795 protein-coding genes, 7 tRNA genes, 13 pseudogenes and 3 riboswitches (2 of these 818 only partly in view) are annotated in these 916101 nt (G+C 65.6%); of the genes and pseudogenes, 379 read left to right on the top strand and 436 right to left on the bottom strand.

Features of this window, described 5'->3' with window-relative positions:
* Positions 1-586, bottom strand: partial view of a LysR family transcriptional regulator gene (locus BO996_RS18675; RefSeq protein ID WP_071956071.1) — the 5' portion only. It extends 365 nt beyond the left edge of the window; only the first 586 of its 951 coding nucleotides appear in the window; its start codon is at positions 584-586; its stop codon lies off the left edge, out of view.
* A 134-nt stretch (positions 587-720) separates the two neighbouring features.
* On the opposite strand from BO996_RS18675, the gene BO996_RS18670 reads away from it, so the two are divergent.
* Together BO996_RS18670 and BO996_RS18665 are read left to right on the top strand one after the other, a co-directional pair.
* Positions 721-1704: a tripartite tricarboxylate transporter substrate binding protein gene (locus BO996_RS18670; protein ID WP_013802199.1), complete on the top strand. Its 984-nt coding sequence runs from the start codon at positions 721-723 to the stop codon at positions 1702-1704.
* Positions 1705-1714: 10 nt separating this feature from the next.
* The gene (locus BO996_RS18665) at positions 1715-2893 is read left to right on the top strand and encodes a M20 aminoacylase family protein (RefSeq protein ID WP_071957153.1); all 1179 of its coding nucleotides are present in this window, start codon (positions 1715-1717) and stop codon (positions 2891-2893) included.
* 21 nt (positions 2894-2914) lie between these two features.
* Here BO996_RS18665 and BO996_RS18660 read toward each other — a convergent pair whose 3' ends face one another.
* A complete protein-coding gene (locus BO996_RS18660) occupies positions 2915-3514 on the bottom strand; it encodes an IMPACT family protein (RefSeq protein ID WP_013802201.1) in 600 nt (199 codons plus the stop codon).
* A 196-nt stretch (positions 3515-3710) separates the two neighbouring features.
* Between BO996_RS18660 and BO996_RS29480 the strand changes: the two genes are divergently transcribed.
* The 6 genes from BO996_RS29480 (at position 3711) to BO996_RS18635 (ending at position 10689) form a co-directional block, all read left to right on the top strand.
* Positions 3711-3881: a hypothetical protein gene (locus tag BO996_RS29480; protein ID WP_012205835.1), complete on the top strand. Its 171-nt coding sequence runs from the start codon at positions 3711-3713 to the stop codon at positions 3879-3881.
* Positions 3882-4117: 236 nt separating this feature from the next.
* Positions 4118-4984, top strand: coding sequence for a helix-turn-helix transcriptional regulator (locus BO996_RS18655; protein ID WP_013802202.1), 867 nt, complete (start codon positions 4118-4120; stop codon positions 4982-4984).
* A gap of 101 nt (positions 4985-5085) precedes the next feature.
* On the top strand, positions 5086-6822 hold the full coding sequence (locus BO996_RS18650; RefSeq protein ID WP_071956070.1) for an FAD-dependent monooxygenase: 1737 nt from the start codon (positions 5086-5088) through the stop codon (positions 6820-6822).
* A complete protein-coding gene (locus BO996_RS18645) occupies positions 6819-7058 on the top strand; it encodes a DUF2783 domain-containing protein (RefSeq protein ID WP_071956069.1) in 240 nt (79 codons plus the stop codon). Before BO996_RS18650 ends, BO996_RS18645 begins: the two co-directional genes overlap by 4 nt.
* 67 nt (positions 7059-7125) lie before the next feature.
* Positions 7126-8118, top strand: coding sequence for an AraC family transcriptional regulator (locus BO996_RS18640; protein WP_043822934.1), 993 nt, complete (start codon positions 7126-7128; stop codon positions 8116-8118).
* A 75-nt stretch (positions 8119-8193) separates the two neighbouring features.
* Positions 8194-10689 (top strand): YgiQ family radical SAM protein, encoded by a 2496-nt coding sequence (locus tag BO996_RS18635; RefSeq protein WP_071956068.1) that lies wholly within the window; start codon positions 8194-8196, stop codon positions 10687-10689.
* 13 nt (positions 10690-10702) lie between these two features.
* On the opposite strand, the gene BO996_RS18630 is transcribed toward BO996_RS18635, so the two are convergent.
* The 3 genes from BO996_RS18630 to BO996_RS18620 form a co-directional block, all read right to left on the bottom strand.
* Positions 10703-13165, bottom strand: a complete 2463-nt coding sequence (locus tag BO996_RS18630; protein WP_013802207.1) for an EAL domain-containing protein — start codon at positions 13163-13165, stop codon at positions 10703-10705.
* Between the two features lie 332 nt (positions 13166-13497).
* Positions 13498-14496 (bottom strand): CoA transferase, encoded by a 999-nt coding sequence (locus BO996_RS18625; RefSeq protein WP_071956067.1) that lies wholly within the window; start codon positions 14494-14496, stop codon positions 13498-13500.
* A gap of 193 nt (positions 14497-14689) precedes the next feature.
* Positions 14690-15886 carry an amino acid aminotransferase gene (locus BO996_RS18620; RefSeq protein ID WP_012205827.1) on the bottom strand — a complete coding sequence of 399 codons (1197 nt, stop codon included), beginning with the start codon at positions 15884-15886 and terminating at the stop codon, positions 14690-14692.
* A gap of 128 nt (positions 15887-16014) precedes the next feature.
* Between BO996_RS18620 and uvrB the strand changes: the two genes are divergently transcribed.
* The 17 genes from uvrB to BO996_RS18535 all read left to right on the top strand — a co-directional run bounded on the left by uvrB (position 16015) and on the right by BO996_RS18535 (position 27697).
* On the top strand, positions 16015-18102 hold the full coding sequence (uvrB, locus tag BO996_RS18615; RefSeq protein ID WP_043782068.1) for an excinuclease ABC subunit UvrB: 2088 nt from the start codon (positions 16015-16017) through the stop codon (positions 18100-18102).
* A 225-nt stretch (positions 18103-18327) separates the two neighbouring features.
* The gene (iscR, locus tag BO996_RS18610) at positions 18328-18864 is read left to right on the top strand and encodes a Fe-S cluster assembly transcriptional regulator IscR (RefSeq protein WP_012205825.1); all 537 of its coding nucleotides are present in this window, start codon (positions 18328-18330) and stop codon (positions 18862-18864) included.
* Positions 18865-18999: 135 nt separating this feature from the next.
* Positions 19000-20220, top strand: a complete 1221-nt coding sequence (locus BO996_RS18605) for an IscS subfamily cysteine desulfurase (protein ID WP_071956066.1) — start codon at positions 19000-19002, stop codon at positions 20218-20220.
* Positions 20221-20263: 43 nt separating this feature from the next.
* Positions 20264-20662 (top strand): Fe-S cluster assembly scaffold IscU, encoded by a 399-nt coding sequence (gene iscU, locus BO996_RS18600; protein ID WP_012205823.1) that lies wholly within the window; start codon positions 20264-20266, stop codon positions 20660-20662.
* 1 nt (position 20663) lies between these two features.
* On the top strand, positions 20664-20987 hold the full coding sequence (gene iscA / locus BO996_RS18595; protein ID WP_012205822.1) for an iron-sulfur cluster assembly protein IscA: 324 nt from the start codon (positions 20664-20666) through the stop codon (positions 20985-20987).
* A gap of 117 nt (positions 20988-21104) precedes the next feature.
* Entirely contained in the window at positions 21105-21623 is a 519-nt protein-coding gene (gene hscB, locus BO996_RS18590) for a Fe-S protein assembly co-chaperone HscB (protein WP_071956065.1), read from the top strand.
* Positions 21624-21707: 84 nt separating this feature from the next.
* Positions 21708-23576 (top strand): Fe-S protein assembly chaperone HscA, encoded by a 1869-nt coding sequence (hscA, locus tag BO996_RS18585; protein ID WP_071956064.1) that lies wholly within the window; start codon positions 21708-21710, stop codon positions 23574-23576.
* Positions 23577-23601: 25 nt separating this feature from the next.
* Complete coding sequence (gene fdx / locus BO996_RS18580) at positions 23602-23940, top strand: ISC system 2Fe-2S type ferredoxin (RefSeq protein WP_013802212.1); 339 nt, start codon at positions 23602-23604, stop codon at positions 23938-23940.
* Between the two features lie 10 nt (positions 23941-23950).
* Positions 23951-24667 (top strand): DNA polymerase III subunit epsilon, encoded by a 717-nt coding sequence (gene dnaQ, locus BO996_RS18575; protein ID WP_034394212.1) that lies wholly within the window; start codon positions 23951-23953, stop codon positions 24665-24667.
* A 42-nt stretch (positions 24668-24709) separates the two neighbouring features.
* Positions 24710-24784: transfer RNA gene (locus tag BO996_RS18570), tRNA-Val, on the top strand.
* Positions 24785-24821: 37 nt separating this feature from the next.
* A tRNA-Val gene (locus BO996_RS18565) sits at positions 24822-24896 on the top strand.
* A 38-nt stretch (positions 24897-24934) separates the two neighbouring features.
* Positions 24935-25009: transfer RNA gene (locus BO996_RS18560), tRNA-Val, on the top strand.
* Positions 25010-25046: 37 nt separating this feature from the next.
* Positions 25047-25121: transfer RNA gene (locus BO996_RS18555), tRNA-Val, on the top strand.
* Between the two features lie 159 nt (positions 25122-25280).
* Positions 25281-26381, top strand: a complete 1101-nt coding sequence (locus BO996_RS18550) for an NAD(P)/FAD-dependent oxidoreductase (RefSeq protein WP_071956063.1) — start codon at positions 25281-25283, stop codon at positions 26379-26381.
* 202 nt (positions 26382-26583) lie between these two features.
* Positions 26584-26895: a DUF883 domain-containing protein gene (locus tag BO996_RS18545; protein ID WP_012205816.1), complete on the top strand. Its 312-nt coding sequence runs from the start codon at positions 26584-26586 to the stop codon at positions 26893-26895.
* An 8-nt stretch (positions 26896-26903) separates the two neighbouring features.
* Positions 26904-27323 carry a phage holin family protein gene (locus tag BO996_RS18540; protein ID WP_012205815.1) on the top strand — a complete coding sequence of 140 codons (420 nt, stop codon included), beginning with the start codon at positions 26904-26906 and terminating at the stop codon, positions 27321-27323.
* A gap of 2 nt (positions 27324-27325) precedes the next feature.
* Positions 27326-27697 carry a hypothetical protein gene (locus tag BO996_RS18535; RefSeq protein ID WP_012205814.1) on the top strand — a complete coding sequence of 124 codons (372 nt, stop codon included), beginning with the start codon at positions 27326-27328 and terminating at the stop codon, positions 27695-27697.
* A 157-nt stretch (positions 27698-27854) separates the two neighbouring features.
* Here BO996_RS18535 and BO996_RS18530 read toward each other — a convergent pair whose 3' ends face one another.
* A complete protein-coding gene (locus BO996_RS18530) occupies positions 27855-28901 on the bottom strand; it encodes a quinone-dependent dihydroorotate dehydrogenase (RefSeq protein ID WP_013802216.1) in 1047 nt (348 codons plus the stop codon).
* 34 nt (positions 28902-28935) lie between these two features.
* On the opposite strand from BO996_RS18530, the gene rpiA reads away from it, so the two are divergent.
* Positions 28936-29628 carry a ribose-5-phosphate isomerase RpiA gene (gene rpiA, locus BO996_RS18525; protein WP_013802217.1) on the top strand — a complete coding sequence of 231 codons (693 nt, stop codon included), beginning with the start codon at positions 28936-28938 and terminating at the stop codon, positions 29626-29628.
* 21 nt (positions 29629-29649) lie between these two features.
* On the opposite strand, the gene BO996_RS18520 is transcribed toward rpiA, so the two are convergent.
* The 6 genes from BO996_RS18520 to BO996_RS18495 form a co-directional block, all read right to left on the bottom strand.
* Entirely contained in the window at positions 29650-30024 is a 375-nt protein-coding gene (locus BO996_RS18520; protein ID WP_232240371.1) for a hypothetical protein, read from the bottom strand.
* Between the two features lie 40 nt (positions 30025-30064).
* Positions 30065-30769: a glutaredoxin family protein gene (locus BO996_RS18515; RefSeq protein WP_071956061.1), complete on the bottom strand. Its 705-nt coding sequence runs from the start codon at positions 30767-30769 to the stop codon at positions 30065-30067.
* A 207-nt stretch (positions 30770-30976) separates the two neighbouring features.
* Entirely contained in the window at positions 30977-33025 is a 2049-nt protein-coding gene (locus BO996_RS18510; RefSeq protein ID WP_034394199.1) for a M3 family metallopeptidase, read from the bottom strand.
* A gap of 75 nt (positions 33026-33100) precedes the next feature.
* Entirely contained in the window at positions 33101-33955 is an 855-nt protein-coding gene (gene folD / locus BO996_RS18505; RefSeq protein WP_012205808.1) for a bifunctional methylenetetrahydrofolate dehydrogenase/methenyltetrahydrofolate cyclohydrolase FolD, read from the bottom strand.
* An 84-nt stretch (positions 33956-34039) separates the two neighbouring features.
* A complete protein-coding gene (locus tag BO996_RS18500) occupies positions 34040-34690 on the bottom strand; it encodes a response regulator transcription factor (RefSeq protein WP_012205807.1) in 651 nt (216 codons plus the stop codon).
* Complete coding sequence (locus BO996_RS18495) at positions 34687-37260, bottom strand: PAS domain-containing sensor histidine kinase (RefSeq protein WP_012205806.1); 2574 nt, start codon at positions 37258-37260, stop codon at positions 34687-34689. The genes BO996_RS18500 and BO996_RS18495 overlap by 4 nt, the downstream gene beginning before the upstream one ends.
* 320 nt (positions 37261-37580) lie before the next feature.
* Between BO996_RS18495 and aceE the strand changes: the two genes are divergently transcribed.
* Genes aceE through lpdA (BO996_RS18480) form a run of 3 tightly spaced genes read left to right on the top strand, consistent with a single transcriptional unit; the run spans position 37581 to position 43869 of the window.
* Positions 37581-40298, top strand: a complete 2718-nt coding sequence (gene aceE, locus BO996_RS18490) for a pyruvate dehydrogenase (acetyl-transferring), homodimeric type (RefSeq protein WP_013802222.1) — start codon at positions 37581-37583, stop codon at positions 40296-40298.
* Between the two features lie 19 nt (positions 40299-40317).
* Positions 40318-42009, top strand: a complete 1692-nt coding sequence (gene aceF, locus BO996_RS18485) for a dihydrolipoyllysine-residue acetyltransferase (protein WP_071956060.1) — start codon at positions 40318-40320, stop codon at positions 42007-42009.
* Between the two features lie 15 nt (positions 42010-42024).
* On the top strand, positions 42025-43869 hold the full coding sequence (lpdA, locus tag BO996_RS18480) for a dihydrolipoyl dehydrogenase (protein ID WP_034394189.1): 1845 nt from the start codon (positions 42025-42027) through the stop codon (positions 43867-43869).
* Between the two features lie 129 nt (positions 43870-43998).
* On the opposite strand, the gene BO996_RS18475 is transcribed toward lpdA (BO996_RS18480), so the two are convergent.
* Positions 43999-44928: a LysR family transcriptional regulator gene (locus tag BO996_RS18475; protein WP_034394186.1), complete on the bottom strand. Its 930-nt coding sequence runs from the start codon at positions 44926-44928 to the stop codon at positions 43999-44001.
* A gap of 65 nt (positions 44929-44993) precedes the next feature.
* Here BO996_RS18475 and BO996_RS18470 point away from each other — a divergent pair, with 65 nt between their 5' ends.
* The gene (locus BO996_RS18470) at positions 44994-45611 is read left to right on the top strand and encodes a LysE family translocator (RefSeq protein WP_013802226.1); all 618 of its coding nucleotides are present in this window, start codon (positions 44994-44996) and stop codon (positions 45609-45611) included.
* Between the two features lie 188 nt (positions 45612-45799).
* Here BO996_RS18470 and BO996_RS18465 read toward each other — a convergent pair whose 3' ends face one another.
* The gene (locus BO996_RS18465; RefSeq protein ID WP_071957152.1) at positions 45800-46495 is read right to left on the bottom strand and encodes a hypothetical protein; all 696 of its coding nucleotides are present in this window, start codon (positions 46493-46495) and stop codon (positions 45800-45802) included.
* Between the two features lie 133 nt (positions 46496-46628).
* Here BO996_RS18465 and BO996_RS18460 point away from each other — a divergent pair, with 133 nt between their 5' ends.
* The gene (locus tag BO996_RS18460) at positions 46629-47894 is read left to right on the top strand and encodes an MFS transporter (protein ID WP_198041246.1); all 1266 of its coding nucleotides are present in this window, start codon (positions 46629-46631) and stop codon (positions 47892-47894) included.
* Here the strand turns inward: BO996_RS18460 and BO996_RS18455 are convergent, their stop codons facing one another.
* A complete protein-coding gene (locus tag BO996_RS18455; RefSeq protein WP_071956058.1) occupies positions 47895-48920 on the bottom strand; it encodes an FUSC family protein in 1026 nt (341 codons plus the stop codon).
* 187 nt (positions 48921-49107) lie between these two features.
* The gene (locus BO996_RS18450; protein ID WP_071956057.1) at positions 49108-49596 is read right to left on the bottom strand and encodes an EVE domain-containing protein; all 489 of its coding nucleotides are present in this window, start codon (positions 49594-49596) and stop codon (positions 49108-49110) included.
* A gap of 129 nt (positions 49597-49725) precedes the next feature.
* Between BO996_RS18450 and yghU the strand changes: the two genes are divergently transcribed.
* Entirely contained in the window at positions 49726-50565 is an 840-nt protein-coding gene (yghU, locus tag BO996_RS18445; RefSeq protein ID WP_013802231.1) for a glutathione-dependent disulfide-bond oxidoreductase, read from the top strand.
* A 7-nt stretch (positions 50566-50572) separates the two neighbouring features.
* On the opposite strand, the gene BO996_RS18440 is transcribed toward yghU, so the two are convergent.
* From BO996_RS18440 to BO996_RS18430, 3 genes are all read right to left on the bottom strand, one after another.
* Complete coding sequence (locus tag BO996_RS18440) at positions 50573-51268, bottom strand: hypothetical protein (RefSeq protein ID WP_071956056.1); 696 nt, start codon at positions 51266-51268, stop codon at positions 50573-50575.
* Between the two features lie 76 nt (positions 51269-51344).
* Positions 51345-51602, bottom strand: a complete 258-nt coding sequence (locus BO996_RS18435) for a GlsB/YeaQ/YmgE family stress response membrane protein (RefSeq protein ID WP_012205794.1) — start codon at positions 51600-51602, stop codon at positions 51345-51347.
* A 162-nt stretch (positions 51603-51764) separates the two neighbouring features.
* Entirely contained in the window at positions 51765-52400 is a 636-nt protein-coding gene (locus BO996_RS18430; RefSeq protein ID WP_012205793.1) for a C40 family peptidase, read from the bottom strand.
* Positions 52401-52595: 195 nt separating this feature from the next.
* Here BO996_RS18430 and BO996_RS18425 point away from each other — a divergent pair, with 195 nt between their 5' ends.
* The 5 genes from BO996_RS18425 (at position 52596) to BO996_RS18405 (ending at position 58958) form a co-directional block, all read left to right on the top strand.
* Positions 52596-53198 (top strand): isochorismatase family protein, encoded by a 603-nt coding sequence (locus BO996_RS18425; RefSeq protein ID WP_012205792.1) that lies wholly within the window; start codon positions 52596-52598, stop codon positions 53196-53198.
* A 189-nt stretch (positions 53199-53387) separates the two neighbouring features.
* On the top strand, positions 53388-54059 hold the full coding sequence (locus BO996_RS18420; protein ID WP_071956055.1) for an outer membrane protein: 672 nt from the start codon (positions 53388-53390) through the stop codon (positions 54057-54059).
* A 116-nt stretch (positions 54060-54175) separates the two neighbouring features.
* Positions 54176-56062, top strand: coding sequence for a propionate--CoA ligase (locus tag BO996_RS18415; protein WP_071956054.1), 1887 nt, complete (start codon positions 54176-54178; stop codon positions 56060-56062).
* Positions 56063-56228: 166 nt separating this feature from the next.
* The gene (locus tag BO996_RS18410; RefSeq protein ID WP_071956053.1) at positions 56229-57617 is read left to right on the top strand and encodes a phosphomannomutase/phosphoglucomutase; all 1389 of its coding nucleotides are present in this window, start codon (positions 56229-56231) and stop codon (positions 57615-57617) included.
* A 15-nt stretch (positions 57618-57632) separates the two neighbouring features.
* Positions 57633-58958 (top strand): 3-deoxy-D-manno-octulosonic acid transferase, encoded by a 1326-nt coding sequence (locus tag BO996_RS18405; protein WP_071956052.1) that lies wholly within the window; start codon positions 57633-57635, stop codon positions 58956-58958.
* Positions 58959-58995: 37 nt separating this feature from the next.
* Here BO996_RS18405 and BO996_RS18400 read toward each other — a convergent pair whose 3' ends face one another.
* The 8 genes from BO996_RS18400 to BO996_RS18365 all read right to left on the bottom strand — a co-directional run bounded on the left by BO996_RS18400 (position 58996) and on the right by BO996_RS18365 (position 69382).
* Positions 58996-60420 (bottom strand): sensor histidine kinase, encoded by a 1425-nt coding sequence (locus BO996_RS18400; protein ID WP_071956051.1) that lies wholly within the window; start codon positions 60418-60420, stop codon positions 58996-58998.
* Positions 60421-60422: 2 nt separating this feature from the next.
* The gene (locus BO996_RS18395; protein ID WP_013802240.1) at positions 60423-61100 is read right to left on the bottom strand and encodes a response regulator; all 678 of its coding nucleotides are present in this window, start codon (positions 61098-61100) and stop codon (positions 60423-60425) included.
* 370 nt (positions 61101-61470) lie between these two features.
* A complete protein-coding gene (locus BO996_RS18390; protein ID WP_071956050.1) occupies positions 61471-62946 on the bottom strand; it encodes a TolC family outer membrane protein in 1476 nt (491 codons plus the stop codon).
* A gap of 90 nt (positions 62947-63036) precedes the next feature.
* A complete protein-coding gene (locus BO996_RS18385; protein WP_012205782.1) occupies positions 63037-63384 on the bottom strand; it encodes a rhodanese-like domain-containing protein in 348 nt (115 codons plus the stop codon).
* A 77-nt stretch (positions 63385-63461) separates the two neighbouring features.
* Positions 63462-64172, bottom strand: a complete 711-nt coding sequence (locus BO996_RS18380; protein WP_034394154.1) for a protein-L-isoaspartate O-methyltransferase family protein — start codon at positions 64170-64172, stop codon at positions 63462-63464.
* A gap of 43 nt (positions 64173-64215) precedes the next feature.
* On the bottom strand, positions 64216-67443 hold the full coding sequence (locus BO996_RS18375; protein ID WP_071956049.1) for an efflux RND transporter permease subunit: 3228 nt from the start codon (positions 67441-67443) through the stop codon (positions 64216-64218).
* A gap of 2 nt (positions 67444-67445) precedes the next feature.
* Positions 67446-68687 carry an efflux RND transporter periplasmic adaptor subunit gene (locus BO996_RS18370; protein WP_071956048.1) on the bottom strand — a complete coding sequence of 414 codons (1242 nt, stop codon included), beginning with the start codon at positions 68685-68687 and terminating at the stop codon, positions 67446-67448.
* Entirely contained in the window at positions 68684-69382 is a 699-nt protein-coding gene (locus BO996_RS18365) for a TetR/AcrR family transcriptional regulator (RefSeq protein WP_013802244.1), read from the bottom strand. The genes BO996_RS18370 and BO996_RS18365 overlap by 4 nt, the downstream gene beginning before the upstream one ends.
* Positions 69383-69528: 146 nt before the next feature.
* On the opposite strand from BO996_RS18365, the gene msrA reads away from it, so the two are divergent.
* The 5 genes from msrA (at position 69529) to BO996_RS18340 (ending at position 74059) form a co-directional block, all read left to right on the top strand.
* Positions 69529-70065: a peptide-methionine (S)-S-oxide reductase MsrA gene (gene msrA / locus BO996_RS18360; RefSeq protein ID WP_034394147.1), complete on the top strand. Its 537-nt coding sequence runs from the start codon at positions 69529-69531 to the stop codon at positions 70063-70065.
* Between the two features lie 156 nt (positions 70066-70221).
* Entirely contained in the window at positions 70222-70677 is a 456-nt protein-coding gene (locus BO996_RS18355) for a transcriptional repressor (protein WP_071956047.1), read from the top strand.
* Positions 70678-70728: 51 nt separating this feature from the next.
* On the top strand, positions 70729-71043 hold the full coding sequence (locus tag BO996_RS18350) for a hypothetical protein (protein ID WP_065346574.1): 315 nt from the start codon (positions 70729-70731) through the stop codon (positions 71041-71043).
* 149 nt (positions 71044-71192) lie between these two features.
* Positions 71193-71621 (top strand): hypothetical protein, encoded by a 429-nt coding sequence (locus BO996_RS18345; protein ID WP_232240370.1) that lies wholly within the window; start codon positions 71193-71195, stop codon positions 71619-71621.
* Between the two features lie 239 nt (positions 71622-71860).
* The gene (locus BO996_RS18340; RefSeq protein ID WP_071956045.1) at positions 71861-74059 is read left to right on the top strand and encodes a TonB-dependent receptor domain-containing protein; all 2199 of its coding nucleotides are present in this window, start codon (positions 71861-71863) and stop codon (positions 74057-74059) included.
* A 46-nt stretch (positions 74060-74105) separates the two neighbouring features.
* Here the strand turns inward: BO996_RS18340 and BO996_RS18335 are convergent, their stop codons facing one another.
* Both BO996_RS18335 and BO996_RS18330 read right to left on the bottom strand, forming a co-directional pair.
* Positions 74106-75167, bottom strand: a complete 1062-nt coding sequence (locus BO996_RS18335; protein ID WP_071957151.1) for a tyrosine-type recombinase/integrase — start codon at positions 75165-75167, stop codon at positions 74106-74108.
* A gap of 283 nt (positions 75168-75450) precedes the next feature.
* Positions 75451-76320 carry a pirin family protein gene (locus tag BO996_RS18330; RefSeq protein ID WP_071956044.1) on the bottom strand — a complete coding sequence of 290 codons (870 nt, stop codon included), beginning with the start codon at positions 76318-76320 and terminating at the stop codon, positions 75451-75453.
* Between the two features lie 178 nt (positions 76321-76498).
* Between BO996_RS18330 and BO996_RS29230 the strand changes: the two are divergent.
* Positions 76499-76630, top strand: a pseudogene (locus BO996_RS29230) (LysR family transcriptional regulator); the annotation flags it as partial.
* A gap of 80 nt (positions 76631-76710) precedes the next feature.
* A complete protein-coding gene (locus tag BO996_RS18325; RefSeq protein ID WP_071956043.1) occupies positions 76711-77664 on the top strand; it encodes an AEC family transporter in 954 nt (317 codons plus the stop codon).
* A gap of 37 nt (positions 77665-77701) precedes the next feature.
* Here the strand turns inward: BO996_RS18325 and pdxH are convergent, their stop codons facing one another.
* The gene (gene pdxH, locus BO996_RS18320; RefSeq protein ID WP_043796748.1) at positions 77702-78349 is read right to left on the bottom strand and encodes a pyridoxamine 5'-phosphate oxidase; all 648 of its coding nucleotides are present in this window, start codon (positions 78347-78349) and stop codon (positions 77702-77704) included.
* Positions 78350-78401: 52 nt separating this feature from the next.
* Here pdxH and BO996_RS18315 point away from each other — a divergent pair, with 52 nt between their 5' ends.
* On the top strand, positions 78402-78974 hold the full coding sequence (locus BO996_RS18315) for a nucleotidyltransferase family protein (protein WP_063325992.1): 573 nt from the start codon (positions 78402-78404) through the stop codon (positions 78972-78974).
* A gap of 2 nt (positions 78975-78976) precedes the next feature.
* On the opposite strand, the gene BO996_RS18310 is transcribed toward BO996_RS18315, so the two are convergent.
* Entirely contained in the window at positions 78977-79543 is a 567-nt protein-coding gene (locus tag BO996_RS18310) for a MarR family winged helix-turn-helix transcriptional regulator (protein WP_013802266.1), read from the bottom strand.
* Positions 79544-79786: 243 nt separating this feature from the next.
* Here BO996_RS18310 and BO996_RS18305 point away from each other — a divergent pair, with 243 nt between their 5' ends.
* The 5 genes from BO996_RS18305 to BO996_RS18285 are packed head-to-tail and all read left to right on the top strand — an operon-like array spanning position 79787 to position 85224.
* Entirely contained in the window at positions 79787-80770 is a 984-nt protein-coding gene (locus tag BO996_RS18305) for a Bug family tripartite tricarboxylate transporter substrate binding protein (RefSeq protein WP_071956042.1), read from the top strand.
* A 1-nt stretch (position 80771) separates the two neighbouring features.
* Positions 80772-83066: a xanthine dehydrogenase family protein molybdopterin-binding subunit gene (locus BO996_RS18300; protein WP_071956041.1), complete on the top strand. Its 2295-nt coding sequence runs from the start codon at positions 80772-80774 to the stop codon at positions 83064-83066.
* A complete protein-coding gene (locus BO996_RS18295) occupies positions 83059-83955 on the top strand; it encodes an FAD binding domain-containing protein (RefSeq protein ID WP_071956040.1) in 897 nt (298 codons plus the stop codon). Before BO996_RS18300 ends, BO996_RS18295 begins: the two co-directional genes overlap by 8 nt.
* The gene (locus BO996_RS18290) at positions 83952-84458 is read left to right on the top strand and encodes a (2Fe-2S)-binding protein (protein WP_071956039.1); all 507 of its coding nucleotides are present in this window, start codon (positions 83952-83954) and stop codon (positions 84456-84458) included. The genes BO996_RS18295 and BO996_RS18290 overlap by 4 nt, the downstream gene beginning before the upstream one ends.
* Positions 84448-85224 carry a CoxG family protein gene (locus BO996_RS18285; RefSeq protein ID WP_063325996.1) on the top strand — a complete coding sequence of 259 codons (777 nt, stop codon included), beginning with the start codon at positions 84448-84450 and terminating at the stop codon, positions 85222-85224. The genes BO996_RS18290 and BO996_RS18285 overlap by 11 nt, the downstream gene beginning before the upstream one ends.
* Before the next feature lie 21 nt (positions 85225-85245).
* Here BO996_RS18285 and BO996_RS18280 read toward each other — a convergent pair whose 3' ends face one another.
* Entirely contained in the window at positions 85246-85884 is a 639-nt protein-coding gene (locus BO996_RS18280; RefSeq protein ID WP_013802272.1) for a superoxide dismutase family protein, read from the bottom strand.
* A 135-nt stretch (positions 85885-86019) separates the two neighbouring features.
* Positions 86020-86646 carry a gamma-glutamylcyclotransferase gene (locus BO996_RS18275; protein ID WP_013802273.1) on the bottom strand — a complete coding sequence of 209 codons (627 nt, stop codon included), beginning with the start codon at positions 86644-86646 and terminating at the stop codon, positions 86020-86022.
* 239 nt (positions 86647-86885) lie between these two features.
* On the opposite strand from BO996_RS18275, the gene BO996_RS18270 reads away from it, so the two are divergent.
* A complete protein-coding gene (locus BO996_RS18270) occupies positions 86886-87410 on the top strand; it encodes an OmpA family protein (RefSeq protein WP_071956038.1) in 525 nt (174 codons plus the stop codon).
* Between the two features lie 87 nt (positions 87411-87497).
* Here BO996_RS18270 and gloA read toward each other — a convergent pair whose 3' ends face one another.
* Positions 87498-87947, bottom strand: a complete 450-nt coding sequence (gloA, locus tag BO996_RS18265) for a lactoylglutathione lyase (RefSeq protein WP_043796127.1) — start codon at positions 87945-87947, stop codon at positions 87498-87500.
* A 333-nt stretch (positions 87948-88280) separates the two neighbouring features.
* Between gloA and BO996_RS18260 the strand changes: the two genes are divergently transcribed.
* From BO996_RS18260 to BO996_RS18250, 3 genes are all read left to right on the top strand, one after another.
* A complete protein-coding gene (locus tag BO996_RS18260) occupies positions 88281-88937 on the top strand; it encodes a response regulator transcription factor (RefSeq protein WP_013802276.1) in 657 nt (218 codons plus the stop codon).
* Positions 88938-89051: 114 nt separating this feature from the next.
* Entirely contained in the window at positions 89052-91997 is a 2946-nt protein-coding gene (locus tag BO996_RS18255) for a sensor histidine kinase (RefSeq protein WP_232240369.1), read from the top strand.
* A 63-nt stretch (positions 91998-92060) separates the two neighbouring features.
* Entirely contained in the window at positions 92061-92756 is a 696-nt protein-coding gene (locus tag BO996_RS18250; RefSeq protein WP_081816131.1) for a response regulator, read from the top strand.
* An 11-nt stretch (positions 92757-92767) separates the two neighbouring features.
* Here the strand turns inward: BO996_RS18250 and BO996_RS18245 are convergent, their stop codons facing one another.
* Positions 92768-93556 carry an Hpt domain-containing protein gene (locus BO996_RS18245; RefSeq protein WP_232240368.1) on the bottom strand — a complete coding sequence of 263 codons (789 nt, stop codon included), beginning with the start codon at positions 93554-93556 and terminating at the stop codon, positions 92768-92770.
* 259 nt (positions 93557-93815) lie between these two features.
* A complete protein-coding gene (locus BO996_RS18240; protein WP_013802280.1) occupies positions 93816-94091 on the bottom strand; it encodes an H-NS histone family protein in 276 nt (91 codons plus the stop codon).
* Positions 94092-94596: 505 nt separating this feature from the next.
* On the opposite strand from BO996_RS18240, the gene BO996_RS18235 reads away from it, so the two are divergent.
* The 5 genes from BO996_RS18235 (at position 94597) to BO996_RS18215 (ending at position 100944) form a co-directional block, all read left to right on the top strand.
* On the top strand, positions 94597-94884 hold the full coding sequence (locus BO996_RS18235) for a hypothetical protein (protein ID WP_043782035.1): 288 nt from the start codon (positions 94597-94599) through the stop codon (positions 94882-94884).
* A 628-nt stretch (positions 94885-95512) separates the two neighbouring features.
* Positions 95513-96100, top strand: coding sequence for a (2Fe-2S)-binding protein (locus BO996_RS18230; RefSeq protein ID WP_013802282.1), 588 nt, complete (start codon positions 95513-95515; stop codon positions 96098-96100).
* Positions 96097-98397 (top strand): xanthine dehydrogenase family protein molybdopterin-binding subunit, encoded by a 2301-nt coding sequence (locus tag BO996_RS18225; RefSeq protein ID WP_071956036.1) that lies wholly within the window; start codon positions 96097-96099, stop codon positions 98395-98397. The genes BO996_RS18230 and BO996_RS18225 overlap by 4 nt, the downstream gene beginning before the upstream one ends.
* Before the next feature lie 17 nt (positions 98398-98414).
* Complete coding sequence (locus BO996_RS18220) at positions 98415-99746, top strand: c-type cytochrome (RefSeq protein ID WP_071956035.1); 1332 nt, start codon at positions 98415-98417, stop codon at positions 99744-99746.
* Positions 99747-99828: 82 nt separating this feature from the next.
* On the top strand, positions 99829-100944 hold the full coding sequence (locus BO996_RS18215) for an acyl-CoA dehydrogenase family protein (RefSeq protein WP_013802285.1): 1116 nt from the start codon (positions 99829-99831) through the stop codon (positions 100942-100944).
* A gap of 4 nt (positions 100945-100948) precedes the next feature.
* Here the strand turns inward: BO996_RS18215 and BO996_RS18210 are convergent, their stop codons facing one another.
* Positions 100949-101575, bottom strand: coding sequence for a TetR/AcrR family transcriptional regulator (locus tag BO996_RS18210; protein WP_071956034.1), 627 nt, complete (start codon positions 101573-101575; stop codon positions 100949-100951).
* Between the two features lie 142 nt (positions 101576-101717).
* On the opposite strand from BO996_RS18210, the gene BO996_RS18205 reads away from it, so the two are divergent.
* Genes BO996_RS18205 through BO996_RS18195 form a run of 3 tightly spaced genes read left to right on the top strand, consistent with a single transcriptional unit; the run spans position 101718 to position 104692 of the window.
* Positions 101718-102773 (top strand): sugar phosphate isomerase/epimerase family protein, encoded by a 1056-nt coding sequence (locus BO996_RS18205; protein ID WP_013802287.1) that lies wholly within the window; start codon positions 101718-101720, stop codon positions 102771-102773.
* A 39-nt stretch (positions 102774-102812) separates the two neighbouring features.
* Positions 102813-103709, top strand: a complete 897-nt coding sequence (locus tag BO996_RS18200; protein ID WP_071956033.1) for an alpha/beta fold hydrolase — start codon at positions 102813-102815, stop codon at positions 103707-103709.
* Positions 103710-103711: 2 nt separating this feature from the next.
* A complete protein-coding gene (locus BO996_RS18195; RefSeq protein ID WP_071956032.1) occupies positions 103712-104692 on the top strand; it encodes an alpha/beta hydrolase in 981 nt (326 codons plus the stop codon).
* 17 nt (positions 104693-104709) lie between these two features.
* On the opposite strand, the gene BO996_RS18190 is transcribed toward BO996_RS18195, so the two are convergent.
* From BO996_RS18190 to BO996_RS18175, 4 genes are all read right to left on the bottom strand, one after another.
* A complete protein-coding gene (locus BO996_RS18190) occupies positions 104710-104919 on the bottom strand; it encodes a DUF4287 domain-containing protein (protein WP_071956031.1) in 210 nt (69 codons plus the stop codon).
* A gap of 69 nt (positions 104920-104988) precedes the next feature.
* Positions 104989-105900, bottom strand: coding sequence for a bestrophin family protein (locus BO996_RS18185; RefSeq protein WP_071956030.1), 912 nt, complete (start codon positions 105898-105900; stop codon positions 104989-104991).
* A 129-nt stretch (positions 105901-106029) separates the two neighbouring features.
* Positions 106030-106932: a nitroreductase gene (locus BO996_RS18180; protein ID WP_071956029.1), complete on the bottom strand. Its 903-nt coding sequence runs from the start codon at positions 106930-106932 to the stop codon at positions 106030-106032.
* A 131-nt stretch (positions 106933-107063) separates the two neighbouring features.
* Positions 107064-107966 (bottom strand): LysR family transcriptional regulator, encoded by a 903-nt coding sequence (locus BO996_RS18175; RefSeq protein WP_071956028.1) that lies wholly within the window; start codon positions 107964-107966, stop codon positions 107064-107066.
* Between the two features lie 75 nt (positions 107967-108041).
* Between BO996_RS18175 and BO996_RS18170 the strand changes: the two genes are divergently transcribed.
* Positions 108042-108980 (top strand): DMT family transporter, encoded by a 939-nt coding sequence (locus tag BO996_RS18170; RefSeq protein ID WP_071956027.1) that lies wholly within the window; start codon positions 108042-108044, stop codon positions 108978-108980.
* 24 nt (positions 108981-109004) lie between these two features.
* Here the strand turns inward: BO996_RS18170 and BO996_RS18165 are convergent, their stop codons facing one another.
* The 5 genes and pseudogenes from BO996_RS18165 to BO996_RS18145 all read right to left on the bottom strand — a co-directional run bounded on the left by BO996_RS18165 (position 109005) and on the right by BO996_RS18145 (position 116320).
* The gene (locus BO996_RS18165) at positions 109005-110600 is read right to left on the bottom strand and encodes a bifunctional aspartate transaminase/aspartate 4-decarboxylase (RefSeq protein ID WP_012205739.1); all 1596 of its coding nucleotides are present in this window, start codon (positions 110598-110600) and stop codon (positions 109005-109007) included.
* Between the two features lie 54 nt (positions 110601-110654).
* Entirely contained in the window at positions 110655-112346 is a 1692-nt protein-coding gene (gene aspT / locus BO996_RS18160; RefSeq protein ID WP_034398603.1) for an aspartate-alanine antiporter, read from the bottom strand.
* Positions 112347-112720: 374 nt separating this feature from the next.
* Positions 112721-114448, bottom strand: coding sequence for an L-arabinonate dehydratase (gene araD / locus BO996_RS18155; protein WP_071956026.1), 1728 nt, complete (start codon positions 114446-114448; stop codon positions 112721-112723).
* 14 nt (positions 114449-114462) lie between these two features.
* Positions 114463-115301, bottom strand: a pseudogene (locus BO996_RS18150) (HpcH/HpaI aldolase family protein).
* Between the two features lie 20 nt (positions 115302-115321).
* A complete protein-coding gene (locus tag BO996_RS18145) occupies positions 115322-116320 on the bottom strand; it encodes a Bug family tripartite tricarboxylate transporter substrate binding protein (RefSeq protein ID WP_071956025.1) in 999 nt (332 codons plus the stop codon).
* A 169-nt stretch (positions 116321-116489) separates the two neighbouring features.
* Here BO996_RS18145 and BO996_RS18140 point away from each other — a divergent pair, with 169 nt between their 5' ends.
* The 5 genes from BO996_RS18140 to BO996_RS29225 all read left to right on the top strand — a co-directional run bounded on the left by BO996_RS18140 (position 116490) and on the right by BO996_RS29225 (position 120229).
* Positions 116490-117524 (top strand): LacI family DNA-binding transcriptional regulator, encoded by a 1035-nt coding sequence (locus tag BO996_RS18140; RefSeq protein WP_071956024.1) that lies wholly within the window; start codon positions 116490-116492, stop codon positions 117522-117524.
* A 118-nt stretch (positions 117525-117642) separates the two neighbouring features.
* Positions 117643-117885: a type II toxin-antitoxin system ParD family antitoxin gene (locus BO996_RS18135; protein WP_047219915.1), complete on the top strand. Its 243-nt coding sequence runs from the start codon at positions 117643-117645 to the stop codon at positions 117883-117885.
* The gene (locus tag BO996_RS18130) at positions 117878-118105 is read left to right on the top strand and encodes a type II toxin-antitoxin system RelE/ParE family toxin (protein ID WP_083571175.1); all 228 of its coding nucleotides are present in this window, start codon (positions 117878-117880) and stop codon (positions 118103-118105) included. Before BO996_RS18135 ends, BO996_RS18130 begins: the two co-directional genes overlap by 8 nt.
* A 143-nt stretch (positions 118106-118248) precedes the next feature.
* A complete protein-coding gene (locus tag BO996_RS18125; protein WP_071956023.1) occupies positions 118249-119691 on the top strand; it encodes an iron-containing redox enzyme family protein in 1443 nt (480 codons plus the stop codon).
* Positions 119692-119920: 229 nt separating this feature from the next.
* The gene (locus tag BO996_RS29225; RefSeq protein ID WP_156897985.1) at positions 119921-120229 is read left to right on the top strand and encodes a hypothetical protein; all 309 of its coding nucleotides are present in this window, start codon (positions 119921-119923) and stop codon (positions 120227-120229) included.
* Positions 120230-120399: 170 nt separating this feature from the next.
* On the opposite strand, the gene BO996_RS29815 is transcribed toward BO996_RS29225, so the two are convergent.
* The 3 genes from BO996_RS29815 to BO996_RS18105 form a co-directional block, all read right to left on the bottom strand.
* A complete protein-coding gene (locus BO996_RS29815; RefSeq protein ID WP_071956021.1) occupies positions 120400-120912 on the bottom strand; it encodes a hypothetical protein in 513 nt (170 codons plus the stop codon).
* 266 nt (positions 120913-121178) lie between these two features.
* Positions 121179-121688, bottom strand: a complete 510-nt coding sequence (locus BO996_RS29810; RefSeq protein WP_071956020.1) for a hypothetical protein — start codon at positions 121686-121688, stop codon at positions 121179-121181.
* Positions 121689-121699: 11 nt separating this feature from the next.
* Positions 121700-122641: a hypothetical protein gene (locus BO996_RS18105; protein ID WP_071956019.1), complete on the bottom strand. Its 942-nt coding sequence runs from the start codon at positions 122639-122641 to the stop codon at positions 121700-121702.
* A gap of 594 nt (positions 122642-123235) precedes the next feature.
* Between BO996_RS18105 and BO996_RS18100 the strand changes: the two genes are divergently transcribed.
* Positions 123236-123634 (top strand): YkvA family protein, encoded by a 399-nt coding sequence (locus tag BO996_RS18100; RefSeq protein WP_071956018.1) that lies wholly within the window; start codon positions 123236-123238, stop codon positions 123632-123634.
* Positions 123635-123920: 286 nt separating this feature from the next.
* A complete protein-coding gene (locus BO996_RS18095) occupies positions 123921-124142 on the top strand; it encodes a hypothetical protein (RefSeq protein ID WP_071956017.1) in 222 nt (73 codons plus the stop codon).
* A gap of 210 nt (positions 124143-124352) precedes the next feature.
* Here BO996_RS18095 and BO996_RS29215 read toward each other — a convergent pair whose 3' ends face one another.
* The 5 genes and pseudogenes from BO996_RS29215 to BO996_RS30070 all read right to left on the bottom strand — a co-directional run.
* Positions 124353-125300: a hypothetical protein gene (locus tag BO996_RS29215; RefSeq protein WP_156897984.1), complete on the bottom strand. Its 948-nt coding sequence runs from the start codon at positions 125298-125300 to the stop codon at positions 124353-124355.
* A gap of 98 nt (positions 125301-125398) precedes the next feature.
* A pseudogene (locus BO996_RS18090) lies at positions 125399-126234 on the bottom strand (restriction endonuclease).
* A gap of 83 nt (positions 126235-126317) precedes the next feature.
* Positions 126318-126542 carry an Ltp family lipoprotein gene (locus tag BO996_RS29805; protein ID WP_232240552.1) on the bottom strand — a complete coding sequence of 75 codons (225 nt, stop codon included), beginning with the start codon at positions 126540-126542 and terminating at the stop codon, positions 126318-126320.
* 8 nt (positions 126543-126550) lie between these two features.
* Positions 126551-126709 carry a hypothetical protein gene (locus tag BO996_RS29800; protein WP_232240560.1) on the bottom strand — a complete coding sequence of 53 codons (159 nt, stop codon included), beginning with the start codon at positions 126707-126709 and terminating at the stop codon, positions 126551-126553.
* Between the two features lie 88 nt (positions 126710-126797).
* Positions 126798-127130: pseudogene (locus BO996_RS30070) on the bottom strand (restriction endonuclease); the annotation flags it as partial.
* A gap of 487 nt (positions 127131-127617) precedes the next feature.
* On the opposite strand from BO996_RS30070, the gene BO996_RS18075 reads away from it, so the two are divergent.
* The 7 genes from BO996_RS18075 (at position 127618) to BO996_RS18045 (ending at position 135641) form a co-directional block, all read left to right on the top strand.
* Positions 127618-128856: an alpha-xenorhabdolysin family binary toxin subunit A gene (locus BO996_RS18075; RefSeq protein ID WP_071956016.1), complete on the top strand. Its 1239-nt coding sequence runs from the start codon at positions 127618-127620 to the stop codon at positions 128854-128856.
* 77 nt (positions 128857-128933) lie between these two features.
* On the top strand, positions 128934-131342 hold the full coding sequence (locus BO996_RS18070) for a hypothetical protein (protein WP_232240366.1): 2409 nt from the start codon (positions 128934-128936) through the stop codon (positions 131340-131342).
* Complete coding sequence (locus tag BO996_RS18065) at positions 131339-132637, top strand: hypothetical protein (RefSeq protein ID WP_071956014.1); 1299 nt, start codon at positions 131339-131341, stop codon at positions 132635-132637. Before BO996_RS18070 ends, BO996_RS18065 begins: the two co-directional genes overlap by 4 nt.
* Positions 132638-132757: 120 nt before the next feature.
* Positions 132758-134161 (top strand): MFS transporter, encoded by a 1404-nt coding sequence (locus BO996_RS18060; protein WP_198041245.1) that lies wholly within the window; start codon positions 132758-132760, stop codon positions 134159-134161.
* 242 nt (positions 134162-134403) lie between these two features.
* On the top strand, positions 134404-134667 hold the full coding sequence (locus BO996_RS18055; RefSeq protein WP_071956012.1) for a plasmid stabilization protein: 264 nt from the start codon (positions 134404-134406) through the stop codon (positions 134665-134667).
* Positions 134657-134959 (top strand): type II toxin-antitoxin system RelE/ParE family toxin, encoded by a 303-nt coding sequence (locus BO996_RS18050; protein WP_071956011.1) that lies wholly within the window; start codon positions 134657-134659, stop codon positions 134957-134959. The genes BO996_RS18055 and BO996_RS18050 overlap by 11 nt, the downstream gene beginning before the upstream one ends.
* A 244-nt stretch (positions 134960-135203) precedes the next feature.
* Positions 135204-135641, top strand: coding sequence for an OsmC family protein (locus tag BO996_RS18045; RefSeq protein WP_071956010.1), 438 nt, complete (start codon positions 135204-135206; stop codon positions 135639-135641).
* A gap of 42 nt (positions 135642-135683) precedes the next feature.
* Here the strand turns inward: BO996_RS18045 and azu are convergent, their stop codons facing one another.
* From azu to BO996_RS18020, 5 genes are read right to left on the bottom strand one after another with little or no spacing between them, the layout of a single operon-like run.
* Positions 135684-136175 carry an azurin gene (gene azu / locus BO996_RS18040; protein ID WP_083571173.1) on the bottom strand — a complete coding sequence of 164 codons (492 nt, stop codon included), beginning with the start codon at positions 136173-136175 and terminating at the stop codon, positions 135684-135686.
* Positions 136176-136222: 47 nt separating this feature from the next.
* Entirely contained in the window at positions 136223-137077 is an 855-nt protein-coding gene (locus BO996_RS18035) for an ABC transporter ATP-binding protein (RefSeq protein WP_198041244.1), read from the bottom strand.
* Positions 137074-138162 carry a FecCD family ABC transporter permease gene (locus BO996_RS18030; RefSeq protein ID WP_071956009.1) on the bottom strand — a complete coding sequence of 363 codons (1089 nt, stop codon included), beginning with the start codon at positions 138160-138162 and terminating at the stop codon, positions 137074-137076. The genes BO996_RS18035 and BO996_RS18030 overlap by 4 nt, the downstream gene beginning before the upstream one ends.
* The gene (locus BO996_RS18025) at positions 138159-139370 is read right to left on the bottom strand and encodes an ABC transporter substrate-binding protein (RefSeq protein ID WP_071956008.1); all 1212 of its coding nucleotides are present in this window, start codon (positions 139368-139370) and stop codon (positions 138159-138161) included. The genes BO996_RS18030 and BO996_RS18025 overlap by 4 nt, the downstream gene beginning before the upstream one ends.
* 14 nt (positions 139371-139384) lie before the next feature.
* Positions 139385-141700, bottom strand: a complete 2316-nt coding sequence (locus tag BO996_RS18020) for a TonB-dependent receptor (protein WP_071956007.1) — start codon at positions 141698-141700, stop codon at positions 139385-139387.
* Between the two features lie 152 nt (positions 141701-141852).
* Here BO996_RS18020 and BO996_RS18015 point away from each other — a divergent pair, with 152 nt between their 5' ends.
* A complete protein-coding gene (locus BO996_RS18015; protein WP_013802320.1) occupies positions 141853-142617 on the top strand; it encodes a response regulator in 765 nt (254 codons plus the stop codon).
* Positions 142617-144050, top strand: a complete 1434-nt coding sequence (locus BO996_RS18010; RefSeq protein ID WP_071956006.1) for an ATP-binding protein — start codon at positions 142617-142619, stop codon at positions 144048-144050. The genes BO996_RS18015 and BO996_RS18010 overlap by 1 nt, the downstream gene beginning before the upstream one ends.
* An 11-nt stretch (positions 144051-144061) precedes the next feature.
* On the opposite strand, the gene BO996_RS18005 is transcribed toward BO996_RS18010, so the two are convergent.
* The 6 genes from BO996_RS18005 to BO996_RS17980 form a co-directional block, all read right to left on the bottom strand.
* Positions 144062-144892, bottom strand: a complete 831-nt coding sequence (locus BO996_RS18005; protein ID WP_071956005.1) for a SprT-like domain-containing protein — start codon at positions 144890-144892, stop codon at positions 144062-144064.
* Between the two features lie 41 nt (positions 144893-144933).
* Complete coding sequence (locus BO996_RS18000; protein WP_071956004.1) at positions 144934-145518, bottom strand: flavin reductase family protein; 585 nt, start codon at positions 145516-145518, stop codon at positions 144934-144936.
* A 37-nt stretch (positions 145519-145555) separates the two neighbouring features.
* The gene (locus tag BO996_RS17995) at positions 145556-146188 is read right to left on the bottom strand and encodes an NAD-dependent dehydratase (protein ID WP_071956003.1); all 633 of its coding nucleotides are present in this window, start codon (positions 146186-146188) and stop codon (positions 145556-145558) included.
* Between the two features lie 78 nt (positions 146189-146266).
* Positions 146267-147367, bottom strand: a complete 1101-nt coding sequence (locus BO996_RS17990) for an alkene reductase (RefSeq protein WP_043823061.1) — start codon at positions 147365-147367, stop codon at positions 146267-146269.
* Positions 147368-147481: 114 nt separating this feature from the next.
* Complete coding sequence (locus BO996_RS17985) at positions 147482-148063, bottom strand: TetR/AcrR family transcriptional regulator (protein ID WP_012205713.1); 582 nt, start codon at positions 148061-148063, stop codon at positions 147482-147484.
* Between the two features lie 55 nt (positions 148064-148118).
* Positions 148119-149069, bottom strand: a complete 951-nt coding sequence (locus tag BO996_RS17980) for a LysR family transcriptional regulator (RefSeq protein ID WP_013802329.1) — start codon at positions 149067-149069, stop codon at positions 148119-148121.
* Positions 149070-149192: 123 nt separating this feature from the next.
* On the opposite strand from BO996_RS17980, the gene BO996_RS17975 reads away from it, so the two are divergent.
* The 5 genes from BO996_RS17975 to BO996_RS17955 all read left to right on the top strand — a co-directional run bounded on the left by BO996_RS17975 (position 149193) and on the right by BO996_RS17955 (position 154693).
* On the top strand, positions 149193-150209 hold the full coding sequence (locus tag BO996_RS17975) for a Bug family tripartite tricarboxylate transporter substrate binding protein (RefSeq protein ID WP_071956002.1): 1017 nt from the start codon (positions 149193-149195) through the stop codon (positions 150207-150209).
* 4 nt (positions 150210-150213) lie between these two features.
* Positions 150214-152130: an AMP-binding protein gene (locus BO996_RS17970; protein WP_071956001.1), complete on the top strand. Its 1917-nt coding sequence runs from the start codon at positions 150214-150216 to the stop codon at positions 152128-152130.
* Between the two features lie 194 nt (positions 152131-152324).
* Positions 152325-153053: a DUF4198 domain-containing protein gene (locus BO996_RS17965; protein ID WP_071956000.1), complete on the top strand. Its 729-nt coding sequence runs from the start codon at positions 152325-152327 to the stop codon at positions 153051-153053.
* Between the two features lie 198 nt (positions 153054-153251).
* A complete protein-coding gene (gene modA / locus BO996_RS17960) occupies positions 153252-153992 on the top strand; it encodes a molybdate ABC transporter substrate-binding protein (protein WP_071955999.1) in 741 nt (246 codons plus the stop codon).
* 35 nt (positions 153993-154027) lie between these two features.
* A complete protein-coding gene (locus BO996_RS17955) occupies positions 154028-154693 on the top strand; it encodes a molybdate ABC transporter permease subunit (protein ID WP_071955998.1) in 666 nt (221 codons plus the stop codon).
* Between the two features lie 40 nt (positions 154694-154733).
* Here BO996_RS17955 and BO996_RS17950 read toward each other — a convergent pair whose 3' ends face one another.
* From BO996_RS17950 to BO996_RS17750, 43 genes are all read right to left on the bottom strand, one after another.
* Entirely contained in the window at positions 154734-155447 is a 714-nt protein-coding gene (locus BO996_RS17950; RefSeq protein WP_071955997.1) for a hypothetical protein, read from the bottom strand.
* A 117-nt stretch (positions 155448-155564) separates the two neighbouring features.
* Positions 155565-156437, bottom strand: coding sequence for a hypothetical protein (locus BO996_RS17945; protein WP_071955996.1), 873 nt, complete (start codon positions 156435-156437; stop codon positions 155565-155567).
* On the bottom strand, positions 156421-156810 hold the full coding sequence (locus BO996_RS17940) for a hypothetical protein (RefSeq protein ID WP_232240365.1): 390 nt from the start codon (positions 156808-156810) through the stop codon (positions 156421-156423). Before BO996_RS17940 ends, BO996_RS17945 begins: the two co-directional genes overlap by 17 nt.
* Positions 156811-156930: 120 nt before the next feature.
* Positions 156931-157509, bottom strand: coding sequence for a hypothetical protein (locus BO996_RS29210; RefSeq protein WP_156897983.1), 579 nt, complete (start codon positions 157507-157509; stop codon positions 156931-156933).
* Positions 157506-158675: an RHS repeat protein gene (locus BO996_RS17935; RefSeq protein WP_071955995.1), complete on the bottom strand. Its 1170-nt coding sequence runs from the start codon at positions 158673-158675 to the stop codon at positions 157506-157508. The genes BO996_RS29210 and BO996_RS17935 overlap by 4 nt, the downstream gene beginning before the upstream one ends.
* 109 nt (positions 158676-158784) lie before the next feature.
* Positions 158785-159108, bottom strand: a complete 324-nt coding sequence (locus BO996_RS29205) for a DUF7716 domain-containing protein (protein ID WP_156897981.1) — start codon at positions 159106-159108, stop codon at positions 158785-158787.
* 184 nt (positions 159109-159292) lie between these two features.
* Complete coding sequence (locus BO996_RS17930) at positions 159293-159646, bottom strand: immunity protein Imm33 domain-containing protein (protein ID WP_071955994.1); 354 nt, start codon at positions 159644-159646, stop codon at positions 159293-159295.
* Positions 159643-164316 carry an RHS repeat-associated core domain-containing protein gene (locus tag BO996_RS17925; protein ID WP_071955993.1) on the bottom strand — a complete coding sequence of 1558 codons (4674 nt, stop codon included), beginning with the start codon at positions 164314-164316 and terminating at the stop codon, positions 159643-159645. Before BO996_RS17925 ends, BO996_RS17930 begins: the two co-directional genes overlap by 4 nt.
* Positions 164317-164321: 5 nt before the next feature.
* Positions 164322-165503, bottom strand: coding sequence for a hypothetical protein (locus BO996_RS17920; RefSeq protein ID WP_071955992.1), 1182 nt, complete (start codon positions 165501-165503; stop codon positions 164322-164324).
* A gap of 8 nt (positions 165504-165511) precedes the next feature.
* The gene (locus BO996_RS17915; protein WP_071955991.1) at positions 165512-166633 is read right to left on the bottom strand and encodes a DUF2169 family type VI secretion system accessory protein; all 1122 of its coding nucleotides are present in this window, start codon (positions 166631-166633) and stop codon (positions 165512-165514) included.
* On the bottom strand, positions 166630-167991 hold the full coding sequence (locus BO996_RS17910; protein WP_232240364.1) for a hypothetical protein: 1362 nt from the start codon (positions 167989-167991) through the stop codon (positions 166630-166632). Before BO996_RS17910 ends, BO996_RS17915 begins: the two co-directional genes overlap by 4 nt.
* 70 nt (positions 167992-168061) lie before the next feature.
* A complete protein-coding gene (locus tag BO996_RS17905) occupies positions 168062-168541 on the bottom strand; it encodes a hypothetical protein (protein WP_071955990.1) in 480 nt (159 codons plus the stop codon).
* A gap of 51 nt (positions 168542-168592) precedes the next feature.
* Positions 168593-170902 carry a type VI secretion system Vgr family protein gene (locus BO996_RS17900; protein WP_071955989.1) on the bottom strand — a complete coding sequence of 770 codons (2310 nt, stop codon included), beginning with the start codon at positions 170900-170902 and terminating at the stop codon, positions 168593-168595.
* 111 nt (positions 170903-171013) lie between these two features.
* A complete protein-coding gene (locus tag BO996_RS17895; protein ID WP_071955988.1) occupies positions 171014-172171 on the bottom strand; it encodes a hypothetical protein in 1158 nt (385 codons plus the stop codon).
* Between the two features lie 2 nt (positions 172172-172173).
* Complete coding sequence (locus BO996_RS17890) at positions 172174-173070, bottom strand: hypothetical protein (protein ID WP_232240363.1); 897 nt, start codon at positions 173068-173070, stop codon at positions 172174-172176.
* 99 nt (positions 173071-173169) lie between these two features.
* Complete coding sequence (locus BO996_RS17885; protein ID WP_071955986.1) at positions 173170-175440, bottom strand: S41 family peptidase; 2271 nt, start codon at positions 175438-175440, stop codon at positions 173170-173172.
* The gene (gene tssH, locus BO996_RS17880) at positions 175437-178178 is read right to left on the bottom strand and encodes a type VI secretion system ATPase TssH (protein ID WP_071955985.1); all 2742 of its coding nucleotides are present in this window, start codon (positions 178176-178178) and stop codon (positions 175437-175439) included. Before tssH ends, BO996_RS17885 begins: the two co-directional genes overlap by 4 nt.
* A gap of 49 nt (positions 178179-178227) precedes the next feature.
* Complete coding sequence (locus tag BO996_RS17875; protein WP_083571172.1) at positions 178228-178791, bottom strand: hypothetical protein; 564 nt, start codon at positions 178789-178791, stop codon at positions 178228-178230.
* Between the two features lie 4 nt (positions 178792-178795).
* Positions 178796-179401, bottom strand: a complete 606-nt coding sequence (locus tag BO996_RS17870; RefSeq protein WP_232240362.1) for a hypothetical protein — start codon at positions 179399-179401, stop codon at positions 178796-178798.
* A gap of 35 nt (positions 179402-179436) precedes the next feature.
* Entirely contained in the window at positions 179437-180270 is an 834-nt protein-coding gene (locus BO996_RS17865) for a hypothetical protein (protein ID WP_071955983.1), read from the bottom strand.
* A 24-nt stretch (positions 180271-180294) separates the two neighbouring features.
* Positions 180295-181485 (bottom strand): type VI secretion system baseplate subunit TssG, encoded by a 1191-nt coding sequence (gene tssG / locus BO996_RS17860; protein ID WP_071955982.1) that lies wholly within the window; start codon positions 181483-181485, stop codon positions 180295-180297.
* On the bottom strand, positions 181482-183356 hold the full coding sequence (gene tssF, locus BO996_RS17855) for a type VI secretion system baseplate subunit TssF (RefSeq protein ID WP_012205684.1): 1875 nt from the start codon (positions 183354-183356) through the stop codon (positions 181482-181484). Before tssF ends, tssG begins: the two co-directional genes overlap by 4 nt.
* A gap of 23 nt (positions 183357-183379) precedes the next feature.
* Positions 183380-183934 carry a type VI secretion system baseplate subunit TssE gene (gene tssE, locus BO996_RS17850; RefSeq protein ID WP_012205683.1) on the bottom strand — a complete coding sequence of 185 codons (555 nt, stop codon included), beginning with the start codon at positions 183932-183934 and terminating at the stop codon, positions 183380-183382.
* 11 nt (positions 183935-183945) lie between these two features.
* Positions 183946-184377, bottom strand: coding sequence for a DUF4087 domain-containing protein (locus tag BO996_RS17845; RefSeq protein ID WP_071955981.1), 432 nt, complete (start codon positions 184375-184377; stop codon positions 183946-183948).
* Entirely contained in the window at positions 184367-184906 is a 540-nt protein-coding gene (locus BO996_RS17840) for a hypothetical protein (RefSeq protein WP_071955980.1), read from the bottom strand. Before BO996_RS17840 ends, BO996_RS17845 begins: the two co-directional genes overlap by 11 nt.
* A 17-nt stretch (positions 184907-184923) precedes the next feature.
* Positions 184924-185856, bottom strand: coding sequence for a hypothetical protein (locus BO996_RS17835; RefSeq protein ID WP_043823013.1), 933 nt, complete (start codon positions 185854-185856; stop codon positions 184924-184926).
* Positions 185857-185903: 47 nt separating this feature from the next.
* Positions 185904-186710, bottom strand: a complete 807-nt coding sequence (locus BO996_RS17830) for a type VI secretion system accessory protein TagJ (RefSeq protein ID WP_043823011.1) — start codon at positions 186708-186710, stop codon at positions 185904-185906.
* Between the two features lie 48 nt (positions 186711-186758).
* Entirely contained in the window at positions 186759-187298 is a 540-nt protein-coding gene (locus BO996_RS17825) for a hypothetical protein (RefSeq protein ID WP_224986303.1), read from the bottom strand.
* Between the two features lie 20 nt (positions 187299-187318).
* Positions 187319-187690, bottom strand: a complete 372-nt coding sequence (locus BO996_RS17820; protein WP_013802359.1) for a hypothetical protein — start codon at positions 187688-187690, stop codon at positions 187319-187321.
* A 117-nt stretch (positions 187691-187807) separates the two neighbouring features.
* Positions 187808-189301 (bottom strand): type VI secretion system contractile sheath large subunit, encoded by a 1494-nt coding sequence (tssC, locus tag BO996_RS17815; RefSeq protein WP_012205676.1) that lies wholly within the window; start codon positions 189299-189301, stop codon positions 187808-187810.
* Between the two features lie 28 nt (positions 189302-189329).
* A complete protein-coding gene (gene tssB / locus BO996_RS17810) occupies positions 189330-189872 on the bottom strand; it encodes a type VI secretion system contractile sheath small subunit (protein ID WP_012205675.1) in 543 nt (180 codons plus the stop codon).
* A 123-nt stretch (positions 189873-189995) separates the two neighbouring features.
* Positions 189996-190418 carry a hypothetical protein gene (locus BO996_RS17805; protein ID WP_071955978.1) on the bottom strand — a complete coding sequence of 141 codons (423 nt, stop codon included), beginning with the start codon at positions 190416-190418 and terminating at the stop codon, positions 189996-189998.
* Entirely contained in the window at positions 190415-191440 is a 1026-nt protein-coding gene (gene tssA, locus BO996_RS17800) for a type VI secretion system protein TssA (protein WP_071955977.1), read from the bottom strand. The genes BO996_RS17805 and tssA overlap by 4 nt, the downstream gene beginning before the upstream one ends.
* Positions 191441-191497: 57 nt before the next feature.
* The gene (gene tagF / locus BO996_RS17795; protein ID WP_232240361.1) at positions 191498-192178 is read right to left on the bottom strand and encodes a type VI secretion system-associated protein TagF; all 681 of its coding nucleotides are present in this window, start codon (positions 192176-192178) and stop codon (positions 191498-191500) included.
* Between the two features lie 5 nt (positions 192179-192183).
* Positions 192184-195840 carry a type VI secretion system membrane subunit TssM gene (gene tssM, locus BO996_RS17790; RefSeq protein ID WP_043823006.1) on the bottom strand — a complete coding sequence of 1219 codons (3657 nt, stop codon included), beginning with the start codon at positions 195838-195840 and terminating at the stop codon, positions 192184-192186.
* Between the two features lie 4 nt (positions 195841-195844).
* Positions 195845-197176, bottom strand: a complete 1332-nt coding sequence (locus BO996_RS17785) for a DotU family type VI secretion system protein (protein WP_012205670.1) — start codon at positions 197174-197176, stop codon at positions 195845-195847.
* A 21-nt stretch (positions 197177-197197) separates the two neighbouring features.
* Positions 197198-198532 carry a type VI secretion system baseplate subunit TssK gene (gene tssK, locus BO996_RS17780; protein WP_071955975.1) on the bottom strand — a complete coding sequence of 445 codons (1335 nt, stop codon included), beginning with the start codon at positions 198530-198532 and terminating at the stop codon, positions 197198-197200.
* 17 nt (positions 198533-198549) lie between these two features.
* Positions 198550-199149 (bottom strand): type VI secretion system lipoprotein TssJ, encoded by a 600-nt coding sequence (gene tssJ, locus BO996_RS17775; protein WP_071955974.1) that lies wholly within the window; start codon positions 199147-199149, stop codon positions 198550-198552.
* Positions 199150-199168: 19 nt separating this feature from the next.
* Entirely contained in the window at positions 199169-199957 is a 789-nt protein-coding gene (locus tag BO996_RS17770; RefSeq protein WP_071955973.1) for a PP2C family protein-serine/threonine phosphatase, read from the bottom strand.
* Positions 199954-202029, bottom strand: a complete 2076-nt coding sequence (gene tagH / locus BO996_RS17765; RefSeq protein WP_071955972.1) for a type VI secretion system-associated FHA domain protein TagH — start codon at positions 202027-202029, stop codon at positions 199954-199956. The genes BO996_RS17770 and tagH overlap by 4 nt, the downstream gene beginning before the upstream one ends.
* 42 nt (positions 202030-202071) lie before the next feature.
* On the bottom strand, positions 202072-202566 hold the full coding sequence (locus BO996_RS17760) for a TssQ family T6SS-associated lipoprotein (protein WP_012205665.1): 495 nt from the start codon (positions 202564-202566) through the stop codon (positions 202072-202074).
* Between the two features lie 2 nt (positions 202567-202568).
* Positions 202569-203357 carry a PEGA domain-containing protein gene (locus BO996_RS17755; protein ID WP_063326055.1) on the bottom strand — a complete coding sequence of 263 codons (789 nt, stop codon included), beginning with the start codon at positions 203355-203357 and terminating at the stop codon, positions 202569-202571.
* 9 nt (positions 203358-203366) lie between these two features.
* Positions 203367-205454, bottom strand: a complete 2088-nt coding sequence (locus BO996_RS17750) for a serine/threonine protein kinase (RefSeq protein ID WP_071955971.1) — start codon at positions 205452-205454, stop codon at positions 203367-203369.
* Positions 205455-206069: 615 nt separating this feature from the next.
* Between BO996_RS17750 and BO996_RS17745 the strand changes: the two genes are divergently transcribed.
* From BO996_RS17745 to BO996_RS17730, 4 genes are all read left to right on the top strand, one after another.
* Positions 206070-206552: an Hcp family type VI secretion system effector gene (locus BO996_RS17745; protein WP_013802370.1), complete on the top strand. Its 483-nt coding sequence runs from the start codon at positions 206070-206072 to the stop codon at positions 206550-206552.
* Between the two features lie 814 nt (positions 206553-207366).
* The gene (locus BO996_RS17740; RefSeq protein ID WP_013802371.1) at positions 207367-208104 is read left to right on the top strand and encodes a GntR family transcriptional regulator; all 738 of its coding nucleotides are present in this window, start codon (positions 207367-207369) and stop codon (positions 208102-208104) included.
* Positions 208105-208327: 223 nt separating this feature from the next.
* Positions 208328-209158, top strand: coding sequence for a flagellar filament capping protein FliD (fliD, locus tag BO996_RS17735; RefSeq protein WP_071955970.1), 831 nt, complete (start codon positions 208328-208330; stop codon positions 209156-209158).
* Between the two features lie 41 nt (positions 209159-209199).
* Positions 209200-210981: a methyl-accepting chemotaxis protein gene (locus BO996_RS17730; protein WP_071955969.1), complete on the top strand. Its 1782-nt coding sequence runs from the start codon at positions 209200-209202 to the stop codon at positions 210979-210981.
* A gap of 46 nt (positions 210982-211027) precedes the next feature.
* On the opposite strand, the gene BO996_RS17725 is transcribed toward BO996_RS17730, so the two are convergent.
* Together BO996_RS17725 and BO996_RS17720 are read right to left on the bottom strand one after the other, a co-directional pair.
* On the bottom strand, positions 211028-211435 hold the full coding sequence (locus BO996_RS17725; protein ID WP_071955968.1) for a hypothetical protein: 408 nt from the start codon (positions 211433-211435) through the stop codon (positions 211028-211030).
* Positions 211436-211541: 106 nt separating this feature from the next.
* A complete protein-coding gene (locus BO996_RS17720) occupies positions 211542-211931 on the bottom strand; it encodes a hypothetical protein (RefSeq protein ID WP_013802375.1) in 390 nt (129 codons plus the stop codon).
* A 217-nt stretch (positions 211932-212148) separates the two neighbouring features.
* Here BO996_RS17720 and BO996_RS17715 point away from each other — a divergent pair, with 217 nt between their 5' ends.
* From BO996_RS17715 to BO996_RS17700, 4 genes are read left to right on the top strand one after another with little or no spacing between them, the layout of a single operon-like run.
* Positions 212149-215688: a response regulator gene (locus BO996_RS17715; RefSeq protein ID WP_013802376.1), complete on the top strand. Its 3540-nt coding sequence runs from the start codon at positions 212149-212151 to the stop codon at positions 215686-215688.
* A gap of 39 nt (positions 215689-215727) precedes the next feature.
* The gene (locus BO996_RS17710) at positions 215728-216567 is read left to right on the top strand and encodes a CheR family methyltransferase (RefSeq protein WP_071955967.1); all 840 of its coding nucleotides are present in this window, start codon (positions 215728-215730) and stop codon (positions 216565-216567) included.
* On the top strand, positions 216567-217181 hold the full coding sequence (locus BO996_RS17705) for a chemotaxis protein CheB (RefSeq protein ID WP_034393833.1): 615 nt from the start codon (positions 216567-216569) through the stop codon (positions 217179-217181). The genes BO996_RS17710 and BO996_RS17705 overlap by 1 nt, the downstream gene beginning before the upstream one ends.
* Positions 217182-217229: 48 nt before the next feature.
* Positions 217230-218360 carry a hybrid sensor histidine kinase/response regulator gene (locus BO996_RS17700; RefSeq protein WP_034393830.1) on the top strand — a complete coding sequence of 377 codons (1131 nt, stop codon included), beginning with the start codon at positions 217230-217232 and terminating at the stop codon, positions 218358-218360.
* Positions 218361-218409: 49 nt separating this feature from the next.
* Here BO996_RS17700 and BO996_RS17695 read toward each other — a convergent pair whose 3' ends face one another.
* The 4 genes from BO996_RS17695 to BO996_RS17680 all read right to left on the bottom strand — a co-directional run bounded on the left by BO996_RS17695 (position 218410) and on the right by BO996_RS17680 (position 223600).
* Positions 218410-218778 (bottom strand): response regulator, encoded by a 369-nt coding sequence (locus tag BO996_RS17695; RefSeq protein ID WP_012205652.1) that lies wholly within the window; start codon positions 218776-218778, stop codon positions 218410-218412.
* A 184-nt stretch (positions 218779-218962) separates the two neighbouring features.
* A complete protein-coding gene (locus BO996_RS17690; RefSeq protein ID WP_071955966.1) occupies positions 218963-219778 on the bottom strand; it encodes a metallophosphoesterase family protein in 816 nt (271 codons plus the stop codon).
* 23 nt (positions 219779-219801) lie between these two features.
* Entirely contained in the window at positions 219802-220809 is a 1008-nt protein-coding gene (locus tag BO996_RS17685; protein ID WP_071955965.1) for a diacylglycerol/lipid kinase family protein, read from the bottom strand.
* 157 nt (positions 220810-220966) lie between these two features.
* Positions 220967-223600 (bottom strand): bifunctional diguanylate cyclase/phosphodiesterase, encoded by a 2634-nt coding sequence (locus tag BO996_RS17680; protein ID WP_071955964.1) that lies wholly within the window; start codon positions 223598-223600, stop codon positions 220967-220969.
* Between the two features lie 440 nt (positions 223601-224040).
* Here BO996_RS17680 and BO996_RS17675 point away from each other — a divergent pair, with 440 nt between their 5' ends.
* From BO996_RS17675 to BO996_RS17655, 5 genes are all read left to right on the top strand, one after another.
* The gene (locus tag BO996_RS17675; protein WP_232240360.1) at positions 224041-224523 is read left to right on the top strand and encodes a YjfI family protein; all 483 of its coding nucleotides are present in this window, start codon (positions 224041-224043) and stop codon (positions 224521-224523) included.
* A gap of 41 nt (positions 224524-224564) precedes the next feature.
* Complete coding sequence (locus tag BO996_RS17670) at positions 224565-225275, top strand: PspA/IM30 family protein (RefSeq protein ID WP_012205647.1); 711 nt, start codon at positions 224565-224567, stop codon at positions 225273-225275.
* 74 nt (positions 225276-225349) lie between these two features.
* Positions 225350-226018, top strand: coding sequence for a hypothetical protein (locus tag BO996_RS17665; protein WP_063326066.1), 669 nt, complete (start codon positions 225350-225352; stop codon positions 226016-226018).
* A gap of 98 nt (positions 226019-226116) precedes the next feature.
* Positions 226117-228192 carry a hypothetical protein gene (locus BO996_RS17660; protein WP_071955962.1) on the top strand — a complete coding sequence of 692 codons (2076 nt, stop codon included), beginning with the start codon at positions 226117-226119 and terminating at the stop codon, positions 228190-228192.
* A 136-nt stretch (positions 228193-228328) separates the two neighbouring features.
* On the top strand, positions 228329-233917 hold the full coding sequence (locus BO996_RS17655; protein ID WP_232240359.1) for a DNA repair ATPase: 5589 nt from the start codon (positions 228329-228331) through the stop codon (positions 233915-233917).
* A gap of 1 nt (position 233918) precedes the next feature.
* Here BO996_RS17655 and BO996_RS17650 read toward each other — a convergent pair whose 3' ends face one another.
* From BO996_RS17650 to BO996_RS17640, 3 genes are all read right to left on the bottom strand, one after another.
* Positions 233919-236441: a TonB-dependent siderophore receptor gene (locus tag BO996_RS17650; RefSeq protein WP_232240358.1), complete on the bottom strand. Its 2523-nt coding sequence runs from the start codon at positions 236439-236441 to the stop codon at positions 233919-233921.
* 114 nt (positions 236442-236555) lie between these two features.
* Complete coding sequence (locus BO996_RS17645) at positions 236556-237557, bottom strand: FecR domain-containing protein (protein ID WP_071955960.1); 1002 nt, start codon at positions 237555-237557, stop codon at positions 236556-236558.
* A complete protein-coding gene (locus BO996_RS17640) occupies positions 237557-238075 on the bottom strand; it encodes a sigma-70 family RNA polymerase sigma factor (protein ID WP_043822453.1) in 519 nt (172 codons plus the stop codon). The genes BO996_RS17645 and BO996_RS17640 overlap by 1 nt, the downstream gene beginning before the upstream one ends.
* A gap of 271 nt (positions 238076-238346) precedes the next feature.
* Between BO996_RS17640 and paoA the strand changes: the two genes are divergently transcribed.
* From paoA to BO996_RS17605, 7 genes are all read left to right on the top strand, one after another.
* Positions 238347-238991: an aldehyde dehydrogenase iron-sulfur subunit PaoA gene (gene paoA, locus BO996_RS17635; RefSeq protein WP_071955959.1), complete on the top strand. Its 645-nt coding sequence runs from the start codon at positions 238347-238349 to the stop codon at positions 238989-238991.
* Positions 238988-239938 (top strand): FAD binding domain-containing protein, encoded by a 951-nt coding sequence (locus tag BO996_RS17630; RefSeq protein WP_071955958.1) that lies wholly within the window; start codon positions 238988-238990, stop codon positions 239936-239938. Before paoA ends, BO996_RS17630 begins: the two co-directional genes overlap by 4 nt.
* A 4-nt stretch (positions 239939-239942) precedes the next feature.
* Entirely contained in the window at positions 239943-242195 is a 2253-nt protein-coding gene (gene paoC, locus BO996_RS17625) for an aldehyde oxidoreductase molybdenum-binding subunit PaoC (protein ID WP_071955957.1), read from the top strand.
* A gap of 291 nt (positions 242196-242486) precedes the next feature.
* Positions 242487-243827: an MFS transporter gene (locus BO996_RS17620; RefSeq protein WP_071955956.1), complete on the top strand. Its 1341-nt coding sequence runs from the start codon at positions 242487-242489 to the stop codon at positions 243825-243827.
* A gap of 60 nt (positions 243828-243887) precedes the next feature.
* Complete coding sequence (ligA, locus tag BO996_RS17615) at positions 243888-244295, top strand: protocatechuate 4,5-dioxygenase subunit alpha (protein WP_071955955.1); 408 nt, start codon at positions 243888-243890, stop codon at positions 244293-244295.
* A complete protein-coding gene (locus tag BO996_RS17610; protein WP_012205638.1) occupies positions 244295-245167 on the top strand; it encodes a class III extradiol dioxygenase subunit beta in 873 nt (290 codons plus the stop codon). The genes ligA (BO996_RS17615) and BO996_RS17610 overlap by 1 nt, the downstream gene beginning before the upstream one ends.
* A complete protein-coding gene (locus tag BO996_RS17605) occupies positions 245164-245883 on the top strand; it encodes an alpha/beta fold hydrolase (protein ID WP_071955954.1) in 720 nt (239 codons plus the stop codon). Before BO996_RS17610 ends, BO996_RS17605 begins: the two co-directional genes overlap by 4 nt.
* A gap of 18 nt (positions 245884-245901) precedes the next feature.
* Here BO996_RS17605 and BO996_RS17600 read toward each other — a convergent pair whose 3' ends face one another.
* The gene (locus BO996_RS17600) at positions 245902-247182 is read right to left on the bottom strand and encodes a LysR family transcriptional regulator (RefSeq protein WP_071955953.1); all 1281 of its coding nucleotides are present in this window, start codon (positions 247180-247182) and stop codon (positions 245902-245904) included.
* A gap of 169 nt (positions 247183-247351) precedes the next feature.
* Between BO996_RS17600 and BO996_RS17595 the strand changes: the two genes are divergently transcribed.
* A complete protein-coding gene (locus BO996_RS17595; protein ID WP_071955952.1) occupies positions 247352-247804 on the top strand; it encodes a nuclear transport factor 2 family protein in 453 nt (150 codons plus the stop codon).
* A gap of 116 nt (positions 247805-247920) precedes the next feature.
* Positions 247921-249099, top strand: a complete 1179-nt coding sequence (locus BO996_RS17590; protein WP_071955951.1) for a porin — start codon at positions 247921-247923, stop codon at positions 249097-249099.
* A 98-nt stretch (positions 249100-249197) separates the two neighbouring features.
* Here BO996_RS17590 and BO996_RS17585 read toward each other — a convergent pair whose 3' ends face one another.
* The 8 genes from BO996_RS17585 to BO996_RS17550 all read right to left on the bottom strand — a co-directional run bounded on the left by BO996_RS17585 (position 249198) and on the right by BO996_RS17550 (position 256716).
* Positions 249198-249944, bottom strand: coding sequence for an anti-sigma factor (locus tag BO996_RS17585; protein ID WP_071955950.1), 747 nt, complete (start codon positions 249942-249944; stop codon positions 249198-249200).
* The gene (locus BO996_RS17580) at positions 249941-250519 is read right to left on the bottom strand and encodes a sigma-70 family RNA polymerase sigma factor (protein WP_071955949.1); all 579 of its coding nucleotides are present in this window, start codon (positions 250517-250519) and stop codon (positions 249941-249943) included. The genes BO996_RS17585 and BO996_RS17580 overlap by 4 nt, the downstream gene beginning before the upstream one ends.
* A 65-nt stretch (positions 250520-250584) precedes the next feature.
* The gene (locus tag BO996_RS17575; protein ID WP_043822431.1) at positions 250585-251157 is read right to left on the bottom strand and encodes a DUF3455 domain-containing protein; all 573 of its coding nucleotides are present in this window, start codon (positions 251155-251157) and stop codon (positions 250585-250587) included.
* A gap of 331 nt (positions 251158-251488) precedes the next feature.
* Positions 251489-252436, bottom strand: a complete 948-nt coding sequence (locus BO996_RS17570) for a Dyp-type peroxidase (protein WP_013802400.1) — start codon at positions 252434-252436, stop codon at positions 251489-251491.
* A 94-nt stretch (positions 252437-252530) separates the two neighbouring features.
* The gene (locus BO996_RS17565) at positions 252531-253580 is read right to left on the bottom strand and encodes a tripartite tricarboxylate transporter substrate binding protein (protein ID WP_071955948.1); all 1050 of its coding nucleotides are present in this window, start codon (positions 253578-253580) and stop codon (positions 252531-252533) included.
* A 12-nt stretch (positions 253581-253592) separates the two neighbouring features.
* Positions 253593-255011 carry a sensor histidine kinase gene (locus BO996_RS17560; RefSeq protein WP_071955947.1) on the bottom strand — a complete coding sequence of 473 codons (1419 nt, stop codon included), beginning with the start codon at positions 255009-255011 and terminating at the stop codon, positions 253593-253595.
* The gene (locus tag BO996_RS17555) at positions 254989-255672 is read right to left on the bottom strand and encodes a response regulator (protein WP_071955946.1); all 684 of its coding nucleotides are present in this window, start codon (positions 255670-255672) and stop codon (positions 254989-254991) included. Before BO996_RS17555 ends, BO996_RS17560 begins: the two co-directional genes overlap by 23 nt.
* Before the next feature lie 36 nt (positions 255673-255708).
* Positions 255709-256716, bottom strand: coding sequence for a Bug family tripartite tricarboxylate transporter substrate binding protein (locus BO996_RS17550; protein ID WP_071955944.1), 1008 nt, complete (start codon positions 256714-256716; stop codon positions 255709-255711).
* Positions 256717-257013: 297 nt separating this feature from the next.
* Here BO996_RS17550 and BO996_RS17545 point away from each other — a divergent pair, with 297 nt between their 5' ends.
* Entirely contained in the window at positions 257014-258111 is a 1098-nt protein-coding gene (locus tag BO996_RS17545; RefSeq protein ID WP_071955942.1) for an MBL fold metallo-hydrolase, read from the top strand.
* A 115-nt stretch (positions 258112-258226) separates the two neighbouring features.
* On the opposite strand, the gene BO996_RS17540 is transcribed toward BO996_RS17545, so the two are convergent.
* From BO996_RS17540 to BO996_RS17530, 3 genes are all read right to left on the bottom strand, one after another.
* Positions 258227-260425, bottom strand: a complete 2199-nt coding sequence (locus tag BO996_RS17540) for an AAA family ATPase (RefSeq protein ID WP_071955940.1) — start codon at positions 260423-260425, stop codon at positions 258227-258229.
* Positions 260422-261672, bottom strand: a complete 1251-nt coding sequence (locus tag BO996_RS17535; protein WP_043822406.1) for a hypothetical protein — start codon at positions 261670-261672, stop codon at positions 260422-260424. The genes BO996_RS17540 and BO996_RS17535 overlap by 4 nt, the downstream gene beginning before the upstream one ends.
* Before the next feature lie 147 nt (positions 261673-261819).
* Entirely contained in the window at positions 261820-262641 is an 822-nt protein-coding gene (locus BO996_RS17530; protein WP_071955937.1) for a hypothetical protein, read from the bottom strand.
* 205 nt (positions 262642-262846) lie between these two features.
* On the opposite strand from BO996_RS17530, the gene BO996_RS17525 reads away from it, so the two are divergent.
* The 8 genes from BO996_RS17525 to BO996_RS17490 all read left to right on the top strand — a co-directional run bounded on the left by BO996_RS17525 (position 262847) and on the right by BO996_RS17490 (position 271230).
* Positions 262847-263578: a 2OG-Fe(II) oxygenase gene (locus BO996_RS17525; RefSeq protein ID WP_071955935.1), complete on the top strand. Its 732-nt coding sequence runs from the start codon at positions 262847-262849 to the stop codon at positions 263576-263578.
* Between the two features lie 12 nt (positions 263579-263590).
* On the top strand, positions 263591-264241 hold the full coding sequence (alkB, locus tag BO996_RS17520; RefSeq protein WP_071955933.1) for a DNA oxidative demethylase AlkB: 651 nt from the start codon (positions 263591-263593) through the stop codon (positions 264239-264241).
* An 18-nt stretch (positions 264242-264259) separates the two neighbouring features.
* The gene (locus BO996_RS17515) at positions 264260-264943 is read left to right on the top strand and encodes a 2OG-Fe(II) oxygenase (RefSeq protein WP_071955931.1); all 684 of its coding nucleotides are present in this window, start codon (positions 264260-264262) and stop codon (positions 264941-264943) included.
* A gap of 12 nt (positions 264944-264955) precedes the next feature.
* A riboswitch (cobalamin riboswitch) is annotated at positions 264956-265274 on the top strand.
* A 121-nt stretch (positions 265275-265395) separates the two neighbouring features.
* Positions 265396-267552, top strand: coding sequence for a TonB-dependent receptor (locus BO996_RS17510; RefSeq protein WP_071955929.1), 2157 nt, complete (start codon positions 265396-265398; stop codon positions 267550-267552).
* Entirely contained in the window at positions 267552-268604 is a 1053-nt protein-coding gene (locus tag BO996_RS17505; protein ID WP_071955927.1) for an ABC transporter substrate-binding protein, read from the top strand. The genes BO996_RS17510 and BO996_RS17505 overlap by 1 nt, the downstream gene beginning before the upstream one ends.
* Entirely contained in the window at positions 268591-269676 is a 1086-nt protein-coding gene (locus tag BO996_RS17500) for a FecCD family ABC transporter permease (RefSeq protein ID WP_071955925.1), read from the top strand. Before BO996_RS17505 ends, BO996_RS17500 begins: the two co-directional genes overlap by 14 nt.
* Positions 269673-270461, top strand: a complete 789-nt coding sequence (locus tag BO996_RS17495) for an ABC transporter ATP-binding protein (RefSeq protein WP_013802412.1) — start codon at positions 269673-269675, stop codon at positions 270459-270461. The genes BO996_RS17500 and BO996_RS17495 overlap by 4 nt, the downstream gene beginning before the upstream one ends.
* Positions 270409-271230, top strand: a complete 822-nt coding sequence (locus tag BO996_RS17490) for a (2Fe-2S) ferredoxin domain-containing protein (protein WP_071955923.1) — start codon at positions 270409-270411, stop codon at positions 271228-271230. Before BO996_RS17495 ends, BO996_RS17490 begins: the two co-directional genes overlap by 53 nt.
* A 4-nt stretch (positions 271231-271234) precedes the next feature.
* Here BO996_RS17490 and BO996_RS17485 read toward each other — a convergent pair whose 3' ends face one another.
* Entirely contained in the window at positions 271235-272161 is a 927-nt protein-coding gene (locus tag BO996_RS17485) for a LysR family transcriptional regulator (RefSeq protein ID WP_198041243.1), read from the bottom strand.
* A 166-nt stretch (positions 272162-272327) separates the two neighbouring features.
* On the opposite strand from BO996_RS17485, the gene BO996_RS17480 reads away from it, so the two are divergent.
* Positions 272328-273653, top strand: coding sequence for a serine hydrolase domain-containing protein (locus BO996_RS17480; protein WP_198041242.1), 1326 nt, complete (start codon positions 272328-272330; stop codon positions 273651-273653).
* Positions 273654-273779: 126 nt separating this feature from the next.
* Positions 273780-275612 (top strand): methyl-accepting chemotaxis protein, encoded by a 1833-nt coding sequence (locus tag BO996_RS17475; protein WP_071955917.1) that lies wholly within the window; start codon positions 273780-273782, stop codon positions 275610-275612.
* A gap of 68 nt (positions 275613-275680) precedes the next feature.
* On the opposite strand, the gene BO996_RS17470 is transcribed toward BO996_RS17475, so the two are convergent.
* Positions 275681-276673 (bottom strand): Bug family tripartite tricarboxylate transporter substrate binding protein, encoded by a 993-nt coding sequence (locus BO996_RS17470; protein ID WP_071957143.1) that lies wholly within the window; start codon positions 276671-276673, stop codon positions 275681-275683.
* 269 nt (positions 276674-276942) lie between these two features.
* Here BO996_RS17470 and BO996_RS17465 point away from each other — a divergent pair, with 269 nt between their 5' ends.
* Positions 276943-277611: a GntR family transcriptional regulator gene (locus BO996_RS17465; RefSeq protein WP_012205610.1), complete on the top strand. Its 669-nt coding sequence runs from the start codon at positions 276943-276945 to the stop codon at positions 277609-277611.
* Between the two features lie 72 nt (positions 277612-277683).
* On the opposite strand, the gene BO996_RS17460 is transcribed toward BO996_RS17465, so the two are convergent.
* Positions 277684-279285: a gamma-glutamyltransferase family protein gene (locus BO996_RS17460; protein ID WP_071955915.1), complete on the bottom strand. Its 1602-nt coding sequence runs from the start codon at positions 279283-279285 to the stop codon at positions 277684-277686.
* A gap of 283 nt (positions 279286-279568) precedes the next feature.
* Here BO996_RS17460 and BO996_RS17455 point away from each other — a divergent pair, with 283 nt between their 5' ends.
* Positions 279569-280270: a GntR family transcriptional regulator gene (locus tag BO996_RS17455; protein WP_013802419.1), complete on the top strand. Its 702-nt coding sequence runs from the start codon at positions 279569-279571 to the stop codon at positions 280268-280270.
* A 21-nt stretch (positions 280271-280291) separates the two neighbouring features.
* Here BO996_RS17455 and BO996_RS17450 read toward each other — a convergent pair whose 3' ends face one another.
* Positions 280292-281278 (bottom strand): DNA-binding protein, encoded by a 987-nt coding sequence (locus BO996_RS17450; RefSeq protein WP_071955912.1) that lies wholly within the window; start codon positions 281276-281278, stop codon positions 280292-280294.
* A 207-nt stretch (positions 281279-281485) separates the two neighbouring features.
* On the opposite strand from BO996_RS17450, the gene BO996_RS17445 reads away from it, so the two are divergent.
* Positions 281486-282691, top strand: a complete 1206-nt coding sequence (locus tag BO996_RS17445; protein WP_232240354.1) for a site-specific integrase — start codon at positions 281486-281488, stop codon at positions 282689-282691.
* A gap of 36 nt (positions 282692-282727) precedes the next feature.
* Here the strand turns inward: BO996_RS17445 and bioB are convergent, their stop codons facing one another.
* The gene (gene bioB, locus BO996_RS17440; protein ID WP_071955910.1) at positions 282728-283789 is read right to left on the bottom strand and encodes a biotin synthase BioB; all 1062 of its coding nucleotides are present in this window, start codon (positions 283787-283789) and stop codon (positions 282728-282730) included.
* 28 nt (positions 283790-283817) lie between these two features.
* Positions 283818-284138, bottom strand: a complete 321-nt coding sequence (locus BO996_RS29200) for a hypothetical protein (protein ID WP_156897980.1) — start codon at positions 284136-284138, stop codon at positions 283818-283820.
* 53 nt (positions 284139-284191) lie between these two features.
* On the opposite strand from BO996_RS29200, the gene BO996_RS17435 reads away from it, so the two are divergent.
* Positions 284192-286171 carry a UvrD-helicase domain-containing protein gene (locus tag BO996_RS17435; RefSeq protein ID WP_071955908.1) on the top strand — a complete coding sequence of 660 codons (1980 nt, stop codon included), beginning with the start codon at positions 284192-284194 and terminating at the stop codon, positions 286169-286171.
* A 7-nt stretch (positions 286172-286178) separates the two neighbouring features.
* On the opposite strand, the gene BO996_RS17430 is transcribed toward BO996_RS17435, so the two are convergent.
* The 8 genes from BO996_RS17430 to BO996_RS17395 form a co-directional block, all read right to left on the bottom strand.
* Positions 286179-286649 (bottom strand): VOC family protein, encoded by a 471-nt coding sequence (locus BO996_RS17430; RefSeq protein ID WP_013802423.1) that lies wholly within the window; start codon positions 286647-286649, stop codon positions 286179-286181.
* A 76-nt stretch (positions 286650-286725) separates the two neighbouring features.
* Positions 286726-287568 carry a YdcF family protein gene (locus tag BO996_RS17425; RefSeq protein WP_071957141.1) on the bottom strand — a complete coding sequence of 281 codons (843 nt, stop codon included), beginning with the start codon at positions 287566-287568 and terminating at the stop codon, positions 286726-286728.
* Between the two features lie 9 nt (positions 287569-287577).
* Positions 287578-288405 (bottom strand): lectin, encoded by an 828-nt coding sequence (locus BO996_RS17420; protein WP_071955906.1) that lies wholly within the window; start codon positions 288403-288405, stop codon positions 287578-287580.
* Between the two features lie 156 nt (positions 288406-288561).
* Positions 288562-289326: an enoyl-CoA hydratase gene (locus tag BO996_RS17415; RefSeq protein ID WP_071955904.1), complete on the bottom strand. Its 765-nt coding sequence runs from the start codon at positions 289324-289326 to the stop codon at positions 288562-288564.
* Positions 289323-290510, bottom strand: a complete 1188-nt coding sequence (locus BO996_RS17410; protein WP_071955902.1) for a CaiB/BaiF CoA transferase family protein — start codon at positions 290508-290510, stop codon at positions 289323-289325. The genes BO996_RS17415 and BO996_RS17410 overlap by 4 nt, the downstream gene beginning before the upstream one ends.
* 9 nt (positions 290511-290519) lie before the next feature.
* Complete coding sequence (locus tag BO996_RS17405) at positions 290520-291503, bottom strand: Bug family tripartite tricarboxylate transporter substrate binding protein (protein ID WP_071955900.1); 984 nt, start codon at positions 291501-291503, stop codon at positions 290520-290522.
* A gap of 108 nt (positions 291504-291611) precedes the next feature.
* A complete protein-coding gene (locus tag BO996_RS17400; protein WP_071955898.1) occupies positions 291612-292511 on the bottom strand; it encodes a LysR family transcriptional regulator in 900 nt (299 codons plus the stop codon).
* A gap of 70 nt (positions 292512-292581) precedes the next feature.
* A complete protein-coding gene (locus BO996_RS17395; protein WP_232240550.1) occupies positions 292582-294804 on the bottom strand; it encodes a bifunctional diguanylate cyclase/phosphodiesterase in 2223 nt (740 codons plus the stop codon).
* Between BO996_RS17395 and BO996_RS29470 the strand changes: the two genes are divergently transcribed.
* Complete coding sequence (locus BO996_RS29470; RefSeq protein ID WP_198041309.1) at positions 294797-294982, top strand: hypothetical protein; 186 nt, start codon at positions 294797-294799, stop codon at positions 294980-294982. The two genes, BO996_RS17395 and BO996_RS29470, sit on opposite strands and share 8 nt — an antisense overlap.
* A 7-nt stretch (positions 294983-294989) precedes the next feature.
* Here the strand turns inward: BO996_RS29470 and BO996_RS17390 are convergent, their stop codons facing one another.
* Positions 294990-296723 (bottom strand): methyl-accepting chemotaxis protein, encoded by a 1734-nt coding sequence (locus tag BO996_RS17390; protein WP_232240353.1) that lies wholly within the window; start codon positions 296721-296723, stop codon positions 294990-294992.
* Positions 296724-296790: 67 nt separating this feature from the next.
* Between BO996_RS17390 and BO996_RS29965 the strand changes: the two genes are divergently transcribed.
* A complete protein-coding gene (locus BO996_RS29965) occupies positions 296791-297114 on the top strand; it encodes an AraC family transcriptional regulator (protein ID WP_156897979.1) in 324 nt (107 codons plus the stop codon).
* Between the two features lie 377 nt (positions 297115-297491).
* On the opposite strand, the gene eda is transcribed toward BO996_RS29965, so the two are convergent.
* The 6 genes from eda to BO996_RS17355 form a co-directional block, all read right to left on the bottom strand.
* The gene (gene eda / locus BO996_RS17380; RefSeq protein WP_071955894.1) at positions 297492-298130 is read right to left on the bottom strand and encodes a bifunctional 4-hydroxy-2-oxoglutarate aldolase/2-dehydro-3-deoxy-phosphogluconate aldolase; all 639 of its coding nucleotides are present in this window, start codon (positions 298128-298130) and stop codon (positions 297492-297494) included.
* A complete protein-coding gene (gene edd, locus BO996_RS17375; protein ID WP_071955892.1) occupies positions 298115-299941 on the bottom strand; it encodes a phosphogluconate dehydratase in 1827 nt (608 codons plus the stop codon). The genes eda and edd overlap by 16 nt, the downstream gene beginning before the upstream one ends.
* Positions 299942-300051: 110 nt before the next feature.
* Entirely contained in the window at positions 300052-301071 is a 1020-nt protein-coding gene (locus BO996_RS17370; protein WP_012205590.1) for a TRAP transporter substrate-binding protein, read from the bottom strand.
* Between the two features lie 28 nt (positions 301072-301099).
* On the bottom strand, positions 301100-302380 hold the full coding sequence (locus tag BO996_RS17365) for a TRAP transporter large permease (RefSeq protein ID WP_013802434.1): 1281 nt from the start codon (positions 302378-302380) through the stop codon (positions 301100-301102).
* Between the two features lie 12 nt (positions 302381-302392).
* Positions 302393-302899, bottom strand: coding sequence for a TRAP transporter small permease (locus tag BO996_RS17360; RefSeq protein WP_071955890.1), 507 nt, complete (start codon positions 302897-302899; stop codon positions 302393-302395).
* 18 nt (positions 302900-302917) lie between these two features.
* The gene (locus BO996_RS17355) at positions 302918-303505 is read right to left on the bottom strand and encodes a gluconokinase (protein ID WP_232240352.1); all 588 of its coding nucleotides are present in this window, start codon (positions 303503-303505) and stop codon (positions 302918-302920) included.
* 156 nt (positions 303506-303661) lie between these two features.
* Between BO996_RS17355 and BO996_RS17350 the strand changes: the two genes are divergently transcribed.
* Positions 303662-304756, top strand: coding sequence for a LacI family DNA-binding transcriptional regulator (locus BO996_RS17350; RefSeq protein WP_071955886.1), 1095 nt, complete (start codon positions 303662-303664; stop codon positions 304754-304756).
* A 36-nt stretch (positions 304757-304792) separates the two neighbouring features.
* Here the strand turns inward: BO996_RS17350 and BO996_RS17345 are convergent, their stop codons facing one another.
* The 5 genes from BO996_RS17345 to scpA form a co-directional block, all read right to left on the bottom strand.
* Positions 304793-305764, bottom strand: a complete 972-nt coding sequence (locus tag BO996_RS17345) for a chemotaxis protein (RefSeq protein WP_012205585.1) — start codon at positions 305762-305764, stop codon at positions 304793-304795.
* 152 nt (positions 305765-305916) lie between these two features.
* Positions 305917-307965 (bottom strand): acetyl-CoA carboxylase biotin carboxylase subunit, encoded by a 2049-nt coding sequence (locus BO996_RS17340; RefSeq protein ID WP_071955884.1) that lies wholly within the window; start codon positions 307963-307965, stop codon positions 305917-305919.
* Positions 307966-308191: 226 nt separating this feature from the next.
* Positions 308192-309724, bottom strand: coding sequence for an acyl-CoA carboxylase subunit beta (locus BO996_RS17335; RefSeq protein ID WP_071955882.1), 1533 nt, complete (start codon positions 309722-309724; stop codon positions 308192-308194).
* A gap of 56 nt (positions 309725-309780) precedes the next feature.
* Positions 309781-310842: a methylmalonyl Co-A mutase-associated GTPase MeaB gene (gene meaB, locus BO996_RS17330; RefSeq protein ID WP_180319563.1), complete on the bottom strand. Its 1062-nt coding sequence runs from the start codon at positions 310840-310842 to the stop codon at positions 309781-309783.
* A 10-nt stretch (positions 310843-310852) separates the two neighbouring features.
* Entirely contained in the window at positions 310853-313030 is a 2178-nt protein-coding gene (gene scpA, locus BO996_RS17325) for a methylmalonyl-CoA mutase (RefSeq protein ID WP_065345836.1), read from the bottom strand.
* Positions 313031-313144: 114 nt separating this feature from the next.
* Here scpA and BO996_RS17320 point away from each other — a divergent pair, with 114 nt between their 5' ends.
* Both BO996_RS17320 and BO996_RS17315 read left to right on the top strand, forming a co-directional pair.
* Positions 313145-313780 (top strand): GntR family transcriptional regulator, encoded by a 636-nt coding sequence (locus tag BO996_RS17320; protein ID WP_012205578.1) that lies wholly within the window; start codon positions 313145-313147, stop codon positions 313778-313780.
* A 276-nt stretch (positions 313781-314056) separates the two neighbouring features.
* Positions 314057-316000: an AMP-dependent synthetase/ligase gene (locus BO996_RS17315; RefSeq protein ID WP_071955880.1), complete on the top strand. Its 1944-nt coding sequence runs from the start codon at positions 314057-314059 to the stop codon at positions 315998-316000.
* Between the two features lie 156 nt (positions 316001-316156).
* Here BO996_RS17315 and BO996_RS17310 read toward each other — a convergent pair whose 3' ends face one another.
* The 4 genes from BO996_RS17310 to BO996_RS17295 all read right to left on the bottom strand — a co-directional run bounded on the left by BO996_RS17310 (position 316157) and on the right by BO996_RS17295 (position 319467).
* Complete coding sequence (locus tag BO996_RS17310) at positions 316157-317740, bottom strand: methyl-accepting chemotaxis protein (RefSeq protein WP_071955878.1); 1584 nt, start codon at positions 317738-317740, stop codon at positions 316157-316159.
* 281 nt (positions 317741-318021) lie between these two features.
* Positions 318022-318366, bottom strand: coding sequence for a FlxA-like family protein (locus BO996_RS17305; protein WP_071955876.1), 345 nt, complete (start codon positions 318364-318366; stop codon positions 318022-318024).
* A gap of 63 nt (positions 318367-318429) precedes the next feature.
* Positions 318430-318726, bottom strand: a complete 297-nt coding sequence (locus tag BO996_RS17300) for an AzlD family protein (RefSeq protein WP_034393499.1) — start codon at positions 318724-318726, stop codon at positions 318430-318432.
* 3 nt (positions 318727-318729) lie between these two features.
* Positions 318730-319467, bottom strand: a complete 738-nt coding sequence (locus BO996_RS17295) for an AzlC family ABC transporter permease (protein WP_063326170.1) — start codon at positions 319465-319467, stop codon at positions 318730-318732.
* Here BO996_RS17295 and BO996_RS29190 point away from each other — a divergent pair.
* The 10 genes from BO996_RS29190 to BO996_RS17245 all read left to right on the top strand — a co-directional run bounded on the left by BO996_RS29190 (position 319454) and on the right by BO996_RS17245 (position 331331).
* Complete coding sequence (locus BO996_RS29190; RefSeq protein ID WP_156897978.1) at positions 319454-319777, top strand: hypothetical protein; 324 nt, start codon at positions 319454-319456, stop codon at positions 319775-319777. The two genes, BO996_RS17295 and BO996_RS29190, sit on opposite strands and share 14 nt — an antisense overlap.
* Positions 319778-319787: 10 nt before the next feature.
* Positions 319788-320102 (top strand): DUF4148 domain-containing protein, encoded by a 315-nt coding sequence (locus BO996_RS17290; protein ID WP_071955874.1) that lies wholly within the window; start codon positions 319788-319790, stop codon positions 320100-320102.
* Between the two features lie 164 nt (positions 320103-320266).
* Positions 320267-320803 carry a MarR family winged helix-turn-helix transcriptional regulator gene (locus BO996_RS17285; RefSeq protein WP_043791990.1) on the top strand — a complete coding sequence of 179 codons (537 nt, stop codon included), beginning with the start codon at positions 320267-320269 and terminating at the stop codon, positions 320801-320803.
* A 69-nt stretch (positions 320804-320872) separates the two neighbouring features.
* Positions 320873-322348: an efflux transporter outer membrane subunit gene (locus tag BO996_RS17280; RefSeq protein WP_071955872.1), complete on the top strand. Its 1476-nt coding sequence runs from the start codon at positions 320873-320875 to the stop codon at positions 322346-322348.
* A 132-nt stretch (positions 322349-322480) separates the two neighbouring features.
* Positions 322481-323842, top strand: a complete 1362-nt coding sequence (locus BO996_RS17275) for an HlyD family secretion protein (RefSeq protein ID WP_071955870.1) — start codon at positions 322481-322483, stop codon at positions 323840-323842.
* 45 nt (positions 323843-323887) lie between these two features.
* Complete coding sequence (locus BO996_RS17270; protein WP_013802448.1) at positions 323888-325522, top strand: DHA2 family efflux MFS transporter permease subunit; 1635 nt, start codon at positions 323888-323890, stop codon at positions 325520-325522.
* 168 nt (positions 325523-325690) lie between these two features.
* A complete protein-coding gene (locus BO996_RS17260) occupies positions 325691-326782 on the top strand; it encodes an MBL fold metallo-hydrolase (protein ID WP_071955866.1) in 1092 nt (363 codons plus the stop codon).
* Positions 326783-326864: 82 nt separating this feature from the next.
* Positions 326865-327275 carry a polyhydroxyalkanoate granule-associated phasin gene (locus BO996_RS17255; protein WP_071955864.1) on the top strand — a complete coding sequence of 137 codons (411 nt, stop codon included), beginning with the start codon at positions 326865-326867 and terminating at the stop codon, positions 327273-327275.
* Positions 327276-327551: 276 nt separating this feature from the next.
* On the top strand, positions 327552-329000 hold the full coding sequence (cycA, locus tag BO996_RS17250) for a D-serine/D-alanine/glycine transporter (protein WP_071955862.1): 1449 nt from the start codon (positions 327552-327554) through the stop codon (positions 328998-329000).
* Positions 329001-329333: 333 nt separating this feature from the next.
* A complete protein-coding gene (locus BO996_RS17245; RefSeq protein ID WP_071955860.1) occupies positions 329334-331331 on the top strand; it encodes a TonB-dependent receptor domain-containing protein in 1998 nt (665 codons plus the stop codon).
* Positions 331332-331419: 88 nt separating this feature from the next.
* On the opposite strand, the gene BO996_RS17240 is transcribed toward BO996_RS17245, so the two are convergent.
* Positions 331420-331869 carry a winged helix-turn-helix transcriptional regulator gene (locus BO996_RS17240; RefSeq protein ID WP_071955858.1) on the bottom strand — a complete coding sequence of 150 codons (450 nt, stop codon included), beginning with the start codon at positions 331867-331869 and terminating at the stop codon, positions 331420-331422.
* Between the two features lie 76 nt (positions 331870-331945).
* On the opposite strand from BO996_RS17240, the gene BO996_RS17235 reads away from it, so the two are divergent.
* Positions 331946-333157, top strand: a complete 1212-nt coding sequence (locus BO996_RS17235) for an MFS transporter (protein ID WP_071955856.1) — start codon at positions 331946-331948, stop codon at positions 333155-333157.
* On the opposite strand, the gene BO996_RS17230 is transcribed toward BO996_RS17235, so the two are convergent.
* On the bottom strand, positions 333154-333921 hold the full coding sequence (locus BO996_RS17230) for an AraC family transcriptional regulator (protein ID WP_013802455.1): 768 nt from the start codon (positions 333919-333921) through the stop codon (positions 333154-333156). The genes BO996_RS17235 and BO996_RS17230 overlap by 4 nt on opposite strands.
* Positions 333922-334049: 128 nt before the next feature.
* On the opposite strand from BO996_RS17230, the gene BO996_RS17225 reads away from it, so the two are divergent.
* Positions 334050-334856, top strand: a complete 807-nt coding sequence (locus tag BO996_RS17225; RefSeq protein WP_043781948.1) for a sulfite exporter TauE/SafE family protein — start codon at positions 334050-334052, stop codon at positions 334854-334856.
* Positions 334857-334865: 9 nt separating this feature from the next.
* Here the strand turns inward: BO996_RS17225 and BO996_RS17220 are convergent, their stop codons facing one another.
* Positions 334866-335057: a helix-turn-helix transcriptional regulator gene (locus tag BO996_RS17220; RefSeq protein WP_012205558.1), complete on the bottom strand. Its 192-nt coding sequence runs from the start codon at positions 335055-335057 to the stop codon at positions 334866-334868.
* A 25-nt stretch (positions 335058-335082) separates the two neighbouring features.
* Entirely contained in the window at positions 335083-335472 is a 390-nt protein-coding gene (locus BO996_RS17215) for a hypothetical protein (protein WP_071955854.1), read from the bottom strand.
* Positions 335473-335568: 96 nt separating this feature from the next.
* Positions 335569-335794: riboswitch (cobalamin riboswitch) on the top strand.
* Positions 335795-335864: 70 nt separating this feature from the next.
* Between BO996_RS17215 and BO996_RS17210 the strand changes: the two genes are divergently transcribed.
* Positions 335865-337787 carry a TonB-dependent receptor domain-containing protein gene (locus BO996_RS17210; protein WP_071957140.1) on the top strand — a complete coding sequence of 641 codons (1923 nt, stop codon included), beginning with the start codon at positions 335865-335867 and terminating at the stop codon, positions 337785-337787.
* A gap of 4 nt (positions 337788-337791) precedes the next feature.
* Positions 337792-338742, top strand: coding sequence for an ABC transporter substrate-binding protein (locus BO996_RS17205; RefSeq protein ID WP_071955852.1), 951 nt, complete (start codon positions 337792-337794; stop codon positions 338740-338742).
* Positions 338743-338791: 49 nt separating this feature from the next.
* Here BO996_RS17205 and BO996_RS17200 read toward each other — a convergent pair whose 3' ends face one another.
* Both BO996_RS17200 and BO996_RS29185 read right to left on the bottom strand, forming a co-directional pair.
* Positions 338792-339112, bottom strand: coding sequence for a heavy metal-binding domain-containing protein (locus tag BO996_RS17200; RefSeq protein WP_012205554.1), 321 nt, complete (start codon positions 339110-339112; stop codon positions 338792-338794).
* A 155-nt stretch (positions 339113-339267) separates the two neighbouring features.
* Positions 339268-339672, bottom strand: a complete 405-nt coding sequence (locus tag BO996_RS29185; protein ID WP_139093391.1) for a hypothetical protein — start codon at positions 339670-339672, stop codon at positions 339268-339270.
* 212 nt (positions 339673-339884) lie between these two features.
* Between BO996_RS29185 and BO996_RS17195 the strand changes: the two genes are divergently transcribed.
* The 3 genes from BO996_RS17195 (at position 339885) to BO996_RS17185 (ending at position 342681) form a co-directional block, all read left to right on the top strand.
* Positions 339885-340148, top strand: a complete 264-nt coding sequence (locus tag BO996_RS17195) for a hypothetical protein (RefSeq protein ID WP_071955850.1) — start codon at positions 339885-339887, stop codon at positions 340146-340148.
* A gap of 422 nt (positions 340149-340570) precedes the next feature.
* Positions 340571-341506 (top strand): GIY-YIG nuclease family protein, encoded by a 936-nt coding sequence (locus tag BO996_RS17190; RefSeq protein WP_071955848.1) that lies wholly within the window; start codon positions 340571-340573, stop codon positions 341504-341506.
* A gap of 833 nt (positions 341507-342339) precedes the next feature.
* The gene (locus BO996_RS17185) at positions 342340-342681 is read left to right on the top strand and encodes an H-NS histone family protein (protein ID WP_013802462.1); all 342 of its coding nucleotides are present in this window, start codon (positions 342340-342342) and stop codon (positions 342679-342681) included.
* Between the two features lie 213 nt (positions 342682-342894).
* On the opposite strand, the gene BO996_RS17180 is transcribed toward BO996_RS17185, so the two are convergent.
* The 4 genes from BO996_RS17180 to BO996_RS17165 form a co-directional block, all read right to left on the bottom strand.
* Entirely contained in the window at positions 342895-343263 is a 369-nt protein-coding gene (locus BO996_RS17180; RefSeq protein WP_012205544.1) for an antibiotic biosynthesis monooxygenase family protein, read from the bottom strand.
* A 94-nt stretch (positions 343264-343357) separates the two neighbouring features.
* Positions 343358-344062, bottom strand: a complete 705-nt coding sequence (locus BO996_RS17175; protein WP_071955846.1) for a glutamine amidotransferase — start codon at positions 344060-344062, stop codon at positions 343358-343360.
* A gap of 51 nt (positions 344063-344113) precedes the next feature.
* Complete coding sequence (locus tag BO996_RS17170; RefSeq protein WP_071955844.1) at positions 344114-345193, bottom strand: 2Fe-2S iron-sulfur cluster-binding protein; 1080 nt, start codon at positions 345191-345193, stop codon at positions 344114-344116.
* The gene (locus BO996_RS17165; RefSeq protein ID WP_012205541.1) at positions 345190-346152 is read right to left on the bottom strand and encodes an AurF N-oxygenase family protein; all 963 of its coding nucleotides are present in this window, start codon (positions 346150-346152) and stop codon (positions 345190-345192) included. The genes BO996_RS17170 and BO996_RS17165 overlap by 4 nt, the downstream gene beginning before the upstream one ends.
* Positions 346153-346648: 496 nt before the next feature.
* Here BO996_RS17165 and BO996_RS17160 point away from each other — a divergent pair, with 496 nt between their 5' ends.
* Complete coding sequence (locus BO996_RS17160; protein ID WP_170962038.1) at positions 346649-347929, top strand: serine hydroxymethyltransferase; 1281 nt, start codon at positions 346649-346651, stop codon at positions 347927-347929.
* A 30-nt stretch (positions 347930-347959) separates the two neighbouring features.
* Here the strand turns inward: BO996_RS17160 and pdxR are convergent, their stop codons facing one another.
* Positions 347960-349474: a MocR-like pyridoxine biosynthesis transcription factor PdxR gene (gene pdxR, locus BO996_RS17155; RefSeq protein WP_071955840.1), complete on the bottom strand. Its 1515-nt coding sequence runs from the start codon at positions 349472-349474 to the stop codon at positions 347960-347962.
* Between the two features lie 191 nt (positions 349475-349665).
* On the opposite strand from pdxR, the gene BO996_RS17150 reads away from it, so the two are divergent.
* From BO996_RS17150 to glyA, 4 genes are read left to right on the top strand one after another with little or no spacing between them, the layout of a single operon-like run.
* Complete coding sequence (locus tag BO996_RS17150; protein ID WP_043821930.1) at positions 349666-350922, top strand: benzoate/H(+) symporter BenE family transporter; 1257 nt, start codon at positions 349666-349668, stop codon at positions 350920-350922.
* Between the two features lie 4 nt (positions 350923-350926).
* A complete protein-coding gene (locus BO996_RS17145) occupies positions 350927-351778 on the top strand; it encodes a YggS family pyridoxal phosphate-dependent enzyme (protein ID WP_071955838.1) in 852 nt (283 codons plus the stop codon).
* A 57-nt stretch (positions 351779-351835) separates the two neighbouring features.
* Positions 351836-353074 (top strand): aspartate aminotransferase family protein, encoded by a 1239-nt coding sequence (locus BO996_RS17140; RefSeq protein WP_083571171.1) that lies wholly within the window; start codon positions 351836-351838, stop codon positions 353072-353074.
* A 46-nt stretch (positions 353075-353120) separates the two neighbouring features.
* Positions 353121-354395, top strand: a complete 1275-nt coding sequence (gene glyA / locus BO996_RS17135; RefSeq protein WP_071955836.1) for a serine hydroxymethyltransferase — start codon at positions 353121-353123, stop codon at positions 354393-354395.
* 87 nt (positions 354396-354482) lie between these two features.
* Here the strand turns inward: glyA and BO996_RS17130 are convergent, their stop codons facing one another.
* The 6 genes from BO996_RS17130 to BO996_RS17105 form a co-directional block, all read right to left on the bottom strand.
* Positions 354483-354938, bottom strand: coding sequence for a DUF2846 domain-containing protein (locus BO996_RS17130; protein WP_071955834.1), 456 nt, complete (start codon positions 354936-354938; stop codon positions 354483-354485).
* A 168-nt stretch (positions 354939-355106) separates the two neighbouring features.
* Positions 355107-356147: a patatin-like phospholipase family protein gene (locus BO996_RS17125; RefSeq protein ID WP_071955832.1), complete on the bottom strand. Its 1041-nt coding sequence runs from the start codon at positions 356145-356147 to the stop codon at positions 355107-355109.
* A gap of 115 nt (positions 356148-356262) precedes the next feature.
* Complete coding sequence (locus tag BO996_RS17120; protein WP_013802474.1) at positions 356263-356565, bottom strand: HigA family addiction module antitoxin; 303 nt, start codon at positions 356563-356565, stop codon at positions 356263-356265.
* Positions 356566-356577: 12 nt separating this feature from the next.
* Positions 356578-356856 carry a type II toxin-antitoxin system RelE/ParE family toxin gene (locus tag BO996_RS17115; RefSeq protein WP_013802475.1) on the bottom strand — a complete coding sequence of 93 codons (279 nt, stop codon included), beginning with the start codon at positions 356854-356856 and terminating at the stop codon, positions 356578-356580.
* 66 nt (positions 356857-356922) lie between these two features.
* Positions 356923-357825 (bottom strand): LysR family transcriptional regulator, encoded by a 903-nt coding sequence (locus BO996_RS17110; protein ID WP_063326189.1) that lies wholly within the window; start codon positions 357823-357825, stop codon positions 356923-356925.
* Positions 357826-357839: 14 nt separating this feature from the next.
* Entirely contained in the window at positions 357840-358376 is a 537-nt protein-coding gene (locus BO996_RS17105; protein ID WP_071955830.1) for a MarR family winged helix-turn-helix transcriptional regulator, read from the bottom strand.
* Between the two features lie 204 nt (positions 358377-358580).
* Between BO996_RS17105 and BO996_RS17100 the strand changes: the two genes are divergently transcribed.
* The 5 genes and pseudogenes from BO996_RS17100 (at position 358581) to BO996_RS17080 (ending at position 363403) form a co-directional block, all read left to right on the top strand.
* Complete coding sequence (locus BO996_RS17100) at positions 358581-359789, top strand: 3-hydroxybenzoate 6-monooxygenase (protein ID WP_071955828.1); 1209 nt, start codon at positions 358581-358583, stop codon at positions 359787-359789.
* Positions 359790-359805: 16 nt separating this feature from the next.
* Positions 359806-360843: a cupin domain-containing protein gene (locus tag BO996_RS17095; protein ID WP_071955826.1), complete on the top strand. Its 1038-nt coding sequence runs from the start codon at positions 359806-359808 to the stop codon at positions 360841-360843.
* A 38-nt stretch (positions 360844-360881) separates the two neighbouring features.
* Entirely contained in the window at positions 360882-361589 is a 708-nt protein-coding gene (locus BO996_RS17090) for a fumarylacetoacetate hydrolase family protein (RefSeq protein ID WP_047218695.1), read from the top strand.
* 19 nt (positions 361590-361608) lie between these two features.
* The gene (maiA, locus tag BO996_RS17085) at positions 361609-362250 is read left to right on the top strand and encodes a maleylacetoacetate isomerase (RefSeq protein WP_071955824.1); all 642 of its coding nucleotides are present in this window, start codon (positions 361609-361611) and stop codon (positions 362248-362250) included.
* Between the two features lie 116 nt (positions 362251-362366).
* A pseudogene (locus BO996_RS17080) lies at positions 362367-363403 on the top strand (Bug family tripartite tricarboxylate transporter substrate binding protein).
* 14 nt (positions 363404-363417) lie between these two features.
* Here the strand turns inward: BO996_RS17080 and BO996_RS17075 are convergent.
* Both BO996_RS17075 and BO996_RS17070 read right to left on the bottom strand, forming a co-directional pair.
* Complete coding sequence (locus BO996_RS17075; protein WP_043791955.1) at positions 363418-364656, bottom strand: flavin-dependent oxidoreductase; 1239 nt, start codon at positions 364654-364656, stop codon at positions 363418-363420.
* A gap of 49 nt (positions 364657-364705) precedes the next feature.
* Entirely contained in the window at positions 364706-365686 is a 981-nt protein-coding gene (locus BO996_RS17070; protein WP_071955822.1) for a tripartite tricarboxylate transporter substrate binding protein, read from the bottom strand.
* A gap of 122 nt (positions 365687-365808) precedes the next feature.
* On the opposite strand from BO996_RS17070, the gene BO996_RS17065 reads away from it, so the two are divergent.
* The 7 genes from BO996_RS17065 to mmsB all read left to right on the top strand — a co-directional run bounded on the left by BO996_RS17065 (position 365809) and on the right by mmsB (position 371730).
* The gene (locus BO996_RS17065; protein ID WP_232240351.1) at positions 365809-366348 is read left to right on the top strand and encodes a MarR family winged helix-turn-helix transcriptional regulator; all 540 of its coding nucleotides are present in this window, start codon (positions 365809-365811) and stop codon (positions 366346-366348) included.
* Positions 366349-366538: 190 nt separating this feature from the next.
* Positions 366539-368062, top strand: a complete 1524-nt coding sequence (locus BO996_RS17060; protein WP_012205523.1) for a CoA-acylating methylmalonate-semialdehyde dehydrogenase — start codon at positions 366539-366541, stop codon at positions 368060-368062.
* 61 nt (positions 368063-368123) lie between these two features.
* Entirely contained in the window at positions 368124-368525 is a 402-nt protein-coding gene (locus BO996_RS17055) for a lysozyme inhibitor LprI family protein (RefSeq protein WP_052151730.1), read from the top strand.
* Between the two features lie 114 nt (positions 368526-368639).
* A complete protein-coding gene (locus BO996_RS17050; protein WP_065345865.1) occupies positions 368640-369806 on the top strand; it encodes an acyl-CoA dehydrogenase family protein in 1167 nt (388 codons plus the stop codon).
* Positions 369807-369829: 23 nt separating this feature from the next.
* Entirely contained in the window at positions 369830-370294 is a 465-nt protein-coding gene (locus BO996_RS17045; protein WP_071955820.1) for a TfoX/Sxy family protein, read from the top strand.
* A 22-nt stretch (positions 370295-370316) separates the two neighbouring features.
* A complete protein-coding gene (locus tag BO996_RS17040; RefSeq protein ID WP_071955818.1) occupies positions 370317-370796 on the top strand; it encodes a DUF488 domain-containing protein in 480 nt (159 codons plus the stop codon).
* Positions 370797-370833: 37 nt separating this feature from the next.
* Positions 370834-371730, top strand: coding sequence for a 3-hydroxyisobutyrate dehydrogenase (gene mmsB / locus BO996_RS17035; protein ID WP_071955816.1), 897 nt, complete (start codon positions 370834-370836; stop codon positions 371728-371730).
* Between the two features lie 280 nt (positions 371731-372010).
* Here mmsB and BO996_RS30065 read toward each other — a convergent pair.
* Positions 372011-373122, bottom strand: a pseudogene (locus BO996_RS30065) (integrase core domain-containing protein); the annotation flags it as partial.
* A gap of 32 nt (positions 373123-373154) precedes the next feature.
* Positions 373155-374413, bottom strand: a protein-coding gene (locus BO996_RS17025; RefSeq protein WP_232240349.1) for an IS3 family transposase whose coding sequence is annotated in 2 segments (ribosomal slippage) — positions 373155-374083 and positions 374083-374413 — 1260 coding nt in all. Because the reading frame shifts where the segments join, the coding sequence is not laid out codon by codon here.
* A 455-nt stretch (positions 374414-374868) separates the two neighbouring features.
* Between BO996_RS17025 and trpB the strand changes: the two genes are divergently transcribed.
* Positions 374869-376080, top strand: a complete 1212-nt coding sequence (trpB, locus tag BO996_RS17015) for a tryptophan synthase subunit beta (protein WP_071955814.1) — start codon at positions 374869-374871, stop codon at positions 376078-376080.
* A gap of 142 nt (positions 376081-376222) precedes the next feature.
* Positions 376223-376768: a PepSY domain-containing protein gene (locus BO996_RS17010; protein ID WP_016445999.1), complete on the top strand. Its 546-nt coding sequence runs from the start codon at positions 376223-376225 to the stop codon at positions 376766-376768.
* Positions 376769-376878: 110 nt separating this feature from the next.
* Here BO996_RS17010 and BO996_RS17005 read toward each other — a convergent pair whose 3' ends face one another.
* Positions 376879-377256 carry a hypothetical protein gene (locus BO996_RS17005; RefSeq protein ID WP_071955812.1) on the bottom strand — a complete coding sequence of 126 codons (378 nt, stop codon included), beginning with the start codon at positions 377254-377256 and terminating at the stop codon, positions 376879-376881.
* A 157-nt stretch (positions 377257-377413) separates the two neighbouring features.
* Here BO996_RS17005 and BO996_RS17000 point away from each other — a divergent pair, with 157 nt between their 5' ends.
* From BO996_RS17000 to BO996_RS29175, 3 genes are all read left to right on the top strand, one after another.
* Positions 377414-377659, top strand: coding sequence for a helix-turn-helix domain-containing protein (locus BO996_RS17000; protein ID WP_071955810.1), 246 nt, complete (start codon positions 377414-377416; stop codon positions 377657-377659).
* Positions 377660-378240: 581 nt separating this feature from the next.
* Positions 378241-378486 (top strand): hypothetical protein, encoded by a 246-nt coding sequence (locus BO996_RS29180; protein WP_156897977.1) that lies wholly within the window; start codon positions 378241-378243, stop codon positions 378484-378486.
* A 9-nt stretch (positions 378487-378495) separates the two neighbouring features.
* Positions 378496-379362, top strand: coding sequence for an aKG-HExxH-type peptide beta-hydroxylase (locus BO996_RS29175; protein ID WP_156897976.1), 867 nt, complete (start codon positions 378496-378498; stop codon positions 379360-379362).
* Between the two features lie 406 nt (positions 379363-379768).
* Here the strand turns inward: BO996_RS29175 and BO996_RS29170 are convergent, their stop codons facing one another.
* A complete protein-coding gene (locus BO996_RS29170) occupies positions 379769-380113 on the bottom strand; it encodes a hypothetical protein (protein WP_156897975.1) in 345 nt (114 codons plus the stop codon).
* 425 nt (positions 380114-380538) lie between these two features.
* Between BO996_RS29170 and BO996_RS16995 the strand changes: the two genes are divergently transcribed.
* Positions 380539-380976: a sel1 repeat family protein gene (locus tag BO996_RS16995; RefSeq protein WP_034398531.1), complete on the top strand. Its 438-nt coding sequence runs from the start codon at positions 380539-380541 to the stop codon at positions 380974-380976.
* Positions 380977-381114: 138 nt separating this feature from the next.
* Here the strand turns inward: BO996_RS16995 and BO996_RS16990 are convergent, their stop codons facing one another.
* The 3 genes from BO996_RS16990 to BO996_RS16980 all read right to left on the bottom strand — a co-directional run bounded on the left by BO996_RS16990 (position 381115) and on the right by BO996_RS16980 (position 386207).
* On the bottom strand, positions 381115-382878 hold the full coding sequence (locus BO996_RS16990) for a DEAD/DEAH box helicase (RefSeq protein ID WP_071955808.1): 1764 nt from the start codon (positions 382876-382878) through the stop codon (positions 381115-381117).
* 517 nt (positions 382879-383395) lie between these two features.
* Complete coding sequence (locus tag BO996_RS16985) at positions 383396-384976, bottom strand: esterase-like activity of phytase family protein (protein WP_071955806.1); 1581 nt, start codon at positions 384974-384976, stop codon at positions 383396-383398.
* 130 nt (positions 384977-385106) lie between these two features.
* Positions 385107-386207 (bottom strand): porin, encoded by a 1101-nt coding sequence (locus BO996_RS16980; RefSeq protein WP_071955804.1) that lies wholly within the window; start codon positions 386205-386207, stop codon positions 385107-385109.
* Between the two features lie 598 nt (positions 386208-386805).
* Here BO996_RS16980 and BO996_RS16975 point away from each other — a divergent pair.
* Positions 386806-389298 (top strand): PAS domain S-box protein, encoded by a 2493-nt coding sequence (locus tag BO996_RS16975; protein ID WP_071955802.1) that lies wholly within the window; start codon positions 386806-386808, stop codon positions 389296-389298.
* Positions 389299-389344: 46 nt separating this feature from the next.
* Here the strand turns inward: BO996_RS16975 and BO996_RS29165 are convergent, their stop codons facing one another.
* The 7 genes from BO996_RS29165 to BO996_RS16945 form a co-directional block, all read right to left on the bottom strand.
* Positions 389345-391075 carry a hypothetical protein gene (locus BO996_RS29165; RefSeq protein WP_156897974.1) on the bottom strand — a complete coding sequence of 577 codons (1731 nt, stop codon included), beginning with the start codon at positions 391073-391075 and terminating at the stop codon, positions 389345-389347.
* Between the two features lie 185 nt (positions 391076-391260).
* The gene (locus BO996_RS29160) at positions 391261-391755 is read right to left on the bottom strand and encodes a discoidin domain-containing protein (RefSeq protein WP_156897973.1); all 495 of its coding nucleotides are present in this window, start codon (positions 391753-391755) and stop codon (positions 391261-391263) included.
* Positions 391756-391932: 177 nt separating this feature from the next.
* Positions 391933-392880, bottom strand: coding sequence for a LysR substrate-binding domain-containing protein (locus tag BO996_RS16965; protein WP_071955798.1), 948 nt, complete (start codon positions 392878-392880; stop codon positions 391933-391935).
* A 167-nt stretch (positions 392881-393047) separates the two neighbouring features.
* The gene (locus tag BO996_RS16960) at positions 393048-394211 is read right to left on the bottom strand and encodes an acyl-CoA dehydrogenase family protein (protein ID WP_012205503.1); all 1164 of its coding nucleotides are present in this window, start codon (positions 394209-394211) and stop codon (positions 393048-393050) included.
* A gap of 57 nt (positions 394212-394268) precedes the next feature.
* A complete protein-coding gene (locus tag BO996_RS16955; protein WP_012205502.1) occupies positions 394269-394664 on the bottom strand; it encodes a cupin domain-containing protein in 396 nt (131 codons plus the stop codon).
* Positions 394649-395887, bottom strand: coding sequence for a CaiB/BaiF CoA transferase family protein (locus tag BO996_RS16950; RefSeq protein ID WP_232240548.1), 1239 nt, complete (start codon positions 395885-395887; stop codon positions 394649-394651). Before BO996_RS16950 ends, BO996_RS16955 begins: the two co-directional genes overlap by 16 nt.
* A gap of 86 nt (positions 395888-395973) precedes the next feature.
* Complete coding sequence (locus tag BO996_RS16945; RefSeq protein WP_071955793.1) at positions 395974-396957, bottom strand: Bug family tripartite tricarboxylate transporter substrate binding protein; 984 nt, start codon at positions 396955-396957, stop codon at positions 395974-395976.
* A 234-nt stretch (positions 396958-397191) separates the two neighbouring features.
* On the opposite strand from BO996_RS16945, the gene BO996_RS16940 reads away from it, so the two are divergent.
* The 5 genes from BO996_RS16940 (at position 397192) to BO996_RS16920 (ending at position 402421) form a co-directional block, all read left to right on the top strand.
* Entirely contained in the window at positions 397192-397644 is a 453-nt protein-coding gene (locus tag BO996_RS16940; protein ID WP_012205499.1) for an SRPBCC family protein, read from the top strand.
* A gap of 100 nt (positions 397645-397744) precedes the next feature.
* Entirely contained in the window at positions 397745-398074 is a 330-nt protein-coding gene (locus BO996_RS16935; RefSeq protein ID WP_013802496.1) for a cupin domain-containing protein, read from the top strand.
* Positions 398075-398274: 200 nt separating this feature from the next.
* Entirely contained in the window at positions 398275-398805 is a 531-nt protein-coding gene (locus BO996_RS16930; RefSeq protein WP_071955791.1) for a sigma-70 family RNA polymerase sigma factor, read from the top strand.
* Positions 398802-399794, top strand: a complete 993-nt coding sequence (locus BO996_RS16925) for a FecR domain-containing protein (RefSeq protein WP_071955789.1) — start codon at positions 398802-398804, stop codon at positions 399792-399794. The genes BO996_RS16930 and BO996_RS16925 overlap by 4 nt, the downstream gene beginning before the upstream one ends.
* A 191-nt stretch (positions 399795-399985) precedes the next feature.
* Positions 399986-402421, top strand: a complete 2436-nt coding sequence (locus tag BO996_RS16920) for a TonB-dependent siderophore receptor (RefSeq protein WP_232240347.1) — start codon at positions 399986-399988, stop codon at positions 402419-402421.
* Positions 402422-402430: 9 nt separating this feature from the next.
* On the opposite strand, the gene BO996_RS16915 is transcribed toward BO996_RS16920, so the two are convergent.
* Together BO996_RS16915 and BO996_RS16910 are read right to left on the bottom strand one after the other, a co-directional pair.
* Entirely contained in the window at positions 402431-403228 is a 798-nt protein-coding gene (locus tag BO996_RS16915; RefSeq protein ID WP_376781550.1) for a hypothetical protein, read from the bottom strand.
* 112 nt (positions 403229-403340) lie between these two features.
* Positions 403341-404867 carry an aminotransferase-like domain-containing protein gene (locus BO996_RS16910; protein ID WP_071955785.1) on the bottom strand — a complete coding sequence of 509 codons (1527 nt, stop codon included), beginning with the start codon at positions 404865-404867 and terminating at the stop codon, positions 403341-403343.
* 126 nt (positions 404868-404993) lie between these two features.
* Here BO996_RS16910 and BO996_RS16905 point away from each other — a divergent pair, with 126 nt between their 5' ends.
* A complete protein-coding gene (locus BO996_RS16905) occupies positions 404994-405629 on the top strand; it encodes a LysE family translocator (protein WP_071955783.1) in 636 nt (211 codons plus the stop codon).
* 27 nt (positions 405630-405656) lie between these two features.
* On the opposite strand, the gene mnmH is transcribed toward BO996_RS16905, so the two are convergent.
* The 3 genes from mnmH to BO996_RS16890 all read right to left on the bottom strand — a co-directional run bounded on the left by mnmH (position 405657) and on the right by BO996_RS16890 (position 408713).
* The gene (gene mnmH / locus BO996_RS16900; RefSeq protein WP_071957138.1) at positions 405657-406721 is read right to left on the bottom strand and encodes a tRNA 2-selenouridine(34) synthase MnmH; all 1065 of its coding nucleotides are present in this window, start codon (positions 406719-406721) and stop codon (positions 405657-405659) included.
* Between the two features lie 240 nt (positions 406722-406961).
* Positions 406962-408086: a serine hydrolase domain-containing protein gene (locus BO996_RS16895; protein WP_071955781.1), complete on the bottom strand. Its 1125-nt coding sequence runs from the start codon at positions 408084-408086 to the stop codon at positions 406962-406964.
* Between the two features lie 39 nt (positions 408087-408125).
* Positions 408126-408713 carry a retropepsin-like aspartic protease family protein gene (locus tag BO996_RS16890; protein WP_232240346.1) on the bottom strand — a complete coding sequence of 196 codons (588 nt, stop codon included), beginning with the start codon at positions 408711-408713 and terminating at the stop codon, positions 408126-408128.
* 137 nt (positions 408714-408850) lie between these two features.
* Here BO996_RS16890 and BO996_RS16885 point away from each other — a divergent pair, with 137 nt between their 5' ends.
* Positions 408851-409618 (top strand): DsbA family protein, encoded by a 768-nt coding sequence (locus BO996_RS16885; RefSeq protein ID WP_071955777.1) that lies wholly within the window; start codon positions 408851-408853, stop codon positions 409616-409618.
* Positions 409619-409684: 66 nt separating this feature from the next.
* Here BO996_RS16885 and icd read toward each other — a convergent pair whose 3' ends face one another.
* On the bottom strand, positions 409685-410947 hold the full coding sequence (icd, locus tag BO996_RS16880; RefSeq protein ID WP_013802507.1) for an NADP-dependent isocitrate dehydrogenase: 1263 nt from the start codon (positions 410945-410947) through the stop codon (positions 409685-409687).
* A 209-nt stretch (positions 410948-411156) separates the two neighbouring features.
* Between icd and BO996_RS16875 the strand changes: the two genes are divergently transcribed.
* The 7 genes from BO996_RS16875 (at position 411157) to BO996_RS16845 (ending at position 417600) form a co-directional block, all read left to right on the top strand.
* Complete coding sequence (locus tag BO996_RS16875; RefSeq protein ID WP_012205488.1) at positions 411157-411378, top strand: hypothetical protein; 222 nt, start codon at positions 411157-411159, stop codon at positions 411376-411378.
* Positions 411379-411592: 214 nt separating this feature from the next.
* Positions 411593-412045, top strand: a complete 453-nt coding sequence (locus BO996_RS16870) for a DUF192 domain-containing protein (protein ID WP_071955776.1) — start codon at positions 411593-411595, stop codon at positions 412043-412045.
* Between the two features lie 9 nt (positions 412046-412054).
* On the top strand, positions 412055-412426 hold the full coding sequence (locus tag BO996_RS16865; RefSeq protein WP_065346442.1) for a DUF2946 family protein: 372 nt from the start codon (positions 412055-412057) through the stop codon (positions 412424-412426).
* 122 nt (positions 412427-412548) lie between these two features.
* Positions 412549-414756: a TonB-dependent receptor gene (locus BO996_RS16860; RefSeq protein ID WP_071955774.1), complete on the top strand. Its 2208-nt coding sequence runs from the start codon at positions 412549-412551 to the stop codon at positions 414754-414756.
* 14 nt (positions 414757-414770) lie between these two features.
* Positions 414771-416303 (top strand): PepSY domain-containing protein, encoded by a 1533-nt coding sequence (locus BO996_RS16855; protein WP_071955772.1) that lies wholly within the window; start codon positions 414771-414773, stop codon positions 416301-416303.
* 23 nt (positions 416304-416326) lie between these two features.
* Positions 416327-416818 carry a MarR family winged helix-turn-helix transcriptional regulator gene (locus BO996_RS16850; protein WP_012205483.1) on the top strand — a complete coding sequence of 164 codons (492 nt, stop codon included), beginning with the start codon at positions 416327-416329 and terminating at the stop codon, positions 416816-416818.
* Entirely contained in the window at positions 416815-417600 is a 786-nt protein-coding gene (locus BO996_RS16845; protein ID WP_071955770.1) for a DNA alkylation repair protein, read from the top strand. The genes BO996_RS16850 and BO996_RS16845 overlap by 4 nt, the downstream gene beginning before the upstream one ends.
* Here BO996_RS16845 and fur read toward each other — a convergent pair.
* The 6 genes from fur to BO996_RS16815 all read right to left on the bottom strand — a co-directional run bounded on the left by fur (position 417587) and on the right by BO996_RS16815 (position 421592).
* Entirely contained in the window at positions 417587-418036 is a 450-nt protein-coding gene (fur, locus tag BO996_RS16840) for a ferric iron uptake transcriptional regulator (protein ID WP_013802513.1), read from the bottom strand. The two genes, BO996_RS16845 and fur, sit on opposite strands and share 14 nt — an antisense overlap.
* 182 nt (positions 418037-418218) lie before the next feature.
* Positions 418219-418779, bottom strand: coding sequence for a gamma carbonic anhydrase family protein (locus BO996_RS16835; RefSeq protein ID WP_013802514.1), 561 nt, complete (start codon positions 418777-418779; stop codon positions 418219-418221).
* Positions 418776-418925 (bottom strand): type B 50S ribosomal protein L36, encoded by a 150-nt coding sequence (gene ykgO / locus BO996_RS16830; RefSeq protein ID WP_013802515.1) that lies wholly within the window; start codon positions 418923-418925, stop codon positions 418776-418778. Before ykgO ends, BO996_RS16835 begins: the two co-directional genes overlap by 4 nt.
* A 44-nt stretch (positions 418926-418969) precedes the next feature.
* A complete protein-coding gene (folE2, locus tag BO996_RS16825) occupies positions 418970-419860 on the bottom strand; it encodes a GTP cyclohydrolase FolE2 (protein WP_071955768.1) in 891 nt (296 codons plus the stop codon).
* Between the two features lie 46 nt (positions 419861-419906).
* Positions 419907-421127, bottom strand: a complete 1221-nt coding sequence (gene zigA / locus BO996_RS16820; protein WP_071955766.1) for a zinc metallochaperone GTPase ZigA — start codon at positions 421125-421127, stop codon at positions 419907-419909.
* 66 nt (positions 421128-421193) lie between these two features.
* Positions 421194-421592, bottom strand: a complete 399-nt coding sequence (locus BO996_RS16815; RefSeq protein ID WP_013802518.1) for a Fur family transcriptional regulator — start codon at positions 421590-421592, stop codon at positions 421194-421196.
* A gap of 353 nt (positions 421593-421945) precedes the next feature.
* Here BO996_RS16815 and BO996_RS16810 point away from each other — a divergent pair, with 353 nt between their 5' ends.
* Both BO996_RS16810 and BO996_RS16805 read left to right on the top strand, forming a co-directional pair.
* Complete coding sequence (locus BO996_RS16810; protein ID WP_012205475.1) at positions 421946-422155, top strand: hypothetical protein; 210 nt, start codon at positions 421946-421948, stop codon at positions 422153-422155.
* 109 nt (positions 422156-422264) lie between these two features.
* A complete protein-coding gene (locus tag BO996_RS16805) occupies positions 422265-422612 on the top strand; it encodes an RNA recognition motif domain-containing protein (RefSeq protein WP_012205474.1) in 348 nt (115 codons plus the stop codon).
* Between the two features lie 154 nt (positions 422613-422766).
* On the opposite strand, the gene BO996_RS16800 is transcribed toward BO996_RS16805, so the two are convergent.
* Together BO996_RS16800 and BO996_RS16795 are read right to left on the bottom strand one after the other, a co-directional pair.
* The gene (locus tag BO996_RS16800) at positions 422767-425001 is read right to left on the bottom strand and encodes an NADP-dependent isocitrate dehydrogenase (protein WP_013802520.1); all 2235 of its coding nucleotides are present in this window, start codon (positions 424999-425001) and stop codon (positions 422767-422769) included.
* 338 nt (positions 425002-425339) lie between these two features.
* Positions 425340-426290, bottom strand: a complete 951-nt coding sequence (locus tag BO996_RS16795; RefSeq protein ID WP_083571223.1) for a helix-turn-helix domain-containing protein — start codon at positions 426288-426290, stop codon at positions 425340-425342.
* Between the two features lie 291 nt (positions 426291-426581).
* On the opposite strand from BO996_RS16795, the gene BO996_RS16790 reads away from it, so the two are divergent.
* The 7 genes from BO996_RS16790 (at position 426582) to BO996_RS16760 (ending at position 435356) form a co-directional block, all read left to right on the top strand.
* Positions 426582-427892, top strand: a complete 1311-nt coding sequence (locus tag BO996_RS16790) for a cytochrome P450 (protein WP_232240547.1) — start codon at positions 426582-426584, stop codon at positions 427890-427892.
* A gap of 112 nt (positions 427893-428004) precedes the next feature.
* Entirely contained in the window at positions 428005-429414 is a 1410-nt protein-coding gene (locus BO996_RS16785; RefSeq protein ID WP_034393326.1) for a GntP family permease, read from the top strand.
* 307 nt (positions 429415-429721) lie between these two features.
* Positions 429722-430759 (top strand): aliphatic amidase, encoded by a 1038-nt coding sequence (locus BO996_RS16780; RefSeq protein ID WP_043791758.1) that lies wholly within the window; start codon positions 429722-429724, stop codon positions 430757-430759.
* A 72-nt stretch (positions 430760-430831) separates the two neighbouring features.
* Positions 430832-431689 (top strand): CbbQ/NirQ/NorQ/GpvN family protein, encoded by an 858-nt coding sequence (locus tag BO996_RS16775; protein ID WP_016454627.1) that lies wholly within the window; start codon positions 430832-430834, stop codon positions 431687-431689.
* A gap of 12 nt (positions 431690-431701) precedes the next feature.
* Positions 431702-433432: a nitric oxide reductase activation protein NorD gene (locus tag BO996_RS16770; protein ID WP_071955764.1), complete on the top strand. Its 1731-nt coding sequence runs from the start codon at positions 431702-431704 to the stop codon at positions 433430-433432.
* A gap of 83 nt (positions 433433-433515) precedes the next feature.
* Positions 433516-434664: a transporter substrate-binding domain-containing protein gene (locus BO996_RS16765; protein WP_071955763.1), complete on the top strand. Its 1149-nt coding sequence runs from the start codon at positions 433516-433518 to the stop codon at positions 434662-434664.
* Positions 434665-434666: 2 nt separating this feature from the next.
* Positions 434667-435356: an ANTAR domain-containing response regulator gene (locus BO996_RS16760; RefSeq protein WP_071955761.1), complete on the top strand. Its 690-nt coding sequence runs from the start codon at positions 434667-434669 to the stop codon at positions 435354-435356.
* Positions 435357-435981: 625 nt separating this feature from the next.
* On the opposite strand, the gene BO996_RS16755 is transcribed toward BO996_RS16760, so the two are convergent.
* The gene (locus tag BO996_RS16755) at positions 435982-437289 is read right to left on the bottom strand and encodes an HD domain-containing phosphohydrolase (protein ID WP_071955759.1); all 1308 of its coding nucleotides are present in this window, start codon (positions 437287-437289) and stop codon (positions 435982-435984) included.
* A 1478-nt stretch (positions 437290-438767) separates the two neighbouring features.
* Here BO996_RS16755 and BO996_RS29155 point away from each other — a divergent pair.
* Complete coding sequence (locus BO996_RS29155; RefSeq protein WP_071955757.1) at positions 438768-441890, top strand: phospholipase D-like domain-containing protein; 3123 nt, start codon at positions 438768-438770, stop codon at positions 441888-441890.
* Positions 441891-442103: 213 nt separating this feature from the next.
* Here BO996_RS29155 and BO996_RS29765 read toward each other — a convergent pair whose 3' ends face one another.
* From BO996_RS29765 to BO996_RS29755, 4 genes are read right to left on the bottom strand one after another with little or no spacing between them, the layout of a single operon-like run.
* Positions 442104-442763, bottom strand: coding sequence for a phage capsid family protein (locus BO996_RS29765; protein ID WP_013802531.1), 660 nt, complete (start codon positions 442761-442763; stop codon positions 442104-442106).
* 60 nt (positions 442764-442823) lie between these two features.
* The gene (locus BO996_RS16735) at positions 442824-443063 is read right to left on the bottom strand and encodes a hypothetical protein (protein ID WP_228676760.1); all 240 of its coding nucleotides are present in this window, start codon (positions 443061-443063) and stop codon (positions 442824-442826) included.
* Positions 443038-443508 carry a hypothetical protein gene (locus BO996_RS29760; protein ID WP_013802533.1) on the bottom strand — a complete coding sequence of 157 codons (471 nt, stop codon included), beginning with the start codon at positions 443506-443508 and terminating at the stop codon, positions 443038-443040. The genes BO996_RS16735 and BO996_RS29760 overlap by 26 nt, the downstream gene beginning before the upstream one ends.
* 51 nt (positions 443509-443559) lie before the next feature.
* Positions 443560-443991, bottom strand: coding sequence for a hypothetical protein (locus BO996_RS29755; protein WP_013802534.1), 432 nt, complete (start codon positions 443989-443991; stop codon positions 443560-443562).
* 292 nt (positions 443992-444283) lie between these two features.
* Between BO996_RS29755 and BO996_RS16725 the strand changes: the two genes are divergently transcribed.
* Complete coding sequence (locus BO996_RS16725; protein WP_232240344.1) at positions 444284-447079, top strand: IPTL-CTERM sorting domain-containing protein; 2796 nt, start codon at positions 444284-444286, stop codon at positions 447077-447079.
* Positions 447080-447091: 12 nt separating this feature from the next.
* Here BO996_RS16725 and BO996_RS29750 read toward each other — a convergent pair whose 3' ends face one another.
* The 5 genes and pseudogenes from BO996_RS29750 to BO996_RS29735 all read right to left on the bottom strand — a co-directional run bounded on the left by BO996_RS29750 (position 447092) and on the right by BO996_RS29735 (position 448976).
* A complete protein-coding gene (locus BO996_RS29750; protein ID WP_232240343.1) occupies positions 447092-447487 on the bottom strand; it encodes a hypothetical protein in 396 nt (131 codons plus the stop codon).
* A 15-nt stretch (positions 447488-447502) separates the two neighbouring features.
* Positions 447503-447898 carry a phage terminase large subunit gene (locus tag BO996_RS29745; protein WP_269667634.1) on the bottom strand — a complete coding sequence of 132 codons (396 nt, stop codon included), beginning with the start codon at positions 447896-447898 and terminating at the stop codon, positions 447503-447505.
* A gap of 98 nt (positions 447899-447996) precedes the next feature.
* Positions 447997-448092: pseudogene (locus BO996_RS29950) on the bottom strand (hypothetical protein); the annotation flags it as partial.
* A 215-nt stretch (positions 448093-448307) separates the two neighbouring features.
* The gene (locus BO996_RS29740; RefSeq protein WP_232240342.1) at positions 448308-448574 is read right to left on the bottom strand and encodes a hypothetical protein; all 267 of its coding nucleotides are present in this window, start codon (positions 448572-448574) and stop codon (positions 448308-448310) included.
* A gap of 18 nt (positions 448575-448592) precedes the next feature.
* Positions 448593-448976: a hypothetical protein gene (locus BO996_RS29735; RefSeq protein ID WP_232240341.1), complete on the bottom strand. Its 384-nt coding sequence runs from the start codon at positions 448974-448976 to the stop codon at positions 448593-448595.
* Between the two features lie 188 nt (positions 448977-449164).
* Between BO996_RS29735 and BO996_RS28810 the strand changes: the two genes are divergently transcribed.
* The gene (locus BO996_RS28810; protein ID WP_198041239.1) at positions 449165-451117 is read left to right on the top strand and encodes an IPTL-CTERM sorting domain-containing protein; all 1953 of its coding nucleotides are present in this window, start codon (positions 449165-449167) and stop codon (positions 451115-451117) included.
* 42 nt (positions 451118-451159) lie between these two features.
* Here the strand turns inward: BO996_RS28810 and BO996_RS16695 are convergent, their stop codons facing one another.
* The 5 genes from BO996_RS16695 to BO996_RS16675 form a co-directional block, all read right to left on the bottom strand.
* Positions 451160-451483 carry a hypothetical protein gene (locus BO996_RS16695; RefSeq protein ID WP_071955753.1) on the bottom strand — a complete coding sequence of 108 codons (324 nt, stop codon included), beginning with the start codon at positions 451481-451483 and terminating at the stop codon, positions 451160-451162.
* A 13-nt stretch (positions 451484-451496) separates the two neighbouring features.
* On the bottom strand, positions 451497-451850 hold the full coding sequence (locus tag BO996_RS16690; RefSeq protein WP_071955751.1) for a hypothetical protein: 354 nt from the start codon (positions 451848-451850) through the stop codon (positions 451497-451499).
* A 14-nt stretch (positions 451851-451864) separates the two neighbouring features.
* Positions 451865-452419 carry a nuclease domain-containing protein gene (locus tag BO996_RS16685; RefSeq protein ID WP_071955749.1) on the bottom strand — a complete coding sequence of 185 codons (555 nt, stop codon included), beginning with the start codon at positions 452417-452419 and terminating at the stop codon, positions 451865-451867.
* Positions 452419-452739, bottom strand: coding sequence for a recombination protein NinB (locus BO996_RS16680; RefSeq protein ID WP_232240340.1), 321 nt, complete (start codon positions 452737-452739; stop codon positions 452419-452421). The genes BO996_RS16685 and BO996_RS16680 overlap by 1 nt, the downstream gene beginning before the upstream one ends.
* Before the next feature lie 222 nt (positions 452740-452961).
* On the bottom strand, positions 452962-453939 hold the full coding sequence (locus BO996_RS16675) for a site-specific integrase (protein ID WP_083571168.1): 978 nt from the start codon (positions 453937-453939) through the stop codon (positions 452962-452964).
* On the opposite strand from BO996_RS16675, the gene BO996_RS29145 reads away from it, so the two are divergent.
* Positions 453916-454206, top strand: coding sequence for a hypothetical protein (locus BO996_RS29145; RefSeq protein ID WP_156897972.1), 291 nt, complete (start codon positions 453916-453918; stop codon positions 454204-454206). The genes BO996_RS16675 and BO996_RS29145 overlap by 24 nt on opposite strands.
* 384 nt (positions 454207-454590) lie before the next feature.
* Here BO996_RS29145 and BO996_RS28805 read toward each other — a convergent pair whose 3' ends face one another.
* The 4 genes from BO996_RS28805 to BO996_RS29720 all read right to left on the bottom strand — a co-directional run bounded on the left by BO996_RS28805 (position 454591) and on the right by BO996_RS29720 (position 460410).
* Positions 454591-457416, bottom strand: a complete 2826-nt coding sequence (locus BO996_RS28805) for a metallophosphoesterase family protein (protein WP_198041238.1) — start codon at positions 457414-457416, stop codon at positions 454591-454593.
* A gap of 178 nt (positions 457417-457594) precedes the next feature.
* The gene (locus BO996_RS29730) at positions 457595-457966 is read right to left on the bottom strand and encodes a hypothetical protein (RefSeq protein WP_232240339.1); all 372 of its coding nucleotides are present in this window, start codon (positions 457964-457966) and stop codon (positions 457595-457597) included.
* 40 nt (positions 457967-458006) lie between these two features.
* A complete protein-coding gene (locus tag BO996_RS29725) occupies positions 458007-458561 on the bottom strand; it encodes an LPD38 domain-containing protein (protein ID WP_232240546.1) in 555 nt (184 codons plus the stop codon).
* Positions 458562-458958: 397 nt separating this feature from the next.
* Positions 458959-460410, bottom strand: a complete 1452-nt coding sequence (locus tag BO996_RS29720) for a hypothetical protein (protein WP_232240338.1) — start codon at positions 460408-460410, stop codon at positions 458959-458961.
* A gap of 24 nt (positions 460411-460434) precedes the next feature.
* Here BO996_RS29720 and BO996_RS16660 point away from each other — a divergent pair, with 24 nt between their 5' ends.
* Together BO996_RS16660 and BO996_RS16655 are read left to right on the top strand one after the other, a co-directional pair.
* Positions 460435-461553, top strand: coding sequence for a hypothetical protein (locus BO996_RS16660; protein ID WP_071957134.1), 1119 nt, complete (start codon positions 460435-460437; stop codon positions 461551-461553).
* 171 nt (positions 461554-461724) lie between these two features.
* Positions 461725-462024, top strand: a complete 300-nt coding sequence (locus tag BO996_RS16655; RefSeq protein WP_071955745.1) for an H-NS histone family protein — start codon at positions 461725-461727, stop codon at positions 462022-462024.
* A gap of 316 nt (positions 462025-462340) precedes the next feature.
* Here BO996_RS16655 and BO996_RS16650 read toward each other — a convergent pair whose 3' ends face one another.
* Positions 462341-463093, bottom strand: a complete 753-nt coding sequence (locus BO996_RS16650) for a hypothetical protein (protein ID WP_071955743.1) — start codon at positions 463091-463093, stop codon at positions 462341-462343.
* A 577-nt stretch (positions 463094-463670) separates the two neighbouring features.
* On the opposite strand from BO996_RS16650, the pseudogene BO996_RS16645 reads away from it, so the two are divergent.
* The 3 genes and pseudogenes from BO996_RS16645 (at position 463671) to BO996_RS16630 (ending at position 466219) form a co-directional block, all read left to right on the top strand.
* Positions 463671-465499 (top strand): annotated as a pseudogene (locus BO996_RS16645) (DNA cytosine methyltransferase).
* Between the two features lie 250 nt (positions 465500-465749).
* On the top strand, positions 465750-465974 hold the full coding sequence (locus BO996_RS16635) for a hypothetical protein (RefSeq protein WP_071955739.1): 225 nt from the start codon (positions 465750-465752) through the stop codon (positions 465972-465974).
* Positions 465971-466219 (top strand): pyocin activator PrtN family protein, encoded by a 249-nt coding sequence (locus tag BO996_RS16630; RefSeq protein ID WP_071955737.1) that lies wholly within the window; start codon positions 465971-465973, stop codon positions 466217-466219. The genes BO996_RS16635 and BO996_RS16630 overlap by 4 nt, the downstream gene beginning before the upstream one ends.
* 2 nt (positions 466220-466221) lie before the next feature.
* On the opposite strand, the gene BO996_RS16625 is transcribed toward BO996_RS16630, so the two are convergent.
* The 3 genes from BO996_RS16625 to BO996_RS28800 all read right to left on the bottom strand — a co-directional run bounded on the left by BO996_RS16625 (position 466222) and on the right by BO996_RS28800 (position 468746).
* Positions 466222-466860 carry a HEPN domain-containing protein gene (locus BO996_RS16625; RefSeq protein ID WP_071955735.1) on the bottom strand — a complete coding sequence of 213 codons (639 nt, stop codon included), beginning with the start codon at positions 466858-466860 and terminating at the stop codon, positions 466222-466224.
* A 246-nt stretch (positions 466861-467106) separates the two neighbouring features.
* Positions 467107-468063, bottom strand: coding sequence for a DUF262 domain-containing protein (locus BO996_RS16620; protein ID WP_198041237.1), 957 nt, complete (start codon positions 468061-468063; stop codon positions 467107-467109).
* An 89-nt stretch (positions 468064-468152) separates the two neighbouring features.
* The gene (locus tag BO996_RS28800; RefSeq protein WP_083571167.1) at positions 468153-468746 is read right to left on the bottom strand and encodes a tyrosine-type recombinase/integrase; all 594 of its coding nucleotides are present in this window, start codon (positions 468744-468746) and stop codon (positions 468153-468155) included.
* A gap of 560 nt (positions 468747-469306) precedes the next feature.
* Between BO996_RS28800 and dusA the strand changes: the two genes are divergently transcribed.
* The 3 genes from dusA (at position 469307) to rsxB (ending at position 472566) form a co-directional block, all read left to right on the top strand.
* Positions 469307-470284, top strand: coding sequence for a tRNA dihydrouridine(20/20a) synthase DusA (dusA, locus tag BO996_RS16610; protein WP_232240545.1), 978 nt, complete (start codon positions 469307-469309; stop codon positions 470282-470284).
* Between the two features lie 168 nt (positions 470285-470452).
* Positions 470453-471826 carry a polyhydroxyalkanoate depolymerase gene (locus BO996_RS16605; protein WP_034393218.1) on the top strand — a complete coding sequence of 458 codons (1374 nt, stop codon included), beginning with the start codon at positions 470453-470455 and terminating at the stop codon, positions 471824-471826.
* 23 nt (positions 471827-471849) lie between these two features.
* Positions 471850-472566 carry an electron transport complex subunit RsxB gene (gene rsxB, locus BO996_RS16600; protein WP_071955731.1) on the top strand — a complete coding sequence of 239 codons (717 nt, stop codon included), beginning with the start codon at positions 471850-471852 and terminating at the stop codon, positions 472564-472566.
* Positions 472567-472676: 110 nt separating this feature from the next.
* Here rsxB and BO996_RS16595 read toward each other — a convergent pair whose 3' ends face one another.
* Positions 472677-474215: a methyl-accepting chemotaxis protein gene (locus BO996_RS16595; protein WP_071955729.1), complete on the bottom strand. Its 1539-nt coding sequence runs from the start codon at positions 474213-474215 to the stop codon at positions 472677-472679.
* 188 nt (positions 474216-474403) lie between these two features.
* Here BO996_RS16595 and dapC point away from each other — a divergent pair, with 188 nt between their 5' ends.
* The 15 genes from dapC (at position 474404) to BO996_RS16520 (ending at position 492685) form a co-directional block, all read left to right on the top strand.
* Entirely contained in the window at positions 474404-475609 is a 1206-nt protein-coding gene (dapC, locus tag BO996_RS16590; protein ID WP_013802542.1) for a succinyldiaminopimelate transaminase, read from the top strand.
* Between the two features lie 51 nt (positions 475610-475660).
* The gene (gene dapD, locus BO996_RS16585) at positions 475661-476485 is read left to right on the top strand and encodes a 2,3,4,5-tetrahydropyridine-2,6-dicarboxylate N-succinyltransferase (protein WP_012205450.1); all 825 of its coding nucleotides are present in this window, start codon (positions 475661-475663) and stop codon (positions 476483-476485) included.
* A 180-nt stretch (positions 476486-476665) separates the two neighbouring features.
* Positions 476666-477835, top strand: coding sequence for a PilT/PilU family type 4a pilus ATPase (locus tag BO996_RS16580; RefSeq protein WP_012205449.1), 1170 nt, complete (start codon positions 476666-476668; stop codon positions 477833-477835).
* Positions 477836-477921: 86 nt separating this feature from the next.
* Positions 477922-479082, top strand: a complete 1161-nt coding sequence (gene dapE, locus BO996_RS16575) for a succinyl-diaminopimelate desuccinylase (RefSeq protein ID WP_071955726.1) — start codon at positions 477922-477924, stop codon at positions 479080-479082.
* A 20-nt stretch (positions 479083-479102) separates the two neighbouring features.
* Complete coding sequence (gene prmB, locus BO996_RS16570) at positions 479103-480080, top strand: 50S ribosomal protein L3 N(5)-glutamine methyltransferase (protein ID WP_071955724.1); 978 nt, start codon at positions 479103-479105, stop codon at positions 480078-480080.
* A gap of 1 nt (position 480081) precedes the next feature.
* Complete coding sequence (locus tag BO996_RS16565) at positions 480082-481080, top strand: LysR family transcriptional regulator (RefSeq protein WP_071955722.1); 999 nt, start codon at positions 480082-480084, stop codon at positions 481078-481080.
* 176 nt (positions 481081-481256) lie between these two features.
* The gene (locus BO996_RS16560) at positions 481257-482861 is read left to right on the top strand and encodes an AMP-binding protein (protein WP_071955720.1); all 1605 of its coding nucleotides are present in this window, start codon (positions 481257-481259) and stop codon (positions 482859-482861) included.
* Position 482862: 1 nt separating this feature from the next.
* Entirely contained in the window at positions 482863-484086 is a 1224-nt protein-coding gene (locus BO996_RS16555) for an acyl-CoA dehydrogenase family protein (RefSeq protein WP_071955718.1), read from the top strand.
* Between the two features lie 41 nt (positions 484087-484127).
* Positions 484128-485147 carry a tripartite tricarboxylate transporter substrate binding protein gene (locus BO996_RS16550; RefSeq protein WP_071955716.1) on the top strand — a complete coding sequence of 340 codons (1020 nt, stop codon included), beginning with the start codon at positions 484128-484130 and terminating at the stop codon, positions 485145-485147.
* 94 nt (positions 485148-485241) lie between these two features.
* Positions 485242-487305 (top strand): ABC-F family ATP-binding cassette domain-containing protein, encoded by a 2064-nt coding sequence (locus BO996_RS16545; RefSeq protein ID WP_071955714.1) that lies wholly within the window; start codon positions 485242-485244, stop codon positions 487303-487305.
* A gap of 266 nt (positions 487306-487571) precedes the next feature.
* Positions 487572-488510, top strand: coding sequence for a MurR/RpiR family transcriptional regulator (locus BO996_RS16540; protein ID WP_232240337.1), 939 nt, complete (start codon positions 487572-487574; stop codon positions 488508-488510).
* The gene (locus BO996_RS16535) at positions 488507-489544 is read left to right on the top strand and encodes an amino acid ABC transporter substrate-binding protein (protein ID WP_071955710.1); all 1038 of its coding nucleotides are present in this window, start codon (positions 488507-488509) and stop codon (positions 489542-489544) included. The genes BO996_RS16540 and BO996_RS16535 overlap by 4 nt, the downstream gene beginning before the upstream one ends.
* 20 nt (positions 489545-489564) lie before the next feature.
* Positions 489565-490614, top strand: a complete 1050-nt coding sequence (locus tag BO996_RS16530; RefSeq protein WP_071955708.1) for an ABC transporter permease subunit — start codon at positions 489565-489567, stop codon at positions 490612-490614.
* A 17-nt stretch (positions 490615-490631) separates the two neighbouring features.
* The gene (locus tag BO996_RS16525; protein ID WP_063326242.1) at positions 490632-491714 is read left to right on the top strand and encodes an amino acid ABC transporter permease; all 1083 of its coding nucleotides are present in this window, start codon (positions 490632-490634) and stop codon (positions 491712-491714) included.
* A complete protein-coding gene (locus BO996_RS16520) occupies positions 491711-492685 on the top strand; it encodes an isoaspartyl peptidase/L-asparaginase family protein (RefSeq protein WP_071955706.1) in 975 nt (324 codons plus the stop codon). Before BO996_RS16525 ends, BO996_RS16520 begins: the two co-directional genes overlap by 4 nt.
* Before the next feature lie 717 nt (positions 492686-493402).
* Here the strand turns inward: BO996_RS16520 and phbB are convergent.
* The 3 genes from phbB to BO996_RS16505 form a co-directional block, all read right to left on the bottom strand.
* Entirely contained in the window at positions 493403-494140 is a 738-nt protein-coding gene (gene phbB / locus BO996_RS16515; protein WP_012205436.1) for an acetoacetyl-CoA reductase, read from the bottom strand.
* A gap of 212 nt (positions 494141-494352) precedes the next feature.
* On the bottom strand, positions 494353-495534 hold the full coding sequence (locus tag BO996_RS16510; protein ID WP_012205435.1) for an acetyl-CoA C-acetyltransferase: 1182 nt from the start codon (positions 495532-495534) through the stop codon (positions 494353-494355).
* Positions 495535-495657: 123 nt separating this feature from the next.
* Complete coding sequence (locus BO996_RS16505) at positions 495658-497550, bottom strand: PHA/PHB synthase family protein (protein ID WP_071955704.1); 1893 nt, start codon at positions 497548-497550, stop codon at positions 495658-495660.
* A 141-nt stretch (positions 497551-497691) separates the two neighbouring features.
* Here BO996_RS16505 and BO996_RS16500 point away from each other — a divergent pair, with 141 nt between their 5' ends.
* The gene (locus BO996_RS16500) at positions 497692-498027 is read left to right on the top strand and encodes a hypothetical protein (protein ID WP_013802557.1); all 336 of its coding nucleotides are present in this window, start codon (positions 497692-497694) and stop codon (positions 498025-498027) included.
* Here the strand turns inward: BO996_RS16500 and pgeF are convergent.
* Together pgeF and maiA (BO996_RS16490) are read right to left on the bottom strand one after the other, a co-directional pair.
* A complete protein-coding gene (gene pgeF / locus BO996_RS16495) occupies positions 497947-498804 on the bottom strand; it encodes a peptidoglycan editing factor PgeF (protein ID WP_071955702.1) in 858 nt (285 codons plus the stop codon). The genes BO996_RS16500 and pgeF overlap by 81 nt on opposite strands.
* Complete coding sequence (gene maiA, locus BO996_RS16490) at positions 498801-499466, bottom strand: maleylacetoacetate isomerase (RefSeq protein ID WP_013802559.1); 666 nt, start codon at positions 499464-499466, stop codon at positions 498801-498803. Before maiA (BO996_RS16490) ends, pgeF begins: the two co-directional genes overlap by 4 nt.
* A gap of 133 nt (positions 499467-499599) precedes the next feature.
* Here maiA (BO996_RS16490) and BO996_RS16485 point away from each other — a divergent pair, with 133 nt between their 5' ends.
* The 3 genes from BO996_RS16485 (at position 499600) to BO996_RS16475 (ending at position 504123) form a co-directional block, all read left to right on the top strand.
* Complete coding sequence (locus BO996_RS16485; protein ID WP_071955700.1) at positions 499600-500295, top strand: fumarylacetoacetate hydrolase family protein; 696 nt, start codon at positions 499600-499602, stop codon at positions 500293-500295.
* Positions 500296-500442: 147 nt separating this feature from the next.
* The gene (locus BO996_RS16480) at positions 500443-501006 is read left to right on the top strand and encodes an NUDIX hydrolase (RefSeq protein ID WP_012205429.1); all 564 of its coding nucleotides are present in this window, start codon (positions 500443-500445) and stop codon (positions 501004-501006) included.
* Positions 501007-501258: 252 nt separating this feature from the next.
* Complete coding sequence (locus BO996_RS16475; protein ID WP_071955698.1) at positions 501259-504123, top strand: chemotaxis protein CheW; 2865 nt, start codon at positions 501259-501261, stop codon at positions 504121-504123.
* A 70-nt stretch (positions 504124-504193) separates the two neighbouring features.
* On the opposite strand, the gene BO996_RS16470 is transcribed toward BO996_RS16475, so the two are convergent.
* From BO996_RS16470 to BO996_RS16450, 5 genes are all read right to left on the bottom strand, one after another.
* Positions 504194-505201: a patatin-like phospholipase family protein gene (locus BO996_RS16470; RefSeq protein WP_013802563.1), complete on the bottom strand. Its 1008-nt coding sequence runs from the start codon at positions 505199-505201 to the stop codon at positions 504194-504196.
* Positions 505201-507312 (bottom strand): NAD-dependent DNA ligase LigA, encoded by a 2112-nt coding sequence (ligA, locus tag BO996_RS16465; RefSeq protein ID WP_071955695.1) that lies wholly within the window; start codon positions 507310-507312, stop codon positions 505201-505203. The genes BO996_RS16470 and ligA (BO996_RS16465) overlap by 1 nt, the downstream gene beginning before the upstream one ends.
* 47 nt (positions 507313-507359) lie before the next feature.
* The gene (locus BO996_RS16460) at positions 507360-508706 is read right to left on the bottom strand and encodes a cell division protein ZipA C-terminal FtsZ-binding domain-containing protein (RefSeq protein WP_071955693.1); all 1347 of its coding nucleotides are present in this window, start codon (positions 508704-508706) and stop codon (positions 507360-507362) included.
* A gap of 57 nt (positions 508707-508763) precedes the next feature.
* Complete coding sequence (gene smc, locus BO996_RS16455; protein WP_071955691.1) at positions 508764-512291, bottom strand: chromosome segregation protein SMC; 3528 nt, start codon at positions 512289-512291, stop codon at positions 508764-508766.
* Between the two features lie 133 nt (positions 512292-512424).
* Positions 512425-515703 carry a bifunctional diguanylate cyclase/phosphodiesterase gene (locus BO996_RS16450; RefSeq protein ID WP_071955689.1) on the bottom strand — a complete coding sequence of 1093 codons (3279 nt, stop codon included), beginning with the start codon at positions 515701-515703 and terminating at the stop codon, positions 512425-512427.
* A gap of 549 nt (positions 515704-516252) precedes the next feature.
* Between BO996_RS16450 and BO996_RS16445 the strand changes: the two genes are divergently transcribed.
* Genes BO996_RS16445 through prpF form a run of 3 tightly spaced genes read left to right on the top strand, consistent with a single transcriptional unit; the run spans position 516253 to position 521106 of the window.
* Positions 516253-517233 carry a tripartite tricarboxylate transporter substrate binding protein gene (locus BO996_RS16445; RefSeq protein ID WP_071955687.1) on the top strand — a complete coding sequence of 327 codons (981 nt, stop codon included), beginning with the start codon at positions 516253-516255 and terminating at the stop codon, positions 517231-517233.
* A gap of 49 nt (positions 517234-517282) precedes the next feature.
* Positions 517283-519910 carry a Fe/S-dependent 2-methylisocitrate dehydratase AcnD gene (gene acnD / locus BO996_RS16440; protein WP_071955685.1) on the top strand — a complete coding sequence of 876 codons (2628 nt, stop codon included), beginning with the start codon at positions 517283-517285 and terminating at the stop codon, positions 519908-519910.
* Entirely contained in the window at positions 519910-521106 is a 1197-nt protein-coding gene (prpF, locus tag BO996_RS16435) for a 2-methylaconitate cis-trans isomerase PrpF (protein WP_071955683.1), read from the top strand. Before acnD ends, prpF begins: the two co-directional genes overlap by 1 nt.
* A gap of 34 nt (positions 521107-521140) precedes the next feature.
* Here the strand turns inward: prpF and BO996_RS16430 are convergent, their stop codons facing one another.
* Positions 521141-522073 carry a pyridoxal-phosphate dependent enzyme gene (locus BO996_RS16430; RefSeq protein ID WP_071955680.1) on the bottom strand — a complete coding sequence of 311 codons (933 nt, stop codon included), beginning with the start codon at positions 522071-522073 and terminating at the stop codon, positions 521141-521143.
* A 67-nt stretch (positions 522074-522140) separates the two neighbouring features.
* Between BO996_RS16430 and BO996_RS16425 the strand changes: the two genes are divergently transcribed.
* Together BO996_RS16425 and BO996_RS16420 are read left to right on the top strand one after the other, a co-directional pair.
* On the top strand, positions 522141-523109 hold the full coding sequence (locus tag BO996_RS16425) for a LysR family transcriptional regulator (protein WP_071955678.1): 969 nt from the start codon (positions 522141-522143) through the stop codon (positions 523107-523109).
* Positions 523110-523196: 87 nt separating this feature from the next.
* Positions 523197-523700: a GNAT family N-acetyltransferase gene (locus tag BO996_RS16420; RefSeq protein WP_071955676.1), complete on the top strand. Its 504-nt coding sequence runs from the start codon at positions 523197-523199 to the stop codon at positions 523698-523700.
* A 249-nt stretch (positions 523701-523949) separates the two neighbouring features.
* On the opposite strand, the gene BO996_RS16410 is transcribed toward BO996_RS16420, so the two are convergent.
* Positions 523950-524762, bottom strand: a complete 813-nt coding sequence (locus BO996_RS16410; protein WP_071955673.1) for a hypothetical protein — start codon at positions 524760-524762, stop codon at positions 523950-523952.
* Positions 524763-525093: 331 nt separating this feature from the next.
* Here BO996_RS16410 and BO996_RS16405 point away from each other — a divergent pair, with 331 nt between their 5' ends.
* Positions 525094-525954, top strand: coding sequence for a hypothetical protein (locus BO996_RS16405; protein WP_071955671.1), 861 nt, complete (start codon positions 525094-525096; stop codon positions 525952-525954).
* Between the two features lie 9 nt (positions 525955-525963).
* On the opposite strand, the gene prpR is transcribed toward BO996_RS16405, so the two are convergent.
* Complete coding sequence (prpR, locus tag BO996_RS16400; protein WP_071955669.1) at positions 525964-528009, bottom strand: propionate catabolism operon regulatory protein PrpR; 2046 nt, start codon at positions 528007-528009, stop codon at positions 525964-525966.
* Positions 528010-528185: 176 nt separating this feature from the next.
* Between prpR and BO996_RS16395 the strand changes: the two genes are divergently transcribed.
* From BO996_RS16395 to BO996_RS16385, 3 genes are read left to right on the top strand one after another with little or no spacing between them, the layout of a single operon-like run.
* Positions 528186-529181, top strand: a complete 996-nt coding sequence (locus BO996_RS16395) for a Bug family tripartite tricarboxylate transporter substrate binding protein (RefSeq protein WP_012205415.1) — start codon at positions 528186-528188, stop codon at positions 529179-529181.
* Between the two features lie 44 nt (positions 529182-529225).
* A complete protein-coding gene (locus tag BO996_RS16390) occupies positions 529226-530236 on the top strand; it encodes a Bug family tripartite tricarboxylate transporter substrate binding protein (protein ID WP_071955667.1) in 1011 nt (336 codons plus the stop codon).
* 44 nt (positions 530237-530280) lie between these two features.
* Positions 530281-531141, top strand: a complete 861-nt coding sequence (locus BO996_RS16385; protein ID WP_071955665.1) for an isocitrate lyase/PEP mutase family protein — start codon at positions 530281-530283, stop codon at positions 531139-531141.
* Between the two features lie 63 nt (positions 531142-531204).
* Here the strand turns inward: BO996_RS16385 and BO996_RS16380 are convergent, their stop codons facing one another.
* Positions 531205-531801 carry a TetR/AcrR family transcriptional regulator gene (locus BO996_RS16380; protein ID WP_071955663.1) on the bottom strand — a complete coding sequence of 199 codons (597 nt, stop codon included), beginning with the start codon at positions 531799-531801 and terminating at the stop codon, positions 531205-531207.
* A gap of 122 nt (positions 531802-531923) precedes the next feature.
* Between BO996_RS16380 and BO996_RS16375 the strand changes: the two genes are divergently transcribed.
* Positions 531924-533144: an MFS transporter gene (locus tag BO996_RS16375; RefSeq protein WP_013802580.1), complete on the top strand. Its 1221-nt coding sequence runs from the start codon at positions 531924-531926 to the stop codon at positions 533142-533144.
* Positions 533145-533187: 43 nt separating this feature from the next.
* On the opposite strand, the gene BO996_RS16370 is transcribed toward BO996_RS16375, so the two are convergent.
* Complete coding sequence (locus BO996_RS16370; protein ID WP_071955661.1) at positions 533188-534069, bottom strand: LysR family transcriptional regulator; 882 nt, start codon at positions 534067-534069, stop codon at positions 533188-533190.
* Positions 534070-534183: 114 nt separating this feature from the next.
* Here BO996_RS16370 and BO996_RS16365 point away from each other — a divergent pair, with 114 nt between their 5' ends.
* Positions 534184-535728, top strand: a complete 1545-nt coding sequence (locus BO996_RS16365; RefSeq protein WP_071955659.1) for an MFS transporter — start codon at positions 534184-534186, stop codon at positions 535726-535728.
* A gap of 104 nt (positions 535729-535832) precedes the next feature.
* Here BO996_RS16365 and BO996_RS16360 read toward each other — a convergent pair whose 3' ends face one another.
* Positions 535833-536414, bottom strand: a complete 582-nt coding sequence (locus tag BO996_RS16360; protein ID WP_012205408.1) for a Fe-Mn family superoxide dismutase — start codon at positions 536412-536414, stop codon at positions 535833-535835.
* Positions 536415-536732: 318 nt separating this feature from the next.
* Entirely contained in the window at positions 536733-538070 is a 1338-nt protein-coding gene (gene xseA, locus BO996_RS16355) for an exodeoxyribonuclease VII large subunit (RefSeq protein WP_071955657.1), read from the bottom strand.
* 394 nt (positions 538071-538464) lie between these two features.
* Between xseA and BO996_RS16350 the strand changes: the two genes are divergently transcribed.
* The 6 genes from BO996_RS16350 to adk all read left to right on the top strand — a co-directional run bounded on the left by BO996_RS16350 (position 538465) and on the right by adk (position 542617).
* Entirely contained in the window at positions 538465-539097 is a 633-nt protein-coding gene (locus BO996_RS16350) for a MotA/TolQ/ExbB proton channel family protein (protein WP_012205406.1), read from the top strand.
* Between the two features lie 31 nt (positions 539098-539128).
* Entirely contained in the window at positions 539129-539554 is a 426-nt protein-coding gene (locus tag BO996_RS16345; protein ID WP_012205405.1) for an ExbD/TolR family protein, read from the top strand.
* A gap of 13 nt (positions 539555-539567) precedes the next feature.
* Entirely contained in the window at positions 539568-540584 is a 1017-nt protein-coding gene (gene lpxK, locus BO996_RS16340) for a tetraacyldisaccharide 4'-kinase (RefSeq protein WP_071955655.1), read from the top strand.
* Between the two features lie 64 nt (positions 540585-540648).
* On the top strand, positions 540649-540831 hold the full coding sequence (locus tag BO996_RS16335; RefSeq protein ID WP_012205403.1) for a Trm112 family protein: 183 nt from the start codon (positions 540649-540651) through the stop codon (positions 540829-540831).
* Between the two features lie 67 nt (positions 540832-540898).
* A complete protein-coding gene (gene kdsB / locus BO996_RS16330) occupies positions 540899-541696 on the top strand; it encodes a 3-deoxy-manno-octulosonate cytidylyltransferase (protein WP_071955653.1) in 798 nt (265 codons plus the stop codon).
* 264 nt (positions 541697-541960) lie between these two features.
* Positions 541961-542617 (top strand): adenylate kinase, encoded by a 657-nt coding sequence (gene adk / locus BO996_RS16325; protein ID WP_012205401.1) that lies wholly within the window; start codon positions 541961-541963, stop codon positions 542615-542617.
* A 91-nt stretch (positions 542618-542708) separates the two neighbouring features.
* Here the strand turns inward: adk and BO996_RS16320 are convergent, their stop codons facing one another.
* On the bottom strand, positions 542709-543698 hold the full coding sequence (locus BO996_RS16320) for an asparaginase (RefSeq protein WP_071955651.1): 990 nt from the start codon (positions 543696-543698) through the stop codon (positions 542709-542711).
* 98 nt (positions 543699-543796) lie between these two features.
* Between BO996_RS16320 and lexA the strand changes: the two genes are divergently transcribed.
* From lexA to BO996_RS16300, 4 genes are all read left to right on the top strand, one after another.
* On the top strand, positions 543797-544471 hold the full coding sequence (gene lexA / locus BO996_RS16315; RefSeq protein WP_012205399.1) for a transcriptional repressor LexA: 675 nt from the start codon (positions 543797-543799) through the stop codon (positions 544469-544471).
* Positions 544472-544633: 162 nt separating this feature from the next.
* Positions 544634-545056 (top strand): hypothetical protein, encoded by a 423-nt coding sequence (locus BO996_RS16310; RefSeq protein ID WP_043821086.1) that lies wholly within the window; start codon positions 544634-544636, stop codon positions 545054-545056.
* A gap of 254 nt (positions 545057-545310) precedes the next feature.
* Positions 545311-545787, top strand: coding sequence for a sigma-70 family RNA polymerase sigma factor (locus BO996_RS16305; RefSeq protein WP_043781909.1), 477 nt, complete (start codon positions 545311-545313; stop codon positions 545785-545787).
* A gap of 4 nt (positions 545788-545791) precedes the next feature.
* Positions 545792-546763: a FecR domain-containing protein gene (locus BO996_RS16300; RefSeq protein ID WP_071955649.1), complete on the top strand. Its 972-nt coding sequence runs from the start codon at positions 545792-545794 to the stop codon at positions 546761-546763.
* 47 nt (positions 546764-546810) lie between these two features.
* Here BO996_RS16300 and BO996_RS16295 read toward each other — a convergent pair whose 3' ends face one another.
* Positions 546811-547368 (bottom strand): AAA family ATPase, encoded by a 558-nt coding sequence (locus BO996_RS16295; RefSeq protein WP_071955647.1) that lies wholly within the window; start codon positions 547366-547368, stop codon positions 546811-546813.
* Between the two features lie 178 nt (positions 547369-547546).
* Positions 547547-547933, bottom strand: coding sequence for a fluoride efflux transporter CrcB (crcB, locus tag BO996_RS16290; RefSeq protein WP_071955645.1), 387 nt, complete (start codon positions 547931-547933; stop codon positions 547547-547549).
* Positions 547934-548014: 81 nt separating this feature from the next.
* Positions 548015-548078: riboswitch (Fluoride riboswitch) on the bottom strand.
* A 113-nt stretch (positions 548079-548191) separates the two neighbouring features.
* Between crcB and BO996_RS16285 the strand changes: the two genes are divergently transcribed.
* The 3 genes from BO996_RS16285 (at position 548192) to BO996_RS16275 (ending at position 550688) form a co-directional block, all read left to right on the top strand.
* The gene (locus BO996_RS16285; protein WP_071955643.1) at positions 548192-548395 is read left to right on the top strand and encodes a hypothetical protein; all 204 of its coding nucleotides are present in this window, start codon (positions 548192-548194) and stop codon (positions 548393-548395) included.
* Positions 548396-548502: 107 nt separating this feature from the next.
* The gene (locus BO996_RS16280; RefSeq protein ID WP_071957133.1) at positions 548503-549033 is read left to right on the top strand and encodes a DUF4124 domain-containing protein; all 531 of its coding nucleotides are present in this window, start codon (positions 548503-548505) and stop codon (positions 549031-549033) included.
* Between the two features lie 638 nt (positions 549034-549671).
* Positions 549672-550688 carry a D-2-hydroxyacid dehydrogenase family protein gene (locus BO996_RS16275; RefSeq protein WP_063326267.1) on the top strand — a complete coding sequence of 339 codons (1017 nt, stop codon included), beginning with the start codon at positions 549672-549674 and terminating at the stop codon, positions 550686-550688.
* Between the two features lie 45 nt (positions 550689-550733).
* On the opposite strand, the gene BO996_RS16270 is transcribed toward BO996_RS16275, so the two are convergent.
* From BO996_RS16270 to BO996_RS16260, 3 genes are read right to left on the bottom strand one after another with little or no spacing between them, the layout of a single operon-like run.
* The gene (locus BO996_RS16270; protein WP_071955641.1) at positions 550734-551576 is read right to left on the bottom strand and encodes a hypothetical protein; all 843 of its coding nucleotides are present in this window, start codon (positions 551574-551576) and stop codon (positions 550734-550736) included.
* 3 nt (positions 551577-551579) lie between these two features.
* Positions 551580-552011, bottom strand: coding sequence for a DNA polymerase III subunit chi (locus BO996_RS16265; RefSeq protein WP_071955639.1), 432 nt, complete (start codon positions 552009-552011; stop codon positions 551580-551582).
* Positions 552012-552056: 45 nt separating this feature from the next.
* The gene (locus BO996_RS16260; protein ID WP_071955636.1) at positions 552057-553616 is read right to left on the bottom strand and encodes a leucyl aminopeptidase; all 1560 of its coding nucleotides are present in this window, start codon (positions 553614-553616) and stop codon (positions 552057-552059) included.
* Between the two features lie 23 nt (positions 553617-553639).
* Between BO996_RS16260 and lptF the strand changes: the two genes are divergently transcribed.
* The 8 genes from lptF to fauA all read left to right on the top strand — a co-directional run bounded on the left by lptF (position 553640) and on the right by fauA (position 563721).
* Positions 553640-554767, top strand: coding sequence for an LPS export ABC transporter permease LptF (gene lptF, locus BO996_RS16255; RefSeq protein WP_071955634.1), 1128 nt, complete (start codon positions 553640-553642; stop codon positions 554765-554767).
* Positions 554767-555876 (top strand): LPS export ABC transporter permease LptG, encoded by a 1110-nt coding sequence (gene lptG / locus BO996_RS16250; RefSeq protein WP_034393081.1) that lies wholly within the window; start codon positions 554767-554769, stop codon positions 555874-555876. The genes lptF and lptG overlap by 1 nt, the downstream gene beginning before the upstream one ends.
* 10 nt (positions 555877-555886) lie before the next feature.
* Positions 555887-556300, top strand: a complete 414-nt coding sequence (locus BO996_RS16245) for a sirohydrochlorin chelatase (protein WP_071955632.1) — start codon at positions 555887-555889, stop codon at positions 556298-556300.
* Between the two features lie 64 nt (positions 556301-556364).
* Entirely contained in the window at positions 556365-557306 is a 942-nt protein-coding gene (locus BO996_RS16240; protein WP_034398475.1) for a CysB family HTH-type transcriptional regulator, read from the top strand.
* Positions 557307-557364: 58 nt separating this feature from the next.
* Positions 557365-558531: a pyridoxal phosphate-dependent aminotransferase gene (locus tag BO996_RS16235; RefSeq protein WP_071955629.1), complete on the top strand. Its 1167-nt coding sequence runs from the start codon at positions 557365-557367 to the stop codon at positions 558529-558531.
* 109 nt (positions 558532-558640) lie between these two features.
* Entirely contained in the window at positions 558641-560335 is a 1695-nt protein-coding gene (locus BO996_RS16230; RefSeq protein ID WP_071955627.1) for a tannase/feruloyl esterase family alpha/beta hydrolase, read from the top strand.
* Between the two features lie 126 nt (positions 560336-560461).
* Complete coding sequence (locus BO996_RS16225) at positions 560462-561424, top strand: helix-turn-helix transcriptional regulator (protein WP_071955625.1); 963 nt, start codon at positions 560462-560464, stop codon at positions 561422-561424.
* A 77-nt stretch (positions 561425-561501) separates the two neighbouring features.
* Positions 561502-563721 (top strand): TonB-dependent alcaligin siderophore receptor FauA, encoded by a 2220-nt coding sequence (gene fauA / locus BO996_RS16220; RefSeq protein ID WP_232240336.1) that lies wholly within the window; start codon positions 561502-561504, stop codon positions 563719-563721.
* Here fauA and BO996_RS16215 read toward each other — a convergent pair.
* The 4 genes from BO996_RS16215 to BO996_RS16200 form a co-directional block, all read right to left on the bottom strand.
* Positions 563718-564989, bottom strand: a complete 1272-nt coding sequence (locus tag BO996_RS16215; RefSeq protein ID WP_071955622.1) for a RhtX/FptX family siderophore transporter — start codon at positions 564987-564989, stop codon at positions 563718-563720. The two genes, fauA and BO996_RS16215, sit on opposite strands and share 4 nt — an antisense overlap.
* A gap of 35 nt (positions 564990-565024) precedes the next feature.
* Positions 565025-565435, bottom strand: coding sequence for a cupin domain-containing protein (locus BO996_RS16210; protein WP_013802629.1), 411 nt, complete (start codon positions 565433-565435; stop codon positions 565025-565027).
* A 30-nt stretch (positions 565436-565465) separates the two neighbouring features.
* The gene (locus tag BO996_RS16205; protein ID WP_071955620.1) at positions 565466-567634 is read right to left on the bottom strand and encodes a TonB-dependent siderophore receptor; all 2169 of its coding nucleotides are present in this window, start codon (positions 567632-567634) and stop codon (positions 565466-565468) included.
* Positions 567635-567806: 172 nt separating this feature from the next.
* Complete coding sequence (locus BO996_RS16200; RefSeq protein ID WP_013802631.1) at positions 567807-568694, bottom strand: helix-turn-helix domain-containing protein; 888 nt, start codon at positions 568692-568694, stop codon at positions 567807-567809.
* 233 nt (positions 568695-568927) lie between these two features.
* Here BO996_RS16200 and BO996_RS16195 point away from each other — a divergent pair, with 233 nt between their 5' ends.
* The gene (locus tag BO996_RS16195; protein WP_071955618.1) at positions 568928-569923 is read left to right on the top strand and encodes a Bug family tripartite tricarboxylate transporter substrate binding protein; all 996 of its coding nucleotides are present in this window, start codon (positions 568928-568930) and stop codon (positions 569921-569923) included.
* Here BO996_RS16195 and BO996_RS16190 read toward each other — a convergent pair.
* The 9 genes from BO996_RS16190 to BO996_RS16150 all read right to left on the bottom strand — a co-directional run bounded on the left by BO996_RS16190 (position 569859) and on the right by BO996_RS16150 (position 580087).
* The gene (locus BO996_RS16190) at positions 569859-571088 is read right to left on the bottom strand and encodes an NAD(P)/FAD-dependent oxidoreductase (protein WP_071957132.1); all 1230 of its coding nucleotides are present in this window, start codon (positions 571086-571088) and stop codon (positions 569859-569861) included. The two genes, BO996_RS16195 and BO996_RS16190, sit on opposite strands and share 65 nt — an antisense overlap.
* A 9-nt stretch (positions 571089-571097) precedes the next feature.
* A complete protein-coding gene (locus BO996_RS16185; protein WP_071955616.1) occupies positions 571098-572999 on the bottom strand; it encodes a LodA/GoxA family CTQ-dependent oxidase in 1902 nt (633 codons plus the stop codon).
* Between the two features lie 179 nt (positions 573000-573178).
* Positions 573179-574666 carry a ribonuclease G gene (gene rng, locus BO996_RS16180; protein WP_013802635.1) on the bottom strand — a complete coding sequence of 496 codons (1488 nt, stop codon included), beginning with the start codon at positions 574664-574666 and terminating at the stop codon, positions 573179-573181.
* 161 nt (positions 574667-574827) lie between these two features.
* Complete coding sequence (locus BO996_RS16175; RefSeq protein ID WP_012205362.1) at positions 574828-575442, bottom strand: Maf family protein; 615 nt, start codon at positions 575440-575442, stop codon at positions 574828-574830.
* Positions 575443-575569: 127 nt separating this feature from the next.
* A complete protein-coding gene (gene rlmH, locus BO996_RS16170) occupies positions 575570-576037 on the bottom strand; it encodes a 23S rRNA (pseudouridine(1915)-N(3))-methyltransferase RlmH (protein WP_012205361.1) in 468 nt (155 codons plus the stop codon).
* A gap of 21 nt (positions 576038-576058) precedes the next feature.
* The gene (gene rsfS / locus BO996_RS16165; protein WP_071955614.1) at positions 576059-576859 is read right to left on the bottom strand and encodes a ribosome silencing factor; all 801 of its coding nucleotides are present in this window, start codon (positions 576857-576859) and stop codon (positions 576059-576061) included.
* Between the two features lie 249 nt (positions 576860-577108).
* The gene (hemF, locus tag BO996_RS16160; protein WP_071955611.1) at positions 577109-578083 is read right to left on the bottom strand and encodes an oxygen-dependent coproporphyrinogen oxidase; all 975 of its coding nucleotides are present in this window, start codon (positions 578081-578083) and stop codon (positions 577109-577111) included.
* A 4-nt stretch (positions 578084-578087) separates the two neighbouring features.
* The gene (gene purD, locus BO996_RS16155) at positions 578088-579371 is read right to left on the bottom strand and encodes a phosphoribosylamine--glycine ligase (RefSeq protein ID WP_012205358.1); all 1284 of its coding nucleotides are present in this window, start codon (positions 579369-579371) and stop codon (positions 578088-578090) included.
* On the bottom strand, positions 579368-580087 hold the full coding sequence (locus tag BO996_RS16150; protein WP_012205357.1) for a YebC/PmpR family DNA-binding transcriptional regulator: 720 nt from the start codon (positions 580085-580087) through the stop codon (positions 579368-579370). The genes purD and BO996_RS16150 overlap by 4 nt, the downstream gene beginning before the upstream one ends.
* 78 nt (positions 580088-580165) lie before the next feature.
* Here BO996_RS16150 and BO996_RS16145 point away from each other — a divergent pair, with 78 nt between their 5' ends.
* The 3 genes from BO996_RS16145 to upp all read left to right on the top strand — a co-directional run bounded on the left by BO996_RS16145 (position 580166) and on the right by upp (position 583511).
* A complete protein-coding gene (locus BO996_RS16145) occupies positions 580166-581692 on the top strand; it encodes a helicase HerA-like domain-containing protein (RefSeq protein WP_071955609.1) in 1527 nt (508 codons plus the stop codon).
* A gap of 155 nt (positions 581693-581847) precedes the next feature.
* Positions 581848-582825: a threo-3-hydroxy-L-aspartate ammonia-lyase gene (locus tag BO996_RS16140; protein ID WP_071957131.1), complete on the top strand. Its 978-nt coding sequence runs from the start codon at positions 581848-581850 to the stop codon at positions 582823-582825.
* A gap of 56 nt (positions 582826-582881) precedes the next feature.
* Positions 582882-583511 (top strand): uracil phosphoribosyltransferase, encoded by a 630-nt coding sequence (gene upp, locus BO996_RS16135; protein ID WP_012205354.1) that lies wholly within the window; start codon positions 582882-582884, stop codon positions 583509-583511.
* A 72-nt stretch (positions 583512-583583) separates the two neighbouring features.
* Here the strand turns inward: upp and BO996_RS16130 are convergent, their stop codons facing one another.
* Positions 583584-584285 (bottom strand): YebC/PmpR family DNA-binding transcriptional regulator, encoded by a 702-nt coding sequence (locus BO996_RS16130; protein ID WP_012205353.1) that lies wholly within the window; start codon positions 584283-584285, stop codon positions 583584-583586.
* Between the two features lie 290 nt (positions 584286-584575).
* On the opposite strand from BO996_RS16130, the pseudogene BO996_RS16125 reads away from it, so the two are divergent.
* Positions 584576-584719: pseudogene (locus BO996_RS16125) on the top strand (PQQ-dependent sugar dehydrogenase); the annotation flags it as partial.
* Positions 584720-584739: 20 nt separating this feature from the next.
* Here BO996_RS16125 and BO996_RS16120 read toward each other — a convergent pair.
* The 5 genes and pseudogenes from BO996_RS16120 to BO996_RS16100 form a co-directional block, all read right to left on the bottom strand.
* Positions 584740-585732, bottom strand: coding sequence for a tripartite tricarboxylate transporter substrate binding protein (locus BO996_RS16120; RefSeq protein WP_083571164.1), 993 nt, complete (start codon positions 585730-585732; stop codon positions 584740-584742).
* A 63-nt stretch (positions 585733-585795) separates the two neighbouring features.
* A pseudogene (locus BO996_RS16115) lies at positions 585796-586628 on the bottom strand (amidohydrolase family protein).
* The gene (locus BO996_RS16110; RefSeq protein WP_071955607.1) at positions 586628-587791 is read right to left on the bottom strand and encodes a CoA transferase; all 1164 of its coding nucleotides are present in this window, start codon (positions 587789-587791) and stop codon (positions 586628-586630) included. The pseudogene BO996_RS16115 and the gene BO996_RS16110 overlap by 1 nt, the downstream one beginning before the upstream one ends.
* Positions 587792-587849: 58 nt before the next feature.
* Positions 587850-588854, bottom strand: a complete 1005-nt coding sequence (locus tag BO996_RS16105) for a tripartite tricarboxylate transporter substrate binding protein (protein ID WP_071955605.1) — start codon at positions 588852-588854, stop codon at positions 587850-587852.
* An 80-nt stretch (positions 588855-588934) separates the two neighbouring features.
* On the bottom strand, positions 588935-589804 hold the full coding sequence (locus BO996_RS16100) for an HpcH/HpaI aldolase/citrate lyase family protein (RefSeq protein ID WP_071955603.1): 870 nt from the start codon (positions 589802-589804) through the stop codon (positions 588935-588937).
* Between the two features lie 75 nt (positions 589805-589879).
* Between BO996_RS16100 and BO996_RS16095 the strand changes: the two genes are divergently transcribed.
* Entirely contained in the window at positions 589880-590797 is a 918-nt protein-coding gene (locus tag BO996_RS16095; protein WP_071955601.1) for a LysR family transcriptional regulator, read from the top strand.
* 9 nt (positions 590798-590806) lie between these two features.
* Here BO996_RS16095 and BO996_RS16090 read toward each other — a convergent pair whose 3' ends face one another.
* A complete protein-coding gene (locus tag BO996_RS16090; RefSeq protein WP_198041236.1) occupies positions 590807-591715 on the bottom strand; it encodes a LysR family transcriptional regulator in 909 nt (302 codons plus the stop codon).
* A 107-nt stretch (positions 591716-591822) separates the two neighbouring features.
* Here BO996_RS16090 and tam point away from each other — a divergent pair, with 107 nt between their 5' ends.
* Positions 591823-592596 (top strand): trans-aconitate 2-methyltransferase, encoded by a 774-nt coding sequence (gene tam / locus BO996_RS16085; protein WP_179217887.1) that lies wholly within the window; start codon positions 591823-591825, stop codon positions 592594-592596.
* 19 nt (positions 592597-592615) lie between these two features.
* On the opposite strand, the gene BO996_RS16080 is transcribed toward tam, so the two are convergent.
* Entirely contained in the window at positions 592616-593011 is a 396-nt protein-coding gene (locus tag BO996_RS16080; protein WP_071955595.1) for a VOC family protein, read from the bottom strand.
* A 148-nt stretch (positions 593012-593159) separates the two neighbouring features.
* Here BO996_RS16080 and BO996_RS16075 point away from each other — a divergent pair, with 148 nt between their 5' ends.
* From BO996_RS16075 to BO996_RS16065, 3 genes are read left to right on the top strand one after another with little or no spacing between them, the layout of a single operon-like run.
* A complete protein-coding gene (locus BO996_RS16075; protein WP_071955593.1) occupies positions 593160-594389 on the top strand; it encodes a nucleoside recognition domain-containing protein in 1230 nt (409 codons plus the stop codon).
* A 53-nt stretch (positions 594390-594442) separates the two neighbouring features.
* Positions 594443-594733, top strand: a complete 291-nt coding sequence (locus BO996_RS16070; RefSeq protein WP_071957129.1) for a nucleotidyltransferase family protein — start codon at positions 594443-594445, stop codon at positions 594731-594733.
* The gene (locus BO996_RS16065) at positions 594730-595119 is read left to right on the top strand and encodes a HepT-like ribonuclease domain-containing protein (protein WP_071955591.1); all 390 of its coding nucleotides are present in this window, start codon (positions 594730-594732) and stop codon (positions 595117-595119) included. The genes BO996_RS16070 and BO996_RS16065 overlap by 4 nt, the downstream gene beginning before the upstream one ends.
* A 75-nt stretch (positions 595120-595194) precedes the next feature.
* Here the strand turns inward: BO996_RS16065 and sbcB are convergent, their stop codons facing one another.
* The 5 genes from sbcB to dnaE form a co-directional block, all read right to left on the bottom strand.
* The gene (gene sbcB, locus BO996_RS16060) at positions 595195-596634 is read right to left on the bottom strand and encodes an exodeoxyribonuclease I (protein ID WP_071955589.1); all 1440 of its coding nucleotides are present in this window, start codon (positions 596632-596634) and stop codon (positions 595195-595197) included.
* Between the two features lie 37 nt (positions 596635-596671).
* Positions 596672-598126, bottom strand: a complete 1455-nt coding sequence (gene cls / locus BO996_RS16055) for a cardiolipin synthase (protein ID WP_012205340.1) — start codon at positions 598124-598126, stop codon at positions 596672-596674.
* 83 nt (positions 598127-598209) lie between these two features.
* Positions 598210-600546 carry an ATP-dependent Clp protease ATP-binding subunit ClpA gene (gene clpA / locus BO996_RS16050; RefSeq protein WP_012205339.1) on the bottom strand — a complete coding sequence of 779 codons (2337 nt, stop codon included), beginning with the start codon at positions 600544-600546 and terminating at the stop codon, positions 598210-598212.
* Positions 600547-600609: 63 nt separating this feature from the next.
* A complete protein-coding gene (gene clpS / locus BO996_RS16045) occupies positions 600610-600987 on the bottom strand; it encodes an ATP-dependent Clp protease adapter ClpS (RefSeq protein WP_012205338.1) in 378 nt (125 codons plus the stop codon).
* Positions 600988-601120: 133 nt separating this feature from the next.
* A complete protein-coding gene (gene dnaE, locus BO996_RS16040) occupies positions 601121-604654 on the bottom strand; it encodes a DNA polymerase III subunit alpha (RefSeq protein ID WP_063326293.1) in 3534 nt (1177 codons plus the stop codon).
* Between the two features lie 212 nt (positions 604655-604866).
* On the opposite strand from dnaE, the gene BO996_RS16035 reads away from it, so the two are divergent.
* Complete coding sequence (locus tag BO996_RS16035; RefSeq protein ID WP_012205336.1) at positions 604867-605658, top strand: outer membrane protein assembly factor BamD; 792 nt, start codon at positions 604867-604869, stop codon at positions 605656-605658.
* Here BO996_RS16035 and BO996_RS16030 read toward each other — a convergent pair.
* A complete protein-coding gene (locus tag BO996_RS16030; RefSeq protein WP_071955587.1) occupies positions 605621-607798 on the bottom strand; it encodes an ATP-dependent DNA helicase in 2178 nt (725 codons plus the stop codon). The genes BO996_RS16035 and BO996_RS16030 overlap by 38 nt on opposite strands.
* Before the next feature lie 136 nt (positions 607799-607934).
* On the opposite strand from BO996_RS16030, the gene BO996_RS16025 reads away from it, so the two are divergent.
* Entirely contained in the window at positions 607935-608705 is a 771-nt protein-coding gene (locus BO996_RS16025) for a PP2C family protein-serine/threonine phosphatase (protein WP_012205334.1), read from the top strand.
* A gap of 9 nt (positions 608706-608714) precedes the next feature.
* Here BO996_RS16025 and BO996_RS16020 read toward each other — a convergent pair whose 3' ends face one another.
* The 5 genes from BO996_RS16020 to BO996_RS16000 form a co-directional block, all read right to left on the bottom strand.
* Positions 608715-609434 (bottom strand): hypothetical protein, encoded by a 720-nt coding sequence (locus tag BO996_RS16020; RefSeq protein ID WP_071957128.1) that lies wholly within the window; start codon positions 609432-609434, stop codon positions 608715-608717.
* A 40-nt stretch (positions 609435-609474) separates the two neighbouring features.
* Positions 609475-610578 carry a cell division protein ZapE gene (gene zapE, locus BO996_RS16015; RefSeq protein WP_013802657.1) on the bottom strand — a complete coding sequence of 368 codons (1104 nt, stop codon included), beginning with the start codon at positions 610576-610578 and terminating at the stop codon, positions 609475-609477.
* A gap of 97 nt (positions 610579-610675) precedes the next feature.
* Entirely contained in the window at positions 610676-612103 is a 1428-nt protein-coding gene (gene lpdA / locus BO996_RS16010) for a dihydrolipoyl dehydrogenase (protein ID WP_013802658.1), read from the bottom strand.
* A 90-nt stretch (positions 612104-612193) separates the two neighbouring features.
* A complete protein-coding gene (gene odhB, locus BO996_RS16005) occupies positions 612194-613459 on the bottom strand; it encodes a 2-oxoglutarate dehydrogenase complex dihydrolipoyllysine-residue succinyltransferase (RefSeq protein ID WP_013802659.1) in 1266 nt (421 codons plus the stop codon).
* 54 nt (positions 613460-613513) lie between these two features.
* On the bottom strand, positions 613514-616393 hold the full coding sequence (locus tag BO996_RS16000) for a 2-oxoglutarate dehydrogenase E1 component (protein WP_013802660.1): 2880 nt from the start codon (positions 616391-616393) through the stop codon (positions 613514-613516).
* 231 nt (positions 616394-616624) lie between these two features.
* Between BO996_RS16000 and BO996_RS15995 the strand changes: the two genes are divergently transcribed.
* From BO996_RS15995 to BO996_RS15955, 8 genes are all read left to right on the top strand, one after another.
* Entirely contained in the window at positions 616625-617788 is a 1164-nt protein-coding gene (locus BO996_RS15995) for an AI-2E family transporter (RefSeq protein WP_071955586.1), read from the top strand.
* Between the two features lie 358 nt (positions 617789-618146).
* Positions 618147-621212: a formate dehydrogenase-N subunit alpha gene (fdnG, locus tag BO996_RS15985; protein WP_080518199.1), complete on the top strand. Its 3066-nt coding sequence runs from the start codon at positions 618147-618149 to the stop codon at positions 621210-621212.
* 10 nt (positions 621213-621222) lie between these two features.
* Positions 621223-622152 carry a formate dehydrogenase subunit beta gene (gene fdxH / locus BO996_RS15980; protein WP_063326298.1) on the top strand — a complete coding sequence of 310 codons (930 nt, stop codon included), beginning with the start codon at positions 621223-621225 and terminating at the stop codon, positions 622150-622152.
* Entirely contained in the window at positions 622149-622775 is a 627-nt protein-coding gene (locus BO996_RS15975) for a formate dehydrogenase subunit gamma (protein WP_012205324.1), read from the top strand. The genes fdxH and BO996_RS15975 overlap by 4 nt, the downstream gene beginning before the upstream one ends.
* A 206-nt stretch (positions 622776-622981) precedes the next feature.
* Positions 622982-623956 carry a formate dehydrogenase accessory protein FdhE gene (gene fdhE, locus BO996_RS15970; protein ID WP_065345705.1) on the top strand — a complete coding sequence of 325 codons (975 nt, stop codon included), beginning with the start codon at positions 622982-622984 and terminating at the stop codon, positions 623954-623956.
* Positions 623957-623970: 14 nt separating this feature from the next.
* The gene (gene selA, locus BO996_RS15965; RefSeq protein WP_071955582.1) at positions 623971-625437 is read left to right on the top strand and encodes an L-seryl-tRNA(Sec) selenium transferase; all 1467 of its coding nucleotides are present in this window, start codon (positions 623971-623973) and stop codon (positions 625435-625437) included.
* A 10-nt stretch (positions 625438-625447) separates the two neighbouring features.
* Entirely contained in the window at positions 625448-627379 is a 1932-nt protein-coding gene (gene selB, locus BO996_RS15960) for a selenocysteine-specific translation elongation factor (protein ID WP_071955580.1), read from the top strand.
* A gap of 180 nt (positions 627380-627559) precedes the next feature.
* A tRNA-Sec gene (locus BO996_RS15955) sits at positions 627560-627655 on the top strand.
* A gap of 32 nt (positions 627656-627687) precedes the next feature.
* Here the strand turns inward: BO996_RS15955 and BO996_RS15950 are convergent.
* The 4 genes from BO996_RS15950 to BO996_RS15935 all read right to left on the bottom strand — a co-directional run bounded on the left by BO996_RS15950 (position 627688) and on the right by BO996_RS15935 (position 630986).
* Entirely contained in the window at positions 627688-628194 is a 507-nt protein-coding gene (locus tag BO996_RS15950) for an OmpA family protein (protein WP_013802666.1), read from the bottom strand.
* 1 nt (position 628195) lies between these two features.
* On the bottom strand, positions 628196-629425 hold the full coding sequence (locus tag BO996_RS15945; protein ID WP_071955570.1) for a sensor domain-containing diguanylate cyclase: 1230 nt from the start codon (positions 629423-629425) through the stop codon (positions 628196-628198).
* Positions 629422-629979: a YfiR family protein gene (locus tag BO996_RS15940; RefSeq protein ID WP_013802668.1), complete on the bottom strand. Its 558-nt coding sequence runs from the start codon at positions 629977-629979 to the stop codon at positions 629422-629424. The genes BO996_RS15945 and BO996_RS15940 overlap by 4 nt, the downstream gene beginning before the upstream one ends.
* A gap of 182 nt (positions 629980-630161) precedes the next feature.
* The gene (locus tag BO996_RS15935; protein WP_071955568.1) at positions 630162-630986 is read right to left on the bottom strand and encodes a GNAT family N-acetyltransferase; all 825 of its coding nucleotides are present in this window, start codon (positions 630984-630986) and stop codon (positions 630162-630164) included.
* Between the two features lie 99 nt (positions 630987-631085).
* Between BO996_RS15935 and selD the strand changes: the two genes are divergently transcribed.
* Positions 631086-632144, top strand: a complete 1059-nt coding sequence (gene selD, locus BO996_RS15930; protein WP_043781849.1) for a selenide, water dikinase SelD — start codon at positions 631086-631088, stop codon at positions 632142-632144.
* 106 nt (positions 632145-632250) lie between these two features.
* Here the strand turns inward: selD and BO996_RS15925 are convergent, their stop codons facing one another.
* Complete coding sequence (locus BO996_RS15925; protein WP_071955566.1) at positions 632251-634701, bottom strand: penicillin acylase family protein; 2451 nt, start codon at positions 634699-634701, stop codon at positions 632251-632253.
* Between the two features lie 156 nt (positions 634702-634857).
* Entirely contained in the window at positions 634858-635337 is a 480-nt protein-coding gene (locus BO996_RS15920; RefSeq protein ID WP_012205315.1) for an Lrp/AsnC family transcriptional regulator, read from the bottom strand.
* Positions 635338-635999: 662 nt separating this feature from the next.
* On the opposite strand from BO996_RS15920, the gene BO996_RS15915 reads away from it, so the two are divergent.
* Positions 636000-637490 carry a GGDEF domain-containing protein gene (locus tag BO996_RS15915; protein ID WP_071955563.1) on the top strand — a complete coding sequence of 497 codons (1491 nt, stop codon included), beginning with the start codon at positions 636000-636002 and terminating at the stop codon, positions 637488-637490.
* Between the two features lie 30 nt (positions 637491-637520).
* Here the strand turns inward: BO996_RS15915 and BO996_RS15910 are convergent, their stop codons facing one another.
* A complete protein-coding gene (locus tag BO996_RS15910) occupies positions 637521-639350 on the bottom strand; it encodes a methyl-accepting chemotaxis protein (RefSeq protein WP_071955561.1) in 1830 nt (609 codons plus the stop codon).
* Between the two features lie 800 nt (positions 639351-640150).
* On the opposite strand from BO996_RS15910, the gene BO996_RS15905 reads away from it, so the two are divergent.
* A complete protein-coding gene (locus BO996_RS15905; protein WP_012205312.1) occupies positions 640151-640444 on the top strand; it encodes an H-NS histone family protein in 294 nt (97 codons plus the stop codon).
* Between the two features lie 486 nt (positions 640445-640930).
* Here BO996_RS15905 and BO996_RS15900 read toward each other — a convergent pair whose 3' ends face one another.
* Both BO996_RS15900 and BO996_RS29140 read right to left on the bottom strand, forming a co-directional pair.
* Positions 640931-642493 carry a methyl-accepting chemotaxis protein gene (locus tag BO996_RS15900; RefSeq protein ID WP_063326305.1) on the bottom strand — a complete coding sequence of 521 codons (1563 nt, stop codon included), beginning with the start codon at positions 642491-642493 and terminating at the stop codon, positions 640931-640933.
* On the bottom strand, positions 642483-642707 hold the full coding sequence (locus BO996_RS29140) for a hypothetical protein (RefSeq protein WP_156897970.1): 225 nt from the start codon (positions 642705-642707) through the stop codon (positions 642483-642485). The genes BO996_RS15900 and BO996_RS29140 overlap by 11 nt, the downstream gene beginning before the upstream one ends.
* A gap of 132 nt (positions 642708-642839) precedes the next feature.
* On the opposite strand from BO996_RS29140, the gene BO996_RS15895 reads away from it, so the two are divergent.
* The gene (locus tag BO996_RS15895; protein ID WP_232240334.1) at positions 642840-644015 is read left to right on the top strand and encodes a GGDEF domain-containing protein; all 1176 of its coding nucleotides are present in this window, start codon (positions 642840-642842) and stop codon (positions 644013-644015) included.
* A gap of 109 nt (positions 644016-644124) precedes the next feature.
* On the opposite strand, the gene BO996_RS15890 is transcribed toward BO996_RS15895, so the two are convergent.
* Complete coding sequence (locus BO996_RS15890; protein WP_071955558.1) at positions 644125-644304, bottom strand: CsbD family protein; 180 nt, start codon at positions 644302-644304, stop codon at positions 644125-644127.
* Between the two features lie 131 nt (positions 644305-644435).
* Positions 644436-644840, bottom strand: a complete 405-nt coding sequence (locus BO996_RS15885) for an Arc family DNA-binding protein (protein ID WP_071955556.1) — start codon at positions 644838-644840, stop codon at positions 644436-644438.
* 182 nt (positions 644841-645022) lie between these two features.
* Between BO996_RS15885 and BO996_RS15880 the strand changes: the two genes are divergently transcribed.
* Positions 645023-645415, top strand: a complete 393-nt coding sequence (locus BO996_RS15880; protein ID WP_034392958.1) for a hypothetical protein — start codon at positions 645023-645025, stop codon at positions 645413-645415.
* 24 nt (positions 645416-645439) lie between these two features.
* Here the strand turns inward: BO996_RS15880 and BO996_RS15875 are convergent, their stop codons facing one another.
* Together BO996_RS15875 and BO996_RS15870 are read right to left on the bottom strand one after the other, a co-directional pair.
* Positions 645440-646741, bottom strand: coding sequence for a UDP-N-acetylglucosamine 1-carboxyvinyltransferase (locus BO996_RS15875; protein ID WP_013802678.1), 1302 nt, complete (start codon positions 646739-646741; stop codon positions 645440-645442).
* Between the two features lie 141 nt (positions 646742-646882).
* Positions 646883-647359, bottom strand: a complete 477-nt coding sequence (locus BO996_RS15870; RefSeq protein WP_012205305.1) for a GNAT family N-acetyltransferase — start codon at positions 647357-647359, stop codon at positions 646883-646885.
* Between the two features lie 271 nt (positions 647360-647630).
* Here BO996_RS15870 and BO996_RS15865 point away from each other — a divergent pair, with 271 nt between their 5' ends.
* The 3 genes from BO996_RS15865 (at position 647631) to BO996_RS15855 (ending at position 650629) form a co-directional block, all read left to right on the top strand.
* Positions 647631-647834 carry a hypothetical protein gene (locus BO996_RS15865; protein ID WP_071955554.1) on the top strand — a complete coding sequence of 68 codons (204 nt, stop codon included), beginning with the start codon at positions 647631-647633 and terminating at the stop codon, positions 647832-647834.
* Between the two features lie 251 nt (positions 647835-648085).
* Positions 648086-649159 carry a linear amide C-N hydrolase gene (locus tag BO996_RS15860; RefSeq protein WP_071955551.1) on the top strand — a complete coding sequence of 358 codons (1074 nt, stop codon included), beginning with the start codon at positions 648086-648088 and terminating at the stop codon, positions 649157-649159.
* A gap of 579 nt (positions 649160-649738) precedes the next feature.
* Positions 649739-650629, top strand: a complete 891-nt coding sequence (locus BO996_RS15855) for an IPTL-CTERM sorting domain-containing protein (protein ID WP_269667633.1) — start codon at positions 649739-649741, stop codon at positions 650627-650629.
* Between the two features lie 221 nt (positions 650630-650850).
* On the opposite strand, the pseudogene BO996_RS29455 reads toward BO996_RS15855, so the two are convergent.
* A pseudogene (locus tag BO996_RS29455) lies at positions 650851-650979 on the bottom strand (transposase); the annotation flags it as partial.
* Between the two features lie 746 nt (positions 650980-651725).
* Between BO996_RS29455 and BO996_RS30060 the strand changes: the two are divergent.
* Together BO996_RS30060 and BO996_RS28790 are read left to right on the top strand one after the other, a co-directional pair.
* Positions 651726-652115, top strand: a pseudogene (locus BO996_RS30060) (hypothetical protein); the annotation flags it as partial.
* 84 nt (positions 652116-652199) lie between these two features.
* Positions 652200-653666, top strand: coding sequence for an IPTL-CTERM sorting domain-containing protein (locus tag BO996_RS28790; RefSeq protein WP_232240333.1), 1467 nt, complete (start codon positions 652200-652202; stop codon positions 653664-653666).
* A gap of 59 nt (positions 653667-653725) precedes the next feature.
* On the opposite strand, the gene BO996_RS15825 is transcribed toward BO996_RS28790, so the two are convergent.
* Positions 653726-654004 (bottom strand): hypothetical protein, encoded by a 279-nt coding sequence (locus tag BO996_RS15825; protein ID WP_043781835.1) that lies wholly within the window; start codon positions 654002-654004, stop codon positions 653726-653728.
* Positions 654005-654408: 404 nt separating this feature from the next.
* On the opposite strand from BO996_RS15825, the gene BO996_RS15820 reads away from it, so the two are divergent.
* The 3 genes from BO996_RS15820 to BO996_RS15815 are packed head-to-tail and all read left to right on the top strand — an operon-like array spanning position 654409 to position 655260.
* Positions 654409-654735 carry a hypothetical protein gene (locus BO996_RS15820; RefSeq protein WP_232240332.1) on the top strand — a complete coding sequence of 109 codons (327 nt, stop codon included), beginning with the start codon at positions 654409-654411 and terminating at the stop codon, positions 654733-654735.
* 46 nt (positions 654736-654781) lie between these two features.
* Positions 654782-655099, top strand: coding sequence for a phospholipase D-like domain-containing protein (locus BO996_RS29715; protein ID WP_224985937.1), 318 nt, complete (start codon positions 654782-654784; stop codon positions 655097-655099).
* Complete coding sequence (locus tag BO996_RS15815) at positions 655063-655260, top strand: hypothetical protein (protein WP_442856966.1); 198 nt, start codon at positions 655063-655065, stop codon at positions 655258-655260. Before BO996_RS29715 ends, BO996_RS15815 begins: the two co-directional genes overlap by 37 nt.
* A gap of 336 nt (positions 655261-655596) precedes the next feature.
* Here the strand turns inward: BO996_RS15815 and BO996_RS15810 are convergent, their stop codons facing one another.
* Positions 655597-655875 carry a hypothetical protein gene (locus BO996_RS15810; protein ID WP_071955545.1) on the bottom strand — a complete coding sequence of 93 codons (279 nt, stop codon included), beginning with the start codon at positions 655873-655875 and terminating at the stop codon, positions 655597-655599.
* A gap of 188 nt (positions 655876-656063) precedes the next feature.
* Between BO996_RS15810 and BO996_RS29130 the strand changes: the two genes are divergently transcribed.
* On the top strand, positions 656064-656216 hold the full coding sequence (locus BO996_RS29130; RefSeq protein ID WP_155737659.1) for a hypothetical protein: 153 nt from the start codon (positions 656064-656066) through the stop codon (positions 656214-656216).
* A 381-nt stretch (positions 656217-656597) separates the two neighbouring features.
* Here the strand turns inward: BO996_RS29130 and BO996_RS15805 are convergent, their stop codons facing one another.
* Both BO996_RS15805 and BO996_RS15800 read right to left on the bottom strand, forming a co-directional pair.
* Complete coding sequence (locus tag BO996_RS15805) at positions 656598-656894, bottom strand: hypothetical protein (RefSeq protein WP_225614168.1); 297 nt, start codon at positions 656892-656894, stop codon at positions 656598-656600.
* A 446-nt stretch (positions 656895-657340) separates the two neighbouring features.
* The gene (locus tag BO996_RS15800; RefSeq protein ID WP_071955543.1) at positions 657341-657991 is read right to left on the bottom strand and encodes a BON domain-containing protein; all 651 of its coding nucleotides are present in this window, start codon (positions 657989-657991) and stop codon (positions 657341-657343) included.
* 233 nt (positions 657992-658224) lie between these two features.
* Between BO996_RS15800 and BO996_RS15795 the strand changes: the two genes are divergently transcribed.
* From BO996_RS15795 to BO996_RS15790, 4 genes are all read left to right on the top strand, one after another.
* On the top strand, positions 658225-658911 hold the full coding sequence (locus BO996_RS15795) for a PRC-barrel domain-containing protein (RefSeq protein WP_071957126.1): 687 nt from the start codon (positions 658225-658227) through the stop codon (positions 658909-658911).
* Positions 658912-659067: 156 nt separating this feature from the next.
* Positions 659068-659436: a hypothetical protein gene (locus BO996_RS30055; protein WP_156897969.1), complete on the top strand. Its 369-nt coding sequence runs from the start codon at positions 659068-659070 to the stop codon at positions 659434-659436.
* A 1971-nt stretch (positions 659437-661407) separates the two neighbouring features.
* The gene (locus BO996_RS29120) at positions 661408-661620 is read left to right on the top strand and encodes a hypothetical protein (RefSeq protein WP_156897968.1); all 213 of its coding nucleotides are present in this window, start codon (positions 661408-661410) and stop codon (positions 661618-661620) included.
* A 553-nt stretch (positions 661621-662173) separates the two neighbouring features.
* Positions 662174-662665 (top strand): tyrosine-type recombinase/integrase, encoded by a 492-nt coding sequence (locus BO996_RS15790; protein WP_071955541.1) that lies wholly within the window; start codon positions 662174-662176, stop codon positions 662663-662665.
* A 96-nt stretch (positions 662666-662761) separates the two neighbouring features.
* Here BO996_RS15790 and BO996_RS15785 read toward each other — a convergent pair.
* The 5 genes from BO996_RS15785 to tolB all read right to left on the bottom strand — a co-directional run bounded on the left by BO996_RS15785 (position 662762) and on the right by tolB (position 666455).
* A tRNA-Lys gene (locus BO996_RS15785) sits at positions 662762-662837 on the bottom strand.
* Between the two features lie 68 nt (positions 662838-662905).
* Positions 662906-663733, bottom strand: coding sequence for a tRNA threonylcarbamoyladenosine dehydratase (locus BO996_RS15780; protein ID WP_071955539.1), 828 nt, complete (start codon positions 663731-663733; stop codon positions 662906-662908).
* On the bottom strand, positions 663733-664515 hold the full coding sequence (gene ybgF / locus BO996_RS15775) for a tol-pal system protein YbgF (RefSeq protein WP_012205234.1): 783 nt from the start codon (positions 664513-664515) through the stop codon (positions 663733-663735). Before ybgF ends, BO996_RS15780 begins: the two co-directional genes overlap by 1 nt.
* A complete protein-coding gene (gene pal / locus BO996_RS15770; protein ID WP_013802696.1) occupies positions 664515-665057 on the bottom strand; it encodes a peptidoglycan-associated lipoprotein Pal in 543 nt (180 codons plus the stop codon). Before pal ends, ybgF begins: the two co-directional genes overlap by 1 nt.
* Positions 665058-665135: 78 nt before the next feature.
* The gene (tolB, locus tag BO996_RS15765) at positions 665136-666455 is read right to left on the bottom strand and encodes a Tol-Pal system beta propeller repeat protein TolB (protein WP_034392848.1); all 1320 of its coding nucleotides are present in this window, start codon (positions 666453-666455) and stop codon (positions 665136-665138) included.
* Positions 666456-666644: 189 nt separating this feature from the next.
* Between tolB and msbA the strand changes: the two genes are divergently transcribed.
* On the top strand, positions 666645-668462 hold the full coding sequence (gene msbA, locus BO996_RS15760) for a lipid A export permease/ATP-binding protein MsbA (RefSeq protein WP_071955536.1): 1818 nt from the start codon (positions 666645-666647) through the stop codon (positions 668460-668462).
* A gap of 45 nt (positions 668463-668507) precedes the next feature.
* Here the strand turns inward: msbA and BO996_RS15755 are convergent, their stop codons facing one another.
* The 6 genes from BO996_RS15755 to mltG form a co-directional block, all read right to left on the bottom strand.
* Positions 668508-669233: an ankyrin repeat domain-containing protein gene (locus BO996_RS15755; RefSeq protein WP_071955534.1), complete on the bottom strand. Its 726-nt coding sequence runs from the start codon at positions 669231-669233 to the stop codon at positions 668508-668510.
* Positions 669224-670036 carry a TatD family hydrolase gene (locus BO996_RS15750; RefSeq protein WP_071955533.1) on the bottom strand — a complete coding sequence of 271 codons (813 nt, stop codon included), beginning with the start codon at positions 670034-670036 and terminating at the stop codon, positions 669224-669226. The genes BO996_RS15755 and BO996_RS15750 overlap by 10 nt, the downstream gene beginning before the upstream one ends.
* 83 nt (positions 670037-670119) lie before the next feature.
* On the bottom strand, positions 670120-670479 hold the full coding sequence (locus tag BO996_RS15745) for a PilZ domain-containing protein (protein ID WP_012205228.1): 360 nt from the start codon (positions 670477-670479) through the stop codon (positions 670120-670122).
* Between the two features lie 137 nt (positions 670480-670616).
* Positions 670617-671666 carry a DNA polymerase III subunit delta' gene (locus BO996_RS15740; protein WP_071955531.1) on the bottom strand — a complete coding sequence of 350 codons (1050 nt, stop codon included), beginning with the start codon at positions 671664-671666 and terminating at the stop codon, positions 670617-670619.
* Complete coding sequence (gene tmk / locus BO996_RS15735; protein WP_071955529.1) at positions 671663-672349, bottom strand: dTMP kinase; 687 nt, start codon at positions 672347-672349, stop codon at positions 671663-671665. The genes BO996_RS15740 and tmk overlap by 4 nt, the downstream gene beginning before the upstream one ends.
* A gap of 57 nt (positions 672350-672406) precedes the next feature.
* Complete coding sequence (gene mltG / locus BO996_RS15730) at positions 672407-673420, bottom strand: endolytic transglycosylase MltG (RefSeq protein ID WP_083571162.1); 1014 nt, start codon at positions 673418-673420, stop codon at positions 672407-672409.
* Positions 673421-673466: 46 nt separating this feature from the next.
* On the opposite strand from mltG, the gene ygfZ reads away from it, so the two are divergent.
* The gene (gene ygfZ, locus BO996_RS15725; RefSeq protein WP_071955525.1) at positions 673467-674414 is read left to right on the top strand and encodes a CAF17-like 4Fe-4S cluster assembly/insertion protein YgfZ; all 948 of its coding nucleotides are present in this window, start codon (positions 673467-673469) and stop codon (positions 674412-674414) included.
* A 35-nt stretch (positions 674415-674449) separates the two neighbouring features.
* Here the strand turns inward: ygfZ and BO996_RS15720 are convergent, their stop codons facing one another.
* Complete coding sequence (locus BO996_RS15720; protein WP_063326323.1) at positions 674450-675313, bottom strand: YbgC/FadM family acyl-CoA thioesterase; 864 nt, start codon at positions 675311-675313, stop codon at positions 674450-674452.
* 60 nt (positions 675314-675373) lie between these two features.
* Positions 675374-676378, bottom strand: coding sequence for an alpha/beta hydrolase (locus tag BO996_RS15715; RefSeq protein ID WP_071955523.1), 1005 nt, complete (start codon positions 676376-676378; stop codon positions 675374-675376).
* A gap of 271 nt (positions 676379-676649) precedes the next feature.
* Here BO996_RS15715 and BO996_RS15710 point away from each other — a divergent pair, with 271 nt between their 5' ends.
* Positions 676650-677786, top strand: a complete 1137-nt coding sequence (locus BO996_RS15710; protein WP_071955521.1) for an iron-containing alcohol dehydrogenase — start codon at positions 676650-676652, stop codon at positions 677784-677786.
* 7 nt (positions 677787-677793) lie between these two features.
* Here the strand turns inward: BO996_RS15710 and BO996_RS15705 are convergent, their stop codons facing one another.
* From BO996_RS15705 to BO996_RS15695, 3 genes are all read right to left on the bottom strand, one after another.
* On the bottom strand, positions 677794-680421 hold the full coding sequence (locus BO996_RS15705; RefSeq protein ID WP_071955519.1) for an AI-2E family transporter: 2628 nt from the start codon (positions 680419-680421) through the stop codon (positions 677794-677796).
* Positions 680422-680566: 145 nt separating this feature from the next.
* Positions 680567-681475, bottom strand: a complete 909-nt coding sequence (locus BO996_RS15700; RefSeq protein ID WP_232240331.1) for a sensor histidine kinase — start codon at positions 681473-681475, stop codon at positions 680567-680569.
* Between the two features lie 75 nt (positions 681476-681550).
* Positions 681551-682330 (bottom strand): LuxR C-terminal-related transcriptional regulator, encoded by a 780-nt coding sequence (locus BO996_RS15695; RefSeq protein WP_012205218.1) that lies wholly within the window; start codon positions 682328-682330, stop codon positions 681551-681553.
* Positions 682331-682987: 657 nt separating this feature from the next.
* Here BO996_RS15695 and BO996_RS15690 point away from each other — a divergent pair.
* The 5 genes from BO996_RS15690 to BO996_RS15675 all read left to right on the top strand — a co-directional run bounded on the left by BO996_RS15690 (position 682988) and on the right by BO996_RS15675 (position 687142).
* The gene (locus tag BO996_RS15690; protein WP_012205217.1) at positions 682988-683473 is read left to right on the top strand and encodes a hypothetical protein; all 486 of its coding nucleotides are present in this window, start codon (positions 682988-682990) and stop codon (positions 683471-683473) included.
* A 98-nt stretch (positions 683474-683571) separates the two neighbouring features.
* Positions 683572-683994: a hypothetical protein gene (locus BO996_RS15685; protein WP_012205216.1), complete on the top strand. Its 423-nt coding sequence runs from the start codon at positions 683572-683574 to the stop codon at positions 683992-683994.
* Between the two features lie 239 nt (positions 683995-684233).
* A complete protein-coding gene (locus BO996_RS15680; protein WP_232240330.1) occupies positions 684234-685571 on the top strand; it encodes a peptidoglycan-binding domain-containing protein in 1338 nt (445 codons plus the stop codon).
* Positions 685493-685870 (top strand): DUF4384 domain-containing protein, encoded by a 378-nt coding sequence (locus tag BO996_RS29705; RefSeq protein WP_232240329.1) that lies wholly within the window; start codon positions 685493-685495, stop codon positions 685868-685870. The genes BO996_RS15680 and BO996_RS29705 overlap by 79 nt, the downstream gene beginning before the upstream one ends.
* Before the next feature lie 39 nt (positions 685871-685909).
* Entirely contained in the window at positions 685910-687142 is a 1233-nt protein-coding gene (locus tag BO996_RS15675; RefSeq protein ID WP_071955515.1) for an SEL1-like repeat protein, read from the top strand.
* Positions 687143-687162: 20 nt separating this feature from the next.
* On the opposite strand, the gene BO996_RS15670 is transcribed toward BO996_RS15675, so the two are convergent.
* The 4 genes from BO996_RS15670 to BO996_RS15655 form a co-directional block, all read right to left on the bottom strand.
* On the bottom strand, positions 687163-688002 hold the full coding sequence (locus BO996_RS15670) for an HDOD domain-containing protein (protein WP_043820881.1): 840 nt from the start codon (positions 688000-688002) through the stop codon (positions 687163-687165).
* A 28-nt stretch (positions 688003-688030) separates the two neighbouring features.
* Complete coding sequence (locus BO996_RS15665) at positions 688031-690391, bottom strand: Tex family protein (protein WP_043820880.1); 2361 nt, start codon at positions 690389-690391, stop codon at positions 688031-688033.
* Positions 690392-690571: 180 nt separating this feature from the next.
* The gene (locus BO996_RS15660; RefSeq protein ID WP_013802714.1) at positions 690572-692308 is read right to left on the bottom strand and encodes a multicopper oxidase family protein; all 1737 of its coding nucleotides are present in this window, start codon (positions 692306-692308) and stop codon (positions 690572-690574) included.
* Positions 692309-692331: 23 nt separating this feature from the next.
* Positions 692332-693459 (bottom strand): RCC1 domain-containing protein, encoded by a 1128-nt coding sequence (locus tag BO996_RS15655; RefSeq protein WP_071955513.1) that lies wholly within the window; start codon positions 693457-693459, stop codon positions 692332-692334.
* A 297-nt stretch (positions 693460-693756) separates the two neighbouring features.
* Here BO996_RS15655 and BO996_RS15650 point away from each other — a divergent pair, with 297 nt between their 5' ends.
* A complete protein-coding gene (locus BO996_RS15650) occupies positions 693757-694869 on the top strand; it encodes a DUF72 domain-containing protein (RefSeq protein ID WP_071957125.1) in 1113 nt (370 codons plus the stop codon).
* Here the strand turns inward: BO996_RS15650 and BO996_RS15645 are convergent.
* From BO996_RS15645 to BO996_RS15620, 6 genes are all read right to left on the bottom strand, one after another.
* Entirely contained in the window at positions 694854-695183 is a 330-nt protein-coding gene (locus BO996_RS15645) for an antibiotic biosynthesis monooxygenase family protein (RefSeq protein ID WP_034392796.1), read from the bottom strand. The genes BO996_RS15650 and BO996_RS15645 overlap by 16 nt on opposite strands.
* Before the next feature lie 50 nt (positions 695184-695233).
* Positions 695234-696703: an efflux transporter outer membrane subunit gene (locus BO996_RS15640; RefSeq protein ID WP_071955511.1), complete on the bottom strand. Its 1470-nt coding sequence runs from the start codon at positions 696701-696703 to the stop codon at positions 695234-695236.
* Complete coding sequence (locus BO996_RS15635; RefSeq protein ID WP_043820874.1) at positions 696700-699897, bottom strand: efflux RND transporter permease subunit; 3198 nt, start codon at positions 699895-699897, stop codon at positions 696700-696702. Before BO996_RS15635 ends, BO996_RS15640 begins: the two co-directional genes overlap by 4 nt.
* Positions 699898-699915: 18 nt before the next feature.
* Positions 699916-701283: an efflux RND transporter periplasmic adaptor subunit gene (locus BO996_RS15630; protein WP_071957124.1), complete on the bottom strand. Its 1368-nt coding sequence runs from the start codon at positions 701281-701283 to the stop codon at positions 699916-699918.
* 166 nt (positions 701284-701449) lie between these two features.
* Positions 701450-702874 (bottom strand): MFS transporter, encoded by a 1425-nt coding sequence (locus tag BO996_RS15625; RefSeq protein ID WP_071955509.1) that lies wholly within the window; start codon positions 702872-702874, stop codon positions 701450-701452.
* Positions 702871-704106, bottom strand: coding sequence for a multidrug effflux MFS transporter (locus BO996_RS15620; RefSeq protein WP_071955507.1), 1236 nt, complete (start codon positions 704104-704106; stop codon positions 702871-702873). Before BO996_RS15620 ends, BO996_RS15625 begins: the two co-directional genes overlap by 4 nt.
* 244 nt (positions 704107-704350) lie before the next feature.
* Here BO996_RS15620 and BO996_RS15615 point away from each other — a divergent pair, with 244 nt between their 5' ends.
* On the top strand, positions 704351-705061 hold the full coding sequence (locus BO996_RS15615) for an Lcl C-terminal domain-containing protein (protein WP_071955505.1): 711 nt from the start codon (positions 704351-704353) through the stop codon (positions 705059-705061).
* 3 nt (positions 705062-705064) lie between these two features.
* On the opposite strand, the gene BO996_RS15610 is transcribed toward BO996_RS15615, so the two are convergent.
* The 5 genes from BO996_RS15610 to BO996_RS15590 all read right to left on the bottom strand — a co-directional run bounded on the left by BO996_RS15610 (position 705065) and on the right by BO996_RS15590 (position 709303).
* Entirely contained in the window at positions 705065-705970 is a 906-nt protein-coding gene (locus BO996_RS15610; protein ID WP_071955503.1) for an SDR family oxidoreductase, read from the bottom strand.
* 28 nt (positions 705971-705998) lie between these two features.
* Positions 705999-707015 (bottom strand): NADP-dependent oxidoreductase, encoded by a 1017-nt coding sequence (locus BO996_RS15605; RefSeq protein ID WP_013802725.1) that lies wholly within the window; start codon positions 707013-707015, stop codon positions 705999-706001.
* Between the two features lie 98 nt (positions 707016-707113).
* The gene (locus BO996_RS15600; RefSeq protein ID WP_016446794.1) at positions 707114-707536 is read right to left on the bottom strand and encodes a PaaI family thioesterase; all 423 of its coding nucleotides are present in this window, start codon (positions 707534-707536) and stop codon (positions 707114-707116) included.
* Positions 707537-707654: 118 nt separating this feature from the next.
* A complete protein-coding gene (locus tag BO996_RS15595; protein ID WP_012205198.1) occupies positions 707655-708446 on the bottom strand; it encodes an SDR family oxidoreductase in 792 nt (263 codons plus the stop codon).
* A 137-nt stretch (positions 708447-708583) separates the two neighbouring features.
* Entirely contained in the window at positions 708584-709303 is a 720-nt protein-coding gene (locus BO996_RS15590) for a methylated-DNA--[protein]-cysteine S-methyltransferase (protein ID WP_071955501.1), read from the bottom strand.
* A 164-nt stretch (positions 709304-709467) separates the two neighbouring features.
* On the opposite strand from BO996_RS15590, the gene BO996_RS15585 reads away from it, so the two are divergent.
* Both BO996_RS15585 and BO996_RS15580 read left to right on the top strand, forming a co-directional pair.
* Positions 709468-709782 carry a hypothetical protein gene (locus tag BO996_RS15585; protein ID WP_013802728.1) on the top strand — a complete coding sequence of 105 codons (315 nt, stop codon included), beginning with the start codon at positions 709468-709470 and terminating at the stop codon, positions 709780-709782.
* Between the two features lie 156 nt (positions 709783-709938).
* A complete protein-coding gene (locus tag BO996_RS15580) occupies positions 709939-710898 on the top strand; it encodes a class I SAM-dependent methyltransferase (protein ID WP_071955499.1) in 960 nt (319 codons plus the stop codon).
* Here BO996_RS15580 and eno read toward each other — a convergent pair.
* Positions 710853-712178, bottom strand: a complete 1326-nt coding sequence (gene eno, locus BO996_RS15575) for a phosphopyruvate hydratase (RefSeq protein ID WP_071955497.1) — start codon at positions 712176-712178, stop codon at positions 710853-710855. The two genes, BO996_RS15580 and eno, sit on opposite strands and share 46 nt — an antisense overlap.
* Before the next feature lie 105 nt (positions 712179-712283).
* Here eno and BO996_RS15570 point away from each other — a divergent pair, with 105 nt between their 5' ends.
* Positions 712284-713192 (top strand): LysR substrate-binding domain-containing protein, encoded by a 909-nt coding sequence (locus tag BO996_RS15570; protein WP_071955495.1) that lies wholly within the window; start codon positions 712284-712286, stop codon positions 713190-713192.
* Here BO996_RS15570 and BO996_RS15565 read toward each other — a convergent pair.
* Positions 713189-714355 carry a helix-turn-helix domain-containing protein gene (locus BO996_RS15565; RefSeq protein ID WP_232240328.1) on the bottom strand — a complete coding sequence of 389 codons (1167 nt, stop codon included), beginning with the start codon at positions 714353-714355 and terminating at the stop codon, positions 713189-713191. The two genes, BO996_RS15570 and BO996_RS15565, sit on opposite strands and share 4 nt — an antisense overlap.
* Positions 714356-714480: 125 nt before the next feature.
* Here BO996_RS15565 and BO996_RS15560 point away from each other — a divergent pair, with 125 nt between their 5' ends.
* The 4 genes from BO996_RS15560 to BO996_RS15545 all read left to right on the top strand — a co-directional run bounded on the left by BO996_RS15560 (position 714481) and on the right by BO996_RS15545 (position 721505).
* The gene (locus BO996_RS15560; protein WP_071955492.1) at positions 714481-716691 is read left to right on the top strand and encodes a TonB-dependent receptor domain-containing protein; all 2211 of its coding nucleotides are present in this window, start codon (positions 714481-714483) and stop codon (positions 716689-716691) included.
* Positions 716692-716833: 142 nt separating this feature from the next.
* Positions 716834-718957: a PQQ-dependent dehydrogenase, methanol/ethanol family gene (locus tag BO996_RS15555; protein ID WP_071955490.1), complete on the top strand. Its 2124-nt coding sequence runs from the start codon at positions 716834-716836 to the stop codon at positions 718955-718957.
* A gap of 116 nt (positions 718958-719073) precedes the next feature.
* Positions 719074-719955: a transporter gene (locus BO996_RS15550; RefSeq protein ID WP_071955488.1), complete on the top strand. Its 882-nt coding sequence runs from the start codon at positions 719074-719076 to the stop codon at positions 719953-719955.
* A gap of 41 nt (positions 719956-719996) precedes the next feature.
* Complete coding sequence (locus BO996_RS15545) at positions 719997-721505, top strand: aldehyde dehydrogenase family protein (protein WP_071955486.1); 1509 nt, start codon at positions 719997-719999, stop codon at positions 721503-721505.
* Between the two features lie 43 nt (positions 721506-721548).
* Here BO996_RS15545 and dld read toward each other — a convergent pair whose 3' ends face one another.
* The 4 genes from dld to lldP are packed head-to-tail and all read right to left on the bottom strand — an operon-like array spanning position 721549 to position 726964.
* Positions 721549-723309 (bottom strand): D-lactate dehydrogenase, encoded by a 1761-nt coding sequence (dld, locus tag BO996_RS15540; RefSeq protein ID WP_071955484.1) that lies wholly within the window; start codon positions 723307-723309, stop codon positions 721549-721551.
* Positions 723306-724445: an FMN-dependent L-lactate dehydrogenase LldD gene (gene lldD / locus BO996_RS15535; protein WP_012205184.1), complete on the bottom strand. Its 1140-nt coding sequence runs from the start codon at positions 724443-724445 to the stop codon at positions 723306-723308. The genes dld and lldD overlap by 4 nt, the downstream gene beginning before the upstream one ends.
* A gap of 10 nt (positions 724446-724455) precedes the next feature.
* A complete protein-coding gene (gene lldR, locus BO996_RS15530) occupies positions 724456-725262 on the bottom strand; it encodes a transcriptional regulator LldR (RefSeq protein WP_071955482.1) in 807 nt (268 codons plus the stop codon).
* Positions 725263-725281: 19 nt separating this feature from the next.
* A complete protein-coding gene (gene lldP / locus BO996_RS15525; RefSeq protein WP_071955480.1) occupies positions 725282-726964 on the bottom strand; it encodes an L-lactate permease in 1683 nt (560 codons plus the stop codon).
* A 587-nt stretch (positions 726965-727551) separates the two neighbouring features.
* On the opposite strand from lldP, the gene BO996_RS15520 reads away from it, so the two are divergent.
* Genes BO996_RS15520 through BO996_RS15510 form a run of 3 tightly spaced genes read left to right on the top strand, consistent with a single transcriptional unit; the run spans position 727552 to position 730836 of the window.
* Complete coding sequence (locus BO996_RS15520) at positions 727552-728436, top strand: putative selenate ABC transporter substrate-binding protein (RefSeq protein WP_071955478.1); 885 nt, start codon at positions 727552-727554, stop codon at positions 728434-728436.
* Between the two features lie 19 nt (positions 728437-728455).
* The gene (locus BO996_RS15515) at positions 728456-729280 is read left to right on the top strand and encodes a phosphonate ABC transporter ATP-binding protein (RefSeq protein ID WP_071955476.1); all 825 of its coding nucleotides are present in this window, start codon (positions 728456-728458) and stop codon (positions 729278-729280) included.
* Positions 729271-730836, top strand: coding sequence for a PhnE/PtxC family ABC transporter permease (locus BO996_RS15510; protein WP_071955474.1), 1566 nt, complete (start codon positions 729271-729273; stop codon positions 730834-730836). Before BO996_RS15515 ends, BO996_RS15510 begins: the two co-directional genes overlap by 10 nt.
* Here BO996_RS15510 and BO996_RS15505 read toward each other — a convergent pair.
* Positions 730833-731756, bottom strand: a complete 924-nt coding sequence (locus BO996_RS15505) for a LysR family transcriptional regulator (RefSeq protein WP_071957123.1) — start codon at positions 731754-731756, stop codon at positions 730833-730835. The genes BO996_RS15510 and BO996_RS15505 overlap by 4 nt on opposite strands.
* Before the next feature lie 145 nt (positions 731757-731901).
* On the opposite strand from BO996_RS15505, the gene BO996_RS15500 reads away from it, so the two are divergent.
* The 4 genes from BO996_RS15500 to BO996_RS15485 all read left to right on the top strand — a co-directional run bounded on the left by BO996_RS15500 (position 731902) and on the right by BO996_RS15485 (position 735483).
* Entirely contained in the window at positions 731902-732849 is a 948-nt protein-coding gene (locus BO996_RS15500) for a DMT family transporter (protein ID WP_071955472.1), read from the top strand.
* 211 nt (positions 732850-733060) lie between these two features.
* Positions 733061-733669: a peptidoglycan recognition protein family protein gene (locus BO996_RS15495; RefSeq protein ID WP_013802750.1), complete on the top strand. Its 609-nt coding sequence runs from the start codon at positions 733061-733063 to the stop codon at positions 733667-733669.
* A gap of 3 nt (positions 733670-733672) precedes the next feature.
* A complete protein-coding gene (locus tag BO996_RS15490; protein ID WP_071955471.1) occupies positions 733673-734134 on the top strand; it encodes a hypothetical protein in 462 nt (153 codons plus the stop codon).
* A 116-nt stretch (positions 734135-734250) separates the two neighbouring features.
* On the top strand, positions 734251-735483 hold the full coding sequence (locus BO996_RS15485; RefSeq protein WP_071955468.1) for a hypothetical protein: 1233 nt from the start codon (positions 734251-734253) through the stop codon (positions 735481-735483).
* A 58-nt stretch (positions 735484-735541) separates the two neighbouring features.
* Here the strand turns inward: BO996_RS15485 and BO996_RS15480 are convergent, their stop codons facing one another.
* The gene (locus BO996_RS15480; protein WP_071955466.1) at positions 735542-736045 is read right to left on the bottom strand and encodes a flavodoxin family protein; all 504 of its coding nucleotides are present in this window, start codon (positions 736043-736045) and stop codon (positions 735542-735544) included.
* Between the two features lie 55 nt (positions 736046-736100).
* The gene (locus BO996_RS15475) at positions 736101-737072 is read right to left on the bottom strand and encodes a LysR family transcriptional regulator (protein ID WP_071955464.1); all 972 of its coding nucleotides are present in this window, start codon (positions 737070-737072) and stop codon (positions 736101-736103) included.
* Positions 737073-737243: 171 nt separating this feature from the next.
* Between BO996_RS15475 and BO996_RS15470 the strand changes: the two genes are divergently transcribed.
* Complete coding sequence (locus BO996_RS15470; protein ID WP_232240327.1) at positions 737244-738713, top strand: MFS transporter; 1470 nt, start codon at positions 737244-737246, stop codon at positions 738711-738713.
* Between the two features lie 24 nt (positions 738714-738737).
* Here the strand turns inward: BO996_RS15470 and BO996_RS15465 are convergent, their stop codons facing one another.
* Together BO996_RS15465 and BO996_RS15460 are read right to left on the bottom strand one after the other, a co-directional pair.
* Positions 738738-741071: a TonB-dependent receptor gene (locus BO996_RS15465; RefSeq protein WP_232240326.1), complete on the bottom strand. Its 2334-nt coding sequence runs from the start codon at positions 741069-741071 to the stop codon at positions 738738-738740.
* A 180-nt stretch (positions 741072-741251) separates the two neighbouring features.
* Positions 741252-742586, bottom strand: a complete 1335-nt coding sequence (locus BO996_RS15460) for a sigma-70 family RNA polymerase sigma factor (protein ID WP_071955457.1) — start codon at positions 742584-742586, stop codon at positions 741252-741254.
* Positions 742587-742619: 33 nt separating this feature from the next.
* Here BO996_RS15460 and BO996_RS15455 point away from each other — a divergent pair, with 33 nt between their 5' ends.
* Both BO996_RS15455 and BO996_RS15450 read left to right on the top strand, forming a co-directional pair.
* Positions 742620-742961 (top strand): hypothetical protein, encoded by a 342-nt coding sequence (locus tag BO996_RS15455; protein WP_232240325.1) that lies wholly within the window; start codon positions 742620-742622, stop codon positions 742959-742961.
* Between the two features lie 90 nt (positions 742962-743051).
* Complete coding sequence (locus BO996_RS15450; RefSeq protein WP_071955455.1) at positions 743052-743801, top strand: DUF4377 domain-containing protein; 750 nt, start codon at positions 743052-743054, stop codon at positions 743799-743801.
* A 166-nt stretch (positions 743802-743967) separates the two neighbouring features.
* Here the strand turns inward: BO996_RS15450 and BO996_RS15445 are convergent, their stop codons facing one another.
* The gene (locus tag BO996_RS15445) at positions 743968-744867 is read right to left on the bottom strand and encodes a LysR family transcriptional regulator (protein ID WP_071955453.1); all 900 of its coding nucleotides are present in this window, start codon (positions 744865-744867) and stop codon (positions 743968-743970) included.
* A 201-nt stretch (positions 744868-745068) separates the two neighbouring features.
* On the opposite strand from BO996_RS15445, the gene BO996_RS15440 reads away from it, so the two are divergent.
* The 6 genes from BO996_RS15440 (at position 745069) to BO996_RS15415 (ending at position 750830) form a co-directional block, all read left to right on the top strand.
* Entirely contained in the window at positions 745069-745680 is a 612-nt protein-coding gene (locus BO996_RS15440) for a glutathione S-transferase family protein (RefSeq protein ID WP_034392716.1), read from the top strand.
* Positions 745681-745734: 54 nt separating this feature from the next.
* The gene (locus BO996_RS15435) at positions 745735-747810 is read left to right on the top strand and encodes an FAD-binding oxidoreductase (RefSeq protein ID WP_071955451.1); all 2076 of its coding nucleotides are present in this window, start codon (positions 745735-745737) and stop codon (positions 747808-747810) included.
* A gap of 57 nt (positions 747811-747867) precedes the next feature.
* Positions 747868-748566: a hypothetical protein gene (locus BO996_RS15430; protein ID WP_071955449.1), complete on the top strand. Its 699-nt coding sequence runs from the start codon at positions 747868-747870 to the stop codon at positions 748564-748566.
* A 15-nt stretch (positions 748567-748581) separates the two neighbouring features.
* Positions 748582-748815, top strand: coding sequence for a hypothetical protein (locus tag BO996_RS15425; RefSeq protein WP_043781750.1), 234 nt, complete (start codon positions 748582-748584; stop codon positions 748813-748815).
* A 167-nt stretch (positions 748816-748982) separates the two neighbouring features.
* Positions 748983-749447, top strand: a complete 465-nt coding sequence (locus BO996_RS15420; RefSeq protein ID WP_071955447.1) for a GNAT family N-acetyltransferase — start codon at positions 748983-748985, stop codon at positions 749445-749447.
* Positions 749448-750002: 555 nt separating this feature from the next.
* On the top strand, positions 750003-750830 hold the full coding sequence (locus BO996_RS15415; protein ID WP_071955445.1) for a hypothetical protein: 828 nt from the start codon (positions 750003-750005) through the stop codon (positions 750828-750830).
* A gap of 99 nt (positions 750831-750929) precedes the next feature.
* Here the strand turns inward: BO996_RS15415 and BO996_RS29115 are convergent, their stop codons facing one another.
* Complete coding sequence (locus tag BO996_RS29115) at positions 750930-751121, bottom strand: hypothetical protein (RefSeq protein WP_156897967.1); 192 nt, start codon at positions 751119-751121, stop codon at positions 750930-750932.
* On the opposite strand from BO996_RS29115, the gene BO996_RS29110 reads away from it, so the two are divergent.
* Positions 751120-751449, top strand: coding sequence for a hypothetical protein (locus tag BO996_RS29110; RefSeq protein WP_156897966.1), 330 nt, complete (start codon positions 751120-751122; stop codon positions 751447-751449). The two genes, BO996_RS29115 and BO996_RS29110, sit on opposite strands and share 2 nt — an antisense overlap.
* 68 nt (positions 751450-751517) lie before the next feature.
* Here the strand turns inward: BO996_RS29110 and BO996_RS15410 are convergent, their stop codons facing one another.
* The 14 genes from BO996_RS15410 to BO996_RS15345 all read right to left on the bottom strand — a co-directional run bounded on the left by BO996_RS15410 (position 751518) and on the right by BO996_RS15345 (position 770841).
* On the bottom strand, positions 751518-753362 hold the full coding sequence (locus BO996_RS15410; protein ID WP_071957122.1) for an acyl-CoA dehydrogenase: 1845 nt from the start codon (positions 753360-753362) through the stop codon (positions 751518-751520).
* 108 nt (positions 753363-753470) lie between these two features.
* A complete protein-coding gene (locus BO996_RS15405; protein WP_013802768.1) occupies positions 753471-754646 on the bottom strand; it encodes an acetyl-CoA C-acyltransferase in 1176 nt (391 codons plus the stop codon).
* Between the two features lie 59 nt (positions 754647-754705).
* Positions 754706-756817, bottom strand: a complete 2112-nt coding sequence (locus tag BO996_RS15400) for a 3-hydroxyacyl-CoA dehydrogenase NAD-binding domain-containing protein (protein ID WP_012205151.1) — start codon at positions 756815-756817, stop codon at positions 754706-754708.
* A gap of 170 nt (positions 756818-756987) precedes the next feature.
* Positions 756988-758133, bottom strand: a complete 1146-nt coding sequence (locus BO996_RS29105; protein ID WP_156897965.1) for a radical SAM protein — start codon at positions 758131-758133, stop codon at positions 756988-756990.
* Positions 758126-758554, bottom strand: coding sequence for an SPASM domain-containing protein (locus tag BO996_RS15390; RefSeq protein ID WP_081816215.1), 429 nt, complete (start codon positions 758552-758554; stop codon positions 758126-758128). Before BO996_RS15390 ends, BO996_RS29105 begins: the two co-directional genes overlap by 8 nt.
* A 99-nt stretch (positions 758555-758653) precedes the next feature.
* Positions 758654-759349, bottom strand: coding sequence for an ABC transporter ATP-binding protein (locus tag BO996_RS15385; RefSeq protein WP_012205150.1), 696 nt, complete (start codon positions 759347-759349; stop codon positions 758654-758656).
* A gap of 10 nt (positions 759350-759359) precedes the next feature.
* Positions 759360-760181 carry an ABC transporter ATP-binding protein gene (locus BO996_RS15380; RefSeq protein ID WP_071955440.1) on the bottom strand — a complete coding sequence of 274 codons (822 nt, stop codon included), beginning with the start codon at positions 760179-760181 and terminating at the stop codon, positions 759360-759362.
* A gap of 3 nt (positions 760182-760184) precedes the next feature.
* Positions 760185-761549 (bottom strand): branched-chain amino acid ABC transporter permease, encoded by a 1365-nt coding sequence (locus BO996_RS15375; RefSeq protein ID WP_013802771.1) that lies wholly within the window; start codon positions 761547-761549, stop codon positions 760185-760187.
* A gap of 4 nt (positions 761550-761553) precedes the next feature.
* Positions 761554-762507: a branched-chain amino acid ABC transporter permease gene (locus BO996_RS15370; protein ID WP_013802772.1), complete on the bottom strand. Its 954-nt coding sequence runs from the start codon at positions 762505-762507 to the stop codon at positions 761554-761556.
* A gap of 52 nt (positions 762508-762559) precedes the next feature.
* Complete coding sequence (locus BO996_RS15365) at positions 762560-763795, bottom strand: branched-chain amino acid ABC transporter substrate-binding protein (RefSeq protein ID WP_012205146.1); 1236 nt, start codon at positions 763793-763795, stop codon at positions 762560-762562.
* 241 nt (positions 763796-764036) lie between these two features.
* The gene (locus BO996_RS15360; protein WP_013802774.1) at positions 764037-765272 is read right to left on the bottom strand and encodes a branched-chain amino acid ABC transporter substrate-binding protein; all 1236 of its coding nucleotides are present in this window, start codon (positions 765270-765272) and stop codon (positions 764037-764039) included.
* Between the two features lie 169 nt (positions 765273-765441).
* Positions 765442-767079 carry a 3-(methylthio)propionyl-CoA ligase gene (locus BO996_RS15355; protein WP_043822739.1) on the bottom strand — a complete coding sequence of 546 codons (1638 nt, stop codon included), beginning with the start codon at positions 767077-767079 and terminating at the stop codon, positions 765442-765444.
* A gap of 111 nt (positions 767080-767190) precedes the next feature.
* Entirely contained in the window at positions 767191-769026 is a 1836-nt protein-coding gene (locus BO996_RS15350) for a CocE/NonD family hydrolase (RefSeq protein ID WP_071955438.1), read from the bottom strand.
* Between the two features lie 102 nt (positions 769027-769128).
* On the bottom strand, positions 769129-770841 hold the full coding sequence (locus BO996_RS15345) for a carboxylesterase/lipase family protein (protein ID WP_071955436.1): 1713 nt from the start codon (positions 770839-770841) through the stop codon (positions 769129-769131).
* A 190-nt stretch (positions 770842-771031) separates the two neighbouring features.
* Between BO996_RS15345 and BO996_RS15340 the strand changes: the two genes are divergently transcribed.
* From BO996_RS15340 to BO996_RS15315, 6 genes are all read left to right on the top strand, one after another.
* Positions 771032-772048 carry an AraC family transcriptional regulator gene (locus tag BO996_RS15340; protein WP_043822774.1) on the top strand — a complete coding sequence of 339 codons (1017 nt, stop codon included), beginning with the start codon at positions 771032-771034 and terminating at the stop codon, positions 772046-772048.
* Between the two features lie 69 nt (positions 772049-772117).
* Positions 772118-773656 carry a protein adenylyltransferase SelO gene (locus BO996_RS15335; RefSeq protein WP_071955434.1) on the top strand — a complete coding sequence of 513 codons (1539 nt, stop codon included), beginning with the start codon at positions 772118-772120 and terminating at the stop codon, positions 773654-773656.
* Entirely contained in the window at positions 773653-774066 is a 414-nt protein-coding gene (gene msrB, locus BO996_RS15330; protein ID WP_012205139.1) for a peptide-methionine (R)-S-oxide reductase MsrB, read from the top strand. The genes BO996_RS15335 and msrB overlap by 4 nt, the downstream gene beginning before the upstream one ends.
* A gap of 126 nt (positions 774067-774192) precedes the next feature.
* The gene (locus BO996_RS15325; protein WP_013802779.1) at positions 774193-774792 is read left to right on the top strand and encodes a septation protein A; all 600 of its coding nucleotides are present in this window, start codon (positions 774193-774195) and stop codon (positions 774790-774792) included.
* A complete protein-coding gene (locus BO996_RS15320; protein WP_071955432.1) occupies positions 774789-775070 on the top strand; it encodes a BolA family protein in 282 nt (93 codons plus the stop codon). Before BO996_RS15325 ends, BO996_RS15320 begins: the two co-directional genes overlap by 4 nt.
* Positions 775071-775151: 81 nt before the next feature.
* Complete coding sequence (locus BO996_RS15315) at positions 775152-775937, top strand: foldase protein PrsA (protein WP_071955430.1); 786 nt, start codon at positions 775152-775154, stop codon at positions 775935-775937.
* A gap of 408 nt (positions 775938-776345) precedes the next feature.
* Here the strand turns inward: BO996_RS15315 and BO996_RS29100 are convergent, their stop codons facing one another.
* The 4 genes from BO996_RS29100 to BO996_RS15300 form a co-directional block, all read right to left on the bottom strand.
* Positions 776346-776564 (bottom strand): hypothetical protein, encoded by a 219-nt coding sequence (locus BO996_RS29100; protein ID WP_156897964.1) that lies wholly within the window; start codon positions 776562-776564, stop codon positions 776346-776348.
* Between the two features lie 287 nt (positions 776565-776851).
* Positions 776852-778972, bottom strand: coding sequence for a S8 family peptidase (locus tag BO996_RS28785; RefSeq protein WP_083571221.1), 2121 nt, complete (start codon positions 778970-778972; stop codon positions 776852-776854).
* A gap of 585 nt (positions 778973-779557) precedes the next feature.
* A complete protein-coding gene (locus BO996_RS15305) occupies positions 779558-781759 on the bottom strand; it encodes a TonB-dependent receptor (protein WP_071955426.1) in 2202 nt (733 codons plus the stop codon).
* Positions 781760-781874: 115 nt separating this feature from the next.
* Positions 781875-782639: an ankyrin repeat domain-containing protein gene (locus BO996_RS15300; RefSeq protein WP_012205134.1), complete on the bottom strand. Its 765-nt coding sequence runs from the start codon at positions 782637-782639 to the stop codon at positions 781875-781877.
* Positions 782640-782840: 201 nt separating this feature from the next.
* Here BO996_RS15300 and BO996_RS15295 point away from each other — a divergent pair, with 201 nt between their 5' ends.
* The gene (locus BO996_RS15295; protein ID WP_071955424.1) at positions 782841-783317 is read left to right on the top strand and encodes an SH3 domain-containing protein; all 477 of its coding nucleotides are present in this window, start codon (positions 782841-782843) and stop codon (positions 783315-783317) included.
* A gap of 47 nt (positions 783318-783364) precedes the next feature.
* On the opposite strand, the gene thiD is transcribed toward BO996_RS15295, so the two are convergent.
* Positions 783365-784246 carry a bifunctional hydroxymethylpyrimidine kinase/phosphomethylpyrimidine kinase gene (thiD, locus tag BO996_RS15290; RefSeq protein ID WP_071955422.1) on the bottom strand — a complete coding sequence of 294 codons (882 nt, stop codon included), beginning with the start codon at positions 784244-784246 and terminating at the stop codon, positions 783365-783367.
* Between the two features lie 405 nt (positions 784247-784651).
* On the opposite strand from thiD, the gene BO996_RS15285 reads away from it, so the two are divergent.
* The 5 genes from BO996_RS15285 to BO996_RS28780 all read left to right on the top strand — a co-directional run bounded on the left by BO996_RS15285 (position 784652) and on the right by BO996_RS28780 (position 788201).
* The gene (locus tag BO996_RS15285; RefSeq protein ID WP_232240544.1) at positions 784652-785719 is read left to right on the top strand and encodes an FAD-dependent oxidoreductase; all 1068 of its coding nucleotides are present in this window, start codon (positions 784652-784654) and stop codon (positions 785717-785719) included.
* A 119-nt stretch (positions 785720-785838) separates the two neighbouring features.
* On the top strand, positions 785839-786036 hold the full coding sequence (gene thiS, locus BO996_RS15280) for a sulfur carrier protein ThiS (RefSeq protein WP_012205130.1): 198 nt from the start codon (positions 785839-785841) through the stop codon (positions 786034-786036).
* Positions 786037-786068: 32 nt separating this feature from the next.
* Positions 786069-786878, top strand: a complete 810-nt coding sequence (locus BO996_RS15275) for a thiazole synthase (protein ID WP_013802786.1) — start codon at positions 786069-786071, stop codon at positions 786876-786878.
* A gap of 11 nt (positions 786879-786889) precedes the next feature.
* Positions 786890-787813, top strand: a complete 924-nt coding sequence (gene thiE / locus BO996_RS15270) for a thiamine phosphate synthase (RefSeq protein ID WP_071955420.1) — start codon at positions 786890-786892, stop codon at positions 787811-787813.
* A gap of 115 nt (positions 787814-787928) precedes the next feature.
* Positions 787929-788201, top strand: a complete 273-nt coding sequence (locus BO996_RS28780) for a hypothetical protein (protein WP_198041235.1) — start codon at positions 787929-787931, stop codon at positions 788199-788201.
* Between the two features lie 136 nt (positions 788202-788337).
* Here BO996_RS28780 and BO996_RS15260 read toward each other — a convergent pair whose 3' ends face one another.
* Positions 788338-791049: a type IV pilus assembly protein FimV gene (locus tag BO996_RS15260; protein WP_232240324.1), complete on the bottom strand. Its 2712-nt coding sequence runs from the start codon at positions 791047-791049 to the stop codon at positions 788338-788340.
* A gap of 58 nt (positions 791050-791107) precedes the next feature.
* Between BO996_RS15260 and BO996_RS15255 the strand changes: the two genes are divergently transcribed.
* The 4 genes from BO996_RS15255 to BO996_RS15240 all read left to right on the top strand — a co-directional run bounded on the left by BO996_RS15255 (position 791108) and on the right by BO996_RS15240 (position 796126).
* On the top strand, positions 791108-792646 hold the full coding sequence (locus BO996_RS15255; RefSeq protein WP_071955417.1) for a 3-hydroxyacyl-CoA dehydrogenase: 1539 nt from the start codon (positions 791108-791110) through the stop codon (positions 792644-792646).
* A 170-nt stretch (positions 792647-792816) separates the two neighbouring features.
* Entirely contained in the window at positions 792817-793536 is a 720-nt protein-coding gene (locus BO996_RS15250) for a Crp/Fnr family transcriptional regulator (protein WP_012205125.1), read from the top strand.
* A gap of 151 nt (positions 793537-793687) precedes the next feature.
* A complete protein-coding gene (locus BO996_RS15245; protein WP_013802790.1) occupies positions 793688-794773 on the top strand; it encodes a phosphotransferase in 1086 nt (361 codons plus the stop codon).
* A 78-nt stretch (positions 794774-794851) separates the two neighbouring features.
* Entirely contained in the window at positions 794852-796126 is a 1275-nt protein-coding gene (locus BO996_RS15240; RefSeq protein WP_013802791.1) for an acyl-CoA dehydrogenase family protein, read from the top strand.
* 70 nt (positions 796127-796196) lie between these two features.
* Here BO996_RS15240 and BO996_RS15235 read toward each other — a convergent pair whose 3' ends face one another.
* The 8 genes from BO996_RS15235 to BO996_RS15200 form a co-directional block, all read right to left on the bottom strand.
* Positions 796197-797654: an efflux transporter outer membrane subunit gene (locus tag BO996_RS15235; RefSeq protein WP_071955415.1), complete on the bottom strand. Its 1458-nt coding sequence runs from the start codon at positions 797652-797654 to the stop codon at positions 796197-796199.
* 1 nt (position 797655) lies between these two features.
* Entirely contained in the window at positions 797656-799650 is a 1995-nt protein-coding gene (locus BO996_RS15230) for an ABC transporter permease (RefSeq protein WP_071957119.1), read from the bottom strand.
* Positions 799650-800873 (bottom strand): efflux RND transporter periplasmic adaptor subunit, encoded by a 1224-nt coding sequence (locus BO996_RS15225; RefSeq protein ID WP_071955413.1) that lies wholly within the window; start codon positions 800871-800873, stop codon positions 799650-799652. The genes BO996_RS15230 and BO996_RS15225 overlap by 1 nt, the downstream gene beginning before the upstream one ends.
* Positions 800874-800922: 49 nt before the next feature.
* Positions 800923-801300 carry a DUF3325 domain-containing protein gene (locus BO996_RS15220; protein ID WP_071955411.1) on the bottom strand — a complete coding sequence of 126 codons (378 nt, stop codon included), beginning with the start codon at positions 801298-801300 and terminating at the stop codon, positions 800923-800925.
* Complete coding sequence (locus BO996_RS15215) at positions 801297-803012, bottom strand: PepSY-associated TM helix domain-containing protein (protein ID WP_071955409.1); 1716 nt, start codon at positions 803010-803012, stop codon at positions 801297-801299. The genes BO996_RS15220 and BO996_RS15215 overlap by 4 nt, the downstream gene beginning before the upstream one ends.
* A gap of 1 nt (position 803013) precedes the next feature.
* Positions 803014-803349: a DUF3649 domain-containing protein gene (locus BO996_RS15210; RefSeq protein WP_197485475.1), complete on the bottom strand. Its 336-nt coding sequence runs from the start codon at positions 803347-803349 to the stop codon at positions 803014-803016.
* A 205-nt stretch (positions 803350-803554) separates the two neighbouring features.
* Entirely contained in the window at positions 803555-806050 is a 2496-nt protein-coding gene (locus BO996_RS15205; protein ID WP_063326383.1) for a TonB-dependent siderophore receptor, read from the bottom strand.
* A 132-nt stretch (positions 806051-806182) separates the two neighbouring features.
* Complete coding sequence (locus tag BO996_RS15200; RefSeq protein ID WP_071955407.1) at positions 806183-807538, bottom strand: sigma-70 family RNA polymerase sigma factor; 1356 nt, start codon at positions 807536-807538, stop codon at positions 806183-806185.
* Between the two features lie 489 nt (positions 807539-808027).
* On the opposite strand from BO996_RS15200, the gene BO996_RS15195 reads away from it, so the two are divergent.
* Both BO996_RS15195 and BO996_RS15190 read left to right on the top strand, forming a co-directional pair.
* Entirely contained in the window at positions 808028-808399 is a 372-nt protein-coding gene (locus BO996_RS15195) for a hypothetical protein (protein ID WP_071955405.1), read from the top strand.
* Between the two features lie 3 nt (positions 808400-808402).
* Positions 808403-808660, top strand: coding sequence for a hypothetical protein (locus BO996_RS15190; RefSeq protein WP_071955404.1), 258 nt, complete (start codon positions 808403-808405; stop codon positions 808658-808660).
* A 56-nt stretch (positions 808661-808716) separates the two neighbouring features.
* On the opposite strand, the gene BO996_RS15185 is transcribed toward BO996_RS15190, so the two are convergent.
* The 16 genes and pseudogenes from BO996_RS15185 to BO996_RS15115 form a co-directional block, all read right to left on the bottom strand.
* Positions 808717-811263 carry a TonB-dependent siderophore receptor gene (locus tag BO996_RS15185; protein WP_083571160.1) on the bottom strand — a complete coding sequence of 849 codons (2547 nt, stop codon included), beginning with the start codon at positions 811261-811263 and terminating at the stop codon, positions 808717-808719.
* A gap of 164 nt (positions 811264-811427) precedes the next feature.
* Entirely contained in the window at positions 811428-812438 is a 1011-nt protein-coding gene (locus tag BO996_RS15180) for a FecR domain-containing protein (protein WP_071955400.1), read from the bottom strand.
* Complete coding sequence (locus tag BO996_RS15175) at positions 812435-812944, bottom strand: sigma-70 family RNA polymerase sigma factor (protein WP_071955398.1); 510 nt, start codon at positions 812942-812944, stop codon at positions 812435-812437. Before BO996_RS15175 ends, BO996_RS15180 begins: the two co-directional genes overlap by 4 nt.
* 246 nt (positions 812945-813190) lie before the next feature.
* Positions 813191-813439: pseudogene (locus BO996_RS30050) on the bottom strand (right-handed parallel beta-helix repeat-containing protein); the annotation flags it as partial.
* 650 nt (positions 813440-814089) lie between these two features.
* Positions 814090-814500: a hypothetical protein gene (locus tag BO996_RS29095; protein ID WP_156897963.1), complete on the bottom strand. Its 411-nt coding sequence runs from the start codon at positions 814498-814500 to the stop codon at positions 814090-814092.
* Positions 814472-814999 carry a right-handed parallel beta-helix repeat-containing protein gene (locus BO996_RS15165; protein ID WP_071955394.1) on the bottom strand — a complete coding sequence of 176 codons (528 nt, stop codon included), beginning with the start codon at positions 814997-814999 and terminating at the stop codon, positions 814472-814474. The genes BO996_RS29095 and BO996_RS15165 overlap by 29 nt, the downstream gene beginning before the upstream one ends.
* 500 nt (positions 815000-815499) lie before the next feature.
* Positions 815500-820545 carry a DUF6765 family protein gene (locus BO996_RS15160; RefSeq protein ID WP_071955392.1) on the bottom strand — a complete coding sequence of 1682 codons (5046 nt, stop codon included), beginning with the start codon at positions 820543-820545 and terminating at the stop codon, positions 815500-815502.
* A gap of 232 nt (positions 820546-820777) precedes the next feature.
* Entirely contained in the window at positions 820778-823312 is a 2535-nt protein-coding gene (gene fhuE, locus BO996_RS15155) for a ferric-rhodotorulic acid/ferric-coprogen receptor FhuE (RefSeq protein ID WP_071955390.1), read from the bottom strand.
* A 123-nt stretch (positions 823313-823435) separates the two neighbouring features.
* Entirely contained in the window at positions 823436-824419 is a 984-nt protein-coding gene (locus BO996_RS15150) for a FecR domain-containing protein (protein WP_071955388.1), read from the bottom strand.
* A gap of 5 nt (positions 824420-824424) precedes the next feature.
* Complete coding sequence (locus BO996_RS15145) at positions 824425-824928, bottom strand: sigma-70 family RNA polymerase sigma factor (protein WP_013802807.1); 504 nt, start codon at positions 824926-824928, stop codon at positions 824425-824427.
* An 88-nt stretch (positions 824929-825016) separates the two neighbouring features.
* Positions 825017-827485 carry a TonB-dependent siderophore receptor gene (locus BO996_RS15140; RefSeq protein WP_071955386.1) on the bottom strand — a complete coding sequence of 823 codons (2469 nt, stop codon included), beginning with the start codon at positions 827483-827485 and terminating at the stop codon, positions 825017-825019.
* 89 nt (positions 827486-827574) lie between these two features.
* Positions 827575-828588 (bottom strand): FecR domain-containing protein, encoded by a 1014-nt coding sequence (locus BO996_RS15135; protein ID WP_071955384.1) that lies wholly within the window; start codon positions 828586-828588, stop codon positions 827575-827577.
* Entirely contained in the window at positions 828567-829073 is a 507-nt protein-coding gene (locus tag BO996_RS15130; RefSeq protein WP_071955382.1) for a sigma-70 family RNA polymerase sigma factor, read from the bottom strand. Before BO996_RS15130 ends, BO996_RS15135 begins: the two co-directional genes overlap by 22 nt.
* A gap of 119 nt (positions 829074-829192) precedes the next feature.
* Positions 829193-831688, bottom strand: a complete 2496-nt coding sequence (locus tag BO996_RS15125; protein ID WP_071955380.1) for a TonB-dependent siderophore receptor — start codon at positions 831686-831688, stop codon at positions 829193-829195.
* 95 nt (positions 831689-831783) lie between these two features.
* A complete protein-coding gene (locus tag BO996_RS15120; protein WP_071955378.1) occupies positions 831784-832794 on the bottom strand; it encodes a FecR domain-containing protein in 1011 nt (336 codons plus the stop codon).
* On the bottom strand, positions 832791-833333 hold the full coding sequence (locus BO996_RS15115) for a sigma-70 family RNA polymerase sigma factor (RefSeq protein ID WP_071957118.1): 543 nt from the start codon (positions 833331-833333) through the stop codon (positions 832791-832793). Before BO996_RS15115 ends, BO996_RS15120 begins: the two co-directional genes overlap by 4 nt.
* A 228-nt stretch (positions 833334-833561) precedes the next feature.
* Between BO996_RS15115 and BO996_RS15110 the strand changes: the two genes are divergently transcribed.
* The 6 genes from BO996_RS15110 (at position 833562) to BO996_RS15085 (ending at position 843656) form a co-directional block, all read left to right on the top strand.
* A complete protein-coding gene (locus tag BO996_RS15110; protein ID WP_071955376.1) occupies positions 833562-836150 on the top strand; it encodes a sensor domain-containing protein in 2589 nt (862 codons plus the stop codon).
* 280 nt (positions 836151-836430) lie between these two features.
* Complete coding sequence (locus BO996_RS15105) at positions 836431-838272, top strand: methyl-accepting chemotaxis protein (protein WP_071955374.1); 1842 nt, start codon at positions 836431-836433, stop codon at positions 838270-838272.
* Between the two features lie 315 nt (positions 838273-838587).
* A protein-coding gene (prfB, locus tag BO996_RS15100; RefSeq protein WP_013802816.1) for a peptide chain release factor 2 occupies positions 838588-839692 on the top strand; the annotation gives its coding sequence in 2 pieces (ribosomal slippage) (positions 838588-838668 and positions 838670-839692; 1104 coding nt in all).
* A gap of 77 nt (positions 839693-839769) precedes the next feature.
* Positions 839770-842496: an aminopeptidase N gene (gene pepN, locus BO996_RS15095; RefSeq protein ID WP_071955372.1), complete on the top strand. Its 2727-nt coding sequence runs from the start codon at positions 839770-839772 to the stop codon at positions 842494-842496.
* Positions 842497-842546: 50 nt separating this feature from the next.
* Entirely contained in the window at positions 842547-843554 is a 1008-nt protein-coding gene (locus BO996_RS15090) for a class 1 fructose-bisphosphatase (RefSeq protein WP_013802818.1), read from the top strand.
* A 26-nt stretch (positions 843555-843580) separates the two neighbouring features.
* Positions 843581-843656, top strand: a tRNA-Thr gene (locus BO996_RS15085).
* 46 nt (positions 843657-843702) lie between these two features.
* Here BO996_RS15085 and BO996_RS15080 read toward each other — a convergent pair.
* The 6 genes from BO996_RS15080 to BO996_RS15060 form a co-directional block, all read right to left on the bottom strand.
* Positions 843703-844713 (bottom strand): tyrosine-type recombinase/integrase, encoded by a 1011-nt coding sequence (locus BO996_RS15080; RefSeq protein WP_071955370.1) that lies wholly within the window; start codon positions 844711-844713, stop codon positions 843703-843705.
* A complete protein-coding gene (locus tag BO996_RS15075) occupies positions 844710-845900 on the bottom strand; it encodes a replication initiation factor domain-containing protein (RefSeq protein ID WP_083571159.1) in 1191 nt (396 codons plus the stop codon). Before BO996_RS15075 ends, BO996_RS15080 begins: the two co-directional genes overlap by 4 nt.
* 236 nt (positions 845901-846136) lie before the next feature.
* Complete coding sequence (locus BO996_RS29090; RefSeq protein ID WP_156897962.1) at positions 846137-846370, bottom strand: hypothetical protein; 234 nt, start codon at positions 846368-846370, stop codon at positions 846137-846139.
* Positions 846367-846792 (bottom strand): hypothetical protein, encoded by a 426-nt coding sequence (locus tag BO996_RS29085; RefSeq protein WP_156897961.1) that lies wholly within the window; start codon positions 846790-846792, stop codon positions 846367-846369. Before BO996_RS29085 ends, BO996_RS29090 begins: the two co-directional genes overlap by 4 nt.
* Positions 846793-847178: 386 nt before the next feature.
* Positions 847179-847451 carry a hypothetical protein gene (locus tag BO996_RS15065; RefSeq protein WP_071955364.1) on the bottom strand — a complete coding sequence of 91 codons (273 nt, stop codon included), beginning with the start codon at positions 847449-847451 and terminating at the stop codon, positions 847179-847181.
* Positions 847452-847875: 424 nt separating this feature from the next.
* Complete coding sequence (locus tag BO996_RS15060) at positions 847876-848574, bottom strand: SOS response-associated peptidase family protein (RefSeq protein WP_071955361.1); 699 nt, start codon at positions 848572-848574, stop codon at positions 847876-847878.
* Positions 848575-849125: 551 nt separating this feature from the next.
* Between BO996_RS15060 and BO996_RS29080 the strand changes: the two genes are divergently transcribed.
* The gene (locus tag BO996_RS29080) at positions 849126-850235 is read left to right on the top strand and encodes an Ig-like domain-containing protein (protein WP_156897960.1); all 1110 of its coding nucleotides are present in this window, start codon (positions 849126-849128) and stop codon (positions 850233-850235) included.
* A 568-nt stretch (positions 850236-850803) separates the two neighbouring features.
* Here BO996_RS29080 and BO996_RS15050 read toward each other — a convergent pair.
* Entirely contained in the window at positions 850804-851001 is a 198-nt protein-coding gene (locus BO996_RS15050; protein ID WP_232240321.1) for an HNH endonuclease, read from the bottom strand.
* 63 nt (positions 851002-851064) lie between these two features.
* On the opposite strand from BO996_RS15050, the gene BO996_RS15045 reads away from it, so the two are divergent.
* Both BO996_RS15045 and BO996_RS15040 read left to right on the top strand, forming a co-directional pair.
* Entirely contained in the window at positions 851065-851304 is a 240-nt protein-coding gene (locus BO996_RS15045; RefSeq protein ID WP_141441621.1) for a hypothetical protein, read from the top strand.
* 189 nt (positions 851305-851493) lie between these two features.
* The gene (locus BO996_RS15040) at positions 851494-851862 is read left to right on the top strand and encodes a hypothetical protein (RefSeq protein ID WP_071955357.1); all 369 of its coding nucleotides are present in this window, start codon (positions 851494-851496) and stop codon (positions 851860-851862) included.
* Positions 851863-851992: 130 nt separating this feature from the next.
* Here the strand turns inward: BO996_RS15040 and BO996_RS15035 are convergent, their stop codons facing one another.
* From BO996_RS15035 to BO996_RS14925, 23 genes are all read right to left on the bottom strand, one after another.
* Positions 851993-852316: a hypothetical protein gene (locus BO996_RS15035; RefSeq protein WP_071957117.1), complete on the bottom strand. Its 324-nt coding sequence runs from the start codon at positions 852314-852316 to the stop codon at positions 851993-851995.
* A gap of 225 nt (positions 852317-852541) precedes the next feature.
* On the bottom strand, positions 852542-853078 hold the full coding sequence (locus tag BO996_RS15030; RefSeq protein WP_232240320.1) for a hypothetical protein: 537 nt from the start codon (positions 853076-853078) through the stop codon (positions 852542-852544).
* 204 nt (positions 853079-853282) lie between these two features.
* Positions 853283-854524: an MFS transporter gene (locus BO996_RS15025; RefSeq protein WP_071955356.1), complete on the bottom strand. Its 1242-nt coding sequence runs from the start codon at positions 854522-854524 to the stop codon at positions 853283-853285.
* 109 nt (positions 854525-854633) lie between these two features.
* On the bottom strand, positions 854634-855386 hold the full coding sequence (locus tag BO996_RS15020) for a 4'-phosphopantetheinyl transferase family protein (RefSeq protein ID WP_071955354.1): 753 nt from the start codon (positions 855384-855386) through the stop codon (positions 854634-854636).
* Position 855387: 1 nt separating this feature from the next.
* Positions 855388-855822 (bottom strand): excinuclease ATPase subunit, encoded by a 435-nt coding sequence (locus BO996_RS15015; protein WP_071955352.1) that lies wholly within the window; start codon positions 855820-855822, stop codon positions 855388-855390.
* 48 nt (positions 855823-855870) lie between these two features.
* On the bottom strand, positions 855871-856266 hold the full coding sequence (locus BO996_RS15010; RefSeq protein WP_071955351.1) for a hypothetical protein: 396 nt from the start codon (positions 856264-856266) through the stop codon (positions 855871-855873).
* Positions 856263-857522, bottom strand: coding sequence for a beta-ketoacyl-ACP synthase (locus BO996_RS15005; protein WP_071955349.1), 1260 nt, complete (start codon positions 857520-857522; stop codon positions 856263-856265). Before BO996_RS15005 ends, BO996_RS15010 begins: the two co-directional genes overlap by 4 nt.
* Positions 857519-858262 carry a 3-ketoacyl-ACP reductase FabG2 gene (locus BO996_RS15000; protein ID WP_071955347.1) on the bottom strand — a complete coding sequence of 248 codons (744 nt, stop codon included), beginning with the start codon at positions 858260-858262 and terminating at the stop codon, positions 857519-857521. Before BO996_RS15000 ends, BO996_RS15005 begins: the two co-directional genes overlap by 4 nt.
* Positions 858259-858738: an ApeP family dehydratase gene (locus BO996_RS14995; protein WP_071955345.1), complete on the bottom strand. Its 480-nt coding sequence runs from the start codon at positions 858736-858738 to the stop codon at positions 858259-858261. Before BO996_RS14995 ends, BO996_RS15000 begins: the two co-directional genes overlap by 4 nt.
* A gap of 12 nt (positions 858739-858750) precedes the next feature.
* Entirely contained in the window at positions 858751-859962 is a 1212-nt protein-coding gene (locus BO996_RS14990) for a beta-ketoacyl-ACP synthase (protein ID WP_071955343.1), read from the bottom strand.
* A complete protein-coding gene (locus BO996_RS14985; RefSeq protein ID WP_198041234.1) occupies positions 859959-860567 on the bottom strand; it encodes a DUF3261 domain-containing protein in 609 nt (202 codons plus the stop codon). The genes BO996_RS14990 and BO996_RS14985 overlap by 4 nt, the downstream gene beginning before the upstream one ends.
* Before the next feature lie 65 nt (positions 860568-860632).
* On the bottom strand, positions 860633-861883 hold the full coding sequence (locus BO996_RS14980; protein WP_071955339.1) for an NAD(P)/FAD-dependent oxidoreductase: 1251 nt from the start codon (positions 861881-861883) through the stop codon (positions 860633-860635).
* A 14-nt stretch (positions 861884-861897) separates the two neighbouring features.
* Positions 861898-864273, bottom strand: coding sequence for an MMPL family transporter (locus BO996_RS14975; RefSeq protein ID WP_071955337.1), 2376 nt, complete (start codon positions 864271-864273; stop codon positions 861898-861900).
* A gap of 9 nt (positions 864274-864282) precedes the next feature.
* Positions 864283-864987, bottom strand: a complete 705-nt coding sequence (locus BO996_RS14970; protein ID WP_232240319.1) for an outer membrane lipoprotein carrier protein LolA — start codon at positions 864985-864987, stop codon at positions 864283-864285.
* On the bottom strand, positions 864984-865424 hold the full coding sequence (locus BO996_RS14965; protein WP_017406826.1) for an acyl-CoA thioesterase: 441 nt from the start codon (positions 865422-865424) through the stop codon (positions 864984-864986). Before BO996_RS14965 ends, BO996_RS14970 begins: the two co-directional genes overlap by 4 nt.
* 23 nt (positions 865425-865447) lie before the next feature.
* Positions 865448-866425, bottom strand: a complete 978-nt coding sequence (locus tag BO996_RS14960) for an LpxL/LpxP family acyltransferase (protein WP_071955335.1) — start codon at positions 866423-866425, stop codon at positions 865448-865450.
* Positions 866422-867186, bottom strand: a complete 765-nt coding sequence (locus BO996_RS14955; RefSeq protein WP_071955334.1) for a glycosyltransferase family 2 protein — start codon at positions 867184-867186, stop codon at positions 866422-866424. The genes BO996_RS14960 and BO996_RS14955 overlap by 4 nt, the downstream gene beginning before the upstream one ends.
* The gene (locus BO996_RS14950; protein WP_071955333.1) at positions 867183-868949 is read right to left on the bottom strand and encodes an AMP-binding protein; all 1767 of its coding nucleotides are present in this window, start codon (positions 868947-868949) and stop codon (positions 867183-867185) included. The genes BO996_RS14955 and BO996_RS14950 overlap by 4 nt, the downstream gene beginning before the upstream one ends.
* 7 nt (positions 868950-868956) lie before the next feature.
* A complete protein-coding gene (locus BO996_RS14945; RefSeq protein ID WP_071955332.1) occupies positions 868957-869508 on the bottom strand; it encodes a hypothetical protein in 552 nt (183 codons plus the stop codon).
* Between the two features lie 14 nt (positions 869509-869522).
* On the bottom strand, positions 869523-869783 hold the full coding sequence (locus tag BO996_RS14940) for an acyl carrier protein (protein WP_071955331.1): 261 nt from the start codon (positions 869781-869783) through the stop codon (positions 869523-869525).
* Between the two features lie 38 nt (positions 869784-869821).
* Positions 869822-870082 carry a phosphopantetheine-binding protein gene (locus BO996_RS14935; protein WP_088165059.1) on the bottom strand — a complete coding sequence of 87 codons (261 nt, stop codon included), beginning with the start codon at positions 870080-870082 and terminating at the stop codon, positions 869822-869824.
* On the bottom strand, positions 870075-870845 hold the full coding sequence (locus BO996_RS14930) for a lysophospholipid acyltransferase family protein (RefSeq protein WP_071957116.1): 771 nt from the start codon (positions 870843-870845) through the stop codon (positions 870075-870077). Before BO996_RS14930 ends, BO996_RS14935 begins: the two co-directional genes overlap by 8 nt.
* Positions 870838-871623 carry a beta-ketoacyl synthase chain length factor gene (locus BO996_RS14925; protein ID WP_071955329.1) on the bottom strand — a complete coding sequence of 262 codons (786 nt, stop codon included), beginning with the start codon at positions 871621-871623 and terminating at the stop codon, positions 870838-870840. The genes BO996_RS14930 and BO996_RS14925 overlap by 8 nt, the downstream gene beginning before the upstream one ends.
* 753 nt (positions 871624-872376) lie before the next feature.
* Between BO996_RS14925 and cysC the strand changes: the two genes are divergently transcribed.
* The 4 genes from cysC (at position 872377) to BO996_RS14905 (ending at position 875248) form a co-directional block, all read left to right on the top strand.
* Entirely contained in the window at positions 872377-873063 is a 687-nt protein-coding gene (cysC, locus tag BO996_RS29945) for an adenylyl-sulfate kinase (RefSeq protein WP_071955328.1), read from the top strand.
* The gene (locus tag BO996_RS14915) at positions 873060-873695 is read left to right on the top strand and encodes an aspartyl/asparaginyl beta-hydroxylase domain-containing protein (protein ID WP_034392492.1); all 636 of its coding nucleotides are present in this window, start codon (positions 873060-873062) and stop codon (positions 873693-873695) included. The genes cysC and BO996_RS14915 overlap by 4 nt, the downstream gene beginning before the upstream one ends.
* Positions 873688-874848 (top strand): sulfotransferase family protein, encoded by a 1161-nt coding sequence (locus BO996_RS14910; RefSeq protein ID WP_071955327.1) that lies wholly within the window; start codon positions 873688-873690, stop codon positions 874846-874848. Before BO996_RS14915 ends, BO996_RS14910 begins: the two co-directional genes overlap by 8 nt.
* 136 nt (positions 874849-874984) lie before the next feature.
* Positions 874985-875248 carry a hypothetical protein gene (locus BO996_RS14905; protein WP_232240318.1) on the top strand — a complete coding sequence of 88 codons (264 nt, stop codon included), beginning with the start codon at positions 874985-874987 and terminating at the stop codon, positions 875246-875248.
* Positions 875249-875293: 45 nt separating this feature from the next.
* Here the strand turns inward: BO996_RS14905 and BO996_RS14900 are convergent, their stop codons facing one another.
* Complete coding sequence (locus BO996_RS14900; RefSeq protein WP_012205026.1) at positions 875294-875863, bottom strand: cupin domain-containing protein; 570 nt, start codon at positions 875861-875863, stop codon at positions 875294-875296.
* Positions 875864-875877: 14 nt separating this feature from the next.
* On the opposite strand from BO996_RS14900, the gene BO996_RS14895 reads away from it, so the two are divergent.
* The 9 genes from BO996_RS14895 (at position 875878) to BO996_RS14855 (ending at position 887055) form a co-directional block, all read left to right on the top strand.
* Positions 875878-876780: a DMT family transporter gene (locus tag BO996_RS14895; protein WP_071955326.1), complete on the top strand. Its 903-nt coding sequence runs from the start codon at positions 875878-875880 to the stop codon at positions 876778-876780.
* A gap of 607 nt (positions 876781-877387) precedes the next feature.
* Entirely contained in the window at positions 877388-879214 is a 1827-nt protein-coding gene (locus BO996_RS14890) for a hypothetical protein (RefSeq protein WP_232240317.1), read from the top strand.
* 183 nt (positions 879215-879397) lie between these two features.
* Positions 879398-880129 (top strand): type 1 glutamine amidotransferase, encoded by a 732-nt coding sequence (locus tag BO996_RS14885; protein ID WP_012205023.1) that lies wholly within the window; start codon positions 879398-879400, stop codon positions 880127-880129.
* Between the two features lie 110 nt (positions 880130-880239).
* Positions 880240-881049, top strand: a complete 810-nt coding sequence (locus tag BO996_RS14880; RefSeq protein ID WP_071955323.1) for a DeoR family transcriptional regulator — start codon at positions 880240-880242, stop codon at positions 881047-881049.
* A gap of 34 nt (positions 881050-881083) precedes the next feature.
* Complete coding sequence (locus BO996_RS14875; protein ID WP_071955321.1) at positions 881084-882010, top strand: substrate-binding domain-containing protein; 927 nt, start codon at positions 881084-881086, stop codon at positions 882008-882010.
* A 59-nt stretch (positions 882011-882069) separates the two neighbouring features.
* Complete coding sequence (locus BO996_RS14870) at positions 882070-883587, top strand: sugar ABC transporter ATP-binding protein (protein ID WP_232240316.1); 1518 nt, start codon at positions 882070-882072, stop codon at positions 883585-883587.
* On the top strand, positions 883584-884639 hold the full coding sequence (locus BO996_RS14865; protein ID WP_071955317.1) for an ABC transporter permease: 1056 nt from the start codon (positions 883584-883586) through the stop codon (positions 884637-884639). The genes BO996_RS14870 and BO996_RS14865 overlap by 4 nt, the downstream gene beginning before the upstream one ends.
* Before the next feature lie 60 nt (positions 884640-884699).
* The gene (locus tag BO996_RS14860) at positions 884700-885668 is read left to right on the top strand and encodes a tagatose kinase (protein ID WP_071955315.1); all 969 of its coding nucleotides are present in this window, start codon (positions 884700-884702) and stop codon (positions 885666-885668) included.
* Between the two features lie 4 nt (positions 885669-885672).
* Positions 885673-887055 carry a D-tagatose-bisphosphate aldolase, class II, non-catalytic subunit gene (locus BO996_RS14855; protein WP_071955313.1) on the top strand — a complete coding sequence of 461 codons (1383 nt, stop codon included), beginning with the start codon at positions 885673-885675 and terminating at the stop codon, positions 887053-887055.
* Here the strand turns inward: BO996_RS14855 and BO996_RS14850 are convergent.
* Complete coding sequence (locus BO996_RS14850; RefSeq protein WP_071955311.1) at positions 887030-887947, bottom strand: LysR family transcriptional regulator; 918 nt, start codon at positions 887945-887947, stop codon at positions 887030-887032. The two genes, BO996_RS14855 and BO996_RS14850, sit on opposite strands and share 26 nt — an antisense overlap.
* A gap of 118 nt (positions 887948-888065) precedes the next feature.
* Between BO996_RS14850 and BO996_RS14845 the strand changes: the two genes are divergently transcribed.
* Positions 888066-889109 (top strand): bile acid:sodium symporter family protein, encoded by a 1044-nt coding sequence (locus BO996_RS14845; RefSeq protein WP_071955309.1) that lies wholly within the window; start codon positions 888066-888068, stop codon positions 889107-889109.
* 59 nt (positions 889110-889168) lie between these two features.
* Here BO996_RS14845 and BO996_RS14840 read toward each other — a convergent pair whose 3' ends face one another.
* The 5 genes from BO996_RS14840 to BO996_RS14820 form a co-directional block, all read right to left on the bottom strand.
* Positions 889169-890269, bottom strand: coding sequence for a DUF6817 domain-containing protein (locus BO996_RS14840; RefSeq protein WP_071955307.1), 1101 nt, complete (start codon positions 890267-890269; stop codon positions 889169-889171).
* Positions 890266-890796: a cupin domain-containing protein gene (locus BO996_RS14835; RefSeq protein WP_071955304.1), complete on the bottom strand. Its 531-nt coding sequence runs from the start codon at positions 890794-890796 to the stop codon at positions 890266-890268. Before BO996_RS14835 ends, BO996_RS14840 begins: the two co-directional genes overlap by 4 nt.
* Before the next feature lie 4 nt (positions 890797-890800).
* Positions 890801-891610, bottom strand: coding sequence for a MetQ/NlpA family ABC transporter substrate-binding protein (locus BO996_RS14830; protein ID WP_012205012.1), 810 nt, complete (start codon positions 891608-891610; stop codon positions 890801-890803).
* Positions 891611-891671: 61 nt separating this feature from the next.
* Complete coding sequence (locus tag BO996_RS14825; RefSeq protein WP_012205011.1) at positions 891672-892337, bottom strand: methionine ABC transporter permease; 666 nt, start codon at positions 892335-892337, stop codon at positions 891672-891674.
* A 3-nt stretch (positions 892338-892340) separates the two neighbouring features.
* Positions 892341-893387 carry a methionine ABC transporter ATP-binding protein gene (locus BO996_RS14820; protein ID WP_012205010.1) on the bottom strand — a complete coding sequence of 349 codons (1047 nt, stop codon included), beginning with the start codon at positions 893385-893387 and terminating at the stop codon, positions 892341-892343.
* A gap of 433 nt (positions 893388-893820) precedes the next feature.
* On the opposite strand from BO996_RS14820, the gene BO996_RS14815 reads away from it, so the two are divergent.
* The 6 genes from BO996_RS14815 to BO996_RS14790 all read left to right on the top strand — a co-directional run bounded on the left by BO996_RS14815 (position 893821) and on the right by BO996_RS14790 (position 902671).
* Positions 893821-896742, top strand: a complete 2922-nt coding sequence (locus BO996_RS14815; RefSeq protein WP_071955302.1) for a xanthine dehydrogenase family protein molybdopterin-binding subunit — start codon at positions 893821-893823, stop codon at positions 896740-896742.
* A complete protein-coding gene (locus tag BO996_RS14810; protein ID WP_061287602.1) occupies positions 896739-897326 on the top strand; it encodes a (2Fe-2S)-binding protein in 588 nt (195 codons plus the stop codon). The genes BO996_RS14815 and BO996_RS14810 overlap by 4 nt, the downstream gene beginning before the upstream one ends.
* Positions 897327-897331: 5 nt before the next feature.
* A complete protein-coding gene (locus BO996_RS14805) occupies positions 897332-898792 on the top strand; it encodes a c-type cytochrome (RefSeq protein ID WP_083571219.1) in 1461 nt (486 codons plus the stop codon).
* A 460-nt stretch (positions 898793-899252) separates the two neighbouring features.
* Positions 899253-900158: an SDR family oxidoreductase gene (locus BO996_RS14800; RefSeq protein ID WP_043822631.1), complete on the top strand. Its 906-nt coding sequence runs from the start codon at positions 899253-899255 to the stop codon at positions 900156-900158.
* A complete protein-coding gene (locus BO996_RS14795) occupies positions 900155-901660 on the top strand; it encodes an acyl-CoA synthetase (protein ID WP_071955300.1) in 1506 nt (501 codons plus the stop codon). The genes BO996_RS14800 and BO996_RS14795 overlap by 4 nt, the downstream gene beginning before the upstream one ends.
* Before the next feature lie 33 nt (positions 901661-901693).
* Positions 901694-902671 carry a Bug family tripartite tricarboxylate transporter substrate binding protein gene (locus BO996_RS14790; RefSeq protein WP_012205004.1) on the top strand — a complete coding sequence of 326 codons (978 nt, stop codon included), beginning with the start codon at positions 901694-901696 and terminating at the stop codon, positions 902669-902671.
* Between the two features lie 27 nt (positions 902672-902698).
* Here BO996_RS14790 and BO996_RS14785 read toward each other — a convergent pair whose 3' ends face one another.
* The 3 genes from BO996_RS14785 to BO996_RS14775 form a co-directional block, all read right to left on the bottom strand.
* Positions 902699-903613, bottom strand: coding sequence for a LysR family transcriptional regulator (locus tag BO996_RS14785; RefSeq protein WP_016448094.1), 915 nt, complete (start codon positions 903611-903613; stop codon positions 902699-902701).
* Positions 903614-903776: 163 nt separating this feature from the next.
* Entirely contained in the window at positions 903777-904781 is a 1005-nt protein-coding gene (locus tag BO996_RS14780; RefSeq protein ID WP_071955298.1) for a tripartite tricarboxylate transporter substrate binding protein BugE, read from the bottom strand.
* A 57-nt stretch (positions 904782-904838) separates the two neighbouring features.
* The gene (locus BO996_RS14775) at positions 904839-905807 is read right to left on the bottom strand and encodes an alpha/beta fold hydrolase (RefSeq protein ID WP_071955296.1); all 969 of its coding nucleotides are present in this window, start codon (positions 905805-905807) and stop codon (positions 904839-904841) included.
* Positions 905808-905939: 132 nt separating this feature from the next.
* On the opposite strand from BO996_RS14775, the gene BO996_RS14770 reads away from it, so the two are divergent.
* Together BO996_RS14770 and BO996_RS14765 are read left to right on the top strand one after the other, a co-directional pair.
* The gene (locus BO996_RS14770; protein WP_071955294.1) at positions 905940-906875 is read left to right on the top strand and encodes a LysR family transcriptional regulator; all 936 of its coding nucleotides are present in this window, start codon (positions 905940-905942) and stop codon (positions 906873-906875) included.
* A 497-nt stretch (positions 906876-907372) separates the two neighbouring features.
* Positions 907373-907774, top strand: a complete 402-nt coding sequence (locus BO996_RS14765; RefSeq protein WP_071957113.1) for a hypothetical protein — start codon at positions 907373-907375, stop codon at positions 907772-907774.
* Positions 907775-907854: 80 nt separating this feature from the next.
* On the opposite strand, the gene BO996_RS14760 is transcribed toward BO996_RS14765, so the two are convergent.
* Entirely contained in the window at positions 907855-908349 is a 495-nt protein-coding gene (locus BO996_RS14760; protein WP_232240315.1) for a hypothetical protein, read from the bottom strand.
* Between the two features lie 732 nt (positions 908350-909081).
* Between BO996_RS14760 and BO996_RS14755 the strand changes: the two genes are divergently transcribed.
* The 4 genes from BO996_RS14755 to BO996_RS14745 all read left to right on the top strand — a co-directional run bounded on the left by BO996_RS14755 (position 909082) and on the right by BO996_RS14745 (position 911397).
* Positions 909082-909429, top strand: coding sequence for a hypothetical protein (locus BO996_RS14755; protein ID WP_232240314.1), 348 nt, complete (start codon positions 909082-909084; stop codon positions 909427-909429).
* Positions 909430-909566: 137 nt separating this feature from the next.
* Complete coding sequence (locus BO996_RS29075) at positions 909567-910148, top strand: hypothetical protein (protein ID WP_156897959.1); 582 nt, start codon at positions 909567-909569, stop codon at positions 910146-910148.
* A 130-nt stretch (positions 910149-910278) separates the two neighbouring features.
* Entirely contained in the window at positions 910279-910659 is a 381-nt protein-coding gene (locus BO996_RS14750) for a hypothetical protein (protein WP_156897958.1), read from the top strand.
* A 438-nt stretch (positions 910660-911097) separates the two neighbouring features.
* A complete protein-coding gene (locus BO996_RS14745; protein ID WP_232240313.1) occupies positions 911098-911397 on the top strand; it encodes a hypothetical protein in 300 nt (99 codons plus the stop codon).
* A 46-nt stretch (positions 911398-911443) separates the two neighbouring features.
* Here the strand turns inward: BO996_RS14745 and BO996_RS14740 are convergent, their stop codons facing one another.
* Genes BO996_RS14740 through fepB form a run of 3 tightly spaced genes read right to left on the bottom strand, consistent with a single transcriptional unit; the run spans position 911444 to position 914550 of the window.
* A complete protein-coding gene (locus BO996_RS14740; RefSeq protein WP_071955285.1) occupies positions 911444-912484 on the bottom strand; it encodes a FecCD family ABC transporter permease in 1041 nt (346 codons plus the stop codon).
* On the bottom strand, positions 912481-913545 hold the full coding sequence (locus BO996_RS14735) for a FecCD family ABC transporter permease (RefSeq protein ID WP_071955279.1): 1065 nt from the start codon (positions 913543-913545) through the stop codon (positions 912481-912483). The genes BO996_RS14740 and BO996_RS14735 overlap by 4 nt, the downstream gene beginning before the upstream one ends.
* A gap of 3 nt (positions 913546-913548) precedes the next feature.
* A complete protein-coding gene (gene fepB, locus BO996_RS14730) occupies positions 913549-914550 on the bottom strand; it encodes a Fe2+-enterobactin ABC transporter substrate-binding protein (protein WP_071955277.1) in 1002 nt (333 codons plus the stop codon).
* 119 nt (positions 914551-914669) lie between these two features.
* Between fepB and BO996_RS14725 the strand changes: the two genes are divergently transcribed.
* Positions 914670-915485, top strand: a complete 816-nt coding sequence (locus BO996_RS14725) for an ABC transporter ATP-binding protein (protein ID WP_071955275.1) — start codon at positions 914670-914672, stop codon at positions 915483-915485.
* 30 nt (positions 915486-915515) lie between these two features.
* Here the strand turns inward: BO996_RS14725 and BO996_RS14720 are convergent, their stop codons facing one another.
* Positions 915516-916101, bottom strand: partial view of an IclR family transcriptional regulator gene (locus tag BO996_RS14720; RefSeq protein ID WP_012204987.1) — the 3' portion only. Its footprint extends 206 nt past the window's final position; the window shows 586 of its 792 coding nt (coding positions 207-792); its start codon lies off the right edge, out of view — the gene reads right to left on this strand; it ends in the stop codon at positions 915516-915518.

Genomic DNA, 916101 nt, shown 5'->3' with positions numbered 1-916101 from the left:
AGGCGACGGGGTAGCGCTGCACATCCTCGAAGCGCAACTCCCGCTGCAGGCGGGCGAGTGGATGGTCGGTGCGGCACATGAAGGCGGCGCGCATTTCGTGCACGACGTCCAACGCAAGGTCGGGTGCGGGCCGCAGCGCGCGCAGGTCCACGACCAGGGCGTCGAGCAGCCGCTCGCGTAGCGAGTGCACCAGCAGATCGGTGCTGCCGCGCGCCACCTCGGTTCGCACGCCGGGGTGGTGCACGGTCATGTGCTGCAGGAACGGCGTCATCAATATTGCGCCGGGGCCTGATCCCAGGCCCACACGCACGGTGCCGGCCGCACCCTCGCGCAATTGGCGCCCCCTGTCACGCAGCGCGTCGGCTTCAGCCACCAGGGCGCGCGCCCGTCCCAGCATTTCGCGGCCGAAGGGTGTGAGTTCACTGTGGCGGCCGATGCGGTCGAACAAGGGTATGCCCAGCTCCTGCTCCAGCGCGCGCACGCTGCGGCTGAGGGCCGGCTGTGTCAGATGCATGGCCTCGGCCGAGCGGCTGAAGGAGCCGGTCTGCGCCACCGATATGAGATGCCTGAGCTGCACCAGCGTCATGATTTTTCGCGCCCTGAAGTCTGCATGAAACTCATGCTAATGCAGCCAACAATGCATTGGACGTTCGATGACCCGGCTCCTAGGATGCCGCGTATCCGGCCGACCGAGCCGGAGCCATCCACCAAGGAGACATGATGAGATTTTTGTTCCAGCGCGTTTGGCTGACGGGCGCCGGCCTGCTGCTGAGCGCGGGCCTGGCCTGTGCGCAGAGCCCGTCCTCCAGGCCCGTAAGCCTGATGGTTCCCTATCCGGCCGGCGGCCCTTCGGATGCCATTGCCCGCATCTTCAGCGTGCCGCTGTCCAAGGCACTGGGCCAGCAGGTCATCGTGGAGAACCTGGGCGGCGTGAGCGGCGCCATGGCCGCGCAAAAGGTGCTGGCAGCGCCGCCCGACGGCCACTACGTCTTCCAGGGCTCGCCCAACGAGGTGATCCTGTCGCCGCTGGCGAACGCGGCCGTGCGGCTCAAGGCCGAGGATTTCCGCCTGGTCCATCCCGTGGCCGAGGCCGTGATGGTGTTTGTCGCCCGCAAGGACCTGGAGGCCGGCAACGTGGATGAGCTGATCGCGCTGGCCCGCAAGAGCGCCAGCCGGCCGCTGTCGTACGGCAGCGTCGGGATTGGCTCGCTCTACCACCTGATTCTGGAGAAGGTGCAGCAGGACGCTGGCATACAACTCATGCATGCGCCCTACAAGGGCAACGCGCCGCTGCTGCAGGACATAGGCAGCGGACAGGTCGATTTCGCTGTGCTCGTCTACAGCGCAGCCATGGGCGCGCTGGCCGAGCAGGGCCGGCTCAAGATCCTGGGCCAGCTGGGGGAGCAGCGATCGGAGCTGCTCAAGAATGTGCCCACGGTGCGTGAGGGCCGGGAGCTGAAAAACTTCGCCTACAAGACCTGGACCAGCTTTCTGGTGCGCAAGGACACGCCGCAGGAGGTGGTGCAAAGGCTGCACCAGGCGATAGGCGCCATGCTCAAGGACCCGGGCGTGCGCGAGCAACTGGCCCTGCAGACGCAGCTGGCCGCGGCGCCCATGTCGCTGGCTGAGGCCGCGCAGTTCTATGAGGCCGAGACCGCCCGCTACCGCAGCATTGCCCGCTCCATTCGCCTGCAACCCCAGTGAGATGCCGCACATGAACACCCTTCTGGACACTTTGCGCGGCTCGGCCGCAGCCTTCGTCGAGCTGCGCCGCGACATTCACAGGCACCCCGAGCTCGGCTTCGAGGAGCACCGCACCAGCGCCCTGGTCGCGCAGCAACTGGAGCAATGGGGATACCAGGTGGAACGCGGCCTGGGCGGCACGGGCGTGGTGGGGCGGCTGGTGCGCGGCAGCGGCAGCCGGCGCCTGGGCGTGCGCGCCGACATGGACGCGCTGCCCATCGCCGAGGCCAATGAATTCGCCCATGCCAGCACGCATGCCGGTGTCATGCATGCCTGCGGCCATGACGGCCATACCGCCATGCTGCTGGCAGCGGCCCGGCATCTGGCCGAGCACGGCGGCTTCGACGGAACGCTCACGCTGATCTTCCAGCCTGCGGAGGAGGGCGGCGGCGGTGCCCTGCGCATGATGGAAGATGGGCTGTTCGAGCGCCACCCCTGCGACGCCATCTTTGCCATGCACAACATGCCGGGCATGCCCCAAGGGAGGCTGGCGCTGCGCGAGGGCGCAGCCATGGCGTCCTCCGACTACGCCACGCTCACCCTCACCGGCGTGGGAGGGCACGGTGCCATGCCGCACCGCACGGCCGATCCCATCGTGGCGGCCGCCAGCATCGTCATGGCCTTGCAGACCATCGTCTCGCGCAACATCGATCCGCTGCAGATGGCGGTGGTGACCGTGGGAGCCATCCACGCAGGGAAGGCCAACAACGTGATCGCCCACAGCGCTGCGCTGGAGTTGAGCGTGCGTGCGCTGGATGCCGATGTGCGCAGGCTGCTGGAGCAGCGCATTCGCGACCTTGTGAGTGCGCAGGCCGAGAGCTTCGGCGTGCAGGCGCAACTCGACTGGCGACCCGGCTATGCCGTGCTGGTCAACACGCCCAAGGAGACGGACTTCGCGCGCCAGATCGCGCTGGAGCTGCTGGGCCCGGAACATGTCACGCTGCAGGCGCCACCCTTGCCGGGCAGCGAAGACTTTGCCTTCATGCTGCAGCGCGTGCCAGGCAGCTATCTGCTGATTGGCAATGGCGAGGGAAGCGAGCAGGGCGCCTGCATGGTGCACAACCCGGGCTATGACTTCAACGACGACAACATCGCCGTGGGCGCCGCCTACTGGGTGCTGCTGGCGCAGCGGTTTCTGGTGGCCGGTTGAACTGCTTGAGCCCGGCGCATCTCATTCGCCGGGGTGGACTTCCATCCAGCCCACGCGTCCTTGACCGCTCTCGTTGAGGCGGCTCACAAAGCCTTCAGCCTGCGACTGCGGCAGGCGCAGATCGAACTGCACCAGCGATCCATGCTCGACCTGGAGCAGCTCGGCGCCTGCTGCATCGATCTCGCGGCGCACCAGGCCTTCCAGCGCATAGGGCACGGCGCAGCGCAGCGATTGCATGCGCTGCAGTGTCACTTTCTCGGCGGTCAGCAGGGCCTGGGCCACGGCATCGGTGTAGGCGCGCACCAGGCCGCCTGCGCCCAGCTTGACGCCGCCGAAGTAGCGCACCACGGTGGCCAGCACGCCTTCCAGGTCCTGGTGGCGCAGCACGTCTAGCATGGGGCGGCCTGCCGTGCCGCTGGGCTCGCCGTCATCGACGGCTGCCGACTGGCCGCCTGCCAGCAGCGCCCAGCAGACATGGGCGGCGCCGGGGTGCTCGCGCCATAGCGCATCGACCACCGCCTGGGCGCTGGCGCGGTCGGCCATGGGCTGCACGCAACCGATGAAGCGGCTTTTCTTGATGATGAGTTCGCTGTGCGCGGGCGCGCGGAGTGTCTGTGGCATGGAGGGCGGCAAGCTTACCCGATCGTCCCTGGCCCGGGGTTTGGCGCATGGATTCATTACGCCTTTATTACGAAGCGCTACATATTTGTGAGCATGCGTACCTTGTGTCATTTCAGCTTCAGAGGGTTGCATCCAGGTTTGTCCTACAGAAATCGTGAAAGATTCTCAGTAAGCTTTCTGTCAAGGAGGCGCAACCATGAACACCCCACCTTCCCGCGATCCCGTTCTCACTGAACACACCTTTGGCCGCGATCATTTCAGTCCCCCGCCCATGGCGCTGGAGCAAGCTGGTCAGGACCATGAAGCCGCTGGCGGCGGCATTCCTCTGGATCTGGACCAGCGCATCCGCAACGTCGGCGAATGGTGATGGCAGGTGCCGCCTGGCCAAGGGCCTGCAGCGGCGTCAGTGCTGTCAGGTCCGGCTGGACCGTGCAGCGGCCCGCCGACAGGCGGTGACCCTCAAGCGAACAGACCGCGAATCAGGCGCAGCAGGCTCTTGCCTCGCTGCGCTGGATTTATCATTTCCAGTTTCCAATTTCCACGTACCTACCCACCCAGGCCGGCTGCGCGAAGCGCCGGCCTTTTTGCATTCCTGCAGGAACCATGAGCACTGACACAGGGCGCAGCCATTGGCTGCTGGCGCCTGCCTCCGCCAGCGACGCCAGCCTGCCCGTGCCCCTGGGCGATGTGACGGCGCTGCTGGAGCAGGTGGGCCGCTCCAGCGCCAGCAGCGACGAGGTGGCCGGGCAGTTGCTGCATTTGCTGGGCCGGCACGTGCCGCTGGCGCAGTGCACCATCTTCTCGTTCCAGGGCCGATCGCGGCCGCGCATCGTGGGTTTTGGCGACCGGGCACGCACGGGGGCGCTGCCCATGATTTCGCAGGACTACAGCGAGCGCTTCTATCCCCTCGACGGCGCACAGCGCGTGATGCAGGCCGAACTGGCGCGGCAGCAGCGCGACCCCCAGGCTCCCGCGCGCGTCTGGCTGCACCGCCAGCGCCCCTGCGATGTCAGCCATCCCGAGTACCGCCATGTCTGCTATGGGTTGCCGCGCCTGGTGGAGCGGCTCTCGCTGCTGACCCTGCAGCCTGGCGCACGGTGGCTGGCGGTGAACCTGTACCGGGGCGAGGAGCACGGCTGCCTTGATGCGCAGTCCATCGCACGCATCGAAGCCTTTGCCCCCCTGGTCATGCAGGCCATGCGCCTGCACTATGCGGGCCAGGCGCTGCAGGACGATCTGGCGGGGCTGGTGCTGGCGCGCCTGGCCGGGCGCTTTGCCCATCTCACGCAGCGGGATCTGGACGTGGTGCGCTGCGTGATCGAGGGGCTTGATGCCGAGCGGCTGGCGCAGCGCCTGGGCATCACCGTGTCCAGCGCGCGAACCTATCTCAAGCGGGTCTGCGCCAAACTGGGCGTGCAGGGGCAGCGTGAGCTGTTTGCCTTGTTGATGGCGCCCGAGGCGCTGTCCTGAGCCGCGGAGGCGGGCGCCGCAGTCTGTCCCCATCTGGGGACATCGCCACGGCCGGTGCTGCCTACACTGCGCCCTGAACAAGACGCACGACGGAGACCCCCATGCACCAGCCCCATGCCCAGCCCAGGCAGTCCATCTACTACCGCTACCAAGTGCATCGGCCCTGGCTGCCATCGGAGCATCCGGGGATGCAGCGGCACCCCGTCGTCATCGTCGGAACGGGGCCGGTAGGCCTGACCACGGCACTGGAGCTGGCGCGCCACGGGCAGCGATGCGTGCTGCTGGAGTCCGAGCTGCAGGTATCCGAAGGCAGCCGCGCCATCGTCTTCACGCGCCGCTCCATGGAGATCCTCCAGCAGGTGGGCGTGGCCGGGCGGGTCAGCGAGAGCGGGCTGCCATGGCGCTTTGGCAACTCCTTCTACCGGGGCCAGCGCGTGTTTCGCATGGAAGCACCGCACAGCGAGGACGACCGCTTCTTCCCCATGACCAACCTGCAGCAGCAGTACCTGGAGGAGTACCTGGTTGATGCCGTGCTGGCCCATCCGCTGATCGAGTTGCGCTGGGGCAACCGCGTGGAGCGGGTGGAGCAGGCTGGCGAAGGCGCCGCTGCAAAAGCGCGGCTTCAGGTGGACACGCCCGAGGGACCGTATGCGCTGGAAGCCGACTGGCTGGTCGCAGCCGATGGCGCACGCTCGGGCATACGCACGGCCATGGGCCTGGTCATGGAAGGGGCGTCATACGAAGGCCGCTTCGTGATTGCCGACATCCGCATCGACCTGCCGCTGCCCACCGAGCGACTGGCCTTCTTCGATCCGGTGTGGAACCCCGGCAACACCATCCTCATGCACCGCGAGCCGCACGGCATCTGGCGCGTGGACTACCAGTTGCCTGCGGGCGAAGATCCGCAGCAGGCACTGCAGCCCGAATCGCTCAAGGCGCGCATCGACGCGCAACTGGAGATGATCGGCTTTGGCGGCACGCCCTGGGAGATGGACTGGAGCTCGGTCTACTCGGCGCGCGCGCTGACCTTGCCGGACTACGTGCACGGCCGCGTGGTCTTCACGGGCGATGCGGCCCACCTGCTGCCCATCTTCGGGGTGCGCGGCGCCAACACCGGTTTCCAGGACGCCCAGGCCCTGGCCTGGCGACTGGCACTGGTGGCGCGCGGCGTGGCGCCGGCCCGGTTGCTGGACAGCTACAGCAGCGAGCGCGTGGGCGCGGCGCGCGAGATTGTCGAAGAGGCCGGCAAGAGCACGCGCTTCATGGCGCCGCCTTCGCGCGGCTTCCGGCTGCTGCGCGATGCCGTGCTGTCGCTGTCGCTCACCCAGGCCTTCGTGCGCCCGCTGTACCACTGGCGCACATCACGCCCCCATGAGTACGCCCGCTCGCCCCTCAACAGCAGGGACGACGACAACCATTTGTTCAAGGGCGGCCCCGCCCATGGCGCGCCGCCGCAGAACGTGTGCCTGGCGCCGGACGACTATCTGCTGGACCACCTGGGCGGCGGCTTCGACCTGCTGTATTTCACCGATGGCTCGGCCGTGCCGCCCGCGTTGAGCGAGGTTGCCCGCGTGGTGCGCGGCCGCGGCGTGGGCCTGCGCATCGTGGCCATCTCCAGCCAGGCGCAGCCGCAGCCAGTTCAGGGCGCTGACCTGACCCTTTCCGATAGTCAGGGCCGCTGCCGCGAACGCCATGGCGTGCCTGCCGACCCACCTTCTGGCGCCGCCTACCTGCTGCGGCCTGACCAGCATGTCTGCGCACGCTGGCTGGCGCTGGATGCGCGGCGCCTGCAATCCGCACTCGACAACGCCACCTGCACGCAAGGAGCCCAGGCATGAGCCCAGCACACACATCGCCCGACACGCTTGAATCGCCCGGCACCCTGGATATCGCCGGTCTGGAGGCCGTCTACGACCAACTGGCCACCGCCATTGACGCGGCAGGCCCGCAGCAGTCCGAGCTGTTTCTGGTCAAGCTGGCGCTGCTGGCTGCCGAGCGGCTGGGCAGCGCCCAGCAGTTCTCCGAGCTGGTGCAGGCGGCGCAGCAGGATCTTCAGCCTAGGGTAAACAGCTAGCCCTGCTGGGTGGTTGCGTGGCCGGCGCTGGCTAACATCGGCCCGGAATCAAGGATGCCACGACCCCATGGATGTGCTGAGCGAAGTTCTCGATATTTGCCGGTCAGAGCGCGCCGTGACGGCGCGTTTTGCGCTGACCGCGCCGTGGAGCCTGAAGTCCACGGGCGTCACGGGCGCCATGATCCGCATGGCGCGCGGCGCGCCTTACTGGATACAGGTGGAGGGCATGCAGCCGCTGCGGGTCGAGCCGGGCGATCTGGTCATGCTGCCCATGGGTGCGGCACATGTGGTGGCCTCGGATCTGGGCATGGCCTGCGAGCTGTTCTCGCGGCTGATCTCCCGCCATGCCGAAGGCCCGCAGGACGAGAATCCGCTGGTCTTCAGCCATGGCGGCGGGGGCGAGGCGACCGACATGTTTTCGGCCCTGCTGTGGTTTTCAGCCTATTGCCGGCATTCGGTGTTCCGCATCCTGCCGCCGCTCATCCACATCCGCGCAAGCGATCTGCCGCTGGCCGATTGCCTGGCCGCCACCATGCAGTCGCTCACGCTGGAGACGCTGGCGCGGCGCCCGGGCTGGCGCCTGTCGGCCGCGCGCATGGGCGAGCTTTTGCTGGTCAACATCCTGCGCGAGCACCTGGCGCGCGAGGCCGCCGTGGGTGAAGGCTGGCTGCGGGGCCTGGGCGATGCCTGCATTGCCCGCGCCATCGTCTGCATGCACCGGGAGCCGCAGCGCAGCTGGAGCGTGGAGACGCTGGCGGCCGAGGCCGGCATGTCGCGCACCCGCTTCAGCATGCGTTTCAAGCAGCTGGTGGGCGCCACCCCCATCGGCTACCTGACGGCGCACCGCATGGCGCTGGCCGCCCAGCAGATGGAGGCCGGCGGGCTGTCATCGGCCCGCATCGCAGAGAACGCGGGCTACGACTCTCCCAAGGTGTTTGCGCGGGCCTTCCGCCGCTGGTCCGGGCACACGCCCAAGGCCTATCTGGCGCAGGAGGCCGCAAAGAGGTCGGGCTGGCAGCAGCAGGAAGGCCGTATCAGAGGGCTGGAGCAAGACCCTTAGCCAGCAGGGTTGAGTGCCGAAACGTACACTGGCCGGTTCCTTCCGCACAGGCTCCCAGAAGCCGAACCGCCCATCATGAACGCCCCCGTTGACGTTTCCTTTTTCCATCGCGCTGCCAAGCCGCTGACCAGCTACCGACCGTACTGGGCCAAACGCTTCGGCACGGCCCCGTTCCTGCCGATGAGCCGTGCCGAGATGGACCAGCTTGGCTGGGACAGCTGCGACGTGATCCTGGTGACGGGCGATGCCTATGTGGATCACCCCAGCTTCGGCATGTCGGTGATCGGCCGGGTGCTGGAGGCGCAGGGCTTTCGCGTGGGCATCATCGCCCAGCCCGACTGGCAGAGCGCCGAGGCCTTCAAGGCCCTGGGCCGTCCCAACCTGTTCTGGGGCGTGACGGCGGGCAACATGGATTCGATGATCAACCGCTACACGGCCGATCGCAAGATCCGCTCCGACGATGCCTACACGCCGGGCGACGTGGGCGGCAAGCGCCCCGACCGCGCGGCCATTGTCTACAGCCAGCGCTGCCGTGAGGCATACAAGGACGTGCCCATCGTGCTCGGCGGCATCGAGGGCAGCCTGCGCCGCATCGCCCACTACGACTACTGGAGCGACAAGGTGCGCCGCTCCATCGTGGTGGACAGCAAGTGCGACATCCTGCTGTACGGCAACGCCGAACGCGCCCTGGTCGAGGTGGCCCACCGCCTGGCCGCGCGCGAGCCCGTGGAAAGCATTACCGATGTGCGCGGCACGGCCTTCTTCCGCCGCGAGTCGGAAGCGGGCTGGTTCGAGCTGGACTCCTCCGTGGTGGACGAGCCCGGTGTGGTCGAGCCCCACATCAACCCCTACATGACCACCAGCGAGCAGGCCGAGGCCCAGGGCCAGACCTGCTCCAAGGAAGAGGGTGATGCCGCCGCGAAGCCGGACGGTGCCTCGGTCGCCGCCGTTCAGACCATCCAGTTCGTGCCCAACCCGTCGCTGCGCGGCAAGGGCAAGCAGCCGCCGCGCGACAAGACCGTGCTGCGCCTGCCCAGCTACGAGCAGGTCAAGGCCGATCCCATCCTCTACGCACACGCCAACCGCGTGCTGCACCTGGAGACCAACCCCGGCAACGCCCGCGCCCTGGTCCAGGCCCACGGCGAGGGCGTGACCGCGCGCGATGTGTGGCTGAACCCGCCCCCCATTCCGCTGACCACGGCCGAGATGGACTGGGTCTTCGGCCTGCACTATGCACGCAGCCCCCATCCCAGCTATGCCGACGCCAGCGGCAGCCATGAGGGCGAGACCAAGATCCCGGCCTGGGAGATGATCCGCACCTCGGTCAACATCATGCGCGGCTGCTTCGGCGGCTGCACCTTCTGCTCCATCACCGAGCATGAGGGCCGCATCATCCAGAGCCGTTCCGAGGAGTCCATCATCCAGGAGGTCGAGGACATCCGCGACAAGGTCAAGGGCTTCACCGGCACCATCTCCGACCTGGGCGGCCCCACGGCCAACATGTACCGCCTGGGCTGCAAGAGCCCCGAGATCGAGGCCGCCTGCCGCAAGCCCAGCTGCGTGTTCCCCGGCATCTGCCAGAACCTGCACACCGACCACGCCCCGCTGGTCAAGATCTACCGCCGCGCGCGCAATCTGCCGGGCATCAAGAAGATCCTGATCGGTTCGGGCCTGCGCTACGACCTGGCCGTGAAGTCGCCCGAGTACGTCAAGGAGCTGGTGCAGCACCATGTGGGCGGCTACCTGAAGATCGCGCCCGAGCACACCGAGTCCGGGCCGCTGACCAAGATGATGAAGCCGGGCATCGGCAGCTATGACCGCTTCAAGCAGATGTTCGAGCAGTTCAGCGAGGAAGCGGGCAAGAAGCAATACCTGATTCCGTACTTCATCGCGGCCCACCCGGGCACCAGCGACGAGGACATGATGAACCTCGCCATCTGGCTGAAGAAGAACGGATTCCGCGCCGACCAGGTGCAGACCTTCTATCCCAGCCCCATGGCCACGGCCACGGCCATGTACCACTCGGGCCGCAACACGCTGACCAAGGTGCGCCGCGAGATGCGCGACGTGAACGAGGAGTCGGTGGACATCGTGCGGGGTGAAAAGCGCCGACGCCTGCACAAGGCCTTTCTGCGCTACCACGACCCGAACAACTGGCCGCTGCTGCGCGAGGCCTTGAAGGCCATGGGCCGTGCCGACCTCATCGGCAACGGCAAGCAGCACCTGATCCCCACCTTCCAGCCCCTGGTCGATGGCGGCTACCAGAGCGCGCGCCGCAAGAACAGCACGCAGGGCACGGGCGTGGCCGCACGTGCCGTGGTATCCCAGCAAGGCAAGGCCTACGCCCTCAACAAGGCCGGCGGCAAGAATGCCGGGCCGGGCAAGGTGCTGGCAGAGTCGCGCGAGCCTTCGGGCGATGTGCGTTTCCGTTCCAGCCAGCCCCAGCCGGGCCGCATGCTGACCCAGCACACGGGCCTGCCGCCGCGCCCCGGTGTGGGTGGTCCTTCCCGTTCTGCGGGCGCTGCCGGTTCGGGCCGCAAGGCGGCGCCGGGCGGTCGCAAGCCGCGCTGAGGCGCCTTTGCCTCTAGCTGGCGGCCGGCGCCAGCGTGCCCTGCCATTCGCGGCGGGCGGCCTGGGCGCCGCTTTCAAAGTAATGCGTGTCCAGCGGCACGGGCCGTGCCAGGGCAAAGCCCTGTGCATAGTCCACGCCCACGGCCTGAAGGGCCTGGGCGATCTCGCGGGTTTCCACATACTCGGCCACGGTGCGCTTGCCCAGGATGTGGCCTATGCGGTTGATCATCTCCACCATGGCGTGGTTGCTGGGGTCCTGGAGCATGTCGCGCACAAAGCCGCCGTCGATCTTCAGATAGTCCACGGGCAGCTGCTTCAGATAGGTCAGCGAGGACATGCCCACGCCAAAGTCGTCCAGCGCAAAGCGGCAGCCCAGGGTGCGCAGGGCCTGGATCAGCCTGGTGGCACTGGACAGGCTGGCGATGGCGCTGGTCTCCGTGATCTCGAAGCACAGCAGCTGCGGCGCAATGCCATGCGTGCTCAGCTGTTTCTGCACGAAGTCCAGCAGCCCGTCGTCATCCAGGCTGGGGCCTGACAGGTTGATGGCGCAGGTGTCGATGTGGCGCAGTGCGGCCGGATGCTGGGCCAGTGTGGCCAGCGTTCTGGCGATCACCCAGCGGTCCACCGTGGGCATGATGCCGTAGCGCTCGGCCGCGGGAATGAAGGTGGCCGGCGAGATGATCTGGCCCTGCTCGTCGCGCAGGCGCAGCAGCACCTCGAAATGCAGGCCCCGCTGGCCGTCGGGCTGCAGCGGTGCAATGCTTTGGGCGTACAGGCAAAAGCGCTCCTGCTCCAGCGCCATGCGTATGCGTGTCACCCATTCCATCTCGCTGACGTGGCGGGTGTACTCGCCATCGTCGCTGCGGTAGACGTAGATGCGGTTGCGGCCACGCTCCTTGGCGCGGTAGCAGGCCATGTCGGCCATGCGCAGCAGGTCCTGGGCCGACTGGACCTCGCCGCCGATGTGCACCAGGCCGATGCTCAGCCCCGTGCGCAGCACCTGCTTGCCCCAGTGCACGTGCAGGGCCTCGGTCGCCTGGCGCAGCTTCTCGGCAATGCGCAGGGCGGGCTCGGGCGGGCAGTTCTCCAGAAGAACGCCGAATTCATCTCCGCCCAGCCGCGCGAGGGTGTCGGTCTCGCGCAGGTTGTGCAGCAGCAGGCGGCTGACCTCGCACAGCATCTCGTCGCCCGCCGGGTGGCCGCAGGTCTCGTTGATGAGCTTGAACTGGTCCAGGTCCATGTACAGCACGGCCGAGGGCCGCAGCCTGTGCTGGCCCTGGTTGAGCAGGCGCTGCAGGCGGCGCTCGAACTCGACGCGGTTCTCCAGCCCGGTCAGCCCGTCGTGGCTGGCATGCCAAGACAGTTGGTCCAGGTATTGCTGCTCGCGCGAGACATCCCTGAGCACGATCACCGCACCGGCCGGGCGCTCCCCGCCGCCGCTGATGGCCGACCCCATGAGCTTGACCGGCACGATGCTGCGGTCATGGCGCCGCAGCCAGCGCGTGTGCTCCTCGCGCAATTGCTGGCCCGACAGCAAATGGGCCAGCAGGCTTTCCGCGGTCTGGGTGGTGTCAATGCTGTTGAAATGCAGGCCCTTGGCCAGGTGCTGGCCCTTGAGCTGCTGCTCGCTGCTGCCCAGCAGGCCCAGCGCGGCGGGGTTGGCATAGTCCACCACGCCCTGGGCGTCCGTGGTGATCACGGCGTCCCCCAGCGAGGCCAGCGTGGTCTGGGCCCTTTCCTTTTCCGTCAGCAGGTCGTTTTGCACCTGCTGGCGCTGCTGCAGCATGCGCCGCGTATGCCAGAGCGCCACCAGGATCAGCGCCACACCCAGCACCAGATGGATGCCCTGCAGCCACATCACCATCTGCCGTGAACTGCGGCCCAGCGAGGCGCTGAACTGCTGGGTGGCCGGTGTGACGCCGGCGTTGATCTGCTCGATCTCGCGCTTCCAGGTGATGGCGTCCTCGGCACTGACGCTGCCCACGGCGTGGCGCTGCTCTATCTCCTGGGCCAGCCTGTCGAGCTGCTGCAGATACTGATCGCCTTGTTTCCAGTAACGATAAGGCTCTTCCAGAAGCTCGACATGGCGGAAGGTCTGCATGAGCCAGATCAGCGCCTCGGCATCGTCAGGGTGGTTGCCTCCCAGAAGAATGCCGGCACGCGCATCCTTGACCCTGGCTGGCACATCGTCCAGCGCCATGCGCGCCTGCCAGTCGCCCGCGGGAATGGCCATGGCCTGCTCGAAGCGCGCCATATCGCGCGCCGAGCCGCTGTCCACATAGCGGCTCAGGGCGTAGATGGCGTCCTTCTGTGCCTTGGACCACAGGCTTTCCCCGGCCACGAAGGCGCGCACCGCAGACACAAGGTAGAGGCTGCCGCTGGCCATGACCACCAGCACCACGACCACCAGCACCAGGGGCCAGATGCGCTGCACCAGCTGCAGTACCGGCACATGGGCTGGGGGCTGGCTTTGCATGGGTGGAGCAGGGGAGGGTTGGCCGTGTGGGCGGCTCAGGCGCTGGCGCCAATGCGCCGCAGAACTGGCGCCGAATGGCTGGGTGGCTGACGCGTCCCGGATATCCGGGCGGTTGATGGATGTTCTCGAACCATGGGGCTGCCTCCAGATAAGCCGATTATGGGTGTTTCCAGATGTGTTCGGGTTGTCCGGTTGTATGCGCAACTCCGATTTAAGAGGAGCGGGCTATTACGGTAAAGAGGGTCATTGGCCGCAGCGTGCCCGCATGCTGCGGCCAGCCATGACCTGCGCGGCTTGTAGGTTGCGGACAGGTGGTGCTTTTGGGTGTCCGCCTACAAGCGAGGCCGTGCCTGGGGTTGGCCGGGAAGAGGGTGCAGGGGCAGATCGTGCTGCTCGGCCAGGTCTGCCAGCTCGGCGCAGGACAAGGGGGCCAGGAAGGCTTGCAGGGCTGCATGCATGGCGGGGCTGCGCATGCTGGCGATGCTGCCATCGCCATTCACCGACGCCACGGCGCACAGGCGGGCCGCGAAATGCGGCTCCAGGGCCGCCACGGCTACCGATCCATCGGCGCAGGCGTAGACGCGATAGCCTGCGTGCGCGCCGCCCACATCGCCATCGGGCCGGGTCAGGCCCCAATGCCAGGGCAAAGCCAGCCACTGCGCGGCCTGGGCCAGGCCTGTTTCCTGGAAACTGCCGTGGCCGCTGCGCTGGCGCAGCAGCCAGGCCTTGAGCACGGCTTCGCTGGCCATCAGCGCACCGGCCATGTCGGCAAACAGGCTGGGTGGCATGGCGCCGCCCTGTACCAGCCCTGCCTCGGCCTGGTAGGTCAGGTCATGGCCCGGCACATCGGCCAGGGCTCCCGCGCTGCCGACGATGCGCACCAGCGACAGCCGCGGATGGCGCTGCTGCAGCGACGCCCAGTCCAGCCCCAGCTTGGCGAGTGCGGCGGGGCGGAACGAGGTGAGCATGATGTCGGCCGCGTCCAGCGCATGGTGCAGCGCCGCCTGTCCTTCCTCGCTTTTGAGCTGTGCCTGCCAGACCGCAATGCCCTGGTGCATATCGGCATAGGCTTGCGGGCTGTAGTGCGCCATCGGGTCTGCACCGGCCACACCGGCTGTACCGGCCGCACCGGCCGATGCAGGCTGTGCAGACGGAGGCTCCAGCTTGCTGCACTGCGCGCCCATGGCGGCACAGCGCATCAGGGCGGCGGGGCCGGGCAGATTCAGGGCCAGACTCAGGATGCGCACGCCCGACAACGGCAGCCCGTTGGTGGGGGAAGAGGAGAGGGGCGCGTGTAGCGCAATGGGTTCAGGAGGCGCGTGATCGGGCATGGGAATGGAGCGTCTCAGTGTGTATTCGGTGTTTCAACTGCACGCATGATCGCACCCATGCCTCCCAGGGCCTGGCGCATACCGGACGGTGAGGATGCAAAAGCCGCCCGGAAAAAGAAAATGCCGCCAGGGCAATGCACCGTTGGCGGCATGTCTGCAAACCCGGCGCATGGCCGGGCAGCCGGGGTGGGGGTCAGACCACCTTGGCGATCGACTGGCAGACGTAGTCGATGTTCTTGCTGTTGAGCGCGGCCACGCACATGCGGCCCGTATCCGTGCCGTAGACGCCGAACTCGGTGCGCAGGCGCACCATCTGGTCCTTGCTCAGGCCGGAGTAGCTGAACATGCCGATCTGGGTGGTGATGAAGCCCATGTCCTGCTGGACACCGGCAGCCTTCAGGCCGTCAACCAGCTTCTGGCGCATGGCCTTGATGCGCACGCGCATCTCGCCCAGTTCCTTTTCCCACAGTGCGCGCAGCTCGGGGTTGTTCAGCACGGCGGCCACCACGGCTCCACCATGGGTGGGCGGGTTGGAGTAGTTGGTGCGGATGACGATCTTGAGCTGGCTCAGCACGCGGGCCGCTTCTTCCTTGTCGTTGGCCACCACCGACAGCGCGCCCACCCGCTCGCCGTACAGGCTGAAGCTCTTGGAGAACGAGGTCGAGACGAAGATGTTCAGGCCGGCGGCCACGAACTTGCCGATCACGGCGCCGTCTTCGGCAATGCCGTGGCCAAAGCCCTGGTAGGCCATGTCGAGGAAGGCCACCAGACCCTTGGCCTTGACGGCGGCGATCACCTGGTCCCACTGCTCGGCCGTGATGTCATAGCCGGTCGGGTTGTGGCAGCAGGCGTGCAGCACCACGATGGTGCCGGCGGCGGCCGCGTTCAGGTCGGCCAGCATGCCTTCGAAGTTCACCTTGCGGTTGACCGCGTCGTAGTAGGCATAGGTGCCCACTTCGAAGCCTGCATTGGTGAAGATGGCCTTGTGGTTTTCCCAGCTCGGGTCGGAGATCAGCACCTTGGCGGCGGGGCTGATCTTCTTGAGGAAGTCAGCGCCGATCTTCAGGCCGCCGGTGCCGCCGATAGCCTGCACCGTGGACACGCGGCCGGACTTGACGACGTCGGACTCGGCGCCGAACACCAGGCCCTTGACTGCGGCATCATAGGCAGCGATGCCGTCGATGGGCAGGTAGCCGCGGGCCGTGGGCTTGTCCATCATCGCCTTCTCGGCGGCCTGCACGCATTCGAGCAGGGGCAACTTGCCGTTGTCGTCGAAGTACACGCCCACGCCCAGATTCACCTTGCTGGGGTTGGTGTCGGCAGCGAACTGCTCGTTCAGACCCAGGATGGGGTCGCGGGGGGCCATTTCGACGGCGGTAAACAGAGACATGAAGCGTCCTTGGGATGTCTTGGGAGGTGGAAAAAACGCGGCTAGCCCCAAGCTACGGTAGGCTTTCGGGTTAACCCATGAATTCTAGCGATCTCGCCGGCCGATACTCACTTTTGCGAACCCACGTCATGCACGAAGTCTCTGATTCCTCTCCAGCACCTGAGGCCTCCGGCCAGTTCGTGCATTTCGCGGACTCCCCCTTCGAGCTGTTCCAGCCCTATCCGCCGGCCGGCGATCAGCCCGCCGCCATTGAAAAGCTGGTCGAAGGCATCCAGGACGGCGAATCCTTCCAGACCCTGCTGGGCGTGACGGGCTCGGGCAAGACCTTCACCATGGCCAACGTGATTGCCCGCCTGGGCCGCCCGGCCATTGTCTTCGCGCCCAACAAGACGCTGGCAGCGCAGCTGTACAGCGAATTCCGCGAGTTCTTTCCCAAGAACTCCGTCGAATACTTCGTCAGCTACTACGACTACTACCAGCCCGAGGCCTATGTGCCACAGCGCGACCTGTTCATCGAAAAGGACAGCGCCATCAACGAGCACATCGAGCAGATGCGGCTGTCGTGCACCAAAAGCCTGATGGAGCGGCGCGACGTGGTCATCGTCGCCACGGTCTCGGCCATCTACGGCATCGGCGAGCCCGAAAGCTACCACCGCATGATCATGACGCTGCGCACCGGCGACCGCATCAACCAGCGCGACGTCATCGCGCAACTGATCCGCATGCAGTACCAGCGCAACGACCAGGACTTCAGCCGGGGCAAGTTCCGCGTGCGCGGCGACACCATCGACGTCTTCCCCGCCGAGCATTCCGAGCTGGCCATTCGCATCGAACTGTTCGACGACGAGGTTGAAAGCCTGCAGCTGTTCGATCCGCTGACGGGCCGCGTGCGCCAGAGCATTCCGCGCTTCACCGTCTACCCCAGCAGCCACTACGTCACGCCGCGCGACAAGGTTCTGGCCGCCGTGGAAACCATCAAGCTGGAGCTGGCCGAGCGGCTCAAGCAACTGGTGGGAGACGGCAAGCTGGTCGAGGCCCAGCGCCTGGAGCAGCGCACACGCTTCGATCTGGAGATGCTCACCGAGGTCGGCCACTGCAAGGGCATCGAGAACTACACCCGCCACCTTTCAGGCGCCGCACCCGGCGAGCCGCCCAGCACCCTGACCGACTACCTGCCCGGCGACGCCCTCATGTTCCTGGACGAGAGTCACCAGATGATCGGCCAGCTCAACGCCATGTACAGCGGCGACCGCTCGCGCAAGACCACGCTGGTGGAATACGGCTTTCGGTTGCCTTCGGCGCTGGACAACCGGCCGCTCAAATTCGAGGAATTCGAGCAGCGCATGCGCCAGGTCATCTTTGTCTCCGCCACGCCGGCAGACTACGAGAAGACCCACTCGGGCCAGGTCGTGGACCAGGTCGTTCGCCCCACAGGCCTCATCGATCCTGAAATCGAAGTACGCCCGGCCACCAATCAGGTGGACGACGTGCTGCAGGAAATCCGCCTGCGCGTCGAACGCACGGAGCGCGTTCTCATCACCACGCTGACCAAGCGCATGGCCGAGCAACTCACCGACTACCTGAGTGAAAACGGCGTCAAGGTGCGCTATCTGCACTCCGACGTGGAAACGGTGGAGCGTGTGGAGATCATTCGTGACCTGCGCCTGGGTGTCTTTGACGTGCTCGTGGGCATCAACCTGCTGCGCGAGGGGCTGGACATCCCCGAAGTCTCGCTGGTCGCCATCCTCGACGCCGACAAGGAAGGCTTTCTTCGCGCCGAACGCAGTCTCATCCAGACCATCGGCCGCGCCGCGCGCAACCTGCATGGCAAGGCCATCCTCTATGCGGACCGTGTCACGGAGTCCATGAAGAAGGCCATCGGCGAGACCGAGCGCCGCCGTGCCAAGCAAATAAGCTTCAACGAGGAAAACGGAATCGAACCCAAGCAGATTGTCAAGCGGGTGAAAGACCTGATTGATGGTGTCTACAGCGAAAAAAGTGGCAAGGAAGCGGAACGCCTGCAGGCCAATCAGCTCGAAAGAGCGCGTGTCGAGGACATGTCCGAAAAAGATGTGGCCAAGGAAATCAAGCGTCTGGAGAAGCAGATGCTCGAACATGCGCGCAGCCTGGAGTTCGAACAGGCCGCGCGGGTGCGCGATCAGCTGGCGCTGCTCAAGGAGCAACTGTTCGGGGGCTCATCCGTGCAGGTTTCCTGAGGCGGCGCCTGGTCTGAAGCCCGTTAGCTCCTGTTACCCGACAAAATTGATGGGGAATGTGGTACACTAAGGGTCAACACTCAACAACAACAAAAACTTCGATGAAAAGAAGGGCTCTGAACCTTTTGAACAGGACGGAGTAAGGGCGGAGACTGTGCCCAACTCCAGTCAAATCGCTGGAGCGGGTGTTTCTGTAACGTACAAGCCTGACTGAAGGAGCTCGTAATGCGTCTCACCACCAAAGGCCGTTTTGCGGTCACTGCCATGATCGATCTGGCCCTGCGCCAGAACAATGGCCCTGTCACGCTGGCAGCCATCAGCCAGCGGCAACAGATTTCCCTGTCGTATCTGGAACAGCTGTTCGGCAAGCTGCGCCGCCATGAACTCGTCGAGTCCACCCGTGGACCCGGCGGCGGCTACACGCTCGCCCGCAAGGCTGGCGACATCACCGTGGCCGACATCATCGTCTCCGTGGACGAACCCATTGATGCCACCCAGTGTGGCGGCAAGGAAAATTGCCTGGGTGAAGCCGGCCGCTGCATGACGCATGAGCTGTGGGCCGCACTGAACCAGCGTATGGTCGAGTTCCTCGATTCCGTGACGCTGCAAAAGCTTGTGGACGAACAACTGGCCAAGGGCATCCAGATCGAGGACAAGCCCGTGGTGCGCCGCGCGATTTCCACGGCTCCCGTGGTCAAGCCCATCCGTGTGAATGCCCCGAACTCGGTATTCGCGCTGGGCAACGCCTTCGCCAAGTCCTGATCGACTTTTGACACCCTGAGGGCAGGGCACCGCCGCGCATGGCTGTGTGGCGCGGTGTTGTCCGCCTGGATGGATTCACCGGAGTTCATCGCCTTCCCGTTTTTTTGCCAGCCTGAACCTTGATAAGAGCCAGTCATGGACATGACCCCGCATTTCCCCATCTATCTCGACTATGGCGCGACCACCCCTGTGGACCCTCGCGTGGTGGACGCCATGATTCCTTGGCTGCGTGAGCATTTCGGCAACGCCGCATCGCGCAGTCATGCCTGGGGTTGGGAAGCCGAGGAGGCCATCGAGAAGGCCCGCGGCCAGGTCGCAGACCTGATCGGCGCGGATCCCCGTGAGATTGTCTGGACCAGCGGTGCCACCGAGTCCATCAACCTGGCCATCAAGGGCGCGGCGCATTTCTACCAGGGCAAGGGCAAGCACCTGATCACGCTCAAGACCGAGCACAAGGCCGTGCTCGACACCATGCGTGAACTCGAGCGCCAGGGCTTTGAAGTGACCTACATGGACGTGCAGCCTGACGGCCTGCTCGACATCGAGGCATTCAAGGCCGCGCTGCGCCCCGACACCATTTTGGTCAGCGTGCTGTTCGTGAACAACGAAATCGGCGTCATCCAGGACATTCCCACCATCGGCGCGCTGTGCCGTGAGAAGGGTATCCTGCTCCATGTGGATGCCGCGCAGGCAACGGGCCGCGTGGAGATCGACATGTCCAAGCTGCCGGTGGACCTGATGAGCATGACCGCGCACAAGACCTATGGCCCCAAGGGCGTGGGTGCCCTGTATGTGCGCCGCAAGCCACGTGTGCGCCTGGAAGCGCAGATCCACGGTGGTGGCCATGAGCGCGGCATGCGCTCGGGCACGCTGCCCACGCACCAGATCGTCGGCATGGGCGAAGCCTTCCGCATCGCCAAGGAAGAAATGGCTGAAAGCAACGCCAAGGCCTACGCGCTGCAGCAGCGTCTGCTCAACGGCTTGAAGGACCTGGAGCAGGTCTTCATCAACGGCAGCATGGAGCACCGTGTGCCGCAGAACCTGAACATGAGCTTCAACTTCGTCGAAGGCGAGTCGCTCATCATGGGCATCAAGGGTCTGGCGGTGTCCTCGGGATCTGCCTGTACGTCGGCCAGCCTGGAGCCCAGCTATGTGCTGCGTGCACTTGGCCGCAGCGACGAACTGGCGCACAGCAGCCTGCGCATGACGATCGGCCGCTTCACGACCGAAGAGGAAATCGACTACGCGATCAGCACCATCCGCACCAATGTGGTCAAGCTGCGCGAACTCAGCCCGCTGTGGGAGATGTTCAAGGACGGCATCGATCTCAGCACCATCCAATGGGCGGCTCACTGAGCATTGGCCGGCACGCGAATCAAGTATTGAAGAGGTAGACATCATGGCTTATTCCGACAAAGTGGTAGACCACTACGAAAATCCCCGCAACGTGGGCTCGTTCGACAAGAACGACGAATCGGTGGGCACCGGCATGGTCGGCGCTCCTGCCTGCGGCGACGTGATGAAGCTGCAGATCAAGGTCAACCCCGAAACCGGCGTCATCGAGGATGCGCGTTTCAAGACCTATGGCTGCGGTTCCGCGATTGCCTCGTCTTCGCTGGTGACCGAGTGGGTCAAGGGCAAGACGCTGGATGAGGCGGCTGCGCTGAAGAACAGCCAGATCGCCGAAGAACTGGCTCTGCCTCCCGTCAAGGTGCACTGCTCCATCCTGGCCGAAGACGCCATCAAGGCAGCGGTCGATGACTACCGTGCCAAGCGCACTGCGGTGGTGGCCGCCTGATATGGCGATCTCGCTGACCGATTCTGCGGCACGCCATGTGAGCCGCTACCTGTCGCGCCGCGGCAAGGGTATCGGCGTGCGCCTCGGGGTCAAGACCACGGGCTGCTCTGGCCTAGCCTACAAGCTGGAGTATGTGGACGAGCAATTGCCCGAGGACGTGATCTTCGAGGACCACGGCATCAAGGTGCTGGTCGATCCCAAGAGCTTGGCCTATATCGACGGCACGGAGCTGGATTTCGTGCGTGAGGGCTTGAACGAAGGCTTCAAGTTCCACAACCCCAACGAGCGTGATCGCTGCGGTTGCGGCGAGAGCTTTCGCATCTGACCGGTATCTGCCGGGTGGCCGGGCCTTTGTGGCCTGGCGGCATGCCCGGCAGGCCCTGATTTCTTCTACTCCCTCAAGAGGCCGCCTTCGCTTCGGTGCTGGCGGCTTTTTATCGACATGAACCTGCAATCGGACGATTTCGAGCTGTTTGCGCTGCCGCGCCAATTTGCGCAGGAGCGCAGCACCATTGACGCGCGCTGGAAGGAGTTGCAGCGCGAGGCCCATCCTGACCGCTTTGCTTCGCAGGGAGCCGCCGCGCAGCGCGTGGCCATGCAATGGTCGGTGCGCATCAACGAGGCCTACCAGCGGTTGAAAGAACCACTCAGGCGCGCAGCGTATCTCTGCGAATTGCTGGGTGCACCCGTGCGTGCCGAGGACAACACGTCCATGCCCACCGCCTTTCTGATGCAGCAAATGGAGTGGCGCGAGGCGTTGGAAGAGGCGCAGGACGAGGCCGCCCTGGATGCGCTGGACGACGAGGTGCTGCAGGCGAGAAAGAACATGCTGGCTGAATGCGGTCGTCAGCTGGATGAACTGCACGATGCGCAGGCGGCTGTGCAGCAGGTCAGAGCCCTCATGTTTGTTGCGCGATTTGCGCAGGACATAGAGCGTCGCCGCGATCAACTGGGACAATAACCCGCGATCCGCACCTCCCACGAGAGACCCTCATTCACAAGGCAGGCCGGCCGGCCCGGACCTGCAATTTCCCCGAGTATTTTCATGGCGCTTTTGCAGATTTCCGAACCCGGTCAGTCCCCCGATCCCCACCAGCGGCGCATTGCCGTGGGCATCGACCTGGGCACCACGCATTCGCTGGTCGCCGCTGTCCGCAATGGCGTGGCCGAATGCCTGCCGGATGACCAGGGCCGAGTGCTGCTGCCTTCTGTCGTGCGCTATCTGCCCCAGGGCCGCCGAGAGATCGGCCACGCCGCCCAGGCTGCACTGTCTACCGATGCGGGCAACACCATTGCCTCGGCCAAGCGCTTCATGGGCCGCACGCTGGCTGACATCGATTCGCCGGAAAAGCTGCCTTACCGCTTTGCGGAGCAGGAGGCCGGCCGTGGCGTGATCGGGATCGAGACCGTCGATGGCACCAAGACAGCCGTGGAGGTCAGTGCCGAGATCCTGGCCACGCTGCGTTTCCGTGCCGAAGACACCTTCAATGACGACATCCATGGCGCCGTCATCACCGTGCCCGCCTACTTTGACGATGCACAACGCCAGGCCACCAAGGATGCGGCAAAGCTCGCCGGCATCAACCTGCTGCGCCTGATCAACGAGCCCACGGCTGCCGCCATTGCCTACGGCCTGGACAACGGCTCCGAAGGCGTCTACGCCGTCTACGACCTGGGTGGCGGGACCTTCGACATTTCTATCCTGCGTCTGTCCCAGGGTGTGTTCGAGGTCGTCTCCACTGGCGGCGATTCGGCTCTGGGGGGTGACGACTACGATGCGGCTTTGGCCGAGTGGGTGGCCCAGCAGACCGGCGTGATTCCCCAGACGGCCGAGGACAAGGCGCGCTGGCGCATGGCGGCACGCCTTTGCAAGCAGGCATTGACGGATGCACAGGTCGCAACGCTCACGGCCGAGCTGTCTACCGGCGCTGTGCATTTCGATGTAAAGCGCAGCGATTTCGATGCGAGCACGGCCCATCTGACGGCACGTTCGCTGGCGGCCGTGCGCCGCGCGCTCAAGGACGCAGGGCTGGCGCGCGACGAAGTGCAGGGCGTGGTGCTGGTCGGCGGTTCCACCCGCATGCCCCAGGTGCGCGAGGCCGTGGCCGAGTTCTTTGGCCGCGATCCTCTCATCAATCTCAACCCCGACGAAGTCGTCGCGCTGGGGGCCGCCATCCAGGCCAACCAGCTCGCTGGCAACAGCTCCAGCGGCGACATGCTGCTGCTCGACGTGATTCCTCTGTCCCTGGGCGTGGAGACCATGGGCGGCCTTGTCGAGCGAATCATCAGCCGCAACGAGACCATTCCCACAGCCCGTGCCCAGGACTTCACCACCTACAAGGATGGTCAGACGGCCCTGGCCGTCCATGTGGTGCAGGGCGAGCGCGACCTGGTGGCGGACTGCCGCAGTCTGGCGCGTTTCGAGCTGCGCGGCATCCCGCCCATGGCGGCTGGCGCGGCCCGCATCCGTGTGACCTTCACCGTGGATGCCGACGGCCTGCTGTCGGTAGGCGCCAAGGAGCAGACCAGCGGCGTCGAGGCCCATATCCATGTCAAGCCGTCGTACGGCCTGTCGGATGACGAGGTTGCCCGCATGCTGCAGGACGGCTTTGCCACGGCCCAGCAGGACATGCAGGCCCGCGCACTGGTGGAGGCACGTGTCGACGCCGATCGCATGCTGATGGCCACCGAAAGCGCTCTGCAGGCCGATGGCGATGTGCTCGCCGCAGACCAACGTGCAGCCATCGATGCGCTGATCGACGCCCTGCGCGCCAGCGTGGGCTCCGAGGATGCCGCCGTCATCGAGGCCGCGACACAAGCGCTGGCCAAGGGCACGGAGTCCTTTGCCGCCGAGCGCATGAACCGCAGCATCCAGCAGGCCCTGGCCGGCAAGAGCGTGCAATCCCTTTCCTGATTTCTGATCCGACAGCAGATCCGTCATGCCCGTTATCAAAATACTTCCCCACGCCGAATACTGTCCCCAGGGTGCCGAAATCGAGGCGCCCGCCGGAACCTCGATCTGCGAGGCCCTGCTGGACAACAACATCAAGATCGAACATGCCTGCGACATGAGCTGCGCATGCACCACCTGCCATGTGGTGGTCAAGGCGGGCTACAACTCGCTGAACGAGGCCGAGGAAGAGGAGGAAGACCTGCTGGACCGTGCCTGGGGCCTGCAGCCGCAGTCCCGCCTGTCCTGCCAGGCCATCCTGGCACGCGAGGACGTGACCATCGAGATTCCCAAGTACTCGCTCAATCACGCCAAGGAAAACCACTGAGGGCCAGCACATGTCGCGTCAAATCATTCTCGACACTGAAACCACTGGCCTGTCAGCCGACAACGGCGACCGGCTCATCGAGCTGGGCTGCGTGGAGATGGTCAACCGCAAGCTGACCGGCAACAACCTGCATCTGTATTTCAATGCGGGGCGCGACAGCCATCCGGACGCGCTGCGCGTGCACGGCATCACCACCGAATTCCTCAAGGACAAGCCGCGCTTCGAGCACAAGGTCGAGGAGATCTGGGAGTACCTGCAGGGCGCCGAGCTGATCATCCACAACGCGCCCTTTGACCTGGGATTCCTGAACAAGGAGTTGGAGCTCGCCAACCGCCCGCCGATCCGCCAGTGCGTGAGCGGGGTCATCGACACCCTGGTCATGGCCAAGGAGATGTTCCCTGGCAAGCGCAACTCGCTCGATTCGCTGTGCGATCGCCTGGAGGTGGACAACTCCGGGCGCACGCTGCACGGCGCCTTGCTGGATGCGGAGCTGCTGGCCGATGTCTACATCAACCTCACGCGGGGCCAGGAGGCCCTGTTGATGGCGGAAGAGCCTGTCCAGTCCGAGGGTGGGCTGGTCGTGGCGCAGGTGGATCTGGCCAGCTTCAAGCTGCGCGTGGTGCACGCCAATGATCAGGAGCTGGCCGCACACGAGGATGTGATGGTGCAGATGGACAAATCGAGCGGCGGCAAGACAATTTGGCGCGGCTTCGAAAATCAGTCCTAGAAGTTATGACATAATCTAAGTCTTGTCGCAGTAACGACATATGGGTGATTAGCTCAGCGGTAGAGCACTGCCTTCACACGGCAGGGGTCACATGTTCGATCCATGTATCACCCACCATTTTTTCCAAAGAGGTTGGCCTAGCAGCCAGCTTCGCGGGTGATTAGCTCAGCGGTAGAGCACTGCCTTCACACGGCAGGGGTCACATGTTCGATCCATGTATCACCCACCAGTTTTTTCCAAAGAAGTTGGCCTAGCAGCCAGCTTCGCGGGTGATTAGCTCAGCGGTAGAGCACTGCCTTCACACGGCAGGGGTCACATGTTCGATCCATGTATCACCCACCATTTTTTCCGAAGAGGTTGGCCTTGCAGCCGGCTTCGCGGGTGATTAGCTCAGCGGTAGAGCACTGCCTTCACACGGCAGGGGTCACATGTTCGATCCATGTATCACCCACCAATCAAGCCCTCCTGAAATCTGTTCAGGAGGGCTTTTTCATTTCCGCTCGGTGCATGGTTTTCAGGCCCTGGAAATTCCAATGCGTCCAGATGATCTGTGGCGCATTCGTGTCTGACGCCGTCTGATAATCGGCTGCTGGACGGTGAAAGGGCAGACAAGATGAGCGAACAGGTCGATTGCGTGGTGGTGGGTGCGGGCGTGGTGGGGCTGGCGGTGGCCAGGGCGCTGGCGTTGCAGGGCAGGGAGGTCATGGTGCTGGAGGCGGCTGAAGCCATTGGCACGGGCACCAGCTCGCGCAACAGCGAGGTCATCCATGCCGGCATCTACTATCCCGAAGGTTCGTTGAAAGCCCGTTTGTGCGTCGAAGGCCGGCAGCGTCTCTACGCCTACTGCGGTGAACGCGGCATTGCCCATCAGCGCTGCGGCAAGCTCATCGTAGCAACGGATGAGGCGCAGCGCGGCCAGCTCCAGGCCATTGCACGCAAGGCCGAAGCCAATGGCGTCCACGACCTGCGCTGGCTTGAAGGCGCCGAGGCACGTGCCATGGAGCCCGCGCTGCACTGTGCGGCGGCACTGCACTCCCCCAGCACCGGCATCATCGACAGCCACGCACTGATGCTGGCTCTGCAGGGCGATCTCGAAAACGCAGGCGGCATGGTGGTCTGCCATGCCGAGGTGCAGGAGGCAGCCATCACTCCAGGCGGCGTGTGGCTGCGCACGGCCGATGGGACGGAACTGACGGCCCGCACCCTGGTCAATGCGGCAGGTCTTCATGCGCCATTGCTGGCGGCCCGTTTGCAGGGGTTTCCGCAGCAGTTTGTTCCGCAGGCCTTCTATGCCAAGGGCAACTATTTCACGCTGTCCGGGCGGGCGCCGTTCTCGCGCCTGATCTATCCCGTGCCCGAGGCGGCTGGCCTGGGCGTGCATCTCACGCTGGACATGGGTGGCCAGGCCAAGTTTGGCCCCGATGTGCAGTGGGTCGAGAGCCCAGGTGACCTGCAGGTCGATCCCGTGCGCGCCAACGCCTTCTACGCAGAGATCCGCCGGTATTGGCCGGGTCTGGCCGATGGCGCGCTGGTGCCCGGCTACGCCGGCATCCGCCCCAAGATCAGCGGCCCCAGCGAGGCCGCCGCAGACTTCGTGATTCAGGGGTCTCAGACCCACGGCGTTGCGGGCGTGGTGCAACTGCTGGGCATCGAGTCACCGGGATTGACCAGCTGCCTGGCCATTGGCGCGCACGTGGCGCAATTGCTGGCCTGAAGATCTGCCGGTTCACGACACACGGCCACGGCAGGCCTTGTCTGACAAGGCTCAGGCCCCCTCGCTTCCCGGAAGCCCCGGAACAATTGGATAAGATGCTTGCATGTAACAAGGGCCTTGCCCATGTTGCGTGACAGGTATCGGGCGACATGATTGCCTGCTCCCCGCTGTATTTGTTTTCACCTCAATAGAAAGGCTCATCATGACGAAATCGATCACTGACACCGTCTCCACCGCACAAGCCGATCTTGAAAAACTGGTCGGCGACCTGCGTGGTCTGCTGTCCGCCAAGGAGCTGGATGCCGTGCCGGAAATCCATATGCTGCGCCAGCGTATCGATGATGGCATGTCCAATGTGCGTGAGTCCGCGGTGCGTGCGGCGCAGGAAGCGGCCCGCCAAGCCAAGGATGCTGCCTACGCTGCCGATCGCTACGCCCACGATGAGCCGTGGCGCGTCGCAGGCGCAGCCCTTGCCATGGGCGCCTTGCTGGGCTTCCTGCTGGGTCGTCGCTGATCAGCGGCATGCCTGACCAGAAAAGGATGCCTGTGAATTGGATTTCCCTTCTGGGTTTGGATGCCTGGGTGGCGCGCTGGCGCGCTTCCGTGATCGAGCTGGCCATTGCCGCAGAAGACCGCACGGACCTCGCGCGGCTTGAATGGGCCGAGCACAAGCGCAGCATGCAGACGGTGGTCGTGCTGCTGATTGCGCTTGCTGGACTCAGCGTCGTGGTCATGCTCACGCTGTCGGTGGCCTTGCTCGTGCAGTTCTGGGACACCGAGCACCGCGTGCTGGTGGGCTGGCTGGTGGGCGGTGGCTGGCTGGCGGTCTGGGCCATTGCCCTGTGGCAATTGCTTGCTGCTGTGCGCCGCCTGGCCCGCCCCTTCATCCTTACCCGCAACGAGCTGAGCCAGGACTGGCAGGCGCTGAAGAAGAGGCTGTAGCCATGGTCGATGCTTCCAACGCTTCCCCGTCCCGCAACGCTGTCACTCCGCCCGCGCCCACGGGGCTCAATGCGGAGCTCTGGGTCACATCCACCGTTGAGCAGCAGCAGGTGATGCAACGCATTGCCCAGCAGCGCGAGCGCCTCAAGGCGCGCTCTGCGGCCGTGGCCCAGGCCCGGGCATTGAGCCGCTCTGCCACCCAGGTGCAGCCCGATGCACCGCTGGTGGAGCGTGCCATCACCTTTGCGCGCCTGCATCCCGTGGCCGTGGCCGTGGCGGCCGGAGCCGCACTGATGGTGGGCCCGCGCAAGCTGCTGCGATTCGGCACCACCGTCATGCCCCTGATCCTGCGCTGGCAGCAGCGCAGGGGTTGAGGGCCGAGAAGCCTGCTTCTCTCCCAAAGAAAGAAAACGCCCGGCATGCCGGGCGTTTTCGCGTTCTGCGTTCAGTGCGCCAGCACTGGCTGTGTGGTGTCTTGACTCAGCTGCCTTGGCTCGAAACGGCCAGCCAGCCACCTGTCTGGCACGGGCCTCAACGCAGCTGGGCTATGGCGCGTGCGGTCTCGGGCACCAAGGCAGGGCCTCGGTAGATCAGGCCGCTGTAGATCTGGACCACGTCGGCGCCTGCGCGGATTTTGCTGACGGCATCTTCGCCGCTGAGAATGCCGCCCACGCCGATGATGGGGTAGCGGCTGCCCAGGGCGGAACGCAGCTGACGGATGACCTGGTTGCTGGCCTCCAGCACCGGCGCACCGGACAGGCCGCCCGTTTCCTGCGCGTGGGGCAGGCCCTTGACGGCTTCCCGGCTGATCGTGGTGTTGGTGGCGATCACACCATCCATGCCATGGCGCTGCAGCGTGGCGGCGATGACGCCGACCTGCTCTTCATCCAGGTCGGGTGCGATCTTCACGAACACCGGCACCCGCTTGCCATGCTGCGTGGCCAGCTGCTCGCGGCGCTCGGCAATCGCACCCAGCAGGGCGTCCAGCGCTTCGTCGCTTTGCAGGGCACGCAGGTTCTTGGTGTTGGGCGAGCTGATGTTCACCGTCACGTAGTCGGCATGCGGGTACACGCCGTCCAGCGCCTTGAGATAGTCGCTGGTGGCGTCTTCGATGGGAGTGGTGGCGTTCTTGCCGATGTTCAGCCCCAGCAGCATGGGTTTGCCCTGGGCGCGGGCCTGCGAGCGCTTGACGTTGCTCAGGAAGGCATCCAGGCCTTCGTTGTTGAAGCCCAGGCGGTTGATCAGCGCATTGCGTTCGGGAATGCGGAACATGCGCGGCTTGGGGTTGCCCGGTTGCGGGCGGGGCGTCACGGTGCCCACCTCGACGAAGCCGAAGCCCATGGCGGCCAGCGCGTCGATGCAGCGCGCGTTCTTGTCCAGACCCGCTGCCATGCCCACTCGGTTGGGGAACTTGAGGCCAGCCAGTTCGACAGGGTCACTCACCATGGGCTGTGCCCACGCCTGCTGCAGGAGCGTGTTCTGCCCCTTTGCCATCAGGTTCATCGTGAGATCGTGGGCGGATTCGGGGTCCATGCCGAAGAGAAAGGGACGGGTCAGGGCGTAGGGGATCAGAGACATGGGGATAATCAAAGGATTACCTGGATTTTCCCTCATGACGACATCTGCTGCCTCTTTTTCCCAAGATGAACTCAAAGCCCTGGTCGGGCAAGCCGCTCTGGCCTATGTGGTGCCCGGCGAAATCGTCGGCGTTGGCACCGGCTCCACGGTCAACAAGTTCATCGATGCACTGGCCACCATCAAGGACCAGATCCCGGGCGCCGTGTCCAGTTCCGTGGCCAGCACCGAGCGCCTGAAGGCGCTGGGCATCAAGGTGCTGGATGCCAACGAAGTCGCCAGCCTGTCGGTCTACATCGACGGAGCCGACGAGATCGACGGCCGCGGCTACATGGTCAAGGGCGGCGGCGCCGCGCTGACGCGCGAGAAGATCGTCGCTGCGCTGGCCGAGCGCTTTGTCTGCATTGCCGATGCCTCCAAGCGCGTCGAGGTACTCGGAGACTTTCCGCTGCCTGTGGAGGTGATTCCCATGGCAGCTGCCCAGATTGCGAACCGTTTCAAGGCCATGGGTGGCCGCGCCGAGATCCGCATGAAGGACGGCGTACCCCTGGTGACGGACAACGGCCAGCACATTCTTGATGTGCGCGGCCTGAAGATCGCAGAGCCTCTGGCCTTCGAGTCCGACGTCAACCAATGGCCTGGCGTGGTGACCGTGGGAGTGTTTGCGCACCAGAAGGCATCGGTCTGCCTGCTAGGCACGCCCGAGGGCGTGCAGACGCTCAACTATTGAGCGAAGACCTTCCGGCCTCGGCTAGCCGAGGCTCTCGAACGCCACGGCGCCTGTGATCCAGGCGAGCAGGGCCAACGCACCCAGGCACAGCGCGCGCAACGAAGCTTGCGCGCGCTGTTTTTTGTGGCGCTGCATGAGCAAGGCGATGGCCGCCAGCCCCGTGTAGACGGCAAGGAACGCAGCCGTCGCCATGTAGTAGGCCAGACGGTTGAGGCCATTGCCCAGGCCTCCGTCATGCATGAACCACAGTGTGATCAGGCAAGGCACCAGCGCCAGGCTGGCCAGCCTGAAAGGCTCGCGCCATGAAGGCCTTGCAACCAGGGTCCACGCGATGAGCGCGGGCAGGCCGACAAGCGTGGCAAGCCTTGCCATGGTCCAGACTACATCGGACAGCATGGAATCCACTGTCGGGCTCCTGATTGCGGCAGGCGCTTGCCTAGAAGCTCAGGCCTGCGGGGTTGTCGTTGGTGCGTGCACCAGGCGTTGGAGCGGGCGTGGGGGGGCGCCGGCTGCCCGGGTCCTCGGCAGCGGCGGGTGCTGCTGCGGGCGCCGATGCCGCCGCCGATGCAGCGGGCGTAGGCGTGGTCAATGGCTGTGCCGATGGCCGCTTGTACTGGGCCGGCAGTTGCGAGGTCGCAGGATAGCCTGCGGCATCCAGGTATTGGGTCCATTCGCTGGACGAGAAGCCGCTGAGGAACTGCTTGCCAACGGTGGCAAACGGCAGGCTGTTCTGGCCGCTGAGCTTTTGCAGGGCAGCGGCGTCCGCCTCGGTCTGCACCAGGCGTTCGGCATAGGGAATGCCTCTGGATTGGAGCAACTGGCGCGCGCTGTCGCAGGGCGCGCAGTCGGACGAGGTGTACAGCGTCACCGGAAAGCGGGCTGCGATCTGGCGCAGCGCATAGGGCAGGGAGGCATTGCTGTCAGCTGTGCCCGCGACTGACGGGGCGGCAGCGGCGGCAGGCGCTGCCTGCTGCTGGGCGCTTTGGGCCGGGCGGTCCGAGAAGGTGACTTTTCCATCGGGCCCGACGATACGGTAGACCTGTTGTGCGCTGGCCGGCAGCGCGGCAGCGAGGCAGACGAGGGCGAGGCATGGCATCAGGTGGCGCAGGGCGCCGCGGCCAAGGCTGGGAGAAGACTGCATGGACGATCTCGGTTTCGGAAGAAGGGTTTCGTGCCGGGGGCCACCACTCGTCGGATGGATGCCCGCATAGGAGTGCCTGCAAGCATAGCGTGCCATTCATCCTGGGCCATCTTCTGGAGCCACAGGATGTGGCTGCGCGCATCCGATGGGGTGGCCGGGCCAGCAAAAAGCGCCCCGTCGGGGCGCTGCAGACCTGGGGTCGGGCTCTCAGGCCTGGGCCATGCCCTGGTGGCGCAACAGCGCATCCAGCTGGGGTTCGCGGCCACGGAAGGCCTTGAACGACTCCATGGCCGGGCGTGCCCCTCCGGCCTCCAGAATCGCCTCACGGTAGCGGCGGCCTGTTTCGGGGTTGGGGGTTCCATCGGCCAGCATGGTTTCCTCGAAGGCCGCATAGGCATCTGCCGAGAGGACTTCAGCCCACTTGTAGCTGTAGTAGCCGGCTGCATAGCCGCCTGCAAAGATGTGGCTGAAGGTGTGGGCCGAGCGGCTGTAAGGGGTCGACGGCAGCACGGCCACCTCGGCGCGCACGCGGGCCAGCAGCGGCATGATGTCTGCCTTCGGATCGTGCTCGGTATGCAGCAGCATGTCGAACAGCGAGAACTCGATTTGGCGCAGCGTCTGCATGCCCGACTGGAAGTTCTTGGCCGCGATCATCTTGTCGTACAGGGCGCGCGGCAGCGGCTCGCCGCTGTCCACGTGGGCGGTCATGTGCTTGAGCACTTCCCATTCCCAGCAGAAGTTCTCCATGAACTGGCTTGGCAGCTCCACGGCATCCCATTCCACGCCCGCGATGCCCGAGACGTCGCGCTCGTTGACCTGGGTCAGCATGTGGTGCAGGCCGTGGCCCGTTTCATGGAAAAGCGTGATCACGTCATCGTGCGTGAGCAGGGCCGGCTTGCCGTCAACGCCGGTGGCAAAGTTGCAGACCAGGTGCGCGACCGGCGTCTGCAGCCTGTGGTTGTCGGGGCGCAGCCAGCGGGTACGCACATCGTCCATCCAGGCGCCGCCACGCTTGCCCGATCGCGCCGGCTGGTCCAGGTAGAACTGGCCGACCAGCTCAGGGCCTTGCGGCGTGCTGCGCTCGATGCGGTAGAACTCGACGGCGGGATTCCAGACCGGCGCCGCGTCGCGGCGGATGGCCACGTCGAACAGCGTCTCGACGATCTTGAACAGGCCGGCCAGCACCTTGGGCGCAGGGAAGTACTGCTTGACCTCCTGCTCGCTGAAGGCATAGCGTGCCTCCTTGAGCTTTTCGGAGACATAGGCCCAGTCCCAGGGCTGGGGATCGGCCAGGCCCAGTTCATCGCGTGCGAAGGCGCGCAGGTCGGCGACATCCTTCTCGGCATAGGGGCGGGCCCGGTGCGCGAGATCGCGCAGAAAGTCGATCACCTGCTGTGGCGAATGCGCCATCTTGGGAACCAGCGAAATCTCGCCGAAATTGCGGTAACCCAGCAACTGCGCCTCTTCCTTGCGCAGGGCCAGGATCTCCGAGATGTTGGCCGTGTTGTCGAAGCGGATGGCATCGCCCTCGGCCTGGTCGGAGGCGCGTGTCACATAGGCGCGGTAGAGCTTCTCGCGCAGCGCACTGCTGGCCGCAAACTGCATCACGGGCAGATAGCAGGGCATCTTCAACGTGAGCTTGAAGCCTTGCTTGCCTTCGGCCTCGGCGGCGGAGCGGGCTGCCTGGCGCACATCCTGCGGCACGCCGTCCAGCTCCTCGGCCGTGGCGTAGTAGGCGAATGCATCGGTGGCGTCGAGCGCGTTCTCGCTGAACTTCTGCGTCAGTTCGGCCGAGCGTTCCTGGATCTTGGCAAAGCGCAGCTTGTCCTCGCCCCGCAGCTCGGCGCCGGAGAGCACGAAGTTGCGCATGGCATGGTCCCAGGCCGCACGCTGCTCGACATTGAGCGTGGCGGGGTCAATGGCCTTGTACTTGGCGTACAGGCGCTCGTCGGCACCCAGGCGCGTCCAGAATTCGGTGACCTTGGGCAGTGACTCGTTGTAGGCGGCGCGCAGCTCGGGCGTATCGGCCACGCTGTTGAGGTGGCTGACGGCGCCCCAGGCCGTTCCCAGCTTCTCGGTGGCGACATCGAGCACGGCCGAGATCGAATCCCAGCGCGCCGGAAAGTCGGGTGCCGTGACGGTCTCCAGGGCCTCTGCGGCCCCGGTCAGCAGGATATCGATGGCCGGGCCGACATCGGCAGGGCGTATGCGATCGAACAGGGGCAGGTCGGAGGATTCGAGGAGGGGATTGCTCATGCGTGTCAGATGCCGTCGGGTGCATTGAAATCAAGCGGCTCCCCAGGGAGCCGCCCGATGCTTGTCAGCTCCTGGTCAGCCGGCGGCGCGCTCGGCCGCCTCCATGGTGTTGACCAGCAGCATGGTAATCGTCATGGGGCCGACACCGCCGGGTACGGGCGTGATGAAGCCGGCCACTTCCTTGACGCCGTCAAAGTCCACGTCGCCGCAGAGCTTGCCTTCGTCGTTGCGATTCATGCCCACGTCGATGACCACGGCGCCAGGCTTGCACATGTCGGCCGTCAGCACGTTGCGCTTGCCCACGGCGGCGACCACGATGTCGGCCTGGCGCGTCATGGCGGCAAGATCGGCCGTGCCGCTGTGGCAGATGGTGACGGTGGCATTGGCGGCCAGCAGCATCATGGCCATGGGCTTGCCGACGATGTTGGAGCGGCCGATGACCACGGCGTGCTTGCCGCGCAGGTCCTTCATGCCGATGGATTCCAGCATCTTCATGCAGCCGTAGGGGGTGCAGGCCTTGAAGCCGACTTCGCCCACCATCAGCGCGCCTGCACTGGCCACGTGAAAGCCATCCACGTCCTTGAGCGGCGAAATGGTCTCGATAACCTTGTGGTCGTCGATGTGTGCGGGCAGCGGCAGCTGGACCAGGATGCCGTGGATGCTGGGGTCGTTGTTCAGCGCCTCGACACGGGCCAGCAGTTCGGCCTCGGTCATCGAGGCATCGTACTTCTCCAGCACCGAATGAAAGCCCGCGTCCTCGCAGGCCTTGACCTTGTTGCGCACATAGACCTGGGAGGCAGGGTTGTCGCCGACCAGGACCACGGCCAGGCCGGGCGTGGTGCCGCGGGCCTTCAGGGCGGTGGCGCGCTGGGCGACTTCGGCACGCAGTTGGCGGGAGAGGGCGTTGCCGTCGATGAGTTGGGCTGTCATTGCAGTGAATACCAATAAAAATGCTGCTAGGGCTTGTTGATCAAGCGCTAGCAGCTCTTTGAAAAAAAGCGGTGGTGTCTTGGCTTATCCGGCGACGGCTGCCTTGGCCGCTGCAGCGGTCTGGCCCTGGCCCAGGGCGATCTTGAGCAGATCGGCCACGGTGTTGGCGTTGAGCTTTTCCATGATGTTGGCGCGGTGCGCCTCCACCGTCTTGATGCTGATGCCAAGATCGTCGGCGATCTGCTTGTTCAGCCGGCCGGCGACGATGCGCTCCAGCACCTGGGCTTCACGGCTGGTCAGCTTGGCCAGCAGCGCGTCGCGGCTGGCGGCCTGCTGGTGGCCGGCAAAGGCTTCGCGGGCATGGTCCAGCATGCGCTCGACCAGGTTCAGCAGTTCCTCTTCGTTGAACGGCTTCTGGATGAAGTCCAGTGCGCCCTTCTTCATGGTGTTCACCGCCATGGGCACGTCGCCGTGGCCGGTGATGAAGACGATGGGAAGGGGGGACTTGCGTTCGATCAGGCGGTCCTGCAGTTCCAGGCCCGTCATGCCGCCCATGCGGATGTCGACGATGAGGCAGGCGATCTCGCGTGGGTCGTAGCGCGAGAGGAAGGTCTCGGCCGAGTCGAAGCAGCGCACACGATAGTCCTTGCCCTCCAACAACCATTGCAACGAATCACGAACCGCTTCGTCGTCATCAACTACGTACACAGTGCCTTTTTTCGGGATCAAGCTCATGCAATCGTCCTTGTTGTTGGTTCAATGGTCGCTGCCGGCGTTGTCGCGTCGCCCGGCGGGGCCAGCGGCAGCCAGAATGAAAACCGGCAGCCGACAACCTCGGAACCATTGTAGAGGTTCTCGGCACGCATCCGGCCCTGGTGGGACTCGACAATGCTGCGGCACAGATTCAGCCCCATGCCCATGCCTTCGCTCTTGGTGGTGAAGAAGGCCTCGAAGAGGCGTTCCAGCACCTCGGGCGGCAGGCCCTTGCCGGTGTCCTGCACGTTGAATTCAATGACGCGCTGGTCCTCGATGGTGCGTGGCACCACGCGCAGCTCCACATTGCGCTGGTGGCTGGGGCGGCCCGACTGCTCGATGGATTCGGCGCCGTTCTTCATGAGGTTGACCAGCACCTGCTCGATGAGGATGGTGTCGGCCATGATGGCCGGCATGCGCTCGGCCACGTGGTAGGTCAGCTGCACATTGCGGCGGCGCAGCTCGATCCCGGCCAGCTCCACGGCCTCGCTGACCATGTCGGTGACCTGGGCCAGTGTGCGGTTGGGCTCGCTGCGCTTGACGAAGGAGCGTATGCGCAAAATGATCTGCCCCGCGCGCTGCGCCTGGTGGGCGGTTTTCTCCAGCGCGAACTTCATCTGCTCTTCGGTCAGCGTGCCCTTTTCAAGCCGGGTGAGCATGCCGCTGCAGTAGTTGCTGATGGCGGTCAGCGGCTGGTTGAGCTCATGGGCGACGCTGGACGCCATCTCGCCCATGGTGATCAGGCGGCTGACGGACTGGGCGTGCTCGGCCTGGCGATCGGCCTGCTCCTCGGCCAGGCGGCGCGGCGTGATGTCGGTGGCGATCACCATCTGGGCCAGGCGGCCGTCCACCCAACTCAGGTAACGCGATCGCACTTCCAGCCACTTGCCCAGTTCGGGCAGGTAGATCTCGGCGTTTTCGCTGCGTGCGCTGGTCAGCGAGTCGGTGGGCAGGCCCATGAGGCCGTCCTCGTCGTCCATGCCTTGCGGCTGCGAGCGCACGGGCAGCACGCCGGCCTGGGCGACGAGCTGCAGGTGGCCATCGGTCTGCGAGCCGAACCACTGCCGGTACAGCTTGTTGGCGAACAGCAGCTCGGCGCTGCCCAGCGGGGCGACGGACACCGAGGCGTCCAGCGCCTCCAGCACGATGGTGAAGCGCTCGTAGGAGGCAGACAGTTGCTCGCGGATGCGGTTGGGCTCGGTGATGTCGGTCATGGACGACATCCAGCCCGTGTGCTGGCCATGGGCGTCGATCAGCGGCGAGACATACAGGCGCGCATCGAACTGCGTGCCGTTCTTGCGCTGCACGCGCACCTGGAAGCCTCCGACGATGGTCTTGCCCGAAAGCTCTTCGCGCAGCTTGGAGTGCAGGTTGTCGTAGTCGTTGTCGGGCCAGTAGGAGTAGGGCGGCATCTGGCCGACCAGCTCTGATTCGCTCCAGCCCGTCATCTGGCAGAAGGCGGCATTCACATAGGTGATGCGGCCTTGCAGGTCCAGCGCGCGCATGCCGGTGAGCACGGAGTTTTCCATGGCGCGGCGGAAGTTGGTCTCCGCGACCAGGGCCTCCTGGGCGCGCTGGCGGCGGCGCGTGTGGCGCCAGGTGGCCAGCAGCAGCCATGCCGTCATCGCACTGAGCGTGCCCACCAGCCAGAACAGGCCGCTGCCGACCACGCCCAGCGAGGTGCGATAGGCCTGGGCACGCAGCACCAGGCTGTTGCCCACGGGGGCGACGGGTGCCTCGTCCTCGTTGGCAACGGTGCGCCAGCGCAGCAGTTCGGTGGCGGTCTGCTTGCGCGGTGTCAGCGGCGTGCCGGCCAGCACCTGGCCCCGGCTGTCGAGCATGGTCATGGCGTAGCGGGCCATGATTTCGGTGGGCGTTCCATAGCGCAGCAGGCTGTCGATGGAGTACTCGCCCAGCAGCTCGCCGATGTAGCGGCCGTCCTGTGCCAGCGGCACATGCAGTTGCAGCAGCGGCGCGGCTTCCCCCTTGTGGGCCAGTCCCTGCACGTAGATGGGTTGCTGCATCTCGCGCGCGAGCTGGTAGGCCTCCAGCGCGTCTCCGGCGCGCAGCACTTCACGCGGGATGCGCAGCTGCTCGCTGCTCACTGTGGGGGCGGACTGGCTGGCCAGGATGCGCCGCTGTGCATCGATCCAGGTGATGGACTGCAGTTCGGGGTATTGGCTGATGAGTGCTTCGGCGCGGCTGGCAAAGTCGGACTCGCCCAGGTCGTGGTTGCCGATGTCGCGCGCCATGCGCATCAGTTGCTCCTGGCGCTCGAGCAGGCGCAGGCGCACGCGTTGCTGGGCATATTCCACGTCGCGGTGCAGCGCTTCCTTCTCGCGGTCGATCTCCTCCATGCGCAGGTACCAGAAGGAGGCCACGATGGCCGCCATGAACATCAGTACGGCCGCGAGGGGGGCGAGCGCCGCGAAGCGGTCCTGGCGCGTGGGGGAAAGACTGCGCCACCAGCTGCGCCACCAGCGCACTGGCGCGGCCACGCCTGCCATGGGGGCAGGGCTGTGCGTGCCGTGCTCGGAAGGGGAGGATTGCATGCGCCCAGTGTAGGGGAGAGTCTGACTGTTTTTAAGGAGTATTGGAGTCGCCGCCGAGGCGCTTCGGCGACGTTCTTTGGGGTCTTCACTGTATGTGCGTTTGCAGCAAAATTTCAAATTATGAAATCAAAAAGCACCATTTGAAATTCGAAAAAAGTATGCGACACTCGCCGAGCATTGAGGCAGTGAATCGGTATTTTCAAGTTCGCCAGACAGGGTCTGTGCCGCGCAAGGCGTGGTGAACTACCCGCCTGCGTTGGCGCGCTGCGCCGCTCACTGGTTCGACCCCAAGACGCTACCTTCTGCAAGGAGACATTCCCATGACAGCTCAGACTGACCCGCAAGGCAATGCAGGCGTTCCCGCCGGCCTGGACCAACAAGAATCGCGCGAATGGATGGACGCCCTGTCGGCCGTCATCGACCGTGAAGGCGCCGAATACGCGCACAAGCTGATCGAGGACCTGCTCGAACACGCACGCCAGAACAGCGTGGACATGCCTTTCTCGGCCAACACCGGCTATGTGAACACCATCGAGACCTCGCAGGAAGCCCGCTGTCCCGGCAACCTGGAAATCGAAGGCCGTCTGCGCGCCTACATGCGCTGGAACGCCATGGCCATGGTGGTCAAGGCCAACCGCCTGCACCCGCCCGAAGGCGGTGACCTGGGCGGCCACATCGGCTCCTTCGCTTCGCTGGCCAACATGTTCGCGGCCGGCTTCAACCATTTCTGGCACGCCGAAAACGAGAACCACGGCGGCGACTGCCTGTACATCCAGGGCCACGTCTCGCCCGGCATCTATGCCCGCGCCTACCTGGAAGGCCGCATTTCCGAAGAGCAACTGCTGAACTTCCGCCAGGAAGTGGACGGCAAGGGCCTGTCCAGCTACCCGCACCCCAAGCTGATGCCCGAGTTCTGGCAGTTCCCCACGGTGTCCATGGGCCTGGGCCCGCTGATGGCCATCTACCAGGCGCGCTTCCTCAAGTACCTGCATGCTCGTGGCATTGCCGACACCGAAAGCCGCAAGGTCTGGGTGTTCTGCGGCGACGGCGAAATGGACGAGGTCGAGTCGCTGGGCGCGATCTCGCTGGCCGCGCGCGAAAAGCTGGACAACCTGATCTTCGTGATCAACTGCAACCTGCAGCGCCTGGACGGCCCGGTGCGCGGCAACGGCAAGATCATCCAGGAACTCGAAGGCGAGTTCCGCGGCTCCGGCTGGAACGTGATCAAGCTGCTGTGGGGCAAGGGCTGGGACGAGCTGCTGGCCAAGGACAAGGACGGCGTGCTCAAGAAGATCATGGCCGAGTGCAACGACGGCGACTACCAGTCGTTCAAGGCCAATGACGGCGCCTACGTGCGCAAGAACTTCTTCGGCCGCGATCCGCGCGCGCTGAAGATGGTCGAGCACATGAGCGACGACGAGATCTGGAACCTGCGCCGCGGCGGCCACGATTCGCAGAAGGTCTATGCGGCCTTCCACGCCGCCAATTCGCACAAGGGCCAGCCCACCGTGCTGCTGGTCAAGACCGTCAAGGGCTTCGGCATGGGCAAGATCGGTGAAGGCAAGAACACCGTTCACCAGACCAAGAAGCTGGGCGACGAGGACATCAAGGCCTTCCGCGACCGTTTCAACATTCCCATTCCCGACAGCCAGATCGCCGACCTGCCTTTCTACAAGCCGGCCGACGACACCCCGGAAATGCGCTACCTGCACGAGCGCCGCAAGGCCCTGGGCGGCTACCTGCCGCACCGCCGCGTGAAGGCCAGCGAGCAATTCACGGCGCCTGCGCTGGATACCTTCAAGGCCATCCTTGAAGCCACGCCCGAAGGCCGTGAGATCTCGACCACCCAGGCGTATGTGCGCTTCCTCACGCAGCTGCTGCGCGACAAGGAAATCGGCCCGCGCGTCGTGCCCATCCTGGTGGACGAGGCACGTACCTTCGGCATGGAAGGCCTGTTCCGCCAGATCGGCATCTACAACCCCGCTGGACAGCAGTACACCCCGGTCGACAAGGACCAGGTGATGTACTACCGCGAGGACAAGGCCGGCCAGATCCTGCAGGAAGGCATCAACGAAGCCGGCGGCATGAGCAGCTGGATCGCGGCAGCCACGAGCTACAGCACGAGCAACCGGATCATGATCCCGTTCTACGTGTACTACTCGATGTTCGGCTTCCAGCGCATCGGTGACCTGGCCTGGGCGGCCGGCGACATGCAGGCGCGCGGTTTCCTGCTGGGCGGCACTTCGGGCCGCACCACGCTGAACGGCGAAGGCCTGCAGCACGAAGACGGCCACAGCCACATCCTGGCCAACACCATTCCCAACTGCGTGAGCTACGACCCGACCTTCGCCCACGAAGTCGCCGTGATCATGCAGGACGGCCTGCGCCGCATGGTGCAGAACCAGGAAAACGTCTTCTACTACATCACGCTGCTCAACGAGAACTACGCCATGCCCGGCCTCACGCCCGGCACCGAGCAGCAGATCATCAAGGGCATGTACCTGTGCAAGCCCGGCCAGAAGGTGCCGGAAAGCGGCCTGCGCGTGCAACTGCTGGGTTCGGGCACCATCCTGCGTGAATCCTTCTTCGCCCAGGAACTGCTGCTGGCCGACTGGGGCATTGCCGCCGACGTGTGGAGCTGCCCGAGCTTCAACGAGCTCACCCGCGACGGCCAGGACGCCGACCGCTGGAACCTGCTGCATCCGCTGGACACCCAGAAGGTGCCCTTCGTCACGCAGCAGCTGCAGTCGCACAATGGCCCGGTGATCGCATCCACCGACTACATGAAGGCCTACGCCGAGCAGATCCGCCCCTACATGCCCAAGGGCCGCACCTACAAGGTGCTGGGCACCGACGGCTTCGGCCGCTCGGACTTCCGCCGCAAGCTGCGCGAGCACTTCGAAGTGGATCGCCACTACATCGTGGTTGCCGCACTGCGCGCGCTGGCCGAAGAAGGCAAGATCAACGCCACCACCGTGGCCGAAGCGATCGCCAAGTACGGCATCAAGGCCGACAAGATCAACCCGCTGCACGCTTGAGTAAGAACGGGAGACACATATGGCATTGGTAGAAATTCAAGTCCCCGATATCGGTGATTTCGACGAAGTTGCTGTGATCGAAGTGCTGGTCAAGGCCGGCGATCAGATCAAGGCCGAGCAATCGCTGATCACCGTGGAGTCCGACAAGGCCTCCATGGAGATCCCCTCCAGCCACGCTGGCGTGCTCAAGGAGCTGCGCGTCAACATGGGCGACAAGGTCAAGCAGGGCAGCATCATTGCCGTGGTCGAGTCGGCGGAAGCCGCTGCCCCGGCACCTGCAGCCGCCGCACCGGCCCCCGCCGCTGCAGCCCCGGCCCCGGTGGCTGCGCCTGCACCGGCCGCTGCTCCCGCTGCCGCGCCTGCGGCCTCGGGCGCTGCCACGCAGATCGACATCAAGATTCCCGACATTGGCGACTTCAAGGACGTGGCCGTGATCGAGATGCTGGTCAAGGTCGGCGACACCGTGACAGCCGAGCAATCGCTGTTCACCGTCGAATCCGACAAGGCCTCGATGGAAATCCCGTCGCCAGCGGCCGGCACCATCACGGCGCTGACGCTCAAGATCGGTGACACGGTCAACGTGGGCGACGTGGTCGGCCAGATGAGCGTGCAGGGCGCTGCCGCGCCTGCAGCCCAGGCTGCGGCACCGGCACCTGCAGCAGCAGCCCCTGCATCGGCCGCTGCTGCCCCGGCCGCTGCAGCTCCGGTGGCTGCTGCTGCAGCATCGGCTCCCGCCGCTGCGCCTGCGCACAACCCCACCGTGGCGCCCACGGGCAAGCTGCCCCACGCGTCGCCCTCGGTACGCAAGTTCGCCCGCGAGCTGGGTGTGCCGCTGGACGAGGTCAAGGGTTCGGGCAACAAGGGCCGCATCACGGCCGACGACATCCAGGCTTTCACCAAGTCCGTCATGGCGGGCGCCGTGCAGACCAAGGCCCAGGCCGCGACCGCTCCCAAGGGTGGCTCCGGCGGCGGCGCAGGTCTGGACCTGCTGCCCTGGCCCAAGGTCGACTTCGCCAAGTTCGGCCCGGTCGAGCGCAAGGACCTGTCGCGCATCAAGAAGATCAGCGGCGCCAACCTGTCGCGCAACTGGGTCATGATCCCGCACGTCACCAACAATGACGAGGCCGACATCACCGACCTGGAAGCCTTCCGTGTCTCCACCAACAAGGAGAACGAGAAGAGCGGCGTCAAGGTGACCATGCTGGCCTTCGTGATCAAGGCGGTGGTCGCGGCCCTCAAGAAGTTCCCCGAGTTCAATGCCTCGCTGGACGGCGACACCCTGGTCTACAAGCAGTACTTCCACGTCGGCTTTGCGGCCGACACGCCCAACGGCCTGGTGGTCCCCGTGCTGCGCGATGCCGACAAGAAGGGCATCCTGCAGATCAGCCAGGAAATGGGCGAGCTGGCCAAGAAGGCCCGCGACGGCAAGCTCGGCGCTGCCGACATGCAGGGCGGCTGCTTCTCGATTTCGTCGCTGGGCGGCATCGGTGGCACGAACTTCACCCCCATCATCAACGCCCCCGAAGTGGCCATCCTCGGCCTGTCCAAGGGCCAGATGAAGCCGGTGTGGGATGGCAAGCAATTCGTGCCGCGCCTGACGCTGCCGCTGTCGCTGTCCTATGACCACCGTGTCATCGACGGTGCCTCGGCCGCGCGCTTCAATGCCTTCCTGGGCCAAGTGCTGGCGGACTACCGCCGCATCCTGCTGTAAACGGAGGCCCGACACATGGCAATCATCGACATCAAGGTGCCCGACATCGGCGACTTCGCCGAAGTGGGCGTGATCGAACTGCTGGTCCAGCCCGGTGACACCGTGGCCAAGGACCAGTCCCTGATCACCGTGGAGTCCGACAAGGCCTCCATGGAGATCCCCTCCAGCCATGCCGGCGTGGTCAAGGAACTCAAGGTCAAGATCGGCGACAAGATCGCCGAAGGCGGCCTGATCCTGACGCTGGAGGCCGCTGGCGAAGCGGCCGCCGCACCCCAGGCGGCAGCACCGGCCCCTGCAGCGGCGGCTCCGGCGCCCGCCGCTGCAGCGCCCGCAGCATCGGCTCCCGCTCCGGCCGCAGCCAGCTACGCTGGTGGCGCGGCCGATTACGACTGCGACGTGGTCGTGCTCGGCGGCGGTCCTGGCGGCTACTCGGCAGCCTTCCGTGCGGCCGATCTGGGCCTGAATGTGGTCATCGTCGAGCGCTACAAGAGCCTGGGCGGCGTCTGCCTGAACGTGGGCTGCATCCCGTCCAAGGCGCTGCTGCACGTGGCCGCCGTGGTGGACGAGGTCAAGCACCTGGAGGTGGCCGGCGTCAAGTTCGGCGCGCCCGAGGTCAACATCGACCAGCTGCGCGGACACAAGGACAAGGTCATCGGCAAGCTGACCGGCGGCCTGGGCCAGATGGCCAAGATGCGCAAGGTCACCGTGGTGCGCGGCTACGGCAACTTCGTCGGCGCCAACCACCTTGAGGTGGAAGAGACCACGGGCGACGGCCAGGAAAAGACCGGCAGCAAGAAGATCGTGCAGTTCAAGCGCGCCATCATTGCCGCCGGCAGCCAGGCCGTGCACCTGCCCTTCATGCCCAAGGACCCGCGCGTGGTGGACTCCACCGGTGCACTGGACCTGGCCAGCGTGCCCAAACGCATGCTGATCCTGGGCGGCGGCATCATCGGCCTGGAAATGGGCACCGTCTACTCCACGCTGGGCGCACGCCTGGACGTGGTGGAGATGATGGACGGCCTCATGCAGGGCGCCGACCGCGACCTGGTCAAGGTCTGGCAGAAGATGAACGCGCCGCGCTTCGACAACATCATGGTCAACACCAAGACCGTGGGTGCCGAAGCCACGCCCGAAGGCATCAAGGTCAGCTTTGCGCCTGCCAAGGACGGCATCACCGTGCCCGAGCCCCAGGTCTACGACCTGGTGCTGCAGGCCGTGGGCCGCACGCCCAACGGCAAGAAGATCGCTGCCGAGAAGGCCGGCGTGGCCGTCACGGACCGCGGCTTCATCGAAGTCGATATCCAGATGCGCACCAATGTGCCCCACATCTTCGCCATTGGCGACGTGGTGGGCCAGCCCATGCTGGCGCACAAGGCCGTGCACGAGGCCCATGTGGCCGCCGAAGTCATCGCCGGTGAACTGCAGGGCAACAAGGAGCTGGCTGCCAGCGCCTTCAACGCCCGCGTGATCCCCAGCGTGGCCTACACCGACCCGGAAGTGGCGTGGGTGGGTCTGACCGAGGACCAGGCCAAGGCCCAGGGCATCAAGGTCAAGAAGGGTGTGTTCCCCTGGACGGCTTCGGGCCGCGCCATTGCCAATGGCCGCGACGAAGGCGTCACCAAGCTGCTGTTCGACGACAGCCCCGAGGCGCACGGCCATGGCCGCATCCTGGGTGGCGGCATCGTCGGCACACACGCGGGCGACATGATCGGCGAGATTGCGCTGGCCATCGAAATGGGTGCCGATGCCGTGGACATCGGCAAGACCATCCACCCCCACCCCACGCTGGGCGAAAGCCTGGGCATGGCGGCCGAGGTGGCCCACGGCTCCTGCACGGACCTGCCGCCGCAGCGCAAGTAAGCGCAAGGCCGGGCGTTCAGGCCTGGCAAGAACAGAAAGGCAGCTTCGGCTGCCTTTCTGCTTTGGGAGACGCAGATAAGGACACAGACATCAGCCCAGACACCGGCACGGCAAAGGGGGCAGACCTGTTCAGGCCTGGGCGCGCAGCCACTGCAGCAATTGGTCGTGCACGCCATCTGGCGTGGGCGGAGCGGGGGACAGCAGGCAGTAGCGCGAACCGTCCTCGACAAAGCCCATGGGCGCTGCCAGCACGCCGTTGGCGACGTCGTCGCGCACCAGTTGCCAGGGTCCGATGGCCAGTCCCATGCCTGCCACGGCGGCCTGCAGGCTGAAATAGAAATGGTCGAACTGCAGCTGGGATCCCGACGGCGGCGGCTGGCCGCTGTGTTCTGCCCAGGTAGACCAGGCCCCCGGGCGGGTGCGGCTTTGCAGCAAGGGTGCCTCCGGGCGCAGCCCGGTGGCATGCCCCTCGTCGGAGCGCGTGCACCACTGCGCCAGCCGCTCGGGCCGGCAGACCGGGCCTATGCGCTCGGCAAACAGGGTCTCCGCATGACAGCCCGCTGGCGGAGAGAAGTCATCGCGCCGTATGGCCAGATCGATGCCGTCCGCGAAAGAGAAAGGCCCGCCGCCCGCCATCAGGTGCAGCTGCAACTCCGGGTGCTGTTCCTGGAACTGGGGCCAGCGCGGGATCAGCCAGCGCATGAGCAAGGTGGGCTCGCAGGACAGCACCCAGCGGCGCGCCTGCTGCGCGCGCGAGCGCAACTCCTGCGTGGCCTGGCGCATGCGCTCCAGGCCTTCGTGCACGGCCTGGGCCAGGTGGCGGCCTGCCTCGGTCAGGAAGACGCGGCGGCTGCGGCGGTCAAACAGGGTCACGCCCAGATCGTCCTCCAGCAGGCGCACGGCCCGGCTGATGGCGCCATGGGTCAGGTGCAACTCTTCTGCCGCCTTGCTGAAATTCTCCCGCCGGGCGGCCGCTTCGAAGCAACGCAAGGCCTGCAGCGACGGCAGCCGCTTGCTCGGGGTGTGTGAGTTGAGTTCACCAACTGTGTCAGAAAACATCGTTATGCATTTTCATGGAAGGCCAATACTATCCGGCGCGTTGCATTGAATCGAATGGATAACCGATGACCGAATGGATAGCTGTAGTCACCATTACCTTGCTGGCCGTCATCAGCCCAGGGGCGGATTTCGCCATGGTCACGCGCAACAGCCTGCTGCGCTCGCGCCGCGCGGGCCTGCTCACGGCGCTGGGCATTGGCCTGGGAGTGCTGGTCCATGTCGGCTATACCTTGCTCGGGGTCGGACTGCTCATGCAGCAGTCCACCTGGTTGTTCGACGTGGTCAAGCTGCTGGGTGCAGCCTATCTGATCTATCTGGGCGTGACCATGCTGCGCAGCCGCCCGGAGGGCGATTTGCCCAGCCAGCCCGTGGCCGCGCTCTCCGACATGGCGGCACTGCGCACGGGCTTTCTGACGAATGCGCTCAATCCCAAGACCACGGTGTTCGTGGTCAGCCTGTTCCTGCAGATCGTGGGACAGGACACGCCGCTGGCCACGCAGCTGGCATATGGCGGATTCATCTCGCTGGCCCATGTGGCGTGGTTCTGCATCGTGGCGCTGTGCTTTTCCGCCCAGCGGGTGCGTGCGCGGCTGCTGGCCGTGCGGCATTGGATAGACAGGGCCTTTGGCGGCATGTTGGTGGGGTTTGGTTTGCTGCTGGCAACGGCCAAGCTGCGGCTGTGACGTGGTGATGGTCTGACAGGAATTGGTGGGGGAGGACGGGCAAGCAGGCGGCTGCTGCCCGGCATGCGAGGCCTGCGAGGTGCCATCTGGTACCTCGCAGGCTTGGCTGTTTCTGGCGAGTGTCAGGTTTGCCCGGCAAGCGGGCCGGCGTCCCAGTGGCTTGCTGTTCGACCCGGCGCGGCAGGTGTTCATGGTGGGGGCGTGCCATCGTCTCCATGGTGAACGCCGACGCCAAGGCCTGCTCCCATGCCCAGGCCGCCCATGCCTGCGGCGCCCATTCCTGCGCCACCACCGCCGCCGCCCTTGCTCGAAGCGCCGGATTCCGCGCCACCTTTGCGCGCCCCGCCCGCCGTGCCGCCCGGACGCGTGGGGCCCTGGTTGGGAACGCGCAGGCTGTCAGGGATCGGCTCCAGATCCAGCGCTTCGCGGATGAAGGCGCGCAGCGAAGTGACGAGTGCCGCAGTCTCGACAGGCTGGCCTGCCACCATGTCCTGGGCCGCCTGGGCGGCCATGCGCACCTGGTCTTGCGTCCCGAGCAAGATGACATCGGACAGCGCGGCTTCCACCGCATCGCGAATGCGCCGTTGGCGCTCGCTGCCAAAAGCCGGTGGTGCATCGGTGTCGTCGGCGGCGGGCCTGCGCAGATCGCGCAGGTGCAGGGGATTCACATGCAGCGTGCCCGTGAAGGAGCCGCCCAGCGTCTTGTAGGCGGCGATAAGCGACTTCAGGCGTTCATTGATCTGGCGGTTCTCACGCTCGCGCCGCTTTTGCACGGTCTGCATGAACAGCAGGCGAATGCCCATCATCAGGCAGGTGACCAGCAGCAGGCCCAACACCGTGGACAGCAGCGAAGACCAGGAGCTGAAATCTAGTGATGAGTGCATGCGCAAGGCCTCGGGGGTTGATCCAGGCCTTCAGTGTGCCTCCATACAGACGGGTCGGCGGGTAAGAAGAGTGCTGTTTGCAGGCGCCGCTTGGCCTATGCTTTCGATACTTCACACATCAGCTACAGGGCGCATGGCATGCGCCCCCGGGAGACAGCATCCAGTGAAAACAACGAAGCAGGGGGTGCATCCCTCATGGATCGTCGTGGCGGCCGGCGTCAGCGCGGCTCTGCATGTAGGCAAGCTGCCGCCGGCTGTGCCGGTGCTGCAGCAGCAATTGGGCCTGTCCCTGCTGCAGGCCGGCTTTCTGCTTTCCACCGTGCAGGTGGCCGGCATGGTGCTGGGCCTGGTGGTGGGTCTGGGTGCAGACCGCTGGGGGCTGCGGCGCAGCATGCTGGCAGGCCTGCTGCTGATGGCGGGTGCCAGCGCCCTGGGCGCCACCGCTACGGGGTTTGCAGCGCTGCTGGCCTTGCGTGCCGTGGAGGGACTGGGCTTTTTGCTGGTGGCCATGCCGGGGCCGGGTCTGATCCGGCGCTGCGTGGCGCCAAGCGATCTGAGCGCGCGCATGGGCTGGTGGGGCACCTATATGCCGTTGGGCAGTGCCATCGGCTTGCTGCTGGGGCCGTGGGTGATGGCCTGGGCATCCTGGCCCGCATGGTGGTTGCTGTTGGGGCTGATTTCGGCACTCGCATGGGTCGCCGTCTGGTGTGGCGTGCCGGCAGATAGGCCGGTGCCCCTTGGCACATCGGTGGCGGGCGGTGGCTGGCGTCCTCGCCTGACGTTGACCCTGCGCAGCCCCGGACCCTGGTGCGTGGCTGTGGCCTTTGCCGTGTATTCAGGGCAGTGGATGGCCGTCATCGGCTTTCTCCCCACGGTCTATGCCGAGGCGGGCCTGGGCGCCGCATTGTCGGGCACGCTGACGGCCGTGGTGGCGCTGGCCAACATGGTGGGCAACGTGGCCTCGGGCCGTTTGCTCCAAGGCGGCTGGAGCGCCACGCGCGCCTTGCGCCTGGGCTTTGGCTGCATGGCGGCGTGTGCGCTGCTGGCCTATCTGCAATGGCAGGGGCAACCGCTGGCGCCGTTATGGCTGCGCTTTGTGGCGGTGGTGTTGTTTTCGGCGGCGGGCGGGCTGATTCCGGGCACGCTGTTTTCCATGGCGGTGCGGCTGGCCCCCGATGAGTCCACGGTATCGACCACGGTGGGTTTCATGCAGCAATGGTCCAGCGTGGGGCAGTTTGCAGGCCCGCCCCTGGTGGCTGCCGTGGCCGTGCAGGCGGGCGGATGGCAGTGGACCTGGGTGGTGACGGCGGCCATGTGCGCCATCGGCTGGTGGCTGGCCGGCGCGATCGGGCGCATCAGCGGTGCGGGTGCAGCGCCGCGCGGGCGCGCTGCAGTCTGATCACGCGTCGCGCGAGCCTATCAACGCCTTCAGGGCCTCTTCCATCTGCTGCGCATGGTCCAGCGCGGGCAGCCAGGCCTGGGGCACCGGCTGGGCGGGTGCCTGGGGTGCGGAGGCGGCCAGTTCGGCCAGGGCGTCATCGGGCTGCAGGGCCACCACGTTGCCGTTGGCGGACAGCTGGCGGCAGGCATCGACCAGCCATTCGCAGTGCAGGACGATGGCGCGCGGCATGAGGCCACTGTCATGCGACATGCCGCGCACCAGGCTTTCGCCCAGCAGCAGTGCGCTGGCATACAGGCGCACGGCGTGGCGGTCATAGCGCCCGGTGATGGTCTGCAGCCCCGCGCCACCCAGGCGGCCGCGCAGGGACCAGCGGCTGGAGCTTTGCGCCTCCACCATGGCTGCACGCAGTGCGCTCAGCGCATCGCTGCTGCGCGTGAGCTGGCCCAGCGCGACGGTGGCATCGGGCGTGTCGTGGGTGGCGGTGGCGCGCAGGGTGGCTTCCAGCCCCTCGGCCAGCTGGCCCAGCAAGGCGCTTGCCGAGCGCGACACGGCGCGCAGCGGATTGGCCGTGAAGATCACCTGGCTGAACATCAGGCCGACACCGGCGCCCACCAGTACGTCAACCAGCCGGGTCTCGCCCGCGGCGCTCGGCCCCATGCTCAGCACCAGCACGACGGAGACGCCCGCCTGTATCGGGACGACCGGCGGCTGCCCGAGCATGGCGGCCAGAGACAGGGCGACCAGCGAGGCCAGACTCAGCCGCAGCAGCGGAATGGTGTCGGGCAGCAGCCAGGCCAGTTCGCCGACGATGATGCCGATGGCGCAGCCCAGCACCAGACCCCAGGTCTGCTTGAGGTGGCTGGGCAGTCCGGGCGCCAGGCAGACCAGGGCGGTGACGGCGGCAAAGACGGGTTTGGGGTGGCCGAGCAGGTAGTGGGACAGCTCCCAGGCCAGCATCGCACCCAGGGAGGCGGCGATGGCGTCGCGCAGCGCCAGACGCAGGCGGCCAGGCGCTGCGGCCATGCCGCTCTTGGGTGTTCCAGGGGGTGTTTTTGCTTTTGCTTTTCGCCAACGCACGAAGATTCTCCCTCCAGCATGCGAAATCCAGGTTCGCAAATGCCCAAAAGCATAGCGGCCGGTCCAGGTCCGGCGTGCAGGAGAGAAGCTTCTTGCTTGTAAGAAAGCAGCCCGCAGCGGGCGGGTCGGCAGGTCAGGCGGGTTGGAGCAGGCCTTCGATGAAGGCCCATTCATCGGGCGTGACCGGCGTGATCGACAGGCGGTTGCCCTTTTGCAGTACACGCATGCCGGCAAGCTCGGGATGCTCGCGCAGCTCGGCGATCTGCAGCGTGCGTGTCTTGCGCAGCGCCTGCACGTCCAGCGTGAGCCAGCGTGGCTTGTCGGGCGAGGACTTGGGGTCGTAGTAGGGACTGCGCGGGTCGAACTGCGAGGCATCGACGCGCAGGTTGCCTGCAATGCGGGCGATGCCGTAGATGCCGGGCTCGGCGCAACTGGAGTGCCAATACAGCACCCCATCGCCCACCTGCATGGCATCGCGCATGAAGTTGCGCGCCTGGTAGTTGCGCACACCGTCCCAGGCGATGGTGGCCTGCGGCGCGGCCAGCGCGTGGTCTATGGAGAATTCGTCGGGCTCGTTCTTCATGAGCCAGAACTGGCGGGCGGAGGTGGGGGCGGCAGTCATGCCGCGATTGTGGCAAATCCCCGGGCGCCGTGGCGGCGTTCCGCGCACGCCGGCAAGAGCGCGCCGGTGACGGGACAATCACTTTCAGCCGGGCACCTCTCCCCAGCCCGCGAACCACAGGAATCCTGCATGACCGACAGCTCAACCTATGTCCCGCCCGCCGTATGGCAGCCAGCGCCTTCGGGCGGCACCTTTGCCAACATCAACCGCCCGGTCGCCGGTCCCACCCATGACAAGGCATTGCCGGTGGGGCAGCAGCCGCTGCAGCTGTATTCGCTGGCCACGCCCAACGGCGTGAAGGTCACCATCATGCTGGAGGAGCTGCTGGCGCTTGGCCATGCCGGCGCGGAGTACGACGCGTGGCTGATCCGCATCGGCGAAGGCGACCAGTTCTCCAGCGGCTTTGTCGAGGTCAATCCCAACTCCAAGATCCCGGCGCTGGTGGACCGCAGCGTCGAGCCGCCGGTGCGCGTGTTCGAGTCAGGCTCCATCCTGCTGTACCTGGCCGAGAAGTTTGGTGCGCTGCTGCCTGCCGAGCCCGCTGCGCGCACCGAGACGCTGAACTGGCTGTTCTGGCAGATGGGGTCGGCACCTTACCTTGGCGGCGGTTTCGGGCATTTCTATGCCTATGCGCCCGAGAAGTTCGAGTACCCCATCAACCGCTTCACCATGGAGACCAAGCGCCAGCTCGATGTGCTTGATCGCCAGCTGGCCCTGCATCCGTTCATTGCAGGGGCCAACTACAGCATTGCCGATATCGCCATCTGGCCCTGGTATGGGGCCCTGGTGCTCAACGAGGTGTATGGCGCGGCCGAGTTCCTGTCAGCCCATGAATACACGCATGTCATGCGCTGGGCCAGGGAGATTGCCCAACGGCCGGCCGTGTTGCGGGGCCGCCGCGTGAATCGTACCTGGGGAGATGAAGCCACCCAGGTGCCCGAGCGCCACCAGGCGTCGGACCTGGGCTGATAGCCGTCTACTGGGAGCGGCCCCAGGGGCCGCGATCGGGCTGGCGCCAGAAGCGCGGGCGCTTGCCGGAAGGCTCGGGGGCGGGCTCGGCCTCACGCCCGTCCTGGTCGGTCCTGTCGGCCTTGCCAGCCTTGTCGGTCTTTTTGGCCTTTTCCAATTGCTGACCTGTCTGCTCGACCTTGCGCGCCGTGCGATCCAGCCGTGAGGGAATGTCGAGTTCTGCATGCTCGACCACACGAATGCAGTCCTGGATATGCCGCTCGCCCAGATAGCGCAGCGTGGCATAGCCCAGCGCTGCCGCTGCGGCCTGGCCTGCCAGCGGCACGTACTTGGCGGCCTGCGTGGCCGTCATGCGCATGCCGGCCGCGCGCGCCAGGCGCACCACCATGTCGCGCGTGATCAGCTTGCCGATCAGCACCGAGCCCACCATGGCCACGGCCTTTTGCACCTGCTCGCGCTTGCCGGGTTCCAGCTTGTCCAACTGTTCGGGTGTGAGGCCGAATTCGCGGTTGATGCGTGGCAGCAGCCGCGCCAGCAGTGCCGCATCCACCAGCCAGTCCAGGCCCGGAATGGGCAGGCTGCTGGCTGCTGCGCCGACCAGTGCACGCCGGTGCAGCAACTTGCGCGCGCTCTCGGCCGCCTGCGCCACATCTTGGCGCGGTGGTGGAGGGGGAGGGGTTTTGTCCGATGTGCGAAAGATCATGCGTGCCAGTGAAGACGGGGCAGATGTCGATCAAGAGAATGCGCCAGCCGGCGGATGCGGCTGGCGCGCAGGGTGGTCAGCGTGCGCTCTTGCTGCGCACCAGACTGTAGATGAAGAGGATGACGATGGCGCCCACGATGGAGGCGATCCAGCCGGCGGGTTGCCCGGCCTCGTACCAGCCCATGGCGACACCGACGTAGCTGGCAAGAAACGATCCTGCCACGCCGAGCAGGATGGTCATGATCCAGCCAAGGCTGTCATCGCCGGGTTTGAGTGCCCGCGCCAGCAAGCCAACGACCAGGCCAACGATGAGGGTACCAATCAAGGACATCATGCTTTTCTCCGAACTGAAGCTTCCATGCCGCGACTCTAGGGCCCGGCACCGGGTGGCCCTGTCGGACAGCATCTCAACCTGGGACGAAGCCAGGGCAGGGCCCTGAAAAACAAAACGCCTGCATGTGCAGGCGTTTGTGGATTGGCGCAAAAGACGCTGCGATCACTGCAGCTGGCTTGCCTGCATCTGCAGTGCCAGAGCGGCCTTGCTGGCGTCAAGGCCCAGGCCGTCGGCGTCCTGCACGCGGCGGGCGCCATCGAAGCGGCGAGCCCAGTACGCGCTTTGCATGCTTTCCACGCGAACCTGCGCACCGGTACGCGGTGCATGGATGAAGTTGCCGTCGCCGACATAGATGCCGACATGGCTGAAGGTGCGGCGCATGGTGTTGAAGAACACCAGATCACCGGGCTTGAGTTCGTTCTTGTCGATTTTTTCCGTGGCCTGTGCCTGCTGGTCAGCGCGGCGCGGCAGGACCTTGCCCAGGGTTTCGGAGTAGATGGCGCGGACGAAGCCGCTGCAGTCGAAGCCGGTCTCGGCACTGTTGCCGCCGCGGCGGTAGGGAACGCCGATGAAGCCCATGGCGGTCACGACCAGATCGGAGGTCTTTTCGGCGACGCTTTGTCGTGCTTCCTTGACGAAGTCGGAAGTGCGTTCCGCCATGTGGTGGCGGGCTTCGCGCAGCTGCGAGATGAGGCTGCGGTTGACCAGCAGCTGGTTCATATCGTCGTCACGCATTTCGGGCGGAGCCGCGTGTGCCGTGACGCTGACAAACAGGAGTGCAATAAGCCATCGGGACATGGGGCGCGAGATTACCACGCAAAAACGTAGGACAAATTCGATAAGACCCCCGAAAGCCTGGGTTTTTGAGTTACCTCAGGAATCCGGGCTGCGAGGCAGGGAGCGCATGCAAGCTGCGACAATGGAAAGCTTTCCCTTTTGTCCTCTATAAGAAGGGCGGCCCGCGCCGCCCCATATTCCCAAGAAAGATCCGCCATGCTGCTTGAAGCCACCGACTCCCAGCTCGTACTCGTCGATTACCAGGAGCGCCTGATGCCGGCCATCTTCGAGGGACCGGCAGTTCTGGCCAATGCCGTGAAGCTGGCGCGCCTGGCGCAGCTGGTGGACGTACCGGTCTTCGGCACCGAGCAGAACCCCTCGCGCCTGGGCGCCAACGACGCCGAACTGCGCGCGCTGTGCGACCGGACCCTGTCCAAGATGCATTTCAGCGCCGTGGCCGAGGGTCTGGGCGAGTGGCTGCGTCCTCCTGCACGGCCCCAGGGCGGCAATGCACGCAGCCTGCCCAAGCATCTGCAAAAGCCCCAGCAGCAGGCGCCCGAGCGCAGCATGGTGGTGATTGCCGGCTGTGAAGCCCATGTCTGCCTGCTGCAGACGGCGCTGGAGCTGCTGGAAGATGAGTTCGATGTCTGGGTCGTCACCGACGCCTGCAGCTCGCGCACCGAGCGCAACCGCGATGCCGCCTTCGACCGCCTGGCCGGCGCGGGTGCCGAGCTGGTGACCACGGAGATGGTGGCCTTCGAGTGGCTGCGCAGCTGCGAGCATCCGGCCTTCAAGGACCTGCTCGCCCTGGTCAAGTAAGGCACGGGTTCCTGGTTCCTCCGTCTTGGGGCGCTCTTTGGAGCGCCTTTTTTCATGGTGACCTGTCTGTTCTTGGGAGGCGGGCTGCCGCTGCACCGCGTAGTTCTACGGAGCTGCGTGCGTAGCCGGCCGAATAGGCGCGGGCAGGGCGTTTTTCTACAGTGGCGGCATTCCCCCAAGAGAGACTGTATGAAGCACGTTCTGACCTTCACCGCCCTGATCCTGACCGCCTCGGGCAGCGCTTTGGCTGCCGACCATTTCTATGGCGCCGTCCGCATCAACTCCGCCAACTACAAGGCCCACGACATGGACTCCAGCGCCCGCCCCGGCCTGGGGCAGTTCGTGCCTGGTGACGACAGCCGCCGCGCCACAGGCGGCTCTCTGGCCCTGGGTTATCAGCTCCCGTCGGACTGGCGTCTGGAAGCTGAGTACACCCTGCCCAGGAGCAACGAATTCACCAGCGGCTCCACGCGCTTTCCCTCGAGCTTCAATCACCACAGCATCCGTTCTCAGCGCCTGATGATCAATGCGTACAAGGATTTCCCCCTGAACGCGCAGTTCTCCGTGTACGGCACGGCGGGCTTGGGCCTGGCCCACCTGCAGTCCAGCGGCTGGCAAGGCAATCCGAATCGCCAGTACTTCAGCGATTCCCAGAACAATCTGGCCTATGCGCTGGGCTTTGGCGTCAGCTACTCGCCGATTCAAAAGGTCAGCATCGACCTGGGCTACCGCTATGTGGGCATGGGCAAGACCCACAGTGGCGCCAACAACTTCACCAATGTCCGTGGCCTGCAGGATGAGCAGATGCGCGCCAAGCTGAGCTCCAGCGAGATCTCGGTCGGCCTGCGCTACAGCTTCTGAGTTTGAAGGAGGCCTGTCTGCCCGCGCAGCGCGGAGTTGTCAGCTTTTGGCAAGCGCATTATGAATAATTATGAATTCAGAAGCCGCCAATCCATGACAACGACAGGAGACAGACAATGGCCCCGCGTTTCGACGATTTCCACCGCCGCTCCATCGAGGAGCGCGATGCCTTCTGGGCCGAGCAGGCCCGCCGCATCGACTGGCATGTGCCGCCCCAACGCATCTGCGACTACGACAATCCGCCGTTTGCAAGGTGGTTTGTCGGGGGGCAGACCAATCTCTGCCACAACGCCGTGGACCGGCACCTGGCCGAGCGCGCCGACCAGAACGCGTTGATCGCCATCTCCACCGAGACCGGCACGGAAAAGGTCTACACCTACCGCGAACTGCATGCCGAGGTGCAGCGCATGGCCGCCGTGCTGCAGTCGCTGGGTGTGCAAAAGGGCGACCGCGTCCAGATCTACATGCCCATGATTGCCGAGGCGGCCTTTGCCATGCTGGCCTGCGCGCGGCTGGGTGCCATCCATTCGGTGGTGTTCGGCGGCTTTGCCTCGGCGGCGCTGGCCTCGCGCATCGATGATGCCGAGCCCAAGGTCATCATCAGTGCCGACGCGGGCTCGCGCGGCGGGCGTGTGGTGGCCTACAAGCCCTTGCTGGACGAGGCCCTGCAACTGGCCAGCCACAAGCCAGCGGCCGTGCTCATCGTGGACCGTGGCCTGGCGCCTGCGCCCATGCGCGCCGGCCGTGACCACGACTGGGCCAGCCTGCGTGCGCTGCACGCCGACGCCCAGGTCGCCTGCACCTGGGTGGAATCCACCGACCCCAGCTACACGCTCTACACCAGCGGCACCACGGGGCGCCCCAAGGGCGTGCAGCGCGATACGGGCGGCTACACGGTGGCGCTGGCCGCCAGCATGCCGCTGATCTTCGGGGCCGAGGCAGGGCAGACTTTTTTCTGCACCAGCGACATCGGCTGGGTTGTGGGCCACAGCTACATCATCTATGCGCCGCTGATCGCAGGCATGGCCACCGTGCTCTACGAGGGCCTGCCCATACGCCCCGACGCGGGCATCTGGTGGAGCATCGTGGAGAAGTACCGGGTCACCCACATGTTCTCGGCGCCCACGGCCATCCGCGTGCTCAAGAAGCACGATGCCGAGTACCTGCACCGCCACGATATCTCCAGCCTCAAGGCGCTGTGGCTGGCCGGCGAGCCGCTGGACGAGCCCACGGCGCAGTGGATCAGCCATGCCCTGGGCAAGCCCATCATCGACAACTACTGGCAGACCGAGACCGGCTGGCCCATCCTCACGCTGTGCAACGGCGTGGAGCAGCAGACCACGCGCTTCGGCAGTCCCGGCAAGGCCGTCTATGGCTATGACGTGAAACTGATCGACGAGGCCACGGGCGAGGAACTGCTCGGCGCCGGGCAAAAGGGCGTGCTGGCCATCGAGGGACCGCTGCCGCCGGGCTGCATGCAGACCGTCTGGCGTGACGATCAGCGCTTCGTCAACACTTACTGGAAGAGCATTCCGGGCCGCATGGTCTACAGCACCTTCGACTGGGGCATTCGCGACGAGGATGGCTACTTCTTCATCCTGGGCCGCACGGACGACGTGATCAACGTGGCCGGCCACCGTCTGGGCACGCGCGAGATCGAGGAATGCATCTCCGCCCACCCCCAGGTGGCCGAAGTCGCCGTGGTCGGCGTGGCCGATACGCTCAAGGGCCAGGTGGCGCTGGCCTTTGCCGTGCCCCGGACGGCGCTGGAGGGCGAGGCCGAGCGCTCGGCGCTGCAGGCCGATGTGATGAAGCTGGTCGATGCGCGGCTGGGCGCCGTGGCCCGGCCCTCGCGCGTGGTCTTCGTCAGTGCGCTGCCCAAGACGCGCAGCGGCAAGCTGCTGCGCCGCGCCATGCAGGCCGTGGCCGAGGGGCGCGACCCGGGCGACCTCAGCACCATGGAAGACCCGGCTGCGCTGGCCCAGGTGCAGCAGCAGCTGTGAGGCAGGGCGCGCGCCGCAACCGCTTTCAGCCGGGGTGACGTGCGCCGGCTCCCCTGCCTGCCGCGCCTACAAGCCTGCCGCGCCTACAATTGCGGCTTGGGCCGCAGCCGGGCCAGGTTCCGGGCTGCGGCGCCCTGTTTTCAACCGACGAGAAAGCGTTTTCGACGTGCAGGTCGCATCTTCCATCTTCAAAGCCTATGACATCCGCGGCATCGTGCCGTCCACGCTCAACGAGGAGGTCGCACTTGGCGTGGGCCGCGCCTTCGGCATGGCGGCCCTGGCGGCCGGCGAGACCGTGGTGGCCGTGGGACGCGATGGCCGCCTGTCGGGACCCTCGCTGTCCGCGGCGCTGATCGCCGGCCTGACCGAGGTCGGCATCGAGGTGATCGACATCGGCCTGGCCACCACGCCCATGCTGTACTACGCGGCCAGCACACTGGCGCGCTCGGGCATCCAGGTCACGGGCAGCCACAACCCCAAGGACTACAACGGCTTCAAGATGGTGCTGGCCGGCCGCGCCATCTACGGCGAGGAAATCCAGGCCCTGCGCCGCCGTGTCGAAAGCGATGACTGGACGATCACGGGCACCGGCAGCGTGCGCCGCGCCGATGTGCAGGCCGACTACCAGGCGCGCATCGTGGGTGATGTGAAGCTGGCGCGCCCCATCAAGATCGTGGTGGACTGCGGCAACGGCGTGGCCGGTGCCTCGGCGCCCGGCATCTTCCGCGCCCTGGGCTGCGAGGTGATCGAGCTGTTCTCCGAAGTGGACGGTGAATTCCCCAACCACCATCCCGACCCCAGCAAGCCCGAGAACCTGCGCGACGTGATCGAGGCGCTGCGCACCTCGGACGCCGAACTGGGCCTGGCCTTCGACGGTGACGGCGACCGCCTGGGCATCGTCACCAAGGACGGCCAGAACATCTTCCCCGACCGCCAGATGATGCTGTTTGCCAAGGACGTGCTCTCGCGCGTGCCGGGCGGCAGCATCGTCTACGACGTGAAATGCACGCAGCGCCTGGCGCCCGCCATCCGCGAGGCCGGGGGCGAGCCCGTGATGTTCAAGACCGGGCACTCCCTGGTCAAGGCCCGCATGAAGGAACTGGACGCGCCGCTGGGCGGCGAGATGAGCGGCCACATCTTCTTCAAGGAGCGCTGGTATGGCTTCGATGACGGCACCTATGCGGGCTGCCGCCTGCTGGAGATCGTCAGCCGCGAGGCCGACCCCAGCGCCTTGCTCAACGCGCTGCCCACCAGTTTTTCCACCCCTGAACTGAATGTGGCCTGCGCCGAGGGCGAGCCCCATCGCCTGGCCGCCGAACTGCAGGCCCTGGCCGCCGAGAACTTTGCCGCACCGGCCCAGGTCAGCACCATCGACGGCCTGCGCGTGGACTGGGCCGACGGCTTCGGCCTGATCCGCGCCAGCAACACCACGCCCGTGCTGGTGCTGCGCTTCGAGGGCCAGACCCAGGAGGCGCTGTCGCGTATCGAGGCGCAGATGCTGGCGCTGCTGGAGCGTGTCAAGCCCGGCGCGCAGGTTGGCGGCGCCGCGCACTGATTTGCGCGCCAGGCGATGACTTCACGCTCTCCCACGTCCTGGGCGCGCGCGCTGTACAGCGCCGTGACCTGGGCGGCGCAGCCGCTTCTGCGCCGCAAGCTGCTGCGCCGCGCCGAGGCCGAGCCCGTCTATGCCGAGCACATTCCCGAACGCTTTGGCCGCTACCAGCCAGCCACGCTGGGGCAGGACGGGCGCGGCCGGTGGATCTGGATCCATGCCGTATCGCTGGGCGAGACGCGCGCTGCCTCTATCTTGCTGACCGCGCTGCGCGAGCGCCTGCCCGGCATGCGCCTGCTGCTGACCCATGGCACGGCCACAGGCCGCACCGAAGGCCGCCGGCTGCTGCAGCCCGGCGACCTGCAGGTCTGGCAGCCCTGGGATACCCCAGAGGCCGTGCGCCGCTTCGTGCAGCAATTCAGGCCCGCGGTCGGCGTGCTCATGGAGACCGAAGTGTGGCCCAACCTGGTCGCCATCTGCCGCGAAGAGGGCGTGCCGCTGGCGTTGGCCAACGCACGGCTCAGCGACAAATCACTGGGCCAGGCGCTGCGCGTGGCGCCGCTGGCGCGGCCCACCTATGCCGCCCTGGCCGCCGCCTGGGCGCAGACCGAGGCCGATGCGCAGCGCCTGCGCCTGCTGGGTGCGCCCGTGCGCGGCGTGCTCGGCAACCTGAAATTCGATGCGCGTCCGGACGCTGCGCTGCTGGAGCGCGCCCGGCAATGGAAGTCCGGCCTGTCCCGCCCTGTGGTGCTGTTGGCCAGCAGCCGCGAGGGCGAGGAGGCCATGCTGCTGTCCGCCCTGCGCACGCTGGGGCCGGCAGGCCGGGCCGTGCAATGGCTGGTCGTGCCGCGCCATCCGCAGCGCTTTGACGAAGTAGCGGCGCTGCTGGCTGGCGGCGGCCTGCATGTCTCGCGCCGCAGCCAGTGGGTGGGTGGCCCGCCCTGCGGGGCTGCGGCGGATGACATCGACATCTGGCTGGGTGATTCGCTGGGCGAGATGGCCCTGTACTACGGCCTGGCCGACGCCACGCTCATGGGCGGCAGCTTTGCGCCGCTGGGCGGCCAGAACCTCATCGAGGCCCTGGCCTGCGACTGCCCCGTGGTGCTGGGGCCGCATACCTTCAACTTCAGCGAAGCCTCGGACCTGGCCTGCGAAGCCGGTGCCGCGCTGCGGGCACCCGACATGGAGCACGGGCTGCGCCTGGCCGTGGACCTGGCCGGGGACCGCCAGTCCCACGCCCATGCCGTGGCCCAGGCGCGCAGCTTCCTGGACCAGCACCGCGGTGCAGCTCAGGCGACGGCACAGGCGGTGGCCGGGCTGTTGCAGTCCCAACCGTTGCGCTGAGCACTGGGTTTTCGGCTGGCGGTATCCGCAGGCCGGATCAGCCGGCGTCCTGCAGCATGGGCAGGCTCACACTCGCCAGCAGCCCGCCATTCTCCGCATTGAGCAGCTCGATGCTGCCGCCGTGCCGCTCGGTCACGGTCCTGGCGATGGCCAGGCCCAGGCCGCTGCCGCTCTGGCTCTGGTCGGGTACGCGGAAGAAGCGGTCGAAGACACGCTGGCGCCAGGCCTCGGCGATGCCCGGGCCACGGTCGCGCACCTGGAGCACGGCCCGGTCGCCCTGGCGCTGCAGGCGCACGCTGATGGTGGCGTGCGCGGGGCTGTATTTGATGGCGTTGTCCACGAGGTTGTCGATCAGCGAGACCAGGCCTTCGCGTTCGCCCATCACGCTCAGTGGCTCGCTGGCTTCCAGGGCCAGTTCCACCGGGCGGCGGCAGGCCAGGGCGTCGAGTGCGGCGAGCCGGTCTTCCAGCAGCAGGTCCAGGCGCAGCGGCTGCATGGCCATGCCGGGCGCTTCGGTCTCGCTGCGCATGAGTTGCAGCAGCTGGGCCACCATGCGGCTGGCGCGCTGGTTGCTGCGCAGCAGGCTGTCCATGAGTTCCTGCTGGCGCGGTTCGCTGCCAAGGCGCAGCAGGGCCTCGACGTTGACGTGCATGGCTGCCAGCGGCGTGCGCAGTTCGTGGGCTGCATCGGCGATGAGGTTGCGCTCGCGCTCGCTGCTGGAGCGCACGCGGGCCAGCAGGGCGTTGATGTCCTGCACCAGCGGCCGCAGCTCGGCGTGTGGCGGCGCATAGATGAGCGCGCTGAGGTCGTCGGGGCCGCGTGTGGCCAGCTCGTCGCCCACGCGGCGCAGCGGGCGCAGCGCCGCGCGCACCGACCACCAGGCCGGAAAGGCCAGGAAGGGGAGGCTGATCAGCAGCGGCAGCAGGTAATAGCTGCGGGTGTTGAGGGTGATCAGCAGTTCCTTGAAGGACGGCAGCATCAGCGTGACTTCGGTCTGGCCCGAGGCCGAGCGCAGCGTGCTCATGCGCCAGGTCTGCCCTTCGAAATCTATGTCCTCGACCGTGTCCAGCACGCGGTTGCGCAGCGTGGGTGCCGGCGTGGGCGAGCGGTACAGGAGCTGGCCGCGCTGCCAGACCAGCAGCGTGGGCGTGAAGCGGATGTCGTCGTCTCCGTCGCCGTACTCATGGCGCAGGGCCGTGTCCAGCGCGGCCAGGCTGTGCTGCTGGCGGTCCGGAAGGTCGGCCAGGTCCTCGGCCACAGCCATGACAAGTTCGTAGACAGGCTTGCTGACCAGCAGTTCATTGTGGAAGTGGGCCATGTAGATGGCTGCCACCAGCAACGCGGTCCAGATCGCGGTGAGCACGCCCATCTGGGCCAGCAGCATCCGCCGGCCCAGTGTGGGCCGCAGCCAGCGGCGCCATCTCGGGCTGGCCTGTTGCCCCTGCAGGGTGTGCGATGTCATGGTCAGGACAGGGGGGCCATCGGCTGCGAGTCGATGACATAGCCAATGCCGCGCACCGTGCGTATGAAGCCCGGCCCGATCTTGCGGCGCAGGTTGGAGACATGGACCTCCAGCGCATTGCTGCCGTTGGCGCTGCCGCCCGGGATGACTTCCTCCTCGATGCCGCTGCGCGTGACCACGCGGTCCATGCGCCGCAGCAGCAGGGCCAGCAGGTCGAATTCGCAGCGGGACAGCTCGACGTTCTGGCCGGCAACGCTGACACGGCGCGTGGGCTCGTGCAGCGACAGGCCGCGCAGATGCAGCGTTCCGTCGCCCTGCCCATAGCTGCGGCGTGCCAGGGCGCGCACGCGTGACACCAGTTCGGCCAGGGCAAAGGGCTTGACCAGATAGTCATCGGCGCCGCTGTCCAGGCCGTGCAGCCGGTCGTGCAGGCTGTCGCGTGCGCTCAGGATCAGCACGGGCAGGCGGCGCCATTCGCGGCGCAGGCGCGTGAGCAGGCTGATGCCGTCGCCATCGGGCAGGCCCAGGTCCAGCAACACCATCTCGAAGCTTTGCTGCTCCAGCGTGCGCAGCGCATCGGACAGGCGGCGCACCCAGACCACGTCCATGGCGTGATCGCCCAATGCGATGCGCACGCCATTGCCCAGATCCAGATCGTCCTCCACCAGCAGCAGTCTCATCGTGTGTTTCCTGTGCCGCTCCCATGCCGTGGACCGGCGCCTGCGGGAGGGCTGCCGCGAGTATCGGTCAAGGCGGGGCTCAGGCGCTTCAGCATCCCTTCAGGAAAGCCGGGGCAGGTCTTCAGGCTGGTTTGCCACAGTGGCCCGCTCGACAACTCCCACGAAGGCAAGGCGCGCATGCCAAGACTCTCCCGCTGTTCCTTGCTGAGCCGTCTGGCGGTGCTGTGCGCGCTGGCTGCCTGGATTCTGGTCGTGGCGGGTTTGCGTGCCTCGGCTTTGCCAGAGCACAGGGCTGCGGCGCCAGGTGCGCGGCCCGCGGCGGCCGGGCATCAGCCCGGGGCACTGCCGGCCGTGCGGGCGCTTCAGGGATTCAAGGGGCTGGCGCGCGGAGCGACAGCGCATCGATGGCGCGCAGGTCGTCGTCGCTGAGCGTGCCGGCGGCCTGGCGCAGCTTGAGCTGGCCCAGCAGCACCTGGTAGCGCGCCAGGGCCAGGTCGCGCTGGGTCTGGTAGAGCTGGCTTTGCGCGTTGAGCACGTCGATGTTGATGCGCACGCCGACCTCGTAGCCGAGCTTGTTGGCGTCCAGCGCGCTCTGGCTGGACGCCAGCGCGGCCTCCAGCGCCTTGACCTGGGCCTGGCCCGACTGCACGCCGAAGAAGGCCGTGCGCGTGCTCTGCTCCACGTTGCGCTGGGCGTCGTCCAGCTGTGCGCGCGCCTTGTCTTCCAGCGCCAGGGTTTCCTTGATGCGGTTTTGCACGGCAAAGCCGGCGAACAGGGGCAGGTTCATGACCACGCCCACGCTGGCGGCATTGGTGCGGTAGCTGGTGCCGATCTGCGGCGTGACCGAGCCATTGGGATAGCGGTTGACCACGTAGCCGGCCTGCAGGTCCACGGTGGGCTTGTGGCCGGCCTCGGCTTTCTTCGTTTCCAGCTGGGCGATGTCCAGCGCCAGGCGGGCCTGGCGCAGCTGGGGCTGGCCTTGCAGTGCGGTGTCCACCCAGGCCTGGGCGTCGGAGGGCATCAGGGCCGGCAACTGCAGCGGCTGGGCCAGGGGGCGGGGCACGGTGCCCACGGCGCCAACGATCTGGTCCAGCACCAGACGCTTGACGCGCAGATCGTTCTCGGCGGCGATTTCCTGCGCGCCGGCCAGGTCGAACCGGGCCTGGGCTTCGCGCGAGTCGGTGATGGTGGCCGTGCCGACCTCGAAGTTGCGCTTGGCAAATTCCAGCTGCTGTGCAATGGCCGCCTTCTGTGCCTTGACCACGGCCAGGCTGTCCTGGGCGCCGAGGACATCGAAGTAGGCCTGGGCCACGCGAACCAGCAGGTTCTGCTCGCCGCTGTCCAACTGGGCGCGCGCCACGTCCACGCCGCGCTGGCCCTGGTCGTAGGCGATCTTGTTGGCCGGACGGTACAGCGGCTGCTGGGCGCTGAGCTGCAGGTTCTGCTGGGGCGAGCGAAAGCTCCCTGGCAGCACGCTGACTTCCACATGCGAGGTGTTGGCACCGGCCTGCAGGCCCACGCTGGGCAACAGGCCCGAGCGTGCCTGCTCGGCGCGGCTGGCGGCGGCCTGGGCGTCGGCCTGCTGGGCCTGCCACTGGGCGTCGTAGCCGCGGGCCTTGGCCACCAGTTCGGACAGGTTCTGGCCCGTGGCCGCAGACGCTGTCAGAGAGGGCAGGGCAGACTGCGGGGCCGCAGGGGCGGGCGCAAGGACGGCTGGGGCAGGAGCCTGTGCCAGGGCCGAGCCCATGCCGGCCGCGCACAGCAGCAAGGCCATGTGGCGCAGGGGCCAGGCGTATGGGCGGGTCAGGGCGGAAGCGACAGGGGCAAGGGGCCGAAGCAGGGGCATAGAGGTCCTCGAATCAAAACACAGTCGTCACGAAGCACCGGGGACGGCTGGTGTACCGCCGTGTCCCGGGTTTCTTTTGCGTGTTGCCGCTCAGTAGCGCGGCACGCCTGGGTCGCGCTCGCGCGACCAGGCATCGATGCCTCCGCTGATATTGGCCACGGTCTCGAAGCCGTTGTTCATCAGGAAGGCAGCGACATGCATGCTGCGTGCGCCGTGATGGCACAGGCAGGCTGTGGGGTGATCCGGATCGAGTTCCTGCAGGCGCGAGGGAATCTCGCCCATGGGGATGCAGCGCAGCTCGAAGCCTTCGGGGCGTACGCTGGCCTGGGCCACTTCCCAGGGCTCGCGCACGTCCAGCACCAGGGGCAGGGCATCGGAGCCGCTGGAGTGCTGGTTCAGCCAATCGTTGAGTTGCGCGGGAGGCACTTGGGGAAGCATCGTAAAGATCCTTGCGGAATGGAGTGGAGTTGCCGCAGCGGCCGAAATCCTCTGGACCCCGGCCGCCGTGGCGGATTTCAGAACGTGAAGCGCGAAGGCTCTTCGAAGTTGGCCAGGCGTGCGGTCACCACGTCCCAGGGCTGGCTGGTTTCGAACTGGTGGCCGTTCTTTTGCACCAGCGTGAAACGCATCATGGGCAGTTGGCCGACGATGGCTGCCAGGCGGCCGCCGTCGTTGAGCTGGGCCAGCAGGGACTGGGGCACCTGGGCGACCGAGCCGCTGAGCACGATGGCGTCGAACTGGCCCAGAGCGGCCGCTGCCGTGGCGCCATCGGCCAGCTTGACCTCGGCATTGGTGATCCCGGCGCCCAGCAGGTTCTCGCGGGCCATCTCGGCCAGCTCGGGGACGATTTCCAGTGTCACGACTTCCTTGGCCTGGGCGGCCAGCAGGGCGGCCATGTAGCCCGAGCCGGCGCCGATTTCCAGCACGCGGTCGGTGGGCTTGATCTTCAGGTCCTGCAGCATGCGGGACTCGATGCGCGGGGCCAGCATGCACCAGCCCTTGGCGGCGGCTTCCTCGGTCGGGGCGACCAGGGGGATTTCCAGGTCCATGAAGGCCAGGCCGGCATGCTCGGGCGGCACGAAATTCTCGCGGTGCACCTTGCCCAGCAGCGCCAGCACTTCTTCATCAAGCACGTTCCAGGGGCGGATCTGTTGCTCGATCATGTTGTAGCGCGCGTGCGCTTGGGCGCTGTGGTGTTCGGGCAGGCTGTTCAGGGGCAGGCTCATGGGGTATCTCCGGAGAAAGACTTGTCAGGACAAACCTTTGATTCTACGAGTCTCGCGGCGGGGTGGGGGCGCTGGCGGCGCCTTGGCCGGGTGCCGCGTCGTGCCGGTTGCCGTTCCACAGGCGCCGCAGCCACTGGGAGAAGTCGTCAAGGTAGCAATAGACCACGGGCACGACCACCAGGGTCAGCAGCGACGAGGTGACCACGCCGCCGATCACCGACTGGCCCATGGGCGCGCGCTGCTCGGAGCCTTCGCTGAGTGCGAAGGCCAGCGGCACCATGCCGAAGATCATGGCCAGCGTGGTCATCAGAATGGGGCGCAGCCGCACGCGTGCTGCCAGCAGCAGGGCCTGCTCGCGCGGCAGGCCGTCGCGGATCTGGCCGGTGTCCGGGTCGCTGTGCGGGCCGCGCGCGCGGATGGCGAAGTCCACCAGCAAGATGGCGTTCTTGGTGACCAGTCCCATGAGCATGACCACGCCGATGATGGAGAACATGGACAGGGCCGAGCCGAACATCATCAGCGCCAGCACCACGCCGATCAGCGTCAGCGGCAGCGAGGTCATCAACGCCAGCGGCTGCAGGAAGCTCTTGAACTGGCTGGCCAGGATCATGTAGATGAAGATGATGGCCAGCGCCAGGGCGGACACCGCATAGCCGAACGATTCGTTCATGCTCTTGGTGGCGCCGCTGAATTGCGTGCGGTAGCCGGGCGGCAGGGCGATGTCGGCCAGGGCATTGCGGATGTCGGCCGAGACCTCGCCGCTGGAGCGCAGGTAGACGTTGCCGCTGAAGGCGACCTCGCGCGTCATGTCGCGGCGGTTGATCTGGCTGGGGCCGGTGGCGGGCGTGACGGTGGCCACCTGGTTCAGCCGCACGATGCGCATGCCGCTGTCGCCCGAGGTGGAGGGCAGGGCGAAGGGCAGGCGCTCCAGGTCCTGGGGCGTGCTGCGCGACTCGGGCGCCAGGCGCACCTTGACGTCATAGGTCTGGTCGTCGCTGGCGCGCCAGTTGCCCACGGTCTGGCCCGCCACCCAGGTGCGCAGAGCGGCGGCCATGGAGCCTACCGACAGGCCCAGGTCGGCGGCCGCATCGCGCCGCACGGTGATGTCGATCACGGGCTTGTCGGGCTTGAGGCTGCTGTCCAGGTCCACCAGTCCGGGAATGCCGCGCAGGCGTTCCATCACCACGCGGTTCAGGCGCTCCAGCTCGCCCAGGTCCGGGCCCTGCAGCGAGAATTCGACCTGTTTTTGCCCGCCCACGGGCTCGCGCTGGCCCACATGGGTGACGGTGATGCCGGGCACGCTTTGCAACTGCTCGCGCAGCACGCCCGACAGTTCATCGCCGCTGCGCTGGCGCAGGTGGCGGTCCAGCAAGCGGATGTAGATGCTGGCGTATATCTTGCCCTGGGCCGTGCCGGTGTTGATGGTGGCCAGCGTGTAGCGGACCTCGGGCAGGGCGCGGATGATGGCATCGACCTGGCGGGCCTTGGCCTCCGTGGCCTCGATGGACGAGCCCACGGGCGTGTTGAAGCTCACCGTGGTTTCCGAGAAATCGGCCTTGGGCACGAATTCCGTGCCCAGCAGCGGCACCAGGAAGATGCTGGCCACGAAGATGGCCAGCGCCGCCGCCAGCGTGGCGATCTTGTGGCGCAGCGCCCAGCCCAGCACGTCCTGGTAGAAGTGGGACAGCGAGTCGGTAGCGCGCTCGAACCAGGCCGTGACCCGACCCAGCGTGCGGTCGTAGAGGCTGTTGCCGCGCTTGTCGCCGTGGGCGTGGATGGTCGGGTCATGCCAGACGCTGGAGAGCATGGGGTCCAGCGTGAAGCTCACGAACATGGAGATCATCACGGCCGCCACGATGGTGATGCCGAATTCGTGGAAGAACTTGCCGATGATGCCGCCCATGAAGCCGATGGGCAGGAACACCGCCACGATGGACAGCGTGGTGGCCAGCACGGCCAGGCCGATCTCCTGCGTGCCGTCGAGCGCGGCCGCATGCGCGTCCTTGCCCATCTGCACGTGGCGCACGATGTTCTCGCGCACCACGATGGCGTCGTCGATCAGCAGGCCCACGCACAGCGACAGCGCCATCAGCGTGATCATGTTGATCGAGAAGCCGAACCAGTACATGAACAAAAAGGTGCCGATCAGCGCAATGGGCAGCGTCAGCCCCGTGATCACCGTGGAGCGCCAGGAGTTCAGGAACAGGAAGACGATGAGCACCGTCAGTGCCGCGCCCTCGATCAGCGTCTGGCGCACGTTGTTGACGGCCACGCGGATGGGGCGGGCGCTGTCGGCAATCGGCTCCAGCCGCACGCCGGCCGGCACTTCGGCGGCGATCTCGCGCAGCGTGGCGTTCAGGCCGTCCACGACTTCGATGGTGTTCTCGTCCTGGGCCTTTTGCACGGACAGCAGCAGGGTGCGGCTGCTGTTGTACAGGGCCACGGTTTCCAGTTCGCCCGCGCCGTCCTGCACGCGCGCCAGTTGGCCCAGCCGCACGGGAGCGCCGCCGCGCTGGGCGACGATGATGCGCTCGAAGTCCTGCGGGCGCTTCATGCGTGCGTCGATCTGCACCACGCGCTCCTGCTCGCGCGAGCGGATGGCGCCCAGCGGCAGGTCCTGGTTCTCGCTGCGCACGGCGTTCACGATCTGGTCGGGCGTGATGGCATAGGCTTCCAGCGCCTCGGGCTGCAGGTAGATGTTGATTTCGCGCGGGGTGGCGCCCACCAGGTTGACGGCGCCCACGCCGCGCACGTTCTCCAGCCGCTTCTTGAGGACCTGGTCGGCCCAGCTGGTCAGCGCGACGGCATCGGGCGCCTTGGCGCCGCCATCGGCCTGGGGCAGCACGGCCACGGACCAGATGGGCGAGCTGGCCGGATCGAAGCGCAGCACGCGCGGCTCCTTGACCTCGTCGCGCAGGGTGGGGCGCACCGAGGCCACCTTCTCGCGCACGTCTTCGGCAGCGCGGCGGCCATCGACATGCAATTGGAATTCGATGATGACGACGCTGGTGCTCTCATAGCTGCGCGAGGTCAGCGCGTTGATGCCGGCAATGGAGTTGACGCCTTCCTCGATCTTCTTGGTGACCTCGGACTCCACGATCTCGGGCGAGGCGCCCGGATAGTCCACCGTGACCACGACCACGGGGAAGTCCACATTCGGGAACTGGTCCACCTTGAGGCGCTGGTAGGAAAACACACCCAGCACCATGAGGGCCAGCATGAGCATGGTGGCGAACACAGGGTTGGCCAGGCTGACGCGCGTGAACCACATGGTCAGCGGGCTCCGGGGGCTGGCGCAGCCTGGGGTTGCGGGGCCTGCTGCATTTGCTGCATCTGCACCGCCGTGCCCGCGCGCAGGCCGCCCACACTGCCGGCCAGCACCCTGTCACCGGCCTGCAGGCCGCTGGACACGGCGATCCAGGTGGCGCCATCCTGCGCGCTCTGGCTGCCCAGCGTGACCGGGCGGTGCTGCACGCGCAGCAGGCTCTTGTCCGCTTCGGACTCGCCCGCAGGCTGCAGCAGCTGTACATAGGGTTGGGGCTGGTCGGTGCGCACGGCGGTCAAGGGCACGGCCAGCTGCTCGGTCTGCCCCGTGACAATGCTGCCCTGCAGGTACAGGCCCGGGCGCACGATGGGGATGGATCTGCCGGCGGCGCTGGCGTTGACCGGTGCAGCCTGCACACGCAGATAGACGGCCACGCTGCGCGAACCTGCCTGGGCGCTGGGGTTGATGCGCACCACGCGCGCGGGCACGGCGGCCACGTCGTCGCCCGCGCCCTGGACCTGCAACTGGGCCTGCTGGCCGACCTGCACGCGCACCGAGTCGGCAGGCGCCAGCTGGGCCACGACTTCGAGGTCGGACGGATCGACGATCTCCAGCACCCGCGTTTCCACGCCCACGCGTTCGCCGTCCTGCACCAGGCGCTGCGCGACCTGGCCGTCCATGGGGCTGCGCAGCACGCTGTCGGTCACGCTCTTGCGGGCCACATCGGCGGCGGCCTGGGCGGCGGCCAGGTTGGCGCGTGCGGCGTCGAGGTTGGATTGGGAGGTGGCCAGCGCCGTGGTCGAGATGAAGCCTTGCGTGACCAGGGCCTGGTTGTTGTCGTGCTGGCGCTGGGATAGCTGCAGCTGCGCCTGCGCCGCATCGGCCTGCTGGCGGGTCTGGCGCCAGCGGGCCTCGACCTCGGTGGCGTCCACGCGCGCCAGTTCCTGGCCCTTGCGCACGCTGTCGCCCTCGCGCACCTGCAGGCCGCGCAGCTCGCCGGCCACATAGGCCTTGACCACGGCGCTGCGCACGGCCTGCACCACGCCGCTGACGGGCACGGTCAATTGCAGCTGGCGCGGCTGCAGCTGCACCACTTCCTGCGGACCCACGCGCACCGGCATCTCGCGCGGCTGGGTGGCTGCGGCGATGGCGCTTTGCTTGCTGTGCCGGGTGGATGCGGCGCGCCATACGCTGGCGCCGATGGCGATCAATAAGGCCAGGCCGATCAGCCAGCCGGTGCGACGCTTCATGGTGTGGGCGGGGAGGAGGGTGGTGTGGTGGCTGCAAGGGGCTGGCACATGCCATGCAGCAGGTAGTCGATCTGGGATTCCAGAAACTGCTCGGGATCGAAGTCGCCATGGGGCAGGCAGCCGCCCAGCGAATGCTTCCAGATCATCAGAAACATCATCGGGGCGACCACGCAGTGCACGGACAGGTCCAGATCCATGGGCCGGAACTCGCCGCGCTCGACGCCGCGCTGCAGGATGCGCCGGATCAGCTCATGGCCTGGAAGAACCACTTCCTGGTGGTAGAACTGAGACAGCTCGGGAAAATTGCCCGCCTCGCTGAGCATGAGCTTGGTGATGCCCGACGCCTTGGTGCTGCCGATGCGTTCCCACCAGGACTTGAAGCAGTAGCGCAGCAGATCGGTTGAAGGCGCGCAGTAGTTGTCGAGCTCTTCGCTCCACTCGCCGAAGCGGCCCGCGATGCTGTGGCGCACCACGGCCTTGAAAAGCTCCTGCTTGCTCGCGAAATAGAGGAACAGCGTGCCCTTGGAGACCCCGGCGCGGGCGGCGACTTCTTCGACGCGGGTGGCGGCGTAGCCCTTTTCCACGAAGAGGTCGAGTGCCGCTTCCAGCAACTCGCCGGGACGCTCCTGCTTGCGGCGGCTGCGCTTTCCGGAAGGCTCGGCGGGGGCGGGTGAAGAGGCGGGGGAGTCGGTCACGGAAAATTAATGACTGATGGGTTAGTTATCGTAACCGCAGAACCGTTCGTCGTCACCTGGCTTGTGCATGGGCTAACCTGTAGGAGCGACGGCCCGCATGCATTGCGTGTGGTCATTTTTTCGATTTCTTCACAGAAAAGGCGCATATGGCGACTGAAACCATTTATCTGGGCGGCGGCTGTTTCTGGTGCACCGAAGCCGTTTTCGACCGCGTGCGCGGCGTGAGCGACGTGCAAAGCGGCTACGCCAACGGCGATCTGGACGATCCCAGCTACGAAGACATCTGCACCGGCGAGACCGGCCACTCCGAGGTCATCCGCGTGCAGTTCGACCCTGCCGTGATCCCGCTGCGCGACCTGCTCACGGTGTTCTTCGGCACGCACGACCCGACCACGCTCAACCGCCAGGGCAACGACGTGGGCACGCAGTACCGCAGCGGCATCTACACCACGAATGAGCAACAGGCCGAAGTGGCGCGCACGCTGATCTCCGAACTCACCCAGGCCGGCGCCTACGACGCGCCCATCGTCACCGAGGTGCAGCCCCTGGCCAGCTACTGGCCGGCAGAGGACTATCACCAGGACTACTTCCTCAACCATCCCAACCAGGGCTACTGCGCCTTTGTCGTGGGGCCCAAGGTGCAGAAGTTCCGGGGCGCCTTTGCGCGCTGGGTCAAGCCCTGAGCGGGTGGCGGCGCGTGATGTAAGCGGTTGTGATTCGCGGGCATAATGCAACCCGGTTGCGATAATGCCGCCTGGCTGCCCTGCCGTGTTCAGCGGCCTGACCTTTGATCACCCATGTCCTTGCCGACCCCCACTTCTTTGCCCATACCTGCCGGCATGCGTTCGACGCGTGCCACGCGGGCCGTGCTGGCGATTTGGGAGTCGCGGGCCGACGCACTCCTGAGCGAAGCCGATGTGGAAGCGGCCCTGCACGCCCAGGGCGTGGAGGTCAACCGCGTCACCGTCTACCGGCTGCTGGACCGCCTGGCGGCAGCCGGTGTGTTGCGCCGCAGCGTGGATGCTGCCCGCGTGGCCCGCTACAGCCGGTCCGTGCCGGGCGCGGCCAGGCAGGCCGATGCCGCTGCGCATTTCGAATGCGCGGATTGCCACAGCGCTTTTCGGCTGGGCGGCGAGGGCGGTGGGGGCGGCGAGCCGCTGCAGGCCGCTTTGCTGCAGCTGCACCAGGCGCTGGCCGCCAGCGGCCTGCAGGGCCGGGCCATCGACGTGGCGGTGACAGGGCTGTGCCAGGACTGCAGCAGTGCAGGGCCATCCCGAAATGCCCCGTCCGCCTGAGGCGATCGCCCTAGCCCCTTTCTTCTCTTGCATAGCTCTTCAGGATTTCGCATGACCCTTGCACCATTGCGCTCCGTTTCCTTGATCCTGGCCGCTGTCTTCCTGGCCGCAGCAGCCCAGGCACATGACCACGATCACGACCACGCGAAAGCCCAGCCGGACGCCAAGGCACAGGGCGCCTCGGCGCCGCTCGATGCCCATGCCCGGGCCGACATGGAACGCCATCGCGCCATGGCCAAGGCCCACGAAGCCGCCGCGCAGTGCCTGGCCGCCGGGCGCGACCACGAGCAATGCCAAAAGCAACTGCAGGCCGATTGCAAGGGCCTGGCGCTGGGCAAGTTCTGCGGCATGCGCCATGCGCATTGAGTGCGGTCCTGCGCGCCGTGTGGCGCCGTGAGCAATCGCCAGTCTTTGTGACGGGATGGTGAAACCTGCCCCGCAAATTGGCGCATACACTCTGCGCTGCCCATCCAGCCCCTGATCCCTCCATGCCCTTGCAACCCCCGGAACGTCACTTGCCAACGCAGGCCTCAAGGCTTGCGTTGCGCGGCGCCGTGCCGGGTCGGGCCTGGCTGGTGGCCTGGCTGCTGGTCTGGTCCATTGCCCTGGCGCCGCTGCTGGGCCAGATGCACCGCGTGGTGCACGCGGGCGGCCTGGCTGCAGCCACGCTCCATGGCCCGGTGGAGGTGGTTGCCACTTCCTGCAATGCACCCGTCGATTGGGTCCATGCGCTGTTCTCGGGCCACGGCCCGGCGGATTGCCAACTGCTGGACCAGTTGCACGAAGGCATGGCGGGGCCGCCATCCGCCGTGGTTTTGCCGCCTTTCTGGGGCGAGCAGGCCGAACCCGTCCAGCCGGTCGTCGTGCGCGATGGCCGCATGCTGGCGGCCTTCTTCGATGCGCGGGGTCCCCCGCATCCCATCACTGTCTACCTGGCGGCTTGAATCTCCGGGACTGGCGCTGCATGCGCCTGCCCAGCACAGCCGTTTGGCCGCGCCTTGCTGCATTGATCGCAACAAGGCGCCGCGCCCAGGTGCGGCAGTTCCTTGAATGCATATCCGATCGGATGGCCGCATGCGCCTGCAGGGCACGCCGTGGCCGTCCGCTTCCGACGCCATTTTTTGCAGCGCCCGGATTTCCACGCCCGCAGGGCCGTGGCCGGCCGCTGCCGGGAAGACCAGTGATGAGAGTGACAACAAAGCAATACCACCAGGACGCCAATGCGCAGGGGGAGAGGACGAAACTGCGCCCGCTGCTGCAGCAACTGCTGCTGGCAGGCGTGCTGGGCCCGGCGACGGGCGGCCTGGCCATGGCGGCAGAGCCTGCCGACCCCATGCCCTCTGCAGGACCCGCGGCCGCAGCTACCACCGAGGCGGGCGCGCCGCGCAGTGATGCCCCCGTGCTCAATGAGGTGACGGTCAAGGCCAGCGGCCTGGGCCTGACCTCGGCCGACATGTCCACGCCGGCCACGGTGCTGGAAGGCGACGTGCTCACGCTGCGCCAGGCCGCCACGCTGGGCGAGACGCTGGACGGCGAGCCCGGCATCCACGCCAGCCATTTCGGCGCAGGCGCAAGCCGGCCCATCATCCGCGGCATGGACGGCCCGCGCGTGCAAATCCTCAGCGATGGCTCCGAGCTGCACGATGCCTCCACCATCAGCCCTGACCATGCCGTGGCCAGCGAGCCCATGCTGGCCACGCAGATCGAGGTGCTGCGCGGCCCCTCGGCGCTGATCTACGGCGGCGGTGGCGCCATGGGCGGCGTGGTCAACATCCTGGACGACAAGATTCCCACGTCCATTCCCAAGAACGGCATCACGGGCTCGGCCCAACTGCGCGGCAGCACCGGCGCGGGCGAGACGGCGGGCGCGTTCTCGCTGACGGGCGGCGCCGGCCAGCTGGCCATCCACGCCGAGGGCATGGCGCGCGATGCCGGCGACTACCGCGTGGGCAGCGGCTGGGCGCCCAACGGCCAGTCCCAGGGGCGCGTGGGCGGCAGCTTCAACCGCACGGACACGGGCAGCCTGGGCCTGTCCTGGATCGGCACGCAAGGCTACCTGGGCCTGGCCTACACGCGCCAGACCGCGCGCTATGGCCTGCCAGGCCACAACCACAGCTTCGAGGGCTGCCACACCCATGGCGACCATCTGCACTGCGGCGGCCATGACCACGGCGACGAGGACGGGCATGACCATGGCGGCGACGAACACGATCACGACCATGGCAGCGTGCCGGTGGTCGATCTCAACAGCGAGCGCTGGGATCTGCGCGGCGAATGGCGCAATCCGACGGCTGGCATCGCGGCGCTGCGCGTGCGCGGTGGCTGGACCGACTATCGCCATGACGAGATCGAAGGCGGCCAGGTCTCGACCACGTTCAAGAACCGCGCCCATGACCTGCGCGTGGAGGCAGAGCTGGAGCCCATCGCCGGCTGGCGCGGTGTCATCGGCCTGCAGACCGTGCAGCGCAAATTCAGTGCCGAGGGTGAGGAGGCCTATGTGCAACCCACCGAAACCCGCCGCAACAGCATCTACCTGCTGGAGGAATACCGCTGGCAGGACTGGCGCTGGCAGGCTGCGCTGCGCCACGAGCGCCAGACCGTGGACGCCCAGCAAAGCGGCATCTCGCGCAGCCACAGCGGCACATCGTTCTCGCTGGGCTCGGTGTGGAAGTTCACCCCGGGCTACAGCCTCTCGGCTTCGCTGACGCAGGGCAACCGCCTGCCCACGGCCGAGGAGCTGTACGCCAACGGCCTGCACATGGCGACTTCGACCTATGAGCGCGGCAATGCCGACCTCAAGCGCGAACGCTCGCAGGCGCTGGACATCGGCCTGCGCAAGACGGCAGGCGACACCACGTTCAGCGTCAATGCCTTCCACCATCGCGTCAAGGGCTATATCTACGGCGCCACGCTGGATGAGCATGACGGCCTGCAACTGCTGCAGTACACCCAGGCCGATGCGCGCTTCACCGGCGTGGAGGGCCAGGTGCGCCAGAAGCTGTCGCGCCAGTGGGGCGTGACCCTGTTCGGTGACGCCGTGCGTGCGCGGCTGGAAGACGGCTCCGCCTTGCCGCGCATCCCTGCTGCGCGCGTGGGCCTGCGCGTGGACACCTTCTACAAGGGCTGGGATGCCCAGGCCGAATGGGTGCAGGTGCTGCGCCAGAACCGCGTCACCGCCTATGAGACCGAGACGGACGGCTACGGCATGCTCAACGTCTCTGCCAGCTACACGCTGCGCACCTCGGGTGGCATGCCCTGGCAGTTCTTCATCAAGGGCAACAACCTGACCAACCGCCTGGCCTTCGCCCACACCTCGTTCATCAAGAACGCTGCGCCGCTGATGGGGCGCAACATCACGGTGGGCGTGAAGGTGTCGTTCTAAGAACGCACTCCAGGGCGAACTGCCCGCTGCGCTCCAGCGCCGTCTGCTACAGGTAATGCTGCAGATGGCGCAGGGCGCGCGCGCTGTCAACGCCTATCCACTGCACGACTTCGGTCTCGGCACGGCCCGCGCGCAGCCACTGCACGATGGCCGTGTTGCGCAGCACCTGCGGGCCGACGCGGTGCAGCGGCGCCTGCTGCGCCGAGGCAGGCTGCGCGGCATGGGCGCGCTGTATCAGCTGTGAAGCCACATGGAACAGCACGCGCACCGACAGCGGCTGCCCCTCACGCGAATAAAAGACCGTGGCATCGGGTTGAACGGCCTCCGGCCCGCGCTGGCCGGCGCTGAAGCCTTTCCAGTCCTGCAGCGCCTTCACCACCGTTTCCGACAGATCCAGCGTGCGCTGCTGCGCGGCGCGTGCGCCATCGATATGCAATTGACAGGGGAGGCCATCGCCTGGTCCGGCGCATTGCACATCGCGCCAGCACAGGCCGCGCACCTCCTCGGGCGCCAGCGCCAGTTCGTACAGCAGCAGCAAGATGGCGCGGTCGCGCGCCGACTGAAAGCCGTCGGCCATCGGTATGTGGCGGGGCAGGGCATTCCACAGCGGCGCGGGAAGGCAATGGCCCTGGCCGTCTTCGGCAGGTGGACGTTCCTGCGGCGCCAGCCCTGCGGCGGGATTGGCGCTGACCCAGCCGTGGTCCAGCGCATGGTCGTAAATGCGTTCCAGCAATCGCCAGTAGCGCCTGCGCGTGACCTCGCTGATGCGGCGGCCGGGCTGGTGGCCCGACAACTGGCCTTCGCGCGGGCGCAGGAAATTCTGGACATCAACGGCGGTGGCCTGTTGCCAGGCGCGGGCCTTCGCCTTGACTTTGCCTTTCGGCGTGGCGGGGGAGAGGGGACCTTCTTTGGCTGGCATGCCGGCATCGCCCAGGCTGCGCAGCCAGGCACGCCATACCTTTTCGTAGCCGCTGTCGGGTGCCGTGTCCAGGGCATCCCAGCCCTTGGCGCCCTCGGTTTCCAGCCAATGCCGGAACAGGGCCAGCCCGTCGGGAACAGTGGACGGCGGCTTGCCGGCAGCGGCTGCCTGAGATGGTGATGAAGTCATGGGCGTTGAGAACAAAACGAGTCAACCAATGGAGTTGTTCAATGTAACTTACATGAAGTCAAGCGGCAACCTTGTTATCGACTGATGAACACCAGTGGCGACAAGTCGCCAGAAAAAGGGCCGTTCGGCTTGGATTCGAGTCCTTGGCACGTCTCTAGACGTGTGTTGGGCACTTTCAAGCACCCGCGCCGGCTCTGCGCGCTGGTGATCGCAAGCGCTGGTCCAGAGGAAGCAAGGGGAGGGCAGAAGGCGGCCCCTGCCTTCAGGACAGGGGCCGCCACGGTCAAGCCGCCATGCGCCCGAATCGGCCAGCGTTGAAGTCGGCAATGGCCTCGCGGATCTCGGCCTCGCTGTTCATCACGAACGGGCCGTGGCCCACCACGGGCTCCTCGATGGGCTCGCCCTCCAGCCACAGCACGGTGGCGTCGTTGTTGGCCTCCAGGCGCACCAGATCAGCCTCGCGATCGAAGTGCACCAACTGGCCTTCGCGAACAACCTCGTCGTCGTTGACCAGCACCGTGCCATGCAGCACGACCAGGGCCAGCGTATGTCCGGGCTTGGCGCGCAACTCGGTGGTGCTGCCGGCTTTCAGGCGCAGGTCCCAGACATTGATGGGCGTGAAGGTGCGCGCCGGCCCCTGGCTATTGCCAAAGGCTCCGGCAATCACCCGCACCCGGCCTGAGCCGCCTGGCAGTTCCACGGACGGGATCTGTCCATCCACCAGGGTCTGGTAGCCAGGCGCAACCGACTTATCCCTGGCGGGCAGGTTTACCCACAGCTGCACCATCTCCAGTCGCCCGCCGCGTTCGGTGAACGCATGGGAATGGAATTCCTCATGCAGGATGCCCGAGCCGGCCGTCATCCACTGCACGTCGCCAGGGCCGATCAGGCCGCCAGCACCGGTCGAGTCCCGGTGCTCGACTTCGCCCTCATAGACGATGGTCACGGTCTCGAAGCCGCGGTGCGGATGCACGCCCACGCCGCGAGGCTGGGCAGCCGGCTCGAAGCTGGCGGGGCCTGCGTGGTCCAGCAGCAGAAAGGGGCTCAGAGCCGCACCATGGTTGCCATAGCTGAACAGCGAGCGCACGGGAAAGCCGTCGCCCACCCAATGGGCACGGGGAGCGCTGTAGACGCCGAGCATCTTCTTGAGCATTTGCTTCTCCTTGGGAATCGTGGCTGCCGCAGCGTTAGCGCCAGCCACTTTTTGCACATGGGAGAATCTTAGGATTTGAACGATGAATGCGGTAGATAGCAAAATTTGCCTTCATCGTTCTGAATAAAGAACAATGACCATGCTGCGTGTGCTGGCCGAAAGGGCGCAGTGCCTGGTCGTCCTGCCCGGCTGGGAGCCGCGCCGCGAGCTGATCCATGCGGTGTACGCATCCTGGCGCGGGCAATTGCCCGCCGTGCGGTTGCTCATCGACCATCTGGCCCAGGTCTTCGAGGCCCTGGAAGAAGCCTGAATGAGGCAGGGCCTAGCCTGCGGCGCATAATCTGCGCGCGCCGCCAACCTGCGCAGGCGCAGCTTCCCGATCCCGCTTCAGTGAACTCTCCCGTCTTTGCCTCCCTCATCCCCGTCATTCTTTGCATTGGCGCAGGCTTTCTCGCCGCCCGCCTGGGCTGGGTGCGGGCCGCCGCCATCAAGGATTTGTCCAACATCGTTTTCCTGGTGCTCACGCCGGCGCTGCTGTTCCGCACCATGGGCGCGGTGCGGGTGCAGGAGCTGGACTTTCAGCCCGTGGCGCTGTATTTCCTGGCGACTGCGCTGATCTTCGGGGTGTCCATGGTCCTGGGCGGTTTTTCCACGCGTTCGGCCGCGCGGGGGCTGGCCAATATGTTCAGCAACACCGTCATGATCGGCGTGCCGTTGGTGGGGCTGGTCTACGGGGAGGACGGATTGGTCACGCTGTTCACCCTCGTTTCGCTGCACGCGCTGATTCTGCTCACGGCGGCCACCATCGTGTTCGAGCTGGCCGAGGCCCGCGAGCACCAGCGGTCGGGCCAGAGCGCGCCGCGCCCCATGTGGCGCACGGTGCTGCAGGCGGTGCGCAACGGCATCGTCCATCCTGTGCCGCTGCCCATACTCGCCGGCCTGCTGTTCGCACAGACCGGTCTGGCTCTTCCTGGCGTGGTGGATCGCTCCCTGCAGGTCTTGGGCCAGGCACTGGGCCCCATGGCGCTGCTGCTGGTGGGCGTGACCCTGGCCTATACCAAGGTGGGGCAGAACCTGCGAGAGGCCGTGGGCATCGCGCTGGTCAAGAACCTGGTGCATCCGCTGCTGCTGCTTGCGCTGGCCTGGGCCTTCGGTCTGGGCGGCCTGCCGGTGGCCGTGATGTTCACGGCGGCTGCACTGCCCGTGGGCGCCAACGTGTTCCTGTTCACGCAGCGCTATGGCGTGATGCAGGAGGAGGTGTCCGCCAGCATTGCGGTGTCCACGGCGCTGGCCCTGCTTACCGTGCCGCTGATGCTGTGGCTGGCCCAGCGTCTGCCGGGCTGACGGGTTTCAGCAGGAGCAGCGCCAGCAATCCAGGGGATCAGGGCGCCAGGCGCTGGCGCAGCCAGGTTCCAGATTCAAGCTGGTAGCACAGGCGGTCATGCAGGCGGCTCTTGCGGCCTTGCCAGAATTCCCAGCGCTCGGGCACCAGCCTGAATCCGCCCCAATGCGGCGGGCGCGGCGGGTTCAGCAGGAATTGCGCGCCGTACTTGGCCGCATTGGCCACCAGCACGCTGCGGCCGCTGATGACCTGGCTTTGCGGACTGGCCCAGGCACCGATGCGCGAGTCCAGCGGGCGGCTGTTGAAGTAGGCGTCGCTTTCGGCATCGCTGACCTTTTCCACGCGGCCCTCGATGCGCACCACGCGCTCAAGCTCCACCCAGTGGAACTGCAGCGCGGCAAACGGATTGCCCGCCAGTTGCTGGCCCTTGCGGCTGTCGTAGTTCGTGTACCAGACCAGGCCGCGCTCGTCGTAGCCCTTGATGAGCACGATGCGCGTGCTGGGCCGCAGGTCGCCGCCCACGGTGGCCAGCGTCATGGCATTGGGCTCGGGCACCTGGGCGCTCAGGGCTTCCTGCAGCCATTGGTCAAACTGCTGCAGCGGATCGGCCAGGGAGGCCGATTCGCTCAGTTCCGCGCGCTCGTAGCTTTTGCGCAGATCGGCGATCGAGGTGGAAATGCTGCTCATGGCCAGCATTGTGCCTGCGCCCGACCTGCCATTTGCTGCGCTAGAGTTGCGCATGCTCAGAGACTTCAAAGGCCGCCCCTGCGTGATCATCCTCGCCTCGGGCCGTGGCGAGCGTTTCCGCGCGTCGGGCGGCACCATGCACAAGCTCGCTGCGCCGCTGGGCGGCAGCACCGTGCTGGAACACACACTGGCCGCCGTCCGCGCCAGCGGCCTGCCCTGGCATCTGGAAGATGCGGGCCACCCCGGAATGGGCGATTCGCTGTCTGCGGCCGTGCGTGCCACAGCCGATGCGCCAGGCTGGCTGGTCTTGCCGGCCGACCTGCCGCTGGTGAGTCCACAGACCTTGCTGAAAGTGGCCGATGCATTGCATGCGGGGGCCCGAGCCGCCCAGCCTGTCCATCAAGGCGAGCGTGGACATCCCGTGGGTTTCGGCGCCGCATGCGGCGCGGCGCTCATGGCGTTGAGCGGAGAGAAGGGCGGGGCGCCTGTGCTGAAGGCGCTGCGCGAAGCCGGACATGTGGTTCAGGTCGATGTGGACGATGCTGGTGTGCTCACCGACATCGATACGCTGGACGATCTTGCGCGCGCTGAGGTGTTGCTGCAGAACCGGCCTGAAGTGGGCTGAATTCAGGCTTCGCCGTCTGCCGTAGCGGGGCCGCCTTCGGTCGCTGGGTCGGCTTGGCTGCCTTGGCAATAACCGCGCAGTTTGAGCAAGGCCCGATACATCACCTCCCGTTCCTCCTGCGTCAGCGCCAGCAGAGCAGCGGCCTGGTGTTGTCGGGCCACGGGCATTACCTCGTCATGCAACTGCCGGCCCGCAGGCGTGATGGAGCACAGGATCTTCTTGCGTGGAGTGGAGCCTTGCGCCAGCAGGGCCACCAGGCCGCGTTCCTCGAGCAGCCGCAGCGCCCGGCTCACCAGGGCCTTGTCCGAAGTGGATTGAACCACCAGCGCGCTGAACGGCAACTCGCCTGCATGCGCGACAAGGGCCAACAGCCGCCACTCCGAAACCGTCAAGCCCGCCGTATCGGCATAGGGCACGGTGATGGTGCGCCGCAGCGCATTGCCCACCTGGCTCATCAGCGTGGTCAGAAAGGCATCGACGGTCAGGCTGCTGCCTGCCTCGTCAAGGTGGGTCCAGGGATTGCCTGCGGGCGTGCTGGGCACAGGGAGAGGAGAAGGTGGGATGGACATGTTCCCATCAATTGTTTCACAGGCTGCCTGACGTTTGTCTTGTGGAATTTCTTTGGAGAAATCAATATAGGTCAATCGGTGTTTTCGGTAAGTTGATTCATCAACTTACTGGAGAAAATCGTCATTGATTCTTTTGAGGATCAATGTTTCATGTATGAATCGCATGAATTCATCCCATAGCCAGCCCCAGCTGCCATGCCCGTATCTGACCGATGCATGTCCGCGCTTTCAAAGGAGCCAGTGATGACCCCCCATCGTCGGCAAGGCCTGACCCTTGCAGCATTGGCTTTTGCCACCGCTGTCTGTGGTCCGACATTTGCACAGGACTACCCCGCCAGGCCGATCACCGTGGTGGTCGCCTATCCCGCAGGTGGTGACACGGACGCCATGGCGCGCCTGTTCGCCGAAAAGCTCACGGTGCGTCTGCGCCAGCCCGTGGTGGTGGACAACCGGCCCGGGGCGGGCGGCACTGTGGGCAACAACCTGGTTGCGCGGGCCGTGCCCGATGGCTACACGCTGCTGTTCACGCCCAACCCCTTCACCATCGCCCCCATGGTGATGAGGCTCCCTACTGCCGCGACCTATGACCCCTTGAAAGGTTTCACCCCCGTGGTGCAGACCGCCAGCCAGGCCGTGCTGCTCGTGGCCCATCCCTCCACGGGATTCAAAAGCGTGGCCGACATGGTGGCTGCGGCCAAGGCCGGCAAGACGCTCAGCTACGCCAGTCCCGGCGCAGGCTCGCCCATGCACATAGGTGCCGAGTGGCTGAACCGCGCTGCCGGAGTGAGCATTCAGCATGTGCCCTATCGCGGCGTGGCACCGGCCGTCAACGATGTGGCAGCGGGCCATGTAGGACTGGCCTACGTCACGCTGGGGCCGGTGGCCCAGTACATCCAGGCGGGCAAGCTTCGCGCGCTGGCCGTGACCGACCCGAAGCGTTCGCCCCTGCTGCCCGATGTGCCTTCGCTGGCGGAACTGGGCTACAGGGACATCGCCGCGGGTGCCTGGAATGGCTTCTTCGCGCCCAAGGGCACGCCGGCCGCCGTGGTGCAGACCTTGAACACCCATCTCAACGAGATCCTCAGGATGCCGGAGGTGGTGGCAAAGATGGCCACCTTCGGTGCCGTGCCCGTGGGCGGGTCGCCGCAGGTGCTGGCCGATGTCAACGCTGCCGACTACGAGCGCCTGGGCAAGGTGATCCGCGAACTCGGCATCACCGCTGAATGACATGAATACCTCGAATTCCACGCTGGGCCGCGAGACGGCCCAGGTCACGGCGCTGTCCAAGGTACTAGGTCGTGCCCAGTACGCGGGCGACCTCAAGCTGCCGGGCATGCTGCATGCCAAGCTGTTGCGCAGCCCCTATCCGCATGCGCGCATCGTGCGCATCGACATTGCTGCAGCGCGTGCGCTGCCCGGTGTGAAAGCCGTGCTGACCGGGGCAGATGCACCGCGCACGCCCTGGGGCGTGAGCCACAAGGAGCGGCGCATCCTGGCAGACGGCCTGGTGCGCTTTGCGGGGGAAGAGGTGGCAGCCGTGGCTGCCGCCACAGAAGAGATCGCCCGCGATGCGCTGGACCTGATCGAGGTCGAGTACGAAGAACTGCCCGCCATCCTGTCGCCCGAGGAAGCCCTGGATGAAGAAGCGCCCGGCGTTCATCCGGGCCGGGGCAACATCGCCCACGAGATCCGCTTCGAGCGCGGCGATGCAGATGCCGGATTCGCCGCAGCTGATCTGGTTCACGAAGCCACGTACACCACGCATGCGCAGTACCCGGGCTACCTGGAACCCATGGCAACCCTGGCCTCCATCGACGCCGATGGCCGCCTGTTGGTACAGACCTCCACGCAGTCGGTTTTCCTGGCGCGTGCCCGGCTGGCGGCGGCGCTGGAGCTGCCGGTGTCCGCCATCCGCGTGGTGCAGGCCACCACGGGCGGCGGCTTTGGCGGCAAGATCGTCGAGGACGACAACCAGCTCGTGGCGGGCCTGCTGGCCCTGCGCACCGGGCGGCCCGTGCGCCTGGTCAACAACCGGCTGGAGGACTTCCTGGCCTGCTGCTCCAGCGTCCCCGAGCGCATCACGCTCAAGCTGGGCATGGCGCGTGATGGCCGCATCCTCGCCAAGCAGGTGCACATCGTTGCCGAGTGCGGTGCCTATGCGGGTCTGTCGGCCGAGGTCATGCACGTCAGTGCCATGCGCAGCGACAACATGCACAGGCAGGGCAACGTCCGATCGCACGCCACCCTGGTCTATACCAACAACCCGCCGCACGGCGCGTTCCGCGGCTTTGGCGGTACGCAGATGCTGTTCGCGCTCAACAGCCACATCCACATCATGGCCGAGCAGCTGGGGCTGGATCCGGCCGAAGTCCACAAGCTCAATGCAGTGGAAGCCGGCGACGTGACAGTGCATGGCTGGAAGATCGGCAGCGCCGGCCTCAAGGAGTGCATAGACCAGGCCACCGATGCCATCGACTGGCGCGCCAAGCGCGCCCGCCCCCGCCAGGCCCTTGGCGCCCGCCGCAGGGGCGTGGGCATGGCCGCGGCCATGCATGTCAGCGGCAACCGCACCATGGGCAACTGGGACGGCTCCACCGTGGTGGTGCGCATCCATGAGGATGGCCAGGTGCTTGTGCTCAGTGGCGAGTGCGACATGGGCCAGGGCGCGGCCACCATGCTCAGCCAGATCGTCGCCCATGAACTCACGCTGCCGTTGTCGCAGGTCCGCGTGGCCGCACCCGACACGGACAGCACGCCCTTCGCCATAGGCTCGCTGGCCTCGCGCGTGACCATGGCTGCAGGCAATGCCGCCATAGGTGCCGCGCAGGCGGCCCGCAGCAAGCTGCTGGCCCTGGCCGCCGTCGTGCTGGAGGCGCAGGTCGACGACCTGGAGCTGGCCGATGGTCAGGTGCGCGTGCGCGGCACCGACCGTGCGGCAGGCATGGCCGAGCTCGCACGCCAGCACATCTGGCGCCATGGCGGCGAGGGCATACAGGTCAGCCACACCTGGGATGCCCAGACGCAGATGCACGACGCCCAGCTGCACGGCAACATCGCGCCGGCCTATTCCTTCGCGGCCCAGGCAGTGGAGGTCGAGGTCGATACAGAAACCGGCCAGGTCCGGGTGCTTGACAGCTATGTGGCCGACGACTGCGGCAAGGCGCTGAACCCCGTCGCCATCCATGGGCAGACCAACGGGGCCACCGTCCAGGCCATGGGCTGGGCCCTTTACGAGCAACTGCACCTGGAAGGCGGGCGCCTGGCCAACGGCAACTTCGCCGACTACACCATGCCAACGGCCGACGCCGTGCCCTTGCTGCGCGGCGGCTTTGTCGAGTCCAACGACCCCAACGGCCCCTATGGCGCCAAAGGGGCCAGCGAAACCGCCATCCTGCCGGGAGCGCCTGCCATCGCCAACGCCGTGTACGACGCCATCGGCGTGCGCATATGCGATCTGCCGATCACGCCCGAAAAAATCCTGGCGGCGCTGCGCACACGCGCCGAGGAGGGCCGTCATGCATGACTTCGACTTCCTGGAGCCCACCTCGGTGGCGGGGGCCAGCCGGTTGCTGGCCGAACTGGGCGAGGACTGCCGCGTGATCGCCGGCGGCACGGCCTTGATGCTGGGCATGCGCCAGCGCATGCTCGCGCCCACGCACCTGGTCTCGCTGGCTGGCATCGATGCGTTGCGAGGCCTGGACTTCGACCCGGTGCGTGGCCTGCGTATCGGCGCCCTGGTGCGCCATGCCGAACTGGCGGCCTCGCCGCTGGTGTCGCATCACTATCCTGTCCTGGCCGGCATGGCGCAGCGCATGGCCAACCCGCAGGTGCGCAATCAGGGCACGGTGGGCGGCAATCTCTGCTATGCCGACCCCTCCACCGACCCGCCCGGCTGCCTGATGGCATTGGGCGCCCAGATCGTGCTGGCCAGCGCAAGAGGCGAGCGCCTGTTGGACATCGAGGACTTCCTGGTCGACTACTACGCCACGGCGCTGGAAGGCGACGAGATCGTCAGCGAGATCCGCGTGCCGCCCATGGGGCAAGGAGACGACCGGCGCAGCGGTGTGTACACGCGCTTTCTGCGCACAGCGGCCGAACACCGGCCGCTGGCCAGCGTGGCCCTGGTGGCGCACACCGCCGGGGGCATCTGCCGCGACGCGCGTCTCGTCGTGGGCGCCTCTACGCCCATACCCGTGCGCCAGCGGCGCGCCGAGGGCTTTCTTGAAGGCCGTGCCCTCACCTGGGCCTTGGCGGCCGAGGCGGGTGACATCGTCGCGGCCGACATCACACCGGTTTCCGATCTGCGCGGCTCGGCGGATTTCCGCCGAGAAATGGTGCGCGTCAACGTGCGGCGCACCGTGGCCGAACTGTTTGGCCTGGACCAGGCACTGGAACAAGGAGAGCTGGCATGAGCCGACATCGCATCGAATGCACCGTCAACGGCGAGCCCTGCAGCGTGGACGTGTCTGCGCGCCGGCTGCTGTCGGATTTTCTGCGTGATGACCTGCACCTGACGGGCACCAAGCGCGGCTGCGAGACGGGCGTGTGCGGCGCCTGCTCGGTGCTGCTGGATGGCGAAGTGGTGAAGTCCTGCCTGCTGCTGGCCGTGCAGGTCCAGGGCCGCGCGCTCACCACCATCGAAGGCCTGGCCGACCGTATTGCTGGGGGTGCGGGCGCAGACCCGTCACAACGGCTGCACCCGCTGCAGCAAAGCTTCATGCAATGCGGCGGCCTGCAGTGCGGCTACTGCACACCGGGCTTCATCATGGCCGCCTGCGATCTGCTGGGGCGCAACCCCCTTCCCGGCGCGGACGAAGTTCGCCATGGCCTCAACGGCAACCTGTGCCGTTGCACGGGCTACACCCAGATCGTGGAATCGGTCCTTGTGGCCGCGGAGAAAATGCATGGAAATTGAGAAAACCCTGACTGTTTCGGCCTCGCGAGAGCGGGTATGGGCCTTGTTGCTCGATCCCCAGGTCATGGGAGGTGCCGTGCCGGGCATGCAGTCCATCGAAGTGGTCAGCCCCACCGAATACGTGGCGGTGATGCACCAGAAGATCTCCTTCATCAGCGCCAGATTCAAGCTGCGCACACGCATCGTCGAGCAACGCGCTCCCGAGTATCTGCGCGTGGAAGGAACGGGAGAAGACACCTCGGTGGCCAGCTCGCTCAAGCAGCGCAGTGAAATCTTCCTGAGCGCCACGCCGGATGGAGGCACCGAACTGCGCATCAAGATCGACGTGGACCTGCTGGGCCGTCTGGGCGCCTTCGGCCTGAGCGTGATGAAGACCAAGGCCGACCGAATATGGGAGGAGTTCGGTAACAATCTGGCCGCGCGGCTCGAAGGCGGGGGAGGGGAGCGCGCTGCGGGCGAGGCGACCATGCAGGCGCCTGCACCTGTCGCGCCCGCGCCGGCCTCCGAGCCAGCCAGGGAAACGGTGGTGCAAGCCCGGAATTCGCCAGCACCAGCGCCAGCTTCGGAGCTCTCCTCCACGGCCCAAGACCTGCGGGGCCGTGGCTGGTGGGGGCGGCTAATCGGCAGCTTGAGCGGTGAGGGCAGCGCGGGCGCTGCCGACACCATTCATGTCGAGCTGCGCCGTGGCGATACCACGGTCAGCGTCCAATGGCCGGGCGCGCGCGCCGAGCAGTGCGCGGCGTGGCTGCGCGACTGCCTGCGCTGAACGCAGACCCGGCCGAGCACATCATCCGCGCGTGATCACCGCACAGGCCAGGCGCGCCCCCGAATTGCCGGTGGGCTGCGTGGTGTAGTCGTCCGGGTCCTTGTGCACGATCAGGCCACGACCCACCACGCTGTTGGGGCCCTGGTCCAATGCGAGGCCGCGCGACACGAAGTCGATGCTTGCCATGCCTTGCGCATCGGATCGCAGGCTGGGCAGGTCGCCCGTGTGATGGGTGGAAGAATCGAAGCGGCCATGGGCCTGGCCGGTCGGGTTGAAATGGCCGCCAGCGCTCAGGCCGTCAGGGCTGGAGCAATCGCCTTTTTCATGGACGTGAAAGCCGTGCTCGCTGTTCGGCGCCAGCCCCTGGACGGAGCCTTGCACGCGCACGCTGCCATCGGCCTGTGCCGTGAACTGCAGGCTGCCGCTGACCTTGCTGCCTTGCGTGGGCTGCAGCTGGGCCATGGCCACATTGCGGGAGGCGGGCGCTGTCGTGACGGCTGCCGGGGTCGATGCGGAGGCTGCGGCAGGAGGCTTGGGCTGGCTGCCACAGGCGCCCAGGGCCAGCACCATGCCGGCAGCCATCAACAGCTTCACGGCGGTGGACGGGGTGGAGGGCTGCGAAGTGGCGGCGTGGCTGGATTGGGAAGCGTTCAAAGGCATGGCGGCAATCTCCTGTTTGGAATGGGAACTGAAAAAGTCACGGGGGCGCATGGCGCGCAGCCGCCATCATGCAGCGTGCGATACGGCGGCCATGTCGGAGAGCACAGCGTTCTGCGGCCGTGCGCGGCGATGGCGTCAAACGGAGCCTTGCCGCGCGCCTGCGTCGGGCTGGCCGGCGTAGCTGAGCAGGCGCTGGAGCGCGCGGTCACGGATGCCCAGGCGCTTGAGCTCATCGAAGGTTGCGCGCGCATAGTCATGCGTGCTGCCGTAGATGCCCTTGGCCTCGCTGAAGATGCGGCGATAGTCTTCGGGCGCCAGCTCGCCCGTGTGATTGGGGCTTTGCCGGGACAGCGTGAACGCCAGCGCCTGCACCGTGCCCTGGCCGGTGCGGCAGGGCAGCCAGCGTGGGTCATAGACGGCATTGGCCATCTCGCGCTGCCACAGCTTTCTCATAACGTCATGGCCGTGGTGCCGGGGAATGCGGAACACCATGCCCTGGCAGCTGCCGCCGGACAGCATGCCAAAGACCAGACCAGGGTTCTGGGGCGTGCCGCGGTTGATGGTGCTCCACATCTTCAGCGCCCGATGCCAGCCAAAGACACGCGCCGTGCGGCGTTCGCAGAAATCGAAATCCGGCCGCCAGATCAGCGAGCCGTAGCCAAAGATCCAGAGGTCATCGCTCCCGCCCCATCGGTGCAGCGCCTCGTCCAGCATGGGCTGTGACTCTCGGCGGGCGAATGAAAATTCTGGCAGTGCGGACATGGGCGCGACAGCATGAAAGAACAATGACGTTTTAACGCCTGGACGCGCAAACGGTGCACAAGCGCGTGCTTTGCCCTTGCAGGGCTGGTTTTCTGTCTCCGCCGCACCACAGTTTTTGCCGGCCGTCACTGCGGGGTTTGGGCGTGGCGCGGGGCCCTCGACGGTGGCCCTCTACAATCCACCGGTTTTTCGCAGTCTTTCTGGTTTTCATCCAACAGCTCATTCACGGAGAGTGCTTCATGTCCTTCAGTCATTCCGACGACGACAGCCAACAACGTTTTGCCCTGGGTTTCCTGTTCGCGCTGATTGCGCTCGTCGTCTCCACGGTCGTTGGCGTCGTCGTCTACCAGCGCGGCATTGCGCATGGCCCGGCGAAGATGGCAGGCGGCGCTTCCCCTGTGGCAGCAATGGTGCCCGTGGTCGTGGAGGAAGATGTGGCCCGCGTCGTTGTCGAAAACGGCGTGGTCAAGTTCTACTTCGCATCGGCCAAGGCCGAGCTGGCCGCGGGCGCCAATGAAGCGCTGGCCGACGTGGTCGCCGGTGTGAAGGGCGGCAAGCGCGCCGTGATCTCGGGCTACCACGACGCCACGGGCAGCGCCGAACTCAACGCCGAACTGGCCAAGAAGCGCGCCCTGGCAGTCCAGGCCGCCCTGTCCGCTCTGGGCGTGGCTGAGGAAAAGGTCGAACTCAAGAAGCCCGAGCAGCTGCAGGCTGACGGCAGCAACGCCGAAGCCCGCCGCGTGGAAGTGATCCTGGTGGACTGAGCCTCAGTCTTGCCGCTGTAAACGGCCAAAAAGAAAAGGCCCGGAGCGTCAATCGCTCCGGGCCTTTTCTTTTGACGGCTGCGTGGATCAGGAATTGCGCAGTGGGTCGAACTTCGCGTCGCCGTCAGGCTGGGTCCCGGCATGGGCTCGCGAATTCTCTTGTATGAGTTCGATCTTGTAGCCGTCCGGATCCGTCACAAAGGCAATCACCGTGGTGCCGCCCTTGACGGGGCCTGCCTCGCGCGTCACGTTGCCGCCGGACGCCTTGATCTTCTCGCAGGCGGCATACGCGTCCGGCACGCCAATGGCGATGTGGCCATAGGCCGAGCCCATGTCATAGGCCTCGGTGCCCCAGTTGTAGGTCAGCTCGATCTCGGCTTGGGCCGGGTTGCCGCCCTCGAAGCCCAGGAAGGCCAGGGAGTATTTGTACTCCGGGTTCTCGGAGGTCCGCAGCAGCTGCATGCCAAGAACCTGTGTGTAGAAATCGATGGAGCGCTGGAAGTTGCCAACGCGCAGCATGGTGTGGAGGATTCGCATCCCTCGATTGTGCCGGGATTCCGCCATCTCTTCAGCCGCCCGCCAAGCGCCGCAGTGATCTCCTCCCGCACAGGTCTGGCGCCTTCCCGCAGATCGGGCACGTCAGGGCCTGACGGCATCTGGCCCGAATCCATTCAACCATTGGTTCAACTGTCTGTTGAATTCTAGGAGTGGGACCTAGGACTGGTACCCGATTTTTCGGCAATAAATCTTGCAAATCAGACAAATCTTAGATTTTTGGATTGAAAAATCAGACAAATCCAATTAAATCCTAGTAGCCGGCTGCCTAGAATAGGAATGTTCTTCGTGCGAATTATTTTAATTTTTTGAGTCATGAAAAATTTCGTCTTGCGGATATTAATTGCCGATGACCATCCGGCAGTTCTGGCAGGCATAGAAAGTGTTTTGGAGGATAAGCATGAAATAGAGATTGTAGGTCGAGCGAAAAACTCCACGGAAATCATAAGCTTTCTGAAGAAAAACGAATGTGATGTTCTGGTAACTGATTACTCCATGCCCGGTGGAACCTACGGTGATGGTCTGGTGATGCTGAATGTCATTCGTAAAAGATTTCCAAGTGTCAAGATCGTCATGCTGACAATGATCGAGAACATTGGAATCATCAAATCTCTTACCAACCAAGGAATCTACAGAATTGTCCATAAAACGGATTCCTTGGGAAGTCTGCTGCCCGCCATCTACGCTGCATACACGGATGGTCAATTCATATCTCCCAGTGCAAGCAAGCTGCTGGGAGGAGAATGGCTGGGTGCGGTGCGGACATCGATAGAACTCTCAAAACGGGAAGAAGAGGTTCTGCTTCTTTTCATCTCTGGCATGACGGTGTCCGAGATAGCAAAAAAGCTCTATCGCAGTATCAAGACGGTCAGCACGCACAAGGTGGCTGTCATGAACAAGCTGGGTATACGCAAGGACATTGATCTCATTCGCTATGGAATTGAGATGGGCTGGATTGACGTAAGAAAATAGGTGCAGAAATGCAGCGTCATTGCCGCAGACGATCCGACCAAGCTCCATGCCATCCGCAGCTTTCTTGCAAAGATTTCTTTTATTACATGAGGAGATCCACAGCCTGATCGATGGTTGTATCTTGATGCCCAGATGGAAATATATAAAAAAGAGGCTGGAGAAAAGGAAGAGCTCCACCTTCTGACCAAATACAACAAGACACTGCTTTTTGGCGGTGGCCTGGTTTTCTCTCTTCTTATCATTGTTTTGGCAATGCTTGCGGCCCTGTTCGAGCTCAATGACTTCATGGAGGAAAGAAGAGCCGTATTCCAGAGCAAGAGAACCCGGGTTCTGGTGGAAATAGAAACAAAGCAAGTGATTATGATGCGAGGAATCATTGCATCAGAGTTGCTTTGGGGGCAGACGCACACATCTCATCCCGGTGTCTTTGCCGGGGCAGATGCTGTGATGGCAGGGGTGAGTCCTGTAGTATTGCTTGAGAATAAGATCAACAAGGATGTACACAAGCACTACAGAGATATGTTGGGAGAGCTGGCATATTTGGCAAATTCCAGCTTTCTTCAAAATGGAAGAGCAATATCTGCCTATGTCTTCAGTCCGGACAGATCGTTCATAGGCGTCCTTGTGCCGCAGGTGCCAAACGAGCATGAGCGAAAAGACATGCTCTTGAAACTCAGGGAACAGATTTCGACTTTGCCTGAAGATAACGGCACCATCATTCCGTCCGTCCAGCTGCGACATCCCATATGGCTGCCTCCGAGTAAAAGCATTCTGACCGGGGAGATGTCATTTCAGATTGTTGTCTCGGCTTTCCAAGATGGAAAGCCATTTCTCACGGTGGTGAGCGACATGCCGACTCAATATATTGAGAGCCTTATGCAGCAGGGTGATGGTAGGAACTCCTTGTTTATTATTGATTCTCAAGGCAACGTTGCGTTGGGTGGGGGAGGCGGCGATGCAATAGGGGATTTTTTTGATATCGAGGCGTCGAAATTTAACGGAGGTCTGATATGTAGATATATTTTGAGCAAGTATGGTGCAGTCTATAGAAATGGACATTTTTATTACTATTCGAGGATATCAAATACGAACATGATACTTCTCCAGGTGTTTTCCTGGAAAGATGCTGTGTATTTAAATGGGAAGTCTCTTGTATATTTGCTGTTTTCATTGATATTCATCATTTTTTTCTGGTGTTTTCTGATATATTTTTATGATAGGGTTTTTATTCCAATATATGGGAAAGCCAAGAATGTGTTCGACACGGAACATCTGAGCCGCACCATCATTGCCATGGCGCCTTATGGACTTGGTCTTCTTGATTTCAAGGAAAAGAAGATGCTGTTGGAAAACAGCATGATGTACAAGTACAAAGAAAGCATGGTGTTGGATGATAAGTCTTCTGGTGAGCGGTTGATTGAATATTTTCTCAGATTCTACGGTGAGAAATATCTGAGTGGAAAAAAGACTGAATATTTGCCGGTAGTCAGCGAAGTCGTTATCTCTTACAACGGAACGGTTGCAGAGCTTTCAGTGATCATGGTGAAGGCCAAATATCAGGGGCGGCATGTCCTGCTGTGTGGATTTGCCGATATCACTGCGCACAAGCAGGTACAAAGAAATCTGGAAGATGCCAAAAAGGCGGCAGAAGAGGCAAACCAGGAAAAATCTTCTTTTCTTGCTGCCATGAGCCACGAGATACGCACGCCACTGAATGCAATATTGGGCAATCTGGAAATACTGGGAAGAAGCTCCATGTCAGAAGAGCAGCAAACCAGGCTCACCACCATATCATCTTCATCCCATTCTCTTTTGACGCTGCTGAATGATGTTCTCGACTTCTCGAAGATCGAGTCTGGTCAGATGAGTGTGGAATTGGCCAGCTTTGATCTCAAGTCTGTGATCCGGCAGGTGGCTGCCATTTACAAACCGCTGGCTGCGGAACTAGGTATAGGATTTTCCTTGATCATTGACCATTCGCTGAGGGAAGGATATATAGGAGATGGCGAGAGAATAAAGCAAATCCTCAACAATCTTCTCAGTAACTCCTTGAAATTCACCAAGGCTGGCAAGATTGACGTATTTGCATCAGACAGGGTCGGTGAGCTCAAGATAAAAGTGTCAGATACCGGGATAGGCATTCATCCCTCACAGCACCCCTTCATCTTTGATGCATTCAAGCAGGCAGGCTCGGATATAGCGGCGGAATTTGGTGGTACGGGGCTGGGCCTGACACTGTGTCAGCGTATGGCACATCTCATGGGCGGGGAAATCCGGTTCTTCAGCGTGCCGGGAAAGGGCAGCATTTTCGAATTGACCTTGCCCGCATGCCACGCCCAGCCTGTTCCTGCTTCCTTGGGGTGGGACGATGGCGATGTCATGCTTGCAGACGATGAAATCGCAGGTTATTGCGCAAGGATTCTCATCGTCGATGATCACCCGGTCAACAGGCTGCTGCTTCTGGATCAGCTGAAAATACTCGGCTTCGAGGCGGAATCTGCAGAAGGCGGGGAATCCGCATTGCGAATGATGTCGCGAAATATCTATGACCTGGTTCTTACGGACCTGCAAATGCCTGGAATGAGCGGTTATGCGCTTGCTCAGCGCATCAAGCAGAATTATCCGGGAGTTCCTGTGGGAGCAATAACGGCACATGCAGGCAAGCAGGAAAAATTCAAATGTGCAAAATTTGGCATCGTAGATATTCTTGTCAAGCCGGCCTCCTTGAAAAACATCAAGGAATTCATTGGAAAAAATATAGGAAAGTCTGGCAAGGGTGTCGCTGAAGCTGCGGAAGTTCCGGGCAGCAGATTGCCTTATCGTGATGTATTGATTTCAGCAACCGAAAGCTCATTGACTGCGTTGAAAAAGCATTTGCTGCAAGGTGATCTGATGGCTGTGCACCGTGAAATTCATGCCATGAAAGGGTCATTTGCGGTGGCTGGGCTGAAGGATAGAGTGGAAGATATGGACCGATTGTCATCTCTTGTCAATACGCGGCACCTCCGTGCAGTGGACGATGCACTGACTGACCTGCTGGAGAACCTGAGAGATATCTGATGAGTCATGGTGCAATGATGCTGCACTGAACGATTGTGTTTATTCCGTTGATGGTGCCAAATCATGTTTTCCAATATGAATCATAGAAAAGATTTGAATATATCCGTACTGCTGGCCGATGATCATCCTGGAATCATCTCAGGCATCCGGCATGAGCTGTCTTCCGAGCTGGAAATCCTGTTGAAAGCCAGTGTGTCAAACTCAACCGATCTGGTGAAAAAGTTGGATGAGGGTGGCTTTGACGTGCTTGTGTCGGATTACTCCATGCCTACGGGTCAATACGGAGATGGCTTGAATTTGTTTGGCTATATATCCAGAAGATTTCCGAACCTGGGTTTGGTGGTTCTGACCATGCTGGACAATTCGGCCATTCTCCAGGCGCTGGGCAAGGTGTCGAACATCAGCATCGTGAGCAAGGCGGACCCTGTGCTGCATCTGGTTCCAGCCATTCATGCCGCCTATACAGGAGGGACATACTTCTCTCCCGCCATTTCCGAGCGTCTGGAAAAAATGAATGCGGGTGTCATGGGAGGCGAAGGAAAATCACCGGGGGTGCTCAGTCCCAAGGAATCGGAGGTGGTAAGGCTTTATGCGGCCGGCTTGCGTATCGACGAGATCGCGGCCAAGCTGAACAGAAGCAAGAAAACCATCAGTACCCAGAAAGTCAAGGCCATGCACAAGCTTGGAATTGAACGAGACATTGATCTGATGAAGTATGCCCTTGAGTGCGGATGGGTGACCTCATCGAGATCTCAATGACGGCCGGTTCTTTATCTGCCGTTCAAGGTCTGGATTTCTTCCAGGAGCTGGTCAAGCTGCAGTTCCAGCGCCAGCAGCGAATGCGCATGGTGCATCAGCCCATCATGGTTGATGCCGTTTTCCAGGCCGGCGCAGCGTATTGACAGCTCAGTCAGGTCAAAAAATCGCAGTGAACCGGAAAGATTGTGCAGCTCTCTTTGCACATCCTTGCGATTCTTGCTGGATTTGATGATCGCCAGCGACGAACGTGCAGACTCCAGAAAGGCCGTTCTGATGGGGGCCGGGATCTGTTGAAAATGGGCGACGTCATCGGTCGACGAAATGCGGCCGCTGTTGGCAGGCCGGGGCTGAACGGCCAGTTGCAGTGCATCAAAGAGGCCTTGCAGCGAACGCCAGGAGACTTCGATGATGCGGGCGTTGATCACCTTGGGTTGCAGGGGGTGATCAGCCTCGCATTCGATGATGCTTGCAGCTCCTGCCACCAGGCGGTTTTCATCCTTGGGATTCCAGGACGTTTTCGGTCCGCAAAGCACAACAACCTGGAACTTCTGAAGGCGATCCTGGCGAATGGCCGTGGGATGGTGGCAGGCCGTGGTCGCCAGGCCCCAACTTTTGAGGTGCGGGAGCAGATGGGCGTGTAGTTCATCGGATGACGAGATGAACAAAACCTGCTCGCCTGAAAATGACAAAGTGGAGGAGGGGGGCTCTTCTGTGGTGGTTATCGATTCGGCGGCAGTCGAGAACTTTTCAGAACGGTATGGTGTGGGTGCACTGTCCAAGGTGGATGTCTGTTTTTTCATGGGTGGCCGAGCATCTGGAGCCGGCATCTGCAGTCAGTCACTCGCTGGAGGCTTCAGATCCGGCTGGAAGATTGGACCACGGCATCCATGCATGGTGCATGTTTAAGGACATGTCCATAGAGCATTCTTGTTTCACCTGCGCGGCGTCTGGCCTTGGAAGCCCAAGCCCGGGAATTCAGGTGTGGCAGCAAGTGCCGCCAGAATGAAAAAAGCCTGCAGAGAACTGCAGGCTGTTTTCATGGAGGCGTTTATTCAGGCTTCAGATGGCGAACTGGGCGCGATCCTTGTCCTTGATCCAGGCGGGGGGCTTGCCACGGCCGGTCCAGGTGTCACCGGTTTCGGGATTGCGGAACTTGGGGGCCACGGTGGAGGGGGCGCGGCGTGCCGTGAAGATGTCGTCGGCAGTCAGGCCGTAATCCTGAACCAGACCGCGAATCTTGGCGATCACATCACTGACTTCTTGCTTGCGTGCTGTCTGGATCTGGGCCTCGAGTGCCTCGCGCTGTGCCAGAAGTTCTTTGTATGTGGTGTTCACGGTAGTTTGCCTTTCATGGATTGAAGCGCGAATATTAACGGTTTTTTAAGAACAAGTTTGCATGCTTTCGATCATTTTCTCCTATGACTGCCATTGGCCGTCCTGACCGTGTTCAAAATGACCGGTCAACGCCAGGTAAAGGCCATGTAAAGAGCCGGTAGTTATGGGGTGCTGTATGTTCCGGAGCCCTTCAAAATCCTGTATGCCCTCGCTTTCAGGTTTGAAGCGCGGTGGTTCACAGGAGTGAGTGACCGGCTGCGAAGGAGTTTGGGCTTATTGAAGGGGATGTGAAAGGCGATGCCGTGATCAAACTGCACCGCACATTGGAAATTCTTGAAACCCAGTCTGTACGCTGTTTGCCAACGGTTTTTTGCGTGGGGTTGTGGGGAGGGTGGCGAGCGGACTGCAAGCGAAAGATGAGGGTGCTGGTGGTCCCGTGACATCCTTCGCGAAAGACGCGCGTTTTTGCCTACAAAACTGTTTATTCATACAGTATGATGCGGCCATGAGCATCGATCAGATCGCCTTCGCACTCCCCGCAGTCCTTGCCGTCTGGCTGTCGCAGTCCCGTTCCGTTGCCCTGCGGCGGTGGGCCTGCCTTCTCGGCCTGGGATGCATGCCTTACTGGATATATGTGGCCCTGTTGGCCGGGCAGTGGGGCATGTTGGCCTTGGCAGGCGCCTTTGCGCTGGGCTGGCTCAAGGGGCTTTGGGTGCACTGGCTGGCACCTCGTCGGCGTGAGGCCGTGGGCTCGGGCCTGGGCACCATCCAGATCACGCCGGGCACCCGTTGACGGCTGGGCCGCTGGTCCGCGCCTTGTGTTCATCGATGCTGCAGGCGGGCGCGTGTTTTACGGGTGCTGTGCATGGCGTGCTCGGGAATTTCAAGCGTTCTCACTGGAATTTGATGCAGATAAAAGCCGAGTGTTTTGCTTGGTTGGTGTGATGGCCGGGCCGATGCGCCGGCTGCCAGGGTGGCCTGCTGTCTTTATGCCCAGCCGTGCATGGCTGCAAGACTGGGCCGGGGCCGTGATGCAAGGATTTCTGCCCTTTGTGCATTGTGGTGGTGCACATCTTTCGGGGCTTGGTGCAGGTTTCCGGATCGGCTGGTAGCGCTGTGTTTTTGTGGATATTTCCGATCTATATGGTGAGTTATGTGAGCAAAAAGCCACGGAGTTTGCGGGTCTGTGCAGGTCCTTGGATGGACGCTGGCTGGCAGTGATGGGCAAGTCCGAGGCATAGAATCGTTTGCATACAACAGGCAGTCATCTATCAGAGTTGCCTCTAAAAACCACGTGAAAACAGCCCACCCCGTTGGCGGTGGGCTTTCTTTTTCGGGCTTGGCCACGGCGAGCCCGTCGCCTGATTTTTCAGTGCGCACCTATGGTTTGCACCTGTTGTCAACCACAAGGTTTGCACACGATGAAATTCACTCTCAACCAACAAGAGGTCGAGATCCAGGGCGTGAGCCCTGAGACGCCGCTGCTTTATGTGCTGCGCAACGACATGCAGCTCAACGGTCCCAAGTTCGGCTGCGGCCTGGGCGAATGCGGCGCATGCGCCGTGCTGATCGACGGCAAGGTGGCCCGCTCCTGCTCCGTTCCCGTGAGCGTGGTCCAGGGCATGAAGGTCACGACGCTGGAAGGCCTGTCCCAGGACGCGACCCAGGCCGAGCACGCCCGCGTGGCGCGTGACTGGGAAGCAGCCCATCCGGCCGCCGTGCCGGGCATGCCTGCCGGCAAGCCGGCAGCCGATGCACAGGGCAAGGCCGTCTACCGACTGCACCCTGTGCAGCAGGCTTTCATCGACGAGCAGGCTGCCCAGTGCGGCTACTGCACCAACGGCATGGTCATGGCCCTGGTGGCCTTGTTCGACCACAAGCCCACGGCCACCGACGAGGAAGTCACCCAGGCCCTGTCCGGCCACCTGTGCCGCTGCGGCACGCATGTGGAAATCATGCGTGCGGCTGCTCGCGCCCGCGTGCTGATCGCCCAGGGAGGTGCAGCATGAGTGCATCCAACCCCCTTCAACTGACGCGCCGCAACCTGCTCAAGCTGGGCGGCATGGTCATGGTCAGCTCGGTGGCGGCCGCTGGCCTGGTGGCTGAAAGCACGGGTACGGCGCCCGCCGTGGCCGGCGCCTTCCCCATTCCCCCCATCGACCGGGTGAGCAGCTTCATCGCCATTGGCGCGGACGGCAGCGTCACGGCCTACCACGGCCACGTAGACCTGGGCACGGGCATCCGTACCTCGCTGGCGCAGCTGGTGGCCGATGAGCTCGATGTGGAGTTCGAACGCATCACCATGGTTCTGGGCCACACAGGCCGCACGCCCAACCAGGGGCCGACCATTGCCAGCAACACCATCCAGGTGGATGCCATCCCCATGCGCAAGGCCGCCGCGCAGGTGCGCCAGCTGCTGCTGGGCCTGGCTGCCGAGAAGCTGCAGCAGCCCGTGTCCGCACTCACCACGTCCAAGGGCGCGGTGGTGGCCAAGGGCGGGCGACGCATCGGCTACGGCGAACTGGCCCAGGGCCAGGACCTGAACATTGCGCTGGATAAGGAAGTGCCGCTGCGCACCGGCGGTTTCAACTACATCGGCAAGTCCGTGCAGCGCGTGGACATTCCGGCCAAGGTGCTGGGCGCGCTGGCCTATGTGCACGATGTGCGCGTGCCCGGCATGCTGCACGGCCGCGTGGTGCGCCCGCCCTATGGCGGTGCCGATGCGTCGGCTCCGCTGGGCAGCAGCCTGATCTCTGTGAACGAGCAGTCGGTCGCTCATCTGCCGGGCATCGTCAAGGTGGTGGTGCAGGGCGATTTCGTGGGCATCGTGGCCGAGCGCGAAGAGCAGGCCATTGCCGCCATGCGGCAGCTGGAGGTGAAGTGGAAGGACTGGGCCGGCGTGCCCGACCTGTCGCTGAACGCCATGCACGACACCCTGGTCAAGCACGAGAAGACCGACCGCATGCTGCGCGAGGACGCGGGCATTGACGAGGCCTTCTCGGGCGCCAAGAAGGTGATCGAGGCCGACTACGTCTGGCCCTACCACCTGCATGCCTCCATCGGCCCGTCCTGCGCCGTGGCCGAGGTGTCCGCCAGCCAGATCCAGGTCTGGACCGGATCGCAGAACCCGCACGACGTGCGCAAGGACATCGCCACGCTGACCGGCATGGCGGCCGACCAGATCAATGTGACGCGCCTGGAAGCCTCGGGCTGCTATGGCCGCAATTGCGCGGACGATGTGGCATCCGACGCCGTGCTGCTGTCGCAGGCCGTGGGCCGCCCGGTGCGCGTGCAACTGATGCGCGAGCAGGAAGCCGCCTGGGAGCCCAAGGGCACGGGCCAATTGATCCGCGTGCGCGGCGGCCTGGACGAGAACCATGCCGTGCTGGGCTACGAGCTCAAGACCTGCTACCCGTCCAACGACGCGGCAGCCCTGGCCCTGATCCTGACGGGCAAGGTGCCCAACAAGCCCAAGGTGCTGCAGATGGGCGACCGTACGGCCATCCCGCAGTACGAGTACCCCAAGATGCGCGTGGTCTCGCAGGATGCGGCGCCCATCGTGCGCGCGTCGTGGATGCGCGGCGTCTCGGCCCTGCCCAACGTCTTTGCCCATGAGTGCTGGATCGACGAATGCGCCTACCTGGCCGGTGAAGACCCGCTGGCCTACCGCCTGCGCTACCTGAAGGACCCGCGCGCCGTGGCGCTGACGCACGCTGCGCACAAGCAGGCCGGCTGGCAGGATGGCCCGGCCCACCGCAACCCCGCGCCGGCCGACCAGCGCCTGGTCAAGGGCCGCGGCTTTGCCTATGCCCGCTACTACCACAGCAAGTTCCCTGGCTACGGCGCGGCCTGGGCCACCTGGATCTGCGACGTGACCGTGGACCGCGAGACGGGCGTGATCAAGGTGGACAAGGTCTTCGTGGCCCATGACTGCGGCGAGATGGTCAACCCGGCCGGCGTGCGCCACCAGGTGCACGGCAACATCATCCAGTCCACCAGCCGCGTGCTCAAGGAGTACGTGACCTTCGACAGCAAGGGCGTGACCTCGCTGGACTGGGGCGGCTACCCCATCCTGCGCTTTGACGAGCTGCCCGAGATCGACGTGCAACTGGTCGAGCGCCCGGGCGAAGACCCCATGGGCGCGGGCGAATCCGCCTCCGTGCCCAGCGCCGCCGCTGTCTCCAACGCCGTGTTCGACGCCACCGGCGTGCGCCTGCGCGAAGTGCCGTTCACCCCGGCACGCGTGCTGTCCGCACTCAAGGCACAGGCTGCCGATGCAGCCCCGGCCGACAAGGCACAGAACTGAGAGCGGAGGACCGGAACATGCACACACTCAAGAAAATCACCCTCGGCGTGGTCGGCCTGGCCGTCGTGGCCGGCGCCGCCTTCTGGCTGGCCACGGGCCGCAGCGAAATCGCGCCCCTGCAGCAGATCCCGGTGCAGGAATTCAGCCAGCAGCAGATCGACCAGGGGCGCCGCCTGGCCCACATGGGCGACTGCGCTGTTTGCCACACGGCACCGGGCGGCCAGCGCAACGCAGGCGGCCTGGCCATGCCCAGCCCCTTCGGCACCATCTACTCGACCAACATCACGCCTGATGCCGAAACCGGCATCGGCCGCTGGTCGTACGAGGCCTTCGAGCGCGCCATGCGCCATGGTGTGGACCGCGAGGGCAACTACCTGTACCCCGCCTTCCCGTACACCGCGTTCACCCGCGTGACCGATGAGGACATGAAGGCGCTGTACGCCTTCCTGATGACCGAGCCGGCTGTCTCCAACGAGGCGCCCAAGACCGCGCTGAACTTCCCGTTCAACGTGCGCCGCGGCCTGGCCCTGTGGAATGCGCTGTACCTGGAGCCGGGCGAGCAGCCCGCGCCCGCCAACCAGTCGGGCGAGTGGATTCGCGGCGCCTACCTGGTCGAAGGCCTGGGCCACTGCGCTGCCTGCCACTCGCCGCGCAACCAGTTCGGCGCCGAGAAAAAGGGTGCCGACCACCTGGCCGGCGCCTTCATCGACGGCTGGGATGCGCCCGCGCTCAACGACAAGGCCGTTGCTCCGCTGCCCTGGACGCGCGAGGACCTGGTCCGCTACATGCAGACCGGCTTCTCGGAGCGCCACGGCGTGGCCGCCGGCCCCATGGCGCCCGTGATCGAAGGCCTGTCCCACCAGTCGGCCGAGGACATCAACGCCATGGCCACCTACCTGATGTCGTACCGCAAGCCCGTGGCAGACGCCGCTGGCGCAGGGGACGCCCAGGCCCTGGTGAAGGAAAAGACCGAGGTTGCCAAGCTGCCGGTCGACGCCCAGGGCTACCGTCTGTACCAGGGCGCCTGCATGGCCTGCCACCGTGCCGATCCCAGCGGCGTGCTGGCCGGCAGCAGCTTCGGCGTGCGCCCCCAGCTGTCGCTGAACACCAACCTGTACAGCGACTCGCCGACCAACGCCATCCACGTGGTGCTCAACGGCATCACGCAACCGGCGCGCCCGCAGCTGGGCACCATGCCCGCCTTCCGCCACAACCTCAGCGACGATCAGATCGCCACGCTGCTCAACACCATGCGCAGCCAGTACGGCCTGCAGCCCTGGGCCGGCCTGAGCGACAAGGTCAAGGCCCTGCGCGAGGAAACACGCCCCGGCAAGGTGGCGGCGCACTGAGCCTGCGCTGCGTCATCTGCGCAGCCTGTGCGCTGCGCTAGGATGGCAAGGGACCGCTGTGCCCACAGCGGTCCCTTTTTTTATGGTGACCCGCAAGATGACAAGCCACATACCCGATTTCCCCCTGCTGACCGGCGCCGACCGCCAATGGCTGGATGCACGTGCCCAGGCGCTGGATGCCGGCAACGGCGAGGCCACGGCCGCCGTCGTGCCCTATCTGGCCGAAGCCGGGCTGCTGGGCCACGGCTTGGCGGATGCCTTGGGCGGGCAGGGCGGCAGCGCCGGCGATGCCATCGAGGCGATTGCCCAGGTGGCCACGCACTCCATGTCCGCCGCCTTTGCCTTCTGGGGCCAGCGCGTGCTGATCGAGATGCTGGCGAACACCGGCAATGCGGCCCTGCGCGAGCGCTGGCTGCCCGCGCTGCTGGCGGGCGAGGCGGCCGGTGCCTCGGGGCTGTCCAACATCATGAAATTCCTCAGCGGGCTGGAGGCACTCAACATCCGCGCCACGGCCCGGGAAGGCGGCGGCTGGCTGCTCAACGGCAGCGTGCCCTGGTGCACCAACCTGCGCGGGCCGCGCTTTCTGGCCGCCATTGCCGTGGCGCGTGACGACGGCGCGCCGCCCATGATCGTGGCCCTGCCGTCCGATCGTCCCGGCCTGGAGCGCTCGCCGGATCTGGAGTTGATTGCCCTGCGCGGCACCAACACCGCCGCGCTGCAGCTCAAGAACGTGGCCATCATCGAAGACGATTTGCTGGCCGAGCGCGCCGGCGGATTCCTGCCGCGTGTGCGGCCGGCCTTCCTGGGCATGCAATGCGGCCTTTCCATCGGCCTGGCACGCGCGGCCTGTGCGCAGGCCGCCTCGCGCATGGGGCAGGGCGGGCATGTGCTGCAGCAGCCGCTGGACGATACCCGCAGCCATCTGGAACAGGCGGTGGCGGCACTCAAGGCCGGTGTCGAGGCCGGCGATTTCGTGGAGGCGCCCGAGCGGCTTTTCGCGCTGCGCCTGGCCCTGCACGACTGCGTGCAGCAGGCCATGCAGCTGGAGCTGCAGACGGCCGGTGGCCGGGCCTACAGCCTGGATGCGGACGATGGCTTTGCCCGCCGCTGGCGTGAATCGGCCTTCATCCCCATCGTCACGCCCAGCGTGATCCAGTTGCGCGCCGAGCTGCAAAAACTGCAAAAGCTCGGCGCCTGACGGCTCAGCCCGCCTTGGCTGCGGGCTGCAGCGCCGGCTCCAGCGCCGTGTCCAGCAGCAGCAAGGCGGTTTGCACTGCAGCCAGCAGCCGCTGGCGCGGCACGCCATCGCGGGCCTGCACGGAGATGCCATGCAGTTGCGTGGCATAGAAATCCCCCAGCGCCTGCACATCGGTGCCGGCGCGCAACTCGCCTTCATCCAGCGCGCGCTGAAGGCGGTCAATCAGGGACTGCGTGCGCTGGCGGCGGTGTTCGGCCAGCCAGGCGGCGACTGCCTCGTTTTCCTCGGCGCAATTGGTGGCGGCGGTGACCACCATGCAGCCCAGCGGATGGGCATCGTCCGTGTAGGTGGCCACGGCATCGCGCAGCACGCGGGCCAGGGCGTCGCGCATACGCGGCTCCTGGGCCATGGCGCGGTCGGCAAAGCCGCCATCACCGGCCTCGTAGCGCTGCACGGCCTCGCGGAACAGGTCCTGCTTGCTGCCGAAGGCCGCATAGATGCGCGCTGACGCAATGCCCAGCGCCTGCACCAGGTCGGCCATGGACGTGCCCTCGTAGCCGCGCCGCCAGAACGCCAGCATGGCGCGCTCCAGCGCCTGGTCTCGGTCAAATTCCCTGGGTCTTCCGGCCATCTTCCTCATCCTTCTCAACAGTCAGGGCGGCATCTTAGCGGCGCCGTGATGCTGTCTTGCATCGGCTTCGCAAAAGCAGCCGCATTGGCGTGATACTATTCTTTGTCGATCAACAAACAATAGCTCAACGCAAGGAAATCACATGCAGACCATCAAGGGCCCCAGCCTTCATCTGGCGCAGTTCGCCGACAACAAGGCACCGTTCAATTCCCTGGAAGACATCGCACGCTGGGCGGCCGGCGTAGGCTTCAAAGGCCTGCAGATTCCCGCCTGGGACCAGCGCCTGTTCGACGTGGCCACGGCCGCCAGCAGCCAGACCTATTGCGACGATGTCAACGGCATGCTGGCCTCGCACGGCCTGGTGGCCAGCGAGCTGACCACGCACATCTTTGGCCAGCTCGTGGCCGTGCACCCGGCCTACGATGCCATGTGCGACAGCTTTGCGCCCGAGGCGCTGCGCGGCAATCCGGCCGCACGCACGGCCTGGGCGCTGGAGCAGCTCAAGCTGTCGGCCAGTGCATCGCGCCGCATGGGGCTGAGCGACATGGGCACGTTCTCGGGCTCGTTCGTCTGGCCCTATCTGTTCCCGTTCCCGCAGCGCCCGGCCGGCCTGATCGAAACCGCCTTCGAGGAGCTGGCGCGCCGCTGGCGCCCCATCCTCGACGCGTGCGACGAGCAGGGCGTGAACCTGTGCTACGAAATCCACCCCAGCGAAGACCTGCACGACGGCACCAGCTTCGAGCGCTTCCATGAACTGGTGGGCCAGCACGCGCGCTGCAAGATCCTGTTCGATCCCAGCCACTTCGTGCTGCAGCAGCTCAACTACCTCGACTACATCGACATCTACCGCGAGCACATCCGCATGTTCCATGTGAAGGATGCGGAGTTCCTGCCCAGCGGGCGCCAGGGCATCTACGGCGGCTATTCCTCGTGGCTGGAGCGGGCAGGGCGTTTCCGTTCGCTGGGCGACGGGCAGGTGGACTTCAAGGCCATCTTCTCCAAGTTCGCCCAGTACGACTACCAGGGCTGGGCCTCGCTGGAATGGGAGTGCTGCCTCAAGGACCAGGAAGACGGTGCGCGCGAGGGCGTGGACTTCATCAACCGCCACATCATCCGCGTGACCGACAAGATCTTTGACGACTTCGCCGGCGCCCCCGTGGACCAGCGCCAGATCAACGCCATGCTCGGTATCGCCTGAGCACGCCCGCAGCCAAAGAACCTCAAAAAGAAGCAAACAATGAACGCTTTCACATCGAACGCCCTGCGCAAGCAGGAAGACCAGGCCTGCGAGTTCTCGCACGACTACGTGCGCATCGACGGCCGCCGCATCCACTGCATCACGGCCGGGCAGGGCGCGCCCGTGCTGCTGATCCCGGGCTGGCCCCAGACCTGGTATGCCTGGCGCCACGTCATGCAGGCGCTGGTTGCGCAGGGCTTCCAGGCCATTGCCGTCGATCCGCCGGGCACGGGCTTTTCGGACCGGCCCGACACCGGCTACGACACGGGCTCCATTGCGCTGACCCTGCACCGCACCATGCTGGCGCTGGGCCATGAGCGCTACCAGGTCGCCGGCCACGATGTGGGCATGTGGGTGGCCTATGCGCTGGCCAGCGACCAGCCGCAGGCCGTGCAGTCCCTGGCGCTGACCGAGGCCGTGATCCCCGGCCTGGCGCCCGAGCCCAGCATCTTTGCGCCGCCCGAGCAGAACATTTTCCTGTGGCACTTCATGTTCAACCAGCTGGCCGACCTGCCCGAGACCCTGATCGCGGGGCGCGAGCGTGCCTACCTGGAATTCATGTTCAACCGCTGGTCGCTGCGGCGCGACCGCGTGGCCGTGGACGTCTATGTGGATGCCTATGCGGCGCCCGGTGGCCTGCGCGGCGGCTTTGCCTACTACCGTGCCATTCCCGAAACCATTCGCCAGAACCGCGAGCGTGCGCTGCGCCCGCTGGCCATGCCCGTGCTGGCCATTGGCGCCGAGCATGCCACGGCCGATGCGCCGCTGGCCACGCTGCGCGGCCATGCCGATGACCTGTCGGGCGTGATCGTGCCGGGCTGCGGCCACTTCATCATGGAGGAAGCCGCCGAGCCCTTCATCGCCGAACTGCTGCCCTTCCTGCAAAGGACGCTGTGACCATGGGCCTGGACGCTGACATTGCGCGCTATCTCGCCGAGCTGGCGCAGGCAACCCAGGCCGTGGCCCCGCCCACGCCGCCCACGCTGGCGGAGCTGCGCGAGGCCACCGACGCCGGGCTGCGCGCCCTGCATGGCCCGGCCGAGGCCATGGCCCGCACCGAAGACTTCACGCTGCCCGCGCGCGACGGTGCGCCGCTGCGCGTGCGCATCTACCGGCCGCTGGCCTCGGTCACACCCACGTCCCAGCCCGCCCTGGTCTTCGCCCACGGCGGCGGCTGGTGCCTGGGTTCGCTGGAGGTCTACGACAACCCCTGCCGCGCACTGGCCATGGCAACGGGCGCCGTCGTGGTCTCGGTGGACTACCGGCTGGCGCCCGAGCACCGCTTTCCCGTGCCGCTGCATGACTTCTGCGATGCCATTGCCTGGACCTTTGAGCAGGCCGATGCGCTGGGCCTGGACAACAGGCGCATCGGCGTGGCCGGAGACAGCGCGGGCGGCAACCTCGCGGCCGCCGCCTGCCTGCTGGCGCGGCAGCAAGAAGGCTGGGGAGCGGCGGGCGCACCGGCCATCGCCCACCAGCTGCTGCTGTACCCGGCACTGGACGCGGCCATGGATTCGGCGTCGTTCCAGCAGTTCGGCGAGGGCCACTACCTCACACGTGCGGCCATGGAGTACTGCTATGGCGCGTACCTGGGCGATGCGGCATCGGGGCGGCACGAACTTGTCTCTCCGCTGCGCGCGGACCACGTGGCAGGCCTGCCGCCTGCCACGGTGATCAGCTGCGAATACGACCCACTGCGCGACGAGGCCGAAGCCTATGCGCAGCGGCTGGCGCAGGCCGGTGTGGCGGTGCAGGCCGTGCGCCTGCCCGGCATGGTGCACGCCTGCATGCATATGCTGGGGCTGGCGCCGGCATCACGCCGCCTGTTTGACGAAGCGGGTGCCGCCGTGCGCCAGGCTTTCGGCACGGCCATCGGCTGAGGGTTGCCGGGTGCAGGTCAGGCCTGTGCCAGGAACACGGCCACCAGCGCATTCGCATGGCCGTGCCCCATCTGGTGCTGGGCCTTGAGCCAGCCCACCAGTTCCATGTGCTTGCGGGTGTCCTGCCGTTGCAGCAGGTCCATCCAGTGCGCAATCGGCTGGCCGTAGGTCTTCTCGATGGAAGGGAAATACGAGGCCGGTCCCTTGACCTTGCTTGTCTCCGTCATGGCGCTTGTCCTTTTCTGTGATGCGGGTGGCAGATTGTGCCGCTGCGCTGTCCGGGCCGGCAGGCAGGGTCAGGTCAGGAACAGCACATCCTTGTGCTGCGGCGCAGGCGGCAGCACCTCGCCGGTCAGCTCGCGCAGCGTGGCCTCGATCATCTGCGACATGGCGTCCAGCGCCAGGTCGTTGGGTGCCGTGCCGAAGGGCTCCTCCAGCTCGGCGCCCAGGGCCTCCAGCGCAAAGAAGGTGTAGGCGATGAAGGCCACGATCACCGGCGTCATGAAGCCGATGGAATCCACCAGGCCGAAGGGCAGCAGCAGGCAGTACAGGTAGATGGTGCGGTGGATGATCACCGCGTAGGTGAAGGGGATGGGCGTGCCCGCAATGCGTTCGCAGCCGCCCAGCGCCTCGCCCAGCTTGCACAGGGGCGCCTCCATGGCGGGCACCAGCACGGGCTGCAGGCTGCCATCGTGGCGGCGCGCCTGCAGCCATTCGCCGGCCATGAGCAGCAGCACGGCAGGCTTGAAGCGCGCCGTGGCCAGGCGCTCGCAGTCGGCGGCGGGCAGCAGGCGGCGCATGTCGGCCGCGGCATCGGTGCCGCGCAACTGGTGGCGCAGCGCATGCACGAAGGCCGCCAGCACCATGGCCAGGGCCGGGGCGTGCTGCGGCGCGTCCGTCAAGGTCCGGGCCTGGCGCACCAGGGTGCGTGTCTCGTTGAGCAGGGTGCCCCACAGCGTGCGCGCCTCCCAATAGCGCGCATAGCTGGTGCTGTTGCGAAAGCCCAGGAAGATGGCCAGCGTCAGCCCGATCAGCGAAAACGGCACGAAGTTCAGTGGCACCTTCCACGCAAACAGCTGGCCGTGCAGGGCCGTGACCAGCATGGCGAACAGGGTGGCGGCCATCAGCTGGGGCAGGATGTCGGGCAGCACCGAGCCGCGCAGCACGAAGAGCATGCGCAGCCAGTGGGGGCGGGGCCGGATGATCATGAAAGCTTGTTCCGTGATGGAAAAGAGGGCGCAAGAGGATGCAAGAGGGCGCAGCAGCCCCGCAACTCTAACCGCCCCGCGCAGTCAGTGCGCCACCTTTGCGCCACCCTGCACGCGCCGGCTGCGGCTTCAAAGATCGCTGCCATGGCTGTCGTGGTTGCCGTCTGGCTGGAGAAGGGCCTGTGCCGTGACCGCTGCTGCCTGCTCTGCCTGCCATGCCGTGCGCATGGAAGAGGGCGCCACCGTTGCGCGCGGGGATGGCTGGCTGGTGATGGTGCCCAGGCTGATGAAGCCGGCCAGGTGCTCGCCCTCGCGCAAACCCAGCGCTGAATGCAGAGCCGGGTCAAAACAGCGCTCGCCACTGAGCACGATGGCACCAAAGCCCAAATGGTGGGCGGCGTTGAGGAAGTTGCCCAAGGCCGCGCCCGCCGCCAGCCATTGCTCACGCACCGGCACGCGCGAGCGCGGCCGGGGCGAGATGATGAAGGCGATCAGCGCCGGAGCGCGCGTTGCATGCTCGCGCGCACGGCGGATATCGTCGGCCGGGGCCAGCGGGTCGCGGCGCAGTTTTTCCTGCTCGAACAGGCAGGCCAAGGCCTCGCGCTGGTGGGCGGGAAACTCCAGAACCCGCCAGGGGTGCAAGGCACCGTGGTCCGGAGCGCATAGCGCCGCCTCGATCATCAGGTCCATGTCGCCGCTGTCCGGGCCCGGCATGGCCAGCCGCCTGGGCGAGACGGAGCGCCGCGCCAGCAGGGGCGCCAGGCCTGCCCGCTTGCGCGTGTCGGCAAAGCAGTGCTTGAGTGCATCCACCGCCTGGGCGAACTGCCGTGCCCAGGCCAGCACCTGTTCGCCTTCCTGCGTAAACCCCTGGAAGGGCCGGCCCGCACGCACCAGCGCGTGGCCGAACTCCGCCTCGGCCGAGCGTATGGCCTGGGCCAGCGCGTTGTCGGAGATGCCGCAGGCCTGCGCTGCGCGCGCCCAGTCACGCTCGCGGTCCAGGGCCAGCAGATGGGGGATGTATTTTTGCGTCAAGTCGGTTCTCCAGCGCGGGCCTGCAGGTGCGCCCAATCAGGTTGCGGTAAATGGCCGGTGGATGATTTCATTATGTTTTCAAGAATACAGCGAAATGCGTGCGCAGAATGCTTGCCGAACCTCGCCAGGCGTCAGGCCTTGGTCAGTTCCTGAGGTGCCTGGCCCAGCGTCGCAATCAACTGCCCATACATGGCATCCACGGCCGCCGAGCCCTGCGAGGCCTTGCTGCGCAGGGCCGACACTTGCATGGACACCAGCGGCGGCAGCTCGAAGCCGGCCGGCAGGTTCTGCAGCACCTGCAGGTGCGGCGGCACGCTGCAGCGCGTGAACACGGCCACGGCCAGGCCGCTTTCCACGGCGGCCAGCTGGCCGGCAAGGCTGGAGCTGTGATAGACCACGCGGTGCGCGCGCCGCTGGGCCGCCAAGCTGGACAGCGCCGCCGTGCGCGCCAGGCTGGCGGCCTCGTAGACGGCAATCGGCAGGGGGTTCTTCCTCCACACCTCGTGCTGCGGCGCGCCCACCCAGACCAGGGGCTCGTGGAACAGCAGGCGCCCGCGCTGGGGCCTGTCGCGTGAGACCAGGGCCAGGTCCAGCGTGCCGCGCACCACCTGCGGGATGAGTGCGGTGGACTGCTCGCAGGTCAGCTCGATCTCCACGCCCTGGTAGCGGCCTGCAAAGCTGCGCAGCACGGGCGTCAGATAGGTGGATGCGTAGTCGTCCGGCACGCCCAGCCGCACGCGCCCGGATAGGTCGGGGCCGAACAGGGCCGCCTGCGCCTGGGTCTGCAGCTCCAGCATGCGCCGCGCATAGCCCAGCAGCTCCGCGCCGGCGGGCGTCAGTTGCAGATGGCGCGGGCCGCGCAGCAGCACGGGCTGGCCCAGGGCGGTCTCCAGCTTCTTGATCTGCATGCTCACGGCGGCCTGTGATCGGTGCAGCAGCGGCGCGGCAGCCGAGAGCGAGCCCGCATCCACCACGACCACCAGGGCACGCAGCCAGTCGATCTGCAGGTCGGGGTGGTTCACGGCACGCTCCATTGATTCGAATATCGAATACTAAACCTGCAAACTATTTGCTTTACGAGAATTTACTGCCACGAGACGATCGCGGCCATGCAAGACAGACCCCATTCCTTACAGGCTGCATCCGTAGCCTCCGCCGCGCCCGCACAAGCCGCTTCCACAGCGCAGGAGACACGCGGCCAGTGGCTGATGATCGCGGGCGGCGTGCTGCTGGGCACGGTTGGCATATTTGTGGAAGAGGCCCGCCAGCACCCGTTGGTCACCGTGCTGTTTCGCTGCGCCTTCGGCGCGCTGGCGCTGCTGGCCTGGGGCCTGGCCACGGGCCGCGTGCGGGAGCTGCGCGTGCGCGGCAGGAGCTGGCCGGTGGTGGCGGCCACCGGCGTCCTCATGGTGCTGAACTGGGCGCTGTTCTTTGCGGCCATACCGCGCACCTCCATTGGCGTGGCCACCATCGTGTTCCACATCCAGCCGGTGTGGATCATGCTGTTCGGCACCCTGGTGCTGCGCGAGGCCGTGGCACCACGGCAGGTGGTGGCCGTGCTGGTGGCGTTGCTGGGACTGGTGTTGACCACGGGGCTGCTGGGTGGCGATGCGGCGGCCTGGGGACCGGACCATGTGTCCGGGCTGCTGATGTGCCTGGCCGGCTCGCTGTGCTATGCGGCCGTGACCATCCTGGCCAAGGCCGAGAAGGTGGTCACGCCGTTTGCGCTGGCCTGGTGGCAATGCGCGGTCGGCACCGTGCTGCTGCTGTGGGTGCCGCTGGTTCATGGCTGGCCGCAGGCGCCGTCATCCTGGGCTTGGCTGGCAGGGCTGGGCGTGCTGCACACGGGCCTGGCCTACGCCATTCTCTTTGCGGGCATGGCCCGCCTCACGCTGGGCCGCATCGCCGTGCTGCAGTACGTCTATCCGTTGACGGCCATCGTGCTGGACTGGGTGGTCTACGGGCGCGCGCTGGATGCCGTGCAACTGGCCGGTGTGGGCCTGATGGCCGGGGCGCTGCTGGTGGTCAAGGCCCGACAGCTGCGATGAGCCGTGCGGGCCCTGGCATAGGGCTTACTCCTTGCCCAGCGCCTTGTACTGCTCGTACAGCTCGTCGGCCAGTCGGCGCAGGGCGCGGCCTATGGCGGCGTACTCGTACTCGTTGAGGTTGGCCAGCGAGGCACGACCGGAAGGGCGGTCGGACCCGAAGCCCCGGCCCGGCAGCAGCACGATGCCGGTCTCATCCGCCACGCGGAACAGCATGTCGCCCGTGGACGACTGCTGCACCGCCCATTGCGAGAAGGCCTCGCCATAGAGCCGGCAGGTGACGTTCTGCAGGTCGATCAGCGTGTAGTAGTTGACCGAGTTGGGATTTTCCAGCGGGGGCATGCCCAGCTCGCGGTACAGCGTGGCCTCGCGGCGGCGGATCAGTTGCTTGAGCGCCTGCTTGTAGGCGTCCGCTTCATCCATGAGCGCAAACAGCGAGAACAGCACCATCTGCACCTGCTGCGGCGTGGACAGGCCGGCCGTGTGGTTCAGCGCCACCACGCGGCTGTCGGCCACCAGGCGGTCGATGAACTTGAGCGAGCGCACATCGGGCAGCAGCGAGCGGTAGCGGTGGTCCAGCGCCTTCTTGGCGGACTCGGGCAACTGCGCCAGCGCATGGTCGAACACGTTGTCCTTGTGCGCCGCGATCACCCCCAGGCGCCAGCCCGTGGCCCCGAAATACTTGGAGAACGAATACACCAGCAGCGTGTTCTGGGGGCAGACCGAGAACAGGGACTGGAATTCATCGGCAAAGGTGCCGTAGACATCGTCGGTGAGGATCAGTAGGTCGGGCCGCTGCTCGGCCACGATGGCGCGCACGCGGTCCAGGCTGCGCTGGTCCATCTTCACGGACGGCGGGTTGCTGGGGTTCACGCAGAAGAAGATCTTGACGTCCGGGTCCTTGAGCTTGTCCAGCTCGGCGTCGGAGTACTGCCAGCCGTTGTCGGGGTCGGCGTGGATGGGCACTTCCTTGAGGTCGTACTGGGCCAGTTCGGGGATCTCGATATACGGCGTGAACACCGGCATGCCGATGGCCACCTTGTCGCCGGCCTTGAGCAGGCCGCTGATGCGCAGGCTCTCGAAGATATAGGCCATGGCCGCCGTGCCCCCCTCGACGGCGAACAGGTCCACCGACTCGGGTGGCACGGCGCCGCCTGCCATCTCGCGCACGATGTACTGGCGCACGACCTGCTCGCTCACGGTGAGCATGCGCGGCGGAACGGGGTAGTTGCAGCCCAGGATGCCGTCCACCATCTCGTGCAGGAAGGCGGCGGGGTCCAGCCCCAGCTGGTCGCGCACATAGCTCAGCGACTTGCCCAGGAACTTCACGCCCTCCTGGTCGCGGTGCTCGGCGATGAAGCGCTCGAAGCGGCCCTCGATGCCGTCGAGCTTGGCCAGCCCGCCCACGCCCACCGTCATGTAGGAGTACGACAGCTCCGACTCCGCCGCCGCGAACAGCCCCAGCCGGAAGAACGCCCGGCGCGGCGTGGTCGCCAGGAAGTTGGGATTGCCGCGCCCCGCATTGAGCATGAGGCGGTTGGCCTTGCCCGAGGCCACCTTGATCAGCTCGTCCTTGAGTTCGAACGGGCTCAAATTCGCCAGACTCCGATAATCCTTGCTCATTGCGCAGCTCCTTGTGATGGTCCTTGGTGGTCCTTGGGAATAGATCAGGGGTGTTCAGGCAAAGGCGATGACCAGCGGCCCCAGCAATGTGAGGAACACATTGGCCAGCGCATAGGTGATCGCAAACGGTGCCGTGGGAATCGAGTTGCCGGCCTTGTCCAGAATCTCGCCAAACGCCGGGTTGGCGCTGCGCGCCCCGGACAGCGAACCCGCGAACACGGCCACGTTGTCATAGCGCAGCACGTACTTGCCGAACAGCATGGCGATCAGCAGCGGCACGATGGTCACCACCACGCCCAGCAGGAACAGCGTCAGGCCCTGCTGCATCACCGTGGTCACGGCCTGCTGGCCCGACTGCAGGCCCACCATGGCCACGAAGCCGGCCAGGCCCAGGTCGCGCAGCAGCGTGGAAGCGGCCGTGGGCATGTTGCCGAAGGTGTGCTTGCGGCTGCGCCACCAGCCGAACAGCAGGCCCGCCAGCAGGGCGCCGCCGCCGCTGCCCAGCGTGATGGGAATGGAGCCCAGGCGCAGTACCAGCAGCCCGATCAGCAGGCCCACCGTGATGCCCAGGCCGTGGAAGACAAAGTCCGTCTTGTCGCTGGGCACGATGATGGGGCCCACCGACTGCGCAGCCTTCTGCACATCCTGCGGCGTGCCGAACAGCGTCACCACATCGCCCGGCATGACCATGGTGGCCGGCGCAATCGGCACCGGCGTGCCCGCGCGCATCAGCGCCACTGCGTACACACCGTGCTTGAACTCCTGCGACAGGCTGTCCAGGATGTCCTTCACGCTGCGGTTCAGATACTGGTTGTTGGAGATGGCCACGTCGCGCCGCACCATCACCACGTCCATGCCCTCGGCGCCCTGCAGCTCCTCGCCCACCGAGGCGCCCAGCGCCACCACGGCCGCGCGCCGGCCCACCAGCAGGATGATGTCGCCGGCCTCCAGCGCCAGGCTGCCGTCCACGCCCACCATCGCGTTCCTGCGCTGTATGCGCTCCACCGTCACCGTGCCGCCGTTGGCGGTGGCGCTGGCCTCTAGCTCCGCCACGGTGCGGCCCGCCTGGCCCACGCGGAAAATGCGCCCCACCAGATCCGGCACGGCCGGTGACTCGCCGGTTCCGTACACGCGCACGCCCTTGAGCAGCTCCTGCTCGGCCTGGATCGCGTCCTCGCGGATCTTGCGGCCCGTCAGCCACTGCAGAACGTTCACGCACATGATGATGGCGCCGAAGGAGCCGAAGATATAGGTCACCGCATAGCCGATGGCCACATTGGCCTGCATGCGCTGCACCTCGTCGGGCGCCAGCCCCAGCTTTTCAATGGCCGAGCCCGCCGTGCCGATGATGGCCGACTGCGTCAGCCCGCCAGCGGCCAGCCCCGCCGCCAGCCCCTTGTCCAGATGGAACACCCGGGCGATCACCACCACCGTGACCAGCCCCGACACGGCCACCACCAGGGCCATCAGGATCTCCTTGACCGACTGCCGCCCCAGCGAGCGGAAGAACTGCGGCCCGCTCTCGAAACCCACGGCATAGATGAACAGCGCGAACAGCACCGCCTTGATGCCCGAATCGATGGTCACCCCCACCTGGCTGATCAGCACCGCCGCCAGCAGCGACCCCGCCACGCCCCCCAGCTGGAACGACCCGAACCTGAACTTGCCCACCCAGTAACCGAGCGCCAAGGCCGCGAACAGCGCGATTTCCGGAGCCTGATGAAAGATGCTTCTGAGAAAGTCCACAGCCACCTCTGCTTCTGGGTTGAGGTCCACGGCGGTGCAAGGCAGCGGGGAAACGGGAACGGCTGCCCGCGAAGGGCAGGGGGCTTGCGTGCGCGTGGACCTGGGGAAAACGGTGTGTCGCTATTAGAAAATGCCTATCGATATTTGATGAATGCGGTGGTTTCCGTATTCATCAATATTCAATTGGATATGGCGTTTTCATTGGCGTGCTTGAATCAGTATCTTGTCGAAAACAGAGCCACTATTCATGACAAAAAGCAGTGGCGATGTAGGACTTGGCCGTCAGCCTGGAGGCGGCTTATGTCGTAGGACCTGGATAGGCAGGGCTGCACGGGCCGCCCTGCGCCTGGGCAGACCCTGTGCCATTCACGCTCTCAAAAAATATCCGGCTCCGGCACAGCGCTCCCAAAACCCGTCTCCAGAAAATCAAAATCGCATCCCTCATTGGCCTGCAGGATATGGCGGCCGAACAGCCAGCCATAGCCGCGCTCATAGCGCGCGGGCGGGGGCGTCCAGGCGGCGCGGCGGGTGGCGAGTTCTGAGTCGCTGACTTCCAGGTGGATGCGGCGGGCGGGCACGTCCACCGTGATGCGGTCGCCCGTGCGCACCAGGGCCAGCGGCCCGCCCACGGCGGACTCGGGAGAGCAGTGCAGCAGGCAGCCGCCGTAGCTGGTGCCGCTCATTCGGGCGTCGGACAGGCGCAGCATGTCTTTCACGCCTTGCTTGAGCAGCTTGGTGGGAATGGGCAGCATGCCCCATTCGGGCATGCCTGCGCCCTTGGGGCCGGCGTTGCGCAGCACCAGGATGTCTTCGCCGTTCACATCGAGATGGGGGTCGTCCACGGCCTGCTTGAGGCTGGGGTAGTCGTCGAATACCAGGGCGCGGCCCGTGTGGCGCAGCAGGTGCGGGGCGCAGGCGCTGGGCTTGATGACCACGCCGTCCGGCGCCAGGTTGCCGCGCAGCACGGCCAGCGCCCCTTCTGCGTAGATGGGGCTGGACAGGGGGCGGATCACGTCGTCCTGGTGGACCTGGCTGCCCGCAATGTTCTCGCCCAGGGTCTTGCCGTTGACCGTCATGGCCCCGGTGTCCAGATGCGGGCGGATACGTTCCAGCAGGGCGCGCAGGCCGCCTGCATAGAAGAAATCCTCCATCAGATAGCGGTCGCCGCTGGGCCGGATGTTGGCGATCACGGGCACGCGGCGGCTGAAGGCGTCGAAGTCATCGAGGCTGACCGGATGGCCCGCGCGCCGCGACATGGCGATCAGGTGAATGATGGCGTTGGTGGAGCAGCCCATGGCCATGGCGCAGGCAATGCCGTTCTCGAAATGCGCGCGCGTGAGCATGCGGGCGGGCGTGAGGTCTTCCCACACCATCTGCACGATGCGGCGGCCGCACTCGGCGCTCATGCGGATGTGGTTGGCGTCGGCGGCCGGGATGGACGAAGCGCCCGGCAGCGCCAGGCCCACGGCCTCGGCAATGCCCATCATGGTGGCCGCCGTGCCCATGGTCATGCAGGTGCCGTGGCTGCGGGCAATGCCGGCTTCCATCTCGCGCCATGCCTGCTCGTCCAGGCGGCCGGCGCGGCGTTCGTCCCAGAACTTGAAGGCGTCCGAGCCCGAGCCCAGCACCTGCCCCTTCCAGTTGCCGCGCAGCATGGGGCCGGCCGGCAGGTAGATGAAGGGAAGGCCCATGGAAATCGCCCCCATGGTCAGCCCCGGCGTGGTCTTGTCGCAGCCGCCCATGAGCACGGCGCCGTCCACCGGGTGGCTGCGCAGCAGCTCCTCGGTCTCCATGGCCAGGAAGTTGCGATAGACCATGGTCGTGGGCTTGACCATGCTTTCCGACAGCGAGATGGCCGGCAGCTCCAGCGGAAAGCCGCCCGCCTGCAGCACGCCGCGCTTGACGTCTTCCACGCGCTGCCGAAAGTGGGCATGGCACTGGTTGGCATCGCTCCAGGTGTTGACGATGGCGATCACGGGCTTGCCCATCCAGTCCTCGTAGCCATAGCCCATCTGCAGCACGCGCGAGCGGTGGCCGAAGGAGCGGAAATCATCGGGAGCAAACCAGCGTGCGCTGCGCAGGGATTCGGGGGAACGTGTCATGGTTGTGGGGCTCCTCAGTAGCTGCCGGCGGTGGATGCGGGCCCTGGCGGGTTCGCGGCCAGCGGCCTTTTCCTGAAGCGCGCCGCCGCCGCATCCAGCCCGTCGCGCAGCAAGAGCGTGTCCAGCGCCACGGCCACGAACTGCGCGCCCAGCTCCAGACATTCGCGCGCCCGTGCCTCGTCCACCATCAGGATCCCCGGCGCCTTGCCGCAGGCGCGGATGCGGGCGATGGCCTGGTCGATGGCCCGGTTCACCACAGGGTGGCGCGCCTGGCCCGGATAGCCCAGGCTGGCCGACAGGTCGGCGGGGCCGATGAAGATGCCGTCCACGCCATCGACGGCCGCAATCGCCTCTATCTGCTCCAGCGCTTCGGCCGTCTCCACCTGCACCAGCAGGCACAGCTCATCGGCCGCACGTGCCACATAGTCGGCCGTGCGCCCGAAGTTGGCCGCGCGAGTGGAACCGCCCATTCCGCGCATGCCCTGGGGGCATAGCGCATGGCGCGCACGGCATCCCGCGCTTGCTGCGCGTTCTGCACAAAGGGCAGCAGCAGGGACTGGGCGCCCAGGTCCAGGTAGCGCTTGATCAGCACCGCATCGTTGCAGGCGGGCCGCACCACGGCATGCACGGGCAGGGCGCCCGGTGCGGGCAGGGCGGCGGCCACGGCCTGCAGCTGGCCCAGCATCAGCGGCACGTCGGTGGGCGTGTGCTCGGTATCGAGCAGCACCCAGTCGTAGCCCGCGCCGCCGATCATCTCGCAGACAAAGGGGGAGGGAATGGTGGACCACAGGCCGATCTGCGGGCGGCCTTCGCGCAGCGCGCGCTTGAACGTATTGGCGGGCAGCATGCTCATGGGGGCTCTCCTGAAGCTGTTCACTGGACCTGGATGTTTCCCTTGCGCACCACCTCGCTCCAGCGCGCCACCTCGGCGGCGATGAAGCTGGCGGCCTGGGCGGGCGTGCCCGGCGTGGGCTCGTTGCTCATGGCGGCCAGCCGGGCCACCACCTCGGGCTCGGCCAGGAGGGACTGGCAGGCCTGGTTGAGCCGCTCCACCACATCGGCTGGCATGCCCGACGGCCCCGCCAGGCTGGTCCATGAATAGTTGACGACCTGCGGCTGGCCGGCCTCGGCCATGGTGGGCACATCGGGCAGGGCCGCCAGGCGCCGGTCGCCTGCCACGGCCAGCGCACGCAGCTTGCCCGCCTGCGCAAAGCCCACGGCCGAGGTGGCGGGCACGAACAGCAGGTCTGCCTGGCCGCCCATCACATCGGTCATGGCGGGCACATCGCCCTTGTAGGGAACGTTGTTGAAGCTCACTCCGGCCGCCTGGCGCAGCAGCTCCGTCGTCACATGGCTGGACGAGCCAATGCCCGTCAGCGCCACATTCACCGTGCCGGGGCTGGCCTGGGCCAGGGCCACCACGTCGGCCACCGAAGCGACCTTCAGCCTGGGCGAGGCCAGCAGCAGCATGGGCACGCGCCCCAGCATGGCAATGTGCGTGAAATCCCGCCGCGCGTCGTACTTCACGTTGGGATTGACCAGCTGGTTGATGGCATGCGTGCCCGGCCCGCCAATCACCAGCGTGTAGCCATCGGCCCGCGCCCGCGCCACGGCCTCGGAGGCCAGCGAGCCATTCACGCCGGGCCGGTTCTCCACCACCACGGGCTGGCCCAGGCGCTGCGACAGGCGCTCTCCCACCAGCCGGCCCACCACATCGGTCTGGCCACCAGGAGGGAAGGGAATCACCAGCGTGATCGGCCGGATGGGCCAGGCAGCCTGGGCCTGGGCCTGGGCCAGCATCGAGGCCGGAGCCAGGGCCGCGGCCAGCAGGCGCGCCATGGCGCTGCGGCGGTTGGAGAGCGAAGGGCGCATGGTGGTCTCCTCTTGAATGATTGCGCAATCATTTCAAGCAAAGGCAGCGCTCTCCATTCGGACGTACGAGGGGAAACAATCAGACCGTGCTGATGGACATCATCGTTAACATGACCACGCAATCATCCTCAAGCCGCCTCTCCATCGCCATTCCAGGCAAAGGCCTCGCATGACCCTCCGCACCCTGCGCAACGCCAATGCGCCCACGCTCAAGGACCTGGCCCGCATTGCCGGCGTGTCGCCCATCACTGCCTCGCGCGCGCTGCACCGGCCTGAACTGGTGGCCGAGGCCACGCGGCTGCGCGTGGCGCAGGCCGTGGAGCAATCGGGCTACGTGCCCAACTCCCTGGCGGGCGGGCTGACCTCGCGCCAGACGCGGCTGGTGGCGGCCATCGTGCCTTCGGTGGGGCACTCGCTGTTTTCCGACATGCTCGATGCGCTCATCCACACCCTGGCCGCGCAGCGCTATGAAACCACGCTGGGCATCTCCAGCTATGACCCGGAGCATGAGGAAACCTGGCTGGCCGCCATGCTCAGCCGCCGCCCGGACGGCATCGTGCTCACCGGCACCGAGCACACGGCCCGCACGCGGCGCCTGCTGGTCAATGCCGACGTGCCCGTGGTCGAACTCTGGGACTACCAGCCCCATCCGCTGGACATGGTGGTCGGCTTCTCGCAGGAAGACGCGGGCCGCGCTGCCTTCCGCCACCTGGCCGCCTGCGGCTACCGGCGCCCGGCCATCCTGCGCGCCGACGACAGCCGCGCCGCCCGCCGCGCCCTGGGCTTCACCCGCGCCGCCGCAGAAGCCGGTGCCCAGGTTCCTGCGCAAATCGTCTTCTCGGAAGCCATCCCCCAATCCGGCCGTGGCCGCGATGCCCTGAGCGCCCTGCGCGCCCAGGCACCAGAGGCCGATGCCGTCTTCTGCAGCTCCGATGCGCTGGCGCAAGGCGTGCTCTCCCACGCCCACGCGCTGGGCCTGCGCATGCCAGAGGAATTCGGCGTGCTGGGCTTTGGCGACCAGGCCCTGGCGCTGGACGCCTGGCCCGCCCTGTCCACCGTGCGCGTGGACGGCGCCGCCATCGGCCGCCTGGGCGCAGAGGCGCTGATTGCGCGCATGGCCGGTGGCGTGGCGGCGGCCGCGCAGGATGTGGGGTTCGAGGTGGTGGGGAGGGGGAGTACACGTGGGCACCAAGATGCGCGCTGAACGCCAGCGTGAGGCGATGGCCGGGCAGCGACAGGAAGCACGGTGAAAACGACGATGACTGTTGCGGTGACGATGTACCAATATTTTGGATATATTGGTACATCGTCTGGAGAACGCCATGAGCCGAAACACATCCGTGGCCCTGGGGCCGCACTTCACGGAATTCATTGATGCCCAAGTCCAAGGCGGGCGCTATGGCACCGCCAGTGATGTGGTCAGAGCCGGGTTGCGGCTGCTGGAAGAGCACGAAATCAGGGTGAAGGCATTGCAAGAGGCTCTGAACGCTGGCCGTCAGTCCGGCGAGCCGCGCCCGTTTGACAGCGAAGCGTTTTTGAGCCGCATGCACGCAAAGCATGGCTAAGCCCTACCGACTGTCGCCGCTGGCCGAAGCCGATCTGGAGGAAATCTGGCTCTACACGCTCAGGCACTGGTCGGTTGAGCAGGCAGACTCCTACCTTCGCAACCTTGTGGAGACATTCGAGGGATTGGCCAAGAGCACGAAGCAGGGCCAGCAGGCCGGCGCCCAGTACCAGCCAATGCTCGCCGGCAAGGCCGGGCCGGATCCTGTTCCCCTGCCATGAGCGCGGGCGCCAGGGCGACGGCGGTCCGGCCCGGGCGCCTGCGCCAAGGGTAGGCGTATTACGACGCACAGGAAGGCGTTGGCCCGATGGCTGTACCTAGGGCCACACCGCATCCTGAAGGCGTTACGGACCAAAGCCCCACCATGAACACAGAACTGCTGGACCCCCCACGTATCGAACCGGCCGCTGGCGCAGGCACGCTTGAGCCTTCTTTCCTGCATGTGCCGCTCTACGAGCGCCTGGCCAACCATCTGCCCACCGAACAGGAGCGCCAGGCTGCTGCGGACTTCCTGCACGGCGTGATTGCCGAGACCTCTGCCGATGCCGATGGCCTGCCGGACAACCCGGAGCACCTGACCGACTGGATGCGTGCCAATGTCGAAAAAGTGCACGCCCAGTACCAGGCCTACCTTGCAGAGCGCAAGGCGGGTGCGGCACGCCGCTACTTCGGCAACCGCGCCCATGCCCTGTACTTCCTGCGCAATGTGGCGCCTACCAAGCTGGTGGACGGTTCCTGGCTCTACGGCCTGTGCGCGCATGCGGGCAACTCACGCATGTCGGACCTGGTCACCACCTATGTGGAAGAACTGGGCGACGGCATGGCCGACAAGAACCACGTCAAGCTCTATCGGGAGCTGCTGGCCAGGTATGGCCTTGATCCCGTGGAGGACCTGCCCGACGACCTGTACCGGCAGGGGCTGGTACAGCTGGCGCTGGGCTGGAATGCGCAGCAGTTCCTGCCCGAGATCGTGGGATTCAACCTGGGCTATGAGCAATTACCGCTGCACCTGCTCATCACCGCCTACGAACTCAATGAACTGGGAATAGACCCCTACTACTTCACCCTGCATGTGACCGTGGACAACGCCGACACCGGCCATGCCCGGCGCGCCTGCATTGCCGCGTGGGAGAACGCGCCGCGCATTGACGATGGCGGCGAATACTGGCGCCGCGTACGCGCAGGCGCCCGGCTGGCAGACACGGGCACCAGCACGCTGGACGTGATCAGGCAGTTCGATATCGAAGCTGAGGTGGTGCGCATCCTGGCGCGCAAATCGCCTTCCGGGCATGGCGCGCACTCGGACTTCTGCAAGGTGGCCGGCCGCAGCGTCAATGACTGGCTGTCCCGTCCGCGGGACATGCCTGCCTTCTTGGACGCGCTGGAGCAGGCACGCTGGATACAACGCAACCGGCCTGCTGAGGAAAGCCGCTTCTGGCAGCTGCTGCAGGGCGAGCGGGCAGAGATGTTCGGTGTTTTCTCTCCCTATGAGCTGCAAGTCATTCATGACTGGCTGCGTGGGCCGGCCAGTGCGGATGGCGCATCCTTCGAATCCGTGGCCGAGCCCGGCAAACCGGCGCGGCGCATGAGCTTTCGCGTGGCCGAGCGCCTGCGCACATCCCGTGGCGCGCGACCGGACCCGGGTCGCAGCGCGCAGGAACTGGACACCGACCTGATGCTCTTCGAGCAGCGCTACCCCACGCTAGATCCAGCGGCCCAGCATGAGTTGCTGGTACAGGCCATGTCACCGGGCCTGCACTGGACGCCCCTGGGCCTGCGCGCCACCCGCCTGTTCCTGGGCCGGTAGGCCATTCGACCCCTCTTTACCTACCCGGGAAAAATCATCTGGTCATTGGGCAAGACTGGCTTGCTCTTTGACCCATTCCCGGCTTTTGCCGCGCACGCACCAGGCGGGATTCTTTACCCAGTCTGTGAAATAAATGGTGGGGTGGTCTTCCAGAATATTGCAGCGTGTATAGCCCAGTTTTGGCATGGCATAGTATTGCAAAGGAGTTATTACAAGAAGACAAGTAATCATGATCACTACTCCCGTGATTGTGGTAATCGTGAAAATGCGCTCTGAGATTTTCAGGATACTTGATCTGCAAGGAATTGATTTTTGTACAAGAAAAATAATTCCTGTGATTGACATTATAGGGAAATACGCCACTAGCAAACTGGATGGTGTAATTCTTACGGATGGAGCGGAATTTTTTAGATCAATTATTGTGTTTAGAAATGAGTATTTTGTGCTCCATATTGATAGTGCTGAAACCAATAGAAGGGAAGGAATGCCATGGATTAAAGATTTTCTGAACTCGGTCAGATTATTTTCTTCCACTTAAATATCCATATTTTTCGATTAATAGGTGCCAGCAGATTGCTGGGCTGTACCGAGCGTTTGTCTTTGTTTTTCTTCTTTTGCTTCTGTTGCTTAACTCTCTCAGGTTGATGGCGCCATCTCTGATTTCCCTTTGTCATACCACCACTCAGGTGGATACGCCTTGACGACATTTCACCGAGATCCATGGTCTGAATCATTGGGCAGGTGAGCTTGCTCATTGACCCATTCCCGGCTTTTGCCTCGCACACACCAATCGGGATTTTTGACCCAGTCAGTGAAATATATGGTGGGATGATCTTTCAGAATGTTGCACCGCGTATAACCAAGCTTTGGCATGGCATAGTATTGCAGAGGGGTGATGAAAAAGAAACAAAGAAGCACAACGCCAGTCCCTGTGAATACTGAGAAGGCAAAGATACGCTCCGCTATTTTTAAAGTGGGCTCTTTGCAGGGAATTGATTTTTGTATCATGGCAATAATTCCTGTGACTGCAATTACTGGGAAATATAAAATTGCCAGATGAAGTGGTGTAATTCTCACTGACGCAGAAGAACTCTTTAGGTCAATGATGGTGTTGAGAAAGGAGTATTTGATGCTCCAGATTGATAGAGCCAAAATCAGTAAAAATGATGGAATACTCCATATTAGAGATTTTCTGATTTGGGCTATGTCTGTTGCTTGCATTTAAGTTCCTGTTAATTTTCTAATAGGCGCTAGCCTATTGATAGATTAGGGTGAACAGGTACACGTCATTGGTCAGTATGGGATGATCTGATCTTCATTCGCTACCTATGCTGTGACGAATGATCAGATTCAAGTGCTTGGCTTAATGTCTAAGGAAACTCGAAGGACCTGCGGGGAGCCTGCGAGGAGTCTTTCTAGTACATAGGGAGTCAAACTATGCGGGATAGGCAAAGAATACTGCATGCCTTGTGGTCTGTGCCTTTTATTTATGGATTTGACTCAGTGCTACCGGCTAGTCGGGCTTGCTGTTTTACCCACTCTCGGCTTTTGCCACGCACGCACCAGTCAGGATTTTTCACCCAATCTGAATAATAAATATTTGGGTGGCCTTTTAATATATTGCAACGGGTATAGCCTAGTTTTGGCATGGCATAGTGCTGCAAAGGAGTAATAATAAAAAGACAAAAGAGTATAAGAAAAATACCGGCAAATATAGAAGTTGTTAAAATCCGCTCCGGGATTTTTGTTATGCCTACCTTGCATGGAATTGCCTTTTGTATCATGATGGTAATTCCTGAAACTGAAATGATTGGTGCGCATAGTGCAACCAAATCGGATGGCGTTATTCTTATTGTTGGGGATAGGTTTCTCAAGTCATATATTGTTTCAAGAAGAGAATATTTTATACTCCAAATTGATATGATCAGCATTAATAAAAAAGACGGGATACTCCATATCAAAGATTTGCGGACTAAATTTAAGCTTCTATATTCCATGTGAATATTCGTTAATTTTTTCGGTGAATAGGGTGTAGCAGATTTACCGACTCTCCTGAGAGCACAGTTTCTTTTGTTTCTGCTTCAATGTTGTGGCGTAACTCTTGCGCGGCAACGGTATTGAAATTTACGCGATATATACCATTGTTTGTGCTGTTTGTTGTGATTTTTAGTGCAGCAATTACTTTCTTTTTTATTTCCAAAGCTTCATCAATTTTATTTAAATTAGCTCCGGTAAGAAGTACCATCACCGCCATGACGCTTAAAGGCCAAATGGCAATGGTTGTCACGCCCGTAGCTATCAGTCCCATACCGACACCCAAGCCAACCATCGTCGCCAACCCCGCCTTGACTGCCTCCACTCCAATCCCTCCCACCAGGTCATGCATGGTCTTCTCGTCGTTGAAGATGAAGTCCAATGTCTCCACGCCGATGCCCACGACCAAACTCAAGATGAAGCCCCCTCTGGCAACGCCCTGAAGGCCGCGCATGCCCAGGCCCATCTGGACCATGCGGGGATTGGTGGTGAGAAAGCGCGTGCCCTGCAGCAGATTGCCGCGAAACCCGGCTCGGCCCGTGATGATGATATAGGTGCCTTTGGGCGTCGCCTTGACATAGGTGCGCGCACCGGCAAGGCGCAATGCAATCAGCGTTCTGGTGAACAGGTACGCGTCATTGGCCAACATGGAGGCGGGGATGGTCCAGGATTTGCCGGCATTGGGGCTGGCCGTCTGCGTCCAATACTTGCCCAAGGCGCTTTGGGCCAGGATGGCGCGCAGGCTGGCCTCCAGGCGTGGGTCATTGCGCGACCTGTCTTTCAGGACGCCTATGAACTCTTGCGGCGTGAGTACCACCACGTCCACCTGCTGGCTGTCCATGGCACGGGTGATCTGCCTGTTGAAGGCCTTTTCATAGCTGATATACGGGCGGGTGAGATCTGTGGATGTTGCCATGGCCTGCAAGCGAATGGTTAATGGAATGAATAAGGAAATGGTGGTTTGCCAAATGCCAGAAAAATCACAAACGCAGGCCTCCCATCAGGCCTGTGGGAAATCAGGTCAGATCAAGGTGTAAGAGTGGGAATTGCGCGTTCGCAATCATTCCCAAGGCCAATGTCAATCAATGGCCTGGGAATTCCGTTGTGAGAGTCCGGCTATTTGATTTCTTGGGTATCTGGAAGTCAAGCAGAAAGGCTTATGGCTGATTATTTTCAGATTATTCCTAGATGCATATACGACATGCATGCCTTGAGTGCAGTCGATATGGGTCTTGGAATGGGGAAGAGGGCGGTGATAAAGCCTTGCCAGTCAGGGCAGCCATTTGCCCCAGTGGACGCAGGCCACCCGACACCGCCGTGCTGCGGGCCTTTGCGGCCACAGGCACGGCGCCGTGGCGATACGGACATGAAGACCCGGTACAAGGAAACCGCGCGCAGCGCGGCTGGCGTTCCATATCATCGAGTGCTGCGCGGGCCTGGCGGCGCAGCACCAACGGCAACGGCAACGGCAAGCCGCCATCATCCAGCCCGTTCACAACCTCGCACATCCATGACAGCCGGTGAAAAATTGAAGGCCTGGGCACGACGCATCAAGCGCGATGGCGTCACCCTGTGGTTTGCCTGCAAGAGCCCGCATACGCCCTGGTATGCCAAGGCCCTGGGCGCCTTCGTGGTCGCCTACGCCCTGAGCCCCATCGACCTGATCCCTGACTTCATCCCCGTGCTGGGCTATGTGGATGACGTCCTGCTGCTGCCCGCGCTGATCTGGCTCACCGTGCGGCTGCTTCCCCCTGCCGTGCTGGCCGACAGCCGCCAGCAGGCCGAGGCCTGGATGCAGGTCCAGGGCCGCAAGCCCCGAAGCCGTGCCGGAGTCGCCCTGGTGGTGGGCGTCTGGCTATGCGTTTGCGCGGGGGCCTTCCTTGTGGTCCGAGGGCGCTGGGGTCTTTGAGCGCGGCGCCTTGCCGGGCTGAGCGGCGGCGGGCGGTCAACAGTCAGGATGCGGGCGCTGCGCCAGGGCGCTGTATCATCACGTCCAGGTGCTGAACACACCTTCACAGGCGGTCCCGCCACACTCCCGAAAGCAGTTGGACGTACTCACAGGAGGCCTTATGGCTGCTTTCCTTGCGGGCGTATCAATGCCCGAACCGTCTCCCAATCCTTTGCGTGGTCCCGTGCTTCGAGCACTTGGGCATTCCTTTGCGTCAGCCGCCAAGCGTGCTCATTGAGGAGTTGCCATGCTGTACTTTCAACTTTCCGAGCCGGAGTACAACAGCCTGCGGCGCGTGCAGGATCAGTTGGGGCTGATTTCCAGTTTGATCATTGGCGCCTACCCGGGGCATGCCTTGGAGCCGGTGACTCCGGGGCAATTGCTTGCATTTATTCAGGCGCAGGAAGAGGCGCTTGAGGGGGTGATGGGGGGAGTTAGTGAGCGCGGGGTGGTGAGGGAGACAGATTGACTGTGTGCGGCCCTGGGTGGCCACGCATGTAATGCGTGGCCTTTCTAGGTGCTTTTGCTGTTGCTAGCAGGGTCTGGAGCACGTGGAGAGCGGGGCTATTGAGGACTGCTCTCGACCATAATCAGTCGGCCAGATTCCGGTTGCTTCGGTCTAAGTAACTATCATTTGAAGACTGATAAAAATAATTCAATAAACATATGTAGATATAATTTAATATTTTCTTAATTGATCACGAAAAATTTGCAAATTGATTTTATTTGTATTATTTCCGCGTATTGTAAAAAAATGTCTTTGAAATTTAGGGCCGCTTGATGTTTTATTAAGTGGTATTCTTATGTGGCATAAAAATAATAGTACCTTATTTAAATCCATCATATATTCTTCTGTTAAAATTTTATAATACGAGTTTTCAGCAATTTCTAATATTTTTCTAGCTTCAACCTCACCATTGGGAATTTTATTTCCATTGTCGAGATATTCTTTCCAAAAGACTTTTGTAAAATCCAAGGCGACTATGGATTTATTTTTTTCAATTCTTTTCAGATTTAATTGACTAATTGCTTTTTTTATATTTCTTGTTAATGATTCAATAGTTTGAATTCTTTTGCACTCTATAAAGAAGTCATTCTCGCCAGAAGAAGCGCTAACATCAATGCTCCCATCCTCCTTCGTATTTCCAAGTACTACGCCAAAACCGGACTTTTTCAATTTGGCCGCGACATTAAGTTCGAAAATTTTATTTCTAGCAATATTGTTTCCGTTGGTTTTTTCTTCATTTATGAACGGTACTCCATTAACCGCATCTATGAGATTTGATTTATAATCTTTGTTATCAAAATCTGATAGCGCATTAATAATAGTGCTTATCTCCGATAACTCGGACATCATCCAAATTTGATAGGAGTTCAGTTTTTCATATTTTTTAATTATTGCGTTAATAGAGTTAAATTCTTTAAGGCTTTTGTAGAATCTGCTAGATTTATTAATATTTATTTTTCTTAGAGAAGAAAGAATTGTTTCTATATTTATAGAATCTCTTACCTCATCTTGCCTAAAGTATTTTTTATCCTGCTTTTGTGATTTATTGAAAATAGAAAACAATTCAGATGAGGTTTTCCACTCCAAGTAATAAAAATGAATGCCTGAGTAGTTTTTCATCAAAATGCCATGTGTGAGAAAATATTTAATAATACAACTTATTTTGAGTAAGTAAGCCTTGAAGTTCCGCTTCGGGTCGAAAGCAGACCTTTTCCAAACTAAACTCCATTCCCAAGCATCTCCCGTGTCCCCCGACACCACGCTCCAAACGCCGAACACCCCCAAAACGCCTTCCCAGCCGCAGGCCCTCGCTTGGCAACCCGCTTAACCATGGCTTTCCCGCATTGAGGACAGCCGGGTATTGGGGCGGCAGCCGGTTGCACTGTGTCAAAAGCAGGCTCCGTCTTGACGGGCTCGGCCACAGGCGCAGGGTTCGCCAAAGGTACAGAAGCCCGGGCCTTGGTTGTTGAAGCCGCTCCTGTCTGGACCTTTGCCTCCTTCAGCAATTTCATGAGCGCGGTGCCGTCCATGAGGTGGATATTCCTCCCTGCAGCAAACGCCACAGCTTCCTGAGTAAACCGGCCAGAGGTCACCACAAAGCCGGCAGCGGCCCCATCAGCCGCCATGACGCCATAAAGCTCGCGCACCGTGGAAACGCCCACCTTGAAGGCTTTCCACTGCTTGCATTGCACCAGTGTCTTTTCGCCATCCTTCGAGAGGACCAGGTCCACGCCACCATCGGGCCCGCCGCCACCGGTTTCCTTGACGCTGTAGCCGCGCCGCTGAAATCCCTCTCCTACCAGCGTTTCGAATTGCTGCCATGACATGTTCTGCAGCGCATCCGCGCTGGCGCACTGCGAAAATGGCCGCACCGGCCAGGTAGATGAGCGGCAGGATGTATTAGCCCCCGATAGCCAGGCCTTGCCGGATGGCGGTGGTGGCCAATTGGCCGATTTGCTGCGGGCTTTGTGCGCAGGCAGGGGGCGGATTGCATGGAGTGCAGCGTCATGTAGTTGGCAAGTGCCAATGCAGTCCCAGCCCACCAAGGCAGCATGGCGACCAGATCGATGAGGTCTTTTGCCGTGCTGCTCTAATAAAAATTCGGCTGTCATTTTCCCCAATATGCGCGCTGTTTATTTAGCAAGCACCGGCTTCGCGTGCACCCGCAGTTGCCTGGCTTTTGGTGTATTTATCCCCTGCGCTTGATGAGAGCTGTGCGATCAGACCTTTGCAAGAAAATCCCATCAAACTGAGATACTGCTTTGCGGACCTCGCAGCCTGTTTTTCCCAATCCACATTGAGGCTGTCCACGGCCGCCGTTGCATCTGCGCGTTTATAACCATCTCCGGCCTCCGAAGACAGTTGCTCAATCAGTCCATTGCGAGAGAAACCTGCACGCTCAGGTATTGATTGGCAGAGCGAACAGCATTTTTCTGCGGGGCAGTGAGGCTTTGCGCCCATGCAGGCGTTGCGCCAATCAGGGTAAGCGCGATGAGCGACGTGTTGATGCGATAGGAGATATTTTTCATGATTGATATTTTTCAGAGCAGATAAATGAAACTTCTTGAGATGGCAAACGCGGATACCTTCATTGAGCGGCTGTTCGATTTCTCTCTATGACATGTCCTGCAGCGCATCCGCGCTGGAACTGGTCGAGGTGGTTTCGAGCAACCGGCTACGGCGGCGCTTGCGCACGGCGGAAATGGCCGCGCCAGCCAGGCAGATGAGGGGCAGGATGTATTGGCCCCCGGTAGCCAGGCCTTGCCAGATGGCTGTTGTGGCCAATTGGCCGATTTGCTGTGGGCTTTGTGCTGCAGGCAGGGGACGGATGGCAATGGAGTGCAGCACCATGTAGCTGGTGAGTGCCAATGCAATGCCAGCCCACCAGGGCAGCATGGCGACCAGATCCATGAGGTCTTCTGCCGTGCTGGTCTTTCGTTTTCTTGCCACTCCCGCTCCTCCATCGTTCAAATTGCCGAACATTTTGCAACATTTATGGGTGAGGCGAATTCCTGTGCCAATGGGTGCGGTGAAATCAAGAGAAATTGACACTGATGGTGTCTTCTGGTTGGCGATGAATGTTCGCAATGCGCTATTGATTGCATAGCAGGTGGTGCATGCCTGGTCTGCGAAATTCCTTGTCTTGTCATTTTGGGCAATGGACTGATCGTGCTCATTGCCATGGGTCGCGCAGGGGACAGGCGCCATTGGGTGTGAGAGAGCAGTCCGGCGGCTGTCCTTATCCCCAGTGCTGTATGAATTTGTGTCACTTGTTTGGGGGACATACAGGGCCATGGCGGCTGCCTAGCATCCGGTCGATTGGAGCGCAAGAGGAGGGTGGGTGATGACTGCGGGGCGGTCATTTCTTCAACGCCGCCGCTTGTTTGCACACCGATTCGAGGCCGAATCCGGCCCTTCACCATCAGGAGCCTTCGCCATGTCCGACTCTGCAAATTCAACGAATGCATTCACACCGTCTGCCGATATCTACAAGGGAATTTCCGTTCTCAGTTCAGAGGACTGGATCGGGCTGACGACGTTCTTCGAGTCTGCAGTCACCGACAACCCGACCACCACGGAGCTGATGCGCGCCATGCTGGGCATGCAGAAGCAGGATGCGTTTCGGCCGGAGTTTTCCGAAGCGGTGGAGCTGTTCGTCACGCTCAAGGGTGTCGGCCAGAAGTTCAAGGCCGATGTACAGGACAAGATGCTGACCCTTGCCGACGATATCGTTCAGTACAACGATGTGGCGGCAACCACCTATGAGCGGTTGATCGAGCTGGTGGACCGATTCGATCTGGAGGGGGCTCCCACCCCATCGGCGGAGCCGGCGGTGGAAGCGAAATGGAAGGCCCTGGTCAAGGTTTGGGAAAGCGATACGCCCAGCGGGCGTTCGGAGCAGATCAAGCGCAATTTCAGCAGCGCGCTGGAGCAGTTGATTGAAGACGCCAATGCGCGTTCGGTGCGTGCCTTCGCGCTGCAGAACTCCATTCTGGACAACAGCAACGGAATACTGGTGCGCCTGAATGCCTGCAAGACCGCATTCAATGGACAAAAGCAGAAGTTCACGACCACTCTGGGCGCCGAGGGTGCTGCCAACCAGAAGCTGAAGGCCGCCGTGGAGAAGCTGGAGAACGACTTGAAGGCCCTGCGCCGCAAGGAAAAGGATGAAGTCATCGTGCTGTCCACGTCTCCGGCCTATCTGGCCATTCCGCTTTTCGGGCCGCTGATTCTGGCGGGGGTGGATATCGGTGTGGGTGCGGACCTTGCGGTCACGCGCAGGAAGATTGCCGAGAAAGTGGATGAGGTGAGAACCATCCAGGCCACGATGGCCACGAACGAGCGATTCATCGGCTACTACAACCGAAGCAATGATCGCTTTGACAGCATCAGCAAGAGCATTGAAGACCTGGGCCCCAAGCTCAAGACGCTGGGCGAGGCATGGCGCGCGATTTCTGCCGATCTGGGCAACATACACAAGGTCTTGAGCACCACCGGCCGCAAGTCCCTGCAGGGGGAAAACTGGTTCAGCCTGACGGTGGTGCTGGGCACGGCCAAGAAGGGCTGGGCGCGTGTCGCCGGACAGGCAGACCATTTCCGCCGTTTCGGCGGCACGCCGAAGAAGGCGCAGAGCGTGGACCAACTGGTGGAGCTTGCCAGCAAGAAGGCAGCCTGAGCGATCTGCTCCGGCCTTTGTCCAACCGCTGCACAGGTGCAGTGCCTTACCTGGAACCACCCGCCATGACTTCAGCAATGACTCCCCTTGAATTGCGAACCCTGATCGATCGCTACCGAGCCGAGGGCCTGGTGCCGCCAGGGCCGCTGGTCTGCAGCGGTGGCCGGGCGCCGGACGGCAGCTTCAATCCCTTCGGCACCGTGGCCGATCTGGTGGTGGACCTGAAGGTGTCGCTGGACGAGGCCGACGCGGCCGGCCTGCAGGCGCTGGACATCCATGCCGATACCGTGGTGGTGCCCGAGGGGTTCGACAGGCGGCTTGACGGTGCGGTGCGGCGGCTGACGGTGGTTGCCCGCCGCATTGTTTCCGAAGGCACGACGGTTCTGCGCATGCTGCATGACGCGGACAACGAGCTCAGCAGGGTGCGCATTTTCGTGGAAGCCGTGGAGGGCCGGTTCACGCTGTACGGCGGCCCCACGCGCGACACCGCTTATGCGCTGGAGGAGGCCTGGGACACGGTGGCGCGGCCGCAGTTCAGCAATTTCCTGTGGCAGGACAACCGGGCTGTGGTGAAGCACACCCCCGTGCCGCCCGGCCTGCTGGAGCATGGCGAGCCGATGCACAGGGTGCTGGCCGCGCTGTTTGGCCTGAGCGCCGGCATGGCGGGCAGGCCCGGCCACAGCGAGGCCGAGCTGGCCTTGTGCCATGAGGCGCTGGCCTGGATCACGCGCTGGTCAGGGGTCGAGTCCGGGTTTGGCGAGTTGATCCAGGCGGCGGGTTCGCTGCAGCGTCTGCTGCCGGTCATGGGCGTTGACGGGCTGGCCAGGCCGATTCCTGATCTGAGCGCCGGCAGCTATCTGTCGCTGGCCAAGGCCCGGCAGGAGGTGATGGCGGCCATGGAGGCCCACCTGCGCAGCCTGCGCGCCAGCGGCGAGCTGGCAGGTGCCGTGGGCAGCGTCGCGCAGGCGTTTGCCGACCGGGATACCTTGGACCTCAAGACGCTGGAGGCACGTTGCACCGAGCTGGAGCAGCGGTTGATTCAGCAGATCGAGGCCCTTGACCGCGCCGCACGCACGGTGCGCCAGGAGGAGCTTGAAGCGGAACTTGCCGCCATGCGGCTGAAGCTGGCGAGCGACGTTGCCCAGATCGTGCGCACCGTGAAGATGAGCCTGGAAATCGCCTTTGGCGTCATTGCGGTCGCGGGCAGTGTGGCGGCCCTGTGCGTGGGCGTGCCGCCCGACCCGAAGGCGCTGACCGAGACCGGTCAGAAAGGCGTGCTCGGCCTGAAGGATTTGTACGGGCAGGCCAAGACGCTCGGCGGCAGCATAGACGGCCCGCTCAAGGCGCTGAAGGCCCTGGGCCAGTCGTTTGCCATTCCACTGAAATGGGCCAGGCACAACTCCAGCACGCTCAAGAATCTGGTGGATCCCGCCAAGGGCGCATTGAATGCGGTGCTGCCGGTGATCCGTGGGCCGCTGGGCGGGCTGGATGTCGAGGGGATTTCCCGGGAGCTGGGCGACACCATGCGTGCACTTGCGCTCATGCCGGATGCCAATGAAGCCAAGGCCGCCTGGACGGTGCTGGAGAACGATGCAGTCAACCGGCTGGATCTGGTGCTTGCCACGGAAGGCACCGAGGCGGCCGTGCGCAACGCCGCCAACACCCTCAAGACACAGGTGCAGAAGGTGGCCATCTATGGCCGCCTGCTGGCAGAGCAAAGCGCATCCAAGAATGCCATTGCCCGTGAGCTTGCCACGCTCAAGCTGGAATACGTTGCGGTGATCGGCAAGCGCAAGCGCCTGCAGGCGCTGGAGCAGCAGGCGCTGACAGAGCTGGAGCGCAGCGCGCGGCTGCAGGGGGAAATCACCCTCAGGGCAGAAAGTGCGCGCCGCGGCTTCTTCGTGGACTGCTTCGGGGTCCGCGCCGCACAGGCCTACGAGACAGGCAAGCAGCCCGGCCACCGTCTTTCGATGCCGGGCACGGCCGCTGCCATGGCAGATGCACACGCCACCCTGCTGGCAGACCACGCCAGCGCGCAGGCGGCCAATGCGAGGACCCAAGGGGATCTGCGGCGGGAATTGCGGGTCACTGACGCCGCGCTGCTGCAGCAGCTGGCGCATGGGCAGCCCATCAGCCTGTCCATTGCCACCAGCCATCCGGCACTGGCCAGCTACCGCCGCATCCGCCTTTCGTCGGTGCAGGCCTGGCTGGAGTTTGCCGATGCCTCGGCCCAGCGCATCAATATCGACATGGTGACCGGCAGCGACTTTCACGACAGCACGGGCAACGGGGACGAGAGGCTTTTCTGCTCGCCCCTGAAGATCAACTTCACGTACGCCGGCGACCAGATCGAGTTCTCGCAGCATCTGGGAGACGTCTGCCCGACGCCGTTCACGACGTGGCTGATCGAAGTGCTGGAGCCCCGACAGATGCCGGCAGCGCCTCGGGCCCTGCGCCTGTTGATGGCCGGCACTGCCGCCAAATGACCCGGCTTCTGTGGCTGCCCGCCGCTGCCACGGCGCTGTGCTGCGGTGGCGCTCTGGCATCAAGCTGCCGCGTCGAAGCCGAGCCCGCGCGTGAGCCAGTCGCAAGGCAGGTATGGACCGATATCGCCGAGTTCTCGTTCGTGACCGGGCTTGATCTGGACGATGCCAGCGGCCGCATGACGCTGGTAAGGAGCCTGGAGAGCATGCAGTCGTTCCCTGCACTGAAGGCGGCATCGGCCGCTTGGGGCACGCTGCGTGCCCGTATCGACGGGCTGGCCGATACGGTGCAAAAGCTGGGGCAGGCCGTCGGGCGTTTGCAGCAGCTGTGCGACCAGCTGGATGCCGTTTCGCTGGCCCCCGACGCACCGCTGGACGAGGCCCGATGGAATGCGGGTGTCGCAGCCGTCGAGACGGAGATGGATGGGGCCATTGCGGCGGCTGCACCCGTCGTGGCGCAGCTGGAAAGTCATGCCTCGCTGCTTCGCGTGGCCGCCGCGCACCATGCCAGGCAGCCGCCACCGGCAAACGCGGTGGTCCGCCTCGGGCCCGCGCCGCAGGCGATGGCAACGGAATACAGCACCCTGGCATTACGCTGGCGGGCCGTGGCCTCCGACCTTGCAAATGCTCGCCGCATCTTGCCGGTGAGGCCGGTGCGCGGCTCGTCCGCGCCCTTGATCGCCATGACGGCCGCCATGCGGGAACTGGCACGGATCTCCGCCGAGGCGCACGCACTCTCGGCCCAGCGGCTCAGCGATGCGGATTTTCGGCGCTACGAGACGGGCGACTACCTGTACGACCAATGCCCCATGCTCAAGGACCGCCAATGGGTCGGGCTGCAAAACCTGTACTGGAGTGAAAGGCGCAACGCGGTAGCGCTGCTGCAGGGCACGGGCCTGGTGTCGCCTCCCGGGCTGTACAACGTCAAGCCATGGCAGATTTCCGTTCCGGCCATGATTCTGGGCGCCGACAGATGGAGGTTCATGCGCACCGGCAAGGGCTACTGGCTTGTCCAGAATGCGGCGTTCGGACCGGGCACCATGGCGCTCGATGTCACCAGCGTGGCCGGGAAACCGCATCTTGAGCTGAAGATGACGGCGTCAGCGGGAGACTCCCCCCGCTTCAGCGGCCAGCAATGGCGCTGTGCGCCCAGTGACCTGCCGGGTCAGTTCCATCTCTACAACCGCTTCCTGTCGGATGCCATCGTGCTGGATACGGCCAATGACAATGGCATTGCCGTCATGCTGCCGGCCACCAGCCGCTCCTCTGGCCAGTATTGGCGCGTGATTGATCGGTAAGAGGTACTTGGGGGCAGGACCCCCTTGATCTCAACCGCACTTGAGGTTGCATGCTCCAGGCTTCTCGTCGCCATGGCACTGCGCCATGGTCGGCGCAGACCTTGCAACCAAGAAGCATCCATGCCCCATCAAGATTCCCTCACGCTGGACGATCAGGTCCGGCCGACGACCGCCGAGAGCTGGTCCATCCTGTCCTCCCCCTACCGCCTGACGACGATCGGCATCGTCTCGCTGGTGGCCTTGATTGCCTTTGAGGCCCTGGCCGTGGCCACCGCCATGCCAGCGGTGGCCCGCGCGCTCGATGGGGTGCCGCTGTATGCGGTTGCCTTTGGCGTGACCCTGGCCACCAGCGTGGTGGGCATGACGGTTGCGGGCGGCTGGTGCGACGCGCGCGGGCCGGCGGCGCCGCTGTGGTCTGGCATGGCGTGTTTTGTGGCGGGGTTGCTGCTGGCGGGCTTTGCGCCTTCCATGCCGGTGTTTCTGGCGGGGAGGCTGGTTCAGGGGCTGGGGGCTGGTGGCATGTCGGTGGCGCTGTACGTGCTGGTGGGCCGGCGGTATCCCGAGGCACTGCGGCGGCGCATTTTTGCGGCGTTTGCCACTGCCTGGGTGGTGCCCGCGCTGGTGGGGCCGGCGTTGAGCGGCCTGGTGGTGGAGCACCTGGGCTGGCGCTGGGTGTTCCTGAGCGTGCCCCTGCTGGCCTTGCCGGCCGGGGCGATGCTGCGCCCGGCGCTCCAGGGCCTGGGCGGCCATGGCCGGGGCATGCAGGGCGGTGTGCAGCGCGGGCTGTGGGCCCTGGGCGCGGCCACGGGCATCTGCCTTCTGTATGTGGGCGGGCAGAGGCAATCGGCGGGCGCCTTGGGGGCGGTGGCGGTAGCCGCGGCCTTGTCGCTGGTCTGCACCTGGAAGCTCTTGCCGGCCGGCACGCTGCGCGCCGGGCGCGGGCTGCCCAGCGTGATCGCCTTGCGCGGGCTGGTGTTTGCAGCATTCTTCGGGGCCGAGGCGTTTCTGCCGCTGGTGCTGGCGCGCGAGCACGGGCTGTCAGCGCCCATGGCGGGGCTGGTGCTGAGCGCGGGTGCGCTGGGCTGGTGCTCCGCTTCCTGGTACCAGGGACACAGCCGCAACGGCTGGAGCCGTCACCGCTTCCTTCGTGTGGGCACCAGCGCGGTGCTGGCGGGCGTGCTGCTGACGGCATCGGTGGCCTGGCCGGCCGTGCCCGTGTGGGTGGCGGTGGCGGGCTGGATCGTGTCGGGGCTGGGCATGGGCCTGCTGTCGGCAAGCCTGTCGGTGCTCACGCTGTCCATGTCCGCGCCCGGCGAGCAGGGCTCCAACAGCTCGGCCCTGCAGCTGTGCGAGGCCATTGCCGTGGCGGCCACCCTGGCCATTGGCGGATCGCTGTTCGCGGCCTTGCTGGAGACTTCGGCCCAGGCGGCCTATCTGGCGAATTTTGGGGTTGCGGCCGGGGCGGCGGTGCTGGCGGCGGTGATCGTGGGGCGAACGGATACGCGGCAGGTGTTTGTGGGGTGAGGGGGCAGGAGGCTGATCCAGCCGCAGGAGTGGGTATCCACAGTCTTTTTAGTGCCATGGGGTGGCGGGGCCTGGGCTCGGGTTTAGCGCAGGCACCGCTGCGCGGACGGGGTGCCGATCACTCACGCGATTGAGCGGCAGAAGGAGCGACAAACCGTGGGCTATCATCATCCGTCAGGTCCATCCGCGTAACAGCCGTCTGTTGCGCTGGCAGTGCGGCCTGCAACGTCTGGAGAGCGGCTATGACCACCACTACGCACTATGAGAACGCCAATTTTCTGCGTGAACTTGCGGAGAACCTGCCACGTATTCTCCCCACCAGTGGCTCCGACAAGATGGAGCTGCTGCAGCGCCTGGCGGATGAGGAACTGGCCCAGGCGGAATATGACGATTGGGTGCGCGCGAAGGTGGAGGCCGCCCGTTCGGACAAACAGACCGGGATGAGTACGGATCAGGTGCGGCAACTCCTGCGGGATCGTGCCGAGGAGTTGCGTGGTGGCGCATAGGGTCGACTGGCGTCCGCCTGCAATTGAGGATATGCGGGCGCTTTTTGAATATTTGCTCGAGCATGCTTCGCTGTGGGACGCGGAGAACGTCACGGAGCAAGTGCTGCGCTCCACAGACCGCCTTGCCGAGTTTCCGCGCTTGTATGAAGCCGATCCGCGCTATGGCGATGGTGTCCGCCGCGTCAGTGTTGCCGGTCAGAACCTTTTGTATGAAGTGGATGACCAGGCGCAAACTGTCAATATCCTCGCCGTAGTTGGGCAACGCCAGCAACCTCGGCTGAGGAAGTGCTGATCGCCCGAACGGGGTCGGCAATGCACCCGGCCGACTGGATGCCGCATCCGTCCGCCCCGTCTCCTCAACGCAATTTGAAGATGGCCTTGTTCGTGTCGAATAGGGAGGAATGCCCGGGACAGGGTCGTCGATTCTGTTTCTGTAGGACGTGCGCGCAGGGGCTGGCGCGCCCCGGGACCACGCCTTGCCCTGTGGCGCCTGTGCTGTGATGGCGGCTTGTCCAATCAACGCACAGGAGAAACACATGTCCGAGAAAACCGCTTCCGTCCATTGGGAAGGTGCAGGCAAGACCGGCCAGGGCCGCATCAGCACGGAGACCGGCGCGCTCAAGGACCATCCCTACGGGTTCGGTAGCCGCTTCGGGGATGACCGCAAGGGAACGAATCCCGAGGAGATCGTGGGCGCCGCGCATGCGGCCTGTTTCACGATGGCCTTTGCCTTTGCCTGCGAGAAGGCGGGCATCGCCACCGAGATGCTGGACACCACGGCCAAGGTCCGGCTTGCCAAGGATGGCGAGGGCTTCAAGATCGACCGCATTGCCCTCACGCTGCAGGCCAAGGTGCCCGGCATCGACGATGCGCAGTTCCAGAAAATCGCCCAGGAGGCCAAGTCCCAGTGCCCGCTGTCCAAGGCGCTGGCAGGCGTGCCCGAGGTGACCCTGGTGGCCACGCTGCTGCCTTGAACGCGCAGGCCCTTTGGGCCTTTGCCGCGTGGTGACGCTGCCTCAATCCTCCAGTACCAGCCTTCCCCGCATGGGCAGCGCATGCGAGGGATACGAGCAGAAGTAGGCATAGCTCTCGCCCTTTTGCAGGCGCGCCACGGGGAAGGTGACCGCGGCATGCTCGCCGCCCGACAGCATTTGCGTGGCGGCGATGACGCGTGCGTCGGCGTGGTCCACCCATGCCCGCTCGGGACCGGCGCGCAGGCCGTCGGCGATCACGGCGTCGATGTCGGCGCTGCGGGCCAGCACCCAGTTGTGGCCGGCTTCCTGCCAGGGCTTCCTGCCGGTGTGGACCAGGTGGACGGTGAAGTTCTCGCAGCGCGCGCTGACGCGGATTTCCGCCAGGCTGAAGCGTTTGCCGGGCTGGCCTTCAATGGTGGTTTCGCAGGCGGGATGTGCCACGCTGGACGCGGGCGTGGCGTGGGCATGCTGGGCCTGGGCGTTCATGCAGAAGGCGGCCAGCAAGGCAGCGGCGGCGGTGATGCGGGTATGCATTCGGAAGCTCCAAAAAAAGCGGATGGATCTGGAATCGGGGACCGGGCTCAGGCCGCAGGCGTCAGCCCGTCCACGATGACCTGGGGAAGGCCCTGGGAGCAGGGCTCCACCCGGGCCTGCACGCCGTAGACGCGGGCCAGCAGGGCGGGGGTGATGGCCTGGGCGGGCGGGCCGTCGGCCAGCAGCTGGCCTTGCTTGAGCACGATGACGCGGTCGGCGTGGCGCAGGGCGGCGCCCAGGTCGTGCAGCACGACCAGGGTGGTCATGCCGTGGCGGCGCGTTTGCTCGCGCACCAGCTGCATGACGTGGAACTGGTGGTTGAGGTCCAGGGCGGACAAGGGTTCGTCCAGCAGCAGCACGCGCGGTTCGCGGATCAGGGCCTGGGCCAGGCCTGCAAGCTGGGACTGGCCGCCAGACAGCTCATCGAGGTGGCGCATGGCCAGGTGGGCGATGCCCAGGTGCTCAAGCAGGGCGGCGGCCTGGGTGACCGCATCCGGGGAGCCGGCCTGCTGCGGGCGCGTGGTGTGTGGCGAGGCCTTGCGCGCGGCCAGCAGTGATTCGATGACGCGCAGGTGCACGGCGGCCGGCAGGGCCTGGGGCAGGTAGACGATGCGGCGCGCGCGCTCGGCCAGGCTGGCGTGCTGCAGCTCCTGGCCTTCCAGCGTGATGCTGCCCTGGGCGCGCACCAGGCCGGCCAGGGCACGCAGCAGGGTGGACTTGCCGCTGCCGTTGGGCCCCAGCACCACGGTGAGCGTGCCGGCGCGCAGCGGGGCGATGTCCAGCGATTCGATGACGCGTCGGCGCCCGTAGGCGACGCTGAGACCCTCGATCTGCAGACCATCTTGCGTGAGAGGTGGCAGATAGGTGGGTGCGAAGTGCGGGGTATTCAGGGAGGTGCTCATGTCCGCCCCCGCGTGCGCAGCACGATGGCCAGGAAGAAGGGAATGCCCACCAGCGAGGTGACGATGCCCACCGGGATGATCACGCCCGGGATCAGCGTCTTGGACGCCACCGAGGCCAGCGACAGCACCAGCGCGCCGATGAGGGCGGCTGCAGGCAGGTAGAAGCGGTGGTCATCCCCCATCATGCGGCGCGCGATGTGCGGTGCCACCAGGCCGATGAAGCCGATGCTGCCCACAAAGGCCACGGACAGCGCGGCCAGCAGGCTTATTCGCAGCAGGGCGCCCAGGCGCAGTCGGCGCACGTCCACGCCAAAGCTGGCGGCACGGTCCTCGCCCAGGCGCAAGGCGGTGAGGCGCCAGGCGTTGAGCAGCGAGAACGGCAGCACCAGTGCCAGCGCGGCGGCCAGCCCGGCCACCTTGGGCCAGGTGGCGCGCGAGAGGCTGCCCATGGTCCAGAAGACCAGGCCCTGCAGCGCCTCGGCCGTGGCCACGAACTGCAGCAGCGAGACCAGGGCGTTGAAGCTGAACACCAGGGCAATGCCGAACAGCACCACGCCCGATGCGCTCATGCCGCCCCAGCGCGCCACCAGATCCAGCAGCAGGGCCGAGGCCATGGCGAACAGGAAGGCGTTGGCAGGCACGGCCCAGGCCGTGGGCACGCCGGGCAGGCTCCAGTCCAGCACGATGGCCAGGGCCGCGCCAAAGGCGGCGGCCGAGGACAGGCCCAGCGTGAACGGGCTGGCCAGCGGGTTGGCCAGCACGGTCTGCATCTCGGCGCCGGCCAGGCCCAGGGACAGGCCCACGGCCACGGCCATCAAGGCGTAGGGCAGGCGAATGTCCCAGACGATGACGCGCAGCGCAGGCGGCGCCTGGTCGGCATGGCCCAGGGTGGCGATCAACTGGTTCAGCGCCAGCCCGGAGGGGCCGGTGGTGAAGTCCAGCAGCAGCGCGCCCACGATGGCCGCAGCCAGCAGGGCCAGCACCAGCACGCGCAGGGCGGTCAGGCGCCGGTAGCCCCTGGCCAGCGGCGTGGCGCTGGCGGCCGGGCTGGCGAGCTCCACGGGCAGGTCGGCGGCCATGTTCATCGCGCGGCTCCGCTGGCCGCTGTGGCCGCTGCCTTGGCAGGTGCATCGCCCCAGAAGGCGCCGTGCATGGGCAGGGCGGGCAGGAAGCGGCGGTTGATCTCGCCCAGTGTGGCCTGGGGATCGATGTCGCCAAAGCGCTCTGGGTAGAACCACTTGGCCATGGCCTCGACGGCCAGGATGTTGGTGGGCGCGTCGTAGAAGTTGTGCCACAGGCCGTGGGCGCGGCCCTGGCGAACGGCGCCCAGCACCTCGAAACCGGGGCGCGCGGTCAGCGCCTGCAGGCTGGCCGAGAGGTCGGCCGGCGCCACGCCGCTGCCGGCCTTGAGCATGAGGCGGTTGCTCTGCGGGCGGCTGCCGGTGGCGATGTAGACCTCGGGGTCGGCGGCGATCAGGGCTTCCTGGTGCATGTCGCCGATGGCGCCGGGCACCTTGCCGGCCGCGACGTTGATGCCGCCGGCCGCCTCGATGAACTCGCCCATGTTGCCCTTGCCCACGGTGTGGCAGCAGCCGTCCCAGACGCCGGCCAGCAGCTCGGCGAAGACGCGCGGGCGCTGGCTGGTGGGAATGCCCTCCACGCGCTGGCGCACCTGCTGCAGGTGCTGCTCGTAGAAGCGCGCATAGGCCTCGGCCTGTTCCTCGCGGTGCACGGCCTTGCCCAGGATGCGCATGCTGGCCAGGGTGTTGCGCACGGGCTGGGCGCGAAAGTCGATGAAGACCACGGGCACGCCGGCCTTCTTGAGATCGTTGACCAGGCCGCTCTGGCGCCCCGGCCCATGTCCGCCCAGGCCGAAGATGGCGATGTCGGGCCGGGTGGAGACCGATTGCTCGGCGCTGACGCTGTCTTCCGAGGTGCGGCCGATGACCGGGATGCGGTCTATGGCCGGGAAGCGGCGCCGGTAGTCGGCATAGCCGTTGGGGTCGGCGAAGGGCAGCTCGCCCTGCCACCCGGCGATGCGGGCCAGCGGCTGATCACCCTCGATCAGGGCCAGGGCGTAGAGGAAGCGGCCCTCGCCCAGCAGGATGCGGTCCACCTTGGCGGGGATTTCGACCGTTCGGCCGACGATGTCGACCACGGTGGTGGCCGATGCATTGGCAGCGGTGCCGGCAGGCGAGGCCGCAAGCGCGGAGGCGGACAGCAGGGCGGCGGCGCAGGCTGCGGCCAGGGCCAGCACGGCGCGGCGTGTAGGGAGACGTTGGGTGGATGTCATGGTGTGGCCCCGGCTCAGAAGGACAGGTCCAGGCCCGCCGTGTAGGTGCGGCCCGCGCCCGGCACGCCGTACAGCTGAAAGCCGTCCAGCGAGGCGCCGATGCGGCTCCAGTAGAAGCGGTTGGTGAGGTTGTTGATGTTGAAGCGGGCCGTGAGCTGGCGGTTGATGCGCCAGCTCAGCGCCAGGTTCTGCACGAAGTAGCTGGGCGCTTTTTCGTGGTCGGCCACATAGACGGGGTGCACGCCGTTGGGGCCGTTGACCGTGCTCGACGTATTGTTCTGGCCGCCCACCATGACGTTGTCCGTATAGCGGCGCTCACCCACATACTGCGCGCCCCAGCTCAGGGTGACGGCGGGCGTGACCAGGAAGGAGGTCCAGACGCTGCCGCTCCAGTCGGGCACGTTCCTGGCCTCGGCACCTTCGTTCGCGCCCTTGGTGAGGCGGCTCTTCAAGTGGGACAGGCCGGCGTACACCGACCAGCGCGACGTGATCTCGCCCTGGGCGCCCAGCTCGAAACCCTGCACCCGCTTGGCGGGCAGGGCGCGCACGGGCGAGACGCTGTCGGGGCTGTACTCCCACGATTCGCTCAGCTCGGTGCGGAACACGGCGCCGGTCAGCGACAGGCGCCCGCCCAGCACGTCCCACTTGCTGCCTGCCTCCCAGGTGCGCGACAGGGCCGGCGCATAGGCCAGCTGCGCGGCCGTGCCGTAGACGCCGTTGTTCGTGGTCACGCCCATGGCCGATGGCTGGGCCGCGCGGCTGTAGGAGACATAGATGGAGCCCTCGCTGGCCGGCTTGTAGACCAGGCCCAGGCGGCCGCTGAGCGCGCCGTCCGTGCGGCTGGCGCCGCCGTTGTTCGCCTGCCAGCGGTCGTAGCGCAGCGCCGTCTGGGCCTGCCAGCGCGGCGAGAAGGTGATGGTGTCGTTCACATACACGCCCGCGTTCTGCACCGTGGCGCGCGCGCTGCCCGCGCCCACCACCGTGGGCGTGCCCGGGAAGATGGTGGCCGGGTCGGCCATGTCGAAGCCCAGCGTCCCGGTGGGCAGGTCCATGCTGCGCTCGCGGTCGCCATAGGTCTCGCGGTACAGCTCCAGCCCTGCTGTGAGGTCGTGCTTGAAACCTGCCGTCTCGAAGCTGGTGCGCACATCGGTCTGGTTGTTGGCGATGGTGTAGCGCTTGGACACTGGCACCGAGGCCAGGCGCAGCGAGGCATTGGCGCCCGTGGTGTCCACCAGGCCGTAGTCGCCATAGGACAGGATGCCGCCCGGCGCCGTCACCAGCCCGCCCAGGCCCACATAGCCCAGCGAGTTCCTGCTGCTGCCGCTGTTGAAGCGCGCGGGCGCCAGCACGCTCCAGTTGTCCGAGCGCTCGTAGCGGAACTGGTTGCGCACCGTGGCCGTGGGCGAGAGGTCATGCTCCACGCGGGCCGTCACCATATCCGTGCGCGATTGCTGGGTGTAGAGGTTGGAGGCGCCGTACCAGGCATTGCGCGGCACGCCCGGCATCACCTGGCCGCCCGTGCCGCGCTGAATGGGCAGGCCGCCATCGGGCGTGTTGTCGTCCACCTGGTGGAAGACGTTGACCACGGTGCGCGTGGAAGTGCCCAGGCCGTGGGCGAACGAGGCTGCCACGCCGTAGCGGTCGTAGTCCACCACGTTGCGGCCGGCCACGTCGTTCTGGTGCTTCATGAGGTTCAGGCGCACGGCGCCGGTCTCGGCCACGCTGCGGTTCAGGTCGGCCGTGGCGCGGCGGTAGCCATCGCTGCCCACACCCACCGAGCCGTTGTAGAACGTGTCGCGCCTGGCTTCCTTGCTGACCAGGTTGACGCTGCCGCCCACGGCGGACACGCCCGACTCCACCGAGCCCGTGCCCTTGTAGACCTCGGCCTGCTCCAGGTTGAAGGTGTCGGTGCGGCTGGCCATGCCGCCGTCGCGCACGCCGTCGATGGTGATGGCCTGCTCGGCCGAGAAGCCGCGGATGGTGAAGAAGTCACCCCAGCCCAGGTTGCCCTCGCCCGAGGTGAAGGTGATGCCGGGCACGTTCTGCAGCACCTCCTGCAGGCTCTGGGCGTTTTGCTCGCGGATCAGCTCGGCCGGCACCACGTTGATGCTTTGCGGCGTGTCGCGCAGCGGCTGGGTGAGCTTGGGCGACTGCACGGCGGCGGGCTGGTAGGCAGGCGCCTCACGCGTGGAGCGGACCTCGACCGTGCCCAGGGGCGATGCCGGAGCGGCCGCAGTCTGGGCCACGGCCAGGGTGGAGAAGGCGCCCAGCGTCAGCGCAAGGCTGGTGGACAGGGCCGGAGGGAAACTGTTGGAGTGCTGAGAAGACATGGCGACGAATCACTAGAATGAAAATCGTTCTTATTGACGAGCAGGACTCTAGTGACGCGACAGCGCAGACAGGGCAGCGACCGCCGGGCAAATGCAATGCTCCATTGCACAGGCTGCCGCCACAACATTCCATTACAAAACGCCGTGCGCCAATGCAATCCATGAGCGCACCAGCCGCCGCATCCCCGGCCGCCCAGGGTCCGCGCATCCTGGTGGTGGACGACGACCCCGACATCCGCGAGCTGCTGTGCGACTATCTGCGCGCCTCGGGCATGCGCCCGGCCGCCGTGGGTGACGGCCAGGCCATGTGGGACTGGCTGGGCCGGCATGCGGCCGACCTCATCGTGCTGGACCTGATGCTGCCCGGCACCGACGGCCTGGCCCTGTGCCGCAGCCTGCGCGAGCGCACCCACATCCCCGTGGTCATGCTCACGGCGCGCGGCGCCTTGCTGGACCGCATCCTGGGCCTGGAAATGGGGGCCGACGACTACCTGCCCAAGCCCTTCGATCCGCGCGAGCTGCTGGCGCGCATCAAGGTGGTGCTGCGCCGCGTGGCCCAGGCACCGGCGCCTGCCAGCGAGCCGGAGCACCTGCCCGTGCTGCGCTTTGCCGGCTGGACGCTGGACATGCGCGCGCGCGAGCTGCGCTCGCCCCAGGCCGTGCTGGTGCCGCTGGCCCAGTCCGACTATCGGGTGCTCTGCGCCCTGGCCAGCAACCCGCACCGCACGCTGAGCCGCGACTACCTGGCCGACCATGTGTTCGGCCGCGAGCGCCAGGCCCAGGACCGCGCCATCGACGTCTGCGTCAGCCGACTGCGCCAGCACCTGGAAGACCCCGCGCGCCAGGCCAGCCTGATCCGCACCGTGCGCAACGCCGGCTACGTGCTGACCTGCGACGTGGTGCCGCAGGCATCGTGATGGCTTGGGTGCAGGCCGGCGCGCTGCTGCGGCGCCTGTGGCCGCAGACGCTGTCCGGGCGCGTGGCCCTGATCCTGGTGGCCGGCATGCTGGCGGCCCAGGCGCTGACGGGCACCATCTGGTGGGAAAGCCGGCGCAGCCAGCTGCTGGAGGTGCCGCTGCGCCTGCTGGGCGCGCGCGCCGCCGATTCGCTGCTGCTGCTGTCCTCGCTGCCGCCCGAGGCGCGGGCCGCTGCCGTGGGCACGCTGAGCACGCAGGGCTACCAGCTGACCCTGATCGATGCGGCCCGCGCACGGCGCCTGATGGATGACCTGGCGTCCGCTCCCGCCGATGCGGCCGACGCCATGGCCGGCGATCTGCTGGCCGATGTGCTGGCACGGCGCGTGGGCGCGGCCGTGCCGTTCCACCTGCTGGCGCTGGAGCTGCACGGCGGCGCGGAAACCCTGCTCACCGCCCATGAGCCAGAGGCCCATGTGCGCATGCTGCTGGGCCTGGGCAACGGCCAGTGGCTGCAGGTGCAGGCCGTGGAGGGAGAGGCCGGCTACCCCGTCAGGCCCTACTGGGCGCTGGCCGACTACGTGCTGCGCATCTACCTGCTGCGCATCATCGTGGTGGTTGTGGTGGCTCTGCTGGCCGTGCGCCTGGCCATGCGTCCGCTGGCGCGCATGGCCAGCGCCGCCGACGCGCTGGGCAAGGACCTCAAAAGCCCGCCCCTGCCGCTGGACGGCCCGCGCGAGGTGCGCCAGGCGGCCCAGGCCTTCAATGCCATGCAGCAGCGCATCGCCGATGGCGTGGCCGAGCGCACGCGTTTCTTTGCAGCCGTCTCGCACGACCTGCGCACGCCCATCACGCGGCTGCGCCTGCGCTCGGAAATGCTGGAGCCCGAAGCCCTGCGCGACAAATTCCGCCGCGATCTGCAGGAGATGGAAGCCATGGTCACCGCCACGCTGGACATGCTCACCGGCGCCGACGCGCGCGGCGAGCACCAGGCGCTGGACATCAACGCCCTGGTGCAGGGCGTGGCCCAGGACCTGGGCGAGGCGCATGGAGTGCACATCCCCATCACGGGCCGCGCCCTGCGCCCGCTCGATTGCTATCCCCACAGCCTGCGCCGTTGCCTGCAGAACCTGCTGGAGAACGCGCTGCGCTATGGTTGCGACGCCGAACTGCGCATCAGCGACAGCGACGATTTGCTGCGCATCGACGTGCTGGACCGGGGGCCGGGCATTGCCCAGGAGCAACTGGCCCAGGTGCTGGAGCCGTTCTACCGCATGGAGGCCTCGCGCAACGCGGGCTCTGGCGGGTTTGGCCTGGGCCTGTCCATTGCCGATGCCGTTGCCAAGGCGCACGGCGGGCGCATTGTGCTGGGCAACCGGGAGGGGGGCGGGCTGGAGGCGGTGCTGGAGCTGCCGCGCAAGACTCCTGCCCGCTGATCAACCACTGATCAATCCTGGGCCGCGAAGCCTTTGCCGCAATCGCCGCAGATCAGGTTCAGCCCCGGCTTGCCCCAGACATTGACGGGCGCGGCGCAGCCGCCGCAGCGGTACTTGACGCGCAGGGACTTGTTCACGGGCTGCACGGTGGTCTCGCCGGTGGTGGAGCCCGGCACCGCCACCGACGTGCCCACGGGCCGCACGGCTTCGGCCAGGGCGGGCACGGAGGACATGGGCGGCTGGGTGCCCTGCATGCCCTGGATCTGCGTGGCCATGCTCCACTGGCCCGTGACCACATGCTCGATGGCCGGGAAGCGGTCGTACCAGCTCAGTTGGAAGCGCGTGGTCAGCAACTGCTCGCAGGCCGCGAGGAAGGGGCCACCCGCAATGGCGTAGTCGGCCATCATGTCGCCCGTGCGCCGCCCGCCGGGCCGGCCCGTGGACGAGGGCATGAGGCCCAGCGATTCCAGCTTGTCCGCCCATTCCTCGTTGTGATACCGCGCGCGGCCCGGCTTGCCGAAGTGGTGCTGCCACAGGTGCGTCATCTCATGCACCAGGGTCTGCAGCGTCTCGATGATGGGCACGGCCGCGAAGTAGGCGGGGTTGAGCGCAATCTCGTCCGTGGTGCTGCCATCCAGCGACGCAAAGCGCGCCGCAGAGAAGTAACCGCAGGTGCGTTTCTCGCGCTGCAGCGTGATCAGGCAATGGGGCAGGGCATCGTCGAACAGGCGCTGGTTGAAGTGCTCGTAGGCCTGCTGCAGTTCGGAATAGGTTTCGCGCGTGGGGACTGCGCGCGCAGAGGAAAGGGAAGAGGCAAGGGAGGAGGCAGTGGCCGAGAGCATGGCTGGATTGTGCAATACAGCCATGCCGCCATTGGCGAGTTTCAGGGCGTTCCGTCCTGCACGTTCAACGCCTGCCCAATCGCATAGAACTGCCCGCCTGCCACATAGTGCAGGCTGCGCAGCGCGGGGTCGGCGTCCTCGAAGTGCCAGTGGCCGTCGCTGAACACGCGGGTGTCGGACCAGGCGCCCACGATCTCGCCGATGAACAGGTCGTAGGCCTGCTGGTTGTGGGGCTCGGGGATCAGCCTGCAGGCCAGCCAGCCGGCGCAGCCGTCCACGAAGGGCAGGTCGAACCCGTCCATGCCGAACAGCTGCGCGCCGCTGGTGGTGAGCTTGTCTGCATCGGTGGAAAGGCTGAGCGTGCCGACCTGGTGCGTGAGCTGCAACTGGGCGGCCGTAGGCACCTGGATCACGAACATGCCGCTTTGCTCGACCAGGGCGCGCGTGGCCGTGGCCTTGTCCAGCACCACGGTGAGCTTTGGGGGCGCAAAGTCCAGCGCGCAGCACCAGGCTGCGGCCATGACGTTGTCCACGCCGCCGTGGCGGGCCGAGACCAGGACGGTGGGGCCGTGGTTGATCAGCCGGTAGGACTTGGCGAGATCGACCGGGGCGATGTGCGGGTTCATGCGAGCTTTCTGAGAGGTTCTTGACTGTGCATGGTGTTCACTCGGCCAGCGCCTCGGGACCCACGATATGGACGCCGGGCCTGGCGTTGACAGCAGCCTCTATCAAGGCCTGGGCAATGCAGTGCGCGGGGTTGAGCCGCCAGCGCCGGGGCAGCAGCTGGCCCAGGGCGCCAAGAACGCCGACCATGAAGCGCTCGCCCGCGCGGTGCTGGGTGCGCGGGCCGCTGATCAGGCCGGGGCGCACGAAGGTGAGGGAGGCAAAGCCTTGCGCCTGCAGGTCACGCTCGAGCTCACCCTTGACGCGGTTGTAGAAGATGCGCGAGCCAGCGTCGGCGCCCATGGCCGAGTTCAGCACATAGGTGAGCGTGCCATGGCGCCGCGCCAGCTGTGCGGCCAGCAGCGGATAGTCATGGTCCACACGCCGAAACGCCGGCTGGCTGCCGGCTGTCTTGATGGTGGTGCCCAGGGTGCAGACCAGGGCATCGGCCCGCCACCAGTCGGCGTCTTCGGGCAGGTGCTCGAAATCGACGATGGGGGCGAGCAGCCTGGGATGCGCCGGCAGCGCCCGGCGTACCGGGGCCACGACGCGGGTAATGCGGCTGTCGGCCAGGGCCTGGTGCAGCACCTGGCTGCCCACCAGCCCCGTGGCACCCACGATCAGCAGTTGCATGGCTTGGTCTTTCGCTTGGTCATTCGATGAGGACGCAGGTCAGCCAGTGTGCCGCAGATCGTGGGGTGGATGGCCGGCTCAGGCGGCCACTGGCCAGTCCGTGTAGCCTTGGGCACCGCCGCCGTAGTAGGCCTCGTGCGGGGCCACGGCCAGTTCTTTGCCATGGCGCAGGCGGGCCACCAGGTCGGGGTTGGCGATGAAGGGGCGGCCGATGGCCACGGTGTCGATCAGGCCCTTGGCGCGGCGGTCCATGGCCAGTTCCAGGTCATAGCCGTTGTTGCCCATGTAGGCGCCGTCAAAGAGCTTGCGCAGCGCGTCCAGGTCCACGCCGGGCGGCAGTTCGCGCGAGCCGCCGGTGGCGCCTTCCACGACGTGCAGGTAGGCCAGGCCGAAGCGGTTGAGCTGGGGGATGAGGTAGCCGTAAAGCGCCATCACATCGCTGTCCAGCGGCGTGTTGCCGGCGTTGGGCGTGACGGGCGACAGGCGGATGCCCACGCGGTCTGCTCCCCAGACCTTGGCCACGGTGTCGGTGACTTCCAGCGTCAGGCGGGCGCGGTTTTCGATGCTGCCGCCGTAGGCGTCGCTGCGGTGGTTGGTGGAGTCGCGCAGGAACTGGTCGAGCAGGTAGCCGTTGGCCGAGTGCACTTCCACGCCGTCAAAGCCTGCACGCTTGGCGCATTCGGCCGCATGGCGGTATTGCTCGACGATGCCGGGGATTTCGCTGGTTTCCAGGGCGCGGGGCATGGATACCTCGGCTACGCCGTTGGGCGTGAAGGTGACGCCTTCGGCCTTGATGGCAGAGGGGGCGACAGGGGCCACGCCACCGGGCTGCAGGTCCACGTGCGAGTAGCGGCCCACGTGCCACAGCTGGGCCACGATCTTGCCGCCGGCCGCGTGCACGGCGTCGGTGACCTTCTTCCAGCCGGCGACCTGTTCCTCGGTCCAGATGCCGGGCGTGAGGTTGTAGCCCCGGCCCTGTGCGGAGATGTTGACGGCTTCGCTGATCAACAGGCCCGCGCTGGCGCGCTGGGCGTAGTAGGCGGCGTGAAGTTCGGTGGGCACGCCGTCGTCACCGGCGCGGCTGCGGGTTAGCGGGGCCATGACGAAGCGGTTGGCGAGCGACAGGCCGCCCAGTTGGGTGGGGGAGAACAGATCGGTGTGAAGGCTGTGGTCGGTCATGGTGTGCAGTGGTGGTGGTTGAACAAAAGGAAGAGGGATGGGTAAGAGGTGAAGGGTTTGAAGTTGACCAGTCGTCTACAAACAAGGCAAATAAAAAGCGGCGGCCAGGCCTGCTCAGCCCAGCAGCCGCTTCGTGGACACAAGGGCTGCGGCAAATGGCTCCTCATGCCTGCCCAGCTTGGACAGCAGGGAGGCGCCCAGCCACAGCTGGTACAGCGATTCGGCCAGCGCAGGCGCGTCCAGGTCGGATGTGATGGAGCCATCTGCCTGGCCGGCGCGCACGCAGTCGGTCAGCCGGGTGATGATGGCGTCGGTGCCGGTGCGCAGCACCGAGCGCATGTCGTCGGACAGGTCGCAGACCTCGGGGCCCAGCTTGACCACGAGGCACTGGCCTCCTGCATGGGCCGAGCACTGGTTCTGCGTCCAATGGCGGAAGTAGGTCATCAGCCGGGAGATGGCCGGATCGGGCGTCTCCATGAGCGCATCGATCTTGGCCAGGTACTCGTCGAAGTACTCCTGCAGCAGGGCCTGGCCGAACTCTTCCTTGGATTTGAAGTAGTAGTAGAAGGAGCCCTTGGGCACGCCCGCAGCCGCGACGACCTCGGCCAGGCCGACGGCCGTATAGCCTTTCTGGGTCATCAACGCCTTGGCCACATCAAGGATGTGCTGGCGTGTTTCCTGTGCGGGTTTCTTCATGGGATCGAAGTCTAACGTAAAAACCGACCAGTCGTCTACAAACTTTGTTCCCGCGTCATTCCGGCGGTCGCAAGGCCTGCGCCGTGTCGGGCAAGTCACCCGGCCGGATGATGCGCGCAAGGCCCATCCTGTCGCTCAGAAAGTCGATCAAGGCCCGGGCGGCGCCGGACTGGAAGCGGTTGGGCATGTACAGCATGAACATGCGGCCCTGGTTGATGCTGAACTCATAGTCCTGCATGGCCAGCACGACGCGGCCATCTTCCACCTGGCGGCGCACCATGTAGTCGGGCACCAGCCCCACGCCCAGGCCGCCGGTGATGCAGTCGCACAGGAAAGGGTAGCTGCGCGACATCAGCGTGGGCGTGATGTCCAGCTCCTCCAGCGGCTGGCCGTTCCGCGCAATCTGCAGGCGCACCTTGCCGCTTTCGCCGCCCGATGTGATGAGCGGCGTGCGCGACAGCTCGGACGGGGTCTCCGGCAGTCGGTGGCTGCGCAGCCAGTCGCTGGAGGCGCACAGGCTGTAGCGCACCGGCCCCATGTCGCGCGCCACCAGCATGGGTGGCGGGTCGGACATGACGCGGATGGCGATGTCCACGCTGTCCTTGAGCAGGTTGTCGATGAAGTTCTCCAGGCGGATGTCCAGCACCACCTGCGGATGGGCGCGCTTGAACTCGATCAGCCACGGCGCCATGACCAGGTGGCCGTAGCCGGTGGGCACGCTCAGACCGATCTTTCCCGAGATGTCGTCCGTGCTGCTTTGGGCCAGCTCGCGCACCAGCTCGGTCTCGTTGAGGATGTTGCGCGCATGGCGGTAGATGCGCTGGCCGACCTCGGTGGCCTCCACGCCCTGGGGCGTTCTGCGCAGCAGCGATGCGCCCAGGGACTTCTCCAGCCGGGCCAGGTGGTAGCTCACGTTGGCCCGCGACATGTTCAAGAACTTTGCCGCCTGGCTCAGGTTTCCGTGCTCGATGATCTGGACAAGGATGTTGAATGCCAGGAGATCCATGCGCTGCAGTCCAAGGGAGTGTCAATATTGTTTGACATGATGTCAACCGCCGCCGCCATTGTCAAAGAGGGTGCGCTGGGCAGAATGGGCCAGCCAGAACACATAAACATTCAAGGAGACAAGATGGCAGGCATCACAAAAAGACAGGCGTTGGTCAAGGGCATGGCGCTGGGCGCCATCGGGGTGGCTGCGTTTGCATCGCTGTGCAGCGCGGCGCAGGCCAATACCGATACCGGAGCCTGGCCTGACAGACCGATTCGCCTGGTCGTTCCCTTCCCGCCGGGCGGGCCCACCGATGGCGCGGCGCGCGTCTACGCCGAGGCGCTGGCGCGCCAGCTGGGCCAGCCCGTGGTGATAGAGAACAAGCCCGGCGCATCGGGCGCGGTGGCGGCGGGCCAGTTCCGCACAGCAGCGCCTGACGGCTATACGCTGATGATGATGGTCACACCCACCATCATGGCGCCGCATTTCTTCAAGAACGTCAAGTTCCACCCGGCCACGGATTTCGCCTCGGTCACCAAGATCTATGACTTGCCCAATGTGATTGCGGTCAATGCGCAGTCTCTGCCCAAGGTGACGGACCTCAAATCGCTGTTCCAGTACGCCAAGGCGCAGCCCGCCACGCTGGACTACACCAGCTCCGGCGCGGGCAGCTCTGGCCACCTGAGCATGGAACTGATGAAATCCGCCAAGCTGCACACCATGCAGCACGTGGCCTACAAGGGCAGCGCGCCCGCCATGAACGACACGCTGGGCGGCGTGGTGCCGGTGATCTATGCGGACATGGTGTCTGCGCTGCCCCATATCCGCAGCGGGCGGCTGAGGGCACTGGCGGTGGGCACGCCGCAGCGCGTGAAGGCGCTGGACGGCGTGCAGACCATGGCCGAGCAGGGCTTTGGCGGCTATGAGGCATCGTCCTGGGGCGGGCTGGTGGCACCCAAAGACACGCCGCGCGCCATCATCGACAAGCTCAGCGCCACCTCGCGCCAGCTGCTGGCCACCAACGAGGTGCGCGACCGCTTCGAGAAAATCGGCGTGACGGCCGCCTACCTCAACCCGCAGGACACCGAGGCCCTGATCCGCAGCGACTACACGCGCTGGGGCGAGGTGGTGCGCACCAACGGCCTGGGCGCGGAGTGAATCCATGGCCATGAGTCCTATCCTTGCGCAATCCATGTTCCGGCCCCTGCGGGCCGTGCGTTCCCTGGCCGATGTGGAGGCCATCGAAAGACAGCCCATGGCCGGGCTGATCACGGCGCAAACGGTCTACGACCTCTTTTGCAACTCCGCGCGTGAGCACGGCCAGGGCAGGGCGCTGAGCTTTCTGCCCCAGGCCGGCAGCGTGGATGATGCCCGGCACCTGAGCTATGCCGAACTGCTTGGCAAGATCCACCAGACGGCCAACGCCCTGCATGCGCTGGGCATGGGCGCCAGCGACACGGTGGCCATCCTGCTGCCAGGCTGCATGGAGTACCACTTTGCGCTGTGGGGCGGTGAGGCGGCGGGCATCGTGCAGCCCATCAATCCGCTGCTGAGTGCCGAGAAGATCTCTGCCCTGATGCGGACCACGGGCGCGCGCTTTCTGATCGCCTGGGCGGACGAGGACGATGCCGGCATCCGCGAGAAAGTCACGGCGCTGGATGCGGACCTGGCGCATGTGCTCTGGGTCTCGCATGAAGGTCGGGGTCCCCAGGGGGATGGACAGCGCTGGCCCGCCAGCGATCTGCATGCCGCCTTGGCTGCCCAGCCCTCCGACCGGCTGGTGAGCGGGCGCCAGCCCCAGGCCGGCGACGTGGCGGCCTATTTCCATACCGGGGGCACCACGGGTGCGCCCAAGATCGCCGTGCAGACGCATGGCGCCCAGGTCTACACCGCCTGGGCCAGCGTGCAGATGCAGGGCCTGAACACGGCCGACCGCACCATCAACGGCTACCCGCTGTTCCATGTGGCGGGCGTGCTGCCGGGCTCGCTGGCCTGCTTCTCGGCCGGAGCCCACGTCATCATTCCGACCACCGGTCTGTTTCGCAACAAGGCCGTGATTGCCGGCTTCTGGCGCATGGCGGCACAGTGGAAGCCCACGCTGATGTCGGCCGTGCCCACGGTGCTGGCCGCGCTGGTGGAGGTGCCGCTGCAGGGGGCCGATGTGTCCTCCATCCGCTACTTCCGCACGGGCGCCGCGCCGCTGTCGCCCGAGGTGGCGGCGCGCTTCAAGGCGCACAGCGGCTTCCATGTGCACGAGAGCCTGGGCATGACCGAGATGACGGGCATCTCCACCATCACGCCGCCCGGCCTGCACGCGGCGGCCGGCCATGTGGGCCTGCGCCTGCCGTTTGCGCGCCTGGCCGTGCGCCGCATGGGGCCGGACGGCAGGCCATCGGACCAGGAAGCGGCGCCCGGCGAAACCGGCATGGTGGTGTTCCAGTCGCCCAACCTGTTTTCCGGCTACCTGGGCGGCATCGCGCCGTCCAGCTACCTCACCGATGACGGCTGGCTGATCACGGGGGACCTGGGCTCGGTCGGCGACGATGGCCTGCTGCGGCTGCGCGGGCGTTCCAAGGACGTGATCATCCGCAGCGGCCACAACATCGATCCGCAGGTGATAGAGCAGGCGCTGGAGCGCCATCCCGCCGTCAAGGCCTGCGCCGCCGTGGGCGCGCCCGATGCCTATGCGGGCGAGGTGCCTGTGGCCTTTGTCGCGCTCCAGCCCGGCGCCCAGGCCGATGAGGCCGAACTGCTGGCCTTTGCCGCAGCCGGCGTGGACGAAGCGCCTGCGCGCCCGCGCTATGTGCGCATCATCGATGCGCTGCCCACCACCAACGTGGGCAAGGTCTACAAGCCGCGCCTGCGCAGCATGGCTGCGGAAATCTACGCTCGCACCCTGGTGGCCCAGGCGCATGAGCGCATGGGCCTGCCGCTGCCGCCCGCGGCCAGCACCGCGCACGCGGAAGGCGAGGGCTTTGTGCTGCGCCCGGCCAGGGCGGGTGACCGGAGCCCTTGGGAGCAGGCCGCTGAGGCGCTGGCCTTCACGGGCGAGCCGGTGCGCATCGAGGATGCCGCCTGAACGCTGGGCCGGACCCCATTGCAGCCACCTGGTGAACTGCGCCGGGGCGGTGCGCAATGCGCATAGAATGCAAACCATTCGCATTCAATAATCAATGCGGCGCCATGCGGCCGCACCCCACTCCCCAAGCACGTTCATGCCGTCGGCCCTTTGTGGCGCCGATGGCTGTTTTTTTGTCCTTTGAGGAAGCTGCAATGAAAAAACACTGGATTCTTGTCTCCGCACTCCTGGCCGCCAGCGGCGCCAGCCAGGCCCACCAGATCTGGCTGGAACAGCCGGCCGGCGAAACCGCCGTGATCCGCTTTGGCGAGTTTGGCGACAACCTGCGCGAGACATCGCCGGGCCTGCTCGACAAGTTCGGCAAGCCCGTGGCCACCCTGGTGTCTGCCCAGGGCGAGAAGGCGGCCGATGGCCGCAAGACCGGCACCGGCTTTGCGCTGCCCTTCAAGGCCGGCCAGGGCGACAGCATCGTGGCCGAGGATGCCGGCTATCCGCTGTACACCAGCAAGAAGGGCGAGCAGGAACTGCGCAACTGGTACCACCCGGCTGCACGCCTGATCACCGGCTTTGCCGCCCAGGCCCCGCGCCTGACGCTGGATGTCGTGCCCTCGGGCAAGGCCGGCGAGTTCAAGGTCATCTACAAGGGCCAGCCCCTGCCCAAGGCCAAGGTGATTCTGACCGTGCAATCGGGCTGGAGCAAGGAAGCCCATGCCGACGAGCAGGGCCTGGTGCAGTTCGACATGCCCTGGAAGGGCACCTACGTGGCCGAAGCCACGCACGACGAGCGCAGCGGCGGTGAGCGCACCGGCTCGAACGGTGCAGAAAAATACGACGGTGTGCACTATGTGACCTCGGTCACCTACGTCAAGCCCGAAGGCGTGGCGCCCATCGCTGCCGGCCCTGCGGCCAAGCCCAACAAGTAAGCGCTGCGGCCAGACACCTTGGCCCGAGACGCAGGCAGCCATGCCTGCCTGCCGGCCTCCATGCCTCATGCATGGAGGCTTTTTTATGGGCGCTGCAGTAGGAACACATGGGTGGGTGCGGGATTCGTCGTATACGATTGAATATTTCGTAAAGAGAGGGGCGTGGGCTTCAACGCCGCGTTCTAGAGGAGGAAATCCATGTTCAAACGCATACGGTCCCGCGGCCTGGCGCCGCTCCTGGCGCTGTTGTTGGCTGGCTCGGCCAGCCTGGCCCATGCCGATGAAGGCCTGCTGCTGGCCGCTGGCGCCGGCTACCGCAAGCCCGTGCTGGAACTGCTGCAGGCCTTCGGCCAGGCCACGGGCATTCGCGCCGAGGCCAGCTTTGGCAACATGAAGCAGATCGAGACCCAGGCCCGCCAGAACCCCGAGATCGCCGTGCTGATCGGCGACCGCGCCTTTGTCGAGCCCATGCAACTGGCCGAGCGCTACATCACGCTGGGCCAGGGCCAGCTGGTGCTGGTGGCCGCGCGCGGCCAGCGCCTGGAAAGCGTGCAGGACCTGGCCAGGCCCGAATTCAAGCGCATTGCCATCGCCGACCGCAGCAAGGCCGTGTACGGCAACGCGGCGCGCATCTGCCTGGAGCGCCTGGGCCTGGCGCAGACGCTGGGCGAACGCCTGGTCGAAGTGGCCACGGTGCCCCAGGTCAGCGCCTATGTGACCACCGGCGAGGTGGACGCAGGCTTTGTCAACAAGACCGAGGCCCTGGCCCTGAAAGACCGCGTGGGCGCCAGCGTGCCGGTGGCGGCGAGCTGCCATCCGCCCATCGAACTGAGCCTGGCCGTGCTCAAGGGCCGCGCCTCATCGCCGCAACTGCAGGCGCTGCTGGACTTCCTCGCCACGCCGCAGGCCCGCCAGGTGCTGGAGCGGCACGGCCTTTGATGGGCCACCCATTGCCTGCTGGTAGCTGACCGTCCATGACCGACTCCGTTTGCGCCCAGGCGCCACTGGCCCTGACCGCGCAGGTCATTGCCTGGAGCCTGCTGCTGCAATTGCTGGTGGGCGCAGGCCTGGGCTGGCTGCTGGCACGGCGCCGGTTTGCGGGGCGCCAGCTGGTCGATGCACTGGTCAGCCTGCCGCTGGTGTTTCCGCCCATCGTGCTGGGCTATGGCCTGCTGGTGCTGCTGGGCCGGCAAGGGCTGCTCACCCAACTGCTGCCTGCCGTGCTGCAGCCCGACATCGTGTTTTCACAAACGGGCCTGGTCATTGCGGCCTTCATTGCCGGGTTGCCGCTCATGGTCAAGCCCACGCAGGCCGCCTTTGCAGGCACTTCGCCACGCCTGCTGGAGGCGGCGGCCATACTGGGGCACCGCCCCTGGTCGGTGTTCTGGCGCATCGAGCTACCGCTGGCCCGGCGCGGCATTGCGGCCGGCCTGATCCTGTCGGGGGGCCGTGCGTTGGGCGAGGTCGGCCTGTCGCTCATGCTGGGCGGCAACATCATCGGCCGGACGGAAACCCTGTCACTGTCCATCTACAACAACGTATTGGATGGCAATCTGGCCTGCGCCAATCAGCTCTCTCTGATGCTGGGCGTGCTGGCCATGGCGGCCTTCATGGTGCTCAGGCGGTTTGGCGCGCTGTGAGCAGCGGGCAGGGCCGGGCAGGGCGCAAGCTGGAAAGGACTCAAGGCAGGAACGGCGAAGACAGCAGCCGCAAGCCGATGGAAAACCACCGCTCCTGCGTGCTGCTTCCCGCGCGGTTGCCGTAGGTGGCATCGATCTGCACATGTCCAGGCACCAGCCAGTAGCGCAGGCCCATCTGGTAGAACGGCTTGCCCTGGTTCTGGCCGAATGTCTCGGCAATCAGCCAGGTGCTCTGGCTCAATTGGGCCTCGGTGGCCAGGCCCCACGTCATGAGGTTGCGATGCGTCTGCGCCGTGCGCAGCCAGCCCACGTTGGTGTGGAAGAACAGCCGGTCATCGCGCAGCGAGAACGTGACGGGCACATAGGCGTACAGATCTCCCCGGCCCTGGCCCTCGTCATTCGGATGCCGCGCATTGCCCACGGCCAGGCCCCAGCCCCAGCCATTGGGCTGCAGTTCCTTGAACAGGGTCTTGCCCTGGATCACCACATCCGTGGTCCGGCTGCTGCCGTCCTCTCGCGTGCGTGCCGCGCCCAGCGTCAGCTCCAGATTGCCCGTGAAATTGCAGGCCGGCTGCGCCCAGAACTCCGTGCTGTCCTTTTTGGACTTGGCCCAGCTTTCCAGCTGGCAGGACTTGGCATCGACGATGCGGGCATCGTCCGTGATCATGGGGCGAGCCGAGTGGGCCGGGCTGGTGCCGAGACAGGCTGCCAGGCCCAGGGCTGCTGCCGTCCAGAGGGAGTGGGAATTGCGCATGGCCCGCCATCCTAAGGCCGAAAAATGACGCCACCAGAACATTGCTGTGCCAGGAGCGCCACAACAACGGCTGTGCACGGATTTACCCCATATGGCCCCATATGGCCCTATATGCCCTTATATGGCTGGCACATCGAGGCACAGACGCAGACCCGCCATCTGCCCGGGCATGTTGGCCAGCGGCAGCTGAAGCTCCGTCAGCAGCATGGCCTGCTGCATGGGATGCTGAAACGGATAGAACGCCGCCGCACCGCCACGGATGCGCCACTCGTGCGGACTGGCCTGCAGCCGGGTGAACGTGGCCACCGCCAACGCCGCCATTCCCCTGGGATTGGAGGCCGCGCGGTTGAGCCGACCATCGCCAAACTGCGTCAGGCACACATCACCGGACAGATCGCGCTGGGGAACTGCGTCCCCGCACACATACAGCCGCTCCGTGCCTGCCTTCGCAACGTACTCCCACTCATGGTCCCAAGGCAGGCGATAGCCCGTGGCAGCCAAAAAGCGCTGCGCTTCCTCTTGCGTGACATAGGCGGGAAACGGCCCGTCCTCGCTGTAGAAATCAGGCCGCTCCAGCCCATCGCACAACTCCACATGCTCTTCAATCACCCACTCGAACGTGGGAAAGCGGCCCATCAGAAACGCGGGCACATGCACGGGACCGGCCTCCTGCGCAGCATGAATCACTGGCGCAATCAAGGACCAGTCCTCCGCAGGAATCGAATCGCGCAACGTCGCCAGCCGCTGCGCCGTTGCCCCGTAGGTGAAATCGCCGCCCAGGACCAGGGTCAGCGTTGACTCATGCTGCGCGTCGTAAAAGCAGGGAACCTCCCATGCCGCGCCCTCAGCAGGCTCTGTAGAGACGAATGGTTTGGCGAACTCGAAGCCGCGCGGCAGCCCCTCCAGAATGGCTTGGCAAATCTCTTCGCGGCGGGAGGGCAGGGTGGATTGCCAGGATTGGGGGCTGGCGAGTTCAGGGATGGTGCGCATGGTCGGGACAAAATCTCATGACTTCAAACAGATGAAATTTGATGCTGTGCGGATTTTTGCCGAAATCTCCAGGCAGTTCGCCACGCATGGTCAGATCGCACCTCTTGTCTTGCCTGAAAACATCCATCTCGTAGCCCCAGCCTCCGCAATTCAATCGATAGAGCCTGATTGAGGAATTTTCATCGCCGGCACAAATTTCATCTTCTTCCAGAACGATATGGCTACCTATTGGAGGAGGTGCAAGCGAGGTGAAATCGTCTTTGCCGAGATAATTTTCCAATGCTTCAAAAGCCTCATCCATTTGCAGTGGGCTGATACCGAAGTGGGCTTCAAGGGTTTTCAGATCTTGGTGAAAGAATGCGGTCGCCAGCAAGCGGATGGATTTCTCTGCGGTCTACAGATTTAGTGGATGAAGATTTTGGGTTGTATTCATATGAATGGGCAGCTGCCATGTCTGGATCTTAAATAAAGATTGTAGAGCCATTGGTGGAAATTATTTCAATATATGACCCGTGGCTACCAATATTTGTTTTATTTTTCTAAGCTTCCTATTATTCCTTCTCGCCAGTACTTCAGATATTTCAGTGAAGTCATTTTCAACAGTCTTGGTGGAGATTTTTCTGTTTTTCATATCATCGATCATTGCGGCATTGGTTTCAAATGTAAGGGCTAGAGGGTTTTCCTTGTGGTATGAAAATCTACAAACGCATAGATCATTAATGATGAGTGCGCCATCGGAATTTTTGTTGTCAAGAAACAATCTCATGTTGGCTGGCTTATTAATCATCTTAAGGATGGTGGATAACCTGAATCCATGGAAATCAAGGCCGCTGCTCCATATTTTCCCTTTGAACGTGTATATCTTGAAGTTGATTCCCTGGTTTCTATTGACTATGGAATAATATTTCTCGAATAATTCATGGTCATTCGGATCTCCCTCTCTGGAAAACCCCGTGGATGCCAGGTCTTCTATGCTTTCTGGCACCGTTGCTGATGTTTCAACATTCAGACATATTTCTCCAAATAAATATTTGTTTAAAATAATGCTTATATTTGGGTAATCGATTGTCATAATGGAGGGGCTATGTATCCAACTGTAGTCAGCTCGAGCGGCGCGCCGATCTGGTCGCACTGGTACCAGTAGGTGCTGTGCTCTTCGCCCGCTCCCTGAATGGTGGCCAGTGGCACAAAACTTCCCGGCTCGTAGATGTACAGCGCCTGCCTTGCACCGCGTTGGCTGTGCACCATGAGGTCACCATCCCACAGGTAGTGGGTGCTGCCGAAGGCATCGCTCTTGGAGACGCGCCGACCTAGGGGATCGTAGGCATAGCGCGTGGCCTGGGTGACGCCATGGCGCGTGGTGTTCGATTCGATGAGCTGGTGGTCTGCGTTCCAGGTCAGGTCCAGCACTTCCTGGGTGCCGGTCTTCTGGTTGCCCCGGGTGCGCTTTGTGACGTTGCCGTGCACGTCGTATTCAAAGTGCAGGTCCTGGTAGAAGCGCAGGCGGTTGTCGCCCACCACGCCCAGGGTGGTTTCCACGGGCTGGCCGTCTTTGCCGGGGATGGAGTCCAGCAGGTTGCCGGCGGGGTCGAAGGCAAACAGTTCGCGGGCCAGCGGGCTGCCTTGTGCCGGGAGGCTGGCGAGGATGCGGCCCGTGGGGTCGTAGCGGAAGTCCTGGCGGCCGCGCAGGGAGTCGGCACGGGCGATGAGCTGGCCTGCTGCGTCGTAGGCGTAGCCACGCTCCAGCGTTGCGTTGGAGTTGCCGGGCCGGATCACGTGGCCGCTGCCTTGCAGCGCTGCGCGGTGGCGCAGCAGGCGCCCGGCTGGATCCCAGTCGTAGCGGCTGGACAGTGTGCCCTGGCTGCGGCGCACTTCGCGGTGCAGGGCGTCGCGTTCCATGTCGGCAATGACCTGGTGTGCGGCCGGGGGCTGGCCTGGCACCTGAAGGGGCTCGATGTTGATCTGGTGCAGATGGCCCGAGCCATAGAACAGCCAGTGCAGGGTGCGGCCGTCAGGCATGCGGGTGTGGGTGCGGTTGCCCAGTTCGTCGTAGCCGTGCGAGAGGCTGCGTTGCAGCTTGTGGCGGGCCGGGCCTGTGGCATTGCCGAGAGCCTGCAGGGTCTGGGTCTCGCTGAGCAAATGGCCCACGGGGTCATAGGCAAAGGCCAGGTGGGAGGCGGCGTTGCCGGCCTGGGTCAGGCGGCCCAGGGCGTCGTAGCGGTAGATGGTTTCTTCCACGGGGCCGGTGTGGCCCAGGGCGCGCTTGGCCAGTAGACGGCCCAGGGCATCGCGCTCGAAGCAGGTGACCTTGCCGGGCTCGGCGTCGCTGCCACCCCGGCTTGGTCGTCTAGTCTATTTCAATAAAAGCATCATTTTCCTTGAAAAATCTCATTGCTTCCAAGTATTTTTCTATTCTTGGAGAATCCATCTGTTGATCTAAGTTATCAACTATATCTTCGATGTATTCTTTTGAGAGATATGGGGAAAATCCCTGTCGATGAAAATTTTCTCTAACTTCTCTTTCTTCCTCAGGGCTCCGATTTAAGTCGGCAATGTAGAAAAATACTTTTGCATCGTCATTGGTGTTAATGTCATTTTTTGCATAAATCCATCCATTGTAATTTTGGATTTCTTTTATGGCATTTTTAATGCCGATAAAATTCTTTGACATCAAAAGCATTTCAATTTCTTGGAGCCATATTTATATGGTTGTGATGAAGTGGCTTCTTTGTTGATGAGGTTACCAAATTAATTTCGGGATGATGCATAAAATCCTCATTTCAGCCAATCATAACTCGTATCAAGCTGACTTGATTGGAATGAGGTTTCGGAGGGCTGAATTTTGCAGAAGGCCCTTATTTCTTTGTAATAACTGGCTCATGCCAAATATCCTCGTAACCCTCGTCGTCAATGATAAATCTATAACCTGGTGCAAGAGCCAAGTACGGCATTAGTGCGGGCCATACATCTGGGACGTGGCCAATGTGTATTGGCTGAAAAAAATCAGGATCTTCAGAATACTCTCCTGCCCAAATATACCAGCCGGCAGTCCCATTTTCAGGATTGGCTCTCATTCCTGTTATGGGTTGTTTTCCCCTTGTTTGCAATGCGATGCCAATTTTTAAACTCTCATCCGGATAAAATTCTGGAGATCCAGCTAGAATACATTTTTCTTTCTGAAGAGACTTGAGTTTGCTATGGTCGTTCATATTTTTCCAGCCATACATTTAGAGAATGCAGATGCTTGTCCGCCTTGAATTCTAGAGCATGTGGGACAGTGTGACTGAACTGAAGAAACTTGTGTCTGTTTAACTACATCGTTAGTTCCAGTTCGATAGTGCTCCACAACAAGTGGGTCAATATGGTCAGCTACCATTTTTGCTTCAATGCCACCACAAACTACACAAGGTTGTCCTTGTACAGCGGCGGTCTGCTGTGCCGTTGGACCACAAGGACCAAGTCTTTGATATTTGCCAATTCCTTGCTTTGGCTCAAAGGTGCTTTTATCGGGTACTCCATAATCCGATGTAATTATCGTGTTGCCTTTCGAGTCGGTGGTGGTGCCTGCAAGGCCGAGTTGATCAAACCAAGTGAATGTATTATTCCCAAATAAGAATAAATTTAATCCACCAAATAATCCAATCGGATCCTGACTAACAAACCGCCCAACCACCGGATCGTAGTACCGAAACCGGTTGTAGTGCAGCCCCGTCTCCTCATCAAACTGCTGTCCCTGGAAGCGGAAGGGTTGCTCAATGGGCGGCGGTGGAGGTGGTGCAACAGGCTTTGAGCCCCAAGCCCGCGCGCTGACCGGCCGATCATCGGTGCCCGTCCGCAACACGCTGCGCATGACCGCCTCGCCCCAGACCTTGTAGTCCGCCGCCCAGGCTACCTGGCCTTGCTCGTCGGTCAGCTCCAGCGGGGCGCCGATCTGGTCGCATTGGTACCAGTAGGTGCTGTGTTCCTCGTCCGCTCCCTGGATGGTGGCCAGCGGTACAAAGCTGCCTGGCTCGTAGATATAGAGCGCCTGCCTTGCACCGCGTTGGCTGTGCACCATGAGGTCACCATCCCACAGGTAGTGGGTGCTGCCGAAGGCATCGCTCTTGGAGACGCGCCGGCCCAGGGGGTCGTAGGCGTAGCGGGTGGCCTGGGTGACTCCGTGGCGCGTGGTGTTCGATTCGATGAGCTGGTGGTCTGCGTTCCAGGTCAGGTCCAGTACTTCCTGGGTACCGGCTTTCTGGTTGCCCCGGGTGCGGCGGGTGACGTTGCCGTGCACGTCGTATTCAAAGTGCAGGTCTTGGTAGAAGCGCAGGCGGTTGTCGCCCACCACGCCAAGAGTGGTGTCCACGGGCTGGCCGTCTTTGCCGGGGATGGAGTCCAGCAGGTTGCCGGCGGGGTCGAAGGCAAACAGTTCGCGGGCCAGCGGGCTGCCTTGTGCGGGCAGGCTGGCGAGGATGCGGCCCGTGGGGTCGTAGCGGAAGTCCTGGCGGCCGCGCAGGGAGTCGGCACGGGCGATGAGCTGGCCTGCTGCGTCGTAGGCGTAGCCACGCTCCAGCGTTGCGTTGGAGTTGCCGGGCCGGATCACGTGGCCGCTGCCTTGCAGCGCTGCGCGGTGGCGCAGCAGGCGCCCGGCTGGATCCCAGTCGTAGCGGCTGGACAGTGTGCCCTGGCTGCGGCGCACTTCGCGGTGCAGGGCGTCGCGTTCCATGTCGGCAATGACCTGGTGTGCGGCCGGGGGCTGGCCTGGCGCCTGGAGGGGCTCGATATTGATCTGGTGCAGGTGGCCCGAGCCATAGAACAACCAGTGCAGGGTGCGGCCATCAGGCATGCGGGTGTGGGTGCGGTTGCCAAGTTCGTCGTAGCCGTGCGAGAGGCTGCGTTGCAGCTTGTGGCGGGCCGGGCCTGTGGCATTGCCGAGAGCCTGCAGGGTCTGGGTCTCGCTGAGCAACTGGCCCACGGGGTCATAGGCAAAGGCCAGGTGGGAGGCGGCGTTGCTGGCCTGGGTCAGGCGGCCCAGGGCGTCGTAGCGGTAGGTGGCTTCTTCCACGGGGCCAGTGTGGCCCAGGGCGCGCTTGGCCAGCAGACGGCCCAGGGCGTCGCGCTCGAAGCAGGTGACCTTGCCGGGCCCGGCGTCGCTGCCGCCGGCTTCGATGACGTGGGTGAGCTCGCCGGCGGCGTTGTAGATGTAGCGCTGCCAGCGGCCGTCGAAGCCGACTTCGTCGGTGAGCTGGTCACGCAGGTCGTAGCGGAAGTGGGTGCGGGCGTGGTTCTCGTTGTCCAGGGCGATGAGGCGGCCGGCTCGGTCGTAGTGGTAGGCCAGGCTGCGGCCTGCGGCGTCAATCCGGGTGAGCGGACGGCCCATGCCGTCGTAGGTGTAGCGGGTGCTCTGGCCCATGGGGTCGGTGTAGGCCAGCAGGTGGCCTTCGCCGTTCCAGGCGTAGAGGTGGATGGGGGTGGTGGGCTGGCTGCCTGGGGCCGCGGGGCTGGACGGCTCGATGACGCGTATCAGCTGGCCCGCATCGTTGTATTCGTAGCGGGTCTGCTGGCCCAGCGCATCGGTGCGCAGCAAGGGCTGGCCCAGGGCGTCGTAGGCGAAGCGCGTGGTCTGGCCCGAGCAGTCGGTGTAGGCCACAAGGCGGTCGGCCTCATCCCAGGCCAGGCGCTTGGAGCCTCCCTTGGCGTCAATGGCTTCCACGGTGCGGCCCCGGGCGTCATGGCGGTAGCGTGTGGTGCGGCCCAGCGGGTCGGTGGCCTGCACAAGGTGGCCCCGGCTGTCGTATTCCTGTTGCCATTCGTGGCCGAGGGCGTCGCGCAGCGTGGTGACCAGGTCCAGCGGGTTGTATTCCAGCGTGGTGGCATGGCCCATGGCGTCGATGATCTGGACCAGGTTGCCGCGTGCATCGCGGCGCAGGGTGGTGCGGCGGCCTAGGGGGTCTATGCGGCCTGTGGAGGCGCCGGTGGCATCGGTGGGAGTCTGCTCGATGATCTGTTCGGGCGTGCCTTCCGCGATGACGGTGGCAATGATGTTGAAGCGCGCATCCCAGTGGTAGGCGGTGGTGCGGCCCAGGCCGTCGGTGTGGCGCGTGACACGCTCGTGGGGCAGGTAGGTGAAGCGGTCGTCGTCCTGGCCGGGCACCGGCGTGTCGGCGCACCAGGAGCGCAGCACGCGGCCTTGGGGTCCTTCGATGTCGTACTGGGCGAAGTAGCGGTGCCCGCTGGATTTGCGGTAGCCCACCAGCACGCCGGAGCGCCAGGCGTATTGGCGGTAGGGCTGGCTGCCGTGCAGGGTGGAGATGAGCTGGCCCTGGGCGTCGTAGGCGTACTGGGCCAGGGTCTGCGGGGCGTGCTCCGGGGCATGCAGGACCACGGCAGTCAGGCGGGCGCCGGCAAAGGCGTCCAGCGGCAGTGTGCCTGGCGCGCTCCAGTGCAGGTGCAGGCGGCGGCCTGCGGTGTCGCTCAGGCCGGCGAGCAGGGGGCGGGCAAAGGGCGCGGGTGGCTTGCCCTGTGTGGCGGGGGCCGCACCCTGGCCTGCGGCGTAGCGTGCACTCCAGGTCTGCGTTGTGGCGGGTTCGTCCGAGCCCAGGGCGTATTTCCAGTGCAACTGAACGATGTTGCCGTCGCGGTCCTGGAGCGCCGCCAGCGGCAGGCGCCATTGCTCGGGCGCTTCGCGGCGGAAGAGGCGGGACAGGCCTTCCTTGTAGGTGATGGCCCAGAGGTCGGGTGCGGGGTGGCTGAGCGTGAACTTTTCATAGATGTCGAAATGCTCGGCTCCCACGGCCAGGGAGGGCAATGTGACGTACAGGCCTGTGTCGTCTGCCAGCACGCAACCATCGGCCGACAGGCGCAGTTCCTGCGTGAATTCATGACTCCAGCCCCGGCCCCAGGGGCTTTCTTCGGCAAGGCCCGAGATGTAGCGGCGCCGCCAGACGATGGGGATGGGGCCTGAGAGGGTGAAATCGGTTTCGTCCAGGTGCTTCTGCCCGGTGGAAAGAATCACGGGAAAACGTGTGGCGCACTGCGAGCAGGGGCCCTTGCCATCGGGCTTCTTGGTGTCGCTGTGCTCGGTGGTGGGGTGCTTGTCGTTGCTGCCCTCACTCTGGGTTTTGCGCTTGTAGCGTTTGCCTGCCAGGGCCGCCAGCAGGGCCGCGCCGCTGCCCATGAGCCAACGGGCAAGCTGCATGCGGGCATTTTCCAACTGAGCTGGAGTCATCTCGGATCCCCAGTTGGCAGTGATGTTGCGGATTTCTTCTGCGGCCTGCACGGCTGCCTGTCCGGTGCCTACGGCGCGGTTGACAAGCACGGCGCCCCCTGCGGCTTGCCCCAATACGGGCACGCCCTGCACAGCCGTCGCGGCCACGGACACGGCAAGCCCCATATAGGTTTCGGGATCCTTGAGCATTTCCATCACGGCCTCGGCCTCTGCTGTGGCCGCTGCTCCGAAGTGGCGAGCCTCCAGACCTTTGAGGACCTTTCCGCCGTTCTCGATCATCTTGGCGGTTTCAGGCGCCAGTTTGATCAGGATGGCATTGGTCAGCGTGGTGACGCCGTTGACCACCATCTCGCCCGCCTCATGGACGACAGACTTGACGTAGGTGACGTGCTGGTTGACGTGGTCCTTGACCTTGGTGAACAGGCCCACGATGACACTGACGGGATCGTGCTTGCCGGTATCCATGGCGCCGTAGCGGTTGGCCATGTCGGTGCCGTATTCCTTGACGGTGCCCAGCGGGACCTTGATGGCGCTGCTGTTGTTGGAGTGCCAGGCCACGCCGGGGTCGCCCTTGGGCTTGAGGTGGACCGGGGTGGCCGGGTCAAAGGTCCAGGCGTTGGCTGTCTGGGTGATGGCGCCATCGCCGCCGCTGAAGATGTGCGTGCCCATGGTGTTCAGGACTCCTTGCTTTGCAGAAAGCGGGCCGAGAAGGTCTGCGTTGCCGCGCCGTTGCCGCTGTGGATGGGGTGTGCGTTGCGAGTGGACTGGATGCGGATGGTGCGTTCCAGCGCCACGGCGGCCACTTCCTCGCCTTCATCCAGCGCCCAACTGAGGATGGAGTTGGGCGGGCGTGCATCGTGGCGAAGGCGCTGGGCGGCCAGGGCCCAGTGCAAAGGGCCGGTGGCGGCGCCGACCTGGCCGGTCATGGCGGCAGGCTCCCAGGTGTCGGGCTGGAAGCTCCCGTCCAATCTGGCTCTGGCCATGATCTGGATGGCTGCTCGCCAGTCCGATCCGTCGAAATCAGAGACGGCACAGCCAACGTGCTCCTCTTTCCAGCCAGCGCCGTCCAGGGCGCCGCGCAGAACCTGGGCCAGCGGCGCTGCATCTGCCTGCTGCTGCGGCAGCCTGTGGGGCCCTGCGCCGCGTGCCAGCGCGGGTGCGTGGAGCACCAGATGGCGGTCATCCCGGTAGTACGTGTCTGCTGCGGCCCGCAGCAGCAGGGCGGCAGCAGCTTCACCGGAGATGCGCCCGTGAGGGCGGCTGTCTGTCAACAGGGCTGACCGGGCATGGGCTTGTACGAGGGTGGTTTCGTCCAGCAGGCTGTCTACGGCCAACAGCAGGGCATGGTCATTGGCTGAGGTGGGCGTGCCCAGGCTCTGCAAGGCGGCATAGCCTGCGCCATGACCGCCGAATACGGGCGTGCACGGTATGTCGATCAGGGGGGCTGATGCCTGCGGGCCTGCCCAGCGTTCCAGTGCAGCCAGCGTCTGGCGCCACAGCGCAGTGGCATCGTCGGCGGATAGACGTTGGGGCACTGCGAGCAGGATGCGGCGGGGCAGCGCCACTGTGTCGTTGGCGGGCCGGGCCTGCAGGTCCGCCACCAGGTCGGCCAGTGCCGCGCCCAGCAGCTTGGCAAGGCGTGGCGTGTCCTGCGCGCCTTCAGTGATTTCTGGACAGGGTGCGATGGTGACGGGGTGCGGGCTGACGGCGGCCACGACGAGCTTGCGCATGCGCTTTTGCATGCCGGCCCAGGAGGCGGCGGACTGCCAGGCGCTGGTGCCTATGCAGGTGACTGCCCCGGCATGCTGGATGCGCCACAGGCCGTGAGAGTGGGGTGTCGTGTTCGATGCAGACATGCGGGAAGTCATTGCTGGGCTGCGATGGCAGCGGGTGCGTTTTCATGGGCCGTGAGATGGACCACGGCGATGCGTTCCTGTGCGGGCAGGGGCAGCAGTGCGCGCCACAGCAGTGAGGCGTCGGCCTGCTCCGTGTCTACCGCCAGCGTGTCCCACCGCAGCTCCTGCGGAGGCAAAAGGGTGCCGCCGGCTGTTTCTGCCTGCGCCACAAGCGCCACGCGCGGCCACACGAAGCGCAGCAGCGGTTCATCGCCCATGTGGTGCAGGGTCAGCACGTCGCCGGCAAGCGGCGGATGAGGAAGCTGAAGCGACTCGGGGGCAGCGTTGCGGTGGCGCAAATCGTGGTCCAGAGGCAGCAGCGGGGCACGGCTTTGGCGCCAGGCATCGTCAAAGCTGCCTTGCAAGCCGCGACGTGGCTGGTGGTGGGGCGGTACCAGGCTCAGGCCAAGGGCCTGGTCCGGTACGGTGTCGTCCCAGTGCTTGATGGGCCTGTCCAGTGCTTCCATCCATGGCAGGGGAGACGAGGCCGCCTGCGCTGCCGTGCCGTAGAAACCCATGCCGTCTGGGTTGCGTTCGTCCACGAGCACGTTGTCCTTGGCATCCAGTGTCTGTCCGCCAAAGGCAAAGGGCCGCAGCAAGGGGATGCGAAGTGACGGCCCCAGTTCCTTGGCCGACAGCTGGCCGAAGTCCTTGAGCCACAGGCGCGGGCTGAACGCCCGCAGTGCGGCCAGGCGGTGCTGGCGCCCCTGGCTTGCATAGTCCACGGCGACATCGATGCTGGGGGCAGGTCGCCCGTTCGGCGATACGGCACAGGCGTCGAGCAGCAGGTCAAACCACGGCTTGGGCGGTACATGCTCCGGTTCACAGACCATCCAGGGCTGCTGGGCACGCGGGTCCAGTACGGCCGCCTGGATTTCGTCCTTTGCAAGGCTGCCCAGAGGGCGCAGCAGGCCGGCACGATGAATGGCACGCTGGCGCTCGGCAGGCCGCAGCCTTGGAATGCCCGTGGCGCTGGCCGCCAGTTCCCAGGTTCCCTTGGCAACGAGGGCCAGCATGTGCTTGCCCTGCGCGTCCATATGGGGAAAGGCCTGGGCGGCAAACGGGGTGTTGTTGACGATGCTGCAGTTCATGGCGCCGCCGCTTTGTCTTCCAGGCTGCTGATGAGCTGGATCGTCTCTACCGCAGTCATCTGCCGTTGGGCATGGTCTTCGTGCGACAGGGGGAACGGCCGGCCGGTGTTGGCAGCGTGCTCCACATACAGCCAGCGGCGCAGGCTGTGGCCTACATCGAAGGCTTCTTCCAGCGGCAGCAGCGTGTGCAATGGCTGCCCGGCGCGCAGGCGGATACCGTCCAGCGCCCAGAGGCGCTCCTTGAGCGCGGGATCTGTCCAGTCGCTGATATGCCCGGGCTTCAGCCCCTGGCAGCCATTGGCGCAAAAGACCTCACAGGCCAGGGTGCGCAGTGCGGCGATGCGCGCGGGCGCCTGGCCATGCGTGTGGGTGAGTTCGCCCGGCACCTTGCCAAATACCAGCCGCAGCAGATCGCGTTCGGCCGGCGTGACAGGCCTGTCTTGCTGCTCGATAAAGCGCAGGGTGGGCAGCAGCGCTGGCAGACGGCCGGCCAGCGCCACGGCGCGCAGCACTGTGTCGGGAGGAAGGCGCAGGCCTTGCGTGACTGCGGCAAGTGCCTGCTCAGGCTGGCGGGCAGTCCACAGTGCCATGGCAGTGTCTGCGGCCGAGGCCCAGAGTCCGGGGTGGGAGGCTTCCGTGGGGCCGTCGTTGGCAGTGAGGCGTTCTATATAGCGCGCAAGCTCCCGCTGCAGCAGGCCGCCACCGGCTACGCACAGGACCTCCAGCGCACGGCGTTGCAGCGCCAGGTCGTAGCCTTGCAGCACTGCGGCCAACCGGGGCGCGGCCTGATCGGGCAATTGGCCCATGCGTGCGCAGGCCAGCAGGCAGGCTTCAGTGTCAGCGCCACGCTTGGCCGCTGCGTGTACCGCGTCCAGGTGGATCGGCAATGCCAGCAGGCCGGCCAGTTCCACCCCCAGGGCCAGCAAGCGGTCGTCGCTGGATGACAGCAGCAGGCCGCAGGTGTCGTCGGCGGCGTGGAACCACAGGCCATCACGCACGGCAACGGGCTGCTCCTGGAGCAGTTGCGCAATCAAGGCAAGGCGCTGCGCGGCATCTGCCTCGTGGGCTTCGGAAAGGGCGATGCGGACAAGCACCGCGCCGGCACGGTCAGTGGGCAGGGCCTGTGCATGGGAGGCAGCAGCTTCGTCCTGGGCTGCGGTGCCGCCGTAGTAGCGGCAGGCTGCCATCAGCATGTCCAGCCGCTGGTCGGTGGCCTTCAGGGCTCTGAGGGTGTGCTCGGTACGAAGCAGGGGCACCCGGCGGCCATAGGCGCGGATGGCCGTGGCCAGTTGGCGCGACAGCATTCCGGGCAGCGGCGGCGCGGCATTGGCGCGGGAAAGAATGGTTGGCGTGTTCATGCGGTCGAGGCGAAGGAAAGGGCGTGCGGGCATTCCGCGTTCGCTGAGAGCGTTGCCTTCGGCGGCCTGGTCAATTCAGTTCGATGGAGCCACCTTCAATGCGGTGGGTTTCGACGGCGGCGGCCGTGATGGTCTGGCCCCGGACCTGCACCTGCCCATCGCGGGTGAACTGCAGGCGCGTGTCGGCGCAGTGGACCAGCACGCTTTGCACGGCTTCCAGCTCCAGGCTGGCCACGCGCAGGCTGAGCGCGCCGCTGGCGCGGTCAAACTCCCAGGGCGGGGAGGCGGGCGCACCCGCTGCAGGCCAGGCGGCGACGATCAAGGGGGCAAGATCTTGCTGCCCTGGCTCTGGAGCCGGCATGGCGACCAGCACGTTTTGCCCGCTCACCAGCCTGGGCAGGTGGGTGGAGGCAACGGCCTGCCATTGCTGCCCCAGACATTGGATGGCGATACTGCCGTCCTCCTGCTGGGGATGCAGAACCTGCGCGGGCTGCAAGCCCGAGGCCATGTCGATAGATTGCGCCTGCGCTGGGCGTTGCAGTGCGGTCATGGATGTGCTCCTGGGAAATTGGGGTGAGGGCGGCCGTGGCGGGGATGTGGATCAGTTTTCATGGATGCCGCCGGAGGAGGTCGTGACGTCGTTGGCACCGATGAGCTGGATGCTGTTGCCGTTGACGGTGATGGTTCCGTCTGCCTTGAGCACAAGGCTGCTGCTGCCCACGGTGATGGCGACGCTTTGCGCGTCCATGGTGATGTTTGAGCCGCCGCCACCACCACCCGAGCCGCTGTCGGACGGCGCAACCACGTTGCTGGCCAGACCGCCCCCGCCTGCCGACGATCCGCCACCGCCGCCACCTCCAACGGTCAGCGAGTACGTGGTGCCGACCGTGGTCGTCTTGGTGCTGCCCACGCTGGTGGACTGACTGCTGCCCACGCTCGTGGTCTGGGTGCTGCCGACGATGGTGGCCATGATGGCGCCCACGTTCAGGTTGTAGGCGACGCCGACGTTTTCCATGCGCCCCACGCCCACGTTCTGCATGTAGGCGATGCCGATGGTCTCGGTCTTCATCTTGCCCACCTTGATCGACCAGTTGTTCCCGATCTTGTCCTTCTCGTTGCGGCCTATGGTCTTGCTGCGGTTCTTGCCGATGGAGATGTTCTCGTCGATGCCGACGTCTTCATTTCGGTTGTCGCCGATGCTGATCTTCTCGTTGTGGTCCACCCGCTCCGTGCGGTTGTTGTGCACGGTGATGGTCTCGTCGCGGTCCACGGTTTCGGTGCGGTCGCGGTGAATGACGTTGGTCTCGTCCCGGTCCACCGTCTTGCGCCGGTCGTTGCCGACCCATTTGTCCTCGTCGTTCTCGACTTCGGTGAGCTGGTCCTTTTGCGCATGCAGCCACAGTTGTTCGGCGCCCGCCTTGTCCTCGAAGCGGATGGCGTTGGCGTCGCCCTGGCCGTTCTTCATGCCCGCGCCCGGTGCGCCGCCCTTGCTGGATCTGGTCTTGATGCCCGATTGCGTGGCGTTGGCCGGCAGCGCCCAGGGCGGCATGTTGGAGGCGTTGTAGACGCAGCCCATGACGATGGGGTAGTCCGGGTCGCCGTTGAGGAAGTCCACGATGACTTCCATGCCGATGCGCGGGATGTGCACCGCGCCAAAGCCCGGCCCGGCCCAACTGGTGGCCACGCGCATCCAGCAGCTGGAGTTCTCGTTCATGCCGCCGATGCGGTCCCAGTGGAACTGCACCTTGACGCGGCCGTACTGGTCGCACCAGATCTCTTCGCCTGCGGGGCCGACGACGACGGCGGTCTGCGGGCCCGTGGTGCGTGGTTTGGCGGTGATGCGCTCGGGTTTGAAGGGCAGGCTGGTGGGCTGGGCCTGGAGCACGAATTTCTGTGTCGAGCCCTCGCCGCTGCCGCCGTCGCTGACGCGCGGGTTTTCTTCGAAGGCGTAGTCCACGGCCGTGACCAGGTAGGCCTGGTTCTGGTCGCCGCGCGGGTAGTTGTCCAGCGTGAAGGTGTAGCCCGGCGCCATGGCGCGGTGGTTGGAGCTGCCCTGCACCGTGCTCTGGCGCGTGAGGCTTTGCTGCAGGCGCACGCGGATGTAGTCCTCGCCGTCGCCGGTCTCGGTGTAGCCGCCCGGCCATTCGTAGATCTCGTAGGCGTCGTGCGCATGGCCGGGCGGGTTGCGGCGCATGTTGGACAGCTCGGCGCGGGGCTTCTTGAAGTCGTAGTCGTCGTTGTAGTGCCGGCCGGGCTTGACGCGCTGGTGCAGTTCCCAGGCGTGTATGCATTCCTCGCGCGCCACGGCGGCCTTGCCGGGCGGGTGGAAGGGGATGACGGCGCCGCCCTGCAGCGGGTCGTGCGAGGCGACGATGTCGTCGCCCAATGTCAGCACATGCTGGCCCGCGCTGTGCTGGTGGTAGTAGCAGATGCCCTCGTGCTCCATGAGGCGCGAGACGAACTGGAAGTCCGTCTCGTTGTACTGCACGCAGTACTCCCAGGTGCGGTAGGAGCGCGTCAGGCGCTGCTGCATGGGGTGGCCGTAGATGCCCAGGACCTCGTTGATGATGTCCGGCACGGTCTTGTTCTGGAAGATGCGAAAGTCGCTGCGGCGCGTGGCCAGCCACAGCCAGGGCGACAGGCGCGCGCGGTACAGGAAGTTGCGGTGCTCGTCCTGGCCGCGCATGCCGAAGGCCGTGACCAGACCATCGATGTAGCGTTTGCCGCCGTCCTGGGTCTCCACCACCACGGTGGCGCCCTTGCCCAGCAGGGCCTTGGGATCGATGCTGTCGCTTTCGCTGAGCAGGTCGATCTCCAGGGCGAACAGATGGCTGATTTCCTCGCGACCCTGCAGCCGGCGCAGCTGCAGCTGGTCTGCCAGGGGGGTGTTGATGGTGACTCTGCGTGTCATGGTGTCGGATCTCGCGGTGCTTGGGGGGTAGACAAGGGGCGGGGCCTCAGGTCCGGGTGGGCGGACCTGCGTGCGCCGGCAATGGATGGGGTGGGAGGCGTGCCTTTGCTGCTATCGGGCTGCGTACACCAGCCCTGGACGGGCGCCGTCTGCGTCATCCAGGGCTGGATCGATGACGGGATCGGGGCGAAAGGTGTGCCCCAGCGCGATGAACTGGTAGTTGCCGCGCCGGTCGGTGAAAACAGCCAGGCCGCCAGGCGTCAAGGCCACGTTGAACCAGTCGTTATCGGTGCGGGGTTGGTCCAGATCCAGCTTGCCGGACTGGCTCAGTGCCAGCACGCTGCCTGCCAGGCTTTCCAGGTTCAGCACGCTGAGCTGGCGACCGTCCGCGCCATACAGCCGTAGCTCTCCGGTGGCCTCGACCTTGCTGAGGCCCTCGCCCAGGGGGACGGATCGCTTCATGGTGGCCAGCACGAACTGGCCGCCCGGCGCCAAACGCAGGCCCGGGGGGATGTCACCTAAGCCATGGCGGAATTCGGCCAGGCGCACGATGCGCGCACCCGTGCGCAGCGCCAGCGCTGCGCCCGTGCCGCGCTGATCGGGCAAGGCATAGGTCAACAGCACATTGCCTGCTGACCATTCGATGGCATTGGCCCAGGTCATCGCATCGGCTCCCGCCCAGGACTGAACCTGCGCGGCCATGGCTGCAGCCGGGTCCTCGTCCCGGGGCTGCACGGTCAGGCTTGCGTTGGCGGAGATGGCCAGACGGGGCGGTGCATCCAGGCTGCCCAGGTTGCGGGTCTGCTGCAGTGTCCATTGCGGCAGCTCGAATGTCAGCAACTGATACGGCTTGCGGCCATCGGCATCGGGATCCACATGGCTGCTGGCAACGATGTGGACCATTGCGGCAGTGCGATCCTGCGCATCGTCCGTGGCCACGGAGCGAGCCAGGCAACCGCCGGGGCGCACTCCCGGCTGTGCAAGCGCCGCAACGGCAGGGGGGCTGCCGCTGCGCTCGGACAGCTGGAAACTGCCCACTTTGGATCGCTGGACGAGGTCCAGGCGATCAACGGTGCCGTTGCAGTAAACGGTATAGAGATAGCGGTACGGGTCCTGGTCGTTCGACGTGGCGAAGCTGGCCGGCTTCGCCTCCCCGGACGAGGCCGCAGGACTGTCATTCGCATTGCGTGTGCATGCGGCGGACAGCAAAGCGCTGGCCAGCAGTACGCCAACGGTCGCGAAGCGGCGGGGAGTGGCATTCCAGGGCATGGCTAGAAGTCCTCGCGGGCAAGCACGTTGTCGACATAGTTGCGATCGCCCACGGCGCCGCGCTCGGCGGCGGGAATCCTTTCCCATTCGGCGCGGGCCGTATTGCCGTCGGCGCTGACCGTCACCCACAGTTGATCGCCCTGCATGCGTATGCGGTACTCATGCAGATTGTTGGCATAGCCGTTGAAGCCGCGCAGGGTGTCGAGTTCGAGCTGCTCGGTCGTGTAGTCCGGCAGTTCCACGGGAATGGCTGGCAATCCTTGTGCGGTTCGGGCCTGGTTCCAGGCTCTGACCAGACCTTTGAACCGCTCGCCCTTGCGCTGCTTGCCAGGATATGCCCTTGCGAAGGCCTCCTTTTCCAGGAAGAGCTTCCAGCCGCCGCGCACGTTGTCCTTCCAGTTCCAGGTCTGATTGGCAGTCGGTGCCGGTCGGGTGAGTTGGCACAGGCCCACGCCACCCAGGCCATCGCTGCTGTATTTCGGCCAATTGCCGGGAGTGCGGAATTGTTGCAGCGAGCTTTCCTGCCGCATTTTTTTTCGAAACACGATCCTGTCGGCGCCAATGCTGTTGGCAAAGGCACGGATGGCGGTGCTCGTGGGATTGGTGCCGACGATGGTCCAGGTGGCCCGCGCCCGGCGCTCCACACCGGCCGCCCGCATCGTGACCTGCACGGTCAGCAGGCCTCCACGGACTTCGGTGAACGGAATGCGCCAGCTCGGGCTGGCGCTGGTCTGCGGTGGCAGAGGGCTGTGTGCAGTGCTTCGGCCACTTCCATACGCGGTGTTGGTAGGCGGTGTGCCGCCTTCGAACGTCAGCGTGGCCGACCATTCGAAGATGGGCGTGCTCCCTGCAGGCAGCGCTTCGTTCTGCAGGACGGCAGTCACCGTGATGGTGGGCATTTGGGCATCGGCCGTGATGGCGAACTGCGGTCCTGCGGGCTGGCTGGTAATGGCAAGTGGCATGTTCAGGGGTCTCCGTAAGGCGATGGATGGCTGGGCCTAGCGCGATGCCTGCACAGCGCGGGCGCGTTCCAGATGGAGCACGGCGGCATCCAGCAGCGGGTCGCCGCCGGCCTGGACGGAGGCGGTGAAGGCCGCGTCCACGGGCACGCGCAGGCGCGGGGTCACGCCTTGGGCCTGTGCAGCGGTGTTGTTGCCGCCAGCGGGGCCGGTTTCTGCGAGCAGGGGGACTTGCACGATGAAGCCAGCTGGCAGGTGCACGCGCGTGGCGGGGCCGGTGGCGCCGGCCGTGGCACTGGTGGCGACGATGTCGGCACGCTGGCTGTGCTGCAGCCAGGCGGCGAACAGTTCGCAGGGGCCGGCGCAGCTGGGGCTGGTGAGCACGGCGACGGGGGCCGTGAAGGGCGTGCCCGAGGCGGCCAGCGGCAGCTGGGCCGGCAGGCCCAGGCCGCCACGGCTGCGCCAGACGCGGGCGGCGGGGTCGAACAGGCGCTGGGCGGCGTCCTGCATGCGCAGCGGCTTGTCGCGCGTGTAGAGCGAGGCCAGCATGTGGGGCACCAGCTGGTAGGCGTCGTCCCCCCGGTGGGCGCGCAGGTCGATGACCAGGCCCGTGACCCTGGCCTGGGTGGCGGCGGCCAAGGCGCCCTCCCAGCGGTTGAGCTGGCCGGTGGCGCCGTCGGCAAAGCTGTCGAGTGCGATGTAGGCCAGGTTGCCGCCCTGGGCGCTGCGCAGCAGGAAGGAGGCGAGGGCGGGCTCGGCCGCAGGCAGGGCCGTGGTGGCGGCTGCGGCGGCGTCCAGGCGCAGGGTCTGCTCCTGGCTGGCCGGGGGCGCGCCGGCTGCGGTGCGCAGGCTCAGCGTTGTGGGCGTGCCCAGGTCCAGCGCGAGCAGGTCGGCGCGGCGGGCGTCGGCACCGGCGCGCAGCGAGGCGGGGGCAATGCGGTCCAGGTAGCGTGCCGGGCTTTCCCCTTCGATGGCGAGGATGTCGCTGCCGGGCTGCAGGCCCGCCTTGGCGGCGGCAGAGCCTGGCGCCACGCTGGTGATGGCGATGCGGCCGTCCTCGCGCAGCCAGGTGCGTGGCATGGGCAGGTTGACGCTGCCGCGTGCCAACAGCTGCGGGGACAGGCCCCGGTCTGAGCGGGCAGGCCAGGCCTGGCCGCCGGGCAGCAGAACGCGGTATTGGCCATCGCCCAGGCGCTGGCCCATTTCTGCCAGGGCCTGGGCCTGTGCGGCGCTGTCGCCGCGCTCGGCGGCGGTTTGCAGGCGCTGGCCGTAGTCGGCGCGCAGCTTGCCGGCATCAAAGCCGCTGGCAGCGGCCAGCGGGTGGCGCTCGGCAATGAGGCCGATGAGGGCCTGGGCCGCATCGCCTGCGCCCAGGCGGGACAGGTCGATGTCCTGCGCGGGCTGGACGGCATGGAAGGCCAGGGCGATTTCCCGGGCACGGTCGAAGCGCAGGCCCTGCGGCTCCAGCGTGACCACGGTGTAGCCGCGCGGCAGGGTGACCATGGGGTCGTCGGCGGTGAACAGGCGCCCGTCGGCGCCAAAGCCGGAAGGGAAGCGCTGCGTGGCATCGCTGGCCCAGACCAGCAGCTTGCCGCCCGTGGGCTCCAGGATGTCGCCGCTTTGGCGCGGCCATTCGGTGCGCACCGAGCTGGCGCGCAGCATGGCGTGCTGCTCTATGGCGTCCAGGCTGCGCCGGCCCGCGCGGTGGGGCACGTCGGCGTGGACGGACAGGACGAAGATGCGCACGCCCCGGCCACCGGGGCGCGCGCGGCCGGTGGACAGGTCATAGGTCGTGCCTTCGGGGTCGCTGGGCAGTTCGATGGCCACGCCGGTGCTGTCGCCGCGCGGCAGGGCCAGCCATTGCGACTTGGCCGGCGCCACATGGGCGGCCTGGCGCTGCACGAGGTACGGCCCCTGGTCCATGAGCGCGACCACGGCCTGGCCGCGCCGGGCGCTGTCCGTCCAGGCATCGCCCAGCACGGCCATGACGCGGCGTGGGCCGCCCTGGTCGTCCTGCACGGGGGCGGCGCCGGAGGGTGGCGACTGTGCCGCCTCGGGCTGGGCCTGGTTGCGGTCCCACCAGGCACGGGCCTCGCTGGCGGCACCGGTGGCCGCGTTGGTGGCCGTGCTGGCCGCGCTGCGGCCGGCCTCCAGCGCCTGCTGGCCGGCCGTGGCGGCGCCCGAGGCCCGCTGCACGGTGTCGGCAGCCTGTCCGATGGCGCCCAGGTCCAGCGCCTGCGCGGCCGGGGCGGCCAGCAGCGCGGCGGCAATCACTGCCGTGGTGGCGCGTGGAAGACGGCGCCCGCTCATGCGGGCTCCGCAGCGCGGGTGCGCACGTCCAGCGTGAAGTCGTCGCCGTTGGCGCCGGCGTGCAGGCTTTCCAGTTCCTGGCCTTCCACGGTGGCCTGCAGGAAGTGGGTGGCCATGCGCGGCAGCAGGTTCTGGGTGAGGATGCCATCCACCATGCGCGCGCCGGACTCGACCTCGCTGCAGCGGCGGCGCACCAGGTCCACGGCGGCTTCGTCGAAGCTGAACTGCGCGCCGTGGCGTTCCTCGATGCGCCGCTGTATGCGCAGCATCTGCAGCCGGATGATCTGCTCCAGCATGGCGTCGGAGATGGGGTAGTAGGGCACGACGGTCAGGCGGCCCAGCAGCGCGGCGGGGAAGGTCTGCAGCAGCGGCTGGCGCACGGCCTGGGCCAGGCCTTCCGGCGTGGGCGCCAGGTCCGGGTCGCGGCACATGTTGGCGATCAGGTCCGAGCCCACGTTGGAGGTCAGGATGATGACGGTGTTCTTGAAGTCGATGTAGCGGCCCTCGCCGTCCTCCATCCAGCCCTTGTCGAAGACCTGGAAGAACATCTCGTGCACGTCGGAGTGGGCCTTTTCGATTTCGTCGAGCAGGACCACGCTGTAGGGGCGGCGGCGCACGGCCTCGGTGAGCACGCCGCCTTCGCCGTAGCCCACGTAGCCCGGTGGCGCGCCCTTGAGGGTGGAGACGGTGTGCGCCTCCTGGAACTCGCTCATGTTGATGGTGATGAGGTTCTGCTCGCCGCCATACAGGGCTTCGGCCAGGGACAGCGCCGTCTCGGTCTTGCCCACGCCCGAGGGACCGGCCAGCAGGAACACGCCGATGGGCTTGCCCGGGTCGTCCAGCCGCGCGCGCGATGTCTGGATGCGGCGCGTGATGGCCTCCAGGCCGTGGCGCTGGCCGATGACGCGCTTCTCCAGCGTGTCTGCCAGCGAGAGCACGGACTGCACCTCGTCGCGCACCATGCGGCCCACGGGAATGCCGGTCCACTCGGCCACGACGGCGGCGACCACGCCGGCATCGACCACGGGCTGCAGCAGCGGGGCATCGCCCTGCAGCTCAGCGAGCTGGCGGCGCAGCGCTTCCAGCGAGGCCACGCTGGGGGGCTCGGCAGGTTCGGTTGCGGTGGCTTCGGCGGCCGTCTCCGGTGCCGCAGCGGACGGGTCTGCGGCTGCGCCGGTGGAGAAGACGGGCGGCTTCAGGCCCATGAGGGCGGCCTCGGTTTCCAGGATGCGGCGGGCCAGCGCGCTTTCCTGGCCGAAGCGCTCGGCCAGCGTGGCCTGGCGGTCGCGCAGGCTGGCCAGGTCGGTTTCCAGCGCCTGCAGGCGCTCGGCCGTGGGCAGGCCGAGGGCAGCCTCGCGCAGCAGCACTTCCTGCTCCACGCCCAGGGCCTCGATGCGGCGCTGCACGGCTTCAAGCTGGGCGGGCGTGGCATGCAGGGCCATGGCCACGCGCGAGCAGGCCGTGTCCAGCAGGCTGACGGCCTTGTCGGGCAGCTGGCGCGAGGGAATGTAGCGGTGCGACAGGCTGACGGCCGCGGCCACCGCGTCGGCCGCAATGCGCACCTGGTGGTGGTTTTCCAGCTTGGCGGCCACGCCGCGCAGCATGTCCACGGCGCGGGGCTCGTCGGGCTCGTGCACCTGAACGAGCTGGAAGCGGCGGGTCAGGGCCGGGTCTTTTTCGATGTATTTCTTGTACTCGGCCCAGGTGGTGGCGCCGATGGTGCGCAGCGTGCCGCGCGCCAGGGCGGGCTTGAGCAGGTTGGCGGCATCGCCCGTGCCGGCCTGGCCGCCCGCGCCCACCAGGGTGTGGACTTCGTCGATGAAGAGCACGATGGGCGTGGTGCTGGACTGCACGGCGTCCAGCAGGCCGCGCAGGCGGTTCTCGAACTCGCCCTTCATGCTGGCGCCGGCCTGCAGCAGGCCCACGTCCAGCACGCGCAGCTCCACGCCCTGCAGCGGCGGCGGCACGTCGCCCTGGGCGATGCGCAGGGCCAGGCCCTCGACCACGGCGGTTTTGCCCACGCCGGCCTCGCCCACCAGGATGGGGTTGTTCTGGCGGCGGCGCAGCAGGATGTCCACCATCTGGCGCACTTCGTCGTCGCGGCCCGTGACCGGGTCCAGTTCGCCCGCCTTGGCGCGGGCCGTCAGGTCCACCGTGTATTGCTGCAGCGCACCGCCCTGGCCGGGTGCGGCGCCGGTGGCCTGGCTGGCTTCGCCCGGCGTGCCTTCCAGCCCGCTGCCGTCGGCCGCGCGCATGCGTGCCTCGGGCGAGTCGGGCAGCAGGCGGGCGAAGGCATCGCTGAGCGCGGGCTCGGAGATCTTGTCGAATTCGCGCGAGATGGAGCGCAGCTCATTGGCCAGCGAGCGCGTGCGCACCATGCCCGACAGCAGATAGGCGCTGCGGATCTGGCTGTCGTTGAACATCAGCGTGGCATAGACCCAGCCGCGCTCGATGGCGGTCTCTATGTGCTCGGAGAAGTCGCTGATCGAGGTGGCGCCGCGCGGCAGCTGGTCCAGGCGGCGCAGCACATCGGCGGCCAGGCGGTCGGAGGCGATGTCGAAGTGGCGCAGGATGCGGATCAGGTCGCAGTCGTTTTCCTGCAGCAGCTGGTGCAGCCAGTGCACCAGCTCCACATAGGGATTGCCGCGCAGCTTGCAGAACACGGTGGCGCCTTCCAGCGACTTGAACAGCAGCGGGTTGAGCTTGCCGAAGAGGGATTGGCGGCTGATTTCTGTCATGGGTCTTGGGTGCGGAAAAAAGTGGATGAATGGGGGCCGGGAATGCCGGCTAGCGGCGGGGGCGGACTTCGACCTTGCGGCCCTTGGCCTGGCACTGCGCCAGCAGTCTGTCGACCCAGGCGCGTTCGACGAGGAAGCTGCTGCCGGTGATTTCCTGCGCCGTTTCACGGACGTCGGCGGCGAGGTGGATGGTCTTGGCTTCGGACAAGGCATCGCCATCCCATTGCGCTTCATCCGGCGATGGTTTGGCGGTGAAGCGGCGCTGTCCCAGATTGGCGATCTGGCCACCTTCGAGCCAGACCATCCAGACCGACGATCGCGCAGGGACTGCGCTGCGGTTGTGCTGTTGCACGAAGCAAAAGCTCTGGAGGGCTGCCGGCTTTCCGGGGCCAGTCGATGCCTGGCGGCTCTTCAAATGGATACGCAGGGCGGCTGGAGAAGGAGTCAGGGATTGCGCCGGACGCGAGAAATCGGAGGCCCGCCCGCTTTCAGGCGCTGCCAGCAAAGGCAGGGCCGATCCCGCCAGGGTGGCCAGCAGACACCTTGCGAGCAGGCGACGGCCTTGCCTGAAACGGCATGGCCCGAGGAAGCGGTTGCGTCCGATATGCGGCATGCGGCTATCGGGCAGGAGCCACTTTGATGGTGCGGCCCTTGGCCTTGCACTGCGCCAGCAGTCTGTTCACCCAGGCGCGTTCGACGAGGAAGCTGCTGCCGTAGATTTCCTGGGCCGTTTCCCGCACGTCGGTCGCGAGCTTGATGGATTTCATTCTTGCCAGGCTTTCACCATCCGCTTTGGCGTCTTCTTTCGTCAGCGTTTTGGGCGAATAGAGATGCCAGCCCATATTGACGATCTCGCCGCCATTGAGCCAGACCATCCACACGTTCGGTTCGGGATCGGACGGATGGTCGGGACGCTGCTGCACGAAGCAAAAGGTATTGCTCTGGCGGGCTCTTTGGGTTTCCCAGACTTCATCCTTGAACTTCAGGTATTGCCGCAGCGCAGTCATGGACGCGACTCTTTCCTGCGCAGGCCGAGAGTAGTCGGCAGCCGTCGGCTCGGTTTGCTGGCTGCTGATTTCAGCCGGCGATGCTGGTGGCTGCGATGATTCGGAGGCTTGGGCACCCATCAAGCAGGCGCTCACTGCAATGGCAGTGGCAAGGCTGGCCATTGGGAAATGGCGATACGGTTTCAACGTGCTTGATCCAGTATGGGTTGGTGACATGGAGTGGCCTCCTTGGTTTTCGATGTGTTTGGGGATCAGTCGCGTTTGCGCAGCCGGGCATGTGTGTAGAACATATTTCTAGCCAGCGCGGCGTGCTGAATGAAGTCGGCACCGGGAGAGCTGGATTTCGCAGTTCTCCAGGCGAACAGGCCTGTGGGGGTTGGGTCTGGCGGCACCGCGCCGGTGGCAACGTCCAGGGCCGCCTGCACAAAGTCCAGATAGGCCTTGCGTTTGGGATGCAGGCCGTTGTTGGCGTTGTCCACATAGTCGCGGAGGTTCTTGGCAATGTCGGGACCCAGCTTCGGATAGACGTTGAAGCCATGGAATTGGACCGATCCCCGGTCATCCGCCATGACGATGTCCTCGACGCTGGTGGCACCGCGGGCCATGAAGTCTTCAGGCTTTCCGCTTTTCAAGCGGTTCTCGATGACTCGGCGCATCCATTGCATTCCGGTTTTCACGTTGTCGAGATTCCAGGCCAGTGAGGTGTCGCCCGGCGAGACGCTTTCCGCCAGGAACAGCCTTGCCAGCATCCCCTCCGTCGTACTCTCCGCTGGCAGCGAAATGCTTTTCTCCACCTGCACGGTGATGGCTGCGGGCATGACGCTGAGCCCGGTTCCCTGCACCGCCACGATGCTGAGCTTGGTGAGCCCGGGCTGCTGGGCCACGAAGTCGAATTGCCAGCTGTCGGCGCGGGCGTTGTGGGCGGGGGGCTGGGCCGCAAGAATGCTGGGCGCATCGATCCTGGCGCCCAGCTTGTAGGTCTTTGCGACGGCCTCGATCTTGACGCGCAGGCGGTTGCCTTCGACCAGCGTCAGCGTGGAAGGGACCGGGGCGTTGTGCGGGAACTTGATCTGTACGGTGGGCATGTGTGCGAGCAGGGAAGTGGCGATTCAGTGGTTCGGTGATTCAGTGGTTCGAGGGCTGGGGCCGGGGCGCCGGCCGCGCACGGGCTGGCGGCGCTGGCGCAGCCAGGCTTCGGGGTCCAGGCGGAAGTCGCGCGCGTCCTGGGCGGGCTCGGCGTGGGTGAGCCAGGTGGTCCAGCCCAGCTGGGTGCTGCTGCCCAGCCGGGCGGCAGGCACTTCCTGGCGGCGCAGCACCAGCACGTAGTCCCAGGCGAATTCGATGCCCAGGTAGTTGCGCACCCAGTCCACCAGGGTCTGGAACAGTGCGGCCTGTGGCAGCAGCTGCTGGTATTGCTCCAGGCCCAGCGGGCCGAGCACCAGGCGGAACTTGCTTTGCGCATCGGGCACGCGCGAGCCCACGACGGCGTCCACGCCCAGGCGCGAGTTGCAGGGGCGGCCCTGCAGCCGGGTCTGCTGCTCGGGCTCCAGCTCCAGGTGGTGCAGGCAGTTTTCTTCCAGCTTCACGGGAATCTGGAAGTAGTGCGACAGGGCCTGGCACAGGCCTTCGGGGTTGCGCGTCCAGCGGGTCAGATGGCCGGCCATGAAGCGCTTGGCGTGGTCTGGCACGTGGTCGCGCGCGCGCTGGCTGGGCAGGCCGGCGCCTATGAAACTGTCTACGTAGCGGCCAAAGGGGTCTTCGCCCGGGCGGTCCAGCGATGCGGTGGGCTGTGCGTCCGACCAGGCGCGGAACAGCAGCAGCAGCATGCGGTGGTGAAAGATGTCGGAAAAGCGTGCCAGCGTGGCGTCGTCATGCTGGCGCAGGCGCTCGCGCACGTACTCGGTGATGTGCGTGGGCAGCGGGCCGTTGGGGCCGTAGAGGCCGAAGTTCCAGACCGTCATGCGCTCGGGCTCGCCGGCGCGCGAGGGCAGGATTTCTGCAATGGTGGCGGGGGCGAAGGCCAGCGACGGGTCCTGGCCCAGGCGCAGCGGCTCGTCCTTGGGGCGCGTGGCCTGGCCCAGGCGCGGCAGCGCGGGATGGCGTGCTTGCAGGTAGCGCAGGCTGTGCATCAGGTCGAACTGGTAGGGCTTGGCACTCAGGCGCTGCCAGAACAGGCGCGCCCGGGCGTCGTCGGGCCCGGTGGCCTGCACGGGCGCACGCGCGGGCGCCGGAGCTGGAGCCTGAGCCGCCGACTGGAGGTGTTCCGGTTCGGGCAGGGGGGCGTGGGCGGCGTTGCTCATATGCCGGGCCTTTGTCCGGGGCGCGGAGTCCAGCGCGCGACGGGGCCGCGCTGGCGCGAGTGCAGCTGCAGCTCGGTGAAGCTGTTGACGCCCACATGGCGGGCGAAGAATCGCTCCAGCACATTGGACAGGGGCCAGGGGCTGACACCGGCCATGGCCGGCTCGTCCACGCTCAGGTGTACGCCCACGCCGCGGCCGTAGACCAGCTGGCGGTGCTGGGGCAGGCGGCGCGTGATGGGTTCGATGCGCATGCCCTGGATGGCGGCGATCTGCCCGGCCAGCTGGTGGTTGCCCAGGTCCAGGTACAGGCGCAGCAGCTCCTGCAGTGTGGCCGCGCCTTCCTCGTCGGACAGATCGGTCATGGCCAGGTAGTTCAGGCTCAGGTGGGAGATCAATCGCCAGGTCAGGCCTCCGTCGGCCACGGCGGGGATGGGCGCGCTGGGGCCGGCGATGGCGCGGGCCCATTCCACGGGCGCCGATTCCTGCAGCGCAAAGTCGCCGCCCGGCTGGTTGACGCGCATGAGCAGGGGCAGGTCGCGGTTGGTGCACAGGGTGTGCATGGACAGCTGCTTGAGGTCGTCGGAGAACGGGGCCTCGCGCTGGTCCACCAGGGAGATGAAGACTTCCGAGCCCAGGTACTGCGTGCGTGGGCCGCTGCGCAGGCTGCGCTCGGAAAACAGCCGGGGCTCGCGCCGCGTGGTGAAGTAGGCCTGCTCGGTGGAGTGCAGGCCGTGCGTGGATGCGTACAGCGGCGCGAATTCGCGGTCCTGGGTCTTGCCTTCGTGGTGGCCGGTGACAGCCTGCACGCCGTAGACCTCGAAGTCCAGCGGCCGCGTGCGGTCGGGAATGACGTGGTACTCGTGCACGTTGGAGGCCACATGCAGGCGGTCCGCCGTGTACTCGAACAGGTTGATGGCCGGAATGCAGTGCATCAGCAGCTTGGCCGCGTCGATCTGCGGCTCCAGCGTGGGCGCGGCGCGGCGCAGCAGCACGGTGATGCCCACGCCGTCATGGGCAATGCGGCGCATGCTGCGCGACAGACCGTTGATCGAGAAAAACCGCTGCCGCGCGGGAAACGCAAAGTACTCGTGCAGCAGACGGTGGCCCTGGAAGGCGCGGTGCGAATAGGGAATCAGCGCCTGCTCGCTGTCATGGCCTTCGGCGCGCAGTGCATCGGGCTGCAGCACGTCCCAGACCTGGCGCGGGTCCTGCGGGTGGTGGACAACGATGGCCAGCGTCTGCGTGTGGATGAGTTCCTGCAGGTGGGAGGCGACGACATCGCCCGCATGGATGTAGACCCACAACTGGTCCATCGCCAGTTGCATGCACTGCGAGGCGTCCAGCGTGGCCAGCTGCAGGCGCAGGTGGCCGCCGGCCTCGCCCAGCTGGGGCACCAGGGCATGGGGCAGGTCCAGCGCCGGGCCGCCCAGGCGCGCCTGGCGTATCTCCAGCGGCCACAGCGTCAGCGGCCCGCCGGTGCGGAATTCGCAGATGGTCTGCTCTTCCTGTGACTTGTGGGTGCGCAGCACGCTGCCAGAGGGCAGGGTGAAGCCGTCCACGAGGTTGCCTTCCTTGGCGCTGGGCTTGAGCTGGACCACCACCATGGATGGCGTGGGCGCCAGGTAGTGGGGGCACACCATCTCCATCATGCGCTGGGACAGGCGCGGAAACTCCGCATCCATCTTCAGCTGGATGCGCGCGCTCAGAAAGCTGAAGCCTTCCAGCAGGCGCTCCACATAGGGGTCGGCCACATCGGTGTCGTGCAGGGAAAGGCGGCCCGCCACCTTGGGGAAGGCGGCGGCGAACTCGGCGCCCAGCTCGCGCAGATAGGCCAGTTCGCGGTTGTAGTACTCGACGAGGCGGGGATTCATGGTGTGTGTGGCGGCGTCCGGGCTCAGGCCCTGAGGTTTTGCAGCGAGACCTGGCCGGTCTCCAGGTCCAGGCTGGTCTTGAGCAGCAGCTCCAGCGGATAGGGCATGGACCAGAACTGGCAGCGGATCTCGAACTGCAGCGTGTTGTGGTGGTTGAGCTGCTCGGTGGAGGCCAGCAGCGTCACGGCCAGCGTCTTGGGCAGGATGCGCGGCTCGAAGGCCAGGATGCTTTCGCGGATGCTGCGCTCCACATGGCTCCAGTCCAGCTCGGACAGCAGCTGGCCGGCCAGCGGCGGCATGCCGTAGTTGATGACCGAGCGCTGCACATGCTCCAGCCCCTCCATCTCCACGTGGTCCCAGGCATCGCGCGCATTGAGCAGCCAGCCCAGGTCGCGCAGCAGGGCCTCGCGCAGGCGGGATTCGTTCACGAAGACCGCATCGGGCCGCTCGGTGCGCAGATGGGGCTCATGGTCGGTCAGCCGGTCCAGCAGCGCGGGCTGCAGCCGGTCCTTGGCTGCGGTTGCCTGGTTCTGGCGCGTGCGCAGCGTGGGCATGGGGTTGAGGGGACTGGGGCGCATGGCTTGTTTCTTCAGGAACCGGCCGGCCGGGCAGCCGCCAGGGGGTTCACGGGCTCCTTCGCCTTCAAAGCCGGGGCTTGGCGGCAGGCGGAAAGAGGGCGCGAACGGGCAAAGAAGATCTGAACGATCTGCTCCTTGTCATCGGTGGACACCTTCATGCAGGCGCAGCCATAGCCGTGGCTGCCATGGCGGGTATGCACCCAGTCACGGTTTGCAAAGCGGGGCCAGTCGCCCTGGGCCTGGTGGCCGCCCTGCACGCCAACGGTCCAGTCGGTATCGCGATCGGTCAGCGAGGCATTGGCGGGCGTGGGGTTGTCGAACCAGCCGCAGCGCTGGGTGCCGGGCGTGGCGGCAACGGCAGCCCAGGGGCTCAGACACGCCATCGCAAGGACGACTGCCGCGATCAGGCCTGGCTGCTGGAGCTGCGGCATTTCAATGCGCATCGCGGCCCCCTTCGGAAGCGGTTGCCGCCGGGGTGGTTGCGGCGCCGGCCAGCAGCGCCTGCTCATTCACCCATTCCCGGCTTTTGCCGCGCACGCACCATGCGGGGTTGCTGACCCAGTCGGTGAAGTACATGCTGGGATGGCCTTGAAGGATGTTGCAGCGCTCATATCCCATCCGGGGCATGGCGTAGTGCTGCAGTGGCGCAATCACCAGAAAGGACACGGCAATGGAAAGCACATTGATGGCGAGGACGCCCATCAGTGCGTACTCCACCTTCTTGAGCACGGTCTTGCTGCAGGGAATGGCATTGGCGATGACCGCTGCAACCATCACCAGCGGGAAGGCCAGCGCTGTGATGGCCAGTGGCGACAGCGGCGTGATCCTGACGGCGGGCGCGCGATCGAGCAGGCCCCGGATGTCTGGTGCAATCTCCGCCAGCACCAGGTACGCATTGGCCGCGAGCAGGGCCATGCCAAGGGGGATGGCCCAGATGGCGTTCCTGCGGTTCTGGCGGACGCGGTCTTGCATGGAGTATTCGGTCCCTGTCACTTCTGACGGTTGATGCTGCACAAGAGGCCGGTACTGCCGGGGCCGGGCGCGCAGGCGATGTCGCCGTCGGGCTGCTGACCGTTGTCCTGGTTCAGCTTCTTCCATTCGGGCGACTGGGTGTTGACGCGGTACAGGCCTTGGGGCGTGTCATCGGTCAGGGATTTCAGGGCGGAAATCACCTTTTGCTTGATCTGCCATTTCTGGTCGGCTGCGTTCAGCGCCATGCCTGTGACCAGCACGGCCACGGCCATGGCGGCCAGCGGGAGCACGGCCACGGCGGTGGCGCCAGCCACGGCAGCGCCTATGCCAAGGCCCACCATGGTGGCCAGGCCGGCCTTGACGGCCTCCACGCCAATGCCGCCGACCAGGTCGTGCATGGTCTTTTCGTCGTTGAACATGAAGTCCAGCGACTCGATGAGGCTGGAGACCACCACGCCCAGGATGAAGCCGCCCCTGGCCACGTTCTGCAGCCCGCGCATGCCCAGGCCCATCTGCACCATGCGCGGGTTGGAGGCCAGGTAGCGCGTGCCGCGCAGCAGGTGGCCGCGCAGGCCCGCATGGCCCCTGATGATGATGTAGGTGCCGCTGGACGTGGTCTTGACGTAGGAGCCCACGCCGGCCATGCCCAGGGCCTGCAGGGTTCTGGCGATCATGTAGGCATCCATGGAGCCCAGGGCCGCAGGCGCGACCCAGGGCTCGCCCACGTTGGGACTCATCACCTTGGTCCAGTACTCGCCCAGCGGCGTCTGCGCCAGGATGGCGTGCAGCCGGGAGGCGAGCCGCGGGTCGATGCGTGCCTTGTCCGCGAGGATGCCCAGGTACTCCAGGGGCGTGAGCACCAGGACATCCAGCTGGCGCCGTTCCATCTCATCGGCGATGGACTTGGCGTAGTTGACTTGGAAGAGGGTGAAGGCAATCGATGCGGACATTGTGGGCAGGTGTCTGGTCTTGCGGGTGATGAAAAAGGGGCGGGGGATCAGGCAGCGGTGCTCAGCGTGAGCTGGCGCACCTGCAGCATGGGAAAGTCCTCGGAGTCGGTGACCCAGGTGCGCTGGCCGTGGCCGGCCACGTGGCCCGAGGATTCGTCAGGATCGGAGGAGCCTGTGTCCAGCGGGCTCCACTGCGTGCGGCGCGACATGCGGACGGCGTCGTCATCGCCGGGCGCCAGCGGATAGCGCGCAGGCATGAAGCCCTGCAGCGCGCCGCCCTCGCGCAGCGTGACCTCGCAGGGCAGCCAGATCAGGTCGCGCAGGTCCTGCACGGGCTCGAAGCCGATCTGTGCAATGGCGTCGAAGGGCAGCCAGTAGTAGCTGCCGTGGGCCAGCAGCTCGCAGACGGGGCCGAGGCGGGTATCGCTGTCGGCCAGCCATTCGAAGCGGTGCTCGCCCATGTGGCCTGCGGTGGCGGGCGCCTCGTCCAGGGCGCGGGCGCGCAGGTCCTGGGCAGCTGCTCCTTCATGGGCCAGGGCGTCGATCAGGCAGGCCAGCCATTGCGCGGGCTCGCCCATGAGAAAGGGCTTCTTCTTGCCGGCGAAGACCTCGGCGCGCAGCACTTCGCAGCGGATGGCCTCGCGGTATGCGCGCGCCATGGGCTCGCACGACGGGTCGAGCTGGGCGCACAGCTGCAGCTGCTCCAGCGCCTTTTGCCATTCGCCCAGCACGCACAGCAGCTGGAAGTAGTAGACGCGCAGGGGCGCCGAGGCCGGGGCCTGGCGGATCTGGTCCTTCAGGGCCTTGAGTTGCTCGTCCAGGGAAAGCTGTGAGGTGAAGCTGGGCAGGGGCATGGTGAAAACGCAGGAAAAAGAGAGGGGCGGGGTGCGGCTGCGCCCCGGTCAGTCGTCGTAGGAGCGGCAGCCCCAGCGCACGGCGTCGGGCGCCTCGCCGGCCACATGGCCGATGACGATGCGCGGTGGCGTCTCGTCCAGGCCTTTTCTGAGCGGCATGGCGCGTGCGTACTGGGCGGGCAGTTCGCCGAAACCTTCCAGGTTCCAGCTGCTGCGCGCCTGTGGCCGGGCCTTGGTGCGCTGGACCAGCGCCTGCAGGCTGCCCGTGGCGCGCGCCGCGACAATGCTGCCGCTGCCGCCGCGCACGGTGATGGAGGACACCTGCGTGCCATCGATCTCCAACGGCGTGGCAAACAGGTAGAGCAGGTCCAGGCTTTCGCCGGGCGCGCGGTCCACCACGGTCACGCCCTGGGCGCGCAGGCGCTGGGCCAGCGCTTCGTCGCGGCCGTCGGGAAACTCGATGCGGCAATGCAGGGCGTCGGTGAACAGGGTGGTGATGTCCGCTGCCGTGGCAGGGGCGGCTTGCACCGTGGCGCAGGCCGTGCCGGCCAGCAGCAGGGTGAAGAAAGCTTTGGAACAGGCGTTCATGGCGTGGCTCAATGGGCGCATCAGGGATGGCGGTAGATCTTGAAAGCGGGCTTGTGGGTGCGGTAGCCGGGGCCTGCCCAGAAACCGTTCTGCTTGAAGTCCGAGATCCAGACGCTTCCGTCGAACATCTGCATGTGGCCGGCGGGCGATGAGGTGAAGCCCTGCATCACCGCCACATCGCCCTTCTTGTAGCCACCTTCGGGCATGGCGTCGTAGCGTGTGAAGCCGGCGGCCACCAGGCTGGTGCCGTAGTCCTTGGCATCGCGCGTGCGCTGCAGTGCGATGCCGCCAGCGCCGATCGCATCGCGCACATAGCGCGCGCAGTAGCCGGCGGAGCTGGCGCGGGCATTGGTCTGCAGGGTGGCGACGGCGTTGTCTACATTCCAGGGCATGAAAAGCCTCGCTGAGTTGGGTCCTGGAGGGGAAAGCTTCTCCAGGCCTGTTTCTTGTTATGGGGCCTGGCCCTGGTGCGAGCGTGTCGGCACCAGGAGTCAGGTGGGCGGGCAGTCTTACTTCGCGCCCTGCTTCACGGAAGGCAGCTTGGACACCAGGCGCAGCGACACGGTCAGGCCTTCCAGCTGGTAGTGGGGGCGCAGGAAGAACTTGGAGGTGTAGTAGCCGGGGTTGCCCTCGACTTCCTGCACCTGCACCTCGGCGGCGGCCAGGGGCTTGCGGGCCTTGGTCTCCTGCGAGGAGTTGGCCGGGTCGCCGTCCACGTAGTTCATGATCCAGTCGTTGAGCCAGCGCTCCATGTCGGTGCGCTCGCGGAAGGAGCCGATCTTGTCGCGCACGATGCACTTGAGGTAATGCGCGAAGCGGCAGCAGGCGAACATGTAGGGCAGGCGCGCCGACAGGTTGGCATTGGCCGTGGCGTCGGAGTCGTAGTACTCGGCGGGCTTGGCCAGCGACTGGGCGCCGATGAAGGCGGCCACGTCCGAGTTCTTGCGGTGCACCAGGGGCATGAAGCCGTTCTTGGCGAGCTCGGCCTCGCGGCGGTCGCTGATGGCGATTTCCGTGGGGCACTTCATGTCCACGCCGCCATCGTCGGTGGGGAAGGTGTGCGCCGGCAGGTTGTCCACCGCGCCGCCCGATTCCACGCCGCGGATGGAGGTGCACCAGCCGTAGTACTTGAAAGAGCGGTTGATGTTGACCGCCATGGCATAGGCCGAGTTGGCCCAGCAGTACTTGCCGTGGTCGCCGCTGTCAGTCTCTTCCTCGAAGTCGAATTCATCGACCGGGTTGGTGCGCGCGCCGTAGGGCAGGCGTGCCAGGAAGCGGGGCATGGCCAGGCCGATGTACTTGGCGTCGTCGGACTCGCGCAGGCTGCGCCAGGCGGCGTACTCGGTGTTGGTGAAGATCTTGGTCAGGTCGCGCGGGTTGGCCAGCTCCTGCCAGGATTCCATCTGCATGATGGCGGGCGCCGCGCCGGAGATGAAGGGGCAGTGGGCCGCGGCAGCCACCTTGGCCATTTCACCGAGCAGCTCCACGTCCGGCGGGCTGTGGTCGAAGTGGTAGTCGCCCACCAGGCAGCCGAAGGGCTCGCCGCCGAACTGGCCGTACTCCTCTTCGTACACCTTCTTGAAGACGGGGCTCTGGTCCCAGCCCACGCCCTTGAAGCGGCGCATATTGCGGTGCAGCTCCTTCTTGGAGATGTTCATGACGCGGATCTTGAGCATCTCGTCCACCTCGGTGTTGGTCACCAGGTGGTGCAGGCCGCGCCAGGCGCCTTCGAGCTTCTGGTAGTCGTCGTGGTGGATGATGCGGTTGATCTGCTCGGACAGCTTGCGGTCGATCTCGGCAATGATGGCCTGCACCGTCTGGTAGGCATCGTTGGACAGCGTGATCGCCGAGCCCAGGGCCTGCTGGGCCAGCGTCTGCACGGCCGCTTCCACGGCTTCGCGGGCCTGGTCGGTCTTGGGCTTGAATTCCTTTTGCAGCAGGCTGCCGAATTCGCTGCCGGCCAGCGCCTGGGTCGATTGTTCGAGTTGGGTTGCGGTATTCATGACGTGCTTGCCTTCCTGATGTGCTGCCTCAAGCCTCGGATGCAGGGCCCGAGGCCTGCGGGGCAGTGATGTTGGGCGCGGCGGCCAGCGACTTGAGCAGCGCAGGGTCCTTGAGCACCTTGCCGATCAGCTCCTCGGCGCCCTGCTTGCCGTCCATGTAGGACAGCAGGTTGTGCAGCTGGGTGCGTGCCTCCAGCAGCGAGTTGAGCGCGCCCACGCGCCGCGCGATGGCGGCGGGGGAGAAGTCCTCCATGCTCTCGAAGCTCAGGTCGATGTTGAGCTTGCCCTCGCCCGTCAGCGTGTTGTCCACCTGGAAGGCGACGCGGGGCTTGATGGACTTCATGCGCGCATCGAAGTTGTCGATGTCGATTTCCAGGAACTTGCGGTCGGCGATTTCGGGCAGCGGATCGACGGGCTTGCCCGACAGATCGGCCAGCACACCCATCACGAAGGGGATCTGCACCTTCTTTTCCGAACCGTAGATCTCGACGTCGTACTCGATCTGCACGCGCGGCGCACGGTTGCGCGCGATGAATTTCTGACCACTCTTGCCGGTTTTGGTGAGCGACATGCGGGTGTTCCTTTCAAGAAAAAAATGGGTCGCAGAAGTAAAAAGCCTGGAGTCCCGCCTTGCGGCGGACCGAAGGGCTGAGGGCGCAAGAGGCCGTGTGGAAACAGGTGGACGGGGTGGGTGTCATGGGGCAGCCAGCTCCTTGAAAGCGAAGTCCGGGGCCAGCAGGTCCGTGCATTCCTCGCAGTAGAGGTAGGCGATGGAGCGCTTGTTCTCCGCCGTCCCCCAGCCCGTGCCGCTGTCGATGGTCAGGTTGACCTGCCGGCCTCCCTTGAAGCGCACGAGGGCACTGGCACTGCAGCTACCGGTTTCATAGGCATGCGCGTAATTGAACTGGCTGCTGGGCCTGGCGTGGCGCAGGAAGTAGCGCGCGCGCTTTTCGTCAATGCGCAGTGAATCGCAATGGATGCTGGGGTCTTCGCTTTTGGCGGTGCCGTCGCGGATCGTGATGCGCTCGATGGCGTTTGCAGGCCGTGCACCGGCATCTGCGAAGGCTGGCGTCGAGAGGCCCACGCCCAGGGCCATGAAACAGCATTTGGCATTCATGTCTGCTGCTCCTGCAGGTGGGCGCCCGTGATCACTTCCACCTGGGCCAGGCTGTCGGGGGACAGTTCGCGCAGGATGTCCATGAAGCCCATGCGCATGAAGCGGGCGGCGCGGCGGATGAGCAGGGGGGCGGGGTTGGAGGGCTCGGTGCGCTCCACGAAGGCGGCGATTTCCAGCAACTGGGCAATCGCCTGTTCGCGGTTGCGCGCCGGGGCGGGTGCCGAGCCTGGCGCGGGGTGGGCCGCCGTGCCGCCCTCTGTGCCGGTTTGTGCGGCCGGATCGGTTTCAGCGGCCGTGTCGGCATCGCCTGTGGACTGGGGCTGCCATTGCTTGAGGGCCAGCAGCAGCTGGCGCAGGCCGTCGAGCTCGGGCTGCTGGTGGCTGGGCAGGTGCTGTTCGCAGCAGGCGCGGATCTGGTCGAGTTCCTGCAGTGCGGGGGTGACGGCCAGCAGGGTTTCGTGGCCCTCGGCATGCGCGCGGGCCGAGGCCATGCGCAATTCGTCGGCGGTCAGGTGCGGCAGGTCCTCGGGCACGTTGCCCTTGGCCATCAGTTCGGCGTCGCGCACGCTGATCTGGCCCAGCGCGCCGCGCAGGAAGTCGGCGTTGCGCAGGTCACGCACAAAGCCTGTCACGTCCGACAGGGTGCCCAGGGCATTCATGCGCATGAAGTAGTCGTCGCCATCCTCGGGCAGGGGGTGGACATGCTCCCAGTGGCGCTCCAGCAGGGCGCCGCACAGCTGCAGGCCCTGCAGCGTGCCGGGCAGGCCGTGCAGGATGGTCCAGGCACGGCACAGCAGCACGGCCACGCGCAGGTCCTTGGTGCGCTGCATCAGGGCCGAGGCCTGGCGCTCCACGTCGCGCCAGTCCGGTGGCTCGGCGGGGATGACGGTGTCGCCGAACTGCTGTTCTACCTTGCCCTGCGCAGCGCTTTCCATGGCCTGGAAATCGTTGTCATAGGTAAGGTCCGGGCCGCAGGGCGGCTCGGCGGCGGTCTCGGTCAGCAGGTCCTGGATATTGGCCATGGGCGGGTCGGTGTTGCTTGGGTATGGTGTGGAGTGGACGGTGCGATCTGGACGAACTCAGGCGCCCTTGAACAGCCGGGTGAACAGGCGGCGGTGCAGCACTTCGTGCTGGACCACTTCGTCAGGGGCGTGGCGCGGCGTGGCCGAGATCCACCAGACAGAGGTGGTGGAGCCCGGGCGCATGCAGGCGCGCCAGTCCATGCGCGGCAGGCGCGCGGCGTTGCCTTGCGAGGCGCCCATGTCAAGGTCCGCCAGCAGGCTGTGAATGGAGGTGCTGTCTTGCGTGCGGCCGTCCTGCTGGAACGGCCATTGCAGGGTGGCCAGCCGCTCGTCGAGCTGCTGGGCTGACAGGGGCAGGCGCCGGGCGTCGATGAGTGCATCGCGTGCGCCGCTCAGAAAGCGTTCGATGTCCTGGTCCGACGCCGGTATGCCGGAGCTGCCGTCCACCGTGGCCATGATGGCCAGTGGAAAGAGCCGGCCGATGCGGTCGGAGCTGGGCCCGATCACGCCCACCATGGGCTGGCCCAGGATGGAGGCGGGGCACAGGAAGAACCACAGCGGCGAGTGCACGAAGCGCGTGGACCAGTTGTCGGCCGCATCGCTGCGCAGCTGGTCCATGCCGTTGCGCAGCCACTCGTCCCAGCGCATGGTCAGTGCGTGGGGCATGCGCCGGCCGACGAAATCGCCCTGGCTTGGCAGCTTGCCCCACCAGGCGGCGCAGGGTCGCTGGAGGGTCATGGCGTTCACAGCCGGTCCGGACATTCGAATTCCTCCATGGCCTTGAGCCGGAATGGGTTGAGGACGCTGCTGGTGGTGACTTCCATGCGCAGCTTGCGTCCGTCGATGGTGAAGATGGCTGTGAAACGCTCGGGCGAGTTGCCCGGCAGGATCTGGGCACGGTCGAACAGGCGGTGCAGCGCCCAGGGGCCTTCGGTCACGATGCCGGTGTTCTGGGCGCCGGCGGCCGTGATCTGCAGCCGGGCCTGGCCGGTGCCGCGCGTGCCGGGCCAGGAGACGGCCTTGGGGATTTGCGGGCCGTGCTGGTAGCGCACGATTTCGCCGTCCACGTCCAGCACCATCTGGGAGATGGAGGCGTCCATGTCCAGCGGCTTGATCTCCAGCCGGATGCCGGGCGTGTTGCCGCCTGCGCGGAAGAACACGTCGCGGATGGAGGCCGCGCGCTGGAAGGCGGCCAGCGAGGCAGAGCCCCCCACCGGCGTGCCGTCCACACCCTGCTTGAAGGTCCAGGGCACGGTGGAGATGTCCACCATGGTCTGCAGCTGGGTGCGGAAGAACTCGTCCATGGTGCCGCCGGTGGCGAACAGGCGGGCGAAGTCGTCCGTGGTCACGTCGCGCGTGGCGCTGCGCGTGAAGGGGTAGCGGCCCAGGATGGCCCGGCGGCAGAAGTCGCCGATGGTGGCGTTGAGGTTGCCGCCCAGCGTGCTGCGCACGCTGCTTCCCACGAAGGACGAGGTGGACGTGGCCAGGGCCTCGTACATGCTGTTGAGCGGAGGCGGCACGCGCTTGGCTTCCGAGCGCACCTTCTCCAGCGTGCCGCTTAGCGAGGGAGGCACGCCGCCGCCCTGGATCACCTGCTGGCGCGCCGAGGCGATGACGGCCGCCGCCTCGTTGAGCACCTGCAGGCTGGCGGTGATGGGAGCCGGGCCCGAGCCGTTGCTGGTGGCAAGGCGCCGGTATTCGCGGAAGCGGAAGTCCACGATGTCGGCCTCCAGCGTGCCGGTGGCCAGCATGCCGCCCACGTTCAGCGGCTTGCCGGTCAGGCGGCTGAGCTGGTGCTGTTCCTCGCGGATGCGCTGCAGTTTCTCGCCCAGCCAGCTGCTGGTGCTGCCCGAGCTGCCGCCTTCCTGCTGGTCCGGGCGGCGGGCCAGCGTGGTCTCGCGGGCCACGGCGCGGATGAACTGCTCCAGGCTGGAGTTGGCGGACGAGTACAGGCGGGCCTGCTCGCCGGCCTGCTCCAGCGAGGCCGTGCGTATGGGGCGGATGTCGGCCAGGAAGGTTTCCCACAGGCGCGCGTACTCCATCAGGTACAGGCGCTTGACCTCGTTGGCCAGCTGGCCCGTGAGCACTTCCTGGGCCACGCTGCGCCGGCCTTCGGCCTGGCCCAGCACCCAGGTTTCCTCCTTGGCCAGCAAGGTGGTGACCTTGGGCAGCTCGTGCAGGAAGAGGCCGTGGTAGCCGTCATAGGTGAACAGGCCGCTGATGCCCTGGGTGAGCGGCTTGCCGCTGGCACGCGCAAAGACCTGGGGCGCCTCGGGCCCGCTGGCACGCACCACGCTGAAGTCGGGCGGCAGCTTGTCGCCGGTGTTCAGCAACTGCTTGAGGCGGCTGTAGGCGCGCTGGGCGGGCGACATCTGGGCCAGGCGCTGGCGCACTTCGGCGACCAGGTTGGCGTCGATGGGCTGTGCGGAGACCACCACGCGGCCGTCGATGAGGCGGTCCAGGTGCTCGGACAGCTGGTCCACCAGGCCGGCCTGCACCAGATGCTGGGGCAGGGTGTTTTCCCAATCGCTGCGCAGCCAGGCCTTGACGAAGGTGGCGTCGAAGTGGTCGGGCTCGTAGAGCATGAGATAGGCCTTGAGCGTTTCGTAGCTGGCCTCGGGGCTGCCGGTGCTGACTTGGCGCAGCGAGCGCGCGACATGGCTGCTCAGGCGCGGCAGCCAGGCGTCTTCCAGCAGGCGCAGGTAGGTGGCGTGGGCGGCCGTCTGCACCTTGGGCACCTGCAGCAGGCCCCAGCGCCAGCCCAGCGGGGCCGATTCCTCGAAGCGGCTGCTCTGCGCCACGCGCGCCGCGTGGTTGAGCATGGGCACCAGGGCGACCACGTTGTCGGGATCGGTGGCCTTGGATTCCTCCACGGCCTGGCGCAGCGTGCCGGCGTTGTCGGCCACTTCGTTCAGGTAGCGCTGGTTGTTCTCGTAGCTCAGCGTCCAGGCCAGGGCCGCGCCGCCCAGGGCCAGCAGCAGGGCGCACAGGCCGGCGGCCTGCATCAGGCGCAGCTGGCGCTCTTTCTTGGCGTTGCGCCCGGTCAGGCCGGACTCGTTGAACATCACGTCCTTGAACAGCGACTCCAGGAAGTAGCTGCGGCCCTGCTGTGGCACGGCATCGGCCGGCAGGCGGCCACGCAGCGCAAAGCGGCGCGACAGGGCGGACATCACGCGGTCGAAGGGCATGCCCTCCTGCGTGCCGCTGGTGAAGTAGACGCCGCGCAGCAACGGTTTTTCCTTGAAGCGCGAGGCGGAGAACGCCGCATCCAGCGTGTCGCGCACCACGTCCTTGAGGCCGGCAAACTGCTGGGGCAGTGCGTAGAGCAGGCTGCGGCGCGCAAGATCCGGCTCGGTCATCAGCCGCTGGGGCAGCAGGCGGTTGATCTGGGCGACTAGGGCGTCGAACTCCTCCATGTACAGGGCGCTGGCTGCCTGCGGGTCGCTGGCGGGCGAGCGCTGGGTCTTTTCGTCATAGGGGTAGGTGAAGCCCCAGACCTGGGCGCGCTCCTCGCGGCTCATGGCCCCGAAGAACTCGTTGAAGCCCGCCAGCAGGTCGCTCTTGGTGACCAGCACGTAGACGGGGAAGCGGATGGTCAGCTCCTCGCACAGCTCGCTCAGGCGCAGGCCGATCAGCTGGGCCAGCTGGGCGCGCTCGGCGTCGCTGGCACTGAGCAGTTCCTGCACGCTGAGCGTGACGATCACGCCGTTGACGGGCTGGCGTCCGCGAAAGCGCTTGAGCAGCTGCATGAAGCCCTTCCAGGCTGCCTTGTCCTGCTCCGCATCGCTTTCCTGGGTGGTGTAGCGGCCGGCCGTGTCCAGCAGCACGGCCTGGTCGGTGAACCACCAGTCGCAGTTGCGCGTGCCGCCTATGCCGGGGATGGCACGCTTGCCGAACTGGGCCGCCAGCGGGAAGTCCAGCCCTGAGTTGATCAGGGCCGTGGTCTTGCCCGAACCCGGCGAGCCGATGATCAGGTACCAGGGCAGCTGGTAGATGTAGCGCTTGTTCCAGCGGCCGAACAGGCCGCCTTCGGTCTGGCCGAAGCGGGTCTTGCTCAGCGTGTCCAGGGCTTCCTTGAAGCGCGACTCCAGCTCGGCCACTTCCTCGGAGCCTGCTGCGGGCGTGCCGTCCGCCTCGCGCGGCGAGGTCAGGCGGGCCAGGCCGGTCATGAGGTGCTCGTTCATGCGCTGTGCGCGCCACCAGCGCAGCAGCAGGCGCAGGAACCAGAGGATGAACAGGCCGGCGATGATCCACCAGCGCACGGTGGGGCTGCCCAGCGGCTGGTAGGGCTGGATGAAGACGAGCGGGCCGACGAACCAGATGAGCAGGCTCAGGGCCACCAGGCCCAGAAGCTCCAGCATGTAGCGGTTGAACAGCCATGAGGCGATGCGACGGATCATGGGATCAGTTCCTGGTCTCGGGTGCGGCAGGCAGGGCCTGCAGTTGCTGGTCACGTTGCTGGGGCGCGACCAGCAGGACGATTTCCACCCGCCGGTTCAGCGCCCGGCCTTCTGCCGTGTTGTTGGGGGCGACGGGGTCGCTGTCGGCACGGCCCTCGGCATGCAGGCGCTGGCGGTCGCGCAGCGAGCCGCCCAGCATCTGGGACACGGCCTGGGCACGTTCCTGCGACAGGTTCCAGTTGGACGGGAAGCGCGCCGTGCGGATGGGCAGGTTGTCGGTGTAGCCATTGACGACGACCTTGCCCGGCACTTCGTCCAGCGCCGCTGCCACGCGGTGGATGACCTGCACGTAGCGGGGCTTGACGACGGTGGCGGCCGGGTCGAACAGGCCGTCGCCGCGCAGGATGACGGTGCTGCGGTCGGCCTCGTCGCGCACGCTGACCAGGCCTTCGCGGATCTCGGGCTCCAGGAACTGGCGCAGCCGCGGCTTGAGCGTGGCGACGGTGGCGGCCGCTGAGGTGCGCGGGAAGCGGATCTCGTTGATGGCGGCGAACAGGTCGTCCGAACTGTTGGACAGCCGGTAGCTGAACCACAGGTAGATAAAGAACGCCAGCAGCAAGGTGATGGCAGCCGCCACCCACAGCGGCACCATGGCCCAGGGCGGCGAGGCCAGGCGCTGCACGCCACGCCAGTGCACGGACAGCAGGCTGCTGCGGTCGCCGCGCGTCGATTCGATGAGCTGCAGCAGGCGCGCCTTCAGCGTTTCCAGCTGGGCGCGGCCGTTGTCGATCACGCGGTAGCGGCCTTCAAAGCCCAGCATCACGCAGTAGTACAGCAGCTCGATCAGGTCGATGTGCTGGTGCGGCGTCTGCACCAGGCGGGCCAGCAGCTGAAAGAACTTCTCGCCGCCCCAGGTTTCGTTGTGCAGGGCGACCAGCAGGCTGTGCTTGGGCCAGACGCCGGCACTGCCCCAGGGCGTCTGGGCGGCGGTCTCGTCCAGCACCGTGCAGATGCAGTAGCGTGCACCGATGATGGTTTCCATGGGCACGCCGCTGGCGCCTGCGCGCTGCTCGAACTCGCGGATGTGCTCGAGCAGCAGTTGTTGCAGCGCGCGCGGGTCCTCGTTGGTGACCATGGCGCGGATCTGGGGGATGAGGTTCAGCAGCCGGTTGGCGGCGGCCACCAGCGGGTTGCCGCCGCTGACCACGTCGGGCAGGTTGGAGCGCAGCGGCTCCTGGCCGGCAGGCGCGGGCGCGGCGCTGGCCGCGCCTTCGGCACGGCCCGTGTCGGCGTCGCCGCCCCAGGGCATTTGGTGGCTGATGTTGGAACTGTTCATGTCGGAAGAGGCGTCGCGCCGTCAGCGGCGGATGGCCCAGAACTCCAGTTGCAGGTCGGGGAATTCGCCGGAGACGTGCATGGCAAGGCCGCCGGAGCTTTGCAGCTGGTTCCACAGGTCGTGCGTGGTGTCCACCTCGAAGTAGTTGTAGCCCGCGTGGTAGGGAATCTCGCGCGGGGCAATGGGCAGGGGCCGCAGCGTGACGCCGGGCAGGTGCAGGTTCACTAGGTCGCGTATGCGCTCCACGGGGCCCAGCTTGGTCTGGGTGGGAAAGTGGGTACGCAGGAATTCCGGCGTGGTCTGGGCATGGGCGGCCAGCACGAAGTCGCAGGTGGTGAGCAGTTCGGTGGACGGGATCAGCGCCACGCGCACGCCGTACTGGCGGTCGTGCAGCGGGATCTGGATGGCGTTTTGCTCCAGCACCGAGGACAGGCTGCGCCGCAGCTCCAGCATCAGCGGCGGGAAGCTGCGCCGCAGGTCGTCATGGTCGTAGGCGGGCAGCACCTCGGGGCGGCGGCGCTCGTGGTCGAAGGTGGTCAGCTCGGCGGCCAGGCGCAGCAGTTCCTCGAACAGGCGCTCGGGGTGGATGCTGGCGGTGCGCACCCAGTGCTGGGCCGCGCCCGTCCAGTGGTTGATGAGCTGCAGCAGCAGGAAGTCGCCGACCTCGCCGATGCCGCCGCGCTCGGGCTGGATCATGCGCTGGGCCAGCACTTCGCCGCGCTGGCGCAGCAGGCCGTGGATTTCCTTGCAGAAGGTGTTGAGCACCGAGCTGGGCCCGTTGTTGACCACGGTGGGGATGAAGCCGGGCTCCAGCAGCACGCCGCCGCTGGCCTGGCGCTCCACCACATGGGCCACGGGCAGGCTGACCCAGCCTTCGGTCAGCTCGTGGGCGGGGCGCAGGCTCAGGCGCAGCCGGCCCAGCTGCACCTCGGCGGGCTGGGAACCCACGTCGTTGCTGTCCGCCACTTCGGTCACGTCGCTGAGATAGCGCGCAGGGCTCTGGGAGCCTTCGCCAAAGGTCACTTCGCTGCCCGAGAAGCGGCGCAGCGGCAGCGCCAGGTGGACCACCACGTCCTTGAAGTCCTTGCCGATGTCCAGCGGGGTGGGCGCCTCGTCGTCGCCCGGCAGCTGGAACGGTGTGCCGTCGGGCAGCACGCCGTGGGCCGAACGGATGCCCAGCTTGCCCATGCGCAGCAGATCGGTGTCCAGCTCCAGTTCCGAGAAGCCCCAGAAAAAGGGCTGCCCCGGCAGGCTGCGTGACTGCAGTTGCCGGAACAGGAAGCGCTCCTGCTGCTGGAAGTGCTGGGGCCGAAGGAACATGCCCTCGGCCCAGATGACTTTGCGTTGCCAGACCATGGTGGATAGATGTGCGTTTATTGGGATGCGGGTTGAATGCGGACGGTGACCTCTTCGCGGGTCAGGTGCACCTGGTAGCGCACGGGCTGCAGCTTTTCGGTGGAGCCCATGCCCCACCAGCGCCTGCGCAGCTCCACGGAGTTGGGCGCGACGGCCGAGGCGCGCCAGGTGCTGCGCTCCAGATCGCGGTAGGCGGCGAACAGGCCGAAGGCGCGCACATCGGGGTTGCCCTTGCGCTCAATCACCTGGCGCTGGCCGGGCGCGACCAGGAATTCCTCGCGCCGCACGAAGTCGCTGCCCAGCTGGCCGTCGTCCTTGTCCTGCAGGTCGAAGAAGCCGGCGCGGTCGAAGGCGGCGGAGGCGCGCAGCTCGTAGATGCGCAGCAGCACGGGCTTGGGAATGCCTTCACGGTCCGGGTTGATGTCCATGTCCGCCACCACTTCGAATATGGCGGTGGGCACGGCTGTGGGCGCCACTTCGGGCGCGCGGCTCAGGGGGTTGAGGGAGCCGCAGCCGGCCAGGCCGGTCACCACGGCCGTGCCCAGGCCCAAGGCGCCCAGCGTTTGCAGCGCCTGCCGGCGCCCCTGCGGTTCCTGCGGTTCCTCTGATCTCCACATGGCTTCTCCTGTCTCGATGTCAGTCATTGGTTTCACGCGGGCAGATCCACACCGTCAGCGCGCTGAGGTTGTCCTGGTGCGGATTGCCGCTGGATACGACGCGGCCGACCATGCGCTGTATCCATTCGTCGGGGCGTTGGCTGGCGGCCAGCAACTGCTCCATTTCCGACTCGTGCATGCCTTCCCACAGGCCGTCCGAGCACAGCAGGAAGACATCGCCGGCCTCCAGGGCCACGGCGTCGGCGCGGATGCTGGGCGGCACCTGGCCCTCGGCGCCAATGGCGCCGGCCAGCACGTTGCGGTTGGGCAGGCGGCGCGGGTCGTTCTCCTCGTACAGGCCGGCGTGCAGCAGCTGCTGCACCAGGCTGTGGTCTTCGGTGCGCAGGTGCATGCGGCCCGCGCGGAACCAGTACAGGCGCGAGTCGCCCCAGTGCGCCCACAGGGCCCGGCCCTGCTCGGGATCGATGCACAGCACCACCACGGTGGCGCTCATGTGCATGCGCGAGACCGAAGTGGACTGCTGGCCGCTGACGCGGTGCTCCGCCTGGGAAATCAGGGAGGCCAGGCTGGCGGGGGCGAACAGCGGGTTCTGCCGGAAGCCATCCAGCACGGCCTGCACGGTGAGCTGAGCGGCGAGTTCGCCATGCCCATGCCCGCCTGCACCGTCGGCCAGCGTGCAGCACAGGCCGCCGGCGCCCAGGTCCATCAGGCCCATGGCGTCTTCGTTGCTGGAACGCCTGCCGCTGTGGGATGCGCTGGCCACCTGGATGCTGTAGCGGTGGCCGTCTCCGTCGAGGTAGGCGATCACGGCTGGCCTTTCACGGACTGCTCGGCGTTTTCGTAGGCCTCGACGAAGGTGCGGCCCGAGAAGGCCATCAGGTCGTCCTCGGCATGGCGGCGCAGCACGTCGAAGTTGTGCTTGTAGTCGTCCCACAGCGCGGCCTTGCGGCCATTGGTCAGCAGCTTGTCCAGCAGGCCCGGGTTGGTTTCGGTGCGGCGCTCCAGCTCGGTCGGATCGAACCGGGTCAGGGCTTCGGCATAGGCGGCGCGGATGCCGGCCATCAGGGCCAGCTGGTGCACATGCAGGTCCTGGAAGGCGTCCTGCATGGCAGGCAGCGGCTTCATGAAGCCCGGGAAGGTCTGGTGGACCATCTGCATGAGCACGCCCTCGGAATTGGGCAGGAACTTGAGCGGGTTGTTGGCCCCCGTGGCAATGATGGTCACGCCGGCGCGGAACTCGCGCTTGATCTCGGAGCGCGCGGCCAGCAGGTCGATGGTTCCCTGCACGGCAATGCGCAGGGCTTCGCCGAAAGTGCGCATGAATTCCGGTGTGACCTCGAAATGGGTCTTGGCCGGGTTCAGGCCTGCGCCCTCCATGAAGGCGGCGGCCAGTGCCTGTAGATCGGCGCTGGCGGTCGGCTGGGGCTGCACGGGAATATCGACGGGCGCGGCGGTGGAGGGCAGGGCGCCGATGGGGATGGCGGCGTCGCCCTGGCCGAGGATGCTGGAGGCCGCGGGGATATTTAGGTTGACACCTGCGTCAAGGGGGGCCGAGGCAGCGGCAGCCCTGGCGACGGGCGCAACATGGGCAAGACCGGACTTGAAGAGGTCCAGATCCAGTCCATTGGTGGGCAGCAGACCGTCCAGCGCGGCCGGCTCGGCGGGGATCTGGGGCACGGGCGCCGGGGCAGGCGCGGCAACCGGAATGTCCTGTGCCTGCGTCGGTCCCTGCGTCTGTACCTGTGCCCGCGCCTCTACCTGTACAGGAAGCTGCTCCTGCACTGCAGGAATCACGGTATCGATCACAGGCGGGAGTGCGGGCTGGGCCGGTGCTGCCGCCTCCTGCGGTGGCACCGGCTCTGCGGGCTGTGCATGCGACTGCATGCGCGGCAGATTGAAGGCCTGGCCCAGTTCGGAGCCCCGGCCCGAGGCCTGCTGCAGCGGCTGCGCATCGGGGGGCAGGCCGCCCTGGTCGAACAGCGCAAGCGGGTCGAGCTTTTGGGATTGCTCGAAGCACGAAGGCAGGCCGGTATGGGAGGCATCATGCAAGGCCTCGGTGCTCAGGCCCTTGAGCGGCAGCGTGTGGACCATGCCGTCATGGCGCTGCTGTATCAGCTCGCCCGTGCCTTGCGATGGCAGGCCGGCCCAGCCTTCCTCCTGCTGGCGAGCCTGCTGGGGCGGCGGAGCAAAGGGGTCGAAATCATTGGGGATCAGCAAGGGGCGATGCTGCGGCTTGGCGGGCTGCGGCATGGCCAGTGCAGCCTGCTCGGGCGGGATGGCGCTCTCGATCGAAGGCACGGCAGGGGTGTGGATGGCATCCAGGCTCAGTGCCGTCAGGCCTTCCCAGGGATCGGCGATGCCGGGGCCGGCGGCAGGCAATACGTCTGCCAGCGGCGCTGCCTCTGCCGGCGGCGCTGCTTCCGGCAACGGGGGCTGGGCGGCGACGGGAGGCGGGACGATCTGGGGCTGCGGGGCGGCTGTGGCGGGTGGGGCCGCTTGCGCGGCTTGTGTGGCTTGCGCGTTTTGCATTGCAGCCGAAGGCGGTGCCTCGAAAGGCGTGCCCGGCGCCACGGCGGCCAGGGTGTAGGCGCCGATACGGATGCGCGCACCCAGGGGCAGGCCCACTTCCTGGCCCGAACGCACGGGCTGCTCTGCCACCCAGATGGGATCACGCTCGCTCAGGTTCGCAACAAAGGCTCCCTCGGAATCCAGCCTGACCATGGCGTGCACGCGCGCGACGGAAGCGTCCGGGTCCGAGATGATGAGCTTGTTCTGGCCACTGCGTCCGATCGTGCCACCGGCCATGCCGAATACGGCATGCCAGTGGCGATCGACCGGAACGCCATCGTGGTCCACGACCCTGAGTTCGATTTTGTCCATGGAGTCTTAGGCTAGGCAGTTTTCAGGAAGCGTCGGGATGCCTCAGGAGGCTTTGCGCGCTGGCGCAGGGCGCTTGTTGCGCAGCGCGGCACGGGCGTTGTTGAACTCCCGGCCCCAGATGGGATGGCCCTTTTCGGCCTCGGTCAGCTGGAAGGTGGGGTCCAGGGCGAGGGCCATGTCGAAGTGCTGGCGGCAGGGCTTGCGGCGGCCTTCCACGCAGTGGCTGAAGGCGATGTACTTCAGCGCCTTGACCTGGCTGCTCATGGGCAGTTCCTGCGCGGTGGACAGGGGCGTCAGCGCCGTGATGGCGTCCTCATAGCGGCCGTCCACATAGAGCTGGATGGCTTCGACCAGCTCCTGCTCCTTGATCACCACGGGGTCCACGGGCTTGACGGGCTCCGGAGGCTGGACCACGGTCGGGGCCGGCTCGGGCTCCACGGGCTTGGGCGCGGTTTCACACGCGGCCAGGCCGAAGGCAACGGCCAGGGCAAGGGTCAGGCGCTGGATGGAGTGAGGAATATTCAGGGTCATGGACATGGTCAGCGGGCATCAAAGTCATGGGAAAGGGTCACCGACTGGCCGTCGGTGATGCGAATCACCTGCCGATAGCTCTCGAAGCCGGGATTGCGCAGCTCCACCGTGTGGGAGCCTGGCGCCAGCTTGAGCAGCACGACGGGAGGGGTGACGCCGGACGGCTTGCCGTTGATCAGCACATTCGCCCAGGGGCTGACCCTCAGGCGCAGGTTGTGATCTGTCCGTGGCGTCTCAGACCGTGCGGCCAGCGCGGCGGAGCGCGCTGGAGCAAGGCCGGGTGTCAGGGCGGTGATCGAGGTGATCACGCGGCTGTTCAGTGCAAAGCCGCCGGCCGTGGGTGCCGCAGGCGCCGTGCGCAGCCGCTGCGCTGAAGGGCAGCGCTGGATCCAGCGGTCCTGGGCGCGGCTGTAGGCGTCCCGCCACGGCGTGCCCGTGGTTTCGTAGGCTTGCAGTGCAAAGCCCGGGTGTGCGGAGAACGCGGAATCGAAGGCCGCCTCGCAGCGCGCCCATTCCTTGTGCGTGCAATAGGTGTAGGCCAGGTACTTGTGGGCAGAGGCCCGCTCCATGGGATCGGCCAGCCCGCCAAACAGCGCCGCCTGCAGCGCACGCTCGGCCTGGGCCAGGTCGCGCGCCTCGAACAGCGCAATGCCCTGCGCCAGCTGCGGGCGTCCTGCCGAGCCGGTTTGGGCCGGCGCGGCTTCTTCGCATGCCGCCTGGGAATGCGCCAGGCAGGGCAGGCCGAGCACTGCAGTGCACAGCATCCATCGCCAGCGGTGGTTCATCAGTCGAGCCATGGGCCGCGCTCATTCGAAAAGATGGTTCACGGTCACCGACTCGCCCTTGGTGACCGTGATGGTCTTGGTCACCGTGGAGGCCGCACCCGGGTTGCTGATGTCGATGCGGTACTCCCCCTCTGGAAGCTCCATCTGGGTCAGCGGCGGGCTGGTCCGTGCCGGGGCGCGGTTCACGGAGACATAGCCCCAGGGCACGACCCGGAACACCACCTTGCCCGTGGCCGCTGCGGGCTTGACGGGGCGGGCTTCGGTCTTGGGCGGCTCGGTGGGCAACGGCTCGGACCCGGTGGCCACCGTGACGGGGACGACGGGCGTGTTCTGCTCGGGCTGCGAAGGGGCAATCTCGGGCAACGCGGCCTGCTGCTCGGGCGAGGTCATCGGCTGGACCTGCTCCGTGGAGGCCAGCGAGGCCTCGTTGAGCAATTGCTTGAGCAGCGCCTGGGCCTCGGTGCGGTGCTGTCCTTCGGGGAAGCTGTCCAGGTAGTCCTGCAGGCGGGCCAGGCTGGACTGGCTTTGCGCCTGCTGCCAGGCCAGGCTGTCGCGTGCTGCCAGGGTCTTGGCGCGTGCCTGGTCCTGGGAATGGTCGTACCACAGCACGCCGCCGCCCGCGATGGCAGCCAGCACCAGGGCGCCGATGGCCAACGGTACGGCCATGCTGCTGCGCCTGGCCTTGGGCGCAGCCTGGGCACCCGCAGCTGGAGGCCGGGCAGCCGGAGGCTTGGCCTGGACGGCCGGCGCTGCGGCGGGCTGCTCGGGAACGGGGGCCGGTGCTGAAGCCGGAGCCTGAGGCGCCGGCATGCCTGGCAGTGCCTGGTCGATGTCGATGAACGGCCCGTTGCCCAGGCCCATCGGGTCGGCGGCAGAGGCCTGGGGCGCAGATGGGGGTGCCATCTGAGGCGTGGCCATGGCAGCAGGTGTGCTGGGGGCCGGCGATGCCGGGGCCACGGGTGGAACCGTTGCAACAGGCGGCACGGGCATCACAGGTGCCACAGGTGCCACAGGTGCCACCGGCATGACCGTCGCCACGGGCGCAACCTGTGGGGTGGGTGCGGGAACGTAGGTTTCCGTGATCGGCAGGAACCGGGGTGCCTGCGCGGATGCCGACTCGCTGGCCATGGCGGCCTGAACGGCCGCAGGCGTCGTGATCGGGATGTAGATGGGGCTGGGGCTGGGGCTGGGCTCCACAGGCGCAGGCGCCGCCCGGTTTTCGGCAGACAGGCCCAGCAGGCTGCGCAGTTCGGCAATCGACTGGGGCCGGTCCTGCGGGCGCACGGCCAGGGCTTTTTGCATGCCCTGCAGGAAGGCGTCGGAGTAGCCGGGAACCTGCTCGGAAGTCAGCGGCTGCATGGGGTCCGTGACCATGCGAGCCACCGAGGTGGCAGGAGTGCGGCCCGTGGCGGCCTGGTGAATGAGGGCGCCGACCTGGTAGATGTCCGTCCACGCGCCCTGGGGCATGGCGCCGTCGTCCACGTACTGCTCGATGGGCGCAAAACCGGGCTTGAGCACCATGGTCAGCGCCTGGGTCATGTCGCCGATGATGCGGCGCGCGGCGCCGAAATCCAGCAGCACGGGGCTGCCATCGCGCTGCACGAAGATGTTGTCCGGCGCGATATCGCGGTGGAAGCAGTCCTGTGCATGCAGGACCTCGAGCACATCGAGCAGCGGGGCCAGCAGGGTGCTGAGCTGGGCCTGGTCGATGCGGCCCGACGATGCCTGCAGCACGCGGCCCAGCGTCTGGCCCTCGTAGTGGCGCATCACCATGTAGGCCGTGCCGCCGGCTTCGAAGAACCGGTAGACATGCACCAGGGTGGGGTGCGAGAAGCGCGCCAGCAGGCGGGCCTCGTTGATGAAGCTGCGCAGCCCGGCGTCGAACGCGCCACGGTGCTGCGAGCGCACATGCACCTGATGGGAGCTTTGCCGTCCGGCCAGGGCCGAAGGCATGTACTCCTTGATCGCGACCTCGCGGTCCAGCGAGAGGTCACGGGCCTTGTAGACGATGCCGAAACCGCCTTCGCCGATGACATCGAGCACGCGGTATTCGCCAATCTGGACACCTGCCGGAAGGCAGTTGGTCGAACATGCTGCTTCGCTATCCATGCAATCCCACCCAAGATGTTGTTTCACACCCTGGCGGGCGATGTCTGTCGCGCAGCCAGGGTGCCGAACCTGTTCGAGGCCATTGGACAAGGAGAAAGCCGGCATCACACCGGTAATCTGTCTCTGTAAACCGTTGGTTTTCCTCAATCAGCCTATTGTCTGAAGCCAGGGGCCAAAGACGAGCGTCATGGATTCGTCATGAATACAAGATCGTATTTCAATCGGACTCCGAATGCGGCGTGAGTGTAGCTTGAGTTCCGCAAAAAGCCATGACACGAATCGAATGGATATGAGGTGGATACATTTTTTTTCAGATGTATCCGCCGTAACAATTCAGTCTGCTCAATTGTTTGTATTTTGCCGGCCTTATCCACTATCATCGCGGCTCCAACAAAGGAGGGCGGTTCACGACAGTGAGGATTGCAGGCGATTGTCAATACATTCCTTGACCATCCAGGGTATGCGCCGCACTGATCTGAATCACGTGTTAAGTGAATCGGTTTCGTGCGCTCTACCCGAGAGTGGTTTCCCCTTTGTTCGCGTGTGAACTATCCGATGCAATCAGGCTATTGGGTTGCATGCGAACGTTTAATCCATTAGTTCGAGAGGTGTGCAATGTCCGTTGATATGTTCATGAAGGTCGAGGGCGCCAGTGGCGAGTCCCAGGATTCCAACCACAAGGGCTGGACCGACATCGACTCCTTCACCTGGGGTGCTACCCAGCCCAACACCATGTCCAGCGGCGGTGGTGCCGGCGCCGGCAAGGTGAGCTTCCATGACCTGAACGTCATCGCCAAGGTGGACAAGTGCTACCCCGCCGTGCTCAAGCACTGCGCCACGGGCAAGCACCTGGGCCAGGTCGACATCTCGCTGTGCAAGGCCGGCGGCTCGCAGATCGAGTTCACCAAGATCACCCTGACCGACGTCATGGTGACGAACGTGACTGTCAGCGGCGCCAACTCCTCTGACACCGTGACCGTGAACTACTCGTTCCAGGCTGCCAAGGTCAAGACCCAGTACTGGGAACAGACCAACCAGGGCGGCAAGGGCGCCGAGAGCCAGATGGGCTTCAACATCAAGGAAAACCGCGAAGCCTGAGCTTCCTCCCGCAGCTGTGCTGCTGCGGCAACCCGCGTCGGACTCGTCTGGCGCGGGTGTTGCCGTGGACGTGCGGGAATATGGCCTCCATCTATCGATGGAGGCTTTTCAGTATGGAAAGCCGAAATCGGGCTGTTGGGGGAATATCAGAGATACGCGCCTTGAGGCCGCGTGGGTAACCGCGTGCCTGGCTGGTTTTTGTGTCATTTTTTTGACGTGGGCCAGCTTTCCATTCCTGTCAAAAGCTGAATGTCGTTAGGCTTGTCAATCTTTGACAAACACAAAAACCCATGGCTGCAGGCATGGGGAATCGACTTGCTCGCTGCACTATCAATGTGCAGAAAATTTCTGATAAAAATGGATTGCCGTGGATATGCGCAGGATTACCGCGCGTGGGTTCCTGTGTCTATTGATCAGGCACATTGAATGCCTGGTGCCGGGGCCTGCGAACCGTTGTGGTGCGTTTGGCCCGTACTGCGGCGAGTGGCGGAGCATACACGAACATCGGACGTTGTCGAGAATATTTTTGCCGGTCCAATTATTAAAACGCAATTCGTTTCTTTAATAAATTCCACTGCCAACTTGTGCACAAGAAAGAGTACTAAATGCGTGAATGGACCATTGCCCATTGCCGGCGTGCAAACCCGTCAGAGAGATTGCAGCAGCAATCGGCGTATACCCTGTCACCGTCCGCAAATCTGCCCGGTGCCGCAGGCATGGCTTCGCTCTTTTCCTCCGCCTTGAGCCGGGTCCTGGCTGGCCTTGGCTGTCGCCAACGGCAGGGGCGGTGTTCTCCAACCGGCATGGCAGTCGCATGAGCATCGCGGTTGCCTCCCCGCCCGTGTGCGAGACGCGCCAGGGGCCTGCAAGCAGCGCGCACTCGCTGGCCGCGCAGATCTACGCTTGCCTGAAGAACGACATCTTCGACTTCCGCCTGCTGCCCGGCGACCGCTTCAGCGAGGGCGAAATCGCCACGCGCATGCAGGTCAGCCGCACGCCTGTGCGCCAGGCGCTGTTCTGGTTGCAGCGCGATGGCTATGTCGATGTGCATTTCAAGAGCGGGTGGCAGATCAAGGCCTTCGACTTCAAGTACTTCGAGGATCTCTATGAGGTGCGAACCCTGATGGAGACCAGCGCCGTGGCCAGCCTGGTGGGCGAATCGCTGAAGTCATTGCAGCCGTTGCGCGAGGTCTGGTGCGTGCCCGAGGAGCAGCGCGAGACCGACCCCGCCGTGGTGGCCTCGCTGGACGAGGCCTTCCATACCGGCCTGGTGGCCGCGACCGGCAACCAGGAGATGGCGCGCATCCACCTGGACATCACCGAGCGCATCCGCATCATCCGGCGCCTGGATGTCATCAAGCTGCCGCGGGTCTCGGCAACCTATGACGACCATGCCGCCATCCTCGCGGCCATCGAGGCTGGCGATGCGGCGCGGGCCCAGTCCTGCCTGAGGGAGCACATCGCCGACAGCCGGGCCGAGGTCAAGCGCATCACGTTCTACATGCTGCAAACGGCGCGCGAGCGCTATGGCGCCCTGACGCAGATGGCCTGAGGGCCGCAATGTGTTGCTGGAGGGCCTCTTCGGAGGCCCTTTTTCATGGCCGGGCCGCTGCGGGAAGGCGGCGGACATCCGTTCCGGCGCAGCAAAGCCTTCAAGTCGTGGGCAAGGGGCCTGCTTTTCCCCGCATCGCTGCGGCGGCGTCCCGGTAGTCTTCCTGCCAAACCGTGGACGGGCCTCGCGCCCGCGCCATCTGCCAACTCACAGGGAAGAGAACATGAGCATCAGAACCGACAACCTGAACGTGCAAAGCCTGCTGGCCCGCGCCCAATCCAAGCTCAACAGCAGCACGACGCAGGCGGCTTCGGATTCGGCCGGCAAGAAGAGCGCTGCGGAGACCAGCGCCACCAAGACGGACAGCACCAAGACCGAGACCACCGAAGCGGAGAAGGTGCGCAAACTGGCACCGTCGCTGACCAAGGCGCACGAGCGCATTGCGGCCCAGGCCCAGGCGGGATCGACCTCGCTGTCGGCGTTGGGGCAGTTCAAGTCATCCCTGGTGGACCTGGCCTCGGCGGGCAAGGATGTGGCCGCGCTCTCGGCCACCAGCACCACCCAGTCGGTGCAAGGCGCGCTGGAAAAGCTGGTGGCGCGCTATAACTCCAGCGTTGCCAAGGGCAGCGTGAGCGCGGCGGCCGGTTCTTCCTCCGATGTGGGTGCCACCCGTGCCCTGCGCGAGTTGCGCTCGGCCATCATGAGTGTCACGGGCAGCGCGACCGCTCCCAGCCTGGGCAAGCTCGGCATCGTCCAGCGCCAGGACGGCACGCTGGCGGTGGATGCCAAGGCCCTGGAAAAGTCCATGGCCGCCGATGCCGCAGGCGTGACCTCGGCCCTGGCCGGCATTGGCAAGGCGGTGGAGAGCAGCGCCAACTCTGCGCTGTCCACGGGCAGCCGCCTCAGCTCGTCCATGGCCAGTCTGGGTGACCGGGTCAAGACGCTGCAGCAGCAGCAAAGTGCGGTGGTTGCCACGGCCGAGAAGCTGGGCGATTCCCTGGTCGGTTCGGCCAACTGGAACCGCATGGTGCTGGACGCCTACCTCAAGAACTGATTTCAGCACCATCCCCGCCCTGCATCCTGCTCCCGGAAAACATGAAAAACCTGCGCATCGGCCTCCGTCTCGGAGGCGGCTTCACCATTCTTTTGCTGATCATGCTGTTGATCAGTGTCACCAGCATCGTCAGCATGGGGCACATGGCCCGCTCGACCACGGAAATCACCGAGGTGGCCCTGGCCAAGGAGCGGATGATCAGCGACTGGTTCCGCAACATCCACTCGGGCTCGCGCCGGACCACGGCCATCGCCAAGAGCAGCGATCCTTCGCTGGCCACCTTCTTTGCCGAAGACGCGGCCGAGTCCTCGCGCCAGTCGGGCAAGCTGCAGGACCGCATAGAGCCGCTGCTGCAGACGCAGGAAGAAAAGGACATCTGGGTCGAGATCAAGAAGGCGCGCGCCGGCTACCTGGCGGGTCGCGACGTGGTGACCAAGGCCAAGGCCGAAGGCCGTGCAGAAGATGCCGAGCGCCTGTTCACCCAGGAGTACCAGCCCGCCACGCAGCGCTATATAGAGATCGTGCAGCGCCTGCTGGACATGCAGCGCGCCGCCATAGACAGCTCCGCCGGTGAAGTGCAGGTGCGCTTTTCTGCCAGCCGCGCCACCATCATCGCCGTGGTGTCCCTGGCCGTGGTGCTGGGCGCGCTGGCCGCATGGTGGATCACGCGCGGCATCACCGGGCCGCTGGCCGAAGCCCTGCGCGTGGCGCGAACCGTGGCCAACAACGACCTGACCAGCCGCATCACCGTTGATTCGCGCGACGAAACCGGCCAGTTGCTGCAGGCGCTGCGCCAGATGAACGACAACCTGGCCCAGGTCGTGGGGCAGGTGCGCTCGGGTGCGGACAGCATCGCCACGGCTTCGGGCGAGATCGATGCGGGCAACCAGGACCTGTCCTCGCGCACCGAGCAGCAGGCCAGCTCGCTGGAGCAGACGGCTGCCGCCATGGAGGAGCTGACCAGCACGGTCAAGCAGAACGCCGAGAACGCGCGCCAGGCCAATCAGCTGGCCGCTTCGGCATCGCAGACTGCGGTGCAGGGCGGCAAGGTGGTGGCGGGCGTGGTGGACACCATGGGCGGCATCAGCGAGTCCAGCCGCAAGATTGCCGACATCATCGGCGTCATCGACTCCATTGCCTTCCAGACCAACATCCTGGCGCTGAACGCGGCCGTGGAAGCGGCGCGTGCCGGTGAGCAGGGCCGTGGCTTTGCCGTGGTGGCGGGCGAGGTGCGTGCGCTGGCCCAGCGCAGCGCCTCGGCGGCCAAGGACATCAAGGACCTGATTGCAGACTCCGTGTCCAAGGTGGACGCGGGCACGCGCCAGGTGGCCGAGGCTGGCCGCACCATGGACGGCATCGTGCAAAGCGTGCAGCAGGTCAGCGACCTGGTGGCCGAGATCACGGCCGCCAGCCAGGAGCAAAGCAGCGGCATCAACCAGGTGCACCAGGCGATTTCGCAGATGGACACGGTGACCCAGCAGAATGCCGCGCTGGTCGAGGAGGCAGCAGCTGCGACCGGCTCGCTCAAATCCCAGGTGAATCAGCTGGCGGCGGCCGTGAGCGTGTTCCGCATCGACGGCGTGGCGCCGGCCCGTGCAGGAGCAGCTTCGTCTTCAGTACCTGCCGCGCGCGCGCCCTCTGCGGCAGCGCCCATGCGTCCTGCGGCCAGACCGCTGGCCGCGTCCGCCCCAGCTGCCGGCACTGCACCCGCTGCTGCCCCACGCAGCGCATCTGCTGCCCCAGCTCCCGCCGCAAAGCTGCCTGCCGCCAGGCAGACCGTGGCGGCCAAGGGCAATGACGACGGGGACTGGACTTCGTTCTGAGTCCGCCCGGCTCCGGTTGAGTTCTGCCGGGTTTGGCCGAGTTCAGCTACTTGGGGGCGCCCAGTTGGTACTTGGAGCCCTCGCCCTGGCCATCGGTGATGGCGGCGGCCTGGCCAGCGGCAGGGTTCACGCCGCCGGCATCTTCCTTGTTCGTGGCTCCTGCGCCGCTTGCGGGCTCCGATGCCTTGGCGGGCAGGGGAGTGGCTGGCGGCAGGGGCTCGTGCGGATCCCCCTTGGCATGGGGCATGACCTGCTCGGCCATGATCACGGGCTGGCCCAGCAGGGGCTTGTCCGGCGGGGGCTGGTTGAAGCGCGGCACTTCGGCCATGGGAAATCCCGCGCGCGTCGACGAGGCCTCGCCCGAGCAGGCGGCCAGCGTCAGCAAAGAGGTTGCGGCGACGCCCAGGGCCAGCCGTCTGGCGAGTGTCGTGGCCTGCACAAATTCATGGGGCATGGTTGTTCTCCGATGTCGATCTTCCGGCCGACATGCTCCCATGTGTCCAGTACTTGTGGCGTAGGTCCATGCCGGATTCCCGGTGACAGGCCACCGCAATCCTTGCTCAGGGCTGGCTGCCGCTGGCCTTCCACGATCCATCGGACTGCTTGCAGAACCAGAAGCGCCAGTTTTCCGAGGTCTTTTTCAGGCGCACGTCGGCCGACAGCAGGCGGCAGCTTCCGGCCGAGCCGGTCTGCACGGTCTGCTGCGGCTGCAAGGCCATCGTCACGCGCTGGTTGGTACGGTTCGGGCGGCTGGTCCATTCGGTCACGGAGCCGTCGGCGGCCTCGTTGAGCACCTTGGCCACGGCGGCCTTCGCGTCGGGCAGGTCCCTGGCGGGAATGCGTGCGGCGATGGTGTCGTTGAGGAAGATCAACGCTGCGGCATTGGCGCTGGTGGACACCAGCGAGGCGGCGGCGGCCAGCGATGCGACGGTGAGGGCAAAGGTTTTCATGCAATGGTTCCTGGAGTGTGGGCCGACGACCGCAGCGGGATGTCGGAAGGAAGGTATCGGGCCATGTTAACGGCTGCCGTGGTGGCGCCGGGCGTCGCGCACCGCTGAAACCAACGCGGACTGCGGCCGAGTGTGGTCGAGTGCTGCCGAGGGCCGCGCAAAACCGTTACAGTCCCTGGCGGATTCCTTCGTCCATTTCCGCCAGAAATTCCACTGCATGCCACGATCTTCCAGCCACCAGACCACCCAGCGCTTTGCCATTCCATGGACGCTTGTTGCAGGCTTTGGTGCAGCGGCCCTGGCCACCCTGGTCATCGCCTTCGTCAATTTCCGGGCGTCCGAGGCGCGGGGCCAGGCCGTGAATGCCATGGACCGCACGACGCTGGCCATGCGCCAGCTCAGCCAGCTCAATGCCTCGCTCAAGGATGCCGAAACCGGGCAGCGGGGCTTTCTGCTGACGGGTGACCAGGCCTATTTGCAGCCCTACCAGCAGGCGCGCGATGTGCTGCAAAAGCAGCTGGAGGCGCTCAAGGCGCGCACGTCCAGCGACTCCGTCCAGCACCGGCTGCTGGACCAGATCGAGGACATCTCGACCCAGAAGCTGCGCGAGCTGCAGGAAACCATAGACTTGCGCAAGGCCGGCGACCTGGACGCCGCCATGGCCCTGGTGCGCCTGGACGTGGGCAAGAACGCCATGGACCGGCTGCGCGAGCTGATCGATGATCTCTACACCCGCCAGACCCGTGAGCTGGAGCAGCGCCGCCAGCTGTGGGTGGAGGCCTCCACCACCTCGACGTACTACTCCTGGGGCGGCTCCCTCATCTTGCTGGGCCTGATCCTGGCATCGGCCGCGCTGACGGTGCGCGAGTACCGCGTCAAGGCGCGCCAGTCGTGGGTGACGTCCGGTCTGTCCGGCCTGGGCCAGCAGTTGCAGGGCGACCGCCGGCTGGAAGACCTGGGCCAGAAGGCACTGGAATACCTGGCCACCTACCTGCGCGCCGAGGTGGGCGCCGGCTATGTGGTGGACTGCGCCGACGGCGGTCTGCGCCTGTTCGGCGGTTATGCCTTGCCGCGCGAGCGCCTGCAGCACAAGCTGCTGCCCGGCGAGGGCCTGGCGGGCCAGGCGGTCACCTCGCGCAAGCTGCTGCATGTCAGGGACGTGCCCGCGCAGCACCTGCCGATTTCCTCGGGCACCGGCCAGTCCAGCCCGTTGCAGCTGATGGTGGCGCCCGCCATGGAGAACGGCGAAGTGTTCGCCGTCATCGAACTGGGCTTTCTGCGCGGGGTGAGCGAGGCAGAGCGCAGCCTGCTGGAGCGGGCGTCCGAAATGCTGGCCGTGGCCATCCGCTCGGGCCTGGACCGTTCGCGCCTCGAGACCTTGCTGGAAGAAACGCGCCGCCAGTCGGAAGAGCTGCAGGCCCAGCAGGAAGAGCTGCGCGTGAGCAACGAGGAGCTGGAGCAGCAAAGCCGCATCCTGCAGGAGTCGCAGACGCAGATGGAGCACCAGCAAAGCGAGCTGGAGCAGACCAATGCCCATCTGGAGGAGCAGACCCAGCAGCTGGAGTACCAGCGCGAGCAACTGCTGCGCGCCCAGGGTGCGCTGACCGACAAGGCGCACGAGCTGGAGCTGGCCAGCCAGTACAAGAGCGAGTTCCTGGCCAACATGAGCCACGAGCTGCGCACGCCGCTGAACTCCACGCTGATCCTCGCCAAGCTGCTGGCCGACAACAAGCCCGGCAACCTGCAGGCCGATCAGGTCAAGTACGCACAGACCATTCATGCGGCGGGCAGCGACCTGCTGGCGCTGATCAACGATATCCTGGACCTGTCCAAGATCGAGGCCGGCCAGGTCAGCGTCCTGGTGGAGCCCATGACCATCGCCACCGCCTTGCAGGCGCTGATGGAGCCGCTGCGCCCCATCGCCCGCGAAAAAGGCCTGGAGCTGACATGGACGGTGGACCCCGGCGTGCCGGCCTCCATGCAGACCGACCCCATGCGGCTGGCCCAGGTGCTCAAGAACCTGCTGTCCAACGCGCTCAAGTTCACGGCCAAGGGCTCGGTCGAACTGCAGGTGTCCCGCGTGCCCGGGGGCATGCTGGCGTTTGCCGTGCGCGATACCGGCATCGGCATTGCCGAGCAGCAGCAGCAATTCATCTTCGATGCCTTCCGCCAGGCGGACGGCAGCACGCATCGCAAGTTCGGCGGAACGGGCCTGGGCCTGTCGATCTCACGTGACCTTGCCGGGCTGCTGGGCGGCACGCTGACCGTCTCCAGCACGCCGGGGCAGGGCAGCGTGTTCACGCTGACCGTGCCTGTGATCCTGGAGCTGGTGGAGCCTGGCCAGGCCTTGGCTGCCGCGCCGCTGCCCCGCCCGGCGCGGGAATCGCTGGCGAATGCGCAGACACAGACGCAGGTGCCGGTGTCATCGCCCGCGTCCGTGCCCGCCGTCGCCTCGGCCCATGTCGCGCCGGCTGCGCCCGCGTTCGCGCCGGCCATGTCGCCAGCCATGTCTGCGCCGATGCTGTCGCCTACCTCGTCCGCGGCGAATGCCCTGCGAAAGAGCGGGCAGAGCGGGCGCCGCATCCTCGTCATCGAGGACGATCTGCGCTTTGCCGACATTCTTTCCGAGCTCGCGCGCGAGATGGATTTCGAATGCGATGTGGCCAACACCGCGTCCGACGGCCTGGCCATGGCGGCAAGCAACCAGCCCAACGCCATCGTGCTGGACATCAACCTGCCCGATTTCTCGGGCCTGGGCGTGCTGGATCAGCTCAAGCGCAACCCCGTCACGCGCCACATTCCCGTGCACGTGGTCTCGGTGGCCGACTATTCGCAGGAGGCCATGGGACGCGGCGCCGTGGGCTACGCGCTCAAGCCCGTCAAGCGCGAGGAACTGGTCCATGCCCTGAAGCGGCTGGAGGCCAAGTTCACCCAGGACCTGCGCCGCGTGCTGGTGGTGGAGGACGACGAGCGCCAGCGCGAGAGCGTGCGCCACCTGCTCAGCCGCAGCGATGTGGACATCGTCTGCGCGGGCACGGCGGCGGCGGCGCTGGAGCATCTGCGCGGCGCCACCTTCGACTGCATGGTGATGGACCTGAACCTGCCCGACATCAGCGGCTACGAGCTGCTGCAGCGCATGACGGACCAGGACGATGTTTCCTTCCCGCCTGTCATCGTCTATACGGGCCGCGCGCTCTCGCGCGATGAAGAGCAGCAGCTGCGGCGCTTTTCCAAGTCCATCATCATCAAGGACGCGCGCTCACCCGAGCGCCTGCTCGACGAGGTCACGCTGTTCCTCCACCAGGTGGAGTCCGAGCTGTCGGCCGAGCACCGCCAGATGCTGCAGGTGGCTCGCAGCCGCGAGTCGGCGCTGGAAGGGCGCACGGTGCTGGTGGTGGAGGACGATGTGCGCAATGTGTTCGCGCTGTCCAGCATCCTGGAGCCTACGGGCATCCGCGTGGAGATCGCGCGCAACGGGCGCGAGGCGCTGGAAACCCTGGAAGCGCGGGGCACGGCGCAGGCCGGCATCGACCTGGTCCTGATGGACATCATGATGCCCGAGATGGACGGCTACACCGCCATGCGCGAGATCCGCAACCGCCCGCAATGGCGCCGCCTGCCCATCATCGCCCTGACCGCCAAGGCCATGAAGGACGACCAGGAGAAATGCCTGGCCGCCGGTGCCAACGACTACATCGCCAAGCCGCTGGACGTGGAGAAGCTGCTGTCGCTGGTGCGGGTGTGGATGCCCAAGTAGCAAGGAGGACGCGATGCCGCAGCTGAATAGGAGGACGCGATGCCTCAGCTGAAAAAAGCCCGCACCGCCGACATCGAGCAGCGCCTGCTGATCGACGCCATCTACCACCGCTACCACTACGACTTCCGGGGCTATGCCCAGGCCTCGCTCAAGCGGCGCCTGCAGTCGGCCCTGGTGCAGTTCGACTGCAAGACGCTGTCGCAGCTGCAGGACCGTGTGCTGCACGATACAAGCGTGTTCCCGGCCCTGCTCGAGTACCTCACGGTCCAGGTCAGCGACATGTTCCGCGACCCGACCTACTTCCGCTCCCTGCGCACCGAGGTCGTGCCGCTGCTGCGCACCTATCCCTCGCTCAAGGTCTGGGTGGCCGGCTGCAGCGCGGGCGAAGAGGTGTATTCGCTGGCCATCCTGCTGCATGAAGAGGGCCTGCTGGACCGCACCCTGATCTACGCCACCGACATCAATCCCCATGCGCTGCGCGCGGCGGAGCAGGGCGTGTTCGACATGGCGCGCGTGGCGGCCTTCACCGACAACCATGCGCGCTCGGGCGGGCACAGCTCGCTGTCGCACTACTACACGGCGCGCTATGGCCGTGTGGTCTTCGACAAGGGGCTGCGCGAGCACATGGTGTTCTCCGACCACAGCCTGGCCACCGACAGCGTGTTCGCCGAGATGCATCTGGTGTCCTGCCGCAACGTGCTCATCTATTTCGAGCGCGAGCTGCAGGACCGTGCGCTGGGCCTGTTCCGCGATGCGCTGTGCCATCGCGGGTTCCTGGGCCTGGGCTCCAAGGAGTCGCTGCGGTTTTCAGGGCATTCGGAGGCCTTCGAGGACTTCGTGCTCGAAGACCGCATCTACCGCAAGAGGCCCGGGCTGTGATGCCCGCGACCACGAACACACCCGCCTCCGACGCCGCCACAGCCTACGAGGCCATCGTGATCGGCGGCTCGGCCGGCGCGCTTGATGCGCTGTCCGTGGTGCTGCCCACGCTGCCCGCCAGCCTGCGCGCTTCGGTGCTGGTGGTACTGCACCTGCCGCGCGACCGGCGCAGCCTGCTGGGCCAGCTTTTCGGGCCGCGCTGCGCCCTGCCGGTGCGCGAGGTGCAGGACCAGCAGTGGCTGGAGCCGGGCTGCCTGTACTTTGCGCCGGCCGACTACCACCTGCTGGTGGACAGCGGTCCCAGGCTGGCGCTGTCGCTGGATGCGCCCTGGCATTTTTCGCGGCCCTCGATCGATGTGCTGTTCGAGTCGGCTGCCGACTGCTATGGCGAGCGCCTGCTGGCCGTGCTGCTGTCTGGCGCCAACGAGGATGGCGCCCAGGGCATGGCCAGCGTGCACGCGGCCGGCGGCCTGGCCGTGGTGCAGTCGCCAGACAGTGCCGCAATGCAGACCATGCCGCGGGCGGCCCTGGCCCGCGTGCCACAGGCCCAGGTGCTGGCGCCGCAGGGCATTGCCGCCCTCATCGCATCGCTGCACGGCCAGGGGAGGCTTTGAATGTCCATTCAGCGCGCTCCCACCAGACAAAATACCGAGAGAGAATCCATGTCCCAAACAGATCGCGTCAAATGCCTGATCGTCGATGACATTGCCGAGAATCTGATCGCCATCGAAGCGCTGCTGCAGCGCGACGGCATCGAGTTCCTCAAGGCGCATTCCGGCCCCGAGGCGCTGGAGCTTTTGCTCGACCATGGCGATGTGGCGCTGGCCCTGCTGGACGTGCAGATGCCCGAGATGAACGGCTTCGAGCTGGCCGAGCTGATACGCGGCAGCGAGCGCACGCGCCACATCCCGCTCATCTTCATGACGGCCGGCTCGCGCGAGCACAACTGGCAATTCCGCGGCTATGAAAGCGGCGCCGTGGACTTTCTGTACAAGCCCATCGACCCGCACATGCTGACCACCAAGGCCAACGTGTTCTTCGAGCTTCACCAGCGCAAGCAGGCGCTGGCCCAGCAGCTGCAGGAGCGCACCGAGGCGCTGCGCATCAACGAGATGTTCATGGCCGTGCTCAGCCACGACCTGCGCACGCCGCTGCAGTCCATCAAGGCGGCGGCCACCGTGCTCACGCGCCAGCCCGATCCCGGCAAGGTGGCCAACATGGCCGAGCGCATGCTCAGCAGCAGCCAGCGCATGTCGCGCATGATCGAGGATCTGCTGGACGTGACCCGCATCCGCCAGGCAGAAGGCCTGCCGCTGTCGCCCCAGCCGGCCAGCCTGCAGACGCTGCTGCAGCGCACGCTGCAGGAGGTGGAGACGGGCTTCCCGGAGCGGCGCCTGGAAAGCGAGATGCTGGGCAATCTGGAAGGCATCTGGGATGGCGAACGACTGTGCCAGGTGCTGACCAACCTGCTGGGCAATGCCATGCACCACGGAGATCCCGCGCAGCCGGTGCAGGTGACGGCCGATGGCCGCCAGGACGATCGCGTGTCCATCACGGTGCGCAACGGCGGCACCATTCCCGCGGAACTGCTGCCCACGCTGTTCAACCCGTTTCGCGGTGGTGAACGCCGGCCCGGCCAGCACCAGGGACTGGGCCTGGGGCTGTTCATTGCGCACCAGATCGTGCGTTCGCACGGCGGGCGCATCGATGTGCGCTCCGCCGACGGAGTGACCAGCTTCAGGGTGGAATTGCCGCGCGAGGCGGCGGTGGGAGGCTCCAAGGCCGTGCTGTGACGGCGGGAGCCGGGAGCTGGGAGCCGGGGGGCGCGAAAGCGCGAACGCTTCAGTGGGCGGGGTTGCCGAGCGCTTCCTGGATGGAGTCCAGCAGCGTCTCCAGGTCCTCGATCTCGAAGGGCTTGAGCAGGGTCCGCACATGGGGCCCCCAGGCCGTGGGGTAGGGTCCCAGGTCGTAGCCGGAGCACAGGATGATCCAGCGCTGGGCATCGGCCTCCAGCAGCTGCCGCGCCAGGTCGGTGCCTGACAGGCCGGGCAGGCTGACATCGGAAACCACCACGTCGAAAGGCTGGGCCGCATCCAGTTCCAGGGCCTGCTCGGCGGTGGCGCAACTGGTCACGAAGCGTGATTCGCTCTCCATCAGCAGGCCAATGGTTTCGCGCAGGTCGGCATTGTCTTCAACGTACAGGATTCGCATATCTCTTTGTTGCAGTGCATCATGCTGCTATCAAAAAAGCAGCATTGACGAGGGCTGATCATCCACACCCTCGGGCGGCCATCGCGTAGGACAGCATGCAAACTTTTCTGCCGCCGCCTACGTGGAGCCGAGGCTGTGGATTGTGCAATACAACGAAGAACGCCAGAGCAAGGCTTGCGCGCGTTCAGCGGGTGGAGGCCTGCGGCGGGTCCAGAACATGCTTTTGAACGGGCAGGAATTCATCCGCCTGCCGTGAATAGTCCCAGCGCGTGAGCTCGCGGCGCCAAGCTGGGCCCTGTCCAGCCGAGTCCTCCTGCTGCTCCAGCGTGAAAAGGCTGTTGGGCGCATGCGCGCGCAGCCGCAGCGATACCGCAGTGCCCGCCTGCGCCGCCCACAGCCCCGGCAGCGGCTGGACCAGGCCGGGGTCATGTCCATGGCCTGACAGCACCAACTGCGCTCCGGCGTCGCGCCAGGCCGCCAGGGCCGTTGCCGCGCGGTGCGGGCGGTGGCTGCGGTCCTGCGCATGGGCGGCTGCCAGCGGGTGGTGGCTGACCACAATGCGCCAGTCGCCGGGGCTGGCCTGCGCCAGCCTTTGGGCCACCTGCCGGATCTGGCTGGCCGACAGGCTGCCGCGCTGGTGGCGCCACCAGCGCGTGGTGTCCACGCCAATCACGCAAAAGCCCTGCTCTGCGCACCAGGGCTGCAGTTCGGCGCTGATCCAGCGGGCGTAGCGATCGTGGGCATGGCCGCCCAGCCGCTCCCACCAGGCCAGCAACGGCAGATCGTGGTTGCCCGGCACAACCAGGCGGCGCGGTACGGGAAGGGCATCGAGAAACTCGCGCGCCTGGGCAAACTGCGCGGCCGTGGCACGCTGGGTCAGGTCGCCGGAGACCACCAGCAGCGCCACGGGCAGACGTGCGGCCAGTCTTGCCGCGGCGGCGCACACGGCCGTATCGTGGGCGCCGAAATGCAGGTCCGACATATGCATGAGCAAAGCCATGGGCGTTCCTTGTCCCTTGCTGATCAGGAGGAGGGCCCGGCCTCGCCCGGCACGACCAGCCACAGCGGCTTCTCGCCCAGGCGAAAACGAATGGGCGGAGCCATCCATTCGCGCTCGCCATCAAAGGCCACCTTCAGGCGCCGCGGGCGCCGGCCTGCGGGCTCTGCCACCAGCTCGGTGCAGGCCAGGCTGGCCACCGCATCGTCCTGCGCCAGCCGTCCCAACACGGCATTCCAGACCACGCGCGCCGGGGCCTCGCTGGCCTGCGGCAGCAGCAACACGGCGGCCAGATGCTGGCCGTCGGCCACGGCGCGGGCTTCGGCAATGCCCACGCGCTCCAGCTGCATCGGGTTGTTGCCCACGAACAGTGTGCTGGCCAGGTGCTCCTGCTGCTGCAGCGGCGCCTGGCGGTCGGAGCGCAGGGTGATGCGCCAGCGGCGCGCGCTGCCACCGCGAAGAATGCTCCAGATGGAGGCCGCAATGGCCACCAGCCGCGTGCGGCCAAAACGTGTGGACGCGCGCTCGCGTTCGTCCAGCAGGCGCGGGTACAGGCCCAGGCTGGCGTTCACCAGAAACAGCCGTTCGTTGACCAGGCCCACGTTCACGGGCCGCATCTGGCCGGCCTGCAATGCCTGAAGAATGTCCTGCACGGCCTGGGCGGGGTCCAGCGACAGCGCCTGCTCGCGGGCGAAGTAGTTGAAGGTGCCCAGCGGAACCACGCCCATGGGCACGCCCCGCGCCCAGGCTGCGGCGGCCACCGCATTGATGGTGCCGTCACCGCCGGCGGCCACGACCAGGCCGCCATCCTGGCTGGCCCTGTCCACGGCGCGGGCGGCCAGGTGCACGATGTCGGCGCGTGCGCCAGGCACATGCCACTGCACGCTGCGCTGCTGCAGCGCGGGCACGCTGGTGAGGCGGGCGCGCAGCTGTTCCAGGTCGGCGCCTGGGCGCAGGGGCACGATCAGGTGGATGGGGCCGGCGGGGTCCAGACGGGGCGGGGGCGGCTGGCTCTCGGAATAGGTGGGCGTCATGGAAGGCGGGAGGCTGGAACAGGCGCCGATTGTTTCGTGGATTGCACCTGCATGTGCACCGGATCATGCAAGCGGCACACGTCAGCCAAAGCCGACAGGCAGGGCACCACAAGGCGGCAGCGGCTCACCAGCGGCTCGTCAGCGTCTCACTGGTGGCTCACTCGGGCCAGGGAGAGCGGTACTTCAGCATCTGCGCCAGCGGCACGGGCCGCTCGAACAGATAGCCCTGTGCATGCTCGCAGCCCAGGGCATGCAGCAGCCTGGCCTGGGCCTGCTCCTCCACGCCTTCGGCCACGACCTTGACGCCAAAGCCCTGGGCGATGCGCAGCACGGCGGTCACGATGGACTTGTCGGATTCGGACTCCGGCAACTGGCCGACGAAGCTCTGGTCGATCTTGATGCAGTCAAAGCGCAGGCGGCTGAGATAGGCCAGGGAGGAGTAGCCCGTGCCGAAGTCGTCAATGGCGATCTTCACGCCCAGCGCGCGGATGGCGGCAATGCGCTGCAGCGTGGCGTCGCTGTCGTCCAGCAGCATGGACTCCGTCAGCTCCAGGGTCAGCAACCGGGCGGGCAGGCCGCTGGTGGCCAGTGCCTGCTCCAGCGTGGAGGCGAAGTCTGACTGGATGAGCTCGCGTGCCGACATGTTGACGTGCAGCTCGAAGTCGGCGGGCAGCCGGGGCAGGTGGGAGGCGATGTCGTGCGCCGCCGTGCGCAGCACCCATTCGCCCACGCTCAGGATCAGGTCCGACTCCTCGGCCACCGGAATGAAGACGCCGGGCGGCACCATGCCGCGCGTCGGGCTGTTCCAGCGCACCAGGGCCTCGGCGCCGACCATGCTGCCCGTGGCCAGGTCCACCACGGGCTGGTAGAACACGCGCAGCTCGTTGCGCTCCACCGCCTGGCGCAGCTCCATGGCCAGTTGCGTGCGGCCCAGCATCTTCTGCGCCAGGCTGGGCTCGAACAGCAGGAAGGGGTGCGAGCCGCGCTGCGCCTCACCCAGCGCAATGCTGGCGTTGCGCAGCCACTCGGGCAGCGCGCCCGGCAGCAGCTCGCCGCTGACGGCGCCCGCGCAGGCGCGCAGCACGATGTCGTCCTTGCCCACGGAAAATGGCTGGTCGAAGATTTCCAGCAGGTGGCGGCATTTGTCCTGCATCTGCTGCGGCGTGCAGTCATGCAGCCACAGCATGGCGAACTCGTTGCTGGCCGTGCGCGCCAGCAGGGCAGGAAACTGCAGATGGTGGTTGCGCAGCCGCTCGGCCACGGCCCGCAGCAACTGCTCGCCCGTGCCGTGGCCCACATCGTCGCGGACGCTGCGGAAATTCTGCAGCTCCAGCAGGCACAGCGCGGCAGGGCAGGGCGTGTTGGCGGCTGCCGCCGCATCGGCCTGCTCGATCAGGCCGGCGCGCGTGAGCAGCTGCGTCAGGCTGTCGTACTGCAGCAGGGCGCGCATGTGCTCGAAGGACTCCTGCAGCCGCTGTGCCATGTTGTGGAAGGCCGAAACCAGGGACGATGTCTCGACCAGGGACGTATCCGGCAGCGCCCCTACCGCGCTCCAGTCGCCCTTGGCCAGGCGGTTGGCCGCATCGGCCGTCACCGCCAGGGGGCGCAGCGCCCGGCGCAGGCACCACACGCCCAGCCCCAATCCCAGCAAGGCCAGGCCGAAAGCGAGGACCAGCGCATGGCGGCTGTCCGCCCGCATGCTGCTGACCAGATCGGATTCCGGCTGCAGCACCAGGATCCGCCAGTCGATGCCGCGTCCATCGTGGAATGCGGTGACCTGGCCGTGGTAGATCTGCCCCTGTTCCTTGAAGCTCAGGTTGATGGTGTTCTGGGGGGCCGCTGGCGCCGACGGATCCGCGCTCAGATGCGCAGGCAGCAGGGCGGCCAGGCTACGCAGCGCAAGATCGGGACTTTCGGACAGCCGCAGGCGCACGGGTGGGTCATAGGGGCCTTCGCGCCGTTTCAGCACCGACAGCTCGGACGAGTGCGCCACCATGTAGCCCTGTGCGTCGACCACGGCGATATGGCCGTTGCCACGCAAGGGCTCGTCGCGCAGAAAGCGGTTCATGCTGCTCAGCCGCACATCGGCGGCCACCACGCCGACCAGCTGGCCGGACACCCGCACGGACGTGGATGCGGAAATCGTGGTATCGCCGCGGTCGCCAGTCACCGTGTAGATGGGCGACCAGTGCGGGCCGTCTTTGTGGATGGCAGGCTGGTACCAGGGGCGCACGCGGGGGTCGTAGCCGGCAAGGCTGGACATGGGCGGGCCGGGCTCCAGCCCCTCGAAGATCTGCAGGGCGCCCTGGGTGCTGCGGTCCTGGAGAATCAGGCGGTAGCGGCCATCGGGCTCCAGCCGCACCCCCGTGTATTCGCCTTGTACGCCGCCAAAGCTCAACAGGCTGATCTGGTGGTGCTGGGCATACAGCTCGGTGAATGAGCGTGTCAGATAGCCATAGATGGGACGCAGGTCGCCGGGGGTGTAGAGCGCCTGCCGGGCCACGGTTTCGGCCAGGGCCTGCTGCACGCGCAGCGGGGTCTCCAGGTAATCGGCCAATTGGTGGCGCGTGGTGGTGGACAGGGAGTCCAGCAGCCGCAGGCTTTCGCGGTTGATGAGTTGGTCCACCTGGCGCTGCTGCCATGCCGCCAATAGCCCGGCCGTGACCACGAACACCGCTATGAAGGGGGCTGTGACTGCCGTGCGAAGTGAGAGCCTGAAGGCGGGCATGCAGAGGTTTCCGTAGCGTGCGCCGGGCAGCCAAGGGCCGGATCTGCCTGCGACAGCGGCCATTGTGCAGTGCCTTCGCAGCCCTGCGCCGCCGCCGCCGCAGTCCGCGCCTGGGCGCTCCCGTGGTTGATAGGAAAATTTGTTGATAAATGGTTTTCGGTAGAAAAAATGAATTCTTGATGGCGATTTGCCAGAACGCAAAGGCGGGCCGTGGCCTGCGCAAAGCCGGCCATTGCGCCACTCGGTTTACATATCCGTTTACAAATTGATCGTTATTACATGTAGACATCACATGTAATGACCGCTATGGTATCCGCATGGAACAAAAGACATCAGCCCATTACCAGCGCCTGCACCGGCAACGGCTGCGCGAACAGGGGCTGGTGAAAAAGGAGGTCTGGATTCTTCCAGAGTACGGCGCGGCATTGCAGCAATTGGAAAAGCAAATGCGCGTGCCGGGATTGCAACCGGGATCAATGGTTCTCATCCACAAGGAGGGCGGCATGGACAACAGCAGACAGGCATATCGGGATATTCACGCCTTGGCGGGCGATCTGCAGCAATCGGCACTGGTGCAGGGCGGCCGGCTCCATATCGAGGTGCTGGAAGGCGCAGACGCAAGTTTGCTGGTCAGCCTGCCAGAATTCGGCGATCTGCCGGTGCATGTGGCGCTCTCGGGCGACCAATTGGTGGTGGAGGCCTTTCTGTGGCCCGCCGACCAGGTGCACGACCGCGCCGGTCTCAACGAGCAAATGCTTCGCCTGCAAAAACTGTTTCCCTTCACCACGATGGCGCTGGAACCCCAGGCCCATGGCGGCGAGGGCTACGTGATGTTCGCCGCCCTGCATGCCAGCAGCAGCGAGGGCGACATCATTGCCGAGATCCTGACCCTGGCCGACAGCGTCATCCAGGCCACCGAGGCACTGGCCCACTACCTGACGCCGGTGCCCGCACCCTCATCCGCACCCGCATCCGCGCAGGCCTGACGCCCCGCCCGTTGAAGACACTGAGCCCCTAGGAGATCATCATGACCATCTGGAACAAGCTGGTGACAGCGTTGCGCGGCGCCGCCCACGAGGCCGGCGAGGCGGTGACCGACAGCCAGGCCCTGCGCATCCTGGACCAGGAAATCCGCGATGCCGACAGCGACCTGAACAAGTCCAAGGAAGCGCTGGCCGACATCATGGCCAAGCAAAAGCTGGCGGCCGGCAAGCTCAAGCAGACCCAGGAACGCATTGCCGAGTACGAGGGCTATGCCGTCAAGGCGCTGGACACCAGCGACGAGGCGCTGGCGCTGGAAGTGGCCGGCAAGGTTTCCGTGCTGGAGACACAGCGCGACGAAGAGCAATCCCAGCTGGACGCCTACACGCAAAGCGTGGAGCAGCTGCGCGTGGCCATACAGACGGCGCAAACGCATATCAAGCGCCTCAAGCAGCAGGCCGACACGGTCAAGGCCACGGAAAGCGTGCAGCGCGCCCAGGCCACGGTGGCCGGCCGCTACGCAGGCTCGCAGACGCGTGTGCAAAGCGCGCTGGATTCTCTGGAGCGCATCAAGCAAAAGCAGGCCGAGCGCGGTGCGCGCATGGAAAGCGCGGCCGAGCTGGCGCGCGACAGCAGCGAAGACGCGCTGGATGCCAAGCTGCGCGCTGCCGGCATCACGCCCCAGGCGGGCAATGCGCAGTCGGTGCTGGAACGCCTGAAGGCGCAGCGCGCCGCAACTGGCGGAAAAAACGCTTGATGCGCGGCCGTTGTCCAGGCAGGCACTGCCAGGCCTGCCGCCTCGGCTGCCGGATTTGAGGGGAGGGGAAAAACATGTCTGCGTTCCTGCAATACGCGTTTGGCTTTCCGACTTTCATCTTTGGCGCCTTGCTGCTGTTCATGCTGCTGTACTGGCTGATCGCCATGCTGGGCCTGCTGGAGGTGGACTCGCTGGACCACTGGGTGCTGTTCGACGGCAGCGACCATGCGCACGGCGTGGAGCATTCGGTCAGCGCGCTGGCCGGGCTGCTGCTCAAGGTGGGCCTGGGCGGCATTCCGCTCACGGTCATCCTCACCGCGCTGTTCCTGATGTCCTGGCTGGCCTCGTATGTGCTGTGCCATTTCGTGCCCATGCCCCAGGGCTGGACCCTGGTGAACCTGCTGACCGGCTCCCTGGTGGCTGCGGCAGCCATGGTGCTGGGCTTTGCCGCCACCGTGCTGCTGCTGCGCCCGCTGCGGGGCATCGTCAACAAGGTGGCGCCTGCAGAGGAGCCCAAGGTGCTGCTGGGCCGCGCCGGCCTGGTGCGCAGCGCCGTGGTGGACGGCACGCAGGGCTACGGCAGTGTCGAGGACGGCGGCGCGGGCCTGAACGTGCAGATGCGCTCGCCCGAGCGCGCACTGGGCCGGGGCACCGAGATCGTGCTCATCGAGCACCTGCCCGAGCACAACGCCTGGCGCGTGGTCAGCAAGGCCGAGTTCGACGGCACCGAGCTGCCGCGCTAGTTCCGGGATTCCCACAAGGCCCGAGCGTCCGTTCGGCGGGCGCGGCCTTTCCGTTTTTTCAGCGTTTTCACAGATAGCAATTCACAGGGGAGATTCGCATGAACATGAGCAACATGGAGTGGTACATCGTCGCCGGGGTGGTGATCGGTTCCGTCTTCGTCGTCATCCTCGGGCTGTTCGCCCTGGTCAAGGCCTTCTACATCAAGGTTCCGCAGGGCACGGCGCTGATCATCAACGACACCACGTCGCAGCCCAAGGTCAAGTTCACGGGCGGCCTGGTGCTGCCGGTGATCCACAAGAAGGAGTTCATGCAGATCTCGCTGCTGACGCTGGAGATCGACCGGCGCGGCAAGGAAGGCCTGATCTGCCGCGACAACATGCGCGCCGACATCACCGTGGCCTTCTACCTGCGCGTCAATGAAACGGCCGAGGACGTGCTCAAGGTGGCCAAGGCCATCGGCGTGGACCGGGCCTCGGACAAGACGGCCGTCAACGAGCTGTTCAACGCCAAGTTCTCCGAGGCGCTCAAGACCGTGGGCAAGCAGATCGAGTTCGTCAAGCTGTTCGAGAACCGCCAGGATTTCCGCGACCAGATCATCCATGTCATCGGCAACGACCTCAACGGCTATGTGCTGGAGGACGTGGCCATCGACTACCTGGAGCAGACACCCAAGTCCTCGCTGGACCCCAACAACATCCTGGATGCCGAGGGCATTCGCAAGATCACCGAGCTGACGGCCAACCAGAACATCGTCACCAACGAACTGGAGCGCAACTCCGACCTGGCCATCACCAAGAAGAACGTGGAGACCAAGGAAGCCATGCTGGCGCTGGAGCGCCAGCAGGCCGATGCCGAGGCGCGCCAAAAGCGCGAGATCGCCACCATCCAGGCCCGCGAGCAGGCCGAAACCCAGAAGGTGCAGGAAGAAGAGCGCCTGAAGGCCGAGCAGGCGCGCATCCAGACCCAGGAGCAGCTGGACATCCGCGAGGAAAACCGCCAGCGCGAAGTGGCCGTGGCCCAGCAAAACCGTGAGCGTGCCGTGGTGATCGAGGTCGAGAAGGTCACGCGCGCCAAGGAGCTGGAGATCGTGGCCCGCCAGCGCGAGGTGGAGCTGCAGCGCATCGAGAAGGAAAAGGCCATCGAGGTCGAGAAGGCCAACATCGCCAACGTGGTGCGCGAGCGCGTGGTGGTGGAGAAGTCCGTGGCCCAGGAAGAGGAACGCATCAAGGAAGTGCGCGTGGTCTCCGAGGCCGAGCGCATGAAGCAGGTCACCGTGCTGACCGCCCAGGCCCAGGCCGAGGAAGACATGGTGCGCCAGGTCAAGAAGGCCGAGGCCGAAGAGGCTTCCTCGCGCCACAAGGCCGTGGAAGTCACGACCATGGCCCAGGCCGAGCTGGAAGCGGCCAGCAAGACCGCCGAAGCCAAGAAGAAGCTGGCCGAGGCCATCGAGGTCGAGCGCGCCGCGCCCGGCCTGGCCGATGCCAGGGTGCGCGAAGTCACCGCCGCCGCCCTGGAAAAGGAAGGCCTGGCCCAGGCCCGCGTGATTGCCGAGAAGCTGATGGCCGAAGCCAAGGGCCATCAGGAAAAGGGCCTGGCCGAGGCGCGCGTCATCGAGGCCACGGCCGATGCCAACGAAAAACAGGGCCTGGCCGATGCCAAGGTGCTGGAAGAACGCCTGCTGGCCCAGGCACGCGGCGAAGCCCAGGTGGGCGCCACCAAGGCCACGGTCACGCGCGACGTGGGCATGTCCGAGGCCGATGTGCTGCGCGACAAGCTCTTCGCCGAGGCCAAGGGCCTGACCGAGAAGTTCACCGCGCTGGCCTCGCTGTCCGACCAGGCGCGCTCGCATGAGGAGTTCCGCATGCAGCTGGAGAAGAACTTCGAGCAGGCGCTGGCCGCCATCGAAGCCAACAAGAGCGTGGCCAAGGACCAGTCCGAGGTGCTGTCGGCCGCGCTCAGCAAGGCCAACATCGACATCGTGGGCGGCGAGGGCGCCTTCTTCGACAACTTCGCCAAGGCGCTGTCCGTGGGCAAGGCCGTGGAAGGCGTGGCGGGCAAGAGCCCCATCGTGCAGGACCTGATCAGCAAGTTCCTCAGCGGCAAGGGCGGCGCATCGCTGCTGAACGCGCTGGGCGACGGCAAGGGCCTGCCGCCCACGCAGAGGGTCGACTGAACAGGGCGGCCGCCCGGCCGCTCCCTCCATCGGCTGCCCAGCCTCCCGCATCCGCCTGCCTCCGCCCGCCTGCCTGCCAGTCAGCTGGCCGGGGAGGGCGTGAATGGTCCCTGACACGCGAAAGCCCGTGACGCCCATGTCCCAACCGTCCCCATCGTCCCCACAGTCCCTGTCCCCCGACACCGCGGCCTCCGCCGTGGACCAGGCAGTCGCCAGCGGCGGCTCCTACGAAGTGCTGGCCAAGCGCCTTGACGGCCAGGGGCAGGCGCTGGAGACGCTGGCACGCCAGCTCAACGAGGAGCGGCTGGAGGAATTCGGCCGCAGCCAGATGGAAGTCATCGGGCGCATGCGCGTGCGCACCGAAAACAACTGCCTGGGCCGCGACATCGCCCAGGTCGGCGGCTACCTGCTGTTTGGCTACAACGTCTTCATGGGCCTGAAGCAGTCCACGCGCGTGGAAGACGTGTTCGTGCTGTACCGCCTGCACGAGGGAGAGCAGGGCTACGAGGTCACGCCGGTCGATCTCAAGGACAGCTTTCTGGGCATACAGAGCTTCGTGCAGGACTTCCAGGAGCTGTACGCCTACTACAAGAACACCCGGCTGATGCAGCTGGCCGTGCGCGACGGCAAGCTGCTGGCGAGCTTTCAGATTGGCGAGCGCCTGTCCGATGTGCGCGTATTCCGCTGGTCCGTGCCCGTCGATGGCCAGCCCATCCGCTACATAGACAACCGGGGCGAGCGCGACATCGAGCTGCCCGCACCGCATGACTTCGAGTGGCAGCGCGCCGGGCGCGAGCAACTGGTGCAGGGGCGCCACCCGCACATCAACGTGCTGGACAAGGTCTTCGTCGAGACCCTGGGCGGCACGCTGACCATCAAGGTCGAGAACAACACCAACGACGGACTGGGCATCTACAGCGAGCCCGTGCAGGAGAAGAACCAGTCGCTGGACGACGCCGTGTTCGAGTACGCCGCCGTCGGCAGCCTGATCCTGCTGAAGATCCTGCCCTACCGCGAAGAGCAGTGGCGCTACCTGATCTTCAACACCCTGTCGCGCCAGGTGCTGCGCATGGACGCCATCGGCGCGGCCTGCATCCAGCTGCCGCAGGACCACGGCATCATCTTCCCCGGCGGCTACTACCTGCAAAGCGGCGAGAACCGCTCGTTCGAGCAGAACATGCAGGGCATGCGCTACCGGCGCAGCATCCGCTCGCCCAACGGCGAGGATGTGCTCTACGTGTTCTACGAGCCCGAGAGCGGGCGCATGGCGCTGTTCAAGTACAACCTGATCGAGCGCGCGCTGCAGCCGCCCATCATCGGCCACGGCTATGCGCGCATGGACGACGGGCGCGTCGTCATCTTCGCGGCCGAGAGCAACGAGGCCTCGCGCGTGCACCCCATGCAGGTCTGGCGCACGCCCTTTGCCTCGGACGACTATGCGGCACGCCAGCCGCAGCGCGACAGCTTCCTGGGCCGCATCGGCAATGCCGAGCTGGTCAGCGGCATCTCCGACCTGTACAGCGTGCGCAAGGAAATCGCGGCCACCGAGGTCTCGCTGCCGCGCTACGAGCGCCTGATCGACGCCGCGCGCCGCCTGTTCGAGCGCTACCACTGGCTGGGCGCGCCGCAGCTCAAGGGCGTGCACGAGACCCTGCTGGGCATTGTCGCCACGGGTGATGCGGTCATCGACGAGTACGAAAAGGTCGAGAGCATCCGCAACGCCTCGGCCAAGGCCATGGGCGAGGTTTCCAGCCGCCACGGCCAGTTGCTCAAGACACTGCGGCTGGCCGACTGGAAAAGCATTGGCGAGTACGTGGACGCGCTCACCCAGCTGGGCCAGTTGCGCGGCCAGCTCATGGCCACGCGCGACCTGCGCTATGTGGACCAGGCCGCCATCGACACCATGGTGCAGGGCGTCAACGAGGCCCAGGCCGAAGTCTCCCAGCGCACGGCCGCCTTCATTGCCACCGACGAGGCCATGCAGCCCTATGCCGACCAGTTGCAGGCACTGGACCAGGCCGCGCAGGCGGCAGCCACGGTGGCGCAGATCAACGAGCCGCTGGCGCGCATGGCCGACATGGCGGCCGCGCTGGACATGCTGTCCGAGCTCATGGGCAGCCTGTCCATCGACGACGCCACGCAGCGCACCCAGGTGGTGGATCGCATCTCGGCCGTCTACGCGCGCCTGAACCAAGTGCGTGCACGCGCCGAGCAGCGCCGGTCGGGCCTGGGCGGCGCCGAGAACGTGGCCCAGTTCGCCGCCCAGCTGGCGCTGTTCTCGCAAAGCATCGTCAGCGCCCTGGGCCTGGCGCAGACGCCCGAGAAATGCGACGAGCAGTTGGCGCGCCTGCTGGTGCAGCTGGAGGAAATCGAAAGCCGCTTCGGCGAGCACGAGCAGTTCCTCGGCGACATCATGGCCAAGCGCGAGGAGGTGCTGGAGAGCTTCGAGGCGCGCCGCCAGTCGCTGCAGGACGAGCGCCAGCGCAAGGCGCAGGGCGTGCTGGACGCGGCCCTGCGCATCGTGCAAAGCCTGCCCAAGCGCACCGAAAAACTCGCCAGCGCCGATGCCCTGCATGCCTTTTTTGCGGGCGATCCGCTGATCGGCAAGCTCAAGGAGCTGGCCCAGCGCCTGCGCGAGCAACTGCATGACCCGGTCAAGGCCGACGACATCGACGGCCGCGTCAAGAACCTGCGCGACCAGGCGTTTCGCGCGCTGCAGGACCGCACCGAGCTGTACGAAGGCGACGGCGCCATCATCCGCCTGGGCCGCCACCGCTTCAGCGTGGGCAACCAGGAGCTGGACCTGACCCTGCTGCCGCGCAACGGCGAACTGTTCCTGCACCTGGTCGGCACCGAGTATTTCGAGCCCATGGACAACCCGGAGCTGGCCGCCCTGCAGGCCTACTGGGATGCCTCCACGCCGGCCGAATCGCCGCAGTTCTACCGGGGCGAATACCTGGCCCTGGAAGTGGTGCTGGCTGCGCGCCAGCGCCGTGACGGCTGGAGCGAGGCCCGGCTAGCCCAGTTGCTGCCCGACGAGGCGGCACTGACCCAGGCCATCCGCGAATTCTCCGCGCCGCGCTACCGCGAAGGCTATGAGCGCGGCATCCACGACCATGATGCGGCCCGCATCCTGCAGGTACTGCTGCCCCTGCGCGATGCCGCCGGCGTGCTGCGCTTTGCGCCCGACGCCCGTGTGCTGGCCCTGCTGTTCTGGAGCGCACAGGCCCAGGTGCAGCAGCCGCAGCTGGCTGCCGCCATGGCGCAGTGGCCGCTGCGCGCCCAGCAGGCCCAGGCCATGCAGCAGATGTTCGGCAGCGAGGCCGAACAGCTGAGCCTGCGCACCGACATCTCCGAGCGCCTGCGCGCCTATGCCGAAGAGCGGGGCCTGCTGCGCGACCTGCTGCCAGGACAGGCGGCGCCCGCAGACAGCGATATCGACAGCCTGATCCACGGCGCCGCCGACTACCTGCAGGCCGAGCTGGCGCAAAAGGCCGTGCGCTTTTCCTTCTCCAGCTACAGCCAGTCGGCCATTGCCGCGCTGCAGGCCGCCGTGCAGCAGCAGGCCCAGCCGCTGCAGCGCTGGGAAGAAATGCAGGCCTACTGGCAGGGCGAGGACCGGCGCGACAAGGCCGTGGCGCCGCTGGACCAGCGCTGGCGCAGCGCGCTGCACTGGCTGCAGACCGCCTGCCGCGCGCTGGACGACGGGCAAGGGCAGGCCTGGCTGGCCTATTGTGGCGAGGCCGCCGCCTGGCTGTGCTGTGCCGGCCAGTTGCCCTGCAAGGTCAGCAGCGTGGACCTGCGCCACGAAGTGTCGGGCCTGCTGGGCCAGCATCCGCGCATTGCAGACGGCCGCATGTGGCTGCAGATCGACGACCTGGGCCAGCGCGCCGCGCGCCATTTCCGCAGCTTTGTCCCCGAGTTCGGCCGCTACCAGGCGCTGCGCCAGCAGCTGCTGCAGGACTGGCGCTCGCGCGTGCGGGTGGAGGAATTCAAGGCCCGGCCGCTGTCGTCCTTTGTGCGCAACCGGCTCATCAACGAGATCTACCTGCCCGTGATCGGGGACAACCTGGCCAAGCAGATCGGCGTGGCCGGCGAGAACAAGCGCACCGACCAGATGGGCCTGCTGATGATGATCTCGCCGCCCGGCTACGGCAAGACCACGCTGATGGAGTACGTGGCCAACCGCCTGGGCCTGATCTTCATGAAGATCAACGGCCCGGCGCTGGGCCACTCCGTGCGCTCGCTGGACCCGGCCCAGGCGCCGGACGCCACGGCGGCCAAGGAGCTGGAAAAGCTCAACCTGGCGCTGGAGATGGCCAACAACGTGATGCTGTACATCGACGATATACAGCACACGCACCCCGAGTTCCTGCAGAAATTCATCTCGCTGTCGGACGGCACGCGCCGCATCGAGGGCGTGTGGAAGGGCCAGACCCGCACCCACGACATGCGCGGCAAGCGCTTTTGCGTGGTGATGTCGGGCAACCCGTACACCGAGTCGGGCGAGGTCTTCAAGATCCCCGACATGCTGGCCAACCGTGCCGACATCTACAACCTGGGCGACGTGCTGGGCGGCATGCAGGAGGTGTTCAAGCTCAGCTACATCGAAAACAGCATGACCTCGAACGCCGTGCTGGCGCCGATGGCCACGCGCAGCCTGCAGGACCTGTACCTGCTGCTGGACAAGGCGCAGGGCCGGGAGGTCTCGGGCAATGCGCTGTCGCACGACTACTCATCGGCCGAGCTGCGCGAGATCGAGGCCGTGCTGGCCCGCATGGTGCAGGTGCGTGAACTGGTGTTCAAGGTCAACCAGCAGTACATCCAGAGCGCCGCGCAGGACGACGGCTACCGCACCGAGCCGGCCTTCCGGCTGCAGGGCAGCTACCGCAACATGAACAAGCTGGCCGAGAAGATCACGCCCGTGATGAACGACCAGGAAATGCAGCAGATGCTGGCCGACCACTATCAGGGCGAAGCGCAGATGCTGACCACGGGCGCAGAGGAGAACCTGCTCAAGCTCGCCGAGCTGCGCGGGCAGATGAGCGACGAGGACAGCGCCCGCTGGCAGCAGATACGTCAGCAGTTCCTGCGCCGCCAGGCCGCAGGCGGCGCCAATGCCGACGCCGCCACGCGCGTGACGGCACAGCTGGTCGATCTGGTCGCCGCCACGCGCGAGGTGGCCCAGTCGGTGTCCCAGTCCCAGCAGCAGGCAGTGCAGGAAGACGCCGCCGACCAAGCCCACGCATCGGCAGCGGCCGCGCAGGCCGCCGCCAGGGACGCTGACCAATCCCAGACGCTACAGGCGCTTCAGGCTCTGCTGGCGCGGCTGCTGCAAACCCAAAGTGCCGCAGGCGACTCGCTGCACGGCATACGCGAACTGATGGCACAAAGGGCGGCCAGCGAGCCCGTCAGCACCCAGGCCAGCACCCCGTCGGAGGTGCAGGCCGCCCAGGACCGTCAGGCCCTGGTCCACATGATGGGCCAACTGCTGACCCGCTCGCTGGCCCAGTCCCTGGAGCCCGTGGTCACGCACCTGGACCAGGCCCGCCGCCAGCAGCTGGGCCTGCACCGCGTGCTGATGCAGGTGGCCACGCGCATGCAGGAGCAGATCGACGCCCAGCGCGCGGGCCGTCCCGTGCCGGCTGCGGGCGCCATACGCTCCGAGGAAATCGACAAGGCCTTCGAGCGCATGCAGCGCGGCGACGTACCGCCTGCGGCCTAGCTCAGAAACGCCCGCGCACCGTCAGCATCACATTGCGCGGCTCGCCGAAGTAGTTGGAACCGTAGGCGGCCCACACGCGCTGGTAGTACACCTTGTCGAACAGGTTGTTGATGGTGAGCGTGGCGTCCACATGGCGGTTGATGCGGTAGCCGAGCTGCAGCGTCGCCGTGGTGACCGGACCCTGCGAGAACTTCACATCGCCGTTGAGCCGGTACATGCGGCTGACGCTGCGCAGGCCGCCGCCCAGGCTGAAGCCCTCCAGCGCGCCGGTGCCGAACTGGTAGCGCGTCCACAGGTTGAAGCTGTGGCGCGGGGCGATGAAGGTGTACAGCTGGGCCTTCTGGTCGGGCGTGCCCTCCAGTGTCTTGGTCTGTGTGTAGGCGTAGCCGGCCGACACATTCCATCCGGGCGCAATGCGCCCGCCGATCTCGGCTTCCACGCCCTGGCTGCGCATCTTGCCGGATGCCACCGAGAACAGCGGATTGGCCGGATCGGTCATGGCGCGGTTGGTGTCCTCCATGCGGAAGATGGCGGTGCGCGCGTTGAGCTGGCCGTCCATCCACTCGCCCTTGAGTCCTGCCTCGTACTGCTGGCCCACGCGTGGGCGCAGGGTGTTGCCCGCGGCGTCGCTGGTGGTCTGCGGCGCAAAGATGCGCGTGTAGCTGGCATAGGCCGACACCTGGTCATTCAGGTCCAGCACCAGACCGGCATAGGGCGTGAACTTGCCGTTGATGCGGTTGTCGGTTTCCGAGAACTGGTTGAAGTAGGCATTGCGGTTGATGGCGTGGTTCTGCCACCAGGTCATGCGCCCGCCCACGCTGATGAGCAGGCGGTCCACGGGGCGCAGATTGGCGCGCCCATACAGGCCGAACTGCTCGGTGCGGTTGTCGTTGCCGTTGGAGAAGCTGTAATTGGTCGGCAACGGCACGTTGTTGTCGGGCTGGTAGATGTTGATGGGCGCGTTGTCGCCGCCGCCGTACTGGAAGTTCTTGCGGATCTTGCGGTAGTCGGCGCCCACGGCCAGCTCGTTGCGGGTGCTGCCGAAGGCGCTGAAGGGCAGGCTGGCGGAGGCGTCCAGGCCATGCGTCTTCCAGTGGCTGCGATAGGCCCAGCTGACCAGGCAGCTGTCGCCCGTGGCCGGGTCGGCGGCGCAGTCCGACCAGCCGAACATGCGCGAGGGCTCGTCCTGCTCGCGGTACATGGCGTTGAGCCTGATGCGCCCACCGTTGTCCAGTCGGTGCAGCAGCTCGGCAAAGTACTCCGTGTTCTTTTCCGTGATGTGGTTCCAGATGGGGTCCAGGTAGCTGGAGCGAGGAATGTCCAGCAACTGCCCATCGGGCAGGGCCGGCAGCCCGAAGGCCGGGCGGCCCTTGTACTGTTGGTAGCTGCCGCCGGCCGTGAGCGTGGTGGACGGGGCCAGGTCCACCTCGACCACGCCGTAGACCAGGGGCTTGCGCGAGTACACATGGTCCACGAAGGATTGCTGGTCCTGGTAGGCCGTGACCAGCCGGCCGCGTACGCGGCCGTCGCGGGACAGCGGGCCGGTCATGTCGGCCTCTGCGTAGTAGCGCTGCCACGAGCCTGCCGAGAACTGCGTGTTGAACTCGGCCTGCGCCTTGGGGCGCTTGCGCACCAGGTTGATGGAGCCGCCCGGATCGCCCGCGCCCTGGAACAGCCCGGCCGGGCCGCGCAGCAGCTCGATGCGGTCGTACATGGCCATGCCGAAGCCGGTGGACAGGTCATTGCCGGTGCTGGCCGGCATGTTCACGCCATCGGTCTGCACCGTATCCACGGCATAGCCGCGCAGATAGAAGTTGCCATGGTTGCCGCCCGTGCTGCCGGGCTCCACGGTGACGCCGGCCAGGGTGCGCATGGCATCGTCCAGGCTCTGGATGTTCTGGTCTTCCAGCATCTGGCGTGTGACCACGGACACGGATTGCGGAATCTCGCGCAGGCTTTGCACGCTCTTGCCCAGCGTTACCACCCTGGCCGTGTAGGCGCCGGTGTCCTCGGTGGCGGTGGAGTGCTCGGCCCGGGCGTTCACCCGCACCTCGCCCAGGGTGAAAGACGCCGCGGCGGCCGCAGGCGGCGTGACCACGGGATGGGCCGCGCTCTTGCGCAGCACGTAGACGCCCTGGCCGGCCTGCACCGCCTCCAGCCCCGTGCCGCGCAGCAGCTGCGCAAGCCCGCCCGTCAGCTCGAAGCGTCCCTTGAGGCCGGCGGACTGCAGGCCCTGCGTCAGGCGCGGGTCGGCCGACAGCGTCACGCCCGACTCGCCGGCCAGACGCGACAGTGCCTGGCTCAGCGAACCAGCGGGAATGTCGTACTCGCGTGCTGTCTGCGCGGCCGGGGCGCTTGGGATGGCCTGTGCGGCTGCCGCACCGGCGGCGCCCAGCATCAGCCCGAGCAGGGCAGCCTGAACGGGCCGGCGCACAAGTCGGTGCGAAAGGCGCTGGTGGACCGAGGCGGCAAGCGCCGAAAGAGGGAAGGGGGCCGTGGCGGCCAGGGAAATACGCTGCGCCATGAAGAACTGTCCTTTGGAAGACGAGGGAAGCGGTGCCCAGCCAGCCTGGGACGCGCCGTTGAAGCTGTCTTCCTGTATGACCGCCGATCCCGCAAAAGGGGACATGCCGCAGGCTCAGGGCGCGGCCAAGCCCGAAATCTGCACCCAGTAGCGCGTGCGCTGGTGGATGCGCACCGGCAGCGAAGCGGCCAGCGCCAGCAGGGCCTGGTCCGTGTCGCGCAGCTGGAAGGCGCCGCTCACGGGCAGACGGGCCACGGCCGGGTCGCAGCGCAGAATGCCGGGCCGGTAGCGCGACAGTTCGGCCACGAATTCGCCCAGCGGCGTTTTCTCGGCATAGAGCACGCCCTGCGTCCAGCCGTCCGAGGCCAGGCCAGCGGGCTGCACAGGCTCTGCCGCGCCGCTGCCCATGCGCGCCTGCTGGCCCGCCGACACGCGCACGGGCTCGCCGCCCCGTGCCGGGCGCAGCTGCACCGCACCTTCGCGCACGACGACCAGGGTGCTCTCATCGTCCAGAATGCGCGCCGCATAGCGTGTGCCCAGGGCCAGCGCCGTGCCCTGCGGCGTCTGCACAAGAAACGGGCGGCCGGCCGCATCGGCAGCGGTCTGTATCCACACGGCGCCCGCGCGCAGTACCAGGCGGCGCTCCATGGCGGTGAAGGCAATGTCCACGGCGCTGCCGGTATCCAGCTGCATGCGGCTGTCGTCTGGCAGCTGCAGTTCGCGGCGCTCGCCCGTGGCCGTGCGCACGTCGGCAGACCAGGCCGACCACGGTCCGGCGCGCCAGGCCAGATAGCCTGCAGGCCCGGCCACGATCAGCGCGGCCAGCAGCTGCGTGGTGGCGCGGCGCCGGGCGCTCCCTGCATCCCTCAGGGCCGCCGCCCCCAGCGGGCCCAGGGCCGCGCCGTTGCCGGATGGCGCTGTGGCCGTGCCCACGCGTCCCATCACCAGCTCGGCGCGTTGCCAGGCGGCTTCGTGCTGCGGATCGGCTGCGCGCCAGCGGGCCAGCGCCTGTGCCTGGCCCGCATCTTGCGGCTCGCATTGAACGCGCACCAGCCATTCGGCTGCTTCGCGCGCGGCGCGCGCATCGATGGCGCTGGAGGTGGACGAAGCGCCCATCAGCAGACCAGCACGATGCACTGCGCAAAGGCCTGGGCCATGAAGCGCTTGATGGTGCGTTCGGTCACCCCCAGGCGCTCCGCCGCCTGGGCGTAGGTCAGTCCGTCCAGTTGCGACAGCAGGAAGGCCTCGCGCACCTTGGGCGGCAGGCCGTCGAGCATGGCGTCGATCTGGTGCAGCGTCTGCAGGATCAGCAGCCGCTCCTCGGGCGAGGGCGCCATGGGCTCGGGCATTTGCGCCAGGGTGTCCAGCCAGGCTCGCTCCAGCGATTGGCGCTGCACGTGGTTGATCAGCAGGTTGCGCGCCACCGTGGTGAGGTAGGCGCGCGGCTCGCGCATCTGCAGATCGCCGCGTGCTGTCTGGGTGGACAGCAGGCGAACGAAGGTGTCATGCGCCAGGTCGGACGCGTGGTCCGAGCCGCCCAGCTTGCGGCGCAGCCAGCCCAGAAGCCAGGGGTGATGCGCCCTGTAGATGGCTTCAACATCGCTGTGCGAGGTGGCGCAGTGTGGAGCAGACACGGTCTGGAAACTCTGGAAGACAGCCCCGAAGGCCTGTGGAGATGAAGGTCGGAAATAAGAATCGGTCGCAATTATAGGGATGCGGTGGCCGGATTTTTCCTTGTCGATGGCTTGGCCGTTGCGGTCCTTGGCTGAGCCGACATCGCAAACCTCGATGTCCCGGACATGGGTCCCTCACCTACAGCCTGACCCAGCTCAGGCGCCGATGCTGGGGCAGCGTGTCCGCCACGGCGTGCACGTCCCACGAACAAGCCCACACGATGGACGCCCCATGGAACACAACCCCCAGCTTTCCGTCTCCCGCAGGGACCTGCTGATCGCAGGTGCCTCCACGGCTGCGGCAACGGCCGTGCCTCGATCGGCCGGCGCGCAAGTGCAGCCTCCCTCCATCCCCGAAGGGGTCCAACTGCCCGTCACCCTGCAGGTGAACGGCCAGGAACACCGCCTGGACCTGGACACCCGCACCACGCTGCTCGACGCCCTGCGCGAGCACCTGCACCTGACCGGCACCAAGAAAGGCTGCGACCATGGCCAGTGCGGGGCCTGCACGGTGCTGGTCAATGGCCGGCGCGTGGTGTCCTGCCTGAGCCTGGCCGTGATGAACCAGGGCGCCGCCGTGACCACCATCGAAGGCCTGGGCACGCCGCAGTCGCCGCACGCCATGCAGGCCGCCTTCGTGCGGCACGACGGTTTCCAGTGCGGCTACTGCACGCCGGGGCAGATCTGTTCTGCCGTAGGCATGCTCGATGAAATCAAACGCGGCATGCCCAGCCATGCCAGCGAAGACATCGTGGCCCAGCCCCTGGTGTCGGCCCATGAACTGCGTGAACGCATGAGCGGCAACCTGTGCCGCTGCGGGGCGTATTCCAACATCGTCGATGCCATCACCGAAGTGGCGGGGGAGGGCAGGACATGATTGCCTTCACCTACGAACGCGCCCAGTCCCCCGCGCAGGCTGCCGCCGCCGTGGCGGCCCGGCCGGGCGCCCGCTTCATCGCCGGGGGCACGAATCTGCTGGACCTGATGAAGCTGCAGATAGAAACCCCCGTGCATCTGGTCGATGTGAACGGCACCGGCATGGACACCGTGGAGCCCACCGCGCAGGGCGGCTTGCGCATAGGCGCATTGGTGCGCAACAGCGACCTGGCCGCCCATGCGCGCGTGCGCCGCGACTACGGCGTGCTGACGCGCGCCCTGGTGGCCGGCGCCTCGGGCCAGTTGCGCAATATGGCGACCACAGGCGGCAATCTGCTGCAGCGCACCCGCTGCCCGTATTTCTACGACACCAACATGCCGTGCAACAAGCGCGTGCCGGGCAGCGGCTGTTCGGCCATTGCCGGCGTGAGCCGCCAGCATGCGGTGATCGGCGGCAGCGAGGCCTGCATTGCCACCCATCCCAGTGACATGGCCGTGGCGCTGCGCGCGCTGGACGCCACGGTGGAAACCATCCAGGCCGACGGCAAGGCCCGCGTCATCCCCATTGCCGACTTCCACCGGCTGCCCGGCAGCACGCCGCATGTAGAGACGGCCTTGCAGGCCGGCGAACTGATCACCTCCGTCACCCTGCCGCCCCCGCCGGGCGGCACGCACATCTATCACAAGGTGCGCGACCGGGCTTCCTATGCCTTTGCGCTGGTGTCGGTGGCTGCCATCGTGCAGCGCGACGGCAGCGGGCGCGTGGCCCTGGGCGGCGTGGCGCACAAGCCCTGGCGGCTGGAGGCGGCCGAAGCACAGATGCCGCAGGGAGCCAAGGCCGTCACCGACCGCCTGCTGGCAGGCGCCCGGCCCACGCACGACAACGCCTTCAAACTCACGCTGGCCGAGCGCACGCTTGCCTCCGTGCTGGACCAGGCCAGGAACTGACGCCATGAAATTCGACACCCCCGCAACGGTCAACCCCATTGACCAGCTCAAGATCATCGGCCAGCCGATGAACCGCATCGACGGCCTGCTCAAGACCACCGGCACGGCGCCGTATGCCTATGAGCGGCATGACGTGGTCCAGCACCCGGCCTATGGCTATGTGGTGGGCTCGGCCATTGCCAAGGGCCGCATCCGCAGCATCGGGCTGGCGCAGGCAAGCCGCGCGCCCGGCGTGCTCGCCATCGTCACCGCACAGACCGCTGGCAAGCTGGGCCAGGGCAAGATGAACACCGCGCCGCTGCTGGCAGGCCCCCAGGTGGCCCACTACCACCAGGCCGTGGCCCTGGTGGTGGCGGAAACCTTCGAGCAGGCGCGCGCTGCCGCGCAATTGGTCCGTGTGGACTACGAGCCCGTGGCTGGCGCCTATGACCTGGCCAAGGCCAAGGACTCCGCCGTGCCACCCGACAGCATCAATGGCGATGCGCCGGACACGGCCATTGGCGATTTCGAAGGCGCCTTCGCTTCGGCCGCCGTGAAGGTGGACGCCACATACACCACGCCAGACCAGTCGCACGCCATGATGGAGCCCCATGCCACGCTGGCCGCATGGAAGGGCGACCAGCTCACGGTATGGACCTCGAACCAGATGATTGCCTGGGGGCAGGGCGAGCTGGCAAAGACGCTGGGCATTCCCAAGGACAAGGTGCGCCTGGTCTCGCCATTCATTGGCGGCGGTTTTGGCGGCAAGCTGTTCCTGCGGGCCGATGCACTGCTGGCCGCACTGGGGGCGCGAGCGGCAGGCCGGCCCGTCAAGGTCGCACTGCAGCGCCCGCTGATGGCCAACAACACCACGCACCGCCCGGCCACCATCCAGCGTGTGCGCATCGCGGCAGGGCAGGACGGAAAAATCACCGCCATCGGCCACGAAAGCTGGTCGGGCGACCAGTCCGGGGGATCGGCGGACGGTGCCGTGGACCAGACCCGCCGCATGTATGCCGGCACCCATCGCATGACCGCCACGCGCCTGGCCGTGCTGGACCTGCCCGAGGCCAATGCCATGCGCGCCCCCGGCGAGGCCACGGGGCACATGGCCCTGGAGGTTGCCATGGACGAGCTGGCGGAAAAGCTCGGCATCGATCCCGTGGAGCTGCGCATCCGCAACGACACCCAGGTGGTGCCGGACAGCGGCAAGAAGCCGCAACCCAAGGCGAAGGAGGGCATCCCTGCCCAGGAGCACAAGCCGTTTTCCCGCCGTGAATTCGTGCAGTGCCTGCGCACGGGCGCCGAGCGCTTCGGATGGAGCCAACGCAATCCCCAGCCGGCCCAACGACGCGAAGGGCGCTGGCTGATTGGCCTGGGCATGGCCGGCGCCTACCGAGGCGCCCCTGTCATGAAGTCCGCCGCCCGCGTGCGCCTGGACAGGCAGGGCATGCTCACCGTGGAAACCGACATGACCGACATCGGCACGGGCAGCTACACCATCATTGCCCAGACGGCGGCCGAGATGCTGGGCCTGCCGCTGCAGCAGGTGCGCGTGCGGCTGGGCGATTCCGGCTTTCCCGTCTCGGCCGGCTCGGGCGGGCAATGGGGCGCGGCCAGTGCCACCTCCGGCGTCTATGCCGCCTGCGTGAAGCTGCGCGAGGCCGTGGCGCGCAAGCTGGGCATGGACCCGGCGACGGCCGAATTCTCGGATGGGCATGTGCAGGCGGGCGGCAAGCGCCGGGCCCTGGCCAGCGCTGCCGGCGACGCCGACCTGACGGCCGAGGACGCCATCGAATTCGGCGTGCTCGACAAGAAGATGCAGCAGTCCACCTTTGGCGCTCACTTCGTGGAGGTCGCCGTGGACACCTTCACTGCCGAGGTCCGCGTGCGCCGCATGCTGGCTGTTTGCGCGGCCGGCCGCATCCTCAATCCCAAGACGGCCCGCAGCCAGGTCATCGGCGCCATGACCATGGGCGTGGGCGCGGCACTGATGGAAGAGCTGGCCGTGGACACGCGCCTGGGCTATTTCGTCAACCATGACCTGGCAGGCTACGAGGTGCCCGTGCATGCCGACATCCCGCACCAGGAAGTGATCTTTCTGGACGAGGTCGATCCCATGGCCTCGCCCATGAAAGCCAAGGGTGTGGGCGAGCTGGGCATCTGCGGCGTGAGCGCAGCCATTGCCAACGCCATCCACAACGCCACCGGCGTGCGGGTGCGCGACTACCCGATCACGCTGGACAAGCTGCTGGCAGGACTGGGGAGGCTGGCATGAGAGGGGACTGCACCTGAGGCAGCCCGCTCAGGTCCTGGATTCTTGATGAACGAAGGCCGGTCACCTCTGGGTGGCCGGCCTTTTTGCACGCGGCCATCAATAGAACGCATAGCTTGCGCGTCCGTCGGCATTGGCCTGGAAAGGCTGGCGTGGAGATACTTTTTGCACTGGGGAATGTAGGCGCTGTGCGCTCCGAATGCAGGCCGCCCCCAGTTTTCCCACAGAAGAACCTGGCCTGGGCGCAAAGCGCCTGCCAGGGCAAAGAGACAACCTGCTCCGACAAGGACTTGTATGAAAGATATCCGCAAGACGATGGACGAGGGCGCCATGGCGCCGTTCCAGTGGCTGGCCGTGGCCATCTGCATCCTGCTCATCATGCTGGACGGCTTCGATGTGCTGGTGATGGCCTTCACCGCCTCGGCCGTCGCTGCCGAATGGAAGCTCAACGGGGCGCAGCTGGGCGTGCTGTTCAGCGCCGGTCTGATCGGCATGGCCCTGGGCTCGCTGTTCCTGGCGCCCGTGGCCGACCGCCGTGGCCGGCAACCCATCATCGTGCTGTGCCTGGTGCTGGTGTCCGTGGGCATGCTGCTGTCTGCGGCAGCGCGCAGCCATGTCGAGCTGGCAGCCCTGCGCGCCATGACGGGCGTGGGCATTGGCGGCATGCTGGCCAGCGTGGGGGTGATCACCTCTGAGTATTCATCGAACAAATGGCGCAGCACGGCGATTGCGCTGCAGGCCACGGGCTATCCGATTGGCGCCACGCTGGGCGGACTCATGGCCGCCTGGCTGCTGACACACCATGGTTGGCGCTCGGTCTTTGTGTTCGGCGGCCTGGCCACGGCGCTGATGGTGCCCATCGTGCTGTGGCGCCTGCCGGAGTCGGTGGATTTCCTGATGGGCCGTCGCCCGGCGCGTGCGCTGGAAAAGCTCAACCGCCTGATGGCACTCATGGGGCACCCCGCCATGCTGCAGTTGCCCGCGCAAGCTGGCGGTGACGTCCAGCAGGGCAATACAGTGGCCGCCTTGTTCAGGAACGGCCTGGCGCGCCCCACGCTCATGCTCTGGGCCGGCTTCTTCCTGCTGATGTTCAGCGTCTACTTTTCCCTGAGCTGGACGCCCAAGCTGCTGGTGCAGGCCGGCCTGTCGGCACAGCAGGGCGTGACGGGCGGCGTGCTGCTCAACCTGGGCGGCATTGCCGGCGGCAGCCTGTTCGGCCTGCTGGCGGTCAAGGCCAAGCTGCGGCATCTGGCCATGGGCAGCCTGCTGCTGAATGCCTTGTTCACCGCGCTGTTCGGCCTGGCCTCTGCCAGCCTGGGCTGGGCGTTCGCCGCAGCGGTGGGCGTGGGCGTGTTCCTGTTCGCCTCCATGGCCGGGCTGTACGGGTTGGTGCCGGCCACCTATCCGGCCCAGGTGCGCGCCACCGGCATGGGCTGGGCCATAGGCATTGGGCGCATAGGCGCCATCGTGGCGCCCACCATGGCTGGCCTGCTGCTGGACGGTGGCTGGCAGCCTGCCTCGCTGTACTACGTCTTTGCCTTGCCGCTGATTGCCGCTGCGCTGGCCGTGTGGGCCACGGGCGCCGGCCGCGCCCTGGCGCCGGGGGGTGGCGCGCTGCGAGCGCCTGGTGCTTGATCCTTGAACCCCTATCCGTGAGCACGCGCCCGAGCGCCCAAGCGCAGGAGAAACACTTCCATGGCATTGGACAAACCCTATCTCGACGTACCGGGAACCACGGTCTTCGACGCCGAGCAATCCCGCCAGGGCTACTGGCTCAACCAGTTCTGCATGTCGCTGATGAAGGCCGAGAACCGCGAGCGCTTTCGGGCTGACGAGCGCGCCTATCTGGGCGAATGGGCCATGACGGCCGAGCAAAGACAGGCCGTGCTGGACCGCGACCTGAACCGCTGCATTGCGCTGGGCGGAAACATCTACTTCCTCGTGAAGATCGGCGCCACCGACGGCGTCAGCGTGCAGAACATGGTCTCGACCATGAGCGGCATGAGCGAGGAGGGCTACCGCCAGATGATGCTGGGCGGCGGACGCAGCATCGAAGGAAACCGCTACCTGCATGAGCAGGAAAGACAGGAAAAAGGCATCTGATGGCACGCATCACCGCATCCGTCTACACCTCGCATGTGCCCGCCATCGGCGCGGCCATGGATCTGGGCAAGGCGGGCGACCCCTATTGGCAGCCTTTGTTCAAGGGCTTCGAGCACTCGCGCCAATGGCTCAAGGACAACAGGCCCGACGTGATCTTCCTGGTCTACAACGACCACGCGACCGCTTTCAGCCTGGACTTCATCCCGACGTTTGCCATCGGCACGGCCGCTGAATACCAGCCCGCCGACGAAGGCTGGGGCCCGCGCCCCGTGCCCAAGGTCGTCGGCCATCCGGAGCTGGCCAGCCACATCGCGCAGTCGGTGATCCAGCAGGACTTCGACCTGACCATCGTCAACAAGATGGACGTGGACCACGGCCTGACCGTGCCGCTGTCGCTGATGTGCGGCCAGCAGGACGCACGCACGGGCGCCTGGCCCTGCCCGGTGATTCCGTTTGCCGTGAACGTGGTGCAGTACCCCGTGCCGTCGGGCCAGCGCTGCTTCAACCTGGGCCGCGCCATCCGCCGCGCCGTGGAAAGCTTCGACGAAGACCTGAACGTGCAGATCTGGGGCACGGGCGGCATGAGCCACCAGCTGCAGGGCGCGCGCGCGGGCCTGATCAACAAGGAGTGGGACAACCGCTTCCTGGACCTGCTGATCGAGAACCCTGCCGGCCTGGCCAAGATGCCGCATATCGACTACGTGCGCGAGGCTGGCTCCGAAGGCATCGAGCTGGTGATGTGGCTGATCGCGCGCGGTGCCATGGCCGATGTGGATGGCCCCGCGCCGCTGCCCAAGGTCAACCACCGCTTCTACCATGTGCCGGCATCGAACACCGCTGTCGGACACCTCATCCTGGAGAACGCAGCATGAGCCGGCCTTGCGTGGTACTTCTGCCGGGCCTGCTGTGCGACGAGACGGTCTGGCACGAGCAGCAGGCGGCCCTGTCCTTTGCCGGTGCTGCCGAGTGCATTGTTCCGTCCTATGGCGCGGCGGCCACCATCGAAGACATGGCGCGCCTTGTGCTGGACTGCGTGGCGGCCGAGCGGTTTTCGCTGGCGGGCCATTCCATGGGCGGGCGCGTGGCCCTGGCCATTGCCGGCATGGCTCCCCAGCGCGTGGAACGGCTGGCCTTGCTGGACACCGGCATGGACCCCATCGCCCCGGGTGAGGCCGGCGAGAGCGAACGCGCCAAGCGCATGGCGCTCTTGCAGATCGCCCGGCACAGCGGCATGCGCGAGATGGGCCTGCAATGGGCGCGCGGCATGGTGCATCCCGACCGGCTTGACACGCCACTGTTTGGCGAGGTGCTCGACATGGTGGCGCGCTTCACGCCCGAGGTGTTTGCTGCGCAGATCAATGCCTTGCTGAACCGCCCCGATGCGGGCGATGTGCTCCGGCAACTGCGCTGCCCGACCCTGCTGGCCTGCGGTCGCCAGGATGCCTGGAGCCCGCTGTCACGCCATGAACGCATGCAGGCCCTGTGCCCGGGCGCCGAGCTGGTGGTGATCGAGGACAGCGGCCACATGAGCACCATGGAGCAGCCGCAGCAGGTGTCGCGGGCACTGCTCGACTGGATGGGTCGCTGAGCGAGCGCTGCGCTCAGGCTAGGCCGGCAGATCGCCCACGGCCCGCCGGCAGGCCTGCATGAACAGCTCCAGGTCCTGCGATGCCGTGCTCAGCGCACGCGTGGCCAGTCCGATGCGCCTGCGTGTGGAAGGCAGGTCCACGGGCACGATGGACAACTGCCCGCCGTGGTCATCCTGCAGGGCCTGTCCGCGCGAGGCCAGGGCCAGCCGGCCCGTCTGCAGCACAAAGGCCAGCGTCATGGTCGGGCTGCTGGCGCGCAGGCTGGCGCGCGGCGGCTCCAGGCCCTGGCTGCGGAACAGCTGGACCATGGCGCGATCGGCCGGCGTGCCGGGCAGGGGCGACACCCAGGGCCATTGCAGCAAGTCCTGCAGAACCAGCTGGCCGCGGTCCAGGCAGGCATGGCCGGCCGGTGCCACCACGACCAGATCGTCGTCGAACAGGTGCAGCTGGCGTACCTCATCGGAGGGCATGTCGGCGCGCAGGGCGCCGGCGATGGCGTCGATGTCGGCGCTCAGCAGGTGCTGCACCAGGCTCTCGTAGGTGCCGTCCACGATGCTGACTTCTATGTCCGGGTGGCTGGCGGCCAGGCTGTCGACCGCGCGCGGCAGGAAGATTCCCACCGACAGCGGCAGCACGCCGACCACCACACGCCCCCGGATCTCGCCGCGCCAGGCGGAAATATCGCTGTCCATGCCGCGCACCTCGGCCAGGGCCAGCTTGACACGGCGCAGCAGCGCTTCGCCGGACGGCGTCAGCCGCGTGCCGAAGGCCAGCTTGTAGAACAGCTGCATGCCCAGACTGGCTTCCAGCCCCTGCAGCGCCGCATGCACGGCGGGCTGCGTCAGGCCCAGCCACTGCGCGGCCAGGGATTCGCTGCCGCAGTCGGCAATGGCCATGAGGGCGCGCAGCTGGCCAGCAGGCACGGTCTCGGCAAAACGCTCGGGTAGGGGAGGGCGCCTGGCCGCCAGCGTGGCGGCGGCCTGGGCGTCGGCCGCGCCGCTGCCCAGATGCTGGAGCATGGCCTCGATGCGGGCGGCCAGCTGGCTGCCCAGCGGGGTCGGCATCATGCCGCGCGCCCCCCGCATGAACAGCGGCAGGCCACAGGCCTCTTCCAGTTGCAGCACCGAGCGCGCCACGGCCGGCTGAGAAAGATGCATAGCCTGGGCGGCCCCCGTGGTGCTGCCGTGGCGCACCACGCCCAGCATGGCGCGCATGGCTCGCAAATGGCCTGCCAACTCGGGAAAACGCGAAGGATTGCTGGTGGCCGGGCCGGTCCAGGGGGCAAGGTAAAGGTTCATGGAAAGGCGCTGAACGGCACGTTGGAAAACCGTGTTTTGATTGTCCCATAAGAAAAACGCATTGATGGCCGGGGCTCCGGCATTGGCCGGATCTATGCCAGCGTGGAATGCTTGGGGCCTGGATCAAGACAGCCCATCGCAGGCTGCGAATTCCGGGGAGACAAGAAACATGAACCATGAAATCGACCGGCTGCTGGCCCGCCAGGCCTGCCTGGACCTGGTGCTGCGCGCTGCTGCCTTTGCGGATGCCGGTGATGCCCAGGCCCTGGCGCAGCTGTTTGCCGAAGACGGCCAGCTGCAACGGCCCGGCGGCGAAGTGCTGGGCGGGCGCGCAGCCATCGCCGCCGCGTACTCCCGGCGTCCTGCGGGCCGCATGACCCGGCATCTGGTCACCAACACGCTGGTGGAACTGCAAGGCCCGGACCGCGCCAGCGCGCGCAGCCAGGTGCTGCTGTGGTCCTGCGACGAGGCCGATGCCATCACGCCGCACGGCCGCCCGGCCCAACCGCGCCAGCTCGTTGGCGAGTTCGATGACGCCTTTGGCCGCAGTCCCGAAGGCCATTGGCTGATCACGCGCCGCGTGGCGCGCTTCGTCATGTACCGGGACCTCCCGGGCTCCTGAAGCGCAGGGCGCCCAGCCGCTTTCTCCCATTTCCCCGTGCCCGCCACTCTCGCCTTTCCCAAGGCGCAGCGTTGCGGCGTGCCGATTCCGCAACGACAACAACAGGAGACAAAAGCATGAAACGCACTCTCAAGAGCATTCCCCAACCCTCAGCCAAGCGCCCACTGCGGGCTTGTCTGGGCCGCCTCGCCCCGCTCGCCATGCTGGCAGCAGCAGGCGGCGCCCAGGCCCAGGCCGGCGCATCCGTGACGCTGTACGGCCATCTGGACACCGGGATCGAGCACCTGACGAATGTGCAAGGCGGCGGATCGCTGACGCGCATGCCCGGCCTCACGGGAACGGCACCGTCGCGCTGGGGGCTGCGCGGCAGCGAGGATCTGGGCGGCGGCCTGAGCGCCATCTTTGCGCTGGAGTCAGGCTTTGGCCCGGATGCCGGCACCTTCAACCAGGGCGGGCGGGGTTTCGGGCGCCAGGCCTGGGTGGGACTGTCCGGCGGCTGGGGCAGCGTCTCGCTGGGGCGCAACTACACCATGCTGTACTGGGCGCTGTTCGACGCCGACCTGCTGGGTCCCAACGCCTTCGGTCTGAGCAGCCTGGACAGCTACATCCCCAACACGCGCACCGACAACTCACTGGCCTACCGGGGGCGCTTCGGCGCCTGGAGCCTGGGTGCGGCCTACAGTCTCGGACGCGATGCCGTCAACGCCGGCCCCAGCCCGGCCGGCACCAACTGCGCCGGCGAATCGGCCACGGACAGGCAGGCCTGCCGCCAATGGTCCGCCATGCTGAAGTACGACACCGCGCCCTGGGGCTTTGCGCTGGCCGTGGACGAGATGCGCGGCGGCGCCGGCGCATTTGCAGGGCTGACGCGCTCGGACCTGAAGGACCGCCGCATCATGCTCAACGGCTATGCCGCGCTGTCACCCACCATCAAGCTGGGCGCCGGCCTCATGCGCCGCGACAACGACGCGGCCCAGGCGGCCTCGGCCAGCAACGGCGCCACGCCGCGCAGCACCCTGGCATGGGGCGGCCTGTCCTGGTCCCCCAGCGCCGCCGTCGTGGTCGATGGCCAGCTGCAGCAACTGCGCTATGCCCAGGGCGGCGACAGCTCCACCCTGCTGGCCCTGCGCGCCACCTACAAATTCTCCAAGCGCACGGCGGTCTATGCCCAGGCCGCGCGCATTGACAACGGACAGCGCCTGGCCATCTCGGTCAGCTCGGCCGCAGCCGGCGGCAGCCCGCTGGCGGGCGCGTCGCAGACCGGCCTGATGCTGGGCCTGCGCCACTCGTTCTGAAACCGAAGGCCAGGCCGGCCGCATCCAATGCGACGCCTGGAGCGTGCGATCACCAGCGCGAAGAGCCAAGGCGGGCACTTGAAAGTGCAAACCACGCTCTAGATCTGTACAGCGCGGCCGATGAACTGAATGGGCCCTGTCGGGCGTCCGCTCGGGGAGCCGCCTTCTGGCTCCAGGGTGAGCTCGAAAAGCTGATTCGGCTGCAGAGGCGGCAACTGGTCTACCGGCACTTCGATGGCTTCGCCCGGTTTGACCAGACCCAGGGACACCGGCGCTTTCCAGCCGTCGGCCTTGGTCCAGAACTGCAGGGATTTTTCCGCCGGAATGGCATCCTTGCCCAGTGGCACAAGGCGCAGACGACCTTCAGACTGGGCCTGGACCACCCACCCGGGGGCCTGATTCTGCGGCGCTGCCAGCACGACGAAGTAGCGCGGGGCAGCCGGCGGTGATGCCTCTCGCACCACCAGCACAGCCGCGAGCAGTGCTGCAGCTGCAAAGCCGCCACCCGCCAAGCCGCGCCAAAGGGCGAGGCTATCCCAGTGCCACCAGGCACCACGCCGTGCGCGGACCGCTGGCCGGGCCGGCTTGACGCTGGCCGCGATGCGCTGCCACAGCGTTGCGGAGGGCTCGATGGGGGGAGTCAGCTGAACCAGCGGCAGGAGCCGTTGCTCCCATGCCTGCACGGCCGTGCGCAACGCAGGCTCGTAGGGCAGACGGGATTCGATGGAGCGGCGCTGGGCTGCATTGAGGGTGCCCAATACGTACTCGCCGGCCTGCATCTGGAGATCGTCTGGGGAGCCGTCATCCGTCGACTCCGAGGGATTGGGGTGGGTGTCGCCGCTCATTGCATGCACTCTCTCAGGGCACGCAGTCCGCGTTGAACCCAGGCCTTGACCGTACCAAGCGGTGCCTGCACACGCGCCGCAATTTCGCTGTGGCTGCAGCCGTCCACGTAGGCGTGCAACAGGCAGGCGCGGCGCTCGGGGTCCAGCCGGTCGAGGCAATCGCCAAGACGACCCAGCGTCGCCTGCCGCTCCCATTCACTGCCGCCTTCCTTCCAGGCCAAAAGTGCGGCCTGGGCGTCATGCGCTTCATGGGCAGTTTCATCCAGCACGGTTTCGCGTGCGCCATCCCGTACACGGTTGAGGGCGGCGTGCCGCACCACGCTGTAGATCCACCCTCGACCACTTCCGCGATTGCCGTCGAAGGTGGATGAGCGGTTCCAGATGGAGACAAACGCATCGTGCAGCACGTCTTCCGCAGCGGCGCGCTCGCGGACGATGCGCAGTGCCACGCCGAGGAGAAAGCGCGCCTCGGCCTCATAAATCCGCTGCAAAGCATCGCGTTCGCCGCGTGCACATGCATGCAATGCTGCGTCATGGTCGAAAGCTTCGTTGTTCTGGGAGGCAGCGGGCGGCACGAAATGGAGCGAAGGGGGCGTTGCAGGAAATCCTTCGTCCAGTGTATCCGCGCCGCTGCCGGCTCTTACATGGGCTTCCAGAAGATGTAGTCGGCCTGGTACTTCACGGTGGTCTTCTGGCCCTTGTTGGCAGCCATGCAGGGCTTGTCAGCCGGCGCCACTCCGCCCTGGAGCGCCACGCGCTGGATGTAGCTCACACCCTCCAGCGCACCGCTGCCCATGGCTGGGTTTGCCTTCACCAGCTGGTAAGGCAGATTGCCTGCGCCGGACGGCGCCACAGCCAGCTGGGTGGCGGTGAGTTTGGAGCCGTCGTTGGCCTCCCAGGTTGCGGGGGGACCGTAGTAGCGGCCCACTTGTTTGCCCATGCGGTCCTTCAGCACAGCATCGGGTCCCACAAAGACCCATTCCGTCTGGCCAGGCGCGTTGGCCTTGTCGCGGCATTCGTAGGTGATGTCACCGCTGCCGACGGTTTCCCACGCGACCTTGTTGCCCGCAGGAACCTGGATGGGGGCCGGCAGCGATGCCTGGGAGAAAGTGCTGGCCGGCTTGTGCATCGAGCCACAGGCGGTGAGCAGGGCCGCTGTGGCTACAGCGAAAGAAACGGCGGCGGTGCGGGATGCGGAACGAGAGGTCAACATTGCAATTCTCCAAACAGTTTTGTGAAGGGGACTGAAGCAGCGCATTTTTTGGGCTGCTGCTGGTACTACCCGCCATCGCGTCGTTTGGATGCACCCCATGCAAAAATATTTTCGAGGAATGCCAGCGCCAGACTCCATCAGACTGCGGTTGGTGACATTCTTGACCTGCAGCACCCGGGCCACCTCTCCCGAGGCGCGCTGCTCCCAGTAGGCAACGCGGCCGTTGAGCCAGGGCAGGGGAGAGAACTTGACGCCTGCTTCCCAACCATCATTGATGGAGGGCCTGAGGTTGCGAGCCTGCGTGCGGCAGGCGTCGATGCCCGAGCCGATCTCAAAGATGGGCGAGCATGTCCTTTGACGGAACGAAGAAGGCAATGCCTGTCACCGCCGCCGAGAAGTCAAGGATGCGGTCATGGAGCGGGGGAGGGCTTCCGATGAACATCCGTTCGAGCATCTGCTCGATCACCCACAAGTGCCTGGAATAACCGATGAAATAGGTCCCGTACTCCTTGAGTGCAGGCCTCGCGAAGGGCATGTTGTCTCGCAGGATGTCGTGCTCGACGCCGTCCTGCGTGATGGTGCACAGCGTCTTGTGTGACTTCTGTTCCGCCTCCGAGGCATCGGGAAGCTCGGTGTTGGTGAACTTCTTTCGCCCAATGATCTGCTCCTGGGCTTCGGTGCTCAGGCTTTTCCATGCCGGGAGGTCGTGGAGGTACTTCTGTACGACGACATAGCTTCCGCCCGCATGTTCAGGATCTTCCTCGCCCACTATCGTTGAGGCCGGCAGCGCCAGGCCGACCGGATTCGCCGTGCCATCGACAAAATCCAGCAGGTCGCGTCCGTCGAAGTACCGGAATCCGGCGACCTCATCCATGGCCGCGACTGTCCCTTCCAGGGCCTCCAGGAGCATCTGCTCGAACGCCACGATGAGATCCATGGACCTGGCGCGGATGTGGAACAGCAGGTCCCCCGAAGTAGAGACTGCCACATGGGTGGCGCCCCGGATTTCGCGGAATGGATGGAGCTCGGCCGGAAGCGGGGTACCGACGAGCGGACCCCACACATCGGCACCGATGCCCACGTTGCAGGTAAAGGTCCCGGTCACGTCCCGTACAAGGACGTTCTTGATCAGGCCGTCCAGATCGCCGAGCACGGATCGCACGGTGGAGAGGGACGCTGCGTCTCTTGCAACGGTAAGGACCAGGAAGGATGCGGCGATCGACAGCGCTGCATCAATTTGCTGGGGCTCGGCCTGGCGCGGGATCGTGGGTGTGGTCATTGGAAGTACCGGCAGATGGACGAAATGGGCGTCAGGGATGGCGCATTATCTGGCCCAACCGGCGCAGCCGGCCCAACCGGCACCAGGAGCAACATCACGGACGGTTTCGCCAGATCCTCACTCCCATTTTTTCGGCATCTTCCCGGTACTCCTGGATTTTCTGCTTCAGGTACTCCTGCAGCGGCCTGCCGACCAGGGAGTAGGGGTACAGGTCGAAATTCTCCAGAAGTGCCATATAGCCAGGAAGGCCCATCGCCTTTTGCAAGGTGTCGGACCAGTAGCGTATTGCCGATGGAGGCGTGCCTGCCGCCATATAGAGACCCCTGACCGTCATCCAGGTCACATCGACGCCTTGCTCCATTGCGGTCGGGATATGCGCGAGTTTTCCGGGTACGCGGTCCGATGCCAGGATGGCAAGTATCCTGATCCTTTCCCCGGCGGAAATGGCATGCTGGGCTTCGGCCGCATCGCCAGGAAATGCGACCACATGTCCTCCGGCCAGGGCGCGCAGCGCCTCTCCACCGCCCTCGAATGCCACGAATCTCATCTCGCGTGGATCACGTCCGGCCGCACGGACCAGGCGGGCCGCCTTAATCCAGTCTTGGCTGCCCACCGTGCCTCCCGCGCCGAAAGGAATGGCCGCCGGATTGGCCCGGATCGCTCGCAACAGGTCGTCAAGCGAGCGATAGGGCGAATCGGCCCTTACCGCAACCACTCCATAGTCTGCGGCCAGGACCCCCAGCCAGTTCACCGAGGCAATGCTGTGAGGCCCGAATCTTCCTTGGGCAATATTGAGCAGCGATCCGCTGGAAAAAGCGATCAGCGTGCGTTCATCACCGAGCTGTTGCGTCGCAGCCTTGTCATAGGCCAGCGCACCAATTCCTCCCGGCAGATACTGAATCAGTGTTTTCGCATCGCCGCTGCGCGTGCCATCGATCGCCTTGGCTGCCAATCGGCATGTCAGGTCAAAACCGCCGCCCAGCTTTGCCGGGGCGATGCACACGGCATTTTTGTTGACTCCCGGGTCCAGAACTTGCGTAAACGCGCTTGGCGATGTGGCCAGAACAGGAATGGCCGTCAACAGGGCTCGGCGTGTTTTGCACGCGGCATCCTGACGGGACGCAGCCAACCAGGGATTTTGCATTTGTCTCCATCCTTATTTTTTGGCAAGTGGCGCACTGTCCGTGTCTTCCCACTCAAGGCTCGCCAGCAACCCCCTTGCGCCGGAACCGTGCGCCAGGGTGAGCTTTCCTTTGTGTCTCTCTGCAATGATTCTTGCAATCGCAAGGCCCAGGCCGGAGCCCGAACCATCCATCGGTGATTGGCGGCCTCGTGTATAGCGGCGGCCCAGCAGAGCCAATTCGTCCTCCGGCAGCCCCGGTCCATTGTCTTCGACGGCCAGAATCCATCCGGTATCCGAACGCCGGCCCGTGATGGTTACCACGCTGCCACAAGGACAGTATTCAAGTGCATTCGATGCCAGATTCAGCACGGCCTCCTGAAGCAGCAATTCATCGCCCGTTGCAAATACTTCCTCCTCCACATTGACGCCCAGGTCGATGGAGCGCTGCCGTGCCTGGGGCAGCAAAGAGACGGCAATGCGCCGGACCAGCTCGCCCAGGTCGAAGGTCCGGAGATTCACCTCGGCCGACTCGCTTCTGCCCAGGGCCAGCAATTGCTGGGTCGTACGGGTCACGCCTGTCAGCTCTGCGTCCAGAGCGCCCAATGCATCATGGATCTGCGCGACATCATTTATCCGCTGCGCATAATCCATCTGTATGCGCAGCGTGGTCAGGTGTGTGCGCAGTTGATGAGATGCGTAATCCAGAAATTCATGCTTGGAGGAAACAACAGCCTTCGTCACTTCAATCTGGCGATTGACCGCCATGACCAATGGCCGCAAGTCCGATGGAAGCTCCTGCGTGCTTATCGGCGCAATATCATCGGCCCCGCGTTCCCGTACCTCTTTGGCCAGGCGGGTCACCGGCCTGAGCGCCGCGGCAACTGCAAGTGCCGTGGCGATCATCATGGAAAGGAACACGAAACCATCACGAACAAGGGTCCGCTGAAAGAACTTGTCAATGAATTGCTGGCGCGATTGCTTGCTTTCAGCCACTTGCACTGTGACCGTGTCGGCGGAGCTACCGGCAGGCTTTGCCGACAGATCTCTCATCAGCGCGGCCACCCTGACGGGTTCGCCAAAATAGAAGCCGTCGTAGAAAATGGGATTCTTTGACAACGATGTCGGAGGCGGCGGCATGTCGGCGCTTCCCAATTCCACCAGATTGTCCGAAGTGGCAACCCGAAAATACACCTGGCCGCTCGCCGTGAGCTCAAAAAGATCGAATATGGAATAGGGGAGTTCGACCGAAAGTCCCCCTGAAGCGGTCGATATGTTTGAATCTATCGAGCGAAGTGCACCCAACAGCGATCTGTCATAGGCAGCGTTGGCCGAATCGATGGCATCCTGCCGCGTCAGATAAAGCTCCACGGATGTCACGGCGCCAAGAATCGGCACAAGAACCAAGCCCAGTCTCTGCCATAAGGTCAGCTTAGAAAGAAGGCTTGGGAGCATCTATTTCCAAGGCGTAGCCAAGTCCTCTCAACGTGACGACGCTGACGCCACTGCCTTCCAGCTTTTTGCGCAGTCTGTGAATGAAGACCTCGACCGCCTCCAGATGGACATCAGACTCTTCGGGGAAGACGCGCTCGATGATCTGCTTTTTTGTGAACGGCTCGCCAGAGCGCTGGATAAGCACACGAAGTACCGAATACTCGCGTTTCGAGAGTGGGACAGGCGCGCCATGCAGCATGAATTGCTTGGTGACACCGTCCAGGACCAGCGGGCCGCAAGCGAGCCTTGGGTGATCGCTCCCCCTGGCGCGGCGCACCAGCGCGTGCAATCTTGCCTCAAGCTCGGCCAGGGCAAAGGGTTTGGCCAGGAAGTCGTCCGCGCCCGCGTTGAGCGCACGGACACGCTCGTCAACAGAGTCGCGCGCCGTAAGAATCAGCGCGGGCAGACGCTGGTCTCGCGCCCGCAGCCTCTCCAGGACGACATCACCGCTGAGGTCAGGCAGGCCCAGATCGAGAACGGCAGCGTCGTAGTCCTCGGTGGCCAGCCGCCGATCGGCAAGCTTGCCGTTGTCCACCCATTCCACCTGAATTCCCACTTGGGTCAACGCCTTGGACAGCCATGTACCAAGGGCGTGCTCATCTTCGGCAAGCAGGATTCGCATCGGGAAAAACAGGGTTGCTGACGGCCGCCGGGCACATCAGTCGGCTTTGATCTGCGCCTTGGCAATGACTTGCTTCCAGCGCGCCTGCTCGCGGGCGATGAATTCGGCAAACTGTGCCGGGGTATCGCCAATGACTTCGGCGGCGTCTGCATGCAGACGTTCGACCGAGGACGGAGCCCGAACTGCCTTGCTGGTTTCGGCAGCCAGCAGGTCTATCTCACTGGAGGAAAAATTGGCCGGCGCGAGCATGCCATACCACTGTGTCATCTCGAACCCGGGGAAACCCTGTTCTGCGACGGTCGGCACGTCGGGCAGTTGGGGAATGCGCTTGCTTGAACCCGTTGCGATGCAACGCAGTTTGCCGGACTTGATGAACGGGATCACGGCCGCGGCCCCGATCGCCGAAGCGCCCACGCGGCCGGACAGCAGGTCCGTCATCATCGGGCCGGTACCCCGATACGGGACGTGCAGCATGGAGAACCCGGAAGTCAGCTTCAGGTATTCAAACGCCAGATGACCCGCACTTCCATTGCCGGCAGAGCCGTAGCTGAGGCTTTCCGGATTGGCCTTGGCATATTCGATCAGTTCCTTGATGTTTTTCACCGGAACCTTGGGATTAACGACATAAAGACTCGGTACTTTGGCCAGCAAACTGATTGGCTTGAAGTCCTTTTCCACGTTGTAGGGAAGTTTTGCGAAAATATAAGGGTTCACGGCTAGGGTGCCGATATGGCCGAGAATGACCGTATGGTGATCCTCGGCACGGGCGACTTCAGACATCGCAATATTGCCCGCTGCGCCAGGCTTGTTGTCCACGTAGACACTCTGGCCGATCGTCTTCGTCATCTCGGCTGCCGTGGAGCGCGCAACTATTTCAGAACTGCCGCCAGGGGCAAACGGCACAACAAATCGTATTGATTTATTCGGCCATTTCTGGGCGAGGGCAGGGGTGGCAATATGGGACAGACCGACCGCACCGGCCAGTCCAAGCAGCTTGCGGCGATCAATAGGGTTGAACAGGCAGGAGGGCAGGTTTTCTTGCATTGCAGTCTTCCAAATGATTAAGTCGAATGGAAGATGCTACACAAGCCAAACTTTCAGATGGCTGTCAATTTCTGTGCCGCTCTTCATAAATCATGGGTAAAAACCCTAGGAAAGTTTATCTTTTAGCATATTTCAGCTTTCAAAGTGCTTTCAATTTTCAAAATATCTTGCGCTCAGTGCTTACACCTAATTCCCGTGAATGACAGCCACTTGAAAGTTCCACGGAAATAAATTTGCAATGCACAACGCTGTGGGCGTGAAGTGTCTTATCAACGATTGATCATCAGGAGACAAACAATGAAAAAAACCGCAATGACTGGACTGATTGCCATGGGAATTTCGGCTGTGGCTGTAACCGCATGCGGAGGCGCAGGGGAGGGCGCATCCCAACCCACGGAAATACGCACGACATGGTTCGGCATCAGCAACTTCCATTATCAAATCGGCTCCACCGGCATCATTCTGGATGGTGAGGTGGTGAACACCGGCAGCGCGCCGTCGCCATCAGCAGTCACCAAGGTGCTTGGTGCGCTTCGCAAGCGTGGCTCGGTGGACTATTTTCTGGTGGGCCATGAGCATGGTGACCATGCCTTGCAGATTCCAGAGTATGCAAAGCAAACCGGCAAGCCCATATATGCCCCGGCAGCCGTCTGCCAAAAGGTCGTTGCCTATGGCAATCCGGCGGCACAGTGCACGACATTGAAGGGCGGCGAAGTGATTTCGCTCAACGAAAATACGACGGTGCGCGTGGTGCGCTGGCTGCACAGCATCGACTGCGGCGAAGTCGGCGCGGGAACGGCGGGAGTGGAAACGTTTGGATTTCTGATCACCACGAAGACACCGGACAAGGTTCTTTCCATCTATGCATCGGACAGCGGTGCGGGTGGACAGGAATTGTTCTATCCACGCATCGTCAACAAGGGCCTTCCCAATCAGGTGGTCTACGGATCGCCATTCGACAATCTGTCTGCCGCCGTGAAAGATGCCGGAATATCCAATATCGACCTGTGGCAAGGCGGCCCCGAGTCGAATGTCGTGGCACAGGCCCGCGTCATCATTCCGGCCTTCAAGGTGAAGTATTTCCAGCCGCATCATCTCGGAACCCGGGCAACGAAGGTGGATGGAAATTCCGTAGGCTTCAGCCTCGAATACGGACTGCATTTTCCCTATCTCGAAAGCGAAGTGCCGCGTCTGACGGACTATCTGAAGTCTGCAAACGCGGTTGCCTACAACCCCGTGAACTATTTCGATGCATGGTCTCTGTCCAAGGACGGCTTCAAGTCACAGGACAACGCCGACGTGAAGGCCGTGTATGGACTGCCTGCCACCGGTCCCGGCCCTGGCAAGCAAGGTCCGAACCCCCGGGCTGGCCAGTTGGAGTGCACCGGTGCGTAAGAACTCTTGCCCTCTGTTTTGTTTGATACGATGTATATTATGTTAAATAACAAACACAGATAACAGCCTGAGAACCAAGGCAAGGCACTCCTCCAGTGCCTTGCCTGCTTCGTTTTCAGCTGTTCAACACGGTTTCCAGGCCATCAAGCTCCTGCTTCAGCAAAAGCGCGGTTTCCTGTGGCTCGAACTGGCGCTGCAGCAGCGGGATGGTGAAGACGTAGCTTGCATCGTGCACGCCGTGCGTTTCATCCCGGCGCAGGACGTAGGCCAGTTGCAGGCGCGCCAGGGACCGGCGCAGGGCCTGGGCCTGGCCGGTGGCGCCGTGGGACTGGACCAGGGCGTCGAGTGCGGTCAGGCTGGTCTGTCCTTGCTGGGCCGTGTGATAGACGGCGATGCGGTCCAGGCGGCAGGCCTGTTCGTCGGTGCTCAAGCGGCCCCATCCCACCAGCGCGTCCTGCACGGGCTGGGATGCCATGGCCTGGCGCAGGTGGCGTTCTTCGATGACGCGTTCGTCGGGTCCCAGGGCCTCCAGGCATTCCTGGCAGAGGATGGCGACCAGGTTGGCGCGCCTGCCGCTGGCCTCTATCAGCCGCTCGGCCAGAGCGTCGTTGGCAAAGCCCAGGCGCAGCCTGCGCAGCGGTTCGGTGGCCAGGGCATGACATGCCGCTGGCTCCAATCCCCCAATGGCCAGGATTTCGCCGAAGTTGCGCAGCGGCGACTGGTAGTCGAGCAGCGCTGCCGCGTACAGATCCCAGAATCCCGCCAGCATGAACCAGCAACGGCCCTCCTCGCTCAGCGCGCGCAAGGCGCTGAGCTGAGGGTAGCCATTGCGGGCTTCGTCGCGGAAGAACAGGTCGGCCTCGTCGATCAGCAGGTACAGCCGCCTGCCCTGCGACTGCTTTTGCAGGTGTTCGATGATGGCCTCCAGCGGTGTTTCCACGGGAAGGCCGAACTGCGTGGCCAGGCGCGGCGTGAGGCGGTGGTCGCGCAGCGAGATGTAGTGGCAGGCGATGGCCGGATGCTCCTGCAGCCGCCGCTGTACGGCCTTGAGCAGGCTGCTTTTGCCGAGCTGACGTCCTCCCACGACCAGGTAGTTGGCCGGTTCGCGGTTGAGCACGCGGGCCAGCAGGCGCTCGCGGCCAAAGAAAACGTCCTCGCGCGTTACGCCGCCGCGCGTCTGGTAGGGCGATATGCGCGTGACCTGCAACTGCGTGGCCAGCAGCCGCAGCAGCACCTGGTCTGGAGCGCCGCCCAGCAGCCATTCGGTCTGCCCCGGGCTGTCCAGCAGCACGTGCAGGTTGGCGCGGTCCTGGGCATGGCGCTGCAGCAGCGGCATGGGCGACTGGGGATGGTGCGGGCTCACGATGAGCACCACATCGCCGCCGGTTTGCAGCAGGCGCAGCTGGCGCACGAGTTCGCCCTCTTCCAGCTCCGCTGGGGGCGCATAGACCAGGCAGCGGCCCAGGGCGATGGGCAGCTCGGGCGGCAGCGTCCACTCGAACATGTCGCCGGGCACGGGCCACTCGCCTTGCGCCGGTTTGCAGGCGGCGGACAGGCGTTCGGCCAGGGCCCGCACGCGGGCGCCTGGGCTTGCGCCGGCAAGACGCAGGGCCCGCTGCCAGTCCGGCAGGCGTATGCCTGCAGCGCGCAGGACGGCGGAACGGCGGCCGGTCAGCCGCAGCAGCCGGTCCAGCTGGGGCAGATGCTGGTAGGGCTTGCGGCGCAGGCGCTCGGGCTTGAGCTGTGCCGGGCCTATCAGCGGATGGCGCACCAGCCACAGCAGGGCCAGGCAGCCAAAGACCAGTGCGCTGGTCCAGATGACGCTGCGCAGCCATCCAAAGGGTTCATGCTCGGGCTGGCCCGGCGAGGGGCTGCAGTTCAGCGGCAGGTAGCGCGGCGGAGTCGGAGGCAGGCCGCCCTGGCAGCTCCAGTCCCAGCGTTGCCTGTCCAGTTGCAGCAGGACCTGGGTTCCGGCGAGCACGCCCATCTGGCTGTCGCGCACCACGTCCGCCTGCAGCACGAATGGACTGGGCGAGCTCATGCGCACGCGCGGTTCGGCAATCTCCGGCGCCACGCTGGCCAGGTCCTGCGGCCAGCTTTCATGCTGGCGCACATAGTCCATCAGGGCCAGGCGCCACAGGATGATTTCGTTCCAGACCCGGCCCGAGCTTTCCGCGCCCTGCAGGCTGCTGCGGGTGACGGGGTTGTAGCGGGGCAGCAGGATGGCTGTGCCGATGAACAGCGTGACCAAGGCGAGCAGCGCGGCGCGCCACCAGGATCTGGGCAGTTGCACAAGCCGGCCCAGGCCGCTCATGCCTGCAGCACCGCCACGGCGGCTTCGCGGGCAATGTCGCAGCGCCAGTGCAGATGGGCGCCCTCACCTGCTCCGCGCACCTGCAGCAGATTGCCCCAGAACAGGCGCCGCAGCACGGCATCCTGCAGATAGGGGCGTGCACGGCCCAGCGATGCCGCATCCACCAGCCCGCGCAGTTGCTCGCGCGTGGCAGGTTCCTGCGCCAGGGGCAGCAAGGTCTGCCACAGGCGCGCACTGGCCACCAGATGGGCGCGCAGCAGGGGCGAGTGCACGGAAGCGACGCCCACGCCCTGCTCCACCAGCCATTGCAGCGCTTCCTCGAAAAGCGCGGGATGCCCGCCCGTCAGCGCCTGCAATGCCTCGATGACCTCGGCCGGCCAGGCCGTGCCTGGCCAGCGCTGGCGCGCCATGAGGGCCAGGTCTTCCAGCGTAGGATCGGGCCAGTGGGCCACCTGGCCGATGTTGAGCAGCGACAGGTCACCGCTGCGGTACTTGAGGTCGGCCAGGGCCTCGCTGCCGCACAGCAGCAAGTGCAGGCGGCCGCTGTGCATTTCGCTGAGGCTGCGCAGGATGCCGGCCAGTGTCTCGCGCAGCTGCGCCGTGCCCTGCTCGAAGCGGCTGACCAGGCAAAACAGCCGGCCGCCGGCCAGCAGGCGCTTTTCCAGCAGGGCCTCGAATTCGTAGTCCGAGCCCACTTCGCCCAGCCCGCATTGCCGGCCCAGGGCCGCAAAGTAGTCGGCCGCAGCCGTGCTCACGCTGTAGGGCGGCTGGATGTGCAACACCGCCTCGGCGCCATACTGGGCGCGGGCACGCAGCAGCAGTTCCTGGCGAAACGGGGGCTGTCCCCAGTGCGCGGGCGACAGCAGCATGGTGATGGCATAGGGCCTGGCCTGGGCCAGCTGGGCGAAAAGCCGGTCCATGAAGCCTGCAAAAGGCTGGGCGCCAGCGGCGGCGGCCTGCAGCGGAAACTCCGTGGCAAAGCCAGCGGCGGAGAACAGGCGATTGGTCTCCGCCTCCGTCAGGCGCAGGTACTGGGCGCAGGCGGCCAGCCGGTCGCGCGAGCGTGGATTGGGCAGGGAAACCCCATTCCTCCAGTTGTTGACGGCTTCCCGGCTCAGCCCGATCTCGGTGGCCACGCCCGAGGCGCTGGCGCGGATGCGGCGCATGTACAGCCCCAGCAAATGGCCGAAATCCTCGTGAACGCCTGGTGCCACGGCAGCCCCCTGTTCAATGGCGGTGGGCTGCATCAGCGACGGCTCCGCTCAGGAAAACAGCGCCTGCTGGCGCAGATCCATCCTGCCGGGGCCATGGTCCGTATCCTCATCCTGTTCACCCTCTCCTGGGATTCAGCTGGTCTTGTGCAATTTGTTTCATTTTGCCGAGCGCGGATTGTCTCAGGATGCGGCATCGCCGCCACCCTGCCCCGCAAACTCCCGTCGCGCGCCGGCCATGCGGTACAGAGGCAGCACCACCGCCAGCACCAATCCCAAAGCCAGCCAGAGCCACAGTCCCTTGCCTCTGAAGGCCAGGGCCGCAATGACGGTGAAGGCCACGGCCTCGCACAGCCCGCGAAAGCCGGCCCGCAGCATGAACAGCCCCACGATGCCCTGCACGGGCGACACGCCGCTCTTGCGCAGGCTGGCCATGGTGTCCAGCAGGGCCTGCACGGATTCCTGGGCCTGGCGGTCACGCTCCTGGTCCCGCTCGCGCAGCCGGGTGATGGTCATGGGCTGGGCTGGATTGGTGAGGGCGGTGCCGTCGGCGCCCTCTTCCTGGCCGGGCTGCGGGTAGACCTCGCCATCCGTATCGACCAGCACCTGGCGCTCCGGGTAACGGGACAGCCAGGCGTGGTGGCTGACCCATTGGCCGGCATCGAAGTGGTAGCGCTCGCTCTCGCCCACCTGGTCGTAGAAGACATGCAGCACCGCCGCCTGCAGCCCGTGCTGGAACAGCGTCTCCAGCAATCGCCAGGGCATGCCGGCCGTGGTGCGGGTGTCAAAGCCCAGCTCCAGGTGCTGGGGATGGCCCAGGGCGCTGGCATTGGCCCAGTCGTCATCCCACAGCGCGGACCGGTCCAGGGCGGGGTCCAGCTCATGGATCCAGCGCTCGGCCTGCTCCCAGGACTGCCGGGCCAGGTACTGGCAGATCAGTTGCACGCGGCGCAGCTGCAGGGGCGTATCGAAGAACAGATAGAGGTGATGGACGTTGCTGGACATGGCGTGCCTGAGGCGTTTGCAGGAATGCCGCGATTGTTCAATTGCAGCCGCCAGCCGGCCCTCCCAGGCCTGTCCAGCAGGCGGCTGGCAGGCGCTTCCACCGGTTGACATTCTGTCCACTGCAAGAAGCGGGATGCAGGCGCTGCGGCGCCGCCCTAGACTGCGGCAATTGCCCGCAGCGCCCATACCGCCAACCCCGCCCGCCATGCACAACCTCGGTCTTTTCGACAACGAAGCTTGCGAATCCGCCCCGCCCTGCCACTGGACGCAGATGGAGCACCAGCTCGATGAGCAAGGCTGTGCGCGCCTGCCCGGCCTGCTGGATGCGCAGCAGTGCCGCGACCTGTCCGCTCTTTATGCAAGGGAGGACGGCTTTCGCTCCCGCATCGTCATGGCACGCCACGGTTTCGGGCGCGGCGAGTACCAGTATTTCGACTACCCCTTGCCACCGCTGCTGCAGCGCCTGCGCGAGCAGCTGTATCTGCGCCTGGCGCCGGTGGCCAATCTCTGGAACCAGCGCATGGGGCTGGAGGTGCGCTACCCGGACCGGCTGCAGGACTTCCTGGCGCGCTGCCACGCGCAGGGCCAGTTGCGGCCCACGCCGCTCATCCTTCAATACGATGCGGGCGACTACAACTGCCTGCACCAGGATGTCTATGGAGAGCATGTGTTTCCGCTGCAGGTGGTGCTGCTGCTGTCGCGGCCCGGGCGGGACTTCACGGGTGGCGAGTTCGTCATCACCCAGGCAGATGGTGACCGGCAGCGGGCCGATGTGATGGCACTGGACCAGGGCGATGCGCTGGTCCTGGCCGTGCGCCACCGGCCCGTGCCCGGGCGGCGCACCGGCTACCGCCGCGTGGCCATGCGCCATGGGGTCAGCCGCATCCACAGCGGCCATCGCCATACCGTGGGGCTGATCTTTCATGACGCACTTTGATGGATGGCCGGTATGAGCACGCTGGATCTTTTCGCCGATGAACAGCCTACCGGGGCCGAATCCATAGGCCCCCAATCCGTGGTGCTGCGCGGCCATGCCCTGCCCCATGCCGTGCAGTTGCTGGAGGCGGTCGAAGGCATTGCGGCGCAGGCGCCGCTGCGCCATCTGGTCACGTCGGGCGGCTTCACCATGTCGGTGGCCATGACCAACTGCGGCGCGCTGGGCTGGACCAGCGACAGGCGCGGCTACCGCTACAGCGCCATCGACCCACTCAGCGGCCAGCCCTGGCCGGCCATGCCGGCCGTGTTTGTCCGGCTGGCGGGCGAGGCGGCCGCTGCGGCGGGGTTCGAAGGCTTTGTGCCAGATGCCTGCCTCATCAACCAGTACCTGCCCGGCACCCGGCTTTCCCTGCACCAGGACCGCGACGAGCGCGACCTGGGCGCGCCCATTGTCTCGGTCTCCCTGGGCATGCCGGCCACGTTTCTGTTTGGAGGACTGGCGCGCGCGGACAGCACGGCCAGGGTGCCGCTGCAGCATGGCGACGTGGTGGTCTGGGGCGGTGTGGATCGGCTGCGTCACCACGGCGTGTTGCCGCTCAAGGACCAGCCTCACCCGCTGCTGGGCGGGCGACGCATCAATCTCACTTTTCGCAAGGCGGGCTGAATGGTTGGACGGTCTGAAATGGACAGGCTCAACAGCCAGGATCGCTTCGCCCGCCTGGATTGGGCGCGGATTGCCGCTGAGCTCGATGCCGAAGGCCATGCCCTGCTGCCGCAGCTGCTGACTGCGGATGAAAGCCGCGCCTTGGCCCGCGAGGCGGCCGCCGCGTCTGGCCTGCCGCCCTGCGTGCAGGCATGGCGCCCGGTGCTGTACGGGCATCTGCTGGCCCTGGCCAACCGCTGGCGCGAACACATGGGCATGCAGCCTGGGTTGCCGGGCTGCTTCGAGGATTTCATGCGTCAGGGCCGGCAAGCAGGCCAAACGCAGCCGCAGCCACATCTGCTGCGCGTGCCGCAAGCGGGTCATGCCCCGCTGCGTTCATACAGCGAAGGTGCGGCGGTGTTTCCGCTGCAGCTGGTGCTGCTGCTGTCCCGGCCGGGCCAGGATTTCGAGGGCGGCGAATTCGTGATGACCGAGCAGCGCCCGCGCATGCAATCGCGCCCCATGGTGCTGCCGCTGGGCCTGGGGGATGCGGCCATCATCGCCACGGGGCCGCGCCCGGTGCGCGGTGCGGCGGGCTTTTACCGCGTGCACCTGCGGCATGCCATCAGCCGCGTTCACCGTGGCGAGTGGCTGGGTCTGGAGCTGCTTTTGCACGACGTGCCCCAGGCGCCAAAGGCTCTGCAAACAGACCGCTGGCTATAATGCCGCGCCTGCAAAGGCATCCGTGCAACAGGTGTCCACATGCCAGCCATGGGGATGAAACGGGAACAAGGTGACTGCCAGCAAATGCTTTTTGCGCTGCCGGCACAGGCCTTGGCTGCCCCCGCAACGGTAAACAAGTCAAGGCGCTCCATGCCTGTCCCGCCAGTCTCCGCAACCCTGCGGAGGGGCGATGACAGGCTGTCACTGGTTCATGGCGTGGTCTGCAACATGCAGCTTTTCGCGGGTGGATTGGGAAGACGGGGCGCTGGGCGCAAGGCATGTCCTTGCGCCGCTTGTGAGCCCGGAGACCGGCCTGCTGCGTTTCGCGCCTGCTGTGCAGGCGTTTTCTTGACTGTCTGCGGGGTGCGGATGGCAACGTCCTGCTCCCCTTCCTCCCACGCTGGCTGGAGAGGTGGCAGTGCCTTGCTTTCGCATCAGACGGTCGAAGACCGATGTTCGAAATGCATTCTTCCTTTTCCAGGGTTTCCAGCGCTCGCGCTGCCCAGTCCCTTTCCGTGCGGCTGAGCCCGCTGGCCCTGGCCTGCGCCTTCATCTGCCTGCCGGCGCAGGCTCAAACCCAAACGCCCACGCCAACGCCCCCATCAACCGCCCTGCCCGAGGTCCAGGTCACCGGCCAGGCCGAACGCATCGGCCAGCAACTGGCCCAGCCTGCGCGCTCTGCCAGCCATACCGGCGTCTCCAACCAGGAAGTGCCGGCCAGCGTGGATGGTGTCTCTGCCGAGCAGATGCAGGAGCGCGGCGACTACGCCCTGGTGGACGCCGTCACGCGCACCGTGGGCCTGACGGCCAGCAGCACGCCGGGCAATGGCGGCCTGTCCTTCAGCAGCCGCGGCTTTGCGGGCGTGAACTCCGTGGGCGTGGCCGAAGACGGCATGGTGCTGGGCGTGGCCGCGGGCACCACGGCCTATCCGGGTGACAGCTGGGGCTACGAGCGCATCGACGTGCTGCGCGGCCCGGCCTCGCTGATGTATGGCAGCGGCACCATGGGCGCCACGGTCAACGCCATCCGCAAGCAGCCCAGCCGCACCAGCTCGGCCGAGGTGCTGGTGGGCGCGGGCACGGACGACACGCTGCGCCTGGGCCTGGGCGTGACCGGCGCCCTGGGCGCCTATGCCAGCTACCGTATCGACAGCTACACCGCCCGCAGCGCAGGCGAGCGCGATCTGGACCAGTCGCGCAACGGCAAGTTCATGAGCACGCTGCGCTTGGAGCCCACGAGCGACCTGCAGATCGACCTGATTGCCGACCGCAGCGTGCAAAAGCCCAGCCGCTACTGGGGCACGCCGGGCCTGGACGGCAAGGTGGTGGAGTCGCTGCGCGACCGCAACTACAACGCCGAAGACAGCGTGCTGCGCTATGCTGACGAGCGCCTGCGCGCCAAGGTGCAATGGAAGGCCAATGACTGGCTGACGGTGCGCAACGAGCTGTACCACGTGCAGTCCGACCGCCACTGGCGCAACATCGAGGCCTACGCGCTCAACCCCGCCACCTGGACCGTGGGCCGCTCCGACTACCTGGAAATCCTGCACGACCTGGAGCAGACCGGCAACCGCCTGGGCCTGAACGTGGACCGGGGCTCGCACAAGATCGCCATGGGCTGGGAGGCCGCGCGCATCAACCTGCGGCTGTCCAACAATTCGCCCTATGGCGGCTCGTCCACGGTCTCGGCCTGGGACCCCGTGCATGGCAGCTGGGCCAGCCCCGATCTCACCGCCGCCAAGACAGAAACCGGCGTGACCCAGCATGCCCTGTACCTGGAAGATGCCTGGCGCATCAGCAACCGCTGGCTGGCCATGGCCGGCCTGCGCCGCGATGTCTATGACTTTGCCAGCCACTCGCTGGTGGGCGGCACTGATTTCAACAAGACGCTGGCCGCTACCTCCTGGCGCCTGGGCCTGACCTATGAGCTGGCCCGCAACACCCATGTCTATGGGCAGATCAGCTCGGGCCATGATCCTGTCAACAGCCTGGTCTCGCTGAACCTGGCCAACACGGCTTACAAGCTGAGCAAGGGCCGCCAGGCCGAGATCGGCATCAAGCAGCAGGTGGCAGGCGGGCGCGGCGAATGGACGCTGGCCGTGTTCGACATCAAGAAGGACAACATCATCACGCGCGACCCGGACCGGCCGGCCATCTCCATCCAGGGCGGCAGCCAGTCCTCGCGCGGCGCCGAGGTCACTGCCACCTTCCAGGCCACGCCCGCCCTGCGCCTGGAGGGCAACCTGTCCTATGTGGACGCCCAGTTCGACAAGCTCATCGAGGCTGGCGGCAACCGCGCAGGCAACCGTCCGCAGAACGTGGCCAAGACCACGGCCAACCTCTGGGGCCACTACCGCGTGGGCGCCTGGCAAGCCTCGCTGGGTCTGCGCTACGTGGGTGACCGCTTTGGCAACAACGCCAATACCGTGAACCTGCCCGCCTACACCGTGGCCGACGCCGCGCTGAGCTGGCAGGTGGACCCGCGCACCACCCTGAGCCTGATCGGCCGCAACCTGGCCGACAGGGTCTATGTGGGATCGAGCTACGGCAGCCAGTTCCTGGTCGGGCAAGGCCGCCGCTTCGAGATCGCGGCCCATATCCGGTTCTGATGGCCATGGCGCGCTCCAAAAGCCTCCACGGCCTTCAGGGCCTGTGCGCTGGCGCCCTGGCGGCCACCCTGGTGCTGGCCGGCTGCTCGCGCAGCGATTCCGGCACCACCAGTGAACTGCCGGCACCGGCTGCCGCACCGCAGGCGGCCGTGACCGTCAATGTCTGCGGCAGCCCCGTGACCTACGCCAGCGCACCGCTGCGCGCCGTGACCCATGACGTGAACATCACCGAGATGTTCCTCTTTCTGGGCCTGGGCGATCGGCTGGTGGGCTACAGCGGTATCACGCAGGCCAAGCAGATCGACCCGGCCTTCCAGGCCCAGCTGGCCCGCGTGCCGCGGCTGGCCGAGCGCGAGATGAACCTGGAGGCCATCCTGGGCGCCTCGGCAGATTTCGTCTTCGGAGGCTGGAGCTACGGTTTTCGCCAGGGCCAGGTCACGCCCGAGGTGCTGCAGCGCCACGGCATTGCCTCGTATGTGCTGTCCGAATCGTGCATCCGCGTGGGGCCGCGCAGCCAGGTGGCGCTGGAAGACGGCCTGACCGACCTGCGCAACCTGGGCCGCATCTTCCGCATCGACGCCCATGCCGAGCAACTGGCGCAGGGGCTGGAGCGCGACCTGAAGGACCTGCGCGAGCGCATGCAGGGCGTGCGGCAGCGGCCTTCGGTCTTCGTCTACGACAGTGGCCAGGACATCCCCGTGACCGTGGGCCGCTACGGCATGCCGCAGGCCATGATCGAGGAAGCGGGCGGGCGCAACATCTTCGACGACATTCCCAGCAACTGGCCTGCAGGCAACTGGGAGGACGTGGTGCAGCGCAACCCGCAGTGGATCGTCATCATCGACTACGGCCAGCCCCATGCCCAGGGCAAGATCGACTTCCTGCTTGCCAAGCCCGAGCTGGCCGGCGTCGATGCCATCCGCGAAAAGCGGTTTTTCGTGATGACCTATGCCGAGGCCACGCCCGGCCCGCGCAACATTGCGCGCAGCCGCGCCCTGGCGCAGGCCCTGCACCCCGACCGCATGCCGGCGCCCAGCCATGCGGCCAACTGATTCCCGCTGGCCCAGGCGCTCGGGCGCCGCCCGCCTCTGGTGCCTGCTGCTGTTCGCGGCCCTGTTGCTGGTGATGACGCTGGCCATCACTTGGGGGCCAGTGGACATGCCGGCAGGCACGGTCTGGCGCATTGCCTGGAGCCGGCTGCTGCAGGTGCTGGGCATGCAGCCGCCGCCGCTGGAGGGCATCACGCCGCAGCACCAGCAGATCGTCTGGCTGATCCGCATGCCGCGCGTGCTGCTGGCGGCCCTGGTGGGCGCGGGGCTTGCCGTGGTGGGCACCATCATGCAGGCCATGGTGCGCAATCCGCTGGCCGATCCCTATCTGCTGGGCGTGTCCTCGGGTGCGTCTGTGGGCGCCGTGGCCGTGCTGGCCTTCGGTGCGCTGGCCTCGGCCGGCATGTACGCCCTCACGGCCGGGGCCTTTGCCGGGGCGCTGGCGGCCACCGTCGCCGTCTACCTGCTGGCGCGCTCCCAGGGCCGCATCCATGCCACGCGGCTGATCCTGGGTGGTGTGGCCATCGGCTATGTGCTGGCGGGCGTGACCAGTCTGATCACCCTGTCATCGGGCCAACGCGACCTGGCCAATGCCCTGCTGACCTGGACGCTGGGCAGCCTGGCCGGCACGCAGTGGGAGGAACTGGGCATTCCCGCCGCCGTGCTGGCTGCGGGAATGCTCTGGCTGGGGCTGCAGACGCGCCCGCTCAACGCCCTGCTGGCCGGTGACGAGGCCGCCACCACGCTGGGCGTGGACACGGCACGGCTGCGGCGTGCACTGTTCCTGGCGGTGTCGCTGCTGACGGGCACCATGGTGGCGGTCAGCGGCGCCATCGGCTTTGTGGGGCTGATCGTGCCGCACGCCGCGCGCATGCTGGTGGGCACGGACCACCGGCGCGTGCTGCCCGTGGCCGCCCTGGCCGGCGCCCTGCTGCTGGTGCTGGTGGATCTTGTCGCGCGCACGGCCTTTGCGCCCATGGAACTGCCCGTGGGCGTGATCACCTCGCTTATCGGCGGACCCTTCTTCGTCTGGATGCTGGTGCGCCAGCCGGTGCAGGGAGGGCGCGGCCCATGAAGCTGCAAGCCCAGGACCTGTGCTGGAGTGCCGACGCCCGGCGTGCCGACGCCCGGCGCATCGTGGACCAGGCCAGCCTCGCCCTGCACAGCGGCGAATGCGTGGGGCTCATCGGCCCCAACGGCAGCGGCAAATCCACCCTGCTGCGCATGCTCTACCGCGTGTTGCGGCCCGACGCAGGCTGCGTGCTGCTGGACCAGCGCGACATCCGGGACATGACGGCGCGCGAGTTCGCGGCCCAGGTCTCGGTCCTGGCGCAGGAGGCGCCGCAGAGCTTTGACTTCACCGTGCGCGAGGCGGTGATGATGGGCCGCATCCCCCACCAGTCCCCCTGGGCAGGCGACAGCGCCGAGGACCTCGCCTGCATGCGGCAGGCGCTGGCCCAGGTGAATGCCTTGGCGCTGGAGGAGCGGCGTTTCTCCAGCCTGTCCGGTGGCGAGAAGCAGCGCGTGCTCGTGGCCCGCGCGCTGGCCCAGCAGCCAAGGCTGATGCTGCTGGACGAGCCGACCAACCACCTGGACATACGCCATCAACTGGAGTTGATGTCACTGGTCCGGCGCCTGCAGATCAGCAGCATCGTCGCCCTGCACGACCTCAACATCGCCGCCCACTACTGCGACCGTCTCTATCTCATGGAACAAGGCCGCATCGTTGCCCATGGCACACCGGCCCAGGTACTGACCCCTGCCACCATCGGCCAGGTCTACGGCGTGGCTGCCGAGGTGGACATCCATGCCGCCACCGGCCGGCTGCGCATCAGCTTCATTCCCGATGAACTCCTCTGAAACATCCATCCCGCCCGGGCCCGACGCCGTGATCGTGCTGGGCCGTGGCGGCACGGGCGCAGCCTCGCGTCAAAGCCTCATCGAACTGGCCGATGCCTTGCGCCCGACGCTGGAGCCGGGCTGCAAGGTCGTCACATCCTTCGTGGACAAGGCCGCACCCTCGCTGCCCGAGGCGCTGCAGCAATGCCTGCCGGCGCGCTCCATCGTCGTGCTGCCCCTTTTGTCGCCCGACGAGCCTGCCCTGCTGCGCTGGCTGCACAAGCTGGCCATGCGCTGGCGCTCGCAACTGCCGGACCAGGGCGTGCAGGTGCGGTTTGCCGAGCATCTGCTGGGCGCCCCCGCCATGCCCGCGCTGCTGCTGCCGCAGATCAGGCAAGCCCTGCAGACCCCGGATGTGGCCGAAACCGCAGGCGACCAATGGCAGCACGATCCCCAGGCCTGGTCCCAGGTGCCTGACCACCAGCACCACGCCCTGATCTGCACGGGACCGCGCTGCACCGCCCTGGGCGCCGTGGCTGTCTGGCAAAGCCTGGGCGAGGCCGTGCAGGCCAGCAGCGAACTGCGTGCCAGGCTGCGCCTGCTGCAGACCAGTTGCCAGTACCCCTGCAACCATGGCCCGCTGGCCATCGTCTATCCGGACGGCGTCTGGTACGGGCGGCTGGCAGCCGGGAATGCGGCCCAGGTGGTGGAGGCCCATGTGCTCTCGCGGCAGGTCTGCGCGGAGCACCATGTGCACGGGCCAGTGGAGCTGGGGACGCAGGCTTCGTGATGTCTCAGGGCTGTGCCGCCTCCAGCTCCGCCAGCCTCACCGCCACAAAATCCCGCAACGCACGCACCAGCGGCGTGAACTGCCTGCGGCTGGGGGCGACCAGGAACAGCGGCACGCACTCGGTCGTCCAGTCGGTGCACAGCGCAAGAAGGCGGCCCCGGGCCAGGTCCTCGGCCACGTCGAAATACGATTTGTAGGCAATCCCCCGCCCGGCCACGGCCCAGCGCCGCACGGCATCTCCGTCATTGGCCACATTGCGGCCGCGCACCCGGACATGGACGGGCTCAGGTACGGCAGCCCCCTGCCCTGCCGGCCAGAAGCTCCAGCGGTCGTGCACTTCCTCGCCCAGCATGAAGCACAGGCAGTCATGGTCGGTCAGGTCGTGGGGGGTGGCGGGAGCGCCGCGCTGCTGCAGATAGGAAGGCGCGGCGCAGAGCACTCGGCGGTGCGTGTCCGACAGCGGCAAAGCCACCAGGCTGGAATCCTGCGGCCTGCCATAGCGAAAAGCCGCGTCCACGGGCTCGCTGTAGACATTGGCAGCGCGGTCGGACAGGTGCAGGCGCAGATCCACGCCTGCGTGCTGGCTCTGGAATTCGTCCAGCCAGGGCATGAGCACGTTGCGGCCCAGGTCGGAGGGGGCGGCCAGTTGCAGCGTGCCGCGCAAAGCGGTCTGGCCGCCAGCCAACTGGTCGCGCACCTGGCGCAGGCCGGCCAGCGCGGGGCGGCAGTGCTCCAGAAACAGCTCGCCCTCCTGCGTGAGCCGCAGGCTGCGCGTGGAGCGCACGAACAGGGTCACGCCCAGCTCTGCCTCCAGCCGCTTGAGCGCTGCGCTGGCGGCAGCCGGGGTCAGGTCCAGGGCACGCGCCGTGGCCGAAAGGCTGCCGCTGTCTGCGGTGCGCACGAAGATATCCAGGTCTTGCAGGCTTTTCATGGGCATTCGCCAGGCTTTGATTTTCAAAAACTATTTGAAGCTTAGTCCAACGAGAAAGCCATTTGTCGTGCTTGCGCCAACTGGGCGCACGGCCTGGGATGGAAGCCGGCTTCCATCCTTTGGCAGCGGATCTTGGCGCCGCGGCAACCGTAGTATGGTTGCCGGCATGCAGCTCAAACATTTCGCCGGTGTCCTGGCTGGCAGCCTTGTGTTCGCCACAGCCACGGCAGGGGTCACCGCAGCCAAGACCCCCTCCTATCCCGATGCCGATGCCAGCGACCCCGCAAAGCTGGGCTGGATGGTGGGCTCGCCGCCACCGCCGGACCGCATGCTGCGCTTCGACGACGGCTCCTATTTCCAGTTTCCCGCCATGCGCTGGAGCGTCTCGCACTTTCGCCAGCTCATGCCCACGGTGAATGTGTCGCGCGGCCTGGCGCCTGCAGCGCCGCTGGCCCAGGCGTTGCGCGAAGACATCGACGAGTTGCGCTTCACGCCATTGGGTGCCAGCCAGCCCATGACCTGGCGCGATTCGCTCAAGGCCAACTACACCGACGGCATCGTGGTGCTGCACAAGGGCCGCGTGATCTATGAGCGCTACTTCGGCGTGCTCAAGCCCGAAGGCCAGCACGGCGCCATGTCGGTGACCAAGTCCTTCGTCGGCACGCTGGCGGCCATGCTGGCTGCCGAGGGGCAGCTCGACCCCTCGCGCCGCGTGTCGGAATACGTGCCCGAGCTGGCGGCCTCGGCCTTCGGCAACGCCACGGTGCGCCAGCTCATGGACATGACCACGGGCATACGCTTCAGCGAAGACTATGCGGACCCCCAGGCCGAGGTCTGGGCGCATGCAGCGGCCGGCAACCCGCTGCCCAAGGCCAAGGACTACACCGGCCCGCGCAGCTACTACGAATTCCTGCAGACCGTGAAGCCCGAAGGCGTGCACGGCAAGGCCTTCGGCTACCGCACGGCCAACACCGATGCGCTGGGCTGGGTGCTGGCGCGCGTGAGCGGCCAGTCCGTGGCCGATCTGCTGTCCGAGCGCATCTGGAGCCGCCTGGGCGCCGAGCAGGATGCCTACATGTCGGTGGACTCCACGGGCACGCCCTTTGCAGGCGGCGGCCTGAACCTGGGCCTGCGGGACCTGGCGCGCTTTGGCGAGATGCTGCGCAATCGGGGCCAGTTCAACGGCCAGCAGATCGTTCCCGCAGCGGCCGTGGACGATATCCGCCGGGGCGGCGATGCGGCGGCCTTTGCCAAGGCCGGCTACAAGCTGCTGCCGGGCTGGACCTACCGCAACATGTGGTGGGTCACGCACAACGCCCATGGTGCCTTCGCGGCGCGCGGCGTGCATGGCCAGACCGTCTACATCGATCCCAAGGCACAGATGGTGATTGCGCGCTTCGCCTCCCACCCGGTGGCTGGCAATGCGGCCAATGACCCGACCTCGCTGCCGGCCTACGAGGCGCTGGGCAGGCTGCTGGCTGGGGAGCGCTGAGGCGCTGAAGGGGAGCGAATTTCCCGCATAGGCTTCGGCGGCCAGGGGGCACCGCCTGCAAGAACGCGTATTGTCAAGAAAATTTGCTAACGTATGTAGCATCTTCTTGCAATAAGTAATTCTTCTATGTTCCAGTCCCTGCGTGCGCGACTCATCGCGCTCAGCGTGGCCATCGTCACCGTGGCCATGCTGGCCCTGGCCATTGCCAACTTCCTCACGGTGCAGCGCCATGTGCTGTCCACCCTCGACGACCAGAGCCGCCAGCTCGTGAACGCCCAGGCCCAGGTGCTGGGCGAATGGGTGGCGACCAAGCGCCTGCTGACCCATACCCTGGCGCAGGCGGTCGATACGCCGGACCCGCGTGCTGTGGTCCAGGCGCTGCGCGACGGCGGCGGCTTCTCGGATGCCTACTTCGGCTACACCGACAAGCGCATGTTCTTCCTCAACGAGATGGCTGCCGACTACGACGTGACGGCCCGCCCCTGGTTCAGGCAGGCGCTGAAGGAAGGCAGGCCCATCGTGACGGCGCCTTATCTGTTTGTCTCTCCACCCGAAGTGGGCGTGACCTTTGCCGAGCCCGTGGGCCCGGCCGGCAATCCCGTCGCCGTAGTCGGCACCGATGTGCTGCTTACCACGGTGGTGCGCACCGTGGGCGCCATCCGGCCCACGCCGGGCAGCTTTGCCTTCTTGGTGGATGAGGTGGGCGCCATCGTCACCCATCCCGATCCGGCACTCACGCTCAAGCCCGTCTCCGCGCTCTCGCCCCAGTTGCGTGCCGACGCCATCCAGGCCCTGCCCAAGGCGGACTCCGGCATGCGCACGGCCGTCGGCGGCAAGGACTTCCTGCTCTACGGCCAGGGCGTGCCCGGCACGAACTGGCAACTGGTGGTGGCCGTGCAGCGCGACGAGGCGCTGTCCGCGCTGGGTTCGCTGCTCAAGGTGTCGGGCGCCATCGTTGCCATTTCGCTGATCCTGGCGATTGCGCTGCTGGGCGCCGTCATTGCCCGCGTCACGCGCCGGCTGGCCGTGGTGCGCGATGCGCTGGAGGACATTGCCTCGGGTGACGGCGATCTCACGCGCCGCCTGTCGGTGCAAGGCAACGACGAACTGACGCAGATCGCACGCGCGTTCAACCACTTCACCGACAAGATCGCCTCGGTGCTGGTGCGCATCCGGGAATCGTCCGAGACCGTGCGCCATGCCTCCACCGAAATCGCCAGCGGCAACCAGGACCTGTCGGCACGCACCGAGCAGCAGGCCAGCTCGCTGGAGGAAACCGCCGCCGCCATGGAGCAGCTCACAGCCACCGTGCAGCACAACGCCGAGAATGCGCGCCAGGCTCGCCAACTGGCCAGCAGCGCCTCGGACATCGCCACGCATGGCGGCACCGTGGTGGACCAGGTGGTTCGCACCATGGGCGGCATCGAGCAGTCCTCGCACCGCATCGCCGACATCATCGGCGTGATCGACTCCATAGCCTTCCAGACCAACATCCTGGCGCTGAACGCCGCTGTGGAAGCGGCCCGCGCCGGTGAGCAGGGCCGCGGCTTTGCCGTGGTGGCCTCCGAAGTGCGCACGCTGGCCCAGCGCAGCGCCACGGCCGCCAAGGAAATCAAGGCGCTGATCGACGACTCCGTGGGCCAAGTCGATGCCGGCAGCCGCCTGGTGCAGGACGCGGGCGCCACCATGGGCAAGGTGGTGGAAAGCGTGCAGCGCGTGACCGCCATCGTCACCGAGATCAGCAATGCCAGCCAGGAACAGAGCACGGGCATTGCCGAAATCGGGACCGCCGTCAGCCAGATGGACCAGTCCACCCAGCAGAACGCGGCCCTGGTCGAAGAGGCCACGGCCGCGGCGCAGTCGCTGCAGCAGCAGGCCGCGCAACTGGCGGACGTGGTGGCAGGTTTTCGGCTGGACAGCGAATCATCCCGGTCCAGAAGCATCGCCCTGCATAGGTGAAATCGGCGCCGCACGGCAGGCAACCCACCGCCGTGCCCCACCGCCCTGCCCCGGCGGCCCCTGTCCGGTTACTGCAGCGCGATTGCGGCCTGCCGTACCAGCTTCTCCGTGCGGGGGACCTCGGTTTTGACGAAGGCCTCGAAGTCGGCAACGCTGCCGCCACGGGCTTCGGCGCCGGTGGCCACCAGGCGCTCGCGGAACTCAGGGGTGTTCAGCAGCTTGTTGATCTCGGTGTTGAGCCGGGAGACCACGGCCGGCGGCGTGCCGTGGCTGGCCACGATGCCGTACCACGGGGCGATGTCAAAGCCCGGATAGCCTTGTTCGGCAATCGTCGGGATGTCCGGGGCCATGGCGGCGCGGCTTGCAGTCGATACGCCCAGGGCCCGCAGCTTGCCGGCCTTCACCTGGGGCAAGGCGGTCATGATGGTGTCGAAGTACAGGGAGACCTGGCCCGATATCAAGGCCGGGATGGCCTCGGCCGCACCCTTGTAGGGCACATGCACTATGTCGATGCCGGCGGCCTGGCGCAGGAACTCGCCAGCCATGTGCGAGGTCGTGCCGGCCCCGAACGAGGCATAGGTCAGCTTGCCGGGGTTTGCCTTGGCATAGGCCACCATCTCAGCCAGCGTACTGAACGGCAGGGACGGGTTTGCCAGCAGCACATTGGGCGTGACCGCCACGATGGCCACCTTCTCGAAGGCGTCCGGGTTGTAGCTCAGCTTCTTGTACAGAAAACGGTTGGTGACCATGGAGGCCGGCCCGCTCATCAGCAGGGTGTAGCCGTCGCCCGGGGCCCGGGCGGCGGTGTCGCTGCCGATCATGGCGGCCGCACCCGGCTTGTTTTCCACCAGCACGGGCTGGCCCAACGAAGTGCTCAGCCCGGTCCCCACTTGCCGGCTCAAAAGATCCGTGGCGGACCCGGCCTGAAAGGGGACGACGATGCGTATGGGCTTGCTGGGCCAGGCGCCGGCCCCCTGGGCAGAGGCTTGAGCGGATGCGACAAGGGCCAGGGCAGACAGCAGGGCCGTGGCCAGGGGAGTGCGGAGCGTTTGGAGGGGCATGGTCTTCATCAGGTTGGAGAGCAGGCATGGCGAAGGAACAGGTTCCGGTTGCCATGGGGAAAATGCATAGATATTTAGATATTTGTATCCAATCATGCGAAAGACTAGCAAGCAATAATCGAACCAGCTCTAGGGAAAACCGCCTCTTGCCATTACCTGCACAGGCATGGCTGCGTGGAAACCGGCGCAAACGGGGTCCCCGGGAGGCGCAGGCAGGTCCCCGTAGAATCGGCGGGCCCCTGCCCTGGGCGAAAGACACCGGATAAACCATGCTGACCGACCGACGCGCCTCGTTTGACACTGTCCATGCCACGGCACAGGAAGAGGCCTACCAACACATCAAGCGCGGCATACGCACGGGCGAACTGCGCCCGGGCATGCGGCTGGCACCGGATGACATCGCGGCCGAAATTGGCACCAGCCGCATGCCCGTGCGCGAGGCGCTGAACCGCCTTGCCACGGAAGGGCTGATCGTCAACCGCCCCAACCGTGGCTCGGTGGTTCGGGTGCTGACCGAAAAAGAGGTGCGCGAGGTGTTCGCCATGCGTTCGGTGCTGGAGGGCCTGGCGGCCACCCTGGCGGCCGAGAACGTGACCACCAATGACATCCACGATCTGGAGCAATTGCTGCAGCGCATGCACCGCAGCGGCCTGAATGCATCGGAATGGATCACGGCGCACCGCCAGTTCCACGAGCGCCTGTGCACCATTGCCGACGCTCCCCAGCTGATGCGGCAGATCGCGTCCCTGCACTCGGTCTCCGAGCCCCTGATGCGGGTGTGGCTGGAGGGCAAGCCATCGACGGACTACGTGCACGACAGGCACGAAGAACTCATAGGCGCATTGAAGGCCAGGGATGGCGCAAAGGTGGAAGCCCTGATGCGCGCCCACATCCTGCGCACGCTTCCAGGCATCCTCCAGGCGAACCAGGCCGACTGAAATCCGCACTGAAAGCCGCGCCGGCCCCTTCGCTGTCGCGAAGCGTGAAGCCAGCGCGCAGGCTTCCGTCCGTCAGGAGCGGTTGGCACCCATGGCGCAGCCGTCCTTGCGGTGGTCGGATGCGCCGTGCAGTACGCCGTTGTCCCAATCCACCCGAATGGCCTGGGCGCCGCCGATGGCAGGATAGCCGGGCGCCACCAACCGGTAGCCCTGCTGCTCCAGCGCCTGCGCGACATGCTGCGGCAAGGTGCTTTCAACCTCGACCTTGTCGGTGCCGGGAATGGGGAACAGCCGGGGCAGATCGCTGGCGGCCTGGATATCGCAGCCGTAGTCGATCACCTTGGACAGAAAGTGCGCATGGCCCATGGCCTGGTAGTGGCCGCCCATCACGCCGAACACCAGCTCCACGCGACCATCCTTCGTGGTCATGCCGGGGATGATGGTGTGCAGGGGCCGTTTGCCGGGTCCGATGCAATTGGGGTGGCCCTCAGCCAGTTCAAAGCTCTGGCCCCGGTTGTGCAGCAGCACGCCTGATTTGGGCGCCATCAGGCCGGAGCCGAAGGGGTGGAAGATCGAGTTGATGAAGCTGGCGCAGTTGCGATCCTTGTCCACCACCGAGATGTAGACCGTGTCCTTGTGCTCCGCTGCCGCATTGGTCGCCGGGGTCTTGAAATGCTCCGGGAACTCGCCGTTGCGCAGCTGGCCGGCCAGCTCCTGCGACAGCAGATAGTCGATGTCCACATCGGCGAAGCGCGGATCGGCCAGCAGCGCATCCCGCACCCGGTAGGCCATGCGCGTGGCATCGATCTCGGCCTTCAGCCGCTCGGGCGAGAGCGGGTCCGTGCCCGGCTCCAGGCCCTGAAGAATGTTCAGCAGCAGCAGGGCAATGATGCCTTGGCCCGGAGGCGGGCACTCGTGCACCACATGGTCTCGGAACCTGCTCTTGACCGGCTGCACGAACTCGCCACGATAGGTGGCGAAGTCCTCAAGCGTGTGCACGCCACCGAGGCTGCGCAGATAGGAGACGATGTCCTGCGCGACCTCTCCCTCGTAGAAGCCGGCGCGGCCCTGTTCGGCGATTTTGCGCAAGGTGGCGCCCAACTGCGGCTGGCGGTGAACCGATCCGATGGCCGGGGCCTGGCCATCGACCAGCATGATGTCGCGCGCAGTGGTGGCGGCCAGCAGTTGCGTGTGCATGGCCCAGTCGGTGCCGGCGCGCGGCGCCACGGCATAGCCCTGCTCGGCGAAGCGGATGGCATCTTCCAGAAGGCGGCCCATGGGCAGCCGGCCGAACCGGTCCGTCAGGGCGACCCAGGCGTCCACGGCGCCAGGCACCGTGACCACGTAGGGCGACTGGCGGCGCAATTGCTTTTCCTCGCCCGAGGCAAGAACGGCCTTCAGGGAGGTGGCCTGGGGCGCCCAGCCGGCGCCGTTGTAGGCCGTGATCTGGTCGGAGCCCTTTTCGCTGTACAGCGCAAAGCAGTCTCCTCCAATGCCGGTGGAGCCAGGCTCCACCACGCACTGGACCGCACAGGCCGCGACGGCGGCATCCATGGCGGTGCCGCCGGCCTCCAGGATGCGAACAGCGGCCTGGGTGGCGGCCGGGTGCGAGGTTGCCGCCATGCCGTGCGTGGACATGACGACGGAACGGCCAGGATTCTGGAAATTACGCATAACGGTTCTTCTTCCTTGTGTTGCTGGGACTTGGATATCGGGCAATGAATGGGGGCCGAGGCTGCCAACGCTGCTTGCAGCGGACCGCGCCATCGACGCAGGGCGCGATGGCAGCCTCGAGATTACCGTATCCTGATATCTTTGTATCCAATTTTTCCAAAGATACCCAAGCAATCACCATGCCTGGATTGGCCGTACACAATGCACCATCAGGGTGCGCCCTGGACCCTGACAGCCAAACCTAGAATGACGACCGGGCTCCGCCCATCCCAGAACCATCACCATGCCGCCACTTGCCACCCCCTCGCCCGATGCGGCACAGACCAGTGCCCACGAAGAGGCCTACCAACACCTCTCTCATGGCATCCGCATGGGACTGCTGAAGCCGGGCGACAGGCTGGTGGCCGATGACATCGCCAACTCCATCGGCATGAGCCGCATGCCGGTCCGCGAGGCCTTGCGCCGGCTGACTGCGGAAGGCCTGTTGGTCATGCCGCCGAACCGGGGCGCGATCGTGCGGGAGCTTTCCGAGAGCGAGGTCATCGAGGTTTTCGAGATGCGTGCCGTGCTCGAAGGCCTGGCCGCAGCCATGGCCGCCAGGCGCTGCACCCAGGCGGATGTGGACGACCTGCAGGACCTGCTTTTGAAAATGAAGCGCTGCGAGAGTGATCAGTCGGAATGGATCACGGTGCACCGGCGCTTTCACGAGCGCTTTTGCCGCATCAGCGCAGCCCCGCGCCTGTGCGAGCAGATCTCGGCCCTGCATTCGGTGGTCGAGCCGCTGATGCGGATCTGGCTGGAAAACAACGAGCCCTCGCCGAAGTTGCAGGAGCACCACCAGCAACTGGTGGCCAGCCTGCAGGCCGGTGACCCGGATCGCATGGAGCGCGAAGTGCGCGCGCATGTGCGTGGAACGGTAGACAGCATCACGCAGGCCATGCGCAGACATCGGCCGCCCCAAGGCAAATCGCGCGCCAAGGCCTGACCTTGGCCTGGGCGATACGCCCTAGCCTCTCCTGTCCTTGAGGCGCGTCATGGAGCGGCGCGCCGCGGACAGGCTGCCGCGCCGGCCCAGCGAAAGCCCCGCGCCGGCATCCGGCAAGGCACCGCCGCCAGCGGCCAATCGCTGCTGCGCCTCCAGCAGGCTGCGCAGGTCCGCCGCACGCTCCTGCGCCAGGGCGGCCGCATTCTGGGCGGTCTGCAACTGGGAGTGCAGGCTCAGCTGTTCCTCCTCGCTCTTTTCATAGCGGCCTTGCAGCTCTGCAAGGCGGGTCGCTGCCTTGCGCTCCTGCTCGGTGGCTGTCTTGCGCGCAGCCGCCAGTTCCTGGCGTGCGCGGTCAACTTCGTTGAGCATGTGGCGCTCATTGCCCGCGTATTGCTCGGCCATGCGCTGGCGTTCCAGCGCGGCAGACTGCATTTCTTCGCCATGCTTTTGCTGCAGCGCCTCGCGCTGGCGGGCGGCTTCGGCCAGCGCATCGCGCATTTCCTCCAGACGCTCGTCGCGGTCCTGCAGCTGCTGCTGCATTTCATCCAGCCGGCGCGACAAGTCCTGCGACTGCGCCTGGGCCACTTGCAGGGCCTGGTCCATGGCCTCTTTCTGCGCCTGCATGGACGCCTCGCGCCGCGCCATTTGCTCTTGCTGCTCCTGCAGCTCGGCCTGCGTGGCCTGCGCTGCTTCCTCGCGCGATTGCAGCGCGGCGCGGGCGGCCTCCATGGCGGCTTCCTGGGCAGCGTCCCAAAGCTGCTGCGCCAGGCGCTGAACGGGATCGGGCACGGACGAGGGCAGCAGCTCGCCCTGCCCTGCCGCCACGCCCAGGCGCTGGCCCAGGGTGGCAAACCAGGTCTCCAGCATCGGGCTGACGGTATTTGGCGAGCCTCGGCCGATTTGCTGGCGCACGCGCTCGATGGTCGGCCGCAGGCCCTGGGCGATCAAGGCGTCTGCCGCGGCCCAGACATCGGCTTCCTGCACGCCGCGGGTGGATGTTTTCTGCATATCGTGAACTATTTTCCAGATTACCAACGATAAGTGATTGTTATCGTGAGTTATTTTAATATTACGTAATACATCATATGTGCCATGTATTAAATATTACATATGAAATTTTCATACAGTATGGATACGCACATTACACGGCTTTGCCCAGGCAAAAAGCCGCTGCAGCCTCTGGAAAGCTTGGAAACTGAACTTTGCATGCCCTGCATGGCCGCAGGCTCCGCGGCGGGCGGCCATGCTGCACCGGGCGACAATCCACGGATGCGCAACGGCCCCTTTTCGCTGATTCCCCAAGACCAGCCTCTGGAAGGCACACAGCAAGGCAGCATCCTGCCCTCTGCGGGGCTGGAGCCTGCCGCCCAGCAGGCCGTGCGCGAGTTGCTGCGCGAGGGCGAATCCACCAACACCAGAAACAGCTACCAGAGTGCGATGCGCTACTGGGCCGCCTGGCATGCGCTGCGCTTTGAGCGGCAGATGCAGCTGCCGCTGGATGTGGCCTGTGTGCTGCAGTTCATCATCGACCACGCCCAGCGGCAGACCGGCGCGGGCCTGGCCAGTGAAATGCCGGCGCACATGGACCGCGCCCTGGTCGAGGCCGGATACAAGGCCCGCGAAGGCCCCCTGTCGCACAACACGCTGGTGCACCGCATGGCGGTGCTTTCCAAGGCGCATCAGGTGCACGGTTTGGCCAACCCTTGCCAGGACGGCGCGGTGCGCGAGCTGATGTCGCGCACGCGCAAGGCCTATGCGCGGCGCGGCGAGCAGCCGGCCAAAAAGGATGCGCTGACGCGCGACCTGCTGGAGCAATTGCTGCAGACCTGCGATGACAGCCTGCGCGGCCGCCGCGACCGCGCCCTGCTGCTGTTCGCCTGGTCCAGCGGCGGGCGCCGCCGCTCGGAGGTGGCTGGGGCCGACATGCGCCACCTGCGCGCCGTGGGGCCGCAGGAATTCATCTACACGCTGGCGCACTCCAAGACCAACCAGTCCGGGCGGGATGCGCCCGAGAACCACAAGCCCGTGACCGGGCGCGCGGCCCAGGCGCTGGCCGATTGGCTGCGTGCCGCCGCCATACAGGAAGGGCCGATCTTCCGGCGCATCCGCAAAGGCGGCCATGTGGGCGAGCCCCTGTCGCCAGCGGCCGTGCGCGACATCGTGAAGCAGCGCTGCGCGCTGGCGGGCGTGGAGGGGGATTTCTCGGCGCATTCCCTGCGCTCAGGCTTTGTGACCGAGGCCGGGCGCCAGAACGTGCCCTTGCCCGACACCATGGCGCTGACGGGGCACAGCAGCGTCAATACGGTGCTGGGCTATTTCCGTGCGGATTCCGCGTTGAGCAACCGTGCGGCCAGGCTGCTCGATGCCGGCGACGACGATGCGGCCGCCGCCGCGCAAGGCAGCGGCCGGCCGCAGTCCTGAGCCGCTGGCTCAAAAGAGCTCAAAAGCTCAAAAAGCTCACTCCTGTACCGAGGTCCGCGTGCCGCTCAGGCCCAGCTTGCGCAGCAGCGTGGTGTCGGCTTCCACATCGGGGTTGCCGGTGACCAGCAGCTTGTCGCCATAGAAGATGGAGTTGGCGCCGGCCATGAAGCACAGGGCCTGCACGGCGTCGCCCAGCTGCTGCCGGCCTGCCGACAGGCGCACGCGCGCCGTGGGCATGGTGATGCGCGCCACCGCGATCACGCGCACGAAGTCCAGCGGATCGACTGGCTCGCTGTCCGCCAGCGGCGTGCCGGGCACGCGCACCAGGCTGTTGATGGGCACGGATTCGGGATGGGGGTTGAGATTGGCCAGCTGGGCGATCAGGCCCGCGCGGTGCACAGGCGCCTCGCCCATGCCGATGATGCCGCCGCAGCACACGCTGATGCCTGCGCCGCGCACGGCCTTGAGCGTGTCCAGGCGGTCCTGGTACTGGCGCGTGCTGACCACGTCCTGGTAGTACTCGGGCGCGGTGTCCAGGTTGTGGTTGTAGTAGTCCAGGCCCGCTTCGCGCAGCGACTGCGCCTGATGCGGCTGGAGCATGCCCAGCGTGGCGCAGGTCTGCATGCCCAGGCCCTTCACGGCGCCGATCAGCTCGTTCATCTTCTCGATGTCGCGGTCCTTGGGCGCGCGCCAGGCCGCGCCCATGCAAAAGCGCGTGGCGCCCGCATCCTTGGCGGCCTGGGCGGCCCGCGTGACTTCGTCCACGCTCATGAGCTTTTCCGCCTTGACGCCGGTATCGAACTCTGCCGCCTGCGGGCAGTAGCCGCAGTTCTCGGGGCATCCGCCCGTCTTGACCGACAGCAGCGTGGCCAGCTCGATGTCGCCCGCAGGCCAGTGCTCGCGGTGCACGCTCTGGGCCTGGAACATCAGGTCCATGAAGGGCTTGTCCAGCAGTTCCTGGATGGCCTGCACGCTCCAGGCGCCGTCAAACGGCAGCGTGTCGCTTTTGGAGGGGCGTGCATGCCATTGCAATGGGCTGCCGGCCGCAGGCTGTGCGGAGTTGGCGGAAGTCGTCGGGGTGGTGCTGCAGGCGGTCATCAAAAACTCCTCTGTGGGTCTGCTTTTTTCATTCTGATGAGCAAAAAAAGCCTTGGGAATGAAAAAGCCGGCTCCTTGGCAAAAATAGTTGCCCCATTTTCATGACCTGCAAAAAGAGCGAACTTCGCTTATTTTTGAGCGATGTTCGCTGCGTTTTGGCAGAAGTTTTTCTGCCTGCATGCTTCATGCCGCAAGCGCGCAGCCATTGGCGGTCAACATCGCTCAATTGTCCGATGCAGACCGAAAAAGATGTGCAAGCGGGCGCAGGCCTTGATTCCCAATACCTGCCAGATGCCTCTCCAAAACGACCACAATGGGTGCCCGCCGTCGTCGCCACGGCGGTTTTCATTGCCACGGCCCGTGCTTCCACCCGCTTTCCACCACTTTCCCCGATTCGCTCCGATGTCCCTGCGCTCCCTGGAATTTCCCACCGATCACGGCCAACCGCTGCTGCTGTCGCGCGAGCAGCAGGCCATCCTGGCGCATGAGGGACGTTCGGCCATCGTGGCGGCGCTGGCGGGCGTAGGCAAGACGACCACGCTGGCCTGCAAGGTGGTTCAGGCCTGCCGCAGCGGCCAGGCCCAGCGCATCCTGGTGCTGGCCTATTCGCGCTCCGGCGTGGCGGCCTTTCATCACCGGCTCAAGCAACTGGTGCGCGAGGTGCCGCCCCAGGTACAGATCACCACGGTGGAACGCTGGGCGGCCCAGCAGATCCGCCGCCGCGACCCTGCGGCCCGCTTTCTGGCCGACCGCGTGGCACTGCAGGCCCGTGTGCGCGAGGCACATGCCGCGCTGTGCGAGCGGCTGGCCTGGCAGCCCGACCCTTTGTTCGAGCAGCCCGGCGATCTGGATCTGGACGCCTTCTGGGACTTCAACCTCAGCGCCAAGAAGTCGTTGCTGCCCCAGCGCCTGGCCGAGGAAGGCATGGGACTGGCCAGTTTCTGCGAGGAGTATTTGCTCGACTACCGCATGGCCGGCCTGTTCTTCGAGTACGAGCGCCGCCGCATCGACCACTGCGGCGACCCGCTGTACTACGCCGAAGGCGACTGCAGCCATGCACTGGCCAGCGACGCCCTGCAGGGCCAGGCGCTGGACCTGCCGCGCTACGACCTGGTGGTGTTCGACGAGATGCATGACCTGGACCCGGCCTCGCTGCAACTGCTGCGCGCCCTGGTCGGAACCAGCGGCTGCGCCTTCCTGGGCGCAGGCGACTTCAACCAGCACATCGAGGCACAGGCCTGGTCCGTGTTCCGCGACAAGCTCCACCAGCTCGATGACTTCCTGCCCCAAGCCACGGCCACGCTGGCGCTGACCCAGTCGCGGCGCTTTGGCCCGCAGATCGCCAAGGCGGTCAATGCGCTGTTCAACGTTGGCCTGACTGCGGCGCCCACGCGCTTCAGCACCGTGCAGCAACTGCAGCACACCGATGACAGCCAGTGCATTGACCAGCTGCTGCAGATCCAGGCCGGTCTGGCGCGCGGCACGCCAACGGCGGCGCCGGGTGAGCCCCCGTCGCCCGGCGCGCGCAATCCCTCGCTGACCGTGATCCTGCGCCATGAGCAAGATGCCTGCGCGCTGGAATGGGCCATCCACCGCGCCGGCAAGTCCGCCAGCTTCTACGGCTTCAAGCGCTTTTACCTGCAGCGCGAGATTGCCCTGCTGCTGGGCCTTTGCTACGCACATGGCATGCAGGCGCTGTCATGGAAGGCTGAGACCAGCGTGCTGGGCAGCGAGACCCTGGCGGCCTTTGTGGAAGGTGCGCTTTTCTACGGCAAGGGCAGCGTGGATGGCGCCGACATGGCCGATCCGTCAAGCCGCCATACGCTGGCCCAGCGCATGGCGGGCGAGATGCTGCACAACCCGCAGATCATCTGGCGATTTCTGGGAAACCAGTCCAGCCTGCAGGGCGGGCAACGCAACTTCCAGGCCTTTGGCAGCTTTTTGCAGCTGCCCCTGGCGCTTCAGTCAGACGCACGCAGCCTGCTGGAGCAGGCCGATGTCTGGGGCCTTTTTGCGGGCGTGGCCCTGTCGCAGGCCCAGGCGGCGGCCATGCGTCAGCGCGTGAAGGCCTTCATGGATTCGGTGGCGGGCATGGCCGTGCCCGACATGCTGGCCCAGGTGGCCGCCATGGCTACGCGCTTCGAACGAACCGTGCGGGCCGAGCGCGGCTTCGACTTTCATCTGAGCACCATCGAGGAAGCCAAGGGCAAGGAATACGAGCATGTCGCCCTGCCCTTCATGGAGCCTGGCCGCTTTCCGGCCTCGGCCCCGCACGCGCTGGCCTTTCTGGAGCGCAACCGCCTGTACGTGGCCATGACGCGCGCCCGAAAAAGGCTGTGGCTGCTGGAGCATGCCGAGCGGCGCGTCCAGCCTTTCGCCTGAAGACGTCTCAGCCCAAGGCGGCAATCACCTCGGCCGGCGCCTGTACCAGTTCGATCAGCACACCCTCGCCAGCGATCGGAAACTCGTCATTGCTCTTGGGGTGCAGAAAGCAGATGTCGTAGCCGGCCGCGCCCTTGCGGATGCCGCCGGGCGCAAAGCGCACGCCCTGCTCCGTCAGCCACTGCACGGCCAGCGGCAGGTCATCGATCCACAGGCCGATATGGTTCAGCGGCGTGGTGTGGACGGCGGGCTTCTTGTCGATGTCCAGCGGCTGCATGATGTCCACCTCGACCTTGTGCGCGCCCTGGCCCATGGCCAGGATGTCTTCGTCCACGTTCTCGCGCTCGCTCTGGAATGTGCCGGTCTGGGTCAGGCCCAGCATGTCCACCCACAGACGCTTCATGCGCTGCTTGTCGGTGCCGCCGATGGCCACCTGCTGTATGCCCAGAACCCGGAAAGGACGCTGTTCGCTTGCCACTGTCTCACTCCTGTTGATTTATGAAGAATCACATTGTGGAGCCAATCCGCAAGGCCGCAGCCCATCGCACAGCGGCTCAGAACTCCCCCAGCACCCATCCGCTGATCACCGCAAAGTACTCGCGCAGCCAGGCGTTGGCGCGGATCGTCAGGGGCGTGGGCGCACCCACGGTGAAGGCCTGGCCGTAGCCGCTGCGCTCGGCTATCCAGCCGGCGCGCAGGGTGTGGAAGTCGCTGGTGACGATGGCGATTGCCGCCTGCGGCTCCACCCCGCGCGCCTGCAGCAGGGGCAGGCTCCAGGCCAGGTTCAGCGCCGTGCTGGTGCTGCGCTCCTCCATCAGCAGGCGCTCGGGCGGCAGGCCGTGGCGCTGCTGCAGATAGCGCGCCATGATGGCGCCTTCGCTCTCGCTTTCCCCAAAGTCCACCCCGCCGCTGGTGAGCACCAGCGCCTTGGGCTGGCGGGCGGCCAGCTCGGCAGCGCGGTCCAGCCGCTGGGCCAGCGTGAGCGACGGCTGGCCGTCACGCGTGGCACTGCCCAGCACCACGATGGCCTGCACCGGCTGTTCCGGTGGCAACCCGGACGAGGCGGACAGCAGGTGCGCCCAGAACACCAGCAGGCTGACCAGCCACATCGCCAACGCCGCCCAGCCCAGCCACCAGGCACGCCGCAGCCAGGCACTGGCGCGCAGCCTGCGCGCAATGGCCGGGCGCCAGAAGCTGCAGGCCATGAACAGCAGGCCCAGCACCGCTGGCAGCGTCACGCCCAGATTGAACATGCCGCGCGCCATCAGCACCACGGCATCGCCCAGCAGCACGGCGCCAGTGATCAGGCCCAGCCACTGCAAGGGCCCCAGCCGCCGGAAGCCCGCAACGGCGTTGCGTCCGGGCACTGGCCCGGGCGCGGGAGAGAGCTTGTGCAACAAGCGTCCTCAGTTCCAGCGCTGGTTCGGGCCGCCGGCGCAGGACCACACGATCACGGGCTGGCCCGGCCGGGCATTGCCGCCTTCGATGTCCAGGCACTTGTTGGCAAAACGGCTGCGGATCTGGCCACGGCTCCAGTCCCATTTCTGGTTGGGCTGGTTGCGGCATTGCCAAGCAATCACCCGCGCACCATTGCGGGTGTTGCCATCGGCCACGTCCAGGCACAGGTCGCCCACGCGCATCTCGCCATCACGCGTCAACGTGAAGCGCTGATTCTCACCGCCGCTGCAGTGGTAGACGATGAGCCCATTGCCTGGGCGAAGCCCCCCGGATATATCCAGGCACAGCCCGTTCTGGCCCCGCACCTCCCGTCCACCCCACGAGGGATAGCCGGGCTGCTGGCCCGGATAGCGGTCATCGTTCCATTGCTCGTCGCGGTCACGTTCGCGGTCCTTGTCGCGCTTGTTCGCCAAAATGGCGGCGCCGGCAATGGCTGCCACGGCGGCACCGGCGATCCATGCGCCCGTGTTGTCGCTCCCGCCTTCCTGGCCCTGCGCGCCCTGGGGCAGGCCGGTCAGGATGCGGAAACGCCCCCCGCAGCCGCCCTTGACCCACATCTCCCGGCGGCCCAGGTCATAGCCCCAGTTCTGGTTGTAGCTGCAGTTGCCAGCCAAGGTCTCGACCAGTTGCACCTGCTGCGCATCGTCGGGCAGGCTGTAGGTCTGGTAGCGGCCATTGGACATGAGCTGCACCGTCTCTTCGCCTGCACGCGCAGGCAGAACCGGCAGGATGAAGCTGCTGGCCAGCAGGACGGAAATGCATTTCTTGATTTGCATGGGATTTCTCGGGCTGCGTTGATCTGAGGGGCGGCTACGCGCAGCAACCGGCCTTTTCTTTCAGGCCAAGAATGCAGCCACCGCCTCTTTCCAGGCTGTGGAGTTTAGCCAAGCAATTTGTAGGATTGCGCCAGATTCTGGCAAGGCTGGCTCAAATCATTGCCTGTTGAATCCCGCCACCCCAGCGCGAAACGCCCCACTCCCATAAACCGCCGACACCAGATCCTCATCATCCAGCCGCTGCTCCACCACGATGCGCCTCAGGCTTTCCTTGACCGCTGACTGGGTGGTTGCCGACAAGGCCATGAGCTGCTCGGCCAGCGCCTGTGCCTGGGCTTGCAATTGATCTGCCGGCACCACCGCATGCACGAACCCGCAGGCCTCGGCCTGCCCGGCTGACAGGTAGTCGGCCAGCAGCAGCATGCGCTTGACGCGCGGCACGCCGAGGCTGGCCACCAGGCGGGCGATGTTGCGTGACGACAGCGTGTTGGACAGCGTCTTGGCAATCGGCGCACCGAAGCGCGAGCCTGTGCTGCAGATGCGAAAGTCGCATGCCGTGGCCAGGGCCAGGCCGCCGCCCACGGCCCAGCCGTCGATGACGGCGATGGTGGGCACGGCGATGCGCTCCACGGCGTCGATCACGCGCTCCACGAATGCTTCGTACGCAATGCCTTGCTGGCCGTCATGGAAGTCCTTGAAGTAAGCGATGTCCGTGCCCGAGATGAAGGATTTGCCGCCCGCACCGCGCAGCATCACGCAGTGGATGGCCGGGTCGGCCTGGCAGCGCTCCAGGGCCGTGAGCAGTGCCTCGTACATGGGCAGTGTCATGGCGTTGTGGCGTTCGGGGCGGTCGATGAGGATCTCGGCCGCGCCCCCGGCGTGAACGGTCAGCGCCACGGATTCATGCAGGGCCGTGCTCATGCGGCGGCCTTCAGTGCCTGGAGTTCGGCCATGATTTCTGCGTTGTGCTCGCCCAGCAGCGGCGGATGGCGGCGCACCTGCTGGGGCGTGCCGAGCATCTTGACGGGAAAGCCGATGTTCTTGACCTTGCCTTCGATGGGATGGTCGATCTCCATGCACATGCCGCGGTGCTGGCCGTGTTCACCCTCGAAGGCCTGCGGATAGGTGAGCAGCGGGCCTGCGGGAATGCCTGCCTCCAGCATGCGGTCCACCCAGTCGGCGCTGTCGTGGTGGGCGAATTCCGCTTCCAGCTCGCCTATCAGCGCCTCGCGGTGCTTCAGGCGCAGCGCCACGGTGGCGTAGTCGGCATGCTCGAGCAGATCCGGGCGTTCGATCAGCGCGCACAGCCTGGCCCAGAGCTTCTGGTTGGTGGCGCCCATGACGAAGTAGCCATCGCGCGCCTTCACGGCCTGGTAGGGGGCGCTCATCTTGTTGCTGGTACCCAGCGGCGCGGGCGGCACGCCGGTGCCCCAGTATTCGGACATGTCCCAGATCGAGAAAGCCATGGCCGAGTCGAACAGCGAGGCGTCTATGTGCTGGCCCTGCCCTGTCTTCTGCGCGCCGATGTAGGCGGCCAGCAGTCCGTAGGTGGCGAACAGTGCGCAACCGATGTCGGCCACGGGCACGCCGGCCTTGACGGGTTTCTCTCCCTTGTAGCCGGTGACGCTCATCACGCCCGACATGGCCTGGGCCATGAGGTCGAACCCCGGCCGCTGGGCCCAGGGCCCACTCTGGCCGAAGCCCGAGATGCTGACATAGACGATGCGCGGATTGATGCGGCGGATGCTTTCGTAGTCGATCTTCAGGCGCTGGACCACGCCGGGCCGATAGTTCTCGACGATGACATCGGCTGTCGTGGCCAGCTGGTAGAAGGCCTCACGCCCCTCCTCGCTCTTGAGGTCCAGCGTCAGCGACCGCTTGTTGCGGTTCATGTTCAGAAAGCCCATGCTGTCCGGGCCCTTCATCTTGAAGCCCATGGCGCCCCGCGTCTGGTCGCCGGTGCCCGGAGGCTCGACCTTGATGACATCGGCACCCAGGTCGGCCAGCAGCATGCAGGCAAATGGGCCGGCCATGACCTGGCTGACGTCGAGCACGCGGATGCCTTGCAGGGGCAGTTGCAGCGGGTTGGATTGGGGATTGCTCATGCCGGGTCCTCAGCTTTCTTCGGTCACTTTTGCGGCGCGAACGACGTCGCCCCACTTCTTGTATTCGGCAGCCATGAAGGCCGCGAACTTGTCCACGGAGCCGCCACCGTCCTCCACGCCGTATCCGTCGAAGCGGCTGACCACGTCGGGCATGGCCAGCACGCGGTTGATGTCGGCATTGATGCGCTGGGCCAGTTCCCTGGACATGTCGCGCGGGCCGACGACGCCGTACCAGCTCGATGCGTCAAAGCCCTTGAAGCCCTGCTCGTCCATGGTGGGCATGGCCGGGAATCCCTTGGCACGGTTCACGCGGGTCTGGGCGATGCCCAGCATTTTTCCTGCGCGGACCTGGGCAGTGGCGGCCGTCATGGTGTCGAAGCTGAAGTCGATCTGTCCTCCGATCAGGTCGGTCTGCATGGGGCCTGACCCTTTGTAGGGAACGTGGATGCTCTTGACACCTGCCGCCATGTTGAACATCTCGGCCGCAAGGTGCTGCACCGAACCTGTGCCAGAAGAGCCGAAGCTGACCTTGCCGGGGCTTTTGCGGCACAGCTCCACCACTTCCTGCACCGAGGCATGGCCGTTCCTGCTGCTGGTCACCAGGATGTGGGGCGTTGCGCCGATCAGGGCGATGGGCGCGTAGTCCTTGAGCGGGTCATAGGTGATGGATTTGAAGATCTGCGGCGAGATGGCGTGCGTGTTCACATGGGCCATCAGCAGGTTGATGCCTTCTGTGAAGCGGGTTTTGGCAAAGTATTCGGCCGCCAGCGAGCCCGTGGCGCCGGGCTTGTTCTCCACGATCACGGGCCGGCCCCAGATCTCGGACAGCTTCTGGCCCACGATGCGCGCGAACACGTCGGTGCCGCCGCCCGGGGCCCAGCCCACCAGGATCTTGACGGACCCCTTGGGCAGTTCGGAGGCCGGGGGCGCGGCCCCTGCCCAGGGTGCGGCCAGCGCGGTGGCGCCGACCGCGATGAAGTCGCGGCGTTTCATGTCTGTCTCCTGCACATCGTTGTTGTGCAGTCACTGTCGCCGGGCGCCGATATCGCGGCAAGCCTGTGTGCCGCATGCCTGGTTTCGCAATCTGCGAAACCAGAAGGGTCAGACCGCGCGTTCGCCCTGCAGCAGGGCGGCCACGACGTTGCGCAGCGCCTGTTCCTGGGCCTGGCCTTCGATGAAGGACAGCACGTAGCTGCGCTCGTGCCAATCGCCTTCCAGGGTGGCCCAACCCAGGTCGGGCTCAGGGTGGAAGCTGCGCAGCACACCGGGTGGCATCAGCCCCACACCCAATCCTTCGCGCACCAGGGCCAGCATGGTGTCGAAGCCGCTGACGGCGAAATCGTTGCGAAACACCCTGCCCCGGCTGCGGTGGGCGCGTCGCAATGCGGCCAGGATGGCCGAGCCCCGGCCCAGGCTGACGATGGGGCAGTCCAGCAACTGGTCCAGCATCACAGGCTCGACGGCAAAGCTGAAATGCCTGCGGCTGTAGACCAGCACCAGGCTGTCCTTGCGGTAGTCGGAGCGTGGCAGATCCACGAAGCCGCTGGTCTTCTCGAAGATACCGATGTCGATGACCTTGTCGCGCAGCAGTTGCTGGACGATGCGGCTGTTCTCCTCCATCACCTGCAGCGTGATGTGGGGATAGCGCCGCTGGGTGACGGCGATGTCGGCAGCCAGGAACTGCAGGATGGCGGATTTGGGGGCGCCGATGATGATGCGGCCGTCGCGCCCGCGGCCCAGGGCCTGGGCGTCGGCTTCCAGCCGCTCCACCAGGTTGCCTATCTGGCGGATATGGGCCAGCAGCTTGAGGCCAGGCTCGGTGGCGCGCACTCCATGGGGCTGCCGCTTGAACAGCCTGGCGCCCAGTTGCTGCTCCAGGTCACTGAGCCGCCGCGAGGCCGCTGCCACCGCCAGTTGCAGCCTGTCGGCCGCGCGTGAAATGCTGCCCTCCTCGGCAATCGCAAGCACAAGCTGCACGGTGGTGGAGTCGATCTTCATCATGGCGGCAAGGCCCTCTTGCGCAGGCGGCGTCTGCTGAGGGCGCGATTGTGCCCCAGTGCAGCAACCGTGCTCAGGCGTGCGCGGGACACTCCAGCACGTCGCTGAGCCTGAAGCTCTCCAGGAACGGCAGGACATGCTCCTCGTTCATCGGGCGGGCGATCAGGAATCCCTGGACGTACGTGCACCCGAGCTGCTGCAGGTGCAGAAACTGCTCCGTGGTTTCCACGCCTTCCGCGACGACTTCAAGGCCCAATCTGCGGCTCAGTGCCAGCGTGGCCTCGACAATCGCGGCAGCCCCGGCGTCCTTGTCCATAGCCTGTATGAAGCTGCGATCGATCTTGATCAGGTTGAAGGGAAAGCGGTGCAGGTAGGAAAGACTGGCATGGCCGGAGCCAAAGTCATCGATGGCGAGATTCACGCCCAGTGCCTTCACTTGCCGCATGACGGACAGCACCTGCTCATCATCTTGAAGCAGGGCCGATTCCGTCACCTCGATGTAGCAGCGCTCGGGGTTCAGGCCGGCGCGGTCCAGATGTTCCTTCAATTGCACCGCCATGCCTGGATCGAGAAATTCAAAGGCCGGGCAGTTGATGGACACCGAGATATCGGACGGCCATCCGTTGGCAACCAGCAGCGGGGAGCGCTCCACCATTTGGTCGATGGGAAGCAGCAGGCCGCGCCGCTCTGCCATCGGAATGAAGACGCCTGGCGGGACAGACCCTCTGGCCGGGCTGTTCCAGCGCATCAGCGACTCGAACCCCGATATTTTTCCCGTGGCCACATGGCAGATCGGCTGGTACGCCATGAACAACTGGCTTGTTCCGATGGCGGACCGGAAATCCTGCTCCAGCAGCAGTTGCTCCTGCATGGGGCCATCGGCGGAAGGCTCGAATTTCACGAATCGCCCACGTCCCTGGGATCGCGCCCGCTCCATTGCCGCGCGCCCGTCGCGCAGCAGCTGATTCCAGTCCTCGTTGTTCTTGCAGACCGCCGTCCCTACGCAGACAGACAGCAAAATGCTGCGCTCACCCAGCATGTAGCGCTTTTCACCCAGTCGGATGGAGAGTGTTTTCGCCATGGAATCGGGGTCTCCTTCATATTGGGCGACACAGAACTCCTCGATGGCAAGGCGGGCGGCGACGTCATTCTGGCCAATACAGGAGCGCAATTGTTTTGACAGTTGCGAGATCAGTGGGTTGTCCATTCCAGGAACCAGCGTATCTGCCAGCACTTGCAAATGCTCGATACCGATGACATGGATGGCAACAGGACGCCGCTGTACTTGCGTTCTGTTCAGCAGTTGCTCAAATCCGGTTGAATTGAGCAATTCGGAAGCAGGATCATGGAAAAGATGGTGCCTCAGCCGTGAATGCACCTGCACCAGATCCCTCGCCTCGAAATAGGATCTTCTGCGCTCGCGCATCCACAATTGCGCCAGTAATAAAAATGAAGCCAGGCTGATGGCCACCCATGCCATGATGGTTTTGCCAAACCTCCACCATGGAGCCGCGAGCTTTGCCTTCGCGGCCAGCGTGGCATAGGCGAGATCCATGCCGCCTTGGCTGGAGTGGTGCATGGCGACGATCCAGCCGTGTCCCAAGCCGTCGTCAGCGTCCAATGTGCCCTCGCCTGCAGCCATCATTTTTGCAAGCCCGGAATCCATTCCGTCCAGAATGTGCGGATTCTCCGGGGGAATTCTGACCAGGTCTTTGCCATTTGGCAGGCTGACCATGACCTGATGGCCATCCAGCAGCAGTGAACCGAATGCCTGGCGAATGGAATCCACGGCAATGAAGGCCACCACAATGCCAGTCAGCGCCCCACTGGAGTCACGCACCGGACGCCCCAGCACCAGGGACGGTATATCGAAGACCGGCGATTTGCTTGAATCCAGCAAGAAGAAGCCGCCAGGCTTTGTCTGCAGCGCTGCATTCCAGATGGGGCGCTCGGGGTTGTCGGGAGACAGCGGCAGCTTGCTGAAACGTGAGGAAATGGACCATTTCCCATGTCGATCAAGCACGCTCATGCTGATGACGCCGGGCAGCGCCGCCACCTCCTGGATCAAGGCATTGCGGATATCGGTGCTGGCATCAGGGTCTGCCGTGATTTCGCCTTGGCGGCCCGGTGCCAGTAAAAGTTGTTCTGTTCTCTCTACCGCCAAAGAGGTGGCAAGAATGATCTTGTTGGTTTCAGCGGCAGAGGCAGACAGCGCATGCAGGAGATTCGACTTCTCTTCTTGGAGCGATGTCTCGTAGCTGGAGATCAGAGAAACGCCCGCAACGCCAATGATCACCAAACATGCGATGAAAATACAGGCATACCAGCGCCTGGGCTGCCAGCTTGGAGGTCTTCTCTCTGCATGCATCATTCAACGCTCATCTGGTCAAAATTCCAGCGAACAGGCGCCGTTCTCCTGGCAGGCAAGCCTGCCAGGAGAAACGCTTCCCGTTGGCTGTGACGCACTGGTCTGAATTTCCGTCAGGACGCGGAAAGACTCAGCGGTCTCATGGATGAGGGGATTTTCCTCAAGACAGGGGCCTCCTTTTCCGCGGGATCCAGCTTGAAAATGGAAACTGCCGAAACCAGGGCCTGCGCCTGCTGGCTGAGACTTCCGGCCGCCGCTGCCGACTCTTCCACCAGAGCGGCATTTTGCTGGGTGACCTGGTCCAGCTGGATGATCGCATCATTGATCTGATCGATGCCCTGGCTTTGCTCCCTGGTGGCCCCACTGATCTCTTCGATCATGCTGGATACCTTCTGAACCTGGGTGACGATATCTTCAATGCTGCTGCCCGCAGCCTGGGCAAGCTGGTGGCCATTGCCGACCTTGGAAACACTGTCCTCGATGAGAGACTTGATCTCTTTTGCGGCCTCTGCGCTTTTCACTGCAAGGCTGCGAACTTCGGCGGCAACCACCGCAAAACCACGGCCCTGCTCTCCGGCGCGGGCTGCTTCGACAGCAGCATTCAAGGCAAGAATATTGGTTTGAAAAGCGATTGAATCAATGACGTTGATGATGTCCTCGATTTTCTTGGAGGACGTGTTTATTTCATTCATCACGTCCACCATCTGCCGGGCCATGCCCCCGCCGTGCGCTGCGGCATCGCGCGCTGACTGGGCGAGCATGGTGGCAGTGATCGCCGCATCGGAATTGCTTTTCACCGTGCTGGCCAGTTCCTCCATGGAGGCGGCAGTCTCTTCAAGGTTGCTGGCCTGCTCTTCCGTTCGGCTCGACAGGTTGGCATTGCCTGCATCAATCTGCGTGGCGCCCGTGGCAATGCTGTCGCTGCTGCTGCGCACGGTGCCCACGACGCGTTGCAGCGATACCTGCATTTCCTGCATGGCCGTGATCACACTGCCAGGGCGTGCCCTGGACAGGTCGATCCTGGAGGTCAGATCCCCTCTTGAGATGTTTTCGGCAATGTGCGCCACATCTGCCGGCTCTCCGCCCAGCTGGCGTGTGATGGAAATTGTGATGATCACGCCAATGGCCACCCCCACAATCACGCCGGAGATGGTCAGAAGGGTGAGCATGAGCCGGATCTTTTCGTAGATCCTGTCGGTCTCGTCATTGAGCCAGCTGGCATTCTTCTTCTTGATATTGACAACTTCCGTCATCAGGCTGTCGATCTTGTCGGACTCCACCCGGAATCTGTTGATCAGATCAATCGATTCCCTGGATTCCGAAAGATGCTCTGACTTGATTCGTTCAATCGTCTGCAGCAGACCCTTTTCATAGATGACGAGGGTTTCATCAATGGACTTGAGCTTTTCCTTGCCATCGCCCTCGGCAAAAAGCCTCTTGCTGTTGTTCAGTGCCTCTTTCAGCAGTTGCAGCCTTTGCAGCACGGCGTCTGTGTGCCGGTTTCTGCTTTCATCATCGTTTGCAAGCACGGCATTTCTGATGGCCCGGCCCGCCGCGATCAGCTGGACATTGGCCTCGGATATTTGTGACAGGCCCAGCAGTTCCTTCTCGTACATCTGCGTTGCGAGATCATTGATTTCCCCTGCCTTCAGTATTCCATTGATACCGATGAATGCACCAATGCATGAGACCACAAGAAAGCCCATGGTCAGTTTGGTGATCACTTTTGATTTTTTGAAGCTCAACATCTTGATTGCCGAATGAATAATTTCAACGATGAAATATTTGCCCTGACACCAGGATTCTTCGGCCGTAGAAAATCGGGAACTTGAAAAAAAATAATCCACATCTTCTAAAAAAGACGTGGATTATTCTCGAAAATGATATATCGATGTTATAATTGCTCGATGCTCGATGCTCGATGCTCGATGCTCGATGCTCGATGCTCGATGCTCGATGCTCGATGCTCGATGCTCGATGCTCGATGCTCGATGCTCGATGCTCGATGCTCGATGCTCGATGCTCGATGCTCGATGCTCGATGCTCGATGCTCGATGCTCGATGCTCGATGCTCGATGCTCGATGCTCGATGCTCGATGCTCGATGCTCGATGCTCGATGCTCGATGCTCGATGCTCGATGCTCGATGCTCGATGCTCGATGCTCGATGCTCGATGCTCGATGCTCGATGCTCGATGCTCGATGCTCGATGCTCGATGCTCGATGCTCGACCAAATAAAAATTGGCACTGGCGCCGCGAGGCGCCAGTGCCAATTTTTATTTTCAGGCCCTGCAACGGCAATTGCATTTTTCTTGGTCGATAAAGAATGATTGCGGCGGAAACTTCAGGCGGCAATTATTCTTGTGCATATGCGAATGTTTCAAGACAGCCTATTGATATCGTCTTGTCAAAAGGCTGTTTGAAGGATAAGCAATGATTGTAACGTTGTGTTATGAAATCAATCCCTCCTTTCCTCGCACCTTGACTTTACATTTTGCGCAAAAATTGCCGCAATACGCATAATTTTCAATGGATTCAAGTCCCCATCCCCAATCGATGGCCCAGACAAACAAAAGCGGCCCCTTGGGGGCCGCTGGTTCCGGGGCAATGGCGACTCAGGCGCTTCGCAGGTTTTTGGCTGCGCCGGCCAGTGCGGTGATCCGCTTCCAGTCACCCTGCTCCAGCGCATCGGCAGGCACCAGCCAGGAACCACCCACGCAGACCACGTTGGACAGCGCCAGGAATTGCGCCGCATTGTCCGCAGACACGCCGCCCGTGGGGCAGAACCGCACGTCGCCGAACGGGCCTTGCCAGGCCTTGAGCATGGCCGAGCCGCCCGCCTGTACGGCAGGGAAGAATTTCAGCTCGTTGAAGCCGTCGTCCTGGGCGGCCATGATTTCGCCGCTGGTGGCCACGCCGGGCAGCAGCGGCAGCTGCAGGGCCTGGCAGGCCTGGCCCAGTGCGCCGGTGTAGCCGGGGCTCACGGCAAAGCGCGCACCGGCGCTGGCGGCGGCACGGGCATCGGCAGCGCTGCGCACGGTGCCGGCACCCACGATGGCCTCGGGCACGGCACGCGCAATGGCTTCGATGCTGGCCAGGCCCTCGGGCGTGCGCAGCGTGACTTCCAGTACGCGGATGCCGCCCGCGACCAGGGCCTGGGCCATGGGCACGGCATGTGCGACGTTGTTCAGGACAATGACCGGGATGACCGGCGCGTCCTGCATGATGGCCAGTGCCGTCAGTCGTTGATCCATGTGCAAGCTCCCTCTTCTGCGCTGAGCGCGTGGCGCCGGAATCCGGCAAACAGTTCGCGGCCAAAACCCCGGCCGTTGGCCTGGCGCAGTGCCTGCGGCATGGTGGCCAGGGGCCGCTGCTGCCATTCGGTGTCGTCGACCAGCACGGCCAGGGTGCCGGCCACGGCGTCCAGGCGTACCAGGTCGCCGTCTTGCAGGCGCGCCAGCGGCCCGCCCACGCAGGCCTCGGGCGAGACATGGATGGCGGCGGGCACCTTGCCCGAGGCGCCGCTCATGCGGCCGTCCGTGACCAGGGCCACCTTGTAGCCCTTGCCCTGCAGCACGGCCAGCGGCGGGGTGAGCTTGTGCAGTTCGGGCATGCCGTTGGCGCGCGGACCCTGCCAGCGCACCACGCAGATGACATCGCGGTCCAGCTCGCCGGCCTTGAAGGCCTGCTGCAGTGCTTCCTGCGATTCGAAGACGCGCGCGGGCGCCTCGACCACATGGCGGTCCTCGGGCACGGCGCTGACCTTGATCACGCTGCGCCCCAGGTTGCCGGACAGCAGCTTGAGCCCGCCCGTGGCGCTGAAAGGCGCATCGGCCGGGCGCAGCACGGACAGGTCGCCGGAGACTTCGGCCTCGTGCCAGACGAGATGGCCGTCTTCCACGGCGGGAATGCGCGCAAATTCTTGCAGGCCCTCGGGCCGCACGGTGAGCACATCGCCATGCATGAGGCCGGCCTTCAGCAGCTGGCCGATCACGTAGCCCGGCCCGCCTGCGGCCTGGAACTGGTTCACGTCGGCGCTGCCGTTGGGATAGACGCGGGCCAGCAGCGGCACCACGCCCGAGAGTTCCGAAAAATCATTCCAGTCGATGACGATGCCTGCCGCACGCGCCACGGCCACCCAATGGATCAGGTGGTTGGTCGATCCGCCCGTGGCCAGCAGGGCCACCATGGCGTTGACGATGCAGCGCTCGTCCACCACATGGCCAATGGGCGCGAAGCGGCGGTTCTTGGTGATGGCCAGCGCGCTGCGCATGGCCTCGCGCGTGAGCAGTTCGCGTTCGCCTTCGGCCGGGTTGATGAAGGCCGTGCCCGGCACATGCAATCCCATGGCCTCCAGCAGCATCTGGTTGCTGTTGGCCGTGCCGTAGAAGGTGCAGGTGCCTTCGCCGTGGTAGGCAGCCGTTTCGGCGGCCAGCAGTTCCTTGCGGCCCACCAGGCCCTGCGCGGCCTGTTCGCGCACCTTGGCCTTGTCGCCATTGGACAGGCCCGAGGTCATGGGGCCGGCCGGCACGAACACCGTGGGCAGATGGCCGAAATGCAGGGCCCCGATCAGCAGGCCCGGCACGATCTTGTCGCAAATGCCCAGCATCAGCGCGGCGTCGAACACGTCGTGCGACAGCGCGATGGCCGTGCCCATGGCAATGGCATCCCGGCTGAACAGGCTCAGTTCCATGCCTGGCGCGCCCTGGGTCACGCCGTCGCACATGGCCGGCACGCCGCCGGCGACCTGCGCCGTGGCGCCGAGCTTGCGCGCCTCGTCCTTGAGGATGTCGGGATAGCGTGCCAGCGGCGCATGGGCCGAGAGCACGTCGTTGTATGCGGTGACGATGGCGACGTTGGGCGCCTTCTCCTCCACGATGCGTATGCGGTCGCCGCCTGGAATGCCCGCAAAGGCATGGGCCACATTGGCGCAGCCCATGGACTGGGCGCCGGGCGGGCGCGCGGCCATGGCGTCCACCTGCTCCAGGTAGGCGGCGCGTGATTGGGCACTGCGCTCGCGGATGCGGCGCGTGACCTGCTCGACGATGGGGTGGATGGTGCTCATGCGGGGTTCCTGCGGATGCGCTGGCGCGCGTTTTCTCTCTGTCGCGTTGTCTTTATGGGAAATGTCGGCCGGGGCATCCCTCCCAGGTGCGTCCGGCCCTGCTCCGAAGCTTACTTCACTGCGCGCGCCTGCTTGACGGCGGCCTGCACCTCGTCCCACGTGCCCTGGCCCACGGTCTTGGCAATGCCGGCATTCACCGCCGCGAGCTTGTCGCGCATGCGGCTGGCTTCTGCGGCGGGCAGCTCGTTGACCTGCATGCCCTTGGCCTTGATGTCGGCCAGGGCCTTGGCGGCTTCCTCGCGCGTGTCCTTGCGTTCGAACTCACGGCTCTTGACGGCGGCATCCTGCAGCACCTTCTTCTCGGCCGGGCTCAGCGTGTCCCACCACTTCTTGCTGACGGTGACGATCCAGGGGCTGTAGACGTGGTTGGACACCGTGAGGTACTTCTGCACTTCATAGAACTTGCTGGACAGCACGGTGTTGAAAGGGTTTTCCTGGCCATCGACGGCACGGGTCTCCAGCGCCGTGAACAGCTCGGAGAACGGCAGCGGCACGGCATTGGCGCCCAGGGCCTTGAAACTGTCCAGGAAGACGTTGTTCTGCATTACGCGCAGCTTCACGTCGGCCAGGTCTTCCATCTTGGCGATGGGGCGCTTGTTGTTGGTGAGGTTGCGGAAGCCGTTTTCCCAATAGACCAGGCCCACCATGCCCTTGGGCTCCAGCGTGGCCTTGACCTTCTCGCCCACGGGGCCGTCCAGCACGGCGTCGGCTTCCTTGACATTGCTGAACAGGAAGGGCGTGTCCCAGACGGCCATTTCGGGCGACAGGCCCACCAGGGTGGCGGTGGAGCCGACCATCATTTCCTGTGCGCCGCCGATCAACGCCTGCTGCATCTGCGTGTCCGAGCCCAGCGAGGCATTGCCGATGGCACGCACCTTCATCTTGCCGCCCGTGGCCTTCTCGACCTCCTTGGCAAAGAAGCGCGCCGCGCGGCCCTGGTTGGACTCATCGACCAGTCCATAGCCGAAGCGCACGATGCGCGGCTTGAAGTCCTGGGCCATGGCCTGGCCCGTGGCGGCCAGCGTGGTGACGGCGGCCATCAGGCCGGCGAGTGCAAAGGGAATACGCATGTTCATCTCCTTGGGTTGTAGTGAGGGATCAATGCATCCAGCGCAGAGGGGCCAGGATGATTTGCGGAAAAATCACGAAAAGCACGGCAAGCAGCACATAGACCATCAGGAACGGGTTCGTGCCCTTGATCACGGTCTCCATGCGCAGCCGGCCTACGCCGGCCACCACGTTCTGCACCGTTCCCACGGGCGGCGTGATCAGGCCGATGCAGCCCACGTAGATGAACATGAAGCCGAAATAGATGGGATCGATGCCGGCCTTGACGGCCAGCGGCGCACACACGGGGCCGAAGATCAGGATGGTCGGCGTCAGGTCCATGGCCGTGCCCACCACCAGCAGGAACAGCATCATCGTGGCCATGAACAGCACGGGACTGCCCAGCAGGCCCGAGAAGCTGTCGGCCAGCATGTTGGGCAGGTCGGCCAGGGTGATCATGTAGGCCGTCACCGTGGCGGCGCCGCACAGGAACATGACCACGGCCGTGGTCTTGGCAGCGGCCAGGAACACGGCGTAGAGCCGGGTCCATGTCATCTCGCGGTAGATCACCATGGACACGAACAGCGCGTAGACAGCTGCCACCACGGCCGCCTCGGTGGGCGTGAACACGCCGCCCTTGAGGCCGCCCAGGATGATGACCGGCATCATCATGGCCCAGAAGCTCTTGGCCAGCGCCTTCAGGCGCGGGCCCCAGGCCATGCGCTCGCCGCGCGACAGGTCGTACTTGCGGGCGATGGACCACCAAGCAAAGATCAGGAACACGCCCATGATCAGGCCCGGCACCACGCCCGACAGGAACAGCTTGCTGATCGAGGTGTTGGTCGTCACGCCGTAGATCACGAAGGGCATGGACGGCGGAATGATGGGCGCGATGATGCCGCCCGAGGCCAGCAGGCCCGCGCTGTAGCTGTCGGGATACTTCTGGTCGCGCATCATGGGCAGCAGGATGGTGGCCAGGGCGGCGGTATCGGCAATGGCCGAACCGCTCATGGACGCCAGCAGCACCGCCGCGCCAATGGCCACATAGCCCAGGCCGCCACGGATATGGCCCACATAGGCACGTGCCAGGTCGATGATGCGGCGCGACAGGCCGCCTGCATTCATCAGCTCGCCGGCCAGGATGAAGAAGGGCACGGCCAGCAGCGGGAAGTTGTCGAAGCCGGCCTGCAGGTTCTGCGCAAGCAGCTGCGAGTCGAAGAAGTCCAGGTGCCACATCAGCGCCACGCCGGTCAGCACCAGCGCCTGGGCGATGGGCATGCCGATCACCATGCCGCCAATCAGCACGGCCAGAAAGATCAGGGTCACAACCATGGTGCGTACTCCTTACTCGACCGTCGTTTCGGCATGGTTTTCAGCCGGCGCGCCGCGGCGCAGGTCGCGCAGCGTCACGACCAGCAGGCCCACGGCCAGCACCAGGGTGGCCGCGGCGCCCAGGGCCAGCGGGTAGCCCAGCACCGTGCTGTAGCTGTTCAGCCCGGCCTCCACCTGGGCCCAGGAGCCCCACAGCAGCAGGCCCATGCAGACCAGGACCAGTGCCTGCGACACCCAGAACAGCGCCTTGCGCACGCCAGGCCCCACGCGGGATGTCACGAGGTCGAAGCCCAGGTGGCTGCCCTCGAAAGCGGCCACGATGGCGCCAATGGCCACCAGCCAGACGAAGAGCAGGCGCGAGATTTCCTCATAGGAAACGATGCTGGTGTGGAACACATAGCGCAGCACCACGTTGACGAACACTGCAATGACCATGCCGGCCAGGGCCAGCACCATCAGCACCTCGGCAAAGTGCTGCAGGCGCGGCTTGGGCCGGACTGCGGGGGAATCGGATTGCATGGGGCTTGTCTCCTGGCGTTATGGGTTTTGGGAGAAGGTGTCGGCATGCGCCGCGGGCAGGACCTGCCAGCTTTGGGCGCGGAGCACGATGTCGGTCAGCGGCAGCGTGGCGTCCACGGACAGCACGGCGCATTCGCCATCAGGGCGTTCCAGCGTGGCGAACTGGTTGGCCACCAGCTCGGGCGAGAAGAAGTGGCCGGCGCGCTCCTGCACGCGCTGCAGCGCCGTGTCGTAGTTCAGGTCCAGGAACACGAAGCCCACGGCACCGGCCGGGCCGGCGGCACGCAGCCGGTCGCGGTACTTGCGCTTGAGGGCCGAGCAGGTCAGCACCACGCCCTGCCCCGGCATGGCCTGGGCCAGCAGCTGGGCCAGCCGGTCCAGCCAGCCGCTGCGGTCGTCATCGGTCAGGGGGATGCCGGCCTGCATCTTGCGGATGCTTTCCTCGGCATGGTGGGCATCGCCCTCGTGCAGGGTCCAGCCCAGGGCATCGGCCAGGGCCTGCCCCACGCTGGACTTGCCGCAGCCGGAAACGCCCATGACGACCAGCGCCCGTGGGCGGGTGTCTGCGGGGGTGGCCGCGGTGGTTGTTGGGATAGCGCTATCCATGTTCTTGCAAAAATTGGCAGACCAGGGTCTGCCTTGGATTTCGGTGTGCTTCAGAGGCCTTAGTCCGGGTTTACACGCAGGAGCAAGGGCCTTCGAATGATTGGGATAGCGCTATCATAATCTTCAACACTCCCGCCCCCGACCTAGGACAATCCCTTGGCCCGTCAGATTCCGCCTGCCTCCCCAGAATCGCCCTCCGCCGATGTTTCCGGCCCGGCCCTGCCTGCCACGGGCCGCGTCCGCTCCTCGCGGGCCAGCGGGCGCATCACGCTCAGCGATGTGGCACAGGCCGCTGGCGTCAGCCCCATGACGGTCTCGCGCGCCCTGCGCGGCGAGCGCCGCGTGGACCCGGCCCTGGTCGAGAAAATCCGCACGGCCGCCGCGCAGATGGGCTACGTGCCCGACCCCGCCGCTCGCGCCCTGGCCTCGCAGAAAAGCGCCCAGGTGCTGGTGCTGGTGCCCATGTTGTCCAACACCCTGTTCGTGGACCTGATCGAGGCGGTCCACAAGGTGCTGTTCTCCGCGGGCTACCACGCGCTGATCGGCGTGACCCACTACGACCGGGCCGAAGAAGAACAGCTGCTGCGCACCTACCTGCCCATGCGCCCGGCCGGCCTGCTGCTCACGGGTTTCGACCGCAGCCCCGCTGCGCGTGAACTGGTGCAGGCCAGCAAGGTCCCCTGCGTGCACCTGATGGAACTGGGCGGCGAGCCTGGTGCGCCCAGCGTGGGCTTTTCGCAGGCCGAGGCCGGAGCCGCCATCACGCGGCACTTGATGGAGCGCGGACACAGGCGCATTGCCTTTTGCGCAGGCCAGCTCGATGCCCGCGTGATGCAGCGCGCCGCGGGCTACCGCCATGCCCTGCAGGCGGCGGGCCTGCATGACCCCGCCCTGGAACTGCTCTGGCCCCGCCCCACGTCGATGGCGCTGGGCGCCGAGCTGCTGGACGCGGCCCTGCGCCTGGACCCTGCCGTCGATGCCCTGTTCTTCTGCAACGACGACATCGCCCAGGGGGCACTGCTGGAGGCTCTGCGCCGGGGGATACGCGTGCCCGAGCAGATCGCCATCGCAGGCTTCAACGACCTGCCCGGCAGCGACCAGATGGTGCCGCCGCTGACCACCATCCGCACGCCGCGCGGCCATATCGGCACCGAAGGTGCGCGCATGCTGCTGCAGCTGATGCGTGGCGAGGCCGTGGAGCCGCCCAGCGTGGATCTGGGCTACGAACTGGTGGTGCGGCAGAGCAGTTGAAGCGAAGAGGGCTTTGTGCGCCCTCCTCCGTGGCCATCAGCCCGGCAGCAGGCGGCGCAGGGTCTCGGCCAGATCCTCTGCCGCGAACTTGGCCACGTAGCCGTCCGCGCCAACGCTGCGCACATGGTCTTCGTTGGCCGATCCGGACAGCGAGGAATGGATGAGCACGGGAATGGAATGGAAGCGCGCGTCCTGCTTGATGTGGCGGGTGAGCGTGAAGCCGTCCATCTCGGGCATCTCCAGGTCGGTCAGCACCAGGGCGACCTTGTCGGCCACCGTCAGTCCCTCCGCCTGGGCGCTGTCGGCAATGGCGTTGAGGCGGTCCCAGGCCTCCTTGCCGGACTTGAGCATCTCATACGGTGCCTGCAGGACCTTGAGCTCCTTCTCGATCAGCGAGCGCGCCACGAAGGAATCATCGGCGGCCAGCACGATGGCGCCGGGCTTGAGCTTGAGCCTGGCGCCCACTTTTTCCGGCGTGATTTCCTGGGCGTCGGTGGGAGACACCAATTGCAGGATGGCCTCCACATCCAGCACCTGGGCCAGGCGCGAGTTGTCGGTGTCGCCATCCAGGCGGGCGATGCTGGTGACCAGCTTGCCGCCGGTGCCGCTGGCCTCGGCCGACAGCACCTGCTTCCAATCCAGGCGCACGATGTCCTCGACGGACTCCACCGCGAATGCCTGGGTGGTGCGCGCATATTCGGTGACCAGCATGATGTTCAGGCCGGTCTGGGGCTTGCAGCCCATGATGGCGGGAAGATTCAGCACCGGGATCACCTGCCCGCGCAGGTTTGCCACACCCAGCGAATGGGCCGTGCCCCCCGCAATGGGCGTGATGTGCGGCATGGCCACGATTTCGCGGACCTTGAACACATTGATACCGAACAGCTCGGACTGGCCCAGGCCGGAGTCGCTGCCCAGCCGGAACAGCAGCAGCTCGAACTTGTTGTTGCTGGTGAGGTTGGTGCGCTCGTCGATCTCTCTTTGAGCTGCCTTGGAATTGAGGTTCATGCCGGTCCTGGAGAGTGACACATCTTTTTACAAATTCTAAAGCGAGCGCCTCGGATTTAGCAAAAATTTATTGCGCCTGAGTCGGATCAGCAACGCAGGGCGGCCGGCGACATGCTTCATGCATGCCACCGCCCCGCCCCGCGGCGCAGGAATCACTCGAATTCCAGGATCACATCGTCCACCGCGAGCGAATCGCCCTTGGCTGCACTGATCTTGCCGACCACACCGTCCTGCGAGGCGAACAGGATGTTCTCCATCTTCATGGCCTCGATCACCGCCAGCTTCTCGCCGGCCTGCACCTTCTGGCCCGGCTGCACGGCCACGTCCACCAGCAGGCCCGGCATGGGCGACAGCAGGAACCTGGACAGGTCCGGCGGCGCCTTGTAGGGCATGAGGCGGTGCAGTTCGCCGCCGCGCGGCGAGAGCACCAGGGCGTCGATCTGCGTGCCGTTGTGGATGACGCGCAGGGCCAGCGGGTTTCGGGCCGTGCCGCGCTCGACCTGGGCCGTGAAGGGCTTGCCGTTGCAGCTGCCCTGCACGCACATGGCACGCATGGGAGTCTCGCTGCGGAAGGTATAGGGCTTGCCATCCACCGTGACGGTGCTGGCGCGGCTTTCGGCATCGAAGTCCGAGACCTGTACGGCGCGGTACTGGTGCTGGCCTTCGGCGCCCAGCACGACCACGCAGTAGTCGGCCGAGACCTTGAGCTCGTGCCCCCGCATCTGGCCGCTGATGGTGGCGGCGCGCGCGCGGTAGCGGCGGTTCATGTGGCCGGCCAGGGCGACCAGGAAGTCCGGATCGCCGTGGGGCACGTCCTCGGCGTGGAAGCCGTGGGAGTAGTGCTCGGCGATGAAGCCGGTGTTGAAGTCGCCGCTCTTGAACTTGGGATGGGCCAGCAGCGCGGCCTGGAACGGGATGTTGGAGCTGATGCCCCGGATCACGAAGGCATTGAGCGCCTCGCGCATCTTGGCGATGGCGTCGTTGCGGTCGCTGCCGTGCACGATGAGCTTGGCGATCATCGAGTCGTAGAACATGGGGATCTCGCCGCCCTCATAGACGCCCGTATCCACGCGCACGCCGTGCAGGTGGCCGGTGTCGGCCTGCCACATGGTCTGCTCGGGCGGCGCAAAGCGCACCAGGCGGCCCGTGGAGGGCAGGAAGTTGCGGAACGGGTCCTCGGCGTTGATGCGGCACTCGATGGCCCAGCCATTGCGCTTGACGTCTTCCTGCGCGATGGCCAGCTTCTCGCCAGCGGCCACGCGGATCATCTGCTCGACCAGGTCCAGGCCGGTGATGCACTCGGTCACCGGGTGCTCCACCTGCAGGCGGGTGTTCATTTCCAGGAAGTAGAAATCCTGGTCCTTGCCGACCACGAATTCCACCGTGCCCGCGCTCTGGTAGCCCACGGCCTTGGCCAGGGCCACGGCCTGCTCTCCCATGGCGCGGCGCGTGGCGTCGCTGATGAAGGGGGACGGCGCCTCTTCGATCACCTTCTGGTGCCGGCGCTGGATGGAGCATTCGCGCTCGTTCAGGTAGATCACGTTGCCGTGGCCGTCGCCCAGCACCTGGATCTCGATGTGGCGCGGCTCCTGCACGAATTTCTCGATGAAGATGCGGTCGTCGCCAAAGCTGTTGCGTGCCTCGTTCTGGCAGCTGGCAAAGCCCTCGAAGGCTTCCTTGTCGTTATAGGCCACGCGCAGGCCCTTGCCGCCGCCGCCGGCGCTGGCCTTGATCATCACGGGGTAGCCGATGCCCTTGGCGATTTCCACGGCGGCCTCGGGGCCGGCAATGGGGTCGTTGTAGCCGGGGATGGTGCTCACGCCCGCCTTGTCGGCCAGCTTCTTGGAGGCGATCTTGTCGCCCATGGCCGCGATGGCCGCGTGCTTGGGGCCGATGAAGGCGATGCCCTCTTCCTCCACGCGCCGGGCGAAGGCCTCGTTCTCGGACAGGAAGCCATAGCCTGGGTGCACGGCCTGCGCGCCGGTCTGCTTGCAGGCGGCAATGATGCGGTCGGCCTGCAGGTAGGACTCGCGGCTGGGAGCGGCACCGATGTGCACGGCCTCGTCGGCCAGCTTGACGTGGCGTGCCTCGCGGTCCGCATCGGAGTACACCGCCACGGTCTGTATGCCCATCTTGCGGGCGGTGGCGATGACGCGGCAGGCAATCTCGCCGCGGTTGGCAATCAGGATCTTCTTGAACATCTTCTTAGCCCATTCTTGGAACTAAATCATGGGAACCGGAGCTGTTGTCAGCTTCGCTGTCCCTGTTTTGCGCTTCGCCAGCACTGTCAGTAACCGGCGCGACCAAAGCGAGGGACACCGAGGAAGGGCCTAGGCCGGCCGCGCCGCCCCGCACCGAGGGTGTCGTCCCCCTCCCTCGCGAAGCGAGTTAGAGAGGGGGAAGCGGCGGAGCCGCTCAGGGGGTGCTTCACAAGGGGATGTTTCCATGCTTGCGCCACGGATTTTCCAGCTGCTTGTTCTTGAGCATCTGCAGCGAGCGGCAGATGCGCTTGCGCGTCTCATGCGGCTGGATCACATCGTCGATGAAGCCGCGCGCGCCTGCCACGAAGGGGTTCGCGAAGCGGGCCTTGTACTCCGCCTCGCGCGCGGCCAGCTTGGCAGGGTCGTTCTTGTCCTCGCGGAAGATGATCTCCACGGCGCCCTTGGCGCCCATCACGGCGATCTCGGCATGGGGCCAGGCCAGGTTGACGTCGCCGCGCAGGTGCTTGGAGGCCATCACGTCATAGGCGCCGCCGTAGGCCTTGCGGGTGATGACGGTGATTTTCGGCACCGTGGCCTCGGCATAGGCGTACAGCAGCTTGGCGCCGTGCTTGATGATGCCGCCGTATTCCTGGCTGGTGCCGGGCATGAAGCCGGGCACGTCCACGAAGGTGACCACGGGGATGTTGAAGGCATCACAGAAACGCACGAAGCGCGCGGCCTTGATGGAGCTCTTGATGTCCAGGCAGCCGGCCAGCACCAGGGGCTGGTTGGCGACGACGCCCACGGTCTGGCCGTCCATGCGCGCAAAGCCGGTGATGATGTTCTTGGCGTAGTCGGGCTGCAGCTCGAAGAAGTCGCCGTCGTCCACGGTCTTCAGGATCAGCTCCTTCATGTCGTAGGGCTTGTTTGCGTTGTCGGGCACCAGGGTGTCCAGCGACTTGTCGGCGCGGTCCACGGGGTCCGAGGTGTAGCGCACGGGCGCCTTCTCGCGGTTGTTCAGCGGCAGGTAGTTGTAGAGGCGGCGCAGCATCATCAGCGCCTCCACGTCGTTGTCGAAGGCCATGTCGGCCACGCCGCTGCGCGTGGTGTGGGTGATGGCGCCGCCCAGCTCCTCGGCCGTGACCTCCTCGTGCGTCACCGTCTTCACGACCTCGGGGCCGGTGACGAACATGTAGCTGCTGTCCTTGACCATGAAGATGAAGTCCGTCATGGCCGGCGAATACACGGCGCCGCCGGCACAAGGGCCCATGATCATGGAGATCTGCGGCACCACGCCGCTGGCCAGCACGTTCTTCTGGAACACGTCGGCATAGCCGCCCAGGGAGGCCACGCCTTCCTGGATGCGGGCGCCGCCCGAGTCGTTGAGGCCAATCACGGGGGCGCCGACCTTCATGGCCTGGTCCATGATCTTGCAGATCTTCTCGGCATGGGTCTCGGACAGCGCGCCGCCGAAGACGGTGAAGTCCTGGCTGAAGACGAAGACCAGGCGGCCGTTGATCATGCCGTAGCCGGTGACCACGCCGTCGCCGGGGATCTTGCTGTTTTCCATGCCGAAGTCGGTGCAGCGGTGCTCGACGAACATGTCCCATTCCTCGAAGGTGCCGTCGTCCAGCAGCAGCTCGATGCGCTCTCGCGCCGTGAGCTTGCCCTTCTTGTGCTGTGCGTCTATGCGCTTTTGGCCGCCACCCAGGCGGGCCTGTTCGCGCTTTGTCTCCAGTTGATCCAGGATGTCTTGCATGCTGCGATTCCTCTAACGTCTAACGATACGGGTTGCTGGTGTTGTCTTGTCTGTGGTCACTGCGGCGCTGCGGCGGGTGCTGCCGCTGGCGCTGGAGACGGCGCCATTGCGGGCCCGGCCTGCGCTTGCAGCAGATTTCTGGCTGCGGTGCTGGCCGCGATCCGCCCTGCTGCCACGTCGGCCTGCAGTTGGGGCAGCAGCGCCCGCACCTGCGGATGCTGCCGGAAGGCCTGCTTGAGGCCGGAGTCGATGCGCTCCCACATCCAGGACAGGGCCTGGCGTTCGCGGCGCAGCGCCAGGCGGCCGTTGGCCTGCTGCAGGCGGCGGAATTCCTCCACCGCGCTCCAGAAGCCGTCAACGCCCTCTTGCTTGAGCGCGCTGATGGTGATGACCCTGGGCTGCCACAGGCGCTCGTCGTGGTGGGCGTGCTCGGGATTGCCGTGCATGCCCAGCAGGCGCAGGCTGGAGGTGATCTGGGCCTGTGCGCGCGTGGCGGCATGGGGATCGATGTCGGCCTTGTTGATGACGACTAGGTCGGCCAACTCCATCACGCCCTTCTTGATGGCCTGCAGGTCATCGCCCGCATTGGGCAGTTGCAGCAGGCAGAACATGTCGCACATGCCCTGCACGGCGATCTCGCTCTGGCCCACGCCCACGGTCTCGACGATGACCACATCGTAGCCAGCCGCCTCGCAGACCAGCATGGCCTCGCGGGTTTTCTCGGCCACGCCGCCCAGGGTGCCGCTGCTGGGGCTGGGGCGAATGTAGGCGTCCAGGTGAACGGACAACTGCTCCATGCGCGTCTTGTCGCCAAGGATGGAGCCGCCCGACACGGTGGATGAGGGGTCGATGGCCAGCACCGCCACCCGGAGGCCGCGCGCAATCAGGAACAGGCCCAGCGTTTCGATGAAGGTGCTCTTGCCCACGCCCGGCACGCCGCTGATGCCCAGGCGGAAAGACCCGCCCGTATGCGGCAGCAGGGCCGTGAGCAGCACATCGGCCGCCGCACGGTGGTCGGCGCGCGTGGATTCCAGCAGGGTGATGGCCTTGGCCATGGCCCGGCGCTGAACGGCGGGGTTGCCGTTCAGGATGCCGTCTTGCATTTGCTCGGGAGTCACTGCGGCGGGCTCAGAGGCTGTTGGCCTGGCGGATCTGTTCGAGCACATCCTTGGCGCTGGCCGGGATGGGGGTGCCCGGGCCGTAGACGCCCTTGACGCCGGCGTTGTAGAGGAAGTCGTAGTCCTGCGCGGGAATCACGCCGCCTACGAAGACGATGATGTCGTCCGCGCCCTGGCGGCGCAGCTCCTCGATGATGGCCGGCACCAGGGTCTTGTGGCCGGCCGCCAGCGTGGACACGCCCACGGCGTGCACGTCGTTCTCGATGGCCTGGCGCGCGCATTCCTCGGGCGTCTGGAACAGCGGGCCCATGTCCACGTCGAAGCCCAGGTCGGCAAAGGCCGTGGCCACCACCTTGGCGCCGCGGTCATGGCCGTCCTGGCCCAACTTGGCGATCATCACGCGCGGGCGTCGGCCCAGTTGCTCGGACGATGCATCGATTTCGCCCTTGAGCTTTTCCCAGCCCTCGGCCGAGTCGTAGGCTGCTGCATACACGCCGGTCACCTTTTGCGTATCGGCGCGGTGGCGCCCGAAAACCTTCTCCAGCGCATCCGAGACCTCGCCCACCGTGGCGCGCAGGCGCACGGCCTGGATGGCCAGGTCCAGCAGGTTGCCCTCGCCGCTTTCGGCGGCCTGGGTCAGCGCCTGAAGGGCGGCCTCGACCTTGGCCGCATCGCGGCTGGCCTTGATCTGGTTCAGGCGTGCGATCTGGCTATCGCGCACCTTGACGTTGTCCACCTCGAGGATGTCGATGGCGTCTTCCTTGGCCAGCTTGTACTTGTTGACGCCAACGATGACATCCTTGCCCGAGTCGATGCGCGCCTGCTTCTCGGCGGCGGCGGCCTCGATCTTGAGCTTGGCCCAGCCCGAGTCCACGGCGGCCGTCATGCCGCCCATGGCCTCGACCTCCTCGATGATCTTCCAGGCGGCGTCGGCCATGTCCTGGGTCAGCTTCTCCATCATGTAGCTGCCGGCCCAGGGGTCGATCACATTGGTGATGTGGGTCTCTTCCTGGATGATCAGCTGCGTGTTGCGCGCAATGCGGGCCGAGAACTCGGTGGGCAGCGCAATGGCTTCGTCAAAGCTGTTGGTGTGCAGGCTCTGCGTGCCGCCGAACACGGCGGCCATGGCCTCGATGGTGGTGCGCACCACGTTGTTGTAGGGGTCCTGCTCGGTCAGCGACCAGCCGGAGGTCTGGCAGTGCGTGCGCAGCATCAGGCTCTTGGCCTTTTTGGCGCCGAAGCCCTTCATGATGCGGCACCACAGCAGGCGGGCCGCGCGCATCTTGGCGATTTCCAGGTAGAAATTCATGCCGATGGCCCAGAAGAAGGACAGCCGGCCCGCGAAATCGTCCACATCCATGCCCTTGGCCGTGGCGGTCTTCACGTACTCCTTGCCGTCGGCCAGCGTGAAGGCCAGTTCCAGCGCCTGGTTGGCGCCCGCCTCCTGCATGTGGTAGCCCGAGATCGAGATCGAGTTGAACTTGGGCATGTTCTTGCTCGTGTACTCGATGATGTCGCCGATGATGCGCATCGACGGCTGGGGCGGGTAGATATAGGTGTTGCGGACCATGAACTCCTTGAGGATGTCGTTCTGTATGGTCCCCGACAGCTGGTCCTGGGCCACGCCCTGCTCCTCGGCCGCCACCACGTAGCCGGCCAGCACGGGCAGCACGGCGCCGTTCATGGTCATGGACACGCTGATCTTGTCCAGCGGGATCTGGTCGAACAGCACCTTCATGTCCTCGACCGAATCGATGGCTACGCCGGCCTTGCCCACGTCGCCCGTCACACGCGGATGGTCGCTGTCGTAGCCGCGGTGCGTGGCCAGGTCGAACGCCACCGACACGCCCTGCCCGCCGGCGGCCAGCGCCTTGCGGTAGAAGGCGTTGGACTCCTCGGCCGTGGAAAAGCCCGCGTACTGGCGAATGGTCCAGGGCCGGCCCGCGTACATGGTGGCCTGCGGGCCGCGGATGTAGGGCTCGAAGCCTGGCAGGCTATCCGTATGGGGCAGGTTGGCCGTGTCTGCCGCCGTGTACAGCGGCTTGACGTCGATGCCGTCGGGCGTGGTCCAGTGCAGTGCCTGGATGTCGCCCCCGGGAGCGGCCTTGGCGGCCGCCTGGGCCCATTTCTGCAGGTCGGCAGTTGCGAATTCCTGGCCGTTCTGCGCTGTCGGATGGTCTTGTCTCATGTTCTCAGGCTCGTGAATGACAGGTGCCCTTGAGGGCATGCCCCAGAGCTGCCGCAGTTTACATCATTCATAATTATTCATTCAAAATATCTTTGCCGATACAATCCGGGCCACATGTCGACAAACACCCTCACTCCCCGCGCTCTCTACGAACAGGTTGCAGAGAAGCTGCGCCTGCGCATCTTCGAGCACGAGCTGGCGCCCGGTGACTGGATCGACGAACTGAAGATTGCCGAGGAATACGGCATCAGCCGCACCCCGCTGCGCGAGGCCCTGAAGGTGCTGGCCGCCGAGGGCCTGGTCACCATGAAGGTGCGCCGTGGCGCCTATGTGACCGAGGTGTCGTCCAAGGACATTGCCGATGTCTATCACCTGCTGAGCCTGCTGGAATCCGATGCCGTCCAGGTGGTGGCCGAATCGGGCAGCGACGAAGAGCTTGCCGCCCTGCAGCAGACCCACGAGGAACTCAAGGCGCAGACGCGCGATGCAGACCGCTTCTTCGAACTCAACGAGAGCTTTCACATGCAGCTGCTGCAGATTGCCGACAACCGCTGGCGCAACCAGCTGGTGGCCGATCTGCGCAAGGTGATGAAGCTCAACCGCCACAAGTCGCTGTTCAAGCAGGGCCGCATCGAGGATTCGCTGGCCGAGCACGAGACCGTCATGCAGGCCCTGCTGCGCCGCGATGGCGCTGCAGCGGCCCAGGCCATGCGTCAGCATTTCCAGAACGGCCTGGCTGCGGCGTCCTGAAGCCTGCCGCTCGGCGCTCTTGCACAGCCGGCACCAGCTGGCGCGGCCATGACGCGCAGGCGGCCGCCCCGTCTGGAATCGGGCCCGGTGTGCAACGGTGGCGACGTAGGCAGACATGCGGCTCCTGGTTGGTTTCAGAGTGGACACACGAAAACGCTGCAGTGCAGCATAAACGCGTGCGCCGCGCCCTCTCATGTCCGAAGCTGACGCCAGGGCCTGCGGAAAGCCCCGGCTATCATCAGCGGCTACATCCACTTCGGCCCGCACCCTTCTCGCATGAGCATCCAAGACCCAGCCCGCGCCCCTTCCCTGGCCATGAGCCTGCCAGCCGATGCCAGCATGGCCACGGCCGCCACCCTGGTGGAAATGCTGGCCCTGCGCGTTCAGCAAACGCCCGCAGGCGAGGCCTACCGGGCCTATGACGAGGATGTGCGCAGCTGGAAGACGCTGAACTGGGCACAGGCCGGCGAGCGTGTGGCCCTCTGGGCGCAGGCGCTGGCCGCGCAGGAGCTGCCGGCAGGATCGCGCATCGCCATCCTGCTGCCCAACGGTCTGGACGCCATGTCCATCGACCTGGCCAGCCTGCGCTGCGGCCATGTGCCCGTGCCGCTGCACGCCATAGACAACGCGGGCAGCATTGCCTACATCCTGGCCAACGCCCAGGTGTCCATGCTGTTCGTGGCACAGCAATCCACTTGGGACAAGATCTGCGCCACAGGCCAGGCCCTGCCCGCGTTGCGCAAGGTGGTCGTGGCATCGGCCAAGCCGGCTTCCCGTGCCGCAGAGCCTGAAACCGAAGGCGATGCCGCCGTCCAGGAGGCCCTGCGCCAGATCCCGGTGCAGCCGCTGGCCCAATGGCTCGCTGAAGGCGGCGCAGTCCCCCTGCCCCCGCCTCCCTCTGCCGAGGACCTGGCCGCCGTCGTCTACACCTCGGGCACCACGGGCAAGCCCAAGGGCGTGATGCTCACGCACCGCAACGTGGTCTCCAACGTGCAGGCCGTGATGCAACGGCTGCAGCCGCGCAGCGACGATGTTTTCCTCTCCTTCCTGCCGCTGTCGCACACCTTCGAGCGCACGGCTGGCTACTACCTGGCGCTGGCTGTGGGCGCCTGCGTGGCCTATGCGCGCTCGGTGGCCCAGCTGGCCGAGGATCTCAAGACCCAGCGCCCCACGGTGCTGGTGTCCGTGCCGCGCATCTACGAGCGCGTGCACGCCAAGGTCATGGAGACGCTGGCCCGCGCACCGCTCAAGTCCCAGCTGTTCGAACTGGCCCAGGCCAGGGGCTGGCAGCGATTTTGTGAAACGCAAGGCATTGCCGATGCGCAAGCGCCCCAGCCCGAAGTGCCGGGCTGGATGCAATGGCTGCCCTGGCCGGTGCTCAACCACCTGGTGGCCAAGCCGTTGCTGGCCCAGTTTGGCGGGCGTGTGCGCGTGGCCGTAAGCGGTGGCGCGCCGCTGTCACCCACGATTGCGCGCTGTTTTCTCGGCCTGGGCCTGCCGCTGATCCAGGGCTACGGAATGACCGAGACCTCGCCCGTGGTCTGTGCCAACACGCTGGAGGACAACCACCCTGCCACCGTGGGCCACGCCTTGCCCGGCGTGGAGGTGCGGATTGGCGAGAACCGGGAACTGCAGGTGCGTGGCCCCTGCGTGATGCGCGGCTATTGGGAGCGCCCCGAAGACACCGCCAAGACCTTCACCGACGACGGCTGGCTGCGCACGGGCGACCAGGCGGTGATCGAGGACGGGCGCGTGCGCATACAGGGACGCATCAAGGAAATCATCGTCACCTCCACCGGTGAAAAGATTCCACCGGCCGACCTGGAGCTGACCATTACCGGCGACCCGTTCTTCACCCAGGTCTTTGTCGTGGGCGAAGACCGCCCTTTCATCGCTGCCGTGGCCGTGATCGAACGCGGCGAATGGCAGGCCATGGCCCAGCGCCTGGGCCTGGATCCCGAAGACCCCAAGAGCCTGAACCACTCCGCCGCCGAACGCGAGGCACTGGCACGCATCGAAAAGCAGGTGGCCAGCTTTGCCCGCTATGCCGTGCCACGCGCCGTGCATCTGGAGCTGGAGCCCTGGACCATAGAAAATGGGCTGATGACGCCTACCCTCAAGCTCAAGCGCAACAACCTCATGACGCGGTTCGAGTCGCAGATCGCCGCCATGTACAGCAAGCCTGCCGAGCGCTGGCAAGGCCGCAACAGCGCGGGTTGAACCCCTGTTCCTGACAAGCAGCCGCCGCTCAAAACGGCGGCTTTTTCTATTTTTGATATGGCTTCAATTTATGTAAGTTACATTGAATTGATCAAAAAGAAAGGAAGAACGCACTGCGCACGCTCTTCCCGGGTCTGCGTCAAGCCGCTGCCAATGTCAGGCCGGGCTCACCATGCCGATCTCCTTCACCGAGCTGATCTGGAACGTGGCCACCGCCTGTGCCAGCACCCGCGCCTGCCGTTCCAGGCTGGCTGCAGCGGCTGCCGACTCTTCCACCAAGGCGGCATTCTGTTGCGTGACCTGGTCCATCTGGGAGACGGCCTGGGTGATCTGCCCCAGGCCACCGCTCTGCTCCACGCTGGAGGCGGAGATGGCCTCGATCAGCGACGCCACCTCGCTCACCTGGGCTTCAATGGCATCCATGGCCTTGCCTGCTTCCCGGACTTGGTTGCCGCCTGTCCGCACCTTGTCGGTGGATGCCGTGATCAGTGCCTTGATCTCCCGCGCCGCTGCGGCGCTGCGCTGGGCCAGGGAGCGCACTTCCCCGGCCACCACGGCAAAGCCCCTGCCCTGCTCGCCCGCCCGCGCGGCCTCCACCGCTGCATTGAGCGCCAGGATATTGGTCTGGAAGGCAATGGAGTCGATCACGCCGGTGATCTCGGCAATCTTTCCACTGCTGGCCGAGATTTCGTCCATGGTGCCGATGACCCTGGCGACCGCGCCGCCGCCCACGCCGGCCACCTCCTTGGCACGCACGGCCAGGGCGCTGGCCTGCCGCGCGTTCTCGGAACTCTGGCCCACGTTGCCGGCCAGCTGCTCCATCGATGCCGCCGTTTCCTGCAGGCTGGAGGCCTGGTGCTCGGTGCGGCTGCTCAAATCCTGGTTGCCGGCAGCGATCTGGCTGGAGGCCGTGGTCACCGACTCCACGCCCCGCCGCACATCGCCAACGATGTTTGCCAGCGACTCGCGCATGGCGCTCATGGAGCGCAGCAGGTCGCCGACCTCGTCACGCCCAGTGGCCTGGATTTCCGAAGCCAGGTCGCCCTGCTCGATGTGCCGGGCCACTTCCACGGCCGACTTCAACGGCACCGTGATGGAGCGCGTGACCATGTAGCCCAGGGCCACGGCCAGGATGACGGCAGCCGCCACAAAACCGTAGATCAGCATCTGCGACCGTGCAAAAACCTCCCTGGAGTCCCCATAGACATCCTCCGACGTCTTGAGCTGCAGCTCGACCAGCTCGCCGATCTTGGCGCTGATGGGGTCGATGCTGGCATACAGCGCGCCGTCGAACTCATCCAGGCTGCCGGCCTTCTTGCCGTCCAGCTGCTTGAGGCGCTGCAGCAGTTTGTCGATGCTCTGGTTGGCAGGCGCGAACAGTGCCTGGGCCTGCTTGGCCAGCATGGCCTCCTGCGTGGTGAGCTGGGTGGACGAGTAGCTGCGCCAGGCGGCCTCGATCGCGGGCAGCGTGCCCGAGATGCTGGCCGATGCCTCCTGCGCCGTGATCAGGCCCGCATTGGCTTTATTGACCGTGTCTATGACGTTGACGGCATAGGCATCCGCAATCTGCTTGAGCTGCTTGAGTGGAACCACACGGTCCTGGTACAGGGTCTCCGTGCCCGAAAACACATGGCCCAGCGCCCTTGCGCCGACGCCCCCTACGGCCATCAGGCAGACCAGCAGGACAAGAAAGACGGCTGTAAGCCGGGTACCGATACGCACATCGCTGAGTTTTTTCATCGCAGAACCTCTGGCCCAGTGCTGCCGTCGGTATAGGCCATCGCTATCGCATCCAGGCAGTCACATTAGCTGCCTTATCGGTAGCGGTGGCCGATTTCTTGAGAGACAAAACTCAATAAGTTCCGTGAGATGTGTAAAGACGCCCGCCACAGTGCGGATGCCCAGCCCCTGCCCTCAACCCCGTTGCCAGGCCAACCCATCCAAGACACGGCCAACCAGTTCATGTAAGTTACATTGATATCATCAAAAAAATGGCCCGTGAAAGCACGAGCCATTTCCATTCAGACGTAGACGTCGACCACGCCACCCAGTCCGGGCGCCTTGTTGCTCTTCGGCTGGGACGGCGACTTGGCTTCGGCCGCCTGCTGCTGCTCGCGCTGCTTGTCGATCTGGGCCTGCTGCCTGGCGCGCATGAGCGCCTCGATCTGGCTTTGCACCATCATGATCTGCGACTGCAGCAGCTTGGCCTTCGTCTGCTTGGCCTTGGCGTCGATGTTCTCGGAAGACACTTCCTTGAGCGCCTGCTGCAGCTCCTTGAGCTTGCGCTGCAACGCAGCGATGTCATTGCCGCCGGAGGATGAAGCGGCTCCCGAGGCGGAAGCCGATGTGGAGGATGAGACTTGCATGCCCCGTACATCGACCACCGGCGCACGAACTGAAGGCCAAAAACACCGCTGCCCCGCCCGCAATCACCCCAGCACATGCCGCAGCGCTGCCGCCGATGCAATGCCGATCAGCACCGTCGGCAGAATGGGCAGCCGGCTCGCGGCCACCATCGTCACCACCAGGGCCAGCAGATCGGCCGGCCGCTCGGACACAAACGCCGGTGCAATCACCGAGATCAGCACGCAGCCCGGCAGGCTTTCCATCACGTATTGCATGCGCGGGCTCAGCGTGCGCCCGCGCAGCAGCAGGTAGCCGATCACCCGCGTGAAATACGTGCTGCACGCCATGAGCACCAGCGTCAGCAAGGTTGTGGCTTCCATCGCTCAGCTCCTGGGCGCCAGCAAGGCCGCGCAGACCAGGCCCGAAACGGCGCCGGCCGCCACATACCAGGCGCCAGGCACCAGCTTGTAGACCAGGGCCGCCGTCACCAGGCTCACCAGCCAGGGCCGGCAAGGCCTGACGCCCTTCCACATGCCGCGCAGCAGCACCAGAAACACGGCGGTGAACGCCATGTCGAAGCCGTACTGCTCCAGGTCGCCAATGCGCGGCCCCAGAAAGGCACCGGCCGCCGTGCACGACACCCAGGCCATGTACAGGCCTGCCGACACGCCCATGTAGTACGGCAGGCTCACGCGCCGGGCGGCACTGCGCTGCGCGTCTGCCAGGGCCAGCGCCCAGCTTTCGTCGCACATGAAGAACAGGGCCGGCAGCGCACGGCGCCTGGGCAGATGGCGCAGATAGGGCGCCAGCGCCGCACCCATCAGGATGTGCCGGCAATTGACCAGGAAGGACATGGCGACGATCAGCAGCACATGCGGCGGCGAAGTCCACAGCCGTATGGCCGTGAACTCCGAGCCGCCGCCGAAGTTCATCCCGGTCATGAGAGGAACCTCCAGCGGTGCCAGCCCCTTTTGCACGGCCTGGGCGCCCAGCACCAGGGCAAAGGGCACGAAGCCCAGCATCACGGGAATCGCATCCCTGAAGCCGCGAAAGGCCTCGGAACTGCGGGAGACGGAATCTGCCGAAACGGCAGCGGGGGAAAGTGGAATGGATGAAGACATGGAGAGCGGCGATTGTCGGCTTGTGCCGCTGGAATTTGCTGCTGATTCATGCTTTCGCCAGCCATTTCACGGACGTTTATGCCGATTTATTCGAGCAACTGGAAATAATCTGCCGCACAAGCGCTGCACAAGCGCCGCTCAACCCATTTCCATGGCTGGCGGCGCTCCTCGGATGGCCTCGCCTGCCCTCCTGACATTTCACGAAACCCAACAGCCATTGGCTCCCGCCATGCTGCAGTGCGTCGCAAACGGCTGTGCCGGCCAGGGCGGCGGCGGGACCATAAAGCCCTCATCACTTCGCTTCACCTGAAAGGTTCCCCATGCGCACTTCCGACTTCACCCGCTTCATCGCCCTGGCCGCCCTCAACCTGGGCCTGGCCGGCACCGCCCTCGCCCAGGACGCCACGCCCTCCTCCACGGCTGCCCCCACCGACCTCAGCCGTGCCCAGGTGCTGGCCGACCTGGAAATGTGGCACCGCGCCGGACTCACCTATGTCTCGGACCGCGAGATCGATGTCCGCTCCACCGAATACCAGCGCGGCCTGGAGCGTTACCAGCAGCTGCGCGCCAGCCCCGCCTACCGTGAGGCGGTAGCAAGGCTGGAGAAGGGACATGCCGTGGCCCAGGACAAGTGAGCTTGAAGGCGGCCGGTGGCGGATCTGGGGAGCTGAAAGCCACCGGCAGGTCTGGATAACCCTGATCCCGTCCCCGGCACCCTCGCGTCACACGGTCAACCGGTGTTTCTGCAATAATTGCCGCAACAATCATTGCGCAGTCAATTATTTCACCCGCAGACACCATGACCCAGCCTCCCCTGCCCAACGGCCTGCAGCCCTCGGACTTCTACAGCCCAGGCAGCTACACGCCCTTCGAGAGCGTGGGGTTCCTCATGCGCAAGGTGCTCAGTTCCATCCTCCAGCAGGCCGATGCGCAGTTGGCCGAGCATGAGCTGACCTATGTGCAGTGGCTGCCGCTGTACAAGCTGCTGCTGTGCAGCGATGCCACGAATGCCGGCATGGCGCGTGACCTGGGGCTGGATCCGGCCTCCATCACGCGGGCGCTGGACCGGCTGGAATCCAAGGGCATGCTGCGGCGCGAGCGCTCCACGGTGGACCGTCGCGTGGTCAAGCTGGTGCTGACAGATGAAGGCCGTGCCATGGCGGCCAAGGTGCCGCAGGTGCTGTCCAGCGTGATGAATGCCCATATGGCCGGCTTCAGCCATGACGAGTCGCGCCAGCTGCTGGACATGCTGCGCCGCCTGCTGGCCAACGGCGATGCGATGCGCGCGCCGGAAGCTGCGCCGCCGGCCCCTGCGCCTGCCACGCCCGTCGGCTGACAGCGCCAGCCCCTTTTTCCGCCCCGGTTTCCGATTTCCTGATTCTTGACCCCCAACAGGCAGACCACCATGCCCAAATCCTTTGTTTCCGTGTCCGCCGCGCCCCGCCGCGTGGCCGCCGCAGCGGCCACCCTGTGCGCCGCGCTGGCCCTGGCCGGTTGTGCTTCCCAGGGCCCGGCCCATGAGCCGCTGGCCCGGCTGGGCGCCGCCGAACTGGGTCTGACGGCCCAGTCCGAGACAGGCGCCAGTACCAGCCTGCCCGCCGCCGATTGGTGGAAGTCCCTGGGCGATGCCCAGCTGGATTCGCTGATCGCCCAGGCGCTGCAGGGCAGCCCCAGCCTGGCCATGAGCCGCGCCCGCTTCGACAAGGCGGCCGCCCTGGCTACGGCCACCAGCACGGCCACCGATGTGCGCGGCACGCTCGGCGTCGACGCCACGCGCCAGCACTACAGCGCCAACGGCCTGGTGCCCGCACCCATTGCCGGCCATACCTACAACACCGGCAACCTGCAGGCCGGCCTGAGCTGGACACCGGATTTCTTTGGCCGCCATGCCGCCGACCTGCAGGCCGCCCTGGGCCAGGCCCGTGCCGCCCAGGCCGACAGCGCCGCCGCCGCCAACCAGCTGGCGGCCCAGGTGGCGCGCAGCTATGTGGCGCTGGCTCGCCTGATTGCCCAAAAGGATGTGGCTGGCCGCACGCTGACCCAGCGCCAGTCGCTGCTGGACCTGAGCCAGCAGCGCACGCGCGCCGGGCTGGACAGCCAGGTGGAGCTGACCCAGGCCCAGGCCGGCCTGCCCGATGCCGGCACCCAGATCGAAATGCTGGACGAGCAGATCACGCTGGCGCGCCGCACCATCGCCGTGCTCTGCGGGCAGGCGCCCGAGGCGCAGCTGCAGCTGTCGCCCCGTCTGGCCGCGCTGCAGATCCAGGCTGTGCCCGGCCAGTTGGGTGCCGACCTGCTGGGCCGCCGCCCCGATGTGGTGGCCGCGCGCTGGCGCGTGGAGTCCGCAACGCAGGGCATAGAGAGCGCGCGGGCGGATTTCTACCCCGATATCAATCTCACGGCCTTCATCGGCCTCAATGCCATCGGCCTGGACAACCTGTTCAAGGGCAGCTCGCGCCAGATGGGCATCACGCCCGCGCTGCGCCTGCCACTGTTCGACGGCAAGCGCCTGCGCGCCCAGTTGCGCGGCACGCAGGCCGACCTGGACACCGCCATCGCCCAGTACAACGGCGTGGTGCTCGATGCGGTCAAGGAAGCGGGCGACGCCATCACTTCCGTGCAATCGCTGGTGCGCCAACAGCAGCTGCAGGCCGAGTCGCTGGAGAAGGCCGAACGCGCCTACGACTTTGCCGTGCAGCGCTACAAGGCGGGCCTGGCCAGCCAGGTGACGGTGCTGAACACCGAAACCCAGGTGATCACCCAGCGCCGCCTGGACGTGGACCTGCGCGCCCGCGCGCTGGACACGCGCGTGTCGCTGATGAAGGCGCTGGGCGGCGGCTGGACCGATGGCACGGCTGCCGTGCAGGTCAGCCAGCACTGAGATCGCAACCCGCACAGGAATCCAACGCACTCTTGACCCTCCACCGGGCAGACCGCCAGCCAGCGTGACAGACCGCCAGCTCCCTGCCCCGGCCGCACAACCACATTCACAGATAACAAAGCGCCGTACACCATGACCGACACCAACAAGCAAGCACCCAGCCCTGCCGCCGCACCGGCCGCAGCCTCGCCCGTGGCCAATCCGCAGGGCCGCCGCAAGGGCCTGACCCTCATCGCCGCCGCCGTCGCGGTGGCCGCCGTCGCCTGGGGCGGCTGGCACTGGATGGTGGCCCGCAACTACCAGACCACGGACAACGCCTATGTGGCGGGCAACGTGGTGCAGATCACGCCGCAGATCGGCGGCACGGTGATCAGCATCGGCGCCGACGACACCGACTACGTCAAGCCCGGCCAGCTGCTGGTGCAGCTGGACTCGGCCGATGCCCTGGTTGCCCTGTCCCAGGCCGAGTCGCAACTGGCCCAGACCGTGCGCCAGGTGCGCACCCTGTACGCCAACAATGCCCCCCTGGTCGCCCAGGTGGCCCAGCGCGAGGCCGATCTGGCCCGCCTGCAGGCCGATGCCGCCCGCGCCCGCGAGGACGTGGACCGCCGCCGCCCGCTGCTGGCCACGGGCGCCGTGGGCAAGGAAGAGTTCGACCACGCCCAGTCCCTGGCCCGCACGGCAGGCAATGCCGCCTCTGCAGCAGAAGCCGCCGTGCGCGCCGCCAAGGCGCAGCTGACGGCTGCCGAAGCCCAGACCAAGGGCAGCAGCGCCGAAGAGCACCCCAGCGTGATCGCCGCTTCCGCCAAGGTGCGCGAGGCCTATCTGGCACTGCAGCGCACGCGCCTGGTCTCGCCCGTGGAAGGCTATGTGGCCAAGCGCGGCGTGCAACTGGGCCAGCGCGTGGCCTCGGGCGCGCCGCTGATGACCGTGGTGGGCCTGCACAACCTCTGGGTGGATGCCAACTTCAAGGAAAGCCAGCTGGCCCAGCTGCGCATAGGCCAGAAGACCGAACTGACGGCCGATGTGTACGGCGACAAGATCAGCTACCACGGCACCGTGGTGGGCATGGGCGCAGGAACCGGCGCGGCCTTCTCGCTGCTGCCCGCGCAGAACGCCACCGGCAACTGGATCAAGGTGGTGCAGCGCGTGCCCGTGCGCATTGCGCTGTCGCCGGAAGACCTGGCCCAGCACCCGCTGCGCGTGGGCCTGTCGATGGAGGCCAAGGTGGACGTGCGCGACCAGCAGGGCGAAGTCCTGGCAACCGCCACGCGCAATGCCCCCGTGGCCCAGACCTCCATCTACGACATGGCATTGCCCCAGGCCGAGGAGCGCATTGCCCACATCGTGGCAGGCCAGAACGTGGCGCCGCTCAAGCAGTTGCCCGAGCTGCCGCCCGTCGCCATGGCCGATGCGCAAGACAGGTCACAGGGCAAGGCGCCAACCGCAGTGGCCTCCGCGCCGGTTGACGCGCAGGCCACGCAGTCCAAGTAAGCAGGCATCGCTTCCCCGCCTTCCCAGAACCTACGCGGACTGCCTATGACTTCCTCTACCACCGCCGTGCCGGAGCCGGCGCAGCCGGGTGGGCCGACCGTGCCGCCTGCCGCGCCACCCTCGGCACCGCCTGCCATGCCCGCACGGCCCGCCCCGCTCAAGGGCGCCCAGCTGGCCCTGGGCACGCTGGCCCTGTCGCTGGCCACCTTCATGAACGTGCTGGACTCGTCCATTGCCAACGTCGCCATTCCGGCGATCTCGGGCGACGTGGGCGTCAGCCCCAGCCAGGGCACATGGGTGATCACCAGCTTTGGCGTGGCCAACGCCATCTCGGTGCCGCTCACGGGCTGGCTCACGCAGCGCTTCGGCGCCGTGCGCCTGTTCACCATGAGCGTGCTGCTGTTCGTGCTGACCTCCTGGCTGTGCGGCTTTGCCTCGTCGCTGGAGATGCTGGTGCTGTTCCGCGTGCTCCAGGGGCTGGTCGCCGGACCCATGATCCCGCTGTCGCAGACACTGCTGCTGTCCAGCTACCCGCCGGCCAAGGCCGGGGTGGCGCTGGCGCTGTGGGGGATGACCACCCTGGTGGCGCCCGTGGTCGGGCCACTGCTGGGGGGTTGGATCACGGACAACATCTCCTGGCCCTGGATCTTCTACATCAACGTGCCCGTGGGCCTGTTGTCGGCCCTGATGACCTGGAGCATCTACCGCAGCCGCGAGACCCCCACGCGCAAGCTGCCCATCGACTCCGTGGGCCTGGCCCTGCTGGTGCTGTGGGTGGGCGCGCTGCAGCTGATGCTGGACAAGGGCAAGGAACTGGACTGGTTCGCCTCGGGCGAGATCGTCACGCTGTGCGTGCTGGCCATCGTGAGCTTCGTGGTCTTCCTGGTCTGGGAGCTGACGGATGCGCACCCGGTGGTGGACCTGCGCCTGTTCATGCGCCGCAATTTCGCGGCGGGCTCGGTGGCGCTGTCGATTGCCTACGGCCTGTTCTTCGGCAACGTGGTGCTGCTGCCGCTGTGGCTGCAGCAGTGGATGGGCTATACCTCCACCACGGCCGGCATGGCGCTGGCGCCGGTGGGCATCTTCGCCATCATCCTGACGCCGCTGGTGGGCCGCAAGGTCACGCAGTGGGACCCACGCAAGATGGCCACGGGCGCCTTCGTGGTGTTCGCCCTGGTGCTGTGGATGCGCTCGCGCTTCACGGTGGAGACGGACTTCATGCACATCCTGGTGCCCACGCTGATCCAGGGCGGGGCCATGGCATTCTTCTTCATCCCGCTGACGACGATCACGCTGTCGGGCATCTCGCCGGACCGTATACCGGCCGCCGCCGGCCTGAGCAACTTCGTGCGCATCACGGCGGGTGCCATGGGCACCTCCATCGCCACCACGCTGTGGGAAAACCGCGCCGCGCTGCACCATGCCCATCTGACCGAAGGGCTGATCCAGGGCCAGGGCGTGTTCGGCGTCACCCTGCAGGGGCTGCAGGCCGCAGGCCTGAGCCAGGCGCAGGCGCTGGCCCAGATCAACCGGCTTATCGACCAGCAGGCCTATACGCGGGCGGCGGACGACATCTTCCTGGCGTCGTCCGTGCTGTTCCTGGTGCTGATCGTGCTGATCTGGATGACCAGGCGCCCTGCGGGCCATGCCGGTGGTGCCGAGGCGGCCGGCGCCCATTGAGGCCCAGCTTGCGGGCATCACGACAAGGAGCTGCCTGCAGGGGCAGCTCCTTTTTTGTTTACATGACGACACGCAAGGCGCCTTGAATCGGGTCGCCAAGACCACCATCTCGACAGGGCTGCGCCACCGGTTCCATGATGGCGGCGGCCTGAACACCGACGGAGCACCGTGAAAACACCCCGCATCTTCCGCGCCCCGATTGCCGACTACGCCCAATCACCCCAGTCGGCGGGCGGGCGCTTTCGCAACGTCCATCCCCGCCCCGCCAACGCGCCCCAGCCCGACGCCAAGGTGATGTGGGACTTCTTCTTCAACAAGCCCAAGGACACCGAGCCTGCCGCGCCCCTGCCCGTGCAGCGGCTCACCCCGGCCGACCTGGCCGCCGCGCCCGAGCGCAGCCTGTACCGCCTGGGCCACTCCACGCTGCTGATGAAGCTGCGCGGCGGCTGGTGGATCACCGACCCGGTGTTTGCCGAGCGCGCCTCGCCCTTTTCCTTCATCGGCCCCAAGCGCTTTCATGCGCCGCCCATCGCCCTGCATGAACTGCCCGCGCTGCGCGGCGTGGTGCTCTCGCACGACCACTACGACCATCTGGACCGTGCCACCATCCGCGCCCTGGCGCCCCGGGTCGACTTCTTCCTGTGCACGCTGGGCGTGGGCGACCGGCTCATGGACTGGGGCGTGGCCCCCGAGAAGGTGCGCCAGTTCGACTGGTGGCAGGACGTGCAGGTGGACGGCCTGCGCTTCACGGCCACGCCGGCCCAGCATTTCTCGGGCCGGGGCCTGCGCGACGGCAACCGCACGCTGTGGGCGTCCTGGGTCATCGAGGACCTGGCAAGCGCCGACACGCTGCGTGTCTTCTTCAGCGGCGACGGCGGCTATTTCGACGGCTTTGCGGAAATCGGCCGGCGCTTCGGCCCCTTCGACCTCACGCTGATGGAAACCGGCGCCTACGACCCGCACTGGCCCTATGTGCACATGCACCCTGCCCAGACCGTGCAGGCCCACCGCGACCTGGGCGGACGCTGGCTGCTGCCCATTCACAACGGCACCTTCGGCCTGGCCATGCATGCCTGGTGGGACCCCTTCGAGCGCGTGCTGGCGCTGGGTGCCGAGCACGGCATTGCCGTGGCCACCCCCATGATGGGCGAGCGCGTGGACCTGGCCGCCCCCCATGCAGGCGAGCGCTGGTGGCGTGCCCTGGTATCCCCTGCCGTGCAGGACGCAGCCGCGTCAGCGCCACAGGCCCAGCCGCGATAAATCCGTTTTTGCTGCATTGCGTCATCGGCCTACGCGGGCCGGCATCCATCTGGATAAAGTGAACCCAGCTTCAGGAGTGCACATGGCAAATCGCAAAAATCCCCGGGCCGCCCTGGTCGCCCGCCAGGCCACCGACCTAGCCGTCGCAGCGCCCCAGGTCGTGGCCCATCGCCTCACCCGCATGGCCATGGCAGGTGCCAATCCCTCCGCGCGGGACCGGCGTGAATTCACACGCATGGTGTCCGAGAAACAGACAGCCTTCCAGCAATCCTGGGCGGCGATGGGCATGCAGTCCATGGTTGCCAGCCAGGCCCTGATGCAGGCCTGGATGCGCATGTGCTGGACCCCCTGGAGCACCTCCAGCTGGAACGGCGGAGTCCTGGCATCGCAGGCCTCGCAATGGCAAAACGCCATGTGGGGCGTGGTTGGCAAGGGCCTGGCCCCCGTGCACCGCACGGCGGTGGCCAATGCCAAGCGCCTGGCGCGCGGCTGAGCACGGCTGAGCGCGGCATGAGCACGGCCAAGTGCGACTGATCGCTGCTCAACGCGGCTGATCCACCCATATCAAGCCCGCTCCATTCACCGGAGCGCGGCGGCGCGGCAGGGCCGATGCGAGGGCGAGGTTCGGGTATCCTCGCGGCCTTCGTTCCGTTTTGCTGCGCTGCCGCATTTCCAGGCATGGACTCCATGCAGAGACTGAAAACACGGCCGCGGCAGGCGGATTCCCCCTTTCTGCCATCGCTTTGCCAGTCTTCCCCGGAGTTCTCTGATGACACACAAGGCCCCGCCAGCCGGCCAGGGCCTGCACGGTCAAGACGACCTGCAGCGCAATCTCACCAACCGCCATATCCAGCTCATCGCCATCGGCGGGGCCATAGGCACGGGCCTGTTCATGGGCTCGGGCAAGACCATCAGCCTGGCCGGCCCGTCCATCATCTTTGTCTACACCATCATCGGCGTGATGCTGTTCTTCGTGATGCGGGCCATGGGCGAGCTGCTGCTGTCCAACCTGCAGTACCGCTCCTTCATCGACTTCTCGTCCGACCTGCTCGGCCCCTGGGCGGGCTTCTTCACGGGCTGGACGTACTGGTTCTGCTGGATCGTCACGGGCATTGCCGACGTGATCGCCATCTCGGCCTACTCGCAGTTCTGGTTCCCGGACCTGCCGCAGTGGGCACCGGCCATTGCCTGCGTGGGCCTGCTGCTGGGCCTGAACCTGCTGACGGTGAAGCTGTTCGGCGAGATCGAGTTCTGGTTCGCCATGATCAAGATCGTGGCCATCGTCGCCCTGGTGGGCACGGGGCTGTACATGGTGGGGGCCGCCTTCGTCTCGCCTGCGGGCCGCACGGCCAGCCTGTCCAACCTCTGGAATGACGGCGGCATGTTCCCCAACGGGATGATGGGCTTCTTCGCGGGCTTCCAGATCGCGGTGTTCGCCTTCGTGGGCATCGAGCTGGTGGGCACCACGGCGGCCGAGGCCAAGGACCCCGAGCGCACGCTGCCGCGCGCCATCAATTCGATTCCCGTGCGCATCATCGTGTTCTACGTGCTGGCCCTGATCGCCATCATGGCCGTCACCCCCTGGCGCGACGTGGTGCCCGGCAAGAGCCCGTTCGTGGAGCTGTTCGTGCTCGCAGGCCTGCCGGCCGCCGCGGGCGTGATCAATTTCGTGGTGCTGACCTCGGCTGCCTCGTCGGCCAACAGCGGCGTGTTCTCCACCAGCCGCATGCTCTACGGCCTGGCACTCAAGGGCGATGCGCCCCGGGCCTTCCACCGGCTGTCGCGCAGCAGCGTGCCCTCGCGCGGGCTGCTGTTTTCCTGCACCTGCCTGCTGGCCGGCGCGTTTCTGATGTGGGTGGTGCCCGATCTGGTGGAAGCCTTCACGCTGGTCACCACGGTATCGGCCATTCTGTTCATGTTCGTGTGGTCGCTGATCCTGCTGTCATACATGGCCTACCGGCGCCAGCGCGCGGCCCTGCATGAGGCTTCGCGCTACAAGATGCCGGGCGGCGTGGCCATGTGCTGGGCCTGCCTGGTGTTCTTTGCCGCCATCCTGGGCCTGCTCACCCTGCAGGCCGACACGCGCCAGGCACTGGTGGTGACGCCGGCCTGGTTTGCCCTGCTGGCCATCGCCTACCAGTTCGTGCGCCGCCAGGCATCGCGCCAGTCGACGGAGCGCTCCACAGCCCTTGCGGGCACGGCAGCCGAACCGCGCTGACCCTCTTCCGGCCGCCCCCCTGCGCATGGGGGCGGCCATTGCAGGGGGCCTTTGGCGCCCGCGCACCCTCTGCGGACCCCCTTCAGCGCCTCCCTCAGCGCCTCCGCTGCCCCTCTTGCTGCGCACCAAACTTGTGCACAGCATCTTTGGCCTGTCCAGCAGTTAGATAACGAGTGAACAAAAATACAACTGTCTTTACGCCAACAAAAAGATGTGGATACAAATCGTTATCATTCGCACCTTGATTTTTAACCAAACCGGAACTTTACAAAGATGGTCAGAATCTCGGTGCTCCGCCCGCTTCCTCTTTGCGCCGCCCTGGCATGCACAGCCATGGCCCATGCCCAGTCAGTCGACAACAAGGCCGACACGTCCCTGTCCACCGTGGTGGTGACCGCCTCGGGCACGGCCGTGGACATCAAGGAAGCGCCGGCCAGCATCAGCGTGATTACCCGCGAGGACATCGAGCGCAAGCCCGTCACCAGCATCGGCGAGCTGCTGTCCACCATTCCCGGCGTGACCGGTGGCCTGTCGGGCACAGGCGCCCAGTCCAAGATCAAGCTGCGCGGCCTGCCCGAGAAGTACACGCTGATCCTGGTGGACGGCAAGCGCCAGGGCAACTCGGCCGGCATCAACTACCGCGACGACCTGGGCTCGCAGGATCTGGACTGGATCTCGCCCGAGATGATCGAGCGCATCGAGGTGGTGCGCGGCCCCATGTCCTCGCTGTACGGCTCGGACGCCATGGGCGGCGTGATCAACATCATCACGCGCAAGATCGGCAAGCGCTGGAGCGGCTCGACCACGCTGAACTACAGCAAGCCCTCCGATGGCGACCGCGGCGACACGCGCCAGCTGGGCTTCAACATCAGCGGCCCGCTGTCCGACAAGTTCGGCCTGCGCCTGGGCGGCAACTACACGGACCGCGCAGCCGACGAGAGCACGGGCGGCTTCCCGGGCACCTACCAGTCCACGGCCGGCTCGCGCAAGCAAAACCTCAACGCCCTGCTCAACTGGCAGCTCACGCCCGACCAGGTGATCGGCATCGAGGCGGCGCAGGGCATCCAGCGCGCCACGGGCTCCGACGCCCGCACAGCATCGGGCGACCCGCTGATCTCCCCCTGGGGCCTGAGCAAGCTGGAACAGACCAAGTTCGGCGTCAGCCACGATGGCCGCTGGGGCGACATGACCTCCAAGCTCAACCTCGTGCACAACAAGTACGAGGACAAGGGCGACACCATCGGCAACAACTCCAAGGAAACCACGCTGGACGGCCGCATCGACAAGCCGTTGAAGCTGTGGGGCCTGGACCAGGCCATGACGCTGGGCATGCAGTGGCGCCGCGAGTCGCTGGACAACCGCGACACCATCGGCCTGGCGCCCATCGACTACGCGGGGCGCCCGGTCTCGGGCTCGGGCCTGAGCGCCACCACCTGGGCGCTGTTCGGCGAGGACCAGATCTTCCTGCGCGACAACCTGGCGCTGACGCTGGGCCTTCGCATGGACCATCACCAGAAATACGGCAACAACTGGAGCCCGCGCGCCTACCTGGTCTACCACCCGGCCTCGGAGTGGACGGTTCGCGGCGGTATCTCGCGCGGCTTCCGTGCGCCCAACCTGAAGGAAAACTCGGCCAGCGCCGCCACGCAATCCGGGGGCAACGGCTGCCGCAGCCTGGCCGGCATGGGCTGGACCAACACCAGCGTCAACGCCGACGGCACGCGCGGCTGCTACATGGCCGGCAACCCCGACCTGCAGCCCGAGACCAGCACCAACTTCGAACTGGGCACGAGCTGGGACCGCAATGGCTGGGCGCTGGGTGCCACCTACTTCCACACCAACTTCAAGAACAAGATCGACTACCAGCCGCTGGGTTTCTACAACGGCTTCTGGTGGACCCGCATGGCCAACGCCCAGCGTGCGCGCACGCGCGGCCTGGAAGGCTTCGTGAACGTTCCCCTGGCCAAGGGCCTGACCTGGAACACCAACATCACCAAGATGTTCGAGTCCAAGAACCTGAGCACGGGCGCCTCGCTGCTGGCCGTACCCGAGCTGTCCATCTACTCGTCGCTGCAGTGGCAGATCCGCCAGGGCTGGTCCGCCATGTTCAGCGCCCGCCACGTGGGCAAGGAAGTCGTGACCACGGGCACGGCCACCACCTTCGCCAAGGCCTATACGACCTTTGACGTGTCCATGAACTACAACGTGACCGACACCCTGACCCTGCGCGCCGGCATCATCAACCTGGCCGACAAGGAAACCCGCACCATCGGCGCCAACTATGACAACGGCGGCCGCACCTACTTCGTGGGGATGACGGCGCGGTTCTGATGGCCCGTTGCCGGCCCTTGCGCTGACCCAGACAAAGCGCCCGTTGTGACGGGCGCTTTTTTCATGGCGAGGAAGCTTTGGACATCCATCAATCGATTTTCTGAACCACGGTCTGGCCCGGCAGCAAGGCCCGGCCATCCCCGCTGCGCGGCAGCATGGGCGCGACAGGCTGGCCGGTCTGGCGGTCCAGCAGCAGCGAATGCGCCTCGCCCGGCGCGAACAGATGGCCTTCGCCCCATTGCCGCAACGCCACGATCACCGGAAACAGCTCAAGGCCCTGGGCCGTGAGTACGTATTCCAGGTAGGCCGAGCCTTCTGCGGCGGGGCGGGTTTCGAGGATGCCGGCCTCTACCAGCCGGCGCAGCCGGTCGGCCAGGATATTGCGGGCCGCACCCAGGCTGCGCTGGAAATCGCCAAAGCGGCTGATGCCGTCAAAGGCATCGCGCACGATGAGCAGCGACCAGCGGTCGCCGATCACATCCAGGGAGCGGGCCACCGGACAGGGCTGCGGTGCGTCAGGACGGGTATCTTCTTTCATGGCGCTATTTTGGTTGCATTTCAAAACTGGTTCAACTAGCATCCAACCAGTTTTGTTTTGCAACTGAATTCACCCCATGAACGCCTTCCCAGCCTCGGACACGGTCCGCATGCCGCGCAGCCTGGTGCTGCTGTTCGCCGCTGCCAGCGGCCTGAGCGTGGCCAATGTCTACTACGCCCAGCCGCTGCTGGAGGCGCTGGCGGCCGACTTCGGCATCAGCCATGCGGCCGTGGGCGGCGTGGTCACCGCCACGCAGGCCGGCTGCGCGCTGGCACTGCTGCTTCTGGTGCCGCTGGGCGACCGGCTGGAGCGGCGGCGGCTCATGCTTTTGCAGTTGCTGGGCCTGGTGCTGGCCCTGGCGGCCGTCAGCACCGCGCGTTCGGCCGTTCTGCTGCTGGCGGGCATGCTGGCCGTGGGCCTGCTGGGCACGGCCATGACGCAGGGGCTGATCGCCTATGCGGCCAGCGCCAGCCAGGCGCATGAGCGCGGGCGCGTGGTGGGCGCAGCCCAGGGCGGGGTTTTCATCGGCCTGCTTTTGGCGCGCGTGTTTGCCGGCGCCGTGGGTGACCTGGCTGGCTGGCGTGGCGTCTATGCCTGCTCGGCCCTGCTGATGCTGGCCCTGGCCTGGCCCCTGTGGCGGCAACTGCCCCGGCTGGCGGTGCCCTTGCATGCACCCAGCTACACGCAGCTGCTCGCCTCCATGCTCCAGCTGCTGCGCCAGGACCGCATGCTGCGCACACGCGGCATGCTGGCCCTGCTGATGTTTGCCACCTTCAACATCTTCTGGAGCGCCCTGGTCCTGCCGCTGAGCGCACCGCCCTACAGCCTGTCGCTCACGGCCATCGGCGCCTTTGGCCTGGCCGGCGTGGTGGGCGCACTGGCCGCGGCCCGTGCCGGGCACTGGGCCGACCAGGGTTTCGCGCAGCGCACCAGCCTGGGCGCGCTGGTGATCCTGCTGCTGGCCTGGGCGCCGATTGCGCTGCTGGAGCAGTCGCTGTGGGCGCTGGTCGCCGGCATCGTGCTGCTGGACCTGGGCGGCCAGGCCCTGCATGTGACCAACCAGAGCCTGATCTTTCGCAGCAACCCGCAGGCCCACAGCCGGCTGGTGGGCCTGTACATGCTGTTCTATGCCGTGGGCAGCGGGCTTGGGGCGCTGATTTCCACCAATGCCTACGCGCGGTTTGGCTGGCACGGGGTCTGCGTGGCGGGGGCGGCGTTCAGCCTGGCGGCACTGGTGTTCTGGGCCATGACGCGGGAAACGGCTGCCCAGGCCAGCGCTCCCGCCTAGACCCGGCTCACCAGCTCCGAAGGCACCCGGCCCAGCGCCTTGCGGAACATGGTGGAAAACGCGCTGGGGCTGTCATAGCCCAAATCCAGCGCCACCTGCGTGACCGATGCGCCCGCAGACAGCCGGGACACCGCCGCCAGCAGGCAGGCCTGCTGGCGCCAGGCGCCAAAGGCCATGCCTGTGTGCTGCTGGAAAAACCGGCTGAAGGTGCGCAGGCTCTTGTTCAGCGCTTGCGCCCAGTCCTGCGGCGTGGCGCGGATGCTGGGCTGGGCCAGGAACTGCTTGCACAGAGCGGCCAGCTTTTCGTCGCGGGGAATGGGCGCGAACAGCGGCAGGCTGCGGGCCGAGGCCAGCTCATGCAGCACCAGCGTGACCAGGGCGCCGTCGCGGCCTGCTTCGTCGTACAGCGCCGGCAGGTCGGCGCAGGACAGCAGCAGCTGGTGCAGCAGCGGGGTGACGACCAGGGCCTCGCAATGCACACCCGGGCGGGGCGCAGCAGCCGGTTCGATGTACAGGCTGCGCGTGCTCACGCCCTGCATGCGCACGCTGTGCGGCTTGCTGGCCGGAATCCACACGCCGCTGTAGGGCGGGATGGTCCAGGCGCCGTCGTCGGTTTCCACTTCCATCAGCCCGCTCATCCCGTAGAGAAACTGGGCACGCCGGTGGCTGTGCGTGGGCAGCAGCGTGCCAGGCGTGTAATCGGTGCCGATGGCCAGCACATCGCGCGCCACGGCGTCCACGGAATGCAGCGGGATGTTGAGCATGGGAATGTCCGGAAAACAGCCAACAGGCTTTGGCAGGAATTCGAGGATTATTGACCTATCCGCGAAAGCAGGCCAAACCGCGGCATCCTAAGGTTCAGTCCTTGCTCGTTTTTTCCAAAGGACTGTCTGTGTTCCCTCTCCTGCTGCTGGCTTTCGGTGTGCTTGCCGGCGTGACCACCGTGCTCTTCGGCTTTGGCGGCGGCTTCGTGGCCGTTCCGCTGCTTTATGCGCTGCTGACCTCCATCCACGGCGCGGACTCCGCCGTTGGCCAGGCTGCCATGCACATTGCCGTGGCCACCTCCACCTGCGTGATGATTTTCGGCGCCTCCATGGCCACGCTGCGCCAGCACCGCGCGGGCGCCCTGCCCTGGGATCAGGTGCGACCGCTGGCCGGCTTCATCGCGGCCGGCGCCGTGGCGGGCGCGGCGGCCGCCACCTGGATCAGCGGGGAATGGGTTCGCTGGGCCTTCATCGCCTACCTGGCCCTGACCATCGCCGACGCGCTGCTGCGCCCGGGCTTCGTGCACGGCACCGCCGCTGGCATGCAGCCCATGGGCCGGCGGGCGGCGGCCACGGCGGGCCTGGCCATTGGTGCGATCGCGGCCTTCCTGGGCGTGGGCGGAAGCGTGATGACCGTGCCGCTGATGCGCCGACGCGGCGCCAGCATGGCGGCCGCCACGGCCATGGCCAGCCCGCTGTCCCTGCCCATGGCCGTGGCGGGCACCGCTGCCTACATGCTGGCATCGCAGGGCGCGGGGCTGGGCCCCTGGCATGTGGGCTATGTGGACCTGCAGGCCTTTGCGCTGCTGACGGCCGGATCGTGGACGGGCATCAGGCTGGCGGCACCGCTGATCGGCCGCATTCCCGATGCCCTGCATGCCAAGGCCTACCTGGCCCTGCTGGGCCTGGTGCTGCTGGTCATGATCGTGGCCTGAGCGCTGCGCTCAACCCTCCTGGAAGATCGCCTCGATCCGGGTCTCGAACACCCGGGCAATGGCGAATGCCAGCGGCAGGCTGGGGTCGTAGCGGCCTGTCTCGATCGCGTTCACGGTCTGGCGCGACACGCCCAGCAGGTCCGCCAGCGCAGCCTGGCTCCAGCCGCGCTGGGCGCGCAGTTCACGGATGGTGTTTTTCATGGGAGGGGCACTTTGGCGGAACAGCTCATCGGCTGCGCAGCCAGTGGGCCACCGAAGCCGCCACCCAGAGCGCACCCATCAAGGGCCACACCATGAACATGCTGAGCTTGGGAAAACCTGCCATTTCCAGGAATCCGTAGGTGAAGGTGATGCCGGCCGTGCCCGCCGCCGCAATCGCCAGCTGCTCCAGCATGGACTTGCGCAGGAACTCGTCGGTATCGCGCACCAGGCGCACGATGGCCCGCACGGCCAGCGCAAACGCCAGCATGGGGCTCAGCAGCAGGGCCGTGCGCAGGGCTCCGGCCTGCATGTCGGCGCTGAGCAAAAGCGCCCCCACAAGCAGCGCCATGTAGAGCAGCAGCGCAAATCCAAGTTCCTTGTGGTAGCGGCGGTTGGTGACCGTTGTTTGATTCATGGAAGTCTCTCGCAATGTGTAAAGGATGCTTGACATTGTGCGATGCCACCCGCGGGTATGTCAAGCAAGCTTTACATCGGTACTGAACGCCCCGCCGTACAATCGCCGCCGTTGGTGCCAGCAGCCCCAGGGGCTGCGGTTAAACGGGAAACATGGGGCGGCCAGATAAAGCCGCCCGCATGTACTGCCCCCGCAACAGTGAGTGAAACGCCGCGTGCATTGCACCGGCCCCCGCCAAACCCGTGCCACTGGGCGTACAGCCCGGGAAGGCCTTGGCGAGTGCGTCACCAGTCTGGATACCGGCCAACAGGCGGCCGGCCGCGCATGCAGCGCAGCCGGTCTTTGTGGTTTCCGTGCCGGCGGGGTCGCTGGCGCGCAACTGGCTCGCATCCATGCACACCCTCGCCCTCGCGCGCGCCCCTGGCGCCGCTCTTCGCTCGCCCTCGGCGTTTCCCGTACTGCGCACGTTGTCCGCCCTGGCTGCGGCCTCGCTGCTGGCCTGCCAGGCCCAAGCACAGGTACAACAGGTACAACAGGCACAACAGGCGCAGCGCGCACAGACCTCCCAGCTCGATACGGTGGTCGTCGCCGCCTCGCGCAGCGAACAGTCCCTGCGCACCGTCACGGCCGACATGACCGTGATCGACGCCGAGACCATTGCCCGCAGCGGCGCCACGGGCGTGGCCGACCTGCTGGTGCAGGTGCCGGGCGTGCAGATCAACCGCAATGGCGGGCCGGGCCAGGTCACCTCGGTCTACCTGCGCGGCACCAGCAACCAGCACACTGCCGTGTTCATTGACGGCGTGCGCTACAGCTCGCAGGAGCTGCAGGGCGGCGCGGTCTGGTCCACCCTGCCGCTGGCGCAGATTGACCGCATCGAGGTGCTGCGCGGCCCGGCCGCCGCCATCTATGGCTCAGACGCCATGGGCGGCGTGATCCAGATCTTCACCAAGCGGGCGGACGGCCAGACCCGCGCCTATGCCGAGGCCGGCATAGGCAACCAGGGCACCAGCAAGCTGGCCACGGGATTTCAAGGCGGGGCCAACGGCTTCACCTATGGGCTGAACCTGGCGGACGAGCGCAGCGACGGCTTCGACGTCTACCCCGGCAACACCTTCTCGCCCAACCCGGACAAGGATGGCTACAGCAACACCTCGCTGGGCCTGAACGCGGGCTACAAAACGGGCATCCACCAGATCGATGCCAGCCTGCTGCACAGCCGCCTGCGCACCCACTACGACCAGAGCCCGCCGCCTTTCGACGACTACGACGTGGTCAAGAACACCACCGGCAGCCTGCGCTGGCAGGCCGGCTGGAACGCCATCTACAAAAGCGTGGTCCAGGTCTCCCATACCGACAGCCAAAGCGACCGCCACACCCAGTCGCCCGAAAGCGCCAAGGGCCGCTCCACCAACTACCTGCTGCAGAACCTGTTCACGCTGGGCCAGCACCGTTTCAACATCGACCTGGAGCGCCGCGAGGACAAGCTGGACACGCAATACGCCTGGACGCAGAACACCGACAGCCGGCGCGTGCAGAACTCCCTGTCGGCCGGCTGGCGCCTGACGGAGGGCCGCCACCAGTTCGACGCCAACCTGCGCCACGACCAGGTGCGCGACCAGCAGAACAAGACCACGGGCGGCCTGGGCTACGGCCTGCAGATCGACGAGCGCTGGCGCTGGGTGGCATCGGCCGGCACGGCCTTCAGAACCCCCACGCTGTACGAGCGCTTCACGGGCCAGGCGGCGGCCGACCTCAAGCCCGAAAGCAGCACCAACGTGGAAACGGGCCTGCACTATGCGGCCGGTGCCAACCGCCTCTCGGCCGTGGTCTACCGCAACAAGTTCAAGAACCTCATCACCTACGACTGGAACAGCGCCCTTCCCTGCAACTGCTACCGCAACTGGCAGAGCGTGGAGATCACCGGCCTGACGCTGGCGGGCAGCACGCGCCTGGGCAGCGCCAACCTGGGCGCCTCGCTGGACTTCATGAACCCCGAGAACCTGGAGACCGGCAAGCTGCTGCCCTACCGCTCCAAGCGCATGCTCAAGCTCAACGCCGACACCCTGGCGGCCGGCTGGACGCTGGGCGGCGAAGCGCAGCTGTACAGCGGCCGTTACGCCGACGAGGCGAACACCTTCAAGCTGGGCGGATACGGCGTGGTCAACCTCTACGCCCAGCGCCAGCTGACCAGGCAATGGACGCTGTTGGCCCGCGTCAACAACATCGCCGACCGCGACTACGCCCCCACGCGCGGCTATGCCAACGCAGGCCGCACCGTGTTCGTCAGCGTGCGCTGGACACCTCTGCCCTGACCCCATGCATCTGCTTCTGCACCTGCTTCTGCGCCTGCCCCGCATCCTGCTGCTGACCGCCGCCCTGGCCTGCGTAGGCGGCACGGGCAACGCCTTTGCGCAAAAGGCGGCGGATGCGGGAACGGGCGGGGCAACCACCGCCTACACCGTCACCGACATGCGCGGCCGTCAGGTGCGCCTGGAGCGGGTGCCGCAGCGCATCGTCTCGCTGCTGCCCTCGCTGACCGAATCGCTGTGCGCGCTGGACGCCTGCGAGCGCATCGTGGGCGTGGACGAGTTCTCCAACCACCCGGCGCGTGTGGCCGCCCTGCCCAAGCTGGGCCACACCTTTGCCCCGCTGGTCGAGGCCACCGTGCGGCTCAGGCCCGACGTGGTGCTGATGGCGTATTCCGCACCCGTCATCGCACAGCTGGAGCGCTTCGGCATTCCCGTGCTGGCACTGGACGCCAACGACATGGCGCAGCTGGAGCAGGTGCTGCACAAGCTCGACCAGCTGCTGCAGGTGCAGCGCGCCAACGCCCTGCTGGCGCGCATGCAGGCCGAGGTGGACCAGCAGGCCAAGGCGCTGGCTGCGCACGCGCCCGCCGGGCAGAAGGTGTATTTCGAAGTGGACGCCACGCCTTATGCGGCGGGGCCGGACTCCTTCATAGGCCAGCTGCTGCAGCGCCTGGGCGCGCGCAACGTGCTGCCGCCCAACCTGGGACCCTTTCCGCGAATCACGCCCGAATACGTGCTGCGCCAGCAGCCAGAACTCATCATCCACACGCCGCAGACGCCATCGGCCAGCTTTGCCACCCGCCCCGGCTGGAGCCACATGCCCGCCGTGCGCTCCGGCCGCATCTGCGCGCTGGACCTGGTCGAGACGGACGTGGTCTCCCGACCCGGCCCGCGCCTGGGCGAGGCAGCGCGGGCGCTGGCCCGATGCATTGAGATGCGGGGCGCAGCGCCGCGTTGACTTCCCTTGCCTGATTGACCTGCTTGGTCTGCTTGGCTGATGGCCCTGCCTACTCCAGCACCACGGCCGTGCCGCTGGCAGACACCATCAACATGCCGTTGCCCTGGCCCAGCACTTCGTAATCCAGGTCCACCCCCACCACGGCATTCGCGCCCAATTCCTGGGCGCGTTCCTCCAGCTCCTTGAGCGCAATCTCGCGCGCCCGCTGCAACTCGCGCTCATAGGTGGCTGACCGCCCGCCCACGATGTCGCGCAGCCCGGCAAACAAATCCTTGAACACATTGGCGCCCAAAATTGCCTCGCCCGCGACCACGCCGCAGTAGCGTGTGATTCGGCGGCCTTCGATCTGGGGGGTGGTGGTGATGATCATTGAAGCTCCTGGGTGTTGGTGATGGGAGTGCCGAGCTTTCGCCACTCGGCCGGACTAGCTGTGAACCGTCAAGCGATTGTTTGGAGATTTGATCCTAGACACGGAGCGACTTGGCCGCTACTGCGGTGCAGTCTGTGCCACTTGTAATGATGCTGTCAGCTCGCCAGGGCATTGGTCCGCTCAGCCGAGTTCTGGCACGTCCACCCATCGGACTTGCCTACTATCGCTGCCCGCGTCTGTTCAAGCCCCATCACCACCCGCCCTCTTGCCTTTCCGGATTTGATCGCCACCGGCAGCCGGCTCAACCAATGCCCGTTTGGCCCCAGCGACGTGACGCGCAGGTTGGACAACTGGCGCGATGTGGGCAAGGGTTTCATGGAAAGTACACGAATGCACTCATCGAGCTGAGCCGCAGAGGAAAAACGCAGTACATGCGCCCCGAACTCCACACAGAGAACGGCAAAGCCCTTGTGGGGAATGTGAGCAGGTGCCGAGGGCAGGTAACGGCTGGCGCGGCACCAGAGCCCAACCTCTTGCTCGGCATGCACCCAGTAGGCCATGGGTTCGGAACGCCAGTCCTCAACGAATTCGATCCAATGGCGGGGCACTGGCACAGGCCATCTCCTTCAGAGGTATTCAAGAGGCGGATTGTGTCGCAAAGTATGGCGAGATTTGCCTTGATGCCCGCCATCACGCCGGGCCGTAGATGGCCCCAGTACGTACATTCATGGTTCCGGCACACAGTCGCCAGTATTCATGGCAGGACCATCCCATGCACACCAATGAGTCAAAAATCCTGGCGAAAGCCGTATACGAGATCCGTCTTCTCCTGAGCGGATATCTGGGAAGCAACGTGGATGCGGATCCGAGGGTACGGATCGCAGCGCACCTGGCCTATGCCCTGCACAACGATGCATTGGCCGTGCTGGAGGGAAATGGCTTCAGCGCCGACGAAGCGCTGAAGCGGGTGGCGGCCGTGGACTCTCTTCTAGGAGTCGAAGTGGGGAGCGAATTCGTTCGCAACTTGGAAGCTTAGGACTGCTTCGCCAGGCCGATGCAACACGGGGTATCCATGCCGAGCAGCGCGCGCGATCACGGAGAAGAACAGGACGCGCTTTGTGAGCCAAGCATGTATCGGTCTTTGATCAGGCACGCGGCTCTGCGTTGATCATTTTTCTGCGGCAAGCCGGAACCGAATTGGCCTTCGCGACACGATAAGCTCTTGCGCCCAACGGCGATCCCATCGCGCCAGATGTGAAGCTATGAATGCGACCCTCCGCACTGCGCGCCACCCGCAGCTTTCAGTGGCAACGCCTGCAAATACCGTGCCCACCAACTTCCAAAGGTCCTCGCTTTCCGCCACAGCCCAAAGAACGTGCTTAAGCCCGTCCACATGGCTTCGCCCTGAGAGGCCAGCCGTGCTATTTTGCTCGGCATCGCTGCAGATCAATTCCACCCATGAACCTCCCAGCCACTCAGCTTTACCAACTGCTTGCTTTTCATTCGCTTGACCCCGCCGCCCAACAGGTCACGCTCATGCGCCACACGGCAGGAGACTATCCGGTACAACGCTATGTGGGGACACGTGCTTTGACGCTCTATCAGTCTCGGCAAGACCACAAGCATCCAGTCGGCTCGTTGGTGATTGGCTTCTTTGGGCACCGGCCAGGCCATGCGTTGCTGCTCGGTATCTGGCGGGTGAAGGAGGTCATGCCTGCAATGCAAGCCATTGATGCAGGACGCTTGCAGGGAAGTTTCGATCTGCATGACGAGCGAGCAGGCCACTGGTATCACGAGCTGGACGAAATCGATGTGATGTCGGATCTGCGGCTCAAACTGGAGATCCGTTGGGGCGAGCCCGCCGTGAGTTGGCGCCGGGTCCTTCGCCAGGAAAACAACTATCCCATTGCGCTATCCCCCGTGCCTCCGGTGCCCTTCAGGGCCCTGAGCAGCACCAGCCTGATCATGGCGGAACTGAGGCTTGCAATGCAGGATGTGGCTTGGCAGCAGGCACTTGGCAATGTCTGCGGCATCTATCTGATAACGGATGAATTCACAGGCCACCAATATGTCGGCTCTGCCAGCGGCGCTTGTGGCGTTTGGCAGCGTTGGCGCGACTATGCCAACACCGGGCATGGCGACAACCTGGAGTTGAGCCGGCGACTGCATGAAGCACCGGGTTGTGACAGCGAATTCCGGTTCACCTTGCTGGAGGCGCTGCCTCTTGGCATAGAAAAGTCGGAGGCCGAAGCCCGGGAGAACTATTGGAAGGTCGCGTTAGGCAGTCGCCGGTTCGGGATGAACCGCAACGGGGCGATGCACGGAGCCGCTTTTCTGGCCTCTGACCACAATGCCGTTGCCAGCCACAAGCAGACGAGCAAGGGGAATACATGAAAAGGCTTAAGATCCTGCGGTTTTTCTACTGCTTGCTCTTTTGGATCGCAGGCACCCTTTTTCTACTTGCGCTAAAGCTATTTTTTGAAGATGGCAGCGGGCACAGTGGACTCAGTCTCATGGCCCTGCCTGTATTTATGGCAGCAATACTGATGGCATCGCTTGGGTTTCTGCTTCGATTTTGCAAGCACCTCACATGGTTCACACGTCAAAATCTGCGGAATCAAAATACATAAATCAGTCGCCTCTAACTACCAACCTCCAACCCGACTCACCCGATGACGAGTGATCCGATGTGAAGTTGGACAGCGGCCGCGCAATTGCAATCGAATTCAAAGTCACTCCATATTCAAAATAGATTGACTCATGAATGGATTTAAAGCCTTACAGAAGCTAAGTTTTCTGTTGCGCTGAGGGGCGTCGTCCTGGACCAGCTACGTGGATTGGGGCATTGATCGTCTCAAAAAAGGCGAAGAGGAAGATGATCTGGATGTAATCATGCCTTTGGAGGAACGTAGAGTCCGAAGAAGATTTCAAGAAATCCTACAATCCCGCCATTTCTCATGATGTGCCCTGACATCAAAAGAATTCATCATCGGATCGGGCCGTGTGGTGACGCGGGACGTTCCGCCTGACGTGATCGCTGCGGCCGTGCGGGGTAGTGCGCGCGATCACGGATGAGGGCAAGACCGGCTTTCCTGCCCGGGCCTGTGGTCACCCGGCTCGGCAGCAGGTTCAGGCGGGCGGCCTTCCTTTCATCGGCCTGCATGATCCGGACACCACGCGGCTGCCGGATCAGCCCCATAATCTGGCTTCAAAATTTCACGACACCAATGACACAGTCCCTCAAAGAACTCCTTGCGGCCAAGGCCGCGCTGGACATGGAAATTGCCAAGGCCCGCACCTCGGCGGCCGACGCTGCCCTGTCCAAGGTCCAGAAGCTGGTGACCGATTTCGGGTTCACCCAGCAGCAAGTGTTCCCCTACATCCCTGAAAAAACCAGTGCGCCGGCGAAGTATCGCGATCCGGCCACGGGAGCGACGTGGACAGGTCGAGGCAAGCCTCCGAACTGGATCAAGGATCAGGATCGCGAAGACTTCCTCATCGAAAGCAAACCCGAAGCGGCCCAAGGTCCGTTTCTCGCCGAAATGGCGGCAGCGGCAGCTCGCAACTGAAAGCGCTGCACACGGCGGCACGCAGGATGCTGTGCGGTGCGGTGGAGTTCCGATGCGAAGGAATCTGTGCCTTCCGAAAAAAAGCCCTCTGAGCATTCAGTGGGCTTTTTTTCCGGCCTGGCGCCGGCAGCGTAGTCACTGCCGGCATCTTTCGAGGGCGTGCATCGCGCTCCGGCAGGGGGATCAGCCGGGCCTTTGCGGCACCGCCAGCCCTCAGGCGTGGCTGACGGGGCAGCTGCCTGCCTTGCCCATGATGCTGTCCGCAGGCGCCTGCGCGCGGTCGTTCAGGCCATAGTCGCGCAGTACCTGGGTGACGCGCACGCGGTAGTCCTTGAAGATCTTGTCGCGGCCGGCGCGCTGGGCGCTGAGGTGGGCTTCCACGTTGCGCCACTGGACGACGGCTTCCTCGTCGCGCCAGGTGGTGACGGACATGACTTTCTCGGGGTTGAGCGTGCTCTGGAAGCACTCCACGGAGATGAATCCTTCCATGGGCTTGAGCATGGGGGTGAGCTTGTTGACCAGGTCCACATAGGTCTGGTTCTGGCCGGGCAAGGCCTGCAGTTCGAACAGTACGACAACCATCTTCAACTCTCCTTTTTTCGGGAACAGAGATTCCGGCGCCGCGCAGCGCGGCTCCGGCGTGGGGGGAAATGGGTGAATGGGCGGCGCCGCAGGTTCAGCGGCTGCGCTCCAGGTTGGCCAGCCAGGTGGCCAGCACATCGCGCGCGGCCAAGGTCAGCAGGCCGCCGTATTTCTGGGCATCGGCGCGCAGGGTGCGCGGGTCCACCTTGGCCATGCCGAGCTCACAGGCATGGCCGACCAGCCAGCGCTCCAGCCGGGCCGCGTCGGCCTCCAGATGGAATTGCAGGCCCAGCACCTGCGGGCCCACGGCAAAGGCCTGGTTGGCGCCGATGGCGGTGCCAGCCAGGTGCACGGCGCCTTCGGGAATATCGAACTGGTCGCCATGCCAATGGAGCACGGGCACGCCGTCCAGTTTGGCGAGGGGCGAGGCCAGGCCCGCATCGGTAAGCGTGAGCGGCGAAAAGCCGATTTCCTTGACGCCCAGCGGATAGACCCTGGCGCCCAGCGCGCGCGCAATGAGCTGGGCGCCCAGGCAGATGCCCAGCAGCGGCTTGCCGCTGTCCAACCAGCGGCGCACGGCCGCCAGCTCCTGGGCGACGAAGGGATAAAGCGCCTCGTCATAGGCACCTATGGGGCCGCCCAGCACGACGAGCAGGTCGGCACGGCCCAGGTCCAGGGTGTCAAGCTCGCCGATGCTGGGATCGACGTACTGCACTTCGTAGCCGCGGCTGGCGAACTCGGCATGCAGGGTGCCCAGGTCTTCGAAGTGGATGTGGCGCAGCGCGATGGCTTTTTTCATGGGAGGAACTCAGGTGGATACAGGAGGGTGGCTTGGAACGTGCGGAGCCCGTCAGGCGCCGGGCTTGAGATCGACGTGGATATGGCCTGCCGAGGGGAAGGTGCAGCAGGCCAAGGCATAGCCGGCTTCCTTTTCCCTGTCGCTGAGGCAAAAGTCCGCCTCCAGCCGTGAACTGCCTCCCGTGATGCGGATGCGGCAGCTGCCGCAGATGCCGGCCCGGCACTGGCTGCGGATGGCAATGCCCACGCCCTCCAGGATTTCCAGCAGGCTTTTGCCGGACGCGGCTTGGACAATCTGCCCGCTGTGCGCGATCTGCAGCTGGCATGCCTGCGCGGTCTCGCCTGGCTGGGCGGTGGATGCGGCTGGCGGCGTGAAGGCCTCGATGTGCTGTATGGCACCGGGAAAGCAGGCCCGCGCATGCTCGCGGAAGGTCTGCGCAAAGGCGTGGCCACCGCAGATGACCACCGCCTGGGGCTGGCCCAGCGCCAGCAGGGACTGCTGCGAGGGGCGGCCCGGCACGAAGGGCCCGTGGGCGGCAATGTCTTCACGCGTGATGTGGATACGCAGGTCGAACCAGGGGGCCGTTTCGCACAGCTGCTGCAGCTCCTGCAGGAACGGAATGTCGGCCATGCGCGCAAAGCACAGCAGCAGCGTGGTGCGGGGCACGCGCTGGCCCTGCTGCTGCAGCCGATCCAGTTCGCGCAGCAGCGCCAGCGGCAGGGTCAGGCCGATGCCGCCGGCCAGCATGACCAGGGAGTCCAGGCCCAGCACCAGGTCGGCCGTGATGTCACCGGCCACGTGGCCGAGCGGCAGCGTGGAGCCTGCGCGCAGCACTGCATGCATGTGGTCGGAGACGCTGCCCCGGCCCGAGCTTTTGACGGCAATGTCGAACTGGCCGGCGCCGTCGTGCTCGCTGCAGGGCTCGTAGCGGGTGATGGAGTACAGCCGCTGCTGCACGGCGCCACTGGCGTCGGCATGCTCGATGGCCACATGCCGGCCGGGCCGCAGGCCGCCGAGGAACTGCGCCGAGGCGCCCTGCACGCGCAGGGTGTAGACCATGACGCCGCCCGCCTCTGCCCGTGCCGCGGCGCAGCGCGCCAGCGTGCCGCCTGCCTGGAGGGCGGCGCTCATGCCTGCATCTCCTCGAGGACCGAGGACACCAGCGCCACGCTGCCGCCCAGGTTGCGGCCCGCCAGGCCGATGCGGTCGATCAGGCTTTGCACCGAGTCGGTGTAGACGCCGATCTCGTTGCTGTCGCCCACGTCGTGCAGGATGTCGCGCGCATGCGGCATGCCGACCATGGTGAAGACGGTGGACCAGGCGCCCAGCTCGTTGTTGGCGAACATCTGCACGGTCTTGAGGATGATGGAGCGCAGGTAGCTGCGCTCGCGGTTGCTCAGGCCCTGGACGATGTCGGTGGCCACCGAGCTGAAGACGCTGGAATGGCTCCATTCGTCCACGGCGTGGGTGCGCGTGACCTCGTGGCAGATGGGCTGGATGGAGCGGTCCTCGGCCATGGTCTTGAGGTAGTCGGTGATCAGGGTCTCGCTGGCGCAGGCAATGGCGAAGCGGGCCAGGCGGCGCTCCCATTCCGCGCCGCACTGCGCCAGCACGCCGTTGCGCCAGCCGACGAGGTTGAAGTCCGCGTAGTCCAGCGGCGCCAGGCCGCGCATCTCGTAGATGTAGTTGCAGGCCATGATGGACATGCGGGTGTGCAGGGCCTCGTCCAGCAGGGCCTGGGACATGACGTCCTGCAGCAGCGCCCGGTTGGCGCTGGGCGGCGGGGTCTTGATGATGTCCTCGCAGGCCGGCGTGACCACGTTGCACTCGATGTAGATGGTCTTGAGGTTGTAGATGCCCCAGGCGTAGGACAGGCATTGGTCGCGCAGGTGCTGGGGTGCCTCCACCCATGCCTGGTGATCGCGAAACGGCAGCAGCGAGGCGGTGAAGTCCTGCCGGGCGGGGTCGAACGCCAAGCCACAGTAATCAGGCAGGTCCTGATTCACGGCCGCTCTTGACTTCCAGAGCAGGGACAGCTTTTTGAGCGCATCGCGCACGGCGTCATCTGTCCGAGAGATATCGAGATTCATTTTTCAACTCCGTGTGATTGAACTTGATTGATCTGAGTCAAATCGCCTATTCCCTCCCCCCGCTTTCTCCATCCGCCGCAATCACCAATGGCGCCGCAAATGGCACTGCAAATGACGCTGCAGATGGCAGATACGTTGTCATGGATTTCTTCACTCTGTCATATTCCACCTTGAATCAATCTCCCCGACTGCAGATTGCGGATGATTCGTGGCGGTATTGGATCTCATGACTTTCAACGTCTGGCGGCGAATTCTATGGAGAGAGCATGGATTCAAACAGACCTATTTTCGTCAATGAACCAGACCGCTTTTTCTCAACGGTTTACATTGGCATGCCACCTTAATTGGTCTGCTCACCCGCTGAAACATGGTCGGAATCAAGGCGGCTGCACTTTGTAGACTGCCCATTACCGATGCGCCCTGGTTTCCAAATTACTCCATAACCCGGGCGCTGCCGATTCCCGTGCTTCAGCGCCTCCCAGACAGCCAATGCGACATGGACGATTTATCGCTCCCCAAAATCAATTCACTGGATCTTCAACAGGCAGACAGCGAGGCCTGGGATGCCATCGCGGCCGAGCGGATTCGCCAGTCGCGCTCGATTGAATTGATTGCCTCTGAAAACTTCGTGAGCCGCGCGGTGATGGAGGCGCAGGGCTCGGTGCTGACCAACAAATACGCAGAGGGCTACCCGGGCGTGCGCTACTACGGCGGCTGCGCCAATGCCGATGCCGTGGAGAACCTGGCCATTGCGCGTGCCAAGGCGCTGTTCGGCTGCGCGCACGCCAACGTGCAGCCGCACTCGGGCAGCCAGGCCAACCAGGGCGTGTACCTGGCGTTCCTGGAGCCCGGCGACAAGATCATGGGGCTGGACCTGCGCTCGGGCGGCCACCTGACGCACGGCTCCCGCGTGAGCGTGTCGGGCAAGTGGTTCCAGTCCATCAGCTACGAGGTGGACGCCCGCTCCCAGCGCATCGACATGGACCAGGTGCGGCGCATTGCGCTGAAGGAGCGGCCCAGGCTCATCATTGCCGGTGGCTCGGCCTATTCACGGCAGATGGACTGGGCCGAGTTCCGGCGCATTGCCGACCGGGTGGGCGCCATCTTCATGGCCGACATCGCGCACGTGGCGGGGCTGGTGGCCGCGGGCGTGTTCCCCTCGCCCGTGGAGCACGCCCATGTGACCACGACCACCACGCACAAGACGCTGCGCGGGCCGCGCGGCGGCATGATCCTCTCGGCCGACGCCGAGATCGCCAGGCGCATAGACGCCGCCGTATTTCCGGGCCTGCAGTCCGGGCCGCTGATGCATGTGGTGGCGGCCAAGGCGGTGGCGCTGGGCGAGGCGCTCAAGCCCGCCTTTCGCACCTATGCGCGGGCCGTGGTGGACAACGCCCGCGTGCTGTGCGACCGGCTTTCGCAGGGCGGACTGTCCGTGGTGTCCGCAGGCACGGACTGCCATCTGGGCGTGATCGACCTGCGCCCCTGGGAGCTGACGGGCAAGGCCGCCGAAACGGCGCTGGAGCAGATCGGCATCACGGTCAACAAGAACGCCGTGCCCGGCGATGGCGCGCGGCCACTGGTGACCTCGGGCATCCGCGTGGGCAGCGCGGCCTGCACCACGCGCGGCATGGGCGCCGACGAGTTCCGCGAGATCGGCGACATGATTCTTGCCACGCTGGGCGGCATACGCAGCGGCACCATGAACGCGCGCACGCTCAAGTCCATCCACGAAGGCGTGTCCGACCTGACCGGGCGCTTTCCCCTGCCCTATTGAGGCATGCAGCGTCCGGCTTCTCCCAACCTGTCAGGGTTTTCGCAGCGCGTTGGCCAGGCGCAGCACGGCGGCCTCGATCTCGTAGGCCGTGAGCGAGGCATAGCCCAGCAGCCAGCCCGGCTGCCGCTGCTCGCCCGCGTACAGGCGGCTGAGCCCCTGCAGCAGCACGCCGGCCGCGGCGGCGCGGCGGATGGTGTCTTCCTCGGACCAGCCGGACTCCAGCAGGCAGGGCACCTGCATGCCGCCCTGGGGCCGTGGCGCGGTGACGATGCCGGCCAGGTGCCTGCCTATGGATTCGAGGATGACCTCGCGCCGCCCCGCGTACAGCTTGCGCATGGCCCGCACGTGGGAGTTGTAGTGGCCGTCTTCCATGAAGCGCGCCAGCGTCAGCTGCTGGATCTGGGGCGTGTGCCCGTCCATGATGCTGCGCGCCTGGACAAAGGCGCGCACCAGCTCCTGCGGCAAGGCCATGTAGCCCATGCGCAGGCCCGGGTACAGGGTCTTGCCGAAGGTGCCGATGTAGATGGTGCGCGCGTGCTTGTCCAGGCCTTGCACGCAGGCGGTGGGCATGCCGTCGTAGTGGAATTCGCTGTCGTAGTCGTCCTCGATGATCCAGCGCCCGCTCTCGAAGGCCCAGCGGATCAGGTCCAGCCGCCGCTCCAGCTGCATGGTGACGCCCGTGGGGTACTGGTGCGACGGCGTGACATAGACGCAGGTGGCGCCGCTGCGGTCGGCGTGCAGCAGGTCCGTGCGTATGCCTTGCGCGTCCACATCGATGGGCAGGACCTTGGCCTCGGCCGACTCGAAGGCCTTGCGGGCGCCGAAGTAGCCCGGGTTCTCCAGCAGGATGGGCCGGCCCGCATCCACCAGCAGCTGCGCGCACAGGAACAACGCCTGCCGCGTGCTGCTGAGCACCACGATCTGCCCGGCGTCCACCTTGGCGCCACGCTCCAGGTTGAGGTAGGTGGCAATGGCCTTGCGCAGCGGCTCGGCGCCCTGCGGGTCGCCGTGCAGCAGGACGCTGGCACGGTAGTCCTTGAGCGCCTGGCGCTGCAGCCGCTCCCAGACATCGGTGGGAAAGGTGCGCGTCTCGGGCAGGCCGGTGGCAAAGGCCCGAATGGTCTGCTGGTCGGCGATGCCTCCGCCGTCAACAATGGCCTGGCCGCGCCGGCTCAGGCCGGCACCGGCCCTGCCCGCTGCGGCCACCTGGGCGCTGCGCTCGTGCTCGGGCGAGCGGCCGCGCCGCGCCGCCCGGCCCCGCAGCTCGGTGCCGATGGTCTCGGAGACATAGCTGCCCGATCCCTGGCGCCGCACGATGAAGCCGTCGCGGTGCAGCTGTGTGTAGGCGTTCTCCACCGTGTCGCGGGCAATGCCCAGCGAGTCGGCCAGCGAGCGCGTGGCCGGCAGTTTCAGGCCGGGCAGCAGCGCCCCATCCAGGATCAGCGCACGCATGGCGCGCTGCACCCGCTGGTGCAGGTCCAGCTGGCGCAGGTCGGCATCTCCCATGCGGATCTTCAGGGTCTCAAGCTCGAAGGTCTTGCTCATGCGGTCTGCCGCCTTTCATCTCATTGCACCTCTTGGGCAGGCCATTGTACTGACGCAAATGCTGCGCGCCCATTGCAAAGTGGTCTGCAACAAGAGAGCGAAGTGTATGGATCATTCAGTCCACTTCGGCGCTCAAATATCCCTTTCCCCAGACAGCCAGGAATCCAACCCCCAAGGAAAACGAGAAGCCCATGCCTTCATCAGACACACACTCACCCCTTCGCTTCAGCGACCTCATCCACCCCGTGGTGGCCGGGCTGATCTCGGTCATCGTCAACTACGGCGGCACCTTCATCCTGGTGTTCCAGGCCGCCAAGGTGGCCGGCCTGAGCCCGGAGCTCACGGCTTCGTGGGTGTGGTCGATTTCGATTGGCGTGGGCGTCACCGGGCTGGTGCTCAGCTGGCTCTCGCGCGAGCCCATCATCACGGCCTGGTCCACGCCGGCCGCCGCCTTCCTGGTAACGGCCCTGGCCACCACGCCGTATGCCGAGGCCGTGGGCGCCTATGTGGTGTCGGCCGCGGCCTTCGTGGTGCTGGGACTGTCGGGCTGGTTCGAGCGCGTGATCCGGCTGATTCCGCCCGGCGTGGCCTCGGGCCTGCTGGCGGGCATCCTGCTGCAGTTCGGCATCAAGGCCTTTGGCGGCATGAGCGTGGACCCGCTGCTGGCCGGCCTGTTGATCGTGGCCTATGTGCTGCTCAAGCGGCTCACGGCGCGCTACGCCGTGGTCGGCATCCTGGCGCTGGGCCTGGCGTTCCTGCTGGCGCAGGACCGTGTGGACCTGTCCGGGTTGCAGCTGCGCTTTGCCGCGCCCGTGTTCACGCGGCCGGAATTCACGCTCAACGCCCTGCTGAGCGTGGCCCTGCCGCTGTTCCTGATCACGCTGACCGGCCAGTACATGCCCGGCATGCTGGTGCTGCGCAACGACGGCTTCAAGACCAGCGCCAACCCCATCGTCACGCTGACGGGCCTGGGCTCGCTGCTGATGGCGCCGTTCGGCTCGCACGCCTTCAACATCGCCGCCATCACGGCCGCCATCTGCACGGGCAAGGAGGCGCATGAAGAGCCGTCCAGGCGCTGGATCGCGGGCATCGCTGCGGGCGTGTTCTACATCCTGGTGGGCGTGTTCGGCGTCACGCTGGCGGCCGTGTTCATGGCGTTTCCCGCCACCTTCATCACCACGCTGGCGGGCCTGGCGCTGCTGGGCACCATCGGCGGCAGCCTGGCCAATGCGCTGGCCGACGCCAAAACCCGCGAGGCCTCGCTGATCACCTTCCTGGCTGCCGCAGCCAACATTTCCATGCTGGGCATAGGCGGCGCCTTCTGGGGCCTGGTCATCGGCCTGGTGGCCCATGCCGTGCTCAACGGCCAGTGGCCGCGCCGGACCGCCCGCAGCGAGGCGGGCACCGGCAACGTGCCCGCCGCCGATGCCGCCATCAAAAGGAGCTGAAACCATGCTTGCGACACAAGACACCACCGGCGGCACCGCCCAAGCCGCCGACACCATGACCCGCCACGACCAGCACGGCCGCTACCCCCAGGCCGAGACGGTGGACGATTTCCGGCACAACCTGGCCACCGTGCAGGCGCGCATGGCCGCTGCCTGCCGCCGCGCGGGGCGCGACCCGGCCAGCGTGCGCCTGCTGCCCGTGAGCAAGACCAAGCCCGAGTCCAGCCTGCGCCTGGCCCACGCGGCGGGCTGCCGCATGCTGGGCGAGAACAAGGTGCAGGAAGCCTTCGGCAAGTGGGAGGCCATGCAGGACCTGGCCGATCTGCAGTGGTCCGTCATCGGCCACCTGCAGACCAACAAGGCCAGGCTGGTGGCGCGCTTTGCCAGCGAGTTCCAGGCGCTGGACAACCTGCGCGTGGCCGAGGCGCTGGACCGCCGCCTGCAGGCCGAAGGCCGGGCGCTGGACGTGTTCGTGCAGGTCAACACCTCGGGCGAGGCCAGCAAGTACGGCCTGCCACCTGACGAGGTGCAGGGATTTGTCCAGGCCCTGCCCGCCTTCAGTGCCCTGCGCGTGCGCGGCCTGATGACGCTGGCCCTGTTCTCCAGCGAGGCCGAGCGCGTGCGCCAGTGCTTCGTGCTGCTGCGCAGCCTGCGCGACCAGCTGCGCCAGAGTGCGCCGGCGGGTATTTCGCTGGATGAGCTGTCCATGGGCATGTCCGGCGACTTCGAGATCGCCATCGAGGAAGGCGCCACCGTGGTGCGCGTGGGCCAGGCCATCTTCGGCGCCCGCGCCCAGCCGGACAGCTTCTACTGGCCCGCAGGCGGCCCCGATCCTGCCGCCCTGGCACTGCCATGAACGCGCCCCCTCGCCACCCTTTTCGATTCAACCCTGACCCCGCTTGAGGACCTTGACATGCAAAAAGCCATGCAACCCCTTGATTCCCGCCTGATGAAGGCCTATGCCCGCCAGCCCGTGTCCTTCGTCCGTGGCCGTGGGGCCCGGCTCTGGGACGAGCACGGCACCGAATACCTGGACGCCATTGCCGGCGTGGCCGTGACCGCCCTGGGCCACGCGCACCCGGAGATCGCCGCCGTGATCGCCGAGCAGGCCGGCCTGCTGCTGCACACTTCCAACGTGTTCCGCATCGACTGGCAGGAACGCCTGGGCCAGCGCCTGTGCGCCCTGGCCGGCATGGAGACGGCCTTCTTCTGCAACTCCGGCGCCGAGGCCAACGAGGCCGCGCTCAAGCTGGCGCGGCTGCACGGCCACCGCAGGCAGGTGGCGCGGCCGCAGATCCTGGTGATGGACAACGGCTTTCACGGCCGCACGCTGGCCACGCTGTCGGCCACCGGCAACCCGGCCAAGCAGCGCGGCTTCGAGCCGCTGATGCCGGGCTTCGTGCGCGTGCCCTATGACGACATCGCGGCCGTGCACCACGCCGCCGCCCAGCATGGCGACATCGTGGCCGTGCTGATCGAGCCCGTGCAGGGCGAAGGCGGCATCCGCCTGGCAAGCCCCGACTACCTGCGCCAGCTGCGCAGCCTGTGCGACCGGCATGGCTGGCTGCTGATGCTCGACGAGATCCAGACCGGCCTGGGGCGCACCGGCGCCTGGTTCGGCCACCAGCATGCGGGCATCGCCCCCGATGTGATGACCCTGGCCAAGGCCCTGGGCAACGGCATTCCGATCGGCGCCTGCCTGGCGCGCGGGCCTGCGGCCGACCTGATCTCGCCCGGCCAGCATGGCTCCACCTTTGGCGGCAACCCGCTGGCCTGCCGCGTGGGTTGCACGGTGCTGGACATCATGGAGAGCGAGGACATCCCCGGCCGCGCCAGGCAACTGGGCCGACGCCTGCTCAACGGCCTGCAGCAGGCGCTGCACGGCCACCCCGACGTGCTGGCCGTGCGCGGCCAGGGCCTGATGGTGGGCATCGAGCTGAACCGCAACTGCCAGGACCTGGTGGGCCGCGCGCTGGCCCAGCAGCGCCTGCTGATCACGGTGACGCGCGAATCCACCATCCGCCTGCTGCCGCCGCTGATCTGCGACGAGCGCCAGATCGACGACATCGTCGCCCGCCTGGCCTGCCTGCTGGAGCCGGCCAGCGCCGCGCAGGCAGGCGCACCCGCGTCAGGCCAGCTGGCAGCTGCATGACCATCGATTCCCCCAGCCCTTGCCCCGACACAGGAACCACTCACCCATGTACGACGCATCCCTGACCCTGGCCGACTTCGACCTGCAGCTGGCCAAGGCCATCCAGAGCGAGAAACGCCGCCAGGAAGACCATGTGGAACTCATCGCCTCCGAAAACTACGCCAGCCCGCTGGTGATGGCGGTGCAGAACTCGGTCTTCACCAACAAGTACGCCGAGGGCTACCCCGGCAAGCGCTACTACAGCGGCTGCGAGAACGTGGACGTGGCCGAGCGCCTGGCCGTGGAACGCGCCATGGCGCTGTTCGACTGCGACTACGCCAACGTGCAGCCCCATGCCGGCGCCCAGGCCAATGCCGCCGTGTTCCTGGCGCTGGCCCAGCCCGGCGACACCGTCATGGGCATGAACCTGGCCCAGGGCGGCCACCTGACGCATGGCAACCCGTCCAACTTCTCGGGCCGCCACTACCGCATCGTCCCCTACGGCCTGGACCCCGCCACGGGCCTGATCGACTACGACGAGATGGAGCGCATCGCCCTGGAGCACCGGCCCCGCATGCTCATCGGCGGCTTCTCTGCCTACTCGCGCCACAAGGACTGGGCCCGCATGCGCGCCATTGCCGACAAGGTGGGCGCCGTGTTCTGGGTGGACATGGCCCATGTCGCAGGCCTGGTGGCCGCGGGCGAATACCCCAGCCCCCTGCCCCACGCGCATGTGGTCACCAGCACCACGCACAAGACGCTGCGCGGCCCGCGCGGCGGCCTGATCCTGTCCAAGGGACAGGACGAAACCTTCAACCGCCGCCTGAGCTCGGCCGTGTTCCCAGGCGTGCAGGGCGGGCCGCTGATGCATGTGATCGCCGCCAAGGCCGTCGCCTTCAAGGAGGCGCTGCAGCCCGGCTTCAAGACCTACCAGCGCCAGGTGCTGGCCAACGCCCGCGCCATGTCCGCCGTGATCCAGCAGCGCGGCTACCGCATCGTCTCGGGCGGCACGGACAACCACCTGATGCTGATCGACCTGTCCGACCGCAGCTACACCGGCAAGGATGCCGACGCCGCGCTCAGCGAGGCGCACATCACCACCAACAAGAACACCGTGCCCAACGACCCGCGCTCGCCCTTCGTGACCTCGGGCCTGCGCATAGGCACGCCCGCCGTCACCACGCGCGGCTTCGGCCAGGCGCAGTGCGAACAGCTGGCCGACTGGCTGTGCGATGTGCTCGATGCGCTGGACGCGCAGGAAGGCGCCCGCTTTGCCAAGGTGGCGGCGCAGGTGCGCGATCAGGTGACGGAGCTGTGCCGTCGGTATCCGGTGTATGGGTAAAAGATGATCACGCGAGCGCACCGCCCGGCCATGTACCCGGGGGGTGCGCGACAGCCATAGCGAGAAAGCTGTACTTTGAAGTGGCAGTTATTTGCTGCAGGTGCCGCTTGTGGCCAGTTCCAGCTTGGTTACCGCAGCCTTGCCCTCGGTCTCGGGAATCAGCTCCAGATTGGCGCCTCCGACAAAAACACCGATCTTCATGTACTGCCGCACGAAATAGTGTTTGCCGGTTTCCGTCGCCAACGGCAGCGTATTGGGCGAGAACTCGGACTCGGTGGAGACGGTATGGTTCTGGTTGCCCGCCACTTCCGTGTAGAAAAAGACGTCGGGAGCGGTCTCGCCAACGCACTTTTCGTTGACCCAGACATCCTTCTTGAGAGCCCGGCCCACCACGCTGTCCCGGTAAATGTAGAGGCCTGAATTGCCAGCGGTCGGCGGGTTGAACTCCTTGGCTTTCTGCGAAGCTTCCTTGCTTTCCATCTTCACGGATGCACAGCCCACCAACAGAAAGCTGGCAAGCGCGACTACGGCGATCTTTGTCATTTCTTCTCCCTCCGATGCTCAAATTATTGAGATTGACTGACTGAACAAAGCCCATGGCAAACACGCCCGGATTTCAATCAGCGGAGGATTGTATACATTTCTTTACAAACAAAGCGACAAAGCATTGCACCTTTGTGCAGCGCTCCATTCATCGCAATGCCCCGGCCATCAGGGCTTGTTGCATGCCTCTTCCATCCCCGCCATCTCCGCCAGCTTCTGCATGCGCGAGCGCTGGTCCAGGCAGGCCTGGTGCTGGGCTTCGGCCGCCTTTTGCTGCGCCAGCTTCGCGGCCTTGGCGCGCTCGGCCTGCAGCTGGGCGATGCGCTCGCGGATCTGGGGCATGGCGGCCACGGCGGCCTTTTCGCCTTCAAGAATGGCGCTGGCGCGCTGGGTGAAGTCGGCCGGGCCGATGTCCAGCACCTTGGGGCGGATGGTGATGTCGGCGCGGGCCAGCTCGGCCTGGCCCAGCTTCTGGCCCATGATCGCAATGGACTGGCCCAGTGCGCCCAGCATGTTCTCGGGCGCCTTGCCACGGGCCTTGTTGGAGATGTCCACAGCAATCACCAGATCGGCGCCCAGCTGGCGCGCGGCGTCCACGGGCACGGGGCTGGTGATGCCGCCATCGACGAAGTGGAACTTGCCGATGGCCACGGGCTGGAACACACCCGGAATGCTGCTGGAGGCACGCACCGCCTGCCCCGTATTGCCGCGCGCGAACACGGTGCGCTCGCCGTCTTCCAGCCGCGTGGACACGGCCACGAAGGGCTTGGCCAGCTGCTCCAGCGGCTTGCGGCTCACCTGTTCGTTCACATAGTCTTCCAGCTTCTGGCCCACCAGCAGGCCACCCGAGGACAGCTGCAGGTCGCGGATCCTGGTCTCATCCAGCGCCACGGCCTTTTCCTGCAGCTCGAAGGCGTTCATGCCGCTCGCATACAGCGCCCCCACCACGCTGCCCGCGCTGGTGCCGGACACCACCGCAGGCGCAAGGCCATTGGCTTCCAGCATCTTGATGACGCCGATATGGGCAAAGCCCTTCACGGCCCCGCCGCCCAGGGCCAGACCGATCCTGATGGGCGCCACGGATGTGCCCGGCGCGGTGGGCGTGGACTCGGGCGTGGCCGCCGAGGGGCTGGGCGGGTTGCTGCCGCAAGCGGCCAGCCCCGCCAGGCTCAGGTACACCAGTGGACGCAAAAGGGCTTGGAGGCGCATGCCGGAAGATCCTGCTGTCGGATGACGAGATTCGGGGCGGGCAGTATAGCGGCAGGGGCAAACCACCGCCGGCGACGCATCATGCTGCGGGCGGCAGAGGGCATCCTGAAGTCGCTCAGGGATGCGAGGGCTCAAACCGCTGGATTCGCGCCAGCACGTCCGCCATGGCATCGCGGGCTTCGGCAAGGTCGTAGTCGGACTGCAGGTTGAGCCAGCTTTGCGCGTCCGTGCCAAAGAAGACCGCAAGGCGCAGCGCCGTATCCGCCGTGATGCCGCGCATGCCCTTCACGATCTCGTTGATGCGCCGGGGCGGCACATCGATGGCCTTTGCCAACGCGTACTGGCTCAGGCCCATGGGTTCGAGCCACTCCTGCATCAGGATTTCTCCTGGGTGCGGCCATTTGACTTCGCGGGTCATGTTGTAGTCCTTTCAGTGGTAATCCACGATCTCGACCTGGCTGGCATGGCCATCTGCCCAGACGAAGCAAAGGCGCCATTGCTCATTGATCCGAATGCTGTACTGGCCCCTGCGGCTTCCTTGAAGGGCCTCCAGTCTGTTGCCTGGCGGAATGCGCAGGAACTCCAGGGAGGTCGCGGCGTTCAGCTGCACAAGCTTGCGCATGGCAGCGGCCTCCAGGTTGGCGAACCGCGCAACGCGCTTGCCAAGCATCAATGCCTGGGTGTCTGCACATCTGAAATCGAGGATCATGGATCAATAATAACGACTCCCGTTATTAGCTGATGCTTACCCCGCCTGCAGTTAGGCCCTCTTGCATCAACTCCGGGGACTGAGCAACTCCCGCATCCCCTGCACAGCCTCCCGCAAAAACCCCCAGACCGCCTCGATGCGCTGAACCTGCCGGGCATCCGAGGGCATGCTCATCCAGAAGGTGCGGGTGAAGCAGGCCTCGGCGGGCAGCACGCGGCTGAGCACGGGGTCGCGGTCGGCAATGAAGGCGGGCAGCACGGCCAGGCCGGCGCCGGCGCGCACGGCCTCGTACTGGGCGGTGATGCTGGTGCTGCGAAAGGCAAATCGCTCTGGCTGGAACAGGGTGGACAGCAGCTGCAGCTCGCGCGTGAACAGCAGGTCGTCCACATAGTGGATGAAGCTGTGGTGGCGCAGGTCCTCGGTGCGTGCCACCAGCGGGCGGCGCGCAAGGTATTCGCGCTGGCCATAAAGGAAGAGCCGGTAGTCGGTGAGCTTGGTGACCACGGCCGAGCCGCGCGTGGGGCGCTCCAGCGAGATGACGATGTCGGCCTCGCGCCGCGACAGGTGCAGCAGGCGCGGCAGGGCCAGCAGGTCGATGCTCAGCAGCGGATGGCGCTGCGTCAGCGCGGCCAGCTGCGGGGCCAGCAGCTGGGTGCCGAAGCCCTCTGTGGCGCCCACGCGCACCAGGCCGGACGGACCCTGGCTGGCGGATTCGGCCGCCAGCGGCATGCGCTCCAGCCCGGCGGCGGCGCGCTGCATGGCGTCTGCCACGCCCAGCAGCTGGCGGCCGGCCTCCGTGGGCCGCCATTGGCCCGCTTCGCGCTCGAAGAGCACGGCCCCCAGCTGCTTTTCCAGGGCCTGGATGCGGCGCGACACCGTGGTGTGCTCCACGCCCAGTTGCCGCGCGGCGGCGGCCATGCTGCCGCTGCGCGCCAGTTCGCCAAAGAATCTCAGATGGTCCCAGTCCATGGGTCGAGGCCGCCTCAGTCGGCAGCGGCGCGGCGCGCGGCCAGCGTGCTGGGCGCACGCGCCAGGTCGTCGTTTTGCCGCACCAGGACGGCCATCATGTCCATGAACAGGCCCCGCTGCTCCTGCGGCAGCGGCTCCAGCATGCGCTGCTGGGCCCGCAGCACCGAGGGCTCGGCAGCGGCCAGCAGCGCAGCGCCTTCTGCGGTGACCGACAGCAGGCGCACGCGCCGGTCGGCCGGGCTGGTGTTGCGCACCATGAGGCCGCGCGCCTCCAGCCGGTCGATGACGCTGCCAATGGTCGAGGTATCGAAGCCGATCATCCGCGCCAGCGTGCGCTGGTCCACGCCGGGCTGGCGCAGCACGGCAGACAGCGCCGCGTACTGCACGGGGGTCACGCCGAATTCCTGGGTCTCCTCCATGAAGACGGCTACCGCGATCTGCTGCAGGCGGCGGATGTGATAGCCGGGGTAGTTTTCTAGTTCTGCGGGTTGGTAGTCCATGGCCATTGCGCTCTTTTCCGTGTCCCTGCGGGCAAGCGCAGATGTTCGCATGAACCGCACCCTCCGTTGGCCTTGGCTGGCAGACAGGTGATTCACCCGGACACGCTGTCCGCCGTCGTTTTGCCTGCATCCAGGGAAACCCCAGGCTGGCCTGATGCAAATCAACACTACACTTATCGTCAGCATACTGTTTAATTACTCGCGACGCAGCTGACCCGCAGGCTGGCGACACGCACCACGAAGCACAGGACATCCATGAGCACCAGCATTTCTTCCCGGGCGCTGCCCGTTCTTGTGGCAGGCGGCGGCATTGGCGGCGTGGCGGCCGCGCTGGCCCTGGCGCGCCAGGGATTCGCCGTCAAGGTGCTGGAGCAGGCGCCCCAGCTGGGCGAGATCGGCGCCGGCATACAGCTGGGGCCCAACGCATTCGCGGCCTTCGACGCGCTGGGCATTGGCGAGCTGGCCCGTGGCCGCGCGGTCTATACCGACGAGATGGTGATGCACGACGCGCTCGATGAAAGGCTGGTCGGCCGCATTCCCACGGGCGAGGCGTTTCGCGCCCGCTTCGGCAACCCGTATGCGGTGATCCACCGCGCCGACATCCACACCTCGCTGCTTGAAGGCGCACGCGCCCACGGCCATATCGAGACGCTGACAGGCACCCGCATCGAAGCCGTGCAGCAGGAGGGCGACACCGTCACCGTGCGCGACCAGCACGGCCAGGTCCATGTGGGCCAGGCGCTGATCGGCGCCGATGGCGTGAAGTCCGTGGTGCGCCAGCAGTACGTGGGCGATGCGGCGCGTGTCTCCGGCCACGTGGTGTACCGCGCCGTGGTGGAGAAGAACGACTTCCCCGAGGACATGCGCTGGAACGCGGCCAGCATCTGGGTCGGCCCCAACTACCACCTGGTGCACTACCCGCTGCGCGGCGGCGAGCAGTACAACGTGGTCGTCACCTTCCACAGCCGCAAGCAGGAGGAATGGGGCGTGCGCGAAGGCAGCCGCCAAGAGGTGCAAAGCTACTACAGCGACTGCTGCCCGCGCGCGCGCCAGCTCATAGACCTGCCCAAAAGCTGGAAGCGCTGGGCCACGGCCGACCGCGAGCCCATTGGCCAGTGGAGCTTCGGCCGCGCCACGCTGCTGGGCGATGCCGCACACCCCACGCTGCAATACATCGCCCAGGGCGCCTGCATGGCGCTGGAAGACGCCGTGACGCTGGGCCAGGCGCTCAAGCGCTGCGGCAACGACTGGCCGCGGGCGCTGCGGCTGTACGAGCGCTCGCGCATTGCCCGCACGGCGCGCGTGGTGCTGTCCGCGCGCGAGATGGGCCGCATCTTCCACGCCAGCGGCGTGGAGCGCCTGGTGCGCAACGACCTCTGGAAGGGCCGCACGCCCCAGCGTTTCTACGACGCCATGGAATGGCTGTACGGCTGGAAGGCCGAAACCTGCCTCGCCGAAGACTGAACACAAGGAGACCGCCATGCAAGAACTTGGCCGCCTGGAAGACCTGCCCCAGGACTACCGCGACGAACTCACGCGCAACAACCTGGTGCCGCTGTGGCCCAGCCTGCGCAACGTGATGCCGCCGCACACGCCGCGCCCGCGCACCCAGCCCATTGCCTGGCCCTACCAGTCCATCCGACCGCTGCTGATGCAGGCGGGCGAGCTGACGCCCATCGAAAAGGCCGAGCGCCGCGTGCTGGTGCTGGCCAATCCCGGCCATGGGCTGGAGAAGATGCAGGCCAGCTCCTCCATCTACCTGGGCATGCAGCTGCTGCTGCCCGGCGAGTGGGCGCCCTCGCACCGCCACACGCCCAATGCCGTGCGCATGGTGGTGGAGGGCCAGGGCGCATGGAGCCTGGTCGACGGCGAGAAATGCCCCATGGAGCGCGGCGACCTCATCCTCACGCCCACGGGCCTGTGGCACGAGCATGGCCACGACGGCGACGAGCCCGTGGTCTGGCTCGATGTGCTGGACCTGCCCCTGGCCTACTACCTGGAAGTCACCTACCACGTGGACGGCCCGCGCCAGCCCGCCCTGCCCGGCCGTGGCGACCGGGCGTATGCGCGCGGCGGCCTGGCACCCACGCAGGTGTTCGCCCGCAACGCCAAGGCCTACCCCATGCTGCGCTACCCCTGGAAGGACGCGCGCGCCGCCCTGCTGGAGCTGGCCGCCGACCGGCCGGACCTGGACTGCGTGCAGCTGGCCTACACCAACCCCGAAACCGGGGCCGACTGCGAAAACATCCTGGGCTTCTACGCGCTGATGCTGCGCCCGGGCCAGACGCTGCAGCTGCCCGCCCGCTCGCCGGCCTGCGTGTTCCATGTCATCGAGGGCGGCGCCAGCGTGGCCGCCGTGGACCGCCATTTCGACCTGGCCCCGGCCGACACCTGCTGCGTGCCCGGCTGGGCGCCCGCCACGCTGACCAATGCCAGCGCCAGCGAGCCCGCCTTCCTCTTCCTGGCCGACGAGGCTCCTTTGCACCGAAAGCTGGGCCTCTACGAAGTCCGGCCTTGAATCCTCCGATGTCTCTTTACTCCCCCATCGCCAATACCATGACCGCCCCCCAATACCTCTGGACCCCGCCCCCCGTCCAATCCCTGCCCGTGCGCGGCAGCACGCAGCGCCTGCCCGTGAACCGCCTGTTCTTCGTGGGCCGCAATTACCACGCCCATGCCGTCGAGATGGGCCGCCCGGTGGACAAGAGCGTGGAGCGCCCCTTCTATTTCACCAAGGCGCCCTCCACCCTGACCGAATCGGGTGCCACCGTGGCCTACCCGCCCGAGACGAACAACTACCACTTCGAGATGGAACTGGTGGTGGCCATCGGCAAGGCGGGCTTTCGCATTGCGGCGGACCAGGCGCATGAACACATCTACGGCTACGCCTGCGGCCTGGACATGACGCGCCGCGACCTTCAGCTGGTGGCGCGCGACAAGGGCCGGCCCTGGGACCTGGGCAAGGATGTGGAGCAGTCCTCGGTGGCCAGCGAGATCGTGCCCATGCCGGGCCAGGTGATCGAATCCGGCGCCATTGCACTGGCCGTCAATGGCGAGACAAAGCAGCAGTCCGACGTGGACAAGCTGATCTGGAACATCCGCGAAATCATTGCCGACCTCTCGCTGTTCTATCACCTGCAGCCCGGCGACCTCATCTACACGGGCACGCCCGAAGGCGTGGGCGCCGTGCTGCCGGGCGACCGCATCACCGGCCATGTGCAGGGCGTGGGCGAGATCGCGCTCACCGTGGGCCAGCCCGAATAAGACCGGGGAGACCACCACCATGAAGCTCTACAGCTTTTTCCGCAGCGGCACCTCGCACCGCCTGCGCATCGCGCTCAACCTCAAAGGCCTGCGCCCTGACTACTTTCCCGTTGACCTGCGCGTGGACGAGCAGGCCCAGGCGCCGTTCAAGCAGGTCAACCCGCAGGGCCTGGTGCCGGCGCTGACGCTGGACGATGGCCGCACGCTGATCCAGTCGCCGGCCATCATCGAATGGCTGGAGGAGCGCCACCCCGAGCCGCCGCTGCTGCCCGCCGACCACGAGGACCGCGCCCAGGTGCGCGCGCTGGCCGCCATCGTGGGCTGCGACGTGCATCCCATCAACAACCGCCGCATCCTGCAGACCCTGCGTCGCCAGTTCGGTGCGGACGAGGCCGCCATCAACGCCTGGTGCGCCACCTGGATTGCCGACGGCTTCGATGCCATCGAGGCCCTGCTGGCACGCGACACGCAGCGCGGCGACTTCTGCTTCGGCCACGCACCCACGCTGGCCGATGTCTACCTGGTGCCCCAGGTCGAAAGCGCACGCCGCTTTGGCGTGGACCTGGACCGCTGGCCGCTGATCAGCGCTGTGGACAGGGCCTGCGCCGCCCTGCCCGCCTTTGCGCAGGCCGCGCCCCTGGCCCAGCCTGACGCCGGCTGAACCTCGCCTGAACCCCGCCGCACCTTTGCCGGCAGCCCTACCCCGCCCCGAGTCCTCGCCAGAAGGACCGGGGCATTGCAAGCAGTGAAAAAAGCAGATCCAACAGGAGACAGACTGTGAAAGCATCCCCATCCAACCGCCTCGGCGCCGCCCCCTCCCGCCGCAAGGCCCTTGCAGGCGCCGCCCTGCTGCTGGCCTCCATCGCCCCGCTGCACTGCGCCTGGGCGCAGGCAGGCTCCAGCAGCGCCGCCAGCTTTCCCACGCGCCCCGTCACCGTGATCACGGCCTTTGCCGTGGGCAGCGGCCCTGACGCCGTGCTGCGCATCGTGGGAGAAAAGCTTGCCGCGCGCTGGAAGCAGGGCGTGACCGTGGACAACCGCCCAGGCGGGGCGGCTTTGTCGCCATCGAAGCCGCACGCCGCGCCAAGCCCGACGGCTACACGCTGCTGCAGCTCGACAGCGAACATGTCTCCGCCCTGCCCTACCTCTACAAGCAGCGCAACTTCCATCCGCTGCAGCACTTCGACCCGGTGGCGCCGCTGTTCCTCACGCCCTTCTTCGTCGCCGTGCCCACGAACTCGCCCTGGAAGAGCATGGGCGACCTGATCAAGGCGGCCAAGTCCGAGCCCGGCAAGGTCAGCTACGGCTCCTGGGGCGTCGGCAGCCCCGGCCACCTGGGCGGTGAATGGCTGGACTTCCTGACCGGCAGCAAGATGACCCATGTGCCCTACCGCGAGGTCAGCCAGCTCTACACCTCGGTGGCCAATGGCGATCCGGCCTGGAGCTTTGCCAGCATTCCCTCCAGCCAGGGCATCTACAAATCCGGCAAGATCCGCTACCTGGCCGTGGCCGCGCCCCAGCGCATCGCCCAGATGCCCGACGTGCCCACCGTGGCCGAATCGGGCGGCCCCGCCGAACTGATCGTGAACTCCTTCGTCTCCCTGCTGGCGCCCAAGGGCGTGGACGCCACCCTGCGCGACAAGATCCACGCCGACGTGGTCGCCGTGCTGCAGGACCCGCAGGTGCGCGAGAAATTCGCCACCTTCGCCTTCCAGCCCATCACCTGGGAGGTGCCGGAGATGGAGAAATTCGCCAGGACCAAGGCGGACCAGTACAAGCTGCTGATCCAGAAGGCGAATATCAGCCTGGATTGAGCCCGCCGCCTGCCTCAACCCTGCGACTGCGGATTCGCAAACCCCGCCACCTGCTCGTAATGGCGGGCAATGGCGCGCAGCTCATCCTGGCTAATCAGCTCGTCGATATGGCCGAAGGGCTGCCCGCCACTGAGTTCGTCCGCCTTCATGATGATGAAGTCGGGCGGCGTGGAGCGGTTGGTCAGCACCACCTGGCTGGTGGCGGGCAGGCGGCTGGCCTCGTAGGCTGCCAGCAGCGCCAGCGGGTCGCCCTGCGGGTCGGCGGCCAGCAGGTCGGCCAGCACCCGCGCATCGCGCATGGCCTGGGCCGAGCCGTTGGAGCCGCGCGGATACATGGGGTGGGCGGCATCGCCCAGCAGGGTCACGCGGCCGAAGCTCCACTGGTCCACGGGGTCCTTGTCCACCATGGGGTACTCGAAGATGGTCTCGGCCGAGCGGATCAGGGCCGGCACATCCAGCCAGTCGAAGGTCCAGCCGCCAAAAATCTCCAGCACATCCTCCATGCGGCCAGCGCGATTCCAGTCGTTCATGCGCATCTGCGGGTCGCGGATCTCGGCCACCCAGTTGATGCGCTGCATGCCCTGGCCGTCGACGTTGTCCTCGATGGGATAGATCACCATCTTGCCGGTATCGACCGAGCCGATGCGCAGGTAGCTCTTGCCCGTGAGGATGGGCTTGAAGCGCGAGACGCCGCGCCAGGTGTTGATGCCGCCGAAGGCCAGCTCCTCCTGCGGATAGAACTGGCGCCGCACGGCGGAGTTGACGCCATCGCAGGCCACAACGATGTCGGCCGTGGCGGACGGCGGCACATGGCCCTGGGCATCCGGCGCGAAATGCACGGTGGCGCCATGGGCCGACTGGTCCACGCGCACGCAGCGGTGGCCCGTGTGCACGGCACCCGGGCCCAGGCGCTGCACGGCGGCCTCGAAGAGAACGCGGTGCAGGCGGCCACGGTGGATGCCCAGCTCCGGCAGCTCATAGCCGGCATGGCGGCCGCGCGGCTCGCGGTAGACGAACTGGCCGTAGCGGTTGAAGAACACGCTTTCCAGGTTCTCGATCGCCAGGGCCTCCAGCTGCGGCTGCAGGCCCAGGTCGCTGAGTTCGCGCATGGCATGCGGCAGCAGGGTAATGCCCGCGCCGATCTCGCGGACCTCGGGCACGGCCTCGAAGACTTCGCAGGCAATGCCTCTTTGATGCAGGGCCAATGCCAGGCACAGGCCTCCGATGCCGCCCCCCACGATCGCTACTTTCATCCGCTGACTCTCCATGCTTTCTCCAGGGCGCCTTGGGCGCCCGTCCCGCCTACTCGGCGGTAATCCCCCGCGCCTTGACCAGATCGGCCCAGCGCCAGGCGTCCTTTTGCACCAGGGCCTTGAACTCGGCCGGCGTGCTGCCGGCCGGATCCATCCCCTGGGGCGCGAAGGCATGCCGGACTTCATCCGACGCCAAAATCGCTTGGATCTCGCGATTGAGGGCATCGACCTGGTCCGCCGGCATGCCGGCCGGCGCAAACACGCCGTACCACATATCCACGTTCACATCGCCCGCCTTGGCCTCCTTGAGCGTAGGCACATCGGGCAGCAGCGGGTGGCGCCGCTGGCTGCCAATGCCCAGCGCACGCAGCTTGCCGGCCTTCACATGCGTCAAGGCCACATGAATGGGCAGGAACATGCATTCCACCTGGCCGCCCAGCAGGTCCGTCAGCGCCGGCCCTGTTCCGCGATAAGGGATGTGCGTGATCGACACCCCGGCCGTGCTCTTGAAAAGCTCCATCGCCATATGGTGCGGAGTGCCCACTCCCGGCGACGCGTAATTGATGCGGCCCGGCGAGGCCTTGGCGGCCTTCACCAGATCGGCCGCCGTCTGATAGGCCGAGGCCGTGGGCGTCACCAAAATCAACTGCCCCCAACTGGTCAGCGTCACAGGTTCGAGGTCTGTCAGCGGATTGAATGGCAATTTGGGATACAGCGATGCATTCATCACCAGGGTATTCACTGTCACCAAAAGCGTCTGGCCATTGGCGGGCGAGCGCACAACGGCCTCGGTGCCGATATTTCCAGAGGCGCCCGGCTTGTTCTCCACCACCACGGGCCGGCCCTGGCGCTTGGCCAGCAAAGGTCCGATGGTTCGCGCTATCGTGTCGATTCCTGTTCCGGGAGTGAAAGGCACAATCAATTTCAGAGGCACACTCTCGGTACTGGCGATGGCACCTGCTACGGGTAAACCCAATACTCCCAATCCGCTTGTCTTCAAAAATTGCCGTCTGCCAACAAAATTTCGCATGTAGACCTCTTTTGTAGTTAGCATGCAAACGCATGGTAATCATGCACCAAAATGGGCACAATTGGTGGAAATCGAATGAATACTGGACACTTCTGCAAGAATACTAGACGCATATGGACACGATGACGCCTGCACCACTGCCGCTATATCAGCGCCCTGGCTTTTTGCTGCGGCGCGCTCACCAGATTTCGGTCGGCATTTTTGAAGAGCAATGCCGCCCCCTGGGACTGACGCCGCCACAGTACGGCGCCCTGGTCCTGATCGACGCCTCCCCCGGCTCCGACCAAAGCTCCCTGGCGCGCGCCATGGGCTTTGACAAGGTGACCACGCTGCGCCTGGTGCGCGGGCTGGAAGAGCGCGAATACGTGCACCGCGCCCTGAGCACGCGCGACCGCCGCCAGCACGAACTGACGCTGACCGACAAGGGCCGCGCCCTTCTGGCCGCCAGCGTGCCGCTGGTGGACCAGGCCTACCACCGCCTGGTGTCCCCGCTGGAAGACGGCGAGCTGCAGGAGCTGCTGCGCCTGCTGGCCAAGCTGGAGTCCGGCCTGGGCGCCAATGCCCGCGTGAAGCTGGAGCCGCTGCGCAAGCCCGGCGCCCGCGCCGTTCAGACCCCAGCTCCTTCCGACGACGCCCGCCTGCCGGCCACCGGCACGGACTGAGCCGCTGACCGCCTGAACCAGCATGGCCTGCGCCTGCCGCAGGCCATGCTCTTTTTTGCGCCAGCCTGTGCAAAAACGCACATGAATACTGCACATATCTCCATTGCTTGCGAAAAACCGCACAGCTACCATGCGATGAACGCCCGGCGCACGCATGCCGGGCTGACACCACCGCAACAGGAGACAAGCCATGAATGCATCCACATCCGCCAAGGTTTTGGCGCCCACGGTCAAGCTGCTGATCAACGGCAAGCTGGTCGAATCCCAAAGCACCCAATGGCGCGATGTGGTCAACCCGGCCACGCAGGAAGTGCTGGCCCGCGTGCCCTTTGCCACGCCCGACGAGGTCAACGCCGCCGTCGCCAACGCCAAGGAAGCCTTCAAGACCTGGCGCAAGACCCCCATCGGCCAGCGCGCCCGCATCTTCCTGAAGCTGCAGCAGCTGATCCGCGAGAACATGAAGGAGCTGGCCGCCCTGCTGACCGCCGAACAGGGCAAGACCCTGCCTGACGCGGAAGGCGACGTCTTCCGCGGCCTGGAAGTGGTGGAGCATGCGGCCAACATCGGCTCGCTGCAGTTGGGCGAGCTGGCCAACAACGTGGCCAACGGCGTGGACACCTATTCCGTGCTGCAGCCCCTGGGCGTGTGCGCGGGCATCACCCCCTTCAACTTCCCGGCCATGATTCCGCTGTGGATGTTCCCCATGGCCATTGCCACGGGCAACACCTTCGTGCTCAAGCCCTCCGAGCAGGACCCCATGGTCACCATGCGCCTGTGCGAGCTGGCGCTGGAAGCCGGCATTCCGCCCGGCGTGCTCAACGTGGTGCACGGCGGCGAGGACGTGGTCAATGCCATCTGCGACCACCCCGACATCAAGGCCATCAGCTTCGTGGGCTCCACCAAGGTTGGTACCCATGTCTACAACCGCGCCAGCCTGGCCGGCAAGCGCGTGCAATGCATGATGGGAGCAAAAAACCACGCCATCGTCATGCCCGACGCCAACAAGGAGCAAACGCTCAACGCCCTGCTGGGCGCAGCCTTCGGTGCGGCAGGCCAGCGCTGCATGGCGCTGTCGGTGGCCGTGCTGGTGGGCGATGCACAGAAGTGGATTCCCGAGCTGGTGGAAAAGTCCAAGACCCTCAAGGTCAGCGGCGGCACCGAGCCCGGCACCGACGTAGGCCCGCTGGTGTCCTGCGCGGCGCTGTCGCGTGTGGAAAGCCTGATCGAACGCGGCCTGGCCGACGGCGCCAAGCTGGAACTGGACGGCCGCAAGCCCCAGGTGGCCGGCTACGACAAGGGCAACTTCGTCGGCCCCACCGTGTTCAGCGGCGTCAAGCCCGGCATGAGCGTGTATGACCAGGAAATCTTCGGCCCCGTGCTGTGCCTGGCGGCTGCCGACAGCCTGGACGAGGCCATCGAGTTCATCAACGCCAACCCCAACGGCAATGGCACGGCCATCTTCACGCAGTCGGGCGCCGCGGCGCGCAAGTTCCAGGAAGACATCGACGTGGGCCAGGTCGGCATCAACGTGCCGATTCCCGTGCCGGTTCCGCTGTTCTCCTTCACGGGCAGCCGCGCCTCCAAGCTGGGCGACCTGGGCCCCTACGGCAAGCAGGTCGTGCTGTTCTACACGCAGACCAAGACCGTCACGGCGCGCTGGTTCGACGACAGCACCACCAGCCAGGGCGTGAACACCACCATCAGCCTGCGCTGATGCACGGGTGGGCTGGCCTGGATTGATCCGGGGCAGGCCCCGGCTCTGGGATGATGGCGGCATGCGTTTTCCAATGACCGCCTCCCTCTCCCGGGGCCTGGGTGCCGCCTTGCTCACCGCCCTGGCCGCCTTGCCCCTGACCCTTCACGCGCAGGCCGGTGCAGCCTGCGACCCGGCCTCCACCGCCGCCGCCAGCCGCAATGCCTGCGCGGTCCAGGCCTTCCAGGAGGCCGACACCGCGCTCAACATCCGCTACCTGGACGTCATGCAGCAACTGCCCCAGGGCAAGCGCACGGGCCTGCGCCACGACCAGAACGGCTGGATCAAGGGCCGCACGGCACGCTGCAAGGCCGCCACGCGCGACAGCGAAACCCAGCCCGAAGGCCCGCGCCTGTACCACGAATGCCTCACGGCCGCGACACAGGAGCGCATGCAGGCGCTGGAGCGCTGGCTGCAGCACTGACCGCCGCACGCACTGACAGGCGGCGCCTACAGGCATCGACAGGCACCCACAGGCCCCGAAAGCCCCCCCAGAACAACAAGGGCCCCAGAGCCCAACGCAGGAGACAAGCCAGCCATGGACTTCGAACTCAACGACGACCAGCGCGCCTTTGCCGAATCGGCCCGCGCCTTTGCCCAGGCCGAACTCGCGCCCCATGCCGCGCACTGGGACCGTGAATCCATCTTCCCGCGCGAGGCCATCGCCAAGGCGGGCGAACTGGGCTTTTGCGGCCTGTACGCGCCCGAGAACGCCGGCGGCCTGCAACTGCCGCGCCTGGACGCCACCATGGTCTTCGAGGAACTGGCCGCCGTCGATCCCTCCACCACCGCCTTCATCACCATCCACAACATGGCCACCTGGATGCTGGGCACCTGGGCCACCGACGCCGTGCGCGCCGAATGGGGCGAAGCCCTGACCAGCGGCCGCAAGCTGGCCAGCTACTGCCTGACCGAGCCCGGCGCGGGCTCGGACGCCGGCTCGCTCAAGACCCGGGCAGAGCTGGCGGGGCATGAATACATCATCAACGGCGCAAAGGCCTTCATCAGCGGCGCGGGCAGCACCGACATGCTGGTGCTGATGGCCAGAACGGGCGACGCCGGCTCGGGCGCCAGCGGCATCTCCGCCTTTGCCGTGCCCGCCGACCTGCCCGGCATCAGCTACGGCAAGAAGGAAGAGAAGATGGGCTGGAACAGCCAGCCCACGCGCGTCATCAGCTTCGACAACGTGCGCATTCCCGCGCACAACCTGCTGGGCCGCGAGGGCGAAGGCTTCAAGATCGCCATGAAGGGCCTGGACGGCGGGCGCATCAACATCGCCACCTGCTCCGTGGGCGCCGCCCAGGGCGCGCTCACCCAGGCCCAGCAGTACATGCACGAGCGCAAGCAGTTCGGCAAGCCCATTGCCAGCTTCCAGGCGCTGCAGTTCAAGCTGGCCGACATGGCCACGGAACTCGTGGCCGCGCGCCAGATGGTGCGCCTGGCCGCCTCCAAGCTCGATGCCGGCGCGCGCGACGCCTCCACCTACTGCGCCATGGCCAAGCGCTTTGCCACCGATGCCGGCTTCATGGTCTGCAACGAGGCCCTGCAACTGCACGGCGGCTACGGCTACATCCGCGAATACCCGCTGGAGCGCCTCATGCGCGATGCCCGCGTGCACCAGATCCTCGAAGGCACGAACGAAATCATGCGCGTCATCATCGCGCGGCGCATGCTGGAAGGCGATGCGCCGGACATGATCCGCTGATTCATCCACATCCATCCCGCGCCATGCCCGCCCGCCCGCTCTCCGACACCACGCTGCACCTCATAGACGCCGTGCGCGAAGCCCTGGCCGGCTGCGACGACGTGCAGGAAAAGCGCATGTTCGGCTGCCATGTCTTCATGGTCAACGGCAAGCTGTGCCTGGGCGTGGAAGACGACGAACTGCTGGTGCGCCTGCCGCCCTCGCAGCACGCGGCCGTGGCCGAGACGCCGGGCCTGCGCCCGCTCTCGTCCAAGGGCCAGATGGACGGCTACTTCTTCATCGGCCCCGCCGCCTACGCCACGCGCCAGCAGTGGCAGCACTGGATTGCCCAGGCCCTGGCCTTCAACCCCCACGCCAAGGCCACGCCCCCGAAAAAGCGCAAGGCCCAGGCCAGCGAACCCGCGCCCGCCGACGCAAAGACACCGCCAGCGCCGCCCGCCCCGGCCGAGCGCCGCACACGCAAGCACCCCATCTTCGGCGACGAATAAGCCCCCTTTGCAGGAGAGCCCCATGCCCATCCGCATCGTCCAGCTAGGCAGCCCCCGCCACGCCGATGAAGGCCTGCGCATAGGCACCGTGCGCCGCCCGCCGCGCGGCGTGCCCAAGGCCGAATTCGCCAGCCGCGACTACTACGACGTCTGGTACCCCGAACTCTCGCCCCAGCCCGACACCATGCACACCGCGCTCGAATCGCACCGGCTGCAGGACCACGGCCAGCAGACCGAGGCCAACAAGCTCTGGCAGCAATTCGTGCGCAAATTCCGCAAGGAAATGGCCGAACCCGCCGCCAGCCGCACCCTGGACCTGCTGGCCGCCCTCTCGCAGCACAGCGCCTTCGCCATCGGCTGCTACTGCGAGCAGGAGGCGCGCTGCCATCGCGGCATCCTGCGCTCCCTGCTCAAGGAACGAGGCGCCGACATTGCGAACGGCGACAAGGACACCGGCGACATGGACGCCGGCGAAAAGTACACCGGCGACACAGGCCACTGAGACACACCACAAGCTTCACAACACAGGAGACAAGCACATGCAGATCGCATTCATCGGACTCGGCAACATGGGCGGCCCCATGGCCATCAACCTGCACAAGGCCGGCCACACGGTCAAGGCCTTCGACCTCTCCAAAGACGCCTGCGCCAAGGTCGCTGCAGAGGGCGTGAGCATTGCCGCCAGCGCCGAGGACGCCGTGCAGGGCGCCGAAGCCGTGGTCTCCATGCTGCCCGCCAGCCAGCACGTGGAAGGCCTCTTCCTCGGCCGTGACGGCGCAGCCGGCCTGCTGCAGCGCATTGCCAAGGGCGCGCTCATCATCGACAGCTCCACCATCGCCGCCGCCACCAGCCAAAAGGTCGCCAAGGCCGCACAGGCCGCAGGCATTGCCTTCATCGACGCCCCCGTCTCCGGCGGCACGGGCGGCGCCATTGCAGGCACCCTCACCTTCATGGTGGGCGGCAGCGAAGCCGACCTGGAGCGCGCCCGCCCTCTGCTCGAAAAAATGGGCGCCAACATCTTCCACGCCGGCGCCGTGGGCGCGGGCCAGACCGCCAAGATCTGCAACAACATGCTGCTGGGCATCCTCATGATCGGCACCAGCGAAGCCATCGCCCTGGGCGTGGCCAACGGCCTGGACCCCAAGGTCCTCAGCGAAATCATGCGACGCAGCTCGGGCGGCAACTGGGCCCTGGAAAAATACAACCCCTTCCCCGGCGTCCACGAAAACGCCCCCGCCTCCAAGAGCTACGCAGGCGGCTTTGGCACCGACCTCATGCTCAAGGACCTGGGCCTGGCCCAGGAAAACGCCATGGCCGTCAAGGCCTCCACGCCCCTGGGCGGCATGGCCCGCGCCATGTACGCCATGCACTCCATCGCAGGCAACGGCGCCCTGGACTTCTCCAGCGTCATCCGCTCCCTGCAAAAGAACGGCTGACCGCCAGGCTCAGGCCAGCGGCCGGATGCCCATGCACCCGCACCCGCCCCCAATCCCGTATGCCCGCGCCTGCGTCGGGCCGCATGCGGGGTTGCAGTCCTGCCGCAGGACAGGACTGCTTCGTCAACTGACTCGCCGCAGTTGTCTGAACGGAGCGCGCAGCGCGCAGTGAGTTCTGCGGCGAACCCCGCAGGCGGCCCGACGCAGGTTGCCCCGCAGCGCAGCGAAGGGGTCGCGGGCATTCGGGTGTACGTGTCAAGGACATGGGTAACAACTCAGCTCACAGACATGGGTAACACTTCAAGCTCACATAGTCCTTCTGGGGTCCTCGCACATCCTCTTCGTTGAAGCAGCCCAGTCGCACCGGCCCCAGATACACATCCCACTGGCCAGCGGCCACCTCCTGCATCCCGATCCACTGCCCCGCCAGCAGGTAGCCGATGTAGACCCGCAGCGCTCGCCAGTAAATCAGGCCGTTGTGGCTGACTCGAACTCTTTCCCAATGCTTCGGGTACTGCAGCTCGGGTAGCTTTGAGGGGTATGGCCTGGTCGAGTCGCTGTAATGCTGGGCCGGCATGCTTTGCTGCAAGGCCTCATGCGGGCGCTGCTGGTTGTAGTGCTCCACAAAGGCATCGAGCTGCATCTGCAATGCCGCTTTGTCCGCCGCAGGCTCTTTGCCCAGGGCATGCTTGAGCGTGCGGTGCATCCGCTCGTGGCGACCGTTTTGCTGTGGCTTGCCCCTCTCGATGCGCTCCGGCCTGATGCCCAGCCTTATCCACCATATCGCCAGGCGTGACAGGCCCGCCACGCCAGTAGTCGCGAATGGCGGACCGTTGTCACTGCGTATGCGCTCGGGCAGTCCGTATTGCCGAAACACCTGTTCGAAGCTGCGTTTGGCATCCTCGTAGTTGGGGCTGTCGTAGACATGTACGGCCAGCAAATAGCGGCTGGCGTGGTCCATGATGGTCAATGGATAGCACCAGTGACCATCGGCTGTCTTGAACTGGCCTTTGTAGTCTGCACTCCATTGGGCTGCTTGCTCGTTCGCAAGGGCTGGGCCGTAGGCACCGAGCGTCTGCGTACACGCCTGCTGCAAACAAGCCCCTCAGCCTTCAGCACGTTGTAGATGGTGGTTTTGCTGGGTGTCTCCTGTGGGCCCCAACGCTGCAGGAGCAAAGCGTGCAGCTTCTTGGGCCCCATCTGTGACCTTTGCTGCGTGCGCAACTCAATGATGGCCCGGCGCTGTGCATAGCTGATCGCCTGATTGTTCCCGTGGGGCCTGCGACTGCGCTCTTGCAATCCATCCATGCCCAGTTGGCGGTAACGCTCAACCCACTTGTAGGCCGTCTTGCGGCTGATGCCGTAGCGCCTGCACAGCTCGCTCAGCGGCGCACTGATGTCGCCCCCGTATTCCCGACCCCACCCTATTCGCAATAAAGCAGCTGGTCAGCCCCTGCAGCCTGTTGCCGCCTGAACTCCCGAGGCGACCGCATTTTCAGCGAAGAATGCGGATGCACCTCGTTGAAGTGCTCGAAGGCCGCAGGCAGTTGCGCCAGTACCGTCTGCGCGTCATTCAGGTCCATGCGCGCCACATAGTCGCGCTTGAAGGTGTTGACGAAGCTCTCGGCCATGCCGTTGCTCTGCGGGCTGCAGACGGGAGTGTTGATGGGCTTCAGGCCCAGCGCGCGTGCCAGCGCCCTCGTTTCGGCGGCGATGTAGGCACCGCCGTTGTCACTGAGGAACTCCAACTCCTGGCCCTGCGGGACCGCTTCGACCGAGCCGAAGCGGCGCTCCACGGCCTCGATGAGCATCTCGCGTACCGGCTCACCTGGCAGCCCTTTGCCCTCCCACGCGCGCCAAGCCATCACCTCACGGTCGCAGCAATCCTTGGTGAAGGTGGCCGTCACAGTCTGACCTGAATCGCACTTGATTTCCAGACCATCGGAGCACCATCGAAGGTCGCTGCGCGAGACCGCAACACGGCCCTCATGCGAGCGTGCGGACTGGCGCCGGCGAGGCGCCTTGGGCAGCAGCAGAGCGGCTTGTGCCATGACGCGATAGACGCGTTTGGCATTGACCCTCGGGGCGCCCCGTGCCGCACGCTGGCGGTTCACCAAGGCACAGGCACGTCGGTAGCCATAGCTGGGCAAGTCGGCAATTTGCTGGCGCAGTTCGGCGAGCAGCCCGGCATCGTCGCTGGGTGTGCGATGGCTGCGGCCATCGGTCCAGTCTTCACCGCGCCCAAGCAGGTCGCGCACATGCGAGCGCGCCAGCCCCATCGTCCGGCAAACCGTCTTCACTGGTCGTCCCCGGGCAACAAGGGCGAGCGCGCAATCCACTTTTTTTCTGCGGCGTACTCCACGGCTTCCTTGAGGATTTCGTTCTCCAAGGTTTTCTTGCCGAGCACGCGCTGCAGCTTGGCGATTTCCGCGCGAGCAGCCGCCAGTTCGGATGCGGGCACGACTGCCTCGCCAGCGGAGACGGCGGTCAAAGCACCTTGCCGTTCGAGCTTGCGCCACTGGAACAGCAGTCCAGCCGAAACGCCTTCCTGCCGAGCGACCAATGACACGCTCATGCCTGGTTCGTAGGTTCGGCGCACCAGCGCCGCCTTCTCTGCGAGAGACCAGCGCCTGCGGCGCTGGTCCTTCACGACTACCTCTACTGACTCCGTATGCCTAGTCATATGCACAGTCCTGTTCCTATCTTCAAAGATAAGCGATAGGACGGGGCCGGGGAATCAGGGGGCTATCTCAGCACCACCGCGCAGGTGGTCGGCTATGAAGAGCAGTTTCTCGTCCATGGGTGCGCACTCCTTCCAGGGCATGGTGATCGCTCCTTGGCTGCTGTTGGCTCCAGCTGCCAAGCTTGGATCTGTTACCCATGTCCTTGTACTGATGTGTCACCTATGAGTGTGAGTCGTACCGGGCGCGTTTCTTTGCCTACTTTCTTGCCGCGCGGCAAGAAAGTCGGTCGGCCGCCGGGCCGAAACCCGGCCTCGAAAAACAACCACCTGGCAGGGTCAAACAGCAAGAAACCCCGGTCAATCCAACCGGGGTTTTCTCTCTTCAGCGGCACAGAAGCCCTACGTAAGCTGCCACCGCCACCATCCGCCATTCCACAGAACACCCGCCAGCAACCATGACCACTACACCCCCCACCTTCGCCCCCATGCCCACAGCAGAAGGCTACTTCGGCCCCTACGGCGGCCAGTTGGTCCCGCCCCACCTCAAGCAGGCCATGGACGACATCAACACCGCCTACGCCGAAATCACGAAACGCCAAGACTTCCAGCAGGAACTGGCCCAGCTCTTCGCCGACTACGTGGGCCGCCCCAGCCCCATCTTCCACGCGCGGCGCCTGTCGGAGCAGCTCGGCGGCGCACAGATCCACCTCAAGCGCGAAGACCTCAACCACACCGGCGCCCACAAGATCAACCACTGCCTGGGCGAGGCCCTGCTGGCCAAGTTCATGGGCAAGAAGAAGGTCATCGCAGAAACCGGCGCCGGCCAGCACGGCGTGGCCCTGGCCACGGCCTGCGCGCTGGTAGGCATTCCCTGCGAGATCCACATGGGCCAGGTGGACATCGAGAAGGAACATCCCAACGTCACCAAGATGCGCATCCTGGGCTGCAAGCTCGTGCCCGTCACGCGCGGAGCGGCCACGCTCAAGGAAGCGGTGGACAGCGCATTCGAGGAATACCTCACCAACCCCACCGACTACATCTACGCCATCGGCTCCGTGGTCGGCCCCCACCCGTTCCCGATGATGGTGCGCGACTTCCAGAGCATCATCGGCCGCGAGGCGCGCGAGCAATTCCAGGCCAGGCACGGCAAGCTGCCCGACCATGTGGCCGCCTGCGTGGGCGGCGGCTCCAACGCCATGGGCATCTTCACGGCCTTCCTGGGCGATGCCTCGGTCAAGCTCGTCGGCGTGGAGCCCTCGGGCGAAGGCACGGACAAGCCCGGCCGCCACGCAGCCACCCTCAGCATGGGCAAGCCCGGCGAAATCCACGGCATGAAGTGCTACGTGCTGGAAAACGCAGACGGCACGCCGGCTGCCGTGCACAGCATTGCCTCGGGCCTGGACTATCCGGGCGTGGGCCCGCAGCACAGCTACCTCAAGGACCTGGGCCGCGTGCAGTACGAATCCGTCACCGACAAGGAATGCCTGGACGCCTTCATGCAGCTGTCGCGCGTGGAAGGCATCATCCCCGCCCTGGAAAGCGCCCACGCCGTGGCCTGGGCCATGCGCGTGGCGCCCGGCCTGCCCAAGGACCAGCACATCCTCATCAACCTCTCGGGCCGGGGCGACAAGGACGCCGACTACGTGGCCAAGGTGCTGGGCCTCTGAACGCAGAGCTTGCGCGGGATCAAACCGCAGCACACCGGAGGGGGCAAAGGGCGCCCTCTCCGACAACCGCTCTCCGGGACGGTGGAGACAATGGCCCCGACCGTTGTCTTGTCCAACCCCATTCCCGGAAGGAGCCACACCCATGAAGCCTGCCCCGTTCGCACGCACCGCCGCCCTCTCCATCGCCCTGGCCCTGACCTGCGCCACCGCCGCCCTGCCCGCCGCCGCCAAATCGGTGGCCGAATGGCAGACCATCACCAGCCAGGCCAAGATACCGCTGGAGCAGGCCATCACCCGCGCCACCCAGGCCGTGCCCGGCAAGGCCATCGAAGCCCAGCTGGACGACGGCGACGGCATGGGCCCGCGCTACGAAATCGAAGTCATCACCCCGGCCGGCGACAGCGTGGAAGTCTGGGTCAACGCCATCACCGGCCAGGCCGCCCAGCACAAGAACGACGGCGCCGCCAAGCGCAAGGACCGCCAGCGCCTGGAAAAGGCCAAGTCCACCATAGAGCAAGCCATCCAGGCCGCCACCCGCCACACCCCCGGCACACCTGTCAGCGCGGAACTGGACTCCCACTGGGGCCAGACCAGCTACCAGGTCGAAGTGCTGCAGGCCAACGGCACGCTCATGGAAGTCAAGATCGACGCCGTGGGCGGCGAAGTCATCCGGGCCAAGAAGGACTGACCCACGGCCCCAACCCGGCAGCGCGCTTCAGCATGGGGCGCGCTTTTTTTTCGCCCATTTTTTGCCTCGCTCCCGCCATGTCGGCAGGCCATTCGCGTCTGCAGCGCCCTTCAGGCCAACGCTACCGACACCCCCTCATCCGCAAACCGCTTCGCGGCCCTGAGCAGATAGCTCACGGCATAAAGAATGGGGTCGTCGGCCTCATCGCCATTGAGATGCTCCACCACCTCAATGGCATAGCCCAGGTTCACCGCCGTGTCGTGCAGCAGGCCCACCAACTCCTTGTCCTCAGGCTCCAGCGACTGTGCCTCATCGGCCTTCACGTAACAGATGCGCAGCAGGTCGCGGCACACGCAGTTGATGGCCGTGATGTTGTGGCGAGCGTGCAGGTCCAGCACATCCAGCGCGGCGCCCATGTGCAGGACGGCGTCTATGGCGAGGTCTTCGAGTTTGGGTGGGGGTGTGGTGGCTAAGGCTTGCTGGTCCATCGGCACTCCTATTGGGAATTGCGCAGCGCCCAAGATCACTGGGCAGATGCAACGCCCAACCCCTCGAGGCGCCATCACTGCTTTACAAAACTCCAACTATAGGTGGAAGACGGTTCGCACGCAAACCCGGAAGCTTTGCTCACTTTAGTGAGCAGCCATGACAGAACTTGATAAAGCCTTTGGAAGCTTGTTGCGTGAACTACGCAACGAGCGCGCACTGTCCCAGGAGACCCTTGCCGCAGAGGCCGGGCTGGCGCGCAACTACATCAGCCAGTTGGAGCTTGGTAGCAAATGTCCGAGCCTTCGGTCTGTTTTCAGGCTGTGCAAGGTGTTGGGGGTTGCGCCTGGGGATGTGGTGGATGAGGTTGGTAGACGAGTAGAAAGAAGTGAAAGCGGTATCTAGTGAAGGACTGCTGCCGGCCAGCAGCGGAAGCTCGCGAATGGCCGCTTGTGTGCTCGCCGAATTGGCGGCCCGAACTCGCTGCGAGAGCCCTCAAAGCCAATGGCGCCGACCCAGCTCCGGGGCCATCTCCCGCTGCGTCTCTCGCCACACGCGTTCCAGGACGGAGGACATCCAGAGTTCACCATCTTGGAACACCCGCCACTGCCGCACGTCTCGTGCGCTGGGCTCGAAGTGCAACGACCAGGTGACGCCCCCGCAGGAGAACCTCCAGTCGAAAGGTTGACGACGATCTTCGGGTCCGCGCGGGGAAAGCACGGGCTGTCTTTCTGATACCCGGTCTTGCTGCCGCTTGGCGCGCGCATCGCGTCCGGCATTTGTTGCAGTGCGGTAGGCGCGCATGTTCAAATGTTAGGCGGAAATCGTTAACTATCGACAGATAACACGTTGTGCCTTACCATTGACGGCGTAGCGTAAAAACAATGCTTTCCCGATATTTTAGCCATGAGAATGTGAATTTCTTGGATCAGTAGTGAGTACTGTGTTTTTGTTTCCTGTCTAGTTCACCCCAAAGGAGAGATGAGATGGTAACGAAAAAGGAAATGGAAGAAAAGCTGGAAGTTGCCCGTTTGGCTGCGCACGCATCAGAGATCGCTGCAATCAATATCCGGCGCTACCTAGAGGTTCACGCAGAATCAGCCGCTGTGGTGAAGCCCGTAAACCGTGTGATGAAGATTGCTGATGATCTGACATTGGAAATGCAAAAAGTCATTGAAGCGTCTGCGGATTTGGCTGCAAAAAGCCTTAAGAAATTTACTGGCAATGAATAAGGAGTTTTCATGAAACTTCTTTCGAGTTTATCGTTCATGAATCCGGCGGCTATACGAAGAAATTTGGTGATGGTGAAGCGCTACGCCGATCAGACCACTGACCTCTCAAACTTTTCGGCTCTTCAACGCCTTCAGCATTTCCCTGATTCCGTTTTTAAAGAACCTGATCGCCACCAGCGGGTGAAAGATTCCGAAGTTTCTGCGCTGACGCCACTATTGGCTGGAATCATGGGTGGTGAGTTTCCACCTTCCTTTAGTACCATCAGTGACGCTGATTGCAAAGCTTACATTGGCCGTGCTGTGGCTGGGGAGCGTCATTGGAATCAACTCTTTCCTGAGGACTTCACCTGCTATGAGGAGTTGGTGCGCTACGTTATTTATGCCTACCGAGATACTTACTCAGGTGGAAGCGTCTCAAACGCAATAGGATGGATTTGGCTATCGCCTCAAGCTGACTGGACTATTGAAGAGTATTCTGAAAATATAATTCATGAATACACGCACAATGTTCTTTTCCTTGAGGAGATGGTCAATACATTATTTTCGGTTTCTGCATCAGTAATGGCAGAACCGGAAAATCGTGTAGTGAGTGCCATCCGTCGAGTACCCAGGTTTTTTGATCAGACTTACCATGCAGCGGCAGTCGCAATTGTGTTGGCCGAGTTTGCTATTTCTGGGGGTCGATTAAAAGATGCACGACTTCTTGTGCATGGCCTGCTTCCCTCGCTAGATGCCATGAAAGAGAAGCGAGCCCTGATGACAGACAACGGCTATACCTTGCTATTGGAGATGATTTCTAGGGGGCTAGCCCTTTATGAAGAGGTAAGCAAGAGCGCTGATTCGCAAGCATGGCAACTTGAAGGGGTTCCCGCTTAAAGTCAGTCACAGCCCGAAAAAGCATTCCAGCGGACCGCCTTCGGCGGCCGCTGAATTCAAACGTTGAACGTCGGCTTTGTTCCTCGCGATTCGAGCCGAACACCGACCGCTACGGGTCGACTTCCGACAGCTAGCAATGGGCAAAGTCCGGTGGCCATGGATCGCGCAGGCCCATATCACTCGCTCCATCCACCTCAACTTCCCAGAAAACGCCTCCAAAGCCGCGCGAAGTCCCGACATTGAACCACCGACGAGCATGGTGGTGCGTACCAGCCGTTGCAGCAACCTAAAGCTTATCCAGTGGCACTGCTCTAAAACGACAGCGCTGCTGAGCGCCATCAGCGCCCTTTGGAATGGCCCTTCGTTTGCGCGGTGGCCAAGCATTCCTGAAGCATAGAATTTCACTCTAATTCTTGTGTGTGGCTGACGCTGCAATTGGCACCAGAACACGCCAACCCTTTTTGTCGTGCAATGTCGATTTGCAGACAACTTGAATCCTTTTTCCTAAAACTCCACGGTCTGAAGACGCCCAACCTGATTCAAGTGGAACAGCGCATTGTTCGACTATTATTTTTGGATTTATTCGAACAGCAGTTAACTGTGTTCTCTTCTGCCTTTTTTCTTTCATCAAAAATTCATCTGCAGATCTCTTTATTTCTTGCAAATCTTGGATTGGTGGTGAATTTTTCTCACCAGCAGACGTGGTGCCAGAAATCATGATCCCCACCAAAATAAAGAAGATTCTCGTCATTGTCTTTGCACAGTTGATTTACGGCGGTCTCAAATATGAAGTGCAACACCTGAGCCTTAGGTAACGTGCACGAATGACTTCACCATACACACACTGACAATCAGAAGATTGCCTGGCCTTGGCATCCCTAGTGCGTCTGAGCCAGGGTGCAGCGTTCAGGAACCTTGCCATGCGAACGCCAAGCGACAGATACCGCTCGGCAACGCTGCTCCGTGCAAACGCACAGCTGCCGCACATCGGCAACTTCGGCGGCTCGGCGTATCCCATCGGTCTGGGGTTCATGGGCTGAAGCCTTCCACGAGGGGCTTGCACCGCCGATTCGAATCAGCCTATGGGTGGCCCTGAGGGCGCCTTTGAAAATTCCGAATTTTCAGGGATCGGGATTACGAAGACGATGGGGCCACTCAGTTCAAGTGGAGACAAAAATGCGATTCGAATTCCGCCCAATTGCCACCCCAATTGCCACGCTGGCACGGCATGGCTTGTTCATCGCAGCGGCCCTGTCCGGCGCGCTCGCGCAGGCGGCACCGCTGCCGTTTGACATGGCCACTACTTCCGAGCAGCGGTTTCAACTGGCCCTGGAGGCGCAGACTGCGGGTGACTACGCCACCATGCTCGCGTTGCTGCGCCAGGCGGCCCGGGATGGCGAGCCACAAGCCCAGGAAACACTGGCATGGATTCTTCTGGCAGGCCCAACCCTGTATGGCACCGCGGTGAAAGCGGATCGCTGTGAAGCAGTGCACTGGCTGCGGCAAGCCGTGGCAAAAGGGAATCAAACGGCCAAAAGCCAGTTGGATTTCCTGAACCGCCTGCGCAATGCGCCGAGTGGCAAGATGGCGTGCGCATCCGAATGGGAAGGGTGACATGCGCAAAATCCTTTTCGGATCGCAGCGTCGTCCTCAAGAATGCGCTGCGGGCGCAACGCTACTGGGACCACGCCTGGAGCACTGACCACCGCACCACGGACTTGTGCCCGTCCTCGCCCTGCCCTCAACCCGCATTCATCCCGCATTCACCAGCGCCTTCGCAAACGCCCCTTCACCCGCCACAGTCAACACCAGTTTCTGTGTCGCCCGAGTCGCAGCCACATAGAACAGTTTGGCCTCGTCCGCCGCATCTTCGCCTTCACGCGGCATCTGCCCCACTCCTGCAACGGCCACGACCGGGAACTCCAACCCCTTGCTGGCGTGCATTGTCATCACTTTGATGGTGTCGGCCAGTGGATCGAAGTCACCTGACCGATGTCGCACGCGATGCGGCAGTTTTCGGCGGCCAAGTGCCATGGCGCACTGGTTCATGGCGTCGTGATCGCGGCACAGGATGGCCATGTCACCCCAGGCGTGGCCTTCCTGATGCGCCGCAGCCAGCAGCTCGGCGATCTTGGCGGGTTCGTCCCGCAAGCTCGGCAGGCGCACGATCAGCGGCTCCTGCCCTTCGCGGCCGCAGCTGATGGGTTGCACCAGCGGAACACCGTCCTCATCCTGGGCATTGGGTTGCAGGAACTCGGCGGCGACGCGGTTGGCGATTTGCAGAATCTGCCTGGTGTTGCGGTAGTTGATCTTGAGAATGGTCGTGCGCCCAGAGGCCTGGATTCCCACGCTCTTGAAGCTGAAGCCACGCGCCTTGCTCTTGCCATAGATGTTCTGGGCGCTGTCGTACAGGATCAAAAGGCTGTTGGTCTCGGGGTCCACCATCTGGGTGACGAGCTTGAGCCATTCAGGCTGAAAGTCGTGCCCTTCGTCGACCATCACGGCCTGGTACTGCCCGGACGGAATCTGTTGCCGGTCCACGCCGCGAATCACAAACTCCACCATCTGATCAAACATGCCTGGGCCCTGAGCGGGTAGCGTCTGGCCATAGGCCACCAATTGCTGGCGACACCACTTGTGGAAGTTGCGGGCGTGCACCCGATCAGCCAGGCCTTTGGCCGCAAACCAGGCATTGAGCTTCACTGCCAAGGGCTCGTTGTAGCAGAGCACGAGGATGGGCTTGGTCGAAGCGGTCTTGGCCAGGTGTTCCGCACGATAGCCAAGAATCATGGTCTTGCCTGAGCCGGCAACTCCGTGGATCACGCGATGCCCATCGCCCAGGCTGCGCGCGAGTTGCTCCTGCTGCAAGTCCATGACGCGCATGATGTCCGGCAGCTCATCCGCGTCTTCCGGCAGAAGGCTGCCTTGCACCGGAACACGCACCTGCGGGAACATGATCCACCGCGTGCGCTCGAGCTGCGGCACCGACATGGCTTTGCCGAAAGCGTGGGGGAACATGTTCCACAGGCGCTGCTGGAAAGCCTCCGCATCAACGGATTCCAGCATCTCGTCCTTGCAGATGACCAGATGCGCATCAATCGTCTGGTCCAGTGCAGATTCTTCAAACTGCTTGCGCGTGATGTTGGTGAACACCACGCCGCTGCCCCAGGGAAATGCCAGCTTTCCCTGATGAGGGCCTTCGCCGTGAATGAGTTGCTGATCCCGCTCCAGCGCATTGACCACTTGAATGGCGCAGTGTCGCGCCTGAGCTGCCGGATTGATGACGACCTTGGGCCTTCCATCCACGATGAGCGTCCAGGCCTGTTTGGTCGCCTCTTGAACCGTCTCGAGCCGCCAATCCTTGGTCTCAAGAATCAGAACGCCCCTGCGTGGATGAATGACGACAAAGTCAGGATGCGTCTGCTTGGGACCGATGGGCACGTCATACCAGAGCATGTAATCGTCTTCGAGCTTTTGCTCCAAACGCTCGGCCAGCCGTCGCTCGCCAGGCGTCATGCGCCCAACGCACGCCCCCATCGCAGGAATCAGTACCGCCACTTTCTTCTCCTCCACAGAGCGGCTGAGGATACCGCACGCGCCATCTCTTCAGGAATTCGATGACTGGCCAATCCCAAGCCATCGAAAATCCGGAATTGAATTCTGAACGGCTCTCTGTTGAATTTCCTCGACTCGCGGGGAAACCAGTATGGAATTTGAAGGCGCTTCTGAAATGGCCAAGCAGATGGGGATTTGATTGTGGGAGTGATCGGCTCGGACGTATGCCTGTCATCTACGCACTCAACGACTACCGCTTTGGGCAATGCCGGAACACTGCCGAAGGTCGAAAGGACCAGTCATTGCGGCAAGCCCACACTTGCGCCGCAACGGCGGCGCCGCTCCGTGCAGATGCCAGAGGAGGCGACATCAGCGTTGCGGCCCGTCGCAGCGCCTTCGCGCTGGACGAACCGCCCTGGATCGCCGTGGCCCCGTTGTCTTGCCTATGCCATGCAGTCCCAGTCCCAGTCGCAGTCGTTCAGGGAGTGCCGTATTCGCTCAGCTTCTTGCTGAACCCAAAGGTCCACAGTCGCTGCGTGCGATCGTTGACGTCATTGGTGGTAAAGCGCAGGCTCGCCGCGCCCTTGGCGCATTGGCCGTCGTTCACGATCTTGCCTTCGGCGTCCACCATGCATTTGGTGACGTCCGAGCCTTCGATTTCCTTGCCGCTGGCGTCCAGCACGGCCAGCGAAACACCGAAGTCGGTGTCGTTGGTCAGCGCCAGCGTGTAGTCATCGACCAGTGCCAGGCCTTCGGCCTTCTCGGCCACCCAGCCGGTGGCGTTCAGGTTGAAGAGCCGGGTCTTCTTGAGCGTCACGACCTTGGAATAGTCCGAGCCATTGACCGGCTTGCCAGTCAGGCTGCTCTTTTCCAGGTCGGAGCCCAGCGCGGTGATGTCGGTGGCGTTGGCCGGAAACTCGATCAGAACCAGGTCGTTGAAGACTTTTTTGTCCTTGCCCGTGCCTTGCTCGATGGCGATGAATTTCCCCTTGCCCAGTGAGACCACATCACCCAGCTTGGCATTGCCGGTCTTGCCTTGGTTGTACCAGCGGCTGTCCACGGGCAAGGCAAACAGGCGGGTTTTCTCGGTGGTCGGGTCAAATTCCACCCAGCGCACAAAGCGAGCGTAGTCGCGCACGTTCTCCGACTTGCCAGTGGCGTCGGCAACGGCAGCGGTGGTGTAGTCGGCCTTGCCGTCGTCCAGAGGGCTTTGCAGGAAACCGTGCAGCTTGCCGCTGGCCACATCAATGCTCAGCCCCTCCATGCCACGGTTGGCGCGGCGCTTGGCGAGAATGGCCGGCAGATCGGCCGCGCCAGCGCCGGGCCCGTATTTCTTCTGGATGATGCCGGTCGCCGGGTCGATCTTCACGATGAAGGGTCCGTATTCGTCGGACACCCACAGCACATTGCGTGCGGCATCCACCACCACGGATTCTGTGTCCAGGCCGAATTCGCTGTAGCCCTTGGCCTTGCCGGGATAGGTGAAGGAGTCGTCCAGGACTTGCTCGCCCGTGTTGCCTGTGATGCCCCGTGGCTGCACGCGGCCGTTGGCGTTCTGTGTGGCGCTGAATCTGAGCGGCAGGGTGGAGACGAGCCTGGCTCCGTCTTTTCCGAGGGCGATCACGCCGATGGACGGAGTGAAGTTGGGCGAGGGAAACACCGTGGAACTGGCAAAGCCCGTGGGATTGGAGCCGTCGGTGATCTGCGTGACCGGGCCGGTGGTCGCGTTCGGGCCGCGATCGGTGATGGCGTAGAACTCCAGCGTGCCGTCGGCACGCCTGCCCTTCAAGGCCAGGCCTGAACCGTAGGCTGGCAGAAAGCCCTTGGGGAAATCGGCCTTGGTGGCGGGGTGTTGGCCTTCGTAGGGGAAATAGAACCTGTCGTCGAACTGAACGTCCTGGCGCGTGACGGTGGCGCGGATGCTGCCGACGCCGGTGGTCTGCGTCACCGTCTCGGAGCCGGCGGCCTGGAACGGGCGGGTGTCGGCGCAGGCGCTCAGCAAGGCAGCCGCGGCGGCGATCACTGCCATCAGGCAGGAAGAAGAAGTGGGGGGTCGCATGGCGAGTAGGTCTTGAGAAGAAGAGGCAAGCCTGATAAGCAGATCGGCAGATAGGCAGATCGGCAGGCCCTGCGTGGCAAGGGCCTGCCCAAGCTTGAAGGCTTCGTTTCTGGAAAAGGCGCTGTGCCGCTCAGAACGAGTGGCTGATGCCCAGATCCACACCGGTCGAGCCGGCGTTGGCCACACCCGCAGGGCCGCCGATCAGTCCGACGCTGGCGCCGTTCTTGTTGTTGACGCGCGCCAGCCCGGCGTACAGAGAGGTGCGCTTGGAGAAGTCGTAGACATATCCGATCGAATACTTGTCGGCCTTGCCGCCGCTGCGCGTGAGGGCAGAGGCGTTGCCGCTGAACTTGGCGCTGGCGTACTTGATGCGCAAGCTGCCTGGCCCCATGGGGATGGTTGCGCCCAGGTAGAAACCGTCCACCTTCCCGGAGGTTGCGCCGTTGACGGGCTCCCACTTCAGGCTGTTGTATCCGCCATTGAGCAGGAAACTGCCGAAGTTGTACGAGGCGCCCAGTACCAGGTCTTCCAGATCGCTGGTTGCAGCGATGGCGCTGGGCGAAGCCACGGCTGCGGTGCCGTCGATCCTGCCGTAGCCGATACCCACGTTCAGCGGGCCCGAGCGATAGCCCAGGTTGCCGCCTATGTACCTGCGCGCCTTGCTTGCGCCAGAGCCGGAGGCGTTCTCGTCGCCAAAGGAAACCGAGAACTGGCCATAGACACCGCCCAGGTCGCTCGGCAGGAAGTAGCCCACGGCGTTGCTGATGCGCGTGCGGTCAACCACGCCGTTTTGGCTGGCGGCGTTGTAGGCAGTCTGGCGGATCGTCTGGAACAGATTGGCCTGCACACCGGTGGTGGTGTCGGGGCCCGCGAAAGCGGTGAAGATGTTGTAGCTGGGGGTGTAGTCGCGACCCAGCCGGATTTCACCCCAGGAATTGTTGCTCAGCCCGATCGTGGAGCGGCGCTCGAAGCCAAGGGAGCCGCTGCTGCCGCCAGTGCCGACGTCGGGGTTGAGGCCGCCTTCAAGCCAGAGCTGAGCTCTGTTGCCGCCGCCGAGGTCCTCCGTGCCACGCAAGCCAAGCAAGCTGGTCTTGCCTTGGCTGGAGTTCAGTGCATTGAGCCTGTTGCTGCCGGACTTGGCAATGGTGACACCGACGTCCACCACACCAAAAATGGTGACGGAAGATTGTGCCAAGGCCAAGCTGGAAGAAGAGGCGAAGAATGTACCCATCGCGAGTCCCAGAATGCGCGAGCACGTTTTTTGATTTTTCATTGGCGAGATACGAACTGAACTTATTAATGAGAATGACGGTAGCCTCCTGCCACCGCTGCGGGAACTCTAGGCAACACATAAGTATTCTTCGTGACAGCTGTGCTGTGTGACATGAAAGTCACAGCAGCGGCGGTGCCTGCGGCACGTTTCCTGCAGGGAAGCCCTATCGCCGCCACCCTTCAGTCATGGTCTGCACGACGGGGCAGATTATTCATTGCCGATTTGTTTGATTCATATTCGAGAAATTGGCGGAAATATGCATTCTTTTGCCATTTTCCCAATAAGGTTCTCGACTTCCATATTTTCAATGGCACATTTCGAGCGTTCGTCGACCGATTCATCGGTCATTGGGGACCCAAATTCAGCCCATTGCACGGCCAGTTCAACCCCATAGTCCCTGGGAGGGCGAAGTCCCACAAGAATTGCCGCACCGAGGACTGCAGCCTCAACATCGGTCGCACCAGCAGTCACAGCTATGATCCCCAGGCAGCATCGCCGTCCCCGCCAGCGGCGAGTTGCCCCCTCTCCTCCACCCAACGCCCCGCTCCATCCCCCCATGATCCAAGAGTCCGAAGAGATTGCCCTGCTCCGGGAGGAAAACGCCCGGCTGCGGGCGCAGCTGGCGATTGCCACGGCGGGCCATGCCAGCGCCGTACAGGGCGCGGGCGCCAGCGATCAGGACCCGTTCAATGCGCAGGTGGCGGACCAGAAGACGCTGTTTTCGGATTTCATCGAGCATCTGCCGATAGGCCTGTGCCTGGTGAGCAAGGGCGGCAAGGTGCTGATGTCCAACCCGGCCTACCGCCATTTCCTGCCGGAGACCCCCATCCCTTCGCTGCTGTCGGCCGAGGAAGACCGGGGGCGCTGGCGCAGTTGGGACAAGGAGGGCAAGCCCGTTCCCCGCGACCAGTTTGTGGCTGCCCGCGCGTTCCGCGGGGAGCTGGTGGTGCCGGGTGTTGACTGCGTCTATGACACGCCCCAGGGGCTCGAAGTATGGACGCGCGTGTTCGGGGTGCCGCTGCGCAATGCAGACAAGGAAGTCGTGGCCACGGCCATCGCCATTTTGGACATCGATGCGGAACGGCGGGCGCTGGACCTGTTGCGCCAGAGCGAGGAACGGCTGGATGCGCTGGTGCGGTCCTCCTCGGAGGTGCGCTACTCCATCAGTGCGGACTGGAGCGAGCTGCACCAGCTGGCAGGCGGCGGGTTCATCCCCGACACGCAGGCGTCCAACACGAACTGGCTGGAAGATTACATCCCCCCGGAGGACCGCGACCTGGTGCGCGCGGAGATCGCGCGGGCCATCCGCACGAAGACCGACTATGTGATCGAGCACCGGGTGAACCGGGTCGATGGCAGCGTGGGCTGGGCGTTCTCGCGCGCCGTGCCGCTGTTCGATGCCGCAGGCGCCATCACCGGCTGGCTGGGAGCGGCCTCCGACATCACCGAGCGCAAGCAGGCCCAGGCCGCGCTGGAGCGCTTGAATGCCACGCTGGAAGAACAGGTGGCAGAGCGCACGGCCGACCGCAACGCGCTGTGGCAACTGTCTTCCGACATCATGATGCGCTGCACGTTCGAGGGCATCATCACTGCGGTCAACCCGGCCTGGACCGAGGTGTTGGGCTGGCGTGAAGACGAGCTGCTGGGCACGACGCTTTTTCATCTCATCCATCCGGAGGATCTGGCGCGCACCATCCAGGACACGCAGGAGCTGGCCACAGGCATGGCGCATGCCCGGTTTGACAACCGGTATCGCCATCGGGACGGGAGCTACCGCTGGATCTCCTGGTCCACCCGTTCGGCGGCAGGCCGCATCAATGCCGTGGGCCGCGACATCACATCCGAAATGGGCAAGGCCGAAGCGCTGGCCAAGGTGCAGGAGCAACTGCGCCAGTCGCAGAAGATGGAGGCCGTAGGCCAGTTGACGGGCGGTCTTGCGCACGACTTCAACAACCTGCTGGCGGCCGTCATGGGCAATCTGGAGCTGCTGCAGCGGATGCTGGCGCGCGGCCAGGTGGACAACCTCACGCGCTTCATCCATGGAGCGCAGGGGGCGGTGCGGCGCGCCGCCACGCTCACGCAGCGGCTGCTTGCGTTCTCGCGCCGGCAAATCCTGGACTCCAAGCCCACCGATATGGCCGCGCTCCTGGCCGATTGGGAGGACCTGCTGCGCAGGACCGTGGGCGCCAGCGTGGACATCGACATCGTGCCGGCAGCCCATCTGTGGCATGCGCAAATCGATGGAACGCAGCTGGAGAACGCCATCCTGAACCTGTGCATCAACGCTCGTGATGCCATGCCCGAAGGCGGCCGGCTGACCATCAGGACAGCCAATATCGAGCTTGAAGAGGCGGCAGCCCGGGAGTGGGATCTTCCGCCGGGCGGCTATGTGTCGCTGTGCGTCACCGATACGGGCACCGGCATGTCGGAGCAGACCATTGCGCGCGCCTTCGAGCCGTTCTACACCACCAAGCCGGTGGGCCATGGAACAGGGTTGGGGCTGTCGATGATCTACGGCTTCGCGCGGCAATCGGGAGGAGCGGTCAGGATCTTCTCCCAGCCGGGCCAGGGCACCACGGTCTGCCTGTATCTGCCCAGGTGCGACGCCGCGCCCGTTGCAGAACGCGCGGTCGATGCGGCAAGGCAGGTAGTCGTTCCTGCCCAAAGGACCTTGCTGGTGGTGGATGACGAAGCCCCGATCCGCCATCTCATCGACGAGGCGCTTGTCGACCTGGGCTACACGGTGCTTGCCGTGGCCGATGCAGCCGCCGCGCTGCAGGTACTGCGCGCCGGAACCCGGGTGGACATGCTGATCACGGACATGAGGCTTCGCGGCGGAATGAACGGCAAGCAGCTTGCCGACGAGGCACGCCTAGCCCGTTCCGACCTGCCGGTGCTCTTCATCACCGGATTCACCGAGGCATCTCCGCTCAGCCAGGAAAACCTGCACCCCGGTACGCAGCTTCTGACCAAGCCGTTCACATTGGATGCGCTGGCGCTCAAGGTGGCGGAGATTCTGGGCAGTACCGACGCTGTGCCATCGGACTGAAGCTGGCACATGGGCACATGGGCATGTGGGCAGAGTCGATCGCCGACTACAGAGGAGCGCTGCCAAAGCGGTAAGAGCACTCAGTGCCCAGCGCCTGACTGTCAACTTGGTAGATTGCAGAGTAAGGCGAGAAATCGTTTTTCTTTCTCAAGGAAAAGGCATCCGGGCAAACCTCAATCAGTTCGCGCAGATGAGAAGAATAAGGGCCGTAAGTCCATTCTCCCGCATCGAAAATATATTCAGGTTTGAAATTGGCAAGTTCTTCAAGAAAGTCCTTGGGTGTCAACACACTCCTGTGTAGCTCGGGCCGGCCAATGATGGTCCTGTTGAAGAACATGCCATATTGATAGTTGCTGACAACAAAAATTCTTCGTCGATTATCTATGATATCTCGATACACATCAGTTGATTCGTCTCCAAATTGAGATATGAAAATTGCCTTATTCCCATCTTGCAGATTTGAATAATTCCGCTGATATGCAAGATATACGGATGAAGTCAACAGAACTACAGACACCGCCACGCAAATCGTATCCGTTGGAATTCTCTCTTGAAAATTGAAGATCCTTGGTTGTCTTGAAATACCATCAATACATGGATATCTTTGAATCAGCAGATAATTGGCAAGAGCCGTGGACACAAACAGAACATGGATTCCATGTCGTTGTTCATAAGCACCTACGGTAAACCAAATAACCAGGAATGGCAGGACACAAAGAATCCAGAAAACCCTGCCTCTAACTGAAAACAAGGAGACCAGCATCGTCCCAATGAGAAGCATGCCTATATCCGGGGAATCGACGATGTACTTTTTCAGGGATAGCATGACTGACGCCATCCATCCGCCATTTTTCTTCACGATATCAAGCACCCCTTGATTTCCCGTGAACTCCGGGGCAACAAAGAGGGGCCATATTGCCGCGAGCAGTATCGCTACAATGCACGCGGCCAATGCCGCAGGCCGCCATCTCCAACGCCACACGCCATAGATTATCAGCATGGGAAGCGTGGCAAGGCACCAGATCAATCCGGGTTGTTTGGTGAGAGACGCCAACAAACCGCAGAACAGCGACAGCATCAAGGGACGCAATTTGGCAGGCTTCTCGGAATACTGCAGCAAGAGCGTGAAGCTCAATAGAATCAATGCCGTAGCAAGCGGATCGGCATAGGCCCAAAACAGCAGATTTCCAAAACTTGCCAATGCTCCGAAAGTAAGCAGCAATGTCAGCCAGTTGATGAGTTGGCTGGAGCTCCTTGCAACAAGATCGGAAAATGCAATAACGATAACGAGAGCCGGTATTCCACACACAAGCTTCGCAGCGAAATGTGATACGTGATTGCCTTGCGCCAGGAATACGGAGCCAAGTTCATATGCAAAAAACTGAGGATACGGAGCCTGAGTGTAGTAGGTGTCATAGGGCTGACCCAAAAAATGCTGCACACCCCACATTCCCCAGCTATATATTTCGTCGTGCCTGATGAATCCGGTGCTTGTGGACTTCAGTGCAAAGAAACAAACGCCAAATACCAACAGCAAGGCAAATAAAAGCAAAGGCAGGTTTGCGCTAGTCAGCACCCCGGAAATAACACGTGCGAGGGCAAAGATCAAAAATATAAATCCCACAATCCATGGCAATATATACAACAATCTGGGCAGCTCAATATCACCATTATAGAACGCAAGTCCTACCGCCAGGAAAATCCCCACTAACGCAAATGCCGCATACTCCGATGCAGATATATCTGCAGAATTGAATTTTCTCTTAGAAAACAACATCAATATTGCCAAAGATAAGCCAGAAAACTCAAAGAATTAAAAAATACAGTGAGCATGCTTTTTCAACGTGGGGAGGTATTTGGCCAATTTTGCATAGCCACAATCAAAAACAGCCTCAATTTTCCCAATAAATTCTCAACAGGAATAAGAATTCAGGAGGCTCAGGCTTTTCCAAGAATCAACATCTATTGATATATCTCAATATCAGCCCATGCCACCCAAGATGGTGATGATATTGTTTCAACATAGACAACTCGCACAGGGTCTGGGCGGCGATTCTGAAATTCCAACCAAAGACCACCACTCGTGTAACTCGTGATTGCGCCGAGGAAGATCATTTTCCCTCCATTGGTTCTTCCCCATATCCGATGATTTGTATCCCCTGCAGGACTTTGCACCGTCAACAAACGAATAAGAGAAAAATTCCTTTCCCACCCAAGATCCAAGGCAATCCACTGGGTTGAAAATCCATTGGAATTCCAATATGTGCCGGCATTTCCGTCAATTGCTTTGAGTGAATCCCCATAGTTTCCAGAAGCGCCAAAAATACCGAGCGGAATCTTGGTCCCATAGCTATTCGCAGATACGGTTTTTTCCTCAGAGAGTATTTCTGCACTGGCTGACAAAGCAGTTGCAGAAAGTAAAACGCAAAGAACAGATCCGATGAAATTTTCTCGCATGATTGCATCTCCTTCAATATTGCGCAATATTGCGCAATGCAAGGCTAGGACGCAATAATGGCTAAGGCAATAAGACCAATCCTATTATTCGATCTACCATATTCAGGAGAGCGATGTATCTGCAGGCGACAACAGAAAACGTTTGGCCAGGGCCTCAAAAGGCGTAACCCATCTGTGTCAAAGCCCATTCGACTCTCTCAATACCAGACGCCGAACATGCTCAATAAACGCCTCCAGCACCGCCGCAGGCTGGTCCGCCCGCCAGGCCATGACAGCGGGCGTCATGGCCTGCTGCGGCCCGCGCAGCGGCACGAACACCACGCCGTTCATTCCTACGCGCTGCATGCAGCTGGGCACCAGGGCCACACCCTGTTCTGCCGAGACCAGGGCCATGACGGTGAGCCACTGGCGCGCGGCGTGGCGTGTGTGGGGGTGGATGCCGGCCTGCTGCAGGCAGGCGATGACGTTGTCGTAGTTGGCCGGGGCCACTTCGCGGGCGAACATGACGAAGGTGTCGCGGGCCAGTTCGCGCAGGTCGATGGCAGGCTGCTGCGCCAGCGCATGCGTGGCGGGCAGGCAGCAGACAAAGGGTTCCTCGCCGATCGACAGGGTCTGCAGGCCGTCTGGCGGGGTGGCTATGTTGAGAAAGCCGCAGTCGATCTGGCCGCTGGCAATGGCCTGCAGTTGCTCGCGCGTGGACATTTCATGCAGGCAGACTTCGACCAGGGGGCGTTCTGCGCGGAAGGCGCGGCAGAAGTCCGGCACCTGGCGGTAGACCATGGAGCCGGTGATGCCCACGTCCAGCCGGCCCTGCATGCCTTCGGCCACGCCACGCACCACGTCGGCCGCATGCTGCAGTTGGGCGAGCACCTTGCGTGCCTCGACCAGGAAGGCCTCGCCCGCAGGGGTGAGGCGCACGTTCTTGGCGTCGCGGTCCATGAGGCTGGCGCCCAGGTCCTGCTCCAGGGTCTTGAGCGCCATGCTCAGCGGCGGCTGGGTGATGCACAGGCGCTGGGCCGCGCGGCCGAAGTGGCGTTCCTCGGCCAGGGCGACGAAATAGCGCAGCAGGTGGGTCTTCATGAGAGGCGGCGGATGAGGAGCAAGCGAGATGGCATCTTGCACCATGGCTACCTCTGAAATACAGATTGATAAATCATGGGACTTCAGATGGTTCGCAGCCACAAAACCCGCGCACCTCAACTTTGAGACACCGAGGAAGGGCCGCCCCGCACCGAGGGTGTCGTCCCCCTCCGCGCAGCGAGAAGGGGGAAGGCGCGAAGCGACTCAGGGGGTCAATACGATTTAGGCAAGCCCAATACCTTTTCGGCGATGAAGCACATGATCAATTGGGGGCTGACGGGCGCCAGGCGCGGGATCCAGGATTCGCGCATGTAGCGCTCCACGTGGTATTCCTTGGCGTAGCCCATGCCGCCGTGCGTGAAGATGGCGGTTTCGCAGGCCTTGGCGCAGGCTTCGGCCGCCAGGTACTTGGCGGCGTTGGCCTCGGCGCCGCAGGGCAGGCCCCTGTCGTAGAGGAAGGCGGCTTTTTGCACCATGAGGTGGGCGGCCTCCAGGCCCATCCAGGCCTGGGCCAGCGGGTGCTGTATGCCCTGGTTCTGGCCGATGGGGCGGTCGAAGACCACGCGCTCCTTGGCGTACTGGGTGGCACGCGCCAGGGCGGCGCGGCCCAGGCCCACGGCCTCGGCGGCGATGAGGATGCGCTCGGGGTTGAGGCCGTGCAGGATGTACGAAAAGCCCTTGCCCTCTTCGCCGATGCGGTCCTCGGCGGGGATGCGCAGGCCGTCGATGAACAGCTGGTTGGTGTCCACGCATTTGCGGCCCAGCTTGTCGATCTCGCGCACCTCGATGCGTTCGCGGTCCAGGTCGGTGTAGAACAGGCTCAGGCCTTCCGTGCCCTTGCACTCTTCCACGGGCTTGGTGCGCACCAGCAGCAGGATCTTGTTGGCGACCTGGGCGGTGGAGATGAAGACCTTCTGGCCATGGACCACGTAGACGTCGCCATCGCGCACGGCGCGGGTCTGCAGCTTGAGGGTGTTGAGGCCCGCATTGGGCTCGGTGACGCCGAAGCAGGCCTTGTCCGTGCCCGCGATCAGGGGGGGCAGCCAGCGGCGTTTTTGCTCGTCCGTGCCGAAGACGACGACGGGGTGCAGGCCGAAGATGTTCATGTGCACGGCCGAGGCGCCCGACAGGCCCGCGCCCGTGGCCGAGATGGTGTGCATCATCAACGCCGCTTCGCTGATGCCCAGGCCTGCGCCGCCGAATTCTTCGGGCATGGCAATGCCCAGCCAACCCGCGTCGGCCAGGGCCTTGTGGAAGTCGTGCGGGAAGCCGCCTTCGTGGTCCTTGCGCAGCCAGTAGTCGGCGTCAAAGGGGGCACAGGCGCGCTCGACGGCGTCGCGTATCTGTTCCTGTTCTTCGTTCCACAGAAAGTCCATGGTGTGTTCTCCGTTGCTTGTTGCTGTTCGCTTGTCGTGTCTGTGGGGTGACGGGGCTCAGGCTGCCGGCCGGCGCACGCGCTCGGGGTTCTCGCCGTAGGGCGGGCTGTAGAAGACCAGCAGGCGCACGGGCTCGGCGCTGGTCACGCGGAAGATGTGCATGCAGTCCTCGGGGAAGAAGCAGGTGTCGCCGGGCTGCATGGCAAAGCGTTCCTTGCCGTCCGGGGTGTCGATTTCCACCTCGGCCGTTCCGGCCAGCAGGTAGCAGGCCTGCTCCATGCCGGGGTGGGCATGGGGCAGCGCGCCGCCGCCCTGCTCCAGCGTGCCCAGCACCAGCTCCATGTGGCGCGCGCCCACGTTGGCGGCGCTGACCAGGCGCCGGTTGACGGTGCCGTGGTGGTTGGCGGGGCTGTAGCCGGGCACGTCTTGTTCGCGGATCAGGTAGCGGGGCATGGGCGGTTTCCTTCTGTTTGTGCCTGTGCTTGTGTTTGTGGTGGGGCGTCTTGCAGCGGGGCAGCCTGGCTGCAGGCGCGGCTGGCCTGCAGGGCGGCCAGCTCGGCCTCGGTCAGGCCCGCGTCGCGCAGCACCTGCAGGGTGTGTTCGCCCAGGCGCGGCGCGGGGGCGGCGCGTTCTGCGGGTGGCGTGGCGCTCCAGCGCGTGGGGCTGGCCGTGGTGCGCAGCCGGCCTTCGCTGGGGTGGTCTATCTCGTGCACGAAGCCGGTGGCCTGGTGCTGGGGGTCGGCGATCAGGTCCTCGGGCGAGGCCATGGGCATGTTGGGCACATCGGCCGCGTCCAGCAGTGCGCGCCATTCGGCGGTGGTGCGCCCTGCCATCAGCCGCGAGACTTCGGCATAGACGGCATCGATGTGCAGCGCGCGCTGGCTGTGGGTGGCGAAGATGGGCTCCGCCATGCGCTCGGGCTGGCCTATGGCGTTGAAGAAGCTGTGCCAGTGCTTGTCGTTGTAGATGAGAACGCACAGGTGGCCGTCGCTGGTGCGATAGGGCCTGCGGTGGGCCGTGAGCAGGCGCGCATAGCCGGGGCCGCCCAGTTGCGGCTCGAACGACAGGCCCGCCATGTGGTCGCCCAGGATGAACTGGGTCATGGCCTCGAACATGGGCACGACCACGGCCTGGCCCTTGCCGGTCTTCTCGCGCGCATAGAGGGCGGCAGTGACGGCGTAGACCGCGTGCAGGCCGGTGACGCGGTCGCCCAGGGTCATGGGGGCATAGGCCGGCTCGCCACCGCCGTATTGCTGCGCCAGCCAGGGCACGCCGGTGGCGCCCTGGATGAGGTCGTCATATGCGGGCCGGGCCGCGTAGGGGCCGCGCTGGTCGAAGCCGCAGCAGCTCACGTGGATGATGCGCGGGTTGCGCGCCGCCACGTCCTCGTAGGCCAGGCCCAGGCGCGCCATGGCCTGGGGCCGCACGTTGCTGACCAGCACGTCGCAGCCTTCGGCCAGGCGCAGCAGGGCCTCGCGCGCGGCGCCCTGCTTGAGGTCCAGCACCACGGAGCGCTTGCCCTGGTTGGCCTGCAGGAAGATGTGGCCCATGGCGGGGTTGCGCATGGGGCCGACGTGGCGCATGTTGTCGCCCTCGGGCGATTCGACCTTGATCACCTCGGCCCCCAGGCACGCAAGGATCTGGGTGGCAAAGGGGCCCATGACCACCGAGGTCATGTCCAGCACCTTCACGCCGGCAAGAGGGCCTTGCTGTCCCTGCTGTCCCTGCTGCCCTTGCTGCGCTTGTTCCATGCCGCTCTCCTTCACTGCGCCTCGATGCCCGCCTGCTTGACCAGTTGCCCCCAGCGAGCCATCTGGTCCTTCACATAGGTGGCGAACTCGGCAGGCGTGGCCGTGGGCCAGACCTCGAAGCCGACCTGGGCCAGCTGCTCCTGCACGGCCTTGTCCTTGAGGATGGCCTGCAGCTCGGTGTTCAGCCGCTCGGTGATCTCGGCGGGCATCCCGGCCGGGCCGAAGATGCCGTTCCACGACGTGATGTCGAAGCCCGGCAGCGTCTTGCCGATGGCCGGCACATTGGGCAGCAGGGTGGAACCCTTGGCCGCCGTGACGGCCAGGGTTCGCACGCGGTCGGTCTTGATCGTGCCCCAGGCCGAGCCCAGGTCGGCCACATAGACCTGGATCTGGTTGCCCATGAGGTCGGTCAGCGCCTGCGGGCTGGACTTGTAGGGCACGGAGGTGATCTGGGCGTGCGTGACGTACTTGAAGGTTTCCGAGGCCACCAGCGAGGTGCTGTTGGGCGTGCCGTAGGACAGGCGATCGGGATTGGCCTTGGCGTAGTCGATGAGTTCCTGCACGGTCTTGGCGGGCACGGAGGGGTGGACCAGCAGCGCAAACGGCAGCTCGCCCACGCGCGCCACGGGGGTGAAATCCTTGACGGGGTCGTACTTCAGGCCCTTGACCAGCCAGGGGTTGGCCGAGTGCGAGGTGTTGGTGGTCATGAACAGCGTGTAGCCGTCCGGCTTGGCCTTGGCCACATGGTTGGCGGCAATCTGGGCATTGGCGCCGGCCTTGTTGTCCACGATCACGGGCTGCTTGAGCCGCTCGCCCAGCCGGGTAGCCACCAGTCGCGCCACGGCATCGGTTCCACTGCCGGCCGCGAACGGCACGACCAGGGTGATGGGGTTGGAGGGATAGCTGCCCTGGGCCTGCGCAGCGGGCGCTGCAACGACGGCCATGGCACTGAGAGCGCCAAGGGCCAGGGCCCTGCGCAACGGGGAATGCTTCATTTGCTTGTCTCCTGTTTCCTATCCTGTTTTCCTATGGAAAGCGGCGCTGTGTGTCCAGCGCTCGCCGCCATGGTGCGGGCGTCAATGATTCAAGTCCAATTCTTTAAAACCAAGCAAGGATTCGATTTATGAATCATTGAATCCTGCGTCAGGCTCCATGTCCCGCCTCTTGCGCAAGGACTGCATCGGTGCGAGGCTGGCAGCCTTGCACGACACCATGCCAAGGAGTTCCGCATGTCACACACCGTCCACACCATCCGGCTGCACCGCGTCCTCAAGGCGCCGCCGCAGCGCGTGTACCAGGCCTTCACCACGGCCGCTGCCCTGGCCAAATGGCTGCCGCCCCACGGCTACATCTGCGAGGTGCCCGAGTTCGACGCCCGGGTCGGCGGGCGCTACCGCATGGCCTTCGTCAATCTGTCCACGGGCGGGCGCAGCGGCTTCGGCGGGGAGTTCCTGGACCTGGAGCCTGGCCGGCTGGTACGCCATACCGACCGCTTCGACGACCCGCAACTGCCCGGCGAGATGATCACCACCATCACGCTGCGCGAGGTGTTCTGCGGCACTGAAATGGATGTGACCCAGGAAGGCGTGCCCGCCGTCATTCCCGCCGAGGCCTGTCACCTGGGCTGGCAGGAATCGCTGCAGTTGCTGACCCTGCTGGTGGAGGCCAGCGTGCCGGGCTGAGACCCTGCACAAGCCCCTGCTGTCACACAGCTGCGGTTGATGGATTGCCGTGCTTCGGAGGACAATGGCAGTATTGCCCGCCAACGCCCGGAGGTCCGCCATGGCCACCCCCTTTGCACTGACCGCTCAAGCCATCGATGTCCTGCCGTTTGGTGCGCGGCTGGCGGGCGCCCGGACCTGCGCCCTGTTCAAGTCCCAGGACATGGAAGTCATCCGCGTGGTGCTGCGCGCCAGCCAGTCGCTGCCGCCGCACAAGGTGCCTGGCAGCGTCAGCCTGCATTGCCTGGAAGGCGAGCTGGAGGTGATGCTCGGCGAAAGCCGCCAGTCCCTGCAGGCCGGCCAGCTGATGCACCTGCCGGCCAACATGGCGCATGCGGTACGCGCCATCGAAGACACCTCCGCTCTGGTCACCATCGTTCTGTGCAGCTGAACGGCTGACGCGGAACATGCAGCCTCGCGCGCGGCCTGCCCGCGTGCGAATGGTTGTGCCTGCGCCTCATTTGCGATTCATTCTCATTAGCAAATCTATAATCACGCCTTTCTCGTTAGCTCACGCCATGGACGCAGCCGCCGCCAGCCCTTCGCAATGCATGACGAGCCCCGTGATTGCATTCGTTGAATGGACGCTCCATGGACGCGCAGATTTCCCAGTCCGCCAAGGCGGCAACCAGCGTGGAAAGCCTGTACCACAGCCACCAGAACTGGCTGCAGGGCTGGTTGCGGCGCCGGTTGGGCGACTCCTTCGACGCGGCCGACATGGCGCAGGACGTGTTCATGCGCCTGCTCACCCGCCAACCCGGCCCTGACGCAACCGGCCTGCGCCAGCCCCGCGCCTACTTGAGCACCATTGCCCATGGCCTGCTGGTGGACCACTGGCGCCGCCGCGAGCTGGAACGTGCCTGGCAGGAAACCCTGGCCCTCATGCCCGAGGCGCAGGCCCCCTCGCCGGAAAGCCGGCTGATCTTCCTGGAAACCCTGGTCGCCATAGACCGCATGCTGGATGCCTTGAAGCCCCGCGTGCGCAGCGCCTTTCTGTGGGCGCAACTGGAAGGGCTCACCTGCCCGCAGATCGCCGAACGACTGGGCGTGTCCCTGGCCACGGCCGAGCGCTACATCGCCACGGCCCTGCGCCATTGCTACGCACTGCGCTTCGGGGCATGAGCAGCGATCTTTCGCCCGGCCTGATCGACGAAGCCATCCAGTGGTCCGTACGGCTGGACTTCAACACGCCCAGCCCCGCCACACGGCAGGCCTTCGAGCAATGGCTGCATGCGCAGCCCGCCCACGCCCTGGCCTGGGATCGGGTGCAATCACTGAGGACCGACTTTGACCGCATGCCGCAACGCCTGGCACTGGACACGCTGGATGCAGCGCAGCGCATGCGCCAGTCCCGCAGCGTCTCGCGCCGCCGCGCCCTCAAGCTGCTGTCCTTGTCCGGAATCGCCACGGCAACGGGCTGGATGGCCTACAGCCACACGCCTTGGCAGCGCCTGCTGGCCAGCGCCAGCACCTCGGTGGGCGAGCAGCGCACCGTCAGGCTGGACGATGGCAGCACCATCGTGCTCAACACGGACACGGCCATCCGCACGGAGCTGGACCCGCAGCAGCGCCTGGTAGTGCTCAGCCGTGGGGAAATCCTGGTGACCACGGGCGCCGACGAGACTGCACCCGGCCACCGGCCCTTCAGGGTGCGCACGCCGTTTGGCGATCTGCAGGCTCTGGGCACGCGCTTTGTGGTCAGGCTGCACAAGCATCGGGCCCTTGTCAGCGTGCAGGAAGGCGCCGTACTGCTGACGCCTGCAAAGGCCGCAGACAGCGCCGCACGGCAAACGGCGATGCCCGGCTCGCCGTGGTGGCTGTCGACCGATGCCAGTACCCCGGCACCTCCCCCGGACTTTGGTGCGGACGACTGGGCAGATGGCGTGATGGCAGGCCGGGCCATCCGCCTGGGTGACCTTCTGGCGGAACTGGGGCGCTACCGCCATGGGCACATCAGTTGCGATGAGCGCGTGGCAGGCCTGCGCCTGTCGGGCACCTTCCATGTGCGCCAGACCGAGCAGGTGCTGCAGCTCATCGCGCAGACGCAGCCCGTGAGCATCAGCCGGCGCACGCGCTGGTGGGTTCATGTGGGGCCGGCATCCGGCCAGTGATTTCCACTATTTTTCAGAAAAAGTGAGGGGATCCGGATTTTCGTACGGCCTGGGAATGAGTCCTTCAATCCTTTCCCGTATTGCATCCAGGAGAACCCAGCATGTCCCGTCATCACCCGCCCAGGCCCGGTAGCCAACCGCAGTGGCGTCCCCGCCCGCTTGTCACCCTTGTGCAAGCCGCCGTCATCGGTATGGCGATGTCGACCCTCGTGCCTTCAGGCGCAGCATGGGCGCAGACGGCCACAGGCCAGGCCGGAGCGCTCACGCGCGATTTCAGCATTGCAGCAGGTCCGCTCGATGCGGCACTGGATCGCTTCTCCCGCGCAGCGGGCGTCAGCCTGTCCTATGACCCGGCACTGGTGGCGGGCCTGCGCACGGGCGGGCTGACCGGCAGCCACGGCGTGTCGGCCGGGTTGCAGCAACTGCTGGCGGGCAGCGGCGTGGCAGCCGTGCAGCAGCCTGGCGGAGGCTTTTCACTGAAGGCTGCCGCGCCCTTGCCTGCTGCGGCAGGCCCCACCCCACCGTCTTCCGCCAGCACGCTGCAGACCGTCAATGTGACGGCCGATGCGGAGCGCAGCAGCGCCACGGAAGGCACGGGCTCATACACCACGCCCAGCATGGCCAGCGCCACGGGGCTGAACCTGTCGCAGCGCCAGACGCCGCAGTCCGTGAGTGTGGTGACGCGCCAGCAAATGGATGACTTCCACCTGAGCACCCTGCAGGACATTGCCAAGGTCACGCCCGGGCTGTACGCCAAGAACCCGGCCGTGACCGATTCGGAGTCCACCTTCTACGCGCGCGGCTTTGCGCTGGAGCATGTGAATGTGGACGGCCTGCCGCTGGACGTGACGGGCTTCAATTCGCGCAATGTCTCGGCCGACCTGCTGATGTATGACCGCGTGGAGGTGGTGCGCGGCGCCACGGGCCTGATGGATGGCGTGGGCGCGCCTTCGGGCTCGGTCAACCTGGTGCGCAAGCGCCCTACGGCCCAGCCGCTGCTCAATGCCACGCTGGGCCTGGGCAGCTGGAACAACCGCCAGGCCTCGCTGGACGCAAGCCGTGCGCTCAATGCCAGCGGCAGCGTGCGCGCTCGCGTGGTGGGCGGCTGGCGCGACAGCGACAGCTTTGTCGATGTCACCAACACCCGCAATGCCAGCCTGTACGGCATCGTGGAAGCGGACCTCACGCCCGACACCACGCTGGGCCTGGGCGCCTACCGCCAGCGCACGCGCACCAAGGGCGTGTTCACGGGCCTGCCCACCCTGCCCAATGGCGGCCATATGGACCTGCCGCGCTCCACTTTCCTCAACAACGCGGAGTCTTTCCAGAACCGCGACAACGATGGCGTGTTCGTTGATCTGGAGCAGCGCCTGCGCAACGGCTGGACGGTCAAGCTGGGCATCAACCATATCGAGGCCGATTCCGACATCCGAAACACCACCAACAGCCGCGTCGCGGGATCGACCACACAGCTGGAGCAGTCCGAGACGGGCTGGCGCTACGGCACACGCCAGACCGTGGCCGACTTGCGCACCCGGGGCCCAGTGCAGTGGTTCGGGCGCACGCACGAGATCGCCGTGGGCGCCAGCTACCGCAATGACAGCTCGCATGCGGCCGAGACCTGGGGGTCGTCGGCCTCGCGCATCGTCGACATTGCGAACTGGAATCCCTACTCCGCGCCCTGGACCGGCTCAGTGCCTGCCAATGGCGACCTGTGGGGCCGCAAGACGCGCGAAAAAGCCATCTACGCCAGCGGCAACTTCAGCCTGGCCGATCCGCTGCACCTGATTCTGGGCGGGCGTCTGGGCTGGTATGAGCAGGACACGACGGGCTGGTACACCGGCACGCCCAACTGGAAGCGCAGCCTGGACGAGAGCGCCAGGTTCGTTCCCTATGCGGGCCTGGTCTATGACGTGGATGACAGGCATTCGGTCTATGCCAGCCTGACACAGAGCTACCAGCCCCAAAGCTCGATGGACGTGCGGGGCAACACCCTGGACCCGATGACAGGCACCAACTACGAGCTGGGCGCCAAGGGCGAGTACTTTGACGGGCGACTCCATGCCAGCGCCTCGGTGTTCCGCATCACGCAGCGCAACCGTGCCGTGCGTGACGATGCCAATTGCCCCACCAGCGGCGCCATCAGTTGCTTTCGCGCGGCGGGCGAGATCCAAAGCGATGGCCTGGAGTTGCAGCTGTCCGGACTGCTGCAGCCCGGCTGGCAGGTTTCGGCCGGCTACACCTATGTGCGGGCGCGCTACACCAAGGACCGGATTGCCACCAACATCGGCCAGCGCGTGAGCACCGACGAGCCCCAGCACCTGCTCAAGCTCTACACCAGCTATCGCCTGCCCGGCGAGTACGGGCGCTGGAGCCTGTACGGATCGCTGCATGCGCAAAGCAAGATGTTCCGCCGCGAAACCGGCTTCGAGACCACGCAGCGCAGCTACGCCCTGCTGGGCCTGGGCGTGGGCTACCAGGTCAATGCCAATGCCCATGTGCAGCTGAGCGTGGACAACCTGCTGGACCGCCGCTACTACCAGGATCTTGGCTATTCATGGTCGGGGGGCCTGGCGCGCTACGGGGCACCGCGCTCGGTGGCCGTGACGCTCAGCTACAGGCTCTGAGGCCGCGCCTCAACGCACGGGCAGGAACTGCATGAAGGGCCCCGCCACCAGTCCCTGCCCGTAGCCGATGAAGGAGCGCCGATAGCGCTCGGTGGTGTAGTTGGCGATCAGGTCCAGCCGGCCGATGATCTTGCCCATCTCACGCTCGAAGCTCAGGTTGCGCGCGTCGTCGCCCAGGTGGTTGGACAGCAGCAGCGGCCCGCCTGCGGCATTGCGCCGTGAGTTGAGAATCCAGTTGGCCACTTCCACGTTGCGTGCGGCGTTGTAGATCAGCTGCGGGTCCAGCCCATGGACCAGGGTGAAGCTGGTGCGCCCGCCGTGGGCGGTGATGATGGTGTCGGCCAGCGCATGGACGAAGGCGGCCACGCGGTCGCCCTTGAAGTCGGGCTGCAGCGCCAGCGAGAGCGCGGCCACGTCCTGGGCGCCGCGCAGGTCGGCCCAGGGCTGGCGCTCGGTGATGGCGATGCGCACGTAGGCGGATGCGGCCTCGCGGCTTTCGGCGGTTTTCTTCCACTCGGAGGGGTTGCGCAGGTACAGCTTGTCCATGATGCGCATCAGGCTGTCCAGGTTCTCCTTCATGGCCAGGGTGGCCATGCGGTTGCTGTCGGACTGCACGATTTCGCTGGGCTCGAACGAGGCGCCCTCCACCTTGCCGCGCGGCGCGGGCGTGTCGGCACAGCCCGCTGTCAGCAGCAGCGCCAGCACCGGCGCCAGGCGGCGCGCCGCGCCGCCTCCCGGTCGGGGCCGGCTGTCGTTCACCCCGGCTCTGCGGCCGGCCTCCCCAGGCAAGACAAGCTCAATAGTCATCCCGGAACGATAGCAGCGCACTACCGGGGCGCCGAGGCCCGATGCCCTGTCTTACATACCCTGGCGCCGGCAGCGTCAACCTCCCGTCAGGCAGTGTTGCTGCACCATCCAGTCATCCACCGCCCCGGTGCTGCGCCAGCAGGTGGCCAAGGATCTTCCAGGTCTGGGGCTGCTCCACCATGGGCACGGGAATGCGCAGCATGCTGCCCGCTGCCTGCCTGGGTGAAAACAGCAGGCCCGGTGCCAGCAGCAGGCCCTGCGGCGCGGCATGGCGGGCCAGCACCTCCGAGTCCACGCCGCAGTCCACCCAGGCGAACATGCCGGCCTGCGGTTCGTGCGGGGCGCGGCAGTCCAGGGCTTCGAGCATGCGCAGGCAGCGGTTGCGCGCGCGGTCCACGCGCTCGCGCAGGCGGTCCACATGCTTGCGGTACTGGCCATCGGCCAGCACGCGGTGCACCACCTGCTCGCCCGGCAGTGCCGTGGTCAGCCCGCCCAGCAGCTTGAGGTCGGTCAGCCGCCGTATCAGGTCGGTGTGCGCCGCCACATAGCCCACGCGCAGGCTGCCGGCCAGGGTCTTGGAGTAGCCGCCCACCAGGAGCACGCGCTGCAGCCGGTCCATGGCGGCCAGGCGCACTGGCACGCCGGGCAGGAAGTCGGAGTAGGTGTCGTCCTCGGCCAGGTAGAAGTCGTGGCGCTCGGCAATGCGCAGCACCTCGTGGGCCACGCCGGCCGACAGGGTCTGGCCCGTGGGGTTGTGCACGGCCGTGTTCAGGATGAAAAGCCGGGGCTGGTGCTGGCGGGCCAGCCGCTCCAGCGCCTCCACGTCGGGGCCGCCGGGCAGGCGGGGCACGCCGACCACGTTCACGCCCAGGGCGTTGAGCCGGCCGAAGATGAGGAACCAGCCCGGGTCTTCCACCAGCACCGTATCGCCGGGCCGCACCAGGCTGCGCACGATCAGGTCCAGGCCCTGGGTGACGCCGGCCACGGTCATCAGGTGGGCCTCGGGGTGGGCGGGCACATCCTGGGCCTGCAGCACCGAGGCGATCTGCTGGCGCAGCGGCAGGTAGCCCTGTGGCACGCCGTAGGTCAGCAGGCTCGGACCCGTGCTGCGGCCCACGGCACGCAGGGCCGAGGCCAGCATCTCCTGGTCCAACCATTCCGGCGGCAGCATGCCCGCGCCACCCGAGTGCTCCATGCCCTCGCGGAACATGCTGCGCAGCAAAAAGGCGGTATCGAAGGCCGCGCCCTGCTCCAGCGTAGGCAGGGCATCGCTGGCACGGGGCGCCGCCTGGGCCGCGCGCCGGGCACTGACGAAGACGCCCGAGCCGCGCCGCGAATGCACCAGGCCCTGGGCGGCCAGCCGGTCATAGGCCTGCACCACGGTGTCGCGGCTCACGGCCGCCTCTTGCGCCAGGGCACGCACGGAAGGCAGGCGCGAGCCCGCCCGCAGGCCATGGTGGCGGATCAGGCCGCCGTAGTGGTCCACCAGCTGGTCCACCAGCGAGAGGTCGGAAGACCGCAGCGGGCGCCAGGGCACAGCGGCCTGGAAAGCCGTATCTGAGGATGCGCGCGGTGCCTTCGGTGTCTGCTGTGCCTGCGCTTGCTTCGGCGTGGCTGCGGGATCAAGTGTCAGGGTCATGTGGGCAGGCCAGTTGGAAAATTGTTCTGGCAAAGTGTACTGCTACTGTACCGAACACTGCCATTAGCATAGCCTGACGGCGCCGCGGCCTGCGGCATGCGCAGACAGGGCGCCGGATTCCCTGCCATGCCTGTTGCCACCATGCCCTTCGATACCGCCCACACCTCGTTCCTGCTGCCGCTGGCCATGTTCTCCTTCGTCAGCTCCGTCACGCCCGGCCCCAACAATGTGATGTTGACGGCCTCGGGCGCCAGCTTCGGCTACCGCCGCACGGTGCCCCACATGCTGGGCATCACCCTGGGCGTGGTGGTCATGGTGCTGCTGGTGGGCGCGGGCCTGGGCGCGGTGTTCGAGCGGCTGCCGGTGATCTACACCGCGCTCAAGTACCTGGGCGCGGCCTACCTGGTCTGGCTGGCCTGGAAGATCGCGGGCAGCGGCGGCATCGACGGCGGCAACGCGGGAGCCCGGCCGTTCGGGTTCTGGCAGGCGGCCGCCTTCCAGTGGGTCAATCCCAAGGCCTGGATCATGGCCATCGGCGTGATTGCCACCTACACGCCGCGCGAGGATTTCTTCATCAACCTGGTGCTGGCCGCGCTGGTGCTGGGCATCGTGAACTATCCCAGCGTCAGCGTCTGGACGCTGTTCGGCAGCGCCGTGGGGCGCGCGCTGCGCTCGCCGCAGGCACTGCGCCGCTTCAACTGGGGCATGGCGGCCCTGCTGCTTCTGTCGCTGTACCCGGTGCTGGCAGATTCACACGCCTGATTCAAACGCCTGATCCACGCGGCTGCTTCATGCGGCCGATGCCGCATCCAGCGCCAGTATCTGCTGCGCCAGCGCGGCGATGCCGGCCTCGCTGAGGTCGTCGGCCTGCACCCTGCGGCGCGTGCGCCACTGCGTGAAATGCCGCTCCTGCGAGCGCTCGTAGTGCGGGTCGTAGTGCTGGGCCATGAGCTCGGAGAACAGCGGCGAGAGGCTGCGCTCATGCGCCCAGGCCTGCCAGCGCGAGATGGTCTCCTTGCCCTGCAGCTCCTTGAGCCAGCCCAGCTTGTCGGCCAGCGTCTGCGGATCGTCGCCCAGGTAGGCGTAGTCGCGCAGCAGGTAGGCCAGGCGCGCCTCGGGCGTGGCATCGAGCGCAATCACGGGCGACTGGCGCATGTGCTCGACCAGCACCAGCGGCAGGGACACGCGGCCGATCTTGGCGCTCTCGCCTTCCACGTACACGGTGCGCGACGGATCGAAACTCTCCAGCTGCTGGGCCAGCAGCGTCTCGAAGTATTTTTGGCTGGGCTGCTCCACGCCGGGCAGGTTGCCCAGCAAGGAGCCCTTGTGACTGGCATAACCCTCCAGGTCCAGCACCTGCTCGCCGGCCTCGGCCAGGGCGTGCAGCACGCGGGTCTTGGCGCTGCCGGTGGCGCCGCACAGCACCTGCAGGCGCAGCTGGGGCACCAGGCGGTCGATCAGCTCGATCACATGGCCGCGATAGGACTTGTAGCCGTTGGCCAGTTGCTGGGCATCCCAGCCGACCAGGCGCAGCCAGGTGACCATGGAGCCGCTGCGCAGGCCGCCGCGCCAGCAGTAGACCAGCGGCTTCCAGTTGGCGGGCTTGTCGGCGAAGGTTTCCTGCAGATGGCGCGCCAGATTGGCCGAGACCATGGCCGCGCCCAGGCGCTTGGCCTCGAAGGGGCTGACCTGCTTGTAGATGGTGCCGATCCGGGCGCGCTCCTCGTTGTCGAGCACGGGGCAGTTGATGGCACCGGGAATGTGGTCCTGCGCGAATTCGGCAGGCGAACGGGCGTCGATCAGGGTGTCGAACTGGTGGCGGTCGGCGATGCGGATGGGCTGGCGGTGGGACACGGGCAAACGGTGATCTGGCGATCATGCGGGAGGCAGAAACAACCGGCGCCATGGCCTCAGGGGCTCATGGGCCGGCACCGGAACCAGGAAAGTGGATCGAGCCTCGACACGCACCGGCCCGCCCCGCTTCGCGCCCTGCTTGCGCGAGCCGGGCATGCAGCCGACCTTGGAAGCGGGGATTCTCGCACGCCCGACGTGCCCGCGCTCGGCTGTCAGGGCAAGGCAGTCAACGCCAGGCAGTCAACGCAAGGCAGCGGCGATCAGGCCCTGCACGGCGGCCACGCGCTGCACCTGCTGGAGGCTGTCGTAGTTGCCCATGAAGACGGCATACACCAGCGAATGCTGGGGCACGACCACCAGCCGCTGGCCGCCCAGGCCGATGGCCATGTAGTACGCCAGGCCGGCGCGGGTCTGCCCCACGTACCAGTGGTGGCCGTAGCGCAGGCCGGGCCAGGCGTCCACGCGCGGCTGAATGGATTGCACAATCCAATACCGGGGCACCAGCGCCTGTCCCTGCCATTCGCCCTGCTGCAGCACCAGCTGGCCAATGCGGGCCAGGTCCCGCGCCCGCAGGCGCAGGCCGGAGGCGGCGGCCGCCTCGCCGTTGGTGCCAGGCGTCCACTCGGCCTTGTCGATGCCCAGCGGAGCAAACAGCTTGTGCCGCGCATAGTCCAGCAGCGGCATGCCACTGCCCTGCGCGATCAGATGGCCCAGCAGGGCCGTGGCCCCGCCGCTGTAGCACCAGCGTTCGCCAGGCGGGGCGACGATGGGCTGCTCCAGCACGTAGCGGTAGCGGTCGCTGCTGCGCTCCATGGCGATTTCGCTGTTGCGCGGGTCGGAGTACGGAAGGTCCTCGTCCCATTGCAGGCCCATGGTCATGCCCAGGGCATGGGAGACCAGGATGGCGCGCCGGCCCTCATCGGCCGCCAGATCGCTGTAGGCGGGAAAGGCCTGGACCAGGGGCGTGTCCAGCGCGGGCACCTTGCCCTCGGCCAGGGCCATGCCGTACAGCAGGCCGACGATGCTCTTGCTGACCGAGCGCACATCGTGCAGGGAGTCGGCGTTGAAGGCCACCTTGCCCAGCGGCTCGCCCCAGCGTTCGTCCTCGCCCTCGAAATAGCGCTCCAGCGCCAGCCGGCCGTGGCGCAACACGACGACGGCGTGCAGGTTCGCCAGTTCTCCGCTCTGCACGCCCTGGTCCAGGCGTTCGCCCAGGTCTTCGGCCAGGCCGGTGCCGGTGCCGGTGCCGGTGGAAAAGGCACCGCCCTGCCCCACGCTGGCACAGGCCGTGCAGCCCAGCGCCGCCAGGGCTGCACCCGTCTGCAGCCACCTGCGCCTGTCGGTGCAAAAGCCGTTGTTTGTCATGTCCCTCTCCCTTGCTTAGCTAGCTAGTTAGTTACGTACTTACCGCTTGGGCGAAGACCCGCTGCCGCGCGGATGGATCAGCATGCGGTCGCCGCGTATTTCCACATCGAACTGGCGCAGGAAGTTCTGGCCCAGCAGCGCATCCCTGTCCGTGCTGCCGGTATAGCCCGTGCCCACGCGCAGGCCGCTGACCACCAGGGAGGCCACGCGCACCTGCTCGGCCACCACCATGCGGCCGTCGCGCTCGCCATTGGCGGTGCGAAAGCGCACGGGCTCGCCGCCGTCCAGGCCTGCGCGCTCGGCCAGCGGCTCGGTCACGCCGACCATGCTGGCGCCCGTGTCCACCAGGAACATGACGGGCTGCCCGTTGACGGCCCCTTCCACGCGGAAATGCCCATCGCGGTCACGCGCAATGGCCACCGTGCCATCGGCCTGGACCTTGACGCCGGCCGGCTTCAGGTACATCTGCATGGCCCAGTACAGCACGCCCATGACCAGCAGCCAGAACAGCAGAAAACCCAGCATGCCGCGCCGGGCGACGGACTGGACGCTGGGCTCGGCGGCCGGGGTGGAGGAATCGGACGGATCGGACGGATCGGACGGGGGCGGCGTGGATTTGAGGCGCATGGCAATGCAGACGGGATCGGCGATGGCAGCACGGTGGCTGCACGGCGGCAGTCGCCCATTCTGCCTGCGGCCCTGCCCCGTCACGGGCAAGCCAATAGCCGCTACAGTGGGCGCCTTCATCACAGCCCGCTCCTGCCATGACCACGACCGCGCAGCCGCCCTTTGTCCTCCACTACATCTTCGACCCGCTGTGCGGCTGGTGCTATGCCGCCGCGCCCCTGGTCAAGGCCGCGCGCAGCGTGCCCGGCGTCACGCTGCAATGGCATGGCGGCGGCATGCTCACGGGCGCCCACACCCGCACCATCACGGCCGACTGGCGCGGCCACGTGATGCCGCACGACCAGCGCATTGCCGAGATGACGGGCCAGCCCTTCGGCACGGCCTACTTCGACGGCCTGCTCAACGACCTGGGCGCCGTGCTGGACTCCGAACCGCCCACCACGGCGCTGCTGGCCGCCGAGGAACTGGCGGGCCGGGGCCTGGACATGCTGGCGCGCCAGCAGCAGGCCCACTATGTCGAAGGCCGGCGCATCAGCGATCCGGCCGTGCTGCTGGAACTGGCCCGGGACCTGGGCCTGGACGTGGCGGCCTTCACCGACGCCTTCCAGCGCCTTTCGGGCGCCGCAACCCAAGCCCATATCGCCCAGTCGCGCGAATGGCTGGAGCTGGCCCAGGGCCAGGGTTTCCCGACCTTCGCGCTGGAGTTCGATCACCCCGAGGCAGAGCAGCCGGGCCAGCGCGCCATACAGCGCATCGACATCGGACCCTGGCTGGGCGATGCACAGGGCTGGGCAACGCAGCTGGGCGAGTGGGTGCAGCAGGTTGCGGCCATCACCGCCGGCGAGCAGACCGCGCCCCAAGGCGAGGATTGCGGGCCCGATGGCTGTGCGCTGCCCAAGAACTGACCCGTCAACGCCGGTCAAAGAAAAACCGCGCCCTGGCGCGGTTTTTTCATGGAGCGCGGACGCCCGTCAATCCATCTTGGAGATCATCACCTCGCCAAAGCCGGAGCACGACACCTGGGTGGCGCCGTCCATCAGGCGGGCGAAGTCGTAGGTCACCTGCTTGCTCTGGATGGCCTTTTCCAGCGCGCTGATGACCAGGTCGGCCGCCTCGCGCCAGCCCATGTGGCGCAGCATCATCTCGGCCGAGAGGATTTCGGAGCCCGGGTTCACATAGTCCTTGCCCGCGTACTTGGGGGCCGTGCCGTGCGTGGCCTCGAAGCAGGCCACGGAGTCGGACATGTTGGCGCCGGGCGCAATGCCGATACCGCCGACCTGGGCCGCCAGCGCGTCCGAGATGTAGTCGCCGTTGAGGTTGAGCGTGGCCACCACCGAGTACTCGGCCGGGCGCAGCAGGATCTGCTGCAGGAAGGCGTCGGCAATGGAGTCCTTGATGACGATGTCGCGGCCCGTGCGCGGGTTCTTGAACTTGAGCCAGGGTCCGCCGTCGATGGGCTGGGCGCCGAACTCGCGCGCGGCCAGCGCGTAGCCCCAGTCGCGGAAGCCCCCTTCGGTGAACTTCATGATGTTGCCCTTGTGGACCAGGGTCACGCTGGGCTTGTCATTGTCGATGGCGTACTGGATGGCCTTGCGCACCAGGCGCTCCGTGCCCTCGATGGACACGGGCTTGACACCGATGCCCGAGGTCTCGGGGAAGCGGATCTTCTTGACGCCCATCTCCTTGACCAGGAAGTCGATGAGCTTCTTGGCGTTGTCGCTGCGCGCCTCGTACTCGATGCCCGCGTAGATGTCCTCGGAGTTCTCACGGAAGATGACCATGTTGGTCTTCTCGGGCTCCTTCAGCGGCGAGGGCACGCCCTTGAAATACTGCACGGGACGCAGGCAGACGTAGAGGTCCAGCTCCTGGCGCAGCGCCACGTTCAGCGAGCGGATGCCGCCGCCCACGGGCGTGGTCAGCGGGCCCTTGATGGAGACCACGTACTCGCGCAGGGCCTGCATGGTTTCCTCGGGCAGCCAGACATCGGGGCCGTAGATGCGCGTGGATTTCTCGCCTGCGAAGACCTCCATCCACTGGATCTTGCGCTTGCCGCCATAGGCCTTGGCCACGGCGGCATCCACCACCTTGATCATCACGGGCGTGATGTCCACGCCGGTGCCGTCGCCTTCAATGAAAGGAATGATGGGCTGGTCTGGCACGTTCAACGACATGTCGGCGTTGACAGTGATCTTCTGGCCCTCGGCCGGCACCTGGATGTGCTGGAAGCGGTTCATGGGGACGGGTCTCCGTTGGCTGGTGCACGAGGCAAGAGTGAATGCCCGGAACGGGCACGAATTTGGTGCAGAAAATTCTAACGACAATCGGGCCGCCCTCCTGTCAACGGCGATACAGTAAGCGCGTTGAGCATGTGCGGTGCATCAAGAATTTCGCACCGTTGTCTGATTCAACTTGGCTTCTACCGCTTTTCTAGGAAATGGCATATATGAAAAAACTCCTCGCTGTCCTGATCGCCGGTTCGTTTGCCGCAGGCGCCTTCGCACAGGCCGCCGCAGCACCCGAAGCGCCGATGTCGGCTCCCACGGCCGCTTCCGCAGCTGCTCCCGCTCACACAGCCAAGAAGGCCAAGGTCGCCAAGAGCGGCAAGCACTCCGGCAAGAAGCACGCCAAGCGCTCCACGAAGAAGGCACACAAGGCCGTGGCCTGATCCATGCCAAGGGATACCAGCAGGCATCCCCTCAAAAAAGCCCGCAAGTCAGCAATGCACTGCGGGCTTTTTGCCGCCCGGCCGGCCATGATGGCCCGGCCAGGCCGATTTTTGCGTCCGGCCACGCGCCCCCTGCGACAGAATGTGCAAGATGACGAAGCCTTCGACACCCCTCCACACATCCCTTTCCCGCCGCGCGCTGCAGCGGTTGCTCATGGCCGCCTGCCTGGCTGGCGCCGCCGTATCGGCAGGCGCACAGCCCCAGGGCAGCCCCCAGATGAATCTGCGCCGCGTGGAGTTGACGGCCGGAATCCACCGCATCGATGCCCAGGTGGCCGCCTCGGACCGCGAGCGCGCCATCGGCCTGATGTTCCGCCAGGACATGCCCGCGCAGGAGGGCATGATCTTCGTCTTCGAGGTGCCCGCCGTGCAGTGCTTCTGGATGCGCAACACCTTGCTGCCGCTGACCGCCGCCTTCGTGGCCGATGACGGCACCATCGTGAACCTGGCCGACATGAAGCCCATGACCGAGGACTCGCACTGCTCGGCCAAGCCCGTGCGCTATGTGCTGGAGATGAACCAGGACTGGTTCGCCAAGCGCGGCCTGAAGGCTGGCGTCAAGCTGGGCGGCAGTCTGTTCACACCGACGCCAGCCCCCAAGCCATAATCACGCCCCATGCAAGCGCTTCGCTCCTCGTTCTGGCTCACCCGGCTGATATTGGCCTGGTTTGCCGTGACGCTGGGCGTTGCCGTGGCATCGCCCCTGGTCCATCCCCAGGGATTCGAGCTGGTCTGCACGGCCAGCGGCGACGTCAAGCTGGTGGCGCTGGGCGACAGCGCAGCCCCGGGCATGGGCCACCACCAGCTCGACTGCCCCATGTGCCTGCCCGCTGGCGCACCGCCGCCGGCCCTGCCGGCGATGGCCGTGCCCCACCAGCAACCGCTGGCCCACGCGCTGCTGCCACTGGTGGCGGCGCACATTGCCTCCGTCACACGCGCGCCGCTGCCGGCGCGCGGCCCTCCCTCGCTGACTGCCGTGTTCTCTTGAATCGCCGCCGGGCCTGCTGATGCGCGCCCGGCCCGCCTGTGCCGCGCCTGTGGCCCAGGACTGCGCCGCATGCGCGGTGCAAGACCCGGAGTCAGTTCGTGAATTCTTCCCCTTTCCCCGCGATGGCGGCGCCGGTGCGCGCATCCACGCACGCCTTTCGTCTCCATCCCCTGGCCACGGCGCTGTGCTGCGCGCTGGGCGCCGCATGGGCACCTGCCGCGCACGCGCAGGCCCTGGCCGAGGCAGCACTGCCCGCCGTCGAAGTCTCCGACCAGGCCACGGCCGACGCCAACGGACTGCTGCCGCTCAACAAGACCGTGGGCACGGCCAGCCGCCTGGGCCTGACGGCGCGCGAGACACCGGCCTCGGTGCACATCGTGGACCGTGCCGCCATCGAGGCGCGCGGCGCCCAGGACACGCAGGAGATCCTGCGCTCCATTCCGGGCGTCACGGCCTACAGCCCGCCCGGCAACATCGGCATCAGCTACCGGGGCTTCGGCACGGGGTCGGTCAGCCAGCTGTTCAACGGCATCAACCTGCAGTACTCCATTGCGGCACGGCCCGTGGACAGCTGGATCTACGACCGGGTGGAGGCCATTGGCGGTGCCTCCGGCTTTCTCTACGGCGCAGGCGGCGTGGGCGGCACGCTGAACTACATCACCAAGCTGGCCCAGCGCGACAGCTTCACCGAAGGCCAGCTACGCCTGGGCAGCTATGGGCTCAAGGAAGCCTCCGTCGGGCTGAACCGCCGCCTGGGCGATGCCACCGACAGCCAGGGCACGACCCATTACCTGCGCCTGGACCTCAACCACCGCGATGCCGGCAGCTGGGTGGGCGGCACGCAGTCGCGCTCCACGCAGCTGGCGGCCTCGCTGCTGTCCGACCTGGGTGGCAGCCTGACGCACACCCTGGCCTACGAAGCCCAGCATGAGCGCGTGGACCGCCCCTACTGGGGCACGCCGCTGCTCAACCCGCTGCGCGGCCAGGCGCGCATTGACGAGGCCACCCTCGGCAAGAACTACAACAGCGCCGACGGCCTGTACGCCCAGCGCGTGCAGTGGCTGCGCTCCATCACCGAATGGCGGGCCAGCGACCGGCTCAAGCTGAGCAACACCTTCTACGCCTATGACGCGCTGCGCGACTACCGCAACGTGGAGACCTACCGCTTCACGCCCGACAACAGCGCGGTGGTGCGCTCGGCGGCGCTGCTGCAGCGCCATGACCAGCGCATGGTGGGCGACCGCATCGAAGGCAGCTACCTGGGCGAGCTGGCCGGCCGGCGCAGCGAATGGGCCTTTGGGCTGGATGTGAGCGTGAACCGGCAGACACGCTTTCCGAACAGCCTGTCGGGTACGGTGAGCACGGTCAATCCCTACGATTTCACGACAGAGAACTTCTACGACATTCCCGGCATGGCGCCCGGCTTCAGGCCCGACCGCGACAACAAGGTCACCACGACCGCCCTGTACCTGGAAAACCGCACGGCCCTCACCCCGGCCCTGCACCTGCTGACCGCCCTGCGCCATGAACGCATCGAGGTGGACCTGACCAACCGGCGCGATGTAACGCCCGCGCTGCCCGCCAGCTACAGCCGCAGCTATAGCCCGACGACCGGGCGCGTGGGCCTGGTCTGGGATGCCACGCCCGAGGCCAATCTCTACGCCCAGTTCTCCACGGCGGCCGATCCGCCGTCGGGCATGCTGATGGGCGCCTCGTTTGCCGACGCCGTCAACAACACCGGGCTGACCACGGGCCGCCAGGTGGAGGCGGGCAGCAAGCTGTCGTTCTGGCAGGGCAAGGGCACGGCGGCGCTGGCGGTCTATCACATCACGCGCCGCAACATCTCCACCCAGGACCCGCAGGACAGCACGCGCACGGTGCTGGTGGGCCAGCAGTCCTCGCGCGGGGTGGAGCTGTCCATGGGCCTGGCGCCCACGCCGCGCTGGTCGGTCCAGGGCAACTGGAGCCATGTGGACGCGCGCTATGACAACTACCAGCAAGGCGGCGTGTCCCTGGCGGGCAAGCGGCCCACGAACACGCCCGCCAGCGTGCTCAACCTCTGGACCAGCTACCGCATCACGCCGGCGCTGGAGGTCAACGCCGGGCTGCGCCGCGTGGGAGGCATCTATGCCGATGCGGCCAATACCCTGTCCTGGCCCGCCTATACCCTGCTGGACCTGGGCCTGAGCTACCGCATCGACCCGCGCATGACCGTGGTTGCACGGCTGCGCAATGCCACGGACCGCGTCTACGCCGCCAGCCTGACCAGCACCATGGCCTACCTGGGGGCGCCGCGCACGGCCGATATCACGCTGCGCGTGGCGTTCTGAGCGAGGGCCGCGCCATGCGCCTTCACCTCAAACGCTGGCTGTTCCTGCTGCACCGCTGGCTGGGCATTGCCGTGTGCCTGTTCTTTGCGCTGTGGTTTGTCTCGGGCATGGTGATGATGTATGTGGGCTACCCCAAGCTCACCGAAGCCGAACGGCTGCGCCACCTGCCCCCGCTCGATGGCAACGCCGCCCTGCTCGCGCCCGCCGAGGCGCTGCGCGCGGCCGGCATCGACGGCCCGCTCAAGGACCTGCGCCTGCATGCCGGCAGCGCCGGCCGTACCAGCTACCTGGCCACGCCCGAGGGGCGGCGCCAGCCCGTGGCCATCGATGCGGCCAGCGGCCAGGTGCTGCCCGCCACCAGCGAGGCACAGGCCCTGGCCAGCGCGCGCGCCTTCGCGGGGGACGGCACGGGCCTGCACTACCTGGGCACGGTGGATGAGGATGCCTTCAGCCACTCGCGCGCGCTGGACATCCACCGCCCCCTGCACCGCGTGCAGATGGACGATGCCCAGGGCACGCTGCTCTACATCTCCGGCCGCACGGCCGAGGTGGTGCGCGATGCCACGCGCACCGAGCGCGGCTGGAACTACCTGGGCGCCTGGTTGCACTGGCTGTACATGTTCCGGGGCAATGCCTTTGATGGCGCCTGGGCCGACATCGTCAACGTGCTGTCGCTGGTCGGCATTGCCGTGGCCATCACCGGCACCGTGGTCGGGGTGATGCGCTGGCGGTTCAGGCAGCCCTACCGCAGCGGCCGGCGCACGCCCTACCCGGGCCGCGCCATGCGCTGGCACCATGTGGCGGGCCTGCTGTTCGCGCTGACCACGCTGGCCTGGATCTTCAGCGGCCTGATGTCCATGAACCCCTGGCGCCTGTTCGACACGGGCACGCCGCCACTGCACATGGCCCGGTGGCAGCAGGGCCCGCTGCGCCTGACCGGGGACGACGCCACGCCGCAGTCGCTGATTGCCGCAGCGGGCGGCCCCGTGCGCGAACTGCGCTGGCTGCGCACCGCAGGCCGCACCGAGGTGCTGGCCCAGCCCGCAGCCGGTACGCCCCTGGTGCTGGACAGCGCCAGCGCCGCGCCCGCATCCCATTCGCGCGAAGCCCTGCTGGACCGCGCGGCCGTGCTGGTCGACGCACCCGTGCTGCGCAGCGAATGGCTGACCGCGCACGACCTGTACTGGTACGAGCGCGCCGAGCACACCATGATGGGCGGCCATGACAAGCCCCTGCCCGTGCTGCGCGTGGTCTTTGGCGATGCCGCGGCCAGCTGGGTGCACATCGACCCGCACACGGGCCAGGTGCTGGGCCGGCTGGACGGCACCCAGCGCCTCAAGCGCTGGCTGTTCGCCATGCTGCACAGCTGGGACTGGCTGCCGCTGCTGCAGCGCCGGCCGCTGTGGGATGGGCTGCTGCTGGCCTTCAGCCTGGGCGGCCTGCTGATGAGCGCAACGGGCGTGCTCATAGGCGTGCGCAGGCTGCGCCGCAAGCGCAGCCATCGCGCACAGGCATCTGCTTGCCTGGAGGCGCAGCCACATGGTTAGCCACCATACTGTATGCTTGCCGCATGCAACTCGAACAGAAATACCAGGCCTTGCTGGCCGAGGCCGAGCGCCGCAAGCTGGACGACGTGGACAGCATGCGGCTGTGCTTCCAAACCCTGTCCCTGGCTGCGCGCATCGACCGTGACTGCGCCGCACTGCTGGCGCCCCATGGCCTGTCCGAAGGGCGCTTCGTGCTGCTGTTCCTGCTGGAATCCGCCAGCGAAGGCCTGGCACCCAACCACCTGGCCGAGCAGGCCGGCATCACCCGCGCCACCGTGACCGGCCTGCTGGACGGCCTGGAACGCGAGGCCCTGGCCGAGCGCCTTCCCGACCCGGCCGACCGCCGCGCGCTGCGCGTGCAGCTCACCGCCAAGGGCCGCCAGCTGGCGCGCAAGCTGTTTGCCCGGCACAGCCAATGGATCGCCGGCCTGTTTTCCAACCTGTCGCCCGCCGAACGCGGCCAGTTGGGAAAGCTGCTGGCCAAGGCCGCCGCAGGCGTGGAGGCCAGCGCATGACGGCGCCCACGCCCCGGCGCAAGGGCGCCAACCGCACGGTCGATATCACTCCCGAACTGCTGCAGGCCCTGTCCCTGGGCGAGATAGAGACCGCCACGCTGACCGAAAGCCTGGCCGTGGACCAGGCCCGGCTGCTGCAGGCCGTCTTTCCCGACGCGTGGCCGCAGCTGGAGGACACGGCGCAGGCGCTGGGCCAGCTTGGCATTCTCAAACGCATGGAGTGCATTGGCGGCCTGCTGTGGCAGGCGCTGGGCCAGGCGGGCTGGCAGCGCTGCCTCACGCACCGCTCTGACACGGTGCGCGGCTGGGCCTGCTTCATGGCCGGTGCGCAGCCGGGCCTGACCCTGAGCCAGCGCCTGGAACTGCTGCAGCCGCTGGCCGATGACTCGCATTTCGGCGTGCGCGAATGGTCGTGGATGGGCGTGCGCCCGCATCTGGCCAGCGATCTGCCGCAGGCTGTGGCCGAGTTGTCTCGGTGGACAAGGCGGCCCTCCGACCGCCTGCGCCGTTTCGCCAGCGAGGCCCTGCGGCCGCGCGGCGTCTGGTGCAGCCATATCGCGGCGCTCAAGCAGCAGCCGGAGATCGCCCTGCCCCTTTTGCAGCGGCTGCGCGCCGATGCCTCGCCCTATGTGCAGGACTCGGTGGCCAACTGGCTCAACGACGCGGCCAAGAGCCGGCCCGACTGGGTGCGCGCCCTGTGCGCGCAATGGCTCCAGGAATCGCCCGTGCCCGCCACGCGGCGCATCTGCGAGCGTGCGCAGCGCAGCCTCAAGGAGAGCTAGCCTCCTGCCGGCCCGCCAGCCGTTCGCAGTCGGGCTTGATGCAGCGCCCGTAGAGGATGTGGGAGTGCTCCACGATGGCAAAGCCATGCGAGCGCGCCAGCAGCTTCTGGCGCTGCTCGATCACCGCATCGTGGAACTCCTGCACCAGGCCGCAGCGCGTGCAGATCAGGTGGTCATGGTGCTCGCCGTCGTCGAGTTCATAGACCGCCTTGCCCGCCGCAAAGCGCTGCTGGCGCAGCATGCCGGCCTGCTCCAGCTGCGCCAGCACGCGGTAGACCGTGGCCAGGCTGGTGCCCCGGCCCTGGTCATGCAGCTGGCGGTAGACCTCCTCCGCCGCCAGATGCCGCTGGTCCCCGTGGCGAAAGATGTCCAGTACCCACAGTCGCGCCAGCGTGGCCTTCAGCCCCAGGTTCTTGAGGTCAGCGGAATCGGACATGCAGCCCTTTCTTGTCTCAGTGATTCACGCCACTGCGCGCTACCAACCGTCCACGGTCCACGAGACTGGCGCACCCCAGCCCAGGGACACTGAGGAAGGGCAGCCCCGCACCGAGGGTGTCGTCCCCCTCCCGCGCAGCGAGAGAGGGGGAAGCGGCGTAGCCGCTCAGGGGGTGCTTTGTTCTAGAACTCATTGTGGATGGCCTTGTAGCCGCGCACCAATTCGTTGTTGGTGCGGACCACGTCCTCGGAGAAATCGCTGGCGTCGGCGGGCACCTGGGCCAGCGTGGACAGGTCGGTCTCCGGGCCTATGCGCGCAGTGGACGGCACGTAGAAGCCCGGCGGCAGGTGGCATCCATCGACCACGGCGTTGTAGCGCACCACGCAGCCGTCATCGACCACGCAGTTGAACAGCACGCTGTTGAAGCCGATGAACACGCCATTGCCCACGGTGCAGGGCCCGTGGACGATGGCGCGATGGGCGATCGAGGTGTGCTGCCCCACGCTGACGCGCGCGCCGGACTTGGAGTGGATCACCACCCCGTCCTGGATGTTGGAGTGGGCACCGATCACGATGGGGTCGATGTGGCCGTCCGCATCCATCTCGTCGGCACGGATCACCGCATAGGGGCCGATGAAGACGTTCTCCTCCACGACCACCAGTCCGCACAGGATGGCCGTGGGGTCCACGAAGGCGCTGGCATGGATGCGCGGCAGGTCGCCGCGCGGGTTCTTGCGGATCATCCCTTGCGCCTGTTCTTTGCGCCGCCCTGGCGGGCCTTGAAGCGCGGGTTGCTCTTGCAGATGACGTAGATGCGGCCGCGCCGGCGCACCACCTGGCAGTCTCGATGGCGCAGCTTGGCTTCCTTGAGGGACGAGAGAACTTGCATGGAAAACTCCTTGGGTTGAAGAGAAACGGGTGCCGGCTCGCCGGTCATGCCCAGGCCACGGCATCGTGCGGATGCAGGCTCTCCATGTGGCGCACATGCACGCGCGGCCGGGCGTAGATGCCTTCCAGCGCGGCCTGTATGCGGCGCGCCGCATCCTCGACAAACATCAGGTTGCGGCCGTTGAGCGCGGCAAAGGCCTGCTCGTCGGCGCGCTTGACCGCGGTCTGCACGGGCGTGCCCAGCGCCTGCTCCACGCGAGCGATCAGGGGCAGGATGCCGAGGTCCGGCCCATCACAGGCCAGGTCCACGCTGACCTGGGCCTCGCTGCGCTGGCTGTGTGCCGTGGCAAGCGTGCCATGCCGGCGCAGCCAGGAGGCCACCTGGTCCGGCTCCACCAGGGGCTCGCCCGCAAAGGCCTGCAAAAAGCCATGCTCCAGCAACTGGCGCGACAGTGCCGCCGAGCAGGGGCAGGTCGAGGAATAGCCCACGCCCACCTGCAGCCGCAGCTGGAACACGCCCTGCGCCAGCGTGGCGTCCAGGCGCACGGGATAGGACTTCCAGCCCGACAGATCGTGGGTGACCAGGGCGGGCCGCTGGGCCAGCAGGTCCAGCGACAGGCGCAGGCGGGCGCTGCGGCTTTGGCAGTCGAGGTGGCTGTCGATCATGGCCTGCAGCGCATGGCGCAGCGCCAGGGCAGACAGCGCGGATTCCTCGGCCAGGCTGTCCAGTTGCCGGTACAGCCGGGACATGTGTATGCCCTTGACATGGGCCGCAGGAAGATCGACCTGCACATCAGCACGCGCATGCAGCTCGCGCCAGTAGCCGGGCTCGGCCACGGTCACGGGCAGGTCTATGCCCTGCATGCCCACCCATTGCAGCGGGCTGAGGCTGGGCGCGGGATCGGTCAGGGAAACATCGGGAAGAGGTGCAGGCATTCGGGGCTCCAGTGGCCGCGCCGACCCAGGCCGGCGCGGTATTCGTTCAATTCCAGTCGGGAAACGGGTTGTCCCATTGCACCCAGGTCTGCGGGCCCAGGGCCATTTCTGCATCGGTCAGCAGGCACTCGTCCAGGCGGGCGCGCAGCGCGTCCTCGTCCATGCCCATGCCGATCAGCACCAGTTCCTGGCGCGCGTCGCCCACGCCATCGACCCATTTGTCCAGGATGCGCTCCACGCTTTCGGGGTCGCGCGGCCAGCGCTCGGCCTCCACGGCCGCCCACCAGTGGCCGGCCGGCCCATGGCGGGCCACGGCGCCGGCCTGCGACCAGGAGCCGGCCAGCGCCGGATGGCTGGCCAGCCAGAAAAATCCCTTGGAGCGCACCACTCCCGGCCATTCGCTTTGCACCAGGCCGAAGAAGCGCCGGGGATGAAAGGGGCGGCGGGCACGGTAGACAAAGCTGGCAACGCCATAGGCCTCGGTCTCGGGCTGGTGCGTGCCACGCAACTGCTGCAGCCAGCCCGGCGCCCTGGAAGCCTCCTCGAAATCGAACAGCCCGGTATCGAGCACGCGATCCAGCGGCAGCTGGCCGAAGGAGGCGATCTCCAGCCTGGCACGCGGGTTGAGCCCGCGCAGGATGGCCATCAGCCGCGTGCAGTCCTCCTCGGTGACCAGGTCGATCTTGTTGAGCACGATCACATCGCAGAACTCCACCTGCTCGATCAGCAGATCGACCACGGTGCGGCGGTCTTCCTCGCCCAGCGATTCACCGCGCGAGCGCAGGCTGTCGCGCGAGCCATAGTCGTGCAGGAAGTTGAAGGCATCGACCACGGTCACCATGGTGTCCAGCCGCGCCACATCGCCCAGGCTGCGTCCGTCCTCGCCCGCGAAGGTGAAGGTCTCGGCCACCGGCAGCGGCTCGGAGATGCCCGTGGACTCGATGACCAGCTGGTCGAAGCGGCCCTCGCCCGCCAGCCGCGCCACCTCCAGCAGCAGGTCCTCGCGCAGCGTGCAGCAGATGCAGCCATTGCTCATCTCCACCAGCTTTTCGTCGGTGCGCGACAGGTCGGCCCCGCCATCGCGCACCAGGGCCGCGTCGATGTTGACCTCGGACATGTCATTGACGATGACGGCCACGCGCCGCCCTTCGCGGTTGTGCAGGATGTGGTTGAGCAAGGTGGTCTTGCCCGCGCCCAGAAAACCCGACAGCACGGTCACAGGCAATCGGGCATGCGGCGGCTGAACCGGCGCTACGGTATGCATCATGGAATCTCTCGAACAGGGACAGGGAGCACGCGGCGGGCACTGCGGCCGCATGCGCAGGGAGGGGTCTCAGGCGGGGAGCGCGGTGCAGGCGGAGCACTTGCCATGCAGCTCGATGTTCGAATGGGCCAGCGCAAACGCATGGCCATGCGCCCAGCTGCCCAGGCAGCGGTTGAGCGCGTCGTCCACGAACTCATCGACCTGGCCGCAGCTGTCGCAGATCGCAAAGGCCGAGAAATCATGGCTGCCCTCGTCCGGATGCGAGCAGCAGACATAGGCATTCAGCGACTCCAGACGATGGACCACGCCCTGCTCGGCCAGCTTGTCCAGCGCGCGGTAGACCTGGGTAGGGGCCGTCAAACCGTGGTCCCGCAACTGGTCGAGCAGCGCATAGGCCGTCAGCGGCGCGCCGGCCTGGCGCAGCGTGTCGAGCACGCGTTGTTGCTTGGTGGTCAGGGAGTGGGACATGGTGGTTTCCTGGTCAAAAAGGGCGGGCAGCGACCTTGCCCTGCATCAAAACAGTTACGTTATAACATAACAAAATCGGCGGCCACGCACTGTTTTACAATTAAAAAGAATATTAAGTTGCGCTTAAATACACAACAGGATATAGTCAGCTCCGTTGTTGAGGCCAAGCGCTTAAGCCGCCCACTTCCCTTCCCTGCACAACGGCTGTCCGCCGCTCCCCGCAGGATGTCTCTTGCGACCTTTGTCGCACAGTTGGTCTGTAGAGCTGCAGCCAACCGAGTTCCCAGATGCTCACGCAGGCCTGTTCAAGGCTGCGAACCTGACTGAACCACATTTCAAACACCGGCATTCCCATGGGCAAGTACGTCGTCTCGCCCTCGACACACCCGACCGACTGCGGCCGCTTCCGCGCCTCCTTCGCGGTCCATCGCTCCCAAGGCAACGGCAGCTACTGCCGCGTATTCCGTTTCGACAAGGCGTTCGCCTCCCGCGAAGCAGCACGGCTGTTTGCCGTCACCCAGGGCTGGCTCCAGACCTGCATGCAGCATCCGCCTGCGTGCTGACGGCCCGCCTGCCGCCCTCCCACCCATTCACCGCCGCGGATTGCACAGTCCGCCGCATGCATGCCAACGGTGCGCCCTTTTGCGCACATCCAATCGAAGAGGTTTTCCTATGACCACCAAAATCTACGTGGGCAATCTGCCCTACTCCGTGACCGACTCCAGCCTGGAAAGCAACTTTGCCGAGTTCGGCAACGTGGCCTCCGCCAAGGTCATGATGGACCGCGAAACCGGCCGCTCCAAGGGCTTCGGCTTTGTGGAAATGGCTTCTGCCGAAGTCGCCCAGGCCGCCATCACCGGCCTGCACGGCATGTCCGTGGACGGACGCTCGATCGTCGTGAACCTGGCCCGTCCCCGTGAAGAAGGCCGCAGCTCCGGTGGTTACAGCCCGCAGGGTTACGCCGGCAAGCGTTCGGACGTCGGCTACGGCAATGGCGGCCACGGCGGCGGTCGCTACTGATCACGGCGCAGCTTCCAAAAACCGGCTCTCTGGGCCGGTTTTTTTTCGCCTGCGGTTTTCTTTCCTGCCGTTGCAGGCATGAAAAAACCGGCCGCCCTTGCGGGTCGGCCGGTCATGGCTGAAGCCTGCCGGGGCCTGGCCCCGGCACAGTGGCTTACAGCAGCGCGTCGATGGCTGCGTTGAACGTGGCGCTGGGGCGCATCACGGCATCCATCTTGGCCACGTCGGGCATGTAGTAGCCACCGATGTCCACGGCCTTGCCCTGCACGGCGCGCAGCTCTTCGATGATCTTGGACTCGTTGTCGGCCAGTTGCTTGGCCAGCGAAGCGAACTTGGAGGCCAGTTCGGCATCTTCCGTCTGCGCCGCCAGGGCCTGTGCCCAGTACAGGGCGATGTAGAACTGGCTGCCACGGTTGTCCAGCTCGCCGGTGCGGCGCGAAGGCGACTTGTCTTCGTCCAGCAGCTTGCCCGTGGCTTCATCCAGGGTCTTGGCCAGCAGCTTGGCGCGGGCGTTGTCGTTCTTGATGCCCAGGTCTTCCAGCGACACGGCCAGTGCCAGGAACTCGCCCAGCGAATCCCAGCGCAGGTGGTTTTCCTCCACCAGCTGCTGCACGTGCTTGGGAGCCGAGCCGCCAGCACCCGTTTCGTACATGCCGCCACCGGCCATCAGGGGCACGATGGACAGCATCTTGGCCGAGGTGCCCAGTTCCATGATGGGGAACAGGTCGGTCAGGTAGTCGCGCAGGATGTTGCCGGTCACCGAGATGGTGTCCAGGCCGCGGGCCACGCGCTCCAGCGTGTAGCGCATGGCGCGGACCTGAGACAGGATGTGGATTTCCAGGCCCGTGGTGTCGTAGTCCTTCAGGTAGGTGTTGACCTTCTTGATCAGCTCGGCCTCGTGCGGACGATAGGGGTCCAGCCAGAACACGGCAGGCATGCCGGAGTTGCGGGCACGCGTGACGGCCAGCTTGACCCAGTCGCGGATGGGAGCGTCCTTGACCTGGCACATGCGCCAGATGTCGCCCTGCTCCACGTTCTGGCTCATCAGCACTTCGCCGGTGGCCAGATCGACGATGTTGGCAACGCCGTCTTCCTCGATCTCGAAGGTCTTGTCGTGCGAGCCGTACTCTTCGGCCTTTTGCGCCATCAGGCCCACGTTGGGCACGGTGCCCATGGTCTTGGGGTCGAAGTTGCCGTGCCACTTGCAGAAGTTGATCATCTCCTGGTAGATGCGGGCAAAGGTGGACTCAGGCATCACGGCCTTGCAGTCGTAGGGCTTGCCGTCGGCGCCCCACATCTTGCCGCCCTGGCGGATCATGGCGGGCATGGACGCGTCAACGATCACGTCGTTGGGCGAGTGGAAGTTGGTGATGCCCTTGGCAGAGTCCACCATGGCCAGCGCGGGACGGTGTTCCTGGCAGGCGTGCAGGTCACGGATGATCTCTTCGCGCAGCGAGGCGGGCAGCGTCTCGATCTTCTCGTACAGCGTGGACATGCCGTTATTGACGTTCACGCCCAGCTCGTCGAACAGCTTGCCGTGCTTCTCGAAGGCTTCCTTGTAGTAGATCCTCACGCAGTGGCCGAACACGATGGGGTGCGAGACCTTCATCATCGTGGCCTTGACGTGCAGCGAGAACAGGATGCCGGCGTCGCGGCAGTCGTCCAGTTCCTTTTCATAGAAGTCGCACAGCGCCTTCTTGCTCATGAACATGGAGTCGATGATCTCGCCGGCCTTCAGTGCCACCTTGGACTTGAGCACCACGGTCTTGCCGCTCTTGGTGGTCAGCTCCATCTTGACGTCGCGTGCGGCGTCCAGCGTGATCGACTTTTCGCCGTGGTAGAAGTCGCCGTGCTCCATGTGCGAGACATGGGTTTGCGACCACTGCTTCCACTCGCCCATGGAGTGGGGGTGCTTCTTGGCGTAGTTCTTGACGGCGGCAGGAGCGCGGCGGTCGGAGTTGCCCTCGCGCAGCACGGGGTTCACGGCCGAGCCCAGGCACTTGCCGTAGCGTGCCTTGATGTCCTTTTCCTGATCGTTGGTCGGATTCTCGGGATAGTCGGGCAGTGCGTAGCCCTTGCCCTGCAGCTCCTTGATGGCAGCCGTCAGCTGGGCCACGGAGGCGCTGATGTTGGGCAGCTTGATGATGTTGACATCGGGCTCCAGCGTCTTCTTGCCGAGCTCGGACAAGGTGTGGGCCACGCGCTGGTCTTCGGCCAGGAATTCGGAGAACTCACCCAGGATGCGGTGGGCCACGGAGATGTCGGCGGTCTCGACATTCACGCCGACGGGTGCGGCAAAGGCGCGCACCACAGGCAGGAAGGCACTGGTGGCAAGGCGCGGAGCCTCATCGGTCAGGGTGTAGATGATGGTGGGTTGCTGCGTGCTCATCTCTTGTCTCAGGTAGTGAAAAGGTAGGGGTCGCGCCGCAGGCCGTCGAACCGGGCATCCGCTAGGGGAAACGGGGCCGGTGCAGCCTGAGGCAGTAGGACCGTCACGCAATGCCCCGTCGCGCCAGCATGCTGCCCCGGCGTTTTCTGCAATGCGATCCCACAATACAAAATTCTAAGCGGAACCCGCCATATTTTTTAAGTCTTGTAGAAGACTTAGGGTTTTACAGCGGCATTCGGGACCTGTTTTCACAGGGAAACGGCTTGCAGCCCCCGCGTTTTCTACCATGCAAAAAATGCTGTAGCGTGACGGACACGCAAGCGGAGCAGACCCCCGGGTCAAACCCAGAGCCGATACATCCAGAACGATTCATCGTGCTCGAAGCGCCGCGCAAACTCCCCCGGCGAAAACCCCGTGATCTGGCGCACGGCGCGGCACATATGGGCCTGGTCGGAGAAGCCCTCATCCAGCGCCAGCGCGGCCCAGTCCAGCGCCTGTCCCTGTTCATGGTGGCGCCGCGCCGCATGGAACAGGCTTTCCGTGCGCACCATGCCCTGCCACTGCCGCAGGGAGCGTCCGCTGAACTGCTTGATGCGCCGCTCCACCTGGCGCGCGCCCAGCGTTCTTTGCCATTGCAGCGCCTGCATCCCCAGCCAGGCCACCCAGTGGCGCCCATGCTCGCGCAATGAGGGCAGCACCTGCAGGGCGCTCCCCCGGACCTCGCGCCAGCGCGGCGCCAGGTGGCGCTGCAACGCGTCCAGGGTGCCGGCATCGTCCTGCGCATGCAGCAGGGCCTGGCACAGCGCGGACCAGGACGGCCCCAGCACCCCGGATGCCGCGACAAAGCCATCCTGCGCCTGCAGCACACCGGGGCCGAACAGCTGCAGCGCAGCATCCAGGTGCAGGCAGACCATGCCGCCACGGCCCGGCCCGCTGGCCCAGCTGGCCGTCGGCGCAGTCTGGCTGCCCGAGAGCATGACGGATGCCTCAAAGGGCTCGCAGCCCTGCACGCCCACCAGGCCTGCGGCCATGTCCTGGTACCAGGACAGGCAGACCATGGGGGTGGCGGGAAAATGCGACAGCCGCTGCGCATCGTCCAGGGCCACGCCCCGCGTATCGCGGCAGACGACGGCCACCACCGCACCATGCAGCCCTGCCGGCGCGGGATACAGCATGGAGTGCGGCTGCCGCCCCTGGCCTGCCCAGCGTGCGCCCCTGGCATGCAGGGGCGGACAGGCAGCAAAGGCACTGGGCGTACGGGCTTCGATTGCGGCTTCGGCTTCGGGCATCACGACTGCATCCATGGAGGCGCAGTGTAGGCCTGGCCGCCCGCCGATCCCGTGACGCTTTCGTTCAAGACCACGGGCGGCGTGACCAGCGAGCATGGGAACATGAACCACCCGAATCCCACACAAGATACCTGCACACCGGCGCCGTCGAATGCGGCCTCCTGCCCCTTCGCCACGCAAGCGCCGCAATCCGCACAACCGGCGCAACCCGAGCAATCCGAGCAGATGGCCTCCACGGCCTGGCCACCCGGCCCGGCACCGGGGCTCACGGGCTGGGGCCTGCTGCGCCGCATGTCGCGCGACCTGCTGGGTACGCTGGCGCAATGGCGCGGCGAGCACGGCGATGCCATCCATCTGCGCATCTGGCCAGAGCACCAGGTCGTCGTCACGGATCCCGAACTGGTGCGCGAACTGCTGGTGGGCCAGCACGATGCGCTGGTGCGCTGGGAGCACGGCATCTCGGTCTTTGCCCAACTGCACGGCCACAGCGTGCTGGTCAGCGAAGGCCAGCCCTGGCGCAGCAAGCGGCAGGCCCTGTTGCCGGCCTTCTCCCCCAAGGCCGTGCAGGCCCAGATACCGGCCCTGGCCGCAGCCGCGCAGGCCGCGCTGCAGGCCTGGCCGCAGCAGTCCGAGGACTTTCCCATGGAACAGGCGCTGACCGCCCTGGCCATGGATGTGATCATGCGGCTGATGTTCTCCGGCGCCATCGGCGAGGATGCGCGCTCCGCGGAGCAGGCCATCCGCGAAGTCAGCCATGCCGCCAACAGCGAGTTCTACTGGCCCCTGCGCTGGCCCGATGCCATGCCATGGAAACGCCGCAAGCGCCGGGCGCTGGCCTGGCTGCGCAGCTTCATCGACCGGCAGGTCCGGCTCCGGCTGGCGCAGGCCGATGAAGACTGGCCCGAGGATCTGCTCAGCCGCCTGCTGCGCCTGCACCGGGGCGACGCCCAGGCCTGGACGCTGCAGGCCGTGCGCGATGAGTGCATGACGGCCTTTCTGGCAGGTCACGAAACCGTGGCCAGCAGCCTGACCTGGTGGTCCTGGTGCATGGCCACCCATCCCGAGGCGCAGCAGCAGGTGGCTGACGAGATCCAGGAACAGCTGCAGGGCCGCCCGCCCACGGCGCAGGACCTGCCGGCGCTGCGCCAGTTGGGCTGGAGCCTTCAGGAAGCCATGCGCCTGTACCCGGCCGCGCCCGTGCTCATCAGCCGGCGTTGCACACGGCCTGTGCAGCTGGGCCCGTGGCGCCTGCCCGCGCGAACCCTGTTCATGATTGCGCCCGGCCTCATGCAACGCGATGCGCGCTGGTTCCCGCAACCCGATGCCTTTCAGCCGCAGCGTTTCGCCGATGCCGACAAGGACGGAGCCCCTGCCGCGCCGCGCGGCAGCTGGATGCCTTTTGGCACCGGCCCGCGCGTATGCCTGGGCCAGCACCTGGCCAGCACGGAGATGACGGTGGTGGCAGCCATGGTGCTGCAGCGCCTGCGGCTGAGCGTGCCCGAAGGTGCCGGCGCCCCTCGCCCTGTGCTGCAGGTCACGCTGCGGCCATCCACGCCCCTGAGACTGCGGCTGCAGTCGCGCAGCGGCGCACAGGCCGGGTAAACGTGGCGATATATTGCGCCAAATCATCTACAAAGCACGCCAATTACGCCAAATTGTCACCCATCCGCATTTATTCTGTCTTTTTGACTAGAACCACTGGACTGGAGACGATTTGAGTACCCTGGCAATCGTGATTTCACTGGCGGGACTGATGTTCCTGGCCTACCGAGGCATCTCCGTGCTGCTGCTGGCCCCCCTGATGGCCGCCGTGGCCGTGCTGCTGTCCGGCGACCTGGGCCACATGCTGCCGCTGTACACCAGCACCTTCATGGGCGCCCTGGGCAACTACATGCTGCAGTTCTTCCCCGTGTTCCTGCTGGGCGCGCTGTTCGGCCAGTTGATGGCGGACTCGGGCGCGGCCACCGCGATATCGCACTGGATCATGCGCGTGCTGGGCGAGAAGCACGCCATCCTCACGGTGGTTCTGGCCTGCGCCGTGCTCACCTATGGCGGCGTGTCGCTGTTCGTGGTGGCCTTTGCCATCTATCCGATTGCCAAGTCGCTGTTCCGCGCGGCCCATGTGCCCAAGCGGCTGATACCGCCCACCATCGCGCTGGGCTCGTTCACCTTCACCATGACGGCGCTGCCGGGCACGCCGTCCATCCAGAACGCCATTCCCATTCCCTACTACGGCACCAATGTGTTCGCGGCGCCGGGCCTGGGCATCATCGGCGGCATGACCATGCTGGCCCTGGGCCTGTGGTGGCTGCAGTCGCGCGCGGCCAAGGCGCGCGTGGCCGGCGAAGGCTACGGCGACCATGACGACGCCGTCGAGCAGGGGCTGCATGAAGAAAGCGATCCCGCCCTGCACAGCCGCCGGGACCTGCCGCTGCTGCTGGCCCTGCTGCCGCTGGTACTGGTGATCGCGGTCAATGCGCTGCTGACCTACGGCGTGTTCCCGCAGATGGATTTCGGCTTTCTGAAGGAACGTTTTCCTGCCGTGGACCCGGCCAAGCAGACGGGCCTGTGGGCGCTGATCATGGCCCTGGCCGTGGCCTGCGCCGCACTGGTGCTGCTGGGCCTGGGCCGCTGGCGCAATCTCAAGGAGTCGGTGAACAAGGGCGTGCTGGGCTCCATGCTGCCCATCTTCAACACCGCCTCGGAGGTGGGCTACGGTGCGGTCATCGCGGGGCTGGCGGGCTTTGCCATCATCCGCGAGGCCGTGCTCAACGTGGCGCCACACAACCCGCTGATCTCCGAGGCCGTGGCCATGAACGTGCTGGCCGGCATCACGGGGTCGTCGTCCGGCGGCCTGTCGATTGCGCTGTCCACGCTGGGCAAGGACTACCTGGCCATGGCCGCCCAGCTGGGCATCAGCCCGGAGCTGCTGCACCGCGTGGCCGTGATGGCGGCCGGCTGCTTCGACACCCTGCCGCACAGCGGCGCCATCATCACGCTGCTGTCCATCTGCGGCCTCACGCACCGCCAGTCGTACGGCAACATCGCCATCATGACCATTGGTGCGCCACTGCTGGCCCTGGTGCTGGTGATCACGCTCGGCACCATGTTCGGGTCCTTCTGAGGGACCAGGGCGCAGAGCGCGCGCGGGAAATACCACGGCATCGCGCCCGCCACAACCGGCATATGACGTATATGCGCGGAGCGGGTGCATGGCAACAATGCATGCACGGCGATAAGGCATCGCCCCGATTCATTCCCGCATTACCGACAAGACGACATCCGCTGCCAAAGCTGCCAGCGCCGATGTCGGGCAACAAGGCCCGAACCGCTCCCTGACCCGGAGCGGTTCGGGCCTTTTTTTGTTGGACGGGAATCGAGGGGGCTGCGATGCCGCACGCCGCCCCTTCAACCCCTTCAGGAGCAGCAGCATGAGACACGGAGATATTTCCAGCAGCAACGATTGCGTCGGCGTGGCGGTGGTCAACTACAAGATGCCACGCCTGCACACCAAGGCCGAGGTGCTGGACAACTGCCGCAAGATCGCCGACATGCTGGTGGGCATGAAGCGCGGCCTGCCGGGAATGGACCTGGTGATCTTCCCCGAGTACTCCACGCACGGCATCATGTACGACGCCAAGGAGATGTACGACACGGCCAGCGCCATCCCAGGCGAAGAGACCGAAATCTTCGCCGACGCCTGCCGCAGGGCCAACGTCTGGGGCGTGTTCTCGCTGACGGGCGAGCGCCATGAGGAGCACCCCAACAAGGCGCCCTACAACACCCTCATCCTCATGAACAACCAGGGCGAGATCGTGCAGAAGTACCGCAAGATCATGCCCTGGGTGCCCATCGAGGGCTGGTACCCGGGCGACTGCACCTATGTGAGCGAAGGCCCCAAGGGCCTGAAGATCAGCCTCATCATCTGCGACGACGGCAACTACCCCGAGATCTGGCGCGACTGCGCCATGCGCGGCGCCGAGCTCGTCGTGCGCTGCCAGGGCTACATGTACCCGGCCAAGGAGCAGCAGATCATGGTCTCCAAGGCCATGGCCTTCATGAACAACTGCTATGTGGCCGTGGCCAATGCGGCGGGCTTCGACGGCGTGTACTCGTACTTCGGGCACTCGGCCATCATCGGCTTCGATGGCCGCACCCTGGGCGAGACTGGCGAGGAGGAAATGGGCATCCAGTACGCCGAACTGTCCAAGCACCTGATCCGCGATGCGCGCAAGAACGGCCAGTCTCAGAACCATCTGTTCAAGCTGGTGCACCGGGGCTACACCGGCACCATCAACTCCGGCGACGGGGACAAGGGCGTGGCCGCCTGCCCGTACAACTTCTACAGCCAGTGGGTCAACGATCCCGAGGGCACGCGCGAGATGGTGGAGTCCTTCACGCGCACCACCGTAGGCACGCCCGAATGCCCCATCGAAGGCATTCCGCACGAGGCGCCCAGGCACCGCTGACAGCGTCCTGCCTCCGTGCCAGCAGGCGCGGGGGCAGGCCCGCCCATGAACACGCAAAGGTGAAGAGTGAAGATGAGCACGACAACAACCACAGGCCCGCTGCACGCTCCTGCCAACCAGGCCGCCGACCCGCTGGCGGCCTACCGCATCGAGGAAGAGCCCTTCTACCGCCCCTCGGGCCGCGAAGTACAGCTGTACCGCCAGGCCTACCAGCACCGAATGCCGCTCATCCTCAAGGGCCCCACGGGCTGCGGCAAGACGCGCTTTGTGGAGTACATGGCGTGGGCGCTCAAGCGCCCCCTGGTCACGCTGGCCTGCAACGAGGACATGACGGCCTCCGACCTGGTGGGCCGCTACCTGCTGGATGCCGACGGCACGGCCTGGCACGACGGCCCGCTGACCCTGGCCGTGCGCCATGGCGGCATCTGCTACCTGGACGAAGTGGTGGAGGCCCGCCAGGACACCACGGTCGTCATCCACCCGCTGACCGACGCGCGCCGCGCCCTGCCGCTGGACAAGAAGGGCGAGGTGGTCCACGCGCACCCCGACTTCCAGCTGGTGGTTTCCTACAACCCCGGCTACCAGAGCAGCGCCAAGGACATGAAGCCATCGACCCGCCAGCGCTTCGCCGCGCTGGACTTCGACTACCCGGCGCCCGAGATCGAGGCGGATATCGTGGCCCACGAGACCGGCATTGCCCCGGCCACCGCTCGCAGCCTGGTCAGCCTGGCGCGCAGCACACGCGAACTGCGCCACCGGGGCCTGGACGAAGGCGCCTCCACCCGCATGCTGATCTACGCAGGCCTGCTGATGCGCGACGGCATGCCGGTGCATGACAGCTGCGACATGACCATCACCAGCGCCCTGACCGACGACCCCGACACGGCCGCCGCGCTGCGCCAGCTGGTCGAAGCAGAGTTCGGCGCCTGAGGGCCGCGCGCCATGGCCATCGTCTCCGTTGCCTTGCCCGAAGAGTCCCGTCTGCTGCACACGCTGGGCCTGCTGGCCAGCGGCCTGGCGCGCCAGCCTGTCGCCGTGCAGGCGCTGGCTAGGACGCCGGCCAGTGCCCCGGCGCCGGGCCAAGCCCACGCCCTGCCGCCGCGCGCCGTGTTGATCAGCCAGCCTGCCCGGCTGCTGGTTCCCGCCAACTTGCCCATGCAGGCACACCTGCACGCAGCAACAATGGCCCATGCCGCAGCCCATCTGCGCTTTTCACCGGCAGGCCAGGACAGCAGCGCCCTCAAGCCCATGGGCCAGGCCGTGGTGGGCGCACTGGAAGATGCGCGCGTGGAGCGGCTGCTGTGCCTGCAGCACCCCGGCGTGCGCCGCTGGTTCGAGGCCTGCATCGCCCCCGAGCCCGACCCATCCGACCTGGGCTTTGCCGCCTTCATGGCCCGGCTGGACCGCATGCTGCTGTGGCCAGAGCGCGTGGACGGCAACCACTGGATCCACAAGGCCCGTGACCTGTTCGAGAACACCGCCACGCGCCATGGTCTGGAGGACTACGCCGCATTCCGGGCCATTGCCTCCATCCTGGCCAACGACCTGGGACAGATGCGCGTGCGCATGGACCCGCAGCACCATGCCGTGCCCAGCATCTACCGTGATGACAACAGCTATCTCTGGCAGCATCCGGACTCGCCTCAGGGCGAGGAAGACACACTCGCGCTGCAGCAGTCCGCTGCGCGCGCGGCCCCTCCTCCATCGGCCGGCGCAGGACAGCAGTCCGATGCACAGGAAGGCCAGTCGCTGGACCCAGGCCTGGAACTGTCGCGCCACAGCTATCCGGAATGGGACCGCAGGTCGGAGCGCCTGAAGACGGACTGGTGCACCGTCATCGACACCCTGCCCGCATGGCAGGCCGAGGCTCTGGCCGGGAAAGGCTCCCAAGCCGGCAGACAGACACTGCCGCCCCTGCCGCTGCCGCCCGCACGCCAGTTGGACCGGCGCCAGCGCCTGCGCCGCCAGTGGGAGGGCGATGACCTGGACTTCAATGCCGCCATCGAGGTCCAGGTAGACCGCCGTCTGAACCTGCGACCGGAACCTCGCCTTTTCATGCGTGCCGGCAAAGGCCCGCGCCCCACCAGCCTGCTGGTGCTGATGGACGCTTCCGAATCGGTCAACACGCCCGGCCCCCAAGGCGCCAGCCTGCTGGAGCTGGAGAAACAGGCGGCCCTCATGCTGGCCGAATCGCGCGCAGGCCACAGGACCGGCGTGGACCGCCTGGCCGTCCACGCCTTCTCGTCCAACACGCGCGCCGAAGTCCGCTACCTGCGCCTGCTGGACTTCGGCCAGCCCTTTGCCGCAGCAGCGGCCGCCCGGTTGCAGGCACTGCAGGGGCGCCACTCCACACGCCTGGGCGCCGCCCTGCGCCACGCCAGCAGCCTGCTGGCGGCCGAGCCTGCTGGCCAGCGCCATTTGCTGGTGATCACCGACGGCGCACCCGCCGACATCGACGTGCATGACGATCGCTACCTGATCGAAGACGCGCGCCATGCCGTGCAGCAGGCCCGCGCCGCAGGCATACGCATCAGTTGCCTGGCTGTGGACAGCCAGGCAGACGGCTATGTGCGCCATATCTTTGGCGGGCGCAACTACGGCATTGCCGACGACGCGCGGCATCTGCCAAGGCGGCTGTCCCAGATGGGCGCAAGGCTCGCAGCCGGCCGCTGACCACGGCCACCGACCACGCCAATCTCGATTAACCTGAAGCGCATGCAAAGAACGCAAGCCAGCACCTGGCACAGAAGGAACCCATGAACGACCCCGTCAGAGTCGGCATTCTTTACTCGGCAACCGGCACCACATCGACCATCGGCCAGTCCCAGCTGCAGGGCGCGCAGCTGGCCATCGACGAAATCAACGAGGCGGGCGGCCTGCTGGGGCGCGAACTGGTCGCAGTGCGCTACGACCCGGCCTCCACGCCGGCCCGCTATGCGGCCCTGGCCGAGCAACTCATCGTGCGCGATGGCATCAACGTCATCTTCGGCTGCTACATGTCCAGCAGCCGCAAGGCCGTCATCCCCATCGTCGAGAAATGGAACAAGCTGCTGTTCTATCCCACGCTCTACGAAGGCTTCGAGTTCTCGGGCAATGTCATCTACACGGGCGCCGCGCCCAACCAGAACAGCGTGCAACTGGCCGACTACATGACCAGCAGCTTCGGCGCGCGGGTCTACCTCATCGGCTCGGACTACATCTATCCCTATGAGTCCAACCGCATCATGGGCGAGCTGGTCATGCAGCATCCGGGCAGCGACAAGCTCGGTGAACACTACCTGCCGCTGGATGCCACCGAGCGCGACTACGCGGCCATCATGCAGGACATCCGCGCCAGGCAGCCGGACTTCATCTTCTCCACCGTGGTCGGCGACTCCACGGCCAGCCTCTACCGCGCCTATGCCGACGCAGGCTTCAACCCGCAGACCATGCCGATTGCCAGCCTCACCACCTCCGAGGCCGAGATCGCCCAGATGGGGGCCGACGTGGCCAGCGGACATTTCACGGCCGCGCCCTACTTCCAGTCCATCGATTCGCCCGCCAACGCGCGCTGCCTGGCCCGGCTGCGCCAGCGCCTGGGCGACGACTGCCGGCCCAACCTGTGCTGGGAGGCCGCCTACTTTCAGATGCACCTGTTCGCCAATGCCTTCCGCCAGGCCGGCAGTGACCGCATAGGCGAGCTGCTGCCCCATCTGCTGGGCAGCGAATTCGACGCGCCCCAGGGCCGCATCCGGCTGGATCCCGACAACCACCACACCTGGCTGCACCCGCGCGTGGGCCGCGCCAATGCACAGGGCGGCTTCACCATCGTGCGCCAGGCCACCCGGGCCGTCTCGCCCGACCCCTACCTGGTCACCCACTCCCTGGGCGACTGGACCGCCAGCCTCGGTGCCCTGGAGAACTGAGCGTGGATGCCGCCCCCAACAAGGACACCGGCAGCGCTGCCACAGGCCGGCCGCTGCTGGAAAGAAAGCCGCTGCTGCGTGCCACCTCGCCCCAACTGAAGGAACTGCGCCAGCTGCGCATTGCCGTCGTCCACCCCGACGACGCGGACGGCCGACTGCTGGCCCAGCAGCTGCAGCGCATAGGCTGCCAGGTCCAGGCCATCTGGCCGCCCCAGCCCAGCCTGCCCGAGGGCACGGACGTGGTCTTCCTGGCCGTGCGCCCCGATCACCTGCAGTTGAACTACGCCTGGACACAGGGTGAGGGAGATAGCCCGCCCACCGCCATCGCCGTGGTCAACTACGAGAACCCCACCATCGTCTCCGCCGTGCTGGAGCTGCAGGTGCAAGCCATCCTGCCCTCGCCCATCCGCTCCTTCGGCCTGCTGTCCACATTGGTGCTGGCGCGCAGAAACCACAAGGAATCACGCCAGCAGCAGCAGCGCATCGCCAAGCTCCAGGCCAAGCTGCTGGGCCAGCGCCGCGTGGCCGAAGCCAAGGCCATCCTCATGCAAACCCACCAGATCAACGAAGACCAGGCCTACGACATGATCCGCGCCCAGGCCATGAGCCGGCGCAGCTCGGTGGAGGAGATTGCCCAGGCCATCGTCCATGCGAGCGAAATACTGTCGCTGGGCAAGGGCGTGGGCAGGTAAATCACGCAGGACTCCTGCCGCCAGCAGCCATGGCTTGACCCCGGGGAACCAGGGTCCTCTTTTTTTGAACGCACGCAGCGTGTGAAGAAAAAAATGGCTCCCGATGCGGAGCACGCAGGGCTTGTGAATACTTTGATCAATAGTTACCCACCAAACCGCCCACATATGTGAATGTCACTCTCGTTCGATGAGAATCTGATAATGGATTATCAACATCAATTACTTTGTCAAATTTTGCATCGATTGCAAAATCGGACGACTCTCAGATTAGCATTTCACCCTTAAGCATTGACGTGTTGGGCGTCAACAATAAACCATAGTATCGCGAGGCATAAAATGATAGAAGGCGGATGGTGGAAAGCCTATACCAAAAATGGCCGGTATATAGGACTGATTGAAGGAGATGAATTCATAGTCGGAGACAAGAGAATTTTATACAGAATAAGCAACAGCAAACTATATTCCACAGAAGTACCACCTTCACATATAGCTGACATATCAGAAAAACAAGCGATTACATCCAACGGTGAAATTCTGCTGAAGTTCTTCAAGACAAGCAGAGAGCGAAAACCATTAACAACTTGATCAAACCCATACCAAATAAATTACAAAATCTCGAAAATCATCAAACAGCCGAGGCCATGGTACGAATCGGCAATTTCCGGCCAAGATCAACACGCAATTGCATTCTGCGTATCAAATCTGTCGTCAAAACTCGACCTGCCGTAAGCAATACCAACCCTTCCCTCGATACGAAGTCTTGAGCCAAAATCATTCCTGGCCGGAGCTCCGAACAGGGAACATAAAGAGGGACTGGGTCGGCAACGGGGATTGCCTGTATCAAAATCTGCAAGAAAGCATCGACAACCTCTGGATCAAATTGTGTTCCTCTGCCATGCGAAATGAGGGTTCTTGCCTCTGCACAATTTAGGGGCTTGCTGCTTAAATGCCCTATCATCAGGTCATCGTAAAAATCAGCAACCGCTATTATCCGAGCTCCTATTGGAATATCCTTCCCTTTCAGGCCATCAGGGAAACCTGCCCCGTCGAATCGCTCATGGTGGGACCTGACGAGAGTAGCGACCGGGTGCGCATCGTCTATCGGCAGAAGCAACTGTTCTCCCAAGCTGCTGTGATTCCTATATTTTTCCAGCTCTTCATGACTCAAGCTTGGGACGGGCTTGTTCAACATCCCATCGGCAAGAGTAATATGGGCAATATCATGAATGAGCGCAGCAACAAAAGAATTCTGCTGATCTTCTTCGCTTAGCTGCATGATATTTGCGGTTCGACGGGTCAGGTCCGCAACGCGTCTAGAATGCCCTGCAAGCAGCCCGCCCCGCCACTCAAGAAGATTGGAAAACATCCGAATAGCTGCGACGAAATTCTTTTTAAGCTTCCTATGCGCCTCCAACAGTTCGTCGTCGTGCACATGGGCAGTAAGCTCAACAGTTGCATTTAACTCTGCCAGCTCCTTCGTCAGCGCTTTATTTTTTTGATCCAGACGAATAGTCTCATGGCGTGTAATTTTCTGATCGTTTAATTGATCAATAGCATCCAAAAATTGCTCACTATTCCAAGGTTTTACTATGTGACGGTACAAACCCATCAAACGACCAATGCCTTTCGGAATCACAGTTCTGCCGTATTCCGAAAGAAAAATCACAAACAGGTCAGGGAACTGTCCAACAATGCGCTCCAACCACTGCCCGCCATCCTTGTCAAGTACATGCGTATTGCATATCAACAAGTCAATTCGTCCACCAGAAAAATCCGCCAATGCTTCTGGCGAACTTGCTGCCATCCGCAGATCATATCCAGCCTGACCAAGCAACAGGTTTAACCCTGCAAAGTCCTCCACCTCCGGGTCAATCAACAATGCCTGCAACCGCGATTGCTGTGCAAATGATTCTTGTTTCTCTTCAGCATTCATTTGGCATGCCTCCAATTGCATTATTCGATGCATCGATCAATGAGTCTCAAGAATATGACATCGAAATGCGTTGGTGGAGATAGAAATTCTTTACTAGCATCAAGCAAATGAAGATCAAATTCATTCGAATACTTTCATCCACTTACATGTAGCTACCACCACCAACCTCGCGCAATGGATGATTTTTGCGTCAGTGATGCCACTCGCTTGGAAGGCCGAGCCGGATGCACGCATCGCGGAAATGATGGAAACAGAAAAAGCCGGTGCGGTGGAAGAGGTTCGCGCCCTAGTTCATGAATGCCAGTTGACCGAGCAGAACGTGTTCCCTGCCAGCGGCTCCAAGGCGAAGAGCTTCGTGGCCATGCCCAGATTCCGCGCCCCCCCGAGACAGGTGCTACCCGGATCGGCCGCAGCAAGCCGCCGAACTGGATCAACGGCAAGAACGGCATGCAATTCCTGATCGAAAAAGCCAAAAGTTAGGCGGCGTGCAGCCGATACACCAAGCAAGGAGGTGCGCGCCAAGTCTAGGCGGCGCCTCAAGCCCCCGGGGTGCGTGCGCGCCAGGGGCTTTTTCTTTGGAGCTTGACCCTTACGAACTGCACCGTGAGCTTGGAGGCCTAGAGGTCAGCTAGCGAGCCGCCTGCCCGCTTGTGTGCGGTGATCATTCCCATTGAGTGCTCAGAGTTGAACAAACAGGAAAACGGGGTTGAATGGCGAAGAGTCAGGCAACGACGACGCAGCAAAAAACCCCAATCAGATCAATGACAAACGTAGAAAATCAAGCACCTGCCAGCATGTGGCGCATGTCCGTTGCGCCCATGATGGACTGGATTGATTTTAAAAAAAATCATCATCTGACAGCAACTTAGGGGAATATTCTCACCCTTCTGTAGCAACTATGCAGCATTGCTCGCTCAGTTGCGCTTCTAGTTGTGCGTAGATCCGGCGGTCTGAATGTACCGACCGATGAGGGGGCAGACCTGCCAAGCTCTGAAGCCTTTGAGCAGAAAGGCGTATCGCCCAATCGGGGAGTACTACCTACTCATCAAGCTGCGACCAACGGATTAAAAGTCCGATCCACCGAAAAAGACACAAGAAAAAAATCCTTCCACATCAACCACTTGCACCGATAGCCACGCTTCTGTTGTTTTCGAAATCATGCCTTTTTTACCCAATTTCAGCCTACTTTGGGCAGGTTTTGGTCATAGCGCGGCGCCTCATCATCAATGCTGCACTTCACATTGTCAGCCCACCCTGGGCAGCCTCTGCGATGCGAGCGCCTTGGCCTCAGGACTTGTGGCGAAAGTCACATGTACGCAAGCTGAGTCGTGGAGTGGAAGTAGCACTCTTGAACAGACAGCTCACTCAAGCAGCGTGCAAATCGATGACTCAACATTCGCCGATTTTCTCGGCTGCAGAGGCATACCCGCGGATTTGATATAGCACAATAGGCACACACACCAGCAACACAGGAAATTATGTCAAGGCTGCTTTACCACGCTCCTGATACGCAGGATCAAGAATCGCCCTTTGATCGTGCCATCGTGCAGGTCATCAGAGATCAGGACGTAAAGATCGTTAGCCCTTACATCAGCCTCGAGTACCTACAGCGAATAATTCATATGGCCCGCTCTTGGCGTTTGGTGTCAGATGTACTTGAGTGGCTTTCAGCGACACCTAGACGCGAGCGAGATTTGGTCTACGACTTCCTTGCAAAACATGATGGCCTTATACACCACTACCCCGCCATCCATGCCAAGACCGTGCTCAGCGGTGTAGCCGCATATACGGGCTCCGCTAACCTTACCCATGCAGGGGTGCTGCGTCGCACAGAATTCGGAGTCCTGTTAACTGATCTTCTGCAAGTCCAGGAGATTCATGATTGGTTCGATGCAATCTGGCTGCAGACATCTCCTCCCCCGCTGCACAGCGTGGTGAAGTTGATAGCCGAACTCAACAGCATTACCAATCAGTCCATACTAAACACTTCTACACGCCCAGCTCAGATAGACTCCACCGCCCGTCGTGTACGTGCACGTCTTGTAAATGTTCTCGGTCACAAGCCCATCTCTATTAAACTACGCCGGGAAATGCAAGACACAAAGACAACGCGTGCATTTCCCCCCCTCGCGGCCGAACTGCTGATACCAGCCAAACCTAATAAATCCACAGAGCCAATTCAATATGACAAAACACCTGTTGTTCATAATATAGTTTTGGTCCCCTCCCATGCAATTGCACCGTCCATACCCGCCCCGGCACTGAACATCCGGGTTCATTCTGACGCTCCACAACTGGCACCCGCTTGGCCACACATGGCAGCACCGCCAGCATTCGACATCGAGAGCGAGATAAAATTCTTCGTTGATAGGAATGCTGACACTGGTTTTACTTTCATCCAAGCCCATACTGCAATGCGCAGTCTAGCTAGGGGCTTGCGGATGCGTGAAACCTACCTAGCCTTGCTTGAATGGTGTGCTTCACATCCCAGATCCATATTTTCCGAAGATGCTGTCCATAGACTGGTATACATCAACGGTCGCTTTATCCAAAGTAAAGAAGCTGAACTGCAACGTGCTCTGGAGCCCATGGATCGCCTAGTTTCACGGATTTTAGACACTCTATCTTTCAACGGACCTACACAGTGGTCGAGCGATCAAGTCCGCCAGAGCACGCCCCCTGCAGTCTTCAAAAAGGTTGTGTCAGGCATGGTGCACGCTGGCTTCGTTCATACCACTGGCGGCCTGCGCCTCATCCCTACCGCGAACTGGAGTCAACGCCTGAAACTGCTGAAGCTCGCGTATAGGAGCTGGAGTGCACGAATTGGTGCATACGAGGTGGACCTAGCGAGACAGCGTGCTCTGGGGAAGCAATCAGCCCCAGGCTCCACCGGCCAAAAGTACTCAAAGAGAGATACCCTAGTGGTTGAGGCCGTCACCATAAACCAAATTCCGGACGGACAAGAAACGCCATCTGATACCAAAGTGGAGCGATTAGCACAGTTTGACAAGGTTTTCGCTCATTTAGCGTGGCTCTATGTCACAAAGGGCGAGATCATAGAATCGAAAATGGATAGTTTAGTCATTGATTTGATGGACGTATCAAAACTAAGACCATCTGAGATTAAACTATTAATTTCTGGCACCTACACTCTTCTGCGCAGTCCCTTTGCGGTCATGCAGACGAGCTGTAAGAACAAGTTGAGAATATATCACGATCTTCTCGATAATACGCATCTTCACGAATATCCGAATACGCGGCAGATAATCGAGAAATCAACAACACTGAGAGACCTTACGATTTCACCAAAGCCGTTGCATTTACCTCTACTCGATGAGACCGACAAGCTTCAATTAACAGCAAAGCGTGTCAAGCGTATAACACATTCGCAAGCCGACGATGCGTACGCACTGATCTGTGAGTACATTTACGAGCACTTTGATCTTCAACAGTTACCGATGAGTAGGAGAAGCATTCTCCGTTTGCTTTCAAACACTGGGATAGATCCAGACGTGATCAATAAATTGCTATTTGCATCAAGAGAAACCCGACTTAACCTCTTTACTCTCATCCACTACGGGACAGACAGCATTTTTCTTCGTCTAAATCATATTAAACTTGCTGCATTCCCAACCACAAAGCACTATCTCGAGACACAGGTCTGGGCAAAAAAATCATTTCACTATTGGTTACCAAGCCAGACATCTGAAACTAACGCCTTAAAAAATCATGGAATTTCAACACTCGTAAAGTTAAAAAACAAAGCCAGTGAACGAGACAAGATTTACGCGCTAATACTTCGAAAAGTGGTCAATTCCATACCATCAAATTCTAGATTCAAGACTTACAGTGATCTAATAAATGCATTAAATGTCAATACAGCACATCATTTCACCATAGGGTATTTACTCGGTATCATGCAGGCGCCCAAATCGCCGCTACTAACCTTCAGAAAGGATGAAGTTGGCTGCTACCTAAAACTCGAACCCGACGCTTTACCTTTATATCAAAAATGTTATAAATTCATCAAACAAATGTTTGATGGAGAGATCAAGAGCCACCCATGGCTACTGAACCAGAGCAATTCCCCTTGGATTAGTTCATTGTTCGGCATTTCGATTAAATCCGAACAATCCACCTCAACGGCGCAGCCCATACAAATCAAAGGTAAATCACTATCCCTAAACAAGCTCACTTTTGATAAAAACATCTTATCAACCGCAGCTTCAACATCAACAGCAATTTCTCGCGAAACACTCCCTCCTATGGTATGGAAGGACAAGACATACCTCAAACTCGATACCATTTTCACAGATATTGCGCAACTATTTTCCACTTACGGAAACCCCATCAAGAACTCCGTCACTGATGACAATGGAGAACTAGTGCAATTGATGGCTCTGAAAAAGTATGAATTAGCCAATAATGTCCGCAATAATGCGCAAGAAGTTATTCAACCAGTCCTATCTCTGCGTATACAACATATATCAAACACTGAAATTGAGCTAGTCATTTATAAAAGCTACCGAGAATATAAGGATAATTTCCCGAAGCTACAGCGTCTCCTTTACGTCACAAAGCTCAAACTTCGTGAAGTATGAAGTTTTATATAATTTTCTCCATCGCAATCAATAAATAATACCAATATCAAAGATCTATTCATTATCAATAGATACCAGCTCGAAAAACTACGATGTAAACTCCAAAATATTTATCAAGTAAAAGACATCTTTTAGATCACAATCCGAATGTTTTACTGAGAAAGATATTTACGAGTAGGTAGCAGCAGTAAAAAATCGATCGTTTGCTTTTTATTACTCCTTACGTACATAACTAAGCATATTCTGAACGCCCCGGTTCAACTGTCGCATTGACAGCTCAATTTCCAGATTGATGGCCTTGATTTGGTCGCGCTTGTCAGGGGAATCCCCAGCCTGCACCGTCCGGCGGAACTTGCGGAGGTCAGAGATCTTCTTGTCCAGCGCTTTCGCTGCGCCATGAGCCCTGGCCAGAGGTACATCAGCCAGAACCGAATCGGCGTCCTCGCCCCGCCGTACCCGGGCTTTGAACTCGTTCTCGCTGATGTTGATCCGCTTGAGGTTCTCGTAGTAGGCGTTGCTCTGGCCGTTGGCGCCGCGTGTGTTGCGCGACATGCGGCCGCCCGTGTTGACGCCGGCACGCGCCTGGTCGATGTACAGCTCATCGGTGTAGAAGCGCTGGCCTTCTTCCTTGCCTTCCAGCACATCGTCGCCTTCGACAGGCGCCACGCGCAGCTCGGCCAGCAGGTCATAGCTGATCAGGTCGCCGGCTTCGGATTCCAGATCCGTCAGCAGTTGGAGAGGGGTCTTGGCGCCCTGGCCCACGGCCGCGAAACGCTTGCCGAAGTACGAGGCCTGCGACACATCGAGTGCCAGGTTGCCGGAAAAGCGCTTGACGGCGCGGGGGCTGTTCACGCCCACCACTGTTTTGCCCATAGGAGTGCTCCTGTGTGGTAGCGAGCACTCCAGCGCCCCGGTTGAAAAATGTTCCAGCCCTCAAGATGGCAGGCTTGGTACGGGCCGCAGCGCGGCCGGTGTCTTTTTGACGGTGGTTTCAGGGGCTGCCAGAACGACCATTCGCGCGGCCTGCCCCTTCTTGTATTCCAGCTGGATGCGGGCGCCGCCCACCTCCAACACATCGCCCATGCGCAGCTCAACGAAGATGCGGCGCGCGTCGGGGGTAGAGGAAGTGGGCGGCATGCCGGCGGTGTCAGCCCAGGCGGTTGTAGCGATCACGCTTTTCCTCGGACATGGCGGCCAGCGCGCGCTCATAGGCAAGGCCCTCCAGCTTGTCCAGCTCGGCGAACTCGTCGCTCACGGGATCGGCATCGCCCGCGCCGCCGGGCACGTCGGCCAGGTTGGTGACCACGGCCGAGGCGTCAGGCTTGCGCCGCACGTCCGCCGGCTTCTTTGTCGTGGCAATGCCATGCAGGGCCACCACGCAGCGGTGCCCTTCCTCCAGGAACCAGCGCATGGGCTTGTGCTCGTTTCCGGGCGCCGCGCCCAGCGCGCGCACCATGGCATCCAGGTCTGCCTGCTTGGCCGCGTCCTTGCGGTAGTCCACGATGCCCAGTTCTGCGCTCTTGGCCGCTTCCTCGAAGAAGCCGTTGATGGTGGCCGTCCAGGCCTGGTGCGTGGACTGCTGCTGCATCTCGGCCGACACCGTGGCGCGCGTCTTCATGTCGCGCAGCTGGTCGCGCTCGTCCTGCAGGCGGTCCAGTTCCGCGTCCAGTTAGGTCTGCTCCAGCTCGCCCTCGTTGAACTTGGCGCGGGCGGCGGCCACGGCATCCTTGTTGGCCTTCACTTGGGCGTCGTAGTCGGCGGGCAGCTCTGCATGGTAGCCGCCGGCCTGCTGCGCAGTCTGCGGATTCGGTGCCGGTGCGTCGGTCGGCTGCGTGGCATCGGTGGGTTCTGCGGGCGCTGCAGCGGGCGCAGCGGTGGTTTCAGTGGGCTCGGTGGGCGTGCTGGGCTCGGGCTTGCCCTTGCCCGCGTCAGCCGCGTCGTCGTCGCCCTCTTCTTCCTCTTGCGCATCGAGGGGGCCGCGACCCAGGGCAGCCAGCGCTGCAGCGTTGTCTTCCTCGGGGTCGTAGTCGTTGTCGTCGGCTTCCATGGCCTCACGCTCGGCGTCGGACAGGAGGCGCAGGTTGTCGTCGTTCAAGCTCATGTGCGTCCTTACGTGGTTTGAATCACGGCAGGTTGGCAGGCTTGGTACGAGTGGGGAACATGGTGAAAAAACCGCCGACAACCATCCTTACCCAACGACGCCGGCTATTTGTACAGAGAAATCAGTGATAGAAAAATATACTTTTTATTACTAAAATCACTGAGCGCTACTCTAGCCATTGACAGCAACGAGTGCATTCAAGCTATGTTTTTTCGTGACTTAATCGCAATAATTGAGAAGAATTTCTCAATAGTAAAAGCATTCTTCCAAATCTAAAACCAGGTAATTAGCTATGGCCTACATGATAAAAATTCCGCAAAAAATACGGCTCGTACCTTGGTTTCTTCGAGCGATCGCCGTTTTTTTCTTGCAATTGTTCATGTTGGCAGCTTCGTCCCATGCGGCGGCGCCAGTTATCACCAACCCCGTCACAGGAAGCACGCTACCGACCATCGCCGTAGGACAGTCCATGAGCATCACCATATCGTCCATAGGGGGCACAATGCCTTTGGACATGTGGGTAGAGTGTGACGCAGAGGATCCAAGCTATGACGGAGTGACGCCTTGCCTCCCGCCAGGACTCATACTGGACCCTTCGCCAGGCTCGGCGACCACGCTCTTGCATGGCACCCCCACCACAGCCGGCGCGTATACCTTCAGCATCACTCTGAATGACGGCCACAACGACGGTGGTGTAGCCACGTATCACCTGTTGGTCACCAGTTCCGCTGTGCCCACGCTGACGAACGTCGCCCCCAACAGCGGCAGCACCGCCGGCAGCACCTCGGTCACGCTCACCGGTAACAATCTGACGGGCGCCACTGCAGTCAGCTTCGGAGGTACAGCTGCCTTGGGCTACACCGTCAACAACGCCACCACAATTACGGCCACCACGCCAGCCCATGCGGCAGGCGCTGTGAATGTTGCGGTCATTACGCCTGGCGGTTCGGCCACTCTTACCAATGGATATACCTACAACGTGCCAGCGCCTGTTGCAGGGGCAGTGAGCGCCACGGTCGCAGCAAACAGCAGCGCCAACCCCATCACACTGAGCCTCAGTGGCGGCACCGCCACCAGCGTGGCAGTCGCCAGCGCAGCCAGCCACGGCACTGCCACGGCCAGCGGAACCAGCATCACTTACACACCCACGGCGGGCTACTCAGGCCCGGACAGCTTCACCTATTCCGCCACCAATGCCAGCGGCACCTCCAGCCCGGCCACAGTGTCCATCACGGTCAGTGCCCCGACCGTTGCCATAGCCCCGGCCAGCCTGCCCAACGGCTTCGTCAATTTCCCCTACAACGCCACCGTTTCGGCATCAGGGGGGACCGCGCCCTACACCTATGCCATTACCGCTGGAAGTCTTGTTCCCGGACTGGCCCTGAATACCTCCACCGGATTGATCAGCGGCACGCCCTTCGCCAGTGACACCGCCAACCTGACCATTACCGCCACAGATGCCAACAGTGCCACGGGATCAAAAGCCTACACATTCGTGATCGCTCCCCAGGCGCCTGTCGCTGGACCAGTAAGCGCCACAGTAGCCGCCAACAGCAGTTCCAACCCCATCACGCTGAATCTCAGCGGCGGCGCTGCTGCCAGTGTGGCGGTCGCAAGCGCGGCCAGCCACGGCACTGCCACGGCCAGCGGGACCAGCATCACTTACACACCCACGGCAGGCTACTCAGGCCCGGACAGCTTCACCTATTCCGCCACCAATGCCACAGGTACATCCAGCCCGGCCACGGTATCCATCACCGTCAGCGCTCCGACAATTGCGCTAACTCCTACCAGCCTGCCCATCGGCACAACCGGCTCAAGCTACAGCACCACCTTGTCTGCCTCCGGTGGCATGGCGCCCTACTCCTACACCATTACCGCCGGCACTCTTCCCATCGGGTTGAGCCTGATCGTCTCTACTGGAGTGATCAGCGGCACGCCCTCCTCCAGTGGTACCTCCAACCTGACCATCACGGCCACAGATGCCAACAGCGCTACGGGATCAAGAGCCTACACATTTGCAATCAATGCCCAAGCGCCCGTCGCCGGCGCCGTCAGCGCCACGGTTGCTGCCAACAGCAGTGCCAACCCCATCACATTGAACCTTAGCGGCGGCGCCGCCACTAGCGTGGCCATCGCCAGCGCAGCCAGCCACGGCACTGCCACGGCCAGCGGGACCAGCATCACTTACACACCGACAACCGGTTACTCAGGCCCGGACAGCTTCACCTACACCGCCACCAATACCAGCGGCACATCCAGCCCGGCCACGGTATCCATCACCGTCAGTGCCCCGACTTTGGCGGTAGCGCCGGCTTCCCTGAACGCGGGGCTCCAAGGGACTACATATAGCGCGACGGTCAGCGCGTCGGGTGGCACCGCTCCCTACAGCTACACCATCAGCTCAGGCAGCCTTCCAGCAGGTATGTCCCTCAATACATCGACGGGCACCATCAGCGGAACCCCTTCCTCCAGCGGCACCAGCAGCTTTACAGTGACGGCCACGGATGCCAACGGCGCCACAGGCTCACGGGCCTATTCAGTAGCTGTGACAGCACCGGTCGCCGAAACCGTACCGCTGCCCGGCAACGCAGGCAGTGCGTCCGTACTGGTCACCAGCACCCAGGCGGGTTGCACGGTGTCCCCCGGAACCCTTCGCATCAGTGCGTCGGGCATTCCCAGTGCACCGGCGAATGCATCCTTCCCAGTGGGTGCGCTGTTCTTCAGTACCACCGGCTGCGCAGGCGCCAAGCTCCAGGTGCAAGTGGACTACCCGGCCGGCAGCCTGGCGGGGTTGACGATGCAAAAATATGGCCCCCACGGCCAGCCGCCCATGCAGGTCGGCTGGTTCACGCCGCCGGACCTGGCTGTCAATGGCAATTCGGTGAGCTACAGCGTCACGGATGACGGTGAGGGCGACAACGAGACCACTGTCCCGGGCATGATCACGGATCCTTTCGCACCCATGCTGCTGGCGGCACCTGCAGCTTCGCATGCAATTCCCACGATTTCTGAGTGGGGCCTCATCGTGTTGTCGGCGCTGATGTCAATTTTCGGACTTGCAAGAATGCGGCGACGACAAGTCTGAAACACAAGCCACCTAAGGGTGGCTTTTCCTTTTGCCCGCCCGCGCGCTCGTCCAACGCGACGTGTTGGGCCAGGAATCACTCATCAGGGCTGCATCAGTTGCATGCCCATCAGCCTTTGCCGCCATAACCGACTCCAGGCCCGCGCGCTCCAGCACCTCCACCTCGCGGCCCATGTCCTCCAGGATCTGCTGGGCCGTCTGCCCGGTCTTGAAGTCGCCGTGGGCGCCGTCGTGCGGCAGGAAGTCCGTGCCCCAGCGGTACGGCAGCTTCTCCATCTGCTCCACGTACCATTCCAGCGTCTTCTGGTTGTCCTGCATGAAGTTGATGACGCGGAAATCCATGGCCGTGCGCTGCACGAAGGCGATGGCCCTGTTGTCGGCCCAGCCCAGGTCCCAGACCGTGTGCACGGGCAGCTTGGGGTTTTACGGCACCATGCACACGCGTTCGTCGTTGTACAGGCGCTCCACCTCCTTCGCATAGATCGCGCCAGCCAACGTGGGCTTGGGGCGGCCCTCCCAGACGTTCCAGTAGGTGTGCGGGTCGCGCTTGAAGTGCCGGCGGCGCTCTTTCTCCAGCACCTCCGGAAACCAGGGGTTGTCGCGCCAGTTGATTTCGCACAGCCAGGTGTCGCTGTCGGCGGCCTCGATGAACCGGGCATAGGTGGCGTCCGTGGCCAGGTCCGGGTTCAGCGTGAGCCAGATTTCCGAGCCAGGCCGGCGGATGGTCGGCACCAGCACCTCCCAGCTGCGCGCGCTGACGCTCTGGGCCTCTTCCACCCACACGATGTCGATGGCCTCATAGGATTTGATCGAGTCCACCGTGTGGCTCTGCAGGCCCGCAAACAGTTGGCGCCGCGTATCTCCGTGTCCAGCACCTCGTAGAAGCCGCCCAAGCCCAAGGCCGCGACCTGATCGGACAGCAGGCGGTGCACCGAGTCGCGCATGGACTTCTGGATCTCGCGCGCGCACAGGATACGCATGGGGCGGTTGCTGCCCATCACCAGCAGGGCCATGGCCACAGACCAGGACTTGGCCCCGCGCCCGCCGTACATGACCTTGAAGCGCTTCGGCTGGAACAGGCCGGGCAGCTTGGCGGGGAACTCGACCCGAACGCGCGAGCGGTCAACCTCGTAGTCCTCAGCAAAGTCCGGCTCCAGGTTCTCACCGGCCAGGGCCGCGTCCAGGGACAGCGCGAGGGCCGTGGGCCGCGTGCTGGGTGGCGGCAGCTTCATGCGCTCTCCCCGTATCGCGGATCGTTCTCGCGCGCCGGCGCATCCACGAAGTGCAGCTCGAAGTGGCCCACGTTGCCGCCGCCGTTCGGCCCCTTGCCCGCGTCCTTGTCGTTCATGCCGAAGGCCTGGCGCTCCATGTCCAACACGACGCGCAGGCTCTCGGCCAGCACCTTCATGGTCTTGGAGCGCTCCGGCAGGCTGATGACCTTCTGGTAGAGGTCGTTCAGCTTGTCCAGGCCGTTGTCGTCCGGCGAGCGCAGCATCTCGCCCAGCTCCTGCAGTTAGGCCACCGTGTCCGCGTCCGCCATCTGCTCCAGCTCATCCAGAAGCGCATTGGTGATCTTGCGCGCCCGTTGGATGTCCCGCCTGTGCGCCAGCCGGATCGTGGCCACAGCCTGCGCATTCGCGTCCACCACCTCACGTTCGGACGCACTGCGTTCCGCGCGTACTTCGCTGCGTACCGCCTCCTTGCGTACCAGCTGCTCAGCCTTGTCTTGGATGCGCTCCGACAGGTCCCGGCTCCAGTCGTCCCGCTTGGCCCGCTTGCGGATCGCCCCCTCGCTGATCCCCTGCTCTGCTGCTATCTGCCTCAGGCTCTTGATGCCGGCCCTGTAGTCCAACTCAATGCGCTCCCACTGCGGGGCCTGCTTGTGTTCCTTGCTCATCCCCCCGACGCTGGCAGGCTTGGGACGACAGCGGCATCGGAACCGCGTCTACTTCAAACGGCTACCAAATCTCAGTTATGGACACAAAAGACACAAATTTCTACAATTCGCACCGCATTCGGCCATCGAGCACGTGTTCGGTATACAGCGCTACAGGGAGCGAGCCGTTGCTAAAAAAGGGAACCAACATGTCATCCGGGAATTTCCGCACATGGGTACTGGGCAGCGCCTTTGCCCTTGTCGCCTATGCAGGCTCTGCCAGCGCACAATCGCTAAACGTAACCGCATCCAAGACCGACGTCTCGTGCAATGGGGGCTCCAACGGCACCGCCACGGTCACCAACGTTCAGAATGGCACGCTACCCTACTACTACTCTTGGGCACCTGCTGGTGGTACAGGTGCTACCGCCACGGGGCTCACGGCAGCCACATACACAGTCACGGTGACTGACAACAACCTGTTGCAGGGAACAGCAACTGTGACAGTTGATCAGCCTGCAGCTGTGGTATCGGGCACAAAGTCGCAGGTCAATCCAGTCGGAAGCAGCAACAACGGTTCCGCAACGGTTGTCGCCTCCGGCGGCAACGGTGGCTACACCTACTCATGGTCCCCTTCTGGTGGCACGGCCGCTACTGCGACTGGGCTCGGTGCCGGATCGTATACGGTTTACGTCACAGATCACGTCGGTTGCTCAACCCAATTGAACTACACGCTGACTGCCTCCGCGCCCTCAGTGCAATCGGTGGCCGTTCCAGCCAATGGAACCTATATCGTAGGTCAGAACCTGCAGTTCACTGTGCGGTACAACGCTCCCGTCACGGTCACAGCCGGCGGCCCGCCTTCCATTCCGCTGACTGTTGGCTCAACGGCCCGGCAAGCGAACTTCGTCGGTGGCAGCGGCACCTCCAACCTGCTCTTCATGTATACCGTGCAGCAGGGTGATGCGGATGCCGATGGAGTGACATTGGGCTCGTCCATTAATCTCAATGGGAGCACGATGAGGAGCGGAGGCATTGACGCTGTCCTAAGTCTGGCAAACGTAGACGCCACGGCAGGCGTGTTGGTGGATGGCCGGCAAGCCCAGATCATCACGTTCGCGAACCCTGGTACCCAGACATTCGGCACAACGCCGACACTGCCCGCCACTGCCAGTTCCAGCCTAGCCGTGGCCTTCACGGCGACTACCAATGCAGTGTGCACAATCACCTCGGGCGGGGCGCTGACTTTTGTGAGCCCAGGCTCTTGCACTGTCGATGCAAACCAAGGCGGCGACGGAACCTACCTGCCAGCACCTCAGGTGTCTCAAATCTTCACGGTGAACGCGGCAGCGCCTGGTGCTCCCACCATAGGCAATGTCACAGCAGGGGACGGCCAAGCTACGGTTACCTTCACTGCTCCGGCGTCCAACGGTGGCAACCCCATCACTGGCTACACCGTGACAGCGACTCCCGTGGCCGCTCCCGGTGCACCTGGCATCACTACACAAACCGGCGCGGGTTCGCCCATCATCGTGACGGGATTGACCAACGGCTTCACCTACGACTTCAGCGTCGTGGCGACAAACGATACCCCTGGCGCAGCCTCTGCCAACGCACAAGCCACTCCACGCAAGCTGGAAGTGGTGAGCGCGCCCGGCAGCGTGCCAGGCATGGCAGGCACACCAACGGCCACGATGTCCGGTGGCGGAGCCACCTGCACGCTGCAACCTGGCGGCGGCTTTGGCCCGGCGGCATCCACTCCACCGAACCTGCAAGCGCCCAATGGCCAATTCGCCTTCAGCGCCGCAAACTGCACGGGATCTGTGACGATGACCCTCACCTACCCCAGCCCGCTGCCTCAAGGCGTGCAGTTCCGTAAGCCCGATGGAGCCGGCGGATGGTTCGACCCGATGAACCCTGCCACCTCGCTGAATGTGATCGTCAACGGCGCGCGCACCACGGTGACCTATACCATCACCGACAACGGCCCAGGCGACACCAACCCTGCCGTGGGCGCCATCAGCGATCCTCTCGTGCCCGTGCTGGCAGCAGCAGGCCCCGGCGGTACAGCAGCCATTCCCACGCTCAGCGAGTGGGGCGTGATCCTGATGTCGGCCCTGCTGGCGATGTTCGGCCTGCGCCGCATGCGCCGCCGCAACTGATAGAGCAACGCGCACAACAAGGCCCGCCACTGCGGGCCTTGTTCATGATGTCGATAGTTTTGGCATGTCCTGCTCCGCTACCAGTCGATACCGCATCACAGGCTTGCGCGCCGGCAGCTCAGTGAGCCGACTTTCCACCTGGCCCTCCCGCACCAGGTACAGCAGTGCCCAATCGATCTCCCCTTTGCTGCGGCCCAGGGCCAGGACCAGCTCGGAATGGAAAAAACAGCGCCCGGGGGCCTGGCGTAGAAACCGCAGCAGCACGTCGGTGCCACTGCCCGGGCGGATGACGCCCGCAGGGCGCGGGTTGTTGTGCCGCGCCCCCTCCTCGTGCCAGCCCTCCAGCTGGCCAGCCATCCAGTCCATGCAGCTCAAGTAGTCACACCTTCGCGCTGTATGTCTGGGCCATTCCCTGATCGCGTAGCCATTGCGAGGCCTCAGCGCTCGCCGCGCGCACTAGGTCGTGGCGGCCAACCCCTTCGCACCGGGCAATCAAAGCCAGCAGGAACTGGTTTCCCTTCGCCTTCTTTGCGGCTTCCCGCAACTCCTCCACCAATCCACGCAGGTCGTGAAGCTCCAGACGCAGCTCGGCGCGGCGCTCCTCCAGCACTGCGCGGGCACCGCGGGGGCAATTGATACCGTCCGACAGGTAGGCGCGTTTGGATGCAGCTAGGTCGAGCTCAACCTGCAGCAGCTCGCGGCGCAGGGCGTTGTATCGGGCAATCGTGGTCATGTTCTCCCCCGGTCTCAGAAAAAAATAGGTGTTGCATTCAGAAGGCCCAGCGCCCACAGCACAGCGGCGCGGTCGCGGGCATCGATGTTCGGGGCGTAGGCCAGCGCGCGCCATGCCAGGACCTGGCGCAGATGCGCGGCCATGAACGCGGCCTCCTTGCGCGCGGCCGGTGCAGGCCCCTGGTCCAGCCAGGAATGGCACGCGGCGCAGCCCCAGGCGCTGTAGTGGTCGTCGGCCTTCCTGCGCTCGCCCTTCCCATGGATGGACAGATTGCTGTGGCAGCAGACGACCGTCGTGGTGTCGTTGGTGCAGATCCCCGGTACCAGCAGCAGGCACTGCTGGCCCTTGGCCAGGGCACGCAGGCGCGGGTTGCGCTGGGCCACGGTCTTCGGCGCGGGCACGACCTGGTGCTGGTCGATGAGCGCCACAGTGGCAGCGCGCGGCCGGGCCTCGACCATGGCGCGGGCCTCCAGGCGCTGCTCTCGCGCCAGCTCGTGGGCGGCATGGGACGCAGGAGCGGCCCGCCGGCGGAACCCTGCCCCGCCGGACTTGAAGGCAGTGCGGCGCATCAGGGGCACACTCCGCCAATCACCTCGCCGGTGTCCGGGTGGGTCTGCTCCCGCTCCCACTCCTCAAAGGTCGCCGGGAACTCCACGTTCAGCTCGTTGATGGCGTGGGCCATCACGCGGTCGATCAGGTCGCCGTACTCGCGCACGCCCAGGCTCTCCGTGCTGATGCGCTCCTGCGTGGTGGTCGTGGCGCCGCTGATCGGGTCATGGTGCGTCACCGCACGGCTGCCCAGGTACTCGGCGCGGAAGTGCTCCTTCCAGGTGGCTTTCGAGTGCCGGCGGCCGTCGATGACCACCTGGCGCGCGATCTCGGCCAGCACGAAGTCGTGATAGAAGGTCCACGTTTCGGCAACTCCTACACACTGAACCTTGATCAGCCCGATCGCTGATCTCGCAGTTCATGGAACATCCGACAACAAGGACTCTCCGTCAGTACAGAAATATGGAGTAGGTCCTTCAATCCTCAGATTTTCAGGCCCGCAGCCTCATGGCTCGCGGGCCGTTTTCATTTCCGGAGGCCCACATGAATGCACGACTCCCTTCTATCTGCTGGGCCTATGTGGCCGATACCGTTTCAACGTTGCCCAGCTTTCACGCAATGTGAACTGGGCAACCTCCTGAATGCTGTATCCCTTCTCGAACAGCCTGCTCGTCGCCTCATGGCGCAAGTCGTGGAAGTGCAGATCCTCGATACCAAGGACATGGCAGGCACGCGTGAATGCGGCTCCGACTGATCTGTTGTTGTAGGGAAAGACGAATTCCACGCCCTCTTCCCTCGACTGGCTTTTGATGATGTCGGCTGCCGCATTGAGCACTCGAAAGCATCGCCGGTTACCCTTCTTCATGCGGGGGTGCTTCACGTCATCCAGCCACGCTACCCCCTTCTCAAAATCCACATCGACCCAACGCAGACGGCATATCTCTTCCTGGCGCCGCGCCGTGAGCAGCGCAAACTGCATGATGTCGCGCATGGGGATAGACGCCCGGCCGTCGCGGCTGGCGAAGTGCTCCAGCAGCTTGGACTCTTCTTCCGGCAGCAGCCGGTGCGAGCGCTGAGCCGGCTTGGCGATCACCCACGTGCGCAGCAGTTCGGACTTGGCGCGGTGCAGCACATGCAGCGGCGCATCGATGCCGCGCGCGGCCGAAGCATGCAGGAAGACCTGGCGCAGCCACACCATGTCATTGAGCACGGTGGAGGGGCCGGCCTCGTCTTCCGTGCGCCGCTTCTTGGCGTAGCCCATCAGATCCTGCACCGTGAGCTTGGTGGTCTGTAGGTCGGCCCGACCAGAGGCCTGCAGGCGCGCGATGTCGGCCTTTTTGCTACGGCCCCACTCAGTCACGTTTTCGGCCGCACTGACATAATCCCGCAGTGGCTCCCACACTGAAATTTTCTTGTGCACAGCCTGGCAGGAAGCGCGCTCCTGGTCCATTTCGTACTCGCGCCTGCGCAGCCACTCGTTGGCCAGCACTTTCCGACGGTAGGTCTGGCTTTCGCGGTGGACGAACGTGCCGTTCTCCATCAGCCGGATCTGTGCGGTGCAGGCAAGCGAGCAAGCAAGCCGTGTGCGCGCTTGCGTGAAGTGATGCTCCCATCTGTTTTGCTACAGGTGAAGGATGTAGCAAAGCCAGCGAGAAAATCAGCAAAAACGGGGTTGAATGGCGAAGAATCCGGCAACGACGCCAGAGCAAAAAATCCAATCAGATCAATGACAAACGTAGAAAATCAAGCACCTGCCAGCATGTGGCGCATGTCCGTTGCGCCCATGATGGACTGGATTGATTTTTGAAAAAATACATTACCTGACAGTAACTTAGAGCACCCCTCCAGCCTTTCTGTAGCAACTATGCTGCACGCTGAGGCTGATCAGGCTCCACGAGCGCCCCTCGGACTACTTGCGCCTTACCAGTGAAAAGCAGGGGAGTCCTTGATGTATAGGCACCCGATCAAAGCCCCCTATGGCCAAATTAAGCGAATTAGGCAACCACTCACTCAGCCAATCTCATAAGAAACGATCTGTGAGAATTTAAAGAAATCGGAACTTTCTGAAGCATCGTGATGCATCATATTTCCAGCTATGAAGTTGAGAAATATCTTTACAGAATACAAGAAACTCTTCCAGTAAATAAATTTAATCTAAGGATTCTGCATTTTTTTAAGTATTTCTAGGAAATCATATTCCCACAACTTTTCTTAAGCCAAAGAAAGTTATATCTCGATAATCAGGAAGCACTGGGACCACTTCAGGATTTATACCACTTTCGGCCGCAAGATCAATGCCAATCTTAAGCGATTCTATTGCGTCATCTAGTCTCATCATAGACGCGCCAGTTGATTCTGCCGAATTCTTGTGAGCGTTAAAATAACTACGAGCTCTTCCATCCAATGAAGGCAATGCCAAGCCTAATAATGCCACAGACATTTGTGCATTACTAAACTTAACATTTCCATAGAGCAGAAAAAGCTCTCCAAATGCATATCCAAGATTCGACAATCGGCGTTGCGCATCCTCTCTAGTAGGCCACCCGCGTTCACATTGATCACTTAACGAATACCCCTCCAATATGACGCTCGCGCTTTGGTTTCCCAATAAACCTTCTGTAATACCCCATTCAAGAGCAAATGCACGACTTAGGTGTACAAATTCCGATTTCTCGCGAAAAACTAGTGCACCCTCATCAGCACGATCAGCATTTCTATATAAACTACCAAGATGAGATCTTACATACTGATTATCCTCGTGAACAAGAACCGTCTTCGCAACCTCAATAGCCAAATGTGGATTTTTCGGCAGTATAGTCTCAGATACTGAAAATCTCCAAGCCCTAGAATTTGGGAGATCACGCCCCAGTTGCATTGCGCCTGAAACCAGCTTGATCAACAAACTTTGCGTATCAATCGCTTGCTGATCAGCGGCCGTTAGTATAAGGGCCTCCGCAATTCTTCGATGTCGAGTGTAAACTTGCCCTGATCGCGTAGTCGCAGCCGCCTCGCGGCCCAATGGAACCAGAACATCTCTATATAGATTATCTCGATTTATTCCAAGTGCGGACGCCAGCACAGGACGCGACAGAAAATCCAACCCCTCTGCATGCATTACCGCAATAAGAAGAAGAGCATCGCAAAGAGTGTTTTTTTCAGAAATCCTATGTTGTGACAATCGATCAAGCAGATGCGTAGCATGTAGACGAAGATCGGAGCCCATCCGCGCAGTTAGAAGTGCTCCAAATAGCGCCCCCTCCGCCATGGTCGCTTCTTTTTTTGCATATTCTTCCAACTTACTGGCTCTCTTTGACTTATCAACTTCAGCCAATCGACCAAGTCCTGCTTCGCCGAAAGCGCCCCAACTCTCGACTATTAGATCTGCATCTAGGCTTGTTAAGCCTTCGACACGATTCTCACAAAAATGATACGCGGACGGCCAAATCTGGTTTTGTGCGCCAAACATTCTCCAGTCTGATTCGCGGCTAGCCATCAGTACGAAGACTTTACCAAACATGATGGCCGGGAGTTTTTCTAGAAGCCGACTAACTAGAGCCGCCGCATTCGCTGCATCGTCTACAAGTAATAACCATTTATATGAAGTACTTAAGCATGCGATAATTTCCTCAGCTTCCGTGATAACCCCCTCATTACGTCGATGAAGGATTCTCCAATCTGTTCCACTAGCAATCTGCTGCGCCGCCTGCAACAATACAGTTGATTTCCCCTCGCATCCAGATCCAAGAAGCAATGATATAAATGGCTTCTCAGCTTGACGAAATTGATCTGTCTGAAGAACTATAGTATCCACAATTTCTCGAGAACCAATTGACGTCGAGGAAACAATTGCCCAATCAGGAGCTCCTCCTTCAAAATATTTAACGGCATCTTCTTGAAGCAATGGTTTGCGATACTTCTGCAAATCCACAGAAGCATTCACTATCGACCAACCTCTCGGCGGATGAATTTCCTTTATTGGGGAAGTATAGTCAACTTTTTTTTGCGCGGGCATCGGCACAGGCAAATCGAAGGACCACCAATGACCTGTTTCATCAAGTCGATTACGATAAAGTGCATCACTTGCAATATTCCACTGCTGTAGATTGGAGTTCCAAGTCCACGGCTGCAACAGTACTTTGGCAGAACCAAGATCCGCACGCCCCCAAAGTAGACCATTCTTCCAACGCTCACCCTCTCTCGCTTGGAAGGCAGCTCCCGCTTGGATTGCCAGGAATCCCCCACTTGAATTATCCGCTTGAGCCCATGACTCATGCAAATGTCCATGCAAATATATAGCATGGAACTTACCCAGAAGAGATTTCAAGGGCTTTTGCTCGTGTTGAACAATCCAGTCCATCGGATGATGACCAAGTACCAGCCTAATCTCTGCATCGGCGATCCTCTCCAAAGCTCTTTCGACTAATGGTTTTCCCGGTGAAAGCCTCTCTTTGTCGTTTTCATCCTTGCAAAGCCATGCGGTGTTTATCCCAGCCACGCCTACGTTTCTTCCTCGAATCGTATGAGTGACAGCAAAAGCGCCATCTTCCGAAAACCAGTGACCGCGTCCCGCAGACATGTCATTATTTACATAGGGAGAAAATCTTGGAAACAATTGATCCGTTCGGGTTTTCGCTCCTTGACCATCTGCATCAAAAAATCTACTCTGTGCATCAGTAATTAATTTTGGGTCAAAAAAATTCAAAACCTCTCGCTGGAGATCATGATTCCCCGGAACGGCGAAAGTACGATCAGCTATACCATTACCAATTCGCTGCTGAAGTGGATCGACAAACTTTAGCCAAAAATCTTCATATTGGAATTGCTTTCCTGATTGAACGAGATCACCAGTCAAGAAAAGAAAATCCGGAATAACCCCCCCCTCTAAACGTTCTTCGACGTGGCGTATTATATAATCAAACATTTTTCCAGTAGCGAAATCGTCTTTCCCGGTATGGAAATCTGACAGATGCAACCAATTTACATAATGATTATTATCCACATCAGAAAGAATTTTCACCATCCACTCCTATTTTGACAATTAATTTCCTGATCAGAAGAGGCTTCATCTCAAACACCTGACCATTAAAACCGAATGTATCATATAGTAACCCATTCTGGTATTTTTTAAGCTCGCGTTTTCACCCACAGAGGTCTACTATCGTGACCGACTCACAACTAGTAGACCACAGTCCTCGTCATCGTTGCCGGGATTGGCCAAGCGAATCATCAACCGCTTCGTTCAACTGACGCATTGACAGCCCAATCTCCAGGTTCAAGGCCTTCACCAGCTCCCGCTTGTTCGGCTCATCACTCGCCTGAATGCGGCGCCGCGCCTTCACTAGGTTGGATATGTGCTTGTCCATCAGGCCGGCAGCACCGTCCAACTGGGCCAGCGGCACATCCAGCAGCACCGCATCTACATCCTCCCCTCGATCCACCCGCCCCTTGGCCTCGGCCATGCTGACGTTGATGCGCTTCAGGTTCTCGTAGTAGCCAGCGCTCTGCCCGTTCACGCCGCGTGAGTTGCCATAGACCCGGCCGATCAGGACGAGCTGGTGCGCGGCCAACTCCTCTTCCGTCCAGGCCGCAGTCGCAATGCTGGCGACCTTAGACGCCTCTCGGCCCACGCCCCCAGTGATCTGTCCGAGCAGATACTCGATAGATAGCCTCGGGTGTGGGGCTGAAGGCACCTGGCCGCCATTCGTTGCCGCCGGAAGCCGCGTTCGCAAGGCGGGCCGCCGCCCTGTAGGGCCAGGCCGTCGCGTCCTTCGCTCGGGCGTCACCCGGTGTGGGGTTCTTCGAGTCGCGGTCTTCCCGGTAGATCTCCCGGCCCGTCCAGTCCTTGTTATCGATCAACGCCAGAGCTGGTTCGAACCAGGTGGGCGACAGCATTTGCTTCAAGTTGGAAGATCCGCCCAGCGGTTTGTAGGCATCGAGGGCCAGCACTGCCATGTCCAGGACGTGACCCATTCGGCTCTTGGTCGGGTCGTCGTGCACGGCCATTTCCACAATGGTGCGCCCGATGTTGGGGAAGACGTGGAACCCCAGCGGCAGGGGGATGGCCACATAGTCCTGGCGGCCCAGCGGAATGATGATGGACCGCTCTTTCACAAAGTCCGGGATCTTCTTCCACTCGTCGTCGGCGCCATCACCGCCCCCCATCATCAGATAACCGGCCATGGCCGACACCATGCCCAGGGCCACCCCTCCCATCATGATCCTGCGCCCGGCCGGGCCGGCCAGCGTCTCCAGCATTCGCTTGTTGCCCTGAATCGCTGCGTTCGGGAAAGCGAAGTGCGCGCCGGCCACGGGCATGTTCCGGCCCTTGCGGTTGAAGTTCACCGTGATGTTCTTGGCGATGCTCGCGGCCTCCTGCCTGCTGATACCCTGGTCCAGCGCCGCCTTGTAGACACCGAGGCGCGTTGTCCCCTCCAGGGTTTCATTGAAGTCCGACAGCCAGGCCAGCAGCGCGCGGCCGCTGCCAACCACCTTGCCCTCGCCCACCTGGTCCAGCGCCCTGTGCAGTGCCTTGGCGCGGTCCTTGGTATCGGCGTGCAGGTCACGGTAGCCGGTGGTGGCGCCGTCCAGCTGCAGCTGCTCCCACAACTTGGCCCATTCGCTTGTGCCGGCGTCCTCCTCCCCGCGCTCGCGGCGCAGATCCTTGTAGATGGTGCGGGTGTTGCTCCGGATGTTGCGGAACACCTCGGCTTGTTTGCCCGCCAGCGGCGTGGTGGACAGCTGCAGCATGGCGCCCTGCAGGTCGCGTGCCAGGTTCATGACGCCGAACACCGGGTTGTACTGGGTGTTCACGGACGCGAACCAGCGCGTAATCCAGGCCGCGCCCCGAGTGAACCTGTCCAGCTCCATGGCGTCCATGTTCTTCATGGCTATGGCCAGACGCACGGCCTTCTCGTTGCGCTCGTTGAACACGATGTACTGGTCTTTGCCGCCGATCCGCACCGACACGACATTGGCGCGCAGCTTGGCCGCATGGTCCACCATCGTGCGCACCAGGCCCGGGGTCCAGCGCCTTTTTCTTGGGCAACTCCAGGCTCCACAGATCTTTGTCCGGGTTCTGGGCGGCCAGCAGGTACAAGCGCTTGACCACGTTGTTCTTTTCGCCGCGCGTCAGCGCCGCCTCCCGCTGCATGACGATGTGGCTCAGGATGTTGGTCACGCGCTCGTTCGAGCCCGTGCGCTTCTTGGCCGCATCACCCTTGGTGCTGAATCCCTGGCCGATAGGGTGAGCCTTGCTTTCCGGGTGGGCTTCGTCGCGGTGCAGGGGTACGTAGTGCTGGTAGGTCTTGCGCCAGGCCGCCAGCGTGGCCTGGTCCATGAGTCCGTAGTTCTCCAGGGTCTGCAGCGTGCCCTCGTTCATCCGATCCACGCGCGCAGCCAGCTCGTCCAGCACCTGGTGCTGGTCCAGGCTGTAGCCGGCCATCACTGCCGCCGCCTCGGCATCGCTCATGCCCGACAGGGACAGGCGTTCCTCCTCGGTGCCAGCGAAGGCCTCCGCGCCGTCCCAGCGGTCCTGATCGATGAGGGCCAGGCCCAGCGCCTTCTGCACCGGGCCGGTGGCCATGCCCCGGGCCTGGGCGCGCTGCAGCTGGTTGCGCAGGTCGTCCACTGCCTTCTTTGCGGCGTCACGCTGCTGCTGCAGTTGCTGTGCGCCAGGGTTGCGCTCGGCCATCACGCGGTCGGCCTCGGGCGCGTGGCGGGCGTGCAGGAAGCGCTCCAGCTCCTCGATGGACACGCCCGTGGCGTTCAGGCGCCGCAGCAGCGGCTGCACTTCGTCGCGCAGGAAGTTGGCCGTGCGCTTTGCCACGCGCTTGTGGTACAGCTCCTCGCCCCGGTAGGCGCCATTTGTCTCGCTGACGGTGCCGTTCAGAGCCCGGATGGTGGCTTGAATGCGCTTGAGGTCGATGAACTTGTCCTGCCAGGCGTAGAGGAAGTCATCGACGGAGCGGTAGCCGGTGAGGTCGGCCACCTTGTCCTGCAGGCGGCCGAGCAAGCCCTTGGAAGGTGCCAGTGCGGCATGACGGAGGTCCTTTTCCGCTGCTCCAGCATCGGCAAGCTGATGACCGCGCCCGTGAGCATCGATCCCGCACTGATCACGCCCGAGGTCGAAGCCATCCAGGCGAAGAAGAAGCGCACGGACGAAGAGAAGGCCGTGCTGGAACGGCTCAAGCTGGGCACGCTCAGCGAGACCGCCAAGACCTATATCCGGGAGCTGGTGCGACAGGAACTGTGGGGCATGGACTTCGAGGTGTCCGGCAAATACACGGACAAGGGCCTTGCCGTCGAAGCCGAAGGCCTGGCCCTGCTGAACCGCGTGCGCGGGCTGACCTTGGCCAAGAACACCGAGCGGCGCACCGACGGACAGATCACGGGTGAAGCCGACACCGTGGACCTGGTGCGCCGCTGCGGCCACGACCTGAAATGCTCGTGGAGCCTGCAAACCTTCCCCGCATTCGTGCGTGACTGCCAGGACTCGCTCTACGAGTGGCAGATGCGCGGCTACATGCGCCTGTGGGACGTGAACCGCTGGGAGGTCAACTACGCCATGGTCAACACGCCCGAGGAACTGCTGGGCCAGTACGAGCCGCAGCAGCTTCACCTGGTCGAGCACATCCCCGAGCACATGCGCCTGACCACCTGGGCCATCGAGCGCGACCGTGCGCTGGAGGCGCAGATGGACGTGAAGCTGGAACTGGCTCGGGCCTACTATGCGCAGTGCATTGCGGAATTCACGGCCACGCACCCGGAGCCAGCGCCTGCCGCCCGCGACGAGGCACCGCCGCAGCCTGAGCTGATCGGCTTCGACCTGGCCACGCAGCCTGATCTGCATGTCGAGGTCGAAATGGCGCCCATCCCTGCGCTGCACCCGGCACCACCGGCCACAACCCAGCCTGCAGCGCTGGACCAGCTGCAGTTGCAGGAACTGGTGGCCAGCGGCCAGACGTTGAAGCTGGGCCAGATTAACGCGCGCTTGGGCATTTTCGAGATCAGCGCCACGACCGCCAACGCGGTGGGCGTTCATACCGTCAAGGACCGGGGCGCCGTGCACATGCCTGCCACCAGCTTCGCGGCGTTCTGCGATGGCCTGATCGCCCATATCGCCGACGTGCGCGATAGCTTCCAAGCTCAGCCATGAGCCTTCGCAGCGTTTTCCTTGGCCTCGCGGGCAGAGCCTGCTGGCCGGCAGCACTGGCTTTGCCGGTGCATTTATCCTGGCTGCCGCAATTGCGGCATGACCAGAACTTTTAATCCATGGCCCTACCAAAAGAAGGGCCCCACTTTTCGAAACCCTACTGGAGAAAAAACAATGAGTGAATACAAGACCCTGCTGCAGCAAAAGGCCGAGCTGGATGCACGCATCGCTGAAGTGATGAAGACGGAGAAGGCAGGGGCGGTGGCAGAGGTACGCGCCCTGATTCAGCAATACCAGTTGACCGAGCAGGACGTGTTCCCTGCCAGCCGCACCAAGGCGAAGGGCTCGGTGGGCGAGCCCAAGTTCCGGGACCCTGAGACCGGCGCGAGCTGGACCGGCCGGGGCAAGCCGCCGAACTGGATCAAGGACAAAGATCGCGCGGAATTTCTTATCCCGGAAAAAGCAGGCGCCTAAACGTCAAACTCGCTCAACCTACAGCGAATGCGATCTTGAGTAACGCTGTCCTCAGGATTATCGACTTCGATAACCAACAGGTGATAGGGAAATTCGATCCCGACAGGTGATGAAACTGGAGGAGCAACCGCCGGTGCCTCAAATATGGGCACTCCAATTGCTTCTCCGGGTTTTGCAAGCACCACCATGCTCGCGTGCCAGACATGCATAGCCTGTAGCTCAGGTTCGCGTATCCGAAGGTCCATGATGAGATCTCCAAAAAAGCTTGGCTGAATCACCACCGGCCCCCAGGCATTTAATCCTGGGGGCCGGCGAACTACGGAATCAGTACATCAAGCGAAGGATTACTTATGTTCCTTGCCAGTTGTTCCTTGTTGACCGGAGGCTGAACCGGAACCACCGCTCTTGTCGCTGCCGCGTTGAGCGTCGCGCTCTGTGCGCCACTTGTTGAACTCGTCAGAGAACTTTTTGTAGCGATCGTTTCGCCAGTTGCGGTAATCCTCATCCAAGGCATCAACTTGATCCTGACGCCACTGATGATAGTCAGGGTCGAACGGTTCACTTGTCCGGCCCTGACGTACATATTGCTGGTCAGAATTGCCGTAATTGCTTCCAACCGCTCCACGATCCCAGCCTTGAGTATCTCGGCCAAAATCACTGCGTTCATGGCCGCCCCATCCGCCTTGCTGCGAATGGCGCGAGTAGCCTTGATCTTGTCGAGAACGACCATAGCCTTGGTCGCCGTATCCGCTGCCGCCCCCGTATCCGAACTCCCGACCACCAGGCGCTGGCCCGTATCCGCCGCCGTAGCCACCTTGCTGCTCGCCTTGGTACCCCTGATAGGCGGACTGCTGCCCGCCAGGGTAGCCCCTTTCGGGGTATCCACCGCCTTGCTGACTACCTGAGTAGCCGCTGCGATTTCCTTCCCACTGGCCCTCATTGCGCCACTGGTCCTGCCCGCGTCCTGCGTAGGAGCGGCGGCTTTCGTCAAACTGATCGCGTCGGCCGTTTCCGTCGCCAGAGTCCTGCTGCTGTTGACGGTTCTGACCTTGTCGGCCGTGGTCTTCATGCTGTGCCATTGCTGGTTCCTTTCATGAGCTTTGACTTCAGGCTCGGAAATTCAAGCCTGCCAACTCTCTGGGCAATCAGCATTCCTAGCCAACATCCAAGAAATATAACCTCACATTTCTTTAACCGCGAAACATTTGCCCCCGCATCCCTTTCTATTCGTGCTTTGAAACTCAGGACCACACAGCGCGCATGGGACACATGTCCTTACACGTCAAGCAACGAAATCTGGGGAGCCAGTCCTGCTGCTAACTTCAACGAAGCGATACCGTGGATCTGCTCCCAATTCTTTTTATAGGAATCAAGGCAGCCGGCACGAAGACCAGCATCCCCGCCTGCCAACTTGTCGAGTGCATCCCCAGAGATGGTGCCGCTGTAACGCCCATCTTCTACTCAGAAGTTAAACGATACCTGCCGGAGATCCATTTTGTATTCGGCATCAGGGTCGCACCGGTCCATCTCTGCTCCTTTTTTGTAGAGCCCTAATTTCACCATAAGCCTCCGACCACGGAGGCAATCCCGAAGCCGCCCGGCCCTGCCGCGAGCGGCTTTTTTTGGCCCAAATTTCAAGGAGCCGCATGCTCACCCCTCAATTTCTCCTGCCCCTCGCTGCCAAGCTGGTGATCGACCTGTTTGCCGGTGGCGGCGGCGCATCGACCGGCATTGAGCAGGCCATCGGCCGGCCCGTCGATGTCGCCATCAACCACGACGCCGATGCCATCGGCATGCACGAGGTCAACCACCCGCAGACCAGGCACTACCGTTCCGACATCCGCGAAGTGGATCCTCTGGCCGTGACACGCGGCGAGGTGGTGGGCCTCCTCCACGCATCGCCCGACTGCACGCATCACAGCCAGGCCCTTGGTGGCCAGCCCCGCAACGGGGAAATCCGGTCGCTCGCGTGGATCGTCATCCGCTGGGCCGGCAAGACCCAGCCCGATGTCATCACGCTGGAGAACGTCGAGCAGATGATGCAGTGGTCCCCGCTGATTGCGAAGCGCGATCCCGCCACGGGCCGCGTCATCACGCTGGATCGCATCACGGACCCCGCCACGGGAAAAGCCACCTTCCGCGTAGCCGAACCCGGCGAGGTGTTGCCGCGCGGCAATCAGTTCCTGGTGCCGGACCCCAAGCACAAGGGCCGCAACTGGCGCCACTTCATCCATGCCCTGCGCGACTTGGGCTACAAGGTCGAATGGCGGGTGATCTGCAACGCCACCCTAGGCTCCCGCAGCACCCGCACGCGGCTGTACCTGATCGCCCGCCGCGACGGCCTACCCATCGTGTGGCCAGCGCAGACGCACTGGAAGAATCCGAAGGCGGGCCAGAAGCCATTCCGCCAGGCAGCCGAGTGCATCGACTGGAGCATCCCCGGGCAAAGCATCTTCGGGCGCAAGAAGGAACTGGCGCCGGCCACCATGCGGCGGATCGCGCATGGCCTGGACAAGTTTGTGCTGAACAGCCCCCAGCCGTTCATCGTCAACATGGCCCACGGCGGGAAGATCGAAATGCTCGACCGTCCCATGAGCACCATCGCCACGGAAAAAGGCGGCTGCCGTGCCCTGGTGTCGCCCACCCTGATCCAGATGGGATACGGCGAAGCCAAGGGCCAGGCACCGCGCATGCTCGACTTGTCCCAACCTCTGGGCACTGCCGTGGCCGGCGGCATCAAGCACGCCGTCAGCTCGGCATACCTAGTGCAGGCCGGGCACGGCGAGGGCAAGAGCGCTGGAGCCACGGTGCCAACGACATCAAAGGTCCTTTGGGCACCGTGACGGCCAGCGGCGGCGGGCAGAGCCTGGCATCCGCGTTCATGGTCCAGGCCAACGGCGGGTTCAACAGCACGCCGACCCGCGACCTGCGCGACCCTGTATCGACTGTGACCACCAGCGGCAGCCAGCAGCAGCTGATCGCCGCGCACCTGTGCACACTGCGCCGAAACAGCGTGGGCCGCGACATGCGCGAGCCCGTGCCCACCGTCACGGCCGGGGCCGAGCACCATGCCCTGATCCAGTACCACCTGTCGCCCGATCAGGAGGCCGGCGCCCTGCGCTGCGCCGCCTTCCTGATGCGCTACCACGCCAGCGGCGGCCAGTGGGCGGATCTGCGCGACCCCATGACCACGATCACCACGCGCGACCGCCTGGCGCTCGTGACTGTCTGGCTCAAGGGCGAGCCCTGGGTGATCGTGGACATCACGCTGCGCATGCTGGTGCCGCGTGAGCTCTACAACGCCCAGGACTTCCCCCCTGGCTACGTCATCGACCGGACCGCCTCCGGCAAGCCCCTGACGAAAACCGCCCAGGTGCGGATGGTGGGCAATTCCGTGAGCCCCGTGCCCATGCGGCTCATCGTGGCCGCCAACTATTCAGAGGCCTCGTCCAGCGCAATGCGACGCGCGGCCTGATGCCTGCCCCAAACCCGGCCCGCCCAGTGCGGGCCGCTTCGTTTCTGCATTCACATGTCCAAGACCACACCCCAGAAGCCCTACACCCCTCCCAGCAACTGCTACCAAGGCACGGTGCTGATACCGCATCCAGGCCTACCGGCTTCCCGCTTCTATGCATTCACGCTGCCCAGCCGCGTAGGTGGGCATCTGTACTACCCGGAACCCGCGCGCCGCGTCGAACCTTTCCCTGCCTGATCTGGAGCCTCTGATGACGATGATCAACACACCTATGGTGCTGCTGGCACAGCAGTGCGGCGGCACCTTCCACACGCTAGGGCCGACACGTGCCATCGGCGGTATGTGCTTCACCTTCGAGCAGTTGGATACGCTGGCCGAACGACTGCGTTCCACCGATGCCTCCACCAAGTCCCCCCTACAAAGCGAGGCTCTTCGACAGCCCGGTGCCAGACACAGGAACGACGAGACGCAATGAACACCTTTTTTGCACTCATGGCCGAGTACGGGACCGCTCATATTCCAGTGGAGAAATGCGCTGACCTCTTTGGCATGTCACCTAGAAAGGCTTGCGAGGCAGCCTGCCGTCAAAAGCTCCCGGTGCCAGCTTTCCGAGTTGGCTCACAAAAAAGCCCCTGGCTAGTTGATGCTCAGAAATTGGCAATTCACTTGGATAAACTAAAAATTCAAGCAGATGAAGAATGGCAGCGCCTTCATCAGTAAGATTAATTTACCTCTATTTCAGATAATTTTATATCCAGCAATTCTAACCCGCACATCAACTCTTCTATTAATTTCAATTCATCCCTTGGATCAATCAAGTTCACAGCAGACTTACTATTGTGAGCAATATCACCTCGACCTTTTCCAAAATTATCAAGATTTGTCACCCAGGTTGGATCCAATTCACTCATCTGTATGCCCGTCGGAATAATTAGCATAGCAAGATTATTTTCTCTCACACCATGATTATCACTGACACGTTTGAGATACTGCTTCATTGCCAAGCCTATCACATCATTCACCGAGGCCTTCTTTGCCCTAGATTTAGCGATAGTCAATATCTCTTCATCTGAAACATCCCCAGATCCACTCCAACCTGAATGATAGGACGCCAAGAAGGAGATCATGGTTTTATGCCATTTCCCTTCCCTCCAGTTCTTAACAGCAGCAGTAATAACGGACCGAGAAATATCTTCAATGTAAGACTCTATCTCGGCATGCACCAACAATCGATAGCCTCTCGCCATATCAAGTTGTTGATCAGAGTATTCCCCGGTTGGAGAGAAACACGTGGGCAGCATATTAACTCGCAGCTCTTCCACCCGAGACTTAAGGTTTACAAACCTCTCAGACACAGCCATATAAATCTCACACACTACGATTTTTTGGCAAATTTGGCACTGGTATAGAGGTCCCTAAAATTTCATTAATCTTTGCATTCCAAGTTGATATTCTCATATCTGTCGCCCATATAGTTTTTGTAGTATTTTCCAATGAATTACGAAATCCAACATTATGGGCACATAGATCTTTGAATGCCTCCTCCACATCCAACTCTCGGCCGACAACCGCCCTTCTAACTTCCGCATGGCTCATTGACAAGACCATCACATCAAAAACAGAACGATTAAATCTATTTTCATACCCCAAGAATTCCACTTTCTATAGCTATTATCTCCAAATATTGATTTTATGATAATATGCGCCAAATCCAGGGACTCAATCTGCTCCTCTAGCACACTCTTCCAACCCATCCAATTAGCATTCAATTCTCCACAAGTGCTATCCAGAAAATCCTTCAAAGAGCCCGTATACTTCAATATAAAATTATTAAATGCTATAAACCTAAGCATTAGCTCAGCATCACGCATTCTAAAATCAGGCCTATCAATCTTAAGGATTTCCCGAAGACTCTTATTTACCGAAGACTTTTCATCTAGAAATGTAACAAATGGGCCAGGGTGCAAGGCTTGACGCAACTCTTGGGGAGACAGCGAAACGCTACCTGTGTTAAGCCTTAAGAAAATATGATACAAATAGTCTTCATTGGGCCAATTTTTAATCACCACGGTACGAATTGGCTGATTCTCAAAAGCAGAGACGTCATCAAACCTCTGAGCATCCTCTCGAAGTGAATCCAACGTAGCACCCTTAAGATCACGCCTTATATCCAAATCCGTCAATTGCAACTGGTTGTATACTTGATCATCGGCATGTGCAGCAAACTGCCTAATACTCAAAAGACGCTGTTTGCCATCCAGCACAATATAAGCACCCCGGCGATCCCGTGACTCGGCAAGAACGACCTGAGGCACTGGCAATCCCAAAATAAGAGACTCAATAAATTTACTTTTACGATCCTTTCCCCAAGCATCTCGCCTCTGAAAACTAGGATTAAGCTGAATATTGCCTTTATTTATCTGCGTAATAATTGTCTCTGCAGTCCAATCATTACCACTCAAAACAGCAGTAGCGAAAACCTTCTCATCAAGCAAAGATATGTCTTCATCAGACTCAATCTGAGACTCATCCTCATTGAAATTAATTGATTGCTGAATCACCATTGAACTCCTCAAATTTAACCAACACCATTCGCCCTTTATTTTTCAGGAACCAGCTCCGGACACAGATGTGTATAACGCTTTAATGTAGCTCAGCTCTCATGCAACGTGAACTGGGCAACCTCCTGAATGCTGTATCCCTTCTCGAAAAGCCTGCTCGTCGCCTCATGGCGCAAGTCGTGGAAGTGAAGATCCTCGATGCCAAGGACATGGCAAGCACGCGTGAATGCCGCTCCGACTGATCTGTTGTTGTATGGGAAGACGAATTCCGCCCTCTCTTCCCTAGACTGACTTTTGATGATGTCGGCTGCCGCATTGAGCACCCGAAAGCACCGCCGGTTGCCCTTCTTCATGCGGGGGTGCTTCGCGTCATCCAGCCACGCCACCCCCTTCTCAAAATCCACATCGTCACAATGCAGACGGCACATCTCTTCCTGGCGCCGCGCCGCGAGCAGCGCGAACTGCATGATGTCGCGCATGAGGATCGACGCCCGGCCGTCGCGGCTGGCGAAGTGCTCCAGCAGCCTGGCCTCTTCCTCGGGCAGCAGCCGGCGCGAGCGCTGAGCCGGCTTGGCGATCACACGCGTTCGCAGCAGCCCGGACTTGGCGCGGTCCAGCACCTGCAGCGGCGCATCGACGACGCGCGCGGCCGAAGCATGCAGGAAGACCTGGCGCAGCCACACCATGTCATTGAGCGCGGTGGCGGGGCCGGCCTCGTCTTCCGTGCGCCGCTTCTTGGGTAGCCCATCAGATCCTGCACCGTGAGCTTGGTGGCCTGTAGGTCGGCCCGACCAGAGGCCTGCAGGCGAGCGATGTCAGCCTTTTTGCTACGGCCCCACTCAGTCACGTATTCGGCCGCACTGACATAATCCCGCAGTGGCTCCCCCACTGAAATTTTCTTGTGCACAGCCTGGCAGGAAGCGCGCTCCTGGTCCATTTCGTACTCGCGCCTGCGCAGCCACTCGTTGGCCAGCACTTTCCGACGGTAGGTCTGGCTTTCGCGGTGGACGAACATGCCGTTCTCCATCATCCGGATCTGTGCGGTGCAGGCAAGCGAGCAAGCAAGCCGTGCGCGCGCTTGCGTGAAGTGATGCTCCCATCTGTTTTGCTACAGATGAAGGATGTAGCAAAGCCAGCGAGAAAATCAGCAAAAACGGGGTTGAATGGCGAAGAATCCGGCAACGACGCCAGAGCAAAAAACCCAATCAGATCAATGACAAACGTAGAAAATCAAGCACCAGCCAACATGTGGCGCATGTCGGTTGCGCCCATGATGGACTGGACCGACAAACACTGCCGCTACCTGCACCGGCTTCTGAGCCGCCACACCTTGCTCTACACAGAGATGGTGACGACGGGCGCGTTGCTGCACGGTGATGTGCCGCGGCATCTGCGGTTCGAGGCCGAGGAGCATCCGGTGGCGCTGCAGCTCGGTGGCAGCGAGCCTTCCGATCTGGCGCAGGCTGCGCGGCTGGGGGCGCAGTGGGGGTATGACGAGATCAACCTCAATTGCGGCTGCCCCAGCGAGCGCGTGCAGCGCGGCGCATTTGGCGCCTGCCTGATGAATGAGGCCCCGCTGGTGGCCGATTGCGTGAAGGCGATGGTAGATGTGGTGGATGTGCCCGTCACGGTGAAGCACCGCATCGGCATTGACAAGGACGAGAGCTACGAATTCGTGCGCGATTTCGTTGGCACTGTGGCGGATGCGGGCTGCCGCGTATTCATCGTGCATGCCCGCAATGCCTGGCTCAAGGGCCTGTCGCCCAAGGAAAACCGCGAGATCCCGCCGCTGCGCTACGAGATCGTGGCCCGGCTCAAGCAGGATTTTCCGGAACTAACCATTGCCATCAACGGCGGCATCAAGGCCGATGCCACGGTGCAGGAACTGCTGCAGCAGGTCGATGGCGTGATGGTGGGCCGCGAGGCCTATCACAACCCCTGGTGGCTGGCCTCGTGGGATGCGCTGTACTACGACGATGCGAGCGTGGAGCACACGCGCGAGTCCATCGAGGAGCAGATGGTGGCGTATATGGAGCGCGAGGCGCGCACGCATGGCACGCACTGGTACTCCATCGCACGGCATATGTTGGGGTTGCGCAACGGGCTGGCGGGGGCGCGCCGCTGGCGCCAGGTGTGGAGCAATCACCAGCTCAAGCAATTGCCGCCTTCAGAGGTGATGCGGCTTGCGCGCACCAAACCGGCCGAGGCGGCGCTTGCCGCCTAGCGCGGGGGACTGCATTGCAGGATGGCCAGGGCTGAGGCGGCCGCTCGCCCAGGCCTATCGGTAAAAACTATCACTTACGCGACAGCATCAAAGGGGTTTTACTACCAATTTTCTTAGCTTGCTGCTGATATATTGCACTGCAACATATCCAAACAACCCCTTGTATCCATGCTCTATCAGCTCTACGAAATCCAGCGCGCCATGGTCGAGCCCTTTGCCGATTTCGCGCAAGCTGCAGCCAAGCTCTACAGCAACCCCCACTCGTTGCTGAGCCAAGGTCCGATGTCCCAGCGCATGGCCGCCGGGTTTGATCTGTTCTACCGCCTTGGCAAGGATTACGAGAAGCCCGAATTCAACCTGCACAGTGTGGATGTGGGCGGCGTTGACGTGACCATCCGCGAGCGCGTCGAAGTGGACAAGCCGTTTTGCGAGCTGCGCCGCTTCAAGCGCTTCTCCGACGACACCGATACGCTGCAGACCATGCTGAGCCAGCCCGTGGTGCTGATCGTGGCGCCGCTGTCGGGCCACTACGCCACGCTGCTGCGCGATACGGTGCAAAGCATGCTGGGCGGCCACAAGGTCTACATCACCGACTGGAAGAACGCCCGCCTGGTGCCCCTGGCCGATGGCGAGTTCCACCTCGACGACTACGTGAACTATGTGCAGGAGTTCATCCGCTACCTGCAAGGCAAATACGGCCAGTGCCACGTGGTCAGCGTGTGCCAGCCCACGGTGCCGGTGCTGGCTGCCGTGTCGCTGATGGCCAGCCGTGGCGAGACGCCCCCGCTGTCCATGACCATGATGGGCGGCCCCATCGACGCGCGCCGCTCGCCGACCTCGGTGAACAACCTGGCGCAGAACCGCAGCTTCGAGTGGTTCGAGAACAACGTGATCTACCGCGTGCCCGAAGGCTATCCGGGCGTAGGCCGCCGCGTGTACCCGGGCTTCCTGCAGTACTCGGGCTTCGTGGCGATGAATCCGGACCGCCACGCCAATAGCCACTACGACTATTTCAAGGACCTGATCAAGGGTGACGACGCCAGCGCCGAGCATCACCGCAAGTTCTATGACGAGTACAACGCCGTGCTCGACATGGATGCCGACTACTACCTCGAGACCATCGCCACGGTGTTCCAGGACTACAAGCTGGTCCATGGCACCTGGGAAGTGCGTTCGCCCGAAGGCCAGGCCGAGCTGGTGCGCCCGCAGGACATCAAGGGCAGTGCCCTGCTGACCGTCGAAGGCGAGCTCGACGACATCTCCGGCTCGGGCCAGACGCGCGCAGCGCACGATCTGTGCACGGGCATCGCGGCCGATCAGCGCAAGCACCTTGAAGTGCCGGGCGCCGGCCACTACGGGATTTTCAGCGGCAGGCGCTGGAGAGAGATCGTCTACCCCCAGGTGCGTGAGTTCATCAGTGCCCACCAGCCCGAAAGCGCCACGGCCGCCAGCGCGGCAGGTCACACCAGCAGCCTGAGCGATGACGCGCCCTCGGCCACCGAGCAGCCGCGCAAGCGCGGTGCCAAGGTGCAGGCAGGCTGAGCACCGAGCAAGCCCGGCACGCCATGTCCGCCTTCGCAATCCTTGCCCGCGACGATCTGGCAGCACGCATAGACGCGGCGCTGCCGCAGACGCAGTGCACGCGTTGCGGCTACCCCGACTGCGCCAGCTATGCCCAGGCCGTGGCCTCGGGCGAGGCCGGCATCAACCAGTGCCCCCCCGGGGGCGCTGCGGGAGTGGAGAGGCTGGCTGCACTGACGGGCCGGCCCGTTGTCCCACTGAGCGCCGAGCATGGCACGGAAGCCCCGCGCACCGTGGCCGTGATCGACGAGGCCTGGTGCATCGGTTGCACCCTGTGCATCAAGGCCTGCCCCACGGATGCCATCCTGGGCGCCAACAAGTTCATGCATACGGTGATTGCCGCCCACTGCACGGGCTGCGAACTCTGCATTCCCGTGTGTCCGGTCGATTGCATCGAACTGCACAATGCCAGCGGCCCGGCCACAGGCTGGTCTGCCTGGAGCCCCCAGCAGGCCGAACATGCGCGACAGCGCTATGTGCTGCGCCGAGAGCGTGAACAGGAGCGCGAGCGCCTGGGTGCCGCCCGGGCGCAGATGCCTCTTGCATTGGGTGAGCAGGAAATGGCCGACGACGCCAGCCCTTCCACGCCCTGCCCGGCGCCCCCGCTGGCGACCGAAAGCAAGCAAGCCACCATCGCAGCCATCCTGGCCCGCGCACGCGCGCAGCGTGCGGGTGGCGCCTCAACGCCCAACGGGCATTGAGAGTGGATGTGGGCGGGCAGCGAGACCCGCCTACGCCCGCCAGTACAGGCCTATGGATGCCCATCGATGGTCATAGACCGCCATAGGCACCCACGCAGGCCGTGGCAGGCCTACGCAGCCAGCGCCAGGCTCTTGTAGACCCCGCAACCCCAGTACAGCCCGCCATGCTTGCAGACGAAGGACATCTTGGTCTGTACCTGTTGCGTGGCAGGGTTTCTGAAGTCGTACTCCACCCAGCCTGGGCCGCGCTCGGCCTGGGCAATGATGTCGGCCAGCAGCTGCTCACCCCGCACGCCTGGCAGCTCCTGCACGCGCACGCCCACACGCGCAGGGTTGCCGCCGAAGGCGCGGTAGCTGCCGTCGGCAGCGAGGGCGAACACGTACATATCGCGGTCATGAAAGGGCTGGCCGGGGTCATTCACGGCGGCCAGCAGTGCCTCGGTGGCCACGCCGCGCCGCGCCAAGCCCAGGGCCGACTCGACCAGGGCCACGGCTTCCTCCGCCGTGCCCTGCTGCAGCCGAAAGCGCGACACCGCCCCTGACAGCATCTGGGCGCGCTGCTGCAGCGCGCGTGCCTGGTCCAGCGCGTGGCCCACCATCTGCGCGTTGTGCTGGGTGATCTCGTCGATCTGGTGCACGGCGCGGCTGATCTCGGCCAGGCCCGTGCTCTGGCTGCCGGTCGATTGCGAGAGCTCGCCCATGTGCTCGGCCACCTGGCGGATGCCTTCGGTCACGCGCTCCATGCCACGCCCGGCCGTGCGGATCAACTCGGTGCTGTGCTCCACCTGGGTCAGCGCATCGCCAATCAGGTGGCGAATCTCGCGCGCCGCCTCCGCCGAGCGGCCGGCCAGAGAGCGCACCTCGCTGGCCACCACGGCAAAGCCCCGGCCTTGCTCGCCAGCCCGTGCGGCCTCCACGGCGGCATTGAGCGCGAGGATATTGGTCTGGAAAGCAATGCCGTCGATCACGCCGATGATCTCCCGCATGCGCCCGGCGCTGTTTTCAATGGTCTCCACCGACTCCACGGCCCGGCCCATGGCCACCACGCCTTCATCGGCGGCGCCGCGCACGGCGCTGGCCTGGTGGTGGACCACGCCCACCACATCGGCGTTGTGCTGCACGGCGCTGCTCAACTGCTCCACGCTGACCACGGTCTGGGCCAGGTTGGTGGCCTGCAGCTCGGTGCGATCGGACAGCGCCTGGTGCTCGTTCACCAATTGCTGCCCGGCCTGCGCCACCAGCGCCGCATTGCTGCGCACATCGGCCACCATGCCCGACAGCGAGGTGACCATGCCTCCCAGCAGCGCCTTGGGCGTCTGGACAGCACCATCGCCCTCCTGCGAGGCGGCCGCCTCCACGGTCACGCGCTGGCTCAGGTCGCCCTGGGCGATGCCCTGCATGGCCTGCTGCAGCAATTCGCGCTCGCCGATCACCCGCGACCAAAGCCTGTGCATGCCGCCCAGCAGCAGCCCGGCCCACAGCAGCAAGGCACCCCAAACCCAGGGCCCCAAGCCCGCCAAACCGGCCACCAACGCCAGCGGCGGCCCCGCCAATGCCCACACGGCGCATACAAGGAAGCCGACCCCGGGGCCGGATGTATGCTTACGATGCCTGTTTCCCACTTTTTCCATGCCAGCGCCTGCCTGCATAGCTGATTGCCTCTCTAGTCATTGGTATCTGGAATTCACCGTTCACGAAGCCCCGCCACACGAGATGGCATGGCCCCAGTCGAGACCATGCCAGAATAGGTAACAGAATGCAAAAAAGCCAGCGTGCAGACCCGCAGTCCCCTGTGACAACGGCATGCCGAAAGCGCATCAATCCATAATGCGAGCCCATGAATCCCCTGCTCTCCCGACTCCAGCCCTACCCGTTTGAGCGTCTTCGCAAACTGTTCGCCGGGGTCCAGCCACCGGCGGGCGTGCGCCCCATCAGCCTTGGCATCGGAGAGCCCCGCCATGCCACGCCGGCGTTCATTGAACAGGCCCTGAGCGCCGACCTGGGCGGCCTGGCCAAGTACCCCGCCACAGCCGGCGAGCCCGCGCTGCGCGAGGCCTGCGCCCAATGGGCACGCCAGCGCTATGGCATTGCCCTGGACGCCGCCACCCAGGTGCTGCCCGTCAACGGCTCGCGCGAGGCACTGTTTGCCTTCACCCAGGTGGTGGTGGATGCCAGCCAGGACGGCGCGCGCGTGATCTGCCCGAACCCGTTCTATCAAATCTACGAAGGCGCCACCCTGCTGGCCGGCGCCCAGCCGTACTACGCGCCCAGCGACGCCGCACGCAACTTCGCGGTGGACTGGGACAGCGTGCCCGCCGACGTGTGGGAAAAGACCCAGCTGATCTTCGTGTGCTCTCCCGGCAACCCCACAGGCGCGGTGATGCCGCTGGCCGAATGGGAAAAGCTGTTTGCGCTGTCCGACCGCTACGGCTTCGTGATCGCCAGCGACGAGTGCTACAGCGAGATCTATTTCGACGGGACCGCCCCCCTGGGCGGCCTGGAAGCCGCACAGCGCCTGGGCCGCACGGATTACAAAAACCTGCTGATGTTCACCAGCCTGTCCAAGCGCAGCAATGTGCCGGGCCTGCGCAGCGGTTTCGTGGCGGGCGATGCGGCCCTGATCAAGGCCTTTTTGCTGTACCGCACCTACCACGGCGGTGCCATGAGCCCCGTGGTGCAGACGGCCAGCATGGCGGCCTGGGCCGACGAGGCCCATGTCGAGGAAAACCGCCGCCTGTACCGCGAAAAGTTCAACCAGGTCACGCCCGTGCTGGCGCGCGTGATGGATGTGCGCCTGCCCGACGCAAGCTTCTACCTCTGGGCCGGCATTCCCGAATCGCTGGGCCTGGACGACGCCGACTTTGCACGCGAGCTGTATGCCGCCACCGGCGTGACCGTGCTGCCCGGCAGCTACCTGGCGCGCGAGGCCAATGGCCGCAACCCCGGCGCCGGGCGCGTGCGCATGGCCCTGGTGGCCGAGACCGCAGAATGCCTGGAAGCCGCCCAGCGCATTGCACAGTTCATAGAATCGCGCCAGCGCTGAGACAGCCCTGCGCTCCCCTTTCCTCACAAACCCTTTGATCACCAAAGCCATATGACGCAACAGCTGCAATCCATCATCGACACCGCCTGGGACAACCGTGCCAGCCTCTCCCCCGCTGCCGCCCCCAAGGAAGTGACCGAGGCCGTGGACCACGTGATCGAAGCCCTGAACAACGGCCAGCTGCGCGTGGCCACGCGCGAAGGCGTGGGCCAGTGGACCGTGCACCAGTGGATCAAGAAGGCCGTGCTGCTGTCCTTCCGCCTCAAGGACAACGTGCTGATGCAGTCCGGCGACCTGAACTTCTTCGACAAGGTCCCCACCAAGTTCGCCGGCATGACCGAGGCCGAGATCGCCGCCACCGGCGTGCGCGTGGTGCCCCCGGCTGTGGCCCGCCGCGGCAGCTTCGTGGCCAAGGGCGCGATCCTGATGCCTTCCTACGTGAACATCGGCGCCTATGTGGACGAAGGCACCATGGTTGACACCTGGGCCACCGTGGGCTCCTGCGCCCAGGTCGGCAAGAACGTGCACCTGTCCGGCGGCGTGGGCCTGGGCGGCGTGCTGGAGCCGCTGCAGGCCAACCCGACCATCATCGAGGACAACTGCTTCATCGGCGCGCGTTCCGAAATCGTCGAAGGCGTGATCGTGGAAGAGAACTCCGTGATCTCCATGGGCGTGTACATCGGCCAGTCCACCCCCATCTATGACCGTGCGACCGGCGAGACCAGCTATGGCCGCGTGCCCGCCGGCTCGGTGGTGGTGTCGGGCAACCTGCCCAAGGACAACGGCCGCTACAGCATGTACGCCGCCATCATCGTCAAGAAGGTCGATGCCAAGACCCGCTCCACCACGAGCCTGAACGACCTGCTGCGCGATTGATCCGCATCCGCACCGCGCCAAAGGCGTGGTTGCGGCGCCAAAACATCCCCTGTTCAGGGGATGGAGCAAGGCATACTCTCGAGGGCGTCCCCGGCCACCAGGCAGCGGACGCCCGTTTCACGTCACAAGAGCGTGCAGACGATCCAAGAACAGCGGCAGTACACGAATTTGGGGGAAAACATGGGCACGATGGAGAGGATTTTGCGCCTGATGGGCGAGAAGCAGGCGTCCGACGTCTACCTGGCGGTCAACGCGCCGGCGCTGATCAAGATCAACGGCGAATGCGTGCCCATCAACAACCAGCTGCTGCCGCCCGACGCGCCGCGCAGCCTGCTGGCCGAGATCGTGCCGGCCGAGCGCCTGCAGGAGCTGGACGAAACGGGCGAGCTCAACATGGGCGTGCCGCTGCGCGGCGTGGGGCGTTTTCGCGTCAGCGCCATGCACCAGCGCGGCAGCTGCGCCGTGGTGATCCGCTTCATCGCCCAGCACATCCCGGCCATGGACACGCTGAACCTGCCGCCCGTGCTGGGCGAGCTGATCATGCAAAAGCGCGGCCTGCTGCTGGTCGTGGGCTCCACGGGCTCGGGCAAAAGCACGACGCTGGCCTCGATGATCGATGCGCGCAACGAAAAGCTCACGGGCCACATCCTCACCATCGAGGACCCCATCGAATACCAGTTCCGCAACAAGCGCTCCATCGTCAACCAGCGCGAAGTGGGCTCGGACACGGCATCGCTGCAGATCGCGCTCAAGAATGCGCTGCGGCAGGCGCCCGACGTGATCCTGATCGGCGAAATCCGCGACCGCGAGACCATGTCCTCGGCCATGGGCTTTGCGCAGTCGGGCCACCTGTGCCTGGCCACGCTGCACGCCAACAACAGCTACCACGCGCTCAACCGCATCCTGTCCTTCTTCCCCGAGGAAATCCGCCCCACCATGCTGGGCGAGCTGTCGGCAGCGCTCAAGGGCGTGATCTCCCAGCGCCTGGTGCGCACCGTGGACGGCGGCCGCATGCCGGCCGTCGAGGTCATGCTCAACACCAAGCTGATCGCCGACCTGATCGAGCGCGGCAACTTCTCGGGCGTCAAGGAGGCCATGGAAAAATCCATGGCCGAAGGCTCGCAGACCTTTGAAGAGGCGCTGGCGCAGCTGGTCCGCTCCGGCCGCATCGACCGCGCCGAAGCCCTGGCCTTCGCCGATTCGCCCACCAACCTGATGTGGCGCCTGGAAAACGACGTGGTCAAGGCCAGCCATGCCGCGCCGTCCAGCCAGTTCGCCGAACTGGCCACGCCCGGCGAGGACGACATGCCCTCGTTCACGGAAATCATGCTGGAAGTCAAGCCGAACTGATCGGCTGGCCCCGCAGCGTTCACAATGTCGGAGCACGCTGGCGGCAGCCGGCCCTCCGACTTTTTTGTTTTTTGATTCCACCCACCATGTCCCGCACCCTGCAACTGACCGAGCAGCTGATCAGCCTGCCCTCCGTCACTCCCGAAGACGCCGGCTGCCTCGAACTCCTGGCCGATGCCCTGCAGCCCATGGGCTTTGCCTGCGAGCGCATCGACAGCGGCCCCGACAGCTTTCGCGTGCGCAACCTCTGGGCCCGGCGCTCCGGGACAGGCGCCGACCGGCCCGTGCTGGTCTTTGCCGGCCATACCGACGTGGTGCCCACCGGCCCGCTGGAGCAGTGGAGCAGCCCGCCCTTCGTGCCCACGCACCGCGACGGCAAGCTGTACGGCCGCGGCGCCAGCGACATGAAGACCTCCATCGCCGCCTTCGTCGTGGCGCTGGAGGAATTCCTGGCCGAGACACCGGCCCCCTCCTTCGACATTGCCTTGCTGCTGACCAGCGACGAGGAAGGCCCTTCGGTGGACGGCACCAAGGTCGTGGTCGAGCTGCTGCGCGAGCGCGGCGAGCGCCTGGACTGGTGCATCGTCGGCGAGCCCACATCAGTGGAGCGCACGGGCGACATGATCAAAAACGGCCGCCGGGGCACCATGAGCGGGCGCCTCACGGTCAAGGGCATCCAGGGCCACATCGCCTACCCGCAGCTGGCGCGCAACCCCATCCACCAGGCCCTGCCGGCCCTTGCCGAACTGGCCGCCACGCGCTGGGACGAGGGCAATGGCTTCTTCCCGCCCACCAGCTGGCAGATCAGCAACATGCATGGCGGCACGGGCGCATCCAACGTCATTCCCGGCCATGTGACCATCGACTTCAACTTCCGCTTCTGCACCGAGTCCACGGCCGAATCGCTCCAGCAGCGCGTGCAGGCTGTGCTGGACCGCCACGGGCTGGAGTACGAGCTGGCCTGGACCATTGGCGGCCAGCCCTTCCTGACCACGCCGGGCACGCTGGTGAATGCCGTGCAGGCGGCCATCCGCGCCGAGACCGGCCTGGAGACCGAGCTGTCCACCACGGGCGGCACCAGCGACGGCCGCTTCATCGCCCAGATCTGCAGCCAGGTCGTGGAGGTGGGCCCGCCCAACGCCAGCATCCACAAGATCGACGAGCACATCGTGGTGGCCGACATCGAGCCCATCAAGAACATTTACCGCCGCACGCTCCACGAGCTGCAGCGCCAGCAGGCCGCCTGAACGCGACCAAGGAGCCGACGATGACATCCGCCCCCACCCCTGCCAATATTCCCGCCATCTCGGGCAGTACCATCGCCGACCTCGTGGCCTCCGGGGCCGCAGCGCTCACGGCGGCCGGCGTGGCCTTTGGCCACGGCACCGCCACGGCCGAAGACGAAGCGGCCTGGCTCACGCTGTGGAAGCTGGGCCTGCCGCTGGACAGCGAACTGGCGCCCGGCGCGCCCGAATCCCTGGCCGACCAGGCCGTCAGCGCCCAGCAGCAGGCCGGAGTGGCCGAGCTGTTCGCAGAGCGCATCCGAACGCGCAAGCCCGCCGCCTACCTCACGCGCGAGGCCTGGCTGCAGGGCGTGCCCTTCTACGTGGACGAGCGCGCCATCGTGCCGCGCAGCTTCATTGCCGAGCTGCTGGCCGACGGCAGCATCGACGGCTGGCTGTCCGACCGCACGCGCCGCGTGCTGGACCTGTGCACGGGCAACGGCAGCCTGGCCTGCCTGGCGGCCATGGCCTGGCCCGAGGTCGAGGTCACGGGCGCCGACATCTCGGCCGACGCGCTGGCCGTGGCGCGCATCAACGTGGACCGCCATGAACTCGCCGAGCGCGTGCAGCTGCTGGAAAGCGATGGCCTGGCCGCCCTGCCCGGCCCTTGGGACCTGGTGCTGTGCAACCCGCCCTATGTGAACGCCGACAGCATGTCGCGCCTGCCCGCCGAATACCAGGCCGAGCCCGAACTGGCGCTGGCCGGCGGCGCCGACGGCATGGACTTCATCCGCCGCCTGCTGCTGGACCTGCCGTCGCGTCTGGCCAAGGAAGGCGTGGTCGTGCTGGAAATCGGCAATGAAAAGGATTTCTTCGAAGCCGCCTTCCCCGACCTGCCCGTGTTCTGGCTGGACACCAGCTCGGGCGACGAGCAGGTGCTGCTGATCACCCAGGAGGCGCTGCGCGCCTGGACCGAAGGCGACATCGAGGCCCTGCGCCCCACCTACCGCCCCCTGGGCTGAAATGGACCTGCGGGCGCTGCGCTACTTCATCGCGGTGCTGGAGGCGGGCAGCCTCTCGCGCGCCGCGCACTCGCTGTACGTGGCCCAGCCCGCGCTCACGGCGCAGATCAAAAAGCTGGAAGGCGAGCTGGGCACCCAGTTGCTGGAGCGCAGCCACGCCGGCGTGACCCCCACGCCGGCCGGCGCCCAGCTGTACGAGGACGCACGCCGCCTGCTGTCCGACGCCGATGCCATGCGCGAGCGCATACAGCGCCTGCCGCAGGGCCCCGAAGGCTCGGTCACCATCGCCCTGCCCTTTTTGCTGACCAGCCTGCTGGCCGGCCCCGTGATCGCCAGCCTGCGCAATAGCCACCCGCGCATACGCATCTTTGTGCTCGACGACCTCAGCCTCATGGTGCAAAAGGCCATGCTGGACCGGCGCGCAGACCTGGCCATCCTCGTGGACACGGCCAGCCTGCACGACATGCAGGTGCAGCCCATGGCCGAGGAATCCATCTACATCTGCGGCCAGGATGTCGATGGCAGCGTGGCCCCGCTGCTGCGCCCCGCGCCGGACGGCGGCCTGCCGCACATGGACTTTGCCCACGCCTGCCAGCTGCCGCTGGTGCTGCAGTCGCGGCGCTTTTCCATCCGCCAGACCGTGGAGGCCGCGGCCGACGCACGGGACCTGCGGCTGAACATCGTCCACGAACACGATTCAGCGCGCGTCATCCGCTCGCTCTACCACTGCGGCGCGGGCTTCACCTTCACGCCCGCCTGCTCGCTGAGCGATGCGCCCGCCTGGCTGCGCGAGGAAGCCAAGGCTGCGCCCACGGCCATCCAGCACGGCTGGATCGTGGCCCAGGTCACGGCGCCCGAACTGTTGCGCCGCTACTTCCTGGCCGTGCAGGCCAACCGCAGCAGCGACCCGGCGCTGCAGGTGGTCCAGCAGGCGCTGATGGCACAGGCCCGGCAACTCATCACGGCCGGCATCTGGCAGGCGCGCTGGCAGCAGGCATGACGGCATGACCGCAGGGGTTTGGGCATGGGGTCATCAGCAAATACCGCAAGGGTTGATCTGGACATCAATTTTTCTGATGCGCCTGAATCACTAAACGGTATTTCCCCGCTCCAGGCCTCTTCTGGAACAGTGCATGGCACGCCGCGCAAAACGCGCGGCTTCAGCCAAGGAATGCCATGCACGAGACATCCCGGCCCACCGCAGGCCACCCCCATTCCCACTCCTACTCCCTTCCCATCCCCAATGTCGGCGAACTGGTCGCGCGCAGTTGCAGGGCCCACGGCGCGCAGCCGGCCGTGACCAGCGCCGCACGCAGCATCAGCTACGCCGAGCTGGAACAGCGCTCCAACCGGCTGGCCAATGCGCTGGCGGCGCTGGGCCTGTCCCGTGGCGACCGCGTGGGCATCTACCTGCCCAACTGCGTGGAAATCGTGGAGATCGAGATCGCCTGCTACAAGGCCGGACTCATCAAGGCGCCCTTCAACGCACGCCTTTCGCCGCGCGAAGTGGGCGATATCGCGGCCAACAGCGATGCCGCCGTCATCGTGACCACCGCAGCGCGCGCCGAGGCCTTCAAGCCGCACCTGCAGTCTGCCGACGTGCGCCTGCTGCTGCTGGACGGCCCCGCCGGCGAAAGCTACGAGGCCCTGCTCGCCCGCGCCAGCGACCGCTTCCGGCCCGTGGCCGTGCACGAGCACGAGGTGGCCGTGCTGCACTACACCTCAGGTTCTTCGGGCGTGCTCAAGGCCGCCATGCAGACCTTCGGCAACCGCCTGGCCCAGCTGCGCAAATTCCTGATGCGCGGCGAGGGCATGCAGGCCGGCCACGTGCTGGGCCTGGTCGGTCCGGTCACGCACGCCTCGGGCATGCAGATGGTGCCGGCGCTGTGCACGGGAGCCACCATCCACCTGTTCTCGGGCTTCGAGCCTGGCGCCTTCATGGCCGAGATGCAGGCGCGGCGCGTGACCCATACCTTCATGGTGCCCACCATGATCAACATGCTGCTGGCCGAGATCGGCGGCCGCTACCGCCCCCTGCCCGACCTGCTGCGCCTGGGCTACGGCGCAGCGCCCATGGCGCCGGCACGCATCCTGCAGGCCATGGACGTGTTCGGCCCCATCCTGTCCCAGGGCTACGGCGCGGGCGAGACCACCTCCGGCGTCTGCGGCCTGACGGTGCAGGACCACCTGCAGGCGCGTGCATCGCGCCCCGAGCGGCTGGCTTCCTGCGGACGGCCCTTCCTGGAATCCCTGGTCGAGGTGCTGGACGACGAGGGCCGCCCGGTGCCCGAGGGCGAGATCGGCGAAATCGTGGTCAGCGGCGCCGATGTCTTTGCAGGCTACTGGCGCGCGCCCGAGCTGACGGCCGAGGTGCTCAAGAACGGCCGCTACCACACGGGCGATCTGGCCCGCATGGACGAGCAGGGCTTTGTCTACATCGTGGACCGCAAGAAGGACATGGTCATCAGCGGCGGCTTCAACGTCTATCCGTCCGAGGTGGAGTCCGTGCTCTACGAACATGCCTCGGTGGCCGATGCCTGCGTGTTCGCCATTCCCGACGACAAATGGGGCGAGGCCGTGGCCGCCCACATCGTGCTCAAGCCCGGCCTGGCCGGCGACAGCGCCGCGCTGGACCGCTTTTGCGCGGAGCGCCTGGGCGGCTTCAAGCGCCCGCGCCACATCGAATTCGTGCAGCAGCTGCCCAAGAACCCCAACGGCAAGGTCATGCGCCGCGCCGTGCAGGCGCCCTACTGGGCCAACCACGCCCGCAAGGTGAACTGAGATGAACGCCAAAGACACTCTCCCCGCCGCCAACGCTGCCCTGCTGGAAATGCCCTTTGAAGGCTCGGAACGCGCAGCCGGCCTGATCGACGCGCTCAACGCCTTCATCCACGGCGAACTGGCCGACCTCGCCCGCGCGCATGGCGTGGACCATGAAAACAGCGCTTCCACCGAACTGCTGCGCCAGGTCTGGAAGCTGTCGCATGCGCGCGGCTTCTACGGCATGACCCTGCCCGAGGCCATGGGCGGCGCCGGCCTGTCCGTGCTCGATCAGGTGCTGGTCAAGGAGGCCATCTACGCCACGGGCTCGCCCTTCGCGCCCCATGTGCTGGGCGAACTCAGCGGCCCGCCGCGCATAGGCGCGCTGATCCGCAAGGCCACGCCGCTGCAGATGGAGCAGTTCATCCTGCCCGTGGCGCGCGCCGAGAAATCCATCTGCTTTGCGCTGACCGAGGCCGCAGCGGGCTCGGACGCCGGTGCGCTGGAGACGCGCGCCGTGCTCGAAGGCGACCACTACGTGCTGCACGGCCGCAAGCGCTTCATTTCGGGCTCGCCGTTTGCCGACTTGGCCGTGCTCATGGCCTCGACCGCGCCCGAGGGCAGCCCGCAACGCGAGATCAGCGCCTTCTTCGTGGACCTGCATGCCCCGGGCGTGCAAGTGGTCAGCGGCTACAAGACCATGGCCGGGCAATCGAGCACGGGGGACATCGTGCTCGACGGCTGCCGCGTGCCCGCTGCCCAGTTGATCGGCGAGCCGGGCCGTGGCCTGGCCCTGGCGCTGGGCCGCATCACCGTCAACCGCCTGCTGCACTGCCCGGCCATGCTGGGCCTGGCCCAGGTGGCGCTGCGCGATGCGCGCGACTATGCGCTGGGGCGCCAGCAATTCGGCCGCAGCATTGCCCAGTTCCAATCCATACAGCACATGCTGGCCGACATGGCCACCGAATGGATGGCGGCGCGCGCACTGATGGTGCAGACGGCCCGCGCCATCGACGCCGGCATCGATGCGCGCGCCCAGGCCTCGATGAGCAAGCTGTTCTGCTCGGAGACGGCGTTCCGCATCGCCGACCGCGCCGTACAGATCCATGGCGGCGAAGGCATCGTCCAGGGCCGGCGCGTGGAATTCCTGTTCCGCATGCTGCGCATGTACCGCGTGCTCACGGGCACCAGCGAGATACAGCGCAACACCATCGCCAAGGAACTGCTGGAGCGGGCCGGCGCCTGAGGCTGGCCGGCATGAAAGCGAAAAGACAAGGAGACAACGCCATGCAAGACAATCCATCCCAAAGGCCGGACCGACGCCGATTCCTGCGCGCTGCGGGCGCCGCATCGCTTGCCGCAGGCCTGCCCTGGGCCACCACAGCCGCCACAGCCACCACACACGACAGCGCCTGGCCCACGCGCCCCATCAAATGGGTGGTGCCCTACCTGGCCGGCACCAGCCCCGACACGGCCGCGCGCATCGTGGCCGAGGCGCTGTCGGCCCAGCTGGGCCAGCCCGTGGTGATAGACAACCGCGCCGGCGCGGGCGGCAACATCGGCGCACGCCAGGTGGCCAAGGCGCCGGCGGACGGCTACACCCTGCTGTATTCGGGCTCGCCCATGGCCGCCGCCATGCGCATGTACAAAAGCCCGGGCTACGACGTGTTCAAGGACTTCCGCCATGTGCTGGGCATGTCGCGCTCGGACATCCTGGTCGTCGTGCATGCCGACTCGGGCATGCGCACGCTGGACGACCTGGCCGCGCGCGCCAAGGCCAGGCCGGGGGCGCTGGACTATGCCTCGGGCGGCGTGGGCACGCCGTCGCACCTGGGCGTGGAGATGCTGGCCTCCAGCATGGGCCTGCAGGTCAACCATGTGCCCTACAAGGGCGCCTCGGAACTGGTCAATGCCGTGCTGGGCCAGCAGGTGGCCTTCGGCGCCCCGCTGTTTTCCGTGGCCTATCCCAAGGTGCTGGCCGGCAAGCTGGTGCCGCTGGCCATTGCCGGGCCGCAGCGCAATGCCAAGCTGCCCCAGGTGCAGACCCTGGCCGAGCTGGGTGTGCCCAATGTCAACCTCACATCCTGGGGCGGCGTGTCCGTGCCGGCCGCCACGCCCGAGCCCATCGTCCAGCGGCTGCGCACGGCGCTGGAGGAAGTGCTCAGGCAGCCCAGGGTCATCGCCTTGCTGGAGCAGGAAGGCGGCAAGGTCGCCATCACCAGCGCCGACGCCTATGCCAAGGGCTTCGAGCGCGAGATCCAGTTCACCCAGTCCATGATGCAGCGCGTGGGCATACAGCCGATCTAGGGCCTGGTACCAGGGCTTTGCACCGTGGCCGGGCACGGGCATGGCGGGCGGCAATCCTGCCCTGGCGCAATCGCTGGGATAATCCTGCCCATTCATGATCAGCCTTCGCAACATTACCCTGCGCCGCGGCACCCGCGTGCTGCTGGACAGCACCTCCGTCTCCATCAACCCCGGTGAAAAAGTCGGCCTTGTCGGACGCAATGGCGCCGGCAAGTCCAGCCTGTTCGCCCTGCTCAACGGCAGCCTGGCCGAGGACGGTGGAGAGTTCTCCATCCCTTCGCAATGGCGCCTGGGCCAGGTCGCGCAGAACATGCCCGAGACCTCGGAGACGGCCACCCAGTTCGTGCTGGACGGCGACACCCGCCTGAGCGAGCTCAATGCCCAGCTCGCGGCCGCCGAGGCCAGCGAGGACGGCATGGCCATCGCCCATGCCCACGTGGACCTGGCCGATGCCGGCGCCCACGATGCCGTGCCGCGCGCCCAGGCCCTGATCCTGGGCCTGGGCTTCAAGGTCTCCGAGCTGGAGCACCCCGTCAACAGCTTCTCTGGTGGCTGGCGCATGCGCCTGCAGCTGGCGCGCGCGCTGATGTGCCCCTCCGACCTGCTGCTGCTGGACGAACCCACCAACCACTTGGACCTGGACGCCCTGGTCTGGCTGGAAGCCTGGCTCAAGCGCTACCCCGGCACCCTGGTCGTGATCAGCCACGACCGCGAATTCCTGGACGCCATCACCAACACCACGCTGCACATCGAAAACGCGCAGGTCACGCGCTATGGCGGCAACTACAGCAAGTTCGAGGAACTGCGCGCCCAGCAGATCCTGCTGCAGCAGGCCTCGTTCGAGCGCCAGCAGGACAAGATCGCCCACCTGCAGAAGTTCATCGACCGTTTCAAGGCCAAGGCCTCCAAGGCCAAGCAGGCGCAAAGCCGCGTCAAGCAGATCGAGCGCATGGAAAAGGTCGCCCCCATGCTGGCCAGCGCCGATTTCACCTTCGAGTTCAAGCCGCCGGCCAACCTGCCCAACCCCATGCTGGCGATCACGGACGCCGCATTCGGCTACCTGGACGATGAAGGCCAGGCAACCACCATCCTGCGCGGCGTCAACCGCTCAGTGCTGGCGGGCCAGCGCATCGGCATCCTGGGCGCCAACGGCCAGGGCAAGTCCACCCTGGTCAAGACCATTGCGCGCGAGATGAAGGCACTGGCCGGCACCGTGACCGAAGGCAAGGGCCTGAACATCGGCTACTTCGCCCAGCAGGAACTGGACGTGCTGCGCCCCGGCGAGAACCCGATGGAGCACATGATCCGCCTGGCACGGGACACCGGCGCCACCGGCCCGCAGGCCCGCGAACAGGACCTGCGCAGCTACCTGGGCACGTTCAATTTCAGCGGCGACATGGTCAAGCAGGCCGTGGGCAGCATGAGCGGCGGCGAAAAGGCCCGCCTGGTGCTGGCCATGATCGTCTGGCAGCGCCCCAACCTGCTGCTGCTGGACGAGCCCACCAACCACCTGGACCTGGCCACGCGCGAGGCCCTGGCCATGGCCATCAACGACTTCGACGGCACCGTTATGCTGGTCAGCCACGACCGCGCGCTGCTGCGCTCGGTCTGCGAGGACTTCTGGCTGGTCGGCCGTGGCGTGGTCGGCCCCTTCGACGGCGACCTGGACGACTACCAGCGCTACCTGCTGGAAGAATCCCGCCGCCTGCGCGAAGAGGCCCGCAAGGCCGAACAGGCGGCTGCTGCCACCAGCAAGGCGGCAGCGCAGATGGAGCCCGCAGCACATGCAGCACCTGCAGTGCAGGCCCCCGTGGCTGCTGCGCTGGCCCCGGCCCCCGCTGCCCCGCCCACGCCGCCGGCCGCCAGTGCCGGAGACCAGCGCGAGCAACGGCGCCTGGCCGCCCTGGCCCGCCAGCAGATGGCCGAGAAGACCCGCCCGTTCAAGAAGGAACTGGAACAGCTGGACAAGCGCCTGCCCCAGCTGCAGGCCGAGCGCACGCGGCTCGAAGGCCTGCTGAGCCAGCCCATCTCGCCCGCCGACATGGCCGAGACGGGCCGCAGCCTCAAGGCCTGCAACGACGAGATCGACAGCCTGGAAGAGCGCTGGCTGGAACTGAGCGAGCAGATCGAGCAGCTGTCGGCCGCGATTTCCGACTGATTCCAGTCGTTCTCGAAAACCAGGCGGTCCCATGGGACCGCCTGCCACAAGCGTCGTCCCGCGTAAAGACGGCGCTCCACTTCGGCTGCGCCGAGGTGCGCCCCTGAGGCCCCGCCCTCCCCTCACGCCCCTCACGCCCCTCACGCCCCCGCACTTCCCCGCAGCCAGCGGAACGCATGGATCGTTCGGTTCAGGGTTTCTCCTGAATGAAAGATTTCATTCTTAAAAAATAATGAATGAAAGAGACCATTCACTTTCATTCATTCATGGAACTCCACCCCCACCCCGCCGTACAGGAGCTGCTGCGCGCCAGCGTCGATGGCTCGCCCGCCGTCGCCCGGGTCGGGCGCTGGATGGCCGCGCATCCGGTGCTGGCCGTCACGCTGAGCGCCGAGGAAGTGGCCAATGCCTGCGGTGGCTCCCTGGCTGCCGTCAACCGCTTCGCCAAGCACGCCGGCTACGAAGGCTTTGCCGATTTGCGCCTGCACCTGGGCCGCCAGCTGCAGCAGGCCCTGGAGCCCGTGAACAAGCTGCGCGCGGCGCATGGGCCCGAGGCCGCCACGGCTGGCGCCGTGGGCGAGCAGGCTTTCGGGCACACGCAGCGCAACCTGCAGGCGGCTGCGCAGGCCTGCGACCCCGGCCTGCTCGACCAACTGGCCCAGCGCATCTGCCGCGCACGCCGTGTGCTCTTCATGGGGTTCGGCAGCTCCCACCATGTGGCGGCCTTTGGCGCCGACGTGCTGCAACCCTATCTGCAGCAGGTGGTGGAAGTGACCTCCGCAGGCGGATCGGAACAGGCGGTACGCCGCATGACAGGGCTGACGGAGCAGGACGTGCTGATCGCCATTTCACTGCCGCGCTACTCGCGCGAAGCCGTCGCGCTGACGGCGCACACACGCCAGCGGGGCGCCCTGACCATCGCCATCACCGACGAGGCCACGAGCCCGCTGGCCCGCGAGGCCGACTACACGCTGCTGGCACCCGCCTCGCATCCCCTGCTGCCTTCATCGCCAATGGCGGCCATGGCCATGGTCGAGGCACTGGCCACCCAGGTCATCCGCGCCACACCCCAGGCCGTGCGCAGCCTGGTCGAACTGTCCGAGTCGGTGCTTCCCTACCTGACTCCGGACGCCGATACCGCTTCGCCGGCGGCAAGCAAGCCGCAACCCCAGGCCCCCCATCCCGCTGGAAAGGATTCACCATGAACGCCCCTGCCCGTCTGCGCTTTGCGCTTGCATCGATGGCCGCCCTCTTCACACTCGCTGCCGCGCCGGCCCACGCTGGCAAGACGCTGGACGGCATCAAGCAGCGCGGCGCCGTGGCCTGCGGCGTGCACACGGGGCGCGCAGGCTTTGCGCTCGCCGACGGCAGCGGCAACTGGTCCGGGCTGGACGTGGATCTGTGCCGTGCCGTGGCTGCAGCCACCCTGGGTGACGCCAGCAAGGTCAAGTTCATTCCCACCAGCGGCCAGACACGCATCACGGCGCTGCAGTCCGGCGAGATCGATCTGCTGGCACGCAACACCACCTGGACCTTCACGCGCGACAACGGCCTGGGCCTGATGTGGGCGGGCATCAATTTCCACGACGGCCAGGGCTTCATGGCCAGGAAGAAACCCGGCCTGAACAGCGTCAAGCAACTCTCTGGCGCCACCATCTGCGTGATCAGCGGATCCACCACGGAAAAGACCCTGTCGGAGTACTTTCGCGCCCACAAGCTCAACTACAAGGCAGTGGTGTTCGACAACCCCGAAGCCGCCCTGCAGGCCTTCAGCAGCGGACGCTGCCAGGCCTATACAGGCGACCTCGGCGCCCTGGCCGTGCTGCGCGGCAAGGAGCTGGCCAACCCCGACGACTACGTGATCCTGCCCGAAGTCATCTCCAAGGAGCCGGCCGGCCCCGCCGTGCGCCGCGGTGACGACGAATGGTTCGCCGTCGTGCGCTGGACACTCAACGCCATGATCGAGGCCGAGGAACTGGGCATCACCCAGGCCAATGCCGACGAGCTCAAGACCCGCTCCGACAGCATCCAGGTCAAGCGTTTCCTGGGCCAGAGCGACGACCTGGGCAAGCAGCTGGGGCTGGACAAGGAATGGGCGCTGCGCATCGTCAAGGCCGTGGGCAACTATGGCGAGAGCTATGAGCGCAACCTGGGCGCCAAGTCCGGATTGAACGTCCCGCGCGGCAAGAACGCGCTGTTCACCAAGGGCGGCCTGATGATGTCGCCGCCGATGAACTGACGCGCCGAGGGCACCCTGCCATGAATGCCGCGAACGCTGTAGATGCTGCGAAAGCCGTGAATGCCATCGACGCCGGGGCACGGCAGCCACCGGCCCCCACTCGGCCGCGCTGGGGCCGGCTGGCCTTGCAGCTCGCCATCGGCTGGCTGCTGATATTGCTGCTGGGCTGGCTGGCGCACAACGCCAGCCGCAACATGGCCGCGCGCGGCATTGCCGGGGGCTTCGGCTTTCTGGAGCAGACGGCCGGCTTTTCCATCTCCGAAGGGCTGCTGCCCTACGAGCCCGGCGACAGCTACCTGCGTGCGGTCGCAGCCGGGGTGGCCAACACGGTTCGCGCCGCCGTGCCCGCGCTCGTGGTGGCCACCGTGCTGGGCCTGCTGCTGGGCGTGGCCGCCGTGGCAAGGCATCCGCTGCTGCGCGGCGCCGTGCGCCTCTATGTCGATGTGGCGCGAAATATCCCGCTGCTGGTGCAGGTGCTGCTGTGGTATTTCGCGCTGACTTCGCTACTGCCCGATGTGGACCACCCTCTGGCCATCGGCCCCCTGGGCTTTCTGAGCAAGGCGGGGCTGGCCCTGCCCGGCCCGGTGTACGACAGCGCGGCGGGCTGGCACTGGAGCTCGCCGCAACCGGGCATGTTCGGCATCGACGGAGGACTGGCGCTGACGCCTGAATTCCTGGCCCTGGTGGGAGCCCTGGGCCTGTATGCCGCCGCCTATTGCGCGGAAATCGTGCGCGCCGGTCTGCAGGCCGTGCCGCGCGGGCAATGGAATGCCGCCTCGGCCCTGGGCATGCGCCGCGGCCAGCAGCTGCGCCTGGTCGTGCTGCCGCAGGCCCTGCGGGTGATCATTCCCCCCTATACCAACCTGGCGCTCAGCACCATCAAGAACTCCTCGCTGGCCGTGGCCATCGGCTACCCCGACGTGGTGATGGTCGCCAACACCGCCATGAGCCAGACCGGCCAGGCCATCGAGTGCGTGACCATCATCGCGGTGGTCTACCTGGCCATCAACCTGCTGACCTCGATGGCATTGAATGCCTTCAACCAGCGCAGTGCCTTCATCACACGCTAGCCGGGAAAGACCTGCCCATGAGTGCCGTACTCCGCGCACCGGCCCTGCCGGTGGCCCCGCCCCGGGTTCCGCTGGCACAGCGCCTGCGCGCCAGCCTGTTTCCGGATGCGCTCTCCGGGCTCATCACCGCCACGCTGCTGCTGGCCGCGCTGTGGGCGGGCTGGAAGCTGCTGGCCTGGGGCCTGCTCGACGCCGAAACCGCAGCCAACCCCGACACATGCCGCGCTGCGGCCGGCGCCTGCTGGGGCGTGGTGCGCGACAAGTACCGTTTGGTGTTCCTGGGGCGCTACCCCATGGCCGAACAGTGGCGCCCCGTCGCCGCCAGCCTGCTGCTGCTGGGCAGCGTGGGGGTGGCGGCACTGCCGCGCTTCTTCGGCCGCGCCGGCATGGCAATGCTGCTGGCCGGGTTGACCGGCTTTGGCGTGCTGATGGCGGGCGGTGTGGCCGGCCTGGCACCCGTGCCCAGCGATCTGTGGGGCGGCCTGCCGCTGACCCTGTTCCTTGCCGTGATCGCCTGCCTGGCCGGCGTTCCGCTGGGCATTCTGCTGGCGCTGGGCCGGCGCTCCAGCTTGCCGTTGATCCGCATCCTGTGCACGGGCTTCATCGAGGCCGTGCGCGGCGTCCCCTTGATCACGCTGCTGTTCTTCGGGGCCTTCGTGCTGCCCATGCTGGTGCCCGCGCAGTGGCGGGTGGACCCCATGGTCCGCATCGCCGTCTGCCTGGCGGCCTTCAGCGCCGCCTATCTTGCCGAGGTGTTTCGCGGCGGGCTGCAGGCCGTGCCCCAGGGCCAGGTCATGGCGGCCCAGGCCATGGGCTTCACCAGGGTGCAGGTGTTGCGCCACGTGGTCCTGCCGCAGGCACTGCGCGTGACCATCGCGCCCACGGTGAGCAACTTCATCGGCGCGGTGAAGGACACCTCCCTGGTGGCGATCGTGAATATCTACGACATCACCGGCTCCCTGAAGATGGCCATGAGCGACCCCCACTGGATTGCGTACTTCGTGGAGATGTACATGGTGGTCTGTGCCGTCTATCTGCTCATCGGCCTGGGCATCGCCCGCTATGGCCGCTTCCTGGAATCGCGCTACGCACTCCAATGAACATGCCCCAGAACTCCCGAAAATTTTCCATTGCCGTGCACGGCGGCGCAGGCACCGTCATCCAGGGCCAGGCCGACGAGGCCCCCTACCACGCCGCACTGGCCCAGGCGCTGGAGGCGGGCGCCGCCCTGCTGCGGCGCGGCGCCAGCGCGCTGGACGCCGTCCAGGCCGCGTGCCAGTCCCTGGAAGACTGCCCGCTGTTCAATGCCGGGCGCGGCTCCGTCTACACACGCGACGCGCGCCACGAGATGGATGCCGGCCTGATGGACGGCAGCAACCTGCGGGCCGGCGCAGTCGCCTCCGTCAGCCAGGTGCGCAATCCGATTGCGCTGGCACGGCATGTTCTTGACGACGGCCAGTGCGTGCTCCTGGTCGGCGAGGGGGCGCAGAGGTTTGCCGATGAGCGCGGGCTGGCGCGGATGGATGCCGGCTACTTCGACTCTGCCGAGCGCCTGGCACAGCTGCGCCGGGTGCAGGCGCAATCCGGCCAGACCGCGCTGCTGGACCACGACGCCGGCGGACTGGCGGCGCACCCGGCTCCGCTGAACGAGAACGGCAAGATGGGCACGGTCGGCGCCGTGGCGCGCGATGTGCATGGCAACCTGGCCGCCGCGGCATCCACCGGCGGGCTGACCAACAAGCGCCCCGGGCGCGTGGGCGACACGCCCGTGGTGGGCGCAGGTTTCTACGCCGACAGCACCACCTGCGCCGTGGCGGCCACGGGAACCGGCGAGCATTTCCTGCGCGCAGCCATCGCGCACGACATCCATGCGCGCATGCGCTACCTGGGGCAAAGCCTGGAACTCGCAGCCGATGCCGCAGTGCGGGGCACGCTGACACACATCGGTGGCCAGGGCGGCGTGGTGGCCGTGGACAGCCAGGGACGCGTGCACTGCCCCTTCAACAGCGCCGGCATGTACCGCGGCTACATCGTGGACGGCGCGCCTGCCGTGACCCTGATTTTTGCCTGATGGGCAGTTTCGCCCGGGGTTGACCTCTGCCCACGCATTGCGGGCAACGAGGCGTAACAGCATCGGCATTGGCTCGCCACGCCCGTAAGCCTCTGTCAGGAAAAGGATTTTTTCTCATTGCGCCAGAAATCTGTCTTCAAACTGACAGATCCCCACCTCCAGGCTTGCAATTGCTTGCGTCCTGGGGCAATCCCTGAGTCAACCTGCAGCCACTTGCCCGCGTTGAACACGCAACAAAGGAGTGATTGCACATGACCGACATCTTTTCCCACACCGCCCTGCAGACCCGCTTTGCAGCCGCTGCGCTGGCCCAAGCTGTCTGGCCATGGGATGACCGTGACCGCAAGCGCGGCCCCCGCAACGCCTGAAAACCGGGTCACAAAAAAGTTTCGACTTCCTTCGAAAATTTTTTAAAAACCTGTCAACCAGCTGAATCTGGCCCGCGTTAAGAGAGCAATACAGGAGAAAGTTTCCATGCAAACGACTGCCATCATGTCCATCTGGCCCGAAGACGAACGCGATCGCAAGCGCTGAGGCGCTGGCTGGCGCACACGGTGCCCCAGTCTCTGACACCACCGGTCTGACGGCCTTCCGTGCAGACCCCCTCTTCCACAGAACCCGCTTCAGCGGGTTTTGTCATTTCTGGGACATTTGCAGCGGGGCTGCCCAACAAAAAAGGAGCCCGGAGGCTCCTTTGCAGCGCGAACCCTTGCAGGTTCAATGCATGTGCAGGCCACCGTTGACCGAAAAATCGGCGCCGGTGGAATAGCCGCCTTCCTCCGAAGCCAGCCAGGCGATGATCGATGCGATCTCGCTGGGCTCGCCCAGGCGCTTGACGGGGATGGTGCCCACGATCTTCTCCAGCACGTCGGGACGGATGGCCTTGACCATGTCGGTGCCGATGTAGCCGGGGCTCACGGTGTTCACGGTCACGCCCTTGGTGGCCATCTCCTGCGCCAGCGCCATGGTGAAGCCGTGCATGCCCGCCTTGGCGGCCGAGTAATTGGTCTGCCCGGCCTGGCCCTTGGCGCCATTGACCGAGCTGATGTTGATGATGCGGCCCCAGCCCTTTTCCACCATGTCGCCCACGACCTGCTTGGTCACGTTGAACATGGAGTTGAGGTTGGTCTCGATGACGGCCTGCCAGTCTTCCGGCGTCATCTTGATGAACATGCGGTCACGCGTGATGCCGGCATTGTTGACCAGCACATCGATGCTGCCGTGCTCGGCCTTGGTCTTGCTGAAGGCCTCGACGGTGGAAGCCCAGTCGCCCACATTGCCGACCGATGCATGGAAGTTGTATCCCAGCGCCTTTTGCTCGTCCAGCCACTTCTGGAAGTCGCGCGACGGACCGCAACCTGCGATGACCTTGAAGCCTTCCTTGTGCAGACGCTGGCAGATAGCCGTTCCGATGCCTCCCATTCCCCCTGTGACATACGCTACTTTTTGAGCCATTCTTCTCTCCTGTCAATCAATGGTTGCTTCAGATCAATCTATCCACGACAACCGGGGCATTGACTCCGGTTATCACCAAGGGTGCCTGAACCTCTGGGTCCGGCACCCCCGTATGGCTAGTATGCAGCGCGTGCGCTGCGCCTCTCTTCGGGCAGGCCCTAGGCAGGCCTAGGATCTACCCTGAAAGCTTGCTAACGTTTTCCCGGAGCCCTTCAGACGCGCTCCACCGCCATGGCCACGCCCATGCCGCCGCCGATGCACAGGCCGGCCAGGCCCTTCTTGGCGCCGCTGCGCTGCATCTCGTGCAGCAGGGTCACCAGGATGCGGGCGCCCGATGCGCCGATGGGGTGGCCGATGGCAATGGCGCCGCCGTTGACGTTGACCTTGGCCGGGTCGATGCCCAGCTCCTGGTTCACCGCACAGGCCTGGGCCGCAAAGGCTTCGTTCAGCTCGAACAGGTCCACGTCCTGCGCGGTCCAGCCCGCACGCTCCAGCGCCTTGCGCGAGGCGAACACCGGGCCCAGGCCCATGGTGGCGGGGTCCAGGCCGCTGGTGGCGTAGGAGACGATGCGTGCCAGCGGCTTCAGGCCCAGGGCCTTGGCCTTGGAGGCGCTCATCACCACCACGGCGGCCGCGCCATCGTTCAGGCCCGAGGCGTTGCCGGCCGTTACCGAGCCGGCCTTGTCGAAGGCCGGGCGCAGGCCTGCCAGGGCGTCGGCATTGGTCTTGCGGTTGATGTACTCATCGGCCGCGAACACCACGGGATCGCCCTTGCGCTGGGGAATGCTGACGGGAACGATTTCGTCCACGAACTTGCCTGCGTCCTGTGCGGCCGTGGCCTTTTGCTGGCTGGCCAGGGCCAGGGCATCCTGCTGCTCGCGGCTGACGCTCTTTTCCTTGGCCACGTTCTCGGCCGTGATGCCCATGTGGTACTGGTTGTAGACGTCCCACAGGCCGTCCACGATCATGGTGTCGGCCATCTTCCAGTCGCCCATGCGCTGGCCGTCGCGCGAGCCCGGCAGCACGTGGGGCGACAGGCTCATGTTCTCCTGGCCACCGGCCACGACGATCTCGCTGTCGCCCGTGGCCACGGCCTGGGCTGCCAGCATCACGGCCTTCAGGCCCGAGCCGCAGACGGCGTTGATGGTGAGGGCCGGGGTTTCCTTGGCAACGCCGGCCTTCATCATGGCCTGGCGTGCGGGGTTCTGGCCTGCGCCAGCGGCCAGCACCTGGCCCATGATGACTTCACCGACCTGGTCGGTGCCGACCTTGGCGCGGTTCAGTGCCTCGCGGATCACGATGGAGCCCAGTTCGGTGGCGGGGATCTTTGCGAGGGTGCCGCCAAACTTGCCAACGGCAGTACGGACAGCGGAAACGATGACGATGTCTTCCATGATGACGGACCTTTCTTTGGACTCTTGAAGGGATGCCCGGGCGCACATTGCCGCAGTCGCGGCAGCGGCACCCTGCATTCAAGCCGCAGCGTTATTGCACTGCAGCATCGAAACGATTGTGCCTCAGGCCTTGACCAGTACGTAGCGGCCCGGGGCCGGCTCGATGGCCGTGTATTCCCTGCCTTTGCCGTACTGCTTGGGCGCTGCGACCAGCTTGCCGCCGTGCTCGGCCAGCCAGGGGCTCCAGTCGGCCCACCAGCTGCCCGGGTACTCGTCGGCGCCGGCCTGCCACTCCTTGAGCGTGGGCGGCAACTGGCCGTCCTCGCGCAGCCAGTAGCTGCGCTTTTTCTTGGCAGGCGGATTGATCACGCCCGCGATGTGGCCCGATGCGCCCATCACAAAACGCTTGTCGCCGCCCAGCACCTGGGTGGACGCATAGGAGCCGCCCACGGGCACGATGTGGTCCTCGCGCGAGCCATAGATATAGGCCGGCAGGCGCAGCTGGTGCATGTCGATGCGCTCGCCGCAGACGGTCAGCGCGCCGGGCTGGGCCAGCTTGTTTTCCAGGTAGAGGTTGCGCAGGTACCAGGCGTAGTAGGGGCCGGGCAGGTTGGTGGAGTCGCTGTTCCAGTACAGCAGGTCGAACGGCGGGGGCGTCTCGCCCTTGAGGTAGTTGCCCACCACGTAGTTCCAGACCAGGTCGTTGGGCCGCAGAAAGCTGAAGGTGGACGCCAGGTCCTGGCCCTTCATGAGACCGCCCTCGCCCATCTGCATCTCACGGAAGCGCACCACGGATTCGTCGATGAAGACATCGAGGATGCCGGTGTCGCTGAAGTCGATGAAGGTGGTCAGCAGCGTGACGCTGGCCACGGGAAACGGCACGCCAGCTGGCGCCGTGGCGCGGGCTGTGGATGTGCGGGCGGCGCTGCGGCTGCCAGCCGCGCGCTTGGCCACAGGCGCCTTGGCCGCCGGAGCGGCAGTTGCGCCATGCTCGCGGTCATGGCGCGCCTGCAGCACCGCCAGCGCGGTGGACAGCATGGTGCCGCCCACGCAAAAGCCCAGCACATTGATCTGCTCGGCTCCTGCGATCTCGCGCGCCACGCGGATGCCAGTGAGCACGCCGTCCTCGATGTAGTTGTCCCAGGTCTTGCGCGCCAGGCTTTCGTCGGGGTTGCGCCAGCTCATCACGAAGGTGCGATGGCCCTGGCTGACGGCGTAGCGGATCAGCGAGTTGTCGGGCTGCAGATCCAGGATGTAGAACTTGTTGATGCAGGGCGGCACCATGAGGAAGGGCCGCTCGTGCACCTTGTCCGTCAGCGGCTTGTATTCGATGAGCTGGAACAGCTCGTTCTCGAACACCACGGCGCCTTCGGTGGTGGCGACGTTCTTGCCCACGGTGAACAGGCTTTCGTCGGTCATGGACACATGGCCCTGGCGCATGTCGGCCAGCAGGTTGGCCACGCCCTGGGCCAGGCTCTCGCCCTGGGTTTCGATGGCTTTCTTCTGAGCCTCGGCATTGAGTGCCAGGAAGTTGCTGGGCGCCATGGCCGCCAGCCATTGCTCGATGGCGAAGCGCACGCGGTTGCGCGTCTTGTCATCGGCCTGCACGGCATCGGCCAGGCCCATGAGCATGCGGCTGTTGAGCAGATAGGTCGCAGCCGTGGCCGCCGTCAGCGGATTGCCGGCCCACGATTCGGTGTTGAAGCGCTTGTCCTTGGCCAGCAGCGCCTGGGCGCCGCCCTGTTCGGCCATGGCCTTGGCACCATCCAGGTACTGGCGCTGCAGCTCCAGCAGCTTTTCGGGGTCCAGCGACAGCGCGTTCTCGGGCAGCGCGCCGGGTTCGGGGACGGCCGCTTTCCAGGCCTGGGCCATGTCCGGCATGCCTGGCATGCCCTGGGTTCCCGGAAGGCCTGGTTGCCCCATCTGCTGCAGTGTCTGCAGCGTGCGGCTCCATTGCTCGTTCCAGAATTGCTGGACGGATTGGCCTGACAGGCCAGCGAGTGGGTCAAAATTCATGCTGCATCCTTGTTCGTGGATGCCATGCAATAGCCTGGGGCTTGCGGGGCATCCGTTTTGATTGTGACCCAGGCGAGCCCCGCCTTGCCCGGCACAGACCTCCACGAAAACCCGTGCCTCGCTCGTTTTTTTGGTTCGACCATGTATCTCGTTGTTATCGCCTGGCTGTATGTCACTCTGATGATGGCAGTGGCCGAGGCCGCCAGCCCCACGGGCAGCATACTCGGCGCCGTGATCACGTTCGCACTCTATGGACTGCTGCCTCTGTCCATCGTGATCTACATCATGGGCACGCCCGCGCGCAAGCGAAAACGCCATGCACGCGAATTGGCCGAGCGCGAGGCCTGGCTGGCGCAGCAGCAGGCCTCGCAGAGCGGCCCCGGCACGCAGGCGCGCTCAGTCCTTCCAGATGCAGGCGGCGAACCGCCCGCTGCTGCCCAGGCGGGCAGCGTCGCGCCGGTGCGAAAAGAACCGTGAGCCGTTGAGCACCGTGCACCATGCGTCGCCACCGTCATTGCCGTAGATGGCGGTGATGCCCAGCGCCGCCAGGCGCTGGCGCGCAAGCCCTGCCAGGTTGGCCAGGTACTTGGGTGCGCCCCCGCCCTCTTGCGGCACGGCGGTGAAATGCGCCCCGGCCGCCGCGTCATGCGCGATGAAAGCCGCGCGCACCTCGGCTCCCACTTCGAAGGAGCGCGGACCGATGCCGGGTCCGAGCCAGGCCAGGGTCTGCTGCGCCGCTTGCCCGGGCGGTGTCTGGATCTGGCATGCAAAGCGCTCGAACAGCGTCTCCAGCACCCCGCCCGCCAGCCCGCGCCAACCCGCATGGGCCGCGCCCACCACGGCCCCGCTGCGATGGGCCAGCAGCACGGGCAGGCAGTCGGCCACCATGATGGTGCAGACCACGCCCGAGGCGCTGGTCAAGCAGGCATCGAAGGCCTGGCCCTGCGCGCTGCCTGCATCCAGGGCCACGACATCCACGCCATGCACCTGCTGCAGGAACACTGCGCAGGCGCCCGGCGTATGGTCACGCACGATCTCCTGCAGCCGCTGGCGGTTGGTGCGCACGGCCTGCGGGTCATCGCCCACATGGTCGCCCAGGTTCAGGCTGCCCCAGGGCGCCGTGCTGACGCCGCCTTCGCGCGAAGTGCACAGCGCGTGCACGCCGGGCGGCGCGGGCCACTCGGGCACCAGCCAGGATGCGGGGATGGTGCCGGGGAGGTTGCCGGGGATGGAGTCAGGCCGGGCCGCGCTCATTCCGCGTCGGGGCAGGCCGAGGGATGGGCCTTCTGGAAGGCCGGCAGTGCCTCGCAGCGATCGACGATGGCCGCCAGACGTGGCAGGCCATCCAGGCTCACGTTGAAGCGGCGGCCATTGAAGATCTGCGGCACCAGGCAGCAGTCGGCCAGCGTGGGCGTGTCGCCCCAGCAAAACAGCGAAGGCGCCAGGCCTGCGGCCTCGCGCTCGGCGGCCAGCAGGTCCAGCTGGCGCTCGAAGGCTTCCAGGCCGGAGCGCACCCAATGCACGTACCAGCCGCTCTTGGCCTCGTCGGAGACACCCAGGTTGCGCACCAGGTACTTGAGCACGCGCAGGTTGTTGAGCGGATGGATCTCGCAGGCCACCATCTGGGCCAGCGCGCGCACATGGGCACGGCCCAGGGCGTCGCGCGGCAGCAGCGGTATTTCGGCATGGGTCTCATCGAGATATTCGATGATGGCCATGGACTGGGTCAGCCAGTGGCCGTCCTCGGTTTCCAGCGCCGGCACCAGCGCATCGCCGACATGCTGGGCATAGGCCGGCGCCCTGTGGTCGCCGCGCAGCAGGTGCACGGGTACGGATTCATAGTCCAGGCCCTTGATCTGCAGCGCAATGCGCACGCGGTAGGAGGCCGACGAGCGGAAGTAGGTGTGGAGCTTCATAGACCGCAAAGCATACCGTGCGACCCGGGGTCTGTTCAGGCTCATCCGGCCATCGCGTTGCCCCGCTGCGGGGCCACAGGCATGGCACACTTGCGACGGCGCCCACGAGACAAGGCGCCAGAGGAACACCGACATGAGCTACGTTTTCAACCCGCCCGCCGTGGCCAGCGTACCCGTCCTGGGCCGCCCCGAGCGTTTTCCCGTGCACCGCATCTACTGCGTGGGCCGCAACTACGAAGAGCACGCCAAGGAGATGGGCTTCACCGGCCGCGAGCCGCCCTTCTTCTTCCTCAAGCCTGCCGACGCCATCGTGCCCGTCGAGGCCGGCACCACGGGCACCATGCCCTACCCCACGCTGACCTCCAACCTGCACCACGAGGTCGAGCTCGTCGTGGCCATCGGCAAGGCGGGCAAGAACATCCTGGCCGCCGACGCGCTGGACTACATCTGGGGCTACGCCGTGGGCCTGGACATGACGCGCCGCGACCTGCAGAACGACATGAAGAAGCAGGGCCGCCCCTGGTGCATCGGCAAGGCTTTCGAGCATGCCGCGCCCATCGGTCCCATCACCCCGGCAGCCGAGGCCGGCGACATCGCCAAGGCCGCGATCTCGCTGCAGGTCAATGGCGCCGACCGCCAGCGCAGCGACATCGGCAAGCTGATCTGGAACATTGCCGAGACCATCGAGCACCTGTCGGCCGCCTGGGAACTGCAGCCCGGCGACCTGATCATGACGGGCACGCCCGAAGGCGTGGCCGCCGTGGTGCGCGGTGACCTGCTGGAAGGCCGCATCGATGGCCTGAGCCCCTTGAGCGTCAAGATCGCCTGAGATCCCTGTGCCTGGCGACAGGCCGGCAAGGCAGCGGGGAGCGCGCTCCCCGGCCTGCCGGCCTTCGTTTTTCTGAACCCACAGTCCGCCGCACGGAATGCCTTCCTGCCTTCCGTCTGGCGGCGCTTTCACTTCCATGGTGTCGGCATGATTTTTCGCAGCCCCATCAAGTTCTGCCGAGCCTGCGGCACGGCCGTGGTCTACCGCATTCCCGACGATGGCGACACGCGCGAACGCGCCGTGTGCCCGCACTGCCACACCATCCATTACGAGAATCCGCTGAACGTGGTCGGCACCATCCCCGTCACCGACGACGGCCGCGTGCTGCTGTGCAAGCGCAACATCGAGCCGCGCCGGGGCCTGTGGACCCTGCCTGCCGGCTTCATGGAACTGGCCGAGACCACGGCACGCGGCGCCCAGCGCGAGACCGATGAGGAAGCCGGTGCCGACATCGAGATGGGACCGCTGTTTTCCATCGTTGACGTGCCCAAGGTCAGCCAGGTCCACCTGTTCTACCGCGCTCGCCTGCGCAGCGAGCAGTTCTATCCAGGCCCGGAGACCATGGAGGCCCGCCTCTTTGCCGAGGCCGAGATTCCCTGGGAGGAACTGGCCTTTCGCACCGTGCGCGTGACGCTGGAGCGCTACTTCGAGGACCGTGCAGCGGGCCTGCTTGACGCGCACCGCGTGCACTCCATCGACCTGAGCCTGTAGGCGCATGCACCGCCGCCCGGCACCACCGTGCTGCACGGCAGTGCCGGACGCACCCCGGTGACGCCAGGCCATGCCCCGGCGTGGCGCCGATGGGGCTGCGGGTGGGGCTGTGGATGGGGGGCTGTCATCCCTGTGTCACCTTGCAGACACATTTAGTCACAAGCTGGCCTCCTTCTTGCTCGTTGCATCAGGCTTTTCCCTGATCGGGGAAAGCGGGTTTCACCCAGCCTGAACCTGACTGCGGAGCGCTCCATGGCCACATCCCTGCCAACCGACCTGATTCTTCCCCACCTGCGGGAACTCAACCGCAACGCCGCCGACCTGCGCGAAATACGGCTCATGTGGCGGCTCATCGAAGCCTCGGCCCGCATGCAGGCCTCGCAGCAGGGGCAGGCCCTGGTGTCCATGCTCACCGACACGCGCCAGGGACTGGAGCAGCTGGAGCAAGGCCTGCTGCAGTCGCAGCTGGCGCAGTCCGCGCAGGAGGCCATGGCCCAGCTGGGCATGCAGTCCGCCCATGCCATCGACCTGCTGGTGCGAAGCCTGTACGAGCGCACGGCCGATGTCGGCTTTCTCGCCGCCGATACCGTGCTGTGCGAGGCCATGGCCCGGCTTGACGATGGCGATGGCGATGGCGATGACTGCGGCCTGCCCGACATGGCGGCCGGCGGTCTGCGCGCATGGCAGGCACCGCTGCAGGCGCACTTGCAGGCGCACCTGCAGAGCTACCGAGCCAAGTACACGGTGTATGACGACATCCTGCTGCTGGACACGCAAGGCCAGGTCTGCGCACGTGCCCAGGCGCAGGCAGGCCGCAAGCCGCCACCGCCCTGTGCCGAGGCCTGGTTCCAGCAGTCCCTGCAGCAGGCCGGCCATGTCAGCCATTTCGGCGCCAGTTGCGTGCTGCCGGGCGCTGACCGCCTGATCTACGCGCAGCGCCTGCTGCACCCACGCACCATGGCGGTGCTCGGCGTGCTATGCCTGAGCTTCGACTTCGCCGCCGAGATGCAGGCCATCTTTGCCTCTGGCGGGCCGCGTGCCCAGGTGGGGCTGCTGCTGGACGAGGGCGGACTGGTCATCGCCAGCAGCGATGCCCACTGGATAGCCCCCGGCAGCCGCGTGCCCATGCACCATGGTGATGCCGTGCAGCCGCTGATCCATGCAGGCCGCACCTACCTGGTGCGCACGGCGCGCGCCCTGCCCTACCAGGGCTACGCGGGGCCGCAGGGCTGGCAGACCCAGGTGATGGCACCGCTGGACCTGGCCTTCGCCGCGCAGCAAAGACCGCAGGTGCTGCAGGCGCTGGAGCCGGCCATTGCCGAGGGGCTGATGGCCCAGGCGCGCGGCTTTTGCCCGCCGCTGCACGCCATGGCCCGCGCGGCCGACGACATTCGCCGCGTGGTCTGGAATGGCCAGGTGCTGGCTGCCAGCCAGGCGCCGGAGTCCCCCGTGCAGGGCACGGCCCACCCGGACCCGCTGCAGGCCGTGCTGGAGCAGATGGGAGAGACCGGCGACCTGACCCATGCCGTGTTCACACGCGCCATTCACGGCCTGCATGAGACCGCGCTGTCCACCCGGCTGCAGGAGCACAGCACGCTGAACCGGCTGCTGATGGATCTGCTGGAGCGCAATCTCTATGAACGTGCCAACGACTGCCGCTGGTGGGCCCTGACGCCCGGCCTGCAAAAGGTGCTGGAGGACAACAGCGGCTGCCTGGCCCTGTCGGTACAGGCCCACGACAGCGCGCAGCGGCTGCTGGAGCAGCTCAATGCGCTGTACACCGTCTATGCGCGCATTGCGCTGTATGACGCCCAGGGCCTGGTGCTGGCCTGCAGCCATGAGGACGAGGCCGGCCTGCCCCTGGCTCCCGGCACGCGCGTGCAGGCATCGGCCCTGCAGGCCACTGTGCTGCTGCGCGATGCCCAGGCCTACCACGTGCAGGAGATGGACGATGGAGGCCTGCCCGTCCATGTCTACCATGCCGCGCTGCGCGCGCCATCGCCTGAGAGTGAACAGGCGCACGGACATGCACACGGCGGCGATCAGGGCCCCGTCATCGGCGGCATCGCCCTGCTGTTCCACACGCGGCGGGAGCTGCAGGCCATGCTGCAGGCCGCAGCGCCAGAGCAGGCAGCAACGGCAGAGCACGCTGCAGCCACCGATCCCGAAGACAGCGGCCTGCCGCGCCTGCCGATGGAAGCCTTCTACGTGGCGCGTGACGGGCGCATCGTCGCTGCCAGCCATGGCGGGCGCCCGCTGGGCAGCTGCATCGCAGGCGTGGCTGGCCTGGCATCGCTGGCCGATGGCGAGGTGCGCAGCAGCATCGAGGAGATCGAAGGCCACTACTGCATTGTCGGCATGGCCGCCGGGCGCGGCTACCGCGAGTTCCGGCTGGACCAGGGCGCGGCACGCGATGCAAAAGAAAGCGCAACGGACGACACACTGGCAGGCCTCGTCAGCCTGAGCCTGCAGCGGCTGGGCCCCGTGCATGCCGATGCGCGCAACCGCGCGCTGCGGCTGGCGTCGGCCACCCGCCTCGATGGTGCCCGGCCCGCCACGCAGGGGCACGGGCACGGGCGCGCCGCGCATGGCAGCGGCGACGCGCCTGTGGAACTGGCCAGCTTCTACGTGGGCGCCAGCCTGCTGGCCCTGCGCGCGGTTGATGTCTGCGAGGCCCTGCCCGCCAGCGCCATCTCGCCCGTGGCGGCAGGACGGCTGCCGTTTTGCGTGGGCGCGCTGGCACGGCGCAGCCAGGGCAGCGTCAGCGGCTATGTCTGGGTGTTCGACCTGGCCGCGCTGCTGCAGGGCCAGCCCGGCGTGGTCACCGAGCAGTCACAGGTCATCGTGGTCCAGCATGGCGGCCTGCGCGTGGGCCTGCTGGTCAGCGCGCTGCAGGGCGTACACCGGCTGCCAGCCAGCGCGCTGGTGGATTCGCCCATGCTGAACGCGGCCGACACCGCGACGGCCCTGGTGCGCAAGCTGGTGCATGCCGACTCGGGCCTGCCGCTGATCCAGTGCCTGGACCCCGCCGCGCTGATGCGAAGGCTGCAGCCTTCGCGCGTTGCCGCGGCCAATGCCGACCGCAATGCGGTCAGCGTGGAAAGGGAGGCGGCGTAGCCCGGGCCTGTCGGGCCTATGGACATGTCGGGCGCGCCGGGCCTGTCGGGTGCGCCGCACCTTTAGCGCCTCAAAGGCCCCAGTGGCGCAGGCCCGGCAACGCGGCCTGCGCTGCCTCGTAGCCTTCGTCGATGGCCTCGCGGGCGCGGTGGAAGTCCAGCAGGCCCAGGTGGGACAGGCGCGGCGCGATCACCAGCTCGGGCGGGTCACCCGCCATGCGGCTGCGCGTGATGCGCATCTGCATGATGTTGACGCTGGTCATCACCACGTCCAGCAGCGAGGGCGGCCGCGGCGGCGGCTCGGTCTCGCGGCCTGCCTCGTCGCGGTGGTGGCCGGGCATCCACCCCATCACGCCGCGCTGCAGCCTGCGCACCCAGGCCGTGCCGGCCACGGCACTGGCCTGGCCCGCCAAGTCTTCGGGCGCCACGCCCTGCTCCACAGCGGGCGGGGCTTCCTCCAGTGGCGGCGCGGCAGCCATGGCGGCGGAGGGAGCCAGCGGCCGCATGTGGCGCCGCATGATGTCGGCATTGAGATCGACCGCGATCACGATGTCCGCGCCCATGGCGCGCGCCAGCGAGGCGGGCACGGGGTTGACGATGCCCCCATCGACCAGCAGCCGCCCCTCGCGCTGCACGGGCGTGAACAGGCCGGGCAGCGCGATGGAGGCACGCACGGCATCGGCGATGGAGCCCTTGCGCAGCCAGACCTCGGCGCCCGAATGCAGGTCGGTGGCCACGGCGCCGAAGGGAATCTTCAGGTCCTCGATGGCCGAGTCCACGAAGTGCTCGCGCCAGAACGCGATCAGCTTCTCGCCCTTGAGCATGCCGCCCGTGATGTTGAAGTCCATGAAACCGAACACCTTGCGCATGCCCAGTCCCAGCACCCATTCCTCGAAGCGCTGCATCTCGCCAGCCGCATAGGAGGCACCGACCAGGGCGCCGATGGACGAGCCGCAGATGATGTCGGGCCTCAGGCCCGCATCCTCCAGCGCGCGCAGCACGCCGAAATGCGCCCAGCCACGCGCCGACCCGCTGCCCAACGCCAGGCCGACCACGGGTTTGCGCGGACTCAGCGCCATCAGTGGTCCCCGCCCGCCAGCAGCGCCAGCATGCCGGCCTCGTCCAGCACGGTCACGCCCAGTTCCTCGGCCTTGGCCAGCTTGCTGCCGGCCTCGGCGCCGGCCACCACATAGCTGGTCTTCTTGCTGACCGAGCCGGAGACCTTGGCGCCAGCGGCCTCCAGCATCTCCTTGGCCTGGTCGCGGCCCAGCGTGGGCAGCGTGCCGGTGAGCACCACGGTCATGCCGGCCAGCGGCTGGGCGGTCTGCTCGCGCGCCGCGCCCTCTTCCCAGTGCACGCCGCAGGCACGCAGTTGCTCGACCACCTCGCGGTTGTGGGGCTGGGCGAAGAAGGTGTGGATGCTTTCGGCCACGATGGGCCCCACGTCGCGCACCTGCAGCAGTTGCTCGACGCTGGCGTCCATGATGGCGTCCAGCTGGCCAAAGTGGCGGGCCAGGTCCTTGGCCGTGGACTCGCCCACCTGGCGGATGCCCAAGCCGAAGAGGAACCGCGCCAGCGTGGTCTTCTTGGATTTTTCCAGCGCGTCCAGCACGTTCTGGGCCGACTTCTCGGCCATGCGGTCCAGCGATGCCAGGGCCACCAGGCCCAGGCGGTAGAGGTCGGGCAGCGTGCGCACCACATGGCCGTCCACCAACTGGTCCACCAGCTTGTCGCCCAGGCCCTCGATGTCCATGGCGCGCCGCGCGGCAAAGTGCAGGATGGCCTCCTTGCGCTGCGCCGGGCAGAACAGGCCGCCCGTGCAGCGGTGGTTGGCCTCGCCCTTGGGCCGCGCCACGGCGCTGCCGCAGATGGGGCATGCAGCGGGCATGCGGAAGTTGGGCACATAGGCCGGCCGGTCGCCGGGCACGCGGCCCACGACCTCGGGGATCACGTCACCGGCGCGGCGCACGACCACGGTGTCGCCCGTGCGCACGCGCTTCTTGCGGATCTCGAACAGGTTGTGCAGCGTGGCATTGGTGACGATGACGCCGCCCACCGCCACGGGGGCCAGGCGCGCCACGGGCGTGAGCTTGCCCGTGCGGCCGACCTGTATGTCGATGCCTTCCATGCGCGTGGGCATTTCCTCGGCCGGGTACTTGTGGGCCACGGCCCAGCGCGGCTCGCGCGAGACAAAGCCCAGCTGGCGCTGCTGGGCCAGGCTGTTGACCTTGTAGACCACGCCGTCGATCTCGTAGGGCAGCGTGGCGCGCTCGGCGCCCATGCGCTGGTGGAAGGCCACCAGCTCGGCCGCGCCCTTGGCGATGCAGACCTGGGGCGCCACCGGAAAGCCCCAGTCGCGCAGCGTCTGCAGCATGGCGTAGTGGGTGACGAAGTCGGGGCCGCCCTGGGCAGCCGGCGTGATCTCGCCCAGGCCATAGGCGAAGAAGGACAGCGGGCGCTGCGCCGCAATGCCCGAGTCCAGCTGGCGCACCGAGCCTGCCGCCGCATTGCGCGGATTGGCAAAGCTCTTGCCGCCAGCGGCCTGCTGGCGCTCGTTGAGCTTGACGAAGTCGGCGCGGCCCATGTAGACCTCGCCGCGCACCTCGACCACGGGCGGCACGCCCTTGCCTTCGGGCAGGGACAGCGGAATCTTGCGGATGGTGCGGATGTTGTGGGTGACATCCTCGCCCACCTCGCCGTCGCCGCGCGTGGTGGCCTGCACCAGGCGGCCGTTCTCGTAGCGCAGGTTCATGGCCAGGCCGTCGAACTTGGGCTCGGCCACGTACTCCACGGGCGGCGCGCCTTCGGCCAGTTCCAGCTCCTTGCGGATGCGTGCGTCGAAGGCCTCGGCCCCCGTGGCCTCGTTGTCGGTCTCGGTGCGGATGCTGAGCATGGGCACGGCATGGCGCACGGGCATCAGGCCGTCGAGCACGGCGCCGATCACGCGCTGCGTGGGCGAGTCCGGCGTGACCAGTTCGGGGTAGGCACCTTCCAGCGCCTGCAGTTGCTGGAAGACGCGGTCGTACTCGCCATCGGGCACGGTGGGCGTGTCCAGCACGTAGTACTCATGCGCCCATTGGTTGAGCTGGGCGCGCAGCGCCTGCACCTTGGCCAGCACCTTGTCGGGGGCGGCCCCGGACTCCGGCGCCGCGGGGGCTGCGCCGGAGAAAAGATCCAGATTGTCATTCATGGGGTTGAGGCCAGGAGCCTGTTGTGCACCAGGGGCACCGCGCCGCGTCAGCTGAACAGTCGCCGCGCCAGCATGGAGCCCGCCGACAGCTCGCGGCTGTCGAGCTTGTCATAGAGATGTTCCAGGTCGTGCTGGATGGGGTCCAGCGCCATGGCCGGCAGCAGGTAGCCGTTCTGGTCGCAGAGCACGCCGTCCATGGTCTGGCACAGGCGCTCGGCCACCTGGCGCAACTGCACGAAGGCCTGCTCGCCGCGCGGCACCTGGGGCACGTCCAGGCTCAGCAGGAACTCGCGCACCACCGAGGTGTCCAGGTCGTCGGCCATCGCCGCCTGCGGGTCGTAGTTGAGCACCAGCACCGGCGGCATGCCGGGCGTGGGCGAAGGCAGGGCCATGCGCCCGGGCATGGAGCCCGGCAGAAAGCCCTGGCGCGATGCGTTCTGCTGCACGTAGCCCGCGCTCCAGGAGGCCTGGCGTGCGCGCAGCATGAAGGTGAGCTGGGCGTCGTGCTCGCTGGCGAACTGGTCGAGCTCGCGCGCACGCGCCACTTCCTGCAGCATGTCGGGCACGTCGGGCGTGGCGCCCAGCGCGTCGGCAAAGCGCTGCACCTTGGCAACGAACTCGGAGAACTCGATCTCGTTGAGCGCACCTGTGCGGTTGGCCAGCTGCACGCCGGCCTGAAAACCCAGGTAGCGCTGGCCGGGCTGCAGCGGCTCCCACTGGTGGGTGGACTGGTTCATGCCCTCGATCGCAAAGGGCTTGTTGCCCGCGCGCCGCGTGGCGGGCTGGGCCTGCAGCGCCAGTTCGCCAGGCACGGCCTGGCCGACCTGCACGGGGGCAATGGCGTCGATCAGCGCATCCAGACCCGGACGGCTGGCGGCCGCGCTGGTCAGGGCCGCGTCATTGAGGGAAGGCTCGATGGACTGCGGTGCCGACGGGGACGCCACAGGCGCGGACACAGATTCAGATGCGGGTGCCGATGCGCTGGCGTCTTCGCCCGCCTGCAGGGCATGGGCGGCCTGCGCGGACTGCACTGCCTGGGCGGCCTTGGCCGCCAGCGCAGCCTGGGCCGCGGCCTGGCGCTGCTGCTCTTCGAGCTGAACCAGATGGGCCAGCTCGGCGTCGGTTTCGGCAAAGCGGTCTGCGGAGGCAGGGCTCTGGCCCGGCGCGGCGGTGCCGAAGTCGCCCAGCACGGGCTCGCGCAGGCTGTGCGTCAGGTCCGGGCCGTGGCCCACGGTGTCCATGCCGGGCTCATGGCGCGAGGGATCGCGCTGCGCTTCATCGACGGGGTCGGCGCGCTTGGGTGCATTGCGGCGCGCGGACCAGCTGTTGTAGGCAATGATCAGGGCCAGCACCACAAAGCCCAGGACGGCCAGACTGATTTGCAGGTTACTCATGGAATGAAGGAATGAAACGTCGTTCCAGCAAAGGGGTTTGAAAGGTTGCGGACATGCTCAGGATAGCTCAGCCATGGACAGCGCGGACTCCATGTCCACGGCCACGATGCGGGACACGCCCTGCTCCTGCATGGTCACGCCGATGAGCTGCTGGGCCATTTCCATGGCGATCTTGTTGTGGCTGATGAACAGGAACTGAGTGCTTTTGCTCATGCTGGCCACCAGCTTGGCATAGCGCTCGGTGTTGGCATCGTCCAGCGGCGCATCCACCTCGTCCAGCAGACAGAACGGCGCCGGGTTGAGCTGGAAGATGGCGAAGACCAGCGCGATCGCCGTCAGCGCCTTCTCGCCACCCGACAGCAGGTGAATCGTCTGGTTCTTCTTGCCGGGCGGCTGCGCGATCACCTGCACGCCCGAGTCCAGGATTTCATCGCCCGTGATGACCAGCTTGGCCTGCCCGCCGCCAAACAGCTCGGGGAACATGCGCCCGAAATGCCCGTTCACGGTCTCGAAGGTGCCCGACAGCAGCTCGCGCGTCTCGGCGTCGATCTTGCGGATGGCATCTTCCAGCGTGTTCATGGCCTGGGTCAGGTCCTCGGTCTGCGCGTCGAGGAAGGTCTTGCGCTCGCGCGCCAGCTTCAGCTCGTCCAGCGCCGCCAGGTTGACCGCGCCCAGGGCCGCGATCTCGCGGTGCAGGCGGTCGATCTCGCCCTGCAGGCCGTGCATGCGCACATTGGCCTCGGCAATGGACTGGGAGACGGCGGCCAGGTCGGCGCCCGCCTCTTCCAGCAAGGTGGAGTACTGCTCCAGGCCCAGGCGCGCGGCCTGCTCCTTGAGCTGGAATTCGGTGATGCGCTGGCGCAGCGGGTCCAGCGCCTTTTCCAGTTGCTGGCGGCGTTCGTCGCTGGCGCGCAGCTTGTTGGTCAGGTCGTCATATTCGCTGCGGCGCGCGGCCACGGCCTGCTCGCGCTGCATCTTCAAATCCAGCGCATCCTGCAGGCCGCCCTGGGCCGCGGCATCGGTCAGGCGCGTGAGCTCGTCCTGCGCGCGCTGCTGCTCGTCGGCCAGGGAGCGGGCCTGCTGGCTGGCCGTCTCTATGGTGCGGCTGAGTTCGCCCCGGCGCGCTTCCAGGCTGCGGCGCGAGAAAGTGGCCTCCTGGGCCTGGCGTTCCAGCGTGCGCAGCTGCTCGCGCGATTCGTTCAGGCGCCGCTCGGACTCCAGCACCTTGTCGCCGAGCTGGGCATGGCGCTCCTGGCTGTCGGCCAGTTGCATGTCCAGTTCCTCGAAGCGGGCCTCGGCCGCCACGCGGCGCTCCTCGATGTCGGACAACTGGGCCTCGACCTCGGCCAGGTCGGCGCTGATCTGGGCATTGCGTGCACGGGCCTGCTCGGCCAGCTGCGACAGGCGCAGCGTCTCGACCTGCAGCTCGTGGGCACGGCTTTGCGATTCGCTGGCTTCGCGCCGGGCGCTGACCAGGCGCTGCGAGGCCTCGGCATAGGCGCTTTCGGCACGCACCAGGGCCGTGCGCGATTCGTCGGAGATCAGCGCCTGGGCACGCACTTCCTTTTCAAGGTGCTCGATTTCCTGGGCGCGTGCCAGCAGGCCGGATTGCTCCGAGTCCTGCGCATAAAAGCTCACGCTGTGGCTGCTGACGGCATGGCCCGTGGGCACGTAGACGGTTTCACCGGGCCGCAGTTCGCCGCGGCGCGACAGCGCCTCTTCCAGCGTGGGCGCCGTGTAGCAGTCCTGCAGCCAGTCGCCGAGCACGGCGCGCAGGCCGGCATCGTTCACGCGCAGCAGGTCCGAAAGGTGCTGCCAGCGGCCAGCGGCCGGCGCGGGCGCGCCTTGCGGGGGGCTGAAGAAGGCCAGGCGCGCGGGCGGCGCATCGTGCCCGCCTGAGCCCAGAAAGCCACGCACCATGTCGAGCCGGCCCACTTCCAGCGCGCCCAGGCGCTCGCGCAGCGCGGCCTCCAGCGCGTTTTCCCAGCCGGGCTCGATGGCAATGCGGCTCCACAGGCCCTGCATGCCGTCCAGGCCGTGCTTGGCCAGCCAGGGCTGGAGCTTGCCGTCTGTCTTGACCTTTTCCTGCAGGGCCTTGAGCGCTTCCAGCCGCGCCGACAGGTCCGCGTGGCGCGCGGCCTCGGCGTTGACGGCCTGCTGGCGCGTGCGGCGGTCCTCGTCGAGCTGAGGCACGGAGTCCTGCAGCTCGTTGAGCACGGCATCGGCCATTTCAGCCAGTTCGCGCGCCTCTTCCAGCTGGGACTGCAGATTGTTCAGGCGGGCCTCGTCGGGCGTCTCCAGCGCGTTGCGGTCGGCGCGCAGGCGCTCGAAGCGGGTCTCGAACTGGCGGCGCTGCTCATCCAGGCTGCGCTGCTCGGCGGCCAGCACCTGGATCTGCTGCTGCACCTGGACCACGCTGGCGCGCTGGTCGGTGTCGGCCTTCTGGGCATTGCGCAGGGCGTCCTCCAGGTCGGGCAGGCGCATGCTTTGCTCCTCGACCTGGGCGGCCAGCATCTCGGCCTGTTCCTCGGCGTCCATGCCGGCGCCTTCGAGGTTCTCGATCTCGGCTTCGGCTTCCTCGCGGCGGCTGTTCCACAGCAGCACCTGCTCGGACAGCTGCTGCAGCCGCTGCTGCACGCGCTGGCGGCCTTCGAGCACGTAGCGGATCTCGGCCTCCAGCTTGCCGACTTCGGCCGTGGATTCGTAGAGCTTGGCCTGGGCCTGGTTGACCTGGTCGCTGGCGTCGTAGTGCGCCTGGCGCAGGGTTTCGAGTCCGCTTTCGTTGTTGCGGATGTCGGCCATGCGCTCTTCGAGCTCGTTGACGGCCTGCAGGCCCTCCACACGCACGCGGTCCTGCTCGGCCTCGGCCTCGGCGCGCTTGAGGAACCACAGCTGCTGCTGCTTGAGCGTGACCTGGGACTGCAGCGCGTTGTACTGGGCCGCCACCTCGGCCTGCTTTTCCAGCCGGTCGAGGTTGTTGTTGAGCTCGCGCAGGATGTCTTCCACGCGCGTGAGGTTCTCGGTGGTGGCCGAGAGCCGGTTCTCGGTCTCGCGCCGGCGCTCCTTGTACTTGGACACGCCTGCGGCCTCTTCCAGGAACAGGCGCAGTTCCTCGGGGCGCGACTCGATGATGCGGCTGATCGTGCCCTGCCCGATGATGGCGTAGGCGCGCGGGCCCAGGCCCGTGCCCAGGAACACGTCCTGCACATCGCGGCGGCGCACGGCCTGGTTGTTGATGAAGTAGCTGCTGTTGCCCTCGCGCGTGAGCACGCGCTTGACGGCGATCTCGCCGAACTGGCCCCACTGGCCGCCCGCGCGGTGGTCACTGTTGTCGAACACCAGCTCCACGCTGGAGCGGCTGGCCGGCTTGCGGTGCGTGGTGCCGTTGAAGATCACGTCCTGCATGGACTCGCCGCGCAGCTCGCTGGCCTTGCTCTCGCCCAGCACCCAGCGCACCGCATCCATGATGTTGGACTTGCCGCAGCCGTTGGGGCCCACCACGCCCACCAGTTGCCCCGGCAGCATGAAGTTGGTGGGCTCGGCGAAGGACTTGAAGCCGGACAGCTTGATGGAATTCAGGCGCACGATGCAGGCAGATGGCGGTCCGCGGCGAACGGACGAATGAGGACGTGGGGGAACAACAGGGAAGCTCGGAATGATACCGCGCGCCACCCCTGCTCAAGAATGGAAAGCGGCCCGCGCGGGGCCGTGTCGAATGTCAAGAATGGTTTGAGGGGGCGTCCGGCACCCCGCTGCCATCCGTGCACTCCACCACCTGGGGCCGGTCCTGCGCCTCCTGCGGCAGGTTCGCCGGGCTCAGGGCCGGAGGGCGCGACACGATGGCCTGGCGCACCAGTGCCTCGAAGCTGCGCACGGGCACGGGCGGGCTGAGCAGGTAGCCCTGCCAGGCATGGCAGTGCTGGTCTTCGAGGAACTGGCGCTGCGCCTCGGTCTCCACACCCTCGGCGATGACCTGCAGGCCCAGGCTGGTGCCCAGGGCGACGATGGTGCGCGCAATGGCCGCGTCGTTGGGGTCGCTGAGCACGTCGCGCACGAAGCTGCGGTCGATCTTGAGCTGGTCCAGCGGCAGGCGCTTGAGATAGGCCAGTGAGGAGTAGCCGGTGCCGAAGTCGTCCAGCGAGAACCCCACGCCGTGTGCCTTGAGCGTGGCCATCTTGGCCGCCGTGTCGTCCACGTCGGCCAGCAGCAGGCTTTCCGTCAGCTCCAGCTTGAGCAGGCGCGGATTGGCACCGTGCTCCTTGAGCGCCTGCAGCACCTGCTCCACGAAGCGCGCCTGGTGGAACTGGCGCGGGCTGACGTTGACGGCCAGCATCAGGCAGGCCATGTCCGGCTCCGCCGCCCATTGCGCCAGTTGCCGGCAGGCCTCGCCCAGCACCCATTCGCCCAGTTGCTGGATCAGGCCCGTTTCCTCGGCCAGCGAGACGAAGAGCGACGGCGGCACCAGCCCTTCGCGCGGGTGGTTCCAGCGCAGCAGGCCCTCGGCGCCGACGATGCGCCCGTTCGCCACCTGCGGCTGGTAGTACAGGACGAATTGCGAGCGCACCAGGCCCTCGCGCATTTCCTGCTCCATGGCCGTGCGCGATCTGAGCACGGCCTGCAGTTGCGGATCGAAGAACTGCAGCGTGTTGCGCCCCATGCCCTTGGCCTGGTACATGGCCATCTCGGCACGGCGCAGCACCTCGTCGGCACTGAGTTCCTGCTCGCCGAACAGGCTGGCGCCGATGCTCAGCGTGATGTGGCAGGACTGGCCACTCAGTTGCAGCGGTTGCAGCAGCAGCGAACGCATGCGCTGGACCTCGCCTTCGAGCTTGGAGGCGGCGTGCATGGAGTCCTTGCCCAGGTCCTCCAGCAGCACGACGAAGTCATCGCCGCTGTGGCGGGCCAGCGTGGCCTCGCGGCCCAGGGACTGGGCCAGTCGCTCGGCAATCATGCGCAGCAGCACGTCGCCCAGTTCCAGCCCCAGGCTGTCGTTGAAGGCCTTGAAGTTGTCCACGTCCAGCAGCATGACGGCGCCACAGCGTCCGCGACGGCGGCTGGAGGCCAGCGCCTGCTGCAGCCGGTCCACCAGCAGGCGGCGGTTGGGCAGGCCGGTGAGCGCATCGTAGAAGGCCAGGCGGCGAATTTCCTCTTCGGCGGTCTTGCGCTGGCTCTGGTCCTGCAGGATCAGCAGGCAGCCTTCGTCCAGCAGCATGCCGCCGATGGATACGGAGCGCGCGCAGCCGTCGCTGCCTATGAGCTGGTACTCCTCGGAGTTGAGGGTGCCGCAGCTGTCGGACTCGCTGCCATGGGGGCTTTGGGCAACGCGCGCCCGCGCCTGCGCAGCCTCGAAGCGGCGCTGCATACGCTGGCGGCGCGCTTCATCCGGGCACATGTTGCGCCACCAGCCGTCGCCATCCATGCCGGCCGTGGCGCCATGGCCTGCCAGGCGCATGAATTCCTCGTTCCAGTAGGCGAAGCGGCCATCCTCCTGCAGCATGGCCAGGCCCAGGGGCAGGCGCTGGATGACCATGCGCAGGTGGCGCGATCCGTCGCGCTGCATTTGCTGCAAGTGGCGGCGCGCGCTGATGTCCTGCACCAGGGCCATCAGCCGCAGCGATGGGCCGTGGCCCAGCGCGGAGATGTGCAGTTCCACCCAGACCAGGCTGCCGTCGCTGCGCCGCAGCTGCCGCTCGATCTGCAGGGCGCGGCGCTGGCCCGCAGCCAGTTCCTGCAGCAGCAGCCTGTCGCCCTCCACCGTTTCGGCGGCCACCAGGGCCAGCAGGGGGCGCTGGCACAGCTGCTGTGCCTCGTGGCCGGTGATGTCGCAATACCTGCGGTTCACATGCAGGACATTGCCGTTGGCCGCGTCGATCTGCACCACGCCCACGGCGGCCTGCTCGAACAGTGCCTGAAAGCGGGCATCGCTCTCGCGCATGCTGCGGGAAGAGGCACGCAGCTGCGCCCAGCTGGACGGATGGCGCCGCCACCAGGCTGCCGCCAGCGAGGCCAGCAGGACTGACACCAGCATGCCCAGCGCAAACAACACCAGGGGCTGGGCGCGCTCGGTCCAGGACAGGGCCGTGCTCACGGGAATGAAGTTCAGACGCCACAGCCGGTCCTGGGCCTGCAGCGTCTGCTCCAGCACCACCTGGCCGGTATCGCCCAGGCCTACCGCTTCCTGCCCGCGCTCGGGCCAGGCAGCACCCAGATACAGCGGCAGCGGCGATACGCCGGCCGGCGGCAGGGGCGAGACCGGGCCTGCATCATGCATGGCCAGCGCTAGCCGGCCCAGGAAACCGCGCTCATGCAGGTCCTGCACCAGGTCGTGCACACGAATGCTGACATCGGCCGTTCCCAGGAACAGCGGATGCGCGGCCGTGCCATCCGGGGACTGGTGGTCCGCCAGCGCAAAGACGGGCGCGCGCACCAGCACGGCGGTGGCATGCTCGCCGGGCTGCTTCATGGCAAACGGCGCCGAGACCACGGCAGCCGCGCTGTCCCGGCTGCGCAGCATGCTGGCCATGAGACTGGGGCGGTCGTGCATGTCCAGGCCGGCGATGGATTCATTGCCTTCCACCGGCCAGAGATAGTCGATGAAGAAATAGTGGGGATCGGGCCTGAACGAGGCCGACGGATCCTGGCTGGCCGGATCGCGCTCCGTTGCGGCCCGCGTAAAGGTCAGCGCCTGCATGCCGGGCTGTATCTGTATGCGCAGCGCCTGCGCAATGCGCGCGAAGGCCTGCTGCCCCATCTCGGGAGAGGCGGCCAGCTGGTTGGCCACATGCTGGACCATGACGGCATAGGCATCCAGGCGCATCTCCAGCGCCTGGCGGGCAGACTGGGCCTGTTGCGTATGGCGCTGCAGGTCGATGCGCTCCAGCGCCCGCTGCTGCTGCAGGGCGAGCGCGGCGCTCAGGCACATGCCCACCGCCATGACGGTGGCGGCTGGCCAGGCGGTCCGGATGGCTACAAGCGTGCGCTGGGCAAAAGCTGACATGGAGCGGCTAAGGCTGAATAGGCAGTCACGGGGGAATCGGTCCAGGAGCACGGAACCACTCGTTGCCAGCCCCATGGCCAGCCACCCGAAAAGGCCGGGCAGGCCATGTGGAGCAGAGAGCGAGGATAAATGGATTTCGGCACCCGGCAGGCAAATCATATGTAAGACAAATCCTACAAACGCCTTTGCTCTATCGTCGGAATGCGCTCTTGCTGAAGACCTCCACGGGCAAACCCTAGACTGCAGGCAGCAAGGTGCTTGCACCCGGCCCCCTGTGCCGAGCCCGCCGGGCCTGCCGGGCCTGCCGGGCCTTGCCGGGCACAAGGGGTGGGGGGCGAGGCATTGCACAAGCCCTCATCCATGAAATCAGAGGCGGCAGTTTTGAAACATCAATGAAACGGATCGTGCGGCAGCAGGTGGCGCTGCAGCCCTTCAGCCTCTGGCAGCAGGCTGCGGGGCTTGCACGGGTTTCCCCTTGAGTCGGATGGCATGCCGCTTGCAACAAGCCTGGTGCACTGCCAACCATAACTCTGCAGGAGACACCAACCCATGAGCATCAACCGCCGCCGCTTTTGCGCCGCCCTGCCCGCCCCGCTGGCCGGCCTTGCGCTGCCGCACCAGGGCCTGGCCCAGGAGGCCTTTCCCAGCAAGTCGCTGAAGATCGTCTGCCCCTTCGCACCCGGCGGCGGTTCGGACTTCATTGCGCGCGTGGCCTCCAACGTGCTCAACGACAGGCTGGGCCAGCCCGTGGTGGTGGAGAACCGGCCGGGCGCCGGTGGCACGCTGGGCACCGAGTACGCGCTGCGCTCGGCGGCCGATGGCTACACGCTGCTGCTGGTGGCGGGCAGCTATACGGTCAACCCTTCGCTGTACAAGCTGCGCTTCGACCCTGTGGCCGACATGACGCCCGTGATCCAGCTGTCCAAAGGCGCCTACGTAGTCTGCGTGAGCCCCCGCGTGCCCGCCAGAAACCTGCAGGAATTGCTGACCTATGCGCGTGAGAACCCGGGCAAGCTGACCTTTGCCTCGGCCGGCAATGGCAGCCATCTTCACATCGTCACCGAGTACCTGTTCGGCATGGCCAAGGTCAAGGCCACGCATGTGCCCTATCGCGGCACGGGCCCGGCCGTGACCGATCTGCTGTCGGGCAATGTGGACATGCTGGTGGCCGGCACCGAGGCGCTGATGCAGCACGTCAAGAGCGGCAAGCTGCACGCCCTGGCCGTGACCACGGCCCAGCGCCTGCCCGCCTATCCCGAGATTCCGTCGGTGGCCGAAAGCGGCCTGCCGGACTATGACGTGGTGGCCTGGCACGGCCTGCTCGCACCCAAGGGCCTGCCGCCCGCCGTGCTGTCGCGCATCAATGCGGCGTTGGACACCGGCCTCAAGGCGCCGGCACTGCTGGCCCAGCTGGAGCCCACGGGCGTGTCCCCGGCAGGCGGCACACCGGCCCAGTTCGGCGCCCTGATCCAGTCCGAGATTCCCCGCTACGCCAGGGTGGTGAAAGACAACGAAATCCGCGCACAGTAATCGGCACACAGCAATCGGCTCACGCAGGCCCGAGAATCCATCCGCCCCCATGACCTCCCGCTACAAGAAACCCCTGCCCGGCACCACGCTGCACTACATCGACGCCCGCGCCGCCGTCGATGCTCTCTCGCCCGGTGCCTGGGCACGCCTGCCCTACACCGCCCGCGTCCATGCCGAGAACCTCGTGCGCCGCGCCGATCCCGCGCAACTCGACAGCTACCTGCTGCAGCTCATCGAGCGCCTGCGCGACATCGACTTTCCCTGGTACCCCGTGCGCGTGGTCTGCCACGACATCCTGGGCCAGACCGCCCTGGTGGACCTGGCCGGCCTGCGCGACGCCATCGCGGCCGAAGGCGGCGACCCGGCCCAGGTCAACCCCGTCGTGCCCGTGCAGCTCATCGTGGACCACTCGCTGGCCGTGGAGTGCGGCGGCTTCGATCGCGATGCCTTTGCGAAGAACCGCGCCATCGAGGACCGCCGCAACGAGGACCGCTTCCACTTCATCGAGTGGACAAAAAAAGCCTTTGCCAACGTGGATGTGATCCCCGCGGGGAACGGGATCATGCACCAGATCAATCTGGAAAAAATGTCCCCCGTGGTCACCGTGCAGGATGGCCTGGCCTTCCCGGACACCTGTGTCGGCACCGACTCGCACACGCCCCATGTCGATGCCCTGGGAGTGATCGCCGTGGGCGTGGGCGGCCTTGAGGCCGAGAACGTCATGCTGGGCCGCGCCTGCTGGATGCGCATGCCCGAGATCGTGGGCGTGCGCCTCATGGGCCTGCGCCAGGGCGGCATCACGGCCACCGACATCGTGCTGGCCCTGACCGAATTCCTGCGCCAGCAAAAAGTCGTCGGAGCCTATGTGGAATTCTTTGGCGAGGGCGCCGACAGCCTGAGCATTGGCGACCGCGCCACCATCTCCAACATGTGCCCTGAATACGGCGCCACGGCGGCCATGTTCTCCATTGACGACCAGACGCTGGCCTACCTGCGCCTGACCGGCCGCGACGAGGCCCAGGTGCGCCTGGTCGAGGCCTATGCGCGCACCGCAGGTTTCTGGAGCGACACCCTGGCCGATGCCCAGTACGAGCGCGTGCTGCAGTTCGACCTGTCCACCGTGGTGCGCAACATGGCCGGCCCCTCGAATCCGCACCGGCGCCTGCCCACCTCGGCCCTGGCCGAGCGCGGCATTGCCGATGCGGCCAAGCTGCAGGCCGCCCGCGCCCAGGAGAGTCAGGGCCTGATGCCCGATGGGGCCGTCATCATCGCCGCCATCACCAGTTGCACCAACACCAGCAACCCGCGCAACGTCATCGCCGCGGCGCTGCTGGCGCGCAACGCCAACCGTCTTGGATTGGTGCGCAAGCCCTGGGTCAAGACCTCGCTGGCGCCGGGCTCCAAGGCCGTGGAGCTGTACCTGAAGGAGGCCGGGCTGCTCAGCGAGCTGGAGCAACTGGGCTTTGGCATCGTCGCCTTTGCCTGCACCACCTGCAACGGCATGAGCGGCGCGCTGGATCCCAGGATCCAGCAGGAAATCATCGAGCGCGACCTCTACGCCACGGCCGTGCTCTCAGGCAACCGCAACTTCGACGGGCGCATCCATCCCCAGGCCAAACAAGCCTTCCTGGCCTCGCCGCCGCTGGTCGTGGCCTATGCGCTGGCGGGCACGGTGCGCTTTGACATCGAGCAGGACGTGCTGGGCGTGGTGGACGGCCGCGAGATCCGCCTCAAGGACCTGTGGCCCGCCGACGAGGAGATCGACGCCATCGTCGAGCAATCGGTCAAACCTGCGCAATTCCGCGCCGTCTACGAACCCATGTTCGCCATCCGCAAGGACGACGGAAACAAGGCCTCGCCCCAGTACGACTGGCGCCCCCAGTCCACCTACATCCGCCGCCCGCCGTACTGGGATACCGAAGGCGTGGGCGCGCTGGCGGCCTTCCCGCGCACGCTGCGCAACATGCGGCCATTGGCGCTGCTGCCCGACAACATCACCACCGACCACCTGTCGCCCTCCAACGCCATCCTGGCCGACAGCGCAGCGGGCGAATACCTGGCGCGCATGGGCCTGCCCGAGGAAGACTTCAACTCCTACGCCACCCACCGCGGCGACCACCTCACCGCCATGCGCGCCACCTTCGCCAACCCGCAACTGGTCAACGAGATGGCCGTCATCGACGGCGTGCAGCACAAGGGCTCGCTGGCGCGCATCGAGCCCGAAGGCCGCGTGGTGCGCATGTGGGAGGCCATGGAAACCTACCTGAACCGCCGCCAGCCGCTGATCATCATCGCGGGCGCCGACTACGGCCAGGGCTCCAGCCGCGACTGGGCCGCCAAGGGCGTGCGCCTGGCGGGCGTAGAGGCGGTGGTGGCCGAAGGCTTCGAGCGCATCCACCGCACCAACCTCATCGGCATGGGCGTGCTGCCGCTGCAGTTCCTGCCGGGCACCGACCGCAGGACCCTGGGGCTGGACGGCACGGAGATCTATGGCGTGGAAGGCGAGCGCACGCCGGGCACCCAACTCACGCTGGTGATCGAACGCCGCAACGGCCAGACACTGCGCGTGCCGGTGACCTGCCGGCTGGACACGGCCGAGGAGGTATCGGTCTACGAGGCGGGCGGCGTGCTCCAGCGCTTTGCCCAGGACTTTCTTGCACAGACACAGGACGCTTGATGAACACCACACCCCAGATCCGCATTCCCGCCACCTACCTGCGCGGCGGCACCAGCAAGGGCGTGTTCTTTCGCCTGCAAGACCTTCCGGAGGCTGCGCAACAGCCGGGCCCCGTGCGCGACGCCATCCTGCTGCGCGCCCTGGGCAGCCCCGACCCTTACGGCAAGCAGATTGACGGCATGGGCAATGCATCGTCGAGCACCAGCAAGGCCGTGATCCTCTCGGCCAGCACGCGCGAAGGCCATGACGTGGACTACCTGTTCGGCCAGGTCTCCATCGACCGGCCCTTCGTGGACTGGAGCGGCAACTGCGGCAATCTCTCGGCCGCCGTGGGGCCCTGCGCCATCCACATGGGATTGATAGCCCCTGCGCGCATTCCACGCAACGGCACGGCCACCCTCCGTATCTGGCAGGCCAATATCGGCAAGACCATCGTGGCCCATGTGCCCATCACGGACGGCCAGGTGCAGGAGACGGGCGACTTCGAGCTCGATGGCGTGACCTTTCCTGCGGCCGAGGTGGCGTTGGAGTTCCTGGACCCTGCCGATGAGGGAGAGGACGGAGGAGCCATGTTCCCCACGGGCCACCTCGTGGATCGCCTGGATGTGCCTGGCGTGGGCAGCTTTGCAGCCACGCTGATCAATGCGGGCATTCCGACCATCTTCCTGAACGCAAAGGACCTGGGCTACACGGGCTGCGAGCTGCAGGACGCCATCAACGGCGATGCCGAGGCGCTGGCGCGCTTCGAGGCCATACGCGCCCACGGCGCCCTGCAGATGGGCCTGATCCAGGAGCTGTCCGAAGCCGCCAGGCGCCAGCACACGCCCAAAATCGCCTTTGTGGCACCGCCAGCACCCTACACGGCCTCCAGCGGCAAACGCATCGATACAGGCGATGTGGACCTGCTGGTGCGCGCCCTGTCCATGGGCAAGCTGCACCACGCCATGATGGGCACGGCGGCGGTGGCCATCGGCACGGCGGCAGCGGTGCCGGGCACGCTGGTGAATCTGGCGGCGGGCGGCGGCGAACGCGGCGCCGTTCGCTTCGGCCATCCCTCCGGCACGCTGCGCGTGGGCGCCGAGGCCCGGTTGGTGAATGGCCAGTGGCAGGTGACCAAGGCCTTGATGAGCCGCAGCGCGCGCATCCTGATGGAAGGCTGGATCAGGGTGCCTCGCGAAGTGTTGAACGCCGCGTGAATGCGCAGGGTCCGGCTTCAGGCCTGGGCCGTGCTCACGCCTGGCCGGTCAGCGCCGCTGCGTGCCACGTCTGCAGTTGCTCCAGCGTGTTCGTCGTGCCGCCGCAGGCCACCACCAACACGCGCTTGAAGCCCTGCAGCGCAGGTGCGCCTGCGTAGGCCAGGGCCAGCGCGGCACCGCAGGCGGGCTCCACATGCAGGCGATGGTCATCAATGAAGCGCAGGCAGGCGTTCAGCGCCTGCGCATCCGTCACCACGGCTCTGCGCACGGGGTGCACCTGCGCCAGATCGAAGGCCCGCTGGCAGACCTGGCGCGCGCCCAGCGAGGTGGCAACGCTGGTGATGCGGTCCAGCAGCACGCGGCGGCCCTGGGCCAGCGACTGCGCCAGGGAATCCGCGCCGGCCGTCTCCGCGGCAATCACGGGCACATCAGTCCAGCCATGGCGCTCCAGGCCCTGCACCACGCCGGCCAGCAGGCCGCCGCCGCCCACGGCCAGCACCACGGCGTCGGGCTTGAAGTCGGCAGCAGCCAGCTCATCGACCAGGGTGGAATGCCCTGCCCACAGCAGCGGGTCGTCAAACGGATGGACAAAGGCATCCTCGGCGTCCAGCAGGGACTGGGCCAGGGCATTGGCCTCGTCCCAGACGGCGCCATGCACGATCAGCTCGGCGCCCTGGGCACGGATCAGTGCCCGCGCATGCTCGGTCGTGGTTTGCGGTACGACCACGGTGACGGGTATGGACAGTTGCCGCCCGGCATAGGCCACGGCAATGCCGGCATTGCCGCCCGACGAAGCCACAAAGCGCTTCTTGCCCTGGCGCGCCAGGGTCTCGCAGGCGTGGCCTATGCCGCGCAGCTTGAATGATCCGCAGGGTTGCAGCGCATCCAGCTTGAGCCAGATTTCAGGACCACCGGCGTGGCTCAGGGCATGGGACGGGATAAGGGGAGTGAAGGTGTGCAAAGGCATGGGGTGGCAGTGTAGGACGGGCGTTCAGCCGCGATAATCCCTTGGCTTTTCAAATATTCTTTGCGCCATGAGCACAAATCAAGCCCTGCCCCTGTTCGGAGAAATGGCCATCTTCGTCAAGGTGGTGGACACGGGCAGCTTCTCCGAGGCCGCGCGTCAGCTGGGCAGCACGCCATCGGCCACCAGCCGGGGCGTGGCGCGGCTGGAAAGGGCTCTGGGCCTGCGCCTGCTGGAACGCACCACGCGCAAGCTGCGCCTGAGCGAGGCCGGCCGCGAGGTGCATGCGCGCTGCCTGGACATGGTGGGCGCCGCCCAGGCCGTCATGGCCGCGTCCCTGCTGCAGGACGCGCAGCCGCGCGGCCTGGTGCGCATCAGCGTGCCCAAGGCCGTGGGCCGTACCGTGGTCCATCCCCACATGCCCGACTTCCTGGCCCTGTATCCCGAGGTCGACGTGCAGATGCGGCTGGAAGACCGCTACATAGACCTGATCGACGACCCGGTGGACCTGGCCATACGCATCACCAACCACCCGCCGCCGGGCCTCATGGGCCGCCACCTGATGGACATCGACCATCTGCTGTGCGCCTCGCCCCAGTACCTGGCCCGGCACGGCACGCCCGTGCATCCACTGGAGCTCAAGGCCCACAGCTGCATCTACCTGGGCGAGGAGCCCGGCGACGCGCACTGGAAGCTGCGCGGCCATGGCAAGACCGTCACCGTGGCCGTGCGCGGGCGCTATGCCGCCAATCACACCGGTGTGCGGCTGGACGCCGTGCTGCAGCACATCGGCATCGCCAGCCTGCCCCGCTTCACGGCAAGCGAGGCCCTGGCGGACGGGCGCATCGTGCAAGTGCTGCCGGACTGGAGCTTTCTGCCCAACTACAGCGGCCAGCTGTGGATTCTTCACCCGCCCACGCGCCACCTGCCGCTCAAGCTGCGCGTGCTGATGGATTTCCTGGCCGAGCGGCTGGGCGGCTGGGCGGGGTTGGTGGGCCGCCGGTCCAGCGTGGCTAGCACCACAGCGGCAAGCGCTTGACAAACCTGTGGGGTGGCCGCGAGGCGTTGACCGGCGGCGCACGCACCTGCGTCGATACACTTTCGGCTTCACATCTGAGGGACGGTCATGGACACGAACATCTATGTTTCGGAGCTGACAGCGGATCTGGAAACGGAGTTCATCAAAGGTGCCAGCCAAAGCCGCAAACTGCACGCGCCATGGGTGTCGCCCCCCAGCACGCCGCAGGAATTTCAGAGCTACCTGGCACGCGTGCAGGAGCCGGCTGGGGCCGCCTTTGTGATCTGGGAGTGGCACAGCGACGGTTTTGCCGGAATCGTGCAGATCACGAACATCGTGATGGACCCGTTCCGCTGTGGCCTGATCGATTTCTATGCGTTCTCGGGCTTTGAGGGAAAGGGCCTGATGAAGGAAGGCCTCGCGCATGTCGTGAAGCAGGCTTTCAGGACACTGAAGCTGCATCGGCTGGAAGCCAACATCCAGCCTGAGAACAAGGCAGCCATTGCACTGGCCAAGTCATGCGGCTTCAAGCTGGAGGGCTTCTCGCCAGCGTTCATGAAGGTTGGAACCCGCTGGCGAGACCATGAGCGCTGGGCGATGCTGGCCGCTTAGGTTGTGCCGCGCGATCTTGGTCGCTTGTGGAATGTCAGCGGGGCAAGCTGCGAGATCTCAGTTTTGGCTCGTCGCTCCAGGGGTGTCGCACGGCAATGCCATCGTTTTTGGCCAGTTTGACCAAAGCTTGGAAGGACTCCGAGAATTGTCTCTCTGTCAACAATGCCCGCATCCGCCGCACAAAGCGCGTGCGCGGACTTTCGTCGGGCTCGTTGTCAAGGTCGAACTGGAAGATCCGGTACAGACCAATCAGCACAGGCTCCAGCCACTTCCCCTCGGGGCCGCTGACTTGGCAACATCCTGGTACCAGAGATCCAGGGGCCTCTCGTACTGAAAGATCATGTCGTTGTAGCCCTTGCTGGATGGGGCAGGAAATGCCAGCCATTGGCCCATGGTCCATAGGTCATACAGTGCAAAACGGAAGGCTCTCAACGGGAGCTCTTCGTGGTCCCACGGAAAGTATCTGGGTGCTCTGCTGACGTAAGTGTCTCGGGTCACTGGCAGCTGCACAGTGTCTTGAGACAGGTCTGGAAGCATCAGGTTGAACAGCCGTTCGTTATGCCCGTTCGTATGTATGTCCACAATTTTGCAATGTGCATAGGGCGCAGGGGCGTCAGGAAGCTGAGACACAGCGAGGGGCAACTCTTTTTCCAACTCTGACGTGCTGACCAGGCGCGTGCCCCCGGAAGATGCATGGCCCTGCCCGATGCTGAAGAGCAAGGTGAAACCTCCGAGGCGATCTCCCGGCAGCGCCTGAGGGTGCTCCATGAACTGGTCCCGCAATGAGCGCAGCACCGTCTCGTCCTGGCAAGGGTGCAGGTACAGGAACAGCAGCAGATTCAAATGGCGCACCGTGGAATCACGGTCCCAGTCGTGGAGCTTTTTCCAATGGGGAAGGGAGCCTTTGAGGAAGTACCTCTTGACGATCCCCCGGCCCTTCTTGGTCATTTCCAGCGCATAGAGCATTTGCTCGATCTCCGGCCACTGCTTCTCGCGCTCCTTCATCCAAGACTTGTCGTCGGTTTTCCAGTGGCTGGTGTCGAAATTCTCCAGGGGATTCAAGGAACTCACTCTATTTCACTCCCAATGCTTCATGCTTGTTGGGGGCGATGATAGACAGCCCGCAGCGATCGGTACTGGACATTTTGACCAGTGAAGAGGAGCCCTGGAAGGCGAGCGGCACCGCGAAGCAGGAACGGCTGCATCACGCAGGTCGTGCGCTCCTGCCTGCGTGCTGGCACCGGGCATGGCACATCTGCCGACCCTCATACGAAAATCGCATTCAACCTGAAAAAGGTCAAATGCCTCCGGTGTGACGGGTCGCTCAATATGCCCAAGTGAATCGCGGTTAAAGTCGACTTCCATTCGATTCACCCCTCACAACGGAGCAAGCATGTCAAAGCGACTGAATGGCCTCATGGCCGCGGCCCTTGCCGCCTTCATTTCCACACCCGCGCTGGCCATTCTTCCGGATTCGGGCATGTGGAGCATTGGCGCGGAACTCAATGGCAAGCCCGGGCGCGGCATTCAGATCGACAGGCAAGGCGGCTCCACGCTGATCCTGACCTATTTCGGTTATCGCGCGGACGGATCGTCACTGTTCCTGCAGGCCGCAGGCACGCTGAAGGACGGCAAGCAGTTTGACGGCGTGCTCACGGAATACCGCAATGGCCGCACACTGGGTGGCCAGGCCCGCGATGGAGAGCTTGCACAGGAGGCTGGCCCGGTCAGGATCGTCTTCGATTCCTCCACCACGGCGACGATCACCCTGCCCGGCGAGGCTCCGCAGCGCCTTCAGCGCTTCCAGTTCGAGGATCTCAGGAACCGGCTCAACTTCACGTTCTCCCATTCGAGCGCACAGGACTATGCACGAATGTCGTCATCTGGCGAAATAACTTTCAAGGTTGATGCGAACTCATTGATCGCCGTCGAGAGATCAAATGCTGGAAGCATTGCCTGCGAGTACAGTGGGAATTTGCAACCGACGGGTGATTCCTTCAGCTCCGAAGGAACTGCCCAATGTTTTTTTGGGGCCACGTCGCAAGCCTACCTGTACAACATGAGAGAACTGAAGGTGGATGAGTTCGGCGCGCTCACTGCACGTTTTTATTTCAGGCATCCCAGCTATCCCGAACTGCGACCTTCCCTTCGGTCGGTCGCTGGCATATGCAAAGGCAGTGCTGCCAATATTGACGTCTACCGTTGCGATCCATCCGATTTGAAACTTGACCCTGGCCTCTGGAAAGAGTGGTGACAGCTCGCGTCAGTCGTTTTGGCTACGCAACCTGCGCCACAGCGTGGCCCGGCTGATGCCCAGGATCTCGCAGGCGCGGCGCTGGTCGCCCTGCACCTGCTCCAGCACCTCGCGCATGCGCTGGCGCTCGGCATCGCGCCGGGCCTCGCGCAATTGCAGTTGCCGCTGCTGTGCGGGCAGGGCCTGAACGGTACCCTGCCCAGCCCCGTCGCATTCAGGAAACAGCTCCCGCAGCCGGCCCATGTCCACGCGGCCCGCGCCGTCACGCAGGTCGTGGCGGCAGGCCAGCAGGCGTTCCACCCAGTTGTCCAGCTCTCGCGCATTGCCGGGCCAGCGGTGCGCGGTGGCCAAATCCAGCAGGGCTTCCAGCAAGGGCTCCAGTGAAGAGGCCTCGGCCTGCAGCGACTGCGTGCGCAAACGCCGCGCAAGCATGGTGCGGGCCAGGGCCTGGACATCGCCCTGTCCGCGTTCGTGCAGTCCGGGCATGGCCAGGCGCAGCACGGCCAGGCGGTAGAACAGGTCGCGCCTGAATTCACCGCGCTCGACCAGGGCCGCCAGATCGGCATGCGTGGCGGCGATGACGCGCAGGTCCACGGGCACGGACGTGGTGGAGCCTACGCGCAGCACTTCGCGCTCCTGCAGCACGCGCAGCAGGCGGGACTGCAGGGCCAGCGGCATGTCTCCGATCTCGTCCAGGAACAAGGTGCCCGTATGGGCTGCCTCGATCAGCCCGGTCTTGCCGCCGCGCCGCGCGCCGGTGAAAGCGCCTTCGTCGTAGCCGAAGAGTTCGCTCTCCAGCAGGCTTTCCCCCAGGGCCGCGCAGTTGACGGCCAGAAAGGGCTGGGCGGCGCGCCGGCTGGCGCGGTGCATGCCCTGTGCCAGCAACTCCTTGCCCGTCCCGCTGTCGCCCTGGATGAGCACGGTGGCATCGCTGGCCGCGAACTGGCGCGCCAGGCGGCGCACGCGCTGGGCGGGTTCGCTGTCGCCCGCGTAGTCTTCGATGCGCCAGCGCACGCCCGCGCCGCGCAGGCTGCGGTTGGCGCGCAGGTGGCGGTCGGCGCGCTGGATGGTGGCGGGATCGCGGCAGACCAGCAAGGCGCCCGTGAGCTGGCCGTTTTCCACGATGGGCGCGCGCCGTACCACCAGGGTGCGCATGGCCAGCTGGACCACGTCTTCACTGCCCTCGGGCTCCAGGGACTGCGACTGCAGCGCCTGTGCCAGTGCCAGCGCGGGTGCCACCTCGTCCAGCAGCCGGCCATGCAGCGCCTTGGCGGGCGCTCCCAGCAGGGCCGCCATGGTGGGGTTCAGTGCCTGGATGCAGCCTTGCGTGTCCACGGCGACCACGCCGTCCTGCAACTGGCCAAGCACGGTTTCCAGCCGCTGGTGGCGGGCGCGCTCGGCATGGCGGTGGCGGGCCAGCAGCACCGCGTCGCGCAGCGCCTGCAGCACGGCGCCGTCGGAGTACAGCAGCACGCTGGGAATGCCGGCCTGCTCGGCCAGGTCGGCAACCAGCCCTGGCGCAACCACGGCACCCACGCCTGCGGCCTGCAGCGCGCGCACGCAGGCCTGGGCATCCTCGGGCCCGTGGTAGCTGAACTGGGCAATGCCGGCGCCGAACAGCGCGTCGAACTGGGCCAGGTGCGGCGAGGGATGGTCGAACGACACCAGCCCGATGCGCGGCGTGCCGCCCGCCTGCGCCAATTCCCGCGCGCTGGCCAGCGCCTGCAGCAGATCGAAGCCGCGCACCTCGATCATGACCACGGGAATGTCGACATGCTCGCGCACCCAGGCACCACTGGCGCCGGCGGCCACCAGGGCGTCTATGGGCTCGACCGCCTGCAGCGCGCGCACGGCCTGCACGGCGTCGTCAAAGGCCGCGCTGACATGCTCCACACGCACCTGGTCGCCCACCGCCAGGGACATGCGCCCCAGCACGCGGCCGATGCGATGGCGGCCTATGGTGACGACACGGGGCCATGCCGCGCGGGGGGCGGACGGGGTTCCAGAGACAGGGGCCACGACTGATTCATTCATGCAACCGATTATTTCATTCATGCAACATCACGCTGCATGAATCCAGCAGCAGGTTCCGCTCCATGCTCTTGTGAACTGAAAAATGCATTCAGATCAATGGCTTGCAATAACCAGGGTTTACCCTTTATTACCATGGCATGCAGCTTGCAAACAAGGCCGGCGTTTCAATCATTTCAAGTATTTCCAGGAGACTCCCCATGCACCAGCCATCCCGCCTGCCCCGCCGCACCGCCCTGGCCGCCCTGCTTGCCACCGTGCTGCCGCTGGCCGGCGTGTCGTTTGCCGCGCCTGCCGCCGATGCCTGGCCCACCCGCCCCATCCGCCTGGTGGTGCCGTTCTCTGCAGGCGGCGCCAACGACCTGATGGCCCGCTCGGCCGCCGAAGGTGCGTCCAAAATCCTGGGCCAGCCCGTGGTCATCGACAACCGGCCCGGCGCAGGCGGCACCGTGGGCGCCGACATCGTGGCCAAGGCCCAGCCAGATGGCTACACCCTGCTGGTGAGCGCGGCCGGCGTAATCTCCAACAGCATGATCAAGAAGACCATGCCGTTCAAGGACGATGCGCTGGTGCCCGTGGCCATGATCGGACTGGCGCCTTCGGTGATCGTGGTTCCCAAGAACGCGCCCTACCAGAACCTGCGCGATTTCGTCGAGGCATCGAAGAAGGGCCAGGGCTTCAATTTCGCCACGGCCGGCACGGGCAGCACGCCGCATTTCGTGGCCGAGATGCTGAACGTGAAGTACGGCGCACAGCTGCAGCCCGTGCCCTACAAGAGCGGATCGGAAAGCACGACGGCCGTGCTGGGCGGCCAGGTGGAGGGCACGTCGGAGGCCAGCATCATCGCCCTGCCCCACATCCTCAATGAGGGCAAGTTCAAGGCCCTGGCCACGACCTGGACGCAGCGCATCTCCGCCTATCCGCAACTGTCCACCGCCGTGGAGCAGGGCTTTGCCGAGCTGCAGATCGCGCACTGGGCCGGCATCCATGCACCCAAGGGCACGCCGCCCGCCATCCTGGACAAGCTGGCCGCCGCCGTGGACCAGGCCATGAAGGAGCCGGCGACCGTGGAGAAGCTCAAGGGCCTTGGCATCGAGCCCATCGGCGGCACGCGCGCCGAGTTCGTGAAATTCACCGATGCCGAGCGCAAGCGCCTGGGCGAGATCGTCAAGGCCGCGAAGATGCAGGAAAAGTGAGCCGCTCCCGCCACAACCACGGATTCCAACCGAGACAAGACACCATGAATACCCGCCGCAATACCCTCCGCCTGAGCTTGGGGCTGGCCCTGAGCGCCACCGCCGCTGCTGCGGCCCTGCTGGCCGCCCCCGCCACCGCCGTGGCCCAGGGCGCAGATGCCTGGCCCTCGCGCCCCATCAAGCTCATCGTGCCCTATGCGGCCGGCGGCTTTGCCGATACGCGGGCCCGCAAGATCGCCGACAAGATAGGCCAGAGCCTGGGCCAGCCCATCGTGATCGACAACCGCGGCGGCGCGGGCGGCGTGACGGGCACGGATGCCATCGCCAAGGCCACGGACGGCCACACTTTCGGCTTCGGCTCGCCAGGTCCGCTGGTGACCAATCCCATGCTGATGAAAAAGCTGCCCTACAACGCCGCACGCGACCTGCAGCCCATCATCCTGATCGAAGAGGCGCCGCTGATCCTGACCACGGCGCCCAACCAGCCATTCAAGACCGTGGCCGAGCTGGTGGCTGCAGCCAAGGCCAAGCCGGGCACGCTGACCTATGGATCGTCGGGCGTGGGCGGTGCCCACCACCTGTCGGGCGAGCTGCTGGCCTTCCAGACGCGCACGGACATGGTCCATGTGCCCTACAAGGGCGGCGCGCTGGCAGCCACCGACCTGATGGGCGGCCACCTGGCCTTCATGTTCGAGATGGGCTATGCAGCCCTGCCCGCCATCCAGGGCGACAAGGTCAAGGCGCTGGCCGTGTCCAGCAAGCAGCGACTGAAGGTGCTGCCCAGCGTGCCCACGCTGGATGAGGCGGGCATCAAGGGCTTCGAGTCGTACAACTGGCTGGGCATGATCGCGCCGGCCAGCACGCCGCAGGCCGTGATCGAGCGCCTGAACAAGGCCGTGAACGAGGCACTCAAGGACGCCGAGGTGCGCGCCATGATCGAGAACACGGGCGGCATGGTCATGGGCGGCACGCCCCAGGCCTACGGCAAGTTCATCGAGGCCGAGCGCGCCAAGTGGGGCCCGGTGATCAAGAACGCCAACATCACGCTGGACTGAGCGCCAGCCCGCGCATCGCTTTTTCCCATTCGACAGAACCATCCATGAACACCAAGCAACAACTCAAGGCCCTGGCCGAAGCGCGCCGCGGCGTGCTCGTGCCCGGCGCATTCAACGCGCTGTCCGCACGCGTCGTGGCCGATCTCGGCTTCGAGGCCATCTATGTGACCGGTGCCGGCGTGACCAACATGTGGTTCGGCCTGCCCGACCAGGCCTTCATGGGCCTGACCGACATCGCCGACCACACGGCCCGCATCCGTGACGCGGTGGATCTGCCGCTGATCGTCGATGCCGACACGGGCTTCGGCAACGCGCTCAACACCTACCACGCCGTGCGCACGCTGGAGCGCGCAGGCGCCGACTGCATCCAGATCGAGGACCAGATCAGCCCCAAGCGCTGCGGCCATTTCAATGGCAAGGAAGTGATTTCCACCGACGAGATGCTGGGCAAGATCAAGGCCGCCGTGGACGCGCGCCGCGACCAGGGCACGCTGATCATGGCGCGCACCGATGCCTGCGCCACGCAGGGCTTCGAGGCCGCCGTCGAGCGCGCACAGCGCTTTGCCGAGGCGGGAGCCGACATTCTGTTCGTGGAAGCCGTGACCCAGGCCGATGAGATCCGCGCCCTGCCCCAGCGCCTGTCCACGCCGCAGCTGATGAACATGGTGATCGGAGGCAAGACGCCCATCACCGACGCGAGCGAGCTGGCAGACCTGGGCTATGGCCTCGTGCTGTATGCCAATGCCGCGCTGCAAGGCGCGGTGGCCGGCATGCAAAAGGCGCTGGGCCAGCTGCGCAACGAGCGCAGGGTGGACGAGAACCCCGCTGTGGTCGCCCCCTTTGCCGAGCGCCAGCGCCTGGTCAACAAGCCGTTCTGGGACGCGCTGGAAAAGAAGTACGAGTGAAGCGCGAGTGAAGCGCGAGTGAAGCACGAGCGAGGGCGGGCTGGCACAGCGCCGCTCAGCCGCTCAGCCCCTCGCAGGCGCCTTCCACCCCTTGAGCGTCAACTCCAGCGCCTGCAGCGCCTGCTGCAGGCGTTCGGGGGGCGCCCCTTCCTCGGCAATCCAGAATGCCGACTCCACCAGGCAGCCATTGAGCAGGCGCGACATGGCCAGCGGATTGGCACGCACGATCACGCCGCGCTCCATGAGCTGCTCCAGGTAGCCGGCCACGAAGGCGATGCAGGCACGGTGCTGCTCGCCCTGGTCCGTGCCGGTGAGCACGGCGCGCGCATCCTGCAGCACGATGCGGCGTATCTCGCCCTCCTGCGCCATGGCCAGGTAGGCGCGGCAATAGGCCAGGAACCCCTCCCAGGGGTCGGCATGGTCGGCCAGCACCTGCTCCAGGCGTGCATCCATCTCGGCATCCATCTGCGCCACCACGGCGGCCAGCAGGCCCGGCTTGCCACCGAAATGGTGGTACAGCGCGCCGCGCGTCAGCCCGGCATTGGCCGTCAATTCGTCCATGGAGGCCTGGGAATAGCCCTGGCTGCCAAAGGCCTCGCGCGCAGCCTCGATGAGCTTGGCGCGTGTCTCCTCGATCATGCTGGCCCGGCTTTTGCGCATGGCGCACTCCATTCACATACAAAACGTATGCCAATGATACGGTGCGTCATGGGCAGCCCGTAGAATCGCTGACATACGCCGCGTATGTGATTGCAGCGGCCTGTCCGTTTTCCGAGGTTTCCATGTTCCACGCCTACCGCCAGCTGTTCACCCGGCCCGGCACGGCCGCCTTTGTGCTGGCCGGTCTCCTGGCCCGCCTGCCCCTGTCGATGACGGGCATCGGCCTGATCACCATGCTGTCCCAGCAGCGCGGCGCCTACACGCTGGCCGGCGCGGTCGCTGCCTGCTTTGCGCTGTCCATTGCGGTGCTGGCCCCGCGCATCTCGGCCCTGGTGGACCGCCATGGCCAGCGCAAGGTCCTGCCCTGGGCAGCGGCCGTGAGTGCTGCCGCCATGTTTGCGCTGCTGGCCTGCGCGCATTGGCAGGGGCCGGATTGGCTGCTGCTGGTGCTGGCAGCGCTGGTGGGTGCCCTGCCCAGCATGCCGGCCATGGTGCGTGCGCGCTGGACCGTGCTGCTGCGCGGTACGCCCCAGCTGCAGACGGCCTATGCGCTGGAGGCCGTGCTGGACGATGTCTGCTTCATCGTCGGCCCGCCGCTGTCGGTGGGTCTGAGCATGGTGCTGTTCCCCGAGGCCGGGCCGCTGGCCGCCTCCTTGCTGCTGCTGGTGGGCGTGGCGCTGTTCGTGGCCCAGCGCCGCACAGAGCCGCCCGTGGACACATCGCAGCAGCGCACGCGCCAGCAGTCGCTGGCCCGCCATCCCGTGGTGCGCACGCTGGCGCTGTTCATGCTGGCCCAGGGCATCATCGTGGGCACCATCGACGTGGCCAGCGTGGCCTTTGCCACGCAGCAGGGCCAGCCGGCGGCGGCCAGCATCGTCCTCTCGTTCTATGCGCTGGGGTCCTGCGTGATGGGACTGGTGTTCGGCACGCTGCGCCTGCAGGCGCCGCTGCACCGCCAGATCGCCTGGGTGGGCGCCTCGGTCTGCATCACGGCCGTGCCCCTGCTGCTGGCCACCAATGTGTTCACACTGACCCTGGCCGTGTTGCTGGCCGGCATTACCTTCGGGCCGACCATCACCGTGGCCATGGGCCTGGTGGAGCAGCAGGTGCCGCACCAGCGCCTGACCGAAGGCATGACCTGGCTGCTGACCGGCATTGCCATGGGCGTGGCCCTGGGCGCGGCCGCCGCAGGCTGGGCCACCGACCTGTGGGGCGCGCGCATTTCCTTCGTGGTGGCGTTGCTGGCCGGTGTCGCCATGTGGGCCCTGGGCGTGCTGGCCGCACGCCAGGCACGAGCGAAAGAGATCCCGCCTGCCGAAGACGCAGCCGCTGCCTGCACCTGAACACGGCCCTAACGCCCGCGCCAGCCCAGACCGCTCAGGCCGCTCAGGCCGTGGCCATCAAGGCCAGCAGCTCGGCCAGGCGCTGGCGCATCCACAGCGCTTCGGCCCCGGGCGCCAGCCCTTCCAGCCAGAGCATGCGCACGGTCAGCGGCGGCAGCGCCAGCCCCTCGCAGGCGCGTTGCCGCAGATGCGGGCGCAGATCGCCGAACTCGGCAATATTGACCGGCAGGATGGCCCAGCCCAGGCCGTCGGCCACCATGTCGGCAATCACATAGAAGCTGTTGGAGCGCCAGACGGCGGGACTGAGCACGGTGTCCTCCACGCCCTCGATGTGCATCAGCAACTGGCGGTGCGCGGCCAGTTGCCTGCGCGTGAGGGCCGCCGTGCCATCGAGCACATGGCCCTTGGCCACGCAAATGGTCTGCGGCACGCTGCCGATATGGCGCTGGGCACAGGTGGCCGGCGCAGGCGCTCGGTCGAACTGGAAGGCAACCTGGGCACGCTGCGCCGCCACATGCCCGGCCACTTCGGAGGCCGTGCCGTTCAGGACGGTCAGCTCCATGGCCGGAAAGCGCGCCGCCAGCTCCTTGAACAGCTGGGCCAGCGGCACATAGGGCAATGCCTCGTCCAGCGCAACGGCCAGGCGTGCCTGCCCGCCTGTGGTCAGGGCGCGGGCACGGTGGTCCATGGCCTGGGCCTGGTGCAACAGGGACCGGGCCTCCAGCAGCATCACCTCCCCTGCCGCCGTCAGCTGCACGCGGCGCCCCACGCGGTCGAAGAGTTCCAGCCCCAGGTCTGCTTCCAGCAGGCCGATGGCCGTGCTCACGGCCGACTGCGCACGCCCCAGGCGACGGGCGGCCTCGGTCATGGTGCCGGCTTCGGCCACCGCCACAAAATGCTTCAGCCTGTCGAGTGTCCATTCCATCCATCAATTTTATGGATGGAATCAAACTTTGATGAATCATTTCATTGATGGAAACTGTGGTTTTCATCAAGAAGGAAGCCCTGGCCCACAAGGCCCGGGGCAAACAGGTGCTTTATGGCGTTCACAACGCAAACCCAGAACCCCGTTGCGGGGCATCTTCCAAAATCCCAGGCGGCCGATCCGCGCCGCTGGCTGGTGCTGGCCATCGTCTCGGTGGCGCTGCTGCTCATCGTCATCGACATGACGGTGCTCTACACGGCGCTTCCGCGCCTCACGCATGACCTGGCGGCCACGGCCTCGGCCAAGCTGTGGATCGTCAACATCTACGCGCTGGTGGTCTCAGGCCTGCTGCTGGGCATGGGCACGCTGGGCGACAGGCTCGGTCACAAGCGGCTGTTCATGGCCGGGCTGTGCGTGTTCGGCGTGGCATCGCTGTGCGCGGCCTTTGCGCCCTCGCCCGCCCTGCTGATTGCGGCACGTGCGCTGCTGGGAGTGGGCGCGGCGATGATGATGCCGGCCACGCTGTCCCTGATCCGCCTGAGCTTTGCCGATGAGCGCGAGCGCGCGCTGGCCATCGGCATCTGGGCCTCGGTGGCCTCGGGCGGCGCGGCCTTCGGCCCGGTGGTGGGCGGGCTGCTGCTCGAATACTTCTGGTGGGGCTCGGTGTTCCTGATCAATGTGCCCATCGTGCTGCTCGCCCTGCCCCTGGCCGGCTGGCTGATTCCCGCAGGCACGGCCACCTCGCAGCGGCCCTGGGACTTCATCGGCTCATTGCAGGTCATGGCAGGCCTGGTGGGCAGCACCTACGCCATCAAGGAAGCCGGCAAACAGTCGCCCGACTGGGCCCTGGCCGCCGTGGCCCTGGTGCTGGGCCTGGGCTTTCTCGCGCTGTTCGTGCGGCGCCAGCGCCGCAGCAGCGACCCGCTGCTGGACTTCGTGCTGTTCCGCAACCCGGCGTTTGCCACGGCCGTGGCCTCGGCCCTGGTGGCAGCGGCCGCGCTGATCGGCATGGAGCTCGTGTTCAGCCAGCGCCTGCAACTGGTGCAGGGGCTGTCGCCACTGCAGGCCGGCCTGGCCGTGCTGCCGCTGCCGCTGGCCGCCTTTGTGGCCGGCCCCGTGGCAGGCCACTGGCTGCCACGCCTGGGCGGCGCGCGCATGCTGCCGGCAGCGCTGCTGCTGTCGGGCCTGGGCATGGGCGGCTATCTGCTGGTCCACGACATGGGCTGGTGGCCGCAGGCGGCAGCGCTGGCCGTGCTGGGCCTGGGCATAGGCGCGGCCATGACCACGGCGTCGAGCACCATCATGCAAAGCGCTCCCGCGGACCGTGCCGGCATGGCGGCCTCGGTCGAGGAGGTGTCATACGAGCTGGGCGGCGCCCTGGGCGTGACGCTGATGGGCAGCCTGCTGTCGGCCGTCTATGCAGGCTCACTGCACCTGCCGGAGGGCCTGGGCCTGGCCCTGCCCGATTCCGTGCGCGACAGCCTGGACGAAGCCCTGCTCGCTGCCGATCAGCTGATGCCCCAGGCCGCGCACCAGTTGACCGAACTGGCACGCACGGCCTTCGGCCAGGGTTTCAGCGCCGTGATCGCCAGCGCCACGCTGCTGCTGGTCTGCACGGCACTGTGGACGGGCTGGCGGCTGCGCGCTCAGCGCCGCTGAGCCGTCGCCCTCCCCTTAAAAAAGCAAAAAGCCCCGTCCGGGGCTTTTTGCGTTGCGTGCACATGGCGTGCACATGGCGTGCACACGTCGTACCTGCGCTTCGATCAGGCGAAGTTCTGCTCGGCAAACTTCCAGTTCACCAGCTGGCCGAGGAAGGTCTCGACGAACTTGGGACGCAGGTTGCGATAGTCGATGTAGTAGGCGTGTTCCCAGACGTCCACGGTCAGCAGGGCCTTGTCTTCCGTGGTCAGGGGCGTGCCGGCAGCGCCGGTGTTGACGATGTCCACCGAACCGTCGGCCTTCTTGACCAGCCAGGTCCAGCCAGAGCCGAAGTTGCCCACGGCCGACTTCACGAAGGCTTCCTTGAAGGCGGCGTAGCTGCCCCACTTCTTGTTGATGGCGTCAGCCAGTGCGCCGGTAGGCTCGCCGCCACCGTTGGGGGCCATGCAGTTCCAGAAGAAGGTGTGGTTCCAGATCTGGGCTGCGTTGTTGTAGATGCCGCCGGAAGACTTCTTGACGATCTCTTCCAGGGTCATGTTTTCGAATTCGGTGCCCTTTTGCAGGTTGTTCAGGTTCACCACATAGGCGTTGTGGTGCTTGCCATGGTGGTACTCCAGCGTTTCCTGGCTGTAGTGGGGTGCCAGCGCGTCAATCGCATAGGGCAGAGGGGGCAAGGTATGTTCCATGGTGTTTCCTTCGTGGTTGAAATCTTTTAGGACGGGCCAGCACCTGTTGCGCAGAGCGCCTGCAGCGCCTGCCGTGACCGTCGCGCGGGGCCTGCACTGCGCGCATTGCTGCGAGCCCTGGCCCTCACGCACCCGAACGGGCATTGTAGGAACAACTTCGTGACCCTGCGGCGAAAGCGCGCGCCAAATGGCCCATCTTGGCCCGCTGCTGCGAGGGTGGATGTGAATTGACCTTGATCCGGCCAATCGGCCTACACGGATACTGCCTGCCGCCCGCCACTCCTTGCACGCCGAACGCTGCACCCAGGGCGCCGCAGTTCAGAGCAGGCGCGGCTGCGTCACCACCAGGTCCAGGCTGCCGTCGGCCAGTTGCGCCTGCAAGGCCGTGCCCGGTGGCGCGCTGCGCGCCTCGGTCACGGGATGCCCCTCGGCATCGGTCAGCAGGGCATAGCCGCGCTGCAGCACCAGGCGCGGGTCCAGCAGCTGCAGGCGAAGCTCCATGCGCGCCAGGTGATCCGCGCGCCGGTCCAGGCCGCGACGCATGCCGGCAGGCAACTGCGCCTGCAGGCCCTGCCCCGCATGGTCCATGCGCTGCAGCCGCAACTGCATGGCATGGCGCAGTCGCTGGGCCTGGCGGCTGAGCTGCAGCCGGCTGCGGGCCAGTTGCTCGCTGGGCCGGCCCAGGCGCTGCGCTGCCAGGTCCAGGCGCTGCTGCTGGCGGTCCAGCAGCCGCTGCACGGAATCCTCCAGGCGGCCCTGCATGAGCTGCAGCGCACCCATCCAGACCTCGCGCGGCTGGCTCACCAGTTCGGCCGCCGCCGTGGGCGTGGGCGCGCGCAGGTCGGCGCAGAAGTCGGCAATGGTGAAATCGGTCTCGTGCCCCACGCCGCAGATCAGGGGCACCGGGCTTTGCACGATGGTGCGGGCCAGGCGCTCGTCATTGAAGGCCCAAAGGTCTTCGATGGAGCCGCCCCCGCGCACCAGCAAGATGGTGTCGATGGGCGGCGCGCCGGCCACCGAGCCATCAACCGAGCCCGCGCCTTCCCGCGCCAGGCCATAAAGCCTTTGCAGCGCATCGATCAGCGAGGCCGGCGCCTGCGCGCCCTGCACCAGGGCAGGCACCAGCACCACGGGGATATGGGGCACGCGGCGGCGCAGCGCCGTGATCACGTCGTGCAGCGCAGCAGCCCCCGGAGAAGTCACCACGCCAATGCCGCGCGGCAGCGGCGGCAGGCTGCGCTTTCGGGCCGCGTCGAAAAGGCCTTCGGCCTCCAGCTGCGCCTTCAGCCGCAGGAACTGCTCGAATAGGGCGCCCTGGCCCGCACGCTGCATGCTCTCGACGACCAGTTGCAGGTCGCCACGCTGCTCGTAGACCCCCAGCCGGCCCCGCAACTCGACCAGTTCGCCGTCGCGCGGCGAAAAATCCATGAGCTGGGCCGCACGCCGGAACATGGCGCAGCGGATCTGCCCGCCCGCGTCCTTGATGCTGAAGTAGCAATGCCCGCTGGCCGCGCGGGAAAAGCCGCTGATCTCCCCGCGCACCGCCACCGGATTGAAGCGTGCCTGCAAGGCGTCGCTCACGGCGCGGCACAGCGCCCCGACTTCCCAGACCAGCGGCGCCGCTGCTGGGTTCATTGCGCCGAATGCACCACTCATGCGGCCTCCCGGTCTGCATGCAGTGCAACATTCTCCACAGGCAGGCGGATGCAGACCCGAGCAGGCACTTTGGCGGCAATTTGCAGAAGCACTCTCAAAAACACCTCGCAAGCAATTGATTCATAAAGATTTTTTTACCGCAACAAAGAATTCACATTTGTCACAGTGTCCATTCGCCGCCGCAGCGGCGTTTGCGCAACCCGCTTGATAACAAAGTTATCCACAGAAATCTGTGCTATAGCGACCATCCAAAATCCCGAATATGGGGAGCCGCCCGTTGCCTGGATGCTGCGCCGGGTCACAGTTTTCAGGCGATCGCGGACACGAGACGCCTGGACCGGCCATATGGCTGGGCCATAATCGTCGGCTGCAGTTAAACGCGGGGGAAAACAACTTGCTGTCGATCATACAAGCCGCAGGCTGGCCGATCTGGCCACTGATTGCCTGCTCCATCCTGGCTCTGGCCCTGGTCTTTGAACGTTTCGTGGCGCTGAAAACGGCCCGCGTGGCGCCGCCCGCCCTGCTGGGCGAGGCGATTTCCGTGTCCTCGCGCGGCCTGCCCAGCCAGGAAGTCGTGCAGCAGCTGTCCCAGAACTCCACGCTGGGCGAAGTCCTGGCAAGCGGACTGCGCGCCCTGCAGGCCCATCCGGACAGCAGCGAAGAAGAGCTTCGCGCCTCCATGGAAGGCGCCGGCCGCGCTGCTGCCCACACGCTGGAAAAGCACCTGAGCGCGCTGGCCACCATCGCCTCTGCCGCGCCTTTGCTGGGCCTGCTGGGCACGGTGATCGGCATGATCGAGATCTTCGGCTCGCAAGGCGGAGCATCGGCCACCGGCGGCGGCAACCCGGCACAGCTGGCGGCCGGCATCTCCATCGCCCTGTACAACACGGCCTTCGGCCTGATCGTCGCCATTCCGGCGCTGATCTTCTGGCGCTACTTCCGCGCCCGCGTCGATGGCTACCTGCTGGGCATGGAGCTGGCCTCCGAGCAGTTCGTGCGCCACCTGGTGCGCGTCGGCGGCAAGTGAACCCGCAGAACCCGCACGCGAGAGACCTGCCATGAACTTCCGTCCCCGCCGCCGTGACGAGCCCGAGATCAACCTGATCCCGTTCATCGATGTGCTGCTGGTGGTGCTGATCTTTCTGATGCTGTCCACCACCTACAGCAAGTTCACCGAGCTGCAGCTGACCCTTCCCGTGGCCGATGTCGAGCAGCAGCGCGACCGGCCCCGCGAAATCATCGTCGCCATCGCTGCCGACGGCCGCTACGCCATCAACAAGACCGCCGTGGAAGACCGCAGCGTCACCGGCCTGACCCAGGCACTGGCCGCAGCGGCCGTTGCGGGCAAGGACAGCGTGGTCATCATCAGCGCCGACGCCACCGCGCCGCACCAGTCCGTGGTGTCGGTGATGGAGGCCTCGCGCCGCGCCGGACTGTCCCAGATCACCTTTGCCACGCAGACCTCGGCCAGCGCCGGGCGCTGAGGGCAAGGCCTCCATGCCCGGGAATGGCCCCGCCCCCGCAGCCCGGGGGCTTCGCGCGGCCTGGCGCCACCGCGGCCTGCTGGCCTGCGCGCTCCTTCCCCTGTCCCTGCTGTACCGTGCCCTGCTGGGCCTGCATCGGCTGCCCTATGCACTGGGCTTCAGGCGTGCAGGCCAGGCCGGCATTCCGGTCATCGTCGTCGGCAATGTGATTGCGGGCGGCGCCGGAAAGACCCCCGTCACGCTCGCCCTGGCCCGCCATCTGCGGGATGGCGGCTGGAGCCCTGGCATCGTCTCGCGCGGCTATGGTCGCAGCAGGGACGACTGCCGCGAAGCCACACCCGAAAGCGCCCCCGCCGATGTGGGCGACGAGCCCGCACTGCTGGCGCGCGCCAGCGGCGTGCCGGTCTTCGTGGCCCGCAAGCGCATCGAGGCCGTCCAGGCCCTGCGCGCCCGCCATCCCCAGGTGGATGTGGTCATCAGCGACGACGGCCTGCAGCACCTGGGCCTGGCCCGCGACATCGAGCTGTGCGTCTTCAACGACGACGGCATCGGCAATGGCTGGCTGCTGCCGGCCGGCCCGCTGCGCGAACCCTGGCCGCGCCCCGTCACCGCCGTGCTGCACGCGGGAGCCTGCCCTCCAACGGATGCGCCCGCCTTTGCCATGCAGCGCCAACTGGCCGCTGAAGGCGTCAATGCGCACGGTGAGCGCATTCCCCTGGCGGCCCTGCGCGGACGGCCCGTGGAGGCCGTGGCCGCCGTGGCCCGGCCCGAGGCCTTTTTCTCCATGCTGGCCAGCGAACAGGACCTGGCGCTGGAGCATGCCCAGGCGCTGCCGGATCACTATAATTTTGAGAGCTTCCAGCGCCTGGGACGCAATGAAGACCCGCTGGTCTGCACCGAAAAGGATGCGGTCAAGCTGTGGCGAACCCATCCCCAGGCCTGGTCCGTTGCGCTGCAATTGCAGCTGCCGCCAGATTTCTGGGCGCTGCTGGATCAGCGGCTGCAGGCGCTGCGCAGGCCACGCGCCTGACTATCATCACTGTCTTGGCTGGCCGCCACGGCTCGCCCTCCCCCTCCAAAACACAGGATCCGACATGGACGCCAAACTTCTCGAACTGCTGGTCTGCCCCGTCACCAAGGGCCCGCTGCGCTTTGACCGCGAGCACCAGGAACTGGTCTCGCGCAGCGCGCGCCTGGCCTACCCCGTGCGCGACGGCATCCCGGTGCTGCTGGAGGCCGAAGCCCGCACGCTGGACGACGACGAGCTCGAGGACTGATCGCGCCGCAAGGCCCGATTTCCGACGACGCCCGCGCCCGCACTTTCGACCTTCTCCGCAACGCACCATGCCCACCGCGCCCTTCACGGTTCTGATTCCTGCCCGCCTTGCCTCCAGCCGCCTGCCAGGCAAGCCCCTCGCAGACATTGCAGGCCTTCCCATGGTCGTGCGCGTGGCACAGCGCGCCGGCCTCAGCGGCGCCACGCGCTGCGTGGTAGCGGCCGATGACGAAAGCATCGTCGCCGCCTGCGCCGCGCACGGCGTTGCAGCCGTGCTCACCCGCAGCGACCACGCCAGCGGCAGCGACCGCCTGGCCGAGGCCTGCGAACTGCTGAGCCTGGATGGCGACGACATCGTCGTCAACGTCCAGGGCGACGAACCGTTGATCGCTCCCGACCTCATCGATGCCGTGGCCGCCCTGCTGCCGCAGCGGCCCTCGGCCAGCATGGGCACGGCGGCGCATGCCATCGACAGCCTGGCCGACTTCACCAACCCGAACGTGGTCAAGGTCGTCTGCGATGCCCAGGGCATGGCCCACTATTTCAGCCGCGCCCCCATCCCCTTTGCGCGTGAACATGCAGGCCAGGCATGGTGGGAGGCGGCATCTGCAGCGGCATCGGCAGCGCCGGGCCACCCCGGCTTCGCGCCCCTGCGCCACATCGGCATCTACAGCTACCGTGCCGGTTTCCTGCGCAGCTTCCCGCAGCTTTCTCCCGCCCCTACCGAGGTGCTGGAGGCGCTGGAACAGTTGCGCGCGCTGTGGCACGGCCACCGCATCGCCGTCCACCTCACGCCCCATGCACCAGGCCCCGGCGTGGACACCCCCGAAGACCTGGAACGGGTGCGCGCCCGGTTGTCCGCCTGAATCCGATCCCGCATACGCCAATACAGATGCGCCAATGGCGATGCCCGGCATCGCCATTCACAACACAACTGCACATGCGGTTTTGTCGGACAGCAAAACGCAGTTTTTGGAGATTGCACAGGCGACAGTTTTGCCCTCTGCGTGTAAGCCAGTGTTAGCCCTGTGCGTGCTATCCTTGCCCGCGACAAAAATATGACGCATGGACTGTCCGCCCCGGTGGGCCGATCCGGCAGACAAGAATTTCTACTCTCCTCAAGGACTTCCATGAAACTGATTTTGTTGGGCGCACCCGGCGCCGGCAAAGGCACGCAAGCCGCTTTCATCTGCCAGAAGTACGGCATCCCCCAGATTTCCACCGGTGACATGCTGCGTGCCGCCGTCAAGGCCGGAACGCCCCTGGGCCAGCAGGCCAAGGCCGTGATGGACGCCGGCCAACTGGTCAGCGACGACCTGATCATCAATCTGGTCAAGGAACGCATCGCCCAGGCCGATTGCGCCAACGGCTTCCTGTTTGATGGATTTCCCCGCACCATTCCCCAGGCAGACGCCATGAAGGCCGCTGGCGTGAAGCTGGACTACGTGCTGGAGATCGACGTGCCCTTCGACGCAATCATCGAGCGCATGAGCGGCCGCCGTTCCCACCCCGCCTCGGGCCGCACCTACCACGTCAAGTTCAATCCACCCAAGGTCGAAGGCCAGGACGACGTGACCGGCGAGCCGCTGGTGCAGCGCGAAGACGACAAGGAAGAAACCGTCAAGAAGCGCCTGGACGTCTACAGCAGCCAGACCCGCCCCCTGGTGGACTACTACCGCGCATGGGCCGAAAAGGAAGCCGCAGCGGCGCCCAAGTACCGCGCCATCAGCGGCCTGGGCTCGGTCGAGGACATCACCCAACGCGCACTGGCTGCACTGGCTGAGTGATGCAGGCCATGTGCCGCAACGAAAAAAGCACCCGCCGGGTGCTTTTTTGTTGACCGCCAGCAACTGAAGAAATGCCGGCGTCGCCGCAGGCTCAATCGCGCAGCTGCACTGCCAGCGCCAGCATCATCGCAATCCGTGCCTTTGCCACGGGCAGCTGCGCCAGATCGGCCTCTGCCGGGTTGGTCCCAAGGCCGGAGGCCACGGGCAGGCCTTCGGCACAGCGCGTGCCCCGCCAGATCCAGACGCCCTTGTCGCGGGCACGCTGCAAGGCTGCTTCCATGCCTTCGTGAACCGTCGCATTGCCCGTGCCAGCCACGACGATGCCACGCACGCCTGCCGCCACCAGCGCATCCACACCGCTGGCACGCGCCAAGGCGCCGCTGAACACCACCTCGACCCAGGGCAGCTCATCCAGCGCCAGCAGATCAGATGACATGGTCGCAGGCACCATGGCCCCCGTGGACGGCGCGGCGGGGGAGGACGGCACATCGGGCACCAGCCAGCGCACACGCCCTTCCTCCACCAACGCCTGCGGCCCGCCTTCCACGGAGCGCATTGCCTGCAGCCGGTAGGGATGGACCTTCTGCACCTGGGCTGCCGCATGCACCTCGCCGCCCGCCACCACCCATACGCCGCTGCGCCCGCCGCTGGCAGCCACGGTCACGGCATCGCGCAGATTCTGCGGGCCGTCTGCCAACAGGGCCGTGGCCGGGCGCATGGCGCAGGTCAACACGATGGGTTTGGTGGCCGGCAGCAGGCTGTGCAGCAGCCAGGCCGTCTCTTCCAGCGTGTCCGTTCCATGCGTGATCACCACGGCACGTGTGTCCGCATCCTCCAGTGCCTGCATGCAGGCGCGCAGCAACGCGCGCCACACGGGCCAGTCCATATCCTTGCTGTCCACCTGCGCGATCTGCTGCGTCTGCACGGGTCCCAGCGCCTGCTGCTCCAGGTCCGGCACGGCCTCCAGCAGCGACTGCACCGTGATCTGCCCGGCCTTGTACCCCACGCCCTGCGACTGCGAATCCGCCCGGCCGGCGATGGTCCCGCCCGTGCCCAGAATCACCAACTTTGACTGCCCCACTTGCACCTCTTGGAAAACTGGTTAAAAATACAGATACTGTATAAATCATCAGATGGCCTCCCAGCCTGCCATCTGCCCTCAAGGACCGGACGCACGCCATGCTCGACCATCCCAAGCTCACCGCCCGCCAGCAACAGATCCTGGACCTGATCCAGGCCGCCATCTCCCGCACGGGTGCGCCTCCCACCCGCGCGGAAATCGCCAACACGCTGGGCTTCAAGTCCGCCAACGCAGCCGAAGAACACCTGCAGGCCCTGGCCCGCAAAGGTGTGATCGAACTGGTCAGCGGCACCTCGCGCGGCATTCGCCTGCGTACCGACACCGTGCGCAACATCAATGCCGCGCGCGGCACCAGCTTCGGACTGCCGCTGTCGGCCCTGGCACCGCTGATGCTGCCCCTGGTGGGCCGCGTTGCGGCGGGCTCGCCCATTCTCGCCCAGGAACATATCGACCAAACCTATTCCGTCGAGCCCAGCCTGTTCCAGACGCGCCCCGACTATCTGCTGCGCGTGCGCGGCATGTCCATGCGCGACGCGGGCATCATGGACGGTGACCTGCTGGCCGTGCAGTCCGCACACGAAGCCCGCAACGGCCAGATCGTCGTGGCGCGCCTGGGTGATGAAGTCACCGTCAAGCGCCTGCGCCGCACCACGCAGGGCGTGGAACTTCTGCCGGAAAACCCCGATTACCCGGTGATTCGCGTCGCCCCCGAAGAGGCCTTTGCCATTGAAGGCCTGGCCGTGGGGCTGATCCGCAACAGCATGTCCATGTAAGCCGGACTGGCGGCCCTTCTCCGGCCGCCTCACCCCATTTCACGCACCGCCCAGGTGGTAGGCGCGAAGCCTTGGAGCTTCGCCCTGGGCGGAGCTTTGCCCGCAAACCGCAATCCTGCCTGTGTCCATGCCTCTTTGAAACACGCCAACAGGAGTCGTCACATGGGATTCGCTCTGCCAACACTGTCTTCTTTTTCCTTCCTGCGCCTGGCACATGGCATCCGCCTGACTGCGACCGCCATGGAGTCGGCCATGCCTCTTGCACAAGCCCCTGCGTGCCAGCCATTACCTGCTGCAGCACCCGAGCCCGCCAACGTGATCTCTTTCAGCAAGGCACGCCGGCGCAGCCAGCAGCGCCGCGGCAAGGCCGCACGCGCTGCAGACCATGGAGATGCCCAGCTGATCCTGCCCTTGCTGCCGACGCAGCCCGCCCTGCAATCCGCACCTGAGCAGCCTTCAGGCCTGCGCATCATCCAGCGGTCGCCGCAGGAGCAGCCGGAATGCCTGTTCATCTCCGGGCGCATGGCTGATGTCTGCGCTGCGCTGGAGCGCATGGAGGCGCATGGCGGACCGGCAGCCAACTGAGGCCCGATGCAAGGTGTGCGACACACCTTGCACGACACAAACCTGGGCGGCGCGGACCGCGTGCCGCACGAGGAATCGGCCTGCGCAAAGCTGATACAGGCTGGCGGACACCACCACCCTGTAGCGCACATGCAACAAGTGGATGCCCTCTTTGCGGGAGGGGCGCCGGCCTGAAAGATAATTGATAAGCATTCTTATTATCTTTTGCAGCAGCGATTGCCACTGCGCCCGCCTCCTCCGCCCCAGCCTTCTCAGTGCACAGCCTCTACCAGAACCACCATCCCTGGCTGGAAAGCCTGCTGCGCAAACGCCTGGGCAACCGTGACGATGCCGCCGACCTGGCCCAGGACACCTTTGTGCGCCTGCTGCGCTCGCCCCTGCCGCAGCAGGACATCCGCGAACCCAGGCGCTACCTGGCCACCATCGCCCGGGGCCTGGTCGCCGACCTGTTTCGCCGCCGCACGCTGGAGCAGTCCTATCTGGACTATCTGGCCCAGTTGCCGCAATCGCTGGCGCCTTCGCCCGAAGAGCAGGCCATCGTCCAGCAGACCCTGCTGGATGTGGACCGCATGCTCCAGGGCCTTCCTCCCAAGGTTCGCGAAGCCTTTGTGCTGGCCCAGTTCGAGGAACTAAGCTACCCAGAGATCGCCCAGCGCCTGGGTGTATCGCTGCGCACCGTCAGCAACTACCTGACCCGGGCGATGGAGCATTGCTGCCTGGTCCTGGCATAGCCACATGGGCGAGAGACACCTGGAAGGCAACGACCGCCGCGCCTTGCATGAGGCCGCCGCCTGGCACGTGAAACTGCGCGGCGCCTCTGCCACAGCGGGCCTGCAACAGGACTGGCAGAAATGGCATGAGGCCGATCCCGCCCACCAGCGCGCCTGGCTGCGCGTGCAATCCGTCACCGCGCAGCTGTCGCATCTGCCCGCCCCCCTGGCGCGCCAGGCGCTGGGCCGTCGCGCCTCGCCCACCCGCCGCTCCGTGATGCGCGGCGTGGCTCTGGGCCTGGGCAGCGGCGCCACGGCCTGGATGGCCTGGAAAGGCGCACCACTGGAAAGCTGGCAGGCCGACCAGCGTACAGCCACGGGCGAGCGCCGGGATCTGACGCTACCCGACGGCTCCCTGGTGGCCCTGGATACGGCCACCGCCTTGGACACCGTTTTCGACGACCGCCAGCGCCTGCTGCGCCTGCACCGTGGCCGCATCCTCGTCGCCACCGAGCCCGACGCGCTGGGCCGCCCCTTCAGCGTGCAGACCCCGCAAGGCCACGTACTGGCCCTGGGCACGCGCTTCACGGTCCATCTTGCGGACGATGGCCTGTGCCATGTCACCGTGCAGGAAAAGGCCGTGCGCCTGCAGCCTCTGGACAGCGATGCGCCCTCCGCACAATTGCAGGCCGGACAGCAGGCCGCCTTCTCGTCCAGCGCCACCCAGCCGCCCACGTCCGCAGACCCCTTTGCAGCCAGCTGGCGTGAAGGCGGCCTGGTCGCGCTGGACATGCCGTTGGGCCAGCTGATTGACGCCCTTGCCCGCTACCGGCCCGGCTACCTGGGCTGCTCGGCCGAGGTCGCCGGGATGCTTGTCTCGGGCGCCTTTCCCGTGGATGACACGGATCGCGCCCTGGCCGCGCTCGTCAGCCGCTTTCCTCTGCAACTGCGCACGCGCACCCGCTATTGGGTGGAGGTGCAAGCGCGATCAAGCTGAGATGGTGGGATGAGGCCGTGGCGAGGTCTCTTTTCCAGGCCGGCACTTCAGACAGGCGCGTACGGGTGACGCACCACGTCGAAGCCCTCCTCGTCGGAGGGCGCGACAAAGTAGCTCGTGATCAGATCGAATTGCTCATCGCTGGCCTGAAATGGATGCTCGCCTGCCGCATTGCGCACACGCAAGCGCTGCTTGCAGACCTCGTCAGGCACATCCAGAAAATGCAGGCGGTGCGAGGCGCCCACTTTCTCGAACACGCTGCGCGCCCACCCCCTCCCCTCCAGGGTATTGGCCGGAAAATCCAGCACCACCGACACGCCAGCGTCCAGCAGCGCCTGTACATGCGCCCCCATCAACCCCTTGAGCCGCGTGCTGCAACGCACGTAATCGGCCACCAACTGCATCTCACCGGGGTACAGGCCGGCCAGCCAGGAATCCTCGCTGACCAACACCGTTCCGGGCCCGGCCGCCAATTGCCGCGCTAGCGTTGACTTGCCCGAGCCGATCTTGCCGCAGACCATGTGCAGCGTGGCAAGCCGCGCGTTGGCGGCAGGGGCATCGGCATATTCTGCGCAACGGGGCTGGGACTGTTCGGAAACCTGCATATCCATCTCCTGAAAGGCTTGAGAAAACCCCGGAGACGGAATGAAAAAACCCGCCTCCTCTGGGCGGGTTGCATGGCGCTGAAGGCCGCTGGCTAACCCACCATCCAATGGATGGTGCGAATAATCTGCGTTGCGTTCAGGCGAGCCATGGCGCACAGCATAGCGCAATCACGGTGTCTCAATGGGCCACCATGCGCACCAGCCCCAACCCCGCAAACAGCGCGGCCACGCCAAGCACCAGCGAGCCCAACGCATACAGCACGGAGGCCAGCCAGTCGCCACGCTCATACAGCATGCCGACCTCCAGCGCGTACGTCGAAAACGTGGTGAAGCCACCCAGAATGCCCGTGGTGATGAACAGCCGCGCACTCTGCGGCAGCGATGTCTTGAGCGCAAACCACTCCACCACCACCCCCATCACGAAGGCACCCAGCACATTGATCGCCAACGTACCCAGTGGATACGCATTGCCCACCAGCCGCAGCGCGAGCAAGTTCGTGCCATGCCGGAGCGCAGACCCCAGGCCGCCTCCAACGAACACCAAAATGAAACCGTAGAACCCCATGACCGTCCTTTCATCGAATAACCGGGACGGGCGTGCCGGGCAGGATCAAGACATGGCCCCGCCACCGGCAGGACCCATCCCACCAAGGCAGGAGCCATCAGCCCTTCGCAGGGCGGTTTCGGGAAGCTCCATTCCCATCGTGCAGCGAGTGCTGGCTGCGGGGGCGAGTTTACTCTGGACCTGGCAAGCGGCAGAGGTGTGAGATTGCGTTGCAGACGCTGGCCGTACCCTCCAAATGACCAGCGGCACAATGCAACAATGAAATTCATCGTGCTCCTGATCATTGCAGCGGCCTTGCTGTACGGCACAGCAAGGCTTTCCAACATTCACATCGGTGAGCGCGCCGCAGGCGGCCATGACGGCACACCGACCACAGCACAAGAACGTTTCAGGCAAGCCGAGAAGGAGGCTCAGGAGACCGCTGAAGCAGCCCGCCGCGCTGCCCTGCGGGACGCCGAGTGAAGCGGGCCATTCGAACCAAGACGAAAGTTGCCAGGCATGCGGGTCAAAGGACTATTCTTCGTCTGTAATTCGATTCCGATCAGGCCCATCAATTCATCGATATGCATATGCGACTCTTGACCACAGCAATCTTTACAGCACTTTTCGCATTGCCTGCCGCAGCCCAGGTCTTTCAATGCAAGGATGCTTCTGGAAAGTCGACTTTCTCAGACAGTCCTTGCAGCAGCAATGACACTGGAGCTCTGATTCAGCGCAAAAAATCGGACGATGAGATCTCCCGTGAACGGGCTGATGCAGCACAGGCGAATGAACAAAAGTATCAGCGCCAGATGAACGAAATGCAGCAGCGCCAGATCGAGAGCCAGCAGCGTGTCATCGAGCAGCAGGCCCGCCAGACAACTGCTCCTGCGCCCGAGCAGCTCGGTGCGTCCCTTCAGTGCAAGCAGGCGCGCAAGGAGCTGGAATTCGTCTCCAGCATTCGCGCCATTTCCCAAGACGAAAAACGCATGCGGACCAATGCCGCTATCACGAGTGTCAATGCTGCATGCGGCTCAAATACGCCCCTGATGCAGGAGCCGCCGAAGGTGATTGTGACACCGGGAGTACCCCACTCCATTCAGCAACCAGTTTCTCAATGAGAACCAGGCACGGAACTGCCAGATATCAAGCGCAATCATGACTCCTCTCGCGCCACTCACCAGCGGGGGAACATGTTCAGGCATTCTCCCAATGCCACGCAGCCTCTTCAGACCGCCGCCAACCCGGTCTTCACCTACTTCGCCAACAGGCGGCCATCCACCAAGCCTTCTCGACATCGTCGTCGCCAAGACGTTCCAGTGTGTAAGCCACTGATACGGTTGCGCGGAGCCGACCTTGTCCTGCCTGCCTGCCTGCGTTCGTTGAATAAGCCACGGGGCGAGCGGAGCAAGATGCAGCTTGCCATTCGGAAGCAGCCTGTGCGGCTGGCATGGTGGGCCAACGGCCGCACTTCGCCGGCTTGAGCCTTTGCATCTGCGAGACTTCTGTAACGACAGGTCCAAGATTTGGTACTGACCGAAGCCTCCAGCCCCAGGTAGGCGCAAGCTTGAACGACAATGTGTTCGCCGGGCTTCAGGGCCTTGGCTGCGCGAGTCTCATAGAACCTTCAAGCAGCCCAGCTCAGGCAAGTGCCGACGATGCCGAAGACAGAGCGCAACGACAGATTAAAGTGTTTGCCGACAACATCTTTCGCGGCAAACCGGAGATAAATCAAAGGCTTATGACAGATTCACAGGCAATGAACATCATCATTCTTGACGACTACCAGGACGCCGTGCGCAAGCTGGACTGTGCTCGTCTGCTGGAGCCCTTCAACGCCAAGGTCTTCACCAATACCGTCAAGGGCGTTGGCCAGCTGTCGGTGCGGTTGCGCGATGCGGACATCATCGTGCTGACCCGCGAGCGCACGCAGATCAGCCGGCAGCTGCTGGAAAAGCTTCCGCGCCTGAAGCTGATCGCGCAGACCGGCAAGGCCGGCGCCCATATCGATGTGCAGGCCTGTACCGACCAGGGCGTTGCGATTGCCGAGGGCGTGGGCTCGCCCATTGCACCGGCCGAGCTGACCTGGTCGCTGATCATGGCGGCCACGCGGCGGCTGCCGCAGTACATCGCCAACCTCAAGCACGGCGCATGGCAGCAATCGGGCTTCAAGGCTGCGTCCATGCCTGCGAATTTCGGACTGGGCAGCGTGTTGCACGGGCGCACGCTGGGCATCTGGGGCTACGGCCGCATTGGACGGCTGGTCGCGCACTATGGCCATGCCTTCGGCATGCAGGTTCTGGTCTGGGGCAGCGAAAGCTCGCGCCAGAAGGCACAGGCCGATGGCTTTGCGGCTGCGGACTCGCGCGAGGCTTTCTTTACCGAATCCGACGTGCTGTCCATGCATCTGCGCCTGCATGAGGCCACACGCGGCATCGTCACGGCGCAGGATCTGGCACGCATGAAGCCGACCGCCCTGTTCGTGAACACCTCGCGCGCGGAGCTGGTGGAGGCCGATGCCCTGCTGGGTGCGCTCAACCGAGGCCGGCCGGGCCTGGCGGCCGTGGACGTGTTCGAGAGCGAGCCCATCCTCCAGGGCCATGCGCTGCTGCGGCTGGAGAACTGCATCTGCACGCCGCACATCGGCTACGTGGAGCAGGACAGCTACGAGCTGTACTTTCGCGCTGCCTTCGACAATGTGGTGAACTTCGTTGCGGGGCAGCCCAGCAACATCCTCAATCCCGAGGTGTTCTCAGGCCCGGCCCGCGCAGGCTGACGACCGATCAGGCGGGGGCTTGCGCCACCCGCCCTTGCCCTGCACTCAACGGCCGCCCTGGCCGGAGTCGCCACGTGCGGCCGTGGCGCGAAAGGCCAGTTCATCGGCCACCGCCTCATAGACGGCCTGGCGCACGACGGATTCCACCTCCTCGCGCAGACGCACGACGATGGACCGTGTCTGCTGCTGAACCACGGTGGCAATGGCGTCGCGCAGGCGCTGGTCCAGCACCAGGTCCACACGCTGCATGAGGCGATGGACCAGATATTCCTCGGTGACCTGCTGCGCATGGCTGTCCCAGATGGACTCCATGGTGGGGGCTGCCGGCATGGCAGGGGAAGCCGGCGTCGGCGCGGCAGCCGCCTCTGCCACGACAGCCTGCACCACCGGGACCACCAGGTCGGCAGGGACTACTTCCCCGGCCGGTGCCACGTCGCCCGCTGAAGCCACATCTGCCGCACCTGCAGCACCTGCCGCCTCAGCCGCATCAGCCACATCAGCCATTTCGGCTAGACGGCCTTCCTGGGCCAATTGCATTTCCACGGACGGGGCGCTGGGCGGCTGATAGTCCGAAAGCACGGGCTGCATTGCAGGTGTCGGGATTTCCTCGGGTGCAGCCTGCTCGGTGACCATGGGCCGCTGGGGCTCCAGGTCCTGCGGCAGCGGCGGCAGGGACGCAGGCAGGGTGACCACGCCACGCCGAGGCGCCAGCATGCCTTCGCTGGCCCAGGGCGTCGCTTCGTCCGTCAGCGGAAGTTCGGACACGGGGTGTGCCAGGGGTGCCGGGGGTTCGACCGCCTGAACCGGTGCCTGCACCGCATCCACCGCAACGACATCGGTGAGCGTGGGAACAAAGCGCGGTGGGGTTTTGGAGGGAGGAGCGCTCATGGCTTACTCCTTGAGGACCAGGTCATGGCGCTTGATGGAAATACCCTGGGCCGCATAGTGCTTCCAGCGCTGCCGGGCCAGGTAGCGGTCTTCCTCGTCGGTGGCGGAAACCACTTCGACGACACGCGCAAAGCGCTCGAACCCTTCGGGCACTTCGCCGCCCAGGTTGACCAGCATGTCGTGGTGCGGCGCGCCGTCCAGCCGCTCCAGCAAAACGATGGGCGAGAAGGCCATGATGTCTGCCCCATCGCCTTCGCCGGCATGTGCCAGGAAGTCGGTGGGCGAGACACTCCACAGCCTGGGCGACAAGGCCTTGAGCAGCGGCGGCGAGCCCAGCACCACCAGTTGCGTGCGGTGCCTGAGCGCCTTGCGCGCCAGACGGCAGACATAAGCCAGCTTGTCGGGCGCGTTGAAATGGAACGCCACTTCAGTCAAGCGATGCCCCCTTCAAACAGGTCCGGGCCGACGGGGACGATGCGCTCATGCCTGCTCCGGCTGAGCGGCAACTGCAGCCTTGCGGCGGCTGGCAGATCCTGCCTTGGCTGGCACAGGTTTCTTGGGTGCAGCAGCCTTGGCCTGCACCTTGCCAGCATCGATGCCGGCCAGCAGATAGTGCAGCAGCAGGCCCACGGGGCGGCCTGTACCGCCCTTGGCGGCGCCGCTCTTCCAGGCCGTGCCGGCGATGTCCAGGTGCGCCCAGGGAATGTCGCCCACAAAGCGCTGCAGGAACTTGGCTGCCGTGACTGCGCCACCCGCGCGGCCAGCCACATTGCCCATGTCGGCAAAATTGCTCTTGAGGCCTTCGCCGTACTCCTCGTCCAGCGGCATGCGCCAGCAGGGGTCCAGTGCCGCATCGCCGGCCTGCTCCAGCGCGCGGGCCAGTTCGTCGCTGGGCGAGAACATGCCGCTGCGCAGCCCGCCCAGGGCGATGACGCAGGCGCCGGTCAGCGTGGCGATGTCCACCATGGCGCGGGGCTTGAAGCGGGCGGCGTAGGTCAGCGCATCGCAGAGCACGAGACGGCCTTCGGCATCGGTGTTGAGGATTTCTATGGTCTGGCCGCTCATGCTGGTGACCACATCGCCCGGCTTGACGGCAGCGCCGCCGGGCATGTTCTCGGACGCCGGAATGAGGCCGACGACATTGACGGCCGGCTGCAGCCGGGCCAGCGCATGGAACACGCCCAGCACGCTGGCGGCGCCGCCCATGTCGAACTTCATCTCGTCCATTTCAGCGGCAGGCTTGAGCGAGATGCCGCCGGTATCGAAAGTGATGCCCTTGCCGACCAGCACCACGGGCGCGGCGCCCTTGGTGCCGCCGTTGTAGTGCAGTTCGATGAAGCGCAGCGGCTGCTCCGATCCCTGGGCCACGGCCATGAAGGCGCCCATGCCGAGCTTGGCGACTTCGGCGGGGCCGTGGATCTTGCAGCTGATGCCGGGCAGCTTGGCCAGGGCGCGGGCCGCGTCAGCCAGCAAGGTGGGCGTGGCGTGGTTGGCGGGGCGATTGGCCCATTCGCGTGCCAGGGTCATGCCTTCGGCCTGGGCCACGGCGGTCTTGAAAGCGTCGGCAACGCCATTCTTGTCGCCCGCCTTGACGGCTGTGGCAATCACCAGCTTCTTGAGCGCCACGGGCTTGGCCTGCGGCTTAGTGTGGGTATAGCTGTAGCAGGCATCGGCCGCCGCCAGAACGGCGGCAGCAACGGCAGGACCTGCCGCATCGAAGCCAAAGCACAGCAAGGCCTTGCCAACACCGGTGGCCTTGAGCGCGGCACCTGCGCCGGCCACGGCCTGGCGCACTTCCCGTGCCGAGCCGTTGCCCGCGCCCAGCAGCACGACGCGGCGTGCAGCGACGGCTGGCAGGCCGTACAGTGCCAGCTGCTTGCCGGCTGCCGTTTCGAAATCTCCGGCCTTGACCGCGTGTGCGACCAGGGTGGACAGCGCGTCGCTGCCCGTGACCGTGGCTTCGGTCACCAGCACCAACAACAGGTCACACTTTTCACGTACTGCTGCGGCAGTCGTCAACGGCTTCAGTTCAAAGTTCATAATCGGCGTTTTCCTTTCAGCCAATGTTATTCGATTCATCCATACGCAAAGAGCTGGCCCGCAGCTTCGGTGCCACGGTCGTGGTGCTGATCACGGTCGTCATGACCATGATGCTGATCCGCACGCTGGGCCAGGCTTACAAGGGCAATGTCAGCCCTTCCGACGTTCTGCTGGTCATGGGCTATACGGTGCTTGGCCAGTTGCCCACGATTTTGGGCCTGGGGCTTTTCGTGGCCGTGGTCGGCTCGCTGTCGCGCATGTACCGCGACAGCGAGATGGTGATCTGGTTCGCCGCAGGCCAGGGGCTGGCCAGCCTGCTGCGCCCGCTGCTGCGCTTTGCCTGGCCGGTGCTGGCAGTGATCGCCGTGCTGGGCCTGGGCATCCTGCCCTGGGCCAACCAGCAGATCGAGCAGATCAAGACCCAGTTCGAGCAGCGCAGCGACATCGACCGCATCGCTCCCGGCGAGTTCCAGGAGTCTGCCGGCGGCTCGCGCGTGTTCTTCATCGACAAGGACGTGCCCAGCGCCACCGCTGCCAACAATGTGTTCATCGTGGCCAATGAGCGCGGGCGAGAGTCCGTGACCTCGGCGCGCGGCGCGCGGCTGGAAGTGATCAATGGCGAGCGAATGGCCGTGCTGACCGACGGCCAGCGCATGGAAACGCAGACCAGCGACGGCTCGGTGAAGATCAGCGAGTTCAAGGAATACGGCACGCAGCTCGGCAGCGGCAGCAATCTGGCCGCCGCCGAGGAAATGGCCGCGCGCAGCACGTACACGCATGAGCTGCTGCCGCGCACCGAACCCATCTACCGCGCCGAGCTGGGCTGGCGCATAGGCCTGCCGCTGGCGGCGCTGAACTTCGTGATCCTGGGCCTGGCCGTGGCCAGCGTGAACCCGCGCGCGGGCGGCAGCGGCAGCCTCATGCTCGCGCTGTTCGCCTTCATCGTGTACTACAACCTGATGACGCTGGGCGAGAACTGGGTGGCCTCGGGCAAGCTGAGCATGCCCGCCATGACGGCCCTGCTGCACGGTGGAACATTGCTGCTGGCACTGCTGGTGCTGCTGGCACGGCACAAGCGCTGGTCGCCCCGCGACCTGTGGCGCAGGCCCTGCAAGCCGGCTGCCCTGGACGACGCAAAGGCGGTGCCCTGATGAGAGTTCTGAGAAACCTGCTGTACCGCGACATCATCGCGGCCGTCAGCTATGTGACGCTGGCCTTCCTGGCGCTGTTCTTCTTCTTCGATCTGGTCGATGAGCTGCGCTGGGTCGGGCGCGGCGGCGACAACGGCTACCAGATCACGCACGCCCTGCTCTTCGTGGTGCTGCGCATCCCCAGCCACCTGTACGAGCTGATGCCCATCACCGTGCTGATCGGCACCATCTACGTGATGGCGCGCTTTGCCCAGAGCTCGGAATTCACCATCATGCGCACCAGCGGCATGGGCCCCTGGCTGGCGCTGCGCACGCTGATGGTGCTGGGCCTGGGTTTTGTGCTGGCCACCTTCGGCACGGGCGACTACCTGGCGCCGGCGGCCGAGAACGCGGGCCAGAACATCCGCGCCATCCACCTGGCCCAGCTGTCGCGCGGCGCCACGGGTGCCTGGCTCAAGGAACGCCAGGGCGATCACTCCATCGCCATCAACGTGCGCGCCATCCGCGGGCCCGGTGATTTCTCCAATGTGCGCATCTTCGACTTTGACGGCCAGGGCCGCATCTCGGCCCAGATCCATGCGCAGGCGGCGCAGGTCAGCGAGGATGGCGAATCCTGGACGCTCCAGGGCGTTGAGGCCAGCCGCCTGAAGGCCAAGGCCGACGGAGGCATGGTGCTGCTGCGCGAGAAAGAGGACAGCTTGGTCTGGAAGACCGGCATCAGCGCCGAAATGGTCTCGGCTGCGCTGCTCAAGCCTGACCGCATGTCCACCATTTCGCTGTTCCAGTACGTGCGCCACCTGGAGGCCAACGGCCAGGCCGCGCAGAAGTACGAGATCGAGTTCTGGCGCAAGGTCTTCTACCCCATGAGTTGCCTGGTGATGGTGGTGCTGGCCCTGCCCTTTGCCTATCTGCATTTCCGCTCGGGCGGCATCGCAGCCTATGTGTTCGGCGGTGTGATGGCCGGCATCAGCTTCTTCCTGCTGAACAACGTGTTCGGCTACATCGGCACGCTGCAGACCTGGTCGCCCTGGCTGACCGCTGCGGCGCCGGGCCTGCTCTACAGCCTTCTTTCATTGACTGCCTTCACCTGGCTGGTGCTGCGCCGCTAGGTCCTTTGCCATGCAAAACGACACAACAGCGGCCGGCAGTGCCGGCCTGATCCTGCTGGCCCACGGCTCCCGCGACGCCCTGTGGCGCCAGCCCATCGAGGCCGTGCTCGGCGCCGTCCGGCAAACGCGGCCCCACGGCCTGGCTGCATGCGCCTACCTGGAAGCCTGTGCGCCCGACCTGCTCACCGCCGCGCGCGGGCTGGTCGAGGCGGGCGCCACGCGCATCACCGTGCTGCCCCTGTTCCTGGGCACGGGCAAGCATGCGCGCGAGGACATCCCCAAGCTGGTGCAGGAGATCCGCGACACCCACCCACAGGTGGCCGTGGAACTGGAGCCTGCCGTGGGCGAGCATCCGCGTGTCACGGCCCTGCTGGCAGAGCTGGCGTTGGCGGCCATGGAGCCTTCCGGCAGTTCAGGAAGCTGAAATAACGAATCGCTTCTTTATATAAATGCAGCATAATGGCGCGCTGCACCCAGCTGTCACCGCCATGAACCTGCACCAATTCCGATTCGTCCAAGAAGCGGCGCGCCGCAACCTCAACCTCACCGAGGCGGCCAAGGCCCTGCACACCTCGCAGCCCGGCGTCTCCAAGGCCATCATCGAGCTGGAGGAGGAGCTGGGCATCGACATCTTCGCGCGCCACGGCAAGCGCCTCAAGCGCATCACCGAGCCCGGCCTGGAGGTGCTCAAGAGCATCGAACTCATCATGCGCGAGATCGGCAACCTCAAGCGCATCGGCGAGCAGTACAGCGCCCAGGACAGCGGCACGCTGTCGATTGCCACCACCCACACCCAGGCCCGCTACGTGCTGCCGCCCGCCGTGGCACGGCTGCGCGACCTGTATCCCAAGGTCACCATCAGCCTGCACCAGGCCACGCCGGCCGAGGTGGCGCGCATGGTCATCGACGAAATCGCCGACATCGGCATGGCCACCGAGTCCCTGGCCGACTACCCCGATCTCGTCACCCTGCCCTGCTACGAATGGCAGCATGTGCTGGTCATGCCCACGGGCCATCCGCTGGCGCAGAAAGAGCGCATCACGCTGGACGACATCGCCCATGAGTCGCTGATCACCTACCACCCCTCGTTCACCGGGCGCGGCAAGATCGACCAGGCCTTCGCCACGCGCCGGCTGCGTCCGCGCATCGTGCTGGAGGCCATTGACTCCGACGTGATCAAGACCTATGTGCGCCTGGGCCTGGGCATCGGCATCGTGGCCGAGATGGCCATGCGCGACGATCCGGTCAACGACCTCGTGGTGCGCCCCATGGGCCATCTGTTCGGCCAGAGCGTGGCGCGCGTGGCCATCAAGCGCGGCGCCTATCTGCGCAACTTCGTCTACCGCTTCGCAGAACTGCTCAGCGACCGCCTGACGCGCGACCTGATCATGCGCGCCATGAGCGGCCACGTGCACGACTACGAACTCTGATCCTCCGCCCCACCGGGCCCGCAGTGCGGGCCCGTTCCCGTTTTCCGCTGCCTCCGCCATGACCTCTGCCACGCCCCGCACGCCCGCCTTCCCCAGCCGCCTGCCCCATGTGGGCACGACCATCTTCACCACCATGTCGGCGCTGGCCGCCGAGCACCAGGCGGTGAACCTGGGCCAGGGCTTCCCCGACTTCGGCTGCGACCCCAGGCTGGTCGATGCCGTCACGGCCGCCATGCAGGCCGGCCACAACCAGTACCCGCCCATGCCCGGCCTGCCGCAGCTGCGCCAGGCCATGGCCGACAAGATGGAGGCGCTGTACGGTCGCCGCTACGACGCGGCCACCGAGATCACGGTCACGGCCGGCGCCACGCAGGCCATCCTCACCGCCATCCTGGCCACCGTGCATGCGGGCGATGAGGTCATCGTGCTCGACCCCTGCTACGACAGCTACGTGCCCAATATCGAGCTGGCCGGCGGCGTGCCCGTGCGCGTGCCGCTGACGCCGGGCAGCTTCAAGCCCGACTTCGCCAAAATTGCCGCCGCCATCACGCCGCGCACACGGCTTTTGATCATCAACAGCCCGCACAACCCCAGCGCCACCATCTGGAGCGATGCGGAGATGCTGCAGCTGCAGGAGCTGCTGGCGCCCACCGACGTGCTGCTGATCAGCGACGAGGTCTACGAGCACATGGTCTACGACGGCCGCCAGCACCAGAGCGCCGCGCGCTTTGCAGGCCTGGCGGCGCGCGCCTTCATCGTCTCCAGCTTCGGCAAGACCTACCATGTCACGGGCTGGAAGGTGGGCACCGTCGCCGCGCCGGCCGCGCTCACGGCCGAGTTCCGCAAGGTCCACCAGTTCAACGTCTTCACCGTCAACACGCCCATGCAGGCGGGCCTGGCCAGCTACATGGCCGACCCTGCGCCCTACCTGCAGCTGCCCGCCTTCTACCAGGCCAAGCGCGACCTGTTCTGCCAGGGCCTGGAAGGCTCGCGCCTGCGCCTGCTGCCCACGGCGGGGACCTACTTCGTCTGCGCCGACATCTCGGCCGTGTCGGACCTGGACGAAGCCGCGTTCTGCCAGTGGCTGGTCCGAGAGCATGGCGTGGCGGCCATCCCGCTGTCGGCCTTCTATGGCGACGGCTTCGACCAGCGCGTGGTGCGCTTTTGCTTTGCCAAGCAAGACAGCACGCTGCGCGCGGCGTTGGAGCGGCTGCGCAAACTCTGAAGCCGGGCGCGGGGCAGCGCGCGCCCACGCCGGGTTGTCCCGTCATCCTCTGAGATGACATGGCCCCTCCGTCCCTGGTCTTACGCTCGGGCGACAGGAGACACAAGCCATGCGAACAGACCACGCCCCACGCGCCTTGCGGCGCGTTTTTCCATCCACGGCCGTCTTTGCCGCATCCCTGCTCATGGCGGGCTGCGGCGGTGGCAGCAGCCCCACTTTGGCCGATGCCGCAACGCCGGCGGCCGCCTGCGCCGACCTGCCTGACAGGGCAGGCCTTGCGGCCACCCGGCTGTCCACCAGCTATGTGCCGCCCGACACCCGCAGGCCGGGCGGCGCCAGCACCGGCGCGCTGCTGCCCGGGCACTGCGTAGTCACCGGCGCCATCAACCCGCGCGTGGGCGTGGACGGCAAGAACTACGCCATCGGGTTCCAGCTCAGCCTGCCGGACCAATGGAACGGCCGGTTTCTCTTCATAGGTGGCGGTGGCAACGACGGCATCCTGCGCGACACCTCGCTGAGCTCCAGCATCTCAGGCGCAACGCCTTCGCCCTTGGGCCAGGGCTTTGCGGTGGTCTCCACCGACGCGGGCCACACCGGCACCACGGCCAGCTTCGGTGCCGACCCTCAGGCCCGGCTGGACCACGCCTACAACGCCTACGACAAGACCGCCGTGGCGGCCAAATCGCTGATCTCCACGCGCTACGGGCGCACGCCTGAGCACTCCTATTTTTCAGGCTGCTCGGGTGGCGGGCGGCAGGGCATGGTGTTCTCGCAGCGCTTTCCCGACTACTTCGACGCCATCACGGCCGGTGCCCCTGCCATGCGGGTATCGAGCGGCGCCACGGTGGCCGCGATGTGGAACACCATCGAGTTCGATGCCATCGCGCCGGCCGACAGCAGCGGCCGGCGCATCCTCTCCCGGGCCTTCAGCAACGAGGACCTGAACCTGGTGGCCAAGGCCGTGACCGCCTCCTGCGATGCGGCCGACGGCGTGGCCGATGGCATGGTGAACCACGTCAAGGCCTGCCATTTCGACCCCGGCATGCTGCAGTGCGGCGGCGCCAAGACCGGCAGTTGCCTGAGCAGCGGACAGGTGAACGCGCTCAGAAACGTGTTTGCCGGGCCGCGCAACTCGGCAGGCCAGGCACTGTATGCGGGCCAGCCGTGGGATCCGGGCCTGGCAGCGCCGGGCTGGCGCACCTGGACACTGGGCAGCTCCACCACCGCCACGCCGGATTCGCGCTACATCACGCTGATCGTGGATGCGCTGGTCAACGAATTCCTCACTCCGCCAGACCTGGGCTTCAACCCGCTGGCCTTCAACTTCGACACCGACCCGGCGCGCATGCAGGCCTACTCGGCCATCTATGACACCTACCGGGATGACCGGCTCACGGCCTTCCGGCAGCACGGCGGCAAGATGCTCTTCATCCACGGCATGTCCGACCCCATCTTCTCGGCGCTGGACACGCTGGACTACTACGAGCGCCTGGCTGCCAACAACGGAGGCATGCAGGCCACGCAGGACTTTGCGCGTACCTTCCTCGTACCGGGCATGAACCATTGCTCGGGCGGCCCGGCCACGGACAGCTTCGACTCCATACAGGCCATGGTCGACTGGGTGGAGAAAGGCATCGCCCCGGACACCATCGCCGCCAGGGCCCTGCCGTCCAGCGCGGACTTTCCGCAGCGCACGCGCCCGCTGTGCCCGTATCCGAAGATTGCCAGGTACAGGTTCGAGGGCGCAGCCGCCGGCACGGGCAATGTGGAGGATGCGGCCAGCTTTGTCTGCGCCCTGCCCTGAGCCTGCGCATCTGCGGGCTGGACGCCACAGGGCGTGGCCGCCGCAGGGCCGAAGCAAGCCTGCAGCGATAATGAGAAGCGTTCACTGCAGCGAGCGCTTCCTGCCACCGCCTTTCCGCCTCCGCCCATGCCCGCCCCTTCCCAGCGCTACACCACGGCACAGCTCGACGCCATGCGCCAGCGCCACGGTTTCAGCGTGCGCTTTCTCTCCACCGTCTCCGAAAACGATTGCATCTTCGAAGGCCAGGTGCAGGAGCACCAACTGCCTTCGGGCCTGCAGCTGGTCAGCTCCGACATCCGCATCAACCATGGCTATGAATCCACATCCGAGCATCCACGGCGCTTCACCGCCGTGGTCCTGCTGGACGGCCAGGCCGAGCTGCAGCTGCCCGGCGCCCGCAAGGCCCTGAGCGTGACGCGCCATGCCGCAGCGGCATTCTCCTGCGGCGACACCGAGGTGCTCAAAGCCACCCATGCGGCAGGCCAGACGGTGCGCGGCTTCAACCTGTCCATCGAGGCACCCGAGGCCTGCGCCGATGCCGAACTGGCCGAGCTGCTGCACCATGCCCTGCGGCAGTCCAGCCCGCCGCTGCATGCCTGGTCGCTGCCCGAGCATCTGGCGGTGTCGCTGCGCCAGCTGCTCGATGGTGTCTGGAGCGGCAGCCTGGCCCGGCTGCACCGCGAAGGCATTGCGCTGCAGGTGCTGGCCTGCGCGCTGCAGGCACATGCGCAGCCGCGGCCTGCGCCCTCGCCGCGCATCCATCCCCGGGACAGGCGCGGCCTGGAGCGCGTGCGCGAGTGCATGGATGCAGCGCCGGGCCAGGCGCACAGCCTGGACGACCTGGCGCGCCTGGCCTGCATGAGCCCGACCACGCTGCGCGAGAAATTCCAGGCCGCCTACGGCCAGACCGTGTTCGGCTGGCTGCGCGAGCGCCGCATGCAATTGGCGCGCGAACGGCTGGCACAGGGCTGGAGCGTGCAGGAAGCGGCCGACTGCGTGGGCTTTCAGCACGCCAGCAATTTCGCCACGGCCTTTCGCCAGCGCTTCGGCCACGCACCCAGCCAAGGCAGCCTGCGTCGCAAACCATAGGACTGGCGTCGCCGGGAACAGGCGGCGGCGGCTCACATTTCCCACAATCCGGGCTCACGCCCAGGACCATGGAAATGATGAGCATTCGCATTCAAAACCCCGCCCCGCGACACCCCCAAGGCGCGCGGACCCCGCTGTCCCTGCTGATCTGTGCCCTTTGCGCAGCCCCTGCGCCAGCAGTCTGGGCCGCCGACGAGGACAGACCCCCTGCCAGGAAAGGCGACACCGAACTGGGCACCGTCACCGTGCGCGCCGCCGCCGATGCGGGCATCACCGAAGGCACGGCGCGCTATACCAGCGGCGCCACAGGCACGGCCACGGGCCTGCAGCTGTCGGCGCGCGAGACACCGCAGTCGGTCAGCGTGATCACGCGCCAGCTCATGGACGATGCAGGCCAGCTCACGGTCTCGCAGACGCTGGAGGCCTCCGCGCCCGGCCTGTCGGTCAGCCGCAGCGACAGCAACCGCTACCAGTTCTCGTCGCGCGGCTTTGGCATCAGCAACTTCCAGTTCGACGGGCTGGCCTCGCCCATCAACAGCCTGTGGAACTTCGGCGCCACCGACATGGACACCGCCTTCTACGACCGCGTGGAGATCGTGCGCGGCGCCACGGGCCTGCTCAATGGCTCGGGCGATCCGTCGGCCACGGTGAACTTCGTGCGCAAGCAGCCGCGCGAGACGGCGGGCGGCCATGCATCGCTGACGCTGGGCCGCTGGAACCTGCGCCGCGCCGAGGCCGATCTGTCCCTGCCACTGGACCGCGAAGGCCGCGTGCATGGCCGCGTCGTGGCCGTGCAATCGGACAGCGACAGCTACGTCAGCCACTTCGGCCAGCGCAGGCAGGGCCTGTACGCCGTGGTCAGCGCGGCCCTGACGCCCGCCACGCGGCTCGTGACCAGCCTCGAATACCAGGAAAACACCAGCCCCGGTATGGGCGCCGGCTTTCCGCTGTTCTATGCGGACGGCAGCCGCACGGACTTCGACCGCTCGGTGTCCAACAACACGCGCTGGTCGCATTTCGGCACCGAGAACACCACGGCCACGCTGGACCTGACGCACCGCCTGGACAACCGCTGGCTGCTGCGCGCCGCCTACAGCCGCAACGAAGGCAACTACGACATGCGCTACGTCTACCGGGGCGGCGCGCCGGACGCCAGCACCGGCCTGGGCATGGCCAACTCCTTCATCAAATACCGGGGCGACCGCTCGCGCGACAGCCTGCACCTCACGGCCAGCGGCCCGGTCGCGCTGTTCGGGCGCCAGCACGAGATTGCCGTGGGTTGGAACCATGTGCGCGACGACATCGACATCCGCCGCTACGCACCGCTGGGCACGCCGCCTGCCACGGACAACTTCCTCGACTGGCGCAACGGCAGCCTGGCCGAGCCGGGCTGGTCCGACGTCTCCAACGGCGGCGACGACAGCCGCATGCGCCAAAGCGGCGGCTATGCCGTGGGGCGTTTCTCGCTGGCCGATGGCTGGACGGCAGTGGCCGGCGCCCGCCTGAGCCGCTGGTCCACGCGCCAGAACTACTTCGGCAGCCTGCGCGACTACCGCTACAGCAACGAAATCACGCCCTACGCCGGCCTGCTGTGGGACATCGATGCCCGGCACACGGCCTACCTGAGCTACACGGAAATCTTCACGCCCCAGAACTACCGCGACAAGCAAGGCAGCATCCTGGACCCCGTCACCGGCCAGGCCTTCGAGCTGGGCCTCAAGGGCTCCTGGCTGCAGGACCGGCTGCAGGGTTCTGCCGCGCTGTTCCAGACCCGCCAGGACAACCTGGCGCAGGACACGGGCGAATTCATCGACGGCACCACGGACCAGAAGGCCTACCGGGGAGTCAAGGGCGCGCAGGTGCGCGGCATCGATCTGGAACTCAGCGGCGAGCCGGCTCGGGGCTGGCGCATGGGCGCCAGCTACACGCACTACACGGCACGCAGCGCCAGCGGCGCCGCCTTCAACACCACGCACCCGCGCAGCCTGGTCAAGCTCACGGCCATGCGCAGCTTCGAGGGTGCGCTGCAGGGCCTGAGCCTGGGCGGCAACCTGCGCTGGCAAAGCCGCATCTGGCAGAACGTGGCCAACCCGCTGCGCCAGAGCGTGCAGGTCGGCCAGGGCAGCTACCTGGTGGTCAACCTCTCGGCCCACTACCGCATCGACCCCACCTGGTCCGCCAGCGTGCAGCTCAACAACCTGCTGGACCGCCAGTACTACAGCCAGATCGGCTTCTACAACCAGGGCTGGTGGGGCGAGCCACGCAATCTGACGGTGAGCCTGAAGGCGGATTTCTAGGAGGACTTCGCCACCGGATCGGCGCTGGCATCGGCAACGATGCTTTGCGCTCCACCCTGGCGCCCCAGCATGCGCCAGCAGACGGCCAGCGTCACCGCCGCAGCCAGCAATCCAGCAGCAAAGCCACCGCCGTAGCCTACGGCCGCCGCCAGCGATGTCACCAGGGTGGAGGCCAGAATCTCCCCCGTGTCGCGGGCGCTTTGCACGGCTGTCATGTCGGTGCCGGCCTGCGGGCCGGCACCGGCAAAGCGCATGGCCAGCGTCATCACGGCCACCGAAGATGCACCCGTTCCAAACGCCCCCAGCGCCTGGGCAGCAAAGGCAGTGCCCATGTCCAGCGGCAGCAGGCCTGCGGCCAGGGCCATCCAGCCCAGCGCCGAGGCGGCGCAGGCCGCCAGCCCGCAGGCCAGCGCCGGCCTGGCGCCCAGCCGTGCCACCAGCCAGGCACCACCGCCACAGCCCAACAGCACGGTCACCGCACCGCCCGCCATGCCCACGCGCCCCACGGCCTCGACCGGCCAGCCTGCATCCACGAGAAACAGCTTGGCCAGGCCAAAGCCGCTGACGGCCGTGATGGACGACAGCACGGCTGCAGCCACCAGCGGCCAGGCGCCGGAGCGCTGCACAAAGGCCTTGAGACGGGCTGGCGACCGGCGAACGCCCGGCCGGCTGCGCAGGCCCTGCAGCGCAGCCGGCTCACGCCACAGCGCCACCAGCAGCAGGCTGAAGGCCACGGGCAGGCACAGGGCCGCCAGCGCCAGACGCTGTCCCAGCAAGCCCGCCAGCACCATGCTGCCGGCCCCGCCCACAAAGAAGCCCACCATGGTGCCGCCCACCTGCAGCGCATTGGCGCCAGCCAGACCACGGCCCCTGAAATGCTCGGCCACCAGCCCGTCCGTGGCAATGTCCTGCGTGGCACTGGCCAGGGAACCCAGGGCCGCCAGCGCCACGATGGCCGGCGCCGTCTGCAGCGTGATGCCCAGCGCAGCCGATGCCGCCAGACACAGCAGCACCAGGGCCTGCATGGGCAGGATCCAGCTGCGACGGCGCCCCAGGCGGGCCGACCACCGGTTGTCCACGCGTGTGGCCCACAGGAATTTCAGCACCCAGGGCAGGCCCACCAGGGGCAGGAAGGCCAACGCCCCCAGCTGGGCGCCCTCGCTGCGCAGCAGTGTGGGCACGGCGTCCATGGCCAGGCCCAGGGGCATGCCCTGGGTCAGGTACAGGCCGGCGACCATCAGCCAGGTGTGCAGGTCCGGCTGCGACATCGCAGGGGCGCTGTCCGCATCGTGCAGGGGCGGGCTCATGGCTGCACCTTCTCGTGCTCGCTGCCACGCGCGGGCGTGATGAACATCAGGCGGCCCGGCTGCACCGCTTCCAGCCGGTGCCAGCAGCCGCGCGGCACCACCAGCATCTGGCCTGCCGAGAGTTCCAGAACCGGAGCCTCCTCCCCGCGCCGCTGCGGGCGCAGCAGCACACGCACTTCGCCGTCCAGCAGGCACAGCACTTCGTCGCCGACGGGATGGCGCTCCCAGTGCCCGTCATGCAGCGAGGCACCGTCGCTGAAAGGCTTGATGCCAATGATCCAGTCGCTGGCCGGGTCCAGCTTTTCGTGCGGGCCCAGCACGCGCACCTGCGAAGGGGCGCACAGGCCGATGAGGTGGCTGGCCTGCGCCAGCGGCCGGGCGATGAGGGAATGGGCGTTCTTGTCCATGGTGTGTTCCATCGATGGTGAAGCGGGTTCTCAGAACTCGGCGCGCAGGCTGAGCGTGGCGCTGCGCGGCTCGCCATAGCGGTTGTTCCAGCCCGTGCCGGACAGGCTCTGGTAGTAGCGGCGGTCCGTCAGGTTGTCCACCTGCAGGGCCGCCGTGAGCTGGCGGTTGATGCGCCAGCCCAGGCGCAGGCTGGCCAGCGCGTAGCCGCCCTGCCGCAGCGTCACGCCCTGCGCCTGGTTGTAGAAGTCGCTTTGCGCGCGCAGGCCCAGGCCGATGCTGAAGCGGCGCTCTGCCACCGGCACCTGGTAGCTGGCCCACAGGCGCAGGATGTGGCGCGGCGTGAAGCTGGCGAAGGGCAGGCCCTGGTTCTGCGCGTCCTGCAGGTACTGCGTGCGGTTCCAGGTGTAGGAGGCGCTCAGGCGCAAGTCGCGGTGGGGCTGGCCTTCGATCTCGGCCTCCAGCCCTCGGCTGCGCACCTCGCCGGTGGCGATGTACCAGCAGGCATTGCCCACGCAGGGATGGGCCGGATCGGCCTGGGCACGGTTCTTCTGCCGGATCTCGAACAGCGCCAGGCCCAGGTTCAGGCGGCCGCCCAGCAGTGCGCCCTTGATGCCGGCCTCCAGGTTGTTGCCCTGTACCGGGTCCAGCAGTTCACCGGCATAGGTGTAGCTGCTCTGCGGCTGGAGGATGCGCGCATGGCTGGCATAGGCGTTCCACTGCGGGCCGAGTGCGTACACCAGGCCTGCATAGGGGGTGAACTGCGTGCCCATGCGCGTGCGCACGCGGCTGGCGGCTCCGCCTGCGCCGCCCGTCTCTTGCTCCCAGCGCGTGAAACGCCCGCCCAGCACCAGCTTCAAGGGGTCGGCCAGCTGCAGCCGCGCCATGCCGTACAGGCCGCTTTGCCGCGTCTCGGTGGGGCCGCGCGTTGCGTAGCTGCCGACCAGGGGCAGCGGCACGCCGTGCGGATTCCAGTTCCAGACATCGACCGGGCTTTGCGGCAGATTGAGGATGGAGGCGGCCCATTGCGTGCTGCGCGTGCGCTGGTGGTTGAAGCCGGCCAGCAGCTCGTGCGTGCGGCCCCACAGCTGCACCGGGCCGCTGGCAAAGGCATCCACACTGGTCTGGCTGTCGTCGAAGCGGTAGGCCGCACCCGTGAGGCGCCCGCCCAGGCCCGTGGCGGGATTGACAGCGCCGTTGGCCCCGGCATAGAGCAGCTCGGAATCGCCGGAGAGGTGATTGAGGTTGAGCTTGGCCTGCCACCCGTTGCTCCAGACATGCTCGACGCCGGCAAAGCTGCGCGTGGTGTTCCAGTCGAAGCGGTCCCAGGCCGCGTCCAGATAGGTGCTGCGCGGCAGGCCCACATCGCGGCCGTCTGCATAGAAAGGCACGCCCGCCATGTTGGTGGTGGAGCGTATGCGCTGATGGTGCACCCCGGCGTGCACCGTGGCGCCGGGCGCCAGGTCCAGCTCGGCAATGGCGTAGAGATTGCCGGTGCGCTCGCCAGCCACGTCGTAGAAGAAGTCACGCTCCTCCTGCGTGGCCACCACGCGGGCACGCAGGCTGCCCGAGGCATTGAGCGGGCCGCCGACATCGGCCTCGGCGCGACGCCGGCCCCAGCTGCCCAGGGTCAGCCCCGCGCTGCCGGCAAACTCCCGCGTGGGCCGCTTGGGCACGAGGTTGACCGTGGCGGCAGGGTTGCCCGTGCCATGCAGCAGGCCTGCGGCGCCGCGCACGATCTCCACGCGCTCGTACATGGCCATGTCCATGCGCGGGCTGGCCGTGTTGCCCATGAGAATGGGCACGCCGTCCTGCTGGAACGAATCGATCTTGAAGCCGCGCTGGTAGTAGCCCGTGGTCAGCAGCTGGAAGGGCTGCACGGTGACACCGGGGGCGTTCTGCATCACGTCGTCCAGGCTGTAGAGGTTTTGTTCGCGCATGCGCTCCTGCCCGATCACCGTGACCGACTGGGCGATTTCCTGCAGGCTCTGGCCCAGCTTGTCCACGCCCGTGCCGGTGACTGCGCTGGCGCGGACCGTGATCCCTGGCAGTGCGGCTGTTTCAGGCGCGCTGCCTGCATCAACCGCCTGCGTCTCGGCATGCAGCCGGGCCGATCCGCCCGTGGCAAAGGCCAGGCACAGGGCCAGCGGCAAGGGGCGCAACACCAGGGGCCGCGCCGCCTTCATTGACGATGAATCCATCACTCCTCCCGAATTTCAAATGAGAACCAATCTCATCCAAATTCTGAAAGACGTGGGCAGCGTCCATGCGCGATTGCGTCACGGCCTGCCGCGATCCCGGCACGATCACGGCAAAATCACGGCACGATTGCAGCGCTGCAAAGCGGCAGCGGAGCCTGACCTGGGATGGAGACTATCCGCGCCGCAAGGCGCTGGGCAGCACGCCATGGTGGCGCTGGAAGACCTTGCTGAAATGCGAGGGGCTGTAGCCGCTGAGCGCGGCCGCCTGGGCCACATCCATCCGCGCAGAGGCCAGCAGCTCGTAGGCGCGCGCCATGCGCTGGGCCTGCAGCCATTCGGCCACCGTGCAGCCAAAGCACTGGCGAAAGCCCTGGGTGAGCTTGTTCACGTTAAGCCCCACCTCACGCGCCAGAGCGCGCAGGCCCGGTGGATCATCCAGGCGCTCGCGCAGCAGCTGCGCCGCACGCTCCAGTTGCTGGCGTCCGCGCCCGGACAGGTCTTCTTCCCCGGGCCGGGGCATGCACAGGGCCAGCAGCTCCAGCCCCTTGCCCGCCAGATAGAGCTGGCGCGCCGCGCCCTGCAGCGGACAGTGCAGGATCTGCTGCGCCACCGCGCGCTGGGCGGCACTGGCCTGGGCATCGCGGATGAGCGAGCCGCAGGCGCCGGATGCACCGGAATCTCCAGGAGCGCCTGCCTCCATCGCATCGGCCAGCCCCTGCGGCGTCAGGCCCAGGCTGGACGCCAGGCCCGACATGGGCAGGCTGGCCGACACGTACTCCAGATCCGAGCCCTGCTCCATGCCATGCAGCACGTCATGGGGTGCATCGCGCAGGCGCAGATGTACGGAGGGACCGCACAGCCGCACGGGCGCCGAGCGTTCCAGCTGGTAGCTGATGCTGCCGGACAGCACCAGCACGAGCTTGACCCCGGCCTGCTCGCTCTCGCTGAACCACTGCGTGCGGTCAAAGCGCAGCCGGCCTGCCGACAGGCTGAGCATGGGCGTGGGCATTTGAACGGCGCCGCCGGGGGAAGAAGCAGGAAGGGTGCGGTCCTTTTTCATGGGCGGGTCCGGGCAGCTTGCGCCGTGGTGGCAGGGATCATGAGGGGCGCATGTTAATGCAATCCATTCTCATTTGCTAAGCAAGGCCGAACAGGTCATTCGCCCGCCGCATGACGTCCTGCCAAAACATTGATTGACGTCAAGACAGCCACCGCCCAGCATTGGCCCGCCTGAAAAATCCGCCGCTGGCCCCAGCCGCTGCGCCACCAGAACATCGACAAGGAGACATCCCCATGCCCCGTACCCTTTCACGCAAGCAATTCCTGCGCGCTGCCGCGCTGCTTGGCGCCACTACGCTGCTGCCCCTGCCCCAGGCCTGGGCGGATGCCTACCCGGCCCGGCCCGTCAAGCTGGTCGTGCCCTTCGCCCCTGGCGGCAATACCGATGTGCTGGCGCGCATGGTGGCGCAGGGCCTGTCCGAGTCGCTGGGCCAGCCCGTGATCGTGGAAAACATCTCCGGCGCCAACGGCTCCATCGGCGCCAGCCGCGTGGCTTCGGCGGCCAATGATGGCTACACGCTGCTGTTCGGCACGGCCGGCACCCAGGCCATCAACCAGAGCCTGTACAAGAACCTGAGCGAGAAGAGCCTGGGCGATTTCGAGTACGTGGCCCTGGTGACCACCATTCCCAATGTGCTGGTCGTCAACGAGACGCGCACGCCCGCCAGGACGGTGAAGGACCTGGTGGCACGCGCCGCCGCGCAAAAGACCGGCATGAGCTATGGCTCGCCGGGCAGCGGCTCCACGGTCCACCTGTCGGGCGAGCTGTTCAAGAGCGCCACCCAGCTGGACATGGTGCATGTGCCCTACAAGGGCAGCGCGCCGGCCCTGACCGACCTGCTGGGCGGCCAGATCGATTTCATCTTCGAGAACGTGACGCCCGCCCTGCCCTTCGTGCAGTCGGGCAAGCTCAAGGCCCTGGCCGTGACCTCGGAGCAGCGCCTGCCCGCCCTGCCCGATGTGCCGACCATGAAGGAAAGCGGCTACCCCACCTTCGTGACCGGCACCTGGAACGGCGTGCTGGCACCCAAGGGCACGCCGGCCGCCATCGTCAAGCGCCTGGAAGAGGCCACGCTCAAGGTGGCGGGCCATGCCGACTTCAAGTCCAAGGTGACGGCGCTGGGCGGCGAAGTGCGCCTGCTGGACTCCAAGGCCTTCCGCGAATTCACGCGGGCCGAGTACCAGCGCTGGAATGCGATCGTGCAGACGGCGAAGCTGGAGCGGCAATAACGTCGGCTCCGGCCCCCGCCTCCGGCGCCCGCTGGCGGCGGGCCCAGAACGTCTCGTTCGCCCAGCGCTGCTCCAGCGCGTAGTAGTGCTGGTGATGGGTACGGTACGCAGCGCGTATCGTGCCGATCCACGCACTCCAGGACTGCAGCGCATCGGCATCGCCCGCCAGGCTGCGGCGCACGGCCTGGGCGGCCTCGCTGCCCGTGACCAGGCTGTTGAGCAGGCCCTGCGATGCCAGGGGATCGAAGGACAGGCCTGCATCGCCCACGGCCAGCCAGTCCGGCCCGCTGGCTGCATCAAGCCATTGTTCGTGGGCGGCGGCCACGCGCAGCGGCTCCAGCAGCCGGCTGCCCCGGCTGCGCGCGCCCACCAGGGCCGTGTGATGTGCCATTTCCAACAGATCGGCCGTGCTGCGCAGGCGCCGGGCTTCAGGCAGATCGATGTCGGTCTGCCAGGCAATCACGCAACTGCCATCGGGCAGGTCGGCGCTGTACCACCAGCCTTCGGCATCCGACTCGATCATGGTGGTGCCTGCATGCTCATGCGATGGCGGCTCCACCCAGGCGTGAAAGCAGACCAGGCGGCCACCACGGTGGACCTGGGCGCCAGCCTGCCGGGCCACGCGGGCCGCGCGGCCCGTGGCATCGACCACGATGCGGCAGGACAGCTCCAACGGGCCGTGCGCCGGGTCGCCCTGCGCCCTGTCGATCAGGCAGCGCCAGCGCATGGGTGCGCCTGGCGGCTGGCGCTGCAGGCTGCGCAGCGTGGCGGGCACCAGGCAGGGCACGCCACGGCTGCGCGCAGCCTCCAGCAGCATGGCGTCGAAGCGCTTTCGGTCCAGGTGCCAGCCCGCGCCATGCGGGTCGAACAGCGCGTCCTGAAAGATGACCTCGGAGCTTCCCCACAATGACCGCCGCGACCAGGCAGGACGGTGGCCCTGTGCCGCGAACGCATCCCACACGCCCAGGTCGGACAGAATCACCCGGGCCGCAGCGGGCAGGGTTTCGCCAATGGCCCGCCCAGCCTGCACGGCGCGTCCTACCAGCGCCACGCGACAGTGCCCTGCCAGTTGCGCGGCAACGGCCGCGCCCGCCGGCCCTGCGCCCACGACGAGCACATCCAGTTCCTCCGGCAGCGGCGCGGCGGCCATGGCGTGCGACGGCATGGCCGGCACTCAGCGCGGCAGCACCGGGCCGCGCTGCGTCAGAGCGCGCAGCTGCTCTTCGTTGTCTGCATCGAAGGGCTCGATGCGGGGAGGCGCCTCCTGCCCGTCCGGTTGCACCGCAGTCTTGAGCATGTGCAACGGCGCCGGGGCGATGCGGTTTTCCACCTGCATCACCGGCGGGAAGTCCTTGTCGCCCCGCACGCCGGGCCGACTCTCGATGACGCCCATGTCACCGAAGTGGCTGATCATGCGGTTGATCTCGCTCTCATAGCCTCCCTCGCCCAGGGTGCGGAACCACGACTCGCGCCGATTGAAGGCGGCAACGCGCTGCTCGCGCGGCAGTTCGGTGTCGATGACTCTTTCATAGGCCTCCTGCGTCAGCACCTGGTTGGGCACGCGGGCCGGCCAGAACGTGGGCAGGTAGGGGTCGTAGCGTGGGCCATAGCCGGCGTAATAGCCGCTGCGGCAGCTGGCGGTGTCGGTCTGCCAGGGTACCGCCATCCAGCGCGTGAGGTCGCCGGCCACCTGCGCATACAGCGGCCCGCTCTCGGACAGGGCCACCGCAGGCGTGAGCCGGGAGCCGTAGAGCTGCAGCTCGGGCGGGTTCACTGCCGCCTCGCGGATGCGGAACGGTGCCCGGTACATGCTGGCGTGCCGCATGGGCCAGGTGATCTCGCAGCCCGGGTGGAAGGCGTCGGCCAGGCAGTCGTCCATGGCGGCATGGTCGAGCATGGCCGGCTGCTCCTGCAGCGGCACGTCGGCGAGCTGGGCAGGGTACTGCTGGCCGGGTTTCCAGTCGGACAGGAAATGACCACCAGCCCACAGGTCCAGCATCCTCAGCTGCGTGGGGGTCAGCGCCGCATGCTGGCGCGGTGTGTCGGCGGGCGGCACGGCCATGGCGTCGCCATACAGCCAGGGCCAGGGCTGGGGAGATGCGCCATCACGGTCAAAGCGCCGGAAGGCATTGGCCACCTGCTGGCGCAGCTCGGCCCAGGTCGTGCCCGGGCTGTTGAGCCTGGCGATCCACGCCTCGTCATCCGCACTGGCCGCCCCGCCCCAGCCGAACTGGGATGCAAAGCCCTTGTTCGCCCACTGCAGGCTGCTCTGGCGCTGGAGTATGGGCAGGATGTGCCGGCTGAAGGAGACGTGCAGCGGGAAGGCGGCCATGCCCGAGTGGATGTACACATCCTCCATCAGGTCCTTCATGGTGCGCACCGACTTCATCTGCGGGCCGTAGTTGGGCGGCGCAACCGTGACCCATGCCGCATCCACCGGCACGGAAACGCCGGCCACGACGACCTTGGCGCGCACCGGGCCGTCAGCCACATCGTCATGCCAGCCCTCGTTGTTCGCAAACGTGGTGGCCTTGGAGCCATCCACGGAGGCAGAGACGCCACGGCCTCCCAGCACGAGAAGCTGGCCCGTCTTTTCAATGCGCAATTCGCCCAGATAAACCGGCTTGCCGCAGAAACTGCCGCTGTCGAATGCCACCGGGGCCGAGCCTTTGGCAATTCGGCGGGCTCCCGGTCGAATGGCCAGGCTTTTCCGGTCCTTCACCGTGGCATTGCGCAAAATCGTGGGATCGGCCGCTGCGGCTTCAGGCACGTCCAGCGCCAATTGGAATTGATACCAGGCGGCCTTGGTATTGGCCAGTTCTACTTCCCATTCGATCTGGTCCTGGTCGGCCGTGAGTTCACGCACCACCTCGCCCGCGGCGTTGTAGCCGTAGATGCGAAAGCGCGCCGCCTGCCGCTTGAGCGCGCCCTGCGCATCACGCAGGCTGCCCGGCGCCATGGGCGGCACATGCATCAGCTCGGGGCCGACATAGTACTCATCCGGACTATTGCCAATACGCGCCACACCAATTCCCGGGTGTATGGCTGCACGCACAATGGTGGAGTCGATTCCCATTCGTCGCCCTTTCAGTTGCTGAGGCACTGATTGCAACAAACAGTATCAAAAAAGCCGAGACAAAGTTAATTATCGGGAATCAACAATCCATAGCAACGCAAGAATGAGTTCAATTGAACCCATTCATCCGCCAATAGATGGACTGCTATTGATAATGAATTAGCAGGATAAATATCGATTCACAGCAGCACGATGTCGTATTGCTCCTGTGCCATGGCCGTCTCGGCCTGCAGCGAGATGGGCTTCTTGATGAAGTCGGACAGGCCGGCCAGGTGCTGGCTTTCCTCGTCCAGGAACATCTCCACCACCTTGGGCGAGGCCACGATGCGGAACTCGCGCGGGTTGAACTGGCGCGCCTCGCGCAGGATTTCGCGCAGCACCTCGTAGCAGACGCTGCGCACGGTCTTCACATGGCCCTTGCCCTGGCAGACCGGGCAGGATTCGCACAGCATGTGGGCCAGCGATTCGCGCGTGCGCTTGCGCGTCATCTCCACCAGGCCCAACTGCGAGAAACCGCCCGCCATGGTCTTGACGCGGTCGCGCCCGAGCTGGCGCTTGAATTCGGACAGCACCTCGGCCTGGTGGTCGTCGCGCACCATGTCGATGAAGTCCACGATGATGATGCCGCCCAGGTTGCGCAGGCGCAGCTGGCGCGCGATCTGCTGGGCCGCTTCCAGGTTGGTCTTGAAGATGGTGTCGTCGAAGTTGCGCGCCCCCACGTAGCCGCCGGTGTTGACGTCCACCGTGGTCAGCGCCTCGGTCTGGTCCACGATCAGGTAGCCGCCGGACTTGAGGTCCACGCGGCGGCCCAGCGCACGGGCGATTTCCTCGTCGATGGCGAACAGGTCGAAGATGGGCCGCTCGCCGCGGTAGTGCTGCAGCTTGGGCACGGCCGCCGGCATGTATTCCTGGCCGAAGGTCATGAGCAGGGCGAACTGCTCCTTGGAGTCGATGCGGATGCTCTGCGTGCCCTCGCCCACCAGATCGCGCAGCACGCGCTGCAGCAGGTTCAGGTCCTGGTGCAGCAGCGACATGGGCGGCAGGCGCACCGAGGCGTCCTTGATGCGGCTCCAGGTCTTGCGCAGGTAGCGGATGTCGTCGGCCAGCTCGGCGTCGCTGGAGTCCTCGCCATTGGTGCGCAGGATGAAGCCGCCGCCCCCGCCGGTTTCCTTGGTGCCCACCAGGCCCTGCAGGCGGGCGCGCAGCGCGTCGCGCTCGCCCTGAGGGATTTTCTGCGAGATGCCGATATGGTCATCCTGGGGCAGCAGCACCAGCAATCGCCCCGCAATGCTGATCTGCGTGGACAGGCGCGCACCCTTGGTGCCGATCGGGTCCTTGATGACCTGCACCATGATGGTCTGGCCTTCGAAAACCTGCTTTTCGATGGGCACGACAGGCATGTCCTTGCGCGCGAACATGGGGGCCTCGCCCCCTTCCTGACGCTGCCAGACATCGGCCACGTGCAGGAAGGCTGCCCGCTCCAGGCCGATGTCGATGAAGGCCGACTGCATGCCCGGCAGCACGCGCGAGACCTTGCCCAGATAGACGTTGCCGACCAGGCCGCGCTCCAGCGGGCGCTCCATGTGCAGCTCCTGGACGGCGCCGTTCTCGATGATGGCCACGCGCGTTTCCTGTGGCGACCAATTGATCAGAATGTCTTGCTGCATGCTGTGCCTGTGGTGTGCTTTGTCGTTTGTATTTCTCGGCCATGGCGGCCCGGCAATCATTGCGCCGGTGGCCGCTTGCCACTATCTTGCCGCGCCATCCGCTGCCATCGGCGGTCTGCGCATGCCTGCACGCCCCTGCGGGCCCAGGTCGGGGAGCCGGCCTACAGTGCCCAGCCCAGCTCGCGCAGCAGCGCCGCCGTCTCGAACAGCGGCAGGCCCATGATGCCCGAGTAGCTGCCGTGCAGCCACTGCACATGGGCCGCCGCACGGCCCTGTATGCCATAGGCGCCGGCCTTGCCCATGGGCTCGCCCGAGGCCACATACGCGTCGATCTGCTGCGCGCTCATGGCCGAGAAGCAGACCTGGGACACCGACAGCGCAGCCAGGCGCCGCGCGCCGTGCTGTATGGCGACGGCGGTCAGTACCTCGTGCTCGCGGCCCGCAAGCGCGGTCAGCATGCGGCGGGCATCGTCGGCATCGGCAGGCTTGCCAAGAATGCGGCCATCCAGCGCCACCGTGGTGTCCGAGCACAGCACGGGCGCCACCGCCAGGGCGCGGCGCGCATGGCGGGCCATGGCGGCATCGAGCTTGAGCGCGGTGACGCGCTGCACATAGTCGCGCGCTGCCTCATCAGCCAGTTCGGCCTCTATGGCCTCGGCATCTTCGGCAATGTCGCCTTCGGCGTTGGGCAGCAAAAGCTCATGGGCCACACCCAGCTGCTCCAGCAGCTGGCGGCGGCGGGGGCTCTGGGAGGCAAGGTAGATGAATGGCGGCATGATAAGAATGAGAAATGCCTTCAGCCCTTTGTTGCAAAGCGCTGAAGGCTATCAAAATCATAGTATCACGAGATCCTCGGATCCGCGTGACAGGGCCGCTGGCAGAGGCTGGGAGCCGGGACAGGCCCTATTCCCGGTGGTAGGGATGGCCGGCGTTGACCGACCAGGCACGGTACAGCTGCTCGATGAGCAGCACCCGCACCATGGCATGCGGCAGGGTCAGGTCCGACAGGCGGATGCGCTCGTGCGCAGCCTGCCTGAAGGCGGGGTCCAGTCCGTCCGGGCCGCCGATGATCAGGGCCACGTCGTCGCCCTCCAGCTGCCAGCCCTGCAGGCGCTGGGCCAGTGCCTTGGTCGTCAGATTGGTGCCGCGCTCATCGAGCACGACGATGCGCGTGCCACGCGGAATGGCGGCCTCGATGCGCTTGCGCTCGGCCGCGTACAGGGTCTCGACCGTCTTGGAGCCGCGCGGCTCGGTCTTGACGGCCTTGAGCTCCACCTTGAGCTCCGGGGGAAAGCGCTTGGCATAGTCGTCGTAGGCCGTCTGCGCCCAGTCGGGCACATGCTGGCCCACGGCCACGATCAACAGCTTCATGCAGCGTCAGTCCCGAACCGTTCAGGCGTTGGCGCGGGGAGCGCGCTTGGCGGCCGGCTTGGCAGCGGCACCTGCCTTGGGCTTGGCGGGAGCACGGTTGACCACCACGGTCTTGATGGCCTTGGGCGCTGCCGTCTTGCGGGCCGGCGCCTTGGCGGCGGCCGACTTCACGGCGGCCGACTTCACGGCGGCGGACTTGGGAGCGGCCGACTTTGCAGCAGCCGTACGGGATGCGGCCGGCTTGGCAGCTGCGGAACGGGGTGCAGCGGCCTTGGCAGGAGCTGCCTTCTTGGCAGCGGGCTTCTTGCCTGCAGCAGGTGCGGCGGCAGAAGCGGCCTTCTTGGCAGCAGGCTTGGCGGCCGTTGCAGCAGCCTTCTTGGAAGCGGCCTTCTTGGCCTTTTCCTCGGCCTTGTCGGTGGCGGCCGAGCGCGTGGGCTTGGGAGCGCCCAGCTTCAGGCGCACAGGCGTCTCGCCCCAGATCTCTTCCAGGCGGTAGTACTGGCGGATGGCTGGCTGCATCACATGGACCACGGCCTGGCCGCAGTCCACGATGATCCACTCGCCGTTTTCTTCGCCTTCCTGGCGTGGCACGGGAAAACCGGCCTGCTTGACGGCGTCGCGCACGCTGGAGGCCAGCGCCTTGGTCTGGCGGTTGGAGGTGCCCGCAGCCACGATCACGCGCTCGAACAGCGGCGAGAGCTTTTCGGTATTGAAGACCTGGATGTCTTGGGCCTTGACGTTTTCGAGGCCGTCAACAATGGCGCGTTGCAGCTTGGTCACGTCGCGCTTGGCTGCGGAATCCGATTTGGTGGAAGTGGTCATCAGGCGGTGATCAGTGGAATAGAAATGGGATCAATATAGCGCGAGCGCCGTGCGGCCCGTAGAGGGCTTGGCTGTAGCGGCGCTCCAAAATGCATGGAGTTCGCCCACAGATCGCCGGAAGATTTCGCGCCGAAGAAAGTGGAGAACGCAGCCAACGCTGCGCCTCAAGCTATTGAAATTATAGTTTTGCCGCCTATTCCCTTGCACGCGCGGATTTCGCCACGCGGCCGGAGATGGCGGCAATGGAACTCAAAGCCAGTCGCGGCGCACCAGGAATTGCTCCAGCAGCGCGCGCTCGGGCGTGCCGGGCGCGTCCTCGCGCTGGTAGCTCCAGCTCGCATGCGGGGGCATGGACAGCAAGATGGATTCCGTGCGCCCGCCGGACTGCAGGCCGAAGTGCGTTCCCCGGTCCCAGACCAGGTTGAACTCCACGTAGCGGCCGCGGCGGTAGCGCTGGAAATCGACCTGCTGCTGCCCGTAGTCCATGGCCTGGCGGCGCTCGACGATGGGCAGGTAGGACTCCAGAAAGGCATCGCCCACCGAACGCAGCATGTCGAAGCTGCGCGCCTGGCCCAGCTCAGAGAAGTCGTCGAAGAAGATGCCGCCGATGCCGCGCTGCTCGTTGCGGTGCTTCAGGCAGAAGTACTCGTCGCACCAGGTCTTGAAGCGCGGGTAGAGCGTGTCGCCAAAAGGCGCCAGCGCATCGCGGCAGACGCGGTGAAAGTGCTGTGCATCTTCCTCGAAGCCGTAGACCGGTGTCAGGTCCATGCCGCCGCCGAACCAGCAGGTGGGTTCGTTGCCCGGATGCCCTGCCGCACCTGAGCCGGCCGCACCTGAGCCAGCCGCAATCATTCGCACATTCATGTGTACCGTAGGCACAAAAGGATTGCGCGGATGAAAGACCAGGGACACGCCCATGGCCTCGAACGGCGCACCCGCCAGTTCAGGCCGGTGCTGCGTGGCCGAGGGCGGCAGCTGCGGCCCGCGCACATGCGAGAAGCCGCAGCCCGCGCGCTCGAACACGCGGCCACCCTCCATGATGCGGGTGATGCCATCGCCCTGCAGGCGCTCGCCGGGGCCCTTGCTCCAGGCGTCGGATAGAAAGCGTGCACCGCCCTCGCCTTCCACCTGCTCCAGCGCCTGCGTGATGCGGGCCTGCAGGCCCGTCAGGTACTCGCGCACCTGCGCCACGGGCAGCGCCTGCCCGGTCGATTGCTCTGCCATGGACTCAGTTCTTCACAGCACGGAAGCCGATGTCGCGGCGGTACTGGGCACCATCGAAATGGATGCCGCGCGCCACGTCATAGACTTTTTGCTGGGCCTGCTTGACGCTGTCGGCCAGCACGGTGACGCACAGCACGCGGCCACCGCTGGTGACGGGCACGCCGTCCTTGAGCTGGGTGCCGGCATGGAAGACCATGGCATCGGCGGCGTCCTGCGGCAGCCCGCTGATGGCATCGCCCTTGCGCGGGTCCTCGGGATAGCCGGCCGCAGCCATGACCACGCCCAGCGCCGTGCGGCGGTCCCATTGCAGCTCGACCTGGTCGAGCTTGGCATCGGTGGCCGCCAGCATGACGTCCACCAGATCGCTCTTGAGGCGCATCATGATGGGCTGGGTCTCGGGGTCGCCCATGCGGCAGTTGAACTCCAGCGTCTTGGGATGGCCGGACGCGTCGATCATCAGGCCCGCATAGAGGAAGCCGGTGTAGGGAATGCCGTCCTTTTCCATGCCGCGGATGGTCGGCAGGATGATCTCGCGCATGGCGCGGGCATGCACGTCGGCCGTGACCACGGGCGCGGGCGAGTAGGCGCCCATGCCGCCCGTGTTCGGGCCCTGGTCGCCGTCCTTCAGGCGCTTGTGGTCCTGGCTGGTTGCCAGGGCCAGGACGTTCTTGCCGTCGCACAGCACGATGAAGCTGGCTTCCTCGCCGGCGAGGAATTCCTCGATCACCACGCGGGCGCCGCCGTCGTTGTGGGCCACGCCGTACTTGTTGTCCACGAGCATGAAGTCCACGGCGTCGTGGGCTTCCTGCAGCGTTGTCGCAACGACCACGCCCTTGCCTGCGGCCAGGCCGTCGGCCTTGACCACGATGGGCGCACCCAGGCGGTCCACGTAGGCATGGGCCGCCACCGGGTCGGTGAAGGTTTCATAGAGCGCCGTGGGGATGCCGTGGCGCGCCATGAAGTCCTTGGAGAAGGCCTTGGAGCTTTCCAGCTGGGCGGCCGCCTTGGAGGGGCCGAAGATGCGCAGGCCATGGGCGCGGAACTCATCGACCACGCCGGCAGCCAGCGGAGCCTCGGGGCCGACCACGGTCAGCGCGACCTTCTCGGCCTGCGCCCACTCGCGCAGCGCCTGCGGGTCGGTGATGTTGAGGTTTTCCACCTTGCCGCCGGCCAGGCCCGTGCCACCGTTGCCGGGGGCCACATAGACCTTGGTCGATTTCGGCGATTCAGCCAGTTTCCACGCCAGGGCGTGCTCGCGGCCTCCGCCACCAATCACAAGAATTTTCATAGTTCAGCGTTGTGGTAGACGTCCTGTACGTCATCCAGGTCTTCGATCATGTCCAGCAGCTTTTGCATGCGGGCTGCGTCATCGCCTTGCAGGGCGATGGTGTTTTCCGGGCGCATGGTGACTTCAGCCACCTCCGGCGTCAGGCCCTTGGCCTGCAGCGCGTCGCGCACGGTTTCGAACTCTGCGGGTGCGGTCAGCACCTCGATGGCTCCCTCGTCATCGGTGATCACGTCCTCGGCGCCGGCCTCCAGAGCCACTTCCATGATCTGGTCCTCGTCGCTTCCGGGAGCGAAGATCAGTTGTCCGACATGCTTGAACTGGAAGGACACGGAACCCTCCGTGCCCATGTTGCCACCGTACTTGCTGAAGGCGTGACGCACATCCGCCACAGTACGCACGCGATTGTCGGTCATGGTGTCCACGATGATGGCCGCGCCGCCAATGCCATAGCCTTCGTAGCGGATTTCCTCGTAGGTCACGCCTTCGAGGTTGCCCGTGGCCTTGTCGATGTTGCGCTTGATGTTGTCGGCCGGCATGTTGGCCGCCTTGGCCTTTTCCACCGCCAGCCGCAGGCGCGGGTTGGCGCTGAGATCGCCCCCTCCCGTGCGTGCCGCCACCATGATTTCACGGATGATGCGGGTCCAGACCTTGCCGCGCTTTTCGTCCTGGCGGCCTTTGCGGTGCTGGATATTGGCCCATTTACTGTGTCCTGCCACAGGCTGTCCTTTGATATTGATTTAACCTTGCGGCTGGGATTTTACTTTTGACCGCATGCTCCCCCGAGGAAACCCGAAATGGCCGCTCCACTTCTGATCGCCCGCCACTCTGCCACAGAATGCCTGCTGCTGCCCGCACTGGCCAATCGACATGGCCTGATCACGGGCGCCACCGGCACCGGCAAGACCGTGACGCTGCAGAAAATGGCCGAGGGATTCTCCGAGATCGGCGTGCCGGTGTTCATGGCCGACATCAAGGGAGACCTGTCCGGCATCAGCCAGGCTGGCAGCACGGGCGCCAAGATGGCGGCCTCCCTGCAGGAGCGCGGCATTGAGATTCCCCAGCCCCTGGCCTGCCCCACCACGCTGTGGGACGTGTTCGGCGAGCTGGGCCACCCGGTGCGCGCCACGGTCTCGGACATGGGTCCGCTGCTGATCGGCCGCATGCTGGCCCTGAACGACACGCAGATGGGCGTGCTCAACCTGGTCTTCAAGATTGCCGACGACAACGGCCTGCTGCTGCTGGACCTCAAGGACCTGCGCGCCATGCTCCAGCATGTGGGCGACAACGCCAAGCAGTTCACCACCGAGTACGGCAACATCAGCGCGGCCAGCGTGGGCGCCATACAGCGCGGGCTGGTCGCCATCGAGTCGCAGGGCGGTGACAAGTTCTTTGGCGAGCCCATGCTCGACATCAACGACCTGATGCAGACCGATGCCGGCGGCAAGGGCGTGGTCAACATCCTGGCCGCCGAGAAGCTGATGAATTCGCCGCGCCTGTACTCCACCTTCCTGCTGTGGATGCTGTCCGAGCTGTTCGAGCGCCTGCCCGAGATCGGTGACCCCGACAAGCCCAAGCTGGTCTTCTTCTTCGACGAAGCCCACCTGCTGTTCAACGACGCGCCCAAGGTGCTGCTCGAACGCATCGAGCTGGTGGTTCGCCTGGTGCGCTCCAAGGGCGTGGGCGTGTATTTCGTCACGCAAAACCCCATGGACGTGCCCGACACCGTGCTGGCCCAGCTGGGAAACCGCGTGCAGCATGCGCTGCGCGCCTTCACGCCGCGCGACCAGAAGGCCGTCAAGGCCACGGCCACCACCATGCGGCCCAAGCCCGGCCTGGATATCGAGGCCGCCATCACCGAACTGGCCGTGGGCGAGGCCCTGGTGAGCTTCCTCGACGACAAGGGCCGCCCCGGCATCACCGAGCGTGCCTACGTGATCCCGCCCGGCAGCCAGATCGGCCCCATCAACGAGGAGCAGCGCAAGACCCTGCTGGCACAGTCGCTGGTGGCCGGCGTCTATGAAAAGGCCGTGGACCGCGAATCGGCCTACGAGGTGCTGCGCGGCCGCACGGCAGCGGCCGGCGACGGCGCAGCGCCAACCGGCACGGGCCCGGCCGGTGCCACGCCTGCGGCGACCGAAGGGGGCGCCATGATGGACGGGCTCAAGGACCTGCTGTTCGGCACCACGGGCCCACGCGGCGGCAAGCACGACGGCCTGGTGCAGACCATGGCCAAGTCCACCATGCGCACCATGGGCAATTCGCTGGGCAAGGAGATCCTGCGCGGCGTGCTCGGCGGCATCCTGGGCAACAAGAAGCGCTGAAGCGCTGAAGCGCTGTCGCACCGGCACTGCGCCGCATCAAACACCATAGCACCCAGCCGTTGCCATGCAACGGCTGGCGCATTTCAGGGCTCTGAAAGCCCGCGCATGCGGCTATGATCGAAAGCGCCTCCATCCACTTTGCGGAACCGCACGCCATGACGACGAACAGCCCTCCCTCGCTGCCCACCTATGACGATGTCGCCGCCGCCGCTCGCCGGCTGGAAGGCGTGGCCCACCGCACACCCATACTGCGCAGCCGCACCGCCGACGAGTTGCTGGGCGCCCAGCTGTTCTTCAAGTGCGAGAACCTGCAGCGCACGGGCGCCTTCAAGATACGCGGCGCCTACAACGCGCTGTCGCAGTTCACGCCCGAGCAGCGCAAGCGCGGCGCACTGGCCTTCTCCTCGGGCAACCATGCCCAGGCCGTGGCCCTGGCCGCGCAGATGCTGGACATGCCCGCGCTCATCGTCATGCCCGAGGATGCCCCCGCCTCCAAGATGGCAGCCACGCGCTCCTACGGCGCCCAGGTGGTGACCTATGACCGCTTCACCGAGGACCGCGAGGCCATCTCCCGCCGCCTGGCCGACGAGCGCGGCATGACGCTGATCCCGCCGTTCAACCACCGCGACGTGATCGCCGGCCAGGGCACGGCGGCCAAGGAACTGTTCGAAGAGGTGCCCGACCTGGACTACCTGTTCGTCTGCCTGGGCGGCGGCGGCCTGCTGTCGGGCAGCCTGCTGGCGGCCGGACAACTGGCGCCGCGCTGCAAGGTCTACGGCGTCGAGCCCCAGGCCGGCGACGATGCCCGCCAGTCGCTGCGCGCAGGCCGGATCGTGCAGATCCCCACGCCCCACACCATTGCCGACGGTGCCCAGACCCAGTCCATCGGCGATATCACATTCGCCATCATCCGCGAGCATGTGGAAGATATCCTGGCCGTGGCGGACGAGCATCTGGTGCAGGCCATGCGCTTTTACGCGGAACGCAAGAAAATCGTGGTCGAACCCACGGGAGCGCTCTCGCTGGCGGGCGCCCTGCATGGCGGGGTTGCGCTGTCGGGCGCGCGCGTGGGCATTCTGATCAGCGGCGGCAATGTGGACCTGGCGCGCTACGCACGCTTTCTGCACGACTGAACCGCCCCCTGGCGCCGGCCGCAAATGCCGGCGCCCCTTTTTTCCAGAAGAAAACCATGAGTACTCTGCACCTGATCGACCACCCGCTGGTCCAACACAAGCTCACGCTGATGCGCCGCAAGGAAGCCAGCACCAACAGCTTCCGCCGCATGCTGGGGGAGCTGTCCACGCTGATGGCCTACGAGATCACGCGCGACATGCCGCTGCAGGACATCGAGATCGAAACCCCGCTGGAGACCATGACCGGCAAGGTCATCGACGGCAAGAAGCTGGTGCTGGTGTCCATCCTGCGCGCCGGCAACGGTTTCCTCGACGGCATGCTCAACGTCGTGCCCGGTGCGCGCATCGGCCACATCGGCCTGTACCGCGACCCCGAGACGCTGCAGCCCGTCGAGTACTACTTCAAGATGCCTTCCGAGATGGAAGAGCGCGACGTGCTGGTCGTCGATCCCATGCTGGCCACGGGCAACTCGGCAGCCGCCGCCGTGGCGCGCCTGAAGCAGCTGAACCCGAAGTCCATCAAGTTCATGTGCCTGCTGGCCGCGCCCGAAGGCGTGGCCACCATGCAAAAGGCCCATCCCGACGTGGACATCTACACGGCCGCCGTGGACCGCCAGCTCGACGCGCACGGCTACATCCTGCCGGGCCTGGGCGACGCGGGCGACCGCATCTTCGGCACCAAGTAGGCTTGGTGCACGCACCCACAAAAAAGCCGCACATCGTGCGGCTTTTTTGCTGGGGAGCGGGGGGCAGCGGGATCAATCCACCAGCCCCGCATAGACGTGCTGCACGTCGTCATCGTTCTCGATGCCGGCCAGGAAGTCCTGCACTTCCTCCTGCTGCTCGGCCGACAGGCTGGCCATGCTGACCGGCGTCTTGGCCTTGTAGCCCAGCTTGGCCGACAGCACCTTGAAGCCCTGGGCCGGCAGCGCCTTGCTCACGGTATCCAGGTCCGTCGGGTCGGTGATGAACAGCGTCGTGCCCTCTTCCTCGCCGGGCTCGAAGTCCTGTGCGCCGGCCTCGATGGCGGCCAGCTCGGCATCGGCACCGCCTTCGGGCTCGCCCTCGATCATGCCCACATGGTCGAAGTCCCAGGCCACGGCCGTCATCTGGCCCTTGCGGAAGCACACGCGCATGTTGGGCGCCGTGCGGTTCACGTTGTCGGTCAGGCACTCGATCATCACGGGCACGCGGTTGGGGCCGTAGCCTTCATAGACCACGCGCTCGTAGTTGACGGCATCGGCACCCACGCCCGAGCCCTTCTTGATCGCACGTTCGAGCGTGTCCTTGGGCATGGAGGCCTTGCGGGCGGCTTCCACGGCCATGCGCAGGCGCGAGTTGCCTGCCGGATCGGCGCCGGCGCGCGCCGCGACGATGATTTCCTTGGCCAGCTTGCCAAACAGCTTTCCCTTGGCATCGGCGACCAGCGCCTTGCCCTTTGCTTTCCATTGCGCGCCCATGGCTGCTTTTCCCTTGCGGATTCTCTGGTGGGTAGGAGGCGCCGCCGACCGCCCCACGCAGGGACCCGGCCCGGCGCCGAAAGAGCGCTGTTTATACACCCGCGCAAGTGGCTGCGCGGGCTTTTTGCGCAGTGGTTGACAGGGCACCGCTGGCTCTGGCCGCGTCGTGCATGATGTTTGCCAGATCAAAGCCGGCCGAATGCGATACAGCGCAGTCGGCCGGGCCGCATGCGCATCGTGCACGGTGACGGGCGCCTCGCGCCGGCACCCGCTGGCCTGCCCCCCTGTGGACAGGCAAGGTGACCGCCAGCGAGCAGGTACTGCTGCGCCTGGGCCAGCGCGTGCGTGATGTCCGCCAGGGACAGGACGGCTGGCTTTACCTGCTGACGGACGCCCAGGGCGGGCAGTTGCTGCGCGTCACCGCCACGCCCTGAGCCGCGTCACGCGCGGCGGCTCACTGCACGGTGATGCCGTTGGCCTTGACCACGGCATCCCAGCGCTTGCGCTCGGCCGCCACGAAGCCCGTGAAGGCGGCGGAGGAACTGCCCACCGGCGTCAGGCCCAGCTTTTCAAGGCTGGCGCGCGTGGCCGGCAAGGCCAGTGCCTTTTGCACCAGGTCCTGCAGCTTCTGCACAGTCTCGGGCGCAGTCCCTGCGGGCAGGAAAAAGCCGTTCCACTCCGTGACCTCGAAGCCCTTGATGCCGCTTTCCGCCACCGTGGGCACGTCGGGCAGGTCCGGCATGCGCTTGGCCGAGGACACGGCCAGCGCCTTGAGCTTGCCGCCCTTGACGTAGTTGATGCTGGAGGCCGCGTTGGCAAAGTACACATCGACCTGGCCGCCCATGACATCGACGATGGCGGGCGCCCCGCCCTTGTAGGGAACGTGGACGGCATCGAACTTGGCGTCTGCCTTGAGCAGTTCCGTCGCCATCTGGGCCAGGCTGCCCGGACCGTAGGAGGCATAGGTGAGCCTGCCGGGCTTTTGCCGCGCGGCATTCATGAAGTCGGCCAGGCTGTTGTAGGGCGAGGTCGGCGCGGCCACGAGGATGTTGGGCACGCTGATGGCCTGGGACACGGCAATGAAATCCTTGGCCGGGTCATAGGGCAGCTTGCGCAGTGCCGGGTTGATGGCGAAGGACGATGCGTCATACAGCACCGTATAGCCGTCGGCCTTGGCGCGCGCCACGAGGGCGGCACCAATGGCGCCGCTGGCGCCGGCCTTGTTGTCCACCACCACGGTCTGGCCCGAGACCTCGCCCAGCGCCTTGGCGATGATGCGCGCCGCATTGTCCGCACCGCCGCCGGCCGAGAACGGCACGACGACCGTGATGGCCTGCGCGGCCGGATAGTCGGCCGCATGCAGCGTGCCCTGGAACAGGCCCAGCCCCGCCCCAATACCCAAGGCCAGCACCGTCATGGCGGGCCGCAGTGTCTTGATCTTCTTCACGTTTCTGTCTCCTGTTGCTCAATGGTGAAAACCTGGGCTGCGAGGCTTGCGTGCCCCGCGCCCTCAATCGAATCCGTACAGCTCGGCGGCGTTGTGCACCAGCACGCGGGCGCGCAGCGCCGCATCGGGAATCCAGCGCGACAGCAGCGCCAGCAGCCAGGCGGTGTCGGGGGACGTGCGGCCTCGGTGACATGGGGCCAGTCGCTGCCCCAGACCAGGCGCTGCGGGGCCTCGGACACCCAGGCCTGCGCCAGCGCGTCGCAGTCGGCATAGCCTGCGGCCAGGCCCGCCCGGCTGTTCAGATACGGGCCCGAGAGCTTGACCCAGGCCCTGCCCTGCTGCACCAGCCCACGGACCACGCCGAAGGCGGGCTCGTGCACGCCAGCGCCGTCAGCACTGTCAGCGAGCCGCGCCATGTGGTCGAACACCAGGGTGCATGGCAGCCGCTGCAGCAGCGCCGCATGGGCCTCGATCTGGCTGGCCAGCCAGTGCAGCTGCACATGCCAGCCCAGCGCGGCAATGCGCTCGGCCAACGGCTCCAGCATGTCCAGCCGCACGGCTGCATCGTGCTCGGTGTGCAGCGAAAAACGGATGCCGCGAATGCCGCCGTCATGCAGCGCCTGCAACTGTGCGTCGGTGATATCGGGGTGCACCACGGCAATGCCGCGCGTGCGGGAGGCTCCCAGCGACCCGATGGCCTGCAGCGTGGCGCGGTTGTCCGTGCCATGCGCACGCGGCTGGACGATGACGGCCCGCTCCAGCCCCATGGCGCCGCGCAGCTGCGCATAGTCGGCAGCCGTGGCATGGGCGCCAAAACGCGTATCAAAACGCGTACCAAAGCGCGGATCGAACACGTGCAGATGGGCGTCGCAGGCGCCAGCGGGCAGTGCCTGCATCAGCAGCCCTCTTGTGCGGCGGCCTTCAGGGCCTGGGTGTGCTGGCCCAGTGTGGGTGCGGCAAAGGCCGGCGGGCCGGGCGTGCGGTCGAATTCGACGGCGCCGGCAAAGCCCCGGTAGCTGCCCAGGGTCGGGTGCTCGAAGCGGGTGACCATGCCCTCGGCCTGCACCTGCGGGTCGTCGAACATGTCTTCCACCGTGCGGGCCGCCGCGCAGGGCACTTCCTCGCCAAACAAGGCTTCCCATTCCAGTGCGCTGCGCCCCGCCAGCGCCTGGCGCAGCAGCGGCACCAGCACGTCGCGGTGCTGGGCGCGCTTGCGCACGGAGTCGTAGCGCTCGTCGCTGGCCACCTCGGGCAGATCCAGCTTGCGGCACAGCGCCGCCCAGAAATGCGCGGTGTTGGCCGAAATGTAGAGATAACCTTCGCGCGTCGGGTGGATGCCCGTGATGCCGCCGGAGCGCATGTCGCGCCCCACCTCGCGCGGCTCGCCCTCGGCCCAGACCATGCGTGCGGACTGCATGGTCAGCGCCGCGCGCAGCAGGGACACGCCCACATGCTGGCCCAGCCCGCTTTTCTCGCGCTCGTACAGCGCCGACGACACGCCGCCCGCCACCAGGGCCGAGGCGTAGTAGTCCACCACGGAGCCGTAGAGAATCTCGGGCGGCCCGCCTGCCTTGCCCTGCATGGCGCACATGCCGGTCATGGTCTGCAGCACCTGGTCGTAGCCCGCCTTGGCCTTGAGCGGTCCGCGGCTGCCATAGCCGGTGACGCTGCAATAGATGAGGCGTGGGTTGATGGCGGCCAGTTGCGCAAAACCGATGCCCAGCCGCTCGGGCACGCCGGGCCGGAAGTTGTGGACCAGCACATCGGCCTCGCGCACCAGGCGCAGCAGCACGGCGTGGTCGGCCTCATCCTTCAGGTCCAGCACCATGCCCCACTTGCTGCGGTTCACGCCCAGGAAGGCGCGGCTTTCAGCTTCCAGCGTGGAGGGGTACTTGCGCAGGTTGTCGCCCACGGGCGGCTCGACCTTGATCACCTCGGCGCCCTGGTCCGCCAGCAGCGAGCAGCCATAAGGCCCCGCGATATAGGCGCTCAGATCCAGCACGCGCACACCGCTGAGCGGGCCTTTCGGTCCCTGGCGTTCACCGGGCACAAAACTCATTCGTTTCTCCTGATAGGGAAGCGGGAAGGCCTGGGGCACCTCCCGCCAAAGGCCGGGTTCAGTCGGCCTGGATATTGCGGTCCTTGGCGAGCTGCTTCCAGCGCGCTACGTCGCTGCGGATCACCTGCGCGAACTGCTGCGGCGTCACGGGGTTGGCAATGGCGCCTTCGCGCAGGAAGCTGGCCTGGATGGTCGGCTTGGCCAGCACCTGGTTCACGGCCTGGTTGAGGCGGTCCACGATGTCGGCGGGCGTGCCCGCAGGCGCCAGCAGCCCCCACCACAGATCGAATTCGTAGCCCGGGATGGCCGTTGCCATGGGCGTCAGGTCCGGCGCAATGGGGCTGGGCTTGAGGCTGGTGATGCCGATGGCGCGCAGCTTGCCGTTGCGCACCATGGGCAGGATGGACGGGCCGCTGGAGACCAGCATCTGCACCTGGTTGCCGATCACGTCGGTCACGGCCGGACCCTGTCCCTTGTAGGGCACATGCATGATGTCCATGCCCGGCACCATGGAGCGCATCATCTCGGTCGCGAAGTGGTTGATGCTGCCGGTGCCCGAGGTGGCGTAGTTGAACTGGCCCGGGCTGGCCTTGATGGCGCGCACCAGATCCTGCGGCGTCCTGGCCGGGAATTCGTTGTTCACGGCCACCACCAGCGGGCCCTTGGCAAACATGGCCACGGGCGCCAGGTCCTTGACGGGGTCGAAGGGCATCTTGGCCTGCACCGCGGCATTCGTGGTCATGCTGGACGAGACCGCCACCAGCGTGTAGCCGTCCGCCGTCGCCTTGGCCACCGAGGCCGTGCCGGTGTTGCCGCTGGCGCCGGGCCGGTTGTCCACGATCACGGTCTGCTTGAGCAGATCGCCCATTTCCTTGGCGACCTGGCGTGCGAACACGTCGTTGGAGCCTCCCGGCGGATAGGGAACCACCATGGTGATGGCCTTGGACGGGAAGGCGCCCTGCGCCATCAATCCCGGCGAAGCCAGCCCGGCCAGCGTGGCCACCGTTGTGGTGGCGGCCAGCGCCACAAGCCTGCGCCGCGCGCGGCAAAGGGAAATGCTCATGTCTTTGTCTCCTGTACTGTTTCTTGTCGTTGTGGTGCCCGGCATGCAGGACCCCGTACACCGGAATGCCAGAACCCTATTCAGGCCACCAGCAGCCCCTGTGCATGCGCCGCAGTCACGATGGCCTGGGCACGCAGCACAAAGGGCTTGTCCACCATCTTTCCGTCCACCACATAGGCGCCCAGGGCGTTGGCATCTGCCTGTCGGGCCGCCTCCACCACCTTCAGGGCGTGCCCGATTTCCTGCTCGGTGGGCTGGTAGACCGCATTGGCCAGAGCGATCTGGCTGGGGTGTATGCAGGTCTTGCCCAGAAAGCCCAGGCCGCGTGACAGGCGGGCCTCGGCGCTGAAGCCCTCGCTGTCGCGGATGTCGGCAAAGGCGCCGTCGTAGGCGTAGACGCCGGCCTCCGCGGCGGCCATGCGCACGGCAAAAAGCGCCTGGGCAATGGCGGCGGGCTCGCGCCGGTTCACGCCAAAGGGCTCGAACAGATCGCCCAGCCCCATCTGCAGGCCGGCCACGCTGGCATGGGCGCTGGCCAGTTCGGCAGCGCAGCGCAGGGCGCGGGGTGTTTCTATGTTGAGCAGCAGGCCAGGCGCCTGGGCCACGCCGTTGGCATCTGCCGCCTCGGCAATGCGCTGTGCGGCCTCGCGCACCTGCTGCACGGTCTCGGGCTTGGGCAGGTTGATGAGGTGCACGCCGTCGCGCACCATCTCGGCGATGTCGGCGCCGAAATGCGGCGTATCCATGGCGTTGACGCGCACGATCAGCGTCTTGCCATGGCCCCGGCTTTCAGGGCTGAGCAGGAAGCTGCGCAGCAGGCCGCGCGCCTCGTCCTTGCGGGCCTCGGCCACCGCGTCCTCCAGGTCGAAGGACAGTGCGTCGGCGTCGCCGGCCAGGGCCTTGGCGAACAGCTCGGAACGCGATGCGGGAACAAACAGTTTGCTTCTCATGCACCGCATTGTGGGTGGCAGAAAGCCAAGAGAAACACAGGTAATATTTGTTCAAACCACACAAATTCTTTGTTTATGGAAACCAGCTACCTGCACAGCTTCCTGCTCGTGGTGGAGACCGGCTCCATGGCCGAGGCCGCGCGGCGCCTGAACATCACGGCCGCCGCCGTGGCCCAGCAGATCCGCACCCTGGAGCGCGAGTTCGACGCCCCCCTGCTGGCCCGCGCAGGCCGCACCGTGCTGCCCACCCCAGCCGGCCACCGGCTGTCGCAATCGGCCCCGCTGCTGCTGCGCGAGCTGGCCAACGCCAAGACCCATGTCAACCATGAGGGCGCCGACGGCGAGCTGGTGATAGGCACCATCAACACGGCTCTGCACAGCCTGCTGCCCGACATCCTGGCGGGCTTTGTGAAGAAGTGCCCGCAGACCAAGGTCTTCCTGCGCTCGGCCACCACGCGCGAGCTGTACCAGGCCGTGCAGCAGGGCGAGCTGGATGCCGCCGTCTGCCTGCACCCCTCCTTCGCCCTGGCCAAGACCTTCGACTGGACACTGCTGCGCGAGGAGCCGCTGGTGCTGCTGGTGCCGCACCAGCTGGCGCACCTGGACCCGCACACGCTGCTGCGCACCCAGCCGCTGATCCGCTATGACCGCAGCCTCGGCGGTGGGCAAATGGTGGAGCGCTACCTGCGCGCCGCGCAGATTGCGCCGCAGGAACGCTTTGAACTGAGCTCGCTGGTGGCCATTGCCATGATGGTGGAGCGCGGCCTGGGCGTTTCGCTGGTGCCAGACACGGCACTGAACCTGCCCGATGGCCAGGGCGTGGTGCGCCTGGCCCTGCCCGAGGAATCGCAGTCGCGGCGCTTTGGCGTGATGTGGCTGCGCTCATCGGCACGGCTGCCGCTGATCCACAGGCTGGTGGACTGCGCACGCACCGTGGTCAAGCAGCGCGGCGGCCCGCGCGCTGCCGCACGCGCAGCAACCAGGTCACCATAGTCCGCGCCTTCAGGACTCCGCCACGGCCGCCGTGGCAACCAGGTCCTGGAACCTGCGCAGCACGGCCGACGCATCGCCCACGCGCGTGGCCAGATGCAGGGGAGCGGCCAGCCCGGGGCACTGGGACAGCGCACGGTAGACAATGCCGTCGCTGCGCAGGCGCTGCATGGAGGCCGGCACGATGGACAGCCCCAGCCCTGCCGAGACCAGGCTCAGCGTGGCCGTCATGCGCGGCGCCTCCTGCACCACGCGCGGGCTGAAACCCGCCTCCAGGCAGGCCTTGAGAATGGCGTCGTACAGGCCCTGCCCTACCCTGCGCCGGTACAGCACGAAATCCTCCGAGGCGAGCTGCGGCAAAGGCACGGGCCGGCGCAATGGGCGTGCCAGCGCATGCCCTGCAGGCAGGGCCAGCAGCATGGGCTCCTCCAGAATCGGCACGGCCTGCAGCCCCTGGCTGCCATGCAGGGGCGAGCGCACAAAGGCCGCGTCCAGCCGCTCGTGCAGCAGTGCATCCATGAGTTCACCCGTGCCCGCCTCCTCCAGCGCCACGGCCACGCCGGGCACCTGCTGGCGGAACATGCGCAGCACGCCGGGCACGAAGGGATGCAGCGCGGCAGAGCTGGTGAAGCCCACGGCCAGCCGGCCCGTCTCGCCCCGGGCGGCGCGGCGCACCACCTCGGCCAGGACGTCACAGCGACCCAGCAGCGCCTTGGTCTCTTCCAGCAGCGCCAGCCCCGCCGCCGTGGGCCGCACGCCGCGCGGCAGGCGCTGCACCAGCTCCACGCCCAATTCGTGTTCCAGGCCCTGCAGCAATCGCGTCAGCGGCGGCTGCTGCATGCCCAGGCGCTCGGCCGCACGCGTGATGTGGCCTTCCTCGGCGATGGCGACAAAGGCGCGCAGTTGGCGAAGCTCGGGCACATCAATACTTTCAAGGTATGGGAAGACTTCAATTGTGGCATTTGCAATCATGGATGGACGGATTTACGCTCGCGCCCCACAAACACACCTACCTGAAAGGCAACACGATGACCTGGTCCGCAAAGCAGTACACAACGTTCGAGCAGGAACGCACGCGCCCCGTGCGCGACCTGGTGGCCGCCATTCCCGATCTGCCTGGCCGCGCCGTGCGGCTGGCCGTGGACCTGGGCTGCGGCCCCGGCAACTCCACCGAGGTCCTGGCCCAGCGCTTCCCCGGAGCCACCGTGACGGGGCTGGACAATTCCGAGGACATGCTGGATGCCGCACGCAAGCGGCTGCCGGGCACGGCCTTCTCCCTGGCCGACATCGCCACCTGGCAGCCCGACCAGCCGCAGGACGTGATCCTGGCCAATGCCTCGCTGCAGTGGCTGCCCGACCACCAGCAGCTTTACCCGCGCCTTGTCAGCCACCTGGCACCCGGTGGCAGCCTGGCCGTGCAGACGCCGGACAACCTGGAAGAACCGGCCCACCGGCTGGCGCGCGAAGTGGCCGCCAGCGGCCCATGGGCCGCCACGATTGGCGATGTGCGCCACCCCGCACGGCACAGCGCGGACTTCTACTACGCCCTGCTTCGCCCGCACTGCAGCAACGTCGATGTCTGGCGCACCACCTACTTCCACCCGCTGGCGGGCGGCCATGCCGCGGTGGTTGAGTGGTTCAAGGGTTCGGCGCTGCGTCCCTTCGTCGCGCCGCTGGACGAGGAGCAAAAGGCCGGCTTCTACGCAGCGTATCTGCAGGCCATCTCCCAGGCCTACCCCGCACTGGACGATGGCACGGTGCTGCTGCCCTTCCCCAGGCTGTTCATCGTGGCCAGCCGCTGAAGCAGCGCGCCTTCGGCCCTCAACGCGCCGGATGCGGCTCGATGAGATCCCACAGATTGCCGTAGAGGTCTTCGAACACGGCCACGGTGCCGTGGGGCTTGCGCTGGGGGTCCTGCACAAAGCGCACGCCGCGCGAGCGGTAGGCCTCGAAGTCGCGCAGGCAGTCGTCGGTCTGCAGGAACAGGAACACGCGCCCGCCGGTCTGGTTGCCCACGCGCGCGGCCTGTTCCTCATTCGTGGCGCGGGCCAGCAGCAGGCGCACCCCGCCGCCACCGGGGGCCACGGTGACCCAGCGCTTGCCCTCGAACAGGGCGGTGTCCTCGATCAGCACGAAGCCCAGCGCACCCACATAAAAGCGCAGCGCCTCGTCATAGTCGCGCACGGCGACGCTCACCTGTCCTATCACCTGGGGCATGGAATCCTTTGCAGCAATGGTGCGGTCCTCGGACTGCGGGGCCGCGAGGATAACGGAGCCCTGTCAATGCCCTGCCGCCCTGGCCCGTAAGCCCTGCGGCTGGCCCCACAATGGCGGCTTGCAATTGCCTCGTGAGGGATGGGAATCCATGCTGAATGCCTTGTGGCTGGGCTTTTTTCTGGTGGCGGCCGTGGCTGCGCTGGCGCAATGGCTGGTCGGCGGCCAGGCCGGGATTTTCTCGGCCATGGTGCAGGCGCTGTTTGCCATGGCCAGGCTGTCGGTCGAGGTCATGGTGCTGCTGTTCGGCACGCTGACGCTGTGGCTGGGCTTTCTGCGCATCGCAGAGAAGGCCGGCGTGGTGGAGTGGCTGGCGCGCGTGCTGGGCCCGTTGTTCGCCAGGCTCATGCCCGAGGTGCCGCGCGGCCATCCGGCCCTGGGCCTGATCACGCTGAACTTCGCGGCCAACGGGCTGGGACTGGACAACGCGGCCACGCCCATGGGCCTGAAGGCCATGCGCTCGCTGCAGGAGCTCAATCCCCGGCCCGACACCGCCACCAATGCGCAGATCCTGTTCCTGGTGCTCAATGCGTCGTCGCTGACCTTGCTGCCCGTGACCATCTTCATGTACCGCATGCAGCAGGGTGCGCCCGATCCCACCCTGGTCTTTCTGCCGATCTTGCTGGCCACCTCGGCCTCGACCCTGGTCGGCCTGCTGGCCGTGGCCGCCGTGCAGCGGCTGCCGCTGTGGAGCCCCGTGGTGCTGGGCTACCTGCTGCCGCTGGGCCTGGCGCTGGCCGGCTTCATGGCCTTTCTGGCCACGCTGTCGGCGGCCGCGCTGGCCCAGCTGTCATCGCTGCTGGGCAACCTGACGCTGTTTGTCCTGATCGTGCTGTTCGTCACCCTGGGCGCCTGGCGCAAGGTCGCGGTCTACGACAGCTTCATCGAAGGCGCCAAGGAAGGCTTTGACGTGGCCAAGGGCCTGCTGCCCTACCTGGTGGCCATGCTCTGCGCCGTGGGCGTGTTCCGCGCATCGGGTGCGCTGGAGTACGCGCTGTCGGGCATACGCTGGGTGGTCGATGCCCTGGGCATGGACGCCCGCTTCGTGGACGCCCTGCCCACGGCCCTGGTCAAACCCTTCTCGGGCAGCGCGGCGCGCGCCATGCTGATCGAGACCATGCAGACGCAGGGCGTGGACAGCTTCGCCGCCCTGGTGGCCGCCACCATCCAGGGCAGCACCGAAACCACCTTCTACGTCCTGGCCGTCTACTTCGGCGCCGTGGGCATACAGCGCGCCCGCCACGCCGTGCCCTGCGCCCTCATCGCCGAACTGGCCGGCGTGGTGGCGGCCATCGTGGTCTGCTACAAGTTCTTTGGCTGACAGCACAGTGGATTGCATATCATCTCAACGAGATTCGACAAGAAAGGATGCCTATGCGCCCGTCCGTTGTGCTTGACATGAAGCGAAGTGCGGTGCGCGAAGCGGTCAGCCGCTTTCGCACGGCAAACCCGCGAGTCTTCGGTTCGGTACTGCACGGCACCGACCGGGACGGGAGCGACCTCGACCTGCTGGTCGACGCGCTGCCCGGTGCCACCTTGTTGGACTTGGGTGATCTGGAAGACGAGCTGAAATTGCTGCTCGGCGTTAACGTCGATTTGCTGACGCCCGGTGACCTGCCGTCGAAGTTCCGGGCCAAGGTGCTTGCAGAGGCAAAACCGGTATGAGCGAGAACTACCGCCTGCCTGACTACCTGGACCACATCCAGCAGGCTGCGATCGATGCGCGCAGCTTCGTGGAAAGGTTGACCAAGGAGGACTTCTTCGCCGACAAGCGCTCCCAGCAAGCCGTCATCATGAGCTTCATCATCATCGGCGAGGCAGCCACGAAGGTAATGAACGGCTACGCCAAGTTCACCCAGTCGCACCCCGAGGTGCCGTGGCGCAGCATGCGCAATATGCGCAATCGCATGGCTCACGGCTATTTCGACATCAACCTTGATGTGGTGTGGGAGACAGTGCAGGAGTGGCTGCCGGCACTGCTCAGGCAGTTGCCTGCCGTGCGTCTGGCTGCCGACGACGAAGACCGCAATGACTCTGGCATGGAGCCGTGACTGACAACAGCAAGCTGCCGGTGTTCAGCTCCTCTTCCGTGTTCATGATTGAACCGGCCCCCTGACACTCCAGCGTCAGACCTCCGGCATGATGGCTTCCGCATAGTCATACAGCGCCCCCAGGATCTCCTCGCCGCGCTCGTCCGTACTCTCCGATAGCTGGTCCACCATGGCAAACATCTGCTCGGCCGTGCGTGCGCCGCCCTTGCCTTCGATCAGGCAGGCCGCGCAGTGCTGCAGCCAGCGCTGGCGCTCGGCCGGGTTCAGGCTGGCGGGGAAGTTGCGGGCGCGGTAGCGGAACAGCAGTTCGGTCAGGCGGGCATCGTCGAAGCCCGTGCGGTCCAGCGCCAGCTCCTGCGCAGACAGGCTGCGCAGGTGGTTCAGGCGTCGCCGGTCTTCATTGCCCACAAAGCCGCCGTACAGGTCCTGGTCGGCATCCAGCCCTTCCTGCGCAGGGCGCTGGTGAACTGCACGCCACAGCGCGCTCATGTCGGGCAGGTCACGTGCAATGGCCGCATGGCCCATGCACTGCTCCACATCGATGCCCCATTGCGCGGCCATGGCCGGGCTCAGCGTCTTGAGGCTGCCGACCACCATGGGCGACTTGTTGACGTGGATGCTCTTGATGGGCAGGCGCTGCACGCCCTCGGGCAGGTCGGCCGCGCGCGAGAACAGGCGCAGGCGCAGCGTGTCCACGTCGATGGAGGCCAGCTCGGACGGGTCCTGCGCCAGATCCCAGCAGATGATCTCGTTCTTGTTGGTGGGGTGCGTGGCCAGCGGCCACATGACGGCGATGCAGCCGCGCTCGGGCCGGATCATGCCGCTGACGTGCAGGAAAGGCCTGGCATGCGCCGGCTCGGCCGGCAGGCCCATTTCCTGCAGCACGCGGTCCTTCTTGTGCAGCGAGAAAGCGAAGTCGAACAATCTGGGCTGGACCTTGCGGATCAGCCGCGCCAGCCCGATGGTGGCGCGCACGTCGGACAGCGCATCGTGCGCCTTTTCGTGCAGGAGGCCGTTGGCGCGGGCCAGGTCCTCGAGCTTGAAGCTTGGAGATCCATCCTCCTTTTTCGGCCAGACAATGCCTTCGGGGCGCAGCGCATAGACCATGCGCACCACGTCGAGCAGGTCCCAGCGCCCGCAGCCGTTTTGCCATTCGCGCGCATAGGGGTCGATGAGGTTGCGCCAGAACATGAAGCGCGTGATCTCGTCGTCAAAACGGATGGTGTTGTAGCCCACGCCCACGGTGCCTGCCTGGGCCAGTTCTGCCTCGATGCGGGCGGCGAACTGGGCCTCGGGCATGCCCTGCTCCAGGCATTGCTGGGGGGTGATGCCGGTGATCAGGCAGGACTGCGGATCGGGCAGGTAGTCGCCTGCCGGCTGGCAGTACCACATGACGGGTTCGCCGATTTCATTGAGTTCCGCATCGGTGCGGATGCCCGCGAATTGCGCGGGCCGGTCATAGCGCGGCTGGGCGCCGAAGGTCTCGTAGTCGTGCCAGAAGAAGGTATGGGCCATCGGGCGAGTATGCCTGCGAAAAACGGGCTACCAGCCCTCACAACAGGGGCGAACACAGCCGCGCGCCCGAGTCGAACAGGCGCAGCGCAAAGCCCAGGTCACGCTTGAAATGCACGCGCTGGGCCTGCTCCAGATCGGCCTCGAACTGCTTGGCCAGATCGCCGTTGAGCGCAGGCCCGTAGGCGATGGCGCAGACCTCGTAGTTCAGGAAGAAGCTGCGGTAGTCGAAGTTGGCCGTGCCGATGATGGCGATGTTGTCATCCACCACCAGGGTCTTGGAGTGCAGCATGCGCGCCTTGTACTCGTAGACGCGCACGCCGCAGCGGATCAGCTCGTCGTAGTAGGAGCGCGCAGCCGCCGTGACCAGGGCCGAGTCAGAACGGCGCGGCACCAGCAGCTGCACATCGACACCGCGCAGCGAGGCATTGGTGAGCGCTGCCAGCGCGGCCTCCGTCGGCACGAAATACGGCGTGGTCAGCCAGACACGTTCCTCGGCCGCGTTGATGGCGGCAAGATGGGCGCGGTAGATGGCCTGCAGGCCGTTGTCGGGGCCCGAGGTGATGATCTGCACGGGCAGCGGGCCCTCGGGCGCATCCGGCAGCAGCAGGTCGATGTCGGCAGGCTCGTTCTTGGGGTCCTTTTCCAGCGCATAGGCCCAGTCTTCTAGGAACACGGTCTGCAGCCAGTTGACGATGGCACCCTCCAGGCGCAGGTGCACGTCGTGGTAGGCATCGGGCATGACACGCGCGTTCTCTTCGTCGGTCACGTTGACGCCGCCCGTGAAGCCCACCTTGCCGTCGCACACCAGGATCTTGCGGTGGGTACGGAAGTTGATGACCGGGCGCAGCCGCCGGCCGATCTTGGTGCCATGGAACAGTGCGACCTCGGCGCCCGCATCCTCCAGCGGCTGCAGAAAGCGCCGTCCCAGCTTCTTGGAACCCAGGGCATCCACAAGCAGGCGCACCTGTATGCCTGCGCGGGCCCGCTGTATCAGCAGGTCGCGCAGGGCCGTGCCGGTCTGGTCGGGCTCGAAGATGTAGTACTCCAGGTGGATGTGGTGGCGCGCCGCATTCACCGCCTCGATGATGGCGTCGAAGGTGGCAGCGCCGCCCACCAGCAGCCGCAGGTCGGCGGCCGTGCTCACGGGAAAGTCGCTGGTGGCCGCCACCAGCCGCGCGACCTGGTGCAGGCGCTCCGAGCTGCCCGGCATGCGCTCGCGCAGGCGCTGCACGCCTGTTCGCACACGCGATGTCTTTCGCGCACGCAGCCGCTTGATGCGCTGGCGCTTGAGCCGCTGCGGGCCGAAGAAGTAGTAAATGGCCAGCCCGCCCACGGGAATCGCCGCCATGGACAGAAGCCAGCTCAGCGTGGCCACAGGCGCGCTGCGCTGCAGAAGGATCCACACCGCGACGATCACCACATAGACCGACCAGGTCACCGACAGCAGCAGCAGCGCATTCTCATGGGTCAGGTACTGACGAAGCCACTCCACAAAGACTCCTTCGGGCGGATCAAAGAAAAAGCCGGCAGCCCGGGGGGCTGTCGGCTTGCGCGATGGGCATCAGGCGATGCACATCAGTCGGCGGTGGCCTCTTTGGGCTCGGCCGGCTCAGAAGCCGGGTCCTGCTTGGGCTGGGGCGTGATGTCGAGCTTGACTTCGCCCTTGTCGGCATCGTCGGCGTCGGCCACCCAGTCCACTTCCAGGCGGCCACCGTCGACCAGCTGCCCGAACAGCAGCTCGTCGGCCAGAGAACGCCGGATGGTGTCCTGGATCAGGCGCTGCATGGGGCGGGCGCCCATGAGCGGATCGAAGCCCTTCTTGGCCAGGTGCTTGCGCAGCGCATCGGTGAAGGTGACCTCCACGCGCTTTTCGGCCAGTTGCTGCTCCAGTTGCAGCAGGAACTTGTCGACCACGCGCAGGATGACCTGCTCGTCCAGCGGCTTGAAGCTGACGATGGCGTCCAGACGGTTGCGGAACTCCGGCGTGAACAGGCGCTTGATGTCGCCCATTTCGTCGCCGGCCTGGCGCGGGTTGGTGAAGCCGATCGAGGCCTTGTTGATGGTCTCGGCGCCCGCGTTCGTGGTCATGATGAGGATCACGTTGCGGAAGTCGGCCTTGCGCCCGTTGTTGTCCGTCAGCGTGCCGTGGTCCATGACCTGCAGCAGCACGTTGAAGATGTCCGGATGCGCCTTCTCGATTTCGTCGAGCAGCAGCACCGAATGCGGCTTCTTGGTCACGGCCTCGGTCAGCAGACCGCCCTGGTCAAAGCCCACATAGCCCGGAGGCGCGCCGATCAGGCGGCTGACGGCATGGCGCTCCATGTACTCCGACATGTCGAAACGGATCAGGTCCACGCCCAGGATGTAGGCCAGCTGCTTGGCCGCTTCCGTCTTGCCCACACCCGTGGGGCCCGAGAACAGGAAGGAGCCGATCGGCTTGTCCGGCTTGCCCAGGCCCGAGCGCGCCATCTTGACCGAGGAGGCCAGCGCTTCCAGCGCCTTGTCCTGGCCGAAGACCACGCTCTTGAGATCGCGCTCCAGCGTCTGCAGCTTGCTGCGGTCGTCGTTGGACACGTTGGCAGGCGGAATGCGCGCGATCTTGGCCACGATGGCCTCGATCTCGGCCTTGTCGATGGTCTGCTTGCGCTGCTCCACCGGGATGATGCGCTGCGCGGCACCGGCCTCATCGATCACGTCGATGGCCTTGTCGGGCAGGTGGCGGTCATTGATGTACTTGGCCGACAGCTCGGCCGCAGCCTGCAGGGCGGCGGCGGCGTACTGCACGCTGTGGTGTTCCTCGAAGCGCGACTTCAGGCCCTTGAGGATGTCCACGGTCTCGGCCACGGTGGGCTCGACCACATCGACCTTCTGGAAACGCCGCGACAGCGCCGCATCCTTTTCGAAGATGCCACGGTACTCGGTGAAGGTGGTCGCGCCGATGCACTTGAGCTGGCCGCTGGACAGCGCCGGCTTGAGCAGATTGGACGCGTCCAGCGTGCCGCCCGAAGCGGCGCCCGCGCCGATAAGCGTGTGGATTTCGTCGATGAACAGGATGGCGTTGGGCCGGTCCTTGAGCGACTTGAGCACGCCCTTGAGGCGCTGCTCGAAATCACCACGGTACTTGGTGCCCGCCAGCAGCGCGCCCATGTCCAGCGAATAGACCACGGCTTCGGTCAGCACCTCGGGCACCTTGCCCTCAGTGATGCGCCAGGCCAGGCCTTCGGCGATCGCCGTCTTGCCCACGCCGGCCTCGCCGACCAGCAGAGGGTTGTTCTTGCGGCGGCGGCACAGGATCTGGATGGTGCGCTCGACCTCGTAGTCGCGCCCGATCAGCGGATCGATCTTGCCGTCCTTGGCCGCCTGGTTGAGGTTCAGCGTGAACTGCTCCAGGGGCGAAGCCTTTTCGTTACGCTCGCCACCGGCGCCCTCTTCGGACTCGGCAGGGTTTTCGGCCTTGGCGGGCTCGGGCGGTTCGCCCTTCTTGATGCCGTGGGCAATGAAATTGACCACGTCCAGGCGCGTCACGCCCTGCTGGTGCAGGTAGTAGACGGCGTGCGAATCCTTCTCGCCGAAGATGGCCACGAGCACGTTGGCGCCCGTGACTTCCTTCTTGCCGTTGCCGGTGGATTGCACATGCATGATGGCGCGCTGAATCACACGCTGGAAACCCAGCGTGGGCTGTGTGTCCACCTCATCGGAGCCTGCCACCTGGGGCGTGTTGTCCTTGATGAAGTTGGACAGGGCCGAGCGCAGGTCATCGATGTTGGCTGAGCAGGCGCGCAGCACTTCCGCTGCACTGGGGTTGTCCAGCAGAGCCAGCAGCAGGTGTTCCACGGTGATGAACTCGTGGCGCTGCTGGCGCGCTTCGACAAAGGCCATGTGCAAGCTGACTTCCAGTTCCTGGGCGATCATTGATGACTCCTTTTCGCTTGCTGGGGATTATTGACTGCAACCATAAATCAGGGCGGCCCGGGTTTATTCAACAGGCTCGAACATCGCCTGCAACGGATGGCCTGCCTTCTGGGCCGCCTGCAGCACCTGTTCGACCTTGGTGGCCGCCACGTCGCGCGAGTACACGCCGCAGACGCCGCGGCCATCCAGATGGATCTTGAGCATGATCTGGGTGGCCGTTTCGCGGTCCTTACCGAAGAGTTCCTGCAGGACGATGATGACGAATTCCATGGGCGTGAAGTCATCGTTGAGCATCACGACCTGGTACATCTGCGGCGGCTGGACGCGCTGGCGTCGCCGCTCCAGCACCACGGCGCCGTCATCGTCGGACACGGGCCGCACTGTAGGGATGGCAGGAGGGATCGAAGGGGGTTGGGTTGCCATGAAAATCATTCTAGCCATCGGAGCCACTGTTTTCCGGAAGGGATATGCGAGGCATGCCTGAAGAATTCAAGCGCGGTGCCCGCCCGGGCCGGCAAGCACGCACCAAAGCAGTGCCTGCTCGCCGCCATCGGGCGCTGCGCCACCTTGCGGGTTATTCGTAGACCACCTTGACCTGGGCACTGCCGGCCTGGGCGTACCAGGCCGCCAGGGCCGCATCGCTGGGATAGAAGCGGCTTGCATCGCCCAACGCCAGCTCACAGCTGGCCGAGCCGCGCTCGTCCTCGCAGACCAGCCCCAGGCGCACTTTCATGCCGCGCTGCAGCTCGCCGTGCTCGCCCTGCTCCACCACGGCGGGGAACTGGCGCAGCAGGCCAAGCACGTCAGGCATCTTCTCGCCCACGCTGACCTGCAGGTAGCGCGCAAAGCGGCAGCGCGCGTCTGCCAGATTCCACAGCTGCTGGGCCTTCATGCGCAGGCCGCCGCTGAAATGGTCGAGCTGCAGGCGCCCGGTGATGACGACGAATTCATCGTCCTTGAGCAGTTCGCGGTAGGTGTTGAGCGTGTTCTCGTCCACCGAGGCCTCGATCACGCCCGAGCCATCGTCAATCTTGAACAGGCCCAGCCGCCCTCGCTGGCCGTTGATGGCGCGGAAGTCGCTGATGATGCCGGCCAGCGTCTGGGGCTCGCGGCTGTCGCGCAGCTCGGCCAGGGGCGTGCGCACGAAGCGGCGCACCTCTTTCTCGACCTCGTCGAACAGGTGGCCCGAGAGGTAGAAGCCCACCGCCGTCTTTTCCTGGGTCAGCCGCTCCTTCACGCCCCAGGGCAGTGCCTCGACCAGCGGCGGCTCCTGGGTGCTGGAGCCCACGGCGTCATCGCCCATCATGTCGAACAGGCCGCCCTGGTTGGCGTTGGCCAGCGTCTTGTTGCCGAACTCGAAGGCATGGTCGATGGAGGCCACCAGCGACGCCCGGTTGAGCTCGATGGCGTCGAAGGCGCCGCCCTTGATCAGGGCTTCCAGCGTGCGCTTGTTCAGGCGCGTGCGGTCCACGCGCACGCAGAAGTCGGCCAGGCTCTTGAAAGGTCCCTTGTCGGCGCCGCGCGGCCCCACGCCGCGGCCTTCACGCGCCGCAACGATGGCCTCGATGGCCTGCTGGCCCGTGCCCTTGATGGCGCCCAGGCCGTAGCGGATGACCTTGTCGGTGACGGGCTCGAAACGGTACATGCCGCGGTTGACATCCGGCGGCTCGAAGCTAATGCCCATCTTGAGCGCGTCCTCGTACAACACCTTGAGCTTGTCGGTGTTGTCCATTTCCACGGTCATGTTCCCGCAGTAGAACTCGGCCGTGTAGTGCACCTTGAGCCAGGCCGTGTGGTAGGCCAGCAGCGAGTAGGCGGCGGCGTGCGACTTGTTGAAGCCGTAGCCTGCGAACTTCTCCATCAGGTCGAAGACCTCGTCGGCCTTGTCCTCGCTGATGCCCTGCTTGGCCGCGCCCTCGCGGAATATCCCGCGGTGCATGACCATTTCCTCGACCTTCTTCTTGCCCATGGCTCGGCGCAAGAGGTCGGCGCCGCCCAGCGAATAGCCGCCCAGCACCTGGGCGGTCTGCATCACCTGCTCCTGGTAGACCATGATGCCGTAGGTCTCGGCCAGCACCTGCTCGACCAGCGGGTGCGGGTACTCCACCACTTCCTTGCCGTGCTTGCGCGCGACGAAGCTGGGGATCAGGTCCATGGGGCCCGGGCGGTACAGCGCGTTCAGTGCGATCAGGTCTTCCAGGCGGCTGGGCTTGGCGTCGCGCAGCATGCCCTGCATGCCGCGCGATTCAAACTGGAACACGGCTTCGGTCTTGCCCTCGGAGAACAGGTGGTAAGTGCGCGCATCGTCCAGCGGGATGTTCTCGAAGGCGAAGTTCTCCTGGCCCTTGTGGCGCTTGATGATGAACTCGCGCGCGATCTCCAGGATGGTCAGCGTGGCCAGGCCCAGAAAGTCGAACTTCACCAGGCCCACGGCCTCCACATCGTCCTTGTCGTACATGGCCACGGCCGAGTCGCTGCCCGGCTGCTGGTACAGCGGGCAGAAGTCGGCGAGCTTGCCCGGAGCGATCACCACGCCGCCCGCGTGCATGCCGATGTTGCGAGTCATGCCTTCGAGCTTCTGGGCCATTTCGATCAGGGTCTTGACGTCTTCTTCTTTTTCGATGCGCTCGGCCAGCATGGGCTCGGCCTCGATGGCGTAGGTGTACTTGTCGCCCTCCTTCTTCGGATTGGGCGGGTATTTGAGCGTGACGTGCAGGCCCGGCTTGTTGGGAATGAGCTTGGAGATGCCGTCGCAGAAGGTGTAGCTCATGTCCAGCACGCGGCCCACGTCGCGGATGGCCGCGCGCGCGGCCATGGTGCCGAAGGTGGCGATCTGGCTGACGGCGTCGCGGCCGTAGAGCTGCTTCACATAGTCGATGACGCGGTCGCGGTTGGCCTGGCAGAAGTCCACGTCGAAGTCGGGCATGGACACGCGCTCGGGGTTCAGGAAGCGCTCGAACAGCAGGTTGTATTCCAGCGGGTCCAGGTCCGTGATCTTGAGCACGTAGGCCACCAGCGAGCCCGCGCCCGATCCGCGGCCCGGCCCCACGGGGCAGCCGTTGAGCTTGGCCCACTTGATGAAGTCGCCCACGATGAGGAAGTAGCCCGGAAAGCCCATCTTGAGGATGGTGCCGATCTCGAATTCCAGCCGTTCCACGTAGCGCGGGCGCTGCGCCTCGCGCTTGGCGGGATCGGGATACAGATGGGTCAGGCGGTCTTCCAGGCCGTTGAAGGATTCGCTGCGGAAGAACTCGTCCATGGTCATGCCGTCAGGCACGGGGAAATTGGGCAGCTGCGGCTTGCCCAGCACCAGGGTCAGGCTGCAGCGGCGCGCGATTTCCACGGTGTTGGCAATGGCGCTGGGAATGTCGGCGAACAGCGCCTGCATCTGCGCGGCGGTCTTGAAATGCTGGTCGCGCGTGAAGCGGCGCACGCGCTTCGGGTTGGCCAGGATCTCACCCTCGGCGATGCACACGCGCGCTTCGTGGGACTCGTAGTCGTCGGGGCCGAAGAACTGGATGGGGTGCGTGGCCACCACGGGCAGGTTCAGCCGCTCGGCCAGTTGCACGGCAGCCAGCACGTGCGCCTCATCGTCCTGGCGGCCGGCGCGCTGCAGTTCGATGAAGAAGCGGTGCGGGAACATGCCTGCCAGCCGCTGGGCCACGGCGGCTGCGCCGGCCTCGTCGCCGCGCATCAGCGCCTGGCCCACGGGGCCGGCCTGGGCACCGGCCAGCACGATCAGCCCCTCGCCCAGCTCCTGCAGCCAGGCCCAGGTGTGCACGGCCTGGCCCTTGACCACGTTGCGGGTCCAGCCACGGGCCAGCAGTTCGGACAGGTTGTGGTAGCCCAGCGGGCTTTGCACCAGCACGATGATGCGCGAGACGGCGGCGCCGTTCTCGCCTTCGATCTGGATTTCCGCGCCCAGCACGGGCTTGACGCCCTTGGCCCGCCCTTCGCGGTAGAACTTGACGCCGCCAAACAGGTTGTTGAAGTCTGTGACGGCCAGTGCGACCTGCCCATCCTCGGCGGCGGCCTTGACGATGGCATTGATGCGGTTGGTTCCGTCCACGACGGAGAATTCGGTGTGCAGGCGCAAATGGACAAACATATGGGCGCCATTGTAGAAAGCTCCGCAAGGCCGGGACCCGTTCACGGCCATGCCTTTGCCGCCGCCCCCGCCTGCGGGGCGGTCATCGCAGGCCGTTACAATGCTTCGGCCCGGTTGCGGGAAAATCAGGCTTTGTGCGGCCCCTCAGCGCGGCCCGCGTCCCTGCCCGCCAACCCTCTCACTGCCCTTCGATTGCCCGAGAAACGTCCACCATGCAGCGTATTCCCCTGTCCATCGTTCCCGCCATGCTGGTCGCAGGCGTTCTGACAGCCTGCTCCAGTACGCAGCAAGACCCTACTGCCAAGTGGACCCCGGACCGCATCTATACCGAGGCCCGCGACGAAGCCGCCTCCGGCGCGTTCGACAAGGCCGTTCCGCTGTTCGAGAAGCTCGAAGGCCGTGCCGCCGGCACGCCCCTGGCCCAGCAGGCCCAGCTCGACAAGGCCTATGCCCAGTACAAGAGCGGCGACAAGATCCAGGCCACCGCCACGCTGGACCGCTTCCTGAAGCTGCATCCGGCCAGCCCCGCCACCGACTACGCCCTCTACCTGAAGGGCCTGGTCAACTTCAATGACAACCTGGGCATGTTCTCCTGGCTGTCACGCCAGGATCTGTCCGAGCGTGACCAGAAGGCCGCCAAGGACTCGTTCGAGTCCTTCCGCGAACTTGTGACGCGCTTTCCCGAGTCGCGCTACGCCGAGGATTCGCGGCTGCGCATGCAGTACATCGTCAACTCTCTGGCGCAGTACGAAGTGCATGTGGCCCGCTACTACTACGGACGCGGCGCCTACGTGGCCGCCATCGCGCGCGCGCAGACGGCCGTCAAGGACTACCAGGGCGTGCCCGCCGTGCGCGAGGCCATGCAGATCCTGGTGAATTCATACGACGCCCTGGGCATGACGCAGTTGCGCGACGACGCGCAACGCGTGCTGACCGCCTCCTACGGCCAGGAGTCCGACCAGGACCTCACGGCAAAGCAGAAGTCGTGGTGGAAGCTGTGGTGATCTGCGGCGCAGGCTGCGCCAGCGCCTGCAGGGCCTGAACAAAGGCCGCCTCGTCCACCAGAGTCCGCATGGGCGGCAGCGCGGCACGCAGCCGCCGCCCGTAACCCATGGTGGCCAACCGGGAATCACAGACCACGAGCACGCCGCGATCCGTCTCACGCCGGATCAGGCGGCCAGCGCCCTGCTTGAGCGCCATGGCGGCCTCGGGCAGCATGTAGTCGGCAAAGGCCTGACGCCCCACGGACTCCAGACTGCGCGAACGCGCCTCGACCAGCGGATCGTCGGGCGGCGGAAACGGCAGCTTGTCGATGACCACCAGCTGCAGCGCATCGCCCGGCAGGTCCACCCCCTCCCAGAAAGTGGCCGAGGCCACGAGAATGCAGCCCCGCCCCGGGCTTGCGCCCGCGCCTTGCGTGCCCTCCTTGCCTTCTCCGGCCGCGATAAAGCGCTCGATCAAGGCCAGCTTGGGCGCCTGCCCCTGGACCAGCACATCGAGTTCACCAAACAGCCCCAGCGACTGCTGCAGCGCATCGCCTATGGCGTGCAGCGCCCGCAGCGTGGTCGTCAGCACCAGCGTGCGCCCGCCCAGGCGCTGGGCGGCATCCAGCGCCAGGCGCGCCACCTCGGTGCTGTGCGTGGCACTGCCGGCCTGGGCGAAGGGCCGGGGCACGTAGAGCGCTGCCTGCCTCGCATAGTCAAAGGGACTGTCCACGCGCAGCACCTGGGCCTCGCGCAGGCCGCAGGGCTCGGTGAACCAGCTCAGGCGCTCGTCGTCACCCAGCGTGGCCGAGGTGAAGATCCACGCGGTGCCCGAGGGCTGCCGGGGCAGGCCTGCAGCTTCGTGAACGGGCGCGCCTTCTTCCTGTTCTTGTGGCTCGGGCTCGGGCTGTGCATCCTCTCGCTCCTGGTCCTCCGATCCCTCCTGCTCCTGCGTCAACCCCAGCAGCCGCGTGCGCATGATGTGCGCAATGGTCAGCGGAGACTCCAGCATGCGCATCTGCTGGCTGCCCAGCTCCAGCCAGCGCACCGTGTCCTGCACGGCGGCAGCGGCAAAGGTGGCCAGGCGCCGCAGCAGCTCGTTGCCGCGCTCGAACAGCCTGCGCAGTTCGGGGTCGCTGACCTGCAGTTGCACCAGCGGTTCCAGCAATGCCCGCAGGCTACGCCCCAGTGTGACCAGGGCGGTGCGCCAGCGCTGCGCGTCCAACCCCTGCGGCGTCACGCCCTGCCAGGGCAGGCGCCCGCCCACCGGGGGCTTGCCTGCCGCCAGGCGCAGCTCGCGCAAGGCCTGCTCCACACGTGCCGAAAGCTGCATCCAGTCGGCCATGCCGCGCGCCAGTTCCTGGCCGGCGCGCAGCACATCGCGGGCATAGCCCGTCAGTTGCTGGCCCGACAGGCTCTGGCCCGCGAACTGCACGCCGGTGTCGTTGAGCTGGTGGGCCTCGTCCACCACGACCACGCCCACGCTGGGCAGCAACTGGGCCACGCCCGACTCGCGCACATCCAGGTCGGCAAACATCAGGTGGTGGTTGATGACCACCACGTCGGCCTCCAGCGCAGCGCGGCGGGCCACGTTGACATGGCAGTCCTGCCAATGCGGGCAGTCGGAACCCAGGCAATTGTCGCGTGTGGAAGTGACCAGGGGCAGCGCGGGCGATCGCTCATCCAGCGCGGGCAACTCGCCCAGGTCGCCCGTGCGCGTGGTGCGTGCCCATCGCTCGACCAGGGCCACGCTGCGCAGCACCTGCGGGTCCTGCGGCGCCGTGCGGCCCTGGCGCACACGCTCCAGCCGCTCCATGCACAGGTAGGCGCTGCGGCCCTTGAGGCGCGCCATGCGCAGCGGCATGCCCAACGCGGCAACGAGGCGCGGCAGATCGCGGGCATACAGCTGATCCTGCAGCGCGCGCGTGGCCGTGGACACCAGCACGCGCTGGCCGCTGAGCAGGGCCGGCACCAGGTAGGCATAGGTCTTGCCCACGCCCGTGCCGGCCTCGACCACCAGGGTCTGGCGCTGCTCTATGGCCTGGGCCACGGCCAGGGCCATGCGGGTCTGCCCCTCACGCGGCAGGAATAGCGCCTCGGCGCGCGACAGCAGGCCTTGCGGCGCGAAGGCCGCCTGCACGGCGGCGGTCAGGGAATGCAAAGGGCGGGTCCGTTTGTTGAAAAAGAGAGCACCGCCGGGGTGCGGCGGGCCAGCGCCGGGGACGGTGCTCCGATAATATGCGCCATGACATTGGTGTGCCCATCCACCGCCCCAAGAGCCCACCAAACCAGAGACCATGCAGCCAGCGTACCGACTCCAAGCCGCCACAGGCATCCATCGCGGTGACAGGCAATACCAGCAAGACCAGGTGATGCTCATGGCCCACCCCTATGTACACGGCTGCCTGCTGGGCGTGCTGGCCGACGGCATGGGCGGGCGCAGTGGCGGGCGCAAGGCCTCCGACCAGGTCATGCTCACGGCGCGCCAGCTGTTCGAGCGCTTCGAGCCGGGCAAGGAAGACTGCACGGCGCTGCTGGAGAGCATCGTCCACGAGTCGCACATGGTGATCCGGCTGACGGCCATTTCGGCCGAGCAGGAGCCGCACAGCACCATTGCCGCCTTCGTGCTGCTGCCCCAGGGCCGCTGCCACTGGGTGCATTCGGGCGATTCGCGCATCTACCACTACCAGGGCGCGACCATGGTCCACCGCACCAAGGACCACTCCTACGTCCAGTCCCTGGTGGACAGGGGAGAACTCACTGAATTCGAGGCCCATGTGCACCCCAAGTCCAACATCCTGCTGGGCTGCCTGGGCACCGAGGCCGAGCCGCCCATGAGCCACCACGTGATCGAGCACGTGCACCCGGGCACCACGCTCATGGCCTGCAGCGACGGCGTCTGGCACTACTACACGGCGGAGGAACTGGGCACCGTGCTCAACGCGCTCACGCCGCGCGAGGCCACGGAATTCCTGATCGACAAGGCACGCGTGCGCGCCCAGGGCGGGGGTGACAACCTGTCGCTGGTGGTGCTCAAGCTCGAGGCACTGGAGCCGGTGACGGCCTGACCACCGGACTCAGGGCGCGGGAGGCGCAGGCAGTGGCGCTGCCTGCGGGCCGCGTTCACGGGCGGCATCGGCGGCGCGGGCCTTGCGCTCGGCAGCCTCTTTTTGCTTGGCCTCGAACTGGGCGCGGGCGGCAGCTCGCCGCTCCTGCTCCTGCGCAGACTCGCGCTGCTCGATCTGCGCCTGGCGATCACGCTGGTGGCTGGCCTGCTGGGCTGCGCGCTGCTGTGCGTCCTGGGCACGCTGGGCCCTGATGGCCTGGGTGTCGCGCTGGGCGGCCGGTGGCCGCTCCTTGGCTTGCATGGACGAGGCGGCCTTCTGCGCCTTCTTGGCCTCGATATCCTCAAGGCGCTGGGCGGCGCGCTCCTTGCGCTCCTCGTCGTTGATCTGCAGCTCGCGTTCGCGCAGCGGCTTGTCCTGCTCACGGGCCTCTTCGCGCGCCTGCCTGAGGCAGTCTTCCACGGCAAAGCGCTGGTAGCACTCGGACTCCAGGGCCGTGCGCCGCCTGTCGATGACGGCACGCTGGGCCGCGATCTCGGCGCGTGCGGCCTTGCGCTCGGCCTGGACCTGCTTTGCAGCCTGGGCGCGCTCCTGCCGCGCATCGGCATCGCTATCCGCGCCAGCCTCCGCAGCCATGGCCGGGCCGGCCAGCACAAGGCAGGCCAGCGCAGCGCCCAGGGGAGCGGGCAGTTTCTTCAAAAGGGCGAAAGCAGAGGTAGGCAGTTTCAGCATGTACAGGTCCGGCAAACGACGCCAGCGGCCGGGACCGGCCTCAGGTCAGGCTGGTGTCCACCACACGGCGCTCCAGCGCCAGGAATTCCTTGGACTGCATCTCGTTCAGGCGCGAGACGGTACGGGGGAACTCATGGGCCAGCGGGCCCTCAGTGTAAAGCTGCTCGGGCGGCACGGCGGCCGAGATGACCAGCTTGACCCTGCGGTCGTACAACACGTCCACCAGCCAGGTGAAGCGCCGCGCGGGCGATGCCATGTTGACCGGCATATAGGGCACGTCGGACAGCAGCACGGTGTGGAACTGGCTCGCGATCTCCAGGTAGTCGTTCTGCGACCGCGGGCCGCCGCACAGCTCGCGGAAGTCGAACCAGACCACGCCACCGGCGCGGCGGCGCGCACGGATCTCGCGCGCCTCGATGTGCAGCACCGGGTCTTCGTCCTTGACTTCGGCCAGCTTGTCGAAGGTTTCGGTCATGGCCGCATCGGCCTGTGCACCCAGGGGCGTGTGATAGAGCCGGGCGTTTTCCAGCGTGCGGCGGCGGTAGTCCGTGCCGTTGTCCACGTTGACGACTTCCATGCGCTCGTTGAGCAGGTCGATGGCCGGCAGGATGCGGTCGCGGTGCAGGCCGCCCGGGTACAGCTCGTCGGGCTTGAAGTTGGAGGTGGTGACAAAGCCCACGCCGTTGGCGAACAGCGAGACCAGCAGCCGGTGCAGGATCATCGCGTCCGTGATGTCGGCCACGTGGAATTCGTCGAAGCAGATCAGCTTGTACTTCTTGGAGATGCGCGCACCCAGCACGTCCAGCGGGTTCTGCGTGCCCTGCAGCACGGCGAGCTCGCGGTGGACCTCGCGCATGAATTCGTGGAAATGCAGGCGCACCTTGCGCCTGAGCGGCACGGCGTTGAAGAAGCAGTCCATGAGAAAGCTCTTGCCGCGCCCCACCCCGCCGTACATGTAGACGCCGCGGGGAATCTCGGGATGGTTGATGAGCTTCTTGAAGGCGTTGGAGCGGCGCTGGCGGTAGACCGCCCAGTCGTCGGCACAGCGCTGCAGCGCCTCGACGGCGCGCAACTGCGCAGGATCACTGTGAAAGCCCTTGGCTACCAGTTCGGCCTCGTAGGCCTCTCGCACTGAAACGCTCATGCAGCATCAACCATTCGCTATGTATTCAGAAGCTGAAAACGCTTGCAGGGCAAGCGCTTTCAGGTCTTTGGCTTGGGCTAGATGGCTAGCCTGGCACTCAGAAATTCAGAGTGCGCTTGTCAACGGCGAGGGCCGCTTCCTTGGTGGCCTCGGACAGCGAGGGGTGGGCGTGGCAGATGCGGGCGATGTCTTCGCTCGATGCCTTGAACTCCATGGCGACCACGGCTTCGGAGATCAGCTCCGAGACCATCGGGCCGACCATGTGCACGCCCAGGATTTCGTCGGTCTCGGCATCGGCCAGGAACTTGACCATGCCCGTGGTATCGCCCAGGGCGCGCGCACGGCCGTTGGCCAGGAAGGGGAAGGTGCCAGCCTTGTACTTGACGCCCTGCTCCTTCAGTTGCTGCTCGGTGCGGCCCACCCATGCGATTTCGGGGCTGGTGTAGATCACCCAGGGAATGGTGCCGAAGTTCACATGGCCATGCTGGCCAGCAATGCGCTCGGCCACGGCCACGGCCTCTTCCTCGGCCTTGTGCGCCAGCATCGGGCCGCGCACCACGTCGCCCACGGCCCAGACGCCGGGCAGGCTGGTCTTGCAGTCGTCATCGACCACGACGCAGCCGCGCTCGTCCAGTGCCAGGCCCACGGCCTCGGCATTGAGGCCGGCCGTGTTGGCGGTGCGGCCGATGGAGATGATCAGCTTGTCGGCCTCCAGCGCCTGGGCTTCACCCTTGGCGTTGGTGTAGGCGATGGACACGCCCTTCTTGCCGCTCTTGATTTCGCCGATCTTCACGCCCAGCTCGATCTTCAGGCCCTGCTTGTCGAACGCCTTCTTGGCTTCCTTGGCGATCTGCTCGTCCACGGCGGACAGGAACTTGTCCATGCCTTCGAGCACGACCACTTCCGTGCCCAGGCGGCGCCAGACCGAGCCCATTTCCAGGCCGATCACGCCGGCGCCGATCAGGGCCAGCTTCTTGGGGGCCTTGCCCAGGCGCAGGGCGCCGTCGTTGGACAGGATGTTCTCTTCATCGAAGGGCACGCCGGGCAGCGCGCGGGCGCTGGAGCCCGTGGCGACCACGATCTGCTTGCCCGTCAGCACTTCCTCTTCCTTGCCGGCAACCTTGATCTCGTAGCCGCCCTCGACCGCCTTGACGAACGAGCCACGGCCGTGGAAGAAGGTGACCTTGTTCTTCTTGAACAGGTACAGGATGCCGTCGTTGTTCTGCTTCACGACCGCATCCTTGCGGGCGATCATCTTGGCCACGTCCATCTCGACCTTGCCGGTGGAGATGCCATGGTCGGCAAAGTGCAGATTGGCGTGCTCGAAGTGCTCGGACGACTGCAGCAGGGCCTTGGAGGGAATGCAGCCCACGTTGGTGCAGGTGCCGCCCGGAGCGGCGCCGCCAGCGGCGTTCTTCCACTCGTCGATACAGGCCACGTTGAAGCCCAGTTGTGCGGCACGGATGGCGGCGATGTAGCCGCCAGGGCCCGCGCCGATGACGATGACGTCGAATTGCTTGCTCATTTCAGGAATCTCTTGTCTGTGATGCATGAAAAAACCCACCGCAGGGCACGCGGCCAAGGGTGGGTTTTCGTCGTGTCGAACCCTGTGGAATTACAGGTCGAACAGCAGGCGCGAAGGATCTTCCAGCGCGTCCTTCATGGCCACCAGGCCCAGCACGGCTTCGCGGCCGTCGATGATGCGGTGGTCATAGGACATGGCCAGATAGTTCATCGGGCGGACCACGACCTGGCCGTTCTCGACCATGGCGCGGTCCTTGGTGGCGTGCACGCCCAGGATGGCCGACTGGGGCGGGTTGATGATGGGGGTGGACATCATCGAGCCGAAGGTGCCACCGTTGGAGATGGAGAAGGTGCCGCCGGTCATGTCTTCAATGCCCAGCTTGCCGTCTGCCGCCTTCTTGCCGAATTCAGCAATCTTCTTTTCGATGTCGGCGAAGCTCATCTGGTCTGCATTGCGCAGGATGGGCACCACCAGGCCACGGGGCGAACCCACGGCGATACCGATGTCGAAGTAGCCGTGGTAGACGATGTCGTTGCCGTCCACGGAAGCATTGAGCACGGGGTACTTCTTCAGGGCGTGCACTGCCGCCTTGACGAAGAAGGACATGAAGCCCAGCTTGGTGCCGTGTTCCTTGGTGAAGGCGTCCTGGAACTTCTTGCGCAGATCCATCACCGGGGCCATGTTCACTTCGTTGAACGTGGTCAGGATGGCGTTGGTGGACTGCGACTGCAACAGGCGCTCGGCCACGCGGGCACGCAGGCGGCTCATGGGCACGCGCTGCTCGGGACGGCCGCTGAGGTCTTCCTTGGCAGCGGGAGCCGACACCTGGGGCAGCGCCTTGGTGGGCACGCCGGTGGGGATGACGGCAGCCGTGGACTGCACGCCGCCCTTGACGGCGGCCAGGGCGTCGCCCTTGGTCACGCGGCCATCCTTGCCGGAGCCAGCCACGTTGGCGGCCGACAGGTTGTTCTCGGCCAGCAGCTTGGCAGCGGCGGGCATGGCGACATCGCCCTTGCTGCCGCCAGTGGCAGCAGCAGCGGCGGGAGCAGCAGCAGGCGCTGCGGCAGCGGGAGCGGCGGCTGCGGCAGGAGCGGCAGCGGCCACGCCGGCCACGCCTTCGGTGTCGATCTTGGCGATCAGCTGCTCGGCCACCACGGTGGCGCCGTCACCTTGCACGATCTCGGCCAGCACGCCAGCGGCGGGTGCGGGCACTTCGAGCACGACCTTGTCGGTTTCGATTTCGATGAGGATCTCATCGATTGCAACCGCTTCGCCGGCCTTCTTCTTCCAGGTCAGCATGGTGGCCTCAGCGATGGACTCGGACAGCTGGGGAACTTTGACTTCAACGATAGCCATTTGTGATTCTTTCCAAAAGTGTTCTGTACTGATACGTAGCGGGTGGGGGCTGCCTTACTTGTTCAGGACAAAACCCTTGAGCTTGGAGAACGCGCCTTCCACCAGGGCCTTTTGCTGCTCCTGGTGCAGGTGTGCGTAACCCACGGCGGGCGATGCCGAGGCAGCGCGGCCGGAGTAGCCCAGCTTCTGGCCATCGAGCATGTTCTCGTGGATGTAGTGCTGCACGAAGAACCAGGCGCCCTGGTTCTGCGGCTCGTCCTGGCACCAGACGATCTCGGTGGCGTTGCCGAACTTCTTGAGTTCAGCGGCGAAGGCCTTGTGCGGGAAGGGGTACAGCTGTTCGACGCGGATGATGGCGACGTCCTTGCTTTCCTTCTCGGCGCGCTTCTTGACCAGGTCGTAGTAGACCTTGCCCGAGCATGCGATCACGCGCTTGACCTTGGCCGCGTTCTTCACGACGGCTTCGTCCTGCTCGGGGATCACGGTCTGGAAACCACCGCTGGTGAATTCGGACAGCGGCGAGGTCGCATCCTTGTTACGCAGCAGCGACTTGGGAGTCATGATGACCAGCGGCTTGCGCAGCGGGCGCACCATCTGGCGACGCAGCACGTGGAAGATCTGGCTGGCCGTGGTGGGCTGCACGATCTGCATGTTGGCGTCGGCGGCCAGCTGCATGAAGCGCTCCAGGCGTGCCGAGCTGTGCTCGGGGCCCTGGCCTTCATAGCCGTGCGGCAGCATCAGCGTCAGGCCGTTGATGCGACCCCACTTGACTTCACCGGAGGCGATGAACTGGTCGATCACCACCTGGGCGCCGTTGGCGAAGTCGCCGAACTGGGCTTCCCAGATCACCAGGGTGTTGGGATCGTTCGACGCATAGCCGTACTCGAAGCCCAGCACGGCCTCTTCGGACAGGATGGAGTCGATGACGGTGAACGGAGCCTGGCTGTCGGCCACGTTCTGCAGCGGGATGTAGGTGCCTTCGCTCCACTTTTCACGCTTTTGGTCATGGATGACCGAGTGGCGGTGGGTGAAGGTGCCGCGGCCGCAGTCCTCGCCCGACAGGCGCACGGGGTAGCCCGATGCGACCAGCGATGCGAAGGCCATGTGCTCGCCCATGCCCCAGTCCACGTTGACATCGCCGCGGCCCATGGCTGCGCGGTCGTCATAGACCTTCTTGACCAGCGCGTGCGGGGTCACGGTCTCGGGGATCGTGGTGATGCGTTCGGCCAGGCGCTTCCATTCGGTCAGCGGGATGGCGGTGTCGCCAGCGTCGGTCCAGGTCTTGCCCAGGAACGGGCTCCAGTCCACGGCGTACTTGCTCTTGAAGTTCGTCAGCACCGGGTCCACGGTGTGGCGGCCTTCGTCCATGGCGGCGCGGTAGGCCTTGGCCATATCGTCGCCCAGCGATTCGCCCAGGCCTTGCGTGGCCAGCTTGTCGGCGTACAGCTTGCGGGTGCCGGGGTGGGCGCCGATCTTCTTGTACATCAGCGGCTGGGTCAGGGCAGGCGTGTCCTGCTCGTTGTGGCCCAGCTTGCGGAAGCATACGATGTCCACGACCACGTCCTTGGAGAATTCCATGCGGAATTCCAGCGCCAGCTGCACGGCCAGTGCCACGGCTTCCGGATCATCGCCGTTCACGTGCAGCACGGGCGACTCGATCATCTTGACGATGTCGGTGCAGTACAGCGTGGAGCGGGTATCGCGCGGATCGGAGGTGGTGAAGCCGATCTGGTTGTTGATGATGATGTGCACCGTGCCGCCCGTGGTGTAGCCACGGGTCTGGGCCAGCGCCAGGGTTTCCTGGTTCACGCCCTGGCCGGCAAAGGCGGCATCGCCGTGCACCAGCACGGGCAGCACTTGCTTGCCGTGCGGGTCGTCGCGGCGGTCCATGCGCGAGCGCACCGAGCCTTCGACCACGGGGTTGACGATTTCCAAGTGCGAGGGATTGAAGGCCAGCGACAGGTGGACAGGGCCGCCAGCGGTGGACACATCGGAGCTGAAGCCCTGGTGGTACTTCACGTCACCCGAGGGCAGATCTTCGGGAGCGGTGTGATCGAACTCGGCGAACAGGTCCTTCGGCATCTTGCCCAGGGTGTTGACCAGCACGTTCAGGCGGCCGCGGTGGGCCATGCCGATCACGACTTCCTGCACGCCCTTCTGGCCGGCAGCGTTGATCAGCTCGTCCATGGCGACGATGAAGCTTTCGCCACCTTCCAGCGAGAAGCGCTTTTGGCCGACGTACTTGGTGTGCAGGTAGCGTTCCAGGCCTTCGGCAGCCGTCAGGCGGTCGAGGATGCGCTTTTTCTGGCTGGCGTCAAAGCTGGGCTTGGTACGGCTGGTTTCCAGCTTTTGCTGCCACCAGCGCTTTTGCGTCTGGTCGGTGGCATACATGTACTCGGTGCCCAGGGTGCCGCAGTAGGTCTCGCGCAGCGCGTTCATCAGCTCGCGCAGCGACATGCTTTCCTTGCCGAAGAAGGTGTTGCTCGTGTTGAACACCGTTTCCTGGTCGGCATCGGTGAAGCCGTAGAACGACGGCTCCAGCTCGGGAATTTCGGGGCGCTCGGTGCGCTTGAGGGGATCGAGATCGGCCCAGCGTGCGCCGACATTGCGGTAGGCGGCGATCAGCTGCTGGACGGCGGTGCGCTTGCGGCCCAGCTCGGAGTCGGCGCCGGAGGCCACGACCACCTTGGTGCCGCCTTGCTTGGCGCGCTCGGCGAAAGCGTTGATGACGGGCTGGTGCGGGACGTCCTTGGAGTCCGTGCCGTCGACTGCGGGCACATGTTGCAGTGCATCAAAGTACTCGCGCCAGGAATCCGGCACGCTACCGGGGTTGGCCAGGTAGTTCTCGTACATTTCTTCGACGTAGGGGGCATTGCCGCCGAAGAGGTAAGTATTGCCTTGATAGGCTTGGTAGACCGACGTCTGATCGCTCATATTGCGCTGACCTCCGCCTCCCTGAAGGAGGCATTAGCTGGTTTGTAGAACCTTCCGCGACACGGCTGTACCGATTGGCGGATGCGACTGTGGCTGGGGAAGGGCCTGGTTGCGACCGCCATTGTGCCACCGTTCAAACATCGCAGCAGGGCAGTTACCAAGCGATTACCTGGACCCTCCGGGAGTTCCCGCAGTCGCGTACATTGGCGCATCTTCCGAACGGACCGACAGATGAACCTGCTGCCCTTACACAAACGCACTTTCATGCTGCTGCTGATCGCGGCGACCATAGGCTTCGGTGCCGTGCTCTGGGAATTCATGGGGGCCATCTTCTGGGGCGTCGCCCTGGCCATCCTGTTCTCGCCGCTGCACCGGCGCCTGCTGGCGCGCATGCCCCGGCGCACCAATCTCGCCGCCCTGTCCACCCTGCTGCTGTGCCTGGTCGTGGCCATCCTGCCGCTGGCGCTGATCGGCGCCTCCCTGGTGCGCGAGGCCTCGTTGATCTATGAGCGCGTCAACAGCGGCAACCTGGATGCAGGCACCTATCTGCAACAGATCATGGACGCCCTGCCCTCCTGGGTCACACCCTGGCTGGAGCGGTTGCACCTGGGTTCGCTGGCCGAGCTGCAGGACAAGCTGTCCAGCATCGCCATGCAGGCCTCCAAGCTGGCCGCCACCAAGGCGCTGGGCATAGGGCAGAACACGTTCGGCTTCCTGGTGGGCTTTTGCGTGATGCTGTACCTGCTGTTTTTCCTGCTGCGCGACGGCCGTGACCTGACCCAGCGCATCCGCATGGCGATTCCGCTGCAGGCCGACCACAAGGCCGAACTGTCGAGCAAGTTCACCACCGTGATCCGTGCCACCGTCAAGGGGAACCTGGCCGTGGCGGCCGCCCAGGGCGCGCTGGGCGGGCTGATCTTCTGGATTCTGGGCATCCAGGGGCCCGTGCTGTGGGGCGTGGTGATGGCCTTCCTGTCGCTGCTGCCCGCCGTGGGCGCCGGCCTGATCTGGGCCCCTGTGGCCATCTACTTCCTGGCCACCGGTGCCATGGGCAAGGGTCTGATCCTGATCGCCTACGGCGTGCTGGTGATCGGACTGGTGGACAACGTGCTGCGCCCCTTGCTGGTGGGCAAGGACACGAAGATGCCCGACTACATCGTGCTGATCTCGACGCTGGGCGGCATGGCTCTCTTCGGACTGACGGGTTTTGTGATAGGCCCCGTGATCGCGGCCCTGTTCATGGCGATCTGGGACATGTTCTCGCGCATGCAAGTGCAGGATGAGGAAAAGCGCCGCCAACTTGCCCAGGCAGGTTTGGCGCATGCTGAATATCAGGCATCGGATGATATGGACCTCAAGCAAGCACCGCACGATCCGCGCCCGCCGGCACGCTGAGCCTGCTCCGGCCCCTCCCTCTGGACGGGGGCCGGAAATCCATTTCCAGGCATTCAATGGGTGCAAATGGATCGCATTCGCGCAATAGCCTGGATCCATCGACCTCATTCATCCACTCAATGAATGGCGGATTGATATAAAACAAAATGTCCGAAGCCCTGAATCCAGATAATCATTTCAACTGATGATCCCGCCGGGCGGCGCCCCGGCAAGCCCCGCGCAGCAAGGCCTGGCGTGGAGCTTGCGCGCGAATGCCGCACAGGGCGACTCAGGATTAAGGGTTATTTCCCGGATTGATTCCGGGGTGCACTCGTAGAATTTGCTTACAAGCGTCAATTTCTATTAGAAGGTACCCCACATGGTCCAATTCTCCAGACGCCAGTTCATGAAAGTGACTGGTTCGACTCTGGCCGGATCCAGCCTGGCGTTGATGGGCTTCTCGCCCACTGCCGCCCTGGCTGAAGTGCGCCAGTTCAAGCTGGCCGCCACCACGGTCACCCGCCAGACCTGTACCTACTGCTCGGTAGGCTGCGGCATCCTGATGTATTCGCTGAGCGACGGCGCCAAGAACGCCAAGCTGTCGGTGATCCACGTCGAGGGCGATCCGGACCACCCCGTCAACCGCGGCACGCTGTGCCCCAAGGGCGCCTCGCTGCTGGACTTCGTCCACAGCCCGCACCGCCTGAAGTACCCCGAGTACCGCGCCCCCGGCTCCAACGAGTGGAAGCGCATGTCCTGGGACGAGGCGCTGACGCGCATCACCAAGCTGCTCAAGGACGATCGCGACGCGAACTTCGTCGAGCAAAACGACAAGGGCCAGACGGTGAACCGCTGGCTGACCACCGGCATGCTGGCCGCCTCGGCCTCCAGCAACGAAGCCGGTTACGTCACACACAAGGTTGCCCGTTCCTGGGGCCTGCTCGCACTCGATAACCAAGCACGTGTCTGACACGGCCCGACGGTGGCAGGTCTTGCCCCGACGTTTGGCCGTGGAGCGATGACGAACCATTGGGTCGACATCAAGAACGCGGACGTTATCCTGATCATGGGCGGCAATGCCGCTGAAGCACATCCCTGCGGTTTCAAGTGGGTGACCGAAGCGAAGGAGCACAACGGTGCGCACTTCATGGTGGTCGATCCGCGCTTCAACCGCTCCGCCTCCGTGGCCGATTTCTACGCCCCCATCCGGTCGGGCTCGGACATCGTGTTCCTGGGTGGCGTGATCAACTATCTGCTCACGAACGACAAGATCCATCACGAATACGTGAGGAACTACACCGACTTCTCGTACATCGTGAAGGAGGAGTTCGCGTTCGACGAAGGCATCTTCTCGGGCTACGACCCGCAGACACGCAAATACGACAAGTCCAGCTGGGACTATGAGCTCGACGCCGACGGCTACGTGAAGGTGGACGCCAGCCTGCAGCATCCGCGCTGCGTGTACCAATGGCTCAAGCGCCACTACGCCAGCTACACACCCGAGAAGGTGGAGAGCGCCTGCGGCACGCCCAAGGAAAAATTCCTGCACGTGTGCGAGAAGCTGGCATCGACCGCCGTGCCGGGCCGCGTCGCGACCATCCTGTACGCACTGGGCTGGACACAGCACACCACGGGCGCGCAGATCCTGCGCACGGGCGCCATGGTCCAGCTGCTGCTGGGCAATATCGGCGTGGCCGGCGGCGGCATGAACGCGCTGCGCGGGCACTCCAACATCCAGGGCCTGACGGACCTGGGCATCCTGTCGGCCTCGCTGCCCGGCTACCTGACGCTGCCCAACGAAGGCGAGCAGGACTACCAGAAGTACATCGACGCGCGCACGCCCAAGGCCATGCGCCCGGGCCAGATGAACTACTGGTCGAACACGCCCAAGTTCCACGTGAGCCTGATGAAGGCCTGGTGGGGACCGGCGGCCACGGCCGAGAACAACTGGGCCTTCAACTACCTGCCCAAGCTGGACAGGCAGTACGACATGCTGCAGGTGTTCGACCTGATGGCACAGGGCAAGATCAACGGCTACATCGCCCAGGGCTTCAACCCGCTGGCGGCCCTTGCGAACAGCAACAATGTGCGCGAAGGCCTCAAGAAGCTGAAGTTCCTGGTGATCATGGACCCGCTGGTCACCGAGACATCGGAGTTCTGGCAGAACCACGGCGAGTTCAACGACGTGGATCCGGCATCGATCCAGACCGAGGTGTTCCGCCTGCCCACGACCTGCTTTGCCGAGGAAGACGGCGCCGTCGTCAGCTCCTCGCGCGTGCTGCAGTGGCACTGGAAGGCGGCCGAGCCCCCGGGCGAGGCCAAGACCGACATTGCCATCATGTCGGCCCTGCACCTGCGCCTGAAGCAGGCCTATGAGAAGGACGGGGGCAAGTTCCCCGAGCCGATCACCAAGCTGTGGTGGCCCTATGCCCATGCCGATCATCCGACCTCGGAAGAGATCGCCAAGGAGTACAACGGCCGCGCCCTGGTGGACCTGTTCGACCCCAAGGACCCGACCAAGCTCATCCGCAAGGCCGGCGAGCAGCTGGCCGGCTTCGGCGAGATGCGCGACGACGGCACGACGATGGGCGGCTGCTGGATCTGGGCAGGCTGCTGGACCTCGTCCGGCAACCAGATGGCCCGGCGCGACAACAGCGACCCCACGGGCATAGGCAACACGCTGAACTGGGCCTGGGCCTGGCCGGCCAACCGCCGCGTGCTCTACAACCGCGCCTCCTGCGACCGCAACGGCCAGCCGTTCGATCCCAAGCGCACGCTGATCCGCTGGAACGGCAAGGCCTGGGGCGGTGCCGACGTGCCCGACATGGGCCCGACCATGCCGCCGGAGACCACCGATCCGTTCATCATGAACCCCGAGGGCGTGGCGCGCTTCTTCGCCCGCAAGGGCATGAACGAGGGACCGTTCCCCACCCACTACGAGGCCTTTGACAACCCGCTGGGATACAACCCCATGTATCCCGACAACAAGCTGGCGGTCATCAACCCGGCCACGCGGATCTTCGACTCCGTCAAGGATTCGGCGGGTTCGCCCAGCGAGTTCCCGCACGTGGGCACGACGTACCGCCTGACCGAGCACTTCCACTACTGGACCAAGCACGTTCAGCTGAACAACATCGTTCAGCCCGAGCAGTTCGTGGAAATCGGCGAGGCGCTGGCCAAGGAACTGGGCATCGAGACCGGCCAGCATGTGAAGGTCAGCTCCAAGCGCGGCTTCGTCAAGGCAGCCGCTGTGGTGACCAAGCGCATCAAGCCCATGAAGATCGATGGCAAGACCATCCACCACGTGGGCGTGCCCATTCACTGGGGCTTCTCGTCGACGGGCCGCAAGGGCTACATGGCCAACAACCTGACGGCATCGGTGGGCGATGGCAACAGCCTTACCCCGGAATCCAAGACCTTCCTCGTGAAGGTGGAAAAGGTTTAAGGAGCAGCTGATGTCATCAACCATGTCTCTCGATATCAAGCGTCGCTCGGCCACGACGACGCCCGCTCCCAGTGCGCGCGAAACGCACAGCGGCGAGGTGGCCAAGCTCATCGATGTCTCCAAGTGCATCGGGTGCAAGGCCTGCCAGACCGCCTGCATGGAGTGGAACGACCTGCGCGACGAAATCGGAACCTGCGCGGCCGGCGTCTATGACAACCCGACCGATCTGACCGATCAGTCGTGGACCGTCATGCGCTTTACCGAGTACGAGAACGAAGCGACCGGCAACCTGGAGTGGCTGATCCGCAAGGACGGCTGCATGCACTGCGAGGACCCGGGCTGCCTGAAGGCCTGCCCCTCGCCGGGCGCCATCGTGCAGTACAGCAACGGCATCGTGGACTTCCAGCAGGACCAGTGCGTGGGCTGCGGCTACTGCGTCACGGGCTGCCCGTTCAACATTCCGCGCATTTCCAAGAAGGACCACAAGGCCTACAAGTGCACGCTGTGCTCGGACCGCGTGGCCGTTGGCCGCGAGCCTGCCTGTGTCAAGACCTGCCCCACCGGCGCCATCATGTTTGGCACCAAGGAGGCGATGAAGGACCAGGCCGAGCACCGCATCGGCGACCTCAAGCGGCGCGGCTATGCCGAGGCCGGCCTCTATGACCCGCAAGGCGTGGGCGGCACCCATGTGATGTACGTGCTGCATCACGCGGACAAGCCTTCGCTGTACAAGGGCCTGCCCGACGACCCGAAGATCAGCCCCATGGTGTCCCTGTGGAAGGGCGTTGCCAAGCCGCTGGCCATGGCCGCGCTGGGCGCAGCTGCCGTCGGCAGCCTGTTCCACTACATCACCAAGGGCCCGAACGACGTGTCCAAGGAACTGGAAGACGAAATGGACCGCAAGGACCAGGAAGCCACTGAAAAGGAGGCCCGCCGATGAAACGCAATCCACGTGACCTGGTGCGCTACAACGCATCGGAGCGTGCCAACCACTGGGTGGTCGGCATCTGCTTCATCCTGCTGGCGCTGTCGGGCCTGGCATTCTTCCACCCGGCCTTCTTCCCGCTCACGCAGCTGTTCGGCGGCGGGCCGTGGACGCGCATCCTGCACCCCTACATCGGGGTGGTGATGGCGCTGTTCTTCATCATCATGGCGCTGCGCTTCTGGCGCCTGAACGTGGTCGAGCCTCGCGACATCGAGTGGCTCAAGAACGTCAACAAGATGATCGACGGCGACGACCACGACATGCCCGAGCAGGGCAAGTACAACGGCGGCCAGAAGCTGCTGTTCTGGGGCCTGGTCATCGGCATGCTGGCGATCACCGTGACCGGCGCGCTCATGTGGCGCGCCTGGTGGACGCTGCCCGTCAACGTGGTGCGCGCCGCCTCGGTGGTGCATGCCATTGCGGGCGTGTGGATGATCGGCCTGATCATCATGCACGTGTACGCGGCCATCTGGACCCGGGGCACCATCCGCGCCATGCTGTACGGCACGGTGACGCGGGCCTGGGCCAAGCAGCACCACCGGGGGTGGTATCGCAAGATGACCGGGGATAATGACTGACACCCCCTGAGCGGCTTACGCCGCTTCCCCCTCTCTACTCGCTGCGCGAGGGAGGGGGACGGCACCCTCGGTGCGGGGCGGCCCTTCCTCGGTGCCCCCCGCCTTGGGCCGCGCCAGTTTTCACAGACATGGCGTCATACTAGGCATCAGCCTGAGCACCCAGCCGCCCAGCGATCCGGGCGGCTGTTTTTTTGGGATTCATTCCAATGCAACGCATTCTTCAACCCGGCGATATCGAGTCGCTGGATCACACCAGTTTTCCGCGCGTGCTGCTGCCGCAGTTGCCGGGGCTGTTCGTCGAGCGGGCGGCGCGGCTGCGGCAGCTGGCCGAGGGCAATCCGATTGCCGACTATCTGCGGTTTGTGGCACAGATCGTGGACGCGCAGGCCAAGGCGGCCGGGCAGTTGACGCTGGCCGCGCCCGATGCGGCGCTGATAGCGCGGGCGCAGGAGCATTCGATGCCGCTGCTGCCTGCCGCCGACCATATCGATGCCGCCTGGCACGGCGTGCTGGACCGCATGCTCGATGCCCTGTCGGGCGCCGATGGCCTGCCTGCGCCGCTGCAGCCGCTGCTGCAGGAGCTGCGCGCGCTGGACACGGCCGGGCGTGACGAGATCGCGCAGCGGCTGCTGCAAAAGGAAGTGGCGGCCCGCCACGTAGGCATGGCGCCTTTTGTGATGGCTGCACTGCAGGTGGTGTTTGCCACGCGTGCCAGCGGCCTGAGCGCACGCGACGTGCCCTATACCGATCCCGCCTCGATCTGCCCCGTCTGCGCCAGCGAGCCCGTGGCCAGCGTGCTGCGCATTGGCGGCAAGGCGGCGGGCCACCGCTACCTGCACTGCGGCACCTGCTGCACGGAGTGGCACATGGTGCGCGTCAAGTGCTCGCACTGCGAGTCGACCAAGGGCGTCGAGTACCAGGGCATCGATGGCGCAGGCGATACCGTGCTGGCCGAGACCTGCGAGGAATGCGGCAGCTACCGCAAGGTGGTCAACCAGGAAAAGGACCCGATGGCCGAGCCCCTGGCCGACGACCTGGCCTCGCTGATGCTGGACCTGCTGATGGGCGAGGAGACGCGCTTTCAGCGCGCCAGCGCCAATCCCCTGCTCTACGTGGCCTTTGCCGAGGAGCAGGATGAGGCCGGCGACGCGCTGATCGACCCCGCCACGCCTGCTGCCTGACCCTTTCGCACGCCATGACCGATACCGCCGCCCCCTCTGCCGCCTCCCCTGCCTCCTCCCCTGCCCCGTCCGCGCTGCGCCTGCCTGCCGTGGACAAGGTGCTGCTGAGCGCCGACATGCTCGCGCTGCGCGAGCGCCACGGTCTCGATGCCTGCACCCAGGCCGTGCGCGAATCCCTGGCGCAGATGCGGGCCGATGCGCAGGAGCGGCTGCGGTCGGGCGAGCCCGATGCAGGCGCGCCGGGCATCACCGAGGTGGTCCAGGCGGCGGGCCTGCGCCTGGCGAGGCGCTTTGCGCCCCGGCTGCGCACGGTCTTCAACCTCACGGGCACGGTGCTGCACACCAACCTGGGCCGCGCCCTGCTGCCGCAGGAGGCGGTGGACGCCGTGGTGGCCGCCATGACGGCGCCGGCCAACCTGGAGTACGACCTGGAAGACGGCGGCCGTGGTGACCGCGACGACCTGATCGAATCCCTGGTCTGCGAACTCACGGGCGCCGAGGCCTGCACCGTCGTCAACAACAACGCCGCCGCCGTGCTGCTGACCCTGGCCACGCTGGCGGCCGGGCGCGAGGTCATCGTCTCGCGCGGCGAGCTGGTGGAGATCGGCGGGGCCTTCCGCATTCCCGACGTGATGACGCGCGCAGGCGCCACCCTGGTCGAGGTGGGCACCACCAACCGCACCCATGCGCGCGACTATGAAGGCGCTGTCGGCGAACATACCGGCCTGCTCATGAAGGTGCATTGCAGCAACTACGCCATCACCGGCTTCACCAAGGCCGTGAGCGACGCGGAGGTGGCATCCATTGCCCATGCGCACGGCCTGCAGATGGTGGTGGACCTGGGCAGCGGCACCCTGGTCGATCTGCGCGAATGGGGCCTGCCCTACGAGGTCACGGTGCGCGAGACCATCGAGTCGGGCGCCGACATCGTCACCTTCAGCGGCGACAAGCTGCTGGGCGGCCCGCAGGCCGGCTTGATCGTGGGCCGCAAGGACCTGATCGCCCGCATCAAGAAACACCCGCTCAAGCGCGCACTGCGCGTGAGCAAGCTCACCCTGGCCGCGCTGGAGCCCACGCTGCGCCTGTACCTGCACCCCGAAAAGCTGGCCGAGCGCCTGACCACGCTGCGCCTGTTCACGCGGCCCCAGGCCGACATGCAGGCCCGCGCGCAGGCGCTGCAGCCGCTGGTGCAGCAGGCGCTGGGCAGCCGCTATGTGGTGGAAACCGCCGAGATGAACAGCCAGATCGGCAGCGGCGCCCTGCCCGTGGAAAACCTGCCCAGCTGGGGCCTGCGCCTGCATCCGGCCGACGGTCGCCAGGCCGGCCGCCAGCTCACCCGGCTTGAAGCAGGCCTGCGCGGCCTGCCGCGCCCCGTCATCGGCCGACTGCATGACGACGCGCTGTGGCTGGACCTGCGCTGCCTGGAAGCGGCCGACGAACCTGCCTTCACCGAACAGCTGCCGCTGCTGCACATCGCCTGAGGACGAACGCATGATCATCGGCACCGCCGGCCACATCGACCACGGCAAGACCACCCTGGTGCGCGCGCTCACGGGCGTGGACCCCGACCGCCTCAAGGAAGAGAAGGCGCGCGGCATCTCCATCGAGCTGGGCTATGCCTACACGCCGCTGCCCAATGGCGAGGTGCTGGGCATCATCGACGTGCCCGGCCACGAAAAGTTCGTGCACACCATGGCCGCAGGCGCCGTGGGCATAGACCACGCTTTGCTGGTGGTGGCCGCCGACGACGGCGTCATGCCGCAGACGCGCGAGCACCTGGACATCCTGCAGCTACTGGGCGTGCGCGAAGCCACCGTGGCCCTGACCAAGGCCGACCGCGCCACGCCCGAGCGGCTGCAGCAGGTGCGCGCCGAGATCGAGGCCCTGCTGGCCCCCACGCCGCTGGCCGGCGCGCCGGTCTTCCCTACTGCGGCAGCCCTGCCTGACGACGCAGGCGTGGCGCAGCTGCGCGAGCACCTCATGGCGCGCGCCCAGTCCATTCCCGCGCGGGCCAGCGACGGGCTGTTCCGCCTGGCCGTGGACCGCAGCTTCACGCTGCCGGGCCAGGGCACCGTGGTCACGGGCACCGTGTTCGGCGGACAGGTGAAGGTGGGCGACACGCTGGTGCACTCTGCCTCGGGCACCGAGGTGCGCGTGCGCAGCCTGCATGCCCAGAACCAGGCCAGCGAACAGGGCCTGGCCGGCCAGCGCTGCGCGCTCAACCTGTCGGGCATTGCCAAGGAAGCCATCACGCGCGGCGACTGGATCGCCGACGCACGGCTGCTGCAGGCCAGCGACCGGATCGACGTGCGCCTGCAACTGCTGGCCGATGCGCCATCACTGGCCCAATGGACGCCTGTGCATGTGCACATCGGTACGGCGCGCTGCACGGCCCACGTGGCCCTGCTGCAGGACCAGCCGCTGGGCCCGGGCGAACAGGCCATCGTCCAACTGGTGCTGGACATGCCAGTACATGCCCAACCGGGCGACCGGCTCATCGTGCGCAATGCCCAGGCCAGCCGCACCATTGCCGGCGGCAGCGTCATTGATCCCTTTGCACCCGCACGCAAGCGCCGCAGCCCCGAGCGCACGGCCTATCTGCAGGCGCTGGAATCGCTGATTGCCACCGGGGACGCCAGCGCGCTGGTGCAAGGCGCGGCGCACGGCATTGCCACGTCGCAGCTCATGCGCCTGACGGGCCGCGCATCGGTGGCCACGGATGCCCGCCTGCACCGCCTCCCCTTGGCCGAGGGCGATACGCTGCTGCTGGGCGAGGCACGCTTGCAGCAGCTGCGCAACCAGGTGCTGGACAGCATGGCGCGCTTCCACGACAAAAGCCCCGACGAGCCCGGCGTGAACGCCGCACGCCTGCGCCGCATGGCACTGTCGGGCCTGGTGCATGCAGGGCATGACGCGCTGTGGAAGGGCCTGCTGCAAGCCCTGCTGCAGGACGGCAGCCTGGCCGCCAGCGGCGCCTGGCTGCACCTGCCCGGCCACAGCGTGCAGTTGTCGGACAGTGAAAAGCAGATCGCCCAGAAACTGCTGCCCGCCATCGAGGCCGGCCGCTACGACCCGCCCTGGGTGCGCGACCTGGCCCGCGACAGCGCCACCGGCGAGGAAACCGTGCGCCAGCTGCTGCGCAAGCTCGCACGCCAGGGCCAATTGTTCCAAGTCACCAAGGACCTGTTCTACACGGCAGCCCGCATGGACGAACTCGCGGCCCTGGTCCGCGAACTGGCCTCCTCCACCCCCAACGCCGAAATCCAGGCCCACGCCTTCCGCGACGCCACCGGCCTGGGCCGCAAACGCGCCATCCAGATCCTCGAATTCTTCGACCGCATCGGCTACACCCGCCGCCTGCGCGACGCCCACCTGCTGCGCCCCGATGTGCAGTGGACCACTGGCGCCACAGCAAGAATTTGAGGCAAGGGGCCGCTACAATGGCGAGCTTTGCTTCGCCACGGCGCCAGCAACCGGCGCGGCCCAAGGCGAGAGACACCGAGCAAGGGCCGCCCCGCCGCAAGGGTGTCGTCCCCCTCCCCCGCGAAGCGGGTAGAGAGGGGGAAGCGGCGTAAGCCGCTCAGGGGGAGCTTCAAGCCAGAAGGAAAGCATACGCACCCGGTGGTGCGCCCGGGCTTCAAACCCGGTCAGGGGCGTCAGCCGCTCCTGGGTAGGTTCGACTCCTGCTGCTTTCCGCCAATCCCCCGACTCTGATTCCAGCCAGGTTACGGCTATTGCAAGGGCACGACGATGGCCACGCGGCGGTTCTCCGCCGCATCGCTGGGCACCACGGGCATGGCGCGGCCCAGACCCTTGACCTCGATATCCTGGCGCGCCAGGCCAGCTTCGGCCAGCACATCGGCCACGGCCTCTGCGCGGCGCAGCGACAGGCGCATGTTGTAGGCATCGCTGCCGCGATCGTCCGTATGGCCTTCCACGCGCAGCCGCTCGATGCCCACGCCCTTGAGGGCACGGCCCAGCTCCAGCACCTTGGTGCGCGCCTGGGCGCCGACTTCGGCCGAATCAAAGCCGAACAGCAGCTTGCCCGACATCTGCAGCTCCCAGCCCTGGTCTGCCTGCGCAAAACCCTGGCTGCGCAGCAACTGCTGCTGTTCTTCGGTCAGCCCCGGCGCCTTGGCCGGCGCCTGCGGCACCGTCTGGCAACCGACCAGTGCAAGGGCCAGCACTGCGGCCGCACCTGCGCCGCACATCCGGATCCAGCTCCGTCGTTTCAACATGTCATCCTCCTGTGATTCGTTCGGCCTGGCGCATGGCCTTGGCCTGGTACATGGCCTGGTCTGCATGGCGCATCAGCGTCTCCATGCTCTGGCCATGCTTGGGAAAAAGGGCGACGCCCGCGCTGACCGAAGGCTGCAGCACCACGCCGTCGCCAACGACCAGGGGCTCGCGCATGGCGGCCTCTATCTTGTCCTGCACCATCTGCGCATCGCCACCGCCGCCGATGGGATAGAGCAGGATGGCGAATTCGTCGCCACCCAGGCGGGCGACCAGATCGGTCTCGCGCACCTGCGAGCGCAGCCGGGCACCCACCGCCTTGAGCAGCACATCGCCCACGGCATGGCCGTAGGCATCGTTGACCTGCTTGAAGCGGTCGTTGTCCAGAAACAGCACGGCCAGCTTCTGCCCGCTCTCCGCCGCACTGTCCAGCGCCTGCTGCAGTCGCTGCTCGAAATGCAGCCGGTTGGCCAGCCCAGTGAGGCTGTCGCGCGAAGCCTGTCGCTCCAGGGCCGAATTTTGCTGCTGCAGCCGCTCATGGCGCGTCTGCAGCTCGGCCAGCAGGGCGTTGAAGTTGTCGCCCAACTCGCGCAGCTCGGCAATGCGCGCCAGCGGCACGCGCTGGTCCATGGATCGGTCATGGCGCACGGCCCGGGCCACGCGCGCCAGCTGCTGCAGCGGCTCGGCAATGTCGCGCAGCATGCGGCGCGACTGGCGCAGGCCCACATAGCCGCTGATACCCACGCACAGCACCAGCACGATGAAACCTGCGCCCAGGAAGCGGACCAAGCCCACGCCATCGCTGGCCAGCTGCACACTGCCTACCAGCCTGCCGTCCTGGCGCACATCGGCCTCGGCGCGCGGCAGGCCAATGCCCACGGCCAGCAGCTCCCCGATGCTGGACAGCGCCGAGCCACCATGGCCCGACCACCGCACGAACGGGCGGCCCTCGGCATCGAAGACCTCGGCATGGGCCACGCCTTCTCCGCGCAGCAGCTGGTCCAGCACGCGGGCGGCCTCGTCACGGTCACCGAAGACCAGCGATGCCTCGACCGTATAGGCCAGCGAACGGGCCACCAGATGCAGGTTGTTGGACAGGTACAGGCGCAGGGTGGCCACGCCGACGATGAGCAGCAGCGCCCCCGCCAGCGCGATGGCCACCGCCGCCATGCGCAGGTGCGCGCGGCGGATCACGTTGCGCAGGGAGGCATTGCCGGACAGGGACAACTTCATGGCAAGGTCCTGTGGCGCGCCAGTTGCAGCACCTTGGGATTGACACGCAGGCCGCTGCGGGCCACGGAGTCGAGGCTGACCTCGAAGCCCGCGCCCTCGCCACGGCGGCGCAGGCAGAACATGGCGCCGATGCGGCACAGCTCGCCCCGCTCGCTGATGGTCAGCAGCGGCCGCCCGGCCAGCTGCTCCATGAGCTTGCGCCAGGCCGCCTCATCGAGCTGGCCGGCATAAATGCCCTCGCATTCGACCAGGGCGCGCGCATCGACGGGCACCACACGCCGCACCTCCAGCCGCTGGCTGCCCACGGTCTGCGGTGCGCCATTGAGCAGGTCGTCGGCATATTCGGTGGAGCCCACCACGCACAGCCGCAGCACGGGGCTTTCCGTGGGCCAGCGCGTGTAGCCCAGGATGCCTACGACGGTGCGGGTCACCCCCAGCTCATGCTCATCGGCCGCCGGCTCCGCATGTGCCTGCCCCACCAGCCCGGCCTGCAAGGCCAGCAAGCCCACGACCAGCCAGGCCCGGGCAGACAGGCCTTTGATCCTGCAATCCATGCCCCACCTGCGGTGTGTTTGATGTATGCGATGTGTGCGAGCTGCCAACCAAGGCTCCTTGAACGGAATATCCATGCATTGCGCCACGCTGGCGCACTGAAGCATTTTTTCACATATCGACCCCATCGGGCCGACGGGACTGTCACGCCGGGTCGCCCGTGATGGGCCAATGCGGCAACACATCAAAGCGCAGAGGCAGGAAGCCGGTAGTGATAGCCGTAGAGCGCCTGAAAGCCCAGGCTTTCATACAGCCCGCGCGCCACCATGTTGGGCGCACGCACCTGCAGTTCGGCCCATTGCGCTCCCTGCGTCTGCCCCCAGTGCATCAGGCCATGCACCAACGCCCGGCCCAGTCCCTGGCCGCGCAGCGCAGGCGTGATGACGATGTCATACAGGCCCACGCAGCCGCGCTCCACGACGGCCAGGCCAAACCCGACCACCTCGCCGCCCACTCCACCGCCCACTTGCAGCGAAGCAAATGCGGCGGGCCAGGCAATGGACTGCAGCATATGGTGGTGCGCCTGCCTGTGCTGCTCCGGCACGGCGCCGGCCTCGGCAAAGCCCTGCAGCCAGGCCGTGCCAGGCTGGGCTTGAATGGCAAGGGTCCAGCCGTGGTCGTTCGCTGGCGGCGCCATGTCCGTCAATGCGGCACGCATCACCAGGGAAGGGTCGGCCATCAGATAGCCTGCCTGCGCCAGCTGCGCATCCGCCTCGGGACTTGCCAGGGGCGAGAGACGAAAGATGGCAGGCAGGCCCTGGCGCTCGTAGAAGGCCTCGATCTGCGGCAGCAAGGCGCCAAGGCGGGCGCCGGGCTGCTGGGCATTGGCCGAGTTGGCGCGCTTGGTATGGCCCTGCGCAGCGCGCAGCAGCCAGTCGCCGCAGAGCACGGTGCGCTGGGCTGGCCAGGCGTTGAAGCCGCGCTGCTCCACGCCCACCACCGTCTCGGGATCGCATTCCACGGATGCGCGGTCATGAGTGAAAGACTTGGACATGCCCGCTTGTACCATGGCCGCCCGCCGTGCCCGCCCATAATATGGCGCGCCGCCGCGCTGGCGGCAGGCACTCTTTCCCACTACTGCGATCGCCGCCGATCGCCGGATTGCTCCATGACCACAGACACCTCCCAAGCCCCCCGACTCACCTCGCTGTCCCATGGCGGCGGCTGCGGCTGCAAGATCGCGCCGGGCCTGCTGGCGGAGCTGATCGGCAAGAGCGCGCTGCCCAAGCAGTTCTTCCCGGACCTGCTGGTGGGCACGGAGACCGCCGACGACGCCGCCGTCTACCGCATCAACGACGAGCAGGCCATCGTGGCGACCACGGACTTCTTCATGCCCATCGTGGACGACCCGTATGACTTCGGCCGCATCGCCGCGACGAATGCGCTGTCCGACATCTACGCCATGGGCGGCCAGCCCCTGATGGCCCTGGCCATCGTGGGCATGCCCATCAATGTGCTGCCGCACGACACCATTGCCAAGATCCTGGAAGGCGGCGAATCGGTCTGCCGCGATGCCGGCATTCCGCTGGCCGGGGGCCACTCCATCGACTCGGTCGAGCCCATCTATGGCCTGGTCGGCATAGGCATCGTCAACCCCCGCCAGATGAAGCGCAATGCCGACGCCCGGGCCGGCGACGTGCTGATCCTGGGCAAGCCGCTGGGCGTGGGCATTCTGTCGGCCGCACTCAAGAAGAACCTGCTGGACGAGGCCGGCTACCGCGCCATGGTGGAAGCAACCACCCTGCTCAACCGCCCCGGCACGGCGCTGGGCAAGATGGACGGCGTGCACGCGCTGACCGATGTGACGGGCTTCGGCCTGCTGGGCCATGGCCTGGAACTGGCACGCGGCGCGGGCCTGACGGCACGCATCGACAGCCGCAGCCTGCCCGTGCTGCCCACGGTGCAGGGCTTTGCCGAGCAGGGCGTCATCACGGGCGCCTCGGGCCGCAACTGGGCCTCTTATGGCGCGCAGGTTGCGCTGGGCGCCGGCATCACCGATGCGCAGCGCGCGCTGCTGACCGATCCGCAGACCTCGGGCGGCCTGCTCGTGTCCTGCGCGCCGGATGTTGCCGATCAGGTGCTTGCACTGTTTGCCGAGCAGGGCTTTGGCAGTGCCGCCATCGTCGGCCGCATGGAGGCGGGCGAGCCGCGCGTCATCGTGGACTGACGGCCAGCGCATTCCAAAAGCGACGGGGGCCTCGGCCCCCGTTGCTTTTTGCACTCCCGGCGAGCCGCCAGCGAACCGGCGGCCCGTCACCGGGTTACAGGTTGCTTCACTCGCTCACGGTCTGCGTCTTGTAGGCCGGGCTGGCCTGAATGGCGCTGTCGGTGAACGGCAGCTTGAGCCATTGGCGCGCGCCGTAGGCCTTGGTGTAGTCCACGTAGTGGGCCGAGGCCGGGTCGTCCGACAGCGAGAAGGTCAGGAAGGTATGGGCCTCCACACCGGCCGACGGGAAGCTCACCACCTGCATGTAGCTGTTGCCGTGCGGCTGGCCATCCATGCTGTAGCCGCCCTGCTCTATCTTGTTTTCCGAGCAGGTGATGGTGAAGTAGCCCACCTCGCCGCAGCCGCCATACAGCGCGATCTTCTCGCCGCCGCGCTGCGAGAACAGCACGGTGCCGCGCGCCGCATCCATGGCAAAGCCGCTGGCCTGCACGGCCTTCACTGCTTCGGCGAACGCCTTTTGCAGCGCCGCCTTGGCCGTGGGCTTGATGCCTCGCGGCGTGTTGACGGGGTCAGCCGCATCGAAGGGCACGGCATACAGGTCGGCCGATTTGATCTGGCTGGCCACGCGCTTCCAGAACTCATCCCAGACATGGGAGCCCCTGGATGCCGCCGTGCCCGTGCCGTCCCAGGCCTGCAGCGCCGTGCAGGCAGCCGAGACGTCCACCGTTTCACCCGCCGAGGACACGGGGCCTGGACAGACCTGGGCCAATGCCTCGTCCTTGAAGCGCGCGCTGTAGACACGGCTGTCCAGCACCATCTGGCGTACGATGTCGCTGGTGGCCAGCTTGCCCGGGTAGCCGTCCGTGCCCGCCAGCCGCTGCAGCGCCATGGTGTGGCCCAGGCGCGTGCGCAGGCTCTGGGCTGAAGAGGTGGAGCCGAAGATGGCCGGATAGCCGGTCAGCGGCGCCGAGGCATTGGACAGCCAGTAGCTGTCGTTCATGTTGCCCACGTAGTCGCTGCGCAGCAAATTGGGCATGCGTGCGGGGCCGATGGCGCCCGCCTGCACCGAATCCGCATCCGAACTCCAGTCGCACTGGCTGCTGCCACCGGCCAGCACCGGCACCTGGGGCAGCGCCGCGTTGATGGCGGCCGAGGCGGGCGTGGCACAGGCCTGCAATTGCGCGGGCGGCACGTTGGGCACGGCGCCTATGTCGGCATACCAGACCTGGGCATTGCCGCGCCCTGCGGCCACGGTGTTGACCCAGGGAATGGCCGACTCCTCCTTCTGGATGCGGATGAACTCGTCCAGCGACCTGGCCTGGTTCCAGCGCAGCCAGTTGCGGAAGGTGCGGTAGTTGTAGGCGTTGATGTCGCGGATGGCGAACACGCTCTGCGTGGTCCAGCCCAGCGCCGGGTCCATGGCGCCCAGGTTGACCACCGGGCCGTGCACGGTCTTGTACAGCGTGCGCGTGACCTGGTCCTGCCCGCCGGAGGCATTGCGCACGCTCACGGTGATCTTGCTGGCCTGCATGGCTTCGGTCTTGCCGTCGCGCACATAGCGGGTCGGATCATTGGGCGCCAGCTGGTACATGAACAGGCCGAAGCGCCGTGCCGTGGACACGGTATGGCTCCAGGCCACGTCGTTGTTGAAGCCGATCAGCACCATCGGGATGCCCAGAAAGCTGGCGCCACTGACGTCGATCTCGCCGGGAATCGTGAGCTGCGATTGATAGAAGCGGTCCGGCCCCTTCCAGTACCAGTGCGGATTGCCGAACAGCACGCTGCTGCCGCCGCCCGTGGCCTGCTGGCCAAAGCCGTACATGTTGCTGCCGATGCCCGTGGTGCCGCCCACCTGCAATGATGGCGCCACCACCTGCCCCGGCTTGAGCGCGGCCAGCTGTGTCGCGGCCGGCCGGGCCTTCGCCGGCTTGGCCGAGGCCGTTGCTGCCGTAGCCGCTGCAGGCGGCACGGCATTGGCGATCTGGGCCACGAAGTTGCTGTAGCCGCCGGCCAGATTGGCCGTGTACATGCGCCGCCAGATGTCCTGCGCGGTAATGGCCTGCACCCAAGGCTGGCCCGCGCAGGCCGCATTGGTCTTGGCCCCGGCCGGGGTCTCGCGCACCACGCGGTTGTAGCCGGCCACGAAGCCATCGACCAGTTGCTTGAGCTTGTCCGGCTGGGCCTGGATCATGGCGGCCACGGCGTCATCGGAGACGACATGGCGGAAGAAGAAGTCCGAGTCGAGATTGCGCGGCCGGTCGATGGTGCTGTCGTAGACGGCCTGGGCATCGCCGCCCAGGTAGCGCGAGCGCTCCCCGCGGTACGTCAGGAAGGAGTCGGCCATGGTGCACAGGTTGTCCTGCGCCTGGGCATAGCCGGCGCCATAGCCCAGGCCCGTCCAGTCCTTGGCCTTGATGTGCGGAATGCCCATTTCCGTGCGGCGGATCTCCGCGCTGTACTTGCTGCTGGAGCCGTCGCCCGAACCGCCGCAGGCCGCCAAGGCGGCCAGGCAAATCAATGACAGGGGCTTCCATCCACTGCGAACCGCTGGGTACATGCTTTGTCTCCTAGTGTTATGCGTACACAAAGAAAGGCCCCTGTTTGTACGGGGGCCCACAACAGCATAGGAGGGCCGCAAGGGACTGCCTACCCGGCAGTTTCACTAGCAGATGTCAGAGACCCGACAGTGGTTGCAATGGCTGCAGCGCGCCCCTCAGGCAGCGGATTCGCCCGGCTGGCTCAGGGCCGCCGTGGTGCGCCGGTCGATCTTGCGGCTGAGCACCACCGACGTATAGGTCTGCTGAATGCCGTCGATCAGGCCGATGCGGTCCAGCAGCGCATCGAGCTTTTCATTGCTCTCGCAGCGCACGAACACCATGTAGTCGTACTGGCCGCTGACGGCAGAGACCTCCTCGACCTCGGTGAAGCGGTTGAGCGCCTGCATGACCAACGTGGCCGTCTTGGGCTGCACGCGGATGCCGCAATACGCCCGCACGGCAGACTGCTCCACGCGTGCGCCCAGGCGCACGCCGTAGCCGGCGATCACGCCCTCTTGCTCCAGCCTGGCAATGCGCGCCACCACCGTGGTGCGCGCCAGATTCATCTGCCGAGCCAGATGTGCGGTGGAAGCCCGTGCATTGGTCTGCAGCAGACGCAGCAGCTGGCGATCGGTTTCATCAAGACGGTATTCCATGCGGTTCCCTGGATTTCAACGGCAAGCACCCATGGAGGCTGCCCGGATGTGGTTCCACATTTCGGCAGAGATCTCCCCCAATCCGGCGATTTTATGCGTTGCGCATCGTCGTTCTATCGACAGGAGTTGCACTTTTCCTGGTACCGCGGCGGCTGGAACGCCTCTCCAACCCTCGCCGGACGGCAGCCGCCCCAGCTGGCACCACCAGCTCTTGGGATATTCATCAGAAACAAAAGTAACTAATTACAAATTCTTGATGCAATAGGACGCAGGGACCACGCAGGGACCTGACTACGGAATCGCATGAATCATTAGCATGCACCCCATATTTCCTTCACAAAAGCTGCTCCAGGCGCACCGCTGCCACTTGAGGCAGCGCTGATCGGGCATCCCGGCGCCTGCGAACCGCTTTCATCGCGTGCTGTATGCAAGATGGATCAGTACTTGCAAATACATGCATTTCCGCTAGATTGACCCCGCAGGCGTAAATTTTGTGTACTCAAGTTACCCCGCACCTCTTGTCTGATCTGCCCCGAGGAGGATTTCCTGTTCCCGCTGCCCGCCGGGCCGCTCGTTCACCACCATGACAAGGGCATGGCCGCCATGCCCGACGAACGCGCGCAGAGTCCGGTGCCTCCATTCGGTCTCCACAGGGGAGACATATGTCACATCGCGCCGCATCCGGAGATCCGTGGAGCCTTCCACAAGCTGCAACGCCCTGGCGGGACAGCTTTGTGCTGGGCGGGGTGCTGTTCCTGTGCTCGGCCGTGGCGCTGGGCCTGCGCTCTCCGGAGCATCTGTCGTCTCTGTGGCTGTCCAACGCCCTGCTCCTGGGCTGGATGCTTCGCAGCCCGGCCTACAGCCATAGACACGGCTGGACGGCTGCCGCCGTTGCCATGGCGCTGGCCGAATGGCTTTCCGGCAGTCCGCTGGACCAGACCCTGTGGCTGACCTTTGCCGACCTGGCCGCCGTGGCCTGCGGCTGGGTGATGATGCGGCGCCTGCCGCAGCGGGTGCAGCAGATGCGCTCCCCTTCCTCGGTGCTGCATCTGGTGATGTGCAGCCTGCTGGTGAGCGTGGTCGGAGCCGTGCTGGGCTCGGCGGGCATGCACCATCTCATGCATTGGCCCTGGCAGCCCATGATGGCCATGTGGTTCAGCAGCGAGTTGATGCACATGACCCTGTTGCTGCCTGTGCTGCTGAGCCTTCCGGCAAAGCTGGAGCCGCTGTCCTGGCGCAGCCAGCCATTCAAACAAACGGCGCAGGCCTTGCTGCCGCTGCTTGCCCTGGCGATTTCCGAATCCATTGCCATCTACCTGGGCGGACCAGGCGCGCTGTCGCTCACCATGCCGGCCATGCTGCTGTGCGCCATGCGCTATCGGCTGTTCGTGGTCGCCCTGCTCAACCTGGTCAGCTGCGCCATCAAGCTGGCCACGTTTTCCCATGTGTTGTTCAGCTCGCCCGGCACCGAGCTGGAGACGACGTTCTCCTTCCGCCTGGGTCTGGCCATGCTGTCGATCGGCCCGCTGGCCGTAGCCTGCACGCTCATGGCTTTCAAGGACATGCTCAGCAAGCTGCGCCATGCAGTGAACCACGATGCGCTGACGGGACTGCTGGCACGCACCAGCTTTCTGGAGCGCGCACAGCGCACGCTGGAGCGCCTGCAGCGCGAGCGCCAGTCAGGCGCCATGCTGATGCTCGACCTGGACCACTTCAAGCACATCAACGACCGCCATGGCCATGCCGCCGGCGACCGGGTGCTGCAGGAAGTCTCGGCCCGCCTGTCGCAGGCGCTGCGCCCGCATGAACTCATAGGCCGCCTGGGCGGCGAGGAGTTTGCGGTGCTGCTGCCCGGTGCCGACTGCGTCACGGCCAGAGCCGTGGCCCAGCGGCTGTGCGAGGCCACGCGCGAAATTCGCATCAACATGAACGATGGCGCAGCCATCTGCCCCACGCTGAGCATTGGCATAGGCTGCACGAACATGGCCTACCCACCGCTGGGTTTGAGTGCCTTGCTGCGCATGGCCGATACCGCGCTGTACCAGGCCAAGGCCAGCGGCCGCGACCGCTACTTCGTGGCCGGCGAGCGGCCGGGCGAGGCCGACACAACAGCCTTTTCCTGCGAGCATCCGGGTGGCGCCAAGGCGGCCTGATCGCCCGGCCCGCCTTGGCTTTGCCTGCGCTCAGCGCAGGCGGCGCATCCCGCTTGCCGCGCTTGCATCTTCAAGCTTGAAGCCCGCCACGGCCTGCGCCAGCTGCACCGCCTGCTGCTGCAGCGACTGCGCTGCGGCCGTGACCTCTTCCACCAGGGCAGCGTTCTGCTGCGTGACCTGGTCCATCTGGCCGATGGCGCTGCCCACCTCGGCAATGCCACGGCTTTGCTCCTGGCTGGCGTTGCTGATCTCGGCCACCAGCGTGCTGAGCTTGCGCACGCCGTCCACGGCCTGGTCGATGGTGGTGCCCGCATTGCGCACCAGGCGGCTGCCCGTGTCGATCTGGCCCACGGAATCATCGATCAGCGCCTTGATCTCCCTGGCCGCCGTGGCGCTGCGTTGCGCCAGCGTGCGCACCTCGCTGGCGACCACGGCAAAGCCCCGACCCTGCTCGCCGGCGCGCGCCGCTTCCACCGCCGCGTTCAGCGCGAGGATGTTGGTCTGGAAGGCAATGGAGTCGATCACGCCGATGATGCTTTCGATCTTGCGTGCGGAGGCCTCGATGCCGCCCATGGTCTGCACCACCTGGCCGACGGCCTCTCCGCCCTGGGTGGCGATCTGCGAGGCGCTGGTGGCCAGCTCGCTGGCCTGGCGCGCATTGGCCGCGTTCTGCTGCACGGTTGCCGTGATCTGCTCCATGGCGGCTGCCGTCTGCTCCAGCGAGCTGGCCTGCTGCTCGGTGCGTGACGACAGGTCCTGGTTGCCACCCGCAATCTCTGCCGAAGCCATGCGCACCGATTCCGACGACTCGCGAATGCGCAGCAGCACCGTGGCGATCTTGTCCACGAACTGGTTGAAGGACTGGCCGATCTGCGCCAGCTCATCGCGGCCGGCAGAGGTGAGGCGGCGGGTCAGATCGCCTTCGCCAGAGGCGATGTCCTGCAGCGCATCGCGTGCCACGGCCAGGCGGTTGAGCATGCGGCGCAGCGCCACGGTCAGCAGCACCGCCGCGCCCAGCACGGACAGCACGGTGATGAGGGCGGCCACCTGCAGCAGCGCCCGCACCGAATCCGTGGCCTGTGCGCGGTCGATCACCACGGCCAGCGTCCAGGGCGTGCCCTCGACCTTGGCGGCGTAGAGCATCTGCGGCTCGCCATCGAGCACCAGATCGGCGCGGCCGCCCTGCTCGGCCAGGCGCTTGATCAGCGCGGCATCGAGTTCAGGGGCAATCGCGGAAGCGGGCTTAAGCGCCAGCTCGGGCTTGGCGTAGGCCAGCAGGCGGCCTTCGCCATCAATCAGAAAGGCAAAGCTTTTTTCCTGGGGACGGATGGCGGCCACTTTCCTGGACATGGCGGCCAACCGCACATCAGTGCCGACAACGGCCGTGATGGCGCCCGAGCTGCCGACCGGATCGACAAAGCTGATGGTCAGCTCGCCGGTGCTGGCATCGACATAGGCCGGCGTCACGCCCGGCCGGCCTTCGCGCACGGCCTGCTTGAACCAGTCGCGCTGGGTTCCGTCGTAGTTCTCCGGCATGGGATGGGTGAACACGGCGCGCTTGTCGGCATGGACGAAATAGGCATCATCGAAGCCGCCAGCCTGCTGGCCGGCCAGCAGGAAGGGGATGGGGTCCGGCTGGTCCACCGCCTTCTTCAATGAGCCGGTGATGCGCTGCTTGTCCTGAACCCAGTCGGTCAGTGTGGATGCATGGGCCCGCGTGAGCTGGCCGATGTTTTCGTCGATATCGGACAGCGTGCTGCTGCGCGCCGTCCAGAAGGTGGCCATGGACAGCGCGAACAGTGCGGCCACGGTGATTGCTACGCAGATGAGGATCAGGCGGGCACGAAGTGTTTGAAACATGATGCGTAGTGAAGGCAAAACGAGGGCTGTGAATGCCCACCGAGCCTATCCGAGACGCATCGGCCGCCAGAGCTCGAAGAGTGCGTACTTGCCCTTGTAATTGCCTGCTTCTTGCTTGCGAAGAAGCCCGCTGGCTAGCCTCTTCGTGCAGGCACTGCATTGCTGGCAGCGCCGCCCAAACTGCAGTCGTCAGCCTTTTGCAAGAACCAGTCACAAGCTTGAAGGATGCGTGCTATAGTGTCAATTTGTAACACAGACACTTGCCGCCCTGGCTGCGGGATTTTTCTGTCGCAAACGCCAGAGCCTTGATTCCAGGACCCTGCCGTTTGCGCCGCGCACCCTGTGTTTTTCCCTCCCTCATATTTTTGGGGTGCACCACGCGGCCTTTTCTTCCCTTGCATGGACTGCCATTGATCGAGAGTGGCTTCCCATCGGGGGCCGGCAGGGAGTCGGGCAAGAAAGTGTTTCACCTTGATACAAAAATGCCGATAAGAAGGCAGATCTGTCATTCAAGGGAAGAGAAACATGAAGCGATGCATCATCAAAGTGGCCGGCGCCTGCTACACAGCCCTGTTCCCCAGCACCTGCGCCGCTGTGGCAGACGCGATGGCCCGGTTTCCATACGCTACAAAAATCAGCGTCCGACTCGCCTAGACTCGGGCAAGATGGGAATCCGTTCTCAGACAGGTTCCAGGCAATACGCCTGTCGTCGTCCGGGTGTTGCGCGGCAGTGTAGGCTCACTTTGCCAAAAGTCTCCTAAGATTCCTTTATATTGGCAGATCAACATTCATTGATATACATGACTACCGACTACAAGACACTGCTGCAGCAGAAAGCCCATCTCGAAGCCCAGATCGCCGAAGTGCTCAAGACCGAGAAGTCCGGAGCCATTGCCCAGGTGCGCACCATCATCGACCAATACGGATTGACCGAGGCCGACGTCTTCCCTTCGTCCAAAGCCAAGGCTGGTGGCGGTTTCCGCGTGGTCGGCGTCCCCAAGTACCGCGACCCGGCCACGGGCGCGACCTGGACCGGCCGCGGCAAGCAGCCCCGCTGGATCGAAGGCAAGGACCGCACTCCCTTCGCCATATGAGGTCCGGCGCAGCCCGCCCCCTGGCAGCCGCCAAGCTGCGACAGAGCCCGCCAAGTGCGGGCTTTTTGCTGCCAGAAGCAACGGGTTAACCCTATTGCTCAGAAGTTACAAATTCTTCAATGTAGTGCAGATGCGTGAACCGATGGGTGCCGGCATGTTTCGGTACCCAAGCAATCACAACAAGGGAAACAGCAGGTATCACACAGGGAACTGTCCTACAGCCCTGCTCTCCAAAATCATGTTGGCCATGCCTTTACAGCAAGCGCAAGCCATGTGGATGCAACCACGCAGCGGCGAAGTCCAGGCGGCCACTGGAGCGATCCGCAGCCACCACGAACCATTTTCTAGCCGGGCCAGGGAGACTATCTCCTCCCTCCCCTCTCACTGACTTACCCTGGCAGGCCCGCAAGGGCACCGGCTTTTCTCTTCAAGGACCGCCCTCGGGCGGTCCTTTTTTCTGCGTGTGTTATTGCGCCTTGGTGCTGGTCAGCGCAAGGCTGGCACAGCATGGCCCACCTTGAACACGGCCACCATGCCCGACAGGCGCTGCGCCTGGTCACTGAGGGCGGCGGCCGCCGCTGCGGACTCCTCCACGAGAGCCGCGTTTTGCTGCGTCATCTGGTCCAGCTGGCTGACTGCCTGGTTGACCTGGCCAATGCCGTCGCGCTGCTCCGTGGAAGATGCCGTGATCTCGCCGATCATGTCCGAGACCTTGCGCACGCTGCCCACGATGTCATCCATCACCTGGCCCGCCTGGGCCACCTGGGCCGAGCCTTCCTGCGCGGCATCGACCGAGGTGCTGATCAGCACCTTGATCTCCTTGGCGGCCTCGGCGCTGCGATGGGCCAGGGCCCGCACTTCACCGGCCACCACGGCAAAGCCGCGGCCCTGCTCGCCTGCGCGGGCCGCTTCCACGGCAGCGTTCAGCGCCAGGATGTTGGTCTGGAAGGCAATGGAGTCGATGACACCGATGATGTCGGAGATGCGGCGTGCGCTGTCGCCGATGCGATCCATGCTGGCCACCACATGACCCACCACGGCGCCGCCGCGCTCGGCGGCCTGGGCGGCGCTGCCGGCCAGATGATTGGCCTGGCGCGCGGTGTCGGCCGCCTGGCCCACGGTGGCGGTCAGTTGCTCCATGCTGGCGGCCGTTTCCTCCAGATTGGACGCCGTCTGCTCGGTGCGCGAAGACAGGTTGTGGTTGCCCGCGGCAATCTCGGTGGATGCGGTGGAGATGGAATGCACGCTGTCACGCACCTCCGTCACCAGCCCGCGCAGCCGCGCCGCCATGCCCGAGACCGAGCGCAGCAGGTGGCCGAACTCGTCCTTGCGACTGTCATCCGCCGACACCGTGAGGTCGCCCTGGGCGATGGCGTCCGTCAGTTGCACGGCGCGTTCCAGGGGGCGGGTGATGGCCCGCGTCAGCGCCAAGGCCAGGGCCAGGCCCGCCAGAAGGACCACACCCTGGACGATCCAGGCCAGCACGCTGGCCTGCTGCCGGGCGGCCTGGGCCTGCTCGCGGGCTGCATCGCGCTGGCTGCGCTGCAGTTGCACGAAGACTTCCAGCGAGTCCACGTAGCGGCCAATGGCGCCCAGGTACTGCTGCTGGACGAACTCGCGGAATGCCGCTGCATCGCCGGTCAACTTGATCTCGCGCGCCCGCTTGTTCAGTGCCAGCACCTCGGTGCGGATGGCGGCAATGCGCTCCAGCGCCGCCTTGTCGGCGTCACTGGCGCCCTTGACGATCTCGGCCTGCAGCTTGGTGATCAGTGCCGAGCCTTCCTTGACCCGGCCGTCGAGCAGGCGGGTCAGTTCCTCATCGGTGGAGGCGTTGCTGGCCAGAACCCGCTCGCCCGTGGTCTCCGTTGCGCCCTTCCATTGAATGGCCAGGCTGATGCGACTCTCGTACTCGGACAGCGTCTGCATGCCGTGGTCCATGGCGCGAGCCGCCGCAAACTGTGCCCAAAGCGATACCGCAAGCATCATCGCCAGCAAGCCGCCCAGCGTGCCCCAAAGCTTGGCGGACACGCTCCATTGATCAAATTTCATTCGTAGCACTCTCGTCGGAAAAACCGAATACAGGAAAGGTGAAACAACAGGCCGCGCACATCAGCGGCGACCGTTTTCCGGCGCAACGCCCTGCCATATCGGCATAGGCCACCAATCCGGAAAAGATGACCTGCTCTTTCGTCACAAATGCCCGGGACTTGAGGCCGCCGCACGGGTAGGCCCGATATCGCCAGCCGTGCACAACGCGGAACATGCGCCCATGCGGCCGCAAGCGCCGTGGCAACGGATGCAAAATGGACCGGCGCTTCGGAATGCAGCACCATTCAATGCCGCAATCGCGAAGCTGTCGCCACCCGCACCTGCAAGTGCATAACACGCTGTGGATGTGTCACTCGATACCGATCGCCTCTATGTATTGATTGCGCCGCTGAGCATTCTGCTGCTCAGTTGCACGCTGGCCGTGTGCTGGCTGGTGCAGCGGCGCCAGCGCTACCTGCTGTGGATTGCGGGCGGATACGCCCTGGTTTCTCTGGCGCTGGCCTGGCAAAGCCTTGCACCCCGGGAAGAACTGCACCACTGGGCCGTGTTCACGGGCGCCATGTATCTGTTCGGCACCTGGTGCTTCGCGCGCTGCATGGCGGGGCGCTATGGCGTCTCGGCCCATCCCTTGCTGGGGCTGCTCATAGGCGCCGTCGTCCTGGCTGCGCTGTACTACTACAGCCGGGTCCAGGTCGATCTGTGGGTGCGCGTGCACTGGCTCAACACCGGCCTGGGCCTGCTGCAGATGCTGCCGGCGCCCGCCATGCTGCGGCGCCGGCCACCTCAGGATTGGCTGGAGAGAATGCTCTACTGGTCCTACGTGGTGTTTGCCGGCTACACCGCTGCCCGGCCGCTGCTGGTGCTGGCCCTGGGCAGCACCGATCTCAACGAGATTGCACGCTCCACATACTGGCTGGTGACCCTGGTCAGCACGCTGTCGTTTGCGCTGCTGTTCACCCTCATGCTGCTGGCATGCACGGTGCGCGATGTCTTCACCGCGCTGCGCGAGGAGCGCAACCACGACTCGCTGACCAACCTGCTCAACCGCCGCGCCTTCCAGGAGGCAGCCGAGCTGCGCCTGGCCGATCCGCACATGGCCCCGATCTCCGTGCTGATAGGCGACATAGACCACTTCAAGCGCATCAATGACAGCTGGGGGCATGACTGCGGAGACCGTGTATTGCAGGCCGTGGCCCAGACCCTGCAGCAACACGTGCGCAACGACGATCTGGTGTCACGCTTTGGCGGCGAGGAATTCGTGCTGCTGCTGATGCGCACCACGCCCCAGGAGGCCGAGCGCGTGGCCCAGCGCATACGCGCCCAGCTCAGCGCGGACGGCTATGTGCTGGCGGCCGGCCAGCGGGTGACCATCAGCTTCGGCATCGCACCCGTGGCCGCCAACACCGCCTTGACCGATGCGCTGACGCGAGCCGACGGCCTGCTGTATGCCGCCAAGCAGGCGGGCCGCGACCGCGTGCATGTGGCCACCGACCCTGGCCGCAGGGTGCCGCAGGCCGTCTGAAACAGGAAGTGCGGAGCGCCTTCTTCGCACGCCCACTCGTCGAAATCCGTGGAAAAGAAAAAGCCCGCCAGGGTGTGGCGGGCTTGTTCGCAAAGGCAGGGTGAATGCTTTATTTTTTCGCGTCCTTCAAGACTTCCTTCACATCACCCAGCTTCTTCTGGGTCGTGCCTTCGACCTGCTTGGCAATGCCCTTGGCCTGTTGCTCGGGGCTGTCGATCAACTCGCCAGCCTTTTGCTGCACCTTGCCTGCGGCATCCTTGAGCGTGCCCTTGATCTGATCCGTGTTCATAGTTGCGTCCTTTGCTGCAAGAGCCTTCAAAAAGGGATAGGTTGTTTAACACCCAACGCAACGATACGCGTGGCAAACCGGGGCGCGCGACAGCGCGCTGCAACGATACGCGTGGTCTGAGGCCTACAGCCTCAGGTCTTCTTGCTGGTGCGACGGGCGGCCTGCGCGCCATCCCCCGTGGCCTTGGGCAAAGACACAGCCTCACCCGCTTCGGAGCGCAGGCGCTTGAGGGCTTCGGTCACCACGGCCTCCTTGTGCGCCTCGAACAGGCCTGCAGCGGCGTCCTTGTGTTCTTGCAGCAAGCGACACAGGCGCGCGATTTCCTTTTTCAACTCCGCCACATCCAGGTCCGGGCCAGCCTGGGCCGTGTCGCCGGCTTCATCCAATTCGAAGCTGCGCCGTATGCGGGCAACGATTTCGGCATTCATGGAACGGTGGCCTGCCTTTGCCACTTCCGAGATGCGATCGCGCATTCCATCCGGGAAACGGACGATGAAGCGCTCCTGGGTTTCGCTGGGAAAGGGTTTTCGTTGCATTGGGCGATGGTACCTGCCAGATGCAAATTCAGATTCATGCCTAGTTGACATGATTCCAAGTTGGCATAACATTTGAATCGACCCGACCGAGGACCGGGCAAGCCAGCACCCATGCCTATGCCCGTGGCGATGCTCGTGCGTACGAGCACTGAACCCCAGACCTATTGCGCAAGAACAGAACCATGCCGGACACAGACATGCCCGCCTCCGCGCGCCTTGCGCAGGCCCTCGCCAGAGCGCCCGATCCGGAGAGCCTGGCGACCGATGCGCTATGCCACATCAGCGCGGCGCTGAGCGTGCTGGAAATGCATGTGGAAAGATCCAACCGCGCCATGGTGGTCGGTGTCCACGACCTGCTGCGCAGCTACCACCTCAAGGCAGACCGTGCCGCTGCAGAGCAGCCGGTCGAGGCGCTGGCCAGCAGCGTGCTGCCGCAGATGTCGGCCGACCTTCAAGGCCTGCTGGAAATCATTGACCGCGTGAACGACGACGAGATGGACGACCCCATCCTCTATGCCGTGAGCTACCTGCTCAGGGCGGCCAAGAGATTCTCGGATGCGGCGCCGCAGGCATAGCGGCCTGCGCGTCGCCGCCTGGCCTCACTCCTCGTTGGTCCACTCCACCCGCGCGCCCAGGCTGCGCAGGTTCTCGACAAAGTGCGGATGCGCACGGCGAATCGGCGTGGCGTTGCGGATCTCCGATCGACCCTCGATGCTGCTGGCGACCATGAACAGCGCAATCGCCACGCGGATGATGTAGGGGCTCTCCACCACGGCCGGCGTCAGCGGATTGCCGCCAAAGGTGACCACGCGGTGCGGGTCCGAAGAAAACACATGGGCACCGAACTTGGACAGCTCGCCCGTCCAGCCCAGCGCGCCGTCGTAGATCTTGTTCCAGAACAGCGCATTGCCCTGCGCATGCACACCCAGCGCAATGAAGATGGGCAGCAGATCCACCGGAAAGTACGGCCAGGGAGCGGCTTCCACCTTGGTGAGCACATTGCTGGTGAAAGGCGTCTGCACCTTCAGCGGCCCCGAGCGCAGCGCGCGCGACCAGCCGTTCTTGTGCTCCACCTGCACGCCAAACTTGGCGAAGGTGCGGTCGATCAGCGGAAAGTTGTCCGGCGTGCTATTGCGCACCTCCACATCGCCGCCCGTGATCGCACCCAGCGCGAGAAAGGTGGTGATCTCGTGGAAGTCTTCCTCGAAGGTGAAATCGCCGCCACCCAGCGGCGCACCGCCGCGTACCGTCAGGCGCGAGGTGCCGATGCCGTCAATATCGGCACCCATCATCACCATGAAGCGGCAGAACTCCTGCACATGCGGCTCGCAGGCCGCATTGGTCAGCATGGACTCGCCCTGCGCAGCCACGGCGCACAGCACGAAGTTCTCCGTGGCCGTGACCGATGCATAGTCCAGCCAGTGGCGCACGGCCTTGAGCGGCGCGGCACTGTGGATCAGCAGGGAGCCGCTGGCGCGTTCCACCTCTCCGCCAAAGGAGCGAAAGATATCCACGTGCGGATCGATCTCGCGCACGCCCAGCGTGCAGCCCTTGACGTTGTCCTCCAGCCGTGCCACGCCAAAGCGCGCCAGCAGCGGCGGCACCAGCATGATGGAAGAGCGCATTTCCTCTGGCAGGCGGTGCGAGGACGCGTCGAAGCGCGTGTCGCGGTGGTGCAGCTGCAGCGTGCGCGTGGCCTCGTCCAGCTGCACCTCGCTGCCCAGCGTGCGAAAGATGTCGAGGATCTTGCGCACATCCGTGATGTCCGGCACGCCATGCAGCCGCAGCGGCTGATCGGTCAGCAGCGTGGCGCACAGAATCGGCAGCACGGCATTCTTGTTGGCGGAGGGAACGACGCGGCCGCGCAAAGGCGTGCCGCCGTGGACGATGAGATTGGACATGGGGTGCAGCGCTAGCAGCGATAGGACAACGCGTGATTCTAGGGTTGCCGGGCTGCCCGCAGGCCTTGCAGCGGCAGCACACGCCCGCTGTTTCAACAGGTTTCGTATCCAGGCCGCCTACCCGACAACAAAGCGTCAGCCTCAGCCCTGCACTTCGTGCCCGTAGACGATGAAGCCCCGGTGCTCGGCCACCTGGTCATACAGCGCGCGGCCCGCCTCGTTGGAGGACTGCGTCTGCCAGTACACGCGGCGTGCTCCCGCCTGCGCAGCCTGCGCATAGACCGCACGGATGAGCGACTTGCCAATGCCCTGCTTGCGCCGCCGCGCATCGGCAAACAGATCCTGCAAATAGCACACCGGCTCCAGCCGCGTGGTGCTGCGATGAAACAGGTAGTGCGCCAAGCCGACCAGCTCACCCTCGCTCTCCGCCACGAGCGCAAACACCGGCTCCAGCGGATTGAGGAAGCGCTCCCAGGTGGCCTGTGTGATGCCTTCGGGCAGCGCCGTCTCGCCAGCGCGCCCATAGAACGCGTTGTAGCCCTGCCAGAGAGGAAGCCATTGGTGGTGATCCGCCTGTGTGACAGGCCGGATCTGGAGCGGAGGAACAAGAGACGACATGGAACTCCTGGCAAATAAATGAAATGGGGACCAGGAATTCTAGGCACGGCAAGCCGCCGCCAAGAGGTTTGCAGGCCAGTCCCGGCCCCTTCGCAAAGCCTGAGGACGCAGCGCACAGCGCGTCCGCAAAACACATACACGGCGTACAGGCCCGGCCTACATGCGACCTCAGCCTTGGCCCGCACAGAAACACCGCGCAACCAATTGAAATAGAGCCCATAGGAGAGCACGTACCCAGAAACCTCTCCAAATCATGTGACGGAGATACAAGATGAGTCGAGTCGTTCCGACAGAAAGCTTCAACCCGGACCCGGATGCCCGCTACCACCGCAGCATGCTGGAAGCCTTTCCCGTGCGCGGCAGCCAGCCTTTGCTGCTGCGCATGGAGTCGCGCTCGCCCCTGGGGCGCCTGTACGCGCGGGGCTTGCGCGCATTGCGGGCCGCATTCGCTACCGAACTGCCGAGAACCTTCTGATGCGACACCTCTTCCTCGTCTTTCTGTGGTCCGCCATCTGCGCCATTTCCTTTGCCGTGGCGATGCTGGCCAGCCCCATGCTCAGCCAAGCCATCTGACCGTGCTGACAGCGCGCGTGCCGTTGCCCGCACCACACCCATAACACCATCGGCCATCGCCTTGGCCGTCTCCAATGCGGCTTTATCCGACTCTGGATGCAAATGCCTGCCGCCTACACTGCGCCAGTTCATTTGCTTACAAAGGAATTGCCCGTGAAGAAAAGCACATTGCAGATTCGTCCCGTTGTGGGCGCATTGCTGGTGGGATTTGCCGGGCTTGCAGCCCTTTCCAGCGCCTGGGCCTGTACTCGCCTTGTCTATTTGGGTGCGAATGGCCAGGTCGTGACGGCACGCTCCATGGATTGGAAAAGCGACATCGTCAGCAATCTCTGGGTACTGCCGCGCGGCATGGAGCGCAGCGGCAAGGCCGGCCCCAATTCCCTGCGCTGGACTTCCAGGTACGGCAGCGTTGTCACCTCGGGCTATGACGTTTCCACCACCGATGGAGTCAATGAGGCCGGCCTGAATGCCAACCTGCTATGGCTCGTGGAATCCCAATATCCCGCTTTCGGCGCAGGCAGCAAACCCGGCCTGACCATTGCGGCCTGGGCGCAATATGTGCTGGACAACTTCGCCACCGTGAAAGAAGCCGTCGCGGCTTTGGAGAAAGAGCCCTTCACCATCGTCTCGGACAACGTGCCCGGAGAGAACCGCCTGACGACACTGCACCTCTCGATGTCCGACGCCAGCGGCGACAGCGCGATCGTCGAGTACATCAACGGCCGGCAGGTGATACACCACGGTCGTGAATACCAGGTCATGACCAACTCGCCGACCTTCGATCAGCAGCTGGCCCTGAACGCCTATTGGAAGCAAGTGGGCGGCACCACCATGCTGCCCGGCACCAACCGGGCCGCCGACCGCTTTGCCCGCGCATCGTTCTACGTCAACGCGATCCCCAAAAGCCCGGACCCCAACAAGGCGCTTGCCAGCGTCTTCAGCGTGATCCGCAATGCCTCGGTGCCATATGGCCTGAACACTCCCGAAGAGCCCAACATTTCGTCCACCCGCTGGAGAACCGTGTTCGACCACCAGCGCAAGCTCTACTTCTTCGAATCAGCCCTGACTCCGAATACCTTCTGGGTGGACCTCAAGGCACTGGACTTCAGCAAGCAAACCGGCAAGGTGCTCAAGCTCGACCTGGGACCGGATCAGGACCACACATTCTCGGGCGATGCCACGCGGAATTTTCAGGAATCGGTGCCGTTTGAGTTTCTTGGATTGTGAGAATCAACTTCAGGCACAGGCCACGGGCTCGCGCACTGCTGCCTCAATGTTGATTCCGCGTTGTGCTTTGCATAGGAAAAGGCCTCGCATTAATTCAAGGCATTTTCTATTAAAAACCAAAAATAGCAGAGCTAATCTCCGCCGATTAATACCATGACGGTTTATTGGCATTCAGCTGAAAAAATAAATCCAAACAAATAAAATACAATAATCTCAAAGTCAATACATTTGAATCTTCTATTGATTGATTTATATCAATATATAAACAATATCAACGTGACCTTACAAGCCGAAATCAAGTAATTCCTCAATAGACAATATTCAGGCCATCACATAGCATCGCGCTCGCAAAATATATTCACCAAGGGATGAGGAAAAATGCGAGCAACAACACCGAATCAACAAAGATGGATCGCGCCTTGGCCTGAACTGCGCAAGGGCATATTGAATGCGCGTCTTCTGGCAGCTTGCGCTGCGTGCCTGGCCCCTGCGGCCTGGGCGGCGCCCTGCGTCAGTGGAACGGTGTACACCGCCGCTGGCGGACCCCAGGTTTGCACCGTACCTGCAGGCATCACGACCATGACCGTCACCCTCATCGGCGGTGGCGGCGGGGGCGTTCTCAGCTCATCCATGGTGACAGGAGGAAACGCCGCCGTTGGCACAGGCAGCTTGGCTGTGACTCCTGCCAACAACCTGCTGATCAGCGTCGGTGGCGGAGGCGCCACAGGAGGGCCTGTCGGCGCAGGGGGCGGTGGAAGCAGCAGCATCATCGACACATCCGCCCTCACCGTTCTGGCCGTGGCGGGCGGCGGAGGCGGCGCCGGCCGCAACGACACCGCTGGAGTTTCCGGTGGCAATGCGGGAGTGGGCGTAGGAGGTGGCAACGGCAGCAACGGAACGATGGGCAACCCGGCACACCCCGGTGGCGCAGGCGGTACGGCGGCTGGCACAGGCGGGGCCGGTGGCATTGGCACCGACGGCACGGGAGGCGCTGGCGGCAGCACCAGCAGCAGGGACGGCAGCACGGCCACAGGCAATGACGGAGGCGGCAGCGGCAGCGGCGTGGGTCCTGCAGGACCAGGAGCCAGTGGCGCCAGCGCCGGCAGCATGGGCCCCGGTTTGGGCGGTGGCGGCGCTGGCGGCGGAGGAGCCGGCGGCTACAACGCCGGTGGTGGTGGCGGCGGCTACGGCGGCGGCGGTGGTGGCGGCGGCGGGAACACTGACGACATAGGCGGCGCTGGTGGTGGTGGCAGCAGCTACGGCACCGGAATCACATTCGCAGCAGCCACCAGCGGAGCGGGGATGGGTGGCGTCGGAGATTCGAATGGTGCGGACGGGTCCGTTCTGATCACCTTCGCGCCCCCAATCGCATCAGCCCAGGCCATCCCCACGCTTGGCGAATGGAGCCTGCTGCTGCTGTCGGGCCTGCTGGCCTTGGTCGGCGTAGCCAGGACGCGGCGCCAGTACTGAGCACAGGAGCGGGACGGATTTTTGAGGACCCGCCCCAAAAGGAATGATCACAGCGCGCGTGCGCTGTGATTCCTTCAATGCCTTTCAGCCTGGTAGTAGTTTTTTCCGCCGCCCAAGCACGGCATGGGCGTCAGCATTACGGCTGCACTGCTATGGCAAAAGCCCAGTACCGTTCTGGCCGGTTGGACGAGTTGGCCGGCTGCATCCACCCCGCTCCAATGGAGGTCTTCCCATGGAATGCCTGTTTGCAGCACGAACAAGATGCCGTTGAGGGCGGCCTCATCGCTGACTGCGAGCTTGCGCGCACCACCTTTGGCGGAAGGCACGAAGGCTGGGATCAGGGGTTGCAGCTATCGCCACAGTTCGTTGCTTACGGGTCGTCGTGCCATGAGGGCAGCGAGCACAACCGCTGAGGAGCCATTTGGTGGAGTGGGGTTAGCCACTCTTAGAGGAGCTGCAGAAAAAAATCACATCCCTAGCCGCAAGCTAATCTAATCCCAAGCTGACAATATGAATCATTTAATCCTGCGACACTTTCAGGAATTGACGAGCTTGGGATAAACCATAAATCACACTCTGACCTAAAAATTCATTAGTTGATTTCCTATAATCAAGCATCTAACCAAGAAATTAAACGCGATTTAAATCCTTGGATATTCCAGGCCATGCAGCACCTAATGATTGGACATCGGCTGCGTGTCCTGCAGCCTTTGCTGCCATGTCCCCATACGCTGCGCGGCAGTCTTCATATACGGCATTGACGGCAGTGGCGTATTCAAGGACGGATGCGGGGGAGTGCTGGCAAGTCTGCGGGCGGCATCTGCAGATTGCTCGCGCAGGCCGTCAGAGACAGCGCGCGTCCAGCTCGACGCGCTCCCACTGCGGCGCCTGTTTCTGTTGCTTGCTCATCCGCCCGAAGCTGGCAGGCTTGGGGCGACCGCCACAGCACCAGGCCGCCCAATCCAAATAACTACCAAGTTTCAGTGATATACACAAAATACACAAATTTCTACAATTTGCAACGAATTCGGCCATCGAACATGGGTTCGGTATAGAGCGCTGCAGGGAGCGAGCCGTTCGCTAAAAAGGAACCAACATGTCATCCGGGAATTTCCGCACATGGGCACTGGGCAGCGCCGTGGCTCTTGTGGCCTTTGCTGGCTCCGCCAGCGCACAGTTGCTCAACGTATCCACATCACATACCAATGTCTCGTGTTACGGAGGAAACAATGGCACAGCCACGGCCCACAGCATCCAGAACGGTGTTGCGCCCTTCTCCTACTCATGGGCACCCACTGGAGGCACAAACGCTACCGCCTCAGGGCTCATGGCTGGCACTTACACCGTCGAAGTTACTGACTCGAACAACTTACAGGGAACTGCGTCTGTCACAGTTGGACAACCTGTAGCAGCCCTATCAGGCACAAAGTCGCAGATCAATCCCACTGGAGGCAACAACGGTAGCGCAGCAGTTGTCGCGAGTGGGGGGACTCCTGGCTACACCTACGCCTGGATCCCCTCCGGGGGCACAGCGGCAACCGCGACAGGACTAGCTCCCGGTCAGTATTGGGTGACCATCACAGACGCCAACGCCTGCCAAACCGCGCTGAGCTACATGCTTGCGGCCGCTGCCCCCTCAGTGCAATCAGTAAGCGTTCCTCCCAACGGAACCTATAGTGCTGGACAGAACCTGCAGTTCAATGTGACCTACAGCGCTCCCGTCGCCGTCACAGCTGGCGGCCCACCGTCAATTCCTTTGACGATTGGTTCAACTGTCCGGCAAGCGAACTTCGTCGGTGGCAGCAACACCTCCACCCTGACTTTCATATACACCGTGCAGCCAGGTGACTTTGATGCAAATGGAGTGACGTTAGGGACAGCCATCAATCTCAATGGGAGCACGATGACGAGCGGAGGCACCAACGTTGTACTGAATTTGGCAAACGTAGGCGCCACGACCGGCGTACTGGTGAATGGACAGCAAACCCAGAGCATCACGTTCACAAACCCCGGCGACCAAACTTTCGGCACAACGCCAACACTGACCGCGACGGCCAGTTCCAGCCTGCCCGTGGCCTTCAGTGCAACCACAACTGCCGTGTGCACGGTCACGTCGGGCGGCATGCTGACTTTTGTGAACACAGGCTCTTGCACCGTCGATGCGAACCAAAGTGGTAACGCAAGCTATCTGCCTGCATCACAGGTGTCTCAAACCTTCATGGTGAATGCAGCGGCACCCGGAGCCCCCACCATTGGCAACGTCACTGCAGCCGACGGGCAGGCTACGGTGACCTTTACTGCACCTGCATCTGACGGCGGCACCCCCATCACAGGCTATACCGTGACCGCGACCCCCGTGGCCGTGCCCGGTGCGCCTGGTGTGATCACTCAGCAGGGAACGACATCCCCCATCGTCGTGGCTGGCCTGAGCAATGGCTTCACCTACAACTTCACGGTCGTGGCATCCAACGGGACAACCGGTGCAGCCTCTGCAAGCACACAAGCCACGCCGCGCAAGCTGCAGTTGGTGAGCGCGCCCGGCAGTGTGCCTGGCATGACAGGCATACCGTCTGCCACGATGTCCGGCGGCGGCACCACCTGCACGCTGCAACCTGGCGGCGGCTTCGGACCTGTGACCTCCACCCCTCCGAACCTCCAAGCGCCCAGCGGTCAATTCGCTTTCAGCGCTGAAAACTGCACCGGATCTGTGACGATGACTCTCACCTATCCCAGCGCTCTCCCCGAAGGCGTGCAGTTCCGTAAGCCCGATGGAGCCGGCGGATGGTTCGACCCTGCGACCGCGCTGAACGTGATCGTGAACGGTGCGCGCACCAAGGTGACCTACACCATCACCGACAACGGCCCGGGTGATACCAACCCTGCCGTGGGCGTGATCGCAGACCCACTCGTGCCCGTGCTGGCAGCAGCTCCAGCCGGCGGCGCTGCAGCCATTCCGACGCTCAGCGAGTGGGGTGTCATTCTGATGTCTGCCCTGCTGGCAATGTTCGGCCTGCGTCGCATGCGCCGCCAGCGTTGATGCAGCCCTGACCCCAAAAACAAGGCCCGCAACTGCGGGCCTTTTCTTCGTCTGCGTATCTACAGGCGGCGCGCGGCGATCTGCAGGCGCTCGGCCAGCGTGGGCTTTGCAGTCAAGCGCTCTGCCGTTCCCAGCACACCATCGCGGCCGGTTACCGCCCGCGCTATCAGTGCCGTGCCCAGCGCACCACTCACGACACGGCCCATGCCACTTTCCGTGCGCCGGGCGTGGCGCAGAGCCAATAGGCCAGCACCGAGCACCAGCCAGTGCTCTCCCGTGAATCCCTTGCGAGAGTCATCCCACTTGCGCAGGTCCTGGATCTTTTCTGAAATCGCCATTCATTGCTCCTGTTTCTTTAGAGCTTGCATGGTGCCCCGCCAGCGGGCTGCAGGCTGTCGGTCCCTGAGCAAGATTCCGGTGGCGAGAGTCCTACGGGCGCGTTGTGGGGGGCCAGCCCTGTAGTCCAGCTCAATGCGCTCCCACTGGGGAGCCTGCTTCTGTTCCTTGCTCATCCTGCCGAACGTGGCAGGCTTGGGAAGGCACCGTCATCTCTGCGAGGCGGCTCGTCGGAGGCTGTCGCACAATGCGCCCGATCGTCTGGTAGCCTGTATGTGAACGGGGCGATATGCGCCTCCTAGAAAGGACCTGCATGCTTTCCAGAATTTGCACAGCTGCATTTGTCGCCTGCCTAACGGTAGTGCAAGTGCCAGCGATAGCTCAGGCGGATGTTCCCTCTACTGCGGTGAACTTCAAGAAAGGCACGTCGAGCGCCACCGTCCAGGGCAAGCTCCAAGGCAACAAGGTGGAGGTGCGCGACTACGTGGTCCGCGCGGGCGCCGGGCAGACGATGACCGTGCAGATGGAGACGAAATCCACCTCGACCTACTTCAACGTGCTCCCACCTGGCAGCGATGAAGCGCTGTTCCGCGGCGAAATGGCAGACGGGCCCACTTGGACCGGCGCCTTGCCCGCCAGCGGTGACTACCGTGTGCGAGTCTTCCTCAATCGTGCGGCCGCCCGGAAGGGCAAGTCGTCCGCGTACACGCTCAAAATTTCAGTCGTGAATTGAAGTGACGCCGCGCCCTCAGACAGCGCGGGCGCAGCACTATCTGCGTATGAAAAACCTTCCTCGCATTGCACTGGCGACTCTGCTCGCTCTGCCGATTGCCTCCTTTGCCCAGTCGAGCGTGCAGGTAGGGTTCTCACCCGAAGGTTCCGCCCACAAGTTGGTGCTGGACACCATCGCCAGCGCCAAGACAAGCATTCAGGTGCTGGCCTACGCCTTCCAGGCTCCTGACATTGCACAGGCACTTGTGGCTGTTCATCAGCGCGGCGTGGACGTGCGCGCAAAGCGTTCAAGGCTGGCGCGCGAGCGGCCGGCTACAGCCATGCCCCGCTGCATGACCTGCGGCACAGCACAGCCAGCGAGATGATCAACGCCGGCGTGGATCTGTACACCATGGGCGGCGTGCTGGTGCACAAGTCTGCAGTGAGCACGAAGCGGTCCAGCCATCTGGCGACGAAGATGCTGAAAAGTGCTGTTGCGTTGGTTGGCAAAAAACCCCGCACAACGGCCAAGAAAAAAGCGGCCTGAACGCCACTCTTGCTACTTCTTCGATAGCAAAGAAAAAAGGCCCCGTATTGCTACGGGGCCTTGTGTTCTTTGGTGGGTCCTGGGAGATTCGAACTCTCGACCAACGGATTAAAAGTCCGATATATCGAAATAGGCATAAGAGAAAATACCTTTCGTATAAATCACTTGCAACGATAGCCACTCATCTGGTGTTTTCGAAATCATGCCTTTTTCACCCTATTTCACCCTATTTTTGGCAGGTTTTGGTCATAGCACACCGCCTGCCTGAACCCTCCACTATCAGCGCATCGCCGGTGTCAGAAATCTCCACTTTGGTCTAACCCAGCAGGGCATAGATCATGGCTTGCGGCGGGGGACCAGTTGAATGGGCTCCGTGCCATGCTCACGCCGCGGCGAGATCCAGTAGACCCACAGCCCCCGGGCCCACGCGCCAGCATAGATGATCGACACGGCGAAGATGCCCCACTGCTCGGCCTGCCAGCTGGCATAAAACCAGAACGGCTGCCCCAGCATTCCGAAAACCGGCGCCCATTTGCGCCAGCTCTTTCCCCGGGCTTGGGAGAGCCAAGCTGCCAGGGACCCCAGCAGGGCAATTGCGATCTGATCGAACGTCATTTCTACATATTATGTGAAACCAGAAACCTATTCAGGTCCAGTTTTACCCTAAAAAATAAAATCTTTTCGGCACGCTGCTTACACATTAAATAATCATTAGCCTATTTGACTACAGCAGAAAATTAGGAAAAGGAGCATCGTTAGACCTCAGGAGCCGATCTTGGCTTTTGATAACCAAGGAGCTCTTCATGGCCGTTTTCCAAAATACCCCTGGCAACAACCAGCAACAAGGCAACAAGCCGCAACCCTCGCAGCAGGAGCAAAGCCGACCTCTGAAAGAGGGATCGCACGCGCCCGAGCAGCAAAAAAAGCGGTCTGAGCAAGAACAGGCTCAGCAATAAATCTGCTGGATAAAAAATCTAAAGGGCCAACAGGCCCTTTTTTCTTCAGCGAGCAGGTAAGCCGCATTGAAAGTCACCGCATGAACACCGGAGACAAGGCACTTATATGAAATTCGATGACTGGGCAAAAGCTCTACCAGATGAGATACGCACAACCCTAACCGTTTCGGAAGCATGGAATGCAGGGGCCTTATCTATGCTGGAGACATTAATAAAGCTGGGCTATATCGGCGAAGGATACGCGGAGAAAGCTAGAAACGACGTGAAGGATCTTCTAGGAGGTCTGACCTGCAGGGCCGAGTGGGTAGATGAAGCATGGCTCCAGTGTTCACCCGTATCGCGCTCTGGGCAAACCCTGGGCATGGACCGGACGGCTGAACATTAAACCGGCCGCTGCCGCACCTCTGCGCGCCAAGGAGTCAGCCCCTTGGGTTGCAATGACTTGCCCTCAGCTGCAGCGATATGAAGATAGTTGCTCCCCGTTAACGCCCGAGCCTCCTGTGACAGCCGCTCACGAACATCAACAGATTCAGCACGCAACATGTTAATGACCAGCTTGTTCACTTTGAACTCACGACAACAGGGACACACAAAATGCGTCCACTTGGCATAGTTTTCCAAGTAGGCTGTACTGGTCAGGCTGCACAGAGGACAGGGAGCTTGGATGGAATTTTTCATGTTTTCTACTCCAAAAAAGTGCTGGACATGTGGTTGACGTTGTGAGCTGCTGCCGGTTTTGATGACCTCTTGTTAAGGTGGAAGATGAAACCGGCAGCAGCCCAGACCTCTATTCCTCAATTGGGGACAAAACGAAGCCGCGCTACTTTTACAATAGCGCGGCTTCCGCGTTTTTGTTGTTGGGTACTTCGAGATTTGAACTTGCGACCAACAGATTAGAAATCCGTTCCACTGAAATAGACAAAAAGAAAACACATTTTCAATCATCCACGCCTCTGGTGTTTTCGAAATCATGCCTCTTTCACCCTATTTCTGCATACTTTAGACAGGCTTCGGTCATGGCTCAGATCCTTTGTGATTCATCAGACATCCGCTTCAGGTAGGCACGACGACAATGGCTATGAATTGGCGACAACGATTCAAGCCTACGGCCTTCGCCAAAATTGTCAGATGATGGTCATCCTGTCAAATACCTGGCGGACACCCGGGCTTCCCCAGGCAGAATGAACTACGAGATCACGCTCCGTCCAACTACGGACGGTCCCTGTTAACGTCACATCGCCACCCGTGACATCAACAACAATCGTTTTCGTATCAGAAGTCGCACGACGCTTGATGGCATCCTCGATTTCTGACTTTACGACGATGGCTGAAGCCCTGGGTTTGATGGAAATTTGGTTGCTCACACCGCGCACTCCCGGCAAGAGGCGCACTCTGTCGGCAGCATCGCTACGCTGATAGTTCCAAACCACTTCCCCAGACAAGGTAATCCAACCATCTTCTACAAGGACCTGAACGGTGTCGATAGGAACCGAATTCGTCCAGCTAAGCACGTTTCGCGCGGATGCCGCGATATCGGTATCAGTCCTCTTTCCCATTTGCGACAACTTGACAGTCATGTCGATCGCCAAGGCTCTAACACCTACCACACGTTGCACGGCCCTTTCAGCCCCCCATTTTTCCAAACAGCTACTGACCTCTCCAGCCAAAGTGACAACGCCATCCTTGACCTCTACACCAATCTGTGATGCGTGCACAGAAGGCTCCCACTTCAACTCCGCCATTACATCTTGCTGTAATTGTGTGTCAGTTTTCATGGTAATTCCTAGATGCTTCAACAATCAGAATAATATGTCTAACCTAAAATCATGTCTGTGCGCCAGCACACACTTGAAATATTTCCAGAGAAATTTCTGCATCAATGGTGTCAGGGTCAAAAAAAAGCCACTGTACGTTCGCGTACAGACAGAGCTACTTGATAAGTATAAAAGCGATAAAACGTACACCAAACATCCAACACCCGATGTGGTACGTTTTGGAGAACCTCATCATGAAAAATCAACATTCACACCATTTTCTTGCCGTTCTGGCATTAGCCGCTGCCCTAGCTTCCGCTGCAACAGCAAGGGCACAAATTGCAGGATCAACTACCACAATGGATGTTAAGACCTCCCAAACCACCAGCGCCGCCGTGGGATGGAGCGCAAAGAAATCATTGATAGGGAAGTTTATATTTAACGACACTGGAGGAAAAGTTGGCAGAGTAGATGATCTTATTATTTCACCTGATAAGAACGTGACTTATGCCATCGTGAGTGCCGGAGGGTTTGTCGGAATAGGACAACATGATGTGGCCATTCCAATCCGTGAAATTAATGAAATATCAGGAAAACTGATTATCATGGGGGCTACAAAACAAAGTGTAAAGGACATGCCAGCATTCACCTATACCAACGAGGCGATGGTTCGCGAGCAGTTCTTAGCAAATGCCGGAAAGGAGATATCCAAAGGGAAGGCAGCGGTATCAGAACTTGAGAAGAAATATGACTTAGCAAGCTCCGATGCCAAAGTAAATACTAAGATGCACATTAATAGAATGCATACCGAGATTAAATCCGCAGATGAGAAGATGAATGAAATGCGTCACTCTGGCGTAAAAAACTGGAGAGATTTTGAGGCGGGCGTAGTTGCGGCGATCGATCGAATAAAAAAATCCATGGCATTATCCGAAGGCTGATAAAGCTTAATGGAAATTTATTCCACATTAGAGAAGCCATGAAAATAATCACTACATCCCACACGACAACACGCTGCCGCATACTGCCTGGCGCTCCTCGCGTTGACGAAAAGATGCCTATGAAGTCATTCCACTATCGAACGCATCCTGAGCGCCATGAACCGCTCAGGTAGGTTGGCTGCGCGCTGCAGTGCTGGGCACCAACGACGGAACCATCTCGACGGCGAGCCTTGTCGTGTTCTGGCAGGTCGCCTCTACGGGAACACGCGCGGCGCCAACGGCCAGAGCAACGCCCACCACGAGAACCTTAAGCGGATCCACATCAGCGAGAACGAGTTCAAAGCCTGGGTTCAGCGCGGAGAGGATGCTGATGGAGTGTTGGCGGATGTGCCGCTGGCCAGGGCTCATGGCGCAGCGAAGGCTCTGGACAAGAAGATCTCGGACCTTCGAAAGTTCCGACAAACGCTACAGACCGCAGATGTCCCGGACAAACGCGAACAGGTAAACACCGTGAGAGTTTCCTGATGATTTCCTGATAGCCAGAAGCACAGGGAGTGCCTTGCGCCCTCTTCTAATGTCCTTCGACGCCATGAAACGCTACTACATATAGGTAATTATTGTTACGCAAACGGTTTTACCGCGCAAATCAGAGTAGTGTGAAAAGTCAGTCATCTTTGACCAACGATCCAAACCGGAGTTTCACATGAAATTAAGAAAAAAATCTGATTCAACCATCCACATCGAAAGTTTTTCGCTACCTGATGTTGATAGCCATTCCGTATCAAGAGATGATTACTCCCACACTCCTGATCCACCGCACAAAATAATGCGCAGCTGGTGGAATACAGCATCTCTGGTCGCTCTTAAATCTGCCGTATTGCGCGAACGACAGATATGCCCGCCCTCTCTAAATGGCTTGCGCACTGGAGGCCAATATGTTCTTACTCCCTCGTACCCCTTTTGAAAAATTCTGGGATTCTATAAAAACCGTATTTTTCCCCAAAGCTCACCTAGATCCCATGAAAACCACTGAGCAAGATTACCCATTGTCTAAAGAAGATATATTAATATACGAAGAAGAGCTTCAAAACAATCTCAACGCCCCGTCGTACAGCCAAGCATCTTCTCAGCATGAACACATCAATAGGCACAATGCACATATAGAGGGACGCGAGGATAAATATCACAGACCGATATAATGATAATTATAGAAAAGCCCGCTGAATGCGGGCTCTTTTTCATCCATCTGAACCACTCTGTTTTTATAATCGCTCCCCTAAACCTCTTCATAGAGGCCTTTTTGGGATCGCACGTCCCCGCAAGGCTGTTACGTACAGCTCGCAAAAGCAGCCGTGATCATCTACCAGGGAACAAGCGTAACCAGAAGAGCAACAACTACCACAGCGATGCCGATGTAGAGTGTCCTGCGCGTGGAAAACCTGTTACGAGAAGAGGATGTGGGCACTTGGCCAGGGGATTTTTTACTAGGTGTGGTCATTAACACAGCATGAGCTTCTGTACTGGTGAGCGCTGTAAGACAAATGCAATTCAACATCTAGGCCCATTAGCCATTTCACATCTATCACAAGCATTGTGGTTATTGCATGCACCAGAAAAGGGAATTTTTTGGCAACATGTCATTTATACGACAAAACGGCGAGAGTCTGAGTGTTTTAAACGCAGACAAGCCTATGCCGTAAACCTGCTAAGGCTCGCGCGAATGCGATTTTGGGTGGACACATCCCAAGGATCGTCTACCTCTATCACTAGCATGTGATATGGGGACTCACAGCGTGCGGCTAGGCTTGCGATCGCAGGCGCTTCATATACAGAAATTCCAAGCATCTCGCCACGGCGTGCCAGCAGCACCATGCTTGCATGCCAAACGTGCAATGCCCCTAGCTCGGGCTCACTTATTCTTTGATCCATAACATTTTCTCCCGAGTTTCAAATTAGGAACGCCTCTGGAGGAAACGAAATTGCCAATGAGCAGTTTCATTGGGCGCCTATTTTTGTTCCTTTGGAAGCTGTATTACATCCGCGTACACATATCGAGAAGCATGAGCGCAGCACGCTGTCTTGGTACCTTCTCGCGCAGCCAAGCCAGCCTGCGGCCTGGAGATACCGCAAGGTCCGGAAGCAGCCTCTTATAAGAACGGCCAACAGTTAAGCAACGACAGGCCCATACGCCACTCAAAGGGGTGCGCGCCAAGTCTAGGCGGCTCCCCAAGCCCCTGGATGCGAGACTGCCAGGGGTCTTTTTCCTTCATAACAGCCTCCGAGATGGATCGTTTGCAAAGACCGCGAGCAGTTCCTGACATTTCCTGAGGGCATGGATGCGGGGCGCGAGACGCGCCCTCTCGCGACGGGCTTCGCTGCCCTGATCCGCTTCTACATATAGGTAATTGTTGTTACCCAAACGGTTTTCCGCTGGAAATCAGAGTAGTGTGAAAGAAGTTGGTCATTTTCGGTCAACACACAGGACCGGAGGTCCACATGAAAGTCAAAGACACAAAAGGTTCATTTAGCCGGCCAAATAAATATCCTCTTCCAGATGTTGATAGTCATGCTGTATCTAACGATGACTATTTCCGCACGCCTGACCCACCACGCAAGAAAAAAATCAGCGATTGGGACACAGAATTTACTATAAATTTGGATTCTGCTGAACTGCGGGACACACCTCCTCCCTACCTCAACGGAAGATAATTGGAGTTCAATATGCTTTCACAACCTCGCACCCCATGGGAAGTATTTTGGGATTCCGTCAAGAGTATCTTTTCTCCAGGAGTTCAGATAGAAGCACTTGATAGCAAAAGAAAGAATGACCCTTTATCCAGAGAGGAACGAAGGATCTATGAAGAAGAAAAGCAAATAAATCGAGATGCTTAGCTAGGCAAACCTTCGTCAACCAAATTAAAGCCACTCCACAGTGGCTTTTTTTCCGTGCGTGAGCACAGCGCGTGAAGTGCGCTGTCATGATCTCTCCTTCTTCAAAAAGCCAGCCACAGAGCTGGCTTTCTGTGTTCTGGACCAGCATGAGCCAAGTCACTCCCCCGCATTGCGCCCTCAGGCAAGTTGGACTACCGGCTCAGCCGATTCCGGATTCCATCGGCCAGGTGCGCGCCAATCGGGAGAAGTCCCTGTTCTCGCACATGTGGAACTTTGCCCGGGAACAGAGCCTCACGAAGGCCTCCAACCCCTGCGCAGGCGTGCGAGGCTTCCGGGAGGATGGCGGGATGTCGTAGTCGGCGACGACCTGATGGCTCGGCTGCTGGAGAAGGCCGCAGTATCCCTGCGGTTCGCTGTCCACTTGGCGCTCCTCACTGGCCAGCGCCCGGCCGACGTGCTGCGTATGAGCACCGCCCACATTGCCGGCGGCATGCTCCACGTCCGCCAGGGCAAGACAGCCAAGCTGCGCATCGAGGTAACAGGCGAACTTCAGGAGCTGCTGGCCGAGATCCAGGCGTACAAAGCCCAGGTCAAAGCGGACACCGCGCACCTGCTTGTGAACGAGGCGGGTCAGCCGTTGACAAAGAACATGCTCCGCGACCGCTTCGACGCCGCTCGGGATGCCGCCGGCATTCCCAAGGCGCAATTCCAGTTTCGGGACCTGCGCGCCACGGCCGCCACCACTGTGGATGACGACGGCGGGATACGCCACGCCCAGGCGCTGCTGGGGCACACGACGGAGGGGATGACAGCCCAGTACATCCGCCACAAGGTCGGCAAGAAGGTGAAGCCTGTTCGGTGAATTGCGGAACACTGGCCGTAAATCTCGACCCCGCTTTGCTACGTCTTCGATAGCAAAGAAAAAAGGCCCCGTATTGCTACGAGGCCTTGTGTTCTTTGGTGGGTCCTGCGAGATTCGAACTCGCGACCAACGGATTAAAAGTCCGCTGCTCTACCGACTGAGCTAAAGACCCGAACCACGCTTTGCATGCATCAGATGCTGCTTAGCGAAGACATAGATTCTAGCACCAAAATTTACGCTTCAATTCTTGATGCGGCTCAGTTGATCGATGATCCAGCCTGCGGCGCACTGGCCGAAGGTGGCGGTGACCGCCACTACCGAGCCGTAGCCGTGGCAGTTGAGCGTGCCGTCGCCTTCGATGGCGCAAGAGGCATCGGGCGGGGCGACGGCCTCGCGGCTGAAGACGCAGGCGATGCCGATGCGCTTGCCTTCCTTGGGTGCGCCGTGTTCGCGGCGCAGGCGGTAGCGCAGTTGGGCCAGCAGCGGGTCGTGCGTGGTGGCGCTGAGGTCGTCGATATCGACCTTGTGAGCCAGGCGCTTGCCGCCCGCTGCACCCACGGCGATGAAGCATTGCCGCGTGGCGCGCGCATGGGCGGCCATGGCGGTCTTGGCCTTGACCTGGTCGCAGGCGTCGATGACGGCGTCGGCGTCCTGGGGCAGCAGGCGCAGCCAGTTGTCCGGGTCAACGAAGTCGTCGATGCAGTGCACGCGGCAGGCGGGGTTGATCTGGGCGATGCGCTCGCGCATGGCTTCGATCTTGGCCTGGCCCACGGTGGTGGAGAGCGCGTGAATCTGGCGGTTGATGTTGGACTCGGCGACATGGTCCATGTCGATCAGAGTGAGCTCACCCACGCCGCTGCGCGCCAGCGCCTCGGCGGTCCAGGAGCCCACGCCGCCGATGCCCACCACGACGACGTGCGCGGCTCGGATGCGCGCGGCGCCCGGCACGCCATACAGGCGCTCCAGGCCGCCGAAGCGGCGCTGCAGGTCGGCATCAGAAAAAACAGCGCCTGCTTCAGGCGCTGTCTTGTCTTCTTCCGGAAGGGATGAAGAGACCGTGTCGTTCATCACTTGAGGCTGGCGAGACGGTTCTTGGCCGCAGCCGTGGCTTCGGCATTGGGATAGGCCTTGATCAGGTCTTCCAGCGTCTTGCGCGCGCCCTTGGTGTCCTTCATCTCGATCTGGCAGTTGGCGATGGACAGTGCCGCCTCCGGCGCCCGGCCGTGCATGGGGGCTGCTGCCAGCAGCGCGCGGAAGTTGGTGATCGCGTCCTTGTAGTTGCGATTGGCGTACTGCGCGTTGCCCAGCCAAAAGCGTGCCGAGGGCACATAGCCGCTCTTGGGCCACTGGTTCAGGAAGGACGAGAACGCCGTGCCGGCTTCGGCAAAGCTGCCTGCGCGGAACTGCGCCAGCGCCGCTTCGAAGTCGCGCTTCTCTGCCGGGTCGGCTGCGAATTCCTGGCCGTCCACCGTCACCGTGACGGGCTCGAACTGGCGCAGGCGCTCGTCCACGCCCTTGGCGATGTCGCGCTGGCCGCGCTGCAGCTCGGCCACATCGCGCAGCAGCTGCTCGTTCTGCCCGCGCAGCTTGGCTTGCTCGGACTTGAGCTGCTCGATCTGCGACTGCAGTTCGAGCAGGCCACGGCGCGTTTGCGAGCTTTCCTCGGTCATGCGCTGCTGCGACTGCTGCATGCTGTCGACGCGCTGGCGCATTTCCAGGATGGCGCGGCGCGCCTCGTCATCGCCGAACAGTGCGGCATGGCCGCTGGCGGCGTAGCCGGCCATCAGGCCGGCCGCCAGCAGCGTGCGCAGCGCGGTGCGATGCAGGATCGGGGAGCGCTGCATGTTCATCAACGGTAGGACAGTTCAGCGCGGCGGTTTTGCGCGTAGGCGTCTTCGGAATGGCCTTCGGAGGCAGGCTTTTCCTTGCCGTAGCTCACGGCTTCCATTTGCGCGTCGCTGACGCCCAGCAGGCCCAGCGAGCGGCGCACGGCTTCGGCACGCTTTTGGCCCAGGGCCAGGTTGTATTCGCGGCCACCGCGCTCGTCGGTGTGGCCTTCGATCTGGACCTTGCGAGCGGAAGATGCCTTCAGGAAGCGTGCGTGGGCTTCGATCTGAGGCTGGGCGTCGGCCTTGACGACGTAGCTGTCGAAGTCGAAGTAGACGACGCGGCTGACGCCCTGGGGACCTGCCTTGTCGGCGGCCGAGCCGGTCAGGTCCACGCCCGAGATGCCGCTTTGCGAGGTGCTGCCGGTGCCGGCGCCGCTGCCCTGGCCCGTGCTGGTGGCGCCCGCGTCGGTGACCGGGGTTTCGTCAAGCTTGACGCCCGAGCTGCAACCTGCCATGAGTGCGGTGACTGCAAGTGCCAGGGAAAGTCGTTTGATGGTGATCATGAAAAATCTCCGTATGTCCGGGTGGACTTCGTGCTGAGTTGACTGGTTGACTGAAAAGAAATCGAGGAAGCTGGGCTATTACTGGCGCTGGAACGGACCCCAGTCGGGCTCGCGGATGTCTCCGCCCTGTCCTGCCAGCCGCGCCTTGATCTTGCCGTCGAGCGTGGTGGTCATCAGGGATTCGCGGCCCTGCTGCAGGGTGGCGTAGACGATCAGGCGGCTGTTGGGGGCGAAGCTGGGGCTTTCGTCGGCCGTGGTGTCGGTGATGGCATTCACTGTGCCGGTGCCCAGGTCCATGACGTGGAGCTTGAAGCCGCCGCCCACGCGCGAGATGTAGGCAAGCCACTTTCCATCGGGGCTGACGCTGGGCGAGATGTTGTAGTTGCCGGTGAAGGTGACGCGTTCCGCACTGCCGCCCGAGGCCGGCACCTTGTAGATCTGCGGAGCACCGCCACGGTCGCTGACGAAGTAGATGGAGCGGCCGTCGCTGGAGAAGTTCGGCTCGGTGTCGATGCCGCTGCTTTGCATCAGTCGGCGCGGCTCGCCGCCCTGGGCGCTGATCAGGTACAGCTGCGAGCCGCCGTCGCGGCTGAGCGTGACGGCCAGGGAGTTGCCGTCGGGCGACCAGGCCGGTGCGCTGTTGGAGCCCCGGAAGTTGGCAACCAGGCGGCGGCGGCCGCTGGCCACATCGTGCACATAGACCACGGGCTTGCGCGACTCGAAGGACACGTAGGCCAGTTGCGTGCCGGTGGGCGACCAGGCAGGCGAGATGATGGGTTCCGGGCTGGACAGGGCCGACTGGGCGTTCTCGCCATCGGCATCGGCCACCCACAGGCGGTAGTTGCTTCCTGCCTTGGTCACGTAGGCGATGCGCGTGGAGAACACACCCTTCTCGCCCGTGAGTTTCTCGTAGATGTAGTCGGAGATGCGGTGGGCCACCAGGCGCAGGTCGCCGGTGGTGACGGCAAAGCCCTGGCCGCCCAGGTCCTGGCCCTTGACCACGTCCCAGAGGCGAAAGCGCACGTCGTAGCGGCCATCGGCCAGGCGCGTGATGCTGCCCACGGCCAGCGAGTCAGCGCTCTTTTGGCGCCACATGGCAACGTCGGGGCGCGAGGTTTCGTCCAGTTGCACGCCGGCCGTGTCCACGGCGCGGAACTGACCGCTGCGCTCCAGGTCAGCCTGGATGATGGCCGAGATCTTCTGGGGCGCCTGCCCTTCTCCCTTGAATGCTGCAATGGCGATGGGCAACTGGGTCAGGCCCACGCCCGTCACTTCGACGCGGAACTGGGCCAGCGCGGGAATTGCGGGGGTTGAGGCGAGAGCGGCCAGCAGGGTTCGGCGCGAAGTGCGCGGCACGGCCGCCAGGGAGGAGGGAGAAAGGAGTCGGTCAATAGTCATTGGCATTCATCAATATCTACGGGAAGACCCCGGTACTTGCACAGGTGCGAATGTTACACACACTGGATGCGTCACGATGTAAGAACGTGCACTGTAGGGTCTGTCGGCCCAGGCTTTCTCGATCCCCGGCAGCCGCATCAGTTCCCCATGAGGCAGCCCCAGGCAAGCCCGCCGTAAAATCCGCGCTTCATGCAAGCACCATCTTCACCGCCGCCGGCCCCTGCGCCGTCCGCCGCACCGGCGGCCCTTGATCTCGCCAGCACCCTGACCCTGTCGCAGCGCCTCAAGCGCCTGTCACCCTACTTTGGCGGCCAGCGCCTGGCCTGGACGATGGCCGTGGCCGCCACGCTGGTGGGTGCGGTCACCGAGCCATTGATCCCTGCCCTGCTGCAGCCGCTGCTGGACAGCGGCTTCACCGACGGCACGCTGCCGCTGTGGTCGGTGCCGCTGGCCATCATCGGCGTGTTCCTGGTGCGGGGCCTGTCGCAGTTCGTGGGCCAGTACGCGCTGGCGCGCATTGCCAACGAGGGCATGCTGGCGCTGCGCAAGCGCCTGTTCGAGCGGCTGCTGGCGGCCGATATGGCGCTGTTCTCGCGCCAATCGGCCTCATCGCTGTCCAATACCGTGGTCTATGAGGTGCAGACCGGCTCCACGCTGCTGGTGCAGGCCATGCTGGGCATCTCGCGCGACGGTTTCACGCTGGTGGCGCTGCTGGGCTACCTGCTGTATCTGAACTGGCAGCTGACGCTGGTGGTGGCGGCCGTGGTGCCGGGCGTGGCCTGGATCATGAAGACGCTGTCGCGCCGCCTGTACCGCATCACCAAGATCAGCCAGGAGGCCACCGATTCCCTGGCCTATGTGGTGGAAGAGAACGTTCTGGCCCACCGCATGGTGCGCCTGCATGGCGCGCAACAGGGCCAGCAAAAGCGCTTTGGCGGCCTGAGCGGGCAGCTGCGCAAGCTGGCCATCAAGGCCACCATCGCCTCGGCGGCCATGACGCCGCTGACCCAGTTGCTGGCCGCCGCCGCCCTGTCGGCCGTGATCTGCATTGCGTTGTGGCAAAGCCGGGGCACGGGCGCTGCTGCGGCCAATGTGCAGGATGTGACGGTGGGCAGCTTTGCGGCCTTCATCACGGCCATGCTGATGCTGATTGCCCCCATCCGCCGCCTGGCCGATGTGGCCAACCCCATCACGCGTGGCGTGGCGGCGCTGGAGCGGGGCCTGCATCTGCTGGAGGGCTCGGGCGACGAGACCGGCGGCACGCAGGTGCCCGGCAAGGCGCGTGGCGAGATCGAGTTGCGCGACGTGTCCGTGCAGTTTGGCGAGGACAAGGCACCGGCCCTGAACCATGTGGACCTGCGCGTGCGCCCGGGCGAGGTGGTGGCCCTGGTCGGCCCCTCCGGCGCGGGCAAGACCACGCTGGTGAACCTGCTGCCACGCTTTTTGCAGCCCACGGGCGGCCAGTTGCTGCTGGACGGCACGCCCCTGCCCGAATGGGATCTGGCCGCGCTGCGCCAGCAGTTCGCCATGGTCAGCCAGGACGTGGTGATGTTCAACGACACCATTGCCGCCAACGTGGCGCTGGGCGGGGTGGAAGACGAGGCCCAGCTGTGGGCCGCGCTGGATGCCGCCAATCTGGGCTCCCATGTGCGCGGCCTGTCCAACGGCCTGCAGACGGTGGTGGGCCACAACGCCAGCCAACTGTCGGGGGGGCAGCGCCAGCGGCTGGCGATTGCACGGGCGCTGTACAAGGATGCGCCCATCCTGATCCTGGACGAGGCCACCTCGGCCCTGGACAACGAATCCGAGCGCCTGGTGCAGGAGGCGCTGACGCGGCTGATGCAGGGCCGCACGACCCTGGTCATCGCACACAGGCTCTCGACCATCGAGCATGCCGACCGCGTGGTGGTGATGGAGCGCGGCCGTATTGCCGAGCAGGGAACACATGCCGAGCTGCTGGCGCGGGACGGCCTGTACGCCCGATTGAGCAGGAATCACACAACCTGAGCTGGACAGCGGCGGCACCGGCAGTGCCACTCGCCTGGCTTTCTGCTACCAGCTTCCGCGCGAAGGCTGGGTCTTGCGCTCGGCCTTGATGGCCTTGGTGAGTTTGTCGACCATGTACTGGCGGTCCACCTGCCGGGCAAAGTCGGCGGCGGTGAAGCCACGCTGGTTGCGAAGGACGACGTCGGCGCCCTCCTTGATCAGCAGGTCCACCACGGCTTCGCTGCTGTATTGGGCGGCCAGCATCAGCGGGGTGGTGCCGTTGGGCGAGTCGGCGTCGATGTAGGCGCTGTTGTCCAGCAGCAGCTTGACGATGTCCAGCGTCTTGGGCAGGTCGGCCGAGGTGGCGTAGTGCAGCGGTGTCCAGCCGGGGCGGTTGACATCGGCGCCCCGGCGTATGAGTTCCTTTGCCAGGTCAAGGTGGCCCTTGATGCAGGCCATCATCAGCGGCGTTTCGCCCTGCTGGGAGGCCTCGTTGACCTTGATGCCCGGGGATTTGAGCAGCACGTCGAAGACACCCAGCGAGCCTTGGTGCAAGGCGGCCACCAGGCCCGGGCGGCCGCGCGTGTCGCGGGTGTTGGGGTCGAAGCCGCGAAAGATCAGGTTGACCATGGCGCGCTCGTTGTCGCTGATGATGGCGCGCACGTAGTCGTCGTACTGGCTGGCATGCGCCAGCCCGCCGCTGGCTGCGGCCAGGGCCACCACGGCCTGGCCGGCCCGGGCCAGCCAGCGGCGACGGTCCACACGGCCGACGGCCACAGCATTCAGTCGCATGCGACAACCCCCTTGAACAACTGGTCGAAGTTGGCACTGGTCAGGGCCGCCACGTCCTCCACGGACATGCCGCGCACCTGTGCAATCTGCTGGGCCACGTACGGCACATACGACGGATTGTTGGTCTTGCCGCGATAGGGAACGGGCGCCAGATAAGGGCTGTCGGTCTCGATCAGCAGGCGGTCGGCCGGCACGAAGGCGGCCACGTCGCGCAGGTGCTGGGCGTTCTTGAAGGTGACGATGCCTGACATGGAAATGTAGTAGCCCAGGTCCAGCGCCGCACGCGCGACCTCCATGGTCTCGGTGAAGCAGTGAAAGACACCGCCGGCCTGGCCTGCCGAGCCGTCCTCGCCTTCTTCGCGCAGGATGGCCAGCGTGTCATCAGAGGCGCTGCGCGTGTGGATGACCAGGGGCTTGTGTGTCTGGCGTGCCGCGCGGATGTGCACGCGAAAGCGCTCGCGCTGCCACTCCAGGTCGGCAATCGTGCGCCCGCCCTTGCGGTCTTCCATGCCGTAGTAGTCCAGTCCCGTTTCGCCGATGGCCACCACGCGCGCCAGGGCGGCGCGCTCTACCAGGTCGGCCACGCTGGGCTCGGTCATGTGTTCCGTATCGGGGTGCACGCCCACCGTGGCCCAGAAATTGTCGTGGTCCAGCGCCAGCTGGTGCACATCGCCGAATTCCTCCATCGTGGTGCAGATGCACAGCGCACGCGTGACGCGCGCGGCCGCCATGGCCTCGCGGATCTCGGGCAGGCGGCTTTGCAGCTCGGGGAAATTCAGATGGCAGTGGGAATCGGTAAACATGGAATCTCGTGGTTCAGAAACAGGCATGCCGACCGGAGAGCATTTCCTCCGTGTCGGCATGCGGGCAGAGGCAGGTGCAGGACTCAGACCGTCTGCGTGGCCTTGTCCGATGCCAGGGCCGAGCCCAGGATGTTCTCGATCTTGGCCTTGAGCTCGGCGGACTTCTCGTCCTTTGGGAACTGTATACCTATGCCCTGCGTGCGGTTGCCCGAGGCGCGCGCGGGCGTGATCCACGCCACGCGGCCGGCCACGGGGTAGCGCTGGGGCTCGTCGGGCAGGGTCAGCAGCACGTAGACATCATCGCCAAGACGGTACTCACGCTGCGTGGGCACGAAAACGCCCCCTTCGGCGAACATGGGAATGTAGGCGGCGTACAGCGCGGCCTTTTCCTTGATCGCCAGTTGCATCACGCTGGGACGGGGTGTGGTGGGTGCGGTGCTCATGGGTGGTTTGCAGACATTGGTTCGGTGAGCGGCCGGCGCGATCGGCACCGGGCCCAGGGCAGTAGGTTAACAGGACGGGCTTTCATGTGGCGAAAAGCACCCAGCCGCGCTGCCGCACTGCCGCCACGCCCCGCGCCTCATCCCCGGCGCTGGCGGGCAGGCTGGCCGGACATGAGCACGCGCCGGGCCTCGGCGGCCAGGGCCTCGGTCATGAGCCCGGCGTTGAAGGGGTGGTCCGCCGTGCGCGCAGCCTGGGCCAGGGCGCGTGACCATTCGGCCAGCAGGCCCATGTCCAGCGGCCGCGAAGGCAGGTCGGCCGGCGTGAAGTAGCGCGGCGCGGCGCCTGCGGCCAGGGCCATCAGGTCGTGGCAGATCTTCTGCAAGGCCTCCACGGCATGGGGCGGAGCATAGGCGGCCAGGGCCGCTACATCGCCCTTGGCCAGCGCACGCGGCAACTGGGACCATGCGGCCATGTCCTTGCCGCCACCGCTGTGCGCCAATGCCAGCGCGTCGCCGGGCCGCCCGCCTGCGGCGCGCAGCGCCACGTCGGCCGCTTCCGGGACCACGCCCTGCCCCTGCAGCCAGGCCAGAGCCTCTTGCTGATCGGGCCAGGCCATGGTGTGGGTCAGGCAACGGCTGCGGATGGTGGGCAGCAGCTGGTGGGCCGCCTCGCTGGCCAGCACGAAGCGGGCATCGCCCGGCGGCTCCTCCAGCGTCTTGAGCAGCGCATTGGCCGTGATGGCGTTCATCTGCTCGGCCGGATAGACCAGCACGGCCTTGCCGCGCCCGCGCGCGCTGGTGCGCTGGCAGAACTCCACGGCGTCGCGCATGGCCTCGACACGGATTTCCTTGCTGGGCTTGCGCTTCTTGTCGTCGATGTCGGCCTGGGCCTTCTCGGGCAGCGGCCAGCCCAGCGCCATCATCTGCACCTCGGGCATGAGCACGCACAGATCGGCATGGGCGCGCACGTCAATGGCGTGGCAGCTGCCGCAGTGGCCGCAGGCCCCCTGGGGCGACGGCGACTCGCACAGCCAGGCGCGCACCAGCGACAGCGACAGCGCGTACTGGCCCAGGCCGGAAGGCCCCTGCAGCAGCCAGGCGTGGCCGCGCTGGGCCAGCAGGCGCGTGCGTTGCCCGGCGATCCAGGCGGTGCCGGTCTCGGCCGGTTGTGGCAGGGCCTCGCTCATGCCGCACCTGCCTGTCCGCCGACCATGATGGCCAGCCAGCCCCGGCGCACCATGACCTGGGTGATCTGCTGCCAGACCGCATGCCGGCTGGCGTTGGAGTCGATGCGCGCAAAGCGCTGGGGCGCGGCGGCAGCGCGCGCCGCATAGCCCTGGGCCACGCGTGCGAAAAAGCTGCCGGGCTCGGACTCGAAGCGGTCCGGGACACGGGCCGAGGCCAGGCGCTCGGCGGCCACCTCGGCGGGCAGGTCGAACCAGAGCGTCAGGTGGGGCTCGCGCAGCAGATCGGGCTGGGGGGCGGTGCCCGTCTGCACCATGCGCTCCAGCGTGGCCAGCGGCTGCAGGTCAAAGCCCCGGCCCGCACCCTGGTAGGCAAAGGTGGCATCGGTAAAGCGGTCGCAGAGCACGACTTCGCCGCGCGCAAGCGCGGGCTCGATCACCTGCACCAGGTGGTCGCGTCGCGCGGCAAAGGCGATCAGGGCCTCGGTCAGCGGGTCCATGGCGTCGTGCAGCATCAGCGCGCGCAGCTTTTCGGCCAGCGGCGTGCCGCCGGGCTCGCGGGTGAGCGTCACCGTGCGGCCCTGGTCACGGAAAGCCTGGGCCAGCGACGCGATGTGCGAGGACTTGCCGGCGCCATCGATGCCTTCGAAGCTGATGAACAGGCCGGCGGGATTTGCAGTGGTCATATGGGAAGAGAGGATACGCAAGCGCTGCGCAAAGCGCAGCAGCCCTGGGGGAATATCTCAGGGCTTTTGCCCAGGGCTTTGCTGGCCGCGCTGGTAGCGGTTCACGGCGCGGTTGTGCTCGTCCAGCGAGGCACTGAAATGGCTGGTGCCGTCGCCACGCGCCACAAAGTACAGCGCCTTGGTCTGTCCGGGCTGCACGGCGGCAATGAGGGCGGCCTTGCCGGGCATGGCGATGGGCGTGGGCGGCAGGCCCGCGCGGGTGTAGGTGTTCCAGGGAGTATCGGTCTGCAGGTCGCGGCGGCGCAGGTTGCCGTCAAATTTCTCGCCCAGGCCGTAGATCACGGTGGGATCGGTCTGCAGCAGCATGCCGATGCGCAGGCGGTTGCTGAAGACACCGGCAATCTGTACGCGGTCGGCCGCGCGGCCGGTTTCCTTCTCGACGATGCTGGCCAGGATCAGCGCTTCGTCGGGCGTCTTGAGCGGCGTGTCGGCCGAGCGCAGCGCCCAGACATCGGCCAGGCGCCGGTCCATGGCGTGCAGAGCGCGGCGCAGCACGGCCAGGTCTGAGCTGCCCTTGGCATAGGTATAGGTATCGGGGAAGAAGCGGCCCTCGGGCGCCACGCCCGCCCGGCCCAGGGCCTGCATGAGGGCAGCGTCGTCCATGCCTGCGCTTTCCTGGCGCAGGAATTCCTCGCGGGCCAGGGCGGCGCGCACCTGGCGCCAGTTCCAGCCTTCCACCAGGGTCAGGGCCTTGAGCGATTCCTCGCCGCGCGCGAGTTTTTGCAGCAGCACATAGGGAGTCAGGCCCGTGGTCAGCTCATAGTTGCCGGCCTTGATCTGCCGGTCCAGCCCCGAGACGCGGAACCAGGCGTACAGCAGCCGCGCATCGGTCTGCACGCCGGCCTTGACCACTTCGCGGGCCACGCCACGCGGCGTGGTGCCGGGCTCGACCTCCAGCTCCAGCGTGGGCTGGGCCAGCGGCAGCGGCTGGTTCAGCCACCACCAGCCGGCACCGGCCAGCACGGCGGCCAGCACCAGCAACATCATCAAAGCGCGAAAGATAAAGCGCACAACCTCGGTCCAAGCAAGCAATAGAGCGGCTGATCATAATTCAGCCATGACCCAGCCTTTACTGAACGGCATTGCTTCCGTTTCCCATCTCGGCGTGATACGCGCCCTCGGCGATGACGCCGCCCAGTTCCTGCATGGACAGCTGACCAACGACTTCGCGCTGCTGGATCTGCAGCACGCGCGTCTGTCGGCGTTCTGCACGGCCAAGGGCCGCATGCTGGCCAGCTTCATCGGCTTCAAGCGCAGCAAGGACGAGATCCTGCTGCTGTGCGACCGCAGCCTGCTTGCGCCCACGCTCAAGCGCCTGTCCATGTTCGTGCTGCGCGCCAAGTGCAAGCTCAGCGACGCCACGGCCGAATTCACGCTGCACGGGCTGGCTGGCGATGCCGCCGCGCAGGCCCTGGGCCCGGCAGCCGTGCCCTGGACCAAGACCGATGACGGCGACGCCAGCCTGATCGCCCTGTACCCGGCCGCCGGCCAGCCGCGCGCCCTGCGCGTGGCGCCCGTGGGCGCGCCCCTGCCCGAAGGCCCTGCACTCAGCGAGGCCGACTGGCTCTGGAGCGAAGTCGCCAGCGGCATTGCCACGCTGTCGGCGCCTGTGGTGGATGCCTTTGTGCCGCAGATGCTCAACTACGAATCGGTGGAAGGCGTGAATTTCAAGAAGGGCTGCTACCCAGGCCAGGAAGTGGTGGCCCGCAGCCAGTTCCGGGGCACGCTCAAGCGCCGCGCCTACCTGGCCCATGCACAGCAGCCGCTGGCCACCGGCATGGAGGTCTTCACGCCCGAGGACCTGGAGCAGGCCACCGGCACCGTGGTCCAGGCCGCCCCGGCGCCTGGTGGCGGCTGGGACGCCATCGTCTCCATGCAGACCAGCTCGGCCGACCAGCCCCTGCTGGCCCACGCCGCACTGGGCGAAGGCCAGCGCGCCGATGCCGCACAGGCCGTGACGCTGCAGCTCAAGCCCCTGCCCTACGCGTTGCGCGAGGACATCTGAGATTTGAGCCTTGCACCGCCTGAGCTGCCTGCAGCTCAGGCGGTGAGCACTTTCCTCATGGTGATGTGGGGGATGCCGGCCTCTTCATAGGGCTCGCCTTCCGGCGTGAAGCCCGCGCGCAGGTAGAACGACTCGGCATGGCGCTGCGCATGCAGCACGACTTCGCGGTCACCGCGCTGACGCGAGGCTTCGACCAGGCTGTCCAGCACGATGCGGCCCCAGCGGCCGCCGCGCACGCTGCGGTCCACGGCCATGCGGCCGATCCTGCCCGCGCCGGGGCTGTCGCTGACCAGGCGGCCGGTGGCGATCGGCTGGCCCAGGCCGTTGTAGACCACGGCGTGGCGGGCCACGGGGTCGAACTCGTCGATCTCGATCTCGCGCGGCACGCCCTGCTCGTGCACGAACACGGCCAGGCGCAGGCGCTCGGCGTCGCGGCCCAGGTCGTTCCAGCTGCCCGATGCCACGCGCACCACGCTCTGGCCGGCCTCATAGGCCGTGAGCACGTCGCGCAGCTGCTGCGGCACGGGCAGCGGCTGGCGCGTGGTGGCATCGGCGAACACATAGACCAGCTCCACGGTGTTGAGCAGCTCCATGCCGCGGAAGATGCCGGCCTCGAACAACAGCGAGGTATTGCCCTGCCTGGCACAGCGTATGCCCACATGCAGCACGTCGCCCAGCGTGGCCGATGCGTGGTAGGTGGTGGTGGCCTTCTTGACGAACAGCTCGCCGCCCAGGGCCGCGAAGGACGATTCATAGGGCAGGCCCAGCTGGCGCCAGTAGTCGGTGACGGCCACGTCGGCGTACATCAGGTAGTGGGCGTTGAAGACGATCTTCTGGGCGTCCACTTCGGACCAGCGCACTTCGATGCGTTGCAGCGTGCGGAAATCTTGGCGTTGCATGGGGGTGTTTCTCTCCTGTTGTCTTGGGGTGTCTTGGTGTGTTTTGGTGCGCCTTGGCCTTCAGGCCGCGAAGGCGTCGGCCAAGGCGCGCGCCATGTCGGCATGTGCACGGCGCGCTTCGGCAATGGCGCGGCCCATCTTGACGAATTCATGGGTCACGCCCCGGTAGATCTCCAGGTCCACGGGCACGCCGGACATGCGCAGCTTGTCGGCGTATTCCACGCCCTCGTCCACCAGCGGGTCGCATTCGGCCAGGCCTATCCAGGCCGGGGCCACGCCGTCCACATCGGGGGCCAGCAGCGGGGCAAAGCGCCAGTCCTCGCGGTCGGCGGGGCTGTTGAGGTACTGGGCGAAGAACCAGGTGATGGCCGGCTCGTCAATGACCAGCCCGTGGGCGAAGCGGCGGTGCGAGTCGGTGTCCTGGTTCGCCGTCGTGCCCGGGTAGATCAGCAGTTGCAGGGCCAGCTTGAGGCCGGTGTCGCGCGCATGGATGGCGCAGGCTGCGGCCAGCGTGCCGCCCGCGCTGTCGCCGCCCACGGCCAGGCGCGCAGGGTCGGCTCCCAGCGAGGCCGCCTGCGCGGCCAGCCACTGCAGCGCGTCCCAGGCGTCGTTGTGGGCCGTGGGGAATTTGTGCTCTGGCGCGCGCCGATAGTCCAGCGAGACCACCATGGCGCCCGACAGATGGGCCAGTTGGCGGCACAGCACGTCGTGCGTGGCCACGCTGCCTACGGTGAAGCCGCCGCCGTGCAGGTACAGCAGCACGGGCAGGCCCGTGGCCGGCGCCTGGCTGCGCTCCACGGGCGCATAGAGCCGAGCGGGCAGCAAGGCGCCATCGCGCGCGGGAATCTGCAGATCCTCCACACGCGGCAGAACCGGCTTGGGAATTTCGAGCACGCCGGCCCCCGCCTCGTAGGCGGCACGTGCGCCCTCGGCGCCCAGCTGGTGCAGGGGCGTGCGCGCGGCGCGCTCCATGCGGCGCAGCACATCGCGCATCTGGTGGGTCAGGGACGCCGGCAGCGGCGTGGCATGGGAGGAGGATTCAGTCTGGGGCACGTTCAGGAGCACGTTCAGGGACAGGTTCGGTAGCGACTATCTGGCAAGGCAATTCGGTGCGGCCGGCGAGGTGCGGCAGGCACGGCGCAGCAGGCATTGTGCCGCGAGCACAAGGCCCTGGCAGCCATGCGATGGCAGCGCATGCCCGCGCTGTCGCCCCCGTGACCGCCGCAGCGCCCTCTCAGGGTTTGCTTTGTTTGCAGTGCAGCACGCGCGGTCTAGATTCGGCGCACTCCCCCTGATCCCACCATGGGCCGCAACGGCCCGCAACGAGTCACCGACCATGGCCTTCATCAACTACGTCACCCAGATCCAGTTTGACTTCGGCGCCGTGCGCCTGTTGCGCCAGGAGTGCGAGCGCGTGGGCATCACGCGGCCGCTGATCGTCACCGACCAGGGCGTCAAGGCCGCTGGCGTGCTGCAAAGGGCGCTGGATGCGCTGGGCGGCATGCCGCATGCAGTGTTCGACCAGACGCCCTCCAACCCCACCGAGGCCGCCGTGCGCGCGGCCGCTGCCATCTACCAGGAGCAGCGCTGCGACGGCCTGATCGCCGTGGGCGGCGGCAGCGCCATCGACTGCGCCAAGGGCGTGGCGATTGCAGCCACGCACGAAGGGCCGCTGTCGCACTACGCCACCATCGAGGGCGGCTCGCCGCGCATCAGCGAGCGCGTGGCCCCGCTGATCGCCGTGCCCACCACCAGCGGCACGGGCAGCGAGGTGGCGCGCGGCGCCATCATCATCGTGGACGACCACCGCAAGCTGGGCTTCCACAGCTGGCACCTGGTGCCCCGTGCCGCCATCTGCGACCCGGAACTGACCTACGGCCTGCCCGCCATGCTGACGGCCGCCACGGGCATGGACGCCATCGCCCATTGCATGGAGACCTTCATGGCGGCGGCCTTCAACCCGCCTGCCGACGGCATTGCGCTCGATGGCCTCACGCGCGGCTGGGCCCACATCGAACGCGCCACGCGCAACGGCCAGGACGCCGAGGCGCGCCGCCAGCTGATGAGCGCCAGCATGCAGGGCGCCATGGCCTTCCAGAAGGGCCTGGGCTGCGTGCACAGCCTCAGCCACAGCCTGGGCGGCGTGAACCCGCGCCTGCACCATGGCACGCTGAACGCCATGTTCCTGCCCGCCGTGGTGCGCTTCAATGCCGAGGCCGAGAGCGTGCGCGCCGAACAGCGCCTGCAGCGCATGGCCCACGCCATGGGCCTGGACTCGGGCAGCGACATTCCCGAAGCCATACGCGACATGAACGCCCGCCTGGGCCTGCCCACGGGCCTGTCGGCCATGGGCGTGGAGCGCGCCCAGTTCGCAGCCGTGATCGGCGGCGCGCTCAAGGACCATTGCCACGGCACGAACCCGCGCCTGGCCAGCGCCGACGACTACGAGCAGATGCTGGCCACCTCGCTGTAAGCGGGACTCAGCCGCCAGCACTCGGCTGGGGTGTTGTCGATGGTGACGACGATGGTGGCTGGGGTGTCGTTTGGGAGGTCAATTGCGCCGAAGTTTGTGCAGGAGTCTGCACCGGAGCCGGTGCAGCGCCAGCTTCCATCATCCGGCGCACCTCCACGTTCTGCATCAACTGCTCGGCCATGACGCCCAGCAGCTCCAGATCGGCCGCCGAGACCTCGCGCGGCGCGTCGTCCATGATGCAAAAGCTGCCCAGCACCGTGCCGTGGCGGTTCTTGAGCGGCACGCCCGCGTAAAAGCGCAGCCGCATGGCCTGCAACGCGGGGTTGCCGGCAAATCGGGGGTCGCGCGCGGCGTCATGCACCACCAGGGCGTCACCGCCATGGACCACGTAGGAGCAGATGGACTGCGCACGCGGCATGCCGGCGGAAGCCGGGTCGCCCTGGTCCGCCACCAGCAGGCTGCCGGGCGTGTGCACGCGGTCGGCATCGACCCATGAGACCTGGGCCCATTTCACATCGAAGGCATTGGCGGCCTGCTGAGCTGCCTCGTGGTACAGCTGCGGCAGGCCGGGCCCGAGCACGCCGCTGTCGTGCAGCTGGCGCACGCGCTGCGCGTCGTCATCGGGAATGGGCGCGGCCAGGCCCTGGCCTGCCGCGTCAGGCAGGCGCAAGGCGTCCACCCACAACTGCAGCTCGCGCAGGCCGGACACGCAGGCGGCGGCGCCGCAGCGGCGCGCGAACTCGGGGTCGGACACCACGGCCGGCGCATTCCACAGCGCCAGCACCACGCGCAGGTGCGGCCAATGGCGGCGCACGCGGCGCATCAGTTGGCGCACCACGGTCTGGGGCTGGGTACTGAAGACGGACAGCACCAGCAACTGCGCCTCGGCCAGGGCCTGCGCTCCTGCGTGGCCTTGCGGCAGGCCGCCCTGCCCCGGTCCCAACTGGCGCCATTGCGGGTCGGCGGCCAGGGCCCAGTCCGAGCAGCTGACCACGTGGCCGCGCAGCGCCTCGCTGTGCGCCACCATGGCGGCGGCCAGGGCATCGACCTCCCAGCGCGCGCCCACGCAATGGATGCGCAGGGCGCGCGTGGCCAGGGCCGCAGCGGGCGGCGGATGGCTTTCGCGCAGTTCCTCGATCAGGGCATCCATGCCGCTGGACAGGCGCAGCCGGTGTTCGGCCGTGGCCGATTCCAGGTGCTGCTGCGTGGCCAGGCGCAGTGCGGGGATGGCCACCTCGTCATAGAAACCGGCCACCGCTGCCGAGCGTTCGTCCGCCGAGGCGCGCGCCGGCAGCCTTGCGTCCACCAGTTCATGCGCCAGCGTGACCGCGTCTTCCACGTCGTCGGCCAGCAGGCGCTGGTACAGGCGCTGGGCCGGCCCCAGCACGGGCGAGCTGCCCAGCAGCACTTCCATGAATTGCAGCGCCGGGATGTAGCGCCCCAGCACCAGCAGGCAGACCGTCAGCGGGGTGGACAGAATCAGCCCTATCGGCCCCCACAGCGCCGTCCAAAAGGTGGCCGACACGATGATGGACAGCGTGGACAGGCCCGTGCTGCTGCCATACAGCCAGGGCTCGATGAGGTTGTTGCTGATCAGCTCCAGCGCCATGATCAGGCCCAGCGTCATCAGCAGCATCTGCCAGCCCGGGTCCACGGCAAAGGCCAGCGCCAGCGGGAAGGCGGCCGAGATCATGGCCCCCACATAGGGCACGAAACGCATGATGGCCGCCAGCACGCCCCAGAGAATGGCGCCCGGCACGCCAATGAACCACAGCCCCGCCGCCATGGGCAGTCCGTAGGTGATGTTGACGACGAACTGCATGCGCAGGTACTTGCCTATGCGCTGCGAGGCCTCGTCCAGCGCGTCGGTGGCCACGTGCAGGTTGCCGCCCATCAGGCGCAGCAATCGGTCGCGCAGGTCATCGCGGTCCAGCAGGATGAGGATCACGAACAGCAGCACGATGCCGGCCATGGTCACGGGCTCGGCCACGCGGCCCAGCCACTGCAGCATGCGCGCCGTGGGCTTTTGCTCGGGCGACTGGATCTCCACCTTCTGCACGCGGGGCGTGGTGGCGCCGCGCGATATCTCGCGCTCCACGGTGTCATAGGTGCGCAGCGCGCCGTCCCAGGCACTGGGCATGTTGGCGTTCCTGCGCAGGCTGCGCAGCTTGTCGCGGATGGTGTTCTGGTAGGTGGGCAGATCGGCGCTGAGCTGCTGCACCTGGCTGCCCAGATAGGTACCCATTCCCGCCAGCGTCGCCAGCGCCATGACCACCACCAGCAACGTGGCCGCCATGCGCGGCATGCCCCAGCGCTTGAGCCGGGAGACGGCCGGATCCAGCAAAAAACCGAACAGCAGCGCCAGCGCCAGCGGAATCAGCAGGCCCTGGCCGAAATACAGGCCGGCAATGACGATGCTGGCCACCAGCAGCCCGGTGAGCAGGCGCAGCGCGGGCACCATGTCGGCCAGCTGTGCCAGGCCCGGCAGGGCCGAACGCACGCTGCGCGCGAAATCTGCATGGGTGGCGGCATGGGTGGCGGAATTAGCGGCTGCATTGACAGCATTGGCGCCTTCGGCGGCTGCAGGAAGGGCCTGCCGTGAAGGCGACGGCGCAGGGTCGGAATGTGGGTTCATGGAAACGGGATGTCAGGGCTTGGATGCAGGTATGGATACTGCCTCACATCCGCATATCGGGGGATTGCACAGCGCGCCGCAGGCCTGCCCTGTCAGCGGGCACCGCAATTGCCGGAACGCCGTTGCCGCCGGCGCATCGAACCGATCACCAGCGCACACGCACCACGGTACCTCCACCGGCCCGCGGCAGGATGTCCAGCACAGCCCCGATGGCATGGGCGCGGCGATGCATGCCTGCCAGGCCCATGCCCTGCAGGCCAGGCGGGATGGCACCCTGCGCAGGGTCAGGGTCAGGGTCGGACGGCAGGCCGCAGCCGTCATCTTCCACGCGCAGTTCCCAGTGCAATGCACGCCGGGCATCGCGACCAGGGCTTGCAGCATCTGCACGATCCACCGGCTCCAGCACCAGCCACAGCGTGGTGGCGCGCGCATGCTGCAGCGCATTGCTCACGGCCTCCTGGGCGATGGCCAGCAACTGCTGGGACGGCTGGCCACGCGGCAGGTCTGGCAGGTCGGGCAGGTCCGGCACCCCGCGCAGCCCGGCGGCGGCATGCGGATCGGCCACGCTCCAGCAGATGCGCATGCCGCGCCGGTCCAGCACGGGCTGCAGCCGGTGGCGCAGGCGCGCCAGCCGCACGGGCAAGGCGTCTTCCATGGCGTCCATGGCATCCACCATGAGCCGCAGGTCCAGCAAGCCCTGCTCCAGCAATTCCTGCGCCTGGCGCTGGCGGGTCTCGCGCGGGTCCAGCAAGGCCATGGCATGCACCAGCAGCCCGCCCACGCCGTCGTGCAGGTCGGCGGCAATGCGCCGGCGCTCGGCCTGCACTTCGCGCGAGGGCCGGGGACTGCGCCGCCGCCGCCACAGCAGCAGCCTGTGCAGTCGCCGGGCGCCCATGGCGCACAGCAGCGCCGTGGATACCAGCAGGGCCAGGCTGGCCAGGCTCAGCCACGGCGGGGCCTGGGCGCCCGCCTGCCATAGCCAGGCGCACAGGCCCAGCATCTGCAGCAGGCCCAGGGCCAGGCAGATGGCCAGCGTGCGAAGGGGATCTTTCATGGCCAAGCTGTGCCAGGCGCGGCCGCCATGGCCCGGGCGGCGGCAGGCCGCTGCGGGCAGGACGCCGCCCCAGGATCAGAACAGGCCGCGCAGCGATGCAAAGCGTACCGCCTGGGCGCGTGTGCGCACCTGCAGCTTGCGGTAGATGTTCTTGATGTGCGTGTTGACCGTCATGGCGCTGATCATCAGGCGCGAGCCGATCTCGGCGCTGGTATAGCCGCTGGCGACCATGCGCAGCACCTCGCGCTCGCGGGTGGACAGGCGGTCTGCCTCGTCGGGCGTGCGGCGCTTGGGCTCGGCCCCCTGGGTCTTGTCGAAGCGCTGCAACAACCTGCGCGCCAGGCTGGGGGTGACGGATGCGCCGCCATTGGCCACCTGCAGCACGGCCTGCGGATAGTTGCCGAACCAGGAGTTCTTGACGAGGTAGCCCGTGGCGCCCAGCTCGAAGGCACGCAGCACCTGTTCGTCGTTTTCCATCACGGAGATGATGACGGCCTCGGCCGTGGGCCTCACGGTCTTCATCATGTCCAGCAGCTCGAAGCCCTCGCCGTCACCCAGGTTCAGGTCCACCAGCATCACGTCGAATTCATGCTGGCGGATGGCCTTGCGCCCGTCGCGCACGCTGCCGGCCTGGGCCACGACCAGAGTGCGCGGGTCGTTCATGATTTCCTGCGCAATGACCATGCGGATATGGGCATCGTCGTCCACCAGCAGCACCCGCACGGGCTTGTCGGGCTGGCCCGCCAGGTAGTCGGGCCACATGGCAGAGCTCAGACCTGTGCCCAGCATGCCCTGGGCGCGAGGGGACTCGGCGATCAGGGGACGGGCATCGGCGGGAACGTCGGATGGATTCATGCTGCTCTCCTCAAATGTCACGCCATGTGTATGACGCAACCGATCACAGACTTGCCTTTCCACATTAAGAGAAATCGCAACCGATATCCACAATCTTTGACGAAGTTTGTGAAAGATTGCGTAGATTACAAATTAACACCTTTGTGTGAGGAATCGACTACGGGGTTTCCTGAGCGCCGGTCCGGCAGATCTTGCGGATCCAGACACCGCGCACCACGCCGCCAATCCCGTCCTGTGACAAAGGCCGATCCTGCCTTTGTTGCCGCCGCCGGCCTCAGGTGCGTGCACTTCGATACACCAGGTTGCCCAAACCCCCCCGCACCCGCCGAAACGGCGACCCCAAGCAAAGCTGCAACCGTAAATTTTCTGTCGTTACACCTTGAAACTACCCAGATCCATTCATCGCGCACGGCTGCCGTTTTAACGCGATGCAGCCTGCCTGCAAACGGCTTGGGTGGGTAAGTACCCGGCAAGTGGATCAGCGCTCATGGCTACCCCGGACAAGAGATGGAACGGACGGATCTCCCCGAGCACATTGGAGTCCAGACAACGAGCAGGGGTCCAGGGAGACAAAGCCGGAAACCTCCGCAAAGTGTCTGCAAAACGGGTGCTTACACACCTCTTCCTGATAGTCCGATTCTTCATCAAGGAGCCATCATGAAATCGCTTGCAATTCTTTCCCTGAGCTTGATCGCAACAGCTGCCATGGCAGGCCCCATGGGTGGTGGCGGCGGTGGCGGCAGCGGCGGCGGCAGCAGCAGCTCCCAGATCGAAATCAATGGCCCCAGCGTTCAGGTCACCCTGCTGAACAGGAGCGGCGTGCTGAACGTGGCAACGGGTGGTGGCAAGGCCTCCCAGAACCTGGCCAGCAATGCAGGCAACGTGACCATCGATCGCAGTGGCAGCTCGCTGCAGGTCGTCGCAGCCACCGGCAGCGGCATCCTGAACAAGGCCGATGGCTATAGCGCAGTGGCCGTCAACAACCTGGCCTCCAACTATGGCGAAGTGGACGTGAAGAGCACTTCGATCCAGGTGGTGGCTGCCAAGAACTCCGGCATCATCAACTACGCCGGCAACGGTTCCATGGCAGTGCAGAACATCTCCAGCAACAACGGCTGCGTGACCTGCTACAACAACCACTGAGCCTGGCTGCCGGACGAAGGAAACTGCCGGGCGGCCCCAGGCCACCCGGCGGCACCTTCCCGGCTAAGACCCAGCTCACCGCACCAGGAGAGCCCACCATGCACACCGCCGCCCATCTCTGTTCGGCTGCCCTATTGGCCTGGCTCGCCCTCGGAGCGAACCCCCTTCATGCAGCAGCCCCCGGCGAAGACCCGGTGGTGCTGAACAAGCCCGTCGACTACCTCAGGCTGCCCACGGCCAAGCAGCCGACATCGTCGGGGCTGGACACCGTCACCGACATCCCCATCAATGTCAAGGCCAAGATCGCGCGCTACGAAGCCATGTCCATGACCAATGCGCCCGGTATCTCCACCGAGGCGAACGTGGTGACCACGACCACGACGAGCAGCACGGGCATGCAGCGCACCTGCACCCAGGACCTGGCCAGCAACACCAACGCCAGCGCATTCAACCGCTATGGGCCCCAGACCAAGGACCAGATCGTGGTCCTCAAGGGCGACCTGGTCAACGTCTGCCGCTAGCGCGACACCGGGCGGCCAGCCTTCGGGCCGCCCACCATTTCTCGATCCCCCATTTCCGGCGCCGACGCCCGTGCGCGCCTGTGCCCTGGCTCGCCGTTTTCCAGCAGAGGTCCATCATGCGCAACCGCCTTCCATCGCCAGGACTTCCCCGCCCCGATGCCGCGCTGCAGCCGGCACTCGGCGGCCATGCGGACGACCGTGGGACTTTCCGCCAGCGATGGTCCGGCAGACAGGATTGCATGCGGGCCATTGCCTGCGCCGTCTCGGCGTCCATCGTGCTGCTGTCGGGCTGCGCGCCGCTGGATGCGCGCAAGGACGCCAAGTACCTGGACAAGGTCTATGCGGCCGACCGCCCCGTGGTGAGGCCGGTGCGCTCGATATCGAGCTTTTCCGACTCGCTGATGTGCATGGACAGGATGTTCCGCAACAGCCACATGCCCACGGTGCTGATCACCAGCAAGCAGCTGCCCGACTACTCGGGCCGCGTGGCCGTGGCCGCCAAGGAGATGGTGGTCACCGCCCTGTCCCAGATGTCGCGCGTCAGCAGTGCCTTCCGCTACGTGGACTATGAGGTGGACATCGCCCGCCAGGATACGGTGCAGAACCTCACCACCATCTTGCTCAACAACAACCAGATCCAGCTGCAGCGCCCTGCCCTGTATGTGTCGGGCGCCGTGTCCTTCATGGACCAGAACGTGCTGCGCAACAATGTGGACATAGGCACCAGCGCATCGCGCCTGGAAACCGGCTACAGCGCCAACCGCAGCGGCGCCGTGCTGGGCATGGAGCTGCACCTGGGCGACTTCCGCACGCGCACCATCATCCCGGGCCTGGATTCGGCCAACGAGGTCGTCATCGGCAACGGCAGCCAGGGGCTGGACCTGTCCGGCCGCATCGGCACCTACGGCGTGCAGTTCAGCGTGGGCCGCGACTATGCCCAGGGCTCGGGCCCGGCCGTGCGCACCCTGGTCGAGCTGGGCATGATCGAGCTGCTGGGCAAATGGTCGCGCCTGCCCTACTGGCAGTGCCTGACGCTGGACCAGACCCACCCCGACTTCCAGCGCCAGCTGCGCGACTGGTACGAGGAAGGCGAAGCCGGCATCCACCAGGAACTGGTGCGCCAGTCGCTGATCAGCAAGGGCTATCTGCCGCCGGACGCCCCGGCCTTCACCGCAGGCAACCCGCAGTGGCGCGAGGCCATAGGGCGCTTCCAGGCCGACAGCGGCATGGTGGTCAACGGCGTGGTGGACTTCAACACCTATGAACGCGCACTGCGCGACTTCGTGGCCGTGGGCGCCGATGGGCACATCACGCGCATTGGCTGGAACACCAAGAGCGCAGCGCCGGTCACCACCGCCTCCGAGAACGTGGCCGTGGGCACGGGCGACTACCGCTACGGCGCCCCGCGCCCGACCGCAAGCTGGACCTGTGGGTGGAGAACATCACGCCCACCCGCACCTCCTTCGAGACGGGTGAACAGCTCTTCCTGTCCACCACCGTGTCGCGTGCCTCCTACCTGTCGTGCTTCATGGCGGGCGCCGATGGCGAGGTCACCCGGCTGGTGCCCAACGACGTGAACCGCTCGGGCTGGATCACCGCCGCCCAGTCCGTGCGCCTGCCCGACTGGATGAGCCCCAACCCCGGCTATGTGATCAACGCCGGCCCTCCCGGCAAGGAAGGCGTGGCCTGCTTCGCTACCGAGCAGAACATGACCGACAAGCTGCCCACGCTGCTGCAGGGCAAGGCCTTCATCGCCATCCCGGGCATGCGCTCCCTGGAGGATGTCAACCAGTACATGGCCAGCTCGCTGGGCGCAGACGGGTACACCGGCTCGGCCCGCTTCTGGCAGGTGGTGCCGGCCCAGGCCAAGCGCTGATGCACGGTGCGGACCACAAGCCAACCAGAGGCACCTGCCATGCCCTCCAGCGCTCATGAAACCTCCCCGCGGCGGCGCCGCGGGCTGCGCCTGACCGCCAGGCTTGTGCTGCCCGGGCTGCTGGTGGTGCTGCCCGGTCTGGCGCCCGCCGTGCTGCCGCATGTGCAGGCGGCAGCCCGCTTCACGCCGGTCATGCCCATCCGGGTGGCGACGGCCAGCGTGTACGGCTCCCAGCCGGGCACCAGCAACATCAATTCGACCTCGGATACCGCCCAGCAACGGGCCCTGTCCCAACTGCGCAGCCGCGCCGAAGGCAAGGGCGTGAGCCCGGCCACGCAGCGCGAGGCGCAATGGGTCATGGGCCTGCTGGCACTGCATGGCATTGCCATGGCCCAGGACGGGCCACAGGCCAGGACCTGGTTCGAGCGTGCCCAGCGCGCCGGCCATCCGCTGGCCAGCGCGGGACTGGCCTGGTGCGCCATGGACGGCTGCGGCCAGCCCCCCGATCCACCGGCCGCAAGGCCCTGGATCGCCCAGCTGGCCAAGACCGACCCGGCCCGTGCGCAATACCTGGAATGGCTGCTGGCACGGCGCTTGGCGCCGCTGTCCACGGCCGAGCCCGTGGGCGAGGCCTTGACCGTGGCAGGCACGCCCGACCAGGAACTGCTGCAGCGCGCGGCGCGTTCGGGCAGCCCCGGCGCACAGCTGGAATGGGGCCTGGCCCTGCTCGCGCAGGACGAGCCCGAGGCCGCCCTGCGCCAGTTCCGCGCGGCGGCGCCACGCTCATCCAGCGCGGCGACCAATGCGCAGATGCTGGGCGACCGCATGCGGCCCGCGGGCCAGCTGGTGTCGGCCCAGGGCACGTCTGCCCCGCCTGCGGCGCAGGGGCCGCAACGGCTGCAGCGCACGCCGGAGTTGCGGGGCTCGCCCAGCGAGCAGGACATCCAGGTGCGACAGCCCGTCACGGCCCAGCAGCAGTGGGAGCAGGCCCAGCGCTATCACCGTGGCGAAGGCGTGCCGGCCAACTACACCGAGGCCCTGCGCCTGTACCAGCAGGCGGCGTCCCACGGCCATGTGGCATCGCGGCGCATGCTGGAGTTGATCTATTCGCGCCCCGCACAGGGCGGCGGTGTGGACATTGGCTGGATGCAGCAGCTGGCACGCATCGACCCCATGACCATGCAGCCCATGGCCCCCATCAGCCCCGCGCCCTACCGGCGCGACCCCACGCCGCTTTTCGACATGGTGCCGGCGCCCTGGCACCGGAACTGACGCTGGCCCCGGGTCCTGCCCTAAAGCAGCACATCCAGGCCCGTGTCGGCCATCCAGTCCACCGGGTCCTGGCGCAGCACCATGTCGATGTCCAGGCCCAGGGCCACCCCCACTTCGCCGGGAAAGCTCACGGCCAGCGCGCGCTCGCCCCATTGCGCCTCGCGCGATCGGGCGCGCCAGGCGGCGATGTGCAGCACGCAGGCCAGGGGATCGAAGCCGGGCTGGGCCAGCGGCGCGTGCAGGTGCTGCAGCGCGTCGGCCAGCAGCGGCGGAAGATTCCAGCGCCGGGCCAGGCCTGCGCTGACATGGCTGTATGCGTAGCCGCACAGCCGCATCTCCAGTTCGGCACGGCGCGGGTCCAGCGGGCCGACCAGCTCGGAGATGGTGGCCGCGCGGCCGGGATCGATCATGTGCATGGCCAGCTCGCCCAGCCCGTGCAGCAGGCCTGCCGCATAGGCCGCCGTGGGGCTGGCCTGCACCGTGCCGGCCAGCGCGCGGGCCACGCGTGCGGCATCCACGCTGTAGCGCCAGAAGGCCGGCATGGCCACGCCCGGCACGGCATGCGTGCCCACGCCCAGCGGCATGCCCCGCACGATCTGGCGCAACTGCGCGGGCGCCAGCAGTGCGAGCGCCTCCGGAATGCCGGTGACACGGCCCGCCATGCCGAAGACCGGGCCGTTGGCCTGCGCCAGCAGCCCGGCAGCCAGCGCGGGGTCGGCCGCGAACAGCTGGCTCAGCCGGCGCAGGCTGGGCTGCTCGGGCACCAGCTCGCGCAGCAGCAGGGCCACAATGCGCGGCTGCGCCGGCAGGGCCAGCGTCTGGGTCAACAGCGTCTGCAGATCCAGTGCGTGCGCAGCCATCGCGTTTCCTGCCCTGCCCTGCCCGGCCTTACTTGCGGGTCTGCAGCTTGGCGAAGGCCGAGGCCATGGCCGACTGCTGCGCCGGCTCGGGCGCGCGGCGCTGGCCGCCCTGATGGCCCTGGCTGCCTCGGCCTGCGCTCTCGAAGCGGTTGTCACGGGGGCCGTCGCGCCGCGCGGGCGCCGCATCCAGCTTCATGGTCAGGCTGATGCGCTTGCGCGCCACATCGACCTCCAGCACCTTGACCTTGACGATCTGGCCGGTCTTGACGACCTCACGCGCGTCCTCGATGAACTTGTGGCTCATCTGGCTGACGTGGACCAGGCCATCCTGGTGCACGCCCAGGTCCACGAAGGCGCCGAACTGGGCCACGTTGCTGACCGTGCCCTCCAGCGTCATGCCTTCCTTGAGGTCCTTGATGTCTTCCACGCCGTCATTGAAGCGGGCGACGACGAAGTCCGGGCGCGGATCGCGGCCGGGCTTTTCCAGCTCGCCCAGGATGTCCTTGATGGTGATGGCACCGAACTGCTCGTTCACGAACTGCTCGGCCTTCAGGCCCTTGAGCACCTCGGAGCGGCCCATGAGCTGGTCCACGCTCTTGCCCGTGGTGGCAATGATGCGCTCGACCACGGGATAGGTTTCCGGGTGCACACCGGTCATGTCCAGCGGGTTGTCGCCGCCGCGGATGCGCAGAAAGCCTGCGGACTGCTCGAAGGTCTTGGCGCCCAGGCCGGCCACGTCCATCAGCTGCTTGCGGCTCTTGAAGGAGCCATTGGCATCGCGCCAGCGCACCACCGACTTGGCCACGCTGCCCGACAGGCCCGAGACGCGCGACAGCAGCGGCGCCGAGGCCGTGTTCAGGTCCACGCCCACGGAGTTCACGCAGTCCTCGACCACGGCGTCGAGCTGGCGCGCCAGCTCGCTTTGGTTCACGTCGTGCTGGTACTGGCCCACGCCGATGCTCTTGGGGTCGATCTTGACCAGCTCGGCCAGCGGGTCCTGCAGGCGGCGCGCAATGCTGGCGGCGCCGCGCAGGCTCACGTCCACATCGGGCATTTCCTGCGAGGCGAACTCGCTGGCGGAATACACGGAAGCGCCGGCCTCGCTGACCACGACCTTCTCGATCTGGCGGTCGGCCTTGCTGGCGATCTTGATCAGGTCGGCCGCCAGCTTGTCGGTCTCGCGGCTGGCCGTGCCGTTGCCGATGGCAATCAGGTTGATCTGGTGCTTTTCGACCAGGCGGGCCAGCACGGCCAGGGAGCCGTCCCAGTCGCGGCGCGGCTCATGCGGGTAGATGGTGGTGGTGTCCACCAGCTTGCCCGTGCTGTCCACCACGGCCACCTTGACACCCGTGCGGATGCCCGGATCCAGGCCGATGACGGCGCGCTGGCCCGCAGGCGCGGCCAGCAGCAGGTCGCGCAGGTTGTCGCCAAAGACCTTGATGGCCACCTTCTCCGCGTCTTCGCGCAGGCGCGAGAACAGGTCGCGCTCGGTGGACAGGCTCAGCTTGACGCGCCAGGTCCAGGCCACGCACTTGCGGATCAGATCGTCGCTGGCGCGCTTGGCGTGGCTCCAGCCCAGGTGCAGGGCAATCTTGCCTTCGGCCAGGCTGGGCTGGCCGGGCTCGGGCTCCACGGGAAGAACCAGCTTGGCTTCGAGGATCTCCAGCGCGCGGCCGCGGAACACGGCCAGGGCGCGGTGCGAGGGCACGCGGCCAATCGGTTCGTCGTACTCGAAATAGTCGCGGAACTTGGCGACCTCGGGGTCGTTCTCGTTCTTGGCCTCGATCTTCTTGGAGCGCAGCAGGCCGTCTTCCCACAGCCATTCGCGCAGCTTCTGCACCAGCGCCGGGTCTTCGGCCCAGCGCTCGGACAGGATGTCGCGCACGCCATCGAGCACGGCGAAGGTGGTGGAGAAATCGGGGCCCGGCTTGCCGTCGTCCAGGGTGGTGGCGGGCTTGCAAAAGGCCTCGGCCTCCTTGTGCGGGTCCAGCGTGGGGTCGGCAAACAGCTTGTCGGCCAGCGGCTCGATGCCGAATTCCTTGGCAATCTGGCCCTTGGTGCGGCGCTTTTGCTTGAAGGGCAGGTAGATGTCCTCCAGCTCCTGCTTGGTCGGCGCATTGGCAATGGCCAGGCGCAGCGCATCGGTCAGCTTGCCCTGCTCGTCGATGGCCTTGAGCACCGTGCCCCGGCGGTCTTCCAGCTCGCGCAGATAGCCCAGGCGTTCGTCGAGCTGGCGCAATTGCGCATCGTCCAGGCCGCCGGTCACTTCCTTGCGGTAGCGGGCGACGAACGGAACCGTGGCTCCGCCATCAAGCAATTCGACCGCAGCACCCACTTGCTGCGGCTTGACATTCAGTTCTGCGGCGATTTGGCCAATGATTTTTTGCATTCGAGAGGCGCCCCGTGGCGTGGAATCCGGAAAAGCGGCCAAGTGTGCCACACGCGATTCGGGCCGGGCCGCTCACGGCCCGCCCGCAAATGCAAGCATTTCTTGCAGGCCAATGAATTCAAGGGCTTGCAACATGAAGCCGGAAGGGCTCGGGAATGGCCGATCGGACAAGCCCGGCTTTCAGGGCCGCACATCCACGATCTGCATCATTCCCAGGTCCTCATGGTCCAGCGCATGGCAATGCCAGACGAACTTGCCGTGGAAATCCGCGAACCGCATGCGAAAGGTGATGCTGCCCTTGGTGACCCCCGCCGCCCCGCTGCTGCCCGTGCCCGGCGGCACGGGCAGGGTGTCGGCCCAGAACGGCGTCACCGGCGCGCCGTTGACCCTGACCACATAGCAGTCGTTGACGTGGATGTGAAAGGGATGCGGGTAGCCGTTGTAGTTGTAGACCGTCCACTCCTCCACCGCATTGAAGGGCACGGTCTGCACAGGCGTGAGGCTGGAATGAATGGGCGACATGCCCAGCGGCATGGCCTCGGTGCCCACCGCAAACACCGATCGGTTGCCGCCCACCTTCAGCACCCAGCTCTCGCCGGCCGGCATGGGCGCCAGGGCCGGGTCGCGCACGCCCTTGTCCGCGTCGTCGGCCAGCACGGCCAGGCGCAGGACGCGCTGCACGCCACCATGGCTGGCCAGTTCGGCATCGGTGATGGGCGTGTAGTCGCCGGGCCGGCGCAGCAGGGCCGGGTCGGGCACGCGGGCCTGCACGGGCTCGCCCTGGACCACCACCCGGGCCAGCACCTCCTCGAAGGGCTCGTTGCCGCTTGGCCGGTGAAAGGACGGGCACGCGGCCGCGCGCAGGAAATACTCGCCCGGCGCCATCGATGCCTGCACCACCATGGACAGGCGCCCGCCCGGGTAGATGTAGTTGCCGGGCCAGTCGCGCATGTCCAGCGGCTGCCCGGCCGTCTGCCGGCTCAGCGGCCGGTAGATACCGCCGTAATGGTTGCCGTCGCGGCCATAGACATTCATCACATGCCCGTCGAGCACGGGATGCAGCGGGTAGAACGACGAAGGATTGACGATGTGCCAATGCTGCACCTCGCCGGGCCGCATCACGATGGTGGGCTGGTAGGCGCCGTTGAGCAAAAAGGCGCCGGCCGGATTCTCCATCGAGTCTTCCAGCGTATCGGTGCGGCCCTTGGCATTGACGGTGAGCTTGTGGGCGAACAGCACGCGCTCGCGCATGTTCACGCTGGCACGGAACGGGTCCTGCGCATCGGCCACGATGATGGCGCCGAACATGCCGCTGGAGACCTGGGCATTGGTGGCGCCGTGCAGATGCGGGTGGTACCAGTAGATGCCGCAACTGTGGTCGTCGGGCAGATGGATCTCGTGGTAGCGCGTGGCGCCGGGCGCGATGCCGGCATCCGGCCCGTCCACCACGTAGTCGCCAAACACACCGGGCCGTATCTCGCGCGGGTCCACGTGCAGGCCGTGGAAATGCATGTTGGTGCTGTTCTGGTGGTTGAGCAGCGCCCAGTCCGAGCCCTGGGGCGAGGCCGGCAGCTGGTTGTGCACCCACATCTTCAGCGTGTCGCCGGGGCGCAGCCACAGCGTGGGCGCCGTGTATCTTCCATTGAAGCTGCGCAGCTCCAGACGCCGCCCGGGCTGCCGATCGGCCGGATAGCGGGCCCAGCGCGCGATGTCGCTGTCCGGCAGGTCCATGTCCATGGACGCATAGCCCACGTTCAGGTGCAGCTCCAGCACGCCGTTGACGGAGCGCAGCGCCTGCGGCTCGGGCAGATCGTCGCGCGGCCCGCCTCCTCCGCCGCAGCCGGGCAGCACGGCGCCCGCCGTCAGCAGGGCGCCCCATTGCAGCAGTGCCCTGCGGTTCAGGCCCGGGGCAGGCATTGAATGCTCCTGGTGCAGATGCTTCACAGGGCCTCCTTTGCCGTGCCGGCGAATGCGTTGGTTTCGGTCAGGTCATTGAGGGCGTGCAAGGCCAGCGCATGGGGGCGGGACTGGGTCTGGGCCCCGTCCTCGCCCTGGCAGGCGCCATGGCGGTTGTCGCCCCAGGCCCAGCAGCGCCCGCCGCGCTCCAGCGCCAGCACATGCGTGCCGCCCACGCTGATCTGCTGCACTGCCGCCAGGCCGGGCACGGCGTGAAAGCCCGCGCGGGGTGCCGCATCGCCCTGGCCCAGCTGGCCCAGGCCATTCCAGCCCCAGGCCAGCACCTGCCCGCCCTGCGTGGTCGCCGCCGAAAAATGCAGGCCCGCCGCCAGACTGCTGAGGCGCCCAGGCACGGCAATGCGCACGGGGCCGGGGCTGTAGGCCGCCTGCAGCCCCTGGTCCAGCTGGCCCTGGTGGTTGGAGCCCCAGCCCCACAGCCGCCCCTTCTCATCCAGCGCCAGGCTGTGCGTGGCCCCCGCCGCCACCGCCACCACGGCCGCAGCGCCCTGCGGCAGCACCACGCGCTGCGCACGACTGCGCTGCACCAGATCGCCCTGCCCCAGTTGGCCAGCCGCATTGGCGCCCCAGGACCAGACCTGCCCCCTGGCATCCAGCGCCAGCCCATGACCCATGCCCACGGACACGCTGCGCACGGAGGGCAGGCCCTGCACGCGCTGCGCACCGGGCATGGCATCCGACCATCCCCAGAGTGCGCCTTCGCGGTCCTGCACATAGGCCTGCTGCTCACCCGCCCAGATGCGCCGCACCCCGGCATCCTGCCGGCCCAAGGCCAAAGGCCTGGGCACGGCGCCCGCGGCATCGCGGACCTGGGGCGCAACGGCATAGGCCTGGCCATCCGCCCAGGCCAGCAGCGAATGGCCCGCGTCCACCAGCCCCTCCCAACGCGTACCAAGGGGGCTCAGGCGCTGGGGCACGGGCTGGGAAAAGCTGCGGTGGCCGATGCGCGTGGCATCGGGCGCACAGACCCCGGCAGCATCCACGCCTTCGGGCAGGGTGCGCAACACCTCCAGATTGCCCCAGGCGAATACGCCCTCCGATGTGATGAGCACGGACCGCTGCGGGCCGGCCACTACCTGTTCTATGGTCAGCATCACCCTCTCCTTTGCGTGTTTTGCGTGTTTCGCGTGTCTTGGGGCACCCCGACACGGCGGTACAGCTGCCCGTCAGGTGTCAGTGCGGATTGTTCAAAGGAAGAGGGTGGGTGGCAATCACTGAAAACTGTGATTCCTCAAGAGCGCCTTAGGCTCCGTCAATCGATCCCGCCCCAGGCCTGCGACGCGACATTGGCCTGCAGGCACATCGCCAGTGCGGCGGGGGCCTGCGTGGCCTGAGTGCCTACGCGGGCTGCGCTGGCGCAGCGGCATCATGGACAATCCATGCTCCAGCCCATGCAAGACGATCTGTTTGGCGCGCCGCCATCACCGCCGCCGTCCCCACCCTCTTCCGCTCCGGTCCCGCCTGCCGCCAGCGCGGCGCCTGGCGGCCGCAAGCCGGCATCCCGCAAGGCCGTCGGCGCCGTGCAGCTGGCGCCCCAGGCCCTGCAATGGCAGGCGCTGGCGGACCAGCTTCCGCAGGGCTTGCGCATGGGGGTCTCCACCTGGTCCTACCCGGGCTGGGAAGGTTTGATCTGGGATGGCGCCTATGACAAAAGCGTGCTCGCCAAGAAGGGACTGGAGGCCTATGGCCGGCATCCGCTGATGCGAACGGTCTGCGTGGACCGCAGCTTCTGGAGGCCGTTGACGGCCAGCCAGTACCTGGCCTTCGCGGGCCAGGTGCCGGCCGATTTCCGCTTCGTGGTCAAGTGCCCTTCGGTGGTCACCGATGCGCAGGTCCGCGACGAGGATGGCAAGGGCATGTCGCTGAACCCCGTGTTCCTTCAACCCGATCTGGCCGTGACCAGCTTCGTCGAGCCCACGCTCGAAGGGCTGGGCGAGCAGCTCGGCGTGCTGGTGTTCCAGCTCAGTCCGATGACCTGGGGCCTGCTGAGCCGCCCCACCGAACTGCTGGCGCGGCTGCAGGCCATGCTGGACGCGGTGCGAGCGGCGCTGGCCGCCCATCCGCTGGGCGCACAGATCATCGTGGCGGTGGAGGTGCGCGACCCGGAGCTTTTGACGCCCGAGCTGGCGGACACGCTGCGCGCTGCGGGCGCCACCTTCTGCCTGGGGCTGCACGGCAAGATGCCGCCCATCGAAGAGCAATTGGTTTTTCTGCGGCGGCTATGGCCCAGCCCCCTGGTCTGCCGCTGGAACCTGAACCGCGAGTTCGGGGCCTACGGCTACCCCGATGCGCAAACCAAGCACGATCCCTTTGACGAGATCCGCACGCCCGATGTGCACACGCGCTCCATCCTCGCCAAGACCATCGATGGCATCACCAGCCGCGGGCTGCCCGCCTTCGTGACGGTGAGCAACGATGCCGAAGGCTGCGCGCCGCGCTCCATCGCGCTGCTGGCCGAGGCCGTGGTGCAAGCGCAGGCGGCCCGGATTCAGCGCTTGCCGTAGGCGCGCTCCACGCGGGCCACGCGCAGTTCATAGTGCTCGTACCAGGCGTCCTTGCCCAGTTGCTGGGCGACCAGGTGCTCGGCATCCTGCTTCCAGCGCGCAATGGATTCGGCCGTGGACCAGTACGACACGGTGATGCCGAAACCGTCCTCGCCGCGCGTGCTTTCCGCGCCCAGGAAGCCTTGCTGCTGCGCGGCCAGGTCCACCATGCGCTGGGCCATGAGGCCGTAGCCATCATCGTCGTCACGCGTCCTGCGCGACGAGAAGATGACGGCGTAGTAAGGCGGCTCGGGGGTGTTGGCAAAGGGGCTCATCGTGGTCGGGGCGGCATGTTCTGCGGGACCGCGCAATACACCGCCGACGCTCAGGAATTCGCCGGTGCCGAGGCGGACGACGCCTGCACCTGCTCGCCGCCCAGCACCTTCCACAGCGTGACGCGGTTGAGCTGCTCGGACAGGCGCAGGCCGATCAGGGTCTGCTGGGCCGTGTAGAGGCTGCGCTGCGCATCCAGCACGGTCAGGTAGTTGTCCACGCCGGCCTTGAAGCGGGCCTCCGACAGGTCGAAGGCCTTTTGCGTAGCGGCGACCATGCTGGTCTGGGCGGCCAGGCGCTCGTCCCACTGCGCGCGGTCGGCCAGCACGTCGGCGGTTTCGCGGAAGGCCGTCTGCACGGCCTTCTCGTACTGGGCGATGGCGATGCGCTGGTTGGCCTCGGCCACCTGCACGCCTGCACGGTTGCGGCCACCGTCGAAGATGGGCAGGCGCACCAGGGGGATGAAGCTCCAGGTGCTGCTGCTGCCGCCAAAGAGGCCGTCGAGCTCGCGGCTGCCCGAGCCCACGCTGGCCGTGAGGCTGATGGTGGGGAACATGGCAGCGCGTGCGGCGCCGATGTTGGCCTCCATGGCGCGCAGGTTGTTCTCGGCGGCCTGGATGTCGGGGCGCACCAGCAGCACGCTGGAGGGCAGCGGTGCAGGCACGGGCTGCAGCGCGGCCGCGGGCCGGGCATCGGCGCGCAGCGTGGCGGCGCCGGGCAGCAGGGCCTCGGGCAGCGGGCCGCCCACCAGCAATTGCAGGGCGTTGCGGTCACGCTCCACCTGGGAGGTGAAGCTGGCCACGTCGCCGCGCGCCGTGTCCACCGTGGTCTGGTTCTGTGCCAGCACCAGGCCCGATGTGGAGCCAATCTCGTGCATGCGCCGTGTCAGCTCGTAGGCCTTCTCGCGGCTGGCCAGGGTGTCGCGCGCCAGCTGCAGGCGGGCCTGGTCGGCCGCCAGCGTGAGCCAGCCGTTGGCCACATCGGCCACCAGGCCGATCTGCACATTGCGCCGGTTCTGCTCGCTTTGCAGGAACTGCTGCAGCGCGGCCTCGCTGAGGTTGCGCACGCGGCCCCACAGGTCGATCTCATAGCTGGCAAAGCCCAGCTGGGCCGTGTACTGGGTGCTGACCGATGCCGCCTGGGTGGCGCTGGTCATGCCGGCGGCCGTGCGCGCACGACTGGCCTGTGCCTGGGCGGTGACGCTGGGCAGCAGGTCGGCGCGCGTGATGCCGTACTGGGCACGCGCGCGCTCGATGCTTTCCACGGCCACGCGCAGGTCGCGGTTGTTGGACAGGGCCAGCGCAATGACCTCGCGCAGCTGCTGGGACTGCACCCAGCCCAGCGCGGCGGCAGCCTGCAGGCTGGCCTCGTCGGCCTGGGCCGGCGTTGCGGCCGTGCTGCCCACGGTATCGGGCACGGGCATGTCGGGCGTGCGGTGCTGCGGCGCGAGGTTGCAGCCGGTCAGCAGCGCCACCAGCGCCGCCGCTGCGGCCAGTGCGGAGACATTCGTTGGGCGCCTCATGCTGCGCTCTCCTTTGCGGTATGCGGTGAATCAGGTGATCCGGCAGTGGGCTGGGGCGCGTCGTCCTCGGTGCGCGAATGGCTCTTGAACCAGCTGCGGATCAGCAGGAAGAACACGGGCACCAGGAAGATGCCCAGCACCGTGGAGGCCAGCATGCCGCCGAGCACGGCCGTGCCGATGGCATTGCGCCCGCCCGCGCCGGCCCCCGTGCCGATGGCCAGCGGAATGACGCCGAAGCCGAAGGCCAGCGAGGTCATCAAAATGGGCCGCAGGCGCAGGCGCACGGCCGAGACCACGGCGTCGAAGATGCTCTTGCCCTGCTCCTGCAGCTGCACCGCGAATTCCACGATCAGGATGGCGTTCTTGGACGCCAGGCCCACCGTGGTCAGCAGGCCCACCTGGAAGTACACGTCGTTCGTCAGCCCACGCGTGTAGGTGGCGGCCAGCGCGCCCACCACGCCCAGCGGCACGGCCAGCATCACCGACAGCGGCACGGTCCAGCTTTCGTACAGCGCCGCCAGGCACAGGAACACGAAGAGGATGGAGATGGCGTACAGCAGCGGCGCCTGGGCGCCGGACTGGCGCTCCTGCAGCGAGGCGCCGGTCCACTCGTAGCCTATGCCGGCCGGCAGGGTGCGCAGGATGTCCTCCACGATCTGCATGGCCGTGCCCGAGCTGACGCCGGAGGCGGCGCGGCCTTCCATTTCGTAGGCCGGGTTGCCGTTGTAGCGCATGAGCTGGGGCGAGCCGTAGGCCCAGTAGCTGCTGGAGAACGAACTGAACGGCACCATCTCGCCCTTGGCGTTGCGCACCGTCCATTTGGCGATGTCCTGGGGCAGCATGCGGTGCGGCGCATCGCCCTGGATGTAGACGCGCTTGACGCGCTCGTTGTTCAGGAAGTCGTTGACATAGGTGCCGCCCATGGCGCTGGACAGCACGCTGTTGATGTCGGTGTACGACAGGCCGAGCGCGGCGGCCTTGCGGTCGTCGATGTCCAGGCGCAGCTCGCTGGCGTCTTCCAGGTTGGTCATGCGCAGATTGGTGAGCTCGGGTCGCTTGCGGGCCTCGGTCAGGAATTTCTCCTTGGCCTCCAGCAGCGCCTGGTGGCCCAGGCCGTTCATGTCCTTGATCATGAAGTTGAAGCCCGAGCTGGAGCCCAGGCCGCGCACGGCCGGCGGCAGCACGACCAGCACGCGCGCATCGCGGATGGCGGACAGGTCTTTGGTCGCGCGGTGCGCGATCTCGGAGGCCGACTGGCCGGGCAGCGGCCGCTCCTCCCAGGTCTTCAGCCGCACGAAGGCGCGTGCCGAGGCCTGGTCGCCGTTCAGGCCCGAGACCTGGTAGAAGCTCACCACGTCGGGCTGCTTGGCAAAGTAGTCGCGCACCTCGTCGAGCACACCCTGCAGCCGCGTATCGGCCGCGCCCGAAGGCAGGTTGATGTTGACGAAGACGAAGCCCTGGTCCTCGTCCGGCAGGAAGGAAGTGGGCAGGCGCGCCATCAGCAGCCAGACCACGCCGCAGACGGCCAGGAAGATCAGCATCATGCGCTTGGCGCGGCGCAGCGAGTAGGCCACCGTGCCCTGGTAGCGCGCGGCCGTGGCGTCGAAATGGTGGTTGAACCAGCGAAAGAATCGGTCATTCACCCCCAGGATGCCGCTGCGGATGGGGCGGTCATGCCCTGCCCCGCCCCCTGCGGGCGGCTTGAGCAGCGTGGCGCACAGCGCCGGCGTCAGCGTCAGCGCCACGAACACCGACAGCGCCATGGCCGCGACGATGGTGATGGAGAACTGCCGGTAGATCACGCCCGTGGAGCCGCCGAAGAAGGCCATGGGCACGAACACGGCCGACAGCGTCACGCCGATGCCCACCAGGGCCGGCGTGATCTCGCGCATGGACTGGCGCGTGGCCTGCTTGGGCGACATGCCCGTCTCGTGCATCACGCGCTCGACGTTCTCCACCACGACGATGGCATCGTCCACCAGCAGGCCGATGGCCAGCACCATGGCGAACATGGTCAGCGTATTGATCGAGTACCCGGCCAGCGACAGCACGCCGAAGGTGCCCAGCAGCACCACGGGCACGGCGATGGCGGGGATCATCGTGGCTCGGAAGTTCTGCAGGAAGATGAACATCACGATGACCACGAGGATCATGGCCTCGCCCAGCGCGCTGACCACTTCCTTGATGGAGGCGCGCACGAAGGGCGTGGAGTCCGAGCTGACGAAGTAGTCGATCTCGTTGGGGAAGAACGGCTTGAGCTCGGCCAGCTTGGCGGCGATGGTGTCGGCCACCTGCATGGCATTGGCGCCATCGGCCAGCACGATGCCCATGCCGGCGCCGGGCAGTCCGTTGAGCTTGGCCTTGATGGTCAGGTTGTCGGCGCCCAGCTCCACGCGGGCCACGTCCTTCATGAGCACCACCGAGCCGTCCAGCGAGGACTTGAGCACGATATCTTCGAACTGCTCCACCGTCTTGAGCTTGGTGCGCGCCGTGATGGTGGCGTTGAGCTGCTGGTCGGAGACGGCGGGCAGCGCGCCCAGCTGGCCGGCCGAGACCTGGGCATTCTGCGAGTTCAGCGCATTGACCAGGTCCGACGGCATCAGCGCGTACTTCTCCATCTTGGCCGGGTCCATCCAGATGCGCATCGCATAGTTGGTGCCGAAGACGTTGACATCGCCCACGCCGTCGAGGCGGCCGATCACATCGACCAGATTGCTGGTCAGGTAGTCGCCGATATCGACCGCGGTCATGGCCGGGTCCTTGGAGAAGAAGCTGTAGGTGACCAGGAAGTCCTGGCCGCCCTTGTTCACGAACACACCCCGGCTCTTGACCGCGTCGGGCAGGCGGTTCACGGCGGACTGCAGCTTGTTTTGCACCTGCACCTGGGCCACGTCGATGTTGGTGCCCGGCGCAAAGGTCAGCGTGGTGCGCGCGCGGCCCGAGGCGTCGGACGTGGAGCTCATGTAGAGCATGTTGTCGATGCCCTTGAGCTGCTGCTCGATGATCTGGGTCACCGAGTTCTCGACCGTCTCGGCCGAGGCGCCCGTGTACTGCGCGCCGATGGTCACGCGCGGCGGCGCGATGTCGGGATATTGCTCCAGCGGCAGCGTGAAGATGGACAGCGCGCCGCCCAGCATGATGACGATGGCGATGACCCACGCGAAGATGGGCCGGTTGATGAAGAACTGAGCCATGTGACGGGTTCCTGCGGCTTAGCCGGCGGCCGGAGCAGGAGCCGCTGCCGGTGCTGGTGCAGGAGCTGTAGCAGGCGCCTTGTCCGCAGCGCCAGGTGCTGCCGGCCCTTCGGCCGGCTTGCCCTTGCGGGCCTGGGCCTTGGCGCGCAGGTCCACCTCCACGGCGCGCACCTTGTCGCCGGGCTTGATGCGCTGGAAGCCATCGACCACCACGCGTTCGCCGGCCGACAGGCCGTCCTGCAGCAGCCACATATTGCCCACGGCACGGTCGATGTTCACGGGCCGGCGCTCGATCACATCGTCGGCCTTGGCCACCAGCACGCTGGCCTTGCCGGTCAGGTCGCGCGTCACCGACTGCTGGGGCACCAGCAGCGCCTCGGGCGCCAGGCCCGTGGGCAGCAGCGCCTGCACATACATGCCCGGCATGAGAACGCCCTGCGGGTTGGGCACCACGGCGCGCAGCGTCACGCTGCCCGTGGTGGCATTGACGATCACGCCGGCAAACTGCAGCTTGCCCTGGTGGCTGTAGTCCGTGCCATCGTCCAGGCGGATGCGCACGGCCACCTTGTCGCCCTCCACCTTCTGGAAGCGCCCGGCATCCCAGTCGCGCTTGAGCTGCAGCAGCTCGCTGGTGGACTGGGTGAAGTCCACATACATGGGGTCCAGCTGCACGATGGAGGTCAGCGCCTCGGTCTGGTTGGCCGTCACCAGCGCGCCCGGCGTCACCGTGGACAGGCTGATGCGCCCGCTGATGGGCGCCTCGATGCGGCTGTACTTGAGGTTGATGCGCGCGGTCTCCAGATTGGCCTTGGCCACGGCCACGTCAGAACGCGACTGGGCGGCAGCGGCCTGGCTTTCCTCGAAGGCCTGCTGGCTGATGGCATCGATCTTGACCAGCTCGGCATTGCGCCGCGCCGTGGCCTCCAGCGTGCGGGCGCTGGCCTCGGACTTGGCCAGCGCAGCCTGGGCGCTGGCCTCGGTGGCGCGCAGCGAGGCCGCGTCGATCTGGTAGAGCTGCTGGCCCTGGCGCACCAGGGCGCCCTCGGTGAACAAGCGCTTTTGCACGATGCCCGATACCTGGGGCCGCACCTCGGCGGTCAGCGAGGCGCGCGTGCGGCCCGGCAGCGTGGCGTCCAGCTGCTGGCTCTGCTTTTGCAGCGTGACCACGCCCACCTCGGTCGCGGCCTTGGCCGTGGCGGCAGGTGCGGCATCCTTCTTGGAGCAGGCCGCAAGGCTTGCGGCCAGCGCCAGTGCGCACAGCACGGCGGTGCCGATGCGCCGGCCACCGGCCGGCGAGGCGGAAGCTTGTACGTGCCCTGCGCCGGGCTGGGAATCGGAAGGCGCCGCAAGGCGCGGGCTCGGCGAAAAGGGCACGTCAAAAATCATGGGAGCAGCGAAGTCGTTGGGGGCATCGCACGATTGTGCAGTGCCCATATTTCTTGTTTGTAAAGCGGATGGCATGCCACCGAAATCTCCTGGCAAGTCCATCCAGGATGATGCATGTGTCGGAGCGCGCCGACACATGCAAGTTCAATGCCATTTACGGGCCTGTTCAGTGCTTAGGCACGGGTGCCGTGCGCACGCGCAGCAGGCTGAACACGCCCGCCATGGCCGCAAAGCAGCCCGCCACGGCCAGGGCCACGATTTCGGCATGGCCGCCATGCCCGCCCGCGAAGGTGAAGATGGTGGCCAGCACCACGGCGCCCAGGGTCTGCCCCGTGAGCCGCGCCGAACTCAGCATGCCGCCGGCCGCGCCGCTGCGCGCCAGGGGCGCCGTGGTCACGATGGTGTGGTTGTTGGGCGACTGGTACAGCGCAAAGCCGCTGCCCGCCAGCAGCATGCGCCAGACCATGTCCACGGTCGAAGGCGCATCGGGCATGGCCGCCAGCGCCCACAGCCCGCAGGCGAACATGGCCATGCCGATGCCGCCCAGCAGCCCGTCCGCATAGCGGCCGATGAGCCGGCCCGCGATGGGCGCCGTCAGCACCGTGGCCAGCGGCCAGGCCGTGATCAGCAGCCCGGCCTCGATGGGCGACATGCCGTGCGACTCCAGCAGCAGGAACGGCAGCGCCAGGTAGGCCAGCATCTGCGCGCAAAAGGCGCTGACCGATCCGCACATGGACAGCGCAAACACCGGAATGCGCAGCAGGTCCACCGGCAGCAGCGGCGCGGGCAGGCGCCACTGGCGGCGCACATACCAGGCGCCCACCAGCAGGCCCGCGCCCAGCAGCCACCAGCCCGAAGGCAGGGAAGAATCGGCACCGCCGGCGCGCACGCCCAGCTGCTCGCCGCCCAGGAAGATCAGGCTGAACATGAGGATGTTGAGCAGCACATCCAGCGGCGACAGCCGCGCCCCTGCATGGCCGGCCACGGCATTGACCGGCAGCGCGCGGCGCCCCAGCCACAGCGTGAACAGGCCCAGCGGCAGATTGGCCGCAAACAGCCAGGGCCAGCTGGCCACCGACAGAATCGCCGCCGCCACCGAGGGCCCGGCCATGGATGCCGTCGCCACCACCAGCGAATTCACGGCCATGCCCCGCCCCAGCAGGGCACGCGGATAGATCAGCCGCACCAGGGCGGCGTTGACGCTCATCACACCCGCAGCGCCCAGGCCCTGCAGCGCCCGCGCCGCCACCAGCGTGGGCAGCGACGTGGCCAGCATGGCCGCCAGCGAGGCCACGGAAAACACCAGCATGCCCACCAGGTACACACGTCGGTAGCCCAGGCGTTCGCCCAGGGCCGCCAGCGGCAGCAGCAGCACCAGGCTGGCAAGCTGGTAGGAATTGACCACCCACAGCGTATGGGCCGAGCTGGCCTGCAGCTCGCGCGCCATGGCAGGCAGTGCCAGATTGACCAGGGTGCTGTCCAGCACCGACAGCGTCAGCCCCAGGATGATGACCAGCATCGCCTGGCCGCGGGGGCCTGACGGAAGTCCATCGTGGACAGGCGCAGCCTCTGCCGCGGGTGCCAGGCTCATGAATGGTCCTTTGCGCCCACGCGATGGGCACGCGCACCGCCCAGCGTGATCCAGGCCAGGGCCACACCGATCAGCGCGCCCGTGGCCATGCCCACCACCATGGGCAGGGGCTTGCCCGTGGAGAACAGCCCCACGATCTGCATGGCCGCGGCGCCCGACAGCATCTGCAGCGTGCCCAGCAGCGCCGAGGCCGTGCCGGCAATGGCGCCGTGCTCCTCCAGCGCCAGCACCGAGGTCGTCGGAATCACCAGCCCCATCAGCGCGCTGGCCACGAAGTACAGGCCGATCAGCACGACCAGCCGTTCACCGCCCAGCAGGTAGTACGACAGCAGCGACAGCATCACCAGGCCCGAGCCGGTGGCCGCCACCTTGACCACGCGCACCAGGCCGAAGCGCTGGCCCAGCCAGCCCGTGAACTGCGCCGCGCCGATGAAGGCGATGGCGTTGAGCCCGAAGGCCAGGCTGTACTGGGTGGAGCTCAGTCCGTAGTAATTGATCAGCACAAAGGGGGAGCCAGCCAGGTAGACGAAAAAGCCCGCCATGGCGCAGCCGCCGATGAAGACCAGGCCCAGGTAATGCCAGTCGCGCAGCAGCACGCCGTAGGCGCGCAGTGCGCCGGCCACGCTGCTGTCCAGCCGTGCGGCGGCCCCGCGCGTTTCCTTCAGGCCCATGAACACGGCCACCAGGCCGATCACGGCCGCCACGGCCACGGCCCAGAACACGCCGCGCCAGCTGCTCACGGCAATCACGCCGCTGCCGGCCAGCGGCGCCAGGATGGGAGAGACGCTGAACACCAGCATCAGCAGCGACATCATGCGGGCCGCCGCGTGGCCGGTGTGCAGGTCGCGCACCACGGCGCGCGGCACGGCCATGCCGGCGGCCGCGCCCAGGCCCTGGATGAAGCGCAGCACCACCAGCGTCTCGATGCTGGTGGCCATGGCGCAGCCCACGCTGGCCAGCGCGAAAACGGTCAGGCCGAAGTACAGCGGCGGCTTGCGCCCCACCATGTCCGAGACCGGCCCGTACAGCAGTTGGCCCACGCCCAGCGAGAGGAAGAAGGCCGTCAGGCTGGCCTGCACCGCGCCCACCTGGGCGCCCAGGCTGCTGCCGATCTGGGGCAGCGCGGGCAGGTACATGTCGATGGCAAACGGACCGATGGCCGAGAGCAGGCCCAGGATCAGCACCAGGCGCAGTGTGTGGGAATCAGGGGAAGCGGGAGAAGAGGAAGGCATAGACGCAGACATAGACGCGCCATTGTGGCGGCAAGCGCGCGGGGCTGCAGGAGGCTGCTCACATTTCCTGGGCATGCAGCCCCGCGCACCTGACGGTGGCGGCTTGCCGTGGCACAAATTCAGAAGCCCGCAATCCTGTTACGCTCTGAAACGAGATTGCCACCCGAGAGGCCAACCCACCTTTTCATCACTGCAACTGCCATCGCCATCGCCATCGCCATCGCCATCGCCACTGCAACACACCATGCGCCCATCCCTGCCTTCCCTTCCACCGGCCCTGAATGCATTGCCAGGGCCCCTGCTCGCCGCCCTGCTGCTGGGTGTCTGCACGCTGGGTTCTGCCCAGGCAGCGCAGCGAGAGACACAGCAGGAGGCACAGCGCAGCCCCAGGCCCGGCGCCGCTCCTGTGCTGGAAGTATCCGAAGACGGCCGCGACGTGATCGACCGGCGCGCCCGCCTGCTGTGGCCGCGCTGCGTGGAAGGCATGCAGTGGAATGGCAAGACCTGCACGGGCCTGCCGGAGCTGTTCACGCACAAGCAGGCGCAGGCCCTGGCCGCCGAACGGGCCAAGCAGGACGGCGTGCGCTGGCGCCTGCCGCGCGTCAACGAGATGCGCCGGCTGATCTCGCGCGATATACGGCCGCAAGGCCTGTCGCCCGAGCTGTTTCCGGGCGCGCCGCGCGGCTGGCACTGGACGGGCACGGCAGCGGTCAACGCGCGGCCCGTCAATCCCTACAACTACAGCAACATCTCGGGCAGCGCCGGTACGCAGCTGTCGGCCCAGCAGGCCTGGGCGATTGACCTCGACAGCCTGGAGACGCGGCCCGACATGGGGCGCGGCAACCAGCTCATGGTGCGGCTGGTGCGGCCCCTGCCCTCCGCGCCGCCCGATGAAAAGGCCGAGGCTCCCGCCAAGCCAGCCCCCCACAGGCCGGACCCGGACGAGGAGGACTGACGCTCAGGCCGCGCGCAGCGAGGCCTTCAAGCTGGCGCCCAGTTCGGGCTTGTGCGCGAACGGGTCGGTGGGATTGCGCCCCTGCACCACATCTTCCATGCGGGTCTGGACCGAGCCCAGGGCCTGCGGATGGCTGTAGATGTAGAACTGGTTGGCCGCAATGGCGTCGAAAACCTTCTGCGCCACATCGGGGGCCGTGACCTTGCCCGAGCCCACGGCCTTCTCGCTCATGGCCTGGCCGATCTTCTGGCTGGCCGTCAGCGGCTGGGCGGCCAGATGGCTGGGCCGGTTGCGCTCGCTGTGGCTGATGCCCGTGGGAACGAAGAAGGGGCACAGCACGCTGGCGCTGATCTGGTCGGAGACCAGGGCCAGGTCCTGGTAGAGCGTCTCGGTCAGGCTCACCACGGCATGCTTGCTGACGTTGTAGATGCCCATATTGGGCGGCGCCAGCAGGCCGGCCATGCTGGCCGTGTTGACGATGTGGCCCTCGAAGGACGGGTCGGCCTTGGCCGCCTCCAGCATCATGGGCGTGAACAGCCGCACGCCGTGGATCACGCCCCAGAGGTTGACGCCCAGCACCCACTGCCAATCTTCCAGCGTGTTCTCCCAGACCAGCCCGCCCGCGCCCACGCCTGCGTTGTTGAACACGAAGTGCGGCGCGCCGAACTGCTGGCGCACCTCATCGGCCAGGGCCTGCATCTGGGCTGCGTCGGACACATCCACGCGGCGTGCCAGCACGCGCACGCTCTGCCCTTCGAACTCGGCGGCAGCCCTGTCCAGCGCCTCCTGCTGCACATCGACCAGCACCAGGTTCATGCCCAGCTTCGCGCCGATGCGCGCGCACTCCAGGCCGAAACCCGAGCCCGCGCCCGTCAGCACCGCCGTCTTGCCCTTGAAGTTCTTGATCATTCCCTTGTCTCCTGGTTTTTGTGGTGGTTCAGATCAATTTGACGAGTTGCTTTCCGAAGTTCTTGCCCTTGAGCAAGCCCAGGAAGGCCGAGGGTGCGGAGGCAATGCCTTCGGCAATGCTCTCGCGCGGGCGCAGCTTGCCGGTGCCCACCAGGCGGCCCAGTTCCTGCAGCGCCTCGGGCCAGACTTCCATGTGCTCGCTGACGATGAAGCCTTCGATGCGGATGCGGTTGATCAGGATGAGCGCGGGATTGGTCATGGGCAGCGGCGTGCCGTCGTAGCCGGCGATCATTCCGCACAGCGCGATGCGAGCAAAGGCGTTGGTGCGCAGCAGCACGGCGTCGAGGATGTAGCCGCCCACGTTCTCGAAGTAGCCGTCGATGCCCTGCGGGCAGGCGTCCTTGAGCGCCTTGGCCATGGTCTTGGTGTCGGGGTGCTCGCGGTAGTCGATGCAGGCGTCGAAGCCCAGCTCCTCGGTGGCGTAGCGGCACTTCTCCGGTCCGCCCGCAATGCCCACCACGCGGCAGCCGCGTGCCTTGGCCAGGGCCGCGAAGGCGCTGCCCACGGCGCCCGTGGCGGCGCTGACCACCACGGTCTCGCCGGCCTTGGGGGCGATGATCTTGACCAGGCCGTACCAGGCCGTCACGCCGGGCATGCCCACGGCGCCCAGGTAGTGCGACAGCGGCACATGGGTGGTGTCCACCTTGCGCAGCATGCCGGGCGCATCGCCATCGACCACGCTGTACTCCTGCCAGCCGCCCATGCCCACGACCTTGTCGCCCACCGCAAACTTGGGATGGCGGCTTTCCACCACCTCGCCCACGGTGCCGCCGATCATCACCTCGCCCAGCGGCTGGGGCTGGGCGTAGCTCTTGCTGTCATTCATGCGGCCACGCATGTAGGGGTCCAGGCTCAGGTAGTGGTGGCGCACCAGCACCTGGCCTTCGGCCAGCGCAGGGGTCTCGGTCTTGGCAAGGCGGAAATTGCTTTCCACGGCTTCGCCCTCGGGGCGGTTGTCGAGCAGGATCTGCTGGTTCACGGGCATGGGAAAACCTCCGGTGGCATCACAAACAATGGAACCAGTTCCCGGTGCTGCCGGGGCTGGCGTGTGGCATTGGGTATCTGGCAGATTCGCCGTGCGGATCAGTCCGTGGCGAGGGTTGTCTCGGCGGCGGCCGGCTTGGCCACGCGCGGCATGTACTTGAACGTTCCGGTCGCATGGCTGCACAGCCGGCCCGAGGCATCGAACACGCGCGCCTCGGTATAGGCCATGGAACGCGTGCGGTGCAGCACCACGCCCTTGGCCACCAGGGGGCCGCGTGCGGGCTGCATGAAGCTGGTCTTCATCTCGATGGTCACGCAGCCCATGTCGCGCTGCAGGCTGCGCGCGGCCACGGCCATGGTCACGTCCAGCAGGGTCATGGTGGCGCCGCCGTGGGTCACGTCAAAGGTGTTCAGGTGCTCGGGACGCGCCTCGAAGCGCAGTTCGGACTCCCCGTCCTCCATGCGGTGCAGGGTGAAACCCAGGTGGTCGACGAAGGGGATGGGGTGGCCAAAATCCAGCACGAAATTCTCCAGTTCAGATCGCAATGCAGGCGAGCATAAGGGCGCCGGCAGGCGCCACCGCGCGCGGCGGCCCGATCTGCGGGAAAAACTGTCACCTCGGCAGCAGCGCCGCTGGGGCTCAACCGCCCACCAGGGCGCTGACGCCGCCGTCCACGGCCACCCACTGGCCCGTGATGTGCTTGCCCGCGTCGCTGGCGTACAGCAGGGTCAGGCCCTTGAGGTCCTCGTCGTCGCCCAGGCGGCGCAGCGGGGCGTGGGATTTCATTTCATCCTCGCCCAGGGTTTCGATCAGCACGCTGGCCATCTTGGTCTTGAAGAAGCCCGGGCAGATGGCGTTGACGTTGATGCCGTGCACGCCCCACTCGCCGGCCAGCGCGCGCGTGAAGTTGATGACCGCGCCCTTGGAGGTGTTGTAGGCAATGGTCTTCATGCCCAGCGGATTGCCGCCCAGCCCTGCGATGGAGGCCAGGTTGATGATGCGCCCGGTCTTGCGCGGGATCATGCTGCGCCGCGCGATCTGCTGGCTCAGCAGGAAGTAGCCGCGCACGTTGAGATTCATCACCTTGTCCCAGGCAGCCACCGGGTGCTCCTCGGCCGGCGCCCCCCAGCTGGCTCCCGCGTTGTTGATGAGGATGTCCACCTGGCCCAGGCGCTCCAGGGTCTCGGCGGCCAGGCGCTCGATGTCGGCCTCGTTGGCGCAGTCGGCGGCGATCCAGCGGGCGTCGATGCCTGCGGCCTGCAGCTCGGCAGCGGCTTCCTCCAGGTCGGCGGCCTTGCGCGAACTCAGCATGATCCTGGCGCCCGCCTCGCCCAGCGCATGGGCCATCTGCAGGCCCAGGCCGCGCGAGCCGCCGGTCACCAGGGCCGTCTTGCCGGTGAGGTCGAAAAGTTGCTGCACATTGCGAGTCATTCGTCTGTCTCCTGCGCCGGGTCTTGTGTTCCGGTCATGGTTGGAATGGAGGGCGGCCATCCCCAAGCGGAACAGCCTGCAGCGGCGATTGTGCAAGCCGCCCTGCCGTGCCGCATGTCACATGCGTGTCCGGCCCGTCAATCCCCGAACAGCGAGCGCGTGCCGCCCCAGGCCGCACCCTCGATCTCCAGCATGCGCAGCTTGGTCAGCGCGCCGCCGCCGCCCGAAAAACCGCCCGGCTGGGCGCCGGCAGCCAGCACGCGGTGGCAGGGAATCACGGGCGCAAAAGGGTTGAGGCCCAGCGCCTGCCCGACGGCGCGCGAAAGGCCCACCTCGCCCAACTCGCGCGCAATCTCGCCATAGGTGCGCGTATGGCCGGGTGCAATGGCGCGCGTCAGGTCATAGACGCGGCGGTGAAAGTCCGACACGCCGTGCCAGTCCAGGGCCAGCTCGGCCAGATCCGGCAGTGCCTCGCCTGCGGGCAGCATGCGCCGTGCCCTTAGATCGGGCAGTACCGGGCCGTCACGCAACTGCCGCGCGCTGGGCGCGGAAGGCTCCAAGGTCCATTCGCCATGGCCTGCCATGAGCACCTGCACGCCGGCGATGGCCTGTGCCACGCTGGCCGGCAGGTCCTCGGCCCGCGCCGCTGCGGCGTAACTGCCCGGTCTGCGCAATTGCACGCCGCGCAGCATGCGCGTGCGCGTGGCGGCCGGGCCGTCCACCTCGGGCAACTGAAAGGCCACCAGGCCGCAGGCGCCCCAGGCCACGCCGCAGGGCCCCACGCGCGTGGCAAACAGCGCATGGCCCGTGGCTTCGGGGTCCCAGGCCGGGCTGCCCGTGGTCGATTCATTCGTCATGGCGATGGTTTTCTCCTTGCAGGCGATTGTGGCCGCATGACTGCAGCCGCTGCCCGGCAGCGACCCCACCGGGATAACACTGTAAAAAAACACCGGAAAAATACTGGATGTGCAGCCAGTTAATACTGTATATTTCGCCAGTCATCATCCTCACCTCGTGAACCATGGACATGCAAGAAGCCGCCTTCACCGTCACCTTGTGTGACTACCCCAACCTGCCCGAGCAGGAACGCAACAAGGCCGAGGCACGCTATGCCCGCGTGCTCGAACGCCAGCTCGGCAGCGCCGAGCAGGTCAGTGAAACCCTGTACCTGGTAGAGGGCCTGGAAGACACGCCCCCTGAAGAAATCAGCGACGACGCCAAGCTCGCCTTCGCCCGCTGGATGAAGGCTGCGCGCGCCGCCACCGAGGCCGGCATGCAGGGCCTGGGCGACGGCGAATGCAGTTTCTTCGAGGTGCGGCGCGGCTGGCGGCATTGAGCCTGCCCACAGCACCGCTGAATGGGGCCTGAGCCCGGGTTTGCCTGGGCTGGGCCCCAAACTGCATACACTGGCAGACCTTTTCGTCGACCCCTGCCTGGAACCATACGGTTCCACCCGGCACACCCGGCGCCCCTGCCAGATCCAGCCTCTCCCATGCAAGCCCTGCTCGACGCCATCGCCCGGATGGCCCTGCCCTCCGACGCCCAACGCATCTTCCACGGCCGTGGCGGCCTGTACCCGGGCTGCGAGCATCTGGTGCTCGACGCCTTCCCGCCCGTGCTGGTGCTCACCAGCTTCCAGCCGCTGGACGATGACGCCCTGGCCGCCATCGGCACAGCGCTGTCACTGCGCTGGAGCGAACTGGCACCGGACCAGCCCCTGAACTGGGTCTACCAGCTGCGCCAGCCCGCCGCGCCCGCCGAAACGCGGCTCATGGCCGGCGAGGTGCCGGACCCCCACATCGTCACCGAGGCCGGCACGCGCTACCGCGTGCAGGTGCTGCGCGGCCAGAACCACGGCCTGTTCCTGGACATGGCCGAAGGCCGGCGCTGGGTGCACGCGCATGTCGCCAACCATCCCGAGCACCGCCACGGCATCAAGGTGCTCAACCTGTTCGCCTATACCTGCGCCTTTTCGGTGGTGGCCCTGCAGGCCGGAGCGCGCCATGTGATGAACATGGACATGGCCCAGGGCGCGCTGGCCACGGGCCAGCAGAACCACCGGCTCAACGATCTGTCGGGCGCCAGCTTCCTGGCCCACGACATCTTCAGCAGCTGGGGCAAGATCACGCGCGGCGGGCCCTACCACCTGATCGTGGTGGACCCGCCCAGCTACCAGAAGGGCAGCTTCGTCGCCACCAAGGACTATGCCCGCCTGATGCGCCGCCTGCCCGACCTGCTGCGCCCAGGCGGCCATGTGCTGCTGTGCCTGAACGCGCCGGAGATGGGCACGCAGTTCCTGACATCGCAGATGCAGGAAGTGGCGCCCGAGCTGGAGTTCGTCGAGCGCCTGGCCAACCCGGCCACCTTCGCCGACATCGACGCCGAGCGCAGCCTCAAGGTGCTGGTCTACAGGGCGCCCGCAACACCCGCAGCGGCCGACACGGCTTCCTGACCCGCCCGGCCCTTGAGCGCACGGCGCCCCGCATAGACGGCGGCCGGGCCCAGTTCGCGCTCGATGCGCAGCAGCCGGTTGTACTTGGCCGTGCGGTCGGCGCGCGACAGCGAGCCGGTCTTGATCATGGCGCACTGGGCGGCCACGGCCAGGTCGGCAATGCTGGTGTCCTCGGTCTCGCCCGAGCGGTGCGACATCACCACGCCGTAGCCGGCGCCATGCGCCAGGCGCAGCACGTCCCAGGTCTCGGTCAGCGTGCCGATCTGGTTGATCTTGACGAGGATGGCGTTGCCCACGCCCCGGGCAATGCCGCCCTCGAACAGGCCGGGGTTCGTGCAGAACACATCGTCACCCACCAGCTGGCAGCGTCCGCCCAGGCGCCGGCCCAGGGCCTGCCAGCCCTCGATATCGTCCTCGGCCATGCCGTCCTCGATGGAGACGATGGGGTAGTGCTCCACCAGTTGCGCCAGGTAGTCCACCTGCTGCTGGCGGCTGCGCACCAGGCCCTCGCCCGCGTAGCGGTAGCCGTCCTCGCCATGGAATTCGCTGGCGGCAGGGTCCAGGGCCAGGGCGATGTCCCTGCCGGGGCGCAGGCCAGCGCGCTCGATGGCGGCCATCAGGTGGTCCAGCGCCTCGGGCGCGCTGCGCAGGGCGGGCGCAAAGCCGCCCTCGTCGCCCACGTTGACGCTGTGGCCTGCGGCCTTGAGCGCATGGCGCAGCGTGTGAAAGACCTCGGCGCCCATGCGCAGCGCCTCTCCGAAGCTGTCCGCCCCCACCGGCAGCAGCATGAACTCCTGGAAGTCCAGCGGATTGTCGGCATGGACGCCGCCGTTGATGACATTGATCATGGGCACGGGCAGCACGCGCGCCTGGGCGCCGCCCATGTGCCGCCACAGCGGCATGCGCTGGCTGGCCGCCGCCGCGCGGGCCACGGCCAGCGACACGCCCAGCAGCGCGTTGGCGCCCAGCCGGCTTTTGCCGGGCGTGCCGTCCAGCGCCATCATGGCCGCGTCGATGCGGCCCTGGGCGTCGGCCCGCATGCCGCGCAGCAGATCGCGCAGCTCGGTGTTGACGGCCTGCACCGCCCCCAGCACGCCCTTGCCCAGGTGGCGCGAGGCATCGCCGTCGCGCCGCTCCAGCGCCTCATGCCGCCCAGTGGAGGCGCCCGAGGGCACCAGGGCCAGGCCGCGCGCGCCGTCCTCCAGCTCGACCTCGACCTCCACGGTGGGGTGGCCCCGGCTGTCCAGCGCCTCATGGGCCGCGATATCGGTGATCTGCATGGAAACTCCTTTTCGTCAAGAAATTGAACTGTGCAAAGGAGCTGGCAAGCCTGCACAACTCCAATGAACAGGCCTCCATGCTAGAAATCACGGCGATGCGGGACAATGCAGTTTTTCTGCCCGTGCGTCAGCTTTTCTGACGAATTGATTGCCATGAGACAACTGCCACCGCTGGCCGCCCTGCGCGCCTTCGAGGCCATTGCCCGCACCGGCTCGGTGACACGCGCGGCCGAGGAACTGTGCCGCAGCCACGGCGCCATCAGCCGCCACCTGCGCCTGCTGCAGGAGCATGCGGGCGCGGCGCTGTTCGAGAAAGAAGGCACGGGCCTGCGCCTGACCGAGGCCGGCGCCGCCTTCCATGCCTCGGTGCGCACGGCCTTCGACCAGCTGGAGGCCGCCTATGCCCAGCTGGCGCGCGACGCCCAGGCGCCGGGGCTGCATGTGGCCTGCAGCGCCACCTTTGCCATGCGCTGGCTGGTGCCGCAGCTGGCGGTGTTCTACCGCAGCCACCCGCATATCCGCATCCGCCTGTCCATGACCTCGGCGCGCGAGATGCGCCACGAGGGCGCCGACCTGATCATTGCCTGGGACCTGTCCACCTACGCCGAGGCCGACCGCCGCCGCGCCATCGAACTGGCGCCCGTGCACTTCGGCGCCGTCTGCACGCCGGCCTATGCCCGGCGCCGGCCCGCCAATCGCGCGCGCATTGCACATGAGTACACGGCCAGCGCCTGGAACCAGTGGGAAGCCCTCACGGGCCGGCCCGTGGCCTTGGGCGAGACGCTGGCGTTCCCGCACACCCACCTGTGCATAGAGGCGGCACTGTCGGGCCTGGGCGTCGCCCTGGTGGAGCAGCGGCTGATCGCACGCGAGCTCAAGGAGGGGCTGCTGGTGGCGCCCCATGGCTTCGTGCCCTTCGAGGGTGGCCTGCGCGCCGTGCCCGCCGTAGGGCGCACGCTGCCGGCCCAGGCGGGGGTCTTCATCGAATGGATGCGCGGCGCGCTGGCCAGCTAGAGCCGCCCCCACTCCCGCAGGCGCCGGTACAGCAGCCCGCGCGAGACACCCAGCATGCGGGCGGCCTGCGAGATATTGCCCTGGCAGCGGGCCAGGGCCTGCTCGATCAGCTCGCGGCTGGCCTCGCCCAGGGAAGACGGTGCCTCGGACGGCGCCTCGGCGGGCGGCGGCAGGGCCTCGATGGCCGGCAGCACCTCCTCGACCTGGGAAGATGCCTCATCCAGCTGCACCTGCATCCACAGCGTCAGCCCCGTGGGCAGCATCTGCGGGCGCGCCTGGCCGTGGTGGGCCAGCTCCAGCAACTGGTTCAGGCCCAGGCCGAAGACTTCCTCTGCCGCCAGCCCCTCGGCGGGCCGGCGCGGGCAGTCGAACAACTGGGCACCCACGCCGTTGAACCAGCGCACCATGCCGCCGCCATCCACGGCGGCCAGCCCTTCCAGCGGCGTGCCGAACATGCTGCGGCTGGACTGGAAGCGCAGCAGCAGGTGCATGCGGGCGGCACCCACCAGCAGCCGGTTCTCGATGCAGGTGGCGTACATGTGGGCCATGGCGCCCGCATCGAAGCGAAAGGGCCCCGCCTCGCTGCTCAGGTCCAGCATGGCCACGGTGCGCCCGCTGGCGTCGCGCACGGGCGCGGCCGCGCAGTGCAGCGAGGCCAGGCAGCGAAAGAAATGCTCGCCACCGCGCACATGGCAGACCTCGCCCGTGCGCACGGCTACGCCGGGTGCGCCCGTGCCCACGGCATCCTCGGCGATGTTCACGCCCACGCGCGCAGCCGTCAGCAGCAGCGGGCCGTCGCCCGGCGTGGGGCGCGAGGCGATCAGCACCACGCCCTCGCTGCAGGTCAGCATGGCGCGCGCCTGGCTGCCCGCGATCACGGTCTCGAGTTCGGCGATGGGGTCGCGCGCCGCCTCGATCAGCGCGCGGTTGTGGGTCAGCAAGGTGGCCGTGCGGATCTTGCTGACCGGGTCGAAGCTGATCTTCTCGTCGGGGCTGCGGCTGGCGCCCAGGCAGCGCGTCCAGGACTGCAGCACGGGCTCGGACACCAGGCCTGAGGGGCGCTCGCCACGCTCGAAATAGCGCTCGCGCGCCAGCGCCACCCGGTCCTGGCGCGTGGCATAGAAGGGGTTGGAGGGCAGTGGGGCGGGAGGCGGCTGTTGCATGACGGACATCAAAACTGCCGCGATTGTTGTTCCGCCACGGCACAGGACAGCACTAGGGAAATCACCCGTGTTGGAACGGATTGCCGGGCTCGGTAACCTCGGGCATCGCCACAGGCCCGCCCGCAATGACACGCTCCCCACACAGCACAAGACACACCCGGCCCGCCCTGTCCACCCTGGGCGCCGCACTGGCCTGTATGCTGCACGCCCTGCCCGCCCGCGCGGCGGACGCAGCGCAGGACTCCAGCGAGGCCCTGCTCGCCCCCGTGGTCATCACGGCCAGCCAGCCCGGCGCCGGCCCCGACCTGTGGCGTGCCACGGCCGCCATCGACAGCGTGGAAGGCGCCGTGCTGCGAGACGGGCAGATGCAGATCAACCTGTCCGAGAGCCTGGCGCGCGTGCCGGGCCTGGTGGTGCTGAACCGCCAGAACTTCGCCCAGGACCTGCAGATCTCGGTGCGCGGCTTCGGTGCGCGCTCCACCTTTGGCGTGCGCGGGCTACGCCTGTACGTGGACGGCATTCCGGCAGGCGCGCCCGACGGCCAGGGCCAGGCCGCCAATTTCACGCTGGGCAACGCCGCGCGCCTGGACGTGGTGCGCGGCCCGGCCGCCGTGCTCTACGGCAACAGCGCAGGCGGTGCGCTGCTGCTCTACACCGAAGATGGCGAGGAACCCGGCCTGTGGCGCAGCGGCATGGCCGTGGGGCCGGACGGGCTGTGGCGCCTGTCCACCCAGCTGCGCGGCACGATCGGTGGCGGAAAGCCGGACCAGGCGGATGGCGGCTCCGCCCCCTGGCGCTATGCCATCCACATCGAGCGCTTCGCCACCGACGGCATGCGCCCCCAGTCGGCCGCCGACCGCAGCACGGCCCACATGAAGCTGTCACGCAAGCAGGGCGACGACCAGTGGCTGCTGCAGTACCAGGAGCAGCGCGCCAGCGCCCAGGACCCGCTGGGCCTGACACGCGCCGAGTTCGAGGCCGACCCTGGCCAGACCACGGCCAGCGCGCTGCGCTTCAACACGCGCAAAAGCGTGCGCCAGCGCCAGCTGGGCGCCGCCTGGCAGCACCAGTTCGGCGCGGGCCAGCGCCTGGAACTCATGGCCTATGCGGGTACGCGCTCCGTGCTGCAGTACCAGTCCATTCCCGTGGCCACGCAGGCACCTCCCTCGCATTCAGGCGGCGTGATCGACCTGGACCGCGACTACGCAGGCATGAACCTGCGCTGGCGCAGCACCCACGAGGATGTGGCCGGCGGCCGGCTGGACTGGTCGGCGGGCCTGGCCTACGACTGGCAGGGCGAGACCCGGCGCGGCTACGAGAACTTCATCGGCAGCCAGCTCGGCGTGCAGGGCCGGCTGCGCCGCGACGAGCGCAACCAGGCGCGCTCCGCCGACCCCTACCTGCAGGCCGAGTGGAGCACGCAGAGCCTGGCCCTGAGCGCCGGCCTGCGCCAGGCGCGCGTGCGCTACCGCTCCGAGGACCACTACATCGCAGCCGGCAATGGCGACGACAGCGGCAGCATGGCCTGGCGCGGCTGGCTGCCCTCGCTGGGCCTGCGCGTGAACCTGCTGCCGGACCTGGTGGCGCACGCATCGGTGGGCCGGGGCATGGAAACGCCCACGCTCAACGAAGTGGCCTACCGGCCCGGTGGCCAAAATGGCATGAACAGCGGCCTGAACACCGGCCTGGCCGCCAGCGCCCACAACACCGTTGAGGTCGGCCTGCGCGGGCGCCACGGCAACGCGGGCTGGAACCTCACGCTGTTCGAGACCCATACCCAGCGCGAACTCACCGTGCTGTCCAACACGGGCGGGCGCGCCACCTACCAGAACGCAGGCCGCACGCTGCGCCGGGGGCTGGAATTCTCGGGCAATGCCCAATGGGGGCCGCTCACGGCCAGCACCGCCCTGACCCTGCTGCAGGCCCGCTACCGCGACAGCTTCCTGACCTGCGAGGCCACGCCCTGCACCACGCCCACCGCCCCGGTGGATGCCGGCGCGCGCCTGGCCGGCACCGCGCCGCGCCGCCTGTGGAGCGAGCTGGCCTGGCAGCTGTCGCCGCAATGGACCTGGACCGTGGACATGCTGCACAGCGGCCCCGTGGCCGTGAACGACCGCAACACCGACCGCGCGGCCGGCTACACCGTCTGGGGCTCCAGCCTGCGCTGGTCACGGCAGTGGCAGCAGTGGAGCGCCCAGACCTTTGTGCGGCTGGACAACCTGTTCGACCGGCGCTTTGCAGGGTCGGTCATCGTCAACGAGGGCAACCAGCGGTTCTTCGAACCGGGTGCGGGACGCGGGCTGTCGGCCGGGGTCACGGTCAGCCGGACGTTCTGAGCTGTTCCACGGCGGTACAGATCCGCCCCCGGGTAAATCCGAATGTTGTGACCCGAGGGCGCTTTTTTTATCGTCTCCCACATGGTGCCCTTGCCCCCAGCGCCATGCACGCAAAAACAAACCACACAGGAGACGAGACAACATGAAGACCCACGTGCTTTCCTCCACGCTGCTGGCCGCCGGCCTGGTGCTGGCCCTGCCGGGCGCCGCGCTGGCGCAGGCAGGCCTGCCAAGCAAAGGCTCGCCCGAGCACATACGAGCCGTCACCTCGCGCATCGACTCGCAAAGCATCCGCGACAACGCACGCAGCTCCAAGGACTGGCCCAGCTACGGCATGGACTACAGCGAGACGCGCTTTTCCAAACTCAGGCAGCTGGACACGGCCAATGTGAAGCGGCTGGGCCTGGTCTGGTCGTATGACCTGGAATCCACGCGCGGCGTGGAGTCCACGCCCGTGGTGGTCGATGGAATCATGTACGTCACGGCCAGCTGGAGCGTGGTGCATGCGGTGGACGTGCGCACCGGCAAGCGCCTGTGGAGCTACGACCCCGGCGTGGACCGTGCCAACGGCTTCAAGGGCTGCTGCGACGTGGTCAACCGGGGCGTGGCGGTCTACAAGGGCAAGGTGTATGTGGGCGCCTTCGATGGCCGCCTGGTGGCGCTGGACGCGGCCACGGGCCAGAAGGTCTGGGAGCAGGACACCATCATCGACCGCGCCTACTCGTACACCATCACGGGCGCGCCACGCGTCATCAAGGGCAAGGTGCTGATCGGCAACGGCGGCGCCGAGTACGGCGTGCGCGGCTATGTCACTGCCTATGACGCCGAGACCGGTACCCAGCAGTGGCGCTGGTTCACCGTGCCAGGCGATCCGTCCAAGCCGTTCGAGAACGAGGCCATGGCCCGCGCCGCCAAGACCTGGGACCCGGCCGGCAAGTGGTGGGAGGCCGGTGGCGGCGGCACGGCCTGGGACACCATGGCCTATGACCCCGAGCTCAACCTCATGTACATCGGCACGGGCAACGGCTCGCCCTGGGCGCAAGCCAAGCGCAGCCCGGCCGGTGGCGACAACCTGTACCTGGCCAGCATCGTGGCGCTGAACCCCGATACGGGCGAGTACGTCTGGCACTACCAGGAAACGCCGGGCGACAGCTGGGACTTCACCTCCACCCAGCCCATGGTGCTGGCCGACATCAAGGTGGGCGGCAAGCCGCGCAAGGTCATCCTGCATGCGCCCAAGAACGGCTTCTTCTTCGTCATCGACCGCACCAACGGCCAGTTCATCTCGGCCAAGAACTTCGTCGACGTGAACTGGGCCAGCGGCTACGACGCCAAGGGCCGGCCCATCGAGACGCCGATTGCGCGCAGCGGCGACCGCGCGCGCGACGTGATCCCCAGCCCCTTCGGCGCGCACAACTGGCATTCCATGTCCTACAGCCCCGATACGGGACTGGCCTACCTGCCGGCCCAGCATGTGCCGCTGACCCTGCAGGACAACAAGAACTGGAAGTTCAACGGCGGCTCCCTGCCCGAGCCGCACAGCAACATCGGCTGGAATACGGCCACGCTGGTCAACATGGAGCCGCCCAAGAGCACGCCCTTCGGCCGCCTGATCGCCTGGGACCCGGTGGCACAGAAGGAGCGCTGGCGCGTGGAGCATGCCTCGCCCTGGAACGGCGGCACGCTGGCCACGGCGGGCAACCTGGTGTTCCAGGGCACGGCCGACGGCCGCTTCGTGGCCTATGACGCGCGCAATGGCAAGAAGCTCTGGGAAAAGCCCACGGGCACGGGCGTGGTGGCCGCACCCATCACCTATGAAGTCGATGGCCGGCAGTACGTCTCCATCGCCGTGGGCTGGGGCGGCGTCTACGGCCTGGCCGCGCGCCACACCGAGCGCAAGGGCCCGGGCACGGTCTACACCTTCGCGCTGGACGGCAAGGCCGAGGCGCCTGCCTTCGTCGCCTACCAGCAGGGCAAGCTGCTGCAGGGCGTGCCCTACGACAAGAGCCTGGTGGCCGAAGGCACGGCCCTGTACGTCAGCAACTGCGCCTTCTGTCACGGCGTGCCCGGCGTGGACCGGGGCGGCAACCTGCCCAACCTGGGCTACCTGGACCCGGCCTACATCGAGCACCTGGACAAGTTCATCTTCAAGGGTCCGGCCATGTCGCGCGGCATGCCCGACTTCACGGGCAAGCTGAGCATGGAAGACGTGGAAAAGATCAAGGCCTTCATCCAGGGCACGGCCGACGCGGTGCGGCCCAAGTAGCCAGCGCGAGCCGCCCTCCTCCCTCCCCCAACCTCCCATTCCCCTCCCCGGCCCTGCTGTCCTGCAGCAGGCCTGGGCAGGGCTTTGCCTGAAAACACCGGACCGGACTCTTCGCCATGCCATCCAAGCCCTTCACCCGCGCATCCCTGGCCCTGGCGGCCATGGCCGCCTGCGCCAGCTTCAACGCCCACGCTGTCGATATCGACGCGGGAGACTACACCGCCCTGCCTCCGGGCACCACGCTGGGCATGGTCTATTACCAGCACGCCACGCGGGACAGCCTCTATGCCAATGGCGACCAGGCGCCGATACGGCCAAAGCTGACCTCGGACATCGGCATTGCGCGCGGCGTGCACTTCATGAAGCTGGGCGACTATGTGATCGACCCGCAGTTCCTGCTGCCCTTCGGGCGCTTGTCGGCCTCGCGCGATATCGCGGCCATGGGCAGCAATACCGGCGTGGGCGACCTGATGCTGGCCGCCACCCTGTGGCTGACGAAGCCCGGCGACAAGGAGCACTTCGGCATCACCCCCTTTGTCTGGCTGCCCACGGGCCAGTACAGCCGCAACGATCCGCTGAGCCTGGGCGAGAACCGCTGGAAGGCCGCCCTGCAGGCCGGCTGGATCAAGCCGCTGGGCAAGAGCGTGACCATGGACTTGGCGGCCGATGTCACCGTCTTCGGCAAGAACGACGACTTCGGCGCCCACAGCGCCACGCTCAAGCAAAAGGCGCAGTTCCAGTTCCAGGGCCTGCTGCGCTACCACCTGTCGGACACATCGGACCTGCGCCTGGGCCTGTCGCACCTGACGGGCGGCGAGACCCAGGTCAACGGCGTGGCGCAAGGCGACCGCCAGTCCACCACCAAGGTCTCTTTCGGCGGCGCGGTCTTTGTCGCACCCAAGACGCAGTTGCTGGCCACCGTGGGCCGCGACCTGCATGTGCGCCAGGGCTTCAAGGAGAACGCCCGCATCAACCTGCGCCTGCTGCAGGTTTTCTGAATCCACACCCCTGTCCCCTGTCCACCACCAAGGAGCACGCCATGAACCTCAGCGACATCCAGCACCAGATCACCGAACGCGCCAGCGCCTTCCTCAACCGGGGTACGCATGACCTCTTCATCGACGGCCAATGGGTGGCGGCCCAGACCGGCCAGCGCCTGTCCACCGTCAACCCGGCCACCGAGGCCGTGATCGCCGAAGTCGCCAGCGCCGGCCCGGCCGACGTGGACCTGGCCGTGCGCGCCGCCCACCGCGCGCTGCACCTGGGCCCCTGGGGCCGCATGCGCCCCGTGGAGCGCGAGCGCCTGATGCTGCGCCTGGCCGACCTCATGGAGACCCATGCCCAGGCCCTGGCCGAGGTCGAATCGCTGGACAACGGCAAGTCCGCCGCCATTGCGCGCGCCGTGGACATCGCCATGGCCATCGACTCCATCCGCTACATGGCCGGCTGGGCCACCAAGATTGAGGGCATGACGCACGAGCACTCCGTGCCCTTCGCGCCCGAGGCCCAGATGTTCACCTACACCCGGCGCGAGCCCGTGGGCGTGGTTGCCGCCGTCGTGCCCTGGAACTTCCCCCTGCTCATGGCCACCTGGAAGCTGGCGCCCGCGCTGGCTGCCGGCTGCACCCTGGTGCTCAAGCCCGCCGAGCAGACGCCGCTGACCGCGCTGATGCTGGCCGAGCTGATCCAGGAAGCGGGCTTTCCGCCCGGCGTGTTCAACGTGGTCACGGGCGACGGCCCCGGCACGGGTGCGCCCCTGGTCTCGCACCCGCTGGTCAACAAGGTCAGCTTCACGGGCTCGACCGAGGTGGGCAAGCTCATCGGCCATGCCTGCATGGACAACATGACGCGCATCACGCTGGAGCTGGGCGGCAAGTCCCCCGTCATCGTGCTGGACGACTGCGATCCCGCCACGGCTGCGGCGGGTGCGGCCAATGCCATCTTCTTCAACCACGGCCAGGTCTGCTGCGCGGGCTCGCGCCTGTACGTGCACAAGAGCATGTTCGACCGCGTGGTGGCCGACGTGGCCGACCAGGCCGCCCAGCTCACCCTGGGCCATGGCCTGGACCCCCGCGCGCAGATGGGCCCGCTGGTCTCGCAGGAGCAGATGGAACGCGTCTGCAGCTACATCGACATAGGCCGCAGCCAGGGCGCCGAGGTGGTGACGGGCGGTGCCCGCGCAGGCCAGCGCGGCTACTTCGTGCAGCCCACGGTGATGACCGGCGTGCAGCACGACCACCGCGTGGCCCGCGAGGAAATCTTCGGCCCCGTGCTCGTGGCCATGCCCTATGACGACCTGGACGAAGTCGCCGCCTGGGCCAACGACACGCCCTACGGCCTGGGCGCCAGCATCTGGTCCAACAACCTGTCCAAGGTCCACCGGCTGATCCCCAAGATCCAGTCCGGCACGGTCTGGGTCAACTGCCACAGCACGCTGGACCCGGGCATGCCCTTCGGCGGCTACAAGCAGTCCGGCATGGGCCGCGACATGGGCCGCACGGCGCTGGATGCGTATCTGGAGACCAAGTCGGTGTTCATCAATCTGTGAGTCGGATACGGCGGGCCGCTCCCTGGCCCGCCTGCACCTGGCTTCAGGAGGCCTCCGAATACCCCTTGGGCCATCCCCCCGGCCGGTCGCAGCATTCCTCCCAGCCCAGCTTGCGCGAGGTGTGGCCTATGCCGGGGTTGAAGGTATTGGTCGGGTCCAGTTCGCGGTAAAAGCCCGCCAGCGCGGGCTTGGCCACGTAGAGGTGGCCCACGTTGTGCTCGGCCGGGTACTCGGCGCGGCGCGCGTCCAGCAGTTCCCACATGCGGTGCTCCATGGCCAGCGGGTCCACGCCCTTCTTGACGATGTAGTCCTGGTGGAAGACATGGCAGAAGAAGTGTCCGTAATAGAGCTTGTGGACCATGTCGCGCTCGACCTCGGCGGGCAGTTGCTCCACCCATTCGCGGTCGTTGCGGCGCAGGGCCACGTCCAGCGCCACGATGTCCTCCACCTGGGCGCGGTGCACCTCGCGGTAGCGGATGGCCGCGCCTGCGATGGCGAAGCGGTGCAGGAAGGCCTTGCGCCCCTCGTCGGCATCGCACTCGAACCAGCCGCCCGTGGTGCTGCCGCTGAAGTGCTGCGTAAGGAAGTTGCGCGTGACCTCGGCCGTGTCGTTGGACACGCGCACCAGCAGGTGATGCTCGTAGCGGTCACGCCACTGGCGCATGCGCACGGGCAGGTGGCTGGGCAGCAGGTTGGTCAGCGCCTGGATCACGCGGTCGGTGACGCCGCGCAGGCCGAAGCGCTCGAAGAAGCCGTCCACGCGGCTCTTGAGGGCGAAGGCGGCCGGCACCCTGGCCGTGCCGAAGCGGTCGATCAGCAGGAAGGTGTCCTTGCCGTATTTCTCGCCGATGTCGTAGGCCGTGCGGTGGATGTACTCGCCGGCAATCGGCAGGCGCGTCAGCGCGGTCAGCAGCTCGCGGCGCACGGCCGTGAGGTCGTCGGGCGCATTGCTGCCTATATAGAAGACGGTGCTGGGCTCCTTGGGAAAGGTGTCCAGCCGCACGGCGAACAGGCACAGCTTGCCGGCCGAGCCCGAGGCCTCGAACAGGCGCGAAGGGTCGGCGTTGAAGCGCGCGGGCGTGTCCTCGTCCACGGCGCGCACGGCCTCGGCATAGCGCGGGTCGGAGGCGGCACGCTGCGCATCGTGGGCGATGTCGGACTCGGTGTAGTCGCCGTTTTGCAGCCGCGTGAGGATTTCCTCGGGCGTGCGGCCCAGGGCGATGCCCAGGTGGTTGACGAGCTCCAGCGAGCCGTCGTCGCAGACGCGCGCGTACAGCGCCAGCTCGGTGTAAGCCGGGCCGCGCCGTACCAGGGCGCCGCCCGAGTTGTTGCAGATGCCGCCCAGCACCGAGGCTCCGATGCACGACGAGCCGATCACCGAATGCGGCTCGCGCCCCAGCGGCGCCAGCGCCTGCTCCAGCCGATCCAGCGTGGCGCCGGGCAGGCAGACCACCTGGGCGCCGCCGCCAATGACCTGCACGCCGGTGATGCGCAAGGTGTTGATGAGCACGATCTCGCGGTCGTAGTCCGCGCCGTCGGGCGTGGAGCCGCCCGTCAGGCCCGTGTTGGCGGCCTGCATGATGACGATGCGCCCGGCCGCCACGGCGGCCTGCACCACCTTCCACTGCTCCAGCAGCGTCGCGGGCCGCACCACGGCCAGCACCGGGCCCTCGCCCGTGCGGTGGCCCTTGCGGAAGCGGCGCGTGGCCTGGTCGTCGGTGAGCACATGGGCGGCGCCCACGGCTTCGCGCAACTGCAGCAGCAGGGCCTCGCGGGAGACGACCGGAGTCTGCAGCGCGCTCATGGCTGGCGCACCAGCAGGTCGCCGGTGATGTCGGATACCTTGCTCACGCTGGTCAGCGTCATGGCCACGCGCATTTCCTTCTCCAATAGTTCCAGCAGGTGCTTGACGCCCGCCTCGCCGGAGGTGGCCAGGGCGTAGATGAAGGCGCGGCCGATCATGGCGCAGTCGGCGCCCAGGGCGATGGCGCGCACCACGTCCAGGCCGTTGCGGATGCCCGAGTCGGCCAGGATCTTGATCTGGCCCTTGACCGCATCGGCAATGGCCGGCAGCGCGCGGGCCGAGGACAGCACGCCGTCGAGCTGGCGGCCGCCATGGTTGGAGACGATGATGCCGTCGGCGCCAAAGCGCACCGCGTCCTTGGCGTCCTCGGGGTCCAGGATGCCCTTGATGACCATGGGGCCCTTCCAGAAGGCGCGTATCCATTCGAGATCCTTCCAGGAAATGGAGGGATCGAAATTGGCGCCCAGCCAGCCGATGTAGTCGGCCAGGCCCGTGGGGCTGCCCCGGTAGGCCGAGATGTTGCCCAGGTCATGCGGGCGGCCCAACAGGCCCACGTCCATGGACCAGGCCGGGTGCGTGACCGACTGCCAGTAGCGGCGCATGGCGGCATTCGGGCCGCTCATGCCCGAATGCGCATCGCGGTAGCGCGCGCCGGGCACGGGCATGTCCACGGTGAAGACCAGGGTGGAGCAGCCGGCCGCCTGGGCACGCTCCAGCGCGTTCTGCATGAAGCCCCGGTCCTTGAGCACATAGAGCTGGAACCACATGGGGCGCTTGATCTTGGGCGCCACCTCTTCGATGGGGCAGACCGATACCGTGGACATGGTGAACGGAATGCCATGGGCGTCGGCCGCGCGCGCGGCCTGCACTTCGCCGCGGCGGCGGTACATGCCCGTCAGGCCCACGGGCGACAGCGCCACGGGAATGGACAGCTTCTCGCCGAACAGCTCGATGCTGGTGTCCAGCCGGCTCATGTCCTTGAGCACGCGCTGGCGCAGCGCCACGGCGGCCAGGTCTTCCACATTGCGGCGCAGCGTCTGCTCGGCATAGGCGCCACCGTCGATGTAGTGGAACAGGAAAGGCGGCAGGCGCTTTTGCGCCGCTGCGCGGTAGTCGGAGGTGGAGGAGATGATCATGATGGGTGTCTCATGTCTTTCGTATCAGGTCTGAAGTGGGCAGCAGCGCGGGCGCGGCGTCCAGAGGCAGCCGCATGGAGCGCTCGCGCCGCGCGCGGTCCTCGTCCAGGCGCTGGATGGTGGTGCGCACATGCTCCAGGTGCTCGCCGATGCATTCGCGGGCGCGCTGCGGGTCGCCGTCCAGGATGGCCTGCATCAGGCTCTGGTGCTGCACGGTCAGCTCCTGCAGGGTCTGGGGCGCGCTCAGGCGGAACATGTCGTGGCGGTTGCGCTCCACCGTGGACAGCACCACGGTGAACAGGCTGTGCATGACCTGCACCAGCACCAGGTTGTGCGAGGCCTCGGCAATGGCCAGGTGGAACTGCGCATCGGCGCGCGCCGCCAGTTCGGCGTGGCCGCTTTGCTGGTGCTGGATCATCACCTCGAAGCAGCGCTGGATATGGTCCTTGTCGCGCTCCGTGGCACGCTGTGCGGCCAGCCAGGCCGTGCTGGTCTCCAGCGCATGGCGGGTTTCCAGCACGTCGTAGCGGTAGTGGGAGTCGGACTCCATCAGGCCGGCCAGCGGCCGCATGGCGTCCTTGAGCCAGTCCGCAGGCTCGGCAGCCGGCTCCGGCTCCTGCAGGTAGGTGCCATCGCCGCGCCGCGCCACCAGCACGCCCTGGCTGGTGAGTTTCTGTATGGCCTCGCGCACCGAGGTGCGCGAGACACCCAGCTCGGCCGCCAGTTGCCGTTCCGCGGGCAGCCGCTGTCCGGGCTGCACTCCGCTGGCCTGCACCAGGGCAAGCAATTTCTCGACAACTTGATCGGCAACGCGCATGGGGAACTCTCGGGTGTTTTCAATGACCCGGGATCATCCACGTAAACACATAGGCTTGCAGCGTGGTGATCACCCCGATGATCACGGCGAACATCAGGCTGTGCTTGACCGTGAAGCGGAACAGGTCCGACTCGCGGCCTGCCAGGCCCACGGCCGCGCAGGCAATGGCGATGGACTGGGGCGAGATCATCTTGCCCGTCACGCCGCCCGTGGTGTTGGCCGCCACCGTGAGCACCTGGGGCAGGCCCAGCTGCTGCGCCGTGGTGGCCTGCAGCGCGGCGAACAGCGCGTTGGCCGAGGTGTCCGAGCCCGTGAGGAACACGCCGATCCAGCCCAGGAAGGGCGAGAAGAACGTGAACGCCTGGCCCGTGTGCGCCAGCGCCAGGGCCAGCGTGGCCGACAGGCCCGAGTAGTTGGCCACGAAGGCGAAGGCCAGCACCATGCCGATGGAGTAGATCGGCACGGCCAGTTCCTTGAAGGTCTCGCCCAGCGTGGCCACGGCCTTGGCCGGCGACAGGCGCGTGAAGGTGATGGTGATCAGCGCCGCGATCAGGATGGCCGTGCCGGTGGCCAGCAGCCAGTTGAAGGTGTAGACCGCGCCGTAGGGCACAGCGGCGGCCACGACGGGCGGCGTCTTCTCCACCAGGTTGTGCAGGAAGGGCACGGGGATGTTGATGACGGTGGCGGCCAGCGGGCCGCCTGCGGCGAACAGCGCCTTGAAGGGCTTGATGCTCCAGATCGTCACCATGGCCGTGAGGATGATGAAGGGCGACCAGGCCTTGATGACGGCGCCGGCCGTCAGCGGTGCACCGGAGGTGATGGCCGGTGCTGCAACTGCCGCAGCCTTGCCGCCCTCGCCTTCCGTGTCGAAACGGAAGATGCGCTTGGGTTGCCAGACCTTGAGGAACAGCGTCAGCGCCACCAGCGAGACGATGGCCGAGGTGATGTCCGGCAGCTCGGGGCCGATGAAGTTGGCCGTGAGGAACTGCACCACGGCGAAGGAGCCGCCGCCCACCAGCACCGCAGGCCAGGTTTCCTTGACGCCGCGCCAGCCGTCCATGATGGCCATCAGCCAGAACAGCACGAGCACGGTCATGAAGGGCAGCTGGCGGCCGGCCATCTGGCCGATGGCGAATGCATCCACGCCCGAGACCTGCCCCGCCACGATGATGGGAATGCCCATGGCGCCGAAGGCCACGGGCGCCGTGTTGGCGATCAGGCACAGGCCCGCCGCATAGAGCGGCTTGAAGCCCAGGCCCACCAGCAGCGCGGCCGTGATGGCCACGGGCGCGCCGAAGCCGGCCGCGCCCTCCAGGAAGGCGCCGAAGCAAAAGCCCACCAGGATGAGCTGCAGCCGCTGGTCTGGCGTGACCGACAGGATGGACGAGCGGATCACGTCGAACTGCCCCGTCTTGACCGAAATCTTGTAGAGGAACACGGCCGCCACGATGATCCAGGCGATGGGCCACAGGCCGTAGAAGAAGCCATACACGGCCGAGGCCAGTGCCGCGCTCACGGGCATCTTGTAGAACAGCAGCGCCACGCCCAGCGCCAGCGCCACGGTGACGGTGCCGGCCTGGTAGCCCTTGAGACGGAACCTGGTCAGCGCCAGGAAGAAAAAGATGATGGGAATCAGCGCGATCAGCGCCGAGATCCAGATGTTCCCGGCGGGATCGTAGTTCTGCTGCCAGATGGTTTGCATGACCGTGTCTCTAGATGATGGGGAGGGCGCGGTAAGCGCCCCTTGTCGGCCACTCCCTCTCGTTGCAGCGTTGGCATGCGGTGCGATCCGCACAGGATGTCTGCTGGCTGGCCGCAACGGTGACCGGGAGTGTTCCCCGCGCTGGCACCTTGTGGGCCATTGGCAAATTGGTCCAACCAATTAAACCAAAATTCAGACCATTGCGCGAAGTGGTGCGATTCTCAGAGCTTTCAAGTGGGCAGATGAACAGGGTAAACACCTAAAAGAGTGCAGATAATGCACCACGATGTTTATTGGTCGGACCAATTATGAATGTTTCGGTGCAACGCATGCTCAAGTCCCCGGCCAGGCAAGGCCCCCGGGCGGTGCACAAACGCAGCGCACGCGGGAAAAAGATCGGCGGCAGCGCTGTGCCCGCAGGTCCGGCGCTCATGCCTGACGTCCCCAACGGAAAAGCCCGCTCCCTACAATGCAGCCCCAGCGGTCGGTGTACCGCCCTTGTACCTTCGGCGCCCGGGTCAACCCCGGGCGCCTTATTAAACCGCCGTGAATCCGGACGGCGGTGGCTGATTGAACGGAGCCCATCCATGAACCACACTCCTGCGCGCCGATCGGCGCTGCGCCAGGCGGCTGCCTGCGTGCTGGCCGCCTCCTCCCTGTCCAGCCTGCCTGCGCTGGCCGCCGAACCCGCCGTGCTGCGCGTCTCGGCCATCCCGGATGAAGCTCCCACCGAGCTGCAGCGCAAGTTCGAGCCGCTGGGCAAGTACCTCTCGGCTCAGACCGGCATGAAGGTGGTGTTCACGCCCGTGACCGACTACGCCGCCGTGGTCGAGTCGCTGGCCACGCGCAAGCTGGACCTGGCCTGGCTCGGCGGCTTCACCTTCGTGCAGGCCAAGATCCGCACCAACGGCACGGCCATCCCCATCGTGCAGCGCGAGGAAGACGCCAAGTTCACCTCCAAGTTCATCACGGCCAACCCCGCCATCAAGACCCTGGCCGACCTCAAGGGCAAGAGCTTTGCCTTTGGCGCGCCCTCGTCCACCTCGGGCAGCCTGATGCCGCGCTTTTTCCTGCAGCAGGACGGCATCAACCCCGAGAAGGACTTCAAGACCGTGGCCTTCTCCGGCGCGCATGACGCCACCGTGGCCTTCGTGGCCGCAGGCAAGGCCGAGGCCGGCGTGCTCAACGCCTCGGTCTGGGACAAGCTGGTGGAGACCAAGAAGGTCGATACCAGCAAGGTGCGCGTGTTCGCCACCACGCCGCCCTACTTCGACTACAACTGGACCGTGCGCGGCGACCTGGACCCGGCCCTGGTCAAGAAGCTGACCGACGCCTTCCTCGCATTGGACCCGGCCAAGCCCGAGCACAAGGCCATCCTGGAGCTGCAGCGCGCCGCGCGCTTCGTGCCCACCCAGGCCTCGAACTACGAAGGCATCGAGGCCGCCGCCAAGTCGGCCGGCCTGCTCAAGTAAGCCGCAGCAGGCGCAATCCATGAGCTTTGAACTGCAAGGCGTGGGCCTGACCCACGCCGGCGGCGGCATTGCGCTGCGCGGCGTGACGCTGGCCGCACGCCAGGGCGAGGCCATTGCGCTGATCGGCCCCTCGGGCGCGGGCAAGACCACGCTGCTGTCCGTCATCGGCACGGCGCTGGCGCCCAGCCAGGGCCGGCGCAGCGTGCTGGGCGACGAGGTGCCTGCGTCCAGCGCGGGGGCACCCCGGCTGCTGCGCGCGCGCATCGGCACGGTGCACCAGGCGCCACCCATACCGCCGCGCCAGCGCGTGGTCACGGCGGTGCTGGCCGGGCGCCTGGGCCGGTGGCCGGCCTGGAAGGCTCTGGCCTCGCTGCTGTACCCACAGGACACCGCTGGCGCGCGCGAGGCCCTGGCCCGTGTGCAGCTGGCAGACAAGCTGTTCGCGCGCTGCGACCAGCTCTCTGGCGGGCAGTTGCAGCGCGTGGGCATCGCCCGCGTGCTCTACCAGCAGGCCGAGCTCATCCTGGCCGACGAGCCCGTGGCCGCACTGGACCCGGCCCTGGCCCTGTCCACCGTGCAACTGCTGGTGCACGAAGCCGCCGCGCGCGGCGCCACCCTGGTCGCCAGCCTGCATGCCGTGGACCTGGCGCTGGCCTGCTTTGCGCGCATCGTGGGCATCCGCGATGGCGCCATCGCCTTCGACCTGCCGGCGGCTGAAGTCACGCAGGAACACCTGCGTGCGCTGTATGGGTCCGAGCATCCTGGCGATGATCCCTCCCGCCCTGCGTGGACACCCGCGCTCGCCGCCTTTGCCGCACCGCTGTCCGCATCCGCATGCCGTTGAGTTCCGATCTGCACGCGCTGCGTGACCCCGCCGCGCCCCGCCGCCTCGGCGCCCTGGTGCTGGCCGCCGTCGTGCTGTGGCCGCTGTTCCAGGGCGCGGGCTTCAGCCTGGGTGCGCTGTTCGATCCCGGCAACCTGCAGGTCATCGGCCGCTTTCTGGCCACGTTTCTGCCACCCGAGACCGGGCGCGACTTCCTCGGCTACCTGGGCCGTGCCACGCTGGAGACCCTGGCCATTGCCACGGCCGGCATGGCCCTGGCGTTTGTGCTGGCCGTGCCGCTGGCCTACCTGGTCACGGGCGCCGCGCGCGAGCGGCGGGCGCTCAATCCCGTCACGCGCGGCCTGCTCACCATCCTGCGCGGCGTGCCCGAGCTGGTCTGGGCTCTGGTCTTCGTGCGCGTCTTCGGCCTGGGGCCGGCCGCCGGCGTGCTGGCCCTGGGCCTGACCTATGGCGGCATGCTGGCCAAGGTCTATGCGGAAATCCTGGAATCGGCCGACCCCGCTCCCGCACGCGCCCTGGCGCAGGCCGGCGCGCGCCGGCCGCTGGCCATGCTCTACGGCCTGCTGCCCCAGGCAGCGCGCGAGCTGACCTCGTACACCGTCTACCGCTGGGAGTGCGCCATACGCGCCTCGGTGGTCATGGGCTTTGTGGGCGCGGGCGGCCTGGGCCAGCTCATGGACCAGGCCATGAAGATGCTCAACGGCGGCGAGGCCTCCACCATCTTGCTGACCTTCATGCTGCTGGTCTGGGGCGCCGACCTGCTCTCGCGCGGCCTGCGCCGCGCGCTGGACACGCCACCCGCCGCGCGTGCCAGCGCCTGGGGCTGGCGTAGCGCCCTCACCTGCGCCGCCCTGGCGCTGGGCGTGGCCGCCAGCTTTGCCATGCTGGAGATGGACCTGCCCTCGCTGTTCACCGGCGCGGCGGGCCGGTCCATGCTGGAATTCGTCATCAGCTTCTTCCCGCCCGACACCAGCGCCGAATGGCTGCGCAAGGTGGCCGTGGGCGTGTGGGAGACGCTGGCCATCTCCGTGGTCGGCACCCTGCTGGCGGCCGTGCTGGGCCTGCTGCTGGCGCTGCCGCGCTGGCGCGCTCCCTGGAGCCTGGTGCTCAACGTGCTGCGCTCCGTGCCCGAGCTGGTCTGGGCCACCATCACCGCCCTGGCCGTTGGCCTGGGCCCGTTCGCAGGCGCGCTGGCGCTGGCGTTGCACACGGCCGGCGTGCTGGGGCGCCTGTATGCCGAGGCCCTGCAGAACCAGCCCGCCGCCCCCACCCAAGCGCTGCGCCTGTCCGGCAGCGGCCGCGCCACGGCCTTCCTCTACGCGACGCTGCCCGGCGCCGCGCCGCAGTTGCTGGCCTACACGCTGTACCGCTGGGAGATGAACATCCGCATGGCCGCCATCCTGGGCTTCGTGGGCGCGGGCGGGCTGGGGCAGCTGCTGTACTTCGAACTGTCGCTGTTCCACTACGCCCAGGCCAGCACCGTCATCATCGCCATGCTGGCGCTGTCCGTGGCCGTGGACTGGGCCAGCGCGGCGCTGCGCAGGCGCATGGGTTAGGCCGAGGCACCCTCGCCTTCCATCTCGACCAGGTAGTCGATCAGCGCCCGCAGCTTCAGCGGCACATGGCGCGTGGGCGCATAGACCGCATGCACCACGCGCGGCGCGTACTTGCCGCACAGCGCCCAGCCCGGCAGCACGGGCGCCAGCTGCCCGGCCTGCAGCGCCGCCTGCGCCGCAAAGTCGGCCACCACGCCGATGCCCGACCCCTGCTGCAGCGCGTGGATGATGCCCAGGCTGCTGGCAATGGTGATGGGCGTATTCACCAGCAGCCGCATGGCGGGCGCGGCCGCAGGGTGGAGCGGGCGCAACTCCACCTCGTTCTGGAACTGCCCGTAGCCCAGGCTGATGAAGGGATGCGCCAGCAGTTGCCCGGGCTCCGTGATCTGCGCATGCTGCGCCAGATAGCCGGGCGTGGCCACCAGCACATAGCGGATGGTCTTGAGCGGCCGCGCCACCAGCCCCGGCGCGATCTGGCCCGGCACGCTGATGCGCAGGCCCAGGTCCAGCCCTTCGGCCACCAGGTCCACCATGCGGTCCGTCATGTCCACCTGCACCTGCACCTCGGGCCAGCGCGCGCAAAAGCCCGGCAGCAGCGGCGACAGCCAGATATCACCCAGCACGGCCGGCGCGCTGATCTTCAGCAGCCCGCGCGGCTGCTGGCGCAGCTGACCGGCCAGCGCCTGCACGGCCTGGGCATCCGCCACCAGCCGCAGGCAGGCCTGGTGGATCTCGGCTCCCGCCTCGGTCAGCGACAGCGAGCGCGTGGTGCGCTGCAGCAGCCGCAGCCCGAAATGCGCCTCCAGCCGCCCCACGCTGCGGCTCACGGCCGAAGTCGTCAGCCCCAATTGCCGGGCCGCGCCCGCAAAGCTCTGGTGCTCCACCACGCGGGCGAAGACCAGCATTTCATCCAGGGGCATGGCGGTATCGGGCAAGGCGCTACTCCGGTCTTTGTTGCATGGCAGGCAATATTAATTTGAATGACTGGCGGATTGTTGATTGATTGCAGGGTCCGCAAGATACGGCCATGCGCTCCATACCGAAGCGCGCCCAGGAATCGACACCATGTCCCACAGCCCCAACCTCACCTCTGCAACCTCACCCACACGGCCACAAACCAGCCAGGGCGGCACCTGGCGCATGCTGCTGGCCATGGCGCTGTCGGGCACCATTGGCCTGCTCGTCGTGGAAAGCGCGCTGCCGCCGCTGCTGGTCGTATTCGCCCGCTGCGTGCTGGGCGCACTGGGCCTGGGCCTGTGGCTGGCCTGGCGGCGCGACTGGGTCGCCCCTCAAGGCCGTGAATGGCTGTGGCTGGCAGGGGGCGGCATCGCCCTGGTGTTGAACTGGGTCGCCCTGTTCAGCGCCTACCACTACAGCTCCATCGCCGTGGCCACCGTGGTCTATCACGTGCAGCCCTTCATGTTGCTGGCTCTGTCGGCGCTGCAGGGCGAGCCCGTCGAACGCCGCAAGCTGCCCTGGCTGCTGCTGGCCCTGCTGGGCGTGGCGCTGAGCAGCGGCCTGATCGGGCTGGACGGCATGGATGCCTCGCATGCTGGAACAGGCGCCTGGATAGGCGTGGCCCTGGCCCTGCTGGCCGCCGCTCTCTACGCAGGCACCACGGTGGCCACGCGCCGCCTGGGCCACATGCCCTCGGCCCAGATCGCCATGCTGCAGATGCTGGCGGGCGGACTGGTGCTGAGCCTGTGGGCCCTGCCCCTGCTCACCCATATCGCAGCAGCCAGCCCTCAATTGCTGTCAGCGCGGGCCGCCTCCATGGTGCTGACCCTGGGACTGGTCCATACGGCCTTCATGTACACGGTGATGTATGCCGCATTCCAGCGGCTGCCGGCGCCGGCCATTGCGGCACTGTCCTTCGTCTACCCCGCCATGGCCTTGCTGGTGGACCTGGTCTGGTTTGGCGCCGTGCCGTCAGCCGCACAGTGGGCGGGAATGGGCTTCATCCTCGTTGCAGTCGTGGGCCATCGCGCAGGCATTGCATTGCGCCGCCATTGAGCCCCTGTGAATTCCGGAGATTTCTGGAATTCATACATCCTTCATGAACTCCACCCAATTGTTTCAAGATATTTCCAATAAAGAGGTGCACAGTACATTTCGAATTATTTTTCCCCTTTCCGCCCGTATGCTCTCCCGGCTTTCCGCCATTCGCATTCATTCAGCCGGAATACAGAGGGAGAAATAATTGGCCACTATCGAAAAAGGATTGATGGTAGACAAAAGCGTCGAAGTCAAGACCTATCCGTCCATAGAGCACGGCGCCTTGCTGTCCGTCACATCCATCGTGCTGCACCGCACTGACTCGTCCACGGCCGCCAGCGTGCTCAATGCCTACAAGAGCGGCCAGAAGACGGGGGCGCACTTTCTGATCGAGAAGGACGGGAAGATCTACCAAACCGCCAGTCTGGAAAAGATCTGCTGGCATGTGGGAATTCTTCAGCCGCGCTGCGTCAACGAGAGCACCTGCGATCCCACGGAACTCAAGAACATCAATGCCCTGCTGCACCAAAAGGGCCTGAGCTTCAGCAAGCGGGCCAAGAATGTGTCATCGCACGAGAACACAAAGGCCTATCCGTTGCGTTATCCGGCCAACAGCGACTCCGTGGGCATCGAGGTGGTAGGCCGTTTCCTGCCATCGACCAAGGATTACGAGGCGCCCACCCAATCGCAGCTGTTCCAGACCAAATGGCTGACCCAGCAATTGGTGGACCACTACAAGCTCAAGCTTCTGTCCGATGTCTACTCCCACGGCGCCATTGCCCGCAAGGAGGCGACGGAAGGCGCCCAATTGCTGCGCTACATCTTCACGGGAGCCTGAGCCATGCCATCCAGCCAGCTTTTCAACAATCCCTCTCGCAGCCTGCGCATTGCCGCCTGGGCTGCCGTGATGCTGTGCCTGCATGCGCCGCTGCAGGCCTCATCTACTTCCACATCCACGCCCAAACACGCGGCCAAGGCGGCACCCATTTCCGTCATCGGCCCGGTCACCCGTTCCGTGGGCACGGGCGAGACCATGGGATGCGAGAAAGTCAGCCTGGACGCTGCCGACGTGGCCCGCTATTTCGCGACGGCAAAGCAAGTCTCGGCTGGCAGCTTCCATGAAGAATCCATCATCCTGCCCTGCAGTTTCAGCGGACGGCTGCTGCGCTCGGGCAAGGTCTATGAATGGAACATCAACGCCACCGGTGCCGGCTACCTGCGCAGTGAAGATGGCGATCACGACCTGCGCTACCTGTGCCGCAAGGCCTGCGAGAAGGCATTGCCGCAGTTGACGGGACTTTGACCTGTTGTTCAGACATTGTCTACAAAGGCGTCTTGTCACTCCGATTGAGTGATACCCCATCCTCCTGTCAAACACAGCGGATACGATGGCGCCTTCCACAATATTCCCAACAGACCATGGACCGACTGATTTCCCAAGGAATGCATTCCTTCAGCCAGGGCGACCACGCGCGCATGCATGCGCTATGGTCCGGCACCACGGTTTTCAGCCATCTGGACAACGAAGCGATTGCCAGCCTCTTGACCAGCATTCAGGCCACTGCCGAATCAGGCCAGGGTAGTGAATGGTCATGGCTGATGCTGTGCCTGGTGTATCTCGATTCCAGTGACCAATTCACCGAGGACCGCAGTGCGGCATTGCACCAAGTCGGCGAATGGGCGCAGCGCGCACTGGCATTGTCACCAGCCAATGCCTATGGACACCGCTATTTGGGCAGTGCCCACTATTGGCTGGACGAACCCGAGCCCGCACTGGCCGCCTACCGCAAGTCGCATGCCTTGCAGCCCCAGGTGGACTTGCAAGCCCGCATTTTCGAGATGGAGCATGCCGGGCCCTGGCGCAGCATCTTTTCCTATCCCGAGTTGGCTGATAGCCCGGCGGCACCCGACTACTACACGGCCGGCGTGACCGTGGGCAAGTGGAAGCGCCCCGACACGGATGCAGCGGCCCTGCAGGAAATCGAGCGCCTGCAGACCACACTCTACGAACGCTGTCTGGAGCGCTTCGCCAGCACCGGCACGCCGGCAAACGGCCAGGAGGCCGCGCCCGCCGCGCTGGACATCCACACCTATGCCATGTGCTGCAACAACCTGGGCGTGCTGTACAACGCGCAGGAACAGTACGAGCAGGCGGCAGCCGTCCTCGAAGCCGGGCTGCAGCAGACCTGTTTCCAGGCCCTGCTGGAAAACCTGCGCCATGCCTATCGGCAACTGGGGAACCGCAAGCAAGCCACCGACCTGTCACTGCTGCTGATGGAGGACTACGCGCTTGACACCGGCCTGTATCTGGACTGCGCGCAGACCGCATGCGCCTATCTCAACGAGACCAGCCACCACCAGGACGTCCTCGACATCGTGGCCGAAGCCGAGCGCCGCTATGCGCAGCTTTCGCCGCAGCAACAGCAAGCGCAATGGGAAGTTCGCAGCATGAGCTTCGTTCATGCGCACAAGGTCACCGCCCTCAGGGCCCTGGGCCAGCTCAAGGCCTCGCACCTTCAGCCTGAACTGGTCGAGATCGCCCTGCGCCACGATCCGGGCGATGCCCAATTGCTCGGCATACGCGCCCACATGCAGGGAGCCCGGCAGCAGGTGGGTGGAAAGGGCGGATTCTGGTCGCGCCTGTTCGGCTGAGCCACACCGGGCGACCGGGCCACCAAGAAATGTAGGGCACCCAAGATGCTGGCAACCCTCAAAAGACCCCCAGCGCCAGCCCGGCCCCCATCGCCTCCCCCAACGCCCGGCACTGTTCCAGCTCAGCTGCGGCTATCCGCTTGGGCGCCAGGATGGCTTCGGTGGTCTGGGCGTGGGTGCAGATGATCAGGGGCTCGGCCACGGGCTTGAGGCGCCAGCCGGTGGCGATGCGGGCGATCTGGCGGGCGGCGTTCTGGCCGTCGCTGCCCGCGCAGATGAGGCTGGCATAGGGCCGGCCATTGAGGTGGTCCAGCGCCGCGTAGTAGCTGCGGTCGAAGAAGTCCTTGAGCTGCCCGCTGATGGCGGCCAGGTTTTCCGGGGTGGCGAAGAGGTAGCCGTCGGCGGACAGCACATCGTCGGGGCCGGCCGCGGAGGCATGCAGCAGGCGCACCTGCACGCCCTGGCCTTCGGCCGCTGCGCCGTCGCGCGCGGCCTCGGCCATCTGGCGGGTGCCGCCGGTCATGGAGTGGTAGACGATCAGCAGGGTCTTGCTTGCGTTCATGCCGCGAGCATAGACCGATGGTGGGAGAACCGGGCCCCTCCCGCCACGGTGCGGCTCAGGTCACCCCTCTGCCGGCCCCATCCGTCAGCGACGCCACGGAAGGCCTGATCCATTGCGGATCATCGAGCTGCCGTTGAATGCAGTCGCGCAACCATTGATGCGCGGGATCCGCCTGATGGCGCGGATGCCAGGCCATGCGCATGGGCTGCACCTGCACGTCGATGGGCAGGGCAAACACCACCAGCCCCAGCGATGCGGCCATGCCATGCGCCGTGCGTGTCGGCACGCAGGCCACCAGGTCGGTGCGGGAAGCCGCAATCAGGGCCGAGAACGAACTGGGCACCAGCAGCGCCAGTTGCCGCTGCAGGCCCAGCGCCTCCAGGGCAGCGTCCACGGGCGAGCTTTCACCCGGGCGCTGGGTGATGCCGACGTGGCGCGCGGCGGCGAACTGCGCGGCGCTCAGCCTTTGCGACTTTCTGGCGGACTTCAACAGGGGATGGCCGGCGCGCACGACGCCCACCAGGGTCTGCTCCGATATCACCAGGCTCTCGGTTTCCGGGTCCATGCTGCGAAAGCTGCCCACATCCAGGTCGATGCGGCCTTCGCGCAGGGCCCCGGGGTCGGCATGGGTTTCGGGCAGGAACTGCAGGCTGGCCAGCGGCATTTCCGCCTCCAGCGCACGCGAGAGGCTGGCACCGAAGACGACGGCAATGCCTTCGGGCGCCCGCACCACGAAGCGGCGGCGCAGGCCCGCCAGTCCTCCCGCATCGACAGGGTCCTGCAGCGCCCGCGCCTGGGCCAGCAGCGCGCGCACCGGCTCCGCCAGGGCCAGGGCGCGCGGCGTGGGCACCAGGCTGCGGCCCGCACGCACCAGGATGGGATCGCCAAACGCCTCCCTGATGCGTGCCAGCGTATGGCTCATGGCGGGAGTGCTCAGGTGCATGCGCCCGGCCGCCTGCGTCACGCTGCCCGTGCTGAGCAAGGCATCCAGTGCAATCAGCAGGTTGAGGTCGTATGTGTTCGCCATGCGAAATCATACGTTCAATACATTGCACTGTACAAAACCCACACCGCTCCCGACACTGGCGGCCGTTGCCTCAACCCAAGCCCTCGCCGCTGCACGCCCATGACGCCCCTGCCCACAACCTCGCTGACTTCCCCGCCCGGTCGGCGGAACCTGCCCCGGCTTTGCTTCGCAATGCTCGTGCTGACGCTCGTCCTCGCGGCCCTGGACCAGACCATTCTTTCGACCGCCCTGCCCGTGATGGCCCGCGAACTGCCGGGCCATTGGCCGCTGGCCTGGGTGTTCTCGGCCTATCTGCTGGCGGCCACCGTGGTGATTGCGCTGTACGGCCGGCTGGCCGATGTGCTGGGCAGAAAGCCCATGCTGCTGCTGGCCATCGGCCTGTTCCTGGCCGGCTCCCTGGCCTGTGGTGCCAGCCATGACCTGCAGCAGCTGGTGTTGGCGCGTGCCCTGCAGGGCGCGGGCGGCGGCGGACTCATGACGCTGACGATGCTGACCCTTGCCGACCTGTTTGCGCCTGAGCAACGGGCCCGCTACCAGGGCCTGCTGGGCGCCGCCTATGGCGTATCGACCATGATCGGCCCGCTGCTGGGCGGGGCGCTGGTGGAGCATCTGTCCTGGCACTGGGCGTTCTGGCTGAATGTGCCGCTCGCAGGGCTGGCCTGGGGGGTGCTGGCATGGGCGCTGCCCGCCAGGGCGGCTGCGCCGGAGGCTGCCGCCGAGCCCCGGCCCCGCCAGCGCATCGACTGGCTGGGTGCCGTGTTGCTGGCCGCAGCCCTGGTCAGCCTGCTGCTGGCCACCCAGCACAGCCATCTGAATCTGCCAGAGCAGCTGTCGCTGTGGGTGCTGCTGGCCCTGGGCGCCAAGTTCGCCCTGGCATTCTTCGTGCGCCAGCGCCGCGCCACCCATCCGCTGCTGCCGCTGTCGCTGTTTGCCCACCCCGCCTACGCGGCGGTCAGTTTCCTGGCCCTGTCCACGGGCGTTGCGCTGTATGCGGCCGTTGTCTTCCTTCCGCAGTATCTGCAGATCGGCCTGCACCTGTCGCCTACCGGCTCCGCCTGGCACCTGGCGCCACTGATGGCCGGCATCACCGCAGGGGCCATTGGCAGCGGCCGGCGCCTGCGCGCCCAGACGCCAGCCGCGTCGCTCGCCCGGGTGGCCTGCGTGCTGATGCTGCTGTCGTTCGGACTGATCACCGCGGCCTTGCACTGGCTGCCACAGGCGCCGCTGGCCCTGTCCGCAGGACTGCTGCCGCTGGGCCTGGGACTGGGGCTGATGTTTCCCATCATCACCGTGGTGGCGCAGCGTGTGTCGCCTGCCCGGCACCTGGGCATTGCCACGGCGGCACCCGTCATGCTGCGCAGCCTGGGCGGCGCCGCCGGCGTGGCCTTGCTGGCAGCCCTGCTCAGCCATTTGATGAAACAGGAGCTGGCTGCGGCCAGCCCCCTGGCAGCACACGCCGATGCCGTGACCGCCGCGCTGGGCCACGGGCTGCAGGCCATCTTCGGCTGCGCGGCGCTGGCGGTTCTGGCGGCGTTGGCTGCCTGCCGATGGCTGCCGGCGCGCAAAGCCGCAGTGCGTGACGGCCAGGCAGCCCCTGCGGCGCAGAGCGCCGCCATTCGTTCGGCTACGGAAGGCGCCTAGGCCGCCAGGTGCCTCAGAAATGCCTCAGAAATCCACCGAAGCGGACACCACGAAGGTGCGCGGAATCATCGGCGAGACGGCGCCCCAGGACGTGACGCCGGCCCAGGCCTTGCGGTCGGCCACGTTCTGCACCGTGGCGCGCAGCGTGGTCTTGCGGCCTGCGATGCGAGTGGCGTAGCGCAGGCCCAGGTCGGTGCGTGTCCAGCCCGGGATGCGCAGGCGGTTGGCCTGGTCCACGAACTGGGCGCCGGTGTAGGCCAGGTCGCCGACCAGGGTCAGGCCCTCAAGAGCGGGCACATCCCATTCCACGCCCAGGTTGGCCAGCAGCCGCGAGGTGCCGATGGGCCGGTTGCCCACCAGCGCAGGCGTGGCCGAGCGCGTGATCTCGGGCTTGAGCCAGGTCACGCCACCGAGCAGGCGCAGGCCGCGCGCGGCCTCGCCGTAGGCATACAGCTCCATGCCCAGGTTGCGCTGCTCGCCGTTGGTCTTGTAGACGCCCTGGTCCAGGCCGCCGCTGGGTTTTTCAATGCTGAACAGGGCGGCCGTGGCCATGAAGCTGCCGAAGTCGTACTTGCTACCCACTTCGTACTGGCGGCTCTTGTAGGGGCGCAGCACCTCGCCGTAGTTGCTGGCTGCGGGCGGCGCGATGTCGCCCTTGCTCAGGCCTTCGATGTAGTTGGCGTAGAGGCTCCAGTTGGGCGCCTGGCGCCAGACCACGCCCACGGCGGGCGTGGTCACGCTCTCGTCGTAGACATTGGCGGCGCCGCCCGTGAGCACGTTGTAGTTGGTGGATTTGATGGCCTGGTGGCGCAGGCCCAGCGACAGTTGCAGCCGGTCCTGCAGCAGCGAGAGCGTATCCACCAGGGCCAGGCTGGTGTTGCGGTTGTCATGGATGCGCGGAATGGCCGAAGGCCGCGCAATGCTCTGCGGCGCGTGGGCAATGGGCGCATAGATGTTGGACACCACGGTGGAGCCCGCCTGCAGCGCGCGGTGAAAATCCTCGCGGTAGCTGGCCAGCTGCAGCGTGACCGAATGCTTGACACCGGCCAGCGCAAAGCGCGAGCGCAGGCCCGCGTCGATGGTGCTGCGGTCCACGTCGAACACCGCGTAGGTGGGCGTGATGCTGGTGGCGCCCGCCGCACTGGTCAGGCGCGGGGCCGAGTCGTAGATGCGGTCCACATCGGCGCGCGACTGGCCGATGTTGGCGAACAGCGTGAGCTGCTGCGTGAGATCCAGTTCGGTGCGCAGCAGCACGGCACGCTCGCGGTTCTTGGACCATTCCCAGGGCTGGGTCACGTTGCGCCGGCCATCCGGCGCAGCAGGCATGGAGGTGAGCCCCGTGGGCATGATGGGCCGGCCCACGCCGTCGATGCGCTCGTCCTGCGAGAGCAGGTCCAGCGTGGCACGGAAGCGCTCCACCTCGTAGTCCAGCGCCACGGCCAGCACATGGCCGTCGGTGCTTTGATGGTCCATGGACGTATCGCCGCCGTACTTGCTGGCGTTCACACGGATGCCGTACTGGGCCTCATCGCCAAAGCGCCGGCCCACGTCGGCATGGGCACGCCAGAGGCTGTCCGAAGTCCAGCCCGTGGTCAGCCGCGCCACATCTTCATTGGCGCGCTTGGGAGCGATGTTGATCACGCCGCCCACGGAGCCGTTGGGCGACATGCCGAACAGCAGCGCGCCGGGCCCCTTGACCACCTCGATGCGGTCCACGTACTCGGTGCGCACGCGGTAGTTGGGGGCAATGCCGTAGATGCCGTCAAAGGCGATCTCGCCCGAGTTGCCCTCCCAGATCGGAAAGCCTCGGATATAGAGGTTGTCCACGTTGCCGCCCGGCAGCACGGTGTAGCGCACGGAAGGGTCGCGGTTCACCGCCTCGGCAATGGTGCCGGCCTGCTGGTTGCGCACGGCCTCGGACGTGTAGCTGGTGGTGCTGAACGGCGCCTGCATGTTGCCGGTATTGCCCAGCACGCCCAGGCGCACGCCCTTGGCCACCTGCCCGCCGGCGTAGGGCGCGGGCAGCAGGCTCACATACTGGTCGCCGGCCGTGACGGTGATCTCGGACAGGCGGTGCGCGTTCTCCGGCGCGTTGGCGGCAGTGGGAAGCAGGGTCAGCGTACCGCCCTCGATGCGCCCCTGCAGGCCGCTGCCCTGCAGCAATGCCGCCAGGCCCTGGCGCACATCGTGGCTGCCGTTGAGCGCCGGGGCCTGCCGGCCCTGCACCAGTTCGGAGGAGTAGGTGAGCTGCAGCCCCGCCTGGCGCGCAAACTGGCTCAGCGCCTGGGCCAGCGGCTGGGCCGGCACGTCGAAGGACACCGATTGCGCGGCGGCCAACTGCAGTTGCAGGCCCAGCACCAGGCCTGCACATGCATGAAAAACCGCTGTGCGGCGGAGAGGGAGGCGGAATCGGGAGGACTTGGGAGCGGACATAAGGACTTTCTGGAAGACAGGCTCATTGCGAATCGCCGGCTCAGGCAGGGTGCCCGGCCTTTCATATGCAAATACGAGTCACTCCCAAAAACCCTGAAAAAAACCTCACGGCTCCGCGCGCCCGCCGCGCCGCGCAATCCGCAGGCCGCCGTCGTCCAGCACGCTGACCTGCACCGGGGCGAACTGCGGCAGCCCGCGCAACCATCGCTCGGTCTGGGCAATGCGCACATGGCCGCTGATGGCCAGTTGCGCCGCGCCCTCCTCCACCACCAGGCGGCGCCGCGTGTAGCGGCCCAGCCGGTGCACGACGCGGCCCAGCGGTTCCTGCTCGAAGACCAGTTCGCCCTCGCGCCAGGCCGCGGGCCGTTGCTGGAGCTGCGGCTGCCAGGCAGCGCCATCGGCATTTCCTTCGCCGCCGTCCAGGGGAATGCGCAGCGACTGGCTGTCCTGCAGCAACTGGCTGCGTCCGGTGGCCACATGCTCCACCCGCACCTGGCCCGACTCCACCTGCACGCGCACCGCATCGGGCTCCAGTTCCACGCCAAAGCGCGTGCCCAGCACGGTCACGCGCAAGGGGCCGGCCTCCACCACAAAGGGCCGTGCCGCATCGCGCGCCACGGCAAAGAAGGCGGCGCCTTCCAGCAGCTGTGCCTGTCGCAGGTCGGCACGGTAGGTCAGTGCCACGCGGCTGGCGGCGTCCACGCGTAGCACGCTGCCATCGGGCAGTTCCAGGCTGCGCTGCACGCCCGTGGCGCTGGCCAGTTCACCTTGCCACAGCACGCGGCGGCTCCACATCTGCCAGGCGGGCCAGGCCGCGCTGGCCATGCCGGCCACGCCCAGCAGCGCGCCCAGGGCACGCCGCCGCCGCTTTCTGAAAGAGGCCTGCAAGCCCGCCTCCACCCCGCCGCGCCAGCGCAGCAAGGCGGCTTCCAGGCAGGCATCGGCCTGCATCAGGTCGCGCTCCACGGTGTTCAGGGAGACCTGCAGGCGCTGGGCGATGTCGGCCTGCCGCTCGCCATGCAGGCGGTGGGCCAGCAAGGCGGCCTGCATGCGCTCGGGCAGGTCTGCAATCGTGCGCTCCACCACGGCCAGCGCCTGCCGGTACATGGCGCGGTCGGCCACATCGCCTTCGGCCTCGGGCTGCAATTGCGCCCAGTCGTCCATGCAGCGCTGCTGCGCACCGCGCTGGCGCAGCCTGTCTATCGCCAGATGCTTGGCCGTGGCAAACAGGTAGGCCCGCGCGGCTTCGAGCGTGGGCGAGCTGCCATCGGGCAGCTGCGGCGGCGCATCGGCCAGGCGCAGCCAGGTTTCCTGGGCCAGTTCCTGCGCCTCTTCACGGCTGCCGGTCTTGCCGGCCAGATAGGACACCAGTTGCTGCTGGCAGGCACAGAAAAGCTGGTGCCAGCGCGCAGCGGTCCAGGAGGCGGAAGGGGTGGGCATGGCCGGGGGGGATGTGAGAAATCGACAACGAGAATGACTATCATTCTAGTTTTGTTTGATCCAGGCAGGCTCGGCGGACTGGCCATCGAAGGCAAACTGTCCACCCATCAACATCCGGACCACATGCCCATGATCTTCCTGGCGATCACATCTACCGGCTTGGCACAGGCACTTCTCGCCGCCACCGAAAGCGACGCCATCTGGTGCGGCAGCGACGCGATTTCCGAAGCCGACTACGCCGCCCGACAATGGTCCAACCTCAGCCGCTTTGCCTACTCGCTGGAGGACCGCGTTTTGATCGACGATGCCGTGTCCACCATTGAGGAACACCACCCAGGGCATACGATCTGGGTCGAGGCATCTTCCCTGCGATAGCGGGTTCTCTGGTCACCACCTTGAGGGCTTCAATTGAAAGCTTTTCTTCAATTCCTGGCAGCCATACTTTTGTCCACTGCAAGCCACGGCATGGAACACATTGCCAGCCAAAGTGCGCTACCGCATCAAAACAAGGACGCGGAGTATTTATCTGCCTACGAGTGGAACCTGCAGCAGGCTTTCGATGCCGTAGGCAAAGAGAAAAATAATTGGAAAACACCAGACAGCCCCTCAATAAAGCTGTGGTTCTCCAAAGATGGAGATTTCGGTACACGGATATGCAATATCCTGACCTGGAAGTATGAGATGGATGCCGATGGAGGCTTCCAGATCAAGCCCGGCTTCTACACGATGGTCGGGTGTCCCGAGCCATTGATGGAGCTGCAAAAATGGGCGAGTGACTTACTGTCAAGGAAATTCCACTACACATTGACAAGGGCAATCGCCAACGCACCGCCCCATCTGCAACTGCGCTTTGCCGATGGCAGCCGCTGGGAACTGAAAGGCGAACCCACACCAATAACGAAGTACGGAAGTGAGGGCCAGCCGATTCTTCTGGAAGTCGAAGCGCAACATGTGCCATGCAATGACAGCACAGCCAATGGCTCCGAGTGCCTGCGCGTTCGAGAAGTCAATTGGCATGTTCGCAACGGGAAAGGCGAATTCCACAACCATGGGAAATGGCAGACTTTCAAATTGACGGCGATTGAAGGCTATTCACATCCACCGGGCTGGCACGGTGTTCTGAATGTCACTCGCTTCAAGTTGAAGAATCCCCCGTCCGGCGAAATGGCATTTGCCTATCTATTGCAGGGAGAAACAACCCGATTCTCCCAATAGAGACGCCATGCTTGCCTACGCGCCCAACCCCAAAGTCATTTCCCGAGCCACCTGCGCAGCCTCCCTGCGCCTGACCTCGGCCTGATCGACAAAGCCGCAATCCAGCGATTCGGCGCTGGTGCACATGGTTTGCAATGCGCCGGAGATGGCTTCCCGGCAATGGCCGCTACCACCTCAACGCCGCCACCCGCAGCGCATCCACCGCCATATCGATGAACGCCCGCACGCGGTGCGCGGCGTGTCGCCCTTCCCTGTGCACCACATGAATCGGTAGCGGCGGCCGCTCGAAGGGCTCCAGGACCAGGCGCAGTGCGCCGTCCTGCACGGGTTTGGCGATCTGGTAGAGCGGCAGGCGCGTGATGCCTTGCCCGGCCAGGGCGCAGTCCGCCGCAGCCTCGTTGGTCATGGACATGAGGCGCGGCTGCAGGCGCACGGCCAGGGCCTTGTCGCCTTCGAGAAACCGCCATTCGGGCGTGGAGGTGAGGCCGGATGCGGTGATGGTGGTGTGCTGCGCAAGCTCCTCGGGCCGCTGGGGCACGCCGTGGCTGGCCAGGTATGCGGGCGAGGCACACAGCACCTGTCGCACGCTGCCCACGCGGATGGCCTGCAGCGAGGAGTCGGGCAGATCGCCGATGCGCACGGCCAAGTCCACGCCCTCGTCCACCAGGCTGACCACGCGGTCCACAAACCAGCAGTTGACGTCCACCTCGGGAAACCGGCCCAGGTAGTCGTGCACCACGGGCAGCACGTGCATGCGCCCGAAGTTGACCGGCGCCGTGAGCGTGAGCCGGCCGCGCGGTGCGGCATGGGCGCTGGCGGCATGCTCGTCGGCCTCTTCCAGCTCGGCCAGGATGCGGCGGCAGCTGTCGGCGTAGGCCGTGCCGGCCTCGGTCACGCGCACGAAGCGCGTGGTGCGCGTGAGCAGGCGCACGCCCAGACGCTCCTCCAGGTCGGAGACGGCCCGCGTCACCACCGAGGGCGAGACCTTGAGCCGCCGTGCGGCCGAGGCGAAGCCGCCTGTGTCCACCACTGCGAGAAATGCCGTCATGGACTGGAAGCGATCCATCTGTGCCTGCCTTGTCTGTGTCGTGTATCTGCCCGGCTGCGGGCGGCCCGCGCAGGACTGCCCAGGTTTGCGCCGGCGCTTTGTTCGCGTTCCCGCAAGAGTGACTTGCCGCCGCCAGGGATTCTAAAGATGCGGGCGGAGAAGGAGGATACGTCCCGTGGCGCCGACAACCGGCGCCTTCACCAACCCCAAGGAACCGCAATGAAGCTCTACCACTTTCCCCTGTCCGGCCACGCCCACCGCGCCCGCCTCTTCCTCGGCCTGCTGGGCGTGGAGCATGAGCTGGTCCACGTGGACCTGGCCAACGGCGCGCAGAAGAAGCCCGAATTCCTGGCGCTGAACCCGCTGGGCCAGGTGCCGGTGCTGGACGACAACGGCACGGTGATTGCCGACTCCAACGCCATCCTGGTCTACCTGGCGCGCAAGCTGGACCGCCAGGACTGGATGCCCCTGGGCGCACAGGCCGAGGCTGAGATCCAGAAATGGCTGAGCATCGCCGCCGGCCCCATTGCCTTCGGCCCGGCGGCGGCCCGGCTGGTCACGGTGTTCAAGGCCCCCTTCCAGGCCGAGGAAGTGATAGCCCGCGCCCACGCCATCCTCGGCAAGATCGAGGCGCAATTGACCACCCGCCCCTTCCTCACCGGCGCCACGCCCACGATTGCCGACGTGGCCCTGTACAGCTACATCGCCAGCGCGCCCGAGGGCAATGTGGACCTGCAACCCTACCGCGAAGTGCGCGCCTGGCTCGGCCGCATCGAGGCGCTGCCGGGCTTCGTGGCATTCGCCCAGACACCGGCCGGCCTGCGGGCCTGAGCGCCTGAGTGCCTGAGCCACACCTCCCCTGAAACCCCGGCAAAGGAGCGCACCATGCACCCGCAACCCCTGCAAAACCCCGCCTCGCCATGGCATGCGGGCGAACTGGCGATCCAGCAAAGCGTTGGCGTCGTGGGCCGCATGGACATGCCGGGCCGCAAGTTCCTGCGCCCCTTCCTGCTGGACCAGCACCGCGAGTTCTATCCTCTGCTGCATTTCGTGGTGCTGGGCAGCGTGGATGCGCAAGGCGATGCCTGGGCCACGGTACGGGCCGGCGAGCCGGGCTTCCTGCACTCTCCCGATCCATCGACCCTGCATGTGGCGGCGGGCCGTGATGCGGCCGACCCGGCCGAGCCGGGCCTGGCCGATGGCCGCGCCGTGGGCCTGCTGGGCATGGACCCCATGACGCGCCGGCGTAACCGGCTCAACGGCACCGTGCGGCGCAAGACAGGCGTTGATGGGGCGGGCGCCTTCGACATCGGCGTGGTCCAGAGCTTCGGCAACTGCCCGCGCTATATCCAGAACCGCAGCGTCCGGTTTGTCCGGCCTGCCGGGGAGCCCACGCAGGTGCCGGCGGTCGAACTGGCATCGCTGGACCCGCGCGCGCGGGAGCTGATTGCGCAGGCGGACACGTTCTACGTGGCGTCCTACGTTGAGGACGGGGACGGCTCGCGCCAGGTCGATGTCTCCCACCGTGGCGGCAAGCCGGGCTTTGTGCGGATCGACGCCGATGGAACGCTGACCATTCCAGACTTCTCGGGCAACCTGTTCTTCATGACGTTGGGCAACTTCCTGGTCAATCCCAAGGCAGGTCTGCTGTTCATCGACTCCGAAACCGGGGAAATGCTGCAGATGACGGGCGAGGCCAGCGTCATCCTCGACTCCCCGGAAATCGCCGCCTTCGAGGGCGCCGAGCGCCTGTGGACCTTCAAGCCCCGCCGCATCGTGCGCCGGCCCGGCGCCCTGCCGCTGCGCTGGAGCATGGCGGCCGACGGCTGGTCGCCCCACCTGCAGATGACCGGAAGCTGGGCCGATGCCAGCCAGCGCCTGGCCGCCGCCCGGCTGGGGCGGCAGTGGCGGCCGTTCCGGGTGGCGCAGGCCGTGGACGAGAGTTCCACCATCCGCTCGCTCTACCTGGAGCCGGCCGATGGCATGGCCACGGTGGCCCCCCTGGCCGGCCAGCACCTGCCGCTGCGCCTCACGCTGGCGGACGGCAGCCATCTGCAGCGCACCTATACGCTGTCGCTGGCGCCTTCGGACGGGCGCTTGCGCATCAGCGTCAAGAAGCAAGGCCGTGCGTCCAGCCATCTGCATGGCCTGAAGCCAGGCGATCTGGTCGAGGCCCGCCCGCCCGCTGGCAGCTTCACCGCCGATGCGGCCCTGCGCCGCCCCGCCGTGCTGCTGGCCGCGGGCATAGGCATCACGCCCTTGCTGGCCATGCTGCGCCACATCGTCCACGAAGGCCGGCGCACCCGCAGCCTGCGGCCCACCTGGCTGTTCCAGGCGGCTCGCACGCGCAGCGAACGGGCCTTTGACACGGAGATTGCCGAACTGGTGAAGGCCGGCAATGCCGAGGTGCACTGGGTGCGCACGCTCAGCCAGCCCGGCACGGCAAAGGCCGGCCGAGACTACGACCATGAGGGCCACATCGACATGGCCCTGTTGAAAGCCACCCTGCCCTGGGACGACTACGACTTCTACCTCTGCGGCCCGGACGCCTTCATGCAGGCCACCTATGACGGCCTGCGCGAACGCAATGTGCCCGACGAGCGCATCCACGCAGAAGCCTTCGGTCCCTCGGCCCTGAAGCGCTCCATGGCCGGTGCAGCCCCCGCCGCCGAACTGCCTGCACCCGCCACACAGCCTGTCCGCATCATCTTTGCCGACTCGGCCAAGGAAGCGCGCTGGAAGCCCGGCGACGGCAACCTGCTCGAAGTGGCCGAGGCCCGGGGGCTGGAGCCCGCCTTCGGTTGCCGAGGGGGCAGTTGCGGCGACTGCCGCACGCGTGTGCTGCAGGGCGGGGTGACCTATGCCTCGCCACCCTCCTTCGCCGTGCCAGCGGACGAGGCGCTGATCTGCTGCGCCGTGCCTGCGCAGGGGACGGGGGAGGCTTTGCATCTGGCGTTGTGAGGGACGGCCGCCTGGCGTAGATACACTCGACGCCATCGTCGCTCTCACCCTCGCCCCATGAAGCCTGCCACTCACCTGCCGGCCCTGCTTGCCGCAATCCTCGCCTGTCAAATAGGCTTGGCCAGCGCACAGATCACCACACCATCACCGGGCACCTATGTGCGCAAAGGCGGGGGCGGCGATCTGGTGGTGCAGGCTGGCGGCAAGTTCCACATCCAGACCGTGGGCGCCAATGGTCATACCTGCGAATTGGAAGGCACCATCACCAACGGCCGGGCCAGGATGGCGAACTCGGCCTGCGCCGTGGACTTCACGCCTGCAGGCCAGCGCGTCGGCGTCGACACGGCCACCGCCGAGGCATGCCGGGACTTCTGCGGCATGCGGGCCTGGTTCGGTGGCGATTACCTTCGGCCCACACCCGGCTGCACGGACAAGGCCATTGCCGCATCGCGCAGAAACTTCAAGCGCGCGTACGACGCCAAGGACTACCGCCTGGCGCTGACCACGCTGGCGCCGGTGCTGCAGGACTGCGATGAGGTGCTGACCGGGGTTACCAAGGGCTGGCTGCGCAACGACCTGGCGCTGGCGCAGCTTCGCTCGGGCGACGCAGCCGCCTGCCGCCAGACCCTGGCCCCGCTGGCCGAGGAAGCCGGCAAGACGGATCAGGAACTGCGCGAGGTCTATCCGCCCACCGATGCCGATGTGGTGCTTCCCATGCTCAAGGCTGCGCGCACCAATCTGCGCTTGTGCAGTTGAGGCGGTACCATCGCCATGAAAGATCCCGCATCGCCCAACGCAGGAATCTCCGGGCATTTCCGGCGTGAGGCGAAGTGGATGCTGTGGGTGCTTGGCGTGCTGCCCTTGGCGCTTGCCTTGCTGGCAGCGTGGCTGGCGCCGCTGATCCTGAACCATGTGGAGAAAGACAAATGCCTGAAAGCTGGAGCACAGATCTCCAGGCAAACCGGCAGGTGCGAACGCCCTGAACAGGCGCCCCCGAAGGAGTGAATTGCGGGCTATCCCGTTGCCCGCCTGGCACACGACGATGCCCTGTGCTTGGGCGTGGTGCCCATGCTGTAGCGGATCGGCGGCGGCCCGGGCGTCTTGCCCTATCCTTGTGCGCTTTCATTCCAACTGAGCAGCGCCCTTGAACAGGGCTTGACCCCTTGCTACCCATGACCGATATCCGCCCCGCCCACTTTCCCGAAGACCTCGACGCCGTGGTCCGCATCTTCCGGGAATACGTGGCCAGCCCCACCGTGAGCCTGGACTTCCAGGACTTCGAGACCGAGTTCGCCGCCCTGCCCGGCAAGTACGCCGCACCCCAGGGCTGCGTGCTGCTGGCCTGGAAAGACGGCCAGCCCGTGGGCTGCGCCGCCCTGCGCCAGGTGGATGCGCAGACAGGCGAGATGAAGCGCGTCTACGTGCGCCCCACGGTACGCGGCGAAAACCTGGGTCGCCGCCTGGTGGAAGGCATCCTGGACACCGCGCGGCATGCGGGCTACACCCGCATCTGCCTGGACGTGCTGCCCGAGTTCCAGGCCGCGCAGCGGCTGTATGAGTCCCTGGGTTTTGCGGATGCAGAGCCGGTGAGCTTCAATCCCGTGCCGGGCACGCGTTATCTCGGACTGGATCTTTGAGGCATGCACCCTCCGGCAGGCGGCCTTCAGCGCCTGCACGGCTTCCGATGCGCTGACACCCGGTCCCTGAGTCCTCGTCTGCAAGCATTCAGCACGGTGAGACCGTAGTCCATACCCCGATCCAACAGCCTGCCCGCAAGCGCAGCGGCGGTACGGACCACCTCTCCCCGCATCCTTCATCCGCAAATGCCCGTGGCCGAGCCGGGCAGCCTGTGCTTGTGCCCCGTGAATACCGCCCATGGCGAATGGCGCTGCCTGGGACCAAACGCTCATTGGCAGCATCTCTATTCACCTGGCGTTTCAAACCTGATTTTAGGAATTGTCCTAAGGATAATTCTGAAAATGATCTGTGGGTGACTTCTTTGATTGACCTCGTGCAGGCCATGAAATCAAATGAGGACTCTTCGCACAGCAAACATCAGAAACCCGCTTGGACACTGCCAGCGGATTATTCGCCTGCTTGCAACCACTCATTTCCGTCAAATTGCCTTTATTGATCAAGGCGCATTGGCTGGAATCCTCGATTCCGCTTCTGATCCAGCGTCTCCATACACCATGCCAGCCTCCATTGCCGCCACCTTCTATCAGATCGGCTATGCCGACATGCTTGCTCGCCAAATGGAGCAAAAACAGATCGATGCCATTGTGCTCACGCCACAGGAATACGCAGACATACTGAGCGACAAGGCGCGTAACAATCCTCGCCTGGCGGCCACGCTGCATGCCATGCTGGCCCACAGTGCGCTTGGGCGATACTGGACACACACCGCCAGCCCGAATGCAGGCAAACCCTGGGTCGCTCCCGCCTCCCTGCTGGTCAGCGACGCGTACCTGATCACCAAAACGCTGATTGCATTGGGCTTGGCCGGCGCCCGCTCCTATATCAAGACAACCGCCACAGGCACCTATATCATCATCACGGGCTACGCGGGACTTCGCCGCCAGTTGCTGCAAGGCACGCGATTCCTTGCCGCCAATCCACGCATGGTCCAGATGGGCCTGGGTATTCGCGGTCTGCAGAATGTGGCCAAGGGCGGGTTTCTTCTGAGCCTGGTGGTGGGCGCCGGGATAGAGACACTGGACTTCATCTTCAATGACGAGAAGACCATGCATGATCTTGTGGGAGGGATTGGGGTGGAGGCAGTCAAGGCGGGATTGGCGACGATGATTGCAATAAGCGCGGGAGCCTTAACTGCAAGCGTTACTACTTTGGTCATTTTTTCGTTAGGAGCGATGGCGTTAGCCATATTTGCCACTGGAGCACTTCTCAAACACACAGATCAGCGATGGAAAATAAAACAAAACGTTATTACAGCCCTAAAGTCTGTAAACAATGAAAAAGCACCAGGCATATATAAACTAGATCAAAGTACCATTCAATAAAGGCAGCCATCATCTCTCAGCACGGACGCATCATCCAAGGATCACGATCCAACCAAAAAATCAACTTCACAAGATACTTCGCGTCAAATCAAAAGAAAATCAATTCATTAAAATAAATATGAGAGACATAAAAAATATTCGGAAATCTGCAATATTTGGAATACCCATCAGCATTCTACTATCCGTCGGATGTTTCTGGTTTTTCTTTGCAGAAACAATCCCGATGCTAGAAGACATAAATGCTCTCGCGCCAACCATAAGAATCATGCCGGGCGCACCAACAATCTTCATGACTCCTCTCGTTTTTATTACATTAGCACTGGTATCGATGCTGAATTCCATCCCCTGCAACGACAGTATTCTACGAAAATTCGATAAAGCACTATCAATAGTTTTCACCCTTGGAATTTCTTCAGCACTGGTTTCTTTGATATTTATTACTCCGCTGCAGTACTATGCGATGCCTAAGCTGGGCTATACACGCTGCAATATCCTGGAAGGGCATCCCACCATATATTTCACGGACTGGGTCAAAAACGCCGAATGGTGCGTTCGCGGAAAATCCAGAGAATGGGTCAAGGAGCAGGCCAGGCTCTCCGGCAACCTTGAAAATCCCTGAAATAAAAAAAACGCAGACCACATGGTCCGCGCTTTTTGCATCCTACGGCAGCCGTGCTGCCAACTCCCTCAGAACGCCTCTTCGCTCATCTCCGCGCAAGTCATGTCGCGCTCACGCACGACCTTGAGCCAGGCGCCGATCTTCGGCAGCTCGTAGCCAAAGAAGTAGCGCATGGCGGCCATGCGGCCAGCGTTGGCAGGTTCGGCCAGGGCGGCGTCCTTGGCGAGTACGGCCAGGGACACGTCCAGCCAGGTCCAGGCCAATACCGTGTGGCCGAAGGCCTGCATGTACGGCACGGCATTGGCCAGGGCCTGTTGCGGGTCGTCGGTGGCCCATGCGGCCTTGGTGGTGGCGCCGACTTCCTGCAGAGCCTTGGCCAGTTCATTGGCATGGCCAGCCAGCTCGGGCCGGGCCATGGCGCGCTGGATGGTGTCGTTGATGCGCGAGGCCAGCAGTTGCAGGCCCTTGCCGCCCTCCATGAGCACCTTGCGGCCCAGCAGGTCCATGGCCTGGATGCCGTGCGTGCCTTCGTGGATCATGTTCAGGCGGTTGTCGCGCCAGTATTGCTCCACGGGAAAGTCGCGCGTGTAGCCGTAGCCGCCGTGGATCTGGATGGCCAGGGAGTTGGCCTCCAGGCAGAACTCGCTGGGCCAGCTCTTGGAGATGGGGGTCAGCACTTCCAGCAGCAGCCGGGCCTCGGCCACGGAGTCGGGCGTGCCGGTGTGCTGCTCATCGACCAGGCGCGCGCAGAACAGGTTCAGCGCCAGCGCGCCTTCGCAATAGGACTTCTGCGCCAGCAGCATGCGCTTGACGTCGGCGTGCTCGATGATGCGCGACTGGGGGCGCGTGGCATCCTTGCCGGCTGCACCCGGCGCCCCCTTGATCGGCCGGCCCTGCGGGCGGTTCTGCGCGTAGTCCAGGCTGGCGTGGTAGCCCGCCATGCCCAGCATGGTGGCGGCCATGCCGATGGAAATGCGGGCCTCGTTCATCATGTGGAACATGCATTTGAGGCCCTCGCCGGGCTTGCCGACCAGGTAGCCCACGGCCCCGGCGCCGCCGCGCACGGGAAAGCGGCCTTCCCCGAAGTTCAGCAGCGTGTTGGTGGTGCCGCGCCAGCCCAGCTTGTGGTTGAGGCCGGCCAGGGCAACGTCGTTGCGCTCGCCGGTGAGCTGGCCTTCGGTGTCCACGAGCTTCTTGGGCACGATGAACAGCGAGATGCCCCGCACGCCGGGCACGGGCTTGCCATCGGGGCCGGGGATCTTGGCCAGCACCAGGTGGACGATGTTCTCGGTCAGCTCATGGTCGCCCGCGCTGATCCACATCTTGTTGCCCTTGAGGCGGTAGCGCGGGCCCAGCGCATCGCTCTCGAAGTCGGCTCCATCGGGCTCGGCACGGGTGGCAATGTCGCTCAGTGACGAGCCGGCCTGGGGCTCGGACAGGCACATGGTGCCGGCCCAGCGGCCATTGAATTCGTTGGTGGCGAAGACCTGCTTTTGCATGTCCGTGCCGTGGGCCATGATGGCATTGGCATTGCCCGAGGTCAGCATGTTGGAGCCGATGCTGATGGAGGCCGCCGCGAAGAAGCTGTTGGCTGCCGCCTCCACCGTATAGGGCAGCTGCATGCCGCCGATGTCGTAGTCCTGGGCGGCGCTGAGCATGCCCGAGTCTGCATAGGCCTGGCGCGCATCGTGGGTGCACTGGGGCAGGATGACTTTCTCGCCGTCGAACTGCGGCTCCTGCGTGTCCACGGTGCGGTTGAAGGGGGCGTATTTCTCGCGGGCGATGCGCTCGCAGGTGTCGAGCACGGCATCGAAGGTGTCGCGCGAATGGTCGGCAAAGCGCTCGCGCTCGCCCAGCGCATCGGCGCGCAGCCATTCATAGAGCAGGAAATCGATGGTGGAACGCAGGCGCATGGTGATGTCCGGAATCAAAAAAGAAGCCGCAGGCGCCGCCAGAGGGAGCGCGTGCGGCCAACAGGAGTAACGGGAACAGGCGGTGGCGGCCGCAGCCGCCAACTGCACTTACAGCACTTCGAACACGCCGGCGGCACCCATGCCGCCGCCGATGCACATGGTCACGCAGACACGCTTGGCACCGCGGCGCTTGCCTTCGATCAGGGCATGGCCCGTCAGGCGCTGGCCCGACACGCCATAGGGATGGCCCAGGGCAATGGCGCCGCCGTTGACATTGAGGCGATCGTTGGGGATGCCCAGCTTGTCTCGGCAGTACAGCACCTGCACGGCAAAGGCTTCATTGAGCTCCCACAGGTCGATGTCCTGCACCGTCAGGCCCAGCTTCTTGAGCACCTTGGGCACGGCGAAGACGGGGCCGATGCCCATTTCGTCGGGCTCGCAGCCGGCCACGGCAAAGCCCAGGAAGCGGCCAAGAGGCTTGAGGTTGTTGCGCGAGGCATAGTCCTCACTGACCACCACGCAGGCGCCTGCGCCATCGGAGAACTGGCTGGCATTGCCGGCCGAGATCACGCCGCCGGGCAGCGCGGGGCGGATGCCCGAGATGCCTTCCTTGGTCGTGCCCTCGCGCACGCCCTCGTCCTTGCTGCAGGTTACTTCCTTGGTGATCAGGCCGCGCACCTTGTCGGCCACGCCCATGGTCACGGTGATGGGCGCGATCTCGGCGTCCAGCAGGCCGGCGGCCTGGGCCGCGCAGGCCTTTTGCTGGCTGGCGGCGCCGTATTCGTCCATGGCGTCACGGCCGATGCCGTAGCGCTTGGCGACCTGTTCGGCGGTCTGCAGCATGCTCCAGTAGATCTCGGGCTTTTGCTTGGCCAGGGCCAGGTCCTGGATCATGTGCAGGTTCATTTCCTGCTGCACGCAGGAGATGGACTCCACGCCGCCGGCCACGTAGACATCGCCCTCGCCCGCGATGATGCGCTGCGATGCGGTGGCGATGGTCTGCAGGCCCGAGGAGCAGAAGCGGTTGATGGTCATGCCCGATGCGGTGATGGGCAGGCCGGCCTTGAGCGCGATCTGGCGCGCAATGTTCATGCCGGTGGCGCCTTCGGGGTTGGCGCAGCCCATGATCACGTCATCGACGGCGGCAGGGTCGACGCCTGCGCGCTGCACGGCGTGCTGCACGGCATGGCCGCCCAGCGTGGCGCCATGGGTCATGTTGAAGGAGCCCTTCCAGCTTTTGGCCAGGGGCGTGCGGGCGGTGGAAACGATCACGGCGGATGTCATGGATATTCCTTGTATGGCGGGTTTGCGGTGGTTCGCAAAAAGTTCGTGCGCCGCACGTCTCAGCTGAATTGCTTGCCTTCGGCCGCCAGCTTCGCCAGCAGCGGGGCTGGCTGCCAGAAATCGGCGTCGTCGTTGGGGTTCTTGGCGAAGCGGTTCATGGCCTGGACCACGTTGAACAGCCCGACCTCACCCGCGTAGTGCATGGGGCCGCCGCGCCAGATAGGGAAGCCATAGCCGGTCAGGTAGACCATGTCGATATCGCCCGACTTGCCGGCGATGCCGTCTTCCAGGATGTGGGCGCCTTCGTTGACCAGGGCGAAGACCAGGCGCTGGACGATTTCCTCGTCGGAGATCTTGCGCGGGGTGATGCCCAGCTCCTTGCGGTGGGACTCGATCATCTGGTTGACCAGCTCGGACGGGATGGCGTCGCGCTTGCCCGCCTGGTAGTCGTACCAGCCCGCGCCGGTCTTCTGGCCGAAGCGGCCCAGCTCGCACAGCTTGTCGGCCGTGCGGCTGTACTTCATGTCGGCGCGCTCGACGGCGCGGCGCTTGCGGATGGCCCAGCCGATGTCGTTGCCGGCCAGATCGCCCATGCGGAACGGGCCCATGGCGAAGCCGAACTTCTCGATGGCCTTGTCCACCTGGGCGGGCGTGGCGCCTTCGTCCAGCAGGAAGCCGGCCTGGCGCGAGTACTGCTCGATCATGCGGTTGCCGATGAAGCCATCGCACACGCCCGAGACCACGGCGGTCTTCTTGATCTTCTTGGCCAGCTTCATCACGGTGGCCAGCACGTCCTTGGCGGTGTGCTTGCCGCGGACCACTTCCAGCAGCTTCATCACATTGGCGGGGCTGAAGAAGTGCATGCCCACCACGTCCTGCGGGCGCTTGGTGAAGGCGGCGATCTTGTCCACGTCCAGCGTGGAGGTGTTGGAGGCCAGGATGGCGCCGGGCTTGGCAACCTCGTCCAGTTGCTTGAACACGGTTTCCTTGACGCCCAGCTCCTCGAACACCGCCTCGATGATGAGGTCGGCATTCTTGAGCGCGTCATACGACAGCGTGGTGCTCAGCAGCGCCATGCGCTGGTCGTACTTTTCCTGGGTGAGCTTGCCCTTCTTGACCTGGGCTTCGTAGTTCTTGCGGATGGTGGCCACGCCACGGTCCAGCGCTTCCTGCTTGGTCTCCAGAATGGTCACGGGAATGCCCGCGTTCAGGAAGTTCATGGAGATGCCGCCGCCCATGGTGCCGGCACCGATGACGCCCACGGTCTTGATGTCGCGCACAGCCGTGTCCGAGGGCACGTCGGCGATCTTGGAGGCCGCGCGCTCGGCCATGAACAGGTGGCGCAGCGCGCGCGACTCGGGCGACCACATCAGTTGCATGAAGGCATCGCGCTCCAGGGCCATGCCCTCGTCGAACTTCTTGCGCGCGGCGTTCTCCACCGTGTCCACGCAGCGGGCCGGGGCCGGGTAGTTCTTGGCCATGCCCTTGACCATGTTGCGCGCGAACTGGAAGTAGGCGTCGCCCTGGGGGTGCTTGCAGGGCAGGTCGCGCACGCGCGGCAGTGGACCACCCGCTGCGTGCTTGTCAGCCACTTCCAGCGCAAAGGCCTTGGCCTCGTCCAGCAGGGACTCGGGCGAAGCGGCCATCTTGTCGAACAGCTTCTGGCCGGGGATGGAGGCCAGCAGCTCGCTCTTGACGGGTTCGCCGCTGACGATCATGTTCAGCGCGGTCTCCACGCCCAGCACGCGCGGCAGGCGCTGCGTGCCGCCTGCACCGGGCAGCAGGCCCAGCTTGACTTCCGGCAGGGCCACCAGGGTGCCGGGAGCGGCCACGCGGTAGTTGCAGCCCAGCGCCAGCTCCAGCCCGCCGCCCATGCAGACGGTGTGGATGGCGGCCACCACGGGCTTGCTGCCCTGGTCCAGCGAGTTGATCAGCGAGACCAGGTGCGGCTCGCGATACGCCTCTTCCTTGCCGAACTCGTTGATGTCAGCGCCGCCCGAAAAAGCCTTGCCGGCGCCCGTGATGACGATGGCCTTGACGGCCGGGTCGGAATAGGCCTTGTCCAGCCCCTCGACGATGCCCCGCCGCGTGGATAGCCCCAGGCCGTTGACCGGCGGATTGTTCAAGGTGATGACGGCGATGGCACCGTCCACTTTGTATTCAGCAGTCATGCTGTTGTCCCCTATGCGATAGAAAAAGAACGATCGTGCGTTTTTGATTGTAGGGAGTTCTTCCGCCTTTGCCATCCACCCTTGTCTCGGGCGGGACAAATTGTGTCGAGACGCCGAATAGGCACCTGTTCACCACGGTCTGACTCACTTCAGAAATTCCGTGTGCAGGCCTAGGCCGCCACGGCCAGCGGAGGTACGTCAAGCTTGATTTGCTGCCCCTCCAACATGGCATACCCTATTGACAGATAGTGGTTGCACAACTCCGGTTCGCCAACCAGAGACTGCTCCGCGTCTTCTGGCCGAAACAGCAACAGATGGCGCACATACAGCAGGTCGGCCTCGGACTCGATGGCGAAACGGATGAAATCCGGAAACTCGTGGATATTGTTGCGCTTCAGTGTCCAGGACAATCCAAGCCGTGGCCGGCGAAGCAGATCAGATCCGCGGCGCAGCGTTTGGTAATAGTCGAGATTTTTCTTGAATGTAGGCAAATCGGCGCCTGTGCGATTGGCGGCAAAAACCTCGTCCGTGATCCCGTCTATGGAAAAGGTGAGCGTATCCACCAAGCGAATCTTTCGTTCGTCAAACCGCTGCTTCACAAATGTCCCATTGGTTACGCAGGTGACCAGCACGTTGTATGCCTCGCACAACTCGAACAAACGATTCCACAGGGGCATGGACACCATGCTCGGCTCGCCGCGGCCCACCAGGTTGATCAACGTCAGATAGGGGAAAACTTCATGTGCCAGAGACTCCAGCACATCTTGCGAAAAAGCCGGGCGCCGATTGTTCATGCGGTGCTCATTCTCATCTCCATGGCTGCTGCAATGCGAGCAGTGAAGATTGCATGCGGCAGTCAGTTCGAGACTCAGGGACTCTGGCAGATGCGGCACCTGTGCCAGCTGGCGAGACTCACTGTTCACCACCTGGGCGCGAACCCATTCCTTCAACCCCAGCAGATAGGCCTGCCTTGACAGTTCGTCTCCATCCTCAGGAACAAGTGCAGCGGAAACCACATCGAATTCTCCGTGCCCCTGAACAAAGGCTTCCAGCCGCAACTTTACCCAGCCCGCCTCACGCGCTTCATCGGGAATCAATACGCGTATTCGCTCCACCTGGTGGACGTTTTGCAATCGAAAGCAAATGGCACGCTCTTCGCTGTAACGTCCCAGGATGCCGGTTGAAAAATACAGCTTGCTGAAATCATATCGATTGACGGGAGCCTTTTTTATGCGCAACGCCAATTCTATGTATAAATCCTCTTTTTTGACACGGAACAATCCTAGATTCTTCAGCTGAGGTTGGATTCTATTCATTTTTATTTCTCTCCCCCTGCTCCTTTATGAAGTCCCAGGCAATCGGTTGATATTCAACCTTCTTGGCTAGCGAAGCTTGTGTTCTTTCCCCTCCAAAGTTCGCCCAGATATTTCTCTGTTCGGCATATCTGATTTCACGAAACCAGCATTTCTTGCATTGCTCCCATTCTTTTTCCGTATTGAGCGTGCCGCGCACCGACTGCATGCGCTCGTTGTTCCATAGCGAAGAAAAATTGACATCCTTCTTCAGATGGCCCACATTTTCAGCGTACATGTTCGCACAAGTCACGACCTCTCCATCGGCCATGATGACCGCTGTCCGGTGTATGAATATGCATTCAGCCGGTTCCGCGGTTGATCTATCCACTGCAACCGCCTTGGCTTCATCGTGCAGCCTTTTCAAGTCTTCAATTGAAAGCATGATGTCGATTTTTTAAAGTTGAACTGATAGACATGGGGATGTCATTTCAGAAAATCCATCATAAGCCATCAATTGAAGACCCGGCGCAAGGCGATTTTCTTAAACCTCCAGCCACTCCTTGCGCACCTTCTGATCGGCGCGCAGCCCGTCGGGCGTGCCGTCGAAGACGATGCGCCCATGGCCCATGACCAGGGCGCGGTCCGAGATGCTCATGGCAATGGTGAGCTTTTGCTCGATCAGCAGCACGGACACGCCGCGCTGCTTGATCTTTTGCAGGTACTCGCCCACCAGCTCGACGATCTTGGGAGCCAGGCCCTCGGTGGGCTCGTCGATGATGATCAGGTCGGGGTCGCCCATCAGCGTGCGGCACAGGGTCAGCATCTGCTGCTCGCCGCCCGACATCACGCCGGCCTCGGTGTGCTGGCGCTCCTTCAGGCGCGGGAACATGGCGTACATGTCGTCGAAGCCCCAGCGGCTGTCCCGGCCCTTGCCCTTCTGTCCCAGCAGCAGGTTCTGGTGCACGGTGAGGTTGGGGAACACATCGCGGCTCTCGGGCACGTAACCCACGCCCAGGTGGGCGATCTCGTAGGCCTTGCGGCCGGTCAGGCTCTGGCCCTTCCAGTCCAGCGAGCCCTCCCAGTGCACCAGGCCCATGATGGCCTTGGCCGTGGTGGAGCGGCCCGAGCCGTTGCGCCCCAGCAGCGCGACGATTTCGCCGGGCTGCACCGAGAAATCCACGCCATGCAACACATGGCTTTTGCCGTAGTAGGCATGCAGGTTGTTGATGTTCAGCATCCGTGCTCCCTCAATGTGCACCAGCTTGTTGATCGGCGACTGAAGATCCGAGATAGGCCTCCTGCACGCGCGGATTGGCACGCACGGCCTCGGGCGTGTCGTAGGCGATGACTTCGCCGTAGACCACGACGGCGATCTTGTCGGCCAGGCCGAAGACCACGCCCATGTCGTGCTCCACGGTCAGCAGGGTCTTGCCTTCGGTGACCTTCTTGATCAGCTGGATGAAGTGGGCCGTTTCGCTGTTGCTCATGCCGGCCGTGGGTTCGTCCAGCAGGATGACGCCGGCGCCGCCGCCGATGGTGATGCCGATCTCCAGCGCACGCTGCTCGGCATAGGTCAGGTTCACCGCCAGCGTGTCGCGCTTTCTGTGCAGGCCGATCATCTCCATCAGCTCATCGGCGCGGGCATTGGCGTCGCGCAGCTTCGACAGGAAGCGCCAGCAGCTGTAGCGGTAGCCCAGGCTCCACAGCACGCTGCAGCGCAGGTTCTCGAACACGCTGAGCTTGGGAAAGATGTTGGTGATCTGAAAGCTGCGCGACAGCCCCATGCGGTTGATTTCATAGGGCTTCTTGCCGTCGATGCGCTGACCGTTGAGCAGCACCTGGCCGCTGGTGGGCTCGAAGCGGCCACTGATCAGGTTGAACAGCGTGCTCTTGCCCGCGCCGTTGGGGCCGATGATGGCCACGCGCTCGCCCGGCTTCACGGCCAGCTGGGCGCCACGGATGATCTCGGCCTTGCCGAAGCGCTTGTACAGGTCGCGCAGCTCCAGCGCATAGGTGGCCTCGCCAGCCACGGCGGCGGTGCCCGGACGTTCGATTGCAATGCTGGACATGGTTCAACCCTCCCCGCGCTTGATGGCTTCTTCGATTTCTTCCTGGATGCGCTCCCAGCGGCGCAGGCACCAGCGCCTGGCCACTTCCAGCAGGCCCAGGCCCACCACGAAGATGGCAACGGCCACGGTCCAGGTGGAGGCCGAGCTGGTATCGAGCTGCACGCCCATGAACGAGACCTGGGGACCCAGGGCCGCATTGAGCTGCAGGTGGTAGATCATCTCGACGATGGCCGCGCCGCCCACGATCATGACCAGTGCGCTGGCCGCGATGGCCAGGTAGGGCTGGGCCAGCCGGCGCCACTTGCCGAAGCGCGCCACGCGCAGGTTCATCATGATCAGGCTGGCAACGCCGCCGGGTGCGTACATCACCATCAGCAGGAACACCAGGCCCAGGTACAGCAGCCAGGCCTTGGTCAGCTCCGACAGCAGCACCGAGGCCAGCACCAGCAGCACGGCGCCGATGATGGGCCCGAAGAAGAAGGTGGCGCCACCCAGGAAGGTGAACAGCAGGTACGAGCCCGAGCGCATCACGCTCACGCTGTCCATGGCCGTGATGATCTCGAAGTTGATGGCTGCAAGCCCCCCGCCCACGCCTGCGAAGAAGCCCGCGATGATGAAGGAGAAGTAGCGCACGCGCTGCGTGTTGTAGCCCACGAACTCCACGCGCTCGGGGTTGTCGCGCACGGCGTTGAGCATGCGGCCCAGAGGCGTGCCCGTGAAGGCGAACATGGCGGCCGTGCAGATGAAGCAGTAGGCAGCGATCAGGTAGTACACCTCCATGCCCGAGCCGAAGGTCAGCCCGAAGAAGGGCTTGCCATAGACGCGGTCGGTGGTGATGCCGCCCTCGCCCCCGAAGAACTCGGGGAACATCAGCGCCATGGACGCCACCAGCTCGCCGATGCCCATGGTGATCATGGCGAAGGTGGTGCCCGACTTCTTGGTGGTCACATAGCCCAGCAGGGCCGCGAAGAACATGCCGCCCAGGCCGCCGATGATGGGAATCAGCACCAGCGGAATGCCCCAGTCGCCGGAGCTGGCCCGGTTCATCGCATGGATGGCGATGAACGAGCCCAGCCCCGTGTAGACCGCATGGCCGAAGCTCAGCATGCCGCCCTGCCCCAGCAGGATGTTGTAGGACAGGCAGATGATGATGAGATAGCCGATCTGGCTGAGCATGGTCAGCGCCAGGCTGCTGGTGAACACTAGCGGCGCGACGATCAGCGCCAGGGCGAAGGCGCCCCAGATCAGGATGCGGCCGATGTTGAGCGGCTGGAAGCTGTAGTGGCGCCCTGCGCCCGCAGCCCCCGAAGCGCCCGGAACGCCTTTTGCGGCAGTGGATGTCATGGTCGTTTTGGTGATCGAGGACATGGTGTCAATCTCCCCGCGTGCCCAGAAGGCCCTTGGGCCGGAAGATGAGGATCAGCACCAGGAACAGGTAGGGCAGGATGGGCGCGACCTGGGAGATGGTGAGCTTGAGCAGCGGCCAGCCAAAGGTCTGCTCGCCGACCGGGCTGCCCAGCGAGGTCAGCAGGCTGGCCAGCGACCAGTCGATGGCCACGGCAAAGGTCTGCACGACGCCGATCAGCAGCGAGGCCACGAAGGCCCCCGCCAGCGAGCCCATGCCGCCGACCACCACCACCACGAAGATGATGGAGCCGACCGACATGGCCATGGCCGGCTCGGTCACATAGGTGTTGCCGCCGATGACGCCGGCCAGCCCCGCCAGCGCGCAGCCGCCGCCGAACACCATCATGAACACGCGCGGCACGTTGTGGCCCAGCGCCTCCACCATCTCGGGGTTCTTGAGCGCGGCCTGGATGACCAGGCCGATGCGCGTGCGCGTCAGCAGCAGCCAGACGGCCACCAGCATCAGCAGCGCCAGCAGCATCACGAAGGAGCGCGAGCGCGGGAACTGCGTGCCGTACAGCGTGAACAGCGGGCCCTGCAGCGCGGGAGGCAGGCCGTAGGGCACGGTGCCGCGGCCCCAGACCAGCTGCACCACCTCGAGGATGAGATAGGACAGGCCGAAGGTCACGAGCAGTTCGGGCACATGGCCGTACTTGTGCACGCGGCGCAGGCTGTAGCGCTCGAACATGGCGCCCAGCGCGCCCACCAGCAGGGGCGCGACGAACAATGCGCCCCAGAAGCCGATGATGCCGCTGAGCGTGTAGCCGAAGTACGCGCCCAGCATGTAGAAGCTGGTGTGGGCGAAGTTGAGCACGCCCATCATGCTGAAGATCAGCGTCAGCCCCGAGCTGAGCATGAACAGCAGCAGTCCATAGCTCACGCCGTTGAGCAGCGATATGGTGAAGAACTCAAGCGTCATCGAAAGGCCTTGGTCTCGGTGCGTTGGGGACAGGAAGCGGTGCGGGCCGCTCTCAGGACGGGCGCTTCATCTGGCAGGAGGTGGGCGTGCTGGCCACGTAGGGCTCGTAGTACTTCACCGGGGCGAAGGTGTAGCCCGTGTTCTCTGCGTCATACGGGTTCTTGCCGCCGGCCTTTTCCCAGCGCGTGATGTACAGGCCCTGCTGCAGCTGGTGGTCGGTCTTGCGCATCTCCACTTCGCCGTTGAAGCTCTTGAGCTTCATGCCCTCCAGCGCGGCCGCCACCTTCACGGGGTCGGTGCCGCCGGTCTTGACGAAGGCCGCATCCAGCAGCGCGAACACGTGGTAGATCGAGCTTTGCGTGAGGTCGTCGTTCATCTTCTTCTTGAACTCGGCCATCAGCGGCTGGATGGGGCCGCCCATGTTGTAGTGGCCATAGCCCACGGTGTAGACCTTGCCGTCGGAGGCCGCGCCCATGGCCGTGGGCGAGCCCGAGCCGAAGGCGTAGTAGGTGTAGAACTTGACGTTGTTCAGGCCCGCGTCGTTGGCGGCCTTGAGCAGCAGCGACAGGTCCGAGCCCCAGTTGCCCGTGATCACCGTGTCGGCGCCCGATTGCTTGATCTTGGCGATGTAGGGCGCGAAGTCGCGCACCTGGGCCAGCGGCGCGAAGTCGTCGCCCACCACCTGCACGTCGGGCCGCTTGGCCTTGAGCATTTCCTTGGCGTACTTGGAGACCTGCTGGCCGTGCGAGTAGTTCTGGTTGATCAGGTAGACCTTCTTGACCTCGGGCACGTCCTTCATGTACGTGGTCAAGGCCTCCATCTTCATGGAGGTATCGGCATCCAGGCGGAAATGCCAGTAACTGCACTTGCTGTTGGTCAGGTCCGGGTCCACGGCCGCGTAGTTGAGGTAGACGACTTCCTTGCCCTTGTTGCGCGCGTTGTGCTTTTCCAGCGCATCCATGATGGCCAGGGCCGGGCCCGAGCCGTTGCCCTGCACCACGTAGCGTGCGCCCTGGTCCATGGCCGAGCGCAGCACGGCCGTGGTCTCCTGCGGGCTGAGCTTGTTGTCCAGCGGGATGATCTCGAACTTCACGCCCGAGGCATTTTTCCTGTTGAACTCCTCGGCCATCAGCTGGAAGGTCTTGAGCTGGTTCGTGCCCACGGCGGCCATCAGACCCGACAGCGGATCGATCCAGCCGATCTTCACCGTCTCGCCCTTTTGCGCCCAGGCGCCCGATGCACAGGCCAGCATGGCCGAGGCGGCCACCGAATGCACGATCCACTTCATTTTTCTGTCTCCTTTTTCCGGTTGATTCGGATATCTGTATTGGCGCCAGACTAACGCCTGAATGACAATTTCCCTCTGGGGAATGCCTTAGAAACTATCGCGCATGCGACTTGGCTGCGGCCCTGGACACATTGGCGACAGATCGCCATCGATCAGGCCAGAAAACCGTGTTTTGCCTGATTTCAGGCAAAAAAAGGGGCGCCTCGCGCCCCTTTGCGAAGTTCAATGGCCAGTTATGCCGTCATGAGGGTCGCTTCATCTCACAAGATGTCGGCGTGCTGGCCACATAGGGCTCGTAGTACTTCACGGGAACAAAGGTGTAGCCGGTGTTCTCCGAATCCATCGGGTACTTGCCGCCGGCCTTTTCCCAGCGTGCGATGAACAGGCCCTGCTGCAGCTGGTGGTCGCTCTTGCGCATCTCCACTTCGCCGTTGAGGCTGTTGAACTTCATGCCTTCCATGGTGGCCGCCACCTTGGCCGGGTCCGTGGTCTTGGCGCGCAGGAAGGCCTGGTCCAGCATGGTCAGGCCCGAGTACAGCGAGCCCGTGTACATGTCGTCGTTGAACTTGGCCTTGTAGCCCTTGGTGATGCGGTCCAGCGGGCCGGGCAGGTTCATGTGACCGTAGCCCACCATGTAGACCTTGTCGGCGGCGGCCGCGCCCATGGCCGTGGGCGCGCCGGTGGCGATGGCGTAGTAGGTGTAGAACTTGACGTTGTTCAGGCCTGCATCGCTGGCGGCCTTGATCAGCAGCGCCAGGTCCGAGCCCCAGTTGCCCGTGATCACCGAGTCGGCACCCGACTGCTTGATCTTGGCGATGTAGGGTGCGAAGTCGCGCACCTGGGCCAGCGGCGAGAAGTCGTCGCCCACGATCTCCACATCGGGGCGCTTGCGCTTGAGCATCTCCTTGGCGTATTTGGAGACCTGCTGGCCGTGCGAGTAGTTCTGGTTGATCAGGTAGACCTTCTTGACCTCGGGCACGTCCTTCATATAGGTCGTCAGCGCTTCCATCTTCATGGAGGTGTCCGCATCCAGGCGGAAGTGCCAGTAGCTGCACTTGCTGTTGGTCAGGTCCGGGTCCACGGCCGCATAGTTCAGGTAGACGACTTCCTTGCCCTTGTTGCGCGCGTTGTGCTTTTCCAGCGCATCCATGATGGCCAGGGCCGGGCCCGAGCCGTTGCCCTGGAAGACGTAGCGCACGCCCTGGTCCATGGCCGAGCGCAGGGCCGCCGTGGTTTCCTGCGGGCTGAGCTTGTTGTCGATGCCGATGATCTCGAACTTCACGCCCGAGGCCGTGCCCTTGTTGAGCTCCTCGGCGATGTACTGCAGGCTCTTGAGCTGGTTGGACCCCAGCGCGGCCATGAGGCCGGACAGCGGGTCGATCCACGCAACCTTCACCGTCTCGCCCTTCTGGGCCATGGCGCCCGTGGCGCAAGCCAGGGCCAGGGATGCCGTCAATGCCTTGATCGCAAACTTCATGAAGCGTCTCCTCTTGTGGTGGTTTCTGGGCGAGGCCCAGGGTAATGGCCCCTGTGCCCTGCCCTGATCGGTGATTGCCCCTAGCGGCTATCGCCGACGAGACTCGGACCGGCCGCCCCGGCCAGGACATGCCCCCGCATGCCCTGGCCCGGTGGCCGCCCGCAACGGCTCAAAGCCCCGGCAGCCGGTAGCCGGCCAGCTGCTCGCGCAGCCGGGTCTTGAGCATTTTTCCGGTGGCGCCCAGCGGAATGGCATCGACGAACACCACGTCGTCGGGGATCTGCCACTTGGCGGTCTTGCCCTCGTAGAACTTGAGCAGTTCCTCGCGCGTGACCTCGGCGCCGGGCTTCTTCGCCACGGCGACGATGGGGCGCTCGTCCCACTTGGGATGCGGCATGCCGATGCAGGCGGCCATGGCCACGGCCGGATGGGCCATGGCAATGTTCTCGATGTCGATGGAGCTGATCCACTCGCCGCCGGACTTGATCACGTCCTTGCTGCGGTCGGTGATCTGCATGAAGCCGTCCGGGTCGATGGTGGCCACGTCGCCCGTGGGGAACCAGCCGCGGCCCTGCGCGTCCTTGACCAGCGGGCTCTCGCCCTTGAAGTAGCTGTCCACGATCCAGGGGCCGCGCACCAGCAGGTCGCCATAGCTCTTGCCGTCCCAGGGCTGGTCGGTGCCGTCGCTGTCGACGATGCGCATGTCCACGCCGTAGATGGCGCGGCCCTGCTTTTGCAGGATCTTCATCTGCTCGTCCTTGGGCAGCTGCAGCTGCTTGTTCTTGAGCGTGCACAGCGTGCCCAGCGGGCTCATCTCGGTCATGCCCCAGGCATGCAGCACCTCCACGCCGAACTCGTCCTGGAAGGCCGTGATCATGGCCGGCGGGCAGGCGGAGCCGCCGATCACCGTGCGCTTGAGCGTGGAAAACCGCAGGCCGCCCGGCCTGATGTGGCCCAGCAGCATCTGCCAGACCGTGGGCACGCCGGCCGCGTAGGTGACGCCTTCGGCCTCGATCAGCTCGTACAGCGACTTGCCGTCCAGCGCCGGGCCGGGGAACACCAGCTTGCAGCCCGTGAGCGCGGCCGAGTAGGGAATGCCCCAGGCGTTGACGTGGAACATGGGCACGACGGGCAGCACCGAGTCGCGCGCCGATATGCACATCACATCGGGCAGCGCGGCCGCGTAGGCGTGCAGCGTGGTGGAGCGGTGGCTGTACAGCACGGCCTTCGGGTTGCCCGTGGTGCCGCTGGTGTAGCACATGCTGGAGGCCGTGTTCTCGTCGAATTCGGGCCACTGGTACTGGTCGGGCTGGCCGCCAATCCAGTCCTCGTAGCTGACCAGGCCCGGAATGCCGCTGTCGGCGGGCAGGCGGTCCGCATCGCACAGCGCCACCCACTGGCGCACCGTGGGGCACTTGGCATGCACGGCCTGGATGATGGGCAGGAAAGTCAGGTCAAAGCACATGACGCGGTCTTCCGCGTGGTTGATGATCCACGCCACCTGGTCGGGGTGCAGGCGCGGATTGACCGTGTGCAGCACGCGGCCCGAGCCGCTGACGCCGAAGTACATCTCCATGTGGCGGTAGCCGTTCCAGGCCAGCGAGGCCACGCGGTCGCCAGGCTGCAGGCCCAGGCCGTCCAGCGTGTTCGCCAGCTGGCGCGAACGCCGTGCCAGGTCGCGGTACGTATAGCGATGGATATCGCCCTCCACCCTGCGCGAGACGATCTCCGCATCGCCATGGTGGCGGTCGGCGAAGTCGATCAGCGACGAGATCAACAGTGGTTGGCTTTGCATCAGACCCAGCATCTATAGGCTCCTAAGGTGATTGAACTTCGTGAACGTCGTGAACTGCGGACCGCGGATTCGCGCAAGGCCAAGGCCCTGGTGCGCGATGCCGCTGCCCGCATGGAGGGTGGCTCAGGCCGGCGCCCTGGGTCCGATCCCGGCAGGGACAGGCGCATCGTTTTTCCGGCATGGTTGACGCATTGTCTTGTCGCAACTCGGCAGCGTCTTCGCATGCTCGTATGGGATATACCCTAGGACGATGCTGGAGGCATGCGCCGCGTCATGCCACAGCGTGTTCGTGGACGGCGTCTTGTCGTTGCCGAAGATCCAGTATCCGGTCTGCGATGGCGAATCCACTGTCACGCGAATGCTTGAACCGGCGCGGAACACATGCGCGAATTTCTGGATCTCCACCCGCATCAACTGGGGCTGGCCGGCGACCAGTGGCACATCCTTGTCCCGTGTGTAGGCCCCCCAGGGACGCAGCGCCGTGGATCGGCTCTCATCGAGCGCACGCTTGGACGCACGCAGCCAGCCGCGCTGCACGAACATCTCCTGCCCGTCCGGCCGCACCTCGGACACGGTGACCTGGATGTCGGTATTGGCGGCCGTGGCGCTGAGCCACAGGTCGGCCGAGCCTTCGCCATAGAAGCTCAGGTCCTGCGGCAGGGCCGCCGTGGTGAAGACCAGTTGGCCATCCTTTTCCGAAGCGGGCACGGCGGGCCAGCCTTCGGCCGCCGGGTTGTTCACCTGCGGGCTCAGGGCCGGATAGCGGTAGCTGGACGAAGCCGTGCCTGAGGCGGGTGCGCTGTCGCCCAGCGCCTGGCCCGGCTGCATCCACAGGCGCAGGGGCTTGACCTGCACAGGCAGCCGGTCAAACCGTGCCTCGCCCGTGGGCATGAGCTTGGCGCCGCCATTGAGGGCCTTGGCGTCCGTGGTCTGCATCTCCTGCAGCAGGCGCACGCGCGGCTCCTTGTCGAAGCCGTTGTCCTCGCCCTTGACGAAGCGCGCCAGGAAGTGCTTCAGCGTCTGGTCGATATGGTCCGAGGTGATGTTCGTGTGGTGGTCGCCGTTGGAGCTGACCAGCCACATCCTGTCGGGCGCAATGGTGTCCTCGTAGTAGCCCGAGCGCGGGCCGATCTGCTCGTCCTGCCAGGACTGCGTGCCCAGCGTGGGGATATTGATCTTGCCGCTTTGCAGCATGGCGCTGCGCTCCAGGTACAGGCCATCGGCATAGGGGTTGTCCAGCCACTTGATGAGGTCCAGCTCGGGCCGCTTGATCTTCTCGATGTTGTCGGCCACCGTCTTGGCGCATTCCGTGTCGCCACCGTTCTTCACCGCCAGGTCGGCGGCCGTGCGCCAGATGCGCGGGAAGCCGTTCCACCACTGTGCCGGAAAGCCGATGTTGGCAATGCCGCCCGGATAGCCCACGTCCCGGTAGGGATCGCCCACATTCTTGCTGGGCGTGATCGCCAGCAGCCCCTTGGGCCGGTGCGCCGCCACCCACAGCTGGTTGTAGCCCGAGTACGAGTAGCCGATCATGCCGATGCGGCCATTGGACCAGGCCTGCCGCCCGGCCCACTCGATGGCAAAGGCACCGGCCGCACCTACGCTTGCGTCAAACACCTTGTCATCCCCCGTGGAGCAGCCCGTGCCCGGCACGTTCAGCCCCATGACCGCATAGCCTTCCTTTGTCCAGGGACTGCTGATGTTGGGGTACGAGCCCGAGATATAGCCGTCGTACTCGACCAGCAGCGGGAACGGGCCCTGCCCCTCGGGCAGCAGCAGCGAGTAGCGCATCCTGCTGCCGTCCGGCAGGGTGATGTAGCCCGATTGCTGGCCCGGCCCCATGGGCGCGGGCATGCCCGACGATCCCCCTCCGCAGGCGGCCAGGCCCACGGCGGCGGCTGCAATGGCTCCCGCCAGCGGCCAGCGCCAGGCATGTGTGAAAACGGTCTTGACTGTCATGGGTACTTGTCTCCTTCGTTGTTGTTGGCTGTCTCTCGGGGCTTGCCGCGGCAAGCCCCTGCTCGCTCATCTACTCGCTCACCTGCCCGCTCATCGGCTCTCTCACTGCAGCCGGATACTTGTCGCGCCCGGCTCGGCGTCGAAGATCAGGCTGGACGGCCAGGGCTTCCATGTCTGGCCCAGGGCCGCGTTCTGCGGGTCGCCCGTCTGCATGAAGGCCTTGAGGCTGGCCATCATGGCGTTCGACAGCGCCAGCCGGCCCGGGGCATTCGCCGTGCTGTTGGTCACGCGGGAGAACACGGACGGCCCGAAGTTGCCGAAGAGAAAGGGCAGATCGAAGGCATGGGCCGCGCCGTAGACCGTGTTCCAGGGCGCGGGCTGGCGCGCCCAGTCGAAGCGGTAGCTCCAGACCTCGGCCTGCCGGGTGCGCAGCGTATTGAGCAACTGGTCGCGGCTGGGATCGGCGAACAGATGGGTCAGCTGCGCCATGCGGGCGTTGTAGCCGGTGACCGGCGTATCGACGGGCAGGTAGGCGGCATCGATGATGTCGGCCAGGCCCGGCGCGTTGGGCGACTGCGCATCGAAGGACTGCATCATGCGAAAGCGCGCCGCATCATCGATCCTGAAGCCCGGCTTGCCGCCCAGCGCCGCCAGCAGGGGCGCGAACAGCTTGCCCTCCTCGGCCGTGTACCCGGCCATCACAGGCATGCGGTTGTATTGGCCCGCAGCCAGCGCGGCCATGGGATCGGTGGGCAGCAGCAGGCCGTCGGGAATCGGTCCCGCGCCCGTCAGGCCCTTGGCCACCAGGGTCTGCAGCAGCACGCGCGCATCCTTGCCGCGCAGGTAGGCCGCAATCTGCGCCGGTGTCCAGCCGGCAGCCACCGTGGCGGCAGCCGCCACATCGGCAGCCAGCCCATCGGCCACCATCAGATGGGCCAGCAACAGCGCGGACTGGGTGGCGTAGGCCAAAGCCGGCTTGAGCGTGGCCAGCACGCCGGCCGGCAGGTTGGATGGAAGCGACAGCCCGCCGCTGATGGGCACCAGCCTGTGGAACAGGCCGCGCGCCGACTCGGCCGCCAGCAGCGCCAGCACATTGGTGGCACCTGCCGACTGGCCCATGAGCGTGACATTGCCCGGATCGCCGCCAAAGCCCGCGATATTGCGCTGCACAAAGCGCAGCGCCTGCAGGTTGTCCAGCAGCGCGAAGTTGCCCGTGGCCGGCGCGCCGGCCTGCATCTGCGGCATGTGCATGTAGCCCAGGATGTCCAGCCGGTAGTTGGCCGTCACCACCACGGCATTGGCGGCGCGTGCCAGGGCCGCGCCGTCATACAGCGGATCGGCCGTATAGCCCGAGATGGCGCTGCCGCCATGGATGAACACCAGCACCGGCAGCTTCTCGGCGCCGCTGGCCGGGCGCCAGATGTTGAGCGTCAGGCAGTCCTCGCTGCCCACGGGCTGGCCCAGGGTGGAGGCAATGGTGTCGTCGAAGCGGTTGTTGGCTCCCGGGCCGTACATGCGCCCGATCTGCAGGCAGGCATTGCCGAACTGGCGCGCCTCGCGCACGCCCTCCCAGGCCTTGGGCTCGGCCGGCGGCTGCCAGCGCAGCGCGCCCACGGGCGCCTGGGCAAAGGGCACGCCCTTCCAGTAATAGGTGCCCGTGGCGGCGCCATCGTCCACGCCGCGCAAGGGGCCGTAGGCCGTCTCGCGCAGTTCGGGACCTCCGCCGCCCGAGCCGCCGCAGGCCGCGAGCCACAAAGCCATTGAAGCCACGGCCAGGCGTATGCCGCCAGCCATCCACCGCTGTCCTGTGCGCATGCTTGTCTCCTGAATGGTTTTTGGGGTTTCCCGTATGGGCCGCGCCGGGCCCATGGGTCACACTGCGCAGTCGTTCGCCGCGCTGCAAAAATTCTAGGAACAGCGCGGCAAAACGCCGCTATCGCAACCACGCCAAAACAGTGACTTCAGAACGCAAACAGCGCCCCGAATGGCCCAGGAAAACCCGGTCATGACAACGCAGCGCAGCAGCTCCGCCGCCTGGGTGCGCGGCATCCTGGACATGATGGCCACCGAAGGGCTGGCCCCGCAAAGCCTGTGCGCCGCAGCCGATATCGACCTTGCCGCACTGCAGCATTCGCAGACCCGTACCGATGTGGACCGCGTGAGCCGGCTCTGGGAGCTGGCCGTGGCCCAGTCCGCCAATCCCACGCTGGGGCTGGACCGGCAACTGGCCGCGCGCCACGGCAACATCGATCTGGTCGGCTACTCGCTGGCTTCGGGCCCGCACCTGCTGGCCGGCTTCCGCGACCTGGAACGCCACATGGCCGTGATCTCGGACGCAACGTCCTTCACGCTGGAGCGCGATGCGCGCGGCTACTGGTTGTCCATACATCACATCGGCGCCACACGGCCCGTGCCGCGCCAGCGCGTAGAGTTCGCCGTGCTCACGCTGCTGGTGCTGTGCAACTGGCTGACGCGGCGCGATGTCCGGCCGCTGGCCGTGGAATTCATGGCCGAGGCGCCCGCCCCCTCGCACGAGGCCGCTTACCGCGCGGCCTTCGGCCTGCTGCCGCGCTTCGGCGAGGACGCGAACCGCTTCCTGCTGTCCGAAGCCGACCTGCTCGCCCCCATTCCCACGCACAACCCCGAACTGCTGGCACTGCACGAAAAGCTGGTCGAAACCGAACTCGACCACCTGGGCCAGGCCGGCGTGGGCGCGCGCGTGCGCCACGAGATCGCGCGCCTGCTGCCCCAGGGCGAGCCACGCCGCGAAGACGTGGCCAGCCTGCTGGGCCTGACCGACCGCACCTTGCAGCGCCGCCTGCAGGCCGAAGACACCAGCTACCAGCAACTGCTGGACGAAACCCGGCGCGAGCTGGCCCTGCAGTACCTGGGCGAGCCGCGCCGCAGCCTGGCCGAGGTGGCCGACCTGCTGGGCTTTGTGGACCAGAGCAACCTCTTTCGCGCCTGCCGCCGCTGGTTCGGCATGCCGCCGGGCCAGTACCGGCAGCAACTGCGTGCGTGAATGCATGGGGTGAATGCGCGCATGAACCTTGCGCCCCACGGGGCATAGGCGCTGGGGGACAATTCCCGCATGAACCTGCATGCTGCCGCCGAAGGCCAGGCTCCGGCGACCTCCCCACGCCCTCCCATCTCCTGGCAAGACGGCTTCGCCGCCCTGGGCCCGGACTTCTTCACCCATCTGCGCCCCACGCCGCTGCCCGAGCCGCACTGGATTGCCACCAGCACCGGCACCGCCGAGCTGCTGGGCCTGGACCCGCAGTGGCTGGCCTCCGATGAGGCCCTGCAGGCGCTTACCGGCAATGCCGTGCTGCCCGGCAGCCATCCGCTGGCCAGCGTCTACAGCGGCCACCAGTTCGGCGTCTGGGCCGGCCAGCTTGGCGACGGCCGTGCCATCTTGCTGGGTGAGACCGCCTCGGGCCAGGAAATCCAGCTCAAGGGCGCGGGCCGCACGCCCTACTCGCGCATGGGCGACGGGCGCGCCGTGCTGCGTTCGTCCATCCGCGAGTTCCTGTGCAGCGAGGCCATGCACGCCCTGGGCATTCCCACCACGCGTGCGCTGAGCCTCACCGGATCGCCCGCCCCCATTCGCCGCGAAGAGATCGAGACCGCTGCCGTGGTGGCGCGCGTGGCGCCCAGCTTCATACGCTTCGGCCACTTCGAGCACTTTGCGGCGCGTGACCAGATAGCGCCTCTGCGCCAACTGGCCGACTACGTGATCGACCGCTACTACCCCGAATGCCGCACGGCCGAGGCACTGGCCGGCAACGCCTACGCCAACTTCCTGCAGGCCGTGAGCGAGCGCACGGCGCGGCTGCTGGCGCACTGGCAGGCCGTGGGCTTTTGCCATGGCGTGATGAACACCGACAACATGAGCATCCTGGGCCTGACCATCGACTACGGTCCCTTCCAGTTCCTTGATGCCTTCAACCCCGGCCACATCTGCAACCACAGCGACACCCAGGGCCGTTACGCCTTCAACCGCCAGCCCCAGGTGGCCTACTGGAACCTGTACTGCCTGGGCCAGGCCCTGCTGCCGCTGATCGGCGAAGAGGAACTGACCATTGCAGCGCTGGAGTCGTACAAGCAGGTGTTTCCGCAGGCCTATGGCGCCCTCATGCTGCGCAAGCTGGGTCTGCCCGAAGATGCTCCAGGCACGCCGCCCGCCGAGGGGCGCTTTGCCGCCCTGGTGAACCCGCTGCTGCAGCTCATGGCCGACAACGCGGTGGACTACACCATCTTCTTCAGCCGCCTGACCGATGCGGTGGCTGCCGGTGCCGGTGCCGGCACGGACCTCGACCTTGAGCCCGTGCGCGACCTGGTGCTGGACCGCGAGGCCTTCGACCGCTGGGCAGCCCTGTACGCACGGCACCTGGCAGGCACGGATGCCGCGGCGGCCGCCGCTTTGATGCAAGAATCGAATCCGCGCTTCGTGCTGCGCAACCACCTGGGCGAGATGGCCATCCGCGCCGCAAAGGCCGGTGACTTCGCTCCGGTGCGCCAATTGCTGGCCGTGCTGCAGACTCCGTTCGACCCCCACGCCGAGCATGCCGAATGGGCAGGCTTCCCGCCCGACTGGGCTTCCTCCATCGAGATCAGCTGTTCATCATGAGCTTTCCCATCCACAAGACCGAACAGGAATGGCAGGCCGAGCTGCAGGCCAAGGGCGCCGAACCTGCCGCCTTCCAGGTGACACGCCATGCAGCCACCGAGCGCCCGTTCACCGGCCGCTATGAGCAGTTCTGGGCCGATGGCAGCTACCACTGCATCTGCTGCGGCAGCAAGCTGTTCGACTCCGACACCAAGTTCGATGCCGGCTGCGGCTGGCCCAGCTTCGACCGCGCCATCCCCGGCGCCATCACCGAAATCGTGGACCGCAGCCACGGCATGGTGCGCACCGAAACCGTCTGCAGCCAGTGCGGCGCCCACCTGGGGCATGTGTTCCCCGACGGCCCCTCCGACACAGGACTGCGCTACTGCATGAATTCCGCATCGCTGGAATTCGAGCCGCCCAAGGCCTAGGCTCCAGGCCCGCAAAAACCCCAGGCCACGCGGCCCTGCACCGATGCCGGGCCGCGCCGGCTGCGCCACAATGCGCCTGCCAAGCTCAGGCCCCATGCCTGACTCCAAGCCCATCGAAACCTTCCAATGAAGTTACTGATCGACTTTTTCCCCATCATCCTGTTCTTCGTCGCCTTCAAGGTCTGGGGCATCTACACGGCAACGGCCGTGGCCATCGTCGCCACCATTGCCCAGATCGCCTATCTGCGTGTGCGCCACGGCAAGGTCGAGCCCATGCAATGGGTCAGCCTGGGCGTGATCGTGCTGTTCGGCGGCGCCACCTTGCTGGCCCACAACGACACCTTCATCAAGTGGAAGCCCACCGTGCTGTACTGGCTCATGGGCAGCGCCCTGTTGATAGGCCAGCTGGTGTTCCGCAAGAACCTGCTGCGCTCGGTCATGGGCGCACAGCTGCAACTGCCCGACAACGCATGGCGCACCCTGAACTGGAGCTGGGCGGCGTTCTTCGCGGTCATGGGCGCGCTCAACCTGGTCATCGCCTACCGCTTCGACACCGACACCTGGGTCAACTTCAAGCTGTTCGGCGGCATGGGGCTGATGCTGGTCTTCGTGATCGGCCAGGCCATCTACATGAGCCGCTTCATGCAGGAAGACAAGGGCGAGGCAGCAGCCGCCACGCCCGACGCCCTGCCCCCGCCTGGCGTGCAGCAGGACAAGCAGCCATGAGCGCGCCCGCCCATCCGCTGCCCATCACCGCCGAAGCCATGCAGGCCGTGCTGCGCGATCGCCTCGCCCCCGATCACCTGGAAGTGATCGACGAGAGCCACCAGCACGCCGGCCATGTGGGCGCCAACGGCACCGGCTTCGGCACGCATTTCCGCGTGCGCATTGCGTCACCTTTGTTTCAAGGCAAGCCACGCGTGGCACGCCATCGCCTTGTGTATGATGCGCTGCAAGAATTCATTGACCAGGGCGCACACGCCATCGCCATCGAGGTTCTTTGAACTTTTACAGGCTCCGACGATTCGGAGCCTGTTGCGTATCCGCGCTATAGAATCAATTTTTCCTTCATATCTGGAATTCGCATGAAAAAACAGCTTCTGACCAGCCTGGTGACTGCCGCCGTGCTGAGCACCGCGGCCCTGTCCGCCTCGGCCCAGAACATCGCCGTCGTCAACGGCAAGGCTGTGCCCAAGGCACGCGCCGAAGCGCTCAAGCAACAGATCGAGCAAAGCGGCCGCCCCGTGACGCCCGAGCTGGAAGGGCAGATCAAGGAAGAAGTCATCGCCCGCGAGATCTTCATGCAGGAAGCCAACAAGCGCAGCCTGGCCAACAGCGAAGCCTACAAGCAGCAGATGGAACTGGCACGCCAGACCATCCTGATCCGCGCGCTGTTCGAGGACTTCCAGAAGAAGAACCCCGTGACTGACGCCGAAGCCAAGGCCGAGTACGACAAGGCCGTCGCTGCCAACAGCGGCAAGGAATACAAGGCCAGCCACATCCTGGTCGAGTCGGAAGACCGCGCCAAGGCCATCATTGCCGAGATCAAGGCCGGCAAGAAGTTTGAAGACATCGCCAAGAAGGAGTCCAAGGACCCCGGATCCGGCGCCCGTGGCGGTGACCTCGACTGGGCCAACCCCGGCAACTACGTGCCCGAGTTCTCCGAAGCCCTGATCAAGCTCGAAAAGGGTGGCATGACCCAGGAGCCGGTCAAGACCCAGTTCGGCTACCACATCATCCGCCAGGACGACGTGCGTCAGGCCGAGCTGCCCAAGTTCGAGGAAGTCAAGCCCGAGATCGTGAAGCAGTTGCAGGGTCAAAAGCTGAGCCAGTTCCAGAATTCGCTGCGCGAAAAGGCCAAGATCCAGTAAGATGCGTACGCGCCGGTGGTTTTTGCCACCGGCCTGACCATCACCAGCCCGCCTCGTGCGGGCTCTTTTTTTGCCTGCGTCCTTGTATCGACACGTGGGGCTGACTGCCACTTGCACTTCCCCGAAACAGGTCAAAATGGGAGACATGGCGACCTTCCCCCTGCCGCCTTGCCAATCATTCCTAGAGAGGCCCAAGAGTTGGCAGGTTAACTGAATGAAGGCTCTACAGGTGAACGCTGACCCGCTGTCCGACCTGATGGCCTCTGGGTAGCCTCTGGAAGCCTACAGCTCGCTCAAGGATTGTGGAGGCGTATGTGCCGCCGGGCATCGACGAATCTACCGCGATGGCCACGCACTCATGGCTGAAGTCATCGGCAATGATCAAGCAGTTGATGCGCCTGCTGTTGCTCAACGAGCCACTGACAAAGTCCAGGCTCCGTATTTGATGACCCATGTCGCGGCCACCAGCGGTGTGCGCTCGCCACGGTACTTCTTGCCCATGTTGCGCTTGCGCACGGCCAAGCCTTGCTCACGGCAAAGGCGAAACACCTTCTTTTGATTGGTGCCAGGAAACTCGCCCTGTCGCATGTCGTACACACGGCTATACCCAAAGCGCCGCCACTGCATGGCTACATGCCTGGATGCGTTCAGCCAAGCACGCCGTGTGTACATCGGGTTGCTGTGGATGCCGCCAGACATCCCAGGACAGCCCCACAAGACGACAAGCCCGCCGCTCATAGATCTGAGGGGTGTCCCGCATCTTGGCGATGGCCTTGCGTTTGTCTTGCGGGGCTGGCGTTTGCCCCGAGCCTCGACCTTGAGCGCGTCCAGGTCGAGGTGCACTTCGGCCAGTAGTTTCTGGAGTCGGACGTTCTCGACTTCAAGGCCTTCAACTTTGACTACACAAAATCAGTCTACGAGAATTTCAATGACCTGACTATTACACTATTACCTGGAGAAAGAATAATCTCTTTAGGAACCGAATGCTTTGCCGCGATGAAATTATTAACATCATCAACAGTCGCATTAGGGGCAACTGCTTTTATTAAAGCGATAGCCCCAGCAATATGTGGCGCCGCCATTGATGTTCCATCTGCCACGCCATATTGACCGGTAGGTACAGCAGACGCAATCCCTCCCCCTGGCGCAAGAAAGAAATGTCCGGAATACATTATTGGATTATTAATATTGGTGAAATTTGAGAATAATCCTGTATATTTATTTATTGATCCCACCTTTACAACGCCTGAAATACACGACGGATAACCAATACCTCCCCTTATGCCATTATTTCCAGTCGATGCAACCACCGCCACTCCACGGGATTTTAGATCTGCAACAAGGTCGCTGACCTGGGGATTTACTTCATTACAGTTATTTTGATATGCGGAAGCCAACGAACTCAATCCAGAAATACTCAAATTCACAGTCAACTCGTAAAGCCTCGTTACTCTTAATTGACGAATATAATCAAGACCTTTAACAAGATCAATATCATAGACCACGCCGCTATTCGGATTCGAACGCTGCCTGGATATTGCATTAATTGCAACAATATTCGAATCGATAGCAACGCCGTTCAAGATACCCCCCTGAGGATGTTGCCCACCTCGACCGGCAGCAATACCGGCAACATGAGTACCATGCGCACATATGTGATTGGTCGGAAAATTCGGTGTTGGATGGGCTAAAAACCCACAAGGCTCTGCTGCCCCAAAAAAGGTATCCGGCAAGGTATCCCCATTGGCATCAGGCACGGGACATGTAGTGTAATGATTTGCGTTATTTGTGCCATAACAAGCCTGAAGAATGGTCTTGTTATTAAATATGGGATGCATAGACTGCACGCCGCTATCAATCACCGCAATCCATTGAGAAGCCCCTCTTGTATATTGCCATATGTACTGAGCATTAGTTCCACCCACACCGCCTGCTGTACTGGTGTTAAGAGATAGCTCCCCTATCGGCTTACTAAAATCAATTTTCTCAATTCGATAGTCAGGATTTTTATATAAGCGAAGAATTGATTCTAGTTTCAATTCGATTGCAGCAGATGCGATTCCTTCCACAATCTGCAGTCTTTCCGTGGCTCCAGGCTCAACTTTTTCCACTATTTCAGAGAAAATCTTTCTAATTTCCTCTGCCTGTGATTTTTTTTCCTCAGGAGTCAATATACCGGAAATTGGGGTATACCCAGGGTAGCGTTTCAAATGGATGATGATCGCCGCATGTCCAGACAGTTCTGCCTCATCTATTGCCGCTGGATCCAAATGAATACCAAATCCATTAATATCAGAATCCAATCTCATATATTTCTTGTTGATCAATCTTATTGATCTTATATCTTTTCTATTTTTCAATTCATATAAACCTTCTATCTTCACCTCCAAATTAATGGACTGACTTTCAGCCGAAGAAGATAGCTCTCCATTTATCGATCTAGCCCCATCCATCCAGAGTTTTCCAAAATTCTCGGCGTGCAGAGATTTAATAAACTCTCTCTTCCTTTGCATGGGGTCAGATGAACCCAACGCACGCCCTTTCATTTCACCATCGATAGAACTTGCAGGAATGACGCTTACGATTGCGATACCATTGCTTATTATCTCTCGTTTTATTTTTTCAATATCACCATAGGGATCATAAATCATTTCAGAATCATTTGCAGGAACAAGCGCTCTGACTAACGGATTTTTGGACAATTTTTCAAGACCAACATTGTTCACATATACAGATAATTGACCCAGCGAGCCTTTCCAGACGGCACCTTCTACATAATATTCCTTGATGCTCTCAAGCAACTCCTCTTGTTCTATTTCAAAGTTGATTTTTGGATTTTTCTGTAGATCATGAATTGAATTCATCACATTCATGTCAATTAAGACATGCACGTACTTATTATTTCTTGCTTCATTTTCAAGAGAAACAAGATCAACATTTTCATGTGAAAAATTATCACTGCCATTTTTATCCTGTGCGGAGTAAGCCACAGAACAAAGCGACACCAAAACTGCAGGAATGATCTTTAAAGACATTATTTCACCTAAATTAAATAATTAAACCCAGCACAATCTTTAATGTAAAAGAACAATTAGCCTATTCATTCAAGAAAACGCCACCTTGAATTTTCATTCAATCAAAAAAAGTATAAAAGATAGAACCACTGATAACCCAATAGCCTCACAAGTAGCATGCAATTCAGTTCCAGCCATTGACCTTCTATCAAATCCCCCGCAGTAACTTGTAATTACCGTTTCAAGCCAACTCCCTAAATAGAGTTTGCGACCCGCCTTTTAATAGCAACCTATCGATCGCAACTTATTGATCTGATTGGGTGAAATTCCAGAAAACGAGATTTCACAGGGACCCCAGGGGAAGTCATCGAGGAGCAAAAATGGAGTGCAAGGCCCGAACCAGGCACGGTGAGATTGTTAAACGGGCTTTGGAAGGCAGATAGCAGGTCAACTGGGCAGGCCATGCCGTCTCTGACATGAACAGGGTCTGCTAAACGAGGTTTGCAGACCCTCCCAAGCGCGCTGGCGATTGCTGCGTACCAGCTGGTGTGTCAACACCTGCTGCACAGCCGAATTGGCCGCGCGCTAGCGAACGAATCCCGAGGCTCAGAACTGATAGGTTGCCGTTACCCTGGCCGTGCGGCCTTCGCCGTATTCAACGGCCGAGGAGCGCGACTGCTCGCCCAGGCGCTGGCGCACGCCGGCCACATAGGCCTTGTTGCCGATGTTTTCGAGATTGAGCCTGAGCTTCCATTGCCGGTTGAGTTCATAGCCGACCATGGCGCTGTGCACCCAATAGGCAGAGAGCTTCCCATCGCCTGCCGAGGTGACATTGCGCGTGCCCACGAAGCGCACCCCATAGCCCACCGTCCAGCCTTGGGGCAATGCATAGGTGGTCCACAGGTTCAGCGAATGGCGCGGCGTATTGCCCAGCGCCTGGCCCACACGCGCAGGCTCGTTCAATGACTTGAGGGTCTTGCTGGCCATGAAGGTGTAGTTGGCGAAGACATCCCATTGCGGCGTCACCTTGCCTGCGGCACCGAGCTCCAGCCCGCGCACGCGCTGCTCTCCGGCTAGCAGATAGCTGCCATCGGCCATCTGCTCTCGGGCATTGGTCTTGTCCACCTGGAACAGGGCGCCGGTCAGCGCCAGCTGGCGGTCCAGCACATCCCACTTGGTTCCCAGTTCCAGGCTGGTGTTCTTCTCGGGTGCCAGCGAGGCCGTGGCCGCATCCAGGCCCGAGCCCGTGGAGACCAGGAATTCGGCGGAAGGGTTGAAGGCCGTGCCGTAGGCCAGGTAGATGCGGCCGTTGTCGGCGGGCTTGAAGCTCAGAGCCGTGCGGCCGCTGAGCCGGCCGTCGGAGCTGTCCACCGAGGTGCGCACGCCAGCGGCCGTTGTGGCGTTGGAGCGCCCGTCGATCCAGTCATAGCGCAGGCCAAGGTTCAGATCCCAGCGCGGACCCAGCGCAATGGAGTCGGTGGCATACAGCGCGCGGGTGTCCAGGCTGGTTTCGTTTCTTCCGCTGTTTTGCAAGTCCGTCGTTCCCGTCCAGTATCCGGGCGGACGGGCCAGCGGATAGCCGCCGGCCGGGAACTGCCGGTTGATGTTGTAGGAAGAGGTGGTGCGGTCATAGGTCTCGCGCGCGATCTCGAAGCCCGTGATCAGCGTATGCCCCAGCACGCCTGTGTCGAAGCGCTGGGTCAGGTTGGTCTGGTTGATCCACAGTGTGGTGGCCGCATCGCGGCCATAGGCCTGGGGCCCTGCGGGCCGGTAGTAGCCAGGCTGCATGCCCCGGAGATCGACATGCGAGGCAGAGATCACGGTATCGCGGCTCAGCCGCGAGTAGCGCGAGAGGTTCTGCAGCTTGGCGCCCGAGGCGAAGTGATGCTCAATCTTCGCGGTCAGGGCATTCTGGCTGATCTTTTCGCGGTCAAGGTTGCGCCAGCCGAAGTAGGCATTGCGCGAGACGCCATCGAGCATCTTGCCGCGAAAGGCCGGCACGCCAAAGTCGGGAAGATTGTCATCGTTCTGGTGGAAGAAGCTGAGAGTCACGCGCGTGGGCGAATTCAATCCCAGAGCCAGCGAGGGCGCCACACCCCAGCGCCGCTTGAAGATGGTGTCGCGCCCGGCCACGTCGCTGTCATGGCCCATGAGGTTCAGGCGCATGGCGGCCTTGCCGCCAGCCAGCACCCGGTTGGTGTCGAGCGTGAGGCGCCGGTAGCTGGCCGTGCCCAGGCCTGCGTCGGCCTCGGTGAAGTCATGGGCCTTGGGCTGCTTGCTGATCATGTTGATGCTGCCGCCCGAGGTGCCCGCCCCGCCAAAGACCGAGTTCGGGCCCTTGATGACTTCGACAGACTCCGTGTTGAAGAGGTCGCTGCGGTTGTTCTGCCCACTGTCGCGCAGCCCGTCGATCTGCAGGTTGGCGTTGGCGCTGAAGCCGCGGATGTTGATGCTGTCGCCAGAGCCCGCACCGCCCTCGCCCGCATTGAAGGTGATGCCCGACACATTGGACAGCGCCTGCTGCAGGCTCAGGGCGTTCTGTTCCTGGAGCACCTGCCCCGGTACCACCGTAATGGTCTGGGGCACGTCCAGCAGCGGCTTGGCGTACTTGACCGAGTCGGATGCCTCGGTGCGCGAGCCGGTGGTGCGCGGTCCCGAAACGGTGACCGGCGCCAGCTGGACCTGGCGATCCTCAGGGGGCACATCCTGCGCGTATGCAGGTGTGACCAGCGCCGCAGCGAAGACCGAATAAAGGCATGACTGGGGGCCGGAGACGAAAGGTCGGGAACGGCAATCTGAAGTGCGCATGGCAAGGGCCTTTGTTGAAAATGGAAATCATTTGCAACAAGACCTTTCCCAAGCAATCAGATCCGTCTGATTCTGGTGTTCAGACCTCGATCTCAGGCGTTTTCGCTTGCGCCGATCAGCGCGCTCCCGCCTCCTGCAGCAGCCGCTCCACCTCATGCTGGCTGCGCTGGCGAGCGTGGGCCAGGGCCGTGACGCCGTCCTTGTCGGGCAGGCTGAGGTCCGCCTTCGCCGTGATCAGCTGGCGCACGATGTCCTGGTAGCGCGGGCCACCATCGCCCAGCAAAACGGCTTCGAGCAGGCAGGTCCAGCCCAGCCGGTTCACATGGTCGGCCCGCACACCGGCAGCCAGCAAGGCCTGCACGGTATCGACGTGGCCGCGCTCGCAGGCGGGGATCAGCGCTGTGCCGCCGTAGCGGTTGACGCTTTGCAGGTCGGCTCCATACGACAGTGTCATGCGCAGGATTTCCAGCCGGCCCAGGGCACCGGCCAGCAGATAGGCGCTGTCCTGCAGGTCGTTCTTGAGATTGGGATTGGCCCCGTGGACCAGCAAGGAGCGCGCGACCTCGACATGGTTGCCGCGCACGGCCAGCAGCAGCGGAGTGTTGCCCTGCGGATCACGCACATCCACCGGCGCGCCGCGCTTGAGCCAGTCGCGCACCTGCAGCGCTTCGCCCGCCTGGGCGGCCGCCAGCAGCGCGGGGCCGAATTCGGGGCGGTTCACCACACCCTCCTGCGCCTTGGCCGCGTCGCGGCCCTCGGCGGCTGCGGCAACGGCCTGGGCCTCCTGCGCCTGGACATCCGCCAGTCCCGCCGCAAGGCAGGCCGTCAGAATCGCCGCGTGCCGGCCCTGCGCGCCGGATCGGGAAACAGCATGGTGCATACAAGCCCTCCTGGAAAACACTGTGGTGCGGCAAGCGTACGGCAAGCCCGGGCGATTGCAGGCGAACCCGGGGTGCCGCCCGTCAGTTTCATTCAGGAACTATAGCGGCATCGCCTGATCCCACGCGCTTTCCCTGGGCTCGGCCCGCGCTGGAAAGTCTCCGCGCGCCAGCCGACCTCGAACGAAAGGAGACCCGTTCCCGTGCCTTGCAATCAACGCCGTGCCGCCCGCTGGCTGGCCGCAGCCGCCACCGCCCTCGCCGTCCTCACCACCACCCTGGCCCCGGCCGTCGCCCATGCGCGCGAGTTCGTCAGCGTCAAGGGTTCCAGCGTCAATGTGCGGCAGCAGCCCACCACGCGCTCGGCCACGCTGTGGGAGCTGGGCAAGGGCTATCCGCTGCAGGTGGTGCAGCGCAAGGGCCAGTGGCTGCGCGTCAGGGACAACGAGAGCACGCTGGGCTGGGTGCATGCGCCGCTGACCGGCAAGACCCCGCACATGGTGGTGACCGGGCGCACCGCCAACCTGCGCGCCGGCCCGGGCCAGAATCATCGCGTGGTGGGCAAGCTGGCGGAAATGGAAGTGGTGCGCACGCTCAGGAAACAGGGCTCCTGGGCCCAGGTCCAGCGCGACAACGGCCAAAAGGGCTGGGTGGCGCGCAGCCTGACCTGGGGCTGGTGACCTGGGTTGGTGACCTTGGCTGATTACCTGGACGTCTGGCTGGACGTTCAGCCGTTGACCACGACCTGCGCGCGCGGCGCATAGCCGTGGTTCAGCGGGCCATGGCCGGCGCCCGTGAACACATCGGCGCCGGCCGCAATCGCGCCCAGGATGTAATCGCGCGCCTGGGCCACGGCCGCCTCCAGCGGCAGGCCCAGCGCCAGGTGCGAGGCAATCGCCGAAGACAGCGTGCAGCCCGTGCCATGGCCGTTGTGCGTGGCAATGCGCTGCGACTGCAGGCGCAGCCGCTGGCCGTTGCCATGGCCCAGCAGGTCCACCACCAGATCGCCCGACAAGTGCCCGCCCTTGAGCAAGGCGGCCGGCGCGCCCAGCGCCAGGAGTTCCTGCACGGCGCCGTCCAGTGCGTCTATGCCATCAATGGAGTGGCCCAGCAGCAGTGCGGCCTCGTCCAGATTGGGCGTGACCACGGTGGCCAGGGGGAACAGCTCGCGCACCAGCACGGAGGCGGTTTCCGGGGCAATCAGCCGGTCGCCGCTGGTGGCCACCATCACGGGGTCCAGCACCACGTTGCGCAGTTGGTGGCGGCGGATGGCATCGGCCACCACCTGCACCACCTCGGGCGTGGCCAGCATGCCGATCTTGACGGCGTCGGCGCCGATGTCCTCGACCACCGCATCGATCTGGCCGCGCAGTATGTCCACGGGAATGCCGTGGATGCCGCTGACACCCAGCGTGTTCTGCACGGTGATGGCCGTGATGGCCGTCATGCCGTAGCAGCCCAGTGCGCTGCAGGTCTTGAGGTCGGCCTGTATGCCGGCGCCGCCACCGCTGTCGGAGCCCGCGATGATGAGCACGCGGGCATAGCGCTTGCGCGCGGCGGGAGCCGGTTCGGGGGATGCGGCGGTCGAAGGGGAGTGGTCGGCAGTCATGGGCGAAAATTATCACCCATGCGCATGGTCAATACCGGCAGCTGCGGGATGTGCTGTAATGCCTGCTGACGGACGAAACAGGGGTGTCCCGTCGGTGAAACAGGGCCTGGCCCGCCTCGCCGATGCGTGACTGAGAAACACCCTGGGGCCCCGGGGCGACCAGCCCCCTGCCGCACAAGCCTGCACCACAGGCACCTTGCCGCGCAGCGCCCCTGCACCCGATCCAGGTCATGCTGGCGTGGGGAGTTTCAATCAATCGGGGTGGTACGCCGCGTTTTGTCCAGCACATGCCCTGTGCGCGGACAGCCGGCCGGCAGTCCCACGGGCATGGGCGCACTTGACCACCAGATGCACATGTCCGTTCTACAAGCTTCTTCCCGCATCGCCATTCTGGGCGGCGGCCTCATGGGCCGGCTGCTGGCATTGGCGCTGGCCCGTCGCGGCCACGGCATTGCCGTATACGACGCCCACGGCCCCGAAGGCGATGGCGCCGCGGCCCGCGTGGCAGCCGCCATGCTCGCGCCCCTGGCCGAATCGGCCATCACCGAGCCCGGCGTGGTGCGCATGGGCCAGCACGGCCTGACGCGCTGGCCCGAACTGCTGGCCCAGCTCGATGCGCCCGTGTTCTTCCAGCAAAACGGCACCCTCATCCTCTGGCACCGCCAGGACGCGGGCGATGCCCAGCGCTTCTTCGGCCTGCTGGAGAAAAACCGCCGCATCAACCCCAGCCTTCCCGCGCTGCAGCCGCTGGCCGACCAGGCCCTGCACGACTGCGAGCCCGCGCTTGAACGGCGCTTTGCCCAGGCCATGTACCTGCAGGGCGAGGGCCAATTGGACAACCGCCAGCTGCTGGCCGCACTCCACGCCACGCTGACCCGCCTGGGCGTGGAGCAGCACTGGAACCAGCCGCGCGAGCTGGCCGACTTCCAACCCGGCACGCCGGGCCAGCCCGACTGGGTACTGGACTGCCGGGGTCTGGGCGCACGCGGCCAGTGGCCCGCGCTGCGCGGCGTGCGCGGCGAGGTGGTGCGCATCCACGCGCCCGAGGTCACGCTGCAGCGGCCCACGCGCCTGATCCATCCGCGCTACCCGATCTACATTGCGCCCAAGGAGGACCACCTCTTCGTCATCGGCGCCACCGAGATCGAGTCCGACGACATGTCGCCGGCCAGCGTGCGCTCCACGCTGGAGCTGCTGAGTGCCGCCTACACCGTGCATCCGGGTTTTGCCGAGGGCCGCATCGTCGAGATCGCCACCCAGTGCCGCCCCACCCTGCCCGACAATCTGCCGGCCGTGCGCTGGAGCGCGCCGCGCGTGATGGAGGTCAACGGCCTGTACCGCCATGGCTTCATGATCGCGCCGGCCATGCTGGACGTGGTGCTGGAGCTGCTCGACAGCGGCGATTCCGAACTGGCCCGCCGCTTCGATGTTGCCGTCGAGCATGCGCCATCGCAGCACAAGGCAGCCGCCTGAACGGCACGCACGGCACTTTCACGCACAACAGACCGGACATGCACGCAGGGTCGCCAGGCCCGGCCCTGCCTAAGATCGAACAAGCCCCCGTACCCGCCTTTCGTTTCCCCCCAGCCGCCATGAACATCACCATCAACCAGCAAGCGACCGAACTGAGCGACGGAGCCACCGTGGCCGACGCGCTGGCCCAGCTTGCGCCGCGCCCGCCCTTTGCCGTGGCCATCAACACCGTCTTCGTGCCCAAGGCCCGCTATGCCGAGCAGGCGCTGAACGACGGCGACCGCCTCGAAGTGATCTCGCCGGTGACCGGCGGCTGATGCCCCATCCGACTCTCCCATTGCCTCACGCCATGACGACTTCCGCCCCTTCCTCCGACGACAGCCTGGTCCTGTACGGCCAGCGCTTTGACAGCCGCCTGCTGCTGGGCACCTCCCGCTACCCCTCGCCCGCCGTGCTGGAAGCTGCCGTGCAGCGCGCGCGCCCGGCCATGGTCACGGCCTCGCTGCGCCGCCAGGGCAGCAATGCCGCCGAGACCGGCGCCAGCTTCTGGGAACTGCTCAGAAAGCTCAACGTGCCCGTGCTGCCCAACACTGCCGGCTGCATGACCGTGCAGGAAGCCGTGACCACGGCCCAGATGGCGCGCGAAGTCTTCGAGACACCCTGGATCAAGCTGGAGCTGATCGGCGACGACTACACCCTGCAGCCCGACACGCTGAACCTGGTCGAGGCCGCCTCCATCCTCATCAAGGACGGCTTCCAGGTCCTGCCCTACACCACCGAGGACCTGGTGCTGTGCCAGCGCCTGGTGGATGTGGGCTGCCAGGCCGTCATGCCCTGGGCGGCGCCCATCGGCACGGGCCGCGGCCCCGTCAACCCCTATGCCATGCAGACGCTGCGCGAACGCCTGAAGGTGCCGCTGATCGTGGATGCGGGCCTGGGCCGGCCCTCGCATGCCTGCCAGGTCATGGAATGGGGCTATGACGCCGTGCTGCTGAACACGGCCGTGGCCCTGTCCGAAGATCCCGTCGCCATGGCCGGCGCCTTTGCCGATGCCGTGAACGCCGGCCACGCCGCCCACCGCGCCGGCGCCATGGCCGAGCAATCGGCCGCCCAGCCCAGCACGCCCGTGCTGGGCACGCCGTTCTGGCACCACGGCTGAGGAGACCGGCCATGAGCAACGACTCCATCCAATCCTGGGCAGATGCCATCGTGCGCCTGCACGGCGCCACCTTCGCCCCTGAAGGCTCCGCCCTGCCCTCCCAGCCCGTGCCGCAGGCACAGCGCCAGGAGCCGGCCTATCTTGCGGCGCTGCAGGCCTGCAGCGCCCTGGGTTTCATCGCCATCGACGCCGAGACGCTGGCCTGTGCCTGGCAGGCGCAGACGCTGCGCAGGGGCCGCTTCGAGGCCACGCTATGGCCCGACGATCCGCGCGACTTCGGCCTGGAGGGCGCCGATCCCGCACTGGCCTTCCCGGACTGCCCAAGGTCCCTGGGCCTGTACGGCGTGCTGCCCGACGCGCAATGGGTGGGCCGCATGGCCCGCGCCGGTGTCCCCACCGTGCAATTGCGCTTCAAGTCCGAGGACCGCGACGCCATCGCCCGCGAAGTGCGCGCCGCCGTGGCCGCCGTGGAAGGCACGGGCGCCCTGCTCTTCATCAACGACCACTGGCGCGAGGCCATCGATGCCGGCGCCTATGGCGTGCATGTGGGCCAGGAAGACCTGGATGCGCTGGCCGGCGCCGACCTGCAGGCCATCCACGCCTCGGGCCTGCGCCTGGGTGTGAGCACGCATGGCTATGCCGAAATGGTGCGCGCTCATGCGGTGCAGCCCAGCTACATCGCGCTGGGCGCCGTCTTCCCCACCACGCTCAAGAAAATGGCCACGGCTCCGCAAGGTCTGGCGCGCCTGGGCGCCTATGTGCGGCTGATGCAGCGCTATCCGCTGGTGGCCATAGGCGGCATCTCGGCCGACCAGTTCCCGGCCGTGCGCGCCACGGGCGTAGGCTCGGTGGCCGTGGTGCGGGCACTGGTCAATGCCGAGGATCCTGAAGCGGCGGCACGCGAGTTGATGGCCAGCATGCAGGCGTCGGCCTGAAAGTGCAGGGCGATCATCTAAATGCATCGGCCTGCGCCGTTCGATGGCGCGAATGCACTTCTCTTGCGGAAGTCGTAAAACTAGAATGGGCTGCCCCAACTCCGAAAGGTCGCCGATGAGAACCGCAGACAATGGTCCCGCCCGTCTTTTGCTGCCTCGGTACTTCAGAGTCAGAGGGCTTCATGCGAGTCTGGTTGCGGCTTTCGTGTTCAGTGCAGGCTTTTCTCTATCAGTTCAAGCGCACACCATCTCAGACATAAAAACAAACATGGATTTTCCCGAACTCCAAAAAACGGAATATCAGCTAACCGATATTTCCGATGACGGCTATCTTGAACTGTTTGGTAGCAATGGCGAGATAAGAGAGGACCTTCTGCTTCCTCAGTGACAAATCTCCGTAAATTTACGAATTTGCCAGGACACTGCATTTGAGCAATCTGCCACACGACAGCCAGCGCTGATCAGCCAATAAATAAAGGGAGCAATGGCTCCCTTTATTTATTCAACAGGTGCCCTGCGCTCCATCACCCCCTCAGCGGCGGATCATTTTGCTTGTCCTTCCCGTTGTCGGCTTCCGCATCAGGCAGCGCGGTGCGAAAGGCCGGGTCGGTCTCGCGCGACAGCAGCATGTCCACCGAGCGGCTCAGCGGCTCGTCCAGGCCACGGTGCTCACGCACGGTGTCGGGCGGCTCCAGTTCCCACTTGTCCAGCGCCAGGTCCATGTCCAGCGGCGCCTTGAGATTGTGGCTGCTGAAACCCACGGCACCCGAGCCGGGCATCGACAGCGTCACGGGCGGAAAGCGCGAGGGCACATCGACATGCGGCAGCTCGTTCTCGCCCAGGTCCGTGAGGTCTATGTCCAGCAGCGGTGCCGACTCATCGTGGATGAAGGAAGGCGCCTCGCCCAGGGGCACGGCGCGCACCTGGCCTGCGGGCAGTTGGCCGGCCTGATCCAGATCGAAGTTCAGGGGCTGCAGCTCGAAGTGCAGCGGTGCGGACAACGAGTCCGGTGCGCTGCTCGCAGGCTTGTCGCCGCCACCGACTGCACCCGTGGACAGGGGCAGCGTGTCCATGGGGGTGAACTCCAGGCCCGGCTCCAGCGGCGTCACTGAGCCCGGCTGCGGCTGTGCAGGTTCTATCGGCGGCTGCAGCTCTGCCATCCAGTCCACGCCCGTGGCCGCGGATGCAGGAGCTTGCGCCGGCGTGGTTTCTGCAGCCGCTGTGAAGTCAGCCGCGCCGGCCGTGGCTGCGCCGGCTGCGGCCGTGCCCGTGACCATGCGCGGCGTGGTGCGCTCGCGCGGGCCGGGTTCGCCGCGTGTTCCGGCAGGTGAGGTGCGCGCAATGGACAGCAGCAGCAGCAGGTCGTCGAAGGCGGCCAGATCGAAGGGGGCCGGCGCATCGGGGTCGGGTGCACCGTCCTGCTTGAACAGGTAGTGCGCCAGGCAAGTTTCGACTTCGTCCACGGGCCACAGGGCCTCAATGCGTGCCAGTTGCTCGGGATAGCCCTGCAGCAGGCTGCTGCCCTTGTCGGTAAAGCCCGGCATGGCCGGCACACGGGCGTTGAAATGCCTGGCAAAGCGGGCGCGCAGCTGGTCGAAATCGTCGCGGCGGCTCAACGTGTAGTACAGGTGCAGCAGCTCCAGATAGGCCAGCGGCGAGGAATCCTCATGCGTGTCGATATGCGAGCGCAGCAGCTCGATGGCCTGCTGGTGCTCGCCCACCGAGATGAAGAATTCCGCCTGCTGCTGCACGTCGAACAGTTCGCCGGGCTGCACCATGCGCCTGGCCTTGATGGCCTCGGGCCCGGACGTGCGCACAGGTGACGGGGCCTGCGGCGCAGGCTCGGTTTCCAGCTCGGCATGCACGGACACAGGCACGGGAATGGTGGCCGGGCCGAAGTCGCCAGGGTCCACATCCTCGTGCAGCTCATAGGTCACGCCGGGGCGCATCTGGGCGCCGCGCTGCACATAGGGCGAAGCCAGGGTATCCGGTCCCCGGCGGTCGTCCTGCTGCGGTGCCGCAGGCCGGTGCTCACGCAGGCTGGGGGCCATGGGCCGCGTGGGCCGATGGGGATCCAGGGAATGCGGCAGGGTGTGGATCTCGTCATCGCGCACATGCGGCGGGGTCGACGGCACGGGGTCCTGCGACGAACGCTCCACCGATTCCCGCCAGGCGTTTTGCTCGCGCGAGAACAGCGAAGCACCCGAGCGCATGCGCCAGGCCATCCAGCCGATCACGGCCACGGCGGCAATCAGGGCCAGCAACAGCGCATTGAACAGCCAGGACGAGCCGCCGGACTCCTGGCGCATTGCGTCCAGCTCGGCCCGCAGCTGGGCCAGTTGCCCACGGTCCACGCCGTCGCGCTTCTTGAAGGCCGCCATCTCGGCCTCCAGCGCCTGCACGCGCTTGTTGGCCTCGGCCAGCTGCTCGCTGCCCGCATCGAACATTGGAGCCGCAGATGCGGCGCCGCCTTCAGGTGTTCCGGGTGTTCCGGCTGCTCCAGCGGCGCCCGGGGTTCCGCCCGTGCCCAGCCACTCCTCCACCGGCTCCATGCGCAGGCGCGGTTCGATGCGCAGGCCCGCCTGCAGCTGCCCGGCCTGGGCCTGGGCGGTCACACCCACGGGAGGCCTGGACTTTTCGGCCGCGGCCTTGGGTTTCGGCCTGGGCTTTGGTTTGGGCTGGGGCTGCGCCTCCTTGGGAGCGGACGCCGTGGCAGGCCGGGCATCCGACCGGGCACTGCGGGCAGCGGCCGCGCGGGAGGGTGTCGAAGAGGATTCAGAAGCGGTGCCAGCCACACCGGCTGCACCAGCGCCAGCGCCGGCTGCTGCCAGTTCACGCACATTGATGGGCTGGTTGCCTGTGGCGTCCACCGAATCTGGCAGCTGCGCCAGCAGCGTATAGCTGCGGCTGATGCCGCCACCTTCGCAGCCCGCCCACAGCTTGAGCGTCACGATGGGCTCGTCCACCGTATAGCGGGCCTGCACCCGCACGGCCTTGCCCGACGAGGTCGGGCTGACACTGACGCGCGAGGATTCGATGGGCCTGTCACCGGCCAGCAGCTCGGCGCGCACACAGGAGCTGCCGGCGTCATTTCCGCTATCGGGCTGCAAGCCCACCACCAGGTCGAACGGAGCGCCCAGCACCACGTTGCCCCGAGGACTGCCCAACGACAATGCGGACGCGTTCCAGGCCATGGAGGACAGGGCGACGCCGAGAATGGTGCTACAAATTCTCACATCAGCCTTTCTTTGAACGCTTGCATTTTTGCATAGACACCTGTAGGACACCTCCTCTATGTATATGATCCAAAACAACATTTCTCCTATCAAAAACATCGGATTGATAGGCACAGGCATCATGGGGCAAGGCATTGCCCAGTTGGCCGCCCAGGCAGGCGCCAGAGTGCTGTTGCAGGATGCCCGTCCCGGTGCTGCCGCACAAGCGCAACAACAGCTGCTTGCGCTGTGGGACACGCTGCAGAAGAAACAAAAAATAACAAGTGAGCAGGCCGCAGATTGCAAGGCCCGGCTGACGGTCGTGGACGGTCTTGATGCCTTCAGGAACTGCGATCTGGTGATAGAGGCCATCGTCGAGCGCATGGATGCCAAGCAGGCGCTGCTGCGCGAGCTGGAGGCCATCGTTGCGCCCGGGACCCTCATCGCCAGCAATACCTCGGCGCTGTCCATCACCACGCTGGCCACGGCGCTCAAGCACCCGCAGCGCTTTGCCGGCTTTCACTTCTTCAACCCGGCCCCGCTGATGAAGGTGGTGGAGATCGTGCGCGGCCTGGCCACGGACGAGGCCACCTGCGCCACGCTGGCACAGTTCGCGCGCAGCTTCGGCCACACGCCCGTGCGCGCGCAAGACACGCCGGGTTTCCTGGTCAACCACCTGGGCCGCGGCTATGTGACCGAGGCGCTGCGCATCGTGCAGGAAGGCATTGCCGACTTCGCCACCATCGACCGCATCCTGCGCGAGCAGGTGGGATTCAAGCTCGGCCCGTTCGAGCTGATGGATCTCACCGGCTTGGATGTCACCCATGCCGTGATGGAGTACATCTACCACCAGTACTACCAGGAGCCGCGCTACCGCCCCAGCCCCATTGCCGCGCAGCGCGTGGCGGCCGGCCTGCTGGGCCGCAAGACCGGCCAGGGCTTTTACCGTTATGCCGAAGGCCGCGCCGAGCAGCCTGCCGAGCCTGCCGTGCCGCAGGTGCAGACGCTGCCACCGGTCTGGGTGTCCGCACGAGCGGCCCGGCGCAACGAGATCTACCAGTTGCTCAAGAGCCTGGGCGCGCGCATTGAAACCGCGCAGGCACCGACCGAGCAGGCCTTGATCCTGGTGGCGCCGCTGGGCCTGGACGTGACCACGGTGGCTGCCGTGGAGCGGCTGGACTGCACGCGCACCATGGGCATCGACATGCTGATCGCCGACGCCGACACGCGCCGCCGCGTGCTGGCCACCACGCCGGCCACGCGCACCGACATGCGCGATGCGGCCCATGCGCTTTTTGCCAGCGACGGCAAGGCCGTGAGCGTGATCCGAGACAGCGGCGGCTTCGTCACGCAGCGCGTGGTGGGCTCCATCGTCAACATCGCCAGCGACATCTGCCAGCAGGGCATCGGCAGCCCGGCCGATCTGGAAAAGGCCGTGACCCTGGGCCTGGGCTATCCCTTGGGCCCGCTGGCCATGGGCGACCGCTGGGGGCCCACCAACATGCTGGAGGTCCTGTTCAACCTGCAGACCGTGTATGGCGACCCGCGCTACCGCCCCAGCCCCTGGCTGCGCCGCCGTGGCGCGCTGGGGCTGAGCCTCACGCACGAGGAGCCATAAGCCCTGCAAAGCCGGCGACCCGACGCACGACGGGTCGCCTTTTTTTCGCCGCCCTGCCCCGTTTTTGGCAGGCCCAGACACCGAAGTGACAGGCCCGCCGGCGGCATGCTGCGCCGCGGCGGTCCCACACGCGACAATGTGACCGTCATCAGTCACGCAAAAGACAGGCCATGGACGACCCGATTCTTACCATCGAAGAACGTGAAGCGATCAATTCCGGTCGCTGGTTTTCATCACTTTCTCCATCGCTTCGGCACGACATTCTTCGATGCGCTTACGTCAAACGGTTCAAAGATGGCACGCTCATCTGCGCACGCGGAGAACCGCCCGAGGAATGGATCGCCTGCGCCCGCGGTGCGGTGCGCGTGAGCTCGACCTCGATCACGGGCAAGCAGATCACGCTGGACTACGTGGAGCCGGGCATCTGGTTCGGCGACGTGGCCATCCTGGACGGGGACAAGCGCACGCACGATGCCTATGCGCACGGCGAGACCACGCTGCTGTGCGTGTCCAAGACCGACTTCAAGAAAATCCTGTCCATGCATGTGGAGTTCTCGGAAGCCATGCTGCGCCTGCATGCACGGCGCATCCGCCAGCTCTACGGCCTGGTCGAGGACCTCAACACCCTGCCGCTGCGCGCGCGCCTGGCCAAGCAGCTGCTGCACCTGGTGCGCAGCTACGGCGTGACCAGCCTGTCGGATGGCAGCGAGATCCGCATCGGCCTGCACCTGGCGCAGGAGGAACTGGCGCAGTTGCTGGGCGCCTCGCGCCAGCGCGTGAACCAGGAACTCAAGGCCATGGAGCGCGAGAACGCCATCCGCATCGAGCCGGGCGGCCTGGTGGTCTGCGACCGCGACACGCTGCTGCGCATCGCCGCGCCCGACGCCTGAACCTGCGCGGCCCCCACCGCGCCGCGTACACACAGCCCTTTCCTTCACCGACCGGACGTTCGCGCCGGCCGGTGCCTTGCCGCGCCCGTGCCGCGCGGCTGCTCCCCTTTCTAGAACCGGTTTCCGAACCGATCACAGGACTGACTGCCCCATGAGCACTTTCGACCATTTCGTAGGCACGCGCCCCGTCTCCGACCAGCACGCATTCGACGTGCCCGCGCTCACCGCCTGGATGCAGGGCCATGTGCAGGGCTTTGCCGGCCCGCTGCAGGTGGAGATGTTCAAGGGCGGCCAGTCCAACCCCACCTACAAGCTGATCACGCCCGGCCGCAGCTACGTGATGCGCTCCAAGCCCGGCCCCGTGGCCAAGCTGCTGCCCTCGGCCCATGCCATCGAGCGCGAGTTCCGCGTGATGAAGGGCCTGGCCGGCACCGACGTGCCCGTGCCCCACATGTATGCGCTGTGCGAGGACGAGTCCATCATCGGCCGCGCCTTCTACATCATGGAGTGCATGGAAGGCCGCGTGCTCTGGGACCAGTCCCTGCCCGGCATGGAGCCGGCCCAGCGCGCCGCCATCTACGACGAGATGAACCGCGTGATCTCGGCCCTGCACACCGTGGACTTCGCGGCCCAGGGCCTGGCCGACTACGGCAAGAGCGGCAACTACTTCGAGCGCCAGATCGGCCGCTGGAGCAAGCAGTACGTGGCCTCGGTCACCCAGCCCATCCCCGAGATGGACCAGCTCATGCAGTGGCTGCCCGCCCACATGCCGGCCAGCGCGCTGGATGCCTCGCGCGTGTCCATCGTGCACGGCGACTTCCGCCTGGACAACCTGATGTTCCACCCCACCGAGCCGCGCGTCATCGCCGTGCTGGACTGGGAGCTGTCCACCCTGGGACACCCGCTGGCCGACTTCAGCTACCACTGCATGAGCTGGCACATCCCGGCCACGCTGGGCCGGGGCATCGCAGGCAAGGACCTGGCGGCCCTGGGCATTCCCGGCGAAGAGGAATACATCCGCCGCTACTGCGAACGCACGGGCCTCAAGGACGTGGACACGCTGCGCGCCGACTGGAACTTCTACATGGCCTACAACATGTTCCGCATCGCGGCCATCCTGCAAGGCATTGCCAAGCGCGTGGAGGCCGGCACGGCCTCCAGCGCCCAGGCCAAGGCCTCCGGCGACACCGCCCGGCCCATGGCCGAGCTGGCCTGGTCCTTTGCCCAGCGCAGCTGAGCCATCCAGACCGCCCCCATCACTCACCGATCACCCCGTTTCCACCACAAGCGACAAGCCAAGAGAAGGAGCGCATCCATGGACTTTGAATATTCGCCCAAGACCAAGGACCTGCAGGAACGCCTGCTGAAGTTCATGGACGAGCACATCTATCCCGGCGAAAAGGACTATGCCGCCGAGATGGAAGCCAACACCGCCGCAGGCAAGCGCTGGACGCCGCTGCAGACCATCGAGAAGCTCAAGGTCAAGGCCCGGGAGCAAGGCCTGTGGAACCTGTTCCTGCCCGTGGACAGCGCCGAGGCCGCAGGCTACAAGGGCGGCGGCCTGACCAACCAGGAATACGCGCCGCTGGCCGAGATCATGGGCCGCGTGCCATGGTCCAGCGAGGTGTTCAACTGCTCTGCGCCCGACACCGGCAACATGGAGACCATTGCGCGCTACGGCAGCACCGAACTCAAGGAGCGCTGGCTCAAGCCGCTGCTGGAGGGCAAGATCCGCTCGGCCTTCGCCATGACCGAGCCCGAGGTGGCCTCCTCCGACGCCACCAACATCTGCACCCGCATCGAGCGCCAGGGCGACGAGTACGTGATCAACGGCCACAAGTGGTGGATCTCGGGTGCCGGCGATCCGCGCTGCCAGGTCTTCATCACCATGGGCAAGACCGACCCCGATGCGCCCAAGCACTCGCAGCAGAGCATGATCATCGTGCCCGGCGACGCGCCCGGCATCCGCATCGTGCGTCCGCTCAACGTCATGGGCTATGACGATGCGCCGCACGGCCACATGGAGATGTACTTCGAGAACGTGCGCGTGCCCGCTGGCAACATCCTGCTGGGCGAGGGCCGTGGCTTCGAGATCGCCCAGGGCCGCCTTGGCCCCGGCCGCATCCACCACTGCATGCGCCTGATCGGCCTGGCCGAGCGCGCGCTGGAGCTGATGTGCAAGCGCGCCAGCTCGCGCATCGCCTTCGGCAAGAGCGTGGCCCAGCAGACCGTGACGCAGGAACGCATCGCCGAGGCACGCTGCCGCATCGACATGGCGCGCCTGCTCACGCTCAAGGCCGCCTGGCTGATGGACATTGCCGGCAACAAGGTGGCGCGCAGCGAGATCGCCATGATCAAGGTCGTGGCCCCCAGCATGGCCTGCCAGGTCATCGACTGGGCCATGCAGGTGCACGGCGGCGGCGGCATGAGCGACGACTTCCCGCTGGCCAGCGCCTACGCCCACGCGCGCACGCTGCGCTTTGCCGACGGCCCGGACGAGGTGCACCGCAACGCCATCGCCAAGTGGGAGCTGGGCAAGTACGGCGCCTACGGCAAGGATGCCGGCGTACCCATCACGCGCGGCAGCTGAGCAGGCTTCAAGCCTGAGGCCTGAGGCCGCACACCCGGCAGGACCGGGTGGCGGCCCTGCCCCTCCCCTCTCAGCCAGGTGGCAATGCCTCCTGGCTTTTTTGTGCCTGCCTTTCCGGCATTTCAGCGCCCAGGGCAGGCGCCTCCCATCCCCCGCCCAGCGCCCGGTACAACGCCACGCGCGCCTGCAGCTGCAGCAGGCGCTGCAGCACGGCATCGTCCTGGGCCGCGTACAGCGTGGTCTGGGCCTGCAGCAGGGACAGCAGGCTTTCCGCCCCGGCCTTGTAGCGCAGCTCGGCCAGCGACACGGCCTGGCGGGCCTGGGCCAGCACCTCGGCCTGTGCCTCGGCCTGGGCCTTGAGGCCGTGGACGGCGTTGAGCGCCAGGTCCACATCGCCATAGGCGGCGACGATGGACTTGTAATAGCCGGCCAGCAGCTCCTCGCGCCGGGCCTGGGCGCCATCGCGCTCGGCTGCCAGACGGCCGCCGTCGAAGATGGGGCCGGCCAGTCCGGCCAGCAGCGAATAGACCGGCTCGCGCAGCCAGTCGCTGGCGCGGCCCGCGCTGGTGCCTGCGCTGCCCGTGAGGGTCAGCCGGGGCCACAGCGCCGCACGGGCCGCCTGCAGGTTGGCGCTGGCGGCGGTCAACTGCGCCTCAGCACTGGCAATGTCGGGCCGGCGCTGCAGCAGCTGCGTGGGCAGGCCTGCGCCGATCTCGGGCAGTTGCAGGGCTTGCAGCGAGTCCGTGGCCAGCGCGGGGCGGCGGGCCTGGCCCAGCAGCACGGCCAGCGTGGCATCGGCATCCTCGCCCTGGCGGCGCAGCGTGGCCAGGGCCTGGCGCTGGCTGGCCACCAGGCCGCGTTGCTGGGCCAGCTCCAGCTGGGTGGCGGCGCCTGCGCGCGCGCGGGACTCCACCAGGCCCAGCAGCCGCTCGGCATTGGCCACGTTGCGCGCCGCAATGGCCTGGCGCTCGCGCAGCGCCACGGCCTGCAGCCAGCCATGGGCCACCTGGGCGGTGACCGTGAGGCGCACCGTGTCCTGGTCGAACCGGCTGGCCTGCCAGGCCGCCGCCGCCGCATCGCGCGTGGCGCGGTTGCGGCCCCAGAAGTCCACCTCATACGAGGCCGTCAGCGCGGCGCCGTAGACGCTGGCCTGCCCGCCCGACACCTGTGCATGGTTCATGCGCTGGGCGCGCAGCTCGCCATTGAGCGAGGGCAGCAGCGTCGCGCCTGCCTGGCGCGTGGCCGCCTCGGCCTGGCGCACGCGGGCCATGGCGGCGGCCATGTCCAGGCTCTGGTCCTGGGCAGCCTGCACCATGCCGCCCAGCTCCGCGCTGCCAAAGGCCTGCCACCACTGCGGTGAGACGGAGGCAGGGAGGACTTCGCCCTGCTGCTTCCACGAAGCGGCCAGCGCAGGCGCTGTCCTGTCCGGCATCGTCTGCTGCGCGGCGCAACCGCCCAGCGCAGCCAGGGCCAGGGCGATGCAGCCCAGGCGCGCATTTCCCAGCGTCTTGTCGTTCATGTCTTTCATCTCACTCTCCCGCCAGCGCGCGCACCGGGTCCAGCCGCGCCGCCGTCTTGGCCGGCATGTAGCCGAACACCAGGCCCGTCACCACGGCGCAGGCAAAGGCGCCCAGCATGGCGCGCACCGAAAACACCACGGGCACGCCCGCCACGATGAGCACCACGCCCACGGCCAGCCCTGCCAGCAGGCCCACCGTGCCACCCACGAAGGTGACCAGGCTGGCCTCGGTCAGGAACTGGCGCAGGATGTCGCGCTGGCGCGCGCCCGTGGCCATGCGGATGCCTATCTCGCGCGTGCGCTCGCGCACCGTCATCAGCATCACGTTCATCACGCCGATGCCGCCCACCACCAGGGAAACGGCGGCAATCAGGCCCAGCATCACCGCCATGCTCTGGCGCGTGGCCGCCTCGGCCTGGATGCGCGCGGCCGCGTTGCCGATGCCGAAGTCCTCACGCCCGCCGTGGCGCGCCAGCAGCAGCTTGCGCATGGCCTCCTCCGCCTCGTGCACCACGTCGGAGGACATGGCCTCGATCACCACATAGTCGGGCTGGGTCTGCGACTGGTAGACGCGCGCCCGGCCCGAGCGGTAGGGAATGAAGACCATGTCGTCATAGTTCTGCGCGCCCGAGTCCGCGCCCCGCTCGCTCATCACGCCGATGACCTCGAAGGCCGATGTGCCGATGATCAGCTGGCGGCCCAGCGGGTTGGGCGTGTCGGGGAAGAAGTGCTGGTGCGCCTTGTGGCCCAGGACCACCAGGGGCGCCAGGTCGCGGTCCTCGGCCTCGGTGTAGTAGCGGCCCTGGGCCACCTTCCAGTGGTGCACCAGGGGCATCTCCTCGCTGGCGGCGAACACGTAGATCTGCTTGTCGGCCTTGCCGTAGCGCACGGTGATGGGGTCGCCGATGACGGGCATGACGCGCCGTATCTCGGGCAGTTCGCGCACGGCGGCCAGGTCTTCCTCCGTCATCTGCCCGGCCGGCCCGCCCGTGGCCGGCGGCTTGCTGCCCATGTAGAGGATGGCCGTGCCCATGGTCCCCATCTGCTCGACCACCTTGCGCCGCGCGCCCTCGCCAATGGCCAGCATGACAATCACCGAGGCCACGCCGATGACGATGCCCAGCAAGGTCAGGCTGGTGCGCACGCGGTTCATGCGCATGCCGCGCCAGGCGCTGCGCGCGGCCTCGAACAGCTCGGCCAGCCAGGGCGCGCCGGCGCTGCTGCGCTGCGGCGTGAGCGGCAGGGCAGCGGCGCCCGCCTTCACCCCATTTGCGGCATCGTCGCGCTGGCTGTCGCTGGTGATGCGGCCGTCGCTGATCTCGATCACGCGGCGCGCCTGGGCGGCCACAGTGCGGTCGTGGGTGATGAGGATGATGGTGTGGCCCGCATCGGCCAGCTCGCGCAGCAGGGCCATGACCTCGGCGCCGCTGTGCGAGTCCAGCGCGCCCGTGGGCTCGTCGGCCAGGATGATCTGGCCGCCGTTCATCAGCGCGCGCGCAATCGACACGCGCTGCTGCTGCCCGCCCGACAGCTGGTTGGGCCGGTTGCCCAGGCGCGAGCCCAGGCCCAGGCGCTCGAGCAGCGCACGGGCGCGCCGCACGCGCTCTTCCTTGGGCAGGCCCGCGTAGATGGCAGGCATTTCCACGTTCTCGCTGGCGCTTTCGCTGGCGATCAGGTGGTAGCCCTGGAAGACGAAGCCGAAGGCCTCGCGCCGCAGCCAGGCCAGCGCATCCGAGTCCAGCGTGGCCACGTCCTGGCCCTGGAAGTGGTAGCTGCCCTCGCTGGGCCGGTCCAGGCAGCCCAGGATGTTCATCAGCGTGGACTTGCCCGAGCCCGAGCTGCCCACCACGGCCACGAACTCGCCCGCGCGTATCTCCAGGTCGATGCCGTGCAGCACGGTGACGGCGGGCTGGCCGCTGTCGCCGCCGCCGTAGTGCTTGGTGATGCCGCGCAGCTCTATCAGCGGTGCGGTCAGCGGCGCGCCGGCCTGCATGCCCTGCCCCATCACCATTGCAGCCACCGCGGGCCACGGTCCAGAGGCGTCTCGCCGACGATGACGCGCTCGCCTTCCTGCAGGCCCTCCAGCACCTCGGCCTGGTGGCGGCTGCGCACGCCCAGGCGCACGGTGCGCTGCTCGGGCTGGCCCTTGGCGTCCAGCACGCGCACGGTCTGCGTGCTGCCGGCCTTCTCGGCGTTCTCTGCCTTCTCTGCCTTTTCCGCCTTGTCGGCCACGGCCATCAGCGGCACGGTCAGCGCCTGCGCGGCCTGGCCGGTGACAAAGACCACCTGGGCCGTCATCTGGGGCATCAGCTCGGCGTCCTCGTTGTCCACATCGAACAGCACGGTATAGGCCACGGCCTTGGTGGCGGGCGCAGGCGCCTGGCCCGCATTGCCGCCGGCCGGTGCCTGGCTGGTAGAGGGCGAAGGCAGCACCTGCCGCACCTTGCTGGACCAGCGCCGGGGCCTGGCCTGGTCGGCGCCGCCCAGCGTGGTGAAGTACACCGGCATGTCGTCGCGCACGCGGCGCACGTCGGCCTCGGACACTTCGGTCCACACCGTCATGGCCGACAGGTCGGCAATGCGCAGGATGTTGGGCGTCTGGTAGGTGGCGTTCAGCGTCTGGCCCTCGCGCGCCTCCACCGACACCACGGTGCCCGCCATGGGCGCGTAGATGCGCGTATAGCCCAGGCGCGCCTCGTCGGCCTTGAGCGTGGCCTGGGTCTGGTCGATCTGGGCCTTCAGGTGCTCCATGCGGGCGCCGGCGGCGGCCAGGTTGGCTTCTGCGGTCTGCAGGTCTTCCTCGCGCGTGGCCCCGTCGCGGGCCAGCTGGCGCTGGCGCGTGAGCTGCTGCTCGGCCAGCTTGCGCAGCGCCTGCTGCTCGGCCAGCTGGGCGCGCAGGCCGGCCAGCGAGGCACGCCCCGCATCCACCGTGGCGCGCTGCACGCTGGGGTCGATCTCCACCAGCAGCGCGCCCTTTTCCACCTGGGCGCCGGGCTCCACGCGCAGCCGGGTGACCTGGCCCGACACCTGGGCGCCCACGTCCACATAGCGGCGCGGCTGCAGCGTGCCGATGGCCGTGACGGTGGACTCGATATCGGTGCGCGCCACGGTCTCGGTCTGGTAGGCCACGGCAGGCCGGCTGGACCACCAGGCGGCCGCGCCCCCGGCCGCCGCCAACAGGACCACCGCCACGGCGATGGCTTTCCAGCGTTGCTGCGTGCGCGTCATGCTTGCCTCCCGATCACACACACCCCGAACTGGAACGAAAGCAGGAAACTCATCTGAAAAACCCCGTAGTACCGAAACTGAAAACAATCCACGCCAAATCCGCCACGGCAAGCACGCCAGCCAACCAGGCCAGCCGCGCCGCCCAGCGCGCATGGGCGCTGATCAGGGCCACGGCCATCAGCGCGCCGGCGGACACAAAGCCCAGCCAGGCCACCGTGCCCACCGTGCCGCCCCAGCCCGAGACAACGGGCACAAGGGCCAGCGCCAGCAGCGCCGTGCCCAGGCCGCGCAACTGCGGGCCGCGGCGGGCCGGCAGCTCGCGCGCGCCGGTCAATTGTTCGTAGTGGCGGTCCATGGCAAAGGCCAGGGCCGCCATGCCTGCAAAGGCCAGGGCCAGTGCGGCCAGGGATGCGTGCAACGTGCTCATGCCTGCACCTCCGAGGGGCCGGCCACGGCGGTCTGGCCCTTGGGCGCCTTTTGCCTGGTGGCGGCACCCGCGCCGCGCTGCGCCAGCCAGCGCCAGGCCCAGGCGGCCGCCAGCCCCGTGGCCAGGCAGAACAGCTCCACCCCGGCGCTTTCCCAGTCGCCCTCCAGCATGTGGGCCGACAACGGCTCGCCCACGGTGATCCAGTTGAGCAGCGGCAGCAGCAGGCACAGCATGGCCAGCAGGCCCATCTGCTGGCGCCAGGCCGTGGCCGGCGCGCAGGCCAGCGCATGGATCAGCGCCAGGCCCCACAGCCCGAAGAACACGGCCAGCTCCCAGTCATCGCGGTGCGCCAGGCCCACGGGCACCAGGCGGTTGGCCCACAGGTAGCCGATGCAGCCCAGGCCCAGCCCGGCGATGGCCGCCACGTTCAGGCCCTCGATCAGCCGGTACACGCGCGCCGTGGCGCTGCCGAACTCGCCCTGGTGGCGGCTGCGGCGCTTGACCATGAAGAGGATGGCGCCCGTGGCCATCATGGCCGCGCCCGCCAGGCCGCACAGGAAGTACAGCCACTTCATGGCCAGCCCGCCGAACTTGACCATGTGCAGCCCGCCCATGACCGCCTGGGCCAGCGAGGGGGTGCCACCGTCGGCGCCGCCGGGCAGGCGTACCTGCAGCACCTCGCCCGTGGCGGCCGAGAACATGGCCATGCCCGAATTGGGGCTCAGGCGCTGATGCGCACGATCATCGCTGTTCCAGCCGTAGACGCCGATGCGTGCCGATGCATCGCCGGGATGGTTGACGACCACCGCGCGCACCGCCTGGCCCATCAGCTCCTGGCCGCGCCGCACAAAGGGCTCCAGATCGGGCACCGCCAGGGGCTTGCCGGACAGCGCGGGCGGCCCGGCCTCGTTCATGTCGGCGATGAAGGCCGTGCGGGCGGCCTGGTCCGTGCCATAGACCGTCCAGACGCCAACGGGCATGAAGCTCAGGCTGGAGATGGCGATGCCGGTATAGGCAATCATGAACTGGAAGGGCAGCGTCAGCACCGCCACGGCGTTGTGCGCGTCCAGCCAGCTGCGCTGGCCCTTGCGTGCGCGAAAGGTGAAGAAGTCCTTGAAGATGCGCTTGTGCGTGATCACGCCGCTGACCAGGGCCACCAGCATGGCCATGGCGGCAATGCCGATCACCCACAGCCCCACCTGCCCTGCATGCAGTTCATAGTGGAAGTCCACGAAATGGTTGCCGCCCATGGTGGCGCGCGCGGCGCCGTGGCCGTGGCCGGCCCCCATTTCCTCGCCCGTGGCGGTGTCCAGCTCGGCATCGGCGTACTGGCGGTTGGCGTCGAACCAGTAGACACGCAGGTCGCCGCCGCCCTTGTCGTCGGACGGCCAGATCTCCCACATCTGCGCGCCCTGGTGGTGCTTTTGCATGTAGGCCGCGCCCCAGGCCAGGCGCTGGCCCAGGTCCGCACCCTGCCCGGCCGGCGCGGCGGCGCGCGCTGCCGCCTCGGCCGCCTCCTCGGCATGGTGCTCGGGCGTCATCCAGTGCGTGATGGCTTCCTGGAACACGGCCAGCGAACCCGTGAGGAACACCGCGAACAGCAGCCACGAAAACCACAGCCCGCACCAGGTATGCAGCCAGGCCTGGGCCTGGCGGAAGCCGCCCGTGGCAGCGCCGCTGCCGGGGACCTTGCTGATCTGCGCCTTTGCCATCTCAAACGCCCCCGCCATTGCGCGCCAGCAGCAGCGCGGCGCCGCCCATCAGGGCCGCAGGCACCAGCAACCCCAGCCAGACCCGGCCCGCCGAAACCGGCGAGAACGCCCAGATCACCGCCAGCGCGTGCAGCGCAAAGCTCCACTGCATGCCGGCGATCACGGCATCGACACGCGCGCCGGGCAGCGCAGCGGCCAGGAAGGCCGCCAGCGCGCTGGCCAGCGCATAGCCGCCGAAGACGGCGGCCAGCAGGCGGGACAGGACAAGCAGGCCCGGATGGACGGGCCTGTCGGCCTGGGTGATATCTGCAGGATCAGCGGGTTGGGATTGGGGCATGTAATGGGTATTCGGACAAGCACAGGAACGCACGAATGCGTGCAAACAAGGGGCCAAAACGGATGCCGTGATGCGGCGGCCTTCAAGGCCCTCCTCATACATGACAAACGAGATCGAAAAAAAGGCCAGCCGCAATGGTTTTCGCCATTGCGGCCAGTGGCCTGGGTCGGACTGAGGCGGGCCCTCCTGGACCCCGCCCCGGCCCTCAGAAGGTGCCGCGCAGCGTCAGCACCGCATTGCGCGGCTTTCCATAGAAATTGCCGCCGCTCGCATAGCCCACGGTCTGGTAGTACGTCTTGTCAAAGATATTGTTGAGATTCAGGGAAACCGTCCAGCGCGGATCGATCCGGTACTGCACCATCGCATTGATGACGGAATAGCCGCCCTGGGTGAAGTTGTAGCGGCCGACTTCATTCCAGTCGGCGTCATACAGCGTATCGCGCACATGGTGCTTGCTCTGGATATGGGCGCTGCCGCCAATCTTCCAGCGCGACAGCTCGCCCGGCAGCACATAGGCCGTGGACAGCTTGAGCAGATGGCGCGGCGTGATGCTGCTGTAGGGCGCATCCTCGGTCTTGTCGCGCGTGGTGGTGTAGGTGTAGCCGGCCGCGATCTGCCAGCCGGGGCGCAGCTCGCCGCCGATCTCGGCGTCAAAGCCGCGGCTGGTCACCTTGCCCTGCGGCAGAAAGCAGCAATTGCCCGACCATTCCTCGTGATTGCTCGGATAGCGCGTATCCGTCACCGCCGTGCCCGTGCGAACCACGTTGAAAAGGCTGAATGTGGCATTGAGCCGGCCATCGGCCAATTCGCCCTTGAAACCGGCCTCATAGCTCTTGCCCTTGACCGGGTCCAGCGAATTGCCCGGAGGAGGCCCCGACTTGGACAGCGCCTGCGGCTTGAGAATCGAGGAATAGCTCAGATACGCCGACCATTGGTTGTTCAGGTCATAGATCACCCCGCCATACGGCGTGAACTTGGCCGGCTCGGAAAAGCGGCTGCCCGATGCCAATTCCCACTGGCCCGCCGCATTCAGCGACTCATAAACCTGATTGAAGCGGTACTTGGCATAGCGCGCGCCCACGATCACATGCAGGCGGTCCGTCGGATGCAGGCGCAGCACGCCATAGCCGCCCGACTGGTCCTGGCCCCAGGGGTTGTAGCGGCGCGAGATCTCGCCGGCCGGCGCGGGGCGCCAGGCGCCGGGGTTGTAGACATCGATGGGCTCCACGCCCGTGGCATCGGTGGAATAGCCCACGTTCCAGAAGCTCTCCACCTTCTGCCGGTCCATGCCCAGCAGGATCTCGTGCGTGCGCCCGCCCAGGTCGAAGCTGCCGGCCAGGCTGGCGTCCAGCACGGTCTGCCGGTTCTCGTAGAGGTAGTGGCCGCCGCCGTTCCAGTTCACGCCCAGGCCGGTTGCGGGGTCCAGCGCGCCGTAGCCGAACACCGTGGAGCCGTCATAGCTGGACTTGCTGCGGGTCAGGTTGAGCTTGCCCTTCCAGCGCGCGGAAAAGCGGTGCTCCAGCGCGCCGAACAGCTCGCTGTTGTCCTTGCGGCCCGTGGCCCAGGGCTGGGTGAAGCTGGTGTGGCGCGGCAGGCCGATATCGCTGCCGTCGCTGTAGCGCGGCACATCGCCGCCGCCATCGCCGCGCGTGCGGATCTTGCTGCGGCTCATGCCCACGGTCAGCAGGGTGTCGGGCGTCAGGTCCGCCTCGACCACGCCGTAGAACTGGGGAGCGCGCGTGTGCTTGATGTCCACGAACTGGTCCGTGTCCTGGTAGGACAGCACGGCCCGGCCGCGCACCCGGCCATCGAGGGCCAGCGGCCCCGTGGCATCCACCATGGTCTGGTAGTTGTTCCAGCTGCCGATGGACTGCTGCACCACCAAGCGCGGCTCGGCCAGCGGCTTCTTGCGCACGATGTTGATGATGCCGCCCGGGTCGCCCACGCCGCCCAGCAGGCCCGAGGCACCGCGCATCACCTCCACGCGGTCGTAGAAGTCCATGCTCTGGTTGACGCTGTAGGTGTACTGGGCGATGTTCAGCGGCGCGCCGCCGTCGATCTGCATGCTGTCGATCTGGAAGCCGCGCGAATAGAAATAGGTGGAGTCGAAATTGATCTGGCTGGTGGTGATGCCGGGCGTGGCGGCCAGCGCGTCGCGGATGTCGGTCATGCGGCGGTCGTCGAGCTGCTGGCGCGTGATCACCGACACCGATTGCGGGATCTCGCGGAACGACTGGTCCGTCTTGGAGGCGATGCTGGTCACGCGGCTGGTGTACGAGCCCGTGCCCTCGGTCGTGCCGTCGATGGCCCGGCGCGCGCTCACCCGCACTTCGGCCAGCGTCTTTTCGATGGCGGCGACGGGCTGCACGGTCAGCGTGCCCTCTTGCACATGGCCCTGCAGGCCGCTGCCGGCCAGCAAATCATCCAGCGCCTGGCGCAGCGGCAGCTCGCCCCGTACGGCCGGCGCCTGCCGCTGGGCGGCCAGCGAGGGCGTGAACACCAGCTGCAGCCCGGCCTGCCGCGCGAACTGGTCCAGCGCGCTGGCCAGCGGCTGCGCCGCGATGTCGAAGCGCAGCGTCTGTGCAGCGGGCTGGGCCAGCGCCGCCTGCAGCGGCATGGCCAGGCCCAGGCAGAGCACGGCATGGGCCAGCGGATGGAGGGCGGCGCGGCAGGCGCCCGAAGAAGGGAAAAGCGGATGCATGGAAATCGTCCTTGGCAGTGATGGAAGGGACCCACAGGGATCACTGCCATGACGACTGGCCAGGAAAACTCCTGAAAAACAATGTGCGCCCCGCTGCCGTGCGCATGCAGTTGCTCTTGCCACCGTCACGCCTCAGCCCGCCGTGGCCACCAGCAGGCCGCCATCGGCCTGCCTGCGCACCTGCACCGGCAGCGCATGGGGCAGCGCCCGCACCCAGGCATGGGCCTTGGCGATGCGCACGCGCCCGCTCAGGGGCAGGCGCGCGGCCTCGGGCGTGGCCTGCAGGTCGAACGGCGCATAGCGTGACAGCCGCGCCAGGGCCTCGCCCAGCGTGGCATCGGCAAACACCAGCTCGCCATGCCGCCAGGAGGCTGCCTGCCCCGCATCGCCCCGGGTCTGCGTGGCCACCGTGCCTTCCATGCGCAGGCCCTGCCCTGCAGACAATTCATAGAAGCGCCCGCCATCCGCGTCGGATTGCACGCGCACACGCCCCGACTCCACCTGCACCGTGACCCGCTCCTGCCCCTGGGCGCCCGTGGCCAGTTCCACGCCGAAGCGCGTGCCCAGCACGGTGACGCGCACGCCGCCGGCCTGCACGGTGAAGGGCCGATCCTCGTCCCGCTCCACCTCGAAGAAGGCCGCGCCCTGCGTCAGCTGCACCACGCGCCGCGTGGCGAAATACTCCACCTGCGCGCTGCTGAGCGCGTCCAGCAGCAGGCTGGAGCCATCGGGCAGGCCATGGCGCACCTGCTGGCCGCGCAGGCTGGACCAGCCGGCCTGCCACTGCACATGCGTGTCGCGATAGTGCCGCCATTGCTGCCAGCCCAGGCTGCCGCCCAGGCCGAAACCGGCCACGCCCAGCAGCGCGGCCAGGCTGCGCCGCCGACCCGCATGTCGCGCAACGGCGCTGCCGGGCCGCGTACCGCGCCAGCGGTGCAGCGCATCCTCTATGCAGGCACTGGCCTGGATCAGGTCGCGCTCCACGGTGTTGAGGCTGACGCCCAGGCGCTCGGCAATCTCGGGCTGGCGCTCGCCCTGCACGCGGTGGGCGATGAAGGCGGCGCGGCAGCGCTCGGGCAGGCTGTGCAAGGCGGACTCCAGCACGGCCAGCGCCTGGCGGTACATGACGGAGTCGGCCACATCGGGCGCATGGCTGGGCGCCAGTTGTTCATGGACTGCCGCCTCGCCCAGGTAGCGGGCATGGCGCTGGCGGCGGCGGTGCGCATCCAGCGCCATGTGCTGCGCCATCACGGCCAGATAGGCCGTGGCGTCGCGCGGCATCTGGACCGGATTCGCGGCCCCGGCCAGGTCTGCGGCCTCGGCCGGGGCGCTGCGCGCGTGTTCCGCCAGCCGCAGCCAGGTGTCGTGCACCAGGTCGCCCGCCTCCTCGCGGCTGCCCGTGCTGCGCGTGGCGGCACGCACCAGGTCGGCATAGGCCCGGTCAAAGCCGGAAAGCAGAGCGCGGGTGAAGGAGGCGGACAAATCCATGGGGATGGATCATAACCGCGCAAAGAAGAATCATTCTCAATAAACGCAATGCATGCCGGGCTCTTTCAGCGGTCCCTGGGCCATCCCCGAAAGGGCGCGATCGCAAGGTGCAACGGGCCGCGAAGCGACTTTGCGCACGCCGCACGCGCTATCATCCGCACCAGCCCCCTGTTCCGGGGCCGGTGCTTCAAAACACCCATTTAGTAAGCGGTGCTGCCTCCCCGAAAGCGAGGCCTTGTCACGTCTGGATTCCGGGCTGTGGACGCTCGTCCACGCCCCTGCGGTTTCGGGCGGGATGGGGCTACCCGTAAGGGCGTCCGCACATCTTGCTGTGTGTTTTGAACATCCCGTCCACCTGTTTCGTGCTTCAAAACGCGGAGTCGGTGGTTTCAGTCTCAGTAAGGAGCACGGAAACATGACTGCCGTTTCTCTGGCACTCGCCTGCGCGCCCTCTTTTGGCGCCGCCCCTTCCACACGGAGGGCCCAGGCATGACCCCCACCCAGCCCACCCCCGCCACGGACAGCCACAGCACCCGTCAACTGTCCAATGCCCTCACCCAGGTGGACCATCTCGTGCAGCAAGGCTGTGCAGAGATCTCCTCCATCGCCCAGCTGGCCCTGGCATGGCTGGAGACGCCCAAGGGCCATCGCCACATGGACGTGGTGGCCCGCGCCCTGCAAAGCATCCGCGACAGCGCCGAGACGCTGGCCGACTACGCCGGCACCGAGGCCCAGGCCATGGGCTGCGGATTCGAAGACGCGGCCGAGATGCGCCGCGCTGAAGCGGCCGAGGCAGCCGCCAAGGCCATGGCGCAACTGCTCGACTGCCGCACCCAAGAGCCGGTGCGCCCGCAGGGCTGAGGCATGGCCATGGACAAGGACACCCTCAGGACACAGCCACCCAGCCTGCACCAGTTGACCAGCGCCATTACCGAGATCCACGGCAGCGTGCAGGAAAACTGCGCCGAGATCTCGGCCCTGGCGCAACTGGCCCTGGCGGCAGTGCATGCACCGCAGGAGCACCACAGCCAGCAGGCCCTGGCCCATGCACTGCGCGCCATCCGCGACAGCGCCGACCTGCTGGCCGGCCATGTGAAGGTGGAGACCCGGCGCGTGGTGTGATCCACCGCAAGGCCGCTGACTCCGCCACGGCGGCCCGAACGCCTGCGCCGCCGTCCTCAGAAGCTGCCGCGCAGCGTGAGCATGGCGTGGCGCGGTGCGCCATACAGGTTGTTGCTGAACGTTGTGCCCAGGGTCTGGTAGTAGGTCTTGTCGAGCAGGTTGTTGATGTTCAGCGTGACCGTCCAGCGCGGGTCGATGCGGTACTGCACCATGGCATTCCACAGCGCGTAGCCGCCCTGCGTGAAGTCAAAGGGCACGGACGTGCCCGCGGCAGACAGCGCCGTGCCGCTGACGTAGTGCGTGCTCTGGATCTGGGCGCTGCCGCCCACTTTCCAGCGCGACAGCTCGCCCGGCAGCGTATAGGCCGTGGACAGCTTGAACAGGTGGCGCGGCGTGATGCTGCTGTAGGTCTTTTCGGTGCTGCGGTCGCGGGTGTTGTTGAAGGTGTAGCCCGCTGCCAGCTGCCAGCCGGGCTGCAGCTCGCCGCCCAGCTCCATGTCGAAGCCCCGGCTGGTGACCTTGCCCTGTGCCAGGTAGCAGCAGTTGCCGCTCCAGCGGCTGTTGCTGGTCTCGTAGCGCGGGTCCACCACGGCCGTGCCCGTGCGCTCCACATTGAAGAGGCTGAAGGTGGCGTTCAGCCGCCCGTCCATCAGCTCGCCCTTGAGGCCGGCCTCGTAGCTGGCGCCCTTGACCGGCGGCAGCGAGGTGCCCGGCGCCGGGCCGGCCATGCTCAGCGCCTGCGGCTTGAAGATGGACGAATAGCTGGCATAGGCCGACCACTGGCTGTTCAGGTCATAGATCACCCCGCCATAGGGCGTGATCTTGGTGGGTTCCTTGAACGGCGTGTTCGACCAGGGCGTGCGGTTGCCTTGCGCATCCAGGTTCCAGATCGACTGCTGGAAGTCGTAGCGGCTGGCGCGCGCACCAAGGATGAGGTGCAGCCTGTCCGTGGGATGCAGGCGCAGCACGCCATAGCCGCCCATCTGCTTTTGGCCCCAGGGGCCGTAGCGGGTGTTGAAGTAGGTTTCCGTGGGCGGCGTCCAGATGCTGGGAGCAAACGGATTGCTGGCCACGGTGCCGCTGCCCGTGAAATTGGCGCTTTGCCAGAAGCTTTCCACGCGCTGCCAGTCCGCGCCCAGCAGCAATTCATGCGTGCGGCCCATGAGCTGGAAGGGACCGCCCAGGCTCAGGTCCACCACCTCCTGCGTATTGCCGGACTGGATGTGGCCGCCGCGCCAGACCGCACCCGCCAGGGTCTGCGGGTTGATGGCGCCGCCCATGTAGACCCAGAAGCGGTCCAGCTCGGTCTCCACGCGCGAGACGTTGAGCTTGGCCTTCCAGCGGTTGTCGAACTTGTGCTCGAGCTGGGCGAACAGCTCCTTGGTCTCGTAGTCGTAATACGCCCAGGGCTGGGTGAAGTTGGTGTGGCGCGGCAGGCCCAGGCTGCTGCCGTCGGCAAAGCGCGGCAGGCCGGCATAGTCGCCGTTCTCATGGGTCTTTCCGTAGCTGCCGCCCACGGTCAGCAGGGTGTCGGGCGTGAGGTCGGCCTCCAGCACGCCGTAGAGCGAGGGCTTTTCGCTGCTGCGCAGGTCCATGTAGGAGTCGCCCTTGTGGTAGGACAGCACGGCGCGGCCGCGCACGCGGCCGTCGTCGGCCAGCGGCGCGCTGGCATCGAGCTCCACGCCGCGCCGGCTCCAGGAGCCGGCCGACAGCGCGGCCTTGAACTGCCGCTGGGCCAGCGGCTTCTTGCGCACCAGGTTGATGATGCCGCCCGGATCGCCCACGCCGCCCAGCAGGCCCGAGGCGCCGCGCATGACTTCGACGCGGTCGTAGAAGGCCATGTCCTGCTGCGGCGAATAGGTGTAGGCGCCCAAAGCCAGCGGCGCGCCGCCGTCGATCTGCATGCTGGTGATCTGAAAGCCCCGCGAATAGAAGTCGCCCACGGTATTGGCCACGACCACGCCGGGCGTGAGCTTGAGGGCCTCGGTCACATCGGTCACGCGCTGGTCGTCGAGCTGTTCGCGTGTGACCACCGATACCGACTGCGCAATCTCGCGGAACGACTGGTCCGTCTTGGAGGCAATGCTGGTCACGCGGCTGGTGTAGGAGCCCGTGCCTTCGGTCGTGCCGTCACCGGCGCGGCGCGCGGCCACGCGCACCTCTGCCAGCGACACCGCGCGCGGGGCAACGTCTGGCGCCCGGGCATCGGGCACGGCGCGCTGACGCAGCACATAGCCGCCTTGCGGCTGCACCGCCGCCTCCAGCCCCGTGCCCTGCAGCAGCGCGGCCAGGCCGGCCTGCGCGGTGTGGCTGCCCTGCAGCCCCGGGCTGCGCAGGCCCTGGACCTGTTCCTGGGTGAAGGACAGCAGCAAACCCGAGTCGCGCCCGAATCGGTTGAGCGCGTCCTCCAGCGTGCCCGCCGGAATCTGGTAGCTGCGTGTGGGTGCTGTGGCGGCCGTGGTGTTGACGGACGGCGAAGGCGCCTGCGCCCACAGGTTGCTGCCCAGCCCCGCGCAGGCCAATGCCAGCAACAGGCCACGGGACGGGACAACGGAGGGGCGCAAGGCGCAGGGAAAGCGCCGGGGCGCTGCGGGATATGCCATGGTGTGCGAAGGACTGGGCCTGGAAGGAAAAGACAAACGGATGAATGGACGAATCGATGGGCGGGCCCGGCATGGCAAGCCCCCCCTCTTCCTCCATGTCCCGCGAGTTCTCGAAACAGACCACCCCGGGCGCAGATTTCTTCAAAAAAACTGCGCAGACCCCTTCAAGCCCCTGCCGCCTTCTTGCCCACCACCACCTCGCGCCGGCCCCACCAGCGCGTCATGGAGCGCAGCTCCAGTCCCGGCAGCGCACCGATCACGGCCAGCACGCGCGGCACATCGGCCAGCGGATAGGTGCCTGAGATGCGCAGGTTGGCCACTTCGGGCTCGCAGGCCAGGGCCGCATCGCTGTACGGCTGCAGCGCCTCCAGCATCCGGGCCAGCGGCATGCCGCGCGCCACCAGCATGCCCTCGGTCCAGGCGGTGCTGTCCTCATGCACGGCGGTGGCTGGCGAGACGCCATCGGCCCGCAGCGTGGCCTGCTCGCCCGCGCTGAGCACCAGCACACTGTGGCCGGCCAGCCGGGGGGTCAGGCGCACGGCACCCTCGAACACACCCACCTGGAAATCACCATCCGCGAGCGCACGCACGGAAAACCGCGTCCCCAGGGCCAGCGCCTCGCCCGCAGTGGTCTGCACGGCAAAGGGCCGGGCGGGCTGCTCGGTGTCATTGGCCGTGGTGACCAGCACCTCGCCCTGCAGCAGGCGCAGGCGGCGGTGCCGCCGGCTGTATTCGATGTCCAGCGCGCTGGCGCCGTTGAGCACGATCTGCGTGCCGTCCGGCAACGCCATCTGCCGACGCTCGCCCCTCGCCGTGCGTGCATCGGCCACCCAGCCCTGCCAGGGCAGGCGCTGCTCCAGCTGCCAGGCAATGCCGGCACCAAAGGCCGCAACGGCCAGGGACCGGATCACGCGCCGGCGAGCGGAACCACGCGGAGCCAGCGCAGCCCGGGCTATCGGTGATTGCGGCGGCGCCACCAGCCCAGCCAGCCGCTGGTTGACTGCAGTGATGCGCTGCCAAGCCTGCTCGTGCAGCGGATCGGCCGCGCGCCAGGCCTGCCAGGCTTGCCATTCGCGGGCCAACTCATCGGACAGGCCGCCCTCCTGGTGCTTCAGCCACCACTCGATGGCGCTGCGCGCTACCTCGGGCGGCAGGCCGGCTCCTGCCGCCGTCATGCATCCACCGCGAAATAGCAGTGCATGCCGGCCTGCACCAGGTAGCGCTTGATGGTGGTCAGCGACAGGCCCAGCTCGCGCGCAATGTCGGCCTGCTTCATGCCGTCCAGCTGGGCCATCAGAAAGGCCCGCCGCACGGGAGCAGGCAGGCCGTCGAGCATGCGGTCGATCTCGTCGAGCGCCTCCAGCAGCAGCGCGCGCTCCTCGGGCGAGATGGCAAAGGACTGCGGCGCCTGGGCCAGCGCCTCCAGATACGCGCGCTCCAGTTGCTGGCGCCGGTAGTGGTTGGCCAGCACGCGCTGCGCCACCGTGGTCAGGAAGGCGCGCGGCTCACGCGCCTGCACAGGCTCGTCGCGCGCCAGCAGGCGCACAAAGGTGTCGTGCGCCAGATCGGCCGCCTGGTGCACATCGCCCAGCTTCTTGCGCAGCCAGCCATGCAGCCAGCCGTGGTGGTCGGTGTAGAGCGTGGCGACTTCGCGGTGAAGGGAGGTTTCGGCGGCAGACATGGCGCGGGAGGAGGAATGCGTGGGCGGCTGGCCCGAAATATGAGATCAATTCTCATTTGCATTCTAACGGTTGGCCTGCGCTGCGTTGCCACGGTGATGCCGACCCAGCACCCATCACCTGCCGCCCTGCGAGGTGTTGCCGCTCTCAGCCGTGGTACTGGCCGCATCCTTGCGCACCGGCAATGCGACCTGCTCGAACACATTGCCCTCGATCACAACGCCTTTGGACTCCAGCAGGTTGATGCCGGCCTGGGGTTCCTCTTCCTTCTTCCTGAACAGCCCGCTGCGCTTCACGATGAAGCGGTTGTTGCGGATGATGGAACCATCGGCATCGCGCAGCTTGAGGATGGCGGGCAACGGGGCCTTGTCGCGCGGGTCCATGTGCACGATGAAGGTGTTGCCCTCCACCAGCGAGCGCGGGCCGTACAGGTAGACGGCGGTGCGGCCATCGACCTCGATGGTGTTGTTGCGCACCACGTTGTCGGAGCCCGCCATGATGATGGCGCGGCCGCCGGATTTGATTTGGAGGTTTTCTGCTGTGTAGAAGGTGGGTGGGGTGTAGTTCCAGGGGATTTCGTTGAACTCCTTGATTTTGATATTCCAGTCGGTTGTTTGCGTGACTGGAAAATCCTCAGTCAATTCTTTTATTCTTTTCCACGCAGAAATATTGGGTGCCATATCCACACCCAAACCCCTTGGTCCAGGGGTTTCTATTTTTCCATGATGCACACGTAGGAATGCTAGATTTTTCCCAAGGAGACCAACTCCACGAGTATTCTCAAAAGGTGCTCCTGAAATTTCATGGCCTTGCAAATCCAAGTCGGCATTTGTGTTTTTGTAAAAAGTTAAAACACTTCCTCTGCCAATTTCATCGGTGGGAGATCCTCGAATACTCCAATCTATTAAATCTCTAACTTTTCTTTGAGTAAAATCATGCACTACGCAATGGCGACCCGAGCCTTCAAATGCCTCCTTGATTGATATATATCCACCTGTGTATCTCACTGCTTTGCAGCCTGAAGTCAAGGGTGTTTCTCTGATATTTTTTGCATTTTGGATTTTCGTTCCATCACCTGATTCGTGAGTATCCAAAGTGTCTACTGCATATGCATGAGGTTGCAGTACCAATAAAAAAGAGACCATGGTTAAACGGACTTGCATATAGGACTTCTTGGCAAACATACTCCAGGATAATTTTTCTCTTGACCAGCGAGTCCGCCAAGATATTTCTCCCTGTTCTTCTTGGCGGTTTCTTCGTTATATTGATCTAGGTCCTTTTCAGAGAAATTTATCTTGGCATCAGTAGAAACGCTTTTGTCTTTTTCAGGTTTTATTTTTCCATCTTGGATATATTTATTAATCGTCTCTTGAAGCATGCCAATTTTAGCTGGTGAGTTGCCACCACTTTCGCGAATTGCATTGAATCTCTCCAGCATTTTCTCTATCTCTTTAAAACTGACCGCCGGCTTAGCCCCATACCGCGTCAAAAACTCATAACGCATATGGCCGTCGAATACCTCCATTCCATCAGGGGCTGCCTTTTGAAATGTTTCCACTCTCCGTTGTGGTACTGGCCGCATCCTTGCGCACCGGCAATGTGATCTCTTCAAACACATTGCCTTCGATCACTACGTCCTTGGACTCCAGCAGGTTGATGCCGGCCTGGGGTTCCTCTTCCTTCTTCCTGAACAGCCCGCTGCGCTTCACGATGAAGCGGTTGTTGCGGATGATGGAACCATCGGCATCGCGCAGCTTGAGGATGGCGGGCAATGGGGCCTTGTCGCGCAGGTCCATGTGCACGATGAAGGTGTTGCCCTCCACCAGCGAGCGCGGGCCGTACAGGTAGACGGCGGTGCGTCCATCGACCTCGATGGTGTTGTTGCGCACCACGTTGTCGGAACCGGCCATGATGATGGCGCGGCCGCCGGATTTGATTTGGAGGTTTTCTGCGGTGTAGAAGGTGGGTGGGGTGTAGTCCCAGGGGATTTCGTTGAAGTTCTGGTTCTCGCTATTCCAATTTGTTTTAATAATTATTGAAATATCTTCCTTCATCATTTCTATTCTTTTCCTAATATTTGAATCTCCAGAAACCATTTCTACACTTATTCCCAATCTTCCAGGTGTTTCAATCTTTCCATTATGAACCTTTAGAAAACATAATTGAATCCCCTTAGTTCCAATGCCACGAGTATCTTCAAAAGGAGATCCCGATACGAGATGATTTTGCAAGTCGAGATCCACATTACTGCTTTCGAAGAACGTTAATATATTTCCGGTTCCAGAATCATTTATTGGAGACCCTCTTTGTCTACCAGATATGATGTCACGAGATTTTCGCTGAACGAAATCATGAACAACGCAGTGCTTACCAGAGCCTTTGATTGACTCTGATATTGGAACTCTCTGACCTCTATATTTCACAGCCTTGCACCATATGGGTGGAAGTTTTGCGTCAACAGGAGGGTGTTGGCTCTCGGTCCATTTTTCCCATTGCTGTTTTTCTGCATGTCCAGTCCGCCAAAAAGCTAGCAGCACAAATATTATTAAAATGCACACTATACGGGTTTGCATAACAAACTCCTTGGCAAACACACACCTGGATAGTCTTTCTCCCTACCCACTAGACCACCAAGAAAGACCTCTCTATTGTTTTCTGCTTTCTCAAAGTCATATTCCTCTGAATTTTTATCTTTCAAATCTATTTTTGTTATTTTGATCTGACTTTTATTGTCTTTCGTTAAATTCAATTTTCCCTCATTAATCCATTTATTTAGATGGTTTTGTAGCAAATCAAATTTATCTGGAGAATTGCTCCCACTCTCCCGCGTGGCATTGAATCGCTCCAGCACTTTTTCTATCTCTTTAAAGCTCACCGCCGGCTTAGCCCCATACCGCGTCAAAAACTCATAAACCGCCTTCTCCCCTTGCAGCGATCGATACTCCCGCTTGTCCCAATAAGGCACCTCTGGGTCAGGCATATTCCCCAGTATTGGCATGTCCTCGTCATAGGTGTAATCCGGCTCGGACCCCGCAAGCCCATGCCCTATGCCCAGCTTCACGCTGATGGCATCGAACGGCCGGTTGTCCTTGTCCCGGTGGCTGAAGGTGTCCAGGTAGGAGTGCAGGAATTCGCCCAGGAACTGGTATTCGGCACAGGGCTGGGCCGGGTTGCCCAGCCGGCTGGCGTTGAGCAGGTTGTTCAGTTGCGGGCTCAGGTTGCCCACCACGCTGTTGACGTTGTCGTTGGCGTACTGGGGCAGCGTGGTGCCCTTGTCGTCGGACAGCGTGAAGTGGTACCACAGCAGTTGCCGGTGGTTCTTGAAGATCGAGCCCACCGTGGTGAGGGTGTTGGCCTCGTCCAGCGGCTTGGTGATGGGGTTGTCATCCACGTACTGCGAAGCCAGCGCCGTGATGCGCGCAGGTTCGTAGTCCAGGCCGGCGGCCAGGGCCAGGAAGAAGACCATGTAGTAGTGCATGTCCTCCTGGTACAGCCCGGTGGGATCGATGCGGTTGAGCGGGTCGCCGCCGGCATACAGGTAGGCATCGGGCCCGTCCGGGTAGCCCAGCGGGTCCGGCTGCAGGTAGCGGCCGCTGGCCGGGTCGTAGCTGCGGTGCCAGTTGTCGTGCAGTCCGCTTTCCTCGTCGAAGTACTGGCCCGGCAGGCGCAGGTTGAGCACGGCCTGCTGCCGGGGCAGGCTTGTGTGGCCGGCCTGATGCATGGCCGGCGCTCCCCAGGGCGTCTGGCGGGCACGCCAGACCACGCGCTGGCCTGCGTCCGTCATGGCCTGCGGACTGCCGCGGTGGTCGTTGTGGATGTGCAGCATGCGCGCCTTGCCGCTTGCGTTGTCCCGGTTGTGCGCGGATTCCAGCTTGGCGATGGGCAGGGTGCGAGTCCCCTCGCTCAGGTACAGGTACTGGCTGGTGATGCGGCCTTCGCCATCCATTTCCGCGACGAGCCGGTTGTCCTGCCACAGGTAGTGGCTGTGCGTTTGCCTGTCGCCCTGGTGCACGGTCTTGCCCACGCGCTGGCCCAGGCTGTTGTAGCGGTAGCTGGCGATGGGCCGGTCCTGGTGGTCGCTGATGCCCTGGAGCTGTCCTGCCTCGGTGTAGGCGTAGCGGTGCAGCGCGTCCTGGACGGTGCGGCCCTGGCTGTCGCGCTGCACGGGTGCTGGTGCTGACGGTGCGTTGTCCTGCACCAGCCTGCCGAAGCCCTGGTAGCGGTAGTCGGTCTTGTGCAGGCCGGCTGGTGGCCACTCCTGCTCGATGGCGCGGATGCGCGGGCCCACGCCGTAGCGGTAGCGCTGGCTGAGGATGGGTGCGCTGCCTTGCGATGTGCCTTGCGATGTGCCTTGCCCGGTGGTCTGCTGCGTGAGGCGCCCGGCAATGTCGTATTGGCGCATGGTGGCCAGGCCATTGCCTGCCGTGTAGTGCTGCAGGCCGTTGAAGGCGTCTGTTTGGATGTCGCCGACCACCGTCTGCACGGGCAGCAGGCGTTCGAGCAAGCCTGTGGCGCCGACGCCCAGCCAGTGGTCGCTGGCCTGCAGCAGGCCGGCCACCCAGGCGCTTTGCAGTTGCAGCCCTTGCACGCTGGCGCCTTCGCTGGCGGGGCCGCGCCGGGTGACGAGTACGCGGCCATCGGCCAGGGTGCGGCTGTGGACCCGGCCGTCCGGGCCATAGCGCGTGGCGGTGCGGTAGGTATGTTCGGCCTGGCCGTCGGGCGTGGCCAGCGCAATGGTCCGTGCCACGGGGCGGCCCAGGGCGTCGTATTCGATGGACTCGCGCTGCCAGTTGCTGTCGATGGTCTGCAGCAGCCGGCCCTGGTAGTGCAGCCGGGTTTGCGAGGAAGAGCGACGATCTGCGCCGGGCGCCGCTTCGTAGCGCTTGGCCAGCAGACGCCCGCTGGGGGCGTACTGGTAGTGGGTGCTGCTGCCGTCGGCGCGGGTGTGCACCAGCAATTGATCGGCTTCGTTGTAGCGTGCGCTTTGGCGGCCATGCTCGGCAAGCTGAAGCCAGACGGTGCGGCCGAAGTCGTCGTGCAGGGCCTGGCGGCGCTCGGCGGGTTGGGCTCCCTGGGAAGCAGTGGTTTGGTGTCCGATGTTCTGGGGTGCTGTCGGCACATCGGAGGAGCCTTGCAGGGCCAACCGTATCCAGCCATCGGGCGTTTGCGACAGGCTGGCATGGAGACTGCCGTTGTTCAGCCAGCGCGTGCGGGTGTCGTCGCCATCGGTGTGCTGGAGCAACTCGCCCGCGTCGCCGTAGGTGTAGCTGTCCAGGCGCCCATCGGGCAGCAGGCGGTGGCTCAGGCGTCCCTGCGCATTCCAGCCGTAGTAGGCCGCACGTTCCGGGAGGTCCTGGCCTTCGCGGTACAGGCCCAGCCGCTTGATGCGGCCTTCGCTGTCGCGCTCGATCTGGCCCCGGTTGCCCAGGCCATCGAGCCTAGCCTGGGTGCTGCCCTGGTAGGTCCAGGCGATGCTGCGGCCTGCCGTGTCGATGGCTTGGCTGGGGCGGCCCAGCGCGTCGTGGCGGATGCGGTATGGATTCAGGCTCAGCCGGCTGCTGGCGCGGGGCTGGCCGTCGGCGTCCAGCAGCCAGCCGGTGGTGGTGATTTCTTCGGCCTGCAGGGCGTTGGCGGACAAGGCGCTGTAGCGTATCTGGCGCTGAAGGCGCCGCACGCCGTCGTCTTCGGTGCGGGTCGTGATGCGCCCGGCCTGGTCATGCTCCAGCGCCACGGTCGTGCCATCGGGCTGCAGCACGCGCGTGACGTGGCTGCCGCTGCGGTCCCAGCGCAGCCGCGTGAGATCGTTCTGCGCCGGGCTGCCGTCGTCATAGCCTGCCAGCGAGGTGGGCAGCGGCCCGTCGATGTCCACCAGCACGCTGCGGCCGTTGATCTCGGTGTAGCGGTAGCGCGTGCTGCGTTCGATGGGCGTGGCGCCGTCCGCATTGCCTGCGGGCTGGCCCTGGGCGTTCAGCGGACTGAAGCCCGCCTCGGTGATCTGCAGCGGCTGGCGGCTGCTGTTGTAGCGGATGCGGATCTGGTGTTCGCGCCCGGGCACGACGCTGGGCCGGGCGATGAGTTCGGGCGCGTATTGCTTCCAGGGGTCCTTGCCGTAGCCGTAGCGCACCTGCAGCTGCGGGGCCCGGGCTTGGCCTTGTGTGTAGGCGATGCGGTACACGGCCAGCGGGCGGCCGAAGGGGTCCAGGTCCGTGCGCGTGCCTTCCAGCGGGCGGCCTGCGGGATCGAGCCGCGTGGCTTCGGTCAGGCGCCCTTGCGCGTCGTACCGGTAGCGCATGTCGCCGGGGCCGCAGCTGGCGCAGCCCGGGCCGCGCACTTCAAGCAATCGCCATTGCCCGCCTATGGTGTCGTAGTGGTAGGTGGTTGTTTGCCCAAGGCTGTTGGTGAGGGTGTTCTTCCAGGGCTGGCTGAGGTCCAGGGTGACTTTTTCCTGCTGGCTGTCCGGCGGGCCGCGCACGCTCAAGGTGGCGCGGCCGGTGTCGCCGTAGGCGTAGCTGGCGATGCGCTCGTCCATGGGCTTGCCGTCGCTGCCCTGGCCCTGGACGCTGATGCCGGTGAGCAAGGTGGGGTGGCGTGGGTCTTCATAGTGGTAGTGGCGCTGGACCGGGGCTTGGCCATCGGCCGATGGGAGGCTGACCTGCACGAGGCTGGCGTTCAGCTTGGCCTGGGGCTGGGTGCTGCCGGGCAACGGTGCGCTGCCGTGGCGGTAGTCGATGCGGCCCAGCGGAGTGTCGATGGCCTGCACGCCGGTGAAGCTGCCCTCGCCCGAAGATTGGGCGTAGTGCAGGCGCAGGCTGCGGCCCTGCGGGTCGGTGACCTTGAGCAGGCGGTTGCCCTTGGCGTTGTAGTCCAGGCGGACCTGTTCGCCCGAGGGCAGGCTGATGCGGGTCAGGCGCCCCCGGTGGTTGAAGCGTAGCTCGCGCCCGTCCATCCATTGCCAGGTGTAGTGCCGTTCCTGGCCGGGCTTGGTTTCCTTGGTGCCCTTTGTATCCGGGCCTTCGATGCGCACGATGCCGTTGCCCGGCTGCTCGCTGGCGCACAGGCTGGGGTGCTCGCGCAGCTTGCTGAAGATGATGCGGGTGCCGTCGGCCTGCACGATCTGCAGATTGGTGGGGTGGTCGTACAGGCGGGCCTCGTAGCTGAGCAGCCAGCCGCGGCCGAGCAGGCCCGGGGGCACGTAGGCCCGGCTGTAGCTGCTGTTGTAGTGGCGCACGACTTCCAGGCCGAGCAGGCCGGGCAAGGCGGGCATGTCCACTTCGCGCTGGTATTTGTTGCCGTTGATGAGGTGGATGGGGTTGCCTGCGCCCTGGTTGGTGCTGCTGGAGTTGCCCTGGGTGGCGGGGCCGGCGCCGCCGCAAGGGCTGCCGCCGGGCGTGGGGGTGCAGGTGCCGCCGCCCGAGCCGCCACCGCCACCGCCGAGGTCGATGCCGCCGCCCGCGCCGGGGGCGCAGCTTTGCACGGTGGGGTCGCATTTGCTGGAGCCGCCGCCCAGGTTGGGGGCGGCAGTCGCCAGGGTGGGCGTGGCCTGGGCCAGCAGTGCGGCGAGGCATAGCAAGGCGCTGCACAGCAGCGTGTGCCGTGGGTGCATGTGAGTTTCTCCCTCGGGATTTCTAGGAATCTCGGGCAGGAGGCGGCCATGCGTCTGGCGGGGAGCTGGTGGAGGCAAGCCTGTGTCCGGGTTGCCGGTCAATCTAGGCAGCTGCGGCGTGCTTGTCTCTAGGAATAGTCTGTTTCTGAGGCCCAAAGGGAGGAATGGGTCGGAAAAGGGGCCGGCGTGGGGCCGTGGCGCAACGGAATGCGCCCCGCCCCAACGCAACCACTCAGAACTTGTAGTTCAGCACCGCCATGGCCTGGCGCGGCGTGCCGAACTGGCCCTGGCCGTCGATGTTGACGTAGTACTTCTTGTTGAAGAGGTTGTTCAGGTTCAGCTGCAGCGAGAGCCTGGGGCTGAAGGCATAGCGCGCCATGAGGCTGGCGGTGGCGAAGGATTTCTGCTCGAAGACCAGGTCATTGCCCGCCACGAAGACGCTGGCGCGGGTGCGGCTTTGCCATTGCAGGCCGCCGCCCACGGTGAGCTGATTCCATCCACCGGGCAGGCGGTAGGAAGTGAACAGTTGGGCCTGGGTCTTGGGCGCCCAGGCGTTGATGGACAGGCCCTGGGCGTCACGCGCGACGGTGTGGGCAATGCCGGCCGACAGGTTCCAGCCCGTGGCCAGTTCGCCCGAGACCTGGGCCTCGAAGCCCTTGCTGGTCACGCCCTTGGCGCCGTAGTAGGCGAAGTCGGTGGTGCCGGGCACGACCTGGCCTTCGTCCAGCTGGGCCACGTTGTCCTGCTGGATGCGGAAGACGGACAGGGAGCTGTTGAGCCTGCCGTCCAGGTGCTCGCCCTTGATGCCGATCTCGAAGCTCTTGCCCGCCACGGGGTCCAGGTAGCTGCCGCCACGGTCGCGGTAGTTCTGGGGCTGGAAGATGTCGGTGTAGCTGGCATAGGCCGAGAAGCCTTCGCTCAGGTCCAGCACCAGGCCTGCGTAGGGGATGAAGACGTTGTGGTCGCGCACCTCGCTGAGGCTGCGCACCTTCCAGCTGCTCTGGCGCCCGCCCACGATGAGCTTGACCGGATCGGCCAGCGACAGGCGCAGCGCGCCGTACAGCGCGTCCTGGCGCGTGTGGTCCAGGCTGCTGGTGGTCAGCGGCCCCCAGGTGGGCTCGGCATAGGAGCCGTCCCATTGGTAGTAGTTGCCCACGTCCTGCAGGGGGCTGGTGCGCGCATGGCCGGCCTTGTGCTCGCGGGCACGGCTGCTGCTCAGGCCGACCACGGCCTCATGGCGGCGCCCGCCCAGTTCCCAGCCGCCCGTCGCCTGCAGGTCGGCGCTGTTTTGCTGGAAGCTGTATTCGGAGTAGTTGGGCAGGGCCGCCATGCCCAGGCCGGTGGTGATGTCGGGCTGGCGCATGAGATACAGCAGCTTGGCGTCGTAGGCGCTGTCGCGGTGCACGAAGTTGGCCTTGAGCTTCCAGTCGTTGCCGAAGCGGTGCTGCAGGTTGGCGAAGATGTTTTTGTTGGTGCTGTTCCAGCGCGTCCAGTTCGCGGCCGTGGTCTTGGAGGTGCTCCAGTCGGCTGGCATGCCGTTCGTGAAGACCAGCGGCAGGCCGCCCCAGGTCGAGCCGGTGGGCCGGTTGGACTGGTAGTCGGCGCCCACGCTGAGCGTGGTGTCGGGCGTGAGGTCGGCATCGATCACGCCGTAGAAGACCTGCTTGCGCGCGTGGTAGAGATCCACATGGGAGTCGCGCTCTTCGGCCATGCCTGCGACGCGTGCGCGGATGCGGCCGTCCTGCGTCAGCGGCATGGACAGGTCCACCGTGCCGCGATGGTGGTTCCACGAGCCCACGCTGGCCGAGGCCGAGCCCGTGAACACCTTGCTGTTGGCGTGCTTGCGCACCATGTTGATGGAGGCCGACGGATTGCCCGCGCCCGTGAGCAGGCCCGTGGCGCCACGCACCACTTCGACGCGGTCATAGATGGTGGTATCGGTGCCCGAGTCACCGTAGAACGACAGGCCGATGGAGGTGGGCACGCCGTCGTACTGCAGGTTGTCCACGTAGAAGCCGCGCGAGTAGAAGTCCGAGCGGTCGCTGTCCGAGCTGACGACATGGATGCCGGTGACGCTGCGCATGGCGTCGTTGAGCGAGAGCAGGCCCTGGTCCTCGATCTGCTGGCGCGTGAGCACGCTGACGGACTGCGGCGTGTCGCGCAGCGACAGGCTCAGGCCCGTGGCCGCCGCCGTGGCCGGCGTGGTGTAGGAGCCCGAGCCTTCGGTGGTGGGGCTGGCCTGGGCCGAGGCCGTGACCAGCACGGTCCTGAGTGTCTGGGAGGACCCCGCGCCTGCCGCACCCGCAGCACCCGCCGCGCCGGAGGTGGCCGGCACCACGGGCATCTCGCGCAGGGTGTAGCCGCCACCGGCCGAGCGCACGGCCGCCAGCGGCGTGCCCAGCAAGGCGCGGTCCAGCGCCTGCTCCACGGTGAAGCGCCCGCTCACGCCGCCGCTGCGCAAGCCTTCGGTGACGGCCGAGCCGAAGGTGACCAGCACGCCGGCCTCGCGCCCGAGCTGGTTGAGCACGCTTTCGAGCGGGCCGGCTGCAATGTCGTACTGGCGTTGCTGCGAAGCACCGGCAGCGGGCTGCGCCCAGGCCTGTGCCGGAGCCAGGGCACCGGCAGCTGCCAGCCCCGCCAGCGTGCCAGCGCACAGCACCTGCAGCGCCAGCGCCACCGGACGTAATGCCGGGGCCGCCTGGGATGGGCGGACGGTGGAGGCGGCAGCCTGCCGCATGGAGTTCTGGCGCATGGTCTGAGGGCGCATGGAAAGGCCTTGTTGCAATGGTTGTAGAGAAGCGTTGGCGCACGCTGCGGTGCGCTCCTGTCTCTGTTGACAGCCATCGCCGGCAAATCAGCTCAAATTTTTTTCAGGAAAGTGCGAAGGCCTTCATGCCTTGTGCGGCACCGCAGGCCGCACCATCACCCAGTAGCGCGAGAAGGAGTGGATTTCCACGGGCAGCGAGGAAGTCAGCGCGGCCAGCACGCGGTCGGTGTCGGCCAGCGGATAGGCGCCGGAGACGTGCAGGCCGGCCACGGCCGGGTCGCAGCCCAGGCGCCCGCGCCGGTAGCGGCCCAGCTCGGCCAGGAAATCCTCCAGCCGCATGCGCGAGGCCACCAGCATCCCTTCGGCCCAGGCGCTGGCCGCCGTGTCCAGCGCGCCGGAGTGCACGGCCTGCTGGGCCGTGAACGTGCCCTGCTCTCCCGCATCGATGCGCTGCGCGGCATGCGGGGCATGCGCGGGCCGCAGTTGCACGGCGCCTTGCAGCACGCCCACTTCAACGCCGGACTCGCGCTCGCGCACCGTGAAGCGCGTGCCCAGGGCCTGAACGGCGCCCATGGCGGTCTGCACGATGAAGGGACGGTGCAGGCTGTCCGGCGCGGTCTGCACGAGGATTTCGCCACGCACCAGCTCCAGCACGCGCTCGGCTGCGCCGTAGCGCAGATTGAGGGCGCTGCCGGTGTTGAGCACCACGCTGCCGCCGTCGGGCAGTGGCAGCCGGCGCTGCTCGCCCACGGCAGCCACCTGGTCGGCCGTCCAGCCGCGCCAGGCCTGCGAGCGCACGACGGCCGCGGAGCCTGCGCCCGAGACCAGCAGCACGGCCAGCGCCTGCACCGCACGGCGCCTGCCGGCCGAGCCGGGTGCGGCCAATGCGGCCCGCGCCAGCGGCATGGGAATGCCGGCCATCTGGCTGCCCATGGATTCGATGCGCTGCCAGGCGGCCTCATGCTCGGGGCTGGCCGCACGCCAGCGCTGCAGGCCAGCGTGCTGCCGGGCCTGGGCCTTGCCGGAGTTCAGTTGCAGCCACCATTGCACGGCCTGGCGGGCCACTTCGGCAGAAATGGGGGAAGAAGCGGAAGGGAACGCCTGCATGCCGCCTACTCCGGGAAGAAGCAGCGCATGGCCGCCTTGGCCAGATGCCGCTTGACGGTGGAGACGGAGATGCCCAGCTCGGCAGCGATCTCGCCATGGCCGAGCCCTTCGAGCTGGGCCAGCAGGAAGGCCTGCTTGGCCAGCGCGGGCAGGCGGCCCAGGCGGCGGTCTATCTCCACCAGGGTCTCCAGCACCATGAGCCGGACCTCGGGCGGCGGCGCCACGGGCTCGGGCATGGCGGCCAGGGCATCGAGATAGGCCTGCTCGATGGCGCGGCGCCGTACCTGGTTGATCAGCAGGTTGCGCGCAATGGTGGTCAGGTAGGCGCGCGGCTCCTGGAGCTGGTCCAGGCCCTTGGCGCCCAGCACCTTGAGGAAGGTGCTCTGCGCCAGATCGGCCGCGTCGAAGGCATTGCCCACCTTCTTGCGCAGCCAGCCCTGCAGCCAGCCGTGGTGGGCCAGGTACAGGGCTGTGACTTCTCGGTACTGGGGGGCGGAGGCGGATGGCATGGCAGGTCCCGATTCCCTTGGGGGCGGGGCCCACAATCAAACAAGAATCATTCTTATTCGATTGTATCCATGCCAACCTGTCTCTGTTTCAGAAGCGGTAGCGCGCCGTCAGCAGCACATTGCGCGGCGCCCCGAAATGGTTGTTGTCCTGGGTGCTGCCAATGGCCTGGTAGTAGTGCTTGTCCGTGAGGTTGTTGATGTTCAGTCGTATATCCAGCTGCCGGCTGAATTGGTAGCTCGCCATGAGGTCCACCAGCGTATAGCCCCCCTGGCGCACGCCGTAGCCGGCCGAGCGGGTCTCGCTGCGCGTGCGCACGGATCCGCCCAGGGACCAGCGCTGCCAGGCGCCCGGCAGCTGGTAGCGGGCCGACAGCTTGAGCAGATGGCGCGGGGTCTGGGTGTCGTAGGGCGTGCCGGCCTTGGCGACGTCCGAGTCGCGGACATGCTGCGCCCTGTTGTAGGTGTAGCCGGCCATCAGCTGCAGGGACGGCGTGACGGCACCCGCCAGCTCGAACTCCACCCCCCTGCTACGCACCTCTCCGGTCTGCGCATAGCAGGACGCCACATTGGGACTGCACTGCGATTGCGGCAGTTGCAGCGGCAGATTCTTCTGGTTGATCTGGAACAGCGCCGCGCTGGCCTGCAGCCGGCCCTGGGCGTACTCGCCCTTGATGCCAAGCTCGAGGTTGCGTCCCGTCACCGGGTCCAGCAGCGCACCTCTGGCGCCCTGGTTGCTCTGGGGCTGGAACACGCTGGTCCAGCTGGCATAGGCGGAATGCCGGCTGTCCAGCGCATAGACCAGGCCTGCATAGGGCGTGATGCGGTCATGGACCCGGTACCTGCTGGAATCGCTCCATTCCCCCGAGCGCGTGAGCATGTCGTAGGAGTAGGAATCCACGCGCGCGCCCAGCAGCGCGGTCAGGGGCTGCGCGACGCTCAACCGCAGTGTTCCGTAGGCACCCAGCTGCCGCTGGTGGCCGCGCCGCGACCACAGGGTGTTGATGGCCGGTCGGGCAACGGAGCCCGGGTCCCAGGTCATGGGGTCCACGATCTGCTGGTAGTCCGACGGCCACCCGCCAGGCCCGTCGTCGTCGCTGTTTTGCCTCACGCTGGCGCCGAAGACCATTTCATGGGTGCGACCCAACCATTGCCAGGGCCCCTGCGCGAAGGCGTCGAGACTGTACTGGGTCTTCTTGTAGGCATAGGCTCCCACGCCCTGGCCGAAGTCGGCGGAATCTTCCAGCGGATACAGGTAGGTCCCCAGCATGTCCATCTTCGCCTGCAGCACGCGTGCGGTCAGTTGGGTCTTCCAGCCGTTGCCCAGGCCATGCTCCAGTTCAGCGAAGAGGCTGGCGTTTTCCTTGTTCCAGTAGGCCCAGTCAGGCGTCACGCGCGCCGATCTCGGCAGCGGGTAGAAGCTGCCGTCACGCCGCGTGGGCAGGCCGTTCCAGTCGGCGCCGGGGTTGTCTTCCCTGTTGTAGTAGCCGCCCAGGCTCAGCCGCGTGCGCGGGGCGATATCGGCCTCCAGCGTGCCGTAGACCAGTTGGCGCTCATGGCGGTACGCCCGCTTGAAGGTGTCCGTATCCTGCAGGGCCACCACGGCGCGGCCTCGCAGCGTACCGGCCGCATTGAGCGGGCCGGACGCGTCGATTTCGCCGCGCAGGTTGTTCCAGGAGCCCAGGCTGCCCGTCAGCGAGACCTGAGGGGCATCCGTGGGGCGCTTGCGCACGAGGTTGATGGTGCCGGACGGATTGCCCGTGCCCGTCATCAGTCCGGCAGCGCCGCGCAGCACCTCCACGCGGTCGTACATGGCCATGGTGGCCAGGCCCTGCGTGTCGTAGTCGAAGGCCAGCGGCACGCCATCGGCCAGGAAAGAGTTGACCTCGAAACCCCGCAGGAAGAACTGCGTGCGTTCTCCGCCCCCGATCTGGCGTGTGCTCAGGCCCGTGGCATCCAGGGCAACCTCCTCCAGCGACTGAAAACCGCGGTCATCGATCTGCTCGCGCGTGATCACGCTCAGCGATTGCGGGGTCTCGCGCTGCGACAGGCCCAGCCGTGTCGCCGTGCTGCTGGGTCCGGTGGCCGCATAGCTGCCCGATCCTTGCGTCACGGCGCTGCGCTCGGCCTGCGCCGTGACCAGCACCTCGCCCAGCGCGGTGGCGCCTGCCGCCTGGACGGCCTGGGTCGCCTGCCTGCGCAGCGTGTAGCTGCCATCGCTGCGCGCCACCATGTCCAGCCCGCTGCCGGCCAGCAGGCGCTGCAGCGCCTGCTGCGGCGCGTAGTGGCCGGACAGGGCCGGGCTGGTGAGCCCTTCGGTCAGCGCAGGATCGAAGGACAGCGAAATACCCGCCGCCGTGGCCACGCCGGCCAGCGTGCGGCCCAGCGGCCCGGGCGCGATCTGGTAGGCCTGGGCTGCGGGAGCGGGAGCAGGTACGGAAGCGGGGGCCGGTTCGGCCGCCTGCACGGCGCCTGCGGCCAATGCCATGCCCAGCAGGGCCAGGCGGGCGGCATGCGCCAGGGGATGGAAGACGGGATGCGGCATGGGTACGGCAGGCATGGAAATCGGTCCTTGGAGGCGGTGAAGAAAGAAGCTCTTTCCCCGTTGCCAGCCGAGATCCGAAAAAGTGCCACCCTGCCTCGATTTTTCTAGTTCCTGGCGACCACGGTGATCCAGTAGCCGCGCATGCGTGTCTGCACGTCGACGGGATAGGTGGAGGCCAGCATGGTCAGCGTCCGGTCCGTATCGCCCAGCGGGAAGGAGCCGGACACGCGCAGCGCGCGCACCTCGGGCGCGCACTGCAGCAGGCCGGGCCGGTAGCGCGACAGTTCGGCGCAGAACGCGGCCAGCGGCATGGCGTCGGCCATCAGCATGCCGTGGGTCCAGGCCGTGACCTCGGGCTGCAGGGGCTGGGGCCCGGTCACCTCCCCCGCTCGCAATACCGTTTGCTGACCGGCTTGGACGACCAGCACCGGGCTGGCGGCGCCGCGCAGCGTCACTTCCACGGCTCCCTCGGTCACGGCCAGGCGCACGGGGCCGCCGTCCGCCCTGTCGCCCTCCTGCCGCACGGTGAAGCGGGTGCCCAGGGCGCGCAGCCGGCCATGGGCAGTGTCCACGACAAAGGGGCGGCGTGGTGTGGCGGTATCTGCCGCCGTTTCTATGGAAATCGCGCCCTGGCGCAGGGTGAGCAGGCGCAGTGCGCCATCAAACCGGATGTCCACCGCGCTGGCCGTGTCCAGCAGGAGGCGGCTGCCATCGGCCAGATGCTCGGTGCGGCGCTCGCCGGTGGCGGTGCGCAGGTCGGCGCCCCAGCCGCGCTGGTCCGCCGCATACCAGGCTTGCCAGGCCAGCCAGCCTACAGGCGCCACGGCCAGCAGCGCGGCCAGCCGGGCCACGGTGGCGCGGCGCTGGGCGCGGTGGCTTCGGGGCCGGTCCAGCGCCGGCATGGCCAGCGCTGCAGGCAGGCCGCCCAACTTGCCCAGCAGCCGCTCGGCACGCTCCCAGGCCAGGGCATGCTGTGGGTCGGCCTGGCGCCAGCGCTCGCAGGCGGCGCGGTCGGCATCGGTGGCGCCGCTGTCGTGCAGGCGCATCAGCCATTCGGCGGCCTCGTCGAGCACGCGCGCTTGCAGGGGCGTCTCCATCACGCCATTGCCACCAGGCATTGGCGAAACGCCTGGGCCATGTAGCGCTTGACGCTGGTGAGCGAGACCTCCAGCTGCTGCGCGATGTCCTCGTACTTCATGCCGTCCAGCTGGGACAGCAAAAACGTGCGCCGCACGATGGGCGGCAGCGCGTCCAGCATGGCGTCTATCTCGTGCAGGGTCTCCAGCACCAGGGCGCGCTGCTCGGGCGAAGGCGCCACGGGCTCGGGCAGCGCGGCCAGGGCTTCGAGGTAGGCCCGCTCCAGCGCCTGGCGCTTGTACCAGTTGACGAGCACGCCCTTGGCCACCGTGGTCAGGTAGGCACGCGGCTCCTGCACACCGGCCAGGTCGCGCAGGCCCAGGATGCGCACGAAGGTGTCCTGCGCCAGGTCCGCCGCATCCGCCCCGTTGCCCAGCCTGCGGCGCAGCCAGCCCTGCAGCCAGCCATGGTGGGCGGTGTACAGGGAGGCGGCTTCTCGGTGCTGGGGGGTGGAGGCGGATGGCATGGCAGGTTCCGATTCCCTTGAGGGCGGGGCCCGCAATCAAACAAGAATCATTCTTATTCAATTGTATCCATGCCAGGGAGCGTGCAACCGCGCTTTCAACCGGCCTGATGCCGCAAGGCCTACCAGATGTACCCGAACCGAACCACCATGTTGCGCGCTTCGCCGTAGTTGCAGGCATTGGCGGAAAAGCACGACGCCGTGTGGTACTTGTCGAACAGGTTCTTCACCGTCAGGCTCACGCTGGCCCCGCGCCAGTCACTGCGCATCTTTCCCAGGTCATAGCGCAGCGAGGCATCCACCAGGGTGAACGACGGTACGCGGAAGCTGTTGTCCGCATCGCCCCAGCTCCAGCCGATGTAGCGTGCCCCCACGCCCGCCCCCAGCCCCAGCAGGTCGCCCCCAAAGGCATAGTCCACCCAGGCCGACGCCATCTTGCGGGGCACTTCGTAAGGCGACTTGCCCTGCACGTTGCCGCCCCACTGGTCTGGCTGGGCCCGGGTCACCTTGACGGGGTTGTAGGTCAGCGCGGCCAGGAGCTTGAGCCCGCGCGTGGGCTGGACTGCCGCCTCGAACTCGATGCCGCGAGAACGCACTTCGCCCTGCTGTATGGAATAGCGGACGTTCTCGGGGTCGGTGGTGAGCACGTTCTGCCGGCGCAGCTCGAAGGCGGCCAGCGTGAAGCTGCTGCGCTCGTCGGGCGAGTACTTGACGCCGACCTCGACCTGTTTGCCGGTTTCCGGATCAAAGGGCCGGTCGTTGCGGTCAGCGCCCATCAAAGGGACAAACGACTCGCTGTAGCTGACATAGGGCGCCACGCCGTTGTCTGCAAGATAGGTCAGGCCGACACGGCCCGTGAAGGATTTTGGCTTGCGCACGCTGGTGGACACGGGGTCGGCCAGGCGGCTGGTCTGCTCCAGGCGGCTCCAGTCGTGGCGTCCGCCCAGGGCCAGCACCCAGCGGTCCTTGCGGATGCGGTCCTGCACGTAGAGGCCCACCTGCTGGGCGCGCTCATCGCGCAGCGCATCGGGCTGCAGCAGCGAGGTGTCGATGAAGCTGCCATAGACGGGCCGGTAGATGTCCAGCTGCGGACCGTCGGCGATATAGGAGTCGAAACTGGAGCGGCTGCGGTTGTAGTCCAGCCCCACGATGAGTTCATGCTGCAGGCCAGCCGCCGCGAATTGGCCCGACAGGCTGGTGTCCACGGTGTAGACGCCGCCCTTGCCATCGCGCGAATCGATCTCCCGGTTGGTGATGGAGCCGTCGATCAGCGGCCCGTAGCGGAACATGTACTGCTCGTGGTTGCGCGCGTGCAGGTAACGGAAGTTCTGCCGCAGCGTCCAGCCGCTGTCGAATTGATGGCGTGCGTCGTAGCCCAGCGATGCGACCTCGGTCTCTTCGCGGTCGAAGCCCGGCTCCCCCAGGAAGCGGTTCAGGGGCAGCCGGCCATTGGGGTTGCGCCCGTTGAGCGCATCCCACTGCACGTTGGTGGACATCATGGCGTGGTTCTTCTGGTAGAAGCCGCGCAGCGTGACGCTGGTGCGCGCGTCCGGCGCCCAGGTCAGGCTGGGCGCCAGGTAGACGCGGTCATCACGCATGAAGTCGATCTGCTGGTCGGCCGCCCTGGCCAGCCCCACCAGGCGGTAGCTCACCGTGCCATCGTCACCCAACGGGCCTCCGAGGTCGAAGGCCGCCTGCCGGCGAGCATGGCTGCCCACGGACAACTCCATGCCGCGCACCGCATCGGCCGAAGGCCGCTTGGACACGAAGTTCACGATGCCGCCCGGCGAGTTCTGGCCATACAGCACCGAGGCCGGCCCCTTGAGGACCTCCATGCGCTCGGCCCCGTAAGGCTCCATGCCGAAAAAGCCCAGCGTGCCCAGCGGCATGAGGCGCAGCCCGTCCAGGTAGAAATTGCCCGAGAACTGGCTGAAGCCGCGCACCGACAGACTGTCGTCCGCAGGATTTGCCCCGCCCGTGTTGGTGCGCACGCCGGCCGTGTACTGCACGGCGTCGTTGAGCGTGCGCACGCCCTGGTCGTCCATGCGGTCGCGCGTGATGACGGACACCGATTGCGCCACCTCCAGAATCGACGCATCGGTCTTGGTGGCCGTGCTGGCACGGCGCGCCACATACCCGCTGGTGCTGCCCCAGGGGCTTTCTGCCTGGGCAGCGGCGGTCACCCTGACCTCGCCCAGCACGGTCGATGCCTGGGTAGCCTCGGGCACCGCACGCAGCACAAAACCACCCTCCCCCGCCGCCTGCGCCTGCAGGTCGGTGCCGGCCAGCAGCCGGTCCAGCGCCTCGCGCACCGTGAGGCGGCCCTGCACGCCCTGGGTGCGCCGGCCCTGCACCAGGGCGGGCGGCGCACTGATGCTCACGCCTGCGTCGGCGGCAAACGCCGTGAGCGCGGCGGCCAGCGGGCCTGCCGGCACCTGGAACGGACGCTGCACCGCGCTGGTGGCCGCCGCACCGGCCTGGGCCAGCGCGGCGCGCGGCAAGGCGGCGCCTGCCGTCAGGCCCGCTGCCATGAGCACGGCGAGGCCTGTCCGGGACAGCGGAAAGAGCAAGGGGGAGGGAGTGCGCGCCACGCTGCGCATGCCGGGCCGGAGAGCCATGGTCTGTTTTTCCTTCGGAAGTCGTTCGATGAAATCGGTTGCCATCGAACAGGACACGGCCTGCCGCAGAAAGGGGCCAGATTCCGAAAGAAATTTCAAGCCGGTGGTGCACCGCGCGCCGCCACCGTCACCCAGTAGCGCGTGCGGTAGTGGACCTGCACGGGCAGCAGGTGCACGAGGTTGGCGAGCACGGCGTCCGTGCCGGTATCGGCATCGCCCAGCTGAAAGGCGCCGGTGACGCGCAAATCCGCCACAGACGGATCGCAGTGCAGCCAGCCGGAGCGGTAGCGCGACAGCTCGGCCACAAAGTCGGCCAACCGCATGTTGTCTGCAGCCAGCAGGCCGCGCGCCCATTGGGCGGCGCTGGCGTCCGCAGGCTCGGCACGGCCTATGCCCATGGCGTCAAACCACAGTTGCTGGCCTGCCTGCAGCTGCTGCGCGGCGCCGCCACGGGTGGTGATCTGCACGGCGCCCTGCAGCACGGCCACCTCGCTGCGCTCCCGGACACTGCGCACGACAAAGCGCGTGCCCAGGGCGCGCACCCTGCCCTGCCGTGTGGTGACCACGAAGGGCCGATGCCGGGACTGCGGGTCGGGCGCGGTCTCTATGAAGACGGCGCCCTCACTCAGGTGGACACGGCGCAGCGCCTCGTCAAACAACACATCGACGGCACTGCCCGTATCGAGCACGATGCGGCTGCCATCGTCCAGCGTCCATTCGCGGCGCTCGCCCGTGGCCGTGGCATGGGTGGAGGTCCACTGCATCCAGGGCGTGGCGCGCCAGGCCAGCCAGCCCACGGGGGCCGCCGTGATCAGCAGGGCCAGCGCGCGCACGGTATCGCGGCGGCCCATGGCGCCCAGACGGCGCTGCTTGCGGCCCAGGGCCGGTGCCCCCAGTGCAGGCGGCAGGCTGCCCGCGCGCTGGCTCACGGCCAGGGCGCGCAGCCAGGCCTGCTCATGAACATCGGCACGGGTGCGCCAGGCCTCGAAGGCGCGGTGGTCGGCCTCGCTGGCCTCGCCCGAGTGCAGCAGCACAAACCATTCGGCGGCCTGCAAGGCGATTTCGCGCGACAGCGGCGCTGCGGCCTGAGAGTCCACCGCGTTCATGGCGACAGCAGAATGCACTCGGCCATGGCCTGGGCCATGTAGCGCTTGACCGAGCGCAGGCCCATGCCCAGTTGCTCGGCAATGGCTGCATAGGTCAGCCCCTCGACCTGGGACAGGATGAAGACCGCGCGCACCTTGGGCGGCAGGCCGTCGAGCATGGCATCGACCTCCTGCAGTGCCTGCAGGATGAGCAATTGCTGCTCGGGCGACGGCGCCTGCGGCGCTGGCAGCGCGGCCAGGGCCTGCAGCCAGGCCTGCTCCAGCGACTGGCGGCGCAGGTGGTTGATCAGCAGGCGCCGCGCCACCGTGGCCAGGTAGGCGCGTGGCTCGCGCAGGGCGGGCAAGTCGCCCGCAGGCGCGGTGAGCAGGCGGATGAAGGTGTCCTGCGCCAGGTCGGCCGCGTCGCAGGCATTGCCAAGGCGGCGGCGCAGCCAGCCCTGCAGCCAGCCATGGTGGCCGGCATAGAGGGCGGAGATTTCGCGGTGCAAGGGGCTGGAGACCGCGTTGGAGGTGGCGCTGGAGACTGGGGCGGATGGCATGGTAGGACCCGATGGTTTGAAGGTGGGATGCACCATCAAACAAGAATCATTCTCAAATCATTGTAACCAGCGGAATCACTTGCCTAAGAGTGCCATCAGGCGGACCATCCAAGGGCGAACAGTGGGAGCAAGTGCGATCAGGTGTGGCTGACATCCAGCTGCTGCGCCGGATCGGTATCATTTGGAAACAATCAATCATCAGCTCAGCATCCATCAGGAGAGCGAACCATGTTCGAAACGCGGGTAGCAGGCACGGCAGGGCAGCAGGCGCTGTGGAGCACGCTGGACAAGGCCATGGCGCTGGCGGAGTTCACGCCCGAAGGCCGGCTGATGCGCGCCAACGCCAATTACGAAGCCATTCTTGGCTACCCCACCTCGGGCGCCGAGGGCCTGCTGCACAGTGACCTGTGCACCCAGGCACATGCCGATCCCGACGCCTACGGCCGGTGGCGCCAGCGCTGGGGCGCGGGCGAGACGATTTCGCGCGTGGGCGAACACCGGCGCCGCGACGGCAGCACCTGCTGGCTGGAGGCCACCTATGCCCCCGTGCTGGATACCCAGGGCGCGCTCAGCCATGTGCTGTGCATTGCCACCGACATCACGGCCCGGGTGCAGGCCGACCGCAGACGGCAGGAGCATTTGCGGCGCCTGTCCCTGGTGGCCGATGCCACCGACGCGGCCGTGGTGATCGCCGACGGCAACTGGACCATCTCCTATGTCAACGCAGGCTTCACCCGCATGTTCGGCTGGAGCAGCGAAGAGGTCGTGGGCCGTGCGCCCATCGCCCTGCTGGTGCCCCATGCCTCGCCCGAATTCACGGCCGCCTACCGCGCCGAACTGGACGCAGGCAAGCCGGTGTACCGCGAGGAGATCCTCGTCGGCAAGGACGGCGAGCGGTATTGGGTCAGCGCCCAGGCCAATCCCGTCATGGGCCCCGACGGCCGCCTCCACACCACGGTGACCGTGATCACCGACATCACCGAGGCCAAGATGCACGAGGTGCTGCAGCGGCGCGCCCTGGAGGCCATGGCCCGCGACCAGCCGCTGACCGAGGTGCTGGACCTGGTGTGCCGCGAGGTCGAGCGCATCGCGCCCGATATCGCGGTCTCGGTGCTGGAAGTCGATGACCAGAACCGCCTGCATCCGCTGGCCGCGCCCAGCCTGCCGCCCTCCTATTCGGCGGCGCTGGACGGCGTGCCCATCGGCCCCAATGTCGGCTCCTGCGGGGCGGCGGCCTTCCACAACCGGCCCGTGCTGGTGGGCGACATCGCCACCGATCCGTTGTGGGCCGACTTCAAGCACCTCATCCTGCCGCTGGGGTATACGGCCTGCTGGTCCACGCCCATCTGCGGGCTGCAGGGCGGCGTGGCCGGCACCTTTGCCTTCTACTACCGCCATTTCGACCGGCCCGGCCCCGATCCCTTCCACCAGCGGCTGGTGGAGGCCTGCACCGACCTGTGCGCGCTGGCGCTGGAGCGCGAGCAGGCACGCCGCCGCATCCGGCAGTTGGCCTTCTACGACGGGCTGACCACCCTGCCCAACCGCAGCCTGCTGCTGGCCCAGGCCGAGCAGGCGCTGTCCGTGGCTTCGCACGAGGGCCACGAGCTGGCCGTGGTCTTCATCGACCTGGACCGCTTCAAGCAGGTCAACGACTCGCTGGGCCACCCGGCCGGCGACCGGCTGCTGTGCAGCGTGGCCCAGCGCATCCAGGCGGAGCTGCGCACGGGCGACATTGCCGGGCGCCTGTCGGGCGATGAATTCGTCATCGTGCTGCCACACTGCGGCGGTGCGCAGGCAGCCGAGGTGATAGAGCGGCTGCAGTCGGCACTTGGCGAGCCCTGCATGATCGACGACGTGTCCCTGGCCAGCACGGCCAGTTGCGGCATTGCCGTGTTTCCTGCCGACGGGCGCGACATGGAGACGCTGCTGCACCGCGCCGACATGGCCATGTACCAGGCCAAATCGGGCGGGCGCGGGCTCTACAGCTTCTTCAGCCCCGAGATGAACCGCCTGGCGCAGGAGCGGCTGGTGCTGGAGACGGCGCTGCGCGACGCACTGCGCAGCGGCGGCCTGCGACTGCACTACCAGCCCCAGCTCGACCTGAAGGACGGGCGCCTCTACGGCGTGGAGGCCCTGGCGCGCTGGAGCCATGCGGAATTCGGCGAGATCTCGCCCGCACGCTTCATTCCGCTGGCCGAGGAATGCGGCCTGATCGGCGAGCTGGGCACCTGGGCACTGCGCGAGGCCTGCCGCCAGCTGGGCGAGTGGCGCAGCCGGGGCATTGACGTGCCGGCCATGTCGGTCAACCTCTCGCCCACGAGCTTTCACAACCTGGACCTGCCGCGCATGATTGCCGACACGCTGGAGCACAACGCGCTCAAGCCGCAGGACCTCACGCTGGAGATCACCGAAAGCCTGCTGCTGGACACCAACCCGGGCACCATGCGCACGCTGCAGGCCGTGCATTCCCAGGGCGTGCGCCTGTCCATGGACGACTTCGGCACGGGCTACTCCAGCCTCAGCTACCTGCGGCGCCTGCCCGTCAGCGAGCTCAAGCTGGACCGCAGCTTCGTGGCCGACCTGGAAAACGACGAAGCCGCCCAGGCCCTGAGCAACGCCATCCTGGGCATAGGCCGCAGCCTGCACCTGACCGTGGTGGCCGAGGGAGTGGAGACGGCTGCGCAGAACACCATCCTGCGCGAACAGGGCTATCCGGTCGCGCAGGGCTATCTGTTCTCGCGCCCGCTGCCGGCAGCGGATCTGGAGCGGTGGCTGCAGGCATCGAGCCTGCAAGCCGGCGTGGCGACGGACGTGTGAGCGAACGTGTGAGCGAACGTGTGAACGGGCATGTGAGCGGGTATGTGAACGGACCAGGCCATGCGCGCGGAGACCTTGGCCGGAAAAAGTAACAATCCGCAATAAATATTCGGACTGGACCTATTTTTCCCTAAGCCTCGCCGGCAAGTGACCGATAACTGCGGCATGGCGGGGCCGAGTGTCGGTCCCGCTGATCGCCACCGATCGCCACCGCATCCCCTCGATTCGCAGCCACCGCCGCTCACCCGCTTTCGCTTCTCGCCGTACGGCACTCCCCACCATGATGTTTTTCCGCAATCTGAAGCTGGCCCACAAGCTGCTGGCCTCTTTCATCGCCCTGCTGCTGCTGACCGCCGGCCTGGGCCTGTTCTCCGTGGTCCAGCTGGACCGTGTCAACCGCACGGCCACCGACCTGGCGCACCACTGGATGCCCGCCGAGCGCGTGATCATGGAGATGCGCTACCAGCTGCAGCGCTACCGCTCGCAGACCATGCAGCATGTGCTGGCCACCTCGATGGATGAAATGGCCATCTACGACAAGAGCATGCCGGCGCTGTGGTCCGAGCTGCTCAAGAACCAGCAGGCCTTCGAGCGCTATGCCAACACCGCGCGTGAGCGCGAGCTGATGGCCGGCATCAAGGACGACCTGGGCCAGTACGCGCAGCACACGGCAAAGATCGTGGACCTGTCCCACGCCCTGCGCACCGACGAGGCGTCCGAGGTGCTGCGCGGCGATTCGGTCAAGACCAGCCGTGCCATCAACACCAAGCTGGACGAACTGCTCAAGATCAACGCCCAGGGCATCGAGGATGCCAACCAGGCAGGCGACGACATCTTCACCGCCGCGCGCTGGTGGGTGATCGCCCTGCTGGCGGGGGCCGTCCTCTTCGGCCTGGGCATGGCGCTGCTGATCGCCCGCAGCGTGGCACGCCCCCTGCAGCAGGCCGTGAGCCTGGCACAGGCCGTGGCCGCCGGCGACCTGGGCAGCCGCATCGAGGTGCATGGCAAGGACGAGACCGGCCAGCTGCTGCAGGCCCTGCAGCACATGAACGAAAGCCTTCAGCGCATCGTCGGCCAGGTGCGCCAGGGCACGGACTCCATCGCCACGGCCAGCGGCCAGATCGCCTCGGGCAACCAGGACCTGTCGGCCCGCACCGAGGAACAGGCCAGCTCGCTGGAGCAGACCGCCGCTTCCATGGAGGAGCTGACCTCCACCGTCAAGCAAAACGGCGCCAACGCCCAGCAGGCCAACCAGCTGGCTGCGGCCGCCTCCCAGGTCGCCGTGCGCGGCGGCTCGGCCGTGGCCCAGGTGGTGCAGACCATGTCCGCCATCAACGATGCCTCGCGCAAGATCGTGGACATCATCGGCGTCATCGACTCCATCGCGTTCCAGACCAATATCCTGGCGCTGAATGCCGCCGTGGAAGCGGCCCGCGCCGGTGACCAGGGCCGCGGCTTTGCCGTCGTCGCCTCGGAAGTGCGCACCCTGGCCCAGCGCTCGGCCGCCGCCGCCAAGGAGATCAAGCAGCTCATCGACGACTCGGTGGGCAAGGTCGAGGAAGGCAGCGCCCAGGTCGACTCGGCCGGCAAGACCATGGAGGAGATCGTGGCCAGCGTGCGCCGCGTGACCGACATCATGGGCGAGATCTCGGCCGCCAGCCATGAGCAGACGGCCGGTATCGAGCAGGTCAACCAGGCCGTCACGCAGATGGACCAGATGACCCAGCAGAACGCCGCACTGGTGGAGGAATCGGCGGCGGCCACCGGCGCCCTTCAGGCCCAGGCCAAGGCGCTGGCCGAGGTGGTCAGCGTGTTCAAGCTCTCGCCGTCCACCGGCATGCTGGGCAACAGCCGTGGCGTCAACCCCGCCGCCGCCGTGGCAGCGCCCCGCCACGCGCCGGCGGCGCCCCGCCCGCATCTGGCGCCTTCCGCTCCCAAACGCGCGGTGCCCGCACGTGCTTCGGCCGCCCTGCCTTCTGCAACCGGTGCAACCCCTGCTCCGGCTGGCGCCGCGCGCCCGGCCCAGCCAGCACAGCCGGCCCGGCCCGCCGTGACGGCATCGGCCAAAGCCAAGGCCAAGGCGGCCAGCACGGCTTCCGACGACGATTGGGAAACCTTCTGAACCAGGTTTTCGCCCGCCCCGCCGGGGGCGGACATGCCTGCCAAGGCCCGACCAGCTCCTGCTGGCCGGGCCTTTTTTCCGGGAGGTCTGCAGCCAGATCACGCCAGGGCCCACGCTGCAACCTGCGCATTGCCATGGCCAAGCCCTTCAAATCTGCCATGATCGGCCGCTGCAAGCCCTTGTTTTGAAAGCCATCGTCACACGGCAGCGCGCCTCCAGACCCGCGCGGCGGGCGCTTGCCCCGGCACGATGCCCCAGCATGAGAAAATCGGCGATTCGGCCAAGAACACATTCATCAGAAGAACGGAACACATCATGGAAGCAGAACGCATCAACCTCATCGGCAACACCCTCGAAGATCTGTCGCAGCGTGCGGCAGATCTCCGGAGGTATCTTTGACTACGATGCAAAGTACGAACGACTGCGCACGGTAAATGCCTCGCTGGAAGATCCCAGCGTCTGGAACGACCCCAAGAAGGCCCAGGAGCTGGGCAAGGAAAAGAAGCTGCTCGACGGCGTCGTGCTGACGCTGCAAAAGCTGACCACCGAGCTGGCCGACAACGCCGAGCTGTTCGAGATGAGCAAGGAAGAAGGCGATGAGACCGGCCTGCTCACCATCGAGGGCGAGACCGCCAAGCTGCAGCCGCTGATCGAGGAGCTGGAGTTCCGCCGCATGTTCGGCAAGGAAGCCGATCCGCTGAACTGCTTCGTGGACATCCAGGCCGGCGCCGGCGGCACCGAAGCCTGCGATTGGGCCGGCATGCTGCTGCGCCAGTACCTGAAGTACGCCGAGCGCAAGGGCTTCAAGGCCACGGTCGAGGAAGAGACGCCGGGCGACATCGCCGGCATCAAGAGCGCGACCATCCACATCGAAGGCGAGTACGCCTACGGCCTGCTGCGCACCGAAACCGGCGTGCACCGCCTGGTGCGCAAGTCGCCGTTCGACAGCTCGGGCGGCCGCCACACCAGCTTTGCCTCGCTGTTCGTCTATCCCGAGATCGACGACTCGATCCAGATCGAGATCAACCCCTCGGACGTGCGCACCGACACCTACCGCGCATCGGGCGCGGGTGGCCAACACATCAACAAGACCGACTCGGCCGTGCGCCTGACGCACATGCCCACCGGCATCGTCGTGCAATGCCAGGACGGCCGCAGCCAGCACAGCAACCGCGACGTGGCATGGCAGCGCCTGCGCTCCAAGCTCTACGAGCACGAGATGCAAAAGCGCATGGTGGAGCAGCAAAAGCTGGAGGACACCAAGACCGATGTGGGCTGGGGCCACCAGATCCGCTCGTACGTGCTGGACAACAGCCGCATCAAGGATTTGCGCACCAACGTCGAAATCTCGGCCACCCAGAAGGTGCTGGACGGCGACCTCGACGCTTTCATCGAAGCCTCGCTCAAGCAAGGCCTCTGATTTCAAGCCCCTGGGCGGCACCGGCCGCACAGGGGCTTGGACTCTGTCCCCTGATATTGGCATAGGAAGGAATCTGTATGCTGCAACTGCGTGACGGGCAGGCCCCTGCCACCGCCATCCACCGCGCCGACTACCAGGCTCCTGCCTGGTGGATCGACACCGTGGACCTGACCTTCGATCTCGATCCGGCCAAGACCCGCGTGCTCAACAAGATGCGCGTGCGCCGCAACACCGAGGTGCCGGCGCAGCCGCTGCGCCTGGACGGCGATGAACTGAACCTTGCGCGCGTGCTGGTCAACGGCGGCGGCACCTCGTTCAAGATGGACGGCGACCAGCTCGTGCTGGAGAACCTGCCCGAGGGCGGCGACCCCGTCGATCTGGAAATCTTCACCACCTGCGCGCCCGCCAAGAACACCAAGCTCATGGGCCTGTATGTGAGCCAGGGCACGTTCTTCACCCAGTGCGAGGCCGAGGGTTTCCGCCGCATCACCTATTTCCTGGACCGTCCCGATGTGATGGCCATGTACACCGTGACGCTGCGCGCCGACAAGACCGCGTACCCGGTGCTGCTGTCCAACGGCAACCTGGTCGAGCAAGGCGCGCTGGAAGACGGCCGCCACTTCGCCAAGTGGGCCGATCCGCACAGAAAGCCCAGCTACCTGTTCGCCCTCGTGGCCGGCAATCTGGTTGCGCGCGAGCAAAAGATCAAGAGCCGCGCAGGCCGCGACCACCTGCTGCAGGTCTTCGTGCGCCCGGGCGATCTGGAGAAGACCGAGCACGCCATGAACTCCCTCATGGCCAGCGTGGCCTGGGACGAGGCCCGCTTCGACCTGTCCCTGGACCTGGACCGCTTCATGATCGTCGCCACCAGCGACTTCAACATGGGCGCCATGGAGAACAAGGGCCTGAACGTCTTCAATACCAAGTACGTCCTGGCCAGCCAGTCCACGGCCACCGACATCGACTACGCCAACATCGAGTCCGTCGTCGGCCACGAGTACTTCCACAACTGGACCGGCAACCGCGTCACCTGCCGCGACTGGTTCCAGCTGTCGCTCAAGGAAGGCCTGACCGTCTTCCGCGACCAGGAATTCAGCATGGACATGGCGGGCAGCCCCTCGGCGCGCGCCGTCAAGCGCATCGAGGACGTGCGCGTGCTGCGCACCGCCCAGTTCCCCGAAGATGCGGGCCCCATGGCCCACCCGGTGCGGCCCGACAGCTACATCGAGATCAACAACTTCTACACCGTCACCATCTACGAAAAGGGTGCCGAGGTCGTGCGCATGCAACACAACCTGGTGGGCCGCGAAGGCTTTGCCAAGGGCATGAAGCTGTACTTCGAGCGCCATGACGGCCACGCCGTCACCTGCGACGATTTCGCCCAGGCCATGGCCGACGCCAACCCCGGCAGCGAGCTGGCCCAGCGCCTGGACCAGTTCAAGCGCTGGTACAGCCAGGCCGGCACGCCCCAGCTGCACGCCGATGGCAGCTACGACGCCGCCGCACGCACCTACACGCTGACCCTGAGCCAAAGCTGCGCGCCCACGCCGGGCCAGGCAGAGAAGCTGCCCTTCGTCATCCCCGTGCAGATGGGCCTGCTGGGCCAGGACGGCCGCGCGCTGACCCTGCGCCTGCAGGGCGAGGACCAGGCGGCAGCGGGCGACAGCCGCCTGCTCGTGCTGTCCGAGCCAAGCCACAGCTTCGTCTTCACCGACGTGGACCAGGAGCCCGTGCCCTCGCTGCTGCGCGGCTTCAGCGCCCCCGTGGTGCTGCAGCACAGCGACAGCGATGCCGCCTTGCTGACCCTGCTGGCCCATGACAGCGACGCCTTCAACCGCTGGGAAGCCGGCCAGCGCCTGGGCCTGCGCATCGCGCTGCAGGCCATTGGCGACACCTCCATCACGGCAGATGCCAGCGGCCAGATCACGGCCGCCCTGCTGCCGGCCTCCTTCATCGAGGCCATGCGCGGCGTGCTGCGCCATCCCCAGCTGGATGCGGCCTTCAAGGAGCTGATGCTGGCCCTGCCCGGCGAAAGCTACATCGCCGAGCAACTGGCCGTGGTCGATCCGCAGCGCGTGCACGCCGTGCGTGAAGCCATGCGCCAGCAACTGGCGACCGAGCTGCAGGCCGACTGGCAGCAGGCCTGGCAAGAGCACAGCGACACCGGCGCCTACCGCCCCGACCCCGTCAGCTCCGGCCGCCGTGCGCTGGCAGGCCTGGCCCTGTCCATGCTGTGCCTGGCCGCACGCGCCTCGGGCGACAGCGTCTGGCCCGGCAAGGCGCTGCAGCGCTTCAAGGACGCAGGCAACATGACCGACCGCATGAGCGCCCTGACGGCACTGGTGCAAAGCGGCCATCCGCTGGCCGCCCAGGCCCTGGCGCGCTTTCACAAGCTGTTCCAGCACGATGCGCTGGTCCTGGACAAGTGGTTCGCGCTGCAGGGCGGCGCCTGCGACCGTGGCGGCAACGTGCTGCCGGCCGTCAAGCAGCTGATGAAGCACCCCGACTTCCAGATCAAGAACCCCAACCGCGCGCGCAGCCTGATCTTCAGCTACTGCAGCGCCAACCCCGGCGCCTTCCACCGCGCCGACGCGGCGGGCTATGTGTTCTGGAGCGAGCGCGTCATCGAGCTGGACGCCATCAACCCCCAGGTCGCCGCCCGCCTGGCGCGCGCCCTGGACCGCTGGAGCAAGCTGGCCGAGCCCTACCGCACGGCCGCACGCGAGGCCGTCGCCCGCGTGGCGGCCCGCGCTGAACTGAGCAACGACGTGCGTGAAGTCGTCACCCGCGCCCTCGCGGATTGACCCAAGGCGCGGCCCAGGCCGCGCCTCCCGGATTTTTAGGAGTTGAACCCATGAAGAAAAACGTCAGCCTGACCCGCTACCTGGTCGAGCAGCAACGCGTGGACGGCCTCATCCCCGGCCAGCTGCGCCTGCTGCTGGAAGTCGTGGCCCGCGCCTGCAAGCGCATCAGCCAATCCGTCAACAAGGGCGCCATCGGCGACGTGCTGGGCACGGCCGGCAGTGAGAACGTGCAGGGCGAAGTCCAGAAGAAGCTGGACATCATCGCCAACGAGGTGCTGATCGAGGCCAACGAATGGGGCGGCCACCTGGCAGCCATGGCCTCCGAGGAAATGGAAGGCATCTACCTGGTGCCCAACCGCTACCCGCACGGCGAATACCTGCTGATGTTCGACCCGCTGGACGGCTCGTCCAACATCGACGTCAACGTCTCCATCGGCACCATCTTCAGCGTGCTCAAGAAGCCCGAAGGCCACCCCGGCGTGACCGAGCAGGACTTCATGCAGCCCGGCACCCAGCAGGTCGCCGCCGGCTACTGCATCTACGGCCCGCAGACCACCCTGGTGCTGACCGTGGGCGACGGCGTGTCCATGTTCACGCTGGACCGCGAGCAAGGCTCCTTCGTGCTGGTGCAGGAAAACATCCGCATCCCCGAAGACACCAAGGAATTCGCCATCAACATGTCCAACATGCGCCACTGGGACACCCCCGTCAAGCGCTACGTGGACGAATGCCTGGCCGGCGTGGAAGGCCCGCGCGGCAAGGACTTCAACATGCGCTGGATCGCCTCCATGGTGGCCGACGTGCACCGCATCATGACCCGCGGCGGCATCTTCATGTACCCCTGGGACCGCCGCGAGCCCAACAAGCCCGGCAAGCTGCGCCTGATGTACGAAGCCAACCCCATGTCCTGGCTCATAGAGCAGGCCGGCGGCGCCGCCACCAACGGCAAGCAGCGCATCCTCGACATCCAGCCCACGCAGTTGCACGAACGTGTGAGCGTCATCCTCGGCTCCAAGAACGAAGTCGAAAAAGTGACGCAGTACCATTCCGAGGCATGAATTTGCCGTTATAATTTTTGTCTGTCGCCGGTGTAGCTCAGTTGGTAGAGCAGCTCATTCGTAATGAGAAGGTCGAGGGTTCGATTCCTTTCTCCGGCACCAAACAAGAAGCCCCTGGTTCGCAAGAGCCAGGGGCTTTTCTGTGTAGTCAGAATGTCCCGGCGAACACATTATCAAGGCGCGACGCCGCGATCTGCAAGCCTTCCGGTGCCACATGGGCATAGCGTTCGACCATTTCCAAAGTCTTCCAGCCGCCCAGGCGCTGCAGTTCATGCGTAGGTGTGCCGGCCTGCCGATGCCAAGTGGCAAAGGTATGCCGTAGGTCATGCCAGCGGAAATCCTCAATGCCGGCGCGCTTGAGTGCAGCCCGCCATGCCTTCGTATTCACCTGCACGATGGGACGGCCTTCGTAGGTAAAGACATGGGTCGGATGATCACCCTTCCGCTTGTGCAGCACCTGCATGGCTGGCTCGTTCAGCGGCACTGCATGCGCCTTGCCGTTTTTATGATCTTCCGCGGCCACCCATAGATGCTGACGCTCCAGACTGATCTGGCGCCACTGCAGCTTGGTGACGTTGCCCTGCCGCAAGCCGGTGGCAACTGAGAAGATGGCCATATCGCGCAGGTGTTCGGGCAGTTGCTCAAGCAGACGAGCGAACTCGTCTTTCGTCAGAGCTCGGATGCGTCCGCCCTTGTCCCGCAGCATCCCAACCTTGGGCACACGATCCAGCCATTCCCAGTCGTTGCAGGCCTTGCGCAAGATCGCGCGCACCAGGGCCATATAGCGATTGACAGTCCCAGGCGAAACGCCTTTGGCTCGCTTGGCCTTCACTTCATCCAAAAGTGCCCGATTGATCTCGTCCAAAGCTTTCCCCCCTAGATGTGGGTGGAACCACCGAAGCATGGACTTGTCCCAGGCCTGCGTCCGCTTGTGCGTGGTCTCCGCCAAGAATCGCTCTGCCGCCTCATCCCAAGTGCGGCGAGGTTTCACATCCAGCTTGTCCTGCTCCCAACGCTCAGCCTTGATCTTGTCGTGGTACTGCTGTGCCTGGCGCTTATTGGCTGTACCGCTGGAAATTTGCAGGGGCTTGAGCTCGCCCTTGATCGGCGAAAGTCGAATCCACCAATACGGCGAATTTGCACGCTTGTAGAGGCTCATACAGCACCTCCCCGCAGTTCCCAATCCAGCATCGCTGGGTTGTGTTTGACGTGATAACTGTAGGGGTCTATGCGTGCTGGAATTCCTGGCCGGATCAACTTATCGACCACTACGGCATAGTCGCCCTGCATGACCTGCATCATGAGGTTAATCAGCTTGCCGCAATGCTGCTTGGCGTTGCTCACCGCAGCGTCGAACGCGATCTGGGCCGCCTTGGCAACGGTTTTGATTACCGACTGCTCCTGGCTCAGGAACGACAGACAAGGGTAAGCGCCAGCAAGATAGTGGCTAGGACGTACAAGGATGTCATACGGGATGAACCTGTCTTCTGCGCGCCATTCGACCTCGACGCGCGTCCATGGGCTGGAGGGATCACCGAGCTGCTTACCCTTCTCGTAGATGCGGGCGTACTTGCCACTCGCGCGGTTTCCAATGCCTAGGGTGCGCCCCTTTGTGGACGCATCCCCTTCCAGCCAGTCCCCGTAGCAGGCATGGACCGGTTTACGCCCACCAGCGTTGAAACCGCCTCCCTGATACTGCTGTATGGCCCAGGCGATGGAAACCAGCTTTCCCGCGAAGTCGTCATAAGCCAAGTCAGCTCGCTTGATGGTGGCCCGATGCCGCTCCAGCCAGCACGCCAGCTCAGCCCAGTTTCTGACCATGGAGCATCCCTTGCCCATGAGGCTGAAGTACACCCGGCCTCGCTGGCTCTCGCCACCCCAAGCGATGATGCCCGCGCCATCACCGAAGCGAGCCGAGAAACGGAAGCCAAACAGGCCCTTGCGATGTTCCACGCTCTCGATATCGAGGAATGCAGACATCTCCTGCAGCACCCAGGCATAGGAAAGCTCATCTGGAGGGACAACAGAGAAAGCCAGGGCGTCAATCAGGGCAACGCCATCCCGCACGGGCTCAATTGGCACAACGTGCCGAGTGATGGCGTAACCCCGCGTAGTCACGTGCAGTTCAACCGGCTCGCCGGTCTCGAGATCAATCCCCGCGCAATGCGGCACCTGCTTGGTGTTCTTTCTCCCCGTGGTTACTACACGGGGAAGATCGGGCCGCCCGTGGTCACTGTAGCTCTTCGTTGCCGCTGGCAGCGCAGCCGGCGCCTCCCCGCAAAGCGGGGCCCCACCCGCTGCGCTGCCAGCGTCTATCCAAGAACCCGAAGAATCAGAAAAGGTCATGCGAACTCCATGCTCTGGGGTTCGCTGCGTACAGGGAGATAGCCATGCCGCAGCGAACCCTATGTTGTAGGGATTCGCAAAAGCAACTTTGGCTGATGGTCACGCCGGGGCATGTTGTGGCAATGATCGCCGCCCGCATGGCAAGTTGACCGGGTGTTTTAAGGTTTGACCGGGACACCACTCCCGTCTTTTGCAGTGCCGATGCTAATGCGAATACCTCATCTAGCGCAATAGCATCAGACTGATGGTGTTGTGTCCTCGTCGTAGCTGGGATCGTCTGGAGACCGAAGTGAGTACGTCACGCGGCCTGTTGTGGGATCAACTTCTTGCACGACTCGAACCTTCGGATTCGAAATCAGCCCCCTGGTCATCGGGTTGCGAAACATCGCTTCCAGCATGTCAATGGTGGACAGCTCAGCCGGCTCCCGTGAGTGCTCAAACACAGTTCGTGGCTTGCGTGGCTGGTTCATTGCTTGCTCCACCCATCGACAGCTTCAGAAGCTGCAGCCGCAATGCCAGCAGCTATGCCCATGCTCCGCAGCCAGCGACGAACCACAATGGCATCTTCTCCCTTGCTTGCATTAGCCAGTCTCAGCAGCAGGGCTGTGCTGCTGCAAAGCTGCTTGGACGCCTGCCCTAAGGTCATGGCAGCGGCCTGCTCCTTTGCGCAGTTCCAATACGCGTCGCCTTGAACGCGCAGACCTTGAGAAAACTGACGCTCTTCATCTTGCACGCAGTCTTCAGGGGGTTGCACCCCCTCCTTACGCTTCGCTCCAGCCCCCGAGGGGCCTTCGTCCCCTCCGCTTTGCGGCCCCTCCCCTTTTGTCCCCAGGGTGGAGCGCTGCTGACGTTGCGAAAGCCCCGCCAGATGGTCTTTTCCACGGTTCTGCATCTGTAGCTCCGATGTAGTTGAACATTCAAAAACACCGGGCCCACACTGACCCGTACCAGAGGGAAGAGAACTCTACGAGTCCTTCGTAATGAGAAGGTCGAGGGTTCGATTCCTTTCTCCGGCACCAAAAACATAGCATCCATGCGGGTTCCGCAAGGATTCTGAGGGAAATTGGGGAAACTCAATTTCCCTTTTTGTTTTGCAGCTGCCAAAGCATGCCTGAGCCTCGGCAGCTCAAGCCACCTGTTCAGCCGATGGCGCTTGCAGCTGGCTCGCCCGCAGCGGCGCTTCTTCCTCAGGCCTCTCCGTACCCTCACCAGCACACCAAGTGCCTTCAACTTACTCGGATTTCAGATCCGACCAAGACAGTTCGGGCTGCGCTCCCCCTACCCGCCGAACTGTGAATGCAGGCTCACTAGCCGCTGCGCCAGCGTCTCGGCGTCGTGGCACATGGCATAGAGAGACGTGGTGCCGATGGAGACATGGCCATACCAGATGTGGAATCCCTCTAGTCGCAGCAAGTTGCCAACGGAATAACCATCTCGGATTGCACCGGAGAGAGTTGCCGCCTGGAACTCGAAGAGCTCGACATTCCCATGCAAGATCCGGTCCGTATAGCAACCAGAAACCTGCATATCTATGTGCAGCGTGTAGATCATGGCTTGACGGCCTTGCATAAGTTCCTGATACCGGACGCGGAGTGATCTTTATCTTCCCACTCAGTCTTTTAACAAAAAATATGCGCAGCAAATCTTGACGAGATGCGGTACGGCAATTTCAATAGAAATCCGCTACGGTGTAATAAATTTTGTAGCAACGACAGAAATCGCAACTCCAAAGAAAAAAACTAAGATATTAAAAGATTCTATTATTTTTGTCTTCATAACAATACAATATGTCCAGAATACAATCATGAAAAATGAGAAGCAAATTAATTGTATTGCAATGAATAGCAGAATCTCATAAATATTTAATTCCATGCTCTCACCATTCTCAACAAGATTACCAAGCCTAATTTATAGCTGATTTCCGCACGAGAAAAAACTTGATAAATTACCACGCGATTGGATAGCAAGCACCAAATTAACCACCTGCCTTTAATGCGCGCAACTGCTCAAGAGGCAACAGAGCTTCTTCGTCTGGGTTTTCTGCCCCGCTCTTCAACGTCCCCATCATGGGCAACTTAATCAATGAATCTGCTTGGGCCGGAGTGCAATGCAGCCAAGCATCCCAGTCTTGGCGCTCCAGAACCACCACACACCTCTTTTCTCTGCCAGGCCTGTGCATGAGAGAGAGAATTGGATGCACTCCGGCATCTTGTGTGATCACCGTGTAGTTCGGCACCTTCTCTCCGCTCACCGGATCGATCCATTCACTATAAAGCCCTGCCAACATTGCAGGCTTTCCGTCGGAACGCCGGAACATCCAATTAATACTGCGACCAGATAAACCAGAGTAATTCTCGATCCAGCTGCTCACTGGAATAAGACACCTTCGGCCTGCATGCCAAGACGGGCCAAAGACGTAATCATTGCTCAACGTTTCTCTGAACGCTTTTTCCGTTGACATAGGGGAACCATCCAAATTTAAAGGACGCCTGCTTGGCGACGTCGTTGGAATCAACCCCCATTGCCCAACTTCTAAGCATTCACATGCTTTAATATATGGACCGTATGCCAATGGAACTATATATACACCCCACCCCTTTTTAGGAGCAGGTCCTTGCAGCGGATAGAGTTCGTCAATATCAGAAATATCGGGAGAGCTATATCTATTACCCATGCCGAGAGCCTCTTGAATCGCTATTCAGGATTTTCACAGAGCGGAATTCGCAAGCTTACTAAACAAGCATCCGCTTCGAACCAAACCCATCCTGTTTTGCTTAAGCAAAATGCTCAGTTTTGCGTTATCGATAGGCCATTCTCATCATGCCCTACAGCTATCGACAAGTAACATCTCATGCCAAAAATTAACATTTTTTTATAAAGTCATTCTGCGTTGCAGATCCGACTTCGGCACTGCAATAGCTGTCACCCCAGATTGACCTGCGGTTAACACAAAAATCCATGTTGCATACATTTCTCACAACAACTACATGGAATTTAGATGTAGGTATTAACCCTTAAAATCATGTATCTAGACGCTTGTTCGTTAATCGTTGCTGGATTGTTTGAACCTGCTCTCGGCCTCTTACATACCGCTAGCTAGCAGTGAGCAAAGGCTAAGTGCCCCCAAAATCCTCTTGACAAACTTTCACAAAAACCCTTATTGATAATAAGAATGATTTCCATCACGCTCCCCTTCTTCATAAATTCCCTCTATGGACGATCAACATGCGTTTTGGAATACCGACACCAAAAGAATTGGCCTTTCTGGTGATTTTTTCTTGGGTCACGAGCAGCCAGGCGGCGACATTTTCAACCTTCATCGACGACCAAGCCGGTTTCCTCTCTGCCATTGGTTCAGGGACATTCGCCACTCATGAAGATTTCAGCTCCTCTGTAAACCTGAAGCCCATAGGAAGCGCAGGAAATCCGGATATTTGGAATGGCTTCACTGTAGAAGCTTACGGCTCCAATATAAGCACTGCTTGGTCTCCTTCAAAATATTGTCACGCATTAAATTCTGGATCAGGGACATCAAATTATTTGGAGGAGTGTCTATTTTGGAACCCCCGCGCACCAGCAGTTCCAGGAATATTTGCCGCATTGAACACGGAGAATGGCATTTCCTTTAAACTAGCCAACTCAGCAACTGCCGCTTTCAGCTTCGATTTCGTCGATTGGAACGATTTATTTGAGAGATCTAATCTTCAAATTTTTGCAAGCGATGGAACGAGCGCAATAGTTTCTGATGCCACAAACGTTTCTGATTCCCCACCTCAGAAATTCGGAGTGACTTTGTCTCCTTCTGATATTGCGGCTGGTCTCTTCATAAAAGAGATTCGCTGGGTGGGCCTTGATTCAACGGGTGAAGTTGTCGGCTTCTACAACTTCCAGACTTACACCAATCCAAAAATCCAGAACAATCTGCCGATAGCCAATCCGGACAAATACTCTATACCTAACTCGCCCACCATACTAAATATTTTGGCGAACGATACCGACGCAGATTCGGATACTTTGCAAATCACCAGCATTAATGGAAATCCAATTACTCGCGGTACTCCATCAAACATTTTGATAACAGGCGGAAGCATCGGAGTCTCGGCAGCAGGAGAAATCACCTTTTCCCCCTCTGGCAATACTACAGATCCTATCTCATTTCAGTATGAGATTTCTGATGGCCGAGGCGGAACATCGACCGGCAATGTCACCCTTACAAACATAACGCCTCCCAAACCGACAATCACTGCAGTACCAACCATTGGTGAACTTGGATTAGTCGCTTTGTCTTCGATAATCGCCTTTTTGTCGTTGTTACTCCGACGCAAAGCCAAATAAATCAAGAGAACCGCTGCTAATAAGATTCTTTGAAGTTGTCAGATAATTTACTGCACTTACTTCTGCTTTGAGACTAGACGCGTCATCAGGGGTCGCACGCAGGCTGTAAGCGCGGCCAGCAGCCGCACCTCGTAGCCCTCGCGGCGGTCGATCTCGACCAGGGCGGCTCGACTGTCGCAGGCCGACCCGTTGCTGAAACCAGGTGTTGCGCTACATCGAGTCGGAGGGTTTGCCAAAGGAGTTTGGCGACTGGGGAATTCAGCTGACCGAAAGCGCCGGGGCTTGGCATCTGACAGAGGTTGACATCAGGGGGTCAAGTCCGCCCGTTCCGTTCTTCACAAGGCATGAAGCTGAGCTAGCTATGGTCCTTCTGCGCCGGCAGACGATTGAACCCTTTGTCAGCGGGGCACTCGACGGAGCTGGCTAGACGAGAGACCGCTCCTGGCCATGAGCGGTCCACTACCGCACGCGCAGCAGGAACAAACGCCGGTCAGCGCCAGTTACTGCGCCGCCAGAACAGCGACTGGTCCCCGCGATGCGGGGTGATGTGGTCAACAACCGTGGCCGCCTAGACCCTGCCCTGCACCTGGCACATAAGGCACAGCGGGTGCTCGCGCAGGAACTGCTCGCCCGCCTTCTGCCACTTGTAGCCGTAGCCCCGCTGTGCTGTCTGGTCGCTGGTGCGCCAGCTGCCGGCCTGCATCGTCTGCACGCGACGGTTGTCCAGCACGGGCAGCGTACTCTTCAATGTCTGGAGCTTGGACATAAGGATGCCGCCTGCCTATGGCCGCCAGTTAAGATGCATCTTTAAACCTACTGGGATAAATTTTTGAACAATGAACGTATGGATGTGCTCGCCGGTGAACTGAGCGCGCTGGCCACTGTCGTGGTGCGGCTGATTGAGACCATCACACCTGAGCAAGCAGCCCACGCTCATGAGGCGCTTCTGATTGACCGAGACGCCATCCGCATCGGAACTTCTACCGGTGGCCCAGAGTTGGAGCTCGCGACAACCGAACGCGCTCTTGACAACTACCTTTCCCTGCTCATCGACGTAGCAGAGAGCTGAGCGATTCGGCGGCGAGTGCCGTTGCACACTCGCAAGCCTCGCATCCCCCATGCCATCCATGCTTTGCATGGATGCTTCTGATGGCGGCGGAAACAACGAAGCCACCCGAAGGTGGCGCAACCACTGTGCAAACATGTGTACTCCCCCGGTCTGGGATGAGTCACTTAACGTTCTCTATAGACTGGTCCGATGACCGAGCCATTCGACCACGCCGATACAAACGCCATCCGGCTGCGGCTACGCAGCTACGAGGAGCGTTGCACGCTACTGTTGCGCGCAATCGGCGACAACAAAACGGTCACCGCACGGGTCGAGCAGATCAGGGACCAATACATCGCGCTCAAAAGAGATCTCAAGGCCGATGCCGCTGCCACGCGTCGCGCCGGGAAGGACCCAGCTTGCGCAGTTGCTGCATTTTTTTCCCCTGCAGTCAATGAGGCAGCTCTGCACCTGAAGCCAACCTCCGGCTCTCATCCGATAGCGGGAAATTGGTTGTCTGCGGTGTATGACGCGCGGATTGATATCTGCCACTACCTCGCGCAGCTTGACCGCAACTGACCAGGCAGCGTCAGCGGGGTCACTGAAAAAAAACCTACCAAAGCAAGCCAGGGTAGGTAACTGCTGGACGGAGCCAGCAGGGGAGGGATACGAAGCGTATCAAGAAGAATTTATGGCAGGTAGGACGCCTTCAGGCCTCACGCGCTACTGTCGCCATACCCGCTGCCTCTCCGGCTCCAGCGCCTATCAAGCCTCCCAGGGCGCCGCCAACAAAAATGCCTGCAGGGCCAGCAGCTACGGCGCCGACTCCCGCCCCCACCACTGCGCCAACCATCATGAAGCCGGCCACCATGGTTGACTTTGATTCACGGACTGACTCCTCTTTGGTCATCCGAATCTGTGCGGAGGGATCAGGATCTTGCGAGGGCACACCATGCCCCTGAACGGCCTGCTCAGCAAGATCCGGGTCAACAGGCCGTCCCAGCAGGTACTTAAGCGAAATCGATGAAGTCATGGCGCTCTCCTCAGAGATGAGGAAGATAGAAACACCTCGCCTCACCTTCGTTGTACTCCCTGCTGCTCACTCGCACCTGTGGTCCAGTCAGCCGGCGCAGCGTAAGGGAAGGCGCTCTCCCGCCTTCGCAACATTCATTCGCTCTGTACCCGGAAAAACAAAGCCCGCGGGCATTGACAGCGGGCTAGTGATCTTTAGGGACGTGTGATGTTTCCCCCCATCGCTTCAATGTCTTGCCAGACTCACCGCCTGGGCTGCAACCACCTTCAGGCCCTTCATCAGCTTCAGCGCGGCGATGGTGCCGCAGCGGGCGCGGTCCACATGCTCGCCAATGTGCTCGGAGATCAGCAGGCCCTCGGCTTCGTGCGGCACTTCACGGGTGCCAAAGCCCTTGCAGGTCTCGCAGATCGCCATCTCGCCCAGCTTGACGCCGCCACATCCTGGGCACTTGCGGTCGCACCACCACAGCAGCACGTCGGTCAGCTTGGCGCGGGCATTCTTGATGCCCTGCGCCAGCACCCAGGGCATGAAGCCGGCGTGCGTGTCCAACAGGCGGCTGTACTGCGGCAGGCTGCACAGGATCTGCATGCGGCGCTCCATCTGCCACCGGCCCTCGGCAACGCGGGCGCCAACCATGTCGAGTCGGCCGCGGCTCTTGCGAGGCAGCTGCTCGACCACGTGCTGCAACTGCTCCTCGGTCACCCCCTTCACGTCGATCTGTATTCGGTAGGTGCCGGAGGCAGTTTTCTTGGGCTTCGCCATGGGGGAAAAGTGGCGGAAATTGGGGGCAAACGTTGTGCAAACATGTATTTCCGCTGCACATGCCGCTTTTTGAAACAATCAAAACTTGTTGATTTGCATGACTTTGTGCAAGACAAGCACATACCAACACAGCTATTCGATTCCTTTCTCCGGCACCAAACAAGAAGCCCCAGATTCGCAAGAGTCTGGGGCTTTTTCGTTGGGTCATGCTTGTGGCTTCGCGCCTCCTGCGCGCGCCGCCATCCGCACCGCGAGGGCCGACAGTACGGCGCTGCCGCCCGCCAGCAGGATGGACGATGTGTAGCTGCCCGACAGATCGAACAGCAGCCCCGCCAGGCTGCCCCCTGCCACGGCAGCAATACCGACCGACACGTAGAGCGCACCCAGAATGGCGCCCAGGCTCCGCGTGCCAAACCAGGTGGCAGCCACGGCCGGGTACAGCGCGATGCAGCCGCCATTGACTGCACCGAATGCCAACGCGAATCCCGCCAGGGCCGTGAAGCCTTGCGCCATGGACCACAGCCCGCACAGCAGGGCCAGACTCGCGGTCAGCAGCATCAGAAAGCGCAGCGGCCCCATCCTGTCGCCCAGCCGCCCCAGCACCAGACGCCCAAGCACATTGCCGACGCCGATCAGCCCGATCAACAGATTGGCCTGCGCGGCCGGCAGCCCCTGCTGACGTGCCAGCGGATTGATGTGGATCAGCGCCAGGAACAGGCCGATGGAGCCGAAGAAGATGGCGGCGAAATACCACCAAAAGCGCGCCTGCCGGACCGCTTGCCCCAGGCCGACGCCCACCACACCTTGGCCCGTCTGCCCCGCAGCCTTGGCGCCGCCGGGTTGGATGCCATCGGGATGCAGGCCCAGCTCCTCGGGCCTGCTTCGCAGGGCGGCTGCGGCAGCCAGGCCGGCCAGTGCGATGGCTGCGGCATAGACCTGCATGGTCAGTTGCCAGGACAGATGCTCCATGAGTGCGCCAGCCACCACGGGCCCGAGCAGGGTTCCAAGTCCGGTGCCGGCAAGCGCGATACCCGAAGCCGAACTGCGCCGCAGCACGAACCAGCGCTGAATGGTGGAGACAGCAGGCACGTAGACCAGACCAACTCCCAGCCCGACCAGCGCACAGAAGGCACCCAGGAAAGCCGCCAGCGATGATGTCAGCAGGCTGCTGGCCGCAAATCCCAGCGACAGCAGCACAATGCCGGCCGAGGTGACGGTGCGCACCGAGGTCCTGTCGCTCCAGGCGCCCGAGAACACGCCGACGGCGTAGTAGATCAGTGCCGTCAATGAAAAGATGGAAGCCGTGGAGAAGCTGCTGGCGCCGAACTGTGCCTGGATGCTGAAAAAAAATGCCCCGAACGAGTAGGCGGCACCAAAAATCAGCGCCAGCAGCACATGGACGGCGCCCACGATGTACCAACCCCGGAACAGCCTGCCTCGGTCCATATGCATCTCCTTGATAGGGCTGACTGCAGTTGTCTATACATGCTCAGACATTAAGTATCAACCCGGAGATCACAGGCCAGCGAGATCACCAGCAGTTGCCCGTCAGAGGTCAGGCAAGCTCAACGAGCCGCCAATCCGAAACTGCGTGCCAGGCCACCTCGCCCTGCACGTACATAGCCACCTCGGGCAGGGGCCCAGGCATGCAAAGCGCCAGGCACACGGCCTGTGCATCGCAATCCCTGCCTTGCCACAGGCGGCCGTGGGCGAGGGGCTGCCGGGCCGTGTCGAGCGCAGCGGAGGCCGGTGCCCACGCAAGCTGCCGCATCCGGACAAAGTCCAGGCCCTGGCCCAGGCTCTTGAAATAGGCCTCCTTCAGGCTCCACAGCTGCACCAGGCCGTGCTGCAGGCGGGCTCCGTCCTGCGCCTGAAGCCATGCGTGTTCGGGCGGGGAGCACACCATCTCGGCCATGGCATGCACGTCGCGCTGGCGGCGCTCTGCCCGCCGCTCAATGTCCACGCCCACCGGGCCTTGTGCGGCGGCGCAGGCCAGCCAGCCGGCGCTGTGCGAGAGGCTCAAATGGGGCTGCGCTCCAAAAATGCCGCCCTCCCCGCCTTGCTCCACGTAGGGAGCGGCATTGCGGGGCGCTGCCAGCCGCCAGGTCGATGCGGCATCTTGCCCGCCGGCCAGCAGCAGGCGCATGGCATAGCGGCAGGCGATGAATTCGCGCTGGCGCGCCTCGCGCATGCCGGCATGGCGCTCCCGCTCCGAGTCCGTCAGCCAGCCCGCAGCCAGCGACTGCGCATTTGCCCACAAGGGCGCCTGCGCACCCACCAGCAAGGCGCAGGCGGCCGGCGCGCTCAAATCACCGGCCTACGCGGGCATAGGTGCCCTTGAAGGTGACGCCGGCCATCACATTGCCTGCACGGCATTCGAAATTGACTGGATCCCGGGTGGATTGCTTCTTGTTGAAGCTGTGCAGGTCCACCACGGCGTTGGCACCCTTTTGCTTGGCCTTGGCCTCGAAGGCGATCAAGGCAGACAGCGCTGCCCAGTTGCAGGCCGTGGCATCGTCCTTGCCCACGCCGTTGGTTTTCTTGTTGGACACGTCATCGCCCAGCTTTTCGGAGATGGCGGGCGTGCTGGCACCGGACAGGTGAAAGCTCACGCTGCCGTCGAGCTTGCCCTGCTCCAGGCCCAGCTTCACCACGTCGGCCAGCGGCAGCATCACTGCTTCGTTGCGGGCATGTACCGCCGTTGCGACCACCAGCGCCATGGCTGCCAAGATCATCTTTCTCATGGAAACTCCCTCTCTGTAAAAAAAGCATGGAACAGGGACAGCGATGGACTACGGGGTACTGATTTTCTTCATCAGATTCCGGACCCAGCGGTTGTAGTTGGGATGGATCTCCCGCTTGCCATCGCCTTCCGAGTAATTCAGATTCACGCTGTGCAGATAGCTGATCCGGTAGGTATCTGTGTTGTAGTGCACCGCGATGTTGACCTGGTGCTTGCCTTGCTTGTCGTAGTGCAGCTCCAGGCGGCCCGGCTCGTCGCCGACCACCATCCAGCCCAGCGACTTTGCCGCCACCACGATGCGATCGTGCAACTGCTGCGTCGTGGTCTCGGGCGAGGCGGTCCACATGACGGCCGGGGGTTCATAGATGTCTGTGCTTCGTGCCACCGCGCTGCCTGCGGCCAGGGCAAGGACCAGGACAATGGCGGCGGTTCTCGTCTGTTTCATTTCACTGGCTCCTGTTGCTTCCAACGTCGAAAAATCAATGAGGTGTTGATGCCGCCAAAGGCAAAGTTGTTGCTCATGACGATATCGGTGTGCAAGGCACGCGGCTCGCCCATGACGTAGTCCAGATCGGCGCAGCGCGGATCGGGTTGCTGCAGATTGGCGTTGGCTGCGAACCAGCCTTCACGCATCATCTCGATGCTCATCCAGGCTTCCAGCGCGCCGCAGGCGCCCAGCGTGTGGCCCATGTAACCCTTGAGGCTGCTGATGGGCACCTGGCTGCCGAGCACTTCGCGGGTGGCCTGCGATTCGGCAATGTCCCCCTGGTCCGTGGCCGTGCCGTGGGCGTTGACGTAGCCGACCTCCGAGGGTTCGATCCCCGCGTCTTCGAGCGCCATGCGCATGGCCTGGGCCATGGTGGCGGCGTTGGGCTGCGTCACATGGGTGCCATCGGAGTTGCTGGCAAAGCCGATCAACTCGGCCCGGATGCATGCGCCCCGGGCCAGTGCATGCTCCAGCTCTTCGAGCACGAAGGTGCAGGCGCCCTCACCCAGCACCAGGCCGTCGCGCCGGGCGTCGAATGGACGGGGAGTGCACTCGGGGCTGTCGTTCTTGACGCTGGTCGCAAACAGGGTGTCGAACACCGCCGCCTGCGTGGCATCCAGCTCCTCGGCCCCGCCGGCCAGCATGGCAAGCTGCTTGCCGCTCTGAATGGCCTCGAAGGCATAGCCCAGGCCCTGGCTGCCCGAGGTGCAGGCGCTGGACGTCGTGATGACGCGGCCCGTGGTTCCGAAGAACACGCCGATGTTCACTGCCGCCGTGTGCGACATCATCTTGATGTAGGTGTTGGCGTTGATGCCCTCGGTGCTCTTGTCGGCCATCATGCGGCCGAAGTCGCCGATGGCCGAGGGCGTCCCCGCAGAAGACCCATAGGACACGCCCATGTGCCCGCTTTTGACGAAGGCATCGCCCAGCAGGCCGGCATCGGCAAGTGCCAGCTCGCTGGCGCGCGTGGCCATCAGGGCAACGCGGCCCATGCTGCGCATGGTCTTGCGGTTGTAGTGCGCCGGCAGATCGAAGGATGGCACGGTGCTGCCCAGCCGGGTGCTCAGGCCCTCATAGGCAGCCCATTCCTCCATCACCCGGATGGCCGTTCGCCCGGTGCGCAGTCGCTCCCGCACCGCAGACCAGTCGTGGCCCAGGGGACTCAAGGCGCCCACGCCCGTGACGACCACACGCCGTTTGCTTGCTGCGCTCATCCCACCATCCCTCCATTGACGGAGATGACCTGGCGCGTGATGTACGAGGCCTCGCCGCCCATGAGGAAGGCGACCGCACCCGCTACCTCGTCCACCGTGCCCATGCGGCGCATGGGAATCAGCGCCAAGGCATGTTCGAGCACTTCCTCGCTGACCATTTCCGTGTCGATCAGGCCGGGCGCCACGCAATTGACCGTGATCTCGCGCTTGGCCAGCTCCACGGCCAGGGACTTGGTCGCAGCGATCACCCCGGCCTTGGCCGCGCTGTAGTTGGCCTGCCCCCGGTTGCCCATCAGGGCGGAGACCGAGGCAAGCGTCACGATGCGTCCCGGCTTGCGGCGGCGCACCATGGGCATGACCACCGGGTGCAGCACGTTGTAGAACGCATCCAGGTTGGTATGCACCACGGCATCCCACTCCTCGCCCGTCATGGCAGGGAAGGCGTTGTCCCGGGCGATGCCGGCATTGCAGACCACGCCGTAGTAGGCGCCGTGCTGTTCCATGTCCGCCTCAAGCGCCTGAGCGCAGGCAGAGCGGTCTGCCACATCGAACTGCAGCACGCGGGCCTGGCGGCCCAGCGCAGCAATGTCGGCCACCGTCTGCAGGGCCTGCTCGCGGCCGCTGCGGCAATGGACCACGATGTCGAAACCATCGCGCGCCAGGCGCAGGGCGATGGCCCGGCCTATGCCCCGGCTCGACCCTGTCACCAGCACCGTGGCTGGCTGGGCGATTGCACTCATGCTTGTCCAACTCCTTCTTGCTCCAGCGCCTGTATGAATGCGCTGCCATTGTCTGGTTCGTAAACGGATATGCGGGCCTGGGCGAGCACGCTGTCCTCGCCCAGGGGCTGGATGCGGCAATCGAACATGCCCAGGCCATTGGTGCCCACCAGTTCGCAGTGCGCGCTCACGCGCAGCACGCTGCCCGGGGAAAAATGCGCGCAGGCCGCCTGGAACTTGCGCGTGCCCAGCAAAAAACCCAGCTTGACGGGCCGCCCGGCCTGCACCGCCTGCCAGCCAGCCCAGGCGGCCACGGTCTGGGCCATGTACTCCAGCCCCACCCAGGCGGGCATTCCGGCGTCCTGCAGAAACAGGCCATCACGCGGCACGGTGACCTGCGCATGGGCGCTGTCGGCGGATGCATCGAGCAGGCAGTCCAGCAGCAGCATCACGCCGCGATGGGGCATGTAGTTTTCAATCGGTAGAAATGCGTTCATCTCGACGGCTCCTCAGGCAGCGGCCAGCAGCAGGGCGCAGTTGCTGCCGCCAAAGGCAAAGGAATTGCTGAGCACTGCCTGGGGAGCACGGCCCAGCGCCATACCCGGGCGGACCACGGCCAGGGCGGGCAGTTCGGGCGCCTGCTCGCCATCCCACCAGTGCGCAGGAAGCCGGCCCTGCGGGTTGTCGTGCAGCAGGTGCCAGGCCATGGCCGCTTCCAGCGCCCCAGCGGCCGCCAGGGTGTGGCCGGTCAGCGGCTTGGTGGAGCTCACGGGCGTTGCTTCGCCAAACACGCTGTGTATGGCCAGGCTTTCCATGGCGTCGTTGTGCACCGTGGCCGTGCCGTGCAGGTTGATGTAGTCCACGTCACCGGGCCGCATGGCCGCACGCCGCAGCGCCTGCTCCATGGCCTGGATGGCGCCCTGGCCGGATGGGTCGGGGGCCGACATGTGGTGGGCATCCTGGGTCTCGCCCCAACCGGCCAGGCGCACGGGACCCGGCTCACGCGTCAGCAGGAAGAACGCCGCACCCTCGCCCAGGTTGATGCCGCTGCGCCGGGCAGACAGCGGGTTGCAGCGCTTGTCCGACACGGCCTGCAGCGCGCTGAAGCCGGCCACGGTGAAGGCGCACAGCGCATCCACCCCGCCGGCCAGCACGGCATCGACCAGGCCGGCCTGCAGCCAGCGCGCGGCAGATGCCAACGCCTTGGCCCCGGAGGAGCAGGCGGTGGAGAGGGTGTGCGCCGGCCCCTGGATGCCCAGGTGCTGGGCCAGGAACTCCGACACATTGCCCATTTCCTGCAAGGCGTAGTCAAAGTCCTGCGGGAACCGGCCCTGTGCCTGCCAATGGGCGGCAGCGGCTTCGCCCTCCTGCACGCCTGCCGTGCTTGTGCCCACCACCACGCCCACACGCGCCGGCCCCCAGCGCGACAGTGCCTGCTCCACCGAGCCGCGCACGCCCTGGGCGGTGTGCCATGCCAGGGCGTTGTTGCGCGATCGCTGCGACGGCGGTGCCCAGTCCAGCGTGGGAAGCACCACGTGGGGCGGCAGGCAGCCCAGCGGCAGGTGCCGGCCCGGGCTGTAGCGGTCGCTGCACTGCAGGCTGTCGGGGGCCTGGGTGGCGAACAATGCGGCGCGCAGGCTGGCCGCATCGGCGCCCAGGGAGCTGGTGGCTGAAAGGGTTTGCACAAACACGGCCTGTGCCGTCGGGGTGATCGCGGTCATGCGCCCTCCCCTGCATTGGCACAGGGACGCATGCCGCCGGGCGAGGCAACGCGCAGTTGCCAGGCGCCTGCGGCATACAAGATCTCGAATGCATCGCCGCCGGCAGGCCGGATCTCGACGCGCGTCTGCCCTTGGTGAGACAGGCGTCTGGCCGATCCGCTTGCCGAGCCGCTGGCCGATCCGCTGGGTGTTCCGACCTCTTGCAGCATCCAGGACGCGGGCAAGGCCCTCGCAATGGCGTCCACCGGCCACAGCGCCAGTTGCATGTCGCCGAGCACCTGCGCCGGCGCCAGTTGCGCCGGCCACCAGCGTGACAGCTCGGTCTGCAGTTGCTGCCCATCCCAGACGATCACGCCCACGCGCTGCCCCAGGTGGACCAGGGCCAGGCGCACCGTCTGCGCATCGACCTCCAGCAGCGCGTCCAGTTCCTGCGCGGGCTGGCCAGGCGCCTGTACCACCAGATGCTGCTGCAGCGCCAGCTCGCAGCCCAGGGCAGCCGGCGGCAATGCCAGCCGCGGCGGCGTGGCATCGCCCTGCGGTGCACGCGCCTCTGGTGCGGTGGAGCAGCCTGCCAGCGCGCTGGCCGTGATGATGGCAGCGCTCACGGAGCACGCCGCGCGCAAGACCGGCGCATGCCGGCGCGCAAAAGCCGGGAAATCGCGCAGCCGCCTCATGCCAGCACCCCCTGCGCAGGCTGGCAAAGCTGGCTCAGCACGTTCAGGCGGCGCTCTGGCTCGGCCACATAAGGGTTGCGTCCATCCCAGGCGTAGCCGGCGAGGATGGACGAGATCATGCGGCGGATGTCCGGCGCATGCGACGGGTGGAAGATCACATCCTGGAAGCTGCCGTCGTACCAGCCCTGCACGAACGCACGAAAGGTATCGACACCTGCCTGCAGCGGCTGGGCATAGTCCTGTTGCCAGTCCACCGCCTCGCCCTGCCAGCTGCGGGCGATGCAGTCGGCGGCCAGACTGGCCGACTTCAGGGCAATGGTCACGCCGCTGGAGAACACCGGGTCCAGAAACTCGCCCGCATTGCCCAGCAAGGCATAGCCCGGGCCCCACAGCGCCGTCACATTGGCCGAGTAGCCCGTGAGCGAACGACCCGGCGTGTCCCACCGGGCATTTCGCAGCACCTGCGCGAGGCTGGGCGTCTCGGCAATGATGGCGCGCAGGCGCTCGACCTCGGAGCCCGCATAGCGCTCCAGGAATTCGGGCGTGGCGACAACGCCCTGCGAGCTGCGGCCATTGGAAAACGGAATGGTCCAGAACCACACATGCCGGTGCTCGGGATGCACGGAAATCAGGATCTTGTCGCGGTCCATGTCCTGTGCGGCGATGCGATCCTCGACATGCGTGAACAGGGCCGCGCGCACGGGAAAACCGGAGGGCCGCTCCAGCCCCAGCATGCGCGGCAAGATGCGCGCAAAGCCGCTGGCATCCAGCAGATGGCGGGCCTGCACCACATATTCCTCGCCTTGCGGCGTGCGGGCCGTGACCTGGGGCTGGGCGCCTGCCACGTCCACGCCGGTCACCGTATGGCGATAGCGGATCTCGGCGCCCGCCTTCTGGGCGGCATCGGCAAGCACTTTGTCGAAATGGGCGCGCTGCACCTGGTACGTCGTACCCCATCCGCAGGAGAACTTGTCACGGAAGTCGAAGGCCGTGCGCAGATCGCCCCGGGCGAAGGCCGCGCCGTTCTTGTGCTGGAAGCCCGCCTCCACCACGTCCTGCAGCATGCCGGCCTGCTCGATGTAGGCCATGCTTTGTGGCAGCAGGCTCTCGCCAATGGAAAAGCGCGGGAACTCTTCCTTCTCCAGGATGAGCACCCGGCGCCCCTGCTGGCGCAGCAGGCCCGCCGCCACGGCGCCGGAGGGACCGGCGCCGATGATCAGGATTTCAGTCTGTTCGGTACGTTGCATGTACGGTGTCTTTTTCAGAGAGGGGTGCCGGCAGGCGCCTGCGGCGGCGCGCGAAACAGCGGCGCCAGCACCAGCACCAGCGGCAGGCCCAGCATCAGCGTGACGCCAAAGGCCCGCAAGGCCGGCGTCTGGGACAGGCCCAGCAGGCCGAACGACAGCCAGGTGCTGGCCGCGCCGATCACCACGGCCAGCCAGGCGTGGGGATCGTCCTCGTGCTCCTGCAGGAAGATGCCGTAGTCGATGCCCACGCCCAGCAACAGCATCAGCGCCAGCACGTTGAAAAGCTGCCAGGGCTGGCCCCAGACGGACAGAACCACCGCCACCGCCAAGCTGGCCAGCACGGTGGGCAGCCAGGCTCGCCAGGCCTTGCGGCCAAAGCGCAGCCACAGAGCGGCCAGCACCAGGCCGTGGCCCAGCACCAGCAGTTGCGTCATCGACAGGCGGTAGCGCTGCAGCAGACCGGAGATCTCGGCGGGCTTGTCAACCCAGACCACGCCCTCCAGCCCCTGCGCTGCCTGCGCCAGCCCCGGCAGTGCGGCCTGACCGGCCACGCCGCGCAGCATGAGCATGCTGCGCCAACGGCCATCGCGCTCGCCCAGCCACAGGGGGCCGGCCGCCGCGGAGATGGACTGCTCCAGCCAGGCCTGCACGGTCAGGGGCTGCACCGGTGCGGCGGCAGGCGCACTGAAAGACTCACCCAATTGGGCATTGATCCCTTGCAGCACCTGGTCCTCGACACGGCGCACCAGGGCCAGATCCTCGCTCTGGCGACGGGCGGAAGGCACCCAGTCGGACACAGCCGTGTAACCGGCAAGCTGACCATGCTGCACCAGCACATCAAGCCGCTGCTTGAGCAGCTCCTCGCGCTGTAGCAGCTCCTGGTCGCTGGCCCCGTCGAGCAGGTAGAACTGGGCCGGGCTGGGCAGGCCCAGCATGTCACCCACCTGGCGCTGCTGGGCAACCAGGGCAGGCGCGCCGTTTTGCAGCTGGCGCACATCGTCCTGGATGTTCAGGCGCCCGCCCCACGCCAGCCAGGCCGCCATGGCGGCGCCCAGCACCACCGAACCCGGCAGCGCTGCGCGCCATCGCGGCCAGCCCATCAGGCTCAGGCCTATGCGCCGTGCAGCGGGGCTGGCGGGCATGTGGCCCCGGTCCAGCCAGGGGAACCAGCAGACCACGGTCAACATGGCGGCGGCCAGTCCCACCACGGAGAAAACGGCCATCTGCCGCAATCCCGGAAAAGCCGCGACGCCCAATGCCAGGTAGGCAATCACGCTGGTGCCCAGCGCCAGCCACAGTGCCGGCAGCAGGGAACGCATCAGCGCATGCGGCGTGCGCCGTGGGGCGCCCTGCCGGGCAGCAAAGTAGTGAATGCCATAGTCCTCGGCCACACCCACCAGGCTGGCGCCGAACACCAGGGTCAGCAAATGCACTTGGCCGAAAAGGGCCGCCGTCACGCTCAGCGCCACCGCCGTGCCGATCAGCAGGGACAGGCCCACCAGGGCCATCGGGCGCACGGCGCGAAATGCCAGCCACGCCAGCAGCAGGACAGCGGCAAGGGAGCCCCAGCCGATCGTGTTGATCTCGCCATGCGCCTGCGTGGCCGCTGCCTCGGCATGCAGCGGTACGCCGGCCATCAGCAGTTGCGCATCGGGCCACTGCCGGCGCACATCGGCCAGGGTCTGCTGCAGCGCGTCCTGCAGCACGGGTTCGCCCGACAGGCGAAACGCCGAACCCGACAGCGCGTACTGCAGCAGCACCCACTGCTGTCCCTGCCCGGCAACCCACAGCTCGCCGTCGCGCGGCCGCGCATGGCTTTGCGCAGCGCGCGCCGACCACCAGGGAGTCCACAGGCCCAGGGGATCATGGGTCCAGTCGGTCAACCGCGCCTGCAGGCCGGGCTGGTACAGGTCCTGCAGGACCTGCTGCACCAGGACCTCGCCCGGCGTATGCTGCAGCCGGTCGCGCTGCTGCGGCGTGAGCAGGGACTGGCGCCAGGGCTGGTAGAAATCCAGGGCCGCCTGCATGGAAACCTGCTGCGCCAGCGCCTGCTCGCGCAGCGGCACGGCCGCCTGACGTGAAAGGCTTTGCCGGAACTGCTGTGCGGCCTGTCGGCTGCCGGCCCAGTCGGTCGTACCCAGCAGCACGGTGACCTGGCGCGACAACTGGTCGGCCAGCTGCTGCGTGGCGCGCGTCACCTCGGGCGCCTGTTCATTGACCGGCAGCAGTGCCAGCACATCGGTGTCCATGCGCTGGCCATGCCAGAAATGCCATTGGTGCACGGCCACCACCAGCACGGCCAGCAGCCAGGCCAATGCGGCTGCACGCCACAGAAGGCCGGGACGGTCCTGGCTGCGGGTGTCGTGCGCGGGGGATGGACTGGTGCTCATGGCGCGGGCTCAGTCAAACAGTGCGGCATCCTGCGCACGCAGCGCCTGCTCGGCAACGGGGTTCGCCATCTGGATCTGGCTGCGGTCGCCGCGCGCCTCCTGCAATTGCACGGACTGCACAAACTGCTGGCCGCTCAGGTCCACCGCCTGCAGCCACTGGGCCAGCACGGGGTCGCGCGGCACCAGGTGGAGCCTCCAGCCGGCACCCTGCACCTGGCCGCTGACCTCGAAGTAGTGGGTGAGCTGCGCCAGGTCCGCCGACACCACGGCAAACAGCATGGCATTGATGGTGCGCAGCACGGGCTCGTCCTGCGCGCGCATCTGCACGGCCGTGCTGCCATCGGCGCCGCGCGACAGCAGGCTGTCGGGCCTGACGATCAGCGTCGAGGCAAAGGGCTGGCGCACCTGCCAGGCGATGCCCTTGCCACGTGCCACGACGAAGTCGCCCGAGGATTTGAGCGGCTGCCTGAAGCCCTGCACGGTCTTGAGCTGCGTGAACTGACCACGCACCACAGGCGCGCTCTGCACGCGCTCACGCACCTGGGCCAGCAGAGCCTGCTGTGACACTTGGGAGGCCTGGGCGGTCTGGGAACCGTCGCCAACGCCGGAAACACCGGCAGTAGGCGCGGCCTGCAAGGCAGTCGGAAGAGACAAGGTGCAGGCCAGGGCGCAGGCCATGCCCCATGCAGCCAGGCGCGTCCCTCGGGAAGTCATGGCTGCACCCCCAGCCGTTCCCACAGCACGGGAGGGCAGACAAAGCACATCTCGCGCGTGCGCATGTCCACGGCCACCTGGGTGGTGTGGGCCGTGTTCACTTTCTCGCCCGTGGCGGCATCGCTGATCAGGTAGTCGATGCGCAGGCGGTTTTCCCACTCGGTGATGGTGGCCTTGATCCGGAGCTTTTGTCCGAACAGCGCCGGGCGCACGTATTTGAGACGCATGTCCACCACGGGCCAGCCGTAGCCGGAGTCGCGCATGCGGGGATAGTCGTAGTCGAAGTGGGCCAGCAAGGCGCTGCGAGCCAGTTCGAGATAGCGCACGTAGTGGCCGTGGTAGACGATTTCCATCACGTCGATGTCGTAGAACGCCGGCGTGACTTCGATCTCGTAGCTCAGCCGCTCGCGCGAGGCGATTTCCTGGTCAGTGGCCATGAAGGCTCCGCGTGAAGGGCAAATTACCCATGGTTGAGAGGATGCGTGGGTGCAGGTGCAGGCATGCCCTGCTCCCAGAACGGGAAGAAGTTGAACCAGTCATAAGGCGCCTTGCACAGCAGGCGTTCAAGCTGCTGGGCGTAAAGCCGGGCATAGCCGGCCAGCGCCTGCGCGCGCCGCGCACGCGGCAGTTCAACCTGGGCGGCAAGCGGCACGAACTCGACGGCATAGCCCCGCCCCTCATGCACGCAGCCCATGAAATACAGCGGGCACTTGAGCAGGCCAGACAGGATGTAGGGCCCGCAGGGGAAGGCGGCTTCATGGCCCAGAAACAGGGCCTGCGTGGTCTTGCTCTCATGCACAGGAACGCGGTCACCAGCAATGGCGATGAACTCCCCGCGCGCCACGCGGTCGGCCAGTGCCATGGCGGTGGCCATGTTGAAGTCCAAGACCTGCAGCAACTGCACCCCGCTGTCCGGCGCCATGCGGCGCAGCAGGCGGTTGAAGCGCTCGGCATGCCGGGTATGCACCAGGATGGTCAGTTGCAGGCCGGGGCATTGCCGGGCCAGGGTCTGGCACAGCTCGACGCAGCCCATGTGCGCGGTCACCAGCACGGCCCCCTGCCCGCGGGCCATCAGGTCCAACAAGGGCTGTTGCCCCTCCAAACGCACATGCTCGGTGCGGTAGCTGTTCGTTACGGCAAGCAGCTTGTCCAGTATCACCTGGGCAAAGACACCAAAGTGCCGCAGACCGTGCACCCAGCCCGGCCCGCGCGGCCACAGGCCATGCGCCTGTTGCAGGCGCTGCAGGTACTGCAGGGAAGCGCGCCGCGCCACCGGGCGCGTGAGCCAGTAGTAGCCGACGACCGGATACAGGCACAGCAAAAAGGGCCAGCGGCCCAGCCAGCGGTGAAGCTGGTAGAGCAACCACATGCCGCCCACGCAGGTGCTTTCACCGATCTGCGCCCAGTGGTGCGGGCTGCGTGTGGAAGGCCCGCTCATGACGCCCCCCGCGTTCGCAGTCGGCGCGCCAACAGTTGCGGGCTGCGCAGCAGCATGCCGCCGAACAGGCGCGCGTGCATGCCGGAGATCCGAAGGTTGTCGCTCCAGACCCTGAAGTGCGACAGCCCATCGGCGGGATAGGTCACGGGCGTGGGCAAGGTCACGAAGGCCACGCCGCGCCAGTGCAGGTGCACCAGCACTTCGGTGTCGAATTCCATGCGCCGACCCATGCGGGTGCGGTCCAGCACCGCCACCGTGGTCTTCAGCGGATACACGCGGTAGCCGCACATGGAATCGCGAATGTCCAACGACAAGGTGTTGATCCACACCCACACATGGGTGAGGTACCGGCCATAAAGACGCGCCTTGGGCACGCTGGCGTCATAGGCGGGTGCCCCGCAGACCATGCTCCCCGGGTGGGCACGAGCCAGCGCCAGGAAGGCGGGAATGTCACTGACGGCGTGCTGGCCATCGGCATCGATCTGCAGCGCATGCGTGCAGCCCTGGGCCAGCGCGGCGCGCAGGCCGGCCATCACGGCGGCACCCTTGCCCTGGTTGCTTGCCAGGCGCAGCACCTGGACCTGCCCTGCGTGCTGCGCTGCCAGCGCATCCAGCACGGCGGCGCAGCGCGGCTCCGAGCCGTCGTCCACCAGCAGGCACGGCAGGCCGGCGTGCAGGCAGCCCCGGACCATCACGCCCACCGTGTCGGGGTGGTTGTAGACGGGGATCAGGGCCGTGGGACGAAAGCCAGGCGCCCTCATGGCCTGCGCTCCAGCAGGCGGCCACTGGCATGCACGCCCCGCGCGGAACTCAATTCGAACTGCAGGCAGCCTTTCTCGGGCTGCCACTGCAGCTGCATCTGCACCGTATCGCCGGGCAGGATGGGCTGCTGGAATTTGAGCAGTTGCGCGTCGGCAAATCCGTGCTCCAGACCGAAGGCCTGGGTCGCCAGGCTCACCACCCAATGCAGTTGCGCCACGCCGGGTACCAGGGATGCCTCGGGAAAATGCCCCTCCAGCACGCGCAGCCGGGGCTGCACCAGCAGTTGCGCCGTGGCGCGCTGCGCGCTGCGCTCCTGCCATGCCGGCAAGGGAATCACGGGATTGAACAAGGTCAGCAGGCTGTGATGCGTGGTCTTTCCCTGCGCATTCATGGGCATGCGCTCCACATAACGCCAGTGGCGCGGCAAGGCCACGCGGTCCACGCAGGGTTGCAGCAGCGAGCGCAGCGCCTGACCCATGCCGCGACGGCCCTGCTGCTGCAACGCCTGCCAGCCCGCTTCGCACAGCTCCACCACCATGCCCACGCGCTGCGGCGCACCGCCAGCGATGCCGCTGGCGCCGGACGGCTGCTCCAGCACCACGGCCCTGGCCTGCCGGACTCCACCATGGGTTTCCAGAACACGCTCCATGGCGGTCAGAGACACCCTTTTTTCGGCAATCTTCACAATGCGGTCTGCACGCCCCTGCAGCACGAAGCCCAGGCCGTCGGTGCCGGGCAAGGCACGGTCGGCCGTCTCCCACCAAAGCTGCGCATCAGGCAGATGGCGCGAGCGCACGGCAAGAAGCCCGCTGTCCGACAGGCGCAGCTCCACGCCAGGCAGGGCCTGCCAGGATTCGCCGTGTTCTGCGCGGCGGCGCCAGGCGATACCGCCCGTTTCAGAGCTGCCGAAGACTTCGGTGGGCGAATGGCCCAGCAGTTGCAGCGTGTGCTGCGCGGCGCTCTCGGCCAGTGGGCCGCCGGAGGAAAACACGCCGCCCAGCCGCTCCATCGCCTGCGACCAGTCCAGGTGCGCCGGCAAGCGGCCGAGCATGGCGGGGCTCGATACCAGCAGGCTGCGCGGCGCCTGCTGCAGTGGCTGCACCAGATCCTCGGGATAGTGCGCCAGATGCGTGCCCATGGCGCGGCCAGCCGCCAGCGGCCACAGAATGCGGAACAGCAGGCCGTAGATGTGATGGTGCGCCACGGTGGAGAGCACCTGCACGTGCGGCCCCTGCGCCATGCCGACACCGAACACGACCTGCAGGGCCTGCACTTCGGCATCCAGCTGCGACAGCCGCTTTTCAATGCGCTCGGGCACCCCCGTGGAGCCGGACGTGAACAGCACGACGCGCGCCTTGTGCATGTCCAGGGGCTGCAGTACCACGCCGTCCGCGCCAGCGGCATCAGGCACCAGGGCCTGGGGCAACTCGCCCGCGCAGGCAGCCACCTGGGGCAGCAGCGCCGACAGCGTGTGCGCATGCAGGTCACTGGCCAGCACCGGCGTCTTGCCCGCGTGCCAGGCGCCCCATAGCGCAGCGGCAAAGGTCAGCGTATTGCCGCAGTACAAGGCCACTTCCGCCCCTTGCACACGCTGGAAGGCCGCGCACCACGCCCGGACAGCATCGACCCATTGCGCGTGCGTGACCGCCGCATCCTGCGGCCTTGCCACCACATGCCCTGCGCCCCTGGACTGCGGCAGTGCCACCTGCGCCAATGCCACCCATGCCAGTGCCAGACCTTGTTCGCTCTTTGTGGCCGTCATCCTTGCCTCACACATGTCCATGGCGCCTGCGCACACGCTGGCGCACCAGCCACTCCACCGCCATCAGCAGCCCCATGGCCCCATAGGCGATCAAACCGTTGTACAAGGCCCAGGCCTCGTCGCTGCCATACAGGGCCGTACCTGCCGCCACCGCGCCATTGCAGACAAAGAAGACGCACCAAACGGCCGTCACCCGGGCGGTGTAGCGCACGGCCGGCGCAGGCAGATCAGGCTGCCGCAGCCGGGCCAGGCGCTCCACCACCGACGGTGGAAACCACAGGCTCCAACCAAAGCCGGCCAGCAGCACGGCATTGACCAGCACCGGATAGAACTTGAGCGCCAGGCCATTGCCCTGCCACCACGAGACGGCAGACAGCGCCGCCGCCCCCGCAGCGACCACCCACCAAAATCCTTCGCGGCTGCTGCAGGCACGCGCCAGCGCCAGCACCACCAATGCGGCGGCAATCCAGTGCGCAGCCACACGCCCCAACGCGGCATAGACGGCCAGCGGATAGAGCACCGTGGCCAGCAGCACAAGGCCTGTCGCGGTTTTGCGCATGGCAGGCGTGTTCCTCAGGCGACGGCGCTGTCTTCTTGCATCAGCTGATGCAGCGCATCCACCACGTCCTGGATGGTGCGCACCGACTTGAAGGCCTCGGCATTGAGCCGCCTGCCGACCAGAGGCTTCAGTTGGACGATCAGATCCACGGCATCAATGCTGTCGATGTCCAAGTCGTCATGGAGCCGGGCTTCGGGCGTGATGCGCTCCGCCTCGATATCGAAGGTTTCCGTCAGGATTTCGACGATGCGTTGGTAGATGGTTTCTTTGTTCATGAAAATGTCTTTGCTGCGGTCTGCGCGGAGGGCCGCACTCAGTGCGTGCGCTGGGCCGCCACGAAGGCGGCAAGCGCCTGGACGCTGCGGAAATGCTGGCGCGTCTGTTCCGAGTCCCCGGACAGGCTCACGCCGAAACGCTTTTGCAGCGCCAGGCCCAGCTCCAGCGCATCGATGGAGTCCAGTCCCAGGCCCTCGACAAACAGGGGCTCGCCCGCATTGATCTGCTGCGGCGTGATGTCCTCCAGCGCCAGGGACTCGATGATGAGTTCTTTGATTTCTTGCTCAAGCTCAGGCACGGGACGGTTCCTTGAATAGTTGTGCGGACAGGTGGTCCGTGACATGTCGGGCCGCCACGGAGTCGCTGGCCGCCCCATGGCAAAAGGCCTCGATACCGATGTCGTCACGAACTTCGATGAAAAAGTGGGGCTTGCGCGGCGGCACCTGCCACCACGGCGCGCCCTTGGTCAGCATGGGCACGCTGCAATGGATATGCACCGGCGTGATATCGACGCAGCCCTTCACCGCCACATGGGCTGCGCCGCGCTGCAGCCGGACCTGGCCATGCAGCGGTGTGCGCGTGCCTTCGGGAAAGATGATCAGGTTGTTGCCGGATGCCAGAGAGCGCAGGCAGTCCTGCAGCAGGCCCTCGCCACGGCTGTTGGCAATGAAGCCGGCCGCCCGGATGGGGCCACGCGTGAAAGGGTTGCCCGCCAGCGCCGCCTTGACGATGCAATCGGCATGGCGAACGAAGGAGATCAGGAACACCACGTCGATCAGCGACGGGTGATTGGCAAGAATCAGCAGGCCGCGCCGCTGCAGACGTTCACGGCCGCGCACTTCATAGGACAGCACGCCGACGCCCGTCATCAGGGCTACGAACCAGCGCAGGCTGTGATGGATCACCGACTGGGCCGCCAGCTGGCGCGACTGCGGCTGGCGGATGGCCAGCAGCAAGGCCGGATAGACCACGCAGCGCACCACCAGCCCACCCAGGCCGAACAAGGCAAAGCACAGGCCGGTGGCCGCCAGGCGCCACTGACGATTGAGCCACTCAGCCATGAGCGCGCTCCCATCGCCATCCGCCTGCACCACGGCGCTGTGCCGGGCGCTGCTGGCCTGCCAGGGATGCCCGGCCGTCGTGCAACAGAAACTGCAACACCTGCAACCCGTGCGGTAAATGCTGCAAATGCGGCGCGCGGGCCGGCTCCGGCTGCGCGGCGTCCATCCCGGGCTGCCTGCTCAACAGGAACCCGGACTCTCCGGGTGCTGCCCATTGCAGCAATACCGCCCAGGCGAATACCACCTGGGGCTCAGTATGGAAGCCGTCATACGGAGCAGGCAGTGGCGCGTCGTAACAGACCAGCATGACTTGCGGCGCGCCTTCGTGCAGCAAACCCAATGCTTCCACCATGCCCGCCTCCGGCGCGCAATCGGTGGATGCCACGCACAGTGCATTGGCACGCATGCCTCGCAAAATGGAATGCTGGGCGCCAATGCCGTTGTGCACCGCCAGGCCGAATGCCGTGGGAGACACCGCCTCTCCCAGCGCCTGCGCCTGCAGCAGGGCAAGCGACTTTTCAGCATCGCCATAGCGCGAGGCCCAGACCACGGGCAGGTCAGCCAATGCGGCCTGCGCCGCAACGGTATCGGCGGGAACAACGGCACATCTGGCCAATGGGCCGAGGCGCCTGCGGGCGATTGGGGGGATATGGGCAAGATCCGGGCGGACCTCACCCTGTGGCAAGACGGGCTGCCTTGCCCACTGCCGCCACTGGACAGGTTCCTGCAGTCCGGGCGCAAGCGCAGACCACGCCCGAATCGCAAAAACGCGGCGCACGAAAATCTCCCCCGATGCCTATGTTTGAATGTCACGCCCAGTAGCTACTGGCCGCTGGCTTTAAAAAAACGATGCATTGTAGCTATCGAGGATAAAAAAATTCTTGTATCTGTTATTTAAATTTGTTACTTGATGCATATTGACAACAGTGACGCCGCCATGATAGCCACCAACGGCTGATCGGTGCTTCGCCTGGAGGCGGCGCCTTCCCTCTGCGCCGGAACCGCGCAGCCTCTCACTTTCAAAGTCAGCCCCGAGCAGCCCCCTCCCCCCTCCTTCAGGCATGCGGGACAGCGCCGGGCACCGGACATCTGGAATCTGCAGCCAGTACCTGGGTTCAGTGATATGTCGCGCATATGCATTGAACAGGTTGTCCGACCATTCGCATCAGACGCAGATTTCTCTGTCTTATATTCTCAATTCGCACAATGCTATTGATAACAAGAAATCAATCACTCACCAAAAACCGACAGCAGCATGTTCAATCGACATAATCAACGACTATTGCAAATGAATTATCAAGAATCATGGAAAATATAAGCATTTACTGATGATCACCAAAAGCACATCTCTTGTCCGCCATCCTCCTCTGAAGAAGAAAATAAATGACCAATGAAAGCGTTTGAATCCGGCCACACAACGAAAAACCGCTTCAGCAATTTCTTCTTGAAAATTTCTTACAATCCATCGATATTCCTGCCTACCTGATGCGCTCAGCATCCACTCCAGGCCTTTCCTTCCCGTATTGAATCCATGCTGTTTTCCGGCCAGAATCCGCCGCCCGACATACATGACCAACTGTCTTCCGTTTCAAGGCAAGACCGGGAGATACTGCATGGTCATAAAGCGGTTGCGATATGGCTGACCGGACTTTCGGGGTCCGGCAAATCGACCATCGCCAATGCGCTGCAGGCGCATCTGCACGCGGCGGGCCAGCGTACCTATGTGCTGGACGGAGACAACATCCGCAGCCGGCTGAACCGCGATCTGGGCTTTTCCGAAGAAGACCGGGCGGAGAACATACGCAGGGTCTCGGAGGTCGCCCGGCTTTTCGTGGATGCGGGCACGATCGTGATCGCGGCCTTCATTTCCCCTTTCCGTAGCGAGCGCGACACTGCCAGGGCCTTGTTCGACAAGGGTGACTTCCTGGAGGTGTTCGTGGATGTTCCCCTGTCCGTTGCCGAGCGGCGGGACCCCAAGGGCCTGTACAGAAAAGCGCGCCGTGGCGAACTGCGTCAGTTCACCGGAATCGACTCGCCCTATGAACCTCCTGTGGCAGCGGAGCTGACACTGCGCACGGACCAGCTCAGCGTGGCCGCATGTGTTTCGCGCCTGCAGGCGTTGCTGCTGCATGGGCAGCCGACTGCGCCGGGCACGCCCGTCCAGGGCATGGCGCCGCTGATGACCTGTCCCCTGCCACTGGCCAAGGCGCTGCAATGAATGCCAGGCCCGCCCTGCCCTGCGCGCATGAAGACGCCTGTGCCGGCACGCCCCTGTTTGCGCGGCTTGATGCCAGGGTTGCGCTGCAGGCGCTGCGCGAGGAGGTGGATGCGCTGCTGTCCTCGCCATGGTGCGACCACGTGAACCACGGCGGCTACGAAGGCGTATGGCGTGTGATGCCGCTGCGCTGCCAGCGCCAGCATGTGGCGGCCCACCCCATTCTCCAGAGCTTCTCCATCGAGGAACCCGAGGAGGATTGGGAGGACCTGCCCCTGCTGCAGCACTGCCCCGCCATACGCCAGGTGCTGGAGCAACTGCAGTGCCCGCTGCGCTCTGTGCGCCTGATGCAGCTGAAGGCCGGCTCATCCATCAAGCCGCATCGCGACCGTGGGCTGGGCCTGGCGCATGGCCAGGCTCGGCTGCATGTGCCCGTGCACACACATCCCGATGTGCAGTTCATCGTGGAAGGCCGCACAATCCCCATGGCCGCAGGGGAGCTCTGGTATTTCAATGCCGATGCCACGCATGAAGTGGTGAACCGGGGCACCCGGGACCGCACCCACCTGGTCATCGACTGCCTTGCCAACGCCTGGCTGGCAGACAGCATCGGCAAAGGACACGCCCATGCATGAGCTGCAGGCGGCCTTTGCCGAACTGATCGCAAGCCCCCGGCAGCACACCCTGTTCCAGCATGCCAGGAGCATGGAGTCGCTACTGGTGCAGCTGCGCCTGCTGTGGTGTCTTCCCGCCTGGAACGATGGTCGCCTCATGCAGGCGCTGCAGCAGTTGAACCAGGCGGCTGCCGTGCCAACTGCCGCACTGCTGGCCGGTGGCTGGCTGCCACACAGGTATGAGGCACGCACGCGCAGCATCCTTTGGTGCCTGCCGGACGGCGCTGCCACCGAGCCGTTTCATGACGAGTACATCAGCCGCTGCCTGCAGCGCAGGCTGCTGAACCAGTTCATCCGGCCGCGCACGCCGCTGGCCGGCCTATGCGCGGAATCCCTTCCCAGGCCCGGGGGCCATCCGCCTGCCGGCTTCATCTTCCACCTCTCGCGCTGCGGCTCCACCCTGGTCTCGGGCTGCCTTTCCGAACTGGACGGCACGCTGGTCCTGTCGGAGCCACCTGTGTTCACCGAGTTGCTGCTGGACAGCTCGCTGGACCGGGCGCAAAAGCGCGATGGCATTGCCGGCCTGGTGTCGGCCATCACCGTGGCCGTGCCGGGGCGCCGCAACCTGGTGGTCAAGTGGAATGCCTGGGACATTTTCCAGTGGGAGCTGCTGCACGATCTCTACCCCGAGGTGCCCGGCCTGATGCTGGTCCGCGATCCTGTGGAGATCCTGGCCTCACACCACAGGCAGGCCGGCCGGCACATGTCGGGCGACCCGTCGCTGGCTGGCGCCGGTCCGGTTTTCTGTTCCGGCAGTGGCAACCAACCCTTTGTCTCCGTGCTCGACCACCGCATGCGCGTGCTGCAGGCAATGATGCAGCGGATGCGGGATCTGCACGAAAGCCAGGGCGTTCCTGTGCTGCACTACCGCCAGCTGGATGCCCAAGCCATGGAGCAGATAGCCCGGCGCTTCGACCTGCATGCAGGCGAGGCGGCGTGCCAGCGCATCGCCGCACGCCTTCGCCAGCATGCCAAGGCACTGGACCAGCGCTTTGAGCCTGACGGGCGGGACAAGGCGGCCGTCTTTGGCGAAAGCGACCGCCAGCGCATCGAAGCGCGCCTGGGTCCGCTGCACGCACAGCTGCTGCGGCGCGCACAACCCGTGGACGAATAGGCCGCTCCAAAGATCAACGCCAGCAGCACATGGACAGCGCCCACGATGTGCCAGCCCCAGAAAAAACGGCGAGTCGATCTGCGGCTTTGCCCGTTCCTTTGATTTGCACAGCACAGATCCTTTGGTAGTCCGCGCTGTGTATGAACAGCTTCAGGAAGAACTGCTCAGCTACCAAAAGAGCTTCCCTGTCCGCGCACCCGACCGGCTTGAGGAAGAACTCGGTTTGGACGGTGATGATCTGGACATGAGCGTTGCGCCAGCCATTGCACGCCGCTCGGGCAGGTCACTGGAAGGCGCGCAATCCAATCCCCATTACGGCCGCGTCATGACAGCGTCCGACCTTGTGTATTTCTTCAACTGCCAGTCTGAAGCGGCACCGCAGCCCACCGCATTTCACTGACGACAGTGCCTTGCTCAAAGCCCGGCACAGACCGCTGCAACGCCCTCAGGAAATCACATTCCGGATGAACCGCGTCACGCCTTCGTGCAGGTTCACATAGGCGTAGTCCTGGGCGCTGCCGTAGATGGCGTAGTCGCCCGCCTCGATGGTCATGGGGCCTTCGCTCAGGTCCACCAGAAGGCGGCCTTCGACCACGACGATCATTTCATGCCAGCCTTCCGGGTCGGGTTGGGCCTGGTAGCGTTCGCCGGGCCCAAGGGACCAGGACCACAGCTGAGCCTCGCGCGTGGCGGGCACGCTGCCCAGCAGCATGGCCTGGCTTTCGGGCCGGGTGCCGCGCCAGGCCATGGCATCCATGCGCAGGCGCTGCGCGGCCGGATCGCTGACGATTTCTATGAAGCTGGCGCCCAGCGCATCGGCCAGCCTGTCCAGGCTGGACAGGCTGATGTTGGTGTCGCCGCCTTCCAGCTGCACGACCATGCGCCGGCTCAGGCCTGCGGCCTGGGCCAGGGCCGCCTGGCTCAGTCCTGCACGCTGGCGCAGGCGGCGCAGGTTTTCGCTGACGAAAGCCAGGACATCGGAGCGCTCGCCAGCGCTGTGCAATATATTTCTCATATGATCTGCGCAATATGTTGCACACGTCATCTTCTCACAGTTCGCGCACGCCGCTGCTCAGCCGGCAGGAGCTGGCCCTCATTGCCGTCACCATGGTCTGGGGCGGCACCTTTCTCGTGGTCCACCTGGCCATGCAGCACAGCGGGCCGCTGTTCTTTGTGGGCCTGCGCTTTGTCACGGCGGGTTTGATCGGGCTGCTGGTGTTCCGCAAGGCCATGGCCGGGCTCACGCGCACCGAGCTGGTGGCAGGCATCGCCATCGGCGCCAGCATCTTCCTGGGCTATGGCCTGCAGACCTTCGGGCTGCAGACCATCAGCAGCAGCAAGTCGGCGTTTCTGACGGCGCTGTATGTGCCGCTGGTGCCTCTTGTGCAATGGCTGGTGATGGGCAAGCCGCCGCGCCTGATGAGCTGGATAGGCATCGGCCTGGCCTTCACGGGACTCATGCTGGTGGCGGGACCGGAGTCCGGCGGCATGGAGTTGAACGTGGGCGAGATGGCAACCATGCTGAGCACGCTGGCCATTGCGGCCGAGGTGCTGCTGATCGGGCATTTCGCGGGCAAGGTCGATGCGCGGCGCGTGACCACGGTGCAGTTGCTGGCGGCCGGCGTCATGGCGCTGCTGGCCATGCCGGTGGCGGGCGAATCCGTGCCCGATTTCTCCTGGGTCTGGCTGTCCGCCGCGGTGGCCATGGCCTGCGCCAGCATCCTGATCCAGCTGACCATGAACTGGGCCCAGAAGTCCCTGTCGCCCACGCGTGCGACCGTGATCTATGCCAGCGAGCCGGTCTGGGCCGGCATCGTGGGACGCATGGCCGGCGACCGGCTGCCGGGACTGGCAATTCTGGGGGCCGCGCTGATCGTGGGCGGGGTGCTGGTCAGCGAGCTGCGCCTGGGCAGGCAAAAACCCAAGCCGTAACGCGCCCCGGCTGCGGCCCCCGGCGTGCTGGGCCGCACCTGTCCAACCCTGCTGCAAGGCCACAGGCGAATTGCTGCGCAGGACAAATCGCGGGGGCATGCCAAGCGCCTTGAAAGCCCGGCCAGGACACTTCTCAGAAGCTCTTGAAAAATGGTATTTTCATAATCAATCAGAAACATCCGAGATCAAATAAGCTATTCCTAGGATAAATCCCATTTCCTTAATAATCCTAGGACGACTCTGAAAATCCGATTTTCATCAAAAAGATCATTACAAAACGCAATCAACCCTTTAGATTCCGCCATTGAAAACAGGCAAGCCATTCATCGGCTTGATGGTCATTCAATTCAGGAACTCATGAAAGGGCGATGGCATGCAAAAGCGTGGCGCGGGAAATCGACGGAAATTGGCCGGCTTTACGGCAGCAATGGCAGCCAGCTGCACAATCGTTTTGGGAACAGGTGGCACCGCATGGGCCGCCTCGGCAGGGGAAGGTCGCGGCTATGCGCTGGAAGTGAAGGCCAGCGTTTCATTGGTAGACCTCGGGCTGGATATACCGCTGGTAGATACCGGACTGCAGAGTGCGCCGCCGGCGTTCAATGTCTCCATGAAAATGCTTGCTGCAGACATCGGGGGCGCCACCAACAGCTTGATTTCATTGAAGGCGGGTGTGCTCTCGGCAAGCACCGGGAGCTCGCTGGCGCAAAACCGCGTCGAAACAACCGCAGGCATCAGTGACATCAACCTGTCCATCGCTGGCGTCGTGGCCATCAAGGCTGATGTGCTGCAGTCCCAAGTGCAGGCAACCTGCGTCAATGGCGCCGTCCAGCCCACCGGGGCCGCGACCATCGAGAACCTGAGCATCTCCGTGCTCGGTATCCCTGTCCCAATTCCACTGAATCTATCCCCCAATACCGGACTGAATACCGGAATCCTGGAAATCGTATTCAATGAGCAAACTCCCGTGGATGGGGGAATGGAAGTCAATGCCCTGCGCATTGGCGCGAAAATACCCACCCTCGCCGACGTCAACCTCGTCTTGGGCCATTCGCAAGCCTCGCTTGCCGACTGCGCCGCAGCGCAAGGGGATACCACGCCACCTGCGGTAGACATCACCACGTCCCCGGTGATCAATGCAGACAACCAGGAGGCCTACATCGTCGCAGGCAGTTGCACCGCGGGCGATGGCAATGTGAAGGTGACCATCGGCACGGCCCCGAAGTTCGTGACCATGACGACGGCCTGCAATGCAGCCGGAGCCTGGACGGCACCGGCTGCCAATGTGGCCAGCCTGCCCCTGGGTCCGGTGGACATCACGGCCACCCAGACCGATGCGGCCGGCAACACCGGCACGCGAAGTGTCATCACCACCAAGACCACGGCCGCAGCCACGGACACGACGGCACCCCTGGTCGCGGTGGACAACGCAGCCGCGATCAATGCCGGCAATGAGCACGGCTACACCGTCTCGGGCACCTGCACGGCCGGCGATGGCGATGTCAGGGTGCGCATCGGCACCGCGCCCAACTCCGTGGAAGCCATCGCAGCGTGCGGCAGCAACGGCCAATGGACCACTGCCGCCACCGACCTGGGCGGGCTGCCTGCGGGCACGGTGCCCATCCAGGCCAGCCAGACCGATGCGGCTGGCAATACAGGGACCGCCAGTGTCTCCGTCACCAAGGCAGACAGCACGCTGCCTGTGGTCACAGTGGGCACCCCGCCCCAGATCAATGCTGGCAACCAGGGCGCCTACATCCTCTCTGGCACCTGCACAGTCGGCGCAGGCAGCGTTACGGTGACCATAGGCACGGCGCCCAACGCGGTGGTGGCCACTGCGCCCTGCGACAGCAATGGCCATTGGACCACCCCCGCCACCGACGTGAGCGCACTGCCTGCGGGCACGGTGGGCATCCATGTGGCTCAGACCAATGCTGCCGGCAATTCGGGCACGGCCGATGCCACGGTCACCAAGGTCGATACCACGCCGCCCACCACGCCCTCGGTCACGGTGGTGAATCCTCCCCCGATAGACGCGGGCAACCAGGGCGGCTACATCCTCTCTGGCACCTGCACGGCCGGCGGTGGCAGCGTGACGGTGACCATCGGCACGGCACCCAAGGCCGTGGTGGTGACCGTGCCCTGCGATGGCAATGGCCACTGGACCACTCCTGCCACGGACGTGAGCGGCCTGCCCAAGGGATCGGTGACCATCACGGTCACCCAGATCCAGGCGACGGGCGATGTCGACTCAAGCACTGCGACCACCACCAAGACCACGCCTGGCGCGGACGATGTCCCAGGCAGCGACTCCGTCGCAGCCATCCCCGTGGGAGGGGCCTGGGCCTCCCTGCTCCTGCTGGGCGCGGCGGCGCTGGGACTGCGCCGCCGTGGCAGGCAGGCGGGCCCGCAGCGCTCCGGGCGGCACCACGATTGACGTAGTTGCCACCATCAAAGGCGCCACGGCCGTGGCGCCTTTTTGCGTTGGGCCTGCGCAAGGCATGGGGCGGCCTTGATGCGGCCTTGATGGCGTTGTGCGCAAACACAATCCGCCCTTGAGGCAGCCGTCCCTAGAGTCAAGGCCTCACAACAAATGGCTTCCCGATGAAGCCGCGCCGCCATGAGACCTGTCGCCATCCTCCAGCACGAATCCGCCCAGGGCCCCGGCGTTCTGCGTGAACACCTGGAGCAGCAGTGCATTCCCTACCGACTGTTGCAGCCCGCCCTCGATGGCACAGCCCCTGTGCACGCCGCCGACTACAGCGGCATCGTGGTGCTGGGCAGCAACCACAGCGTGAACGAGGGGCTGCCGTGGATGGAGGATGAACAGGCCCTGCTGGCCGATGCGCTGCGCAGCGACATCCCCGTGCTCGGCCACTGCTTTGGCGCACAGATGCTGGCGCGTGCCATGGGCGCCAGGGTCTGGCGCAACCCCTGCCCCAACATTGGCTGGAGCCGCATCTGGGTGACGGCCGCCGCCCAGCAGGTCATGGACCTGCCGCGCGAGGCGACGATCTTCCATTGGCACTACGACACCTTCGAGATCCCGCGCGGCGCCGTGCGCACCATGTACGGCAGCCACTGCCTGAACAAGGGCTTTCGCCACGGCCGGCACTGGGCCTTCCAGGGCCACATGGAAGTGACCGCCGCCAGCGTGGCTGCCTGGTGCACCGAAGGCCATGACGAGCTGCTGCGCGCACGCGGCCCCGCAGCGCAGACCGAGAGCGAGATCCTGCGCCACCTGGACCTGCGCATTCCCGTGCTGAACGCCCTGGCCCACCGGACCTACCGGGCCTGGACGGCGCAGTTGCAGCGCCCGGTGGTCGTGAACCTGGGCGTGGCCAGCCGATAGCCCTCCCCGAAGCGGACGCCCCGGTGAATACCCGGGGAGCGCTTGACGTGGCGTTTGCACGCAGAGAAACTTTCGATACGAAATAAAAAACTTTCGAATCGAAAGAATCCATGCAGGACCAAGGCAACAGTTCACTCAAGCGCAGGCTGCAGATCGTGGAGCTGGCGCGCAAGACCGACGAGGTGCGGGTGGAGGCGCTGAGCGTGCTCTTCGGCGTCTCCACCGTCACCATCCGCAACGACCTGCACTACCTGGAGCAGCAAGGCTATGTGGTGCGCGCCTTCGGCAAGGCGCGCTACAACCCGGCCCTGCTCAAGACGGCCGCCGAGATACCCGGCGCCCCTGCCGCCGCGCAAGGCCCGGCGCAGGCCCAGGTGGCCCAGGGCGCGCTGGGCTGGATCGAGGACGACGCCTCGGTCTTCCTGGGCAGCGGCCGCATCACCCACCGCGTGCTGCCGTTGCTGGCCAGCCGCCAGGGCATTGCGCTGACGCTGCACGACCTGGCCATGGTGGCGACGGCGCGGCAGTTTCTCGATTGCGCCATTCACGTCACGGGCGGCGCGCTGGCCGGCGACGAGCCCGGCCTCATCGGCCCCGGGGCAGAAGCGGGCCTGCGGGCCCGGCCGCTGGACATCTGCCTGTTCGAGATCTGCGGCATCGACGACCGCAACCGCCTGCTGTGCCGCGACCCAGGCGCGGCTCGCCTGTATTCGGCGGCCGTGGAGCACAGCACCAAGGCCGTGGCGCTGGCCCTGGATCTGGACAGCACCACGGGCGGGCACCCGGTCTGCGACATCGCCCAGATCGACGGCCTGTGCGCCCACCAGGACATGGAGCCGGGCGCCTTCGATCTGCTGGCGCACCACCGGCTGCAGGCCACCCGCAAGGCCGAGGGCCGCATCGAATTCGCCAGAACCTGAGCTTTTCCACAACGACAGAGGGAGGGAGACAGCCATGGACCGCAACACGTTTCTCCGGCGCATGCTGGCCGGCGCATTCACATTCGGCCTGCCGGCCAGTCCGGCGCTTGCACAGCCGGGCCCCGGCCCCAGCCCTCCCCGCACCATCGGCGTGTCCCTGCTCACGCAGCAGCACCCGTTCTACCTGGAGCTGGCCCAGGCCATGCAGCAGGAAGCCGCGCGGCAGGGGCTGAAGCTGGACCTGAGCATTGCCAACCAGGACCTGGGCAAGCAGATCTCGGACGTGGAGGACTTCGTCAGCAAGAAGGTCGATGCCATCATCCTGTCGCCCGTCGATTCCCGGGGCGTGAAGGCCGCCGTGCTCAAGGCTGCCGCCGCCCGCATTCCCGTGATCACCGTGGACATTGCCGCCAGCGGGGTCGAGGTCGCGTCGCACGTGGCCACCGACAACCGCGCGGGCGGCGTGCTGGCCGGCCAGCTCATGGGTCGGGCCACGGGCGGCAAGGGCCAGATCGGCGTGCTGCACTACCCGTCCATACAGTCCGTGGTCGATCGCGTGGAGGGTTTCAAGGCCGCCATCGCCACCTTTCCCGGCATGAAGATCGTCTCCGTGCAGCCGGGCATCACGCGTGCCGAGGCCCTGGCCGCTTCGCAGAACATGCTGCAGGCCCACCCCGATCTCGCGGGCATCTTCGGATTTGGCGACGACGCGGCCCTGGCTGCACTGGCCAGCGTCAAGGGCGCAAGAAAGCTGGAGCAGGTCAAGATCGTCGGCTTTGACGGCATGGCCGAGGCGCGCGCGGCCGTGGACCGGGAGCCGGCCTTCGTGGGCGTGATCCGCCAGTACCCCGACCAGTTGGGACTGCAAGCCGTGGCCATTGCCGCGCAGCTGCTGCAGGGCAAGCCGGTGGAGAAATTCCACCCCGTGCTGCCCGGCGTGTACACGGCTGCCGCCAGGTAAATGGACCTGCGGAGCCCGCCATGCCAGGCCCCACTGCACACAGCCACCCAGGCCGTGCCATGCTCGACGCCGTTGCGCCGCCCCCCATGCTCGAGGCCCGGGCGCTGGCCAAATCCTTCGGCGCCGTGCAGGCGCTCAAAGGCGTTTCCTTCCGCCTGCACGCAGGCACGGTGCACACACTGCTGGGCGAGAACGGGGCCGGCAAATCCACCTTGCTCAAGATCCTGGCCGGCGTGCACCGGCCCGATGGCGGCCAGCTGCTGATCGAGGGCACCGGCACCGAGCTGGACAGCCCCACCGATGCGCAGCGCCACGGCATCGCCATCGTGCACCAGGAGCTGAGCCTGGCGCCCAACCTCAGCGTGGCGGACAACCTCTTCGCCGCGCGGCTCCCGCAGCGGGCCGGCTGCGTGGACCGCCGCGCACTGCGCCGCGACGCCGCCGCGCTGCTGGCCCGCCTGGGCATGGACCTGGACCCCAACGCGCAGGTAGCCGAACTGTCGCTGGCCCAGCGCCAGCTGGTGGAGATCGCCAAGGCGCTGTGCCAGCCCTCGCGCATCGTCATCATGGATGAGCCCACGTCCTCGCTCAGCGACAGCGAGGCGCAGATTCTCTTCACCCTCATCGCCCGCCTCAAGGCCGAGGGGCGCGCCATCATCTACGTCTCGCACCGCATGGACGAGATCATGCGCATCTCCGACGAGATCACCGTCATGCGCGATGGCAGCTCCATCTGCACCCTGGCGCGGGACGAGACCGACATCGGGGCGCTGATCGCGCTCATGGTGGGGCGCCAGATGCAGGACATCTATCCGCCGCGCGGCCCCGCCCCTGACCGCAGCACGCGCGCCCTGCTCCAGGTGCGCGGCCTGGGCCTGGCCGGGCGCTTCGAAGGCATTGACTTCGAGGTCCACGCGGGCGAGATCGTGGGCTTCTTCGGGCTGGTGGGCTCGGGCCGGTCCGATGTCATGGATGCGCTGTTCGGCATGCACCGCTGCACGGGCAGCATCCTCATGCACGGCCGGCCGCTGCGCCTGCGCTCGCCGGCCGACGCCATTGGCCAGGGCATGGCCTTCGTGACCGAGAACCGCAAGGAGCAAGGCCTGGTGCTGGACCAGTCCGTGCAGCACAACATCTGCATGGTGCAGGTGCACAGCGGGCGCGGCGGCGTACTGCTCACCGACGAGGCGGCCGAGCAATCGCTGGCCCGCGCCTGCGTGCAGCGGCTGAAGATACGCGTTGCCGGCCTGCACCAGCCCGTGCGCCAGCTGTCGGGCGGCAACCAGCAAAAGATCGTGTTCGCCAAATGGCTGGCCATGCGCCCCCGGCTGCTGGTGCTGGACGAGCCCACGCGCGGCATCGACGTGGGCGCGAAGTTCGAGATCTATGCCCTGATCCGCGAGCTGGCAGCGGCCGGCACGGCCGTCATCCTGGTGTCGTCGGAACTGCCCGAGGCACTGGCCATGAGCGACCGCCTGCTGGTCATGCGCAACAAGCGCCTCGTCCAGAGCCTGGACACCCTCCATCTGCGCCAGGAGACCGTGATGGCGCACGCCACCGGAGCAGGACTGCCATGACCCCTTCCGAACTGAGCATCACCGCGCCTGGCTACTCCAAGGCCTGCAACGCCTCCGACGCTGCCGACGCCGCCGAAGGCATCCCGGACAGCCAGGAAACCTGGCGAGACGGCTTGCGAGCTGGCTGGCGAGCGCTGCGGCGCCACGCCGGCACCCTCATGGGCCTTGCCGCCCTGGTGCTGCTGTTCTCCCTGCTGTCGCCGGCCTTTCTGACGGGCGGCAACCTGCGCAACGTGCTGCTGCAGGTGTCCATCATCGCCATCGTGGCCTTCGGCATGACCTATGTGCTGCTGCTGGGCGAGATCGACCTCTCGGTGGGATCGGTGGTCGCCCTGGCAGGCAGCGTGGCCGGCCTGATGCTGGGCCAGGGCCTGGCGCCCGCCCTGGTGCTGCCCGCCGTGCTGCTGTGCGGCCTGCTGCTGGGCGCGCTCAACGGCTCGCTGTCGGCGCTGCTGCATCTGCCGTCCTTCATCGTGACGGTGGCGACCATGGGCATCTTCCGGGGTCTGGCCTATATCGTCTCGGGCGGCATGCCGGCGCCGGTGGACAACGAGGCCTTTCTGTGGATCGGCAACGGCGAATGGCTGGGCATGCCCGTGCCCATCTGGATCCTGGCCGCACTGCTTGCCGCCAACCACTTCGTGCTGGCCCGTACCGTCTTTGGCCGCAAGACCTATCTGGCAGGCGGCAATGCCGAGGCGGCCACCTATGCGGGCATACGGGTGGGGCGACTGAAGATCGCCATCTTCATGCTGTCGGGGCTGATGGCGGCCGTGGGCGGCCTGCTGCTCACCTCGCGCCTGTACTCGGCCCAGCCCAACGCGGCGATGGGCTGGGAGCTGGACGCCATTGCCGCCGCCGTGCTGGGCGGCACGCGCCTGGCCGGAGGCCACGGCAGCGTTGCGGGCACCTTGATAGGGGCGCTGATGATCGGCGTCATCAACAACGGCATGAACCTGATGAGCGTGCCCTACTTCTATCAGCTCATCGTCAAGGGCAGCGTGATTCTGGTGGCCGTGTGCATCGATGTGCACAGCAGGCGCAGGCGCTGACGCATGGGCCGGCGGTGCAGCGAACGGCGCACGGGGTTTGATTCCAAAGGGAGGGAGAGCATGCAATCCATCATGACCATGGGCGAGATCCTCGTCGAAATCATGGCCGAGCGAAAAGGCCAGAGCTTTCGCGCGCCGGGGCCTCTGACCGGGCCCTATGCCAGCGGGGCGCCCGCCATCTTCATCGACCAGGTGGCCCGGCTGGGGCATCCGGCCGCCATCATCGGCTGCGTGGGCGATGATGACTTCGGCTGGCTCAACATCGACCGCCTGCGCCGCGACGGAGTGGACACCAGCGCCATCGCCGTGTGCAAGGGCGCCGTCACGGGCAGCGCCTTCGTCACCTACCGCGACAGCGGCGAGCGCGACTTCATCTTCAACATCACCAACAGCGCCTCGGCACAGCTGCAGCCCGAGCAGGTCAACCAGGCCGTGCTCAAGGACTGCGCGCATTTCCATGTCATGGGCTCGTCGCTTTTCTCGTTTCGCATCATCGATGCCATGAAGAAGGCCATCGAGATCGTCAAGGCCCAGGGGGGCACCGTGTCCTTCGATCCGAATGTGCGCAAGGAGATGCTGCGCATCCCCGAAATGCGCGAAGCCCTGGCCTACATCCTGGAGTTCACCGACATCTTCCTGCCCAGCGGCCACGAGGTCACGCAGCTGGCCCGCTCGGCCAACGAGGCCGGCGCCATCGCCGAAATCTTCGCGCGCGGCGTGCGCGAAATCGTGGTCAAGCGCGGCGCCGACGGCTGCAGCTACTTCAGTGCCGACGAGCGCATCGACCTCGACGCCCTCCGCGTGAACGTGGCCGACCCCACGGGCGCGGGCGACTGCTTTGGCGCCACCTTCATCGCCTGCCGGCGCCTGGGCAAGACCGCGCTGCAATCGCTGCGCTACGCCAATGCGGCCGGCGCGCTGGCCGTCTCCAGTAAGGGGCCGATGGAGGGCACATCCGGCTTTGCGGGGCTCGACGCGCTGCTGGCACAACAGCCGCAGCACCTGCGGCACGCGGTGATGGAGGGCTGAAACCATGCCCGCCCATCTCACCCACCCCACCCACCCCACCCATCTCACCCACTTCACCCGCCTGGCGCAGTCACGCTCCGGGCAAACGCCAGCAGCCGCAGGCGATGCGCGCGCAACAGGCAACGCACTCGGCATCTACTCCATCTGCTCGGCCCATCCCCTGGTCATCGAGGCCGCCATGCACCAGGCGCTGGACGACGGCACGCCGCTGCTGGTGGAAGCCACCGCCAACCAGGTCAACCAGTTCGGCGGCTACACCGGCATGCAGCCCGCCGACTTCCGCCGCTTCGTGCTGGCCATCGCCCACCGCGTCGGCCTGCCGCCAGACCGCGTGCTGCTGGGCGGCGACCACCTGGGCCCCACGGCGTGGACCCATCTGCCTGCCGCCGAGGCCATGGAACTGGCGCAAGACCTGGTACACGCCTATGCGGCGGCCGGCTTCGTGAAGCTGCACCTGGACGCCAGCATGGCCTGCGCAGACGACCCCCAGGTGCTGGACGACGCAACCGTGGCCCGCCGCGCTGCCCTGCTCTGCCAGGCGGCCGAGCGCGGCAGCACCTGCCCGGCCCCCGGCCCCGTCTACGTGATCGGCACCGAAGTGCCCGTGCCCGGCGGCGCCGCGCATGCGCTGGAGCATGTGCAAGTCACTGCCCGCGCCGACGCCCAGCGCACGCTGCAGGTGCACCGTGAAGTCTTCGCGCAACAGGGGCTGGACCCCGTCTGGCCGCGCATCATTGCCATGGTGGTCCAGCCCGGCGTGGAGTTCAATCACACGCGCGTGGTGGACTACGCGCCCGGTGAAGCGGCCGACCTCAAGCAGTTGCTGCGCCAGCACCCGCAACTGGTCTTCGAGGCCCACTCCACCGACTACCAGCGGCCCGAGGCCCTGCGCCAGCTGGTGCAGGACGGCTTTGCCATCCTCAAGGTCGGCCCCGGCACCACCTTTGCGCTGCGCGAGGTGCTGTTCGCGCTGGCCTCCATCGAAGAGCAGCTCATCGACGCGCACCAGCGCTCCCACCTGCCCGCCGTGCTGGAGTCCGCCATGCTGGGCCGCCCCGCCAGCTGGGAGCGCTACTACCGCGGCGAGCAGCCCGATCCCGGCGCCCAAAGGCTGCTGCGCATCTACAGCTACAGCGACCGCATCCGCTACTACTGGGCCGACCCCACGGTGAACGCCGCCGTGGCGCGGCTGCTGGACAACCTGTCCACCTGCACCCTGCCCGAGAACATGCTCAGCCAGTTCCTCCCCGCCCAATACCAGGCCGTGCGCGCCGGGCGGCTGGCCCCCTCGCCCCACGCGCTGGTGCTGGACCGCGTGCGCGAGGCGATCAGGCCGTATGCGGCGGCCTGCGGCCACAGCCTCACAGCTGCGCCGCCTCCCCCCTGATCAAATCCCACACGCTTTGCGCCACGGGCGACAGCTCGCGCTGGCGGCGGCGCACCAGCATGATGTCGCGCTGCACGCGCGGCAGCAGGGGACGGCTGGCGAGGGCGTCGGGGGTGGTGGCGCCACTCGCGGGAGTTCGCCATGCCTGCGGCACGGCCAGTTCCGGCACCACGCTCAGGCCGAGGCCCGCCTGGAGCATGCAGAAGATGGTGGTGGTGTGGCCGACTTCCTGGACCACGGCGGCCTCGGCATCGTGGGCCTGCAGCGCGGCGTCGATCAGGCGGCGGCTGCCCGAGGCGTGGTCCAGCAGTACCAGCGGCTGGCCGGCCAGGTCGCTCCAGGCCACCTGGCGCTTGCGGGCCAGCCTGTGCGTGGCCGGGCAGACCAGGCAAAAGGGCTCGCTGAGTATGGTTTCGCAGTACAGGTCATCGCGGCCCTGCGGGTCGATGACCACGCCGAAGTCCACCTCGCCGCTGCGCACGCTTTGCAGCACATCGCTCTGGATGCGGTCCAGCAGCAGCAATTCGATGCCCGGCGCCTGCTCGCGGCAGCGCGCAATGCAGCGCGGCATCAGGTGGGCAGACAGCGTGGGGCTGCTGGCCACGCGCACCTTGCCCAGGCGCTGGGTGGCCAGGCCGCTGACTTCGAGCAGGCATTCATCCAGCGCGTCCAGCACGCGCGTGGCATGGCCCTGCAGCAGGCGGCCGGCATCGGTCAGCTCCACCTCGCGCGTGGTTCGGTGCAAAAGCTGCACGCCCAGGGCCTGTTCCAGCTCGGTGACGTTGCGGCTGACGGCGGGCTGGGTCAGCGCCATCAGCTCGCCGGCACGGCTGAAGTTGCGGCTTTCCGCCACGGCCAGGAAGGCGCGCAGCTGGCGCAGGCTGATATTCATACGGAAAAATTATAAAACCATCAGATAAATCCATTTCTCTTTTCAATGGCCGTGGCGTCCAATCGGGGCCTTGCAGCCTGGCTGCACGAACCGATAGTTAGTTGGAGAGAGTTTCCCCATGGCACGCCCCCGCTTCGCCCCTGACAATTTCACGCTGATGCTGCTGTCCACCGTGGCATTGGCCAGCTTCCTGCCCGCCTCGGGCACCGTCTCGCAATGGCTGGAGGTGGCGACCACGCTCATGGTCAGCCTGCTGTTCTTCCTGCACGGCGCCAAGCTCTCGCGCGAGGCCATCTTTGCCGGCATAGGCCACTGGCGCCTGCACCTGACCATCTTTGCCGCCACCTTCGTGCTCTTTCCCCTGCTGGGCTGGGCGCTGCGCCCCGTGCTTGAGCCGCTGGTCACGCCCGAGATGTACATGGGCGTGCTCTTCCTGTGCACGCTGCCGGCCACGGTGCAGTCGGCCATCGCCTTCACGGCCATGGCGCGCGGCAACATGCCCGCTGCCGTGTGCAGCGCATCGGCCTCCACGCTGATGGGCATCGTGATCACGCCCATCCTGGTCAGCATGCTGCTGCACAAGAGCGCCGAAGGGGGCGACGCGCTGCAGGCCATCGGCAAGATCGCGCTGCAGCTGCTGCTGCCCTTTGTGCTGGGCCATCTGCTGCGGCCCGTGATCGGCGGCTTCATCTCGCGCCATGCCAAGCGCGTGAAGTTCGTGGACCAGGGCTCCATCCTGCTGGTGGTGTACACGGCCTTCAGCGCCGCCGTCATCAGCGGCCTGTGGCAGCAGACGCCCCTGCCTGCGCTGCTGGGCCTGCTGCTGCTGTCGTCCATCCTGCTGGCCCTGGTGCTGGTCATCACGTCATGGACGGCGCGCCGCCTGGGCTTTTCCAAGGAGGACGAGATCACCCTGGTGTTCTGCGGCTCCAAGAAGAGCCTGGTCAGCGGCGTGCCCATGGCCAAGGTGCTGTTCGAGTCCAGCGCCGTGGGCGCCATCGTGCTGCCGCTGATGGTCTTCCACCAGCTGCAGCTCATGGTCTGCGCCGTGCTGGCCCAGCGCTATGCACGCCGGCCCATGCATCCCGAGGCGATCGAGGACGGCGCCGCGCCCGCCAGCGCTGCGCCGGCCGCCAAGGCCGAAACGGCGCCGGCCAAATAAGGCGCAGGCGCGCTCCCATCACAAAAAAGCCTGGCTCTCGCGCCAGGCTTTTTTGCATCTCAGCCCTTCAGGGCCAGGTTGTTGAGCTTGTCCAGGCGCTCGGGCCAGCTTCCCTGCTGCGCCGACTGCAGCAGGATGCGCGTCCAGGCGATCCAGGCGTCCCACTGCACGCGCTTGTCCCAGGCATTGCCCCAGCCGCTGAAGCACTGCAGCGCGCTGGTGGCTGCGCGCGCGGCGTCGTCGGCGCGGCCGGCAGACAGGTAGAGCTGGGCCAGCACCATCTGCGGCTCGCCCACCCAGGGGTTCAGGCGCACGGCGCTTTCCAGCACGGCCGTGGCGGCGTCCAGGTCCACCAGCGGCTGGTCCAGCTGGATCACCGACCAGTACAGCGACACGGCAGCGGCCTCGTCGCCGGGCGAAAGCTGCCGGCTGCAATGGTCGAACACCGGCGGCGGCGGCAGCTGGGCGCGCAGCGCCGGGTGCTGCAGCGCACGGCCCAGGTCGCTGATCTGGCTGAGCATGCGGCTGGCAGGCCGCATGGGACCGGGCCACAGCGAGGCCGCCCAGTGCACGCCCTGCTGCCGCTGGTTCTGCACCTGCGGAAACTGCGAGTAGATGTCTTCCTGCCAGCTGAACCACTGCTCCATGGCATCGGCCATGCTCACGATGGTGAAGGCCGCCACCTCATAGGCGCTCAGGCGCTGGCTGCGGCCGGCGGATTCCAGCGCCATGGAGCCGTCTTCGGCCAGGTCGCCGGCCAGGATCTTCTGCATGAACTGCGTGCGGCTCATGGTGCAAAACAGGTAGACCAGGTGCTCGGCGCCCTCGCCCACCAGCTCGCGCAGGCGGCCGCGCTCGCTGCCCGCGTCGAACTTGACCAGGTCCACGAAGGCGTTGCCGTAGACGCTGTGCAGCAGGCCCAGCAGGCGCACGTCGCGCGGCTGGCGCCACAGCGCCAGCGAACGCGCCACGCCCGCCAGGTGGTGGCGGAAGGTGCCGGCCTTGTGCCAGTCCTGGCCCACGCCGCGCGCCAGCACCACGGGCAGCACAGGAGCGAGGTCGGCATCCTTGGCCAGCCATTCCTCGTCCAGCAGGTCCTGGGCGCGCGTGAACAGCGCCTCGTCAAGTGTCTGGAACAGTGTCGGGACAGGCAGGCTCATGCAGGCACCTCCATGGCAGCGGCGGGCCGCTGGGTATATTGCGCCACCCAGCCCGCCGTATCGGCGAACAGGCGCAGCGCCTTGATGCGCCGCGTGGCGGTCAGCGTGAAGCGGTGCTCCACGCCCGCCGGTATGCGCAGGTAGTCGCCGGGCTGCACGCGCAGCACGCGCTCTTGGCCGTGGGCATCAAAAAATCCGAACAGGCCTTCGCCTTCGAGGATGTAGCGCACCTCGTCATCGGCATGGGTGTGGGGCTTGTCGAAGCGCTCCAGCGCCTCGTCCAGGCCCGGCGTGCCCGGGTGCAGCACAACCAGGTCCATGCTGTGGTAGCCATGGGCCACGCATTCGTCGACCACCAGCATGCCCACGGCCTGGACCACGGTGGCCTTGCCGCCATCGTCCAGCTGGGCCTGCGCCAGCAGCGCGGCCAGGCCGGGCTCGGGCGCCAGCGGGCGACGCTGCCATTGCACGCCGATGGCGGCCACGAAGTCCGCGTCGGAAACTTGGTGCGATGCGAGGCTGCCCATGGTCTTACCAGGCCGCCGTGTAGGCGCCCTTGAACTGCGTGTCGATGAACTGGCGCACCTCGGGCGACTGGTAGGCCTTGACGAAGGCCTGCAGGCCCGCGTCCTTTTCATGGCCGGCGCGCGTGGCGATCAGCACGGTGACATAGGGCGTGTCCGTGGCTTCCAGCGCCAGCGAATCCTTTTGCGGCGACAGGCCTGCGGCCACGGCGTAGCTGCTGTTGACGGCGGCAGCGTCCAGGTCGTCCAGCGAGCGCGCCAGCTGGGCGGCCTCCAGTTCCACGAAGCGCAGCTTCTTCGGATTGGCCGTGATATCCAGCACCGAGGCACGGGCGCCCGCGCCGGTCTTCAGTTCGATCAGCTTTTGCGCGGCCAGCACCATCAGCGCACGCGAGCCATTGGTGGGATCGTTGGGGATGCCCACGCGCGCACCGCTCTTGAGGTCGGCCAGGCTTTTGATCTTCTTGGAGTACACGCCCATCTGCTGGTTGACCGCACGGGCCACGGGCACGAGCTTGTAACCACGGTCCTTGTTCTGGGCGTCCATGAAGGGCTGGTGCTGGTAGATGTTGGCATCCAGCTCGCCCTGCGACAGGGCAGCGTTGGGCTGGATGAAGTCGCCGAACTCGACCAGCTTCACCTTGAGGCCGTTCTTCTCGGCCACTTTCCTGGCCACCTCGGCGATCTGGGCATGCGGGCCCGAGGTCACGCCGATGGTGACCGAGCCGTCGGCCGCATGGGCCGGCAGCGCGGCCATTCCCGCCAGGGGCAGGACGGCGGCCAGGGCCAGCGACTGGAGCAAGGCGCGTTTTTTCATGGAATCCCTCTTTTGGAAAATCTCGCGGCTCCTTGCCGCTGCTGCCACTGCGGCCGTTGGATCAGCGGTGGCTCAACCTGCGCACCGCCCAGTCGCCCAGGCTCTGGATGGCCTGCACGAAGAAGATCAGGATGATGACCACGGCCAGCATCACGTCGGGCAAAAAGCGCTGGTAGCCGTAGCGGATGCCCAGGTCGCCCAGGCCGCCGCCGCCGATGGCGCCGGCCATGGCCGAGTAGCCGGTCAGGCTCACGAAGCTGATGGTCAGGCCCGCCACGATGCCGGGCAGCGCCTCGGGCAGCAGGATCTTCCAGACGATCTGGCCCGTGGTGGCGCCCATGGACTGGGCCGCTTCCACGAGGCCGTTGTCCACCTCGCGCAGCGCGGTCTCCACCAGCCGCGCCACGAAGGGCGCTGCCGCAATGGTCAGCGGCACCACGGCCGCCCAGGTGCCGATGGACGAGCCCGTGATCAGCCGCGTCAGCGGGATGATGGCCACCAGCAGGATGATGAAGGGCGTGGAGCGCAGCGCATTGACGATCCAGCCCACGATCTTGTTGGCCGGGCCGTTTTGCAGCACGCCGCCGTGGTCGGTCAGGCGCAGGAACACACCCAGGGGAATGCCGATCAGGCCGCCCACCAGGCCCGAGACGCCGACCATGATGATGGTCTCCCACAGCGAGCTGACGAACAGCTCCAGCATCATTTCCGAAAAATTCTCAAACATCGCTCAATCCCTGGTGGAAACGATCTGCACCTGCACGCCGGTGGCGCGCAGATGGTCCACGGCGGCATCAATCTTTGCCGCGTCGCCGCTGGCGAAGACGGCCAGCGAGCCGAAGGTCTGCTCCTGGATCTCGTCGATCTGGCCATGCAGGATGGACAGGTCCAGCCCCAGCTCGCGGATCAGGTGCGACAGGATGGGCTGGTAGGCGCTCTCGCCCGCATACGACAGGCGCAGCAGCCGGCCTTGCTGGCCGGGCGCCAGCTGGGCGGCCAGCGCATTCACGCGCACGGCCACCGACTCGGGCAGTTGCTGGGGCACGATCTCGTCGATCAGGCTGCGCGTGATGGCCTGCTGCGGGCGCGTGAACACGTCGATCACGGGGCCCAGCTCGGCGATCTCGCCGCCGTCGATCACGGCCACGCGGTCGGCGATCTGCTTGATCACCTGCATCTGGTGCGTGATCAGCACCACGGTCAGGCCCAGCTCGCGGTTGACCTTGCGCAGCAGGTCCAGGATGGAGCGCGTGGTCTCGGGGTCCAGGGCCGAGGTGGCCTCGTCCGACAGCAGCACCTTGGGGTGGCTGGCCAGCGCGCGCGCAATGCCCACGCGCTGCTTTTGCCCGCCCGAGATCTGCGCCGGATAGCGGTCGCGCAGCGCGCTCAGGCCTACCAGGTCCAGCAGCGGGTCCACGCGCTTCTTGATGTCGTCGGCCGACATGCCCGCCATCTCCAGCGGCAGCGCGGCGTTGTCGAACACCGTGCGCGAGGACAGCAGGTTGAAATGCTGGAACACCATGCCGATGTCGCGGCGCGCCGTGCGCAGCTCGGCATCGCTGAGCTGCATCAGGTCACGGCCGCCCACCAGCACCTGGCCGGAGGTGGGGCGGTTGAGCAGGTTCAGGCAGCGCACCAGCGAGCTTTTGCCCGCGCCGCTGCGGCCGATGATGCCGAACACCTCGCCCGACTCGATCTGCAGGTTGATGCCCCGCAAGGCATGGACGGGCCCGGTGGGGCCCTTGTAGGTCAGGGAAAGATCCCGAATCTCGATCATGAAAAAACGCCGCGGCGCAGGACGGCCTGGGGACGCCGCTGCGCATTGTTGGGAAGTGGGAGCAAATATAGGTTGCGCGTATAAAAACGCAAACTATAAAAAAATAAAGTAATAAGAAGCTCCGGTTATGCCCAGGACTTCACTACTTTCTGCACAACCCTCAACTATGCCTGAATGTGGACACGCCCTTGCCCTGCCGGGCTATGCGCGGCGCCACGGAGCACTGCAGCAAGGCCCTTCTTGCGGCGGCGTCTGATTGACAGTGCGGCCGGCACGCTGCCGTCGCGGCCTGGCGGCCCCGGCCCGCTCCTGCTTTTGACGATGGCAGGCACCTGCCGCTGCCGCCGCGCTGACGCCAGAAGCAGCCTTTGCTGACAGGCCGCGCGGCATGCGCCCTCCTACAGTGGGCTCAACCCCACAGGAGAAGAGCGCCATGCGCCCAGAACAACACTCCGGCGCCGGCAGCCAGGCCGGCACGGCTCCCTTGTCGCGGCGCGGCTTTCTGCAGGCCGCCAGCATCGCAGGCGTCAGCGTCTGGGTGGCGCCGCTGGCCAGCCAGGCCTATGCAGCCCTCTTTGAAGACCGCGTCCTGGGCAGCGTGGCCCGCGAGCCGGCCACGCAGCTGCCGCGCATGCGGCTCGATGGCCGCTCCAAGGTCATGGGCGCCAAGGTCTTCGCCCGCGACATCCGCGCACGCGACATGCCGCACTGGCCCCAGCAGCAATCCCATGCCTTCATCGTGCGCACCACCCTGGCCGACCGGCTGTTCGACGGTATGGACCTGTCTTCCCTGGACGGCGAGCTGGCGCCCGACCGCGTGGTCACGGCCGAGGATCTGGCGCGCGACGGCTTGGCCTTTCCCGAGTTCTATGGCGAGGACATGCTGCTGCCCGCAGGCAAGACCCCCGCCTACCTTGGCCAGGCCGTGGCCATCCTGATCTACCACGACTTCGCGCGCTTTCGCTTTGCCAAGGAAAGGCTGCAGGCCACGGCCGGCGTCATCCGCTACGGCCGCATCACGGGCGCGCTGGACCGTCCGCCCTGGGGCGTGTTCCGCTATGTGCGCCAGGGCGGTGCCACGGCCTTTGACGACGACGTGTTCTCCAGCCTGCGCGATGCCCCGCTCTTCCCCGCCGAACGCAAGCCGCTGGTCTGGCCGCAGATCTCCAAGGCCGACGCGGTCACGGCACGCGGCCTGCGCGCGGCCGAGCAGATCGCCCAGGAGCTGGCCACGCCGCCCGCCGACTGGCTGGTGCTGCAGCGCCACTACGCCACGCAATCGGTGGACACAGCCGCGCTGGAACCCGACAACGCCAACAGCTGGTATGACGCGGCCACGCAAAGCCTGCACATGGTGCTGGCCACGCAGTCGCCGCACGAGGTGGCCGAATGGGCAGCGCAGATGGTGCAGGCCAGCAGGTTCCCGCTCAAGAACCTTTTCGTGCACCCGTGCTACACGGTGGGCTACGGCTCCAAGGACCACGCGCCCATGCCCTACTACGGCCTGGTCTGCGCGCTGTATGCGGACGGCAAGCCCGTGCGCCTGGCCAATGACCGGTTCGAGCAGTTCCAGTCCTCGCTCAAGCGCCATGCCTTCGAGATCGACTACACCATGGCCATCGACAGGAAGACCGGCCTCTTCCAGAGCCTTGTGGCCAACATGACGGCCAATGGCGGCGGCAGGGCCAACTTCTCGCCCTCGGTCGCCATGGTCGGCGGCACGGCGGCGCAGTCCATCTACTACTTTCCCAAGAACGACATCACCGCCGTGGCACTGGCCAGCCGCGCGCTGGACGCGGGCTCGGCGCGCGGCTACGGCACGCTGCAGAGCATGGCGGCCACCGAAATGATGGTGGACGAAATCGCCGAACTGCTGCAGATCGACCCCATCGAGCTGCGCCTGCGCAACGTGCTGACCTCGGGCGCCAAGAACACCCAGGGCGCCATTGCCGCCGGCGCCCTGCGCGCCGACGAGGTGCTGGAGCGCGCCCGCCGCCATCCGCTGTGGACCGAGCGCGCCAAGCGCAAGACCGCCTACGAGGCCAGCCACCCGGGCCAGCGCTACGGCGTGGGCTTTGCCTGCGTGCAAAAGGACTTCGGCACGGGCGGCGAGGCGGCCTTCGCCCGCATCGAGATATCGCCCCAGGGCCGCGTGCTGCTGCACCACTCGGGCACCGAGATCGGCACGGGCATGGGCACCTCGCAGGCCCAGCTGTGCGTGCAATGGTTCGGCAAGCCCGCCGACGAGCTGCAGACCGCCTGCCTGGACTGGCCGGAGCTGCCGCTCAAGGCCGAGGGCGACAACTACACCATGCCCCAGGCCGACCAGGACCGCTTCGCCACCCGGCCGCTGTGGACGCCGGTCTACGCCTCGCCGGCCAGCGCCAGCAACTCGGCCTACTACTACAGCCACGCCACCAGCGAGACGGCGCGCGTGGTCTTCGAGCACGGCCTGTGGCCGGCCGCCGTCGCCATCTGGAGCCAGGGCACGGGCGGCGGCCAGAAGGCGCCCTACGTGGTGCGCCGCGAGGACGCGCGCTGGGTCAACGGCATGCTCACGGCCAACGGCATGCAGCCGCTGTCCCTGCAGGCCCTGGCCCAGAAGGCCCATGCCATGCAGCTGGTCACGGGCGCCGTGGGCCATACCTTCAACCGCTGGCAATGGGCCGAGGCGGACTTCGACATCCTGGGCACCAGCGCGCGCCGGCCGCTGGACGCGCTGGCCGTGCGCCTGGGCAGCGCGCCCGATGCTGCCGCCGTCACGCCGGCCCCTGACACCACCGACACGCCGCAGGCGGCCACGCCCGTTGAGGCCTCTGTCACCGCGCGGCGCAGCGCCGCCGGCTACCGCATGATTGCGCGGCGCAACCTGTTGTATCCGCCCATGCAGCGCAACAACGCGGGCGTCACCTACTACAGCGCCAATGCGGCCCTGGTCGAGCTGGCGGTGGACACGGGCACGGGCGCGGTCGAGCTGCTGGCCCACCACTCCATCATGGAGTGCGGGCGGCCCATCGTGCCCGAGCTGGTGCACGGCCAGCTCGAAGGCGGCATCGCCATGGGCATAGGCCATGCGCTGTACGAAACCATGCCGCTTTACGAGGGCGGCCCCGGCGACGGCAACTGGAACTTCCACCGCTACCACCTGCCGCGCGGCAGCGAGGTGGCGGTCTGGAAGCAGACGGCCGAGCTGCTGGCACCGCTGTCGGACACCGATCCGCCCAAGGGCATTGCCGAGGTGGTGATGATTCCCATCGTCGCCGCCATCGTCAACGGACTGCACCACGCCATAGGCAAGCGCTTCCACGACCTGCCCGTGACCCCGCAAAAGATCAGGGAGGCACTCGCACCATGAGCCTTGTCCCGCGCCCCTTGTCGCTGACCGTCAACGGCCAGACCGTCGGCCCCATGGACGTGCCCGAAGGCATGCCCATGATCGACTTCCTGCACGAATACCTGAACCTCACCGGCTCGCGCCTGGGCTGCGGCATCGGCGAATGCCGGGCCTGCACCATCATCGTGGACGGTCCCGAAGGCAGCCGCGAAATGCGCACCTGCATCACCGGCGCCCACTACTTCCAGGGCCGCAAGGTCCGCACCATCGAAGGCATTGCCGACCCGGCTGGCGCGGACACCGCGCCCCCGCCCTCGCCCGGCGCCTCGGGCCAGCCGCGCAAGGTCATCGCCATCAGCCCCGTGCAGCAGAAGTACCTGGAGCATTTCAGCTTCCAGTGCGGCTACTGCACGCCGGGCTTCGTCATCGCGGCCACGGTGCTGGTCGAGCGCCTGGCCAAGGCACCCATCCGCGCGGCCGATGTGGAACAGGTCGTGGGCGAGGCGCTGCAGCCCCACCTGTGCCGCTGCACCGGCTATGTGCGCTACTACGCGGCCGTGAAGGACCTGGTCCTGAACACGCCCGGGCTGACCTTGAAAGGATGAGCGCCATGTCCGCCGCCGACCCCAGCGCAGCCGCCCCCACCGCCGCCACCGCCGCGCCACCTGCCGACTACAGCGGCGCCCGCCCCCCGCCGCCGCGCAGGCCCAGGCGCCGCTGGCGCGGGCTGCTACTCATCCTCCTGCTGCTGGCCGTGCTGTTTGCCATTGCCGCCGTCTGGGGCAACCGGCCCCATGTGCCGCAGCGCGAGCCGCAGGCCGTGCACCGCAGCCCCCAGCAGCTGGCCCAGGGCCTGTACCTGGCGCGCGCCGCCGACTGCATGGCCTGCCATGACGGGGTGGGTGGCATAGGTGGCGCCCGGGAAGGCCAGCCCTTTGCGGGCGGCAAGCCCCTGCCCACGCCCTTCGGCACCCTCTACGGCACCAACATCACCCCCGACCCCGACCACGGCATAGGCCGCTGGACGGCCGAGGAATTCCACGCCGCCGTCACCCGCGGCACGGCGCCGGGCGGGCGCCAGCTCTACCCGGCCATGCCCTATGCCTCCTACCACCTGATGAGCCGCGAAGACTCGGACCTGATCTACGGCTACCTGATGAACATCCGGCCCGTGGCCCAGCCCAACACCAAGCCCGCCCTGCCCTTCCCCTTCAACCTGCGCGTGCTCATGTTCGGCTGGAAGACGCTGTTCCTGTCCAGCGCGCCCCTGCCCGTGGGCTCGCAGGGCCAGAGCCCGGCCTGGCTGCGCGGGCAGTACCTGGGCAATGTCATGGGCCACTGCGCCGAATGCCACACGCCGCGCGGCATGTTCGGCCAGATGCAGAAGGACCGCTGGCTGCAGGGCGGCACACTGTCGCTGTTCACGGCCCCCGGCATCACCGCCGAAGCCCTGGCCGCACGCGGCTGGACGCGCGAGGGCATGGCCCAGTTCCTGCAGACGGGCTTCTCGGCCCACGGCAGCGCCTTCGATGAAATGCACGAGGTCATCGCCAACAGCACCCGGTACCTCACGGCCGAGGACATGACGGCGCTGTCCACCTTCCTGCTGGGCGACAACCCGCCCGCGCCCCAGCCGCTGCCTGCCGCCGCGCCCCCGGATTCCGGCACCGGCAACAGCGCCGGCAATGGCGCGGTCAACGGCGCGGGCACGCTGGACGCGGGCCGGGGCCACTACATGGCGCTGTGCGCCAGCTGCCACGGCAGCGAGGGCCTGGGCCGCAGCCTCACCATGCCCCCGCTCAAGGGCAACAGCACCGTGCGCCAGGCCGACGCCCGCAACCTGGTGCTGGCCATCCTCGTCGGCCTGCCCAAGCACCCGGCCACCCAGCAGGGCCCCACGCCCCTGCCCGGCATGCCCGGCTTCATGCAGGAGCTGACCGATGGCGAAGTCGCCGCCCTGGCCAACTACACCCGCGCCACCCTGGGCGGCCAGCCTGCCGATGTGACCGCCGCCCAGGTGGCCGACCTGCGCAGCGCAGCCGGAAAGTCAGGGCACAAGGCTGCGCCGTGAAACACCGGCTGTTCTACGGAGCCCAACCCGTATGCCCGCGCCTGCGGCGTGGCGGTTGCGGGGTTGCAAGCCTGCCGAAGGACAGGCTTGCTTCGTCATCTGACTCGCCGTGATGTCTGAACGTAGCGCACAGCGCGAAGTGAGTTTCACGGCGAACCCCGCAACCGCCACGACGCAGGTTGCCCGCAGCGAAGCGAAGGGTCGCGGGCATTCGGGTCGCCTTCTTTGACCTGACCTTTCTTGGCGAATCAAGAAAGGGCAGTCGGCCGCCGGGCCGAGACCCGGCCTCGAAAAACAACCACCCGGCAGGGGGAGATGAGCCCCCTGCACTCGCTGACAAGCCGCGGTCACAGCCCCAAATCACAAGCCCATTGTTTCCACCACGGAACCAACCGCGTTCCACCACCCTCCTTTGCCAGCCGCCCCTGTCTCCCTAGAGTGAAAGCAAAAGGAGACAAGCATGTTCGAAGCCAATCTATTCCAGGGCCAGCGCGTCCTGATCACCGGGGGCGGCACGGGGCTGGGCCTGGCCATGGCGGCCAAGCTGGCGGAACTGGGTGCCGAGCTGCACCTGTGCGGCCGGCGACGCTCCGTGGTGCAGCAGGCCTGCGAGATGCTGAACAACGACACGGGCGCGCAGGCCTTTGCGCATGAACTCGACATTCGCCAGCCCGAGGCCGTGCACACCGTCATCGACCGCATCTGGGCCGAACACGGCCCCCTGACTGGGCTGGTCAACAACGCGGCCGGCAACTTCGTCAGCCGCACCGAGGACCTGAGCATCAACGGCTTCCATGCCATCTCGGACATCGTCTTCCGGGGCACCTTCTACGTCACCCAGGCCGTGGGCCGCCGCTGGATCGCCGAAGGGCTGCCGGGCTCGGTGCTGTCCATCGTCGTCACCTGGGTGGACACGGGTTCGCCCTTCGTCGTGCCCTCGGCCATGTCCAAGGCCGGGCTGGACGCCATGACCAAATCGCTGGCCGTGGAATGGGGTCCCAAGCGCATACGGTTCAACGCGATTGCGCCGGGCGTGATTCCCACCCAGGGCGCCAGCCAGCGCCTGCGCCCCAGGATCGACGGCAACGAGGACTCGGCCGACCGCCGCCGCCTGGACAACCCCACGCGCCGCCTGGGCACGGGCGAGGACATCGGCAACATGGCCGCCTTCATCCTGGCCCCGGGCAACACCTGGCTCAACGGCCAGACCATCACGCTGGACGGCGGCGACGCCCTGGCCAACGGCGCCTACTTCACCGAATACCAGGCCTGGGACGATGCCGACTGGGCGCGCGCCCGGCAGATGGCCAAGGCCGCCAACCAGCCCAACGTCAACGATGGGGAGCAGGAGGCCACGCCCACATGAGCACCGCCGCCACGCCCCATTCCACCCTGGTCTTCGAACAGCGCACGCTGACCGGCGCCGCCCAGCAGCAGCGCGGCCGCCAGCTGGCCCAGGGCCTGCGCAGCCTGGGCCTGGCCGAAGGCGACGTGCTGGCCGTCTTCCTGCGCAACGGCATCGAATACGCCGACGTGGTCCATGCCTGCCGCATTGCGGGCATCTACTACTGCCCCGTCAACTGGCATTTCACGGCCACGGAGATCGACTACATCCTGGCCGACAGCGGCGCCCGCGCCCTCATCACCAGCCAGGACCTGCTCGACGGCCTCAAGGGCGAACTCTACGCGGACCTGCCCCGGCGCGTCGCCCACGCACGCGAGCCGGAGCTGGACTACGAAACCTGGCTGGCCGCCCAGGCACCCTACGACGGCCCGCTGGTCGCGCCGCGCGGCCACATGGCCTATACATCGGGCACCACGGGCCGCCCCAAGGGCGTGCTGCGCAAGGCGTTTCCCGTGGAAGAACTGCCCCGGCGCCTGGCCGTGAACCAGGCGCTGATCGCCACCGCCTACGGCCTGCAGCCCGGCGCGCGCACCCTGCTGACCGCGCCCATCTACCACAGCGCGCCCAGCCTGTACTTCCAGAACGCGCTCATGCTCAGCGAGCTGGTGGTGCTGGAGCAGCGCTTCGACCCCGAGCGCTTCCTGCAGCTGGTGCAGGAGCACCGCATCGACACCGCCTACATGGTGCCCATCATGTACGTGCGCCTGCTCAGGCTGCCGCGCGAAGTGCGCGAGCGCTACGACATCTCCTCGCTGCGCTTCATCGCCTCCACCGGCTCGCCCTGCGCGCCCGAGGTCAAGAAGGCCATGATCGAGTGGATGGGGCCCATCATCAACGAGACTTATGCCTCCAGCGAGTCGGGCCTGGTCACCTTCATCGGCTCGGCCGACGCCCTCACCCACCCGGGCAGCGCGGGCCTGCCGCTGCAGGACGCCGAAGTCCGCATCCTGGACAGGCAGGGCCAGGGCCTGCCCACGGGCGAGGTGGGCCTGATCTACGTGCGCCAGCCCGCCTATGCCGACTTCACCTACAAGGGCAACGAAGACGCCCGCCGCAAGATGGACCAGGGCGGCCTCATCACCCTGGGCGACATGGGCTACCTGGACGAGGAAGGCTTTCTCTACGTCTGCGACCGCGACTCGGACATGGTGATCTCCGGCGGCGTGAACATCTACCCGGCCGAGATAGAGAACGAGCTGCTCAGGCACCCCGGCATAGCAGACTGCGCCGTCATCGGCGTGCCCGATGCCGAGTACGGCGAACGGCTGCTGGCCCTGGTCGAGCCCGGCCAGTCAGGCACACTGCCCGAGGCGGAACTGAAAGAATGGCTGCGCGGCCGGCTGGCGGCCTACAAGCTGCCGCGCAGCTTCGTCTTCCAGCGCCTGCCCCGCGACGACAACGGAAAGATCGCCAAAAGAAAGCTGCGCGACGCCCACTGGGGCGCGACGCAGCGCAAGATCTGAACCCGCCAACACCGAAAGAGAAGGAGACAACGCATGAACAAGGCCATCGCATTGCTGCTTGCCGCTGCGGCCACCGCAGCCGCAGCCCCCGGGTTCGCCCAGTCCGACTACCCCAGCAAGCCCATCAAGCTCATCGCCCCGTATGCGCCGGGCGGCTCGGTCGATGTGCTGGCCCGCACCCTGGCCACGCACCTGTCCACGGAGCTCAAGCAGTCCGTGGTCGTGGAGAACCGGCCGGGCGCCAACACCATGATTGCCGCCTCGGCCGTGGCGCGCTCGCCGGCCGATGGCTACACCCTGCTGCTGGCCAGCAATGCCAGCATGGTGCTCAACCCCCTGCTCTACAAGAAGCTGAGCTACAACCCCGACCGGGAGCTGAAGCTCACCAACATCCTGGCCGAGGCCCCGCTGGTGCTGGTCACCAACAGCCAGACCGGCATCAAAAACGTGGCCGACCTCAAGGCCTACTCCAAGGCCCACGCGGGCAAGCTCAACTACAGCTCGGTCGGCCTGGGCAACCCGCTGCAGCTGACCACCGAGCTGATCAAGTCCCGCCTGGACGTGGCCGCCACCCACATTCCCTTCAACGGCAGCGCCCCGGCCCTGACCGCCCTCATGGCCAACGACACCCAGCTCATGGTGGACGTGGCCGGCACCTCCCTGCCCCACATCAAGGCCGGCAAGCTGGTGGCCATTGCCACCACCGGGCCGGAGCGCTCGCAGTTCCTGCCGCAGACGCCCACCATTGCCGAATCGGGCGTGCCGGGCTTCAGGGCCTCCACCTGGTTCGGCATTGCCGTGCCCGCAGGCACGCCCGCGGACGCGCGCAACACGTTGCAGGCAGCCGTCAACAAGGTCATGCTCAACCCCGAGTTCGCCAGTGCCCTGGGCAACCAGACCCTCGCCGCCAGAAAGCCCCAGACCCAGGCCCAGCTAGACGACTTCCTGGCCGCTGACGGCCAGATGTGGCGCAAGGTGATCGCGGACAACGCGATTGCGCTGGAGAACTGAAGACCGAAAAGGTGATGAACTAAGGACCTAAGGGCCGGACACCTCGGCCTGCTCCACGAAGCGCAGCAGGCTGGCCCTGAGGAACTCGGTCATCACCTTGACGGCATGCGAGGGCCGCCGGTCCTCGGCCGTGATGATGTACAGCCTGTCGCCCAGGCCGGACACCGTCCAGTCCGGGCACACGCGCTGCACCGCGCCCGATCGCAGCTCGTCCATCACCATGTAGTTGGGCAAGGTGGCCACGCCGCTTCCACGGAGCATGGACTGCTTGAGGAAGGGGAAATGCTCGCTGGTGATGCAGGGCTCGCACTTGAGCGCAATCTCCTGCTGCCCCTTTTTCACCGAGACGGCATAGGTCTTGCCGTCGCCGGGCGGCGTCAACAGCACGCCGTGGGGAATCTCGGCGGGGTCGTGGAACGGCCGCGCCTTGGCATAGGCGCTGCTGGCATACAGGCCAAAGCCCACCGGCCCCAGGTCGCGCGCCACCAGGTGCTCCTGCACGTCGCGTGCCACGCGCACGGCCACATCCACCTGGGCGCTCATGGGATCGCTCACCCGGTTGGAGAACAGCACGCGGATGCGCACCTGCGGGTGCCGCTTCTGGAAGGCCAGCAGCATGTCGGCCAGGTACAGCTCGCCCAGGCCCGTGGGAATGCTCAGCCGCACCGAGCCCGTCACCACATGCTGCAGCGCGTCAATGGCGCCCTGCGCCGCCTCCACCTCCTGGATGATGCTGCGCCCGTGCTCGTACAGCACCTCGCCCGCCGCCGTCAGCAAAAAGCTGCGCGTCGTGCGGTGCAGCAGGGTCACGCCCAGCGCCGTCTCCAGCGCCTTGAGCTCCTTGCTCACCTTGGAGCGCGTGATATCGCGCTTGCGCGCCGCAGCGCTGAGGCTGCGCGCGTCCACGATCTCTACGAAATTGCGGATGAGGTTGATGTCCATGGCTTGAGAGCGGCAGGTCAGGCGGTCCGCCTTGTTCGCGGCCTTGTGCGCGGCCGCAGGCAACGCACCCGGACCGCCACCCCCGGACTATGGCACCGTCACCACGCCTGGCCCCGCCACCCGTGGGCGCCTGGACACAGGGCTTTCCCCGGTGCCCGCCGCATCAGTCCAGGCTGATCTGCGACGAAGCGGCCACCTGCTTCCAGGTCGTCACATCCTTGAGGATCACCGCGCCGAACTGCTCCGGCGTATTGGCCACCACCGTGCCGCCCAACTCGGCCAGGCGCTGGCGCAGTTGCGGATCGGCCAGGGCCTGCACGCTGGCCTTGTGCAGCTTGTCGCGGATGTCCTTGGGCAGGCCCTTGGGCGCCAGCAGGCCGTTCCAGGCCTGCACGGCGTAGCCGGGCACGCCGGACTCGGCAAAGGTCGGCACGTCGGGCAGCTCGCTGCTGCGCTGGGCCGTGGCCACGGCCAGCGGGCGGATCTTGCCGGACTTGATGTGCGGCAGCGAGGCCGGCAGCGGCTCCCACAGCATGGACACCTGGCCGCCGATCAGATCGGTGAAGGCCGGGCCCGCGCCACGGTAGGGCACATGCATGATCTGCACGCCCGCCTTGGCCTTGAACAGCTCCATGGCCAGATGGCCCAGGCCGCCCGCGCCCGAGGACGCATACGACAGATGGCCCGGCTGCGCCTTGGCCAGCGCGATCAGCTCCTTCAGATTGGCCGCCTTGACCGAGGGATGCACGCTGAGCACGCCCGGCACCGTGATCACCTGGGTGATGGGCGTGAAATCCTTCACCGCGTCATAGGGCAGCTTGGTGTAGACGGCCGGATTCGTGCCGTGCGTGCTGGACGTGGCGCCCAGCAGCGTATAGCCGTCCGGCTTGGCATCGGCCACGAAGCGCGTGCCCAGCGAGCCACCGGCACCGGCCTTGTTCTCCACGATCACCGAGGCGCCCAGCACCTTGCCCAGCTGCTGCGCGAACAGGCGGTTCACCACATCGGCCGTGCCGCCGGGCGGAAACGGCACGATCAGGCGGATGGGCTCGGCCGTGGGCCAGCCGGCATCGGCCGCCAGGGCCGACTGCGCGGGCGCCATGGCGCCCAGGGCCAGGGCCGCCGTGGTTGCAGACAGGCTGCGGATCATGAAATTGCGGCGTTGCATAGGATTTTTCTCCTCGTTGAAATTCTTCGGGACCAGGACCGGCCAGTCACTGGCCAGTCATCGGCCCAGGCGCTCCAGCCAGGCCAGCACCCGGCCCAGCACCTCGTCGCCATTGGTGTCCAGCATGCAGAAATGCGAATTGCCGGTAATGCCTGCGGCCGGCAGGTCCAACACCTCGGCACGGCCGCCCAGGCGGCGCAGCAGCTGCCAATACACATCGGTCTGCGCGCGGTACTTCTGCCACTGCGGGCTGTGCGCGAAATGGTCGCCCCACACCGCCAGATGGGGGATGGCCGAGGCAGGCGCGAAGGCATCCGCCCCCTCCTGCCCCTGTTGCCCCTGCTGCCCTTCTTGCACCACCGGCATGCCCGTAGGCTCCACGCCCACCACGGCGCGCACCAGGTGCGGCTTGCGGATGGCCGCATGCGCGGCAAAGCCACCGCCCTGGCTGTGGCCCAGCACCACGCAGGGGCCGAACTGCTCCAGCAAGGCGTCATAGGCCGCCATGGCCATGGCCTCGTGCCCCAGCCAGCGCGGCACCATCTGCCGCACCAGGGCACCAAAATTCTCATGTGGAAACCGCTGGCCGACGAAGGGCTCGCCCACACCGTCGCCCGAAGGCGCGCCATGGCCTATGCGAAACAGCGTCCATGCCTCCTCGGCACTGCGGAACACGGGCGCCTCGGCATAGATCTCGGGGAACATCGCCCAGCCCGCGCGGCCGCGCTCCACGGCATCGCAGACCACCACGTCATGGCCGGCCTCCAGCAGCCGCCACAGCCAGCCCTGGCGGCCATCGGGCGTGGACTCCCACTGCGCCCCGGTCATGCCGCCGCCGTGCCACAGCAGCACTGGCAGGGGGCTGCGCGGATGCGCCAGCCGGTACTCCATGGCGTACATCTGGCCTACGGCATAGCTGCCATTCATGTCCAGCGGCCGCTCGCCGCCGTTGCGCACCACTTCCCTGTGCTGGATCGGCAGATCCCGCACCGTGCGCTGCGCACCGCCAATGAAATGGCTTTGCATCTTCCTGAGGCAAACTTCAGGCATAACAGGGCTTCTCTCGCATGCCGCCATGCTAGGCATGCCCCGCCTTGGTGCTGTGCCGATTGCGGCGGGGCTGTGCCGGATCAGCACAGCTCTGCGCCCACCCTACCCATGCACGAACTCAACCTCAAACTGCTGCAGGACCTGCAGGCCCTGGCCGACACCGGCAGCCTCTACAAGGCCGCCGAGCGCCGCCACATCACCCACCCCGCCTTTGGCCGCCGCATCCGCGCGCTGGAGGAATGGGCTGGCACGCCCCTGGTCGAGCGTGGCCACCAGTCCACCACGCTCACGGCCGCCGGCAAGACGCTGCTGGCCTCGGCCCATGAAGTGCTGGGCATCCTGGAGCAGACCCACGGCCTGCTCCAGCGCCCCCACCGCACGCGCGATGAAACCATCACCATCGCGGCCGGCCGCACGCTGTCGCACACCGTCCTGCCGGGCATCATCACCGCCCTCAACCAGGCCATGCCCCAGCTGTGCTGGAAAGTGGTCACCACCAGCCTGGACTACGGCGTGGAAATGCTGCTGCAAGGCAAGGTGGACCTGCTCATGTGCCACGCCCAGCCCGCCATCGAAGGCAGCCTGCAGGGCCACCACCTGGCCTGGCTGCCCGTGGGCCAGGACACGCTGATCCCCGTCAGCATCCCCCTGGTCCCCCAATTGCCCAAGTACGCCCTGCCCGCCCACGGCGGCGGCCCGCTGGTGCCCTACCTGGACTACGCGCAAAGCATGTCCCTGGGCAAGATCCTGCGCAGCCACCTGCACGAGCTGTGCGACACCACGCGCCTGCGCACCGTCTACGAGGCGGACCTCGCCGACTCCCTGCACGCCATGGTCCACCAGGGCCTGGGCCTGGCCTGGCTGCCGCTCACCCTGGTCAAGACCGACCTGACCGATGGCCGCCTGGCCCGCGCGGCCGGGCCCGACAAGGACGTGCCCATCAACGTACGGCTCTACCGGCGGCCTGCCGCGCAGAGCAAGCCGCTCACGCGCAGGGTGTGGGCGGGGTTGGAGAATCTTTATGGGAGGAGTCAGAAGTCGTGAGGCGGGCGGGTCAGTTTGTGTGACTTGGCGGCTGCGGCCTTGCGTTGTTGACCGTCTGTAAATTTGAGCGCCGCGCGCTCTTCTTGCCCCTGCCGGGCGGTTTCTTTTAGAGGCCGGGTCTCGGCCCGGCAGCCGACTGCCCTTTCTTGATTCGCCAAGAAAGGTCAGATCAAAGAAGGCGACCCGAATGTCCGCGACCCCTTCGCTTCGCTGCGGGGCCACCTGCGTCGTGGCGGCTGCGGGGTTCGCCGTGAAACTCGTTGCGCGCTGCGCGCTTCACTCAAACATCACGGCGAGTCAGATGACGAAGCAAGCCTGTCCTTCGGCAGGCTTGCAACCCCGCAACCGCCACGACGCAGGCGCGGACATACGGGAGGGGGAAAAGGCAGCAGGCGCAGGCAGCGGGCGCGCCCAGGACTTTCCCCTTGGCCCCGCTGCAGCCTTGAACTAGCATGGCCTGCACCGTCCCGGCCGGGGCGGATCTTCCTTGGGCATCGATGAGCTTTCCCGTTCAGATTCCGATCCGAGTCCCCTGCCCTCCGGGCGCCTGCATCTGCGAGCACGACGCCCTGCTCGCCGACTCCATGGCCGACCAGCGCATCCTGCGGCTCACCAGGGAAGAGGAAAAACGCCTGCTGCAGCGGCTCGAACAGATCACCAGCCTGCAGGACCTGCGCCATGTGGAGCAGCGCATGTATGAGCAGCTCGGCATCCGCGTGCGCATCGAGCCCGGCGCCAGCGAAGTGCGCACCGTGCGCGGCATACAGATCGAGGTCTTGCCGATGCGCGGGCTGTGCAGCAAGACTCGGCAGGCAATTCCTGCGGCGATTCGGCGGGGGATGGAGAGGACGCCTGAGGTGGCGTTTGAGTTGTTGGATGAGGGGGGGTTGTTTGGGTAAGGATTGGCAACCTCGACCGACCAGGAATCACTGGTTTTCCGCAAGGCGCTCAATTCCAGCTTTGCGACTGTGGCCAGAAGCTAGCTCCAGACCTCCTCTGTCAGACGCCTCAACTCATCAACCGCCGCAGAAAAAGCCGTCTTGTCAAATACTGCTCTTTTATTTCCCGCTACCCATTCAACCGAAACAACAATACCATTTCTCACATCGATAGCACGTCCGATTCTCGCCCAACTCACCGCTTCTTCATCAACCAGCTGCTCTACCACCGCAACAGTGCAATTCATATCCATATCATCTGGACAGATCATGATTGGCACTATCGTCGACGAATTTTCATTTTTTGGATTCAAAAGATACCAGGCATTTTTCAAATCGCACTCATCAATAAGCCACCCTTGGGCCGGGACAAGGCCACCCACAGTATCTTCTCCAAAGACAGCCGAGCAATCTGCCTCTTTCAACCATAACTCAAGCGGCACCCCGTCAACCACCAGGACAGGATGGGGAGCCTTCGCGTAAAGCGACATGTGCATTACAGCTTCAATAACGTTCATGTGGTGCCAAGATTTCATTTTCAGTGTCCATGACGATCGATTGTCCTTACCGCGCACAGGTCCCGTCAACCTCCTTCACCCTCCGTAGGCTCACCATCCCTGTCGCGTGACCCATACGGGCACTCCGCCCGAAGACATGCACGCCATCGCGAGGCGACCTGCCACCATGCCTACTCACCGCCACCGCAAACGCTGAGGATGCATGGCAGCACGCCTGAATCAAGATGCCAAGCTCCTCATCATGCGGCACAATCAGCCGACAGCGCCCCTGAAGCCAGGTTTGAATCTACTGGAAGCACCAGCCACCCGCCTCCAACATGGAATGCCCCATCTGCACAAGCACTGATTTTCATCGCCCCGCGGAGAAATCTGCAATGGAAATATGGCACTGCAAAAACTGCGGGAATGGATGTGCAGTGCGTTGCAATTACATCCCCGATCTTTCGGACGTGAAAGGCCATGACCTGTTCGTTGGAACGGCATCGGTTTCCACAGGTATAACGGGCCTTAAGGCATTGATCCAGTTAAAGAAAGCTCTTTCATTTGCAGAGCATTTTGTGCCTGCCAGACTTGATGAGCAGCACCGAGCCGGGAAACTCCGTTGGGACCTAGGATATTTTCTGGATTTTGAAGTCCAACAGGCCGAAGCAGAGTGCGAACGAATCGGTATAGCTGCGTTATTCAATAGATTGGTCTAGGCGGGCTTGATGCAGATGACAACCGGCGTGCGACGACTGACAATGCCAGTCCTTGGCACAAGCTCCTGAGATCAAGCACAATCAATACGGCCGCATGGAGATAACAATGGCATTCAAGATAAATGCAGATACAAGAACCACGATCGAGAATATTCTTGGTCGATCCATCGAAACGGAGTGCGGTGATCTGGCCAATTATGGCGAAATCGTTGACAAGGATCTGGAGAGTTTTCGGCGGCTCTGGCCCACCGGCGCAGTGATCACAGCCAACTATCTTCTATACAGGCTGGACGGACGATACGGCCTGCAAAGGGCGATGATGTATATACATCATGTGATCGGAGTTGAGGACATGACGGCGGATCAATGGCTAAAGCAAATGTTGACACTTGAGCAATAAGATGTCGAGAACTGCTTTCGGCCGATCAGACGCATCTGCGAAAACTCAGTAAAAATCACTAATTAATAAAACGTCAGACATACGGTGGCTCTCATGTCCTGGGGCGCCGAACATCCACCCATGACATTCCAGAAGACATGAATATTGAGGCACTGGCAGAAATTTTCCATGATGACAGCAACGGCCTGATTACATCCATAAGTCGTTCAGAGAACAATGAACTCTTGATTTCGATCGAATGCGATGACTGGAAAAATTCACGGATACGCAGAGAATTCAAAATCGTGTGCAAGCAATGGCTGGACACCGACGTGTGCATTTGCAGTGCAAATGCAATATCCGTATACCGGGAGCACCCCTTGCTCCTGAACCGCTCCGGAAGACAAGGCAGCCTTTACTTCTCCTCGTGCCCCCAGGATCCTTACCAAATTTATGCCTATATTTGGGAAATTCTTCATCATCACTACAAAGGCTGGCTGGCCGCATCCAGAATGATGCCGGGTTCACCGGCATCCTTTCATACACTGCTGACTGGAGGCTATGGCTTGCTCTTGCGCGGTCCTATCTCTGTCCTCACCAGCGTTCGAGATCGCATTGGATCCGATTTAAAAACACAACTGATCGACACGCATATCGTCGAAACAAGCGCGGTTGTCCTGGAAATTGGAAATCACTTCGTAATATGCGAGGAAATAGAAGTGATCGATCACAATGTCTGACCACTTCATCCAGAGGATGTCCGTCGACTGAGCCGTCCGCATCCGGCTTCTGACGGCCAGATGGGGGATTCACCACGGCACTGCAGTTGAAAGTACCTTATTGATGTCCTTATACATTGCCCATTTCCTCATGAAGGAGGAGAACGCTTCGCTCAGCACGCAGCCACCTTACGACGTCAACCGCAGAGAGAAACGCCATTTCATCGCGTCGCATCTGTTCGCTGCCAGCGATGCCGAGGCAGCCTACGATCGCGCCATAGGCATGCTCCCCGGCTTGAGCGACGCAAATCACGATGGGCCCGGTGATCGAACGAACGTGGAGCCTGTTGGCATCTTCGACCTTGACGAGGTATTCGTCGCTGAGGGGCAGGTCGTAACCGGATTGAGCCAGCCATACGGTATCGATGTCGGCATCCTGTTTATCGAGGAATTGCTGTGTCAGCGCACAAGAACCAAGCAGGAGCTGACTGTCTTCGCCGGCCCTAGGGATGGCAGGGCAGAGCAGCTCTAATTCCCCAATATCCTCGTACGTTCTCCCGCACATCCTCACTCGCCTGCCCATAGCTGAGCAGCGACTGCGAACTCCATCATCCGTATCCGAGCAGAAAACGCCGTCGGAACCTTGAGGATTTCGGCCAGCTTGCGCACGGTACAGCAGGTACGGCTTGGGCTTGCCACGCATAGCGATTGATCTGTGCGCTTGCGACAAGCTGGTCGCCCCCTCAGACCCACTCGGCAGCCCCCATCTTCTTGAACGCCCTGTCAATCAGCTACGCAACTCGTAGTATCTGCGTCAAGAAAAACCGGCAAGCATCATCCCTTTCTGAAGGAGATGCGATGTCAGACGCCAATGGAATGCTTCGTGGAGAGTCGAACCCATGAAGCACATCCCCCCATCCCCTCCCCCGAAAACACCCACGCCCAGAAGCTCGCAACAGCACTGCATGAAATGGACCGCTTCGTGCAGCAAGGCTGTGCCGAGGTTTCCGCCCTGGCCCAGCTGGCGCTGGCCTGGCTGGAGATCCCCGAAGGCCATCAGCGGCTGGACGTGGTGGCGCAGGCGCTGGTGACCATTCGCAACAGCGCTGAATCGCTGGCGGAGTTCGCGGGCAGTGAAGCCCGGGTGATGAACTGCGAGTACGAGGACCAGGCAGAGGTGCGCCGCAGCGAGGCGGCCAAGGTGGCTGCCGAAGAGGCCGGGCATGTGTACACCGTGGCGGGGCCTGCGGTGGCGCGCGGCGGCAGGTAGTCCCGGAGGCAACGGGTCTGCGCGCCGCTGCACCCTGCATGGCCGTCTACCCCTTGCGCGTGCGAAACAGCAGCCACAGCAGATACACCCCGCCCAGCAGCCCCGTTACCAACCCGATGGGCAGATGCAGGCGCACGGGTGCCCACTGGCTGAGCATGTCGGCCGCCAGCAGCAGAACGGCGCCCATGGCTGCCGCCGTGAACAGGGGCACGTCGGGCGACAGGCCCAGGCGCCTGGCCACCTGGGGCGCGGCCAGCGCGATGAAGGCGATGGGCCCCGCCGCTGCCGTGGCGATGGCGGTCAGGGCCACGGCAGCCATCACCATGGTGAGCCGCGTGCGCGGCACGTTGACGCCGAGCTGGGTGGCGGCATCGTCGCCCAGCTCAAGCAGGTTGATGCGGCGGGCGCACCACAGCACAACGGGCACGATGGCGATGAAGCCCAGCGCGGCGGGCACGACATGGGCCCAGGTCCGCGCGCTGAGCGAGCCGGCCAGCCAGCGCTGCGCGGCGACGGCCCGGTCCAGGTCCCCCATGACCAGCAAGATGGTGTTCAGGCCCGAGAGCGTGGCCCCCACGCCTATGCCCACCAGCACCAGCCGGAAGCCGCCGCCAGCACGCCGCCCCCCGGACAGCGCAAGCACGACCGCCGCCGTGGCCATGCCCGACAGCACGGCGGCCAGCGATGTCCACAGCGGCCCGGCGTCACCGAGCACGATGAGCGCAATCGCCCCGCTGGCCGCGCCCGTGGTGAAGCCGATCACGTCCGGCGAGCCCAGCGCGTTGCGGGAGATGGACTGGAAGATGGCACCCGCCATGCCAAGCGACGCGCCCACGAAGACGGCCGTGAGGACACGCGGCAGCCGCACCCGCTGCACGATGCGCTCTGCTGCGGGGTTGGAGCCCGTGCCCAGCAGGCTGTCGAGCACTTCGGCGGGGCTGAGGGACAGGGTTCCCGTGCCCAGCAGCAGCACACCCAGCACCAGGGCCAGCACGACCAGCGCCATGCCCACGGCCAGCGGCCTGGGCCGCCAGAGAAACGAACAGGCTCCCCAGCGCACAACGGATGTGTTCACGGAGGTCTTCATAGCCTGCTCAACCGGTATCTGCACGCAACCCAGACAAAGAACGGCCCGCCAATCAGGCAGGCGACGATGCCCGCAGCCACTTCGGCAGGTGCTGCGACGACGCGGCCCAGCACGTCGGCACCCAGCAGCAGCACCGCCGCGTAGAGCGCGGACAGCGGCAGTATCCAGCGGTAGTCCGGCCCGCACGAGAGGCGTGCAAGATGCGGCGCCACCAGGCCGACGAAGGCGATGGGCCCCACGGCTGCCGTGGCCGCCCCGGCCAGCAGCATGACCGCAAGGCAGGCCAGTTGCGCGGTGGCGCGCACATTGACACCCAGCGCCAGGCCCACGTCATGCCCCAGCGCCATGGCGTTGAGCTGGCCGACGATGGCCCAGGCCGCCGCCAGCCCTGCCGCCACGGCGGCCGCCAGCACGGCGGCGCTGGCATAGCCGCTGCCCTCCAGGGAGCCGGCCGCCCAGTGGCGGAAGCCGTCAAAGACTTCCGGGGGCGCGTTGAGCAGGATGATGCCGGCGCTGGAGGTGAGCATGACCGACAGGCCGGCCCCGGCCAGGACCAGGCGCACCGGGTGCGCGCCCGCGCCCCGGGACTGGCCGAACGCGAAGACGGCGGCGCCCGCCAGCCCCGCGCCGGCAAAGGCGCACCAAACGTACTGGAGCACGGACGTCAGGCCGAAGGCCGTCATGCCGATGAGCACGGCCAGCGCCGCACCCGCGTTGACGCCCAGCAGACCCGGCTCCGCCAGGGGATTGCGGGTGACGGCCTGCATGAGCGCGCCAGCCACGCCCAGCGCCATGCCGGCCAGGATGGCCACCACGGTGCGGGGCATGCGCAGCAGGCTGACGATCAGGTGCTGGTCATCACGCAGGTCCGGAGCCCGCAGCGCGCCGAGGATGTCGGCCAGCGCAATGTCGCGCGAGCCGACGGTGATGCCGAGCACGGCAATGATGGCCAGCGCCAGCAGCCCGCCTGCAAGGCCCAGCCAACGCCTGCAGTGCAGGGAGGAGCGCGTACAGGAGCGCGAGGCAGGCCGCGCCACCGCGCCTTGGAGCCGTGCACGCATGGCTCAGCGGAAATGGCTTGCCACGGCGTCGACCATCTGCTGCCCCGAGTAGTAGTCGATGCGAAACGAGGTCGGGCCCAGCGGATAGACGCGCCGGCCGGCAACGGCGGGCAGGTTGGCCAGTAGCGGATCGTCCAGGAAGGCCTGCACATCGCCCTGCGAGGCGCCGAGCAGGAAGACGGAGTCGCCGGTGATGGCAGCCGAGAGATTCTCGCGGGAGATGAATTCGAAGTCCGAGGCGCGTGTGACCTGGGCGGCCAGCGCGGGCGGCAGGCCCTCCACCTTGAAGCCCAGTGCGGCCAGCAGCCGCGCATGGGGGCTGGCGGCGCGGCCTATGGAGTAGCTGCCGGCCAGGTTGTAGGCGACGATGCTGACGGGCTGGGCCGGTGGCGTGATGGAGGCGGCGGTCTGCGCCACATGGGCATCGAAGCGGGCAATGGCTGCGGCGGCCTGCTTCGCATGGCCCGTGATGCGGCCCAGCTCGGTGGCGATGTCCTGCCAGGACTGGCTGGAGTAGTCGACCACGACCATGGGCACGCCCTGCGCCTGCAGTTCGGTGCGGTGCTGGGCCACGCTGTCGGCCCCGGTGGCGGAGGCCACCAGCAGGTCGGGGCTGGCGCCGATGGCGGCCTCGATGTCGAATTGCAGGTTGCGGTAGAGCACCTGCACGCCGCGCTTGTCGGCAACGGCGGCCCATTGCGAGAAAAAGCCCTTGTCGTCGGTCATGCGGCTGGGCGTGGTCGCGGCGGTCGCAACGACCGGCGCATCGATGGCCAGCAGGATTCCGGTCACGCTGGGCGAGGTGGAGACGATGCGCCGGGGCAGCGGTGCATGGTCTGCGTGTGCTGCAGCCGGCGTACCCGATGTATGCGACGCATGCGATGTATCCGATGTATGCGGTGCGGCGCCCGCCACGGGAACGGCGGCGCGTGGAAACCATACGAAACAGGCCAGCACGGCCAGTGCGGCGGCCGCGCCCAGGGCGGCAAGTTTGAGTCTGTTCATCTCGATCCGAAGCGACGGGGCCGGGCGCCAGGGCGGCGTCTTCAGCGTATTCCGTATTGTAGAATTCATTCCACATTGCAAACACCGAAGGACCTATCGATTGTGGGAAATGACCGGCCATGACGCAGCGCCTGAGTGCTGATGCGGTGACGCTGCGCTACGGCGAGCGCACGATTTCGCAGGGCCTGTCCCTTGCCATTCCCGATGGTTCCTTCACCGTCATCGTGGGGCCGAACGCCTGCGGCAAGTCCACCCTGCTGCGCGCGCTGTCGCGGCTGCTGGTGCCGGCTGCCGGGCAGGTCATCCTGGATGGCCGGCACATCTCGCAATTTCCCGCCAAGGAGGTGGCACGGCGCCTGGGCCTGCTGCCGCAAAGCGCGGTGGCGCCCGAGGGCATCACGGTGGCGGACCTGGTGGCGCGGGGGCGCTACCCCCATCAATCCTTCCTGAGGCAGTGGACGGACGCGGATGAGCAGGCTGTGGCCGAGGCCATGCAGGCCACCGATGTGGCAGCACTGTCCGACCGACTGCTGGACGAGCTGTCAGGTGGCCAGCGCCAGCGGGTGTGGATTGCGATGGTGCTGGCACAGCAGACGCCGATCCTGCTGCTGGACGAGCCCACGACGTTCCTGGACATCGCCCACCAGATCGAGCTGATGGAGCTGCTGGCGGATCTCAACGACGCCGGCCGCACGGTGGTTGCGGTGCTGCACGACCTCAACCAGGCCTGCCGCTATGCCTCGCACCTGATCGCCATGCGCAACGGGCGCATTGCCGCGCAAGGCGCGCCCGGGGCGATCTTCACGGAGCAGTTGGTGCAGGAGGTGTTCGGCCTGCCGGCCGTGATCATTGCGGACCCTGTGTCGGGGACACCCCTGGTGGTGCCCAGGGGGCGCAGGGCCGTGAATGCCATGGAGCGCGCCGCAGGGAACTGAGGCGCCCGGCCATTCTTCCCGGCGCGGCTTTCAAGGCGAATCTGCGCTGAAAGCCCGCCCGCCCGTGGACTGGTTGATCAGGCTGGCCTCGCGGAACAGCGCGACCCGGTCTTGCGGCGACTTGAGCTGGCCCAGGTCCGAGACGGTGGTGACCGCGCAGACGATTTCATGCTGCGCATCGAACACCGGCGCCGCCTGGCCCGTGACGTTGGACAGCAGGTGGCTGGTCATCTCGGACCAGCAGCGCTCGCGCACTTCGTCGAGCACGGCCTTGGCCGGCGGCTTGCCACGGAAATGGGCGGGCTGCTGGCGCCGTGCGGCGTCGATGGTGGCCTTGGGCAGGAAGGCCTGGAACACCAGGCCGCAGGCGGTGTTGTCTATGGGCAGGATGTCGCCCAGCGCCAGCGGGTTGATCGAGAAGTAGGCGCTGCGGTACCAGCGCACCAGGGTGGGCCCCCGGTCGGTCCAGATGGCCACGCCGCCGCTGAGCGCATGGCTGTGCGTCAGCGCCTTCATGCGCTGCGCCGCAATCTCCACCGCATCCACACGCTTGAGCGCGCCAATGCCGATGCTCAGCGCCGCGCTGCCCAGGTCATACAGGCCGCTGGCCGGGTCC

Origin of the sequence: Delftia sp. HK171, from assembly GCF_001886655.1 — a bacterium.
Taxonomy (GTDB): domain Bacteria; phylum Pseudomonadota; class Gammaproteobacteria; order Burkholderiales; family Burkholderiaceae_C; genus Comamonas; species Comamonas acidovorans.
The sequence above is the reverse complement of the archived record's forward strand: the minus strand, read 5'-3'. Positions and strand labels throughout refer to the sequence as shown.

Coding starts and splice junctions, on each gene's coding strand:
- BO996_RS17455 (WP_013802419.1), top strand. CDS start 279,569: ATGCCGCCACTTGCCACCCCCTCGCCCGATGCGGCACAGACCAGTGCC.
- BO996_RS17595 (WP_071955952.1), top strand. CDS start 247,352: ATGAACCATGAAATCGACCGGCTGCTGGCCCGCCAGGCCTGCCTGGAC.
- BO996_RS14855 (WP_071955313.1), top strand. CDS start 885,673: ATGCCCGCCCATCTCACCCACCCCACCCACCCCACCCATCTCACCCAC.
- BO996_RS16185 (WP_071955616.1), bottom strand. CDS start 572,999: ATGGGAATCGACTCCACCATTGTGCGTGCAGCCATACACCCGGGAATT.
- BO996_RS18235 (WP_043782035.1), top strand. CDS start 94,597: ATGAGCATCGATCAGATCGCCTTCGCACTCCCCGCAGTCCTTGCCGTC.
- BO996_RS17690 (WP_071955966.1), bottom strand. CDS start 219,778: ATGGCTTTGCTCATGCATATGTCGGACCTGCATTTCGGCGCCCACGAT.
- BO996_RS29190 (WP_156897978.1), top strand. CDS start 319,454: ATGGATGAAGACATGGAGAGCGGCGATTGTCGGCTTGTGCCGCTGGAA.
- BO996_RS18330 (WP_071956044.1), bottom strand. CDS start 76,320: ATGCTCAAGAAGATGCTCGGCGTCTACAGCGCTCCCCGTGCCCATTGG.
- BO996_RS17975 (WP_071956002.1), top strand. CDS start 149,193: ATGGCAGGCATCACAAAAAGACAGGCGTTGGTCAAGGGCATGGCGCTG.
- BO996_RS16925 (WP_071955789.1), top strand. CDS start 398,802: ATGAGCAGCGATCTTTCGCCCGGCCTGATCGACGAAGCCATCCAGTGG.
- BO996_RS18275 (WP_013802273.1), bottom strand. CDS start 86,646: ATGTCCGCACTGCCAGAATTTTCATTCGCCCGCCGAGAGTCACAGCCC.
- BO996_RS29965 (WP_156897979.1), top strand. CDS start 296,791: ATGCTCGATGCTCGATGCTCGATGCTCGATGCTCGATGCTCGATGCTC.
- hemF (WP_071955611.1), bottom strand. CDS start 578,083: ATGGCAGAGCAATCGACCGGGCAGGCGCTGCCCGTGGCGCAGGTGCGC.
- BO996_RS15180 (WP_071955400.1), bottom strand. CDS start 812,438: ATGACGGCGGCAGGAGCCGGCCTGCCGCCCGAGGTAGCGCGCAGCGCC.
- BO996_RS16995 (WP_034398531.1), top strand. CDS start 380,539: ATGCGATTCGAATTCCGCCCAATTGCCACCCCAATTGCCACGCTGGCA.
- BO996_RS29760 (WP_013802533.1), bottom strand. CDS start 443,508: ATGAAGACGCGCGCCACGGTGTCGGCCGAGATGCAGCAGCAGTCCACG.
- BO996_RS18005 (WP_071956005.1), bottom strand. CDS start 144,892: ATGCTCTCGGCCACTGCCTCCTCCCTTGCCTCTTCCCTTTCCTCTGCG.
- BO996_RS18500 (WP_012205807.1), bottom strand. CDS start 34,690: ATGAGCTTGATCCCGAAAAAAGGCACTGTGTACGTAGTTGATGACGAC.
- fliD (WP_071955970.1), top strand. CDS start 208,328: ATGAGCATCAGAACCGACAACCTGAACGTGCAAAGCCTGCTGGCCCGC.
- BO996_RS17295 (WP_063326170.1), bottom strand. CDS start 319,467: ATGTCTTCATCCATTCCACTTTCCCCCGCTGCCGTTTCGGCAGATTCC.
- BO996_RS17480 (WP_198041242.1), top strand. CDS start 272,328: ATGCAGCTCAAACATTTCGCCGGTGTCCTGGCTGGCAGCCTTGTGTTC.
- BO996_RS16555 (WP_071955718.1), top strand. CDS start 482,863: ATGAACGCCAAAGACACTCTCCCCGCCGCCAACGCTGCCCTGCTGGAA.
- fdxH (WP_063326298.1), top strand. CDS start 621,223: ATGTCATCAACCATGTCTCTCGATATCAAGCGTCGCTCGGCCACGACG.
- BO996_RS17310 (WP_071955878.1), bottom strand. CDS start 317,740: ATGAAAAAACTCAGCGATGTGCGTATCGGTACCCGGCTTACAGCCGTC.
- BO996_RS17050 (WP_065345865.1), top strand. CDS start 368,640: ATGGACTTCGAACTCAACGACGACCAGCGCGCCTTTGCCGAATCGGCC.
- BO996_RS17885 (WP_071955986.1), bottom strand. CDS start 175,440: ATGAGCGGGCGCCGTCTTCCACGCGCCACCACGGCAGTGATTGCCGCC.
- BO996_RS28810 (WP_198041239.1), top strand. CDS start 449,165: ATGTCATCCGGGAATTTCCGCACATGGGTACTGGGCAGCGCCTTTGCC.
- BO996_RS17465 (WP_012205610.1), top strand. CDS start 276,943: ATGCTGACCGACCGACGCGCCTCGTTTGACACTGTCCATGCCACGGCA.
- BO996_RS18405 (WP_071956052.1), top strand. CDS start 57,633: ATGACTTCACGCTCTCCCACGTCCTGGGCGCGCGCGCTGTACAGCGCC.
- BO996_RS16460 (WP_071955693.1), bottom strand. CDS start 508,706: ATGAGTAACCTGCAAATCAGTCTGGCCGTCCTGGGCTTTGTGGTGCTG.
- tssA (WP_071955977.1), bottom strand. CDS start 191,440: ATGGCCAATATCCAGGACCTGCTGACCGAGACCGCCGCCGAGCCGCCC.
- BO996_RS16130 (WP_012205353.1), bottom strand. CDS start 584,285: ATGGGCGCGCAATGGAAAGCAAAGGGCAAGGCGCTGGTCGCCGATGCC.
- BO996_RS17805 (WP_071955978.1), bottom strand. CDS start 190,418: ATGAATGCCAAATGCTGTTTCATGGCCCTGGGCGTGGGCCTCTCGACG.
- BO996_RS18215 (WP_013802285.1), top strand. CDS start 99,829: ATGGTGACCCGCAAGATGACAAGCCACATACCCGATTTCCCCCTGCTG.
- prmB (WP_071955724.1), top strand. CDS start 479,103: ATGACATCCGCCCCCACCCCTGCCAATATTCCCGCCATCTCGGGCAGT.
- BO996_RS16535 (WP_071955710.1), top strand. CDS start 488,507: ATGAACGCCCCTGCCCGTCTGCGCTTTGCGCTTGCATCGATGGCCGCC.
- maiA (WP_013802559.1), bottom strand. CDS start 499,466: ATGAAGCTCCACACCTACTTCCGCTCGTCGGCCTCCTACCGCGTGCGC.
- BO996_RS16425 (WP_071955678.1), top strand. CDS start 522,141: ATGAGCACAAATCAAGCCCTGCCCCTGTTCGGAGAAATGGCCATCTTC.
- BO996_RS17660 (WP_071955962.1), top strand. CDS start 226,117: ATGAACATGAGCAACATGGAGTGGTACATCGTCGCCGGGGTGGTGATC.
- xseA (WP_071955657.1), bottom strand. CDS start 538,070: ATGAGTGGTGCATTCGGCGCAATGAACCCAGCAGCGGCGCCGCTGGTC.
- BO996_RS15640 (WP_071955511.1), bottom strand. CDS start 696,703: ATGAGGCGCCCAACGAATGTCTCCGCACTGGCCGCAGCGGCGGCGCTG.
- BO996_RS18000 (WP_071956004.1), bottom strand. CDS start 145,518: ATGAACCCGCACATCGCCCCGGTCGATCTCGCCAAGTCCTACCGGCTG.
- BO996_RS17675 (WP_232240360.1), top strand. CDS start 224,041: ATGGACAACAGCAGACAGGCATATCGGGATATTCACGCCTTGGCGGGC.
- BO996_RS14770 (WP_071955294.1), top strand. CDS start 905,940: ATGCACGAACTCAACCTCAAACTGCTGCAGGACCTGCAGGCCCTGGCC.
- BO996_RS15885 (WP_071955556.1), bottom strand. CDS start 644,840: ATGCAACGAAAACCCTTTCCCAGCGAAACCCAGGAGCGCTTCATCGTC.
- tolB (WP_034392848.1), bottom strand. CDS start 666,455: ATGACTATTGACCGACTCCTTTCTCCCTCCTCCCTGGCGGCCGTGCCG.
- BO996_RS16470 (WP_013802563.1), bottom strand. CDS start 505,201: ATGGCGCTGAGTCCGCGCAAACCCGTGGTCGGCCTGGCGTTGGGCAGC.
- BO996_RS16100 (WP_071955603.1), bottom strand. CDS start 589,804: ATGAGAAGCAAACTGTTTGTTCCCGCATCGCGTTCCGAGCTGTTCGCC.
- BO996_RS17985 (WP_012205713.1), bottom strand. CDS start 148,063: ATGAAGAAACCCGCACAGGAAACACGCCAGCACATCCTTGATGTGGCC.
- BO996_RS17460 (WP_071955915.1), bottom strand. CDS start 279,285: ATGCGTAATTTCCAGAATCCTGGCCGTTCCGTCGTCATGTCCACGCAC.
- dusA (WP_232240545.1), top strand. CDS start 469,307: ATGTGGCGCATGTCGGTTGCGCCCATGATGGACTGGACCGACAAACAC.
- lpdA (WP_013802658.1), bottom strand. CDS start 612,103: ATGAGCAAGCAATTCGACGTCATCGTCATCGGCGCGGGCCCTGGCGGC.
- BO996_RS15030 (WP_232240320.1), bottom strand. CDS start 853,078: ATGGCGAAGCCCAAGAAAACTGCCTCCGGCACCTACCGAATACAGATC.
- BO996_RS16390 (WP_071955667.1), top strand. CDS start 529,226: ATGAATACCCGCCGCAATACCCTCCGCCTGAGCTTGGGGCTGGCCCTG.
- BO996_RS17670 (WP_012205647.1), top strand. CDS start 224,565: ATGACCATCTGGAACAAGCTGGTGACAGCGTTGCGCGGCGCCGCCCAC.
- BO996_RS17445 (WP_232240354.1), top strand. CDS start 281,486: ATGGCCGCAGGCTCCGCGGCGGGCGGCCATGCTGCACCGGGCGACAAT.
- phbB (WP_012205436.1), bottom strand. CDS start 494,140: ATGGCTCAAAAAGTAGCGTATGTCACAGGGGGAATGGGAGGCATCGGA.
- rsfS (WP_071955614.1), bottom strand. CDS start 576,859: ATGACCACTTCCACCAAATCGGATTCCGCAGCCAAGCGCGACGTGACC.
- BO996_RS17950 (WP_071955997.1), bottom strand. CDS start 155,447: ATGCGCAATTCCCACTCCCTCTGGACGGCAGCAGCCCTGGGCCTGGCA.
- BO996_RS29105 (WP_156897965.1), bottom strand. CDS start 758,133: ATGAATAGAATCCAACCTCAGCTGAAGAATCTAGGATTGTTCCGTGTC.
- BO996_RS15560 (WP_071955492.1), top strand. CDS start 714,481: ATGACACGCTCCCCACACAGCACAAGACACACCCGGCCCGCCCTGTCC.
- BO996_RS18015 (WP_013802320.1), top strand. CDS start 141,853: ATGCAATCCATGAGCGCACCAGCCGCCGCATCCCCGGCCGCCCAGGGT.
- BO996_RS17600 (WP_071955953.1), bottom strand. CDS start 247,182: ATGAACCTTTACCTTGCCCCCTGGACCGGCCCGGCCACCAGCAATCCT.
- BO996_RS14860 (WP_071955315.1), top strand. CDS start 884,700: ATGCAATCCATCATGACCATGGGCGAGATCCTCGTCGAAATCATGGCC.
- BO996_RS17245 (WP_071955860.1), top strand. CDS start 329,334: ATGGCCCATGCCCAGTCAGTCGACAACAAGGCCGACACGTCCCTGTCC.
- BO996_RS14945 (WP_071955332.1), bottom strand. CDS start 869,508: ATGCGCAAAACCGCGACAGGCCTTGTGCTGCTGGCCACGGTGCTCTAT.
- BO996_RS14940 (WP_071955331.1), bottom strand. CDS start 869,783: ATGAACAAAGAAACCATCTACCAACGCATCGTCGAAATCCTGACGGAA.
- fhuE (WP_071955390.1), bottom strand. CDS start 823,312: ATGCGCCCTCAGACCATGCGCCAGAACTCCATGCGGCAGGCTGCCGCC.
- BO996_RS16530 (WP_071955708.1), top strand. CDS start 489,565: ATGAATGCCGCGAACGCTGTAGATGCTGCGAAAGCCGTGAATGCCATC.
- BO996_RS16110 (WP_071955607.1), bottom strand. CDS start 587,791: ATGAGTTTTGTGCCCGGTGAACGCCAGGGACCGAAAGGCCCGCTCAGC.
- BO996_RS15685 (WP_012205216.1), top strand. CDS start 683,572: ATGCACACCGCCGCCCATCTCTGTTCGGCTGCCCTATTGGCCTGGCTC.
- BO996_RS16790 (WP_232240547.1), top strand. CDS start 426,582: ATGTCGCGCGACCTGCTGGGTACGCTGGCGCAATGGCGCGGCGAGCAC.
- BO996_RS29085 (WP_156897961.1), bottom strand. CDS start 846,792: ATGCAGAACCGTGGAAAAGACCATCTGGCGGGGCTTTCGCAACGTCAG.
- modA (WP_071955999.1), top strand. CDS start 153,252: ATGTTCAAACGCATACGGTCCCGCGGCCTGGCGCCGCTCCTGGCGCTG.
- BO996_RS17045 (WP_071955820.1), top strand. CDS start 369,830: ATGCCCGCCCGCCCGCTCTCCGACACCACGCTGCACCTCATAGACGCC.
- BO996_RS15935 (WP_071955568.1), bottom strand. CDS start 630,986: ATGGTACAAGCGGGCATGTCCAAGTCTTTCACTCATGACCGCGCATCC.
- BO996_RS29155 (WP_071955757.1), top strand. CDS start 438,768: ATGTCAAGGCTGCTTTACCACGCTCCTGATACGCAGGATCAAGAATCG.
- BO996_RS14785 (WP_016448094.1), bottom strand. CDS start 903,613: ATGGACATCAACCTCATCCGCAATTTCGTAGAGATCGTGGACGCGCGC.
- dld (WP_071955484.1), bottom strand. CDS start 723,309: ATGAGCGCGCTGCAGACTCCGGTCGTCTCCCGCGAGGCCCTGCTGCTG.
- BO996_RS15120 (WP_071955378.1), bottom strand. CDS start 832,794: ATGAACGCGGTGGACTCTCAGGCCGCAGCGCCGCTGTCGCGCGAAATC.
- lldP (WP_071955480.1), bottom strand. CDS start 726,964: ATGCAAACCATCTGGCAGCAGAACTACGATCCCGCCGGGAACATCTGG.
- BO996_RS29115 (WP_156897967.1), bottom strand. CDS start 751,121: ATGAAGATTGTTGGTGCGCCCGGCATGATTCTTATGGTTGGCGCGAGA.
- BO996_RS16955 (WP_012205502.1), bottom strand. CDS start 394,664: ATGCCCCGCTACCTGATCCGCGAACAAGACGTGCCCGGCTACAGCCCC.
- BO996_RS15035 (WP_071957117.1), bottom strand. CDS start 852,316: ATGACTTCATCGATTTCGCTTAAGTACCTGCTGGGACGGCCTGTTGAC.
- BO996_RS16805 (WP_012205474.1), top strand. CDS start 422,265: ATGACCACCAAAATCTACGTGGGCAATCTGCCCTACTCCGTGACCGAC.
- BO996_RS16225 (WP_071955625.1), top strand. CDS start 560,462: ATGCCCGCCCCTTCCCAGCGCTACACCACGGCACAGCTCGACGCCATG.
- BO996_RS18515 (WP_071956061.1), bottom strand. CDS start 30,769: ATGCAGTCTTCTCCCAGCCTTGGCCGCGGCGCCCTGCGCCACCTGATG.
- BO996_RS15480 (WP_071955466.1), bottom strand. CDS start 736,045: ATGAACGCAAGCAAGACCCTGCTGATCGTCTACCACTCCATGACCGGC.
- BO996_RS18645 (WP_071956069.1), top strand. CDS start 6,819: ATGAGCCCAGCACACACATCGCCCGACACGCTTGAATCGCCCGGCACC.
- eno (WP_071955497.1), bottom strand. CDS start 712,178: ATGCAGATCACCGATATCGCGGCCCATGAGGCGCTGGACAGCCGGGGC.
- iscA (WP_012205822.1), top strand. CDS start 20,664: ATGGCGATCTCGCTGACCGATTCTGCGGCACGCCATGTGAGCCGCTAC.
- BO996_RS30055 (WP_156897969.1), top strand. CDS start 659,068: ATGAACCGCTCAGGTAGGTTGGCTGCGCGCTGCAGTGCTGGGCACCAA.
- BO996_RS15205 (WP_063326383.1), bottom strand. CDS start 806,050: ATGCATCCGCTTTTCCCTTCTTCGGGCGCCTGCCGCGCCGCCCTCCAT.
- BO996_RS18210 (WP_071956034.1), bottom strand. CDS start 101,575: ATGGCCGGAAGACCCAGGGAATTTGACCGAGACCAGGCGCTGGAGCGC.
- BO996_RS16195 (WP_071955618.1), top strand. CDS start 568,928: ATGCCCCGTACCCTTTCACGCAAGCAATTCCTGCGCGCTGCCGCGCTG.
- BO996_RS15390 (WP_081816215.1), bottom strand. CDS start 758,554: ATGCTTTCAATTGAAGACTTGAAAAGGCTGCACGATGAAGCCAAGGCG.
- BO996_RS17370 (WP_012205590.1), bottom strand. CDS start 301,071: ATGCGTATTCCCTTTGCACTCGCCGGCCTGATGGCCGCCGTCACCACG.
- BO996_RS17655 (WP_232240359.1), top strand. CDS start 228,329: ATGTCCCAACCGTCCCCATCGTCCCCACAGTCCCTGTCCCCCGACACC.
- BO996_RS17965 (WP_071956000.1), top strand. CDS start 152,325: ATGAAAAAACACTGGATTCTTGTCTCCGCACTCCTGGCCGCCAGCGGC.
- BO996_RS16650 (WP_071955743.1), bottom strand. CDS start 463,093: ATGAAGACCACGGCCGACAAGGTCAGAACCGTCAACAGCAGCAGGACT.
- BO996_RS16395 (WP_012205415.1), top strand. CDS start 528,186: ATGCACCAGCCATCCCGCCTGCCCCGCCGCACCGCCCTGGCCGCCCTG.
- BO996_RS18230 (WP_013802282.1), top strand. CDS start 95,513: ATGAAATTCACTCTCAACCAACAAGAGGTCGAGATCCAGGGCGTGAGC.
- BO996_RS15710 (WP_071955521.1), top strand. CDS start 676,650: ATGGCCTTCATCAACTACGTCACCCAGATCCAGTTTGACTTCGGCGCC.
- rpiA (WP_013802217.1), top strand. CDS start 28,936: ATGACGACATCTGCTGCCTCTTTTTCCCAAGATGAACTCAAAGCCCTG.
- BO996_RS18660 (WP_013802201.1), bottom strand. CDS start 3,514: ATGCCACAGACACTCCGCGCGCCCGCGCACAGCGAACTCATCATCAAG.
- BO996_RS15870 (WP_012205305.1), bottom strand. CDS start 647,359: ATGTCGTCTCTTGTTCCTCCGCTCCAGATCCGGCCTGTCACACAGGCG.
- BO996_RS15400 (WP_012205151.1), bottom strand. CDS start 756,817: ATGACTGCTGAATACAAAGTGGACGGTGCCATCGCCGTCATCACCTTG.
- BO996_RS15520 (WP_071955478.1), top strand. CDS start 727,552: ATGAACCACACTCCTGCGCGCCGATCGGCGCTGCGCCAGGCGGCTGCC.
- BO996_RS16755 (WP_071955759.1), bottom strand. CDS start 437,289: ATGAATGCTGAAGAGAAACAAGAATCATTTGCACAGCAATCGCGGTTG.
- BO996_RS17630 (WP_071955958.1), top strand. CDS start 238,988: ATGATTGCCTTCACCTACGAACGCGCCCAGTCCCCCGCGCAGGCTGCC.
- BO996_RS16780 (WP_043791758.1), top strand. CDS start 429,722: ATGAGACACGGAGATATTTCCAGCAGCAACGATTGCGTCGGCGTGGCG.
- BO996_RS16875 (WP_012205488.1), top strand. CDS start 411,157: ATGAAAAAACTCCTCGCTGTCCTGATCGCCGGTTCGTTTGCCGCAGGC.
- paoC (WP_071955957.1), top strand. CDS start 239,943: ATGAAATTCGACACCCCCGCAACGGTCAACCCCATTGACCAGCTCAAG.
- BO996_RS14910 (WP_071955327.1), top strand. CDS start 873,688: ATGCATGAGCTGCAGGCGGCCTTTGCCGAACTGATCGCAAGCCCCCGG.
- BO996_RS14880 (WP_071955323.1), top strand. CDS start 880,240: ATGCAGGACCAAGGCAACAGTTCACTCAAGCGCAGGCTGCAGATCGTG.
- BO996_RS18530 (WP_013802216.1), bottom strand. CDS start 28,901: ATGTCTCTGATCCCCTACGCCCTGACCCGTCCCTTTCTCTTCGGCATG.
- BO996_RS14960 (WP_071955335.1), bottom strand. CDS start 866,425: ATGAGCGGGCCTTCCACACGCAGCCCGCACCACTGGGCGCAGATCGGT.
- BO996_RS15430 (WP_071955449.1), top strand. CDS start 747,868: ATGAAGCCTGCCACTCACCTGCCGGCCCTGCTTGCCGCAATCCTCGCC.
- BO996_RS17490 (WP_071955923.1), top strand. CDS start 270,409: ATGCCGCCACCGGCCGGCTGCGCATCAGCTTCATTCCCGATGAACTCC.
- BO996_RS16550 (WP_071955716.1), top strand. CDS start 484,128: ATGCAAGACAATCCATCCCAAAGGCCGGACCGACGCCGATTCCTGCGC.
- BO996_RS29120 (WP_156897968.1), top strand. CDS start 661,408: ATGAAAGTCAAAGACACAAAAGGTTCATTTAGCCGGCCAAATAAATAT.
- BO996_RS17910 (WP_232240364.1), bottom strand. CDS start 167,991: ATGAACACGCCAACCATTCTTTCCCGCGCCAATGCCGCGCCGCCGCTG.
- BO996_RS18060 (WP_198041245.1), top strand. CDS start 132,758: ATGCCCCATCAAGATTCCCTCACGCTGGACGATCAGGTCCGGCCGACG.
- BO996_RS14795 (WP_071955300.1), top strand. CDS start 900,155: ATGAGCACCGCCGCCACGCCCCATTCCACCCTGGTCTTCGAACAGCGC.
- BO996_RS15005 (WP_071955349.1), bottom strand. CDS start 857,522: ATGAGCGCAGCAAGCAAACGGCGTGTGGTCGTCACGGGCGTGGGCGCC.
- BO996_RS14790 (WP_012205004.1), top strand. CDS start 901,694: ATGAACAAGGCCATCGCATTGCTGCTTGCCGCTGCGGCCACCGCAGCC.
- BO996_RS16620 (WP_198041237.1), bottom strand. CDS start 468,063: ATGGTGATTCAGCAATCAATTAATTTCAATGAGGATGAGTCTCAGATT.
- pgeF (WP_071955702.1), bottom strand. CDS start 498,804: ATGAGCGCGGCCCGGCCTGACTCCATCCCCGGCAACCTCCCCGGCACC.
- BO996_RS29175 (WP_156897976.1), top strand. CDS start 378,496: ATGAAACTTCTTTCGAGTTTATCGTTCATGAATCCGGCGGCTATACGA.
- BO996_RS17165 (WP_012205541.1), bottom strand. CDS start 346,152: ATGAATCTCGATATCTCTCGGACAGATGACGCCGTGCGCGATGCGCTC.
- BO996_RS15335 (WP_071955434.1), top strand. CDS start 772,118: ATGAACCTGCATGCTGCCGCCGAAGGCCAGGCTCCGGCGACCTCCCCA.
- BO996_RS16105 (WP_071955605.1), bottom strand. CDS start 588,854: ATGAGCATTTCCCTTTGCCGCGCGCGGCGCAGGCTTGTGGCGCTGGCC.
- BO996_RS15135 (WP_071955384.1), bottom strand. CDS start 828,588: ATGCCTGGTGGCAATGGCGTGATGGAGACGCCCCTGCAAGCGCGCGTG.
- BO996_RS17180 (WP_012205544.1), bottom strand. CDS start 343,263: ATGGTTGTCGTACTGTTCGAACTGCAGGCCTTGCCCGGCCAGAACCAG.
- BO996_RS14975 (WP_071955337.1), bottom strand. CDS start 864,273: ATGAGCACCAGTCCATCCCCCGCGCACGACACCCGCAGCCAGGACCGT.
- BO996_RS15380 (WP_071955440.1), bottom strand. CDS start 760,181: ATGTCCAGCATTGCAATCGAACGTCCGGGCACCGCCGCCGTGGCTGGC.
- BO996_RS16510 (WP_012205435.1), bottom strand. CDS start 495,534: ATGGAAGACATCGTCATCGTTTCCGCTGTCCGTACTGCCGTTGGCAAG.
- BO996_RS18190 (WP_071956031.1), bottom strand. CDS start 104,919: ATGACGGAGACAAGCAAGGTCAAGGGACCGGCCTCGTATTTCCCTTCC.
- BO996_RS16545 (WP_071955714.1), top strand. CDS start 485,242: ATGATCAGCCTTCGCAACATTACCCTGCGCCGCGGCACCCGCGTGCTG.
- BO996_RS17500 (WP_071955925.1), top strand. CDS start 268,591: ATGCGGCCAACTGATTCCCGCTGGCCCAGGCGCTCGGGCGCCGCCCGC.
- icd (WP_013802507.1), bottom strand. CDS start 410,947: ATGAACCGCTTCCAGCACATCCAGGTGCCGGCCGAGGGCCAGAAGATC.
- tssH (WP_071955985.1), bottom strand. CDS start 178,178: ATGACAGAAATCAGCCGCCAATCCCTCTTCGGCAAGCTCAACCCGCTG.
- BO996_RS17200 (WP_012205554.1), bottom strand. CDS start 339,112: ATGATCATCACCACCACCCCCCAGATCGAAGGCCGCCGAATCACACGC.
- ligA (WP_071955695.1), bottom strand. CDS start 507,312: ATGAATGACAATCTGGATCTTTTCTCCGGCGCAGCCCCCGCGGCGCCG.
- tssJ (WP_071955974.1), bottom strand. CDS start 199,149: ATGTGGAGATCAGAGGAACCGCAGGAACCGCAGGGGCGCCGGCAGGCG.
- lexA (WP_012205399.1), top strand. CDS start 543,797: ATGCTCGACCATCCCAAGCTCACCGCCCGCCAGCAACAGATCCTGGAC.
- BO996_RS15125 (WP_071955380.1), bottom strand. CDS start 831,688: ATGGCTCTCCGGCCCGGCATGCGCAGCGTGGCGCGCACTCCCTCCCCC.
- thiD (WP_071955422.1), bottom strand. CDS start 784,246: ATGACTGCCGACCACTCCCCTTCGACCGCCGCATCCCCCGAACCGGCT.
- BO996_RS18450 (WP_071956057.1), bottom strand. CDS start 49,596: ATGACTGCCGCCCCCACCTCCGCCCGCCAGTTCTGGCTCATGAAGAAC.
- BO996_RS16235 (WP_071955629.1), top strand. CDS start 557,365: ATGACCTCTGCCACGCCCCGCACGCCCGCCTTCCCCAGCCGCCTGCCC.
- BO996_RS15160 (WP_071955392.1), bottom strand. CDS start 820,545: ATGCACCCACGGCACACGCTGCTGTGCAGCGCCTTGCTATGCCTCGCC.
- scpA (WP_065345836.1), bottom strand. CDS start 313,030: ATGAGACAAGACCATCCGACAGCGCAGAACGGCCAGGAATTCGCAACT.
- BO996_RS29165 (WP_156897974.1), bottom strand. CDS start 391,075: ATGTTGTTTTCTAAGAGAAAATTCAATTCTGCAGATATATCTGCATCG.
- BO996_RS17545 (WP_071955942.1), top strand. CDS start 257,014: ATGAAAAAAACCGCAATGACTGGACTGATTGCCATGGGAATTTCGGCT.
- BO996_RS17685 (WP_071955965.1), bottom strand. CDS start 220,809: ATGACGCCCACCTATTCCGAGAGCCAGCCGCCCCCGCCCCGTCTGGAC.
- BO996_RS17725 (WP_071955968.1), bottom strand. CDS start 211,435: ATGCCCCATGAATTTGTGCAGGCCACGACACTCGCCAGACGGCTGGCC.
- BO996_RS15675 (WP_071955515.1), top strand. CDS start 685,910: ATGCCCTCCAGCGCTCATGAAACCTCCCCGCGGCGGCGCCGCGGGCTG.
- BO996_RS29800 (WP_232240560.1), bottom strand. CDS start 126,709: ATGAAAAATATCTCCTATCGCATCAACACGTCGCTCATCGCGCTTACC.
- pepN (WP_071955372.1), top strand. CDS start 839,770: ATGCTGCAACTGCGTGACGGGCAGGCCCCTGCCACCGCCATCCACCGC.
- tssB (WP_012205675.1), bottom strand. CDS start 189,872: ATGTCGCTCACCAAAACCGGCAAGAGTGGTCAGAAATTCATCGCGCGC.
- BO996_RS18140 (WP_071956024.1), top strand. CDS start 116,490: ATGACCCTCCGCACCCTGCGCAACGCCAATGCGCCCACGCTCAAGGAC.
- BO996_RS18165 (WP_012205739.1), bottom strand. CDS start 110,600: ATGAGCAAGGATTATCGGAGTCTGGCGAATTTGAGCCCGTTCGAACTC.
- BO996_RS29740 (WP_232240342.1), bottom strand. CDS start 448,574: ATGCTGCGCTCGCCGGACGACAACGGCCTGGACAAGCTGAACGACCTC.
- BO996_RS17900 (WP_071955989.1), bottom strand. CDS start 170,902: ATGACACGCAGAGTCACCATCAACACCCCCCTGGCAGACCAGCTGCAG.
- BO996_RS16675 (WP_083571168.1), bottom strand. CDS start 453,939: ATGGAGAACGGCACGTTCGTCCACCGCGAAAGCCAGACCTACCGTCGG.
- BO996_RS16835 (WP_013802514.1), bottom strand. CDS start 418,779: ATGATCCGCAAGAACCCGCGCGGCGACCTGCCGCGCATCCATGCCAGC.
- BO996_RS14875 (WP_071955321.1), top strand. CDS start 881,084: ATGGACCGCAACACGTTTCTCCGGCGCATGCTGGCCGGCGCATTCACA.
- BO996_RS15925 (WP_071955566.1), bottom strand. CDS start 634,701: ATGTACCCAGCGGTTCGCAGTGGATGGAAGCCCCTGTCATTGATTTGC.
- BO996_RS18135 (WP_047219915.1), top strand. CDS start 117,643: ATGAGCCGAAACACATCCGTGGCCCTGGGGCCGCACTTCACGGAATTC.
- BO996_RS16580 (WP_012205449.1), top strand. CDS start 476,666: ATGGGCACGATGGAGAGGATTTTGCGCCTGATGGGCGAGAAGCAGGCG.
- BO996_RS18630 (WP_013802207.1), bottom strand. CDS start 13,165: ATGCAAAGCCAGCCCCCAGCCCATGTGCCGGTACTGCAGCTGGTGCAG.
- BO996_RS18370 (WP_071956048.1), bottom strand. CDS start 68,687: ATGAAGCGTCGCACCGGCTGGCTGATCGGCCTGGCCTTATTGATCGCC.
- BO996_RS16080 (WP_071955595.1), bottom strand. CDS start 593,011: ATGCCCCAGGTGATAGGACAGGTGAGCGTCGCCGTGCGCGACTATGAC.
- BO996_RS15015 (WP_071955352.1), bottom strand. CDS start 855,822: ATGAGAAAGATGATCTTGGCAGCCATGGCGCTGGTGGTCGCAACGGCG.
- BO996_RS17255 (WP_071955864.1), top strand. CDS start 326,865: ATGGCAAATCGCAAAAATCCCCGGGCCGCCCTGGTCGCCCGCCAGGCC.
- BO996_RS16280 (WP_071957133.1), top strand. CDS start 548,503: ATGCGACTCTTGACCACAGCAATCTTTACAGCACTTTTCGCATTGCCT.
- BO996_RS17275 (WP_071955870.1), top strand. CDS start 322,481: ATGACCGACACCAACAAGCAAGCACCCAGCCCTGCCGCCGCACCGGCC.
- BO996_RS18540 (WP_012205815.1), top strand. CDS start 26,904: ATGCCTGACCAGAAAAGGATGCCTGTGAATTGGATTTCCCTTCTGGGT.
- BO996_RS14810 (WP_061287602.1), top strand. CDS start 896,739: ATGAGCCTTGTCCCGCGCCCCTTGTCGCTGACCGTCAACGGCCAGACC.
- BO996_RS17515 (WP_071955931.1), top strand. CDS start 264,260: ATGGACAGGCTCAACAGCCAGGATCGCTTCGCCCGCCTGGATTGGGCG.
- BO996_RS17215 (WP_071955854.1), bottom strand. CDS start 335,472: ATGAATCAAACAACGGTCACCAACCGCCGCTACCACAAGGAACTTGGA.
- BO996_RS15700 (WP_232240331.1), bottom strand. CDS start 681,475: ATGAAAGATCCCCTTCGCACGCTGGCCATCTGCCTGGCCCTGGGCCTG.
- BO996_RS14965 (WP_017406826.1), bottom strand. CDS start 865,424: ATGGCCACTGACCAGGAAATCGCCTCGCGCGAGCGGCTGAGCTACGAG.
- BO996_RS29080 (WP_156897960.1), top strand. CDS start 849,126: ATGCGTTTTGGAATACCGACACCAAAAGAATTGGCCTTTCTGGTGATT.
- BO996_RS29110 (WP_156897966.1), top strand. CDS start 751,120: ATGACTCCTCTCGTTTTTATTACATTAGCACTGGTATCGATGCTGAAT.
- BO996_RS15680 (WP_232240330.1), top strand. CDS start 684,234: ATGCGGGCCATTGCCTGCGCCGTCTCGGCGTCCATCGTGCTGCTGTCG.
- BO996_RS14830 (WP_012205012.1), bottom strand. CDS start 891,610: ATGAAAAAACGCGCCTTGCTCCAGTCGCTGGCCCTGGCCGCCGTCCTG.
- BO996_RS18605 (WP_071956066.1), top strand. CDS start 19,000: ATGGACATGACCCCGCATTTCCCCATCTATCTCGACTATGGCGCGACC.
- BO996_RS18305 (WP_071956042.1), top strand. CDS start 79,787: ATGACCCCCCATCGTCGGCAAGGCCTGACCCTTGCAGCATTGGCTTTT.
- zigA (WP_071955766.1), bottom strand. CDS start 421,127: ATGATGCATACCGTAGCGCCGGTTCAGCCGCCGCATGCCCGATTGCCT.
- BO996_RS15795 (WP_071957126.1), top strand. CDS start 658,225: ATGAAAAATCAACATTCACACCATTTTCTTGCCGTTCTGGCATTAGCC.
- BO996_RS14930 (WP_071957116.1), bottom strand. CDS start 870,845: ATGGCTGAGTGGCTCAATCGTCAGTGGCGCCTGGCGGCCACCGGCCTG.
- selB (WP_071955580.1), top strand. CDS start 625,448: ATGATCATCGGCACCGCCGGCCACATCGACCACGGCAAGACCACCCTG.
- thiS (WP_012205130.1), top strand. CDS start 785,839: ATGAACATCACCATCAACCAGCAAGCGACCGAACTGAGCGACGGAGCC.
- BO996_RS16075 (WP_071955593.1), top strand. CDS start 593,160: ATGCTGAATGCCTTGTGGCTGGGCTTTTTTCTGGTGGCGGCCGTGGCT.
- BO996_RS18380 (WP_034394154.1), bottom strand. CDS start 64,172: ATGAGCCTGCCCCTGAACAGCCTGCCCGAACACCACAGCGCCCAAGCG.
- BO996_RS17930 (WP_071955994.1), bottom strand. CDS start 159,646: ATGAACGACCATAGCAAACTCAAGTCTCTTCAGAAAGAAAAATGTATT.
- BO996_RS15065 (WP_071955364.1), bottom strand. CDS start 847,451: ATGATCTACACGCTGCACATAGATATGCAGGTTTCTGGTTGCTATACG.
- BO996_RS15425 (WP_043781750.1), top strand. CDS start 748,582: ATGAAAGATCCCGCATCGCCCAACGCAGGAATCTCCGGGCATTTCCGG.
- BO996_RS15445 (WP_071955453.1), bottom strand. CDS start 744,867: ATGGATCGCTTCCAGTCCATGACGGCATTTCTCGCAGTGGTGGACACA.
- BO996_RS14995 (WP_071955345.1), bottom strand. CDS start 858,738: ATGAACGCATTTCTACCGATTGAAAACTACATGCCCCATCGCGGCGTG.
- BO996_RS17420 (WP_071955906.1), bottom strand. CDS start 288,405: ATGCAAATCAAGAAATGCATTTCCGTCCTGCTGGCCAGCAGCTTCATC.
- BO996_RS14740 (WP_071955285.1), bottom strand. CDS start 912,484: ATGAAGACCTCCGTGAACACATCCGTTGTGCGCTGGGGAGCCTGTTCG.
- BO996_RS17340 (WP_071955884.1), bottom strand. CDS start 307,965: ATGTTCAAGAAGATCCTGATTGCCAACCGCGGCGAGATTGCCTGCCGC.
- cycA (WP_071955862.1), top strand. CDS start 327,552: ATGACACACAAGGCCCCGCCAGCCGGCCAGGGCCTGCACGGTCAAGAC.
- BO996_RS16260 (WP_071955636.1), bottom strand. CDS start 553,616: ATGAACTTTGAACTGAAGCCGTTGACGACTGCCGCAGCAGTACGTGAA.
- BO996_RS17915 (WP_071955991.1), bottom strand. CDS start 166,633: ATGAACTGCAGCATCGTCAACAACACCCCGTTTGCCGCCCAGGCCTTT.
- BO996_RS17450 (WP_071955912.1), bottom strand. CDS start 281,278: ATGCAGAAAACATCCACCCGCGGCGTGCAGGAAGCCGATGTCTGGGCC.
- BO996_RS17830 (WP_043823011.1), bottom strand. CDS start 186,710: ATGCCCCTGCCCAGCTTCACCTCACAGCTTTCCCTGGACGAGCAACTC.
- BO996_RS17990 (WP_043823061.1), bottom strand. CDS start 147,367: ATGACCGACCACAGCCTTCACACCGATCTGTTCTCCCCCACCCAACTG.
- BO996_RS15340 (WP_043822774.1), top strand. CDS start 771,032: ATGACAACGCAGCGCAGCAGCTCCGCCGCCTGGGTGCGCGGCATCCTG.
- BO996_RS29715 (WP_224985937.1), top strand. CDS start 654,782: ATGAAAAACCTTCCTCGCATTGCACTGGCGACTCTGCTCGCTCTGCCG.
- BO996_RS15500 (WP_071955472.1), top strand. CDS start 731,902: ATGTCCCACAGCCCCAACCTCACCTCTGCAACCTCACCCACACGGCCA.
- ykgO (WP_013802515.1), bottom strand. CDS start 418,925: ATGCAAGTTCTCTCGTCCCTCAAGGAAGCCAAGCTGCGCCATCGAGAC.
- BO996_RS16230 (WP_071955627.1), top strand. CDS start 558,641: ATGCGAACAGACCACGCCCCACGCGCCTTGCGGCGCGTTTTTCCATCC.
- BO996_RS16725 (WP_232240344.1), top strand. CDS start 444,284: ATGGCCTACATGATAAAAATTCCGCAAAAAATACGGCTCGTACCTTGG.
- BO996_RS18045 (WP_071956010.1), top strand. CDS start 135,204: ATGTCCGAGAAAACCGCTTCCGTCCATTGGGAAGGTGCAGGCAAGACC.
- BO996_RS15605 (WP_013802725.1), bottom strand. CDS start 707,015: ATGCCCGTGAACCAGCAGATCCTGCTCGACAACCGCCCCGAGGGCGAA.
- BO996_RS18385 (WP_012205782.1), bottom strand. CDS start 63,384: ATGCTTCCCCAAGTGCCTCCCGCGCAACTCAACGATTGGCTGAACCAG.
- BO996_RS16275 (WP_063326267.1), top strand. CDS start 549,672: ATGAACATCATCATTCTTGACGACTACCAGGACGCCGTGCGCAAGCTG.
- BO996_RS17065 (WP_232240351.1), top strand. CDS start 365,809: ATGACGCCTGCACCACTGCCGCTATATCAGCGCCCTGGCTTTTTGCTG.
- BO996_RS16370 (WP_071955661.1), bottom strand. CDS start 534,069: ATGGAATGGACACTCGACAGGCTGAAGCATTTTGTGGCGGTGGCCGAA.
- BO996_RS17305 (WP_071955876.1), bottom strand. CDS start 318,366: ATGCAAGTCTCATCCTCCACATCGGCTTCCGCCTCGGGAGCCGCTTCA.
- BO996_RS17925 (WP_071955993.1), bottom strand. CDS start 164,316: ATGGGCACGCACATCTTCAGCGGCGGCGATGGCGCCATCACCCAGACA.
- clpA (WP_012205339.1), bottom strand. CDS start 600,546: ATGATCGCCCAGGAACTGGAAGTCAGCTTGCACATGGCCTTTGTCGAA.
- BO996_RS17715 (WP_013802376.1), top strand. CDS start 212,149: ATGCCACGATCTTCCAGCCACCAGACCACCCAGCGCTTTGCCATTCCA.
- BO996_RS16810 (WP_012205475.1), top strand. CDS start 421,946: ATGGGCAAGTACGTCGTCTCGCCCTCGACACACCCGACCGACTGCGGC.
- BO996_RS18315 (WP_063325992.1), top strand. CDS start 78,402: ATGCTCAGAGACTTCAAAGGCCGCCCCTGCGTGATCATCCTCGCCTCG.
- BO996_RS16335 (WP_012205403.1), top strand. CDS start 540,649: ATGGACGCCAAACTTCTCGAACTGCTGGTCTGCCCCGTCACCAAGGGC.
- BO996_RS17220 (WP_012205558.1), bottom strand. CDS start 335,057: ATGAAAAACACCATCCGTGAACTGCGCGCCCAGCGCGGCTGGAGCCAG.
- BO996_RS15555 (WP_071955490.1), top strand. CDS start 716,834: ATGAAGACCCACGTGCTTTCCTCCACGCTGCTGGCCGCCGGCCTGGTG.
- BO996_RS15420 (WP_071955447.1), top strand. CDS start 748,983: ATGACCGATATCCGCCCCGCCCACTTTCCCGAAGACCTCGACGCCGTG.
- BO996_RS17400 (WP_071955898.1), bottom strand. CDS start 292,511: ATGATGAAGATCGACTCCACCACCGTGCAGCTTGTGCTTGCGATTGCC.
- BO996_RS17535 (WP_043822406.1), bottom strand. CDS start 261,672: ATGCAGCCCACCGCCATTGAACAGGGGGCTGCCGTGGCACCAGGCGTT.
- BO996_RS29215 (WP_156897984.1), bottom strand. CDS start 125,300: ATGAAAAACTACTCAGGCATTCATTTTTATTACTTGGAGTGGAAAACC.
- BO996_RS18395 (WP_013802240.1), bottom strand. CDS start 61,100: ATGAGACTGCTGCTGGTGGAGGACGATCTGGATCTGGGCAATGGCGTG.
- BO996_RS15230 (WP_071957119.1), bottom strand. CDS start 799,650: ATGGGGCAGGGCATGCAGGCCGGCGCGCCGCTGACCGCACCGCTGATA.
- BO996_RS17115 (WP_013802475.1), bottom strand. CDS start 356,856: ATGATCCTCGATTTCAGATGTGCAGACACCCAGGCATTGATGCTTGGC.
- BO996_RS18475 (WP_034394186.1), bottom strand. CDS start 44,928: ATGTTTTCTGACACAGTTGGTGAACTCAACTCACACACCCCGAGCAAG.
- BO996_RS17540 (WP_071955940.1), bottom strand. CDS start 260,425: ATGAGCGGCCTGGGCCGGCTTGTGCAACTGCCCAGATCCTGGTGGCGC.
- BO996_RS18535 (WP_012205814.1), top strand. CDS start 27,326: ATGGTCGATGCTTCCAACGCTTCCCCGTCCCGCAACGCTGTCACTCCG.
- BO996_RS14815 (WP_071955302.1), top strand. CDS start 893,821: ATGCGCCCAGAACAACACTCCGGCGCCGGCAGCCAGGCCGGCACGGCT.
- BO996_RS16775 (WP_016454627.1), top strand. CDS start 430,832: ATGAGCACGACAACAACCACAGGCCCGCTGCACGCTCCTGCCAACCAG.
- lpxK (WP_071955655.1), top strand. CDS start 539,568: ATGCCCGGGAATGGCCCCGCCCCCGCAGCCCGGGGGCTTCGCGCGGCC.
- BO996_RS17755 (WP_063326055.1), bottom strand. CDS start 203,357: ATGGCTCGACTGATGAACCACCGCTGGCGATGGATGCTGTGCACTGCA.
- BO996_RS15240 (WP_013802791.1), top strand. CDS start 794,852: ATGGACTTTGAATATTCGCCCAAGACCAAGGACCTGCAGGAACGCCTG.
- BO996_RS15320 (WP_071955432.1), top strand. CDS start 774,789: ATGAGCGCGCCCGCCCATCCGCTGCCCATCACCGCCGAAGCCATGCAG.
- BO996_RS15105 (WP_071955374.1), top strand. CDS start 836,431: ATGATGTTTTTCCGCAATCTGAAGCTGGCCCACAAGCTGCTGGCCTCT.
- BO996_RS15915 (WP_071955563.1), top strand. CDS start 636,000: ATGTCACATCGCGCCGCATCCGGAGATCCGTGGAGCCTTCCACAAGCT.
- odhB (WP_013802659.1), bottom strand. CDS start 613,459: ATGGCTATCGTTGAAGTCAAAGTTCCCCAGCTGTCCGAGTCCATCGCT.
- tssG (WP_071955982.1), bottom strand. CDS start 181,485: ATGAGCAACGCCGCCCACGCCCCCCTGCCCGAACCGGAACACCTCCAG.
- BO996_RS16975 (WP_071955802.1), top strand. CDS start 386,806: ATGATCCAAGAGTCCGAAGAGATTGCCCTGCTCCGGGAGGAAAACGCC.
- BO996_RS17090 (WP_047218695.1), top strand. CDS start 360,882: ATGACCGCCCCCCAATACCTCTGGACCCCGCCCCCCGTCCAATCCCTG.
- BO996_RS16965 (WP_071955798.1), bottom strand. CDS start 392,880: ATGGTGCAAGATGCCATCTCGCTTGCTCCTCATCCGCCGCCTCTCATG.
- BO996_RS17570 (WP_013802400.1), bottom strand. CDS start 252,436: ATGACCACACCCACGATCCCGCGCCAGGCCGAGCCCCAGCAAATTGAT.
- thiE (WP_071955420.1), top strand. CDS start 786,890: ATGAGCAACGACTCCATCCAATCCTGGGCAGATGCCATCGTGCGCCTG.
- BO996_RS17105 (WP_071955830.1), bottom strand. CDS start 358,376: ATGCGAACATCTGCGCTTGCCCGCAGGGACACGGAAAAGAGCGCAATG.
- dapE (WP_071955726.1), top strand. CDS start 477,922: ATGTCCCGCACCCTGCAACTGACCGAGCAGCTGATCAGCCTGCCCTCC.
- BO996_RS16240 (WP_034398475.1), top strand. CDS start 556,365: ATGAACCTGCACCAATTCCGATTCGTCCAAGAAGCGGCGCGCCGCAAC.
- BO996_RS18025 (WP_071956008.1), bottom strand. CDS start 139,370: ATGACATCCACCCAACGTCTCCCTACACGCCGCGCCGTGCTGGCCCTG.
- BO996_RS17730 (WP_071955969.1), top strand. CDS start 209,200: ATGAAAAACCTGCGCATCGGCCTCCGTCTCGGAGGCGGCTTCACCATT.
- BO996_RS16940 (WP_012205499.1), top strand. CDS start 397,192: ATGTCACACACCGTCCACACCATCCGGCTGCACCGCGTCCTCAAGGCG.
- BO996_RS18035 (WP_198041244.1), bottom strand. CDS start 137,077: ATGAGCACCTCCCTGAATACCCCGCACTTCGCACCCACCTATCTGCCA.
- BO996_RS15235 (WP_071955415.1), bottom strand. CDS start 797,654: ATGAAAGACATGAACGACAAGACGCTGGGAAATGCGCGCCTGGGCTGC.
- BO996_RS17475 (WP_071955917.1), top strand. CDS start 273,780: ATGTTCCAGTCCCTGCGTGCGCGACTCATCGCGCTCAGCGTGGCCATC.
- BO996_RS28780 (WP_198041235.1), top strand. CDS start 787,929: ATGAGAACCGCAGACAATGGTCCCGCCCGTCTTTTGCTGCCTCGGTAC.
- rng (WP_013802635.1), bottom strand. CDS start 574,666: ATGCAGCAAGACATTCTGATCAATTGGTCGCCACAGGAAACGCGCGTG.
- maiA (WP_071955824.1), top strand. CDS start 361,609: ATGAAGCTCTACAGCTTTTTCCGCAGCGGCACCTCGCACCGCCTGCGC.
- BO996_RS16025 (WP_012205334.1), top strand. CDS start 607,935: ATGCAGCCAGCGTACCGACTCCAAGCCGCCACAGGCATCCATCGCGGT.
- BO996_RS16980 (WP_071955804.1), bottom strand. CDS start 386,207: ATGGGTACATTCTTCGCCTCTTCTTCCAGCTTGGCCTTGGCACAATCT.
- BO996_RS17130 (WP_071955834.1), bottom strand. CDS start 354,938: ATGACAAAGATCGCCGTAGTCGCGCTTGCCAGCTTTCTGTTGGTGGGC.
- BO996_RS17650 (WP_232240358.1), bottom strand. CDS start 236,441: ATGGCGCAGCGTATTTCCCTGGCCGCCACGGCCCCCTTCCCTCTTTCG.
- BO996_RS16950 (WP_232240548.1), bottom strand. CDS start 395,887: ATGACCTCGGTGGTCATGGGCCCCTTTGCCACCCAGATCCTTGCGTGC.
- BO996_RS18650 (WP_071956070.1), top strand. CDS start 5,086: ATGCACCAGCCCCATGCCCAGCCCAGGCAGTCCATCTACTACCGCTAC.
- BO996_RS17825 (WP_224986303.1), bottom strand. CDS start 187,298: ATGAACGCCTGTTCCAAAGCTTTCTTCACCCTGCTGCTGGCCGGCACG.
- BO996_RS17550 (WP_071955944.1), bottom strand. CDS start 256,716: ATGCAAGAAAACCTGCCCTCCTGCCTGTTCAACCCTATTGATCGCCGC.
- BO996_RS16385 (WP_071955665.1), top strand. CDS start 530,281: ATGAACACCAAGCAACAACTCAAGGCCCTGGCCGAAGCGCGCCGCGGC.
- BO996_RS15705 (WP_071955519.1), bottom strand. CDS start 680,421: ATGAACCCACATTCCGACCCTGCGCCGTCGCCTTCACGGCAGGCCCTT.
- iscR (WP_012205825.1), top strand. CDS start 18,328: ATGCGTCTCACCACCAAAGGCCGTTTTGCGGTCACTGCCATGATCGAT.
- BO996_RS29140 (WP_156897970.1), bottom strand. CDS start 642,707: ATGTTCCGCGTTGTGCACGGCTGGCGATATCGGGCCTACCCGTGCGGC.
- cysC (WP_071955328.1), top strand. CDS start 872,377: ATGCTGTTTTCCGGCCAGAATCCGCCGCCCGACATACATGACCAACTG.
- BO996_RS15040 (WP_071955357.1), top strand. CDS start 851,494: ATGACCGAGCCATTCGACCACGCCGATACAAACGCCATCCGGCTGCGG.
- purD (WP_012205358.1), bottom strand. CDS start 579,371: ATGAAAATTCTTGTGATTGGTGGCGGAGGCCGCGAGCACGCCCTGGCG.
- BO996_RS17280 (WP_071955872.1), top strand. CDS start 320,873: ATGCCCAAATCCTTTGTTTCCGTGTCCGCCGCGCCCCGCCGCGTGGCC.
- BO996_RS18095 (WP_071956017.1), top strand. CDS start 123,921: ATGCTGTACTTTCAACTTTCCGAGCCGGAGTACAACAGCCTGCGGCGC.
- BO996_RS15450 (WP_071955455.1), top strand. CDS start 743,052: ATGGAACACATTGCCAGCCAAAGTGCGCTACCGCATCAAAACAAGGAC.
- lptG (WP_034393081.1), top strand. CDS start 554,767: ATGAGAGTTCTGAGAAACCTGCTGTACCGCGACATCATCGCGGCCGTC.
- BO996_RS29480 (WP_012205835.1), top strand. CDS start 3,711: ATGAACACCCCACCTTCCCGCGATCCCGTTCTCACTGAACACACCTTT.
- BO996_RS15910 (WP_071955561.1), bottom strand. CDS start 639,350: ATGTTTCAAACACTTCGTGCCCGCCTGATCCTCATCTGCGTAGCAATC.
- BO996_RS17095 (WP_071955826.1), top strand. CDS start 359,806: ATGCAAGAACTTGGCCGCCTGGAAGACCTGCCCCAGGACTACCGCGAC.
- BO996_RS15750 (WP_071955533.1), bottom strand. CDS start 670,036: ATGTTTACCGATTCCCACTGCCATCTGAATTTCCCCGAGCTGCAAAGC.
- BO996_RS16210 (WP_013802629.1), bottom strand. CDS start 565,435: ATGGACAAGAACGCCCATTCCCTCATCGCCCGGCCGCTGGCGCAGGCC.
- BO996_RS15630 (WP_071957124.1), bottom strand. CDS start 701,283: ATGATTTTTGACGTGCCCTTTTCGCCGAGCCCGCGCCTTGCGGCGCCT.
- BO996_RS17530 (WP_071955937.1), bottom strand. CDS start 262,641: ATGTCCAGCAACGTCCATCACCTCTATCTGTTCTTCGATACGCCCCTG.
- BO996_RS29130 (WP_155737659.1), top strand. CDS start 656,064: ATGGCCGTTTTCCAAAATACCCCTGGCAACAACCAGCAACAAGGCAAC.
- BO996_RS18295 (WP_071956040.1), top strand. CDS start 83,059: ATGCATGACTTCGACTTCCTGGAGCCCACCTCGGTGGCGGGGGCCAGC.
- BO996_RS14725 (WP_071955275.1), top strand. CDS start 914,670: ATGACGCAGCGCCTGAGTGCTGATGCGGTGACGCTGCGCTACGGCGAG.
- BO996_RS17680 (WP_071955964.1), bottom strand. CDS start 223,600: ATGGCCGCTGTCGCAGGCAGATCCGGCCCTTGGCTGCCCGGCGCACGC.
- gloA (WP_043796127.1), bottom strand. CDS start 87,947: ATGCGAATCCTCCACACCATGCTGCGCGTTGGCAACTTCCAGCGCTCC.
- tam (WP_179217887.1), top strand. CDS start 591,823: ATGACCTGGTCCGCAAAGCAGTACACAACGTTCGAGCAGGAACGCACG.
- BO996_RS18125 (WP_071956023.1), top strand. CDS start 118,249: ATGAACACAGAACTGCTGGACCCCCCACGTATCGAACCGGCCGCTGGC.
- BO996_RS16175 (WP_012205362.1), bottom strand. CDS start 575,442: ATGCCGCCATTCATCTACCTTGCCTCCCAGAGCCCCCGCCGCCGCCAG.
- BO996_RS15800 (WP_071955543.1), bottom strand. CDS start 657,991: ATGAAAACTGACACACAATTACAGCAAGATGTAATGGCGGAGTTGAAG.
- BO996_RS18640 (WP_043822934.1), top strand. CDS start 7,126: ATGGATGTGCTGAGCGAAGTTCTCGATATTTGCCGGTCAGAGCGCGCC.
- dapD (WP_012205450.1), top strand. CDS start 475,661: ATGACGCAACAGCTGCAATCCATCATCGACACCGCCTGGGACAACCGT.
- BO996_RS18430 (WP_012205793.1), bottom strand. CDS start 52,400: ATGTCCCGATGGCTTATTGCACTCCTGTTTGTCAGCGTCACGGCACAC.
- BO996_RS16430 (WP_071955680.1), bottom strand. CDS start 522,073: ATGCCTTTGCACACCTTCACTCCCCTTATCCCGTCCCATGCCCTGAGC.
- BO996_RS15655 (WP_071955513.1), bottom strand. CDS start 693,459: ATGCTGACCATAGAACAGGTAGTGGCCGGCCCGCAGCGGTCCGTGCTC.
- BO996_RS17235 (WP_071955856.1), top strand. CDS start 331,946: ATGAACGCCTTCCCAGCCTCGGACACGGTCCGCATGCCGCGCAGCCTG.
- BO996_RS15345 (WP_071955436.1), bottom strand. CDS start 770,841: ATGCGCACAGGACAGCGGTGGATGGCTGGCGGCATACGCCTGGCCGTG.
- tagH (WP_071955972.1), bottom strand. CDS start 202,029: ATGGACAAAATCGAACTCAGGGTCGTGGACCACGATGGCGTTCCGGTC.
- eda (WP_071955894.1), bottom strand. CDS start 298,130: ATGGATCAACGACTGACGGCACTGGCCATCATGCAGGACGCGCCGGTC.
- BO996_RS15920 (WP_012205315.1), bottom strand. CDS start 635,337: ATGGAATACCGTCTTGATGAAACCGATCGCCAGCTGCTGCGTCTGCTG.
- BO996_RS17525 (WP_071955935.1), top strand. CDS start 262,847: ATGCACAACCTCGGTCTTTTCGACAACGAAGCTTGCGAATCCGCCCCG.
- BO996_RS15610 (WP_071955503.1), bottom strand. CDS start 705,970: ATGATCAAGAACTTCAAGGGCAAGACGGCGGTGCTGACGGGCGCGGGC.
- BO996_RS17890 (WP_232240363.1), bottom strand. CDS start 173,070: ATGCCCACCATCACGGTGACTGCCGTCCTGCAGAACGAAGCGCTGCCT.
- BO996_RS17190 (WP_071955848.1), top strand. CDS start 340,571: ATGAACCTCCCAGCCACTCAGCTTTACCAACTGCTTGCTTTTCATTCG.
- BO996_RS17335 (WP_071955882.1), bottom strand. CDS start 309,724: ATGCAAGACATCCTGGATCAACTGGAGACAAAGCGCGAACAGGCCCGC.
- BO996_RS17435 (WP_071955908.1), top strand. CDS start 284,192: ATGTCCCTGCGCTCCCTGGAATTTCCCACCGATCACGGCCAACCGCTG.
- BO996_RS16450 (WP_071955689.1), bottom strand. CDS start 515,703: ATGTCAGCTTTTGCCCAGCGCACGCTTGTAGCCATCCGGACCGCCTGG.
- prpF (WP_071955683.1), top strand. CDS start 519,910: ATGAACACCACACCCCAGATCCGCATTCCCGCCACCTACCTGCGCGGC.
- BO996_RS16360 (WP_012205408.1), bottom strand. CDS start 536,414: ATGGAACATACCTTGCCCCCTCTGCCCTATGCGATTGACGCGCTGGCA.
- BO996_RS18440 (WP_071956056.1), bottom strand. CDS start 51,268: ATGATCTTTCGCACATCGGACAAAACCCCTCCCCCTCCACCACCGCGC.
- BO996_RS14745 (WP_232240313.1), top strand. CDS start 911,098: ATGGACCGCTTCGTGCAGCAAGGCTGTGCCGAGGTTTCCGCCCTGGCC.
- BO996_RS29075 (WP_156897959.1), top strand. CDS start 909,567: ATGAATATTGAGGCACTGGCAGAAATTTTCCATGATGACAGCAACGGC.
- BO996_RS16310 (WP_043821086.1), top strand. CDS start 544,634: ATGGGATTCGCTCTGCCAACACTGTCTTCTTTTTCCTTCCTGCGCCTG.
- BO996_RS15950 (WP_013802666.1), bottom strand. CDS start 628,194: ATGTTGAAACGACGGAGCTGGATCCGGATGTGCGGCGCAGGTGCGGCC.
- BO996_RS16960 (WP_012205503.1), bottom strand. CDS start 394,211: ATGGACTTTCTGTGGAACGAAGAACAGGAACAGATACGCGACGCCGTC.
- BO996_RS16985 (WP_071955806.1), bottom strand. CDS start 384,976: ATGCGACCCCCCACTTCTTCTTCCTGCCTGATGGCAGTGATCGCCGCC.
- paoA (WP_071955959.1), top strand. CDS start 238,347: ATGGAACACAACCCCCAGCTTTCCGTCTCCCGCAGGGACCTGCTGATC.
- BO996_RS18250 (WP_081816131.1), top strand. CDS start 92,061: ATGTTTTCCAATATGAATCATAGAAAAGATTTGAATATATCCGTACTG.
- BO996_RS16625 (WP_071955735.1), bottom strand. CDS start 466,860: ATGGCTGTGTCTGAGAGGTTTGTAAACCTTAAGTCTCGGGTGGAAGAG.
- BO996_RS16375 (WP_013802580.1), top strand. CDS start 531,924: ATGTTCCACGCCTACCGCCAGCTGTTCACCCGGCCCGGCACGGCCGCC.
- BO996_RS14750 (WP_156897958.1), top strand. CDS start 910,279: ATGAAGGAGGAGAACGCTTCGCTCAGCACGCAGCCACCTTACGACGTC.
- BO996_RS15720 (WP_063326323.1), bottom strand. CDS start 675,313: ATGCAACGCCAAGATTTCCGCACGCTGCAACGCATCGAAGTGCGCTGG.
- dnaE (WP_063326293.1), bottom strand. CDS start 604,654: ATGTTTGTCCATTTGCGCCTGCACACCGAATTCTCCGTCGTGGACGGA.
- tmk (WP_071955529.1), bottom strand. CDS start 672,349: ATGACCACTGCAAATCCCGCCGGCCTGTTCATCAGCTTCGAAGGCATC.
- BO996_RS16850 (WP_012205483.1), top strand. CDS start 416,327: ATGCAACTCGAACAGAAATACCAGGCCTTGCTGGCCGAGGCCGAGCGC.
- BO996_RS15195 (WP_071955405.1), top strand. CDS start 808,028: ATGACCCCCACCCAGCCCACCCCCGCCACGGACAGCCACAGCACCCGT.
- BO996_RS18470 (WP_013802226.1), top strand. CDS start 44,994: ATGACCGAATGGATAGCTGTAGTCACCATTACCTTGCTGGCCGTCATC.
- BO996_RS18550 (WP_071956063.1), top strand. CDS start 25,281: ATGAGCGAACAGGTCGATTGCGTGGTGGTGGGTGCGGGCGTGGTGGGG.
- BO996_RS17120 (WP_013802474.1), bottom strand. CDS start 356,565: ATGACCCGCGAAGTCAAATGGCCGCACCCAGGAGAAATCCTGATGCAG.
- BO996_RS17365 (WP_013802434.1), bottom strand. CDS start 302,380: ATGGTTGTGACCCTGATCTTTCTGGCCGTGCTGATTGGCGGCATGGTG.
- selA (WP_071955582.1), top strand. CDS start 623,971: ATGACCGATACCGCCGCCCCCTCTGCCGCCTCCCCTGCCTCCTCCCCT.
- BO996_RS16480 (WP_012205429.1), top strand. CDS start 500,443: ATGATTTTTCGCAGCCCCATCAAGTTCTGCCGAGCCTGCGGCACGGCC.
- BO996_RS17100 (WP_071955828.1), top strand. CDS start 358,581: ATGAGCACCAGCATTTCTTCCCGGGCGCTGCCCGTTCTTGTGGCAGGC.
- BO996_RS18145 (WP_071956025.1), bottom strand. CDS start 116,320: ATGCGCCCTTCGCTCTCCAACCGCCGCAGCGCCATGGCGCGCCTGCTG.
- BO996_RS15275 (WP_013802786.1), top strand. CDS start 786,069: ATGACGACTTCCGCCCCTTCCTCCGACGACAGCCTGGTCCTGTACGGC.
- BO996_RS29170 (WP_156897975.1), bottom strand. CDS start 380,113: ATGACGAGAATCTTCTTTATTTTGGTGGGGATCATGATTTCTGGCACC.
- BO996_RS17560 (WP_071955947.1), bottom strand. CDS start 255,011: ATGCTCCCAAGCCTTCTTTCTAAGCTGACCTTATGGCAGAGACTGGGC.
- aceF (WP_071956060.1), top strand. CDS start 40,318: ATGGCATTGGTAGAAATTCAAGTCCCCGATATCGGTGATTTCGACGAA.
- BO996_RS15590 (WP_071955501.1), bottom strand. CDS start 709,303: ATGACGAATGAATCGACCACGGGCAGCCCGGCCTGGGACCCCGAAGCC.
- glyA (WP_071955836.1), top strand. CDS start 353,121: ATGTACGACGCATCCCTGACCCTGGCCGACTTCGACCTGCAGCTGGCC.
- BO996_RS15460 (WP_071955457.1), bottom strand. CDS start 742,586: ATGCCCACCCCTTCCGCCTCCTGGACCGCTGCGCGCTGGCACCAGCTT.
- BO996_RS17575 (WP_043822431.1), bottom strand. CDS start 251,157: ATGTTGACCTCTCGTTCCGCATCCCGCACCGCCGCCGTTTCTTTCGCT.
- BO996_RS15360 (WP_013802774.1), bottom strand. CDS start 765,272: ATGAAGTTTGCGATCAAGGCATTGACGGCATCCCTGGCCCTGGCTTGC.
- BO996_RS15435 (WP_071955451.1), top strand. CDS start 745,735: ATGCACCCGCAACCCCTGCAAAACCCCGCCTCGCCATGGCATGCGGGC.
- iscU (WP_012205823.1), top strand. CDS start 20,264: ATGGCTTATTCCGACAAAGTGGTAGACCACTACGAAAATCCCCGCAAC.
- BO996_RS17745 (WP_013802370.1), top strand. CDS start 206,070: ATGTCCGTTGATATGTTCATGAAGGTCGAGGGCGCCAGTGGCGAGTCC.
- BO996_RS18220 (WP_071956035.1), top strand. CDS start 98,415: ATGCACACACTCAAGAAAATCACCCTCGGCGTGGTCGGCCTGGCCGTC.
- BO996_RS17040 (WP_071955818.1), top strand. CDS start 370,317: ATGCCCATCCGCATCGTCCAGCTAGGCAGCCCCCGCCACGCCGATGAA.
- BO996_RS15250 (WP_012205125.1), top strand. CDS start 792,817: ATGGACGACCCGATTCTTACCATCGAAGAACGTGAAGCGATCAATTCC.
- BO996_RS28785 (WP_083571221.1), bottom strand. CDS start 778,972: ATGTCTTTAAAGATCATTCCTGCAGTTTTGGTGTCGCTTTGTTCTGTG.
- trpB (WP_071955814.1), top strand. CDS start 374,869: ATGACCACTACACCCCCCACCTTCGCCCCCATGCCCACAGCAGAAGGC.
- BO996_RS17070 (WP_071955822.1), bottom strand. CDS start 365,686: ATGCGAAATTTTGTTGGCAGACGGCAATTTTTGAAGACAAGCGGATTG.
- BO996_RS17005 (WP_071955812.1), bottom strand. CDS start 377,256: ATGGACCAGCAAGCCTTAGCCACCACACCCCCACCCAAACTCGAAGAC.
- BO996_RS15355 (WP_043822739.1), bottom strand. CDS start 767,079: ATGCTGGGTCTGATGCAAAGCCAACCACTGTTGATCTCGTCGCTGATC.
- BO996_RS15550 (WP_071955488.1), top strand. CDS start 719,074: ATGCCATCCAAGCCCTTCACCCGCGCATCCCTGGCCCTGGCGGCCATG.
- rlmH (WP_012205361.1), bottom strand. CDS start 576,037: ATGAAGCTGTTGATCGTGGCCGTGGGCCAGCATGTGCCCGACTGGGCG.
- BO996_RS17270 (WP_013802448.1), top strand. CDS start 323,888: ATGACTTCCTCTACCACCGCCGTGCCGGAGCCGGCGCAGCCGGGTGGG.
- BO996_RS15805 (WP_225614168.1), bottom strand. CDS start 656,894: ATGAAAAATTCCATCCAAGCTCCCTGTCCTCTGTGCAGCCTGACCAGT.
- BO996_RS17645 (WP_071955960.1), bottom strand. CDS start 237,557: ATGGGCGCTTCGTCCACCTCCAGCGCCATCGATGCGCGCGCCGCGCGC.
- BO996_RS15385 (WP_012205150.1), bottom strand. CDS start 759,349: ATGCTGAACATCAACAACCTGCATGCCTACTACGGCAAAAGCCATGTG.
- BO996_RS15745 (WP_012205228.1), bottom strand. CDS start 670,479: ATGAGCACCGCACCCACCACACCCCGTCCCAGCGTGATGCAACTGGCG.
- BO996_RS16685 (WP_071955749.1), bottom strand. CDS start 452,419: ATGCGCCGCACTGCCTTCAAGTCCGGCGGGGCAGGGTTCCGCCGGCGG.
- BO996_RS15025 (WP_071955356.1), bottom strand. CDS start 854,524: ATGGACCGAGGCAGGCTGTTCCGGGGTTGGTACATCGTGGGCGCCGTC.
- tssM (WP_043823006.1), bottom strand. CDS start 195,840: ATGATCCGTCGCATCGCCTCATGGCTGTTCAACCGCTACATGCTGGAG.
- BO996_RS29725 (WP_232240546.1), bottom strand. CDS start 458,561: ATGGGGGGCGGTGATGGCGCCGACGACGAGTGGAAGAAGATCCCGGAC.
- BO996_RS16205 (WP_071955620.1), bottom strand. CDS start 567,634: ATGGATTCATCGTCAATGAAGGCGGCGCGGCCCCTGGTGTTGCGCCCC.
- BO996_RS16070 (WP_071957129.1), top strand. CDS start 594,443: ATGCGCCCGTCCGTTGTGCTTGACATGAAGCGAAGTGCGGTGCGCGAA.
- BO996_RS16770 (WP_071955764.1), top strand. CDS start 431,702: ATGGCCATCGTCTCCGTTGCCTTGCCCGAAGAGTCCCGTCTGCTGCAC.
- BO996_RS17210 (WP_071957140.1), top strand. CDS start 335,865: ATGCACACCCTCGCCCTCGCGCGCGCCCCTGGCGCCGCTCTTCGCTCG.
- BO996_RS15900 (WP_063326305.1), bottom strand. CDS start 642,493: ATGAAATTTGATCAATGGAGCGTGTCCGCCAAGCTTTGGGGCACGCTG.
- BO996_RS28800 (WP_083571167.1), bottom strand. CDS start 468,746: ATGGTGTGGCTGCGCCAGGTCTTCCTGCATGCTTCGGCCGCGCGCGTC.
- BO996_RS15995 (WP_071955586.1), top strand. CDS start 616,625: ATGAACCTGCTGCCCTTACACAAACGCACTTTCATGCTGCTGCTGATC.
- BO996_RS18070 (WP_232240366.1), top strand. CDS start 128,934: ATGACTCCCCTTGAATTGCGAACCCTGATCGATCGCTACCGAGCCGAG.
- aceE (WP_013802222.1), top strand. CDS start 37,581: ATGACAGCTCAGACTGACCCGCAAGGCAATGCAGGCGTTCCCGCCGGC.
- BO996_RS18290 (WP_071956039.1), top strand. CDS start 83,952: ATGAGCCGACATCGCATCGAATGCACCGTCAACGGCGAGCCCTGCAGC.
- BO996_RS18245 (WP_232240368.1), bottom strand. CDS start 93,556: ATGAAAAAACAGACATCCACCTTGGACAGTGCACCCACACCATACCGT.
- BO996_RS16380 (WP_071955663.1), bottom strand. CDS start 531,801: ATGCGCAAAAGCCGGGCCAGCATGATCGAGGAGACACGCGCCAAGCTC.
- BO996_RS15115 (WP_071957118.1), bottom strand. CDS start 833,333: ATGCCATCCGCCCCAGTCTCCAGCGCCACCTCCAACGCGGTCTCCAGC.
- BO996_RS15190 (WP_071955404.1), top strand. CDS start 808,403: ATGGCCATGGACAAGGACACCCTCAGGACACAGCCACCCAGCCTGCAC.
- BO996_RS15490 (WP_071955471.1), top strand. CDS start 733,673: ATGCCATCCAGCCAGCTTTTCAACAATCCCTCTCGCAGCCTGCGCATT.
- BO996_RS15415 (WP_071955445.1), top strand. CDS start 750,003: ATGCCAGCCTCCATTGCCGCCACCTTCTATCAGATCGGCTATGCCGAC.
- BO996_RS15810 (WP_071955545.1), bottom strand. CDS start 655,875: ATGACGTTCGATCAGATCGCAATTGCCCTGCTGGGGTCCCTGGCAGCT.
- BO996_RS17510 (WP_071955929.1), top strand. CDS start 265,396: ATGTTCGAAATGCATTCTTCCTTTTCCAGGGTTTCCAGCGCTCGCGCT.
- BO996_RS17875 (WP_083571172.1), bottom strand. CDS start 178,791: ATGCCGCATATCGGACGCAACCGCTTCCTCGGGCCATGCCGTTTCAGG.
- BO996_RS16690 (WP_071955751.1), bottom strand. CDS start 451,850: ATGACCACGATTGCCCGATACAACGCCCTGCGCCGCGAGCTGCTGCAG.
- BO996_RS14970 (WP_232240319.1), bottom strand. CDS start 864,987: ATGACTTCCCGAGGGACGCGCCTGGCTGCATGGGGCATGGCCTGCGCC.
- BO996_RS18225 (WP_071956036.1), top strand. CDS start 96,097: ATGAGTGCATCCAACCCCCTTCAACTGACGCGCCGCAACCTGCTCAAG.
- BO996_RS16525 (WP_063326242.1), top strand. CDS start 490,632: ATGAGTGCCGTACTCCGCGCACCGGCCCTGCCGGTGGCCCCGCCCCGG.
- BO996_RS14865 (WP_071955317.1), top strand. CDS start 883,584: ATGACCCCTTCCGAACTGAGCATCACCGCGCCTGGCTACTCCAAGGCC.
- BO996_RS17290 (WP_071955874.1), top strand. CDS start 319,788: ATGCGCACTTCCGACTTCACCCGCTTCATCGCCCTGGCCGCCCTCAAC.
- BO996_RS15410 (WP_071957122.1), bottom strand. CDS start 753,362: ATGCGCCTGCGTTCCACCATCGATTTCCTGCTCTATGAATGGCTGCGC.
- BO996_RS18185 (WP_071956030.1), bottom strand. CDS start 105,900: ATGATCATCCGGCCCCGCCCCCACTGGCTGCGCATGCTCTTCGTGCTG.
- BO996_RS29210 (WP_156897983.1), bottom strand. CDS start 157,509: ATGACAATCGATTACCCAAATATAAGCATTATTTTAAACAAATATTTA.
- BO996_RS14900 (WP_012205026.1), bottom strand. CDS start 875,863: ATGAGAAATATATTGCACAGCGCTGGCGAGCGCTCCGATGTCCTGGCT.
- BO996_RS17720 (WP_013802375.1), bottom strand. CDS start 211,931: ATGAAAACCTTTGCCCTCACCGTCGCATCGCTGGCCGCCGCCGCCTCG.
- BO996_RS17505 (WP_071955927.1), top strand. CDS start 267,552: ATGGCCATGGCGCGCTCCAAAAGCCTCCACGGCCTTCAGGGCCTGTGC.
- BO996_RS16095 (WP_071955601.1), top strand. CDS start 589,880: ATGGAAACCAGCTACCTGCACAGCTTCCTGCTCGTGGTGGAGACCGGC.
- BO996_RS15565 (WP_232240328.1), bottom strand. CDS start 714,355: ATGCAACAGCCGCCTCCCGCCCCACTGCCCTCCAACCCCTTCTATGCC.
- BO996_RS17835 (WP_043823013.1), bottom strand. CDS start 185,856: ATGTCCGCATCGATTGCCTTCACCCTCTTCCAAGTCAACTACGCCAAG.
- BO996_RS18030 (WP_071956009.1), bottom strand. CDS start 138,162: ATGAACATGGCCGCCGACCTGCCCGTGGAGCTCGCCAGCCCGGCCGCC.
- BO996_RS18105 (WP_071956019.1), bottom strand. CDS start 122,641: ATGGCAACATCCACAGATCTCACCCGCCCGTATATCAGCTATGAAAAG.
- BO996_RS18280 (WP_013802272.1), bottom strand. CDS start 85,884: ATGCCTTTGAACGCTTCCCAATCCAGCCACGCCGCCACTTCGCAGCCC.
- BO996_RS15220 (WP_071955411.1), bottom strand. CDS start 801,300: ATGAGCACGTTGCACGCATCCCTGGCCGCACTGGCCCTGGCCTTTGCA.
- BO996_RS16035 (WP_012205336.1), top strand. CDS start 604,867: ATGCAGCGTATTCCCCTGTCCATCGTTCCCGCCATGCTGGTCGCAGGC.
- msrB (WP_012205139.1), top strand. CDS start 773,653: ATGAGCTTTCCCATCCACAAGACCGAACAGGAATGGCAGGCCGAGCTG.
- BO996_RS17995 (WP_071956003.1), bottom strand. CDS start 146,188: ATGCAACTGCTGATCGTGGGTGCCACGGGGCTGGTGGGCAGCCAGGTG.
- BO996_RS18455 (WP_071956058.1), bottom strand. CDS start 48,920: ATGGCCGCAGCGCCTGGCCGCCTGCGTCTGGCGCTGCGCGACGCCATC.
- BO996_RS29090 (WP_156897962.1), bottom strand. CDS start 846,370: ATGAACCAGCCACGCAAGCCACGAACTGTGTTTGAGCACTCACGGGAG.
- tagF (WP_232240361.1), bottom strand. CDS start 192,178: ATGACCCTCCAGCGACCCTGCGCCGCCTGGTGGGGCAAGCTGCCAAGC.
- BO996_RS17140 (WP_083571171.1), top strand. CDS start 351,836: ATGCAAAAAGCCATGCAACCCCTTGATTCCCGCCTGATGAAGGCCTAT.
- BO996_RS15215 (WP_071955409.1), bottom strand. CDS start 803,012: ATGGCAAAGGCGCAGATCAGCAAGGTCCCCGGCAGCGGCGCTGCCACG.
- BO996_RS18435 (WP_012205794.1), bottom strand. CDS start 51,602: ATGATGTCCTTGATTGGTACCCTCATCGTTGGCCTGGTCGTTGGCTTG.
- folD (WP_012205808.1), bottom strand. CDS start 33,955: ATGACAGCCCAACTCATCGACGGCAACGCCCTCTCCCGCCAACTGCGT.
- msbA (WP_071955536.1), top strand. CDS start 666,645: ATGCAAGCACCATCTTCACCGCCGCCGGCCCCTGCGCCGTCCGCCGCA.
- BO996_RS17705 (WP_034393833.1), top strand. CDS start 216,567: ATGCCCGCGACCACGAACACACCCGCCTCCGACGCCGCCACAGCCTAC.
- BO996_RS15755 (WP_071955534.1), bottom strand. CDS start 669,233: ATGCGACTGAATGCTGTGGCCGTCGGCCGTGTGGACCGTCGCCGCTGG.
- BO996_RS15060 (WP_071955361.1), bottom strand. CDS start 848,574: ATGGGTAATAGATATAGCTCTCCCGATATTTCTGATATTGACGAACTC.
- BO996_RS16500 (WP_013802557.1), top strand. CDS start 497,692: ATGTATCTCGTTGTTATCGCCTGGCTGTATGTCACTCTGATGATGGCA.
- BO996_RS17060 (WP_012205523.1), top strand. CDS start 366,539: ATGAATGCATCCACATCCGCCAAGGTTTTGGCGCCCACGGTCAAGCTG.
- BO996_RS18200 (WP_071956033.1), top strand. CDS start 102,813: ATGAACGCTTTCACATCGAACGCCCTGCGCAAGCAGGAAGACCAGGCC.
- BO996_RS15665 (WP_043820880.1), bottom strand. CDS start 690,391: ATGCAAAAAATCATTGGCCAAATCGCCGCAGAACTGAATGTCAAGCCG.
- BO996_RS16815 (WP_013802518.1), bottom strand. CDS start 421,592: ATGTCCCACTCCCTGACCACCAAGCAACAACGCGTGCTCGACACGCTG.
- BO996_RS16295 (WP_071955647.1), bottom strand. CDS start 547,368: ATGCAGGTTTCCGAACAGTCCCAGCCCCGTTGCGCAGAATATGCCGAT.
- BO996_RS16200 (WP_013802631.1), bottom strand. CDS start 568,694: ATGAAAAAGGACCGCACCCTTCCTGCTTCTTCCCCCGGCGGCGCCGTT.
- BO996_RS18205 (WP_013802287.1), top strand. CDS start 101,718: ATGCAGACCATCAAGGGCCCCAGCCTTCATCTGGCGCAGTTCGCCGAC.
- BO996_RS18010 (WP_071956006.1), top strand. CDS start 142,617: ATGGCTTGGGTGCAGGCCGGCGCGCTGCTGCGGCGCCTGTGGCCGCAG.
- BO996_RS29755 (WP_013802534.1), bottom strand. CDS start 443,991: ATGAGCTTGAACGACGACAACCTGCGCCTCCTGTCCGACGCCGAGCGT.
- BO996_RS18420 (WP_071956055.1), top strand. CDS start 53,388: ATGAAGCACGTTCTGACCTTCACCGCCCTGATCCTGACCGCCTCGGGC.
- BO996_RS15245 (WP_013802790.1), top strand. CDS start 793,688: ATGAGCACTTTCGACCATTTCGTAGGCACGCGCCCCGTCTCCGACCAG.
- BO996_RS16405 (WP_071955671.1), top strand. CDS start 525,094: ATGTCAAAGCGACTGAATGGCCTCATGGCCGCGGCCCTTGCCGCCTTC.
- fdhE (WP_065345705.1), top strand. CDS start 622,982: ATGCAACGCATTCTTCAACCCGGCGATATCGAGTCGCTGGATCACACC.
- BO996_RS18375 (WP_071956049.1), bottom strand. CDS start 67,443: ATGTGGTTCACGCGCGTCAGCCTGGCCAACCCTGTGTTCGCCACCATG.
- BO996_RS16865 (WP_065346442.1), top strand. CDS start 412,055: ATGCAAGCGCTTCGCTCCTCGTTCTGGCTCACCCGGCTGATATTGGCC.
- BO996_RS16505 (WP_071955704.1), bottom strand. CDS start 497,550: ATGAATTTTGACCCACTCGCTGGCCTGTCAGGCCAATCCGTCCAGCAA.
- BO996_RS15130 (WP_071955382.1), bottom strand. CDS start 829,073: ATGCCATCCGCCTCCACCCCCCAGCACCGAGAAGCCGCCTCCCTGTAC.
- BO996_RS15975 (WP_012205324.1), top strand. CDS start 622,149: ATGAAACGCAATCCACGTGACCTGGTGCGCTACAACGCATCGGAGCGT.
- BO996_RS29470 (WP_198041309.1), top strand. CDS start 294,797: ATGATCACCAAACATGCGATGAAAATACAGGCATACCAGCGCCTGGGC.
- BO996_RS17000 (WP_071955810.1), top strand. CDS start 377,414: ATGACAGAACTTGATAAAGCCTTTGGAAGCTTGTTGCGTGAACTACGC.
- BO996_RS15515 (WP_071955476.1), top strand. CDS start 728,456: ATGAGCTTTGAACTGCAAGGCGTGGGCCTGACCCACGCCGGCGGCGGC.
- BO996_RS15570 (WP_071955495.1), top strand. CDS start 712,284: ATGCAGTTTTTCTGCCCGTGCGTCAGCTTTTCTGACGAATTGATTGCC.
- BO996_RS18620 (WP_012205827.1), bottom strand. CDS start 15,886: ATGTCTCTGTTTACCGCCGTCGAAATGGCCCCCCGCGACCCCATCCTG.
- BO996_RS16915 (WP_376781550.1), bottom strand. CDS start 403,228: ATGACTATTGAGCTTGTCTTGCCTGGGGAGGCCGGCCGCAGAGCCGGG.
- BO996_RS18310 (WP_013802266.1), bottom strand. CDS start 79,543: ATGTCCATCCCACCTTCTCCTCTCCCTGTGCCCAGCACGCCCGCAGGC.
- BO996_RS16905 (WP_071955783.1), top strand. CDS start 404,994: ATGCCTGTTGCCACCATGCCCTTCGATACCGCCCACACCTCGTTCCTG.
- folE2 (WP_071955768.1), bottom strand. CDS start 419,860: ATGCCTGCACCTCTTCCCGATGTTTCCCTGACCGATCCCGCGCCCAGC.
- tssF (WP_012205684.1), bottom strand. CDS start 183,356: ATGAATCCCCGCCTCGTCGAGTACTACAACCGCGAACTGGCCTATCTG.
- BO996_RS15740 (WP_071955531.1), bottom strand. CDS start 671,666: ATGAGCGAGGCCCTGCCACAACCGGCCGAGACCGGCACCGCCTGGATC.
- BO996_RS14780 (WP_071955298.1), bottom strand. CDS start 904,781: ATGCAACGCCGCAATTTCATGATCCGCAGCCTGTCTGCAACCACGGCG.
- BO996_RS16270 (WP_071955641.1), bottom strand. CDS start 551,576: ATGAGCGCTCCTCCCTCCAAAACCCCACCGCGCTTTGTTCCCACGCTC.
- BO996_RS17610 (WP_012205638.1), top strand. CDS start 244,295: ATGGCACGCATCACCGCATCCGTCTACACCTCGCATGTGCCCGCCATC.
- BO996_RS17605 (WP_071955954.1), top strand. CDS start 245,164: ATGAGCCGGCCTTGCGTGGTACTTCTGCCGGGCCTGCTGTGCGACGAG.
- BO996_RS15150 (WP_071955388.1), bottom strand. CDS start 824,419: ATGCAGGCGTTCCCTTCCGCTTCTTCCCCCATTTCTGCCGAAGTGGCC.
- BO996_RS16420 (WP_071955676.1), top strand. CDS start 523,197: ATGGACACGAACATCTATGTTTCGGAGCTGACAGCGGATCTGGAAACG.
- BO996_RS14950 (WP_071955333.1), bottom strand. CDS start 868,949: ATGACGGCCACAAAGAGCGAACAAGGTCTGGCACTGGCATGGGTGGCA.
- adk (WP_012205401.1), top strand. CDS start 541,961: ATGAAACTGATTTTGTTGGGCGCACCCGGCGCCGGCAAAGGCACGCAA.
- BO996_RS18635 (WP_071956068.1), top strand. CDS start 8,194: ATGAACGCCCCCGTTGACGTTTCCTTTTTCCATCGCGCTGCCAAGCCG.
- BO996_RS15695 (WP_012205218.1), bottom strand. CDS start 682,330: ATGAATCCATCCGACGTTCCCGCCGATGCCCGTCCCCTGATCGCCGAG.
- dapC (WP_013802542.1), top strand. CDS start 474,404: ATGAATCCCCTGCTCTCCCGACTCCAGCCCTACCCGTTTGAGCGTCTT.
- BO996_RS15505 (WP_071957123.1), bottom strand. CDS start 731,756: ATGCCCCTGGATGAAATGCTGGTCTTCGCCCGCGTGGTGGAGCACCAG.
- BO996_RS29185 (WP_139093391.1), bottom strand. CDS start 339,672: ATGGCCTACTGGGTGCATGCCGAGCAAGAGGTTGGGCTCTGGTGCCGC.
- BO996_RS15210 (WP_197485475.1), bottom strand. CDS start 803,349: ATGCCCCAATCCCAACCCGCTGATCCTGCAGATATCACCCAGGCCGAC.
- BO996_RS14895 (WP_071955326.1), top strand. CDS start 875,878: ATGTTGCACACGTCATCTTCTCACAGTTCGCGCACGCCGCTGCTCAGC.
- edd (WP_071955892.1), bottom strand. CDS start 299,941: ATGAGCACCATCCACCCCATCGTCGAGCAGGTCACGCGCCGCATCCGC.
- BO996_RS15890 (WP_071955558.1), bottom strand. CDS start 644,304: ATGAACACGGATCAGATCAAGGGCACGCTCAAGGATGCCGCAGGCAAG.
- BO996_RS16845 (WP_071955770.1), top strand. CDS start 416,815: ATGACGGCGCCCACGCCCCGGCGCAAGGGCGCCAACCGCACGGTCGAT.
- BO996_RS16520 (WP_071955706.1), top strand. CDS start 491,711: ATGAACATGCCCCAGAACTCCCGAAAATTTTCCATTGCCGTGCACGGC.
- BO996_RS15580 (WP_071955499.1), top strand. CDS start 709,939: ATGCAAGCCCTGCTCGACGCCATCGCCCGGATGGCCCTGCCCTCCGAC.
- pdxH (WP_043796748.1), bottom strand. CDS start 78,349: ATGAGCAGCATTTCCACCTCGATCGCCGATCTGCGCAAAAGCTACGAG.
- pal (WP_013802696.1), bottom strand. CDS start 665,057: ATGATCACCATCAAACGACTTTCCCTGGCACTTGCAGTCACCGCACTC.
- BO996_RS17205 (WP_071955852.1), top strand. CDS start 337,792: ATGCATCTGCTTCTGCACCTGCTTCTGCGCCTGCCCCGCATCCTGCTG.
- BO996_RS16475 (WP_071955698.1), top strand. CDS start 501,259: ATGGCCACATCCCTGCCAACCGACCTGATTCTTCCCCACCTGCGGGAA.
- BO996_RS14800 (WP_043822631.1), top strand. CDS start 899,253: ATGTTCGAAGCCAATCTATTCCAGGGCCAGCGCGTCCTGATCACCGGG.
- BO996_RS15790 (WP_071955541.1), top strand. CDS start 662,174: ATGGCTCGGCTGCTGGAGAAGGCCGCAGTATCCCTGCGGTTCGCTGTC.
- BO996_RS15075 (WP_083571159.1), bottom strand. CDS start 845,900: ATGACCTTTTCTGATTCTTCGGGTTCTTGGATAGACGCTGGCAGCGCA.
- clpS (WP_012205338.1), bottom strand. CDS start 600,987: ATGGCTAGAATGATTTTCATGGCAACCCAACCCCCTTCGATCCCTCCT.
- BO996_RS29200 (WP_156897980.1), bottom strand. CDS start 284,138: ATGAAAACCGCCGTGGCGACGACGGCGGGCACCCATTGTGGTCGTTTT.
- BO996_RS18520 (WP_232240371.1), bottom strand. CDS start 30,024: ATGCTGTCCGATGTAGTCTGGACCATGGCAAGGCTTGCCACGCTTGTC.
- crcB (WP_071955645.1), bottom strand. CDS start 547,933: ATGGGGTTCTACGGTTTCATTTTGGTGTTCGTTGGAGGCGGCCTGGGG.
- BO996_RS17895 (WP_071955988.1), bottom strand. CDS start 172,171: ATGCCCTGGAATGCCACTCCCCGCCGCTTCGCGACCGTTGGCGTACTG.
- BO996_RS17315 (WP_071955880.1), top strand. CDS start 314,057: ATGAGCATCCAAGACCCAGCCCGCGCCCCTTCCCTGGCCATGAGCCTG.
- BO996_RS16215 (WP_071955622.1), bottom strand. CDS start 564,989: ATGTCGCAGCCGGACCTGCACACCTGGCTGATGGTCGCCGGCCTGTAC.
- BO996_RS18545 (WP_012205816.1), top strand. CDS start 26,584: ATGACGAAATCGATCACTGACACCGTCTCCACCGCACAAGCCGATCTT.
- BO996_RS15690 (WP_012205217.1), top strand. CDS start 682,988: ATGAAATCGCTTGCAATTCTTTCCCTGAGCTTGATCGCAACAGCTGCC.
- BO996_RS15470 (WP_232240327.1), top strand. CDS start 737,244: ATGCTCGTGCTGACGCTCGTCCTCGCGGCCCTGGACCAGACCATTCTT.
- BO996_RS15175 (WP_071955398.1), bottom strand. CDS start 812,944: ATGTCTGCCGCCGAAACCTCCCTTCACCGCGAAGTCGCCACGCTCTAC.
- BO996_RS14850 (WP_071955311.1), bottom strand. CDS start 887,947: ATGAATATCAGCCTGCGCCAGCTGCGCGCCTTCCTGGCCGTGGCGGAA.
- BO996_RS14890 (WP_232240317.1), top strand. CDS start 877,388: ATGAAAATGCTTGCTGCAGACATCGGGGGCGCCACCAACAGCTTGATT.
- BO996_RS15880 (WP_034392958.1), top strand. CDS start 645,023: ATGCCGGACACAGACATGCCCGCCTCCGCGCGCCTTGCGCAGGCCCTC.
- BO996_RS15585 (WP_013802728.1), top strand. CDS start 709,468: ATGGACATGCAAGAAGCCGCCTTCACCGTCACCTTGTGTGACTACCCC.
- BO996_RS29735 (WP_232240341.1), bottom strand. CDS start 448,976: ATGAGCAAGGAACACAAGCAGGCCCCGCAGTGGGAGCGCATTGAGTTG.
- BO996_RS18335 (WP_071957151.1), bottom strand. CDS start 75,167: ATGACTTCATCACCATCTCAGGCAGCCGCTGCCGGCAAGCCGCCGTCC.
- BO996_RS16485 (WP_071955700.1), top strand. CDS start 499,600: ATGAGCTACGTTTTCAACCCGCCCGCCGTGGCCAGCGTACCCGTCCTG.
- BO996_RS15625 (WP_071955509.1), bottom strand. CDS start 702,874: ATGAGCCTGGCACCCGCGGCAGAGGCTGCGCCTGTCCACGATGGACTT.
- BO996_RS17495 (WP_013802412.1), top strand. CDS start 269,673: ATGAAGCTGCAAGCCCAGGACCTGTGCTGGAGTGCCGACGCCCGGCGT.
- BO996_RS17565 (WP_071955948.1), bottom strand. CDS start 253,580: ATGCAAAATCCCTGGTTGGCTGCGTCCCGTCAGGATGCCGCGTGCAAA.
- hscA (WP_071956064.1), top strand. CDS start 21,708: ATGGCGCTTTTGCAGATTTCCGAACCCGGTCAGTCCCCCGATCCCCAC.
- BO996_RS17185 (WP_013802462.1), top strand. CDS start 342,340: ATGACACAGTCCCTCAAAGAACTCCTTGCGGCCAAGGCCGCGCTGGAC.
- BO996_RS18425 (WP_012205792.1), top strand. CDS start 52,596: ATGCTGCTTGAAGCCACCGACTCCCAGCTCGTACTCGTCGATTACCAG.
- BO996_RS17145 (WP_071955838.1), top strand. CDS start 350,927: ATGCTTGCGACACAAGACACCACCGGCGGCACCGCCCAAGCCGCCGAC.
- mmsB (WP_071955816.1), top strand. CDS start 370,834: ATGCAGATCGCATTCATCGGACTCGGCAACATGGGCGGCCCCATGGCC.
- fur (WP_013802513.1), bottom strand. CDS start 418,036: ATGTCCGATTCCGCTGACCTCAAGAACCTGGGGCTGAAGGCCACGCTG.
- lldD (WP_012205184.1), bottom strand. CDS start 724,445: ATGATCATCTCCTCCACCTCCGACTACCGCGCAGCGGCGCAAAAGCGC.
- BO996_RS15615 (WP_071955505.1), top strand. CDS start 704,351: ATGCGCCCATCCCTGCCTTCCCTTCCACCGGCCCTGAATGCATTGCCA.
- BO996_RS16885 (WP_071955777.1), top strand. CDS start 408,851: ATGACCACGACCGCGCAGCCGCCCTTTGTCCTCCACTACATCTTCGAC.
- BO996_RS15660 (WP_013802714.1), bottom strand. CDS start 692,308: ATGCCTGCCCCGGGCCTGAACCGCAGGGCACTGCTGCAATGGGGCGCC.
- bioB (WP_071955910.1), bottom strand. CDS start 283,789: ATGACCGCCTGCAGCACCACCCCGACGACTTCCGCCAACTCCGCACAG.
- BO996_RS17865 (WP_071955983.1), bottom strand. CDS start 180,270: ATGCCCACCGTACAGATCAAGTTCCCGCACAACGCCCCGGTCCCTTCC.
- BO996_RS18625 (WP_071956067.1), bottom strand. CDS start 14,496: ATGCCCGATCACGCGCCTCCTGAACCCATTGCGCTACACGCGCCCCTC.
- BO996_RS18340 (WP_071956045.1), top strand. CDS start 71,861: ATGAGAGTGACAACAAAGCAATACCACCAGGACGCCAATGCGCAGGGG.
- BO996_RS17955 (WP_071955998.1), top strand. CDS start 154,028: ATGACCGACTCCGTTTGCGCCCAGGCGCCACTGGCCCTGACCGCGCAG.
- BO996_RS14825 (WP_012205011.1), bottom strand. CDS start 892,337: ATGTTTGAGAATTTTTCGGAAATGATGCTGGAGCTGTTCGTCAGCTCG.
- BO996_RS16920 (WP_232240347.1), top strand. CDS start 399,986: ATGGCGATGTCGACCCTCGTGCCTTCAGGCGCAGCATGGGCGCAGACG.
- BO996_RS18300 (WP_071956041.1), top strand. CDS start 80,772: ATGAATACCTCGAATTCCACGCTGGGCCGCGAGACGGCCCAGGTCACG.
- BO996_RS15255 (WP_071955417.1), top strand. CDS start 791,108: ATGTATATGATCCAAAACAACATTTCTCCTATCAAAAACATCGGATTG.
- BO996_RS15200 (WP_071955407.1), bottom strand. CDS start 807,538: ATGGATTTGTCCGCCTCCTTCACCCGCGCTCTGCTTTCCGGCTTTGAC.
- BO996_RS18665 (WP_071957153.1), top strand. CDS start 1,715: ATGAACACCCTTCTGGACACTTTGCGCGGCTCGGCCGCAGCCTTCGTC.
- BO996_RS15875 (WP_013802678.1), bottom strand. CDS start 646,741: ATGTCCAATCTCATCGTCCACGGCGGCACGCCTTTGCGCGGCCGCGTC.
- BO996_RS16945 (WP_071955793.1), bottom strand. CDS start 396,957: ATGAAGCATTCCCCGTTGCGCAGGGCCCTGGCCCTTGGCGCTCTCAGT.
- BO996_RS17415 (WP_071955904.1), bottom strand. CDS start 289,326: ATGAGCACGGCCCTGCATGAATCCGTGGCGCTGACCGTTCACGCCGGG.
- BO996_RS15145 (WP_013802807.1), bottom strand. CDS start 824,928: ATGCCATCCGCCTCCGCCCCCCAGTACCGAGAAGTCACAGCCCTGTAC.
- BO996_RS14765 (WP_071957113.1), top strand. CDS start 907,373: ATGAGCTTTCCCGTTCAGATTCCGATCCGAGTCCCCTGCCCTCCGGGC.
- BO996_RS15905 (WP_012205312.1), top strand. CDS start 640,151: ATGACTACCGACTACAAGACACTGCTGCAGCAGAAAGCCCATCTCGAA.
- selD (WP_043781849.1), top strand. CDS start 631,086: ATGACCACAGACACCTCCCAAGCCCCCCGACTCACCTCGCTGTCCCAT.
- ygfZ (WP_071955525.1), top strand. CDS start 673,467: ATGACCCAGCCTTTACTGAACGGCATTGCTTCCGTTTCCCATCTCGGC.
- BO996_RS16245 (WP_071955632.1), top strand. CDS start 555,887: ATGCAAAACGACACAACAGCGGCCGGCAGTGCCGGCCTGATCCTGCTG.
- BO996_RS18495 (WP_012205806.1), bottom strand. CDS start 37,260: ATGCAATCCTCCCCTTCCGAGCACGGCACGCACAGCCCTGCCCCCATG.
- BO996_RS29100 (WP_156897964.1), bottom strand. CDS start 776,564: ATGCAGTGGCGGCGCTTTGGGTATAGCCGTGTGTACGACATGCGACAG.
- BO996_RS17010 (WP_016445999.1), top strand. CDS start 376,223: ATGAAGCCTGCCCCGTTCGCACGCACCGCCGCCCTCTCCATCGCCCTG.
- BO996_RS17845 (WP_071955981.1), bottom strand. CDS start 184,377: ATGCGCATTGAAATGCCGCAGCTCCAGCAGCCAGGCCTGATCGCGGCA.
- BO996_RS16365 (WP_071955659.1), top strand. CDS start 534,184: ATGGCGTTCACAACGCAAACCCAGAACCCCGTTGCGGGGCATCTTCCA.
- BO996_RS16695 (WP_071955753.1), bottom strand. CDS start 451,483: ATGGACTGGATGGCTGGCCAGCTGGAGGGCTGGCACGAGGAGGGGGCG.
- BO996_RS17150 (WP_043821930.1), top strand. CDS start 349,666: ATGCCTTCATCAGACACACACTCACCCCTTCGCTTCAGCGACCTCATC.
- pdxR (WP_071955840.1), bottom strand. CDS start 349,474: ATGAGCAAGACCTTCGAGCTTGAGACCCTGAAGATCCGCATGGGAGAT.
- BO996_RS14870 (WP_232240316.1), top strand. CDS start 882,070: ATGCTCGACGCCGTTGCGCCGCCCCCCATGCTCGAGGCCCGGGCGCTG.
- tssC (WP_012205676.1), bottom strand. CDS start 189,301: ATGAATACCGCAACCCAACTCGAACAATCGACCCAGGCGCTGGCCGGC.
- BO996_RS16140 (WP_071957131.1), top strand. CDS start 581,848: ATGACGACGAACAGCCCTCCCTCGCTGCCCACCTATGACGATGTCGCC.
- araD (WP_071956026.1), bottom strand. CDS start 114,448: ATGACACGTTCCCCCGAATCCCTGCGCAGCGCACGCTGGTTTGCTCCC.
- BO996_RS16855 (WP_071955772.1), top strand. CDS start 414,771: ATGCGCCTTCACCTCAAACGCTGGCTGTTCCTGCTGCACCGCTGGCTG.
- BO996_RS17075 (WP_043791955.1), bottom strand. CDS start 364,656: ATGAAAGTAGCGATCGTGGGGGGCGGCATCGGAGGCCTGTGCCTGGCA.
- zapE (WP_013802657.1), bottom strand. CDS start 610,578: ATGAGCGTTTCAGTGCGAGAGGCCTACGAGGCCGAACTGGTAGCCAAG.
- ligA (WP_071955955.1), top strand. CDS start 243,888: ATGGCATTGGACAAACCCTATCTCGACGTACCGGGAACCACGGTCTTC.
- lpdA (WP_034394189.1), top strand. CDS start 42,025: ATGGCAATCATCGACATCAAGGTGCCCGACATCGGCGACTTCGCCGAA.
- lldR (WP_071955482.1), bottom strand. CDS start 725,262: ATGCGCGTTGCCGATCAAGTTGTCGAGAAATTGCTTGCCCTGGTGCAG.
- BO996_RS18100 (WP_071956018.1), top strand. CDS start 123,236: ATGACAGCCGGTGAAAAATTGAAGGCCTGGGCACGACGCATCAAGCGC.
- BO996_RS29160 (WP_156897973.1), bottom strand. CDS start 391,755: ATGCGAGAAAATTTCATCGGATCTGTTCTTTGCGTTTTACTTTCTGCA.
- BO996_RS15855 (WP_269667633.1), top strand. CDS start 649,739: ATGACCGTCACCCTCATCGGCGGTGGCGGCGGGGGCGTTCTCAGCTCA.
- kdsB (WP_071955653.1), top strand. CDS start 540,899: ATGCCCACCGCGCCCTTCACGGTTCTGATTCCTGCCCGCCTTGCCTCC.
- BO996_RS18670 (WP_013802199.1), top strand. CDS start 721: ATGAGATTTTTGTTCCAGCGCGTTTGGCTGACGGGCGCCGGCCTGCTG.
- BO996_RS18055 (WP_071956012.1), top strand. CDS start 134,404: ATGACCACCACTACGCACTATGAGAACGCCAATTTTCTGCGTGAACTT.
- upp (WP_012205354.1), top strand. CDS start 582,882: ATGAGTACTCTGCACCTGATCGACCACCCGCTGGTCCAACACAAGCTC.
- BO996_RS14990 (WP_071955343.1), bottom strand. CDS start 859,962: ATGACCGCGATCACCCCGACGGCACAGGCCGTGTTTGTGCAAACCCTT.
- BO996_RS17820 (WP_013802359.1), bottom strand. CDS start 187,690: ATGCCCTGGAATGTAGACAACGCCGTCGCCACCCTGCAGACCAATGCC.
- BO996_RS15010 (WP_071955351.1), bottom strand. CDS start 856,266: ATGAAACAGACGAGAACCGCCGCCATTGTCCTGGTCCTTGCCCTGGCC.
- BO996_RS15620 (WP_071955507.1), bottom strand. CDS start 704,106: ATGCCTTCCTCTTCTCCCGCTTCCCCTGATTCCCACACACTGCGCCTG.
- acnD (WP_071955685.1), top strand. CDS start 517,283: ATGACCTCCCGCTACAAGAAACCCCTGCCCGGCACCACGCTGCACTAC.
- BO996_RS14955 (WP_071955334.1), bottom strand. CDS start 867,186: ATGAGGGCGCCTGGCTTTCGTCCCACGGCCCTGATCCCCGTCTACAAC.
- BO996_RS16300 (WP_071955649.1), top strand. CDS start 545,792: ATGGGCGAGAGACACCTGGAAGGCAACGACCGCCGCGCCTTGCATGAG.
- BO996_RS18065 (WP_071956014.1), top strand. CDS start 131,339: ATGACCCGGCTTCTGTGGCTGCCCGCCGCTGCCACGGCGCTGTGCTGC.
- BO996_RS16765 (WP_071955763.1), top strand. CDS start 433,516: ATGAACGACCCCGTCAGAGTCGGCATTCTTTACTCGGCAACCGGCACC.
- BO996_RS17750 (WP_071955971.1), bottom strand. CDS start 205,454: ATGGATAGCGAAGCAGCATGTTCGACCAACTGCCTTCCGGCAGGTGTC.
- BO996_RS17055 (WP_052151730.1), top strand. CDS start 368,124: ATGCGTTTTCCAATGACCGCCTCCCTCTCCCGGGGCCTGGGTGCCGCC.
- BO996_RS17920 (WP_071955992.1), bottom strand. CDS start 165,503: ATGTCTGCATCGAACACGACACCCCACTCTCACGGCCTGTGGCGCATC.
- BO996_RS15090 (WP_013802818.1), top strand. CDS start 842,547: ATGAAGAAAAACGTCAGCCTGACCCGCTACCTGGTCGAGCAGCAACGC.
- BO996_RS16285 (WP_071955643.1), top strand. CDS start 548,192: ATGAAATTCATCGTGCTCCTGATCATTGCAGCGGCCTTGCTGTACGGC.
- BO996_RS16935 (WP_013802496.1), top strand. CDS start 397,745: ATGGCCACCCCCTTTGCACTGACCGCTCAAGCCATCGATGTCCTGCCG.
- BO996_RS15440 (WP_034392716.1), top strand. CDS start 745,069: ATGAAGCTCTACCACTTTCCCCTGTCCGGCCACGCCCACCGCGCCCGC.
- BO996_RS18285 (WP_063325996.1), top strand. CDS start 84,448: ATGGAAATTGAGAAAACCCTGACTGTTTCGGCCTCGCGAGAGCGGGTA.
- BO996_RS17740 (WP_013802371.1), top strand. CDS start 207,367: ATGAGCATCGCGGTTGCCTCCCCGCCCGTGTGCGAGACGCGCCAGGGG.
- BO996_RS15510 (WP_071955474.1), top strand. CDS start 729,271: ATGCCGTTGAGTTCCGATCTGCACGCGCTGCGTGACCCCGCCGCGCCC.
- BO996_RS17700 (WP_034393830.1), top strand. CDS start 217,230: ATGTCCCAAACAGATCGCGTCAAATGCCTGATCGTCGATGACATTGCC.
- tssE (WP_012205683.1), bottom strand. CDS start 183,934: ATGCGCCCCAGTCCCCTCAACCCCATGCCCACGCTGCGCACGCGCCAG.
- BO996_RS18355 (WP_071956047.1), top strand. CDS start 70,222: ATGCGTTCGACGCGTGCCACGCGGGCCGTGCTGGCGATTTGGGAGTCG.
- BO996_RS15940 (WP_013802668.1), bottom strand. CDS start 629,979: ATGGATTGCAGGATCAAAGGCCTGTCTGCCCGGGCCTGGCTGGTCGTG.
- BO996_RS17585 (WP_071955950.1), bottom strand. CDS start 249,944: ATGAGCGGCGACACCCACCCCAATCCCTCGGAGTCGACGGATGACGGC.
- BO996_RS17410 (WP_071955902.1), bottom strand. CDS start 290,510: ATGAGCAATCCCCAATCCAACCCGCTGCAACTGCCCCTGCAAGGCATC.
- alkB (WP_071955933.1), top strand. CDS start 263,591: ATGAGCACGCTGGATCTTTTCGCCGATGAACAGCCTACCGGGGCCGAA.
- BO996_RS17665 (WP_063326066.1), top strand. CDS start 225,350: ATGTCTGCGTTCCTGCAATACGCGTTTGGCTTTCCGACTTTCATCTTT.
- BO996_RS14980 (WP_071955339.1), bottom strand. CDS start 861,883: ATGCAACGTACCGAACAGACTGAAATCCTGATCATCGGCGCCGGTCCC.
- BO996_RS15140 (WP_071955386.1), bottom strand. CDS start 827,485: ATGCCTGCCGTACCCATGCCGCATCCCGTCTTCCATCCCCTGGCGCAT.
- BO996_RS17905 (WP_071955990.1), bottom strand. CDS start 168,541: ATGACCGCACTGCAACGCCCAGCGCAGGCGCAATCTATCGACATGGCC.
- uvrB (WP_043782068.1), top strand. CDS start 16,015: ATGCACGAAGTCTCTGATTCCTCTCCAGCACCTGAGGCCTCCGGCCAG.
- BO996_RS18270 (WP_071956038.1), top strand. CDS start 86,886: ATGTCCTTCAGTCATTCCGACGACGACAGCCAACAACGTTTTGCCCTG.
- BO996_RS17970 (WP_071956001.1), top strand. CDS start 150,214: ATGGCCATGAGTCCTATCCTTGCGCAATCCATGTTCCGGCCCCTGCGG.
- BO996_RS14760 (WP_232240315.1), bottom strand. CDS start 908,349: ATGAAATCTTGGCACCACATGAACGTTATTGAAGCTGTAATGCACATG.
- fauA (WP_232240336.1), top strand. CDS start 561,502: ATGAGCATTCGCATTCAAAACCCCGCCCCGCGACACCCCCAAGGCGCG.
- BO996_RS18020 (WP_071956007.1), bottom strand. CDS start 141,700: ATGTCTTCTCAGCACTCCAACAGTTTCCCTCCGGCCCTGTCCACCAGC.
- BO996_RS16605 (WP_034393218.1), top strand. CDS start 470,453: ATGCTCTATCAGCTCTACGAAATCCAGCGCGCCATGGTCGAGCCCTTT.
- BO996_RS17110 (WP_063326189.1), bottom strand. CDS start 357,825: ATGGACTGGGACCATCTGAGATTCTTTGGCGAACTGGCGCGCAGCGGC.
- BO996_RS15325 (WP_013802779.1), top strand. CDS start 774,193: ATGAAGTTACTGATCGACTTTTTCCCCATCATCCTGTTCTTCGTCGCC.
- BO996_RS18415 (WP_071956054.1), top strand. CDS start 54,176: ATGGCCCCGCGTTTCGACGATTTCCACCGCCGCTCCATCGAGGAGCGC.
- BO996_RS15455 (WP_232240325.1), top strand. CDS start 742,620: ATGACTATCATTCTAGTTTTGTTTGATCCAGGCAGGCTCGGCGGACTG.
- BO996_RS15825 (WP_043781835.1), bottom strand. CDS start 654,004: ATGGCGATTTCAGAAAAGATCCAGGACCTGCGCAAGTGGGATGACTCT.
- BO996_RS16445 (WP_071955687.1), top strand. CDS start 516,253: ATGAGCATCAACCGCCGCCGCTTTTGCGCCGCCCTGCCCGCCCCGCTG.
- BO996_RS15865 (WP_071955554.1), top strand. CDS start 647,631: ATGAGTCGAGTCGTTCCGACAGAAAGCTTCAACCCGGACCCGGATGCC.
- BO996_RS17405 (WP_071955900.1), bottom strand. CDS start 291,503: ATGAAACGCCGCGACTTCATCGCGGTCGGCGCCACCGCGCTGGCCGCA.
- BO996_RS16800 (WP_013802520.1), bottom strand. CDS start 425,001: ATGAGCACGCAGCAACCCACCATCATCTACACCCTGACCGATGAGGCT.
- BO996_RS15050 (WP_232240321.1), bottom strand. CDS start 851,001: ATGTCCAAGCTCCAGACATTGAAGAGTACGCTGCCCGTGCTGGACAAC.
- BO996_RS15545 (WP_071955486.1), top strand. CDS start 719,997: ATGAACCTCAGCGACATCCAGCACCAGATCACCGAACGCGCCAGCGCC.
- yghU (WP_013802231.1), top strand. CDS start 49,726: ATGACCGACAGCTCAACCTATGTCCCGCCCGCCGTATGGCAGCCAGCG.
- BO996_RS16345 (WP_012205405.1), top strand. CDS start 539,129: ATGAACTTCCGTCCCCGCCGCCGTGACGAGCCCGAGATCAACCTGATC.
- BO996_RS15080 (WP_071955370.1), bottom strand. CDS start 844,713: ATGAGCCTCTACAAGCGTGCAAATTCGCCGTATTGGTGGATTCGACTT.
- BO996_RS17760 (WP_012205665.1), bottom strand. CDS start 202,566: ATGTCCATGACCCTGAATATTCCTCACTCCATCCAGCGCCTGACCCTT.
- BO996_RS29765 (WP_013802531.1), bottom strand. CDS start 442,763: ATGGGCAAAACAGTGGTGGGCGTGAACAGCCCCCGCGCCGTCAAGCGC.
- fepB (WP_071955277.1), bottom strand. CDS start 914,550: ATGAACAGACTCAAACTTGCCGCCCTGGGCGCGGCCGCCGCACTGGCC.
- BO996_RS29180 (WP_156897977.1), top strand. CDS start 378,241: ATGGTAACGAAAAAGGAAATGGAAGAAAAGCTGGAAGTTGCCCGTTTG.
- BO996_RS17470 (WP_071957143.1), bottom strand. CDS start 276,673: ATGCCCCTCCAAACGCTCCGCACTCCCCTGGCCACGGCCCTGCTGTCT.
- BO996_RS16890 (WP_232240346.1), bottom strand. CDS start 408,713: ATGCGCCTCAAATCCACGCCGCCCCCGTCCGATCCGTCCGATCCGTCC.
- BO996_RS18465 (WP_071957152.1), bottom strand. CDS start 46,495: ATGCACTCATCACTAGATTTCAGCTCCTGGTCTTCGCTGCTGTCCACG.
- BO996_RS15315 (WP_071955430.1), top strand. CDS start 775,152: ATGAAAAAACAGCTTCTGACCAGCCTGGTGACTGCCGCCGTGCTGAGC.
- BO996_RS18130 (WP_083571175.1), top strand. CDS start 117,878: ATGGCTAAGCCCTACCGACTGTCGCCGCTGGCCGAAGCCGATCTGGAG.
- BO996_RS15405 (WP_013802768.1), bottom strand. CDS start 754,646: ATGACATCCGCCGTGATCGTTTCCACCGCCCGCACGCCCCTGGCCAAA.
- BO996_RS15225 (WP_071955413.1), bottom strand. CDS start 800,873: ATGACGCGCACGCAGCAACGCTGGAAAGCCATCGCCGTGGCGGTGGTC.
- BO996_RS29810 (WP_071956020.1), bottom strand. CDS start 121,688: ATGGAATATAGAAGCTTAAATTTAGTCCGCAAATCTTTGATATGGAGT.
- BO996_RS17945 (WP_071955996.1), bottom strand. CDS start 156,437: ATGCGCACCATCCCTGAACTCGCCAGCCCCCAATCCTGGCAATCCACC.
- BO996_RS17285 (WP_043791990.1), top strand. CDS start 320,267: ATGACCCAGCCTCCCCTGCCCAACGGCCTGCAGCCCTCGGACTTCTAC.
- BO996_RS17555 (WP_071955946.1), bottom strand. CDS start 255,672: ATGCGAATCCTGCTTGCCGAAGATGAGCACGCCCTTGGTACATGGCTG.
- BO996_RS16595 (WP_071955729.1), bottom strand. CDS start 474,215: ATGCAGGCAGGCGCTGGCATGGAAAAAGTGGGAAACAGGCATCGTAAG.
- BO996_RS14835 (WP_071955304.1), bottom strand. CDS start 890,796: ATGGGCAGCCTCGCATCGCACCAAGTTTCCGACGCGGACTTCGTGGCC.
- BO996_RS18510 (WP_034394199.1), bottom strand. CDS start 33,025: ATGAGCAATCCCCTCCTCGAATCCTCCGACCTGCCCCTGTTCGATCGC.
- BO996_RS15370 (WP_013802772.1), bottom strand. CDS start 762,507: ATGACGCTTGAGTTCTTCACCATATCGCTGCTCAACGGCGTGAGCTAT.
- BO996_RS16565 (WP_071955722.1), top strand. CDS start 480,082: ATGGACCTGCGGGCGCTGCGCTACTTCATCGCGGTGCTGGAGGCGGGC.
- BO996_RS16895 (WP_071955781.1), bottom strand. CDS start 408,086: ATGACAAACAACGGCTTTTGCACCGACAGGCGCAGGTGGCTGCAGACG.
- BO996_RS17320 (WP_012205578.1), top strand. CDS start 313,145: ATGTCGACAAACACCCTCACTCCCCGCGCTCTCTACGAACAGGTTGCA.
- BO996_RS14775 (WP_071955296.1), bottom strand. CDS start 905,807: ATGCAAAGCCATTTCATTGGCGGTGCGCAGCGCACGGTGCGGGATCTG.
- BO996_RS18350 (WP_065346574.1), top strand. CDS start 70,729: ATGACCCTTGCACCATTGCGCTCCGTTTCCTTGATCCTGGCCGCTGTC.
- BO996_RS16560 (WP_071955720.1), top strand. CDS start 481,257: ATGCACGAGACATCCCGGCCCACCGCAGGCCACCCCCATTCCCACTCC.
- lptF (WP_071955634.1), top strand. CDS start 553,640: ATGTTATTCGATTCATCCATACGCAAAGAGCTGGCCCGCAGCTTCGGT.
- prpR (WP_071955669.1), bottom strand. CDS start 528,009: ATGAATGAAATAATCGGTTGCATGAATGAATCAGTCGTGGCCCCTGTC.
- BO996_RS17870 (WP_232240362.1), bottom strand. CDS start 179,401: ATGTCACCAACCCATACTGGATCAAGCACGTTGAAACCGTATCGCCAT.
- BO996_RS15475 (WP_071955464.1), bottom strand. CDS start 737,072: ATGGCGAACACATACGACCTCAACCTGCTGATTGCACTGGATGCCTTG.
- BO996_RS18075 (WP_071956016.1), top strand. CDS start 127,618: ATGTCCGACTCTGCAAATTCAACGAATGCATTCACACCGTCTGCCGAT.
- BO996_RS17620 (WP_071955956.1), top strand. CDS start 242,487: ATGAAAGATATCCGCAAGACGATGGACGAGGGCGCCATGGCGCCGTTC.
- rsxB (WP_071955731.1), top strand. CDS start 471,850: ATGTCCGCCTTCGCAATCCTTGCCCGCGACGATCTGGCAGCACGCATA.
- BO996_RS17195 (WP_071955850.1), top strand. CDS start 339,885: ATGCACACCAATGAGTCAAAAATCCTGGCGAAAGCCGTATACGAGATC.
- BO996_RS16910 (WP_071955785.1), bottom strand. CDS start 404,867: ATGACCCTGACACTTGATCCCGCAGCCACGCCGAAGCAAGCGCAGGCA.
- azu (WP_083571173.1), bottom strand. CDS start 136,175: ATGCATACCCGCATCACCGCCGCCGCTGCCTTGCTGGCCGCCTTCTGC.
- BO996_RS17175 (WP_071955846.1), bottom strand. CDS start 344,062: ATGAAAAAAGCCATCGCGCTGCGCCACATCCACTTCGAAGACCTGGGC.
- BO996_RS16655 (WP_071955745.1), top strand. CDS start 461,725: ATGAGTGAATACAAGACCCTGCTGCAGCAAAAGGCCGAGCTGGATGCA.
- BO996_RS15305 (WP_071955426.1), bottom strand. CDS start 781,759: ATGCGCACTTCAGATTGCCGTTCCCGACCTTTCGTCTCCGGCCCCCAG.
- BO996_RS15165 (WP_071955394.1), bottom strand. CDS start 814,999: ATGATGAAGGAAGATATTTCAATAATTATTAAAACAAATTGGAATAGC.
- BO996_RS29815 (WP_071956021.1), bottom strand. CDS start 120,912: ATGCAAGCAACAGACATAGCCCAAATCAGAAAATCTCTAATATGGAGT.
- BO996_RS18170 (WP_071956027.1), top strand. CDS start 108,042: ATGCAAGACAGACCCCATTCCTTACAGGCTGCATCCGTAGCCTCCGCC.
- BO996_RS17590 (WP_071955951.1), top strand. CDS start 247,921: ATGAAACGCACTCTCAAGAGCATTCCCCAACCCTCAGCCAAGCGCCCA.
- BO996_RS15300 (WP_012205134.1), bottom strand. CDS start 782,639: ATGCACCATGCTGTTTCCCGATCCGGCGCGCAGGGCCGGCACGCGGCG.
- BO996_RS15650 (WP_071957125.1), top strand. CDS start 693,757: ATGCAAGACGATCTGTTTGGCGCGCCGCCATCACCGCCGCCGTCCCCA.
- BO996_RS17160 (WP_170962038.1), top strand. CDS start 346,649: ATGGACGATTTATCGCTCCCCAAAATCAATTCACTGGATCTTCAACAG.
- dnaQ (WP_034394212.1), top strand. CDS start 23,951: ATGTCGCGTCAAATCATTCTCGACACTGAAACCACTGGCCTGTCAGCC.
- BO996_RS17695 (WP_012205652.1), bottom strand. CDS start 218,778: ATGCGAATCCTGTACGTTGAAGACAATGCCGACCTGCGCGAAACCATT.
- tssK (WP_071955975.1), bottom strand. CDS start 198,532: ATGGTCTGGCAACGCAAAGTCATCTGGGCCGAGGGCATGTTCCTTCGG.
- hscB (WP_071956065.1), top strand. CDS start 21,105: ATGAACCTGCAATCGGACGATTTCGAGCTGTTTGCGCTGCCGCGCCAA.
- BO996_RS17485 (WP_198041243.1), bottom strand. CDS start 272,161: ATGAAAAGCCTGCAAGACCTGGATATCTTCGTGCGCACCGCAGACAGC.
- BO996_RS17240 (WP_071955858.1), bottom strand. CDS start 331,869: ATGAAAGAAGATACCCGTCCTGACGCACCGCAGCCCTGTCCGGTGGCC.
- BO996_RS15780 (WP_071955539.1), bottom strand. CDS start 663,733: ATGAACGACACGGTCTCTTCATCCCTTCCGGAAGAAGACAAGACAGCG.
- BO996_RS17300 (WP_034393499.1), bottom strand. CDS start 318,726: ATGGAAGCCACAACCTTGCTGACGCTGGTGCTCATGGCGTGCAGCACG.
- BO996_RS18400 (WP_071956051.1), bottom strand. CDS start 60,420: ATGACATCGCACACCCTGCAGGGGCAACAGGCCAGCCCGAGATGGCGC.
- BO996_RS17360 (WP_071955890.1), bottom strand. CDS start 302,899: ATGCAATCCGATTCCCCCGCAGTCCGGCCCAAGCCGCGCCTGCAGCAC.
- BO996_RS14840 (WP_071955307.1), bottom strand. CDS start 890,269: ATGAGCCTGCCTGTCCCGACACTGTTCCAGACACTTGACGAGGCGCTG.
- BO996_RS17980 (WP_013802329.1), bottom strand. CDS start 149,069: ATGGATCTCCTGGCATTCAACATCCTTGTCCAGATCATCGAGCACGGA.
- BO996_RS16795 (WP_083571223.1), bottom strand. CDS start 426,290: ATGCCCGAAGCCGAAGCCGCAATCGAAGCCCGTACGCCCAGTGCCTTT.
- BO996_RS18195 (WP_071956032.1), top strand. CDS start 103,712: ATGGGCCTGGACGCTGACATTGCGCGCTATCTCGCCGAGCTGGCGCAG.
- BO996_RS16870 (WP_071955776.1), top strand. CDS start 411,593: ATGGCCGCCTGCCTGGCTGGCGCCGCCGTATCGGCAGGCGCACAGCCC.
- BO996_RS15110 (WP_071955376.1), top strand. CDS start 833,562: ATGTTCGAAACGCGGGTAGCAGGCACGGCAGGGCAGCAGGCGCTGTGG.
- BO996_RS15000 (WP_071955347.1), bottom strand. CDS start 858,262: ATGAGTGCAATCGCCCAGCCAGCCACGGTGCTGGTGACAGGGTCGAGC.
- BO996_RS18260 (WP_013802276.1), top strand. CDS start 88,281: ATGAAAAATTTCGTCTTGCGGATATTAATTGCCGATGACCATCCGGCA.
- BO996_RS16990 (WP_071955808.1), bottom strand. CDS start 382,878: ATGACGCCTGGCGAGCGACGGCTGGCCGAGCGTTTGGAGCAAAAGCTC.
- BO996_RS17840 (WP_071955980.1), bottom strand. CDS start 184,906: ATGCAAGACCGCGTCCGCCAGAACCGCAGGAACGCCATCTGGGCCATC.
- BO996_RS16190 (WP_071957132.1), bottom strand. CDS start 571,088: ATGCCGTCGCACGCCATGGCCGCCGCGCCGCTGCCGGAGGAACTGGAT.
- BO996_RS14885 (WP_012205023.1), top strand. CDS start 879,398: ATGAGACCTGTCGCCATCCTCCAGCACGAATCCGCCCAGGGCCCCGGC.
- fdx (WP_013802212.1), top strand. CDS start 23,602: ATGCCCGTTATCAAAATACTTCCCCACGCCGAATACTGTCCCCAGGGT.
- BO996_RS17230 (WP_013802455.1), bottom strand. CDS start 333,921: ATGCTCAACATCCCGCTGCATTCCGTGGACGCCGTGGCGCGCGATGTG.
- BO996_RS14735 (WP_071955279.1), bottom strand. CDS start 913,545: ATGCGTGCACGGCTCCAAGGCGCGGTGGCGCGGCCTGCCTCGCGCTCC.
- BO996_RS16930 (WP_071955791.1), top strand. CDS start 398,275: ATGGACGCGCAGATTTCCCAGTCCGCCAAGGCGGCAACCAGCGTGGAA.
- BO996_RS15495 (WP_013802750.1), top strand. CDS start 733,061: ATGGTAGACAAAAGCGTCGAAGTCAAGACCTATCCGTCCATAGAGCAC.
- BO996_RS17355 (WP_232240352.1), bottom strand. CDS start 303,505: ATGGATAGCGCTATCCCAACAACCACCGCGGCCACCCCCGCAGACACC.
- BO996_RS16635 (WP_071955739.1), top strand. CDS start 465,750: ATGACGATGATCAACACACCTATGGTGCTGCTGGCACAGCAGTGCGGC.
- BO996_RS15595 (WP_012205198.1), bottom strand. CDS start 708,446: ATGACTCGCAATGTGCAGCAACTTTTCGACCTCACCGGCAAGACGGCC.
- BO996_RS29225 (WP_156897985.1), top strand. CDS start 119,921: ATGATCACTACTCCCGTGATTGTGGTAATCGTGAAAATGCGCTCTGAG.
- BO996_RS17345 (WP_012205585.1), bottom strand. CDS start 305,764: ATGAACCTCAATTCCAAGGCAGCTCAAAGAGAGATCGACGAGCGCACC.
- BO996_RS15285 (WP_232240544.1), top strand. CDS start 784,652: ATGGGCCGGCTGCTGGCATTGGCGCTGGCCCGTCGCGGCCACGGCATT.
- BO996_RS15645 (WP_034392796.1), bottom strand. CDS start 695,183: ATGAGCCCCTTTGCCAACACCCCCGAGCCGCCTTACTACGCCGTCATC.
- BO996_RS14915 (WP_034392492.1), top strand. CDS start 873,060: ATGAATGCCAGGCCCGCCCTGCCCTGCGCGCATGAAGACGCCTGTGCC.
- BO996_RS16630 (WP_071955737.1), top strand. CDS start 465,971: ATGAACACCTTTTTTGCACTCATGGCCGAGTACGGGACCGCTCATATT.
- BO996_RS16540 (WP_232240337.1), top strand. CDS start 487,572: ATGGAACTCCACCCCCACCCCGCCGTACAGGAGCTGCTGCGCGCCAGC.
- BO996_RS16000 (WP_013802660.1), bottom strand. CDS start 616,393: ATGAGCGATCAGACGTCGGTCTACCAAGCCTATCAAGGCAATACTTAC.
- BO996_RS18175 (WP_071956028.1), bottom strand. CDS start 107,966: ATGGAGCGTGCCGTGAACCACCCCGACCTGCAGATCGACTGGCTGCGT.
- BO996_RS18655 (WP_013802202.1), top strand. CDS start 4,118: ATGAGCACTGACACAGGGCGCAGCCATTGGCTGCTGGCGCCTGCCTCC.
- BO996_RS15365 (WP_012205146.1), bottom strand. CDS start 763,795: ATGAAGTGGATCGTGCATTCGGTGGCCGCCTCGGCCATGCTGGCCTGT.
- BO996_RS15635 (WP_043820874.1), bottom strand. CDS start 699,897: ATGGCTCAGTTCTTCATCAACCGGCCCATCTTCGCGTGGGTCATCGCC.
- BO996_RS14845 (WP_071955309.1), top strand. CDS start 888,066: ATGGCACGCCCCCGCTTCGCCCCTGACAATTTCACGCTGATGCTGCTG.
- BO996_RS17170 (WP_071955844.1), bottom strand. CDS start 345,193: ATGAGCGCCGCCCTCCAGGCAGGCGGCACGCTGGCGCGCTGCGCCGCG.
- BO996_RS18390 (WP_071956050.1), bottom strand. CDS start 62,946: ATGCCCCTGCTTCGGCCCCTTGCCCCTGTCGCTTCCGCCCTGACCCGC.
- BO996_RS16020 (WP_071957128.1), bottom strand. CDS start 609,434: ATGCTGAAACTGCCTACCTCTGCTTTCGCCCTTTTGAAGAAACTGCCC.
- BO996_RS16065 (WP_071955591.1), top strand. CDS start 594,730: ATGAGCGAGAACTACCGCCTGCCTGACTACCTGGACCACATCCAGCAG.
- sbcB (WP_071955589.1), bottom strand. CDS start 596,634: ATGGCCCATACCTTCTTCTGGCACGACTACGAGACCTTCGGCGCCCAG.
- BO996_RS14820 (WP_012205010.1), bottom strand. CDS start 893,387: ATGATCGAGATTCGGGATCTTTCCCTGACCTACAAGGGCCCCACCGGG.
- BO996_RS16660 (WP_071957134.1), top strand. CDS start 460,435: ATGACGGAGGTCCTTTTCCGCTGCTCCAGCATCGGCAAGCTGATGACC.
- BO996_RS15185 (WP_083571160.1), bottom strand. CDS start 811,263: ATGGCATATCCCGCAGCGCCCCGGCGCTTTCCCTGCGCCTTGCGCCCC.
- BO996_RS18460 (WP_198041246.1), top strand. CDS start 46,629: ATGGCATGCGCCCCCGGGAGACAGCATCCAGTGAAAACAACGAAGCAG.
- BO996_RS14805 (WP_083571219.1), top strand. CDS start 897,332: ATGTCCGCCGCCGACCCCAGCGCAGCCGCCCCCACCGCCGCCACCGCC.
- BO996_RS15485 (WP_071955468.1), top strand. CDS start 734,251: ATGGACCGACTGATTTCCCAAGGAATGCATTCCTTCAGCCAGGGCGAC.
- BO996_RS16860 (WP_071955774.1), top strand. CDS start 412,549: ATGGCGGCGCCGGTGCGCGCATCCACGCACGCCTTTCGTCTCCATCCC.
- BO996_RS15945 (WP_071955570.1), bottom strand. CDS start 629,425: ATGAAGTTGTCCCTGTCCGGCAATGCCTCCCTGCGCAACGTGATCCGC.
- BO996_RS15670 (WP_043820881.1), bottom strand. CDS start 688,002: ATGGCTGCGCACGCACTGGATCTGCAGACGCTGTTGACCCAGACGCTG.
- BO996_RS16145 (WP_071955609.1), top strand. CDS start 580,166: ATGGCCGCTCCACTTCTGATCGCCCGCCACTCTGCCACAGAATGCCTG.
- BO996_RS17125 (WP_071955832.1), bottom strand. CDS start 356,147: ATGCGCCTCCAAGCCCTTTTGCGTCCACTGGTGTACCTGAGCCTGGCG.
- BO996_RS17785 (WP_012205670.1), bottom strand. CDS start 197,176: ATGAACAGTTCCAACATCAGCCACCAAATGCCCTGGGGCGGCGACGCC.
- BO996_RS15375 (WP_013802771.1), bottom strand. CDS start 761,549: ATGTCCTCGATCACCAAAACGACCATGACATCCACTGCCGCAAAAGGC.
- ybgF (WP_012205234.1), bottom strand. CDS start 664,515: ATGAACATGCAGCGCTCCCCGATCCTGCATCGCACCGCGCTGCGCACG.
- BO996_RS17710 (WP_071955967.1), top strand. CDS start 215,728: ATGCCTCAGCTGAAAAAAGCCCGCACCGCCGACATCGAGCAGCGCCTG.
- BO996_RS29205 (WP_156897981.1), bottom strand. CDS start 159,108: ATGTCAAAGAATTTTATCGGCATTAAAAATGCCATAAAAGAAATCCAA.
- msrA (WP_034394147.1), top strand. CDS start 69,529: ATGGCGACTGAAACCATTTATCTGGGCGGCGGCTGTTTCTGGTGCACC.
- BO996_RS15350 (WP_071955438.1), bottom strand. CDS start 769,026: ATGACAGTCAAGACCGTTTTCACACATGCCTGGCGCTGGCCGCTGGCG.